The organism is Streptomyces sp. NPDC048590, from assembly GCF_043199535.1.
Lineage (GTDB): Bacteria > Actinomycetota > Actinomycetes > Streptomycetales > Streptomycetaceae > Streptomyces.
On record NZ_JBICWC010000004.1, the window covers coordinates 1 to 772,885 of the forward strand.

General features: G+C 71.3%; 735 protein-coding genes, 6 tRNA genes, 2 pseudogenes and 1 riboswitch. Of the genes and pseudogenes, 293 read left to right on the plus strand and 450 right to left on the minus strand.

Going from position 1 to position 772,885, the window contains the following annotated elements; all coding sequences use genetic code 11:
* Window positions 1-120: helix-turn-helix domain-containing protein (locus ACGFNN_RS12220; RefSeq protein WP_393556210.1), on the minus strand; the 120-nt coding region annotated here is incomplete at its 3' end.
* Window positions 121-123: 3 nt separating this feature from the next.
* Between ACGFNN_RS12220 and tnpA the strand changes: the two genes are divergently transcribed.
* Window positions 124-561: an IS200/IS605 family transposase gene (gene tnpA / locus ACGFNN_RS12225; RefSeq protein WP_393556211.1), complete on the plus strand. Its 438-nt coding sequence runs from the start codon at window positions 124-126 to the stop codon at window positions 559-561.
* Window positions 562-681: 120 nt separating this feature from the next.
* The gene (locus tag ACGFNN_RS12230; RefSeq protein ID WP_393555134.1) at window positions 682-1,203 is read left to right on the plus strand and encodes a hypothetical protein; all 522 of its coding nucleotides are present in this window, start codon (window positions 682-684) and stop codon (window positions 1,201-1,203) included.
* Here ACGFNN_RS12230 and pstB (ACGFNN_RS12235) read toward each other — a convergent pair.
* The 10 genes from pstB (ACGFNN_RS12235) to ACGFNN_RS12280 all read right to left on the minus strand — a co-directional run bounded on the left by pstB (ACGFNN_RS12235) (window position 1,184) and on the right by ACGFNN_RS12280 (window position 13,705).
* The gene (pstB, locus tag ACGFNN_RS12235) at window positions 1,184-2,029 is read right to left on the minus strand and encodes a phosphate ABC transporter ATP-binding protein PstB (protein WP_393555136.1); all 846 of its coding nucleotides are present in this window, start codon (window positions 2,027-2,029) and stop codon (window positions 1,184-1,186) included. The genes ACGFNN_RS12230 and pstB (ACGFNN_RS12235) overlap by 20 nt on opposite strands.
* A 33-nt stretch (window positions 2,030-2,062) precedes the next feature.
* Window positions 2,063-3,001 (minus strand): sortase, encoded by a 939-nt coding sequence (locus ACGFNN_RS12240; protein WP_393555138.1) that lies wholly within the window; start codon window positions 2,999-3,001, stop codon window positions 2,063-2,065.
* 77 nt (window positions 3,002-3,078) lie between these two features.
* Entirely contained in the window at window positions 3,079-4,557 is a 1,479-nt protein-coding gene (locus tag ACGFNN_RS12245) for a hypothetical protein (RefSeq protein ID WP_393555139.1), read from the minus strand.
* 101 nt (window positions 4,558-4,658) lie between these two features.
* Window positions 4,659-5,579 carry a hypothetical protein gene (locus ACGFNN_RS12250; RefSeq protein ID WP_393555141.1) on the minus strand — a complete coding sequence of 307 codons (921 nt, stop codon included), beginning with the start codon at window positions 5,577-5,579 and terminating at the stop codon, window positions 4,659-4,661.
* Between the two features lie 251 nt (window positions 5,580-5,830).
* Window positions 5,831-8,314 carry a hypothetical protein gene (locus tag ACGFNN_RS12255; protein ID WP_393555143.1) on the minus strand — a complete coding sequence of 828 codons (2,484 nt, stop codon included), beginning with the start codon at window positions 8,312-8,314 and terminating at the stop codon, window positions 5,831-5,833.
* On the minus strand, window positions 8,311-10,032 hold the full coding sequence (gene pstS, locus ACGFNN_RS12260) for a phosphate ABC transporter substrate-binding protein PstS (RefSeq protein ID WP_393555145.1): 1,722 nt from the start codon (window positions 10,030-10,032) through the stop codon (window positions 8,311-8,313). Before pstS (ACGFNN_RS12260) ends, ACGFNN_RS12255 begins: the two co-directional genes overlap by 4 nt.
* Entirely contained in the window at window positions 10,029-11,336 is a 1,308-nt protein-coding gene (gene pstA / locus ACGFNN_RS12265) for a phosphate ABC transporter permease PstA (RefSeq protein ID WP_393555147.1), read from the minus strand. Before pstA (ACGFNN_RS12265) ends, pstS (ACGFNN_RS12260) begins: the two co-directional genes overlap by 4 nt.
* Before the next feature lie 66 nt (window positions 11,337-11,402).
* On the minus strand, window positions 11,403-12,428 hold the full coding sequence (gene pstC, locus ACGFNN_RS12270; protein WP_393555149.1) for a phosphate ABC transporter permease subunit PstC: 1,026 nt from the start codon (window positions 12,426-12,428) through the stop codon (window positions 11,403-11,405).
* Window positions 12,429-12,489: 61 nt separating this feature from the next.
* The gene (locus ACGFNN_RS12275; RefSeq protein ID WP_393555151.1) at window positions 12,490-12,870 is read right to left on the minus strand and encodes a hypothetical protein; all 381 of its coding nucleotides are present in this window, start codon (window positions 12,868-12,870) and stop codon (window positions 12,490-12,492) included.
* A 196-nt stretch (window positions 12,871-13,066) separates the two neighbouring features.
* Complete coding sequence (locus ACGFNN_RS12280; RefSeq protein ID WP_393555153.1) at window positions 13,067-13,705, minus strand: PH domain-containing protein; 639 nt, start codon at window positions 13,703-13,705, stop codon at window positions 13,067-13,069.
* A 124-nt stretch (window positions 13,706-13,829) separates the two neighbouring features.
* On the opposite strand from ACGFNN_RS12280, the gene deoC reads away from it, so the two are divergent.
* Genes deoC through ACGFNN_RS12295 form a run of 3 tightly spaced genes read left to right on the plus strand, consistent with a single transcriptional unit; the run spans window position 13,830 to window position 17,187 of the window.
* On the plus strand, window positions 13,830-14,777 hold the full coding sequence (deoC, locus tag ACGFNN_RS12285) for a deoxyribose-phosphate aldolase (RefSeq protein ID WP_362539227.1): 948 nt from the start codon (window positions 13,830-13,832) through the stop codon (window positions 14,775-14,777).
* 6 nt (window positions 14,778-14,783) lie between these two features.
* Window positions 14,784-16,220 (plus strand): aldehyde dehydrogenase family protein, encoded by a 1,437-nt coding sequence (locus ACGFNN_RS12290; protein WP_393555155.1) that lies wholly within the window; start codon window positions 14,784-14,786, stop codon window positions 16,218-16,220.
* Complete coding sequence (locus ACGFNN_RS12295; protein ID WP_393555157.1) at window positions 16,213-17,187, plus strand: aldehyde dehydrogenase family protein; 975 nt, start codon at window positions 16,213-16,215, stop codon at window positions 17,185-17,187. The genes ACGFNN_RS12290 and ACGFNN_RS12295 overlap by 8 nt, the downstream gene beginning before the upstream one ends.
* A 226-nt stretch (window positions 17,188-17,413) precedes the next feature.
* Here the strand turns inward: ACGFNN_RS12295 and ACGFNN_RS12300 are convergent, their stop codons facing one another.
* Window positions 17,414-17,845 (minus strand): hypothetical protein, encoded by a 432-nt coding sequence (locus ACGFNN_RS12300; RefSeq protein ID WP_362665935.1) that lies wholly within the window; start codon window positions 17,843-17,845, stop codon window positions 17,414-17,416.
* Between the two features lie 63 nt (window positions 17,846-17,908).
* On the opposite strand from ACGFNN_RS12300, the gene ACGFNN_RS12305 reads away from it, so the two are divergent.
* Window positions 17,909-18,619 (plus strand): uridine kinase, encoded by a 711-nt coding sequence (locus tag ACGFNN_RS12305; RefSeq protein ID WP_362538819.1) that lies wholly within the window; start codon window positions 17,909-17,911, stop codon window positions 18,617-18,619.
* A gap of 203 nt (window positions 18,620-18,822) precedes the next feature.
* Here ACGFNN_RS12305 and ACGFNN_RS12310 read toward each other — a convergent pair whose 3' ends face one another.
* Window positions 18,823-19,578 (minus strand): SigE family RNA polymerase sigma factor, encoded by a 756-nt coding sequence (locus ACGFNN_RS12310; protein WP_393555160.1) that lies wholly within the window; start codon window positions 19,576-19,578, stop codon window positions 18,823-18,825.
* A 169-nt stretch (window positions 19,579-19,747) separates the two neighbouring features.
* Between ACGFNN_RS12310 and afsQ1 the strand changes: the two genes are divergently transcribed.
* The 5 genes from afsQ1 to ACGFNN_RS12335 all read left to right on the plus strand — a co-directional run bounded on the left by afsQ1 (window position 19,748) and on the right by ACGFNN_RS12335 (window position 23,613).
* A complete protein-coding gene (gene afsQ1, locus ACGFNN_RS12315; RefSeq protein ID WP_015578482.1) occupies window positions 19,748-20,425 on the plus strand; it encodes a two-component system response regulator AfsQ1 in 678 nt (225 codons plus the stop codon).
* Entirely contained in the window at window positions 20,422-21,963 is a 1,542-nt protein-coding gene (locus tag ACGFNN_RS12320) for an ATP-binding protein (protein ID WP_393555162.1), read from the plus strand. Before afsQ1 ends, ACGFNN_RS12320 begins: the two co-directional genes overlap by 4 nt.
* Window positions 21,963-22,592 (plus strand): hypothetical protein, encoded by a 630-nt coding sequence (locus ACGFNN_RS12325; RefSeq protein WP_393555164.1) that lies wholly within the window; start codon window positions 21,963-21,965, stop codon window positions 22,590-22,592. The genes ACGFNN_RS12320 and ACGFNN_RS12325 overlap by 1 nt, the downstream gene beginning before the upstream one ends.
* Before the next feature lie 149 nt (window positions 22,593-22,741).
* Complete coding sequence (locus ACGFNN_RS12330; RefSeq protein ID WP_393555166.1) at window positions 22,742-23,317, plus strand: VanZ family protein; 576 nt, start codon at window positions 22,742-22,744, stop codon at window positions 23,315-23,317.
* Between the two features lie 92 nt (window positions 23,318-23,409).
* The gene (locus tag ACGFNN_RS12335; protein ID WP_362538809.1) at window positions 23,410-23,613 is read left to right on the plus strand and encodes a PspC domain-containing protein; all 204 of its coding nucleotides are present in this window, start codon (window positions 23,410-23,412) and stop codon (window positions 23,611-23,613) included.
* A 75-nt stretch (window positions 23,614-23,688) separates the two neighbouring features.
* Here the strand turns inward: ACGFNN_RS12335 and ACGFNN_RS12340 are convergent, their stop codons facing one another.
* Window positions 23,689-23,985, minus strand: coding sequence for a hypothetical protein (locus ACGFNN_RS12340; protein WP_393555168.1), 297 nt, complete (start codon window positions 23,983-23,985; stop codon window positions 23,689-23,691).
* Between the two features lie 134 nt (window positions 23,986-24,119).
* Window positions 24,120-25,274 (minus strand): adenosine deaminase, encoded by a 1,155-nt coding sequence (locus tag ACGFNN_RS12345; RefSeq protein ID WP_393555170.1) that lies wholly within the window; start codon window positions 25,272-25,274, stop codon window positions 24,120-24,122.
* A gap of 102 nt (window positions 25,275-25,376) precedes the next feature.
* On the opposite strand from ACGFNN_RS12345, the gene ACGFNN_RS12350 reads away from it, so the two are divergent.
* The gene (locus ACGFNN_RS12350; RefSeq protein ID WP_393555171.1) at window positions 25,377-26,135 is read left to right on the plus strand and encodes an alpha/beta hydrolase; all 759 of its coding nucleotides are present in this window, start codon (window positions 25,377-25,379) and stop codon (window positions 26,133-26,135) included.
* A 15-nt stretch (window positions 26,136-26,150) separates the two neighbouring features.
* Here ACGFNN_RS12350 and ACGFNN_RS12355 read toward each other — a convergent pair whose 3' ends face one another.
* On the minus strand, window positions 26,151-27,104 hold the full coding sequence (locus ACGFNN_RS12355; RefSeq protein WP_393555173.1) for a LysR family transcriptional regulator: 954 nt from the start codon (window positions 27,102-27,104) through the stop codon (window positions 26,151-26,153).
* 62 nt (window positions 27,105-27,166) lie between these two features.
* On the opposite strand from ACGFNN_RS12355, the gene ACGFNN_RS12360 reads away from it, so the two are divergent.
* The 5 genes from ACGFNN_RS12360 (at window position 27,167) to ACGFNN_RS12380 (ending at window position 34,705) form a co-directional block, all read left to right on the plus strand.
* Window positions 27,167-28,474: an MFS transporter gene (locus tag ACGFNN_RS12360; protein WP_393555175.1), complete on the plus strand. Its 1,308-nt coding sequence runs from the start codon at window positions 27,167-27,169 to the stop codon at window positions 28,472-28,474.
* An 89-nt stretch (window positions 28,475-28,563) separates the two neighbouring features.
* Window positions 28,564-29,280: a L,D-transpeptidase family protein gene (locus tag ACGFNN_RS12365; RefSeq protein WP_393555177.1), complete on the plus strand. Its 717-nt coding sequence runs from the start codon at window positions 28,564-28,566 to the stop codon at window positions 29,278-29,280.
* Window positions 29,281-29,376: 96 nt separating this feature from the next.
* Window positions 29,377-30,366 (plus strand): sigma-70 family RNA polymerase sigma factor, encoded by a 990-nt coding sequence (locus ACGFNN_RS12370; protein WP_393555179.1) that lies wholly within the window; start codon window positions 29,377-29,379, stop codon window positions 30,364-30,366.
* Window positions 30,363-30,674 (plus strand): hypothetical protein, encoded by a 312-nt coding sequence (locus tag ACGFNN_RS12375; protein ID WP_393555181.1) that lies wholly within the window; start codon window positions 30,363-30,365, stop codon window positions 30,672-30,674. Before ACGFNN_RS12370 ends, ACGFNN_RS12375 begins: the two co-directional genes overlap by 4 nt.
* Before the next feature lie 305 nt (window positions 30,675-30,979).
* On the plus strand, window positions 30,980-34,705 hold the full coding sequence (locus ACGFNN_RS12380) for a S8 family peptidase (RefSeq protein WP_393555183.1): 3,726 nt from the start codon (window positions 30,980-30,982) through the stop codon (window positions 34,703-34,705).
* A gap of 77 nt (window positions 34,706-34,782) precedes the next feature.
* Here ACGFNN_RS12380 and ACGFNN_RS12385 read toward each other — a convergent pair whose 3' ends face one another.
* The 12 genes from ACGFNN_RS12385 to ACGFNN_RS12440 all read right to left on the minus strand — a co-directional run bounded on the left by ACGFNN_RS12385 (window position 34,783) and on the right by ACGFNN_RS12440 (window position 49,481).
* The gene (locus ACGFNN_RS12385) at window positions 34,783-35,730 is read right to left on the minus strand and encodes a helix-turn-helix domain-containing protein (protein ID WP_393555185.1); all 948 of its coding nucleotides are present in this window, start codon (window positions 35,728-35,730) and stop codon (window positions 34,783-34,785) included.
* 204 nt (window positions 35,731-35,934) lie between these two features.
* Complete coding sequence (locus ACGFNN_RS12390) at window positions 35,935-38,565, minus strand: S8 family serine peptidase (protein WP_393555187.1); 2,631 nt, start codon at window positions 38,563-38,565, stop codon at window positions 35,935-35,937.
* A gap of 75 nt (window positions 38,566-38,640) precedes the next feature.
* A complete protein-coding gene (locus ACGFNN_RS12395; RefSeq protein WP_393555189.1) occupies window positions 38,641-38,997 on the minus strand; it encodes an STAS domain-containing protein in 357 nt (118 codons plus the stop codon).
* Window positions 38,998-39,049: 52 nt separating this feature from the next.
* Window positions 39,050-39,640, minus strand: coding sequence for a Uma2 family endonuclease (locus ACGFNN_RS12400; RefSeq protein ID WP_393555191.1), 591 nt, complete (start codon window positions 39,638-39,640; stop codon window positions 39,050-39,052).
* A gap of 98 nt (window positions 39,641-39,738) precedes the next feature.
* Window positions 39,739-41,016 carry a thymidine phosphorylase gene (locus ACGFNN_RS12405; protein WP_393555193.1) on the minus strand — a complete coding sequence of 426 codons (1,278 nt, stop codon included), beginning with the start codon at window positions 41,014-41,016 and terminating at the stop codon, window positions 39,739-39,741.
* Window positions 41,017-41,149: 133 nt separating this feature from the next.
* Window positions 41,150-41,566 carry a cytidine deaminase gene (locus tag ACGFNN_RS12410; protein WP_393555195.1) on the minus strand — a complete coding sequence of 139 codons (417 nt, stop codon included), beginning with the start codon at window positions 41,564-41,566 and terminating at the stop codon, window positions 41,150-41,152.
* Window positions 41,563-42,825, minus strand: coding sequence for an ABC transporter permease (locus ACGFNN_RS12415; protein WP_385022882.1), 1,263 nt, complete (start codon window positions 42,823-42,825; stop codon window positions 41,563-41,565). The genes ACGFNN_RS12410 and ACGFNN_RS12415 overlap by 4 nt, the downstream gene beginning before the upstream one ends.
* Window positions 42,822-43,940 carry an ABC transporter permease gene (locus ACGFNN_RS12420; protein WP_362538782.1) on the minus strand — a complete coding sequence of 373 codons (1,119 nt, stop codon included), beginning with the start codon at window positions 43,938-43,940 and terminating at the stop codon, window positions 42,822-42,824. Before ACGFNN_RS12420 ends, ACGFNN_RS12415 begins: the two co-directional genes overlap by 4 nt.
* Window positions 43,937-45,523 carry an ABC transporter ATP-binding protein gene (locus ACGFNN_RS12425; RefSeq protein ID WP_393556212.1) on the minus strand — a complete coding sequence of 529 codons (1,587 nt, stop codon included), beginning with the start codon at window positions 45,521-45,523 and terminating at the stop codon, window positions 43,937-43,939. Before ACGFNN_RS12425 ends, ACGFNN_RS12420 begins: the two co-directional genes overlap by 4 nt.
* A 235-nt stretch (window positions 45,524-45,758) precedes the next feature.
* On the minus strand, window positions 45,759-46,811 hold the full coding sequence (locus ACGFNN_RS12430; RefSeq protein ID WP_362665898.1) for a BMP family ABC transporter substrate-binding protein: 1,053 nt from the start codon (window positions 46,809-46,811) through the stop codon (window positions 45,759-45,761).
* A gap of 138 nt (window positions 46,812-46,949) precedes the next feature.
* On the minus strand, window positions 46,950-48,173 hold the full coding sequence (locus ACGFNN_RS12435) for an amidohydrolase (RefSeq protein ID WP_393555198.1): 1,224 nt from the start codon (window positions 48,171-48,173) through the stop codon (window positions 46,950-46,952).
* Between the two features lie 159 nt (window positions 48,174-48,332).
* Window positions 48,333-49,481 carry a MarR family transcriptional regulator gene (locus tag ACGFNN_RS12440; protein WP_393555199.1) on the minus strand — a complete coding sequence of 383 codons (1,149 nt, stop codon included), beginning with the start codon at window positions 49,479-49,481 and terminating at the stop codon, window positions 48,333-48,335.
* 542 nt (window positions 49,482-50,023) lie between these two features.
* On the opposite strand from ACGFNN_RS12440, the gene ACGFNN_RS12445 reads away from it, so the two are divergent.
* Window positions 50,024-50,308 (plus strand): cupin domain-containing protein, encoded by a 285-nt coding sequence (locus ACGFNN_RS12445; RefSeq protein WP_362665893.1) that lies wholly within the window; start codon window positions 50,024-50,026, stop codon window positions 50,306-50,308.
* A 46-nt stretch (window positions 50,309-50,354) separates the two neighbouring features.
* On the opposite strand, the gene ACGFNN_RS12450 is transcribed toward ACGFNN_RS12445, so the two are convergent.
* Window positions 50,355-52,595, minus strand: a complete 2,241-nt coding sequence (locus ACGFNN_RS12450; protein WP_393555202.1) for a hypothetical protein — start codon at window positions 52,593-52,595, stop codon at window positions 50,355-50,357.
* Window positions 52,592-53,287: an ABC transporter ATP-binding protein gene (locus ACGFNN_RS12455; RefSeq protein ID WP_393555204.1), complete on the minus strand. Its 696-nt coding sequence runs from the start codon at window positions 53,285-53,287 to the stop codon at window positions 52,592-52,594. The genes ACGFNN_RS12450 and ACGFNN_RS12455 overlap by 4 nt, the downstream gene beginning before the upstream one ends.
* Before the next feature lie 251 nt (window positions 53,288-53,538).
* Here ACGFNN_RS12455 and ACGFNN_RS12460 point away from each other — a divergent pair, with 251 nt between their 5' ends.
* Both ACGFNN_RS12460 and ACGFNN_RS12465 read left to right on the plus strand, forming a co-directional pair.
* Entirely contained in the window at window positions 53,539-54,009 is a 471-nt protein-coding gene (locus ACGFNN_RS12460; RefSeq protein ID WP_362538774.1) for a hypothetical protein, read from the plus strand.
* Window positions 54,010-54,133: 124 nt separating this feature from the next.
* Window positions 54,134-54,601 carry a DUF5959 family protein gene (locus tag ACGFNN_RS12465; RefSeq protein WP_393555206.1) on the plus strand — a complete coding sequence of 156 codons (468 nt, stop codon included), beginning with the start codon at window positions 54,134-54,136 and terminating at the stop codon, window positions 54,599-54,601.
* Window positions 54,602-54,673: 72 nt separating this feature from the next.
* On the opposite strand, the gene ACGFNN_RS12470 is transcribed toward ACGFNN_RS12465, so the two are convergent.
* Complete coding sequence (locus ACGFNN_RS12470) at window positions 54,674-55,855, minus strand: alpha/beta fold hydrolase (RefSeq protein ID WP_393555208.1); 1,182 nt, start codon at window positions 55,853-55,855, stop codon at window positions 54,674-54,676.
* A gap of 152 nt (window positions 55,856-56,007) precedes the next feature.
* Entirely contained in the window at window positions 56,008-57,645 is a 1,638-nt protein-coding gene (locus tag ACGFNN_RS12475) for an ADP-ribosyltransferase domain-containing protein (RefSeq protein WP_393555210.1), read from the minus strand.
* Window positions 57,646-57,827: 182 nt separating this feature from the next.
* Here ACGFNN_RS12475 and ACGFNN_RS12480 point away from each other — a divergent pair, with 182 nt between their 5' ends.
* Both ACGFNN_RS12480 and ACGFNN_RS12485 read left to right on the plus strand, forming a co-directional pair.
* Window positions 57,828-58,511 carry a macro domain-containing protein gene (locus ACGFNN_RS12480; protein WP_393555212.1) on the plus strand — a complete coding sequence of 228 codons (684 nt, stop codon included), beginning with the start codon at window positions 57,828-57,830 and terminating at the stop codon, window positions 58,509-58,511.
* A 164-nt stretch (window positions 58,512-58,675) separates the two neighbouring features.
* Complete coding sequence (locus ACGFNN_RS12485) at window positions 58,676-60,415, plus strand: serine/threonine-protein kinase (RefSeq protein WP_393555214.1); 1,740 nt, start codon at window positions 58,676-58,678, stop codon at window positions 60,413-60,415.
* Between the two features lie 41 nt (window positions 60,416-60,456).
* Here ACGFNN_RS12485 and ACGFNN_RS12490 read toward each other — a convergent pair whose 3' ends face one another.
* From ACGFNN_RS12490 to ACGFNN_RS12510, 5 genes are all read right to left on the minus strand, one after another.
* On the minus strand, window positions 60,457-61,131 hold the full coding sequence (locus ACGFNN_RS12490) for a hypothetical protein (protein WP_393555216.1): 675 nt from the start codon (window positions 61,129-61,131) through the stop codon (window positions 60,457-60,459).
* A gap of 99 nt (window positions 61,132-61,230) precedes the next feature.
* Window positions 61,231-62,274 (minus strand): hypothetical protein, encoded by a 1,044-nt coding sequence (locus tag ACGFNN_RS12495; RefSeq protein ID WP_393555218.1) that lies wholly within the window; start codon window positions 62,272-62,274, stop codon window positions 61,231-61,233.
* Between the two features lie 11 nt (window positions 62,275-62,285).
* Window positions 62,286-63,221, minus strand: coding sequence for an N-acetylneuraminate synthase family protein (locus ACGFNN_RS12500; RefSeq protein ID WP_362538758.1), 936 nt, complete (start codon window positions 63,219-63,221; stop codon window positions 62,286-62,288).
* A gap of 12 nt (window positions 63,222-63,233) precedes the next feature.
* Window positions 63,234-64,472, minus strand: a complete 1,239-nt coding sequence (locus ACGFNN_RS12505) for a cytidylyltransferase domain-containing protein (RefSeq protein WP_393555220.1) — start codon at window positions 64,470-64,472, stop codon at window positions 63,234-63,236.
* A 20-nt stretch (window positions 64,473-64,492) separates the two neighbouring features.
* The gene (locus ACGFNN_RS12510) at window positions 64,493-65,866 is read right to left on the minus strand and encodes a DUF6716 putative glycosyltransferase (protein ID WP_393555222.1); all 1,374 of its coding nucleotides are present in this window, start codon (window positions 65,864-65,866) and stop codon (window positions 64,493-64,495) included.
* A gap of 219 nt (window positions 65,867-66,085) precedes the next feature.
* Here ACGFNN_RS12510 and ACGFNN_RS12515 point away from each other — a divergent pair, with 219 nt between their 5' ends.
* The 3 genes from ACGFNN_RS12515 (at window position 66,086) to ACGFNN_RS12525 (ending at window position 69,737) form a co-directional block, all read left to right on the plus strand.
* Entirely contained in the window at window positions 66,086-67,087 is a 1,002-nt protein-coding gene (locus ACGFNN_RS12515; RefSeq protein ID WP_393555224.1) for a glycosyltransferase family 2 protein, read from the plus strand.
* Window positions 67,087-68,490 carry a polysialyltransferase family glycosyltransferase gene (locus tag ACGFNN_RS12520; protein ID WP_393555226.1) on the plus strand — a complete coding sequence of 468 codons (1,404 nt, stop codon included), beginning with the start codon at window positions 67,087-67,089 and terminating at the stop codon, window positions 68,488-68,490. Before ACGFNN_RS12515 ends, ACGFNN_RS12520 begins: the two co-directional genes overlap by 1 nt.
* A 62-nt stretch (window positions 68,491-68,552) precedes the next feature.
* Window positions 68,553-69,737, plus strand: coding sequence for an acyltransferase family protein (locus tag ACGFNN_RS12525; protein WP_393555228.1), 1,185 nt, complete (start codon window positions 68,553-68,555; stop codon window positions 69,735-69,737).
* A gap of 70 nt (window positions 69,738-69,807) precedes the next feature.
* On the opposite strand, the gene ACGFNN_RS12530 is transcribed toward ACGFNN_RS12525, so the two are convergent.
* The gene (locus ACGFNN_RS12530) at window positions 69,808-70,452 is read right to left on the minus strand and encodes a TetR/AcrR family transcriptional regulator C-terminal domain-containing protein (RefSeq protein WP_393555230.1); all 645 of its coding nucleotides are present in this window, start codon (window positions 70,450-70,452) and stop codon (window positions 69,808-69,810) included.
* 38 nt (window positions 70,453-70,490) lie between these two features.
* Between ACGFNN_RS12530 and ACGFNN_RS12535 the strand changes: the two genes are divergently transcribed.
* A complete protein-coding gene (locus tag ACGFNN_RS12535) occupies window positions 70,491-71,915 on the plus strand; it encodes an FAD-dependent monooxygenase (RefSeq protein WP_393555232.1) in 1,425 nt (474 codons plus the stop codon).
* An 18-nt stretch (window positions 71,916-71,933) separates the two neighbouring features.
* Window positions 71,934-72,392 (plus strand): MarR family winged helix-turn-helix transcriptional regulator, encoded by a 459-nt coding sequence (locus ACGFNN_RS12540; RefSeq protein ID WP_393555234.1) that lies wholly within the window; start codon window positions 71,934-71,936, stop codon window positions 72,390-72,392.
* 15 nt (window positions 72,393-72,407) lie between these two features.
* On the opposite strand, the gene leuE is transcribed toward ACGFNN_RS12540, so the two are convergent.
* Both leuE and ACGFNN_RS12550 read right to left on the minus strand, forming a co-directional pair.
* The gene (gene leuE / locus ACGFNN_RS12545; RefSeq protein WP_393555236.1) at window positions 72,408-73,067 is read right to left on the minus strand and encodes a leucine efflux protein LeuE; all 660 of its coding nucleotides are present in this window, start codon (window positions 73,065-73,067) and stop codon (window positions 72,408-72,410) included.
* Window positions 73,068-73,164: 97 nt separating this feature from the next.
* Window positions 73,165-75,945 carry a BTAD domain-containing putative transcriptional regulator gene (locus ACGFNN_RS12550; protein WP_393555238.1) on the minus strand — a complete coding sequence of 927 codons (2,781 nt, stop codon included), beginning with the start codon at window positions 75,943-75,945 and terminating at the stop codon, window positions 73,165-73,167.
* A gap of 133 nt (window positions 75,946-76,078) precedes the next feature.
* On the opposite strand from ACGFNN_RS12550, the gene ACGFNN_RS12555 reads away from it, so the two are divergent.
* Window positions 76,079-76,384: a beta-Ig-H3/fasciclin gene (locus ACGFNN_RS12555; RefSeq protein ID WP_393555240.1), complete on the plus strand. Its 306-nt coding sequence runs from the start codon at window positions 76,079-76,081 to the stop codon at window positions 76,382-76,384.
* A gap of 66 nt (window positions 76,385-76,450) precedes the next feature.
* On the opposite strand, the gene ACGFNN_RS12560 is transcribed toward ACGFNN_RS12555, so the two are convergent.
* Window positions 76,451-78,031, minus strand: a complete 1,581-nt coding sequence (locus ACGFNN_RS12560; RefSeq protein WP_393555242.1) for a methylmalonyl-CoA mutase — start codon at window positions 78,029-78,031, stop codon at window positions 76,451-76,453.
* Between the two features lie 300 nt (window positions 78,032-78,331).
* On the opposite strand from ACGFNN_RS12560, the gene ACGFNN_RS12565 reads away from it, so the two are divergent.
* Window positions 78,332-79,213 carry a L,D-transpeptidase family protein gene (locus ACGFNN_RS12565; RefSeq protein ID WP_393555244.1) on the plus strand — a complete coding sequence of 294 codons (882 nt, stop codon included), beginning with the start codon at window positions 78,332-78,334 and terminating at the stop codon, window positions 79,211-79,213.
* 177 nt (window positions 79,214-79,390) lie between these two features.
* Here ACGFNN_RS12565 and ACGFNN_RS12570 read toward each other — a convergent pair whose 3' ends face one another.
* The 3 genes from ACGFNN_RS12570 to ACGFNN_RS12580 form a co-directional block, all read right to left on the minus strand.
* Window positions 79,391-80,467 (minus strand): hypothetical protein, encoded by a 1,077-nt coding sequence (locus ACGFNN_RS12570; RefSeq protein WP_393555246.1) that lies wholly within the window; start codon window positions 80,465-80,467, stop codon window positions 79,391-79,393.
* Window positions 80,467-81,150 carry an RNA polymerase sigma factor gene (locus ACGFNN_RS12575; RefSeq protein WP_393555248.1) on the minus strand — a complete coding sequence of 228 codons (684 nt, stop codon included), beginning with the start codon at window positions 81,148-81,150 and terminating at the stop codon, window positions 80,467-80,469. Before ACGFNN_RS12575 ends, ACGFNN_RS12570 begins: the two co-directional genes overlap by 1 nt.
* Before the next feature lie 380 nt (window positions 81,151-81,530).
* Entirely contained in the window at window positions 81,531-83,081 is a 1,551-nt protein-coding gene (locus ACGFNN_RS12580) for an MFS transporter (RefSeq protein WP_393556213.1), read from the minus strand.
* Window positions 83,082-83,698: 617 nt separating this feature from the next.
* Between ACGFNN_RS12580 and ACGFNN_RS12585 the strand changes: the two genes are divergently transcribed.
* Both ACGFNN_RS12585 and ACGFNN_RS12590 read left to right on the plus strand, forming a co-directional pair.
* Window positions 83,699-84,703, plus strand: a complete 1,005-nt coding sequence (locus ACGFNN_RS12585; protein WP_393555250.1) for an Lrp/AsnC family transcriptional regulator — start codon at window positions 83,699-83,701, stop codon at window positions 84,701-84,703.
* Between the two features lie 194 nt (window positions 84,704-84,897).
* A complete protein-coding gene (locus tag ACGFNN_RS12590; protein ID WP_393555252.1) occupies window positions 84,898-85,917 on the plus strand; it encodes a peptidoglycan-binding protein in 1,020 nt (339 codons plus the stop codon).
* Window positions 85,918-85,980: 63 nt separating this feature from the next.
* Here the strand turns inward: ACGFNN_RS12590 and ACGFNN_RS12595 are convergent, their stop codons facing one another.
* Window positions 85,981-86,568, minus strand: coding sequence for a hypothetical protein (locus ACGFNN_RS12595; RefSeq protein ID WP_393555254.1), 588 nt, complete (start codon window positions 86,566-86,568; stop codon window positions 85,981-85,983).
* 212 nt (window positions 86,569-86,780) lie between these two features.
* On the minus strand, window positions 86,781-87,272 hold the full coding sequence (locus ACGFNN_RS12600; protein ID WP_393555256.1) for a hypothetical protein: 492 nt from the start codon (window positions 87,270-87,272) through the stop codon (window positions 86,781-86,783).
* 182 nt (window positions 87,273-87,454) lie between these two features.
* Here ACGFNN_RS12600 and ACGFNN_RS12605 point away from each other — a divergent pair, with 182 nt between their 5' ends.
* Window positions 87,455-88,477: a winged helix-turn-helix domain-containing protein gene (locus tag ACGFNN_RS12605; RefSeq protein WP_393555258.1), complete on the plus strand. Its 1,023-nt coding sequence runs from the start codon at window positions 87,455-87,457 to the stop codon at window positions 88,475-88,477.
* A gap of 147 nt (window positions 88,478-88,624) precedes the next feature.
* Window positions 88,625-89,614, plus strand: coding sequence for an alpha/beta hydrolase (locus ACGFNN_RS12610; protein WP_393555260.1), 990 nt, complete (start codon window positions 88,625-88,627; stop codon window positions 89,612-89,614).
* 78 nt (window positions 89,615-89,692) lie between these two features.
* On the opposite strand, the gene ACGFNN_RS12615 is transcribed toward ACGFNN_RS12610, so the two are convergent.
* Window positions 89,693-91,270, minus strand: coding sequence for a family 20 glycosylhydrolase (locus ACGFNN_RS12615; protein WP_393555262.1), 1,578 nt, complete (start codon window positions 91,268-91,270; stop codon window positions 89,693-89,695).
* Between the two features lie 400 nt (window positions 91,271-91,670).
* On the opposite strand from ACGFNN_RS12615, the gene ACGFNN_RS12620 reads away from it, so the two are divergent.
* The 7 genes from ACGFNN_RS12620 to ACGFNN_RS12650 all read left to right on the plus strand — a co-directional run bounded on the left by ACGFNN_RS12620 (window position 91,671) and on the right by ACGFNN_RS12650 (window position 97,388).
* On the plus strand, window positions 91,671-92,201 hold the full coding sequence (locus ACGFNN_RS12620) for a 2-oxo-4-hydroxy-4-carboxy-5-ureidoimidazoline decarboxylase (protein WP_393555264.1): 531 nt from the start codon (window positions 91,671-91,673) through the stop codon (window positions 92,199-92,201).
* Between the two features lie 166 nt (window positions 92,202-92,367).
* The gene (sdhC, locus tag ACGFNN_RS12625) at window positions 92,368-92,748 is read left to right on the plus strand and encodes a succinate dehydrogenase, cytochrome b556 subunit (protein ID WP_362538708.1); all 381 of its coding nucleotides are present in this window, start codon (window positions 92,368-92,370) and stop codon (window positions 92,746-92,748) included.
* A gap of 5 nt (window positions 92,749-92,753) precedes the next feature.
* Window positions 92,754-93,236 carry a succinate dehydrogenase hydrophobic membrane anchor subunit gene (locus tag ACGFNN_RS12630; protein ID WP_362538706.1) on the plus strand — a complete coding sequence of 161 codons (483 nt, stop codon included), beginning with the start codon at window positions 92,754-92,756 and terminating at the stop codon, window positions 93,234-93,236.
* Between the two features lie 29 nt (window positions 93,237-93,265).
* Window positions 93,266-95,020, plus strand: coding sequence for a succinate dehydrogenase flavoprotein subunit (gene sdhA / locus ACGFNN_RS12635; RefSeq protein ID WP_393555266.1), 1,755 nt, complete (start codon window positions 93,266-93,268; stop codon window positions 95,018-95,020).
* The gene (locus tag ACGFNN_RS12640; RefSeq protein ID WP_393555268.1) at window positions 95,020-95,796 is read left to right on the plus strand and encodes a succinate dehydrogenase iron-sulfur subunit; all 777 of its coding nucleotides are present in this window, start codon (window positions 95,020-95,022) and stop codon (window positions 95,794-95,796) included. The genes sdhA and ACGFNN_RS12640 overlap by 1 nt, the downstream gene beginning before the upstream one ends.
* A 168-nt stretch (window positions 95,797-95,964) precedes the next feature.
* Window positions 95,965-96,552: a hypothetical protein gene (locus ACGFNN_RS12645; protein WP_393555270.1), complete on the plus strand. Its 588-nt coding sequence runs from the start codon at window positions 95,965-95,967 to the stop codon at window positions 96,550-96,552.
* A 101-nt stretch (window positions 96,553-96,653) separates the two neighbouring features.
* Entirely contained in the window at window positions 96,654-97,388 is a 735-nt protein-coding gene (locus ACGFNN_RS12650) for a TetR family transcriptional regulator (RefSeq protein WP_393555272.1), read from the plus strand.
* A gap of 36 nt (window positions 97,389-97,424) precedes the next feature.
* On the opposite strand, the gene ACGFNN_RS12655 is transcribed toward ACGFNN_RS12650, so the two are convergent.
* Entirely contained in the window at window positions 97,425-98,807 is a 1,383-nt protein-coding gene (locus ACGFNN_RS12655; RefSeq protein ID WP_393556214.1) for a metallophosphoesterase, read from the minus strand.
* A gap of 60 nt (window positions 98,808-98,867) precedes the next feature.
* The gene (locus tag ACGFNN_RS12660) at window positions 98,868-99,113 is read right to left on the minus strand and encodes an SCO4848 family membrane protein (RefSeq protein ID WP_393555274.1); all 246 of its coding nucleotides are present in this window, start codon (window positions 99,111-99,113) and stop codon (window positions 98,868-98,870) included.
* Window positions 99,114-99,234: 121 nt separating this feature from the next.
* Here ACGFNN_RS12660 and ACGFNN_RS12665 point away from each other — a divergent pair, with 121 nt between their 5' ends.
* Window positions 99,235-100,476: a D-alanyl-D-alanine carboxypeptidase family protein gene (locus ACGFNN_RS12665; protein ID WP_393555276.1), complete on the plus strand. Its 1,242-nt coding sequence runs from the start codon at window positions 99,235-99,237 to the stop codon at window positions 100,474-100,476.
* On the opposite strand, the gene ACGFNN_RS12670 is transcribed toward ACGFNN_RS12665, so the two are convergent.
* Window positions 100,424-101,377: a YihY/virulence factor BrkB family protein gene (locus ACGFNN_RS12670; protein WP_393555278.1), complete on the minus strand. Its 954-nt coding sequence runs from the start codon at window positions 101,375-101,377 to the stop codon at window positions 100,424-100,426. The two genes, ACGFNN_RS12665 and ACGFNN_RS12670, sit on opposite strands and share 53 nt — an antisense overlap.
* Before the next feature lie 328 nt (window positions 101,378-101,705).
* Between ACGFNN_RS12670 and ACGFNN_RS12675 the strand changes: the two genes are divergently transcribed.
* Window positions 101,706-102,464, plus strand: coding sequence for a decaprenylphospho-beta-D-erythro-pentofuranosid-2-ulose 2-reductase (locus tag ACGFNN_RS12675; RefSeq protein WP_393555280.1), 759 nt, complete (start codon window positions 101,706-101,708; stop codon window positions 102,462-102,464).
* A gap of 134 nt (window positions 102,465-102,598) precedes the next feature.
* Here the strand turns inward: ACGFNN_RS12675 and ACGFNN_RS12680 are convergent, their stop codons facing one another.
* Together ACGFNN_RS12680 and trpS are read right to left on the minus strand one after the other, a co-directional pair.
* Complete coding sequence (locus ACGFNN_RS12680; RefSeq protein WP_393555282.1) at window positions 102,599-103,189, minus strand: 2'-5' RNA ligase family protein; 591 nt, start codon at window positions 103,187-103,189, stop codon at window positions 102,599-102,601.
* A 92-nt stretch (window positions 103,190-103,281) separates the two neighbouring features.
* On the minus strand, window positions 103,282-104,295 hold the full coding sequence (gene trpS / locus ACGFNN_RS12685) for a tryptophan--tRNA ligase (RefSeq protein WP_393555284.1): 1,014 nt from the start codon (window positions 104,293-104,295) through the stop codon (window positions 103,282-103,284).
* A 132-nt stretch (window positions 104,296-104,427) separates the two neighbouring features.
* On the opposite strand from trpS, the gene ACGFNN_RS12690 reads away from it, so the two are divergent.
* Together ACGFNN_RS12690 and rocD are read left to right on the plus strand one after the other, a co-directional pair.
* Entirely contained in the window at window positions 104,428-105,087 is a 660-nt protein-coding gene (locus ACGFNN_RS12690; protein ID WP_393555286.1) for an RNA polymerase sigma factor, read from the plus strand.
* A 386-nt stretch (window positions 105,088-105,473) separates the two neighbouring features.
* Window positions 105,474-106,679, plus strand: coding sequence for an ornithine--oxo-acid transaminase (rocD, locus tag ACGFNN_RS12695; RefSeq protein WP_393555288.1), 1,206 nt, complete (start codon window positions 105,474-105,476; stop codon window positions 106,677-106,679).
* Window positions 106,680-107,040: 361 nt separating this feature from the next.
* Here the strand turns inward: rocD and ACGFNN_RS12700 are convergent, their stop codons facing one another.
* The 3 genes from ACGFNN_RS12700 to ACGFNN_RS12710 all read right to left on the minus strand — a co-directional run bounded on the left by ACGFNN_RS12700 (window position 107,041) and on the right by ACGFNN_RS12710 (window position 110,083).
* Entirely contained in the window at window positions 107,041-108,228 is a 1,188-nt protein-coding gene (locus ACGFNN_RS12700; protein WP_393555289.1) for a glutathionylspermidine synthase family protein, read from the minus strand.
* Window positions 108,229-108,234: 6 nt separating this feature from the next.
* A complete protein-coding gene (locus ACGFNN_RS12705) occupies window positions 108,235-108,510 on the minus strand; it encodes a hypothetical protein (protein ID WP_362538678.1) in 276 nt (91 codons plus the stop codon).
* A 172-nt stretch (window positions 108,511-108,682) separates the two neighbouring features.
* Window positions 108,683-110,083 (minus strand): PLP-dependent aminotransferase family protein, encoded by a 1,401-nt coding sequence (locus ACGFNN_RS12710; protein ID WP_393555291.1) that lies wholly within the window; start codon window positions 110,081-110,083, stop codon window positions 108,683-108,685.
* Window positions 110,084-110,130: 47 nt separating this feature from the next.
* On the opposite strand from ACGFNN_RS12710, the gene ACGFNN_RS12715 reads away from it, so the two are divergent.
* Both ACGFNN_RS12715 and ACGFNN_RS12720 read left to right on the plus strand, forming a co-directional pair.
* Window positions 110,131-110,640: a carboxymuconolactone decarboxylase family protein gene (locus ACGFNN_RS12715; protein ID WP_365093941.1), complete on the plus strand. Its 510-nt coding sequence runs from the start codon at window positions 110,131-110,133 to the stop codon at window positions 110,638-110,640.
* 225 nt (window positions 110,641-110,865) lie between these two features.
* The gene (locus ACGFNN_RS12720) at window positions 110,866-111,603 is read left to right on the plus strand and encodes an isocitrate lyase/phosphoenolpyruvate mutase family protein (RefSeq protein WP_393555293.1); all 738 of its coding nucleotides are present in this window, start codon (window positions 110,866-110,868) and stop codon (window positions 111,601-111,603) included.
* Window positions 111,604-111,738: 135 nt separating this feature from the next.
* Here the strand turns inward: ACGFNN_RS12720 and ACGFNN_RS12725 are convergent, their stop codons facing one another.
* The 4 genes from ACGFNN_RS12725 to ACGFNN_RS12740 all read right to left on the minus strand — a co-directional run bounded on the left by ACGFNN_RS12725 (window position 111,739) and on the right by ACGFNN_RS12740 (window position 115,969).
* The gene (locus ACGFNN_RS12725) at window positions 111,739-112,728 is read right to left on the minus strand and encodes a malate dehydrogenase (protein ID WP_145803900.1); all 990 of its coding nucleotides are present in this window, start codon (window positions 112,726-112,728) and stop codon (window positions 111,739-111,741) included.
* Between the two features lie 176 nt (window positions 112,729-112,904).
* Entirely contained in the window at window positions 112,905-113,942 is a 1,038-nt protein-coding gene (locus ACGFNN_RS12730; protein WP_393555295.1) for a DUF2690 domain-containing protein, read from the minus strand.
* Window positions 113,943-114,454: 512 nt separating this feature from the next.
* Window positions 114,455-115,072, minus strand: a complete 618-nt coding sequence (locus ACGFNN_RS12735) for a DUF3017 domain-containing protein (protein ID WP_393555297.1) — start codon at window positions 115,070-115,072, stop codon at window positions 114,455-114,457.
* Between the two features lie 18 nt (window positions 115,073-115,090).
* Complete coding sequence (locus tag ACGFNN_RS12740) at window positions 115,091-115,969, minus strand: bifunctional methylenetetrahydrofolate dehydrogenase/methenyltetrahydrofolate cyclohydrolase (protein ID WP_393555299.1); 879 nt, start codon at window positions 115,967-115,969, stop codon at window positions 115,091-115,093.
* 235 nt (window positions 115,970-116,204) lie between these two features.
* Here ACGFNN_RS12740 and ACGFNN_RS12745 point away from each other — a divergent pair, with 235 nt between their 5' ends.
* Complete coding sequence (locus ACGFNN_RS12745) at window positions 116,205-116,801, plus strand: hypothetical protein (protein WP_393555301.1); 597 nt, start codon at window positions 116,205-116,207, stop codon at window positions 116,799-116,801.
* Window positions 116,802-116,880: 79 nt separating this feature from the next.
* Here ACGFNN_RS12745 and ACGFNN_RS12750 read toward each other — a convergent pair whose 3' ends face one another.
* From ACGFNN_RS12750 to purN, 3 genes are all read right to left on the minus strand, one after another.
* A complete protein-coding gene (locus tag ACGFNN_RS12750) occupies window positions 116,881-118,422 on the minus strand; it encodes a DUF2079 domain-containing protein (RefSeq protein ID WP_393555303.1) in 1,542 nt (513 codons plus the stop codon).
* A gap of 120 nt (window positions 118,423-118,542) precedes the next feature.
* The gene (gene purH / locus ACGFNN_RS12755; RefSeq protein ID WP_393555305.1) at window positions 118,543-120,096 is read right to left on the minus strand and encodes a bifunctional phosphoribosylaminoimidazolecarboxamide formyltransferase/IMP cyclohydrolase; all 1,554 of its coding nucleotides are present in this window, start codon (window positions 120,094-120,096) and stop codon (window positions 118,543-118,545) included.
* On the minus strand, window positions 120,083-120,739 hold the full coding sequence (gene purN, locus ACGFNN_RS12760; RefSeq protein WP_362538659.1) for a phosphoribosylglycinamide formyltransferase: 657 nt from the start codon (window positions 120,737-120,739) through the stop codon (window positions 120,083-120,085). The genes purH and purN overlap by 14 nt, the downstream gene beginning before the upstream one ends.
* A gap of 239 nt (window positions 120,740-120,978) precedes the next feature.
* On the opposite strand from purN, the gene ACGFNN_RS12765 reads away from it, so the two are divergent.
* A complete protein-coding gene (locus ACGFNN_RS12765; RefSeq protein ID WP_393555307.1) occupies window positions 120,979-121,896 on the plus strand; it encodes a hypothetical protein in 918 nt (305 codons plus the stop codon).
* Window positions 121,897-121,926: 30 nt separating this feature from the next.
* Here ACGFNN_RS12765 and ACGFNN_RS12770 read toward each other — a convergent pair whose 3' ends face one another.
* Window positions 121,927-123,777, minus strand: coding sequence for a DUF6350 family protein (locus ACGFNN_RS12770; protein WP_393556216.1), 1,851 nt, complete (start codon window positions 123,775-123,777; stop codon window positions 121,927-121,929).
* Between the two features lie 149 nt (window positions 123,778-123,926).
* On the opposite strand from ACGFNN_RS12770, the gene ACGFNN_RS12775 reads away from it, so the two are divergent.
* A complete protein-coding gene (locus ACGFNN_RS12775; RefSeq protein WP_393555309.1) occupies window positions 123,927-125,204 on the plus strand; it encodes a helix-turn-helix domain-containing protein in 1,278 nt (425 codons plus the stop codon).
* Between the two features lie 104 nt (window positions 125,205-125,308).
* Here ACGFNN_RS12775 and sucD read toward each other — a convergent pair whose 3' ends face one another.
* From sucD to ACGFNN_RS12925, 30 genes are all read right to left on the minus strand, one after another.
* Window positions 125,309-126,193, minus strand: a complete 885-nt coding sequence (gene sucD / locus ACGFNN_RS12780; protein WP_356737463.1) for a succinate--CoA ligase subunit alpha — start codon at window positions 126,191-126,193, stop codon at window positions 125,309-125,311.
* Window positions 126,194-126,214: 21 nt separating this feature from the next.
* Complete coding sequence (gene sucC / locus ACGFNN_RS12785) at window positions 126,215-127,396, minus strand: ADP-forming succinate--CoA ligase subunit beta (RefSeq protein WP_362538653.1); 1,182 nt, start codon at window positions 127,394-127,396, stop codon at window positions 126,215-126,217.
* A 291-nt stretch (window positions 127,397-127,687) separates the two neighbouring features.
* A complete protein-coding gene (locus ACGFNN_RS12790; protein ID WP_393555312.1) occupies window positions 127,688-128,866 on the minus strand; it encodes a VWA domain-containing protein in 1,179 nt (392 codons plus the stop codon).
* 82 nt (window positions 128,867-128,948) lie between these two features.
* Complete coding sequence (locus tag ACGFNN_RS12795) at window positions 128,949-131,318, minus strand: DUF5682 family protein (protein ID WP_393555314.1); 2,370 nt, start codon at window positions 131,316-131,318, stop codon at window positions 128,949-128,951.
* The gene (locus ACGFNN_RS12800; protein ID WP_393555316.1) at window positions 131,315-132,427 is read right to left on the minus strand and encodes an AAA family ATPase; all 1,113 of its coding nucleotides are present in this window, start codon (window positions 132,425-132,427) and stop codon (window positions 131,315-131,317) included. Before ACGFNN_RS12800 ends, ACGFNN_RS12795 begins: the two co-directional genes overlap by 4 nt.
* Window positions 132,428-132,642: 215 nt before the next feature.
* Window positions 132,643-133,455 carry an ABC transporter permease gene (locus ACGFNN_RS12805; RefSeq protein WP_393555318.1) on the minus strand — a complete coding sequence of 271 codons (813 nt, stop codon included), beginning with the start codon at window positions 133,453-133,455 and terminating at the stop codon, window positions 132,643-132,645.
* 4 nt (window positions 133,456-133,459) lie between these two features.
* Window positions 133,460-134,269: an ABC transporter permease gene (locus ACGFNN_RS12810; protein ID WP_393555320.1), complete on the minus strand. Its 810-nt coding sequence runs from the start codon at window positions 134,267-134,269 to the stop codon at window positions 133,460-133,462.
* Entirely contained in the window at window positions 134,266-135,216 is a 951-nt protein-coding gene (locus ACGFNN_RS12815) for an ABC transporter ATP-binding protein (RefSeq protein WP_393555322.1), read from the minus strand. The genes ACGFNN_RS12810 and ACGFNN_RS12815 overlap by 4 nt, the downstream gene beginning before the upstream one ends.
* Window positions 135,213-135,446: an MbtH family protein gene (locus ACGFNN_RS12820; protein ID WP_393555324.1), complete on the minus strand. Its 234-nt coding sequence runs from the start codon at window positions 135,444-135,446 to the stop codon at window positions 135,213-135,215. Before ACGFNN_RS12820 ends, ACGFNN_RS12815 begins: the two co-directional genes overlap by 4 nt.
* 32 nt (window positions 135,447-135,478) lie before the next feature.
* A complete protein-coding gene (locus ACGFNN_RS12825; protein ID WP_393555326.1) occupies window positions 135,479-145,906 on the minus strand; it encodes an amino acid adenylation domain-containing protein in 10,428 nt (3,475 codons plus the stop codon).
* 45 nt (window positions 145,907-145,951) lie between these two features.
* Window positions 145,952-146,515 (minus strand): hypothetical protein, encoded by a 564-nt coding sequence (locus ACGFNN_RS12830; RefSeq protein WP_393555328.1) that lies wholly within the window; start codon window positions 146,513-146,515, stop codon window positions 145,952-145,954.
* A complete protein-coding gene (locus ACGFNN_RS12835; RefSeq protein WP_393555330.1) occupies window positions 146,512-147,567 on the minus strand; it encodes a hypothetical protein in 1,056 nt (351 codons plus the stop codon). Before ACGFNN_RS12835 ends, ACGFNN_RS12830 begins: the two co-directional genes overlap by 4 nt.
* Window positions 147,564-149,267: an AMP-binding protein gene (locus ACGFNN_RS12840; RefSeq protein WP_393555332.1), complete on the minus strand. Its 1,704-nt coding sequence runs from the start codon at window positions 149,265-149,267 to the stop codon at window positions 147,564-147,566. Before ACGFNN_RS12840 ends, ACGFNN_RS12835 begins: the two co-directional genes overlap by 4 nt.
* A 5-nt stretch (window positions 149,268-149,272) precedes the next feature.
* Window positions 149,273-149,497 (minus strand): acyl carrier protein, encoded by a 225-nt coding sequence (locus ACGFNN_RS12845; protein WP_393555334.1) that lies wholly within the window; start codon window positions 149,495-149,497, stop codon window positions 149,273-149,275.
* A gap of 82 nt (window positions 149,498-149,579) precedes the next feature.
* Complete coding sequence (locus tag ACGFNN_RS12850; protein ID WP_393555336.1) at window positions 149,580-150,902, minus strand: ATP-grasp domain-containing protein; 1,323 nt, start codon at window positions 150,900-150,902, stop codon at window positions 149,580-149,582.
* Between the two features lie 104 nt (window positions 150,903-151,006).
* Window positions 151,007-151,780 carry a PIG-L deacetylase family protein gene (locus ACGFNN_RS12855; protein WP_393555338.1) on the minus strand — a complete coding sequence of 258 codons (774 nt, stop codon included), beginning with the start codon at window positions 151,778-151,780 and terminating at the stop codon, window positions 151,007-151,009.
* Window positions 151,781-151,783: 3 nt separating this feature from the next.
* A complete protein-coding gene (locus ACGFNN_RS12860) occupies window positions 151,784-153,109 on the minus strand; it encodes an MFS transporter (RefSeq protein ID WP_393555340.1) in 1,326 nt (441 codons plus the stop codon).
* Window positions 153,110-153,112: 3 nt separating this feature from the next.
* Window positions 153,113-154,462, minus strand: a complete 1,350-nt coding sequence (locus tag ACGFNN_RS12865; RefSeq protein ID WP_393555342.1) for a hypothetical protein — start codon at window positions 154,460-154,462, stop codon at window positions 153,113-153,115.
* Complete coding sequence (locus ACGFNN_RS12870; protein WP_393555344.1) at window positions 154,459-155,571, minus strand: pyridoxal phosphate-dependent aminotransferase; 1,113 nt, start codon at window positions 155,569-155,571, stop codon at window positions 154,459-154,461. Before ACGFNN_RS12870 ends, ACGFNN_RS12865 begins: the two co-directional genes overlap by 4 nt.
* A 4-nt stretch (window positions 155,572-155,575) precedes the next feature.
* Window positions 155,576-156,469: a diaminopimelate epimerase gene (gene dapF / locus ACGFNN_RS12875; RefSeq protein ID WP_393555346.1), complete on the minus strand. Its 894-nt coding sequence runs from the start codon at window positions 156,467-156,469 to the stop codon at window positions 155,576-155,578.
* Between the two features lie 2 nt (window positions 156,470-156,471).
* On the minus strand, window positions 156,472-157,551 hold the full coding sequence (locus tag ACGFNN_RS12880; protein WP_393555348.1) for an iron-containing redox enzyme family protein: 1,080 nt from the start codon (window positions 157,549-157,551) through the stop codon (window positions 156,472-156,474).
* Between the two features lie 24 nt (window positions 157,552-157,575).
* Window positions 157,576-158,271 carry a 2OG-Fe dioxygenase family protein gene (locus ACGFNN_RS12885; RefSeq protein WP_393555350.1) on the minus strand — a complete coding sequence of 232 codons (696 nt, stop codon included), beginning with the start codon at window positions 158,269-158,271 and terminating at the stop codon, window positions 157,576-157,578.
* A 146-nt stretch (window positions 158,272-158,417) separates the two neighbouring features.
* A complete protein-coding gene (locus tag ACGFNN_RS12890) occupies window positions 158,418-158,600 on the minus strand; it encodes a (2Fe-2S)-binding protein (RefSeq protein ID WP_393555352.1) in 183 nt (60 codons plus the stop codon).
* A complete protein-coding gene (locus ACGFNN_RS12895; protein ID WP_393555354.1) occupies window positions 158,587-159,255 on the minus strand; it encodes an HAD family hydrolase in 669 nt (222 codons plus the stop codon). The genes ACGFNN_RS12890 and ACGFNN_RS12895 overlap by 14 nt, the downstream gene beginning before the upstream one ends.
* Window positions 159,255-160,235, minus strand: coding sequence for a nucleoside-diphosphate kinase (locus ACGFNN_RS12900; protein WP_393555356.1), 981 nt, complete (start codon window positions 160,233-160,235; stop codon window positions 159,255-159,257). Before ACGFNN_RS12900 ends, ACGFNN_RS12895 begins: the two co-directional genes overlap by 1 nt.
* A gap of 6 nt (window positions 160,236-160,241) precedes the next feature.
* On the minus strand, window positions 160,242-161,015 hold the full coding sequence (locus ACGFNN_RS12905; protein WP_393555358.1) for an alpha/beta hydrolase: 774 nt from the start codon (window positions 161,013-161,015) through the stop codon (window positions 160,242-160,244).
* Window positions 161,012-161,743, minus strand: coding sequence for a hypothetical protein (locus ACGFNN_RS12910; protein WP_393555360.1), 732 nt, complete (start codon window positions 161,741-161,743; stop codon window positions 161,012-161,014). Before ACGFNN_RS12910 ends, ACGFNN_RS12905 begins: the two co-directional genes overlap by 4 nt.
* Window positions 161,744-162,427: a hypothetical protein gene (locus ACGFNN_RS12915; RefSeq protein WP_393555362.1), complete on the minus strand. Its 684-nt coding sequence runs from the start codon at window positions 162,425-162,427 to the stop codon at window positions 161,744-161,746.
* An 18-nt stretch (window positions 162,428-162,445) separates the two neighbouring features.
* Window positions 162,446-163,522 (minus strand): hypothetical protein, encoded by a 1,077-nt coding sequence (locus ACGFNN_RS12920; RefSeq protein ID WP_393555364.1) that lies wholly within the window; start codon window positions 163,520-163,522, stop codon window positions 162,446-162,448.
* The gene (locus tag ACGFNN_RS12925; RefSeq protein ID WP_393555366.1) at window positions 163,420-164,265 is read right to left on the minus strand and encodes a hypothetical protein; all 846 of its coding nucleotides are present in this window, start codon (window positions 164,263-164,265) and stop codon (window positions 163,420-163,422) included. Before ACGFNN_RS12925 ends, ACGFNN_RS12920 begins: the two co-directional genes overlap by 103 nt.
* 549 nt (window positions 164,266-164,814) lie before the next feature.
* Here ACGFNN_RS12925 and ACGFNN_RS12930 point away from each other — a divergent pair.
* The 3 genes from ACGFNN_RS12930 to ACGFNN_RS12940 are packed head-to-tail and all read left to right on the plus strand — an operon-like array spanning window position 164,815 to window position 168,208.
* Complete coding sequence (locus tag ACGFNN_RS12930) at window positions 164,815-165,705, plus strand: formyltransferase family protein (RefSeq protein WP_393555368.1); 891 nt, start codon at window positions 164,815-164,817, stop codon at window positions 165,703-165,705.
* Entirely contained in the window at window positions 165,702-167,021 is a 1,320-nt protein-coding gene (locus ACGFNN_RS12935) for an aminotransferase class III-fold pyridoxal phosphate-dependent enzyme (RefSeq protein WP_393555370.1), read from the plus strand. The genes ACGFNN_RS12930 and ACGFNN_RS12935 overlap by 4 nt, the downstream gene beginning before the upstream one ends.
* Entirely contained in the window at window positions 167,021-168,208 is a 1,188-nt protein-coding gene (locus ACGFNN_RS12940) for an HAD-IA family hydrolase (protein ID WP_393555372.1), read from the plus strand. Before ACGFNN_RS12935 ends, ACGFNN_RS12940 begins: the two co-directional genes overlap by 1 nt.
* On the opposite strand, the gene ACGFNN_RS12945 is transcribed toward ACGFNN_RS12940, so the two are convergent.
* The 4 genes from ACGFNN_RS12945 to ACGFNN_RS12960 all read right to left on the minus strand — a co-directional run bounded on the left by ACGFNN_RS12945 (window position 168,178) and on the right by ACGFNN_RS12960 (window position 173,107).
* Window positions 168,178-169,221, minus strand: coding sequence for a response regulator transcription factor (locus ACGFNN_RS12945; protein WP_393555374.1), 1,044 nt, complete (start codon window positions 169,219-169,221; stop codon window positions 168,178-168,180). The two genes, ACGFNN_RS12940 and ACGFNN_RS12945, sit on opposite strands and share 31 nt — an antisense overlap.
* A 369-nt stretch (window positions 169,222-169,590) precedes the next feature.
* Window positions 169,591-170,877, minus strand: a complete 1,287-nt coding sequence (locus ACGFNN_RS12950; RefSeq protein ID WP_393555376.1) for an MFS transporter — start codon at window positions 170,875-170,877, stop codon at window positions 169,591-169,593.
* A complete protein-coding gene (locus tag ACGFNN_RS12955) occupies window positions 170,874-171,944 on the minus strand; it encodes a hypothetical protein (RefSeq protein WP_393555378.1) in 1,071 nt (356 codons plus the stop codon). Before ACGFNN_RS12955 ends, ACGFNN_RS12950 begins: the two co-directional genes overlap by 4 nt.
* A 254-nt stretch (window positions 171,945-172,198) precedes the next feature.
* A complete protein-coding gene (locus ACGFNN_RS12960) occupies window positions 172,199-173,107 on the minus strand; it encodes a N5-glutamine methyltransferase family protein (RefSeq protein WP_393555380.1) in 909 nt (302 codons plus the stop codon).
* 548 nt (window positions 173,108-173,655) lie between these two features.
* Between ACGFNN_RS12960 and ACGFNN_RS12965 the strand changes: the two genes are divergently transcribed.
* Complete coding sequence (locus tag ACGFNN_RS12965) at window positions 173,656-174,720, plus strand: hypothetical protein (protein WP_393555382.1); 1,065 nt, start codon at window positions 173,656-173,658, stop codon at window positions 174,718-174,720.
* 163 nt (window positions 174,721-174,883) lie between these two features.
* Window positions 174,884-176,518: a DUF5691 domain-containing protein gene (locus ACGFNN_RS12970; protein WP_393555384.1), complete on the plus strand. Its 1,635-nt coding sequence runs from the start codon at window positions 174,884-174,886 to the stop codon at window positions 176,516-176,518.
* A 436-nt stretch (window positions 176,519-176,954) separates the two neighbouring features.
* Here the strand turns inward: ACGFNN_RS12970 and ACGFNN_RS12975 are convergent, their stop codons facing one another.
* Window positions 176,955-177,368, minus strand: a complete 414-nt coding sequence (locus ACGFNN_RS12975; protein ID WP_362665499.1) for a cobalamin B12-binding domain-containing protein — start codon at window positions 177,366-177,368, stop codon at window positions 176,955-176,957.
* A 342-nt stretch (window positions 177,369-177,710) separates the two neighbouring features.
* Between ACGFNN_RS12975 and ACGFNN_RS12980 the strand changes: the two genes are divergently transcribed.
* Window positions 177,711-178,724, plus strand: a complete 1,014-nt coding sequence (locus ACGFNN_RS12980) for an esterase/lipase family protein (RefSeq protein ID WP_393555386.1) — start codon at window positions 177,711-177,713, stop codon at window positions 178,722-178,724.
* A gap of 262 nt (window positions 178,725-178,986) precedes the next feature.
* Window positions 178,987-180,639, plus strand: coding sequence for a M23 family metallopeptidase (locus tag ACGFNN_RS12985; RefSeq protein WP_393555388.1), 1,653 nt, complete (start codon window positions 178,987-178,989; stop codon window positions 180,637-180,639).
* 117 nt (window positions 180,640-180,756) lie between these two features.
* Here ACGFNN_RS12985 and pcrA read toward each other — a convergent pair whose 3' ends face one another.
* Entirely contained in the window at window positions 180,757-183,195 is a 2,439-nt protein-coding gene (gene pcrA, locus ACGFNN_RS12990) for a DNA helicase PcrA (protein WP_393555390.1), read from the minus strand.
* Window positions 183,196-183,646: 451 nt separating this feature from the next.
* Between pcrA and ACGFNN_RS12995 the strand changes: the two genes are divergently transcribed.
* Entirely contained in the window at window positions 183,647-184,795 is a 1,149-nt protein-coding gene (locus ACGFNN_RS12995) for an NlpC/P60 family protein (protein ID WP_393555392.1), read from the plus strand.
* A gap of 120 nt (window positions 184,796-184,915) precedes the next feature.
* Here ACGFNN_RS12995 and ACGFNN_RS13000 read toward each other — a convergent pair whose 3' ends face one another.
* The 3 genes from ACGFNN_RS13000 to ACGFNN_RS13010 form a co-directional block, all read right to left on the minus strand.
* A complete protein-coding gene (locus ACGFNN_RS13000) occupies window positions 184,916-185,368 on the minus strand; it encodes a MarR family transcriptional regulator (RefSeq protein WP_393555394.1) in 453 nt (150 codons plus the stop codon).
* Complete coding sequence (locus ACGFNN_RS13005; RefSeq protein ID WP_393555396.1) at window positions 185,365-185,859, minus strand: MarR family winged helix-turn-helix transcriptional regulator; 495 nt, start codon at window positions 185,857-185,859, stop codon at window positions 185,365-185,367. The genes ACGFNN_RS13000 and ACGFNN_RS13005 overlap by 4 nt, the downstream gene beginning before the upstream one ends.
* A gap of 107 nt (window positions 185,860-185,966) precedes the next feature.
* On the minus strand, window positions 185,967-186,320 hold the full coding sequence (locus ACGFNN_RS13010; RefSeq protein WP_362538627.1) for a hypothetical protein: 354 nt from the start codon (window positions 186,318-186,320) through the stop codon (window positions 185,967-185,969).
* Window positions 186,321-186,678: 358 nt separating this feature from the next.
* Between ACGFNN_RS13010 and ACGFNN_RS13015 the strand changes: the two genes are divergently transcribed.
* The gene (locus tag ACGFNN_RS13015; protein WP_393555398.1) at window positions 186,679-187,746 is read left to right on the plus strand and encodes an NlpC/P60 family protein; all 1,068 of its coding nucleotides are present in this window, start codon (window positions 186,679-186,681) and stop codon (window positions 187,744-187,746) included.
* Window positions 187,747-187,811: 65 nt separating this feature from the next.
* Window positions 187,812-188,567: a GNAT family N-acetyltransferase gene (locus ACGFNN_RS13020; RefSeq protein ID WP_393555400.1), complete on the plus strand. Its 756-nt coding sequence runs from the start codon at window positions 187,812-187,814 to the stop codon at window positions 188,565-188,567.
* Between the two features lie 48 nt (window positions 188,568-188,615).
* On the opposite strand, the gene ACGFNN_RS13025 is transcribed toward ACGFNN_RS13020, so the two are convergent.
* Both ACGFNN_RS13025 and ACGFNN_RS13030 read right to left on the minus strand, forming a co-directional pair.
* Window positions 188,616-189,311 carry a response regulator transcription factor gene (locus ACGFNN_RS13025; protein WP_362538621.1) on the minus strand — a complete coding sequence of 232 codons (696 nt, stop codon included), beginning with the start codon at window positions 189,309-189,311 and terminating at the stop codon, window positions 188,616-188,618.
* Entirely contained in the window at window positions 189,308-190,600 is a 1,293-nt protein-coding gene (locus tag ACGFNN_RS13030) for a PspC domain-containing protein (protein ID WP_393555402.1), read from the minus strand. Before ACGFNN_RS13030 ends, ACGFNN_RS13025 begins: the two co-directional genes overlap by 4 nt.
* A gap of 170 nt (window positions 190,601-190,770) precedes the next feature.
* Here ACGFNN_RS13030 and ACGFNN_RS13035 point away from each other — a divergent pair, with 170 nt between their 5' ends.
* Together ACGFNN_RS13035 and ACGFNN_RS13040 are read left to right on the plus strand one after the other, a co-directional pair.
* Complete coding sequence (locus tag ACGFNN_RS13035; protein WP_393555404.1) at window positions 190,771-192,105, plus strand: PspC domain-containing protein; 1,335 nt, start codon at window positions 190,771-190,773, stop codon at window positions 192,103-192,105.
* Complete coding sequence (locus ACGFNN_RS13040; protein WP_393555406.1) at window positions 192,092-192,355, plus strand: hypothetical protein; 264 nt, start codon at window positions 192,092-192,094, stop codon at window positions 192,353-192,355. Before ACGFNN_RS13035 ends, ACGFNN_RS13040 begins: the two co-directional genes overlap by 14 nt.
* A 20-nt stretch (window positions 192,356-192,375) precedes the next feature.
* Here the strand turns inward: ACGFNN_RS13040 and ACGFNN_RS13045 are convergent, their stop codons facing one another.
* The 4 genes from ACGFNN_RS13045 to guaA form a co-directional block, all read right to left on the minus strand.
* A complete protein-coding gene (locus ACGFNN_RS13045) occupies window positions 192,376-192,906 on the minus strand; it encodes a DoxX family protein (RefSeq protein WP_393555408.1) in 531 nt (176 codons plus the stop codon).
* Window positions 192,907-192,981: 75 nt separating this feature from the next.
* Window positions 192,982-194,250: a hypothetical protein gene (locus tag ACGFNN_RS13050; RefSeq protein ID WP_393555409.1), complete on the minus strand. Its 1,269-nt coding sequence runs from the start codon at window positions 194,248-194,250 to the stop codon at window positions 192,982-192,984.
* A gap of 129 nt (window positions 194,251-194,379) precedes the next feature.
* The gene (locus tag ACGFNN_RS13055; protein ID WP_393555411.1) at window positions 194,380-195,135 is read right to left on the minus strand and encodes an SAM-dependent methyltransferase; all 756 of its coding nucleotides are present in this window, start codon (window positions 195,133-195,135) and stop codon (window positions 194,380-194,382) included.
* Between the two features lie 245 nt (window positions 195,136-195,380).
* Window positions 195,381-196,967, minus strand: coding sequence for a glutamine-hydrolyzing GMP synthase (gene guaA / locus ACGFNN_RS13060; RefSeq protein ID WP_393555413.1), 1,587 nt, complete (start codon window positions 196,965-196,967; stop codon window positions 195,381-195,383).
* 313 nt (window positions 196,968-197,280) lie between these two features.
* Between guaA and ACGFNN_RS13065 the strand changes: the two genes are divergently transcribed.
* Window positions 197,281-197,589: a chorismate mutase gene (locus tag ACGFNN_RS13065; RefSeq protein WP_393555415.1), complete on the plus strand. Its 309-nt coding sequence runs from the start codon at window positions 197,281-197,283 to the stop codon at window positions 197,587-197,589.
* A 348-nt stretch (window positions 197,590-197,937) separates the two neighbouring features.
* Here the strand turns inward: ACGFNN_RS13065 and ACGFNN_RS13070 are convergent, their stop codons facing one another.
* The 7 genes from ACGFNN_RS13070 to ACGFNN_RS13100 all read right to left on the minus strand — a co-directional run bounded on the left by ACGFNN_RS13070 (window position 197,938) and on the right by ACGFNN_RS13100 (window position 213,124).
* A complete protein-coding gene (locus tag ACGFNN_RS13070) occupies window positions 197,938-199,677 on the minus strand; it encodes a peptidase (RefSeq protein ID WP_393555417.1) in 1,740 nt (579 codons plus the stop codon).
* 397 nt (window positions 199,678-200,074) lie between these two features.
* Entirely contained in the window at window positions 200,075-201,913 is a 1,839-nt protein-coding gene (locus tag ACGFNN_RS13075) for a GMC oxidoreductase (protein WP_393555419.1), read from the minus strand.
* Window positions 201,914-201,959: 46 nt separating this feature from the next.
* Window positions 201,960-203,600, minus strand: coding sequence for a succinic semialdehyde dehydrogenase (locus ACGFNN_RS13080; protein WP_393555421.1), 1,641 nt, complete (start codon window positions 203,598-203,600; stop codon window positions 201,960-201,962).
* Between the two features lie 254 nt (window positions 203,601-203,854).
* Window positions 203,855-205,486, minus strand: coding sequence for a protein kinase (locus ACGFNN_RS13085; protein WP_393555422.1), 1,632 nt, complete (start codon window positions 205,484-205,486; stop codon window positions 203,855-203,857).
* A gap of 117 nt (window positions 205,487-205,603) precedes the next feature.
* A complete protein-coding gene (locus tag ACGFNN_RS13090) occupies window positions 205,604-208,711 on the minus strand; it encodes a protein kinase (RefSeq protein ID WP_393555424.1) in 3,108 nt (1,035 codons plus the stop codon).
* Window positions 208,712-208,923: 212 nt separating this feature from the next.
* Complete coding sequence (locus ACGFNN_RS13095; RefSeq protein WP_393555426.1) at window positions 208,924-210,963, minus strand: serine/threonine-protein kinase; 2,040 nt, start codon at window positions 210,961-210,963, stop codon at window positions 208,924-208,926.
* Between the two features lie 454 nt (window positions 210,964-211,417).
* Window positions 211,418-213,124 (minus strand): glycerol-3-phosphate dehydrogenase/oxidase, encoded by a 1,707-nt coding sequence (locus tag ACGFNN_RS13100; RefSeq protein ID WP_362672734.1) that lies wholly within the window; start codon window positions 213,122-213,124, stop codon window positions 211,418-211,420.
* A 255-nt stretch (window positions 213,125-213,379) separates the two neighbouring features.
* On the opposite strand from ACGFNN_RS13100, the gene ACGFNN_RS13105 reads away from it, so the two are divergent.
* On the plus strand, window positions 213,380-214,642 hold the full coding sequence (locus ACGFNN_RS13105; RefSeq protein WP_362538590.1) for a nucleotide sugar dehydrogenase: 1,263 nt from the start codon (window positions 213,380-213,382) through the stop codon (window positions 214,640-214,642).
* Between the two features lie 111 nt (window positions 214,643-214,753).
* Window positions 214,754-215,344 (plus strand): hypothetical protein, encoded by a 591-nt coding sequence (locus tag ACGFNN_RS13110; RefSeq protein WP_393555428.1) that lies wholly within the window; start codon window positions 214,754-214,756, stop codon window positions 215,342-215,344.
* A gap of 68 nt (window positions 215,345-215,412) precedes the next feature.
* Here the strand turns inward: ACGFNN_RS13110 and ACGFNN_RS13115 are convergent, their stop codons facing one another.
* The 4 genes from ACGFNN_RS13115 to ACGFNN_RS13130 all read right to left on the minus strand — a co-directional run bounded on the left by ACGFNN_RS13115 (window position 215,413) and on the right by ACGFNN_RS13130 (window position 219,885).
* Entirely contained in the window at window positions 215,413-216,537 is a 1,125-nt protein-coding gene (locus ACGFNN_RS13115; protein WP_362672740.1) for a GuaB3 family IMP dehydrogenase-related protein, read from the minus strand.
* Window positions 216,538-216,641: 104 nt separating this feature from the next.
* Complete coding sequence (gene guaB, locus ACGFNN_RS13120; protein ID WP_362538584.1) at window positions 216,642-218,144, minus strand: IMP dehydrogenase; 1,503 nt, start codon at window positions 218,142-218,144, stop codon at window positions 216,642-216,644.
* A gap of 170 nt (window positions 218,145-218,314) precedes the next feature.
* Window positions 218,315-218,890: a sigma-70 family RNA polymerase sigma factor gene (locus tag ACGFNN_RS13125; RefSeq protein ID WP_362538582.1), complete on the minus strand. Its 576-nt coding sequence runs from the start codon at window positions 218,888-218,890 to the stop codon at window positions 218,315-218,317.
* A gap of 383 nt (window positions 218,891-219,273) precedes the next feature.
* Window positions 219,274-219,885, minus strand: a complete 612-nt coding sequence (locus ACGFNN_RS13130; RefSeq protein ID WP_003948568.1) for a response regulator transcription factor — start codon at window positions 219,883-219,885, stop codon at window positions 219,274-219,276.
* Window positions 219,886-220,314: 429 nt separating this feature from the next.
* On the opposite strand from ACGFNN_RS13130, the gene ACGFNN_RS13135 reads away from it, so the two are divergent.
* Window positions 220,315-220,644 (plus strand): WhiB family transcriptional regulator, encoded by a 330-nt coding sequence (locus ACGFNN_RS13135; protein ID WP_393555431.1) that lies wholly within the window; start codon window positions 220,315-220,317, stop codon window positions 220,642-220,644.
* A 77-nt stretch (window positions 220,645-220,721) separates the two neighbouring features.
* Here the strand turns inward: ACGFNN_RS13135 and ACGFNN_RS13140 are convergent, their stop codons facing one another.
* On the minus strand, window positions 220,722-221,612 hold the full coding sequence (locus tag ACGFNN_RS13140) for a LysR family transcriptional regulator (protein WP_362538578.1): 891 nt from the start codon (window positions 221,610-221,612) through the stop codon (window positions 220,722-220,724).
* An 82-nt stretch (window positions 221,613-221,694) separates the two neighbouring features.
* Between ACGFNN_RS13140 and ACGFNN_RS13145 the strand changes: the two genes are divergently transcribed.
* Both ACGFNN_RS13145 and ACGFNN_RS13150 read left to right on the plus strand, forming a co-directional pair.
* On the plus strand, window positions 221,695-222,369 hold the full coding sequence (locus ACGFNN_RS13145; protein ID WP_393555433.1) for an MOSC domain-containing protein: 675 nt from the start codon (window positions 221,695-221,697) through the stop codon (window positions 222,367-222,369).
* Window positions 222,370-222,468: 99 nt separating this feature from the next.
* Window positions 222,469-223,242 carry an SDR family oxidoreductase gene (locus ACGFNN_RS13150; RefSeq protein WP_362538574.1) on the plus strand — a complete coding sequence of 258 codons (774 nt, stop codon included), beginning with the start codon at window positions 222,469-222,471 and terminating at the stop codon, window positions 223,240-223,242.
* Window positions 223,243-223,328: 86 nt separating this feature from the next.
* On the opposite strand, the gene groL (ACGFNN_RS13155) is transcribed toward ACGFNN_RS13150, so the two are convergent.
* From groL (ACGFNN_RS13155) to ACGFNN_RS13165, 3 genes are all read right to left on the minus strand, one after another.
* Window positions 223,329-224,954: a chaperonin GroEL gene (groL, locus tag ACGFNN_RS13155; protein WP_393555435.1), complete on the minus strand. Its 1,626-nt coding sequence runs from the start codon at window positions 224,952-224,954 to the stop codon at window positions 223,329-223,331.
* Between the two features lie 102 nt (window positions 224,955-225,056).
* On the minus strand, window positions 225,057-225,365 hold the full coding sequence (gene groES, locus ACGFNN_RS13160; RefSeq protein WP_003966899.1) for a co-chaperone GroES: 309 nt from the start codon (window positions 225,363-225,365) through the stop codon (window positions 225,057-225,059).
* Between the two features lie 299 nt (window positions 225,366-225,664).
* The gene (locus tag ACGFNN_RS13165; RefSeq protein WP_393555437.1) at window positions 225,665-226,585 is read right to left on the minus strand and encodes a polysaccharide deacetylase family protein; all 921 of its coding nucleotides are present in this window, start codon (window positions 226,583-226,585) and stop codon (window positions 225,665-225,667) included.
* 123 nt (window positions 226,586-226,708) lie between these two features.
* On the opposite strand from ACGFNN_RS13165, the gene ACGFNN_RS13170 reads away from it, so the two are divergent.
* Window positions 226,709-227,932: a methyltransferase domain-containing protein gene (locus tag ACGFNN_RS13170; RefSeq protein ID WP_393555439.1), complete on the plus strand. Its 1,224-nt coding sequence runs from the start codon at window positions 226,709-226,711 to the stop codon at window positions 227,930-227,932.
* Here the strand turns inward: ACGFNN_RS13170 and ACGFNN_RS13175 are convergent, their stop codons facing one another.
* The 7 genes from ACGFNN_RS13175 to tsaB all read right to left on the minus strand — a co-directional run bounded on the left by ACGFNN_RS13175 (window position 227,933) and on the right by tsaB (window position 232,081).
* Complete coding sequence (locus tag ACGFNN_RS13175) at window positions 227,933-228,583, minus strand: hypothetical protein (protein ID WP_393555441.1); 651 nt, start codon at window positions 228,581-228,583, stop codon at window positions 227,933-227,935.
* Between the two features lie 56 nt (window positions 228,584-228,639).
* Complete coding sequence (locus ACGFNN_RS13180; protein ID WP_362667296.1) at window positions 228,640-228,912, minus strand: DUF1876 domain-containing protein; 273 nt, start codon at window positions 228,910-228,912, stop codon at window positions 228,640-228,642.
* 69 nt (window positions 228,913-228,981) lie between these two features.
* Window positions 228,982-229,449 carry a VOC family protein gene (locus tag ACGFNN_RS13185; protein ID WP_393555443.1) on the minus strand — a complete coding sequence of 156 codons (468 nt, stop codon included), beginning with the start codon at window positions 229,447-229,449 and terminating at the stop codon, window positions 228,982-228,984.
* 121 nt (window positions 229,450-229,570) lie between these two features.
* Window positions 229,571-229,825 (minus strand): hypothetical protein, encoded by a 255-nt coding sequence (locus tag ACGFNN_RS13190; RefSeq protein WP_393556218.1) that lies wholly within the window; start codon window positions 229,823-229,825, stop codon window positions 229,571-229,573.
* Window positions 229,826-229,836: 11 nt separating this feature from the next.
* Complete coding sequence (gene tsaD, locus ACGFNN_RS13195; protein WP_362552763.1) at window positions 229,837-230,949, minus strand: tRNA (adenosine(37)-N6)-threonylcarbamoyltransferase complex transferase subunit TsaD; 1,113 nt, start codon at window positions 230,947-230,949, stop codon at window positions 229,837-229,839.
* Window positions 230,949-231,437: a ribosomal protein S18-alanine N-acetyltransferase gene (gene rimI / locus ACGFNN_RS13200; protein ID WP_393555445.1), complete on the minus strand. Its 489-nt coding sequence runs from the start codon at window positions 231,435-231,437 to the stop codon at window positions 230,949-230,951. Before rimI ends, tsaD begins: the two co-directional genes overlap by 1 nt.
* On the minus strand, window positions 231,434-232,081 hold the full coding sequence (tsaB, locus tag ACGFNN_RS13205; RefSeq protein ID WP_393556220.1) for a tRNA (adenosine(37)-N6)-threonylcarbamoyltransferase complex dimerization subunit type 1 TsaB: 648 nt from the start codon (window positions 232,079-232,081) through the stop codon (window positions 231,434-231,436). The genes rimI and tsaB overlap by 4 nt, the downstream gene beginning before the upstream one ends.
* Window positions 232,082-232,216: 135 nt before the next feature.
* Here tsaB and ACGFNN_RS13210 point away from each other — a divergent pair, with 135 nt between their 5' ends.
* Window positions 232,217-232,807 (plus strand): hypothetical protein, encoded by a 591-nt coding sequence (locus tag ACGFNN_RS13210; protein WP_393555447.1) that lies wholly within the window; start codon window positions 232,217-232,219, stop codon window positions 232,805-232,807.
* A gap of 41 nt (window positions 232,808-232,848) precedes the next feature.
* Here the strand turns inward: ACGFNN_RS13210 and ACGFNN_RS13215 are convergent, their stop codons facing one another.
* The 8 genes from ACGFNN_RS13215 to glmS all read right to left on the minus strand — a co-directional run bounded on the left by ACGFNN_RS13215 (window position 232,849) and on the right by glmS (window position 240,351).
* Window positions 232,849-233,031, minus strand: a complete 183-nt coding sequence (locus ACGFNN_RS13215) for a hypothetical protein (RefSeq protein WP_393555449.1) — start codon at window positions 233,029-233,031, stop codon at window positions 232,849-232,851.
* 170 nt (window positions 233,032-233,201) lie between these two features.
* On the minus strand, window positions 233,202-233,729 hold the full coding sequence (tsaE, locus tag ACGFNN_RS13220) for a tRNA (adenosine(37)-N6)-threonylcarbamoyltransferase complex ATPase subunit type 1 TsaE (RefSeq protein ID WP_362667279.1): 528 nt from the start codon (window positions 233,727-233,729) through the stop codon (window positions 233,202-233,204).
* 19 nt (window positions 233,730-233,748) lie between these two features.
* On the minus strand, window positions 233,749-234,975 hold the full coding sequence (locus ACGFNN_RS13225) for an alpha/beta fold hydrolase (RefSeq protein WP_393555451.1): 1,227 nt from the start codon (window positions 234,973-234,975) through the stop codon (window positions 233,749-233,751).
* Window positions 234,976-235,037: 62 nt separating this feature from the next.
* Window positions 235,038-236,192, minus strand: coding sequence for an alanine racemase (gene alr, locus ACGFNN_RS13230; protein ID WP_393555453.1), 1,155 nt, complete (start codon window positions 236,190-236,192; stop codon window positions 235,038-235,040).
* A 61-nt stretch (window positions 236,193-236,253) separates the two neighbouring features.
* Window positions 236,254-236,640 (minus strand): DUF488 domain-containing protein, encoded by a 387-nt coding sequence (locus ACGFNN_RS13235; protein WP_393555455.1) that lies wholly within the window; start codon window positions 236,638-236,640, stop codon window positions 236,254-236,256.
* 26 nt (window positions 236,641-236,666) lie between these two features.
* The gene (locus ACGFNN_RS13240) at window positions 236,667-238,118 is read right to left on the minus strand and encodes an NAD(P)H-hydrate dehydratase (RefSeq protein ID WP_393555457.1); all 1,452 of its coding nucleotides are present in this window, start codon (window positions 238,116-238,118) and stop codon (window positions 236,667-236,669) included.
* Window positions 238,119-238,122: 4 nt separating this feature from the next.
* On the minus strand, window positions 238,123-238,491 hold the full coding sequence (locus tag ACGFNN_RS13245) for a holo-ACP synthase (RefSeq protein ID WP_393556222.1): 369 nt from the start codon (window positions 238,489-238,491) through the stop codon (window positions 238,123-238,125).
* Window positions 238,492-238,503: 12 nt separating this feature from the next.
* Window positions 238,504-240,351 (minus strand): glutamine--fructose-6-phosphate transaminase (isomerizing), encoded by a 1,848-nt coding sequence (gene glmS / locus ACGFNN_RS13250; RefSeq protein WP_393555459.1) that lies wholly within the window; start codon window positions 240,349-240,351, stop codon window positions 238,504-238,506.
* Window positions 240,352-240,442: 91 nt separating this feature from the next.
* Here glmS and ACGFNN_RS13255 point away from each other — a divergent pair, with 91 nt between their 5' ends.
* On the plus strand, window positions 240,443-240,898 hold the full coding sequence (locus ACGFNN_RS13255; RefSeq protein WP_393555461.1) for an HIT family protein: 456 nt from the start codon (window positions 240,443-240,445) through the stop codon (window positions 240,896-240,898).
* 65 nt (window positions 240,899-240,963) lie between these two features.
* Here the strand turns inward: ACGFNN_RS13255 and ACGFNN_RS13260 are convergent, their stop codons facing one another.
* The 3 genes from ACGFNN_RS13260 to ACGFNN_RS13270 form a co-directional block, all read right to left on the minus strand.
* A complete protein-coding gene (locus tag ACGFNN_RS13260) occupies window positions 240,964-241,782 on the minus strand; it encodes a hypothetical protein (protein WP_393555463.1) in 819 nt (272 codons plus the stop codon).
* A gap of 233 nt (window positions 241,783-242,015) precedes the next feature.
* Window positions 242,016-242,426: a PIN domain-containing protein gene (locus tag ACGFNN_RS13265; protein ID WP_393555465.1), complete on the minus strand. Its 411-nt coding sequence runs from the start codon at window positions 242,424-242,426 to the stop codon at window positions 242,016-242,018.
* Window positions 242,423-242,644, minus strand: a complete 222-nt coding sequence (locus ACGFNN_RS13270; RefSeq protein WP_393555467.1) for a type II toxin-antitoxin system VapB family antitoxin — start codon at window positions 242,642-242,644, stop codon at window positions 242,423-242,425. The genes ACGFNN_RS13265 and ACGFNN_RS13270 overlap by 4 nt, the downstream gene beginning before the upstream one ends.
* A 143-nt stretch (window positions 242,645-242,787) precedes the next feature.
* Here ACGFNN_RS13270 and coaA point away from each other — a divergent pair, with 143 nt between their 5' ends.
* From coaA to ACGFNN_RS13285, 3 genes are all read left to right on the plus strand, one after another.
* Complete coding sequence (coaA, locus tag ACGFNN_RS13275) at window positions 242,788-243,780, plus strand: type I pantothenate kinase (RefSeq protein WP_362552723.1); 993 nt, start codon at window positions 242,788-242,790, stop codon at window positions 243,778-243,780.
* Between the two features lie 26 nt (window positions 243,781-243,806).
* The gene (locus tag ACGFNN_RS13280; protein WP_393555469.1) at window positions 243,807-244,769 is read left to right on the plus strand and encodes a DUF389 domain-containing protein; all 963 of its coding nucleotides are present in this window, start codon (window positions 243,807-243,809) and stop codon (window positions 244,767-244,769) included.
* A gap of 102 nt (window positions 244,770-244,871) precedes the next feature.
* Window positions 244,872-246,419: a PH domain-containing protein gene (locus ACGFNN_RS13285; RefSeq protein WP_393555471.1), complete on the plus strand. Its 1,548-nt coding sequence runs from the start codon at window positions 244,872-244,874 to the stop codon at window positions 246,417-246,419.
* Window positions 246,420-246,464: 45 nt separating this feature from the next.
* On the opposite strand, the gene glmM is transcribed toward ACGFNN_RS13285, so the two are convergent.
* From glmM to ACGFNN_RS13305, 4 genes are all read right to left on the minus strand, one after another.
* Window positions 246,465-247,823 carry a phosphoglucosamine mutase gene (gene glmM, locus ACGFNN_RS13290; protein ID WP_393555473.1) on the minus strand — a complete coding sequence of 453 codons (1,359 nt, stop codon included), beginning with the start codon at window positions 247,821-247,823 and terminating at the stop codon, window positions 246,465-246,467.
* Window positions 247,824-248,043: 220 nt separating this feature from the next.
* Window positions 248,044-248,571, minus strand: coding sequence for a 30S ribosomal protein S9 (gene rpsI, locus ACGFNN_RS13295; protein WP_362552711.1), 528 nt, complete (start codon window positions 248,569-248,571; stop codon window positions 248,044-248,046).
* Between the two features lie 45 nt (window positions 248,572-248,616).
* Window positions 248,617-249,060 carry a 50S ribosomal protein L13 gene (rplM, locus tag ACGFNN_RS13300; protein WP_362552708.1) on the minus strand — a complete coding sequence of 148 codons (444 nt, stop codon included), beginning with the start codon at window positions 249,058-249,060 and terminating at the stop codon, window positions 248,617-248,619.
* A 226-nt stretch (window positions 249,061-249,286) separates the two neighbouring features.
* Window positions 249,287-250,906 (minus strand): ABC-F family ATP-binding cassette domain-containing protein, encoded by a 1,620-nt coding sequence (locus ACGFNN_RS13305; protein ID WP_393555475.1) that lies wholly within the window; start codon window positions 250,904-250,906, stop codon window positions 249,287-249,289.
* 67 nt (window positions 250,907-250,973) lie between these two features.
* Here ACGFNN_RS13305 and ACGFNN_RS13310 point away from each other — a divergent pair, with 67 nt between their 5' ends.
* Together ACGFNN_RS13310 and ACGFNN_RS13315 are read left to right on the plus strand one after the other, a co-directional pair.
* On the plus strand, window positions 250,974-251,825 hold the full coding sequence (locus tag ACGFNN_RS13310) for a hypothetical protein (RefSeq protein WP_393555477.1): 852 nt from the start codon (window positions 250,974-250,976) through the stop codon (window positions 251,823-251,825).
* Between the two features lie 56 nt (window positions 251,826-251,881).
* Entirely contained in the window at window positions 251,882-253,774 is a 1,893-nt protein-coding gene (locus ACGFNN_RS13315) for a hypothetical protein (RefSeq protein WP_393555479.1), read from the plus strand.
* Here ACGFNN_RS13315 and truA read toward each other — a convergent pair.
* The 31 genes from truA to rpsJ all read right to left on the minus strand — a co-directional run bounded on the left by truA (window position 253,743) and on the right by rpsJ (window position 271,073).
* Window positions 253,743-254,597 (minus strand): tRNA pseudouridine(38-40) synthase TruA, encoded by an 855-nt coding sequence (gene truA / locus ACGFNN_RS13320; RefSeq protein WP_393555481.1) that lies wholly within the window; start codon window positions 254,595-254,597, stop codon window positions 253,743-253,745. The genes ACGFNN_RS13315 and truA overlap by 32 nt on opposite strands.
* A 78-nt stretch (window positions 254,598-254,675) precedes the next feature.
* Entirely contained in the window at window positions 254,676-255,170 is a 495-nt protein-coding gene (gene rplQ / locus ACGFNN_RS13325; protein WP_362552693.1) for a 50S ribosomal protein L17, read from the minus strand.
* A 232-nt stretch (window positions 255,171-255,402) separates the two neighbouring features.
* Window positions 255,403-256,425: a DNA-directed RNA polymerase subunit alpha gene (locus tag ACGFNN_RS13330; RefSeq protein WP_003966937.1), complete on the minus strand. Its 1,023-nt coding sequence runs from the start codon at window positions 256,423-256,425 to the stop codon at window positions 255,403-255,405.
* Window positions 256,426-256,564: 139 nt separating this feature from the next.
* A complete protein-coding gene (gene rpsK / locus ACGFNN_RS13335; protein WP_003956432.1) occupies window positions 256,565-256,969 on the minus strand; it encodes a 30S ribosomal protein S11 in 405 nt (134 codons plus the stop codon).
* Between the two features lie 105 nt (window positions 256,970-257,074).
* Complete coding sequence (gene rpsM / locus ACGFNN_RS13340) at window positions 257,075-257,455, minus strand: 30S ribosomal protein S13 (protein ID WP_014047799.1); 381 nt, start codon at window positions 257,453-257,455, stop codon at window positions 257,075-257,077.
* Between the two features lie 195 nt (window positions 257,456-257,650).
* Window positions 257,651-257,764: a 50S ribosomal protein L36 gene (gene rpmJ / locus ACGFNN_RS13345; protein ID WP_003956441.1), complete on the minus strand. Its 114-nt coding sequence runs from the start codon at window positions 257,762-257,764 to the stop codon at window positions 257,651-257,653.
* Window positions 257,765-257,824: 60 nt separating this feature from the next.
* Window positions 257,825-258,046 (minus strand): translation initiation factor IF-1, encoded by a 222-nt coding sequence (infA, locus tag ACGFNN_RS13350; protein ID WP_003956442.1) that lies wholly within the window; start codon window positions 258,044-258,046, stop codon window positions 257,825-257,827.
* A gap of 193 nt (window positions 258,047-258,239) precedes the next feature.
* Window positions 258,240-259,076: a type I methionyl aminopeptidase gene (map, locus tag ACGFNN_RS13355; protein WP_393555483.1), complete on the minus strand. Its 837-nt coding sequence runs from the start codon at window positions 259,074-259,076 to the stop codon at window positions 258,240-258,242.
* A 121-nt stretch (window positions 259,077-259,197) separates the two neighbouring features.
* Window positions 259,198-259,857: an adenylate kinase gene (locus ACGFNN_RS13360; RefSeq protein ID WP_393555485.1), complete on the minus strand. Its 660-nt coding sequence runs from the start codon at window positions 259,855-259,857 to the stop codon at window positions 259,198-259,200.
* Window positions 259,857-261,176, minus strand: a complete 1,320-nt coding sequence (secY, locus tag ACGFNN_RS13365; RefSeq protein WP_362552683.1) for a preprotein translocase subunit SecY — start codon at window positions 261,174-261,176, stop codon at window positions 259,857-259,859. Before secY ends, ACGFNN_RS13360 begins: the two co-directional genes overlap by 1 nt.
* A gap of 224 nt (window positions 261,177-261,400) precedes the next feature.
* Window positions 261,401-261,856, minus strand: a complete 456-nt coding sequence (gene rplO, locus ACGFNN_RS13370) for a 50S ribosomal protein L15 (RefSeq protein ID WP_362552680.1) — start codon at window positions 261,854-261,856, stop codon at window positions 261,401-261,403.
* Window position 261,857: 1 nt separating this feature from the next.
* Window positions 261,858-262,040, minus strand: coding sequence for a 50S ribosomal protein L30 (gene rpmD, locus ACGFNN_RS13375; RefSeq protein ID WP_003966943.1), 183 nt, complete (start codon window positions 262,038-262,040; stop codon window positions 261,858-261,860).
* Window positions 262,040-262,642 (minus strand): 30S ribosomal protein S5, encoded by a 603-nt coding sequence (gene rpsE / locus ACGFNN_RS13380; protein WP_362552677.1) that lies wholly within the window; start codon window positions 262,640-262,642, stop codon window positions 262,040-262,042. Before rpsE ends, rpmD begins: the two co-directional genes overlap by 1 nt.
* Window positions 262,643-262,689: 47 nt before the next feature.
* Window positions 262,690-263,073, minus strand: coding sequence for a 50S ribosomal protein L18 (gene rplR, locus ACGFNN_RS13385; RefSeq protein WP_014047792.1), 384 nt, complete (start codon window positions 263,071-263,073; stop codon window positions 262,690-262,692).
* A gap of 2 nt (window positions 263,074-263,075) precedes the next feature.
* Window positions 263,076-263,615, minus strand: coding sequence for a 50S ribosomal protein L6 (gene rplF / locus ACGFNN_RS13390; RefSeq protein WP_014154583.1), 540 nt, complete (start codon window positions 263,613-263,615; stop codon window positions 263,076-263,078).
* A gap of 21 nt (window positions 263,616-263,636) precedes the next feature.
* Entirely contained in the window at window positions 263,637-264,035 is a 399-nt protein-coding gene (rpsH, locus tag ACGFNN_RS13395; protein WP_362552672.1) for a 30S ribosomal protein S8, read from the minus strand.
* Window positions 264,036-264,258: 223 nt separating this feature from the next.
* Window positions 264,259-264,444: a type Z 30S ribosomal protein S14 gene (locus tag ACGFNN_RS13400; RefSeq protein WP_003948630.1), complete on the minus strand. Its 186-nt coding sequence runs from the start codon at window positions 264,442-264,444 to the stop codon at window positions 264,259-264,261.
* 2 nt (window positions 264,445-264,446) lie between these two features.
* Window positions 264,447-265,004 (minus strand): 50S ribosomal protein L5, encoded by a 558-nt coding sequence (gene rplE / locus ACGFNN_RS13405; RefSeq protein ID WP_033297605.1) that lies wholly within the window; start codon window positions 265,002-265,004, stop codon window positions 264,447-264,449.
* Entirely contained in the window at window positions 265,004-265,327 is a 324-nt protein-coding gene (gene rplX, locus ACGFNN_RS13410; protein ID WP_362552667.1) for a 50S ribosomal protein L24, read from the minus strand. The genes rplE and rplX overlap by 1 nt, the downstream gene beginning before the upstream one ends.
* A gap of 2 nt (window positions 265,328-265,329) precedes the next feature.
* Window positions 265,330-265,698 (minus strand): 50S ribosomal protein L14, encoded by a 369-nt coding sequence (gene rplN, locus ACGFNN_RS13415; protein ID WP_003974257.1) that lies wholly within the window; start codon window positions 265,696-265,698, stop codon window positions 265,330-265,332.
* A gap of 100 nt (window positions 265,699-265,798) precedes the next feature.
* Window positions 265,799-266,083, minus strand: a complete 285-nt coding sequence (rpsQ, locus tag ACGFNN_RS13420; RefSeq protein ID WP_014154586.1) for a 30S ribosomal protein S17 — start codon at window positions 266,081-266,083, stop codon at window positions 265,799-265,801.
* Window positions 266,083-266,307, minus strand: coding sequence for a 50S ribosomal protein L29 (gene rpmC / locus ACGFNN_RS13425; RefSeq protein WP_014047786.1), 225 nt, complete (start codon window positions 266,305-266,307; stop codon window positions 266,083-266,085). The genes rpsQ and rpmC overlap by 1 nt, the downstream gene beginning before the upstream one ends.
* Window positions 266,307-266,726: a 50S ribosomal protein L16 gene (rplP, locus tag ACGFNN_RS13430; protein WP_018101222.1), complete on the minus strand. Its 420-nt coding sequence runs from the start codon at window positions 266,724-266,726 to the stop codon at window positions 266,307-266,309. Before rplP ends, rpmC begins: the two co-directional genes overlap by 1 nt.
* Window positions 266,727-266,731: 5 nt before the next feature.
* Complete coding sequence (gene rpsC, locus ACGFNN_RS13435) at window positions 266,732-267,568, minus strand: 30S ribosomal protein S3 (RefSeq protein WP_014047784.1); 837 nt, start codon at window positions 267,566-267,568, stop codon at window positions 266,732-266,734.
* A complete protein-coding gene (gene rplV / locus ACGFNN_RS13440; RefSeq protein WP_004571827.1) occupies window positions 267,568-267,915 on the minus strand; it encodes a 50S ribosomal protein L22 in 348 nt (115 codons plus the stop codon). Before rplV ends, rpsC begins: the two co-directional genes overlap by 1 nt.
* A gap of 43 nt (window positions 267,916-267,958) precedes the next feature.
* Window positions 267,959-268,240, minus strand: coding sequence for a 30S ribosomal protein S19 (rpsS, locus tag ACGFNN_RS13445; protein WP_362552664.1), 282 nt, complete (start codon window positions 268,238-268,240; stop codon window positions 267,959-267,961).
* 12 nt (window positions 268,241-268,252) lie between these two features.
* The gene (gene rplB, locus ACGFNN_RS13450) at window positions 268,253-269,089 is read right to left on the minus strand and encodes a 50S ribosomal protein L2 (RefSeq protein ID WP_362552661.1); all 837 of its coding nucleotides are present in this window, start codon (window positions 269,087-269,089) and stop codon (window positions 268,253-268,255) included.
* A gap of 38 nt (window positions 269,090-269,127) precedes the next feature.
* Window positions 269,128-269,451: a 50S ribosomal protein L23 gene (rplW, locus tag ACGFNN_RS13455; RefSeq protein ID WP_003966958.1), complete on the minus strand. Its 324-nt coding sequence runs from the start codon at window positions 269,449-269,451 to the stop codon at window positions 269,128-269,130.
* Complete coding sequence (gene rplD / locus ACGFNN_RS13460; protein ID WP_362667232.1) at window positions 269,451-270,101, minus strand: 50S ribosomal protein L4; 651 nt, start codon at window positions 270,099-270,101, stop codon at window positions 269,451-269,453. The genes rplW and rplD overlap by 1 nt, the downstream gene beginning before the upstream one ends.
* Before the next feature lie 4 nt (window positions 270,102-270,105).
* The gene (gene rplC / locus ACGFNN_RS13465; RefSeq protein ID WP_362552656.1) at window positions 270,106-270,750 is read right to left on the minus strand and encodes a 50S ribosomal protein L3; all 645 of its coding nucleotides are present in this window, start codon (window positions 270,748-270,750) and stop codon (window positions 270,106-270,108) included.
* 14 nt (window positions 270,751-270,764) lie between these two features.
* Entirely contained in the window at window positions 270,765-271,073 is a 309-nt protein-coding gene (gene rpsJ, locus ACGFNN_RS13470) for a 30S ribosomal protein S10 (RefSeq protein WP_003948644.1), read from the minus strand.
* Between the two features lie 547 nt (window positions 271,074-271,620).
* On the opposite strand from rpsJ, the gene ACGFNN_RS13475 reads away from it, so the two are divergent.
* The 4 genes from ACGFNN_RS13475 (at window position 271,621) to ACGFNN_RS13490 (ending at window position 275,322) form a co-directional block, all read left to right on the plus strand.
* Window positions 271,621-272,082 carry a GNAT family N-acetyltransferase gene (locus ACGFNN_RS13475; protein ID WP_393555492.1) on the plus strand — a complete coding sequence of 154 codons (462 nt, stop codon included), beginning with the start codon at window positions 271,621-271,623 and terminating at the stop codon, window positions 272,080-272,082.
* A gap of 227 nt (window positions 272,083-272,309) precedes the next feature.
* On the plus strand, window positions 272,310-272,768 hold the full coding sequence (locus tag ACGFNN_RS13480; RefSeq protein WP_393555494.1) for a peptidoglycan-binding protein: 459 nt from the start codon (window positions 272,310-272,312) through the stop codon (window positions 272,766-272,768).
* A gap of 195 nt (window positions 272,769-272,963) precedes the next feature.
* Complete coding sequence (locus ACGFNN_RS13485; protein ID WP_393555496.1) at window positions 272,964-273,959, plus strand: ArsR/SmtB family transcription factor; 996 nt, start codon at window positions 272,964-272,966, stop codon at window positions 273,957-273,959.
* Between the two features lie 364 nt (window positions 273,960-274,323).
* On the plus strand, window positions 274,324-275,322 hold the full coding sequence (locus ACGFNN_RS13490; RefSeq protein ID WP_393555498.1) for a helix-turn-helix domain-containing protein: 999 nt from the start codon (window positions 274,324-274,326) through the stop codon (window positions 275,320-275,322).
* A gap of 24 nt (window positions 275,323-275,346) precedes the next feature.
* On the opposite strand, the gene ACGFNN_RS13495 is transcribed toward ACGFNN_RS13490, so the two are convergent.
* Window positions 275,347-276,540, minus strand: coding sequence for a hypothetical protein (locus tag ACGFNN_RS13495; protein WP_393555500.1), 1,194 nt, complete (start codon window positions 276,538-276,540; stop codon window positions 275,347-275,349).
* A 258-nt stretch (window positions 276,541-276,798) separates the two neighbouring features.
* Here ACGFNN_RS13495 and ACGFNN_RS13500 point away from each other — a divergent pair, with 258 nt between their 5' ends.
* Window positions 276,799-277,509, plus strand: a complete 711-nt coding sequence (locus tag ACGFNN_RS13500; protein ID WP_393555502.1) for a S1 family peptidase — start codon at window positions 276,799-276,801, stop codon at window positions 277,507-277,509.
* A 98-nt stretch (window positions 277,510-277,607) separates the two neighbouring features.
* Here ACGFNN_RS13500 and tuf read toward each other — a convergent pair whose 3' ends face one another.
* From tuf to rpsL, 4 genes are all read right to left on the minus strand, one after another.
* Window positions 277,608-278,801 carry an elongation factor Tu gene (gene tuf, locus ACGFNN_RS13505; RefSeq protein WP_362552635.1) on the minus strand — a complete coding sequence of 398 codons (1,194 nt, stop codon included), beginning with the start codon at window positions 278,799-278,801 and terminating at the stop codon, window positions 277,608-277,610.
* A gap of 160 nt (window positions 278,802-278,961) precedes the next feature.
* Window positions 278,962-281,091, minus strand: a complete 2,130-nt coding sequence (gene fusA / locus ACGFNN_RS13510; protein ID WP_365519154.1) for an elongation factor G — start codon at window positions 281,089-281,091, stop codon at window positions 278,962-278,964.
* A 38-nt stretch (window positions 281,092-281,129) separates the two neighbouring features.
* The gene (rpsG, locus tag ACGFNN_RS13515; protein ID WP_018101248.1) at window positions 281,130-281,600 is read right to left on the minus strand and encodes a 30S ribosomal protein S7; all 471 of its coding nucleotides are present in this window, start codon (window positions 281,598-281,600) and stop codon (window positions 281,130-281,132) included.
* 2 nt (window positions 281,601-281,602) lie between these two features.
* The gene (gene rpsL, locus ACGFNN_RS13520; RefSeq protein ID WP_003948652.1) at window positions 281,603-281,974 is read right to left on the minus strand and encodes a 30S ribosomal protein S12; all 372 of its coding nucleotides are present in this window, start codon (window positions 281,972-281,974) and stop codon (window positions 281,603-281,605) included.
* A gap of 442 nt (window positions 281,975-282,416) precedes the next feature.
* Between rpsL and ACGFNN_RS13525 the strand changes: the two genes are divergently transcribed.
* Window positions 282,417-282,686 (plus strand): hypothetical protein, encoded by a 270-nt coding sequence (locus tag ACGFNN_RS13525; protein ID WP_393555504.1) that lies wholly within the window; start codon window positions 282,417-282,419, stop codon window positions 282,684-282,686.
* Window positions 282,687-282,788: 102 nt separating this feature from the next.
* On the opposite strand, the gene ACGFNN_RS13530 is transcribed toward ACGFNN_RS13525, so the two are convergent.
* The 9 genes from ACGFNN_RS13530 to ACGFNN_RS13570 all read right to left on the minus strand — a co-directional run bounded on the left by ACGFNN_RS13530 (window position 282,789) and on the right by ACGFNN_RS13570 (window position 295,166).
* The gene (locus tag ACGFNN_RS13530; protein ID WP_362552625.1) at window positions 282,789-286,688 is read right to left on the minus strand and encodes a DNA-directed RNA polymerase subunit beta'; all 3,900 of its coding nucleotides are present in this window, start codon (window positions 286,686-286,688) and stop codon (window positions 282,789-282,791) included.
* 129 nt (window positions 286,689-286,817) lie between these two features.
* Window positions 286,818-290,303: a DNA-directed RNA polymerase subunit beta gene (rpoB, locus tag ACGFNN_RS13535; protein WP_362552622.1), complete on the minus strand. Its 3,486-nt coding sequence runs from the start codon at window positions 290,301-290,303 to the stop codon at window positions 286,818-286,820.
* A 610-nt stretch (window positions 290,304-290,913) separates the two neighbouring features.
* Complete coding sequence (gene rplL / locus ACGFNN_RS13540) at window positions 290,914-291,297, minus strand: 50S ribosomal protein L7/L12 (protein ID WP_393555506.1); 384 nt, start codon at window positions 291,295-291,297, stop codon at window positions 290,914-290,916.
* 84 nt (window positions 291,298-291,381) lie between these two features.
* Window positions 291,382-291,939 (minus strand): 50S ribosomal protein L10, encoded by a 558-nt coding sequence (gene rplJ / locus ACGFNN_RS13545; protein WP_362552616.1) that lies wholly within the window; start codon window positions 291,937-291,939, stop codon window positions 291,382-291,384.
* A 408-nt stretch (window positions 291,940-292,347) separates the two neighbouring features.
* Complete coding sequence (gene rplA / locus ACGFNN_RS13550; protein ID WP_393555508.1) at window positions 292,348-293,070, minus strand: 50S ribosomal protein L1; 723 nt, start codon at window positions 293,068-293,070, stop codon at window positions 292,348-292,350.
* An 83-nt stretch (window positions 293,071-293,153) separates the two neighbouring features.
* Entirely contained in the window at window positions 293,154-293,588 is a 435-nt protein-coding gene (rplK, locus tag ACGFNN_RS13555) for a 50S ribosomal protein L11 (RefSeq protein ID WP_073220156.1), read from the minus strand.
* A gap of 177 nt (window positions 293,589-293,765) precedes the next feature.
* Window positions 293,766-294,629, minus strand: a complete 864-nt coding sequence (gene nusG / locus ACGFNN_RS13560; protein ID WP_393555510.1) for a transcription termination/antitermination protein NusG — start codon at window positions 294,627-294,629, stop codon at window positions 293,766-293,768.
* Window positions 294,630-294,702: 73 nt separating this feature from the next.
* Complete coding sequence (gene secE, locus ACGFNN_RS13565; protein WP_362552607.1) at window positions 294,703-294,987, minus strand: preprotein translocase subunit SecE; 285 nt, start codon at window positions 294,985-294,987, stop codon at window positions 294,703-294,705.
* A gap of 106 nt (window positions 294,988-295,093) precedes the next feature.
* Window positions 295,094-295,166, minus strand: a tRNA-Trp gene (locus ACGFNN_RS13570).
* Window positions 295,167-295,380: 214 nt separating this feature from the next.
* Here ACGFNN_RS13570 and ACGFNN_RS13575 point away from each other — a divergent pair.
* Entirely contained in the window at window positions 295,381-296,607 is a 1,227-nt protein-coding gene (locus tag ACGFNN_RS13575) for a pyridoxal phosphate-dependent aminotransferase (protein WP_393555512.1), read from the plus strand.
* A 121-nt stretch (window positions 296,608-296,728) separates the two neighbouring features.
* Window positions 296,729-297,742: an adenosine deaminase gene (locus tag ACGFNN_RS13580; protein ID WP_393555514.1), complete on the plus strand. Its 1,014-nt coding sequence runs from the start codon at window positions 296,729-296,731 to the stop codon at window positions 297,740-297,742.
* On the opposite strand, the gene ACGFNN_RS13585 is transcribed toward ACGFNN_RS13580, so the two are convergent.
* Entirely contained in the window at window positions 297,735-298,316 is a 582-nt protein-coding gene (locus ACGFNN_RS13585; RefSeq protein ID WP_393555516.1) for a TetR/AcrR family transcriptional regulator, read from the minus strand. The genes ACGFNN_RS13580 and ACGFNN_RS13585 overlap by 8 nt on opposite strands.
* A gap of 89 nt (window positions 298,317-298,405) precedes the next feature.
* Here ACGFNN_RS13585 and ACGFNN_RS13590 point away from each other — a divergent pair, with 89 nt between their 5' ends.
* On the plus strand, window positions 298,406-299,041 hold the full coding sequence (locus ACGFNN_RS13590) for an NAD(P)-dependent oxidoreductase (RefSeq protein WP_393555518.1): 636 nt from the start codon (window positions 298,406-298,408) through the stop codon (window positions 299,039-299,041).
* A gap of 48 nt (window positions 299,042-299,089) precedes the next feature.
* On the opposite strand, the gene ACGFNN_RS13595 is transcribed toward ACGFNN_RS13590, so the two are convergent.
* From ACGFNN_RS13595 to ACGFNN_RS13620, 6 genes are all read right to left on the minus strand, one after another.
* Window positions 299,090-300,145, minus strand: a complete 1,056-nt coding sequence (locus ACGFNN_RS13595) for a UDP-N-acetylmuramate dehydrogenase (RefSeq protein ID WP_393555520.1) — start codon at window positions 300,143-300,145, stop codon at window positions 299,090-299,092.
* 121 nt (window positions 300,146-300,266) lie between these two features.
* A complete protein-coding gene (locus ACGFNN_RS13600; protein ID WP_365519163.1) occupies window positions 300,267-300,695 on the minus strand; it encodes a MaoC family dehydratase in 429 nt (142 codons plus the stop codon).
* A complete protein-coding gene (locus ACGFNN_RS13605) occupies window positions 300,695-301,147 on the minus strand; it encodes a MaoC family dehydratase N-terminal domain-containing protein (RefSeq protein WP_393555522.1) in 453 nt (150 codons plus the stop codon). The genes ACGFNN_RS13600 and ACGFNN_RS13605 overlap by 1 nt, the downstream gene beginning before the upstream one ends.
* A gap of 99 nt (window positions 301,148-301,246) precedes the next feature.
* A complete protein-coding gene (gene rpmG / locus ACGFNN_RS13610; RefSeq protein WP_003956487.1) occupies window positions 301,247-301,411 on the minus strand; it encodes a 50S ribosomal protein L33 in 165 nt (54 codons plus the stop codon).
* Window positions 301,412-301,500: 89 nt separating this feature from the next.
* Window positions 301,501-301,573 (minus strand) — tRNA-Met (locus tag ACGFNN_RS13615).
* Between the two features lie 45 nt (window positions 301,574-301,618).
* Window positions 301,619-301,691 (minus strand) — tRNA-Thr (locus ACGFNN_RS13620).
* A gap of 284 nt (window positions 301,692-301,975) precedes the next feature.
* Here ACGFNN_RS13620 and ACGFNN_RS13625 point away from each other — a divergent pair.
* The 4 genes from ACGFNN_RS13625 (at window position 301,976) to ACGFNN_RS13640 (ending at window position 306,000) form a co-directional block, all read left to right on the plus strand.
* A complete protein-coding gene (locus ACGFNN_RS13625) occupies window positions 301,976-303,202 on the plus strand; it encodes an amidohydrolase family protein (RefSeq protein ID WP_393555524.1) in 1,227 nt (408 codons plus the stop codon).
* Window positions 303,203-303,236: 34 nt separating this feature from the next.
* The gene (locus tag ACGFNN_RS13630; protein ID WP_362555043.1) at window positions 303,237-303,893 is read left to right on the plus strand and encodes an SDR family oxidoreductase; all 657 of its coding nucleotides are present in this window, start codon (window positions 303,237-303,239) and stop codon (window positions 303,891-303,893) included.
* A 191-nt stretch (window positions 303,894-304,084) separates the two neighbouring features.
* On the plus strand, window positions 304,085-304,744 hold the full coding sequence (locus ACGFNN_RS13635) for a DedA family protein (RefSeq protein ID WP_393555526.1): 660 nt from the start codon (window positions 304,085-304,087) through the stop codon (window positions 304,742-304,744).
* Between the two features lie 62 nt (window positions 304,745-304,806).
* Entirely contained in the window at window positions 304,807-306,000 is a 1,194-nt protein-coding gene (locus tag ACGFNN_RS13640) for an MFS transporter (protein WP_393555528.1), read from the plus strand.
* A gap of 185 nt (window positions 306,001-306,185) precedes the next feature.
* On the opposite strand, the gene ACGFNN_RS13645 is transcribed toward ACGFNN_RS13640, so the two are convergent.
* Entirely contained in the window at window positions 306,186-307,268 is a 1,083-nt protein-coding gene (locus tag ACGFNN_RS13645; protein WP_393555530.1) for a MerR family transcriptional regulator, read from the minus strand.
* A gap of 387 nt (window positions 307,269-307,655) precedes the next feature.
* Window positions 307,656-307,737: transfer RNA gene (locus ACGFNN_RS13650), tRNA-Tyr, on the minus strand.
* A 163-nt stretch (window positions 307,738-307,900) separates the two neighbouring features.
* Here ACGFNN_RS13650 and ACGFNN_RS13655 point away from each other — a divergent pair.
* Entirely contained in the window at window positions 307,901-308,389 is a 489-nt protein-coding gene (locus ACGFNN_RS13655; protein WP_362555003.1) for a YajQ family cyclic di-GMP-binding protein, read from the plus strand.
* Between the two features lie 123 nt (window positions 308,390-308,512).
* On the opposite strand, the gene ACGFNN_RS13660 is transcribed toward ACGFNN_RS13655, so the two are convergent.
* The 14 genes from ACGFNN_RS13660 to ACGFNN_RS13725 form a co-directional block, all read right to left on the minus strand.
* On the minus strand, window positions 308,513-308,785 hold the full coding sequence (locus ACGFNN_RS13660) for a GlsB/YeaQ/YmgE family stress response membrane protein (protein ID WP_393555532.1): 273 nt from the start codon (window positions 308,783-308,785) through the stop codon (window positions 308,513-308,515).
* A 124-nt stretch (window positions 308,786-308,909) separates the two neighbouring features.
* The gene (locus tag ACGFNN_RS13665; protein ID WP_362664812.1) at window positions 308,910-309,302 is read right to left on the minus strand and encodes a YccF domain-containing protein; all 393 of its coding nucleotides are present in this window, start codon (window positions 309,300-309,302) and stop codon (window positions 308,910-308,912) included.
* Complete coding sequence (htpX, locus tag ACGFNN_RS13670) at window positions 309,299-310,162, minus strand: zinc metalloprotease HtpX (RefSeq protein WP_362554996.1); 864 nt, start codon at window positions 310,160-310,162, stop codon at window positions 309,299-309,301. Before htpX (ACGFNN_RS13670) ends, ACGFNN_RS13665 begins: the two co-directional genes overlap by 4 nt.
* Before the next feature lie 218 nt (window positions 310,163-310,380).
* Window positions 310,381-310,845 (minus strand): large conductance mechanosensitive channel protein MscL, encoded by a 465-nt coding sequence (gene mscL, locus ACGFNN_RS13675; protein ID WP_362664809.1) that lies wholly within the window; start codon window positions 310,843-310,845, stop codon window positions 310,381-310,383.
* Between the two features lie 137 nt (window positions 310,846-310,982).
* Window positions 310,983-312,518 (minus strand): NADH-quinone oxidoreductase subunit N, encoded by a 1,536-nt coding sequence (locus tag ACGFNN_RS13680; protein ID WP_393555535.1) that lies wholly within the window; start codon window positions 312,516-312,518, stop codon window positions 310,983-310,985.
* The gene (locus ACGFNN_RS13685; RefSeq protein WP_393556224.1) at window positions 312,515-314,065 is read right to left on the minus strand and encodes a NuoM family protein; all 1,551 of its coding nucleotides are present in this window, start codon (window positions 314,063-314,065) and stop codon (window positions 312,515-312,517) included. The genes ACGFNN_RS13680 and ACGFNN_RS13685 overlap by 4 nt, the downstream gene beginning before the upstream one ends.
* Window positions 314,066-314,092: 27 nt before the next feature.
* Window positions 314,093-316,096, minus strand: coding sequence for an NADH-quinone oxidoreductase subunit L (locus tag ACGFNN_RS13690; RefSeq protein ID WP_393555537.1), 2,004 nt, complete (start codon window positions 316,094-316,096; stop codon window positions 314,093-314,095).
* On the minus strand, window positions 316,093-316,509 hold the full coding sequence (gene nuoK, locus ACGFNN_RS13695) for an NADH-quinone oxidoreductase subunit NuoK (protein WP_365519190.1): 417 nt from the start codon (window positions 316,507-316,509) through the stop codon (window positions 316,093-316,095). Before nuoK (ACGFNN_RS13695) ends, ACGFNN_RS13690 begins: the two co-directional genes overlap by 4 nt.
* Window positions 316,509-317,207 carry an NADH-quinone oxidoreductase subunit J gene (locus ACGFNN_RS13700; RefSeq protein WP_393555539.1) on the minus strand — a complete coding sequence of 233 codons (699 nt, stop codon included), beginning with the start codon at window positions 317,205-317,207 and terminating at the stop codon, window positions 316,509-316,511. Before ACGFNN_RS13700 ends, nuoK (ACGFNN_RS13695) begins: the two co-directional genes overlap by 1 nt.
* Entirely contained in the window at window positions 317,204-317,824 is a 621-nt protein-coding gene (locus ACGFNN_RS13705; protein ID WP_393555541.1) for a NuoI/complex I 23 kDa subunit family protein, read from the minus strand. Before ACGFNN_RS13705 ends, ACGFNN_RS13700 begins: the two co-directional genes overlap by 4 nt.
* On the minus strand, window positions 317,824-318,792 hold the full coding sequence (locus ACGFNN_RS13710) for a complex I subunit 1 family protein (protein WP_362554981.1): 969 nt from the start codon (window positions 318,790-318,792) through the stop codon (window positions 317,824-317,826). Before ACGFNN_RS13710 ends, ACGFNN_RS13705 begins: the two co-directional genes overlap by 1 nt.
* Window positions 318,789-320,099 carry an NADH-quinone oxidoreductase subunit C gene (locus tag ACGFNN_RS13715; protein WP_393555543.1) on the minus strand — a complete coding sequence of 437 codons (1,311 nt, stop codon included), beginning with the start codon at window positions 320,097-320,099 and terminating at the stop codon, window positions 318,789-318,791. The genes ACGFNN_RS13710 and ACGFNN_RS13715 overlap by 4 nt, the downstream gene beginning before the upstream one ends.
* Entirely contained in the window at window positions 320,096-320,761 is a 666-nt protein-coding gene (locus tag ACGFNN_RS13720) for an NADH-quinone oxidoreductase subunit B (protein WP_393555545.1), read from the minus strand. The genes ACGFNN_RS13715 and ACGFNN_RS13720 overlap by 4 nt, the downstream gene beginning before the upstream one ends.
* Window positions 320,752-321,153 (minus strand): NADH-quinone oxidoreductase subunit A, encoded by a 402-nt coding sequence (locus ACGFNN_RS13725; RefSeq protein WP_362554975.1) that lies wholly within the window; start codon window positions 321,151-321,153, stop codon window positions 320,752-320,754. Before ACGFNN_RS13725 ends, ACGFNN_RS13720 begins: the two co-directional genes overlap by 10 nt.
* A 203-nt stretch (window positions 321,154-321,356) precedes the next feature.
* Between ACGFNN_RS13725 and ACGFNN_RS13730 the strand changes: the two genes are divergently transcribed.
* The 5 genes from ACGFNN_RS13730 (at window position 321,357) to ACGFNN_RS13750 (ending at window position 328,340) form a co-directional block, all read left to right on the plus strand.
* The gene (locus ACGFNN_RS13730; protein ID WP_393555547.1) at window positions 321,357-322,556 is read left to right on the plus strand and encodes a sensor histidine kinase; all 1,200 of its coding nucleotides are present in this window, start codon (window positions 321,357-321,359) and stop codon (window positions 322,554-322,556) included.
* Window positions 322,557-322,803: 247 nt separating this feature from the next.
* Entirely contained in the window at window positions 322,804-324,165 is a 1,362-nt protein-coding gene (locus tag ACGFNN_RS13735; protein WP_393555549.1) for a sensor histidine kinase, read from the plus strand.
* Between the two features lie 203 nt (window positions 324,166-324,368).
* A complete protein-coding gene (locus ACGFNN_RS13740; RefSeq protein WP_393556226.1) occupies window positions 324,369-325,028 on the plus strand; it encodes a response regulator in 660 nt (219 codons plus the stop codon).
* A gap of 302 nt (window positions 325,029-325,330) precedes the next feature.
* Entirely contained in the window at window positions 325,331-327,286 is a 1,956-nt protein-coding gene (locus ACGFNN_RS13745; protein ID WP_393556228.1) for a 2-oxoacid:acceptor oxidoreductase subunit alpha, read from the plus strand.
* On the plus strand, window positions 327,279-328,340 hold the full coding sequence (locus ACGFNN_RS13750; RefSeq protein WP_393555550.1) for a 2-oxoacid:ferredoxin oxidoreductase subunit beta: 1,062 nt from the start codon (window positions 327,279-327,281) through the stop codon (window positions 328,338-328,340). The genes ACGFNN_RS13745 and ACGFNN_RS13750 overlap by 8 nt, the downstream gene beginning before the upstream one ends.
* A gap of 34 nt (window positions 328,341-328,374) precedes the next feature.
* On the opposite strand, the gene ACGFNN_RS13755 is transcribed toward ACGFNN_RS13750, so the two are convergent.
* Window positions 328,375-328,770 carry a winged helix-turn-helix transcriptional regulator gene (locus ACGFNN_RS13755; RefSeq protein WP_393555552.1) on the minus strand — a complete coding sequence of 132 codons (396 nt, stop codon included), beginning with the start codon at window positions 328,768-328,770 and terminating at the stop codon, window positions 328,375-328,377.
* A 100-nt stretch (window positions 328,771-328,870) separates the two neighbouring features.
* Here ACGFNN_RS13755 and ACGFNN_RS13760 point away from each other — a divergent pair, with 100 nt between their 5' ends.
* The 4 genes from ACGFNN_RS13760 to ACGFNN_RS13775 all read left to right on the plus strand — a co-directional run bounded on the left by ACGFNN_RS13760 (window position 328,871) and on the right by ACGFNN_RS13775 (window position 333,104).
* On the plus strand, window positions 328,871-329,728 hold the full coding sequence (locus tag ACGFNN_RS13760; RefSeq protein ID WP_393555554.1) for an SDR family oxidoreductase: 858 nt from the start codon (window positions 328,871-328,873) through the stop codon (window positions 329,726-329,728).
* 155 nt (window positions 329,729-329,883) lie between these two features.
* Entirely contained in the window at window positions 329,884-330,870 is a 987-nt protein-coding gene (gene rarD, locus ACGFNN_RS13765) for an EamA family transporter RarD (RefSeq protein ID WP_393555556.1), read from the plus strand.
* Window positions 330,871-330,989: 119 nt separating this feature from the next.
* Window positions 330,990-332,642 (plus strand): FAD-dependent oxidoreductase, encoded by a 1,653-nt coding sequence (locus tag ACGFNN_RS13770; protein WP_393555558.1) that lies wholly within the window; start codon window positions 330,990-330,992, stop codon window positions 332,640-332,642.
* Window positions 332,643-332,654: 12 nt separating this feature from the next.
* A complete protein-coding gene (locus ACGFNN_RS13775) occupies window positions 332,655-333,104 on the plus strand; it encodes a hypothetical protein (protein WP_393555560.1) in 450 nt (149 codons plus the stop codon).
* Between the two features lie 10 nt (window positions 333,105-333,114).
* Here the strand turns inward: ACGFNN_RS13775 and ACGFNN_RS13780 are convergent, their stop codons facing one another.
* Together ACGFNN_RS13780 and ACGFNN_RS13785 are read right to left on the minus strand one after the other, a co-directional pair.
* Window positions 333,115-333,504 (minus strand): SRPBCC domain-containing protein, encoded by a 390-nt coding sequence (locus tag ACGFNN_RS13780; RefSeq protein ID WP_393555562.1) that lies wholly within the window; start codon window positions 333,502-333,504, stop codon window positions 333,115-333,117.
* 15 nt (window positions 333,505-333,519) lie between these two features.
* Window positions 333,520-334,149 carry a CGNR zinc finger domain-containing protein gene (locus ACGFNN_RS13785; protein WP_393555564.1) on the minus strand — a complete coding sequence of 210 codons (630 nt, stop codon included), beginning with the start codon at window positions 334,147-334,149 and terminating at the stop codon, window positions 333,520-333,522.
* A 22-nt stretch (window positions 334,150-334,171) separates the two neighbouring features.
* Between ACGFNN_RS13785 and ACGFNN_RS13790 the strand changes: the two genes are divergently transcribed.
* The 3 genes from ACGFNN_RS13790 to ACGFNN_RS13800 all read left to right on the plus strand — a co-directional run bounded on the left by ACGFNN_RS13790 (window position 334,172) and on the right by ACGFNN_RS13800 (window position 336,197).
* Window positions 334,172-334,621 carry a VOC family protein gene (locus ACGFNN_RS13790; protein ID WP_393555566.1) on the plus strand — a complete coding sequence of 150 codons (450 nt, stop codon included), beginning with the start codon at window positions 334,172-334,174 and terminating at the stop codon, window positions 334,619-334,621.
* 138 nt (window positions 334,622-334,759) lie between these two features.
* Window positions 334,760-335,569, plus strand: coding sequence for an HAD family hydrolase (locus ACGFNN_RS13795; RefSeq protein ID WP_393555567.1), 810 nt, complete (start codon window positions 334,760-334,762; stop codon window positions 335,567-335,569).
* A gap of 79 nt (window positions 335,570-335,648) precedes the next feature.
* On the plus strand, window positions 335,649-336,197 hold the full coding sequence (locus ACGFNN_RS13800) for a flavodoxin family protein (RefSeq protein WP_393555569.1): 549 nt from the start codon (window positions 335,649-335,651) through the stop codon (window positions 336,195-336,197).
* Here ACGFNN_RS13800 and ACGFNN_RS13805 read toward each other — a convergent pair.
* The 5 genes from ACGFNN_RS13805 to ACGFNN_RS13825 all read right to left on the minus strand — a co-directional run bounded on the left by ACGFNN_RS13805 (window position 336,190) and on the right by ACGFNN_RS13825 (window position 341,463).
* Window positions 336,190-336,816 carry a TetR/AcrR family transcriptional regulator gene (locus tag ACGFNN_RS13805; RefSeq protein ID WP_393555571.1) on the minus strand — a complete coding sequence of 209 codons (627 nt, stop codon included), beginning with the start codon at window positions 336,814-336,816 and terminating at the stop codon, window positions 336,190-336,192. The genes ACGFNN_RS13800 and ACGFNN_RS13805 overlap by 8 nt on opposite strands.
* 210 nt (window positions 336,817-337,026) lie before the next feature.
* Window positions 337,027-337,914, minus strand: a complete 888-nt coding sequence (locus ACGFNN_RS13810; protein ID WP_393555573.1) for an ABC transporter permease — start codon at window positions 337,912-337,914, stop codon at window positions 337,027-337,029.
* On the minus strand, window positions 337,901-338,887 hold the full coding sequence (locus ACGFNN_RS13815) for an ABC transporter ATP-binding protein (protein WP_393555575.1): 987 nt from the start codon (window positions 338,885-338,887) through the stop codon (window positions 337,901-337,903). Before ACGFNN_RS13815 ends, ACGFNN_RS13810 begins: the two co-directional genes overlap by 14 nt.
* A gap of 104 nt (window positions 338,888-338,991) precedes the next feature.
* Window positions 338,992-340,203, minus strand: a complete 1,212-nt coding sequence (locus ACGFNN_RS13820) for an outer membrane lipoprotein carrier protein LolA (RefSeq protein WP_393555577.1) — start codon at window positions 340,201-340,203, stop codon at window positions 338,992-338,994.
* A gap of 249 nt (window positions 340,204-340,452) precedes the next feature.
* Window positions 340,453-341,463 (minus strand): polyprenyl synthetase family protein, encoded by a 1,011-nt coding sequence (locus ACGFNN_RS13825; protein ID WP_393555579.1) that lies wholly within the window; start codon window positions 341,461-341,463, stop codon window positions 340,453-340,455.
* A gap of 156 nt (window positions 341,464-341,619) precedes the next feature.
* Between ACGFNN_RS13825 and ACGFNN_RS13830 the strand changes: the two genes are divergently transcribed.
* From ACGFNN_RS13830 to ACGFNN_RS13845, 4 genes are all read left to right on the plus strand, one after another.
* A complete protein-coding gene (locus ACGFNN_RS13830; RefSeq protein WP_393555581.1) occupies window positions 341,620-343,119 on the plus strand; it encodes a peptide MFS transporter in 1,500 nt (499 codons plus the stop codon).
* 10 nt (window positions 343,120-343,129) lie between these two features.
* On the plus strand, window positions 343,130-345,124 hold the full coding sequence (locus ACGFNN_RS13835; protein ID WP_393555583.1) for a CocE/NonD family hydrolase: 1,995 nt from the start codon (window positions 343,130-343,132) through the stop codon (window positions 345,122-345,124).
* Window positions 345,125-345,259: 135 nt separating this feature from the next.
* Entirely contained in the window at window positions 345,260-346,489 is a 1,230-nt protein-coding gene (gene fahA, locus ACGFNN_RS13840) for a fumarylacetoacetase (protein ID WP_393555584.1), read from the plus strand.
* Window positions 346,490-346,652: 163 nt separating this feature from the next.
* On the plus strand, window positions 346,653-347,261 hold the full coding sequence (locus ACGFNN_RS13845; RefSeq protein ID WP_393555586.1) for a Uma2 family endonuclease: 609 nt from the start codon (window positions 346,653-346,655) through the stop codon (window positions 347,259-347,261).
* Window positions 347,262-347,270: 9 nt separating this feature from the next.
* On the opposite strand, the gene recQ is transcribed toward ACGFNN_RS13845, so the two are convergent.
* From recQ to ACGFNN_RS13920, 15 genes are all read right to left on the minus strand, one after another.
* Complete coding sequence (gene recQ, locus ACGFNN_RS13850; protein WP_393555588.1) at window positions 347,271-349,226, minus strand: DNA helicase RecQ; 1,956 nt, start codon at window positions 349,224-349,226, stop codon at window positions 347,271-347,273.
* Window positions 349,227-349,345: 119 nt separating this feature from the next.
* A complete protein-coding gene (gene nuoN, locus ACGFNN_RS13855; protein ID WP_365528416.1) occupies window positions 349,346-351,010 on the minus strand; it encodes an NADH-quinone oxidoreductase subunit NuoN in 1,665 nt (554 codons plus the stop codon).
* A complete protein-coding gene (locus tag ACGFNN_RS13860) occupies window positions 351,007-352,578 on the minus strand; it encodes an NADH-quinone oxidoreductase subunit M (RefSeq protein ID WP_393555590.1) in 1,572 nt (523 codons plus the stop codon). Before ACGFNN_RS13860 ends, nuoN begins: the two co-directional genes overlap by 4 nt.
* Before the next feature lie 4 nt (window positions 352,579-352,582).
* Complete coding sequence (gene nuoL / locus ACGFNN_RS13865; protein ID WP_362540932.1) at window positions 352,583-354,478, minus strand: NADH-quinone oxidoreductase subunit L; 1,896 nt, start codon at window positions 354,476-354,478, stop codon at window positions 352,583-352,585.
* A 12-nt stretch (window positions 354,479-354,490) separates the two neighbouring features.
* Window positions 354,491-354,790: an NADH-quinone oxidoreductase subunit NuoK gene (nuoK, locus tag ACGFNN_RS13870; protein WP_099173920.1), complete on the minus strand. Its 300-nt coding sequence runs from the start codon at window positions 354,788-354,790 to the stop codon at window positions 354,491-354,493.
* Window positions 354,787-355,641, minus strand: coding sequence for an NADH-quinone oxidoreductase subunit J (locus ACGFNN_RS13875; RefSeq protein WP_393555592.1), 855 nt, complete (start codon window positions 355,639-355,641; stop codon window positions 354,787-354,789). Before ACGFNN_RS13875 ends, nuoK (ACGFNN_RS13870) begins: the two co-directional genes overlap by 4 nt.
* The gene (gene nuoI, locus ACGFNN_RS13880; RefSeq protein ID WP_267074203.1) at window positions 355,638-356,234 is read right to left on the minus strand and encodes an NADH-quinone oxidoreductase subunit NuoI; all 597 of its coding nucleotides are present in this window, start codon (window positions 356,232-356,234) and stop codon (window positions 355,638-355,640) included. The genes ACGFNN_RS13875 and nuoI overlap by 4 nt, the downstream gene beginning before the upstream one ends.
* Window positions 356,227-357,645: an NADH-quinone oxidoreductase subunit NuoH gene (gene nuoH / locus ACGFNN_RS13885; RefSeq protein WP_393555594.1), complete on the minus strand. Its 1,419-nt coding sequence runs from the start codon at window positions 357,643-357,645 to the stop codon at window positions 356,227-356,229. The genes nuoI and nuoH overlap by 8 nt, the downstream gene beginning before the upstream one ends.
* On the minus strand, window positions 357,642-360,149 hold the full coding sequence (locus ACGFNN_RS13890) for an NADH-quinone oxidoreductase subunit G (protein ID WP_393555596.1): 2,508 nt from the start codon (window positions 360,147-360,149) through the stop codon (window positions 357,642-357,644). Before ACGFNN_RS13890 ends, nuoH begins: the two co-directional genes overlap by 4 nt.
* Entirely contained in the window at window positions 360,146-361,519 is a 1,374-nt protein-coding gene (nuoF, locus tag ACGFNN_RS13895) for an NADH-quinone oxidoreductase subunit NuoF (protein ID WP_393555598.1), read from the minus strand. Before nuoF ends, ACGFNN_RS13890 begins: the two co-directional genes overlap by 4 nt.
* Window positions 361,519-362,334: an NADH-quinone oxidoreductase subunit NuoE gene (gene nuoE, locus ACGFNN_RS13900; protein ID WP_393555600.1), complete on the minus strand. Its 816-nt coding sequence runs from the start codon at window positions 362,332-362,334 to the stop codon at window positions 361,519-361,521. Before nuoE ends, nuoF begins: the two co-directional genes overlap by 1 nt.
* Window positions 362,335-362,363: 29 nt before the next feature.
* A complete protein-coding gene (locus ACGFNN_RS13905) occupies window positions 362,364-363,722 on the minus strand; it encodes an NADH-quinone oxidoreductase subunit D (RefSeq protein WP_362540947.1) in 1,359 nt (452 codons plus the stop codon).
* Window positions 363,722-364,438: an NADH-quinone oxidoreductase subunit C gene (locus ACGFNN_RS13910; RefSeq protein ID WP_362540950.1), complete on the minus strand. Its 717-nt coding sequence runs from the start codon at window positions 364,436-364,438 to the stop codon at window positions 363,722-363,724. Before ACGFNN_RS13910 ends, ACGFNN_RS13905 begins: the two co-directional genes overlap by 1 nt.
* Window positions 364,435-364,989 (minus strand): NADH-quinone oxidoreductase subunit B family protein, encoded by a 555-nt coding sequence (locus ACGFNN_RS13915; RefSeq protein WP_145804190.1) that lies wholly within the window; start codon window positions 364,987-364,989, stop codon window positions 364,435-364,437. Before ACGFNN_RS13915 ends, ACGFNN_RS13910 begins: the two co-directional genes overlap by 4 nt.
* 18 nt (window positions 364,990-365,007) lie before the next feature.
* Window positions 365,008-365,367, minus strand: coding sequence for an NADH-quinone oxidoreductase subunit A (locus ACGFNN_RS13920; protein ID WP_003967084.1), 360 nt, complete (start codon window positions 365,365-365,367; stop codon window positions 365,008-365,010).
* Between the two features lie 882 nt (window positions 365,368-366,249).
* On the opposite strand from ACGFNN_RS13920, the gene ACGFNN_RS13925 reads away from it, so the two are divergent.
* Window positions 366,250-367,065 (plus strand): C40 family peptidase, encoded by an 816-nt coding sequence (locus tag ACGFNN_RS13925; RefSeq protein WP_393555604.1) that lies wholly within the window; start codon window positions 366,250-366,252, stop codon window positions 367,063-367,065.
* 75 nt (window positions 367,066-367,140) lie between these two features.
* Here ACGFNN_RS13925 and mptB read toward each other — a convergent pair whose 3' ends face one another.
* Together mptB and ACGFNN_RS13935 are read right to left on the minus strand one after the other, a co-directional pair.
* Window positions 367,141-368,619, minus strand: coding sequence for a polyprenol phosphomannose-dependent alpha 1,6 mannosyltransferase MptB (gene mptB, locus ACGFNN_RS13930; RefSeq protein WP_393555606.1), 1,479 nt, complete (start codon window positions 368,617-368,619; stop codon window positions 367,141-367,143).
* Between the two features lie 43 nt (window positions 368,620-368,662).
* Window positions 368,663-369,946, minus strand: a complete 1,284-nt coding sequence (locus ACGFNN_RS13935) for a geranylgeranyl reductase family protein (RefSeq protein ID WP_362664727.1) — start codon at window positions 369,944-369,946, stop codon at window positions 368,663-368,665.
* A 97-nt stretch (window positions 369,947-370,043) separates the two neighbouring features.
* Between ACGFNN_RS13935 and ACGFNN_RS13940 the strand changes: the two genes are divergently transcribed.
* The gene (locus ACGFNN_RS13940) at window positions 370,044-370,571 is read left to right on the plus strand and encodes a GNAT family N-acetyltransferase (RefSeq protein ID WP_393555608.1); all 528 of its coding nucleotides are present in this window, start codon (window positions 370,044-370,046) and stop codon (window positions 370,569-370,571) included.
* A gap of 21 nt (window positions 370,572-370,592) precedes the next feature.
* On the opposite strand, the gene ACGFNN_RS13945 is transcribed toward ACGFNN_RS13940, so the two are convergent.
* Window positions 370,593-371,285, minus strand: coding sequence for a demethylmenaquinone methyltransferase (locus ACGFNN_RS13945; RefSeq protein WP_393555610.1), 693 nt, complete (start codon window positions 371,283-371,285; stop codon window positions 370,593-370,595).
* 122 nt (window positions 371,286-371,407) lie between these two features.
* Between ACGFNN_RS13945 and ACGFNN_RS13950 the strand changes: the two genes are divergently transcribed.
* From ACGFNN_RS13950 to ACGFNN_RS13960, 3 genes are read left to right on the plus strand one after another with little or no spacing between them, the layout of a single operon-like run.
* Window positions 371,408-371,938 (plus strand): SigE family RNA polymerase sigma factor, encoded by a 531-nt coding sequence (locus tag ACGFNN_RS13950; RefSeq protein WP_393555612.1) that lies wholly within the window; start codon window positions 371,408-371,410, stop codon window positions 371,936-371,938.
* A 10-nt stretch (window positions 371,939-371,948) separates the two neighbouring features.
* Complete coding sequence (locus ACGFNN_RS13955) at window positions 371,949-372,758, plus strand: hypothetical protein (RefSeq protein WP_393555614.1); 810 nt, start codon at window positions 371,949-371,951, stop codon at window positions 372,756-372,758.
* Between the two features lie 41 nt (window positions 372,759-372,799).
* The gene (locus ACGFNN_RS13960; protein WP_393555616.1) at window positions 372,800-373,729 is read left to right on the plus strand and encodes a DUF3152 domain-containing protein; all 930 of its coding nucleotides are present in this window, start codon (window positions 372,800-372,802) and stop codon (window positions 373,727-373,729) included.
* Window positions 373,730-373,779: 50 nt separating this feature from the next.
* Here ACGFNN_RS13960 and ACGFNN_RS13965 read toward each other — a convergent pair whose 3' ends face one another.
* The 4 genes and pseudogenes from ACGFNN_RS13965 to ACGFNN_RS13980 form a co-directional block, all read right to left on the minus strand.
* On the minus strand, window positions 373,780-374,427 hold the full coding sequence (locus tag ACGFNN_RS13965) for a hypothetical protein (RefSeq protein WP_393555618.1): 648 nt from the start codon (window positions 374,425-374,427) through the stop codon (window positions 373,780-373,782).
* Between the two features lie 16 nt (window positions 374,428-374,443).
* Window positions 374,444-375,643, minus strand: coding sequence for a cyclic dehypoxanthinyl futalosine synthase (gene mqnC, locus ACGFNN_RS13970; protein ID WP_362540981.1), 1,200 nt, complete (start codon window positions 375,641-375,643; stop codon window positions 374,444-374,446).
* A 72-nt stretch (window positions 375,644-375,715) separates the two neighbouring features.
* Window positions 375,716-377,412, minus strand: a pseudogene (locus tag ACGFNN_RS13975) (protein kinase).
* A gap of 383 nt (window positions 377,413-377,795) precedes the next feature.
* Window positions 377,796-378,674, minus strand: coding sequence for a menaquinone biosynthesis protein (locus tag ACGFNN_RS13980; protein ID WP_362540987.1), 879 nt, complete (start codon window positions 378,672-378,674; stop codon window positions 377,796-377,798).
* A gap of 286 nt (window positions 378,675-378,960) precedes the next feature.
* Here ACGFNN_RS13980 and ACGFNN_RS13985 point away from each other — a divergent pair, with 286 nt between their 5' ends.
* From ACGFNN_RS13985 to ACGFNN_RS14000, 4 genes are all read left to right on the plus strand, one after another.
* On the plus strand, window positions 378,961-379,164 hold the full coding sequence (locus ACGFNN_RS13985; protein ID WP_003967102.1) for a cold-shock protein: 204 nt from the start codon (window positions 378,961-378,963) through the stop codon (window positions 379,162-379,164).
* Window positions 379,165-379,538: 374 nt separating this feature from the next.
* The gene (locus tag ACGFNN_RS13990; RefSeq protein ID WP_393555620.1) at window positions 379,539-382,511 is read left to right on the plus strand and encodes a BTAD domain-containing putative transcriptional regulator; all 2,973 of its coding nucleotides are present in this window, start codon (window positions 379,539-379,541) and stop codon (window positions 382,509-382,511) included.
* A gap of 194 nt (window positions 382,512-382,705) precedes the next feature.
* The gene (locus tag ACGFNN_RS13995) at window positions 382,706-382,879 is read left to right on the plus strand and encodes a hypothetical protein (protein WP_393555622.1); all 174 of its coding nucleotides are present in this window, start codon (window positions 382,706-382,708) and stop codon (window positions 382,877-382,879) included.
* Between the two features lie 189 nt (window positions 382,880-383,068).
* Entirely contained in the window at window positions 383,069-383,245 is a 177-nt protein-coding gene (locus tag ACGFNN_RS14000; RefSeq protein WP_393555624.1) for a hypothetical protein, read from the plus strand.
* A gap of 138 nt (window positions 383,246-383,383) precedes the next feature.
* On the opposite strand, the gene ACGFNN_RS14005 is transcribed toward ACGFNN_RS14000, so the two are convergent.
* Window positions 383,384-383,917, minus strand: a complete 534-nt coding sequence (locus ACGFNN_RS14005; protein WP_393555626.1) for a hypothetical protein — start codon at window positions 383,915-383,917, stop codon at window positions 383,384-383,386.
* Window positions 383,918-384,132: 215 nt separating this feature from the next.
* On the opposite strand from ACGFNN_RS14005, the gene ACGFNN_RS14010 reads away from it, so the two are divergent.
* The gene (locus ACGFNN_RS14010; protein WP_393555628.1) at window positions 384,133-384,801 is read left to right on the plus strand and encodes a hypothetical protein; all 669 of its coding nucleotides are present in this window, start codon (window positions 384,133-384,135) and stop codon (window positions 384,799-384,801) included.
* Window positions 384,802-384,830: 29 nt separating this feature from the next.
* On the opposite strand, the gene ACGFNN_RS14015 is transcribed toward ACGFNN_RS14010, so the two are convergent.
* Together ACGFNN_RS14015 and ACGFNN_RS14020 are read right to left on the minus strand one after the other, a co-directional pair.
* Window positions 384,831-387,188 carry a PQQ-binding-like beta-propeller repeat protein gene (locus tag ACGFNN_RS14015; RefSeq protein WP_393555630.1) on the minus strand — a complete coding sequence of 786 codons (2,358 nt, stop codon included), beginning with the start codon at window positions 387,186-387,188 and terminating at the stop codon, window positions 384,831-384,833.
* A gap of 195 nt (window positions 387,189-387,383) precedes the next feature.
* A complete protein-coding gene (locus ACGFNN_RS14020; RefSeq protein ID WP_393555632.1) occupies window positions 387,384-388,178 on the minus strand; it encodes a VOC family protein in 795 nt (264 codons plus the stop codon).
* A 377-nt stretch (window positions 388,179-388,555) separates the two neighbouring features.
* Here ACGFNN_RS14020 and ACGFNN_RS14025 point away from each other — a divergent pair, with 377 nt between their 5' ends.
* The 5 genes from ACGFNN_RS14025 to ACGFNN_RS14045 all read left to right on the plus strand — a co-directional run bounded on the left by ACGFNN_RS14025 (window position 388,556) and on the right by ACGFNN_RS14045 (window position 392,898).
* A complete protein-coding gene (locus tag ACGFNN_RS14025) occupies window positions 388,556-389,203 on the plus strand; it encodes a TetR family transcriptional regulator (RefSeq protein ID WP_362541012.1) in 648 nt (215 codons plus the stop codon).
* Between the two features lie 142 nt (window positions 389,204-389,345).
* Window positions 389,346-390,011 (plus strand): pyridoxal 5'-phosphate synthase, encoded by a 666-nt coding sequence (locus ACGFNN_RS14030; RefSeq protein WP_393555634.1) that lies wholly within the window; start codon window positions 389,346-389,348, stop codon window positions 390,009-390,011.
* A 97-nt stretch (window positions 390,012-390,108) separates the two neighbouring features.
* Window positions 390,109-391,020 (plus strand): zinc metalloprotease HtpX, encoded by a 912-nt coding sequence (htpX, locus tag ACGFNN_RS14035; protein ID WP_393555636.1) that lies wholly within the window; start codon window positions 390,109-390,111, stop codon window positions 391,018-391,020.
* A gap of 9 nt (window positions 391,021-391,029) precedes the next feature.
* Window positions 391,030-391,632 carry a hypothetical protein gene (locus tag ACGFNN_RS14040; protein WP_393555637.1) on the plus strand — a complete coding sequence of 201 codons (603 nt, stop codon included), beginning with the start codon at window positions 391,030-391,032 and terminating at the stop codon, window positions 391,630-391,632.
* A gap of 81 nt (window positions 391,633-391,713) precedes the next feature.
* Window positions 391,714-392,898 (plus strand): flavin-containing monooxygenase, encoded by a 1,185-nt coding sequence (locus ACGFNN_RS14045; protein WP_393555638.1) that lies wholly within the window; start codon window positions 391,714-391,716, stop codon window positions 392,896-392,898.
* A 100-nt stretch (window positions 392,899-392,998) separates the two neighbouring features.
* Here ACGFNN_RS14045 and ACGFNN_RS14050 read toward each other — a convergent pair whose 3' ends face one another.
* Window positions 392,999-394,324: an MFS transporter gene (locus ACGFNN_RS14050; protein ID WP_393555639.1), complete on the minus strand. Its 1,326-nt coding sequence runs from the start codon at window positions 394,322-394,324 to the stop codon at window positions 392,999-393,001.
* Window positions 394,325-394,361: 37 nt separating this feature from the next.
* Window positions 394,362-394,829, minus strand: coding sequence for a DUF2809 domain-containing protein (locus tag ACGFNN_RS14055; RefSeq protein ID WP_393555640.1), 468 nt, complete (start codon window positions 394,827-394,829; stop codon window positions 394,362-394,364).
* Window positions 394,830-394,890: 61 nt separating this feature from the next.
* On the opposite strand from ACGFNN_RS14055, the gene ACGFNN_RS14060 reads away from it, so the two are divergent.
* The gene (locus ACGFNN_RS14060; protein WP_393555641.1) at window positions 394,891-395,880 is read left to right on the plus strand and encodes a GlxA family transcriptional regulator; all 990 of its coding nucleotides are present in this window, start codon (window positions 394,891-394,893) and stop codon (window positions 395,878-395,880) included.
* A 12-nt stretch (window positions 395,881-395,892) separates the two neighbouring features.
* Here ACGFNN_RS14060 and ACGFNN_RS14065 read toward each other — a convergent pair whose 3' ends face one another.
* The 3 genes from ACGFNN_RS14065 to ACGFNN_RS14075 all read right to left on the minus strand — a co-directional run bounded on the left by ACGFNN_RS14065 (window position 395,893) and on the right by ACGFNN_RS14075 (window position 397,973).
* Window positions 395,893-396,354, minus strand: coding sequence for an ATP-binding protein (locus ACGFNN_RS14065; protein WP_393555643.1), 462 nt, complete (start codon window positions 396,352-396,354; stop codon window positions 395,893-395,895).
* Between the two features lie 625 nt (window positions 396,355-396,979).
* Window positions 396,980-397,516 carry an EF-hand domain-containing protein gene (locus ACGFNN_RS14070; protein ID WP_393555644.1) on the minus strand — a complete coding sequence of 179 codons (537 nt, stop codon included), beginning with the start codon at window positions 397,514-397,516 and terminating at the stop codon, window positions 396,980-396,982.
* A gap of 82 nt (window positions 397,517-397,598) precedes the next feature.
* Window positions 397,599-397,973 carry an STAS domain-containing protein gene (locus ACGFNN_RS14075; protein WP_362541042.1) on the minus strand — a complete coding sequence of 125 codons (375 nt, stop codon included), beginning with the start codon at window positions 397,971-397,973 and terminating at the stop codon, window positions 397,599-397,601.
* Between the two features lie 286 nt (window positions 397,974-398,259).
* Between ACGFNN_RS14075 and ACGFNN_RS14080 the strand changes: the two genes are divergently transcribed.
* Window positions 398,260-398,826, plus strand: coding sequence for an RNA polymerase sigma factor (locus tag ACGFNN_RS14080; RefSeq protein ID WP_393555646.1), 567 nt, complete (start codon window positions 398,260-398,262; stop codon window positions 398,824-398,826).
* Complete coding sequence (locus ACGFNN_RS14085; RefSeq protein WP_393555648.1) at window positions 398,823-400,118, plus strand: maleylpyruvate isomerase N-terminal domain-containing protein; 1,296 nt, start codon at window positions 398,823-398,825, stop codon at window positions 400,116-400,118. The genes ACGFNN_RS14080 and ACGFNN_RS14085 overlap by 4 nt, the downstream gene beginning before the upstream one ends.
* Before the next feature lie 92 nt (window positions 400,119-400,210).
* Here ACGFNN_RS14085 and purU read toward each other — a convergent pair whose 3' ends face one another.
* Both purU and ACGFNN_RS14095 read right to left on the minus strand, forming a co-directional pair.
* Entirely contained in the window at window positions 400,211-401,110 is a 900-nt protein-coding gene (purU, locus tag ACGFNN_RS14090; protein WP_362672950.1) for a formyltetrahydrofolate deformylase, read from the minus strand.
* A 28-nt stretch (window positions 401,111-401,138) separates the two neighbouring features.
* Window positions 401,139-401,585 carry a hypothetical protein gene (locus tag ACGFNN_RS14095; RefSeq protein ID WP_362541650.1) on the minus strand — a complete coding sequence of 149 codons (447 nt, stop codon included), beginning with the start codon at window positions 401,583-401,585 and terminating at the stop codon, window positions 401,139-401,141.
* Window positions 401,586-401,759: 174 nt separating this feature from the next.
* Between ACGFNN_RS14095 and ACGFNN_RS14100 the strand changes: the two genes are divergently transcribed.
* Entirely contained in the window at window positions 401,760-403,019 is a 1,260-nt protein-coding gene (locus ACGFNN_RS14100) for an ABC transporter substrate-binding protein (protein WP_393555650.1), read from the plus strand.
* 95 nt (window positions 403,020-403,114) lie between these two features.
* On the opposite strand, the gene ACGFNN_RS14105 is transcribed toward ACGFNN_RS14100, so the two are convergent.
* Both ACGFNN_RS14105 and ACGFNN_RS14110 read right to left on the minus strand, forming a co-directional pair.
* Window positions 403,115-404,554, minus strand: a complete 1,440-nt coding sequence (locus tag ACGFNN_RS14105; RefSeq protein WP_393555652.1) for a hypothetical protein — start codon at window positions 404,552-404,554, stop codon at window positions 403,115-403,117.
* Between the two features lie 201 nt (window positions 404,555-404,755).
* Window positions 404,756-406,138, minus strand: a complete 1,383-nt coding sequence (locus ACGFNN_RS14110; protein WP_393555653.1) for a transcriptional regulator — start codon at window positions 406,136-406,138, stop codon at window positions 404,756-404,758.
* 257 nt (window positions 406,139-406,395) lie between these two features.
* Here ACGFNN_RS14110 and ACGFNN_RS14115 point away from each other — a divergent pair, with 257 nt between their 5' ends.
* Genes ACGFNN_RS14115 through ACGFNN_RS14125 form a run of 3 tightly spaced genes read left to right on the plus strand, consistent with a single transcriptional unit; the run spans window position 406,396 to window position 409,576 of the window.
* Window positions 406,396-407,073: a bifunctional DNA primase/polymerase gene (locus tag ACGFNN_RS14115; protein ID WP_362672217.1), complete on the plus strand. Its 678-nt coding sequence runs from the start codon at window positions 406,396-406,398 to the stop codon at window positions 407,071-407,073.
* A gap of 38 nt (window positions 407,074-407,111) precedes the next feature.
* Window positions 407,112-407,936 carry an ABC transporter ATP-binding protein gene (locus ACGFNN_RS14120; protein ID WP_393555655.1) on the plus strand — a complete coding sequence of 275 codons (825 nt, stop codon included), beginning with the start codon at window positions 407,112-407,114 and terminating at the stop codon, window positions 407,934-407,936.
* On the plus strand, window positions 407,933-409,576 hold the full coding sequence (locus ACGFNN_RS14125) for a transporter (RefSeq protein ID WP_393555656.1): 1,644 nt from the start codon (window positions 407,933-407,935) through the stop codon (window positions 409,574-409,576). The genes ACGFNN_RS14120 and ACGFNN_RS14125 overlap by 4 nt, the downstream gene beginning before the upstream one ends.
* An 84-nt stretch (window positions 409,577-409,660) precedes the next feature.
* Here the strand turns inward: ACGFNN_RS14125 and ACGFNN_RS14130 are convergent, their stop codons facing one another.
* Complete coding sequence (locus tag ACGFNN_RS14130) at window positions 409,661-410,554, minus strand: alpha/beta fold hydrolase (RefSeq protein ID WP_393555658.1); 894 nt, start codon at window positions 410,552-410,554, stop codon at window positions 409,661-409,663.
* 662 nt (window positions 410,555-411,216) lie between these two features.
* Window positions 411,217-411,909 carry a metal-dependent transcriptional regulator gene (locus ACGFNN_RS14135; protein WP_393555660.1) on the minus strand — a complete coding sequence of 231 codons (693 nt, stop codon included), beginning with the start codon at window positions 411,907-411,909 and terminating at the stop codon, window positions 411,217-411,219.
* A gap of 208 nt (window positions 411,910-412,117) precedes the next feature.
* Between ACGFNN_RS14135 and ACGFNN_RS14140 the strand changes: the two genes are divergently transcribed.
* Window positions 412,118-412,873: an SIS domain-containing protein gene (locus ACGFNN_RS14140; RefSeq protein WP_393555662.1), complete on the plus strand. Its 756-nt coding sequence runs from the start codon at window positions 412,118-412,120 to the stop codon at window positions 412,871-412,873.
* A 34-nt stretch (window positions 412,874-412,907) separates the two neighbouring features.
* Here the strand turns inward: ACGFNN_RS14140 and ACGFNN_RS14145 are convergent, their stop codons facing one another.
* Both ACGFNN_RS14145 and pdxH read right to left on the minus strand, forming a co-directional pair.
* Entirely contained in the window at window positions 412,908-414,302 is a 1,395-nt protein-coding gene (locus ACGFNN_RS14145; protein WP_393555664.1) for a PAS domain-containing protein, read from the minus strand.
* A 389-nt stretch (window positions 414,303-414,691) separates the two neighbouring features.
* Entirely contained in the window at window positions 414,692-415,324 is a 633-nt protein-coding gene (gene pdxH, locus ACGFNN_RS14150) for a pyridoxamine 5'-phosphate oxidase (protein WP_393556230.1), read from the minus strand.
* A gap of 256 nt (window positions 415,325-415,580) precedes the next feature.
* Here pdxH and ACGFNN_RS14155 point away from each other — a divergent pair, with 256 nt between their 5' ends.
* Both ACGFNN_RS14155 and ACGFNN_RS14160 read left to right on the plus strand, forming a co-directional pair.
* A complete protein-coding gene (locus ACGFNN_RS14155; protein WP_393555666.1) occupies window positions 415,581-416,690 on the plus strand; it encodes a citrate synthase 2 in 1,110 nt (369 codons plus the stop codon).
* A gap of 176 nt (window positions 416,691-416,866) precedes the next feature.
* Entirely contained in the window at window positions 416,867-417,511 is a 645-nt protein-coding gene (locus ACGFNN_RS14160; protein ID WP_393555668.1) for a hypothetical protein, read from the plus strand.
* Window positions 417,512-417,567: 56 nt separating this feature from the next.
* Here ACGFNN_RS14160 and ACGFNN_RS14165 read toward each other — a convergent pair whose 3' ends face one another.
* From ACGFNN_RS14165 to ACGFNN_RS14215, 11 genes are all read right to left on the minus strand, one after another.
* Window positions 417,568-418,170 carry a TetR/AcrR family transcriptional regulator gene (locus tag ACGFNN_RS14165; protein ID WP_393555670.1) on the minus strand — a complete coding sequence of 201 codons (603 nt, stop codon included), beginning with the start codon at window positions 418,168-418,170 and terminating at the stop codon, window positions 417,568-417,570.
* Window positions 418,158-418,913 (minus strand): enoyl-CoA hydratase family protein, encoded by a 756-nt coding sequence (locus ACGFNN_RS14170; protein ID WP_393555671.1) that lies wholly within the window; start codon window positions 418,911-418,913, stop codon window positions 418,158-418,160. The genes ACGFNN_RS14165 and ACGFNN_RS14170 overlap by 13 nt, the downstream gene beginning before the upstream one ends.
* A gap of 122 nt (window positions 418,914-419,035) precedes the next feature.
* Window positions 419,036-420,610, minus strand: coding sequence for a 4-coumarate--CoA ligase family protein (locus ACGFNN_RS14175; protein WP_393555673.1), 1,575 nt, complete (start codon window positions 420,608-420,610; stop codon window positions 419,036-419,038).
* 82 nt (window positions 420,611-420,692) lie between these two features.
* Window positions 420,693-421,859 (minus strand): acyl-CoA dehydrogenase family protein, encoded by a 1,167-nt coding sequence (locus ACGFNN_RS14180; RefSeq protein WP_393555675.1) that lies wholly within the window; start codon window positions 421,857-421,859, stop codon window positions 420,693-420,695.
* The gene (locus ACGFNN_RS14185) at window positions 421,856-423,826 is read right to left on the minus strand and encodes an acetyl/propionyl/methylcrotonyl-CoA carboxylase subunit alpha (RefSeq protein ID WP_393555676.1); all 1,971 of its coding nucleotides are present in this window, start codon (window positions 423,824-423,826) and stop codon (window positions 421,856-421,858) included. Before ACGFNN_RS14185 ends, ACGFNN_RS14180 begins: the two co-directional genes overlap by 4 nt.
* Before the next feature lie 8 nt (window positions 423,827-423,834).
* Complete coding sequence (locus tag ACGFNN_RS14190) at window positions 423,835-425,430, minus strand: acyl-CoA carboxylase subunit beta (RefSeq protein WP_393555677.1); 1,596 nt, start codon at window positions 425,428-425,430, stop codon at window positions 423,835-423,837.
* Window positions 425,427-427,286: an acyclic terpene utilization AtuA family protein gene (locus ACGFNN_RS14195; RefSeq protein ID WP_393555679.1), complete on the minus strand. Its 1,860-nt coding sequence runs from the start codon at window positions 427,284-427,286 to the stop codon at window positions 425,427-425,429. Before ACGFNN_RS14195 ends, ACGFNN_RS14190 begins: the two co-directional genes overlap by 4 nt.
* Window positions 427,283-428,089, minus strand: a complete 807-nt coding sequence (locus ACGFNN_RS14200) for a TIGR03084 family metal-binding protein (protein WP_393555681.1) — start codon at window positions 428,087-428,089, stop codon at window positions 427,283-427,285. The genes ACGFNN_RS14195 and ACGFNN_RS14200 overlap by 4 nt, the downstream gene beginning before the upstream one ends.
* 113 nt (window positions 428,090-428,202) lie before the next feature.
* Entirely contained in the window at window positions 428,203-428,454 is a 252-nt protein-coding gene (locus ACGFNN_RS14205) for a hypothetical protein (RefSeq protein ID WP_393556232.1), read from the minus strand.
* A gap of 24 nt (window positions 428,455-428,478) precedes the next feature.
* Window positions 428,479-428,649: a hypothetical protein gene (locus tag ACGFNN_RS14210; protein ID WP_393555683.1), complete on the minus strand. Its 171-nt coding sequence runs from the start codon at window positions 428,647-428,649 to the stop codon at window positions 428,479-428,481.
* 12 nt (window positions 428,650-428,661) lie between these two features.
* Window positions 428,662-429,657 (minus strand): DMT family transporter, encoded by a 996-nt coding sequence (locus ACGFNN_RS14215; RefSeq protein ID WP_393555685.1) that lies wholly within the window; start codon window positions 429,655-429,657, stop codon window positions 428,662-428,664.
* Window positions 429,658-429,797: 140 nt separating this feature from the next.
* Here ACGFNN_RS14215 and ACGFNN_RS14220 point away from each other — a divergent pair, with 140 nt between their 5' ends.
* Window positions 429,798-430,718, plus strand: coding sequence for a LysR family transcriptional regulator (locus tag ACGFNN_RS14220; protein ID WP_393555687.1), 921 nt, complete (start codon window positions 429,798-429,800; stop codon window positions 430,716-430,718).
* 73 nt (window positions 430,719-430,791) lie between these two features.
* Entirely contained in the window at window positions 430,792-431,958 is a 1,167-nt protein-coding gene (locus ACGFNN_RS14225) for a serine hydrolase domain-containing protein (RefSeq protein ID WP_393555689.1), read from the plus strand.
* Window positions 431,959-432,009: 51 nt separating this feature from the next.
* Here ACGFNN_RS14225 and ACGFNN_RS14230 read toward each other — a convergent pair whose 3' ends face one another.
* A complete protein-coding gene (locus ACGFNN_RS14230) occupies window positions 432,010-434,790 on the minus strand; it encodes an FAD-binding and (Fe-S)-binding domain-containing protein (RefSeq protein ID WP_393555691.1) in 2,781 nt (926 codons plus the stop codon).
* A 269-nt stretch (window positions 434,791-435,059) separates the two neighbouring features.
* On the minus strand, window positions 435,060-436,820 hold the full coding sequence (locus ACGFNN_RS14235; protein ID WP_393555693.1) for an LCP family protein: 1,761 nt from the start codon (window positions 436,818-436,820) through the stop codon (window positions 435,060-435,062).
* Window positions 436,821-437,291: 471 nt separating this feature from the next.
* On the opposite strand from ACGFNN_RS14235, the gene ACGFNN_RS14240 reads away from it, so the two are divergent.
* From ACGFNN_RS14240 to ACGFNN_RS14275, 8 genes are all read left to right on the plus strand, one after another.
* Complete coding sequence (locus ACGFNN_RS14240; RefSeq protein WP_393555695.1) at window positions 437,292-438,758, plus strand: ATP-binding protein; 1,467 nt, start codon at window positions 437,292-437,294, stop codon at window positions 438,756-438,758.
* Complete coding sequence (locus tag ACGFNN_RS14245) at window positions 438,755-439,186, plus strand: roadblock/LC7 domain-containing protein (protein ID WP_393555696.1); 432 nt, start codon at window positions 438,755-438,757, stop codon at window positions 439,184-439,186. The genes ACGFNN_RS14240 and ACGFNN_RS14245 overlap by 4 nt, the downstream gene beginning before the upstream one ends.
* Window positions 439,183-439,554, plus strand: coding sequence for a DUF742 domain-containing protein (locus tag ACGFNN_RS14250; protein ID WP_393555698.1), 372 nt, complete (start codon window positions 439,183-439,185; stop codon window positions 439,552-439,554). The genes ACGFNN_RS14245 and ACGFNN_RS14250 overlap by 4 nt, the downstream gene beginning before the upstream one ends.
* Window positions 439,535-440,185, plus strand: a complete 651-nt coding sequence (locus ACGFNN_RS14255) for an ATP/GTP-binding protein (RefSeq protein ID WP_393555700.1) — start codon at window positions 439,535-439,537, stop codon at window positions 440,183-440,185. Before ACGFNN_RS14250 ends, ACGFNN_RS14255 begins: the two co-directional genes overlap by 20 nt.
* Before the next feature lie 11 nt (window positions 440,186-440,196).
* The gene (locus tag ACGFNN_RS14260; RefSeq protein WP_393555702.1) at window positions 440,197-441,417 is read left to right on the plus strand and encodes a cytochrome P450; all 1,221 of its coding nucleotides are present in this window, start codon (window positions 440,197-440,199) and stop codon (window positions 441,415-441,417) included.
* Entirely contained in the window at window positions 441,414-442,622 is a 1,209-nt protein-coding gene (locus tag ACGFNN_RS14265; protein ID WP_393555704.1) for a cytochrome P450, read from the plus strand. The genes ACGFNN_RS14260 and ACGFNN_RS14265 overlap by 4 nt, the downstream gene beginning before the upstream one ends.
* Before the next feature lie 96 nt (window positions 442,623-442,718).
* Window positions 442,719-443,837 (plus strand): phosphoserine transaminase, encoded by a 1,119-nt coding sequence (gene serC, locus ACGFNN_RS14270; protein WP_393555706.1) that lies wholly within the window; start codon window positions 442,719-442,721, stop codon window positions 443,835-443,837.
* A gap of 156 nt (window positions 443,838-443,993) precedes the next feature.
* Complete coding sequence (locus ACGFNN_RS14275; protein ID WP_393555707.1) at window positions 443,994-444,605, plus strand: Uma2 family endonuclease; 612 nt, start codon at window positions 443,994-443,996, stop codon at window positions 444,603-444,605.
* Between the two features lie 15 nt (window positions 444,606-444,620).
* Here the strand turns inward: ACGFNN_RS14275 and ACGFNN_RS14280 are convergent, their stop codons facing one another.
* Window positions 444,621-446,357, minus strand: a complete 1,737-nt coding sequence (locus ACGFNN_RS14280) for a GAF domain-containing SpoIIE family protein phosphatase (protein ID WP_393555709.1) — start codon at window positions 446,355-446,357, stop codon at window positions 444,621-444,623.
* 71 nt (window positions 446,358-446,428) lie between these two features.
* Window positions 446,429-446,998, minus strand: coding sequence for a GNAT family N-acetyltransferase (locus ACGFNN_RS14285; protein WP_393555711.1), 570 nt, complete (start codon window positions 446,996-446,998; stop codon window positions 446,429-446,431).
* A gap of 102 nt (window positions 446,999-447,100) precedes the next feature.
* On the opposite strand from ACGFNN_RS14285, the gene ACGFNN_RS14290 reads away from it, so the two are divergent.
* Window positions 447,101-447,502 (plus strand): PPOX class F420-dependent oxidoreductase, encoded by a 402-nt coding sequence (locus tag ACGFNN_RS14290; protein ID WP_393555713.1) that lies wholly within the window; start codon window positions 447,101-447,103, stop codon window positions 447,500-447,502.
* An 81-nt stretch (window positions 447,503-447,583) separates the two neighbouring features.
* Here ACGFNN_RS14290 and ACGFNN_RS14295 read toward each other — a convergent pair.
* Window positions 447,584-448,177 (minus strand): annotated as a pseudogene (locus tag ACGFNN_RS14295) (SDR family NAD(P)-dependent oxidoreductase); the annotation flags it as partial.
* Here ACGFNN_RS14295 and ACGFNN_RS14300 point away from each other — a divergent pair.
* Entirely contained in the window at window positions 448,100-448,513 is a 414-nt protein-coding gene (locus ACGFNN_RS14300) for a LysR substrate-binding domain-containing protein (protein ID WP_393555715.1), read from the plus strand. The pseudogene ACGFNN_RS14295 and the gene ACGFNN_RS14300 overlap by 78 nt on opposite strands.
* Window positions 448,514-448,543: 30 nt before the next feature.
* On the opposite strand, the gene ACGFNN_RS14305 is transcribed toward ACGFNN_RS14300, so the two are convergent.
* The 6 genes from ACGFNN_RS14305 to ACGFNN_RS14330 form a co-directional block, all read right to left on the minus strand.
* Complete coding sequence (locus ACGFNN_RS14305; protein WP_393555717.1) at window positions 448,544-449,335, minus strand: ABC transporter permease; 792 nt, start codon at window positions 449,333-449,335, stop codon at window positions 448,544-448,546.
* A complete protein-coding gene (locus ACGFNN_RS14310; protein ID WP_393555719.1) occupies window positions 449,332-450,336 on the minus strand; it encodes an ATP-binding cassette domain-containing protein in 1,005 nt (334 codons plus the stop codon). The genes ACGFNN_RS14305 and ACGFNN_RS14310 overlap by 4 nt, the downstream gene beginning before the upstream one ends.
* A gap of 84 nt (window positions 450,337-450,420) precedes the next feature.
* The gene (locus tag ACGFNN_RS14315) at window positions 450,421-451,266 is read right to left on the minus strand and encodes a DUF4097 domain-containing protein (RefSeq protein ID WP_393555721.1); all 846 of its coding nucleotides are present in this window, start codon (window positions 451,264-451,266) and stop codon (window positions 450,421-450,423) included.
* An 85-nt stretch (window positions 451,267-451,351) separates the two neighbouring features.
* Window positions 451,352-451,876, minus strand: a complete 525-nt coding sequence (locus ACGFNN_RS14320) for a hypothetical protein (RefSeq protein ID WP_393555723.1) — start codon at window positions 451,874-451,876, stop codon at window positions 451,352-451,354.
* A 311-nt stretch (window positions 451,877-452,187) separates the two neighbouring features.
* Complete coding sequence (locus tag ACGFNN_RS14325) at window positions 452,188-452,643, minus strand: GNAT family N-acetyltransferase (RefSeq protein ID WP_393555725.1); 456 nt, start codon at window positions 452,641-452,643, stop codon at window positions 452,188-452,190.
* Window positions 452,644-452,762: 119 nt separating this feature from the next.
* A complete protein-coding gene (locus ACGFNN_RS14330; RefSeq protein ID WP_393555726.1) occupies window positions 452,763-453,770 on the minus strand; it encodes a WD40 repeat domain-containing protein in 1,008 nt (335 codons plus the stop codon).
* A 58-nt stretch (window positions 453,771-453,828) separates the two neighbouring features.
* On the opposite strand from ACGFNN_RS14330, the gene ACGFNN_RS14335 reads away from it, so the two are divergent.
* From ACGFNN_RS14335 to ACGFNN_RS14350, 4 genes are all read left to right on the plus strand, one after another.
* Window positions 453,829-454,527, plus strand: coding sequence for a GDSL-type esterase/lipase family protein (locus ACGFNN_RS14335; protein ID WP_393556234.1), 699 nt, complete (start codon window positions 453,829-453,831; stop codon window positions 454,525-454,527).
* Window positions 454,528-454,723: 196 nt separating this feature from the next.
* Window positions 454,724-455,587 carry an endonuclease/exonuclease/phosphatase family protein gene (locus tag ACGFNN_RS14340; RefSeq protein WP_393556236.1) on the plus strand — a complete coding sequence of 288 codons (864 nt, stop codon included), beginning with the start codon at window positions 454,724-454,726 and terminating at the stop codon, window positions 455,585-455,587.
* 71 nt (window positions 455,588-455,658) lie between these two features.
* On the plus strand, window positions 455,659-455,937 hold the full coding sequence (locus tag ACGFNN_RS14345; protein WP_362541196.1) for a type II toxin-antitoxin system Phd/YefM family antitoxin: 279 nt from the start codon (window positions 455,659-455,661) through the stop codon (window positions 455,935-455,937).
* A gap of 3 nt (window positions 455,938-455,940) precedes the next feature.
* Complete coding sequence (locus tag ACGFNN_RS14350; RefSeq protein WP_393555728.1) at window positions 455,941-456,219, plus strand: type II toxin-antitoxin system RelE/ParE family toxin; 279 nt, start codon at window positions 455,941-455,943, stop codon at window positions 456,217-456,219.
* A 93-nt stretch (window positions 456,220-456,312) separates the two neighbouring features.
* Here the strand turns inward: ACGFNN_RS14350 and ACGFNN_RS14355 are convergent, their stop codons facing one another.
* The 3 genes from ACGFNN_RS14355 to ACGFNN_RS14365 form a co-directional block, all read right to left on the minus strand.
* Window positions 456,313-456,933 (minus strand): TetR/AcrR family transcriptional regulator, encoded by a 621-nt coding sequence (locus ACGFNN_RS14355; RefSeq protein WP_393556238.1) that lies wholly within the window; start codon window positions 456,931-456,933, stop codon window positions 456,313-456,315.
* Between the two features lie 241 nt (window positions 456,934-457,174).
* Entirely contained in the window at window positions 457,175-458,059 is an 885-nt protein-coding gene (locus tag ACGFNN_RS14360; protein ID WP_393555730.1) for a DUF4429 domain-containing protein, read from the minus strand.
* Between the two features lie 46 nt (window positions 458,060-458,105).
* Complete coding sequence (locus tag ACGFNN_RS14365) at window positions 458,106-459,134, minus strand: aldo/keto reductase (RefSeq protein ID WP_393555732.1); 1,029 nt, start codon at window positions 459,132-459,134, stop codon at window positions 458,106-458,108.
* A 112-nt stretch (window positions 459,135-459,246) separates the two neighbouring features.
* Between ACGFNN_RS14365 and ACGFNN_RS14370 the strand changes: the two genes are divergently transcribed.
* Window positions 459,247-459,858 carry a TetR/AcrR family transcriptional regulator gene (locus tag ACGFNN_RS14370; protein WP_393555734.1) on the plus strand — a complete coding sequence of 204 codons (612 nt, stop codon included), beginning with the start codon at window positions 459,247-459,249 and terminating at the stop codon, window positions 459,856-459,858.
* A gap of 167 nt (window positions 459,859-460,025) precedes the next feature.
* On the opposite strand, the gene ACGFNN_RS14375 is transcribed toward ACGFNN_RS14370, so the two are convergent.
* The 4 genes from ACGFNN_RS14375 to ACGFNN_RS14390 all read right to left on the minus strand — a co-directional run bounded on the left by ACGFNN_RS14375 (window position 460,026) and on the right by ACGFNN_RS14390 (window position 463,359).
* Entirely contained in the window at window positions 460,026-461,357 is a 1,332-nt protein-coding gene (locus ACGFNN_RS14375) for an FtsX-like permease family protein (RefSeq protein WP_393555735.1), read from the minus strand.
* A gap of 5 nt (window positions 461,358-461,362) precedes the next feature.
* Window positions 461,363-462,151, minus strand: a complete 789-nt coding sequence (locus tag ACGFNN_RS14380) for an ABC transporter ATP-binding protein (protein ID WP_393555737.1) — start codon at window positions 462,149-462,151, stop codon at window positions 461,363-461,365.
* A 219-nt stretch (window positions 462,152-462,370) separates the two neighbouring features.
* A complete protein-coding gene (locus ACGFNN_RS14385) occupies window positions 462,371-462,976 on the minus strand; it encodes a DUF1700 domain-containing protein (protein WP_393555739.1) in 606 nt (201 codons plus the stop codon).
* A gap of 2 nt (window positions 462,977-462,978) precedes the next feature.
* Window positions 462,979-463,359 (minus strand): PadR family transcriptional regulator, encoded by a 381-nt coding sequence (locus ACGFNN_RS14390; protein ID WP_393555741.1) that lies wholly within the window; start codon window positions 463,357-463,359, stop codon window positions 462,979-462,981.
* A gap of 156 nt (window positions 463,360-463,515) precedes the next feature.
* Here ACGFNN_RS14390 and ACGFNN_RS14395 point away from each other — a divergent pair, with 156 nt between their 5' ends.
* Window positions 463,516-463,809 carry an ArsR/SmtB family transcription factor gene (locus ACGFNN_RS14395; RefSeq protein WP_393555743.1) on the plus strand — a complete coding sequence of 98 codons (294 nt, stop codon included), beginning with the start codon at window positions 463,516-463,518 and terminating at the stop codon, window positions 463,807-463,809.
* Window positions 463,806-464,192 carry a VOC family protein gene (locus ACGFNN_RS14400; RefSeq protein WP_362673619.1) on the plus strand — a complete coding sequence of 129 codons (387 nt, stop codon included), beginning with the start codon at window positions 463,806-463,808 and terminating at the stop codon, window positions 464,190-464,192. Before ACGFNN_RS14395 ends, ACGFNN_RS14400 begins: the two co-directional genes overlap by 4 nt.
* A gap of 25 nt (window positions 464,193-464,217) precedes the next feature.
* On the opposite strand, the gene ACGFNN_RS14405 is transcribed toward ACGFNN_RS14400, so the two are convergent.
* Entirely contained in the window at window positions 464,218-464,724 is a 507-nt protein-coding gene (locus tag ACGFNN_RS14405; protein WP_393555745.1) for a hypothetical protein, read from the minus strand.
* A 212-nt stretch (window positions 464,725-464,936) separates the two neighbouring features.
* Here ACGFNN_RS14405 and ACGFNN_RS14410 point away from each other — a divergent pair, with 212 nt between their 5' ends.
* Window positions 464,937-465,512, plus strand: a complete 576-nt coding sequence (locus ACGFNN_RS14410) for a DUF7010 family protein (protein ID WP_393555747.1) — start codon at window positions 464,937-464,939, stop codon at window positions 465,510-465,512.
* Window positions 465,513-465,590: 78 nt separating this feature from the next.
* Window positions 465,591-466,421, plus strand: a complete 831-nt coding sequence (nadE, locus tag ACGFNN_RS14415; RefSeq protein ID WP_393555749.1) for an ammonia-dependent NAD(+) synthetase — start codon at window positions 465,591-465,593, stop codon at window positions 466,419-466,421.
* 25 nt (window positions 466,422-466,446) lie between these two features.
* Here nadE and ACGFNN_RS14420 read toward each other — a convergent pair.
* Window positions 466,447-466,521 (minus strand) — tRNA-Trp (locus ACGFNN_RS14420).
* A gap of 58 nt (window positions 466,522-466,579) precedes the next feature.
* Here ACGFNN_RS14420 and pip point away from each other — a divergent pair.
* On the plus strand, window positions 466,580-467,560 hold the full coding sequence (pip, locus tag ACGFNN_RS14425) for a prolyl aminopeptidase (protein WP_393555751.1): 981 nt from the start codon (window positions 466,580-466,582) through the stop codon (window positions 467,558-467,560).
* 93 nt (window positions 467,561-467,653) lie between these two features.
* On the opposite strand, the gene ACGFNN_RS14430 is transcribed toward pip, so the two are convergent.
* Window positions 467,654-468,643, minus strand: a complete 990-nt coding sequence (locus tag ACGFNN_RS14430) for an aldo/keto reductase (protein ID WP_393555753.1) — start codon at window positions 468,641-468,643, stop codon at window positions 467,654-467,656.
* A 27-nt stretch (window positions 468,644-468,670) separates the two neighbouring features.
* The gene (locus ACGFNN_RS14435; RefSeq protein WP_393555755.1) at window positions 468,671-469,369 is read right to left on the minus strand and encodes a GntR family transcriptional regulator; all 699 of its coding nucleotides are present in this window, start codon (window positions 469,367-469,369) and stop codon (window positions 468,671-468,673) included.
* Between the two features lie 153 nt (window positions 469,370-469,522).
* Between ACGFNN_RS14435 and ACGFNN_RS14440 the strand changes: the two genes are divergently transcribed.
* The 4 genes from ACGFNN_RS14440 (at window position 469,523) to madM (ending at window position 473,739) form a co-directional block, all read left to right on the plus strand.
* Window positions 469,523-470,896: a malonyl-CoA decarboxylase domain-containing protein gene (locus ACGFNN_RS14440; RefSeq protein WP_393555757.1), complete on the plus strand. Its 1,374-nt coding sequence runs from the start codon at window positions 469,523-469,525 to the stop codon at window positions 470,894-470,896.
* A gap of 36 nt (window positions 470,897-470,932) precedes the next feature.
* Window positions 470,933-472,456: a malonyl-CoA synthase gene (locus ACGFNN_RS14445; RefSeq protein ID WP_393555758.1), complete on the plus strand. Its 1,524-nt coding sequence runs from the start codon at window positions 470,933-470,935 to the stop codon at window positions 472,454-472,456.
* Between the two features lie 69 nt (window positions 472,457-472,525).
* Window positions 472,526-472,972, plus strand: a complete 447-nt coding sequence (madL, locus tag ACGFNN_RS14450; protein WP_393555760.1) for a malonate transporter subunit MadL — start codon at window positions 472,526-472,528, stop codon at window positions 472,970-472,972.
* A 2-nt stretch (window positions 472,973-472,974) separates the two neighbouring features.
* The gene (gene madM, locus ACGFNN_RS14455) at window positions 472,975-473,739 is read left to right on the plus strand and encodes a malonate transporter subunit MadM (protein WP_393555762.1); all 765 of its coding nucleotides are present in this window, start codon (window positions 472,975-472,977) and stop codon (window positions 473,737-473,739) included.
* Between the two features lie 168 nt (window positions 473,740-473,907).
* On the opposite strand, the gene thpR is transcribed toward madM, so the two are convergent.
* The 3 genes from thpR to ACGFNN_RS14470 all read right to left on the minus strand — a co-directional run bounded on the left by thpR (window position 473,908) and on the right by ACGFNN_RS14470 (window position 476,434).
* Window positions 473,908-474,480 carry an RNA 2',3'-cyclic phosphodiesterase gene (gene thpR, locus ACGFNN_RS14460; protein ID WP_393555764.1) on the minus strand — a complete coding sequence of 191 codons (573 nt, stop codon included), beginning with the start codon at window positions 474,478-474,480 and terminating at the stop codon, window positions 473,908-473,910.
* Between the two features lie 89 nt (window positions 474,481-474,569).
* Complete coding sequence (locus ACGFNN_RS14465) at window positions 474,570-475,904, minus strand: MFS transporter (protein WP_393555766.1); 1,335 nt, start codon at window positions 475,902-475,904, stop codon at window positions 474,570-474,572.
* Window positions 475,905-475,993: 89 nt separating this feature from the next.
* A complete protein-coding gene (locus ACGFNN_RS14470) occupies window positions 475,994-476,434 on the minus strand; it encodes a MarR family transcriptional regulator (protein WP_362541261.1) in 441 nt (146 codons plus the stop codon).
* A 135-nt stretch (window positions 476,435-476,569) separates the two neighbouring features.
* Here ACGFNN_RS14470 and ACGFNN_RS14475 point away from each other — a divergent pair, with 135 nt between their 5' ends.
* Entirely contained in the window at window positions 476,570-476,785 is a 216-nt protein-coding gene (locus ACGFNN_RS14475) for a hypothetical protein (RefSeq protein ID WP_362541264.1), read from the plus strand.
* 43 nt (window positions 476,786-476,828) lie between these two features.
* Here the strand turns inward: ACGFNN_RS14475 and ACGFNN_RS14480 are convergent, their stop codons facing one another.
* Entirely contained in the window at window positions 476,829-478,280 is a 1,452-nt protein-coding gene (locus ACGFNN_RS14480) for an NCS2 family permease (protein WP_393555768.1), read from the minus strand.
* 217 nt (window positions 478,281-478,497) lie between these two features.
* Here ACGFNN_RS14480 and ACGFNN_RS14485 point away from each other — a divergent pair, with 217 nt between their 5' ends.
* Window positions 478,498-478,785, plus strand: coding sequence for a DUF2530 domain-containing protein (locus ACGFNN_RS14485; protein WP_362541270.1), 288 nt, complete (start codon window positions 478,498-478,500; stop codon window positions 478,783-478,785).
* A 163-nt stretch (window positions 478,786-478,948) separates the two neighbouring features.
* A complete protein-coding gene (locus tag ACGFNN_RS14490) occupies window positions 478,949-481,351 on the plus strand; it encodes an HAD-IC family P-type ATPase (protein ID WP_393555770.1) in 2,403 nt (800 codons plus the stop codon).
* A gap of 22 nt (window positions 481,352-481,373) precedes the next feature.
* Here the strand turns inward: ACGFNN_RS14490 and ACGFNN_RS14495 are convergent, their stop codons facing one another.
* The 3 genes from ACGFNN_RS14495 to ACGFNN_RS14505 form a co-directional block, all read right to left on the minus strand.
* A complete protein-coding gene (locus ACGFNN_RS14495; protein WP_393555772.1) occupies window positions 481,374-482,240 on the minus strand; it encodes a DUF5707 domain-containing protein in 867 nt (288 codons plus the stop codon).
* 152 nt (window positions 482,241-482,392) lie between these two features.
* Window positions 482,393-485,575 (minus strand): sacsin N-terminal ATP-binding-like domain-containing protein, encoded by a 3,183-nt coding sequence (locus ACGFNN_RS14500; protein ID WP_393556240.1) that lies wholly within the window; start codon window positions 485,573-485,575, stop codon window positions 482,393-482,395.
* Between the two features lie 111 nt (window positions 485,576-485,686).
* The gene (locus ACGFNN_RS14505; RefSeq protein ID WP_362670381.1) at window positions 485,687-486,619 is read right to left on the minus strand and encodes a DUF3027 domain-containing protein; all 933 of its coding nucleotides are present in this window, start codon (window positions 486,617-486,619) and stop codon (window positions 485,687-485,689) included.
* 487 nt (window positions 486,620-487,106) lie between these two features.
* On the opposite strand from ACGFNN_RS14505, the gene ACGFNN_RS14510 reads away from it, so the two are divergent.
* The 4 genes from ACGFNN_RS14510 to ACGFNN_RS14525 are packed head-to-tail and all read left to right on the plus strand — an operon-like array spanning window position 487,107 to window position 490,670.
* The gene (locus tag ACGFNN_RS14510; protein ID WP_393555774.1) at window positions 487,107-488,537 is read left to right on the plus strand and encodes an MFS transporter; all 1,431 of its coding nucleotides are present in this window, start codon (window positions 487,107-487,109) and stop codon (window positions 488,535-488,537) included.
* 27 nt (window positions 488,538-488,564) lie between these two features.
* Entirely contained in the window at window positions 488,565-489,047 is a 483-nt protein-coding gene (locus ACGFNN_RS14515) for a DUF2771 domain-containing protein (RefSeq protein WP_362541285.1), read from the plus strand.
* A 26-nt stretch (window positions 489,048-489,073) separates the two neighbouring features.
* On the plus strand, window positions 489,074-489,793 hold the full coding sequence (locus ACGFNN_RS14520; protein WP_393555776.1) for a futalosine hydrolase: 720 nt from the start codon (window positions 489,074-489,076) through the stop codon (window positions 489,791-489,793).
* Complete coding sequence (locus ACGFNN_RS14525) at window positions 489,765-490,670, plus strand: 1,4-dihydroxy-6-naphthoate synthase (protein ID WP_362541291.1); 906 nt, start codon at window positions 489,765-489,767, stop codon at window positions 490,668-490,670. Before ACGFNN_RS14520 ends, ACGFNN_RS14525 begins: the two co-directional genes overlap by 29 nt.
* On the opposite strand, the gene ACGFNN_RS14530 is transcribed toward ACGFNN_RS14525, so the two are convergent.
* The 3 genes from ACGFNN_RS14530 to ACGFNN_RS14540 all read right to left on the minus strand — a co-directional run bounded on the left by ACGFNN_RS14530 (window position 490,577) and on the right by ACGFNN_RS14540 (window position 493,285).
* Entirely contained in the window at window positions 490,577-492,547 is a 1,971-nt protein-coding gene (locus tag ACGFNN_RS14530) for a BTAD domain-containing putative transcriptional regulator (protein ID WP_393555778.1), read from the minus strand. The two genes, ACGFNN_RS14525 and ACGFNN_RS14530, sit on opposite strands and share 94 nt — an antisense overlap.
* Window positions 492,548-492,638: 91 nt before the next feature.
* Complete coding sequence (locus ACGFNN_RS14535; protein ID WP_393555780.1) at window positions 492,639-492,821, minus strand: hypothetical protein; 183 nt, start codon at window positions 492,819-492,821, stop codon at window positions 492,639-492,641.
* Between the two features lie 101 nt (window positions 492,822-492,922).
* Window positions 492,923-493,285, minus strand: coding sequence for a hypothetical protein (locus ACGFNN_RS14540; protein WP_393555782.1), 363 nt, complete (start codon window positions 493,283-493,285; stop codon window positions 492,923-492,925).
* Between the two features lie 189 nt (window positions 493,286-493,474).
* Between ACGFNN_RS14540 and ACGFNN_RS14545 the strand changes: the two genes are divergently transcribed.
* A complete protein-coding gene (locus ACGFNN_RS14545; protein WP_393555784.1) occupies window positions 493,475-494,476 on the plus strand; it encodes a helix-turn-helix domain-containing protein in 1,002 nt (333 codons plus the stop codon).
* A gap of 88 nt (window positions 494,477-494,564) precedes the next feature.
* Here ACGFNN_RS14545 and ACGFNN_RS14550 read toward each other — a convergent pair whose 3' ends face one another.
* From ACGFNN_RS14550 to ACGFNN_RS14640, 19 genes are all read right to left on the minus strand, one after another.
* Window positions 494,565-496,079, minus strand: a complete 1,515-nt coding sequence (locus ACGFNN_RS14550; RefSeq protein WP_393555786.1) for a DHA2 family efflux MFS transporter permease subunit — start codon at window positions 496,077-496,079, stop codon at window positions 494,565-494,567.
* Between the two features lie 22 nt (window positions 496,080-496,101).
* On the minus strand, window positions 496,102-497,286 hold the full coding sequence (locus ACGFNN_RS14555; RefSeq protein ID WP_393555788.1) for a hypothetical protein: 1,185 nt from the start codon (window positions 497,284-497,286) through the stop codon (window positions 496,102-496,104).
* Window positions 497,283-497,960: a 4'-phosphopantetheinyl transferase family protein gene (locus ACGFNN_RS14560; protein ID WP_393555789.1), complete on the minus strand. Its 678-nt coding sequence runs from the start codon at window positions 497,958-497,960 to the stop codon at window positions 497,283-497,285. The genes ACGFNN_RS14555 and ACGFNN_RS14560 overlap by 4 nt, the downstream gene beginning before the upstream one ends.
* Window positions 497,957-500,275 carry a beta-ketoacyl synthase N-terminal-like domain-containing protein gene (locus tag ACGFNN_RS14565; protein ID WP_393555791.1) on the minus strand — a complete coding sequence of 773 codons (2,319 nt, stop codon included), beginning with the start codon at window positions 500,273-500,275 and terminating at the stop codon, window positions 497,957-497,959. The genes ACGFNN_RS14560 and ACGFNN_RS14565 overlap by 4 nt, the downstream gene beginning before the upstream one ends.
* Complete coding sequence (locus ACGFNN_RS14570; RefSeq protein ID WP_393555792.1) at window positions 500,275-501,318, minus strand: aminomethyl transferase family protein; 1,044 nt, start codon at window positions 501,316-501,318, stop codon at window positions 500,275-500,277. Before ACGFNN_RS14570 ends, ACGFNN_RS14565 begins: the two co-directional genes overlap by 1 nt.
* Before the next feature lie 69 nt (window positions 501,319-501,387).
* Complete coding sequence (locus tag ACGFNN_RS14575) at window positions 501,388-503,424, minus strand: GNAT family N-acetyltransferase (protein ID WP_393555794.1); 2,037 nt, start codon at window positions 503,422-503,424, stop codon at window positions 501,388-501,390.
* Between the two features lie 70 nt (window positions 503,425-503,494).
* On the minus strand, window positions 503,495-504,025 hold the full coding sequence (gene fabZ, locus ACGFNN_RS14580) for a 3-hydroxyacyl-ACP dehydratase FabZ (RefSeq protein WP_393555796.1): 531 nt from the start codon (window positions 504,023-504,025) through the stop codon (window positions 503,495-503,497).
* A 1-nt stretch (window position 504,026) separates the two neighbouring features.
* Window positions 504,027-504,317 carry an acyl carrier protein gene (locus ACGFNN_RS14585; RefSeq protein ID WP_103516440.1) on the minus strand — a complete coding sequence of 97 codons (291 nt, stop codon included), beginning with the start codon at window positions 504,315-504,317 and terminating at the stop codon, window positions 504,027-504,029.
* A gap of 60 nt (window positions 504,318-504,377) precedes the next feature.
* Window positions 504,378-505,130, minus strand: a complete 753-nt coding sequence (fabG, locus tag ACGFNN_RS14590) for a 3-oxoacyl-ACP reductase FabG (RefSeq protein WP_393555798.1) — start codon at window positions 505,128-505,130, stop codon at window positions 504,378-504,380.
* Complete coding sequence (gene sbnB / locus ACGFNN_RS14595; RefSeq protein WP_393555800.1) at window positions 505,127-506,161, minus strand: 2,3-diaminopropionate biosynthesis protein SbnB; 1,035 nt, start codon at window positions 506,159-506,161, stop codon at window positions 505,127-505,129. The genes fabG and sbnB overlap by 4 nt, the downstream gene beginning before the upstream one ends.
* Window positions 506,158-507,249: a 2,3-diaminopropionate biosynthesis protein SbnA gene (sbnA, locus tag ACGFNN_RS14600; RefSeq protein WP_393555801.1), complete on the minus strand. Its 1,092-nt coding sequence runs from the start codon at window positions 507,247-507,249 to the stop codon at window positions 506,158-506,160. Before sbnA ends, sbnB begins: the two co-directional genes overlap by 4 nt.
* Window positions 507,246-509,582, minus strand: a complete 2,337-nt coding sequence (locus ACGFNN_RS14605; RefSeq protein WP_393555803.1) for a lantibiotic dehydratase — start codon at window positions 509,580-509,582, stop codon at window positions 507,246-507,248. The genes sbnA and ACGFNN_RS14605 overlap by 4 nt, the downstream gene beginning before the upstream one ends.
* On the minus strand, window positions 509,579-510,757 hold the full coding sequence (locus tag ACGFNN_RS14610) for a PLP-dependent aminotransferase family protein (protein WP_393555805.1): 1,179 nt from the start codon (window positions 510,755-510,757) through the stop codon (window positions 509,579-509,581). Before ACGFNN_RS14610 ends, ACGFNN_RS14605 begins: the two co-directional genes overlap by 4 nt.
* 6 nt (window positions 510,758-510,763) lie before the next feature.
* The gene (locus tag ACGFNN_RS14615) at window positions 510,764-511,018 is read right to left on the minus strand and encodes an acyl carrier protein (RefSeq protein ID WP_393555807.1); all 255 of its coding nucleotides are present in this window, start codon (window positions 511,016-511,018) and stop codon (window positions 510,764-510,766) included.
* Window positions 510,999-512,525, minus strand: coding sequence for a class I adenylate-forming enzyme family protein (locus ACGFNN_RS14620; protein ID WP_393555809.1), 1,527 nt, complete (start codon window positions 512,523-512,525; stop codon window positions 510,999-511,001). The genes ACGFNN_RS14615 and ACGFNN_RS14620 overlap by 20 nt, the downstream gene beginning before the upstream one ends.
* On the minus strand, window positions 512,512-513,453 hold the full coding sequence (locus ACGFNN_RS14625) for an ACP S-malonyltransferase (protein WP_393555811.1): 942 nt from the start codon (window positions 513,451-513,453) through the stop codon (window positions 512,512-512,514). Before ACGFNN_RS14625 ends, ACGFNN_RS14620 begins: the two co-directional genes overlap by 14 nt.
* A gap of 102 nt (window positions 513,454-513,555) precedes the next feature.
* Complete coding sequence (locus tag ACGFNN_RS14630) at window positions 513,556-514,353, minus strand: ABC transporter permease (RefSeq protein WP_393555813.1); 798 nt, start codon at window positions 514,351-514,353, stop codon at window positions 513,556-513,558.
* The gene (locus ACGFNN_RS14635; protein ID WP_362670436.1) at window positions 514,350-515,306 is read right to left on the minus strand and encodes an ABC transporter ATP-binding protein; all 957 of its coding nucleotides are present in this window, start codon (window positions 515,304-515,306) and stop codon (window positions 514,350-514,352) included. Before ACGFNN_RS14635 ends, ACGFNN_RS14630 begins: the two co-directional genes overlap by 4 nt.
* Window positions 515,307-515,705: 399 nt before the next feature.
* The gene (locus ACGFNN_RS14640) at window positions 515,706-516,089 is read right to left on the minus strand and encodes a cold-shock protein (protein ID WP_073743882.1); all 384 of its coding nucleotides are present in this window, start codon (window positions 516,087-516,089) and stop codon (window positions 515,706-515,708) included.
* A 165-nt stretch (window positions 516,090-516,254) separates the two neighbouring features.
* Between ACGFNN_RS14640 and ACGFNN_RS14645 the strand changes: the two genes are divergently transcribed.
* Window positions 516,255-516,491 (plus strand): hypothetical protein, encoded by a 237-nt coding sequence (locus ACGFNN_RS14645; RefSeq protein ID WP_362541363.1) that lies wholly within the window; start codon window positions 516,255-516,257, stop codon window positions 516,489-516,491.
* A gap of 16 nt (window positions 516,492-516,507) precedes the next feature.
* Here the strand turns inward: ACGFNN_RS14645 and ACGFNN_RS14650 are convergent, their stop codons facing one another.
* The 5 genes from ACGFNN_RS14650 to ACGFNN_RS14670 all read right to left on the minus strand — a co-directional run bounded on the left by ACGFNN_RS14650 (window position 516,508) and on the right by ACGFNN_RS14670 (window position 523,303).
* The gene (locus tag ACGFNN_RS14650) at window positions 516,508-518,154 is read right to left on the minus strand and encodes a bifunctional aspartate transaminase/aspartate 4-decarboxylase (RefSeq protein WP_393555815.1); all 1,647 of its coding nucleotides are present in this window, start codon (window positions 518,152-518,154) and stop codon (window positions 516,508-516,510) included.
* A 32-nt stretch (window positions 518,155-518,186) separates the two neighbouring features.
* Window positions 518,187-519,890, minus strand: coding sequence for an aspartate-alanine antiporter (gene aspT / locus ACGFNN_RS14655; RefSeq protein ID WP_393555817.1), 1,704 nt, complete (start codon window positions 519,888-519,890; stop codon window positions 518,187-518,189).
* Window positions 519,891-521,567 (minus strand): aspartate-alanine antiporter, encoded by a 1,677-nt coding sequence (gene aspT / locus ACGFNN_RS14660; RefSeq protein WP_362541369.1) that lies wholly within the window; start codon window positions 521,565-521,567, stop codon window positions 519,891-519,893.
* Between the two features lie 159 nt (window positions 521,568-521,726).
* Complete coding sequence (locus ACGFNN_RS14665; protein WP_393555819.1) at window positions 521,727-522,344, minus strand: HAD family hydrolase; 618 nt, start codon at window positions 522,342-522,344, stop codon at window positions 521,727-521,729.
* Between the two features lie 44 nt (window positions 522,345-522,388).
* Window positions 522,389-523,303, minus strand: coding sequence for an SDR family oxidoreductase (locus tag ACGFNN_RS14670; RefSeq protein ID WP_393555821.1), 915 nt, complete (start codon window positions 523,301-523,303; stop codon window positions 522,389-522,391).
* A gap of 305 nt (window positions 523,304-523,608) precedes the next feature.
* On the opposite strand from ACGFNN_RS14670, the gene ACGFNN_RS14675 reads away from it, so the two are divergent.
* Complete coding sequence (locus ACGFNN_RS14675; protein ID WP_393555823.1) at window positions 523,609-526,332, plus strand: protein kinase; 2,724 nt, start codon at window positions 523,609-523,611, stop codon at window positions 526,330-526,332.
* A gap of 152 nt (window positions 526,333-526,484) precedes the next feature.
* Here the strand turns inward: ACGFNN_RS14675 and ACGFNN_RS14680 are convergent, their stop codons facing one another.
* The 3 genes from ACGFNN_RS14680 to ACGFNN_RS14690 all read right to left on the minus strand — a co-directional run bounded on the left by ACGFNN_RS14680 (window position 526,485) and on the right by ACGFNN_RS14690 (window position 528,883).
* Window positions 526,485-527,060: a TetR/AcrR family transcriptional regulator gene (locus ACGFNN_RS14680; RefSeq protein WP_393555824.1), complete on the minus strand. Its 576-nt coding sequence runs from the start codon at window positions 527,058-527,060 to the stop codon at window positions 526,485-526,487.
* 12 nt (window positions 527,061-527,072) lie between these two features.
* Window positions 527,073-527,654, minus strand: a complete 582-nt coding sequence (locus ACGFNN_RS14685; protein ID WP_393555826.1) for a sugar O-acetyltransferase — start codon at window positions 527,652-527,654, stop codon at window positions 527,073-527,075.
* An 83-nt stretch (window positions 527,655-527,737) separates the two neighbouring features.
* Complete coding sequence (locus ACGFNN_RS14690; RefSeq protein WP_393555828.1) at window positions 527,738-528,883, minus strand: hypothetical protein; 1,146 nt, start codon at window positions 528,881-528,883, stop codon at window positions 527,738-527,740.
* Between the two features lie 63 nt (window positions 528,884-528,946).
* Here ACGFNN_RS14690 and ACGFNN_RS14695 point away from each other — a divergent pair, with 63 nt between their 5' ends.
* Window positions 528,947-531,418, plus strand: a complete 2,472-nt coding sequence (locus ACGFNN_RS14695; protein ID WP_393555830.1) for a helicase C-terminal domain-containing protein — start codon at window positions 528,947-528,949, stop codon at window positions 531,416-531,418.
* A gap of 89 nt (window positions 531,419-531,507) precedes the next feature.
* Here the strand turns inward: ACGFNN_RS14695 and ACGFNN_RS14700 are convergent, their stop codons facing one another.
* From ACGFNN_RS14700 to ACGFNN_RS14710, 3 genes are read right to left on the minus strand one after another with little or no spacing between them, the layout of a single operon-like run.
* Window positions 531,508-532,209 (minus strand): hypothetical protein, encoded by a 702-nt coding sequence (locus tag ACGFNN_RS14700; protein WP_393555832.1) that lies wholly within the window; start codon window positions 532,207-532,209, stop codon window positions 531,508-531,510.
* 13 nt (window positions 532,210-532,222) lie between these two features.
* A complete protein-coding gene (locus ACGFNN_RS14705; protein WP_393555834.1) occupies window positions 532,223-532,501 on the minus strand; it encodes a hypothetical protein in 279 nt (92 codons plus the stop codon).
* 53 nt (window positions 532,502-532,554) lie between these two features.
* Complete coding sequence (locus ACGFNN_RS14710; RefSeq protein ID WP_393555836.1) at window positions 532,555-534,771, minus strand: glycoside hydrolase domain-containing protein; 2,217 nt, start codon at window positions 534,769-534,771, stop codon at window positions 532,555-532,557.
* Window positions 534,772-535,379: 608 nt separating this feature from the next.
* Between ACGFNN_RS14710 and ACGFNN_RS14715 the strand changes: the two genes are divergently transcribed.
* Window positions 535,380-536,408, plus strand: a complete 1,029-nt coding sequence (locus ACGFNN_RS14715; protein ID WP_393555838.1) for an endonuclease/exonuclease/phosphatase family protein — start codon at window positions 535,380-535,382, stop codon at window positions 536,406-536,408.
* Between the two features lie 28 nt (window positions 536,409-536,436).
* Here the strand turns inward: ACGFNN_RS14715 and ACGFNN_RS14720 are convergent, their stop codons facing one another.
* Complete coding sequence (locus ACGFNN_RS14720; RefSeq protein WP_393555839.1) at window positions 536,437-537,927, minus strand: MFS transporter; 1,491 nt, start codon at window positions 537,925-537,927, stop codon at window positions 536,437-536,439.
* Between the two features lie 102 nt (window positions 537,928-538,029).
* Between ACGFNN_RS14720 and ACGFNN_RS14725 the strand changes: the two genes are divergently transcribed.
* Window positions 538,030-538,920, plus strand: coding sequence for a helix-turn-helix transcriptional regulator (locus tag ACGFNN_RS14725; RefSeq protein WP_393555841.1), 891 nt, complete (start codon window positions 538,030-538,032; stop codon window positions 538,918-538,920).
* 115 nt (window positions 538,921-539,035) lie between these two features.
* The gene (locus ACGFNN_RS14730) at window positions 539,036-540,679 is read left to right on the plus strand and encodes a DNA repair helicase XPB (protein ID WP_393555843.1); all 1,644 of its coding nucleotides are present in this window, start codon (window positions 539,036-539,038) and stop codon (window positions 540,677-540,679) included.
* Window positions 540,680-540,699: 20 nt separating this feature from the next.
* Here ACGFNN_RS14730 and ACGFNN_RS14735 read toward each other — a convergent pair whose 3' ends face one another.
* Window positions 540,700-540,891 carry a hypothetical protein gene (locus ACGFNN_RS14735; RefSeq protein ID WP_362541396.1) on the minus strand — a complete coding sequence of 64 codons (192 nt, stop codon included), beginning with the start codon at window positions 540,889-540,891 and terminating at the stop codon, window positions 540,700-540,702.
* A 411-nt stretch (window positions 540,892-541,302) separates the two neighbouring features.
* On the opposite strand from ACGFNN_RS14735, the gene ACGFNN_RS14740 reads away from it, so the two are divergent.
* Window positions 541,303-543,363 (plus strand): HelD family protein, encoded by a 2,061-nt coding sequence (locus ACGFNN_RS14740; RefSeq protein ID WP_393555845.1) that lies wholly within the window; start codon window positions 541,303-541,305, stop codon window positions 543,361-543,363.
* A gap of 39 nt (window positions 543,364-543,402) precedes the next feature.
* Here ACGFNN_RS14740 and ACGFNN_RS14745 read toward each other — a convergent pair whose 3' ends face one another.
* From ACGFNN_RS14745 to ACGFNN_RS14785, 9 genes are all read right to left on the minus strand, one after another.
* On the minus strand, window positions 543,403-544,068 hold the full coding sequence (locus ACGFNN_RS14745; protein ID WP_393556242.1) for a GPP34 family phosphoprotein: 666 nt from the start codon (window positions 544,066-544,068) through the stop codon (window positions 543,403-543,405).
* Between the two features lie 29 nt (window positions 544,069-544,097).
* Window positions 544,098-546,461 (minus strand): MMPL family transporter, encoded by a 2,364-nt coding sequence (locus ACGFNN_RS14750; protein WP_393555847.1) that lies wholly within the window; start codon window positions 546,459-546,461, stop codon window positions 544,098-544,100.
* Window positions 546,462-546,621: 160 nt separating this feature from the next.
* Window positions 546,622-547,311, minus strand: a complete 690-nt coding sequence (locus ACGFNN_RS14755; protein WP_393555849.1) for a copper homeostasis protein CutC — start codon at window positions 547,309-547,311, stop codon at window positions 546,622-546,624.
* A 176-nt stretch (window positions 547,312-547,487) separates the two neighbouring features.
* Window positions 547,488-548,888: a lipase family protein gene (locus ACGFNN_RS14760; RefSeq protein ID WP_393555850.1), complete on the minus strand. Its 1,401-nt coding sequence runs from the start codon at window positions 548,886-548,888 to the stop codon at window positions 547,488-547,490.
* 167 nt (window positions 548,889-549,055) lie between these two features.
* Window positions 549,056-549,991, minus strand: a complete 936-nt coding sequence (locus tag ACGFNN_RS14765; RefSeq protein ID WP_393555852.1) for a CU044_5270 family protein — start codon at window positions 549,989-549,991, stop codon at window positions 549,056-549,058.
* On the minus strand, window positions 549,984-550,649 hold the full coding sequence (locus tag ACGFNN_RS14770) for an RNA polymerase sigma factor (RefSeq protein ID WP_393555854.1): 666 nt from the start codon (window positions 550,647-550,649) through the stop codon (window positions 549,984-549,986). The genes ACGFNN_RS14765 and ACGFNN_RS14770 overlap by 8 nt, the downstream gene beginning before the upstream one ends.
* A gap of 85 nt (window positions 550,650-550,734) precedes the next feature.
* Entirely contained in the window at window positions 550,735-551,595 is an 861-nt protein-coding gene (locus ACGFNN_RS14775) for a biotin-dependent carboxyltransferase family protein (RefSeq protein ID WP_393555856.1), read from the minus strand.
* Window positions 551,592-552,227, minus strand: a complete 636-nt coding sequence (locus ACGFNN_RS14780; protein ID WP_393555858.1) for an allophanate hydrolase subunit 1 — start codon at window positions 552,225-552,227, stop codon at window positions 551,592-551,594. The genes ACGFNN_RS14775 and ACGFNN_RS14780 overlap by 4 nt, the downstream gene beginning before the upstream one ends.
* The gene (locus ACGFNN_RS14785; protein WP_393556244.1) at window positions 552,224-552,973 is read right to left on the minus strand and encodes a LamB/YcsF family protein; all 750 of its coding nucleotides are present in this window, start codon (window positions 552,971-552,973) and stop codon (window positions 552,224-552,226) included. The genes ACGFNN_RS14780 and ACGFNN_RS14785 overlap by 4 nt, the downstream gene beginning before the upstream one ends.
* 226 nt (window positions 552,974-553,199) lie before the next feature.
* On the opposite strand from ACGFNN_RS14785, the gene ACGFNN_RS14790 reads away from it, so the two are divergent.
* The 6 genes from ACGFNN_RS14790 to ACGFNN_RS14815 all read left to right on the plus strand — a co-directional run bounded on the left by ACGFNN_RS14790 (window position 553,200) and on the right by ACGFNN_RS14815 (window position 559,058).
* On the plus strand, window positions 553,200-553,925 hold the full coding sequence (locus ACGFNN_RS14790) for a GntR family transcriptional regulator (protein WP_393555859.1): 726 nt from the start codon (window positions 553,200-553,202) through the stop codon (window positions 553,923-553,925).
* Window positions 553,926-554,176: 251 nt separating this feature from the next.
* On the plus strand, window positions 554,177-554,908 hold the full coding sequence (locus ACGFNN_RS14795) for a DUF969 domain-containing protein (protein ID WP_362541425.1): 732 nt from the start codon (window positions 554,177-554,179) through the stop codon (window positions 554,906-554,908).
* Window positions 554,905-555,873 (plus strand): DUF979 domain-containing protein, encoded by a 969-nt coding sequence (locus ACGFNN_RS14800; RefSeq protein WP_393555861.1) that lies wholly within the window; start codon window positions 554,905-554,907, stop codon window positions 555,871-555,873. Before ACGFNN_RS14795 ends, ACGFNN_RS14800 begins: the two co-directional genes overlap by 4 nt.
* A 71-nt stretch (window positions 555,874-555,944) precedes the next feature.
* Entirely contained in the window at window positions 555,945-556,985 is a 1,041-nt protein-coding gene (locus tag ACGFNN_RS14805; protein ID WP_362669297.1) for a DUF2891 domain-containing protein, read from the plus strand.
* Window positions 556,986-557,078: 93 nt separating this feature from the next.
* The gene (locus tag ACGFNN_RS14810) at window positions 557,079-557,750 is read left to right on the plus strand and encodes a hypothetical protein (RefSeq protein ID WP_393555863.1); all 672 of its coding nucleotides are present in this window, start codon (window positions 557,079-557,081) and stop codon (window positions 557,748-557,750) included.
* Between the two features lie 72 nt (window positions 557,751-557,822).
* On the plus strand, window positions 557,823-559,058 hold the full coding sequence (locus ACGFNN_RS14815; protein ID WP_393556246.1) for a Cmx/CmrA family chloramphenicol efflux MFS transporter: 1,236 nt from the start codon (window positions 557,823-557,825) through the stop codon (window positions 559,056-559,058).
* Here the strand turns inward: ACGFNN_RS14815 and ACGFNN_RS14820 are convergent.
* Window positions 558,997-559,281, minus strand: coding sequence for a DUF4031 domain-containing protein (locus ACGFNN_RS14820; RefSeq protein ID WP_393555865.1), 285 nt, complete (start codon window positions 559,279-559,281; stop codon window positions 558,997-558,999). The two genes, ACGFNN_RS14815 and ACGFNN_RS14820, sit on opposite strands and share 62 nt — an antisense overlap.
* Complete coding sequence (locus ACGFNN_RS14825; protein ID WP_362541440.1) at window positions 559,278-559,646, minus strand: hypothetical protein; 369 nt, start codon at window positions 559,644-559,646, stop codon at window positions 559,278-559,280. The genes ACGFNN_RS14820 and ACGFNN_RS14825 overlap by 4 nt, the downstream gene beginning before the upstream one ends.
* Window positions 559,647-559,789: 143 nt before the next feature.
* Between ACGFNN_RS14825 and ACGFNN_RS14830 the strand changes: the two genes are divergently transcribed.
* From ACGFNN_RS14830 to ACGFNN_RS14840, 3 genes are read left to right on the plus strand one after another with little or no spacing between them, the layout of a single operon-like run.
* A complete protein-coding gene (locus ACGFNN_RS14830; protein ID WP_362541443.1) occupies window positions 559,790-560,707 on the plus strand; it encodes a MurR/RpiR family transcriptional regulator in 918 nt (305 codons plus the stop codon).
* 56 nt (window positions 560,708-560,763) lie between these two features.
* Window positions 560,764-561,732: an N-acetylmuramic acid 6-phosphate etherase gene (gene murQ / locus ACGFNN_RS14835; RefSeq protein WP_393555867.1), complete on the plus strand. Its 969-nt coding sequence runs from the start codon at window positions 560,764-560,766 to the stop codon at window positions 561,730-561,732.
* Window positions 561,733-561,767: 35 nt separating this feature from the next.
* Complete coding sequence (locus ACGFNN_RS14840) at window positions 561,768-563,327, plus strand: PTS transporter subunit EIIC (protein WP_393555869.1); 1,560 nt, start codon at window positions 561,768-561,770, stop codon at window positions 563,325-563,327.
* Window positions 563,328-563,482: 155 nt separating this feature from the next.
* On the opposite strand, the gene ACGFNN_RS14845 is transcribed toward ACGFNN_RS14840, so the two are convergent.
* From ACGFNN_RS14845 to ACGFNN_RS14855, 3 genes are all read right to left on the minus strand, one after another.
* A complete protein-coding gene (locus ACGFNN_RS14845; protein ID WP_393555870.1) occupies window positions 563,483-565,759 on the minus strand; it encodes an ATP-binding protein in 2,277 nt (758 codons plus the stop codon).
* A gap of 216 nt (window positions 565,760-565,975) precedes the next feature.
* Window positions 565,976-566,983: a helix-turn-helix domain-containing protein gene (locus ACGFNN_RS14850; protein ID WP_393555872.1), complete on the minus strand. Its 1,008-nt coding sequence runs from the start codon at window positions 566,981-566,983 to the stop codon at window positions 565,976-565,978.
* A gap of 245 nt (window positions 566,984-567,228) precedes the next feature.
* The gene (locus ACGFNN_RS14855) at window positions 567,229-569,508 is read right to left on the minus strand and encodes an ATP-binding protein (RefSeq protein ID WP_393555874.1); all 2,280 of its coding nucleotides are present in this window, start codon (window positions 569,506-569,508) and stop codon (window positions 567,229-567,231) included.
* 243 nt (window positions 569,509-569,751) lie between these two features.
* On the opposite strand from ACGFNN_RS14855, the gene ACGFNN_RS14860 reads away from it, so the two are divergent.
* The 10 genes from ACGFNN_RS14860 (at window position 569,752) to ACGFNN_RS14905 (ending at window position 578,216) form a co-directional block, all read left to right on the plus strand.
* Window positions 569,752-570,414: a hydrolase gene (locus ACGFNN_RS14860; RefSeq protein WP_362541459.1), complete on the plus strand. Its 663-nt coding sequence runs from the start codon at window positions 569,752-569,754 to the stop codon at window positions 570,412-570,414.
* A 4-nt stretch (window positions 570,415-570,418) separates the two neighbouring features.
* Window positions 570,419-570,919, plus strand: coding sequence for a DoxX family protein (locus ACGFNN_RS14865; RefSeq protein ID WP_393555876.1), 501 nt, complete (start codon window positions 570,419-570,421; stop codon window positions 570,917-570,919).
* A gap of 117 nt (window positions 570,920-571,036) precedes the next feature.
* Window positions 571,037-571,621 (plus strand): Dps family protein, encoded by a 585-nt coding sequence (locus ACGFNN_RS14870; RefSeq protein ID WP_393555878.1) that lies wholly within the window; start codon window positions 571,037-571,039, stop codon window positions 571,619-571,621.
* Between the two features lie 48 nt (window positions 571,622-571,669).
* Window positions 571,670-572,500, plus strand: coding sequence for an alpha/beta fold hydrolase (locus tag ACGFNN_RS14875; protein WP_393555880.1), 831 nt, complete (start codon window positions 571,670-571,672; stop codon window positions 572,498-572,500).
* Window positions 572,501-572,533: 33 nt separating this feature from the next.
* Complete coding sequence (locus ACGFNN_RS14880; protein WP_393555882.1) at window positions 572,534-573,487, plus strand: alpha/beta hydrolase; 954 nt, start codon at window positions 572,534-572,536, stop codon at window positions 573,485-573,487.
* On the plus strand, window positions 573,484-575,370 hold the full coding sequence (locus ACGFNN_RS14885) for an amidohydrolase (protein WP_393555884.1): 1,887 nt from the start codon (window positions 573,484-573,486) through the stop codon (window positions 575,368-575,370). Before ACGFNN_RS14880 ends, ACGFNN_RS14885 begins: the two co-directional genes overlap by 4 nt.
* Before the next feature lie 17 nt (window positions 575,371-575,387).
* Complete coding sequence (locus tag ACGFNN_RS14890) at window positions 575,388-576,110, plus strand: hypothetical protein (protein WP_393555886.1); 723 nt, start codon at window positions 575,388-575,390, stop codon at window positions 576,108-576,110.
* 85 nt (window positions 576,111-576,195) lie between these two features.
* A complete protein-coding gene (locus ACGFNN_RS14895) occupies window positions 576,196-577,341 on the plus strand; it encodes an SMI1/KNR4 family protein (protein WP_393555888.1) in 1,146 nt (381 codons plus the stop codon).
* Between the two features lie 149 nt (window positions 577,342-577,490).
* Window positions 577,491-577,661: a hydrophobic protein gene (locus tag ACGFNN_RS14900; RefSeq protein WP_104787922.1), complete on the plus strand. Its 171-nt coding sequence runs from the start codon at window positions 577,491-577,493 to the stop codon at window positions 577,659-577,661.
* A gap of 201 nt (window positions 577,662-577,862) precedes the next feature.
* Window positions 577,863-578,216 carry a PRC-barrel domain containing protein gene (locus tag ACGFNN_RS14905; RefSeq protein ID WP_393555890.1) on the plus strand — a complete coding sequence of 118 codons (354 nt, stop codon included), beginning with the start codon at window positions 577,863-577,865 and terminating at the stop codon, window positions 578,214-578,216.
* Between the two features lie 82 nt (window positions 578,217-578,298).
* Here the strand turns inward: ACGFNN_RS14905 and ACGFNN_RS14910 are convergent, their stop codons facing one another.
* The 3 genes from ACGFNN_RS14910 to ACGFNN_RS14920 all read right to left on the minus strand — a co-directional run bounded on the left by ACGFNN_RS14910 (window position 578,299) and on the right by ACGFNN_RS14920 (window position 581,804).
* Entirely contained in the window at window positions 578,299-579,756 is a 1,458-nt protein-coding gene (locus ACGFNN_RS14910; RefSeq protein WP_393555892.1) for a hypothetical protein, read from the minus strand.
* Between the two features lie 132 nt (window positions 579,757-579,888).
* On the minus strand, window positions 579,889-581,082 hold the full coding sequence (locus tag ACGFNN_RS14915; RefSeq protein ID WP_393555893.1) for a low temperature requirement protein A: 1,194 nt from the start codon (window positions 581,080-581,082) through the stop codon (window positions 579,889-579,891).
* A 128-nt stretch (window positions 581,083-581,210) separates the two neighbouring features.
* Complete coding sequence (locus ACGFNN_RS14920) at window positions 581,211-581,804, minus strand: Uma2 family endonuclease (RefSeq protein ID WP_393555895.1); 594 nt, start codon at window positions 581,802-581,804, stop codon at window positions 581,211-581,213.
* A 229-nt stretch (window positions 581,805-582,033) separates the two neighbouring features.
* Here ACGFNN_RS14920 and ACGFNN_RS14925 point away from each other — a divergent pair, with 229 nt between their 5' ends.
* Window positions 582,034-583,068 (plus strand): hypothetical protein, encoded by a 1,035-nt coding sequence (locus ACGFNN_RS14925; RefSeq protein WP_393555897.1) that lies wholly within the window; start codon window positions 582,034-582,036, stop codon window positions 583,066-583,068.
* On the opposite strand, the gene ACGFNN_RS14930 is transcribed toward ACGFNN_RS14925, so the two are convergent.
* The gene (locus ACGFNN_RS14930) at window positions 583,040-583,276 is read right to left on the minus strand and encodes a hypothetical protein (protein ID WP_393555899.1); all 237 of its coding nucleotides are present in this window, start codon (window positions 583,274-583,276) and stop codon (window positions 583,040-583,042) included. The genes ACGFNN_RS14925 and ACGFNN_RS14930 overlap by 29 nt on opposite strands.
* The gene (locus ACGFNN_RS14935; RefSeq protein WP_393555900.1) at window positions 583,266-583,520 is read right to left on the minus strand and encodes a hypothetical protein; all 255 of its coding nucleotides are present in this window, start codon (window positions 583,518-583,520) and stop codon (window positions 583,266-583,268) included. The genes ACGFNN_RS14930 and ACGFNN_RS14935 overlap by 11 nt, the downstream gene beginning before the upstream one ends.
* Before the next feature lie 103 nt (window positions 583,521-583,623).
* Here ACGFNN_RS14935 and ACGFNN_RS14940 point away from each other — a divergent pair, with 103 nt between their 5' ends.
* Together ACGFNN_RS14940 and ACGFNN_RS14945 are read left to right on the plus strand one after the other, a co-directional pair.
* Entirely contained in the window at window positions 583,624-584,466 is an 843-nt protein-coding gene (locus ACGFNN_RS14940) for a helix-turn-helix domain-containing protein (protein WP_393555902.1), read from the plus strand.
* Window positions 584,447-584,713 carry a DUF397 domain-containing protein gene (locus ACGFNN_RS14945; RefSeq protein ID WP_393555904.1) on the plus strand — a complete coding sequence of 89 codons (267 nt, stop codon included), beginning with the start codon at window positions 584,447-584,449 and terminating at the stop codon, window positions 584,711-584,713. Before ACGFNN_RS14940 ends, ACGFNN_RS14945 begins: the two co-directional genes overlap by 20 nt.
* Before the next feature lie 3 nt (window positions 584,714-584,716).
* On the opposite strand, the gene ACGFNN_RS14950 is transcribed toward ACGFNN_RS14945, so the two are convergent.
* On the minus strand, window positions 584,717-585,367 hold the full coding sequence (locus ACGFNN_RS14950; protein WP_393555906.1) for a DUF6518 family protein: 651 nt from the start codon (window positions 585,365-585,367) through the stop codon (window positions 584,717-584,719).
* 144 nt (window positions 585,368-585,511) lie between these two features.
* Here ACGFNN_RS14950 and ACGFNN_RS14955 point away from each other — a divergent pair, with 144 nt between their 5' ends.
* Window positions 585,512-585,766, plus strand: coding sequence for a DUF6332 family protein (locus tag ACGFNN_RS14955; protein WP_393555908.1), 255 nt, complete (start codon window positions 585,512-585,514; stop codon window positions 585,764-585,766).
* 150 nt (window positions 585,767-585,916) lie between these two features.
* Window positions 585,917-586,459 (plus strand): hypothetical protein, encoded by a 543-nt coding sequence (locus ACGFNN_RS14960; protein ID WP_393555910.1) that lies wholly within the window; start codon window positions 585,917-585,919, stop codon window positions 586,457-586,459.
* A gap of 119 nt (window positions 586,460-586,578) precedes the next feature.
* Here the strand turns inward: ACGFNN_RS14960 and ACGFNN_RS14965 are convergent, their stop codons facing one another.
* Complete coding sequence (locus tag ACGFNN_RS14965; RefSeq protein ID WP_393555912.1) at window positions 586,579-587,337, minus strand: SDR family NAD(P)-dependent oxidoreductase; 759 nt, start codon at window positions 587,335-587,337, stop codon at window positions 586,579-586,581.
* A 148-nt stretch (window positions 587,338-587,485) separates the two neighbouring features.
* Here ACGFNN_RS14965 and ACGFNN_RS14970 point away from each other — a divergent pair, with 148 nt between their 5' ends.
* Window positions 587,486-588,124 carry a TetR/AcrR family transcriptional regulator gene (locus tag ACGFNN_RS14970; protein ID WP_393555914.1) on the plus strand — a complete coding sequence of 213 codons (639 nt, stop codon included), beginning with the start codon at window positions 587,486-587,488 and terminating at the stop codon, window positions 588,122-588,124.
* Here the strand turns inward: ACGFNN_RS14970 and ACGFNN_RS14975 are convergent.
* Window positions 588,113-588,364: a hypothetical protein gene (locus ACGFNN_RS14975; protein ID WP_393556248.1), complete on the minus strand. Its 252-nt coding sequence runs from the start codon at window positions 588,362-588,364 to the stop codon at window positions 588,113-588,115. The two genes, ACGFNN_RS14970 and ACGFNN_RS14975, sit on opposite strands and share 12 nt — an antisense overlap.
* Here ACGFNN_RS14975 and ACGFNN_RS14980 point away from each other — a divergent pair.
* The 3 genes from ACGFNN_RS14980 (at window position 588,280) to ACGFNN_RS14990 (ending at window position 590,167) form a co-directional block, all read left to right on the plus strand.
* Window positions 588,280-588,549, plus strand: a complete 270-nt coding sequence (locus ACGFNN_RS14980) for a hypothetical protein (RefSeq protein WP_393555916.1) — start codon at window positions 588,280-588,282, stop codon at window positions 588,547-588,549. The two genes, ACGFNN_RS14975 and ACGFNN_RS14980, sit on opposite strands and share 85 nt — an antisense overlap.
* A 343-nt stretch (window positions 588,550-588,892) precedes the next feature.
* The gene (locus ACGFNN_RS14985; RefSeq protein ID WP_393555917.1) at window positions 588,893-589,477 is read left to right on the plus strand and encodes a S1 RNA-binding domain-containing protein; all 585 of its coding nucleotides are present in this window, start codon (window positions 588,893-588,895) and stop codon (window positions 589,475-589,477) included.
* 81 nt (window positions 589,478-589,558) lie between these two features.
* Window positions 589,559-590,167 (plus strand): SMI1/KNR4 family protein, encoded by a 609-nt coding sequence (locus ACGFNN_RS14990; RefSeq protein ID WP_393555919.1) that lies wholly within the window; start codon window positions 589,559-589,561, stop codon window positions 590,165-590,167.
* Window positions 590,168-590,227: 60 nt separating this feature from the next.
* Here the strand turns inward: ACGFNN_RS14990 and ACGFNN_RS14995 are convergent, their stop codons facing one another.
* The 5 genes from ACGFNN_RS14995 to ACGFNN_RS15015 form a co-directional block, all read right to left on the minus strand.
* Complete coding sequence (locus tag ACGFNN_RS14995) at window positions 590,228-591,073, minus strand: helix-turn-helix transcriptional regulator (protein ID WP_393555921.1); 846 nt, start codon at window positions 591,071-591,073, stop codon at window positions 590,228-590,230.
* Window positions 591,074-591,106: 33 nt separating this feature from the next.
* Window positions 591,107-591,862: an SDR family NAD(P)-dependent oxidoreductase gene (locus ACGFNN_RS15000; RefSeq protein WP_393555923.1), complete on the minus strand. Its 756-nt coding sequence runs from the start codon at window positions 591,860-591,862 to the stop codon at window positions 591,107-591,109.
* Between the two features lie 192 nt (window positions 591,863-592,054).
* Complete coding sequence (locus ACGFNN_RS15005) at window positions 592,055-592,264, minus strand: hypothetical protein (protein WP_393555925.1); 210 nt, start codon at window positions 592,262-592,264, stop codon at window positions 592,055-592,057.
* Window positions 592,265-592,371: 107 nt separating this feature from the next.
* Window positions 592,372-593,412: an SGNH/GDSL hydrolase family protein gene (locus ACGFNN_RS15010; protein WP_393555927.1), complete on the minus strand. Its 1,041-nt coding sequence runs from the start codon at window positions 593,410-593,412 to the stop codon at window positions 592,372-592,374.
* A gap of 661 nt (window positions 593,413-594,073) precedes the next feature.
* A complete protein-coding gene (locus ACGFNN_RS15015; protein WP_393555929.1) occupies window positions 594,074-594,628 on the minus strand; it encodes a GNAT family N-acetyltransferase in 555 nt (184 codons plus the stop codon).
* 334 nt (window positions 594,629-594,962) lie between these two features.
* Here ACGFNN_RS15015 and ACGFNN_RS15020 point away from each other — a divergent pair, with 334 nt between their 5' ends.
* From ACGFNN_RS15020 to ACGFNN_RS15035, 4 genes are all read left to right on the plus strand, one after another.
* Window positions 594,963-595,829, plus strand: a complete 867-nt coding sequence (locus ACGFNN_RS15020; protein ID WP_393555931.1) for a hypothetical protein — start codon at window positions 594,963-594,965, stop codon at window positions 595,827-595,829.
* Between the two features lie 87 nt (window positions 595,830-595,916).
* Window positions 595,917-596,198 (plus strand): hypothetical protein, encoded by a 282-nt coding sequence (locus tag ACGFNN_RS15025; protein ID WP_393555933.1) that lies wholly within the window; start codon window positions 595,917-595,919, stop codon window positions 596,196-596,198.
* Window positions 596,195-596,587 carry a DNA-binding protein gene (locus ACGFNN_RS15030; RefSeq protein ID WP_362541522.1) on the plus strand — a complete coding sequence of 131 codons (393 nt, stop codon included), beginning with the start codon at window positions 596,195-596,197 and terminating at the stop codon, window positions 596,585-596,587. Before ACGFNN_RS15025 ends, ACGFNN_RS15030 begins: the two co-directional genes overlap by 4 nt.
* A 107-nt stretch (window positions 596,588-596,694) precedes the next feature.
* Window positions 596,695-596,937 (plus strand): lysine transporter LysE, encoded by a 243-nt coding sequence (locus ACGFNN_RS15035; protein ID WP_393555935.1) that lies wholly within the window; start codon window positions 596,695-596,697, stop codon window positions 596,935-596,937.
* Window positions 596,938-597,026: 89 nt separating this feature from the next.
* Here ACGFNN_RS15035 and ACGFNN_RS15040 read toward each other — a convergent pair whose 3' ends face one another.
* Window positions 597,027-597,602, minus strand: coding sequence for a hypothetical protein (locus ACGFNN_RS15040; protein ID WP_393555937.1), 576 nt, complete (start codon window positions 597,600-597,602; stop codon window positions 597,027-597,029).
* A 404-nt stretch (window positions 597,603-598,006) separates the two neighbouring features.
* On the opposite strand from ACGFNN_RS15040, the gene ACGFNN_RS15045 reads away from it, so the two are divergent.
* The 3 genes from ACGFNN_RS15045 to ACGFNN_RS15055 all read left to right on the plus strand — a co-directional run bounded on the left by ACGFNN_RS15045 (window position 598,007) and on the right by ACGFNN_RS15055 (window position 600,060).
* Complete coding sequence (locus ACGFNN_RS15045) at window positions 598,007-598,597, plus strand: sigma-70 family RNA polymerase sigma factor (protein ID WP_393555939.1); 591 nt, start codon at window positions 598,007-598,009, stop codon at window positions 598,595-598,597.
* On the plus strand, window positions 598,594-599,442 hold the full coding sequence (locus ACGFNN_RS15050) for an anti-sigma factor domain-containing protein (protein WP_393555941.1): 849 nt from the start codon (window positions 598,594-598,596) through the stop codon (window positions 599,440-599,442). The genes ACGFNN_RS15045 and ACGFNN_RS15050 overlap by 4 nt, the downstream gene beginning before the upstream one ends.
* A 177-nt stretch (window positions 599,443-599,619) precedes the next feature.
* Window positions 599,620-600,060 carry an ATP-binding protein gene (locus ACGFNN_RS15055; RefSeq protein WP_393555943.1) on the plus strand — a complete coding sequence of 147 codons (441 nt, stop codon included), beginning with the start codon at window positions 599,620-599,622 and terminating at the stop codon, window positions 600,058-600,060.
* Window positions 600,061-600,138: 78 nt separating this feature from the next.
* On the opposite strand, the gene ACGFNN_RS15060 is transcribed toward ACGFNN_RS15055, so the two are convergent.
* The 4 genes from ACGFNN_RS15060 to ACGFNN_RS15075 form a co-directional block, all read right to left on the minus strand.
* On the minus strand, window positions 600,139-602,148 hold the full coding sequence (locus ACGFNN_RS15060) for a glycosyl hydrolase family 28-related protein (RefSeq protein WP_393555944.1): 2,010 nt from the start codon (window positions 602,146-602,148) through the stop codon (window positions 600,139-600,141).
* A gap of 158 nt (window positions 602,149-602,306) precedes the next feature.
* Window positions 602,307-603,014, minus strand: a complete 708-nt coding sequence (locus tag ACGFNN_RS15065) for a B3/4 domain-containing protein (RefSeq protein WP_393555946.1) — start codon at window positions 603,012-603,014, stop codon at window positions 602,307-602,309.
* Between the two features lie 39 nt (window positions 603,015-603,053).
* Window positions 603,054-603,701, minus strand: coding sequence for an FMN-binding negative transcriptional regulator (locus ACGFNN_RS15070; RefSeq protein WP_393555948.1), 648 nt, complete (start codon window positions 603,699-603,701; stop codon window positions 603,054-603,056).
* 34 nt (window positions 603,702-603,735) lie between these two features.
* Window positions 603,736-604,572 (minus strand): EamA family transporter, encoded by an 837-nt coding sequence (locus ACGFNN_RS15075; protein WP_393555950.1) that lies wholly within the window; start codon window positions 604,570-604,572, stop codon window positions 603,736-603,738.
* Between the two features lie 122 nt (window positions 604,573-604,694).
* Between ACGFNN_RS15075 and ACGFNN_RS15080 the strand changes: the two genes are divergently transcribed.
* Together ACGFNN_RS15080 and ACGFNN_RS15085 are read left to right on the plus strand one after the other, a co-directional pair.
* Window positions 604,695-605,270, plus strand: a complete 576-nt coding sequence (locus tag ACGFNN_RS15080; RefSeq protein ID WP_393555952.1) for a helix-turn-helix domain-containing protein — start codon at window positions 604,695-604,697, stop codon at window positions 605,268-605,270.
* Window positions 605,271-605,396: 126 nt separating this feature from the next.
* Entirely contained in the window at window positions 605,397-606,266 is an 870-nt protein-coding gene (locus ACGFNN_RS15085; RefSeq protein WP_393555954.1) for a GyrI-like domain-containing protein, read from the plus strand.
* Between the two features lie 111 nt (window positions 606,267-606,377).
* Here the strand turns inward: ACGFNN_RS15085 and ACGFNN_RS15090 are convergent, their stop codons facing one another.
* The 3 genes from ACGFNN_RS15090 to ACGFNN_RS15100 all read right to left on the minus strand — a co-directional run bounded on the left by ACGFNN_RS15090 (window position 606,378) and on the right by ACGFNN_RS15100 (window position 612,790).
* A complete protein-coding gene (locus ACGFNN_RS15090; RefSeq protein ID WP_393556250.1) occupies window positions 606,378-608,972 on the minus strand; it encodes a glycoside hydrolase family 9 protein in 2,595 nt (864 codons plus the stop codon).
* 273 nt (window positions 608,973-609,245) lie between these two features.
* Complete coding sequence (locus ACGFNN_RS15095) at window positions 609,246-612,062, minus strand: glycosyl hydrolase (protein ID WP_393555956.1); 2,817 nt, start codon at window positions 612,060-612,062, stop codon at window positions 609,246-609,248.
* A 218-nt stretch (window positions 612,063-612,280) separates the two neighbouring features.
* On the minus strand, window positions 612,281-612,790 hold the full coding sequence (locus ACGFNN_RS15100; RefSeq protein ID WP_393555958.1) for a DinB family protein: 510 nt from the start codon (window positions 612,788-612,790) through the stop codon (window positions 612,281-612,283).
* Between the two features lie 166 nt (window positions 612,791-612,956).
* Here ACGFNN_RS15100 and ACGFNN_RS15105 point away from each other — a divergent pair, with 166 nt between their 5' ends.
* Complete coding sequence (locus tag ACGFNN_RS15105; RefSeq protein WP_393555960.1) at window positions 612,957-613,367, plus strand: hypothetical protein; 411 nt, start codon at window positions 612,957-612,959, stop codon at window positions 613,365-613,367.
* A 100-nt stretch (window positions 613,368-613,467) separates the two neighbouring features.
* On the opposite strand, the gene groL (ACGFNN_RS15110) is transcribed toward ACGFNN_RS15105, so the two are convergent.
* The 4 genes from groL (ACGFNN_RS15110) to thrC form a co-directional block, all read right to left on the minus strand.
* Complete coding sequence (gene groL, locus ACGFNN_RS15110) at window positions 613,468-615,090, minus strand: chaperonin GroEL (RefSeq protein WP_393555962.1); 1,623 nt, start codon at window positions 615,088-615,090, stop codon at window positions 613,468-613,470.
* A 351-nt stretch (window positions 615,091-615,441) separates the two neighbouring features.
* Window positions 615,442-615,648: a cold-shock protein gene (locus ACGFNN_RS15115; RefSeq protein ID WP_003967346.1), complete on the minus strand. Its 207-nt coding sequence runs from the start codon at window positions 615,646-615,648 to the stop codon at window positions 615,442-615,444.
* A 449-nt stretch (window positions 615,649-616,097) separates the two neighbouring features.
* Complete coding sequence (locus ACGFNN_RS15120) at window positions 616,098-616,373, minus strand: MoaD/ThiS family protein (protein ID WP_203181743.1); 276 nt, start codon at window positions 616,371-616,373, stop codon at window positions 616,098-616,100.
* A gap of 28 nt (window positions 616,374-616,401) precedes the next feature.
* Complete coding sequence (gene thrC, locus ACGFNN_RS15125) at window positions 616,402-617,700, minus strand: threonine synthase (protein ID WP_365095761.1); 1,299 nt, start codon at window positions 617,698-617,700, stop codon at window positions 616,402-616,404.
* 18 nt (window positions 617,701-617,718) lie between these two features.
* Window positions 617,719-617,846, minus strand: a riboswitch (SAM riboswitch).
* Window positions 617,847-617,999: 153 nt separating this feature from the next.
* Between thrC and ACGFNN_RS15130 the strand changes: the two genes are divergently transcribed.
* Window positions 618,000-618,950: a glucosyl-3-phosphoglycerate synthase gene (locus ACGFNN_RS15130; protein ID WP_393556252.1), complete on the plus strand. Its 951-nt coding sequence runs from the start codon at window positions 618,000-618,002 to the stop codon at window positions 618,948-618,950.
* Between the two features lie 70 nt (window positions 618,951-619,020).
* On the plus strand, window positions 619,021-620,397 hold the full coding sequence (locus ACGFNN_RS15135; RefSeq protein WP_393555965.1) for a trehalose-6-phosphate synthase: 1,377 nt from the start codon (window positions 619,021-619,023) through the stop codon (window positions 620,395-620,397).
* Window positions 620,398-620,425: 28 nt separating this feature from the next.
* Here ACGFNN_RS15135 and otsB read toward each other — a convergent pair whose 3' ends face one another.
* The 4 genes from otsB to ACGFNN_RS15155 form a co-directional block, all read right to left on the minus strand.
* Window positions 620,426-621,274: a trehalose-phosphatase gene (gene otsB, locus ACGFNN_RS15140; RefSeq protein WP_393555967.1), complete on the minus strand. Its 849-nt coding sequence runs from the start codon at window positions 621,272-621,274 to the stop codon at window positions 620,426-620,428.
* Window positions 621,275-621,389: 115 nt separating this feature from the next.
* Window positions 621,390-622,409 carry a DUF389 domain-containing protein gene (locus ACGFNN_RS15145; protein WP_393555969.1) on the minus strand — a complete coding sequence of 340 codons (1,020 nt, stop codon included), beginning with the start codon at window positions 622,407-622,409 and terminating at the stop codon, window positions 621,390-621,392.
* 63 nt (window positions 622,410-622,472) lie between these two features.
* Window positions 622,473-622,733, minus strand: coding sequence for a DUF3263 domain-containing protein (locus ACGFNN_RS15150; RefSeq protein WP_393555971.1), 261 nt, complete (start codon window positions 622,731-622,733; stop codon window positions 622,473-622,475).
* Between the two features lie 43 nt (window positions 622,734-622,776).
* On the minus strand, window positions 622,777-624,054 hold the full coding sequence (locus ACGFNN_RS15155) for an ABC transporter substrate-binding protein (RefSeq protein WP_393555973.1): 1,278 nt from the start codon (window positions 624,052-624,054) through the stop codon (window positions 622,777-622,779).
* A gap of 187 nt (window positions 624,055-624,241) precedes the next feature.
* On the opposite strand from ACGFNN_RS15155, the gene ACGFNN_RS15160 reads away from it, so the two are divergent.
* The 3 genes from ACGFNN_RS15160 (at window position 624,242) to ACGFNN_RS15170 (ending at window position 627,421) form a co-directional block, all read left to right on the plus strand.
* Entirely contained in the window at window positions 624,242-625,174 is a 933-nt protein-coding gene (locus tag ACGFNN_RS15160; RefSeq protein WP_393555975.1) for an ROK family protein, read from the plus strand.
* Entirely contained in the window at window positions 625,174-626,328 is a 1,155-nt protein-coding gene (gene nagA / locus ACGFNN_RS15165; RefSeq protein WP_393555977.1) for an N-acetylglucosamine-6-phosphate deacetylase, read from the plus strand. The genes ACGFNN_RS15160 and nagA overlap by 1 nt, the downstream gene beginning before the upstream one ends.
* Window positions 626,329-626,488: 160 nt before the next feature.
* Window positions 626,489-627,421 carry a 1-phosphofructokinase family hexose kinase gene (locus ACGFNN_RS15170; RefSeq protein WP_393555979.1) on the plus strand — a complete coding sequence of 311 codons (933 nt, stop codon included), beginning with the start codon at window positions 626,489-626,491 and terminating at the stop codon, window positions 627,419-627,421.
* A gap of 91 nt (window positions 627,422-627,512) precedes the next feature.
* Here ACGFNN_RS15170 and ACGFNN_RS15175 read toward each other — a convergent pair whose 3' ends face one another.
* Together ACGFNN_RS15175 and cdgB are read right to left on the minus strand one after the other, a co-directional pair.
* Window positions 627,513-628,487, minus strand: coding sequence for a carbohydrate-binding protein (locus tag ACGFNN_RS15175; protein WP_393555981.1), 975 nt, complete (start codon window positions 628,485-628,487; stop codon window positions 627,513-627,515).
* 132 nt (window positions 628,488-628,619) lie between these two features.
* Window positions 628,620-630,272, minus strand: a complete 1,653-nt coding sequence (cdgB, locus tag ACGFNN_RS15180) for a diguanylate cyclase CdgB (RefSeq protein ID WP_365520549.1) — start codon at window positions 630,270-630,272, stop codon at window positions 628,620-628,622.
* Window positions 630,273-630,619: 347 nt separating this feature from the next.
* On the opposite strand from cdgB, the gene ACGFNN_RS15185 reads away from it, so the two are divergent.
* On the plus strand, window positions 630,620-631,126 hold the full coding sequence (locus tag ACGFNN_RS15185; RefSeq protein WP_393555983.1) for a flavin reductase family protein: 507 nt from the start codon (window positions 630,620-630,622) through the stop codon (window positions 631,124-631,126).
* 96 nt (window positions 631,127-631,222) lie between these two features.
* Here ACGFNN_RS15185 and arfB read toward each other — a convergent pair whose 3' ends face one another.
* Window positions 631,223-631,657 carry an alternative ribosome rescue aminoacyl-tRNA hydrolase ArfB gene (gene arfB / locus ACGFNN_RS15190; RefSeq protein ID WP_393555985.1) on the minus strand — a complete coding sequence of 145 codons (435 nt, stop codon included), beginning with the start codon at window positions 631,655-631,657 and terminating at the stop codon, window positions 631,223-631,225.
* A gap of 180 nt (window positions 631,658-631,837) precedes the next feature.
* On the opposite strand from arfB, the gene ACGFNN_RS15195 reads away from it, so the two are divergent.
* A complete protein-coding gene (locus ACGFNN_RS15195) occupies window positions 631,838-632,413 on the plus strand; it encodes a TerD family protein (RefSeq protein ID WP_393555987.1) in 576 nt (191 codons plus the stop codon).
* 91 nt (window positions 632,414-632,504) lie between these two features.
* Here ACGFNN_RS15195 and ACGFNN_RS15200 read toward each other — a convergent pair whose 3' ends face one another.
* Both ACGFNN_RS15200 and ACGFNN_RS15205 read right to left on the minus strand, forming a co-directional pair.
* Window positions 632,505-633,953, minus strand: a complete 1,449-nt coding sequence (locus tag ACGFNN_RS15200) for a M1 family metallopeptidase (RefSeq protein WP_393555989.1) — start codon at window positions 633,951-633,953, stop codon at window positions 632,505-632,507.
* Window positions 633,954-634,033: 80 nt separating this feature from the next.
* Complete coding sequence (locus ACGFNN_RS15205) at window positions 634,034-634,591, minus strand: heme-binding protein (RefSeq protein WP_393555991.1); 558 nt, start codon at window positions 634,589-634,591, stop codon at window positions 634,034-634,036.
* Between the two features lie 352 nt (window positions 634,592-634,943).
* On the opposite strand from ACGFNN_RS15205, the gene ACGFNN_RS15210 reads away from it, so the two are divergent.
* The 3 genes from ACGFNN_RS15210 to ACGFNN_RS15220 all read left to right on the plus strand — a co-directional run bounded on the left by ACGFNN_RS15210 (window position 634,944) and on the right by ACGFNN_RS15220 (window position 637,550).
* The gene (locus ACGFNN_RS15210) at window positions 634,944-636,302 is read left to right on the plus strand and encodes a sensor histidine kinase (RefSeq protein ID WP_393555993.1); all 1,359 of its coding nucleotides are present in this window, start codon (window positions 634,944-634,946) and stop codon (window positions 636,300-636,302) included.
* On the plus strand, window positions 636,299-636,931 hold the full coding sequence (locus ACGFNN_RS15215; protein WP_393555995.1) for a response regulator: 633 nt from the start codon (window positions 636,299-636,301) through the stop codon (window positions 636,929-636,931). The genes ACGFNN_RS15210 and ACGFNN_RS15215 overlap by 4 nt, the downstream gene beginning before the upstream one ends.
* Before the next feature lie 121 nt (window positions 636,932-637,052).
* Window positions 637,053-637,550, plus strand: a complete 498-nt coding sequence (locus ACGFNN_RS15220) for a hypothetical protein (protein WP_362541617.1) — start codon at window positions 637,053-637,055, stop codon at window positions 637,548-637,550.
* A gap of 16 nt (window positions 637,551-637,566) precedes the next feature.
* On the opposite strand, the gene ACGFNN_RS15225 is transcribed toward ACGFNN_RS15220, so the two are convergent.
* Genes ACGFNN_RS15225 through ACGFNN_RS15235 form a run of 3 tightly spaced genes read right to left on the minus strand, consistent with a single transcriptional unit; the run spans window position 637,567 to window position 639,743 of the window.
* Complete coding sequence (locus tag ACGFNN_RS15225; RefSeq protein WP_393555997.1) at window positions 637,567-638,265, minus strand: pentapeptide repeat-containing protein; 699 nt, start codon at window positions 638,263-638,265, stop codon at window positions 637,567-637,569.
* A gap of 57 nt (window positions 638,266-638,322) precedes the next feature.
* A complete protein-coding gene (locus tag ACGFNN_RS15230) occupies window positions 638,323-638,799 on the minus strand; it encodes a GNAT family N-acetyltransferase (protein ID WP_393555999.1) in 477 nt (158 codons plus the stop codon).
* Window positions 638,800-638,831: 32 nt separating this feature from the next.
* Complete coding sequence (locus ACGFNN_RS15235) at window positions 638,832-639,743, minus strand: aminoglycoside phosphotransferase family protein (protein ID WP_393556001.1); 912 nt, start codon at window positions 639,741-639,743, stop codon at window positions 638,832-638,834.
* A 63-nt stretch (window positions 639,744-639,806) separates the two neighbouring features.
* Between ACGFNN_RS15235 and ACGFNN_RS15240 the strand changes: the two genes are divergently transcribed.
* The 4 genes from ACGFNN_RS15240 to ACGFNN_RS15255 all read left to right on the plus strand — a co-directional run bounded on the left by ACGFNN_RS15240 (window position 639,807) and on the right by ACGFNN_RS15255 (window position 643,717).
* Window positions 639,807-641,198: an NAD(P)/FAD-dependent oxidoreductase gene (locus tag ACGFNN_RS15240; RefSeq protein ID WP_393556003.1), complete on the plus strand. Its 1,392-nt coding sequence runs from the start codon at window positions 639,807-639,809 to the stop codon at window positions 641,196-641,198.
* Between the two features lie 515 nt (window positions 641,199-641,713).
* A complete protein-coding gene (locus tag ACGFNN_RS15245) occupies window positions 641,714-642,328 on the plus strand; it encodes a hypothetical protein (RefSeq protein WP_393556004.1) in 615 nt (204 codons plus the stop codon).
* A 244-nt stretch (window positions 642,329-642,572) separates the two neighbouring features.
* Window positions 642,573-643,268: a TNT domain-containing protein gene (locus tag ACGFNN_RS15250; RefSeq protein ID WP_393556006.1), complete on the plus strand. Its 696-nt coding sequence runs from the start codon at window positions 642,573-642,575 to the stop codon at window positions 643,266-643,268.
* An 83-nt stretch (window positions 643,269-643,351) separates the two neighbouring features.
* Window positions 643,352-643,717 (plus strand): hypothetical protein, encoded by a 366-nt coding sequence (locus ACGFNN_RS15255; protein WP_393556008.1) that lies wholly within the window; start codon window positions 643,352-643,354, stop codon window positions 643,715-643,717.
* A gap of 128 nt (window positions 643,718-643,845) precedes the next feature.
* Here ACGFNN_RS15255 and ACGFNN_RS15260 read toward each other — a convergent pair.
* Window positions 643,846-643,918, minus strand: a tRNA-Thr gene (locus ACGFNN_RS15260).
* Between the two features lie 155 nt (window positions 643,919-644,073).
* Between ACGFNN_RS15260 and ACGFNN_RS15265 the strand changes: the two genes are divergently transcribed.
* The 4 genes from ACGFNN_RS15265 (at window position 644,074) to ACGFNN_RS15280 (ending at window position 648,361) form a co-directional block, all read left to right on the plus strand.
* Window positions 644,074-645,474 (plus strand): RNA-guided endonuclease InsQ/TnpB family protein, encoded by a 1,401-nt coding sequence (locus ACGFNN_RS15265; RefSeq protein ID WP_393556009.1) that lies wholly within the window; start codon window positions 644,074-644,076, stop codon window positions 645,472-645,474.
* Between the two features lie 343 nt (window positions 645,475-645,817).
* A complete protein-coding gene (locus ACGFNN_RS15270) occupies window positions 645,818-646,954 on the plus strand; it encodes an ABC transporter ATP-binding protein (protein WP_393556011.1) in 1,137 nt (378 codons plus the stop codon).
* Between the two features lie 237 nt (window positions 646,955-647,191).
* Window positions 647,192-647,605, plus strand: coding sequence for a hypothetical protein (locus ACGFNN_RS15275; RefSeq protein WP_362548153.1), 414 nt, complete (start codon window positions 647,192-647,194; stop codon window positions 647,603-647,605).
* A gap of 36 nt (window positions 647,606-647,641) precedes the next feature.
* Entirely contained in the window at window positions 647,642-648,361 is a 720-nt protein-coding gene (locus ACGFNN_RS15280) for an NDP-sugar synthase (protein ID WP_393556013.1), read from the plus strand.
* A gap of 138 nt (window positions 648,362-648,499) precedes the next feature.
* Here ACGFNN_RS15280 and ACGFNN_RS15285 read toward each other — a convergent pair whose 3' ends face one another.
* From ACGFNN_RS15285 to ACGFNN_RS15330, 10 genes are all read right to left on the minus strand, one after another.
* Window positions 648,500-650,143 carry a DoxX family membrane protein gene (locus ACGFNN_RS15285; RefSeq protein ID WP_393556015.1) on the minus strand — a complete coding sequence of 548 codons (1,644 nt, stop codon included), beginning with the start codon at window positions 650,141-650,143 and terminating at the stop codon, window positions 648,500-648,502.
* Between the two features lie 276 nt (window positions 650,144-650,419).
* Window positions 650,420-651,376, minus strand: coding sequence for a 23S rRNA (guanosine(2251)-2'-O)-methyltransferase RlmB (gene rlmB, locus ACGFNN_RS15290; protein WP_362669481.1), 957 nt, complete (start codon window positions 651,374-651,376; stop codon window positions 650,420-650,422).
* Window positions 651,377-651,481: 105 nt separating this feature from the next.
* Window positions 651,482-652,882, minus strand: a complete 1,401-nt coding sequence (gene cysS / locus ACGFNN_RS15295; RefSeq protein ID WP_393556017.1) for a cysteine--tRNA ligase — start codon at window positions 652,880-652,882, stop codon at window positions 651,482-651,484.
* Between the two features lie 54 nt (window positions 652,883-652,936).
* On the minus strand, window positions 652,937-654,184 hold the full coding sequence (locus ACGFNN_RS15300) for an MFS transporter (RefSeq protein WP_393556019.1): 1,248 nt from the start codon (window positions 654,182-654,184) through the stop codon (window positions 652,937-652,939).
* The gene (locus ACGFNN_RS15305; protein ID WP_393556021.1) at window positions 654,181-655,893 is read right to left on the minus strand and encodes an ABC transporter permease subunit; all 1,713 of its coding nucleotides are present in this window, start codon (window positions 655,891-655,893) and stop codon (window positions 654,181-654,183) included. Before ACGFNN_RS15305 ends, ACGFNN_RS15300 begins: the two co-directional genes overlap by 4 nt.
* Before the next feature lie 4 nt (window positions 655,894-655,897).
* On the minus strand, window positions 655,898-657,412 hold the full coding sequence (locus ACGFNN_RS15310) for an ABC transporter substrate-binding protein (protein WP_393556023.1): 1,515 nt from the start codon (window positions 657,410-657,412) through the stop codon (window positions 655,898-655,900).
* 27 nt (window positions 657,413-657,439) lie between these two features.
* The gene (locus tag ACGFNN_RS15315; protein WP_393556025.1) at window positions 657,440-658,042 is read right to left on the minus strand and encodes a GNAT family N-acetyltransferase; all 603 of its coding nucleotides are present in this window, start codon (window positions 658,040-658,042) and stop codon (window positions 657,440-657,442) included.
* A gap of 117 nt (window positions 658,043-658,159) precedes the next feature.
* Window positions 658,160-658,696, minus strand: a complete 537-nt coding sequence (ispF, locus tag ACGFNN_RS15320; RefSeq protein ID WP_393556027.1) for a 2-C-methyl-D-erythritol 2,4-cyclodiphosphate synthase — start codon at window positions 658,694-658,696, stop codon at window positions 658,160-658,162.
* A complete protein-coding gene (gene ispD / locus ACGFNN_RS15325; protein WP_365095827.1) occupies window positions 658,686-659,447 on the minus strand; it encodes a 2-C-methyl-D-erythritol 4-phosphate cytidylyltransferase in 762 nt (253 codons plus the stop codon). The genes ispF and ispD overlap by 11 nt, the downstream gene beginning before the upstream one ends.
* Window positions 659,448-659,854: 407 nt before the next feature.
* The gene (locus ACGFNN_RS15330) at window positions 659,855-660,337 is read right to left on the minus strand and encodes a CarD family transcriptional regulator (protein WP_006380568.1); all 483 of its coding nucleotides are present in this window, start codon (window positions 660,335-660,337) and stop codon (window positions 659,855-659,857) included.
* Window positions 660,338-660,976: 639 nt separating this feature from the next.
* On the opposite strand from ACGFNN_RS15330, the gene ACGFNN_RS15335 reads away from it, so the two are divergent.
* Entirely contained in the window at window positions 660,977-661,654 is a 678-nt protein-coding gene (locus ACGFNN_RS15335) for a DUF461 domain-containing protein (protein WP_393556029.1), read from the plus strand.
* 83 nt (window positions 661,655-661,737) lie between these two features.
* Here ACGFNN_RS15335 and ACGFNN_RS15340 read toward each other — a convergent pair whose 3' ends face one another.
* Window positions 661,738-662,418 carry a response regulator transcription factor gene (locus ACGFNN_RS15340; protein WP_014047499.1) on the minus strand — a complete coding sequence of 227 codons (681 nt, stop codon included), beginning with the start codon at window positions 662,416-662,418 and terminating at the stop codon, window positions 661,738-661,740.
* Window positions 662,415-663,683, minus strand: a complete 1,269-nt coding sequence (locus ACGFNN_RS15345) for a sensor histidine kinase (RefSeq protein ID WP_393556031.1) — start codon at window positions 663,681-663,683, stop codon at window positions 662,415-662,417. Before ACGFNN_RS15345 ends, ACGFNN_RS15340 begins: the two co-directional genes overlap by 4 nt.
* A 198-nt stretch (window positions 663,684-663,881) precedes the next feature.
* Between ACGFNN_RS15345 and phoU the strand changes: the two genes are divergently transcribed.
* Together phoU and ACGFNN_RS15355 are read left to right on the plus strand one after the other, a co-directional pair.
* The gene (phoU, locus tag ACGFNN_RS15350) at window positions 663,882-664,559 is read left to right on the plus strand and encodes a phosphate signaling complex protein PhoU (protein ID WP_362668546.1); all 678 of its coding nucleotides are present in this window, start codon (window positions 663,882-663,884) and stop codon (window positions 664,557-664,559) included.
* Window positions 664,560-664,807: 248 nt separating this feature from the next.
* On the plus strand, window positions 664,808-664,948 hold the full coding sequence (locus tag ACGFNN_RS15355) for a hypothetical protein (RefSeq protein WP_393556033.1): 141 nt from the start codon (window positions 664,808-664,810) through the stop codon (window positions 664,946-664,948).
* Between the two features lie 73 nt (window positions 664,949-665,021).
* On the opposite strand, the gene ACGFNN_RS15360 is transcribed toward ACGFNN_RS15355, so the two are convergent.
* Complete coding sequence (locus ACGFNN_RS15360; RefSeq protein WP_393556035.1) at window positions 665,022-666,368, minus strand: MDR family MFS transporter; 1,347 nt, start codon at window positions 666,366-666,368, stop codon at window positions 665,022-665,024.
* 201 nt (window positions 666,369-666,569) lie between these two features.
* Here ACGFNN_RS15360 and ACGFNN_RS15365 point away from each other — a divergent pair, with 201 nt between their 5' ends.
* Both ACGFNN_RS15365 and ACGFNN_RS15370 read left to right on the plus strand, forming a co-directional pair.
* The gene (locus ACGFNN_RS15365; protein ID WP_365520595.1) at window positions 666,570-667,331 is read left to right on the plus strand and encodes a phosphoglyceromutase; all 762 of its coding nucleotides are present in this window, start codon (window positions 666,570-666,572) and stop codon (window positions 667,329-667,331) included.
* A gap of 219 nt (window positions 667,332-667,550) precedes the next feature.
* Window positions 667,551-668,252, plus strand: coding sequence for a hypothetical protein (locus ACGFNN_RS15370; RefSeq protein WP_393556037.1), 702 nt, complete (start codon window positions 667,551-667,553; stop codon window positions 668,250-668,252).
* Here ACGFNN_RS15370 and ACGFNN_RS15375 read toward each other — a convergent pair.
* A complete protein-coding gene (locus ACGFNN_RS15375) occupies window positions 668,242-668,571 on the minus strand; it encodes a hypothetical protein (protein ID WP_393556039.1) in 330 nt (109 codons plus the stop codon). The genes ACGFNN_RS15370 and ACGFNN_RS15375 overlap by 11 nt on opposite strands.
* Window positions 668,572-668,655: 84 nt before the next feature.
* Here ACGFNN_RS15375 and ACGFNN_RS15380 point away from each other — a divergent pair, with 84 nt between their 5' ends.
* The 4 genes from ACGFNN_RS15380 to ACGFNN_RS15395 all read left to right on the plus strand — a co-directional run bounded on the left by ACGFNN_RS15380 (window position 668,656) and on the right by ACGFNN_RS15395 (window position 673,268).
* Window positions 668,656-671,961 carry a BTAD domain-containing putative transcriptional regulator gene (locus tag ACGFNN_RS15380; RefSeq protein WP_393556041.1) on the plus strand — a complete coding sequence of 1,102 codons (3,306 nt, stop codon included), beginning with the start codon at window positions 668,656-668,658 and terminating at the stop codon, window positions 671,959-671,961.
* A gap of 86 nt (window positions 671,962-672,047) precedes the next feature.
* On the plus strand, window positions 672,048-672,476 hold the full coding sequence (locus ACGFNN_RS15385; protein ID WP_393556043.1) for a VOC family protein: 429 nt from the start codon (window positions 672,048-672,050) through the stop codon (window positions 672,474-672,476).
* Window positions 672,477-672,780: 304 nt separating this feature from the next.
* Window positions 672,781-673,029, plus strand: a complete 249-nt coding sequence (locus ACGFNN_RS15390; protein WP_362548045.1) for a hypothetical protein — start codon at window positions 672,781-672,783, stop codon at window positions 673,027-673,029.
* Window positions 673,026-673,268 (plus strand): hypothetical protein, encoded by a 243-nt coding sequence (locus ACGFNN_RS15395; RefSeq protein ID WP_393556045.1) that lies wholly within the window; start codon window positions 673,026-673,028, stop codon window positions 673,266-673,268. Before ACGFNN_RS15390 ends, ACGFNN_RS15395 begins: the two co-directional genes overlap by 4 nt.
* Before the next feature lie 79 nt (window positions 673,269-673,347).
* Here the strand turns inward: ACGFNN_RS15395 and ACGFNN_RS15400 are convergent, their stop codons facing one another.
* Window positions 673,348-673,860, minus strand: coding sequence for a MarR family transcriptional regulator (locus tag ACGFNN_RS15400; RefSeq protein WP_362548039.1), 513 nt, complete (start codon window positions 673,858-673,860; stop codon window positions 673,348-673,350).
* 107 nt (window positions 673,861-673,967) lie between these two features.
* On the opposite strand from ACGFNN_RS15400, the gene ACGFNN_RS15405 reads away from it, so the two are divergent.
* On the plus strand, window positions 673,968-674,906 hold the full coding sequence (locus tag ACGFNN_RS15405; RefSeq protein WP_393556047.1) for an EamA family transporter: 939 nt from the start codon (window positions 673,968-673,970) through the stop codon (window positions 674,904-674,906).
* Here the strand turns inward: ACGFNN_RS15405 and ACGFNN_RS15410 are convergent.
* Window positions 674,875-675,654 (minus strand): hypothetical protein, encoded by a 780-nt coding sequence (locus ACGFNN_RS15410; RefSeq protein ID WP_393556049.1) that lies wholly within the window; start codon window positions 675,652-675,654, stop codon window positions 674,875-674,877. The two genes, ACGFNN_RS15405 and ACGFNN_RS15410, sit on opposite strands and share 32 nt — an antisense overlap.
* Window positions 675,655-675,874: 220 nt before the next feature.
* Here ACGFNN_RS15410 and ACGFNN_RS15415 point away from each other — a divergent pair, with 220 nt between their 5' ends.
* The gene (locus ACGFNN_RS15415) at window positions 675,875-676,903 is read left to right on the plus strand and encodes a phosphotransferase family protein (RefSeq protein ID WP_393556051.1); all 1,029 of its coding nucleotides are present in this window, start codon (window positions 675,875-675,877) and stop codon (window positions 676,901-676,903) included.
* Here ACGFNN_RS15415 and ACGFNN_RS15420 read toward each other — a convergent pair.
* Window positions 676,875-677,381, minus strand: coding sequence for a YbjN domain-containing protein (locus tag ACGFNN_RS15420; RefSeq protein WP_393556052.1), 507 nt, complete (start codon window positions 677,379-677,381; stop codon window positions 676,875-676,877). The genes ACGFNN_RS15415 and ACGFNN_RS15420 overlap by 29 nt on opposite strands.
* Before the next feature lie 53 nt (window positions 677,382-677,434).
* Window positions 677,435-678,784, minus strand: coding sequence for a D-inositol-3-phosphate glycosyltransferase (mshA, locus tag ACGFNN_RS15425; RefSeq protein ID WP_393556054.1), 1,350 nt, complete (start codon window positions 678,782-678,784; stop codon window positions 677,435-677,437).
* Between the two features lie 191 nt (window positions 678,785-678,975).
* Here mshA and ACGFNN_RS15430 point away from each other — a divergent pair, with 191 nt between their 5' ends.
* The 3 genes from ACGFNN_RS15430 (at window position 678,976) to ACGFNN_RS15440 (ending at window position 682,966) form a co-directional block, all read left to right on the plus strand.
* Window positions 678,976-679,758: a class I SAM-dependent methyltransferase gene (locus ACGFNN_RS15430; protein ID WP_393556056.1), complete on the plus strand. Its 783-nt coding sequence runs from the start codon at window positions 678,976-678,978 to the stop codon at window positions 679,756-679,758.
* Between the two features lie 270 nt (window positions 679,759-680,028).
* Window positions 680,029-681,096 carry an NlpC/P60 family protein gene (locus ACGFNN_RS15435; RefSeq protein ID WP_393556058.1) on the plus strand — a complete coding sequence of 356 codons (1,068 nt, stop codon included), beginning with the start codon at window positions 680,029-680,031 and terminating at the stop codon, window positions 681,094-681,096.
* 523 nt (window positions 681,097-681,619) lie between these two features.
* On the plus strand, window positions 681,620-682,966 hold the full coding sequence (locus ACGFNN_RS15440; RefSeq protein WP_393556060.1) for a PP2C family protein-serine/threonine phosphatase: 1,347 nt from the start codon (window positions 681,620-681,622) through the stop codon (window positions 682,964-682,966).
* Here the strand turns inward: ACGFNN_RS15440 and ACGFNN_RS15445 are convergent.
* The 3 genes from ACGFNN_RS15445 to ACGFNN_RS15455 all read right to left on the minus strand — a co-directional run bounded on the left by ACGFNN_RS15445 (window position 682,948) and on the right by ACGFNN_RS15455 (window position 684,585).
* Window positions 682,948-683,280, minus strand: coding sequence for a DUF2516 family protein (locus tag ACGFNN_RS15445; RefSeq protein WP_362548016.1), 333 nt, complete (start codon window positions 683,278-683,280; stop codon window positions 682,948-682,950). The two genes, ACGFNN_RS15440 and ACGFNN_RS15445, sit on opposite strands and share 19 nt — an antisense overlap.
* Before the next feature lie 134 nt (window positions 683,281-683,414).
* Window positions 683,415-684,047, minus strand: a complete 633-nt coding sequence (locus tag ACGFNN_RS15450; RefSeq protein ID WP_362668584.1) for a hypothetical protein — start codon at window positions 684,045-684,047, stop codon at window positions 683,415-683,417.
* Window positions 684,048-684,075: 28 nt separating this feature from the next.
* A complete protein-coding gene (locus ACGFNN_RS15455; RefSeq protein ID WP_362548010.1) occupies window positions 684,076-684,585 on the minus strand; it encodes a helix-turn-helix transcriptional regulator in 510 nt (169 codons plus the stop codon).
* A 207-nt stretch (window positions 684,586-684,792) separates the two neighbouring features.
* Here ACGFNN_RS15455 and ACGFNN_RS15460 point away from each other — a divergent pair, with 207 nt between their 5' ends.
* From ACGFNN_RS15460 to ACGFNN_RS15480, 5 genes are all read left to right on the plus strand, one after another.
* Window positions 684,793-685,215 carry a GntR family transcriptional regulator gene (locus ACGFNN_RS15460; protein WP_362548007.1) on the plus strand — a complete coding sequence of 141 codons (423 nt, stop codon included), beginning with the start codon at window positions 684,793-684,795 and terminating at the stop codon, window positions 685,213-685,215.
* Window positions 685,193-686,107: an ABC transporter ATP-binding protein gene (locus tag ACGFNN_RS15465; protein ID WP_393556063.1), complete on the plus strand. Its 915-nt coding sequence runs from the start codon at window positions 685,193-685,195 to the stop codon at window positions 686,105-686,107. The genes ACGFNN_RS15460 and ACGFNN_RS15465 overlap by 23 nt, the downstream gene beginning before the upstream one ends.
* Window positions 686,104-687,000 (plus strand): hypothetical protein, encoded by an 897-nt coding sequence (locus ACGFNN_RS15470; protein WP_393556065.1) that lies wholly within the window; start codon window positions 686,104-686,106, stop codon window positions 686,998-687,000. Before ACGFNN_RS15465 ends, ACGFNN_RS15470 begins: the two co-directional genes overlap by 4 nt.
* Before the next feature lie 179 nt (window positions 687,001-687,179).
* On the plus strand, window positions 687,180-687,944 hold the full coding sequence (locus ACGFNN_RS15475) for a hypothetical protein (protein WP_393556067.1): 765 nt from the start codon (window positions 687,180-687,182) through the stop codon (window positions 687,942-687,944).
* 135 nt (window positions 687,945-688,079) lie between these two features.
* Complete coding sequence (locus tag ACGFNN_RS15480; protein WP_393556069.1) at window positions 688,080-688,934, plus strand: alpha/beta hydrolase; 855 nt, start codon at window positions 688,080-688,082, stop codon at window positions 688,932-688,934.
* A 75-nt stretch (window positions 688,935-689,009) separates the two neighbouring features.
* On the opposite strand, the gene ACGFNN_RS15485 is transcribed toward ACGFNN_RS15480, so the two are convergent.
* Window positions 689,010-689,381, minus strand: coding sequence for a VOC family protein (locus tag ACGFNN_RS15485; protein WP_393556070.1), 372 nt, complete (start codon window positions 689,379-689,381; stop codon window positions 689,010-689,012).
* 374 nt (window positions 689,382-689,755) lie between these two features.
* Between ACGFNN_RS15485 and ACGFNN_RS15490 the strand changes: the two genes are divergently transcribed.
* The 5 genes from ACGFNN_RS15490 (at window position 689,756) to ACGFNN_RS15510 (ending at window position 693,410) form a co-directional block, all read left to right on the plus strand.
* On the plus strand, window positions 689,756-690,088 hold the full coding sequence (locus ACGFNN_RS15490) for a deoxyxylulose-5-phosphate synthase (protein WP_393556072.1): 333 nt from the start codon (window positions 689,756-689,758) through the stop codon (window positions 690,086-690,088).
* 89 nt (window positions 690,089-690,177) lie between these two features.
* Window positions 690,178-690,666, plus strand: coding sequence for a MarR family winged helix-turn-helix transcriptional regulator (locus ACGFNN_RS15495; protein WP_393556074.1), 489 nt, complete (start codon window positions 690,178-690,180; stop codon window positions 690,664-690,666).
* 233 nt (window positions 690,667-690,899) lie between these two features.
* A complete protein-coding gene (locus ACGFNN_RS15500; RefSeq protein ID WP_393556253.1) occupies window positions 690,900-692,249 on the plus strand; it encodes an MFS transporter in 1,350 nt (449 codons plus the stop codon).
* A 19-nt stretch (window positions 692,250-692,268) separates the two neighbouring features.
* Window positions 692,269-692,754, plus strand: coding sequence for a pyridoxamine 5'-phosphate oxidase family protein (locus ACGFNN_RS15505; RefSeq protein WP_393556076.1), 486 nt, complete (start codon window positions 692,269-692,271; stop codon window positions 692,752-692,754).
* Window positions 692,751-693,410, plus strand: a complete 660-nt coding sequence (locus ACGFNN_RS15510) for an HAD family hydrolase (RefSeq protein WP_393556078.1) — start codon at window positions 692,751-692,753, stop codon at window positions 693,408-693,410. The genes ACGFNN_RS15505 and ACGFNN_RS15510 overlap by 4 nt, the downstream gene beginning before the upstream one ends.
* Here the strand turns inward: ACGFNN_RS15510 and ACGFNN_RS15515 are convergent.
* Both ACGFNN_RS15515 and ACGFNN_RS15520 read right to left on the minus strand, forming a co-directional pair.
* Window positions 693,391-694,023, minus strand: coding sequence for a TetR/AcrR family transcriptional regulator (locus tag ACGFNN_RS15515; protein ID WP_393556080.1), 633 nt, complete (start codon window positions 694,021-694,023; stop codon window positions 693,391-693,393). The genes ACGFNN_RS15510 and ACGFNN_RS15515 overlap by 20 nt on opposite strands.
* Window positions 694,020-694,799, minus strand: coding sequence for a TetR/AcrR family transcriptional regulator C-terminal domain-containing protein (locus tag ACGFNN_RS15520; protein ID WP_393556082.1), 780 nt, complete (start codon window positions 694,797-694,799; stop codon window positions 694,020-694,022). The genes ACGFNN_RS15515 and ACGFNN_RS15520 overlap by 4 nt, the downstream gene beginning before the upstream one ends.
* 96 nt (window positions 694,800-694,895) lie before the next feature.
* Here ACGFNN_RS15520 and ACGFNN_RS15525 point away from each other — a divergent pair, with 96 nt between their 5' ends.
* Together ACGFNN_RS15525 and ACGFNN_RS15530 are read left to right on the plus strand one after the other, a co-directional pair.
* Entirely contained in the window at window positions 694,896-695,864 is a 969-nt protein-coding gene (locus tag ACGFNN_RS15525) for an ATP-binding cassette domain-containing protein (RefSeq protein WP_393556084.1), read from the plus strand.
* Window positions 695,857-696,630 (plus strand): ABC transporter permease, encoded by a 774-nt coding sequence (locus ACGFNN_RS15530; protein ID WP_393556086.1) that lies wholly within the window; start codon window positions 695,857-695,859, stop codon window positions 696,628-696,630. Before ACGFNN_RS15525 ends, ACGFNN_RS15530 begins: the two co-directional genes overlap by 8 nt.
* Here ACGFNN_RS15530 and ACGFNN_RS15535 read toward each other — a convergent pair.
* From ACGFNN_RS15535 to ACGFNN_RS15545, 3 genes are all read right to left on the minus strand, one after another.
* Window positions 696,611-697,729: a phosphotransferase gene (locus ACGFNN_RS15535; RefSeq protein WP_393556088.1), complete on the minus strand. Its 1,119-nt coding sequence runs from the start codon at window positions 697,727-697,729 to the stop codon at window positions 696,611-696,613. The genes ACGFNN_RS15530 and ACGFNN_RS15535 overlap by 20 nt on opposite strands.
* Window positions 697,730-697,888: 159 nt before the next feature.
* Entirely contained in the window at window positions 697,889-698,620 is a 732-nt protein-coding gene (locus ACGFNN_RS15540; protein ID WP_393556090.1) for an HAD family hydrolase, read from the minus strand.
* A 137-nt stretch (window positions 698,621-698,757) separates the two neighbouring features.
* Complete coding sequence (locus tag ACGFNN_RS15545) at window positions 698,758-699,648, minus strand: GntR family transcriptional regulator (protein WP_393556092.1); 891 nt, start codon at window positions 699,646-699,648, stop codon at window positions 698,758-698,760.
* A gap of 223 nt (window positions 699,649-699,871) precedes the next feature.
* Between ACGFNN_RS15545 and ACGFNN_RS15550 the strand changes: the two genes are divergently transcribed.
* A complete protein-coding gene (locus tag ACGFNN_RS15550; RefSeq protein ID WP_181011346.1) occupies window positions 699,872-700,039 on the plus strand; it encodes a hypothetical protein in 168 nt (55 codons plus the stop codon).
* A gap of 4 nt (window positions 700,040-700,043) precedes the next feature.
* Here the strand turns inward: ACGFNN_RS15550 and ACGFNN_RS15555 are convergent, their stop codons facing one another.
* The 3 genes from ACGFNN_RS15555 to ACGFNN_RS15565 all read right to left on the minus strand — a co-directional run bounded on the left by ACGFNN_RS15555 (window position 700,044) and on the right by ACGFNN_RS15565 (window position 703,066).
* Window positions 700,044-701,297 carry a GNAT family N-acetyltransferase gene (locus ACGFNN_RS15555; RefSeq protein WP_393556094.1) on the minus strand — a complete coding sequence of 418 codons (1,254 nt, stop codon included), beginning with the start codon at window positions 701,295-701,297 and terminating at the stop codon, window positions 700,044-700,046.
* Between the two features lie 66 nt (window positions 701,298-701,363).
* Window positions 701,364-702,335: an asparaginase gene (locus tag ACGFNN_RS15560; protein ID WP_393556096.1), complete on the minus strand. Its 972-nt coding sequence runs from the start codon at window positions 702,333-702,335 to the stop codon at window positions 701,364-701,366.
* Window positions 702,336-702,388: 53 nt separating this feature from the next.
* Window positions 702,389-703,066: an ABC transporter substrate-binding protein gene (locus ACGFNN_RS15565; RefSeq protein WP_362547958.1), complete on the minus strand. Its 678-nt coding sequence runs from the start codon at window positions 703,064-703,066 to the stop codon at window positions 702,389-702,391.
* A 115-nt stretch (window positions 703,067-703,181) separates the two neighbouring features.
* On the opposite strand from ACGFNN_RS15565, the gene dtd reads away from it, so the two are divergent.
* On the plus strand, window positions 703,182-703,631 hold the full coding sequence (dtd, locus tag ACGFNN_RS15570; RefSeq protein ID WP_393556098.1) for a D-aminoacyl-tRNA deacylase: 450 nt from the start codon (window positions 703,182-703,184) through the stop codon (window positions 703,629-703,631).
* A 36-nt stretch (window positions 703,632-703,667) separates the two neighbouring features.
* On the opposite strand, the gene ACGFNN_RS15575 is transcribed toward dtd, so the two are convergent.
* From ACGFNN_RS15575 to ACGFNN_RS15600, 6 genes are all read right to left on the minus strand, one after another.
* Complete coding sequence (locus ACGFNN_RS15575) at window positions 703,668-704,633, minus strand: YgfZ/GcvT domain-containing protein (protein WP_393556099.1); 966 nt, start codon at window positions 704,631-704,633, stop codon at window positions 703,668-703,670.
* A 30-nt stretch (window positions 704,634-704,663) separates the two neighbouring features.
* Window positions 704,664-705,125 carry a Fur family transcriptional regulator gene (locus ACGFNN_RS15580; RefSeq protein WP_393556101.1) on the minus strand — a complete coding sequence of 154 codons (462 nt, stop codon included), beginning with the start codon at window positions 705,123-705,125 and terminating at the stop codon, window positions 704,664-704,666.
* Between the two features lie 40 nt (window positions 705,126-705,165).
* Window positions 705,166-705,738, minus strand: coding sequence for an FABP family protein (locus tag ACGFNN_RS15585; protein ID WP_393556103.1), 573 nt, complete (start codon window positions 705,736-705,738; stop codon window positions 705,166-705,168).
* Between the two features lie 259 nt (window positions 705,739-705,997).
* Window positions 705,998-706,903 carry a hypothetical protein gene (locus tag ACGFNN_RS15590; RefSeq protein ID WP_393556105.1) on the minus strand — a complete coding sequence of 302 codons (906 nt, stop codon included), beginning with the start codon at window positions 706,901-706,903 and terminating at the stop codon, window positions 705,998-706,000.
* Window positions 706,900-707,796, minus strand: a complete 897-nt coding sequence (locus ACGFNN_RS15595; protein WP_393556107.1) for a hypothetical protein — start codon at window positions 707,794-707,796, stop codon at window positions 706,900-706,902. The genes ACGFNN_RS15590 and ACGFNN_RS15595 overlap by 4 nt, the downstream gene beginning before the upstream one ends.
* Window positions 707,793-708,581, minus strand: a complete 789-nt coding sequence (locus ACGFNN_RS15600) for a hypothetical protein (RefSeq protein ID WP_393556109.1) — start codon at window positions 708,579-708,581, stop codon at window positions 707,793-707,795. Before ACGFNN_RS15600 ends, ACGFNN_RS15595 begins: the two co-directional genes overlap by 4 nt.
* 105 nt (window positions 708,582-708,686) lie before the next feature.
* On the opposite strand from ACGFNN_RS15600, the gene ACGFNN_RS15605 reads away from it, so the two are divergent.
* Window positions 708,687-709,049, plus strand: a complete 363-nt coding sequence (locus ACGFNN_RS15605; RefSeq protein WP_393556111.1) for a DsrE family protein — start codon at window positions 708,687-708,689, stop codon at window positions 709,047-709,049.
* Window positions 709,050-709,084: 35 nt separating this feature from the next.
* Here ACGFNN_RS15605 and ACGFNN_RS15610 read toward each other — a convergent pair whose 3' ends face one another.
* From ACGFNN_RS15610 to ACGFNN_RS15645, 8 genes are all read right to left on the minus strand, one after another.
* Window positions 709,085-709,477 (minus strand): DUF3099 domain-containing protein, encoded by a 393-nt coding sequence (locus ACGFNN_RS15610; protein WP_393556113.1) that lies wholly within the window; start codon window positions 709,475-709,477, stop codon window positions 709,085-709,087.
* Between the two features lie 147 nt (window positions 709,478-709,624).
* Window positions 709,625-709,912 carry a DUF1416 domain-containing protein gene (locus tag ACGFNN_RS15615; protein ID WP_014154938.1) on the minus strand — a complete coding sequence of 96 codons (288 nt, stop codon included), beginning with the start codon at window positions 709,910-709,912 and terminating at the stop codon, window positions 709,625-709,627.
* 48 nt (window positions 709,913-709,960) lie between these two features.
* Window positions 709,961-710,800 (minus strand): sulfurtransferase, encoded by an 840-nt coding sequence (locus ACGFNN_RS15620; protein ID WP_362547929.1) that lies wholly within the window; start codon window positions 710,798-710,800, stop codon window positions 709,961-709,963.
* 148 nt (window positions 710,801-710,948) lie between these two features.
* A complete protein-coding gene (locus ACGFNN_RS15625) occupies window positions 710,949-711,029 on the minus strand; it encodes a putative leader peptide (RefSeq protein ID WP_350310325.1) in 81 nt (26 codons plus the stop codon).
* A 387-nt stretch (window positions 711,030-711,416) separates the two neighbouring features.
* Complete coding sequence (locus tag ACGFNN_RS15630; protein ID WP_393556114.1) at window positions 711,417-712,112, minus strand: DUF2993 domain-containing protein; 696 nt, start codon at window positions 712,110-712,112, stop codon at window positions 711,417-711,419.
* 145 nt (window positions 712,113-712,257) lie between these two features.
* Window positions 712,258-713,694, minus strand: a complete 1,437-nt coding sequence (locus tag ACGFNN_RS15635; RefSeq protein WP_393556116.1) for a hypothetical protein — start codon at window positions 713,692-713,694, stop codon at window positions 712,258-712,260.
* Between the two features lie 10 nt (window positions 713,695-713,704).
* Window positions 713,705-713,959 (minus strand): MoaD/ThiS family protein, encoded by a 255-nt coding sequence (locus ACGFNN_RS15640; RefSeq protein WP_393556118.1) that lies wholly within the window; start codon window positions 713,957-713,959, stop codon window positions 713,705-713,707.
* Between the two features lie 41 nt (window positions 713,960-714,000).
* Window positions 714,001-715,023, minus strand: a complete 1,023-nt coding sequence (locus ACGFNN_RS15645) for an alpha/beta hydrolase (RefSeq protein ID WP_393556120.1) — start codon at window positions 715,021-715,023, stop codon at window positions 714,001-714,003.
* Window positions 715,024-715,322: 299 nt separating this feature from the next.
* Between ACGFNN_RS15645 and ACGFNN_RS15650 the strand changes: the two genes are divergently transcribed.
* The 7 genes from ACGFNN_RS15650 to ACGFNN_RS15680 all read left to right on the plus strand — a co-directional run bounded on the left by ACGFNN_RS15650 (window position 715,323) and on the right by ACGFNN_RS15680 (window position 721,456).
* Window positions 715,323-716,126, plus strand: a complete 804-nt coding sequence (locus tag ACGFNN_RS15650; RefSeq protein ID WP_362668656.1) for a response regulator transcription factor — start codon at window positions 715,323-715,325, stop codon at window positions 716,124-716,126.
* A 24-nt stretch (window positions 716,127-716,150) separates the two neighbouring features.
* The gene (locus tag ACGFNN_RS15655; protein WP_393556122.1) at window positions 716,151-717,194 is read left to right on the plus strand and encodes a LacI family DNA-binding transcriptional regulator; all 1,044 of its coding nucleotides are present in this window, start codon (window positions 716,151-716,153) and stop codon (window positions 717,192-717,194) included.
* Window positions 717,195-717,288: 94 nt separating this feature from the next.
* Entirely contained in the window at window positions 717,289-718,494 is a 1,206-nt protein-coding gene (locus ACGFNN_RS15660) for a S1C family serine protease (RefSeq protein ID WP_393556123.1), read from the plus strand.
* A gap of 17 nt (window positions 718,495-718,511) precedes the next feature.
* The gene (locus tag ACGFNN_RS15665; RefSeq protein WP_393556125.1) at window positions 718,512-718,703 is read left to right on the plus strand and encodes a hypothetical protein; all 192 of its coding nucleotides are present in this window, start codon (window positions 718,512-718,514) and stop codon (window positions 718,701-718,703) included.
* A 47-nt stretch (window positions 718,704-718,750) separates the two neighbouring features.
* Window positions 718,751-719,482, plus strand: a complete 732-nt coding sequence (locus tag ACGFNN_RS15670) for a response regulator transcription factor (RefSeq protein WP_362670592.1) — start codon at window positions 718,751-718,753, stop codon at window positions 719,480-719,482.
* The gene (locus tag ACGFNN_RS15675; RefSeq protein WP_393556127.1) at window positions 719,479-720,900 is read left to right on the plus strand and encodes a sensor histidine kinase; all 1,422 of its coding nucleotides are present in this window, start codon (window positions 719,479-719,481) and stop codon (window positions 720,898-720,900) included. The genes ACGFNN_RS15670 and ACGFNN_RS15675 overlap by 4 nt, the downstream gene beginning before the upstream one ends.
* Before the next feature lie 31 nt (window positions 720,901-720,931).
* Window positions 720,932-721,456 (plus strand): DinB family protein, encoded by a 525-nt coding sequence (locus tag ACGFNN_RS15680; protein WP_393556129.1) that lies wholly within the window; start codon window positions 720,932-720,934, stop codon window positions 721,454-721,456.
* A gap of 70 nt (window positions 721,457-721,526) precedes the next feature.
* On the opposite strand, the gene ACGFNN_RS15685 is transcribed toward ACGFNN_RS15680, so the two are convergent.
* Genes ACGFNN_RS15685 through ACGFNN_RS15695 form a run of 3 tightly spaced genes read right to left on the minus strand, consistent with a single transcriptional unit; the run spans window position 721,527 to window position 723,109 of the window.
* The gene (locus tag ACGFNN_RS15685; protein ID WP_393556259.1) at window positions 721,527-721,715 is read right to left on the minus strand and encodes a DUF397 domain-containing protein; all 189 of its coding nucleotides are present in this window, start codon (window positions 721,713-721,715) and stop codon (window positions 721,527-721,529) included.
* A gap of 9 nt (window positions 721,716-721,724) precedes the next feature.
* Entirely contained in the window at window positions 721,725-722,636 is a 912-nt protein-coding gene (locus ACGFNN_RS15690; protein ID WP_393556131.1) for a phosphotriesterase, read from the minus strand.
* Complete coding sequence (locus tag ACGFNN_RS15695; protein ID WP_393556133.1) at window positions 722,633-723,109, minus strand: carboxymuconolactone decarboxylase family protein; 477 nt, start codon at window positions 723,107-723,109, stop codon at window positions 722,633-722,635. The genes ACGFNN_RS15690 and ACGFNN_RS15695 overlap by 4 nt, the downstream gene beginning before the upstream one ends.
* Before the next feature lie 87 nt (window positions 723,110-723,196).
* On the opposite strand from ACGFNN_RS15695, the gene ACGFNN_RS15700 reads away from it, so the two are divergent.
* Window positions 723,197-723,778: a CGNR zinc finger domain-containing protein gene (locus ACGFNN_RS15700; protein WP_393556135.1), complete on the plus strand. Its 582-nt coding sequence runs from the start codon at window positions 723,197-723,199 to the stop codon at window positions 723,776-723,778.
* A gap of 248 nt (window positions 723,779-724,026) precedes the next feature.
* Here the strand turns inward: ACGFNN_RS15700 and ACGFNN_RS15705 are convergent, their stop codons facing one another.
* Window positions 724,027-725,844: a bifunctional metallophosphatase/5'-nucleotidase gene (locus tag ACGFNN_RS15705; protein WP_393556136.1), complete on the minus strand. Its 1,818-nt coding sequence runs from the start codon at window positions 725,842-725,844 to the stop codon at window positions 724,027-724,029.
* A gap of 347 nt (window positions 725,845-726,191) precedes the next feature.
* On the opposite strand from ACGFNN_RS15705, the gene ACGFNN_RS15710 reads away from it, so the two are divergent.
* The 12 genes from ACGFNN_RS15710 (at window position 726,192) to pstB (ACGFNN_RS15765) (ending at window position 739,036) form a co-directional block, all read left to right on the plus strand.
* Window positions 726,192-726,938 carry a hypothetical protein gene (locus ACGFNN_RS15710; RefSeq protein ID WP_393556138.1) on the plus strand — a complete coding sequence of 249 codons (747 nt, stop codon included), beginning with the start codon at window positions 726,192-726,194 and terminating at the stop codon, window positions 726,936-726,938.
* Between the two features lie 284 nt (window positions 726,939-727,222).
* Window positions 727,223-728,146 (plus strand): mycothiol synthase, encoded by a 924-nt coding sequence (gene mshD, locus ACGFNN_RS15715; RefSeq protein ID WP_393556140.1) that lies wholly within the window; start codon window positions 727,223-727,225, stop codon window positions 728,144-728,146.
* A gap of 95 nt (window positions 728,147-728,241) precedes the next feature.
* Window positions 728,242-728,652, plus strand: coding sequence for a GntR family transcriptional regulator (locus tag ACGFNN_RS15720; RefSeq protein ID WP_393556142.1), 411 nt, complete (start codon window positions 728,242-728,244; stop codon window positions 728,650-728,652).
* Window positions 728,649-729,545 carry an ABC transporter ATP-binding protein gene (locus ACGFNN_RS15725; protein ID WP_393556144.1) on the plus strand — a complete coding sequence of 299 codons (897 nt, stop codon included), beginning with the start codon at window positions 728,649-728,651 and terminating at the stop codon, window positions 729,543-729,545. The genes ACGFNN_RS15720 and ACGFNN_RS15725 overlap by 4 nt, the downstream gene beginning before the upstream one ends.
* The gene (locus ACGFNN_RS15730) at window positions 729,542-730,540 is read left to right on the plus strand and encodes a hypothetical protein (RefSeq protein ID WP_393556145.1); all 999 of its coding nucleotides are present in this window, start codon (window positions 729,542-729,544) and stop codon (window positions 730,538-730,540) included. Before ACGFNN_RS15725 ends, ACGFNN_RS15730 begins: the two co-directional genes overlap by 4 nt.
* Window positions 730,541-730,822: 282 nt before the next feature.
* A complete protein-coding gene (locus tag ACGFNN_RS15735; protein ID WP_393556147.1) occupies window positions 730,823-733,069 on the plus strand; it encodes an RNA degradosome polyphosphate kinase in 2,247 nt (748 codons plus the stop codon).
* Complete coding sequence (locus tag ACGFNN_RS15740; RefSeq protein ID WP_393556148.1) at window positions 733,056-734,042, plus strand: CHAD domain-containing protein; 987 nt, start codon at window positions 733,056-733,058, stop codon at window positions 734,040-734,042. The genes ACGFNN_RS15735 and ACGFNN_RS15740 overlap by 14 nt, the downstream gene beginning before the upstream one ends.
* Entirely contained in the window at window positions 734,039-734,455 is a 417-nt protein-coding gene (locus tag ACGFNN_RS15745) for an NUDIX hydrolase (RefSeq protein WP_393556150.1), read from the plus strand. The genes ACGFNN_RS15740 and ACGFNN_RS15745 overlap by 4 nt, the downstream gene beginning before the upstream one ends.
* Window positions 734,456-734,843: 388 nt before the next feature.
* The gene (gene pstS / locus ACGFNN_RS15750) at window positions 734,844-735,980 is read left to right on the plus strand and encodes a phosphate ABC transporter substrate-binding protein PstS (RefSeq protein ID WP_393556152.1); all 1,137 of its coding nucleotides are present in this window, start codon (window positions 734,844-734,846) and stop codon (window positions 735,978-735,980) included.
* 174 nt (window positions 735,981-736,154) lie between these two features.
* Entirely contained in the window at window positions 736,155-737,147 is a 993-nt protein-coding gene (gene pstC, locus ACGFNN_RS15755; protein ID WP_393556154.1) for a phosphate ABC transporter permease subunit PstC, read from the plus strand.
* Window positions 737,144-738,232, plus strand: a complete 1,089-nt coding sequence (gene pstA, locus ACGFNN_RS15760; protein ID WP_393556156.1) for a phosphate ABC transporter permease PstA — start codon at window positions 737,144-737,146, stop codon at window positions 738,230-738,232. Before pstC (ACGFNN_RS15755) ends, pstA (ACGFNN_RS15760) begins: the two co-directional genes overlap by 4 nt.
* A gap of 27 nt (window positions 738,233-738,259) precedes the next feature.
* Window positions 738,260-739,036, plus strand: coding sequence for a phosphate ABC transporter ATP-binding protein PstB (gene pstB / locus ACGFNN_RS15765; RefSeq protein ID WP_393556158.1), 777 nt, complete (start codon window positions 738,260-738,262; stop codon window positions 739,034-739,036).
* Between the two features lie 111 nt (window positions 739,037-739,147).
* On the opposite strand, the gene ACGFNN_RS15770 is transcribed toward pstB (ACGFNN_RS15765), so the two are convergent.
* Together ACGFNN_RS15770 and ACGFNN_RS15775 are read right to left on the minus strand one after the other, a co-directional pair.
* Entirely contained in the window at window positions 739,148-740,146 is a 999-nt protein-coding gene (locus ACGFNN_RS15770) for an anion permease (protein WP_393556160.1), read from the minus strand.
* Between the two features lie 5 nt (window positions 740,147-740,151).
* Window positions 740,152-740,772: a DUF47 family protein gene (locus tag ACGFNN_RS15775; protein WP_362547840.1), complete on the minus strand. Its 621-nt coding sequence runs from the start codon at window positions 740,770-740,772 to the stop codon at window positions 740,152-740,154.
* 220 nt (window positions 740,773-740,992) lie between these two features.
* Between ACGFNN_RS15775 and ACGFNN_RS15780 the strand changes: the two genes are divergently transcribed.
* Window positions 740,993-741,361 (plus strand): metal-sensitive transcriptional regulator, encoded by a 369-nt coding sequence (locus ACGFNN_RS15780; protein ID WP_393556162.1) that lies wholly within the window; start codon window positions 740,993-740,995, stop codon window positions 741,359-741,361.
* A gap of 131 nt (window positions 741,362-741,492) precedes the next feature.
* Here ACGFNN_RS15780 and ACGFNN_RS15785 read toward each other — a convergent pair whose 3' ends face one another.
* Both ACGFNN_RS15785 and ACGFNN_RS15790 read right to left on the minus strand, forming a co-directional pair.
* Window positions 741,493-741,705 carry a hypothetical protein gene (locus ACGFNN_RS15785; RefSeq protein ID WP_393556164.1) on the minus strand — a complete coding sequence of 71 codons (213 nt, stop codon included), beginning with the start codon at window positions 741,703-741,705 and terminating at the stop codon, window positions 741,493-741,495.
* Window positions 741,706-741,827: 122 nt separating this feature from the next.
* Window positions 741,828-742,715: a hypothetical protein gene (locus tag ACGFNN_RS15790; protein WP_393556165.1), complete on the minus strand. Its 888-nt coding sequence runs from the start codon at window positions 742,713-742,715 to the stop codon at window positions 741,828-741,830.
* A gap of 153 nt (window positions 742,716-742,868) precedes the next feature.
* On the opposite strand from ACGFNN_RS15790, the gene ACGFNN_RS15795 reads away from it, so the two are divergent.
* Window positions 742,869-743,081, plus strand: a complete 213-nt coding sequence (locus ACGFNN_RS15795) for a hypothetical protein (RefSeq protein WP_393556167.1) — start codon at window positions 742,869-742,871, stop codon at window positions 743,079-743,081.
* Window positions 743,082-743,107: 26 nt separating this feature from the next.
* Here ACGFNN_RS15795 and ACGFNN_RS15800 read toward each other — a convergent pair whose 3' ends face one another.
* The 8 genes from ACGFNN_RS15800 to ACGFNN_RS15835 form a co-directional block, all read right to left on the minus strand.
* Window positions 743,108-746,164, minus strand: a complete 3,057-nt coding sequence (locus ACGFNN_RS15800; RefSeq protein ID WP_393556169.1) for a tetratricopeptide repeat protein — start codon at window positions 746,162-746,164, stop codon at window positions 743,108-743,110.
* A gap of 322 nt (window positions 746,165-746,486) precedes the next feature.
* Complete coding sequence (locus ACGFNN_RS15805; protein WP_393556171.1) at window positions 746,487-747,218, minus strand: phosphatase PAP2 family protein; 732 nt, start codon at window positions 747,216-747,218, stop codon at window positions 746,487-746,489.
* A gap of 302 nt (window positions 747,219-747,520) precedes the next feature.
* Entirely contained in the window at window positions 747,521-748,510 is a 990-nt protein-coding gene (locus tag ACGFNN_RS15810) for an NlpC/P60 family protein (RefSeq protein ID WP_393556255.1), read from the minus strand.
* A gap of 115 nt (window positions 748,511-748,625) precedes the next feature.
* Window positions 748,626-749,081: a hypothetical protein gene (locus ACGFNN_RS15815; protein WP_393556173.1), complete on the minus strand. Its 456-nt coding sequence runs from the start codon at window positions 749,079-749,081 to the stop codon at window positions 748,626-748,628.
* An 80-nt stretch (window positions 749,082-749,161) separates the two neighbouring features.
* Window positions 749,162-750,955: an alpha/beta hydrolase gene (locus ACGFNN_RS15820; RefSeq protein WP_393556175.1), complete on the minus strand. Its 1,794-nt coding sequence runs from the start codon at window positions 750,953-750,955 to the stop codon at window positions 749,162-749,164.
* A complete protein-coding gene (locus ACGFNN_RS15825; RefSeq protein ID WP_393556257.1) occupies window positions 750,952-751,332 on the minus strand; it encodes a hypothetical protein in 381 nt (126 codons plus the stop codon). Before ACGFNN_RS15825 ends, ACGFNN_RS15820 begins: the two co-directional genes overlap by 4 nt.
* Before the next feature lie 166 nt (window positions 751,333-751,498).
* A complete protein-coding gene (locus tag ACGFNN_RS15830; RefSeq protein WP_393556177.1) occupies window positions 751,499-752,146 on the minus strand; it encodes a GNAT family N-acetyltransferase in 648 nt (215 codons plus the stop codon).
* A 130-nt stretch (window positions 752,147-752,276) separates the two neighbouring features.
* Entirely contained in the window at window positions 752,277-753,362 is a 1,086-nt protein-coding gene (locus ACGFNN_RS15835) for a hypothetical protein (RefSeq protein ID WP_393556179.1), read from the minus strand.
* Between the two features lie 162 nt (window positions 753,363-753,524).
* Here ACGFNN_RS15835 and ACGFNN_RS15840 point away from each other — a divergent pair, with 162 nt between their 5' ends.
* The gene (locus ACGFNN_RS15840; RefSeq protein WP_393556181.1) at window positions 753,525-753,791 is read left to right on the plus strand and encodes a hypothetical protein; all 267 of its coding nucleotides are present in this window, start codon (window positions 753,525-753,527) and stop codon (window positions 753,789-753,791) included.
* A 124-nt stretch (window positions 753,792-753,915) separates the two neighbouring features.
* The gene (locus ACGFNN_RS15845) at window positions 753,916-754,542 is read left to right on the plus strand and encodes a histidine phosphatase family protein (RefSeq protein ID WP_393556183.1); all 627 of its coding nucleotides are present in this window, start codon (window positions 753,916-753,918) and stop codon (window positions 754,540-754,542) included.
* Window positions 754,543-754,584: 42 nt separating this feature from the next.
* Here ACGFNN_RS15845 and ACGFNN_RS15850 read toward each other — a convergent pair whose 3' ends face one another.
* Window positions 754,585-755,049 carry an ATP-binding protein gene (locus tag ACGFNN_RS15850; RefSeq protein WP_393556184.1) on the minus strand — a complete coding sequence of 155 codons (465 nt, stop codon included), beginning with the start codon at window positions 755,047-755,049 and terminating at the stop codon, window positions 754,585-754,587.
* A gap of 169 nt (window positions 755,050-755,218) precedes the next feature.
* On the opposite strand from ACGFNN_RS15850, the gene ACGFNN_RS15855 reads away from it, so the two are divergent.
* The 12 genes from ACGFNN_RS15855 to ACGFNN_RS15910 all read left to right on the plus strand — a co-directional run bounded on the left by ACGFNN_RS15855 (window position 755,219) and on the right by ACGFNN_RS15910 (window position 768,708).
* Window positions 755,219-756,100 carry a helix-turn-helix domain-containing protein gene (locus tag ACGFNN_RS15855; protein WP_393556186.1) on the plus strand — a complete coding sequence of 294 codons (882 nt, stop codon included), beginning with the start codon at window positions 755,219-755,221 and terminating at the stop codon, window positions 756,098-756,100.
* Window positions 756,101-756,108: 8 nt separating this feature from the next.
* Complete coding sequence (locus ACGFNN_RS15860; protein ID WP_393556188.1) at window positions 756,109-756,297, plus strand: DUF397 domain-containing protein; 189 nt, start codon at window positions 756,109-756,111, stop codon at window positions 756,295-756,297.
* Window positions 756,290-756,529 (plus strand): DUF397 domain-containing protein, encoded by a 240-nt coding sequence (locus tag ACGFNN_RS15865; RefSeq protein WP_393556190.1) that lies wholly within the window; start codon window positions 756,290-756,292, stop codon window positions 756,527-756,529. Before ACGFNN_RS15860 ends, ACGFNN_RS15865 begins: the two co-directional genes overlap by 8 nt.
* A gap of 135 nt (window positions 756,530-756,664) precedes the next feature.
* Window positions 756,665-757,165: a peptidoglycan-binding protein gene (locus ACGFNN_RS15870; RefSeq protein WP_393556192.1), complete on the plus strand. Its 501-nt coding sequence runs from the start codon at window positions 756,665-756,667 to the stop codon at window positions 757,163-757,165.
* A 215-nt stretch (window positions 757,166-757,380) separates the two neighbouring features.
* Window positions 757,381-759,978 carry a polysaccharide lyase family 8 super-sandwich domain-containing protein gene (locus tag ACGFNN_RS15875; RefSeq protein WP_393556194.1) on the plus strand — a complete coding sequence of 866 codons (2,598 nt, stop codon included), beginning with the start codon at window positions 757,381-757,383 and terminating at the stop codon, window positions 759,976-759,978.
* An 84-nt stretch (window positions 759,979-760,062) separates the two neighbouring features.
* Window positions 760,063-760,965, plus strand: a complete 903-nt coding sequence (locus ACGFNN_RS15880; protein ID WP_393556196.1) for an aldo/keto reductase — start codon at window positions 760,063-760,065, stop codon at window positions 760,963-760,965.
* 482 nt (window positions 760,966-761,447) lie between these two features.
* A complete protein-coding gene (locus ACGFNN_RS15885) occupies window positions 761,448-761,756 on the plus strand; it encodes a hypothetical protein (RefSeq protein ID WP_014047394.1) in 309 nt (102 codons plus the stop codon).
* Between the two features lie 186 nt (window positions 761,757-761,942).
* Window positions 761,943-762,815 (plus strand): hypothetical protein, encoded by an 873-nt coding sequence (locus ACGFNN_RS15890; RefSeq protein WP_393556198.1) that lies wholly within the window; start codon window positions 761,943-761,945, stop codon window positions 762,813-762,815.
* A complete protein-coding gene (locus tag ACGFNN_RS15895) occupies window positions 762,805-764,139 on the plus strand; it encodes a hypothetical protein (protein ID WP_393556200.1) in 1,335 nt (444 codons plus the stop codon). Before ACGFNN_RS15890 ends, ACGFNN_RS15895 begins: the two co-directional genes overlap by 11 nt.
* Entirely contained in the window at window positions 764,136-765,686 is a 1,551-nt protein-coding gene (locus tag ACGFNN_RS15900; RefSeq protein ID WP_362674972.1) for an SCO6880 family protein, read from the plus strand. Before ACGFNN_RS15895 ends, ACGFNN_RS15900 begins: the two co-directional genes overlap by 4 nt.
* Before the next feature lie 18 nt (window positions 765,687-765,704).
* On the plus strand, window positions 765,705-767,123 hold the full coding sequence (locus ACGFNN_RS15905) for an ATP-binding protein (RefSeq protein ID WP_362674973.1): 1,419 nt from the start codon (window positions 765,705-765,707) through the stop codon (window positions 767,121-767,123).
* Between the two features lies 1 nt (window position 767,124).
* Window positions 767,125-768,708 carry a type VI secretion protein gene (locus ACGFNN_RS15910; protein ID WP_393556202.1) on the plus strand — a complete coding sequence of 528 codons (1,584 nt, stop codon included), beginning with the start codon at window positions 767,125-767,127 and terminating at the stop codon, window positions 768,706-768,708.
* Window positions 768,709-768,755: 47 nt separating this feature from the next.
* Here ACGFNN_RS15910 and ACGFNN_RS15915 read toward each other — a convergent pair whose 3' ends face one another.
* On the minus strand, window positions 768,756-769,325 hold the full coding sequence (locus ACGFNN_RS15915; protein ID WP_393556203.1) for a GNAT family N-acetyltransferase: 570 nt from the start codon (window positions 769,323-769,325) through the stop codon (window positions 768,756-768,758).
* 89 nt (window positions 769,326-769,414) lie between these two features.
* Window positions 769,415-770,515, minus strand: coding sequence for an FAD-dependent monooxygenase (locus ACGFNN_RS15920; protein ID WP_393556205.1), 1,101 nt, complete (start codon window positions 770,513-770,515; stop codon window positions 769,415-769,417).
* A 169-nt stretch (window positions 770,516-770,684) separates the two neighbouring features.
* On the opposite strand from ACGFNN_RS15920, the gene ACGFNN_RS15925 reads away from it, so the two are divergent.
* On the plus strand, window positions 770,685-771,653 hold the full coding sequence (locus ACGFNN_RS15925) for a GntR family transcriptional regulator (protein ID WP_393556207.1): 969 nt from the start codon (window positions 770,685-770,687) through the stop codon (window positions 771,651-771,653).
* Between the two features lie 35 nt (window positions 771,654-771,688).
* Here ACGFNN_RS15925 and ACGFNN_RS15930 read toward each other — a convergent pair whose 3' ends face one another.
* Complete coding sequence (locus tag ACGFNN_RS15930) at window positions 771,689-772,609, minus strand: NADP-dependent oxidoreductase (protein WP_393556208.1); 921 nt, start codon at window positions 772,607-772,609, stop codon at window positions 771,689-771,691.
* Window positions 772,610-772,885: the final 276 nt, after the last annotated feature.

Below are 772,885 nucleotides of genomic sequence, written 5' to 3' on the forward strand. Positions count from 1 at the left end.
GGCGGTCTCCCGAGCGCGGAGCGCGTCGTTGTAGACCACCCGCACACACCCGAACGCCCTGCCCAGCGCTGCGCGCTGACCGGCGCTCGGGTACACGCGGAAGCTGTACCGAAGCTGCACAAGATCACGCTACGCAGTGAGGTTACGAGCGTCGACGCGAACATTCGTACGGGCCGTCACTGTGTCTTCCGCATGCACGTCCACCCGGCTTCCCTGACGAAGAACCGACACCCGGTATTCACCGACCGGCACCCGACGCGGCGCGAGAAGGCCATGCGGGCCGTGTGTGAGGGCTTCGAGGCCGAGCTGGTCGAGTTCAACGGCGAGAACAACCACGTCCACCTGCTGGTGAACTTCCCGCCGAAGGTCGCCGTGTCCAGGCTGGTGAACTCCCTCAAAGGCGTGTCCTCGCGCAGGCTCCGCCAAGAGTTCCCCGACCTCGTGCGCCACTACTGGCGGGCCCAACGCCTTTGGTCCGGCTCGTACTTCGCCGGGTCCGTCGGCGGTGCGCCGCTCAGCATCGTGAAGCAGTACATCGAGCAGCAGAACCGGCCGCACTGACCCGGCCGAGGTGAACAGCGCGGATCCGTACCCACAGCCGAGGTCAGAGCAACTCCCAGATTCGCTTCACCACCGGGCTGAGGCCCGGTGCACTGCGAATGGATCCGGTAGCCGCTCTCCGTGCCGAACGCGGGCCCGGACCACTGGACCGCGTCCTGGCAGGCGTCCACCGTCTCCTGGCCGCCCCTGACCACGCGTGCCGACCAGTCACCGATCCGCAGGACGGTCGCCGTGCCCCGGGAGGCGGCCGGGGGCGGGGAGGCCGAGGCCGCCCTCGTGGCCCCGAGGACCGGGGCGGCGGCGCCGGTGTCCGCCTCCGCGGCACGCACGGGCGCCGGCCTCTCCCCGCGCGAGAGGCCGGGGCCGGTGATCTCGCCGGGGCCGGGGGTGGTGACGTCCGGTCGGGGTGCGGGCCCGGACGCCGGCGGGGCGGAGAGCGCCGGCGCGAGTGATGTGGTGGCGGTGGACGGCGGGGTGACGGGCGAGCCGGCCGTGACGGGCGGGGCGGACCGCGGCACTCTCGGCTGCCGGGCCTCTCCCTCGAGATCCCGCCCCGTACCGCATGCCGCCAGGAGCAGGAGCAGCAGCGCGGTCGCGGCGGGGGCGGCGGACCGGCCCCTTCTCATCCGAAGCGGCCGTTGACGTAGTCGGAGGTCCGGGGGTCCTGGGGTGACTCGAACATGTCCGTGGTCGGCCCGTGCTCGACGATCACTCCCGGGGTCCCCAGCTCGGCGAGGAAGAACGCGCAGGTGTCGGAGACGCGGGCGGCCTGCTGCATGTTGTGCGTGACGATGACGATGGTGACCTCCTCCTTGAGGTCGTGGATCGTCTCCTCGATGCGCCGTGTGGAGGTGGGGTCGAGGGCCGAGCAGGGCTCGTCCATCAGGAGGACGCGCGGGCGGACCGCCAGCGAGCGGGCGATGCAGAGGCGTTGCTGCTGGCCGCCGGAGAGCGCGCCGCCGGGCTGGCGGAGCCGGTCCCGGACCTCCTTCCAGAGGCCCGCCTTGGTCAGGCACTCCTCGACCAGGTCGTCGCGGCTGTCCTTGGACGCCTTGACGCCGTTGAGCTTCAGGCCGGCCAGGACGTTGTCGTAGAGGGACATCGCGGGGAAGGGGTTCGGCTTCTGGAAGACCATGCCGATCTCGCGGCGGGCGTGGGTGAGGCGCCTTCCCCGGTCGTAGATGTCCTGGCCGTCGAGGAGGACCCGGCCGGCGAGGGAGGCGGAGCCGATGAGCTCGTGCATCCGGTTGAGGATGCGCAGGAACGTGGACTTGCCGCAGCCGGAGGGACCGATGAGAGCGGTGACCTCGCGGGAGGGCATGGTGAGCGAGACCCGGTCCAGGACCTTGTGATCGCCGAACCAGGCGGAGATCGCGTCGGCTTCGAGCGACGCGGGGGCGGAGAGCGCGGAGCCCGGCGCGGCGGGTGTCCGGGGCAGGGTCAGGGTGTCGACGGCGGCGTCGGTCATGGGCGGGTACTCCTCGTTCAGGGTGTGGACGCGTCACAGCAGGTTGGGCAGGAGGCGTGTGGCGGCGCCGGCCAGGGCGACACCGAGCGCGCCGAGCACCGGTACGGCTGTGATCCAGGTCTGCCACCGGCCCCAGACGCGCTGGGCCCAGGTGGCGAGGAGGGCTGCGACGAGCAGGGCCTGGGCCCAGAGGAAGACGGCGAGCCATGCACCGCTCTCCCCGGCCAGCGGTTCCTCGGCCGGGCTGATCCATCCGGGCCGCATCTCGCGGGGCGGGTTCGGCTGTACCGGCGTGGTGAGTTCGGCGTCGACCCGCAGGACGCCGGAGGGCGTGTAGGGGCCTCCGGTGGCGGTGATCAGCGTCAGCCGGCCCTGTCCCTGGGCGCGGGGTGCGGGAAGGTCGTCGCCGGGGCGCCGGACTCTGGTGACCCGGTAGACCGCCTTGCCCTGACCGGTGGTGATCTCGACCGACGCGCCCACGGGGAGCTTGTGCAGGGACTGGAAGGGACTGCCGTATCCCCACTGGCGGCCCATGATCACCGCGGTGCCGGACTGCCCCGGGAGCGGGGTGTCACGGCGGTGGCCGGGCCCTGACATCAGCACCTCGGAGGTGGTGCCCTCGCCGACGACCTCGCGCAGCCCGAGCGCGGGGATCCGCAGGAGGGCGATCGGCGCTCCCATCCCCAGGGGCTTGCCGTCGAAGGTCCGCTGCCCCACCGGGGCCGTTCCCAGGGCGAGTTGTCCGCGCAGCTCGTCATAGGCGGTCTGCTGGTCGCGGGAGTGCTGGAGGTGGCCGAGGAGTGCGAGGTTGGCGGCGAATCCGAGGAGGACCGCCGCGAGCACGCACAGGGCGCCGCCGGCCAGGGCGAGGCCGGGCCGGCCGGGCGGACTGCCGGGGGCCGGGGCCCTGCGCGGTTCGGGGGCCTTCGCCCGCGCCTCGGGGGCGGGCTGGGGCGGGCTCAGGACAGTCACGGTCGCTGCGCTCCTGTGGTGGCTGGTGGGTGGGCGGTGGGTCCGGGGCGAGCGCGGCACGCCCCGGACCCGGGCGGTCAGTGGCCTGCGGGGGCCCCGAAGTTCAGCAGGCCCTTGCGGCGTACGTGGATGACACAGGCCGCACCCAGGCTGAGCAGGGCGAGGGAGCCGAGAGCGACGGCCGCGATCCCGCTGCCGGTGGAGGCGAGTCCGCCGGTGGAACCGGTGGTGCCGTCGGAGCCGCCGCCGGAGCCGGCGGTGTCGCCGCCAGACGTGGCGGCGGTGTCCGTGCCGGTGGTGTCGCTCGGGTCGGGGGTGGGGTTCTCCTGCTCGCCGGTGACGAAGGCGAAGGCGACGCTGTGCCCGTCGGCGGCGTCCTCGGCCAGGGTGAGGGTGTGGTCGCCGTCCGCGATGTCCTCGGGGACGGCGAACTCGTAGTCCTTCACGGTGCCTTCGGCGTCCGCCGTGGCGTCGGTGAACTCTGCCTCGCTGCCGCTGAGGGTGGCCTTGACCGTGGCGTCCTCTCCGTAACCGCGGGCGGTGATCAGGACCTTCTGGCCGGCTTCGAGGACGGGTTCGGCGTCCAGGACGTTGCCCTCCTCGTCGGTGACGTCGAGGTCGGCGGGCTCGGTCGGCTCGTCGGTGGGGTCATCCGTAGGACCGTCGGTCGGCGTGCCGGTGGGGGTGCCGGTCGGGGTGGGGGTGCCGGTCGGGGTCGCGCTCTGGCTCGGGGCGGACTTGGCAACGGTGTACGTGGACCAGGTGGACGAGGGCTCGTTCGCCACCCGGTCGGCTGGGTTGAAGCGGGCCTGCACGAGGAGTTCGGTGCCCGGCTCGTACGGGGTCTCGGTGACAAACTCCGCCTTGCCGCCGACGACGGGGACGGTCGCCCCGGCCGCACCGGACTCCGTGGCGCGACCGAGCAGGATCGTCGCGGTTCCCGCCGCGGTGGCCGGGGTGATGCTGACGCTCGTCCTGACGTTCAGCTTGTCGCTGTCGGGGACGGCCACGGCCTCGGAGGTCACCTGGACGTCCGTCGCCGCGCCGGGCTCGGCGACGCGCCAGCCGTCCGCCGTGACGTCGATGGGGACCCGGTAGTCCTGGCCCTGCAGATAGAGCGCCGAGGTCAGGGCGCAGCGCGCGACGAGCGCGAACCTGCCCGTGGTCTGTCCCGTTCCCAGTCTGGAGCCGAGGGCGTAGGTGACCCCGCTCACCGTGAAAGAGCTGCTGGACGCCGTCTCCGTGACGTTGAACGGGGCGAGTGCGAGCCCGCTGAAGGTGCCGTCGGGGCGCTCCAGCTGGAGCACCACCTTGGTGCTCTTGCCCTCCTCGGTCGCCCGGTACGGTGCGGGGCACAGTCCGTCGAACTGCCCTCCGCCGACGGCGGGCTTGGTGGTGAGGTCGCCGCTGGTGGGGCTGACGGTGAGCGCTCCCCCCACGGCGGCGGCGTGGGCGGGCGTCGTCAGGACGGTGAGCGCGGCTGCCGACAGGCCGCAGACCAGCGCCAGGGCGCTGAGCAGTGCCACCGGTGAGCGGAGTGGTGCGGGGCCGTTCATGTGCGAGTCCCCCTGGGGGTCGGTTGTCTCTTCTCGGATACGGCGTGGGGCCGGGCGCCCGAAGGGGCGCCCGGCTGGAGTGGGTCACGGCACGGTGGTGATCAGCTCTCACCCTTGAGGCCGGTCGAGCCGCAGTCGTCGATCGGGGTGAAGCCGTAGTACTCGATGACGTCGGTCGCGGAGCAGACCTCGGAGCCGGCGCCGACGAAGGTCGAGCTGATCACCGGGTCGCTGAGCTCGGAGGTGGGCACGACGTTGTAGACGTCGCGGCCGATCTGGCTGCCGCCGATCCTGCCGAGCACGGTGTCACCGTGCCGGTCGAGAACGACGCCGTTGACCTGGGCGTTGTACTGGGAGACGGAGTAAGGGGCGATGTCCCCGGCGGTGTCCAGCTCGACACCGTTGTGCTCCTGCATCGTGCCGACGCAGGAACCCAGGGTGGGGTTGCCGATCTCGGCGAGGAAGAAGGAGCGGGTGCCGGAGCCGGCCTGGGGCAGCAGCGGTGTCAGGGTGACACCGTTCAGCGTGGTCGTGGTGCACTCGTAGATGCTCTTGAGCTGCGCCTTGGTGAGGTCCAGGTTGTTGTTCAGGGCGCTGTCGTCACGGACCGCGACGGTCACCTGGTCCTCGGCGAAGGGGATGAAGGTGAGGTCGGTGCCGGTGGTGGCCGGGCCGCGGGAGGAGCGCGCGAAGTCGACGCAGCCCGTGGCGTTGTCGACCGCGTTGTTCAGCGCGGTGATGCCCGCCGACGAGCCGTTGGGGCGGGCGATCGAACAGCCGGTGGCGCGGGTCTTGACGGTGCTGGAACCGGTCGCGTCGTACGAGGCGATCAGGGCGCCGTCGTCGATGAACTCACCGAGACCGTTGGCCACGTCCTGGGTGGTGTCGGAGCCGACCCCGGCGAGCACCCGGTAGTCGGTGGGGCTGCCCGGGTCGGCCGAGGCGACGGGGGACATGATGCCCATGCCCAGAGCGACGGCACCCACGACAGCACCGACCCGAACACTGGTCTTGACGTTCATTTCTGTTCTCCTCCATCAAGGACGAAACACAAACAATGGACGCGCACGCACAATTCGAAATTTCCGTGCGACCGACTTCCTTCCGGCCACCGCAAACAATTCCCCAAACGCCCCTGCGCGACCACCAAGCCCAGTTTCCGATCAGGTTAAGGAACCATTTCCTAGGTGACACCTAGGGGATTTCCTGAGCGCCGCGAGAATCCCCCGGATATTCCGCCTCGGAATTCCGGGGGATTCACGTCCGTCGCCGGTCAGTCCGCCGTCACGGCCGCCTTGCGTACCGACAGGCGGAGCATCACCGGCCCGGCGAGGGCCGCCGCCGCGCCGGCGATCAGCACACCGAGGAGCACCCACCGGACGGCCCCGAGGATGTCAGCGGGGGTGAGTCCGCCGGAGGAGGCGACGGTCTTCTCCTGTCCCGAGCCGGCCGAGGTGCCGGGCGGCGCCGACCCGTCCGGGGCGGCCGACGCGTCGGCGCCGCCGCCGACCGTGGTGGCGCCACCCGCGTCCGCCCTGTCCGAGCCGGCCTGCGACAGGCCACCGCCCGTACCGGCTCCGTCACCGCCGGCCGAGGAGCCGCCCTCCGCGCCCGAGCTTCCGGCGGGCGCCGTGACGACGCCCTTCTCCAGGTCCGTAGCCGCCTTGACCGCCTGCTCCCGCATCGCGGCGGGCAGCGGGGCGTATCCCGGTGGCAACTGGCCCGGGACCAGGCCCTGGGTCTGTCCGGCACCGGCCGCGTAGCGGATCATCCGGGCGTAGTCCTCGCGTTCGGCCTCGGGCCGGTCCACCGATCCGGCCGCGTAGGCGACGGCGGTGAGCGGGTAGGCGCCGCCGGTGGCCCGTGCGGGGTCCGGCGCCTTCACGCCGGGCACCGCCGAGTCCTTCATCGTGGCCACGGCCTTGAGCAGGGAGGCGTTGGTGGGCTTGACGAACTCCCCGTCGGCGTTGGGCAGGGCGACGACATCCAGCCGGAGCCGGTCGGCGGAGGCGACGTCCGACAGGCCCATGACCCGCCTGCCGCCCTGGCCCCGGCGCTCACCGGTGAGCTTGCCGCCGGAGGCGCACTCCTGGCAGAGGCTCACATCCGTCGTCTGTCCGCTGTATCCGCGCCGTACCCGCTGCGCCGCGTCGTGCAGGTTCTCGGCGTACGGGACGATCTCCGCTCCGGTGTACATGGCCCACATGCCGTTCGTCCCGTCGACGCGCGTCTCGGTGGGGTCGGCCTTGGGGAAGTGGTCGGGAGCGTCGGCGCCGAGGGCCAGGTCCGTGTAGTACGGATTTATTTTCATGCCCCACGGGTCCTCCTTCCCGTTCAGGAATTCCCGGGCGTCCTTGTCCGACTGGAGGTAACGCCACATGAGGCGGTTCGTGTCGGAATTCTCGCCGGGCAGGACGATTCCGTACGGGACGGACCTCTCGGCCCGGCCCTCCATGACCGGGTTGAGCGCCAGGAACTCGGGGTCCCTGAGCAGCGATTCGGGATTTCCGGCCAGATGGCCGGGCGGCCCCACCGTGTCCACGCTCCAGAATCTGACCCCGGTGACGTAGGACTGGGTGAGGAGTTTGGCGAGCAGGCGGGGGGTCATCCTCAGTTCACGCACCCACTCCACCTCCCTGCCCGAGTCCTCCCAGAGGAATCCGAGGGCGAGCCCGCTCACCGCCAGGGGGGCGTGCACCACGGTGGCGGCCCCGTCCACCGGCTCGACCGGATCGACCGTGACGGCCAGTCCGGGGGAAGTGGCGGAGGGCTGGGTGACGGCGGCCCGCGCACGGTCCTCGCCGGACTGGGTGAAGCTGAAGCGGGTGTCCCCACCGGTGCACAGGACCGTCTGCCAGGAGGACATGGCGTCGGTCAGGAGTTCCGAACCGATGATCCTGCGCTCGGCCTTGTCCGGTTCGCAGGTGTCACCGACCGCGTCGAAGCCCAGGGGGAACACGATGCGCCGGTCCCAGTTGGTCCGGCTCAGCGGGGAGGTGTCGAGTTTCCCGTTCCGGTCCCCCTCGATCTCGTACTCCCCTCGCGGCACGACGACCAGCCAGCAGGAGCGCGGTGTGCTCCGCGTGTCCGAGGCGTCGACGGCACCGCACCCCAGATGCGGGGCCTGGAGCGCCGTGTGCAGTTCGAAGATCGCGGACCCCGTGCCGTCCGCACCGGTCTTGAGCATGGACTCCGCGTTGGTGTCGTTCGGCCCGAAGTAGGTCGTGTCGCTCTCCGAGTCGGTGGCTGCCCCCTCGACCGGCCGGAACGGCACGAACGGCGAGAAGTTGCCGTTGTCCTGGGTGTACTCGGTCTCCCCCGGGTCCGAGCCGGCCACGAGCCGCCGGTTCCAGGTGTCGCGGGCCTCCCCGCCGGGCTGGTTGAACCCGAACACGCACTGCTCACGCCCGGGCCCCGCGGGGTCGTCCCCCCAGCACTGCATGACCTGCAGGAAGTTGGCGATCGCGGAGTCGTCGGAGGTGGGCTTCCCGCCCGTCCAGCTGACCTCCAGCCCTTGGTTCCTCAGGTGCTCCGTCTGGTGGACGGTCACCCTGAGCGAGGAGAAGTCGTCGTACGGGCCCTTGGTGCCGGGCAGTGTCATCGCCGAACTGTCCGCCTCGGCGGCCTCGGCGCGGTCCCCGGATCGCGGCAGGGGCACCAGGGCGACGACGAGGGCGAGGAGTAGCGCTCCGATGCCCGCCGTGGTGCGCCGTGCCGGGTGCGAGCGGGCTCGTACGAGACCGCGTACGCCTCTCATGTCAGGTCTCCTTCGCGGCGGCCGGCCCGTGCGGACAGGGCGCGGGCTATGAGCGGGGGGCCGACGACCACGCCGACCAGCAGCAGGGCGGACAGGATCATCAACGCGCCCCTGAGACCGAGGGAGTCGTCGGCGGCGAGGCTGACGGGGTTCGCGACGACCGAGGAGTCGCCGCCCGCTCCGTCGCTGATCAGTTCGCCGGTGTCCGGGTCGATCACCCCGCCGGACGCGCCGCCCGAGTCGGCGGCGGCCGACTCCTGGGCGTCCGGGGTCCCGTCGCCGTCGGTGTCGGCTCCTCCCCCGGACGTGCCGGCTCCGCCCTGGCCGCCCGTGGCGCCGGTGGCCGAGCCACCGCCGCCCGAGTCGCCCGAAGAGCCGCCGGAGCCGCCCGTGGCGTTCTGGCTGACCGGAGTGGTCTGCTTGGCGCCCGCGGTGCCGGTGGCGCACTGCGTCGGGCCCTTCTTGTCGCAGGCCTTCGGCTGGGGCGCGTTCCTGGCGAGGGTGTTGGTGCCGTCCGAGGAGAAGGTGGGGTTGCGGCAGTCGTTGATGTTCATCTTCCCGGCGGGCGCCCCTGGGATCCGCCGCACCTGGTCGAACCCCGCCTGGACGAGGTTCTTGGGCAGCGGCGAGTAGCCGAGCTCCTCCGCCTGCTGCTGGCCGTCGCAGAGGAAGTAGTTGGAGAACGCCGCCAGCGTCGCGCCCTTCGCCTCGGTCAGCGGGTTCTTGGCGCCTTCCAGGGAGGTCGGCACGATCATGTAGCTGTAGCTGGACAGCGGGTAGGTCCGGTCGTCCTGCGACCGGTAGACGCCGTCGAGGATCTGTGTGAGGTAGTTGCTGGAGCCCTTGTCCGAGTTGATCCGCGCCCCCATCAGACCCACGGCGACGCTGGCCGCGGTCGGCTCGACGTAGTAGTTCGAGGCGTTGAGCACCTTCGCGACGGGGAAGCCTGCCTTGAGGGCGTAGGAGTACTCGACGTAGGTGATGGCGCCCTCGGCGTGGTTCTGCCGTACGTAGCCCGAGACGCCCAGGGAGCCCGACTTGGCGATCTGCGAGGTGCCCGAGGCGCTCGGGAAGTAGGACGTCATCCCGCAGGGCGTGGCCCTTCCGGCCCTCCGGCAGAAGTCGTTCCAGGTGGAGCCGTGCTCCTTCGCCAGCCAGGTGGTGAACTGCGCCGAGGTGCCGGAGCCGTCGGAGCGCACCACGGGGATGATCGCCCTGCTCGGCAGGGTGAGGCCGGGGTTGTCGGCCTTGATCTCCGGGGCGTTCCACCGGGTGATCTTCGAGGTGAAGATCTTGGCGAGCACATCGCCGGACAGGCGCAGGTTGGTGACCCGCTTGCCGCCGATCTTCAGGTTGTACATGAAGGCCGTGCCGCCGGCCACGATCGGCATGTAGGCGTACTCATGGGTCGGGGGCGCGTCCGTGACGCCGCCCTCCTTCAGCCCGTACGGGATCTCCGAGACCGCGAAGTCCGCGGTGCCGTTCTTGAACTGCTCGCGGCCGTTGGAGGAGCCGGTGGCCGCGAAGTTGACGGTCATCCCGAGGTTGGAGGCGACGTTGCGGCGCCACTGGTCGAGGGCGTTGGAGCTCCAGGTCGACCCCGCACCGGTGATCTTGCTGTACGAGGCCGCCCGGGCGGGCGGCTGGCCTGCGGCGAGCAGCGCGCAGAGCAGCGCGGCCAGCACCAGGGCCGGCCGGGACATGGTCACGGGTCTCACGGAGTACTCCTGGTGGTGTCGGCGAGCGGCTGTGCGGGAGAGGTGCGGGCGGCGGTGCGGCTCGCGAAGCGCTCGGCGTCGCGGCGGGAGGCGAGCACCCGGCGGTGGGTCTGCCCCTTGGTGAGCTGTCCGGGGTCGCGTCCGCCGATGACCCGGGCGATCACGAAGAGGAGCAGCACCAGCGCCATCAGGGTCGCCGCCGTGCCGAACCCGCGCGCGATCATGTCGGGTTCGGGCGACTTGACGAACTCGAAGGTGGCCAGCGGCAGCGAGACCTGGGGGCCGGAGAGCGGGTCGGCGTTGAGCTCGGCGGTGAAACCGGCGGTGAGCAGGACGGGAGAGGTCTCGCCCACCCCCCGGGCGGTGCCGAGGATGACGGACGTGGTCAGCCCGGACCTCGCGGTGGGCAGCACCACGTGCCACACGGTGCGCCAGCGCGAGGTGCCCAGCGCGTACGAGGCCTCGCGGAGGTTGCCGGGGACGAGGCGGATCACCACGTCGGCGGCCCGGATGATGATCGGCAGCATCATCACGGACAGCGCGAGGGAGGCCGCCAGGCCCGACTTGTCGAACCCGAAGGCGAGGATGAAGGTGGCGTAGACGAACAGGCCGGCCACGATCGAGGGGAGGGCGGTCATCGCCTCGACGATGGTGCGCACGAAGCGGGCGAAGCGGCCCGGGACCTCGTTGAGGAAGACCGCGCAGACCAGTCCCGCGGGAACGGTCACCACCAGCGCCAGCGAGATCTGCTGTAGCGTCCCGACGATCGCGTGCAGCACTCCGCCGACGCCCAGTCCGTCGAGCGGGCCGGCCAACTGCATGTCCTGGGTGAAGAAGTTGGCGTGCGGCAGCGCCTCACGGCCGCGCCAGAGGGTGAAGACGATGACGAAGCCCAGGGCCACCAGCAGGATCAGCCCCATGGTGCGGACCAGCACCCCGGCCAGCCGGTCCCGGATCGCCGGGCCGTCCTCGTCGAACGACACGAGCAGGGCGTAGACCCCGAGGAACAGCACATAGGCGACGACGGCGAATCCGACCGCCCCGTCGAACGGCAGCATCCGCCCGAAGAGCAGCCCGGTCACACTCAGCGCCGCCGCCGCGGCGCCCACCAGTGCGAACCGGTCGGACGGCCGGGTCGCGGCCAGGGAGCGCTTCTCCTCGGCCGCGCGGCTGCCCGCCCGGGCGGGCAGCACGGTGCGTGACGGAGGGCGGGCGGCCGGGACACCCGGCGTCGGCAGGGCGTTCCACCGAGTGGCGGGCGGGGCGTCGGCGGTGCCGGGCGGTGGTTCGGGAGCAAGTGTCATGGCAGGCGGTGTCCCTGGGGCGTGGCGTCGGATCGGGCGGGGCCGGCGGGCGTCTCGGAGGCCGGCCTACGTGGAGGCGCCGGAGCGGCTGCGGGCGACGATCGACGAGGCGGCGAAGTTGACGACGAGCGTGAGGAGGAACAGCGCGAGCCCCGCGGCCATCAGCGCCGACATCCCGAAGGGGCTGGATTCGCCGTAGCGCAGGGCGATCAGGGCCGCAACCGAACTGGCGCCGTTCTGCAGGACGTGCCACTGGATCTCGAAGACGGGCGAGATGATCAGGTAGACGGCGATGGTCTCGCCGAGGGCGCGGCCGAGGCCGAGCATGGTGCCGCCGATCATGCCGCCCTTGCCGAAGGGCAGGACGACGCTGCGGATCATGCCCCAGCGGGTCGCACCCAAGGCGTACGCGCCCTCCCTCTCGCCCGCCGGTGCCTGCGAGAAGACCTCCCGCATGACCGAGCAGATGATGGGAGCGACCATGAGGGCGACGACGATCCCCGCCACCAGGGTCGAGGAGGTGTAGACGGTCTCCGGGGCGAGCGGGTCGGACGGATCCGCCCCGTCCACCCGGAAGAGCGGGAACCAGCCCAGGTAGGTGGCGATCCAGCGGGCCGTGGGCAGCACCGCCCCCTCGAAGAAGAAGAGTCCCCAGAGCCCGTAGACCACCGAAGGGACCGCCGCCATCAGGTCGACGACGCTGATGAGGGTGCGGCGCAGCCGGGGCGGCGCGTACTCGGAGATGTAGAGGGCGGCTCCCAGGGCCAGCGGTACGGCCACCACGATCGCCGTCAGGGCGATGAGGACCGTGCCGATGAGGACCGCCGCGATCCCGAACCGTCCGGCGTCGGGCTCCCAGGCCTCGGTCGTCAGGAAGGACCAGCCGGCCCGTTCCAGCGCCTGCCAGGCCCGGTAGAGGAGGAATCCGCCCACCAGCAGCATCACGGCCAGCACCAGGCCGCCCCCGCCGCGGGCCACCGTACGGAACACGCGGTCGGGTATGCCCGGGTCCGCGTGCAGCCGCCGGGGGACGTCGGGCGTCGCGGAGGCCCCGTCGGCCGGTACCGCTCGCTCCTGCGTTCGTGTCGTCACCCGGACGACGCTCACGGGGGGCGATGAACCGTTGCGCCCCGTGATGTGAACGAGGGGCGCCCTAAAGGCAACTTCCGGTGTCCTCGCCCACCCGGCCGAGCAGCTTGCGGAACCGCTCGTACGCCGCCAGACAGGTCGAGTGGCGTTCGTACGCGCGGGCCGAGACGGCGGTGCTGCGGCCGTCCGCCCGTCTCAGTAACCACACCCAGCCGTTCCCGGACACCGTGTGCTGCACCGCCCCGGCCTGCTCCTCGAACCCTTTCCTCAGCTCCTCGAAGGCGTCACGGCAGTCGGTGTACGTCCCGAAGGCCCCCGGGGACACCGCGACGACCCGGCCGTTCTGTGCCACCATCCGCCAGGCGAAGCGACCGTCCCCGTCCGTGTCGATCCGGCAGCGCGCGCCCGCCGTGTCCGTTCTGCCGCCACCGTCGGCACCTGTCATGTTCGCCCCCACCCCCGCAGCCCCGCCCGGACGTCGGGGCGGCAAGCGCAATCTATGGAGGCACCCGCGGGCCGTGGGCCCCCTAACGGGTCAGGCGGTCTGTTTTCATCGGGATGTAGCCCCTAGGGCACACCTCGTACACCGGTGCGCCGGACGGCGGTCCGGGCCGGCCTTCGTCACGGGTGGGGCGCTCCGCTCAGCCGATCGCGAGCAGCACCACGAGCAGCACGGCCCCGACCACCGCCGGGGCGATGACCTCGTAGGCCCAGCGCGCCGACGCCGTGACCGCGCCGGTCTCCTTGCGGGCCTCCGCGCGCTCGGCGAGCTCCCGCAGGTCGTCGACCGTACGGTCGGCGGCCGCCGCGCGGGCCTGCGAGTCGCGGACGTCGGCGTGCACGGAGGCGCGGCCGTAGGGGTCGTCGTGGGCCTGCTGGGTGGCCTTGCGGGCAGCGCGCTTGCGCTCGCGGAGCGAGACGGGGACGGCCCACAGCTGGTACTTGGCGCCCTCGTGGGTGAAGACCTCGCTCGAGTAGGAGGCGCGGACGGAGGAGACGTCCGTCCACGGCAGCACGATCGTGCGGAACGGGTTGCGGATCCGGATCCGCTCCTCGTCGGCGAAGACGGCCGGCCGCAGTGTGAACGCCACGATCAGCGGGATGACGGTGAGCAGCGCCGCCAGCGCGAGCCACGGGGCGCGCCCCTCCCCCTGGACCACCGCGTCGCCGCCGATCCAGCCGACCAGCAGGATGAGCAGCGCGCCGCCGACCAGCCCGGCGCCCGAACGGTAGGTCCGCTCGGCGTGGGTCGGCTCGGCGGGAGGAGTGGGGCTCGTCATGGCCCCGATTCTGCCTGAAGAGCCGCGGCCGGTGGGGCGCGGCCTCGCCCGGCCTGTGGAGGACCCGGAACGAACAGGGCCCTGTACAGGTCGCTACGCGCGTAGATATGCTCACCTGGTGACCATGCCCACCACTGCTCCCTCATTCGCCGACGCGACCGCGTCCGACGGGGCGCTGCGCCGCTTCCTGCACGGGCTGCCGGGCGTCGACCCCGTCGGCCTCGAAGCGCGCGCCGCCTCCCTCGGGACCCGGTCGATCAAGACGACCGCCAAGGCGTACGCCATCGATCTGGCCATCTCGATGATCGACCTGACGACGCTGGAAGGCGCGGACACCCCGGGCAAGGTCCGGGCCCTGGCCGCCAAGGCGGTCAACCCCGACCCCACCGACCGCACGACCCCGCGCACCGCGGCCGTCTGCGTCTACCCCGACATGGCGGCCACCGCCGTCGCCGCGCTCGCGGGCTCCGGAGTGAAGGTGGCGTCCGTCGCGACGGCCTTCCCGGCGGGCCGGGCGGCGCTGGACGTCAAGCTCGCCGACGTGCGCGACGCCGTGGCGGCCGGGGCCGACGAGATCGACATGGTCATCGACCGGGGCGCCTTCCTCGCCGGGCGCTATCTGAAGGTGTACGAGGAGATCGTCGCCGTGAAGGCCGAGTGCGGCTCGGCACGGCTCAAGGTGATCTTCGAGACCGGCGAGCTGTCCACCTACGACAACATCCGGCGGGCCTCCTGGCTCGGGATGCTGGCGGGGGCGGACTTCATCAAGACCTCGACCGGCAAGGTCGGCACGAACGCCACCCCGGCGAACACCCTGCTCATGCTGGAGGCCGTACGCGACTTCCGCGAGCAGACGGGCGTGCAGATCGGCGTGAAGCCCGCGGGCGGCATCCGCACATCCAAGGACGCGGTCAAGTTCCTCGTCCTGGTGAACGAGACCGCCGGCGAGGACTGGCTGGACAACCACTGGTTCCGCTTCGGCGCCTCCAGCCTGCTGAACGACCTGCTGATGCAGCGCCAGAAGCTCAGCACCGGCCGCTACTCCGGCCCCGATTACGTGACGGTGGACTGATACGCCATGGCATCCGCATTCGACTACGCACCGGCTCCGGAGTCCCGCTCCGTCGTCGACATCGCCCCTTCGTACGGGCTCTTCATCGACGGCGAGTTCACCGAGGCCGCGGACGGCAAGGTCTTCAAGACTGTCAGCCCGTCGACCGAAGAGGTCCTCTCCGAGGTCGCCAGAGCCGGCGCCGAGGACGTCGACCGCGCCGTGAAGGCGGCCCGCAAGGCGTTCGGGAAGTGGTCGGCGCTGCCCGGCTCCGAGCGCGCCAAGTACCTCTTCCGGATCGCGAGGATCATCCAGGAGCGCTCCAGGGAGCTCGCCGTCCTGGAGACCCTGGACAACGGCAAGCCCATCCGGGAGACCCGCGACGCCGACCTGCCGCTGGTCGCCGCGCACTTCTTCTACTACGCGGGCTGGGCCGACAAGCTCGACCACGCCGGATACGGTACGAACCCCCGCCCGCTCGGTGTGGCCGGCCAGATCATCCCGTGGAACTTCCCGCTGCTGATGCTCGCCTGGAAGATCGCCCCGGCGCTCGCCACCGGCAACACGGTCGTGCTGAAGCCGGCGGAGACCACTCCGCTGTCCGCGCTGTTCTTCGCGGACATCTGCCGGCAGGCCGGACTGCCCAGGGGTGTCGTCAACATCCTGACCGGTTACGGGGACGCGGGCTCCGCGCTCGTCGAGCACCCTGACGTGAACAAGGTCGCCTTCACCGGCTCCACCGCCGTCGGCAAGGCCATCGCCCGGCAGATCGCGGGCACGGGCAAGCGGGCCACGCTGGAGCTCGGCGGCAAGGGCGCCAACATCGTCTTCGACGACGCCCCGGTCGACCAGGCCGTGGAGGGCATCGTCACGGGCATCTTCTTCAACCAGGGCCAGGTCTGCTGCGCGGGCTCGCGCCTCCTCGTCCAGGAGTCGGTGCAGGAGGAGGTCCTGCACTCCCTCAAGCGGAGGCTCTCCACGCTCCGGCTCGGCGACCCGCTGGACAAGAACACCGACATCGGCGCGATCAACTCCGGCGAGCAGCTGGCCCGGATCACCGCGCTCGTCGAGACCGGCGAGGCGGAGGGCGCCGAGCGCTGGACCGCCCCGTGCGAACTCCCCTCCTCCGGCTACTGGTTCGCGCCGACGCTCTTCACCGGCGTCAGCCAGGCGCACACCGTGGCCCGGGACGAGATCTTCGGCCCGGTGCTGTCGGTGCTCACCTTCCGCACGCCCGACGAGGCCGTGGCGAAGGCCAACAACAGTCAGTACGGCCTCTCGGCCGGCATCTGGACGGAGAAGGGCTCCCGCATCCTCGCGGTGGCGAACAAGCTCCGCGCGGGTGTCGTCTGGGCCAACACGTTCAACAAGTTCGACCCGGCCTCGCCGTTCGGCGGGTACAAGGAGTCGGGCTTCGGCCGCGAGGGCGGCCGCCACGGCCTGGAGGCGTACCTCGATGTCTGATCGCGAATCGACCAACGGCTCCGCCGAGCGGCGTCTGAGCGTCTTCAAGACCTACAAGCTGTACGTCGGGGGCAAGTTCCCCCGCTCCGAGAGCGGCCGGGTGTACGAGGTGACGGACTCCAAGGGCAGGTGGCTCGCCAACGCGCCGCAGTCCTCCCGCAAGGACGCCCGTGACGCGGTCGTCGCGGCCCGGAAGGCCTTCGGCGGCTGGTCGGGCACCACGGCGTACAACCGCGGCCAGGTCCTCTACCGCGTCGCGGAGATGCTGGAGGGCCGCAGGGAGCAGTTCGTGAGGGAGGTCGCGGACGCCGAGGGGCTCTCGAAGTCCAAGGCGGCGGCCGTGGTCGACGCGGCGGTCGACCGGTGGGTCTGGTACGCGGGCTGGACCGACAAGATCGGCCAGGTCGTGGGCGGGGCGAACCCGGTCGCGGGCCCGTTCTTCAACCTCTCCACGCCGGAGCCGACCGGCGTGGTCGCGGTCCTGGCGCCGCAGGAGTCGTCGTTCCTGGGGCTCGTCTCCGTCGTCGCCCCGGTGATCGCCACGGGGAACACCGCCGTCGTCGTCGCCTCGGCCTCCTCGCCGCTGCCCGCGCTGTCGCTGGGCGAGGTCCTGGCGACGTCCGACCTGCCGGGCGGGGTGGTCAACATCCTCTCGGGCGTGACGGCGGAGCTGGCCGCCCCGCTCGCCGCCCATCAGGACGTCAACGCGATCGACCTCACGGGGGCGGACGCGGCGCTCGCGAAGGAGCTGGAGGTCGCGGCCGCCGACAACCTGAAGCGGGTCCTGCGCCGGCACGTCACGGGCCACGGCCCCGACGGTGAGGCGCACGGCGCGACCGATCCACAGGCTGTGGACGCCGAGGACTGGTCGGCCGACCCCGGCACCCGGCGCCTGACGGCCTTCCTGGAGACCAAGACGGTCTGGCACCCCACGGGCGCCCTGGGAGCCTCCGGCTCCTCGTACTGACGCCGTACACGTGTGGGGCCGCCTCCGGGCGGCCCCACACGCGCGTCAAGGACCGGACAGCCCTTAGAAGCTGTTGCCTTACTCCGGTTGGATCAGGCTGAGGCGGCAGGTGCCTTCGGATCCAAGGCGGAGGAGGGCGTCGACGCGGAGCGTCGGCAACCGACGACAACGCCGGAGACGGAGGCACCTGCCGCCTCAGCCCCGACCGGGGTAGGACAACAGCTTCTTACGGAAGGTCAGGGGTGATCAGGTCGGTCACCTGTCCGATCACCGGCAGGTCGCCGAGCGCGGCGCCGCTGGTCAGCGGATCGGTGACCAGCGCGGTGGTCACCGGCTTGAAGTCGGCGATCTGCGCGCCCACCGCGTTGTCCAGCGGGTCGACGCCCGTGTTGGCCAGCGGGTCGATCTGCAGGTCGGTGACGGGCTTGAGGGCCCCGGCCAGCCCGTAGCCGAGCGCGCTCGTCAACGCGGGCGAAGCCGTCTCACCGAGCGCCCCGAGAGCGCTGTCCGCGGTGTCCGAACCGGTGGCGGGCGCGGTCGGCGCCGCCGCCTGGGCGGCCGTTCCCCCGGCGCCGAGCGCCGCGCCGAGCGCGGTGAGAGTGAGCCCGGCGCGCAGCAGGGCGCGGCGCCGGGGCTTGGACAGTGCATGACGTGCCATGTTTTCCCACCTGATCGGGACGTGTCGGGTAATCATCCGTGCGCGCAGAGTAGTTGAGGTGTGATGCTCGATACCAACAGGACCTCCCGGGGATCCCCTACGCGGGTCAATGCCTCACACTTCTGTTCTGTGAGTTCCCAAGCGATCCCCACGCGCGTCGTACTGCTGGCCGGTCCGTCCGGCTCCGGCAAGTCGTCCCTCGCAGCCCTCAGCGGTCTGCCGGTGCTGCGTCTGGACGACTTCTACAAGGAGGGCAACGATCCGACACTGCCCCGGGTCACCGGCAGCACGGACATCGACTGGGACTCGGCTCTCTCCTGGGACGCGGACGGCGCCGTCGCCGCGGTGGCGGAGCTGTGCCGCACAGGGCGGACGACCGTACCCGTGTACGACCTCGCCACGAGTGCGAGGACGGGCCGCGAGACGTTCGCCATCGAGCGCACACCGCTCTTCGTCGCGGAGGGGATCTTCGCGGCGGACATAGTGGCGCGCTGCCAGGAACTGGGGCTCCTCGCGGACGCCCTGTGCCTGCGCGGAAGGCCTTCGACGACCTTCCGGCGGCGGCTGCTGCGGGATCTGCGCGAGGGGCGGAAGTCGGTCCCCTTCCTGCTGCGCAGGGGCTGGCGGCTGATGCGGGCCGAGCGGGGCATCGTGGCCCGCCAGACCGCGCTGGGCGCGTACCCCTGCGGCCGTCAGGAGGCCCTGGGGCGGCTGGCCGCCGCGGCGGCGGGGCGCTGCCGCAGGGCGCCCGTGGGCGCGGCGGTTCCGGAGTAGGCGACCGAGGGCTGTCGCGACGATCGTCGGAAGCCGTCGGGTCTCAGGCGTGAACCCCGCGACGAGCCGCGGGCGCGGGAAACGGCGAGCGGGGGCGGACAAGACCCCCCGGCCCGTCCGCCCCCGCCACGCACTCCCCCGTGCCGCAGCCTCCCCCGAGGCCGCGGCCGTTCCCCCTTTTTCCCCCGTTCCCCCCGTAGACCTCAGGCCACCAGCTCGCCGAAGGACTCCTCCTCGTCACGGCCGAAGCTGAGGACCTCGTCCTCACGCAGCCGGCGGAGCGACCGCCAGATGCTCGACTTCACCGTGCCGACACTGATGTCGAGTATGGACGCGATCTCCGGGTCCGTGCGGCCCTCGTAGTAGCGGAGCACCAGCATGGTCCGCTGGAGTTCCGGGAGCCGTGCGAGCGCCTGCCAGAGCACCGCCCGCAGTTCCGTACCCCGCATCGCGTCCGTGTCGCCGGCCGTCTCCGGCAGCTCCTCGGTCGGGTACTCGTTGAGCTTGCGCCTGCGCCATGCGCTGATGTGCAGATTGGTCATGGTGCGGCGGAGATAGCCGCCGACCGCCGCCTTGTCGCTGATCCTGTCCCAGGCCCGGTACGTCGAGAAGAGGGCGCTCTGGAGCAGGTCCTCGGCCTCGTAACGGTCGCCGGTCAGGTGGTAGGCGGTCGCGTACAGGGAGGCACGGCGCTCCTGGACGTAGGCGGTGAACGCCGCTTCGGCGTCCTGTGCGTCGTCCACGCCGTCCAGGTGCTTGCGCGCACCCGGCACCTCCCCGTACGCGCTTCCCCCGTCGTCCCCCGTACGCGCGTCGACCATCGCCAGGAACGACGTGTGGTGACGGCTCGCGCCACGCACCCGCCCCCGTGTTCCGGCGCCGGACTTCTCGGTGCTCCGGCCGAGGTCGTGGAGCCGCGTGACAACTGCGCTTGAGGTGGTGCTGTGCAGTGCGTTCATGTGGCGCCCCCCATCGGTGGAGTCCGTTCGTTCCGTGTGCCAACGAGCTTGCCGGGGCAGTTTCATGGCCCTGTCCCTCGACTGTCACAGGCCTGTCACAGGCCATGTCGGCCGATCAAGTCGGAAGGAAGGTCGAAACGTGGCACCACCATGGGCCAGAATGGCCCCCGTGCCTTTCCTGTTGCTGATCGAGGACGACGACGCCATCCGCACGGCCCTGGAACTCTCGCTGTCACGCCAGGGCCATCGTGTGGCCACCGCGGCGACGGGTGAGGACGGCCTGGAACTGCTCAGGGAGCAGCGGCCGGATCTTGTGGTGCTGGACGTGATGCTGCCCGGGATCGACGGTTTCGAGGTGTGCCGGAGGATCAGGCGCACCGACCAGTTGCCGATCATCCTGCTGACCGCGCGCAGCGACGACATCGACGTCGTGGTGGGCCTGGAGTCCGGCGCGGACGACTACGTCGTCAAGCCCGTGCAGGGGCGGGTGCTCGACGCCCGTATCCGGGCGGTGCTGCGCCGCGGCGAGAGGGAGTCGACCGATTCCGCGACCTTCGGGAGCGTGGTCATCGACCGTTCGGCCATGACCGTCACCAAGAACGGCGAGGATCTGCAGCTCACGCCGACGGAGCTGCGGCTCCTCCTGGAGCTGAGCCGCAGGCCCGGACAGGCCCTGTCCCGGCAGCAGTTGCTGCGCCTCGTGTGGGAGCACGACTACCTCGGCGACTCACGTCTGGTGGACGCGTGCGTGCAGCGGCTGCGGGCGAAGGTGGAGGACGTGCCGTCCTCGCCGACGCTGATCCGCACCGTGCGTGGTGTGGGGTACCGGCTGGACTCGCCTCAGTGAGCGGTACCGCCAAGCGCTCCATAATCTCGGGGCTTCGCTGGACCAGCCTGCGGCTGCGCCTGCTGGTCGTGTTCGCGCTGGTGGCCCTGACCGCCGCGGTCTCCGCGTCGGGCATCGCCTACTGGCTGAACCGCGAGGCCGTGCTGACGCGTACGCAGGACGCGGCGCTCGGCGACTTCCGCCGGCAGATGCAGAACCGTGCGGCGTCGCTGCCGCCGCAGCCCACCGCGGCCGAACTGCGGGAGACGGCCGAGCAGATGTCGGACAGCAGTCCCGGGTACCACGTGCTGCTGATCGGAACCCACGACGGCAAGCCGGTCGCCGGTTCCTCCGACATCGACGCCTTCACCAAGGTGGACGTGCCGGCCTCCCTGCAGCGGCAGGTGAACAGGAAGCAGCCGCTGACCTCGGGCAACACCTTTGAGTACCACTTGTTCTGGCAGCGGACCGCGCGGGGATCCACCCCCTACCTGGTGGCCGGGACGAAGATCATCGGAGGTGGCCCGGCCGGGTACATGCTGAAATCGCTGGAACAGGAGCGTGAGGACCTCAGCTCGCTGGCGTGGTCCCTGGGCATCGCCACCGCGCTGGCGCTCGTGGGTTCCGCGCTGCTCGCCCAGGCCTCGGCCACGACCGTGCTGCGGCCGGTCCAGCGGCTGGGTGACGCGGCCCGCAAGCTGGGCGAGGGGAAGCTGGACACCCGGCTCGTGGTCTCCGGCAACGACGAACTCGCCGATCTCTCCCATACGTTCAACAAGGCCGCGAGCTCGCTGGAGAAGAAGGTCGCGGACATGAGCGACCGGGAGGAGTCGAGCCGCAGGTTCGTCGCCGACATGTCGCACGAGCTGCGGACCCCGCTGACCGCGATCACGGCCGTCGCCGAGGTGCTGGAGGACGAGGCGGACAGCCTGGACCCGATGATCGCCCCGGCGGTGCATCTGGTGGTGAGCGAGACCCGTCGGCTGAACGACCTGGTCGAGAACCTGATGGAGGTCACCCGCTTCGACGCCGGTACGGCCCGGCTCGTCCTGGACACGGTCGACGTGGCGGACCAGGTGACGGCCTGCATCGACGCCCGCGCCTGGCTGGACGCGGTGGACCTGGACGCGGAGCGCGGCATCATGGTGCGGCTGGATCCGCGCCGGCTCGACGTGATCCTGGCCAATCTGATCGGCAACGCCCTCAAGCACGGCGGTTCGCCGGTGCGGGTGTCCGTGCGGACCGACGAGGACGAACTCGTCATCGAGGTGCGCGACCACGGCCCGGGCATCCCCGAGGAGGTCCTGCCGCACGTGTTCGACCGCTTCTACAAGGCCAGCGCGTCCCGCCCGCGCTCCGACGGCAGCGGTCTCGGCCTCTCCATCGCGGTGGAGAACGCCCACATCCACGGTGGTGACATCACCGCCTCAAATCTGCCGGACGGCCAGGGCGCGGTGTTCGTGCTGCGCCTCCCCCGGGACGCCGAAGCTCTGGCCTCCGGCGCGCCGGAGGGCGAGGACCCCGACGGGAACGGCGACGAGAAGGGCGACGCGAAGTGATGTCCGGCGTACGGACCCGGGCCCCGCGGGCCCTCCGGCGGGCGGTCGTGGTGCCGGCCGCGCTCGCGGCAGGTGCGGCGCTGCTGGCCGGGTGCGGGATCCGCACCACCTCGGTGCCCGTCGACGCCGGGGCGGCGCCGTCCCGGATGCCGTGCAGGACGACGTCGGCCGGGGCCACGGCACCGGCGGACACCGTCCCGCTGCGGATCTACCTGGCGTGTGCCTCGCAGCTGGTGACCGTGGAGCGGTCCGTCGAGGTGGACGAGTCCCGGTCCGACCGGCTCCTGGTCGCGCAGACGCTGCTCGCCGAGCTGCAGCGGGAGCCGGACGGCGCGGAGCGGCGGGCCGGGTTCTCCACGAACGTGCCGATGGGACTGCGGGTGTCCGATGCCCGGGAAGGGGATCCGGAGGGCACGCTGCGCCTCAGCGAGCAGCCGGACGACCTGCCCCCGGAGGCGCTGGCACAGGTGGTGTGCACGTACGCGGACAGCGACACCCTCGGTTCCGGGGGCTCCGTGACGCTCGGCGGGCCGGGTGACTACGCACCGCGCGGCTATCTGTGCACGTCGGAGACGAAGAGCCGGCCCTCGGACGTACCGACGCTCGGGGCGTCGCCGGAGCTGTCCTGAGGCGGGGCGCCACGATCCGCTCGGGGCGGGTCCCGGCGCCTGTCCGGTCGGGGGCGGGTCCTGTCCCATCGGGCACGACGGGCCGTGGGGCGGGTCACAGCTCCTTCGCGCGGCCGCGCGGAACCGATCCTGCCGGTCGTGGCGTCTTGGTGCACGTGCGTCACAGTTCGGACGGCCGGGCCGTCATCCGCTTCCGTGCGGCGGGAGTTCTCCTCCTCCTCGCGCATCTTCTGTTCGTCGGCTGGCTGACGCTGCGCCCGCTGGACGTCCCCTGGATGACGGCTGCGAACCTCCAGCCGCTGGCCGGCATCAGGGCGGACCTCGCCCTGGGCCCCGTCGAGGCGGGGCGCCGGATAGGCGAGGGGCTGATGCTGCTGGCGCCGCTCGGGATACTGCTGCCGATGGCCGGAGGCAGGCTGCTGGTGTCCCCCTGGGCCTCGCTGGCCCGTACGGTCGCTGCGGGCGCCCTGATCTCCATGGCCATCGAGCTCGCTCAGACCGGGGTGCCGGGCCAGGTCGTCGACGTCGACTCGCTGCTCCTGAACACCGCGGGTGTCGCACTGGCCCATCTGCTGGTCGTACCGCTGTCGCGGGCGCGGCTGCGCCGGGGCAACCGGGCGGGCGCCGGCGACCTGTCGCACCTGGGCAACGGGCTGCGGCCGTCCCCGCGTGAGGTGCCTCAGGGGTCCACCCCGACGATTTCCAGGGTCGGTATCGCCCCGTAGAGCGACGCTTTGCCCTGCTCCCAGGAGCCACCATGGTGATACCGGGAGCGCGACGGAGCCGCTCCCCGAAACGGTTCGCGAAGGAGCCCACCATGGCCGCACTTGTCCGCCCGAGCGAAGGACGCATGATCGGTGGAGTGTGCGCGGCGCTTGCACACCGCTTCGGCACCTCCGCCGGAACGATGCGAGTCATCTTCCTGCTGTCCTGCCTGCTCCCCGGCCCGCAGTTCCTGCTCTACCTGGCGCTGTGGGTCCTGCTCCCCTCGGAGAAGAGCCCGGCCGCGACGGCCTGGTGACCGGCGGGACCACGGGGACGGAACAGATGGGGCGCACACCCTGACCGGGTGTGCGCCCCATCTTCGTGCCGCTGGTCAGCCGCCGATCGGGAGCACGCCGGTCAGGCCTCCGGCGGGCATGCCGCCGAGGAGGTTGGTACCGGGGGAGGAGAGTTCGCTGCCGCCGCGCTGCTGCTGGTCGAGGAGACCGCCGGCCGCCTCCTGCGCCGCGGGCAGCGCCTCGGTGACCGAGTCGAGGGCGACGTTGGAGGGCAGGCCTCCGGCCAGGGCGTCGACGGGCACCGCGACGGCGGAGGCACTTCCGGCACCGGCGGCGGCGAAAGCGGCACCGAGAGCGGCGACACCGAGGGTCCTGACAGCAGACTGCTTCATGTGAAATTCATCCTTGGGGAGAGGGATGGGAGCGGCTCTGCAACGTAGTCAGCCCACCACTGCTCCCGCAAACACGCGACGACACGGAAAACGGCCGGGAACATGCACTCCCGGCCGTTTCCACGATGCTTTTATCAGCCCGCCAGAGATGAAGAAGCGCTGGTCACAGCGGTCTGCCGGAACAGCCATTCGGATTTCAGCTCCGCATAACCGGGCTTCACCACGTCATTGATCATCGCCAGACGTTCATCGAAAGGGATGAACGCTGATTTCATCGCATTGACTGTGAACCACTGCATGTCGTCGAGCGTGTATCCGAAAGTCTCGGTCAGCCTCTCGAATTCCCGGCTCATGCTCGTCCCGCTCATCAGCCGGTTGTCCGTGTTCACGGTCGCCCGGAAATGCAGCTTCCGGAGCAGCCCGATGGGGTGCTCCGCGTAGGAGGCCGCGGCGCCGGTCTGAAGGTTGGACGTCGGGCAGAGCTCCAGCGGGATCCGCTTGTCGCGCACGTAGGAGGCGAGGCGGCCCAGGGTCACGGTGCCGTCGTCGGCGACCTCGATGTCGTCGATGATCCGGACACCGTGGCCCAGCCGGTCGGCGCCGCACCACTGGAGGGCCTGCCAGATCGACGGCAGCCCGAAGGCCTCACCCGCGTGGATCGTGAAGTGGTTGTTCTCCCGCTTGAGGTACTCGAAGGCGTCCAGGTGACGGGTGGGCGGGTAGCCGGCCTCGGCGCCCGCGATGTCGAAGCCCACCACGCCCAGGTCGCGGTACCGGTTGGCGAGTTCGGCGATCTCCAGCGCGCGGGCGGCGTGCCGCATGGCGGTGAGGAGGGCGCCGACCCGGATGCGGTGGCCGTTGGCCCGGGCCCGGCGTTCACCCTCACGGAAGCCCTCGTTGACCGCCTCCACGACCTCTTCGAGTGACAGTCCGGCGGTGAGGTGCTGCTCCGGCGCGTACCGCACCTCGGCGTACACGACGCCGTCCTCGGCGAGGTCCTCGGCGCACTCGGCGGCCACCCGGAACAGCGCGTCGCGGGTCTGCATGACGGCGCAGGTGTGGGCGAAGGTCTCGAGGTACCGCTCCAGCGAACCGGAGTCGGCGGCCTCACGGAACCAGATGCCGAGCTTGTCGGGCTCGGTCTCGGGCAGGGCCTCGTAGTTCTGGGCCAGGGCGAGTTCGACGATCGTGCCGGGGCGGAGGCCACCGTCGAGGTGATCGTGGAGCAGCACCTTGGGGGCGCGGCGGATCTGGTCGGGGCCGGGGACGTTCAGGGTCTGGCTCGTCATCAGGGCACTCTAGCGCCTACGCGCGTAGAGCGCCGGTGCCGATACGTAACAGTGACCGCGAAGCCGGGTGGAGTACACCTGTCCTTCTGACACTGTTCTGTCATGGCACAGCGCACACTTCCCCTGCCTGCCGCCAGGCTGGGACGGGCCGTTCGCACGGCCGGAGCTGCACCCGAGGTCAGCGGCGTGGTCCTGCTGCTCCCGGACGGCGAGACCGATTCGCGTCGCCGTCCCTCCGCTCTCTCGTACGCGGCGCAGCTGCCGTTCGCCCGAAGCCTGGCCCGCGCCGGGCAGGGCGAGGGGCTCGCGGTGCACGTCGTGCGCTACCGCAGCCGGGGCTGGAACTCGGGTGCCGGCCTGGCGGCCGACGCCGAGTGGGCGGCCGACGAGGTCCAGCGCCGCTACGGCGACATCCCGGTGTGCCTCGCGGGGCACGGCATGGGGGGCCGTGCCGCCCTGCGCGGCGCCGGACACGAAGCGGTCAGCTCGGTGCTGGCGCTGGCGCCCTGGCTGCCGGCGGACCCGGAACCGGAGCCCGAACCGGTGAGGCAGCTCGCCGGCCGCAGGGTCCTCCTCGTGCACGGCACCAACGACGCCCGGACGGACCCGGAGCTCTCCTACCGGCTGGCGGAACGCGCGAAGAAGGTGAACCGGGAGACCTGTCGCTTCGAGGTGCACTCGGACGGCCACGCGCTGCGTCAGCACCGCGCCGAAGTCATGGCTCTCGCCGCCGACTTCGTCGCCGGCTCGCTCTTCGCCCGGCCGTACGCCCGCCCGGTCGCCGACGCGTTCGCCGCTCCCCCGCCACTGGGCCTGCGGATGCCGCTGGCGGCGGGGTTCGGGCAGTCGCTGAAACACTGAGGCGGGCGGTCCGTGTCAGTCCGGGAGCAGGCTCCCCCTGCGTGACAGCAGGAAGCGCTTGAACGCGGCTACGGGCGGGGTGTCAGGGTGCCCGTCCAGCCAGGCGACGCCGATCTCGCGCGCCGCGCGCGGCGCGGTCACCGCCAGCTCGACCACCCCGGGCCTGGCGACGGCGGGCGGCGGCAGCAGCGCCACCCCGAGCCCCGCCGCGACCAGGCCGCGCAGGGTCTCCGCCTCCTCGCCCTCGAAGGCGACCCGCGGGGTGAACCCCGCCTCGGCGCACAGGTCGTCGGTGATCCGCCGCAGCCCGTAGCCGGGTTCGAGGGTCACGAAGGTTTCGTCGGCGGCCTCGGCGAGGCGCACGCGCCGCCGGCCCGCCAGCCGGTGCTCGTCCGGGACGACCAGGCGCAGCCGCTGCTCGTCCAGGCGCATGGCGACGAGATCGGGCGCGTCGGGGACGGGAGAGGTGAGACAGAGGTCCAGCTCGCCGCCCCGCAGCCGCTCGATCATCGCCTCGCCGTAGTTCTGCACGAGCTGGAAGCGGACCCGTGGGTGGTCGGCGCGGAAGGCCCGGATGAGGGCGGGCACGGTCTCGGACCCCATGGTGTGCAGGAAGCCGAAGGCGACCTTGCCCGCCGTGGGGTCGGCGTCCGCGCGGACCGAGTCGGCCGCCTTCTCGACCTCGGCCAGCGCGCGTTCGGCGGATCCCAGGAAGGTGCGGCCGGCGGGGGTGAGCGAGACGGTGCGGCCCTTGCGGGCGAACAGGGCGACCCCCAGGTCCTGTTCCAGCCGCACCATGGCGCGCGACAGCGTGGACTGCGGGACGCCGAGCTCCTGAGCGGCCCGGGTGACGTGCTCGTGGCGGGCCACCGCCTCGAAGTACGCGAGACGGGGGGCGAGCACGGCCCGGATGTCTTCTTCGTAACTGCTCGGTGACAGCCGAGGCTGTGAGCTGTACTGATGCACCATGGGAACGATTATGGCGGTTTCATGCATTGGACGCATGAAACCCCGCGGTCTACGTTCGACGCATGCCTCCTGCCAGTACCGGGGCGTCCACCATCGCGCTGGACGCCGCCGTTCCGTCTTCCCCGGCCGCCCTCACCCAGACCGTCCAGGACCGCCTCACACCCGGTGGTCCCGGCTACCGCAGGATGAGCTTCGCGCTCTTCTCGGCGGGGATCGCGACCTTCGCACTCCTCTACTCCACCCAGGCCCTGCTCCCCTCGGTCTCCGCGTCCTTCGGCGCGACCGCCGGGCAGGCGAGCTGGACGGTCTCGGCGGCCACCGGGGCACTCGCCCTGTGCGTCCTGCCGCTGAGCGCCCTCTCCGAGCGCTTCGGGCGACGCCAGATGATGACGGCCTCCCTCGCGGTGGCCGTGGTGATCGGACTGCTGGTGCCGTTCGCCCCGTCGCTCGGCTGGCTGATCGCGCTGCGCGCGGTCCAGGGCGCCGCGCTGGCCGGTCTGCCCGCGTCCGCGATGGCGTATCTGGCCGAGGAGGTACGGCCCAAGGCACTGGTGGCCGCGATCGGCCTGTTCGTGGCGGGCAACAGCATCGGCGGGATGAGCGGCCGTATCCTCGCCGGCTGGGTCGCCCAGCTGTGGGGATGGCGCGTGGCGCTCGGAGCGATCGGACTGCTGGCCGTGGCCTGCGCGGTCACCTTCCACCTCCTGATCCCCAGGGCCCGGCACTTCAGCCCCGCCTCGCTCAACCCGAAGGCGCTCGCGAAGACCGTCACCGGTCACCTCTCCAACCCGCTCCTGCGCAGGCTGTACGCGATCGGCGCGCTGTTCATGACGGTGTTCGGCGGCGTCTACACCGTGATCGGCTACCGGCTCGTCGAAGAGCCCTTCTCCCTCCCGCAGGGCGTCGTCGGCTCGATCTTCCTGGTCTACCTCGTCGGCACGGTCTCCTCCGCCGCCGCGGGCAGGCTGGTCGCCCGGCTGGGCCGCAGGGGCGCGCTCTACCTGGCGGTCTCGACCACGGCCGCGGGTCTGCTGCTCTCCCTGGCCGACCAGCTGGCGGCGGTGCTCGGCGGCCTGGTCCTGATCACGGCCGGCTTCTTCGCCGGGCACGCGGTCGCCTCGTCCTCGGTGAGCCGTACGGCGACGACCGGCCGGGCTCAGGCATCGGCGCTCTACCAGTCCGCCTACTACCTCGGGTCCAGCGCGGGCGGCACGCTCGGCGCCGTCGCCTTCCACGCGGGCGGCTGGGCCGGCACCGTCGGGCTGGGCGTCCTGGCCGTCCTCGGCGTCCTGACGATCACCCTGTTCGGGAGCCGGGCGGCGCGCTCCGAGCGGCTCCACGCGGGTGCGCCGCAACCGCTGCACAACTGAGACCTTCCCGGCACAACCGCTGCTCCCCCGAGCGCGTCCAACAAGCGGAGTCACGATCCGCGGACGACCGCGAAGGGGAGCAGACGTACATGACGATCATGGGGAAGATACCCGCCGTGCGGGTACGGCGCGGGGCGGTCCTGTCCGTCGCCGGGCTGGTGGCCGCTCCGGCCCTGGTCCTGGGCACGGGTACGTCCGCCCAGGCGGCGTCCTGCACGGCGTCGCAGGGGCCGTACCAGAAGCAGGTCGAGAAGTGGCTGGGGCGGACGGCCGACGGACGGCAGTCGTCGGCCGACTGCTCGGCGATCCGCTCGTTCCAGGTGGCGAAGGGCATCACCCCGGCCATCGGCTACGCCGGTCCGGTCACCTGGCGCACGATGAAGACGATCACCGCGCAGAAGGCGGCGGGCAAGAACCCGAACGCGGCGAAGAACTGCCCCACCAACAAGGGCCGCATCGCGTGCGTCGACCTGACCAGGCAGCTGAGCTGGATCCAGGACGGCTCCAAGCTGAAGTTCGGCCCGGTCCCCGTGCGCACCGGCCGCAACGGTGACGAGACCCGGACCGGTTCCAAGAAGATCTACTGGCGCAACATCGACCACTGGTCGACGCTCTACGACGTGAGCATGCCGTACGCCCAGTTCTTCGACGGCGGTCAGGCGTTCCACTCGGTGACCAAGTCGATGTACAACAACCCGGGCTCGGCGGGCTGCGTCAACATGCGTCCCTCGGACGCGAAGTCATACTGGAATCTGCTGAAGAACGGCGACGACGTCTACGTCTACGGCCGCAAGCCCGGTACCTGAGCAGCGGTTTCCTCGTTCCGGCCCCTGTTGTCAGTGCCCTGCGGTAGCTTCCACAGTGCCGGGTGAGCGGTGTCACAGCGCAACAGGGGTGGAGCGATGAGTGATCGGACAGCGACAGCGGACATCGACAGCCGGCTGGAGGGGCACCGGGTCGAACTGACCGGCTTCTGCTACCGGATGCTCGGCTCGGCCTTCGAGGCGGAGGACGCGGTCCAGGACACCCTGGTCCGCGCCTGGCGCAGCTTCGACAAGTTCGAGGGCCGCTCGTCCCTGCGCTCCTGGCTCTACCGGATCGCGACCAACGTCTGCCTGGACATGCTGAACGCAGGCAACAAGCGGGCCCGGCCCGTCGACCTGACCGGCCCGACCCCGCTCGCCCAGGCCGCGCTCAACCCGCTTCCGGAGAACACCTGGCTGGAGCCGATGCCGGACGGCCGGATCCTGCCCTCGGTGGCCGATCCGGCCGAGGCGGCCGTGGCGAAGGAGTCGGTGCGTCTGGCGTTCGTCGCCGCCCTCCAGCACCTGCCGCCCAAGCAGCGCGCGGTGCTGATCCTGCGCGAGGTCCTGGCGTGGAAGGCGAGCGAGGTCGCCGAGCTTCTCGACACCTCGGTCGCCTCCGTCAACAGCGCCCTCCAGCGGGCCCGGGCCACCCTGTCGGACACGGAGTCCTCGGCGCCCGACACCTCGAACCCGCTCGACGACGAGCAGCGCAAGCTGCTGGACCGCTATGTGGCGGCGTTCGAGGGGTACGACATGGCGGCGCTGACGGCCCTGCTCCACGAGGACGCGGTGATGACCATGCCGCCGTTCGACCTCTGGCTCCAGGGGCACGAGGACATCACGGGCTTCATGCTCTCCATCGGCGCGAGCTGCGAGGGTTCGCGGCTGGTGGCGACCGAGGCCAACGGCTCCCCCGCCTTCGCCCACTACAAGCCGAATCCGGACGGCCCGGGCTTCGTGCCGTGGGCGGTGCAGGTCATCGACATCTCCGACGGCGCGATCACGGGGATGCACTGCTTCCTGGACACCCCGCGCTGGTTCCCGCTCTTCGGCCTGCCGGACCACCTGGAGGCGGACGCGGCGTGAGGACCCCCAGAGCCCTGCTGCTCGGCTGGGGGCTCCTCGTGGTGGGCGGCTGGGCGGCGACGCTGTGGCTGGGCGAGCCGTCCGCCACGGCGGGGCCTGGCCCCGCGCCCGCCTCCGTCCCTCCCCGCGAGAACCCCGCCCCGGGACCGCAGCCGGAGGGCGGATGCGAATCGCCGGCCCCGGCTCCCTCCGGGAGCGCCGGCCCTTTGTTGTCCGTGAAGGTGCCCGGGGAGAGTCACTTCGACGGCCGCATGGTGCAGAGGTCGTGCGTCACCGTCATCGCACGCGACGGCGCACGAGCCCGCTGATCCGGCAGCGGCGGCTCTCCCCCGCCGCCTCGCGGGAGCAACGCTCCGCGCGGTGACCGGCGGCCGCTCACACGAGCAAGGCACCTCCGGTGTGGCGGCTATCCGACATCTCCCTGATGCGACACCTCCGCCGTCTGCCACACGGCGATCCCCCCTCCTACGGTCTCAGGGGACCCCACCCCCCGACACCCCTCTTCCCTTCCCTGAGGACCGTGATGAGCAGTCAGCCACGCCCGCGACCACCGCGAGCACGCACCCTTCGCAGAACCGCCCTGGCGGCCATGGCCTGTTGCGCCGTGGCCGGCGTGACCGTGCCCGCTGTCGGGGCACCGTCCGGACCCACCGGCACACCGTCCGCGCTCGCCGCCACAGGTGAGCCGCACGCGGTCACCCTCGTCACCGGGGACCGCGTCCTCATGAAGGGTGACGAACTGATGTCGGTGACGGGCAGCGACGGCCGGCCCGTCGAGTACCAGACGCGCCAGGAGGGCGAGAGCCTCTTCGTCGTCCCGCTGGACGCCACCCGGTACATAGCGGAAGGTCGCGTCGACGAGGCCCTATTCGACGTGCGGACCCTGATCGAGTACGGCTACGACGACGCGGGCTCCGATTCCGTACCCCTGCTCGCCACGTATGCGAAGGGGGCCATGACGGCGCGTGCCGCGGCGCTTCCCGCGTCGGACGCGACCCGCACCTTTCCCGACCTCGGGGTGGCCGCCCTGACCGCTCCGAAGGACTCCGCCGCTGTCTTCTGGCGGGCCGTGACGGCGTCCGGCGGCTCGCGTTCCGCGAGCACCCCCGCCAAGATCTGGCTGGACCGCAAGGTGTCCGCGTCCCTCGACCGGAGCGTCCCCCAGATCGGTGCCCCGGATGCCTGGAAGGCGGGCCACACCGGCAAGGGCATCAAGGTGGCGGTCCTGGACACCGGCTGGGATCCCACCCACCCGGACCTGGACGGGCGTGTCTCGGCGTCGAAGGACTTCACCGGCAAGGGCAACACGGTGGACGGCCACGGCCACGGCACGCACGTCGCCTCCACCGTGGGTGGCACGGGCGCGGCATCCTCCGGGAGGAACAAGGGCGTGGCACCGGACGCCGACCTGATCGTCGGCAAGGTGCTGAGCGACAGCGGCTCGGGGCCCACCTCCGCGGTCATAGCCGGGATGGAGTGGGCCGTCGCCGAGGGTGCGGACGTCGTGAGCATGAGCCTCGGCTCGGAAACCGGCGGGAAGTGCGACGATCCGCTCGCCGACGCGGTGAACACCCTGTCGGACTCCACATCCGCCCTTTTCGTCATGGCGGCCGGCAACGCCGGCCCCGGCGCCTCGACCGTGGGGACACCGGGGTGCGCGCGGGGCGCCCTGACCGTGGCAGCGGCGGACCGGGACCTGTCCACCGCCTCGTTCTCCAGCCGCGGCGACGTCTACGACGGCGAGGGCGCGCACTACGGCAAGCCGGACATCACGGCCCCGGGCGTCGGCATCGTCGCCGCCCGCGCCGCCGGAACCTCCATGGGCGCCCCCGTCGACGAGCGCTACACGGCGGCGAGCGGAACCTCCATGGCGACCCCGCACGTGGCGGGGGCCGCGGCGATCCTCGCGCAGGGACACCCGGATCTGCGCGGAGCCGCACTCAAGCGTGCCCTGACGTCCTCGGTCCGTCCCGGAGCGAAGGACTTTCCGCTCGCCCAGGGCGCCGGCTTCCTGGATGTCGCCCGGGGCGACAGCGCCACTCTGACGGGCCCCGCCGCGGTGGACGGCGGCACGCTCGCCTGGCCCCACACCGGGGGCCAGGCCGTGCGAAGGACGCTGACGTGGGACAACGGCGGTGACAAGGACGTCAACCTCGACCTGGCCACCGAGACCTTCGACCCCTCGGGGAAGCCGGCCCCGGCCGGCTCGGCCTCGCTCGACCGCGACAGCGTCACCGTCCCGGCGCACGGCAGCGCGAGCGCCACTCTCACCATGAGCGCGTCGGACGGCCTCCCGGACGACTCGTACGGCGAGATGACCGGCCGGGTGACCGCCACGGGCACCGACGGCGCCAGGTCGGTGACGGCGTTCGGCTTCCATGCCGCACCGCACATGGTGACGCTCACCTTCAAGGGAACCAATCGTGCCGGTGACCCGGCGGGACTCCTGAGCTACGTGGACCTGCTGTCGCCGTCCCTGGTCACGGTGCACCGCGCCTACTTCGATGACGGCGTCGCCCAGCTGACCGTACGCGCGGGTACCTACGACATGGACGCCGCGCTCTACGGCTTCGACCCGGGCATCACGGAGAACGACCTCTACCGCACCACGCGTTCGGTCGCCCAGTACGTACGCCCCGGGCAGACGTACACGAAGGACGCGACCATCACCCTGGACGGCCGCGCGATCAAGCCGATCGAGGTCTCGGGTGACCGCCCGTCGGAGAGAGCGACGACGGCGGTCCTCTACAAGCGCGAGCACCCGGCGGGTGTCTTCGCGACGGGAGTGCACGTGGGCTCCGCGGCAGCCAGGGACGTGGTGATCGCCGCCTCCGGGGACTCCCCGGCGTGGAAGGGCGCCCACGTGGGCTACGTGACCCGTGCCTACGCCCCCCTGCTCGACCTGCGCACCGGCGACGGCAGGCGGATCGATGCCCGGTACGCCGCCTACAGCGCGGTGACGACCGACGGGATCACCTATCTGCCGGACACGGGGCACGCGCGGGTGGTGGACGTCGGCCACGGTTCGGCCACGGAGCTCGCGGCCCACGACGTGAAGGACAGGATGGTCCTGGTGGACCTCGGCACCAGTGACGCCGGCTCGGTGGAACGGCTGCGCGTCGTGACGAAGGACGCACTGGAGCGGGGGGCCGCGGGCGTTCTGGTGGGCCACGGGTTCCCAGGCTCCTGGCAGCCGTTCACCGACGTCGCACTGCCCGTGCTGGGTGTGGACCAGGCGGAGTACGCGCGGCTCGGTGACGCGGCGTCGGCCGGCTCCGAAGTCCGCTGGAAGGGCAACGCGTCCAGCCCCTTCGTCTACAACATCGCCCACGGGATGGAGCACGGGATCCCCGCAGGCCTCGCACTGCGCGTCCGCGAGCGGGACATGAGCCGGGTCACGGAGGTCTGGCACAGCCAGCTGAAGGACGATGTCTACGGGGACAGCGTCGCCGCGTCCCCCTTCACCGGTCTCGGAACCGAGGTGATGGGCCTCCCGCGGCAGATCAAGGTGCCTTCGGCACGTTCGGCGTTCTACACCACCGGCACCGGATGGCTGCCCATGGCGTCCAGCAGCGCGGGCGGCACGAACGAGCTGATGGTGAGCCACCTGCGCCGGTGGGAAGAACCGGCGAAGGACCTGGAGACCTGGTACCGCGGTCCGGTCACCCCGCAGACGCCGGCCGATGTGAACACGGGTGAGGCGGGCCAGATCGCGGTACGGGACGAGCAGAGCATGGGCGTCCGGATCCCGTTGTTCGGCGACGCCGAGGGGCACTACGCCTTCGGTACCTTCACCGACCGTCCGACCGTGACGTTGCGCCGTGAGCGCGAGACGGTCGGCACGATCCCGGACAGCACCGGGGAATGGCCCGTTCCGCGAGAAGAGGCCTCGTACGCGCTGGAGATGAACGTAAAGCGGAACTACGACATCCCGGCGAACCGGGACTGGAAGCTGTCCACCTCGTCGCGGACGGAATGGACGTTCCGGTCGGGCGGGACGTCAGAGGTGTCGTCGCTGCCGCTGATCCTGCCCAGGTACGAGGTCCCGGTGGACACGAAGAACAGGGCACTGATGGTCCGTGCCTTCCCGATCGGGCTGAAGGCCGTGGGGCAGCCGGGCTACGACCCGGAGCTGACCTCCTACGCGGCGGAGGTCTCCTACGACGACGGCGCTCACTGGGTCGAGGCACCGGTCGCTCGGCTCGCCGGCACCTTCACCGCGTTCGTCGACAACACACGGGCGGGTCACGGCGGTCACGTCGATCTGCGGGTCCACGCCACGGCGGCCGACGGCTCCTCGGTCACCCAGACGGTGACCCGGGCGTACGCGGTGCGCTGACGGGTCTCCACGCGGGAGGAGCCCCGTCGAGGTGCCGCCGGGTGCGGTCCTCGACGGGGCTCCTCCGCGTCCCGCTCTCAGACCCAGTGATGATGGCGGGCGTGCCATCCGAGCTGGAGCCGTGTCGAGACGCCCGCGCGGCCCATCAGGGTCTGGACGCGCCGCTGCACCGTCCGGGTGGAGAGCCCGAGTTGCTTGGCGGCCGCCGTGTCCGTCAGCCCCGCCAGCAGCAGTTGCAGAAGCCGTGTGTCGTCGATGTCCCCTGACCCGCGGGCGGTCTCGCCATAGGGAAGCGCCCGTTCCCAGACGGACTCGAAGAGCGCGCGGGCGACGTTCACCAGACCGCCGCGCAGCAGGATGCTCGGGTCGACGTCGGGACCGTGGCCGCGCAGGGGCAGCATCGCCGCCTCGCCGTCACAGATGATCAGCTTGAGCGGTATCTCCCGTGTCGTACGTATCGCGGTGCCCTCCGCCACGGCCTCGTCCAGGTTGTCCGTGCCGCGGGGCTGGCGCAGGAAGCTCTCGTCGACGACCCCTCGCAACCGCACCCCGCGGTGCAGGGCACGGTTCTCCTGGGTCGTGTCGGGGCCCACGGCCTCGTGGCCGCCCGTAGAGAAGAAGTCGATGGTGCTCCGGGCCGACAACTGGAGCTGCACGTAGCGCTGCTGGACGGCACGCACGCCCTCGACCACCTCGACCAGCTCCCGCTGGCCCCGCACCATGCTGCCCGTGCGGTAGGCCTCCACCAGTTCGGACAGGGCGAGTTCGGCACGCTGGAGACCCTCGCGGCGCTCGATCAGCTCGACACCCAGCGACAGCTCGGGCGAGACGGCCATGAATCGCCTCCCGTCCGGATGGGCCGTGACCAGGCCACGCCGCCGGAGCGAGGCGAGCGCGGTCGCGGTCACCCCCGTCGCGGCGTGCGGAGCGCCGTCGGCGATCTCCTCCTCGGTGGCGTCCGCACGCGCCACCAGGGCGCGGTACACCCGCTCCTCCTCGGGCGTCAGCCCGAGATCCTCCAGCACACTGTCCCCTTCCGGCACCGCTCGGAGACGGTCATGCCGCTCCCCGCTCCGCACGGAACCCTGCCCCGGACCGCGCGGCCGGGCTCCGTACGCCTGCGACGAGAATAGAACGCCGGTACGGGCACGGGGCCGCCCCTGTGCCCGCCCTGCGTGCGGGCGGGTACGGGGGCGGCCGTTCGGACGCGGAGATCCGTGGACGCGGGCTCAGCGCACCAGGGTGATCTTCGGAGAGGTCCAGGTCTCCGTGCCGGGTGTGTGGTCACGGTCGCCGAGCGCCTTGTCGAAGACGAACCTGAGACGGTAGGTCCCCGAGGGGGCCGGTGTTCCGTCGGCCAGGTTCAGGTCCCAGGAGTAGAACTCCATCCCCGTCCCGGCACCGGAGTTCCGCGTGACCCATTTGTCGTCGCGCGGGATGGCGACCACACGTCCCGAGGCGTCCACCACCTGCAGCCTCAGCCGCTCCAGGAGCGGGAAGCCGTGAGACAGCATCACCGCGGCCGAGTCGTTGGTGGTGCTCGCGTCGGTGAGGTCGACGTCCAGCGGGAGATTCTTCCCGAAGGAGAAGACACCGGGCCGCAGCGACGGGTTGTCGATCGTGGTGTTGATCGCGGTGAAGGTGGGGTTGATGGCGCTCACCGCGTCGTAGTCACCGGCGAGGCCCTGGTAGGGGACCCGTAGCGTGGGGCGGGTTCCGGCTCCCTGGGGAGCGAACTCGAACCATCCCCCGAACAGGGTCCCCTCGACCGCCCCCTGGGGCTGGGTCACCAGGACGAGCACGCTCGCGCTGGAGCGGGGGCGAACGGTGACCCGGTCCGGTCCCAGGACCCGGCCGCCGGCCGCACCGTCGTCCGCCTGCCACTCAAAGGTGTAGGGGGGTGCGGCCGAGACCGCCGCCCGGTGCCTCACCGTGTACGACTGGGCCCGGTCGGAGTCGTTGCGCACGGTGATGCGGCGTATCACGGGCCGGCCCTCGAGGTCGCCGAGCGGCAGTTCGGACGGCGAGGCCGTGACACCGCCGTAAGACACCGCGGCGACCGCCGCCACCGCGTTGATCCGTCCGGCGCCCTGCTGGGCGACGGGCTGGTCGCCACGCTCCGGGTCGCCGGTCATGGCGAGGGGGGTGGCGGTGTTCTGGAGCGCGGCGCGCACCTGGACGGGGGTGAGCCCGGGGTTCTTCTGGAGCAGCAGGGCGGCGACTCCGGCCGCGTGCGGCGAGGCCATGGAGGTGCCGGACGAGACTCCGTACCAGCCCAGGTCCTTGGGCATCGTGGAGAGGATGTAACCGCCGGGGGCGGCGAGATCCGGCTTGAACTCCAGTTCGTTGCCCGGTCCCCAGGCGGACCCGTAGTCCATCAGACCCGCCTGGTCGCCGGGCGCCTGGAGCTCCGTGTAGGAGCCCCAGTCGAGGCGCGTGCCCTCGGGCCGGGCGAGGATGCGCTTCGCGCCGGCCTCGGAGACTGCCACGAAGGGGATGCCGGTGGCACCGCAACAGGGCTGCCCCGGAATGGCGTCGGCGGGGATGGCGGGGTCATGTAGGACGGCGGCGACGGCTCCCGCCGCCTCGGCCGTACGGGCCAGGTCCATCGGACGGCAGATCGCGCCGGTGCCCGAGAAGTGCGCGGGCGGGAACACCGCGATCCTGCCCCGGAGACTTCCCTCGGGCAGGGCGTCGCAGCTTCCGGGCATCACGGCGTACGGCGCCCCGCCGGAAGCGGGGGTGACCGGCCCGCGGCCCGAGACCTCGAAGGCGATCGGTGCGTCGTCCCCGTCGACGGTCAGCGCGAGGTGGGGAAGTCCGGTGCTGAAGGTGGAGCCCACCGCTATCGCCTGGTCGGCGACGGCGGGCGACGCCGCCCTGAAGGGGCCGGCGTAGCCGTTGCCGACGGCGACGGTCACCGTGGTGCCGGATGCGACGAGCCGGTCGGTGGCCGTGGCCAGGACGTCGGTACTGCGGGAGCCGATCGCGGTTCCCAGACTCATGTTGACGACGTCGACATCGTCCTCGGCGGCCCGGTCGAGGGCAGCGAGGATCACTTCCTCCCCGGCCCCCTGGCCGGAGTTGCCGAAGACGCGGTACGACCGCAGCTCCGCGTCCGGTGCGACGCCCCGGATCCGTTCGTCGTCGCCGGCGATGATCCCGGCGACGTGGGTGCCGTGTCCGGCGGCACCCCCCTGGCTGTCGTCGTAGGGATCGGCGTCCCCGTCGGCGAAGTCGTAACCGCCGGTGACCTTGGCATTGGGGAAACCGCCGCCGCCGAGTGCCGGGTGGTCGTAGGCCACGCCGCTGTCGATGATTCCGACCGTCACACCCTGGCCGGTGAGGCCTGCGCGGTGTACCTCGGGTACTCCGGTGAGACCGGTGACGGTGACGGTCTCCTGTCCCGAGGACGACCCCTCGCCCTTCGCGGACTTCGCCGAGGCGGCCAGTGCCTTGCGGACCTGCTCCTCGGTGGCGGGCGTGGGTGGCTCGGGGGCCTCGTAGCGGACCGGCGCGGAGACGGACGCGACGCCGGGGAGGGCGGCGAGCCGGGCTTGCTGGGACGCCGGTATCCGTACGGCGAACCCGTTGAGCGCGTACCGGTAGCGCCGGGTCACCTTCATGTCGACGCCCGCGCCGCGGGCTGCCTCGACGACCTCGCGCTGCGCGCCGGTCACGGCTGAGGCGGCGGCCTCCCGGTCGTCGGCGGACCGCTCGCTGACGGGCGGCGCGTCGTTGAGTGTGACGATCCTGGTGACCTGGTCACCAGGCGGCTCGGAGACGGGCGCGGCGGACGCGGGCACCGCCAAGGGGACGGCGAGGAGCACGGCCAGCAGGGCCGCGGGGGAAGCTTGCATGGACGAATCAGAACGCTTCGAACGCTGCCGGGACAATGCCGGGCGGTGGCGGAGAAGTGACACGTCCCCATTGCGTCACGCGCCGCGCGGCCCGTCGTGACCTACCTCACCAGGCGCCGGTGGCTGCTCCGCCATGGAGATCACCTCGGCCAGCCCCAGCAGGTCCAGCAGCGTGACGAGTTCGGGAGGCGTACCGCGCAGCCGCAGCGTCCGTCCGCCCGCCCTGCGGGCGATCAGGGAGAGCCGCGCCACGGCCTCGACCACGGCGAGGTCGGGGCGCACCACGCCGGCCAGATCGCAGTCGACGACCACGCCTCCGGGCGCTTCCGGGCCGCTCGCGAGCATGGCCTCCAGTTCGGCACAGAGCGCCGGCACATCGGCCCGGGTGATCCGGCCGGTGACGACGAGGGCGTACGGAGCTGTGGCATCCACATCAGGGAGACCGGCCGGGCGGCCGGAACTCATCGGCCGCGGAGCCGATACCTCAGCCGGCCGGGAGGATCCCGGTGTCCAGATCCAGGCCGAACGGCTTCGGGAGCGTCAGCGTCTCGCCGTACTCGACGGCTTCCAGCAGCCGGTAGGTGCCGTCGCTCGGCTCTCCGTACAGGGTCGCCGTCGGGCGGCCGCTCTGCCACGGGTCGAGGAGCAGGAACAGTTCGACGCCCGCCTTCGCGTATCCGCGTGCCTTGCCGATGCGGTCGTGGTTGGCGTTGGCCTGCGAGGTGATCTCGACGACGAGCCGTGCCTCCTCCGCCGGGACACGGTTGCCAGGACCGGTGGCCACCGCACGTGGCACGACGACCAGGTCGGGGATGTACAGCCCGGCCCGGCCGGGCACCGAGACGCCGAGCGTCTGGTAGACCCCCCAGTCCTCCGGGATGACGGTGTAGAGCCTGCGCTGCAGAAGCTCGGCCGTGGTGTTGTGGTCCTTGGACGGCGGTGCCGACACGGTGACGATCCCCTCGATGATCTCCACCTTGCAGCCCTCGGGTGCGTCCGTCTCCTCCCAGATACGGACCACGTCGTCCCATTCCTGGCCGTGGCCCGGCACGGGATCGACGGTGAGTGCGCTCATGGCGGTCTCCCTCAATAGGTGCGTCACCGATCCCAGCATGCCGAACGGGACCGGCGGAGGTCCACCGGTCCCGTTCACCCCTACGAGGAAACCGCAGGTCAGGCGATACGTTCCCGCACCACCGGCGTGGCGGTGAAGGGGGTGCCGGCCGGGGCGATGTCGTACGCGGCGGGCAGCGCCTTCAGGGCGTAGTCGAACTTCTCGGGGGTGTCCGTGTGCAGGGTCAGCAGCGGCTGCCCCTCGGTCACGGTGTCGCCCGGCTTGGCGTGCAGTTCGATGCCCGCGCCCGCCTGCACCGGGTCCTCCTTGCGGGCCCGGCCCGCGCCGAGGCGCCAGGCGGCGACGCCGATGTCGTAGGCGTCGAGCCGGGTCAGCACGCCCGAGGAGGGAGCGCTGACCACGTGCTGCTCACGGGCGACGGGGAGTGCGGCGTCCGGGTCGCCGCCCTGGGCGGAGATCATGCGACGCCAGACGTCCATGGCGGAGCCGTCGGCCAGCGCCTTCTCCGGGTCGGCGTCCTTGAGGCCGGCCGCGTCGAGCATCTCGCGGGCGAGGGCCAGTGTCAGGTCGATGACGTCCTGCGGGCCGCCGCCGGCGAGGACCTCGACGGACTCGCGGACCTCCAGGGCGTTGCCCGCCGTCAGGCCGAGCGGGGTGGCCATGTCGGTGAGCAGCGCGACGGTGCGCACACCGCTGTCGGTGCCCAACGCGACCATGGTGGAGGCCAGTTCGCGGGCGTCCTCGACGGTCTTCATGAAGGCGCCGGAGCCGACCTTGACGTCCAGGACGAGCGCGCCGGTGCCCTCAGCGATCTTCTTGGACATGATCGAGCTGGCGATGAGCGGGATCGCCTCGACGGTGCCGGTGACGTCGCGCAGCGCGTAGAGCTTCTTGTCGGCGGGGGCGAGTCCGTCGCCCGCAGCGCAGATCACGGCGCCCGTGGTGTCGAGGACGTCGAGCATCTCGGCGTTGGAGAGATGGGCGCGCCAGCCGGGGATGGACTCCAGCTTGTCGAGGGTGCCGCCGGTGTGGCCGAGGCCCCGGCCGCTGAGCTGCGGCACCGCCGCGCCGCAGGCGGCGACCAGCGGGGCGAGCGGCAGGGTGATCTTGTCGCCGACGCCCCCGGTGGAGTGCTTGTCCGTGGTGGGGCGGGAGAGGGCGCCGAAGTCCATCCGCTCGCCGGAGGCGATCATCGCGGCGGTCCAGCGTGCGATCTCGGTGCGGTTCATGCCGTTCAGCAGGATCGCCATGGCCAGCGCGGACATCTGCTCGTCGGCGACCTCGCCGCGGGTGTACGCGTCGATGACCCAGTCGATCTGTTCGGGGCTGAGCTCGCCCCGGTCCCGCTTGGTACGGATGACGGAGATGGCGTCCATGGGAGGAGAGTCCTTCCGGCCGGATGGGTGGGCGAGAGAGTCCCGTTGACTCTACGCGCATAGAGAGAGAACGTTCCGCCACGCCGTCCGGCAGGCCGTAGAGGCCCGCCGGGGACGGCGTCACGGCAGGGGACTACCCCAGGTGCTGCGGTCCGAACGACTGCGGCAGCATCTCGTCGAGCGTGCGGAGGCCGTCCGGCGTCTCCAGGACGAGTTCCGGGCCGCCGAACTCGTACAGCAGCTGGCGGCACCGGCCGCACGGCACGAGCACGGAGCCCGTGCCGTCGACACAGGTGAAGTGGGTCAGCCTGCCGCCACCGGTGGCGGCGAGCTGCGACACGAGCCCGCACTCCGCGCACAGGCTGATGCCGTACGAGGCGTTCTCGACGTTGCAGCCGGTGATCACCCGGCCGTCGTCGGCGAGGGCCGCGGCCCCGACCGGGAAGCCCGAGTACGGGGCGTACGCCCGGGACATGGCGTCCCGGGCGGCCTCGCGCAGGGCGTCCCAGTCGACGGGCGGCGGGGCCGCCCCTCCGGAAGGGGCGGTCACTTGCCCTCGCCCTTGCGGTACGGCACGCCGTCCGCCTTGGGCATCCGCAGCCGCTGCGCGGACAGGGCGAGGACCAGCAGCGTCGTGACGTACGGCGCCGCGTCGACGAACTGGCTCGGGACCTCGTCCGTCAGGCCGTACCAGGCGAACAGGCCGGCGGAGATGACCGCCGAGATCAGCGCGCTGAGGTACTTCTTCCGGTACAGCTGCCAGAACACGACGATCACCAGCAGGATCGCGAGGAGAAGCAGCATCGCGTGGACGTTCTCGGCGCCGCCGCGGAGCTTGAGGCTGTCGGTGAAGCCGAAGAGCCCCGCGCCCAGTGCCATGCCGCCGGGCATCCAGTTGCCGAAGATCATCGCGGCGAGACCGATGTAGCCGCGGCCTCCCGTCTGGCCCTCCTGGTAGATGCTGGTCGCGACGATCGCCAGGAAGGCGCCGCCGAGCCCGGCCAGGCCGCCCGAGATCGTCACGGCGATGTACTTGTACTTGTAGACGTTGACGCCGAGGGTCTCGGCGGCCACGGGGCTCTCACCGCAGGAGCGGAGCCGCAGCCCGAAGGGGGTGCGCCACAGGATCCACCAGGTGGCCGGGATGAGGAGCAGGGCGACCACGGTCAGCAGCGAGAGTCCGGTGACCAGGCCGCCGATGATGCCGGCGAGGTCGGAGACGAAGAACCAGTGGTGCGCCTGGAGGTCCTGCATCCAGTCGGACAGGCCGGGGATGGTGATCTTGTCGATCTCCTCCAGGCGCGGGGACTGCTTGGAGGAACCTCCGGGCTCCTCGGCGAAGGTGAAGTTCGACAGGTAGCGGGTGACGCCGACGGCGAGGATGTTGATCGCCACACCGGAGACGATGTGGTTCACCCCGAAGGTCACGGTGATGACCGCGTGCAGCAGCCCGCCGAGGGCGCCGCCGATGATGCCGAAGAGGACGCCCACCCAGGGGCCCCACTGGAAGCCGGCCCAGGCACCGAACCAGGTGCCGAGGATCATCATGCCCTCGAGACCGATGTTGACCACTCCGGCGCGTTCGGCCCAGAGCCCGCCGAGGCCCGCCAGCCCGATCGGGACGGCGAGTTCGAGCGCGCCGCGCACCTGGCCGACGGAAGTCACGTCGTCCGCGCCGCTGATGACGCGTACGAGGGAGACGAGCGCGAGGGCGCCCGCGATGATCAGGAGGACGACGGGCAGGGAGAGCTTGCGCCGGCCGCCGCTCTTGGGAGCGGCGCCGCGTGCGGCGCGGACTGCGGTGCTCACAGGGCCGCCTCCTTCTCGGTGGTGAGGGCGTGGCCGGCGGCGAGTTCCTCGCCGACCTTCTGCTGCTGACGGCGGGTCCCGTAGCGCCGGACGAGCTCGTAGCTGACGACGACGGAGATGACGATCAGCCCCTGCATGATCGTGGCGATCTCCTTCTCGAAGCCGAACTGGTCGAGCGGCGAGGAGGCCTTGTCCAGGAAGGCGATCAGCAGCGCGCTGAGGGCGATGCCCACCGGGTGGTTCCGGCCCAGCAGCGCGATGGTGATGCCGGTGAAGCCGAGGCCCACCGGGAAGTCGAGGCTGTAGGTGTGCGTGTCACCCAGCAGCGTCGGCATGCCGACGAGCCCGGCGATACCGCCGGAGATCAGCATGGAGGTGAGGATCATCTTCTTGGCGTCCACACCGGAGGCCTGGGCCGCGCTCTCGCTGGCGCCGGTGGCACGCAGGTCGAAGCCGAACCGGGTGCGGTTCAGGACGAACCAGTAGACGAGGCCGCAGCCGGCGGCGACGAAGGTGAATCCGTAGATCTCCCCGGCCTCCGGGCTGAGGGACAGACCCGGGAACCAGCCCGACTCGGGGATCTCCCCGGTGGTCAGGTTGTTGGATCCGGCCGCCTGCTCACCGAAGTTCTTCGGCAGGATCAGCCAGGCGATCAGCGAGGTCGAGATGGAGTTAAGCATGATCGTCGAGACGACCTCGCTCACCCCCCGCGTGGTCTTGAGGACGCCCGCGATACCGGACCAGAAGGCACCCACCAGCATCGCCACGACGACGATGAGGGCGATCTGGAGCGGTCCGGGCAGGGAGACGCTCGCGCCGACGAGGGCGGCGACCATCGCGGCGAGGCGGTACTGGCCGTCCACACCGATGTTGAAGAGGTTCATCCGGAAGCCGACGGCCACCGCGAGCGCGGCGAGGTAGTACGTCCCGGCCTGGTTGATGATCAGGACCTGCACATCGCTGTACGACACCTGCTCGAAGAGCAGCCGGTAGAGCTCGAACGGGTCGCGGTTCGAGATGAGCAGTACCAGCGTGCTCAGCACGAAGGCGACGACCAGGGCGAGTACCGGGCCGGCGAAGCCCAGGACGATCCGGTCCTTGTCGAATTTCTTCATCGGGCCTCGTCCTCCGGTGCCGCTTCGAGGTGACCGGCGGCGGCGCCGGTCATGGCCGAGCCCAGTTCCTCGGGTGTGATGGTGGCAGGGTCGGCGTCCGCGACCAGCTGCCCCCGGTACATGACGCGCAGGGTGTCGGAGAGCCCGATGAGCTCGTCCAGGTCCGCCGAGATGAGCAGGACGGCGAGCCCTTCGCGACGCGCCTCGCGGATCTGGTCCCAGATCTGCGCCTGTGCGCCGACGTCCACCCCTCGGGTGGGGTGGGCGGCGATCAGGAGTTTGGGGTTGTGGCTCATCTCGCGGCCGACGATCAGCTTCTGCTGGTTGCCGCCCGAGAGGGAACCGGCCGTGACCTCGATGCCCGGGGTGCGGACGTCGTACTCGCGGACGATCCGCTCGGTGTCGCTGCGCGCGGCCTTCGGGTCGAGGAGCCAGCCCTTGCTGTTGGGCTTCTCCGTGACGTGGCCGAGGATGCGGTTCTCCCACAGCGGGGCGTCCAGCAGGACACCGTGGCGGTGGCGGTCCTCGGGGATGTAGCCGATGCCGTCCTCACGCCGCTTGCGGGTGGGGGCGGAGGAGATGTCCGCGGAGTCCAGGGTGATGACTCCGCTGTCCGGGCTCCGCATGCCGACGAGCGTCTCGATCAGCTCGGTCTGCCCGTTGCCCTCGACGCCCGCGATGCCGAGGACCTCGCCCTTGTGGATGGTGAAGCCGATGTCGGACAGCACGTCGCGCACGACCCCGTCCGGGTCGGTCACACCGAGGGAGAGTCCTTCGACCTTCAGCATCGGTACGTCGGTCACCGTGGACTCGCGGGTCTCCGGCGAGGGCAGCTCGCTGCCCACCATCAGCTCGGCGAGCTGCTTGGTCGTGGTGGTCGCCGGGTCGGCGGTGCCCACGGTCGTGCCGCGCCTGATCACCGTGATCTCGTCGGCGACGGAGAGGACCTCGCCGAGCTTGTGGGAGATGAAGATGACGGTGAGGCCCTCGGCCTTGAGCTCGCGGAGGTTCGCGAAGAGCGCGTCGACCTCCTGCGGTACGAGCACGGCGGTCGGCTCGTCGAGGATCAGGATGCGGGCGCCGCGGTAGAGGACCTTGAGGATCTCCACGCGCTGACGGTCGGCGACCCCGAGGTCCTCGACGAGGGCGTCGGGACGGACGCCGAGTCCGTAGGCGTCGGAGATCTCCTTGATCTTCCTGCGCGCGGCCGATCCGATGCCGTGGAGCTTCTCGCCGCCGAGGACGACGTTCTCCAGGACGGTGAAGTTGTCGGCCAGCATGAAGTGCTGGTGGACCATGCCGATTCCGCGCGCGATGGCGTCACCGGGGTTGCCGAAGGAGACCTGCTCGCCGTCCACGGCGATGGTGCCCTCGTCCGGCTTCTGCATGCCGTAGAGGATCTTCATCAGGGTGGACTTTCCGGCGCCGTTCTCACCTACGAGGGCGTGGACCGTTCCCTTGCGTACGGTGATGCCGATGTCGTGGTTGGCCACGACACCGGGGAAGCGCTTGGTGATGCCGTGCAGTTCTACGGCAGGGGGACTGCTGGACGCGTTGATGACGCACTCTCCTTGGCCGGACAGGAGCGGGGGCACAGAGGGCAGGGGCGGGGTGAAGTTATCGCGCCGGAGAGCGGTCTATGCGCGTAGCGCTGCCGAATCGTAAGGCGCGGACACCGATACGTACGAGGCTCCGGTTCCGGAGCCCGGTGCGGGTGACCGCGATGGGCACAACCTCTTCGATGGACACCCCACGGGCCCGGAGCGGCGAGGATGCGCGCTCCGGGCCCACGGGAAACCAGCACGGCGACCGGAGTCGTTACGGGGTGGTCTTGACGGTGATCTTGCCGTCGATGATCTCCTGCTTCGCCTTGTCCACGGCAGCGATGACCTCGGTCATCTTGGTGAAGGCCGGGTTGGACATGGCCAGGCCGACGCCGTCCTTGTCGAGGCCGTAGCGGATCTCGCCGGACTGCGGCTTGCCGTCCTGCACGGACTTGATCAGGTTGAAGACGGAGTCCTCGACGTCCTTGGTGACGGAGGTGAGGATCGACTCCTTGTAGGCCGCGAGGCCTTCCTGCTTGTACTGGTCGGAGTCGACGCCGATGTTCCACTTACCGGCCTTGGAGACGGCCTCGATGGCACCGGAACCGGCAAGACCGGCCGCCGAGTAGACCACGTCGGCGCCCTTGTCGAGCTGGCCCTGGGCAGCGGCCTTGCCGAGGTCGGGCTTGGAGAACCCGTCGAAGTTCGGCGGCTGGGTCAGGTACTGCGGGACGACCTTGACCGAGGAGTCGGTGTCCTTGACGCCCTGGATGAAGCCGGCCTCGAACTTCTTGATCAGCGGGGTCTCGACTCCGCCGATGAAGCCGACCGTCTTGGTCTTGGAGACCTTGGCGGCGGCGACACCCGCGAGGTAGGAGCCCTGCTCCTCGTTGAAGACGATGTTGGCGATGTTGTCGCCGGTCACCGAGGCGTCGTCGATGATGCCGAAGGTGATCTTCGGGAACTTCGGCGCGACCTTCTTGATGGCGGGCGCGTAGGCGAAGCCGACGCCGATCACCGGGTTGTTGCCGGCGCGGGCCAGCGAGGTGAGGCGCTGGACCTTGTCGGCGTCCGACTCGCCCTCGGAGGGCTCGGCCTCGGTGCCCTTGACGCCGAGGTCCTTCTCGGCCTTGGCCAGACCGGCGTAGGCGGCGTCGTTGAACGACTGGTCGCCACGGCCACCGATGTCGTAGGCGATGGCCGTCTTGTCGGCCTTGGAGTCGGAGGACGAGCTGCTCTCCGACGAAGAGTCGCCACACGCGCTGACGCTCAGCGCGAGTGCCGCGGACATGACGCCCACGGTGGCAATCCTGGTGATCCGGCGCAAGGGAAGGCTCCTTCAGACCTGACCGAAGCGCCTCTTCCGGCGCTGGTTTCGCGGCGATCGTAACGCGCGTAGATGTCAGATAAGGACCTGTACGGAAGCCGTTATCGGATCGTCGCGAACAGAAGGTGTCCTCTCCGGCTACTGGGTGTTTCCGTCGAGCAACGCGGCGGCGGTGTACAGCTCGACCCCGACCGTGATGGCCTCCTCGTCGACGTCGAAGTTGCCCCGGTGCAGGTCGAGCCCCCGGGTGTCGCCCGGGGCCCTCACGCCGAGCCTCGCCATGGCGCCGGGGATCTTCTCCAGATACCAGGAGAAGTCCTCCCCGCCCAGGCTCTGTTCGGTGTCCTCGATCGAATACGATCCGCGCCGGATGGTCATCGCGGCGTCGAGGAGACCGATCGTCTCGGCCTCGTTGACCACCGGCGGCACACCCCGGACGTAGTCGATCACCGCTTTCGCCCCGTGCATCGCCGCGACCTCGTCGATGGCCGAGTGCACCAGGTCGGGCGCCTGCCGCCAGCTGTCCAGGTCGAGGCAGCGGACCGTTCCCGACAGCTCGGCGTGTTGCGGGATGACGTTGGGCGCGTGGCCGGTCTGGAGCCGGCCCCAGGTGACCGCCATCCCCGCGCGGGCGTCGACCCTGCGCGCGATCAGCGCGGGCACGTCGGTGGCGACCCGGGCGGCCGCGGTGACCAGGTCGGTGGTGAGGTGCGGCCTCGCGGTGTGACCGCCGGGTCCGTCGAGGGAGACCTCCACACGGTCGCAGGCGGAGGTGATGGGGCCGATCCTGAGCCCGATCTTCCCGACGTCCACCTTGGGGTCGCAGTGCACCCCGATGATCCGTCCGACGCCGTCCAGCACCCCGGCCGCGACCGCGTCCGCCGCGCCTCCGGGCAGGACCTCCTCGGCCGGCTGGAAGATCAGCCGCACGGGGCGGGGCAGCATGCCCTGCCGGTCCAGCTCGCTGAGGACGAGCCCGGCACCCAGGACGCAGACGGTGTGGACGTCGTGCCCGCAGGCGTGCGCACGGTCGGGGACGGTGGAACGGTAGGAGACGCCCACCTTCATGTCGGGGATCGGCAGCGCGTCGATGTCACCGCGCAACGCCAGCATCGGCGTCACACCGTCCCACTCCCCCACGTCGCACACGAGGCCCGTGCCGCCGGGCAGCACCTCGGGCTGGAGCCCCGCCTTCTCCAGCCTGGCCTTGACGGCCGCAGTGGTGCGGAACTCCTGGTTGCCCAGCTCCGGGTGCATGTGCAGATCCCGCCGGAACGCGATCAGCTCGGCACGGAGGTCGTCGGGCAGGGTGCCGGGCATGACTGTCTCAGCGAGGGGCGCACGGAGCTTCAACTGGTTCACCCAGTCAAGGGTAGGCCCAGACCCCCCGCAACTGGCCACAGATCAACAAAAGTTCAGCCGCACAGGGGAACAAAAGGCGGCGCTGCGGCGTGTACCGAGTGGTTCTGATGGGTAAACTCCACCCATTTTCGACCGGGATGGGGGAACCGTAGGCTCCGCTCAGGGAAGCCTGAGCAACTCGCGGAGGGTGCCGACGTAAGTGGCCACCTCGTTCGACGTGGGCGGGGCCTCGGCGGGTACGGACCCCTCAGCCGCCTCCACGACGGGCCCGGGAACGGTCGACGCCTGCGCGGGCACCCGGCAGGAGCGGCAGAGGCCGTCGGGCAGAGCCTCGGGGCGACCGGGAACGCCGCACTCGGCGCACTCGACCATCGGGCGTGGAGCCTGGGCCCCTGGCGTGTCAGGCGCCCCCGCTGCGCCCCCGGACGGCGTCCCGCACGGCACCGCGGGCGGGATCTTGTCGCGGAGCCGCCGCCGGACGAAGCCGACCGGGGAGTCCACGGTGGGCGGCAGCCCGGCGGAGAGCGTACGGATCATGTGGTCCGCGCTCACGCCCCGCGCGAGCCAGGCGGCGGCCAGCCCCTCCAGCGCGGCGCAGTCGGCGGCGGAGAGGGAGACGCGGGCGTCCGTCCTGCCGAGGCGGGCCAACGCGAGATAGGCGGGCGAGGGGAGCGCCGCCGCTGCGGGTGCGGATGCGGGTACGGCGACCTCGGCGGGGCCTTCGAGGTACACCTGCGGGCTCCGGGGGCCCTGAGCGCGCTGTTGAGGTACCACAGGCTCCTGACCCAGGGGAACGGCAGCGAGGGTGGGGCCGGGCTCTGCGCACGGGGAGGCAGGCACGGCGGGTGCGTCGGGCGCGGAAACCGGGTCCGACGTGGCAGCCGGGTTGTGCACTCCGGCCACGCTCGCACCGTCGACGAACGCGGTCCACCACTCGTTGTCGCGGGCCGTACGGGACCAGTAGGTGCGGGTGATCCACCGGATCTGCCCGCCGCCCGCATCGGCGGGCGACCGTACGTGCCTGAGGTGACCGGCGACCGCGAGGGCCCGCAGGGCACCACCGACGGCCATCTGGCCGTACAGCGGGAGGCTCTTGGCCAGGGACTTGATGTCCATCGCGGCACCCTCGGGGAGCCGGTCGACGTAACCGGCGACATACCGCTCACGCTCCGGGAGGAGGGCGAAGTCACCGGGACGCGCGGGGCGTTGGTCCGGAGCGGACCGCTTTCCGTATCCGGGACTGGCGCGCGCGTAGGGGCGGGAGGCTGCGGGTGCGGGCGGGGCGGAGCTAATGTGCTGGGTAACCACGGGATCACGCTTTCTGATCTTGCGGTGAGACCCCGGCCTGGTGCATCGAACACCGCGTCGGGGTCGTTCAGTTGTGGGCACCGTAAGCAGTCGCGACTCTGCGCCGCAAGTCGGTCACGATTAGTCATACTTGCTGTTCGTGACGGGTACGGGAGGTGGGGAGGTTCATTCTCTTTCCTTCTTTTAACCCCCGGATGGGTACAGGTCTCGGATCTCGGCCCTCGAAGCCCGACACCCGGAACCCGAGACCCGAGCTTCGGGCCCGCGCCCCCTTCGGTGTCCCTCGGAGGAGTGATGCGAGGCCCCGGATCTCGGAACCCGAGCTTCGAGCTTCGAGCCCCGGGTTTCGAGCCCCGAGACCCGAGCGCCGGGGAGCGGCCACGTAGGCGATGAGGGCGGGCAGCCCCCTCCGAACCCGGACGCACCGACCCGCCCCCTGCCCCGCCCCAACGCCCTGACCTGCGGTGGATACGCTGCCGAGCAGGAATGCCGACACCGCTTCGCCCCCTCCGGAGCGGCGACCACGACGAGGAGAACCGGCCATGACGACCACCGCCCGCGCCACCCTGCAGCACGAGGACGACCGGGTACGGGTCACCCGCTGGGACTTCCTGCCTCAGGAGTCCACCGGCCGCCACGTCCACGAGTACGACTACGTCGTCGTCCCCGTCACCGACGGGCGGACCGACGTGATCACCCCGGACGGCACCGTCACCCCCTCCGAGCTGCGAGCGGGCGAGTCCTACGCCCGCCCCGCGGGCGGCGAGCACGAGGTCGTCAACGCCGGCTCGGCCCCGCTGGCCTTCGTCGAGATCGAGCTGAAGTGACCGGCACCGAAGCCGGTGACACCCGCTGAAGGCCCTCGCCGTCCGCTCAGTCGTGCCGGGGCCGCCAACGCCTCGCCTCGCGCACCGCGGCCAGGGCGGCGAGGGCCGCGACGAGCAGGGCCAGGGCACACAGCACGGACGCCGACAGGCTCAGCATCTGCGGTGGCAGCTCCCCGTTCCTGGGGGGCGTCGTGTAGGGCAGGGTGATCCAGACGGCACTGACGGATCCCAGGACGGCGGCGACGCACAAGGGGGCGGCGAGAGTCCAGGCCGCCACGGTCACGTACACACGTCTGCTACCGGTCACCATGGAGACGGGCGCGATGGAACGGGCGAAGCGCACCACCTCGGCGAGGCAGTTGAGAGCCGCCGCCAGCGCGACCAGCCCCACCCCGACAACTCCCAGCAGGGTCACCCAGCGCAGCTGGGAGGAGAGCAGCGCGGCGCCGCCGATCCACCCCTGCCCGATGCCCTCGACAAGAGCCCCGGGGCCCAGCACGGCGAGGGCATCACGCTTGAGTTCTCCGAGCGGCAGGTCCTCACCCTGTGGCGAGTGGACCACGAGCATGTTGTTCCGGCGGGGCTCCAGCGGGCCCCTGCTCACACCGACCCGCGTCACCGAGGCCGGCAGAAGGGCTCGCAGCTCGGGCGTGGATTCCGTGAGCGGGACGTCCCGCGCCGTACGGCCGGCCGGGCAGTCCAGTCCCAACCCCCGCAGAGCGCCGCAGCTTCCACGCACCGTGACGGCCTGCCGCACCTCGACGGGCCCGTCCGGTGTCTCCCGGACCTCGCCCGCGCCGTTCGCGAGACCGAGCGTCGAGTCCAGCACCGCGACCTCGGCGCCGGTCGGCAGCGCCCGAACCAGCGACCCTGCTCTTCCCTCCGAGCCGGGCGGAATCTGAACGGTGGCGACGCTATGGCCGAAACGTTCCCGCATGGCCAACGCGCCTTGGACGGTCGCGCTGTGCATGCTCGGGTACACCTGCACCACGCTCAGGAGCCCTACCGCGACGACCACCCCCGCGACGAGACGCGAGAGGTATCCCGGGCGCCCCTGGGTCCAACGGCCGGCGAGCAGCGTGCCCGCCAGCCCCCGCCGCCGACCCAGCTCCGTCACGCCTCGGCCGGCCGCGGAGAGCAGCAGCGCGATGGCCGCGGGAAGAGTGGCCAGGGCGCCGACCGTGCCGAGCATCGACACCAGTACGACGGTCCGGGTGGCGCCCTGGGTGGCGAACGCCGTCGGCGACCAGCTCAGAATTCCCAGGAAGACCGGGCACAGCGCGGCACCGAGGATGACCGGCCGGCTGCGACCGGCGGCCCTCGGCCGGGTGGAACGGCCGGGCCCCGCCCACCGATGCATCAGGACCACCAGGGCGACGAGCAGAATGGGCCCTGCGGCGAGGGCCGCGAGCAACTGCCAGGCGTGTGACCGCATGTCGGAGGCTGCTAGCACATAGCCGACGACAGGGATGCGCAGATCGGTGGCCAGAGCGGCGACCAGCAGGAACGCCGGCGGCGTGACACCGAGCAGGAGAGCCGGGGCCGCCTCCCCCGCGCTCAGCAGGGCCAGCTGCCGGCGTGAACCGCCGAGGGCTCCGAGGAGTGCCGTACGACGGTCCCGCCCGGCAGCGCCCAGCCGCGTGGCCACCACGGCGAACAGTCCGGCAGGCAGGCCGAGCATGGCGATCAGCAGGGTGAGGAAGACGGAGAACGGGCGTACAGTCGCCAGATCACCGAAGCCGCCCGCGTCCGGGGATCCGAAACCGGTGGCGATCAACGCGTGCTTCACGCTGAGCGAGCCGGGTGCCGGCCGCGCGTAGGCATAGCGTTCGCCGGGGCTCGCCAGGCCTTCGGGCCCGATGTGTCCCACGACGTGTCCGTAACGGTCACCTACTCCGTCGGCAGCGAGGGAGGGGGACAGCACCGCCTCGCCCGGCTCCGGCCAGCGGGACACGCCGGGCGGCAACGGAGCGTCCGAGCCGACCGGTTCGACGAACACGACCTCGACCTGCCGATCGTCGACGTCGTCCAGGTGAAAGTGCAGACGGAGTGGAGCCTCCTCCTCCGTCTGCCCGTCGTGCAGACGGAGGACAGGCGTGCGTGCCGCCCCGCGTTCCGTCCGTTCCTGGTAGGTGGCCCAAGCCGCCATCGCCGACACCAAGGTCACGGCGAGTACGGAGGTGGCGATCGTCAGAGCCACGAAGCGAACTCGGCCGTCGGTGGATCCCCGCCCCGCCGCGAGCCCCATGCGCAACAGCTGGCGCCCCAGTGACCTCCCGTCACTCATCGGACGCCTCGCGAGAGCGGCGCGTCCTGTGCGACCAGACGCCCTTCGTGCAGAGCGAAGCGCTGATCCGCGCGAGCGGCGACCGACTCGTCGTGGGTCACCACGAGGACGGCGCACCCCCACCTACGAGGCAGGGAGAAGAGCAGTTCCGCCACGGCTTCCCGGTTCCGGGTGTCCAGCGAACCCGTGGGTTCGTCCGCCAGCAGCAGTGTCGGCTGATTCACCAACGCGCGCGCCACCGCGGCTCGCTGTCGTTCCCCGCCGGAGAGTTCGGCGGTCGGGGTCCCCTCGACGGGCACCCCGAGATCGGTGAGCAGTCGGCGAGCACGCCCGAAGGCGTCGGACCGCTTCACCCCGGCCAGGAGCGCGGCCATCGCGACGTTCTCCACGGGCGTGAGCTCCGGCAGCAGTTCGCCGAACTGGAACACCATGCCGATGGTGTCGCGCCGGTGCCGGGCCAGAGCACGCGGCTTGAGCGAGGACAGATCCCGGCCCGCGACCCGGACTTCGCCGTCGTCGTACGGGATCAGCCCCAGCAGGCAGTTGAGCAGTGTGCTCTTGCCCGTCCCGCTGGGACCGGTGACGGCGGAGGACCGTCCGGCCGGAAGGGTCAGGTCCACGCCGTCGAGCAGCGTCCTGCCGGCCACGGAGTAGCGGAGGTTCCGGACCTCCAGGACGGGATTCACTCGCATCACACAGTCTCTTTCAGCTGGTCGTCCACCAGCACGCGAAAGGATCAGCTCCGCTACCGGATCGGGCCTCGGTGCCACTGCCTTGCTCGTTCCACAGCGTCCGGAGCCGAGGCGTGGCACCTCGGCCGCGTGAAACCGCCCCGCGCGGATCGCTCACGAACACGAAGTAGGCAGATTACTGCGGGACTTGATCAATCATCTGCCTTCAGGGCGGGTACGGTTACGGCCCTGGACACACCCGGGAGTCAGTTGTGAAGTCGTTCGACGGCGAGGAGCCGGCGCCACTCCCGGCGCCGAGCCCCTCGGGCGCACCGGACACCCTGCTGCTCCGCCTCGACCGGACTTTCAGGGTCTGGAGCTACGGCGTTGGCCACTCCCACCTGCTGCTGCGTTCCCGGAAGGAGGGGACGGACCGGCCCCGGCTGGATCTTCATTTCGAGGCGGTCGACGTGATGCGCCTGGTCCGGCGCTACGAGGGTCTCGAACTGCACACCGTCGACGACGACATGTCCGCCCGGCTGTACGAGGAATCGGGCGTTCCGGCGGCGCTGCGGGACACTCGCCTGGTGGTGGCGCTGCGGTCCCGCAGCGGTACGGGTTACGTGCAGTGCGGGCGCGTCATCGTGGACCGGTACGGGGACGACGAGGATCCGCCGCCGGGCTCCGCCCGCGTCCGCGACGTGGTCTGGGGGCTGCGTCCCTCGGACATCCGGAGCGCGTAGGACGCGCCGGTTCGGCGGGGGGGGGAATCGACCTCTTGGAATTCCTGACACAACGCCCTCGTGCGAGCCGGATGGTGATGCGCGGGCATCATGACGGCAGTCGATGTGAGCGTAGGGAGCACGGATGGCAGAGAGCGGCACTGCGGATCTCATCCACTTGGCCGACGGAGAGAGCAGCCTCGTAGTTCGAGTGCTAGGCCGGCACATGCCGGGAGTGCTGCCGTGGCACGACTTCCTCGACGCCGAGATCATCGTCACGAGCGGGTTCACCCAAGGGCGTGCCGATGTCTGCCTGGCTCCGGACGACCTGGACAGCTGGTCCCAGGTCTTGGGCGCTCTCGCCGCCGGGCGGGACGCCGCGTGGATGGACGACGGAAGAAGCACTGAGATCCGCTTCGAACCGTCCGGCCGGAACGGGGTCGCCAAGATCGCGGTCGAAGACTCCGCCGGCACGGGGACGTCGGTCCGGGTTCGGGTACGTCTGGCTGATGGATGGGCCGACGACCATGGCGAGCTGCTACAGCAGGTCAGGACGGCCTGGCCTCAGGAAGTCGCGGAAACCTCCCCAGGTGCCTACGAGTGGCGGCGCTGAGCTGCTGGCAGGAGGCGGCTGCCAGGGCTCTGGCTTCGCCCTCGGCAGGCAGGCAGTTGGCACCCGGTGCGCTCAGGGGCCGAGCAGGGGCACCATCGCGCGGGCGAATTCCGCAGGCACGGCGCTCGCGCCCACGTGGTTGCCGGGCACGTCGATCAGAGGTAGTCCCAATCGGCCTGCGAGCGCATGGGTGGCCCGGCGCGCCATCTGGTGATGGCTCAGCGCGCCGGCGCACAGCGCCACCGGGAGTCCACGGGTGGCTTCGATGTCGGGCTCGTAGAAGACCGTCGGGCCGGCCATCCTTCCCAGGAAGTAGCGGTTCTTGTCGAGTTCCTCGGCGGGGAGCTCGGGCAGAGTCATATGCCCTGGCGGCCTCTCGTCCGGGCCCGTGTGGTGTCCCGCGGCGCTGAGATCGAAGAACTCCTGCACCGCCCGCTGAGGGTCGGTTTCCGCCGCCGCGAATGCCGCCGCAGCGCGCTCCGCCAGATCCACGTCGTCCAGGAGGGACACCAGGGGCGGCTCGTGCAGGACGGCTCGGCCGACCAGACGGGGATGCCGCCTGGCCAGCTCCAGCAGTGTCACCGCACCACCACTGGTACCGACGAACAGCGCCGGCCCGCCGGTGATCCGGTCGACGAGCGCGGCGAGGTCCGCAGCCAGGACCTCGGGCGTGGGCGCCGCCATCCCCGGCACCACGCGGCTGGCACCGATCCCTCGCGGATCGTGGGTGACGACCCTGAACCGTCCCGTGAGCTCGTGCGCCAGCGCTGCGAAGCCGGCCCGCCCCGCAGGCGCGCCGACGAGGAACAGCAGTGGCCCCTCACCCTGCGCGCTGAATGCGATCGTGCAGTCCGGCCGGTCGAGACGTTCCGGCGAACCCGAGATCCGGTCGCTGTAGTCCGCGATCTTCCGGGCGATCACATCGAGGGCACGGTCCAGCTCCTCGCGACGGTCCTGGACGCGACGGCGGTGAGCCGTGAGCAACTCGAGCCGGAGGACAGCCGGATCGGTGACCCTGTCGTCAGCACCGGTGAACTGCGCGATGTCAGCCAGTGGCATCCCTGTCTCACGGAGATGGACCAGCATGCGGATCAGCTCGACGTCGGCCGTCGTGTACCGGCGACGGCCCGCGCTGTCGCGGCGAGGAGACGGCACGATCCCCTGCCGTTCGAAGTAGCGCAAGGTGTCCGGCGCCAGGCCGATCCGTGCGGAAACATCCGCGATCCCCACCAGCTCATCTGCCTCATCACTCATGCCGCAAGCCTCCGTGTTGAACCCTGGTCCAGGTCAAGCGGTCGACGTCCGGCACGCTCGATCGAGCTGCCCGGTAGGCACCCTCCGGCTGGATCAGGTGATCAGGACGGTACGGAGCGACGGCCGCCGACGGAGGGACCGGCGTCCGCCGTTCAGGACACCAGCGTCTGCTCCTCCAACTCCCGCAGCTTCACGGTGCACAGGCCACCACGCTCCGACTTCACCGACGTGACCTCCAGCTGGGTGCCCGGCGACAGGATGAACTCCTCCTCGCCCGTGAAGGCGGAGAAGCGCCGGATGCCGACCGCCCGGACCGGCGTCACCTCGAACAGCGTCCGCCTCCCGCGTCCCCCCATGAACGCGCGCGCCACGCGCGGCTCGGAGGTGCAGGAGGACACACCCCACCAGGTGACGGTCCCGCCAAGCGGATACTGCGCGCGCAGATCCAGTGCGACGCCTCGGTACAGCGGTTCGGTGTGGGTGGGCAGGTGCGATACGGCGGAGAACAGCAGGCGCAGGTAGGGGATGTACGGGGTGAGTCTCGCCCGGTCCGGTGAGCGCAGTACGGAGTTGATCTCCCGGTAGAACGCCGACTCGCAGGTGTAGAGGTGGAGTGCCGCGATGGCGTCCGCGTCCGGACCGCCCTCGCCGTGCTCCTCGTCGGCGCGCGTCTTACCGAAGGCGTGCGCGCTCTCGACGTGCCGGCCGATCCCGGCCAGCAGCGAGACGACCGGCCCGACGGCCTCCTGGAAGCCCATCAGCGGGGTGTCGAAGACGCCGGTGATGGCCGGTAGGACGAGCCCCTCGTCCTTGACGCTCGCAAGACGCTCCAGATAGAGCTGGTGCAGCTCCATGGTCGAGGTGATGAAGGCGCCCATGCGGTCCGCCACGGCGCCGCGTCCCTCCTCCCCGCCGTCCTCGCCGGGTCCGCCGACCGCCGCGTTCCACCCCTTGCTCGGGAGCCAGTCGATCTCCTCGGCTCCCATGGAGGCGAGGGCCGCGTTGACCGTCCCGAAGTGCTCGCCGTCGCAGAAGATGTCCCCCTGCGCGGCGGGGTTGGAGTGGTCGATGTGGCGGACCTCGACCTGCGGATACCTGCGCTGGATCCACTCGACGGTCTGTTTCAGACCGCGTGCGTGAGCGCCCCACCAGACGAAGACGACGTGCCGGTCCTCCTCGTCGGCCTCCGACTTGGCCTTGAATATCTCCTCGACGATCTGTATCACGATCGGTCGCCAGAACTTCGTGTGCTCGGCGGTCGTCAGCACCCCGTCGCTGCTGGCGGTGAGCGCCGTGTTCAGCAGCAGGACGCCCTGCGTCAGCATCGCCTGGAACCACTCCGGCGGCTGGACGGTGTCCTGTTCCTTCAGCAGCTTGCGGAGGTCGGCGATCGGGGTCTTCTTCGGTATGCCGTACTTCCACATCGCTGCCGCCTTGATGACGCAGCGCATGCTCACGACCCGGCCGAACCGGCTGTCCGTCCAGTCGTGGAAGGTGTTGTCGAACATGGCGATGCCGGTGGCGCTCTCCAGCCTCGGGTAAGGATTCTGGCCGAAGGCGACCACCTTCCACTTGTGCGGCGGGTTCGGCTTCAGCGCCTGGAAGGTCAGCTCGCGTGCGGGCACCACGCCCGGACCCCGACCAGGACCGATGAACTCCGCACCCGATCTGTTCAGTTCGATGTGCCGCTTCAGCAGCGGCAGCCACGGCTCACCGCCGCCGGCGAAGAGCTCGGCCAGGGCCAGGGGGTCGTTCGGGTCGGGCTGAGCAGGGGTGCCGGCATCGCTCATGGTGGAGACGCTCCGCGGGTGTCGGTCCGGTTCGATGAGTCGAGTTGTATCCCCTGGCACTGACAACGGGAGGTACGGGAGGTCGTCATCATCCGCACTGCCGCTCGGCACCGGACGGAGTGTCAGTGGTGCCCGTTAGCGTTCTGAGGAGTGGAGAAGCCACCTCTCGATCGAAGGATTCGATGACCCCGAACCGCGTGCCGACACCTGCCGTACGGGTGGTTCTGACCGACCTGAGCGCCTCGGTCGTGAGCGCGTGGCGCGCCGCGTTCGCCGACGTCCCGGAGATCGAGATCCGCAAGGGTTCGATCCTCGGGGAGAAGGTGGACGCCTGGGTCACCCCCACCAACTCCCGTGGCCGGATGGACGGTGGGACCGACGCGGCGGTGAAGCGGCATCTCGGAGCCGGTATCCAGTTGCGGGTGCAGCGGGCGATCCGGGACGGCTTCGGGGGGAGCCTGCCGGTGGGGAGCGCGGTGTGTGTGCCCTCCGGGGCGGTCACCCCGAAGTTCCTCATATCCACACCGACGATGGAGGGGTCCGCGGAGGACGTCAGCGAGACACTCAACGTGGCGCTGGCATGCGCCGCCGCCTTCCAGGCGGTCCACCGGCAGAACAGCGAGGTACCGGGCAGCATCACCTCGGTGGCGCTCGTCGGCATGGGTGCCAGGACCGGCCGGGTGCCCGCACGGGTCTGCGCCAACCTGATGTGGACGGGCTGGACCCTCTTCAACGACCACGCGTTCACGGACTACGACGATCTGCGTGCCACGATCACCGCCCAGCTCGACGATCTGGAAGCCGCTCCTGAGACGAGGCGGGTCCGGGTCGACCCGTCCAGACGCACGGCGGTCGCCCGCCGCTGACCGGCAGTCGGGACCGGTGGCGGCCGTGGAGGCGGGATCGGGCGCGGTGCGGAAGGCAGCGGTCCGATGTGCGGTGCACAGGCGCCTCCCGGCCGTACGGCCGCACGGCGGCTCCGCATAGGCTGCTGCCGTTGGCCGGTGCGTCACAGGGGGTTTCGGGGCTGATGAGTCATACGACGGAGGTCTTCCAGCCGCTTCAGGCGGACGACCCGTCCGGGGTCGGCGGCTACCGGTTCGCCGCACGGCTGGGCGCCGGCGGCATGGGGCGCGTGTACCTGTCGCACACCCAGGGCGGCCGCCCGGTGGCCATCAAGGTGGTCCGGCCGGAGCTGGCCGACGACCCGGACTTCCGAAGACGGTTCACCCGGGAGATAAAGGCGGCTCGGCAGGTCAAGGGGGCGTACACCGCCGAGCTGATCGACGCCGACGCCGACGGCGTACCTCCCTGGCTGGCCACGCTGTACGTGCCGGGGCCGTCGCTGACCGAGGCCGTGAACCGGCGCGGGCCCCTGCCGGTGCCGGCGGTGCTCTGGCTGATGGCGGGGGTGGCCGAGGCGTTGCAGGTCATCCACGCCGGGGGCATCGTGCACCGGGACCTGAAGCCGTCGAACGTGCTGCTGGCCTCGGACGGGCCGCGGGTGATCGACTTCGGTATCGCGCTGGCCGCCGGCGGGACGGCGTACACCGCGCCGGGAAGCACGATCGGCACGCCCTCCTTCATGTCGCCGGAGCAGATATCCGGCGGCGAGATCACTCCGGCGGCCGACATCTTCGCGCTCGGCCAGACCGCGGCGTTCGCGGCACTGGGGCGCACCCTCTACGGGGACGGCTCCGCCGTCAACGTCCAGTACCGGATCCTGCACTCCGAACCCGAACTGTCGCTGCTGCCAGAAGCGTTGCGCCCGTTGTTCGCCCGGTGCCTGGCCGCCGAGCCGGCGGAGCGTGCCACGCCCGCGGAGGTCGTGGAGTGGTGCCGTCAGCGCCTGGGTGCCGAGGCGGACGCGGGCGGGGGTCCCGCCGTGTGGCGGGAGGTCGCCGGGCCCCGGACGGTGGTCCCCGCACCGGTCCCCGAGCCGACCCCGGCCTACCCGGTCCCGCCGGTGCTCACGCCTACTGCCGTGGCCGCAGCGGTGCCGGCGCCCGTGTTCGCCCCGCCCTATCCGCAGCCGCAGCCGCAGCCGCAGTTCGGATGGCCGCAGAAGGAGCTGACTCCGCAGGAGCGCAAGGCCCGCAGGCGGCGCGCCCTGCTGGTCACGGCCGCGGCCGTCACGGGCGGGGCGCTGCTGGTGGCGGGTCTGACATGGACCCTCACGGATGTGGTGAAACGGTTCGGCGGCCAGGACGGCGGAGGCCGGGGGGCATCCGCGACCGGGCCGGCGGCCCACTCGTCCGCATCCGCGTCCGCACAGGGGTCCTCCCCGGGCGGTTCCCCGGACCGGCAGGACCCCTCCGGTCCGTCCGTGGTCGGGGCCGGTGACGACGCCTCCGGGGACGGCTCCTCCGCGTCGAGCCGGCCGGAGGAGCCTCAGCCGGAGGAATACCTCCTGTGGCTGGACACGAAGAACTCGCTGAGCCTCAAGAGCGCCGAACCGGCGCTGAAGAGCCGTAAGGGCGACTTCCGTCTCGACTGCGCCTCCGCCGGATGCCGGGTCGCGAGCGGACCGGAGGCGTTCGTGCGGATGTCCGAGGGACACGGCACGACCCTCGACGAATGCCGCAGCATGCTCAGGACCGCCGGCAAGCACAGCGCGACGCTCGAAGGAGCCCCTCCCAAGGCGGAGTTCTGCCTGAAGGACGCCGAGGGCGACATCGGGCTGTACGTGGTCCAGACCCAGTCCACCAGTCTGCCTGAACTCGCCTTCCTCTCAGGGGACCTGACCGTCTGGCGGAGCACCGACCGGTAGCGGGCGACGCCGACTGGTAGGGGTCGACGCCGCCCGGCCCGTCAGTCCCTCCTGGTGTCCCAGGGGTCGCCGATCCAGCCGTCGAAGGAGGGGACGAGGGCTGCGAGGGCGGCTCCAACCCTCCAGTCCAGGTGCGATGCGTGCAGATGCACCGTGTTCCCGGACGACTTGAACTCCAGAGGCACCTCTCCCCCGGAGCGCCACTTGATGCGGCGGGGGCCGCGCGGGAAGTCGCCGCCGCCACCGCCGAACAGGGCGCCCACCACCATGAGCGGCAGCAGGGGCGTGAAGAACCACCACACGCCCCACCAGAAGAGCCGGCCCTTGCGACCCACCGCCTCGGGGATGCCGGCGGTGCTCACCGTCCAGCGTGAGCGCGCGCCCCGGCTGAACGCCTTGTCGCGCGTGAACGTACCGAGCGGTTCACCTTGCGCACCGAGCACCTGGAACTGGGCGCGCCCGCCGTTCGCTGAGACGGTGACCAGGGTGGCGACCCGTGCCTGGCGTCGCTCGTCCTCCCACAGGACGAAGGACCGGGCGCCGCTGTCCCGGGCCGCGAGGTAGGCGGGTATGCCGCCGGGCGGCAACTCCCGTTCCACACAGGCGACCGTCCGCGAGGGCCCCTGACCGTCGGAGTAGTTGATCCGGCAGTCGAATTCCCCGCCGGGAGCGTTCCTCAGCAGGCCCATCCCGCGCAGGCTCAGAGTCTGTGTCACCCGACGAGCTCCTTCGTGTGTGTTCGTGAGGAACGTTCCTGCGGTGAACGTCCAGCACGAAGGTACGCCCGTGCGACCCCGCCCGTTGCCCCGTCCGCGTCAGCCCTCCCCGACGACCGCGGTGCTCCCCCAGGACGCCAGCCGGTGCACGTCCTTGGCCGTCTCGGTGACTCCGCTCAGGAAGCCCTGGGCGCGCGGGGACGCCGTGTCCCGGAGCCACTCCGGAGCTATGTCGCACACCGCGACCTTCACCCCGGTACCCGCGAGCGCGAGCGGCAGGGTGTGGACCACGGTGGACGGGAAGCTGAGAACCGTGTGGCCGATGGGGCCCCTGCGGGCGATGAGTTCCAGGGGGAGGTCCGGGCGGACGATCTCCAGGCCGGTGGCGGATTCCAGGGCGTGGAGCTTCTCCGCCGATTCCCGGCGGTGCGCGAAGTAGCGGGTCGCGCCGTGGGTCCGGGCGAGGGAGCGGACCGCCTCCTCGTACGGGGCGGGGTCGATCACCCCGGTCTCCACCAGGGAGGTGCCGACCAGGTCGGCGCCCTTGGTGATGAGCGGCGGGCCGAAACGCCCCCGGGTCCAGGCGAAGGTGTTCTCCGTGACCTCTATGCCGACGGGAGCCTCCACCGGCATCGCGGTGAACACCTCGACCGTGCGGGACGCCGACGGGGTGAAGCTGCGGCGTGCCGCAGAGGTCACGGGGGCCAGGAGCATCTCGCGCGGCCCTCCGCTCCCCCTGCGGTGCCAGCGCACCAGGCGTTCACCGCGCGCCAGTTGTGCGACGAACTCCATGGTGGCGGTGCCGTCGTCGACGACCGTGATCCGGCGGGTGCGGACCAGGGAGAGGAGGAGTTGCACGTACCGGGAGAACGGGTCACCGATCACTATGCGGTCGGCCTTGCGGATCAGCCCCGTCAGGGCCCGCAGGGCCTTGAGAGGCGCGCCCTTCTCTCCGCGCGCCTCCTGCCAGCGGACGGTGATGCCCTCGTCGCGGGCCAGCTCCGCCATCCTGCGCAGCTGTCCGCGCGACATCGGGTCGACCGGGGGGAGGACGACGACCGTGGTGTCCGGTCCTCCCCGGGTGTGGGTCCACTCCAGGACGTTCAGGAGCTGGACCGGGCTCTCGACGAAGGCGAGGTTCACCGGTCGGCCCGTCAGACCGCGACCGGCTCGGCGGCCGCCGCGTCGTCGTTCTCGGCGACGACGCCCGCGACCCGGCGGAGCTTCTTCATCGGGCCGAGCTCCGACTCGTAGACCTTCTTGACGCCGTCACCGAGCGACGCCTCGATGGTGCGGATGTCGCGGACGAGCCGGGTGAGACCCTGCGGCTCGACGGACGCGGCCTGGTCGGAGCCCCACATCGCCCGGTCGAGGGTGATGTGGCGCTCGACGAACGTGGCGCCGAGCGCGACGGCCGCGAGCGTCGTCTGCAGGCCGGTCTCGTGGCCGCTGTAGCCGATCGGCACGTTCGGGTACTCCTGCTGGAGGGTGTTGATGACCCGCAGGTTGAGCTCCTCGGCCTTCGCCGGGTACGTCGACGTGGCGTGGCAGAGCAGGATGTTGTCGCTGCCGAGGACCTCGACCGCGTGCCTGATCTGCTTCGGCGTCGACATGCCGGTGGAGAGGATGACCGTACGGCCGGTCGCGCGCAGCGCGCGGAGCAGCTCGTCGTCGGTGAGGGAGGCGGAGGCGACCTTGTGCGCGGGGACGTCGAACTTCTCCAGGAAGGCGACGGCCTCGGTGTCCCACGGGGAGGCGAACCAGTCGATGCCGCGCTTGGCGCAGTGCTCGGCGATGGCGGTGTACTCGGCCTCGCCGAACTCGACGCGGTGACGGTAGTCGATGTACGTCATCCGGCCCCAGGGGGTGTCGCGCTCGATGTCCCACTGGTCGCGCGGGGTGCAGATCTCCGGGGTGCGCTTCTGGAACTTGACCGCGTCGCAGCCGGCCTCGGCGGCCACGTCGATGAGGGCGAGGGCGTTGTCGAGGTCGCCGTTGTGGTTGATGCCGATCTCGCCGGTGACGTAGACGGGGTGACCGGGGCCGGCGGTGCGGGTGCCGAAGGTGCGCAGGCGGGAGGTGCTGCTCATGGTGGTGCTTCCTTACGTGGTGGGGACGTTGGCGGATTCGGTGGTGAGGGTGGGGCCCAGAAGCCATGCCGCGATCTCGCGGATGGCACCGGAACCGCCGGGGTTGGTGGTCACGGCACGCGCGGCGGCGCGCACCGAGTCGTGGGCGTTCGCGACGGCGACGGGCCAGCCCGCCAGGCCGAAGCAGGCCAGGTCGTTGACGTCGTTGCCGACGTAGAGCACGCGGTCGGGAGCGACGGACTGCTCCTCGCACCACTGCTTGAGGGCCAGGTCCTTGCGGTCGATGCCGTGCAGGACGGGGACCTGGAGCTTGCGGGCGCGGGCGGCGACGACCGGGTTCTGTTCCGTGGAAAGGATCAGGATCGGTACGCCGGTGCGGCGCAGCGCGGCGATGCCGAGGCCGTCCCCCCGGTGCACGGCGACGATCTCGCGGCCGTCGGAGTCGATGAGGACCCGGTCGTCGGTCTGCGTGCCGTCGAAGTCGAGGACGATCGCGTCGATGTCCGCCAGGGTGGGCAGCGGCGAGGGATCGAGGAGCGGAGCCAGGGCGCGGGCCCGGGCCAGGTCGTGCGGGTCGTCGATCTCCAGGACCCGGGCGGGGTCGGTGGGGACGAGCGCGGTGTGGCCGAAGAAGCGGTGGCGGTGGGTGCGGAAGCCCTCGACGTCCATGGCGTACGCGGCCCCGGTCTCCAGGTAGTCCTGGGGGCGGTCCTGCCGGCGGGGGCGTACGGCCTTGTCGTGGTTGACGCCGTAGGTGTCGTCCTCGACGGGGGTGCCGTCGCGCCACACGAAGCCGTGGAAGGGGGCCACGGTGACGGCGGTGTCGGCGCCCTCGCGGGCCACCGCGGCGGCGACGCCGTCGATGTCCTCGCGGGTGATGAAGGGGCTCGTGCACTGGACCAGCAGGACCACGTCGGCCTTCCGGCCGTGGGCCGCCGTCTCGTAGCTGTGCAGGGCGTGCAGGACCGCGGCCTCGCTGGTCGCGGTGTCACCGGCGATGGCGGCGGGGCGCTGGACGCAGTGCAGCCGGGCGCTCTCCCCCAGTGCCTCCCCGGCGGCCTTCGCCGCGTCCGAGATCGCCGGGTCGTCGGTCGTCACGACGACGTCGGTGACCTCGGGCGAGGAGAGGCAGGCCCGGACGGCGCGGGCGACGAGCGGTACGCCGCCGACCCTCGCGAGGTTCTTGGCCGGCACTCCCTTGGATCCGCCGCGGGCGGGGATCACGGCGAGCACGGTGGGTGGCGGGGTCATGGTCGCTCCTGAATCAGTGGTCACAGCTCGCCCATCCGTCGGATCACGGGGGCGACCCGCTGGACGCCGTGGCGGTAGGCGCCGCGCGCCGCGTTGCGTACGGTCTCGCGCACCGCGCCCCGCACCCGGCCGGTCTCCTTGGGGGTGACGGCGCCGGGAAGCGGAGTGCCGTCGGGGCGCAGGTGGTGGCGGGCGAGGATGCCGGGGAGGTATCCGGGCGCGGTGGCAGGTGTGTAGTAGGGGGTGAGCGGGGGGAGTTCCTCCGCCGCGAGCAGTTCGCCGACGCGGGCGCGGGCGGTGTCGTAGGCGGAGCCGTAGGTGCCGTCGGCGGCGACGCCCTGGCCGGCCACCCACTCCTCGTCGGGTTCCGGGCGGAGGCCGCCGTCGAGGTGGTCCCAGGACGTGATCAGTCCGGAGCCGACGAAGTGGTGGTTGCCGAGCACCTCGCGCACGCCCAGGTCGGAGAGGATCGCCGTCGGGATGCGCCGGTGCAGGGATTCGAGGGCCGCGGTGGAGGACACGGTGACCAGCAGGTCGGTGCGGTCCAGGACCTCGCCCATGTGCCCGTACACCAGGCGGAAGTTGGGCGGCAGACCGCCCGGGAGCCGCTCCGCCAGGCGCTGGTAGGGCAGCTCCTCGATGTGGGTGGTGTGCTCTCCCGGCTTGGAGCGCAGCTTGAGCAGCACCTCGCGGCCCGGGTGCAGCCGCGCGTGCTCGACGAGGCGGCGCAGCAGGTAGGTGCGCTCCGCCCTGGTCGCCGGTACGGAGGGCTGGGCCGCGAACACCACGGTGTCGCGTCCTTCCTCGGGCCGGTGCGGCTCGCCGCCCAGGAACGGCAGGGCGGCCTCGGTGACGGACGAGGCGTCGGCGCCGACCCCTTCGTACACCGCGCGGAAACGCTCCGCGTCGTGACGGGAGTTGGCGAGGACGACATCGGCGCCGTGGCGCAGCAGGAGCCCGTCGGCGAGCTTCTCGTAGACGACGCCGACGTATCCGGTGACGACGACCGGCCTGCGCGGCAGGCCGAGTGCGGCCAGGCCGTGCAGCATGGCCTGGACGGCGCCTCCGACGAGGGCGAGGACGACGACGTCGTACCTCTCGTCCCGCACGGTGTGCAGGAATTCGACCGCCGTCACCTCACGCACCCGGGAGGTGTCCACACCGACCTCGCCCACCTCGGCGAGCTGCCGGGGCGTCGGGGTGGCGCGGCCTCGCAGCAGCAGTCCGGTGGTCTCGACGGGGCGCTCCTCGGCACCCGCGGTGAGGCGGTGCGCGGTGAGAGCGCCCCACTTCCACCGGGTGTCGGAGTCGGCGAGGACGGCGACCCTGAGAGCCGGGGCTGCGGCTGTTGCGTTGTCGGCCGGATCAGCCGAATTCCTGGAACGTGGAGGCACGTCCTAGAAGCTAGGAAGGCATTTCGATCCGCGGCCCAACGTGATGGCAACAGCTGGTTAACAGCCGGTCGACGATTGGGGATCCGGCTCCTCGCGAGGAATTCCGACCCGCTTTCCGCAGCTGAATTCAGGCGGGTTCACGGATCCGCCACGGTCCGTTCATCTTCTGTCCTTTCCCGGGACAAGCCGCATGACAGGCCCGCCCCTAGCGTGATCGACGTGGTTAAGCTCTCCGTCATCGTGCCGTTCTACAACGTGCAGACATACGCGCCCGACACCCTCAGAAGCCTGCGTGCGAACGCCCGAAAGGATTTCGAGTTCATCCTCGTCGACGACTGCTCCACCGACGGGACCGCCGAGATCCTGAATCGCGCTCAGGACGAAATCCCGGGGGCGGTCGTCATCAGGCACGAACAGAACGGCGGGCTCGCGACCGCGCGGAACACCGGTCTGGACGCCGCCGAAGGCGAGTTCATCACCTTCCTGGACGGCGACGACTGGCTCGCTCCCGGTTACTACGAGCGGCTGCTCGCCGCCGCGGAGGACCTGGGGTGCGACTTCGTCCGCGCCGACCACGTGCAGGTCACCGGCAGGGCGCGGACCGTGCACCGGGTCCCGCACGGACTGCGGGGCGTTCCGTTCAGCCCGCGCGCCGCGATCCTCCCGCCCGACCGCACCACGTCGGTGGACTACCCGTACGCCTGGGCCGGCATCTACCACCGGCGTCTCGCCGACCGGGGGCTGCTGCACTTCACCCACGGCCTGCGGACGGCCGAGGACCGGCCGTGGATCTGGAGGCTGCACCGGGAGGCGGAGTCCTTCGCCGCCGTCGGGCTGCTCGGCGTCTTCTACCGGCGCGGTGTCGCCTCCTCGCTGACCCAGATCGGCGATGTGCGGCAGCTCGACTTCATCAAGGCCTTCGACCAGGTCATCGAGGAGACGTCACGGGACCCCGAGGCGGACAAGCTGCTGCCGAAGGCCGTCCGGACGTACGCGGCCGTCATGGCGCACCACCTGGATTCCATCGAGCGGTTCGAGCCTCCCGTGGCCCGCAAGCTGCGCTCCATGAGCGCGGCCGCTCTCCAGCGGCTTCCGCAGGACCTCCTCAGCGACACCCTCGACTCACTCGGCGACCAGCGTGCGGCACGGCTCCGCAGGCTCCGTCGCCGTACGGTTCCCGCGCGGACCGTTCCCTCCGTCACCACAGGAGCAACCGCCTGATGTCCGGCCGCAGTTCCACCCAGCTGTTCTTCGCCTGCTCGCAGTACGCCGCCGCCACGGTCACCGCGGCCATCCGCGCGGGCCAGTTCGGCCCCCGCGACGAGCACCGCCGGCTCCTGGTCGTGAGCGACACCTCCTACGCCCCGGAGGTCGGTACGCCGCTCGACCGGATGGACGGGTTCGAGTGCCTGCGTCCCGAGTTCGACGAGGTGCTCTCATGGAACGAGTTCATCCACCCCTTCCACCCGGTGGGCTGGTTCCCCCGGGAACAGGACACTCTGCTCTGGGAGCGGTACCTGCGCCTGGCCTGGGACCTCGGTGACGGGCCGGTGGAGATCGCCTGCGAGTCCATCCAGGCGAACCCGTCCAACGCGCTGGCGAAGATCTTCGGCGAGAGCCCCGTCCATGTCTACGCCGACGGGCTGATGAGTTACGGGCCGACCCGGAGCAAGATCGATCCGCTGATCGGCACCCGGGTGCAGCGGCTCCTGCACCTGGACCTCGTCCCCGGTCTACGGCCGCTGCTGCTCTCCGAGTTCGACGTGGAGGCGGAGGTCGTCCCGACGGCCGAGTTCCTCAAGGTGCTGACCGAACTCGCCGACACCTCACCGGCGTTCACCACCGGAGTCGGCCAGGAGGCACCGGCACTGCTGCTCGGCCAGTACCTGTCGGCGATCGACGTCCTCACACCCGCCGAGGAGGAAGACCTGCATCTGCGGATGCTGCGGGGAGCGGTCGCCCTCGGCCACCGGAACATCGTCTTCAAACCGCATCCCTCCGCCCCCGCGGGCTGGTCCCGCGCACTGGAGGAGGAGGCGACCCGGCTGGGCGCCGAACTGACCGTGCTGGACGCCCCGGTGATCGCGGAGGTGGTGTACCAGCGGCTGAACCCGGCGCTCGTCGTCGGCGCGTTCTCCACCGCACTGCTCACCGCGGCCGCCTTCTACGGCCTTCCGGTGGCCCGGCTGGGCACGGACATGCTGCTCAGCGGCCTGGTCCCGTACCAGAACAGCAACCGGGTGCCGGTCACCATCGTCGACACGCTGCTCCCGGACCTGGAGGACGCGCCGGCGGTCACCGCGTGGACCATGCCCGACGAGGCGACGGTCCGACGCGAACTCACCGGTCTCGTCACGGCTGTCGGCTTCGCCATGCAGCCGAAGATCTACCCGGAGCTGCGCCCCGCGGCCGAGGTGTTCCTCTCCGGTCAGCCCGCGTCCGTCAGGGACCGCTACTTCAGGCGCCGCCGCCTGACCGCGCTCGCCCTGCCCGGGGCGCTGCCCTCCCAGCTCGACTTCATCCCCCGCAACCCCACCGTGCGCCGGTTCGCACGGCAGGCCCGCACCTGGCAGCGCGCGGCGAGCCGCCGCCTGCCCGGAGCAGGCCGGGTCAACGGCAGCTGAAGCCACCCGTGACCGTTCGTCTTCCGGGGAAGACCGAGGAAGACGTGGAAGGACCAACCGACGTGACGCGCGCGATACCGCTGCCGGCCGAGGCGGCGGCGCCCACCTCTCAGACACCAGCACCTGCTCCGGCGGCGACCACCGCGGGGGCTCCCGCACCCAGGGCGAAGGGCCGTCTCCGCGCCCTCGACGGGCTGCGCATCCTGGCGGCCCTGATGGTCTGCCTCTACCACTACGCGGGCAAGAACGGCACGGTCGCCGAGTCGTGGAGCCAGTCGCCGGGCGTCAAGTTCCCCACGCTGTCGTCGGTCGCGACGTACGGCTGTCTCGGCGTGCAGCTCTTCTTCATCATCAGCGGCTTCGTGATCTGCATGAGCAGCTGGGGCCGCAGCCCGGGAGACTTCTTCCGCTCCCGGGTCGCCCGGCTCTACCCCGCCTACTGGGCGGCGATCGTGATCATCACGGCGGCCGCCGTACTGCTCCCCGTGGTGGTCCACCCGCTGCGGCCCGACGAACTCCTCGTCAACCTGACCATGCTCCAGCAGCCGATGGGCGTGGACCGGGTCCTCGGCGTGTGCTGGACGCTCTGGGTGGAGATGCGGTTCTACCTGCTCTTCGCCGTCTTCGTGGTCTGGCGGGGCGTGACCTACCGCCGGGTGGTCGTCTTCTGCGTCGCGTGGACCTTCGCCGGTGTCTTCGCCCGGATCGCCCAGACCCCTCTCACCGACGCCCTGGTCATGCGGGACCACGCGCCGTACTTCATCGCGGGCCTCGCCTTCTACCTGATCCACCGCTACGGCAGCGACCTCCTGCTCTGGGGGATCGTGCTCACCAGCTGGCTCCTGGGCCAGCGCTACTCGGTCACGGCCCTCTGGCACGAAGGCGTGCAAGGCGACTTCGCCCGCTCCCCCTACGTCATCCAGGCGATCGTCACCCTGGCGTTCATCGCCGTGGCCGCGGTGGCCCTCGGCTGGCTGAACTGGGCGAACTGGCGCTGGCTGACGGTCGCCGGCGCGCTCACCTACCCGTTCTACCTGCTGCACGAGCACCTGGGCTGGTTCGCGATCCGCGTCATGAACCGCGCGCTGGACCTGCCCCCGTACGTGACACTGATCGCCTCGGTGACGTCCATCCTGCTCCTGGCCTACCTGCTTCACCGCCTGGTGGAGAAGCCGATCGGCCCCCGCCTCAAGCGGGCCATGGCTTCCCAGGCGGCACAGATCCCGTTCCGCGAGCGCCTGGGGTGAGATCGGGCCTCGCCGCGGACCGTCGCACTCGTACGCGCCGGAGCCGGCGCTCGGCTCCCCGGGCCCCCGGTCAGCTCACCCCGTAACGCGCCTCGATCCCCGCGACGACGATTCGCAGCCCGTCCTCGAACCGCTCGTCGTAGTTGGTGAAGATCTCGGCACCCGCCGCAGCCGCGAGCGGGTAGCGCTCCAGGCGCTCGGCCCGTTCGTCGACGTCGTAGCCCTCGCGCCGCTCGTCGGGCATGGGCTGGACGCCCTGCTCCTCGGTGACGAAGCCCATCGTGTAGGCGTTCACGGTCGTGCCCGCGCGCACCGCCTGCCACAGCTCGAACCCGGCGTCGACCATGGTGCGCAGGTGGACCTCAAGACCGTCGGCGTGGTCGGTACCGGTGAACCGCGCGCCGCTGTACACCTTGGCCCCGTCGCGGTAGCGCAGCAGCGCGCGGCGCAGGGCGCTCTGGTACGCGACCATCTGCTCCTGCCAGGTGCGGGGCGCGGGACCGGGCAGCTCCCCCTCCAGCATCCGGCGGTACATGACGGTGGCCATCTCGTCGAGCAGGGCCTGCTTGTCCTTGAAGTGCCAGTAGAGCGCGGGGGCCTTCACGTCCAGTTCCCGGGCGATGGCGCGCAGGGTGAGGCCGTCGAGGCCCACCTCGTTCAGCAGCTTGAGGCCGGCGTCGGCCACCCGCGCCCTGTCGATCTTCGTCGTACCCACCTTGACAATTTAACAGCGTTAAGCGCAGACTCCGAATCATGGAACTTAACAACGTTAAGGAAACTCAGGTCCTCATCGTCGGCGCCGGCCCCAGCGGTCTCGCCCTCGCCTGCGACCTCGCGCGGCGCGGCGTCCGCGCGCTCGTCGTCGAGAAGTCCGCCGCGCTCTTCCCCGGGTCCCGGGGCAAGGGCATCCAGCCGCGCACCCGGGAGGTCCTGGACGACCTCGGCGTCGGCGACGCGGTCCGGGAACACGGCGGGCCCGCTCCCGTCGGGATGATCTGGAAGGAGGGCGAGCGCCAGGGCGAGCACGACATCTTCCGGCGCGCCGCGCCCACCGAGGCGGAGCCGTACGGGGAGCCCTGGATGATGCCGCAGTGGCGGACGCAGGAGATCCTGCTCCGGCGGCTGCGCGAGCTGGGCGGCGAGGTCCTCTTCTCGGCCGCTCTCACCGGCCTGTCGCAGGACGACGACGGGGTCACCGCCCGGCTGACCACGGGCGAGGTACGCGCCTCCTACCTGGTCGCCGCGGACGGCGGACGCTCCACCGTCAGGCGCGCTCTCGGCATCACGATGGAGGGCGAGACCGTGGACCCCAAGCCCACGCTGGTGGCCGACGTCCGGATCGCGGAGGCCGCCCTGGACCGGCTGAACTGGCACATCTTCCTGACCGGGGCAGGCATGCTCACCCTCTGCCCGCTGCCCGGGACCGCCGACTTCCAGCTGGTCGCCCAGTTCGAGGAGGGGGCGCCCGACACCGCTCCCGAGGCGGTCAGGGCCCTGGTGGCCGCCCGTACCCACCTGGGCGAGGGGGATGTCACCGAGGTCCGCTGGTCATCGGAGTTCAAGCCGCGCGCCGCGCTGGCCGACCGCTTCCGCGAGGGCCGGGTCTTCCTCGCCGGCGACGCCGCGCACGTCCACTCCCCGGCAGGCGGCCAGGGGCTGAACACCAGCGTCCAGGACGCGTACAACCTGGGCTGGAAGCTGGGCCAGGTGCTGCGGCACGGCGCGCCCGCCGCCCTGCTGGACACCTACGAGCAGGAACGCCGCCCGGTCGCCGCCGAGATGCTGGGCCTGTCCACCCGCATCCACCGCGGCGAACAGGAACGCGGCGCCGCCGCCCAGCAGCTGGGACTCGGCTACCGCGAAGGCCCGCTGGCATCCGGCCGCGCGGGGCTCCTGGAGTCCGGCGACCGGGCACCGGACGGGACCGCGGGCAAGGGCAGGCGCCTCTTCGACCTCTTCCGGGGGCCGCACTTCACCCTGCTCGCCGTGGGCACGGACACCCCGATCCCCTCGCACGACGGCCCGCTCCTGCGCACCTTCCGCACGGACACGGCCGGCGCCTACGGCAGGGGCCTCTTCCTCGTCCGGCCCGACGGCTACATCGGCTGGGCGGGCGAGGACACCTCGGGGCTCACGGAGTACGCGGCAGGACTGGGCCTTGACCTCAACTTTGCTTGAGGTCCTACGGTCCAGGGCATGGACTACTCACACGATGACGCGGGACTCGCACGCCAGCCGATCGGCTACTGGAGCTGGGCGGCCCACAAAGCGGCCGTGACCCACATCAGGACCGCACTGGCCGAAGTCGGCCTGACCCAGCCCCCCTGGTGGGTCCTCAACCAGCTCGTCGACGCGGACGAACAGGGCCGCCCCCGCGCGGAGGTGGTGGCGACACTCCGCGGCTACCTGGATGTCGGGGACGCACTGGAGCCCGAGATCGACACCCTGGTGGCCCGCGGCCTGGTCACCGAGACCCCGGACAACCGCCTGCGGCTGACGGGAGAGGGGCACGCTCTGCGGGCCGAGGCGGCCGAACGGGTCGGCCGCGCGCTCGCCGACATCCACACCGGCATCACCGACGAGGAGTACGTAGCCGCCCTCAAGGTCCTCCAGCGGATGATCCACAACGTGGGAGGCACCGCCTGGCACCACTGAGTGCCGCCGGAAGGCTCAGACCCCGCTGACCGACAGCTTGGCCGCGAACCCGAGGAACAGCACACCGGCCAGCGAGGTCGCCCCCGCCGACAGCCGCTTGCGGCGCCGGAAGGCCGTGGCCAGGCGGGTGCCGCTGAAGATCAGCGTCGAGAGGTAGAGGAAGCTGCCGATCTGCAGCAGCGTGCCCAGCACCAGGAAGGACAGCGCCGGGTAGGCGTAGTCCGGATCGACGAACTGCACGAAGAAGGAGATGAGGAACAGGATCGCCTTCGGGTTGAAGATGCTGACCACCAGCGCCCGGCGGTAGGGGTGTTCGGCCGGCATCACCGGCTCGGCACCGGCGTCCGTCAGATCGGCCACCCGCTGGTGCCGCTCACGCCACATCGACACGGCCGCCCGCAGCATCCCGATCGCCATCCACGTCAGATAGCCCGCACCCGCGTACTTGACGACCGCGAACAGCAACGGCGTCGTCTGCAGCAGAGAGGCGGCACCCAGGGCGGAGAGCGTCATCAGCACGGTGTCCCCGGTCCAGACCCCGGCCGCGGCCACGTATCCGGTGCGCACCCCGCGCCGGGCGGCGACGGAGAGCACATAGAGCGAGTTGGGCCCCGGGAGCAGAATGATCAGCACCAGGCCGGCGAGATAGGTCGGAAGATCGATGACACCTAGCATGGACGGAGTGTCGCACGCGGCTACGACACTCCGTCAGGGCGGTTCACAATGCGGAAGCAGAAATTCCGGTGTGCCGTCGCCGATGACCACGGCCGCCTCATGTCGCGCCGATCCGCACCAGCCGCTCCCGTACGTTCCCGGCCTCCGGATCCCGAAGCGCGTCGAAGGTCTCGACCGCCTGCCGCCAGGCCCGTTCCGCCTCACGGAGGCGGCCCGTCGCCTCGTACGTCTCACCGAGCCGGACCAGTGTCTCCGCCTCGTGATACCGGTCCGCGGATGCCCGGAACAGGCCGATGGCCTCGTCGTAGCTGGCGACGGCCCTGTCGTACCGCGCCAGGTGGTGGTAGGCGAATCCCAGGCTGTCGAGCGTGGCGGCCTGACCGTTGCGGTCGCCCGCGCGCCGCTGCCGCTCCAGGGCCTGCGTACAGCTTTCGATGGCACGCTCGTAATCGCCCTCCGCGGCGTGCAGCCAGCCCATGGCGTTGAGGGTGCGGGCCTCACCGTCGCTGTTGCCGGACAGCCGGTAGAGCCGCAGGGCCTCCGCCCCATGACCGAGCGCCTCGGCCAGCCGCCCCCGCATGTAGCACAGCTCGACGTAGTTGTGCAGGGTCTGCGCCTGGCCGGTGGCATCGCCCAGAGCCGCGTACAGCGCGAGAGACCTGCGCAGCTGGTCCTCCGCGGCCTCCAACTCGCCGAGCCGGGAATTGGCCCGGGCCAGCAGGCGGCACGCCATGGCCTGACCCGCCCTGTCGTCCGACTTCCCGGCAGCGGCGAGAGCGGTCTCCTGGACCGCGCGCTGGTCCTGCCACAGGCCGTGCGGCGCCAGGTAGGCGGTGAGCGCCCAGGCCAGCTGCCAGCAGTAGGTGCCGAATCCGTGCCGGGCGGCCTGCGCGACCGTCCGCAGCAGCACCTGGTGCTCGGCGGCGAACCAGGCCAGAGCGGCTTCGGCGTCGGGCATGGAGCCCTGGTCGCCGCCGTTCGTCAGCTCGGGCACCGGGGTGACGGCCGGCCACTGCGGCTGCAGGATGACGGCCGCGCGGTGCGCTCGGTGCAGGAAGTGGTCGTAGAGCCGTTCCCGGGCGGCCCGGAGTTCCCCGGACGACTCCTCGGTGTGGGCGAGTTCGGCCGCATAGGCACGCAGCAGGTCGTGGAAGACGAACCGTCCGGGGGACTGTTCGGTGAGCAGGTGCAGCCTTGTCAGCTCCCGGAGCTGGGCGCGTACGGCTCGCTCCGGAACCCCGGCGAGTGCCGCCGCAGAACCGGGTGTCAGCTCAGGGCCCGGATGCAGCCCGAGCAGCCGGAACAGGCGCGCCCCCTCGGCGGTGAGCGCGAGGCAGGACCAGGACATGATCCGCCGGGCGTCACCGTCGTCCAGGGCGTCCAGCAGCGCCCCGCCGGAGCGCAGTTCGTCCGCGAAGGTGCGGAGGGGGAAGCCAGGATGCCCCGCGACGCGTGCGGCGACCACCGCGAGGGCGAGGGGCAGCCTCCCCGTGGCGGCCACGATCTCCGCCGCGGCCGCGGGCTCGGCGGACACCCGCGCACCCAGCCGCCCCACCAGAAGACCGTCGGCCTCGCGCTCGGTCAGTACATCGAGGGCGACGGGCCGTGCGCCCTCGGCCGTCACCAGCCCCCGCAGCCGCTCACGGCTGGTGACGACGACCACGCTCCGCCCGGCCCCCGGGAGGAGTGGCCGCACGTGGGCGGAGTCCCGCGCGTTGTCCAGGACGACGAGAACGCGGCGCGCGGCCAGCAGGCTCCGGAAGAGACCGGAACGGGCCGCTTCACCGGCCGGGATCCGGGACTGGGGAACGCCCAGGGCCTCGATGAATCCCTGCAGGGCGTCGGCGGCGGGCAGCGCGCCCTCCTCGTCGTACCCACGCAGGTTCACATGGAGCTGCCCGTCGGGGAACCGGTCGGCGATCCGATGGGCCCAGTGCAGTACCAGGGCAGACTTCCCGACGCCCGCCATGCCGGTGACGGCGATGATCACGGCGGTGGCCGGGCGGCCGGGCTCGGGGTCGAGACATGCGCCGAGCGCCGACAGGGCCACGTCCCGGCCCACGAAATCCGTCGTCACCGGCGGAAGCTGGCGAGGGCTCACCTGTGGTGACGGCTCGACGGCGCTCCTGGCAGGCGGCTTGCGCCGCCGGAGCAGGTCCTCGTGCAGACGCACGAGTTCCGGCCCCGGTTCGAGGCCGGTCTCCCGAACGAGCTCCGCACGCGCCCGTCGATAAGTCTCCAACGCCCCTGACACGTCACCGGTCCGCTGGAGACCCAGCATCAGCGAGCCCCAGGCCCGCTGCCGCAGAGGATGGCACTCGACCAGTTTCCGCATCCGGAGGATCACCTCGGCGCAGCGGTCGTCCCCGAGCAGGGCGTCGGCGAGGTCCTCCTCGGCCTGACAGCGCCGCTCCTCCAGCCGGTTCGCCCAGTTCGCCAGCACATCGGGCAGCGGCAGTCCATCCAGGACCGTCCCGCGCCACAGGTCGAGCGCCGCCGTCAGCTCCTGGCCGGCCTGCGAGAACTCGCCACGCGCCAGCGCCCGCCTGCCACGGGCCGCGGCCTCGTCGAAGAGATCGACGTCCCGCCGGCCGGGCTCCACCCTCAGCAGATACCCACCTGGGACGCTCTGCAGCCCGTCCCAGGGGCCGCCTCCACCCAAGGCGTTGCGCAGCCCTCTCACATAGGTGCGGCGGTTGGCGGCGGCGGAGAGCGGCGGCTCCTCGCCCCAGAGGGCCTCCTCCAGGAGCGCTGTCGGCACACGCTCGGACGGACGGCTGAGCAGGGTCGCCAGCACCAGACGCTGCTTGGCCGAACCCAGATCCACACCCAGGTCGCCCCGGTAGGCCGCGAGAGAACCGAGAACGGCGAAACGCATCGATACCACCCAACTCGCCGACTCCGGGCTCCCCGCGCGGAACACCGCGTTGTACGCACGCTGTACGCGGATTGTGCGCCGATCAGCTTAACGTTCCGCTCGTTGCGAACAACCACTCTGCGAGGAGTCCTTGATGCGTATGTCCCGGAGGGCGGCACAGGCCGCACTGACCGCTGCGGTCCTCGGCGGTTCCATGATCGTCACGGCGACCCCGGCCGCCGCGGCCACGGTGGCCCCGTCCTGCGTCGGCCGCATGGTCACGCAGACGACGGACGGCTTCGACGTGCTGCTCAGCAACAAGTGCGGCTACCAGGTCTCGGTGAGGGTCGACGTATCGCTCGCCAAGGACAGCCCGTGCTACGTGATGTCGAAGGGCACCACGCAGCTGTACGTCTACCACGGCATCCTCGGCAACTACACGCGCACGATCAACTGCTGACGCCGCGTCCGTATCGGTGCGGGAACGGGCCCTCGGGGGATGGGTCCGTCCCCGCACCGATGTCCGTCAGAACGCGTCCGTCGGGACGTACGCCCCCCAGACCTCCCGCAACGCGTCGCAGACCTCGCCCACCGTGGCGCGCGCCTTGAGGGCGTCCTTCATCGGGTACAGCACGTTGTCCGTGCCCTCCGCCGCCTTCTTGAGCTCCACGAGCGCCGCGTCCACGGCCCCCTGGTCGCGCTCGGCGCGGAGCTTCGCGAGGCGGGCCGCCTGCTGGGCCTCGATCGCCGGGTCGACGCGGAGCGGTTCGTACGGCTCCTCCTCGTCGAGGCGGAAGCGGTTGACCCCGACGACGACGCGCTCACCGCTGTCGGTCTCCTGCGCGATGCGGTAGGCGCTGCGCTCGATCTCCCCCTTCTGGAAGCCCTGCTCGATGGCGTTGACCGCGCCGCCCATGTCCTCGACGCGTTCCATCAGTTCGAGGGCCGCGGCCTCGACGTCGTCCGTCATCCGCTCGACGACGTAACTCCCGGCGAAGGGGTCGACGGTGGCTGTCACATCGGTCTCGTAGGCCAGCACCTGCTGGGTGCGCAGGGCGAGGCGGGCGGACTTGTCCGTCGGCAGGGCGATCGCCTCGTCGAAGGAGTTGGTGTGCAGCGACTGCGTGCCCCCGAGGACCGCGCCGAGTCCCTGCACGGCGACCCGCACCAGGTTGACCTCGGGCTGCTGGGCGGTGAGCTGGACCCCGGCGGTCTGGGTGTGGAAGCGCAGCATCAGCGACTTGGGGTTCTTCGCGCCGAACTCCTCCCGCATGACCCGGGCCCAGATCCGGCGCGCGGCACGGAACTTGGCGACCTCCTCCAGGATCGTCGTGCGGGCGACGAAGAAGAAGGAGAGCCTCGGCGCGAAGTCGTCCACGTCCATGCCCGCCGCCACGGCCGTGCGGACGTACTCGATGCCGTCGGCCAGGGTGAAGGCGATCTCCTGCGCGGGTGAGGCACCCGCCTCGGCCATGTGGTAGCCGGAGATCGAGATGGTGTTCCACTTCGGGATCTCGGACCGGCAGTACTTGAAGATGTCGGCGATCAGCCGCAGTGAGGGCTTCGGCGGGAAGATGTAGGTGCCCCGCGCGATGTACTCCTTGAGTACGTCGTTCTGGATGGTGCCCGTCAGCCGGTCGGCCGGCACCCCCTGCTCCTCGGCGACGAGTTGGTAGAGGAGGAGCAGCAGGGCGGCGGGGGCGTTGATGGTCATCGAGGTGGAGACCTCGTCCAGCGGGATCCCGCCGAAGAGGACCCTCATGTCGTCGATCGAGTCGATCGCCACACCCACCTTGCCGACCTCGCCGGAGGCGATCGGCGCGTCGGAGTCGTGCCCCATCTGGGTGGGCAGGTCGAAGGCGACGGAGAGTCCTGCCGTGCCGTTGGCGATCAGCTGCTTGTAGCGGGCGTTGGACTCCGTGGCGGTGCCGAACCCCGCGTACTGGCGCATCGTCCACGGCCTGCCCGTGTACATCGAGGGATAGACCCCGCGCGTGAACGGGAAGGCGCCCGGGGCCCCCAGCTTCTCCTCGGCCCGCCAGCCGTCGAGCGCCTCCGGCCCGTACACCGGCTCGATGGGCAGTCCCGACTCGGACTCACGTGTCATGTGCTGTGCCTCCCATGCGGGCTACTTCGCGGTAACACCCTCGGCCGGACTCTAGCGGCGGCGCCACACCATGCGGGGGACCTGAGCTGGGACCTTGCTCACAGCGGACCGGCGGGCGCGGGCGTCCGGGTGGCCGGGGTGTCCAGGCGTCCGGATGTCCAGATGTCCGGATGGCCGGGGTGTCCTGAGGGTGCGCAGGATTCGGCAACCGGGCGGAGCGGGAATCCGTCCCATGAGATGTCCGGGCCGCGGCGCACGAGGCGCGGCCGGCGCCGGTACGGCGAATCCAGGGGGCAGAGGATGGGACGCGTACGGAGGAACGGGCTTTCGCGCGGGGCGCGTACGGCGGTCGCGGCCGCCCTCGGCGTACTCACGCTCGCCACGCTCACCACGGGGTGCAAGGTGGAGACGGCGGGTACCACCGGCCCCGGATCGGGAACCAGAGCCTCGGCACCGGTCACGCGTCCCGCGGACGACGGCAAGCCGGGCGGGGACGGGGCGAGCCGCACGTCCGCTCCCCCACCCGCACCGAGCGCACGGCCCTCCCCGGAGGCCCGCACGCTGATGGCACCCGGCGACCGCGGCGGACGCGTACGGGAACTCCAGGCGAGGCTGCGCCAGATCGGGCACTTCGACCGCAACCCGACCGGCTACTACGGCACGGTCACCGACGCCTCCGTGCGGTCCTTCCAGGGCAAGCGGGGCCTGCCCCGGACGGGCAGGACCGACACCGAGACCTGGGAGCGGCTGCTCGCGATGACGCGGAAGCCCACGGCGCGGGAACTCGACCCGCCCACCACCCTGCCGGTGGCGAAGCCCGACCCGCGCTGCCTGAAGGGCCGGGTGATGTGCGTCAGCAAGAGCAGCCGCACCCTGTCCTGGATGATCGACGGCAAGGTGCTCATGTCGATGGACGTCCGGTTCGGGTCGCAGTACACGCCCACCCGCGAGGGGACCTTCTCGGTGTTCTGGAAGTCCCGCCACCATGTCTCGACCCTCTACGACTCCCCCATGCCGTACGCGATGTTCTTCAGCGGCGGCCAGGCGGTGCACTACTCGTCGGACTTCGCGGCACGGGGCTACTCCGGGGCATCCCACGGCTGCGTGAACGTACGCGACGAGGGGAAGATCGCCTCGCTCTACAGCCAGGTGCGCAAGGGCGACAAGGTCGTCGTCCACTGAGAGGGCGAGGCGGTAAGGGGCGCGGGCGGGACCGGGGGAACGTGTCCCACCCGCGCCGGGGTGCGCCGAGCCGAAGGTACGGGGGGAACCCCGGCTCGTTGCGCTGCCGATGACCAGTCGGCACTCACTACTGCGCCGGACGGCCCGATTGCGTTACAGGCCTTGCGTTTTCGCAGGTCAGCGCGTTACTGACGAGAGCGCGGACATGCCCCCGGCCGTCGGCGAGGGAACGGCCGTGCCCTGCCGGGCCGGGTCCGTGGAACTCTCCCGGGACGGCGTGCTGAAGGTGACCGACGGGAGCCCGCCGTCGTCCCCGCCGCTCTTCCCGTCGTCGCTCCCGCTGTCCCCGCCGTCGTCCCGCCCGTCGTCGCCGCCTCCCCGGTCGTCCGGGCCGAGCAGACGATCGCAGAAGCGGTCGAGTTTCCGCCTGCCCCCGGCGAGTGCGACGAGCCGGCGCTCCTCCTCCCGGCTCAGGGTGCCGGAGCGGTAGGCGCGGCAGGCGTCCAGCGACCTCTTGTAGGCCTGGGCGGCGGCTTCTTCCCCCGGCTTCGCGCCGGAATCCGGACCGTCCTGAGGGGATTCGTCGCGGCCGGGGGCCTCCCGGTCCGTCGCCGCACCGTCGTCCCCTCCCGCCGGCGCCTCGCCGCCCGCCGTCCCGCCGCCCTCGGGGGCGGGCGCCTCCGAGCTGTCGGGCGCACCGGGCGAGCCCGAGGGGACAGGGGGTGGCGGCGAGGGGACCACGGGGTCCGGCACCTCGACGCCGAGCTCCTCCGGGGACGCCGCGGCCGAGACGGACGTGGCGGGAACGGGCGAGCCATGGCCGCCGAAGGGCGCGGGAAGCATGCCCGTGCCCGCGGCGACCGCCACACCGCCGAGCGCGCACCCGGCGATCGACACGGCCAGCCCGTAACGCACCGGACGGGTCCAGCGGGATCGCCTGACCGGTGCCGTGGGCCGGGCCCCGATCCGTACGGTGTGCAGGGCGTCCTGCCGTCCGGCGCCGTCCTCGGCGACCGCCCGGCCGGACCGCCGGACCTCTCGGGGAGCCTCCCGGAAGGCGGCCAGGACCGCGGCCTCACCCGGCAGCTCGCCACCCGCGGGCCCGGGGGTGCGCAGCGTTCGCAGGGCGGCCTCGAGGCGGTGGATCTCTTTGCTGATGTGATCGCCGGCGGGGTCGGCGAATCCGGCGGACTCGCCGCGGAGCAGTCTCTCCGCCACGTCCGCGTCGAGCCACTCCTGTTGCTCGTCGGCCATCACATGTCCTTCTGCGTCCACGGACGCGAATGCGTCACACCGGCGGGCGCCACCGCGCCCTGGCGGCCGGGGCGTTGCTGGGGCACCGCCCCGAGCTCCGGAGCCGCCGCCGAGATCCCCTCCTCAGGGCCTCGGTCGGCGCCGACCAGCTCGGCGAGCCGCTTGAGCCCCCGGTGAGCCGCCGTCCGGACGGCGCCGGGGCGCTTTCCGAGCGTCCTGGCCGCGCTCTTGGCGTCGAGCCCGACCACCACGCGGAGCACCACCGCCTCGGCCTGGTCCTGCGGCAGTTGCGCGATCAGGGACATGGCGCGACCGGTGGCCAGCGACTCCAGGGCCTCGCCCGCCGTGTCGGACACGGCGGGCTCGCCCGCCAGTTCGCTCTCGTCGCCGCCGATGGCCGGACGCCTGCCCCTCATCCGTATGTGGTCGAGCGAGCGGTTGCGCGCTATCCGGGCCGCCCAGCCGCGGAACCGGTCGGCGTCCCCGCTGAAGCTGCCGAGGTCGCGTGCGATCTGGAGCCAGGACTCGGACGCCACGTCCTCCGCGTCCGCCTCACCGACCAGTGTGCGTATGTAGCCCAGCAGCCGCGGTTGCACCGCGCGGTACACAGTCCGGAAGGCGTCCTCGTCCCCGTCCTGAGCCGCGAGCACCGCGGCGGTCAGCTCCGCGTCGTCCCCCAGCACTCCCTCAACCCGCCCTGCTGATCCGAATCGTAGCTGGTCACCGCTACTGCGCCACCCTGCGCGACTCAGCACGCTACGTGCTCGGACGGTGCCTCGTCCATGACTTGTCCAACCTGCAACTTTCACTCGGCCCTGTGCGGTGTGACAGAAAGCGCACTCATGGCGCTGAGATGAGTACGGGGTCGCTCGCGACCCTGTGGAAGACGGCCGGGGCCTCTCCTGTGGGGGGTGGCGGCCCCGGTCGTCGTTCCTCTTCCCGGCCCCCTTCGCCGAGTCGGCACGAACAGCCCTGCGTGGCCACGGACATGGCGGAGGCCGCCGCCCCTCGCACGTGCGCGAGGAGAAGCGGCCTCCCGGAGGACGGCGGAGCCCGCCGGCTATCAGCGCCCGGTCCGCACCACCTGGCCGGCCTCGGCCTTCGTACCCGCACCGCCCTGCGCGACCGTGCCGGAGCCGGTGGCCGCCCGCGGTGTACGCAGGAGGACGAAGGCCAGCACGGCGGCCAGGAAGGTCAGCGACGCGGCCACGATCAGGCACAGGTGCATGCCGTCGAGGAAGGAGTTCCCGACGGCGGCCCACACCCGTCCGGCCTCGGCGCCCAGCGGGACACCGCCCGCGCCGCCGAGTCCGCCGGCCTCCACGGCCGCCTCGACGCGGGCGCCGGTCGCGTCGGACACCCCGGCCTCGGCGAGGTGACCGGGCAGCGCGCTCACGGCACGGCTGGTGAGCAGGGCGCCGAGGACGGCCGGGCCGAGGGCCCCGCCGACCTGCCGGAACGCGTTGTTGCCCGCGGCCGCCATGCCCGCGAGCCGGTGCGGGACGGAACCGACGGCGGTGGCGGTCATGGGCGCGGTCACCAGACCCATGCCGACGCCCAGGAGGACCAGCCGCCAGGACAGGGTCCCGAAGGACGCTTCGGCCCCCACCCCCAGCAGGAACAGCAGGGCGGCCGTCACCATGAGCAGTCCGGCGGTGATCATGCCGCGCGAGGAGATCCGGTGCATCAGCCGCCCCGCCGGGCCGCTGACGACGAGGGACGACCCGGTCACCAGCAGCATCCGCCAGGCCGCGTCGAGGGTGTCGAGATGCTGGACCATCCCGAAGTACAGGCTCAGGACGAAGAAGAACCCGATCAGCGCCATGAACGTCACCATCGCGACGAGGGTGGTCGCGGCGAAGCCCGGGCTGCGGAACAGCGCCAGGTCGAGCATCGGGCTCGTGGAGCGGCGTTCGACGAACACGAAGAGGACACCGCTGATCACCGCGACGGCGAGCGCCACCAGGACCTTCGTGTCGGCGAAGGAATCGGCGCCGCCCTCGATGACGCCGTAGACGAGCGCGGTGATCGCGAGGGCCGCGGTGATCTGGCCGGGCCAGTCGAGACGCCGTCCCTGCGGGGCACGGGAATCCGCCAGGAGGCGTACCGCGATCACGAAGGCGATCAGCGCCACCGGGATGGGTGCCACGAAGATCCAGCGCCACTCGAAGTGGGACACCACCGTGCCGGCCAGGACCCCGCCGACGGCGAGCGCGCCGAGCAGGCACATCGCCCAGATGCCGATGTACTTGCCGCGCTCCCTGAAGTCGGGGACGGCGTGGCTGATCAGGGCGAGCGTCGTGGGCAGGAGGGCGGCGGCGCCGAGGCCGGACAGCGCCTGGCCGATCCACACGACCTGCACGGTGCTCGCGCTCAGCGCGGTGGCCGCTCCGGCCGCCGTCAGCAGGAGACCGGTGAGGAAGACCTTCTTGCGGCCGTGGACGTCGCCGAACACTCCGGCGGTCAGGATGAACGCCGCCATGGGGAGGACGAACGCGTCCGACACCCAGGACAGCTGGGAGGTCGAGGCACCCAGTGCCTGCTGGATGGCGGGGAGGCTCACCGACACCGTCGTCACCGGCAGGTAGGCGACGAAGACCCCCAGGCAGGCCATGAGGATGGTGGCCCGCCGATGGGGGGAGGGCGGCGGTACGGACACCGGACCGGCGGGCGGGGTGGCCTGGCCGGGCACGGTGGCCGGACTGTTGTGGGGCACGGGGACAGCTCCTTCTGAGCATGTGGCTGCATGGCCGGCCGCCCGGCGACTTCTGCACGCCGGGCCGGACCGCCGGGACATCCGTGCGCGCGAAGCGGCGGACACGGCGACCCGACGGCCTCATCGCGCGCCGCCCTCACGGGCGCGTGCGATGGTCCGTCCGATCGGAACCAGCCCGCCGCCGGGGCGACGAGGGCAGCCGCCGCGCACCGCCCCGGTCCCCGGGACGCGGCCGCGTGATGCGAGGCGAGCGCGGGGCGTGCGGTGCGGGCGTCCGGAGCACGCTCGAAGGCACTCCCGACGCGGTGCGCCCACATCCGGTCCGTTCCCTCACCCGGTCCCGGGCCGACGGGCTCCCTTGCCCTGTCCCCTGACCGACGGCGGGTCTGCGCGCGGCGGCCGGCCGCGACTGATTCCGCCGAACAGTCTCGGTCAAGGCGCCGCGATCCACCCACTCCGTCCGGGTTCGGCACGGGAAACTGGCACAGGACGTCGGATCAAGGGATATTCACTCCGTGATCGACGCTGTGGACTCACATATCCTCCACTCCCTGCAGGTGGCGCCGAGGGCCCCGTTCCGGCTCATCGGCGAGGTCGCCGGAGTGTCCGAGCAGACGGTGGCGCGCCGCTTCCAGGCGCTGCGGCGCCGCGGCGTCGTACGCGTCATGGGGCTGGTGAACCCGGAGGTGCACGGGCAGGCGGCCTGGATCGCCCGGATCACCTGCCGCCCGGACCGGGTCGACGCGGTGGCGGAAGCCCTGACCCGGCGCCCGGACGTGTCGTACGCGCACCTGGCCTCCGGCGGCGCCGAGATCATCTGCACCATCAACGCGCCGATCGCCGAGGACCACGGCCCCGACCTCCTGCCGCGCCGCCTCCAGCGCTCGTCCGGAGTTCTCGGCGTGGACATGTCACTGCTGCTGCACCCCTTCTCGGCGCCCTGGGCGCACTGGACCGGCTTCGGCCCCCCGCTCGGCGAGGAGGCGGTGACGCTGCTGACCTCGCACCACACACCTCCCGCCCCCGGCCGGCGGCCCACGCCGTTGCCACCGAAGGAGGAGGACGCGCCTCTGCTGGCCGCGCTGGCCGAGGACGGCCGCGCGAGCTACGCCCGGCTCGCCCAGCTCACCGGCTGGTCCGCCCACCGGGTCGCCCGCCGTCTGGAGACTCTGGAGGAGTCCGGGACCCTCTACTTCGACGTGGACCTGCTCTCCCAGCGCCTCGGCTGGAACCTTCAGGCCACCCTGTGGCTGCGCACGGCGCCCGCGAGTCTGCACGGGGCGGGCTCAGCGCTCGTCCACCACCCGGAGGTCGCCTTCGCCGGAGCGCTCGCCGGGGAGCACAACCTCATGGCCATCGTCATCTGCACCGACGCGCACGACTTCTACCGGTTCCTGACGACGCGTCTCGCCACGACCCCGGGCATCGACGCCTACACGGTCAGCATCCGCGTACGGCAGCTGAAACAGGCGGCCTCGCTCATCACCCAGGGGCGGCTGGTGCACTGGCCGGGCGGGTGAGAGACGCCGTGCCCAGGCGGTGCGCCGCCCCGCAGAACCGGGCCTTCCGCAAGGTGAGAACCCGTGAAGAATCAGCCCGTTCCGCAACCGCCGATGACGTTCCGAACGCCTGAATGCCATGAACAGACCCTGCATCACACCGTGATCGTGGCCGGGATTCCAGCACCGCCGGCCACCGTCCATCAGGAGGATCAGTGGCACGACGTTCCCGCACCGCACGCAGAGCCGTCAACGGCGTGGCCATGGCCTCGGCCGTCGCCATCGCGGCCACCGGCTTCCTGGGCATCCAGCCGGCGGCCGCCGCGCCCGCCGGGCCCCAGGCCGTCGCGCAGCAGCTCGCCGCCGCCGCGTACCCGGAGGTCACCCGCGCCGAGGTGCTGCGTCGCGCGGCCACCTGGCTCACCGCGAACAACGGCGGCCCGGTGCCGTACAGCCAGACGTCGGTCTGGCGCGACGGCTACCGGCAGGACTGCTCGGGCTACGTCTCGATGACGCTCGGACTGTGGAAGTCCGGGCCCAACACCGTCGAACTGGCGGGCAACCGGAGTCTGACCACCCCGATCACCGTGGGCGGCCTGAAGCCCGGGGACCTGCTGATCGACGCCTCGGGGAGCAACACCACCCGCCACGTCGTCATCTTCGAGAAGTGGACGGACTCCTCGCACAGCTCCTACTGGGCCTACGAACAGCGCGGCACGTACGGCACCACCCACCGCACGCTCTCCTACGGCCTGAGCTCGGGCAGCGAGTACAAGCCCTACCGCGCCGTGAACATCGCCGACGGCTCCACCCCGACGCCTCCGCCGTCCACCGGGACCTGGCCGGTGCTCAAGCAGGGCGCGACGGGCACGGACGTGAGAACGGTGCAGTACCTGCTCCGCAGCCGCGGCTACAGCCTCGACGTGGACGGTTCGTTCGGCACCGACACCGACGCGAAGGTCAGATCCTTCCAGAGCTCGTCCGGTCTCGCCGTGGACGGCGTCGTCGGCCCGCAGACCTGGTCGGCGCTGATCCGGACGATCCACCTGGGGGCCACCGGCGACGCGGTGCGTGGAGCCCAGACGCAGCTCAACGCCCATGGTGCGAATCTCGTGGTCGACGGCTCGTTCGGCACGGCCACCGACAGCGCGACCCGCTCCTTCCAGCGGGCGAAGGGGCTGGAGGTGGACGGCTCCGTGGGGCCGGTCACCTGGCAGGCCCTCGTCGGGAGCTGACGGTACGAGGCCCTCGGGAACCCGAGGCGCGCGGGGCGGTCGACCGTGCCGGGTCCGGTGGCGTCACCTCGGGGAGAGGTCACCGGACCGCCGGCCGCGTGCGCGGCGGGACATCACCGCGCGCAGCACCCGCCGGCCCTCGGTCGTCAGGTCGACGACCCGGCGCATGCCCGTCCCGGCGGCCGGTGCTCCGGCGGTTTCGGCGGCGCCCGCCAGGATCTCCAGGATCTCGGTCTGCCTGCGGAGTTCGCCCGTGACCAGCGGTCCGCACCCCGCGCCCTCCTCCGCCCGGCAGTGGTCGGACGTCGCCGCGCCATCCGGCGCGTCGTACGCGCGGTGGATGTCCAGGGCGAGGAGCGAGCAGGCGTCGGCCCACTCGCGCAGTGGTCCCTCGGCGAACTCCCGCGGCGCCTCGGCGAGAAGCGCGCGGACCCGGACGGCGGCCTCGTCGCCGTCCGCCACCGCGGCCTCGAGCGCGGCATGTGCACCGTCGAGGCGGGCGGCCCAGTCCGCGCCGTCCGTGGCCCGCAGCGGGCGCAGCGGCTCCGGTTCCCCCGGCGCCGGTGACGGCAGGCAGCGGTCCAGGCAGGCGAGCCCGCTCGTGGCCAGACCGCGCGCGTCGGCACGGGCGAGCAGTTCCGTCAGACTCATCGTCGCCTCCACATCCGTCCCCGGCCCCGGACACACGGGCCACGGGAAGACCCGCTTCCCGTTACCGCGTTCAGCGCCGAATGGCCGAAAATCGTCACTCAGCCGACATGAGTGATCACCGGACGGCCTCGGGCCGGGGCCGGGGCGCGCTTCGCAGGCAGCGCCGTCCGCCCCAGGGACGAGGCCGGTCGGACGACCTTCACGCACTCGCCTCAGATGCCCAGACGTTCCAGGAAGGCGAAGAAGAGCTCCTCGGCGGACCCCTCGGGCCGCTCGATCCGGAGCAGTTCGAGCAGCGGCCCTTCGAGGACGCCATGGCCGGATTCCGCCGCCCACTCGACGGCTCTGGCCGCGGCGTCCTCCGGAGGCAGGAAGAGATCCTCGAGCGTCGCCCCGTCCCCGACCAGCCGCTCGGCCATCGGCTCCCGTCCGAGGCAGGCGTACCAGGTTCCGCCGTACGGTGCGGCCGCCTCGACGGCGACACAGACACCGTCCATCACGCAGCCGAGGAGAAAGGGGGAGCGTGCCGCGTCGGCGAGCGCGGTCATGCTCCCGGGCGGGGGGTCGACGGGGTGGGACCAGACCTGCCAGCCGCCCGCGCGGTACTCCCGCAGCGTCAGCCGCTCACGCGCGTCCCGCAGCGCGGGGTGGTTCAGGAGGGGCTCAGCGCTGCGGCCCACCACGTACAGCCCCCAGAATCCCACGCCCTGCTCCCCCCGCGGTCCGGACCACCATTCTGCCCGTCCGGAAGCGGGGACACGGGCCGAACGGGCAGGCCCGGACCGGAGGCGGGCCGTCCCGGCGCGGCGGTATATCCGGTGACGCCGAAGGGTAGTTGGCCCTTCCCGGCCGTGCGCGCCCCACTCGCCCTCGACGGAGCCTCCCCATGCTGCGGATCCACTTCACGCCCGAGGACCTGACCCGGGTCAGGGTGGCCCCTGGACCGGACTTCCTGTGGGAGATCACCAACAGCGTCCAGACCCTGCAACGGACCGACGGTGAGCGGGTGTTCGGCGCCTGGCGCCGCTGGGTCCGGCCCAGGCTCCCGGAGAGCCGTCATCTGCTCTCCCCGCTGCTCCCGCCCTACGGCTACTCCCCCGACTTCCTCACCCCCACCTGCGGTGACCACACCACTCTTCAGTCGGCCGTGGACACCCTGCTCGGCACACCCCGCCGCAGATTACGCACCGAGCTGACGCTGCTCGCCGCGTCGAGACGACTGCCCGCCTGGGCCGTCTCCCTGGCGGACGGGGACACCGAGGTGCTCGCCCGGCTGGGGGAGGCGCTCCGGGCCTACCAGGCGGAATTGCTGGCGCCGTACTGGAGTCAGGTCCGCGCGGACCTGGAGGCCGACCGGGCCCTGCGACTGAGGCAGTTGATGGACGGGGGCACGGAGGCGCTGCTGACCGGCCTGGGCCCGGACGTCCACTGGCGGCCCCCGATGCTGGAGGTGAACTACCCTGTCGACCAGCAACTACGCCTGGACGGACGGGGACTCGTCCTCCAGGGGTCGTTCTTCTGCTGGCCGGCGCCGACCACGCTCGCGGACGGCCGGCTGCCCCCCGTGCTGGTCCATCCCATCCACCACACGGCCGGCTGGGCCCTGCCCTCCGGTGGCGCCGGGCGGTCCGACGGCCGCGCCGCGCTGAGCCGGCTCCTCGGGCAGACCCGCGCGGACCTGCTGCGGGCCACCCGCACCGGCTGCTCCACGGTGGAGGCGGCCAGGATGCTCCAGGTGACCCACCCCGCCGTGAGCCAGCACATGAACGTCCTGCGTGCGGCGGGACTGGCCGTCACCGTGCGCGCCGGGGGCCGCGCCTTCCACACGGCGACCGCCGACGGCCGGGCGCTGCTCGCCGCCGAGGACCGTCGGTGCGGTACGGGCGGGGACGGCCGTCCCCGCCCGTAAGCCCGGGCTTACGGCGCTTGTGGCCCTCGCGGCGCACCCTCCAGGCTGTCCGCGTACCGCGCTGCGTCCGGCCGGATGGGACCTCTCACCCGCCCGCGACGCCGCCCCTCGAGCCGCCGCCCCCACCCTCACTCACCGGAGGTCATCTTGAGTACGCACCGACCCACCCGCAGGAGCCTGATGAAGGCCGCGGCCGGCCTGACAGCGAGCACCGCGCTCGGCGCGGGAGGAGTCCTGGCGTCGGCGGCCACGGCCCACGCGGTCGGCGACGGTTTCGGACTGCGCATCGTGGACCGCAACGAGGCGGACGCCCGGATGCGGTACTACCGCTTCGCGACCGACGCGATCGGCTGGGACCCCGGCGTCAACGTCCTGCTCCCCGACGGGTACCACACGAGTGGCCGCCGCTACCCGGTGCTGTACCTCTTCCACGGGGGCGGTACCGACCAGGACTTCATCACCTTCGACCGGCTCGGCATCCGCGCATGGACCGCCGGGAAGCCGATCATCGTCGTGATGCCCGACGGCGGTCACGCCGGCTGGTACTCCAACCCGGTCTCCTCCAACTCGGGCCCCCGGAACTGGGAGACCTTCCACATCGCGCAGCTGCTGCCGTGGATCGACGCCAACTTCCGCACCTACGCCGAGTACAACGGCCGGGCGGTGTCCGGGTTCTCGATGGGCGGCTTCGGCGCGCTGAAGTACGCGGCCAAGTACTACGGCCACTTCGCCTCGGTCAGCGCCCACTCCGGACCGGCGAGCCTCCGCCGGGACGCGGGGCTCGTCACCCATTGGGCGAACCTCTCGTCGGCGGCCCTCGACCTCGCGGGCGGCACGGTCTACGGCGTGCCGCTCTGGGACGAGGCCCGGGTCAGCGCCGACAACCCGGTGCAGCGCATCGAGAGCTACCGGAACAAGCGTGTGTTCCTGGTCGCCGGGACCAGCCCCGACCCGGTGAACTGGTTCGACACCGTCAACGAGACCCAGGTGCTGGCGGGCCAGCGGGAGTTCCGGGCATTGCTCGGCAACGCGGGCATCCCGCACGAGTGGCACGAGGTCCCCGGCGGCCACTTCGTCCGCACCGACCTGTTCAAGCGCGATCTGGACGGGATCATCGGCCGGCTCCGCAAGGCCTGACCGGCGGACGGATTCCCGGCCGCCGGGCCGCCCAGGTCCGCGTCTTCCGAAGGACGCCGACCTGGGCGGGGCGCCGGGTCAGTCCGAGGAGTCGATCTTGTCGGCCAGCGACTTGAACTGCTCCCAGCTCAGTTCGGGCTCACCCGGGTCCCACAGCTTCTGGGACACCGCGTTGAGCGGCATCCGGATGCCCTCGGCCACCTGCGCCTGGGTCTGCGCGTTCGGCAGGTCACCCCAGACGGCGAAGCGCCCGCCGAGGATCTGCTTGGAGTAACGCTTCGCGACCGGCTCGGTGCCACGGAGCACGAACGGGGTCCACTGCTCGTAGATCCGCTCGCCGGTCGGATAGGTGAAGTCGTTGGGCTCACCGAGCACGTAGTAGAGGTACTCGTCGTTGAGGTTGATCACCTTGCGCCCTTCGGCCAGATACTCCTGGGGCGGACGGGCTCCGATCTCCTTGCCCGTCCAGTACTCGACCTCGATGCCCTTGTGGGCCGTGACCTGACCGCCGCTGAAGAAGCCGTCGTTCCACGCCTTGGGGGTCTTCTCCGCCTCGCGGATGACCGCGGCACGGTCGTTGAGCCACCCCTCCGACAGGTCCTCGATGGTGGCGTCGTCGCCGTACTTCTCGCGGGCGGCGGCGGCCAGCTGCGGATACGAGGCCGCCGGGTCGCTCACCGTGAGGGCCTGGTACTCGTCCGCGCCGACGTGGAACCACTTGCCGGGGAAGAGCTCCGCGTACTCGCCGAGCAGATCGTCGACGATCTTCGCCGACTCCGCCTTGGAGATGTCGATGGCTCCCTGCCGCGTCACTCCCTGCGTGTTGCGCAGCTGGAGGTCGGGGTGCGCCTTGAGCACGGCACCCAGGTGTCCCGGGGAGTCGATCTCGCCGACGACCGTGATGTGGAGGCTCCGGGCGAGCTTGATGATCCGCCGGACCTCGGCCTTGGTGAGGTGGTCCTCGGACACCACCTCGGGGTGGGTGTCGGACTCGATCCGGAAGGCCTGGTCGTCGGAGAAGTGCAGTCCGAGCTGGTTGAGCTTGAGATCGGCCATCTCGCGCAGCCGGTCCTCGATCCAGTCCACGTCGTAGTGCTTGCGCGCGATGTCGAGGTTGAACCCGCGCTGCGGCCGGTCCGGGGTGTCGCGCACGACGCCCTCGGGCATGGAGCCGTCGGCGGCGAGCGACTGCTTGAGGGTCCGGGTCCCGTAGAAGACGCCTGCCTCGCCGGGGCCGCTGATCGTGACCCGGTTCCCGGTGGTCCTCAGCGTGTAGGACTCCTGACCGCCCTTGCCCGAGGGCGCCATCGCCAGCTGGACGTCACCGGAGCGTGGTGGCTTCTCGCCCCGGTAGTCGATGTCGAGCTCCCCGGCCAGCAGCTTGGCCTCGTCCGCGAGCTCCGGGTCCGCCGCGACGACCCCGCTGTCCTCGCCGGGCTTCCAGCCGGGTCCGCGGGCCGGGGTGTGCTCGCGGACCGCGGGTATGGTCCGCGGGTCCGAGGAGAGCGGGTAGCTCCGGGAGGGGGAGGGTGCGGCGGTCGCACGGGAGGCCGAGGCTCCGTTCCCGGTGTCGGTACCGGAGCAGGCGGCGGTGAAGGTGACCGCTGCGACCACGAGGGCCGAGCCTGCCACCAGAGGTGCACGTGAGCGCGACATCGGTCAGAAACCTCCGGATCGGGGGTGAAACAGTTCAGAGAAGATGGGAAAGTCGGGCAATTCCCCCGCCGAATTCGTCCAGCAACCGTTCCGAAATCCTCTCGTCCGGGTGAATTTCTCGCATCCTTCGACTGCTGGACGCCGGGCCTCGTTACCGTTGCGGCACGGAGGAAGCAGTCCTCCACCCCCACCCCAGGCAACCTCGCCGCTCTCAGACCCCTCTCCAGAGTCGCCGATGCCATTCGTCCGAGGAGTCCCGCTGTCCAGGTCCAGCGAGTCCCGTGCCGGCCTGCCGAAACCGCAGCAGGCGGGCCCGACGGCCGTTCCCGTCCAGAACCGGGGCACCGCCCCGGCTCTCCGGGAGGCCCCCGCGGAGGCCTCCGTTCCGGATCCAGTGTCCGTGAGTACCGGCGCCGGTGCCCACTCGAACGGTCTCGGGGCGTTCAACGGCTGGCCCCGGGAGACGGCGGAGACCGCCCTGCTGGAGTGCTGCGGCAGCGTCCGCTGGGCGCAGCGGATGGCGGCGCACCGCCCCTTTCCCGACCTGGAGACCCTGCTCGCCGCCTCCGACGAGGCGGGGTACGACCTCGGTCACGCCGATCTCTCGGAGGCGCTCGCGACGGAGAGCGCGCCCTGCCTGCACCACGACGCGCCCCGAGCCGCCCACCTGGCGCTGCGCGCCGCCCACGCCGCGTACGAGAGCCGTTTCGGCCACGCCTTCGTGATCTGCCTCGACGGCCTGCACCCCTCCCAGCACGTGGACCAGGTGCTGGCCGCCATCCGCACCCGGCTGGCGCACGAACCGGACGAGGAGCGTTCCCTCACCGCCGAGGAGATGCGACGGCTCGCCCGTGGCCGCATCATCGAGCTGGTCACCCGGGCGGGCCGGGCGACCACCCCGAGCCGCTCTGCGGCATATGACCCGCGGTAGCCCGTCCGTGCCTGTTTGACTGCCGCTTTGATCACACCGCAGGCCCCGCCGCGATGGAACCGACAAAGCGTCGCTACGATGGCCAGGGCCGGTGGACCGTACCCGGCCGGGTCAGACCGACAGTCAAGCCGGCCGACCCCAATCCCCGCTCCCGGAGGGTTCTTCCGTGCCGGCTGGAACGCTGTACCGCGGCCGGGAAGGCATGTGGTCCTGGGTGGCTCATCGAGTCACCGGTGTCCTCATTTTCTTCTTCCTGTTCGTACACGTCCTGGACACCGCTCTCGTGCGTGTCTCCCCCGAGGCGTACGACGACGTCGTGGCCACCTACAAGACCCCGATCGTCGCTCTGCTCGAGTACGGCCTGGTGGCCGCGATCCTCTTCCACGCGCTGAACGGTCTCCGTATCGTCGCCGTGGACTTCTGGGCCAAGGGCGCGCGCTATCAGAAGCAGATGCTGTGGACCGTCCTCGGCATCTGGATCGTGCTGATGGTCGGGGCGCTGTACCCCGTCCTCGGCCACGCCGTACGTGAAGTCTTCGGGAGCTGAGGCCAATGTCCACCGAGACTCCTTCGTCGCCGGCGATCAGTGACGTCGAGGCCGTGAGCCTGTACGACGTCGACAACCCGGCCCCCGTGATCGAGCCCCCGCGCAAGCGCACGGGCAAGACCCCCAAGGGCTCGCGCACCAACTTCGAGATGTACGCCTGGCTCTTCATGCGCCTGTCGGGCATCGTGCTGGTCGTCCTGGTCATCGGCCACCTGCTCATCCAGCTGGTGCTCGACGGCGGCGTGTCCAAGATCGGCTTCGCCTTCGTCGCGGGCCGCTGGGCCTCGCCGTTCTGGCAGGTCTGGGACCTGGCGATGCTGTGGCTGGCCATGCTCCACGGCGCCAACGGCCTCCGTACGGTCATCAACGACTACGCCGAACGGGACAACACCCGATTCTGGCTGAAGATGCTCCTGTACACCGCCACGGTGTTCACCGTCCTGCTGGGCACGCTGGTGATCTTCACCTTCGACCCGAACATCCGCTAGGCGCCGGGACAGAGGGACCAGAGGAAACCATGCAGATCCACAAGTACGACACCGTCATCGTCGGCGCCGGCGGCGCCGGCATGCGCGCGGCCATCGAGTCGACCAAGCGCAGCCGCACCGCCGTGCTGACGAAGCTCTACCCCACCCGCTCCCACACGGGCGCCGCGCAGGGCGGCATGGCCGCGGCGCTGGCCAACGTGGAGGAGGACAACTGGGAGTGGCACACCTTCGACACGATCAAGGGCGGCGACTACCTGGTCGACCAGGACGCCGCCGAGATCCTCGCGAAGGAGGCCATCGACGCCGTCCTCGACCTCGAGAAGATGGGCCTGCCGTTCGGCCGTACGCCCGAGGGCAAGATCGATCAGCGCCGGTTCGGCGGTCACTCCCGCAACCACGGTGAGGCCCCGGTCCGCCGCGCCTGCTACTCCGGCGACCGCACCGGCCACATGATCCTCCAGACGCTCTACCAGAACTGCGTCAAGGAGGGCGTGGAGTTCTTCAACGAGTTCTACGTCCTGGACCAGCTGGTCGTCGAGGTGGACGGCGTCAAGAAGTCCGCCGGCGTCGTCGCCTACGAGCTGGCCACCGGCGAGATCCACGTCTTCCAGGCGAAGTCGGTCATCTACGCCTCCGGCGGGACCGGCAAGTTCTTCAAGGTGACGTCGAACGCGCACACCCTGACCGGTGACGGCCAGGCCGCCTGCTACCGCCGGGGTCTGCCGCTGGAGGACATGGAGTTCTTCCAGTTCCACCCGACGGGCATCTGGCGCATGGGCATCCTGCTGACGGAGGGCGCCCGCGGTGAGGGCGGCATCCTCCGCAACAAGGACGGCGAGCGCTTCATGGAGAAGTACGCGCCGGTCATGAAGGACCTCGCGTCCCGTGACGTCGTGTCCCGCTCCATCTACACGGAGATCCGTGAGGGCCGCGGCTGCGGTCCCGAGGGCGACCACGTCTACCTCGACCTCACGCACCTCCCGCCGGAGCAGCTGGACGCCAAGCTCCCGGACATCACCGAGTTCGCGCGCACCTACCTCGGCATCGAGCCCTACACGGACCCGATCCCGATCCAGCCGACCGCGCACTACGCCATGGGCGGCATCCCGACCAACGTCGAGGGCGAGGTGCTGGCCGACAACACCACCGTCGTCCCGGGCCTCTACGCCGCCGGCGAGGTCGCCTGTGTCTCCGTGCACGGCGCCAACCGCCTGGGCACCAACTCGCTGCTCGACATCAACGTCTTCGGACGCCGTTCGGGCATCGCGGCCGCCGAGTACTCCGCGAAGAACGACTTCGTCGAGCTTCCCGAGAACCCGGCCCAGCTGGTCCAGGACCAGGTCGAGCGGCTCCGCAACTCCACCGGCACCGAGCGCGTCGCCGCGCTCCGCACGGAGCTGCAGGAGTGCATGGACGCCAACGTAATGGTGTTCCGCACGGAGCAGACCATCAAGACGGCGGTCGACAAGATCGCCGAGCTGCGCAGGCGCTACCTCGACGTGTCCATCCAGGACAAGGGCAAGCGGTTCAACACCGACCTGCTGGAGGCCATCGAGCTGGGCAACCTGCTCGACCTGGCCGAGGTCATGGCGACCTCCGCGCTGGCCCGCAAGGAGTCCCGCGGCGGTCACTACCGCGAGGACTACCCCAACCGCGACGACGTCAACTTCATGCGCCACACCATGGCGTACCGCGAGGTCGCGGACGACGGCACCGAGTCGATCCGGCTCGACTACAAGCCGGTCGTCACGACCCGCTACCAGCCGATGGAGCGTAAGTACTGATGGCAACCCCCACCCTGGAGAAGTCGGACAAGGCCCCCGAGCCGGAGGCCGGCTTCGCCGACACGCCGTACATCACGGCCACGTTCCGGATCCGCCGCTTCAACCCCGAGGTCTCCGACGAGGTCGAGTGGCAGGACTTCCAGATCTCGATCGACCCGAAGGAGCGTGTGCTCGACGCCCTTCACAAGATCAAGTGGGAGCAGGACGGCAGTCTGACCTTCCGGCGCTCCTGCGCGCACGGCATCTGCGGCTCCGACGCGATGCGGATCAACGGCAAGAACAGGCTCGCCTGCAAGACGCTGATCAAGGACATCAACCCGGAGAAGCCGATCACGGTCGAGGCCATCAAGGGCCTCACGGTCCTCAAGGACCTCGTGGTCGACATGGACCCGTTCTTCCAGGCCTACCGCGATGTCATGCCCTTCCTCGTCACCAAGGGGAACGAGCCGACGCGTGAGCGCCTGCAGTCCCCCGAGGACCGCGAGCGCTTCGACGACACCACCAAGTGCATCCTGTGCGCCGCGTGCACGTCCTCGTGCCCGGTGTTCTGGAACGACGGCCAGTACTTCGGCCCGGCGGCGATCGTCAACGCGCACCGCTTCATCTTCGACTCGCGCGACGAGGCCGGGGAGCAGCGCCTGGAGATCCTCAACGACCGTGACGGCGTGTGGCGTTGCCGCACGACGTTCAACTGCACGGACGCCTGCCCCCGTGGCATCGAGGTCACCAAGGCGATCCAGGAAGTGAAGCGGGCCCTGATCACCCGTCGCTTCTGACCGAGCATCACCGGGAGACCCCGCTTTCCGCACCCACCGTGCGGAAAGCGGGGTCTCCTGCTGCGTCCACCCGGCCGGAACGGTACGGTCGTGCGGAGCCATTGACCGGCTCGGCTCTCCGGCGCGGGCACCGCGCGGGAGCAGATGGCTCGATGAACGGGGGACGCTGTGAGCGATCCGAATCCTTACGCGGACGACTCCTACAAGTGGGGTCCGCCCCAGCCGCAGGGCAACCCGCCCACGATGCCGGACGGCCAGGGCTACGGATACCCGGCACCGGGCGCCACCCCTGCCTACGGCTATCCCCAGCCGCTGCCCGAGTCCGCCACCACCCCGGGGCCCGGCTACGGTTACCCCGGCCCCGGTGGGCAGCCGACGCAGCCCGGCTTCAACCTGCCGGCCACGCAGGGCGGCACGCCGATGCTCTCGCTCGGCGACATCACCGTGATGAACGACGGCATCGTGACCCCCGCGGGCACCCTGCCGCTCAAAGGCGCGGTATGGACGGCGACCGACATGTCGCGCACCGAGGAGAAGATCCCGACCGTGGGCATCGTGCTGGCAATCGTCTTCGCGCTGTTCTGCCTGATCGGTCTGCTCTTCCTCCTGATGAAGGAGAAGCGCACCACCGGCTTCGTGCAGATCACCGTCACCAGCGGCGGCCGGCACCACGCGACCATGATTCCGGCGACGGGCCCCGAGACCTTCCAGTGGGTCATGGCACAGGTCAACACGGCGCGTTCGATGAGCGCCTGAGCCGAGACCTGTACGGTCCGCCCCACCCCGCAAGGCCGCGCGTGGTGGGGCCGCGGCCTCGCCGAATCAGGGGAGCGCCACACCCCGTTAACCTGGTCGGCGTGCCGAAGGACGAGAAGACGGCGAAGGCGCCGAAGAGCGAACAGACCCGCGCGCTGATCCTGGAGACCGCGCTCCGGCTCTTCGAGGAGCGCGGGTACGACCGGACGACGATGCGGGCGATCGCCCAGGAGGCCGGCGTCTCCGTCGGCAACGCGTACTACTACTTCTCGTCGAAGGAACACCTGGTCCAGGGCTTCTACGACCGCCTCGCCGCGGAGCACGAGGTCGCGGTCCGGCCCGTGCTCGCCGGGGACGCGGACCTCGGCGTGCGCATGCGGGGTGTGCTGCTCAGCTGGCTGGACGTCGCGTGGCCGTACCACCGTTTCGCCGCGCAGTTCTTCAAGAACGCCGCGGACCCGGACAGCCCCCTCTCCCCCTTCTCGAAGGACTCCGCGGCGGCCCGCGAGGCGGTCGTCTCGGTGCACGAGCGCTGTCTCGCGGGCTCCTCGGCCAAGGCGGACCCGGAGCTGGCCGAGCTGCTGCCTCAGCTGATGTGGCTGATGCACATGGGGCTGGTGCTGTTCTGGGTCTACGACCGGTCGGAGGGGACCGAGCGCAGCCGGCGTCTCGTCGAGCGCACCGCCCCGATCGCCGCCCGCGCGATCGCCCTGTCGCGCTTCCGGGTGCTGCGTCCCCTCGTACGGCAGATCCACGACGTGCTGGTGGAGTTCATGCCGGGCGCCACACCCGCCGGCGCCCGGCCGCCACGTGCGCGGGACGCGGGATCGAGCTGACGGTCCGCGGGCCTGCGGGAAGGCCCGCGGAGGGGCTCAGGCCTGCGGAGAGGCGAGTTCCACCACGGTGATGTCCGAGGGCGCCCCGACTCGCACCGGAGGCCCCCAGGCGCCCGCGCCCCGCGAGACGTACAGCTGGGTGTCACCGTAGCGTTCGAGACCGGCGACGGTCGGGTTGGCGAGTTCGGCGACCAGGTTCCCGGGCCAGAGCTGGCCCCCGTGGGTGTGCCCGGAGAGCTGGAGCCCGACTCCGTACTCGACCGCGTCGTCGATGACGATCGGCTGGTGGGCGAGGAGGACCGAGGCGCGGGAGCGGTCCCGGTCACCGAGCGCACGGGCGAAGTCGGGCCCCTGCCCCTCACTCTCGCCCGCCACGTCGTTGACCCCGGCGAGGTCGAAGCCGGCGATCTCCACGCGGGCGTTCTCCAGTGGGTGCAGCCCGAGCTCGCGTACGTGGTCGACCCACTGGGCGGCACCCGAGAAGTACTCGTGGTTCCCGGTCACGAAGTAGCTGCCGTGCCGGGCCCGGAGCTCGGCGAGTGGCTCCGCGGCGGGGCCGAGATCGGCGACGGAACCGTCGACCAGGTCGCCGACCACGGCCACCAGGTCGGGGCTGGTGGCGTTGATGGTGTCGACGATGCGCCGGGTGTGGGCGCGTCCCAGGATCGGGCCGAGGTGGATGTCGCTGACCACGGCGATCCGGAAGCGGTGGGCTGAGCGCGGCAGTCCGGCGAGCGGGACGGTGACCCGTTTGACGCGCGGACCGCGCAGGACCCCGTAGGTGCCGTGGCCGACCGTACCGAGCCCGGCGAGCGCGGCGGCTCCGCCGACGGCGCGGGCGACGAACAGCCGGCGTGACGGGTCGGCGACGGGCGAGGTGGTGGACCCGGCGGGCGGCGCGTCATCCGTACGGGTGGTGGCGCCACCTGTCCGGGACGGCTCCGCCGCGCTGTTCGTGGCCGGGTCCGCGTGCCCGCCGGACGCGGTGTCCGTGGCGTGCCGGGTGCGCTCCGCGGACGTGGCGTCCGTGCCGGGGGCCGCGAGTCCGCCGTCCGTCGCCCGTCCGTCGCCCTCGGTGGTACGGGCCGGCTCCGCGGCCGCCGCCCGGCGGGCGAGCACCCGGAGCAGCAGGGGCCGGACCGCCTCCCCGGCCAGCAGGGCCAGCGTCAGGTAGAGCAGGGCCGCCAGCCACAGGTAGCCCGGCCAGGCGAGTACCTGCTGCACCGGGAAGGGGACGCCCGCGCGCGAGGACACGAAGGCTCCGAGGGTCAGCAGCGGCAGCACGAAGGCGGCGACGGTGCCGGCGCGGCGCGCGAGACCGCCCTTGCGTGTCGTGTCGCCGATCAGCCGGCGCCAGAGATACCGGTGTACCCCGGCGAGCAGCGCGAGCACCGCCACCGCCACGAGCACGAAGACCACGATCACGTACGCTCCCCCGCCGTCACAAAGCCTCCCGTACGCCCCTGCGCTCCGGGCCGGTCAGTCCTCCGCGCGGCGCAGGGCCCTGACACCACGCAACCCGATGACCCCCACGGCCGTCCCCAGAAGAAACGAGGTGACGGCGAGCAGGAGATGGACCCAGAAGTAGGCGGTCGGGTCTCCCGCGTCGTCGAACGCGAGCCCGCTGCCGTCCTTCCAGAGATTCTTGACGAAGGTGACCCAGATGACCCAGCTCCACGCTCCGAAGACGAGCAGGAACCAGGAGACGGGGCGGCTGAGCTTCATGGCATCAGTATCTCCGCCGCGTTCCCGCGCCCTCGCCCGGGGTGGGCTGTCCCGGCGGTATGCGCGGCGGGTCAGGCCGTCCGGGTCCCGATCCTCAGCAAGTCGATGTACGTTTCCGACCGTGCCTGCTCTGAAAATGACCGCATTGACGGTCCTCTCTGCCGCGTTGCTGTCTGTAAGTGCCATCAGCCCCGCAGGGGCGGCCGACAAGGACAAGACCGACGAGCCGAAGCCGACCGGTCCGATGTCGACCGTGGGCGGCGAGCGGCTGGGGAAGGTGGGGACCCAGGTCCAACTGGGCCCGGGCGCCCCGGTCCTCCCGAAAGACCTCAGTGCCCGCTCGTGGATCGTCGCGGACGCGGAGGACGGGCAGGTGCTCGCGTCCCACAACGCGCACTGGCGGCTGCCGCCCGCCTCCACCCTGAAGATGCTCTTCGCCGACACCGTGCTGCCGGCCCTGCAGCCCAAGACGCTGACCCATCGGGTCACCGAGGAGGAACTCGCCGGAGTCGGCGAGGGCAGCAGCCTGGTGGGCGTCAAGGAGGACCACACCTACACGGTCCACGACCTCTGGCTCGGGGTGTTCCTGCGCTCCGGCAACGACGCGGTGCACGTGTTGTCCGAGATGTACGGAGGCATCCCCGAGACGGTGGGCGCGATGCAGCGGCACGCCGAGGAGCTCCAGGCCCTGGACACCACCGTGGTCACACCGGACGGCTACGACGACAAGTACCAGGTCTCCAGCGCGTACGACCTGACACTGTTCGCCCGGAGCGGGATGCAGAAGGCGGACTTCCGTGAGTACGCCGCGACGGCCACGGCGGAGTTCCCCGGCGAGCAGAAGAAGGGCAAGAAGCGGGAGACCTTCGAGATCCAGAACACCAACCGGCTGATCACCGGTGACACAGGGGTGGACCCGTACCCCGGCATCGCCGGCGTGAAGAACGGCTACACCAGCCACGCGGGCAACACCTTCACCGGCATCGCCGAACGGAACGGCAAGGTCCTCCTGGTGACGGTCATGAACCCCCAGTCGGAGGAGAGCCACGCCGTCTACAAGGAAGCGGCCCACCTGCTCGACTGGGGCTTCGCCGCCGAGGGGAAGGTGACCCCGGTGGGCGAGCTGGTCCCGCCGAGGTCCGCCGTGAAGCCGAAGGACTCCCCGCCGGCTGCGGCCGGTGCGGACAAGGCCGAGAAGAAGCAGGCCGCCGCCGCGGCCGCCGCGGGCCCGGCCGGCACCAGCGGGGCCTGGACGGCCCTCTCGATCGCGGGCGGAGTACTGGTGGTCCTGGCGGGCGGGATCTTCCTGGTCAACCGGCGCTGGCCGCTGCCGGACCTGGCGCGCCGCCTTCCCCGTCGCTGACGTCCGCCCGGTCCTTCTCCGTGCCCGTGCCCTCCTCCTCCGGCTCCTCGTCCTTGCTCGGTGTCGCCGTCCAGGCGGCGCAGACGAGCAGCAGCTTGGCGCTGAAGTTGATCCAGAGGAGGAGGGCGATCGGGACGCCGAAGGCGCCGTACATGCTCTTCGACGCGACGTCCCGCATGTAGCTGCCGAGCAGCAGCTTGAGGAGTTCGAAGCCGACCGCGCCGACCATGCCCGCCACGATCAGGCGGCGGCGCGGCGGTTCCACACCGGGCAGCAGGGTCAGCAGGTAGAGCAGGATCAGGAAGTCCGCGAAGACGGCCACGACCACGGCGGCCACCTGCAGCAGCACCCCGCCCACACCGTCCTCGGGGATGCCGAGGCGGTCCACGGTCCAGCCGATGGCCGTGGAGGCGACGGTGGACACGGCGAGCGTCGCGAGCACCGCGCCGCCGAGGCCGAGCAGCAGCCCTGCGTCCTTCACCTTGCGGAGGACCGGGTTGCCCTCGTCCACGTCGTCCTTCTCCCAGACGGCGCGCAGGCAGTCCCGCATCGAACCGATCCACCCGATACCGGTGAAGAGCAGCAGCGCACCGGCGACGACCCCCACCGTGCCGGCGTGGGCCACGAGATTGTCGATGCCGAGCTGGTCCGAGATGCCGGGCACCTGGTCGGCGAGCTTGTCCTCGATCTTGTCGAGCTGCTGGTCGGAGAGAAGCGCGGCACCGACCGCCGCGCCCACCGCGATCAGCGGGAAGAGGGCGAGGAAGCTGAGAAAAGTGATCGCCGCGGCGAGCCTCGCCCAGTGGACCCGGTCCAGCGTCTCGTAGGAACGCCAGGCGTGCGTCAGCATCAGCCGCGTGACGAGCGGCCCGATGACGGGGAGTTTCTTCAGCCAGTCCATGACGTACGCGTACCCCTCCGGACCCGGAAAACCGGCGTCGGACACTCTCCGAACCACCAATCACCCATTTCGGTGAGTGTTGTAACAAATCCCTCAGATGGGTTTTCCCGGGCGATACGGTCACGATCATGTCCGTCGCCACGGCGTCCTTGACCGGACGGGGCCGCCCCGCCCCGACGACCGCCCCGCGGTGGCGCCCACGAACGCACGAGGACGTCGCCGCCGTGCGGGGGCTACTGCCGGGCGGTGCTGTCTCGCGAGGGGAGCACCACGCCCCGGCGCACGCCCGGCGCACGGCAACGCCGCCCAACCCGCTAGGAGTCACCCCGTGAAGGACGCTTTCGCCGCCCCGCAGTCCCTGCTCGTTCTCGGCGGCACCTCGGAGATCGGACTCGCCACAGCGCGGAGGCTGATCGCCCGCCGCACGAGGACCGTGCTGCTGGCCGGACGGCCGTCCCCCGCCCTGGAACGGGCCGCCACCGACCTTCGTGAGCTGGGCGCCGCTGTCCGGACCGTGGCCTTCGACGCGCTCGACCCCGTCTCCCACCAGGAGGTGCTGGGGAAGCTGTTCACCGACGGTGACATCGACATGGTGCTGCTGGCGTTCGGTGTCCTGGGTGACCAGGCGCGGGACGAGGAGGATCCGCTGTCCGCGGTCCGGGTCGCGCAGACCAACTACACAGGGGCGGTCTCCGCGGGCCTGGTGTGCGCCGGCGCACTCCAGGCGCAGGGCCATGGGTCCCTGGTGGTGCTCTCCTCCGTCGCGGGGGAACGCGCCCGGCGCGACGACTTCATCTACGGATCGAGCAAGGCGGGTCTGGACGTCTTCACCCAGGGGCTCGGGGACGCGCTGCACGGCACGGGCGTCCATGTCATGGTCGTCCGTCCGGGCTTCGTGCGGCCACGGATGACGGCAGGCCGCGAGGAGACGCCGCTCTCGACGACGCCCGGCGCGGTGGCGGACGCCATCGTGGCCGGGCTGCGGCGGCGCTCGGAGACCGTGTGGGTGCCCGGAGCGCTCAGGGTGGTGATGGCGGCCCTGCGGCACGTCCCCCGCCCGCTCTTCCGGCGTCTGCCGGTGCGGTAGGGCTTCCGCGGCACCGGGGAGCGGAGTGGCGGGCTTCTCGACGGCCGCTGTGCCCCTGTGGGGACAGCATCGGGGCGCGGTCCGACCGGCCGCCCCGCGCCGCGGTACAGGGCGCCGGGTTCAGGGGCGTCCGGTCAGGGGCGCAGGGAGGGCTGGCCCATGGAGCTACCGCCCTGAGCCGGTACTGCGGGTGCACCGCCGCCGCCCCCGAAGGGGAACTCGTTGATCTTGCGCCAGACGGCGTCCGCGCCCTGTTCGTACAGCGCGAAGGAGCCGCAGGTCCAGGCCGCCTCGTACGAGGAGAGCTCCTCGTACGCGCGGTCCATGGCCTCCTCGGCGATGCCGTGCGCCACGGTGACATGGGGGTGGTACGGGAACTGGAGCTCACGCACCAGGGGCCCGGAGGCCTCCCGCATCCGCTTCTGGAGCCAGGAACAGGCCGACGCGCCCTCGACGACCTGGACGTAGACCACCGGCGAGAGCGGACGGAAGGTGCCCGTGCCGGAGAGCCGCATCCGGAACGAGCGGCCGGCCGTGGCGATCTGGGACAGATGCGTCTCGATCGCCGGGACGTCCGCCGACTCCGCCTCCGTCGGCGGGACGAGGGTGACGTGGGTGGGGATGCCGTACGCGGCAGGATCCCCGAAGCTCGCGCGCCGCTCCTGGAGCAGGCTGCCGTACGGCTCCGGGACCGCGATCGAAACGCCAAGCGTTACGGTCCCCACATCGGTCTCCTCAAATCGTCGAAGGTCGTTTCTTCGGTCGTGCCGACGCCAGTGTGGCCCCTTCGCCCGTGGTCCCGCCAGGGTCCTTGGACTCAGTGCTTCGCAGGCAGAAGGCCCATCCGGTCGTAGGTCTGCGCCAGCGTCTCGGCGGCGACCGTCCTGGCCTTCTCGGCCCCCTTGGCCAGAAGGGCGTCCAGGGTCTCCGGGTCGTCCAGGTATTCCTGGGTCCGGGTACGGAACGGGGTGACGAACTCCACCATGACCTCGGCGAGGTCGGTCTTGAGCGCGCCGTAGCCCTTGCCCTCGTACTTCTGTTCGAGATCCGTGACGGCGGTGCCGGCGAGGGTCGAGTAGATGCTCAGCAGGTTGCTGACCCCGGGCTTCTTCTCCGTGTCGTAGCGGATCACGGTGTCCGTGTCCGTCACCGCGCTTTTGACCTTCTTGGCGGTGGCCTTCGGGTCGTCGAGGAGGTTGATGAGGCCCTTCGGCGTGGAGGCCGACTTGCTCATCTTGACAGCGGGGTCCTGCAGGTCGAAGATCTTGGCCGTCTCCTTGAGGATGTACGGCGCCGGGATGGTGAACGTCGGGCCGAAGCGTCCGTTGAAGCGCTCTGCGAGGTCGCGGGTGAGCTCGATGTGCTGGCGCTGGTCCTCACCGACCGGGACCTGGTTGGCCTGGTAGAGCAGGATGTCGGCGACCTGGAGAACCGGGTAGGTGAAGAGTCCGACCGTCGCCCTGTCGGCGCCCTGCTTGGCGGACTTGTCCTTGAACTGCGTCATGCGGGAGGCCTCACCGAATCCGGTGAGGCAGTTCATGATCCAGCCGAGCTGGGCGTGCTCGGGGACATGACTCTGGACGAAGAGGGTGCAGCGCTCCGGATCGAGCCCGGCCGCCAGCAACTGGGCGGCGGCGAGCCGGGTGTTGGCCCGGAGTTCCTTCGGATCCTGCGGCACGGTGATCGCGTGCAGGTCCACCACCATGTAGAAGGCGTCGTGGGACTCCTGCAGCGCCACCCACTGGCGCACCGCACCGAGATAGTTGCCGAGGTGGAACGAGCCTGCGGTGGGCTGGATTCCGGAGAGCACACGGGGTCGATCAGAGGCCATGGAGCCATTGTCTCAGGTGCGGAACCGATCTCCGGCAACCGGTGTAGGAAAGATGTGAGGACACGGGAAGCGGCTCGCGGGGCGAGCACGGAGACGGTCCGCCCCTTCTTGGAGAGGGGCGGCGGCGGTGCTGTGGAGCGGGCCGAAAGGCCCGCCGGGAGATCCGCCGACAGCGAGGCAGCGGTGATCACCAGGGTGCGCGCGGGCGACACGGAGGCATACGCACTGCTCGTCCGGGCCCACACCGGCGTCGCCCTGAGGACGGCGGTCGCCTTCGGGGCGGGTGCGGACGCGGAGGACGTCGTGCAGGCCGCCTTCTTCAAGGCGTACCGCGCTCTGGACGGATTCCGAGACGGCGAGCCCTTCCGGCCGTGGCTGTTACGCATCGTGATGAACGAGACGAGGAACACGGTCCGCTCGGCGGGCCGTGCGCGGGCCGCAGCCGGGCGTGAGGCCTTCTGCCGTGGGGTGGATCCGGTGATACCCGATGCGGTGGACCCGGCCGAAGCCGCCCTCGCGCGGGAGCGAAGAACTCTCCTGATCGCCGCGCTGGGCGAGCTGAGCGAGGAACAGCGCCAGGTGGTGACATGCCGCTATCTCCTGGAGATGGGTGAGGCGGAGACGGCCCGGGCTCTCGGCTGGCCACGGGGGACGGTCAAGTCCAGGCTGAACCGAGCGCTGAGGAAGCTGGAGGGGCGGCTCGACGGGCACCTGGCCCCGGAGCGGCAGGACCCGGTCGGCGGGACCGGGGAGGGCGGACCGAGCAGGCGGAGAAGAGGGGTCGTGCGATGAGCGGGTCCGAGGGCCGCGAGGCCACGGGTGGTGTCGGCCGACAGGCGGACGAGCGGCGGTCGTGGCTCCGGGCGGAGCTCATGGCGCTGGGCAGCGGTATGGAGGTGCCCGGCACCGACGGCGCGACGATGGCCGAGCGGGTCCTGGCACAGATCCTCGCGGAACCGGAACCGGAGCCTGAGCCGAAGCAGGAGCCCGGTCCTGGGCCGGAGCCGCGTGAGGAGCCTGTCGGCCGCGCGGCGGCCGGCACCCCCACGGCGCCGGTTACCGGCTCCGTGGCCTCAGGCCGGGGCGCGCCACGCGGCCAAGGTTTCCGTGTAGTGAATCCGACCGACGATACAAAGTGGGCACACCCCCGCCCACGCCGCACGACGAACGGAGATCCCGTGTCGACCACGGAAACCGCCATCGCCTCCGCCGAGGCGCACAGCGCGCACAACTACCACCCGTTGCCCGTCGTCGTCGCCACGGCGGACGGCGCCTGGATGACCGACGTCGAGGGGCGCCGCTACCTCGACATGCTCGCCGGGTACTCGGCGCTCAACTTCGGACATTGCAACCGGCGCCTGATCGACGCGGCCAAGGCGCAGCTCGAGCGCGTGACTCTGACCTCGCGCGCCTTCCACCACGACCGGTTCGCCGAATTCTGCGGCCGGCTGGCCGAGCTCTGCGGCATGGAGATGGTCCTCCCCATGAACACCGGGGCCGAGGCGGTGGAGACGGCGGTGAAGACGGCCCGCAAGTGGGGCTACCGCGTCAAGGGGGTCCCGGACGGGATGGCGAAGATCATCGTGGCCGCGGACAACTTCCACGGGCGGACGACGACGATCGTCAGCTTCTCCACGGACCCGGAGGCCAGGGCGGACTACGGCCCGTACACACCGGGGTTCGAGATCGTGCCGTACGGGGATCTCACCGCCCTCGCCGAGGCGATGACGGAGAACACCGTCGCGGTACTCATGGAGCCGATCCAGGGCGAGGCCGGGGTCCTGGTCCCGCCGCCGGGTTACCTCGCCGGGGTACGGGAGATGACCCGCGAGCGGAACGTCCTGTTCATCGCGGACGAGGTCCAGTCCGGTCTGGGCCGCACCGGCCGGACCTTCGCGTGCGAGCACGAGGGCGTCGTGCCCGACATGTACGTGCTGGGCAAGGCGCTGGGCGGTGGTGTGGTTCCGGTGTCCGCCGTCGTGTCCTCGGCCGCCGTGCTCGGCGTCCACAGGCCGGGTGAGCACGGATCGACCTTCGGCGGCAACCCTCTGGCCTGCGCGGTCGCCCTGGAAGTGATCGCGATGCTCCGTACCGGGGAGTACCAGCAGCGTGCGGCGGAGCTGGGAGACCACCTCCACCACGAGCTGGGACTGCTGGCCGGCGGCGGTGCGGTGGAGGCTGTGCGAGGCCGGGGTCTCTGGGCCGGGGTCGACATCGCCCCGGCGCTCGGAACCGGCCGGGAGATCTCGGAGAAGCTGTTGGACCGGGGGGTGCTGGTGAAGGACACCCACGGCTCCACCATCCGGATCGCCCCGCCGCTGGTGATCAGTAAGGAGGACCTGGACTGGGGCCTGGAACAGCTCCGGGGTGTGCTGGCCGGCTGAGGCCGGGCGGAGGAAGCGGCCCTGGCGGACTCGGGCCCGAGCCGACGGGCCCGGGCTCGCCAGGACCGACGGGCTGGGGCTCGGGATCGTCAGGACCGGCCCGGGCTCGCCAGGGCTGGGGCTAGCCGAACAAGGCTCGTCAGGACTGGCCGGAAGGCTCGTCCTGACGCGACAGGGGCCCTCGGGGTCAGCCGCCCTGCCAGGTCGGCCGACCTGCGGCCTCTCCGGTTGTCCTGCCGGGGTGTGTTGCCGTGCGGGGCGCCGCCCTGCCGGGTCGCGCCCTACCGGGTCGCTGCTCTGCCTACCGGCTCGCCGCCCCTGCTGCCCCTGCTGCCCCTGCTGCCCCTGCTGCCCCTGCTGCTCAAAGGATGACGTGCGGCAGGAAACGGGCGTACTCGTCCGTGACCAGACCTGCCGATTCCCGGATGCCGAGTCCGGCGGACTCGTCCTCGACGACCCAGGCACCGAGCACCACTCGGTTGCCGTCGAAGTCAGGCAGCGGCGCCAGTTCCTGGTAGCAGACCGGCTCGTCGCGCGTCTGCGGGGCACTGCCCGGCTCATGGACCGTGACCCCGGCGCCCTCACGGCCGAGCAGCGGTTTGGCGACGTAACCGGCCCCGTCGGGCCCCGCGAGCTCACGCGGACCGTCGAGGTACGCGGGGAGGAGGTTGGGGTGGCCGGGGTACAGCTCCCAGAGGACGGCCAGCAGCGCCTTGTTGGAGAGGAGCATCTTCCAGGCGGGTTCGATCCAGCAGGTACTACCCGTGCCACCGCCGTTGTCGAGGGTGTCCAGGACGTGCGGTCCGAATCGGTCGGTGGCCAGCCACTCCCAGGGGTAGAGCTTGAAGCAGCTGCGGATGAAGCGGAGCTTCTCGTCGACGAAGCGCCCGGACAGCCTGTCCCAGCCGATCCGTTCGACGGAGAGCGCCTCTGTCTCGATCCCGGCCTGTGCCGCGGTCTCCCGCAGATAGGCGACCGTCATCAGGTCCTCACCCAGCTCGTCGCCGTCCGAGTGGGCGAAGTGCAGGGGGCCCGGCGGCAGCAGGGGAGCCTGGCGCTTCCAGGCGTCGACGAGACGCTCGTGAAGAGAGTTCCACTGGTCCGCCCCGGGGAAGCGGTCCTCCATCCAGAACCACTGCGGACTGGCGGCCTCCACCAGGGACGTGGGGGTGTCCGCGTTGTACTCCAGCATCTTCGCCGGCCCGTTCCCGTCGTACCGCAGATCGAACCTGCCGTACAAGGACGGGAGTTCGGCGCGACGGCGCCAGGACTCGGCGACCAGGCGGGCCAGCCGGGGGTCGGTGATGCCGAGATCGGCGAAGCGGTCGTGCTCGACGATGTGGGCGGCTGCCGCCAGGCACATCGTATGGAGCTCCTCCACGACCTCCTCCAGCGCCTCGACCTCGGGCAGGGAGAAGACGTAATAGGCGCTCTCGTCCCAGTACGGGCGCAGAGACCCGTCCGGGTATCGGGTCAGCGGGTAGATCAGCCCTTGTTCCTCGACCGTCTCCTGCCATCCGGGGCGCGGCTGAGTGGCGCGGCGTTCCATGGGGTCTCAGCCGCCGCTGGAGCCGGAGGAGCCGAACCCGTGACGCTCGACGGCGGACTTGTCGTAGCTTCCACCGGAGACGCGGTTGTTGTGGCTGCTTCCGCCGTAGTAGTAGCGGCCGGAGCCGTTGCTGTCGTCGCACTCGTAGCTCGGCAGGATCTCGTGGGTCACCGGATCCACGCACCGCCGGTCCGGTTCGGAGCTGCACGCGGTGAGCGTCGCAGCGAGCACACCCATACCGCCGAGCACGACCGTGCTCGACCTCAGCTTGCGCCTGTCCATGTTCTGTTCTCCCCCGTCACGTTCGTGGGCCCGTGTCCGTCCGCCCGGCCGTCCGCCTAGCCGCGAACCGCCAGTCACATTAGATGCATGGCCCCGTCGACTGAAAGCCGGTGCTCACGATCCGCAGCGCATATACGGACATGCCCCGCTCTGGTCGCAGGAGACCGAGCGGTCACGGGAGCACACGGCAGAGCGCCTCCAGCGCGCTCGCCCAGCCGCTCTCCGACGGAGTGCCGTAGCCGACGACCAGTCCGTCGGGGACGGGGTCCGCGCCGGGGTGACGGAAGCGGGTCAGCCTCTCCAGCGCCAGCCCTTGCCAGGTGGCTGCCTGGACCACCGACTGCTCGGTTCCCTCGGGAAGTTCGACCACGGCGTGCAGTCCGGCGGCGATTCCGCTCACCCGGACGTCAGGCGCTCGCTCGGCGAGCTCCCCGACGAGCTGGTCGCGACGGCGCCGGTAGCGCAGTCTCATCGCACGCACATGCCGGTCGTACGCCCCTGAGCGCATGAACTCCGCGAGGGTCAGCTGGTCCGGCACGGCGGACATCCAGTCGAAGCCCCCCTTCGCCTCACAGACCTCCGCCACCAGCCCTTCCGGCAGCACCATCCAGGCGAGCCTGAGCCCCGGCGCCAGCGACTTGCTGGCCGTGCCCATGTAGACGACCCGTTCCGGGTCGAGCCCCTGGAGTGCGCCCACCGGCTGGCGGTCGTAGCGGAACTCGCCGTCGTAGTCGTCCTCCAGGATCAGACCGCCTGAGGATCGCGCCCAGTCCACCGCCGCGGCGCGCCGGTCGGGATGGAGCGGAACCCCGGTGGGGAACTGGTGGGCCGGGGTCAGCAGGACCGCTCCCACGCCCGGCGTGTCCTGGAGTGCGCCGGTTCTGGCGCCGAGCCGGTCCACCGGGATGCAGGGGGTGCCGAGGCCCTCCTCGGCCAGGAGGTTCCAGTGGATGTCCAGCCCGTAGGACTCGACGGCCGTCCCACGCACCCCGTGTCGCCGCAGGACCTTCCCCATCAGTGTGAGCCCGTGGACGAACCCGGAACAGACGATGATGCGTTCAGGATCGGCGTAGACCCCGCGTGCCCGTGCCAGGTAGTCCGCGAGCGCCGTCCGTAGCTCGATCCGCCCCCTCGGGTCGTCGTATCCGAAGGCCGCGTCGGGGGCTGCCACGAGGGCACGCCTGGCCGCCTTGATCCATTCGGCACGCGGGAACGCGGAGAGGTCCGGGGAGCCCGGCATCAGGTTGTGGGCCGGCCGCCGTCGCACCGGCCTGGTCCTCGGGGACCGGCTCGCGGCCCCCGGAGCTGCGGCGCGCTGGGCCACCCTGGTACCGGATCCCTGCCGCGCGGTGAGCCAGCCCTCCGCCACGAGTTCGGCATAGGCGTCGGCGACGGTGTTGCGCGCGATCCCGAGATCCGCGGCAAGCGTCCGCGAGGAGGGCAGTCGGGTTCCCGGTGTCAGACGACCGGTGCGAACCGCCTCCCGCAGCGCGTGCATCAGCCCGCTGCGCAGGCCGGCACCGACCGGTTCGATATGGAGGTCGGCACCGAAAGCGGCCCAGGAATCAGTCATGGAAATGGACCATACCGGTGCGCCACCTGGCGACTAGCGTCGTCCTCATGACGACGCACACACATCACACGCCCAGCTCCAACGCCCCCGAGCACCCCGCCCGTCTGCAGTGGGCAACGCTCGCCCCCGAGGTCTACAAGGCGATGGTCCGGCTCGACGCCGCGGCACGTAAGGGACTCGACCCGACGCTTCTCGAACTGGTGAAGATCCGCGCCTCGCAGCTCAACCACTGCGCCTTCTGCCTCGACATGCACTCGAAGGACGCGCTCGCGGCGGGCGAGTCGGTCGAACGGATCGTCCAGCTCAGCGCCTGGGAGGAGTCGCAGCACTTCTACACGGAGAAGGAGCTCGCCGCGATCGAACTCACCGAGGCGGTCACCGTCCTCACCGACGGCTTCGTGCCGGACGAGGTCTACGCGAAGGCCGCCAAGCACTTCGAGGAGGCCGAGCTGGCCCAGCTGATCGCCGCGATCACGGTGATCAACGCCTGGAACCGCTTCGGTGTGACCGCGCGGCTGACCCCGGGGCACTACACGCCCGGCGACATCAAGCACTGAGGGCCGTGCCACAGGCGTGTCGGTCACGAGCGTCGCCGGCACCGTCCGGTCCCGGCCTACGCGTCCGGGCCCTGCACCCGGCACCAGCCCCGCCGCCGACGGGGCCCGGTCCCGTCGGCGGGGCAGCCCGGTCTCCGGCCCGGCCTCGGCGCCGGGCCTTCCGGCAGGACAGCCCGGCGCCCGCCGAGACCGTCAGATCCTCGACGCCCCTCACCAGGAGTCCCGATGAACGACCCCGTGTCCGTGTTCCGCGCCCTGCACCACGGCCGCGCTCCGGGTGATCCGCTCGTCCTGCCGGGCCCCTGGGACGCCGCCGCTGCCCGCGCGTTCGAGGACGCCGGTTTTCCCGCCCTGGCCACGCCCAGCGCGGGCATCGCCGCCGCCCTCGGCCATGCCGACGGCCGGACGCCCTCCGCGGAGATGTTCGCCGCGGTGGCACGCGTCGTGCGGGCTGTGTCGGTCCCAGTGTCCGCCGACGTCGAGGACGGGTACGGGCTCGCTCCGGAGGAACTCGTCGACCGCCTCCTCGAAGCCGGGGCGGTCGGCTGCAATCTCGAAGACTCCACCGGCGGGGTGCTCGTGGACCCCTTGCTGCATGCCGAACGGCTCGCCGGGGTGCGCGCGGCGGCAGGCGACCGGCTCTTCGTCAACGCCCGGGTGGACACGTACATCCACGGCGACCCGGGAGCGACCGACGTGATCACGGAGACGGTGGAGCGGGCTCGCCTCTACGCGGAGGCGGGCGCGGACTGCGTCTACCCGATCATGGCCCCCGAGGCCGCGCTGCCCCGCCTCGCGGCGTCCGTACCGGTCCCGCTCAACGCCCTCGGCATGCCGGACGGCCCGGCCTCCGCCCGCCGTCTCGGCCGCCTCGGCGCGTCACGGATCACCTTCGGGCCCCGGTTGCAGCAGCGGGCGACGGACGCGGTGCGCGACCTCGCCGCCCGGCTGCTCGGCCCCTGAGGGCTCTCACGTACGAGGGCGCCCCCCGCGGCTGTGTGCCGACGGGGGGCGCCCTCGTACGCGAGCCGAGTCCGGGGACCGCCGCGGGTGCGGCCGGATCCGGGTGTTCAGCTCACGGGATGCGGCGAGGCCGAATCAGATCAGGCCGAGCTCGCGAACGGCGTCGCGCTCCTCGGTGAGCTCCTTCACCGAGGCGTCGATACGCGCACGGGAGAACTCGTTGATGTCCAGGCCCTGGACGATCTCGTACTTGCCGTCCTTCGTGGTGACCGGGAAGGAGGAGATGATTCCCTCGGGGACTCCGTAGGAGCCGTCCGACGGGATACCCATCGAGGTCCAGTCGCCCTCGGCGGTGCCGTTGACCCAGGTGTGCACGTGGTCGATGGCGGCGTTGGCGGCCGAGGCGGCGGAGGACGCGCCACGGGCCTCGATGATCGCGGCGCCGCGCTTGGCGACGGTCGGGATGAAGGTGTCGGCCAGCCACGCCTCGTCGTTGACGACCTCGGCGGCGTTCTTGCCGGCGATCTCCGCGTGGAAGATGTCCGGGTACTGGGTCGCCGAGTGGTTGCCCCAGATCGTCAGCCGCTTGATGTCGGAGACGGCGGCACCGGTCTTGGCGGCCAGCTGCGAGATCGCGCGGTTGTGGTCCAGGCGGGTCATCGCGGTGAAGCGCTCGGCCGGTACGTCCGGGGCGGCGGCCTGCGCGATGAGGGCGTTGGTGTTCGCCGGGTTGCCGACGACGAGGACCTTGATGTCGTCCGCGGCGTTGTCGTTGATCGCCTTGCCCTGCGGCTTGAAGATGCCGCCGTTGGCGGAGAGCAGGTCGCCGCGCTCCATGCCCTTCGTGCGCGGGCGGGCGCCGACCAGGAGGGCGACGTTGGCGCCGGCGAAACCGACGTTCGGGTCGTCCGTGATCTCGATGTTGCGCAGCAGCGGGAAGGCGCAGTCGTCGAGCTCCATGGCGGTGCCCTCGGCGGCCTTGAGGCCCTGCGGGATCTCGAGGAGTCGCAGGTTGACCGGCACATCCGGGCCGAGCAGGTGGCCGGAGGCGATGCGGAAGAGCAGCGCGTAGCCGATCTGGCCGGCTGCGCCGGTCACGGTGACATTCACGGGAGTGCGGGTCATGGCGATCTCCGTTAGACAGCTGGCGGTGGGGGTTCCTGCCCCTGGTGCGGGATACCTCTGAATCTTGATGTGAAGAGATATCCAGCGGTCAGGCTATCCGACCCTCGTGCTCAGGGCCGCCCACCCCCCTGTGGGACCGCACACACCCGGTTACGCAGCGCAGCCGGTCCGCCGTCTCACTCCGGTGCGGTGCAGCCCGTGACCCCGGAGACGAGGGTGGCGCAGGCCTCCGCCTCCGAGACCTCCCGCACCGCCACCATCGGGGTGTGCGCGGCGGCTTCGGCCTCCACCGTGCCGTCCTGCCTCGAACGGCCCGCGGCGATCCGTACGGTGTCGCCCGGGGACGCCTCCGTGATCCGGGCCCACGCGGCTCGGCAGACACGGCTGTAACGGACCTCGACGAGGCTGCCGCCGACCGGAGCGCTGGCGACCGTGCCGGCAGAACGGCCGCCGCAGCCCATGGCCTCGGGATCCCGCCCGGTGCACCCGGCCGCCGTACAGCCGGCGCCCGAGGCGGGCGGGGGCGCGGTGATGACGGGGCGCGGGACTCCGGCGGCGGAGGGACCGGTGCCGGCGCCGTCGCCCCGGCCGTACGACAGCACCACCGCCGCCACCAGCAGGAGCGCACCGGCCAGTGTCCCCACCGCCAGGAGTCCCTTCCGGCGGCCGGCACCGAGGGGCCTTCGCCCGGCACCCGCCGCATTGGCGCCGTCGGTGCTTCCGGCGCCCGGGCCCGGCGCGGATGCCCGGGTCCGCCACCGCGGGACCGTCGTGTCCGCGGCCCGCGGGGCGGCACCGTTCAGGGCGGGTGCGGGCGGCTGCGGGTCGGAGCCGGCCTCGCCCTCCGGGCCGACGGCGACGGGGGTCGCGGGATCGTCCGCCGCGGGCCGGGTGACAGGGGGCCTCGGGGGCAATCCCGCGTCCACGGGGGCCGCGCGCGCCCGGGAGTCCCTGATGGCCTCCATCGTCATCTCATGGCGCGCCTCGGAGCGGCTCCAGGCCCTCTCGGCCGGCTCCCACAGGGCGGCGAGGTGCTGGTGCGGTGTTCCGGTCACCTCCGCGAGCGCGACGACCGCGCCCTTGGGCGCCAGCAGTCGGCCGCCGAGATACCGCTCCCATGACGCCCTGCTGTAGCCGGTACGGTCGGCGACCGCGGCGGCGCTGAGACCCGCGTGGTCCACCAGCACACGTAATCGCTGCACGAACTCCCGCACGGGTGGATCGAGTTCGTCCGGTAACGCCTTCCAACGAGCCACTGCATCCCCCCGGTCCGGCCACGGTCGGCCCCGCAGACCGCACTACCCAGAAAGAGGCACGCGCGCACGGGCATCCGGAATCCGTTTCGGGCGACGCCGGTCAGGAAGGCGGGAAGGGGCGGGCCGTGCCGTCGCCCCGAGGTGGCACGCGGAGGGGCGTCCCGTCCGTTGCGCAATGATCACACCATGCCGGAATGGTCACCTCCGTGCCACAGGGGCAGGGTGGACCTTGAACCCGGCACCTCATGTCCATGACGCTTGGTTCCAGGACAGGGCAAGGCCGCTCAAGTCACCGCATTCCGGTGCTTCTTGCACCGGCACCTGTCCGGTGTCCGTCCCTTCTCGGGGGAGGGGACGGACACCACTCGTCCACGGAGCCCGGATCGCGGGCACCAGCGGCGCGGGACGGCCGGAACGCCCCTCGTCCACCCGGCTCACTGCGCCGCCCGCGGCCGCGGGGTCGTGTCCGGCTAGCGGATCGTGAAGTGGACGACGTCCTGCAGGATCGGGACGTTGAGCCACGGACCGGGCTGCGCCATCAGCGCCAACAGCACGATCAGGGTTCCCATCAGCCCGTAGGTGACCAGGTCGGTGAACCTGGACCGTACGGCGAGCATGCCGACGGACGGGACCACCCAGCGCAGCACCGCACCGCCGAGCAGCGCGACGCCGATGAGTATCGCGCCGATCCTGAACGCCTGGTCGAAGGCGTCGGTCCCCACGATCAGCAGTCCCAGGCCGGCGGTGCAAAGCACCGAGAGCAGTGGCCACTGCCGTGCGGGGGCGGGGGCGTCACCGGGTGCCGCACGACCGCCGCCCTCGGGGCGCGCGGTGTCACGCGTCAGCGAGAGGCGACGTGACGGCGCCCAGCTCGAACCACTGCCTCCGGCCGTCGCCCCGGGCTCCCCGCCGGGAGCGGCGGCGACGGACTCCCCCGCCGGCTCCGCCCCGGACACCTCCGGCTTCCCCACCGGCCCGGCCTGCCCGCCCGCGTGCGTGGCGTCCGCGTCCTCACCGTTCGCGTGCGTGGCGTCCACGTCCGCACCGTCCGCGTTCCTGCCGCCCGCGGGACTCGTACCAGCGCCCATGACCTTCTCCGGTCCGGGTCAGCCGGCGGACACGGCGGACGCCTCGGCGGCAGCGCGTTCGGCCGCCTCCACGACGTTGACCAGCAGCTGCGCCCGGGTCATGGGGCCGACACCACCCGGGTTCGGCGCCACCCAGGCGGCCACCTCGGTGACACCGGGGTGCACGTCTCCGACGATCTTGCCGTTCTCGTCGCGGCTGACGCCGACGTCCAGCACGGCCGCGCCGGGCTTCACGTCCTCCGGCTTGATCAGGTGGGGCACACCCGCGGCGGCGACGATGATGTCGGCCTGCCTGAGGTGGGCCGAGAGGTCACGGGTGCCGGTGTGGCACTGGGTGACCGTGGCGTTCTCGGACCGGCGCGTCAGCAGCAGCGGCAGGGGGCGGCCGATGGTGACACCGCGGCCGACGACGACCACATGGGCGCCGTTGATCTCGACGCCGTGGCGGCGCAGCAGCGTGACGACGCCCTGGGGGGTGCACGGGAGCGGGCCGGCCTCGTTCAGCACGAGCCTGCCGAGGTTCGTCGGGTGCAGCCCGTCCGCGTCCTTCGCCGGGTCCATCAGCTCCAGGATGCGGTTGGTGTCGATGCCCTTGGGCAGCGGCAGCTGCACGATGTAACCCGTGCACTCCGGGTTGGCGTTGAGCTCCCGTACGACCTCCTCGATGTCCTCCTGGGTGGCGGTGTCGGGGAGTTCACGCTGGATGGAGCCCATGCCGACCTGTGCGCAGTCGCGGTGCTTGCCGTTCACGTACCAGCGGCTGCCCGGGTCGTCCCCGACGAGCAGGGTTCCCAGGCCTGGGGTGATGCCCTGTGCCTTGAGGGCCGCCACGCGGACGGTCAGGTCGGACTTGATCGCAGCTGCGGTGGCCTTGCCATCGAGAATCTGGGCAGTCATGGCACCCATCCTCGCGGATGACCCCGCCCGCATACCAATTCCGGCTTGCCACGTGGACGCGAGATTGCACTTGCACAACGCCTTGGACAATCCGCTGGACAAGAAGCGGACGTCACTAGGACGATTGGGCCCGCATCACCGCGGACAGTGTCGGGGGGACCACCGTTCTGATTGCACACGATTCCTCCGCGCGGGCCGCGTCGTCCCCGCATTTTCGCAACGGAGGAATCTCGCCATGAGCTTCGGCGACCCCAACAACCCCTACGGCCAGCAGCAGCAGGGCGGGCAGCCGGGCTACGGCTACCCCCAGCAGGCGCCCCAGGGCGTTCCCCAGCAGGGCTACGGCTACCCGCAGGCACCTCCGGTCCCGGGCGGCTACGGCTACCCGGGCGGGCCGGAGAGCATGCCGGGCGGAGTGAAGGCCGCCCGCATCATGCTCTACGTCCTCGGCGGTTTCCAGGTCATCGGCGCCATCGTGATGATCGTCGGGGGCGCCTGGCTGAGCGATCAGCTCTCCGACGCCGAGTCCTCCTACGGCTCGTCCAGCAGCCAGGACGTGGCCAACCTCAGCATGGGCATCTTCGTCGTCCTCGGCATCGTGACCCTCGGGATCGCGCTCTGGGCGATCCTGACCGCCGCCAAGTTCTCCTCCGGAGGCAACGGCATCCGCATCTCGGCGATCGTCTACGGCTCGTTCGTCACGCTGTTCAGCGTCATCAGCCTGCTGACGACGAACATCTTCGCCCTCATCAGCATCGCGCTGGGCATCATGGTCATCGTGTTCTGCGCCAAGCAGGACGGCGCCCAGTGGTTCCAGCGTCCGCGCCACTGACGCAGTGCGCTGAGGCCACCTCCGGACGCGGGGTACGAACGAAGGCCGCTACACCCGCTCATCCGCGGGTGTGCGGCCTTCAGCCCTTTCCGGGCACGGGCGTGGTCCGCTCCATGACGACGAAGGACCCCGCCCGGCGGGTGACCCGGTACTTCGCCTCCGGGTGCAGCTGCTCGGCGTACTTCACCGGGTCGTCGATCGGCCGCGACCAGCCGAAGTCCAGATTGATCGCGACGACGTCGGGGGCGGTGCCCGGGGCCCCGCCCACCCAGTAGACCGTGCGGTCCCCGGTGAGGTGCGCCATCAGCGTGATGTCCGTCTCCACGCGCGAACCCACCGGGATGGCGTCGAGGGCCTGCTCGGCGGCCTGGGTACGGGCGTCCGTGCGGTAGGTCTCGGGGCGCAGGAGTTCGCGCAGGGGAAGGTGCTGGGTGAGGGCGATCGCGACGGCGGCCGCCATGGGGACGGCGACGTTCGCGTAGGCGACGAGCCAGCCGCGCTTCGATCCCTGGCTGCGGCGGACGCCGTCGGCCATGGCCAGGAAGACCACCGGCATCAGGATCGCGCTGTAGTGCCAGACCATGCCCCAGTGGTTGGAGTCCTGGGAGAGCAGACGCCATCCGAGCGTGGGCAGCACGAGGAGGACCAGGGGTGAGCGGAGCGCCATGAAGGCCGTGATCCCGACGAGGAAGACCAGCATCTCCAGCTTGACCTCGGAGTTGAACACGCCGAGTACGGAGTCGAGCAGGGAGACCTCCTGGCCTCCGTTCTCGTCGATCTTCTTCCAGTAGTCGTACGTGCCCGCGCTGCTGGCCGCGGGTATGAGCACCAGCACGGTCAGGGCGAAGGCGAACACCCCGAAGGCCGCCAGCAGGAAGCCCTGGACCCGGCGCCCGTACAGCGCGAGCAGCACGCCCACGAGCGCCACGGTGACCCCGAGGTCCTCCTTGACCAGGACCAGCGGAAGCGACCAGAGGACGACGGCCCGCCACCGCTCCATGAGCAGGGCGCGGCAGACCAGGGCCAGCAGCGGGACGGCGAGGGCTATCTCGTGGAAGTCGGCCTTCACCGCTTCCTGGAGGCCCCAGGAGAGCCCGTACGCGACGGTGACGCAGAGACCGGAGCGGCCGCCCAGCATCTGCTGCACGGTGCGGCCGACGACGACGGCGGAGGCGGCGAAGAGCGCGGCCTGCGCGAACAGCAGGGCGACCGCGGAGGGCCAGATCCAGTAGAGCGGGACGAGCAGGGCGACCAGCGGGCTGAAGTGGTCGCCGAGTATGAGGAAGCCGGGGCCCTTGATGTCGACGACCGGGGCGTCGAAGCCGGCGTAGGCCCGCACCTCCTGCTCGAAGATCCCCAGGTCCCAGGAGGGCGACTCGAAGTGGCTGAAGCGCAGGTACCCGTAGAGGAAGTAGAGCGCGCACAGCACGGCCGCCGCGATCAGGTACGGGCGCAGGGGCGCCGGATGCTCCATGCCCCCGGCCGTCCCGGACGCCTGGTCCTCAGGCGCCTCGGTCTCGCTGTGGTTCAGGTCAAGCACGATGCCCCCGCAACGGAATCCCTCGGTGGTCTCTGCCGGTCGTACCCGTCCCACCCGCCTGGGGCCGACAGGGCCATTCATTAGAACAGAGGAACGACCGGTTTCCGTACGCCGGTAGACACCGCGCACCCGTTCCGGAACGCACCGCAGGCCGCACCCGGGCGGGTGCGGCCTGCGGTGGTACGCCGGGAACCGGAAGCGTCAGTGGAAGAAGTGGCGCGTACCGGTGAAGTACATGGTCACGCCGGCCTTCTTCGCGGCCTCGACGACCAGCTCGTCACGGACGGACCCGCCCGGCTGGGCGACGGCCTTGATGCCGGCGGCGGTCAGGATCTCCAGACCGTCGGGGAAGGGGAAGAAGGCGTCGGACGCGGCGTACGAACCCCGGGCCCGCTCCTCGCCGGCCCGCTCGACGGCCAGCTTGGCGGAGTCGACACGGTTGACCTGGCCCATGCCCACGCCCACCGAGGCGCCGTCCTTGGCGAGCAGGATGGCGTTCGACTTCACCGCGCGGCTCGCCTTCCAGGCGAAGGCGAGCTCCCTGAGCTCCTCCGCGGAGAGCGCCTCGCCGGTGGCGAGGGTCCAGTTGGCCGGGTCGTCGCCGTCGGCCTGGAGGCGGTCGGCGACCTGGAGCAGCGCGCCGCCGTCGATCGGCTTCACCTCGAGCGCGGCGGCCGGCGCCTCGGGGCAGCGCAGCACCCGGATGTTCTTCTTGCGGGCGAGGATCTCGACCGCGCCGTCCTCGTACGCCGGGGCGACGATGACCTCGGTGAAGATCTCCGCGACCTGCTCGGCCATCTCGACGGTCACCGGACGGTTGACGGCGATGACACCGCCGAACGCGGAGAGCGGGTCGCAGGCGTGCGCGTTGCGGTGCGCCGTCGCCACGTCGTCGGCGATGGCGATGCCGCACGGGTTCGCGTGCTTGATGATCGCGACACACGGCTCGTCGTGGTCGTAAGCGGCGCGACGGGCGGCGTCGGTGTCCGTGTAGTTGTTGTAGGACATCTCCTTGCCATGCAGCTGCTCGGCCTCCGCGAGACCGCCCTCGCCGGAGGTGTACAGCGCGGCCGGCTGGTGCGGGTTCTCGCCGTAGCGCAGGACGTTCGTGCGCGCGTAGGTGTCACCGAGGAACTCGGGCAGGCCCGAGTCGTCGGCGGCCGCGTAGTCGTCCGCGAACCAGGAGGCGACGGCCACGTCGTAGGCGGCGGTGTGCTGGAAGGCCTCGGCCGCGAGCCGCTTGCGGGCGGTCAGGTCGAATCCGCCGTCCTTGACCGCGGCGAGGACGTCGGCGTAACGCTCCGGGCTGGTGACGACCGCCACGGACGGGTGGTTCTTGGCGGCGGCGCGGACCATCGACGGGCCGCCGATGTCGATCTGCTCGACGCACTCGTCGTCGGAGGCGCCGGAGGCGACGGTCGCCTTGAAGGGGTAGAGGTTGACGACCACGAGGTCGAAGGGCTCCACACCCAGCTCGGCGAGCTGCTCGCGGTGGGCGTCCAGTCGCAGGTCGGCGAGGATGCCGGCGTGGACGCGGGGGTGCAGCGTCTTGACGCGCCCGTCCAGGCACTCGGGGAAGCCGGTGAGCTCCTCGACCTTGCTGACCGGCACGCCGGCGGCCGCGATCTTCCCGGCGGTGGAGCCGGTGGACACCAGCTCGACACCCGCCTCGTGCAGACCGCGGGCGAGGTCTTCGAGCCCCGTCTTGTCGTAGACACTGACCAGGGCGCGGCGGATGGGCTTATTCACCGACATGACCGAGATGAACCTTTCGTCCCTCAATGCGATAGCCGTCACGGGCGAGACGCCCCACGGCCTCGACGAGCAGCTTGCGCTCGACTTCCTTGATGCGTTCGTGGAGGGCGGCTTCGCCCTCCTCCGTTCCCTCTTCGGTCACCTCGACCACGCCCTGCGCGATGATCGGACCGGTGTCGACGCCGTCGTCGACGAAGTGGACGGTGCACCCGGTCACCTTCACGCCGTACGCGAGCGCGTCGCGAACTCCGTGGGCACCGGGAAAGCTGGGGAGCAGGGCGGGGTGGGTGTTGACGACCCGGCCGCCGAACCGTGCGAGGAAGTGCTTGCCCACGATCTTCATGAAGCCCGCCGACACGACGAGGTCCGGCCGGTGCTCGGCCACCGCGGCGGTCAGCGCCTCGTCCCACGCGTCACGGCTCTCGTACTCGCCGACCTTGCACACGAAGGTGGGGAGCCCGGCGCGCTCGGCGCGCTCGGCGCCGAGGGTGCCGTGGCGGTCTGCGCCGACCGCGACGATCCGGGCTCCGTACCCCTCGGGATCGTCACCGATCGCGTCGAGGAGCGCCTGGAGATTCGTGCCCGATCCGGAGACCAGTACGACCACACGGGCGGGAGCGGCGGAGAGGGGCGGGGAGGCCACGGCAGGGCCCTTTCTCGCGTGATGGAGCGGGTACGCGATGTACAGGAGGTGCGTTTGTATGGTCGTACGAAAGCAGTCCGTCCCGTGATACGGGGAACTCTACGAACGGTCCGACCGTCAGCAACGATACCGGCACACCCGGCGGCCCCCACGGGACGGGGGCGCGACCGGGAGGTAGCGTCTGGGGACAGGGAACCGCCCCCGGGCGGAAATGACGAGATGGGGAAGACGTTCACCACATGCCGGACCGCCTCCGCACCGCCCTTGGCCACCCGCTGCCCGAGCGGGCATCCACGCTGATGCGGGAACGCCAGTCCTCATCGCCGGAATCCTCGTCGGGCTCGGGCTCGGGCTCCCCGTCAGGCTCCGACTCCTCCCGGGCATCCGGGTCCACCTCCGGGCCGTCGGGCCGACGCGGGTCCTCGTCCGGCCCGTCCGAAGACAACCCCTTCGCGGCACCGCCCGAGGACCGGCCCGACCAGCCGTGGCAGCCCCGCCATCCCTCTCACACGCCGGGAAACCAGGGCGACGGCGGCAACGGTGACGGCAGGGACGACCGCCCCGTCTGGGGCGGCGGGTGGAGCGACCAGCAGCCCGGCCGCCAGAGCGGCGGCTTCGGCGGCCGTCCGGGCGGCACGGGGCAGGGCGGCCAGGGCGGCGGCCCCGAGGGAAATCCCGGTGGTCTGCGCTGGGACCCGACCGACCCCGTCCAGCGCCGCGCCCGCTACGCGGTGCTCGGCGGCATGTGGGCGTTCTTCTTCGCCCTTTTCGACCTCCCCGAGATCGCGATGCTCCTGGGCGCGCTCTCCGTGTACTGGGCGATCAGTTCGCTCCGTGGCGCTCCCCAGAAGCCCCGGACCACCGACGCCGCGCCGGCCGCGACCTCCGGCGCCCCTGACCGCCCCGCCACTCCCCCGGCGGCCGGCCATGCACCCGCAGCCCCTCAGGTCAGCAAGCGCCAGCAGACGACGGCGGCCGTCAGCGGCCTGGTGACAGCCCTGCTGGCGCTGGCGATCGTGGCCACCGGTTACACGGTCCAGCTGGTCTACCGCGACTACTACACCTGCGTGAACGACGCCCTGACCAAGACCGGCGCCCTCTCCTGCAACGACAAGCTGCCCGACCCGCTGGAGCCCTTCTTCGGCGTCCGGAAGTAACCTCCGGGCACAGCTGTACGGGTACGGCCCTTACGGAGAGGCCTCTCGACCGGGTTCCTGATGCTCCTCGGCATCCGGAACCCGGTCGTCCTGCTTTTCCGGGGCACCCTTCGGCCCTGTCCCCTCCGGCCCGCCGCCTTCCGGGGCCGACGAGGAGGACGCCTCGGGGGCGGCCGGGGTACCGGTGTCCCCGGCAGCCGCGCGGGAGGTACCGGGCACCGGCGCCGGCCCGGCCGCACCGGAAGGTACGACGACGTCCACGGGCTCGGCGGGCCCGGTGCGCTCAGCCGGCCTCGCGGGCGCCACCGTCTTCGCGGGCGCGGCCGTCTTCGCGCCCCCCGCTGCCTTCGCGGGCTCGGGGAGGGGCCGGGATACCGGATGCGCGGGGAACCCGGCCATGAGTCCGCCCGAGTTCTTCTTGAGCGCCGCCCAACGCGCCTCCCGGGCCCCTTCCCCGTGCCACGGGTCGGCCGCCAGGAAGTCGTACGCCTCGGCCTCCTCACCCATCGGCCCGATCCCCACCACGGGCCGCTCCGTGTTTCCGCCCTGGTCCGGGTCGGCCGTGCGGTCCGGCAGCGGTACCGCTTCCGACGGCGCCAGGTCGCCGGCGGCCCTCTCCCATCGCCACCCCCACCGGTGCTCCCGCAGCCGCCACGCCCTGAGGAGCAGCGCTGCCGGCACACCGATGACTGCCGTCCATCCGGCCGCGGCCGGACCCACCAGCCACCACACGGGGCCGAATTCCGCCAGCGCCCCGTTGCCCATGGGTCCGCCCGAAGCCGCGGCCAGCACCGCCGCACCCACTCCCGTACCGAGGGCCGCCAGCCCCGCGACCAGCGCGGTCCGCCCCTGACTCCACGCCTCCTCGCGCGCGTCGGGCGCCGGGGCCGCGCCGCGCGAGACGAACCGGGCGACCGTGAGACCGGCCACGACGGGAATCGCGACGGCGGCCCAGTTCGCCCCGGTGCCGGCTCCGTGGGAGGGCACAGCGGCGAGCAGCGGGAAGTCGGGGAGGGCGGGGGGCCCGGTGAAGGCGAGCGGGTTCGCCGTCGACGCCGAGCCGAGGGCGAACCCCGGCCCGAGGCCGTACGCGGCGCCCCACATCGCCGCGTTCGGCACCAGGGCCGCCGCCAGCAGAAGCACGGAGATCCGGCCGGACCAGTCGTCGGCCAGGCCGAGGAACGACTCCCTGGCCGCCCCCGAATGCCACGCCAGCGCCACGGCGACGACCAGCGCTCCACCGCCGAGCAGCGTCAGCACACCCGCCGCGGCCGACCTCACGGTCACCGCCGCCCCCGATCTGAACCGCGGCCGGGCGGCGGCCTCCTGAAGCCTCAACGGCGCCCACACCAGCAGCGGGGCGAAGGTGTGCCCGCGCGCCGCCCACACACCCGACGCGGCGGCACCGGTCACCACGAACGAGAGCGGGAAGCCGACGGTGGCACGGTCCGCGGGCAGCGCGCCGCCCTGCGCGTACGCCACCGAGGCCAGCGCCACCAGCAGATATCCGGCACTCACCGCGCAGAACGCCCCGATCGCCGACCGGGTGCCCGCGGCCTCCGTGTCGGGCTCCGCGGAGTCCCGGCCCGCCCGGTGCAGCAGCCACGCGGGGAGCGCGACGAGCAGCAGCGGAACGGTCGCCACGGGGACGGGATGTCCGCCCACCGTGTCCGCCCTGACCAGCTCGGCGCCATGGGCGAGCAGCCAGAGGCCGGTCGCCACGTGCAGCGCCCCGCCGGGCCCGCTGTCGGGGTAGGGGGAGGTGATCCACAGCAGCATGACCAGGACTGCCAGCGCCCCGAGGCCGAGCCCCGCCGCGAGCACCCCTCGCACGAAGGCGGAGGCCAGTGCGGTGGTCCTGCTCCGCTCAGCCGGCAACATCGGGCTGCACTCGGTCACTTGGGTCACTCCGCCATGCTGCCAACGACACGCGCCAATTTCGTGTAACGGGCCAACAGCCGCTGTGTCGCCCAATATATGTTTATGTACTTTTTCACCCATTGCGGTGCCCCAGGGAACGGAGGCAGGAGATGACGCGGCGCACCACCGGCCCGGTCCCCGCCACCCCGCTGCCTCCCCCGAAGGAGCGCCGCAGGCTGCGCGAGGCCAGAGCACTGAGTGAGGAACAGGTGGCGTCGGCCGTGGGGGTCAGACCCGCGACCGTCCGCGCCTGGGAGGCTGGGCGCACCGACCCCCGGGGCCGGCGCCGCGACGCCTACGCCAGGCTGATCGGCTGCGCCGGGGACGGCGTCGCGCCCCGGTCGCAGGAGGAGCCCGACACGAGCGGACCGACACCCCCCGGGCCCACCGGCACCGCGCCCGGCACCGCGTCGGACGCGCACACGGGCGGCACGGCCGACGTACCGGACCCGGTCGGTGCGGCGGACACCGGCACGGAAGCCGGCGGCGTCGCCCTGGACACCCGCATCGACGACGAGGACGGCTCCCCGCCCGACGGACCACCGGGCGTCCCCCGGTCCCGGCAGGCTCTCACCGCCGAGACCGCGTTCGACGCCCTGTACGACCGCACCGCGTCCGGTCTGACGCGCCAGATGTATCTGCTGACGGGCCGCCGGAAACTCTCACGGGAAGCCGTCGAGCACGCCTTCCGTGTCGCCTGGCAGCGCTGGCCGGAGGTGGCCACGGACCGCGACCCCGCAGGCTGGGTCCGCGCGGCCTCCTACGCATACGCGATGTCACCCTGGCACGGGTGGCGCCGGTCCCACCGCCGGCCCGACCCGCCGCCTCAGGACCCGGCGCGGCAGGCGCTGCTCGGCACTCTGCTCGCGCTGCCCCCCGTGAACCGTCGCACCCTGCTGCTCCACGACGGAGTGGGGCTCGGCCTGCCGGAGACGGCCGCCGAGACCGAGGCCAGCACGCTCGCCGCTGCGAGCCGGCTGCTGAACGCACGGGCCGCCGTCACCGACGTGTTCCCGGAGCTGGGCCGTGCGACCGATCCCGCGGCACGGACCGCGCTGTTCCAGGAGCGGCTCGGGGCGCTCGCGCTGACCGAGCACGTGCCCGATCCTCCGCCCGCACCCTCGGTACGCAGGGGGAGCGAGCGTGTCGCGGAACTCTGGACGCGGGCCGCGATCTGCTTCGGCGTCCTGCTGATCGGGGCCACCGGCTTCACGCTGCACACGGCGCCCACGCATTACGAGCAGCCGCTCTCACCTCCCCACCGGGTGGGCGGAGTTCCGCCTCTGAGCGGGCCGGAGCGGCTGACGCCTCAGGATCTGAAGCTGCAGAAGTCCCTGCGGGAGAAGCTCGTGCACGGCCCGGAACGCCTGGTCCCGCAGATCCCCTGACGGGCACCCTGGCAGGAACGTGAACGGCGCGGGCCCTCGCCCTGTCACAAGGACAGAGGGAGGGCCCGCGCCGTTCACGCGATGCGGCCGTGAATCCTGCGGCGTCAGCCGCCCAGGATCTCGCGCGCCAGCTTGGCGGTCTCGGTCGGCGTCTTGCCGACCTTCACGCCGGCGGCCTCGAGGGCCTCCTTCTTGGCGGCGGCGGTGCCCGACGAGCCGGAGACGATGGCGCCGGCGTGGCCCATGGTCTTGCCCTCCGGGGCGGTGAAGCCCGCGACGTAGCCGACGACCGGCTTCGTGACGTTCTTCGCGATGTAGTCGGCGGCACGCTCCTCGGCGTCGCCACCGATCTCACCGATCATCACGATGAGGTCGGTCTCGGGGTCCGCCTCGAACGCCGCGAGGGCGTCGATGTGCGTGGTGCCGATGACCGGGTCGCCACCGATGCCGACGGCGGACGAGAAGCCGATGTCGCGGAGCTCGTACATCATCTGGTAGGTCAGCGTGCCCGACTTGGACACGAGACCGATGCGGCCGGGCTTGGTGATGTCGCCCGGGATGATGCCGGCGTTGGACTGGCCGGGGGTGATCAGGCCGGGGCAGTTCGGACCGATGATCCGGGTCTTGTTGCCCTTCGAGCCGGCGTACGCCCAGAAGGCGGCCGAGTCGTGGACCGCGATGCCCTCGGTGATCACGACGGCCAGCGGGATCTCGGCGTCGATCGCCTCGACGACGGCGGCCTTCGCGAAGGCCGGCGGCACGAAGAGGACGGACACGTCGGCGCCGGTCTTCTCCATCGCCTCGGCGACGGAACCGAACACGGGTACCTCGGTGCCGTCGAAGTCGACGGAGGTGCCCGCCTTGCGCGGGTTCACGCCACCGACGATGTTGGTGCCGTCGGCCAGCATGAGCTTGGTGTGCTTCATGCCCGTGGCGCCGGTCATCCCCTGGACGATGACCTTGCTGTCCTTGGTGAGGAAGATAGCCATGGTGTTGGAGTCCCTCGTCCCTTACTTCGCAGCCGCGGCGAGCTCGGCGGCCTTGTCGGCCGCGCCGTCCATGGTGTCCACACGCTGAACGAGCGGGTGGTTGGCGTCGGAGAGGATCTTGCGACCCAGCTCCGCGTTGTTGCCGTCGAGGCGCACGACCAGCGGCTTGGTGACGTCCTCGCCCTTGGACTTGAGGAGCTCCAGGGCCTGGACGATGCCGTTGGCGACCTCGTCGCAGGCGGTGATCCCGCCGAAGACGTTGACGAAGACGGACTTGACGTCCGAGTCGCCGAGGATGATCTCGAGGCCGTTCGCCATGACCTCTGCGGAGGCGCCGCCACCGATGTCGAGGAAGTTGGCGGGCTTCACGTTGCCGTGCTTCTCACCGGCGTACGCGACGACGTCCAGGGTCGACATGACCAGACCGGCACCGTTACCGATGATGCCGACCTCGCCCTCGAGCTTGACGTAGTTGAGGTTCTTGGCCTTGGCGGCGGCCTCGAGGGGGTTGGCGGCTGCCTTGTCCTCGAGCTCCTCGTGGCCGGGCTGACGGAAGTCGGCGTTCTCGTCGAGAGACACCTTGCCGTCCAGGGCCAGGATGCGGCCGTCCTTGGTCTTCACCAGCGGGTTGACCTCGACGAGGAGCGCGTCCTCGGCGACGAAGGTGTCCCACAGGGTCACCATGGCCTCGGCGACACCCTCGGCCACATCGGCGGGGAACTTCGCCTGGGCGACGATCTCGCGGGCCTTGGCGATGTCGACGCCGTCGACGGCGTTGACCGGGACCTTCGCGAGGGCCTCGGGGGTCTTCTCCGCGACCTCCTCGATGTCCATGCCGCCCTGCACCGACGCCATGGCGAGGAAGGTGCGGTTGGTGCGGTCGAGGAGGTACGAGACGTAGTACTCCGCCTCGATCTCCGGGGACAGCTCGGCGATCATCACCTTGTGGACCGTGTGGCCCTTGATGTCCATGCCGAGGATGTCGGTCGCGCGTGCGACCGCCTCGTCGGCGTCCGCCGCCAGCTTCACGCCGCCGGCCTTGCCGCGGCCGCCGACCTTCACCTGCGCCTTGACGACGGACTTGCCGCCCAGCCGCTCGGTCGCCTCGCGGGCTGCCTCAGGCGTGTCGATGACTTCACCGGCCAGCACCGGTACACCGTGCTTGGCGAAGAGGTCCCTCGCCTGGTACTCGAACAGGTCCACGCGCGTCCGTCCCTTTTAGTGGTCTCGCGGTTCGTTTTCTGCGTGGGCGTGCCGCGAGGGCAACGTGACTGCGCGGTCACAGGGGAGGCGCACACGGTGACCGGGTACGCGGCATGTCCATCCGGCAGGTTATCCCCCGTGCCGCACCGGACCCTAAATTGCAGATCACACCTGAGCGGTGATAACAGTCACAGACCCTGCCGACGGCGCGGATGTCAAGGACGAGACGGCGTTGCCCCGAAACCCCGGCCGACGGGTCACCGGAACGGCTCCCGGCACCGTGGAACGGGATCACACGCCGGTGTCCGGCACCGGCAGCGGCCGGTTCTCCAGCGCGGCGGCCATGACCTCCGGGAAGAGGTCGGGGGTGCAGGCGAAGGCCGGTGCGCCGAGCGCCGCAAGCGTCGCGGCGTGCTCCCGGTCGTAGGAGGGTGTGCCCTCGTCGGAGAGGGCCAGCAGGGCCACGAGCCGTACCCCGGACGCCGTCATCGCCGCCGCCCGGGCGGCCATCTCGTCGCGGATCCCTCCCTCGTGCAGATCACTGACGAGGACGACGACGGTGTCCGCCGGGCGGGTGATCCTCGACTGGCAGTAGGCGAGCGCGCGGTTGATGTCCGTGCCGCCGCCGAGCCGTGTGCCGAACAGGACGTCGACCGGGTCGTCGAGCTGGTCGGTGAGATCGACGACCGACGTGTCGAACACGACGAGCCGCGTCGACAGAGCCCGTACGGAGGCGAGCACCGCGCCGAAGACGGCGGCGTGGACCACGGATGCGGCCATGGACCCGGACTGGTCGACGCAGAGGATGACCTCCTTCGTGAGCGACCTGTCCGCACGCCCGTACCCGATGAGGCGCTCGGGGACCACCGTGCTCCCGCCGCCCGGCAGGGCCAGGTGGTTGCCGAGGTTGGCCCGGATCGTCCGGTCCCAGTCGATGTCCCGGGGGCGCGGTCTGCGTGCTCTCGCCGAGCGGTCCAGCGCACCGGTGAGCGTGGTCCTGGTACGCGTGGCCAGTCGGCGTTCCAGGTCATCGACGACCTTGCGGACGACCTTCCGGGCCGTCTCCTTCGTCGTCTCCGGCATGGCCCTGCCCAGGGAGAGCAGCGTGCCGACCAGGTGTACGTCCGGTTCTACGGCTTCCAGCAGCTCCGGCTCCATCAGCAGGGCTCCCAGCCCCAGCCGGTCGATCGCGTCGCGCTGCATGACCTGGACGACGGGGCTCGGGAAGTACGTACGGATGTCGCCCAGCCACCGCGCCACGGACGGGGCCGAGGCCCCGAGCCCGGCCGTCCTGCCGGTCCCGCGCCGGTCCGGGAGCCCGCTCTCGCCGTAGAGCGCGTCCATCGCCTCATCGATCCGCGCGTCGCGCCCGGTGAGCGTCTGTCCCGTGCCCTCGGCTCCGTCCGCGCCGAGCACCAGGCGCCAGCGCCGCAGCCGCTCCCCCTCGGCGGTGGTCCCCTGCTCGGCCATCGGCCCCTTCCTCCCGCTCGTTTCCACCCCTGAGCCCTCCGCTCCCATGTCCGGCGTACTCATCCCGTCGCGCCCGTCGCGCTCATCCCGCTGCCGCCCGCTGCCCGGGGAGGTCCGGACAGCCGGGTTCCGTACGGCGGGGCTCCGCACGGCCCGGAGGGTCGGGCAGGTCGAGGCCGAGGAGCAGCCGGAGCACCGGAACGACCGCGTCGGCCCGCTCCTCGTCGAGTACCGCACCGAAGCCGGGTGCGAGGGGACCTTCCTTCCCGCCCGTACGGTCCGCATCCGGGCCGCGCCGGACGATCTCTCCCAGGGTGCGCCTGGCGGCGGGCGGAAAGGCCGCGAACGTGCGGCGCAGCAGGGGCAGTACGCCCGTGAAGGCGTCGTCGGGTATGCCGGTCAGCCAGGTGTCGACGAGCCTCCGCAGCCGCTCGTCGTGGACGAGCAGCAGACCACCGCCGGACGCTCCCCCGAGGAAGCCCTCGATCCATGCCGCGGCCTCGGCGGACGCGGTGCCGGGCGAGAGCGCCTGGCCCATCAGCCTCGCGGTCCCGGACTCGGTGAGCCGGCCGTCGTCCAGGAGCAGTCGCGTGGCACGGCCACGGACCACGCCCGTGACCGTGTCCCTGACGGCGAGCTTGCGCAGAACCTCGCTCCAACGCTCGGAAAGCCCCTCGGCCCCGTCGGCACCGGCGAGCATGCCCATCGCGGTGTGCGTGCCGTCCAGCCTGCGGTGCGCCTCGGCCGCGGCGTCGGGGGCGAGTGCGGTGCAGGCGGGCACCAGGCCCACGCAGACGCGTTCGGCGAGGCCCACGGCCACCGTCCCCAGCGCCGCGGTGTCGGTGGACCGCACGTCCCCGTAGCGCAGGGCGCGGGCCAGGGAGGGCAGCGCGTCCGCGAGGTGCCGGACGTCCGTGTCGAGGGCGGCACGGTCTGCGAGGGCTCTCATCACGACGGGCAACGCCCGGGACAGACCTGCCAGGAGACACCGCTCGGCGAGTCCGGTGACCTCGGCGAGCACCCTGGCCGACCCGGCCTCCGATTCGGCCTTGGCGGTCGCCGCGTCCAGCACGGTGGTGCCCCAGACCCCGGCTTCGGCGGTCCGGACGAACAGCTCCGGCTCCCAGCGCAGCCGCCAGCTCTCGCGGAACGTCCCGGTGCTTCCCCGGCCCGCGGCGGGTTCGCCCCAGTTCACCCCCAGGATCCGCAGTCGGTGCAGGAGACGGCTGCGGGCGGCGTCGGTGTCCTTCCGCAGATCGAGTTCCAGCTCCCGCCTCGCCGCCTCGGGCCTCAGCCTCAGACTGCGCTGCTGCCTGTCGAGGTCGCGCTGGAGGGGGACGGCCGGAGCCGTGTCCGGCACCTCGCCGAGGTTTCCGCCGACGACGAGCTCGTCGCGCACGAGCGACAGCGGCACGTCGGTCCCCTCGCACATGACGGCCCTGACCGCGTCGGTGGCCTCGGCCAGGCCCACGGCAGGGCGGCCGCGCAGTACCGCCAGGGCGTCCGCCAGCCGGACGGCCTCGATCACATCCGCCCCTGACACCGCACGGTCCGCGTCACGCAGCAGGCCCGCGGTCCTCGTCATCCAGCGTTCCACCGGGCGGTCGGGGGCCGCGAACAGGTGCGCGTACCAGCCGGGGGAGTCGATCCCCGCGCCGTAACCGCTGTGCCGCGAGAGCCGGCGATGCGTCCAGGGCACCCACGTCAGCTCCGTCCTGACCTTGGGGATCCCCTTGAGGAGGGCACGGTCGGCCGCGACTGTGGTCCCGGTGGCGAGCGCGGGCACGTGCCACGCTCCGCAGACCACAGCCACGCGGCCACCGAACTCCTTGCGGGCGGCGCGCAACCGCAGGCGCATGCAGGCTTCCCGCACCGCGTCCTGCGGGTGGCCTCCGTCCCCGTACGCCTCCCGCAGCGCCGTCATCGCCTCGGCGAGCACGGTGAACGGGGCGCAGGGGTCCGCAGGGCGCTGCCCGCCGGCCGCGCGGTGTTCGACCACGTCCTCCCACCATCGCTCCGGGTCGTCGTGACCCGCGGTCCGGGCGAGGATCCGGATGGGATCGATGCCCTGTCCGTCCAGGGCTGCGTCGTCGTGCCGGCCGGTCAGCGCCAGGGAGTGGGCGGCCGGCAGGTCCATGAACCGGACGGGGACCTCGTGTGCCAGCGCCCAGCGGATGGCTACCCACTCGGGCGAGAAGTCCGCGAAGGGCCAGAACGCCGAGCGGCCCGGATCGTCCACCGCATGGGCCAACAGGGCGACCGGCGGGCGCATCCGGCTGTGCCCGGCGAGGGTCAGCAACGCGTCGCCCTCGGGCGGGCCCTCGACGAGGACCGCGGCGGGCCGGACGGATTCCAGTGCCGCCAGCACCGCCCGGGCGGAACCGGGACCGTGGTGGCGCACACCCAGCAGCAGCGGGTCCCCGGCGGGTGCAGCCGGGACCGCGCGGGTCATCCGGCCGCCTCACGGCAGGCGCGGTAGAAGTCCTTCCAGCCCTCGCGCTCACGGACGACGGTCTCCAGGTACTCCTGCCAGACGACCCGGTCGGCGACGGGATCGCGTACGACCGCTCCTATGACGCCCGCGGCCAGGTCCCCCGGCCGCAGGACTCCGTCCCCGAAGTGGGCTGCCAGGGCGAGGCCTCCCGTCACGACGGAGATGGCCTCGGCCGTGGACAGCGTCCCGGAGGGGGACTTGAGTGTGGTGCGGCCGTCCGAGGTGACTCCGTCGCGCAGTTCGCGGAAGACCGTGACGACGCGCCGGATCTCGGCGATGCCGTCCGGCACCGGCGGAAGGTCGAGCGCGCGCCCGATCCCGGCCACCCGGCGGGACACGATGTCGACCTCCGCCTCGGGCGTCGCGGGCAGTGGGAGAACTACGGTGTTGAACCTCCGGCGCAGTGCTCCGGAGAGCTCGTTGACCCCTCGGTCGCGGTCGTTCGCCGTGGCGACGAGGTTGAACCCCCGTACCGCCTGCACCTCCTGGCCGAGCTCGGGGACCGGAAGCGTCTTCTCCGAGAGGATCGTGATGAGCGCGTCCTGCACGTCGGCCGGAATACGGGTGAGTTCCTCCACCCGGGCGGTCATGCCCTCGGCCATCGCGCGCATCACCGGGCTCGGCACGAGGGCCTCGCGGCTGGGGCCGTGCGCCAGGAGCCGGGCGTAGTTCCATCCGTAGCGGACCGCCTCCTCCGGGGTGCCCGCCGTCCCCTGCACGAGGAGGGTGGAGTCCCCGCTGACGGCGGCGGCCAGATGCTCGGACACCCATGTCTTGGCCGTCCCGGGGACGCCGAGGAGCAGCAGCGCCCGGTCCGTGGCGAGCGTGGTCACCGCGACCTCCACGAGGCGCCTCGGACCTACGTACTTCGGGGTGATCAGCGTGCCGTCCGGGAGGGTCCCGCCGAGGAGATACGTGGACACGGCCCACGGTGAGAGCTTCCAACGAGCCGGTCTGGGACGGTCGTCGGCGGCCGCGAGCGCCTTCAGCTCGTCCGCGAAGGCATGCTCCGCGTGCGGCCTGAGCACCTCGCCGGCGGATTCCGCGGTCTGTACGGGCACGGTCATGGCTCCCCCCTCCGGATCGGTCGATCCGATGCTGTCCCCACCGTGCACCACGGCACTGACAAGCCACTCCGACGGTGGTCACCCCCTGGAGGCCGCCCACAGCTCCCGCGAGTGGGCGGGACCCGGGGCCCGGCCCCGGCCGGACGCACTCGCCGCCCCCCGCACCGGCGGCAGCCCCGGTTTCGGGAAGCCGCCCGTGGCGGAGGGTCCCGCCGTCACGGGAAGGTGAGCTCGCTGCCCCTGCGGGAGTGGGCGAAGAGTCCGCGGAACACGGTCATCGCGACGGCGAACCAGGCGAGGCCCACCAGGAGCACCAGGCCCGCCGGCCGGGCGACCGCGGCGAGGCCCGCCCCGGATTCGATTGCCCGGAGCGCGTCGAGGCCATGCGTCACCGGGACCGCCTGGGCGGCCCCGCGCACGGCGGCCGGCCAGAAGCCGACGGGGACGACCGCGCCGCAGAAGGCGGTGACGGCCATGGTGACGACGGCGCTCATGACGTTGCGCGCCCCCGGCGCCAGCATGGCCGCTGCTCCGATCACGAGAGCCAGGCAGTACATGGCGAGACTCGTGAGCAGCACCAACGGGACGACCAGCAGCAGGCGTTGCCAGGCCCATGCGAGGTCGAAGAAGAGCGACATCGCGAAGATCGCCACGGAGGTGGTGACGGTGCCGGACAGCGGCCACATCACGCTTCTGCCGAAGTAGTAGGCGCCAGGGACGACCGGGGAGGCGGCCAGCAGGGGGAACGTGCCGAGGTGCAGGTCCCAGGTGGTGGACGCGACGGCCATCAGCGACTCGGCGACGCAGATCATCATGGCGGCCCCGAGCACCAGATGCGTCACGTACGCGGCGTCCCCGAACGTCACGCCGATCGTGCTGTAGAACGCCACCTGGCACAGCACCCGGACGAGCCAGCCGCCCAGCCAGGTTCTCCACGTGTAGAAGGCCGCGAAGTCGGCGCGCGCCACGACGAAGCCCTGCCGCACCGCCGTCAGGGCTCCCATGGGACGGGCTCCCAGGATTCGCATGGTCTCAGTCTCCGTCCTTGGCCAGCGCGCCGAGCGCTCTGGCACGTCGCAGGAAGCGGGCGATGAACAGCCGACCGAGGACGAAGGCGCCGGTCCCCAGCAGACAGAGCATCACCAGGTGCCGGGCGGTGCTCCCCTGGCCCTCTCCAGGGGTCGTCGCGGCCCTCAGCAGATCGGCGCCCCAGGACAGGTAGACGACCCTGGCCACGGGTTCGAGCCAGTCGGGGAAGTACGAGACGGGCACCATGACCCCGCCCAGCAGGTAGACGGGGAAGGAGAGGGTGTTCTGCACGATCCGGGCGCCCGGCGCGAGCACGAAGACCGCGGACAGAGCGGTCGCCGTCGCCGCCGTGGCCGCGGCCGTGAGGACCAGCGCCACGGCGAAGAGCACCGGCCGCTCGAAGGACATCCAGTAGCCGAAGACCGTACCCGCGGCCAGGTAGGACATCAGGAACGACGGCAGCGCGAGCAGCATGCACGCGCTGAGCCGCCCGAAGATCAGCAGGGAGAACTCCACGGGCGCGGCGACCAGCGACTCCAGCCGTCCGTTGGCCCGGTCGTCGCTGATCATCTCTCCGGAGAAGGACAGGGCCGCCGTCCACAGAGTGATGAGCATGGGCGCGACGACGGCGTGCGAGTTGAGGTCCGTGCGTCCCGTGTACTCCATGATCGCCATGAAGACCACGGCGAAGAAGGGCGCCGTGATCAGCGAGAAGTACGTGTCCGCCTGGCCTCGCATGGCGACGATCTGAAACTCGAAGCCGGCGATCAGCCCCGGGGCCGTCCGTCGCCGGGTCGGCGGGTCGGCCGTCATCCGCCCACAGCCATTCCTCGACGGCCGATGAGGTGCAGGTAGACCTCTTCCAGGGAGGGGCGGCTGCGGGAGACGTCCGTCACACCGGCCGCCACGATCGTCATCATGACCTCGCGGGTGGCCTCCGGGTGCTCGGTCTCGATCCGCAGGACGCCGTCCTCCCGCTGCGTCACGACCGCCACGCCGGCGAGACCGGCGAGGCGGCGGCGCACCTGCTCCGGTACCCCCCGGGCGTCGACGCGTTCGCGGGAGGAGACCACGCGCCCGACCGTGTCCGGGCTCTCCGTCAGCGCCAGGGCTCCGTCGTCGATGAAGGACACGCGGTCACTGAGTTCAGCGGCCTCGGCCATGTCGTGGGTGGTCATGAGGATGGTGCGGCCGTCGGCCCGGAGTTCGCCGACGAGTTCCCGGAAGTCCCGGGCCGCCACCGGGTCCATGCCGACCGTGGGCTCGTCGAGGATCAGCACCCCGGGGTCGGAGACCAGGCCGCGGGCCAGGTGGAGCCGCTGCTTCATTCCGCGGGAGAAACCCTGCACCCGTTCGTCGGCGCGGTGCGCCAGGCCCACGCGTTCGAGCAGCGCGTCCACCCTGCCCCGCTCCCCGCGGCACAGGCCGTGGAGCGCGGCCCAGAAGTTCAGGTTCTGCCGCGCGGTGAGACGGTTGTAGAGGCCCCGGTCCCCTCCGAAGACCACCCCGAGGCACTGCTTCACCCTTTCGGCTTCCGTCACCACGTCGTGGCCGAGCACCGTGACCGTGCCCGACGAGGGGAGCAGGACCGTGGAGAGGATGCGGCACAGGGTGGTCTTGCCGGCGCCGTTCGGGCCCAGCAGCGCGTGCACCTCTCCCCGGGGGACGGTGAGGTCGACGCCCCGGAGCGCCACGAAGTCGGGCTTCCCCTTCACGGCGTACGTCCGGCCGAGCCCTCTGATGTCGATGGCGGCCGTCATCGCCCGTCACCGTCCGGCCCGGCGGCGGCCTCAGCCCTGACCAGAGACGCGGGCCGCATGTCGGTCCAGGTCCGGTCGATCAGGTCCAGGCACTCCTGGCGTACGGCGGGTCCGTGGACCTGCCGCCAGCCCACGGGCACCTCCAGCGTGGCGGGCCACAGGGAACGCTGCTCCTCCTCGTTCAGCAGGACGAGGAAGTGCCCCTCGGGGTCGTCGAACGGGTTGGTCATCCATCTGCTCCTGTCGGTGGGGGCCGCCCGCGTCATCGGAGGCCCGGGGCGAGAACTGCCGCGATCCGTTCCTGGGCGCCGGGGCTCATCAGTTCGTAGTGCGTGTGGGGGACGCTCACCACGTCCAGCCGTCCCGCCACCCAGGGCTCCCAGAGGCCGGGTCCCAGCCAGGCGGGACGGCCGGGCTCCTCGGCCGCTACCAGGAGCGCGTCGCCGCGGAAGACCTCCGGGACGTGCCGGTCGCCCATGCCGAGGTGGTGGCCGGTCACCGTCTCCAGCCGGCGGCGTTCCACCGGGGACAGCCCGCGCAGCGTCTCGTCCGTGAGGTGTTCGCGGACCAGGGCCGCGGCGTCCGGCCGGTCGCCGGCGCGGCGCGCGGACACCTCGCCGAGGGGATAGCTGTCGAGCAGCGCCAGCAGCGCGACCTCCTCTCCAGCCTGCTGGAGCAGACACGCCATGGCATGGGCGACGTTCCCCCCGAAGGACCAGCCCAGGATCCGGTAGGGGCCGTGCGGCTGGGACTCGCGCATCAGCCGCACGTACTCCTCGGCGAGCTCCCGCACGCCCGCGGGGCGGGGGCCGTCCCCCGTCAGACCGGGTGACTGCAGACCGAGCACCCCGACGTGTGCCGGGAAGTGACGGACCAGGCCGGCGTAGCACCAGCCGAGCCCGGTCACCGGGTGGACGCAGAAGAGCGACGTGCCCGGGGTCCTGCGCAACGGCAGCATCGGCGCCATCGGGTTCTGGCCGGATCCCCCGCGCAGCACCCGCAGCAGCCCGGCGGGCGAGCGACCCCGCAGCAGGTCCTGGACCGTCGGCTCCAGACCCAGCAGGCCGCGCACCCGGCCGGTCAGCCGGACCGCGAGCAGGGAGTGCCCGCCGGCTTCGAAGAAGTCGTCCTCCGGTCCGATCCGGGCGACGCCGAGCACCTCGGAGAACGCCTGGCAGAGCAGTTCCTCCTCGAGTCCTCGCGGAGCGGCCCCCGAGCCCGCCGGGGAGTCCTCGGGCCGCGGGGCGGGAAGGGCGCGCCGGTCGAGCTTTCCGCTGGTGGTCAGCGGCAGCGCGTCGACGCGGACGAACGCCGAGGGGACGAGGTGCGCCGGAAGCCGCTCGGCGAGACGGCCGCGAACGGCGCGCGCCTCGTACCCCGTGCCCCGCGGCACCAGGTAGGCCACCAGTCGTGCGTCTCCGGGCCGGTCCTCGCGGACCACCACCGCCGCCTGCGCGACGTCGGGGAGCTCGACGAGCGCGGCCTCGATCTCCCCCGGCTCGATCCGGAACCCACGGAGTTTCACCTGGTCGTCGGTTCTTCCGTCGAAGACCAGCTGCCCCGCTGTGTCCCGGTGCGCCAGGTCGCCGGTGCGGTACATGCGGGAGCCGGGCGGGCCGAAGGGGTCGGCGACGAATCGTTCCGCCGTTCTTGCCGGCTGTTCCGCGTAACCGCGGGAGAGCTGCTCGCCGGCCAGGTAGAGCTCGCCGCGCACCATGGGCGGCACGGGGCGGAGCGCCTCGTCGAGGACGTAGGCGGCGGCGCCGCCCAGGGGACGGCCGATGCGGGGCGCCGGCTGCTCGTCCAGCGGGCAGACCGCGGCATCGACGGTGAACTCCGTAGGTCCGTACAGGTTGTAGGTCCTGGTCCTGCCTTCCGCGCGCAGCCGTGTCCACAGGGCACGCCCGGCCTCCTCGCCGCCCATCAGCAGGACGCCCGGGGCCCAGGCGGGGTCGTCCAGCAGTCCGGCCTCGACGAGCTGGGCGAGATGGGTGGGGGTGGCGTCCACGATGTCGACACGCCGGTCCCGAAGGTGGCGCACGTACTCCTGGGGGTCCCGGCGGACGTCCTCCGGCACGACGTGCAGTTCGTGTCCGGCGACCAGTGCCAGGATGCCCTGCCAGGAGGCGTCGAAGGCGACGGAGGCGGTGAGGGCGACCCTCAGCCGGTCGCGGTCCAGGTCCTTCACCGCCCTGGCGAAGATCTTCTCCGTCGTCTCGGCGAGCAGACGGGCCAGCTGACGGTGTTCCACCAGCACGCCCTTGGGCCGCCCCGTCGAGCCGGAGGTGTGGATCACGTAGGCGGCGTGCGCCCCCCGCAGGGGCGGACACTGCGGTCCGGGCCCGTCCGCCCTGGCGGACGCAGCCGGGAGAGTCACGCTCGGGAGAGACGTGCCCGGGAGGGAAAGGTCGGAAAGGTCCAGGCAGGGCACTTCTGCCTCGTCCGCGAGCCGGGAGGCCGGCTCCCCGTCGGCGAGGAGGAGCCCGACACGGGCGTCCCGGAGGATGTCCGCGTGGCGCCGGGGCGGATGGGAGACGTCGAGCGGCACGGCGGCACCTCCCGCCGCGAGCACCGCCAGCAGTGCCGTGATCTGACGGGCGGAGCGGGGCAGCAGCACCGCCACGCGCCGCTCGGGTCCGACGCCCCTGGCGCGCAGCAGGCGGGCCAGGCGGTCGACGCGGTCGCCCAGTTCGCGGAAGGTGAGTGTGCCGTCGCCGGCGACCAGGGCCCGCGCGTCGGGGGTCTCCGCGATCCGCCGCCTCAACGCTTCGGGGACGACCGGGGCGGGTGCGGCGGGGACCGGCGCCGGCCGGGTCTCCTGGACGACGGCGGGGCGGCCCACCGTCGTCACCGGGAGGCCGGGGTGCTCGCTCAGGGCACGCAGGAGCGTGTGGAGTTCCCCGGCCAGCCACCGGGCGGTGCCGGCGTCGAAGAGCTCGGCGCAGTAGGTCAGCCCGCACTCCAGGCCCGCTCCGCGCGGCAGCTCCCGGAATTCGAACGTGAGGTCGAACTTGATGGATTCCAGCCTGGTCTCCTCGGCGGTCGCCGGCAGTTCCCCCAGGCCCGGTGTCGCGGCGTCCGCCTCCAGGCAGGTGACCATGGTCTGGAACAGCGGGTTCCGCCAGGCCACCCGGTGCGGGCGGAGCTCCTCCACCAGCCGGTCGAACGGCACGTCCTGCTGGGCGAAGGCCGCCAGGGCACGGTCCCGCACCCGGCGCACGAGCTCCCGGAAGTCCGGGTTCCCCGCGGTGTCGACGCGCAGCACCACGGTATTGACGAAGTAACCCACCATGTCGTTGAGCGCCTCGTCCGTCCGCCCGGCGACCGGTGTGCCCAGCGGCAGGTCGGATCCCGCCCCGATCCTGGTGAGCAGCGCGGCGACCGCCGCGTGGGCGACGACCAGCAGGGAGGCGCCCGACTCCTGGGCGAGGGCGGTCAGCCGCCGGTGCACGGCGGGCTCCCAGCGCAGCGGCACCCGGCCCGCGGTGAGCCGGCCCGCGCCGGACCGCGGGTGGTCGTAGGGCAGCGGCAGTTCCTCCGGGAGCTCCGTCAGCGCGGAGCGCCAGAAGTCCAGCTGTCGCCGCGCGAAGCCGGTGGGCCGGTCGCCCTCCCCCAGGAGCCGGTGCTGCCAGGCGGCGTAATCGGCGTAGGAGACCGGGAGCGGCTCCCAGTCCGGCGCGTGTCCCGCGGCCCTGCTGCGGTACGCCTGGCTCAGGTCGCGCCTGAGCGGCCGCAGGGACCAGCCGTCCACGGCTATGTGGTGGAGAACCAGGGACAGCGCGTGCTCGTCCGGCCCGGTGGTGAACAGCACGGCTCGCAGGGGCGGTTCCTCCGCGAGGTCGAAGGCGTGGTCCCCCTCGGCCCGGAGCCGTGCGGTCAGTTCCCCGGCGGTGGTCCTCTCCTCGTGGAGCAACTCCGGCAGTTCGTCCGGGGCGAGTGTCCGGGGAGCCGGCGCGCCGTCCCGTTCCGGGTAGCACGTGCGCAGCGCGTCGTGGCGCTCGACGAGGTCGCGCAGGGCGAGGCGGAGAGCCGCCACGTCGAGCGCGCCGTTCAGCCGGAGGGCGAAGGGCACGTTGTACGCGGTGCGGTACCCGGACAGCTGGTGCAGGAACCACAGCCCCCGCTGCGCGGGGGCGAGGACCGGTTCCCCGCTCGCGGCGCCAGGGCGCAGCGGAGGCCGCGACGCCGCCCGCCGCCCGGCCTCCGCCAGCCGGGCGGCGAGTCCGGCCGGGGTCGGTTCCTCGAAGACGTCGCGCACGGTCGGTTCGGCGTCCAGGACGGTGCGGACGCGGCTGATCAGCCGGATGACGGTCAGTGAGCTGCCGCCGGCGGCGAAGAAGTCCGCACCGGCCGGGACCGCCCCGTCGATGCCGAGCACCTCGGCGAAGATCTCGCAAAGCGCCTTCGTCACGGGCTCGCCGGGCTCCGGGGCGACGGGGCCGGCGCCGCTCGGGAAGGGGTCGGGGAGCGCCTTGCGGTCGATCTTGCCGTTGGCCGTGAGGGGCAGTTCGGCCAGCCTCACGATCTCGGCGGGAACCATGTAGGAGGGCAGCCGCTCGCGCAGGAACGACCGCAGCGCGACGGGGTCCGGTGCCGGATCGCCGGTGGTCACGTAGCCGGCCAGGCGACCGTCCCCGGACTCGTCGTGCCGTACGACGACGACGGCCCGGCGCACCGCCGGATGGCGGGTCAGCATGCCCTCCACCTCCGTCGGTTCGATGCGGAAGCCGCGTAGTTTGACCTGCTGGTCGCCCCGGCCCAGGAAGACCAGCGCGCCGTCGCGCCCCCGCCGGACGAGGTCGCCGGTGCGGTACATGCGGCTGCCGGGGGGCCCGAACGGGCAGGCGACGAAGCGTTCAGCGGTCGCCGCCGGTCGCCCGAGGTAGCCCCGGGCGAGTCCGGCCCCGGCTATGTACAGTTCGCCCGGGACACCGGGCGGCACAGGGGTCAGCGCCTCGTCCAGGACGTACAGGCGTGTGTTGTCCAGTGGCGTGCCGATCGGCAGGGTGTGTTCCGGGACCGCGGTGGGGTCGAGCCGGTAGGACGCCGCGAAGGTGGTGGTCTCGGTTGGGCCGTAGCCGTTGACGACCGAGGTGCCCGGGCAGTGTCCGGCCACCCGCGCCGCGGCGGCGGGCGGCACCACGTCGCCGCCGGCCCAGACCTCGCGGACGCCGCGCAGTGTCCCGGGCGCCAGGTCCGCCACCACCTGGAACAGCCCGGAGGTCAGCCAGAGACCGGTGATCCGGTGCTCGCGCAGCATACGCCCGAGGGTGTCCAAGCCGAGGTCCGCGGCCGGGGCCACGACGACCTCGCCGCCGGACAGCAGGGGAACCCACAGCTCGTAGGTCGAGGCGTCGAAGGCGAGCGGTGAGTGCATCAGGACCCGCTCGTGGCCGCCGCCCCGCCAGCGGCGGTCCGCCGCGAGTTCGACGATGGCGCGATGGCTGACGGCGACGCCCCTGGGAACCCCGGTGGAGCCGGACGTGTGGATCACGTAGGCGAGCCCGTCGGGCAGCGGGTCCGGCGCCGTGCGGCGGCCGGTTTCCCCGGTCGCCGGCGGCCCGAACCGTGCTTCGGTGAGCACGAGCACCGGCACGCCCAGGTCCGCCGCCCGCTCCGCGTTCGCGGCGTCGGTGACCAGCAGCCGGGCTCCGGACCCGGCGATCACCTCGCGCAGCCGCCGTTCGGGGTCGCCGGTGTGCAGCGGGACGTAGCAGGCGGCCGCCTTGAGTACCGCGAGCGGGGCGGCGACCGCGGCGGGCGACCGGTCGAGCAGCAGCGCCACCCGCTGCTCGCGGCCGGCGCCCGTGGCAGACGGCTCGTCGCCACCCGGCGCGCCGGTCGCCCGCCCGTCCGACGCCCCGGCGATCCGCTCGTGCAGTTCCTCCGCGATCCGGTCGCTCCAGGCGTCCAGTTCGCGGTAACTGAGCCGCCCCGTGTGACCTGCCGCCGTGTCCCCTGCCCCCGCGTCCCAGGTCACCGCCGTGGCGTCCGGACGTCGGGCTGCCTGGGCGCGGAACAGCTCCGGCACGGTTCCCCGCGGCACCGGCACGACCTCGCCCGCGGCGGCCCGCGCGAGATGCTCGGCCCCGGCCCTTCCGAGCATGTCCAGCCGCTCGACCGCCGTGCCTGGCTCGGCGCAGGCGGCCGCAGTCAACTCGCGCAGCCAGCCGCCCATCCGCTCGGCGGTGTCCCGCTCGTACATGTCCGCGCGGGCCTCGAGGCGTACGTCGACGCCGCCGGGGCTGCCGTCCTCCCCTGTCCGCTCGGAGAAGGTCAGGCACAGGTCGAACTTGGCAGCCGCGAGGGTGGTCGGCTCGGGGCGGCACTTCGTGTCCGCCATGGCGAAGTCCTCGGCGGCGCCGCCCTCCCGCACGACGACCATCACCTGGAAGAGCGGGTGGCGCGACAGCGAGCGGGGCGGGTTGACCAGCTCCACGACGCGTTCGAAGGGCAGGTCGTGGTGGTCGTAGGCGGCAAGGGCCGTTTCCCGGACCCGGCGCAGCAGTGTCCGGAAGTCCGGACCGTGGGAGAGGTCGACGCGCAGGACCTGGGTGTTGACGAAGAAGCCGACCAGGTCGGTGAGCCGTTCGTCGGACCGGGTGGAGACGACCCCGCCGAGCGGGATGTCGGTGCCGGCTCCGCAGCGGTGCAGCAGCAGGGCGACGGCGGCCTGGAGCGCCATCGTCCGGCTGACGTTCTCCTCGCGGGCGAGTCGCGCCAGCGCCAGGTGGGTCTTGGGACCGAGCGTGAAGTCCTCGACCCACGCCCGGGTTCCGGGCACGGCGGGGCGCGGACGGTCGGCGGGGAGCCGGAGTTCCACCGGCAGTCCGTGGAGCGTCTCGCGCCAGTGGCGCGACTGGCGGCTCACCAGGCTCGTGGGGTCGTGCTCGGATCCCAGCGTCTCACGGTGCCACACCGCGTGGTCGGCGTGGCTCACCGGCAGCGGCCGGTACGACGGCGTCCCGCCGCGCAGCCTGGCTTCATAGGCCGTCACCAGGTCCTGCCGGAGGATCTCGCCCGACCTGGCGTCACCGGCGATGTGATGGAGCAGGAGCAGCAGCACGTGCTCCCCGGACGGGACCCGCAGGAGCACGCACCGCAGGGGCGGCTCCCGGGTCAGGTCGAAGGTGTGCCGCAGCATGCCGTCCAGGGCCGCGTGCAGGCCGTCCTCCGAGGTGTCGGCACGGACCGGCAGCGGGCCGGGGTGCCGGGGCAGGACCTGGCGCCGCGGCACGCCCTGCCGCTCGGGGAGGACGGTGCGCAGCGCCTCGTGCCGTGCCACGACGTCCTCGAGGGCCCGCTCCAGTACATCGGCGTCGAGCGGGCCGGAGATCCGGAACGCCATGGGGATGTTGTAGGTGTCGGCGGCGCCCTCGGCGCGCGCGAGGAACCACAGCCGCTCCTGCGCCGCCGACAGGTGCGCCTCTTCCTGATGGTCCAGCGGTCTCAGCGGGGGTCGGGCGCCTCCCCTCTCGAGCAGCGGCGCGAGGCCGGCCGGGGTGGGGTGGTCGAAGACGTCGCGGATCCTGAGGTCGGCTCCGAACACCGAGCGGACGCGCGCGAGCAGCCGGGCCACCAGCAGCGAGTGGCCGCCCAGCACGAAGAAGTCGTCGTCGGGGCCGACGCGTTCGGCGTTGAGGGTCTGCGCGAACAGACGGCACAGGACCTCCTCCCGCGGCGACCGCGAGGCCCGTGCCGTCCCGGGCCGGACTTCGTGCGCCATCGGCACGAGGTCGGGCAGCGCCCGCCGGTCCAGCTTGCCGCTCGGGGTGAGCGGCAGCGCGTCGACCGGCACGACGCCGTCGGGCACCATCGGGCGCGGCAGCCGCGCGGCCACGTGTGCGCGCAGTTCGTCGGGCCGGGCCGCGCCGTCGTCGCGGAGCACGGCGTAGGCGACGAGCCGGGTGAGGCCGTCGGCCTCCCGGTGTGCCACCACGGCGGCCTGGCGCACCCCGTCGTGCGAGGCCAGCGCCGACTCGATCTCTCCGGGTTCGACGCGGAAGCCGCGCACCTTGAGCTGGCCGTCGGCACGTCCGTCGAAGACCAGCTGGCCGTCCTCGTCCCAGTGCCCCAGGTCGCCGGTCCGGTACATACGTCCGCCCGGCGGGCCGTAGGGGTCGGCGACGAAGCGGGAGGCGGTGAGTCCCGGTTGGCCGGTGTAGCCCCGGGCGAGCTGCGGGCCGTGCAGGTGGATCTCGCCTCGTGTCCCGGGCGGGACCGGCCGCAGCGCCTCGTCCAGCAGACGGACCGAAAGCCCGTCGAGCGGGCGCCCGATCCGCGGGGAGGGGAGGCCGTCGAGGGCGCACGCGGTGGCGTTGACGGTGAACTCGGTGGGCCCGTAGTGGTTGCGGACGTCCAGGTGCCGGGCCTCGCGGAGCCGGTCCCAGAGCGGCCGGCTCACCGCCTCGCCGCCCAGCAGGAGGGTGCCGGGACCGCCGGGCCGGTCCAGGAGACCGGCGGCGACCAGCTGCTCGGCGTGTGTGGGGGTGGCGTCCACCAGGTCCACCTCGTGGTCCCGCAGGTGACGGACGTGGGACTCGGCGTCCCGGCGCACCTCGTCGGGCACCAGGTGCAGTTCGTGTCCGTCCACCAGCGCCAGCAGCCCCTGCCAGGACGCGTCGAAGGTGAGCGCCGCGGTCAGGGCGACGCGCAGCCGCTCGCGCCCGAGGCGCCGGGCGCCGGGGGCGAACACCTGCCGGACCATCTCGCCATGGAGGTGGGCGAGCTGGCGGTGCTCCACGACGACGCCCTTGGGGCGGCCGGTCGAGCCCGAGGTGTGCATCACGTACGCGGCGTGCTCCGGGCGGAGGCCGGCCGGGCCGGCGCCCGCCGGACGGCCGCGGCCGTGCTCCCGCTGCCGGACGTCCGGGGAAGGGACCCCGTCCAGGGCCATGAGGGTGGCGCCGTCCAGCGTCAGGCGGGCCGTCGTCGGCGATTCGGTGAGGTCTCCGATCCGGGCCGCGGTCTCCTCCGTGTCGAGCAGCAGCGCGATGTCGGCGTCCCGCAGCATGCCGTGGGTGCGCGCCGGCGGCTGTTCCGGGTCGAGCGGGACGCATACGCCTCCGGCCATGAGCACCGCGAGAAGCGCCAGGACCTGGGTGTCCGAGCGCGGGACCAGAACGGCGACCCGGCGTTCGGGGCCGATGCCCTGGGCCTCGAGCAGCCGGGCCAGGGCCTCGGCCCGGCGGCCGAGCTGTCCGAAGGAGAGACGGGTGTCGCCGTGGACGAGGGCGGTCCGCTCCGGGGTGCTCAGGATCCGCCGGCGCAGCAGTTCCGGCACCGGCACGGGCTCGTCCGCGCGGCTCCGGCTTTGGTTCCGGCTCAGGCTTCGGCCTTGGCCGATGGCGCCGGCTTCCCGGAGTTCGCGTGGCCGGAGCAGGGCGACGCGGGTGAGCGGGGTGTCGGGTTCGGCGACGACGTTCTCCAGGAGACGTACGAATCGCGCCGTGGCCTCCTCCATGAATCTCCGGCTGAACAGCCCTTCACGGAAGCGCAGGTCGCCGATCAGCCGGCCCTCGGAGACGACGGTGTTGAGCTCGACGTCGAATCGCGCCGCGCCGTTGGGCAGCCACAGCCGCTCGACGCCGGCTCCTGGGCCGGCGTCGAGCGCCGCGGCGGGGGGCCGTGTGCCGTGGTGGACCAGGAAGGCGCTCACGGGTTCGGTGCCGCGTCCCGTCGCGGCGCCGGCCTCGGCGAGGATCCGCTCGTACGGCAGGTGCTGCTTGCGGGAGGTTCGCAGCCTGCCGGTGAGCTGCCGCGTCAGGTCCACGAAGGTGGTGGAGGGTTCCAGGACGCCGCGCAGCAGGAGGTTCTTGACGAAGAAGCCCACGACGCCGTCGGCCCGCCGCCCGCGCCGGGCGTTGAGCGCGAGGCCCACGGTGATGTCGCGTCCGCCGGTGTGCCGGGCGAGCCACGCCTGGAAGACCGCGGCGACGGCGGAAGTCAGCGGGGAGTGGTGCCGGCCTGCCAGTGCCTCCAGGGCCTCGGTGTGCCCGGCGGAGAGGCTGAACTCGATCTCGTGCGCCCTGGCGCCGGGCCGCTGGACGCGGAGGTCCCCGGGGAGCACGGCCGCCTCCATGCCGGCGAGTTCGCCGCGCCAGTGGGTGAGCCTGGCCTCCAGCGTCCTTTCGTCCAGCTCGGCCCGCTCGGCGAGCGCGAAGTCGGCATACGTCCCGGTGACCGGCGCGAGCACCGGTGGTTCGCCGGACCGTGCGGCACGGAACAGGGCGAGGATCTCCTCGGTGAGGATCCACAGGGACGCCCCGTCGCACGCCAGATGGTGCACGACCAGGACGACGACGCAGGAGCCGTCCACGCGGTCCACGATCAGCGCCCGCAGGGGAGGCGCCTCGAACAGCGCGAAGGGCTCCGCGAGCGCGCGGCGGGCGAGGTCCTCCCACTCCCCCGGCCGGGACTCCCGCACCCGTGTCAGCGGCACCCGGAAGCCGGGCTCCGGCACCTGGAAGGCTCGGCCCGACCCGTCGCGCACGCAGCGCGAGCCCAGCACCGCGTGCCGGGCCGTGATCCGGTCCAGCACGCCGGACATGACGTGTGTGCCGACCGCCTCCGTGAAGCGGAGGATCAGAGGCACGTGGTAGCCGCCGTTGCGGGGGTCCAGCTCGTGCAGCCACAGCAGGCGCTCCTGTCCCGAGGACAGCCGGGCCGGCGCGGTCGTACGGTCACTCACAGGGTCTCCAGGGCGGATGCGGGTGCGGGGACGACGGACGAACGGTCAACTGCCGCCCTCGGCCTCCAGCGTGGCGACGATCTCGCCGTACCAGTCGGTGTCGGGGGCGTCGGAGACTCCGACGTACCAGTCCTCGGACGCGGCCATTCCGAGGTGTCTCGCGACCGCGCGCAACGTGCTGGTGCTCGCGGCCCAGCGCAGCACCGTCTGCTGCCGCGACAGCGCCCAGGCGAGACCCAGCCGCTGCTCGGCGAAGGCCAGCGTCTCCTCGACCGCCCGCCGCGTCCCGTCCGCGGGAGGCTGCGGGCGCAGCCACAGCTCCCACGCGTCGTCGGCGAGCCCGGGGTTCACCCGGCGCACGGCGTCGAGTGCGGCGCAGGCCCGCTCGACGGGGTCCTCCTCGGCGGGCGACTCCACGTCCGCCCCGGCCAGCCACAGTTCCACCGCGAAGGTGAACAGTTCCTGCGCGCTCCACCAGGCGAGACCGTACTGGCCGGCCTCCAGGGCGCCGTCCAGGTCGTAGCGCAGGGTCATGATCTCCAGTTCGATCGCGTTGACCCGGCGTGCGGACCTGACCCAGCTCTTGAGGGGTGTGCTGTGCACCGTCATCGTCGGCCTCCCTGGGCGGCGGACGCCAGGTAGCCGGCGTCGGCGAGCTCCCGCATGAGCGGGGCGGCGGTCGTGCGGACGTCGTCGGGGGTCACCCGGAGCTGTTCGGCGGTCAGTTCCACCGTTTCGGGCCAGGGGCGGCCCTCGGCGAGGCGGGAGACCAGCACCCTGGGCAGCCCGTCGATCCGTGCGATGGACGCGCGCCCCCGGATCAGCCGCAGGACGTCGCCGTCGGAGAGCGTGTCCACGCCGCCCGCGAGCGTCCACCCGGCCTCGTCGCCGCCCTGGGCGCCCGCCTGCGGCGGGACGCGCTCACGCAGCTCGGCCAGTGTCGTTCCCAGGGTGGCCGGGGTCACGTCGTGGCCGCTCACGCAGGACCGGTAGGCGGGCGTGTCCGCCCCGAACCGGCGGGCGGCCTTGACGGTCGCCCACTTGAGGTGCGGGTAGCCCTCCCCCTCGTCCGCGAGCTGGGAGGTCGCCCGCCACACCGCGGCCCGGCGGGTCAGCACCACGGCCCGCGGGACGTCCCCCAGTCCACGGGCGACCGATGCGCGCGCCAGGTAGGTCGCGGCCTGCGCCAGGGACCAGGGCGCGAAGAGGGCGGAGCACCGCCGGGTGGAGCACCGGTCGAGAAGGGCCTCCGTCTCCTCGGTGGTCTTCAGCCGGGCGGCGATGGCCAGCCGGTAGTAGCGGGAGAAGTCCCGGAGGCTCAGGGTCCGCGGCGCCTCCCCTCCGGTGGTGTCCGCGAAGGCGTCGGCCAGCTTGTGCAGGGCCGTGAGCGTCAGGTACTCGACGTCGACGTAGCGCGAGTCGCGGATGCCGATGGCCACCGGGGCGGTGGCCGTGCTGCCGGACGGCTGGATCACGTAGAGGTCGATGTCCGAGTTGCCGTTGCCGATCCCCTCGACCAGCGAGCCCGTGGCCACGCAGGACGCGGCGCCGGGAACGCGTTCCATGTACGCGTCGATCTCGTCGACGATGTCCTGCCCCAGGTTCCCGGGCAGCGACTTCCTCCATGAGGCGTTCGGCGCCTCGGGCCGTGTACTCGTCATTGTCCCTGCCCGTATCGGTGGATGGCCGGCATGGCGTTCTCCTCGAAGGCGTCCCGGCAGCTTCCGCGCCGGATCTTGCCGCTGGTGGTGACGGGCAGCGTGCCGGCCGGCACCAGCCACACCACGGACACCGGCAGGCCCATGCCCCGGCCCAGCGCCGAGACGACCGACCGGGCCAGCGAGCGTGCCGTGGCCTCGTCCATCTCCGTCTCGGCCCCGGCCCGGCACTCGGCCAGGACGACGGGGACGGAGCGGTCTTCGCCGCCCGGCGGCCGGGCGGCGAAGACCGCGGTGCGGCCCGGCCGGATCCGGGAGTCGGCGGCCGCGACCGCGGCTTCCAGTTCCACGCTGTAGAAGTTCTCCCCCGCGAGCTGGAAACGTTCCTTGGCCCGCCCCAGCAGGTACAGCTCCGTGCCGTCGGTGAATCCCAGGTCGCCGGTGCGGTGGCCGGCGACCTGGCCGACGAGGTGCCCGCACCCGAGCGGGACCGCCACCTGCGGGCCCGCGATCCACACCTCGCCCACCGTGTCCGGTCCGAGAACCTCCCCGGTGTCCGGATCCAGGATCTCCACCCTGGTGTCCCGCAGGGGCGGGCCGCAGGAGACGGCCTCCTGCACGTCCTCGGGGCCGGCCGGCGCCTCGACGCTCCCCTTGCGCAGGGCCGCGGCCGACAGCTCACGGATCCCGGGCGGCCGTCGCGGCGGACACGTGGTCACGGTGAGCGTCGCCTCCGCCATCCCGTAGGAGGGCGCGAACGCGGCATGGTCGAAGCCCGCCTCCCGGAACCGCTCGGCGAAGGCGCGCATCGTCGCCGCCCGCACCGGTTCGCCCGCAGAACGGGCCACGCGCACCCGGGTCAGGTCGTACGGCCCGGCGCCTTCGGGGACCTTGCGCGCGCACAGGGCGTAGCCGAAGTCGGGCGCCGAGGTGTGGGTTGCCCGCCAGTCGGTCATGGCCCGCGGCCACAGAGCGGGATCCCGTACGAAGTCGAAGGGGTCGATGAGGACCGAGGTGTAGCCGCTCCACAGAGGGCGGAGGACCGCGGTGACCAGCCCCATGTCGTGGCTGAGGGGCACCCATCCGACCGAGACGCTCTCCGCCGTCTCCTCGAACGCCTGGGCTGCCTGGGCCAGTTGGGCGAGAACATGGCGGTGTCCCAGGACGACGGGCTTGGGCGCGCCGAGGGAGCCGGAGGTGTACTGCACGTAGGCGGCCGCGTCGGGGTCGCCGCCGACGCGGCCGGGGCACGCGGCGGGCGGGGCCGGCGTGTCCCCCTCGGGCAGCAGCACCGCGAGGCCCGTCAGCTCCGGCACGGCCGCCGTCTGCGGGGTGTCGGCCACCACGACGTGAGGGCCGGAGACCTCGACGATGCCGGCCAGGCGTCGGGCGTGACCGCGGTGCGTGTGCGGCGCGGCGGGAGCGGGCACAGGGACCAGCCCGGCCCGCAGGACGCCGAAGAACGCCTCGACGAAGAAGAGCGGGTCGCGTGCCACGATCGGCACGTACGGGCCGGCGCCGGCCGGCAGGAGCGGAGCCAGCCGGGCGGCGAGGCCGCGGGAGCGCCGGGCCAGCTCGGCGGCGGTCAGCTCACCGGTGCACCGGGCGCGGGAGTCGAGCCGCACGTAGCGGGCGCCGCCGGCGGCCGCCCGGTGGTCCAGCAGCTCCAGCAGGTCGCGCGCGTTCCTGTCGGTGGTCGCCATCGTGGTCAGCCGCGCAGGGAGGCCAGCATGTCGGCGAAGGTGGGACTGCCCAGGACGGTCTCCATGCCGACCTCCCGGCCGGTCTCGGCCGCGAGCATCTCGCTGATCTCGGCAGCGTCGAGGGAGTCGCCGCCGACCCCGAAGAAGTCGTCGTGCGGAGCGATCGACTCCACTCCGATGATCGTGGCGCACTTCGCCAGGAACTCTTCGTCACGCTCGGAAACCGGCACGGTCTCTCCCGTTCATCTTAATTCGTGTTCTGGTGCGCCGTCGGGTCGGTCTCCCGTACGGCGCCGGTCGGGTCAAGGGCGTTCAGGGGGCCGGCGCGGCGATGCGGGGGGCCGGGCCCTCGCCGGCGGACCCGGTGTCCTTGTCGCCCTTCATCAGGGCCAGCCCCAGCGTGTCCTCCAGCCGGCACAGCAGCCGCCGGCCCCGGGCGACGACCGTCCGGCGGTCCTGGGCGCGCAGGATGAAGCGGGCCACGGTCTGCCCCGGCACGACCGTTTGCCCGGGCCCGGTCCGGTAGGTGTCGAAGCCCATCACCTCGAGCACGTCGCCGTCCTCCAGCAGCGGTTCGAGGGAGGCCGTGGCCGACAGCCGCCCGCCGGTCCCGGCGGTGACCACGAAGACCGCGGTGCAGTCGGCGAACGTCGTGGGGACGGACACCGGCGCGCCGCTCACCAGGTCCAGGAACGCGGCGTAGATCTCCTGGCCGGTCGCGTGCCGGTAGGCGTTGGGCAGGCCGCCCCCCATGATCCTGGGGTTGAACTCGACCAGCACGGGGCCGCGCCCGGTCAGCATGATCTCCAGGTGGAAGATGCCGAAGTCGGCGCCCACGGCCCGGCAGACCGCCTGGGCGTAGGCCACGCAGGCCGCGTTCTCCTCGGGCGTCAGGTCCGCGGGAACGCACGACCCCAGTTCGATCACCTCGTCGCTCGGGGAGCGGAACCGGCCGGTGACGCAGAACGGGAAGAACGATCCGTCCCGGGCGCCGATCTCCACCGAGACCAACCGGCCGGTCAGCAGCTCCTCGACCAGCACCCCCCTGCTGAACTGCGCGCGCCAGTGCGAGGGCACCGCCTCCAAGCCGACCAGCACGTCGGCCGCGGCCTCCTTCGCCCCGGCCGCGTCATGGGCGACGTGCGACAGCAGACTGGCGCTGCCGGAGGGCGGTTTGAGGATCACCGGGAAACCGATGCGCTCCGCCACGGCGACCGCCTCGTCCTCGTCGGCGGCGAGGGCGTAGACCGCCGAGTCCAGCCCGGCGGCCTCCAGGGCCGCCCTGCAGCGGTCCTTGCGCCGTGCGACGAACACCGCCTCCGGGGCGGTGCCGCGCAGGCCCAGTTCCCGGCAGGCGTGGGCGACGGCCTCCGCGGCGAGCTCCTGGAAGGTCACGGCCACGTCGACCGGGTTGCGGGCGTGGCACTCGGCGAGCGCCTCGGTCACGGCCCGGGCGTCCGTGGTGTCGATCCCGTCGACGAGGGTGTCTACGGAGCCGACGATCCTCAGGGCGTCGCCGGTGAGCGCGTACTGGGTCAGCGGGGGCTGGAGGAAGGTAACCCGGTGCCCGGCCTCCTTGGCGAGCTCGAGGGCCCGCAGCGCCGGAGGGTTCACGTCCACGACCGCGATGTGCACGGCGGCTCCAATCTTTGCTCGGTGAGCCGTACGGCCCGTGCCGTCGTCCGACGGCACGGGGAGGGAAGGACGATCGGCCGCAGCGACCGGCCGGCGGCGGCCGGTCAGCGGTAGTGCACCTCGCCGCGGCGTTCGCGGTAGGGGTCGCGGTGAAACACCTCGAACTGGACCGCGGGCCGGCCGCCGAACCTGGCGCCCGCGGCGGACAGGTTCCGCCCCAGGAAGGCGCGCACGTACTGTTCCGGATCCTCGTCGGTGAGGGCGCGCAGGTAGACCTCGTGGGCCAGCACCGCCTGAACCCCTCGCTCCACGGCCCAGGTCACGTCCACCGCGTGGGTCGGGTACGGGGAGTTGGCCACCGCCTGCCAGCGCACGCCCTCCCACGGCTCCAGACCGTCCTCGGGGAAGACGTGCTCGTTCGCGGCGTCGGCCACCGCGTCGAGCGCCGCCCTGCCCACATGCCGGTGGTCCGGCGTGTTCCAGGACACCCCCCGCCAGTGGTCGTGGTGGTTGAGCGTCAGCAGCAACTCCGGCCGGTGCCGCCTGATGGCGTGCGCGATGTCCCGGCGCAGTCGCGGACCGTACTCGATCAGGCCGTCGGGGTGGTCCAAGAACTCGACCCGGGTCACCCCGGCCACCGCCGCGCTGGCCCGCTGCTCCGACTCCCGGACGGGCGCGGCCTTCTCCGGGTTCATGCCGGAGATGCCGCACTCGCCCCGGCTGGCCATCAGGTAGACGACCTCCTTGCCCTGGTCGGTCCAAGTGGCGACGGCCGAGGCCGCCGCGTACTCCACGTCGTCCGGATGGGCCACGACGGCGAGCGCGCGCTGCCAGTCGGAGGGCATCTCCAGCAGGGGGACGGGCTGGGATTCGGCCATGTGTCAGGTCCTCGCGGGTTCGTCGGGAAGTGGTTGCGTCGGTACGTCGTCGCGCCGGAAGAGCAGTGCGGGCAGCAGGGCCCCGGCAGCGCCGGCGAACACACCTGCGGCCAGGAAGACGGCGCCCACCCCGAGGCTGTCGGCCACCAGCCCGCCGATCGCCGCGCCGAACGGCGACGCGCCCAGCACGATCCACCGGTAGACGGCGTTGACCCGGCCGAAGAGGTGCTCGGGGATGGTGGACTGGCGGTGCGACATGCTCATCACGTTCAGCGCCACGGTGAGTCCCCCGTAGCAGGCCATCCCCCCGAACGCGGCGAGCGGGCTGGGCACGGAGATCAGCACGAAGCACAGGCCGACGGCCGGCGCGCAGAGGCCGAGGACCGCCCGCCCGCCGAACCTGTTCAGCGCCCGTGCCGCCAGCAGTCCGGCCAGCAGGCCTCCGACGGCGGGCGCCGCCGCGATGTAGCCGAGCGCCGCCTCGGCCAGTCCTAGCCGGCCCGGCCGGACCACCCACAGCGGCAGCATCGTGATGACCGAGGCGAACGCGAGGTTGCCGGTCGCGGCCACCACCGCCAGGCCGACCAGGTCCCGGCGTCGACCGAAGTACCTCGCACCTTGGCGCAGTTCGGCGAGCATATGCCGCAAGGTCAGCCGTCCGGCCGGCTTCCCGGGGGTGTTCGTGCCACCCGGCGCCGCCCGTCGGCGCAGTGTGCTCAGCCCGGACAGCGTCGCCGCGTACAGAGTCGCCGACACCGCGATCCCGGCCCCGGTGACCGCCGCCATCGCGCCGCCCAGCGCGGGTCCGGCGAACTGCTGCGCCAGCGTCTGGCCCGACTGCAGGTCGGCGTTGGCGCGCGGGATCAGCGGCGCCGGCACCATCCGGGGCACCACCGACTGGGCCGCCACGTCGATGAACGTGCCGCAGGAGGCGATCAGAAAGGCCATGGTCACCAGCCCCCACACCGGCAGCAGCCGCTCCCAGGCGAGCAGGCACACCAGACCGACCAGCGGCAGCCGGACCATGGACGCCACCCGCATCACGGTGAGCGGTGGCAGCCGGTCCAGCACCACTCCGGCGGGCAGCGTGAGCAGCAGCCACGGCGCGCGCAGCGCCACGCCCACCGCGCTCACCGCGAACACTGATCCGGTGAGGGACAGCGCGAGCAGCGGCATCGTGACGAGGTAGACGCCGTCGGCGAGGTTGGAGCCCAGGACCGACACCTGGAAGATCCTGAACAGGGAATCCAGCTTCCCCTCCCCGGAGGGATCCGGCCGCGCCGGAGCCGTCCGCGGACCGCCCTTGCCGTCCGCCGGTGGTCGGAGCATCGGTCAGCCCCCCGCCAGCAGCGCGGTGTTCATGGTTGCGCCCCGGGTGGCGTTGAGCACGCCCGGGCCGCCCGGTGCTCCGTGCCGCACCAGGACTCCGCTGCCCCGCAGGCCGTAGAGGAACGGGCCGATCACGTACGGCACCTCGGCCTCCACGATCCAGCCGTCGGTGGCCCGTACGAACCGCAGGGGTGTCCGGTCGGCCTCGACGTACCGCTGGAGCACATGGCCGCCCAGTCCGGCGGCGCGCTCAAGTGCCGTGCGCCACGGGGCGTCCTGGGTGGCGGCGCCGACGACGACGCCGCTGCCGCCGAACCCGTCGGCGGGCTTGAGCACCCAGTCGGCGCGGTCCCGCAGCGCCGGCTCCAGTGCCTCGTGCTCACCGGGGCCCAGCCGCACGGTCCTGGGCACATGCGTCTCCACCAGCCGCCGGTCCGCCGCGGTGAGCAGGTCCCTGTCGTCCCAGAGCCAGGACAGGGTGGTCTTGTTGGTCAGGAGCATGGTGCTCTCCGGCGTGAACATCCGCACCGTGCCGGCGTCCAGCGCACGGCGCAGCGCGGTCAGGCCGGGGCCGGGCGGCCGGCCGCCGCTGACGAAGGTCCGGAACACCGCGTCGACCGTCCGCCCCGCGCAGCGCAGGGTTCCGTCCGGCGCCGCGGTCAGCTCGGACAGGGGACAGGTGAAGAGCCTCATGCCGTGGCTCCGGGCGTGCCGGAAGACGGGCTCCAGCCACTCGGCGAACCGGGCGGGGTCGTCCAGGCCCGGCAGGTTGCCGACGGAGAAGGCCGGCATGAGCACGGGGGTCCCGGCGTCCGGCGTGAGCCCGAACCAGGTGCGCAGCGCCTCCGCCCGGGCGTCGACCGCGGACGGCGCCGCGGAGAGCCCCAGCCGGGCGGCCAGGCCGTCGCGGCGGTATCGGTCGAGGAAGCGCCTGCTGATCAGGTCGGCCTGCAGCACGCCGCCCAGCGCCCCGTCCACGTTCAGTTCCACGAACCGCGCGACGCCGCACTCCATGAGGATGTCGGGGCGTACCGCGGTCAGCATCCGCTCGTCGACACGGTCGTCCGGGTCAAGGAGCGGATGGTCCTCGGGCCGGGCGCCGAGCGCCGCCAGCAGGCCGCCGGCGGTGTCCGCCCGGCGGCGGGCGGCGGCCAGCACCAGTTCGGCAGCGCGGCGCGACAGCCGGACCATGTCCCGGTAGGCCTCCGCCCGGATCAGCAGCGGCCTGGTTGGGCGCCACGGGCCGTCGGCACCGCGCACCCCGTCGAACAGCCGGGCCGCCTCGTGGGCGTCGTCGGCGTCGCAGGCCGGCAGCAAAGAGGGTCCCAGGTCGTGCGGACCGGTGGTGATCAACGGTCCGACCTCCGTCCGCGGCCGTGCGCGGCGCGTGCGGCGATGACGCCGTCGATGCGGCGCAGCCCTTCGCGCAGTACGGCCTCGTCGCGGGCGAAGGTCAGGCGCAGACCGCGCTCGGCGCCGAAGACCTCCGCCGGCATCAGCAGCACGCCGGCCCGCAGCACCGCACGGCAGAACTCCGCCGAGGTGTCCTCACCGGTCATGGCCAGCCAGGCGAACGGGGTGCCCTGCGGCTCCAGCAGCCGCAGGACGTCCTGGTGCCGGGCCGCCCACTCGCGCAGCACCACGAGCCCGCGGGAGGTCAGCCGCAGGTAGCGGTCGAGATGGTGTTCGTGGCGGCGCAGCACCTGCGCCGCCAGGGCCTCGGTGAGCACGGAGTTGGCGAGCGTGGTGGTGTGCTTGCCCTCCATGGCGGCGGCCACCAGGTCCCTGGGCCCGCACATCCAGCCGGTCCGCAGCCCGGGAAAGCCGTACACCTTGGAGACCGAGGAGACCGACACGGCCTTCTCGTAGCCGCCGAGCAGGGAGTCACGGGAGAGGTCGGCCACGTACTCCTCGTCCAGGACCAGGTGTGCTCCGACTGCGCGCAGGGCGTCGACCAGGACGGCCAGTTCCTGGCCGGTCACCCGTCGTCCGGTGGGGTTGCAGGGCGAGTTGAGGACGACGGCCCTGGTGCGGGGAGTGATCAGCCGCACGGCCCGCCCGATGTCCGGGGCGCCGTCGGCGGTGACGCCCACCCTCTCGACGCGGCAGCCGCGTTCGGCGGGGGTCTCCCACGCCTGCGACCAGCCGGGGGCGAAGGCCACCACATGGTCGCCGGGGCGCAGCAGGGCCCGCTGGAGCAGGTACAGCGCCTCCTGGCCGCCGTGGGTGACGCCCACCTCGTCCGCGTCGCGCCCGTAGCGTCCGGCGACGAGTTCGCGGAGTTCCCGGCCGCCCCGGTCGCTGCCGTAGCCCAGCACCAGTCCGGCGGGAAGGGACAGATCGTCCACCGACCCGCAGCCCACGTAGCTGTCGCCGAGGTCCACGTCGTAGCGGCCGGCGGCCTCCTCGAAGTACCAGCGGCGCATGGAGAGTTCGACGCCCGTGGTCGTCACGCTCGTCATCGGGTCACCTCGAGAGCCCTTCCGCGAGCCGCGGCGCCCACCGGCCGCCCAGCACCGGGGTCACCTCGCCGGTGAGGGAGACGGTTCCGTCCTCGCCGATGTCCACGGCCACCCGGCCGCCGGGCATGTGCACGGTGACGCGGGGGCCGGCCAGGCCCCGTGCGTGGGCGACGTACGCCGCCGCGGCGGCGCCGCTGCCGGAGGCGCGGGTGAGCCCGGCCACCCTCTCGTGGACATGGACGTCGAGGTTCTCCCGGTCGACGACGTGCAGCAGTTCCACGTTGATCCGGCCGGGGAAGATGCCGTGGCCGCCGATCTCGGCGCCCACCCGGCGCGCCAGGGCGTCGTCGGCGGGGCCGTCATCCAACGGGAGCACGCAGTGCGAGCTGCCCAGCCGCACGCAGCCGGCCTCCCAGCGCCGGCCGACCGCCTCCAGCTGCTCGCGCAGCATGGAGCGGGCGGGCCCCGTCGCCCCGACGGCGACGCTGTCGGTGCGGGCGACGCCCAGACCGACACCGACCACGCCCCGTTCCGCGTCGACGATCCGGGCGGTGGACGTGGACGTGGACGTGTGCAGGGTGATCACGTCCTCGTCAGTGTGGCCGGACTCCCGCAGGTAAAGAGCGAAGATCCGCAGGCCGTTGCCGCTGCCGCCGCACTCGGTGCCGTCCGCGTTGAGGACCCGCAGCCCGAAGCCGCCGCCGGGGGCGGGCAGCGGCCCGTACAGCAGGCCGTCCGCGCCGAGGCCGCGGTGCCGGTCGCACACCCGCCGGACGTTCCCGGGGACCGGCGCGAAATCGGTGTACCGGGGGTCGACGACGACGTAGTCGTTGCCCAGGGCCTCGTACTTGGTGAAGTCGGCGGGCGGTCCGAGGCGCTGCCGCGCCGATGCCCCCATCCTCAGCCGCCCGTCGGGACGGCGATCGGCTCGGCGGCCGAGCCGGCGCGCATGCGCAGCAGCAGGGCGTCGAGGTAGTCCTGGGAGGTGTTGAGCCGGATGGCGGCGCCCAGCGCGATCTCCCGGCCGATCCGCGGATCGGAGTCCACCAGCGGGCGGACCACGTTCTTGAACCAGCCGGCCGCGTGACCGGCGTCCACGCCGATGTGCAGGTCGTGGTAGACGATGCCGACCTCGTCGAGGCCGTGGGCGCGCCAGGCGTCGACGACGCACCGGAACCGCCGCGGCGCCAGGTACTCGGTGACCCCGAAGTAGCCCACCGCCTTGTAGTAGTGGCGGCGGGATAGCGCCAGCATGGCGGAGATGTTGCCGGAGACGGACGCCTCCAGCAGGAACGTCTCTGCTATGTACCGGGCGTCGGCCCCGACCGCCGCGAGCGCCTGGCTGAACAGCGCGGTGTGCACCTGGGCTGGATCGCCGTTGCCCATCTCGTCCCAGTAGTTGGCGGCGATCTCCATCTTCTCGACGCCGTGCCGGCCGATCTGCATCGCGGCGAGGATGTCGTCGAAGCGCGGGTCCAGATTGGTTTCCTGGGCGAGCAGCAGCCGCATGTCCTCGGGGGTGCCCCGCTCCACCAGGTGCTCGTGGTACAGGGGGTGACGGCCTGCGGGATGCGCGGTCACCATCGCCTTGAGCCATCGGACGAACTCCCGTCCCGTCTCCGGGTGTCCGGTCAGGTCCCCGGCGGGCACGCGCCCGGTCTCATGGCTCAGCACGGCGTGTTCCAGGACGGCGGCGACGTCCCGCAGGACCGGCTGGGTGTCCCGCTCGACGTCGGTGATCGGGGTGCCCGAGAAGTCCTGGTCGTAGATCAGCGCCAGCGTGGCGTGCAGCTCCCTGAGTGCCGGGCGGTGCCGCAGGCCGTAGGCGCGATCCGCCAGGTCCTGGGAGGCGGCGGCCAGTTCGGCGCGGAAGCCGTAGTCCTGCCCGGCGCGGCGCAGTTCGTCCGCGGGCAGGGCGAGCAGTGAGGTGAGGGCGGCCGGGACGCTGCCGTCCAGCAGGGCCACGAAGTCGGTTCCCATGGGCTGTACCCGTTTCTGTGCTGCTCAGCTCTCGCTGTCGGACAGGGCCGCTGCGTCGTGCTCGTCGCCGTACCACTTCTCACTCCAGCGGGAGAAGGCGACGATGAAGATGTCCCGGTGGCCCGGCTCGTCGCCGGCGGCGAGTACGTCGGTCACGTCGTGGGCGATCGCCCGGTCGTCGAGGAGGACGGCCTGGCCGGGCCGGACCACGCCGGTCCAGAAGGGCTCCTCGGCGCTCGGCTGCCACAGCCTGGTCTCGCCGCCCGCGACGCGCTCCCGGCGCAGCACACCGATCATCACGAACTCGTGCCCGTCGTGGTGCACGCCCTCGGGGGTGAGAGGGCCGGGGCGGTCGGGTTGGGCGCGGGTGCGGTTCTGGTGCAGGTTGATCTGCCAGTCCTCGCCGCGGTCCAGTCCGAACGACCGCGCTCCCGCCTCGATCAGCGGGGTGAAGTCCACCTCCACCGGGAGGTAGCTGCGCCGCTTGCCGCCGCCGACCGGGTTGAACTTCCGGAAGGCGGTGTAGTCGCGGTGCGGCAGCCGCGCGAAGTCCCAGCCCTCGCCGTCCGGCGCCGCGGAGAGCCGGTACTGGGCGAACCTCTTGAAGCGGGTGCCGTTGCCCATGTGGTCGTCGACCGGCAGGTCGTCGTAACTGCCGAGCACCTCGGCCGGTACGGGGGGCAGGTCCATGAGGGCAAAGCCGTCGGCGCCCAGCGCCATGGTGTGGTCCTTCCGTGAACGAAGCGTCAGCGGCCCCAGCCTCCACCGGCGCGTCGTCACGGACCAGGGGGAACCGGGCTCAGGTTGGTGCAGTGCAGGGTTCTGCAGGCCGGCCCGGGCGGGGGCGCCCGCAGCTCACCGCCCGCTCACTGCGCGGGCTCCTGTGCGAGCAGGTCCTCCAGGTCCTCCAGGCAGTCGCCGCAGCCGGTGTTGGCCCCGGTGGCCTCGCGCAGCGAGGCCACGTCGCGGTGCCCCCGGCGGATGGCCTCGACGAGGACGCCCTCGCTCACCCCTCGGCACAGGCAGACGAGTGCGTCACCGGGCGTCATGCCCGAGTCCCGCCGCCCACCTCAGCAGTCCGGGGTCGGCCAGCGAGCCGCCGAGCCAGTCGTGGTCGGGTGTGCCGCCCGGCAGCGAGGGGACCGCGGCGACGAAGAGTCCCGCGGCCCGGGCGGAGGCGGTGCCGGTGGCCGAGTCCTCGAAGGCCACCGACCTCTGCGGCGCCGCCCTCAACTCGGCGCAGGCCTTGAGGTAGAGGTCGGGGGCGGGCTTGGCGTCCGTCACCTCGTCGGCCGCGAAGGAGACCGGGAAGAAGCTGGCCAGACCGGACGAGGCGAGTGCCGCGTCGAGGAGTTCACGGGGGCTGTTGCTGGCGACCGCGACGGGCACCGCCGCGGCGCAGACCTTGACCAGTTCCACGGCCCCGGGCAGGGCGTCGGCGCCCCGGGCCAGTTCCTGCCGCACCAGTTCGAGGAGTTCCGCCGCGAGCTCGGGGCCCGCGCCGGGCCTGCCGAAGTAGCCGGCCATCGCCTCGCCCGCCTTCTCCAGTGTGCCGCCGATCACCAGCGCCTTCTGCTCGGGGCCGAACCCGTGGCCGTGCGCCGCGAAGATCTTCGTCTCGGCCCTGGTCCAGCAGACCTCGGTGTCGACCAGCAGTCCGTCGCAGTCGAAGACGACGGCCTCGGGGCCAGGGGGCAGGGACATCATTCGTGGTTCCTCCAGTCGTTCGCCGAGACGGTCGCCAGCAGGGGCGAGACGCCCGGTTCGTTGCACTCGATCCAGTCCGTCAGGACCGACAGCACGTCCCAGCGGGCCGTGCCCGGCGGGAGTTCGCCCTCCTCCAGGGTGGACAGCCACATCCGCACGGACTCCCTGGTGCCGCACTCGCGGGCGAGGCCGCCCCAGACGTCCGGGCGGGCGGCCAGCCGTGCCAGGCTCCGTCCGGAGTCGAGGTCGTGCCGCGGGGTCTCGGCCTCGATGCCGGCAAGCAGGGTCCGGGCCGGGCACTCCCCGTCGCCCGACGGCGGCACCGCGGTCAGCGCGGCGCGCAGCCAGGCCGTGCCGGTCCGGTAGCAGAACAGTCTCAGCTCCCGCACCAGGTCGGCCGGTTCGTCCGCGGTGTGGACGAAGTTGAACAGGCCGTTGACCCGTCCGAACCGGGTGCGCAGATCCCGCGCGTGGGCCGCGCTCGGGTCGGCGGCCCCCTTCGCCGCGGTCAGCCGGACGCTCGCGGGCAGCCCGTCGGCCCGGCGGGTGTCCCTCAGCAGGACCAGCAGCGAGGAGCCGGATCCCAGCAGGTGGTCCACCACCGCGATCCGCTGCCGGGAGGCGGCGTTGAACTGGTAACGCCAGAGCTCCCTGGTCAGCAGCGGGTCGAAGACGAACGGCCGGGCCGCGAACGGCTTCCAGCCCTCCTCCTCCAGGATGTCCAGCACAAGATGTCCCCGCCGCCCGGCGATCGCGTCCGGCTTGAGGACCACGAAGGTCGTCGAGTACAGCCAGGCGCGGTCGACGGGCGCACGGAACAGCTCGAGCCCTTCCCGGGCATAGGGGTCCAGCCGGTATGCGGCCCGCTTGTCCGGGTCCGCGGTCAGGAAGTCGAACGCCCTGCGGCTGACCGCGGACGTGTTCCGCTCCGGCGTGAGGCCGGTCGCCGGGTGGTTCTCGGCAGTGGTCGCCGTCATCGTCGTCTACTCCTCCGCGGTCCGGTCCCGGTCGGCCAGCAGCGGCAGCACCACGGTCCGGCAGGCCGGGCGCTCCGGGTTGACCAGGTGCATGTGCCGGGCGTCCGGCGCCGTCAGCGACGTGACCGCAAGCCCTTGGGCGTTCCACCGGGCGAGCTGGTGCTCCGTCAGTCCCGCGGGGACCGCCTGGTCCTGTCCGGCGGTCACCACGGTGAGCCGGACGATGTCAGCGGGGGCGGGCGCGGGGCTCGCCTGCTCGTGGCTTCCCCCGGCCGCCAGGTGTGCGGCGAGGAAGTCGTCCACGGCGCCGTCGCCCACCCCGAGGCGAGCCGCCTCGGCAAGGTCGGTCACCGGGGCGAGCAGCACCACGGCGGCCCCCCGGTGCTCCCCCGCGACGGCGGCGAGCAGGAGATGGGCGCCGGCGGAGTGCCCGACGAGCGTGGCGCCGGCCCAGCCCTCGTCCGACCGCGTGAGCGCGCCCAGTGCGGCCCGGCAGTCGTCGGCGGCGGCCGGCCAGGCGCCGCCGTCCCAGCTCGGCCGGTACTCCACCACCGCGACGCGGTGACCGTGGGCGACCAGGGCGCAGGCCAGCGGCTCCAGGTCCTGCGCAGTCCGGTCGTGACGCCAGAAGCCGCCGTGCACCAGCACCACCGGGGCGGCGCCGGCCGCGACGGGCGCCGCGGCCGGCGCCTGGGTGTCCTCGGGTTCGGCGAGCCCGTACAGGTCGACGTGCTGCCAGTGCGAGGGGCCGTAGCCGAGGCTGCCGTAGGAGATGCTCACAGCAGGCCGAACGCTTCCAGACGCGACAACCAGTGGTGCAGCCGCTCGTCGGACATGCGGACCTCGGCGCGGCGCTCGGGGGTCTCGTCGGCGGCGCCGTAGCGGTACCAGACGTCCCCGTTGTCGCGCCGGATCATGAAGGCGCGCTGCTTGCGGGCCGGACTCTGGATCATCAGCGAGATGGTCTCGGGCTCGGTGATGGTGGTGTGGAGCTGCTCGTGGTCGAGGGTGATGATCCGGCCGGCCGGCTCCTCACGCACGAAGTGCGGCCAGAACCGGGTGACGTCGGCGGTCTCGTCGAGCGGCTGGTCCGTGGCGTAGAGGGTGTGCTGGTAGGCGCCGTGCAGGATGTACGCCGTGAAGCTGTAGCGGTGGTTGTGCACCCGCTCGTACTGGTCGGTGTTGGCAAGCCGGAGCCGGATCCGCAGGCCCTTCTCCTGGTCGTCCCAGATGACGATCTTGTCGTCCAGGGCGTGGCACTCGAACTTCTCGCGCAGCTCCGGCGTCCGGACGGCGCGGGCCACCAGGGTGCGCAGCAGCGCGCGGTCGTCACCGAGGCGGCGGGCGATCGCGCCGGTGATCTCGGCTGCGCTCTCAATCTCGTCCCAGCGGACCGAGGGCAGGGACGCCATCAGTGTCTCGGCCTTCCTCACCTCCGCCTCGGCGGGCGGGCCGAGCAGCAGCTCGAAGGTCGGGTCCATCAGGTCGTCGCCGGGTCGGGTTGCCATTTACAGCACCTCCATGGCGCGCAGGCGGCCGGTCAGGTCGTCGAAGTATTCCTTGCTGATGCGCTTGGAGCTCCGCCGCTCGGCCTTCTCCTTGTCCTCGCCGAAGCGCCACCACACCCGGCCGGTCTCCCGTTCGGTGATGATCGAGCGGTCCTTCTCCGCGGGGCCGCGCAGGAAGAGCGACACGGTGTTCGGGGTCATGTAGGTGGTGTGGATCTCGCTGTGGTGGAGCGTGTAGCAGTTGCCGGCCTGCTCGTTGGTGACGAACCGGGGGACGACCCGCAGGTCGCTGGGGACCGCGTCGAAGTCGTCCTGGATGTTCTGGGGGACGTCCTCCTCGGAGACGCGTCCCACGAGCTGGTGCCGCACGTGCCGGTACTGTCCGCGCATGATCAGCGAGGTGAAGGTGAACCGGTGGTCGTGCGGCCGGTCCCGGTGGTCCTCGGTCGAGACGTGGACGCGGATGCGGAAGCCCCGGTCCAGGGCGTCGTAGATGACGAGCTTGTCGAGCAGCCGGTGGTGCTCGCACTTGTCGAAGAGGTCCTCCTCCTCGCGTGCGCGCGCCAGGAGCTCGGTCAGCGCCGCCTTGTCCTCGGAGATGGCGGTGAGGATCTCCTTCGTCTGGGCGCGGGCCTTCGGCAGGTCCGACCAGTCGACGACCATCCGGTCGAGATCTTCCAACATGGCTTGCTCCTTGTCTCGTCAGGCGGTGGGGACGCGCAGTTCTGTCGTGGCGGAGATTCCGAACACCCGGTGCGCGGTGCCGGCCAGGAGGGCCTGGACCTCCTCGGGGGTCAGTCCCTGTGACAGGGCGTTGGCCCGCTGGCGCTCCAAGGGCACGGAGCCCGCCGCGACGATGCCGTCCTCCTGGTACCAGAGGCCGTTGTCCTCGATGTGGTGCAGGCCCTGGCCGCCGAGGCGGGCCGAGTCGCAGCGGTCGGTCATCATCATCGAGTTCTCGGCGCCCATGAGCTGCACCGCGCGTGCCGCGATGGCCAGGTCGACGTGCTCGCCGTCGAAGTTGATGCAGGCGCCGATCCGTCCCGCGGCCGCCTGGCGCATGATCGCCGCCGGGACCGGGCCGGCGATCTCCGCCATCCTGTCGAGCGTCCACGAGGGCAGGTCGTAGGAGGCGATGACGGCGTCCCGGTTCTCCCGGGCCCGGGAGGTGCGGAAGGCGTGACGGATGTTCAGCGGCATGTCGTTGAAGAGGTGGTCGGTGACGACCCGCACCCCGTTGCCCTCCCAGTCCGCCTGCCAGGCCAGCTCGACGATCTCGTCGACGAGGGCCGCGCTGGCCTCCGGATCGGCGCGGGTGAAGTGCCCGAGCGCCGGGCGGACGCCGTGGGCCATGAGCAGGGGGATGATCCAGGCGAATCCGGTCTCGCGGGCGCCGGGCTGGTCACGGAGTTCCGAGGCGGGGGAGAACGCGTCGGGCGACAGCACGGTGTAGGTGAGGCCGTAGGGGCCCAGCGCGGCGAGGCGCTCCCACTCCTGCCGGGTGGGGGCCCACACCGTCGCCGCCGGGGTGCCGCCGTGGCTGGCCAGCAGGGGGCCCTCCAGGGCGATGCCCGCGACGTGCGGGATCCGGCCTTCCGAACGCATCCGGTGGAACGTGTGGACGAACGCCTCGAACTCCTCGAGCTGCGCGCGATGGAGGTACATCGTGGGGAGACTCAGCACGCCCTCGCGCGCGCACCATGCCTCGAGCCGGTCCAGGTCGACCTTCGTGAAGTCCGAGAAGTCGACGTCCCCGAACCCATGGCAATGAACCTCCACCGGCGGCAATTCGGAAAAGCCCGCCGACGACTCCCGCGTCCCGTATGTTCCAGGGGATTCCACGAAACACTCCCAATCCAATAAGTCGCACTTCCATCGAAGTGTGGGCCATAGGTGTTCACGGCAGCCAGACCGTTCCAGGTCACCATCCTGCAGTGCATCTTGCTGCAAGCCAGCAGGCCGTACGGCGTTCGCGGCCGTCGACGGCACCCTGCGGCGACGCCCTCGCCGGCGCCGCCCCGGCGGCGTCGCATTTCCGGGCGGCGGGGAATTCCGGCCGACGCGGCGGGAAAAGCCGAATGATTTACCCGCCCATTTCCGCCGGCGCTCGGTCTCCGCGAGGAATCCGCCGGTTCGGCGCGGTACGCCCAGAATCGACCGCGCGCCGGTGGACGAAGGAGCCGACGGCGAGGTCCGGGACGCCGAGCCCGAAGGGGAAGGGGCGGGGAGAGCTGGGCGGTCAGGCAGTGGTCCACGGCGTCGACCACGTTGTGCGAGGCCAGGGTGTTCCGGGCGGTCACACCGGCGCCGACGACGGCGGTCCGGTCCGCCCCGGTGGACCCGTGCAGGGTCGAGGCGCCCAGGACGCGGGAGGCCTCGGTGCGGGCGGCGCCGATCCGGGTCGCCTGCGGGCAGGCGAAGGGATACCCGGTGGCGTGGTCGTTCAGCGGCAGGACGGCGGAGGCTCGGGGACGTCGCGCGCGACGTTCCACGGCAGCGGCCGGACGGCGGGCCCGGCGCACACGCCGACGGTGGTCCTGAGCGCGTTCCCGAGGTCTCCACCCAGTGCGTTGCCCACCACCACCGGAGTGCCGGCCCCGGGAACGAGACCACCGGACCGGCCGGCGCCAGGAAGCCCGCGAAGTCGGTCGGCGTGTGCCTCTCAGCCGGCGGCCGGCCGCGCGACGCCGCCGAAGATCAGGTCCCAGCGGATGTCGGACTCGTTGGTGAGGAGACCGGGGGTGACGGGGGTGCGCGAAGCGAGGGCCATTTTTTTCTCTCCCACTGAGACAAGATCGGCGTTGCCGCTTGTGACGACTGCCCCATGGTGTCCTTGCCCGCTCCGGCTCTCCAGCCCTTCCGGGCGTCATCTCCATGCATTGCATGAACCTGAACTACTCAATCCGCATATGCCGCAGGTAACGAGTCCCTCAGCTTCCTGCAGTTCAGCAAGCTGGGTCGGTCCGCTCTGGAAAGAGCCGCGGCACGCCCTCCAGAGTGTGAGCAGCCCGAAGAGGCCCGAAGGGGGCCGAAGAGCCCCGAAGACCTCGCGCGAGAGAAGAGACCGCCCCGTGGCCGCACCGCCGTCCCCGTCCGGACCGCCGTCCCAAGCCGTGTCCTCGCCCGCGTCGCCCTCCGCGCCCTCGGCCGGACTCCCGCTGACGCGCCGCTCGGCCTCGGGGCCGTTGCGCATCGGGGTTCTGGTCTCCGCGACCGGCGCCAACCTCACCACCCTGCTCGGCATGCGGGACGCGCGGCCGGATGAGTTCGACGTCTGCCTCGTCGCCTCGCAGGGAGAGCGGGTCAAGGCTCTGGACGTGGCGCGCGCGGCCGGTGTCGAGGCGTGGACCGGCGACTTCGACCGCCACTGCGGCACCGCGTCCGCGGCACGCGGCCCCGAGGCCCGCGCGCGGTACCGTGCCCGGGCCCGGGAGTGGCACGACGGCCTGGAAGCACGCCTGGCCGACTGGGAACGGCGTAACGGGGAGCTGGACCTGCTGGTCCTCGCCTACCACCGCTGGATCGAGGGCCGGCTCCTGGAGCGTTACCAGGGCCGCATGCTCAACCAGCATCCGGCCGACCTCTCGGTCCTGACCGGGCGGGGAACCCGTCGGTTCACCGGCAAGGACCCCGTACTGCTCGCGATGGCGGCGGGCCGTCCCGCCACCCGCACCTCCTGCTTCCTGGTCGACGCCACCCAGGACGGCGGTCCGGTCCTGGCCATGGGCCCCGAGGTCCCTGTGGGGCGCCGGCGGCCGATCCGCGAGGACGCCTGGGAACAGGAACTCGAACAGAAGGACCGCAGCGACCGGCCGTGTCTGCGGTGGACGGTGGGGGCGTTCGCGGCCGGGCGGCTCTCGCTCGGCGCCGGCGCCCACCCCGACGGGAGCCGGGTCGTCCTGGTGGACGGGGCACCGACGCCGCTGGGCGGCCGGCGACTGACCGAGGAAGAGGACGCATGAACAAGACCGAAGGCCCCTCCCGGGTCCCCCCCTTCGCAGGCGCGGGCAACCTCGTCTACCGCGAGCCCCAGGTGCCGCGGTTCGTGTCGGGCAGCGGCTGCTGGCTGACCGACGACGGCGGACGCCGGTACCTCGATGCCGAGGCCGCCAACGGCACCGTCGCCTGGGGGTACGACGCCGAACTGCTGCGCGAGGCGTACTCCCGCTGCGAGTCGCTGCCCGCCCTGCCCTCCTTCTGCGAGTCCGACCTGCGGCTGAAGGTCCTCTCCCGGCTGGAGCGGTTGGTGTCGGACGCCCTGGGCGCCCCCGGCCGCGTGGAGCTCGACCTGGGCGGCGCCCAAGCCATGGAGACGGCCCTGCGCATCGCTGCGGCGGCCAACGGGCCCGGCACCGTCGTCGTCGTGGAAGGGGCGTTCCACGGCCGCTCCGGGGTGACCAGCATGCTCAGCTCGAGCCCTCGCTACCGGGAACTGCTCGCCGCGACGGGACTCGAGGTGGTCCGGCTGCCCAGCCCCGACTGCCGTCGCTGCCCGCACTCCCCGGTCGGCGGCGGGTGCACGACCGGATGCCGAAGCGCCGTCACCCGCTGGGGGTCGGAATTGAGCGGCGTGGGCGGCAAGGACTTCGGCCGCAAGGTGTCGGCGTTCGTCTTCGAGTCCGTGCAGAACGTCGGCGGCATGGTGGAGCCCGACCATCTGTGGCTGCGCTCCGCCGTGGACCACGCCCGGCGACAGGGCGCCGTGGTCATCGCGGACGAGATCTTCACCGGCATGCACCGGGTGGGGCCGCGCTGGGGTTTCCAGCGTGCCGGCGTCACCCCGGACGTCGTAGTGACCAGCAAGGGTCTGACCAACGGCGGGGCGGCGCTGAGCATGGTCTGGTCGCGCGAGCCGCTCGGCGCCCCCGACCGGTACCGGCCCGGCAGTCACTCCTCCACGTACATCGGGATTCCGAGCGCACTCGCCGTCGTGGACACGGTGCTGGATCGCTGGGAGGCGTGGACCACGGTGGACAAGGACGTCCAGCGGCTCGAGGAGGCGATGCGGGAGCGGCTGACCGCCGTGGCATCGCGCCACCCGTCCCTGGTCCAGAGGGTCGACGCGATGGGCGGCACCGCCCGCATCGTCCTCGCAGGCCCGCACGCCGGACGGCTGCGCCACCTCTTCAGGACCGCGCACCCCCGGGCCGGGGCCCTCGTGGCCACCACCGGAATGGCCGACGACGTCGTCAACGTGCACCCCCCGCTGGTCATCGGGGAGGCCGATCTCGACGTCTTCGCCGAAATCTTCGACACCGCGCTCGAGGAGCTGGGCTGATGGGGGTGGAGATCGAGCGCAAGTTCCTGGTACGCCACGGCTGGCGCGAGTCGGTCGTCCGGACGCGGGAGATCCGCCAGGGCTATCTCTCCCAGGACCCTGAGCGGGCGGTGCGGGTCCGGATCACCGACGGGCGGTCCGCGGTCCTCACCGTCAAGGGCCCCCGCCGCGGCGCGTCCCGGCCCGAGTTCGAGTACCCCGTCCCCCTCGGCGACGCCGCGGAGATCCTCGACGGGCTGTGCCCGGGACCGCTGGTGGAGAAGGTGCGGCACCATCTCGGCGCGCCGTACGACGGGTGGACCGTGGACGAGTTCTACGGGGCCAACGCCGGCCTGGTGCTCGCCGAGTTCGAGGCGCCGGACGCCGCCTTGCTCACCGACCTGCCGCCATGGGCCACCGAGGAGGTCACCACGGATCTCCGTTTCGACAACGCCCGCCTGCACCGGGATCCGTATCCCGGCTGGGCGCCGCCCGCGGCGGCCCCGGCGCCGCCGCTGGACCCCGCCGAGGCACGGCTGGTGATCTTCGACAACGACGGTGTGCTGGCCGACTCGGAGCCGGTCGCCAACCGGGTGCTCGCCTCCCTGCTCACCGAGTCCGGCTTCCCCACCACGACCGAGGACAGCTTCCGCCGCTACATGGGCGGCACCCTGGACCGGGTGCGGTCCTTCCTCCGGGCGGAGACCGGTCGCGAGCTGCCGGGGGACTTCGCCGAGCGCTACCGGGCGCGGCTCAAGGCAGCGTTCGAGCAGGAACTGCGTCCGGTCCCCGCGATCGCGGACGTCCTGACCGCCCTGCGGGAGAGGGGCATCCCCATCTGCGTCGCCTCCAGCTCACCGCGGGACCGCCTCGAACTGGCGCTCCGGGTCACCGGACTCGCCCCTCACTTCGGGGACCGCGTGTACTCGGCGGACGACGTCCTGCGCGGGAAGCCCGCCCCGGACCTCTTCCTGCACGCCGCGGTGCGCATGGGCGTCGGCCCGGAGCACGCGGTGGTGGTCGAGGACAGCGTTCCGGGGGTCGAGGCCGCGAGGGCCTCCGGCATGGCGGTCATCGGTTTCGCGGCCCGGACCCCGCCCGGCCGGCTGAGCGGGGCCACCTGGGTGGTGCGCGACGCCGGGAGCCTTGCCGGCCGGCTCGGTCTCGCCGTGCGTCCTCAGGAGGCCTCGGCGACCTCCGCGTCCTGAGAGCCGCCTGGGCCCAGCACCCCGGACCTGCCGATCAGCACCCCGAGCTGACAGCGGCTCCGCGCGCCGAACTCCTCGTAGATCTTGGCGATGTGACTCCGGCAGGTCCGCACGCTCACCCCCAGACGCCGGGCGATGGCGGTGTCGGTCTCTCCTTCGGCGAGCAGCTTGATGATGGACAGCCGGACATCGGAGAGCAGGTTCTTCACCTCGGGCGCCCGGTTGCGGTCCGCGAACGGCGTCGCGATGCTCCAGAACCGCTCGAAGACCAGTACAAGGAACTCGACGACGGCCGGCTGGTGGATGACGAGCGCGACCTGCCGGTCGTCGCGGGCCGGGATGAAGGCCACCTTCCGGTCGAAGATGATCAGACGGTCGGTGCACTCGTCGATGCTGCGCACCGCCCCGCCGTAGCCCAGGATCTGTTTGGCGTACTGCCGGGTGGCCGGGTGGAAGCGCGCGGAGTGCTGGTAGATGGTGCGCATGCAGACGCCTCGCTCCAGCATCGCGCGCGTGGGCTCCCAGGAGGCCGCCAGGCTCTCGGCCTTGCGGCCTCCGCCGGGCTGGACCGTGAGCACCTCCTCCACGCACCGGCCGGCCACGGCCTCCAGCTCGGCGTTGATGGTGTCGAGGCCGGCGACTGTGCCGAACTCCTGTCTGTCCTGCACTTCCCGGACGACCTCGTCGTACGTGACCTGGTAACGGGCGAGATCCGCGCGAAGGCCCTCCGCCTCGTGCTCGAGCGCCTCGATCCGCCGGTCCAAAGGGGTCAGCAACCGGGAGGCCACGCTTCTGGGAGTGGAGACGCCGAGGTTGCTCCTCTCCCCGAACAGGGGGACCACCAGCTCGAGCTGTCGCAGCCGCTCGACCGCGGCAGCCGTCCGCTGCTCGCTCCAGCCCAGTCTCTCCGCCACCGCCGACAGCCCGAGGTCCCGGTACCGGATCACATACCGGTACAGCTCGACCGAGTCGTCCTCAGTACGCCACGCGTTGTCGTCGACGCAGTGCTCCATGACCCCTCACTCCCCACCTCTACGCGCGTCTGGCACCGCGACGCCGGACGCGCGAACTGCGAATCCCCACTCACGCGACAGCGGAACATGACCCCACGACAGCTGTGGCTCACTGGCATCCCCCCGGCGCAAAGCGCGACAATACTCAAGGGTCTTTCAAAATCACCCCCCTCTTCCGCCCACTCTCCCCGGCCCCTTCACGAACGCCGGAAGACCAATCGGCTATCTCGGTCGAAACGCCCGGCGAAGTCGCCGCAAGGACGACAAAGCATGGGGGCGTGATTTGCGACACACCAAATCGCGCCTCCGGGCGATGACTTGACGAGTCATCATTCGAAGGCGCGAGAAGTCCGGAGGAACGCGGGAGCCTCAGTCCTCCTGCTGCAGCCGCCGGAACGGGGTCAGCATCAGGATCCCTACCCAGACGATGACGCCCACCCCGGCGAGGGCGATGGTCGGGCCCGCCCCGAGCCGGTCGGCGCCCAGTCCGCCGAGGAACGAGCCGAGCGGCAGGGCGCCGTGGGACAGCAGCCGGTAGCTCGCGGTCACCCGGCCGAGCATGTCCCTGCGGGCGAGACGCTGCCGGGTGCTCATCGCGTGCACGTTGTAGAGCGCGACACCCGCCGAGTAGACGAGCGTACCGAGCACCAGGACGGCGCTGCGGGGCAGGACTCCGTCGACCAGGGCGGCCGCGGTGAGCCCGATGATGCCGACTCCCGTGCAGACCAGGCCGGCGACGATGGCGGTCCCGGCCGCGAACCGCTCTCCCACCCGCTTGGCCACCATGGCGCCGGCCACTCCGCCCAGGGCCCCGCATCCGTACACGATGCCGAGCACCGTCGCCGACAGCCCCAGCGACTGCACCACGAAGATGACCAGGACCGTGGCGTAGGCCTGGATGAAGAGGTTGGCGGCACCGCTGCACAGGCCGAGGAACAGCAGGCGGTGGTCGGCGACGAGGTAGCGGAAGCCCTCGGCGACCGATCGCCACCAGCCCTCCGACGGCTTGCCCGCCGCCTCCTGGTCCGGGTCGGCGGGGCGGGTCCTGAGCGAGGCGATGAGCGCACCGGAGAGCAGGAAGCTGACCACGTCCACCAGCAGCGCGAAGGGGGCCGTCAGGAGCTGGATCAGGGCGCCGCCCAGACCGGGTCCGGCCACGTTGGTCACCGAGTAACTGGCATTGACCGCCGCGTTGCCGGCGACCAGCCGGTCGTCGTCGACCAGGTGCGGGAGCATCGAGTGGTGCGCCACGTCGGCGAGGCACTTGAGACAGCCCAGCACCAGCGCCACCACGTACAGGCGCTCCACGGTCAGGCTGTCCAGCCAGGCCATGACCGGCACCGACAGGAGCACGAAGCCCCGCAGCAGGTCGCACAGAGAGTTCAGCAGCCGCACCGGGAACCGGTCCGCCATCACCCCGGCGAACGGGGTCACGAAGAGGACCGGGAGCATCTGGAGCGTGGTCAGCAGGCCCACCTGGAAGGCGTCGGCCCGCAGGGTGAGCACGGCGGTCAGGGGCAGGGCCAGGAGCGTGACCTGGGAGCCGATCCCGGACACGGTCACCGCGCCCCAGAAACGGACGAAGTTCATGTCGCGGAATATCCCGGTCCGGCGCGGGGCGCCGGAGGTCTCCGCGGGCGGGGCCGACGCGGTCATCGGGCAGCTCCCTCGTTCGTGCCGGACCGGCGGATGAGCCCGTGGTCCTCCAGCCCGCCGTAGTAGCCGTCGATCTCCTCGAGGGAGACGTCGGCGCCGTCCTGCTCGGCGAGGACCGCGCGGACCGCCTTGCAGGCGTCCTCCCGGGAACGGCCGTGCGCCAGACCCCACAGCAGCACGCCCTGACGGCTCAGGGAGACCGCCTCGTTGGCCCGCCGCATCACCAGGTACTCGTCCCGGGTGGGCACCAGCGCGTACTCCGTGGTGCGCCGACAGTGCCACGGGTCGGAGTCCGGCAGGGGCTCGTAGCGGTAGCCGGTGGCCGCCATGGCGACCAGGTCCTGCGCCAGCCAGACGTCACGCCGGACCGCGCCCTCGGTGTCCTCCAGGTGGGGCGAGCGGATCACCTCACGGGTCGCGGTCCCCAGCCCGTCCCCCACCGTGCGCTCCCACTTGGCCCACAGCCACTTGGTGTTGACGTAGGGGTCGTCGCGGTGACACAGGTACGCGTCCGCGGCCCGGTACAGCAGTTCCCGGGCCTGGTAGTCGGCGCCCGGGAGGTCCTTGTTGAGGAGGGCTCCCTCGACGTCCTCGCCGATGTTCTGGACGTCGACGCAGTGGCGTGCGACCAGCAGACGGAGGAACTCCGTCCGGTCCTCCTGCAGGTGGTCCCTCAGGTCCTGGAGTACGCCGTCGTCGACCACTATGTCGCCCAGCAGGAACCTCGTCAGGAAGTCCATCCGGGAGCGGGAGGCATAGCCGATCTGGCGCATGTTGTCGGGCGAGGCACGGAAAGTGGTGCAGAGGTCGACGGCGCCGCGCAGCGACGGCAGCGCGATGAACTCGATGTCGACGCGCTCGCCCTCGAACTCGACCTGCTCGGCGTCCTGCCGCTGTTTGCCGTCCGTCACCACGTACAGGTCGACGTCCGACTTGGGCGAGCCCAGACCAGCCAGGGGCGCGCCGCCGGCGTACACGCGCTCGTACCCCCGGGTCTCGGCCACCCAGCGTGCGGCGCGCAGACCACGTTCGACAATCTCCCCGACGGCGGCATCACGCTCGCGCACCGGCCACACTCCTTGTATCCGTACCCACACGGGGGACACGCCGTGGCATGTCCCGGAAAAAACGCGGGGGAGTCGCGAAATTGGATCCTCCGCGACTCCCCTGCCCCTGAGGTGTCTCAGAGGCTGTCACCCGATTTACTCGAGGACGTTGACGGCGCGCGAAACCGGAGCGATACCCATGATGTCCACCCCCTTTCCTCTCGACGGTGCCCCGACCCGACCGGCCCGGGGAAACTCATGCGCCTGCCGCGCGATCAGCGCGAAGGACGGGTCCTCAGCACCCGGTGACCGGTGGGCGTCATGGGCCTCATCCCGTCCGCGGCAGGCATGTCGCGGCAGTCCTCACGGGAGAAGACCTCGACCGTCCAGCTGCGCCGGTGGAAGCAGCGGAGCACCTCGCGCCGGTGGAATTCGTGGAACTCCATCACCACAGCGCCGCGCTCGGAGAGCAGCGCCCTCGCGTCGTTGGCGACGGTGCGGTAGAAGTGCATCGGGTCGCCGTCGGGCCCGTACAGCGCCTCGTCGGCGGTGTGGTCGCGGACCTCGTCGCTGATCGGATCGATCTCCGAGAGGAACGGCGGGTTGCTGACCAGCAGGTCCACCTTGCCCAGAAGCCCGTCGAAGGCCCCCAGGACGTCGCGGGGGTCCTCGGCGGTCACGCACCTGACCCGCTCGGCACCCGCCCCGAGGAGACGTGCGGCGTTGCTCTCGGTCAGCCGGCGCGCGTCGGCGGAGACGTCGGAGGCCGTCACCTCCGCGTCCTCCACCCTCCGGGCGATCTCCACGGAGAGCTGTCCCGAGCCGTGCCCCACCTCGGCCACCGTCGGCGCGGTCATGCCCCGCAGAGAGTCCAGGGCGACCACGGCCAGCGTCTCCGTCGCCGGGTGCGGAACGAGCACTCCCGGGGTGACCTCGTAACGGCTCCCGAGGAACTCCTCGTAGCCGACCAGCAGCGCCAGCGGCGTTCCCTCCCGGCGGCGGGCGGCCAGTGCGAGTGCCTGCTCACGTTCCTCGCCGGTCACTCCGGAAGCGCTCGCGGCCACGTGCCGGACGAGCAGGCGCGCTTCCTCGGGGACGTCGATGGCGACCCCGGCCCGTGAACTCGTGGAGCGTGCCTCGAGAGCCGGGACCAGTTCCCGCTCGACTTCCGTGTACGAAAACACTCGTATCCCCTCAAGGGAGCAGATCCGCTGCCCGTTCCGTGGCCGGCGGTGTCCCGCCACCCGCTCGACACCGTCAAAATTAGGCGGGGTCACGGGCACCGGCTAGGGGGTTCCTGCCTCAGCAGACTGCACTGCATGTTCATGAACGACCACCCGGTCGGGGAGCGACCCACCTGGGCGAAGGCCTCAGCGGGTCTCGGGGAGCGTGCGCCATGTCCGGGCGCCTCTTGCCGTCGGCGATGCGGCCGTCGTGGACCATGGCGAGCGCCTCGATGAAGAGGAGTTCGAGGACCTCGATGTCCTGGACGGCGACCGTGAACCATTCCCCAGCGGTACCGACAGTCGTCGCAGCGGTGTTCGTCCGGCCCGGCGTCGATGGTGAGCGTCTCCCCGTGCGGGCAACGGGCGCCGTCCCCGCGGCCCGCGCTCCTGCACGGCCTCGCAGCCGGCCGCCAGGGAGCCACGGGCTACAGGCGCAAGGTTCGGGTTCGCCTGGCGAATTCGCAGGTCGGAAGCGGTTGTCAGTGGTCCCGTCTACCGTCGTTCCCATGGTGCCATCTCACGGGGGAGAACCCGGGCGGGCCACCGAACCGGTGGCCCAGGACCCGTCGGAGCACGCGCCGGGAACCGCTCCTGACGCGGCCTCACGCGCGGCCGCTCGCCGCGCCGGGCGCAGGGCCGCGCGCATCACGGCGGGCACCCAGGAGCTCGAGCGACGCCTGGCCGATCTGCTGCGGGGAGGTCTCGCCGCGACCGAGCGGCCGGATTTCGGACTGTGGGAGGAGACCGCGGCCCGCATGGTCGACGCTCAGGCTCCGGGACTCGCGGCACGCGTCCGAGAGTTGAGTGCGGTCACGGCCTCGGGACCCGGCTGGCCGGGACGGCTCCTCGAGGAGTGCGCACTCCTGCATCTGCTCGGCTCCGCCTGGTCCGGTCTCGACAGGCTGCCCGGTCCGCTGGCGGCGACGGTCCGGACACGGGTGGGACTGACGGCCACGGCCGACGGCCCCACCGTCAGGGACCACTGGCTGGTCCTCGCACGGTACGAGACACCGGACGGACGGATCGTCACCCGCCGCACATGGCTTTACGGCCGCCGGTCGCGGCGGACCGCGCTACTTCTTTCCTACGAGGCGCCGGGGCGTGCCCCGGCGCCGACCCTGCAGGCAGGCACGGAGGTCGATGCCGAGGTGACTCCGTATCCGGGCGGTGGAGGACTCCGTGCGGAGCTGGGAGCACGGTTCTCCGAGCCCGTCGCCGTCACGGAGCCGCCACCGGGCGGATCAGCGGCCGAGGCATTGGCAGCCTACGGGCACGCCCTGCGTGAGGATCCCTGGCTGGACGCCTGGCCGGTCGTACTCCGGGAGGTCATACCGGTGCCCTCGGGAGACACCTGGCAGCTCGTCGACGCGGCTGACGGGTCCTCGCTGCCCATGACACCTGCGGCGCTGAGCCGACCCGGCCTGTGGACACTCGTGGCTCTCTCCGGCGGCGGCCCTCTTACGGTCTTCGGCGAGTGCGGACACCGCGGGTTCGATCCGCGCGCGGCTTGGTACCCGGACGACGCCGATGATTCCGGGGGCGCCGGGAGTCCGCCGGTGATGCTCGTCTGAAACCCGCTCCGCCGGTGCGCGCCCACCGCCGGCCGTACGTCGCACGTCGCACGCCACATCCCGGACGGACCGCCGCCGGTGAACCGGCGGGCGGGGAGAGCGCCGTACTCCTCGTCCGCCTCGCCCTCACCGCACAGGAAGCCCGACCGGAGGAAGGGACCCGATGCCCACGACCGCCATGACCGGCATCCCCGCGAACAACGCGTGGGACGACCTCGTCACCTCCGCACTGCTCGGCACGGACCGGCGGCCCCTCCCCCGGAGCGGAGGCCCCGCTCCCGGGCCGGCCGAGCTCCTCGGTACCGCCGCCGTGCACACGGTGCGGCGGCGGGCGGCGCTGCGGCCGGGAGCACCGGAAGCCGAGCCGCCCGCGCCCGCACCGGCCGACCCGCGACCGCCCCTGCCCGCCGCTGCCCGCCGCCGGCTCACGCAACTGCTCGCCGGACGCTCGTCCCCGCCGAGCGGCGGGCGCAGGGGCACAGCCCCCGACCTCACCGAACTCATCCCTCAGTGGCTGGCGTCCGCGAGCGCACACGGTTATCGCGCACCCGCGGAACTGCTGCCGCCCCTGCTGGACGCGGCCCGAGCCCGTACGGACCTGCGTCCCCACATCCTGCCGTTCGCCGGACCACGCGGGCTCTGGCTGGCCGGGTTCAATCCGGAGTGGAGGTTCGCGCTGCGCCCCTCGGCGCGCGGCGCCCAGCGCCCCGACACCACCGACATGGATGCGGTGCGCCTGCTCTGGGAGGAGGGACTCTTCGCCGAACGGGTCGCGCTGCTGGGCGCCTTGCGGGAGCAGGATCCCGGCGAGGCCCGTCACCTGCTCCTCAGCACCTGGCCCGACGAGCGCGCCGAGGACCGGCTGATGTTCCTCGATTCGCTGCGGTCCGGACTATCCCACGCCGACGAGGACTTCCTGGAGCAGGCGCTGGCGGACCGGAGCCGTAATGTCCGTGCCACCGCGGCGGAGTTGCTCTCCGCACTGCCCGGTTCACGGCTCGCCCTGCGGATGGCGGACCGCGCCACGTCCTGCGTGAATCCCGACCGTACGGACGGGGCGGTGTCCGTCGCCGTGGAGGCGCCGCACGAGTGCGACGCCGCGATGCAGCGGGACGGCGTGGTTCCGGCGCCCCCACCGGGCCGCGGCGAACGCTCCTGGTGGCTCGGGCAGTTGGTCGAGGCGGCTCCGCTCGAGGTCTGGCGCGGAAAGTTCGACGGGCGGACGGCCCAGGAACTCGTGTCCCTGCCGGTCGCCGACGGCTGGGCCGGGGAGCTGCACGCGGCCTGGTGCCGCGCGGCCATGAGACAGAAGGACTCCGAATGGGCGCGGGCCCTGCTCGGCGCCCCCTCCATACCTCCGGCGAACGGACCGGGGACGGCGTCACTGGCGGAACGGTCCCAGCTCCTCGCCGTCCTGTCCCCGGGCGAACGGGCCTCCTGGGTCGCCGGTTTCGTATCGGCTCACGGTCTGTCCGAGGCGTTCCAGCTGCTCGGGGTCTGCACCGTTCCCTGGGACCGAGCACTCGGCCGGGCGGTGGTGGACGCATTGGACATCGCCCGGGACGCGGGCAGTTACCCCTGGAGCTTCAGCGGGGTGATGGGACTCGCGGAGCGGTGCCTCGATCCCGCCGAGGCGGACAGGCTCGCGGTGCTCACCACCACCCCCGACGAACCGGAGGACGCTTCCCCCGGCGCGGGCGGCTACTGGTCGGAGGCCTTCCAGCGCCTGGTCTCCACGCTGCGTCTGCGCGCTGCCATGGAGGCGGAGCTGGCGGGAGGAGACGGCCCTGACCGGTGAGTGCCGCCAGGCGCACCGGACCGGCCCACGCCGACCGCTACTCAACGCAAGGGTGCACGCACGGTACGCACCCCACGTGCACCAGCCACCGAGGGGACACGACCACATGCACACCGCACACACCACCGGCCGCAGACAGCCCCCGCGCAGACGCACCCACTGCCGTAACCCAACCCCTACACCGCACTTGCCGCCCGGCCACCTACGCACCGCCCGACGCGATGCCCGTCAGCAGGGCATGCGCGAGGGCATGCGGGCAAGACGCACCGGCGGGCCGGCGCACCACCGGACGGGCGCGCGCAGAGCGCCGTGGGCGCCGGGCACACGTCCCGCCTCCGGCACGAGCGACCACGCCCGCCGCTGGCACGAAGGCTCACGCACCCGTCTCCGGTACGAGGGCCACGAAGGCTCGCGCACCCGCCTCCGGTACGAGGGCTCAGGCCTCCGCCGGCTGCCGGACGTGGGCGTTCACCCAGTCGACGATCGAGGCGGTCGTCGCACCCGGAGTGAAGATCTCCGCGACGCCCAGCTCCTTCAGCGGTGAGATGTCCCCCTCGGGAATGATGCCGCCGCCGAACACCTTGATGTCCTCGGCCTCGCGCTCCTTCAGCAGCTCGATGACCTTGGCGAAGAGCGTGTTGTGCGCACCCGAGAGGATCGACAGCCCGATGGCGTCGGCGTCCTCCTGGATCGCCGTGTCCACGATCTGCTCGGGGGTCTGGTGAAGCCCCGTGTAGATGACCTCCATGCCCGCGTCCCGCAGTGCCCGCGCGATCACCTTCGCCCCGCGGTCATGGCCGTCGAGGCCCGGCTTGGCCACCACCACACGGATCGGACCGGTCACACCCATCAATGCCTCCACATGCGTTTCCCGCGCCCCGAGGGCCGGTGATGTGAACGAACGTTATCCACAGCATCCCGCACCGTGCTGTTTCGCGGTGGACCGGGAGGGGGAAATCACACAGAGGGACATGTTCGCCGGTGCCGGTTCCCGCACCGAACGGCCTGCGGGCCACGCGGGGAGCGGCACCGAGGGAGCCGCAACGAGGTCGCCGTACCACCGTGCCGTCAGCCGCACGGCACGGTGGTACGGCCTCCGGCGTCAGGGCGCCGGTCGACCTCCGAAGCGACCCCGTGAGGGCGTGCGGGGCAGGGAGCCGCCTCCCCGCATTCCAGTGCAGGAGGTCGGCCCATGAAGGTCCTGTCCTTCCTACCCCTACTGCTGCGCAGCCCAGGTCTGCGCCCCGCCTGGCTGTCGTCGACGTTGATCAGGGCGACCGCCCTGGAGCTGCTGATACTCGCCGGGCATGTGCTCATCTATCCGTCCGGTCTCACCCCGGAGCGGCGCACACCGCTGCCCGCCCCACTGCCCGGCGGTGGCGCGGAACCCGACGCGACCGCCCGCGCGGACGGCGACGACGGCGGCGTGAGTGGTGCGGACTCAGCAGCCGCAGAGGCAGACCCGGCGACCCCGACCGTGACCCCGACGACGACCCGGACCACGGCGGCCTCCGGCTCCGGCGGAATCACCCGTCCGGCGGAAGCCACCCCGCTGCCCGCCACGGCGGACGACCGGCCTCCCGTGGTCCTCATGCACGGATTCATCGACAACCGTTCCGTCTTCGTCCTGCTGCGCCGTTCCCTGGCACGGCACGGCTGGCGGCATGTGGAGTCGCTCAACTACTCCCCGCTGACCTGCGACATCCGCACGGCGGCGGAGCTGCTGGACCGGCATGTGGAGGAGATCTGCGCCCGCACCGGGAGCCGCGAGGTCGACATCGTCGGACACAGCCTGGGCGGACTCATCGCCCGTTACTACGTACAGCGCCTCGGCGGGGACCGCCGGGTGCGCACACTCGTCACCCTCGGCACGCCGCACGGTGGCACGGCCGCCGCCCCCCTCGCGGGCGCCCACCCCATCGTCCGCCAGATGCGCGGCGGCTCCGACCTGATCAGGGAGCTGCGCCGCCCCGCCCCCGGTTGCCGGACGCGGTTCGTCAGCTTCTGGAGCGAACTGGACAGGGTGATGCTGCCGGTGGAGACGGCCTGCATCGACCATCCGGACCTCGACGCGGTCAACGTGCGCGTCACGGGCATCGGCCATCTGGCCCTGCCGGTGCACCCGGCGGTCGCGTCCGCGATCCGTCAGGCGCTGGAGTCGGACGGTGCGGCCACCCGCATCGAGGGCGCGGCCTCCGTCGCCTGACGTCCGGCGGCGACCGGCCGTGCCGCCCACCCGGCCGGCGCCCGGCACCCCTTGACGAATAGAACAAGCGTCGAACATAGGGCCAAGGCTGTGCGGACAGTCCACCGAAAGACGGCCGATTGCCCCTTTCCTGAAGGACCGGCAGCCTCCGAAGATTGTCGTCCCCTCCTACCGCCGGGTACAGTCGCGGCCACTACTCACCCCGGGGTCCCCCCACCGGCCCCCCGGAACAGGTCCTGCTGCCGAGGCGAGAGAGAAGTTGGTGAACGACCAGCACCCCCACGCCGGGTATGCCGGATACGACAGTCCTTCCACCGGCAGCTTCGACACCGACCCACTGTTCGGGTCCCTGCCGGGCCAGTACGACGGCAGCCACGAGACGACGTACGGCGGCGGCTACGCCCCCTCGTACGACACCGGTTACGGCGACGGCTACGACACCGGCCAGTGGGACACCGGCGCACATCAGCAGGCCGCGTACGACGCCTACGGCGCGCAGGCCCACCCGCAGATGACCCAGACGTACGACACGACCGGCACATGGATGCCCGGTCCGGCCGCCGCGACGACCGGCGCCACGGGTGAGTGGGACACGGCGGGCCTGCACACCGGCACAGCGGGCGAGTGGGCGGCGGGCGACACCGGAGCGTTCCCCACCGCCACCTTCGACACCACGGCCTACACGACCGGGACCTACGCCGCGCCCGCCTTCGGGACCCCGGAGCACGAGAACTACGCGCCCGACACCGGGACGTTCGACGCCACGGCCTGGAACATCGGCGCCACGCCCGAGCACCCCGCGTACGCCCCCGAACAGACTTCGTATCCCTCGTACGAACACGAGTCGGCCCCGTACGAGACCTACGGAACGGCCGAGTTCGCCGTTCCCGAGGGCGACGGCACCCATGACTTCCCCGACCAGCCGGACGGCGGCGCGTACGACCACGCCGACGAGTTCGACCACGCCGAGGCGTACGGGCACTCCGGAACGACCGCTCCCCCCGTCGGCGACGGCTCGGCCGACGAGCCCGACGTCTACACCGATCAGCAGGGCGAGGCGGGCCAGGACGACGGAACCGCGCTCCTCCCGGACGGCTTCGACGTCACCCCCGAAGCCGCCTCCCCCTCAGTCTCCGTACGCCCCGTCGGACGGACCGCCGGGCCGCGCGGCGGCAGCAGGGGCAGGCGTCGCACCCCCGCGAAGCGTTCCGCGCTCCTCACCGTCGCCGTGCCCTCCGCCTGCGTGATGAGCGTCGCGGGCATCGCGGCCGCCTCGGTCAGCGGCGTCGGCGGCTCCGAGGAGACGAAGGACGACACCGCGTCGATGGCCGCCGCCGATGTCGTCAAGCCGGCCGTGGCCAACAACAAGCTGGACGCCCAGCTCGCCAACCTCAGTGCCGACGCCGAGAACTTCGCCGACCGCGCCAGCCGCACCCAGGAACGCATCGACCTGAAGGAACGTCAGGCGGCGGAGAAGAAGAAGCGCGAGGAGGAGGCCGCCCGCCGCGAGGCCCTGCGGCCCAAGTTCGTCCTGCCCGTCGCGCAGCACGGCCTCAGCGCGATGTACGGACAGGCCGGCGTGAACTGGATGTCCGTGCACACGGGCATCGACTTCCCCGTCTCCTACGGGACGCCCGTGATGGCGGCGACCGACGGCACCGTACGCACCCAGTGGAACAGTGCCTACGGGAACATGGCGATCGTCACCTCGCCCGACGGCACCGAGACCTGGTACTGCCACCTCAGCACCACCAAGATCCGTTCGGGTTCGGTCAAGGCGGGCGACGTCATCGCCTTCTCCGGGAACTCCGGCAACTCCACCGGCCCCCACCTCCACTTCGAGGTACGGCCGGGCGCCGGCTCCGCGATCGACCCGATGCCCTGGCTCCGCAGCCACGGCCTCAACCCGAACTGAGACGGCGGGCCTGTACCGGCCGGCTCGCGGCCGCGAGCACGACGCACGCGAAAGGCTCCGGCCCCGCGCTCCAGGAGGAGCGCGGGGCCGGAGCCTTCGTCGTCGCGGTCGCTCCGCTCAGAGCTTCTCGACCGGTGCGTACCGCAGCAGCAGTTTCTTGGGACGCTCGTCCCCGAAGTCGACCGTGGCCTTGGCCTGGTCGCCGAATCCGTCGACCGCCGTCACCGTGCCCAGCCCGAACTGGTCGTGCGTGACCCGGTCCCCGACCACGAGGGTGACGACCGGCTTCTCCGAGGTGCGCCGGGTCGCGAATCCCGACGGCCCGGACTTCGCACGGGACGCGGACAGGGACGAGGTGATGCCCGATGTCGGACCCGCCGGAGCCGCCATCGGTCCCTTCCGCTTCCACTCCAGGTGCTCGTCCGGGATCTCCTCGAGGAACCGCGACGGCGGGTTGTACGAGGGCTGGCCCCACGCACTGCGCATCGCGGCCCGGGTGAGGTACAGGCGCTCGCGGGCCCGGGTGATGCCCACATAGGCGAGCCGGCGCTCCTCCTCCAGCTCCTTGACCTGACCCAGCGCACGCATGTGCGGGAAGACGCCGTCCTCCATCCCGGTCAGGAACACCACGGGGAATTCGAGGCCCTTGGCCGTGTGCAGGGTCATCAGGGTGATGACGCCCGAACCGTCCTCGTCCTCGTCGGGGATCTGGTCGGAGTCCGCGACGAGCGCGACCTTCTCGAGGAACTCGGCGAGCGTCCCGGCGCCCTCCTCCTCGGCACGGTCCTGCTCGAACTCCAGGGCGACGGCGGCGAGTTCCTGAAGGTTCTCGATCCGGGTCTCGTCCTGGGGGTCGGTGGACGCCTGCAGCTCGGCGAGGTAGCCCGTACGCTCCAGGACCGCCTCCAGCACCACGGCGGGGCCCGCACCGGACTCGACGATCGTGCGGAGCTCCTCCATGAGCGTGTTGAACCGCTTCACGGCGTTGGCCGAGCGGGCCGCCATCCCGTACGCCTCGTCGACCCGGCGCAGGGCCTGCGGGAAGGAGATCTTCTCCCGCATCGACAGCGCGTCGATCATCGCCTCGGCCCGGTCGCCGATCCCGCGCTTGGGCACGTTGAGGATGCGGCGCAGCGGCACGGTGTCCTCGGGGTTGGCCAGGACCCGGAGGTACGCGAGGACGTCCCGGACCTCCTTGCGCTCGTAGAAGCGCACCCCGCCGACGACCTTGTACGGCAGGCCGACGCGGATGAAGATCTCCTCGAAGACACGGGACTGCGCGTTGGTGCGGTAGAAGACGGCGACATCCCCCGCCTTCGCCTCCCCCGCGTCCGTCAGCCGGTCGATCTCGTCGGCGACGAACTGCGCCTCGTCGTGCTCGGTGTCGGCGACGTAGCCGGTGATCCGGGTGCCCGCCCCCGCGTTCGTCCAGAGGTTCTTGGGGCGGCGGCTCTCGTTGCGCTCGATCACGGCGTTGGCCGCGGAGAGGATCGTCTGCGTGGAGCGGTAGTTCTGCTCCAGCATGATCGTGGTGGCGTCCGGATAGTCCTCCTCGAACTGGAGGATGTTGCGGATCGTCGCACCGCGGAAGGCGTAGATCGACTGGTCCGCGTCACCGACGACGCACAGCTCGCCGGGTGCGTCCCCCTCCCTCGCGGGACCGACCAGTTCCCGCACCAGGGTGTACTGGGCGTGGTTGGTGTCCTGATACTCGTCGACCAGGACGTGCCGGAAGCGGCGCCGGTAGTGCTCGGCGACATCGGGGAAGGCCTGGAGCAGGTGCACCGCCGTCATGATGATGTCGTCGAAGTCGAGGGCGTTGGCCTCGCGCAGCCGCGCCTGGTAGAGCGCGTACGCCTGGGCGAGGGTCTTCTCGAAACCGTCGGCCGCTTGTCCTGCGAAGGTCTCCTCGTCGATGAGCTCGTTCTTGAGGTTGGACACCTTCGCCGTGAACGACTTCGGCGGGTAGCGCTTGGGGTCGAGGTCAAGGTCACGGCAGACCAGCGCCATCAGGCGCTTGGAGTCGGCGGCGTCGTAGATCGAGAACGACGAGGTGAAACCGAGCCGCTTCGACTCCCGGCGCAGGATGCGCACGCAGGCGCTGTGGAAGGTCATGACCCACATCGCGTTGGCGCGCGGACCGACCAGGCCCTCGACGCGCTCCTTCATCTCGCCCGCGGCCTTGTTGGTGAAGGTGATCGCGAGGATCTGCCCCGGGTGGACCCCCCGCTCGGCCAGCAGGTGGGCGATCCGGTGGGTCAGCACCCTGGTCTTGCCCGATCCGGCCCCTGCGACGATGAGCAGCGGGGAGCCGGCGTGCACCACGGCGGCGCGCTGCTCGGTGTTCAGCCCGTCGAGCAGCGCCGCCGGGTCGATGACGGGACGCGGTGCGCCGTCGCGGTAGTAGGCGTCACGCGGCGGCGGAGGCGCGTCGAAGACGTCCTCGAAGAGACCCTCGGGCACCGCCTCGGGCGCGTGCTCCTCGGGCGGCGGCGGGGGGCCGTCCTCGCCCTGCTGGAGGCCGGTCAGGAAACTGTCGTCAAAGAGGCTGCTCATCGCCTCACGAGTCTAGGCGGCCGCACCGACAGCCCGGGCCGCATCGGCGACAAGGGCCACGCACCGCACACGCAACGGGACGGGGCTCCCACGGAGCGTGAGATTCCAGGGGTGGAACCGACCTCGCCGGCCGCCACACGGAAAAGGTCACGGAAATGTATCGGGCATATCGAACATCAACCTTCACAGGGACACCACGGTTTGGCTAGCGTGCTCCGACGGGTGCCCCGTACCCCCTTGAGGCGAACCACGCCGCACGGGTGCCCCCGCCGAATCCGTACTCCCTCCGACGGGAGTCCGGAACCGGGGACCCACACGCAGCACCGGGGTGAATCGGTCCGTCTCCACCGGACCGTAGGGCAGCCTTCCGTTCCGCCCGAACCCTCCCCCCGAGCCTGAAAGGCCTGGGGGGACCCCCATCGCTAACCCGGTAGGCGGTCCACGGAAGGAGATGCCGGCCTTGGCGTCGCATCGCAAGCCGCGCACCCGGGTGCGCACCACCACCCCCGCCGTCGGTCTCACGACCGCGGCGCTCGCCTCCGTCACCCTGCTCTCCACCCAGAGCGCGACGGCCGCTCCCGCCGAGCCGAGGCCCAGCATCGAGGAAGTGCAGAAGAAGGTCGACGACCTCTACCGGCAGGCCGGCACGGCGACGCAGAAGTACAACGAGGCGAAGTCCGCCTCGGCCGGGCAGCGGGCCAAGGTCGACGCCCTGCTCGAGGCGGCGGCCAAGCGGGCGGACAAGCTCAACGAGACCCGTCGCGAGCTGGGCAACTACGCGGCCGCGCAGTACCGCAGCGGAGCGATCGCCCCCACCGCGACCTTCTTCCTGGCCGACGACCCCCAGTCGTACTTCGACCAGGACCAGCTGATGGCGCGCATGACCAGCCAGCAGCAGAAGGCGGTGTCCGACTTCCGGACGCAGCAGAAGGAAGCGGCGGCCAAGCGGGTCGAGGCGACGAAGAGCCTGGAGGAGCTGACCGAGTCGCAGGACTCCTTGCGCACCAGCAAGCAGCAGGTGCAGGCCAAGCTCACCGAGGCGCGCACCCTGCTGTCGAAACTGACCGCGGAGGAGAAGGCGCGGCTCGCGGAGCTGGAGCGCAAGAAGGAGGCCGAGGCCAAGCGGAAGGCCGAGGAGCTCGCCAGGCAGCAGGCCGAGAAGGAGAAGGCCGAGCAGGCCGCGAAGGAAGAGGCCTCGCAGGAGGAGGCGGGCACCGGAACGGGTGGCACGGCCTCCGACAGCGGCTACGCCACCAAGGCGGAGAAGGTGCTCGCCTTCGCCCGCGCCCAGATCGGCAAGCCGTACGTCTGGGGGGCGACGGGTCCGTCGTCGTACGACTGCTCGGGGCTCACCCAGGCCGCGTGGAAGGCGGCCGGCGTGAACCTGCCGCGCACCACCTGGGACCAGGTGGAGGTCGGCACCCGGGTGGCCACGGCGGATCTCCAGCCGGGTGACCTGGTCTTCTTCTACGACGACATCAGCCACGTCGGCATCTACAAGGGCGACGGGATGATGATCCACGCCCCGAAGCCGGGCGCGAACGTCCGCGAGGAGTCGATCTACTACATGCCGATCTACGGCAGCGTGCGTCCGGCCTGATCCGCCGGGCCGATCCACGGGACCGCCTCACGGGGCCGTTCCTCACAGCCGTCCGGCGCTGCGAGGAACGACCCCGCCGGTGTCCCTGGAGTCCGGCCGGCTCCGGTGCCCGCCGGAGCGTCAGGCGCCCAGGGCCGCGAGCTCCGCTTCGGCGCGCTCGGTGACCAGGGCGAGGACACGCCCCGCGGCGGCCAGGTCCTCGGCCGGTATGCCGCCCCAGATGCGGGCGGAGAAGGGGGCGGTCCCCGCGCCGACCACGGCGAGCAGTTCCCGCCCCGCGTCCGTGGGGACGAGGTGCGCGCCGTCCGCCACGAGCAGTCGGCGTTCCAGCAGTTCGTCGATGGTGGCCCTGATCCCGGCCGGCTCCGCCTTGAGGGACCGCTGGACCTGGACGAGGAGTCCGTCCGGTGTCGGCGGAGTCTCGGAGGTGGCGGCCGCGCGCAGCGTGATCTGCTGCTGGAAGGTGACGCCGTGCCTGGCCAGGACGTGTTCAAGGACGCCTCGGGCGGCGTAGTGGGCCAGTGCGAGGTTGCGTGCATCGGCGACGGGTGCGGTGGTGGACGCTGAAGTCATGGAGTTGCCCCTCGTTTGCTCTCGTCGTTCGGTACGGGTGGAGCGAGAGTGACGCCGAGCAGGGTCGTCAGCTCACCGGTGAACGCCCGCGTGCGCGGGGAGTCCAGGCCGTCGAGCGGCTCCGTCAACTGCTGGAGCAGTTCCTGGACCACCGTGATCGCCCGTCGTGTGACCGCCTCACCCTGATCGGTGAGCCGGAGTTGCACGGCGCGCGGGTCGCGGGGATCGCGGGTGCGCTCGATGAGGCCGGCCGACTCCAGGGCGCGCGCCAGCTTGGAGACGTACAGCGCCTCCAGGCCGGTGTGATCGGCGAGCCGGCGCTGACTGGGCCGCTCCCCGGCGCGCTGCATGCCGTACAGCGAGGCGACCAGCGAGTACTGGGCGTGGGTGAGCCCCAGCGGGCCCAGCGCACGGTCGACCGCGACCCGCCACTTGTTGGCGAGCCGCCACACCAGGAAGCCGGGAGTGGGACCCGGTGAACCCTTGCTCATGGAAATAGAGTACATAGCTACTATGTCCATGGCTACTAAAATTCGGCCGTGCCGTCACCGCCCGAAGAAAGCGGACCCGGGGGCGGCCCCGGGCCCGCTCGCGACCCTCAGGTCCAGAGGGTGGCGATGAAGATGTTGGCGACGGTCAGCCCGCCGACCGCGGCGAAGACGCCCTTGTCCACCTTCTCGTCGTCCCGCTTCACATAAACGAGCGCGAGGATCACGATCAGGACCAGCAGCTTGACGCCGATCTTGACGTTGTTCACGGTCTGGTCGTCGGCCTGGTTGAGGCCCACCAGGGCGACGCCGGTGACGAGCATGGTGAGCGCGCCGTGCAGCATGGCCGGGACGAACCTGGCCGTACCGGCCCCCATGGCCTTCATCTGGGTGAGGAAACCGCCCAGCAGGGAGGCGATACCGATGATGTGCAGGGCCACGAAGACATTGATGAGTACGTCCATGGCCGCAGCCTAACCGCGCCCATATCACCACTCTTCAGCCAGGTACGACTTCCCGATGAGCGCATCCCGGGTCTGCGCGAATCACCGGACTCCGCTTACGGTTCACGGTCATCCGAGGGAAGCGAAACAGCACATGCGGGCAATAGCTGTCATTACGCCTCTTCGGCGTGCGCCGGGTTTAGCGTCCCTCCCAGGTGACCGGATCTGCACCCGCCGCCCCCGTACCGGGCGGCATCCCCGGTCGCCCCGCCAGGAATCCGGCGGCGGGCCACTCCCCCCTGTGGTGGCCCGCCGCCGGACCCGAGCGGGCCCGCGGCACCCCCCGACGGGCAGTCGAACGGAAGGACGCACCACCCCCGTGGCCGCCCATCGAGAAGCCGCTCACCGTAAACCCAAGCAGCGCCTGTTCACCGGGCCTGCTGCCCGCACCGCGGCAACCCTCGCGCTCGCCGGCGCCGCGACCGCGACCACCCTCGAAGGCTCCGCCCAGGCGGAACCCCAGCTCACCCCGGCCCAGGTCAAGGCCAAGGTCGACCGGCTCTACCACGACGCCGAGGCCGCCACCGAGAAGTACAACGGCGCCAAGGAGGCCGCGGAGGACTCCGAGAAGTCCCTCGACGCCCTGCGGGACGAGGCAGCCCGCAGGACGGAGCGCCTCAACACCGCGCGCGACGCCCTCGGGGCCTACGCCACCGCCCAGTACCGCAGTGCGGGCATCGACCCCGCCGTCCGGCTGGCCCTCTCCTCGGACCCGGACGAATACCTGGAGCGTGCCTCGTACGAGGACCGGGCGGGCGACCGCCAGGCCGGCGCGATCAACGGAGTGCGACGGCAGATCAACGAGATCGCCCAGCTCCGTGCCCGGGCCCAGGACGAGCTCGACCTGCTCGCCTCCCAGCGCACCGCGCTGCGCAAGCACAAGGACGACGTCCGCACCAGACTCGCCGACGCGCAGAGGCTGCTGGCCACCCTGACCGCCGAGCAGCGCGCCGACTACGAGCGCTCTGCCGACGCGGCGCACGGCGGAGCCGCCCGTGCCGACCGGGGCGCCCCGCGAGGTTCCGCAGCCGCGCCCAACGCCCGTGCCGCCGAGGCGATCGCCTTCGCCCAGGGTGCACTCGGCAAGCCGTACGTCTGGGGCGCGACCGGGCCCTCCTCCTTCGACTGCTCCGGCCTCACCCAGGCCGCCTGGCGGGCCGCCGGGGTGTCGCTCCCCCGCACCACGTACACCCAGATCAACGCCGGGCAACGCGTCTCCCGATCCGAACTTGCCCCCGGGGACCTGGTGTTCTTCTATCCCGGCGTCACCCATGTGGGTCTCTACGTCGGCGGCGGCCAGATGATCCACGCCCCGCGCCCGGGAGCCCCGGTCCGGTACGCGTCGGTCGACGACATGCCCTTCGCGGGAGCCACCCGGGTCGCCTGAGGGCTGTCCCGTCAGCCGTCACGCGCCCGCCGGGGATCACGGGACAGCCCTTAGGCTCCCTGCCCATGGACACAGCCATCCAGGACTACACGCTGGCGCTCACCCGCCGCTCCCCCGACCACTACCGGGTGGGCCCCTTCACGGTCCGCCACAACCCGGGCTGGGAGCTGAAGTTCGCCAACTACGCCATCCCGGACCAGGGAGCCGAACCCACCGCGCGGGACATCGCCGATCTGGTCGAGGCGTTCCGCGCACATGACCGGCTCCCCCGGCTGGAGTTCCTGCCGTCCTGGGCACCGGCCGTCGAACCGGCCCTGCTCGCGGCCGGGTTCACGGTGGAGAACCGCGCCCCGGTCATGGCCTGCGCCGCCGGCGGTCTCCTCACACCGAAGCCGGTGGACGGCCTGCGCGTCTCCGAACCGGTCACCGCCGACGAGTTCGCCGCCGCGGCCGCCGTCCAGCACACCGGCTTCGGCGGCGAAGGCGGCCCCGACGACGGCGAGATCGCCTGGCTGCGCGCGGCGACCGCGGGCGGTGGCGTCGCGGCACTGGCCACGGTGAACGACCTCCCCGCAGGGGCCGGCGGCTGCTCCGCCCCGGTCGGTGGCATCGGTGAACTGGCCGGTCTGGCCGTGGCCGAGGCCTTCCGCCGCCGTGGTGTCGGCGCCGCCCTCTCCGCCTGGCTGACCCGCACCGCCTTCGACCGCGGCTTCCACACCGTGTGGCTGGAGCCGGGCGGCCCCGACGTCGAGCGGATCTACGCGGGCATCGGGTACCGCAGGACCGGGGAGAAGCTCGACATCTCGCTGGACCCCGGCTGAGCGCGGGCCCGCAGCTCCCGCCCGGACGCCGGGCAGGAGCGGCCGGGCTCAGACCAGCCGTCGCGCCGTCGCCCACCGGGTCAGCTCGTGCCGGTTGGAGAGCTGGAGCTTGCGCAGCACCGCGGAGACATGGGACTCGACCGTCTTCACCGAGATGAACAGCTGCTTGGCGATCTCCTTGTACGCGTATCCCCGGGCGATCAACCGCAGCACCTCCCGCTCGCGCTGCGTCAGCCGGTCCAGGTCCTCGTCGACCGGCGGGGCGTCGGTCGAGGCAAACGCGTCGAGCACGAACCCCGCCAGCCGCGGCGAGAACACCGCGTCGCCGTCCTGCACCCGGAAGACCGAATCGACCAGGTCGGATCCGGTGATGGTCTTGGTGACATAGCCCCGGGCACCGCCACGGATGACGCCGATGACGTCCTCGGCGGCGTCCGACACGGACAGTGCCAGGAAACGCACCGGGTTCTCGACCGCGCCCATCATCGGGGCACAGCGCTTCAGCACCTCCACCCCGCCGCCTCCCGGCAGGTGGACGTCCAGCAGGACGACCTCGGGACGGGTCGCGGTGATCACGGTGACCGCCTGGTCGACGTCGGCGGCCTCGCCGACGACCTCGACCCCGGTCTCCTCGGTGCGGCCGATCTCGGCCTGGACCCCGGTGCGGAACATCCGGTGGTCGTCGACGAGCACGACCCGTACCCGGCGCTCCTCGCCCCCGGTCACCTCGGTGTTCTCGGTCATTCGCCCGACCTCTCCATCTCCAGCTCGACCTCCGTGCCCCCGCCGGGCACCGCACGCAGCCGCGCCGTACCACCGTTGCGCTGCATCCGGCCGATGATCGATTCTCGTACGCCCATCCTGTCGGCCGGTACGGCGTCCAGGTCGAATCCCGGCCCCCGGTCCCGTACGGAGACGAAGACCGTGCGGCCCTCGACCTCCGCGAAGACCTGTACGGCACCGCCCTCGCCACCGTACTTGGCGGCGTTGACCATCGCCTCGCGCGCGGCCTGCATCTGCGCCGTGAGCTTCTCGTCGAGCGGGCAGTCACCGACCACCACGACCTCCAGCGGCACCCCGTGCTTGTCCTCCACCTCGGCGGCGGCGCGCTTGACGGCCTCGGCGAGGGTCGACGGCTCCTCGGCCGCGTCCTTACCGGTGCCCTGCGGGTTGTACAGCCAGTTACGCAGCTCCCGCTCCTGGGCGCGGGCCAGCCTGCGGACCTCGGCGCCGTCGTCCGCGCTGCGCTGGATCAGCGTGAGCGTGTGCAGGACGGAGTCGTGGACATGGGCGGCGACCTCGGCACGCTCCTGGGCCCTGATACGCATCAGGCGCTCCTCGGAGAGGTCCTGGGTCATCCGCACGAGATAGGGGCCCGCGAGGAGCGCGATGCCGGTCAGTACGGCGACGGCGGCGGTCAGCGCCGTACCCAGCTGGGCGGCCGAACCCCGCACCACCATGAAGGCGGCGAGACCGAGGCCGACGAGCGCGACACCCGCCAGGCCCCGGGCCAGCTGCAGCACCCGGCGGCGGCGTCCGACCTCTATCCACTGGGCCCTGCGGGCGTTGTCGGCCTGCCGCCAGACCAGCACGGAGCCCGCGCCGATGAGCAGGGCGGGCCAGACGTAGCGGTCCGCCTTGCTGCCCATGTCGACGTTGCCGACGAAGATCAGGGCACCGACGAGCAGCGCGATCAGCGCGAAGACCTGGCCCCTGTCCGGCTTTCTGAGTCTTCGCCTGCCGTCGGGCGCGGTCTCGAAGAGGGACCGTGCCTCCGCTCCCGCGCCCCCGCCGACCCCGAGCGGTACGACGATCCAGAACACCGCGTAGAGCACCGCCCCCAGACCGTCCGCGAAGAACAGCCCGAGGAAGACGAACCGCACCCAGGCGACCGGCAGCCCCAGATGTCCGGCGAGCCCGCGCGCCACACCGCCGAGCATCCGCCCGTCGTCGCTGCGGTACAGCCTGCGCGGCGCCGGCTCCTCCGGATCCGGGGCGTGGGAGCTCTGGGCTCGGGTCGTCGCTGCAGGCATGGACCGATCGTCACACGTCCCGGCGGGTCATGGCATCAGGGTCTGCCCGGACCCGACCCTGAGACCCCGCTCCCGCAAAGTCCTCCACCCGGTGTCAGGGACGCAATATCAGGGTCGGTCCAGGGTCGTCCCCGGTCCCGCCGGACCGTACGGACCGTCACCATGGAGCCATGACCGTTCCCCAGGACGCCTCCCCCGGCGTCGCCCCGCCCCCCGAGCCGGCACCGCGGCTGCAGCGCAGCAAGCGGCAGAAGGTGGTGGCCGGGGTGTGCGGCGGGCTCGGCCGCTACTGCGACGTCGATCCGGTGATCTTCCGGATCGTCTTCGGCGTCCTCGCCGTGACGGGCGGCATCGGCCTGATCTTCTACGGCTTCGCCTGGCTGCTGCTCCCCGTGGACGGGGAGGAGGAGAACGAGGCGCGCCGGCTGCTGTCCGGCCGGGTCGAGGGGCCCGCGCTGATCGCTCTGCTGCTGGCCCTGGTGGGCTGCGGGCTGCTGCTGTCGATGCTGCACAACGGCGGGATGCTCGCCTTCGCCGCGATGCTGTCGCTGACCGTCGTCGGCTTCTTCGTCTGGACGCAGCACCGTCGGACGGCTCCGCCCGAAGAGCCGTCCGGAACCTCGGCGCACGCCCCCGGAACCACCGCGCACACGGCCGGGCACGGGGCGCCGCCCGAGGTGAAGGCGCCTCCGACGACGAGCGGCCCGTCCTGGTGGCGGGACCCGATCGTCAAGGACGGCACGACCGGGCCCTCGGGCACGGGCTATCTGTGGGGCCCGGAGAGCGCGCTGTCCGCGAACGGGAAGTCCGGCCGGGGCGGGGCGGCGCCACACGCTTCGAGCCGCCCGCACGGCCGTTCCCGCGGGACCCGCGGCCCGCGTTCGATCGGGGGCTCCGTCTTCGTGCTGGCCGTGGTCGCCGGTGGTCTGGTCGCCGGGCTGAACTGGGACACCCATCCGCTGGGGACCAGCGTGCAGCTGGGTCTCGCCGCGGCGCTCGGGGTGTTCGGCCTGGGCCTGCTGATCGCGTCCGTCGTCGGCAGGACGGGCTTCGGCACGATCGTGCTGGCGGTCCTCACCGCCGGGCTGCTGGCCGGATCCACGCTGATCCCGCGCGACATCGGCACCGACTGGGTGCACGAGGAATGGCGCCCGGCCTCGGTCGCCGCGGTCCAGCCCCGCTACGAACTGGACCTGGGCGACGCCCGGCTCGACCTCTCCGGGATCACCCTCCCGAAGGACGGCACCCTGCGCACCGGCATCGAGGTCGGGGCGGGCCGGGCGGTCGTCGTGGTCCCCGAGGGGGTGCGGGTGCGGGTGGACGCCGAGGTGGGCCTGGGTGACATCCGGTTCCCGTCCGACGCACGCGACGACGTGAACATCGCCGCCGACCACCACACCCGGCGGACCGTCGACCCCACGGGGGGCGGCAGGCCCACGGGAACGATCGAGCTCGCGATGAAGGCCGGCGTCGGACAGCTGGAGGTCACCCGTGCCACTTCATGAGATCCGTCCGGGCCGCGCGGTGGCCGGCCTCGTCATGCTGACCCTGGCGGGTGGCTACGCCGCGGACGCGCTCGGGGCGTGGGACGCCCCCTGGAGGTTCTTCGTCCCCGTACTCGTCGGCGGTCTCTGGCTCGCCGCGACCGTGACCTGGGTGAACTACCGGCTGCGCCGACGACGCCAGGCGCGGCGGGCGTCGGCCGAGGGCATCGGTGCGCAAGGACCGCGCGGCGGGGCGACCAGGGTGACCTGAGCGCCCCCTGACGGCCTCTGCTACCGGACCCGTGGCCCGCTCAGGCCGTCCACCGGGCGGCGCGCCCCCCTCAGGGCGTCCACCGACAGGTACGGCGCGCCCGCGAGCAGCAGCGGCAGCCAGGCCATGAGGTAGACGAGATCGTTCCCGTAGTAGTACGGCGTGCTCTGCCAGCTGACGGTCAGCCACAGGCTCAGCGAGATCAGGGCGCCCCCGAGGGCGGCGAGGCGGGCCCACAGCCCCACGAGGGTGCCGAGGCCGACGAGGAGCTCGCCGATCGCGATGGCGTAGCCGAAGCCCTCCGGGCTCCATTGCGCGAGGTCGACCAGGCCGGGGATCGCCGCACTGTCCCGTACGCCGTTCATCATCTCGCCGATGGAGCCTGGCCCGCTCGCCGCGAGAAAGGAACTGTCGGTCAGCTTGTCGATGCCCGCGTAGACGAAGGTGACACCGAGGAAGATCCGCAGGGGCAGCAGCGCGTACCGCCCCGCCCTGTCCCTCAGGCTCCTCGGCTCGTCCAGTCCGTAGGAACCGCCCCTGTACCCGCGCATCACCGCTCCGCCTTCCGTTGGCCCTCCGACAGACCATACGTACGCCGGTTCGGCGGCGCTCACCAGGCCTGTGGCTCAGTCCGTGACGTCGATGCGGCAGGAGTTCGTCTCGACACCCGCGGCGGTGACGACCTGCACCTCGACGGTGCCGGGTTCGACCTCGACGGGCACCGGCACGGTGAGCACGGTGTCCGCCGGATTGGCGAAGCCTCCGGTGACCGGGACCAGGGGGACGTGCACGTGCACCCGCCCGATCCTGACCACCACCCGCGCCAGCCGGTCGGGGCTGCCCGCTCCGGGCGGCACGAATCCCGCGCCGCGGATCTCGATGTCGTCACCGGTGCGGATCGGGGCGTCGAGATCCCCGGCCTCCCTGGCCCGGACGACGGAGAGGATGACGGGACGGCCGCCCTCCGCGTACTTGCCCGCGAAGTAGGTCGCGGCCGACACCGCCACCAGGGCCGCGAGGCCCCACGGCAGATCGGGCAGCTGTTCCGGGCGGCGGGCCAGCCGGACCGCGGCGAACAGCACGGCGACCGCGCTGACCAGGACGTACTGCACATCGGTGAAGCTGCCGCGCCCGGAGTCGTCGGTCAGCAGATCGGCGGCGCGCGGCCGGTCGGCACGGAGCTTCTGCAGCCGCTGGGCCAGGACCCGCACGGTCACCACCCGGCGTACGACGACGGCGACGGCGCACACCAGCGCGAGGACGGTCAGCACTCCGGCCGAGCGCACCAGGTCGAGCCCTTCGATGAGGGCGTCGCGGTCGGCGTGGTCGGAGGCACCGGCGAGTTGCAGCGCGAGGACGAGCACGGAGAACGCGGCGAGCAGCACCCAGGAGGCGGCGACCGTACGTGAGGTCGAGAGCCGGTTGTCCTCACCGATCAGCGGGGCGAGGAGCCCGCCCCGGGCCCGGTGGAAGCGGGCGGCGCCGGTCAGCAGGCCCGCGGTGACGAGCGCGGCGACCAGCCCGGCCGTGCGCGCCGTGGACCAGCCCGCGCCGATGGCGGTGACGGCCTCGCCGACGACGAGCAGGGCGACACCGCCCCAGACCACGGTCAGGGTGCGGCGCCAGAGCGTGTGGAGCCAGGCGTCGCCGGCCTCCCGGCCGCGTTCGGCGACGGCGCGCGCCGACTCGGTCAGCTCGTCCGACACCCACTGCCTCGACGCCGAGACGGACTGCGCGACGCCGGCGGGCAGGCCCTTCCCCGAGGCGAGTTCATCCCGTTTGGCGAGGAAGGCAGCCACCGCGCGGCGGTGTCCTTCGCGTGCCCCGTGCGGGCAGTCGCCGCACGTGCAGCCACCGCCGTGCGCGCTCTTCACCCTCGCCTCGTCCAACGCCACGGAGAACTCCGCCCCTTCTTACCTGGGTACAACCAACTCGCCTGCTATTTCTGCGAATTGTGCCGTACGCTCCGGGCTCGTCCCGCATCGGGGCGAGCCCGGAGCGTACATCGCGCGAATGTGCGATTCTCAGGCGCTGAGCACGAGGTAGGCGAGGCCCAGCGTGCCCCGGTATCCCCCGTAGTACCCCGTGCGCCGGGCGCCTACGGCCTCCCTCACCCCGGCGTGCAGCCGGTGCCCGGGGTTCTCCAGCGCCCAGCGTTCGCCCCGCCCGATGTTGGCGGCCGACTCGAAGAGGTCCCACTCCCGCTGGTCCGCCACGGTCACCTGGAGCGGCCTGAGGCCGGCCGCCTCCGCCTGCCTGATCAGTTCCAGGAGCGAGCCGAAGTCACCGGGCTCGGCGCCCAGCCCCTCCAGCGCGGCGGGAGAGGGCTCGCGCTCCCAGAAACCGTCCCCGAACAGCACCCGCCCTCCGGGACGCACCGCCGCCCGCAGGGCTTTCAGCGCCTCGGAGGTCCCTCCCGGCCAGGCGTGCGAGGACCCGATGCACACGGCGAGGTCGTACCCGCCCTCGGAGTGCGCGGCCGCGGACACCTCGTGGAACCGCACCCGGTCCGCAAGACCGCGCTCCCGGGCGAGGAGCATGCCGCGCGTGACGGCGTCCGGGTCGGTCTCGATCCCGTCGCCGGTGGCGCCGGGCGCCGCCTCGACCAGACGCATCAGCAGTTCGCCCCAGCCGCTGCCGAAGTCCGCGATACGGGCGCCCGGCGCGGGCCCGCAGGCGGCGACCAGCGTGGCCGCGTGCTCCTCGGACAGCGGGGTGTTCCAGGTCAGCCGGTCGTTCCCGGGGGCGGCCATGAGTGCTCTGATCTCTTCGGTCGACATGACCGTGAGCCTGGCACGGGACCGTACGCGGAGGCCAGGGGCTTTCTACCGGCCCCGGCTGCAGATCTCCGTGAGGTCCGCTTCGATCGGACCGGGCGAGTCCACCTTGATCTTGTCGTGGTGGATCCCCGTGGGTGTGCGGGCCTTGAAACCGGACCGGGTTCGTCGACGTGGACGCGGATACGACGATGCCGCCGCCCGGACGAATGAGCGACGGCATCGGCGTTGACCTCAGAGCGAGGGGATCACTCCCACTCGATCGTCCCCGGCGGCTTGCTCGTGACGTCGAGCACGACTCGGTTGACGTCGGCGACCTCGTTGGTGATGCGCGTGGAGATCTTCGCCAGCGTCTCGTAGGGCAGACGCGACCAGTCGGCGGTCATCGCGTCTTCGGAGGAGACCGGGCGCAGCACGATCGGGTGTCCGTAGGTGCGGCCGTCGCCCTGGACGCCGACGCTGCGGACGTCCGCCAGCAGGACCACGGGGCACTGCCAGATGTCTCGGTCCAGGCCCGCGGCGGTCAGCTCCTCGCGGGCGATGGCGTCGGCCTCGCGCAGCAGGTCGAGCCGCTCCTTGGTGACGTCGCCGACGATACGGATACCGAGGCCGGGGCCGGGGAACGGCTGGCGCTGGACGATCTCCTCGGGCAGGCCGAGCTCCTGGCCGACCATCCGGACCTCGTCCTTGAACAGCTGGCGCAGCGGCTCGACGAGCTGGAACTCGATGTCGTCGGGGAGCCCGCCCACGTTGTGGTGGGACTTGATGTTGGCGGTGCCGGTGCCGCCACCGGACTCGACGACGTCCGGGTAGAGGGTGCCCTGGACGAGGAAGGCGACCTCGGGGCCGTCCTCCTGGAGGATCTCCAGCTGGGCCTGCTCGAAGACGCGGATGAACTCGCGGCCGATGATCTTCCGCTTCTGCTCGGGGTCGGAGACCCCGGCGAGGGCGTCGAGGAAGCGCTTCTCGGCGTCGACGACCTTCAGCTTCGCGCCGGTCGCGGCGACGAAGTCCTTCTCGACCTGCTCGGTCTCGCCCTTGCGCATCAGACCGTGGTCGACGTAGACGCAGGTCAGCTGCGAGCCGATGGCCTTCTGCACGAGGGCCGCGGCGACCGCGGAGTCCACGCCGCCGGAGAGGCCGCAGATGGCGCGCTTGTCGCCGACCTGCTCGCGGATCAGGGCGATCTGCTCCTCGACCACGTTGGTGGTCGTCCAGGTCGGCTCGATGCCCGCGCCCCGGTAGAGGAAGTGCTCCAGGACCTGCTGGCCGTGGGTCGAGTGCATGACCTCCGGGTGGTACTGGACGCCGTAGAGCTTCTTCTCGTCGTTCTCGAAGGCGGCGACCGGGACGACGTCGGTGGACGCGGTGACGGTGAAGCCCTCGGGAGCGGCGGAGCAGGCGTCGCCGTGCGACATCCAGACCGGCTGCTCGGTGGGGGTGCCCTCGAAGAGGGTGGAGCCGGCCTTGGTGACGGAGAGCGGGGTGCGGCCGTACTCGCGCGCGCCGTTGTCGTCGACCGTGCCGCCGAGGGTGGTGGCCATCAGCTGGAAGCCGTAGCACATGCCGAAGACGGGGACCCCGGCCTCGAAGAGCGCACGGTCGATGCTGGGCGCGCCCTCCGCGTACACCGAGGAAGGACCGCCGGAGAGGATGATCGCGCGGGGGTTCTTCGCCAGCATCTCGGCCACCGGCATGGTGGACGGGACGATCTCGCTGTAGACCCGGGCCTCGCGGACGCGGCGGGCGATGAGCTGGGCGTACTGGGCGCCGAAGTCGACGACCAGGACGACGTCGGTCGCGGAGTCGGGGGCGGCGGGGGGTGCTGCTGGCACGGGGCGGCCTTCCGGCGGTGGAGAGGGGTCGGTCCTGCCAATTCTACCGGCCGTGGAGCGCCACCCCGCCGGGCTCCTGTCTCAGCATCCGGGCCCGGCGTGGACCCGGGACCGGGAGGGGGCCATACTTGCCCCCATGCGTCAGCACACGATCTTCGTCTTTACCTATGGCACCCGGTCCGCCGGCTGCCATGGTCGTGCTGCTTGAGCAACTGACAAGCACTTCTCCAGGCGCCCCGGACCGACAGGTCCGGGGCGTTCTGCGTTCCGGGCCGGTTGATCCGGGGGGCCCTCGCCCACCGGGAGTTCACAGATGAACAGCATCAGCACCACACCCTCGAAGTCGGCCACCGAGTGGACCGGCGCGCACACCGACGAGGCCGCCTCCCTGATCGGGGACGCCCGGTCGCGCATCGACGCGCTGGACGACCGGATCATCGGTCTCGTCCAGGAACGGATGGCGGTCTCCGCGGTCATCCAGGAGGCCAGGATCACGTCCGGGGGCCGCCGGGTGAACCTGGCCAGGGAGATGGAGGTCCTCAGCCACTACAGCGACGCCGTCGGCAAGCCGGGCACCGCCCTCGCCATGACGCTGCTGGAGCTGTGCCGCGGCCGGGTGTGACGCCCGCCCGGAAGGCCGCACGGCCCGGGAAGGCTGTACGGCCCGGGAAGGCTGTACGGCCGCACCCGCGTTCGGGCCGTGTCTCACCCGTACGGCGCGTGACCGGGCCGGGGACGGCTTCGTTGATCCGGGTGTCCGTGCCAGCCAGGGGCGGCATCGGCAGGAATCCACGCGTGGCTCCGCCGGGACGTGTGGCGTACCTCGGGTACGCCGTGGGACCACGGCCCGGCGCGCGTGACCGGTCGGCAGGGGACAGCGGACCGGTCACCCAGTGCGGCAGGCCCCGGGGACGCCCGGGGTCTGCCGCCTTTTTCGTACCGTCACGAGGACGGGCCGGCCGAGGGCGGGTCAGGCCCGGCGCGCCCGGCGCCTCGCCGTCACGTACAGCACGCCGCCGGCTGCCAGGGCGGCCGCCGCGATCGCGGAGGACGTCAGTACGGTCGATCCGGTGGAGGCGAGGTCGCCTTCCGCGCCCGACGAGGCGGACCCGGAGGTCCCGGTGCTTCCGGCCGAGCCCGAAGCGGAGCCCGCGTCCGGGCTGCCGGTCGTCCCGGAGCCCTCGGTGCCACCGCCGGTGGATCCGCCCGTACCCGTGGAGCCGTCGGACGAGCCGCCCGCGTCTCCGGAACCGGAGCCCGAGCCGTCGCCGTTGAGCACGAGCTTCGCGGTGTTGTTCGCGGGCTTCGTGTCGAAGGGCAGTTCCGGGTCGACGAGCCAGGTGTTGCGGATCCGGACGTCGCCGGAGGCGTTCGGGACCTTCTCGGTGATCTTCAGATCGAACGGCCAGGTGCGCTCCGAATCGTCGCGCACGGTCATCCGGGTGTCGCAGACGTAGCGCGGGGCGGCTGTCTGGTCCTCGCGGTACTTCCCGTCGGCCGTGACACCGCGGCAGGCGTCCGGTTTGCGGGTGACCTCGGCGCCCTCGGGGACGGTGAAGTCGAGGGTGGCGACGGGCTCGCCGGAGCGGATGTAGCCGATCCAGGCCGGTCCGTCGTTACGGAAGCCGATGTCGGCCGTGACGGTGTCACCCACGGCGCCGTCGGCCTCGCCGCCCATCGCGACGAAGTCCGCGGTGTTCTCGGTACGGAAGTCGGCCTCCTGCTGGTTGTCCCAGGGGTCCAGGTCGGCGCTCCGGGCGGAGGACGTGACCTTCTTCAGGGTCAGCCGGGGTCCGGTCCCCGTGGTGAAGGGCGCACCGGCGCGCTGTGCGGAACGCTCGGCTCCGCCGTCCTCGCCGATGCGGTAGACGAAGGTGTCGTAGAACGCGCGCTCGGTGGCCTTGACCGACAGCGGGACACCCAGCGTGTAGGTGGCGCCCGGCTCGTAGGACCCCTCGACGAAGCACAGGGTGCTGGCCCAGGCGTAGCTGTCGAACGGATCGTCGCCGGCCTCGCCGTCGTACTCGCAGTTGGAGTACTGCTCGGGGATCTCCAGTCCGCGCGAGTACCTGAGGGTCAGCAGGACACCGTCGGCCGCCCTGGTGCCCTTGTTGGTGAAGGTGATCGGCGCCGGCTGGGTGTCGCCCGGCTTCAGCTCCTGCTCGAAGGGGAGCCGCTTCATGACCAGGTCGGGGCCGCCGACGGTCACCTTCGTGGTGAACGGGGTGAAGGTGGCCCCCTCCGCCGAGCCGGTCACCTCGATGGTGCCGGAGGCTCCGTCCTCGCTGCCCTTCGCCGCGGCGAGGTCGAAGTCGGCGATCGAGCTGAGGCCCGTGTAGACGCCCCAGTCATGGCAGACGGCCGTGGACCCGGAGATCTCGCAGTCCGCTCCGGTGTCCTCGGGCGGAAGGACCTCGGCGACGCCGGCGATGCCGCTGAAGTCGAGGGTGTAGGTCACCTCGCCCTCCCAGCCCGTGCTCTCCTCGTCCGGATCCGGGTTGTGCACGGTGAGTCCGAGGGAGGACCGCTCCGGGGTCCCGGACTCCGGGTAGGGGTGCAGGGCCGTCTCGGCGGGGCCGCCCAGGGTGAAGACGGGGTCGGCCGCGTGCGCCGGGGCGCCGAGCGCCAGTGAACCGGCGGCGAGCAGACCCGTGGCGACGAGGCCGCCCGCTGTACGGCGCAGCGCTGCTCTTGGGGAAGTGCGTGACATTCGCGAACCTCTGGGGATCGGCGGAACTTGTGTGACTGCTGTGACTCGACAGAGGTTGGACCGGGCGGCCGCGCCCGTGGTTGTCCCGGCTGTGATCACGAATCGGGCACGACGAGCGGGTGTGACGAGTGACACATGGAGATTCTGTGAACGCGGGGACAACCGTTGTGCGGGCTGGGAGGTCATGCATGGCGAACACACCGGTTCGCCTTCGTACCGGCCCGCACTCCGCCCCGCGCAGGGGCGGGCCCGTTCACCCGGGCACGCGGGTCCGCCGTGCGGCGGCCCGGGTGAGGGTGAGCCCGCCCCCTGAGGCGGCTCCCCGGCAGGTCGCCAGGTGGCTGCACTCGGAGGGGGGTGCAGCCCCCGGGCGTCCCGCCCGCCGGCCGGGCGACGCTCAGGCCTCGGAGCCGGCCTTCTTCGGGGGAACCACCGGGATGCCCAGGAACGGGAGCTTCAGCGCGCCGAAGGCCTCCTTCGGCACGGCGGGCGCCTGCGGTTCGACCGCCGCCAGGCGTTCGTAGGCGGCGTCCTGGGCGGGACGAGGGTCCTCCTCGCCCTTGTTGGGCCAGAACGACATGGCGCGCTCCGCCTGCGCGGTGATGGTCAGCGACGGGTTTACCCCGAGGTTCGCCGAGACCGCCGATCCGTCGACCACGGAGATCCCGGGGTGCCCGTAGAGCCGGTGGTACGGGTCGATGACCCCGTCCTCGGCGCTGGCCCCGATCGGGCAGCCGCCCAGGAAGTGCGCGGTCAGCGGGGTGCCCATGAGTTCCCCGATGTTGGATCCGGCGAAGCCGTTGATCTCCTGGGCGAGCAGCGTCGCGCCCTGGGTCGCCTCGGCGATCTGCGTCGGGTTGGGCGAGCCGTGGCCCTGCCGGGCGGTGAGCAGCCCCTTGCCGACGCCGCCGGGCTTGCGGTACGCGGTCAGCGAGTTGTCCAGCGACTGCATGACGAGGCCGATGATGGTCCGCTCCGACCAGCGCCGGTTGGACAGCGAACGCATGAGGAGCCAGGGGTGCCTGGCCACGCTGCCGAACCAGCTCAGCACCCGGTGGGTGCTGTAGGGGACCTGGAGGATGGTCAGCGCGCCCATCGCGTTGGAACCCTTGCCGTAGCGGACCGGCTCGATGTGGGTGTTCTCGTCCGGGTGGATGGACGAGGTGATGGCGACGCCCTGGGTGAAGTCGGCCTTGGCGGTGCCGTGCTTCTTCCGGTAGCGGCGGTCGCTGGTCTGCGCTCCCACCAGACCCTCGGAGTTGGTGCGGGTCAGCTCCCCCAGCCTGGCCGACAGCCGGGGCAGCAGCCCTTCGTCCTTCATGGTGTGCAGCAGGGTCTGCGTGCCGTACGTACCGGCGGCGACGACCACCTTGCGGGCCCGCAGTACGGAGGGCCGGGCCTTACGGCGCCGGTGGGTCGGCACGGTCGACACCCGGTAACCGCCGTCCGGGTCGTCGGTGACCGCGGTCACGGAGGTCATCGGGTGGATGACGGCACCGGCCTTCTCCGCGAGGTACAGGTAGTTCTCGTTCAGGGTGTTCTTCGCGCCGTGACGGCAGCCCGTCATGCACTCGCCGCACTGGGAGCAGGCCTTGCGGGAGGGGCCCGCACCACCGAAGTAGGGGTCGGCGGTCTCCCCGCCGGGCTTCGCCCGGGACGCCCCGTCGGCGTCCTGCCCGTCACCGAAGAAGACACCGACCGGGGCCAGGTGGAAGGTGTCGCCCACGCCCATGGACTCGGCGACGGCCTTGAGGTGGACGTCCGCCGGGGTGACGGTCGGATTGAGCCGCACCCCGAGCATCCGCTGCGCCTGGTCGTAGTACGGCGCCAGCTCGTCCTTCCAGTCGGTGATGGAGGACCACTGGCGGTCCTCGAAGAACGGCGCGGGCGGCACGTAGAGGGTGTTCGCGTAGTTCAGGGAGCCGCCGCCGACGCCGGCACCGGCCAGCACCATCACCTTGCCCAGCAGATGGACCCGCTGGATGCCGAACAGGCCGAGCGCGGGGGCCCACAGGTAGTTCTTGATGTCCCAGGAGTTCTTGGGGAGGGTCTCGCGCGTGAAGCGCCGGCCGGCCTCCAGCACCCCCACCCGGTAACCCTTCTCGCTCAGCCGCAGGGCCGAGACCGCGCCGCCGAAGCCCGACCCGACGACGAGGACGTCGTAGTCGTACGCGTCGTCGTCCGCCGCCTGAGCGGCCGGGCCGGCCTGGTTCTGGGCATGGCTGTCCTGGGACATAGCTCTCCTCGGTACGAAAAGGGCGGGTGGGCGGAGGTGGTGGGGCTCAGCGCAGCCGGAAGGCCTTCATCGCCTTGAGGCTCCGGCTCATGAAGGCGGCGTACTTCTCGTCGTCCATCCCGAAGGCGGGGGCCAGGGGCATCAGCCGCTGCTGGGCGACCGTCTGGGCCTCGGTGTACTTCAGGATTCCCTCGGAGCCGTGGCGCCGGCCGAGACCGGAGTCCTTCATGCCGCCCATGGGCGACTGGACGCTGCCGTACGCGGGCGCGTATCCCTCGTTGATGTTGACGGTGCCGGCGCGCAGCCGGGCCGCGACCCGGTGGCCCCGCCGGGCGTCCTTGGTCCAGACGCTGGCGTTGAGGCCGTAGGGCGTGGAGTTGGCGAGGTCCACCGCCTCGTCCTCGTCGGTGAAGCGGTAGAGGGAGACGACCGGGCCGAAGGTCTCCTGGGTGCAGACGGCCATCGGCTCCTGCACCTTGTCGAGGATGGTCGGCTCGTGGAAGTACGGGCCGATGTCGGGACGGGCCGCCCCGCCGGCGACGATCACCGCCCCCTTCTCCACGGCCTCGGCGACGTGGCGGGTGACCGTCTCCAGCTGCCGCTCACTGACGAGCGATCCCATCTCGGCGCCGTACGCGAGGGAGCTGCCGAGCCGCATCGCCCTGGTGCGGGCCGCGAAGCGTTCCACGAAGGCGTCCGCGACGGACGCGTGGACGTACAGCCTCTCGATGGAGATGCAGAGTTGTCCCGCGGAGGAGAAGCAGGCGCGTACGGCGCCTTCGGCCGCCTTCTCGACGTCGGCGTCCTCCAGGACCAGCATGGGGTTCTTGCCGCCGAGTTCGAGGGAGACCCCGACCAGCCGGGCCGCGGCGCGCTGGGCGACGTCGCGGCCGGTCGCGGTCGATCCGGTGAAGGAGACGTAGTCGGCGCGCTGGACGACCTCGGGGCCGACGACCGGTCCCTCGCCGAGGACGACCTGGAACACCTCGGGGGGCAGCCCCGCCTCGATGAGCAGCTCACGGGCCCACAGCGCGGTCAGGGCGGTCTCGGTGTCCGGCTTCATCACGACGGCGTTGCCGGAGACGAAGGCGGGGAGGGCGTCACCGACGGAGAGTTCGAGCGGGTAGTTCCAGGGGGCGATCTGGCCGACCACACCGCGCGGCTGGCGCAGTTCGGTGACCTTGGTCAGCGTCGGGACGACCCCGGTGTGGCGCTTCGGCTTGAGGTACGCGGCGGCCTTGCGCCCGTAGTGCCGGGCCGACACCGCGACGGCCTGCACCTCCTCATGGGCGTGCAGCCTCGCCTTGCCGGTCTCCAGCTGGATCAGGTCGAGCACCTCGGACTGGCGCCGCAGGACGAGGTCGTGGAAGCGCAGCAGCACCGTGGCCCTGGCCCGGACGGGCGTCGCCGCCCAGGCGGGCTGGGCGGCGCGGGCCCGCTCGAACGCGGTCCTCACGTCGTCGGGCCCGGACTCGGGCAGGTCGGCGAGCTTCTCACCGGTGAGCGGACTGTGGTTGACCGTGCGGCCCGAGCCGACGACGCCGCGGGACAGCCGGGCGATCAGCTCGGGCGTGACCACGTCGGCCGCGGTGCGCGCACCCGTCGGCGCCGCGGCCACCGGGTTGGCGCCCGCGCGGCTGCCGGGGGAGGCGGAGGTGCTGGTCGAGGAAGCCTGCGAGTCCGTCATGAGGGCGAGAGTATGTCCACCCGCCAGCTTTGGGTACCCGTGGGTAACAGGTTTTCACAGAGCCCGCCAAGGACGGTCGCCACCATCGGCCATACAGCCAGTGATCACTGGCGACATAACCGCTGATCAGGTGCGATCCACCCCTCCCCGGCGTGGGCCGACGTCAGGAATCGTGAATCCTCGCTCGTCCTTCGGGGCTCCGCCCCGGGGCTGTCCCGTGACGCGCCCGGGGGGCTCGGCCCGGGTGGGCGTCCTCAGCCCGGCCGGTCCGGCGGCCGCCAGCTCCGCAGCATGGTCTCGAACAGCTTCCGGGTCGCCTCCTGGTCCGCGCGGGGACCGGTCATGTACAGCGCGTACTCGGGCCCGCCCGTCTCGGCGAAGTACATCTGGTCGATGCCGTGGCGCGGTCCCGGGTGGTCCTTCGACTCGGTCCAGGTGAACTCCCAGCGGGCGCCGGGGCGGTCGCGGAAGACGTTCGGCTCCAGGGTCAACCGCTCGTAGTCCGGCAGCCGGTCGGCGAGATCCTTCTCGATGCTCTCCATGTGCGCGTGGGAGTCGTCGAAGTCGGGCTGGGGATCGAGGCTGATCCGGAGACTGTGCGCCCCGCCGTCCGGGCTGTAGTCGATCTGCCCGCTGCCCGGCACCCGTTCCCAGCCCTCGGGGAGGGTGAGACTGAAGCCCTCGGGGGCGGCGATCCGCGTCCAGCCCTCGGGTACGCCCTTCGGGTCCTTTCCCTCCTCCCGGGACGGAGAGCCTGACGGGGACACCGAGGGGGCCGGGGTGCCGGTCGTCCCCACCGCACCGCGCGACGTACCGCCGCCGTTCTCCTTCATCGCCACCAGCCCGGCCGCCGCCCCGCCGATCAGCGCGGCCACCGCGACGACCAGCAGCACGGTGCGCCATCTGCCCTGGCCACGCCGGACCGGGGGCGCCGTGGTGTACGGGGGCGCGGGAGGCAGGAGGGCGGTGGAGCCCTCGGGGACGGAGAAGGAACGCATCTCCTCCTCGGAGACCCGCTGTGTCGGCACATGGGCCTGGGCGGCGCGGGGTCTGCGGCCCTCCATCGCGTCCAGGAGCATCCGCTCCGTCTCCTCCGCGCCCGGGCGGTCGGCCGGATCCTTGCGGAGCAAAGCCGTGATCACCGGTGTCAGCGCCCCACCGCTCAGCGGCGGGGGCGGTTCCTCGGTGACCACGGCCTGCATGGTGGAGATGGGCGACGTACGGCGGAAGGGTGAGGCGCCCTCGACGGCGGTGTAGAGCGTGGCGCCCAGCGACCAGAGGTCGGATGCGGGGCCCGGGTCTCCGCCGCGGACCCGTTCCGGTGCCAGGTAGTCGATGGACCCGACCAGTTCCCCGGTGCGGGTGATGGTGGAGTCGCCCTCTATCGCGGCGATCCCGAAGTCGGTCAGCAGCACCTGTCCGTCCCGGGCCAGCAGCACGTTGGCGGGCTTCACGTCCCGGTGCAGGACCCCGGCCGCGTGCGCGGCGCGCAGGGCGCTCAGCACATGGAGCCCGATCCTGGCGGCCTCCTGGGGGTCGGTGCCGCCGGACTCCTTCACCGCGTCCGCGAGCGAGGGACCGTCGACGTACTGCATGACGATCCACGGGCGGTTGTCGTACTCGACGACGTCGTGGACGGTGACGACCCCCGGGTGCGTGATCCGGGCGGCGGCGCGGGCCTCCTTCTGCGTGCGGGCGTGCAGCACGGCCCGGTCCGCCTCGGAGACGTACAGCCCCGCGGTCAGTTCCTTGACTGCGACGGTCCGGTGGAGCACCTGGTCATGGGCGCGCCACACCTTGCCCATACCGCCGCGCCCCAGGACGTCACCCAGCCGGTAACGACCTGCCAGTACTGTCCCCGAGTCCGTTCCCTGCGCGTGTTCCACGTGTGCCTCGCCCCGTTCCTCGGACGACAGGGTACGGAGGAGAGGCGGTGCGGCGTAACCTCGCACCGCCCCACGAGACCGCACTGTGATGCGGGTCGCACGGCCACTGGTGCTCCGTCAGGAGTCCACTCTGTACGACGAGATGGCCTGCTCGTAGATCTCGGAGACCTCGTCCCGGCCGCTCTCGGGACCGATGACCTGGACGATGTGGTACCTGCCGTCCACGATCAGCACCAGGTTGCGGACGTACACCTGACGGCCGCCGCTCTCCTGCCAGGTGAACTGCCCCTCGGCCATGGCCTGCTGCCCGACGTCGACCCGGCGGAGTCCGGTGGAGGTCGCCCAGCTCGAATCACGGAAGGGCTTCAGCTCCGGCTCCGCGTCCCGCTGGTAGTCCAGCGGGTCGGAGCCGTTGGCCTTGACGGTGTCCCGGCCGGGCACGACGAGGATGCTGAAACCGTCGCTCCCGTAACGGATCTGACGGTCGGCGTTGGCCGGGCTGCGCTGCCAGCCCTTCGGCACACCGATCTCGAACCCCTCGGCGTCCTTGCGCAGTTCGTAGCCCTTCGCCAGAGCGACGGCGGAGCGGCTGGTCTGCGGTCGCTCCGAGCCCGGGGAGCCGGACTCCGAGGACCGCGGACGCTCCGACGGCTCCGCGGCCGGGGAGTCGTCGCCCGCCCCGGGGTCCGCGGGGGCGACCGAGTCCGCGGGAGCCGCTCCGGTGTCCGCGTCGTTCCGGGGCATGAAGAGCATGGCGTAGGCCACGGCGGCGGCCATCGCCAGCAGGATCAGCACCAGCAGCACCCTGCCGAGACGGCGTGGCGCCCGGCCCCCGGGCTGCGGCCGGCGCAGCGCCTTGGGCCCCTTGGGTTCACGCGGCGGGCGCGAGGGCCTCTCGTACGACTGCGGCTCTTCGTAGGCGGGCGGACGCTCGGCCGCCCTCCGCTGCTGCTTGCCCTGGCGGTGCCGCCCGTGAGCGGCGCCCCGGCCCCTGCGGCGGCGCACCAGTTCGCCCCTGCGGCGCACGACCGGCAGCCGGGTGGCGTCGGCGGGCGGCAGGGTGACGACGTCGGCCCCCGCCTCGGGCTCGGGCGCCGAGCGCACGAGGGAGCGCAGCCAGCCGCGGAGCTCCTCGAAATCCGGCCGTTCCGTGGGGTCCTGGCGCAGGAGTGACTCGACGACGGGCCGCAGGGGGCCGCACTCCTCCGCGAAGGCCGGCGGCTCACCGCAGACCATCTGGACGAGCTCGGCCGCGTTCTCCTCCGGGTACGGCGCGTGGCCCTGCACGGCACGGTAGAGCAGAGCGCCGAGTGCCCACAGGTCGGTGGAGGGACCGATGGGCGGGGCGAGCTGCCAGTTGTCGTGGACCGGCCCGGCCTGCTCGGGCGCCCACCGCTCGGTGACCGCCCCGACGACGGCGATCCGGGCCTGCCGGGCGCGTTCGGCCGCGAGCGGGGTGGCCGGGCCCCGGTAGGCGGGGGTGCTGCCGCTCTCCGCGACGACCTCGTCCCAGCCGCCGGCGGACACCCTGGCGGCGGCCGGCTGAGGGAGCCGGCCGGTGCGCTCCACGGGGCCGCCCCCGAGGCGCCGGGCGTCGGCCCGCAGGGCGTCCTCGCCCGAGCGTCCACCACCGCTGCCGCCGGCGGGCACCGGGCGGCCGGCTCCGGGACCGTCGCCCCAGGTCCCGGCGAGGTGCACCCGCCTGCCGGGGGCGGGCGGACCGCCGGGGCCCTCGTCGTCGTCCTCGTCGTCCTCGTCGTCGTAGGGATACGGGTACGGCGCTCCCGCCGGACCGCCCCAGGCACCGGTCAGCCGGGGACCTCCGGGCGCGGTGAAGGCACCGGGCCCGCCCGCGCCCTGATCCCGCGCGTCGTCACTCCCCGGACCGTCCACGCCCTGATCCCGCGCGTCGTCGCCCTCCGGACCGCCCGGTCCTTGATGCCGCGCGCCGTCACTCCCCGGCCCGTCCGCGCCCTGATCCCACGCGCCGTCACTCCCCGGACCGTCCGCGTACCGGCCGCCGGCCCACTCCTGCCCGCTTGCCCGGGGGCCGTCGTCCGGTCCCCGCCCGTCCACGTCCGGCCCGTCGGTCCGCCGCTGCTCTTCCGCGTCCGTGGCGTCCTGGCCGCCCGGCCGGGCTGCCTCCGCGCGCCTGCGGTCCTCCCCGGCGCGTGCCGCCGCGCGTGCCCCGGCGCGGTAGGCCGCGATGGCACCCGCGCGGGCCGCACGCAGCTGGGCGGCGTTGCCCGCTCCTGGCTCCGCCGGGGGCAGCACCTGGCGGGCCGGTTCGAGGCCGGTGCCGGGTGCGGGCACCCCGTCGGCGGACGTCCTGGGCGCGGGGAGACCCTCCGGGACCGGGAGGCCCTCCGGGGGCGTGGCGTCGCGTCCGGGCGGGACGCCCGGCCCGGGCAGCGCGAGTCCGTGGCCGTACGTCGGGGGTGGTCCGTACGGTCCCTCGGGCGCTGATCCGGCCGCCGGGAGCTCGTACGCCTCGCCGGGGCCGTACGCCTCCTCCGGCGATGCGGACTCGGCCGGCGCCGGAAGCTCGTACCGCCCGGCAGCGGGAGGCGGGGGCTCGTAGGGACCGGTGGGGCCCGACTCGACCGCCGGGGGGCCGTACGCGGACTCCTCGTCCGGCTGCGGCGCCGGAACGTATCCGCAGAGCGCCTCCTCGGCCGCGCCCGCCGCCAGGCCGGTCAGCACCACACGGCCGTCGTCGCAGACCAGCACCGTGCGGACCGTGATGTTGCGGTGGGTCCAGCCGTGCGCGTGCAGCACCCGCAGTGCGGTGAGCACGTCGGAGCCGATCTCCGCCGCGCGGTAGGGGTTGAGGGGCCGCTCCGCGAGCAGCGCCGCGAGCGGCCGGGCGGCGACCAGCTCACTCACGATCCAGAGCGATCCCGCCTCGGCGAACACGTCGAACACCTGGTCCAGGCGCGGGTGGTCGGGCACCTGGGCAGCGGCCTGCGCCGCTTCGATGGCCCGCCGGACCGCCGGATCCGTGGAGCGTCGCACCGTGCGGCCGGTGGCGCGCCTGGCGGACGGCGTCCCGTCGGCGTCGAGCACTTCGGCGTCCACGACCTCGGGCAGCGGAACCTGACGGACCAGGACCTCCTGGCCGCTGTACGTGTCGAACGCCCGGGTCTCGACGAGTTCGTACGCGTCGGACGGAGGCAGCGGTAGGCGGTAGCGGTCGGCGAGTACCCGACCCGCGTAGTCGTCCACGACGCCTCCCCAGAGCGCGCTGTTCCCCCGGTCACGGAGACCGTATGAATCCATCAATTGCGGTCACTTGCCGTGCAATTGACTCATGATTCCGGCTGCGTACGGTCCTCGGCCTCTCACAATACGTGGCAACGCGCGACGGCGCGCCGGGTCGCCGCAACCCGGCCTCCTCCGCGGCCCCGCGCGGCGGGTGCCACCCGCCGCGCACCCGGTCAGTCGGTGGGCTCGAACGTGGCGAAGGCCGTCTCCCGCAGGGTCCGGCACTCGTCGCCGTCCCACTCGTCGGCCTTGCAGCTGACCATGATCGAGTAACCGTGAGTGGCGTCCACCTTGAAGCCTCGGTTGAGGACGCGTACCCGCATGCCCTGCTGATTACGCGTGAACTCCCAGTCGGCGACGGTCGGGTAGCCGTTGTACTCGACCTTCTTTATCCCGATGTGGTCGTAGCCGTTGCTGAGCGCCTTGGTGGCTGCCACAGCTCCCGCCCACGCGGCCGCCGCGTCGTCCTTCGGGGAGGAGTTGTAGTCGACCTGGACGCGGGGGAATCCGCCGTCGGCGTTGTAGATGGCACCGGAGTTCTGGCCCGCTATGTCGGCGAACTTGAACGTCCCGGGCATCGCCATGGAGAAGTGGAACTGCTTGTTGGTGACGGTCTTGAAGCCGCTGGGCAGCGCGTCCGGGTCCGAGCCGGAATCGCCGGTGGAGGGCGAAGCCGAGGCGTCCGAGGGCGCCTCGCTCTTCTCCTCCCCCTGGCCGTCCTTGCCGGCGTCCTTGCCGCCGTCCTGCGGATCGTCCTCGCCCTTGCCCGAGCCGCCGCCGGTGCCCGAATCGGCGGACGCGCCTGCCGACGCGGCGGTGTCGCCCTTGCCCGTGCCGCCCCCGGTGTCCGAATCTCCGTCGCCGAGGGCGAGCGCCAGGACCGTGCCGAGCACGGCGAGCACGACGATGCCCGCGATGACCACCAGGGTGCGGCGCGGCACCACATCGGTGATCGAGGCGCGAGCCGCACCCGGACGGCCCGGCGGCGCCGTGGCCCCGGAGGCCGATGCCGTGGTGGCCCGGGCCTTGGCGTCGCGTACGGACTTCAGCGCACCGCGCAGCCGTTCCTTCGTGCCCTCGGCGATTCCCGCGGCGCCCCCCGGAGCCGTCGGCGTCACCGGAGTCGTCGGGGTCGCCGCCGAAGAGGATGCCGGGCCGGCGGAATCGCCCGCCGCGGAGGTCCCGGGCGCCACGCCACCGGCCGCGGGCTTCGCGGCGCCCGCACCGGACCCGCCGCTCGCCGCGCCCGCCCCGGCGGCGGCCGCCTTGCCGCCCCGGCCACCCTTGTCGCTCCCGGCGTCGCCGACGACCGGCAGTGACATGACCTGGGTGCGCTCGGCCGGCGGGACGGCGGGCTCCTCCGGCGCGTTGATCACCGCGTTGAGCAGAGCGCGCGCGCCCGCGTCGTCCAGTCGCTGGTCGGGGTCCCGGGCCAGGAGCCCGTAGATGACGTCCTCGAGCGGGCCCGCGTGGACCGGCGTCTCCACCGGCTCCGTCATCACCGCCGTCAAGGTCGCGATGGCCGAACCCTTGTCGTACGGCGGGCGGCCCTCGACGCTCGCGTACAGCAGCCCTCCCAGCGACCAGAGGTCGGCCGGCGGGCCGGGCTTGTGGCCACGGGCACGCTCCGGCGAGATGTAGGAGGGCGCACCGACCAGCATGCCGGTCGAGGTCACCGAGGGGTCGCCCTCGACCTGCGCGATCCCGAAGTCGGTCAGGACGACCCTGCCGTCCTCCGAGATCAGCACGTTGGACGGCTTCACGTCGCGGTGCAGGATGCCCTCGCGGTGCGCCGAGCGCAGGACGTCGAGGATGGCGAGACCTACCTCGGCCGCGCGCCTGGGCGTCAGCGTCCCGTCCTCACGGATCACCTCGGCGAGGGACTTGCCCTCGATGAGTTCCATGACGATCCACGGCCGGTCGTCCTCGTCCACCACGTCGTAGACCGTCACCGCGCTGGTGTTGCGGATCCTCGCGATCGCCTTCGCCTCACGCAGGGTCCGCGTGATGAGGCGGCGCTTCTCCTCCTCGTCGATCGAGGAGGGGAACCGCAGTTCCTTGACCGCGACCGTCCGTCCCAGCGTCTCGTCGGCAGCACGCCAGACCGTGCCCATGCCGCCCCGGCCGAGCACCTCCCCGAGACGGTACCGCCCCGCGAGGAGACGTCCTTCCTTGTCCCGTTGGGGCTCCCGTGCCTGCTCCGCCTCCGACATGCGTCCCCTCTGCGATCAACCCGCCCTGGCAGAGCGTTCATTGTCCCTCACTCGGGGACCGGTCATGGTGCCGGGTCCGAGGTCGGCCGTCGTACGGCCGCGGGAGGAGCCCTGCCGCGCCGATCCGCGGAACGCCGCCCACCGCCCGGGCCGGTCCACCACGCCGGTTCTGAGAACCGAGACCCTGGGAACCGACAGCCTGCCCAGCGAACCACACCCCACGCCCGCATCGTCCTACCTCCCCCGGCCCGTCGTCGAGTGCGGTGCGCCCCCGAACGACGCAACACCCCCGGAGGCGGCGAGACATGCGACTGGCGACTCACCGGCGCCGCGGACCGGCCGGCGCGCTCCGAGCAGACCCGCCCTCGGGACGGGACGCCCCGAGGCGTCAGGGCGGAGAGGGTGCCGCGCCCTGACGCCCGGGCAGGAGCCACATCCTGCGGGCTCCGCCCACTCAGAGAGGCACGATGTCGGGTGCCCCCAGCCGTGCGGCGTCCGCCGTCAGATCGTCGGGCTGGCGCTGCGACTCCCTTTCCGCCTCGACCCGTTTGCGGTAGTGCTCGACCTCGCGCTCGACCTGGTCCGTGTCCCAGCCGAGAACGGGCGCCATCAGGTCCGCGCACTCCCGGGCGCAGCGGGTCCCCCGGTCGAACGTCTCGATGGAGATCCTGGTGCGCCGGGTCAGCACGTCGTCGAGGTGCCGGGCGCCCTCGTGCGAGGCCGCGTAGACGACCTCGGCCCTCAGGTAGTCCTCGGCGCCGGCCAGCGGCTGCCCCAGCGAGGAGTCGTGGACCACCAGGTCCAGGAGTTCCTCGGTCATCGAGCCGTAGCGGTTCAGCAGGTGCTCCACCCTGGCGACGTGCAGCCCCGTGCGGGCGGCGATCCTCGCGCGGGCGTTCCACAGGGCGCGGTACCCCTCGGCCCCCAGCAGCGGGACGTCCTCGGTGACGCACTCCGCCACCCGCTGGTCCAGCGCGTGCACCGCCTCGTCGACGGCGTCCTTCGCCATCACCCGGTACGTCGTGTACTTGCCCCCGGCCACGACGACGAGTCCGGGTGCCGGGTGGGCCACCGTGTGCTCGCGGGAGAGCTTGCTCGTGGCGTCGGACTCACCGGCCAGCAAGGGCCGCAGCCCGGCGTAGACACCCTCGACGTCGTCCCTGCCCAGCGGGGTGTTCAGCACCGCGTTGACATGTTCGAGCAGATAGTCGATGTCGGCGCTGGAGGCGGCCGGATGAGCCTTGTCCAGATCCCAGTCGGTGTCCGTGGTGCCGATGATCCAGTGCCTTCCCCACGGGATCACGAAGAGGACGGACTTCTCCGTCCGCAGGATGAGCCCGGTGGAGGAGTGGATGCGGTCCTTGGGCACGACGAGATGGATGCCCTTCGACGCCCGGACGTGGAACTGTCCGCGCTCACCGATCAGCGCCTGGGTGTCGTCCGTCCACACCCCCGTCGCGTTGACCACCTGCTTGGCCCTGACCTCGTACTCCCCGCCGGCCTCCACGTCCTGCACGCGCGCGCCGACGACCCGCTCGCCCTCCCGCAGGAATCCCGTCACCCGGGCCCGGTTGGCCACGTGCGCGCCGTATCCCGCGGCCGTGCGGACCAGGGTCGCCACATAGCGGGCGTCGTCCATCTGGGCGTCGTAGTACTGCAGGGCTCCCACCAGGGCGTCCTTCTTGAGTGCGGGCGCGACACGCAGGGCTCGACGGCGGGAGAGGTGCCGGTGCACCGGGAGCCCTCGGCCGTGTCCTGAGGACACGGACATCGCGTCGTACAGTGCGACGCCCGAGCCCGCGTACAGTCGCTCCCAGCCCTTGTGCTGCAGCGGGTAGAGGAAGGGGACGGGCTTGACCAGGTGCGGTGCCAGCCGCTCCAGCAACAGCCCGCGCTCCTTGAGCGCCTCCCGTACGAGCGCGAAGTCCAGCATCTCCAGATAGCGCAGCCCGCCGTGGATCAGCTTGCTCGACCTGCTGGACGTGCCGGACGCCCAGTCACGCGCCTCGACCAGCCCGGTGGAGAGCCCTCTGGTGACCGCGTCCAGCGCCGTCCCGGCGCCGACCACGCCCGCTCCCACGACCAGCACGTCCAGTTCGCGCTCGGCCATCGCGGTCAGCGCCTCGGCGCGCTCCGCGGGTCCCAGTGTCGCTGTCCTCACTGCTGCCTCCCGGTCATCCCGGTGCATCGGGGGTGGTACGGCACGGGAGCGGTGACCGGCCAGGTAGACCGGGCGCCCGTGCCCACCACTCGATTCTGTCCGCGGTCCACGACTTCAGCCACCGCCTGTGGACAACACCCGCCCCACACGCGCCACAGAATGCGACATATAGGTCATATTTACGCCTAGTCTGACATTGCGCGGTCCACAGCGGTTGCGCTTTCTGCCTCTTGGCCTTAGGGAAGGACGGCCCACATGCCCGCAGACCTCGCCGTCATCGGACTCGGTCACCTCGGCCTGCCTCTCGCCCAAGCAGCCGTCGGCGTGGGAATCCACACCGTCGGCTACGACACCGACCCACGCCCCTACGCCGAACTCTCGGCGGGCCGTACGCCGGTCGAGGGAACCCTCAGCGCCTCCGACATCCGCCGCATGATCTCGGGCGGGTTCCGGCCCACCGCGGACCCGGCGGCACTCGGACGGGTCCGGACCGCCGCGATCTGCGCCCCCACCCCGCTCGGACCGGACCGCACCCTCGACCTCGCCGCCGTGACCGACGCGACCCGCGCGCTCGCGGCCCGGCTGCGCCCGCACACCACCGTCCTGGTGGAGTCCGCCGTCCCCCCGGGGACCACCGAGAACGTCGTGCGCCCCCTGCTGGAGGAGGGTTCCGGGCTCCGCGCGGGACGGGACTTCCACCTCGCCCACTCCCCCGGCCGCCTCGACCCCGGTAACCGGATCCACACCTACGCCAACACACCGAAGGTCATCGGGGGCCTCACCCCCGCGTGCACCGAGTCGGCGGCCGCCTTCTACGGGCGGCTCACCGACAAGGTCGTCCGGGCCCGCGGCCCGCGCGAGGCCGAGATGACGAAGGTGCTGGAGACCAACTTCCGGCACGTCAACATCGCCCTGGTCAACGAGATGGCGGTGCTCTGCCACGACCTCGGCGTCGACCTCTGGGACGTCATCAGGTGCGCCGAGACCAAGCCCTTCGGCTTCGAGGCCTTCCGCCCCGGCCCCGGCGTCGGAGGCCACGGGGCGCCGGTGGACCCCGGCTGCTTCCCCTACAGCAGCCGTACGCCCGGCCACCCGCTGCGCATGGTCTCGCTGGCCAAGGAGATCAACGACCGGATGCCGAGCTATGTCATCCAGCGCTGCGCGACCCTGCTCAACGAGCACGGCAAGTCCGTCCGCGGAGCCCGGGTGCTGCTGCTCGGCGTCACCTACAAGCCGGACCTGGCCGATCAGGAGGCCTCCCCAGCCCGTGAGATCGCGACCCGGCTGAGGGACATGGGCGCGCACATCGGCTACCACGACCCGCACGTCCTGGACTGGCGGCTCCGCGAGGTCCCCGTCCCTCGCGCCGACTCGCTCTACGAGGCCGCCGCCGCCGCCGACCTCACGGTGCTCCTCCAGCACCACCGCACCTACGATCTCCAGGGACTCGCGGTGAAGGCCCAACTCCTCCTGGACACAAGGGGAGCCACTCCGGCGGGAGCCGCGCACCGGCTCTGAGCGCTGCCAGGAGGGGCGGATTTCCCTGGGCGATGTCGCTGCGGGCTGCTAGCCTGCGGCGTCACTTCTCGCACATTCGTGCACCCGTACCTTCCCAGGGGGGAACATCAGATGAGCCAGCCCGCGCAGCCGCCGACCCCACCCCAGCAGCCGGCCGACGGCAACCCGTACGCCGGTCAGCAGCCGGCGCCCGGCGCCCCGTACGCCCCGCACCCGGGCGCGCAGCAGGGCGGCAACCCGTTCGCGGGCCAGCAGCCGGGCCAGTTCGGCGGCGGCGCCCCCTTCGTGCCCGCCCCGGCGGCGCGCAACAACATCGGCATGGGCCTGCTGGCCGCCCTCGGCGCGGCGATCGTCGCGGCCATCCTCTACGGCGTCCTCGCCGGTGCCATCGAGCGCGAGGTCGGCTACGCGGCGATCGGCGTGGGCTTCCTGATCGGCTTCGCGGCGAGCAAGGTCGGCGGACCGCTCCCCGCACTGGGCGTCACCGCCGCCGTCCTCTCCCTGGGCGCCGTCTTCCTCGGCCAGCTCATCGGCGCGTCGATGATCGCGGCTGACGGCCTGGGCGTCGGCTTCTCCGAGGTCTTCTTCGACCACTTCGGTGACCTCGTCACCTTCTGGAAGGAGGAGTTCGACTTCATGAGCTTCGTCTTCTTCGTCCTCGGCCCGGTCGGAGCCTTCGCGGGTGTGCGCAAGGCCGGCTGACCCGCCCCCGCACAGCCGAAGGCCCGGACCACAGCTGTGGTCCGGGCCTTCGTGGCAGGAGTGCGCGGTCAGCGGCGGTGCTGCGAGTCCGCCACCGTCACCTCGACGCGCTGGAACTCCTTCAGGTCGCTGTAGCCGGTGGTGGCCATCGCGCGGCGCAGCGCGCCGAAGATGTTCATCGAGCCGTCGGGGCTGTGCGAGGGACCGGTGAGGACCTCCTCGGTCGTCCCGACGGATCCGAGGTCGACCAGCTTCCCGCGCGGCACGTCCTCGTGGACGGCCTCCATGCCCCAGTGCCGGCCGCGGCCGGGCGCGTCCGTCGCGCGGGCCAGCGGGGAGCCCATCATCACGGCGTCGGCGCCGCAGGCGATGGCCTTGGGCAGGTCACCGGACCAGCCGACTCCGCCGTCGGCGATGACGTGCACGTACCGGCCGCCGGACTCGTCCATGTAGTCGCGGCGTGCCCCGGCCACGTCGGCTACCGCGGTCGCCATCGGGACCTGGATGCCGAAGACGTTGCGCGTGGTGTGCGCGGCGCCACCGCCGAAGCCGACGAGGACACCGGCCGCGCCGGTCCGCATCAGGTGCAGGGCGGCGGTGTACGTGGCGCAGCCGCCGACGATGACCGGGACGTCCAGCTCGTAGATGAACTGCTTGAGGTTGAGCGGCTCGGCGGCGCCGGAGACGTGCTCCGCGGAGACCGTCGTGCCGCGGATGACGAAGATGTCCACACCGGCGTCGACGACGGCCTTGGAGAACTGCGCGGTGCGCTGCGGAGACAGCGCGGCGGCGGTGACGACACCGGAGTCGCGCACCTCCTTGATGCGCTGCCCGATCAGCTCCTCCTGGATGGGGGCGGAGTAGATCTCCTGGAGCCGGGGGGTCGCGGTCTCGACGGGCATCTCGGCGATCTCGTCGAGCAGCGCCTGCGGGTCCTCGTGCCGCGTCCACAGCCCTTCGAGGTTGAGGACACCGAGGCCGCCCAGCTCACCGATGCGGATGGCGGTCTGCGGGGAGACCACCGAGTCCATCGGAGCGGCCAGGAAGGGCAGCTCGAAACGGTAGGCGTCGATCTGCCAGGCGATCGAGACCTCCTTCGGGTCACGGGTACGGCGGCTCGGGACGACGGCGATGTCGTCGAACGCGTATGCCCTGCGGCCGCGCTTGCCGCGCCCGATCTCGATCTCAGTCACGATGATGTGGCCTTTCCCTCTACGTCTGCGCTGACCAGTATCCCCGACGCACGCGTGAGGGGCGGTCCCGGGAACCCGGTCCGCCCCTCATCAGCGCCGTTCTCTTACTTCCTGCTGTAGTTCGGTGCCTCGACCGTCATCTGGATGTCGTGCGGGTGGCTCTCCTTGAGGCCCGCCGAGGTGATCCGGACGAAGCGTCCCTTGCTCTCCATCTCGTCGACCGAGGCCGCGCCCACGTAGCCCATGGTCTGGCGGAGACCGCCGACGAGCTGGTGCAGCACGTTGGCGAGCGGGCCGCGGTAGGGCACCTGACCCTCGATGCCCTCGGGGACGAGCTTGTCGTCGGAGGCCACCTCCGCCTGGAAGTAGCGGTCCTTCGAGTACGAGCGGCCCTGTCCGCGGGACTGCATCGCGCCCAGCGAACCCATCCCGCGGTACGACTTGAACTGCTTGCCGTTGATGAAGAGGAGCTCGCCCGGGGACTCCTCGCAGCCGGCGAGGAGCGAGCCCAGCATGACGCTGTCGGCGCCCGCGGCGAGCGCCTTGCCGATGTCGCCGGAGTACTGCAGACCACCGTCGCCGATGACCGGGACGCCCGCGGCACGGGCGGCCAGCGCGGCTTCGTAGATCGCGGTGACCTGCGGCACCCCGATGCCCGCGACCACACGGGTGGTGCAGATCGAACCGGGTCCGACGCCCACCTTGACCCCGTCCACACCGGCGTCGATCAGGGCCTGGGCGCCGTCGCGGGTCGCGACGTTGCCGCCGATGACGTCCACGTTCACGGCCGACTTGATCTTCGCCATCCAGTTGAGGGCGTTGCTGTTGTGGCCGTGCGAGGTGTCGACGATCAGGAAGTCGGCTCCGGCCTCGGCCAGCGCCTGGGCGCGGTCCAGCGCCTCCGGGCTCGCGCCCACGGCCGCGCCGACGAGCAGACGGCCGTCGGAGTCCTTGGCCGCGGTCGGGTACTTCTCGGCCTTGACGAAGTCCTTGACGGTGATCAGGCCCTTGAGGACACCCGCGTCGTCGACCAGCGGAAGCTTCTCGATCTTGTGGCGGCGCAGCAGCTCCATGGCGTCCACACCGGAGATGCCGACGTGCCCGGTGACCAGCGGCATCGGCGTCATGACCTCACGCACCTGGCGCGAACGGTCCGACTCGAAGGCCATGTCGCGGTTGGTCACGATGCCGAGGAGCTTGCCCGCCGGGTCGGTGACCGGGACGCCGCTGATGCGGAACTTCGCGCAGAGGGCGTCCGCCTCGCCGAGCGTGGCGTCCGGGCTGACGGTGATGGGGTCGGAGACCATGCCGGACTCGGACCGCTTCACGAGGTCGACCTGGTTGACCTGGTCCTCGACCGAGAGGTTGCGGTGCAGGACACCGACGCCACCCTGCCGGGCCATGGCGATGGCCATGCGGGCCTCGGTCACCTTGTCCATCGCGGCGGACAGCAGGGGGATGTTCACCCGTACGTTCCGCGAGATGAGCGTCGAGGTGTCGACCGCGTTGGGCAGCACCTCGGATGCGCCCGGCAGCAGCAGCACGTCGTCGTATGTCAGCCCGAGCGTCGCGAATTTCTCGGGCACTCCGTCGACGTATGCAGTCATGACACCTTCCCCAAATGGCCTTGATCGGTGCGGATGTCCATGCTAACGGCCTCGCGGGGTGTCTCATTCCACGATCAAGATCACCCACGCTTTCTGTGGCTTCCTCCACATGGCGTGAGCCTCCGGAAACGGCTGCCACGGGGGCGAACACGGAACTTCCGAAACCCGCCCTACTGGCCCGCGAGAGCCCGCAGCCTGCTGAGCGCCCGGTGCTGGGCGACCCGGACCGCGCCCGGCGACATTCCGAGCAACTGTCCGGTCTCCTCGGCGGTCAGCCCGACGGCGACCCTCAGCACCAGGAGCTCGCGCTGGTTCTCCGGGAGATTGGCCAGCAGCTTCTTGGCCCAGGCCGCGTCGCTGCTGAGCAGCGCCCGCTCCTCGGGGCCGAGCGAGTCGTCGGGCCGCTCCGGCATCTCGTCGGAGGGCACGGCGGTCGATCCGGGGTGACGCATCGCGGCCCGCTGGAGGTCGGCGACCTTGTGGCCGGCGATGGCGAACACGAACGCCTCGAAGGGCCTGCCGGTGTCCTTGTAGCGCGGGAGCGCCATGAGCACGGCGACGCAGACCTCCTGCGCGAGGTCCTCCACGAAGTGACGGGCATCACCGGGCAGCCGGTTCAGCCGGGACCGGCAGTAGCGCAGCGCGAGGGGGTGGACATGGGCCAGCAGGTCGTGGGTGGCCTGCGAGTCACCGTCGACGGCGCGGTGCACCAGTGCACCGATCGCCGTCGTCCCGTCCTCGCGCATCGGACCATCGTGCCCCGGCCTGGACCGGTCCGCGGCACCGCGTCCCGAGTTGTGCACCGAAGCGTTATCAGCGGACGCGGCGGAGCCGGCCCGGTCGGCACCGACGTCGGACCGTGCGCCCTCGGCATCGCGAGCGGGCGCGCCGGTGTCGCCGGCGAGTGCTCCAGCGTTCTGAGCGGGTGCGCCGGGTGTCATCTCCTGCGCCCTCCCCTTCCGCTCGACCGAATGTTCCCCGAGGAACTCCACACCCCAAGGATGCGGCATCGGCCAGGAAGCGTCACACAGCGCTGGTGGGGACGGCCCGGCCGCAGGTCCACCCGCCACCGTCACCCCGTCCGCCGGCGCGCGGACGGGATCGCACGGCTACCGCCCGTGCCGGGGTCTCAACGGACCAGACCCCAGCGGAATCCGAGTGCGACGGCGTGCGCCCGGTCCGAGGCGCCGAGCTTCTTGAAGAGACGCCTCGCGTGCGTCTTCACGGTGTCCTCGGAGAGGAACAGCTCACGCCCGATCTCGGCGTTGGAGCGGCCGTGGCTCATACCTTCGAGCACCTGGATCTCCCGCGCGGTGAGCGTCGGCGCCGCCCCCATCTCGGCGGACCGCAGCCGGCGCGGGGCCAGCCGCCACGTCGGATCGGCCAGCGCCTGGGTGACGGTGGCGCGCAGCTCCGCACGGGAGGCGTCCTTGTGCAGATACCCCCGGGCACCCGCGGCGACCGCGAGCGCGACGCCGTCCAGATCCTCGGCGACGGTCAGCATGATGATCCGGGCGCCGGGGTCCGCGGAGAGCAGCCGCCGGACCGTCTCCACACCCCCCAGACCGGGCATGCGTACGTCCATCAGAATCAGATCCGAACGGTCGGCCCCCCAGCGGCGGAGGACTTCCTCGCCGTTGGCCGCCGTCGTCACGCGCTCGACGCCGGGCACGGTCGCAACCGCGCGGCGGAGCGCTTCTCGGGCAAGCGGGGAGTCGTCGCAGACGAGGACGGATGTCATGACCGTCCTCCGCAGCTGATGCGCGTCACCTTGAGCCTCCAGGCTGATACAAGTCGTCACCTGTGCGGTCGACCCCCTCGGACATCTGCCCGAGCTCGTTCTCCGTCAACCGCCTCGTCCTCATCAACGATGGTCACCCGAAAGAGTTACGGGCCGAAGCATCCGGTTCGGCACTCTAAGTGAGTGGGCGCGCACGGAGGAGAACGACACGACTCCAGCCCCCGTCGAACCAGCCGCCCTCTCGGCGCCATGCCCCATTTAGCGGGTTTTCTGCCCTTTTGCTGGCGTCTATGGCTAGATTCGCAATCAGTCATATTTACATCTACTAACACCGTAGATGTACGGTCGGGATTCCGGTCATCGATACGGACGAGCGACAACGGTCGAGGACGCCGTTTCCGAACCAGCAAGGTTTCGAGGGGACACGCAATGGCAGATTTCTCCCGCCTTCCCGGACCCAACGCGGACCTGTGGGACTGGCAGCTGCTGGCCGCATGCCGCGGGGTCGACAGTTCGCTGTTCTTCCACCCCGAAGGGGAACGCGGAGCAGCCCGGAGCGCCCGTGAGACCTCGGCGAAGGAGGTCTGCATGCGCTGCCCGGTGCGCGCCGAGTGCGCGGCGCACGCCCTCGCCGTACGGGAGCCCTACGGCGTGTGGGGCGGCCTCACGGAGGACGAGCGCGAGGAGCTCATGGGCCGTGCCCGCAACCGCCTGATCACCGCCCACTCGGGCTCCGCCCAGGAGGGCGGCCCCACCTGACCATCGAACGCAGAAACGTTTTTTCAGGCAGCGGGTGACCGCCCTCCGGACGATCCCGGGTGCGGCATGCCCGCACGTCAGCGCGAGGCGGCCCGTGCCAGCTGGTCCAGGGTCGCCTCCACCGCCGGGACGCGCGCCAGGTCCGGCAGGGTGAGGGCGACCACCTCCCGCTCCACCGCCGGTTCCACCGTCACCGTGAGTGCTCCCTTGGGGCGTACGGACTCGAGGGCGAGTCCGGGCAGAACGGCGACGCCGAGCCCTGCCCCGACCAGCCCGATGACCGCGGGGTAGTCGTCCGTGGCGAAGTCGATCCGGGGGGTGAAGCCGGAGGCCTCGCAGACCTCCACCAGCTGACGCCTGCAGCGCGGGCAGCCCGCGATCCACGGCTCGTCGGCCAGGTCCTCGATGCCCACCGCGTCCGCGCCGGCCAGCCGGTGCCCCTCGGGGACGAGGCCGATCAGCCGGTCGCTGAGCAGCGGTCGCACGACCAGGTCGTCCCATTCGCCGCCGGTGGCGCCGTAGCGGAAGGCCAGGGCGATGTCGCAGTCCCCGTCCCGGAGCATCTCCACCGATCGCGGCGGCTCCGCCTCGACGAGGGAGACCCGGGTGCCGGGGTGCTCCGCGCGCAGGGCCGCGAGAGCGCCGGGCACGAGCGTCGAGCTGCCGCTGGGGAACGACACGAGCCGGACCCGGCCCGCCCGGAGTCCGGCGATCGCGGCGACCTCCTCCTCGGCGGCGGTCAGCCCCGCGAGGATGCCGGAGGCGTGGCGCACAAGCGCCTCACCGGCCTGGGTCAGACGCATCTCGCGCCCCGTGCGGATGAGGAGGGGCGTGCCCGCGGAGCTCTCCAGCGCCTTCATCTGCTGGCTGACCGCGGGCTGGGTGCATCCGAGCTCCCGTGCCGCGGCGGAGAACGAACCGGTGGCGGCCACGGCACGCAGGACTCGGAGATGACGGGCTTCGATCACTCTTCAACCATAAGCGGCTCTTGCAGCATTCGCAGAATAATCGCAGGCGCCTTTGAGTGGGTCGGGGCTAGGCTCTCCGGTCATGAAGGTCCTCACCGTGAACATCGGCCGTCCCACCGCCTCCCCCGACTCGGACGGAGCAGGCGGGCTGACCGGGATCGTCAAGCAGCCGTACGACGGCTCGGTGCGGGTGACCGACCCCGGGCCGAAGGGCACCGGCGGCAGCGGCCTGGCCGGGGACGCGGTGTGTGACCTCCGGCATCACGGCGGCAGCGACCAGGCGGTCTACGCCTACGCCCGCGAGGAGCTCGACGCCTGGGAGCGGGAGCTCGGGCGCCCGCTGCCCAACGGGGCGTTCGGCGAGAATCTCACGACGTCCGGCCTCACCGTCAGCCGCGCGCTGATCGGGGAGCGCTGGCGCATCGGTGACGAACTGGTCCTCGAGGTGACCTCCGGCCGCATCCCCTGCCGTACGTTCGCGGGCCACCTGGGTGAGCGCGGCTGGGTCAGGCGGTTCACCCGGGAGGGGGCCACCGGCGCGTACCTGCGGGTGATCGAACCGGGGACGATCCGCTCCGGCGACCCGGTCGAGGTGGTGCACACACCCCGTCACGAGGTCACCGCGGCAATGGAGTTCAGGGCGACGACCACGGAACGCGAGCTGCTGCCGCGCCTGCTCGACGCCGGGGACGCCCTGCACTCCGAGACACTGCGGGCCGCACGGGAGTACGTCGCGAAGCAGGACTCCGCCCGCTGAGCCCCGTCCCCGTTCCGCCATCCGCGCACGTCCCACCTGCCGTTCAGGAGCGTACGGGCGGGTCCGCCCCGCTCCCGGCCGGACGCTAACGTGCCGCCTATGACGACTGCACTGATTACGGGCGCCACGGCGGGGATCGGGGCCGCCTTCGCACGGCGGCTCGCGGCTGACGGGCACAACCTGGTGCTGGTGGCCCGTGACACGGAGCGCCTGCGGGCCCAGGCCACGGAACTGCACGACGGGCACGGCATCGAGGCCGAGGTGCTGACCGCGGACCTGTCCACGGACTCCGGGATCGAGGCGGTGGAAGCGCGGCTGACGGACCGTGTGAGCCCGGTCGACCTGCTGGTGAACAACGCCGGTTTCGGCAACAAGGGCCGCTACCTGGACGTCTCGATCGCCGACGAGCTGACGATGCTGAAGGTCCACTGCGAGGCGGTGCTCCGCCTCACCTCGGCGGCGGCGGGCTCGATGCGCGAACGCGGCCGAGGCGGCGTCGTCAACGTCGCCTCCGTCGCGGCGTTCCTGCCGCGCGGGACGTACGGGGCCTCGAAGGCATGGGTCGTCCAGTTCACCCAGGGCGCGGCCAAGGACCTCGCGGGTACGGGGGTGCGGCTGATGGCACTCTGCCCGGGGTTCGTACGCACGGAGTTCCACGAGCGCGCCGGGATGGGGACGGGTGACATCCCGGGCTGGATGTGGCTGGACGCGGACAAGCTGGTGGCAGCCGCCCTGGCGGACCTGGCCAGGGGCCGCTCGGTGTCCATCCCGGACCCGCGGTACAAGGCGCTGATGAGCCTGGTGAAGCTGACCCCCCGCAGTGTGCTGGGGGGCGTCACCTCCCGCGCGGGCCGCAGCTACGGGCCCAAGTAGGGGCGGCCCCGGAGGCCACCGACGCACCGAGGCCCGGTGCCCCCGCGACGGGGGCACCGGGCCTCGGTGTTCGTACGGAACGCGTACTAGTGGGAGTGGCCGTGGCCGCCGTGACCGGCGTCGGCCTCTTCCTCGGCCGGCTTCTCGACGACCAGGGTCTCGGTCGTGAGCAGCAGCGACGCGATGGACGCGGCGTTCTCCAGGGCGGAGCGGGTGACCTTGACCGGGTCGATGACGCCGGCCTTCACCAGGTCGCCGTACTCACCGGTGGCGGCGTTGAAGCCCTGGCCCTTGTCGAGGTCGGAGACCTTCGAGGTGATGACGTAGCCCTCGAGGCCCGCGTTCTCGGCGATCCAGCGGAGCGGCTCGACGGCGGCGCGGCGCACGACCGCGACACCGGTGGCCTCGTCGCCGGTCTTGCCGAGGTTGCCCTCGAGGACCTTGACGGCGTGGACGATGGCGGAGCCACCACCGGAGACGATGCCCTCCTCGACCGCGGCGCGGGTCGCGGAGATGGCGTCCTCCAGACGGTGCTTCTTCTCCTTGAGCTCGACCTCGGTGGCGGCACCGACGCGGATCACGCACACGCCGCCGGCCAGCTTCGCGAGGCGCTCCTGGAGCTTCTCGCGGTCCCAGTCGGAGTCCGTGGCCTCGATCTCGGCCTTGATCTGGTTGACCCGGCCCTTGACGTCGGCGGAGTCGCCGCCGCCGTCGACGATGGTGGTGTCGTCCTTGGAGACGGTCACGCGACGGGCGGTGCCCAGCACGTCCAGACCGGCCTGGTCGAGCTTGAGGCCGACCTCCTCGGCGATGACGGTCGCACCGGTGAGGGTGGCGATGTCGCCGAGCATGGCCTTGCGGCGGTCACCGAAGCCGGGGGCCTTCACCGCGACGGCGTTGAAGGTGCCACGGATCTTGTTGACGACGAGGGTGGAGAGCGCCTCGCCCTCGACGTCCTCGGCGATGATGAGCAGCGGCTTCGAGCCACCCGCCTGGATGACCTTCTCCAGCAGCGGGAGCAGCTCCTGGATGGAGCCGATCTTGCCCTGGTGGATCAGGATGTACGGGTCGTCGAGGACGGCCTCCATACGCTCCTGGTCGGTCACCATGTACGGGGACAGGTAACCCTTGTCGAAGGCCATGCCCTCGGTGAACTCAAGGTCCAGACCGAAGGTGTTGGACTCCTCGACGGTGATGACACCGTCCTTGCCGACCTTGTCCATCGCGTCCGCGATGAGCTCGCCGACCTGCGGGTCCTGCGCGGAGAGCGCGGCCACGGCGGCGATGTCGGCCTTGTCCTCGATCGGGCGGGCGCTCGCGAGGAGTTCCTCGGAGACGGCCTTCACGGCGGCGTCGATGCCCTTCTTCAGGGCGGCCGGGGAAGCACCCGCGGCGACGTTGCGCAGGCCTTCGCGGACGAGGGCCTGGGCGAGCACGGTGGCGGTGGTGGTGCCGTCACCCGCGACGTCGTTGGTCTTGGTGGCGACCTCCTTCACCAGCTGGGCACCGAGGTTCTCGTACGGGTCGTCGAGCTCGACCTCGCGCGCGATGGTGACACCGTCGTTGGTGATGGTGGGGGCGCCGAACTTCTTGTCGATGACGACGTTGCGGCCCTTGGGGCCGATCGTCACCTTCACCGTGTCGGCAAGCTTGTTGACGCCGCGCTCAAGGGCGCGACGGGCGTCCTCGTCGAACTTCAGAATCTTCGCCATGGGCTGTGTTCTTCCCTCTCAAAACGAACTGCGCCCCTCGCCGCCCGGCTAGTTGATTTCGCTGGGGGCCAGGGGCGCAGAACAGAAGCAAACGTGGGTGAATTACTTCTCGACGATCGCGAGCACGTCGCGCGCCGAGAGGACGAGGTACTCCTCGCCGTTGTACTTCACCTCGGTGCCGCCGTACTTGCTGTACAGCACGACATCGCCGGTCTTGACGTCGAGCGGAAGGCGCTCGCCGTTCTCGAAGCGGCCCGGGCCCACGGCCAGGACGACGCCCTCCTGGGGCTTCTCCTTGGCGGTGTCCGGAATGACCAGGCCGGAAGCCGTGGTCTGCTCGGCGTCGAGCGGCTGGACCACAATGCGGTCCTCGAGCGGCTTGATCGCAACCTTGGAGCTGGTGGTCGACACGATCCGGTCTCCCCCTTCGGAGATCTCACGGGGTTTAACAGTCTGTGGGTGGCGACCAGGTGGATCCGTCGTCGCGGGTGCCGGACCTGCCCTGTCGCGCGGCTGTGCTGGCACTCTCCCTCGGGGAGTGCCAGACCTGAGACTATGACCGCGATTAGCACTCGGTCAAGCGGAGTGCCAATTCACCACCCTCGCGTGGCGCCACGGGCCCGGTGTCCTCACGTCTGTGGGGCGGACCGCCGCGCGGCCCGCCCCACAGACACCCGGCACGGCCCTCTTCCGGGCGTGCCCGCACGACCTCAGACGTAGTCCTCCAGCCTGGCGACCGCGTACCCCTTGTCCGTGACCGTCTTCATGACCTGCCGGACCATGTCGGCCATGGAACCCTCCCAGTCCTCCTCGCCCCTGAAGTGGGTGAGGATGATGTCTCCGGGATGCAGGTCCTGATCGGTCTCGCGCCACTCCATGTGGTCGGGGAACGCCTCGGCGGCCCACAGCGGCACCGCCTTGATGCCGCAGGACTTGGCGACACGCAGGGTGTCGCCGTTGTAGTTCCCGTACGGCGGCCTGAAGAGGGTGGGCCGCTTCCCGAAGTACTTCTCCAGCTTGTCCTGCTCGCCGCAGATCTCCCGCTTCTGCTCGGACGCCGAGAGCCCCGGGAGGTAGCGGTGGTTGAGGGTGTGGTTGTTGAGGGTGACCCCGCGGGCCTGCATGTCCTTGAAGTAGCCGTAGTCGTCGCTGGTGACGTAGTCGCTGAGGAAGGCGCTGTACGGGATGTTCAGCTCCGTCATCATCTTCAGCAGTTCGGGGTCCTTCTCGGCCCCGTCGTCCATCGTCAGGAAGACGACGCGCTCCTTGGTCGGCACCGTGGTGAAGACCGGCGGCAGGTCCTCCCCTCCTTCCACCTCGAACCCCTTGCGGGTGGTGATGCGGGGCTTCTCGGCGGGCGGCTCCGGAGCAGCCAGCGGGGTCTTCGCGAGGCCCCACTTCCGCGCGGCGGCGACCCGCGCGGCGTGCTGCTTCCTGAGCCGTTCGACGCGCGCCTCGGCCGCGGCGACCGGGCCGGCGGGGGCGGCCGCGGGGCCCTGCTGCCCGATGTCCGCCTTCTCGCGGGCGCCGCTCCCGGCGGCCGTGCCGTCGACCCCGTCGGCACACCCGGAGGCGACGGCGGCGACCAGCATGGCGGCCAGCACCGCACGAACCGGCTTGCTCCGCTTCATGGCGGATTTTTCCTTTTGTCGTACTAGCTGCATGGCGCCGCATCCTGCCACCGGCGCGCCCGGCACCTCCGGAGACACCTCCGGCGGACCCGCCGGGTCCCCCGGCTGGCTCACAATGGACCGGTGAACGCCCTCCCCCCTCACGGCCAGGCCGACCCCGCCGACCCGCTCGCCGTCTTCGCGGCGCTCCGCACCCCCGAGGGCGCGGCGCTCCTGGACGAGCTGCGCGACCACGACCCCGCACGGGAACTGGCGACCGCGACCCGGTTGCGGCGGTCGCACCCCGCCGCGCTCGTGTCGGCGGCGCTGACGCAGGCGCGGCTGCGTCAGCGGGCGGTCGCGAAGTTCGGGCCGGAGGACGCCTACCGCATGTTCTTCACCCCCGACGGCGTGGAACAGGCCACCCGCACCTCCGTCGCCGCCTACCGCGCGGGACGGTTCGCCGAGCTCGGCGTACGGAGCGTGGCCGACCTCTGCTGCGGCATCGGCGGCGACGCGATCGCCCTGGCCAGGGCGGGCATCGCCGTACTGGCCGTGGACCGCGATCCGCTGACCGCCGAGGTCGCCCGTGCCAACGCCGAGGCGCTCGGCCTCCAGGACCTGATCGAGGTGCGGTGCGCGGACGTCACGGAGACCGGCACATCGGCGTACGACGCGGTCTTCGTCGACCCCGCGCGACGCGGCGGGCGGGGAAGGATCTTCGACCCGGAAGCCTATTCACCGCCGCTCTCCTGGGCCACGGACGCCGCGCTCAAGGCTCCGCGCGCCGCGCTGAAGATCGCCCCCGGTGTGCCGCACGAGGCGATCGATCCCCGGGCCGAGGCGGAGTGGATCTCGGACGGCGGCGATGTGAAGGAGGCCGTGCTCTGGTTCGGCGAGGGCTTCACGCCCGGCGGCTACCGGGCCACCCTGCTGCCGTCCCGCACGACGCTCGTCTCCGGCGCCCCGCTCCCCGCGCCGCCGGTCGGACCCGTCGGCCGGTATCTGTACGAGCCGGACGGCGCCGTGATCCGGGCTCATCTCGTCGCCAGGATCGTCGACGAGTGCGGGGGAAGGCTCGTCGACGAGACGATCGCGTACGTCACGGGCGACACCCCGTACGCCTCGGAGGCGGTCGCCGGTTACGAGATCACCGACCAGCTCCCCTTCAACATGAAGAAGCTGAAGGCGCTGCTGAGGGAGCGCCAGGTGGGCGTGCTGACCGTCAAGAAGCGCGGCTCGGCCGTCGAACCGGAGGAACTGCGCCGGAAGATGAAGCTCCAGGGTCCGCACTCGGCGACCGTCTTCCTCACCCGGGTGGCCGGCGCCCCCACGATGCTGATCGGCAGGCCGCTGAAGCGCCCCTGATCAGCCGTCCACGGAGAGCAGTGGCCGCGCGGGTACCCCGGAGAGCACCCGGACCACCCAGCGGCGGTGAGCGCGGGCCTTGACGAGCCCGGTCAGCCCGGTCAGCCACGCCAGGAAACCGAGCCCCATCATCCAGGCCACCTCGGCGTAGGTGTCCTCGCCCGCCCGGGCCTTCGCCGGTACGGCGAAGCAGAGGAAGAGACCCACCGCGCAGAGCACGGCCGACGCCGTCAGCCAGGTGAGGGCCACCCGCGGCATCCGCAGGGCTAGGTCTCCCGCCGGATCACGGTCCAGCCCGCCCCACCGCACGAGAAGCCGGTGGACCCGCACGTCCCTGGCTGCGCCCACGGCGACGAAGGCCACCGCCGGGATGATCACCGCCGCGCCGACGGCCAGGAACACTGCGCCGAGGAGCCGGGAGAAGGGGTCCGCCGCCTCCTCGAAGGAGGCGATTCCGACCGCCACCAGGGACCAGCCGAACGCGGCGACGCCGGCCCACATCCACAGCACACCGAGGCGGCCGGGCCCCATGAACATCCTGGTCAGCTCGGAGAGGACCAGTGCACGGTCCCGCAGCAGCGCGCCCCGGTCCGGCCAGGACCGTATCTCCACGGGCGGAGGCGGGGGCGGCAGCGGTGCACGGCGTGACATGGGCCGGACATTACCGACTCCCCGCCACACCGGGCCAGTTGGGTCCCGGCCGGCCGTCAGGTCAGCGGATAGGACGTCCGGCCGGACGCCTCGTCGATCTCGTCGTGCGCCTTGGTGAGCAGTTTCATCGCGAGTTCGTTGAGCGCGCGGGCACCGGCGATCTCCTCGCCCACACGCGCCTGTTGCGCGTCGGAGGGGTGGCGGCTGGCATACCCGTGGGCCCGCACCTCGGACCCGTCACCGAGTCTCACGAGGGCCGCGGCGCGGGTGCGGTGGGCGTCCTCCTCGAATTCCAGCTCGACATGCCATCCGACGGTCGTCTCCATCATCACGGTCACCTCCGGGAGTTCCCCTCACTCCAGGGTGCGCCCGTTCCCCGCGCCACGCACGGCGTACGCTCAGGCCTCCCGCAGCGCCTTCACGTCGAGCTTCCGCATCCCCATCATCGCCTTCATCACCCGGTCCGCACGCGCGCGGTCGCTGCCGCCGATCAGCTCGGGCAGCGCCCGCGGGACGATCTGCCAGGACAGCCCGTACCTGTCCTTGAGCCACCCGCACATGCTCTCCTCGCCGCCGTCCGCGGTCAGCGCCTCCCACAGCCTGTCGACCTCCGCCTGGTCCGCGCAGTCCACGCTGAGCGAGACCGCCTCGCTGAAGGTGAAGTGCGGCCCGCCGTTGAGGCCGATGTACTCCTGTCCGGCGAGCACGAAGTCCACCGTCAGGACCGAGCCGGTCTCGCCGGGCGCCGCGTCGGAGTTGTGGGTGATCTCCACGATGCGCGAGTCACCGCCGAAGACCGAGACGTAGAACTCCGCGGCCTCCCGCGCCTTGTCGTCGAACCAGAGACAGGGCTTGATCTTCTGCATGGTCTTCTCCTCGCCTCGGAAGGCGGCCTCGGATCGCGCCGTCCGCGTGCAAGGTAGACCGGCCCCGCCCCGGGAACTCATCGGAACACGCGGGGACGGGCTCGCGGACGGGGTCCGGGCGTCAGCCGCCCGTCGGGCCGAGGGACTCGAAGCGCCACCGGTGGACCGGCCGGGTGGTGAGCCCCGCCTCCGGTTCCGGGAGCTCCGGCAGGTCGGCGTCGTAGGCCGCGTCCCACCAGGTCAGGACGAGCACCCGGTCCTGGGGGGCTCGCAGCAGTTCGCCGCGGAGCGGTTCCGGAGTCAGCTCCCCGGCCCGCGCGGCGGCCCACTCCAGCAGCTCCGCGCCGCGGCCCTGTGCCGCGCGGGCCTCCCACATCAGGGCGACGCTCACGAGTAGAGGTTCCCCTTGCTGATCTCGTGCACATGGTCGTGACTGTGCGTGTGCCCGTGGCCGTGGGCCCCCGGCACATGGGTCTCGGTGACCGGCAGCGAGGAGTCCGCCGAGAGGCCGAGGTCGGACACCGGCCGGTTGCGGGCGACCATCTCGGCGCCGAGCGCGGCGACCATGGCGCCGTTGTCCGTGCAGAGTTTCGGCCTGGGGACCCGCAGCCGGATCCCGGCGCGCTCGCACCGCTCCTCGGCGAGGGCGCGCAACCGCGAGTTGGCGGCCACTCCGCCACCGATCATCAGGTGGTCGACGCCCTCGTCCTTGCAGGCACGGACCGCCTTGCGGGTCAGCACGTCCACCACCGCCTCCTGGAACGAGGCCGCCACGTCCCGTACGGGGACGTCCTCGCCGGACGCGCGCTTGGCCTCGATCCAGCGGGCCACCGACGTCTTCAGGCCGGAGAAGGAGAAGTCGTAGGCGGGATCGCGCGAGCCGGTCAGTCCGCGCGGGAACGCGATGGCCTTGGGGTCACCCTCCCTGGCCAGCCGGTCGATGACGGGACCACCGGGGAAGCCGAGGTCCAGCACCCGGGCGATCTTGTCGAAGGCCTCGCCCGCCGCGTCGTCGATGGTCGCGCCCAGCGGCCGTACGTCGTTGGTGATGTCGGGGGCCAGCAGCAGCGAGGAGTGCCCGCCGCTCACCAGGAGCGCCATCGTCGGCTCGGGCAGCGGGCCGTGCTCCAGCTGGTCCACGCAGATGTGGGAGGCCAGGTGGTTCACCCCGTACAGCGGCTTGTTCAGGGCGTACGCGTACGCCTTGGCGGCCGAGACGCCGACGAGCAGCGCGCCCGCGAGCCCGGGACCGGCGGTGACCGCGATGCCGTCGAGGTCGCGGGCGCTGATCCCGGCGTCCTTGAGTGCGCGTTCGATGGTGGGGACCATCGCCTCCAGATGCGCCCGGGAGGCGATCTCCGGGACGACACCGCCGAAGCGGGCGTGGGTGTCCACGCTGGACGCGACGGCGTCGGCGAGCAGCGTCGTGCCCCGCACGATGCCGACGCCGGTCTCGTCGCAGGAGGTCTCGATACCGAGTACGAGCGGTTCGTCAGCCATCAGTCTGTCTCTGTTCCTTGTACGGTCAGGCGCATGACGAGTGCGTCGATGTTCCCCGGCTGGTAGTAGCCCCGGCGGAAGCCGATGGGTTCGAAGCCGAAGCGTTCGTAGAGCTTCTGCGCGCGTGTGTTGTCGACGCGGACCTCCAGCAGCACGGCGGCGCACTCGAAGGCGGTGGCGTGCCTGAGGAGGTCGGTCAGGAGTTCGGATCCGAGTCCGCCGCCCCAGTGGGACCGGCTCACCGCGATCGTCTGGACGTCGGCGAGGTCGCCGGCCGAGGCGAGGCCCGCGTACCCGACGACGCGGCCGTCGGGGTCCTCGGCGACGACGTAGCGGTGGGTGGCCCGGGGCCCCCGGGCGTGCGCGAGCTCGGACCAGAACATGCCGGACGACCACGCGTCGTCCGGGAAGAGCTCGTGTTCGAGTTCCAGCACCGGCTCGATGTCCCACCAGCGCATCTCGCGGAGCACAGCGGTCGCGGTGGTCACTTGGGGGTGACCACCTTGTAGTTCTTGGGGACCTGGGCGTCGGGCCTGCGCAGGTAGAGCGGCTGCGGCGGCAGCAGAGCGGCACCCGAGGCCAGGCGTTCGGCGGCCAGGTCGGCGAGCGCGCCCGCCGAGACGTGCTCCGGCCCCCGGGCGTCCGGGAAGGCTTCGGGGTACAGCAGCGCGCCGGCGCCGACGACGGGCAGCCCGGCGAGACGCTCCGCGATGTCGGCCGGCCTGTCCACGGAGGGCTCGCCCTCCCGGGTGCGGGGGTCCTCGTACCGCGCCCAGTAGACCTCCTTGCGGCGCGCGTCCGTCGCGACGACGAAGGGGCCCTCCAGTCCGTCGCGTCCGGCGGCGTGGGCGAGGCCGTCGAGGGTGCACAGACCGTGCACCGGCACGGACAGGGCGGAGCCGAAGGTCGCCGCGGTGACCAGGCCGACCCTGAGCCCGGTGTACGGTCCCGGCCCCACTCCGACGACCACATCCGTCACCGCGTCGAGCGTCGTCCCGGCCTCGGACAGGACCCGGTGGACGGCGGGAAGGAGCAACTCCCCGTGCCTGCGGGCGTCGACCTGGCCGGTCTCGGCGACGACGGAGGAGCCGTCGTGGAGGGCGACTGTGACGGCGGGGGTTGCGGTATCCATGGCGAGCAGCAGCACACCAACAGCGTACGGCTCCGCCGACTCGGTCATGGCCGCCCGTACAGCGTCCGGGTCTCCCCTCCCGCTGCTGGTACCGTCGCCGGGTATACGCGTGTACGACGTAAATGCTTGTACGACATGCGACGGGTGCATGTGAAAGGGGACCTCACGGTGGCTAGGGGCAGCTCGGGAATCGTGGCCGGGCTCACCGCCGCGGCGCTGGCCGCGGTCTGTTTCCTCGCCTACCAGGCGTCGGCGAACGCACCGGACTCGGTCGCGGCGCCCTCGGCCGGTTCTCCGAGGCCGTCGGCCACCCCCTCCAAGAAGCCGGCGCCCCCGAAGGACCCGCTCGCGGTGCCGGCGGAATCCGACTCGGGCACACGGGTCGTGTACGCCCTGAAGGACCGCCGCGTCTGGCTGGTGGACGACGCCGGGAAGGCGCTCCGGACGTTCCCGGTCATGCCGAGCTCCGTGAACCCGCTGCCCGGCGTCTACCAGGTGGGCTCGCGCTCCGGCAGTATCAAGGGATCCGACGGCGTCCTGATCGAGCACGTGGTGCGCTTCGCCGACGTCGACGGCGTGGCCATCGGCTTCAGCGCCGCGCAGGACGACTCGATGCGCAGCCCCGACCCGACCCTGAAGACCGGCGGAGTGCGTATGAAGCGCGCCGACGGGAACGCCATGTGGACGTTCGCCACGGTGGGCGTGAAGGTCGTCGTCGTCCCGTAAGGCGTCGTCCCCCGACCGGCCGGCCGGGGTGGACCGCCTGCTCAGGCGGCGTCGCGCTCGGCGGCGGGACGGCCGTCCTCGGGGTCCTCGTCGGCCTCGCCCGGCGGTGTCGACACCGCGGTGGCCGCCGCGCAGGACGCCAGCAGATCCTTCATCGACACACCTGAGGCCACCCGCGTCTCCGCCTGCGGCTGCTGCTGCGCGTCGTGCTCGGGTGCCGGCATGGATGCCTCCTCGGGCCTGAGTGAGAGACGTGGTAAGGCAGACCTAACCACTCCCTGTCTCCCATGTGACCACGACGGACCTCTCCCGCGCAACATTTTGCCGACGGCTTGTCGGAAAGCATGCCTGTACGGCGGCCCGGAGGATCGTCCGCGCCGCCGGTGCCCCTCGCTCAGCCGAGTGCGTGCCCGAGTCCCGCCCAGCGCGCACCGATGCCCACCAGCGTCACCTTGCGGCGTTCGTCGTCGGTGTCGCCGACGGCACGGTCGATCACCACGTGGAGCCGGTCCTCGGAGAGCTCCTCGACCTTGCCGTCCCCCCACTCCACGACGATCACCGACTCGGGCAGGGAGACGTCCAGGTCCAGGTCCTCCATCTCGTCGAGCCCGCCGCCCAGCCGGTACGCGTCGACGTGGACCAGCGCCGGGCCCTCGCCCAGCGGTGGGTGGACCCGGGCGATCACGAAGGTCGGCGAGGTCACCGCGCCGCGCACCCCGAGGCCCTCGCCGAGGCCCCGGGTCAGGGTCGTCTTGCCCGCGCCGAGCTCGCCGGTGAGCATCACCAGGTCGCCCGGGGCCAGCGCCGCGGCGATCCGGCGGCCCAGCCGCTTCATCTCTTCGGGGGACTCGACGGCGACGTCCAGGGTGACGGTGTCCGCCGTGGCGGAGGCCGCCACCGGACCGTTGTGCGCTGCTTCCATGCCGACCAACGTTAGAGGATCAGCGCGCCCCCGCCGGAACGGCTCCTATCCGTACCAGGAGGTCCGCGAGCCGGTCCGTGACCGTCTCCGGGTGCTCCAGCATCACCAGATGGCCGGCGTCCGGCACGATGACCAGTTCCGCGTCCGGGAGCTCGTCCGCGATGGCCTCGCTGTGGGAGCTCGGTGTCACCAGGTCCTTGTCACCGGCCAGGATCAGCACCGGGACGTCCCGGAAGGCGGGCAGCGCCCCGCTCTTGTCGTGCTCGGTGAAGGCCGGGTAGAACTCTGCGACCACATCGATCGGGGTCGACTCGATCAGCCGCTCCGCGAACCTCGCGACCGCCGGGTCCACGTCCCTCGACCCGAACGAGTACCGCTTGATCAGACCGGCGAACAGGTCGGCGGTGGCCCGCCGTCCGCGCTCCACCAGCTCCGTCTGCGAGCCGAGCGCCTTCAGCACCCCGGGCAGCACCCGCCGCACGGCGTTCACGCCCGCCACCGGCAGGCCGAAGTTCACCTCGCCGAGCTTCCCGCTCGACGTACCGACGAAGGCGACGGCGGCGACCCGGTCGCGGATCAGCTCGGGGTACCGGTCGGCCAGCGCCATGATCGTCATACCGCCCATGGAGTGGCCCACCAGCACGAGCGGGCCCTCGGGGGCCGCCGCGTCGATGACCGCCCTGAGGTCGCGGCCGAGCTGGTCGATGCCCAGCGGCTCCCCCGCGGCCTGCGCGCGGCCACGCTCGGAACGACCGTGGCTGCGCTGGTCCCAGTGGACCGTGCGGACCAGCCCGCGCAGAGCGGCGCGCTGGAAGTGCCAGGAGTCCTGGCCCAGGCAGTAGCCGTGGCTGAAGACCACGGTCAGGGGCGCGGGGTCCTTGCTGCCGAAGAGCCGCCGGCGCCGGGAGCCGGAGCCCGCCCGTTCGCTCGTCCCCGCGCCCTTGCCCGCACGGCTCGGGACGGCCTCGGGCTCGGTCTCGTCGACCTCGTAGTACAGCTCGGTGCCGTCGTCCGCGACCGCGCGGCCCGGTGTACCCCGCAGGGAGCCGTAAGGGCCCGAGGCGTCCAGTGCGAGCCGGGCCTTCTTGCGCATGCCGCGTCCGACGGTGAGCCTCTCGACGGCGACCCCGGCGGCCGCTCCCGCCGCGATGACGCCTATCGCCGCCCCGGCGACGCCCGCCCGGCGCCAGCCGGCCGCCGCGACGGCCGCCGTCGCCACCACGTCCTCCGCGCTGGTCTCGCTCACCGTGCCGCGCTCCTTCGTCGTCGTTCTCGTCGTCGTCGGACCATGATCTCGCGGTGCCGGGCTCAGTCCCGGCCGGCGTCCTCGTGGAGATGGACACGGGGGACGCGCGCCCCGATGCGGGTGACGATCTCGTACGCGATGGTGTCCGCCGCCACGGCCCAGTCCTCGGCGGTCGGCTCACCCTTGTCGCCCGGCCCGAAGAGCACCGCCTCCGCACCGGCCTCCAGGGTCTCGCCGCCGAGGTCGACGACGAACTGGTCCATGGCGACCCTGCCCGCGATCGTGCGGACCTTGCCTCCCACGAGGACGGGTCCCCGGCCGGAGGCATGGCGCGGGACACCGTCGGCGTACCCGACCGGCACCAGGGCGAGCGTCGTCTCGGCGGAGGTCGTGTAGTGGTGGCCGTAGCTGATGCCGTGGCCCGGGGGCACCTGCTTGACCAGGGCGACCGAGGCGGCGAGCGTCATGACGGGCCGCAGCCCGAAGTCCGCCGGGGTGCCCAGTTCCGGGGAGGGCGAGATGCCGTACACGGCGATCCCGGTGCGTACGAGGTCGAAGTGCGACTCGGGCACCGTGAGGGTGGCCGGGGAGTTCGCGATGTGCCGCACCTCGGGGCGCACGCCCTCCTTCTCGGCGTACGCGACCATGTCGCGGAAGACGCCCAGCTGGGCGGCGGTCGAGGGGTGTCCGGGCTCGTCGGCGCAGGCGAAGTGCGACCAGAGCCCGGTGACGCGCAGGACGCCCGCCTCCTCCGCGGCCCGGGCCGCGGAGACGAGCGTCGGCCAGTCGGCGGGCTGGCACCCGTTGCGTCCGAGGCCGGTGTCGGCCTTGAGCTGGACCCGGGCCGGGATTCCGGCCCCGGTGGCCGCGGCGACGACCTCGTCCAGAGCCCACATCCCGCTCACCGAGACATCGATGTCCGCCTCGACCGCCTCCCGCCACGGTCCGCCCGGCGTCCAGAGCCAGCACATGAGCCGGCCCTCGATGCCCGCCTCCCGCAGCGCCAGCGCCTCCTGCGGCGTGGCTGTGCCCAGCCAGGACGCGCCGGCCTCCTGAGCGGCGCGGGCGCAGGGCACCGCGCCGTGGCCGTAGGCGTCGGACTTCACCACGGCCATGAGCTGCGCGCCGGACGCCCGCGCCCGCAGGGCGCGCACATTGGCACGCAGCGCGGCGAGGTCGATCTCGGCACGGGCTCTCAGGGTCGCTGTCTCGTTCATCGCGCCCAGTCTCTCAGAGCCGTACGCCCGTTCCCTCGACCTTCCGTGCCCGGTGAGGCGGTCAGCGGTGGTCCAGGGCGTGTTCCAGATGCTCTACCAGGACCGGGACATGGCTGGCCGGGACGTCCTTGACCGCCGTGAGGAAGGTGACGGCACCGCCCTTCCGGAGCAGCGCGAGCAGCGTCTGGACCGCCTCGGTGTGCTCGGGGTCGCCCAGTTCGGTGCGGTAGCGGTCGACGAAGGCGTCGTACCGGCCGGCGGTGCGGTCCTCGTGGTACCAGGTGCGCAGTTCCTTGGACGGTGTGGCGTCCTTGGCCCACAGGTCGACGGCGGCGTGCTCCTTGGAGATGCCGCGCGGCCAGAGCCGGTCGACCAGCACGCGGGTGCCGTCGTCCTCCTCCGGCGGGTCGTACACCCGGCGCACGCGAATCCCACTTCCGATGCTCACGTTCGCACCTCCCCCTCCAGCGTGGATCAGGCGCGTACGTCCCGCCACGCCGCGGGCACGGCGTCCGCCACGTCCTGCGCGGCGACCGGCGCCCCGTCCGAGGCCCGGCGCGCGGCCAGTCCGTGCAGATAGGCGCCGACCGACGCCGCGTCGCGCGGGGCGAGGCCGGCGGCCAGCAGCGAACCGGTCAGCCCGGACAGCACATCGCCGCTGCCGGCCGTGGCGAGCCAGGGCGTACCGGTCGGGTTGACCCGCACGGGTGCCTCCCCGGCCTCCGCGACCAGCGTCGTCGAGCCCTTCAGCAGCACCGTGGCGCGGTAGCGCGAGGCCAGCTCCCGTACCGCGGCGAGCCGTCCCGCCTCGACCTCCTCGCGTGCCACGCCGAGCAGCGCGGCGGCCTCGCCCGCGTGCGGGGTGAGGACGGTGGCGGCGGTCCGCGCGCGCACGGCGCCGGCGTCCATCAGCCGCAGCCCGTCGGCGTCGACCAGCACCGGTACGTCCGTGGCCAGCACGTCGGCCACCGCTCCGGCCGCCGCGGCCGAGTCCCCGATCCCCGGGCCGACCACCCAGGCCTGTACGCGTCCGGCCTCCGACGGCGGTCCCGGGTGCACCAGGGTCTCCGGAAAGCGCGCGATCACGGCGGCGCCACCCGGTCCGGAGTAGCGCACGGCTCCCGCGCCGGCCCTCAGCGCCCCGGCGACGGCGAGCACGGCCGCACCCGGATACCTCTCCGAGCCCGCCGCGACGCCGACGACGCCGCGCCGGTACTTGTCGCTCTCCGCGGCCGGCTCCGGCAGCAGGGCGGCGACGTCGACGTACTGGAGGGCCTCCAGGTCGGGCCGCCCGGGCAGAGTCGCCGCCAGGCCGATGTCGACGAGCCTGAGTGCTCCGGCGTGCTCGGCGGCGGGGTCGATGAGCAGCCCCGGCTTGTACGTGCCGAAGGTGACGGTGGCGTCGGCCCGTACGGCGGGGCCGAGCACCTGCCCGGTGTCCGCCTCGACCCCGCTCGGCAGATCCACGGCGAGCACGGGGGCGTGTCCCCGGGTGACCGCGCGCACCAGCTCCTCGGCCCCGGGTCGCAGGCCGCCGCGGCCCCCGATCCCGGTGATCCCGTCGACGACGAGGTCGACGGGGCCGAAGGGGCCGAGGTCGGGGCCGTCCAGGATCTGCCCGCCGGCAGCCAGCAGCGCCGCGAGTGCCGCCCGGTGGACCTTCTCGGGAGAGGTCAGTACGGCTCGTACGCCGGCTCCGCGCCGGGCCAGCCGGGCGCCCGCGTAGAGGGTGTCCCCGCCGTTGTCGCCGCTGCCGACGAGGAGCAGCACCCGGGATCCGTAGACCCGGCCGTTGCGCCGGAGCAGGTCACCGCAGGCCACCGCGAGCCCGGCGGCCGCGCGCTGCATGAGCGCCCCTTCCGGCAGCCGTGCCATCAGGGCCTTCTCGGCGGCCCGTACGGTCTCGACGCTGTAGGCGTGTCGCATGCCCTCAACCCTCCGCGATCACCACGGCCGACGCCACCCCCGCGTCATGGCTGAGCGAGACGTGCCAGCTGCGCACCCCGAGCTCCGCGGCTCGGGCGGCGACGGTCCCCCGGACCTCCAGGCGGGGCCTGCCGCTCTCCTCGACGCACACCTCGGCGTCGGTCCAGAGCAGCCCCGCGGGGGCGCCGAGCGCCTTGGCCAAGGCCTCCTTGGCCGCGAACCGGGCCGCCAGCGAAGCGATCCCCCTCCGCTCCCCGCCCGGCAGCGTCAGCTCCCGGGCGAGGAAGAGGCGTTCGGCGAGCTGGGGTGTGCGCCCCAGCGCCGCGCCGAACCGTTCGATCTCCGCCACATCGATCCCGACCCCAATGATCACGCGCTCACTCACTCACTCGACTGTCACGGACTTCGCCAGGTTGCGCGGCTGGTCCACCTCGTTCCCCCGGGCCGTCGCCAGCTCGCAGGCGAACACCTGCAACGGCACCGTGGCGACCAGCGGCTGAAGCAGCGTAGGCGTAGCGGGGATCCGGATGAGGTGGTCGGCGTACGGCACGACCTCCTCGTCGCCCTCCTCCGCGATGACGACGGTACGCGCGCCGCGGGCCCTGATCTCCTGGATGTTCGAGACGATCTTGTCGTGCAGCACCGAACGGCCGCGCGGGGACGGCACGATGACGACGACCGGGAGGCCTTCGTCGATGAGGGCGATCGGCCCGTGCTTGAGCTCGCCCGCGGCGAACCCCTCGGCGTGCATGTAGGCCAGCTCCTTGAGCTTCAGCGCCCCTTCCATGGCCACCGGGTAGGCGACGTGCCGGCCGACGAAGAGCACCGTGTCGTGGCCCGCCAGCGAGCGGGCCAGCTCGCGCACCGGTTCCATGGTCCCGAGGACGCGCTCGACCGCCCCGGACATCTCGGTGAGCTGCCGCACCACGGTGCGGATCTCGTCGCCCCACTTGGTGCCGCGTACCTGTCCCAGGTACAGCGCGACGAGGTAGCAGGCGACGAGCTGGGTCAGGAACGCCTTGGTGGAGGCGACGGCGACCTCGGGCCCGGCATGCGTGTAGAGGACGGCGTCGGACTCCCGGGGGATGGTCGATCCGTTGGTGTTGCAGATGGCGAGCACCTTCGCCCCCTGCTCGCGGGCGTGGCGCACCGCCATCAGCGTGTCCATCGTCTCGCCGGACTGCGAGATGGCGACGACGAGGGTGCGCTGGTCGAGGATCGGGTCGCGGTAGCGGAACTCGCTGGCCAGCTCGGTCTCGCAGGGCAGCCGGGTCCAGTGCTCGATCGCGTACTTGGCGATCATCCCGGCGTGGAAGGCGGTCCCGCAGGCGACGATCACGACCTTGTCGACCTCGCGCAGCAGGTTCGGCGCGATGCGCACCTCGTCGAGGTGGAGCGTGCCGGAGCCGTCGACACGTCCGAGCAGGGTGTCGGCCACGGCCTTGGGCTGGTCGGCGATCTCCTTGAGCATGAAGGAGGCGTAGCCGCCCTTCTCGGCGGCGGAGGCGTCCCAGTCGACGTGGTACTCACGTGTGGGAGCGGGGAAGCCGTCGAACCCCGTGACGGTGGCCCCGTCGCGGCGCAGCTCGACGACCTGGTCCTGGCCGAGTTCGATGGCGTCGCGGGTGTGCGCGATGAATGCGGCGACGTCGGAGGCCAGGAACATCTCGCCGTCCCCCACGCCGACGACGAGCGGTGAGTTCCGCCTGGCCCCGACCACCACGTCCGGCTCGTCCGCGTGCACGGCCACCAGGGTGAACGCGCCTTCCAGCTGACGGCACACCTGCCGCATGGCCTCGGCGAGATCACCGAGGGACGAGTAGGCCTCGGCGAGCAGGTGGGCGACGACCTCGGTGTCTGTCTCGGAGGCCAGGTCGTGCCCGCGTCCGGCCAACTCCTCGCGCAGGGCCGCGAAGTTCTCGATGATCCCGTTGTGCACGACGGCGACCCGGCCCGCGTTGTCGATGTGCGGGTGGGCGTTGGCGTCGGTGGGCCCTCCGTGCGTGGCCCAACGGGTGTGCCCGACCCCCGTGTTCCCGGCCGGTAGCGGCCGGTCCTTGAGCTCCTTCTCCAGGTTGACGAGCTTCCCCGCCTTCTTCGCGGCTGCCAGCCCTCCGTCCGCGAGCACGGCGACCCCCGCGGAGTCGTACCCCCGGTACTCCAGCCGCTTCAACCCCGCGACAACGACATCCTGCGCCGACTGCGCTCCGACGTAACCCACGATTCCGCACATATCGGCACCATAAGGCTGCGAAGGGGCGGGGGACAGTAGGGGTGCGCCGCGCGGTGTCCCCGGTGGGCCGGCCGTGGCTACGCTGCGCACCATGACAGCCCCGGATTGCTACACGTGCGCCATGGAAGCGGAGTTCGACGCGCTGCCGCCGCGCGAGCGCGTCGCGTACGACCGGTACTGGCGGGTGGCCCACGCGACCGGGACCTCGCTGCCCGGGTGGCTGGTGCTGCTGCCCAGGCGGCACATCACCGCGGTGCACGAGCTCACCGATGCGGAGGCGGCCGGGCTGGGAATGTGGCAGGTCCGGCTCAGCAGGGCGCTGCGCACGGTGACGGGCTGCGAGAAGACGTATGTCGTCCAGTTCGCCGAGGCCGAGGGCTTCGCGCATGTGCACTTCCACGTCGTGCCACGCGCGCGGGACCTGCCGGCGGAGTACCGGGGGCCCGGTGTCTTCGGCCTGCTGCGGCGCCCGGCGGAGCAGCAGGTGACCGAGGGGCGGGCCGACGACATCGCTCGGGCGCTCGGAGCGGAACTCGGCGGCGCGTAGTTCCGCCGTGCCGAGACGGAACCGCCCCGCCGTGTGCCATGGGCACGCCGGCGGGGCGGCGGGGTTCAGCGCACGTCGACGTAGTCGCCGGCGGCGGTGGCCGTGCCCGAGGTGGACGAGCCTCCGAACGTCCAGCGCCAGTAGCCGTCGGCCGACGCGGTGACCGTGGTCTTCAGCGCGCCCGAGCTGGACGAGGTCGCCGTCTTGACCGTGGTGTAGGTGGAGCTGCCCGCCTTGCGGAACTGCAGGCTGACGGTCTTGCCGGCGTAGCCGGTGTACGTGTGCTTCGCCCAGTCCGCGCGTGTGAGACTGCCGGTGACAGTGATCGTCCTGCCCTTCGTCACCGGTTCGGGCGAGGCGTTGACGGTGACCTTGGCCCAGCGCTTGACCTTCGCGCCGCCCGAGGCGGTGGTGTACTCCCCGGCCTTGAGCTGGCCGTTGGTCTTGAAGAGCTTCGCCGCGACGCCGATCTTCCACGTCGTGGCGTCGTCACCGGAGTTCAGGTCGTAGCGCGGCTCGATGTACAGCTCGCCCTCGCAGTCCGCGACCCGGCTGGAGCTGGTCTCGTAACAGGTGTAGCCGCCCATGTAGAGGCCGCCGCTGTCAGCACCCTTGGTCGCGGTGGTGCCGTGGTAGAGGTACGGCTCGGCCTCGTACGCGGAGGCGTTGGCGGTGCTGTACCCGGCGGGGAGGGTGATCCGGAAGGTCACGGGCGGGGTCTTCGCGTCCGAGGTGCCCACGATGATGGACTTGCCTCCGTTGACGACGATCCGTGACACGGTGATGCCGGTGTCCGCGGCCTGCGCCGCGGGAGCCGTAAGGGTGGAGAGAGCGACAGCCGCCCCCGCTATCGCGGCGACGGTGCCGGTTCTGCCAGTTTTCATGCACGCCTCGATGCTGTCCGTGGACCGGTGGGAGACGCCGTCCGGGAAGATCACGTCCGAACGGCGGAGCGGCAGATTACCAGTGGCGGCCGGGTGAACGCCCTGCGGTTCCAGGCCGGTCCGGCAGCGGCTCCTTCTCCACGTCGACGCGTTTCCCCGCCGTCTCCGCGGCAGTCGGCCCTCCGCCCGCGAGCACGGCGCCCCCCGATGCCCGTGAACCCGTGCGGGGAACCTCAGACGACGTCGTGGATGCGGTGTTCCCGCAGGTCGGGAGCGTGCCGGGCGACGGTGCGGTAGTCGGCGTCGTCGTGCAGGACGGTCAACCCGTGGTGTGCGGCGGTGGCGGCGATGATCAGATCCACGGCCGAGGCGCTCCGATGCTGCCCCGCCCTGGCCATCCGCTGCTGCACCGCCCCGACCCAGCGTCCCGCGTGCTTCGGCACCGGGACATCGGGATACAGGTCGGTGAACATCTCGGCGATCTCGTCGTACTCGTCGCCGGTTCGCGCACTGAACAGGAACTCCGCACGCTGCGGATAGCAGGATCCGATCGAATCAGCGCACATGCTGTCGTACCAGGCGGATTGCAACCCGGCGTCACCGAGCAGGCGGACGAGCCCGGAGGTGTCGAGCAGGTAGATCACCGATCGCCCTTCTCCGCGCGGTGCCGGCGCTCCGCGTCCTCCACAGCCCCCCAACGCTCTGCACGCTCGAAATGCCGGGCGATGCGCGCCGCACGGTCCTGCTGGTCGGCGTAGTACCGAAGCGCCAGATTGACGGCCTCCTTCTTGGTCCTCGCCTTGGACAGCGTCATGGTGCGTTCCAGCGCCTCGTCGTCTATGTCGATCTGGGTCACAGTCATCCGGCACCTCCAGTCAGGCAATGTGGGTCATGTACAAAGAATAGTATGTCATCCACATCGCAGCACCGCCCCGGCCGGATGACCCGCACCCACGTGACCCACCCCACCCCCCACTCCGCCGGAACTCCCGCGACAATGAACACGTGATCACCTCACCCGCACGGAGCACCCGCCGCACCGAGCACGCGCCGACGCCCTACGTCGACCTGACCCGGGCCGAGTGGAGCGCCCTGCGTGACAAGACGCCGCTCCCGCTGAGCGCCGAGGAGGTCGAGAGACTGAGAGGACTCGGTGACGTCATCGACCTCGACGAGGTCAGGGACGTCTATCTGCCGCTCTCGCGGCTGCTGAACCTCTACGTCCAGGCCACATCGGGCCTGCGCGGCGCGCTGAACACCTTCCTGGGCGACGCCGGCAACGGTCACGGTGAGCAGCGGGGCACCCCCTTCGTCATAGGCGTCGCGGGAAGCGTCGCCGTCGGGAAGTCCACGACCGCCCGCATCCTGCAGGCGCTGCTGGCGCGCTGGCCCGAGCACCCCCGGGTGGAGCTGGTGACGACGGACGGCTTCCTGCTGCCGATGAAGGAGCTGGAGTCGCGCGGGCTGATGTCGCGCAAGGGCTTCCCCGAGTCGTACGACCGGAGGGCGCTGACCCGGTTCGTCGCCGACATCAAGGCCGGCAAGGACGAGGTGACGGCACCGGTCTACTCCCACCTGATCTACGACATCGTGCCGGGCGAGCGGCTGACCGTGCGGCGTCCCGACATCCTCATCGTCGAGGGTCTCAACGTGCTCCAGCCCGCGCTGCCCGGGAAGGACGGCCGGACCAGGGTCGGCCTCGCCGACTACTTCGACTTCAGCGTGTACGTGGACGCGAAGGAGGAGGACATCGAGCAGTGGTACCTCCACCGCTTCCGGAGGCTGCGTGAGACGGCGTTCCAGAACCCGTTCTCGTACTTCCGCAAGTACACCCAGGTCTCCGAGGGCGAGGCGCTGGACTACGCGCGCACCATGTGGCGGACCATCAACAGGCCCAATCTGCTGGAGAATGTCGCGCCGACGCGCGGCCGTGCGACCCTCGTGCTGCGCAAGGGGCCGGACCACAAGGTCCAGCGCCTCTCCCTGCGCAAGCTCTGATCCGCCGATCCAGGAAAGGGTGCACCGTGCTGCATCTGCGCCTCATCGTGCCCGCCGACCGCACCGACGAGGTGCTGGAGCTGATCGAGGCCACGGTGGGCACCGCCCATGTCGCGGTGCTCTCGGGCGCGGCACGCAACCCGGTCGGCGACGTCGTCCTGTGCGACGTGGCGCGTGAGGCTGGCGACGAACTCATCGGCGGCCTGAGGAAACTGGAAATCGACGACTGCGGGTCGATCACCGTCGAGAACATGGACCTCACCCTGTCCCGGCGTGCCGACGAGGCGGAGCGGGAGGCCCCCGGTGAGGGCATGGACGCGGTGCTCTGGGAGGAACTGAGCGAGGTCACGCACGAGGAGTCGACGTTCAGCGCCACCTACGTGACGTTCCTCTCCGTCGCCACCATGCTCGCCGCCTGCGGTGTGATGCTGGACAACGCGGTACTGATCGTGGGCGCGATGGCGGTGGGCCCGGAGTTCGGCCCGCTCGCCGGGATCTCGACGGCGCTGGTGCAGCGCGCGCCCAAGCTGGTGGCCCGGTCGCTCTGGGCGCTGATCGCCGGCTTCCTCGCGGCGATGGTGCTCACCGCCGGGTTCGCCTGGCTGATGGACATGCTGGATCTGTTCAACGAGGACATGATCAACGCGCCGCGTCCGCAGACCGGTTTCATCTGGCACCCGGACTGGATGTCGTTCGTGGTGGCCCTGCTGGCGGGCATCGCGGGGACGCTCTCCCTGACCTCGTCGAAGTCGGGTGCGCTGATCGGAGTCGCGATCTCGGTGACCACCGTGCCGGCCGCGGCCAATGCGGCGGTGGCCTTCAGCTACCAGGACCTGGACCAGGCCTGGGGATCGTCCGTACAGCTCCTGGCCAACCTGGGCGGCATCGTCCTGGCGGGCACGGTGACGCTGCTGGTCCAGAAGGCGCTGTGGCACTTCACGCGTTCCTCCCCCCTCGTCCGCCGGGCGAGGACGGGAGCTGCCGGCTGACGCGGCCCTGGCCCGTCGCGCGGGTCCGGCAGCGCGGGGCGGGGCATCGCTGCCGGACCCGGCCCTGGTGGAGGCGGTTCGGCCGGTGGCACGATCCGGCGCATGACCGAAGCCCACGAGGTGGACCTCCGACCTGGACGGACTCGCGCCCTGAACTCCCTGGCCCTGCTCGGGGCAGGCGGGGCGGCGCTGGCCGCCGGGCGGGTGGCGTACCGGGGCACGGTCCTGGACGCCTGGGCGCTCGGAGGACTGGCCGCGGCGCTGCTGGGCGTGCTGTGTCTGTACGCGGCCACCGTCCGCGTCGGCGCCGACTCCTTCGGCCTGCGCTCGCACACGCTGCTGCGCCGCCGGAACCTGCCGTGGCGGGACGTACGCGATGTGGGCGTCCACATCCAGTACGCACGCGGCCAGGAGTACCGGCGCGTCTTCGTGCTGACGGGCGACGGAAGCCGGTTCCTGCTGCCCCTGCCGGTGGGCGGCGCCACCGCGGACCAGGCGGAGTTCGACGCCACGCTGGCGGCTCTCAGGGCACTGCACCGCCTGTACGGAACCCCCGTCTCGGACCATGTGCCGGTCCTCTCCGGGCGTACGGCCGGGCGGGGTTCCGCCGCACAACTGGCCCTGTGCGCGGTGCTGCTCGTGGGCGCGGGTCTGGCCGCGTGGGCCGTACCGGGCGTCCGGGAGGAGCGGGACGCCTGGGAGTCGGCCACCCCGTGCACGGCCACCACACCCGTCGGGGAGCGCGCGGAGTGCCTGGGCACCTTGCACGCGGTGATCGCGCGGACCGAACTCGGCCGGGGGAACGGCAGCAGCCGGCTGTACTTCACCGACGGGCGGCCGCTGGAGCGGATCAGCGTCTCGCGTGAGGGTGCCCGGGGATTCCATCCGGGCGACCGGGTCGAACTGACCGTCTGGCGGCACGCGGTGAGGGAGGTCACCGGCGAACACCACGTGTGGCGGGAGCACTTCCCGGCCGCGGGGGAGATCGCCGTCGTCGCCGCCGGGTGCGCTCTGGCCGCGGGCTTCCCCGGTGCCCGGGTCCTGCTGCGCCTGCGCGGCCGACGGCTCCCCGACGACGAGGTCCTGCCGTCCGCCCTGCCGTTCGCGGGCGCCCTCGCGGGTACGGCGCTGTGGTTGCTGCCGCTCTGCTACCTGCGTCCGGCGTCACTGATCGCCGCACCGGACCCGGCGGTGTGGACGGCGGCGGGCTCCGTGGCCTCGCTGTGCCTGTTCGGGTGGGCCTGGCGTGCCACCCGAATCCGTGAGCCCGAGTACACCGGAACCGGCGTCCCACGGGCCGAGGACGAGGAGCAGTTCGTGACCGCCCGCTTCCTCGACGACACGGACTACAACCCGCACGGCTTCGGCACCCACATCGTGCTCGGTGGCGGCCCGCCCGCCGTGGTCCCCCACAGCGGTCCGGGCAGGTTCGCGGCGCACCGGATACCGGTGGAGCGGCTCACCCTGACCGCCGTACGGCGTCCCCGGGGCGGTGACGGCGACACCGTCCCCGTGGGGTGGCACATCGCCGAACTCGACGACGGGGGTGTGCCGGTGCGCCTGGCCGCCGCTCCGGCCGTACTGACCCGCCTCACCGCGGAACTGGGTCTCGCACCCCGGGCCGGGGAAGCACCGCGGGCCCGGCCATGAGGCCGGGCCCGCAGCACAGTTGATCCGGTGTGAGCTGAGGTCGTGTCAGCCGAGCGCGGACTTCACGACGTCGGCCAGCTGCCCGGCGACCGCGCGCGCCTGCTCCAGATCGGCCGCCTCGACCATGACCCGCACCAGCGGCTCGGTGCCGGACTTCCGCAGGAGTACGCGTCCGGTGTCGCCGAGTTCGCGCTCCGCGAGTGCCACCGCGGTCGCCAGCTCGGGGGAGGTCTCCACACGGGACTTGTCCACGTCCGGCACGTTGATGAGGACCTGCGGAAGGCGCTGCATCACGCCGGCGAGTTCGGCGAGCGTGCGGCCGGTGGCGGCGACCCGGGCGGCGAGCATCAGTCCGGTGAGCGTGCCGTCACCCGTGGTGGCGTGGTCGAGGACGATGACGTGGCCGGACTGTTCGCCGCCGAGCGCGTAGCCCTCCGCCTTCATCGACTCCAGGACGTAGCGGTCGCCGACGGCGGTCTGGACGAGCTGGATGCCCTCCCGCTCCATCGCCTGCTTGAAGCCGAGGTTCGACATGACGGTGCCGACGACGGTGTCCTTGCGCAGTCCGCCGGCCTCCCGCATGGCGAGGGCGAGCACCGCGAGGATCTGGTCGCCGTCGACCTCCTCGCCGGACGCGTCCACGGCGAGGCAGCGGTCCGCGTCCCCGTCGTGCGCGATGCCCAGGTCGGCGCCGTGCTCGACGACCGCGGCCTTCAGCAGCGCGAGGTGGGTGGAGCCGCACCCGTCGTTGATGTTCAGGCCGTCCGGCTCGGCGCCGATGGTGACGACCTCGGCGCCCGCCCGGGCGAACGCCTCGGGCGAGACGCGGGCGGCGGCGCCGTGCGCCTCGTCGAGGACGATCTTCAGTCCGTCGAGCCGGTTCGGCAGGACACCGATGAGGTGGGCGACGTAACGGTCGAAGCCCTCCACGAACTCGGTGACACGGCCCACGCCGGCACCGGTCGGCCGGGACCAGGGCTCACCCGTGCGGTGCTGCTCGTAGACGGTCTCGATGCGGTCCTCCAGCTCGTCGGCGAGCTTGTGGCCACCGCGGGCGAAGAACTTGATGCCGTTGTCCGGCATGGCGTTGTGACTGGCGGAGAGCATGACACCGATGTCCGCGCCGAGCGCTCCGGTGAGATAGGCCACCGCGGGCGTCGGCAGCACCCCGACGCGCAGCACGTCCACCCCGGAGCTGGCCAGACCGGCCACCACCGCGGCCTCCAGGAACTCTCCGGACGCACGTGGGTCGCGGCCCACCACGGCGGTCGGCCGGTGCCCCTCGAAGGTGCCCGCCTCGGCCAGTACGTGCGCCGCCGCGACCGAGAGACCGAGCGCGAGCTCGGCCGTCAGATCCGCGTTGGCGACACCGCGCACGCCGTCCGTACCGAAGAGTCGTCCCACTGGTGTCCTCCGAAGATGCTCCGAAACCGCAAAACCAAAGTAAACAAAATAGGGCAAAGTGAGGCGAGGCGCGGCAGAAATGGACGCACCCGAGACCTTCAGGCCTATGAACGTGTAAACGTCTTAAGCCGTTATACGCCCGCAAGAGCTGATAAACGAACGCCCCGGCAGCACAATGCGTGCCGCCGGGGCGAACGTGTAAAGCAGACGAGCAGGCGGTTTAGCGCTTGCTGTACTGCGGGGCCTTGCGGGCCTTCTTGAGACCGGCCTTCTTGCGCTCGACCGCACGGTCGTCGCGGGAGAGGAAGCCGGCCTTCTTCAGCGTGGCGCGGTTGTTGTCCACGTCCGCCTCGTTCAGCGCGCGGGCCACACCGAGGCGCAGGGCGCCGGCCTGACCCGAGACGCCGCCACCCGAGATGCGGGCGATGACGTCGTAACGGCCGTCGAGCTCGAGCACCTTGAAGGGCTCGTTGACTTCCTGCTGGTGCACCTTGTTGGGGAAGTAGTCCTCAAGGGTGCGACCGTTGATCTTCCACTTGCCGGTGCCCGGAACGATCCGGACGCGGGCGATGGCGTTCTTGCGACGGCCAAGGCCGGCGGCGGGCTGCGGGTCGCCGAAGCGGCCGGCGAGCGACTCGGAGGTGTACTCACCCTCGACGGGGACCTCCGACTCGAAGGTGGTCACCTCGGCGTAGGTCTCTTCGCCGTCGGTGCCCTCGACGGGCGTCTCTGCAGTGGTCTCGGCCACGATTCTCCTCAGATCTTTCTTTACGTCTTAGGGGGGAGGCCGGAACTACTGCGCGACCTGGGTGATCTCGAACGGGACAGGCTGCTGCGCAGCGTGCGGGTGCTGCTCACCCGCGTAGACCTTCAGCTTCGAGAGCATCTGGCGACCCAGGGTGTTCTTGGGGATCATGCCCTTGATGGCCTTCTCGACGGCCTTCTCGGGGTTCTTCGCGAGAAGCTCGTCGTAACGCACCGAACGGAGACCGCCCGGGAAGCCCGAGTGGCGGTACGCCATCTTCTGGGTCTTCTTGTTACCGGAGAGGTGAACCTTCTCGGCGTTGATGATGATGACGAAGTCGCCCATGTCCATGTGGGGGGCGTAGGTCGCCTTGTGCTTGCCGCGGAGGAGGTTGGCAGCCGTGGTGGCCAGACGGCCGAGAACGATGTCCTCGGCGTCGATGATGTGCCACTGGCGAGTGACATCGCCGGGCTTGGGGCTGTACGTACGCACTTCGTAGCCTTCGCTTCTTCAGTGGATGAGGTCCAGACACATGGCACCCCTGAAGCGATCATGCAGCTGGGGCTCACACTGCCGGGACGACGCCCGTATGCGAGCCACTGGTAACTGCTCCAGAGAACCTACGTACGGGCTCATCGCGTGAGAACGATCGAGCCGGTACGTATAACAACCCCCGACAGTACCCGCCCCGGCGGGGACGGGTCAAAACGCGCCGGACCTACCGCTCCCGCTGGACCCTGCGCTCGTCCCAGACCGGCTCCTTCGTCTCCCGCACCACCCCGTCCGACCCGAAGACCAGATAGCGGTCGAAGGACTTCGCGAACCAGCGGTCGTGCGTGACGGCCATCACCGTGCCGTCGTACGCCTCCAGCCCGTCCTGAAGGGCCTCGGCCGACTCCAGGTCGAGGTTGTCCGTCGGCTCGTCCAGCAGCAGCGCGGTCGTGCCGGCCAGCTCCAGGAGCAGGATCTGGAAGCGCGCCTGCTGCCCTCCGGACAGCCGCTCGAAGGCCTGGTCGCCCTGGCGCTCCAGCTCGTAGCGGCGCAGCACTCCCATGGCCCCGCCCCGGTCCTTGGCGTGCTCCGTCCACAGGATCTCGACCAGGGTCTTGCCGAGCAGCTCCGGGTGGGCGTGCGTCTGGGCGAAGTGACCGGGCACGACCCGCGCCCCGAGCTTCCACTCTCCGGTGTGCGCCACCGGCTCACCGGCCAGCAGCCGCAGGAAGTGCGACTTCCCCGACCCGTTGGAGCCGAGCACCGCGACCCTCTCCCCGTAGTAGATCTCCAGGTCGAAAGGCTTCATCAGACCGGTCAGCTCCAGGCCGGTGCAGGTCACCGCCCGTACCCCGGTCCGCCCGCCGCGCAGCCGCATCCTGATGTCCTGCTCGCGGGGCGGCTCCGGCGGCGGTCCCGCCTCCTCGAACTTCTTGAAGCGGGTCTGCATCGCGTGGTACCGGTTCGCCATGTCGGGGCTGTTCGCCGCCTGCTGCCGCATCCGCAGGACCAGCGCCTTCAGCCGGGCGTGCTCCTCCTCCCAGCGGCGCAGCAGCTCCTCGAAGCGGGCGAAGCGCTCCTTGCGGGCCGCGTGGTACGTACCGAAGCCGCCGCCGTGCACCCAGACGTCCGAGCCGGCCGGGCTGGGCTCCACGCTGACGATCTTCTCGGCGGCGCGTGAGAGCAGCTCCCGGTCGTGGGAGACGAAGAGCACCGTCTTACGGGTCTCCCTGAGCTTCTCCTCGAGCCAGCGCTTGCCGGGGACGTCCAGGTAGTTGTCCGGCTCGTCCAGGAGCAGCACCTCGTCCGGTCCCCTGAGCAGCGCCTCCAGCACCAGCCGCTTCTGCTCACCCCCGCTGAGCGTGCGCACCTCGCGCCACTGCGCCTTCTCGTACGGGACGCCGAGCGCGGCCATGGTGCAGATGTCCCACAGCGTCTCGGCCTCGTAGCCCCGTGCCTCCGCCCAGTCGCTGAGCGCCTGCGCGTACGCCATCTGCGCGGCCTCGTCGTCCACGCTCAGAATGCGTTCCTCGGCCGCGTCGACGGCCTTCGCCGCCTCCCTGATACGGGGCTGGGCCACGGAGACCAGCAGGTCACGGACGGTGCGATCGTCCCGGACCGAACCCACGAACTGCGACATCACCCCGAGCCCGCCGCTCACCGACACCGAGCCGCCGTGCGGCTGGAGCTCCCCGGAGAGCAGCTTCAGGAGCGTCGTCTTGCCCGCGCCGTTCGCACCCACGAGGGCCACGACAGCGCCGTCGGCCACCCGGAACGAGGCATCGCCGAGCAGCACCCGCCCGTCCGGTAGGTAGTACTCCAGGTGGCCTGCTTCGAGATGTCCCATGCACAGCATTGTCACGGCACGAGAACCGTTGGCCCAACCGCATTACGGTCGGTCTAGGATTCGCCGCATGAGCTTTGGGCAAGGGGGGCCCTCCTGGGGGCCGGGAGACAGCCGGACTCCGGACTGGGCGGCGCTCGCCGAGGCGTCCGCCGCACGGACCAGGCGCAGGAAGTGGCTGATGATCGGGGGCGGGGCCGTGGCCACCGCCGCCGTCGCCGCGATCGTCGCCACAGCTGTCATCACCACAGGGAACGGCGGCGCCTCCGGCTCCGGCAAGAACGCGAGCGAGCTGCCCACCCCCGCCGACCTGCCCTCCGAGACCTCGGCGCCCGGCCCCTCCTTCTCCTCGGTGGCCCCGCCGCCTCCGCCGGACCCGAAGGACTACATAGCCGACGAGAAGAAGGACACGGCACCGGTCACCGTCGACGCCTTCTTCCCCGGCAGGAAGCTCACCATGGGCGACCGCGTCTACGCCAAGGGAGCCACCGCCCGCACGACGAACTGCGCCACGACGACACAGGGCGCCCTCGGCGGGATCCTCGACGGCAACGGCTGCGACCAGGTCATCCGCGCCACGTACAGCAAGGGCGGCATCGCGGTCACCGTCGGACTCGCCGTCTTCGGCACCGAGGCGGAGGCCAGGAAGGCCGCCCAGCAGGCGTCCGGCGGCATGGCCTCACTCAGCGGCTCCGGGGTCCCCACCTTCTGCCGGGCCGGATCGGTCTGCCGCCGCACCGCCAATTCCTACGGCCGATACGCGTATTTCACGGTAGGCGGCTACACCAGCGGGAAGAACGTCACCACGAGCTCCAAGGACGTGTACGCGGTCGGTGACGACCTGACCGAGTTCACCTTCCGCCAGATCCGTCACCGCGGCGAGGTACAGGCGTCCGCCGCCGCGGGGCTGCCCGCCTCCTGAAGCCCTCCCCCCCACGCACCAGCCCCGTCCCTCCCCGCGACCGAGGACCTGCCGCCGTGCGTCTGACCGCCCTCTTCACCATCCCGCGCGTCCTGCGCCACAGCGACGCGATAGGCGCCGACCTGCCCCCGGACGACGCCGTGGTCCTCGACGCCCCGGACACCCCGCTGCGTCTCGCCCTGGCGGCCGCCACCGCCGGGGACCACGCCCCGGCGGCCGAACTGCTCGCCGGCACCCGCGAGCACGCCCAGTGGGAACGCCGGGACGCCTGTGTCTCCCGCCTCGCCCGTGCGTCCCTGCACCACCCCGGCTGGCTGGACGCCTGGCTGGAGGAGGACCCGGAGGATCCGGACGCCGTACTGGTCAAGGCGGACCAGTACGTCCACCAGGCGTGGCAGATACGCACGTCGGCCCGGGCCCGGCATGTGGAGGCCGACCAGTTCCGGGCCTTCCACGCCGTGCTGCGCGACGCCGTGCCGGTGATCTCCGCCGCCGCTGAACTCAACCCCGACGATCCCGTCCCGTGGCGCATTGCCCTGACACAGGCCCGGGGCATCCAGGCCCCCCGCGAGGTGTTCGACACCTACCTGGCCGAGGCGAACGCCCGCGATCCGCACCACGAGGGCTGCCACGTCCAGGCCCTGCAGTACCTCTGCGCCAAGTGGTACGGCTCCCACGAGGAGATGTTCGCCTTCGCCGAGCGGGCCGCCGAACAGGCCCCGCCCGGTTCACGGCTCCACGCCCTGCCCCTCCAGGCCGTCGTGGAGTACCTCATCGCGGAAGACGACGAGGCCCCCGGCCCCGACCCGTACGGCCCGAACACCGAGGCCGCGGTGGTCCGGGCGCAGGCCCTGTCGGACAGCTACGCGCCGGGGGACCGGGAGGCCGCCGGGTTCCGCAACCACCTGGCCCTCGTCCTGTGGTCGCTCAACCGGTACGAGGAGGCCCTGGAGGCCTTCCGCGCGATCGGGGTGCACGCCACCACCTTCCCCTGGACCTACTTCGGGGACGCCCGCGAGGAGTTCCTGGAGGCCCGTTCCGGCACCAGGGTCGAGCTGGCCACACACATACCGTTCTTCAGCCGCTCGCCCAGGCCCCCTGACACCGGATTGCCCGGCTGGGAGCGCGAGCTGGCCCCGCGGTCCCTCGCCATCGCCTCCACCGGCCCCACCGAGGTGGCGCAGGCCGCCCTGCTCTGCGGCCACAGCCTGCGTACGGCCCCGGCCGGCCGCCACCACACCTACGTCGAGATCGTCCCCGACGCGGTACGCGGCAAGCGGGCCGCCCTGCTCCCCGAAGACCCGCTCACCTCCGCGGCGGACAACTTCACCACCGCCGAGGACTGGCCGGCCCTGGTCCTGCACCGCACGCAGGAGCGCAGCAGCTTCACCCTCCTGCACCGCGGGCGGAAGGTCGCGGACCACGCCTGGGAGACCGCGGCTCCCGCCGCCGACCACACGAAGGTGACACGGACCGCGACCGCTCTCGCCCAGGTGTACGGCCTTGCCGACCCGCGCCCCCTGGCCCACGTCCTGCGGGCCGCCGGCGACCCCGCCCGCCATCAGAGCGAGCTCGTCGCCGCCCTCGGCCTCCCGGCGCTGCCCTCCGGGTACGGCGGACGGCAGGAGATCCTCATGGACCTCCCCGGCGCCCGGGTACTGGCCAGGCGGGGCTTCCTCGCGGGGATGAGGGACACCATGACCGCCAAGGACGGCGTCCACCCCGATCCCCCCGCCCAGGAAGGCCCCCGCCCGGCCCGCTGGTGGGTCACACGCACCCTGGCGCTGCTGTTCTTCACCGCTGCCGCGGTCTACGCCTGGTGGACCCCCGACATCGGCTGGTTCCGCTCCACCGTGTCCAGCGCGGTCGCCGTGTACTTCGCCGTCAAGCTGCTGCGCGCCCGGCGCCGCAGGCCGGTCAGCAGCAGCCCGCCCCCGGCAGCGTCCTGACGTTCCGGGCCTCCGCGGCCCGCGCCGCCAGCAGGTCGTCCGCCGGGTACGCCACTTCCTCCAGCGTCAGCCCGTGCGGCCGCACCACGTGCACCGCCGGGTCCCGCACCTTCGCGGACAGGACCTCGGCCGGCCACCCCGCGGGCCTCCGGCCGTCCCCTACGAACAGCGCCGCGCCGATCAGCGCCCGCACCATGTTGTGGCAGAAGGCGTCCGCCTGCACGGTCGCCGTGAGCACCCCGGACTCCGGATCCCGCACCCAGTGCAGCTTCTGCAGCGTACGGATGGTCGTCGCGCCCTCACGCTTCTTGCAGTACGCCGCGAAGTCGTGCTCCCCCACCATCAGCGCCGCGGCCTCGTTCATCGCGTCCAGGTCGAGCGGCCGGTCGTGCCAGAGCACGTGTCCCCTGGTCAGCGGGTCCACACCGCCCGGACGGTCCCCCACCCGGTACGCGTAGCGCCGCCACAGCGCGGAGAACCGCGCGTTGAAACCCGCCGGGGCCTCGACCGCCCGCCAGATCCGTACGTCCAGCGGCAGCCGTCCCGCCATCCGCCGCAGCAGCTTCTCCTCGTGCTCCGCCCACACCTCGGCCGGCAGGTCGACGTGCGCCACCTGCCCCCGCGCGTGGACCCCCGCGTCGGTGCGGCCCGCGACCGTCAGGTCGTACGTCACCGCCGACCGCGTCACGGTCCGCAACGCGTCCTCGATCTCGCCCTGCACGGTGCGCCTGCTGGTCTGCTTCGCCCAGCCGGAGAAGTCCTTGCCGTCGTAGGAAAGGTCCAGCCGTACCCGTACGAATCCGGGCTCTGCCTCGTCACTCACCCGAAGATCCTCTCAAAACCGAACGGGCCCGCACCGCCCCGAAGGGAGGTGCGGGCCCGTACCTGGGTCTCAGAACGCTCAGGCGTCCTTGGACTCCTCGGCAGGCGCGGCGTCCTCGACGGTCTCGGCCGGAGCCTCGTCCTTCTTGAGGGCGTCTTCCTTGACGGCGCGCTTCGTGGCGGCCTCGGCCTCACCGGTGGCCTGCTGGGCCACGGTCAGTGCCTCGACCAGCTCGATGACGGCCATCGGGGCGTTGTCGCCACGACGGTTGCCGATCTTGGTGATGCGGGTGTAACCACCGGGGCGGTTCTCGTACCGCGGGGCGATCTCGGTGAAGAGCGTGTGCACGATGCTCTTGTCCGTGATCGACTGCAGCACCAGGCGACGGTTGTGGATGTCGCCCTTCTTCGCCTTGGTGATGAAGCGCTCGGCGACCGGACGCAGGCGGCGGGCCTTGGCCTCGGTCGTGGTGATGCGGCCGTGCTCGAACAGCGACTTCGCGAGGTTGATGAGAAGAAGCTTCTCGTGCGCAGCGCTGCCGCCCAGACGGGCGCCCTTCGCGGGCTTCGGCATGGTGTTTCTCCTTGTGTGCTGCACCGGCCGTATCAGGTACCGGTGTCAGTTCCCGTGCGGCGGTCGCCACACGGAAGTCTTCGTACGTCAGCCGGACATCGGCCGGAATTCAAGCCGGTCCGACTGGCACCGGACAGCGGCCGAAGTCCAGCCCGTCCGGCATTTGAGGACAAAGCCTCAGCCCCGGCACGGGGGCACCCTCAAATCCGGGCACCCCCAGCCTGGAGGCGACTCAGTACTGCTCGGTCTCCACGAAACCGGCGTCCGCGTCGTCGTCGGCGCCGAAGGCGTCGGCGGCGGCGGTCGGGTCGAAGCCGGGAGGCGAGTCCTTGAGCGCCAGGCCCATACCGGCCAGCTTCGCCTTGACCTCGTCGATCGACTTGGCGCCGAAGTTGCGGATGTCGAGCAGGTCCGCCTCGGAGCGGGCGACGAGCTCGCCCACCGAGTGGATGCCCTCGCGCTTGAGGCAGTTGTACGAACGGACCGTGAGCTCGAGCTCCTCGATCGGCAGGGCCAGATCGGCGGCGAGCGCGGCGTCCGTCGGGGACGGGCCCATGTCGATGCCCTCGGCGTCGATGTTGAGCTCGCGCGCCAGACCGAACAGCTCGACCAGGGTCTTACCGGCCGACGCCATGGCGTCACGGGGACGCATGGCCTGCTTGGTCTCGACGTCGACGATCAGCTTGTCGAAGTCGGTGCGCTGCTCGACACGGGTCGCCTCGACCTTGTACGTGACCTTGAGCACCGGCGAGTAGATGGAGTCGACCGGGATACGGCCGATCTCCTGGCCCACCTGCTTGTTCTGGACGGCGGAGACGTAGCCGCGACCGCGCTCGACGGTCAGCTCCATCTCCAGCTTGCCCTTGCCGTTGAGCGTGGCGAGGACGAGGTCCGGGTTGTGCACCTCGACACCGGCCGGCGGCGCGATGTCGGCGGCGGTGACCAGGCCGGGGCCCTGCTTGCGCAGGTACATCACGACGGGCTCGTCGTGCTCCGAGGAGACGACCAGCTGCTTGATGTTGAGGATGAGGTCGGTCACGTCCTCCTTGACGCCCGGCACGGTGGTGAACTCGTGCAGGACACCATCGATCCGGATGCTGGTGACAGCGGCACCGGGGATCGAGGAGAGGAGGGTACGGCGCAGGGAGTTGCCGAGGGTGTAACCGAAGCCCGGCTCCAGCGGCTCGATCACGAACCGGGAGCGGAATTCGTCGACGACCTCTTCGGTCAGCGACGGACGCTGAGCGATAAGCATGGGGAGAGTCCTTCAGTCGTGGGCACCCACTATTTGATGCCCGACAGATGCAACAAGGGTACGGGCGGTACGCCCCGTATGAGGCGTACCGCCCGGACCCGAACGCTACTGACGCACGGCCGTCACCGGCCGCGACGGATCAGACGCGGCGACGCTTCGGCGGACGGCAGCCGTTGTGCGGCGTCGGGGTGACGTCCTGGATCGAGCCGACCTCGAGGCCGGTGGCCTGGAGGGAGCGGATCGCGGTCTCACGGCCGGAGCCGGGACCCTTGACGAAGACGTCGACCTTGCGCATGCCGTGCTCCTGCGCGCGGCGGGCGGCCGACTCGGCGGCCATCTGCGCGGCGAAGGGGGTGGACTTGCGCGAGCCCTTGAAGCCGACGTGGCCGGCGGAGGCCCAGGAGATCACGTTGCCCGAGGGGTCCGTGATCGAGACGATCGTGTTGTTGAACGTGCTCTTGATGTGCGCGTGGCCGTGAGCGACGTTCTTCTTTTCCTTGCGACGCACCTTCTTGGCTGCGCCCTGACGTCCCTTGGGGGGCATGTCTTGACTCCAGATGGAGAGGGGAGGTGATCGGTCCTACAGCGAAGACCGCTGGTTTCCGCGAACGTCCGGTGGTCCGGACACCCGCAGTGCGTCCGCTGAGGACTACTTCTTGCCCGGCTTCTTCTTACCGGCGATGGCGCGACGCGGGCCCTTGCGGGTACGCGCGTTCGTGCTGGTGCGCTGACCGTGGACCGGCAGACCGCGACGGTGCCGGATGCCCTGGTAGCAGCCGATCTCGATCTTGCGGCGAATGTCGCCCTGGATCTCGCGGCGAAGGTCACCCTCGGTGCGGAGGTTGGCGTCCACGTACTCGCGGATCTTGACCAGGTCCTCTTCGGCCAGGTCACGAACGCGGGTGTTGGGGTTCACGCCGGTGGTGGCGAGGATCTCCTTGGACCGGGTACGCCCGATGCCGAAGACGTAGGTGAGGGCAACCTCCACGCGCTTTTCGCGCGGGATGTCAACACCTGAAACGCGTGCCATTCAATGGCTCCAGTTGTTATTTCGGGGGTCTTCCGCAGTGCCACTCCCGGTCGCCGACCCCGCCCGCATGGGGAGAGGTGGTACGCCCGGGTCCCCGGCCCCCGCCGGAGGTGTCGTCAGCCGAAGCTTGGACGGGCACTGCGTATGTACGTTTACGTGCGTCGCGCGAAGCTGCGAGATGCAGGTGGTCGTGCGTCAGCCCTGGCGCTGCTTGTGGCGCAGGTTGTCGCAGATGACCATGACCCGGCCGTGACGGCGGATCACCTTGCACTTGTCGCAGATCTTCTTGACGCTCGGCTTGACCTTCATGGGATGTCAGGTTCTCCGGGTCAGTGCCCTCACCACGCCGAAGCGGGATGGCGGCAAGATCTACTTGTAGCGGTAGACGATCCGGCCACGCGTCAGGTCGTACGGGGAAAGCTCCACGACGACCCGGTCATCCGGGAGGATGCGGATGTAGTGCATACGCATCTTGCCGCTGATGTGCGCGAGGACTTTGTGACCGTTCTGGAGCTCCACCTTGAACATGGCGTTCGGGAGGGACTCGATCACGGTGCCCTCAATTTCGATGGCACCTTGCTTCTTGGCCACGCTTCGCCCTTCGAATCGGCTACCTTGATCGGCTCCCACACCCGGTGTGAAGACATACGGACACACTGGTGCACGAGAGCCGACGAGTCAGTCTACGTCAGCGGACTCCAAAAGACGAATCCGTCAAGTTTGCCCACTTCCCCTGATCCTTAGACACGGATCAGCCGGACAGTCCAGGGGAACGTCGGGAAGCTCAGCCCAGCGGGTCAGGAGCGGCTTCCACCCCGTACTGCGCCAGCCTGGCCTTGCCGCAGTCGGGGGCGGTCAGGACCAGCGGGCCCTGCTCGGTGAGGGCGATCGAGTGCTCCCAGTGCGAGGACCACGTGCCGTCGGTCGTCAGCACCGTCCACTCGTCCGCGAGCACCTTGGTCTGCGCGGTGCCGAGCGAGACCATCGGCTCGATGGCCAGGCACACCCCGGGGACCAGCTTGATGCCCTTGCCGCGCTTGCGTGAGACGTAGTTCAGCAGGTGCGGGTCCATGTGCATCTCGGTGCCGATGCCGTGCCCGCCGTAGTCCTCGATGATCCCGTACTTGCCGGTGGCGGGGCGGGGCTGGCGGCGGATGTAGGACTCGATCGCCTTGGAGATGTCGACGAGCCGGTTGTTCACCTTCATCGCGGCGATCCCGGCCCACATGGACTCCTCGGTCACCCGGGAGAGCTCCACCAGCTCCGGAGCGTGTCCGGTGCCGACGAAGGCGGTGTACGCGGCGTCGCCGTGCCAGCCGTCGACGATCGCGCCGGCGTCGATCGAGATGATGTCGCCGTCCTTCAGGACGGTCTTCTCGTCCGGGATGCCGTGGACGACGACCTCGTTGACCGAGGTGCAGATGGTGGCGGGGAATCCGCCGTACCCCAGGAAGTTCGACTTCGCGCCGTGGTCGGCGATCACCTTGCGGGCGACCTCGTCCAGATCCTTCGTGGTGGCACCGGGGACGGCAGCCTCACGGGTGGCGGCGTGGATGGCGGCGACCACGAGGCCCGCCTCGCGCATCTTCGCGATCTGCTCGGGGGTCTTGATCTGCACCATCGCTGGGCGCCTTTCTGTGTACGGGGAGGACGGTCGTCGCAGCCGTACTCCACGATACGGCGCAAACAGTCGGCCGCGACGCCCGAGGGGCGCCGCGGCCGGCTGTGGTGGAACGGGAGGATCAGCCCTCGTCGGACTTCTTGAGGGCCTCCATGGCGCGCTCGGTCACCTCGGTGACCTTGCCGAGCGCCGAGATCGTCACGACCAGGCCCTGGGACCGGTAGTAGTCGATGATCGGCTCGGTCTGCGTGTGGTAGACCTCGAGACGGGTGCGGACCGTCTCCTCGGTGTCGTCCTCACGCTGGTACAGCTCGCCTCCGCAGGTGTCGCAGACACCCTCGGTCTTCGGCGGGTTGTACGTCGCGTGGAAGACGTGCGCGCTGTCGTTACGGCAGATACGGCGGCCCGCGATGCGCTTGACCACCTCGTCCTCGGGGACCTCGAGGTCCAGGACCGCGTCGAGCTTGACGCCCTCGCCGACGAGCATCTCGTCGAGCGCCACGGCCTGCCCCACGTTGCGGGGGAAGCCGTCCAGCAGGAAGCCGCCTACGGCGTCCGCCTGCTCCATGCGGTCCTTGGCCATCGCGATGGTGACTTCGTCCGGCACCAGCTGTCCCGCGTCCATGAAGGCGCGGGCCTGCTTGCCAAGGTCGGTGCCCTGGCTGATGTTGGCGCGGAAGAGGTCGCCCGTGGAGATGTGCGGAATCGAGAGATTCTTGGCAAGAAACGCGGCCTGCGTTCCCTTGCCGGCACCGGGCGGCCCGACGAGGACGATTCGCATCAGCGGAGGAACCCTTCGTAATTGCGCTGCTGGAGCTGACTCTCGATCTGCTTCACGGTCTCCAGACCCACACCCACGATGATGAGGATGCTCGTCCCGCCGAACGGGAAGTTCTGGTTCGCACCACCGAAGCCCGCCAACGCCATCGTCGGCACAAGAGCGATCAGCCCCAGGTACAGCGATCCCGGCCAAGTGATCCGGTTGAGCACGTAGCTCAGATACTCGGCTGTAGGTCGACCGGCCCGGATACCCGGGATGAAGCCACCATACTTCTTCATGTTGTCCGCGACTTCTTCGGGGTTGAACGAGATCGCCACGTAGAAGAACGCGAAGAACACGATCAGCAAGAAGTAGGTCGCGATGTAGTACGGGTGGTCGCCCTTGACGAAGTGTGCCTGGATCCAGGTCGCCCAGCCCGCGGTGGAGTTGGAGAACTGAACGATCAAAGCAGGGATGTACAGCAGCGAAGAAGCGAAGATGACGGGAATCACACCCGCCTGGTTCACCTTCAGCGGGATGTAGGTGGACGTACCGCCGTACGACCGGCGCCCGATCATGCGCTTCGCGTACTGCACGGGGATCCGGCGCTGAGCCTGCTCGACGAAGACCACGAGCCCGACCATCACGAAGCCGATGAGGATGACCGTGATGAACTCGATCCAGCCGTCGGCCAGCTTGCCGCTCTGCTTGATGGCCCACAGGGCGCCCGGGAAGCTGGCGGCGATCGAGATGAACATCAGGATCGACATGCCGTTGCCGATGCCGCGGTCGGTGATGAGCTCACCGAGCCACATGACGGCGGCGGTGCCGGCGGTCATGGTGATCACCATGACGATGGTCGTGAAGATCGACTGGTTCGGGACGATCTGGTCGGCGACGGGGCAGCCGCTGAAGAGCGCGCCGCTGCGGGCGGTCGCCACGAGGCCGGTGCCCTGGAGGATGGCGAGCGCGACGGTCAGATAACGCGTGTACTGCGTGATCTTGGCCGTGCCCGACTGCCCCTCCTTCTTGAGGGCTTCGAGCCTGGGGATGACGACGGTCAGCAGCTGAAGGATGATGCTGGCCGTGATGTACGGCATGATGCCGAGCGCGAAGATCGTGATCTGCAGCAGTGCACCACCGCTGAACATGTTCACCAGGCCGAAGAGGCTGTTGTTGCCCTTGCTGGCCTGATCAACACAGGTCTGGACGTTCTCGTAGCTCACCCCCGGTACGGGAATGTGCGCACCGAGACGGTAGAGCACGATGATGCCGAGCGTGAAGAGCAGCTTCTTGCGCAGGTCGGGCGTCTTGAACGCCCGGGCGAACGCGGTGAGCACGGTGCCTCCTGCGACCCCCGCGCAAAAGCGAGAGGTGACGGTCTTGAGGATCGACGAATAGGTAACAGCCAAGAGAACCCGGGCGCTTGCCCGGGACTTACCACAGCAACAGTGCACGCCACCTTACCGGCGGACATGCCCCCCTAGGAACGACCAACCGGGGATGCCCCAAATGAGAGGCATCCCCGGTCGGGTGTTCAGGCCACAGCCCTGTCCGAGTTGTCTCAGACGAGTTCGGTGACGGAGCCGCCCGCGGCGGCGATCTTCTCCTTGGCGGAGCCGGAGACGGCGTCAACCGAAACCTGCAGCGCCACGGAGATCTCGCCCTGTCCGAGGACCTTGACGAGGTGGTTGTTGCGCACGGCACCCTTGGCGACCAGGTCGGCCACCGTGACCTCTCCACCCTCGGGGTAGAGCGTCGCGAGCTTGTCCAGGTTCACGACCTGGTACTCCGTGCGGAACGGGTTCTTGAAGCCCTTGAGCTTCGGGAGACGCATGTGGAGGGGCATCTGCCCACCCTCGAAGCGCTCCGGAACCTGGTAACGGGCCTTCGTACCCTTGGTACCACGGCCTGCGGTCTTACCCTTCGACGCCTCACCACGACCCACACGGGTCTTGGCGGTCTTGGCGCCGGGGGCAGGCCGGAGGTTGTGGGCCTTCAGCGGGTTGTTCTCCGCCATGTCAGTCAACCTCCTCAACCGTCACGAGGTGGCGGACGGTGTGCACCATGCCGCGGAACTCGGGGCGGTCCTCCTTGACAACCGAGTCGTTCAGGCGCTTGAGCCCGAGCGAACGCAGGGTGTCGCGGTGGTTCTGCTTGCTGCCGATGTACGACTTCGTCTGCGTGATCTTGAGGCGAGCCATTACGCACCCGCTCCCGCACGCGCACGAAGCAGGGCCGCGGGGGCGACGTCCTCGAGGGGCAGACCGCGGCGGGCCGCGATCTCCTCGGGACGCTGCAGGCCCTGGAGGGCCTCCACGGTCGCGTGCACGATGTTGATCGGGTTCGAGGAACCGAGCGACTTCGACAGGATGTCGTGGACGCCGGCGCACTCGAGCACCGCACGCACCGGGCCACCGGCGATAACGCCGGTACCGGGGGAAGCAGGCTTGAGCAGGACGACGCCCGCGGCCTTCTCGCCCTGGATCGGGTGCGGGATGGTGCCCTGGATACGCGGGACCTTGAAGAAGCTCTTCTTGGCCTCTTCGACGCCCTTGGCGATGGCCGCGGGAACTTCCTTGGCCTTGCCGTATCCGACTCCGACGGTGCCGTCACCATCGCCCACCACGACCAGCGCGGTGAAGCTGAAGCGACGACCACCCTTCACTACCTTGGCGACGCGGTTGATCGCGACGACGCGCTCGACGTACGCGGTCTTCTCGGCGGCAGCGCCACCGTCACGGCCCTTCCGGTCCCGCCGCTCGCCGCCACCGGCACCGCTTCCGCGGCGCTGGGGTCCAGCCATTGGATTTACCTCTCTCTGTTACGTCCGCTGTGCGTTGGAACCGGGGCTTAGAACTTCAGCCCGGCTTCACGGGCGGCGTCAGCCAGAGCGGCAATCCGCCCGGCGTACTGGTTACCACCGCGGTCAAACACGACGGCCTCGACGCCTGCAGCCTTGGCACGCTCGGCGACCAGGGCGCCGACCTGCTTGGCCTGGGCGCTCTTGTCACCCTCGCCACCACGGATCGACGTGTCCAGGGTCGACGCCGACGCGAGCGTGTGGCCCGCGATGTCGTCGATGACCTGCGCGACGATGTGGCGGTTGGAACGCGTCACGACCAAGCGGGGACGCTCCGGCGAACCGGAGATGTGCTTGCGGACGCGGATGTGGCGCCGCTTGAGAGCAGCGCGCTTGTACGCGTCGCCCTTGGCGATCTTCACACCGTATGCCATGGCTACTTACCAGCCTTTCCGACCTTGCGGCGGATGACCTCGCCCGCGTACTTGACGCCCTTGGCCTTGTACGGGTCGGGCTTCCGCAGCTTGCGGATGTTGGCGGCCACCTCGCCGACCTTCTGCTTGTCGATGCCCTCGACGCTGAGCTTCGTGGGCGACTCGACCTTGAAGGTGATGCCTTCCGGAGCCTCGATGAGGATCGGGTGGCTGTAGCCCAGGGCGAACTCCAGGTTGGAGCCCTTCGCCTGGACGCGGTAACCGACACCGCTGATCTCGAGCGCCTTGCTGTATCCCTGGGTCACACCGGTGATCATGTTCGCCACCAGCGTGCGGGACAGGCCGTGAAGGGCCTTGTTCTGACGCTCGTCGTTCGGGCGGACGACGTTGAGCACGCCGTCCTCACCCTTGGTGACCTCGATCGGCGCTGCGACGGTGTGCGAGAGGGAACCCTTGGGGCCCTTCACCGCGACCGTGCGGCCATCGATGGTGACATCCACACCGGCGGGAACCTGGATGGGGAGCTTGCCGATTCGCGACATGAGCTATTCCTCCGTTCCCGACTACCAGACGTAGGCGAGGACTTCCCCACCTACGCCCTTCTTCTGAGCCTGCTGGCCGGTCAGGAGACCGTGGGACGTGGAGATGATCGCCACGCCCAGGCCGCCGAGGACCTTCGGCAGGTTGGTGGACTTTGCGTAGACACGCAGACCCGGCTTCGAGATTCGCTTGATGCCGGCGATCGAGCGCTCGCGGTTCGGGCCGAACTTCAGCTCGAGGACGAGGCTCTTACCGACCTCGGCGTCCTCGACCTTCCAGCCGGTGATGAAGCCCTCCTGCTGGAGGATCTCCGCGATGTGCGACTTGATCTTGCTGTGCGGCATCGCGACATCGTCGTGATACGCCGAGTTCGCGTTGCGCAGACGCGTGAGCATGTCTGCGATGGGATCAGTCATGGTCATGAGTTGGCCTTCGGCCTCTCTCGCCGGGGTTTCCTGTATGCGCCATCCCTCTCCCCACTCAGTGGCGGGACGGGTGCGGTGCGGGGACCTACGGCGTAGTAAGTCGGTCAGGGCGGCAGGCGCCCAACCCTTCAAGCCTACGGCATGAAAGGCGGGGCTCCTGCCGACCAGATACTTACCGAGAGCTTTCTGGTCCTCCCAAGGCCCGTGGGCCTGGGGAGAGTTACCAGGAGCTCTTGGTCACGCCCGGCAGCTCGCCACGGTGAGCCATCTCACGAAGGCACACGCGGCAGAGGCCGAACTTGCGGTAGACGGAGTGGGGCCGGCCGCAGCGCTGGCACCGGGTGTAACCCCGGACGCCGAACTTCGGCTTGCGGGCGGCCTTAGCGATCAGAGCCTTCTTCGCCACGGTCAGTTCTCCTTGAACGGGAAGCCGAGGTGACGAAGCAGGGCACGACCCTCGTCGTCGTTGGTCGCCGTGGTGACCACGGTGATGTCCATGCCCCGGACCCGGTCGATCTTGTCCTGGTCGATCTCGTGGAACATGACCTGCTCCGTGAGACCGAAGGTGTAGTTGCCACGGCCGTCGAACTGCTTGGGCGACAGGCCGCGGAAGTCACGGATACGCGGAAGCGCGAGCGACAGCGTACGGTCCAGGAACTCCCACATGCGGTCACCACGGAGGGTGACGTGGCAGCCGATCGGCTGCCCCTCGCGCAGCTTGAACTGCGCGATCGACTTGCGGGCCTTGGTGACGGCGGGCTTCTGGCCGGTGATCGTGGTGAGGTCCTTGACCGCACCGTCGATCAGCTTGGAGTCGCGGGCGGCGTCGCCCACACCCATGTTGACCACGATCTTGACCAGACCGGGGATCTGCATGACGTTCTCGTACGAGAACTCCTCACGCAGCTTGCCGGCGATTTCCTCGCGGTAGCGCGTCTTGAGACGCGGCGCAGTGGTGGCAGTCATCAGATGTCCTCACCGGTCCGCTTGGCAACGCGGATCTTCTTGCCCTCGTCGTCGAAACGGAAGCCGACGCGGGTGACGACCTTCTTGCCGTCCTTCTCCACGACCAGCTGCACGTTGCTGACGTGAATCGGGGCCTCGGTGGTGACAATGCCACCGGTCTGCGAGCCGCGAGCCGTCTGACCGGCCTTGGTGTGCTTCTTGACCCGGTTGACACCCTCGACGAGGACGCGGTCCTGAGCGGGGTAGGCCACGATGACCTTGCCCTGCTTGCCCTTGTCCTTACCGGTGATGACCTGGACCAGGTCGCCCTTCTTGATCTTCATGCTTACAGCACCTCCGGCGCGAGCGAGATGATCTTCATGAACTTCTTCTCGCGCAGCTCTCGGCCCACGGGGCCGAAGATACGGGTGCCGCGGGGGTCGCCGTCGTTCTTGAGAATGACAGCGGCGTTCTCGTCGAAACGGATGTACGAGCCATCCGGACGGCGACGCTCCTTGACGGTGCGAACGATGACGGCCTTGACGACGTCACCCTTCTTCACGTTGCCACCGGGGATCGCGTCCTTGACGGTGGCGACGATGACGTCACCGATGCCCGCGTAGCGGCGACCCGAGCCACCGAGAACACGGATGGTGAGAATTTCCTTCGCACCCGTGTTGTCGGCGACACGCAGTCGCGACTCCTGCTGGATCACGTCTATCTCCTGATCGTCTGCCGGTTCCCGGCAGGGGCTCCGTTACGGAGGCCCCTGCCGAGCCTGGCGGAACTGGCCTGAGGGGAGACCCCCTCAGGGATTACTTGGCCTTCTCGAGGATCTCGACGATGCGCCAGCGCTTCGAGGCGGACAGCGGACGCGTCTCCATGATGAGGACACGGTCGCCGACGCCCGCAGCGTTCTGCTCGTCGTGGGCCTTGAGCTTGTTCGTACGGCGGATGACCTTGCCGTACAGCGCGTGCTTGACGCGGTCCTCGACAGCGACGACGACGGTCTTGTCCATCTTGTCGCTGACGACCAGACCCTCGCGGGTCTTGCGGAAACCGCGGTCGGTGTTGGTCTCAGTCACAGTCTTCTCGCTCATCAGACGCTCTCCACCGTCTCGATGCCCAGCTCGCGCTCGCGCATCAGGGTGTAGATCCGGGCGATGTCCTTACGGACGGACTTGAGCCGACCGTGGTTCTCGAGCTGCCCCGTCGCCGCCTGGAAGCGGAGGTTGAACAGCTCTTCCTTGGCCTCGCGGAGCTTGTTGAGGAGCTCCTCGTTGCCCAGCTCGCGCAGCTCGGACGCCTTGGTACCGGCCGACATCACGCTTCACCTGCCTCGCGCTTGACGATCCGGCACTTCATCGGCAGCTTGTGGGCCGCACGAGTCAGCGCCTCACGGGCGATCTTCTCGTTGGGGTACGACAGCTCGAACATGACGCGTCCGGGCTTGACGTTGGCGATCCACCACTCGGGAGAACCCTTACCGGAACCCATGCGGGTCTCGGCCGGCTTCTTCGTCAGGGGACGGTCCGGGTAGATGTTGATCCAGACCTTGCCGCCACGCTTGATGTGACGGGTCATGGCGATACGAGCGGACTCGATCTGACGGTTCGTCACGTACGCCGGGGTCAGCGCCTGGATGCCGTACTCGCCGAACGCAACCTGCGTGCCACCCTTGGACATGCCGCTGCGCTTCGGGTGGTGCTGCTTGCGGTGCTTGACCCTACGGGGGATCAGCATTTCGGTCAGGCCTCCGTTCCGGTGCTCTCAGCCGGAGCAGCGGCGGCGGGAGCGTCGGCCTTGGGGGCCTCCGCTGCCGGCGCGGACTGCTGCGGCTTGCGGCCGCGACCGCCACGCTCGCCACCACGGCCACCACGGCCGGCCGGGCGGTCAGCGCCGCCACGAGCCGGACGGTTGCCGGCGCGAGCCGCTGCGTTCTCGGCGCGAACCTCGGCGATGTTCTTGACGTCGCCCTTGTAGATCCAGACCTTCACACCGATGCGGCCGAAGGTCGTCTTGGCCTCGAAGAAGCCGTAGTCGACGTTCGCACGGAGCGTGTGCAGGGGCACGCGGCCCTCGCGGTAGAACTCCGAGCGGGACATCTCGGCGCCGCCGAGGCGGCCACCGCACTGGATCTTGATGCCCTTGGCGCCGGCCTTCATCGTGCTCTGCATGCTCTTACGCATGGCACGACGGAAGGAGACGCGGGAGGAGAGCTGCTCGGCGACGGCCTGGGCCACCAGCTGAGCGTCGACCTCGGGGTTCTTGACCTCGAGGATGTTCAGCTGGACCTGCTTGCCGGTCAGCTTCTCCAGCTCGCCACGGATGCGGTCGGCCTCGGCGCCACGGCGACCGATGACGATGCCCGGGCGGGCGGTGTGGATGTCAACGCGGACGCGGTCGCGGGTGCGCTCGATCTCCACCTTGGAGATGCCGGCCCGCTCCATGCCCTTCGTCATCATGCGACGAATGGCGACGTCTTCCTTGACGTAGTCCTTGTACAGCTTGTCGGCGTACCAACGGGACTTGAAGTCCGTGGTAATGCCGAGCCGGAACCCGTGCGGGTTTACCTTCTGGCCCATTACCGGGTTCCTTCCTTGCTGCTGACGACCACGGTGATGTGGCTGGTCCGCTTACGGATCCGGTAGGCACGGCCCTGAGCACGCGGACGGAACCGCTTCAGGGTCGGGCCCTCGTCCACGTACGCCTCGCTGATGACCAGCGAAGAGGCGTCGGTGTGGTCGTAGTTGTGTGCGGCGTTGGCGATGGCGCTGTCCAGCACCTTGCCAACCGGCACGCTCGCGGCCTGCGGGGCGAAACGCAGGACCGCCTGAGCCTCCGTGGCATCCATGCCACGGATGAGGTCCACCACGCGGCGGGCCTTCATGGGCGTGACGCGGATGTACCGCGCCTGGGCCCTGGCTTCCATGGTTGTCCCTTCGGTGTAAGTCATAGTCGTTTCCACCCCGCGGTTAGCGGCGCTTCGACTTCCGGTCGTCCTTGACGTGGCCGCGGAAGGTGCGAGTCGGCGAGAACTCGCCGAGCTTGTGGCCGACCATCGACTCGGTGACGAACACCGGGACGTGCGTCTTGCCGTTGTGCACCGCGATGGTGTGACCCAGCATGGCCGGGACGATCATCGAGCGACGGGACCAGGTCTTGATGACGTTCTTGGTGCCTGCCTCGTTCTGAACGTCCACCTTCTTGATGAGGTGGCCGTCGACGAAGGGCCCCTTCTTGAGACTGCGCGGCATCTAAACCCGCTCCTAGCGCTTCTTGTTCGTCTTGCGGCGGCGGACGATGTACTTGTTCGATGCCTTCTTCGGCGAACGAGTACGACCCTCCTTCTGACCCCACGGCGAGACCGGGTGACGACCACCGGAGGTCTTGCCTTCACCACCACCGTGCGGGTGGTCAACCGGGTTCATCGCGACACCGCGGACGGTCGGGCGAACGCCCTTCCAGCGCATACGGCCGGCCTTGCCCCAGTTGATGTTCGACTGCTCGGCGTTGCCGACCTCGCCGATGGTGGCGCGGCAGCGGGCGTCGACCAGGCGGATCTCACCCGACGGCATACGAAGGTGGGCCATGGAGCCCTCCTTCGCCAGCAGCTGCACGGAGGCACCCGCGGAGCGGGCGAACTTCGCGCCGCCGCCGGGCCGCAGCTCGATGGCGTGGATGGTCGTACCGACGGGGATGTTGCGCAGCGCCAGGTTGTTGCCGGGCTTGATGTCGGCGGTCGGACCGTTCTCGACACGGTCACCCTGCGACAGGCCACGGGGAGCGACGATGTAACGCTTCTCGCCGTCCGCGTAGTGCAGCAGCGCGATGCGCGCGGTGCGGTTCGGGTCGTACTCGATGTGCGCGACCTTGGCCGGCACGCCGTCCTTGTCGTGACGACGGAAGTCGATCACGCGGTAGGCGCGCTTGTGGCCACCACCCTGGTGGCGAACGGTCACACGACCGGCGTTGTTACGGCCGCCCTTGTTGTGCAGAGGGCGGACCAGCGACTTCTCCGGCGTGGACCGCGTGATCTCGACAAAGTCGGCGACGCTGGAGCCACGACGGCCCGGGGTCGTCGGCTTGTACTTGCGGATACCCATTTCTCAGTCCTCGTCCGATTCCGGACGACACGGCCTCACTAGGAGGTCGGGCCGCCGAAGATGTCGATACGGTCGCCCTCGGCGAGGGTCACGATGGCGCGCTTCGTGTCGGCGCGCTTGCCGAAACCGGTGCGGGTGCGCTTGCGCTTGCCCTGCCGGTTGATCGTGTTGACCCCGGTGACCTTGACCGAGAAGACCGCTTCCACGGCCTGCTTGATCTGGGTCTTGTTGGAGCCGGGCGCGACGATGAAGGTGTACTTGTTCTCGTCGAGCAGCGCGTAGCTCTTCTCGGAAACGACCGGCTTGACGAGAACGTCGCGCGGGTCCGAGTAGGTCTTGCTGGTAACGGTCGCCTCACTCATCAGGCGGCGCTCCCTTCGGTCTCAGCGGTCTGGGGGCCAGACACGAAGGACTCGAAAGCGGCCTGGGTGAAGACCACGTCGTCAGAGACGATCACGTCGTACGTGTTCAGCTGGCCCGGCTCCAGGATGTGCACCTGGGGCAGGTTGCGAGCGGACAGCCACGCGGCCTCGTCGGAGCGCTCGACGACCAGGAGCAGGTTGCTGCGCTCCGAGATCTTGCCGAACAGCGTCTTGGCGGCCTTGGTGGAGATCGCACCCTCGACCACGCCGGTGACGACGTGGATGCGGGAGTGACGCGCCCGGTCCGAGAGGGCACCGCGCAGGGCGGCGGCCTTCATCTTCTTCGGGGTGCGCTGCGAGTAGTCACGCGGCTGCGGGCCGTGGACGACGCCACCGCCGGCGAACTGCGGCGCGCGGGTCGAACCCTGGCGCGCGCGGCCGGTGCCCTTCTGGCGGTAAGGCTTGCGCCCACCACCGCGGACCTCGCCACGGCGCTTGGTCTTGTGCGTACCCTGACGGGCAGCTGCCAGCTGAGCGACGACGACCTGGTGGATCAGCGGAACGCTGGTCTTCGCGTCGAAGATCTCCGCGGGGAGCTCGACGGTACCGGCCTTGTCGCCTGCCGGCGAAAGGATGTCAATGGTGCTCATTACCTCAAGCCCCCTTGGCCGCGGTACGGACCAGGACGAGGCCGCCGTTCGGACCGGGGACCGCGCCCTTGATGAGGAGCAGACCCTTCTCCGCGTCAACCGCGTGGATGGTCAGGTTCTGGGTGGTGACGCGCTCGTTACCCATGCGACCGGCCATGCGCATGCCCTTGAAGACACGCCCAGGGGTGGCGCAGCCACCGATCGAACCGGGGGAACGGTGCTTGCGCTGCACGCCGTGACCGGCGCCGAGGCCCCGGAAGTTGTGACGCTTCATGACACCGGCGAAGCCCTTGCCCTTGCTCTTGCCCGTGACGTCAACCTTGACGCCGGACTCGAACACCTCGGCAGTGACCTCCTGGCCCAGCGTGTACTCGCTGGCGTCAGGGGTGCGGAGCTCCACCAGGTGGCGGCGCGGGGTGACGTCGGCCTTGGCGAAGTGACCCTTGAGGGGCTTGTTCACCTTGCGCGGGTCGATCTCGCCGAAGGCGATCTGCACCGACTCGTAGCCGTCGCTGTCGTTCGTGCGGACCTGCGTCACGACGCACGGACCGGCCTTGACGACGGTCACCGGGACGACCCGGTTGTTCTCGTCCCAGACCTGGGTCATGCCGAGCTTCTCGCCCAGGACGCCCTTGATGTTCTTGCTCATCTCGGCCCGTCCCCTCAGAGCTTGATCTCGATGTCGACGCCAGCCGGCAGGTCGAGGCGCATCAGCGAGTCAACCGTCTTCGGCGTGGGGTCGAGGATGTCGATGAGGCGCTTGTGCGTGCGCATCTCGAAGTGCTCGCGAGAGTCCTTGTACTTGTGCGGCGACTTGATGACGCAGTACACGTTCTTCTCAGTGGGCAGCGGCACCGGGCCCGCGACCGACGCACCAGTGCGGGTCACCGTCTCGACGATCTTCTTCGCCGAGGAGTCGATGACCTCGTGGTCGTAGGCCTTGAGCCGGATGCGGATCTTCTGTCCCGCCATGGCTACTAGTAGTCCTGTCTCTCATAACGCTCTGGAACCCGGGAGTTCTGTTAACTCCGCCTCCGACCCACGCGGTCGGGCGTGTCGCATCCCCTCTACGAAGATCTCCCGAAGGATTTCCCAACCAAGGGGGTGCGGGCCGAAACCGCGCTGCCGGGGGCGAAACCCCACCGGGTGCCTGGTCAGTGCCCCACTGACACTTCCCGGAAGATTCCCGTACGTCCGACCCTGGGGGTCGACGAGTACTGTGGGACTCGCTTCCGGTCCTCCCGGCGGGAGGCGCGCAGCATTGACACTCAACCGAGCAACCTGGCTAGTGTGCCATACGGCGCATGGGCCTGGCCAATCGGGCCGGAGATCTTACCCCCTGTGGGGGACGGCTCAAACAAGGACACCGGCGCACGGGCTGCCACCCCTCCCGTGAACGCCCACCGCGCGCTCCGTGAAGCCGAGCGGGCGCCCCTTTCCACGCCTTGTGCCGGCCCCGGAGACCGAGGGGTGAGGTGAGGCGCCGGGCCCCGTGCACCGCTCTGATTGAATCCGGCTCATGTCCACGTATCCCCCTGTCCTGTCCTGGGCGCTGCGCCCCGCCCTGGCCGAGGACGTCGAGGCCATAGCCGAACTGCGGGCCGTCGTGATGCGCCCCGACCTCGAACGTCTGGGCCGGTACGACGAGCACCGGGTGCGGCAGCGCTTCAGGGACGGGTACCAGCCGGGGCAGACCGAGATCGTGCTGATCGACGACGCGTTCGCCGGCTGTGCCGCCCTGCGCCCGGAGGCCGACGGCTGGTGGCTGGAGAGCTTCTACCTCGCGCCGGAGGTCCAGGGCCGGGGCATCGGCACCGGGGTGCTCACCGTCCTCCTGGCCAGGGCCGACGCCGAGGGCGTGCCGGTCCGCCTCCAGGTCCTCCAGGGCAGCGCGGCCCGCGGGCTCTACGAGCGCCACGGCTTCGTACGGGAGCGCGAGGACCCGGTGGACGTGTACATGGTCCGGGAGGCCCGGGGCTGAGCCACGGGCCGGACGGGCCGCCCTTACGGAGCACCCGGTTCCTGCCGCGCCCCCTGTGGATTTCGGGCAGAGCCGAAGTCTCTGGTCGCCCCGTCCCCCGTCGGCGAGTCTCGGAGTGCGACGCGGTACGGAGACCAGCTGACCGCGCCGCACCACCGAGCGGGCGGGGCCGGCCACGGTCCCGCGCACACTCATCACCTACGGGGGATCTCATGCGACAGAGGGTCATGGCACGCACACTCGTCGGGCTGACCGCCGCCTTCGGCATCGCCGCGGGCAGCCTGGCGGGCGCGGGCACCGGCTTCGCGGCCTCGGCACAGGACACCACCGTCGCCTCGGCGCGGGCCGAGGCGGGCGTGCTCGCGACGGTCAACCTCGGTCTGACTCAGGCGCAGGCCAAGCCCGTCCAGAGCGCGCTGAAGGCTCGCTGGAAGTACACGGGATCGATCGACGGATATCTCGGTACCGAGAGCTGGAAGGCCATGCAGCGCTTCCTCAAGGAGCACTACGGCTACAGCGGCTCCATCGACGGGATCGTCGGGCCCAACACCGTGAAGGCCCTGCAGAAGTACCTCAAGAGGTTCTACGGCTACACCGGCTCCATCGACGGAGTCGCCGGGCCGGGCACCCAGGCCGCCTTCAAGCGGGCGGCCGCTGTCTGCCCGGACGGCTGCCTGCTGACCTGATCCGCAGAGCGTGCGTGCCCGGCCCCGCAACAGACTCCGTGGGGCCGGGCACGCGCGCACGCATCCGGAGGGAGCTCCCTGGCACGGACGGTGGGACCCGACCCGCGCGCCGCTTTGCCGCGGGCCGACGGGTGACGCGAGCATGAGGCGAGGCTCTTCGCTCTGAAGGACAAGCACCGGGATCAGGGGGATCCGATGCTCCGAATTCACTTCACCGACGCCGACCTGGCCAGGACCAAGGTGGCCTCCGGGCCCGACCCGCTGTGGGAGGTCTGCGCCAGCCTGCACCGCCTCCAGACCCGCCGGGGCCGCTGGGCCTACGCCGACTGGTACCGCACCTCACGTGACCGTCTCCGCGCCACACACCTGGCCCGTACCGTGCGGGAGGTTCTGCTGCCGCTGGTCCCGCGGGCCGCGTACTTCCCCGACTTCCTCACCCCGCCCGAGTCGTCCGCCGGGCTCGAGAGCGGGCTGGAGGCCATCCTGGCCACCCCGCCGAGCCGGGTCCTCGACGAGGTGGGCATCCTCGGGCGCACCAGCGGCGCGCCCGCCTGGGCACCACGGCTGGCGGAGCGGGGGTGGCGCACGGACCTCGTGAAGGCGATGCGCGCCTACCACGACGTGGTGATCGCGCCGCACGGCGACCGCGTCCAGGCCCGTGTCGAGGCGGCGCGGTCCGAGCGCTCACGTCTCGTGCTGAACCACGGCGCGGAGGGAGTCCTGCGGAATCTGGGGCCCTGCCTGCGCTGGCGGCCGCCGGTGCTGCACACCGTCTATCCCGAGGACCGCGACCTCCATCTGCGGGGCCGTGGTCTGCGTCTGGTCCCGTCGTACTTCTCCTGGGGCAATCCGGTGGCCTTCGCCGAGTCCTCGCTCGATCCGGTGCTCTTCTACTCGCTCACCCATGAGCCGCGCGGCGACGAACTCCCCGGGGACCTGGGATCGGGCGCTCCACTGGGCGCCCTGCTGGGGCGCACCCGCGCGTCCGTGCTGCGTGCCACGGCCACGGGCGCCACGACCGGGGAACTGGCCCGCTCCGCGGGGGTGTCCCCCTCGACGGCGAGCCAGCACGCGACCGCTCTCCGGGACAACGGCCTGATCGTCACCAACCGCCACGCGTCATCGGTGCTGCACACGCTGACGCCGCTGGGAGCCGCACTGCTGCGCGGGGGCCTCCGGCGATCGGGGTGAGCACCGGGTACCGGCGGTGGCCGGCCGGCGCCGGGACCCGCTCACCGGATCCCGCGGCTCACCGGATCGTGGATTCCCGCGACCCGGTGAGCCGCGATCCGGCCCGCCGCGTCCCGGTTCTCCGCGTCCTGGTCGGCCACGACGCATAAGGCTTTTGAGGACTCGGGAAATGACCCCTCCCACCCAAACCCGACCCCGTATCCGGCCGATCACCCTCACGGGTGAATTCGGGCAACTGGGCTGGATTCGGGACGGGTTGGCTGCCATATGCTCGCCGCGGCAACCACAGACATGCGACGGCCCCCGGCCGGGAATGCGAATCCCGATCGAGGGCCTGACCACCGAGGAAGTAAGAGGCTTCCCGATGGATACCCAGCAGGTTAACGCGCGCCCTCGCGCGGAATCCCGTAAGGCCCCGGAAAACAGGCCCACTTCCGGCGTGATCCACGACAACACCCGGCACAGCGCCGCCTTCACCGTCGTGGGGAACCACCTCAGCCAGCACCGCGCTCTGTCCCTGCTGGCGATCGGGCTCGCGGTGCACATCCAGTCGCTGCCCACCGGCGCGCGGATCGGCATCAAGCACCTCGCGGCCCGCTTCCCGGAGAGCGAGGTACGGATCGCCGCCGCCCTGCGCGAGCTGGAGGCGACGGGTTACCTGCGCCGCAGCCGCACCCGGCTCCCCGACGGCCGTGTCGTCACCCGCACCGTCTCCTGCAACCAGCCGGGGCCTCGTACGCCGGAGGCCGCGGCGCCACGCTCCCGGGTACGGCGGCCGGCGAACCCGGCACCGGTCCGGCAGGCGCCCACGGCTCCGGCCCCGTCCGACGTATCACCACCAGCCGACCCCGCCCCCGTACCGACGCCGCCTCCGGCCGACCCCGTGCCCGTGCCGACGCCACCTCCGGTCGCGCCACCCGTGCGTGTGCCGCCTCCCACCGCGCGTACGGCTCCGCCCTCGCCGCTCCCCCACCCCGTACGGCCCGACGCGGAGCGCGAGCGGCTCGCATCGGCGCTGCTGGGTGATCTGCGGCGGCTCTCACCTCAACTGACGCTCTCCGAGGCGGATGTGGCCGCACTCGCGCCGGGGGTGGCCGCCTGGCTGGAGCGCGACGCGCACCCCGACACAGTCCGGCACGCGCTGACCACGGATCTGCCCGCCCTGGTCAAGCACCCGGCCAAGCTGCTGCGCCACCGGATCACCGCCCTGCTGCCGCCCCCGCTGCCCGGCACGCAGGAGCTCGTGCCCCCGCGCCCTGCCAGGATCGTCATCCCCATGCAGAACTGCGACCGCTGCGACCGGGCCTTCCGCTCCCGGCATCCGGGGCACTGCCGGGAGTGCCGGTGCCAGGCGGCGGCCTGAGCGAGCGGCTCGCGGCCGACGGTCTCAGGTGCGGGTGACCGTGCCGCACTCCTTCTGGTCCGGCCACTCACTCCGGTCGTACGGGTCGATCAGCTCGTCGCCAGGGGCTGCCGCGTGGTCGTCGCTGTCGAACCACGGGTGCAGGAAGCCGTCGTGGGTGTCGCACTCGGTGTTGCCCACGTTGGACTCGTACGACGTGAGCGCGAGCTTGCCCCGTGTCGCGTCCCAGCGCTCCGGGTCGTACAGCACCGCCGTCAGCCGTCGTCGCACGATCGTCCGTGCCACGTCATCGCCGCCGGCCTTCCTCAGCGCGTACACGAAGCTGTAGTCGGCATCGACCTCCACGGAACCCGGCTCACCCGCCTTGAAGGTCATCCGGCCGCGAACCTTGACCACGTCTCCCAGCACCTCGGCCTCGGCAGGGTCGAAGCGGGACACGAGCATCACCGGGTCGTTGCTCTCAGTGGGCTGCGACAGGGAATTCTCCAGCTGTTCCCGTGCCCCCTCCACGTGCGGATCGAGCAGTTGCAGCACCGCGCGCGGCCGCTCTCCACGCAGCGTCGCCGGATTCAGGTTCGACTCGACGAGAAGCCGGCGCGTCTTGTTCAGGGCGTCCGCGACCTCGTCCTGGCTCAACCCCCCGGCCGCCTTGGCCGCCGGAACCTCGATGCCCTGCGCCCCGTCCGCCCAGCGGAGCGCGGGAGAGCCCCGGAAGGGTTCGTCCAGGGTCGGCCGGTCCGGTGCCTCCCGTGTCGGCGCGGCCGTCGGCGGCGCCGTCTCGGAGAGCAACCGCGTGGTATCGGCGTCGGGAGAGCCTCCGCCGCCGGGAAGGTGGTCCGTCACCAGGCTCGGCCGCATGGCGACCACGAGGACGCCCATCACCGCGAGGAACCCGAGGGTCCCGGCGAGACGCCGGCGCTTACGCGCGCCCCCGTTCATCTGCTGCCAGGCGGGCCCCGTACGCCAACCGTCCGGCTGCCACGGCTCCACCTGCTTGGGTTTCCTGCCCCAGCGTCGCCCCGAGCCCTGCGCGCGGGCTGCCTGCTCATCCAACTCACGCAGCCTGGCGGTGACCATGCGGGCCCGCGCCGAAGGTTCCTTGGGCGCTCCGGCACCTCCGGCCTCCGCCTGCCGGACCAGCTGCGCCCATTGCTCGTCGGACACGGAGGGCGTACCGCCGTGGTCGGGGTGGTCTTCAGGTGGCGTGCTCGTACTCACTGTGCTGATCCACTCCCCCACTACGACTGTCCACAGCACCTTCGTTCGCCGCTCGACGGCGCACAAGTGCGACGAACGTTCCGTGATGATCTTGTGACTGATCCGTGTATGCCCCACCCGAAACCACCCCACCGGGGCCGGCCATAACGCCGCGGCATGACCGGCCGGGATGTACCGGCCTCCGCCCTCCTCCGGAACTCTGGGGCGCGTCGATCCCCCACCCGGCACGCCCCCGCGTGTCCCGCGAAACGAGGAACCATGCGCATAACCAGGTTGGTCCCCGCCGCCGCAGCCGTAGCGGTCTCCGTCCTCGCCCTGCTCTCCCCCACCGCCTCGGCAGCCGCCCCCTCCGCCCAGGCCGTGCAGCCGATCATCGGCGGCGGTCAGGCGCAGAGCTCCCCCGGGGCGGCCCGCCTCTTCTCGAACGGCCGGGAGACCTGTTCGGCGACGGTCATCGCGCCGACGTGGATCCTCACAGCCAAGCACTGCGTCTCCGGCGGCGGCCTGTCGTTCCGCATCGGCAGTCTCGACCAGCACAGCGGCGGCACCCTCGCCAACGGTGTCCAGACCTACACCCACGGCTCGGACCTGGCGCTCGTCCGCCTGGACCGCTCCGTGCAGGGCACCTACGCCAGGCTCGGACAGCCCGGCACCGTGCGCGTGGGACAGAACGTCCAGGTGTGGGGATGGGGCGCCACCTCGCAGTGCGGCTCGGAGGCGAACTGCCAGTCCCGCTACCTGAAGGTCGCGAACGTGACCGTGACCAGCGGCTGCACCGATGCCTACGGCGGCTCCGCCATCTGCGCCCGGCGTGGCGACGGCATCACGGCGGGCGGTGACTCCGGCGGCCCGATGACGCTCAACGGCGTACAGGTCGGTGTGGCCTCGACCAGTGACCGGCAGACCACGACGGCGTACACCAACGTCACGGCCTACCGGTCCTGGATCCAGTCGGTCGCCGGCGTCTGACGGACGTCCGGCAAAGGCGAAGGGCCCCGCACCTCGTGAGAGGTGCGGGGCCCTTCTTGGTGCTCAGTGAGGAGCAACCAGGTCAGACGATCAAGTGATTACTTGATGATCTTGGTGACCTGGCCGGCGCCCACGGTCCGGCCACCCTCACGGATGGCGAACTTCAGGCCCTCTTCCATGGCGACCGGCTGGATCAGCGCGACGTCCATGAGGGTGTTGTCACCCGGCATGACCATCTCGGTGCCCTCGGGAAGGGTCACAACGCCCGTCACGTCCGTGGTACGGAAGTAGAACTGCGGGCGGTAGTTGTTGAAGAACGGGGTGTGACGGCCACCCTCGTCCTTCGACAGGATGTAGGACTGGGCCTGGAACTCGGTGTGCGGCGTGACCGAACCCGGCTTGATGATGACCTGGCCGCGCTCGACGTCCTCGCGCTTGATGCCACGGAGGAGCAGACCGACGTTCTCACCGGCCTGGCCCTCGTCGAGCAGCTTGCGGAACATCTCGATGCCGGTGACCGTGGTGGTGGTCTTCTCGGTCTTGATACCGACGATGTCGACGGTCTCGTTGACCTTCAGGACACCACGCTCGATGCGGCCGGTGACGACCGTACCGCGACCGGTGATCGTGAAGACGTCCTCGATCGGCATGAGGAACGGCTTCTCGACGTCACGCTCGGGCTGCGGGATCGCGTCGTCGACGGCCTTCATCAGGTCGAGGACGGACTTGCCCCACTCGGCGTCGCCCTCGAGCGCCTTGAGCGCCGAGACCTTGACGACCGGGACGTCGTCGCCCGGGAACTCGTACTCGGAGAGGAGCTCACGGACCTCGAGCTCGACGAGCTCCAGGATCTCCTCGTCGTCCACCATGTCGGCCTTGTTCAGGGCGACGACGATGTACGGAACGCCGACCTGGCGGGCCAGGAGCACGTGCTCCTTGGTCTGCGGCATCGGGCCGTCGGTGGCCGCGACCACGAGGATGGCGCCGTCCATCTGCGCCGCACCCGTGATCATGTTCTTGATGTAGTCCGCGTGACCGGGGCAGTCGACGTGCGCGTAGTGACGCGACTCCGTCTGGTACTCGACGTGCGCGATGGAGATGGTGATACCGCGCTGGCGCTCCTCAGGAGCCTTGTCGATCTGGTCGAAGGCCGAGGCCTCGTTCAGGTCCGGGTACGCGTCGTGCAGCACCTTGGTAATGGCGGCCGTGAGGGTCGTCTTACCGTGGTCGATGTGACCGATGGTGCCGATGTTGACGTGCGGCTTAGTCCGCTCGAACTTTGCCTTCGCCACTGGGGTCCTCCTGAGTGGATCTGTACGCCTTGCTTCATCGGCGCCAGGGTGATCTTTGCTGGAATGCCGGTGCCGGGGGGCATTCGCCGCGCTGCTTGCGCGCTGCGACGAATGCCCGACCGGGCTCCGGTGACAAGCCTAAAGCGTGAGCTCCGAAGAGTTACTCGCCCTTGGCCTTCGCGATGATCTCCTCGGCGACGTTCCGCGGAACCTCGGCGTAGGAGTCGAACTGCATCGAGTAGCTTGCGCGACCCGAGGTCTTGCTGCGGAGGTCTCCGACGTAGCCGAACATCTCCGAGAGGGGCACGAGGCCCTTCACGACGCGAGCGCCGCTGCGCTCCTCCATGGCCTGGATCTGGCCACGGCGGGAGTTGAGGTCGCCGATGACATCGCCCATGTAGTCCTCGGGCGTGGTGACCTCGACGGCCATCATCGGCTCGAGGAGCACGGGGGACGCCTTGCGGGCACCCTCCTTGAACGCCTGCGAACCGGCGATCTTGAAGGCGAGCTCCGAGGAGTCGACCTCGTGGAAACCACCGTCGATCAGGGTGACGCGGACGCCGACCATCTCGTAACCGGCCAGGATGCCGAACTGCATGGCTTCCTGGGCACCCGCGTCCACCGAGGGAATGTACTCACGGGGGATGCGGCCACCGGTGACCTTGTTGACGAACTCGTAGGAGGCGTCGCCACCCTCGATGGGCTCGAGAGCGATCTGCACCTTCGCGAACTGGCCAGTACCACCAGTCTGCTTCTTGTGCGTGTAGTCGATGCGCTCGACGGCCTTGCGGATCGTCTCGCGGTAGGCGACCTGGGGCTTGCCGACGTTCGCCTCGACGCGGAACTCGCGCTTCATGCGGTCGACGAGCACCTCGAGGTGGAGCTCACCCATACCACCGATGATGGTCTGGCCGGTCTCCTCGTCCGAGTGAACCTGGAAGGAGGGGTCCTCCTCCGAGAGACGCTGGATGGCGACACCCAGCTTCTCCTGGTCACCCTTGGACTTGGGCTCGATGGCGACCTGGATGACCGGCGCCGGGAAGTCCATGGACTCCAGGATCACCGGGTTCTTGTCGTCGCACAGCGTCTCACCGGTGGTGGTCTGCTTCAGGCCCATGACGGCGATGATGTCGCCGGCGCCCACCGACGCGATCTCCTCACGCTTGTTCGCGTGCATGCGGTAGATCTTGCCGATGCGCTCCTTCTTGCCCTTGACCGAGTTCAGCACCGCGGTGCCGGCCTCGAGGCGACCGGAGTAGATCCGGACGAAGGTGAGCTTGCCGAGGTGCGGGTCGCTCGCGATCTTGAACGCCAGGCCCGAGAAGGGCTCGTCGTCCGAGGGCTTGCGCTTCACGACGGTCTCGGGGTCCTTGACGTCGTGGCCTTCGATGGCCTCGACGTCCAGGGGCGAGGGCAGGTAGCGGACGACCGCGTCGAGCAGGGGCTGGACACCCTTGTTCTTGAACGCGGTGCCACAGAACACCGGGGTGACAGTGACGGAGTCGGCGCCACCCTTCGACGCCAGGGTGATCCGGCGGATCGCGTCGTGCAGCTGCTCCTCGGTGGGCTCGTTGCCCTCGAGGTACAGCTCCATCATCTGGTCGTCGTTCTCCGCGACGGCCTCAAGGAGCTTGCCGCGCCATTCCTCGGCGGCCTCCTTGTGGGTGTCGGGGATCTCGATGGTGTCGTACATCTCGCCCTTGGCGGCCTCGTCCGACCACACGAAGGCCTTCATCGACACGAGGTCGACGACGCCCTTGAAGTCGGCTTCGGCGCCGATGGGGAGCTGCATGACCAGCGGAACCGCACCGAGGCGGTCGACGATCATGTCGACACAACGGTGGAACTCGGCACCGGTGCGGTCGAGCTTGTTGACGAAGCAGATACGCGGAACGCCGTAGCGGTCCGCCTGACGCCACACGGTCTCGGACTGCGGCTCGACGCCCGCCACACCGTCGAACACGGTGACGGCGCCGTCGAGGACACGGAGCGAACGCTCCACCTCGACGGTGAAGTCGACGTGACCCGGGGTGTCGATGATGTTGATGGTGTGGTCAACATCGTTGAGCGGCCAGTGGCAGGTCGTCGCGGCGGACGTGATCGTGATGCCGCGCTCCTGCTCCTGCTCCATCCAGTCCATCGTGGCAGCGCCGTCGTGGACTTCACCGATCTTGTACGAAACGCCGGTGTAGAAGAGGATCCGCTCAGTGGTGGTCGTCTTGCCCGCGTCGATGTGGGCCATGATCCCGATGTTGCGGACCTTGGCCAGGTCAAGCGAAGTGGTGGCCATAAGGCTCAGTCTTCTCTCGGTCTCGATTGGGGTAGCGACTACCAGCGGTAGTGCGCGAAGGCCTTGTTGGACTCGGCCATCTTGTGGGTGTCCTCGCGCTTCTTGACGGCAGCGCCAAGACCGTTGGAGGCGTCGAGCAGCTCGTTCATGAGGCGCTCGGTCATGGTCTTCTCGCGGCGGGCGCGGGAGTAACCGACGACCCAGCGGAGCGCGAGGGTGGCGGCGCGACCGGGCTTGACCTCGATCGGCACCTGGTAGGTGGCGCCACCGACACGGCGGGACTTGACCTCGAGCGAGGGCTTGACGTTCTCAAGCGCGCGCTTCAGCGTGATGACCGGGTCAGCGCCGGTCTTCTCGCGGAGGCCTTCCATGGCGCCGTACACGATCCGCTCGGCGGTGGAACGCTTGCCGTCGAGCAGGATCTTGTTGATCAGCGAGGTGACAAGAGGAGAGCTGTAGACCGGGTCGATGATGACCGGGCGCTTCGGGGCGGGGCCCTTACGAGGCATTCTTACTTCTCCTTCTTGGCGCCGTAGCGGCTGCGGGCCTGCTTGCGGTTCTTGACACCCTGGGTGTCGAGCGAACCGCGGATGATCTTGTAACGAACACCCGGCAGGTCCTTCACACGGCCACCACGCACGAGCACGATCGAGTGCTCCTGCAGGTTGTGTCCCTCACCCGGGATGTAGGCCGTGACCTCGATACCGGAGGTCAGACGCACACGCGCGACCTTACGGAGCGCCGAGTTCGGCTTCTTCGGGGTGGTCGTGAACACACGCGTGCAGACGCCGCGGCGCTGGGGCGAACCCTCGAGCGCGGGCGTCTTGTTCTTCTCGACCTTGTCCTGCCGGCCCTTCCGGACCAGCTGCTGGATCGTAGGCACTACTTCTCCGGTTTCTGTGTGCCGTTCGTGAAACTAACCTGGAACACCCACCGACCCACGCGGTCGGGTGTGTCGAATACTGCACGCCCCTGCGATCAGGCAGGAGGAACGCAGATTGCGGTGGCCACTTACGGACTCGCCGTGCGGTTGAGGACACGCACACGAGCCCAGGCACACCCCAGGCACAAGGCTTGAGCGTACCTACCTCACGGAGCTGGGTCAAAACAAATGCTGTCCACGCCCGCCCGCAGGGGCCGTGGAGCACCCGGGCCGGCCTCCGGGACGGCCCGGCTCGCGAGTCCGGTTGCCGGATCCCGGCAGGTAGCCGGCGCCGGAACGGCCCGGATCTGCCCTGCCGCCGTACCCCACCGGTGCCGGACGATGCGGTCAGCCGACCAGTCGGGCCGCTCCCCGGACCGGCCCGGACCCGAGGAGGTCCCGGATGACAGCCGACCGCCGTGAATCCGTGTCCCGGGCGCCGAGCGCGCTCTCCACCGACGTCAGCCTGGCCGTCATCGAATACGGTGACGCCGCTTCCGCCTACGCGCGGGCCATGACCGCTCCCGGACTGCCGCAGTCCGTCGTCGACGACTACGCGATCGTCGTCGACGTCCTGGCTCTCGCCCGCAAGGTCCCGCTGCCCGACGTGCCGCCCCTGCTCACCGTGGGAACCCGTGCGCTGCTCCGGGTCCACCAGGCCCTGCTGGGCTGAGAGAGGCCGCCCCGAAGGCCGGGACGGCACACACGCCGGAGGGCGGCCACCCCGTGCGCAACGGGGTGACCGCCCTCCGGCGTTCAAGCGACGAGCTCTCGCTTACTGGTTGTACGGACCGTAGTCGTAGTCCTCCAGCGGGACGGCCTGGCCGGAGCCGGTGCCGAACGGCGAGTAGTCCATGTCGTCGTAGCCGACGGCCGAGTACATCGCGGCCTTGGCCTCCTCGGTCGGCTCGACCCGGATGTTGCGGTAGCGGGAGAGACCCGTACCGGCCGGGATGAGCTTACCGATGATGACGTTCTCCTTGAGGCCGATCAGGGAGTCCGACTTGGCGTTGATCGCCGCGTCGGTCAGGACCCTGGTCGTCTCCTGGAAGGACGCCGCCGACAGCCACGACTCGGTGGCGAGCGAGGCCTTGGTGATACCCATCAGCTGCGGACGGCCGGAGGCGGGGTGACCGCCCTCGGTGACCACACGACGGTTCTCGGTCTCGAACTTCGAGCGCTCGACGAGCTCGCCCGGCAGCAGCTCCGCGTCGCCGGACTCGATGATCGTCACACGGCGCAGCATCTGCCGGATGATGATCTCGATGTGCTTGTCGTGGATCGACACACCCTGCGAGTTGTAGACCTTCTGGACCTCGCCGACCAGGTGGACCTGGACCGCGCGCTGACCGAGGATCCGCAGCACGTCGTGCGGGTTCGTGGCACCGACGGTGAGCTTCTGGCCCACCTCGACCGCGTCGCCCTCGCCGACCAGGAGACGGGCACGCTTGGAGATCGGGAACGCCGTCTCCTCGCTGCCGTCGTCCGGGGTGACGACGAGCTTCTTGGTCTTCTCGGTCTCCTCGATACGGACCCGGCCCTTGGCCTCCGAGATCGGGGCGACACCCTTCGGGGTACGCGCCTCGAAGAGCTCGACGACACGGGGCAGACCCTGGGTGATGTCGTCACCGGCCACACCACCGGTGTGGAAGGTACGCATCGTCAGCTGGGTACCGGGCTCACCGATGGACTGGGCGGCGATGATGCCGACCGCCTCACCGATGTCGACCAGCTTGCCGGTGGCGAGCGAGCGTCCGTAGCAGAAGGCACAGGTGCCGACCGCGGACTCACAGGTCAGGACCGAGCGGGTCTTGACCTCCTCGACGCCGGCGCCCACCAGGGCGTCGATCAGGACGTCACCGAGGTCGACGTTGGCAGGCGCGATGACCTTGCCGTCGACGACGACGTCCTCGGCGAGCATGCGGGCGTAGACCGAGGTCTCGACGTCCTCCGTCTTGCGGAGCACGCCGTCGGCGCCCTTGACGGCGATCTTCAGCTTGAGGCCGCGGTCGGTGCCACAGTCCTCCTCGCGGATGATCACGTCCTGCGAGACGTCCACCAGACGACGGGTCAGGTAACCCGAGTCGGCGGTACGCAGGGCGGTGTCCGCCAGACCCTTACGGGCACCGTGCGTGGAGATGAAGTACTCCAGAACGGTGAGGCCCTCACGGAAGGACGCCTTGATGGGACGCGGGATCGTCTCGTTCTTGGCGTTGGACACCAGACCACGCATACCGGCGATCTGACGCATCTGCATCATGTTTCCTCGGGCACCCGAGTCAACCATCATGAAGATGGGGTTCGTCTTGGGGAAGTTCGCGTTCATCGCCTCGGCGACCTCGTTGGTCGCCTTGGTCCAGATCGCGATGAGCTCCTGCGTGCGCTCGTCCTTGGTGATCAGACCGCGCTCGTACTGCTTCTGGACCTTCTCGTCCTGCTCCTCGTAGCCCTTGACGATGGCCTTCTTGGCCTCGGGCACGACGACGTCGGAGATGGCCACGGTCACACCGGAGCGGGTCGCCCAGTGGAAACCGGCCGCCTTCAGGTTGTCGAGCGTCGCCGCCACGATGACCTTGGGGTAGCGCTCGGCCAGGTCGTTGACGATCTCGGAGAGCTGCTTCTTGCCCACCGAGTAGTCGACGAACGGGTAGTCCTCGGGCAGCAGCTCGTTGAAGAGCGCGCGGCCCAGGCTGGTGCGCAGACGGAAGGTGTCACCCGGCTGGTACTCGGGCTCGCCCTCCTCGGCGACCGGCGGCACCCAGCCACGCGGCGGCATGGTGCCGACCGGGAAGCGGATGTCGACCTTCGCCTGGAGCGAGAGCTCGCGGGCGTCGAAGGCCATGGTGGCCTCGGCCGTGGAGCCGAACGCGCGGTCCGCGCCCTTGACGTTGCGGCCCTCGTCGTCCGTGGTGAGGAAGAAGAGGCCCAGCACCATGTCCTGGGTCGGCATGGTGACCGGACGGCCGTCCGCCGGCTTCAGGATGTTGTTCGAGGACAGCATCAGGATGCGGGCCTCGGCCTGCGCCTCCGCGGAGAGCGGCAGGTGCACGGCCATCTGGTCACCGTCGAAGTCCGCGTTGAACGCGGTGCAGACGAGCGGGTGGATCTGGATGGCCTTGCCCTCGACCAGCTGCGGCTCGAAGGCCTGGATGCCGAGGCGGTGCAGGGTGGGCGCACGGTTCAGCAGCACCGGGTGCTCGGCGATGACCTCTTCGAGGACGTCGTACACCACGGTGCGGCCGCGCTCGACCATGCGCTTGGCCGACTTGATGTTCTGCGCGTGGTTCAGGTCCACCAGGCGCTTCATCACGAACGGCTTGAAGAGCTCCAGCGCCATCGCCTTCGGCAGACCGCACTGGTGCAGCTTGAGCTGCGGACCGACGACGATCACGGAACGCGCGGAGTAGTCCACGCGCTTGCCGAGGAGGTTCTGACGGAAACGACCCTGCTTGCCCTTCAGCATGTCGCTGAGGGACTTCAGGGGGCGGTTACCGGGACCGGTGACCGGGCGACCACGACGACCGTTGTCGAAGAGGGCGTCCACGGCCTCCTGGAGCATGCGCTTCTCGTTGTTCACGATGATCTCGGGCGCGCCGAGGTCGAGAAGCCGCTTCAGGCGGTTGTTGCGGTTGATGACACGGCGGTACAGGTCGTTCAGGTCGGAGGTCGCGAAGCGGCCACCGTCCAGCTGCACCATCGGACGCAGGTCCGGCGGGATGACCGGCACGCAGTCGAGCACCATGCCCTTGGGCTTGTTGCTGGTCTGCAGGAACGCGGAGACGACCTTGAGGCGCTTGAGCGCACGGGTCTTCTTCTGGCCCTTGCCGGTGCGGATGATCTCGCGGAGGCGCTCGGCCTCCTCGTCGAGGTCGAAGGACTCCAGGCGCTTCTGCAGCGCGGCGGCGCCCATGCAGCCGTCGAAGTACGTGCCGAAACGGTCACGCAGCTCGCGGTAGAGCAGCTCGTCGCCCTCGAGGTCCTGGACCTTGAGGTTCTTGAAGCGGCTCCACACCTCGTCGAGACGGTCGATCTCGCGCTGCGCGCGGTCGCGCAGCTGCTTCATCTCACGCTCGGCACCTTCGCGCACCTTGCGGCGCACGTCGGCCTTGGCACCCTCGGCCTCGAGCTCGGCCAGGTCGGTCTCGAGCTTCTTGGCGCGGTTCTCGAGGTCCGAGTCGCGGCGGTTCTCGATCTGCTGACGCTCGACGGAGACGTGCGCCTCCAGCGACGGGAGGTCGCGCGTGCGGCGCTCCTCGTCGACGAACGTGATCATGTACGCGGCGAAGTAGATGACCTTCTCGAGGTCCTTCGGCGCGAGGTCCAGCAGGTAGCCGAGGCGCGACGGGACGCCCTTGAAGTACCAGATGTGGGTGACGGGAGCGGCAAGCTCGATGTGACCCATGCGCTCACGGCGCACCTTGGCGCGCGTGACCTCGACGCCACAGCGCTCACAGATGATGCCCTTGAAGCGGACACGCTTGTACTTGCCGCAGTAGCACTCCCAGTCCCGGGTCGGACCGAAGATCTTCTCGCAGAAGAGTCCGTCCTTTTCGGGCTTGAGCGTGCGGTAGTTGATGGTCTCCGGCTTCTTCACTTCGCCGTGGGACCAGGTCCGGATGTCGTCCGCGGTGGCAAGGCCGATCCGCAGCTCGTCGAAGAAGTTGACGTCGAGCACTTGTCGTCAATCCCTCTTTCGGGGGTTCGAGCCCCCTCGCGTCACGCGAGAAAACGGGGCACTTCAGCAATGGTCTGAACGGGTCCGGGGAGGGCCGGCCGGATCACTGGGATCCGGCCGGGCAACCCGTCAGACCTCTTCGACGCTGCTCGGCTCGCGCCGGGACAGGTCGATACCGAGCTCCTCCGCCGCGCGGAAGACGTCCTCGTCCGTGTCGCGCATCTCGATGGACATGCCGTCCGAGGACAGCACCTCCACGTTGAGGCAGAGCGACTGCATTTCCTTGATGAGCACCTTGAAGGACTCGGGAATGCCCGGCTCGGGGATGTTCTCGCCCTTGACGATCGCCTCGTAGACCTTCACGCGGCCCGTGACGTCGTCGGACTTGATCGTCAGCAGTTCCTGGAGGGCGTATGCGGCGCCGTAAGCCTCAAGGGCCCACACCTCCATCTCACCGAATCGCTGCCCACCGAACTGCGCCTTACCACCCAGCGGCTGCTGCGTGATCATGGAGTACGGGCCGGTCGAACGCGCGTGGAGCTTGTCGTCGACCAGGTGGTGCAGCTTGAGGATGTACATGTACCCGACCGAGACCGGGTCCGGGAACGGCTCGCCGGAGCGGCCGTCGAACAGCTGGGCCTTGCCGGAGGGCTGGACCAGCCGGTCGCCGTCGCGGTTCGGGATCGTGGCTCCGAAGAGACCCGAGATCTCGTCCTCGCGCGCACCGTCGAAGACGGGCGTGGCGACGTTGGTGCCGGGGGCGACCTGGTCGGCGCCGATGGCCTGCAGGCGCTGTGCCCACTCGTCACCGAGGCCGGAGACGTCCCAGCCGCGGCTGGCGAGCCAGCCGAGGTGGATCTCCAGGACCTGTCCCGGGTTCATTCGGGACGGGACACCCAGCGGGTTGAGGATGATGTCGACCGGGGTGCCGTCCTCGAGGAAGGGCATGTCCTCGATCGGGAGGATCTTGGAGATGACACCCTTGTTGCCGTGACGGCCGGCGAGCTTGTCACCATCGGTGATCTTGCGCTTCTGAGCGACGTAGACGCGGACCAGCTGGTTCACGCCCGGCGGCAGCTCGTCGCCCTCTTCGCGGTCGAAGACGCGGACGCCGATGACCTTGCCGATCTCACCGTGCGGCACCTTCAGGGAGGTGTCACGGACCTCGCGCGCCTTCTCGCCGAAGATCGCGCGGAGCAGGCGCTCCTCCGGGGTCAGCTCGGTCTCACCCTTGGGCGTGACCTTGCCGACGAGGATGTCGCCGGCGACGACCTCGGCACCGATGCGGATGATGCCGCGCTCGTCGAGGTCGGCGAGGACCTCCTCGGAGACGTTCGGGATGTCCCGGGTGATCTCCTCCGGGCCGAGCTTGGTGTCACGGGCGTCGACCTCGTGCTCCTCGATGTGGATCGAGGAGAGGACGTCGTCCTGCACGAGGCGCTGCGACAGGATGATCGCGTCCTCGTAGTTGTGACCCTCCCACGGCATGAACGCCACGAGCAGGTTCTTGCCGAGCGCCATCTCACCGTTCTCGGTGGCGGGGCCGTCGGCGAGGACCTGGCCCTCGATCACGCGGTCGCCCTCGGAGACGACGACCTTCTGGTTGACCGAGGTGCCCTGGTTGGAGCGCGAGAACTTGGCGATGCGGTACGTGGTGTACGTGCCGTCGTCGTTGGTGACGGTGATGTAGTCCGCGGAGACCTCCTGGACCACACCCGCCTTCTCGGCCTTGAGGACGTCACCGGCGTCGGTGGCACAGCGGTACTCCATGCCGGTACCGACCAGCGGCGCCTCGCTCTTGATGAGCGGGACGGCCTGACGCATCATGTTCGCGCCCATGAGGGCACGGTTGGCGTCGTCGTGCTCGAGGAACGGGATCATCGCGGTCGCGACGGACACCATCTGGCGCGGCGAGACGTCCATGTAGTCGACGTCGTCACCGGGGATGTAGTCGATCTCGCCGCCACGACGGCGGACGAGGACGCGGGCCTCGGTGAAGCGCATCTCGTCGGACAGCGTCGCGTTCGCCTGGGCGATAACGAAGCGGTCCTCCTCGTCGGCCGTCAGGTAGTCGACGTCGTCGGTGACGACGCCCTCGACGACCTTGCGGTACGGCGTCTCGATGAACCCGAAGGGGTTGATCCGGCCGTAGGAGGCGAGCGAGCCGATCAGACCGATGTTCGGGCCTTCGGGCGTCTCGATCGGGCACATGCGGCCGTAGTGCGACGGGTGGACGTCACGGACCTCGAAGCCGGCCCGCTCACGGGAGAGACCACCCGGGCCGAGGGCGTTCAGACGACGCTTGTGCGTCAGCCCCGACAGCGGGTTGTTCTGGTCCATGAACTGGGACAGCTGGCTGGTGCCGAAGAACTCCTTGATGGAGGCGACGACCGGCCGGATGTTGATCAGGGTCTGCGGCGTGATCGCCTCGACGTCCTGGGTGGTCATGCGCTCGCGCACGACGCGCTCCATACGGGCGAGACCCGTGCGGACCTGGTTCTGGATCAGCTCACCGACGTTACGGATACGGCGGTTGCCGAAGTGGTCGATGTCGTCGGTCTCGACCATGATCGAACGGCCGGACTCGCCGACGGTCTCGGTCTCACCGGCGTGCAGCTTCACCAGGTACTTGATGGACGCGATGATGTCGTCGCTGGTGAGGACACCGGCGTCGAGCGGCTCGTCGGCGCCGAGCTTCTTGTTCACCTTGTAGCGGCCGACCTTCGCGAGGTCGTAGCGCTTCGGGTTGAAGTAGAGGTTCTCGAGCAGCGTCTGAGCGGCCTCGCGCGTGGGCGGCTCGCCCGGGCGCAGCTTGCGGTAGATGTCGAGCAGCGCGTCGTCCTGGCCCTGTGTGTGGTCCTTCTCCAGGGTGGCGCGCATGGACTCGTACTCGCCGAACTCCTCGAGGATCTGCTCGGTGGTCCAGCCGAGAGCCTTCAGGAGGACGGTGACGGACTGCTTGCGCTTGCGGTCGATGCGGACACCGACCATGTCGCGCTTGTCGATCTCCATCTCCAGCCAGGCACCCCGGGACGGGATGATCTTGGCGGAGAAGATGTCCTTGTCGGACGTCTTGTCGATGGAGGAGTCGAAGTAGACACCCGGCGAACGCACGAGCTGCGACACGACGACACGCTCGGTGCCGTTGATGACGAAGGTGCCCTTGTTGGTCATGAGCGGGAAGTCGCCCATGAAGACCGTCTGGGACTTGATCTCGCCGGTCTCGTTGTTGGTGAACTCGGCCGTGACGAAGAGCGGCGCGGCGAACGTGAAGTCGCGCTCCTTGCACTCGTCGATCGAGTTCTTCGGGGGCTCGAAGCGGTGGTCGCGGAACGTGAGCGACATCGACCCGGAGAAGTCCTCGATGGGGGAGATCTCCTCGAAGATCTCTTCCAGGCCGGACTTGGTGGGGACGTCTTGTCCGCTGTCCAGAGCAGCCTCGACGCGAGCCTTCCAGGCGGCGTTGCCGAGGAGCCAGTCAAAGCTCTCGGTCTGCAGCGCGAGGAGGTTCGGAACCTCGAGGGGCTCCTTGATCTTTGCAAAAGAGATGCGCAGCGGGGCGGTGCTGGCACCGTTGTTCGTATTCGAGGTCGAGGCGTTGCGCGAGGCGGCCAAGAGGGGGTCCTTCCGAGGGCTCGGACTCACTACGCGCGTACCGGCCCCAAGCCGCGCACAGAGACAGAAATCCCAAGGTCAGGGAAGGTCCGGCATCGGTGCTAGGCGTGGGCATGCCCCTGGTGACGGGCAGGAGGCAGCTAACAGGCAGCGCAAAGGGTCAGTGTAGCCAAGTGGCACACTGATGTCCAGTCGGGGTTCTCAGAGACCCACGTTGCTCTCAACAGCTGTTCTCAACACCTATGAATCGTCCTCGCGCGGTGTGCGCTCTTCTTTACTGCCCTCTTCGCTCTCGATCCATGCCTCGGATGCGGATCGAGATGACGACGCGTCCTGAGAATTGCGCGCCGCGTGCGGTTCGTCAAGGCCCCGGGGGCCCCGGCGGACGACCGGCGATCTTCACCTGCGCCGGAAGGACGCCTGTTGACGCCTCTCGGCGCTCCGGAGAAACGCACGGCGAAGATCACCCTACTCGTCGCACGCGGAAGTTCAAGGCAGCCTCCGGTGGCACGCCAAAGGGCGACCACCCGGATGGGTGATCGCCCTTTGCGGTGTGACATCCCCGCCTCGCGGCTGGGACTTACCTCACGGAGTCAGATGACTCGCAGGGTCACTTGACCTCGACGGAGGCGCCGGCGGCCTTGAGGGACTCGGCAGCCTTCTCGGCGGCCTCCTTCGCGACCTTCTCGAGGACCGGCTTCGGGGTGCCGTCGACGAGGTCCTTGGCCTCCTTAAGGCCCAGCGAGGTCAGCTCACGCACGACCTTGATGACCTGGATCTTCTTCTCGCCGGCGCCGGTGAGGATGACGTCGAACTCGTCCTGCTCGGCAGCGGCCTCGGCGGCCGGGGCACCCGGGCCCGCGACGGCGACGGCGGCCGGGGCGGCGGCGGTGACGTCGAACTTCTCCTCGAAGGCCTTCACGAACTCGGAGAGCTCGATGAGGGTCATCTCTTCGAACTGCGCGAGCAGGTCGTCCTGGGACAGCTTCGCCATGACAGGCGTCCTTCCACTATTCGGCAGGTGCCGGATGTATATGTAGGCGGGCGTACGTGGAGCCCGCTGGACCGCTGAGCGTGATTACTCGGCGGCCTCGGCGGGAGCCGGAGTACCGGCACCGCCCTGCTCTTCCTTCTTGGCACGAAGCGCTTCCGCGGTGCGGACGAACTTCGAGGGCAGCGCCTGGAAGAGCGCGGCAGCCTGAGACTGCTTGCCCTTCATGGCACCGGCCAGCTTGGAGAGCAGAACCTCGCGGGACTCGAGGTCCGCGAGCTTCTTGATCTCATCGGCGGACAGCGCCTTACCGTCAAGGACACCGCCCTTGATGATGAGGTTGGGGTTGTCCTTGGCGAAGTCACGAAGACCCTTCGCCGACTCCACCGGGTCACCGGTGACGAAGGCAACCGCCGTCGGACCCGTGAACAGGTCGTCCAGCGCGTCGATCCCGGCCTCGTTGGCCGCAATCTTGGTCAGCGTGTTCTTCACCACGGCGTACTGGGCGTTCTCACCGAGCGAACGGCGCAGCTGCTTGAGCTGTGCCACGGTGAGACCCCGGTACTCGGTCAGCACGGCGGCGTTCGAGCTGCGGAACTGGTCCGTCAGCTCGGCTACCGCGGCAGCCTTGTCGGGCCTTGCCATGAGCGTCGGCCTCCTTCCGGGTGATGAGGACCGCTCAGAAGGGGCCGGGAAAGACGAAACGCCCCGGCGCAGGCGCCAGGGCGTAGCTCGACCGGATCGAGATCCGGGAGCTTTCCACAGTCACCTGCGCAGGTCGCCCGTTCTTGACGGATCCTTCGGTCGCCGCTCCCTCTTGCGAGGACACGGCAACGACCAGCGGTCTTTGGCTTCTCGACGAGAGTACGCGACCCGGCCCGTTCGGAGCAAATCCGTCCTGGTTCGGCCCCCGCGAGAGGTTTAGCGCCAGCTGGGACGGCCGCGAATCGGCGCGGCAGAGGCCCCGCGTACGCGGACGGGCCCCGCAGTCTCCGAGGAGGCTGCGGGGCCCGTCCCATGCCGTTGACGCGGCTACCGGGTGAGCGTGGAGGCTCAGACGGCGGCCGGGTCCTCCTCGACGAGGAGGTTGCGCACGCGGTTGGCGTCCAGCGGGATGCCGGGGCCCATCGTCGTGGTCATGGTCGCCTTCTTGATGAAGCGACCCTTGGCGGCGGACGGCTTCAGACGGAGGATCTCCTCCAGAGCGGCGCCGTAGTTCTCGACCAGCTTCGTGTCATCGAAAGAGGTCTTTCCGATGATGAAGTGCAGGTTCGAGTGCTTGTCGACGCGGAACTCGATCTTTCCGCCCTTGATGTCGTTGACGGCCTTGACGACATCGGGGGTGACGGTGCCGGTCTTCGGGTTCGGCATCAGACCACGCGGACCGAGCACGCGGCCCAGGCGGCCGACCTTGCCCATGAGGTCCGGCGTGGCGACGACGGCGTCGAAGTCCAGACGGCCCTTCGCCACCTCGTCGATGAGCTCGTCGGCGCCGACGATGTCGGCGCCCGCGGCTTCCGCGGCCGCAGCACGGTCACCGGTCGCGAAGACCAGGACCCGGGCGGTCTTGCCGGTGCCGTGCGGGAGGTTCACGGTGCCACGGACCATCTGGTCGGCCTTGCGCGGGTCAACACCCAGGCAGAACGCGACCTCGACGGTGCCGTCGAACTTCGTGGTGGCGGTGTCCTTGGCGAGACGGACGGCCTCGAGCGGGGCGTAGGTACGCTCCCGGTCGATCTTCGCGTCCGCAGCGCGGAGGTTCTTGCTGCGCTTCACTTCTGCTCCTGATGATTTCAGAGTGTGGAGTCGTGGTGCGGACCAGCGCTTGGTCCTACCACTGAGGGGCTACGAGGGCTGACTCAGCCTTCGACCGTGATGCCCATGGAACGGGCGGTGCCAGCGATGATCTTCGACGCGGCGTCGAGGTCGTTGGCGTTCAGGTCGGGGAGCTTGGTCGTGGCGATCTCGCGGACCTGGTCGGCCGTGAGCTTGGCGACCTTGGTCTTGTGCGGCTCGCCGGAGCCCTTCTCCACGCCCGCGGCCTTCAGGATCAGCTTGGCGGCCGGCGGAGTCTTCGTGATGAAGGTGAAGGAACGGTCCTCGTAGACCGTGATCTCCACCGGCACGACCATGCCACGCTGCGACTCGGTCGCGGCGTTGTAGGCCTTGCAGAACTCCATGATGTTGACGCCGTGCTGGCCCAGCGCGGGGCCGACCGGCGGGGCCGGGTTGGCCGCACCGGCGTTGATCTGGAGCTTGATAAGCCCCGTGACCTTCTTCTTCTTGGGAGGCATTGCTCTCTCCGGGTCCTAGTGAGAGTGTTTCGCCGCCAATCCGGTCATCCGGATGGAGGCATACCGCACAACGATAACGGGTATAGCTGCGCGACCAAAAACCGAGCAGGTCAGACCGGCTGTGAAGCCCGTCTGACCTGCTCGGTAGGCATGTGTCCAGATGTCGGCGGAAAGCCGTCAGTTCTTCTGGATCTGGTCGAAGCTGAGCTCGACCGGGGTCTCGCGACCGAAGATCTCGACGAGGCCCTTGACCTTCTTCGAGTCGGCGTTGATCTCGTTGATCGTGGCCTGGAGGGTCGCGAACGGGCCGTCGGTGACGGTGACCGAGTCGCCCACCTCGAAGTCCAGGACCTGGACCTCGACCTTTCGGGCCGGAGCCGGCTTGCCCTCGGCCTCGGCGGCCTCGCGGGCGGCCTTCTCCTCGGCCTCGGGGGCGAGCATCTTGACGATCTCGTCCAGGGTCAGCGGGTACGGGTCGTAGGCGTTGCCCACGAAGCCGGTGACGCCGGGCGTGTTGCGGACAACACCCCAGGACTCGTTCGTCAGGTCCATGCGCACGAGGACGTATCCCGGGAGCTTGTTCTGACGGACGTTCTTCCGCTCACCGTTCTTGATCTGGACGATCTCTTCCTCGGGCACCTCGGCCTGGTAGATGAAGTCCTCGACGTTGAGGGAGACGGCGCGCTGCTCCAGGTTCGCCTTCACGCGCTTCTCGTAGCCGGCGTACGTGTGGATGACGTACCACTCGCCGGGAAGTCCGCGCAGCTCCTCGCGGAGGGCGGTGACGGCGTCGACGGGGGCGGCTTCCTCGACGGGCTCGTCCGAGGCCTCAGCGGCCTCGTCGTCCTCGGAGGCTTCGTCCTCGTCGTCCTCGGCGCGCACGGCGTCCTGCTCGGCGGGCTCGTCGGCGGCGGCGTCAGCAGCTTCGACCTGGTCCGGGGCCACGGCATCCGCCGCCTCGACGATGTCGAGCTCGTCCTCGGCGGACTCGACGGCGCTCGCCGTAGGCTCGGCGTCGTCGTTCAGGTTCGGGTCAGACACGATGGCTGCTTCTTCCTGGATACATATGGGTGGAACATGCGAAAGGGGCGCCGATGAGGCGCCCTCCGCGGGATCAGCCGAAGACGTACTTGATGACCCGCGCGAATCCGAAGTCAATCACGGTGACGAGACCGATCATGACGACCACGAACACGATCACCACGGCTGTGTAGGTCGACAGCTGGCTGCGCGTAGGCCAGACGACCTTGCGGAGCTCGGCGACGATCTGGCGGTAGAAAAGCGCGAGACGGCCCAGAGGGCCCTTCTTTCCGCGCTTGCCGCCCTTGCGTGTCTTCTTCGACTCGGGGGCTTCGTCCTCGGCATCAGGCATGTCGATGGAGCCCACGGCGTCCGTCACGCTACTCACCTGATTCCGGGTCGTGGCCGTGCCGCGCCCGGTGGAGCCGCACGGCGGTGCATTGAAGTACGTACATGCGCACACATCCTGGCGAAGGAGTGTGTAGCAGGGCCGGAGGGACTTGAACCCCCAACCGCTGGTTTTGGAGACCAGTGCTCTACCAATTGAGCTACGACCCTTTGTGGTGTCCACCAACCTACCGCATCTCCCCCCGTGGTCCGGGTGGGGAAACGGTGCGGCTGATGAAGGCCAACGACAGGTGAGTGTACGTGTTCAGGGGCCCCGCGTCGAACAGACAACTACCGACCGGTCCTGTCCGGATGCTGTCCGAGTCCTGTCCGGTCCCTGAAACCCCTGTGCCACGGGGATTTACGGTCTGGGAACATGGGGGACATGAGCGCTGCAACTTCTCCGTCCGAGCGCCGGGTCTCGGCCCGCGTCGGTGCGATCTCCGAGTCCGCCACCCTCGCCGTCGACGCCAAGGCCAAGGCACTGAAGGCCGCCGGGCGTCCGGTGATCGGCTTCGGCGCCGGCGAGCCCGACTTCCCGACCCCCGGCTACATCGTGGACGCCGCGATCGAGGCGTGCCGCAACCCGAAGTACCACCGCTACACCCCGGCGGGCGGGCTCCCCGAGCTCAAGTCCGCCATCGTGGCGAAGACGCTGCGCGACTCCGGCTACGAGATCGACGCCTCCCAGGTCCTGGTGACCAACGGCGGCAAGCAGGCCATCTACGAGGCGTTCGCCGCGGTCCTCGACCCGGGCGACGAGGTCATCGTCCCGGCCCCGTACTGGACCACCTACCCCGAGTCGATCCGGCTCGCCGGCGGTGTGCCGGTCGAGGTCGTGGCCGACGAGACCACCGGCTACCGGGTCTCCGTCGAGCAGCTGGAGGCGGCACGCACCGAGCGGACGAAGGTCGTCCTGTTCGTCTCGCCGTCGAACCCGACGGGCGCCGTGTACACCGAGGCCGAGACCGAGGCGATCGGCCGCTGGGCCGTCGAGCACGGCCTCTGGGTCATGACCGACGAGATCTACGAGCACCTCGTCTACGGCGGCGCCGCCAGTGCCTCGCTCCCCGCGGTCGTGCCCGAGCTGCGCGACAAGTGCATCGTGGTCAACGGCGTCGCCAAGACCTACGCCATGACCGGCTGGCGGGTCGGGTGGATCATCGGCCCGAAGGACATCGTCAAGGCCGCGACCAACCTGCAGTCGCACGCCACCTCCAACGTCAGCAACGTCGCCCAGGCCGCGGCGCTGGCGGCGGTCTCCGGTCCGCTGGACGCGGTCGCCGAGATGCGGACGGCCTTCGACCGCCGGCGCAAGACGATCGTGCGGATGCTCAACGAGATCGAGGGCGTCCTCTGCCCCGAGCCCGAGGGCGCGTTCTACGCGTACCCGTCGGTGAAGGGGCTCCTCGGCAAGGAGATCCGGGGCAAGCGCCCCGCGGACTCCGTGGAGCTCGCGGCCCTCATCCTGGACGAGGCCGAGGTCGCCGTGGTCCCGGGCGAGGCGTTCGGCACCCCGGGTTACCTGCGCCTGTCCTACGCGCTGGGTGACGACGACCTCGTCGAGGGCGTCTCGCGTCTCCAGAAGCTGCTGGGCGAGGCGCGCGACTGATCGCGCACCGCACCCAGGAAGTGGCCCCCGGCTCCGGCCGGGGGCCACTTTTCTGTTCGACGGGTCACCCGGAAGGTAAAGCGGCTACCGCCAGGCCCCTCCGGTGCGGCAAGATCCTTCAATGGAGCGTGACGTACGGCTGTTGCCCAAGGCCCATCTGCACCTGCACTTCACCGGGTCGATGCGCCCGACGACCCTGCTCGAACTCGCGGACAAGTACGGCGTCCGCCTGCCCGAGGCACTGACGGGCGGGGAGCCACCGAAGCTCCGGGCGACCGACGAGCGCGGCTGGTTCCGGTTCCAGCGCCTCTACGACATCGCCAGGTCCTGCCTGCGCGAACCGGAGGACATCCAGCGGCTGGTGCGCGAGACCGCCATGGAGGACGTCGCGGACGGCTCCGGCTGGCTGGAGATCCAGGTCGACCCCACCTCGTACGCCCCGCTGCTCGGCGGGCTCATCCCGGCCATCGAGATCATCCTGGACGCCGTGGACGGCGCGGCGAGGGAGACCGGGCTGGGGATCAGGGTGGTCATCGCCGCGAACCGGATGAAGCATCCGCTGGACGCCCGGACGCTGGCACGGCTCGCCGTGCGCTACGCGGACCGTGGGGTGATCGGCTTCGGGCTCTCCAACGACGAACGGCGCGGCATGGCGAGGGACTTCGACCGTGCCTTCGCCATCGCCCGCGAGGGCGGCTTGATCGCGGCGCCGCACGGAGGGGAGCTCGCCGGGCCGTCGAGCGTGCGGGACTGCCTGGACGACCTGGACGCGGCCAGGATCGGGCACGGCGTGCGGGCCGCCGAGGATCCGAGGCTGCTGCGCAGGCTCGCGGAGCGCGGGGTGACCTGCGAGGTCTGCCCCGCGTCCAATGTCGCGCTGGGCGTCTACGAGAAGCCTTCGGACGTACCCCTGCGCACTCTGTTCGACGCCGGGGTGCCGATGGCGCTCGGCGCGGACGACCCGCTGCTCTTCGGTGCCCGGCTGGCCGCGCAGTACGAACTCGTCCGCCGGCACCACGCGTTCACCGACGAGGAACTCGCCGAGCTGGCCCGTCAGTCCGTGCGGGCGTCGGTGGCGCCGCCGGAGGTGCGGGAGAAGCTGCTGGGCGGCATCGACGCCTGGCTCGCTAGCTGATCCCGCCCAGCAGGGTGCGTGCGAGGGAGGCGACGAAGTCGTCCGGCGACTGTGGTGAGCCGCCCGCCTCGTAGGCGAACGCGCGCTGTGCGCAGGCGCCCAGGAGCAGCGAGGCGGCCGCGTAGGTGTCCGTCCCGGCTCCGACCCTTCCCGCCTGCTGCTCGGCGCGCAGGTAGGCGTCGAGACCCTCGATCGGCTTGTGGGGTCCGGCGTCCATCTCGCGCATCGCCTCGTCGTGGCGGCGCTTCAGTCGGGGCTCGGCGTAGAGCGAGGCGAGCACGGGGAAGGTCTGCTGGTAGAAGAGCGTGGCCTGGCGGGCGATTTCGCGGAGGTTCTCCTCCAGGTCGCCCTCCCCCGCTCTCAGATCGCCCAGGAGCGGCCCCAGCCGGGGCATCCGTTCGCCGAGGACTGTCACGAAGAGCTCTTCCTTGCTCCTGAAGTACTTGTAGAGCGCTGCCTCCGAGCACCCGGCAACCCTGGCGATCTCCTTGGTCGTCACCCGCGCGAGGCCGATGCCGAGCATGAGTTCGTGGGCGGCGTCGACGATTCGGACGCGGGCCGGCTTGTTTTCCATGCGTGCTCCAACAAACCTTGACGAGTGGGTGAGTGCCCACTCACTCTAAGGGTGAGTGAATACTCACCCACTGGGAAGGGGCGTGCGCCATGAGGCTCACCGTGTTCGGAGCGACCGGGGCCGTCGGCCAGGAGATCGTGCGCCAGGCGCACGCGGCGGGGCACGAGGTGACGGCGGTGGTCCGCGATCCCGGCAGCCTCCCGGACGGCCTCCGGGAGACGGAGCCGCACGGGATCGTGAGGCTGGACGACCCGGCGGCCGTGCGCGCGGCGGTCGCGGGGCGGGACGCCGTGCTCTCGGGGCTGGGGTCCCGGGGCCGGAAGGCGGGCGATGTCGCCGAGCGGCTCACTGGTCTGGTGCTGGCGGCCATGGAGGCGGAGGGCACCCGGCGGCTGCTCGTCGTGAGCGCGGCGCCCGTCGGCCCCGAGCCGGCGGACGACCCGCTGCTGGACCGGACGGTCCGCAAGGTGATCGGCGCGGTCCTCAAGGAGGTGTACGCCGATCTGACGCGCATGGAGGCCGCGTTGGCCGCGAGTGCGACGGACTGGACGTCGGTGCGCCCGCCGAAGCTGACGGACGGCCCGCCGACGGGGAGGTACCGGACGGTCGTGGGTGGAACCCCGCGCAGTGGCCGGTCCATCGCACGGGCCGACGTGGCCCACGCGATGCTGGCGCTGGTCGACGAGCCGGCCGCGGTGAAGCAGGGCGTGGGCGTCGCCTACTGAGGCCCACGCCGGGCGCCCCGCGGGCCGACGCACCGCACTTCTGCCGTCCTACAGGTCGACGCCGACCGTCACCGGTTCGTTGACGAGGGTGACCCCGAAGGCGTCGCGCACCCCGGCGACGACCTCCCGGGCCAGGGCCAGCAGGTCCTCGGTGGTGGCTCCGCCTCGGTTGGTGAGGGCGAGGGTGTGCTTGGTGGAGATGCGGGCGGGCCCCGTGCCGTACCCCTTGGTGAAGCCGGCCTTGTCGATGAGCCATGCGGCCGAGGTCTTCATCCGTCCGTCCCCCGCGGGGAAGGCGGGCGGGGTGACGTCCGCGCCCAGCCGCTCGGCGACCCGTGCCAGGAAGGCGGTGTGCTCGGCCTCGTCCAGGATCGGGTTGGTGAAGAAGGAGCCGGCCGACCAGGTGTCGTGGTCATCCGGGTCGAGCACCATGCCCTTGCCGGCCCTCAGGCGGAGGACGGTCTCGCTGGCGGAGGCCGCGGGGACGCGCTCACCCTGCTCGACGCCCATCGCCCGGGCGGTCTCCGGGTAGCGCAGCGGAGCGGAGAGACCGCCAGCGTCCTCCAGGCCGAAGCGGACGCGGAGCACCACGAAGCGGTCGGGATCGGCCTTGAAGCGGCTGTGGCGGTAGGAGAAGGCGCAGTCCTCGTTGGCCAGGGTGACCGTCCGGCCCGTCCGCCGGTCGTAGGCGACGACCTCGGTGATGACCGAGGAGACCTCCTGGCCGTACGCGCCGACGTTCTGGATGGGTGTCGCGCCCGCGGATCCGGGGATCCCGGCGAGGCACTCGATGCCCGCCAGCCCTGCGTCGACGGTGCGGGCCACGGCATCCGTCCATACCTCGCCGGCGGCGAGTTCGAGCTGCGTCCCGGAGAGCTCGAAGCCCTTGGTCGCGATGCGGAGCACCGTCCCGTCGAAGCCCTTGTCCCCGATGACCAGGTTGGACCCACCGCCCACGACCAGGAGCGGGGTGCCGCTGTCGTCGGCTTCGCGTACGGCGGCGATCACCTCGGCGTCCGTGGTGGCGGTCAGGAGCCGGTCGGCCGGCCCGCCGAGCCGGAAGGTGGTCAGGGGGGCGAGGGGAGCGTCGTGGAGTTCCTGCACGGGACAAGAGTACGGTCCGCGGTCCGTACGTCCGGGCAGGGCCACGGACGTGCGAAGGGCGCCCTCCCCCGGATCCTCACCCCGGGAAGAGCGCCCCTGCCGCGTGCCGCGGTGCCGTACCTCAGGCGAGGCGGACGACCGCGCGGGACATGCCCAGCACCTTCTTGTCGTCGCTCGTCGCCGTCAGGTCGACGCGGACCAGGTTGTCGTCCAGCTTGGCGGCCACCTTGGCGCTGACCTCGACGACCGCGCCGTTCTCGTCGTTCGGCACGACGACCGGCTTGGTGAAGCGCACTCCGTACTCCACGACCGATCCCGGGTCTCCGGCCCAGTCGGTGACCACCCGGATCGCCTCGGCCATCGTGAACATGCCGTGCGCGATCACGTCGGGCAGGCCGACCTCACGGGCGAACTTCTCGTTCCAGTGGATCGGGTTGAAGTCGCCGGAGGCGCCCGCGTACCGCACGAGCGTGGCCCTCGTCACAGGGAAGGACTGCGCCGGCAGCTCGGTGCCGACCTCGACGGCCCCGTATGCGATGTTCGCCGTCATCACGCCTCCTCGGCGGCGCGTGCCACCAGCTTCGTCCACGCGGTCACCACGTGTTCACCGGACTCGTCGTGGACCTCGCCACGGATGTCCAGGATGTCGTTGCCCGCCATCGACTTGATGGCCTCGATGGTGGAGGTCACCGTCAGCCGGTCCCCGGCACGGACGGGACGGGCGTACGCGAACTTCTGGTCGCCGTGCACCACCCGGCTGTAGTCCAGGCCCAGCTGCGGGTCCTCGATGACCTGGCCCGCCGCCTTGAAGGTGATGGAGAAGACGAACGTGGGCGGGGCGATCACGTCGGAATACCCGAGAGCCTTGGCGGCGTCCGGATCCACGTAGGCGGGGTTGGCGTCACCCACCGCCTCCGCGAACTCCCGGATCTTCTCCCGGCCGACCTCGTAGGCCGGGGTGGGCGGATAGGTCCGCCCCACGAAGGACTGGTCGAGCGCCATGAGCCCGGTACCTCCTGGTGGAAATCGACTGTGGGCAAGGAACCCATACAACGACACGAGGCCGCCCCCAGTGGGGACGGCCTCGTGTACGAGCCTGTTTCAGCGCGTTTCGCGGTGCGCGGTGTGCGAGTTGCAGCGCGGGCAGTGCTTCTTCATCTCAAGACGGTCCGGGTTGTTACGCCGGTTCTTCTTGGTGATGTAGTTCCGCTCCTTGCACTCCACGCAGGCCAGCGTGATCTTCGGGCGGACGTCGGTGGCAGCCACGTGAGTGCTCCTTGGACGGACGGATGGTCGGATGAACGCATAAAAGGGTAGCCGATCGAAGGACCGACCCCGCAATCGGCTACCGTTAGTAGCGGTGACCGGACTTGAACCGGTGACACAGCGATTATGAGCCGCTTGCTCTACCGACTGAGCTACACCGCTTTGATGCCGAGATCCCCCGCCGAAGCGGGTTCACTCGATCACCAGAGCCCCAATGCGGAATCGAACCGCAGACCTTCTCCTTACCATGGAGACGCTCTACCGACTGAGCTATTGGGGCGAGCGAGGAAGACATTACACGGTCTCTCGCCGATCGCCCAAATCCGTTTCCGTCGCCCGCACCGGACCCCGGCGTACCCCGGCGCCCACCCCCCTGATCAGGCCCTTGATCAGCCCGTACGCGATCTCGGCGGGCTCGTACGCCGGGCCTCGCGGCACCCCTCTCCGGGCGGTCCACGGAGAGCCACATTCGTGCGACTAATCGCTCGCTCCCGGGGACGGGTGGGAGAGCCCTTAGGCTCGGCCCACCCGGCGTGATCTTGTAATTCATCCAGGAGCGGCGCGATGCCCGACTGCCCCAGCGACGCGCCCGCCCTCCTGCTGAGCGGGGCCCGGCTCACGGACGGGCGCACCGTCGACGTACGGATCGCCGGCCCCCGCATCAAGGCGGTCGGCACGGCGGGCAGCCTCACCACCCAGGGGACGACCCGGCTGGACCTGCGCGGCCATCTCCTGCTGCCCGCACCGGTCGAGCCCCACGCACACCTGGACAAGGCCCTCGACGGCGCCCTGACCGGTCCCGCGCCGCAGCGCCCCGAGGACGTCCGGCGCCGGGTGACGGAGGGTGCCCTGCTCCAGACCGGTCATGGGGCGACCGCGGTGCGCACCCATGTACGCGTCGACGAGGCGGGGGGCCTCGGGCGCCTCGACGGCGTCCTGGAAGCCGCCCGTTCGCTGACGGGGCTCACCGAGCTGACGGTGGTCGCCGTGCCCGGCGTCCTCACCGGCCGTGCGGGCGCGCAGGGGCTGGCCCTGCTCCGGGACGCCGTGGACATGGGCGCGGGTGTGATCGGCGGCCGCCCCGATCCCGACCCCGACCCGGCCGGGCACACGGAGGCGGTTCTCGGCCTGGCCGCAACCAGGGGGCTGCCCGTGGATCTGCACACCGACGGCACGGACGCCACCTGTCTCGCCCGGCTGGCCTCGATGGCGGGCGGCCTGCGCACCGCCGTCTGCCTGGGCCCCTGCGCGGGTCTCTCCCGGCTCCCCGGCGACGAGGCCGCCCGAGCCGCCGACCGGCTCGCCGCGGCCGCCGTGACGGTGGTCTGCCTGCCCCAGGGCCGCTGCTCCGGGACCCGGCTGCGCGGACTCGCTCCCGTACAGCTGCTGAGGGCGGCCGGTGTGCGGGTGGTGGCGGGAGGCGGAGCCCTGCGGGACACCTCCAACCCCGTCGGCCGCGGCGACCCGCTGGAGGCCGCCTACCTCCTCGCCTCCCAGTGCGGCCTCACCCCGGAGCAGGCTTACGAGACCGTCTCCACGACCGCCCGGGCTGCCCTGGGCATGCCCGCCGCGCACGTCGAGGCGGGGTTCCCCGCGGAACTCCTGGCCCTCCGGGGCGACGGGCTGGCCGGCGCGCTCTCCCTCGCGTACAGCCGGATCGTGGTGCACCGCGGCCGTGTGGTGGCCAGGACCAGCGCCGTACGCGAGTACCGCGACTCCGGCGCCGCCGCGGCGGCGCTGGACCTCCCCCGTCAGGGACGCGCCGGTTCCGGCCCCGGCGGCGGGCCTTGAGCACCCACCGCGCCGGCGGCGTACGGTCGGAAGCATGCGCATTGTCATCGCAGGTGGACATGGTCAGATCGCGCTGCGGCTGGAGCGGATGCTCGCCGCGCGTGGTGACGAGGCTGTGGGTGTCATCCGCAACCCGCAGCAGAGCGAGGCCCTGAGGGCGGCCGGCGCCGAACCGGTCGTCCTGGACCTCGAGTCGGCTTCCGTGGAGGAGGTGGCGGAGGTACTACGCGGCGCGGACGCCGTGGTGTTCGCCGCGGGCGCCGGTCCGAACAGCGGCGCCGCGCGCAAGGACACGGTGGACCGGGGAGCGGCGGTGCTCTTCGCGGACGCGGCCGAGCGCGCGGGGGTGCGCCGGTACGTCGTGGTGTCCTCGATGGGCGCGAACCCCGATCACCAGGGCGACGAGGTGTTCGACGTCTACCAGCGCGCCAAGGGCGCGGCGGACGCGGACGTACGCGCCCGCAGCGGTCTGGACTGGACGATCCTGCGCCCCGGGATGCTCACGAACGACGCGGGCACCGGCGGGGTCCAGCTGGCCGCTTCGACGGGCCGCGGCCCGATTCCCCGGGACGACGTGGCGGCGGTGCTGGCGGAGCTCCTCGACACCCCGGCCACGGCGGGCCTGACCCTGGAACTGATCAGCGGGTCCAAGCCGGTGACCGTGGCGGTCAAGGACGTCGCGGGGAACTGAGAGGGTCGCCTCCGCCGTTGTACCGGTTCACGCCGGGGTGCTTCCGCCCCCCATGAGCTTTCATTTCCCGTGCTTCCGCTGCCCGGGAGCGGGTACCGGAAGCACCACACGCGGCCCCCGCGCGCGGCCCGCCTCGGGTCCGGCGGCGCCACGCGCCCGCAACGACCGTACGTCAGCCCTGGAGACTCCTCTTGCACCTCGTAGCGCAGGCGGCAGCGCCGCAGAAACCCGACGGCGGCATAGCGGGTTGGGCCACGGGGCTCGTCGAGACGCTGGGCGGTCCCGGGGCCGGGCTGGCCATCGCCCTGGAGAACCTCTTCCCGCCGCTGCCGAGCGAGGTGATCCTTCCGCTGACCGGGTTCGCGGCCGGTCAGGGGGTGCTCAGCCTGCCCGCCGCTCTGTTCTGGACCACGCTCGGCTCAGTCGTGGGGGCCGTGGTCCTGTACTGGATCGGCGCGTCCTTCGGCCGCGAGCGCATGCACTCCCTCTGGGCGAAACTGCCGCTGGTGAAGGCCTCCGACCTGGAGCGTACGGAGGAGTGGTTCAGCCGGCACGGGACCAAGGCCGTCTTCTTCGGACGGATGGTGCCGGTCTTCCGCAGCCTCATCTCAGTCCCCGCCGGGGTGGAGCGCATGCCGCTGCGGGTCTTCGTCACGCTGACGGCGCTCGGCAGCCTGATCTGGAACTCGGCCCTGGTGATGGCCGGTTACTGGCTGGGGGACCGCTGGGACGTCGTCGGCGACTACGTCGGACTGGCGTCCAAAGCCGTCCTGGCGCTGGTGGCGGTGGCCGTCGTGACGTGGACGATCCGCCGGGTGCGCCGTTCGGGCCGGTCCCGCAACGCACGCTGAGGGCTGCCCCACGGGGCGAGGCGTTACGGTCCCCGCACGGGTGCTCGGGTTAGCGTCGCCGCATGGACGGTTCCCCTGACCGCCGAAGCTGGCTCCCCTGCTACGCAGCCGGGGCAGTGTTCGCCGTGTGCATGGCGGGGACGACCCTGCCGACCCCTCTCTACAGCCTCTACCAAGAGAAACTCGGCTTCTCCGAGCTGACGGTGACCGTGGTGTACGCCGTGTACGCCTTCGGGGTCATCGGTGTGCTCCTGCTGGCGGGAAACGCCTCCGACGCGGTGGGCAGACGCCCCGTGCTGCTGTCGGGCCTGGCGTTCGCGGCGGTGAGCGCGGTCTGCTTCCTGTGCGCCTCCGCTCTCGGCTGGCTCTTCGCGGGACGGCTGCTGTCAGGCTTCTCGGCCGGTCTGTTCACGGGCGCGGCCACCGCGTACGTCCTGGAACTGGCGCCGGGCAAGGGGTCGCCACGCGCCTCGCTGGTGGCCACGGCCGCCAACATGGGCGGTCTGGGCTGCGGGCCTCTGCTGGCCGGGATCCTCGCCGAGTTCGCGCCCTGGCCGCTGTATCTCCCGTTCATCGTGCACATGGTGCTGCTGGCGGCCTCGGCGGTCGTCCTGCTCCGTCTGCGGGAGACGGTGCGCGAGCGGCGGCCGCTGGGAACGGCGCGTCCCCAGCGCCCCGGGCTTCCTCCCGCGGTGCGCACGGTGTTCCGGCCCGCGGCGCTCGCGTCCTTCGCCGGCTTCGCGCTCTTCGGGGTCTTCACCGCGGTCAGCCCGGCGTTCCTGTCGGAGTTCCTCGACGTGGACGACCACGCGGTGAGCGGGCTGATCGTGGCGCTCGCCTTCTTCTCCTCGATCGCCGGACAGACCGTGGTCGGCAGGATCGGCGAGGACCGCTCACTGACGCTGGGCTGCGCCGGCCTCTTCGGAGGTCTTGCGCTGCTCGCGGGCGCGCTGTGGTGGCAGTTGCTGCCCCTGGTCGTGCTGAGCGCGGTCCTCGGCGGCGGGGGGCAGGGACTGACTTTCCGCGCCGCCCTGGCCCAGGTGGCGAACGCCTCTCCCCCGGACCACCGGGCGGCCGTCGTCTCCACGCTGTTCGTCGTGGCCTACACGGGCATCTCGCTGCCGGTGATCGGCGTGGGCGTCCTCTCGGTCCACATCGGTCTCCAGGACGCCGGCCTGGTCTTCATCGCCTGCATGGCCGCCTTGGTCGTGGCCGCGGGTGCCTACCTGCTGCGTCGGCGGTCCGGGGACGTATGACCGGGGCGGGGGGCGGACGGTGCGTCAGGCGGCGTCCGCCTCCTCGCGGTCGTAGCCCCGTCCCGAGGGCGCGCTGCTCGCAGATCTGCTCTCGCGGGTGGACACGGGCGGGCGACCCGCCCGCGTCCACGCCGTCAAGCCGCTCGACGAAGCGGCCGATGCCTACAAGGAGTTGACCAAGGGCCTCAGTTCTCCAGGCGGACAGGCATCAGGAGCGAGAAGGCGTCCTCGGTGTCGGTCCGGCGGATCGCCAGGGGTGCCGTAGGGGCGGCGAACTCCAGGATCAGCTGGTCCCGGGCTCCGGCGGCTAGCGCGTGGAGCAGGAACTCGCGGTTGACGGCAACGTGGCCCTGATGGTCGTCGACGTCCTCGCAGACGGTCACCACCCCGTCGGCCGCCACCCTGAGCACGCTGACGTCACAGGAAACACCGCCCTGGTCGGGTGACTCGCCCGCACGGACGGGGCCGGTCTCCACCGCCTTCCGGAAGGCCGGGACATCGATGACGGCACGCTGCCCCGCAGGCAGGCGGACGAGGCGACGGTAATCGGGGAATTCGTGATCGAGGCGCTGTCCGGCCACCTGACGGTCCCCCGCCTCCAAGGCCACACGGTCACCGTCCACAGTGAGCTGAACGGGCGCGTCGTCGCTCAACAGCGCCCGCATCGCGTCGGCGAGCGGGGACGGCACGACGGCCTGCACACGGGGCCCGTCGTGCCCGGTGATACAAGCTTGTGCGACGGCCATCCGGTAGCGGTCGGTGGCCACGACCTGGAGCGCCTCGCCCTCGATGTCGAACAGGACGCCATTGAGCATCGGCAGCTCCGGGTCGGTACTGACGGCGAAACGGACCGCGTCCAGAGCGGCGGCCAGCTCGGGCGCGGAGACGGCCAGCCCGAAGGCGGCGGCGGGAAGCACGGTCATGGGGTTCTCCCTGAGTTCGAGTAGCGCTCGGAGCGTGGAGAACTCACTGCGGGCGTCGGCGAGCCCCTGTTCGAGTCGGCGCAGGTGTGTCTGGAGCAGCTGCCGCACCAGGCCGGTGTCCGCACCGGACCAGCCGGCCAGTACCAGCCGGATGTCCGCCAGAGGCATACCCGCCCGGCGCAGCCGAGCCAGCAACCGGGATTCCTCGAGCTGCTCGGTTCCGTACCAGCGGTAGCCACTCACCGGATCCACCCAGGCCGGGACGAGCAAACCGGCACCGTCGTAGAACCGCAGGGCGCTCACGCTCAGTCCGCTGTCCCGGGCCATCTCACCAATGCTGCGCATCTCGGTCTCCACACCCAGAACCCTGAGCCCTCCACCAGGTCGAGGGTCAACAGCCAACCGTCTCGGACACCGAACACCATCTGGCAGGACGCGGGACCGGCCGGCGGAGGTCGGGCCGGACGAACACCTCGTACCGATTGACCGGCCGGCGCAGACCTGAGCAGACCGCGCCTGTCAGGCGGTCAGGCCCTGGTCTTCCCGGCGCGATGCGATGACGGTGTACGCCGATCCCGAATGATCCGGCCGCACGCACCCGAGGGCCCTTTCGCCGGGTCGTGGATGCCCGCCAACGGAGATCTACGGGCTCTCCCGCTCAGCGAACCCCAGACACGCAGAAACCCCGTCCGACCCACTGTTTCAGCAGGTCGGACGGGGTTTCCCGTCCTGTGGCGGCGCCAGGGTTCGAACCTGGGTAGGCTGAGCCGGCAGATTTACAGTCTGCTCCCTTTGGCCACTCGGGCACACCGCCTGGAACGACGCCTCGGCTCCCCCTGGGGGCTCCTTGGCGACGACGTAAACGATACCCGATACCCAGGGGTGCTACGCCACCTGGTTGATCAGCACTTCGCATGGGCCGGGGTGGCTAGGCTTTGTGCCGTACCCAACGCATACGACGCAAGGAGCCACACGTCATGGCCGACTCCAGTTTCGACATCGTCTCGAAGGTCGAGCGGCAGGAGGTCGACAACGCCCTCAACCAGGCCGCCAAGGAGATCTCCCAGCGCTACGACTTCAAGGGCACGGGCGCGTCGATCTCCTGGTCCGGCGAGAAGATCCTGATGGAGGCGAACGGCGAGGAGCGGGTCAAGGCGATCCTCGACATCTTCCAGACCAAGCTGATCAAGCGCGGGATCTCCCTGAAGGCCCTGGACGCGGGCGAGCCGCAGCTCTCCGGCAAGGAGTACAAGATCTTCGCCTCCATCGAGGAGGGCATCTCCCAGGACAACGCCAAGAAGGTCGCGAAGATCATTCGCGACGAGGGCCCCAAGGGCGTCAAGGCGCAGGTCCAGGGCGACGAGCTGCGCGTCAGCTCCAAGAGCCGGGACGACCTGCAAGCTGTGCAGGCGCTGCTCAAGGGCAAGGACCTCGACTTCGCGCTGCAGTTCACCAACTACCGGTAGACGGCTCGCTGCCGTGTGCAGCGGGTCGGTGAACGGGGCGGGTCGTGCCGGTCGGCACGGCCCGCCCCGTCGGCGTACGCGCTCGCGCTCCGGACATGGGCGTGGCCGGGGAAGCGGGACGGGTCAGCGGCGCTCGCGGCTGTTCCCGAAGAGCAGGCGGTAGGCGATCAGCAGGACGAGGGATCCCGCGATGGCGGCCACCCAGGTCGCCGCGTCGAAGAAGTCCGTGCTGATGGGGCGGTCCAGGAAGCGTGACGACAGCCAGCCGCCGAGGAAGGCACCCACGATGCCTATCAGGGTGGTGCCGACCACGCCGCCGGGATCACGGCCCGGCAGGAGGATTTTGGCTATGGCGCCGGCCAGCAGCCCGAGGATGATCCAGCTGATGATGCTCATGTTGGCGTTCCTACCCGTCACTCGTTCCTGCAAGCCATGACGCCTTGAGGACGGGCGTGGTTGCCGGCCGGCTGTTCGGCCTGAGCGGCTGTGTCCCCGGATCCGGTGATCCGGCGGAGTGGGCTCAGTGGCCGACGAGGGGCTGGTCGCTCGGGACGATCTCCTTGCCGAAGGGCATCAGGGAGACCGGGATGAGCTTGAAGTTGGCGATGCCCAGCGGGATGCCGATGATCGTGATGCACAGGGCGATGCCGGTGCAGATGTGGCCGAGCGCGAGCCACCAGCCCGCGAGGATCACCCAGAGGACGTTGCCGATGAGGGAGCCGCCTCCGGCTCCCGGGCGGTCCACGACGGTGCGGCCGAAGGGCCAGAGGGCGTAGACGCCGATACGGAACGCGGCCACGCCGAAGGGGATGCCGATGATCGTGATGCAGAGCAGGAGCCCCGCGAGCATGTAGCCCAGGAACATCCAGAAGCCGCACAGGATCAGCCAAATGACGTTCAGGATTGCGTTCATGGTCGGTACCCTGCCATCTGCTCGAGTCGGGCGATGCGTTCAGCCATGGGCGGGTGGGTGGAGAACATCTTGGACATGCCCTGGCCGGGACGGAACGGGTTCGCGATCATCATGTGGCTCGCGGTCTCGATCCGCGGTTCGGGGGGAAGCGGAAGCTGTTTGGTCCCGGCGTCGAGCTTGCGCAGGGCGGACGCCAGGGCAAGCGGGTCTCCGGTGAGCTGAGCGCCGGACGCGTCGGCCTGGTACTCGCGGGAGCGGCTCACCGCCAGCTGGATGACGGAGGCAGCGAGCGGCCCCAGGATCATGATCAGGAGCATGCCGAGGAGGCCCGGGCCGTCGTCGTCGTCGGACCTGCCGACGGGGATCAGCCAGGCGAAGTTGACGAGGAACATGACGACGGACGCGAGGGCGCCCGCCACGGACGAGATGAGGATGTCCCGGTTGTAGACGTGGCTCAGCTCGTGGCCGAGAACCCCTCGCAGCTCACGTTCGTCGAGGATCTGGAGGATGCCTTCGGTGCAGCACACGGCGGCGTTGCGCGGGTTGCGGCCGGTGGCGAAGGCGTTGGGGGCCTGCGTCGGGGAGATGTACAACCGGGGCATGGGCTGGCGGGCGGCGGTCGAGAGCTCGCGGACCGTGCGGTAGAGCTGCGGTGCCTCGAATTCGCTGACCGGGCGGGCTCTCATCGCTCGCAGGGCGAGCTTGTCGCTGTTCCAGTACGCGTAGGCGTTGGTCGCGAGCGCGACGAGGAGCGCCACGAGCAGCCCGGTCCGTCCGAAGAAGCTGCCGATGACGATGATGAGGGCCGAGAGACCCCCGAGGAGTACAGCGGTTTTCAGCCCGTTGTGCCGGCGGTGCACGGTACGCCCTCCAAGTGGTGCAGCAGGGGAACCCTTGCTCGGTGGTGCTCCACTTCCAGTGGAACCTCCCGTACTGGTCAACGCGAGGCGGGAGGAGCTAGTTCCCTTGTGCCAGGTGGCCGGGGGCACAGGCAGCAGGGGCGGATCCGGAAGGATCCGCCCCTGGGCCGTACGGGGGGGGTGTGCCGGTCGCGGGCGGGTCGCCCGGCCGCGTCGGGTCAGCGCTGGGCGGGGAGCCCGGCGAGGGCGCGCGCCTCGGCGTCCGGCTCGACCTCGCTGGTGCAGTGGGCGCAGCGGGTGGCGACGGAGGGGATCTCGGTGAAGCAGTGGGGGCAGTCGCGGAGGGCGGCCTTGATGTCCGCCTTCTCCTCCTCCTGCTTGGCCGTGAAGCGGTTCTGGACCTTGGCCATCGGCATGACGACCAGGAAGTAGAGGACCGCGGCGGTGATGAGGAAGGCGATCGCGGCGCTGATGAAGAGCCCGTACGGGAACTTCACGCCGTCGACGGTGTAGGAGGCCTTGCTGAAGTCGCCGGTACCGCGGGTGAAGAGGCCGATGAGCGGCACGATGAAGGCGTTGCTGAAGCCGGTGACCACGGCGGTGAAGGCGGCTCCCACGGCGAGGCCGATGGCCATGGAGATGACGTTCCCGCGGAGGATGAAGTCCTTGAACCCGTTCAGCACCGCTCTGACTCCTCTGTGCTCTTCTCGGCGTGCTCGTCCCGCGCCCTCGTTCCGTGGCGCGTACACGCATACTCGTGACCCGTGCACGCAAGACCATGCCCTGTCCGCGGCATCCCGGGCAAGCTGGTCCCGGACGCTCAGAAGAGGCTGACCGCTGCGAAGCGGAGGATGAGCTGGGGCGCCCCGGAGAGTGTGATTCCGGCTACGGCGGCGAGGACGATCGCCAGGGTGAGCGGGGCGGGGACACGCTGCGTGTGCGTCGTGGAGGCCGTTCCGCCGGCCGCTCCCGCCTCCGGGGACGCGAAGAGGGCGGCGGTCCACCGAAGGTAGTAGTAGAGGGCGATCACCACGTTGACGGCCATGACGACGGCGAGCCACCCCAGCCCGGCGTCCACGGCCGCCGAGAAGACCGTGACCTTGGCGAAGAGACCGATGATGCCGGGCGGCAGGCCTGCCAGGCAGAGCAGGAAGAAGCCCAGGGCGAGCGCGGCGAGCGGTCGGGTGGAGTAGAGGCCCCGGTAGTCGCTCAGCCGGTTCCCGGGCGCGGTGCGGGCGACCAGGGCGGCGACGCCGAAGGCCCCGAGGTTCACCACGGCGTACATGAGCGCGTAGGCGACGGTGGAACCGATCTTTCCCTCACCGGCGTACCCGGCGGCGGCGACGGGGACGATCAGGTAGCCCGCCTGGCCGACCGACGACCAGGCGAGGAGGCGTACGGCGCTCCGGGCACGGCCCGCGTCCTGTCTCAGGGCCGCCAGGTTGCCGACGGTCATGGTGAGCGCGGCGAGGACGGCCAGGGCGGGACCCCAGAGGTCGCCGTACGACGGGAAGCCGACCACCGTGACGAGGACGAGGCCGGAGAAGCCGACCGCCTTGCCGACCACGGAGAGGTAGGCGGCGATGGGGAGGGGAGCACCCACATAGGTGTCGGGGACCCAGAAGTGGAAGGGCGCGACGGCCGTCTTGAAGGCGAAGCCGACGAGGGTGAGGACGACTCCGGCCTCGGCGAGGGTGGTGAACCTTCCCGGTACGTCGTCCAGGCGGCCGGCGATCTCCGTGAGGTGCATGGTGCCGGTGGTCGCGTAGACGAAGCTGACGCCGAGGAGTGTCACGGCGGTGGCGACCACGGAGGAGAGGAAGAACTTCAGCGCGGCCTCGGAGGAGCGCCGGTCGCCGCGCTTGATCCCGACGAGCGCGAACGCGGGCAGCGAGGCGACCTCCAGGGCCACCACGAGGGTGGCCAGGTCCCGTGCGGCGGGCAGCAGCGCGGCTCCGGCGGCGGACGACAGGAGCAGGAACCAGAACTCGCCCGCGGGGAGTTTGCGGGTGTCGCCGATCGAGAGGAGCGCGGTGAGCAGTGCGCCGCCGAGCACCAGGGCCTGGATGACGAGGGCGAAGTGGTCGGCGGTGTAGCTGCAGGCCCGGGCGCCTTCGGTGAGGCAGAAGGTGGAGCGGTCCCCCGCCCGCAGCGGGACGAGCGTCGCGAGCGCCGCGACGAGCCCTGCGACGGCCCCGTACCCGAGGAGCGGCTTATGCCGTTCGGCGGTGAAGAGGTCGGCGACGAGGACGATCAGGGCCACGGACGCCGCGATGACGGGGGGTGCGATCGCGAGCCAGTCGACGGACTGTACGAGGCTCGCCGCCCCGGTTGCGCTGTCGGCTGCCAGGATCACGACTTGCCTCCTGCGAGGAGCTGCTGCACGGCCGGGTCGGTGAGGCCGAGGAGGACGGCGGGCCAGAGTCCGGCGAGGACGGTCAGGGCGGCGAGGGGGGTCCACGCGGCGAATTCGTGACGCTGGATGTCGGGGACAGGCTGCGGCTGTTCACGCCGCTCGCCCATGCAGACCCGGCGGACGACGATCAGCATGTACGCGGCTGTGAGCAGGGTGCCGAGGCCGCCGATCGCCATGAAGGTGAGGAATGCGGGGCGGCTGAGCCCTTCGGCCGGGTCGAAGGCCCCGAACAGGGTGAGCATCTCGCCCCAGAACCCGGCGAGGCCGGGGAGCCCGAGGGAGGCGACCGCCGCGAAGGCGAGGAGGCCGCCGAGCCGGGGTGCGTGTTCGTAGAGCGCGGCCCCGGTGGCGCCGGAGAGGGTGTCGAGATCGGCCGTGCCGTAGCGGTCCTTGACCGCGCCGACCAGGAAGAACAGCAGGCCGGTGATGAGGCCGTGGGCGATGTTCGCGAAGAGCGCGCCGTTGACGCCGGTCGGGGTCATGGTCGCGATGCCCAGCAGGACGAAGCCCATGTGGCCGACGGAGGAGTAGGCGATCAGGCGCTTGAGGTCGCCCTTGGCGCCGGGGCGGGCGAGGGCGAGGCAGGCGAGGGACCCGTAGACGATCCCGACGACGGCGAAGGCGGCGAGGTAGGGAGCGAAGGTCTGCATCCCGTCGGGGGTGGCGGGGAGCAGGATGCGCACGAAGCCGTAGGTGCCCATCTTCAGCAGGACGCCCGCGAGGAGGACAGAGCCGACGGTGGGCGCCGCGGTGTGGGCGTCCGGCAGCCAGCTGTGCAGCGGCCACATCGGGGTCTTGACCGCCAGGCCGATCCCGATGGCGAGTACGGCGATGACCTGCACGGATGTGGTGAGCTCACGGCCGTTGTCAGTGGCGAGTGCCACCATGTCGAAGGTGCCGCTCTTCAGACCGATGAGGAGCAGTCCGAGCAGCATGAGCACGGAACCGAGCAGTGTGTAGAGGATGAACTTCCAGGCGGCCTGCTGCCTCCTGTCACCGCCCCAGCGGGCGATGAGGAAGTACATCGGGATGAGGACCATCTCGAAGGCCAGGAAGAACAGCACCAGGTCGAGGACGGCGAAGGTCGCGAGGGTCCCGGACTCGAGGACGAGGACGAGCGCGACGAGGGCCTTCGGGGAGGGGCCCGCGGGGGGCTTGAAGTAGCTGTGGAGCGCGCAGAGGAAGGTCAGCAGCGCGGTCAGTACGAGAAGGGGGAGCGAGATGCCGTCGGTGCCGAGGTGGATCCGGACGTCCAGTGCCGGGATCCAGCTGATGTCGGTGGTGGCCTGCATCTTCGACGGGTGGTCGTGGTCGAATCCCGCGGCGAGTACGAGCGTGGCGGCGAGCACGGCGCCGGTGACGGTCATGCCGTGGCGCAGCACCGCCTGGTCGGGGTTCCGGCCCTTGAGGCCGGGAGGGGCGGGCAGCAGCGCGGCGACCGCGCCGAGGAGCGGGGCGACGACGACGAACGCCAGAAGGAACTGCATCACGGATGCGCTGATATCGAACACGGCTCACGCCCCGGCGTAGACATTGGCAAGGACGACGGCGGCGATCGCCAGGACAAGGGTTCCCGTGAGCAGCGCTCCCAGGTAGGTCTGCACATTGCCGGTCTGGGTGCGGCGGATCAGGATTCCCAGGCCGCGGGCGATGCTGCCCGAGCCGCGCACGTACGTGTCGACGACCTCGCGGTCCAGGAAGCGGACGAGCCGTGCGGCGGCCCTCGTGGGCCGGACGAACACCGCTGAGTAGAGGGCGTCGAGGTGGAAGCCGGTGACCGCGTGGCGGTGCAGCGGGCCCAGCAGCAGGCGGCCGGGGTCCGAGGGGTCCGGGGCGTCCGCGATGGTGCCGTAGGCCGCGGTGTGTGAGGTGATCGCCTCCGCCTCGACGAGTGCCGGTTCCGCGTCGGGGTGTGCGGCGACGGCGCCGACCGGGGGGCGGTCGCCGCCCAGCGCGGTGGTGTGGCGCCAGGCCCCGTAGGTGACGATCCCGCCGACCAGTCCGACCCCGGTGGAGAGGACGGCCGTGGTGAGCGAGGGGGTGAGGCTGTGTCCGTCGAACCAGTCCGTGAGCTCGCCCGCGGCGAGGCCGAAGGCGATCGTGGGGACGGCGAGGACCCAGAGGACGGCGGTCATCGCGACGGGCTGCCTGCCGTGGTCAGGGACCTCGGGGCCGCGCCCTCGGAAGGCGAGCAGCCACATGCGTGTGGCGTAGGCGGCGGTGAGGACGGCGGCGGCGAGCCCCGCGACGAGGATCGTCCAGCCGGCGGCGGCCGGGGCCACGTCACGGTCGCCGAAGGCGGTGTGCTCGGCGGCGACGAGGACGGCTTCCTTGGAGAAGAAGCCCGCGAACGGGGGGATGGCGGCGAGCGCCAGCAGGGCGACGGTCATCGTCCAGTAGGCGTCGGGGATGCGCTTGGTGAGACCGCTCATACGGGACATGGCGGCCAGCGAGTTCGTTCCGGCGGCGTGGATGACGACACCTGCCGCGAGGAAGAGGACGGCCTTGAAGGCGCCGTGTGACAGGAGGTGGAAGACGGCGGCCCCGCGGTCGCCGACGGCCAGGGCGCCGGACATGTAGCCGAGCTGGCCGATCGTCGAATACGCGAGGACGCGCTTGATGTCGTCCTGCGCCAGGGCGGCCAGCCCTGAACCGATCATGGTCACGGCGGCCATCACCGCGAGGACGACGAGGACGGCTCCGGAGGCGGTGAAGACCGGCAGGAGCCGTGCCACGAAGTAGATGCCGGCGGCGACCATCGTCGCGGCGTGGATGAGCGCGGAGACGGGGGTGGGGCCGGCCATCGCGTCGGGCAGCCAGGTGTGCAGGGGGAACTGCGCGGACTTGCCCGCGACGCCGGCGAGGAGCAGCAGTCCGATGAGGGTGGGGTGGTCGAGTCCGCCGTTGGTGACGGCGGCCAGTACGCCGGTGACGCGGAAGGTGCCGGTGTCCGCGGCGAGCGCGAACAGGCCGATGAGGAAGGGCACGTCGCCGAGCTTGGTGACCAGAAATGCCTTGAGCGAGGCGGCGCGGGCCTCGGGCGTCTCCCAGTAGTGCCCGACGAGGAAGTACGAGCAGATGCCCATGATCTCCCAGCCCACCAGGAGCACCATCAGGTCGCCCGAGTAGACGACGAGCAGCATCGCGGAGGTGAAGAGGGAGACGAGCGCCGCGTAGGAGGGGTAACGGGCGTCGTCCTTGAGATACGCCGTCGAGTAGATCTGGACGCAGGTGGCCACGAGCCCGACCAGCACGGCGACCAGCACGGCGAAGCCGTCGAGGTGCAGGGACAGGTCGATCGGGACCGAGCCGGTGGGAGTCAGCTCGGTGGCGGCGTCGATGGACCGCCCACCACCCTGACGTACGGCCACGACCACGGCGAGGGCCGCGGCGGTGAGCGTGGGCAGGATGGCCAGGGGGCGTACGAAGCCAGGGGCGCTTCGGCCCAGGAGCAGCCCGGCGGCGGCTCCCAGGAAGGGAAGGAGGGGGACGAGGACGGCGAGGGTCGTGGTGGTCACGCGGTGGCCTCTGCCTTCTTTGCCTTCCCTGCCGGAGCAGTGGCCTGGTCTGCGGTGGTGCCCCGAGCGGAGTCGGCGTCCGCGTCCGGGAGCGACTCGGCGTCGTCGGTCTCCGCGGTGTCACGGAGGCGGTCGATGTCCGAGCTGCCGCGGTTGCGGTACACGGCCAGGACGATCGCCAGGCCGATGCCGATCTCGGCCGCGGCGATGGCGATCGTGAAGAGGGTGAGCGCCTGGCCGGAGTGGAGCGCGTCGCGGAGCCAGACGTCGAAGGCGACCAGGTTGAGGTTGACGGCGTTGAGCATGAGCTCGACGGCCATCAGGACGAGGATCGTGTTGCGGCGGGCGAGCACTCCGTACAGCCCGACGCAGAAGAGAAGGACTGCGAGTACGGCCGGGTAGGCGAGATGCATCAGCTCTTGTCCTCCCGCTGGGCGGCGGCCCTTGGCCTGCCGGCCCGGTCGCCGTCACGGTTCCCTGTGCCCGCGCCGCCGGTGCGGTCCGGTCCGCCGGTCCCGGCCTCGGGGCCGCCGGTACGGTTCCTGGCGCCGTCGTGGTCCGGACCGCCGTCGCGGTTCTTGCGGGACAGGACGATCGCGCCCACGAGAGCCGCGAGCAGCAGCACGGAGAGTGCTTCGAAGGGGAGGACCCAGTGTCTGAAGAGGAACGTGCCGGAGACCTTGGTGGAGCCCTGTGCGGGACCGTCGAGGTCGATCCAGGTCGTTCGGAAGGCGTCCACGACGACCCAGACCAGGGCACAGGCCGAGGCGGCGGAGGCGCCGACGGCGATCCACCGGTTGCCCGAGTCGGCGTCGGGTGAACGGCCGATGGGGGCCCGGGTCAGCATCAGCCCGAAGAGGAGGAGGACGACGATCGATCCGACGTAGATAAGGACCTGAACCCAGGCGATGAACTCGGCGGTGAGCAGGAGGTACTCCACCGCTATGCCGCCGAGAGCCACGACGAGCCAGAGTGCGGCGTGCACGAGCTGCTTGGTCGTGACGGTGACGAGGGCAGCGCCCAGGGTGGCGATCCCGACGAGCACGAAGGCGATCTCGACGCCGGTCGGTGAGAGGAAGCCGGGATGGCCGGCAGCGGCCGCGAGGATCACTCCTGCCCCTCCTGTCCGGCCTGCTCAGATCGCCCCGCCTGTTCGGTGCGTCCGGCCTGTTCGGCCTGCTGTGCTTCCTCCGCCCGCCTGGCCTCCTCGGCCTGGAGCTTGTCCGCCGCCTTGCGGGCCGCGGCGATCTCCTTGGGCTCCTCGGCTCCGGGGTCGAGCGCCGGGGGTTCGGGAACGGTCCACATCCACTCGCGGAGCTTGTCCCGTTCGTGGGTGAGCTCGTGGATGTCCGTCTCGGCGTACTCGAACTCGGGCGACCAGAAGAGCGCGTCGAACGGGCACACCTCGATGCAGATACCGCAGTACATGCACAGGGCGAAGTCGATCGCGAAGCGGTCGAGGACGTTGCGGCTGCGCTCGCGGCCACCCGGGGTGGCGGCGGGCACCGTCTCCTTGTGGGAGTCGATGTAGATGCACCAGTCGGGGCATTCACGGGCGCAGAGCATGCAGACCGTGCAGTTCTCCTCGAACAGTCCGATGACCCCGCGGGTGCGGGGCGGCAGTTCGGGCTGGACGTCCGGGTACTGGGCGGTGACCGTGCGCTTCGTCATCGTCCGCAGGGTGACGGCGAGGCCCTTGGCCAGGCCTGAGCCGGGGATCGGGGGCACTAGTTGATCGCCACCTTCACGATGCCGGTGAGCGCGATCTGCGCGAGGGCGAGGGGGATGAGCGTGGTCCAGGCGAGCTTCTGCAACTGGTCCTCACGCAGACGGGGGTAGGTCACCCGTAGCCAGATGACGACGAAGGCGAGCACTCCGGTCTTCAGCAGGGTCCAGACCCAGCCGAGGCCGTCGGCGCCCATCGGGCCGTGCCATCCGCCGAGGAAGAGCACGGTCGTCAGCCCGCACAGAACGACGATCCCCGCGTACTCGGCGAGCAGGAACAGGGCGAAGCGAAGGCCGGTGTACTCGGTGTAGGCACCGAAGATGATCTCCGAGTCGGCGACCGGCATGTCGAAGGGAGGACGCTGGAGTTCGGCGAGTCCGGCCACGAAGAACACCAGGGCGCCGACGATCTGCCAGGGCAGCCACCACCACTCGAAGGCGTCGAGGATGCCGGGCAGCGAGACCGTACCGGCCGCCATGGCCACGGAGGCCGCCGCCAGCAGCATGGGCAGTTCGTACGCGAGGAGCTGCGCCGCGGTCCGGAGCCCGCCGAGGAGCGAGAACTTGTTGGCGGAGGCCCAGCCCGCCATCAGGGAGCCGAGCACGCCCACACCCATGACGGCGAGTACGAAGAAGATGCCGGCGTCGACGACCTGGCCGACCGCCCCCTCCCCGGGGCCGATCGGCACGGCGACGAGCACCAGGAGGTACGGGAGCAGGGCGACGGCCGGGGCGAGCTGGAAGATGCGGCGGTCCGCGTCGGCGGGTACGACGTCTTCCTTCTGCGCGAACTTCACCCCGTCCGCGACGAGCTGGGCCCAGCCATGGAAGCCACCCGCGTACATGGGACCGAGACGGCCCTGCATGTGGGCCATCACCTTGTGCTCGGCCTGCCCCACGACGAGGGGGACAACCATGAAGACGGCGAAGACGATGACGAGGCGGAGGGCGACGTCCAGTACGTCGTTCACGCGGTATCGCCTCCGGCGGTTCGGTCGGGGTGGTCGGGGTGGTCTGTGCGTTCGTCCTCGGCGGCGGAGCCGTCACCGGCGGCGGGAGGCTGCTCGGCGGCTTCCTCGCCTTCCGCTGCTTCCGCGGCATCCGTGGCTTCCGCGGCCGGAGGTGACCCCTGGGACGGCTTCTTCCGTTCCTCGGACGGCTCCCCGTCCGGCACCGGCCGTTCCGGGGCCTCGTCGAACGCCGGCCGCGCGTCGTGCCAGGGCGCGTCGGCGCTGCTCGCCGCACCACCGGCCGCACGTGCCGCGCCGCGACCTCCACGCGCACCGCCGGACGGCGTCGTACGCCGGCCCGTACCGCCGGAGCCTGAGCCGGAACCCTCAGCACCCGGCACCTCAGCAACCGAGCCCGTAGCAGCCGAGCCAGTCGTGCCAGGGCCGCTCGCGTCGCCGTCCTCGGTGCCGGCGGCAGGATGCGTCGGCCCGGCGGTCTGGCTCGCGGAACCCTGGGAGGCGCTGCGGGTCCGGCGCGGCGGAGCGGTCCGGGGCGCCTCGGCGCCGCCCGGAGCGTCCGGGGTGGCCGGAGCGTCAGGAGTGGCCGGGGTGCCCGCCGCCTCCGGCCGCTGCGCCGCCGAGCCTTCGCTCGCGCTCCGGGCCCGGCGCACCGGGCGTTCGCCCGCCGCGCGCGCCCCTCGGGCGGGCCTGGCGGGGGCGGGCGGGAGCTGTCCCTTGAGCGGGCCCCACTCGTTGGGGTCGGGCACCCCGGGCGGCAGCATGGTGCGCCGCTTGGGCCCGCCGTGCTCGGATTCGCCCGGCTCCTTCGCCCCAGGCCACGCCTTGGCGACGCGGGCGGCCAGCACGAAGTCCTTGCGCAGCGGGTGGCCCTCGAAGTTCTCGGGCAGCAGCAGCGGGACCAGGTGGGGGTGACCCTCGAACCCGATGCCGAACATTTCGTGGGTCTCGCGCTCGTGCCACGCGGCGCCCGCGTAGACCCCGACGGCGGTGGGAAGCGAGGCCGCGTCGTGCGGGACGGTCGTACGGACGAGCAGACGCCGGACGGTACCGCCGCCGACGGCCGCGACGTGGGCGCAGACGCGGAAGCCGGTTCCCGGTTCGTCGACGGCGCTCAGCCAGTCGAAGTAGGTGCAGCCCAGCTCGTCGCGGGCCGTTTCGAGGGCGGCCGTCCAGGAGGCGGCGGGCACGTCCACGGTCAGCAGGTCGTAGGCGCGCGCGGCGGTGGCGTCCTCGCCGAACACGTCGGTGACGGCGTCGGGCAGCCGATCGTAGGCGTTCGGGGCGCCCGAGGTGTCCGGAGCGGTCACTCCCCCTCCCCCTTCGGTGGCTTCGGGGCCTCGACGAGGGGGCTGCGCAGAGCGGCGGCGGACGGGCGGCCGGTGTCCGTCGTGGCGTAGCGGTCGGCGAGCGACTCGCGGGCGATCTTCTCCTGGAGCTTGAGGATGCCCTGGAGGAGCGCCTCGGGCCGGGGCGGGCAGCCGGGGACGTAGACGTCGACGGGGATGATCTGGTCGACGCCCTTGGTCACGGAGTACGAGTCCCAGTACGGGCCGCCGCAGTTGGAGCAGGCGCCGAAGGAGATGACGTACTTCGGTTCGGGCATCTGCTCGTACAGGCGCTTCACGGCCGGGGCCATCTTGTCCGTCACCGTGCCGGAGACGACCATCAGGTCGGCCTGCCTGGGGCCGGGGGCGAAGGGGATGACGCCGAGGCGGATGAAGTCGTGCCTGGCCATGGAGGCGGCGATGAACTCGATGGCGCAGCAGGCGAGTCCGAAGTTGAAGACCCAGAGGCTGTAGCGGCGTCCCCAGTTGAGGACCACCTTCATGGGCTCCGGCGCGAGGCGGGACAGCACGCCGAGCGACTTGCGCTCGGGAAGCCGCACCGGGTCGGGCAGCGGCACGGAGGACTCGGCGGCAGGGGATTCGGAGGCTGGGGATTCGGCGTTCGGCCGGCTCGTCACGCCCATGTCAGGACGTCCTTCTTCCATGCGTAGAGCAGTCCCACGGCCAGGAAACCGAGGAAGATGAACATCTCCACCAGCGTCGTCGCCCCGTATCCGGGGGCCGCGAAGACCGTCGCCCACGGGAACAGGAAGATCGAATCGACGGCGAAGATCACGTACAGGAAGGCGTACACGTAATAGCGAACCTGGGTGTGGGCCCAGCCCTCCCCCACGGGGTCCACCCCGCACTCGTACGTGAGGAGTTTCTCGGGCGTCGGAACCACGGGCCTCAGCAGACGGCCGGCGCCGAAGGCGACGGCGACGAACAGCACGCCGACCACGGCGAGCAGCCCGACGACCGAGTAGCTCCGGAAGTAGTCCGACGCGAGAACGGTCGGTCCCGTCAGGTCCGCCACGTCCGCCCCCCGCTCCCTCAACCTGTTCGACGGTCTGTACGCACGGGAGTCTAGGCCCTGTTAAAGAGACGGTAAGCAGCCCCGTCGCCCTACGGGTGGGGCGGAGGGGGCGCGAGGGGTGCGGTGGGGGGTGGGGTTATCCCCACCGGCCGCCACCCACGAACCCCATGGCGTCCCCGGGTCCCGCCCGGCAGGCTGGTCACATGACGATGAGCCCCTCGACGCCGGACGGCGATCGCCCACCGCCCCCGCGCCCCGCCTTCGACCGGTGGACGTGGAAGGAGATCGCGCACCTTCTGGCCGATCTGCCGATGTCGGTCGCCGGGTTCGTCTACTCGGTGGTGCTCGTCGCCCTGGGGGCCGGGCTCTCCGTCACCGTGATCGGTCTGCCGCTGCTGGCGCTGGGGCTGCGGGGTGCGCGCGGCCTCGGCAGGGCGGAGCGCGGCCGGGCACGGAAGCTGCTCGGGGTGAACATCGACGAGCCGAGCCCGTTGACGCACGGCCGTCGCCACCAGGGCTTCTTCGGCCGGCTGTGGTCGGGGCTGAAGGACCCGGTCGGCTGGCGGGCGTTGCTCTATTCGTTCATCCGCCTCCCCTGGGGGGTGGCTGTGTTCGTGGTGACCCTGGTGAGCCTGTTCGTGCTCTGGCCGGTGCTGCCCTACATCGCGCGCGGGCTGGGGAACGTGGACCGGGCGATGGTGCGGGCGCTGCTCTCGCCCTCGGACGAACTGGAGGCCAGGATCGCGGAACTGGAGTCGGACCGCGGGGTGGTCGTGGACACCGCCGCCGCGGACCTGCGCCGCATCGAGCGCGACCTCCACGACGGCGCACAGGCCCGCCTCGTCGCCCTCGCCATGGGCCTCGGGCTGGCCAAGGAGAAACTCACCGCCGACCCCGAAGCCGCCGCCCGCATGGTCGACGAAGCCCACGGCGAGGTCAAGATCGCACTCCAGGAACTCCGCGACCTCGCCCGCGGCATCCACCCCGCCGTCCTCACCGACCGCGGACTCGACGCCGCCCTCTCCGCCATCGCCTCCCGCTGCACCGTCCCCGTCACGGTGTCGGTGGAACTGCCGGCGCGGCCGGCTGAGGCCATCGAGGGCATCGCCTACTTCACCGTCTCCGAACTCCTCCAGAACGTCAGCAAGCACAGCCGCGCCGCCGCGGCGACGGTGGGCGTCTGGCGCTCCGGCGACCGGCTGATGCTCCAGGTCACCGACGACGGACGGGGTGGCGCCCGGCTCGACGGGGGTACGGGCATGTCCGGGCTGGCCGAGCGGCTGGGCGCGGTGGACGGGCTGTTCGTCCTGGACTCCCCGGAGGGCGGCCCCACCACGGTCACGGCGGAGCTGCCCTGGAGGGACCGCCCGGCCGTGCGCCCGGCGGGGAGCGTCGCCCGGTGAACCCGTGCGGGCGGGGCGCGTTCGGCACGGATCCGCCCGGCGCGGGCCCGCGCTCCGGCGCCCCGCACCGCCGCCCCTCGCCCCCGCACGGATCACCGCGGTGGCGGCCCGGGTGGGGAAAACCCCCGGCCGGATACGGCGACCGCCCTCATGGTGCGGCCGCGACGGACACAGCAGTCTTGAGGCATCAGCGGTCGGATCGGCCCGCGGGGAGCTCCCGCCCAGAAGAAACGGACGGACACGAGTGATGGCCACGGCATACGGAGCGGACACGCGGGACCGCGACAGGCCCGGTCACGGGCACGGACACGAGGGGCACGTCCCGGCGAAGCACTTCCTCCCCGCCGCACTCCGCGCACCCTTCGAGGCACGCGCCTGGCGCGAACTCGGTTACGTCCTCCTGGGCCTGCCGATCAGTGTCGCGCTGTTCTGCGTATCGGTGACCATGGTCTCGCTGGGTATCGGCCTGCTGATCACCTTCCTCGGCATTCCGGTGCTCGCCGCCGCGCTGATGGTGTGCCGGGGGTTCGGTGCCGTGGAACGGGCCCGGGCGCGCGGCCTGCTGAAGCTGGAGATCGCCGACCCGGCCCCGGTCCGGGGCCGGACAGGCGGCCTCATGTCCTGGGTCGGGGCGGTACTGAAGAGCGGGGTGTCCTGGCGGCACCTGCTCTACTCCGTGCTGCACATGCCGTGGGCGACGTTCTCGTTCACCGTCGCGGTGACGTTCTGGTCGTACGGGTGGGCGGCCTTCACCTACCCGTTGTGGCGCTGGGTCTTCCCCACGTTCGTGGGCGTCGACGGCATCCAGCTGTACGGCGACGCGACGCACCAGGTCTATCTCGACTCGTTCGCGGAGATCACCGCCACCTGCGCTCTCGGGCTGGCACTCGTCCTGGTCACACCGTGGATCGTCCGCGGACTGGTGTCCGTGGACCGGTTGATGGTGCTGGGCCTGCTGGGCCCGTCCCGGCTGGCGACGCGGGTCTCGGAGCTGGAGTCGGACCGCGGGGTGGTCGTGGACACCGCCGCCGCGGACCTGCGCCGCATCGAGCGCGACCTCCACGACGGCGCACAGGCCCGCCTCGTCGCCCTCGCCATGGATCTCGGGCTGGCCAAGGAGAAACTCACCGCCGACCCCGAAGCCGCCGCCCGCATGGTCGACGAAGCCCACGGCGAGGTCAAGATCGCACTCCAGGAACTCCGCGACCTCGCCCGCGGCATCCACCCCGCCGTCCTCACCGACCGCGGACTCGACGCCGCCCTCTCCGCCATCGCCTCCCGCTGCACCGTCCCCGTCGACGTCGAGGTCGACCTGGCCGAGCGGCCTGCCCAGGCCATAGAGGGCATCGCCTACTTCACCGTCTCCGAACTCCTCCAGAACGTCAGCAAGCACGCCCGGGCCACCCGCGCCTCGGTGGACGTCTGGCGTACCGCCGGCCGGCTGATGCTCCAGGTCACCGACGACGGACAGGGCGGCGCGCACGCGCGTGCCGGGGGCGGGCTGGCGGGGCTCGCGGAGCGGTTGGACGCGGTGGACGGCGTCCTCGTCGTCGACTCCCCCGCCGCCGGCCCGACGACGATCACCGCGGAACTCCCCTGGCGGGGGTGAGGCCGCCAGGGCGGTGCCCCGGACACGCTCGAGGTGTCCGGGGCACCGTGGCGCGTCCGGGGCGGGGAGCGCCCTTCGGGCGCGACTTCCGTTGTACCGCCCCTCCGTGCGCCGATGCTGGAATGCTGGGCGGACAGGGCCGCGCGATCGGCGGCGTACAGGCAGGAACCGACAGTGGGGGACGCAGGGTCGTGGAGGAAAGAGTGCGGGTCGTCATCGCCGAGGATTCGGTGCTTCTCCGGGAGGGGCTCACCCGGCTGCTGACCGATCTCGGGCACGAGGTGGTCGCCGGGGTGGGTGACGCCGAGGCACTCCTCAAGACTGTGAGCGACCTCGCGGCCCAGGACGACCTGCCGGACGTGGTGGTCGCCGATGTACGCATGCCCCCGACCCACACCGACGAAGGGGTACGGGCGGCCGTGCGGTTGCGCAAGGAGCACCCGGACATCGGGGTGCTGGTGCTCTCGCAGTACGTCGAGGAGCAGTACGCGACCGAGTTGCTGGCGGGCAGCACCCGAGGGGTCGGCTACCTGCTGAAGGACCGTGTCGCGGAGGTCCGGGAGTTCGTGGACGCCGTGGTGCGGGTGGCACGGGGCGGAACGGCGCTGGATCCGGAGGTCGTGGCCCAGTTGCTCGGCCGGAGCCGTAAGCAGGACGTCCTGGCCGGACTGACACCCCGTGAGCGGGAGGTCCTCGGCCTGATGGCGGAGGGGCGTACGAATTCGGCCGTCGCCAAGCAGTTGGTGGTCAGCGACGGAGCCGTGGAGAAGCACGTCAGCAACATCTTCATGAAACTGGGCCTCGCGCCCAGTGACGGGGATCACCGGCGGGTTCTCGCCGTTCTCACTTATCTGAACTCATGACGAGGCGATGATCTGTTCACGGTGATCCGGACGGGCAGCCGATCCGGATGATCATTCGCGCGGCAGAGTTCAGCGCGGCAGAGTTCAGCATCGGGCCCTGACCGAAAGGACGAGTGCACGGAGGCGCCCGGTACCCCCGAAGGGTCGGGAAATATGGCGGAAAGTGACGCATGGGCGAATGGGAAACGCGTCCACCATATGACCGGTCCGAGGAAGGCGACCCTTACAGAAGTAGGGTGGTGCACTGGACCGCCGGCGGGCCGGCCGGTCCCGAGCCGCCGCCCCGAGGGAGGTCCAGTTCAGTGACCAGCCAGGTCAGTAGCCCAGCCGGAAAGTCCGATGAGGCCAGCGAGGCTGTCGTCGGGGAGCAGCGCGCCCCGCACATTGATCGTACGGGCGCCACCGAGAAGGAAATCCGCCGTCTGGATCGTGTGATCATCCGGTTCGCGGGTGACTCGGGTGATGGGATGCAGTTGACGGGGGACCGGTTCACGTCGGAGACGGCGTCGTTCGGGAACGATCTGTCGACGCTGCCGAACTTCCCGGCCGAGATCCGGGCGCCTGCCGGGACGTTGCCGGGGGTGTCGTCGTTCCAGCTGCATTTCGCGGATCACGACATCCTGACCCCGGGGGACGCGCCGAACGTGCTGGTCGCGATGAATCCGGCGGCGTTGAAGGCGAATATCGCCGATGTGCCGCGGGGTGCGGACATCATCGTGAACACGGACGAGTTCACGAAACGTCCGATGGCGAAGGTCGGATATGACCAGTCGCCGTTGGAGGACGGTTCTCTGGAGGCGTACAACGTTCATCCGGTGCCGTTGACGACGTTGACGATCGAGGCGTTGAAGGAATTCGGTCTTTCCCGTAAGGAGGCCGAGCGGTCGAAGAATATGTTCGCGCTGGGCCTGTTGTCCTGGATGTACAACCGTCCGACCGAGGGGACGGAGACATTCCTCCGGTCGAAGTTCGCGAAGAAGCCGCAGATCGCGGAGGCGAACGTGGCGGCGTTCCGGGCGGGCTGGAATTTCGGTGAGACGACGGAGGATTTCGCGGTCTCCTACGAGGTCGCCCCGGCGTCCCAGGCTTTCCCGACGGGCACGTACCGCAATATCTCGGGGAATCTCGCGTTGTCGTACGGGCTGATCGCGGCGGGCCGGCAGGCGGATCTCCCGGTGTATCTGGGGTCGTATCCGATCACCCCGGCGTCCGACATCCTGCACGAACTGAGCAAGCACAAGAACTTCGGTGTGCGCACGTTCCAGGCGGAGGACGAGATCGCCGGGATCGGTGCGGCGCTGGGCGCGGCGTTCGGCGGTTCCCTCGCCGTGACCACGACCTCCGGCCCCGGGGTGGCGCTGAAGTCGGAGACGATCGGCCTGGCCGTCTCCCTGGAACTCCCGTTGCTGATCATCGACATCCAGCGCGGCGGGCCCTCGACGGGGCTGCCGACGAAGACGGAGCAGGCGGATCTGCTGCAGGCGATGTACGGGCGTAACGGTGAGGCCCCCGTCCCGGTGATCGCGCCGCGGACTCCGGCGGACTGTTTCGACGCGGCCCTGGATGCCGCCCGGATCGCCCTGACGTACCGGACCCCGGTGTTCCTGCTGTCCGACGGGTATCTCGCCAACGGCTCCGAGCCCTGGCGGATCCCGGAGATCGACAGCCTCCCCGACCTGCGGACCCGGTTCGCGACCGGACCCAACCACGAACTCGCTGACGGTACCGAGGTGTTCTGGCCCTACAAGCGGGATCCGCAGACCCTCGCCCGCCCCTGGGCGATCCCCGGCACGCCCGGTCTGGAACACCGGATCGGCGGGATCGAGAAGCAGGACGGCACCGGGAACATCTCCTACGACCCGGCCAACCACGACTTCATGGTCCGCACCCGCCAGGCCAAGATCGACGGCATCACCGTGCCCGACCTCGAAGTCGACGACCCGGCCGACGCGCGCACCCTCGTCCTGGGCTGGGGCTCCACCTACGGCCCGATCACCGCGGCCGTCCGCCGGCTCCGCGCCGCCGGCGACACCATCGCCCAGGCCCACCTACGCCACCTCAACCCCTTCCCGAGGAATCTCGGCGAGGTTCTGAAGCGTTACGACAAGGTCGTGGTCCCGGAGATGAACCTCGGTCAGCTGGCCATGCTGATCAGGGCGAAGTACCTCGTGGACGCCCAGTCCTTCAACCAGGTCAACGGCATGCCCTTCAAGGCCGAGCAGCTCGCCACCGCCCTCAAGGAGGCCATCGATGCCTGACGCCAACCACCTCCTCCAGCTGGTGCCCAAGGCCGAGGGCAAGCAGTCGATGAAGGACTTCAAGTCCGATCAGGAGGTTCGCTGGTGCCCGGGCTGCGGTGACTACGCCGTCCTCGCGGCCGTCCAGGGCTTCATGCCCGAACTCGGCCTGGCCAAGGAGAACATCACCTTCGTCTCCGGCATCGGCTGCTCGTCCCGCTTCCCGTACTACATGAACACCTACGGGATGCACTCCATCCACGGCCGCGCCCCCTCCATCGCGACCGGCCTGGCCACCTCCCGCCGCGACCTGTCCGTCTGGGTCGTCACCGGCGACGGCGACGCACTCTCCATCGGCGGCAACCACCTCATCCACGCCCTGCGCCGCAACGTCAACCTCAAGATCCTGCTCTTCAACAACCGGATCTACGGCCTCACCAAAGGCCAGTACTCCCCGACCTCCGAGATCGGGAAGATCACCAAGTCCACCCCGATGGGGTCGCTGGACGCCCCCTTCAACCCGGTCTCCCTCGCCCTCGGCGCCGAGGCCACCTTCGTCGCCCGCACCGTCGACTCCGACCGCAAGCACCTCACCAGCGTGCTCCGCGCCGCGGCCGACCACCCCGGCACCGCCCTGGTGGAGATCTACCAGAACTGCAACATCTTCAACGACGGCGCCTTCGAGGTCCTCAAGGACAAGGAACAGGCCCAGCAGGCCGTCATCCGCCTCGAACACGGCAAACCGATCCTCTTCGGCACCGACGACAACCCCAAGGGCGTCGCCCGCGACCCCCTCACCGGCGACCTGACCATCGTCGACGCCACCGAGGCCAACCAGTCACAGATCCTCGTCCACGACGCCCACAACCCCAGCCCCACCACAGCGTTCGCCCTCTCCCGCCTCGCCGACCCCGACACCCTCCACCACACCCCCATCGGCATCCTCCGCAGCGTCGAACGCCCCGTCTACGACACCCTCATGACCGACCAGCTCGACAACGCCGTCGAACAACACGGCAAAGGCGACCTGAACACCCTCCTCGCCGGCCAGGACACCTGGACCGTCATCGGCTGACCCACGGTCACGCCCCGTCGACGAGGCCCGGAGCCTAAGGGTTCCGGGCCTCGTCGTATCGCGCGCGGGCCTCCTCGACGACGTCCAGACGCCGCTCCGCCCATCGGGCCAGGGCCCAGACCTGGTCCGCGGCCTCCCGTCCCAGCGGGGTGAGGGAGTAGTCCACCCTCGGGGGGATCACCGGCTTGGCGTCCCGGTCCACGAATCCGTCCCGCTCCAGCGTCTGAAGGGTCTGGGCCAGCATCTTCTCGCTGACCCCGCCCACGGCGCGGCGCAGCTCGCTGAAGCGGTGCGACCGCTCCAGCAGCGCGGCGAGCACCAGCACGCCCCAGCGGCTGGTGACGTGTTCGAGCACGAGCCGCGAGGGGCAGTTCTGCCTGTTGACGTCCGGGCGCCGGCCGCCCACTTCGTCGAGGATGCTTACCGTCATACCAGTACCTTACTTCAAAGTGCGTACTTTCTTCTGGTTAGTACCCCTTCTATGGTGAGTGGACACCCCGCAGCAGGAACAGCACCACCAGGAGAAACACATGAGCATCGTTGTCACCGGAGCCACCGGCGCACTCGGCCGTCTCGTCGTCGAGAGGCTCCTCACCACGGTCGACGCCGGTTCGGTCGTGGCGGTCGTCCGCGACAAGGAGAAGGCCGCGGACCTCGCCGCCCGGGGCGTGGAACTCCGCATCGCCGACTACGACCGGCCCGAGTCCCTCGCCGGAGCGTTCCGGGCCGGTGACCGCGTCCTGCTGATCTCGGCCAACGAGGTCGGCAGGCGAGTTCCGCAGCACACCGCGCTGATCGAGGCGGCCAAGGCCGCGGGCGTCGCGCAGCTCGCCTACACCGGCGTTCTGGGCGGGCCCGACGCGGACTTCGAACTTGCCGCCGAGCACAAGGTGACGGAGCGGCTGATCCTCGACTCCGGCCTTCCGTACACCTTCCTCCGCAACGGCTGGTACACCGAGAACTACCTGAATCTGGCGCCGGTGCTGGAGCACGGCGCCGTCGTCGCCAACGCGGGGGACGGACGGATCGCCTCCGCCTCGCGGGCCGACTACGCGGACGCCGCCGCGGCCGTGCTGACCGGCGAGGGCCACCTCGGAGCGACGTACGAGCTCAGCGGCGACACCGCATGGTCGCTGGCCGAGTTCGCGGACGTGGTGTCCGAGGCGACCGGCCAGGAGATCGCGTACAGGAACGTGCCGGCCGCCGTGCACCAGGAGATCCTCGTCGGGGCGGGACTGCCCGAGCCCTTCGCCGCGATCCTCGTCGACGTCGACGAGGCCATCGCACGCGGCCTGCTCGCCGGGACGAGCGGGGACCTGGCCCGCCTGATCGGCCGCCCGACGACCCCGCTGGCCGACTCGGTCGCCGCCGCGGTGGCCGCGGCCTGACGGGGGCACCGGCCAAGACACGGCGCACCGCCCCCTCCACGACCCCTCCCCGATCTGTCACGAGCGTCCCCGTGAGACGGCAATGACAGGTGCCCCGTCCGGCGCTACCGTCATTCCGTCGGCCGGTCGCCGGCCCAGGCGCACAGGGAGGGCCCGTGGAGGGGAAGAACGAGCAGCGGGCAGGCCTGCTGTACGGAGTCGGCGCGTACGGGATGTGGGGTCTGGTGCCCCTGTTCTGGCCGCTGCTCGAACCTTCCGGGGCGGTGGAGATCCTCGCCCACCGCATGGTCTGGTCGCTCGGGGTCGTCGGCATCGCCCTGCTCGCCCTCCGCCGGTGGGCATGGATCGGCGAGCTGGTGCGACAGCCTCGGCAGCTCGGCCTCATCGCTGTCGCCGCGAGCGTCATCGCGGTCAACTGGGGCCTCTACATCTGGTCCGTGAACAACGGCCATGTCGTCGAGGCGTCACTCGGCTACTTCATCAACCCCCTGGTCACCATCGCCATGGGTGTGCTGCTCCTCGGGGAACGGCTGCGTCCGGCCCAGTGGGCGGCGGTGGCGATCGGCCTCGCCGCGGTGCTGGTCCTGGCGATCGGTTACGGACAGCCGCCGTGGATCTCCCTGGTGCTGGCCTTCTCGTTCGCGACGTACGGCCTGATGAAGAAGAAGGTGGGCCTCGGCGGCCTGGAGTCCCTCGCGGCCGAGACGGCGGTGCTGTTCCTGCCGGCCCTCGTCTTCCTGCTGTGGCTCGGGGCCGACGGCGGGGCGACGTTCCTCTCCGGGGGCGCGGGCCACGGAGTACTCCTCGCCACCACCGGACTCGTCACCGCGATCCCGCTGATCTGCTTCGGCGCGGCCGCGATCCGGGTACCGCTGTCGGTACTGGGGCTGCTGCAGTACCTCGCGCCGGTGTTCCAGTTCTCGCTAGGCATCCTCTACTTCCACGAGGAGATGCCGGCCGAGCGGTGGGCGGGGTTCGCCCTGGTCTGGGTGGCGCTGGTGGTGCTGACCTGGGACGCCCTGCGTACGGCCCGGCGCTCCAGGGCCGAGGCGATGCGTCTCGCGGTCCAGGCCGCCCGGACGGCGGCATCCGCGGACAAGGCGCCCGTCTCGAAGCCGGACATCACACCACTCCAGAAATAGTTACCAGGTTGCTTTATTAACTCGGTTGCTATTACCTGTCCCCGGGGACCCGTACAGGGTCCCCGGGGATTTTTCGGTGCCCTGCCGCGGGGCGCCGAGGCGCGGCCGAGGAGCAGCAGATGACCGACGTACTGATCGTGGGGGCCGGACCGACCGGGCTCACCCTCGCCTGCGACCTCGCCCGTCGCGGACTGGGCGTGAGGATCGTGGACAAGGCTCCCGCGCATGCCCGCAGTTCGAGGGCGAAGGGGCCCAGCCCCCGCTCGCTGGAGGTGCTGGAGGATCTGGGGGTCGTCGACGCCGTGCTGGCGGCGGGCGCGGAGCCACCGCTGATGCGCAAGTACCGCGGCGGCGTACCGGTCGCGGACGCGGACCCGTACGCCGGCTCCTCCCCCACTCCGGCCGAGCCGTACGACCGGGGTCTGCTGATCGCGCAGTGGCGGCTGGAGGAGATCCTGCGCGACCGCCTGGCCGGGTACGGCGTGACGGTCGAATCGGGCTCCGAGATGGTGGACCTCGACGACACCGGCGATTCGGTGACGGTCTCCCTCGCCGACGGCTCCACGACCGCCGCGGAGTACGTGGTGGGCTGCGACGGTGCCCACAGCCGCGTACGAAAACTTCTCGGCGTCCCGTTCGAGGGGGAGACGCACGAGGAGCAGGTGATGGTCTGCGGCGACGTGGAGCTCGGCCCAGGCGTCCTGGAGCGGGGCGTCTGGCACCAGTGGTTCGACGAGGACGGGGCCGTCATGCTCTGCCCGATCCCCGGCACACGGACCGGGTGGTGGTTCCAGGCGAGTCCCGAACGGGACGCCGAAGGCCTCCCCGTGGCCCCGTCCGAAGAGGGCTTCCGGCTCCTCTTCGCCCGGCACACCCGTCTCCCGGCGGAGCACCTCACCTCGGCCGCGCTGCTCTCCACCTACCGCGTCAACGTGCGCATGGTGGACCGCTACCGGGTGGGCAGGGTGTTCCTGGCCGGGGACGCCGCCCATGTGCACTCCATCGCCGGCGGCATGGGCATGAACACCGGCATCCAGGACGCCTACAACCTCGGCTGGAAGCTCGGCCAGGTGCTCCGCGGCAGGGCCGGGGCGGAGCTGCTGGACACCTACGAGGAGGAGCGGCTGCCCGTCGCCGCCCTGACCCTGGACATCAGCTCGGAGCGCCTGCGGGCCACCCTGGCGGCCATCAAGCTGCCGGGCGGCGGCCTCGACACCGCGGTCGTGCCGGCATCGCGGGCACCGGACCGCGGCTACCGGTGGAGCTCGCTCGCCGGCACCGGCGCGGGCGGAGACGGCGCGGACGGGGACGGCAGCACGGGTGAGGACCGGGACGGCCTCCGCGCCGGGGACCGCGCCCCCGACGCCCTCTGCACCGAAGCGGCCACCGGTGCTCCCCTCCGCCTCTTCCACGCCTTCGCGGGACCGCACTTCACCCTGCTCGGCTTCGGTCCGGGGTCGGAGCCGGTGCTGCATGAGGCGGTCGCCGCCCACGGCGACGCGGTACGCGCCTTCCGTGTGCTCGGCCGGGGCGCCGGCGGCCCGACGTCCACCGGCCCCGCCGACCTGCACGACGGCGGAGGGCTCGCCCGCGCGGCGTACGGCATCGCGCGGGACTCCGTCGTCGTGATCCGGCCCGACAACCACGTGGGCCTGATCGCGGATGCCGGTGACCCGGGGGCCGTACGGCGGTACCTGCGGGCGCTGGACGGAGCGGGGCAGCCGGACGCGTCACATCGGGCAGGCGTGGTGGACGGCGCCCGTGAAGGCTGATTGAGTGCCCCGATGGGGACGATCCTGGTGGGCATGAGGCACGTCCGGTGGCATGAGCTGTGCCACGCCCAGGGGTCCGCCTCCCAGGTTCCCGGGATGCTGTCGCGGATCGCCTGGGGCGACAGCGAGACGGCCGAGGACGCGCTGAGCGATCTCGGGCAGTGGATAGGCGCCCTGGCCGTGTTCGACGCGACGGCCGCCACGGTGCCGTTCCTCTGGGAGCTCGCCGCCGTGGAGACCGTGAAGGACCGCGTCGGCGTCCTGGAGCTGCTGGGAACGATCCTCGCCGGCGGACACGCGCACCACCCGGAGTGGACCAGGGACGCTCATACGGCGGTCATCGCCGGCCGGCCGACGGCCGAGCGGCTCGCTTCGGGAGGCGATCCGGCGGTGAGCACGGCAGCCGAGAAGCTCCTCGGCGCGCTCGGCGGTCATTCCTGCCGGACCTGCCCGCCGGGGTGAACCACGCGGGTCAGCCCAGCGCGACCACGATCCGGTCCATCACGCCCTTCCAGTGCGCGCGCCTGTCCTCGCGCTCCCCGGCGCTCGCCAGGTGCTCCTGGTGGAAGCGGAGCACCGACCGGTCGCCCGTTCCGGCGGGCACCACGGCGACCTGGACGGTCGTCGTCCCGTGGGTGAGCCGAACGCGGTCGCCGGGGCGATAGCTGCGGATCTCGCCCACGGTCCCGTCGGCCGTGCGGTAGGCGGCGCCCTTCTCGGTGGGCAGCACCACCCCTGGACCGAGCCAGAGGGCTACGCCCTCCTCACCCGTGACGAAGTCCCAGAGGGCGTCCGCCGGGAGCGGCAGGGTCCGGGAGACGCCGATCTCCCATCCCGCGTCCTTCGTGAGTCCGGTCGGCATGGTGCCTTCCTCCCTTCACTCCCCCGCTTCCGCGGGGTCGGTGTTTCGAGCACGGTGGGCCCGCACCTTGTTGCGGTTCCCGCACCGGCCCATCGCGCACCAGCGGCGGCGACCGGGACGGGAGGTGTCCACGAAGTGCAGGGCGCAGTCCTGTGCCTGGCACACATGGATGCGGTGGGCGTACGGGCCCGTGAACAGGTCGATCGCGTCTCGGGCGACCGTCGAGAGCAGCGCGGTGCCCGTCGCCCCCGGCGCCCAGGCCCGGGTTCCGTCGGGTGTCAGGACGGCGACCAGCGGGGGCAGGGCCGCCGCCGCGTTCACCGTGCCGATGTCGCCCGGCCCGAGCGCCCCGCCCCGCGCGCGGGCCTTCGTCATCCTCCAGAGCGCACCCCGGAGTTCATGGGCCCGTTCCAGCTCCGCCGCGTCGACATCGAGCCTTAGCCCGCCGGGCAGGCGGCTCTCCCCGGCCCAGCGCACCAGGTCGGCGGGGGCACCCAGCGTCTCCAGGCGCCAGGGCAGTCCGCCCGGATCACTGGTGAGCAGCAACTCCAGGCAGAGGGCGCCCGGATCGAAGCGGAAACCACGCCCGCGGGGCGGACGAAGAATCATCCCCGGTTCCGGCGTGCCCGTTGCCGCGTCATTCATGTAACCAGTATAAACGGTTTTCATGACACTGCATTGGAAGCTGGTCATCGACGCCCTCGACCCACACAGCCAGGCCGACTTCTGGGCCGAGGCCCTCGGGTATCTCGTGGAGGACAACAGCCCCCTGATCGACGAGCTGCTCGGCGCGGGGGTGGTGACCGAGGACCTCACGGTGGAGCCGCACGGGCACCACGCCTGGCGCGATCTCGCCGCGGTGCGGCACCCGGACGACTCCTACGACGAGAAGAGTGGGGCCGGGCTCGGACGGCGGCTGCTCTTCCAGCGCGTGCCGGAGACGAAGACGGTCAAGAACCGCCTCCACCTCGACGTCCACGCCGCACCCGGACAGCGCGAGGCCGAGACGGAACGCCTGGTGGGGCTGGGGGCGAGCCTGCTCAGGCTCGTGGAGGAGCCCGGGGGGACATGGCAGGTGATGCTGGACCCCGAGGGCAACGAGTTCTGCGTCCAGTGACGGACCCGGCGGTGGGGGCCCGCGGCTCCTGCGCGCGGTGACAGACCCGACGAGGCCCGCGGCGCCCTGCGTCCGGTGACGGAGCCGGCAAGGGGCCTGCGGCGCGAGGGCGGAACCCCGCCTCTCTAGGCTGACCTCATGCTCACGTCACCCGCCGCATACTCCCTCGTCGCCACGGATCTGGACGGCACGCTCCTGCGTCCCGACGACACCGTGAGCCCCCGCTCCCGGGCGGCGCTCGCCCGCGCCGCGTCGGCCGGCGCGCGCCATCTGATCGTCACGGGCCGACCGGTCCCCGGTATACGCGCCCTGCTCGACGGCCTGGGATACGAGGGCCTCGTGGTGTGCGGGCAGGGGGCGCAGGTGTACGACGCCGGCGCGGCCCGCATGGTCGCCTCGGCGCCCCTGGACCGCGAGCCGGCCGAGACCGCGCTCGGCAAGATCGAGGCCGAGGTGGGCCAGGTGTTCGCCGCGGTCGACCAGGACGGGCCGGACGGCCTCACCCTCGTCGAGCCGGGCTACCGGATGCCCCACCCCTCCCTGCCCGCTCGCCGGATCAGGCACCGCGGGGAGCTGTGGTCGGCTCCGGTCATCAAGGTCCTGATACGCCACCCCCACCTGTCCGACGACGAGCTGGCGGCGGCCGCCCGGGGCGCGGTGGGCGATCTGGCGTCCGTGACCATGGCGGGCCCGGGGACCGTGGAGCTGGCTCCGCACGGGGTGGACAAGGGCACCGGGATCTCGCGGGCCGCCGCGCTGCTGGGCCTCGACCCGGCCGAGGCGGTGGCCTTCGGCGACATGCCGAACGACCTGCCGATGTTCCGGCTCTGCGGCCACGGCGTGGCGATGGGCAACGCCCATGCCGAACTCCGGGCGGAGGCGGACGAGATCACGCTGACCAACGAGGAGGACGGTGTGGCGGTCGTGCTGGAGCGCCTCTACGGCTGAAATTCGCCTGCCATAACCCGCCGTACGCAGATAGCATGCGCACGCAAGTAATCGCCGCACGCGGGCTTTTGGAGTGACCATGGCAGCACGCAGCTTCCTCTTCGTCCTCGGCAGCAGCCGGGCCGGGGGCAACACCGAGACCCTCGCCCGGATCGCCGCCGAGCAGCTTCCCCCGGACACCGAACAGCGCTGGCTCGCCCTGCGCGACCACCCGCTGCCCGACTTCGAGGACCTCCGCCATCCCGAGCGCCGCCACGTCCAGCCCTCGGGGAACGCCGAGACCCTGCTCCGGGCCACGCTGGAGGCGACCGACGTGGTGATCGCCTCGCCGCTGTACTGGTACTCGGTCTCGTCGGTCACCAAGCGCTACCTGGACCACTGGTCGGGGTGGCTGGAGACCCCGGGCGCCGACTTCCGGCGCCGGATGGCCGGCAAGAACCTCTGGGGCGTCACGGCGCTCGCGGACGAGGACCCCGCGGTCGCGGAGCCCTTGGCCGGCACCCTGCGCATCTCGGCGGAGTACCTGGGGATGCGCTGGGGCGGCGTACTGCTGGGCAACGGCAGCAAGCCCGGCGACGTCCTGGCGGACACCGCAGCGGTGACCCGGGCCAAGACCTTCTTCAGCTGACCGGACCGGCCCCGACGCGCCCGGGGCCGTCGGAGGGCGGGCCGCCGAGCGATCGCAGCACATGCTCCACCAGCGCGGCCACGGTCGCCTCGTCCTGCGGCGGCCTGCGCAGGACGAGGCGGTAGTAGACCGGCCCGTAGAGCATCTCCACCGCAAGCGGGAGGTCCGCCCCCTCGGGCACCTGCCCCTGCTCCTGCGCCTTGCGCAGCCGATCCTCGGCGGCCCGGAAGCGCGGGTCGACCAGCTGCTCCTTCACCGCGTCCGCCAGCGCCTCGTCGTGGTGCATGTCGGAGAGGATCCCGGCGTAGAGCGGCCCGTACGGCGACGTGGAGATCATCCGGACGGCGCCGTTGATGTGGCGTCGCAGATCGGCGGCGACGTCACCGGTGTCGGCGAAGGGGGTGGCGCCCACGAACGCCTCGGTGAAAGCCTCCAGCATCACCGCGCCCTTCGAGGGCCACCACCGGTAGATGGTCTTCTTGCTGACTCCGGCCCGGTTCGCGATCGCCTCGACGGTGACCCGGCCGTACCCCTTCTCCCCGCACAGCTCCAGGGCCGCGTCCAGGGTGGACCGTCGCGACCTCTCACTGCGGCGCAGGGAACTCGGCGATGTGATCATTCGGTGAGCATAGGGGGATTCTGCCCACCGCTTGTTGACAGGTCGTCGCCAGAAGTCGAACAATGACCGCACTGGAAACGGAACGTACCGTGTCGTTCCGCGCAGTGCACCGTTCGTGCCGTTCGTGCCGCGACGAGCCGATCGGGGGACGGCTCGACCGGCCGACGGTACGGCCGGATCCCGCCGGTCCCCTCGTGAGCTCCGGACCTCTCAGACACTGATGTCCTTCGTGGTGAACCGCGCCCAGGCCGCAGAGCCGAACACCGCCGCGTACAGGGCCTGCAGCCCCAGGTTCCTGACCACCTCGTCCCCGTACACGGGGTCGCGCAGCAGGTCCGTGAAGGACAGCCAGTAGTGAGTGAAGAGATACGGGTGGATCCCGCTCAGCTGCGGCATCGTGTCCAGGATCTGCACGGTGATCAGCACCCCGACCGTCGCCGCCATCGCCGCGACACCGCTGTTGGTGAGGGTGGAGACGAACAGGCCCAGCGCGGCGAATCCGGCCAGGGAGACCGCGACGACCACGGCGATCAGCCCGGCTCTCAGCAGCCCTTCGTCGAATCCGATCCGGGTCCCCGAGATCGTCGTCATCTCCCCGACGGGAAAGAGCAGCGCGCCCGTCGCGAGTGCCGACACCGCCACCACCAGCGTCGCGAGCAGGCAGAACACCAGCACGGACGCGTACTTGGTGAGCAGCAGCCGGGTACGGCCCGCCGGGGCGACCAGCAGATAGCGCAGGGTGCCCCCGCCCGCCTCCCCCGCCAGTGAGTCGCCCGCGACGACCCCGACGGTCAGCGGCAGGAAGACGGGCAGGGTCGCCGAGAGCGCCGCGAACACCAGGAAGAGACCGTTGTTGGTGACCTGGTTGAGGAACGCGGGGCCGCCGCCTCCGCCCGGCCCGCCCTGCCCGCCGTCGCCCGTCTCGATCCTGACGGCGATCCCCACGAGGACCGGCACCCCCGCGAGGACCCCGAGCAGGGCGAGGGTGCGCCATCTGCGGAGCATGGTGGTCAGCTCGGAGCGGAGGATTCCCAGCGTCCGGAGCGCGCGCGGCGCCACGCGGGGCCCGGGAAGGGCCGTGAGTTCAGCCTGCGACATCGAATCCCTCTCCGGTGAGCGCCACGAACGCGTCCTCCAGCGAGGCCCGTTCGATCCCGAAGCCACGTACCCGTACGCCCGCGCGTACCAGGGCCTCGGTGAGGTCCGCGAGTTCCACCTCGCCCGGCGGCGCGTCCCCGATGATCCGGTCGTCCTCGGAGACGAGCCCGGTGATCCCGTGGGCGGTGAGGACGCGGGCCGCGTCGCCCGGGTCGGGGGTGGTGACCGTGAGCCGGCCCCGGGAGCCCGCCGCGAGCTCGGCGACCGGGCCCTGGACGAGGAGCCTGCCGCGGGCCATCACAGCGGCGTGGGTGCACACCTGCTCGATCTCGTCGAGCAGATGGGAGGAGAGGAACACGGTGGTGCCCTCGGCCGCCAGATCCCGGACGAGGGCGCGGATCTCCCGCATGCCCTGCGGATCGAGCCCGTTGGTCGGTTCGTCCAGTACGAGGAGTCCGCGCGGCTGGAGCAGGGCAGCGGCGAGCCCGAGGCGCTGCTTCATCCCCAGGGAGTACGCCTTGGCCTTCTTTCCGGCGGCCGCGGCCAGACCGACCCGCTCCAGGGCGCTCTCCACCCGCGCGCGCCTGGTGCGCGGATCGGCCGTCGGGTCGGCGGAGTCGAAGCGTACGAGGTTGCCGCGTCCGGTCAGGAACCCGTACAGCGCCGGTCCTTCGATGAGCGCTCCGACTCGCGGGAGCACCGTACGGGACGCGGCCGGCATGGGACGCCCCAGGACGCGGGCGGTGCCGGCGGTCGGTTCGATCAGCCCCAGGAGCATCCGGATGGTGGTGGTCTTGCCGGAGCCGTTGGGCCCGAGGAAGCCGTAGACACTGCCCGCGGGGACGTCCAGGTCGAGTCCGTCCACGGCCAACTGCCCGCCCCGGTACCGCTTGGTCAGACCGCGCGTCTCGATCACGGTGCCCTGCCCCGGGCCGGCTCCCCGCGCGGCCGCCGCCGCCGTCGTCTCGGTCATACGCGCTCCCGGTGCCGTCCTGCCGCCCCCGCCGGTGCGGCCGCTCAGCCTACGGACCGCCCCGTCGTACGGAGCGTACGACGGGGCGGTCCGTGCGGTGGGTCCTACTCGGCGGTGTCGGCCGCCTTGACCAGCGCGTCCTTGGTGACCGCTCCGACGTAGACCGTGCCGTCGTCCGTCAGCAGCGCGTTGACCAGGCGGGTCTTGAAGACGGTGCCGGTACCGAAGTCGCCGGTCACCTTGGAGCCGAAGACGTCGAGCAGCTGCTGCGCCTGCGCGGGCACGTCCCCGGAGCCCGCGGCGGGCATCCCGGAACCACCCGGCAGCTTGATCTCGGCGACGGCGTTCCACCCCTCACCGATGACGTCCAGGCCCTTGAAGCCCTCCAGCTCGCCGAGGTCCTTCCGGGCCTCGCCCTCGTCCGCCTTCAGCTCGTCCGCCTCGGTCACCTCGGCACCCTTGGGCGGGGTGAAGGAGAAGGAGGACGCGGCGGGCTTCGCGAAGTCCACCTGGGTGAAGCCCGCGTCGACCACGGCCTTGCCGCCGCTGCTCGGGGCGAGGGTGAACTTCAGCGGCACGCCGGTGGAGGCGTCGACCGCGACCGTGACGGAGCCGATCGTCGAGCCCGACTGCTTCGGCTCGATCACCAGCTTGTACGCGTCGCGCCCCGCCACCTGGGCCGTGCCACCGACGGTGACGGACGTGGTGTCGCCCGCGGCGGCGAGTGCCTGTTCGGCGAGGTCCTTCGGGGTGGCGGGCAGGCCCTCGGACTTGCCGCGCTCCCCGGCCTTCCCCTTGCTCCCGTGCTCGGAGCCCTGCGAGTGGTAGACCTCGTTGCTCTCGCTGTCGTATCCCCAGACGTCGTCGCCGTTGTGGACGAGGCTGTACTCGGAGCCCTCCCCGAGGATCGAGAGCCGCTGCCTGTCGGGGCCGTCGACCGCCACGCGGAGCGTGTGGGTGCCCGAGGCCAGTTCCATCAGCTTGGCGTCGGGCGAGGCGCCGGACGCGTCCTTCCCGGCGCCCGGAGCGAAGGAGCCCGCGAGCCCGCCGAACGACGGGATCCCGAGGTCGGTGCTGACCTTGACCGTGCCCGAGAGCTGCTCCTCGTCGGACGCGGCGATCTTCTCGATGAGTTCCTGTGCGGTGATCTCGGGCAGGTCCGGATCGCCGGAGTCCGCGAGTGCCGGAACGAGCCCGATCGTCGCCGCCGCCACTCCCGCCACCGCGAACGGGACGATGTAGCGGGCCTTCTTCCGGCGGCCCACGACAGTGCCCGTGGCCTCGCCGTTGGTCTCCGCGCTGTCGTTCGGTCCCATGTGTGCTCTACCTCCGTGGTCGGCGGCTGCCATCCCGTCGAGCGTGCCCACTCCCCGCCGCCATTCTCACCCGATGTGGTCAGGAGTGGTTACTGACCATCTGACCAAATCGGGCGAGTACAAGCGTCAGCCCCCGGGAGCAACTGCGTGTACCTCTCCGGGATGACCTGGCGGGCGCACGGGGCCCGGAGCCCTTAGGGGCTGTACGGGGCTCACCCGGACGGCCGGGGCCGCAGGCGGGGGGGGGTGTCAGCCGGCCCGGTGCACCACGGCGTCGCAGAGCTCTTCGAGCGCGGCCTTGGCGTAGCACTCGGGGAGCGGCGCCAGAGCGGCCCGCGCCTCCTGGGCGTAGCGCACGGTGTCGCGGCGGGCCTGTTCGAGCGCCGGATGGGCGCGCAGCCGGCGCAGCGCCTCGGCGAGGACGGCGTCGTCGCCGAGGTCGCCGTCCAGCAGCTCCACGAGCTCCTTGTCCTCCGGACGGCCCTCGGCGGCGGCCCGGGCGCGGAGGTGGAGGACCGGCAGGGTGGGGATGCCCTCGCGCAGGTCCGTGCCGGGCGTCTTGCCCGACTCGTGGGTGTCGGAGGCGATGTCCAGGACGTCGTCGGCGAGCTGGAAGGCGATGCCGAGGCGTTCGCCGTACTGGGTGAGGATGTCGACGACGGCCTCGTCGGCGCCCGCCATCAGGGCACCGAACCGCCCTGACACGGCGACGAGCGAGCCGGTCTTCCCGCTCAGCACGTCCATGTAGTGGTCGACCGGGTCGCGTCCGTCACGCGGGCCCGCGGTCTCCAGGATCTGTCCGGTGACCAGGCGCTCGAAGGCCTCCGCCTGGATGCGGACGGCTTCCGGCCCGAGGTCGGCCAGGATGTGCGAGGCGCGGGCGAAGAGGAAGTCGCCCGTCAGGACGGCGACGGAGTTGCCCCAGCGGGTGTTGGCGCTGTCCACGCCGCGGCGCACGTCCGCCTCGTCCATCACGTCGTCGTGGTACAGGGTCGCCAGGTGGGTGAGCTCGACGACCACGGCGGAGGGCACGACCCCGGGGGCGTCGGGGTCGCCGAACTGGGCCGCGAGCATCACCAGCAGTGGCCTGAAACGCTTGCCCCCCGCGCTCACGAGGTGCTGCGCGGCCTCCGTGATGAACGGGACCTCGCTCTTGGTGGCATCCAGGAGCCCCGCCTCGACAGCGGCCAAACCGGCCTGGACATCGGCCTCAAGTGCCTGGTCCCGCACGCTCAGCCCGAACGGCCCGACGACGGTCACGAGGGGATCTCCTGTCTGCTGACGATCACACGGAATGTCGATGTGTCGTTGTCCTCACTCAACTCAGCGTATCCGGTCCCCTTTGGATCACCGTGGGCGCCTTCCCGCCACCGCCGGTATGTTCGGCATCAGCTCATACGATCAGGAGTTTTCGCTTTGTCCCACACCACGACCGGCACCGAACCGGCACAGCCACCGCCCGAGGACGACCGCGCGTTCTTCGGTCAGCCGCGGGGTCTGATGACCCTGTCGGGACTGGAGGTATGGGAGCGGTTCTCCTTCCTCGGCATGCAGGCCATCCTCGTCCTGTACTTCGCGGACACCGTCGCCAACGGCGGCCTGGCCATGGACCCCGGCACCGCCGCGTCGGTCTCGGCCGCCTACGGCACCCTCGTCTACCTCGTCTCCGTGGCGGGCGGCTGGCTGGCCGACCGCATTCTGGGGTCGTACCGCGCCGTCCTGTACGGCGGCATCCTCATCGCCTGCGGCCACTACGCCATGGCCGTCCCCACCGCCACGATGACCTGGGTGGGACTGGGGCTGATCAGCGCCGGCACAGGCCTGCTCAAGCCCAACGTGGCCTCCATGGTCGGCAAGCTCTACCGCACCGAGGACGAGCGCCGCGACGCCGGCTTCGCCCTCTACTACATGGCCATCAACATCGGCGCCTTCGCCGGTCCGCTGATCACCGGCTGGCTCGGCGACCACGCGAGCTGGCACTGGGGTTTCTCGGCCGCCGCATTCGGCATGACGCTCGGCCTGATCCAGTACGTCCTGGGCCGGCGTCACCTGGCCGGGCGAAAGCACGCCGCCGAATTCGCACTCGCCCCGGCGGCGATGCGCCGGGCCGTGCTGATGATCGTGGCCGGAGCGGTGCTGGTCGCCGTGGTGGCCACCGCCCTGGCCCTGGCGGGCTGGCTCACGATGGACCGCTTCGTCGACGTACTCACCGTCATCTCGGTGATCGCGCCCGTCGTCTACTTCGCCGTGATGTTCAGGAGCCCCCGGGTGACCTCCGAGGAGCGCGGCAGGCTACGCCCGTACGTCGTGCTCTTCCTGGCCTCGGTCGTCTTCAACTTCATCCTCTTCCAGGCCTACTCGACGATGATGCTGCTGGCGTCGACCAACGCCCGCACCGAGATCTTCGGCTTCCACTTCCCCGCGAGCTGGTACGCCTCCGCCCTCGGCGCCTTCGAGGTCGCGCTGGCGCCCGTGGTGGCGGCGGTCTGGGCCCGGATGGGGCCCCGGCAGCCGCACGCGTCCAACAAGATCGCGATCGGGGTGATCCTCGGCGGTCTGTCCTTCCTCCTGATGGTCCTGCCGACCTCCGGGCACGCCGGCGACAGCTACAAGATGGCCGCCTGGTGGATCGTCGGTTCCTATCTGCTGCTCGGTCTCGGCGACATCCTCCTGGAGACCTCCGGGATGTCAGCCACCACCAAGCTCGCCCCCAAGGCGTTCGCGAGCCAGACGATGGCCCTCTGGTTCCTGTCGCTGGCCCTCGCCAACGGCATCCAGGCACAGATCGTGAAGCTCTACGGCGAGGTGTCCAACCCCGCCTACTTCGGTGTCAACGGCGCAATCGCGGTGGTGGCCGGTGTGGCCGTCATCGCAGCCGCCCCCTGGCTCAAGCGCACGATGCACCCCGTCCACTGAGGTTCCCCCCATGCACATCCGCACCGAATTCCCCTACGAGACCACCTACGAGGACCTCTACATCCCGCTGGCCGGGGGCACCCAGCTGTACGCCCGGATCTGGCGGCCGGTCACCGACGAGCCGGTGCCCGCTCTCCTCGAGTACCTGCCCTACCGGCTGAGCGACTGGACGGCGCCGCGCGACTGGCAGCGCCACCCCTGGTACGCCGGACACGGCTACGCCTCCGTCCGGGTCGACGTCCGCGGCCACGGCAACAGCGAGGGCATGCCGGGCGACGAGTACGACGCGACGGAGCTGGCCGACGGGGTCGCCGTCGTGCACTGGCTGGCCCAGCAGGAGTGGTGCTCGGGGAGGGTCGGCATGTTCGGCATCTCCTGGGGCGGCTTCAACTCGCTCCAGATCGCGGCACTCGCGCCGGAGCCCCTGAAGGCGATCGTCACCGTCTGCTCGGCCGACGACCGCTACGACAACGACGTCCACTACATGGGCGGCTCCGTGCTCGGCGTGGACATGCACGCCTGGGCCTCCACCATGCTGGCCTTCGTCTCCCGCCCTCCGGACCCCGCGGACGTCGGCGACGACTGGCGGGACATGTGGCTGCGGCGGCTGGAGAAGGTGGAGCCCTTCATCCACACCTGGCTGGGCCACCAGACGCGGGACGACTACTGGAAGCACGGCAGCGTCTGCGAGGACTACGGCGCGATCAAGGCGAAGGTCCTGGCGGTCGGCGGCTGGCACGACCCGTACCGCGACACCGTCCTGCGGCTTGTCGAGCATCTCGACCCCGGGCAGGTCCGCGGCCTGATCGGCCCCTGGTCCCACCAGTACCCGGACCGCGGCCTCCCGCCCGGCCCCGCGATCGGCTTCCTCCAGGAGACGCTCCGCTGGTGGGACCAGCACCTCAAGGACGAGGACACCGGGGTGATGAACGAGCCGCTGCTCCGCTCCTGGATCAGCGGGTCGCACCGCCCCGCCACCGTCTACGAGACCCTGCCGGGCCGCTGGGTCGGCGACGCGAGCTGGCCCTCCGAGAACGTCGCCCCGGTGACGTACGCCCTGGCGGGCGGGGCCCAGACCGTCGACTCGCCCCAGCAGACCGGGCTGGACGCCGGACGGTTCTTCCCGTTCGGCAACGACGCCGACCTCCCTCCGGACCAGCGGGACGAGGACGCCAAGTCGGTGTGCTTCGAGTTCCCGGTGGAGGACGCCCCGATCGAGATCCTCGGACGCCCCCGGGTCACGCTCCGCGTCAGGATGGACGTACCGCGCGGCCAGGCGATCGCCCGTCTCTGCGACGTCGCCCCGGACGGTTCCTCCACGCTGGTGACCAGGGGCGCCCTGAACCTGGCCGCCCGCCACGGCCGCGACCGGTCCGAGGACTGGCCCGTCGGGGAGACCGAGGACGTCAGCTTCGAACTGAACGGCATCGGGCACACCTTCCCTCCCGGCCACCGCATCAGACTGGCGGTCTCGTCCTCCTACTGGCCGTGGATCTGGCCTCAGGCGGGTTCCGCCGGCTTCACCCTCCAGGCGGACGGCAGCTTCCTCGAACTCCCGGCGCGCCGGCACACCGAGGACCCCTCGATCACCTTCGGCGAGCCGGAGCAGGCGGAGCCGCTGGGCGTCGTCTTCCCCGAGACCCTCGACGAGCAGCGTCCGGAACGCCTGGTGGTGCGCGACGTCGCCAAGGGAGAGTGGCGGCTGGAGGTCGATCCGCGCTACGGCGGCACCCGGGTCTACCCGGACGGGCTGGAGTTCACCGAGGACGCGCTGGAGACGTACACCATCCAGCAGGACGACCCGCTCTCGGCCAGGGCGCGTTCGGACTGGACGATCCGGCTGCACCGGCCGGAGATGTCCTGGGACGTACGGGTGGAGACCCGGTCGGAGACCAGTGCGGACGCCGACGACTTCATCACCTCCAACGAGGTCGTCTGCAAGGACGGGTCGGAGATCGTCTTCCATCGGACCTGGGAGAAGCGGATCCCGCGGACGGCGGGCTGACCGGACGAGGAGAGCGGGAGCGACCTGGGGCATCGCGTAACTTTCCGGGCATCACGACGACTTGAGGCACTGCCGCCGGAGATCGGCGCCGACGTAACGTGTCCTCAAGCCACCTGGAAAGCGAGGCAGCAACAGATGCCCGAGCAGAGCAGTCCGCTCGATCTGGCCGAGGGCGACCCCTTCGGTCCGCACAACCTTCCGTACGGCGTGTTCTCCACCCCGGAGCAGCCTGCGGACCGCAGGGTCGGCGTCCGCGTCGGCGACCACGTACTGGACGCCGGCGCGGCCGCCCACGCGCTGGGCTCGCCCTACGCGCAACTGCTGGCCCAGCCCAGCCTGATGCCGCTCCTTGCGGCGGGCCGTACCGCCTGGAGCGACGTGCGGCGTGCCCTGACCGCGTGGGTGACGGTCCCGGCGCACCGCCCCGACATAGAGCCGCTGCTGCACCCCCTCGACTCGGTCACCCTGCACCTGCCGTACGAGGTCGCCGACTACGTCGACTTCTACGCCAGCGAGCACCACGCCACCAACGTGGGGAAGATCTTCCGCCCCGACGGAGACGCCCTCACCCCCAACTGGAAGCACCTGCCGATCGGTTACCACGGCCGGGCCGGCACCGTCGTGGTGTCCGGCACGGACGTGGTGCGCCCCTCCGGCCAGCGCAAGGCGCCCACCGACCCGGCCCCCGTCTTCGGGCCGTCGGTGAAGCTGGACATCGAGGCCGAGGTCGGCTTCGTCGTGGGCGTCCCGTCGGAGCAGGGCTCCCCGGTGGCGCTGGGCGACTTCCGTGAGCACGTCTTCGGGCTCTGCCTGCTCAACGACTGGTCGGCACGGGACATCCAGGCCTGGGAGTACGTGCCGCTGGGCCCCTTCCTCGGCAAGTCCTTCGCGACCTCGGTATCCGCGTGGGTGACCCCGCTGGAGGCCCTGGACCAGGCCCGCACGGCCCCGCCGGCCCGGGACTTCCCTCTGCTGCCCTACTTGGACGACTCCGAGGCGGAGGAGCAGGGCGGCTTCGACCTCCGGATCTCGGTGGCCATCAACGGGGAGACGGTCGCCGAGCCGCCGTTCTCGTCGATGTACTGGACGGCCGCCCAGCAGCTGGCGCAGATGACGGTGAACGGAGCCTCGCTGCGCACCGGCGACCTGTACGGATCGGGCACGGTCAGCGGCCCGGAGCCCGCCCAGCGCGGCTCCCTGCTGGAACTCACCTGGAACGGCCGCGACCCGCTGGAACTCCCCGACGGCAAGCGGACCTTCCTGGAGGACGGCGACACCGTCACCCTGACCGCCTGGGCACCGGGACCGCACGGCACCCGGGTCGGGCTGGGCGAGGTCACGGGCCGGATCACGGCAGCGTACTGACGCCTCGGTGCCGGTGCGGCGGCATTCGCGGCCGCACCGGTGCTGCGACCACGCGGGGCACATGGTCAGCGACACGGGAGACGTTCACACGTTCGGGGGTCTCCTCCCGATTTCTGCCGATACGCTGAACAGGCCCGCGAGGCTTCGTCCCATGGGAGCACTGATGAGCAGCGAACCCGAGGCCCCCGAGCCGAGGTGGCCGGTCCCGCCCGTGGGCGGCTGGACCGCCGATGACCTGGACACACTCCCGAATCTGCCTCCGCACACGGAGCTGATCGACGGGAGCCTGGTTTTCGTGAGTCCGCAGACGCTGTTCCATTCACGGGCGGTCGACTTCTTCAACTGGCAGTTGCAGTCACTCGCGCCTACCGAGCTGGAGGTGGTGCGCGAGTTCACCATCGACATCGACCGTTACAACCGGCCCGAGCCGGATGTGATCATCGTGAACGGCGAGGTCATCCAGGACCCGGAGCAGACCCGCTTCCCCGCCGAGTCGGTGCGGCTGGCCATCGAGGTCGTCTCTCCGGAATCCCGGTCGAGGGACCGGGAGACCAAGCCGGTGAAGTACGCCCGCGCGAAGATCCCGCACTTCTGGCGGGTGGAGAACCACGACGGCCGCGCCGTCGTCTACGTCTTCGAGCTGGAACCCGCAACCGGGGCGTACACCTCCACCGGCATCTTCCACGACCGCATGAAGGTGTCCGTGCCGTTCGACATCGATCTGGACCTCACCGCCATCACGGCACGGCGCCGGGGCGCCGAGACCCCGTGAGCTCCTGACTCACTCGAACTCGGGCGGCTCCTCGTCCCAGCCGAACTCCGCGTCACCGCCCGCGCTCTCGGAGGCGGGCGCCGCCTCCCGCGCGGCGGCGGTCTCCTGTCCGGCGCCCGGGCCGGCGGCCGCGCCCAGCACCTCCAGCACCCCCTCGCCGTAGGTCGCGAGCTTCTTCTCGCCGAGGCCGCTGACCCCGCCCAGCTCCCCGAGGGTCGACGGATGCAGGGTGGCGATCTCCCGCAGGGTCGCGTCGTGGAAGATCACATACGCCGGGACGCCCTGCTCCTTCGCGGTCGCCCCGCGCCACGCCCGCAGCGCCTCGAAGACCGGGACGGCGGACTCCGGCAGATCGGCCACGGCCGCCTTGCCCTTGCCTCCCTTGGCGGTGGACGCGGACCGGGACGTCGGCCGCTTCGGCTCCTTGCGGAGCAGCACCTCGCGCTCCCGGCCGAGCACCGAGCCGCTCTCCTCGGTCAGCACCAGCGTGCCGTACTCACCCTCGACGGCCAGCAGCCCCTGCGCCAGCAGCTGACGCACCACACCCCGCCACTCGGCCTCCGAAAGCTCCTCGCCGATGCCGAAGACCGAGAGCTGGTCGTGGTCGAACTGGATGGTCTTGGCGGTCTTGCGGCCCAGCAGGATGTCGATGATCTGGCCCGCGCCGAACTTCTGGTTCCGTTCGCGCTTCAGCCGGACCACCGTCGACAGCAGCTTCTGGGAGACGATCGTGCCGTCCCAGGTCTCGGGCGGGGTCAGGCAGGTGTCGCAGTTGCCGCAGGCCTGCTCGGCCGGTTCCTGGCCGAAGTACGTCAGCAGCTGTGCGCGGCGGCAGCGGACGGTCTCGCAGAGCGCCAGCATCGAGTCGAGGTGCGAGGCGGCGCGGCGGCGGAAGGCCTCGTCGCCCTCCCCGCCCTGGATCAGCTTGCGCTGCTGGACGACGTCCTGGAGGCCGTACGCCATCCAGGCCGTGGACGGCGCACCGTCGCGGCCGGCGCGGCCGGTCTCCTGGTAGTACCCCTCGACCGACTTCGGCAGATCCAGGTGGGCGACGAAGCGGACGTCGGGCTTGTCGATGCCCATGCCGAACGCGATGGTCGCGACGACGACCAGGCCCTCCTCCCGCAGGAACCGCGCCTGGTGCGCGGCGCGCGTCGGGGCGTCGAGGCCCGCGTGGTACGGCACCGCCTCGATGCCGTGGCGGACGAGGTACTCGGCGGTCTTCTCCGTCGAATTGCGCGAGAGGCAGTAGACGATGCCGGCGTCCCCCGCGTGTTCCTCCTGGAGGAAGGTGAGGAGCTGCTTCTTCGGGTCGGCCTTCGGCACGATGCGGTACTGGATGTTCGGCCGGTCGAAGCTGGCCACGAAGTGCCTGGCCTCGGGCATGGCGAGGCGTTGGGTGATCTCCCGGTGCGTGGCGTCGGTGGCCGTCGCCGTCAGCGCGATACGCGGTACGTCCGGCCAGCGCTCGCCCAGCACGGACAGGGCGAGGTAGTCCGGGCGGAAGTCGTGGCCCCACTGGGCCACGCAGTGCGCCTCGTCGATGGCGAAGACGGAGATCTCGCCCCTGGCCAGCAGGGAGAGTGTCGAGTCCAGGCGCAGCCGCTCGGGCGCCAGATAGAGGATGTCGAGCTCGCCCGCGAGGAACTGGGCCTCCATCGAGCGGCGCTCGTCGAAGTCCTGCGTGGAGTTCATGAAGCCCGCGCGGACACCGAGCGCCCGCAGGGCGTCCACCTGGTCCTGCATGAGGGCGATCAGCGGGGAGACCACGACGCCCGTGCCCGGCCTGACCAGGGCGGGGATCTGGTAGCAGAGGGACTTCCCGCCGCCGGTGGGCATGAGGACGACGGCGTCACCGCCGCCGACGACGTGCTCGATGACCGCGCCCTGCTCGCCGCGGAACGCCTCGTACCCGAACACCCGGTGCAGCGTCTGCTGCGCAGCGCTCTCGCTGGTCACACTCATGGTCGCGCCCGTCCGTCCGACTTCACCCGTCACCGCAACCATAGGCGCCGGGTACGACAACGCCGGACGGGCTTGACTTTCCGGGGCCCGTCCGGCGTGCGTACCGCTCCCTGCGAGGGTTACCGCACGAAGACCCCCGCCTGGCTCGCCAGGTCGAGGAAGTACTGGGGCGCGAGGCCCAGCACCAGGGTCGCGGCGACCCCCACCGCGATGGTGGTCATCGTCAGCGGGGACGGGACGGCGACCGTGGGGCCGTCCGCCTTCGGCTCGCTGAAGAACATCAGGACGATGACCCGGATGTAGAAGAACGCGGCGATCGCCGACGAGATCACACCGACGATCACCAGTCCGCTCGCACCCCCGTCCGCCGCCGCCTTGAAGACGGCGAACTTCCCGGAGAAGCCGGAGGTGAGCGGGATGCCGGCGAAGGAGAGCAGGAACACCGCGAAGACCGCCGCGGTCAGCGGCGAGCGGCGGCCCAGCCCCGCCCACTTCGACAGGTGCGTCGCCTCTCCGCCCGCGTCCCGCACCAGGGTGACCACGGCGAAGGCACCGACGGTCACGAAGGAGTACACGGCCAGGTAGAAGAGGACGGACGAGATGCCCTCGGGGCTGGCCGCGATCACCCCGGCCAGGATGAAGCCGGCGTGCGCGATCGAGGAGTAGGCCAGCAGCCGCTTGATGTCGGTCTGGGTGATCGCGACGACCGCCCCGCCCAGCATCGTGACGATCGCGACGCCCCACATGACGGGACGCAGGTCCCAGGTGAGCCCCGGCAGCACCACGTACAGCAGGCGCAGCAGGGCTCCGAAGGCCGCGACCTTCGTCGCGGCGGCCATGAAACCGGTGACCGGGGTCGGGGCGCCCTGGTAGACGTCCGGGGTCCACATGTGGAAGGGGACGGCACCGACCTTGAAGAGCAGGCCCATGAGGATCATCGCGCCGCCGATGAGCAGCAGCGCGTCGTTGCCCATGGTGTCGGCGAGCGCCGGGTCGATCTGCTGGACGCTGCCGTCGACGACGTTCGCGATGCCGGCGTACGAGACGGTGCCCGCGTAGCCGTAGAGCAGGGCGATCCCGAAGAGCAGGAAGGCCGAGGAGAACGCCCCGAGCAGGAAGTACTTCACCGCGGCCTCCTGCGACATCAGCCGCTTGCGGCGGGCGACGGCGCAGAGGAGATAGAGCGGCAGCGAGAAGACCTCCAGAGCCACGAACAGCGTCAGCAGGTCGTTGGCCGCGGGGAAGACGAGCATGCCCGCCACCGAGAAGAGGGCCAGCGGGAAGACCTCGGTCGTGGTGAACCCGGCCTTGACCGCGGCCTTCTCACTGTCGCTGCCGGGGACGGCCCCGGCCTGGGCGGCGAAGGAGTCGACCTTGTTGCCGTGCGAGACCGGGTCGAGCCGGCGCTCCGCGAAGGTGAAGACGGAGACCATCGAGACCAGCAGGATGGTGCCCTGCAGGAACAGCGCCGGTCCGTCCACGGCGACCGCGCCCATCGCGGCGATGTGGGCGTTCTTCGTGGCGTACCCGTCGGCGGCGAGCCCGATCACCGCGGCGAACGCGGCCGCGATCGCGACTACCGTCAGGAACACCTGGGTGGTGTAGCGGGCCCGTCGCGGTACGAAGGCCTCCACCAGGATCCCGAGGACGGCGGCGCCCACCACGATGAGGACGGGGGCCAGCTGGGCGTATTCGATGGTCGGGGCGGTGAACCTGTCGCCCGGGGCGGCCGTCACCACCCCGCCCGCCGTCGTCCACAGGCTGTGGACAGCTGTTGCGCTCACTTGGCGGCCTCCACCTCGGGCTGGGGGTCCTTCTTCTGTACGTCCTGCATGGTGTGCTTGACCGCCGGGTTGACGACCTCGGTGAGCGGCTTCGGGAAGACGCCCAGGAAGATCAGTACGGCGATCAGCGGGAGGGCCACCGCCAGCTCACGGACCCTTAGGTCGGGCATGCCGCTGACGCTCTCCTTGACCGGGCCCGTCATCGTCCGCTGGTACAGGACGAGCACGTAGAGCGCGGCCAGCACGATGCCGGTGGTGGCGATGATCCCCGCCACCGGGTAGGCGCTGAACGCGCCGACCAGGACCAGGAACTCGCTGACGAACGGTGCGAGACCGGGCAGCGAGAGGGTGGCGAGGCCGCCGATCAGGAAGGTGCCCGCCAGGACCGGTGCCACCTTCTGCACCCCGCCGTAGTCGGCGATGAGCCGGGAGCCGCGCCGGGTGATCAGGAACCCGGCGACCAGCATCAGCGCGGCCGTCGAGATCCCGTGGTTGACCATGTAGAGCGTGGCACCGGACTGGCCCTGGCTGGTCATCGCGAAGATCCCGAGCACGATGAAGCCGAAGTGCGAGATCGACGCGTAGGCGATGAGCCTCTTGATGTCCCGCTGGCCCACCGCGAGCAGCGCCCCGTAGACGATGGAGACCAGCGCCAGGACGATGATCACCGGGGTCGCCCACTTGCTGGCCTCGGGGAAGAGCTGGAGGCAGAAGCGGAGCATCGCGAAGGTGCCGACCTTGTCGACGACCGCGGTGATGAGCACCGCCACCGGGGTGGTCGCCTCGCCCATCGCGTTGGGCAGCCAGGTGTGCAGCGGCCAGAGCGGGGCCTTCACCGCGAAGGCGAAGAAGAAGCCCAGGAAGAGCCACCGCTCGGTGGAGGTCGCCATGTCCAGCGAGCCGTTGGCCCGGGCCTCGGCGATCTCGGAGAGGGAGAAGCTCCCCGCGACGACGTACAGCCCGATGACGGCGGCCAGCATGATCAGCCCGCCCACCAGGTTGTAGAGCAGGAACTTCACCGCCGCGTAGCTGCGCTGCGCCGCGGCGTTCTCGTCGCTGCCGGAGTGCGCCCGGTCCCCGAAGCCGCCGATGAGGAAGTACATCGGGATGAGCATGGCTTCGAAGAGGATGTAGAAGAGGAACACGTCGGTGGCGACGAACGACATGATCACCATGGCCTCGACCATGAGGATCAGGGCGAAGAAGCCCTGGGTGGGACGCCAGCGCGTGGAGTGCGTCTCCAGGGGATCGGCGTCGTGCCAGCCGGCCAGGATCACGAAGGGGATCAGCAGCGCGGTGAGCGCCAGGAGCGCCACCCCGATGCCGTCGACGCCGAGCTCGTACCGGACGCCGAAGTCCTTGATCCAGGCGTGCGACTCGGTGAGCTGGTAGCGGTCGCCGCCCGGTTCGAAGCGGGCGAAGACGACGCCGGCCAGGACGAGCGTGGCCAGGGACACCACCAGCGCGAGCCACTTGGCCGCGGTGCGCCGTGCGGCCGGGACGGCCGCCGTGGCGATCGCGCCGACCGCCGGGAGGACCGCGGTCGCTGTCAGGAGGGGAAAGGACATGGGATCAGACCGCCCTCATCAGCAGGGTCGCGGCGATGAGGACCGCCGCACCGCCGAACATCGAGACCGCGTAGGAGCGGGCGTAGCCGTTCTGCAGCCTGCGCAGCCGGCCGGAGAGCCCGCCCATCGAGGCGGCCGTGCCGTTGACGACACCGTCGACCAGGGAGTGGTCGACGTAGACCAGGGAGCGGGTGAGGTGCTCGCCGCCGCGTACCAGGACCACGTGGTTGAAGTCGTCCTGGAGGAGGTCGCGGCGGGCCGCCCTGGTGAGCAGGGAGCCGCGCGGGGCGACGGCCGGGACGGGCCTGCGCCCGTACATGGCCCAGGCGATGGCCACACCGATCACCAGCACCACCATGGTGGCGGCGGTGACCGTGGTGGCGCTGACCGGGGCGTGCCCGTGGTCGTGTCCGGTGACGGGCTCCAGCCAGTGCAGGAAGCGGTCGCCGACGGAGAAGAAGCCTCCCGCGAAGACCGACCCGAAGGCCAGCACGATCATCGGGATCGTCATGGACTTCGGCGACTCGTGCGGGTGCGGCTCATGGCCTTCGGCGTCGGGCTGCCAGCGCTTCTCGCCGAAGAAGGTCATCAGCATCACGCGCGTCATGTAGAACGCGGTGATCGCGGCGCCCAGCAGGGCGACCGAACCGAGGATCCAGCCCTCGGTACCGCCCTTGGCGAAGGCCGCCTCGATGATCTTGTCCTTGGAGAAGAAGCCGGACAGGCCGGGGAAGCCGATGATGGCGAGGTACCCGAGGCCGAAGGTCACGAAGGTGACCGGCATGTACTTCCGCAGGCCGCCGTACCTCCGCATGTCGACCTCGTCGTTCATGCCGTGCATGACCGAACCGGCTCCGAGGAAGAGCCCGGCCTTGAAGAAGCCGTGCGTCACCAGGTGCATGATCGCGAAGACGTAGCCGATGGGGCCGAGGCCCGCCGCGAGGACCATGTAGCCGATCTGCGACATCGTCGATCCGGCGAGAGCCTTCTTGATGTCGTCCTTGGCGCAACCGACGATCGCACCGAAGATCAGCGTGACCGCGCCGACGATCGCGACGACCAGCTGCGCGTCGGGCGCCGCGTTGAAGATCGCGCCCGAGCGGACGATGAGGTACACACCCGCGGTGACCATGGTGGCGGCGTGGATGAGGGCGGAGACCGGGGTCGGGCCCTCCATCGCGTCACCGAGCCAGGACTGCAGCGGCACCTGGGCCGACTTGCCGCAGGCCGCGAGGAGCAGCATCAGGCCGATAGCGGTGAGCTTGCCCTCGCTGGTGTCCCCCGTCGCCTCCAGCACCGGCCCGAAGGCGAACGTGCCGAAGGTGGTGAACATCAGCATGATGGCGATGGACAGGCCCATGTCGCCGACCCGGTTGACCAGGAAGGCCTTCTTGGCGGCGGTGGCCGCGCTGGGCTTGTGCTGCCAGAAGCCGATGAGCAGGTACGAGGCCAGGCCCACGCCCTCCCACCCGACGTAGAGCAGAAGGTAGTTGTCGGCGATGACCAGGATCAGCATCGCCGCGAGGAAGAGGTTCAGATAGCCGAAGAACCGGCGGCGGCGCTCGTCGTGCTCCATGTAACCGATGGAGTAGATGTGGATCAGCGTGCCCACACCCGTGATCAGCAGGACGAACGTCATCGACAACTGGTCCAGCTGGAAGGCCACGTCGGCCTGGAACCCCTCGACGGGGATCCAGCTGAACAGCTTCTGGTGCAGGGCCCGGTCCTCGGCGCCCTTGCCCAGCATGTCGGTGAAGAGCACCACGCCGACGACGAACGAGGCGGCGGCGAGCAGCGTGCCGATCCAGTGTCCGCTCCGGTCCAGCCGGCGGCCGCCGCAGAGCAGGACCGCCGCTCCGAGCAGGGGCGCCGCGACCAGCAGCGCAATCAGGTTTTCCACGATTCCGACCCCTTACAGCTTCATCAGGCTGGCGTCGTCGACCGAGGCCGAGTGGCGGGAGCGGAACAGCGACACGATGATCGCGAGCCCGATGACGACCTCGGCGGCGGCGACGACCATCGTGAAGAAGGCGATGATCTGGCCGTCGAGATTGCCGTGCATCCGGGAGAAGGCGACGAGCGTGAGGTTGCAGGCGTTGAGCATCAGCTCGATGCACATGAACACCACGATCGCGTTCCGCCTGATCAGGACGCCGGAGGCGCCGATCGTGAACAAAAGGGCCGCGAGGTAGAGGTAGTTGACCGGATTCACTTGGCGACCTCCTCCTCTTCTTCCGCGTGGTCACGGTCTGGTCCGCGGTCCCTGCCGAGCCGCTCCGCCGAGCGCTGTTCCAGCGCCTTGAGACCGGCGAGCGACTCGCTGGAGACGTCGCGGATCTGGCCGCGCCGCCGCAGGGTCCCCATGACGGTGAGCTCGGACGGGGTGCCGTCCGGCAGCAGGCCCGCGATGTCCACGGCGTTGTGCCGGGCGTAGACGCCGGGGGCTGGCAGCGGCGGGACGTGGCTGCTGCGCACCCGCTCGGTGGAGAGCTCGCGCTGCGTCCTGGCGCGTTCGGTGCGCTCGCGGTGGGTGAGCAGCATCGCCCCGACGGTCGCCGTGATCAGCAGGGCGCCGGTGATCTCGAAGGCGAAGACGTACTTGGTGAAGATGAGGTTGGCGAGCCCCTCGACGTTGCCGCCGTGCTGGGCGTTGGCGGCGCCGAGGCCGTTGAAGGAACTGATCGACGCCTGCCCGATACCGGCGATCAGCAGGATGCCGAAGCCGAGTCCGCAGGCGGCGGCCAGCCAGCGCTGACCCTTGAGGGTCTCCTTCAGCGAGTCCGCGGCGGTGACGCCGACGAGCATGACCACGAAGAGGAACAGCATCATGATCGCGCCGGTGTAGACGACGACCTGGACGATGCCGAGGAAGTAGGCGCCGTTGGCGAGGTAGAAGACCGCCAGCACGATCATGGTGCCGGCGAGCGACAGCGCGCTGTGCACCGCCTTCTTCATCAGGACCGTGGAGAGCGCCCCGATGACGGCGACGGTGCCGAGGATCCAGAACTGGACGGCCTCACCGGTCGACGTGGCGGTGGCCGCCGCGGCCAGGGTGGCGTTCACGCGTCCACCTCCTTGTCCGCTTCTCCCTTGGAGACCGCGGTCTGACGCTCGGTGCCGGGGGCGGCCTCGGTGACCAGTCCCCGGTAGTAGTCCTGCTCGTCCATGCCGGGGAAGATCGCGTGCGGGCTGTCGACCATGCCTTCCTCCAGCCCCGCGAGCAGCTCGTCCTTGGTGTAGATGAGGCTCTCGCGGGTGGTGTTGGCCAGCTCGAACTCGTTGGTCATCGTGAGTGCCCGGGTGGGGCACGCCTCGATGCAGAGCCCGCACAGGATGCAGCGCGCGTAGTTGATCTGGTAGACGCGGCCGTAGCGCTCCCCGGGGGAGTAGCGCTCCTCGTCGGTGTTGTCCGCGCCCTCGACGTAGATCGCGTCGGCCGGACACGCCCAGGCGCACAGCTCGCAGCCGACGCACTTCTCCAGCCCGTCCGGGTGGCGGTTGAGCTGGTGCCGGCCGTGGAAGCGCGGCGCCGTCACCTTCTGCGTCTCCGGGTACTGCTCGGTGAGCCGCTTCTTGAACATGGCCTTGAAGGTCACGCCGAAGCCGGCCACCGGGTTCTGGAACTTCTCCCCTGAGGGTTCCGATGACTCAGACACCGTCGGCCTCCCTTCCGTCACTCGCACTTCCGTCACTCACCAGATCGTCACTCCGAGTGTCCGGTCCGCCACTGACAACGAGCTCCCGCTCACGGCGCGGGGTGCGGCGCGGCACCGGCGGCAGGGTCTGCCCGGGCAGCGGCGGCACCGGGAATCCGCCCGCCATGGGGTCGAAGGCCGGCTCCGGTCCGGCGGCCTCCTCGGCCGCCTTGGCCTTCCGGTCCCGGAAGACGTCGGCGACGAAGGAAAGCAGCAGGACCGCGATCACGGCGCCGGCGACGTACAGCAGGATCCTGGAGTAGTCGTAGCCCTCGTTGTTCATCGCCCGGACGGTGGCGACCATCATCAGCCAGACCACCGAGACGGGGATCAGGACCTTCCAGCCGAGCTTCATCAGCTGGTCGTAGCGGACACGGGGCAGGGTGCCCCGCAGCCAGATGAAGAAGAAGAGGAGCAGCTGGACCTTGACGACGAACCAGAGCATCGGCCACCAGCCGTGGTTCGCGCCCTCCCAGAAGGTGCTGATCGGGTACGGGGCCCGCCAGCCGCCCAGGAACAGGGTCACGGAGACCGCGGAGACGGTGACCATGTTGACGTACTCCGCGAGCATGAACATCGCGAACTTGATCGAGGAGTACTCGGTGTTGAAGCCGCCGACCAGGTCGCCCTCGGACTCCGGCATGTCGAACGGGGCGCGGTTGGTCTCACCGACCATCGTGACGATGTAGATGATGAAGGAGACCGGCAGCAGCAGGACGAACCAGCGGTCCTGCTGCGCCGCCACGATCTCCGAGGTCGACATCGAGCCCGAGAAGAGGAACACCGAGGCGAACGCCGCGCCCATCGCGATCTCGTAGCTGATCATCTGGGCGCAGGAGCGCAGGCCACCGAGCAGGGGGTACGTCGATCCGGAGGACCAGCCGGCCAGCACGATGCCGTAGATGCCGACGGACGCCACCGCGAGGATGTACAGCATCGCGATCGGCAGGTCGGTCAGCTGCATCGTCGTCCGGTGGCCGAAGACCGAGACCTCGTTGCCGGCCGGACCGAACGGGATCACCGCGATGGCCATGAAGGCCGGGGCGGCCGCGACGATCGGCGCCAGGATGTAGACGACCTTGTCGGCCCGCTTGACGACGACGTCTTCCTTGAGCATGAGTTTCACGCCGTCGGCGAGCGACTGGAGCATGCCCCAGGGGCCGTGCCGGTTGGGGCCGATGCGCAGCTGCATCCAGGCGACGACCTTGCGCTCCCACACGATGGAGAAGAGCACGGTCACCATCAGGAACGCGAAGCAGAACACCGCCTTGACGACGACGAGCCACCAGGGGTCCGTGCCGAACATCGAGAGGTCCTCGGCTGCGAGGACGGTCTCCCGGGGTGCGGCGGCGAGTTGGGCGAGGCCGGTCACTCTCCTACCTCCGTTGTCACGACGTGCGAGCCGGGGGCGGCCGGACCGATCCGGACGAGTCCGCCGGGCTGTGCTCCGGTGTCGGCGTGGACGCCGCGGCCGACGGAGTCGAGCGGGACCCATACGACCCGGTCCGGCATCTCGGTGACCATCAGCGGGAGTTCGGTGGTGCCGGCGGGTCCGGTGACGGCGAGCAGGTCGCCGTCCTTCACTCCGGACTCGGCGGCGGTCACCGGGGAGAGCCGGGCGACCGCGGCGTGCCGGGTGCCGGCCAGCGCCTCGTCGCCCTCCTGGAGCCTGCCCCGGTCGAGCAGCATCCGGTGGCCCGCGAGGACTGCCTCGCCGTCACCGGGCCGGGGCACCGGACGGGACGCGGCCCGCGGGTCCTCGGCGTGCGAGCCCTCCCAGCCGGCCAGGCGGTCGAGCTCGCGGCGGGCCGAGCGCAGGTCGGGCAGCGCCAGGTGGACGTCGAGCGCGTCCGCCAGCATGTGCAGCACCCGCGCGTCGGTCGGGCAGAGCGTCCTCGGCATCTGCTCGGGCTTCAGCGCGGCTTCGAACATCCGCGCCCTGCCTTCCCAGTTGAGGAAGGTGCCGGCCTTCTCGGCGACGGCCGCCACCGGGAGCACCACGTCGGCGCGCTCGGTGACCGCGCCGGGCCGCAGCTCCAGCGAGACCAGGAACCCGACCTCGTCCAGCGCCCGCAGCGCGGCCGCCGGGTCGGGCAGGTCCTCGGGGTCGACGCCCGCCACGAGCAGCGCGCCCAGTTCGCCGGTGGCCGCGGCCTCCACGATCTGGCCTGTGTCGCGGCCGAAGCGCGAGGGGAGTTCGGCGACGCCCCACAAGGACGCCACCTCCTCGCGGGCCCGCGGGTCGGTCGCCGGTCGGCCGCCGGGCAGCAGCGATGGGATCGCGCCCGCCTCGATCGCGCCGCGCTCGCCCGCCCTGCGGGGGATCCACACGAGGGAGGCGCCGGTCGCGGCGGCGGTGCGTACGGCGGCGGTCAGACCGCCGGGCACCGCTGCAAGCCGCTCGCCCACCACGATCACGGTGTGCTCGCCGCGCAGCGCCTCGGCCGCGACGGCGCCGTCACCCTCCAGGCCGACCCCGCCCGCGAGGGCGTCGAGCCATTCGGTCTCGGTCCCGGGTGCGGCGGGGAGCAGGGTGCCGCCCGCCTTCTCCAGACCGCGGCTCGCGTGCGAGGCGAGCGCGAACGTCCGCTGGCCGTGCTTTCGGTGGGCCTTGCGCAGCCTCAGGAAGACGCCGGGCGCCTCCTCCTCCGACTCGAACCCGGCGAGCAGGACGGCCGTGGCCTTCTCGAGCGAGGTGTAGGTGACCCCGCTGGAGTCCAGGTCGCGTCCGCGCCCCGCCACCCGCGCGGCAAGGAAGTCGGCCTCCTCGGCGCTGTGGACCCTGGCCCGGAAGTCGATGTCGTTGGTGGCGAGGGCGACCCGCGCGAACTTGCTGTACGCGTAGGCGTCCTCGACGGTCAGCCGCCCACCGGTGAGGACACCGGTCCTGCCGCGCGCGGCGGAGAGCCCGGTGGCCGCCGCCTCCAGCGCCTCGGGCCAGCTCGCCGGCTCCAGCACGCCGTCCGCGTTGCGCACCAGCGGCGTGGTGAGCCGGTCGCGCTGCTGGGCGTAGCGGAAGCCGAAGCGGCCCTTGTCGCAGAGCCACTCCTCGTTGACCTCAGGGTCGTTGGCGGCGAGCCGCCGCATGACCTTGCCGCGCCGGTGGTCGGTCCTGGTGGCGCAGCCGCCGGCGCAGTGCTCGCACACGGAGGGCGTCGACACCAGGTCGAACGGCCGGGAGCGGAAGCGGTACGCCGCCGAGGTCAGCGCTCCGACGGGACAGATCTGGATGGTGTTCCCGGAGAAGTACGACTCGAAGGGGTCACCCTCGCCGGTGCCGACCTGCTGGAGCGCGCCGCGCTCGATCAGCTCGATCATCGGGTCGCCGGCCACCTGGTTGGAGAACCGGGTGCAGCGGGCGCAGAGCACGCAGCGCTCGCGGTCCAGCAGCACCTGGGTGGAGATGGGGACGGGCTTCTCGAAGGTGCGCTTCTTCCCGTCGAAGCGGGAGTCGGCGCCGCCGTGCGACATCGCCTGGTTCTGGAGGGGGCACTCGCCGCCCTTGTCGCAGACCGGGCAGTCCAGCGGGTGGTTGATGAGCAGGAGCTCCATCACCCCCTTCTGCGCCTTCTCCGCGACCGGCGACGTGATCTGCGACTTCACGACCATGCCGTCGGTGCAGGTGATGGTGCAGGAGGCCATCGGCTTGCGCTGGCCCTCGACCTCGACGATGCACTGCCGGCAGGCGCCGGCCGGGTCGAGGAGCGGGTGGTCGCAGAAGCGCGGGATCTCGATGCCGAGGAGTTCGGCGGCCCGGATGACCAGGGTGCCCTTGGGCACGCTGATCTCGATGCCGTCGATCGTGAGCGTGACGAGGTCCTCGGGCGGAACGGCCGCCTCGCCGCCCCCGGAGGGCGCACTCGTGGTGACTGTCATGCGTTCACCCCCCGGTGAGAGTTCTTGTCGTCCTTGTCGTCGGCCCAGAGCGTCGACCTGGCGGGGTCGAAGGGGCATCCCTGGCCGGTGATGTGCTGCTCGTACTCCTCGCGGAAGTACTTCAGCGAGGAGAAGATCGGTGAGGCGGCGCCGTCACCGAGGGCGCAGAACGACTTGCCGTTGATGTTGTCGGCGATGTCGTTCAGCTTGTCCAGGTCGGCCATCTGTCCCTTGCCCGCCTCGATGTCGCGGAGCAGCTGGACCAGCCAGTAGGTGCCTTCGCGGCACGGGGTGCACTTGCCGCAGGACTCGTGGGCGTAGAACTCGGTCCAGCGGGTGACCGCGCGGACCACACAGGTGGTCTCGTCGAAGCACTGGAGCGCCTTCGTGCCGAGCATCGAGCCGGCGGCGCCGACGCCCTCGTAGTCCAGGGGGACGTCGAGGTGTTCGTCGGTGAACATCGGGGTGGAGGAGCCGCCCGGCGTCCAGAACTTGAGGCGGTGCCCCTCGCGGATGCCGCCGCTCATGTCGAGCAGCTGGCGCAGGGTGATGCCGAGCGGTGCCTCGTACTGGCCGGGGCTGGTGACGTGGCCGCTGAGCGAGTACAGCGTGAAGCCCGGGGACTTCTCGCTGCCCATCGACTTGAACCAGTCCTTGCCCCTGTTGAGGATCGCGGGAACCGAGGCGATGGACTCGACGTTGTTCACCACGGTGGGGCAGGCGTACAGACCGGCGACCGCGGGGAAGGGGGGCCGCAGCCGGGGCTGGCCGCGCCGTCCTTCGAGCGAGTCGAGCAGCGCGGTCTCCTCACCGCAGATGTACGCTCCGGCGCCCGCGTGGACGGTGAGTTCCAGGTCAAGTCCGGAGCCCAGGACGTCCTTCCCCAGGTAGCCCGCCTCGTAGGCCTCGCGCACGGCTTCGTGGAGCCTGCGCAGTACGGGGACGACCTCGCCGCGCAGGTAGATGAAGGCGTGCGAGGAGCGGATCGCGTAGCAGGCGATCACGATGCCCTCGATGAGGCTGTGCGGGTTGGCGAAGAGGAGCGGGATGTCCTTGCAGGTGCCGGGCTCCGACTCGTCGGCGTTGACGACGAGGTAGTGCGGTTTGCCGTCGCCCTGCGGGATGAACTGCCACTTCATCCCGGTCGGGAATCCGGCTCCTCCGCGCCCGCGCAGACCGGAGTCCTTGACGTACGCGATGAGGTCGTCGGGTGCCATGGCCAGGGCCTTGCGCAGCCCTTCGTAGCCGTCGTGGCGGCGGTAGGTGTCCAGCGTCCAGGACTCGGGTTCGTCCCAGAAGGAGGAGAGGACCGGTGAGAGGAGCTTCTCGGGGCTCGTCCCGTTCTGATCGATCTCGGTCGCCAAGGTCATCACTCCCCCTCCTCGGCTGCGGGTCCGGCCGGGTTGTCCGGGTCGGAGGCGGCGGTCTGCTGCGGTGCGTCATGGGAGCTGAGGTGTTCGGCGCCCTTCTGCGGCCGGTCGCCGGGGGCCTCGCCCCTCGGTCCGACCACCCGGGCGTGCGGCGCGGCCTCGCCCTTGGCGAGCTTCAGCCCGATCAGGGAGGCGGCACCCGCGCCGCCGCTCGCCTCGACGGCGCCGGGGCGCGCGTCGGGGAAGCCGGCGAGGATCCGGGACGTCTCCTTGAAGTCGCACAGCGGGGCGCCCCGGGTGGGCTCCACGGTGCGGCCGGCGATCAGGTCGTCGACGAGCCGGGTCGCGCTCTCGGGGGTCTGGTTGTCGAAGAACTCCCAGTTCACCATCACGACGGGCGCGAAGTCGCAGGCCGCGTTGCACTCGATGTGTTCGAGCGTGACCTTGCCGTCCTCGGTGGTCTCGCCGTTGCCGACGTCCAGGTGCTCCTTGAGCCGGTCGAAGATGGCGTCGCCGCCCATGACCGCGCACAGGGTGTTGGTGCAGACGCCGACCTGGTAGTCGCCGCTCGGCCTGCGCCGGTACATGGAGTAGAAGGTGGCGACCGCGGTGACCTCGGCGGTGGTGAGGCCGAGCTGGTCCGCGCAGAAGGCCATGCCGGTGCGCGAGACGTGTCCCTCCTCCGCCTGCACCAGGTGCAGCAGCGGCAGCAGCGCGGAACGGCTGCCCGGGTAGCGGGCGATCACCTCCTTCGCGTCGGCGTCGAGCCGGGCGAGGACGTCGTCCGGGTAGGCGGGGGCGGGGAGCTGCGGCATCCCCAGACTGACTTCTCGGTTGGACGCGGTCACCGGTCGACGCCTCCCATCACGGGGTCGATGGACGCGACGGCGACGATGACGTCGGCGACCTGGCCGCCCTCGCACATCGCCGCCATGGCCTGGAGGTTGGTGAAGGAGGGGTCGCGGAAGTGCACCCGGAAGGGGCGCGTCCCTCCGTCGGAGACGACGTGCACGCCGAGTTCCCCCTTGGGGGACTCCAGGGCGGTGTACGCCTGCCCGGCCGGGACCCGGAAGCCCTCGGTCACCAGCTTGAAGTGGTGGATGAGGGCCTCCATGGAGGTACCCATGATCTTCTTGATGTGGTCGAGCGAGTTGCCGAGTCCGTCCGGTCCCAGCGCGAGCTGCGCGGGCCAGGCGATCTTCTTGTCGGCGACCATGACCGGGCCCGGCTCCAGCCGTTCCAGGCACTGCTCGACGATCCTCAGCGACTGGCGCATCTCCTCCAGCCGGATGAGGAAGCGTCCGTAGGCGTCGCAGGTGTCGGCGGTCGGCACGTCGAAGTCGTAGGTCTCGTACCCGCAGTACGGGTCGGTCCTGCGCAGGTCGTGCGGGAGGCCGGCGGACCTGAGGACCGGGCCGGTGGCGCCGAGCGCCATGCAGCCGGTGAGGTCGAGGTATCCGACGTCCTGCATACGGGCCTTGAAGATGGGGTTGCCGGTGGCGAGCTTGTCGTACTCCGGCAGGTTCTTCTTCATGGTCTTCACGAACTCGCGGAGCCGGTCGACCGCGCCCATGGGCAGGTCCTGGGCCAGTCCGCCGGGCCGGATGAACGCGTGGTTCATACGGAGGCCGGTGATGAGCTCGAAGAGGTCGAGAACGAGTTCACGATCACGGAATCCGTAGATCATGATCGTCGTGGCGCCGAGCTCCATGCCGCCGGTGGCGATGCACACCAGGTGCGAGGAGATCCGGTTCAGCTCCATCAGCAGCACGCGCAGGATGGTGGCCCGGTCGGGGATCTGGTCCTCGATGCCGAGCAGCTTCTCGACCCCGAGGCAGTACGCCGCCTCGTTGAAGAAGGGGGTCAGGTAGTCCATGCGCGTGACGAAGGTGGTGCCCTGGGTCCAGTTCCGGAATTCGAGGTTCTTCTCGATGCCGGTGTGGAGGTACCCGATGCCGCAGCGGGCCTCGGTGACGGTCTCGCCGTCGATCTCCAGGATCAGCCTCAGCACACCGTGCGTGGACGGGTGCTGGGGACCCATGTTGACGATGATGCGTTCGTCGTCCGACTTCACGGCGGACTCGACGACCTCGTCCCAGTCGCCGCCGGTGACCGTGTAGACGGTTCCCTCGGTCGTGGTGCGGGCGTCGGAGAGCGGAGTCCCGGAGGGACCCGACGTGGGGTGGGCGTGGGGAGTGGTCATCAGCTGTACGACCTCCGCTGGTCCGGAGCCGGGATCTGGGCGCCCTTGTACTCGACGGCGATGCCGCCGAGCGGGTAGTCCTTGCGCTGCGGGAAGCCCTGCCAGTCGTCCGGCATCATGATCCGGGTCAGGGCCGGGTGCCCGTCGAAGATCAGCCCGAAGAAGTCGTAGGTCTCGCGCTCGTGCCAGTCGTTGGTCGGGTAGACCTCGACGAGGGACGGGATGTGCGGGTCGCTGTCCGGGGCGGACACCTCCAGGCGGATCAGCCGCCCGTGGGTGAGCGAACGCAGGTGGTAGACCGCGTGCAGCTCGCGTCCCTTGTCCCCCAGGTAGTGGACCCCGCTGACTCCGGTACAGAGCTCGAACCGCAGCGCCGGGTCGTCGCGCAGGGTGCGGGCGACCTGGACCAGGTGCTCGCGCGCGACGAAGAAGGTGATCTCGCCCCGGTCGACGACCGTCTTCTCGACGGCGTTGTCCGGGAGGAGTCCCTGTTCCTCCAGGGCACCCTCCAGTTCGTCGGCCACCTCGTCGAACCAGCCGCCGTAGGGCCGGGAGGCTGCTCCCGGCAGGGTGACCGTACGGACCAGCCCGCCGTAACCGGAGGTGTCACCACCGTTGTTGGCGCCGAACATGCCCTTGCGTACGCCGATGACCTCACCGGAGTCGTCGCGCGGGGTGGGCACCTGGCCGCTGTTGGTGTTCTGTTCGTCGCTCATCGCAGCAGCCCCTTCATCTCGATCAGGGGCAGTGCCTTGAGGGCCGCTTCCTCCGCCTCGCGGGCGGCCTCCTCCGCGTTGACCCCGAGCTTGGTGCCCTGGATCTTCTGGTGGAGCTTGAGGATGGCGTCGATCAGCATCTCGGGCCGCGGCGGGCATCCAGGCAGATAGATGTCGACCGGGACAATATGATCAACACCCTGAACAATGGCGTAGTTGTTGAACATTCCACCCGATGACGCGCATACCCCCATGGAGATGACCCACTTGGGGCTCGGCATCTGGTCGTAGACCTGCCTCAGGACGGGCGCCATCTTCTGGCTGACCCGTCCCGCGACGATCATCAGATCCGCCTGCCGCGGCGATCCGCGGAAGACCTCCATCCCGAATCGGGCCAGGTCGTACCGCCCCGCACCGGTCGTCATCATCTCGATGGCGCAGCAGGCGAGGCCGAAGGTGGCGGGGAAGACGGACGATTTCCGTACCCAGCCGGCGGCCTGCTCGACGGTGGTCAGTACAAAGCCGCTCGGCAGCTTCTCTTCGAGTCCCATGGTGTGCCCCTCAGCCCCTCAGTCCCATTCCAGGCCGCCCCGGCGCCACACATACGCGTAGGCGACGAAGACGGTGAGCACGAAGAGCAGCATCTCCACGAGCCCGAAGATCCCCAGGGCGTCGAAGGAGACCGCCCAGGGATAGAGGAAGACGATCTCGATGTCGAAGACGATGAACAGCATCGCCGTCAGGTAGTACTTGATGGGGAAACGGCCGCCTCCCGCCGGCGTGGGGGTGGGTTCGATACCGCACTCGTACGCCTCGAGCTTCGCCCGGTTGTACCGCTTCGGGCCGATAAGCGTGGCCATGACCACGGAGAAGATCGCAAACCCTGCCCCGAGGGCGCCGAGCACGAGGATGGGCGCGTAGGCATTCACGCTCCTCGCTCCTTCCAGTCGTCCTTGACCGTTGGACCGCATCGGGCGACCGGCTCGCCACCTCATCAAGATCGTGCACATGTGAGGCAGTTCACAAGCCCGACTGCCCCGCATCCTATGCCTGCGATCCTGTGATCTGCGACACGGGGTACACCAACGTCTTTGTGATCTCCACCACCTGACGAACGATCATGAAGTCGGATGAGCGGTGATCTTCGTACGTGAAGCGGCCGTGCGGTTACGAGACGTGACATCTTGCGGCGTTACCGCTGGTCAAGAGCGCGTCGCTCTATCAATGGACAGCCACTACAAGCAAATTGGCGTTGGACGCGCATCGGGTGATAAAGGACCCCGCCTCACACGCCTCCACCCGGACGAGGGGCTCGCGGGTAGCGATGTGGACATTGCGCACGGATTCACGATCTTCCGGGCCACCCGGGATCCACCTCCGTGAGGACCGCGAGACCCACCGGCCCCGACAGCCCGCGGACACCCGGGGCGCGACCCCGACGGGCGGCCGGACGGACGGACATGACCGACCAATGGGTCGCACCGCCCACCGGGGGGACGCGCGCACACCCCGAACGCGGCCCGCGCACGCGCGGTTGCCTCTCACAGGAGGGTCATACTGTGACCTGCATCACTCCACGCGCACTCCAAGAAAAGCGGGCTTGGCCAACCGTGTGAACGGATGGTAAGCGACGGGCAATTCGGGCGTATTGAAAGAAGGCCGTGATCACAGCCGTGCGCACGGGTGCCCGATTTGCCCGTTAGGGCGTCAATAAGGGCCCCTAAAAAGCGGATTCAGGGATTCCGAACGTAACTGTGTCGCAACACACGTTTCTTGATGGGACCCCTACGGCCCTGATAGCGCTAGTACTCATGTCCCACACCGCTCACATACCCAGCCACCGGAAGCCCCGCCAGAGAGCCTCGAAGACGGCACTGCGGGCAGGAGTTGCCGGTGGCGTCCTCAGCACCATCGCGGTCGCCGGTGCCGCCGGTCCGGCTCAGGCCGAGCCGGTGACCCAGACCGTAGAGATGCCCACCATCACCGCCGGGCTCTCCACCTCCGTCGCCGCGTCGGCGCAGGCGACCCAGGCGGTCGCGCTCGACCTCGAGACGCAGGCCAGCGAGGACGCCGCGGCCACCACGGCCGTCAAGGCGGCCAAGAAGGCCCACGCCGAGGCCGTGCGCAAGGCCGAGGCCAAGAAGAAGGCCGAAGCAGCGGCCAAGGCCAAGGCGGAGGCGGCCGAGCGCGCCTCGCGCACCGCCGAGCGCACCACGCTCAGCGCGTCCACCGGCTCGTCCTCCTCGTCGTCCTCCTCCTCGTCCAGCGCCACGGGATCCGCCGCGTCCGTCATCGCGTTCGCGCAGTCCCAGATCGGCGACGCGTACGTCTCCGGCGGCACCGGCCCGAACTCGTGGGACTGCTCGGGTCTGGTCCAGGCCGCCTTCGGCTCGGTCGGCATCGACCTGCCGCGCGTCTCGCAGGACCAGTCGACGGCCGGCACCCAGGTCTCGCTCGACAACCTGCAGCCCGGCGACATCCTGTACTGGGGCGGTGCGGGCAGCGCGTACCACGTCGGGATCTACGTCGGCGGCGGCCAGTTCGTCGGCGCGCAGAACTCCAGCACCGGCGTCGTGCAGAAGTCCCTGGACTACGACCCGCCGTCCGGCGCCGTCCGCGTTCTCTGATTCACAAGCGCCCGGAACCGCTGTCCGGGCGCGATCACGGGCCGTCCCTCCGTCCGCCGGAGTGACGGCCCGTCGTCATGCCGTGGGCAGGTCCGCCCCCGCGGGCGCCTCCATCGGCGCCCTCTGACCGGGCACCCGCCCCCGTCCCTCTCCGTCCCGCTCCCCGCGCAGCCACAGGACGCCCGCCACGCACGTGAGCGCGGCCAGTACGAACCCGAAGGCCGGGGTGGATCCCGAGGGCTGGGTCTCGTAGACCAACGCCGCCGAGAGTACGGCGAGCACCTCGCGGAGCCGGCCGCCGGCCGCGGTGGCGGCGAGCACGGCCGTGCCCCAGAGCAGGTACCACGGCTGCACCATCGGGGAGAGCGCCACCAGCGCCACCAGACCGAGCCCCAGCCCGTGCACCGGGTCCAGCCGTCCCGCGGCCGAGCGCCACGCCAGTACGAGGATCAGGGCGACCCCCGCGGCCAGACCCAGGTTCTGCACGGCGGCCTTGACCGGGTCCGGGTCCGTCCCGGCGAGCACCCGCAGGAGTTGGCCGAGTCCGAGGCCGATGTCGCTGCTGGCCGAGAGCGCGGTGTGGATCCGGCCGGCGACGCTCTGCGTACCCACCCAGCCGAAGCCGGTACCGGCGACCAGCGTCGTCAGCGCCACCACCCCGCCCGCCACCGCGCCCGGCCCCACGAGCCCTTTCACCACCCGGCGCACGGTCCCTCCGCCGGCGGCCCTGCCCACCAGGACGGCGACGAACAACAGCGCCACCGCCGCCGGTGACTTCACCATCATGGCGAGCCCGAGAAGGGCCGAGCCGGCCACCCATCTCCCCCGCAGCGCGAGCAGCACACCGGCCAGCATCAGACCGGCCATCAGCCCGTCGTTGTGGAGCCCGCCGGCCACGTGCATCAGCAGCAGCGGGTTGAGCGCGCCCAGCCACAGCGCCGCGCCGGGGCTGCGTCCGTGCGCACGTGCCAGGCGGGGCAGCGCCCACGCGATCAGCGCCAGCGCCGCCAGGGCGAGCAGCCGCATCATGAGGACGGCGGGCACGAGCGTCCCGCCGGTCGCCCAGGCGACGCCCCGCGCCAGCAGGAGGAAGAACGGGCCGTACGGCGCCGGGGTGTCCGTCCAGTGGTGGCCGACGCTCGCGGCGGCGTCGCCGCCCGGCCCGGCGGGATCCAGGACGGACGGGCCGGCCTCGTAGACGTCATGGCCTTCGAGGACCATCGCGCCCTGGGCGATGTAGCTGTAGACGTCGGCGCTGTACAGGGGCGGCGCCACCACGAACGGCGCGGTCCACCACCCCAGCGTGACCAGGGAGTCCCGTACGCCGGCCCCCGTCCTGCCGTACAGCCACCAGGCGACGACGAGCACGGTCAGCCCGCCGTACGCCAGCGCGTGGCCCACGGCTCTCACCGCAGGGCCGTGCGGGACCCACAGCCCCCACGGGTCGTGGGCCGGCAGCGTCCCGACGGCCCAGCCGCCCAGCACCACCGCCACCGCTCCCGCGGTGCCGAGATACCGGTGTCCCCGGGCGGTCCATGCCCTCGATGCCCCCATGGCCCGAACCTATCGCAGTGCGACGGCGGGCCGGGGGCGTGCGTCAGGCCTTCGGGGCGACCTTCGAGAGGCCGTTGATGATGCGGTCCATCGCGTCGCCGCCCGTCGGGTCGGTGAGGTTGGCGAGCATCTTCAGCGTGAACTTCATCAGGAGAGGGTGCGTCAGACCGCGCTGGGTGGCGATCTTCATGACGTGCGGGTTGCCGATCATCTTCACGAACGCGCGGCCCAGCGTGTAGTAGCCGCCGTAGGTGTCCTTGAGGATCTTGGGGTAGTGCTGCAGCGCCAGCTCCCGCTGGGCGGGGGTGGCCCTGGCCTGCGCCTGCACGATGACGTCGGCGGCGATCTGGCCGGACTCCATGGCGTACGCGATGCCCTCGCCGTTGAACGGGTTGACGAGGCCTCCGGCGTCACCGACGAGCAGCAGGCCCTTGGTGTAGTGCGGCTGGCGGTTGAAGGCCATCGGGAGCGCGGCGCCCCGGATCGGCATGGTCATGTTCTCGGGGGTGTAGCCCCAGTCCTCCGGCATCGAGGCGCACCAGGCCTTGAGCACCTCGCGCCAGTCGAGCTCACGGAACGCCTTGGAGGAGTTGAGGATGCCCAGGCCGACGTTGGAGGTGCCGTCGCCCATGCCGAAGATCCAGCCGTAGCCGGGCAGCAGGCGCTCCTCGCCGCCACGGCGGTCCCACAGCTCCAGCCAGGACTCGAGGTAGTCGTCGTCGTGGCGCGGCGAGGTGAAGTACGTGCGGACCGCGACGCCCATGGGGCGGTCCTCGCGGCGGTGCAGGCCCATGTTGAGGGAGAGCCGGGTGGAGTTGCCGTCGGCCGCGACCACGAGCGGGGCGTGGAAGGTGACGGGGGTCTTCTCCTCGCCGAGCTTGGCGTGGACGCCGGTGATGCGGCCGGTGCGCTCGTCCTTGACCGGCTCACCGACGTTGCAGCGCTCGTAGAGCCGCGCGCCCGCCTTCTGCGCCTGCCGGGCGAGCTGCTCGTCGAAGTCGTCGCGCTTGCGGACGAGTCCGTAGTCCGGGTACGAGGCGAGATCCGGCCAGTCCAGCTGGAGGCGGACTCCGCCGCCGATGATGCGCAGACCCTTGTTCCGCAGCCAGCCGGCCTCTTCGGAGATGTCGATGCCCATGGAGACGAGCTGCTTGGTGGCGCGCGGGGTGAGCCCGTCACCGCAGACCTTCTCGCGGGGGAAGGCGGTCTTCTCCAGGAGGAGGACGTCGAGTCCGGACTTGGCGAGGTAGTACGCGGTCGTCGAGCCGGCTGGGCCCGCTCCGACGACGATCACGTCCGCGCTGTGTTCGGAGAGGGGCTCGGTCACGGTCGGATCTCCCGAAGACTCGAATTCGCGTGCCGCGCGGCACAGGTCGCGTGCAGTCTATGGGGGCCTGCAGACCTACCCTCCGAAGGGCTCCCTCATGTCGACATCACCGGTCGTGCCCCACGCCTCGGCCCCCGCCGTGCATCTCCGCGTTCCGACGGACGAGGACGCCCTGACCTGGTACCGGGTCTTCGACGACCCGCGGGTGATGGAGTTCTTCGGCGGACGGAGCGCGGAGCTCTCCGTGTACGAGGAGCTCACCGCACGCCAGCGGCGGCACGACGCGGAACTGGGTTACTGCCTGTGGACCGTGACGGACGAGGAGGAGAACGTCCTCGGCTTCACCGGCGCGCAGCCGTGGCCGCACACGCACTACGGACCGGTGGGCGCCACCGAGATCGGCTGGCGGCTGGGGAGTGCGGCCTGGGGGCGCGGGTACGCCACCACCGCCGCCCGCACCACCCTGGAGCGCCTGCGGGCGGCGGGGGTGGGCGAGGTGGTCGCCATGGTCCACTCGCGCAACACCCGGTCGATGGCGGTGGCGGAACGCCTCGGTATGCGGCGGGCCGAGTCCTACCCCACCCCACGCGGTCAGGAGGCCGTCTGCTTCCGGCTGGAGCTGTGAGACCCGGCCGTCACGGGGGCGTCAGTCGCGGATGCCCCGGTGGAGCGCCACCACTCCCCCGGTGAGGTTGCGCCAGGCCACCTTCGACCAGCCGGCCTTCTTCAGCAGCGTCGCCAGGCCGGCCTGGTCGGGCCACGCCCGGATCGACTCGGCGAGGTAGACGTAGGCGTCCGGGTTGGACGAGACCGCCCGGGCGACCGGCGGCAGCGCCCGCATCAGGTACTCGGTGTAGACGGTCCGGAAGGGGGTCCACGTCGGCTGCGAGAACTCGCAGATCACCACGCGGCCGCCGGGCTTGGTGACCCGGTACAGCTCGGCGAGCGCGGCGTCGGTGTCCTGGATGTTGCGCAGCCCGAAGGAGATCGTGACCGCGTCGAAGGTCTCGTCCTTGAACGGGAGCCTCGTGCCGTCGCCCGCGGTGAACGGCATCCACGGGTGGCGCTCCTTGCCGACGCGGAGCATCCCGATCGAGAAGTCGCAGGGCACGACGTAGGCGCCGGCCCGGGCGAAGGGCTGCGAGGAGGTCGCCGTACCGGCCGCCAGGTCGAGGATCTTCTGGGCCGGCCGCGCGTCGACCGCCCGCGCGACCTCCTTGCGCCAGAGCCGCGCCTGTCCGAGCGACAGCACGTCGTTGGTCAGGTCGTAGTTCGCCGCCACGTCGTCGAACATCGAGGCGACTTCGTGCGGCTGCTTGTCCAGGGATGCTCGGGTCACCCTCCCATTCAAGCAGCCCTCCTCCCACTGCCGTGCGGCGGCGTGGAACGGCTTCAACCTTTCGGGGCCGGCGGCGCTCATAGAAGGGTGTGACGCACCTGAGACCGGGAGAAGGAGGGCGGATGTCCATCCTGCACGGCCGGGGACCGACCGGCCCCGGGGCCCATGACGACAGCTTCGAGGCGTTCGCCCGGGCGAACCAGACCCGCCTGTACCGCACCGCCTATCTGCTATGCGGTGAGCAGGAGGGGGCTCGGGACCTGACCCAGACCGCCCTCGCCAAGATCTTCCAGCACTGGCGCCGGGTGAGCGCGGCGGACCATCCCGAGGCGTACGCGCGCACGGTGCTGACCCGCACGTATCTGGCGGAGCGCAGGCGGCGCCTGCGTGACCTCCTGGCGCACACCCCGGTCGACGTACCGAGGGCGTCCGTCGGCCCCGAACTGACCGTGACGCTGCTGACCGCGCTCGCCGAACTGCCTCCGAGAGCAAGGGCGATGGTGGTTCTCCGCTACTGGGAGGACCTGAGCGTGGAGTCGGTGGCCGAACTGCTCCGGTGCAGCGAGTCCACCGTCAAGAGCCAGTGCTCGCGGTCACTCGCCCGGCTGCGGGAGCAGTTGGGGCCGGCCCATGTCTACACCGCCCGGAACTGAGGAGCTTGTGATGAGCGAGGACGCCCTGCTGGTCAGGGAAGCGATGGAGCGTACGGCGGAGGGGCTCGCCCCCCTTCCGGATCTGGTGCCCGGGGCGGTTTCCCGGGGCAGGCGGCGACGGGCGGCGGTGCGGCTGGGGCTCACCGCCGGTGCCTTCGGGACGTTGACGGTCGCGGCGCTCGGCGCGTCCGCCCTGTCCGGCGGTGACTCCGGGGCGAGTACCGCCGCGACCGGTACGGGGGTCGCGGCGGCGCCGTACCGTACGCCGGTCCACGTGGAGCCCACGCCCGGGCAGAGCGAGGACGGCGGTTTCGCCGGACTGCCGGCCAAGGAGAGGCGACGGCTGGAGGACTTCCAGCAACGTGCGGCGGTGGCTCTGGACGACGCCCTGCCTGACAGCGTCGGGACGATCCGCCCCGTCGACTCCTCCGTCGCGCTCTACCAGGGGGAGAAGGACGGCAACCGTTTCCTGGTGACCTTCGAGGTCCGCCCCGGCGACGGGGGGCGGGCCGAGGACTGCCGGGACGTCCCCGCGAAGGGGATGACCTGTGAGAAGGCGCAGCTGACGCGCGCCGTCGAAGCGAGGCTCCGGCGCGCGGCCACGGGCTCCATGGACACGATGTCCGCCGCGATCTCCTTCGGTTTCGGGAACAGCGAGGTCCTGATCAACGTCTCTCCGGACGAGGAGAAGGGGATTTCCGCACCCTTGACCACCCAGCGGCTCCTGGAAGGCGTACGGGAGAGCGGGCTGCTGGAGGTGGTGCGGTACGCGGACGAGCACCCGGTGCTCGGCAAGCAGGTCAGCGTGCGGGGCGGGTGACCGGCTTTCCCCGGGCGGCCATTTCGAGACGACGGACATCCATGCAGAGCGAAGACACCCATCGGATACGGACCGCCGGCGGACGCCGTGGGGGCACGCGGTCCAGGCACCTGGCGCGACGAAGACGGGTGCGGCGTCGCCGCGCGGTCCTCGCCGGGGCGGTGGCCGCGGCGGCCGCCGCGGTCCTCCTCCACCTGTCCACACCGTGGCAGGACGACGGCGCGGCCGTCGCCGCGAGCCGGGAGACGGCCGGGGCCTCCCCGGCTCCCGCCGCACCGCCTCCGTCGTCCGGCCCACCGGAGGCCACGGGCTCGCCGACCGCATCGGTGAGCCCCGAGGCGTCGGGGTCGTCGGCGGCCACGACGGAGGAGGACGGCCCGCGGGAGGAGGAACGCGTGGACCCGGACTCCGTGCCGGCCTCCGGTTCCGGCAGCTTCGCCGTGGCACGGGCGAACGCCTCGCCCCGTGGCGGCGGCAGCCCGTACCGCGTCGAGGTCGAGAAGGGCATCGGGGTGGACCCCGACGCCGCGGCCGAGGAGATCGCCCGGATACTCGCGGACCCCAGGGGCTGGAGCAAGGGCGGCAGCCGTTCCTTCCGCCAGGTCGACGACGCGTCCGCCGGGCTGGTGATCCGGATAGGCACCCCGACGACGACCGACAGCCTGTGCGGCCGGTACGGGCTCGACACCCACGGCGAGGTGAACTGCCGCGGCGGCGAGAACGTGATGGTCAACCTCCGCCGCTGGCTGCTGGGTTCGCCGACCTTCGACGGGCCGGTCTCCGACTACCGCGCCCTGATCATCAATCACGAGGTGGGCCACTGGCTGGGGCACGGGCACGAGACCTGCCCCGGGGCGGGCAGACCCGCGCCGGTGATGATGCAGCAGATCAAGGGCCTGAAGGGCTGCGAGTCCAACGCCTGGCCGTACGACCGCGCCCAGCGCTACCTGGGCGGCCCCTCCGTGCCCTGAGGCACGCCGGGGCGGGTCCTCACCGCCCCGGGGTACAGCAGGGCGGGTCCTCACCGCCCCCGGTACACCAGCCGCCCGCCGAGCACCGTGGCCACGCAGGCCGCGGCGCCGGCGGCGCGGAGCGCCGCCTCGTCCGGCACGTCGAAGACCGCGAGGTCGGCCCGGCCGCCGACGGCGAGCGGGCCGTTCACCGATCCCGCCAGGTCACCGCCGCGTACGAACGGGTCGAGGGAGGGCTCACCCACCGGGACGTCCGCGGCCGGGAGAGCCGTCAGGCCCGCGCGCCGGGCAGCGGTGAGCACGTCCGGGAAACCGAGGACACCCACGACATGGGTGGTGCCGTGGCGCAGCATGCGCTGGAGTCCGCGCCGTACGCTGCCCGACCGGCGCCGCTCGTCCGGCCGGCCGCCGGTCAGCTTCTCGAAGTCGTCTTCGGTCAGCGGTAGTTCGCCGAGCTCGTCCGCCTCGCGTGGGTCCGGATGGTAGCGGCGGGTCAGCAGCTCGGCCCCGTCCCACTGCCGCAGCCCCGGGGTGAGGACCCCGGGCCAGCGGCGCACCCGGGCCGCCGGGTGCGCGGCCACGACCGTGCCGTACGGGCCGACGGCGGCGATCCGGTCCCCGTCCACGGCGACCGCGCCCCCGGGAACGGCTGCCGCGCCGACCGGGAGGACCAGTGGCGCGGCGTGCACGGTGAGCACGGCTGTCCCGCCGGTCTCAGTTGGCGTCGAGGAGCTTCAGCTCCGGGTGCGCGGTGCCGCCGGCGATCGCCGTGGAGGAGATGTGCGAGACGACGCGCTCGTCGACCGGGTCGTTCGCCGGGTCGTCGTGGACGACCAGGTGTTCGTACGTCGTGGCGCGCTGGGCGGGGACACGCCCCGCCTTGCGGATCAGGTCGATGATCTCGAGCCGGTTCGAGCGGTGCTTCGCGCCCGCCGATGAGACGACGTTCTCCTCCAGCATGATCGAGCCCAGGTCGTCCGCGCCGTAGTGGAGGGACAGCTGGCCGACCTCCTTGCCCGTGGTCAGCCAGGAGCCCTGGATGTGGGCGACGTTGTCGAGGAAGAGCCGTGCGATGGCGATCATCCGCAGGTACTCGAAGAGCGTGGCCTGCGTGCGGCCCTTCAGCTTGTTGTTCTCCGGCTGGTAGGTGTACGGGATGAAGGCCCGGAAGCCGCCGGTGCGGTCCTGGACGTCCCGGATCATCCGCAGGTGCTCGATGCGTTCGGCGTTGGTCTCACCGGTGCCCATCAGCATGGTGGAGGTGGACTCCACACCGAGGCCGTGGGCGATCTCCATGATCTCCAGCCAGCGCTCACCGGACTCCTTGAGCGGGGCGATCGCCGTACGCGGGCGCTCGGGGAGCAGTTCGGCTCCGGCGCCGGCGAAGGAGTCGAGGCCGGCGGCGTGGATCCGCTCGATGGCCTCCTTCGCGGAGACACCCGAGATCCGGGCCATGTGCTCGATCTCGGAGGCGCCGAGGGAGTGGATGACCAGCTGCGGGAACGCCTTCTTGATCGCGGAGAAGTGCTCCTCGTAGTACTCGACCCCGTAGTCCGGGTGGTGACCGCCCTGGAACATGATCTGCGTGCCGCCGAGTTCGACGGTCTCCGCGCAGCGGCGCAGGATGTCGTCGAGGTCGCGGGACCAGCCCTTGTCCGTGTCCTTGGGCGGCGCGTAGAAGGCGCAGAACTTGCAGGCCGTCACGCAGACGTTGGTGTAGTTGATGTTGCGCTCGATGATGTACGTCGCGATGTGCTCCGTACCGGCGTACCGGCGGCGGCGCACCGCGTCGGCCGCGGCCCCCAGCGCGTGCAGCGGTGCCGACCTGTACAGGTCGAGCGCCTCCTCCGGGGTGATCCGCCCGCCTTCGGCGGCGCGGTCGAGGACGGGCTGAAGGTCGGCCTTCTCGGTCACCGGGCTGTCACCTTTCGGCGGTTCTACTACGGTTCCACGGACCGATCCAGCCTACGCCAGCCCCTTGCGGGGTCAGCCGTCGGACCGGGTGAGCGTGCCCTTCGGTGTACCGGCGGCCTCCTCGCGCGACTCGTAGCGCAGGGTGTCACCGGACAGGAGGGTGAAGACGAGGTCGGCCTCGCCCCCCGTGCACAGCGGGCTGGTCCTGGCGTCCGGGGCGGGGCGCTCGCGGACCTTCAGCTCGGTGGCCGTACCGGAGACGAGGGTGCCGACGGCCTCGCAGACGGCGGTCGTCCCGAGGGCGTCGAAGCGGTAGGCCAGCTCGACCACCTCCTCGCCCTTCTCCCCTTCGGTGAACACGGCGGTGACGGTGCCGTGCGGGGCCCCGCTGCGTTCGGTCGCGGAGCCCTTCCAGGTGCCGGCGAACGCCGTGGGAAGTTCGCTCACGGATGCGGAGGGGGCAGATGTGGAGGGGGTCGATCCGGAGGGGGCCGGCGCGGAGGGGCCGGGGGTGCCGCCCGGCGCCTCGTGGGCCGGGTCCGTGTTCCGGGTGGCGGAGGGCTCCCGCGCCGCGTCACTGCGACGGCCGTCCTCACCGCCGCCGGTGAAGAGGTCGCTCATGGTCGCGACACCGATGGTCACCGCGGCGAGCGCCCCGGCGACGGCCAGCGCGACGGTGCAGCTGACCCGTCGCCCCCGGCGCGGTCCCGGCCGGGGGCCGGAGTCCATGGTGACGGCGATCCGCGGCCCCTGGGGACGCTCGCCGGGCGGGTCGGCCGGTGCGGGTGGCACCGGAGGGCCGAAGGAGCCGAGCGGCGCGGCCCCAGCGAGGCGTTGCTGAACGGCACCGGCCCCGACCGCACCGGCTCGTCCTGCGGTTCCAGGTCCAGCAGGGCGACCGCCGCATTGCTGACCTCGCGGACCAGCGGTCCCGGGAGCCAGCCAGGGGCGACCAGCGCCGAGGCGCCGCCGGGTGCGAGACGGCGGGCGATCTCGGCGGGTGCGGGGCGGGCCGCGGGGTCCTTGGCCAGGCACCCGGCCACCAGGTCCCTCAGCTCGCCTTCCAGGTCGCCGAGTTCGGGTTCCTCGTGGACCACCTTGTAGAGGAGTACGGCGGAGGAGTCGCCCGGAAAGGGCGCGGTTCCGGTCGCCGCGTAGGCGAGGACCGCCCCGAGCGAGAACACGTCGGCCGCTCCGGAGATGTCCTGCCCCCTGATCTGCTCCGGTGCCATGTAGCCGGGCGAGCCGACGGAGACGCCGGTGGAGGTGAGCGAGACGGTGGCGCCCAGCGCCCTGGCGATGCCGAAGTCGATCAGGCGTGGTCCGTCGAGGGCGAGCAGGACGTTGGACGGCTTCACGTCCCGGTGGATCAGTCCGTGGGCGTGCACGGCGTCGAGCGCCTCGCCCAGTCCCGCGCCCAGGGCCCGCACCGCGTACTCGGGCAGCGGCCCGTGGCGGGTCACCGCGTCGGAGAGCGGCGGCCCGGCCACGTACCCCGTCGCGACCCAGGGCACCGCCGCGTCGGGGTCGGCGTCCAGGACCGGCGCGGTCCACCGGGCGCCGAGCCGCCGGGCGGCGTCCACCTCGCGCCTGAACCGCGCGCGGAACTGCTCGTCGAGGGCGTAGTGGGGGTGGACGACCTTGACCGCGACGGTACGCCCGCCCGCGCTGCGGCCCAGATAGACCCGGCCCATCCCGCCCGCGCCGAGCCGGCCCAGCAGCCGGTAGGCACCGATGGTGTGCGGTTCGCCGGCTTCCAGCGGCTGCATGCGGTCTCCCCCTGTGGCCCGGACTCGGACGGAAGCCTAAGGGCGCCCGGCCCGCGGGGTCACGGAGACCGCTTCCTCCGATACCGCCCCTATGGGCATGAAACAGGGATTTCGCCACACGGAAAGGCGTGAATGCACCGTTCCCCGGTGCGACCGGGGTTCACGGGAGAGAAACCGGAAGAGCGCCTGGAAGTCGTCCGCTATTCCCCGGACGGGTGCGCGGGGACGCAGGACAAGGAACTCCGCGCAATTCCCCGCTCCGGGAAAGCAATGCCCGGCCGCGTCTCGGGGAAAGGCGACCGGGCCGTGGAGGAAGTGGAGCGGGGGCACGGGAAAGCGGCGGGGCAGCTCCTGCCTCTCCGCATTCCCGCGCACCGCCCGAGTCAGCCTCCGAGCAGTTCGACGTGGACGTCCGCCGGGTAACCGGTGGTGGGGCCGGTCCGCCGGGCGAACTCACGGACCCCCGCGAGCTGGTCCGGGCCGAATCGGAAGTCCAGGGTCGTGAAGTAGCGCTCCAGCACCTCCGCGTCGAAGGCCTCCCAGCGCGCCGCCTGCTCGGCCACCTTGGTGACCTCCTCCAGCGACAGGTCGCGCGAGGCAAGGAACGCCTCGTGGACCTTCTCGACGTACTCGGGGTGCGAGGCGAGATAGTCCTTGCGCGCCGCCCAGACCGCGAAGACGAACGGCAGCCCGGTCCACTCCTTCCACATCGCTCCCAGGTCGTGGACCTGCAGTCCCAGCCTGGGCGCGTCGTGGAGATTGGCCCGGAGCGCCGCGTCACCGATGAGGACGGCCGCGTCGGCCTCCTGCATCATCAGGCCGAGGTCGGGCGGGCAGGTGTAGTAGTCGGGGGCGACGCCGTAGCGCTCGGAGAGCAGCAGCTGGGCCAGGCGTACGGAGGTGCGCGAGGTCGAGCCCAGGGCCACCCGGGCCCCGTCCAGCTGCTCCAGCGGGACCTGGGAGACGATCACGCACGACATCACGTCGCCGTCGCAGCCGACGGCGATGTCGGGAAGGGCCACCAGGTCGTCGGCGTTGCGCAGGAACTCGACCAGGGTGACGGGGCCGATGTCCAGATCGCCTGCCACCAGCTGCTCGCTGAGTCTTTCCGGGGTGTCCTTCGAGAGCTCCAGATCGAGCAGGGTTCCGGTCCGCGCCAGTCCCCAGTACAGGGGCAGGCAGTTCAGGAACTGGATGTGGCCGACGCGCGGCCTGCTGCGACGGTCGTCGCCTTCTACGGGAGAGACGGTTGAATTGTCCACATCGCGAGGCTAGACCTGTGCTCCCGGGTACGGCGCATCGGGTCGTCCGGCCACCCTCCGGAGGCCCTCTCCGTCACCTCTCCTACGGGCCGATCAAACATCCGGGTGAAGTGATCTTTCCCTCTACCGCTCGCCGCGTACTGCGTGCTAGGCTCGCCCGCAAGTTGCAGTTTGGTTTCCCTTGCAGTACAGAGCCTGCGGAGCATGTAACCCGCAGGCTTTTGTAGTTTTCAGACTTGTTTGCAGGTTCTGGAGCAGGGCAACCCTTTGGCCCAAGGAGGGCTTTATGGCTACCGGAACCGTCAAGTGGTTCAACGCTGAAAAGGGCTTCGGCTTCATCGCCCAGGACGGCGGCGGCCCGGATGTCTTCGTCCACTACTCCGCGATCAACGCGTCCGGGTTCCGCTCCCTCGAGGAGAACCAGGTCGTGAACTTCGACGTCACTCAGGGTCCCAAGGGTCCGCAGGCTGAGAACGTCACCCCGGCCTAGTTGCCCGGGTCGGCCGATCGCGGCCGAGTGAGCTTTACCCAAGGAGCCCCGCGCCCCCGTTTCGACGGAGGCGCGGGGCTCCTGCCCTTTCCGGAAGCCCGACCCGGACGACATCGATCCGGAAGACCTGAATCCGGAAGGCTCCTTCCGGCGCCCCCGCAAAGCATCGCTTCCGGAGAGCCGGTTTCCGGAGTCCTCACCTCCGGAGACCTCGCGACCGTCCGGTAATCCCATTCTTGTTCAGGCCCTGTGCAGAGCGTCACCCGATGCTGACGGGGCCGCCCGGAACAGTGCAGACTGTTGAACGCGACACCGGCGGTGCTCTGCACGGCCGGTTCGGCGGGACCGGCGGGGCGAGCAGGACAGGGGGCAGCATGGGCCGCGACAAGGGAACGGGTGCGCGCGTTCCGGAGCAGCGCGCTCCGCAGCAACGCGCCGCCGACGGCCTTCTCCGCTTCACCGTGCTCGGCCCCGTGCGCGCCTGGCGGGGCGGCGAGGCCCTGCCGGCCGGCTCCCCCCAGCAGCGCGCCCTGCTGGCCGCGTTGCTCCTGCGCGACGGCCGCACCGCGACCGCGGCCGAGCTCATCGACGCCCTCTGGGGTGACGACCCGCCGGCCCAGGCCCTGGCCACCGTGCGGACGTACGCGTCCCGGCTCCGCAAGACCCTCGGCCAGGACACCCTGGTCAGCGAGTCCGGAGGGTACGCCGTCCGCATCGGACGTACCGCCCTCGACCTGACGCTCGCTCAGGATCTTTCCGTCGAGGCGGAGAAGGCCCGTGGAAGCGGCGACCGTGCGCGGGCCCGGGCGTTGATCAACAAACTGCTCGGACTGTTCGACGGTGAGCCGCTCGCCTCCCTCCCCGGCCCGTACGCGGAGAACCAGCGCACCAGCCTGGAGGAATGGCGACTCCAACTCCTCGAGACCCGGCTCGACCTCGACCTGGAGGCCGGGGCCCACGCGGAGGCCGTCTCCGAACTGACCGCTCTCACCGCAGCGCACCCGCTGCGCGAGCGGCTGCGCGAACTCCTGATGGTCGCCCTCTACCGCAGCGGCCGGCAGGCCGAGGCTCTCGCGGTCTACGCCGATACCCGCCGGCTCCTCGCGGAGGAGCTCGGCGTCGATCCACGCCCCGAACTCGCCCAGCTCCAGCAGCGGATCCTGCGGGCCGACGAGGAGCTCGCGCGGCCGGCCGGTGAGCCCGCTCCCGCGCCAGCCCCGGTGAGGCCGGCCCAGCTCCCCGCCACGGTCGAGGACTTCACGGGCCGGTCCGCCTTCGTACGGGAGCTCAGCGACCGGCTCGCCACCGCCGAGGGGTCCGTCATGGCTGTCTCCGCGCTGGCCGGCATCGGCGGCGTCGGCAAGACCACCCTCGCCGTGCACGTCGCCCACCTGGCCCGCCCGCACTTCCCGGACGGTCAGCTCTACGTCGACCTCCAGGGCGCGGGCAACCGGGCGGCGGAGCCCGAGACGGTCCTCGGGGCGTTCCTGCGTGCCCTGGGCACCGCCGACTCCGCGATCCCGGATTCCCTGGACGAGCGGGCCGCGCTCTACCGCTCCACCCTCGACGGCCGCCGCGTCCTGGTCCTGCTCGACAACGCCCACGACGCGGCTCAGATCCGGCCTCTGCTCCCCGGCACCGCGGGCTGCGCGGCGCTGGTGACAAGCCGGGTCCGGATGGTCGACCTGGCAGGCGCGCACTTGGTGGACCTGGATGTGATGTCCCCTGAGGAAGCCCTCCAGTTGTTCACCCGTATCGTCGGCGGCGAGCGCGTCCGTGCCGAGCGCGAGGCGGCTCTCGACGTGGTGGCGGCGTGCGGGTTCCTGCCGCTGGCCATCCGGATCGCGGCCTCCAGGCTGGCCTCGCGCCGTACCTGGACGGTCTCCGTGCTGGCGGCGAAGCTCGCCGACGAGCGCCGCCGTCTCGACGAGCTCCAGGCCGGCGACCTGGCAGTGAAGGCCACCTTCGAACTCGGCTACGGCCAGCTGGAACCCGCCCAGGCCCGCGCCTTCCGCCTGCTGGGCCTCGCGGACGGTCCGGACATCTCCCTCGGCGCGGCGGCGGCCCTGCTGAACGTGGACCCCCACACGGCGGAGGACCTTCTGGAGACCCTGGTCGACACCAGCCTCCTGGAGTCGGCGGCCCCGGGCCGCTACCGCTACCACGACCTGGTGCGGCTCTACGCGCGCGCCTGCGCGGAGCGCGACGAGCAGCCGCCGGTGGAAAGGGAACTGGCGCTCTCCCGGCTCCTGGACTTCTATCTGGCCACGGCGGCGGGGGTGTACGCGCTGGAGCGGCCGGGCGAGCGGGTACTCGACCACTTCGCGCGCACCGAGTACCCCGGGCTCACCTTCCAGGTCCGGGAGACGGCGCTGGACTGGCTCTTCTCCGAGTCCAGCGGGCTGCTGGCCTGTGCGGCCCAGTCGGCCGGATCGGGCCGGGCGCGGCGCGCCGCCGACCTCCTCATGGCCGTGGTGGACCTGGGCGAATCCGGTGCGAACTCGCACCAGTTCGCGACCGCGGCCAAGGCGGTGAGCGAGGCGGCGAGGACGTCCGGCGACGCGCAGGCCGAAGGCCGGGCCCGCACGATGCTGACGCATGCCCTCAGCGTCTCCGGACGGTTCGCGGAGGCCGAGACCGAGGCCCGGCGCGCGCTGGAGCTCGGACAGATCGCCGACGACCCCGTCTCACTCGGGCAGGTCCCGAACCAGCGCGGGATCATCGCCCTGTACGAGAACCGGCACGGCGACGCCGAGGACCACCTGAGCGAGGCGCTGACCGCGTTCCGCGCGGACGGCAACAAGCCCGGCGAGGCCTCGGCCCTCTGCAACCTCTCACGCGTCCACCTGGCCACGGGAAGGACGGCGAGCGCCGTGGACCTCGCCCAGCAGGGCGTCGTCATCTACGAGTCGGACGCCTCGGGTCTGGCCCTGCGCCTCGCCAACGGGAAGTACGCCCTGGGACTGGCACTCACCGGCACGGGGCGGACCGCCGCCGCGCAGGAGGTGCTCACCGAGGCCATGTCGATATTCCGCGACAGCCGGCAGCAACTCTGGCACGGTATGACCCTGTTCAGGCTGGCCGAGCTGCAACTCGCCATCCGCCGGCCTGCCCACGCCGCCTCGCACGCCGAGCAGGCACTCGTGATCCTCCGTGGCATCGGCGGCGAATGGCGTCGCGCGAACGTACTCACCGCGCTGGGCCGCGGCCTCGCGGGCATAGGCCAGACGGACCGCGCCCAGGTCTGCTGGAACGAGGCACTCTCGATCTTCGACGACCTGGACTCACCCGAGGCAGCAGCCGTGCGTGAACTCCTGGCCCCCGCACCGGTCGCCGGGGTCTCCTGACCGCCGTTCATCAATCGTTTATCGCCTGACGGCACTCTCTACTCATCGATCCGTCGCGTCGGGGGGCACACGGATCGGCAAGTGGCCTCACCGTTAGGGTGATCGGCCCTGGGAGGGACCGCCCGGCGATCCACGGGGGAACCGCCGGGTGGACCCTCCATCCGCAGTCACCAGATTTCCAGGAGTTGAGCTTCATGGCCGACAAGAGCGACATCCTCAAGCCGGCGGACGCGCACGCGACCGACGAGGAGATCACCACGCTGGACGCCCACGCCACCGGCTCGCCGCTCAAGCCGGCCGACGCACACGCGACCGGCGAGGACCTCACCACCCAGGACGCCCACGCCACCGGCAAGCCCGCCAACTAGGTTCATTCACCCGCAGGGAGCGGCCGCGGCGGCGCGGAGGGGGAGCCGTCGCGGCCGCTCCGTATCCGCGGCCGGCTCCGGGAACCCTGCCCCTGGCTCGCTTCCCGTACGTCGCCGCGTCGTCACGATCCCTCTTCCGCCGATGCCGTGCCCCGCATGACCGGCGACGCACCCAGCACAGGAGTCGTAGTGACCAACACCAAGAAGACGCTCGTGGCCGCCGCCTTCGCGGTAGCCCTCAGCCTGGCCTCGGCCGTCCCCGCGTCGGCCGACACCCACGCGACCGGCGGGACCCCCGTCACCACGCAGAACACCCACGCGACCGGCGGGACCCCCGTCACCGCTCAGAACATCCACGCCACCTGAGCCGTCCCGGGAGCGCGCAAAGCCCGAGCCGGCCGGCTCGGGTCCCGCGCGCTCCCGGTCACGACGCCGGGTCCCGGACCACGGCCGGTGCGGGTCGCCCTCGTACGGGGTGAGGACCGCGCCGCGCCGGCGCCGAGGTCAGTAGCGCTCCTCCGCCGAGACCATGCAGCGCTTCACCCGGGAGACCAGGCCCGGGCTGTCCATCTTCACCGTCACCATCCGCGTCTCGCCGTAGCCGAGGTCGACCGACACCTCGCCCGTGTCCACCGTCAGGCCCTTGGCGTCCACGAAGGTCACGTCGACGTCGTAGGTGTGCTCGACGGAGGCCGTCGAGCGGATCTCGACCGTAGAGGCGGTCACCGCCTTGCGCTTGCCCTTCTTGGGCTGGGCGCAGCGGACGACCCGGACGACGGGTGCGTCGGAGGCGGTGGGTGACGGGGTGGCGGACTCGTAGGTGGAGCCGCCGGAGGAGCCCGACGAGCTGTCGTAGTCGTCGTCGTCGTAGTCGTGGTAGCCGTTGTTGCTCTTCTTCGAGTTCGAGCACCCTCCGCCACCGCTCGAGCTGCTGCGGCTCTTCCCACTCTTGCCTCCGTGGCTGGAGGTGGAGAACCCCGTGAGCGCGAGCACCACCACGACCAGCACGGCCGCGAACCTCATCTGTCGCCGCATCATCGATGCAGCCCCCCTTGCTGTAGTCGGCTTGCAGGGCCGCCGCGCGGCCGCGCGACACCGTAACGCAGAGCATCCACGGTTCTTTCCACAGCCCCGTCATGCCCCTGTCACGGTCTGGTCATGGTCTCCGATGGCAGGGCGGACCGGCCGGGCGTAGCGTCGAGCGCGGGGAGCGGTGCGCACAGCCGCGTCCGCCCAGGCCCGGGAGGCTGTCGATGATCCGCAATGTCCTCGGCGCCGTCGTCGCCCTCGTGGGAGCGGCGGCGGCCGTGCAGAGCCCGTTCCGCCGTTGGTACGACACCCGCCTCGGGCGCGACTACCGCATCCAGGACCTGTTCGACGGCATCACCGGCGTCTCGTCGTCCGTGATGGCCTCGATCCTGCTGCCGTTCCTCTTCGCCGCGCTGCTGACCCTCGTGGGGGTCGTGCTCCGCTCGCGTACGGCGGTCGCACTCGCCGGGCTCGTGGTGCTGGGCTTCACCGTGCTGTGGATGGTCCGGCTCGGTCAGGCGGAGAGCGGCCTGACCCTGGACGGCGACGGGTCGGGCCTCGGCTGGGGTGTGGCGCAGGCGCTGGCGGGCGGCGTGCTGATCCTGCTGGGCGCGCTGCTGATGTCCGGACGGCGCCGGGCCGCGCGGCCCGGCCGGAACGCCCCTGAGCCGTTTCCCGTGCCGCCGGACGACCGCCCGGACACCTGGCCCCCGACGCAGGAGCCGGGTCCCGCCGCCTACACGTCGCAGGCTCCGGAGCCGGAGGCGGACCCGTACACCGGCCCGGGCCGGCACCGGGCGACGTCGGGTGACGAGGACACCGCCGAGTACCCCGTCCAGGGCGAGGTGCCTCCCCGGCAGGGCGACGACCGCTACCGGCCGCCGCACCCGTGAGGCGTACGAGCGCGTACGGGCGCCCCGGGTCAGGCCCGGGCCCTGTTCCCCGTCCCGGTGCCCTTCAGCGCGTCCAGGGCGTACACGCAGCGGTCCTTGCTGCACGCGTACACGACTCCGCCCTGAGCCACCGGTGAACCCGTGATCTCGCCGCCCGTGGCCAGCTTCCAGCGGAGCTGACCGCCGGCCGCGTCCAGGGTGTAGAGCACGTGGTCCGCCGAGCCGAAGTGGACCCGGCCGTCCGCGACCACCGGTGCTCCGACCACCTCCCCGCCCGCCGCGAACCGCCACTTGGGCGTGCCCGTGACGGCGTCCAGGGTGTACAGCGCGCTGCCGCTGCCGACGTGCACGTTGCCCGCGGTGACCAGCACGGGCTCGATGGACTGCCTGGCCTCCGTCGCGATCCGCCAGCGGTCCTTCCCGGTCGTGGCGTCGAGGGCGTACACGGTGCCCAGGTAGTCGGCGAGGTAGACGCCGCCGCCCGTGACCGCGGGGCCCGGTGCGAAGGCGGGCGGGGAGAGGAACACGGCCGGGGCCTCGAAGTGCCAGCGGACCCGCCCGGACATCGTGTCCACGGCCAGCACCCGGGTCCCCGCGGCAACGTAGACATGGCCGTCGGGTGCGGGCGTCACGCGCACCGGCACCCCGCCGCAGGACGCGGCGTCGCCGACGGGGTAGGACCAGCGCTCCGTGCCGGTGCGGGCGTCCACGGCCCGCAGCCGGGCGTCCTGCCAGAGGTAGACCGTGCCGTCGTGCAGGGTTGGGCCGGCCTCGGCCGTCTCGAAGTCGGTCTGCGCGCCGGAGGTCTCCCACAGCTTGTCGCCGCTGGAGGCCTCCCACGCCTGTACGCCGCCGCCCCGCGTCGCGGTCAGCACGGTGCCCCGGTCCGCCTTGAGCGAGTACACCCAGGCGTCGGTGGCCAGCCGCCACCGCTCGGCGCCGCTCGCCGCGTCCAGCGCGTACAGCGACGGGCCGTCGGAGGCGTGGATGCGGCCGCCGTCGACGGCCATCGACCAGGCCACGTCGCGGGTCTTGAACTGCCGGCGGCCGTTGCCGACGTCCAGGGCGTGGACCTCGAAGGACGTCACGTAGAGCAGGTCGCCGACCACCACGGGCGTGCCCCACACGTCGTTCGACATGCGGAAACGCCACGGCCGCCAGCGATCGGGGGCGGCGGGCGCCGCGTCCGGGGCCGGGGCGGGCGCGGGCACCGGGGCGCCGGGGGCCACGGCCCCACCCGGTGCGCGTACCCAGCCGGTCGCCGGGTCGGCGTGCGCGGCAGCGGGCCCCCGCACCTCCGCGGGGCGCGGCCCCGGCCCGATCGGCACCTTCGCCCCGGGAAGCCGTACGGGCCCTCCGTCGGGCACGGACACCGGCCCTGGGACGGGGGCGGTCGCCCCGCCCTGCCAGGCCGTGTCCGCCCCGGCGCCCGGCGGGGGCTGCTGCGGACGTGGGGGTACGACGACGGGCGCGGGCGCCGCGGTGACGGCGCGGCCACCGCCGCGGCGCTGCTCGATCATCGCGGTCGCGACGCCCGGCAGCCAGGCCGAGGCGGTGCCGCTGTCGTCACTGCCGGACGCGAAGAGATGCGGTGCCAGCTGGGACTGCAGGTCGGCCGGGCTCGGGCGCCGCGTCGGGTCCATCTGCATGCAGGACTCGATGAGGGGGCGCAGGTCGTCGGGCAGCCCCTCGGTGTCGGGGCTCTCCCGCAGCAGCATGAAAACCGTCTCGACCGGGTTCGCCCCGTGGTACGGCGCGTGCCCCGTGGCGGCGAACACGAGGGTCGAGCCGAGCGAGAAGATGTCGCTGGCGCCCGTCACGCTGCGCGAGTCGCGCGCCTGCTCCGGAGACATGTAGGCCGGTGTTCCCACCGCCACGTTCGTCATGGTGAGCCGGGTGTTGGAGACGCCGGAGGCGATACCGAAGTCGATGACGCGAGGGCCGTCCTCGACGACGAGGACGTTGGACGGCTTCAGGTCGCGGTGGACCAGTCCCGCCCCGTGGATCGACTGCAGTGCCTCGGCGATCCCCGCGGCCAGCCAGCGCACGGCCTGCGTCGGCAGCGGCCCGCACTCACTCACTATCTCCTCGAGCGAGGGTGCGGGTACGTAGGCGGTGGCCAGCCAGGGCACGGCGGCCCTGGGGTCGGCGTCGACCACGGCCGCGGTGTAGAAACCGCTGACCGCGCGGGCGGCCTCGACCTCACGCGTGAAACGGACCCGGAACAGTTGGTCCTCGGCCAGTTCCGTACGAACCGTCTTGATCGCCACTCTCCGGCCCGATGCCGATCTCGCCAGATAGACCAGCCCCATGCCGCCGGCCCCGAGCCGTCCCAGCACCTCGAACGGGCCGATCCGCCTCGGGTCATGCTGCGTCAGCTGCTCCACTTGCCTGCCACCTCCCCGTACGGACCTCAGGAACAGAAGCCCGCGAAATCCCGCCCTGTGCAGCGTCTCACCAGTGGGCACCACTTGGCGGTGCGCACCCTGATTCTTCCTGGCTCGGGGCCCGGTTGCGAACCCGGGGGCGGATCGGGGTGTCCTGTGGCACTCCAGCCGTTTCAGGACACCTCGGGACAGCCGTCAGTCCATCAGTTCCGTCGGCTGGAGCACGGCGAAGGCGGCGCCCTGGTCGTCCTGCAGCTCTGCGGTCCGACCGTACGGGGTGGTCTCGGGCGGCGCCGTGATCCGGCCACCGAGCCGGACGGCGGTCGCGGCGGCGCGATCGCAGTCCTCGACGGCGAAGTAGGTGAGGAAGTGGCTCGGCAGCATCTCCGGCCGGGTCTTCGCGATGACCGCCCGGCCGCCGACGGCGGTGTCCTCGCCCGGCGCCGTACCGGCCGGCGACCAGATCCGGAACGGCTCCGGTTCGCCCGCCGCGTCCGGGATCCGGATGTCGGTCCCCTGGAAGCGGAAGACCTCTTCGTAGAAGGCGTCCACCCGGTCCGGGACACGGGTGTGGACCTCGGTCCAGCAGAAGGAACCCGGCGCGTTCCGCTTCTCGAAACCTGCGCGCTCCCCCGCCTGCCAGATGCCGAACACCGCCCCGCCGGGGTCCGCGGCCTGGGCGATCACCCCTGCCGCGCCGGCCCTCACCGGGTCGGTGATCACCTGCCCGCCGGCCTGCCTGACCAGGGCGACGGTGGCGCGGATGTCCTCGGTGGAGAAGTAGACACCCCAGGTCGTGGGCATACGGCCGTCCCGCTTAGCGGCGAGCGCGGCGACCAGCTCGCCGTCGCTGTACGCGTCCGCGAAGGGCATACCGTCACCCGCGTGGAAGGTCCAGCCGAACAGCCCGCCGTAGAAGCGCTTGCCGGCCTCCAGGTCCGCGAGCTGCACATCCACCCAGCACGGCGCGGACTGCGCGAATACGGCCATGGTCCGGGTCCTTCCGTGTCGGTGCCTGGAGCGACGGAAACGGGCAGGGGTGACGCCCGTCACACTCAACGTAACGTCGCACCACCGTGCGCGCGCCCCGAGAGGCCGGGATTAGAACCTTTGCCCGAATCGTGAAGATCCCGCACCTGGGCTGAACACGAGTTGTCCACCGAAGTTATCCACAGGCTGTTGATAGCACCATCCCACCGGGGCGCGGCCTCCGGGCGTGAAGCGCAATTCCATAAACCCTCACGTCCGCGCGGAATATGGCCCCGAGTTCATCGGGAATTGCGCCGTACACCCTGCCCGCACTGGCCCGTTCCCCATTTGCACTCGGCCGAATCGCGCTCGGTTCACCCGTCGGTAAGCTGACGGTCATGACAGGACAAGTACGCACGGTCGACGGCCGCGTGGCTGGTCGGCGAGGTCAGGCGACGCGGCAGAAGCTGCTCGACTGCCTCAGTGAGATGCTCAGCTCCTCGCCGTACCGGGACGTCAAAGTCATCGACGTGGCCCGGAAGGCGGGGACTTCACCCGCGACTTTCTACCAGTATTTCCCCGACGTCGAGGGCGCCGTTCTCGAACTCGCCGAGGAAATGGCCAAGGAAGGTGCAGGACTGACCGAACTGGTCGGCGGACGCACCTGGGTCGGCAAGGCCGGCTGGCAGGCCTCCGAGGAACTCGTCGACGGATTCCTCGACTTCTGGCGGCGTCACGACGCGATCCTCCGCGTCGTGGACCTCGGCGCCGCCGAAGGCGACAAGCGCTTCTACAAGATCCGCATGAAGGTCCTCAACTCGGTCACCGGCTCCCTGACGGACGCCGTCAAGGAACTCCAGTCCAAGGGCAGGGTCGACAAGGACGTCAGCCCCGCCGCGGTGGCCGGCTCCCTGGTCGTCATGCTGGCGGGGGTCGCCTCCCACCAGAAGGGCTTCACCACCTGGGGCGTCAAGCAGGCCGAACTCCGCCCCAATCTCGCCCTGCTGGTCCACCTCGGCATCACCGGGAAGAAGCCCGTCAGGTAGGCGCCGGCAGCGCTGCCTCCCCGCGTACGCGGGTTCCGCACCCCTTCTCGCGGCTCCCCCGTCCTGTCGCGTCACGGCGGACCACCCCGGTGGTCCGCCGTCGGCGTTTCCGCACCGGCGCGGACCGCGGTGGAATGGACCCATGAGCGATGCACAGCAGGAATTCCGTGAACTGCTCCACGCGCAGCGCGTGTGGGACGTCACCCTCCCCCACTTCGACCCGCCGGCGGCTCCCCCGGCACCTCTGCCGCTCTTCCACGCCTGGTTCGCCGAGGCGGTCGCGGCCGGGCAGCCGGAGCCGCACACCATGACCCTGGCGACGGCGGACGCCGAGGGCCTCCCCGACGTGCGCACCCTGATGCTGCACGACGCCGACGGGCGGGGCTGGCACTTCGCCACCCACGCCACCAGCGTCAAGGGCCGGCAGCTGGCAGCCCGCCCGCACGCGGCGCTCGGCTTCTACTGGCCCGCGCAGGGCCGCCAGGTCCGGGTGCGCGGGACCGTGTCACCGGCGGACAGGGCGGAGAGCCGCGCCGATCTGCGGGCCAGGTCCACGGGGGCGCTCGCCGCCGCGCTGACCGGCTCCCAGAGCGAGGTGCTGCCGTCGCTGGAGGAACTCGTACGGGCCTCGGAAGCCGCCTGGGAGCGGGCGAGCGCCGAACCGGACACCGAGGCGGAGACCTGGACCCGCTACACCGTCGACCCCGTCGAGGTGGAGTTCTTCCAGGGAGACGCCCGGCGGCGCCACGTACGGCTGCGCTACCGCCGGGACGGCGCGGGCTGGGTCCGGGATCTCCTCTGGCCCTGACGCCTCCCCGCTCCCCCTCGCCCCCCTTCGTCCGTCTTTATCCGGAATCTACGGGCGAGGAGCACCATGGAAGTCAGGTGAGCCGCTGGAGGCACCCATGGCACGCACCCGTTCCCGCTACGCACCGGACCGAGGCCTGACCACCCGCATGGTGAGCACCATGTTCTTCATCGGTCTGCTCTACGTCGTCCTGGTGGGCGTGCTGCTGGCCGCCCTGCGCGGCGCCTGGCCGGTCATCCTGGTCGCCACCGGCGGAATGTTCGTCGCCCAGTTCTGGTTCAGCGACCGCATCGCCGCGTACGGCATGGGCGCCCGGGAGGTGACCCCGCAGGAAGCGCCGGAACTGCACGGTGCGATCGACCGGATATGCGCACTGGCCGACATGCCCAAACCCCGGGTGGCCGTCGCCAGGAGCGACGTCCCGAACGCCTTCGCCACCGGGCGCAGCGAGAGGACCGCCCTGGTCTGCGCCACGACCGGGCTGCTGCGCAGACTGGAGCCCGAGGAACTCGAAGGCGTCCTGGCCCACGAGATGTCCCATGTCGCACACCGGGACGTGGCCGTGATGACGATCGCGTCGTTCCTCGGCGTCCTCGCGGGCGTCGTGACCAGGGTCGCCCTCTGGGGCGGCTTCGCCCGCAGCAGCCGGGGCAACGACCCGGCCGGCGTCATCATCATGCTGATCCCGCTGATCAGCGCGGTGGTGTACGCCGTGAGCTTCCTGCTGACCCGGTTGCTCTCCCGCTATCGCGAGCTCTCCGCCGACCGCACCGCGGCGCTGCTCACCGGCCGCCCCTCGGCGCTCGCCTCCGCCCTCACCAAGGTCAGCGGGCAGATGGCCCGGATCCCCACGGAGGACCTGCGCAAGGCCGAGCCGTACAACGCCTTCTACTTCGTGCCCGCGTTCGCCTCCGGGGAGAGCCTCGGACGGCTCCTGTCCTCCCACCCCACCCTCGAACAGCGCCTGGACCATCTGGCCCGCATCTCGGCCGGCCTGTCCCGCCCGTGAGGAGTCGCCATGGGCCTGCTCGACAGCATCCTGGGGCGCGGCAGACCGGTCCGTCCCGACCTCGACCAGCTCTTCGCCGTGCCGTCCGCGGCGCTCACCCTGGAGGCCGGAACCGGCTTCACGCCCACCGGCCTGGGATCGGTCTGCTTCGCCGGGGTGGAGGGCTCCGCCTTCGCCCGTGTCCGTCAGGACGTGCGGGAGTTGCTCGACGCGGACACCGGACGCGGCGGTGTCCCCGTCGAGTTCAGCCGGGACGACTACGGGTACACCTGGATGCTCTCCCGCCAGGCCCCCGGCGCGGAGGGGACGGCCTCCCTGGTCAACGACCTGCACGCGGTGAACACACTGCTCAAGGACGGGGGTTTCGGCCCTCATCTGCTCTGCTCGCTGATCGGGTTCCGTGATCAGGAGGACCGGCCGCTGGCCCTGGTGTACCTCTACAAGCGGGGCACCTTCTACCCGTTCGCCCCGGTGCCCGGCGGCGAGGAGAGGCGCGACAGCCAACTGGAGCTCCAGGTAAGGGCGGTGCTCGGCGACGACCTCCGGGTGGAGGAGGACCTCTCCCGCTGGTTCCCGGTGTGGGCGGCCCCGGGGCTGCGCACGGAGCCATGACGGCGCCCTCGTGATCATTTCGCAACCGATTCCCGTCCGGACCGGAACCCATCATGTTCATGTCCCATTACGCTCCGAAGCATGCCCGAACGCACCTCCCGCACCGATGAATCCCTCCGCTCCTCCGTCGACCGCACCGACGGCCGCCCGGTCTACGTGATCGGCGGCGGCCCCGGCGGACTCGCCGCGGCCGCGGCCCTGCGGGAGCGGGGTGTGCGGGCGGTCGTGCTGGAGCGGTCCGGACAGGTGGGGTCCTCGTGGCGCCGCCACTACGACCGGCTGCACCTCCACACGATCCGCCGCTGGTCGGCGTTGCCGGGGCTGGCGATGCCCCGCCGGTTCGGGCGCTGGGTGTCGCGGGACGACATGGTCCGCTACCTGGAGAAGTACGCCGAGCACCACGAGCTGGAGGTGGTGACGGGCGTCGAGGTGTCACGGGTCGACCGGACCGAGGACGGCACGGGCTGGCAGCTGAGCGCCACCGGCGGACGGGTCCTGACGGGACGCGCCGTGGTGGTAGCCACCGGCTTCAACCACACTCCGCGGCTGCCCGGCCTGCCCGGCCGCGAGGATTTCACGGGCGAGCTGACGCACGCGTCGGAGTACCGGAACCCGGCCCCGTACGCGGGCAAGGACGTGCTCGTCGTCGGCATCGGCAACACCGGGGCGGAGATCGCCGCCGATCTGGCGGAGGGCGGCGCGTCCCGGGTGCGGATCGCCATCCGCACGGTCCCGCACATCGTGCGCCGCTCCACGGCCGGCTGGCCCGCGCAGGCGACCGCCGTCCTGGTCCGCAGGCTGCCCGTCCGGCTCGTCGACCGGGCGGCACGTCTGATGTCCAAGGTGTCCGTACCCGACCTCGCGGAACAGGGCCTGCCCCGCCCGGACAGCGGGCTGTACTCCCGGGTCCGGGAGGGCGCGATCCCCGTCCAGGACGTAGGGCTGATCGACGCGGTCAAGCGCGGCCGGGTGATCCCGGTCGCCGCGGTCGCCTCCTTCGACAAGGACGCCGTGGTGCTCACCGACGGAAGCCGGATCACCCCGGACGCGGTGATCGCGGCGACCGGCTACGAGCGAGCCCTCGAGGGCCTGGTCGGCCACCTCGGTGTGCTGGACGCCCGGGGGCGCCCGGTGGTGCACGGCGCCCGCACCCCGGACGGTGCTCCGGGCCTCTACTTCACCGGGTTCACCAACCCGATCAGCGGCATGCTCCGCGAGATCGCGCTGGACGCGCGGAGGATAGCCGCGAAGGTCGCGGGAGGCTGAGCATCCGGCCCGGAGAGCGTTCCCGGAGTCCGGGGACGCTCTCCGGCACACGCCCGCTTCCGGGAGCGGGCCCGGCCCCTCGCCGTTCCCGGACGCCCTGTCAGGCCGCCTTCTCCAGCACGCCGCGATGCCCCGCCCCGGTCCTCCGGACGGCCAGCACCATGAGCGCGGCCATGGCGCACAGGGCGCCCGAGGCGTACCAGACGACGTCGTACGAACCGAATACGTCGCGGGCCACGCCCCCGAGGAAGGCCACCAGGGCCGCGCCCACCTGGTGCGAGGCGAGGACCCAGCCGAAGACGATCGCGCTGTCCTCGCCGTACCGCTCCCGGCACAGGGCCATCGTCGGGGGTACCGTGGCGACCCAGTCGAGGCCGTAGAAGACGATGAACAGGATCATCGGCGGATGCACGGCCGGCGCCATCAGCATCGGCAGGAACAGCAGCGACACCCCGCGCAGCGCGTAGTAGACGGCCAGCAGCCTGCGGGCGTCGTACCGGTCGGTGAGCCAGCCGCTGAAGACCGTGCCGACGATGTCGAAGACGCCGATCACGGCCAGCAGGGATGCGGCCGCGGTGGTCGCCATCCCGTGGTCGTGGGCCGAGGGCACGAAGTGGGTGCGGATCAGGCCGTTGGTGGAGGCCCCGCAGATCGCGAACGAGCCCGCCAGCAGCCAGAACGGGCCCGTGCGGGCCGCGTCGAACAGGACGCGCACGGTGCGGGCCGCGGCCCCCTTCGCGGGCGCCGGCTTCTCGGTGTGCTCCCCGCCGTACGGGGCGAGGCCCACGTCGGCCGGGTGGTCCCGCATCAGGAACCAGACCAGCGGGACGACGGCGAGCGCGGCGAGAGCGACCGTCACGGAGGCCGCACGCCAGCCGTGGCGGTCCACGATCCAGGCGCACAGCGGGAGGAAGACCAGCTGACCCGAGGCGCCGGCCGCGGTGAGGATCCCGGTGACCAGTCCGCGGCGGGCGGTGAACCAGCGGTTGGTGACGGTGACGGAGAAGGACATCGCCATCGCTCCGCTGCCCAGCCCGACGAGCAGGCCCCAGTAGAGCATCAGTTGCCAGGACGCCGTCATCCAGACGCTCGCCAGCGCCCCGGCGGCGACCGCGCTGAGCGCGACGACCACGACCCGGCGGATTCCGAACCGGTCCATGAGGGCGGCCGCGAACGGCGCGGTCAGCCCGTAGAGCGCCATGTCGATGGAGACGGCGAGACCGATCTCGCCGCGCGACCAGCCGAACCACGTGTGGAGGGGGTCGATGAGCAGGCCGGGCAGGGAGTTGAAGGCGGCGCCGCCGATGATCGTCACGAAGGTGACGGCGGCGACGATCCACGCGCGGTGCACGCGGGGACGGCGAGAGCGGCCAGGGATCACGTCGGTCGTCACCGTGCCGGTTGTCTGAGTCACGTCGCCCAGCATCCGGCCGGGGGCCCGTCCGGTACGAGTGGCTGAGAGGTCACCCTTCGCAGGAATCGGGCCACGCCCTTCGCAGGAATCCGCGTGCGAGACCGGCGTGGACCGCCCAGGCCGCCGCCGCCCCCACCACGTACCAGAGCAGGTCCGGGGCGTTGAACGTGGAGCCGAGCACCAGCCGTGCCACCGTGCTGCTGCGGGCGAGCTCCTCGGGGACGCCCGTGAGCTGGGCCAGTTCCACGGCCCAGCTCACGGCGAGTGCGAGCCCGGCGGCCGTCCCGGGCCGCACCCGGGGCGCGAGCACGACGACGAGGGTGTGGATCAGCACGGTGTAGAGGGCGTCACCCGCGTACTTGGCCGGGTCCCCGCCCGCGACGGCGCGGGTGCCGAGGCCCGCGGCCACGGTCACGAGCGCGGCCGCCGCGGCCACGGACCGTACCGTGACGGCGCCGGGGACCTCATGGGCGGCGCCCCGGGGAACAGATGCGTGTACCGGCGGCTTCTTCCTCATGGCCGGTACGTTTATCAGGCCGCCGCCGGTAGCAGCCAACCCAGGGGGAGCAGGGATCCAGATGCGCCATCGCGTCGCCGTTCTCGCACTCGACGGAGTCCTGCCGTTCGAACTGGGCATCCCCCAGCGGATATTCGGCCGTTCGCTGGGCGTCGACCCCCTGAACAGGGGGGAGGAGCTGTACGACGTCGTGACCTGCTCCGTACGCCCGCCCGGGCCGGTCCAGACGGACGCCGACTTCCACATCGTGGTGGAACACGGGCCGGAGGCCCTCGCCACCGCGGACACCGTGGTCGTCCCGGCCTCGTACGAGCTCGGCCCCGTCCACGAGGAGGGCAGGCTCACCGAGGAACTGGCCGCCGCGCTGGGCCACATCAGGCCCGGGACGCGCCTCGTCTCCATCTGCACCGGGGGGTACGTCCTCGCCGCGGCCGGATATCTCGACGGGCGGCCCGCGACCACCCACTGGGCCTCCGCGGAGCACTTCCAGCGGCTGTTCCCGCGCGTACGCGTCGACCCGGACGTCCTGTTCATCGACGACGGCGACGTACTCACCTCGGCCGGCGTGGCCGCGGGGATCGATCTCTGCCTGCACATCGTCCGCCGGGACCACGGCACCGCCGTCGCCAACGACGTCGCCCGCCGCACCGTGGTACCCCCGCACCGGGAGGGCGGGCAGGCGCAGTTCGTCCGGCGGCCGGTTCCCGAGGCGGGGATCGCCACGACCACGGGAGCGCGGGCCTGGGCGCTCGGACGGCTGGAGCAGCCGATCCTGCTGCGCGACATGGCCCGCCAGGAGTCGATGAGCGTGCGCACCTTCACGCGCCGGTTCCGCGAGGAGGTCGGGATGAGTCCGGGGCAGTGGATCGCACAGCAGAGAGTCGAACGGGCCCGGCAGCTGCTGGAGTCCACGGACCTGTCGATGGACCAGGTGGCGCGGGACGCCGGGTTCGGGACGGCCACCTCGCTGCGGGAGCATGTGCAGGCCGCGCTGGGTGTCTCCCCGACGGCCTACCGGCGGACGTTCCGCACGGCGGTCCCGGGGCTCTGAACAGCCGGCCGCTCAGAGACAGGCACGGTCGCCCGGCTGGTCCTGGATCACCGGGACCATCACCGGACCCTGGCGGTCGACCTCGCACCAGATCCGCTTCCCGGCGCCCTCGGGCTGCCAGCCCCAGCGGTCGGCGAGTCCGTCCACCAGCTCCAGGCCACGGCCGCCGGTGTCCTCACCCGCCGCATGACGTGGCTGGGGCGGGCTGCAGCTGGCGTCCGCCACCTCGACCCGGACCGTACCCGCCGAACCCGTCGGGTTCGCGGACCCGAAGAGCATCCGCAGGACGGCCGGACAGCCCGTGTGGACCACCGCGTTGGTGACGAGCTCCGAGATCAGCAGGATGAGCGTCTCCGCGATCGGCTCGTCGTCCTCCATCCCGGACCCGACCAGGCGCGACCGCGCCCATCTGCGGGCCCGTCCCACCTCCGCGGGATCCGGCCCGACCTCAAGCTGAACCTGAAGCACCTGCACCGCTCACACCATCCGAACCGGCGGACACATCGCCTCGCGCCTCCTCAGGGTCACGGAACGTGACTCCCCTGCGAGACAGCATGGTTGACGTACAGTCACCGCAACAAGCGCTTCGGGCATATTCCAGCGCGAAGGAGTACGCGTGGTCCATACTGTGCGACGCGTGCTGCGATGAGTCGAACAGAAGCCCGCGGACGCCCCGGGGAGCGGGTCCCCGACCGGCCGGCCGCAGCTCCGTGGCGTGCGAGCAGGGCACCGCGCACCGCCCGGGGCGGCCTCGTCGGGCGCACCCGGATCCTTCGGTTCCAGTACCACTCGCATCTCAGGGAGCGTACCCGAGCGCGGGCTCACGACTCCGCCCGGTGACGGACCTCCGGCCGCCTCCGGGCCGCCACCCGAGGCACTGTGTGACGTGCCAACCACGCTCCGTACGCCTCCGGTCAGCCACGACTGTCACCGACGCCGCCCCGAAGCCGGCCGGAGGGCGGCCCCGGCCGGGTCTCGGAAGGGCACGAACTGCTCAATCTGTTGGGCGTGTTGACGCGCGCTCCCCGGCGTGCGTCGCCACCGGGGCGGCCCGGGCGCGCGCCGCGCCCCGGCCGTACTCCGGATCGGGTCACGACTGTTACGCGTCGGGGGCGATCACGGTGAAGTAGGCGGAGAACGCGGCGACCGCCTCCGTCTCGCCGATCCGGCCGTCCTGGTCGGTGTCCAGGCTCCGGGCCGCGATGCCCGCGACGTCCTCCGCGGCGCCCAGCACCCGCAGGGCGCGCTCCACCTCGGCCACCGGAGCCGAGACGGACGAGGTGCCTTCGAGGTCCGATCCGGCGGCCACGGCGAGAGCCGCCCGCAGGAAGGGGCGGGCGATCTCCGCGAAGCGCTCGGGGCTGTCCCGCAGCCGCTTCACCGCGCCTCCGACGAACTCCGCCCGGTTGACCCGCTGGTCGCCGTCGACGTCCGCGATGCCCGCCATGCCCTGCCAGAAGGCCTCGGCGCCGGTGTAGAGGGACTGGCCCCGGTCGCAGCGCGCCGTCGTGCCGAACTCGGCGAGCAGGCGTGCGGCGGCGGCGTTGAAATCGGCGCGATCGATGTAGCCGTTGCCGTCCTGGTCGAAGGCGGCGAAGCGGTGCGCGATCTTGCGCTCGTACTCTGCGCTGTCCATGCGGGGAGCGTACGTCGCCGAGCCGCGCCACGTGTCACCGATGTCCCTCAGGTCGGTGACAAGCTCGTCCCCGACCGGCGTGTCACGCGGTGAGCGGCTGGGACTCGTCGTCGGTGGCCGCGTCGGCGTCGGGGTAGACGTCGAAGAGCCTGCGCACCCCCAGCGCGCCGAGCACCTTGTTGACGTGCGAGCCGTCGACGGCGCCTCGGGCCGGAAGGATCAGCCTGAGCCGGCCCCCGCAGGACTTCATCAGCCGGCGGGAGGCGATCAGGACGCCGACGCCGCTGGAGTCGCAGAAGAGGACGCCCGAGAGGTCGAGGACCACGTCGTGCCGGCCCGCGGCCACCGCCTCGTGGACGGACTGGCGCACGACGGGCGAGCTCACGAGATCGAGTTCGCCGTGGATCCGCAGCACGGTCCACTCGTCCTGCTCCGTCTCGTCCACCTTCAGCGTCACGTGACTCGGCCTCTCGTTCCGGGGCTCCGGAGGATCCGGAAGTTTCCGTTCCTCCTCGCGGCTGCCCGCGTACCCGCCCGCGAAACGCCCTTCCGCTCACCGACCTGGCACAGCTCATGCAGAATTGATCAGTTCAGGATCGTTTACTCGATCAGGAAAAGGCAAGGCGGGGTGTGTTCCCTATCATTCGGCGCCACTTGAGGGACGTACTTGCCGGAAACACGCGTGCCCCGGCGGCGCCGCCGACTACATTCGACGTGACGAGAGGCACAGGGCTGGGGGCTGGATGGTGAAGGACGCGCCACCGCGCTGGGACCGCCGCATGCAGCAGAGGCTCGCACGCGGCGAGGCGGCCGCCCTCGGCGAGTTCTACGACCGGTTCGCCGCTCTCGTGCACAACCAGGCCCACCGCATGCTCGACGACGAGGAGGCCGCCGACCAGGTCACGCGCGAGGTCTTCGGCTACGTCTGGGAGAACCCGCACGCCTACGACCCCAAGCACGGTTCGATGCGGTCCTGGGTGGCCAGGCTCACCCACCGCCAGGCCGTGCTGCGGCTGCGGGCGGCGGACGGGGGCGGCACCCAGGACGCCGAGGAGCTCGAGAACCGGGTGAGCAGGGCCACCGCCGCGGCGCGGGCCGACTACATCGTCGCCTCCATGCCGGCGCCGCTGCGCGCCGCCCTGGAGCTGGCGTACGTCCAGCGCCGGGACTACCGGCAGACCGCGGCCGACCTCGGCGTCACCGGCGACGAGGCGAGGCGCCGCCTGCGGCTGGGGCTCCAGCTCCTCTCCACCGCGAACACCCGCTCGTCGGCGGACCAGGCGCCTCCCGGATACGGACCGACACCGTGAGCGGGGGCCACGGCGGCGGCCGCGAGGAGGAGCAACCGGTGGAGCGGCGGATACCGGGGCCGCGCTCCGCCCCGGACGACCGGGAGAACCTGCCACCGGCCGTGTCCTCCGGACCCGCGGAGCCGCCCGTCTCCCCGGAACCGCTGATGCCGCTGATGCCGCCGGTGCCGCCGGTGCCCCCGTCCGGCCCGCCGCTCCCCCACCATGTGCTCCAGTCCCTCCTCGGCGCGTGGGCCCTGGCCGCCTGCTCCGCCGAGGAGACGGCGGCCGTCGAGGACCACCTCACCTCGTGCGCGCCCTGCGCGGACGAGGCGCTGCGGCTGCGCGACGCCGTGGGACTGCTGCACTCGGACGGCACCCTGGACCTGGACCCGCTGCTCCGGTCCCGCGTGCTGGAGGGCTGCCTGGGCCGCCGCCCGGCGCTGATCCCGGTCCCCGGCTGGGCCGCCCCCTACGACGCCGAGACCGCACGCCTCGACGCCCTGCTGCGGGACATCAGGGACTCGGAGTGGCACGCGCCGGTCCGGCTGAAGTGGTTCGAGGAAGATCAGCAGGTGCACCGCAAGACGACGGTCGCGGGGGTGATCGGCCACCTGACGGCCGTCGACGGCCTGGTGTCCCGGGCGCTCGGCCTGGACGACCCGCTCGGGAAGGGCGACAGGCCGCTGGGGCCCACCGACCGCACCGAGTCGTACTGGTCGGCGGCCCGGCGCCCGCCCACCCGAGCGGTACGCGAGCCCTGGCGCGACCAGAACCACGCCCTGATCCGCACGGTGTCCTTCGCCGGCCGCGGCGTCGCCGAGCTCTCCGTCCCGTACGGGGGATTCGCGCTGCCCCTGCAGGACGCGCTGCTGGAGCGCGCCTTCGAGTGCTGGGTGCACGGCGACGACATCGCCGACGCGGTGGACTATCCCTACGAGCCGCCCGCCCCCGCGCATCTCCACGAGATGATCGGCCTCGCCGTCAGGCTGCTGCCGGCCGTCCTGGCGGAGCGCCGCCGTGCGGGGCTGGCCGCGCCGCCACGCCATCTGGTCGCCGCGGGGTCTCCCGGCCGTTCCCTCCATCTGGAGGTCGAGGGCAGGGGCGGCGGGGACTGGTACATCGCCCTGGACTCACCGGCCGCCCTCGGCTCCCCGTCCCACACCGTCGCGCAGGTCGCGCTCGACGGGGTGGAGTTCTGCCGCCTGGTCGCGGGCCACGTCCCTCCGGTCGAGGCCGCGGCCGGACAGGAGGGCGACCGGGAGGCGATCCGGGACGTCCTGTTCGCCGCGGCCTCGCTCAGCCGGCTCTGACCCAGGGCCTTACGCTCGGACCCCGCCGGGTCCGGGTGCCACACTCCCTGATCCGACATGACCGGACGCAAGGCCCTGGGGCCGATCGCGGCTCAGTCGAAGACGACCGTACGCCGGCCGTTGAGCAGGATGCGCCGCTCCGCGTGCCACTTGACCGCACGGGCCAGCGCCTGGCACTCCACGTCACGCCCCACGGCCACGAGCTGGTCCGGCGTGACGCCGTGCCCGACGCGCTCGACCTCCTGCTCGATGATCGGCCCCTCGTCGAGGTCGGCGGTGACGTAGTGAGCCGTCGCACCGATCAGCTTCACACCGCGCGCGTGGGCCTGGTGGTAGGGCTTGGCGCCCTTGAAGCTCGGCAGGAAGGAGTGGTGGATGTTGATGATCCGGCCGCTCAGCTGCTTGCAGAGATCGTCCGAGAGCACCTGCATGTAGCGTGCCAGGACCACGAGTTCGACGTTCTCACCGCGCACCAGCTCAAGCAGCTGAGCCTCGGCCTCCGGCTTGTTCTCCCTGTTCACCGGGATGTGCCGGAAGGGGACGCCGTAGGAGGCGACGAGCTCGGCGAACTCCGTGTGGTTGGAGACGACCGCCACGATCTCGACCGGCAGGGCGCCCGTGCGGGAGCGGAACAGCAGGTCGTTCAGGCAGTGTCCGAACTTGCTCACCATGAGCACGATCCGCATCCGGTCGCTCGCCCGGTGGATCTGCCACTCCATCCGGAAGGAGTCGCCGATCGCGGCGAAGCTGGCCCGCAGCTTGTCCACGCTGACCGGGGCGTCCGCCGAGAAGTGAACGCGCATGAAGAAGAGACCGGTGTCGTGGTCGCCGAACTGCTGGCTGTCCTCGATGTTGCAGCCGGTCATGAAGAGGTAGCTCGACACGGCGTGCACGATGCCCTGCTTGTCCGGGCAGGAGAGCGTGAGGACGTACTGCTCGGCGGGGGCTTCCGAGGCAGCGGATACGGATTCGGCGGGCTGCGGCGCGGTCATCCCCGTAGGGTGCCACACCGCCCGGCACTCACGCCGATCCGGTCATGATGCGGAGCACGTCCAGGGACCTCGGCGGGATGTCGGGGTCCTCGCCGTCATTGGTGGCGAGCATCACATGGGCCTCCCGGGCGGCCACGACCGCCTCCTGCCAGCCCGGGTGCTCCAGGTAGGCCGAGACCGGGGCATCGGCGCCTATCTGGTGCATGATGCGCAGCACCCGCAGCGCGGCGACGTCCACGAGGGCGGCCTCGGCCGAGTCGCGGAAGATCGTGCCCACGTATTTCTCGGCGGACCAGTTGTCCAGCCAGGTGTCCTCGACCAGGCGGTACACGGCGTCGGTGACGTCGCCGTACCCTTCCCGGCCGGCCAGCCAGCACTCGTGGTGGAAGACGGGGTCGGAGAGCATGTGCAGCGCCGAGCGCACATTGCTGCGCCAGCGCCACCACGGCATGTCGTTGAGCGGCATGCCGCCCATGGTGGAGGAGCGACGGCCGCGACGTGAAGTGTTCTCCGAACCTTGCTGCACGGTTGCCGATCGTACGTTCCCCCTCGGCGGCGGTGCGCGGCCCCCCGCAATTCACCTCGGGGTCACCCTGCGTTGACCGAGACACACTGCGGCGTTACCCGGGGGCCGGAAAAGTTCATGCCCATGACCGGATGGCGATGCCGCACCTCTCCCAGCCCCCGCAGGATCCTCACAACCGTGGCGGCCGGGGCGCTGCTGCTCTCCGGCTGCGGGGTTCTCCCGGGGGCCTCCGCGGGCGGCAGGGAGCCCGTGACCGTGATGACCTGGGCTCCCGACACCACCGGGGCCGACGAGGTGAACATGGCGGGCATGCCGGCGATGGCGAGGACGTACGCGCGCTGGATCAACGACCGGGGCGGCATCGACGGACACGAGCTCAAGGTCCTCACCTGCAACGAGCAGGACACCGCGTCCGGCGCCTCGAAGTGCGCCCGTCGCGCGGTCGAGGCGGACGTGGCGGCGGTCGTCGGTTCGTACAGCGGATTCGGCCGGGCCTTCCTGGCTCCGCTGGAAGCCGCGGGCATCCCGTACATAGGCGGCTACGGCGCCTCCGCGGACGAGTTCACCAGCTATCTCTCCTACCCGGTTAACGGCGGCCAGCCGGCGCTCCTGGCGGGCAACGGCCGGCAGCTCGCCGCCGGCTGCGAGCGGGTCGCGCTCGTACGGCCGGACACCCTGGTCGGCGACACGATGCCGGGGCTCCTCGACACGGGTCTCGGCACCGGGAAGCACTCGCGGTCCTACGACATCGTCACCACCGAGGGGGCCACCTCGTACGACGAGGAGGCGGCCAGGGCCATCGAGCACGCGGACGGCGGCTGTGTGACCGCGGTGCTCGGCCAGGGCACGCAGACCTTCTTCGATTCCTTCCGGCGGCTGGAGACGGAGGACGGCGCGGTCCGGATCTCCTCCGTGCTCGGCAGTGTCGGCCAGAGCCTCATCGACCGTACGGGCGGCGCGGACAGCCCCTTCGAGGGCGCGCTCGTCACCGGCTGGTACCCGGAACCGGGCGATGCCCGCTGGAACGAGATGCGGGAGGTGATCCGGAAGTACGCCTTCGGGGACAACCGGATCGACCCCGGGGACACCGGCGTGCAGACCACGTGGATCGCGTACACCGTGCTCAAGGCGGTCATCGAGGCGATGGACCAGCCGGAGATCACCGGAGGCGGCATCTCCGTCAGCCTCAACCGAGGCACCGAGGTCGACACCGGTGGCCTGACGCCGGTGCTGCGCTGGCGCTTCCAGGACATGCTCGGCGTCACGGCCTACGGGCGCATCGTCAACGCCCGGGTGACGTTCCAGATGGTCAAGGACGGGCGGCTCACCGCCGGGAACGACGACTTCGTGGATGTCACGAACATCCTCCTGGACGCCGGCTAGTGCCGCGGCAGGCAACGTTCGCCCGTTGAGGAGCGACGTCCGGTGCGTGCCGGCCCCGGGGGGCGGTGTCCACCCCCCTCGGGCCCGGCACCGCCTCAGAGCTGTGTGGGGGCCCGCTCGGTCAGCCCGTACTTCCGCGCGATGGCGTTCCACAGGCCGGAGGCCTCACGCTTGGCGATGGTGGCGTCGCTGCTGGACTGCCCCGCCTTGGCGGTCTCCCCGGTCGAACGGGCCTTGCCGCCCTTGCAGACCTTCTTGTCGTTCTTCGCCTGCCGGGCCCACGCGGCGTAGTGGTCGTCGGCCTCGGCCGACGCCTGCCAGGCCTTGGTCAGGGAGCTCTTCAGCTCGGCGCTGGACGGCAGTTGATCGACGCTCAGCGACTCCAGACGGGTCACCAGGCCCCGGCGCTGTGTGGCCGCGCCGGTCAGATCGGTGGCGGCCTGGTCGAGCTCCCGGCAGCCCTTGATCTTCTCCACGGCGCTGATCACCGCCGAGCGGCTGTTGTTGCTGTCGGCGAGGAGCTTGTCGAGCTGCTCGGCCTGCGGCTTCGCGGGATCGTCCGAGGGCTTGGCGGGGGACTCGGCTGCCGCCGAACTCTGCGACGCGACCGGCTGCTTGGCGTCCTCGGGGCTGTCGTCGCCCCCGCTCATCAGCGCGCCCGCGCCGAGCCCGACGACCGCACAGCCGACGACGACCGCCGCGATCAGCTTGATGTGCGCCGTCCGTCTGCGCGGTGCGCCGTCGCCCTGGTCCTGGTGCGGCACGCCGTGGCCGCCGTAGCCGCCGCCGTGCGTGCCCTGCTGGGGGGCCGGCTGGTAGGGCTGGGCGCCCTGGGGCGGCTGCTGGGAGTACTGCTGGTGCCCGGCGTCGAAGCGGGGCATCTGCTGCGTGGCCCCGGCCGGCTCCTCGCTGCGGAAGAGGCTGTCGAACTCCGCGGGCGGCTGCCGGTCACCGGGGGCTCCCGGTCGTATCCCGTACGGGGCGCCACCGGGCACCGGGGGTATGTACTGGGTCGCGTCGGAGTCGGAGGGCTGTCCCGGGGCGGCGTTCTGCCCCAGGTACTGCGTGGACTCCGCGGGCCGCTCCGGAGGCAGTCCCCCCGGGAGCGGGCCGCCGGTCACGGGCGCGATGTACTGCGTGGCGTCGGCGTCCCCGCCCTGCTGCCCCGTGCCGTGCCCGGCCTCGGGCGGCAGCGGCTGGGCGTATCCCTGCGGCGGCTGCTGGTACTGGCCCTGCGCGGGCGGGTACGGCTGCGGCTGCTGCTGGTACTGCCCGTGCTGCGGCTGCTGGTACGCGTTCTGCCCGTACTGCTCCGGCGGGAGGTGACCGGGTGGCGTACCGTCCTGCTGCGCGGACTCCGGCCCCCAGGAGTTGCCCCACGGCTGGCCGCCGGCGGGGACGGCCTGGTCCTGCTGCGGGCCGGCCGGCCCACCCGGATGCCAGGGGGCACCACCGTCTGCGGGCAGCACGACACCCTCGTGCGCGGGCCGTACAGCGGGAAGCTGCCGCTCGTCACCCTGTCCGCTCTGTGTCACCGGGACTCCTCCGTGTGAACCTATGGAATCGTCGGCTCACGCTACCGGGTGTCCTCGGCCGGGCGCCAAGCGCCCAAGGGTGCTCACCGCCCCTTCACACAGGTGGTAACGCCCTCGGCGCTCCTGACGCTGTTCATGGTCGGACCGGCGGAATCCGGCCGGACCGCCGTAACGGCCGGCCGGGCCGCCGAAACCCCCGGGTCAGGCAGCCTGCAGCTCCAGCCTGGCGCCGAACTCCCGGACCGAGGGTTCGTTCGCGTAGGGCTCCAGTCGCTGCCGGAGGTCGTCGAGATACTCCGCACCCCGGCTGGAGCGCACCGTCCCCAGGAGCTCCATCGCCCGCAGCCCCGTGTGGCACGCCTGCTCCACCTCGCGCTGCTGCACCTGGGCGGTGGCCAGCAGCACCAGGCCGATCCCCCGGCGCCGGATCCGGGAGTCGGGGAGCGCCGCCAGCGCCTCCTCGGCGCGACGGGCGGCGGGCTCTCCCTGCCCCAGGTCACGGTGGCAGTGGGCCAGTTCGTCGGCGAGGTAGCCCGCGTCGAAGTGCGCGATCCAGGCCGGGTCGTCTCCCGTTGCGGGGTCGGACCGGTCCAGCGCGGCCAGCGCCCGGCCGGCGGCGAGCCGGCAGGCGGGGGCGTCGCCCAGCAGTGCGTGGCCCCGGGCCTCGGCGGCGTGGAACATGGCCTCCGCCCTCGGCGTGACCCTTCCCCGCGCGCCCTCCTGGGCTGCCCGCGCCAACTGGGCGATCTCCCGGGGGTTGCCGAGCTGGGCCGCGAGATGGCTCATCGAGGCGGCCAGCACGTACCCCCCGTACGCGCGGTCCCCCGCGGCCTGGGCCAGGCGCAGCGCCTGGATGTAGTACCGCTGGGCGAGACCGGGCTGGCCGGTGTCGACGGCCATGTACCCGGCCAGCTCGGTGAGCCGGGCGACCGCGCCGAACAGCTCACGGCCTACCGATTCGCGGTACGAACCCGAAAGGAGCCCGGAGACAACGCTGTTGAGGTAGTGCACCAGGACGGGCCGCACATGTCCGCTGCCGAAGCGGTGGTCCAGGTCGACGAGGGCGGCCGTCGTCGCGCGCACCGCGGCCACGTCCGGCATCCCCACCCTGCTCCCGGCGGTCCGTGCCACCTGCGGGTCGGCTCCGGTGATCAGCCAGTCGCGGCTGGGCTCGACGAGGGCGGAGGCCGCCACCGCCGAACCGGAGAGCAGGTCGCGGCGGCCCACGTCACTGCGCCACAGCTCGCAGACCTGCTCGACGGCGCCGAGCACCGTGGGTGAGAACTGGAGGCCGACGCCGGAGGCCAGGCTCTTGCCGTTGGCCATGCCGATCTCGTCGATGGTGACCGTACGGCCCAGTTTGCGCCCGATCGCCTCGGCGATGATCCCCGGTGCTCTGCCCCGGGGTTGCTGCCCGCGCAGCCAACGGGCCACCGAGGTCTTGTCGTAGCGCAGATCGAGCCCCCGCTCCGCCCCGACCATGTTGACCCTGCGCGCGAGACCGGCGTTGGAGCACCCGGCCTCCTGGATGAGCGTCTGAAGCCGTTCGTTCGGCTGACGGGCGACGAGAGGCCTGGCTGCCATGTGTTTCCCCCCTGAGACCGCGGTGATTCAGTGAAGCAATCACTGCCCGGCACGGCACGAGAAATGCGCATATTCATCTGTATCGGGTACGCGGGACCGCGTGTCGGCACAGTTCTGCAGGTGGTTACCCGCCCTTCGGTGCGCTCGCTCACGCGCGCCCCCGCCCGTGCCCCTGTGCGCCCCGCGTGCAGAACCGATCCGCCTCGAAGGTGCCGCGTGCGCCCGTAACCCCAGGTGGCACTGGTAGTTGAGTGGGCGTGGAAGAGCCCATCGGAGTGACGGAAGCCGCGCAGGTCCCCCGCCAGCGGAACGAGCAGCTGCTGGAGGCCGCGGCCTGGTACGCGCAGGAGCGGCACTGGGACGTGTTCCCTGGCGCCTGGCTGGAGCCCGTCGGAGGGACGGAGCGCTGCTCCTGCCAGGTACCGGCCTGCGCGGCCCCGGGGGCCCATCCCATCCGTGCGGACTGGGCGGGCCAGGCGACCGGCAGTGGCGCCGCCGCCCGCCGGATGTGGGCCAGGCAGCCCGGGTCGTCGGTGCTCCTGCCGGCCGGCCGGACCTTCGACGCCCTGGACGTGCCGGAGTCGGCCGGCTTCCTGGCGCTGGCCCGGATGGAGCGGATGGGCCTCACCCTGGGCCCGGTGACCCGCACCCCTGACCGGCGGATGCTCTTCTTCGCCCTGCCCGGGGCCGCGGCCAAGGCGCCTGGGCTCGTACGGCAGTTGGGCTGGGACGCCAGGGCGATCGGGATGACGGGGCGCGGCGAGGGCGACTACGTGGTCGCGCCGCCGACCCGGATGGCGGGGCGCGGAGCCGTGCAGTGGGCCCGGCGTCCCTCACGGGCCGATCCGTGGCTGCCGGACGCCGAGGAACTGATCAGTCCGCTCGCCTACGCCTGTGCACGGGAAGCAGCCGACGCGCGCACCCGTCTTTCGTAGGGTGGTCCCCACATGCGGGGACTTCGAAAGGCAGTGCCATGCCGGACCAGGCGGACAGTGCGAGCAGGACCGATTCGGCGGGTGGGGCTGCGGCCGCACGGCCCGCGGTGCGGGTGGAGGGGCTGTGGAAGCGGTTCGGCGAGCAGATCGCGGTCGGCGGTATCGACCTGGATCTCCCGGCGGGCAGGTTCATCGGCCTGGTGGGCCCCAACGGGGCGGGGAAGACGACCACGCTCTCCATGGTCACCGGGCTGCTCAGGCCGGACATGGGGCGCATCGAGGTCGCCGGCCACGACGTGTGGCGGGATCCGGTCGAGGTGAAGTCCCGGATCGGGGTCCTGCCCGAGGGACTGCGACTGTTCGAGCGGCTCTCCGGGCGTGAACTGCTCTCCTACACGGGGAGGTTGCGCGGCCTGCCGGGTGCGGAGGTGGACAAGCGGGCGACTCAGCTCCTCGATGTGCTGGATCTCGCGGGGGCCCAGCACAAGCTGGTCGTGGACTACTCGACCGGGATGCGGAAGAAGATCGGGCTGGCTTCCGCCCTGCTGCACAATCCCGAAGTCCTTTTCCTCGACGAGCCGTTCGAGGGGGTCGACCCGGTGTCGGCCCAGACCATCCGCGGGGTCCTGGAACGCTTCACCCGTTCCGGGGCGACGGTGATCTTCTCCAGCCATGTGATGGAGCTCGTCGAGTCGCTCTGCGACTGGGTGGCCGTCATGGCGGCCGGCCGGATCAAGGCCCAGGGCACCCTGGCGGAGGTGCGCGGCGACGCCGCCACCCTCCAGGACGCGTTCCTCGAACTGGTCGGCGCAGGCGCCCGGGACACCGGCGAGTCCCTGGACTGGCTGGGCGGTGCCCGATGACGGTGCTGGACGCCCCCGCGGGTACCGCCGTACCCGCCGTGCGCGGTGAGGGCCTCGTCCCCGTCTTCGTACGGCTGAAGCTGACGCTGCTGCGCAACGGTCTGCGGCAGTCGTCCGGGCGGCGGGCCGCCTACATCGCCTCGATCGTGGCGACCGCGCTGCTCGCGGTGGGCCAGGTGATCGGTCTGGTCGCGCTCCGCGGCCACTCCCAGGCGGACACGCTGGTGGTGCTGCTGGCCGCCGTGGTGGCTCTGGGCTGGGCGGTGATGCCGCTGTTCTTCCCGAGCGGTGACGAGACCCTGGATCCGAGCCGGCTGGTGATGCTGCCCTTGCGGCCCCGCCCGTTGATCGAGGCCCTGCTGGTGTCCTCACTGATCGGCATCGGGCCGCTCTTCACCCTGGCCCTCGCCCTCGGTTCGGTGATCGCGGTGGCGCACGGGGCGGCGGCGGTGGTGTTCGGCGTGGCCGGCGTCCCGTTGACGCTGCTGGTCTGCGTGGCGCTGGCGCGCTCCGTCGCCACCGCGAACATCCGGCTGCTGACCTCGCGCAAGGGCCGGGACCTCGCGGTGCTCAGCGGGCTGGTGATCGCGGTGGGGATCCAGTTCGTCAACTTCGGCGCGCAGCGTCTGGGCCGTGCTGGCGGGCTGTCCTCGCTGGAGCCCCTCGCGGACGTGGTGCGCTGGCTGCCCCCGGCGTCGGCGCTGGGCGCGGTGGGGTCGGCCTCCGAGGGTTCCTACGGGGCGGCGGCCGGGCAGCTGCTGGTCTCGGTGCTCGCCCTCGGCGTCCTGTTGTGGCTCTGGCAGCGGAGCCTCGTGAAGCTGATGACCTCGCCGGACGGTTCCACCATCGCCGCCGCCGAGCCTTCCGCCGACCGGTCGGGCGCCGAGCGCTCGGGGCTCTTCGCGCTGCTTCCCGAGGGGCGTACGGGGACGGTGATGCGGCGGAGCCTGCGCTACGTCGTGCGCGACCCGAAGACGAAGGCGGCGTGGGTGACGGCGCTGGCGATCGGGCTGATCGTGCCCGTCCTCAACGCGGTCCAGGGCACCGGGTCCCCGTACTTCGCCTGCTTCGCGGCGGGAATGCTCGGGATGCAGATGTACAACCAGTTCGGCCAGGACACCTCGGCGTTCTGGATGGTGGCGCTGTCGGTGTCCTCGACGAGGGACGCCTATCTGGAGCTCAGGGCGCGGGCCCTGGTCCTGCTGCTGATCACCCTGCCGTACACGGTGCTCGTCACGGTGGTGACCGCGGCGGTGCTCGGCGACTGGGCGGCACTGCCGGGGGTGGTGGGCCTGTCGTTCGCCCTCCTCGGCGCGATGCTCGCGACGGGGGCCCTTGCCTCGGCGCTGTTCCCGTACTCGATCCCGCAGGACGGGGCGTTCAAGAACGTCGTACCGGGGCAGGCCGGGCTCGCCTGGATCTCCATCCTGGGCGGCATGGTGGCCGCGGCGGTGCTCAGCGGGCCCGTGATCGGGCTGACGATCTGGCTCCACGCGGCCGGCCATCAGGACGCGCTGTGGGTGCTGCTCCCGGTGGGAGCGGTCTACGGCGCCTTCATCGGGTGGCTCGGGGTCCGGCTGGCCGCGCCCCGCACCGCGGACCGGCTCCCGGAGATCCTGGCCGCGGTCAGCAAGGGCTGAGCGGGCCGCCCGGGGACTGGGCTTCCTCGGGAGCGGGTGGGCTTCCCAGGGATCGGTTGCCGTCCGGCCCCGGGAGGCCGCCGCTCAGGGACGGGCGGGCTCCCGGTCGCCGTGGCGGCCCTCGGCCAGCTGCTCCAGGAACGGCTCCACCGCCGCGCGCCAGCCGTCCGGGCGGTCGTAGTGGACGAGGTGGCCGGCGTCCTCCACCTCGGCGTACTGCCCGAGCGGCAGGACCCTGACCATCTCCTGGGCCTCGGCCCTGCCGAGCTCTCCGTCGATGCCGCGCAGGACGAGGGTGGGGCAGCGCACCTGCGCGAGCTCCTCCCAGTGGGCGTCGTAGATCCAGGTGGCCCGTGACGTCAGCATGTGTTCCTGGGAGAAGACGGGGCGCCATCCGTCGGGGCCCTCGGCCATCACCTCGGCGAAGAACTCGCCCCGGGAGGGGTTGGGCCGCTCCACCCAGGGGTCGTCCTCACCGAACCACTTCCGGACCTCGGCGAGGGATTCGAAGGGCAGCGGCCAGGCGCCGAACCAGTCCTCCCACTCGCGCTGGGAGGCCGGTCCGAGGGCGGAGGCCCGCATGTCGCAGATGATCAGCGCCTTGACGAGATCGGGGCGCTTGGCCGCGAGCTGCCAGGCGGTGAGCGCGCCCATGGAGTGCCCGACGAGGGTGACCGGGGCGAGGCCGAGCTGCTCGATCGCCGCCTCGGCGTCCGCGACGTAGGCGTCACGGGTGTACGGGCCTGCGGCCGGCTTCTCGCTGCGTCCGTGACCACGCTGGTCGAGGGCGACGGGACGGTGGCGCTCGGAGAGCCAGCGGGCGGCAGGGGCCCAGTGCGCGGACCGGCCCATCAGCCCGTGGAGCATTAAGATCCCGGGGGCGCCGCCGGACTCCTCCCGCTCCTTGGGCAGGTCGGCGAACTCCCAGGCCGCGAGGCGTACACCGTCCGATCCGGTCACATCGATGCGCCGCACCATAGGTTCTGGCACCCCCTCTTCAGGTCCTCGTCCACCGTGAATGCGTCCTGGCCAGACTATCGAACCTTTATTCGAAAACCGGCTTCCGGCGCGCAACATCCCACGTTCGAGTGACAGCGGTTCAGGATTGACGACGGCCTCCCGGGGGAGACCTTCTGCGGGAAGCGGACCACTCGGGGACAGGGGTCCGCGGGGACTGACCTCGAGAGCTCGGGGCTCCAGGTCAGAGCAGGGGAGGACCGGCCTCGGCGCCCTCGGGCGCCGGGGCCTTCCGCTGCTCCCGGGGCTTCGGATCCGCGGGCCGCGGGCCCGCCCCGGACGGCACCGGAGCGGGCGGCCGAAGGGTCGCCCGTGGGCGGGTCCGTTCGAACAACCGCGCCGGGGAGACCGGAGAGACCATGGGCGCGGACAGGCCGGGCAGCCGCCTCACGGCGCACGTGCCACTGCGACGGGCGCATTCCCCGCCCCCTCCCCGGACAGCGCGGCAGACACTGCCGGCACCCTCAGGTCGAATGCCTGGCCACAGCCTGGCACGCGTTTCGCCCGGCCGCTGCGATTCCGGGCGGAAAACAGAAAGCGGGCTTACCGGTTCACATCCGCATGTGCATCCGCACCGGCGCCCGCACGTGCACGCAGGGCGCCGGTACGCGCATAACTCCTGGTCAGCGCTTCGCGACGAAGACGTGCGAGGCGACCTCGGTGTCCAGCTCGGCGGCCTCGCCGCTGGAGCCGACCAGCACGCCGCCGGCCGACTCGGTCACGCTGACGACGGACCCGGGCTGCACGCCCGCCCGCCGAAGGGTGTACATCAGCTGTGCGTCGGTCTGGATCGGCTCCCCGATCCGGCGCACCACCACGGTCTTGCCCTCCGCGCCCGGATCGAGCTCGGCCAGGCTCACCATGCTCTCGTCCAGGAACGGGTCGGCCTCGGCGCTCTCGCCCAGCTCCTCCAGCCCCGGGATCGGGTTGCCGTAGGGGGACTCGGTCGGGTGCCGCAGCAGCTCCAGCACCCGGCGCTCGACCGCCTCGCTCATGACGTGTTCCCAGCGACAGGCCTCGGCGTGCACCTGCTCCCACTCCAGGCCGATGACGTCCACGAGCAGACACTCGGCGAGGCGGTGCTTGCGCATCACCCGGGTCGCCAGACGGCGCCCTTCCTCGGTCAGCTCGAGATGGCGGTCGCCGGCGACCTGGACCAGGCCGTCCCGCTCCATGCGCGCCACCGTCTGGCTCACCGTCGGACCGCTCTGGTCCAGCCTCTCGGCGATACGGGCGCGCATGGGGACGACGCCTTCCTCTTCGAGCTCGAGGATGGTGCGGAGATACATCTCCGTCGTGTCGATCAGTCCGGACATACGTGCCCCTCGATGCTGTGACTTGAAAGTCGTCGTGCGATGGCCCAACCCCAATTCTGACGCATGGCGCCGACAACCGTGCCCCGCCGTCGTGAGAGTGCTCCGCGGACGGGCCGGGCGCTATTGACAGTCCAGTGGTCCAGACCGCAACGTGATCCGCGACACGGGCACCGCACGGACCCCACATCCCGCAGGAAAGGCCTCCTCGATGAGCGACAGCAAGCTCGCCGGTCAGTTCTTCGACGCAGCGATCGGCCTGCTGGAGCGGGTACGCGACGAGGAGTCCGCGGCGATCGCGGCGGCGGGTACGGCGATCGCCGACACCGTCGCGGGCGGCGGCCGGCTCTTCGCCTTCGGCGCGGGCCATTCCTCGCTCGCCGCGCAGGACGTCGTCTACCGGGCGGGCGGACTGGCCCTGATGAACCTGCTGGCGGTGCCCGGCACCGTGGGCGTCGACGTCATGCCGGCGACCCTCGGCTCCGCCCTGGAGCGGGTGGACGGCCTGGCGAGCGCGGTGCTCGACTCCAGCCCCGCGCGCTCCGGCGACCTCCTGGTGATCATCTCGCTGTCCGGGCGCAACGCGCTGCCCGTGGAGATGGCTCAGAACGCACGGGCGCTCGGCCTGACCGTCGTCGGAATCACCTCCGTCGCGTACACGACCGGCACCAAGTCACGTCATGTCTCGGGCGGGTTCCTCCGCGACCACTGCGACATCGTGCTGGACAGCAAGATCGCCATCGGTGACGCCACCCTCACGCTGGAGGGCGTGGAGGCCCCGTTCGCGCCCGCGTCGACGGTCGTCACCAGCGCGCTGATGCAGGCCATGATGGCCACCGCCGCCGAGGAGCTCGTCGCCCGGGGCGTCGAGCCGCCGCTGCTGCGCTCCGGCAACGTCGACGGCGGCCACGAGTGGAACGGTCGCGTGATGCGGGAGTACGGCGACCGGATCTTCTACCGGCACTGAGCCCAGCGGGCTCGCACCGGGCCGCCCGCCGGGTTCAGAGCCCGTCGCCGCGGCCCGCGCGGGCCGCCAGACGGGCCAGGTCGACCGCCGAGGCCACCCGGACCGCCACGCTCTCCGCGTACGTCGCGTCCGTACGCTCGAAGGCGCTCCGGCTCGCGGTACGCAGGAACGTCACCACACCCAGGGTCCGTCCCCGGCTCCGGAGCACCGCGCACAGGGCGTGCACCGCCCCACCGGGCCACTGGCGCTCCACCGCCCAGTCCTGGCCCGCCCCGGCCGGTGCCGCGGCTCGGACGGTCCCGGCGCGCTCCACCGCCTGCAGGGCCGGGTGCCCGGGGCCGTACCGCACGGGGAACGGCCCGCCGGAGACCGCCAGGCAGGGGCCGGGGGCGTCGGAGGGCGTGGCCGCGGCCCGTACGAGCCTCTCGCCGCCCGCGAGGTCCTCCAGCAGGTCCACCACCACATGGTCGGCGAACCCGGCCAGGGCGAAGTCGAGCGAGGTGGTGGCCGCCTCCATCGGGTCCTCGCACTCCGCCGCCTGGCGTGCGGCACGGTGCAGCTGGTTCGCGCGGAAGCGCAGCCGGGCGGCGTCCTGCTCCGCCAGCTTCGCCGTGGTGACGTCCCGGAACAGCCAGCCGACGCCCAGCGGGACCGGCTCCTCCGCCAGCGGCGACGCCAGCCTCAGGAACCCGCTGCGCCAGCAGCGCCTGCGGTCGCCCTCCGCCGTCCGCAGCGTCACCCACAGCTCGGCCGGCGCGGTCGGCGAGCCCTCGGCGAGCACGTGCTGCAGCGCCGCCTCCAGGTCCTCGACCCCCTGCACGACCAGCTCCCCCAGCGGGCGCCCCAGCAACCGGGTGCGCCCGCCTCCCAGGGCCCGGGCCGCGTAGGCGTTGACCACGGTCGGCCTCAGGTCGACGTCGACGAGGACGACACCCCAGGACGCGTCCTCGAAGAGCGCCTCGCTGAGCGCGATGGAACGTTCGAGGTCGATCTGGGCGTGCACCTCGCTGAACGCGCAGTACACCCCGGCCGGCTTGCCGTCCGCCCCGCGCACCCCGGACGACTGGGTCCGTACGAGCACCCGCCCGCCGTCCTTGCGCAGCAGGGCGAACTCGTGGACCTGGCGTCCCGGTGCGTCCATGACGGCCAGCAGCCGCCCCTGCACGTCCCCCGCGTCCGCGCTGCGCACGGCCCACCCCGCGAAGCCGCGCCGCCCCACGGCCTCGGCGGCGGACCAGCCGAGGATCCGCTCGGCCTCGCGGTTCCAGTGGGTGATCGTGCCCTGCGCGTCGAAGGCGCAGAGGGCGGCGTCCATGCCGTCGAGCAGCGCGGCGAGGAGCCGGGAGCCAGGAATGGCCGCCGGAGCCGGCTCGGGGTCCTCGTCGGGGCCGATCGCGTCGGTGGTCCCGGTGCTCCTGGAAGCACTCACTCCGTACCTCCCGCAGGGCGTGTTCCGCTTCGCGTTCCGCATTGCCGCACGTCAGACCAATTGAACTCGAACGTGAGCCACCACACAGCCACTTCCCGGAAATCCGGTGTCCATCCGGGGTGCGGTTAATTCGGTTGTGCGGGCGCGAGGCCGTTCCTAGGCTGTGGGCACACGCTGAAAGGAGGTGATCCGAAAAGTGCAGTCTTATCGGATTCGTGAGGTGGCTGCGGGCTGACAGCCCGTCGTCGCACACCGTGCACCTCGGCAGGCTGTCTGCCGAAACCCAAGCAGTCACCGACTCGCAGGCTCGCCGGTAGATCCGGCCGGCTCCTCCGTGAGGAGGGACCAGAGCCTGCGGGTTCCTGCGTTCCCAGGGCGCCGGCCCACACTCACGGGCAGAGGCGCTCCACCCGCCAGTCCGCGTCCGCGCTGTCCCGGACGTACCGCAGACGGTCGTGCAGCCGGTTCTCACGGCCCTGCCAGAACTCGATCGCGTCCGGCACGACCAGGAAACCGCCCCAGTGCGGCGGCGCCGGCACCTTCTCCCCTTCCGGGTAGCGGCCGGCCAGGTCCTCGTAGCGCTCGGTCAGCTCCTCGCGCGAGCCGATCACCGTGGACTGCTCGCTGGCCCAGGCACCCAGCTGGGAGCCGTGCGGGCGGGTACGGAAGTACGCCACCGTCTCCTCCCTGCCCACACGCGACGCGGTACCGGTCACGATGACCTGCCGGGCCAGCGGGTGCCAGGGGAAGAGCAGCGAGACGTACGGGTTCTCCGCGAGTTCACGGCTCTTGCGGGAGCCGTAGTTGGTGAAGAAGACGAAGCCCCGGGCGTCGTACTGCTTCAGCAGGACCGTGCGGGAGGACGGGCGGCCCCCGGAGTCGGCCGTGGAGACCACCATCGCGTTCGGTTCGTGGAGGGCGCCGCCGCCCGCGACCTGGCGGAACCACAGGGCGAACTGGTCCATGGGATCCGCGGCGAGGTCCTGCTCGGAGAAGTCCTCGGAACGGTACTGCTCGCGCATCGCGGCCGGATCGGTGGTGCAATCGGATGACGGAGTGCGGGAGGAGGCGGAAGCGGAGGACGGAGAGGCATCTGCTGTGGGCACGGGGCCATCCTGCCGCAGCGGAGGTGCCGTTCCGCGAGGAGGGCACGAACACCGTGCGCGGGCCGGTCGGCTGTGCCGGACGTCACCCTTCCCCGCACCGTGGGTACCCGCCAGTATCGTGGTCGGGCCTTCAGGGCCCGTCACACAGCCGCCGAGTCGAGGGAGCCGCCCGATGTCCGACTTCGTACCCGGACTTGAAGGAGTCGTCGCGTTCGAGACGGAGATCGCCGAGCCCGACAAGGAAGGCGGATCGCTCCGTTACCGCGGCGTCGACATCGAGAACCTCGTCGGCCACGTCTCGTTCGGCAACGTCTGGGGCCTGCTGGTGGACGGGGCGTTCAACCCCGGCCTGCCGCCCGCCGAGCCGTTCCCGATCCCCGTGCACTCCGGCGACATCCGCGTGGACGTCCAGTCCGCGCTCGCCATGCTGGCCCCGGTGTGGGGCCTGAAACCGCTGCTCGACATCTCCGCCGAACAGGCCCGCGACGACCTCGCGCGCGCCGCGGTGATGGCCCTCTCGTACGTCGCCCAGTCGGCCCGCGGCCAGGGCCTGCCGATGGTCCCGCAGAGCGAGATCGACAAGGCGCGGTCGGTGGTGGAGCGGTTCATGATCCGCTGGCGCGGCGAGCCGGACCCGAAGCACGTCAAGGCGGTCGACGCCTACTGGACGTCGGCCGCGGAGCACGGGATGAACGCCTCGACGTTCACCGCCCGGGTCATCGCCTCCACCGGCGCGGACGTCTCGGCCGCCCTGTCCGGCGCGGTCGGCGCCATGTCGGGTCCGCTGCACGGCGGCGCCCCCTCCCGCGTCCTGGGCATGATCGAGGAGATCGAGCGGACCGGCGACGCCACGGCGTACGTCAAGCGGGCCCTCGACAAGGGCGAGCGCCTGATGGGCTTCGGCCACCGCGTCTACCGCGCCGAGGACCCCCGCGCCCGCGTCCTGCGCCGTACCGCGCGCGAGCTGGCCGCCCCGCGCTTCGAGGTGGCCGAGGCCCTGGAGAAGGCCGCCCTGGAGGAGCTGCACGCCCGCCGCCCCGACCGGGTCCTGGCGACGAACGTCGAGTTCTGGGCGGCGATCGTCCTGGACTTCGCGGAGGTCCCGGCGCACATGTTCACCTCGATGTTCAGCTGCGCCCGCACGGCCGGCTGGTCGGCGCACATCCTGGAGCAGAAGCGCACCGGCCGCCTGGTCCGCCCCTCGGCGACGTACGTCGGCCCGGGCACCCGCGACCCGCACGAGATCCCTGGCTTCGACCAGCTGGCGGACCTGGCGAACTGACAGGGCGCCGGGGCAGGTCGTGCCTCACCCGTCGCACGCCTGTGGCTGGCCTGTGTCATTCCTACCGGCATCCTGAGACGCGTCGCCCCGGTGACGGACCGCCGTCACCGGGGCGCCCGGTCGTCGAACGCACCGGCTGCCCTGCGGGGCGGCCCTCACTGCCAGTTAGGTCAAAAATGACATACAAGGGACGCATCGTCCTCGCTGCCGCTCTCACCGCCATGACGCTCGGGCTCACGGCCTGCGACGACGGTGACGACTCGGCATCGGGACAGGACTCACCGTCGGCCTCTGCCCCGGCACCGTCCGATCCGGGCAGCGAGAGCCCGTCCGCGGAGCCCACCGACGACGGCGCCGCTCCGGCCGACGGGGACGTCACCGCACCGGGCTCGAAGCTCAAGGTCGGCGACAAGGCGGTCCTGCCCTTCACGTACGGGACCGACAAGAAGGGCACCGTCGCCGTGACCGTCACGGCGATCGAAAAGGGCGCAGAGGCCGACATGGAACGGTTCGGCGCGAAGGCGAAGGGCATGACGCCCTATTACATCCGGATGAAGGTGGAGAACGTCGGCGGCACCGACCTGTCGTACGCGTCGCTGAGGCTGCGCGGGCAGCTGGCGGGCGGCGGCCCCACGGGGGTCATCCTGATCGGCGACCTCCCGGGCAAGTGCGACAGCGAGACGGCCCCCCGCGACTTCACCACCAAGGGCGCGTCGTACGAGACCTGCTCGCTCAGCGCCACGAAGACCGAGCCCGTCGCGGCCGCTTCGTTCGACGAGGGTGACGCGTACACCGACAGCCCGGTCCTCTGGACGAGGTGACCCTCCGTTGCCTGCCCGGGCGCTGGGCGTCCCGTCCTCGACGACCGCGAAGGGGATCAGCCCAGCGCCCCGTCCAGCAGCACCGCCCACTGCGTGACCACCCGCCGCCTCCGCGCCGTGTCGTCCGTGAGGACGTTGGCGAGGCCGAGGCCGCGGGCCATGTCCAGGAGTCCCTGCACGGTCTCGCGCACCCCCGGGCGGGTCTCGTCCGCGCCGAGGAGTTCGACGGCGATGCGGTGGGTCTCCCGGCCGACGCGCGCTTCGAGTTCGGTGACCCGGGGCCTCAGCTGCGCCTCGTTGGAGGCGGCGACCCAGAGCTGGAGCGCGGCGCGGAACAGCGGCCCGGTGTAGAGGTCGACCAAGGCGGTGACGACCTCCGTGCGACCCTGGACGGGCAGGGCGCGCAGGGCGGCCGAGCGTTCCTCCGCGACGTACTCGACGGCGCCGGTGAACAGGTCCTCGCGGGTGGGGAAGTGGTGCTGCGCCGCGCCCCGGGAGACGCCGGCCCGCTCGGCGACGACGGAGACCGTGGAGCCCGCCCAGCCGTGTTCGGCGAGGCAGGCGACCGCGGCTTCGAGCAGCCGTTGGCGGGTGGCGCGGCTGCGGTCCTGCTTGGGGGACTTCGCGGCGGGGGGTCTGGGGGGTGTCACAGCACCCATGGGGGATCCCGTCGTTCCAGGAAGGCCGTCATCCCCTCCCGTGCCGCGTCGGAGGCGAAGAGCGCCGCGGAGCGGGCGATGAGGTCTTCGGCGTGACTGTCGAAACTCCGCAGCACACTAGCCGTGACCAGCTCCTTCGACGCCCTCAGCCCCTGCGGTGAGGCTCGGCGGAGTCCGTCGAGTACCGGTACGAGTGCCTTGTCCACATCGTCGGCGGCGGCCCCCGGAATCCCGGCGGCCAGCGTGACGAGCCCGATCCGGGCGGCCTCGGCCGCGTCGAAGCGTTCGCCGGTGAGGTAGTAGCGGGACGCGGCCCGGGGGTCGAGGCGGGGCAGCAGGGGCAGGGAGATCACGGCGGGGGCGAGGCCGAGGCGGGACTCGGTGAGGGCGAAGGTGGCGTCCGGTCCGGCCGCGGAGATGTCGCAGGCCCCCAGGAGTCCCAGCCCGCCGGCCCGGACGTGCCCGGTGACCCGGGCGACGACCGGCTTGGGCAGGGCGACGACCGCCCGCATCAGGGCGACGAACGCCGCCGGTTCGGGCGGTGCGGTCAGGTCGGCCCCGGCGCAGAAGGTGGTGCCGGTGTGGGTGAGGACGACGGCCCGCACCGTGTCGTCCTCGGCGCAGCCGGCAAGCGCCTCGGAGAGTTCGCCGACGAGGGCGGCCGAGAGGGCGTTCCGGTTGGCCGGGGAGTCCAGGGTGAGGGTGGTGATGCCCCGGTGGTGGACGGTCGGTGCCAGGGTCATCGCTGCCTCTCCCGGTGGGGGACGGTCGGTGCCAGGGTCATCGCTGCCTCTCCCGGTGGGGGACGGCCGGTGCCAGGGTCATCGCTGCCTCTCCCGGTGGGGGACGGTCGGTGCCGGAGTCATCACTGCTTCTCCCGGTCGCGCAGCTCACGCCGCAGGATCTTGCCGGACACCGCGCGGGGCACGGCCTCGATGAACTCGGCCCGTCTGACCTTCTTGTACGGGGAGACCCGGTCGGCGACGTAGGCGATGACGTCCTCCTCGGTGAGGTCCTCCGCGCCCGCCTGGCGGACCAGGTAGGCCTTCGGCACCTCGTTGCCGTCGGCGTCGACGACCCCGATGACGGCCGCGTCGGCGATCGACGGGTGGGTGAGCAGCAGCGCCTCCAGGTCGGCGGGGGCGACCTGGTAGCCCTTGTACTTGATGAGTTCCTTCACCCGGTCGACGACGTACAGCCAGCCCTCGGCGTCGGTCCTGCCGACGTCCCCGGTGTGCAGCCAGCCGTCCTCGTCGATCATGGCGGCGGTGGCGTCGGGGCGGCCGAGGTAACCCTTCATCACCTGGGGTCCCCGGATGAGGATCTCGCCCTCGGTGCCGGGAGCGACGTCGATGCCGGGGTCGGTGAGCGAGACGATCCGCATCTCGGTTCCGGGCAGCAGCTTCCCCACGGCTCCGGGCGGCGGGTTCTCCGCGTCCAGGGGCACGACGTGGGTGCCGGGCGAGAGCTCCGTCATCCCGTACGCCTGCCGGACGGCAGGCACTCCGAGGCGGGCGGAACAGGCGGCGGCGAGCGAGGCGTCCAGCGGGGCGGCGGCGCTGACGATGTACTCCAGCGAGGAGAGGTCGTAGTCACCGACGAGGGGGTGCTTGGCGAGGGCCAGGACGATCGGCGGGGCGACGTACAGGCCGGTGATGCGCTGGGTCTGGATCGTCTCCAGGAACTGGGCGAGGTCGAAGCGGGGCAGGACGACGACCGTGGCGCCGTACCGGAGGGGGCCGTTCATCAGGGCGGTGAGGCCGTAGATGTGGAAGAAGGGGAGCACGGCCAGGATGCGGTCGCGTTCGCCGAGGGGGACGAAGGGGCGCAGCTGCTCCAGGTTGGTGGCGATGGAGCGGTGGGTGAGCATGACGCCCTTGGGGGTGCCGGTGGTGCCCGAGGAGTAGGGCAGTACGGCGATGTCCTCGGCCGGGTCGAAGGCGATCTCGGGTTCGGGTGCGGTGGAGCCCAGCATGTCGAGGACGGAGGTGTGGCCCTCGGCCTGGTCGCAGACGTAGATCTCCTCGATCCCGCCGGCGAGTTCGGCGGCCCGGCGGGCGACGTCCAGGAGCGGGGAGACGGTGACGATCCAGCGGGCGGCGGAGTCCGTGAGCTGTTTGGCGAACTCCTCGGGGGTGGCGAGCGGGTGGATGGTGGTGACGGTGGCTCCTGCCCGGGTCGCCCCGTAGAAGACGGGCGGGTAGGCGATGGTGTTGGGGCTGTGCAGGGCGAGGACGTCGCCCTTGCGCAGTCCGGCCGCGGCGAGGTGGGCGGCGATGCGGCGGTGGAAGGTGTCGAGCTGGGCGTAGGTGACGGTCATCCCGTTGGTGCCGTCGATCAGTGCGGGGGTGTCACCGAAGCCGGCGGCGTCCCCGAGTACGGCTTCGTGGATGGGTGTTTCGAGGGGCTGGACGTCTGCGTACTCGCTGTGGAACACCATGGCGGTCCCCTTCGACGCGGGTGGAGAGCCAGAATCGCCCTTGCGGGGGCGTATGGGGAGACCCCGGACATGACCGACCGGGTCAGTACGACTTCGGCAGGCCCAGGGTCTGGTGGGAGACGTAGTTGAGGATCATCTCCCGGCTGACGGGCGCGATACGGGAGACGCGTGCGGCGGTGATGAGGGAGGCGAGTCCGTACTCGGTCGTCAGGCCGTTCCCGCCGAGGGTGTGGACGGCCGTGTCGACGGCCCTGACGCAGGCTTCGGCGGCGGCGTACTTCGCCATGTTGGCGGCCTCGCCCGCGCCGATGTCGTCGCCGTCGTCGACGAGTTTGGCGGCCTTCTGCATCATCAGGCGGGAGAGTTCCAGCTCGATGTGCGCCTGGGCGAGCGGGTGGGCTATGGCCTGGTGGGCGCCGATGGGGGCGCCCTTCCAGACGGTGCGGGTCCTCGCGTACTCCACGGCCTTCTCCACGGCGTAGCGGCCCATGCCGATGGAGAAGGCGGCGCCCATGATGCGTTCCGGGTTCAGCCCGGCGAAGAGCTGGAGGAGCCCGGTGTCCTCCTCCTCGCCGACGAGGGCACCGGCGGGCAGCCTGACTCCGTCGAGGACCAGCTCGAACTGCTTCTCGGCCGCCTGGAGTTCCATCTCGATGCGGCTGCGGGTGAAGCCGGGGGTGTCCCTGGGGACGATGAAGAGGCAGGGCTTCAGCCTGCCGGACCTCGCGTCCTCGGTGCGGCCGACGATCAGCGTGGCGTCGGAGATGTCCACACCGGAGATGAAGACCTTCCGGCCGTCGAGCACCCAGTCGTCCCCGTCGCGTCGTGCGGTGGTGGTGATGCGGTGGGAGTTGGAGCCGGCGTCGGGCTCGGTGATGCCGAAGGACATGGTCAGGGAGCCGTCGGCGAGGCCGGGCAGCCAGGCCTGCTTCTGGGCCTCGGTGCCGAAGCGGGCGATGACGGTGCCGCAGATCGCCGGGGAGACCACCATCATCAGCAGGGGGCTTCCGGCGGCCCCCAGCTCCTCCAGGACGATGGAGAGTTCGGCCATGCCGCCGCCCCCTCCGCCGTACTCCTCGGGCAGGTTGACGCCGAGGTAGCCGAGCTTGCCGGCCTCCTCCCAGAGTTCGCGGGGGTGCTCGCCCTTGCGGGCCAGGGCGGTGGAGTAGTCGCGCCCGAAGCGTTTGCCGAGGGCGGCGACGGCGGCGCGCAGGGCCCGCTGTTCTTCGGTTTCGAGGATGGTGCTCATCGGGTCGTCTCCTCCTGGTCGGCGGATGGCTGCGCGGGTGCGTCCTGTACGACGGCGAGCAGTGCGCCGACCTCGACCTGGAGTCCGGGGGCGGCGTGGAGCGCGGTGAGGGTGCCGGAGGCGGGGGCGAGGATGCGGTGTTCCATCTTCATCGCCTCCAGCCAGATGAGGGGCTGCCCGGCCTCGACGGGCGTCCCGGGCGCGAGTCCGTCGGCGAGGCGGACGACGGTGCCGGGCATGGGGGCGAGGAGGGAGCCGGGTTCGGCGCGCCGGGCGGGGTCGGTGAAGCGCGGGAGAGCGGTGAAGGCGTACGAGCCGGACGAGGTGTCCACGTGGACGCGGTCGCCGTGGGTGGCGACGGTGAACCGGTGGGTCACCCCGCCGGTCTCCAGGGTGACGGCGTCCGGGTGCGCGGCCAGGACCCGTTCGCCGGTCTCCGGGAGCGGGGTGCCGTCCCGGCCCCTGCGGTAGGCGATCTCGTACGTGGCTCCGCCGGGCTCGCCGCGGTAGGTCCTGGTCTGCGGCTGCGAGCGGAGGTTGCGCCAGGCACCGAACCGGGCGGGACCGCCTGTCGCGGTGCCCGCCGCGGCGGCGAGGGCGGCGGCGGTGGCGGCGAGGCGCGTGGCCTCCTCCTCGACGGCGCCGGTCCCGGTCAGGGCGGTCAGGTGGCGGTCGTAGAAGCCTGTGTCGAGGATTCCGGCGGCGAAGTCGGGGTGACGCAGGGAGCGTACGAGCAGGTCCCGGTTGGTCACCGGGCCGTGCAGGCGGGCGCGTTCGAGGGTCCGCGCCAGGAGGCGGACCGCTTCGGCGCGGGTGGGGGCGTGGGCGATGACCTTGGCGAGCATCGGGTCGTATTGGACGCCTACGGTGTCCCCGCCGGTGTATCCGGTGTCGACGCGGACACCGGGTCCGGTGGGTACGTCGAAGGTGAGCAGTGCTCCGGTCTGCGGCTGCCAGTCACGCGCCGGGTCCTCGGCGTAGAGCCGGGCCTCGACGGCGTGTCCGGAAAGGGCGGGCGGTGCGGCGGCGGGCAGGGCTCCTCCCTCGGCCACCCGTATCTGGAGGGCGACCAGGTCGAGGCCCGACACCGCCTCCGTGACGGGGTGCTCGACCTGGAGGCGGGTGTTCATCTCCAGGAAGTACGGACGTCCTTCGGCCGACAGCAGGAACTCCACGGTCCCCGCGCCCCGGTAGCCCACGGCCCGCGCGGCGGCGACCGCCGCGTCGTGGAACCGGCCGCACAGCTCCTCGTCCAGGCCGGGTGCGGGGGCCTCCTCGATCACCTTCTGGTGGCGGCGCTGGAGCGAGCAGTCACGGGTGCCGACCGCCCACACCGTGCCCCGGCCGTCGGCCATGACCTGGACCTCGACGTGCCGGCCCCGCTCGACGTACGGCTCGGCGAAGACCTCTCCGTCCCCGAAGGCGGAGGCGGCCTCGGCGGACGCCGCGGTCAACTCCTGCGGCAGGGCGTCGAGTTCGCGCACGATCCGCATCCCGCGACCGCCGCCGCCCGCCGCGGCCTTCAGCAGCAGCGGCAGGTCCGAGGCGGTCGCGGCCGCCGGGTCCACGGGGGCGAGCAACGGGACGCCGGCCGCCGCCATCAGCTCCTTGGCCCGGGTCTTGGAGGCCATCAGCTCGATGGCTTTCACCGGGGGGCCGACCCAGACGAGGCCCGCGTCCTGGACGGCCCGCGCGAATCCGGCGTTCTCGGAGAGGAAGCCGTATCCGGGGTGCACGGCGTCCGCGCCCGCGGCCAGCGCGGCGGCCACCACCAGGTCGCCCCTGAGATAGGTGTCGGCGGGTGCCGCCCCCGGCAGGCGTACTGCGGTGTCCGCCTCCCGCACGTGCAGGGCGCCCGCGTCGGCGTCGGAGTACACGGCGACGGTGGCGATGCCCAGTTCGCGGCAGGTGCGGAAGATCCGGCAGGCGATCTCGCCCCGGTTGGCGACCAGCAGTGTGGTGATCATCCTCTGCCTCACATCCGGAAGACGCCGAAGCCGCGCGCGCCTTCGACCGGTGCCGTGTGGATCGCGGACAGGCACATCCCGAGGACGGTCCTGGTGTCGCGGGGGTCGATGACCCCGTCGTCGTAGAGCCGCCCCGAGAGGAACATCGGCAGCGACTCGGACTCGATCTGCTGCTCGACCATGGCGCGCAACCCGGCGTCGGCCTCGTCGTCGTAGGGCAGGCCCTTCGCGGCGGAGGAGGCGCGGGCGACGATCGAGAGGACGCCCGCCAACTGCTGGGGGCCCATGACGGCGGACTTGCTGCTGGGCCAGGCGAAGAGGAACCGGGGGTCGTAGGCCCGGCCGCACATGCCGTAGTGCCCGGCGCCGTAGGAGGCGCCCATCAGGACGGAGATGTGCGGGACCTTGGAGTTCGCCACCGCGTTGATCATCATCGCGCCGTGCTTGATGATGCCGCCCTGCTCGTACTCCCTGCCGACCATGTAGCCGGTGGTGTTGTGGAGGAAGAGCAGCGGGATGTCCCGCTGGTTCGCGAGCTGGATGAACTGGGCGGCCTTCTGGGACTCCTCGCTGAAGAGCACGCCCTGCGCGTTGGCGAGGACGCCCACTGGATAGCCGTGCAGCCGCGCCCAGCCGGTGACCAGGCTGGTCCCGTAGAGCGGCTTGAACGCGTCGAAGTCCGAGCCGTCGACGATCCGGGCGATGACCTCGCGGGGGTCGAACGGGGTCTTCAGGTCGCCGGGCACGATCCCGAGCAGCTCGTCCTCGTCGTACTTCGGCGGTTCGGCGGGTCCTGGATCCGGGTGCGCCTTGCGCCAGTTGAGGCGGGCGACGACACGGCGGGCCTGGCGCAGGGCGTCGTGCTCGTCGACGGCGTAGTGGTCGGCGAGACCGGAGGTGCGGGCGTGCATCTCGGCTCCGCCGAGGGACTCGTCGTCGCTCTCCTCACCGGTGGCCATCTTCACCAGGGGCGGACCGCCGAGGAAGACCTTGGACCGCTCCTTGATCATCACGGTGTGGTCGGACATCCCGGGGACGTACGCGCCTCCGGCCGTGGAGTTGCCGAACACGACCGCCACGGTGGGGATTCCGGCCGCCGACAGCCGGGTCAGATCACGGAACAGCGCCCCGCCGGGGATGAAGATCTCCTTCTGCGAGGGGAGGTCCGCCCCGCCCGACTCCACCAGGGAGACGCAGGGCAGCCGGTTGGCGAAGGCGATCTCGTTGGCACGCAGGGCCTTCTTCAGGGTCCACGGGTTGGAGGCCCCGCCGCGCACCGTCGGGTCGTTGGCGGTGATCAGGCACTCCACGCCTTCGACGACCCCGATCCCGGTGACGAGCGAGGCGCCGACGGCGTAGTCGCTGCCCCAGGCGGCGAGCGGGGACAGTTCCAGGAAGGGGGTGTCGGGGTCGACGAGCAGCTCGATCCGCTCGCGGGCGAGGAGTTTGCCGCGCCCCCGGTGGCGTGCCACGTACTTCTCGCCGCCGCCCGCGAGGGCCTTGGCGTGCTCGGTGTCCAGCTCGGCGAGCTTGGCGAGCATGGCCTCGCGGTGGGCGGCGTACTCGGGGCCCGCGGTGTCGAGCGCGGTGGGCAGGACGGTCATGCGGGCGCCTCCGGGTCGGCCGGCAGCCGGGCGGTGTGGGTGTCGGACGCCGACCGGACGGGCTCGGTGCCGCGCGGCGGCGAGTGGGGGTCGGTCGGCGGCCGGTCGGGCTCGGTACCGCGCACCGACCGGACGGGCTCGGTGTCGGGCGGCAGCGGAGGGGGGTCGGTGTCGGCGGACAGCCGCACCGGGACGGTGACGTGCCGGGAGCGCAGCCACTCCCCCAGCGCCTTGGCCTGCGGATCGAAGCGGGCCTGCGCGGCGACGCCTTCGCCGAGGAGGCCCTGGACGGTGAAGTTGAGCGCCCGCAGCCCCGGCAGGACATGGCGTACGACGCTCAGCCCGGCCGTCTCCGGAAGGAGTTCCTGGAAGCGGGCGACGGTCAGTTCGTGGGCGAGCCACCGCCAGGCGTCGTCCGAGCGGACCCACACCCCGACATTGGCATCGCCCCCCTTGTCGCCGCTGCGGGCGCCCGCGATCCGCCCGAGGGGGACGGCTCTGGTCGGCCCGGCGGGCAGCGGTTCGGGCAGGGCGGGCTCCGCCACCTCGGCGAGCTCCCGGTACGGGCCGGTCACGGGGACGGCCTCCCGGGTCCCGTCGGGCAGCACGGCCACATGCTCGACCGCGCCGGCCGGTACGTACGCCGCCTCGAACACCCCGTACGGGGCGCCCTTGCCGGGCGGGGCGGTCACATGGAAGCCGGGGTAGCTGCCGAGCGCCAGCTCGACGGCGGCGCCGGAGACCGCCCGGCCGACGGCCTCGGCGTCCGGGTCGCGCACGACGAGCCGGAGCAGGGCGCTCGCGGTCTCCTCGGTGTCGGCGTCGGCCCGGTCGGTGCGGGCCAGCTCCCACCGCACCTCGGCGGGGGCCGGGCCCGCGCGGTCGAGCGCGTCGGCGAACTGGTCGCGCACCAGGCGGTACTTGGCCTCGACGTCGAGTCCGGTGAGGACGAAGACGACCTCGTTGCGCCATCCGCCCAGCCGGTTGAGGCCGACCTTCAGGGTGGGCGGCGGGGCCTCTCCGCGTACGCCGCTGATCCGCACCCGGTCGGGGCCTTCCCGCGCCAGGGTCACGGTGTCCAGCCGGGCGGTGACATCGGGTCCGGCGTATCGCGCCCCGCCGGTCTCGTAGAGCAGCTGCGCGGTGACGGTGCCGATGTCGACGACACCGCCGGTGCCGTCGTGCTTGGTGATGACGCTGCTCCCGTCCGGGTGGATCTCGGCGAGCGGGAATCCCGGACGGCGGACGTCGTGGTCGCGGAAGAAGGCGTAGTTGCCGCCGGTCGCCTGGGTGCCGCACTCCAGGACGTGACCGGCGACGACGGCCCCGGCGAGCGCGTCGTGGTCCTCGGGGCCCCAGCCGAAGTGGGCGGCGGCGGGTCCGGTGACCAGGGCGGCGTCGGTGACCCGCCCGGTGACGACGATGTCGGCGCCGGCCCGCAGGCAGGCGGCTATTCCGCCGCCCCCGAGGTAGGCGTTGGCGGTGAGGTACCCCTCGGGCACGGGCCGGCCGTCGCCCTCCACGTGCGCGACCCGCACCGGCACACCGGTCCGCTCGGCAAGTTCCCGTACGGCGTCGGCGAGTCCGGCCGGGTTCAGCCCGCCCGCGTTGGTGACGATCTTCACGCCGCGCTCGTGGGCGAGCCCCAGGCTCTCCTCCAGCTGCCGCAGGAAGGTCGCGGCGTATCCGCGCCGGGGGTCCTTCAGCCGACTGCGGCCCAGGATGAGCATGGTGAGTTCGGCCAGGTAGTCGCCGGTGAGGACGTCGAGCGGGCCGCCGGTGAGCATCTCGCGTACGGCGTCGAAGCGGTCGCCGTAGAAGCCGGACGCGTTGCCTATGCGCAGCGGCCGGGTCACCGGTCTGCCTGCCGGGGGCGCCCGGGTCCGGCTGGGCCGGCGAACGCCTGGGCGATGTCGAGCCAGCGCCCGGCGTCCTCGCCCACAGCCTCGACGGCGAGGTCGTCCCGGTGGGCGCGCTGGGTGACGAGGAGACAGAAGTCGAGGAGGGGACCGGTGACGCGCTGGGCCGCGTCCTCGGGGCCGTACACGGTGAGCCCGCCGTCCCCGGCGAGGAGTTCCACCCGGAAATCCTCGGCGGGCGGACGCAGTCCGCGTACGAAGTAGGCGTAGTCCCGGGCCCGTACGCCGATCCTGGCGACATGGCGCAGCCGGGCGGTCGGTGTCCGGGTAACCCCGAGGGCGTCGGCGATGTCCTGGCCATGGGCCCAGGTCTCCATGAGCCGGGCGGTGGCCATCGAGGCGACGCTCATGGGCGGCCCGTACCAGGGCAGTTTCGTCCCCGGAGGCGCCGCCCGCAGGGCCTCCTGGAGCCGGGCCCTGCCCGCCCTCCACTCAACGAGCAGCGCCTCGGGGGTCTGGGCCGCGACGGCCGCCTCGGCCGCCTCGTCGACGAAGGTCGCGGGGGCCGCCAGCGCCCTCTCCACCTCGGCGGGGAAGCCGTCGGGCTCGGTGGCGGCGACCAGGGCCACCTCGTCCGTCCAGTTGAGGTGGGCGATCTGGTGGGCGACGGTCCACCCCTCCGCCGGTGTCGGCGAGGCCCACTCATGGGCGCTCAACCCGGCTACCAGCAGGTCGAGTTCGTCGCTCTCCTCACGCATGTCGTCGAGCACGGCGGCGGTCACGGCCGATGCGTCGGGCACGGTGCGCTCCCCTCGGGGCGTGGCGGTGTGCCCGGGAGCATGCCAGCGCCCCGTAAAACAATCAAGCATGCTTGCATGATTTTATGAGCCACCCGTGTCCGGTGGGCGGAGGATCAGCCACCCGCCCGGTAGCCGGGAACGGACGGCCAGCGCACGGTCAGCACGACGGACTCCTCCTCGGCGCACCAGGAGTGGTCGACGCCCCGGCCCCACACGACGTAGTCGCCCTGCCGCTCCAGCAGGACGTCCCGCCCGGGGAAACGCAGCCGGAAGCGGCCGCGGATGAGCACGAGCAGCGCCGTGCGCTCCTCACCCCTGACCCACTCGGCCCGCTCCTCCCCCTGGGGATGGCGCACGGCGTCGATCCGACGGCTGAACCACCCCCGCCGTCAATCCCCCCGCTCACCCTCCGCCTGCGAGGGCTCGGTGCGGGGGACGTCGGGATGCGTCTCGGGGGCCTTGCCCCGGGTGACCGGCTCGTCGCCGCGTTCACCCTCGGCCTGCGAGGGTGTGTGCGAGTACAGCCCGTCGTACTCGTCCGTTCCCTTTGCGGATCCCATGGGAGGGCCTCCTTACTCCGCCTTCCTCCATCGTGCGCCTCGCACCCGCTCCCGGCGCGGTGACGCCGCGCCGCGGGCTGTCTGGCTGCGTACCGCTCCCATGCTCGCCCCGATGACCAGGGCGATGGCGAGGGCGTCCGTCGTGGAGAGGGCCTGGTCGAGGATGAGGAAGCCGGCGGTGGCCGCGATGGCCGGTTCGAGGCTCATCAGGATCGCGAAGGTGGGTGCGGGCAACCGGCGCAGGGCCATGAGTTCGAGGGTGTACGGAAGCACGGAGCTCAGCAGGGCGACCGCGGCGCCGAGGCCCAGGGTCGAGGGCACCAGGAGCTTGGAACCGGCCTCCATGATGCCGAGGGGCAGCGAGAGGACCGCCGCGACGACCATGGCCAGGGCCAGCCCGTCGGCCTGCGGGAAGCGGCGCCCCGTACGGGCGCTGAAGATGATGTACGCCGCCCACATGGCGCCCGCGCCCAGGGCGTACGCCGCCCCCGCCGGGTCCAGCCGGTCGAAGCCTCCGCCGCTGAGCAGGACGACACCGCCGAGCGCCAGGACCGCCCAGACCAGGTTGATCAGCCGGCGGGAGGCGATCACCGACAGGGCCAGCGGGCCGAGCACCTCGAGGGTGACGGCGGCGCCGAGCGGGATGCGGTCGGCAGCCTGGTAGAAGAGCGTGTTCATACCGCCCATCGCGATGCCGAACGCGACGACCGTGCCCCAGTCCGCACGCGAGTGGCCGCGCAGCTTGGGGCGGCAGACGACCAGCAGGACGAGCGCCGCCGCCGCGAGGCGCAGGCTGACCACACCGAGTGCGCCCGCCCTGGGCATCAGCAGGACGGCGACGGCAGCCCCGAACTGCACGGAGAGCCCGCCCGCCACCACCAGTGCCACCGGGCCGAGCGCGGCCCCGCGGCCGCCGGGACGGCCGTGGCCGGGCTCGTCGAGCGCCGTCACCGCCTCGGGTACGGCAACGGCTGCGGCCGGCTCTGCGGCAGCGCGCGGGTCGTTCACCGGAAACCTCTCATAAGTCCAATGTAATGCACTACACGGTCGACGATACGGCACCGACCGAGGGTCCTTCACCTCCTCACGTTAGAGACCGGCGAGTCTCCCGTGAAATGCCTTCTGCGCTCTGGTTATGCTCCCTACGCATGAGCACTGGGCAGGAGAGCGGGAGTCACGGGCGAGGTATCGAGGTCCGGCATCTGCGGGCCTTCCTCGCCGTCGCCGGCGAGGGCAGCGTCACCCGGGCCGCCGCCCGCCTCGGGGTCACCCAGCCCGTCGTCTCGCGCACGCTCGCCGCCCTGGAGCGGCACCTCGGCGTGCGCCTGGTCGACCGCTCCACCCACCACCTCGCCCTGACGCCCGAGGGTGCCGACTTCCGCGACAAGGCCGCCGTGGCGGTCGCCGCCTTCGACGAGGCACTCGATCCGGGCCCGCTGCGGCACCGCCCCCTCCGGCTCGGACACGCCTGGTCCGCCTTCGGCCCGTACACCACTCCGCTCCTGCGTACCTGGCAGCGGCGTCACCCCGGCACCCCGCTGGAGCTGCTCCGCATCGACGACCGCACGGCCGGGCTCGCCCGGGGCGAGGTGGACGCGGCTCTGCTGCGGGGACCCGTCGACACCCCGGGGCTGGTCACCGAGGTGCTGTTCACCGAGGGCCGGGTGGCGGCCGTCGCCTCGGACGGTCCGCTCGCGGCCCGCGCCTCGCTCTCGCTCTCCGACCTGACGCAGGACGCCGTCGTACTGAACACCGTCTCCGGCGCCACCACGCTCGACCTCTGGCCGCCGGACGACCGGCCTGCCGCCACGGTCACCGTCGCCAACACCGACGACTGGCTCACCGCCATCGCGGCCGGGCGCGGCAGCGGGGTCTCCGGCGCCTCCACCACCGGTATGCACCCGCACGCCGGGGTCGCCTACGTGCCGCTGGACGACGCCCCGCCGCTGCCCGTCCTGCTGGCCCACCGGGACGGCCCGGGCCATCCCGCCCTGCCGCTGCTGGCCGCGCTCGCCCGGGAGATCGTCGGGCGCGAACACCCGGAAGCGCCCGGAAATTCCATCGCCTGACGAGGAATGGCCTTACCCGGCAAGGGAGTTGGGAGTGCCATAACTGACTGATCGACACAGGCGGGGGCTTCTCATGACGGACACCGGTACAACCGTCACCGTTCACGGCACGACCGAGGCGGGCTTCGAGGGCGTACGGGAGGAGTTCGCCGCCGTGCTCGCCGAGGACCACACCGAACCCGGCGGTCAGCTGGCGGTGTACCACCAGGGGCGGCTCGTGGTGGACCTCTGGGCAGGCGAGGGAATCTCGGGTGATTCGCTCCCCGCCGTGTACTCCTCCACCAAGGGCGCCGCCCACCTGGTGGCCGCACTGCTCATCCAGGACGGCACGGTCGACCCCGAGCGCACGGTGGCGTCGTACTGGCCGGAGTTCGCCGCGGAGGGCAAGGGCGAGCTGACCGTACGGGAGCTTCTGGCCCACCGGGCAGGGCTGATCTGGGCGGACGGCGGACTGAGCCTCGGCGAACTGGCCGACGACGGAGCCGTCGCCGTGCGGCTGGCGGGGCAGCGGCCGTACTGGAAGCCCGGCTCGGAGTTCGGCTATCACGCCCTCACCATCGGCGCCCTCACCGGCGAGGTGATCCGGCGGGTCACCGGGCGTTCGACCCAGCAGATCTTCGAGGAGCGGGTCCGCGCTCCCCACGGTCTGGACTTCCACCTCGGGCTGCCCGAGCCGCTCGAACACCGTTACACGCCCATCCGGCCGGGGGTCCCGGCGCCCGGGAAGCCCGCCGATGAGCCGGCCGGGGGCCTGTCGGCCCTCGCGTTCGGGTTCGCCGAGGACCCGCCGCTCGACCTCATCGGCCTCGTCAACTCCCGCACGGTGCGGGCCCTCGGCCCGGCCTCGGTCGGCGGTGTCGCCTCCGCACGCGGGCTGGCGGGGATGTACGCCGCGGCGGTCACCGGGCTGGACGGCGGTGCTCCGCTCCTGGAACCGGGGACGGTGGCAGAGGCCGGCCTGGTGCGGTGGACGGGAACGGACCTGGTGACCGCCCAGACCGACGGGTTCACGCTCGGCTTCGAGGCGGTGGGTAATGCGTACCCGTCCCTGGGCCCCGGCGCCTTCGGGCACGCGGGCGCCGCCGGTTCACAGGCGTACGCCGATCCCGTCTCCGGGGTGGCCTACGGGTACACCAGGAGGCGCTTCGCTCTGCCCGGTGGCGCGGCCCCGGAGAACGTTCGCCTTTCCGCAGCGGTCGCCGAGGCCGTCGCGCGCCTTCGTCCGGTGCCCGCCCCCTGAGCAAGGGCGCGACCGGGGCACGACAAGGGTCGCGCCCCGGGAAGCCGCCGCTCACTCCCGCCCGTCGAACCCTTCCGCCAGCACCTCGGCGAGGTGGCGGGCCCGGCGGCCCGCCAGCTGGTCCAGCTGGGTACGGCAGGAGAATCCGTCGGCCAGGAGCTCGGCGCCCGGTTCCGCCTCCCGCACGGAGGGGAGCAGCTGGTCCTCCGCGCAGGCCACGGAGACCTCCCAATGCCCCTTCTCAAGACCGAAGTTGCCCGCCAGCCCGCAGCAGCCGCCGCTCAGCTCACCGCTCAGGCCGGCTTTCTCCCGGAGCCGCCGCTCCGCGGAGTCACCGAGCACCGCGTGCTGGTGGCAGTGGGTCTGGCCGGCGACGGGCCGGTCCAGCCGGGGCGGTGCCCAGTCGGGGGCGTACTCCTCCAGGTACTGGGCGAGGGTGCGTACGGAGGAGGCGAGCCGGGCGGCGCGCGGGTCGTCGGGCAGCAGCTCCGGGAGATCGGTGCGGAGGGTGGCGGCACAGCTCGGTTCGAGGACGACGACCGGGGCGCCGTCGAGGGCGCCCATACGGTTCAGGGTGCGGCGCATGACGGCGCGGGCCGCGTCCAGCCGGCCGGTGGACACGTAGGTGAGGCCGCAGCACACCCCGCGGGGCGGGAGGACCGGGGCGCGGCCCGCCGATTCCAGTACCCGTACCGCCGCCCGGCCGACCTGGGGTGAGAGGTGGTCGGTGAAGGTGTCCGGCCACAGCACGACGGGCGTACCGCCCCCGGGTGCCCGTCGCCGGCCGAACCACCTCCGGAAGGTGCGCGGCGCCAGGACCGGGAGGGTGCGGCGCGGGTCGACGCCGGCGAGCCGCTTGGCGAGGGCGGCGAACGGCCCTGCCGCAGCGAGGGTGTTGAGCACCCGCGCGAAGGGGGCGGCGAGCCGGAGCCAGCGGGGCAGGCCGCCCATCGCGTAGTGCGCGGCGGGGCGGAGCCTCCCCTTGTAGTGGTGGTGGAGGAACTCCGCCTTGTACGTGGCCATGTCGACGCCCACCGGGCAGTCGGTGCGGCAGCCCTTGCAGGAGAGGCAGAGGCCGAGGGCGTCGCGTACCTCCGTGGACCGCCAGCCGTCCGTGATCACCTCGCCGGCGAGCATCTCGTGGAGCAGCCGGGCGCGGCCCCGGGTGGAGTGGGCCTCGTCTCCGGTCGCCCGGAAGGATGGGCACATGACGTCCGTACCGGGCTTCTCCGTACGGCACTTGGCGACGCCGACGCAGCGGCGTACGGCCGCTGAGAAGTCGCCGCCGTCCTGCGGGTAGCCGAAGGCGACGTCGACGGGGCGCTTCGGGAGCACGGCGAAGCGGAGGTTCTCGTCGAGCCGGGCGGGACGGACGAGGATGCCGGGGTTGAGTCCGCCGTCTGGATCCCAGAGGTCCTTGAAGCGGGTGAACAGGTCCACCATCTCCTCGCCGTACATGCGCGGCAGGAGTTCGGCCCTCGCCTGCCCGTCGCCGTGCTCCCCGCTCAGCGATCCGCCGTGCGCGACGACGAGGGCGGCCTGGTCCTCGGAGAAGCGGCGGAAGCGGGCGACGCCCTGATCCGTGAGCAGGTCGAAGTCGATGCGCACATGGATGCAGCCGTCGCCGAAGTGGCCGTACGGGGTTCCGCGCAGGTCGTGCTCGGCCAGCAAGGCGCGGAAGTCACGCAGGTAGGGCCCGAGACGGGCGGGCGGTACGGCGCAGTCCTCCCACCCGGGCCAGGCTTCCGAGCCGTCCGGCATCCGGGTCGCGGTGCCGGCGGCGTCCTCGCGGACGCGCCACAGTGCGCGCATCCCGGCGGGGCCGGTGACGACGGTGGCGTCCAGGGCGTCGGAGGCACGCAGGATCTCCTCCGCGCGTCCACGGGCCTCGGCGGGGTGGTCGCCGCCGGTCTCGACGAACAGCCAGGCGGCGCCGCGCGGGAGTCCGGCATGGCCGCGGACGAGGTCGGCGGCCATGCCCTCGACGGTCAGCGGGCCGTACGGGAGGAGGCCGGGGGCGGCGTCGGCGGCGGCCGTCTCGTCGGCGTACCCGAGGACGGCGAGTGCGCGCGCGGCGGGGGTCGCGACCAGGCGGACGGTCGCCTCGGTGACGACCGCGAGGGTTCCCTCGCTGCCGCAGAGGGCGCGGGCGGGGTCGGGGCCGTGTTCGGGGAGCAGCGCGTCAAGGGCGTACCCGGAGATGCGGCGGGGAAGTCCGGGGAAGCCGGTACGCAGGAGGGCGAGGTGGGGCGCGGCGAACTCGCGGAGCCCGGCGGGCGCGTCGGGCAGGCCCCGCCCGATGTGCAGGGCCTCGCCGCCGTAGCGCAGTACGCGCAGGCTGTGGACGTTGTCGGCGGTGGTGCCCCAGGCGACGGAGTGGGAGCCGCAGGAGTTGTTCCCGATCATGCCGCCCAGGGTGCAGCGGCTGTGGGTGGACGGGTCGGGCCCGAAGGTCAGTCCGTGCGGGGCGGCCGCGGCCCGCAGGTCGTCCAGGATCACCCCGGGCTGGACGACGGCGGTGCGGGATGCGGGGTCCAGCTCCAGGATCCGCCGCATGTGGCGGGTGAGGTCCAGGACGACGCCGGTGCCGGTGGCCTGGCCGGCGATGGAGGTGCCGCCGCCCCGTGGGACGACGGGCACCCCGTGCTCCCGGCAGACGCGGAGCGTCTCGGCGACGTCCTCGGCGTCGCGGGGCGCCACGACGGCCCGGGGGACACGGCGGTAGTTGGAGGCGTCCATGGTCGTCAGCGCGCGGGCGGTCGCGTCGGACCGCACCTCGCCGCGGACGGCCCCGGCGAGCTGATGGACGAGGTCGGCGTGCGGGGTGGCCATACGGCCAGCATGCCGTGCCCGACGGGATGCGGGGCGACCGCGGTGGGGCCTCGCACGCCGTGTCCGAGGCCGGCGCGGCGCCCGGGGTACGCCCGCACGCCGTGTCCGGGGCCGCGCGGCAACGGCGGTGGCCCCGCACGCCGTGTTCGGCGGTGCGCAGGGCGGACGGTGCGTACGCCGTCCGCCCGCGGGCGCAGATGGCAGGCGCCCCCGGCCTCGCGCGCCCGCGCCCCTGCAGGCCGCCGGGCGGAGGCCGGGGCCGGCGGGCGCTACTTGGCGCAGACCGCCTTGTCGGCCTCCACGCGCTGGATGTCCTCCGGGGCCTTGGTCGGCGCCGAGAGCGGGCTGCCCGCCTCGGTGAAGTCCGGCCCCAGGGTCAGCGTCATCGGGTCCATCTCACCGGCGTCGGTGGTCGTCGGCTTGAGGGCGGAGGCGGTGAGTCCCATCATGTCGGCCAGTCGTCGGGCCTGGTCCGCCTGGTTGGGGGCGTAGACGAGCTGGGTCTTCTTGACCTTCGCGGGCGCGTTCGCCTTGTTGGTCGACTTGAGGACGCCCTGCTCGTTCTGCAGCCAGTCCAGGGCGCTCTGCGCGGAACCGGCCGGGGCGCCACCGTTGTAGACGTCGACGCGGACGTCGGCCGGGTCGGCCATCTCGCCCTTGAGCTTGGCGGCCTCGGCGGCCTTCTCCTCGGCCTTCTCCTTCTTCGCCACGGCGGTGAAGGAGACGTCCTCGCGCATCATCGAGAAGACTTGCGGGGCCTTGGACTTGTCGAGGATGACGGTGGCCTTGTCGTTCGGGTTGTCCAGGACCGGCACCGTGGTGAAGGTGATGTTCTTGGGATCGACCGAGGCCAGCTCCATGCCGAGCTTCCGCAGCTGGTTGATGTCGTCGATCTTGTCGTCGACGGTCAGCGCCTTGGTGGCGGCCTCCGCGAGCGACCACATCTTGGTGGGGCTGGTGAGCGTGTCGTTGGACTTCAGCTTGCGCATCAGCGAGCCGAGGAACTGCTGCTGGATCTCGATGCGGCTGAGGTCGCTGCCGAAGCCGACGGAGTGCCGGGTGCGCAGGAAGGCGAGTGCCTGCTCACCCTGGATGGTGTGCTCGCCCTGGGAGAGCTTGAGGTGCGAGTCCTTGTCGTCGATGTCCTTGGCGAGGCAGACGTCCACTCCGCCGACGGCCGTCGTCATGGACTTGACCGCGTTGAAGTCGGCCACCATGAAGTGGTCGGGAACGATGCCGGTGAGCTCGGTGACCGTGCGCATCGTGCAGCTGGGGGTTCGGTCGGACTGGCCGAGGCTGGTGTTGAAGCGCCCGCCGGTCGACCCCGGGATGTCCTTCTTCGAACCGTCCTCCATGGTGGTCGGACAGTCGGGGATATCGGTTATCAGGTCACGCGGGATGCTGAGCGCGGTGGCGTTGGTGCGGTCCTTGGAGACGTGGAAGAGGATGTTGGTGTCGGCGTGGCCGACACTGCCCGAGTCCCCGTAGCCCTCGTTGCCCGCGCCGGTGCGCTTGTCGGTCCCGATCACCAGGATGTTGATCGCGCGGTCCTTGCTGAAGCCGCCGGTGCCCGCGCCGTCGGTGGAGACGGCGGTGATGTTGCCGTTGAAGTGCTGGTACACGAGGTAGCCCGTGGTCCCGACGCCCACCAGCAGGAAGGCGAGCACGCCGCCGGTCCACACCAGGGCCTTCTTCTTACGGGACTTCTTGGGCTTGGCCTTGCGGCGCCCCGGGGCCGTTGCCGCCGCCCGGCTCCCCTGCCTCCGCGTCTCGTCTCGGTCCCCGCGTCCGCCGCCGGCGCCACGCCGCCCACCGCGCTGACCCGGCACCGCGGCACGGTCGCCGGGGGGTGTCGCCTCGGGATCCTTCCTGCGGCGCGGTCCCGGAGTTCTCCCGGAGGTCCCGGCGGGCGCCGCCGGTCGCCCTGCGGAAGGCCCCAGTCGCAGTTCGTAATCGCCGGTGTCGGGGTTGAGTACCCACTGGTCTGCGGGGTCGATGCCCTCGTCCCGCCCACGGCCTTGCGCGTCCACGGTTGCCTGCGTCCTCCGTCGGGGCCACGCGGCGCCTCCCCCTTCAAGGCGCACGGTGTGTGTCTTACGGCAGCCTCGGCCCGACGGGCCGACTGCACCGGAGCGCTCACCCTAGCTGGCCACCGGCGTGGAGGCGACGATCGTGATAAATCAAGCATCACACAGGGGACATACCGCCACATTCGGCTCTAGATGACCGCCCGACACGCTGGTTGACTCGGATCACACCACCCGCGAGATCCGGCCAGGATCATTTCCGGCCATGTTTCAAACAGAAGTGGCCACAAGGAATCCCCAAACAAGTCGCCAATTCTCCTATAGTTGCCGTGACTTGATCGGGAACAATCAGCTCCAGTTGTGCTTCTTTCACCATCGCCATACAGATTTATGCAGTTCATCCGGTTCGTCCCGATCGACCGCTGTGACGCACCTGTCCCCCTTTCTCCTTACCGTCCGCCCCGAGGACTCCGATTGCGCCCTTCAATCCGGCCAACCGCACTCGCCCTGCTGATATCGGCAGCCGTCACCGGTGCTCTGTGCCTCTGGGCGGTCTCGGCCGCTCCCGCCTCGGTACGGACACCGCTCGCGTGGGGGACTGGCGCCGCCGCCGCGCTGCTGAGCGTGGCCGTGGCCGTCACGGTCCACACGCTCGCCACGGCCCGCCATCTGCGCGCCCTGCGGGCCACCGACTCCGAACGCTTCACCGCCGAGACCTCACGCCTCGTCTCGACCTCCGCTGCCGAAGCACAGCGCTTCACCGCCGAGACCGCCCGGATCAGAGCGGCCGCCTCCGCCGAGGCGGCCCGGGTCACCGCGGAGGCGGACGAGCGCGTCGCCCGGGTGACCGCCGAAGCCACCGAGCAGTACGAGCGGCTCACCGCCGAGACCGCCCGCCTCACCGCCCGTGCCCGGCGCAGCGAGACCGAGCGCTCCGCCGCCGTGTCGGCCTGCGCCAACGCCGCCGGCCGCATGCAGGCCCTGTCCACCAGCATGCTGGCCGACCTGCGCGAGATGGAGCACCGGCACACCGCCGAGGACGTGCTCGGCGATCTGCTGCACCTGGACCACCGCACGGCCCAGGCGGGCCGACTCGCCGACTCCATCGCCGTACTGACCGGCGCGCGCTCCGGACGCCGTTGGGCCAAGCCGATCGTGATGGAGTCGATCCTGCGCGGAGCGATGGGCCGCATCGGCGGCTACCAGCGCATCCGCCTCCACTCGACCAGTGACGTGGCCATCGCCGGCCACGCGGCCGAGGGCGTCATGCACGCCCTCGCCGAACTCCTCGACAACGCTGCCAACTTCTCGCCGCCCACGGCGGAGGTCCACGTGTACGTCGAGGAGGTCCCGGCGGGCATCGTCGTCACCGTCGAGGACAGCGGTCTGGTGATGAGCGATGTGCAACTGCGCCGTGCCGAGCGTGCCGTGTCCGCCGACAACCAGGACCTCACCGCGATCTCCGGCACCCGGCTCGGCCTCGCCGTCGTCGGACGGCTGGCACGGAAGCACGGGCTCACCGTCTCCTTCCGCCCGTCGGCGCGCGGTGGCACGGGCGCGCTGATGATGCTGCCGCAGGAGCTCATCTCCCGTACACCCGCGCCGGCCCCGCAGGCGCTTCCCGCCGAGCCGGAGCCGACGCACACGACCCCGGACACGCACTCCCGGACGGACGGCTCCCCCGAAGCCGCCCCGGTCCGGCCGGAATCGGCGGCCGAGTCCACCGGCGCCGTCCCCCAGTTCGGTGAGAGCGGGCTCCCCAAGCGCCGCCGTGGCCGCACCCTGGCCGCCGCCGAAGCACGCACCGGCAATGCCACTCCCGGCGGAGCCGAATCCCCCAGGCCGCGTACCACCGACCCGAAGGTCCAGGCTGCCCGCTTCAGCACCTTCAGCCAGGCGGTACGAGCCAATTCCCCGCATCCGGAAGGCAACACCCGATGAGCGCGACCACCGACGAGAAGCTGAACTGGCTGCTGGAGGGGCTGCTCGACCGCACGCCCGGCGCCCGGCACGCCCTCGTCCTGTCCCGGGACGGCCTGAAGCTGTGCCGCACCCCCGAACTCTCGGTCGACCAGGCCGACCAGCTGGCCGCGATCTCCGCCGGCATCCAGAGCCTGTCGCACGGCGCGTCCATCGAGTTCGGTGACGGCAGCGGCGGTGTGCGGTCCGCGATGACCGAGTTCTACGGCGGCGTGCTCTTCATCGTCGAGGCGGGCGCGGGCGCCCACCTGGCGGTCGTGGCCGCGGAGGACTCCGACGTCGGCCTGGTCGGGCACAACATGAGCGAACTCGTCGAGCAGCTCGGCGAGTACCTCGTCGCCCCGCCGCGCGAGAGCGCGCCCCGCGCCACGGAAACAGCGGACGTATGACGACGGTGCCGCGCCCCCGCCCCGGACGCGACGACGATCCGGACCGGCTGTACACCCTCACGGGTGGCCGCAGCCGGTCCGACTCGGCCGCGTTCGACCTGGTGACCCTGGTCGTCGCCGAGTGCGATCCGAATCCGGGGATGCAGTCGGAGCACGTCGCGATCCTCCGGATGTGCGACAGCCCCACCGCGGTCGTCGAGATCTCGGCAACCCTGAATCTGCCCATCAGCATCGTCCGCATCATGCTGTGCGACCTGCTCGACACCGGCCGGATCAGCGCCCGCCACCCCCGTACTGCTCGTGTCGAGGACCGGCTCCCCGACACCGACACCCTGGAACAGGTGCTCGTTGGACTCCGCAACCTCTGACCGTGCCGCCCTGCAGGCGACGGCCGACAACGGACTGAAGATCGTCGTCGTCGGCGGCTTCGGGGTCGGCAAGACCACCATGGTCCGATCCGTGAGCGAGATCCGTCCGCTCAACACCGAAGAGACCATGACCCGCGCGGGCGAGGCCGTCGACGACCTCGACGGTGTGCACTCCAAGACGTCCACCACGGTCGCCTTCGACTTCGGCCGCATCACCCTCGACGCGCGGTCGGTGCTCTACCTCTTCGGCGCACCCGGGCAGGAACGGTTCTGGTTCCTGTGGGACCGGCTGTTCTCGGGCACCCTGGGCGCCGTCGTCCTCGTCGACACCCGGCGGCTCGCCGACTCCTGGTACGCGATCGACCGGCTGGAGCACCACGGCACGCCGTTCATCGTCGCGTGCAACGACTTCGGCGGTCCGCTCCACACCGAGCAGCAGATCCGCGAGGCGCTCGACCTGTCCCCCGAGGTCCCGCTCGTGGAGTGCGACGCACGGGACAGGTCGTCCAGCAAGTACGTCCTGATCACGCTGGTCGAGCACGTCTACGCACTCTCCGTCGCCCGCGCGAAGGCCGAGGCCGGTATCCCGGCGGGCCAGGACGCCGTGAAGACCCCGGAGCCAACGCCGTGACCAAGTGCCCCATGTCCGAGAGCTTCATGCCGCTGTCCGGGCCCAGGTTCCAGACGGACCCCGTGCGGCTGTACCGCGAGATGCGCCGCGACAACGGCTCGGTCGCTCCCGTCGTACTCGACGGGGACGTACCGGCGTGGCTCATCCTCGGCTACCGCGAACTGCACCAGGTCACCAACGACCCGGTGCTCTTCAGCCGTGACTCGGACCTGTGGAACCAGTGGGAGCACATCCCGGACGACTGGCCTCTGCTGCCGATGATCGGGCGGAAGCAGCCCTCGATCCTCTACACGGTCGGTGAGCGGCACACCGTCCGCGCGGCGATGATCAGCAACGCGCTGGAGGCCGTGGACCCGTTCGCCCTGAAGCGGTACGCGGAGGAGTACGCCGACGAACTCATCGACGGCTTCTGCTCCACCGGCGCCACCGACATCATCGCCGAGTACGCGATGCGGCTGCCCGCCCGTGTCCTGGCGAAGCTCTACGGCTTCGGCGACGAGGTCGGCGGCCCGCTGGTGGGTGCCCTCAACGACATGATCGACGGCCGCGAGCGCGCACTGGCCGGGCAGCAGTACCTGGCCGAGTCGATGTTCGGGCTGCTCGCCGAGAAGCACGCCGAGCCCGGCGACGACGTCGCCAGCCGGATGCTCCAGGACCCGGGCGGCTTCACCGACGAGGAGGTCGCCCAGGACCTCATGGTGATGATGGCCGCCGGCCACCAGCCGACCGCCGACTGGATCGGCAACTCGCTGCGGCTGATGCTCACCGACGACCGTTTCGCCGCCTCGCTGTCCGGCGGCCGGCACAGCGTCGGCGAGGCCATGAACGAGGTGCTCTGGGAGGACACCCCCACCCAGAACGTCGCCGGCCGCTGGGCCTCCCGCGACACCCACCTCGGCGGACGCCACATCCGCGCGGGCGACCTGCTGCTCCTCGGCATCGCCGCCGCCAACGGGGACCCGCAGGTGCGCACCGACGGTTCGTCGCTGACCGGCGGCAACAACGCCTTCCTCTCCTTCGGCCACGGCGAGCACCGCTGCCCGTTCCCGGCGCAGGAGACCGCGGAGGTCATCGCCCGTACGGGGATCGAGGTGCTCCTGGACAGGCTCCCGGACGTGGACCTCGCCGTCCCCGCGGAAAAGCTGACCCGGCGCCCGTCCCCGTGGCTGCGCGGACTGACGGACCTGCCGGTGCACTTCACTCCCACGCCCGCCATTGGAGGCCGGATATGACCCGGATCGCGCTGGATCCCCTCGTCGCAGACCTCGACTCCGAGAGCGCCGCGCTGCGGGCCGCCGGACCGCTCGCCGAGGTGGAACTCCCCGGCGGTGTCCACTGCTACGCGGTGACCCACCACGCCGAGGCCCGCCAGCTGCTCACCGACAGCCGTGTGGTCAAGGACATCAACGTCTGGAACGCCTGGCAGCGCGGCGAGATCCCGATGGACTGGCCGCTGATCGGCCTCGCCAACCCGGGCCGCTCGATGCTGACGGTGGACGGCAGCGAGCACCGCAGGCTGCGCACCCTGGTCGCGCAGGCCCTGACCGTGAAGCGGGTGGAGCGGCTGAGGGCCGGCATCGAGGCGCTCACGAACGCCTCGCTGGACCGCCTGGCCGCCCTGCCCAAGGGCGAACCGGTCGACCTGAAGGCGGAGTTCGCGTACCCGCTGCCGATGAACGTCATCAGCGAGCTGATGGGCGTGGACGCGGCGGACCACCCGCGGCTCAAGGAGCTGTTCGAGAAGTTCTTCTCGACGCAGACCCCGCCGGAGGAGGTCCCGCAGATGATGGCGGACCTCGGCACCCTCTTCACGAAGATCGTCGACGACAAGCGGGCGAACCCGGGTGACGACCTCACCAGCGCCCTGATCGCGGCCTCCGAGAACGGCGACCACCTCACCAACGAGGAGATCGTCAACACCCTGCAGCTGATCATCGCCGCCGGTCACGAGACCACCATCAGCCTGGTGGTCAACGTCGTGGAGGCGCTCCAGACCCACCCCGAGCAGCGCAAGCGGGTGCTGAACGGCGAGGTGCCGTGGGAGAACGTGATCGAGGAGACGCTGCGGTGGAACACCCCGACCTCGCACGTCCTGATCCGGTTCGCCACCGAGGACATCGAGGTGGGTGACAAGGTCCTGCCGAAGGGCGAGGCCCTGATCGTCTCCTTCGGCGCGCTCGGCCGCGACGAGAGGCAGTACGGCCCGACCGCGGGCGAGTTCGACATCACCCGCTCCCCGAACCGGCACATCGCCTTCGGCCACGGACCGCACGTCTGCCCGGGCGCCGCGCTCTCCCGGCTGGAGGCGGGGGTGGCCCTGCCGGCGCTGTACGAGCGCTTCCCGGACCTGGACCTCGCGGTCCCGGCCTCCGAGCTGCGCAACAAGCCGATCGTGACGCAGAACGACCTCTTCGAGCTCCCGGTCGACCTCGGCTGAACCGCTCCTCGCAGCAGCCGTCCATGATCCGGAGCGCCTGTCTCATCCGACGGACACGGTCCTCGACCGCTTGCCGGAGGGACTACGCTCCGGATCGTGGCTGACATCCAGATTCCCGCAGACCTCAAGCCCGCCGACGGACGTTTCGGCGCCGGGCCCTCCAAGGTGCGGACGGAGGCGGTCGACGCACTGGCCGCGACCGGCACCTCCCTTCTCGGTACGTCCCACCGCCAGGCCCCGGTGAAGAACCTGGTCGGCGAGGTGCGTGACGGCGTGCGCGCCCTCTTCTCCCTTCCCGAGGGATACGAGGTGATCCTGGGCAACGGCGGCTCCACCGCCTTCTGGGACGTCGCGACGCACGGACTGATCGAGAACAAGTCCCAGCACCTCAACTTCGGTGAGTTCTCGTCGAAGTTCGCGAAGGCGTCGAAGCTCGCCCCGTGGCTGGCCGACCCGACCGTCATCGCCTCCGACCCGGGCACCCACCCGGACCCGAAGGCCGAGGCGGGCGTCGACGTGTACGCCTTCACCCACAACGAGACCTCCACCGGTGTGGCCGCCCCCGTCAAGCGGGTCGCGGGAGCCGACGAGGGTTCCCTCGTCCTGGTGGACGCCACCTCCGGCGCGGGCGGCCTGCCGGTCGACATCGCCGAGACGGACGTCTACTACTTCGCCCCGCAGAAGTCCTTCGCCTCCGACGGCGGTCTGTGGATCGGCGTGTTCTCCCCGGCGGCCCTCGACCGCGCCGACCGGATCCACGCCTCGGGCCGGCACATCCCCGAGTTCTTCTCGCTGCCGACCGCGATCGACAACTCGCTGAAGAACCAGACGTACAACACCCCGGCGCTGGCCACCCTCTTCCTGCTGAACGAGCAGCTGAAGTGGATGAACTCGCAGGGCGGCCTGGAGTTCACCACCGGCCGCACGGCCGCCTCCTCGCAGCACCTCTACGGCTGGGCGGAGGAGTCGAAGCACGCGACCCCGTTCGTCACCGACCCGGCGAAGCGTTCGCAGGTCATCGGCACGATCGACTTCGAGGACGGCATCGACGCGGCGGCCGTCGCCAAGGTGCTCCGCGCCAACGGCATCGTCGACACGGAGCCCTACCGCAAGCTGGGCCGCAACCAGTTGCGCGTCGCGATGTTCCCGGCGATCGACCCGGCGGACGTCCAGGCCCTGACGGCCTGCATCGACTACGTCATCGACAAGCTGTAACAGCCCTTCGCGGCCCGGAACGGCCCTGCTTCACCCCACGGGTGAGCAGGGCCGTTTCTGCTTCACCCCGCCGGGTGACGAACGGCTTCCACGCCGGGATCCGGCCACCCGTCCTACGATGATGCTCTCGACACCAGCCATCCCAGGAGGCCCGCAATGTCTGCAGCCGCAGTCGAGCACCCCTGCGACGATGAGCCGGAACCGATGCTGGTGACGGCGAACCGTCTCACCGAGCAGCTTCCGGGGCATCGCGTCGAGATCATCGGAGGCGTCATCACCGTGGCCCCAACCCCGGACGGCCCGCACGCGCGTGCACTGACGAAACTTATGCGCCCCTTCATCGCCGCCGGGCTCGACGACGGTGAGACGGAGGTCCTCCAGGCGGTCGGCCTGTGGCTCCCCGGCGGTCCCGAGGACTACGCGATCCCGGACCTCGCGATCGTGGACGCCGACCTCGACGAGCACCTGGTCGGGAACAACTGCTACGACCCCGCCTGCTTCCGGCTGGTCCTGGAGGTCACCTCGGGGAACTACCAGGCGGACCTGCGGAACAAGGTCGCCGCGTACGCCGGTGCCAAGATCCCGGTCTACGTCATCGTGGACCGCAAGCACGACCGGGTCCACGTCCTCACCGAGCCGCTGACCACGGGCTACGACCGGCACGAGGTGTACGCCCCGGGGCAGGAGGCGCCGCTCCCCGCCTCGATCGGCGCGGAGGTCGTCCTCGACGTCGCCGAGCTGGTCAAGGCGGGCCACCCGAAGCGCTGAGGCGGGACTCGCGCCCTATCCGCCTCCCTCGGTGACCCGGACGACGAGCACCGCCACGTCGTCACGCTGCGGGGCCTCGGCCAGCCCGTGGGAGAGCGTCTCCAGCAGTTGCGGCAGCGGCTCGTCCCCGTGCGCCGCCAGGGTGGCCGCGGTCTGCCGGATGCTCACGTCGATGTCGTCGTCACGGCGTTCGACCAGCCCGTCGGTGTAGAGCAGGAGCACGCTCCCCCGGGGCAGGTCGTGGGTGTGCTCGTGCCGGCCGAGCGCACTGGGTGCGCCGAGCAGCAGGAGGTCGTGCTCCCCGAGGGCGGTCACCCGCCCGTCCGGTGTCCGCAGCAGCGGCGGGGGGTGGCCGGCGTTGGACCGGGTCAACCGCCAGCGGCCGCCGTCGGGGTCGAGGCGGGCGTGCACCGCGGTGGCGCCGGGGCCGAGCGGCAGGGCGTCGAAGGCGTTGTCGATCGCGGTCAGCGCGGCCGACGGCGAGTGCGCCGGGTGTCCGAGCGTCGCCTGCCTGAGCATGCTGCGTACCTGGCCCATGACCGCCGCGGCCTGGACGTCGTGTCCGATGACGTCGCCGATGGACAGCATCAGGGAGGGACGTGCTGCCCCCTGGAGCTTCGGCAGCAGATAGGCGTCGTACCAGTCCCCGCCCACCATGTCCTGGTCGGTGGCCGGCAGGTAGAGCGCGGACATGTCGAGACCGGGCACGACCGGCAGGTCGGTCAGCATCGCGGCCTGCAGCCGCTCCGCGGTGCTGAGCCGGTTCTCGACGAACAGGGTGCGGTCGACGGCCTGGCTGACGTATCCCGCCACGGCGGTGAGAGCGGCCTCCTCCGTCACGGTCAGGACCCGAGGCTGCGCCCAGCACCACATCAGCACACCGCCCCGCCCGGCCAACGGTACGCAGAGCACCGACTTCAGCCCCAGTGCGTCGTAACCGGCGACGGCCTCGGCGCTGAAGCCCTCCACGAGGGCGGCGTGGTCGGGGACGAAGACGGTGCGCTGCTCCCGCATGGCCAGGGTGCTGGGGTACCCGGCGTCCAGGTCCAGGCGGTGGATGGCGGATTCCACCGGCTTCAGGTCGTCGGGGTCGATGACACGCCACAGCCCGTGGGCGTCGGCGAGCATCAGTCCGACGAAGCTCGGGTCGTGCGGGCCCTGAAACAGCCCCCGCAGCCGTCGGGTGAGGTCGGTCAGGTCTCGCGAGTGGCCCAGCTCGACGGAGGCGCGCAGCAGCAGCTCGGCGTGGTCGCGGTCCTGCCGGAGCTGCTCGGTCGCGATGCGCATCCGCAGCTCCCCCGAACAGGCGGCGGTGAGGTCGCTGAGGTCCTGCAGCTCGTCCTCGGTCCACTTCCGGGGCTCGTGGTCGATGGCGCAGAGGGAGCCGAGGACGTGCCCGTCGGCATCGACGAGCGGCATACCCGCGTAGGCGATGACCCGGAGGTCGGGGATGGCCAGGCTGGCGCAGGTACGCGGGTACGCGCGGGTGTCGTCGAGGATCAGGGGCTTGCCGTCGACGACGACGTGCTGGCAGAAGGAGTGACTGAGCGGGGTCTGCCGCCGGCCTGCCCATGGCTCGGAGAGCCCGATCATTCCGGGGAAGACCTGCCGTTCGGTCTCCAGGAGCGAGACCAGGGAGACCGGGACGCGGAGGAAGCGGGAGACCAGCCTGGCGAAGCGGTCCATGCCGGGATCGGGCGCGGCTGTGAGCCCCGCGAGCCGCAGGGCCTCCAACCTGCCCAGTTCGCCCACCCGGGGCCTCCTCGCTCGTCCGGCAGGGAGACGCGACGCCGACACGCCACGTAGGAAAAGATTAAGACATTTCAGAGGATATGGGGATCAGAGGTCGCGCCCGCGGGCCCCGGGGCCGCCGGCCCCGTCCCGGTGACGGCGTCGCGCCGCCACCGCACCTCGCCGTCCACCCACAGGCCGGACGGGTGGAGCCCCGCAGCCGAGGCCACGGCCGCCGACGCGGCGTGGCCGGGATGGATCTGGGCGATCACGCTCCGCAGCGAGACCGTCCCCAACAGATGGCCGACCAGGCCCGTCGCCGCCTCCTTGGCGTAGCCCCTGCCCTGCCACCGGGTGCCGACCACCCAGGCGACCTCGGCCCGCGTACCGCGCACGGTCGCCTGCACGTACCCGGCGAGACACCCGTCGGCCCGCACCCGGAGCACCCAGTTCCACCAGAGTTCGGCGGGGTCGGGCGATCCGGCGCTCTGACGCTCGTACCGGGCACGCAGGGTGTCCTCGTCCTCCGGGGCACCTCCGGTCCACTCGTGCAGGGCGGGGTCGAAGAGGACCGCCGCCATCTCCCGGGCGTGGTCGACGTCGAGCGGCAGCGCGTCGAGGCGCGCGGTGGCGAAGGGCTCCGGGGCCACGTTGACCTGCATGGACGGAGCGTACGCCGGGCCCGAAGGGCGAGCCGTTTCCGCACCTGTACGAATCGACACACGAAAGGTCCGTATCACCCGATCCTGCTGCACCATGGATACATGGAGACGATCCATGAGCTGGAGCCCTTCGTGAAGCAGTACACCGTCCTGCTCAGCAGCCGGAGACCGGACGGGACGGCGGCGCGCACACCCGTCAGCATCGCGGTCGAGGGGGACCACGCCTACATCCGTACCTTCTCCTCCGCCTGGAAGGTCGACCGGATGCGCAACCACCCCGTCGTGGAGATCGCTCCCTGCACCATCCGGGGAGCACCCACGGGACCACCGGTGAAGGCCTGGGCGCGCCTCCTGCCGGAGGGCTCGAAGGAGAACACCCACGCGTCCCGAACGATGTCGAGGAAGTACCCGGCGCTCCAGGGTGTGGCCGTCCCGCTCGCCCACCGCCTGAAGCGCGACCATACGCTCCACTTCGAACTGCGGCCGGTCCTCGAGGAGATCTGAGGGGACCGCGGACCGGGCGGGCCCCGGATCGGCAGGCGGGCTTCGGCCGCCGGGCCGGGTGGCCCGCCGGCCGGGTGGATGTCAGACGGCGTCGAAGTCCGTGCCCCGTGAGACCTTCTCCCAAGCGGCCAGCTCCGTCCGGACCGAGTCCAGGTGGCCGACGAGTGCGTCCACCGCGTCCGCGCCCAGGGGCAACCGCAGCGGGGTCTCCTCCGCGTCCAGGGCGAGGCGGATCGCCGCCGCCGCCTTCGCCGGGTCGCCGGGCGCGTCGTCGCCCCCGCCCTCCACCATCCGCCGGGTGACACCGGCGGTCTCCGCGTAGTCCGGCATCTCGTCGCTGAGGTAGGCCGCGCCCTTGCCGAAGAGGTTGGTCCTGAACGCTCCGGGTTCCACGACCAGCACCTTTACGCCGAAGGGCCGCACCTCGTCCACCAGCCCCTCGGAGAGCTGTTCCAGCGCCGCCTTGGTGGCGCTGTAGGCCGAGAATCCCTGGAACGACAGCTGACCACCCATGCTGCTCATCATCACGACCGCCCCGCCGCGCCGCTCCCGCATGCTGGGAAGGACGGCCCGGGTCAGTCGGGCGGGGCCGAAGACATGCAGGTCGAAGAGGTCTCGCAGCTCCTGGTCGGTGGTCTCCTCGAACGCTCCGACCTGTGTGCGCCCGGCGTTGTTGAATTCCTGTCACTGCCGCCGGAAGCCGGGCCGATGCGGGACTACTGGCTCGCCCTGGACGCCCGGGGCGGCCGGGCACCCCGGATCGGCGGAGTGGTCGCCAGCGCCGAGGAGACGCACGAGGCGGTGGCCAACGGCGAGGGCGTGGTGCTGCTCGCGGCGGGGAACGCACCGCTGATCGCACGCGACAACGTCGTCTGCCTGCCGGTCAGGGGCGTGAGCCCGTCGGAACTCGCCGTCGCGGCACGGCGCGACGACGAGCGCCCTCTGGTGCGCGCGTACCTGGCCGGGGCCCGGGAGCTGGCCGAGAGCGCGGAACCCCGCAGCCCTAGGTGAGGGCCGCGGGGTTCTCTCGTACGGGTCACGTCACTTCGGTTCGCGCCCGTAGGAAGCGGTCGCCCACCGGTAGCCGAGCACGATCAGCGCGAGGGACCAGGCCACCGCGAGCCAGCCGTTGTGACCGATCTCCGTACCCAGCAGCAGCCCTCGCAGCGTCTCGATGACCGGGGTGAACGGCTGGTACTCGGCCACCGGCTGGAACCAGCCCGGCATCGCCTCGATCGGTGTGAACGCGCTGGAGATCAGGGGCAACAGGATCAGCGGGAGCGCGTTGTTGCTCGCCGCCTCCACGTTCGGGCTGACCATCCCCATACCGACCGCCACCCAGGTCAGCGCGAGGGCGAACAGCGCCACCAGCCCGAATGCCGCCAGCCACTCCAGCAGTGTGGCGTCCACCGACCGGAACCCGATCAGCACACCCACCAAGGCGACCAGGACCACACTGGCCACCGACTGCAGCACGCTGCCGGCCACATGGCCGATCAGGACCGAACCCCGGTGGATCGCCATCGTCCGGAACCGGGCGATGATCCCCTCCGACATGTCCATCGACACCGACACCGCCGCACCGACCACGGTGCTCCCGATCGTCATCAGCAGGATCCCGGGGACGACGTAGGCGACGTAGTCCGAACGGTCCGCGCCACCGCCGCCGATGCCGGCGCTCATCACGCCCCCGAAGACGTAGACGAAGAGCAGAAGCAGCATCACCGGCGTCAGCAGCAGGTTCAGCGTCAGTGACGGGTATCGGCGGGCGTGCAGCAGGTTCCGGCGCAGCATCGTGGACGAGTCGCGCACGGCAAGGGAGAGGGCACTCATCGGACGGTCTCCTTCGACTGGTCGTTCTGGACGGGGACGGTGGCGCCGGTCAGCGCGAAGAACACGTCGTCGAGATCGGGGGTGTGCACGGTCAGTTCGTCGGCCTCGATCGCGGCGGCGTCCAGCCGGTCCAGCACCGAACGCAGCGCACGCTGGCTTCCGTCGCTGGGCACCTGCACCGCGAGCGCCTCCTCGTCCCGCACCACGCCCTCGCCCAGCGCGGCCACGGCCGACCGGAAGGCCTCGGGATCGGCGAAGCGGAGCCGCACATGGCCCCCCGGGACGAGTCGCTTCAGCTCCTCCGCGGTGCCCTCCGCGACGAGCTTCCCGCCGTTCAGCACCGCGATACGGTCCGCGAGTTCGTCGGCCTCATCCAGGTACTGCGTGGTCAGGAACACCGTCACCCCGTCCGCGACCAGTTCCCGGATCACCCCCCACATGCTGTGCCGCGACCGCGGGTCCAGGCCCGTGGTCGGCTCGTCCAGGAAGATCACCCGCGGACCGCCCACCAGAGTCATCGCGATGTCCAGCCGCCGCTTCATCCCGCCCGAGTAGCTCGCCGCCGGCTTCCGCGCGGCTTCCACCAGGTCGAACCGCTCCAGCAGCTCCGCCGCCACGCGCCGCCCCTCCGCCCGCGGCAAGCGGTGCAGATCGGCCATCAGCAGCATGTTCTCCTCGCCGGTGATCAGTCCGTCCACCGCCGAGAACTGGCCGGTCACGCCGATCGCTCCACGCACCCCCTGGGCGTCGGTGGTGATGTCGTGGCCCGCGACCTGTGCCTGACCGCCGTCGGCCCGGATCAGCGTGGAGAGGATCTTCACCGCGGTGGTCTTCCCCGCGCCGTTGGGTCCGAGCAGCGCGAAGACCGAGCCCGCGGGGATGTTCAGGTCGACACCGTCCAGGACGGTCTTGTCGCCGTAGGCCTTCCGCAGACCGACGGCCGAGACGGCGGACACCGGCGGACGGCCCATTCGAGACGTGGACATGACAGATGAAGCCATGGAGTCCTCCATGTAAGGACTGAGGTGGATGGATTCGAAGCCGCGCGGGCGAGGGCCCGGGGACGTGAGGGCCGAGCAGTGCCCTCAGGCCTTGGCGCGGCGGATGTCGATGTTGCCGTACTTGGTACGCGCCTTCACCTCGACGGTGTCCTCGGAGTCCCCGGGGGCGTCGGACGCGGTGAGCAGGTTGTGCACCTGGCCGGAGCCGGAACTGGCGTCGAGCCAGGCGGCCGTGCCCTCGCGGATGCCGATCTCGATGGCGCCGTAGGAGGTCTCCAGCTGGACGGCACCGCGGGCGATGTCGGCCACCCGCAGGGCGCCGTGGGCGGTGGTGGCGGCCACCGAGCCCTCGGCACGCTCGATGAAGATGTCGCCGTTGGCGCCCGACACCCGCAGTTCACCCAGCGCCTGACCGACGGTCGTGGTGCCGTGCGAGTTCTTCAGGACCGCCTGGCCGGTGACGCTGCCGACCCGCACGCTCCCCGAACTGGTGGTGATCTCGGCCGCGCCCTCGATGTGGTCCACCGTGACGCTGCCGTGGGACGCGGTCAGATGCAGGGGCCCGGTGGTCTCCAGCCGGACGTCACCCGAGGAGGTCTTCACCCGCACCTCACCGAGCCGGCCCTCCCCGTACACCTGGGTCCAGGCGCCGGCGACCTCCACCTGTGATCCCGTGGGCAGTCCGACCGTGACGTCGACGGTTCCGGTGCGCCCGAGGTGAAAGCGCTGCTTGGGCGTCCTGATGGTCAGGACACCGCCCGAGTAACGGACTTCGGTCTGCTCGGCGGCCTTGACGTCCTGGTCCTTGCCGGGGTCACGCGGGTTCACGTCGACCTGGGTCTCCGGCCTGTCGCCGGCGACGAAGCGGATGGACCCGGCGTCCACCTGCGTGATGGCCGAGATCGTCGAAGGGGTGTCGAAAGAAGGCATGGCTGTCCCGTCCTCTTGGGTCTTCGCGGCGTCCCGCTGACGGGACGTGGAGTGGTTGAGGTGGTGCGGGGCGAGGGCTGCGGGCTCAGCGCACCCAGCCCGTGAAGCTCTGACCGACGGTGTGGGAGGTGTGGGGGTTCCCGGTCGCCCGAGGCTGGCCGCCTCCGTCGACCGCGGCCGAAACGGCCCGCACCAGCCAGGCGTTGACCGACAGGCCCTCCCTGCTCGCGGCCTCTTCGGCACGGGCCTTGAGGTGAGCCGGCAGCCGGAGGTTGACGCGGGCCGTCGCGCCGTCCTCGACGTCCGCGGGTACAGCGACCGGAGCCGCCGGCAGCTCCGCCGGCGAGTTCTCGCGCCCCTCGCCACCCTCCGGCTTCGTCACGACGAAGTCGGGATCGAGCCCGCGCAGTCGCACGTCGACCGAGCCGGGGGCCAGCTCACGAGTGATCTCGTCCATCGCGGCGGAGAGTACGTTGAGCATCGTCAGGCGGGTCGCCGACTCGAGCGGCGCGGTGAGCCGCTCCGCCAGATCGCGGGCTTCCTTGCCACCGGCCTCGGCGGCCACCGCGAGTTCACGGCGGAGGGTGTCGACATACGGCGTGAGGTCCATGACGCCATCATGGCACCACAATGGCGCCACATGCAAGCGCTGCACGGCGCCACTTGGTGCGGGAGTGGCACCAAGGCCATCTGAGCTGCACGAATACACGGAAGACAGGTCGAGCCGGGCGGTCATGCACCCGCCCGGCGCGGCCCCTTGTGGCATCAGGTGGCACCACGTGGCGCCGAACGGCGCCATGCGGTGCCACACGGCGCCACTGGGCACCAGGCCCCCGGGACGACGCCGCCGCAGCCCGCACACGGTCGCCGCCGAACCACCGGGAGCCGGAGCGGGAGCCGGGAGCCCGGTGCCCCGGGCCGTCAGCCCCCGGCCAGGGGCCCGTGGAGGTAGAACACCTCGGGGTCGCCCTCGTCGAGGCCGTGCACGAGACCGGCGGGGCTCCAGCCGGCACGGATCAGCAGTCGGTGCATCGGCTGGTTGGAGAGGTTGGTGGAGGTGAAGAGCTTCGGCGTCGTGCACGCTCCCGCGGCGGCGTCCAGCAACAGGCGGCCGACGCCCCGGCCCCGCGCGTCGGCTGCCACCATCACCATCGGGACGAATCCCTGCTCGAAGAAGGTGTACTCCACCACGCAGTACCCGAGCGGGCCGGACGCGTCCTCCGCGACGAGGACCGAGCCCTCGCCACACCACCGCCGGATGCTCTCCCGGCGTCCGCTTCCAGGCTCCGCGGCCACCGGGTCGAGGTCGCCCAGCGCGTCCGCCTCGCCCTCACCCGCGACGCGTACCGCCACCCCGACCGGTCCCCCAGCACTCATGGCGCCATGCTGTCAGGACCCCCCGAAGGCCCGCCCGGATTCACGGTGACGTCCGGCGCCCGGCCCGGCTCCCCGAGGCCGAACAGCGGCCCGCCTCAAGGCATTCACCGGGCCAGGGCTCAACGGCGCCGGCGCCGCCTGGCCGCGAGCAGGGCCACCATGATCGCGACGATGACCAGGACACCTCCGGCCGCCGGACCCTTCTGCGGGATTCCACCGCCCTCCCCGCCCTCGCCCGGTGACGTTCCGCCGCCCCCGCCGTTCGGGGACGGCGACGTGCGGTCCCTCCCGCCGCCCTCCACCTCGACCCGTACGACGTCGCTCCGCTTCCCCTCGGAGCCGAACATCATCGCGGAGCCGTCCGCCGTGTACGTCACCGACTCGGACTGCCCCTGGAGCGGCACACCCACCGCGCGGTCGTCGCCCAGCCTGCCGTTCTCGAAGGCGTAGGCCCGTGCGCTGAAGTACGAGCGGAAGACCACCTCCTTGCCGTCCGGCGAGAACGCCCCGTCGGTCACCCACGGCACGTCGCCCACCCGCCGGAAGACGTTGTCGCCCCCGGTGGTCAGCTTCTCCGGGCCCTCGTAGAGCCCGCCGCCGTCCTCGTTCTTCGAGGCGATGTAGACCCGTCCCGTCTTCGGATGGACCATCAGCGCCTCGGCGTTGCGGGCTCCGTCCGCGTAGGTGACGTCGAACTGGGTCGCCCGGACCGTGGTGTCCGCGAGGCGCTTCGGCTCGGGGAAGCGGTAGATCCAGACGTGGTCCCAGGAACCGTCGAGGTTGTCGCCGATGTCGCCGACGTAGAGATCGCCGTCCGGTCCGAGCGAGATCGCCTCGACGTCCCGGGGCTCGCCCACGCCCTTCATGGTGATCGTCGCCACCGTCTTCCCGGTCCGGGAGTCGACGGCGTAGACGTACGGTCCGTCCTCGCTGTCGTTGTGCGTCCAGTAGACGCCCGGGTGGATCCGGCTCGCGGCGAGCCCGCTGGACTCGGTGATCCGGGGGTCCTCGATGGTGAAGGTGCGGTCCGCCCGGTCCCCGTCGTCCGCGAGCGCGGGTGCCGTCCCCACCGTCGCCGTCAACAGGAGCAGGGCAGCGGCAGCGGCGGCGGTCAGCAGCGATCTCATCCCACAAGTGTCCACTGTCACGTCGCAGGCCGGAGCGGTGATCGGCCATGATGTCGCCATGCGTTTTCTCTTCGTCGGTGACTCCATGACCATCGGATGCTCCGGCGACTTCACCTGGCGCTACCGCATGTGGCAGCACCTGGAGGCGACCCTGGGCGCCGGCGGCTACGCGATCACGGGCCCGCGCGACGAGCTGTACGACACCGAGGCCGGCGCCCCGCGCTCCCACGCCTACGGCGACCCTGGCTTCCCCGCGCAGGCGCGCCGGCACCTGGCGGGCTGGGGCGAGGGCTGGCTCCACATGGCGCCCGTCATCGCGGGCGCGGTCGAGGAGGCCCGCGCGGACGTCCTGCTGGTCTCGCTCGGCCTGATAGACCTCGGTTTCTACACCGACAGCGAGCAGACCGCCGCGAACGTAAAGCAGTTCATCGCCCAGGCCCGGACCGCCAACCCCCACGTCCGGTTCGTGCTGCTGCCCGTCATACCGAACGTCCGCGCCGAGTCGGACGCCCCGTTCGCCGCCGAGTGCGACCGTTTCAACACGCTCCTCGCGAAGGCGGTGGCCGACCTGGACACCCCCGCCTCGCCGGTCCTGCTGGCCTCGCGCCCAACGGGCTACGACATCCACACGGACACCTACGACGGCACCCACCCCGGCCCGTCCGGCGAACACAGGCTCGCGGGCGCCTTCGCCGATGCCATGCACCAGGCCTGGGGCGTGGGCGGCCCGTACGCGGGAGCCCTTGCCGCGGCCTGACTCGGCCGAGGCGACCCGGAACCGGTCCCGCCGGCCCCGGCGTCCCCCTCACATGCGAGATCGTGCGGAGACGGCTGGATCAGGGCAGGGGCGGGCGACCGAGGAGCCGGACAACCTGCCCGATGAGTCGGGGCGTGAACCGGGCCGGAGACGCGGGTACCTGATCGCCGTCCTCTGCTTGACGGCGACGGTCCTCATGGTGCTGCCCGGTCCGGTACCCAACTCCCCCGGCCACCTGGGCAGTCTCCTGGAGACCTTCCTGCCCTGGCTCGGCCTCGCCGTGCCCGCCGCCCTGGTCGCGGCCCTGCTGCGCCGCTCGGTCCTGGCCGCCACGGCGGCCGTGCTGCCGGCGGTCGCCTGGCTGGGGCTCTTCGGTACGGCGGCCTTCACGGGCGGCGGGCCGGAGAGCGGCGGATTCCTCGTGGTCCAGCACAACGTCAGCGATGTGAACCCCGAACCCGCCGCTACCGCACGGGCCCTGGCCCGAACGGAAGCGGACCTCGTCGCGCTGGAGGAACTGACCGCCCCCGCCCTGCCCGCCTACAAAGCCGCGCTCTCCGGCTACCCCCATCACGCGACGGTGGGGACCGTCGGCCTCTGGTCGAAGCACCCCCTCAGCGCCGTACGGCCGGTGGACATCCGGCCGGAAGGCGTCGGGGAGGGATGGAACAGGGGACTGAGGGCGACGGCCCGCACACCTGAGGGCGAGATCGCCGTGTACGTCGCGCATCTCCCGTCCGTCCGGATCGGCCCGGCCGGATTCGCCTCCGGGCTCCGGGACGAGAGCGCCGCACTCCTGGCGGGGGCTCTGAGCTCCGAGCCCCTGGACCGGGTGATCCTCGTGGGCGACCTCAACAGCACGCTCGGTGACCGCGGCCTGGCCCCGGTCACCTCGCTGATGGCCGAACCGGCCTCCGCCTTCGCCTTCAGCTGGCCGGCGGCCTTCCCCCTCGCCAGGATCGACCAGGTCCTGACCCGTTCCGCCAAGGTCACCGACGTAAGGACCCTGCCCGCCACGACCAGCGACCACCTGCCGGTGGCGGCCCGGATACGCCTCTGAGGGGGCGGAACAGGCGCTCATGTACACCTGATACATATGGCGCCTTCGCGTACATCCGATACACTTCACACATGAGCGAACCGGTTGTGGAATCGATGGCAGAGGTACGGCGACACCTCGCCGACGCCATAGACCGTGCCCGCCGGGACGACACGCCGACGATCATCACGCGTCGCGGACGGAGCGAGGCGGTGCTCGTCGACATCGACGAGTACCGGCGCCTGCGCGCCGCGGCCGATCAGCTCGAGGACGACTGGCTCAACCGCCTGGCGGACGAGGCCGAGTCCGAGGGCACCGACGGCTCGGTGTCACTCGAGGAGATGGCCGCCATGCTCCGCGCGGCACCGTGACCCATGGGGTACGCCACTCGATTCACCCCGCACGCGCAGCGCGACCTGCTCAAGATCCCCCGCCAGGACGCGCTCCGAATCCTCATGCGCCTCAGCGAGCTGCAGAAGGCGCTGGACGCCGGGAACATCGGCGCATTCGACGTCAGGGCGCTCCAAGGACACCCCGGACGCTGGAGGCTGCGCGTGGGTGACTACCGGGCCGTCTACTCGCTCGAGGACGGCCGGCTGATCCTGTGGGTCCTGGCCGCAGGACACCGACGCGATGTCTACGACCGCATGTGAACACCGAGTACACCCGGGGCCGCCCCGGCCCCACCTGCCGGTGGCGGCCCGGATTCGCCTCTGAGGGGGCGCGGCAGCCCCGGTGACGGCCTCTCAGCTCTGCGCCGGACCGGCGCCCAGCATCTCCAGTCCGAGCCGGGTCAGTTCCTCGGAGACCTCGTCCGGCTTCGCCCGGCGCGGACGGCGCGCGTGGTGGGCCATGAGCTCGTGGACCGTACCCACCATCACCATCACCACCACCCGGTGGTCCCGCTCCTCCGCCTCGCCCCGCACGGCCGCGCGTTCGGCCTCGCCGGTCAGGAAGTCGGCCCACAGGTCCCGCCACCGCTTGCAGTGCGCGTCCACCGCCGGGCTCACACCGAGCACCTCCACGAAGGTCACCCGCGCCTCACGGAGGTCCCGGGTCACCGCCCACACATAGGCGTCGAAGAGCCGGCGGAAGCGCTGCGCCATCGGGCAGTCGTCCATCCCCTCGGAGAGCAGTGCCGCCTCCGCGGCGCGGAGTCCGCTGGTGGTGATCCGGTTGTGGAGCTCCATCAGCACCCCCTCCCGGGAGCCGAACTCCTCCCAGAGCACCTCCTCCGGCACCCCCGCCATGTCGCACAGGGCGTGCTCGGACGTCTGCGCGTAGCCGTAGACGCCGAACAGCTCGAGGCCCGCGTCGAGGAGCTGCGTACGGGCCCGCGCACGCGCACCGTCGACCACGCCGGTCATCGGATCCACCTGGACATCCACCACGGGTCCTCCTCGGTCTGCCCATGTCCGGTGCGCACGGCCGCTGTCGCGCGGAGCGTGACGTGCCGGAGAGGCTCGGGCGCCTCTGGATGGCGCGTGCGCCATTGTCCCGTCGCGCCCCTCCCCGCACCTCCCACCGCGCCGATCAGGCGTCACAGTCCGTCAGGACCGGTGAGCGCTCGCACGGATGTGCACCGGGAGGGCCGGAACCGCGGAAGCGTCAGAGCCGTTTCAGGACCGCGCCCTTGGCGGTGGCGAACTCCTCGTCGGTCAGGATTCCGGCCGCGTGGAGTTCACCCAGCTCGCGGAGGCGGCGCAGCAGCACGTCGTGGTCGTCGGCGGCCGGCTCCGCGGGGGCCGGCTCGATCGCGGGTACGGGCTCCGCCTCCCCGGCGAGGGCGGCGGGGGCGGCCGCCGGCGGGATCCGTACGAGTACGGCGGCGGCGACCAGGACAGCCGTGTACTCCCGCTTGGAGAGCCCCCACAGGTCCACGGAGTACGGGTCGAACTTCGCGGGCGCGGTCGACACCACTCCTCCCCGGTCGAAGCGCAGCGAGCCGTTCTCCAGCCCGATGCAGGGGATCCAGCGGACCCCCGTCACCTCCGACAGCGGGATCGTGACGGCGCCCGCCGCCTCCTTCGACTCCTCGGCCTTCCAGTTCCAGGTGAGACGGACCGTCTCCCCGTCGAATGACGCCGTACCGTCGCCGCCGCCTCCCGACACCGGCACCGCCGGCCCCGGCAGCAGGAAGCGGTCCACGGGCCCGGCGGGCACCTGCTCGATCAGCAGGGCGTTGCGTATCTCGTCGACGAGGTACTCGGCGACACCCGTACGCCCCTTGTCCACGACGAGCTGGTACGGATCGGCGGCGTCCTTGAGCCGGCCGTCCGCGGCACGCAGCACCGGGCACGCCCCGGCCCGGAGCCGCAGGCGCAGGCGGCCGCCCTTGCGGTCCGGCTCGAAGGCGACGCCGGCCACGGCCTCCAGCGGGACGGCGATCTCCCCCAGGTCCTGGCGTACCGGGTGCGCCTTGCCGCCGGGGACGATCCGCACCGTGTCGCCGTCGAAGCTCCACGTCCCGTCGCGCGTGATGATGTCGGCCATAGGGCGCATAATGCCAGGCGCCTGCCCGGCGCAGGAGGGCGCGGGTTCAGGCGGCCGGGCGGTCCTCGGGCAGGCGCCTCCGGAGCCGGGCGTGCTCGATGGCGGGCGGGGCGTAGGCCATGTCGAGTGCCCCGACGTCCGTACCGGGGGCCACCACCGCGTCGATCCGGTCCAGGACCGCGTCGTCCAGGACGGTCTCGGCTCCGGCGAGGAGGTCGTCCAGGTGATCCATCGTGCGCGGGCCGATGATCGCCGATGTGACCCCCGGGTGGGCGATCGCGAAGGCGGTGGCCATGTGGGTCAGCGGCATCCCTGCCTCCTCGGCCACGATGACGAGCTGCTCGACGGCGTCGAGCCTGCGCTCGTCGCTCATGTGCTTGAAGCCGAACGCCGACCGGTGGGTGTCGGCCGTCCGCCCCTTGCGGTAGCGGCCGGTGAGGAGGCCCCCGGCGAGCGGGCTCCAGACCAGGGCGCCCATGCCGTAGCGCTCACAGAGGGGCAGCACCTCGCGCTCGATGCCGCGGTTGAGGATCGAGTACGGCGGCTGCTCGGCCCGGAAGCGCTCCAGCCCCCGCCGCTCCGAGACCCACTGGGCCTCGACGATGGCGGAGGCGGGGAACGTGGACGATCCGATGGCACGGACCTTCCCGGCCCGGACGAGGTCGGTGAGCGCGGAGAGCGTCTCCTCGACGTCGGTGTCGGGGTCGGGCCGGTGCATCTGGAACAGGTCGACGTGGTCGGTGCCCAGGCGGCGCAGGGAGTCCTCCAGGGCACGTACGATCCAACGCCGCGAGTTACCACGCTGGTTGGGGTCGTCCCCCATCGGGAGGTGGGCCTTGGTGGCCAGCACCACATGGTCCCTGCGCCCCTTCAGCGCCTTGCCGACGATCTCCTCGGACTCCCCCTGCGAGTAGGCGTCGGCGGTGTCCACGAAGTTGATGCCGGCGTCGAGCGCCTTGTGGATGATCCGGACGGAGTCTTCGTGATCGGGGTTGCCCACGGCGCCGAACATCATGGCGCCGAGACAGTACGGGCTGACCTTGATGCCGGTCCTGCCGAGCGTGCGGTACTTCATGAAGCTCCTCCTGGCCATGGCTCAGCCCTGCCGCGAGCGCTAAGCTGCTAAACGGAACAACGTTCAGCAACGACAATACGGAACACTGTTCCGCTTAGCAAGGGGACGCATCGTGCGCGAGGACACCGCTCAGGCCGACGAGGGCGGCGCCGCAGCGGAACAGCCGGCCAAGCGCGTGCGCGCCGACGTACGCCGCAACACCGACGCCCTGCTCACGGCGGCCGCGGAGGTGTTCCGCACCTCGGGCGTGGACGCGCCGGTGCGGCAGATCACCGCGAAGGCGGGCGTCGGCGCGGGCACCCTCTACCGCCACTTCCCGCAGCGCTCGGACCTGATCGCGGCGGTCTTCCGTCACGAGGTCGACGCCTGCGCCGACGCCGCGCCGGACCTCTCCGAGCGGCACGCACCCGCCGACGCGCTCGGCGAATGGCTGCAGCGCTTCGCGCTCTTCCTCGCCACCAAGCGCGGGCTCAGCGCGGCCCTGCACTCGGGGGACCCGTCGTACGACAGCCTGCCGTGCTACTTCGACCAGCACCTGACGCCCGTGCTCACCGCCCTCGTGGACGACGCGGTGAAGGCGGGCGAGATCCGGGGCGACGTCAGCCCCGACGATCTGCTGACCGCCACCCGGAACCTGACCCTGTCCGCCGACGAGGACGAGGACGGCCACACCCGTCGCATGATCGGCCTGCTCGTCGACGGGCTCCGCTACGGGGCGCGCTGACCTCCGTCGCCGCGACGCCCTGATACGGCACCTCGCGACGGCCCCGTGGCGGATGCCGGGGCGCGTGGCTGAGGGCCGCCGAAGCCCCTGCCGCGCGGTCGGGTCCGGGGCGGCGGCGCGCCGTGTCCGGTCTGAGCCCGTCCCCGCGCCGCCTCCCGCCCCTCACCTCACACCGACCCGGCGACCGCGCCGACGGCCGGGACGCGCAGCGCCCTGCGAGCGGTCAGCAGACCGGTCCCGACGGTGGCCACCACGGCGACGGCCATGACGGCGAACCAGACGCCCGGCCCCTGACCGGGAAGGACGTGGTCGGTGCGGACCATGGTGAAGGGGATGATGCCCGCGACTCCCGCGACGCTGCCCAGGACGAGACCGGTGAGGGTGATGATCCCCGCCTCCTGCCCGACGACGCCCAGAACCTGACCGGGTGTGGCGCCGGCCAGACGCAGCCGGCCGAACTCCCCCGCACGGTAGGAGGTCGCGGCGTACAAACTGTTGACGAGCATGAGGCAGGAGAAGACGACGATGATCCCGACGACGACCAGGTTGAGGGTCTCCAGATTCTTGTCCTCGACGGTCTTCTCCAGGCCGGTCGCGACGACCTGGGCGCTCTCCACGCCCTGGATGTAGAGGGTCGCCGTCGCCGTACCGATGAAGATGATCATCGGCATGAGCACCCCGGCCGCCTCCGCGCCCCTCCGGCGCAGGTGGAGGGCGCCCAGATACCCCGCAACGCCTCGGCCGCCGGGCAGTGCGGCGGGGACCCGGCCGAGCAAGTACGGCGAGAGCGAGGCGAATCCGACGGAGAGCAGCACGGCCCCGTAGGCAGGGAAGGCCATCAGCATCTCCTCGGTGCTGTCGACGGCGAACGTCGTCAGCACGCCCGCGGTCCCGGCGGCCAGCGCCGCGCATCCCGCCAGGACGCGGAACCGGCGCCCGGCCGCCCGGCGGCGGGCCCCCGCGACGGAACGGGCGGCGCGTCGCACGGCGAGGAAGGCGGCACCGACCGCGGCGAGGGTCGCGATGCCGAAGCCGGAACCGAGCGCCGCCGGACCGAAGACCGGATCGATGTGTTCGGCGACCTGCCCGCTGTCCTTGAACATCCCCAGCAGGAGCCGGCCGCCGAGCACGGCGGGGCCGACGGCCAGGACCGTGCCGGAGAGCGCGACCACCGCGGACTCCCCCACGACCATGCGCCCGATCTGGGCGGGCGTCGCCCCGGTACGGCGCAACAGCTCGATCTCGCCCGCGCGTTGGCGCACGGCGACGGTGAGGGTGGAGGCGATGGCGAAGAAGACCAGCAGGGAGCCGTATCCCCCGACGACACTCGCTGTGACGGTCATGGACTCCGCGCTGACCGGGTCCGTACCGGGAGCCGCTGCCGTGTCGTGGAGGGAGCCGAAGGTCATGATGATCACGGAACCCAGGAACGACGAGAGCAGGGTGGCGAGGAAGCGCCCCGGACGCTTCCGGACCGAGCGCACGGCCAGGAACAGCATCGGGCTCACACCTCCGCCCCGCGTCGCTCGGCCACGCCGTCACCGAGGTGCGTCATGCGTTCCGCGACGGCCTCAGCGGTGGGCACGGCAAGGTGTCCCGCCAGCCGCCCGTCCGCGAGGAAGAGCACCGATCCGGCGTACGCGGCCGCGACCGGGTCGTGCGTGACGAGCACGACGGTGGCGCCGTGGTCGCGGGCGGTCTCCCTGAGCAGGGCCAGCACCTCGCGCGCGCTGCGCGTGTCCAGCGCCCCCGTCGGTTCGTCCGCGAAGACCACGTGGGGGCGGGTGACCAGGGCGCGGGCGATCGCGACGCGCTGGCACTGCCCGCCGGAGAGCTCGTCCGGGAAGCGGCCGAGGCGTTCACCCAGACCCACCCGCGTCAGCATCTCGCGCACACGCTCCGTTTCGGCCCTCCGGCCCGCGAGACGCGACGGCAGGGCCACGTTCTCCTCGACGGTGAGGGTGGGCAGCAGGTTGTACTGCTGGAAGACGAAGCCGATCCGCTCACGCCGGAATCTCGTCAGCGCCGCTTCGCCGCCACCGCTCATCTCCTCACCGTCGACGAGGATCCGGCCGCGGTCGGGGCGGTCCAGGCCGGCCGCGCACCGGAGCAGGGTGGACTTACCCGAGCCCGAGGGGCCCATCACCGCGGTGAAGCTGCCCGCCGGCAGACTCAGCGTCACCTCGTCGAGCGCGGTGACCGCGCCGTCCCCCGTCCCGTACACCTTGGTCACCGAGTCCAGCCGCAGGGCCTCGGAGTCGCGGCCGGTGGGCCGCCGTTCCCGAACGAACATGGTCTCCCCCTTCTTGCCCGTCCGGGGCGCACCCCGCGCCCCGCCGACGACGCTACGGACACGCGCCGTCGGGCACACGGGGCGCACACACCCGATGGCGGGGGGTGGCTGGGTGCACCCCCGCACGGGGGGGCCACCCGCGTGCGGGACCGTGGACGTCCATGCGCTGGGGGGGCTGCGCGAGCCTGCCGGGGCCTGCGGCGGAGGAAGCCGGTCCGCTCAGGCCGCGGTCGCGGCGAACCACGCCCGGGAGCTGCGGAGGTGAAGGAGCACCAGCATGGCCACCGTGAAGAGTGCGGCGACGACGTTGCCGGCCTCGGCGTCACCCCGCGCCACGGAGACCATCTTGCCTACGAGGTAGGCGCCGAGGGCGACCGTCAGGGTGATCCGCAGGACTGGGCGCCCCGGGCGGAGGAAGAAGACGTGGACCGCGCCGCCCAGCGCGGGCAGCAGGGCGAGGACCTGGAGCCACGTCGGACCCGGGTAGTGCCCGCTCGCTATGCCGATCCCCGCCAGGACCGCCACGACGAGCAGGATCCAGAGCAGGACGCGCAGCGCGGTGACGGCGCCCGGGCTGCCGGCCCGGGGCGTCCGGGGAGCACCGGATCCGTGGCCGGGCTCCAGGGCCGAGGCCGCGATCGTGCGGGGGTCGCCGAGTTCGGCCAGGATCGCCTCCTCCTGCTCCGGGCGCTCGGACAGGGCGACGTCGATGTGCTCGGAGAGGTCCGCGAGCAGTTCCTGGCGCCGGTCGGCCGGGAGCGCCGATGCCTCGCGCTCGACTGCGGCGAGGAAGTGCTGGACGGAGGGGGAGGTGCTGAGGTTCATGGTCATTCCTGTGGGGGTTCGATCGGGGACGGCTCCGGCGGAGCGAGGAAGCCGTCGACCGCGTTGCGGAAGGCGGGCCAGATCTGCGTGAACTCGTCGAGGGCGGCCCGCCCGGCCGCGGTCAGCCGGTAGTAGCGGCGGGGCGGCCCGGAGGGTGACTCCTGCCAGGTGGTGGCGACGAGGTCGGCGCGCCGGAGCCGGGACAGCAGCGGGTAGACGGTGCCCTGGCTGGCGGCGAGGGTGCCGCTCGCCTCCAGGGCCTGCACGAGCTCGACGCCGTAGCGGGGTTCGTCCCGCATCAGGGCCAGAACGCAGTACTCCAGCACGCCCTTGCGCAACTGGCTCTCCGCCTTACCGAGCTTGTCGGCACCCCCCTGTTCCATGCAATGCACAGTACCCATTACTACATGGCGACGCAAGGTACCTGTCATCGCCCTTCGCGCTCCCCGGAAAAGGCCGGAACCCCTGGGCGGCACCGGCCGGAGCGTCCGACCCGGCGAGCTCGACAGGCAAGCCGCTGCTTGCCTATGGTGGTCTTCATGACGGAGGATGTCTTCAAGGCCCTGGCCGACCCCACACGTCGGCGCATCCTCGACGAGCTCGCGGAGCGCGATGGGCAGACGCTGTTCGAGATATGCGCCCGGCTGGTGAGCAAGCACGGCCTGACCCTCTCCCGTCAGGCGGTCAGCCAGCACCTGGCGGTCCTCGAGTCGGCGGGCCTGGTCCGCGCGCGACGCGAGGGCAGGTACAAGTTCCACGACATCCGCACCGGACCCCTCGAGCGCATCGCGAACCGGTGGCTCAGGCCCGACAAGCCGAAGGGCACCCCATGAAGATCAGCCGGACCAGCGTCTTCGTCGACGACCAGGAGCGGGCCCTGCGCTTCTACACGGAGGTGCTCGGCTTCGTGAAGAAGCACGACGTACCCCTGGGCGAGGACCGCTGGCTGACCGTCGTCTCGCCGGAGGCCCCGGACGGCACCGAGCTGCTCCTGGAACCCTCCCGCCACCCGGTGGTAGCGGCCTATCGGGACGGGCTGGCGAAGGACGGCATCCCGCTGGCCGCCTTCTCCGTGGACGACGTGCGGGCGGAGTTCGACAGGCTTCGGGAGCTCGGCGTGCGCTTCACCCAGGAGCCGCTGGAGATGGGCCCCGTCACCACCGCCGTCCTGGACGACACCTGCGGCAACCTGATCCAGATCCTGCACGGGGCGTAGACGGCGTCCGGCAGCTCACGGGCCCCTACCGTGCCGGGAACGGCTCCCCGCACGCGCTGCAGAACGCCGGCGCGCGGTCGGCCGACAGCCGTCCGCACTCCTGGCACACCAGGTCGAGCATGCAGGGCGCCTCGCCGCCCTCGTCCGCGGGAGCGCGTACGGCCGCTGCCGGCGCGGACCCGATCGCGAGTCCTGGGCGGCGCCGGTGCACCGTGAGGTAGGTCAGCCCGTGCGGCCCCGCCTCCAGCGCGCGCCGCGAGGTGCGGGGCAGCCAGACGACGGTCGTCGCGGCGAGGTCCAGGGGGCCGCCGGAGCCCGTACGCATGCTGCCGCCACCGGCGAGGACGACGAGGAGCACGTCCAGCAGGTCCTCCTGGTGCTCCCCGACCCGGCCGCCCGGGGGCAGGCGGACGACGTTGGCGTCCAGTTCCCGTCCTTGCTCGGCCAGACGCCACAGGGCGCCGCGTTCGCCGGGTGCGGCGGAGGCGAGCAGCTCGTCCAGCACGGCCAGCACCTGCGGGGTGGCGTTCACTCCGTCGCCTCCACGTCGTATCGGTAACCGCTCGGTCTGCGCACCCAGCCTTTCACGGCCGCCCGGGGCCCGCGGCGGCCGGAGGGTGCGCCGGACGATGAATCAGCAGGTGGGAGGCGGACGAGCCGGACGGTGAACCTCCGCAAGTGGAGGGATGCGCGGAGCTCCGGAAAACCGCCGGATGCTTCCGGCGGCCGCTGTAGCGTCGCCCCATGATCCAGCCGACGACATCCCCGGTCCCCGACGCCGAGTGCGCCGCGCTCACCCGGACCCTCCGCCGCCGGGGCACCGTCGTGCTGTCGGTGTTCGCCCTCGTGTGGGCCTTCGCCGGAGCCTCGGGGCTCGCGTCGGGCGGTGCCGCCCTGGCGGTCCAGGCCGCCGCCGCGGTCGTCACCGTCACGGCGATCGTCCTCGCCTACCGCAAGGGCACCGCACCCTCGCCCCGTATGGTCGACCTCCCGCGCGGCTGGGCGCGTTCCGTCGGCATCGTGAACGCCGTGGAGCTGGTGGCGGTCTTCGCGGTCATCGCCGCCTCGAACGCCTCCGGCCGTCCCGGCTTCATCCCGCCGGCCATCGCCCTCGTGGTGGGCCTGCACTTCTTCCCCCTGGCGCGCCTCTACGACCAGTGGCAGTACAGGTGGACCGCGGCCCTGCTGTCCGCCGTCGCCGCGGTGGGCCTGGTACTGCTCGCGGCCGGGGTGTCCGACGAGGGCGTACGCGCCGTGGTGGGCCTGACCTCCGCCGTCACCCTCTGGGCCTCCGCCTGCCACCTGGCGGTCAAGGGCTGACGGCGCACCTGCCGGCCCCGCGCGGTCCCTGGGTAGGCTGGGCGCGACAGCCCACCCCGAACGGACCGAGGAGCAGACGTGAGCGAGCCGGCGTCCATCGCCCTGCAGCAGGAGATCGCGCGGGAGCTGGAGGTCTCGGAGACCTTCGACGCCGCCGTGGAGATCGAGCGCCGGGTGGCCTTCCTCGCCGAGCGGCTGACCTCCACCGGCCTGCGTTCGCTGGTGCTCGGTATCAGCGGCGGTGTCGACTCCACCACCGCCGGACGGCTCTGCCAGCTCGCCGTCGAGCGTGCCCGTGAGGCCGGCCACGAGGCCCGCTTCTACGCGATGCGGCTCCCCTACGGCGTCCAGGCCGACGAGCACGACGCCCAGATCGCCCTGTCCTTCATCAAGGCCGACGAGGTCCTGACCGTCGACGTCAAGCCTGCGAGCGACGCCACCCTCGCGGCCCTGCTCACCTCGGACGTGAGCTTCCGCGACCCGCACCACCAGGACTTCGTCCTCGGCAACATCAAGGCGCGCCAGCGCATGATCGCCCAGTACGCGGTGGCCGGGGCACACAACGGCCTGGTCGTCGGCACGGACCACGCGGCCGAGGCGGTGTCCGGGTTCTTCACCAAGTTCGGTGACGGAGCCGCCGACCTGGTCCCGCTGACCGGGCTCACCAAGCGCCGCGTACGCGGGGTGGCGGAGGCCCTGGGCGCACCCGCCGAGCTGGTCTGGAAGGTGCCGACGGCCGACCTGGAGACGCTCGACCCGGGCAAGGCGGACGAGCAGGCGCTCGGTGTCACCTACGACACCATCGACGACTTCCTCGAAGGCAAGCCCGTCGACGAGCGTGCCTTCAAGACGATCGTCGACCGCTACCGCCTCACCGACCACAAGCGCCGCCTGCCGATCGCCCCGTAACCCGTTCCGGACTCCCGGGAAAGGGCGGAGCCGGCCGGAGTCGAACCGGCGTCCTCACGGTTTTGGAGACCGCGCGCGACGACCTCTGCGCTACGGCTCCGCCCGCCGGGCAGGCTACCGTGAGCCGACGTGCCGTCAGCAGGGGAGGCAGGGACCGCGTGAACGGTGAGCCGGGCGAGCCGTACCCCCCGATCGAACCGTACGACCACGGCATGCTCGACGTCGGGGACGGCAACCTCGTGTACTGGGAGGTGTGCGGCAATCCGGCCGGCAAGCCCGCCCTGGTCGTCCACGGCGGTCCGGGTTCGGGCTGCGGCCCCGGCAGCCGGCGGTTCTTCGACCCGGACCGCTACCGCGTCGTCCTCTTCGACCAGCGCAACTGCGGCCGTTCCACCCCGCACGCGAGCGACCCCGCCGCCGACATGCGGCACAACACCACGCCGCACCTGATCGCCGACATGGAGCGTCTGCGTGAGCACCTCGGGATCGACAAGTGGCTGCTGTACGGGGGTTCCTGGGGCTCGACCCTGATCCTGGCGTACGCCGAGCGGTACCCGGAACGCGTCTCGGAGATCGTGATCCCCGCGGTGACGACGACCCGGCGCAGCGAGATCGACTGGCTGTACCGGGGTGCCGGTCAGATCTTCCCCGAGGCCTGGGACCTGTTCCGGGCCGGAGTCCCGGAGGCGGAGGGACCGGACGGCCTGAGCCTCGTCAGCGCGTACGCGCGGCGGACGGAGAGCCCGGACCCGGAGGTGCGGGCGAGGGCCACGGCCGACTGGTGTGCCTGGGAGGACGCGGTGCTGTCCATGGAGGCGCACACCGGTCCGCCACCGTACGGGGGAAGGCCGGACCGGGCGCGGTTGGCGTTCGTCCGGATCTGCACGCACTACTTCTCGCACGCCGCCTGGCTGGAGGAGGGGCAGCTGATCCGCGACGCGGACCGGCTGGCGGGTATCCCCGGCGTCCTGGTGCACGGGCGCTTCGACCTCGGCGGTCCGCTCACCACGGCGTGGGAGCTCGCCAAGGCGTGGCCGGACGCGGAACTCACGGTGATCGACGACGCGGGCCACCTGGGCAGCGCCGCCACGAAACGGGCGCTGCTCGAAGCGCTGGACCGGTTCGGCCGGCGGGACTGAGCCCGGCGCGGCTGAGCCCGGCGAGACCCGTTTTCCGGGGAGGGCAGGGCATCCGCCCTCCCCGGAACGTGTGGAACTCCTCGGTTCAGGAGGTCACCAGGCGAAGGCTTCCGGCGAAGGCCCCGGGCCGGGGAAGATCTCGTCCAGTCCTTCCAGTACCTCGGCCGGCAGCTCCAGTTCGAGGGCGCGCAGCGCGGACTCCAGCTGTCCCGCCGTACGCGGGCCGACGATCGGGCCGGTCACACCGGGGCGGGTGAGCAGCCAGGCGAGAGCGGCCTCGCCCGGCTCCAGGCCGTGCTTGTCGAGCAGGTCCTCGTACCTCTGGATCTGCGCACGTGCCGCGGGGTCGGCGAGGGTGTCCGCGGCCCGGCCGGAGGCCCGGCGCCCGCCCTCGGCCTGCTTCTTGAGCACCCCGCCGAGCAGACCGCCGTGCAGCGGCGACCAGGGGATCACGCCGAGGCCGTACTCCTGCGCGGCAGGGATGACCTCCATCTCGGCGCGCCGCTCCATCAGGTTGTAGAGGCACTGCTCGCTGACTAGGCCGATGGTGCCGCCCCGCCGGGCGGCGATCTCGTTGGCCTGGGCGATCTTGTAGCCGGGGAAGTTGCTCGACCCGGCGTAGAGGATCTTGCCCTGCTGCACCAGCACGTCGATGGCCTGCCAGATCTCCTCGAAGGGAGTGCTGCGGTCGACGTGGTGGAACTGGTAGACGTCGATGTAGTCGGTCTGCAGGCGCTTGAGGCTGGCGTCGACCGCGCGCCGGATGTTCAGCGCGGAGAGCTTGTCGTGGTTGGGCCAGGCCTCACCGTCGGCGCCCATGTTCCCGTACATCTTGGTCGCGAGGACGGTCTTGTCGCGACGGCCGCCCTTCGAGAACCAGTTCCCGATGATCGATTCGGTGCGGCCTTTGTCCTCGCCCCATCCGTACACATTGGCCGTGTCGAAGTAGTTCAGGCCCGCGTCGAGCGCGGCGTCCATGATGGCGTGGCTGTCGGTCTCGTCGGTCTGCGGTCCGAAGTTCATCGTCCCGAGGACGAGTCGGCTGACCTTGAGTCCGGTGCGTCCGAGCTGCGTGTACTCCATGGTCCCAGCCAACGCCTTCGAGTCCGCTCAAGGCAAGGTCCGGCCCGGCGCGCCATCGGTGCCCCCGGGTTCCGTGACCTGCCGCCAGGCGCGTACCAGCTGCCCGAACTCGCGCACCTGGACGAGCACATGGGAGCGGGCGGCGTCCTGTGCCGCATCGCCGTCGCCCTTGATGACGGCCTCGGCTATCGCGTGGTGCTCGGCCAGGGACCGCCGCATGCGGTCGGGGACGCGGAGTTGGAGCCGCCGGTAGGGCTGAAGGGTCCGCTTCAGCGCGTGGACCTGGTCCCGCAGATAGGTGTTGCCGCAGGAGTCGTAGACGACGGCGTGGAAGCGGGCGTTGGCGTAGTAGTAGCCGTCGGCGTCCCCGGCCGTCGCGTACTCCTCGCACTCCCGGAGGGCGCCGGCGAGCTCGTCGAGCGCCGCCTGATCGATGTGGCGGGCGGACAGGCGGGCGGCCATCCCTTCGAGCTCGGCCATCACCTCGAAGCGCTCGGCCAGCTCGGCGACGCTCAGCTCGGTCACGTACGTGCCCTGCTTCGGCCTGATCCGCACCAGTCCGGAGCGTTCGAGCGCCTGCAGCGCCTCCCGTACGGGCGTGCGCGAACAGCCGAACTCCCTTTCCAGCTGGGCGGGGTCGAGGCGTTCGCCGGGTCGGTAGCGGCCGTCGACGACGGCGTTCTCCAGCGCGTCCCGCACGCGCCGGGCTTCGGGGACCTTGGCCATGTACTCCTCCGGATGCCCAGGTTGCTTCGCTGATTCTGCACGCCACAGGGGGTAGCGCGCCTCATCGCTGTGCTCTACCGTGCGACGAGTTCACTGTTATATACATCACGGCCTCTGATGGATATCTGGGCCCCCGAGGCGAGGAGTGCGGAGATGGACCGCCAGGACGGCTGGCTGCTGACCGATCTGTTCCGGGCGCTCGGGGAGCGTCGCGGCGAGTCCCCGGCAAGGGGGGCGGATGGCGGGGAGCCCTCCGGAGCCTCCGCGCTCGAACAGCTGCTGGCCGCCTGCGACGTGCTGATGAGCGACATCGGGGAGGCCTCGCTGCGCGCGGTCGCCGCACGCGCCCTCGCCGCGTACGGCGCTCTCGACGCCGACGGCAGGTGCGCCTTCTTCACCCACATCACCCGGGCCTACGACGCCGACGCGGATCAGGTGCGGGCGGCCTTCCACCGGTGGGAGGCGGCCCGGGACGCCGGAGGCCACGGCGGGGAGGAGCTGGTGCGGCTCTTCGACGCGGTCGAGCCGGCCCGGCAGCAGCTCCTGCGCCGCATGAACCACGCCCCCGACGCCACGCTCGCCCTGGTCCACATGCGCGCCGACCTCCGCGGTCTGCTGCGTGAGCACCCAGAGCTCCGCCCGCTCGACCACGACTTCCACCATCTGCTCACCTCCTGGTTCAACCGCGGGTTCCTGCGCATGGCGGAGGTCACCTGGAACTCGCCGGGCGATCTCCACGACCACCTGCTCCGAGGCGAGCGGGTCCACCCCATGGCCGGTCTCGACGAGCTGCGGCGGAGGCTTCAGCCGGAGGACCGGCGGGTGTACGCGTTCTTCCACCCGGCCACCGGTGACGTGCCGCTGATCTTCGTGGAGGTGGCGCTCGTACACGGCCTGCCGGACACGATCGCCCCCCTCCTCGACCCCGGCCCCGCCCTGGACCCCGCACTGGCCGACACCGCGGCGCTCTACTCGATCAACAACGCGCTCGACGGCCTGGCCGGGGTGTCCTTCGGCAGTTTCCTCATCAAGCAGGTGATCGAGCAGGTCGGCGAGCAGCTGCCGCATCTGACGCGGTTCGCCACCCTATCGCCCATACCCGGCTTCCGCCGCTGGCTCGAGGAGCAGGCCGGGCAGGACGCGGAACTCGGGGCTCTGGCCGGTGAACTCGGTTCCCTGACCGGGGCCGACGCCCTCCCGGAGGAGGACGCCGACCGCATACGCCCCCGGCTCTTCGCCGCCCTGGCCCGGTACGTCGCGCTCGAACGGCGCGAGGACGGGCGGCCGCTCGACCCTGTCGCCCGCTTCCACCTGGGCAACGGCTCCGCCGCCTGGCAGCTGAACTGGCCTGCCAACTCCTCGCCCGAGGCATGGCGGCAGTCGTACGGCGCGATGATCAACTACCGCTACGAGCCCGACCAGCTGGAGCGCCGGCACGAGGACTTCGTCCGTCGTCGCACCGTCGCACTCGGCGGCCCCCTGCGGGACGCCCTCGCCGCCACCGCCGCGGCACACGAGGCCCCGTAGGACCGGGTCTCGGCAGAACAGAAAGGAACACCCCCGATGGCACCCTTCCCGACCATCCACCTGTCCTTCGCCGAACAGGCGGCACGCCGACCGGACAAGGCGCTCTTCGAGCTGCCCGACGGGCGGTCCCTCACCTACGGCGAGACCCTGCGGACCGTACGGCGGATCGCGGCCCGCCTCGTCGCGGACGGTGTGCGACCCGGAGACCGGGTCGCGATGCAGGTGGAGAAGTCCCCCGAGGCCATCGCCCTGTACCTGGCCACGCTGCGGGTCGGCGGCGTCTTCCTCCCCCTCAACACCGCGTACACCGGTGCCGAGATGGAGTACTTCATCCAGGACGCCGAGCCGCGTGTGCTCGTCGTCGCACCGGAGCGCGCGCCGGACCACGCGGACCGTGAGGGATCGGGGCTCACCGTCGAGACCCTCGGCGCCGCCGGCGAGGGAACCCTCCTGGAGGGCGAGGCGGAGCACGACGAGGTCCACGAGGCCGCGGCCGACGATCCGGCCGCCATCCTCTACACCTCCGGCACCACCGGGCGCTCCAAGGGCGCCGTGCTCTCGCACGGCAACCTGGCCTCCAACTGCGCCGCGCTGGTGGAGTCCTGGAGGTTCACCGAGGACGACCGGCTGATCCACGCGCTGCCGGTCTTCCACGTCCATGGTCTCTTCGTCGCCGCCAACATGGTGCTGACGACGGGCGCCTCGATGTACTACCTGCCGAAGTTCGACGCCGGGACGGTCCTCGGCCTGCTGCCGCGCTCCACGGTCCTCATGGGCGTCCCCACCTTCTACACCCGGCTGCTCGGCGACGACGGGCTGACGCCGGAGAGCTGCGCGTCGATGCGGCTCTTCGTCTCCGGCTCGGCGCCGCTGCTCGCCTCCGACCACGAGGCGTTCGAGGCACGCACCGGCCACGCCATCCTGGAGCGGTACGGGATGACCGAGACGGGCATGAACACCACCAACCCGTACGAGGGCGGCCCGCGCAAGCCCGGCACCGTCGGCAGCCCGCTGCCCGGCACGCGGGTCCGTGTCGTGGACCCCGACACCGGCAAGACCCTGCCCGACGGCGAGGTCGGCAGCATCGAGGTGCACGGCCCCAACGTCTTCACCGGCTACTGGCGGATGCCGGAGAAGACCGCCTCCGAGTTCCGCCCGGACGGCTACTTCATCACCGGCGACCTTGGCCGGATCGACGAGGACGGCTATCTCCTGATCGTCGGCCGGGGCAAGGACCTCGTGATCTCCGGCGGCTTCAACGTCTATCCCAAGGAGATCGAGGAGGTCCTCGACGCCCATCCCACGGTCCTGGAGTCCGCGGTGATCGGCGTGCCGCACCCGGACTTCGGCGAGACCGTCGTCGCCGTGGTCGTCCCCGCTCCGGAGCAGGCGCCCGAGGAGTCCGAACTGCTGGCGTTCATCGCCCCGTCCCTGGCCCGCTTCAAGCACCCGCGCGCCGTACGCGTGGTCGAGGCACTCCCCCGCAACGTCATGGGCAAGGTGCAGAAGGCCGAGCTGCGCAAGCGCTACGAGGGCCTGTTCGCCGGCCCGGACGCCTGACCCCGTACCCCTTCGACCCGCATTTCCCTACGTCCTTCCTGTCCCCGGTCTCTCAGTGTGGAGAAGACGATGGTTCTGTATGGAGTGGCCGCGCTGGCGGTGTGCATGCTCACCGGCACGCTCGTCGGCGAATGGCTCGGTATCGCCCTGGGGGTGGACGCCAACGTCGGCGGCGTCGGCTTCGCCATGATCATGTTGGTGCTGATCACCCACTGGCTGCGCGAGAAGGGGTGGTTCCCCGAGGCCACCGAGCAGGGCGTGCTCTTCTGGAGCGCGATGTACATACCGGTCGTCATCGCCATGGCGTCGACCCAGAACGTGTACAAGGCGGTCACCGGGGGTCCGATGGCGCTCCTGGCGGGCCTCGCCGCGCTGGTCGCCGGGGGCGCACTCGTGCCCGTACTGGCGAGGATCGGTGAACCCGCCGAGCCGCTGCCCCCGCTGACCGAGGAGGAACCCGCCGCCCCGCAGGCCGCCGGATCCGTCGGGTCCGCCTCGCGGAACCAGGAGGCCTGAGCATGGACGCCTTCCTCTCCGTCTGTGAGGACAACGGCCTGGTGGTGGCCTTCGCCCTGGTGGGAGCGCTGGTGCTGCTGTCCGGATGGCTCTCCAAGAAGCTGACCCGCGGCCGTCTCCAGGGTTCCGCCATAGCCATCGTCCTCGGCCTGGCGCTCGCCTACTGGGGCGGCTCGGCGACCGGCGGCGAGCACGGTCTGGCCGACTTCGCCTCGCTGTCGGGCCTGAGCCTGATGGGCGGCGCGATGCTGCGCGACCTCGCGATCGTCTCCACCGCGTACGGCGTGGACCTCAGGGAGATCAAGCGGGCCGGGCTGGCCGGCGGGCTCTCGATCCTGCTGGGTGTGCTGGTGTCGTTCGCGGTCGGGGCAGCCGTCGCCGCGATGTTCGGGTACTCCGACGCGGCGTCCCTCGCCACCATCGGGGCGGGCGCGGCGACGTACATCGTGGGCCCGGTGACGGGTACCGCGGTGGGGGCGAGCTCGGACGTGATCGCGCTGTCGGTGGCCGCCGGTCTGGTGAAGTCCGTCGTGGTGATGGTGGGCACGCCGCTGGCCGCGCCGCTGATCGGGCTGAACAACCCGAAGTCCGCGATGGCCTTCGGCGGTCTGCTGGGGACGACGTCGGGGGTGGCCGGCGGGCTGGCCGCCACCGACAAGCGCCTCGTGCCCTACGGCGCGATGACGGCCACCTTCTACACCGGTGTGGGCTGCCTGCTCGGCCCCTCGCTGCTCTACGTGACGCTGCGGGCGATCGTCGGCGGGTGACGCGGACCGGCCCCGAGGTACGGGCCTCGACGGACGGCGGCCTCCGGCTCCGGGCTCAGCCCCCGAGGGCGGAGGCCGCCGCCACGACGACGAACATCAGCACGAGCACGGCCGCCATGATGCGGTTTCTGGTCTTGGGATCCACCCGACGAGCGTAACCCGCCCGGCTCACCGGCCGAGCGGCCAGCCCCGCACCAGCTCGTACCTCGGCTGCTGCCCCGGGACCCCGCCCTCCGGCAGGTTGCTGCGTACGAGGCCGAGCTCGCCGGCCTCCCAGTGCCGGCCCTCGAAGCCCTCCAGCGCCCGCGCGTACGGCGTCAGGTCGGTCTGGACCCTGCTGCGGGCGAGGGTGAGGTGCGGGGTGTAGCGGCGGTGCTCCTCCATCGGCACCCCGGTCCGCCGGGCCGCGGCACCGGCGCGCTCCGCGAGCAGCCGGAGCGTGTCCAGGTCCCCCGCCGCCCCGGCCCACAGGGCCCGCCCGTCGAACCGTCCGCCGCCGTGGATCCGCAGCGGGAACGGCTGCGTACGGTGGGCCGCCCGCTCCAGCCTGAGGTACAGCTCGGGCAGCAGGTCCTCGTCCACGCCGCCGAAGAAGGCGAGCGTGTAGTGCCAGCCGGCCCGCGCGGTCCAGCGGAGGTTCACCGCCCCCGGCATCCGGTGCAGCGGGGCGACCGCCGCGGCCAGCTCGTCCACGGCGGGTTCCGGCGGCAGTACGGCGGCGAAGAGTCTCTGGCTGCTCATGCGGAGAGTGTCCCAGCGGGCGCGTACCCGGGGAACGACGAACGCCCTCCTCCCGGCCCGGGGAGGAGGGCGTTCTCGGCAGCTGCCGCCTACGCGGCCGTCGCCAGCCGCTCACGCGGGACGAAGCGCACGTGCGGGCGGCCCGGACGCAGGTCGACCTTGAGGCGCAGGCCCCCGACGCGGGTCAGCATGAAGCCGACGCCGAGCGCCGCGGCCATCGAGATCGCCCCGCCGACCGCCATACCGGTCCTCGCGCCGTAGGCGTCGCTGATCCAGCCGACGATCGGGGCGCCCACCGGCGTGCCCCCGGCGAAGACCATCATGTAGAGGCTCATGACCCGGCCCCGCATCTCGGGGTCCGCGGCCATCTGGACGCTGGTGTTGGCGCTGATGTTGGTCGTCAGGCCGATCATGCCGATCGGGACCAGCAGCAGCGAGAAGAGCCAGACGTACGGCGACAGCGAAGCGGCGATCTCCAGGACGCCGAAGACCGTGCCGGCCGCCACCAGCATCCGCAGCCGCGAGGAGCGGCGGCGGGCGGCCAGCAGCGCACCGGCCAGGGAGCCGGCCGCCATCAGGATGTTGAAGAACGAGTACATCCCGGCGCCGCCGTGGAAGATCTCGTCGGCGAAGGCCGTGAGCCAGATCGGGAAGTTGAAGCCGAAGGTGCCGACGAACCCGACCAGGACGATCGGCCAGATCAGGTCGGGCCTGCCCGACACGTACCGCAGCCCCTCGCGGAGCTGGCCCTTGGCGCGCTTGACCGTCACGGACGGGTGGAGCTCGCTCGTCCGCATCATCAGCAGGCCGATGAGCGGCGCGCCGAAGGAGAGGCCGTTCAGCAGGAAGGCCCACCCGCTGCCGACCGTCGTGATCAGGACACCCGCGACGGCGGGGCCGATGAGGCGGGCGGACTGGAAGTTCGCCGAGTTCAGGCTGACCGCGTTGCGGAGCTGTGCGGGGCCGACCATCTCGGAGACGAACGACTGGCGCGCCGGGTTGTCCACCACGGTCACCATGCCGAGGAGGAAGGCGATCAGGTAGACGTGCCATACCTGCACGACGCCGGAGAGGGTCAGGGCGGCGAGTGCGATGCCGCACAGGCCGAGCGCGGCCTGGCTGATGAGAAGGAGCCGCCGCTTCGGGAGCCGGTCGGCGATGACGCCGCCGTACAGGCCGAAGAGCAGCATCGGGAGGAACTGGAGTGCCGTGGTGATGCCGACGGCGGCGGCGGACCCGGTGAGGCTCAGGACGAGCCAGTCCTGCGTGATGCGGGACATCCAGGTACCGGTGTTGGAGATCACGGCGCCCGTGGCGAACAGGCGGTAGTTGCGTATCTTCAGCGACGAGAAGGTCCCGCCGGTCTTGCTCTCGTGGGTGGAAGTCGGTGCGGGGGCGGAGTCTGCTCCGGATCCCGTACTCAAAAGGGTTCGCCTCCTCGGCGTCTGCTGCGTGCGGTCTGACGGGGACGTGGCGGCGGGGCGCGGCGGGCCGTGGCCCGTGCGCCCCGTGGTCACAGGTGGGCGAGCTTCTCCAGCACGGGCGCGGCGGCCCGCAGCTTCTCCCACTCGTCCTCGTCCAGGCCCTCGGCGAGATTGGCCAGCCAGGCGTTCCGCTTGGAGCGGCTCTCGGCGAGCATGGCTTCCGCCTGCTCGGTCCGGCTGACCATCTTCTGCCGACGGTCGTCGGGGTGCGGTTCCAGTCTGACCAGGCCCTTGGCTTCCAGCAGCGCGACGATGCGGGTCATCGAGGGCGGCTGCACGTGCTCCCTGCGGGCCAGCTCACCGGGAGTGGCCGAGCCGCAACGGGCGAGAGTCCCGAGCACCGACATCTCGGTGGGGCTCAGCGACTCGTCGACACGCTGATGCTTCAGGCGCCGGCCCAGCAGCATCACGGCGGAGCGAAGGGAGCTCACGGCGGCGGCACTCTCGCCGTCGTGGATCAGGTCAGGCATGTTCATTAGCGTAACTCATTAGCATTGCTAAATACCAGCGGGGTGGTACGCGCGCGAGAAACTGATCACCCGAACGAGTGAGTGAAGGCCGGAAAGCACCGCGAAGCAGCCATCTGTGCCGCGACCCTGCTTGGCATGGGATCGACAGTGCTCAGCCTGCGCATAGACGGTGAGCTGCTCGACCGGCTCCGCCGGCACGCCGCAAGACGCGGCATGAGCGTCCAGGACTACGTGGTCCGGACGCTGGTCCGCGACGATTTCGACGAGCGCTTCCACGCGGCCGTCGACGAGACCGAGAAGTTCTACGGGGCGGAGCCCCGTCACGGTGACCCGGCCGACCGGGTCACCTGACGGAGTTCCGCCCCGTAGGGGGTGCGAACCTCGGGTTCGCGCCTTACGTGAGGCCGAGCGCCGGCATCGCGTAGTAGAAGACGAAGACCGCGGAGACCACGTACATGGCCACCGGGACCTCACGGCCGCGGCCCGCGGCCAGACGCATCGCGCTGAAGGCGATGCAGCCGATGCCGATGCCGTTGGTGATCGAGTACGTGAGCGGCATCATCAGCATGGCCATGAAGGCCGGGATGGCGAGCGTGTAGTCGCTCCAGTCCACGTCCCGGACGTTGCCCGCGAGGATCAGGAAGCCGACCGCGACCAGCGCCGGGGTGGCCGCCTGCGACGGGACCATCGTCGCCAGCGGCGTCAGGAACAGCGCCACCGAGAAGAGCAGGCCGCTCACCACGCTCGCGAGGCCGGTACGCGCGCCCTCACCGACACCCGCCGTGGACTCCACGAAGCAGGTCGAGGCGGAGGAGGAGCTCACACCACCCGCGGCGACGGCGACACCGTCGACGAGGAGGACCCGGTTGATGCCGGGGAAGTGGCCGTCCTTGTCCATCAGCTTCGCCTCGTCACCGACGCCGAGGATGGTGCCCATCGCGTCGAAGAAGCAGGACAGCAGCACCGTGAAGACGAAGAGGATGCCGGTGAGCAGGCCGACCTTCTCGAAGCCGCCGAACAGGCTGACCTGGCCGATCAGGCCGAAGTCCGGGGAGGAGACGGGGTTGCCGGGCCACTCCGGGACGGTCAGGCCCCAGGCCCCGGCCGGGAGGTCGGCGATCAGGTCGATGACCACCGCGACGATCGTCATGACGACGATGGAGAGCAGGATCGCGCCCGGCACCTTGCGGACGATCAGGCCGAGGGTCAGCAGGACACCGAGGATGAACACCAGGACGGGCCAGCCGTTGAGGTGACCGTCGTTGCCGAGCTGGAGCGGAACCGTGGTGTGCGCGGCGTCCGGGATGCGGGAGACGAAGCCCGAGTCGACCAGACCGACCAGCAGCACGAAGAGGCCGATGCCCATCGCGATGCCCTTGCGGAGCGAGCGCGGCACGGCGTTCATCACGCGCTCGCGCAGCCCGGTCGCGACCAGCAGCATCACCACGATGCCCGCGAGGACGACCATGCCCATCGCGTCCGGCCAGCTCATCCGGGGGGCGAGCTGGAGGGCGACGACGGTGTTGACGCCGAGACCGGCGGCGAGCGCGATCGGCACGTTGCCGATGACGCCCATCAGCAGCGTGGAGAACGCGGCCGTCAGCACGGTGGCGGTGACGAGCTGGCCGCCGTCCAGCTGGTGGCCGTACATGTCCTTCGCGCTGCCCAGGATGATCGGGTTCAGCACAATGATGTACGCCATGGCGAAGAACGTGGCGAAACCGCCGCGCACCTCACGGGCGACCGTGGACCCCCGCTGGGAGATCTTGAAGTAGCGGTCGAGGACGCCGTGGGGCTGCTGCGGCATCGGCGGCTGGTCGACCGGAGCGGTGGCCGAGGAGGACATGTATGACCTTCAGTCGTGCAGAGGGAAAGAAACCAGTCAGATTTGGATGTTCACACGAATATTTCGAGTCACCCGTAAGCAGATTCAGTATGAATACATAAGAGCTAGATCGCTATCTCCGCGCGTAGACCCTTGGGCCGTACGGCCTCCATCGTCCCGGCCACCCCTGCCCTCACGCGCCCGCCGGGGTGCGCGGGGCAGCCCGTAAACTTGCCCCATGCAGAAGTGGACACCGAAGCACGAGGCACCTGAGCCCCTGGAGGGCCCGGTCGTCGCCACCATCACCGGCGGCACGATCCTCTGGTTCGTCCTCTTCGTCGTGCAGGTCCCCTTCTACGGCTGGTTCGACGACCGTGGCCACGCCTGGTGGATCTGGGTCTGCCTGGCCGGCGCCGGGCTCGGCCTGATCGGCATCTGGTACGTCCGGGGGCGCGACGCCGCGCTGAAGCGGGCCGCCGCGCAGGCCGCCGCCGAGCCGCAGGCACCGGACTCCTCCCGCCACTGACACCGGCCGCAGCGCCAGGCCCCACCCGCGGCCCCCACGGCCGCGCCCGCGGTACTCCGCCGCCCCGCCTCCGTACGACCCCGGGACCATCCGCGTCCTCCCCCGGTCGGAACTCACGGCGCCCGGCGGGTGAATCGCCCCTTCCGCCCGTACGGTCGGAACCATGACGCAGCGGGCACTCGACTCCTCCGGTGAGCAGCCGGACCCCGTACGCGGCCCTGCCGCGCGGCCGGGAGGTCTGACCACCGCCGAGGTCACCGAGCGGGTCGCGCGGGGCGAGGTCAACGACGTGCCCGTCCGCTCGTCCCGCTCGGTCACCGAGATCGTCCGCGCGAACGTCCTCACCCGCTTCAACCTGATCATCGGCGTCCTCTGGGTGGTCATGCTGATGGTCGCGCCGATCCAGGACAGCCTCTTCGGCTTCGTGATCATCGCCAACACCGGGATCGGCATCGTCCAGGAGTGGCGCGCCAAGAAGACCCTGGACAGCCTCGCCGTGATCGGTGAGGCGAGACCGACCGTGCGGCGCGACGGGACCGCCACGGAGGTCTCGGTCTCCGCGATCGTGCTGGGCGATCTGGTCGAGCTCGGCCCCGGGGACAAGGTCGTCGTCGACGGCACGGTGGCCGAGGCCGACAGCCTGGAGGTCGACGAGTCGCTCCTGACGGGCGAGGCCGAACCGGTGATCAAGCGGCCCGGCGACCCGGTGATGTCGGGCAGCTTCGTCGTCGCGGGCGGCGGGGCCTTCACCGCCACCAAGGTCGGGCGCGAGGCCTACGCCGCGCAGCTCGCCGAGGAGGCGTCCCGCTTCACGCTCGTCCGGTCCGAGCTGCGCAGCGGCATCAGCACGATCCTCAAGTACGTGACGTGGATGATGGTGCCGACGGCGATCGGGCTCGTCATCAGCCAGCTGGTCGTCAAGGACAACAACTTCAAGGACTCCGTGGCCCGCACGGTCGGCGGGATCGTCCCGATGATCCCGGAGGGCCTGGTCCTGCTGACCTCGGTCGCCTTCGCGATCGGCGTGATCCGCCTGGGGCGCAAGCAGTGCCTGGTGCAGGAGCTGCCCGCCATCGAGGGTCTGGCCCGCGTCGACGTCGTCTGCCTGGACAAGACGGGCACCCTCACCGAGGGCGGCATGGACGTCACCGAGGTCCGCCCGCTGAACGGCTCCGAGGAGGAGTACGTCCGCCGCGTCCTCGGGGCCATCGGCGCCTCCGACCCGCGTCCCAACGCGAGCCTCCAGGCCATCATCGACGCCTACCCGGACGGCGAGGGCTGGGGCGTCACCGGGACCCTTCCCTTCTCCTCGGCCCGTAAGTACAGCGGCGCCGCCTTCGCCGAGGGGAACGGGGACGCCTCCGCCTGGCTGCTCGGCGCCCCCGACGTCCTGCTGGCCGACGACGACCCCGCGCTGGCCGAGACCGGCCACCTCAACGAACAGGGCCTGCGGGTGCTGCTCCTGGCCCGGGTGCGCGGCGACCTGGAGGCGTCCGACGCCGCCTCGTCGGCCCTGCCCACCGCGCTCGTCGTCCTGGAGCAGCGGCTGCGGCCCGACGCCGGGGAGACCCTCGCCTACTTCGACGACCAGAACGTCGCCGCGAAGGTCATCTCGGGTGACAACGCGGTCTCCGTCGGCGCGGTGGCGCAGAAGCTGGGGATGCCGGGCGCCGAGCACCCCGTGGACGCGCGCCGGCTGCCCCGGGAACGGGACGACATGGCGAGCGGGATCGAGCGGAACGCGGTCTTCGGCCGGGTGACCCCGCAGCAGAAGCGCGACATGGTGGGCGCCCTCCAGTCACGCGGGCACACGGTCGCGATGACCGGCGACGGCGTGAACGACGTGCTCGCGCTGAAGGACGCCGACATCGGGGTGTCGATGGGTTCGGGTTCCGAGGCGACCCGGGCGGTCGCCCAGATCGTGCTGCTGAACAACAGCTTCGCGACGCTCCCGTCGGTCGTGGCCGAGGGGCGCCGGGTCATCGGCAACATCACCCGGGTCGCCACCCTCTTCCTCACGAAGACGGTCTACTCGGTGCTGCTGGCGATCCTGGTGGTCTGCTTCCAGGTGGAGTACCCGTTCCTGCCGCGCCACCTGACGCTGCTGTCGACGCTGACCATCGGCGTACCGGCGTTCTTCCTGGCGCTGGCCCCCAACAAGGAGCGCGCCCGCCCGCACTTCGTACGGCGGGTCATGCGGTACGCGATCCCGTCCGGGATCATCGCGGCGGCGTCCACCTTCGCCTGCTACCTGGTGGCGCGGCACGCCTACTCGGGGCCGGGCTCGCTGGAGGCGGAGACGAGTGCGGCGACCCTGACGCTGTTCCTGGTCTCGATCTGGGTCCTGGCGATCATCGCCCGCCCGTACACCTGGTGGCGGATCGCCCTGGTGGCCGCGATGGGGTTCTGCTTCCTGATCGTGCTCGCCGTGCCGTGGCTCCAGGACTTCTTCGCCCTGAAGCTCGTCGGGGTGACCATGCCGTGGACGGCGGTGGGCATCGCGGTGGTGGCGGCGGCCGTCCTGGAACTCGCCTGGAGACTGGTCGGCCGCCGCTTTCCGTCGTGACTACCTCACGACTGGCTCACGACTACTTCACGTCGACGAAGTCACCCGCGGTCGTGACGGCCGGGGTGGTCGAGGTGCCGGCGAAGCTGTAGCGCCAGTAGCCGTCCTCCACGGCCTTGACCGTGGTCTTCAGCGAACCGGTGCTGTTGGTGTTGATGGTCTTGACGGTGGTGTAGGTGCTGCTGGACTTCTTCCGGAACTGGAGCTTCACGGGCTGCACGGTGTAGCCCATGTAGGTGCCGTTCTCCCAGTTGGCGCGCGAGAGCTTGCCGGTGGCCGTGATGGTCGCGCCCTTCTTGACGGGCTCGGGGGCGGCGTTGACGGTCAGCTTGGAGAGGCGCTGGACGCGGTGGGTGGCGTAGTAGTCGTTCCACGCGAAGTCGCTGCCGTCACCGGCGAGTGCGCCCGCGGTGACCTTCCAGGTGCCCGCCAGGAGGTTCTTGTACAGGTCGTAGCCGGGCACCACGGTGATCGTCAGCTTGCAGGTGGAGGTCGTGGCGCTGGACTTGGTGCAGGTGGCCGCCTCCTCGTTCGGGGCGAGCCACCCGTCGAGACCGGAGTCCACGTCCGTGCCGTGCCAGAGGTCGACGTAGGCGTCGGCGATGCCGGACGGGTGCGAGGCCGTGATGGAGACGGAGACGGTCTTCTCGACGGTCGTGCCGAGGACGATGTCCTTGCCGCCGTTGATGACGACCTTCGATATCACCGGGGTCGTGACGGCGGCGCGCGAGAGGGCGCGGGGAGCCTTGGCCCCGGTGCCGAAGACCTCGGCTGCGGTGGGCCTGTCCAGGCTCGGAGTGGCCTGGTCACCGGCCTGCGCCGCCGGGACGGCGAGGGCGGACAGGGCCAGGGCGCCGGAGACGGCGGCGACGGTGACACGCATGCGCATGGGTTCCCCAGTGGAGAAGGGGGACCGCGGCGGTCTGTGACCCGCGATCCCCATGTGGTCGGTGAGTCTGCTGACTCGACAGACCAGACCCCGCTCGGATGTGAATGGTTGTGCCCGCCGTATGGATTTCTTGTGAAGATTATTCCGGCGGGTCAGTCGAACCAGCGGTCCCGGGCCAGCTCCTCCGTGCGTGACGGGTCCTCCAGCAGCGCGGCCACCTCGAATCGGCGCGGCCACTGGCCGGCCGCCCAGGCGAGCCCGGCCGCCACACCTTCCAGCGTGGACGCGTGGACCACCCCGTCCGGGGTGCGCCGCCAGTCCAGTTCGACGCCGCCGGCCAGCAGTTCGCCGTGCTCGACATAGGTGTCCGGGGTCCCGGCGCCGAGCAGGACGCGTACCGACGCCGGCACCTGGTGCTCCACACCCTCCGTGGTCACCACGGCCTCGACGCTCTCGCCGAGCCGCCGCACCTGGAGCAGGTCTGCCAGCTCCGCCGCCCGCGCCGGGGCCACCGGCAGCAGCGCCAGTCCGCCGGTGAGCGGAAGCAGGTCCGGGGCGTCCGCGATCACCACGTCCGAGGCGTCGGCGACCCGCACCTCGTCGTCCACCACGGCCCGCAGCTCGTCCGGCAGTGTGACCTGTTCGGGGTCGAGATCGGCGAGCGCGGTGTAGAGGGAGTGCAACTGCACCGGCCCGACCGGGCGTTCCTCGTCCGCGAGGCGCCCCAGCAGCTCGGCCGCCCCGCCCGGCTCGTCCAGGAGCGCGGCGACCGAGGTGCGCACACCGAGGGCGCGCAGCACCTGGGCGTCGTCGAAGCCCGTGGCGTCGGCGGAGTCGTAGAGGCCGGCCAGGCGAGGGTCCCCGCCCGCCGCGCGGAGTCCGGCCGGGCGGCGGCCATCGAGCACCGGGTGGTCGCGCAGCCACCACGCGGTGTAGGGGCGCACCGACTGCGTCGTGCCGTCGGGGAGCAGCACCCGCACCGGCTGGGTCAGCGCGTCGCGCAGCGGCGGCTGTGCCAGCATCGCCAGCGCCTGCGGCCAGGCGTCGTCGTCGACGAGGTCCAGGTCGCGTACGGCGACGAGTTCGGTGGCGACCGGCGGCACCGGGCTGTCGGGGAGCTGGTCCAGGACGTCCTCGCACCAGACGTCGACGGCGTCGAGCAGCCCGGCGTCGTCGGGCTCGGCGAAGTCGCTGTCGCGCGGCTCCAGTTCGTCCGGGTCGAGGACGACGTCGGTGGCGCGCACGAGGGCGAAGGTGGCCAGCACCCCGCAGGCGGTCAGCGGCTGTTCGCCCCACTGTCCGGCCAGCTCCGCGTCGCACAGGGCGAGTTCACCCTCGCGCATCACCTGGGCGAACGGGCTGTCCGGCAGCACGAGTTCGCCCGCGGGCGCGGGCTCGCCGTCCTCGTCGGGCAGGGCGAGCGCGCCCAGCCAGGGTTCGTCGCCGGGTTCGAGACCGGCATCGCGTACGAGGGTGAGGACGGTCTCGGCGAGCTCGTCGGCGTCCAGCGCGTCCTCGTCCCACACCTCGCCCGCGTCCAGCGAACCGGCGACGGCGGCCCGCACCTGCGGGGTCCGCAGCACGGCGCGCGGGGTGGCGGGCAGGGCGCCCAGCTTCTCCAGCAGCGGGTGCGCCGCGTCCGGATGGGCCACCTTCAGCCCGAGCCGGGCCAGCCGGCCGAGCACCGGGGCGGTCAGGGCGTCGGGCTGCGGCAGCAGGACCTGCCGGGGGCCGATGGTGGTACGGGGGGTCTCCTCGGGGCCGGCGAGCGGCACGGGCAGCCCGGAGAGCCGGTCCGGGTCGACCCCGGCCAGGCTGTCGTAGAGCCGGCGCCACCACTCCGGGCCGCGTTCCAGGCCCGCCAGGCGGTCGACGGCCTCGGTCAGCGGGACCCGTGCGACGCCGAGCGTGCGCAGTTCGGTGCGCCGCTCCAGGCCGGCCGGCAGCAGGCAGGGCAGCACCTCGGCGAGGACCCGTACGGTCTCCGCGCCGACGCCTTCGACGACCTCGGCCTCCACCGGGCGCAGCGCCGTCGTCGCCCGGCCCGGGCTCCCCGTGCCGTCCCAGTCCTCCCACTCCCCCGCCGTCTCGGCCGGGTCCCGGGGCGCCGCGGGCTCCAGGAACGCGACCCTGGGCAGCCGCTCCAGGATCGCGGCCCGCAGGGCACCGTCCAGCTGCCCCTTGCCCAGCACACCCGGTACGAGGGCGATCGTCGCCACGGAGACGGGCTCCCACCCGGCGAGCAGCTCCGCGTAGGCGTCGGCCGCCCGCTGCACCAGGAAGTCGGTCAGCGGCCCCGGCGCCGGGTGCCGTCGGGTGGTGTCCAGCGGCAGCGAGGCGATCAGCAGTGCGGGGACCCCGAGCGGCTCGTCGGTGGGCGTCGGGGCGTGCACGACCGGTGCCGTACGGGGGTGCTGGGGCGCGCCGTCCTCGTCCACCGGCACGGCCCAGGTCACCGACCAGTGCGGCCGCAGCCGCTCCTCGACGGGCCGGTCGGCCAGGAGCGCGGGGTCCACCGCTCCGTGGCCGGCGACGGTGCGCCAGCGGTGCAGGCCGTGCGCGGAGTCCTCGATGTGGGTGTAGGCGCCCTGCCGCGAGCGGGACAGGGTGCGTACGCCGTCCGGGGTCTCGATCACGACCTCGTCCAGGCCGGGCAGCGTGAGGAGCAGGGCGTCGTCCACCCCGGCGAGCAGCCGCTCCACCAGGTCCTCGGCGACGCCGTCACGCAGCGGCAGTACGACGACGGTGTCGTACCCGTCGGGCGCGGTGCCCTCGGCGGGCAGCGGGAGCCTGAGCAGCGGTACGTGTCCGTCGCGGCGGCGCAGTTCGTCGCCGAGCCCGGGGCTGCCGACGGCCGCCTGCTCGGCGAGGTCGCGGGCCTCGGCGAGGGACCAGCGGACGCCGCCGTGGCGGCCGATCACCGCGGGCTCGTCGCTGACGGCCAGGACCGCGGCGAAGCCGACGCCGAAGCGGCCTACGGACTGCTCGTGGCCCTCGCGCTTCGCGGAGGCGCGCAAGGTGCTCAGCGACTCGACGCCCGTCGCGTCGAGCGGGGCCCCGCTGTTGGCGGCGGCCAGCACCGGGCGGTCGCCGCCCGTGCCGTTCCCGGCGTGCAGGGTGAGGCGCAGCCGGCCGGGGACCCCGGCGCGGGCCGCGGCGTCGGCGGCGTTCTGGGCCAGCTCGACGACCAGCCGGTCGCGGTAGCCGCCGAGGGCGAGGTCCTCCTCGGCGTTGGCGTCCTCACGGAAGCGGGCGGGGCCCGCGCCCCAGGCGTCGAGCACGCCGCGCCGCAGTCGTGCCGTCCCGAACGGATCGGCCCCCTCGGTCGCATTCATGCTCACGCTCGTACTCCGCTCTTCCGGTGACCCGTGACGCCCAGTGTGCGCCCGAAGGTACCGCGAGCGGGAAACCCGGTGTGCCGCCCCCGCCCCGACGGGGCGGCGGTGTCAGGAGTGGCCCAGGTCCTCCGTGGAGCCGTCCGGCTGGGACGGGACCGAGCCGGAGTCGTCCGAGGGCCGCAGCGGGTAGTCGTCCACCCGCATGGTGTCCAGGGCGTGCGGGGCCGGCTTGGGCGGCTTCGGCATGACGGCCGCCTCGGAGTGCCCTCCGCAGCCGTACGACAGGGAGACGACCCGGCCGTCCGCCGGTGCGAACTCGTTCGCGCAGACGCCGAAGGCCTGTCGCAGGGAGCCGGCGATCGGGACCAGGAAGGCACAGCTGACGCAGGAGGCGGGCGCCGCCTGGGCCATGGGCGTGCGGGCGCCGAACTCCTCGTCCCAGCGGTCCGCCGCGATGCCCAGCCCGTAGCGGGACAGCACCCGGGCGCGCCGGGCGCCGAGCTCCTCGGCCACCGAGGTGATGGAGCCGCGGCTCGTCCCGGGGAGCGTGGTGAGCTCCGCGTCCTCGGCGTCCGCGAGCTCGGTCATCTCCTGGGAGACCTCGGAGACCACGGAGTTCGGCAGAGGCTCGTCCTCGCCGGTCCAGCCGGGCTCCAGCCGCGGATCCTCGGCCTCGGTCGGCAGCAGGTCGCCGGGGCCCATGTCGCCGGGGCGCAGCCGCTCGCTCCACGGCACCCACTCGGGGGCGAGGAGCGCGTCGGAGCCGGGAAGCAGCACCGTTTCGTCAAGGGTGACGTTCTTGGCGCGGGAGGCGCGGGCGACCGTCACCGCCCAGCGCCAGCCCCGGTAACCGGGCTCCTTCGATTCGAAGTAGTGGGTAACGACCCGGTCCCCCTCCGAGACCAGGGCGACATGCTCGCCCACCACTCCCGGCGCGGCCGCCTCCTCGGCCGCCGCGCGTGCGAGGTCTACCGCCTCGGCGCACAGGCGGTCGGGGGCGGGGGTACGGGCCGTACGGCTTCGCGTCGTCGCAGCACTCACAGGTCTCGCTTCTCTCCATACGCCGTCTCACGAGCGCGCCAGCAGCTCATCGATGTCCGATTTCGGCCATGACGGGCGTGAGCGGAGCGGACCTGGGGGCCGCGTCGACGTCCACACCCGTTGTGCCTGCCTCGGGCGCGCCTTCTGCCACCCATTCTGCGGGATCGCGGAGAGGCGCGCGGCCAAGAACAACCGCCGGTGGCGCGTGAGTGCACGCTACCCTCTCCGCCGCCCCGCGCCCACCTGCCCGTCCCAAACTGGACCGGAACCCTTCCGGAAAGCTTTCGCGCAGGCCCGCCACCACGGGCCGGACGGGCCGCCGGCGCACGGCGGTGACCGGTCCCGACCCCGGGCCGCGTCCCGGCCGCCCGGCCGGCCGCCCGGTGGCCGTCCCCCGCGCCGGGACGACTCGCCCGACGGGGCGTCCCCCGCCGCGCCCCGCCCGATCATGGGTTCGTGGCGGCGGGGGGTGGGGCACTATGACCACGTGGCCGCCGCCAGGTCGTCCGACGGATCCGGTCCGCTCCGCAGGGCGGGCCGGTCGATGGCACGTGCCCTGCGGGCCCCTTTCACGGGCACCGCGCGGGGCATCCGCAAGGCGACCCACGCCCACGGGGCGGGCGAGTCGGGGCTCGGCAAGCTGATCGAGCTGCACGCGGTCAACGGGGCCGGTGACGTCATGATCACCGTGGCCCTGGCCTCCACGGTCTTCTTCTCCGTGCCGACGGACGAGGCGCGCGGGCGCGTCGCCCTCTACCTCGCCGTCACCATGGCCCCCTTCACCCTCCTCGCCCCGGTGATCGGCCCCCTGCTGGACCGGCTGCCGCACGGCCGCCGCGCGGCGATGGCCGGGGCGATGTTCGCCCGGGCGGTGCTCGCGATCACCATGTCCGGCGCGGTCGCCACCGGGGGCCTGGAGCTCTATCCGGCGGCCCTGGGCGTCCTGGTCAGCTCCAAGGCGTACGGGGTGGTGCGCAGCGCCGTGGTGCCCCGGCTGCTGCCTCCGCGTTTCTCGCTGGTGAAGGCCAACTCACGGGTCACCCTGGCCGGTCTGCTGGCGACGGGGATCGCCGCGCCCATCGGGGCGGGGCTCCAGGCCATCGGGTCCCCCTGGCCGCTCTACGGCGCCTGCGTCGTCTTCCTCGGCGGTACGGTCCTCGCCTTCACGCTCCCCCACAAGGTCGACTCCGCGAAGGGCGAGCGCAAGGCGCGCCTCGCCGTCCCGCACGAGGAGGCGCCCCCGGCCCCGCGCGCCGCGACCGGGAAGAGCAGGAGAAGCGGCAGCACCCGGATCGGCCGGCGCGGGGGGCGGGAGAAGCCACCGGGGCTGCGGTCCGTCGGGCCGTCGGTCCTGCACGGCCTCCAGGCGAACGCCGCGCACCGCGCGCTCTCCGGCTTCCTCATCTTCTATCTGGCGTTCCTGCTCCGTGAACACCCGCTGGCGGGGCAGTCGGCCGCCGTCTCCCTCGGCATCGTGGGCGTCGCGGCCGGGGCGGGAAACGCCTTCGGCACGGCGGTGGGGTCGTGGCTGAGGGCACGCGGCCCGGAGGTGATCGTCGCGACGGTGCTGGGCCTGGCCCTGGGGGTCGCCGTGCTCGCCGCGGTCTTCTTCAGCACCGTGATGGTGGCCGCGCTCACCGCCGTCGCCGGTTTCACCCAGGCCCTGTCGAAGCTGTCCCTCGACGCGATGATCCAGCGGGACGTGCCCGAGGAGGTGCGTACGTCGGCGTTCGCCCGGTCCGAGACGCTGCTCCAGATGTCGTGGGTGGTCGGCGGCGCGATCGGTATCGCGCTGCCCCTCAACGGAGTACTGGGCATGTCGGTGGCCGCGGGTCTGCTCGCCCTCGGCGCCGCCGCCTCCGTACGGGGCCTCCTGGGAGCCGCGCGGCGCGGCTCACCGCACCCCCGCGTGGCGTGACTGGCACCGACCGATAACCTTCGGCCCATGACCGTTGCGTTCTTCTCCGGTAAGGGCCGTCGAATCGGCGTCGCTCTCGGTGCCGTGTCCGCGGGACTCCTTGTCCTGTCCGCCTGCGACAAGCCGACGCCGCTCGCCACCGTGACGGTCGGCGACAACTCGGTGAGCACCGAGGCCGCCTGCTACAACGACGGCAAGGCGCTCAAGGAGTCCGAGATCCAGGGCTGCCTGAACAAGAAGGCGGAGAAGTCCGTCAAGGTCGCGATGGACGACAAGGTCCGCTTCGGCGTCGACCCCGAGATCGCCGACAACGGCTGGACCCTGTTCATCAACGGCCAGCAGGCCGAGCAGGAGCCGTACAAGAAGACCTACCGGTCGATCCCCGGCAGCGCCTTCTTCGCCAGCCAGACCGGCGAGACCACGGCGTCCAAGACGCAGATCAGCATCGTCGAGACCAAGGGTCAGAAGCTCACCGGCGTCTGGCACTTCCAGCTGACGAAGACCTCCTGACCCAGCGACCCCCGAGGAACACCGCCGTGCGGGTGCTTGTCGTGACCGCCGTCCCGGCCGAACGGGACGCTGTCACGCGCGCGTGCGGGGACCGGCCGCGGGTGCGCGAGGTGCCCGGCGCCGAGCTGCACCGGGCCGGACCGTACGACGTCCTGGCGGGCGGCGCGGGTCCCGCTGCGGCTGCGGCAGCCACCGCCTGCGCCCTCGCCGCGGCGCCCGCCGGTGAGCCGTACGCGTGCGTCGTCTCGGCCGGCATCGGCGGCGGCTTCGCACCCGCCGCGCCCGTCGGCTCCCTCGTGGTGGCCTCCGCGATCGTCGCGGCGGACCTGGGCGCCGAGACCCCGGACGGGTTCGTGCCCGTCACCGCGCTCGGCTTCGGCAGGGACACCTTCCTGCCGCCCGGGCACCTCGTACGGGACGTGGCTTCGGCCACCGGCGCGGTGCCGGGTCCCGTGCTCACCGTCTCCACCGTGACCGGCAGCGCGGCCCGGACCGCCGAGCTGCTGGCCGCGCACCCCGGAGCAGTCGCCGAGGCCATGGAGGGCTTCGGCGTCGCGGAGGCCGCCGACCGGTTCGGCGTGCCGGCGCTGGAGCTCCGGGCCGTCTCGAACGCCGTCGGGCCACGCGACCGCGAGGCCTGGCGGATCGGCGACGCCCTCGCGGCGCTCACCGGGGCGTTCGGGAAGACCGCACCCGTAGTGGAAAGTTGGACCCCGCATGACCGACTCGACCGGCACAGTGACTGAGACCGGGACCGGTTCCTCCGGCGCGGAGCCGCCCGCGCTGCGGATCGCCTTCTCGCCGTGCCCCAACGACACCTTCGTCTTCGACGCGTGGGCGCACGGTCGGGTCCCCGGCGCGCCCGCCCTCGACGTCACCTTCGCCGACATCGACCTCACCAACGGTATGGCCGAGCGCGGCGAGTTCGACGTGCTGAAGGTGTCGTACGCCGTCCTGCCGTGGGTCCTCGACGAGTACGCGCTGCTGCCGTGCGGCGGCGCACTGGGCCGGGGCTGCGGGCCGCTGGTCCTGACGAAGGAGCCGGGCACCGACCTGACGGGGAAGACCGTCGCCGTGCCGAGCGAACGCTCCACCGCCTACCTGCTCTTCAGGCTCTGGGCGGCCGAGGTCGTCCCCGGCGGTGTCGGCGAGATCGTTGTCATGCCGTTCGACGAGATCATGCCCGCCGTGCGGGACGGCCGGGTGGACGCCGGGCTCGTCATCCACGAGGCACGCTTCACCTATCAGAACTACGGTCTGCACAGCCTCGCCGACATGGGCGCCCACTGGGAGTCCACGACCGGGCTGCCGATCCCGCTGGGCGCGATCATCGCCAAGCGCTCGCTGGGCCAGGAGACCCTGGACCGGCTGGCCGAGTCCGTCCGCACCTCGGTGCGGATGGCCTGGGACGACCCTGAGCGGTCCCGTCCCTACGTCCTGGAGCACGCCCAGGAGATGGACCCGGCCGTGGCCGACCAGCACATCGGGCTCTACGTCAACGAGTTCACCGCGGACCTCGGCGAGAGCGGCTACGCGGCGATCCGCGGTCTGCTGACCAGGGCGGCCGCCGAGGGCCTCGTACCGGCGCTGGCCCCGGACGCGTTCTCCGTCACCGCCCGCTGACCCCGCGCCCTCTCCTCCTGCTCCACGGGCAGCTCACGGGCGCAGTCCCTGAGCAGTTCGTGGAAGGAGAAGCGGTCGGGGGCGTCCTGCCGGATCAGGTTGTCGTCCAGCAGGACGTCCAGGAGCTCCTCCGCGTCCTCAGGGCCGAGCCCCGTGACGGCACCTGCCCGGCCGCGGTCGAAGCTCGCGGCGGGGTGCAGGCTCAGCAGCCGGCTGTACCGCCGTTCGGCGGCTGTCAGCCGGCCGAACGACGGGCTCAGCAGCTGTGCAAGGTCACGGTCGGAGGTCCGCAGGCACCGCCGGCGGCCGGCCGGGTGCGACAGACGCTCGGCGAGGTCCCCGGCACGCATCGCGGGGCGGTCCCTCAGCCTGGTCGCGGCGATCCGGACCGCCAGCGGCAGATGCCCGCAGAGCCCGACGACCCGCGCGATCTCGCCGGGTTCGGCCGCCGCGCGTGAGGCCCCGGCGATCCTGCCGAAGAGTGCCACGGCGTCCTCGTGCGTCATCACGTCGAGCGGCATCCGTACCGCCCCGTCGAGTGCGCTGAGTGCGCGCCGGCTGGTGACCAGCACCGTAACCCCGCCGGTGCCGGGCAGCAGCGGCCGGATCTGCGCGGTGTCCAGGGCGTCGTCCAGGACGAGCAGACAGCGCCGTCCCGCCAGGCGTGACCGCCACAGGGCGCTGCGGGCCGCCGTTCCCTCCGGGAGCGCGTCCGCCGCGACCCCGTCTGCCTGGAGGAGGACGCCGAGGGCCTCCTCGGTCGGCACCGGCTCCCGCAGCGGGCTGAACCCGTGCAGTTCCACGGCGTACTGGCCGTCGGGGTGGGCGGCGGCGAGCCGGTGGCCCACATGCACGACGAGGGACGTCTTGCCGGCCCCCGCGGTGCCGTCGACTGCCACGACCCCGGGCGAGGCGTCGCCACCGACGCCGACGGCGTCCAGCAGCCGGCGCACGTCGCCGGCGCGGCCGGTGAAGTCGGCCAGGCCGGGCGGCAGGAAGTTCCGGCCGGGGGTGCGGACCGGTGGTCCGGCCGGCGGCACCGGGCCCGGGGCCTCCGGGCCGCCGGTGGCCGGAGCCGGCGCGGTGGCCGGCGGGCGTACGGCGCCCGGCGGGCGTGCGGGCCTCTCCGCGCCGTGGACGGCCGGGGAGTCCGCGAGGATCTCCGCGTGCAGGGTCTGCAGCCGCCGGCCGGGTTCGAGTCCGAGTTCCTCCACGAGGTGGCGTCGGCCCTCGTCGTAGACGGCGAGCGCGTCGGCCTGGCGTCCGCTGCGGCACAGCGCGGTCATCAGACTGCCGCGCAGGGCCTCCCGCAACGGGTATTTCGCGATGAGCGCCTGCAGTTCACCGACGACCGCGTTGCACTCGCCCGCACTCAGGCGCAGGGCCATGAGGTCCTCGATCGCGGTGAGCCGCTGCTCGTCGAGGGTCACGGCGGCGCCGAGGACGGCGGAGCACTTGATACCGGCGAACGCGTCACCGCGCCACAGGTCCAGGGCCGACTGGAGCAGCCGGACCGCCTCCGTGAGGCGGTTCTCCCGCTCCGCCTGTTTGGCGGCGCGGACCCGTCCGGTGAACAGGTGCGAGTCGAGGGCGTCGTCGGGGACGGTGAGCCGGTATCCGATGTCCGCGGTGATCAGGCTGCTGCCGCCGCCCACGGGCAGGATCCGCCTCAGGTCGTGGACCGCGTTGTGGACCTGCGTACGCGCCGACGACGGAGGCGTCTCCCACAGTTCGTCCACCAGGACGTCCACCGGGACCACCCGGCCCACGCTCAGCAGGAGCAGCGCGAGCAGCTTCTGCTGCCGCATCCCCCTCACGGGTACGAGCTCGCCGGCCCGGCGCATCTCCAGGGAGCCCAGGACCAGGAACTGTGTCACGACCGTCTCACCCCGCTCGTCGGTTCGGTTTCGGTGGCCCGGCCGGAAGGGGTCCGGGCGCTTTACGTCGTCGTTCCGCCTTCGGCGGGGGTCAGTCCCAGCCGGTGGTGTCCTCGCCCATGTCCGCGGAGGTGAGGTCTCCCGCGACGACGGACGAGGGGGCCGCGGCGGAGGTGTGGTGCGCCGTGAGGACGGTGAGCCCGCAGAAGAGGAGGCCGATGAGCGCGACGGACCTTCTGGTCCGGCGGGCGGCGCGGAGAGTGGACTGCGGCATGGGATCACTCCTGCGTGAAGGGGAGGTGGAGGTCTTCGGCGGGTCCCTCGCGGGGTTCCCGGTCCGACACCACAGAGTCTTGCCGCGCGGGAAGTGATCGCCTAGCCTTCCCCGCCTTCCGCATCCGTCCATCGCATATACCGTCCAGGGGCCTGTGCGGGCCGCGTCATCTCGTCGAAGACGGCCGGGACGAGGGCGCTGGAGCAACTGGTGACGCGAGCCCGGGTGAGTGCGGGCTCGGCCTCCAGCGCGCGCAGGGTGACCGCGTGCGCGATTCGTTCGGAGCCGGTGACGCTCGCTCCGCCGACCCAGAACCCGACGGTCACCTCGCCCTCGTCCCCCGGGTGGAGGCTGATGTGCTCCACCGTCTCCCCCGCCGACACATGGCGGAGCAGAGTCTGCTTCAGGCCCTCGACCTGCGTCGTTCCGTCGGGGAGCTGGAGACGGACGTGCACCAGGTTCATGAGTTCATACCTCGGTCCGATCAGGGAGGAAGGGCGGACGGCCCTCACGGAGGGCGGCTTCGCGCCAACTTGTGTCCCGCGTAGCGGTGTTCGCGCTTTGGGGAACGTTTACGAATGCGCAAAGTCGGGGCCGTCCCGATCATGCTTAGATTGAGGCCGAATGTCTTTGCATGGGGGGAGAGACAGTCGGTGCTGGAGATTCTCGGGCTGGACGAGGTCTGTGAAGCCGTGTACAGAGCCGTCCTGGCGTATCCGCAGGTCGAGCTCGCCGAGTTGGGGGAGCGCCTTCGCATTCCCGGTGCGAAGGTGCGTCAGGCACTGGACAAGCTGAGCGAGTTGGCGCTCGTCCGGCCGATCGCCGGCCGGCCCTCCCACTTCCGCGCGGTCAATCCCGAGCTGGGCGTCCAGAGCATCCTCGCCGAGCAGGAGGAGCGTCTCGCCGCCGAGCAGCGGCGCATCGACCAGATCCGTCTGGCCGCCGCGCGGCTGTCCGCGGACTTCACGGCCACCCGGCTCGACAAGCGGATCGAGGGCGTCGAGCGGCTGGACGGCATCGAGGAGATCCGGGACCGCATCGCCCTGCTGGTACGCCACGTCTCCGCCGAGATCATGACGTTCGCCCCCGGTGGTGCCCAGAGCGAGGCGAGCATGGAGGCGGCGAAGCCCCAGGACAAGGAACTCCTCGAGCGCGGGGTACGGATGCGGACCCTGTACCTGGACAGCGTCCGCCACAATCCGGCCACGCTGTCCTACGCGAAGTGGCTGACGGGGCTGGGCGGCGAGGTGCGGACCACCCCGTCGCTGCCGGTCCGGATGATGCTCCTCGACCGCACCACCGCCATCGTCCCGGTGGACGGCGGTGACAGTGCCGCCGGCGCGCTGGTGCTCAGCGGCTGCGGCACGGTCACCGCGCTGACCGCCCTCTTCGAGAGCATCTGGGAACAGGGTGCTCTCCTGGGGCAGGTCCCCAGTCGTGGACGGGACGAGCACGACCTCACCCCCCAGGAGGCGGAGGCGCTGCGGCTGCTGGGCCAGGGCCTCACGGACGAGGCGGTGGCGAAGAGGCTCGGGGTGTCCCCCAGGACCGCGCGCCGCATCGCGGCGGACCTGCTGGAGAAGCTCGGCGCGCGCAGCCGCTTCCAGGCGGGCGCCAAGGCCGTCTCCAAGGGATGGCTGACCGGCGCGGAGTGAATGCCCGGCAGGTCCCGGGCAGGCCGCCCGGGACCGCCGGACCGTGCGCCGCGCACCGGCCGCCGCACACGTCGGGCCCGTCATGGCCTCACGCCTCCTGGCTGCGCCGGCGCTGCTCGGCGCGGTCCGCGGCGAAGAGTGCGAGCGCGGGCAGCAGCGTGAGCGCGTAGACCCCGATGAGCCAGCCGAAGGAGTGGGCGAACGCCCCGGGCACCAGGCCGTGACGGGCCTCGGCGGCCTGCTGCAGCACCACGGTCACCACGGCGACGGCCACCGTGCCGCCGATCCGCTGGACGAGGTTGAGCTGCGCCGAGGCGTCCCCGATGGACTCGGGGCGGATCGACTGGAACGCCCTCGTCATGGCCGGGACGATGGTCAGGCCGGTGCCGAGCCCGCGCACGGCGAGGGTCGCGCAGATCAGGACGTACGAGGTGTTCCCGCCGACGCCGGCCAGCGGGAGCGTGGCCAGCATGGTCAGCGCGATGCCGATCACCACGGTGCCCCCGCCGCCCACCTTCTTCATCAGGACCCGGCACAGCCAGGCGGCGGTAACCACGCCCAGGCCGGCGGTGGACATCAGCAGACCGGTGGTGACGGCGGACTCGCCGCGCGCGCTCTCGAAGTAGAGAGGGATCAGCATCATCGGGGAGTAGAGGATGAACCCCAGGCAGAAGATGTTGACCACGGCCATGGTGTAGACGCGGTTGCGGAACAGCCGCAGGTCGAGCAGCGGTGCCGGGGTGCGCAGTTCACGGACCACGAACACCGCCCCGCAGACCACGGCGACGAGCAGCGGGAGCAGCAGGTCGGCCCGCGCCGCGAGCCCGTGGTCGGTGAACTCCTTGATGGCGAGGACGGTGCTGACGGTGCAGGCGGCGGAGGTGAGCAGGCCCACCACGTCCAGCGGCTTCGGTGAGCGCTCGCCGGGCGCGTCCGGCCGCACCCAGCGCACGGTGACGTAGAGCAGGGCGGCGCAGAGCGGGATGTTGACCGCGTAGACCGCGGGCCATCCCCAGGCGCCGACCAGGAGTCCGCCCACCGTCGGGCCGAGCAGCGGGCTGATCAGCATCACGCTGCCGTTCAGGGCCTGTACGCGGCCGAGGTGCTCGCGGGGCACCCCGCGGGTGAGGAGGATGGTGGACACCGGGGTGAGGACACCGGCCGCCGCTCCGGACACCCCTCGGGCGGCGACCAGTTCGGGCAGGGTCTGGCTGAGGGCGCAGGCCGCCGAGCCGAGCGCGAACAGGAGGGTCGCGCCCATGAAGACGCGCTTGACGCCGAATCTTCCGGCGAGCCAGCCGGTGGCCGGCATGCAGGCGGCGAGGGCGATCAGATAACCGGTCACCACCCACTGGACCTGGTCGAGCGAGCCGAACCTGGCGGTGGTGTCGTGCAGCGAGACGTTGACGATGGTGGTGTCGAGCAGGGCGAGGAATCCGCCGGTCACCGCGGCGGCGATCGTCCCGAAGGCGGGGCCCCGGCCTCCGGGCCGGGCCGGCTGCTCCTCGGGGGCGTCCGCCGCCTTCGCGGGCGCCTCGTCGGAGAGCTCCGGCTCCACCGGTGGGCTCGGCACGTCCTGGTGGGTCTGGTTGGTCATCGACATGATGGATGCGTCCTTGGAAGTGTCAGCCGGCCTGCGGGTCAGGCCGGTCCGCCGTGACGAGCTCGTGCTCGACGTCGTCGAGGAGCGATTGGGCCGCGGCGCGCGCGCCGGGGCGTTCCCGGCAGGCCAGGGTCAGTTCGGTGCTGTCGCCGACGCGGAAGGCGCTGATGAACATCTCGGCGTACGGGACGAGCATGGGAAGGGTGAAGAAGCCGGTGGGGGTGAACGACGGGGTGCGGTAGTCGTCGGTGTCGACACGGCCGTGGTCGGAGACGATCGCCGTGCAGGGGAAGCGGGTGCCGTCCAGGTCCCGCGCCTCGCGCAGGCTGTTGGCGAAGGGGTTGCTGCGCAGGAAGTCCCTGTCGAGCACGGCCACATCGCGCTTGCGCAGCAGGGATCCGACGATCTCGCCGTGCAGGCGCTTCCAGTGGTCGTCCCGCCTGAGGTCGAGGACCACCTGCGAGGTGAGGTTGGCGGAGGACCGGACACCGGGGTCGTGGCGGCGGAGGTCGACGGGGACCACCAGCCGTCCGGAGCCGGCGGGCAGGCGCCGGGAGACGGCTGCCGCGATCCGGGCGGTGACCGCCGAGGGGCAGGCCGGCACCCGGCGGCGGATCCAGAGCGGCGTCCCGTCGGCCGGTCCTGCACCGAGGACCGCGGGGAGCCCTTCGAGCCGTGCCGGGGCCGGGGCCGGGGACACCTTCCCCGCCGCCGTACGGAAGTGGGTGTCGTCGGCGGTGTCGGCCGCGCCGACGGGTTCCTCACCGCGCAGCACCCGGAACACGTCGGCGATCCACTGCCGCAGGCCCCTGCCGTCCGTGACGATGTGGCTGGCGCGTACGACGAGCCGGGTCACCGGGCCTTCGGTGAGCCCGAGTTCGCACACCGGCCCGGTGACCACGTCGAGGTCGCGCAGGTGGAAGGGCGAGCCGAAGCCCGACGGCGGGAGCTCGACGACCGGCGGCAGGGGGCCGTCGGCCTTCCAGGCCGCTCCCCGCCTTCGCACGGTGAGGCCGGGTCCGGCCAGGCAGGCGGCGCGTACGGCGTCCCTGAGGGCGTCCGGGTCGATGTGCCCCTCCCCCTCGACGACCATCTGGATCAGCTGCGGGGTGCCGGTGGCGGCGGCGTTCAGGTAGCCGCGCTCGATCTGCGAGATCCGGCGGGCGTAGGGCCGCGCCGGGGACTCGGCCGTCGGCGTCGTGGTCATGCTGGCTCCAGGGTGGGGGCTTCTGTGCGGGTGGCCGGCGCGCCGGGGGCGGGCTGCCACCACCAGCGCACGGGGACGGCCCCGTCGGCGGCGAGGGCGAGGTGGGTGGACCGGCCGGCCGTGGCCGACCGGACCTGGTAGGCACCGGTACCGGTCGGACGCCAGCCCGGCCGCCACACGGGCAGCCGGACCCCCTGGAACGTCTCCTTCGTCAGGTGGGAGGCCTTGATGAGCGCCTCGCACTCGGCGAAGTCCCGGATACGGGCCGGTCCCGGCAGGCCCAGCAGGTCCCCCAGCCACCGCATGGCGCCGGGCCGGTCGCGCTCGTCCTGGAGGTCCACGCCGATCTCGGTCCCGGCCCCGAAGGCCACGGCGCTGTACTCGGCGCAGTGGGCCACCGAGACGGTCAGGCCGTGACCGGGCAGGCGCCAGCGCCGGTGCGGGTCGCGGGTGAGGTCCCGGCCGGTGATCCGCAGCCCGTACACGCTGTGCGCGGCGTCGATGATCAGCGAACGGCCCGACGCGCTCAGGCGGTTCCCCATCCCGTCGCGGGGCAGCCCCGGGTGGCGGGTGAGGAGGCAGTCGACGCCCGCCCCCTCACCCGGCCGGCCGGCGCCCCCGGCCACCGGGCCGCGGAGCGCGGCCGGCGGCAGCAGGGTCAGCAGGCCGCTCATCGGGCCCCCGTGTCGAAGACCGCGGCGGCGTAGGACCCTCCGTGGGCGAAGCTGGACAGCAGCAGCCGTCCGGCGGGCGCGGCCCCGTTGAGCGCGGCCACCAGCCCGAGCGCGCCGGCACTGCCGTAGGTCTCCCCGAGCAGGGCCTTGGGCGCGACGACCGGGTGGTCCGCCAGGCCCGCCAGGCCCAGGGCCCGGTTCTCGGCCAGGTCGACCAGGCCGTGGCCGGAGGCCGCCGACACCACCGTGTCGATGCCTTCGGGGCCCGTACCGGCGTCCGCCATGGCGCTGCGCAGGGCGCGCGCCCACGCTCCGCCGTCCCGGCCCAGCCGTCCGACGCCCACCGACTCACCGGAGGCGCCGTACCCCTCCGCCCTGGCCAGGACGCCGGCGCCGCGGGCGGCGGCGGCCTCCTCGCTCTCCAGCAGGATGGCGGCGGCACCCTCGCTGAGCACCATCCCGGTACGGCCGCCGGGCACCACGTGCGGGGACCGGGCGTATCCGGGCAGGCCGGCCTGGGTGGCAAGGGCCTGCTCGGGGAACTCGTCGGCGACGACGACCATGATCCGGTCGGCGGCGCCCCGGGCGATGACCCGGGCCGCGAGGTGCAGGGCGAGCACCGAACTGGTGCCGCCGTTGGCGATGGTGGCGGTGTAGCCCCGGTAGCGGTGCAGCATCGCCACATGGCCGGCGGCGGCGTTCACCACGGTGTTGGCGAACAGCGAGGGGTTGGCCCCGGTGATCCCCTGCCGCAGCACGCCCTCGTGGAAGCGCAGCACGGAGGTGACGGGACCGTAGCCGGTGGCGAACACGATCCCGGTGGACTCGGCTTCGGCCCGTGAGGGCTTGCCGTGCCGGGCGTACAGGTCGCCGACCGCGGCGGCGGCCAGCAGGCCCAGGGGGTCCATGCGCCGGGCACGGCTCGGGTTGAGCTTCCCGGTGGCGGCCCGTACGTCCACCCGGCCGACGGGCACCTCACCGACGCCCGCCACGTGTTCCATGGCGTCGAAGCACGGCCGTCCGGCCGCCAGGGCCTCGGCGAGCGGACCGGTGCCGGCCGCCGCGCCCGCGAGACCGGCCGCGCCGGTCACGACGACCTGGTGGCGGGGATCGGCGCGCCGGGGCGACGATCCCTTGCGGCCGGGCCGGTTGAGGACCACGGAGGCGTTGTTCCCGCCGAAGGCGAAGGAGTTCGACAGGACGACCTCGGGCTCCGCCTTGCGGCCGGTCCCGGGGACGATGTCCAGACCGAACGGGGACTCCACGCCCCGGGTGTTGACGGTCGGGGGCAGCGCGCCGCGGTCGATGGCCAGGGTGCTGACGACCGCCTCGACCGCCCCGGCGGCGCCGAGGGTGTGGCCGAGCATCGACTTGGTGGAGCTGGCGGGCGGCACCGAGGAGCCGAACAGCAGCTTGAGCGCCTTGGGTTCGGACGCGTCGTTGGCCGGGGTGCCGGTGCCGTGCAGGTTGAGGTAGTCGACGTCCTCGGGGCCGAGCCCCGCCGTCTCCAGGGCCTGGGCCATGGCGGCGGCGGCGCCCTTGCCGCTGGGGTCGGGTGCGGTCTGGTGGTAGCCGTCGCAGGACAGTCCGTACCCGCCGAGCTCTGCCAGGACGCGGGCGGAGCGCCCGGCGGCGCGCTCGACCGATTCGAGGACCATGAACCCGGCCCCCTCACCGAGGGTCAGCCCGGTGGAGGCCGCCAGCGGCGAGCAGGGCTCGGGGTCGAGGGCGCCCAGGGCGCTGAAGCCGTACGCCGAGAGCGAGGCCAGGGGGTCGACGCCGCCGCAGATGACGTAGTCGACGTCGCCCTTCCACAGCATCTCGGCCGCGTAGCCGAGGGCCACCGCGCTGGCGGCACACGCGTTGGAGAGCACCACGCGCGGTCCGCGCAGGTCGAACTCGGCGGCGATGTAGTCGCCGACGCAGGGCAGCTGGGCGGCGGCGGCCTGCCGGGCGTCGAGCCGGCCCTCGTGCACCAGTTCCCGGTGGACGTTCTCCAGCGTCGGCATGGCGCCGAGGCTGGAGCCGACCACGACCGCCACGCGGTCCCGGTCGACGGTGTCCAGGTCGAGGCCGCCGGTGCGCAGGGCCTCACGGATCGCGGTGGCGGCGAGGCTGTAGCAGCGGTCCAGGCCGGGCTCCTGGGGGCTGGTGACCATGCCCGCCCAGTCGGTGAGCAGTTCCTCCGTGCCGAACAGGGTGTTGGTCCGGATGCCGGAGATCCCGGCGGCGATGGACGACCAGCTCTTCTCGACGTCGTCCCCGGCCCCGGTGATCAGCCCCAGGCCGGTGAGGGCAATGCGCGGGGCGGTCATCAGGAGATCCGCGTGGTGAGGGAGCGGGCGATGACGCGGGGCAGCGTGACGGTCCGCAGCGGGCGCTCGGCGTCCTGGTCGTCCGGAGCCGACAGTTCGAGACCGGGCGCCCAGAACGGGGCGTCCAGGAGGGCGAGGACCAGCTCCTCCTCCGGGTTGGCGGAGGGGGCCTGCGCGAGGACGGTGCCGACGGCCCGGCCGCCGGCGGAGACCTTCACCCCGGCGGCGAAGCGGCTGAGGGCGGGGGCCGCCAGGACGGTGAGCCGGGCGGACCCGGTCGTCGGCCTGACGAGGTTCTCGGAGCCCCGGAAGTCGCCGATCCGGCTCCAGTCGACCATCCAGGCGAGGTCCGCTTCGTCCACCGCCAGCCCCGCGAAGCCGGTGGCGTAGCCGCCGAGTCCGGCCTCGGCCTGGACGCGGGCCAGGCCCTCCGGCCCGACCTCGGCGCCGCCCAGCTCGCCGACGGCCGCGAGGACCGCCGCGAACGCGGCATCGGGCTCGTTGGACAGCAGCAGGTAGCCGTACTCGCCGGTGGTCCCGACGCGGGCCAGGTGGGCCAGGGCGGCCGGGGCCTCGGCGACGGACGCCTCGGTGACGCCGTGCAGGGTCAGGCCCGAGATGTCGAAGTCGACGAAGCGGGCCGCCGCGGACCAGGCGTTCGGCCCCTCGAAGGCGGTGGCGCCCCAGCCCTCGGGGGCGGTCTCCACGGTGACGCCCTCGGGGATGTCGAGCGCGGCGAGGTAGCCGGTCAGCTGGTCCTCGGTGACCGGGGTGCGCGGCAGCAGCCACGCCTCGTCACCGATCTCGAAGTGGAGCAGGACGGCGAACGGGGAGCCGTCGGTGTTCAGGGCCAGCGCCTCGCGGACGGTGTCCGGGTCGACGAACTCGCCCGACTTGGCGAGGAACTGGTCCAGCAGCGCGATCCGCTCGTCACCGGTGATCCGCACCAGCGGCGCGGTGATCCGGTAGGCGCCGGCGGTGGTGCGCAGGGTGGCGTAGTCGTCGGTGCTGGTGCGCGCGCCGGTGACGGTCGTGGTGGTCATGGTGAGTGGGTTCCTTTCACAGGTACGGAAGAAGTGAGGTGCGGTGGCGTACGGGAAGCGGGTGCGGGCTCAGAGCCCGGGCTCGTCCCTGACGGCCAGGTGCCAGGAGGCGGTCACGCCCTCCGGGCCGCCGGCCGCCGCACAGCCGATGAGCAGGCCGGAGGTGGTGGTGCGCAGGACGATCTCCATGTCGTCCGAGGGTGTTCCGGCGGGCCGGCAGTCGAGCCAGCTGCCGTCGGAGAGCCGGACCGAGGCCGCCGACGCCCACACCTGCCGGAAGTCCGGGGTCTCCAGCTCCCGCCGGATTCCGGCCGAATCGATCACCACGGTGGTCCGGGCACCGGTGTCCGGGGTGATCCAGAGGACGGTGTCGTCCTCCGTGGACCGGGCGCGTACGTCGACGCGGAGCGGCCCGTCGCCGGGGGCGGTGACGTCCCAGCCGATCCCCTGCCCCGCGTCGTAGAGACCGAGTGCGTGCTTCTCGGCCCAGTCCTCGTTCAGACGCACGCCCCAGCCGAGACCGCTGGCGCGGCTGTGGCGGCTCTGCTCCGGGGTGACCCACATCCCGGCCGACCAGCCCGGGTTGCAGCCGAAGGCCCTGGTCCGCGGGTGGGGGCTGCGCAGCACCTTGGTGGTGCCCTCGCGCCACAGGGTGACGCCCCCGGCCGCGGCGTCCATGGCCAGCCGGCGCTCCGCCGTCCCGGTGACCGGGGCGGCGGACGGCAGCGGCAGCGGTGCCGCCGCCCGCGTACGGAACGTGGTGCGCAGCCGGGCCACGCCGTCGGCGCCCGGCTCCGGGCGGCGCTCCAGCAGCGTGCCGTGGATGAGCCGGACCCGCTGCTCCACGGGCACCTGTATACGGGCGCTCGCGCCCTGCCAGGTGAGGGTGGAGCCGACGGGCGCGGCCGGCGAGGACGCGACGACCTCCGAGGAGTCCCGCACGCCGAGGCCGAGACCGAGGGGGTGTTCCGCGGCGGGACCGCCGTCCGTTCCCGGCAGGACGAGGGCGCCCTGCCGGAGCCCGACGGTCTGGAAGACCCTGCCGGGCCTGCCGGTGAAGGTGAAGTCCTGGCACAGCACCCCGTCGGTGAGGGTGACCGTGCCGGTGAGCTCGTCCTCCCCGCAGCGTTCCGAGATCCGCACACCGTGCTCCACGGGGACGATCCGCAGGTCCAGCGGCTCGCCCTCGCGCCAGCCCGCCTGCCGGTCCGGCCGGCAGCCGGGCCAGGTGGAGACGGACAGCGGCCCGTGGTGACCGGGGGTGAACACCCGCACGGTCCCGTCGTCGCCGTCGACCTCGCAGGTCAGGGAGGAGTCGGTGAAACGGTGGTGTCCGGCGTGCCGGGACTCCCGTATCTCGTACGGGGGTTCGGTGATGCGCAGCGGGCGCCCGGTGCCGTCGGGGGCGGTGATCGCCGCCCCGACGACACGGCCCCGGTCGACGTCGACCTCGGCGTCGAGCCGGTAGTCGCCGAGGGCCAGGCCGTAGGTGACCGTACGGACCCCTTCGGACACCACGACGTCGGTGCGCAGTTCACCGGCCCGCGCCTGGGTGACGGTGCCGAAGCTGCTCAGCGACCCGAGCGCAGCCCGCACGTCGTCGTCGAGATCGGCGAAGACGCTGCGCAGGATCAGCGGGATGTAGTTGTGCAGTTCGACGTTGCCGTCCTCGCCGGGCACGGTCTGCCCGACAGAGACGCAGCCCACTCTCCGGTAGAGCCGGAACGCCACCGTGTTGGCCGGGTTGACGGTGAGACGCAGCACCAGGCAGCCGGTGCGCATCATCCACTCGACGGCCTCCGTGAAGAGCCGCCCGGTGATCACACCGTTGCGGTAGGCGGGGGCGACGAAGAACATGTCGGCGATGAGCTCCCCCGCCCGGGCGGAGCGCCGGCCGGTGTTGTGGAACAGGCCGAAGGTGCCCACCGGGCGCCCGTCGTCGAGGGCGACGAGGAACGTGGCCGTGTCGCGCTCGGCCAGTTCGCGGGCCAGTTCCTCGCCGCTGATCCCGCCGGCCACGGGGTTCGGGTTGTCGCGGTGCCGGCCGTAGAGCCTCGCGATCTCATCGGCGTCGCCCTCCTCGTACGGGCGGATCGTGACGGTCATGTCCACACCTCCTTGCTTTCTGTCGTGGGATGGGTGGTGCGAAGGGCCGGCACCCGGCCGGCGGCGCGCCTCAGGCGCGGCGGCCCTGCGGCTTGCGCTCGGTGGTGACGATCAGCGAGCCGGAGGCCGCGGTCTCGGAGCCGACGGTGGCCCGTACGGACACCTGCCGCAGCCCGCCCAGGCGCTGGCCGAGCCGGGCCGCCAGCTGGAGTTGGTCGCCGGGGACGACCAGCCGGGAGAACTTCATGGAGCTGATGGAGCCCAGGTAGCCGACGCCCTCGGAGGGGTCGCCGCCGGTGACGCCCGACTCGACGATCTCCGCGACGTACACGACGGCCACCAGCTGGGCCATCGCCTCGACGATCATCACGCCGGGCATGATCGAGTGGTCGGGGTAGTGCCCGGCGAAGAAGGGCTCGTTGACGGAGACGCTCTTGACGCCCTTGCCGGAGACCCCGGGGACGACGTCGTGGGCCCGGTCGATCATCAGCATCGGCCAGCGGTGCGGCAGCATCCGCTTGATGTCGTCGGACGAGTAACTGAACTTCCTGGCGGCCGGCTTCGCGGCGGCCTCGGCGGATCTCTCCTGTACGACCGTCATCTCAGACCTCGCGGGCTTCGACGAAGTCGACCAGGGAGTTGATGGAGCCGAAGGCCTCGAAGTCGTCGTCGCTGATCAGCACGTCGTACTCGTTGTTGACCATCACGACGATCTCCAGCGTGTCCAGCGAGTCCATCTCCAGACCCCGGCCGAACAGCGGCTGGTTGTCGGAGACCAGCACCGGCTCGACGTCCAGGCCGAGACGCTCGATGATCATGGACTTGACCTTCATGTTCTTCGCGAGCCGGGCCTCAGCCTGGCTGCGGACGTCCTCGAAGGTGGCGACGGACATGGGTGTTCCTCTCGGGAGTGCGTGCAGGAGGTGGTGCGAAGGGCCGCTGAGGGCCCTGGTTCAGCCGGGGATCATCCCGCCGTCGACGGTGAGGACCTTGCCGGTGATGTACGAGGCGGCCGGCCCCGCCAGGAAGGCGGCGGCCTGGGCGACCTCGGCGGGCCTGCCCATGCGGCCCAGCGGGATGGCCTGGAGGGCCTCCTTCATCTGCGCGCCCGGCACTTTCTTGACCATGTCGGTGTCGATGAAGCCGGGTGCGACGACGTTGACGCGGATGCCGCGCGGTGCGCCCTCCTGGGCCAGGGTCTTCGCCAGGGCGATCACCCCGCCCTTGCTGGCGGCGTAGTTGGCCTGGCCGGCCCGGCCGGCGATCCCGCTGGTGGAGGCGATGAACACGATGGCCCCGCCGCTGGAGTACATCTGCTTGGTGGCCTCACGGGCGGTCAGGAACGCGCCGGTGAGGTTGGTGGAGACGACCTCGTTCCACTTGCTGCTGGACATCGCGGCCAGGTGGCCGTCGGCGGTGATCCCGGAGTTGAGGACGGCGACGTCGAGGGAGCCCCAGGTCACCCGGAGTTCCTTGTACATCGCGGCGACCTGCGCCTCGTCGGAGACGTCCGCCTTCAGCAGCAGCGCCTGCCTGCCGAGCTCCCGTACCCGCTCGGCGACCTCCCCGGCCTTCGCCTCGCTGGAGCGGTAGTTGAGCGCGACGTCGCAGCCCTGTTCGGCCAGGGCGATCGCGACGGCCGCCCCGATGCCGCGCGAGGCGCCGGTGACGAGGGCCTTGGTGCCCTCCGCGAAGAGGCCGCTCATGCCGCTCTCCCCGTGGTGGCCGGGGTGCCGGTCACCCGGTGGCTGCCGGGGTCGAAGCCGGACACCTCGCTGCCGATCCCGGCGGCGGCCGCCGCGGTGAGGACCGCGTCGGCGACCGCCAGGTCGAGGATGCCGAGACCGAACGGCGAGAAGACGACGGTGCCCTTCTCCGGGAGGGTGACGGTGCCTTCGAGTACGTCGGCGATCTCGGCGTGGACGAAGTCGCGGTGTCCCGTCTCCTGTTCGGCGCGGTGCAGCGAGGTCTGCTCGCGGACGGTGTGCTCGGTGTCGTCGACGACGTTGTACGCGCCGAGGACCGAGGAGGTGTTCAGGTCCCGCAGGGACAGGTGCAGGACGACCTGCCCGTCGGGGCGCCCGGGGAAGTCCGCCAGGTCGAGCCAGTAGCCGGAGTCGGTGGTGGCGACCGAGACCGTCTGCGCGGTGAGGGCCTCCGCGAGGTCCCCGGCCCGGAAGGTGATGCCCGGGTGGGTCTCGGAGAGCTCGGCGGCGAGCGCCTCCGCCCGGCCGGGTACGGCGTCCTGGAGCACCACGGTCTCCACGGCGGGGTGCGTCAGCGTCAGGTAGCCGGCGACACGGTGGTTGATGGTCCCGCAGCCGACCAGCCCGACGGTGGTGACCTCGCGGTCGCCGTGGAGCGCCCGGGCGGCGAGCGCGGCGCTCGCCGCGGTCCGGGAGGCGGAGATCTGGCTGCCCTCCAGCAGAGCCGTGGGGTAGCCGGTCTCCAGGTCGTTGAGGATCTGCAGCGACGAGGCGCGCTGGAGGCCCTGCTCGACGTTGGCGGGGAAGGACGATATCCACTTCAGGCCCATCACCGGCGCCGGGCCGCCCAGGTGGGCCGGCAGCGAGATGATGCGTGATCCGGGGGTCTCGGGCGGGCGCAGGAAGGTGGAGAAGGGCACCTGCGACCGGCCGCGGCCGTGCAGGAGGTAGGCGGTGCGCACCGCGTCGAGCACGGTGGTCTCCAGGCCGTTCAGGGCGGCCCGGACGTCGTCGCGGCCGAGGATTCTCAACGTTCGCTTCTCTCGTCGTGGGTGATGCCGTCCAGGGGGACGGGGTGGTGAGGGCTCCGGAGCTCGTCGAGGAGTCCGGGGAACCGGTCGTCGACCCAGGCGTCGTCGTAGACCGTGTCGAGGTACCGGTCGCCGCCGTCGGGGAGGATCGCGACGCAGGTGGCGCCCGGCTCGATCCATGCGGCGGCGCCCCGCAGGGCGGCGACGACGGCGCCGGACGAACCGCCGGCCAGGACCGACTCCGCGGCGAGGAGCCCGCGGCAGCCGCGTACGCAGTCCGCGTCGGTCACCTTGACCACCCGGTCCGCCAGGCCCGGCAGGAGCAGCTGCGGGACCACCGCGGCGCCGTGCCCGGGGATCGAACGCCGGTGGCCGCGTTCCCAGGGCTCGGGCGGGCCGAAGATGACGCTGCCCACGGCGTCCACCGCCACGATCCGGGTGGGCAGTTCGTGGTCGCGGATGTACTCGGCGCAGCCGCGCAGGGTTCCGCAGGTGCCGGCGGCGAGGAACAGGTAGTCGGGTCCGCCGGGGAGGGCCTGGCAGATCTCGCTCATGGTGGAGTGGTGGGCACGGGCGTTGTACTCGTTGGCGTACTGGTTGGGCCAGTACGCGTCCGGGATGGTCTCCAGCAGTTCCCTGACGCGGCCGATGCGGGCCGGCAGGTACTCCCCGGTGGCCGGGTCCCGGTCGACGACCTCCACCCGGGCGCCGTACGCCCGCATGATCGAGGCGTTCTGCGCGGTGGTGCGAGGGTCGACGACGCAGACCAGTCCGAGCCGGTGGAAGTTGCACAGCTGGGCCAGGGCGATGGCGAGGTTGCCCGAGGAGGACTCGACGACCGTGGAGACCCCGGGGACCAGGCGTCCCGTCCAGATCGCGTGCTCGATCATCGACTTGGCGGCGCGGTCCTTGATGCTTCCGCCGGGGTTGAACCGCTCGCACTTCCCGTAGACCTGGAAGTCTGCCGGAGGGAAGAGCCGGTCGAGGGCGACGAGCGGTGTGGAGCCGATCGTCTGGACGATGTCGGCCTTCGGGTGATGAGCCGAGGGCGCCGCCAGCGCGGTCCCGGCGGGGGCGACGAGCGTCATGACGCCACCTCTCTGCTGATCTGGAGCCGCAGTTCGCTGACGTAGCGCTCGCCCTCGGCGTCCGGCAGCCAGGAGTCCTCCGGGTCGGGCAGGGGCTCGCTGACGGTCACGACGGCCGCGGGGTCTCCACGGAGCGACCTGCGCGCGGTGTTCACGAACGAGAGCACCAGTGCGGGGCTGGTGAGGTCGGCCAGCGAGGGCTTGGTCTCCTCGGGGAACTTGACGAAGACCCGGTCGGGCAGTCCGTTGTCCGTGGCCCAGCGGCGTACCGCCAGGTAGTCGGCGTGCCGGTCGGCCTTGGCGGCAAGCCCGATCCCCCCGGCGGGAAGCCGCCAGGTCTCGCGGAACAGCACGAGCTTGTCGAGGGTGACGCGGGGGGTGTGGGCGCGGTCGAGGCCGATCTTGAAGGCGTCGGCGGCGATGATCGACACGAGCACACCGAGGAGTTCCGGGATGCTCCACTCCCGGCCGTCGGGTGTGGTCGCGGTGACCGTGCCGGCCTCCTCGGCCAGAACGACGGCCGCGGCCGGGTCGACGCGGGTGCGGTCGCCGAACGGGGCACGGGTGAAGCCGATCAGCCGGTCCCCCACCCCGATGGGCGCGGGCACCATGCGGCCGCTGTTGCGGCGCCAGTTGGTGGGCAGCAGCGGGACCATCCTGGGCGCGCCGAGCGCCCGGTTCACCTTGTCGCGGAGGGACTCGCCGTCGGCCGTCCACTCCAGGAAGGGCAGGTCGAGGGTGGCGAGGCAGGCGTGCATCTCCCCCAGGACGACCGTGTAGTCACCGGAGTTGACCGCGTCCACGGAGCGGGCGACCACCTGGAGGTCCGGGCTGTGCACCGCGGCGGGGCGCGGCCTGCCCGGGTCGACGGCGAACGCCGCCCTCGCCCGTTCCTCGATCGCGCCGACCGGGAGCTCGACACGCGCGGCGCCGTCGTCCTCGGGGGTGAGCGCGACGACCTCGCGCCACTTCTCTGCGAGTTCGCGTGTCGCGGTCCGCACCGCGACCGGGTCGTCCCCCCAGAACATGGCGAGCACCTGGGGCCACACGTCCGAGAGGGTGACCTTGCCGTGCCGGGCGGCCGCGGCGCGTACGAGCTCCGCGACCTGGTCCTCGACGAGCTGTGAGAGCCGGTCGCCGAACCAGTCCGCCGCGTCGGCCGCGACGGCCAGCGGGCGGGCGATCGGGGCGAAGAAGTCCTGTCCGAGGGAGGTGCGGCAGTCGCGCAGGGTGTCCTGGAAGCACAGGGTGCGCCCGGCGTAGGTCTTGCCCTCCTCGCGGGAGGCGGACAGGCCGGTCGTACGGACGAAGAAGTCGTCCAGCAGGTCGAGCGCGGCGGTGAGCTCCCCGGAATCCGTGGCACCGCTGATCCCCTCGCGCAGCCGGGCGAGCTCGGTGAGGACCGCGTCGAAGCGCACGAACAGCGCGGGGTCCCCGATCGCGGCGACCCGCCGGCGCAGGGTCTCCTCCGCCCACAGGTCGACGGGGATGTTGGCGTCCCAGCAGAGCACGCGCTGCCGCAGCAGACGGTTCAGCGCGCGGTCCACGCGCTTCACGGCGTCGGGGAGTTCCCACCCCTGGCCGTCGGCGAGCGCGTCCACGATGGCCTGGGCGTGGCGCTCGCCGTCGGCGAGGCTCAGCACCTGGACCTCGTCGTCGCGCAGCCGCGCGGTGCGGCCGCCCGGCAGGGTGAGCCGGTCGCCGTCGAGGTGCACGTCGGGCCGCAGCACCGGCGGGAACCACCAGCGGGCGCCCGGCTGCGCGGTCATCCACTCGGCCAGGGCGGAGACCGCCCAGCGTTCGAGGAAGACCCGGCTCTCGGCGATCAGCGAGGGCCCCGGGGTGAATTCGAGGGCGCGTCGCTCCTGGCCGACGGTGATCCAGGAGGCGGGGCCGAAGAAGCCGATGGTGTCGGCCTTGGCGCCGTAGCGCATCCAGTACATGGCGAGGGTGCGTTCGCGTTCCCTGCGCTTGGCGCCCTTGGCGGTGCCGCGCACCAGCGAGTCGAGGATCCGGTGGACGCCCCGGTTCTGCCAGGCGATGGCCGTACGGACCCGTTCGTCACCGGCGATACCGGCGAGCCGGGCGGCCTCGGCGACGTAGTCGTTCTCGTACCGTGCGACGAACTCCTCGTCACCGGTGGCGCCTTCGGCGTGGAGTGCCGCCGCCTCGGCCGCGCGGGGTCCGCCGATCCGGCGCAGACCGGAGACGGGGAAGCCGGCGCTGCGGAGCATCCCGACGCCCCAGACCCGCCATTCGGTGTCCGCCAGCGCGTACGACGGGGCGCAGGACGACCAGTCGAAGGGACGGACCGTCTCCAGGGTGGCGGTCATCGTGCCGCCCCTTCCCGGAGTGCGGCGGCGAGCCGTGACACACCCTCGTCCATGCGCCGGCGCGGTACGTGGCTGAAGCAGAGCCGCAGCCCGTCGGCGTGCTCGCCGTCCACGGAGAAGTGGCCGCCGGGCACGAAGGACACCCCGTGGCGTGCCGCCGCCTCGGTGAACCGGGCCGCGTCGGCGCCCTCACGGTGCCGCAGCCAGATGTAGAAGCCGCCCTCCGGGCGCTGCCACTCCCAGGGGCCGCCGGGGCCGAGTTCCGCGTCGAGCGCGTCGGCCATCTGCGTGCAGCGTTCCCGGTAGCCGCGCCGGTAGCCGTCGATCGTCTCCGTCCAGCCGTTGCGTGCGTAGAACGTCGCGAGCGCGGACTGGGCGAGGGCCGACGGGGAGAGCGTCATCACCTCGGTGGTGGAGCGGAGGTTCTGGGTGAGGTGGGCCGGTGCGGCGATCCAGCCGCAGCGCAGCCCGGGAGCGAAGACCTTGGAGAAGGTGCCGAGGTAGACGACGTGGTCCGGGGCGAGTGCCTTCATCGAGGTGACGCAGGTGCCGTCGAAGGAGAGCAGGCCGTAGGGGTTGTCCTCGACGATCAGGAGGTCCAGCTCCTGGCAGACCGCGATCAGGGCGGTCCTGCGCTCCTGGGAGAGGGTCCGTCCGGTCGGGTTCTGGTGCGTCGGGTTGCAGTACAGCAGCCGTACGGCGCGCCCGTCCGCCCGCAGGCGGCCCACGGTCTCCCGCAGCGCCTCCGGGTCCATGCCGCGCGCGTCCTCCGGGACGCCGCACAGCCGGAGGCCCGCGGTGCGGAAGGCGGCGGTGGCCCCCGGGTAGGCGGGCGTCTGGCACAGCACGGTCTCACCGGGTGAGGCCAGCCCCAGGGCTACGGCCATCAGGCCGGCCTGGGACCCCCCGGTCGGGATGAGCTCATCGGCCGTCACCCGGGCGCCCTCGCGCTCCATGAGGTCGGCGATCGCCGGAACCAGGGCCTTGGGGACGTGCGGGGTGCTGTACTGGAAGGTGATCTTCCCGCCGAGCCGTACCAGCCGGGACAGCTGGCCCGATATCTCCTCCAGCGGGAGCACGTCGAGATCCGGCAGGCCGCCCGCGAAGGAGATCAGGTCACCTCCCCGCTCGAACAGCCGCGGCATCTCCGCGGTGGTTCTGGTGGTGGTCCACATGGGTCGTCAGCTCCCGGCCGTGGCGGGAAGCGACGCGGCGAGGCGGGCCTGCACGGAGCGCCAGAGGCCGGCCGACGAGGTGAGGGTGGGGTCGGCGAGGGCCTCCGGGTCGACCTCGATGCCGAAGCGCTCCTCGACGGCCATCACCAGGGCGACGGTGTGCAGGGAGTCGACGCCGAGGTCGACGAGCGGGGTCTCGGAATCCTTGACGGTCACGGAGCAGATCTCCTCGACGAGCTGGTCAAACTGCGACTGGTTCATGGGTGGTCCTCGTCTGTGCGAAGGGGGGCGTGTCCGACTGCCCGGCGTGGGCCGGGGAGTCGATCAGGCGCTGGGTGGCCGTGCGGTCCGGCTTGCCGTTCGCGGTCAGGGGCACGGAGTCGAGCGGGATGATCAGGTCCGGCAGCCGGGCGCGGTCCAGCCGGCGCACGAGGTGGGCGCGGATCTCCTCCGGCGCCAGGGCGCTGTGCACCGCGAGCCGCAGCGGTCCGTCCTCGGGGTCGGGTTTCAGGGCGACCGCGGCGGTCACGCCGGGTACGCACTCGGCGGCGCTCTCGATCTCGGTCAGTCCGATGCGGACGCCGCGGCGCTTGATGATGTCGTCGTCGCGGCCGACGAAGTAGAGGCGGCCCTCCTCGTCCAGGTAGCCCTGGTCGCCTGAGTGCAGTTCGAGCGATCCGTCCGGCCTGCGGACGAATCGGTTCTGCTCCTCGGTCGGAATGCCCCAGTAGCCGTCCATCACGGTGGTGCCGTGGACGACGATCTCGCCGGTCTCGCCCGGTCCGAGGGTCCGCTTGTCCGGCCCGACGATCCGGATGTGGTCACCGGGGATGGCACGGCCGACCGAGTCGGGGTGGGCGGCGTACTCGGCGGGGTCCAGGATCGAGATGCGCTTGCACTCGGTCATCCCGTACATCGAGGCGAACTCCGAGCCCGGGAAGGCCTCCAGCAGCTCGGCCATGACCGCCCGGCCGGGCCGTGCGCCGGTGTTCGTGAAGAGCCGGACCCTGGTGGGCCTGCGGAGCTTGCGCTGGAGCAGGGTGAGGATCTGGGCGAGCGACGGCACCAGGGGTACGACGGTGAGGCCGTGCCGTTCGATGAGCCGCAGCAGTCCGACGTCCTGCGCCCGCCCGGTCAGCACCAGGGTGCCGCCCGTCAGCGCGCAGAGCAGCGCCTGGTAGAGCCCGTAGTCGAAGGAGAGCGGAAGCCGGCAGAGCACCACGTCGTCGGGGCGGTAGCCCAGGCAGGCGTTGACCGCGTGGAGCGCGGCGGTCATCTGCCGGTGCGGGCAGACGACGCCCTTGGGCCGGCCCGTCGTCCCGGAGGTGTAGATCAGCATCGCGACGGCGGTGTCCGGCAGTCCGGCACCGCGCGGATCGGGTGTGGCGTCCTCGATCTCGCGGGAGGCGGCCTGCGCGGTGACGGTGTCCCCGGCGCCGGCGCCCGCGCCGGGTGCGCAGATCGCCAGCCTGGCGTCGCAGTCCTCGACGATGGCGGAGATCTGGGTGTCCGTCAGCTCGGGGTGTACGGGGACGAAGACCGCGCCGACGCGGAGGGTCGCGTAGAACAGGGCGAGGAAGGCCCGGTCGTTCCCGCCGGAGTGGACGACCCGCTCCCCGGGGCCGACACCCCGGCCGCGCAGCCACCCGGTCGCCCGGTCGACGGCGGCGCCGAGCTCCTCGTAGGTCCAGGTGCCGTCGGTGTCGATGACGGCGGGGTGTCCGGGGCGCTCGGAGCGCGGACGGTCGATGAGGTCAGACACCAGCACGGGCCGGCTCCGTTCTCCCGGTGCCGAACCGGACGGCTGCCTTCGCGACGTCCCTGGGCGTGTTCAGGGACACCACGTCGAGCTCCGGGTACCGGCGCTTGAGGATTCCGGCGAGCGTGCGCGCGGGGGGCAGCGAGAGCACCGCCCGGGGCGCGGCGGCGGCCAGGGACTCCATGCACAGGTCCCAGCGCACCGGCCGCACCACCTGTTCGACCAGCCGTCGGCGTATCTCGTCGGGCGAGGTGACCGCCGCCCCGTCGCTGTTGGACAGGAGCGTCCGGCGCGGGGGTGCGAACGGGGTGGCCGCCGCCGCGTCGGCGAAGACCTGCCGCGCCTGCTCCATGTGCGGGGTGTGGAAGGCGCCCGCCACCGGGAGTTCCCGGACGGTGGTGCCGGGCGGCGGCTCGGCCAGCAGCTGTCCGATCCGTCCCGACTCCCCGGCGGCGACGATCTGGCCGGGGCCGTTGTACGTGGCGGCGCCGAGGCCGATCCCGGCCAGGTGGGCGAGCACCTCCCGCTCGTCCCCGCCGACCACCGCCGCCATGGAGGTCGGTGTGGAGGCGCAGGCCTCCGCCATGGCGCGGCCGCGCACCGCTGCGAGCCGCACGGCGTCCGCGGGTTCGAGGACCCCGGCGTAGACCGCCGCGGTGAGCTCGCCCACGGAGTGGCCGGCCACGACCGCGGCCCCTTCGGGCAGGACGCCCGTCAGGGCGCCGTGGGCCAGCAGCCCCTGGGCGACGAGCAGCGGCTGGGTGTTCTCCGTCCTGGCGATCTCGGCGGCCGATGCCTTGGTGCCGAGGTGGGCCAGGTCGCAGCCCGATGCCTCGGACCACTGCCGCACCGCCGCGGCGCACTCCGGGTCGCGGAGCCAGCCGGCCAGCATGCCGGGGGTCTGGGACCCCTGGCCTGGCGCGATGATTGCGAACACGTGTTCTATCCCCCCTGTGTCGAGTACCCCTGTACGGCCTTTCGGCCCATGACGGTGGTGAGGTGCCGGCGTACCCGCGCGCCGCCGGCGTGCGCTACCGCCCTACTGTCGGCCGGTGCTCTTGGCGAACCTGCGGACCGCCATGAAGGAGAAGGCCGCGAACCAGGCGACGACGTTGATCACCGCGCCGGTGAGGCTGGAGTGCTCGCCGCTGAAGGAGTAGCCGTCGGTGAGGGCGTAGCGGGCGAGAGTCGCCACCCCGTACATCGGGGTGTAGCGCGAGATCTCCAGCATGATCCCGCTGAGCGGGATGAACAGGTCGCCGAGGAACGCGAGCGCGGTCATGGTCAGTCCGGGCATATGCATGACCACATCGGGCTTCATGGCCAGCCCCATCGCGATGCCGAGCGCCGCGAAGACCGCCGCCCCCAGCCAGGCGACGAGCAGGGCCGTCACCCAGACCTTGGCGTCGGCCCGCGCGCCGGTGGCGAGCCCCAGCACGCCGACGATGATCACCGGAACCCCGGCCATCAGCACCGAGCACAGCACCTTGACGAGCAGATAGCCCGGCGGCGTCAGCGGGCTCAGCGCGATGGTGCGCATCCACCCCACGGACCGCTCGACCGAGATCGTGGCCGCCGAGCTGATGGCCGCGGTCCCGGCCCCGTACACGGCCAGACCACACATCATCCACGCGGCGAAGTTCCCGTGCGGCAGCGTGGCGTCGTCCGGGCCGGTGCGGAACAGGGCCAGGTAGAGCACCGCGGGCAGCAGCAGCGTGAAGATGGTCGTCTGCCGGTTGAAGCGCCGGCGCAGTTCGTAACCGATGAACGTGGCGTTGACCCCGCCGAACACCGAGGCGCGGGCGCCTGTCTCCGTCTGTGCGATCGTGGTGGTCACAGTCCCTCCCGGGCGCCGCGGTCCTGCTGGGTGATGGCCATGAACGCCTCTTCGAGGCTGCGCGGGGTCACTTCGATCTCCGTCGCCCGCGTCCGCGCCACGAGCAGTCGCAGCACGGCGTCCGAGTCGGAGCAGTCGAAGAAGTGGCGGTCACCGCGCACCGTGCAGGAACGGACGCCGGGCGCGGCGGCCACCGCTCGGGCGTCCTGCGGCGTGATCACCGCGGACACGGTGCGCCCGCTGGTCGCCGCGCGGACCGAGGAAGCCGAACCGTCGGCGACGACCGCGCCGTGGTCGATCATCACCACACGGTCGGCGAACTGGTCCGCCTCCTCCATGTAGTGGGTGGCGAACATGACGGTCATGCCCCGCCCGGCGTCCTCCCGGACGGCCGCCCAGAACTCCCGGCGGGCCGCCACGTCCATCCCCGCCGTCGGCTCGTCGAGCACCAGGAACTCGGGGTCGGAGAGGAGCGCCACCGCGAACCGCAGCCGCTGCTGCTCCCCGCCCGAGCAGGCGGAGACCTTGCGGTCGCGCAGCCCGGTGATGCCGGCCCTGCTCATGCACCGCTCGGGGTCGGCACCCGGGTGCAGCGAACCGAGCATGTGCACGGTGGCCCCGACGGTCAGGTCGGGCAGCAGCCCGCCCGACTGCATGACGGCGGCGACCCGTCCGGCACGCACCGCGTTCCGCGGCTCCTGCCCGAAGAGCTCGACCGTCCCGGAGTCGGGCAGGGTCAGGCCCAGGAGCATGTCGATGGTCGTCGACTTCCCGGCGCCGTTCGGGCCGAGGAAGGCCACGATCTCGCCGCGCCGGATCCGCAGATCCAGCCCGTCGACTGCGGTGAAGTCCTCGCCCTTGGCGTTGGAGAAGCGCTTGACGACCGTGCCGAGCAAGGCGACGTCCTCCGGCGCACCTCCTCCCGCTGCGGGGCGGACTCGGGATTCGGTCATCATCGGAAAGCCTCACGATTCGGTCGACGCCGGCTGGCGGAAAACACTCTTCCGCGCGTCGCTATCCGTCCGGACCGGAGCCGCTACTCCCCGCCTATCCGCCCTCTGTCCCGTGAGGTCGACGGGGTTCCTCCGGGTCGGCGGGCACACGAAAGGCCGGGCACCCACCGTGCGCGGTGGATACCCGGCCTGTCGTGTTCCGGTCCGGACCGGCCGGATCGAAGCGGTCGTACGAGGCTCCGCCAGGACGCGGGCCGTACGCCGAACCGGCCGTACGCCTGGCCGCCTGGCGCCTCACCGGCCGTACGCCGACCCGGCGGAACCCGGCGACCCGCGAAACGCGCGGCCGCCGCGCCGGCCGGACGTCGGGCCGGTCGAGCTGGTAAGGCGCCGCGCCGGTCAGACGTCGAGCTGGTCGGCGACCGCCCTGAGCAGCCCAGCGATCTTCGCTCCGGCGGCCTTGTCCGGGTAGCGGCCCCGCTCCAGCATGGGCGTGATGTTCTCCAGCACCGTCGTCAGGTCCTGGACGATCGAGGCCAGCTCGTCCGGCCTGCGCCGCTGCGCGGCGGCGACCGACGGCGTGGGGTCGAGGATCACGACGGACAGGGCCTGGTCACCACGCTGGCCGGCGACCACACCGAACTCGACCCGCTGGCCGGGCTTGAGCGCGTCGACGCCGGCCGGGAGCACGGAGGAGTGGACGAAGACGTCGGCGCCGTCGTCCCGCGAAAGAAAGCCGAAGCCCTTTTCCGAATTGAACCATTTGACCTTACCCGTGGGCACGTCTGTCCTCGTCCTCGTACTCGTCGGTGTGCGGGTGAGCCGTGAAAGGGCTCCGGATAGCAGTACAGCGGGTCAGTGACCCGCCAGGTCCCAGGCTAATGGCCAGGGGGCCGGAGACAAGACGTCGCCGAACTGTTCCGCCGAGCTGGGAACTACCCTGGCCGGGTGAGTACTACTCCTTCAGGCTCCGGCGACCGCCTCGTACAGGTCGGCGCCGTCGTCTTCTTCATCGGCGCGCTGGCCACTCTGGTCACCGTGGCCCCCCTGTTCCTGGGCACCGACCCGTTCCCGTCCGTCGCCTACGCGGTGTGCATGCTGATGGGCGTGGGCTTCCTGATCGCGGGCGCCGGCGTGGTGCGGTCCGTCTGGAAGAGCTCCCCGAAGCGGGCCGCGACGAGGTAACGGCCCGCCGCGGAGGTCACGCGGACCGCCACTCCTGTGCGTAGTCGTCGAAGATGACGCGCAGGTGATGGCCGATCTTCAGGTAGTCGAGGTCGTCCAGATTGGCGAGCGACACCCGCACCGACCACTCGGGCCCGTCGAAGCCCCCGCCGTTGAGGAGCACGACGGAGGTCTGCTCCGCGAGCCGGAAGAGCGGGTCGACGGGCTCGTAGTTGCGCTTCAGGAAGTCGGCGAACTCCTTGCCATGGACGCGTTCGGCCTCGGCGAGCAGATCGAGCTCGATGTAGTACGCGGCGCGCTTCGCGTCCTCCGAGATCTTCATGTGGGCGCCCTCCAGGAGGAGGTCGAGCCGCTGCCGCACAATGGCGCGAATCCGGTGCTTGTAGTCCTGGCCCTCGTCGAGCATGTCGAAGAGCGAGAAGAGCGACATCATCACCTGCTGGGGCAGCGAGAGCCCCGCGGTGTGGTTCAGCGCCACCTGCCGGGAGTCCGCGACGAGCCGGTCGATGAAACGCATCTTCCCCGGCTCCAGCGTCAGCGTCCCGTACCGCTTCTCCAGCCTCGCCTTCTGCTCGTGGGATTGTGCGGCCAGCATCTCGTCGATGACGTTGTCGTCGTGCAGTCCGATCACCCCGAGCCGCCAGCCGGTCGCGCCGTAGTGCTTGGAGTAGGAGTAGACGAGCAACGTGTTGCGCGGGAGGTCGGCGGCGAGGGAGCGGAAGCCCTCCACGAAGGTCCCGTACACGTCGTCGGTGACGATCAGCAGATTCGGGTTGCGTTCACCGACGATGGAGACGATCTGCTCGGTGACCCTGGTGGAGAGCGCCAGCGAGGGCGGGTTGCTGGGGTTGACGCAGCAGACCATCTTCACGGACGGGTCGGCGAGCTTCTCGACCTCCTCCGTCGGGTAGCGCCACTGGCGCACCCCGGTCTCGGTGAACAGGCTGGCCTCCACCTGCACCACGTCGAAGCCGTAGTCCTCCAGCTCGGGAATCTCCAGGTACGGGGTGAACACAGGCACCATCAGGGCGATCCGGTCGCCCTTCTCCAGGATCCCGTTCTTCATCAACGAGTCGAAGATGTAGCACATGGCCGCCGTTCCGCCCTCCGTGGCGAACAGGCTCATCGTCTGCCCCTCGGGCGGCCGGTGGTCGAACATCTCGTCGGCCAGATAGCCCCGCACGATCAGCTCGCTGTGGCGCAGCATCCGGTCCGGCACGGGGTAGTTGTCCCCGATCGAGGCGTCCGCCAGCTCGTGCACGAAGGCGTCCGGCACGAAGCCGAAGCGCCTGATCGCCAGGTCGACGCAGGCTTTCAGCAGTTCGATGCCGGGCAGGGACGGGTTCGTGCGGACGAACCGCTCGAAGCGTTCCGCGCAGCCCGTCTCCTCGGGCATTCCCCCCAGGTTGTCGGCGGTCCAGACCCGCCTGGACTCGCTGATCGCGAAGTAGCCGAGCGCATGGTACGCCTCGCGGGGCCCGGTCGCCACCCAGTTCGGGTTGCCCCGGCCGGCGTTGAGCATCGCCTGCGCGGCCATGCCCTTCTGGCCGGACTTCTCGCTCTGCGCCTCGGTGGCGATCTGGATGAACTTGTCCTTCAGCTCGAAGGGGGAGAGCTGGGCGAAGGACCGGATCTCCTCGCGGCTGAGTCTCGTCTTCGGCATGGTGGTCTCCGCTCCCGTGCAGGTCGGTCGGGTCAGTGGTTGAGGATGACGATCACGGCGCCCCACACCGTCAGGAGGACGTTGCCGACGGCGTACGGGATCGTGTAGCCGAGGGTGGGGATCTGGGATCTGGATGTCTCGTTGACGGCTCCGATCGCCGCCGTGGTGGTCTGACCGCCCGCCAGGACGCCCATCAGAACCGGGAACCGGATCTTCTGCACGTGGTGCCCGACCAGGAATCCCACGATCAGCGGGACGACGGTGGCGACAGCACCGAAGACGAGGAGCCCCCAGCCCGCCGAGGACAGACCGCTGGTGAAGCTCGGTCCCGCGTTGATGCCGACGACGGCGACGAAGACGCAGAGGCCGAGGGTGTCCATGAACCACTGGGCCCCGGGCGGAACGTTTCCGTACGTCGGGTACCGGCCCCGGATCCAGCCGAAGACCAGGCCCATGATCAGCCCGCCGCCCGAGGTGGACAGCGAGATCGGCACTCCGCCCGCGGTCAGCGCCGGGATGCCGATGCAGCCCCCGAGGAAGATGCCGAGGCCCACCCAGACCATGTCGGTGGCGAAGCTCGTCGGCACGGGCTTGCCCAGCGCCCGGGCGGCCGGGCCGACCAGCCGCTCGGGACCGGTGAGGACGACCGTGTCGCCGCGTTCGAGCCGGGTGGTGAGCCGGTAGGGGAACTCCGACCCGGCGCGGTAGAGCTTGTCGACGTAGACGCCGACCATGAACGGCTCCCGGCGCAGTTCCTCGACGGTCCGCCCGAGCTGCGCCTTCTCCGATGCCACCACGTGCAGGGTCTCGGTGCGGTAGCCCAGCAGCTCGACGTCGTCGGCCTCCGCGCCGATGTGCGTACGGGCGTCGAACGCGACCAGGTCGCCCCTGATCGCGCTGACCGCGACAGTGTCGCCCAGCCGGATCGTGCGGGACTGGTCGGGTTCCAGGACGGTTCCCCCGCGGCGGACGCCAGTGAGGTAGACGCGGCGGCCCAGCTGTTGCTGCTGGTCCTCGATGTCCGCGACGGACCGGCCCACCAGCTCCGGCCGCTCCACGCGGTAGGCGCGCAGCACCACCTCGTAGTAGCCCTCGCCCTCGTCCGGGCTCTCGTCCGGGGTGTCCATCTCGGCGGCGAGCTCGGCGCTCTCCTTCGCCAGGTCCCGCCGGTAGAGCTTGGGCAGCACGTTGGCCAGGAGCATCGCGCACAGGATGGTGCCGAGCGGATACGTCACCGCGTAGCCCACGGCCACGAGGTTCTGCTCGGACTTGGCCTCCGAGGACGAGAGCCCCGGCAGGGTCCCGATGGCGTCCTGGGCGACGCCGATGGCGGCCGACTGGGTGAGCGCCCCGCTCATCAACCCGGCACCGAGACCGGGGCCGTAGCCGAGGAGCGACGCGAACAGCCAGGAGACCAGCAGCCCGGTCACACAGACCACGACCGCGTTGACCACCTGCGGCAGACCGTCCTTCTTCAGCCCCCGGAAGAACTGCGGGCCGACGCGGTAGCCGAGCGCGAACAGGAACATGATGAAGAACAGGTTCTTCACCGTGTCGTCGATCTCCACCTCGAACTGTGCGCCCAGGAAGAGCCCGACGACCAGACACCCCGTCACCGCACCCAGCGCGATCGTCCGGTACCGGACCTTGCCGAGCAGGAAGCCGAGCGCGATCACCACGAACACGAGCAGTTCGGGGTGCGGCTGGAAGATGTTGCGGTTCAGGAAGTCGATCATTCAGGCCCCCAGCACCCCGACGAGGATGGGTCCGGTCAGGGGCAGCAGGAAGTTGGAGAGGGTGTACGTGATCGTGTAGCCGAGCAGCGGTACGGAGCTCTGGGCCACCTGGGTGACCGAGGTGATCGCCGGGGTGGAGCACTGCTGCCCCGCGATGGCACCGATCAGCAGCGGCTTCTCGATCTTCAGGAACCTGCGCCCGACGAACAGCGAGATCGTCGCCGGGACGAGGACCATCGCGATCCCGGCGAACGGCAGCAGCGCCCCGTACTCCTTGAGCAGCGGCCATGCCTGCGGTCCCGCGGCCAGCCCGGTGCAGGCGATGAAGACGGCCAGTCCCATGTCCTTGAGGGTGCTCGCGGCCTGCGGCGGGAACGCCCCGAAGGTCTGGGAGCGGGAGCGGAACCAGCCGAAGAGCAGACCGGAGATCAGACAGCCGCCACCGGTGCCGAGGGACAGCGGCACGTCCCCGGCGTTGACGACGATCTGGCCGAGGAGGGAGCCGGCGACGATGCCGAAGCCCAGGTAGACGAAGTCTGTGGAGTCGTTCTTCACCACGGCGCCGAGCTTCTTGACCAGCCGGTTCAGTCCGCCGCGCGCGCCGACCAGGGTGAGCACGTCGCCCCGGGCGAGGACGGTCTCCCCGCTGGCGGGGAGGTGCTGCTCGTTGCGCAGGACGTCGGTGACGTAGACGCCGTCCTTGCGGAACTCGGGGTGGCGCTTCTGCAGCCGGTCGATGGTGGCGCCGATCGTCGCCTTCTCGGTGACGGCGACCTGACTGGTGGCCAGCGGGGTGTCGAGCCCCGGCACGGCGGGTGTCTCGGGCCCGATCTCCCGGCCGGCCTCGATGATCGCCGACCGCAGGCCGACCACCTGGACCAGGTCGCTGAGCGTCAGCTCGAGGCCGGGCTCCGGGGTGAGCAGCCTGCTGCCGCGTTTGACGCCCTCGACCGTGATCCGCCCGCCGAACTCGGCCTCCAGGTCGCCCACACTGCGCCCGTCCGCGAGCGTCACCAGATAGGTGCGGCCGACCATCCCCGGCAGGGCCTCGCGCTCGTCGGACTCCAGACCGGGCGATCCGCCGCGCATCTTCTCCCAGAGCTCACGCGAGGCGTCGGCCAGGTTGATGCGGAGGATCATCGGCATGATCTGGCTGGTGTAGAGCACGATGGTGATCAGCCCGAAGAGGTAGCAGACCGTGTACGCGGTGGCCACGTGCCCCTGGTACTCGTTCACCTGGTCGGGCGTCAGGTCGCCGAGCTTGCCGATGGCCTCCGTCGCCGTACCCACGACGGCCGACTCGGTGGCCGCCCCCGCGAGGATGCCGGACGCCGTGCCGACGTCCAGGTCGAAGGCCTTGGCCAGGCCGTAGGCGATGCCGAGGACACAGACCAGCTCGATGAAGCACAGGGTGAAGAAGCGCAGGCTGCTCCGGTTGAGATTGGCGAAGAACTGCGGGCCCGCCATGTAGCCCAGCGAGAAGATGAACAGCGCGAAGAAGACGTCCTTGACGTCGTCGTCGACGCTGACGTGCTGGGCTCCCAGCAGCAGCGACACGATCAGCGTGCCGCAGATGCCGCCGAGCGCGATGGGGCCGAACCGCAGCTTGCCGACGAGATAGCCGACAGCCAGGCAGAGGAACAGCGAGAGGGCGGGATTGTCACGGAGAACACCCACCCCGCCTCACCCGCCGATCGGGTTGCGTAGGCATGTAAGCGACATAAGAGACATAAAGGCGAAATTAACAGCAGGCGTGGCCCGTGGCACTCGGGCCGCGCCCGTACGCCTGAGGGCGCGGCCAGGTGGTTCCGAGGAGGCCGCCCGCCCCCGGGAACGTCAACCTGCCGTATGGGTCCGCAGCCACTCCGGGAACGCGGTGAGGTCCGGCAGGACCACGTCGGCGCCCGCCGCACGCAGCTCGGCCTCGTCGCACGGACCCGTCGGGACGGCGACCGACAGGGCTCCTGCCGCACGCGCGCCCCGTACGTCCCCGACGTGGTCTCCGACATAGATCCGCGCGCCGTGTTCGAGCAGGGCCTCCGCCTTGCCCTCGGCCCAGAGCCCGCCGATCAGCAGGTCCGCCCCGATGGAGAGGTGGGCGAGGTGGAGCTTGGCGTTCGGTTCGTACTTGGCGGTGACGACCATCGCCCGTCCGCCGAGCGCCTGCACGGCCTCGACGGACTCCCGCGCGCCGGGCATGGCGGTGGTCGGGGTGATCGCGGTGTCCGGGTAGATCGCGCGGTACCGGTCACCGGCCGCGGCGACCTGGTCGGCGGGGAACCAGCAGGCCATCTCCTGTTCGAGCGGCGGGCCCAGCCTGCTGACCACCAGCTCGGTGTCTATGTACACGCCCGTCTCGGTGGCCAGCTGCTCGTAGGCGGCCTTGATGCCGGGCCGGGAGTCGATGAGGGTCATGTCGAGGTCGAAGCCGACCGTCAGGGTGTGTGAAGGCATGGCCCCATTGTGCCGACCGGCCGGGACGGGAAACCGGGCGTCCGTCAGCGGTAGCCGCTCGAGTCGGCGGGCAGTCCCGGGTCCTGGACCTCCACGAGATACCGCCACGCGTCGGGACGGCTGCCGTCGAGGTCGGTGAACCCGTACTCCCGCGCCAGCGCGCCGCTGGAGAGCGACTGCCCGTTCCACCGGCTCACCCCGGGGTCGGCGGCCAGCGCGGCGACGGCCCGCCCGGTGTAGGACGGCGTCTCGGAGATGCAGAAGTGCGGCACCCGCTCCAGGGCGTCCCGCCAGGTCTCCTCGGTCACCTCGAAGTGTTCGAGCATGATCTCCGAGCGCATCCACCCCGGGGTCAGCGCCACAGCCGTGGCTCCGCGAGGGCCGAGTTCGTGCCCCAGCGAGAAGCCCATCCGGAGGACGGCGGTCTTGGCGAGGTCGTAGAAGAAGGAGACCCGGTACCTGTCGCGGTTGTACTCGGCCGTACCGTCGGTGACCTCCACCACCAGCCCTCCCGGCTTCCGCAGCAGGAGAGGGAGCGCGTGGTGGCTGGTGATCGCGTGGGTCTCCACGGCCAGCCGCAGCAGCCGCAGCCCCTTGTCCAGGTCGTGCTCCCACACCGGGCTGTCCCAGGCGAAGAGGTGCTCACCGCCCCAGATGTCGTTGACCAGCACGTCCAGCCGGCCCTGCTCGGCGTCGATCCTGTCCACCACCGCGCTGACCTGCGCCGGGACCAGATGGTCGGTGGGGACGGCGATCCCGTGGCCCCCCGCAGCCGTCACCAGGTCGGCGGTGTCCTCGATCGTCTCGGGCCGGTCGTACTCCGACCTCCGGGCCCGTGTGCTGCGGCCGGTCACGTACACCGTGGCCCCGGCGGCGCCGAGCTCCACCGCGATCCCCCGGCCCGCGCCCCTCGTCGCGCCCGCGACGAGCGCGACCTTTCCGTCCAGTGCGGCTGCCATGGATGCCCTCCGGTCCGTGCGCCGTCCCGGCACGGTTCGTGCGCCGGTAGGCACCATGCTGCCGCGGAAACCGGACACCTTCTGTCGCTGTTCGGGGTGTGTCCTGCACGCTCTCCTCGAAGGCGTACGGACAGGGCGCGGCCGGACGAGTGGCGTGGTGTCGGCCACCCCGGAACCTGGTGCCTCGAGCGGGCGTCGTGATGGGTAAGTCTTGGGCAGAAAAAGGGAGTTCGACTGCGGCCGGGCCGGGAGCGAGGACAGCGCTCCGCGTCGCCGGCCGCTGTACGGCGGACGCGCGATCACGGATGTGGGGAGCGGGCGTGGAGGACTTGCGGGACTCGGACCCTCGGGCGGTCGGGCCTTTCCGGTTGCTGAGGCGACTGGGCGGGGGCGGGATGGGTCAGGTGTTCCTCGGCCGTTCCCGAGGAGGTCTGCTGGTCGCGGTGAAGCTGGTGAGACCGGAGCTCGCCGGTGACGCCGGCTTCCGGCGACGGTTCGCGCGTGAGGTACGCGCCGCAAAGGAGGTCGGCGGCTTCTACACCGCCCAAGTGGTGGACGCGGACACCTCTGCGGACCTTCCGTGGCTGGCCACCGCCTACATCGCCGGTCCGTCTCTCCAGCAGGCGGTGAGTCTCCACGGAGCGCTGCCCGAACCCGCCGTGATCAGGCTGGCAGCCGGTCTCGCCGAGGGGCTGGCAGCCGTGCACGCGAGCGGGATGGTTCACCGCGACCTCAAACCCGGCAACGTGCTGCTGGCGGCCGACGGCCCCCGGCTGATCGATTTCGGCATCGCCAGGGCCGCCGAGGACACCCAGCTCACCGGGACGGGGATGGCCATCGGCACGCCCGGTTTCATGGCTCCGGAGCAGGTGGTCGGCAATGCGGCGGGACCTGAGTCGGACGTGTTCGCGCTCGGAGCCGTGCTCGCCTACGCCGCCACGGGTCGCCTCCCCTTCGGCGCGGGCCCCCCGCACTCGGTGAACTACCGCGTGGTGCACGAGCCCCCGGACCTGTCGGGGGCGCCTTCCGCCCTGGCCTCCCTGGCCGCCGACTGCCTGGCCAAGGAAGGCTCCCGGCGCCCGGATCTCGGGCGGTTCCTGGACCGGGTGCCCGCCCTGGACGCCTGGGAGGAATCGTGGCTGCCGCCCTCGATGACCACGATGTCCGAGGAGCCCGGAGCCACCGGCCCGCAGACGACCGGTGCGTTCTTCGACGGGACCGACCCGGTCCCGCCCGGCGCCGGGACCTGGGGCTCGCGGCGCATGGCGCGGGAAAGGCGCGAGAGAGACGAAGCCGGGGAGCGCCGCAGGGAGCGGGCCTCACGGCTGCTGGCGCACACCGAGGCGGTGTGTTCCCGGATCACCGGCGTACGCGAACGCGCCCAGGCACTGGCGCACGTCGCCGCGGCCGCAGGCCCGGTCAATGATCACCGCGTGGGATTCCTCGCGGTCGAGGCACATCGGTGCGCGGCCACCGCGCCTGATCCCGTGGCGCACGCCCAGGCACTCGCCGCCATCTCCGCGGAGTTCGCCACGACCGACCCGGACCGGTCCCTGACCGCCGGGCGCCGGGCCGAGGCCCTGGCGATGGGGCTTCGCGGACGGAAGCAGTTCGACGCCCGCCAGGAGGCTCTGGCCGCCGCGGCGGAAGCTCTGGCACCCGCCGAGCCCGAGGAGGCGGAAGCCCTCGCCAGAGGGATCGAGGACCCCTACGACCGTGACTCCGCGCTCCAGGAGGTCGCCGAACAGATGGCCGCCGCGGACCCGGAGCGGGCTGAGCGGATCGTCAAGGAGATCGGCAGGGCGCGTTCGTGGAGTTCCCTCGACTGGTCCCTCCGTCGCATCGCTTCGGCCACGGCCGTCACCGACTTGGTGTCCGCGGAGCGGCTCATCCGCGAAGTGGCGGAGCGTATGGACCACGACACCGTCGATGGCCTGCGCTACTCCGTCGCGGTGACGGCGGCCCTGAGCAATCCGTTCCAGGCCGAACGCATCGCCCGCTCCATAGAGGACGCGACAAGCCGGGATTTCGCCCTCTCCGCTGTCGTGCACGAACTGGCTCCATCGGATCCCGAGCATGCTCTGCGGATCGCGCAGAACACGCCGGACGGGGACACGGAGTTCGCGCGATCCGCTCTGCTGCGGCACATCGCGGAAGACGATCCGCAGAGGGCTGAACGGAGGGCACTGGAAACTCCGGGCGCGGAGGCGAGGGCCTCGGCACTGTTCGAAGTCTTTCTTCTCGTCCGCGAGGAGCACCCCCGGCTGGCCTGGCGGGTGGCGCGTGCCATTCCCCAGGACCAGCACTGGGAGCGCCTCTGCGTCCTTCTCACCATCGCCGAGGACCTGGGCGAGGAAGGCGACACCACGCAGGCAGGCCGGTTCATCCGGGAGGCCGAGGGCATGGCGTCGCAGATCTCCGACCCGGAGGACCGCGAACATGCCATGGCGCGCATCGCCAAGAGCCTCGTCGGAATCGAACCCGACCGGGCGTGTGTGATGGCCTCCGGCCTGCCGACTCCGAACAAGCGAGCCGACGCGCTGCTCTGCCTGGCCCTGGCACTGAAAGAGAGCAGGCCCTCGCAGGCAGAGGAACTGTTCGCAGACTCCCTGCGGTCGGCCCTCGCCGTCATAGGCCCTACGGACCGGTTCTTCATACTGAGGTACGGCATCACCGCATCGGTGATGCAGGCTCCGGAGTGGGCCTCATCACTCGCTCTGGAAGCCGCTGCGGGACGGCCCGGTCACAACGCACTCTCGACACTGGCCGATCTGCTGGCTGATCACGTCCCCGAGAGAGCTGCGGGACTCGCTGTGGACGCCGTCCACGCGGCCCGGGCAAAGAGTGGCGGTGACGACTACAACACCTATGCGGAGTCCGCTCTGGTCACGCTTGCACGGATCAACCCGGTGCACGCCGCCGACCTGGCACTGAGCCACCGGCCCCCCACCGAGGCGGACGATCTTCTGCTGAGCCTCGTCAAGGGCATGGTCGTGGCGATGCAGCGAGCCGTCGACGATCTGCCGTGATCTCACTGACTGTCACCGCCGAAGACCCGAGGGCCGGTGTCACGATGCGGCGGACAGATCACGCGCCCCGTCGGCGTACGAGAGGCGCTTGGCCTGCGGGGCGCGGGGTCAGGTCCGCGCCCCGCAGGCGGTTCGGGGGAGCCGGTACGGGGTCACCGGCTCCGGGTGCCCTGGGCGACGTCCCCGGGGCCGGACGTCAGCCGCTCCACCGCCTGCCGCGTGAGTTCGCGGCCGGACGGTTCGGTGTCGAGGGCGCGGTGGAGGGCGAGGCCCTCGATCAGGGCGTCGAGGCGGCGGGCCGCGTCCGGGGTGAAGAACCGCTCCAGGAGCCGGCGGCTGCGGTTCATCCACGCGTGGGTGAGTTCGCGGTACTCGTCGCGGCGGGCGGCCAGCGTGTAGAGCTCCTGGGTGAGGACGAGGTCGCGGCGGGGGCCCTCGGAGAGGATGTGGATGAGGTCGACGACCGCTTCCCGCGCCTCCTCGGGGGTGCCGGCCCGGCCCAGGTGGTCCTCGAAGACGGCGACGATCCGGTCGGCGAAGCGGGTGAAGGCCTCACGCAGCAGTTCGTCGATGCCGTCGAAGTGGTACGTCATCGACCCCAGCGGCACGTCCGCGCGGGCGGCGACCTTACGGTGCGAGACGCCGACGACCCCCTCCTCGGCGATCTGGTCGAGGGTGGCGGCGAGGATGCGCTCGCGGCGCTGCGGGTCGGTGCGTCCGGTGGCCATGGTGCGTGCCGTTCAGAGGGAGCGGATGACGCGGGCGGGGTTGCCCACGGCGACGACGTCGGCGGGGATGTCCTTGGTGACCACGGCCCCCGCGCCGATCACCGAGTTGTCGCCGATGCTCACCCCGGGGCACACGACGACACCGCCGCCGAGCCAGACGTTGTCGCCGATGGTGATGGGCAGCGCGGCCTCCAGCTTGTCCCTGCGGGGGCCGGGCTCGACGGGGTGGGTGGGGGTGAGCAGCTGGACGTTGGGGCCGATCTGGCAGTCCTCGCCGATGGTGATGCGGGCGACGTCCAGCGCGGTGAGGTGGTAGTTGACGAACGTCCGGGCACCGATGGTGATGTTGCTGCCGTAGTCGACGAAGAGCGGCGGGCGCAGGTCGACGCCCTCGCCCACGGAGTCCAGCAGCTCGGCCAGGAGGGCGCGGGCGGCGTCCGCGTCCTCGGTGTAGGCGGCCTGGAAGCGGGCGGCGAGGCGCATGGCCCGCTGCTGCCTCTCGGCGATCTCCGGGTCGTCGGCGATGTAGAGGTCCCCTGCGAGCATGCGCTCCAGGTTGGTGCGCGGATCGCCCGCGAAGTAGTCCGTCGGCATGCGTACGATCGTACACTCGAAGGGTACGGACGTACACTCCCCTGCCTCCCCTTCCACGAGCACATGTCTCCCCGTGGGCGCCCTCAGCCCGGCAGCCTGCGCGCCCGCCACGCCAGGTACAGCGCCGATGCGATCGCCGCGACGCGCACCACCACCGGCCAGGCTTCGGTCATCGCGTCCCCGATCGCGCCCTCGGCCAGCGGCTCGCCCCAACGGCCCTCCATCCGGCCCCAGAGCCAGACGAACGCCCCGCCGACGACGACCCCCGGCAGACCGAGCGCGACCCATTTCGCCTCCGCGCGCGAGAACTTGCGCGAGCTGTACGCCAGCAGCCAGCCGCCCGCGAGCGCCAGCCACGAGCCCAGCACCGCGCCCGCCACCAGCAGCGCGGCGGCCAGCAGCAGCATCGGGTTCGAGAGCCGGGGCCGGGCGGCCACCTGGGCTTCGGCGACGGCCTTCGGCGGACGGCGGCGCAGCCTCAGCTTCGTCCGGGGCGCGGGGACTGCCGCGGGGCGTTCGGCGGCCTCCTTGCCGTCCGCCTTCCCGCCGTCCGCCGCTACGGGCTCCGCCGGATCCCCCGGCGCGCGCGGCGCGGGGGTCTTCGGGACGCCCGGCGCACCGAACAACTCCGGGCGCTCCAGCCCGCCCACGAAACCCGGCACGGCCGTCCCCGGGCCCGCCGCGCCCGGCCCGCCACGCGCGCTTTCACCGAAGGGCCCCGGCTCGACACGCCACCACTCGGGCCCGCCCTGAGTCGGCACCTGGTCCAGCCCGGCCATGTGCGGGGCGTTCGCCGACGGCCAGCCCGGCACGGGGGCGCCTGCCTCCGGGCCCCCGGCTCCCGGCGTCCCCTCACCGGCCCGACCGGCCTCCGGCGACGCGCCCTTGCGCGGCGTGTCCTTACGGAACATCCCGCGCCGCGCCCTCGGGACCGCCGAGGTGCCCTCGTCGGCCACGGTCGGGGCCGTCCGCGGCGCGGGCGACGACGTCCCGTCGGCGCCCGACTCCGCGGCGGCGGCCACGACTTCGCCCGGCTCCCCGAGACGGCCGAGAATGCGCCGGACCACGGCGGGAGAGTCCGAACCGTCCGTTCCGCGCTGCCGGTCGATCTCGCCCCTCAGCGTCGCGACGAGTCTCATCCGGTCGCCCGACGACAGCTGTTGCCGCTGCGCCAGGTCACCGACCCGGCTGAGGTAGTCGTAGACAAGCTGGTCGCTCTCGATCCCCACGCGATGGTCCTCCTCCACCCGCCCTGCCCCGACGGTAGCGTTCCAGCCGCTACCGTGGGACGGATGGGGACGACCACACCACCGCGCACGCTCGCCGAAGCCCTGCGCGCCCGGGGCGACGAATCGCTGGCCGGGCTGCTGCGCGCCCGCCCCGACCTGCTCAGCCCCGTGCCCAACGACATCACGCAGCTGGCGACGCGGGCCGGCACGCGGGCCTCCGTCGTACGGGCGCTGGAGCACCTCGACCGCTTCGCCCTGCAGACCGCCGAGGCGCTCGCCGTCGCGCCGGACCCCGCCCCGTACGAGACGCTGCTGGCGCTCCTCACCGGGGACGGCCAGGACGACGGTGAAGGGCGCGACGACGCGGGCGCGGCGATCACCGCGGCTCTTCCCGGCGCACTGGCGACCCTGCGCGAACAGGCCCTGGTCTGGGGCGAGGACGCCCGGCTGCATCTCGTACGCACCGCGCGCGAGTTGCTGTCCCCCTCCCCGCAGCACCCCTCCCCCACCGGCCTCGGGCCCACCGTCGCGGAGGCCACCGCCGGGATGTCGCCCGGGCGGCTGCAGGAGATCCTGGCCGCCGCCGGGCTGCCCGCCACCCACGACCCGGTGTCCGCGGTGACCGCGCTGGCCGAACTCTTCACGGACCGCACGAGGATGGCGGAGCTGCTGGACACCGCGCCCGTCGAGGCGCTGTCCGTGCTCGACCGGCTGGTGTGGGGCCCCCCGTACGGGGAGGTCACCCCGAACCCGGCACCTCCCGTCCAGTGGCTGCGCGACCGCGGACTCCTGCTGCCCGTGTCGACACGCACCGTCGTCCTGCCCCGCGAGGCCGCGCTCCATCTGCGGGCGGGCCGTGCCCACCGGCTGCCCGAACCGGTGCCGCCGGTGCTCGTGGCCGCGGCCGAACGCGATCCCCAGGCTGTGGACAGAGCCGCGGCCGGCCAGGGGTTCATGGCGCTGTCCACCGTCGAGGAGCTGCTGAAGCTCTGGGACAACGGCGGACCGGCCATCCTGCGCGCCGGCGGGCTGAGCGTGCGCGAGCTGAAGCGCACCGCCACCTCGCTGGACGTATCCGAGCCCGTCGCCGCCTTCTGGGTCGAACTCGCCTACGCGGCGGGCCTGCTGGCCTCCGACGGCGAGACCGACGAACGATACGCGCCGACTCCCGCGTCCGACGAGTGGCTGGACCTCACCGCCCAGGACCGCTGGACCCACTTGGCCACCGCCTGGCTGGCCGCGACCCGTACCGCCGGCCTGATCGGCGGTACGGACGCCAAGGGCCGGGCACTCTCCGCGCTCGGCCCCGACCTGGACCGGTCCCCCGCACCCGAGGTACGCCGCCGGGTCCTGGCCCTGTTCGCCTCGCTCCCGCCCGGCACCGCGCCCGACCCGCAGACCCTGCTCGCCCGGCTCCGCTGGGAACGCCCCCTGCGCAGCACCGCGCCCGGCGGGACGTCCGGCCAGGGCGAGGCCACCGACCTCCGCTCCCGGATCGCCCTGTGGACGGTCAACGAGGCGGAGCTGCTCGGCATCACCGGCCGTGGCGCCCTCTCCTCCCAGGCCCGCGCCCTGCTGGAGGAGGGACCCACCGAGGCGGCCTCCCGTCTCGCCCCGCTGATCCCCGAACCCCTGGACCACGTACTGCTCCAGGCCGACCTGACGGCGGTCGCGCCCGGACCGCTGGAACGCCCCCTCGCCGACATGCTGTCGGTCCTCGCGGACGTCGAGTCCAAGGGCGGGGCGACGGTCTACCGCTTCACCCCCGGCTCCGTACGCCGGGCCCTCGACGCCGGGCAGGCGGCCGCCGATCTGCACGCCTTCCTGGCCACCCACAGCCGTACACCGGTGCCGCAACCGCTGAGCTACCTCATCGACGACGTGGCCCGGCGCCACGGCCATCTCCGGATCGGCGCGGCCTCCGCCTACGTACGCTGCGACGACGAGGCCGTGCTCAGCGAGATCCTGGCCGACAAGCGTTCGGCCGCCCTGCGGCTGCGCCGCCTCGCCCCGACGGTCCTGGCCGCGCAGACCGACCCGGCCTCGCTGCTCGACGGTCTGCGCGAGATGGGCTACGCCCCGGCCGCCGAATCCGCCGAGGGCGATGTGCTGATCACCCGCGCCGGCGCCCGGCGCACCCCGCCCCGCACGCCCCCCGTCCCCGTCCCCGAGGGGCCTCCGGTCCCGGACTCCACCCTGCTGGCCGCCGCTGTCCGTGCCGTCCGGGCCGGGGACACGGCTGCCAGGGCCGTCCAGCGCGACACCCCGGACTCCCCGGCCGCGACGGCGGGATCGCTCCCCCGCACCACCCCCGCGGACACCCTTGCGACCGTGCAGGCCGCGGCGATGACCGGATCCGCGGTCTGGATCGGCTACGTCAACGCGGACGGCGCGGCCAGCCAGCGGGTGATCGCCCCGGTCAAGGTCGAGGGCGGTTTCGTGACGGCCTACGACCACACGGCCGACGAGGTCCGTACGTATCCGCTGCACCGGATCACGGGTGTCGCGGAGCTGGCGGACGAGCAGACGAACTGACGACGACCCTCGCCGTACTCGCGCGGGCGAGGGGACACCCCGGCCGAGCGGAACGAGAAGCTCTCGCTGCGCTCGGCCTTGAAGGGAACTCACCCCCTGTGCTGCTCCGCGGCAAGGCGGTCGGCGCGCTCCCGCCGGGGCTGTGCCATCACGTTCACGGCACTGCCGGCGCCGAGCCCGGGAGTGACCTCCGCCTTGCGGAACCTTGCCGCCAGTTGACGCACTGTCGGATCACTCGGACCTCGGTCGAGGTAGAAGAGTGACTCGTCGACCGGAAGGTCGTCACCGCCCCAGCGAACCATGCCCTCGCACTCGGCGAGGATGTCGCGCAGGACGATCTCCTGGAGCGGGAAGAAGCCCCCCTCGGCGGCGGCACCGGGGCGGATGCGCACCGCCGTACCGGAGGAGAGATTCGATTCCGGCAGCTTCTCGTTCACGCTGTGGATCGCCTGCCAGCCGACCAGGTCCGCACGACCGAGCTGCTCGACCTCGTAATGGAAACGCCGGATGACGTGGAGCAGGATGGCTTCCGCGTCGCCGATCCGGACGTCGAAGTCCAGTCCGGTGCCGGGAACGGGCCGGGTCCACACCGAGGAGACGTGGTTCGGCTCATCGACCAGAGGCCAACCGTTCACCGATGTGGGCGGATCGACCGGCTTTCCCGCCGTCACCTTCCCCGGCGCGGCTGTCGCAACGCTCGGGGTCAGAGAAGTGACAGCTGCCGCGGTGGTGATGACACCCGCGTGCGCCAGCACAGCTCGTCTGGAGAACCCGGATTCTTCGCGCTTCATTTCTTGAGTCCCTTCACGGGTAAAGGATGATGAGTGCCGCAGTCGGCAGGAGAGTGCCCAGTGCACTGAGCAGCCAGTAGGTGCGCCCGGTGAGCGGACTTCGTCGGCTCAGATGCCGGTTGACGGCCGACCACAGCAGGGCGTACAGGCCGACGACGGTCACGACGACCACCAGCACGGGCGCCGTCCCGTCGTTCTCCTCGGCCGGCGGACCTGACACCCAGATCGCCGCGAGGTACCACAGCAGCCAGAACGGGACGACTGCGGGAATTCCGAGAAGCAGGTTCGGCACCAGCGCCGCAGGCCACCCTCTGGACATCTCCCCGGCTCGCTCTCCTGCTCGCGTCACACTGCCCGGGAGAGAGCGTTGTAGTTCTCCAGGACCCGGTACAGGCCCATCAGTTCTGCTCCGTACTGCTCGGCGTCCGGCCCTGTGCCGTTGTAGCGGCCGAGTACGGCTTCGGCGATGTGGTCGTCACTGGTGAGGTCCGGGCGGGGAATGCCGAGGAGTTCCGCGTTGAAGATCAGGGTGTAGGCGACGGAACGGATGTTGTACTCCTGGTCGTTGTGGAGTTTGTCCCACACGGCCTTCAGGTCGTCCTTGTCGTCGTAGTCCAGGCCCGTGCCGTTGATGATGCCTTCGCCGATGCAGTAATTGCGGGCCATGATGGCCGTCTTGGCGAAGATCTGTCCCCAGCCGGTGCTGCAGTCGTCCATCTGCCCGGCCTGCACGGCGGCGTCGGAGACGAAGTCGAGGGGGTTGAGTTTGCGCAGTTCCCACATGACCGGAGCCTGGATCAGAGCCTTTCGGATCTTCAGCGTCCGGGCCAGCGAGGTGAAGAGCGCGTCCGTGTCGACTACCGCGTCGTAGGCCTCGGTCGTGGAGATCCCGCCCAGGGTGGCCCAGTCCGAGTCCGTCCAGCCGTCCCCTCCGGTCTCGGCGACTCCGATCGAGTTCAGATAGCTCTTCACGTCGGTCAGCATGGAGGCACGGTAGGAGTCCGTGTCCAGGTCCGTGTCGATGCCGTAGAACGGTATGGGAGCGGCGAAGTCTCCCTGGCCGGTGTCCCGGCCCGACGCGATGTTGTTGTCGATCTCGATCGAACCGCTGCCCGAACCCACCGTGATGGTGGATATCTGGTCGAAGGACCACTTGGAGGGCAGCGGGTAACCGAGGTTTCCGGAGAAGCCGCTGGACATGTCGGAGACCATGCACACGGACGCGTATCCGGCGTCGACCACGCGCTGACACACGTTGCGAGCACCGTAGACGCCCACGTTGTAACCGGAGTTCTCGCTGATGGTGCGCGTCACGGCCCGGAAGTGGGGGATCACGTACGAGGTGACCTCACCGTCCATCGCGTCGTAGTCGACCGCGAAGTAGATGACGGTGCCGGCCTTGAACCCGTGAAAACGGGCCCAGTTGATGGCCTCGACGGCATCCCTGGTGCCCTGGGCGGTACTGAAGTAGTCGGCGGAACGACTCCACGTCTGATAGATCGGGTAGCAGCGCAGCCCGGCTTCCTTGATGTTGTACAGCTCTCCCGGCTGGATCTGCTTCTCAGGGAGATCCCCGTCGGGGTACGGGTTGTAGAGGTAGCGGCCGACGAATTCGTAGCCGGCCGCCTTGAGCGCCGCGCCCTTCTCCGGAGTGATCTTGGTGACGCCGTCACAGGCCGTCCCCTTCCGGGACTGGTCCCCGTAGGAGACGAGCAGGGACGCCCAGGTGGAGAAGTCTCCTGCCCCCGTGGTGGAAAGGCCGCAGAAGGACTGGAAGGCGACCACGGCCTGGCGCACCGTTTCGGTGAAATTCCCGAAGGGCACCGTGTTCTTGTTCAGGACCATGGCCGCCGTGAAGAGCTGCGCCCACACGCCCGTCGCATTGGCGGAGACCGAGACGGTGTGGGATTTCAGGCCGGACTGGGTTCCAGGTCCGAACACACCGTTCGCCACGCCGTCCGCCATGCCCAGTTCGTACTGGATGGCGAAAAGCATCGATTTGGCGACATCGCGGGAGTGGTATCCGTCACAAGGAATGATGTAGAAGTCCTTGCGCAGAACATACCGGCCATTTAGCCACTGCTGGATCGCACGGATGGTGTCCGACCCACCACCGACGGTCGTATAGGCGTCCATGTTGAAAAGGCCCTTGGCCGTCTTCGGCCACAGCGAGCTGCCCGGGTAGGTTTCGGCCACTCCCATGTTCCGGTGCAGTTCGGCGACTGCCGCCTTGACCCGGTCGTTGTAGGTGCCGTCGATCTCGCCACCGTCGTAGCCCTTGCAGTACAGGGCGGACTGGATGACCCGGCAGAAGTTGGCCGACGGGATGGTCGTGTCGTCCAGCTTGCCGTACTCGGAACCGATGGTCGCCAGAGTCGTCGGCCCGAAGGCGTCCGACAGCGAGGAGATGCCCATTTCGTACTGCAACGCCCGGGTGAGGGCGTACATGACCGGCCAGCCGGTCTTCCCGTCCTCCGCAAGCTTGGAGATACCGAGTGTCGCACCGTTTCCATAGGTCGTGTTGATAAACCTCTGGGCGCGGAGCACCATGTCGTCAGCCATCTTGCCCTTTCGCTTTGTGTCCCCGGAGACGCGAGGCCCGGACGGGTGCCGGTCCGGTTTCCCCGGGATGGCGGCGACCAGCGATGACCGCCGAAGTATCAGTTCCGCCGAAGCGGAGATCAGTAGATACGGGCGTCCGAGAACATTCAACAGACCATGAATGGGACTTGTGGGTTCGAGCCGTTCCCAATCGTTATCCGAAGCAGCACAACCATCGCGCGTGCGCGCAGTCACCGAAAAGCTGCACCTGATGGCATCGGGGGCCGGAACCGCAATCAGCCGATCGAACCGGACATCTGGTTCGATCTCCGTGCCACAGGCCGGGTAGGGGCATTGGTGGCGTTCTCCCGAGCGTTTCGCCGGACTTGTTCCCGTCCTCACGGCATATCGCTGTCCGGAAACCGACCGGGGGTGCGGCTGCACGAGGTCCACACCGTTCTCGCCCCGATGTGTGTTCCCGTCGACGGCTTCGCGGACTCCGGGAACGGGACTTGCTTCCGGCAGCGGCTCGGCGACCGGAACCATCCGCACCGGTGCGGACGTCCCCCGTCCGGGACCGGTGAACGATCACGCATACCCTGCCGGGCACGACTCCGGAGCGAGGACCGATGAAAAGCACGCCGGCAGACGTCCGGTACCACTCGTCGCGGCGGCGGCCGCCCGGCCTGCGCGGGCGGCCATGGGCACTGCTGGGCTGCGGCCTCCTCGCTGCCGTACCCACCGTTCTGCTGGTCGTCCGGCTGGCCGGACTCGACGCGGGAACGCCGCTGGCGATGCCCATGGCGCTCTTCCCCTGCTCGACCGCTCTGGGCGTGCTGGTGCTGGTGGTACTGGCCACCGTTCCCGCGCTGCGGTCCTGGCGGGCCATGGCCGTCGTCGCGGCCGTGGTCGTCGCCCATGTGTCGCTGCTGGCACCGCGGTTCACATCCGATCGTCAGCACGTGCCGGCGGGCGCGGTCGAGTTGCGGGTCGCCACCCTGAACACCGAGGGCGCCGGAGCCGATGCCCGTGCGCTGGTGGAACTGGTCCGCACCGAGCGGATCGACGTGCTGGCCGTGCAGCAGATGCCGTCGGCGGGGGTGGACGCGCTGGCCGGAGCGGGCCTGGGTGCCCTTATGCCCTACCGGGAACTCCACCCCGAGTACGACTCCTCGATCTACTCACGACACCCGCTGACCCAAGGCGGTTCGACCGACATCGACACCGCCTGGCCCCAGACCACCGCCGAGGTCGCGGTAGGCGGTCACAAGGTGCGGTTCGTCGCAGTCCACACCTACTACCCGCTCGGAGATCCGAAGCGCTGGACACGGGACATGGCCGCCCTGACCTCCATGGCCCGGCGCAGCGGCCCGGCCACCGTGTTCCTGGGCGACTTCAACGCTTCCCTCGACCACGGCCCCATGCGGGAACTGCTCGCGGCCGGCCTCACCGACTCCCATGCGGAACTCGGCCGCGGATGGGCACCCACCTGGCCTGTCGGCCGTCCCCTCGTACCGCCGCTGATCCAGCTGGACCACGTCCTGCACGGCCCCGGCCTGGTGGGGGTCTCCGTCGGCGAGCGAACCGTCCCCGGTACGGACCACCGGGCGGTGGTCGCGGTGCTGGCACTGCCACCCGCTGACGCGCACGCCGACTGAGACGATGCGCCCGCCGGGGCCGCCCGCATCACCTCCGGCCGCCCTCGCCGGCCCGGGCGACGCGGGTGGCCAGGAAGGCGAACGCCACCGCCAGGAGTGCCTGTACGGCCACGGCCACCGCGAAGCCGTGCGGGAGTCCGGCGGTGGGGCCGCCCGCCGTAGCGGTGGCCACGGCGTGGAAGACGCCGCCCAGGAGCGCAACGCCCAGGCCGAGGCCGAGCTGCTGAAGGGTGGTGAAGAGTCCGCCGGCGACACCCGCCGCCCAGGTCGGGGTGCGGGACAGGACCGTGCGGAGGACCGGACCGTACATCAGCGCCTGGCTGACACCGAGCAGGATCAGCAGCGGCTGCACCGCCGTCGGGGCCTCCCCGTGCGCACCGTTCACCGTGAACGCGAGGCCCAGGAGCACCGCCGCCTGCCCGACGGCCGCACCCGTCATCGTCCAGCGCCCGGTACGGCGTTCCACGGCCGGCAGGGCCAGAGCGGTGACGACGAACGCCGCCCCGAAGCCGAGCAGCATCACGACCGCTCCCCAGGCGTCCACGCCGAACGCGCCCTGGGAGAGCGCCGAGAACTCGTACAGGAAGGCCCCGTAGCCGGTGAAGAACAGCAACGTCATGACCAGGCCCCGGCGTACGACCGGGGTGCGCAGCAGGCTCGGCGGTACGACGGGCAGTTCGCCGCGGCGTTCGGCGGCGCGCTGCGAGCGGGCGAAGAGGGCGAGGACCGCACCACCCGCGGCCAGCATCGCGAGCACCGGGGCGGGGCCGCCCGCGGAGGTGCCGAGCGTCAACGGCACCACGATGAGAAGCAGGCCGGCGCCGAGGAGCACGGCCCCGCGCAGATCGAGCGCGAGCGGTGCCGTCGAACGGGACTCGGGCACGGTCCGCAGGGCGAGCAGCGCCGCCGCCCCGATCACCCCGGTGAGCATCTGGACGAGCCGCCAGCCCCAGTGGTCGCCGGCGGCCTGGGCGACGACGCCCGCGAGCAGCTGCCCGGTGACGGTCGCGATGCCGCTGACCGCGGCGAACAGGGTGACGCCCAGCGCCCGCAGCCTCTCGGGCGCCGTGGACTGGATGGTGGACAGGACCTGCGGGGTGAACAGCCCTGCGGCTAGGCCGAGTACGGCGCGCAGCACCACGAGGGTGACCAGGTCGGGGGCGAGCGCGGCGAGCACGGATGCCACAGCGAACGCGCCGACGCCGGCCGCGAGCAGCCGGCGCCGCCCGAACCGGTCGCCCAGCCGCCCAGCGACGACGAGGGTCGCGGCGAAGGCCGTGGTGTAGGCGGACAGCACGAGCTGCCCGCCCGACGCGGTCACCCCGAGGTCCTCGGTGATCGCGGGTTCGAGCAGGTTGACCGATCCGAACGTCATGTTCACGGGCAGGTAGGCGACGAGCAGGACGGCGAGGCCCGCACCGGTGAGGGCACGCGCCGGGCGCGGCGCCACGGGGTGCGTGGCGGGAGCGGTTCGCGTGAGGGGGACGGATCGTCGGGTGGGAACGGGCTGCGTGGTCATGACCGCGACCCTGCTCCTGTCACCATCCTGGTACCAGGAGCCTGGTGATACGGGTACCGGTACCACCTGGATCCGCCGATTCGGGGGCACGACAATGGGGCGGTGACCACCTCGGCATCCGATCGCAGCGCCCTCGGCGCCTTCCTCCGCGCCCGTCGTGCCCGTGTGACCCCCGGTGACGTGGGTCTGCCCGCGGGCGGCCGGCGCCGCACACCCGGTCTGCGGCGGGAGGAGGTCGCGCAGCTCGCAGGCGTCGGGGTCACCTGGTACACCTGGCTCGAACAGGGCCGGGCCAGGAACGCGTCCGACCAGGTTCTGGAGGCGGTGGCCCGCGTCCTGCGGCTGGACGCCGCCGAGCACCGGCACCTGATGGTGCTCGCGGGCCGGGGCACGGCCCCCGAGCCCGGGCCTCCGATGGACCTGCGCCCCGAGCACACGGCCGTCCTGGCCAAGCTTCTGCCGTACCCGGCCGCGGTGCAGACCGACTGCTACGACCTGGTCGCGGCCAACCGCACCTACCGGTACCTCTTCGCGGATCTGGACACGTACCCGGTCGAGGAACGCAACTGTGCCTGGCTGATGTTCACCGAACCGAGCTGGCGCAACAGCCTGGTCGACGAGGACACCGTCCTCCGTGAGATCACCGCGCGGCTCCGCAACCGCCAGCCCGAACACCGCGACGACCCCCGGTGGAACGCGCTGATCGCCCGGCTGCGCCAGGAATCGCCGGACTTCGTGCGGCACTGGGAGTCGTACGAGGTGGCGGGTGACCGCACCCAGCAGCGCCGCTACGTGTCACCGCGCGTCGGCTCCCTCGACGTCCAGTTCCAGAGCCTGTGGCTGGACCGGGCGCGGGGCGAGCGGATCATCGTCATGACGCCCCTCGACCACACCACCGCCCAGCGTCTGGAACGTCTCGACTCGCTGGTCGGTGCCGCACCGGCCTGGACGGCCCGGAGCGACTCCGCCGGCGGTTCGGCCGCCGGGGCGTGAGGCCCGCCGCCGCGGCCCGCGAAAGACCTGGCCCTCCCATTTCCGCCGGATGCGGCACACTGGACGTTTGACCGTTCGCACCCGGGCGGCCACCCCACGCCGGAAAGGGCGCCGCGTGTCCGGACCTCTCATCGTCCAGAGCGACAAGACACTTCTCCTCGAGGTCGACCACGACCAGGCCGAGGCCTGCCGCCGTGCGATCGCGCCCTTCGCTGAGCTGGAGCGTGCCCCCGAGCACATCCACACCTACCGGGTGACCCCGCTCGGCCTGTGGAACGCGCGCGCCGCGGGCCATGACGCCGAGCAGGTCGTCGACGCGCTCGTGGAGCACTCGCGCTACCCCGTGCCGCACGCCCTGCTCGTCGACATCGCGGAGACGATGGCGCGGTACGGCCGCCTCACCCTGTCCAAGCACCCGGTCCACGGTCTGGTGCTGACCAGCAACGACCGGCCCGTGCTGGAGGAGATCCTCCGCTCCAAGAAGGTCCAGCCGCTCGTCGGGGCCCGCATCGACCCCGACACCGTGGCCGTGCACCCCTCCGAGCGCGGGCAGATCAAGCAGACGCTGCTGAAGCTGGGATGGCCGGCCGAGGACCTCGCCGGGTACGTCGACGGCGAGGCGCACCCGATCGACCTCGACCAGGACGGCTGGGCGCTCCGCCCGTACCAGAGGCAGGCCGTCGACGGTTTCTGGCACGGCGGCTCGGGTGTCGTCGTGCTCCCCTGCGGCGCGGGCAAGACCCTGGTCGGTGCCGGTGCGATGGCCGAGGCGAAGGCGACGACGCTGATCCTCGTGACCAACACGGTCTCCGCCCGGCAGTGGAAGCACGAGCTGGTGAAGCGGACCTCGCTGACCGAGGACGAGATCGGCGAGTACAGCGGTACGCGCAAGGAGATCCGGCCGGTCACCATCGCGACGTACCAGGTGCTGACCACTCGCCGTAAGGGGATCTACCCGCACCTGGAGCTGTTCGACTCCCGCGACTGGGGGCTCGTGATCTACGACGAGGTGCACCTGCTGCCCGCGCCCGTCTTCAAGTTCACCGCCGACCTCCAGGCCCGCCGCCGTCTGGGCCTCACCGCGACGCTGGTGCGTGAGGACGGCCGCGAGTCGGACGTCTTCTCGCTGATCGGCCCCAAGCGGTTCGACGCCCCGTGGAAGGAGATCGAGGCGCAGGGTTACATCGCGCCCGCCGACTGCGTCGAGGTCCGGGTGAACCTCACGGACTCCGAGCGTCTCGCCTACGCGACGGCCGAGACCGAGGAGAAGTACCGGTTCTGCGCGACGACCGCGACGAAGCGGAAGGTCACCGAGGCGCTGGTGCGCAAGCACCGGGGCGAGCAGACCCTCGTCATCGGTCAGTACATCGACCAGCTCGACGAGCTCGGTGAGCACCTGGACGCCCCGGTGATCAAGGGCGAGACCAGCAACGCGCAGCGCGAGAAGCTCTTCGACGCGTTCCGGCAGGGCGAGATCAACGTACTGGTCGTGTCGAAGGTCGCGAACTTCTCGATCGACCTTCCGGAGGCGACGGTCGCCATCCAGGTGTCGGGGACCTTCGGATCGCGCCAGGAGGAGGCGCAGCGGCTCGGCCGGGTGCTGCGGCCGAAGGCCGACGGGCACGAGGCCCGCTTCTACTCGGTCGTCGCCCGCGACACCATCGACCAGGACTTCGCGGCCCACCGCCAGCGGTTCCTGGCCGAGCAGGGGTACGCGTACCGGATCGTCGACGCGGACGAGCTGCTGTCGGAGAGCTGACGGGGACGACGGGTGCGGGTTCAGCGGTGGCGGCGGACCAGGCCCGCCTCCTCCGCGTACTCGCCGAGGACGGCCACACCGAACGCGGTGCGTGCGAAGACCGATACGGCGCGTACCGCGTTCCCCATGCGGTTGTTCCTCGGGTGACCGGTCGCCGCCGTGGCGCCGTGCGCGGGGCCGGTCCTGCGCGGGTTGGTGACTGCGGTGCTCATACGTTCCATGGTGCTCCGCCCGCCCGTTCCCCGGAATCGGCCTGCGGACCGAAGCGTGCGGGGGCACGGGTCTGCCTGGAGTCGTATGCCTCCCCTACGGGAGGGAGGCTCGGTACCCGGGTCCGGGCGCGCCCCTGATGCGCGGGGGTACCGGGATCCGCCCGTAATTCGTTCGCGTCGGGGGACGCCGGTCTATACAATCTCCGCTCTGCCCGCCTCCCGCACCGAGGTACCGGCCCGCCTCCGAGCGGCCGGCAGCCGGGGGAGCGCCGCCGACCGGACGGAAACCGGCCGACACAACAACCGCACGCGCCACGGCGTGTGCGCATCCGCGTGTGTGTGAAAGTCCCCGAGCGGGCAGGGCGGTGAGCCCTGTCCGCCGTCCTGCGTCGAAAAGCCGGAGGCAACACCGTGCCCGCGCACGAAGAGTCAAGCAATCCCCTGGTCAGGGAGCAGGCGCACCTCGCCGCGTCCCGTGCCGCCCTGCGCGCCATGCGCGAGGACGTCCAGGCACTCGACATCCGCGACGTCACCGCGAACTGGGTCAACGCCGAGGTCCTCCAGGCCCAGATCGACGACCGCATCAAGGCGCTCGCCGACCTGTCCCACACCCCGCTGTTCTTCGGCCGCCTCGACTACCTGCACGTGGTCGGCGGCGAGCAGGCGGAGGGGGCGGAAGGAGAGCGGTTCTACATCGGGCGCCGCCACGTCCACGACGCCCACGGCGACCCGATGGTCATCGACTGGCGCGCGCCGGTCTCCCAGCCCTTCTACCAGGCCTCCCGGAACAACCCCCTGGACGTCGGCCAACGCCGTCGCTTCGGCTACACCGGGGGCGAACTGACCGCGTACGAGGACGAGCACCTCACCGACGCGGCGGAGGAGGAGCAGACCAGCAAGCTGCTCCAGGCGGAGATTGAACGCCCCCGTGTGGGCCCCATGCGTGACATCGTCGCGACGATCCAGCCGGAGCAGGACGAGATCGTCCGCAGCGGGCTGGGCGGCACGGTCTGCGTCCAGGGAGGTCCCGGCACCGGTAAGACGGCCGTGGGCCTGCACCGGGTGGCGTACCTGCTGTACGCCCACCGGGAGCGTCTCGCCCGCACCGGCACCCTCGTCGTCGGCCCGAACCGGTCCTTCCTCCACTACATCGAGCAGGTCCTGCCCGCACTGGGCGAGCTGGAGGTGCGGCAGGCCACCGTCGAGGATCTGGTCGCGGCACGTGTCGAGGTACGGGGCACGGACGAGGCGGCCGCGGCCGTGATCAAGGGCGACGCCCGGATGGCGGACGTCCTGCGGCGGGCGATCCGCTCGCACGTCACCCCTCCCACCGAGCCGGTCGTCGTGGTGCGCGGCTCCCGCCGCTGGCGGGTTCCGGCGTACGAAGTCGAGGAGATGGTCGGCGAGTTGCTGGCCCGCGACATGCGGTACGGCGCGGCACACGAGGCGCTGCCGCAGCGCATCGCGCACGCCGTGCTCGTACGCATGGAGGAGGCCGGCGAGGCCCCTGACGACCGGGTGCAGAACTCGGTGGCGCGCAATCCCGCGGTCAAGGCCGCCGTGAAGGCGATCTGGCCGGCGGTGGACCCGGCGAAGCTGGTGCTGCGGCTGCTGACGGACGCGGAGTTCCTGGCCGAGCACGCCGGTGATGTCCTCACGGAGGACGAGCAGAAGCGGATCCTCATGGTCAAGCCGGCCCGCAGTGTGAAGTCGGCGAAGTGGACGGCTGCGGACGCCGTCCTGATCGACGAGGCCTCCGACCTGGTCGCCCGTACCCAGTCGCTGGGCCATGTCGTGATCGACGAGGCGCAGGACCTCTCCCCCATGCAGTACCGCGCGGTGGGCCGCCGCTGCTCGACGGGTTCGGCGACGGTACTCGGCGACCTGGCGCAGGGCACGACACCGTGGTCGACGCAGAGCTGGGAGCAGGCACTGTTCCACCTGGGCAAGGCGGACGCGGTCGTGGAGGAGCTCACGGCCGGTTTCCGTGTGCCGCGCGAGGTGATCGCGTACGCCTCGCGGCTGCTGCCTTCGATCTCGCCGGGCCTGGCCCCGGTGGAGTCCGTCCGTGAGACGCCCGGCTCCCTGGCGGTACGCGAGGTCGCCTCCGCCGAGGAGATGGACGCGGCGGTCGTCGCGGCGTGCGAGGAATCGCTCGGGCACGAGGGCTCGATCGGCCTGATCGCCGCCGACGCGCGCATCCCCGCCCTGGCCGACGCCCTCGCGGCGGCGGGCCACGCGGTCCTCTCCCCCGGCGAGGAGACGACCGCTGACTCCCGGCTGACCCTGGTCCCCGCCTCCCTCGCGAAGGGCTTGGAGTACGACTACGTCGTGCTCGACGAGCCGGCGGCCGTGGTCGACGGCGAACCAGACGAACGCACTGGCCTGCGCCGCCTCTACGTGGCGCTGACCCGTGCGGTGTCCGGCCTCACGGTGCTGCACGCGGCCCCGCTGCCGGAACAGCTCGCGTAGGACCTTCGTCCGGGTCGGTCACGGCCTGATCCGGACGGTTCAGCCCGTGACCACCACGGCGGTGGCGACGGTGACCGCGACCATCGCGGCCTGCATGTCGCGGATCGCCCTACGGACGTCGTCCCCGGCCCACTGGCCGTCCGCGATCTTCTCCATGCGCGGCTTCACCTCGCGTGCCGGACGGCCGGGGAAGGCGAGACCGTGCAGCTTCGCTGCGTGTACAAGGGCGATGAGACCGGCCGTCCGGTCGTCCGGGTCCACGCCGCGCAGCACCACCGAGTCCAGGCGCTCGCGCAACTCGCGCTCGGCAGCCCCGTCGGCCTCGGGGTAGCGGCGCACCGGGAAGAGCCCAAGAACCTTCTGCCGCTCCTCGTGCACCAGCCCGCGTGCGCGCAGGCTCTCGATCGTGGCGCCGACCGCCTTGTCGTGGTCCCTCGTCAGCCAGTCCGTCACCTTGGGCGGCTTGGACTTCCTCGCCGCCCAGGCGTCCATCAGCCCGAGCCGCTCGTCCAGGAGACCGGTCCCGGTGGGGGTGCGGTCCGTCACCGTGAACCGCCCTCCGTCCACCGAGAGGCGTCCCGCCAGGACGAGTTCGAGCACGATTCCGCCGGCGACCGCCCAGCCGGCGGCCTGCCTGTTCTTCGCCGCTCCGGACTCGTCGTCCAGGGACAGCAGCATGATCTCTTCGCCCAGCGTCACCGACACGGTCACGATCCCCCTTCGTTCGCCTACTTTCAGTGACGAACGGGCGCGGCGGACGGTTCCCGGCCCTCCGGCCCCTCCGGGTCGAGGTGCGGCAGGATCCGGTCCAGCCACCGGGGGGTCCACCAGGCGGCGCGGCCCAGCAGGGTCATCACGGCGGGCACCAGCAGCAGCCGGACCACGGTGGCGTCGATGAGCACGCTGACGGCGAGGCCCAGGCCCAGCATCTTGACGACGATGTTGTCGCTGATGATGAAGGCCGCGAAGACGCTGACCATGATCAGCGCGGCGCAGGTGATGACCCTGGCGGTGATCTCCAGGGCGTGCGCGACGCTGCCTCTGGGGTCCCGGGTGGCCGTCCACGCCTCGTGGATGCGGGACAGCAGGAAGATCTCGTAGTCCATGCTGAGGCCGAAGACGATGGCGAACATCATCATCGGGACGTAGCTCTCGATCGGCACGTCCCCCGAGACGCCGAGCGCGGGGCCGCCCCAGCCCCACTGGAAGACGGCGACGACCACCCCGTACGAGGCGGCGATCGACAGCACGTTGAGCACGGCCGCCTTGAGCGCGACGAGGACCCCGCGGAACACCGCCAGGATGACGAGGAAGGCGAGCCCGACGACCACGGCGATGATGAGCGGGAGCCGGCTGGAGACGATGTCCAGGAAGTCGACCTGGGCGGCCGTCGTCCCGGTGACGTAGCCCTTCGCCGCGGTGCCGGAGACGGCGTCGGGCAGCACGTCGTCCTTCAGGTGGTTGACCAGGTCCGTGGTCCGTTCGTCCTGGGGCGCGGCGACGGAGTACGCGGTGGCGGTGAGGACGTCCCCGTCCGAGGTCGCGGTCAGCGGTGTGATCACGGCGGCGTCCGGCACCTTGGCCAGTGCCTGCTTCGCCTGGTTCTCCAGATCCGACCGGTCGCTCTGCGGGACCTCGGTCTGGTCGATCACGAGGGTCAGCGGACCGTTCGAGCCGGGGCCGAACGCCGAGGACATGAGGTCGTACGCCCGCCGGTCGGTGAAGGACCTGGGGTCGGCGCCGTCCCCGATGTGCCCCAGCTGGATGAAGAGCAGCGGGAAGGCGAGGACGGCCAGCGCGACGACGCCACCGGTGAGGAACCACCACGGCCTGCGCTCCACCCGGCGCGCGTACCGGTGCCAGGTTCCCTGCCCGGTCTCCCGGCCGTCACCGGCCGACTCGTGGCCGTCCTTCCGGGTGCTCCGCGCACCGGCCCCCTGCCCCTCACCCTCCGCCCTGCCCGCCCCCGCGTCCGGGGCCGGTCCGGCGGCCTCGACCTCGGCGATCGGCCTGCGGACGTGGATCCGGTCGATGTGCCGCCCGATCAGCCCGAGCACGGCCGGCACCAGGGTGAGGGCGCCGAGCACGGCCGTGACCACGGTGACCGCCGCGGCCAGTCCCAGCTTGCCGATGAAGCCGATGCCGGAGACCCAGAGCCCGCACAGCGCGATGATCACCGTGCACCCGGACAGCAGCACCGCCCTTCCGCTGGTGGCCGTGGCGGCTCCGGCCGCGGCCACCGGATCGCGGCCGTCCATGAGGTTCTGCCGGTGCCGGGTGACCAGGAAGAGCGCGTAGTCGATGCCGACACCGAGGCCGATCATCGTGGCCAGGGTCGGGGACACGGTGGCGAAGGTCGTCGCGGCCGCCAGCAGCCCGAGCAGGGCGAGGCCGCAGACGACGCAGATCAGCGCGGTGACCAGCGGCAGCACGGCCGCCAGCAGACTGCCGAAGCCGACCAGCAGCACCACGACGGCGACCCCGAAGCCGATGGCCTCGCTGACCCGGTCGTTCGCCGGGGGCCGGGCGAGCTCGCCGAGCGGGCCACCGTACTCGACCTCGGCGCCCGCCGAGCGCAGCGGCTTCACCGCCGAGTCCACGCCGTCGAGGTAACCGGCGCCGAGGGTGGAGGGCTGCACGCTGAACCGGACGGTGATGTAGGCCGTCCGGCCGTCGGTGGACAGCGGCCCCACGTTCTGCCCGCCGCCGCTGCCGCTCTGTGCCGTGAGCGGGTTCTGGACGGACAGCACGTCGGGCAGCTTCTGGAGGTCCGCCACGGTGGTGGACATCTGGCTGCTCAGCCCGCTGAGCGACTTGTCCCCGTCGTGCACCACCACCTGGCTGCTGTAGCCGCCGGCCGAGGGGGCGTGTGCCTTCAGCACGTCCAGGCCGTCCTGCGACTGGGTGCCGGAGATGGAGAAGTTGTCGGAGTAGTCGCCACCGTAGGCGTGGTGCAGGACCTGGAGTGCGGCGAGCGCGGCCAGCCACAGCACCAGGACGGTCACGAAGTGACGCGCGCACCACGCCCCGGTCCGGTGCAGGGTCCCTGCCCGTCGCGCGGCCGTACCTTGGTCGCCGGGTGGCCGCAGACGTGACATGGGAACTCCGGGGCTCGAACGGAGGCCTGGGACACTCCGCATTCAAGGCCGGACCCGCCACCGGGGCACGCCGGAGCGGTGGAACGGGTGAAGCACCCTCCCACTGTCACCGCCGCACCCGGCCGGGCGCCCCGCCCGGCGCCCGCCCCGCTGACCGCCCTCAGGCGTCGAGGGCCTCGCGCCACTCCCGTACCGCCGCCGCGTCCACCGGGCCGCTCCAGCCGCCCGGCCTGGCGGCGCCTCCGATGTGGAAGGCGTCGACCCCGGCCGCGAGCAGGCGCGGCAGGTGTTCCAGGCGCAGACCGCCGCCGACCATGATCCGCGGCTCGTATCCCGGCTGGTCCGAGCGCGATGCCTCGGCGATCAGCGTCTCCAGGCCCGCGTCGACGCCGTCCGGGGAGCCCGCCGTGAGGTAGGTGTCGAGCCCCGGCAGGTCGGCGAGGTGCTTGCGCAGGACGTCACGGTCGGATGCCCGGTCGATGGCGCGGTGGAAGGTCCACGGGCAGCCCTCGAACTCCGCGACGAGCCGTTCGACGGCCACCAGGTCGGCGTGGCCTCCCTCGTCGAGGAAGCCCAGGACGAACTCCCCGGCCCCTGCGGCGCGCAGTGTCCGGACCTTCTCCACCAGTACGTCGACGTCACCGGCGGCGAACCCGTCCGCCACCCTGATCATGACCCGGAGCGGGATGTCTACGGCGTCGCGGATCTCCTCGAAGACCGCCAGCGGGGGCGTCAGGCCGTCGGCCGCCATGTCGGTGACCAGTTCGAGGCGGTCCGCACCGCCTGCCTGCGCCGCGACCGCGTCCTCCGCGTCGAGAGCGATCACCTCCAGGACTGCACGGTTGCTCATGGTGTTCCATTCCCTCGGAGCGGCTACGGACCTACAGGTCTAGTCCAATAACCAGACTACGGGTCGGCCACCCGCGACGCAGCCTCCCACGCGAACGCGTACGGGCGGATGCGCGAGGCCGCGGCGCGTCCCGGGAGGGACGTGCCGCGGCCTCGGGGGTCACGAAGGGATGGGCGTCAGGGCTGGAGCGGCATCGACCAGCAGTTGGAGACGGCCTTCTTGCCGGAGAGCCGGTCCTTCATCCAGGAGATGGCACTGCCCTGGTCGGTGAGGAGGGGGGCGAGGTGGTTGGTGAGGATCTTGTCGCCCAGGTTGGGCAGCCGGACGGGCTCGTAGGTCACGTTGCCGCCCTTGCGGCACCAGTCGACCGCGAGCTGGCGGGCCTGCGCGTGCCCGACGATGTCGTCCTGCACGCCGGTCACCAGCCGCACCGGCGCGGCCGGCTTGAGGTTGCCGATGCGCTGCTTCGCGAGGATCGCCTGGAGCTTGGGCTCGGCCGCGATGATGTCGGCGAGCGAACTGCCGTCGTTCGTCCACTTCTTGCTGTTCGCGAAGCCGTAACCGAGTATCGCGTCGCCGACGCACATGGTGGAGGTGCCCTTGAGGGCGGCCTTGCCGGTGTCGTTGGTACGGGCGTCGACGATGGCCTTCAGCTCCGGGTCGGTCTGGGCGAAGCCGTTGATCGACCAGCCCAGCGCACCGGCCAGGGCGCTGCCGTCGATGCCCTTCATGACCTCGGTCAGATCGGCGGGCGGGGCTCCGGCGTAGGTGCCCACCAGGTTGACGTCGGGGGCGTACGAGGACTGGAGTTCGGCGGCCGACGCGCTGGCGCCGCCGCCCTGGCTGTAGCCGTAGAGGCCGACCCGCGAGGTGGCGGTGACGGACGCGCCCTCGACCGAGCGGGCGGCGCGGGCCGCGTCCAGGAGGGCGTGCCCCTCGTCGAGGCGGTTGACGTAGGTGTGGAGCCGGTCGGTGGTGCCGAGGCCCGCGTAGTCGGTGACGACGACGGCGGCTCCGGCGGCGAGGAAGCGGTAGACCGCGATGTTGTCGTAGCCGATGGAGACCGTGCCCTCGCCGATGGTCAGCGGGTGCTGGAGGGACAGCGAGGGGGCGCACTGGTCACCCTGGCCCATCGTCCCCGAGGCGAGCGCGACCAACGGGCGTTCACCGCCGCCCTTCCAGGCGGCCGACGGCTCGATGTACGCACCCGTGACGGCGACGGGAGCCCCGTTGGCATCGGTGGACTTGTACATCAGCCGGGTGGCCGTGCCGGGCATCTGCCGCCCGTCGAGCCCGGGAAGGCTCAGCCCGAGGGGCAGCGGCTCCGTGCGTACGAGGGACCCGTCGGCGGAGGGCAGCTGCGCCGGCGGGTTGTAGAAGGCGGGGATGGTGACCCCCCGGGACACCACCGGCTCCGATCCGGCTGCCGAGGCGGGCTCCGCCACCGCGCCCAGGCAGGCCGCAGCGGCGACGGAGGCGGCCAGCAGGCGCCCCGCACGGCGTCCCGGCCGGCGGGGTTCCACGAGGTGGGGGGTGTTCACGGTCGAGCTCGAACGGGTGGTCTTGCGCGGACTCACGGCTCACTCCTCGCTCTGCTCCGATGAAGGTGGTCGCAAGCTAGCACCGAGGGGTTACCTGAAGTAACTCGTCGGTAAGTTACGCTTCGGTAACGTGCTGGGCCGCCGGGAACAGCGTGCGGAGGGGGCGGGCCCGGCCCCCCGACCGGGCCCGCCCCCGCCGCCGTCTACCGGGGCCGCTGACCGATCTCGTCCACGACCCCGGACGCCACGAGCCCCCTGACCTCCAGGTACTTCTCGCCGCCCCGCAGCTCCTTTCCGACCGTTCGCGCCCCTCTCACGCCCTCCAGACGCAGCCCCAGATAGGCGTACGTACCTCGTTCGAAGACGAGACCGATCGATTCTCGGCGGTGCGAGACCCCGATCCCGTGCCGCCCCAGCGCGTCCACCTCGCTGTCCTGGATCACGATGCCGGGCAGCTTCGCGAAGGCCTCGAACGCGGCGGCCTGCAGCCCGGGCGGCATCACCCGCGGGCCGCGCATCAGCATCAGGAGGTCGAAGTAGGCACTCTGCGCACCGTCCTCCGTGCGGAACTCGGCGTGCCCCAAGGCCTTCAGCAGACCGTCCGGGTCGGTCGGCAGTTCCATCAGCTTCGCGTACCGGGTCGGCGGCCACGCCACCTCGTGCTTCGTCAACGGGGGCTCGTCCTTGATCCGCCCGTCGTACAGGTACCGCGAGGTCCGGGAGCCGTCCTCGGAGATCCAGAACTCGTCCGTGTGCGTCGTGCGCTTCCCACTCCCGAGCATGGTCCGCGTGTAGACCTCCCTGGAGTAGAGGTACTGATCGCCGCGCGGCACCGTGATACCGGCCCCCTGGGCTCGCGTCCGGTCCGCAGCCCGGCGCAGCACCTGCGCCGCGGACAGCGTGTGCAGCCGCACGCCGTCGCCGGGCTCCCGTGTGGCGGCGACGTACGCCCCAGCCGCGGCTGCCGCCGCGGTCGCGGTGAAGGCGGCCCGCAGCACCAGTCGCCGGGACGGGACCGGGGACCTCCCGCGCTCCTTCGCGACGGCTCCCGTCAGCCGGGAGCGGGCCGCGGACCGGGCCTCCTCGGTGAGCGCGGGCACCTCGGACTCCAGCTCGCGCAGCGCGGTGAGTTCATCCATGGCCGGGCTCCTCGGAATCGTCGTGAAGTCGGGTGGGGTCCGAACCGCCGAGCGCCTCGCGGAGCTTCTTCCGCGCCCGGTGCAGCCGGGAGCGCACGGTGCCCACCGGCACCGAGAGCGCCTCGGCGGCTTCGGCGTAGTCCAGATCCCCCCAGGCCACCACCAGCAGCACGTCCCGGTAGCGGGCGGGCAACGCGGCCAGGGCGCCCGCGAGTTCGGCCCGGATGCCTTCGGCGCTCACCCGGGCCGCGACCCGGTCCTCCAGCGCCTCTCCCTGGCCACCGGGCGGGGCGTGCGCGGCGCGCGCCAGCGCACGCAGCCTGCGGGCCTCGGCGCGCCGGTGCCCCCGGACCAGATTGGTGACGATGCCGTAGAGCCAGGGGCGTGCGTGCGGCTTGGACAGGTCGTAGCCGCGCCGCCGCTGGAAGGCGATCACGAAGGTCTCGGCCATCAGGTCGTCGGCCGCCTCCGTGCCGAGGCGCCTGGCGGCGTACCCGTGGATGTCGTCGGCGTACCGGTCGAACAGTGCGGCGAAGGCGTCGGGGTCCGTCAGCGAGCGCCGCACGACCGAGGCGTCGGACTCGCCCCGGCCGGCGCTCTCCCCCGGGGCCGCGGGGGCGGGGGCTTGCGCCGCTTCGACGCCCGGCGGGGCGGTCACTGGTCGGCTCTCGGGCTCATTGGCTTCCCTCGGGGAGGCGGGCACGGTCACCTCCTGTTGGCCGATGCCCGCGCCCCGGTTCCCGTCACGCCCGTACGAACCTCACCGGCACCCCCGGGGCGGCCTGGGCCGCCCTCGCCAGCGCGGATTCCGCGACGACGCCGACGACCGGGTAACCCCCAGTCGTGGGATGGTCGTTGAGGAAGACCACGGGCCGTCCGTCCGGTGGCACCTGCACCGCGCCCAGCACCATTCCCTCGCTGGGCAGTTCGCCGTCCCGGGCGCGTGCCAGCGCGGGACCGTCGACCCGCAGCCCTATCCGGTTGCTGCGCTCCGAGACGGTGTACACCGCACTGGTCAGCGTGCGCAGGGCCGCCTCGGTGAACCAGTCGTCGCGCGGCCCCAGGTGCAGGGGCAGCACCAGCTCCCCGGGGGCGCCCGGCCAGGGCACGGTGTCCGCGTACGGGGCTCCGCCGGGCGTGCCGAGCCGCAGCACGTCGCCGGTGCGCAGGACCGGCGGGCCGAGCCCGGAGAGCAGGTCGGTGGACCGGCTGCCGAGCACCGGCTCGGGCACCAGGCCGCCGGCGAACGCCAGGTATCCGCGCAGCCCTTGGAGGGCGGGCCCGGCCTCCAGGACCGCGCCCGCCGGTACGCGCACGGGCGCGCCCCAGGCGGCCGGACGTCCGTCGACCGTGACCCGGCACGCCGCCCCGCCGACGACCGCGAGCACCGGCCGGTCCCCGGTCACCCGGACCGCGCAGCCGGTGACCGTGGTCTCCAGCACCGCCGCGTCGGGGGCGTTGCCGACGAGCCGGTTGGCCAGCCTCATCGCCGGGCCGTCCAGCGCGCCCGCCCGGGGTACGCCGAGATGGGCCCAGCCCGTGCGGCCCTCGTCCTGGACGGTGGTGAGCGCGCCGGCCCGCACCACTTCGACGGCCGCGTTCATCCCGCCACCCCCACCGGTACGAACCGCACCCGGACCCCGGGGCTCAGCAGCGCGGCCGGTTCCCGTGCCGGGTCCCAGAGGACCTCCGGATCGGGCGTCCGGCCGATGAGCTGCCAGCCGCCGGGCGAGGTGCGCGGATAGACGCCGGTGTACGGCCCGGCGAGGGCGACCGCCCCGGCGGGCACCCGGGTCCTGGGGGTGGCACGGCGCGGCACTCCCAGGTGGTCCGGCAGTCCCGTGAGATAGCCGAAGCCGGGGGCGAACCCGCAGAAGGCCACCCGGAACTCCGTACGCGCGTGGATGCGCGGCACCTCGTCGGCGCCGACGCCCCAGGCCTCGGCCACATCGGCGAGGTCCGGGCCGTCGTAGACGACGGGTATCTCGACGGCGTCGCCGTCCTCCCTGCTCAGCGGCGGCACGGTCCACGATCGCATCCGCCCGGCGAGCGCGCGGTCCTCCACCCCGTCCAGCAGCACGGTGCGCGCACCGGGGACGATCTCGCGCACGGCGGGGAGGTCACCGGCGGCGCGGCGGCGCAGGAGCTCGGCGTGGAAGGCCTCCGCCTCCTGTCCGGAGCCGAGCTCGACGAGCAGTGCGTGCGGTCCCGCCGCGCGCACCCTGATGCCGCTCACGCGAACGCCCTTACGTGCACGCCGGCTTCCTCCAGTGCCGACCTGACCCTCCGGGCGATGGCGGAGGCGCCCGGGGTGTCGCCGTGGACGCACAGGGAACGGGCCGTGACGGCGATCCTGCCGCCGTCGATCGCGTCCACCGCCCCGTCGACGGCCATGCGGACACTGCGGCGTACGACCTCGTCCGCGTCGTGGACCACCGCCCCCGGCTCGCTCCGGGGTACCAGCGTCGCCTGCTGGGTGTAGGCGCGGTCCGCGAACGCCTCCGGCACAGCGGGCAGCCCCGCCGCCTCCGCGTGGGCGAGCAGCCTCGAACCGGGCAGCCCGAGGACCGCCGGGCGGCCGCCCGCGAGCAGCACACCGGCGATGACTGCCGCCGCCTGCTCGTCGTCGTGGACCGCGCGGTTGTAGAGGGCGCCGTGCGGTTTGACGTAGGACACGACCGAACCGGCCGACTCGGCGAAGACCCGCAGGGCGCCGATCTGGTAGGCGATCTCAGCGGTCAGTTCGGCGGCGGGTACGTCCATCGAGCGCCGCCCGAAGCCGGCCAGGTCCCGGTAGGAGACCTGCGCCCCGATGCGTACGTCACGCGAGGCGGCGACGTCGCAGACCCGCCGCATCGTGGAGGCGTCCCCCGCGTGGTAGCCGCAGGCGACGTTGGCGCTGGTCACGCAGGCCAGCAGCGCGTCGTCGTCGGTGAGGGTCCAGCGGCCGAACCCTTCGCCCAGGTCCGCGTTGAGGTCCATCGGCCGCGCCGGGGGCGTCACACTCGTCAGATCCGTCACATACGCACGCTAGCGATTGTTCAACAATCTGACAAGGACCCGCTCACCACCTGGGACACTCGTACGGTTCACTGTGCACTGCGGACACCTGACGGGACACCAGGCACGCCCTGCCACCCGGTAACAGCAGGCACAGCGGACACGACCGCGCGACCGGCGCGCGGGCACGACGGACAGGGGACGGGGCATGGCGGGCACGAAGAGCGGCTGGACGGCCGGTGGCACACCGGACCTCTCCGAACTGGCCGCGCACAGCACCTCCCTGGAGCGGTCCGGCACGGCCGAGCGGGTGGCCGCCGTCCTGCGGGACCGGATCACCGAGGGCTACTTCCCGCCGGGGAGCCGGCTCTCCGAGGAGAGCATCAGCGGCGCACTCGCCGTGTCACGCAACACCCTGCGTGAGGCGTTCCGCCTGCTGTCGCACGAACGTCTGCTGGAGCACCGGCTCAACCGCGGCGTCTTCGTCCGGGTCCTGGCGGTGGACGACGTGGTCGACATCTACCGGGTGCGGCGCCTCGTCGAGTGCGCGGCCCTGCGCACGCTCGACGAGCCGCCGTACGGACTGACGGCCGTCGAGGCGGCGGTGTCCGCGGGCGAGGAAGCCGCGCTCCGGGACGACTGGCCGGCCTGCTCCACCGCCAACATCCGGTTCCACCAGGCACTGGCCGGGCTGGCCGGCAGCCCGCGGACCGACGAACTGATGCGCAACGTCCTCGCCGAGCTGCGGCTCGCCTTCCACGTGATGGCCGACCCCCGCCGCTTCCACGAGCCCTATCTGACCCGCAACCGCGACATCACGGACCGGCTCACCGCGGGCGACGCGGCCGGCGCGGAGCGGGCGCTCGCCTTCTACCTGGAGGATTCCCGGCGCCAGGTGGCCGAGGCGTACGCGCAGCGGCTCACCGAGCGGTAGACCGCCGCCCCCGCTCACCTTGTTCCACGATCACCGTCCCCTGACACCGGCTCTCGCGCGCCCGAGTACCCTCACATTGCTGTCTTATGCGGACAGTTCACCCATTACCTGCCCTCTGGCCGCTGCGGATCACGATCGATGTAGCTCACACCCTTGTGGGATTGTTGAACAAGACCCTAGGGTCTCGGCTGACACCCCCGTCTGACCAGGACCGTGCACCGCCACGTCCCTGCGCGGAAGAAGGCCGACGCGTGATCGTTCTCCTCGGCGTGCTCGTGGTGATCCTCGGATTCGCCACCCGCCGCAACCCCCTCCTCGTGGTGGGTGCCGCAGGCATCATCACGGGACTGCTCGGCAAGCTCTCGCCCCAGGAGGTGCTGGCCTCCTTCGGCAGCAGTTTCGCCTCCGCCCGCTCGGTGACGGTCTTCGTCATCACACTGCCCGTCATCGGGCTGCTGGAGCGCTACGGGCTCCAGGAGCAGGCCCGCACCCTCATCGGCAAGCTGGGCAAGCTGACCACCGGCCGGTTCCTGACGATCTACCTGCTGATACGCCAGCTCACCGCCTCCGTCGGGCTCACCAGCATCGGCGGTCCCGCGCAGAGCGTGCGGCCCCTGATCGCGCCGATGGCCGAGGCGGCCGCCGAGGCCAAGGCGGGCCGGCCGCTGCCGCAGAAGGTGCGCGAGAAGGTCCGCTCGCACGCGTCCGGAGCCGACACCATCGGGGTGTTCTTCGGTGAGGACTGCTTCATCGCCATCGGGTCGATCCTGCTGATCACCGGCTTCGTGAACTCCACGTACGACCAGCACCTCGAACCCCTGCACCTCGCTCTCTGGGCGATCCCCTCCGCGATCTGCGCCTTCCTGATCCACGGGGCACGCCTGCTCAACCTCGACCGGCAGCTGGAGCGCGAACTCGCCGTCGCCGCCGCGGAGAACGACCTCACGGCACACGCCGGGCTCCGGACGGAGGACGCCAAGTGATCACGTCCGAGTACTTCTTCTGGCTGGTCGGCGCGGTCTTCCTCGTCATGGCCGGGCAGATGGCCATGGACCGCACCAACCCCAAGCGCTTCGGCTCCGCCGGCTTCTGGGGACTGCTGGGCGCCGCGTTCTTCTACTCCACCGGGGTCGTCGACAAGTCACTCCCCGCCGAACCCCTGGGCGTCGCCGTCCTGGTCCTGATCGTCCTGGGCGGATTCGGCCTCACCGGCAAGGGCGAGTCTCACACCCCTCCCCGCGAGAAGCGGGCCGCCTCGGCCGCCCGCCTCGGCAGCAAGCTGTTCCTCCCCGCGCTCACCATCCCCGTCGTGGCGATGATCTGCGCGACGCTGGTGAAGAACTGGAAGATCGGCGGCGAACCGGTCCTGGAACCCGGCTACGAGACCATCCTCGGCCTCGGAGCCGGCGCCATCGCCGCGCTGGTCGTGGGCATGGTGCTGCTGCGCGAGCGGAGGATCTCCGTACCGCTGCACGCCGGGCGCAACATGCTGGAGTCGATGGGCTGGGCGCTGATCCTGCCGCAGCTCCTCTCCGTGCTCGGCTCGATCTTCCAGTCCGCGGGCGTCGGGGAGCAGGTCGGAAGGATCACCGAGGCCGTACTGCCGGACGGGCAGAGGCTCCTGGCCGTGGCCGTCTACTGCGGCGGCATGGCGCTGTTCACCATCGTCATGGGCAACGCGTTCGCCGCGTTCCCCGTGATGACGGCGGCGATCGGCTGGCCCGTGCTCATCGAGCAGATGAACGGCAACGCGCCCGCAGTCCTCGCGATCGGCATGCTCTGCGGCTTCTGCGGGACCCTCGTCACGCCGATGGCCGCCAACTTCAACCTGGTCCCTGCGGCGCTCCTCGAACTCAAGGACCCGTACGGCCCGATCAAGGCCCAGCTGCCCACGGCGGCCGCGCTGCTGGTCTGCAACGTCGCGATCATGGCCCTCTTCGCCTTCTGATCCGCGCCGCCCCGGACCGGGCCCGTCGGCCCCCACCGCCTGTCCCGCGCCCCACCCTCTGGAGTCTCCCGATGTCCCCCGCGCTCCCCGCCGCGCACGCCGTCCCCTTCGCCGAGCTGGCCCTCGCCAACGTCGTACGCGAGTACCCCAACGCACCCGCGCACCTCTACGCCGGGCCCGAGGAACTCGTGCCGCCGCGTACGCTGCACCCCGCGTTCTACGGGGGCTACGACTGGCACTCCACCGTGCACATGCACTGGCTGCTCGTCCGCCTGATGCGCCGCTTCTCCACCACCGGCGACCTCCCGGCCACGCTCACCACCCGGATCCGCGAGGTGCTCGACACCCATCTGACCCGCGAGAACATCGAGGTCGAGGCGGACTACCTGCGCGGCAGGCCGCACTTCGAGCGCCCCTACGGCTGGGCCTGGCTGATCGCCCTCGCGGCGGAGTGCCGGGCGCTCGCCACCCCCGACGGAGACCGCTGGGCCGACGCCCTGGCCCCCGGGGTCGCGGCCGTCGGCGACCTGCTGGCCGCCTGGCTGCCCAAGGCCACCTACCCGGTGCGCCACGGCGTCCACAACAACAGCGCCTTCGGCCTCGGTCTGATCCTCGACGCGGGCAGGACGGCCGGGCTGCCCGAGCCGGTGCTCGACTCCGCGGCCGGCCGGCTGCGGTCCTGGTTCACCGACGACCATGACGCCCCCGCACACTGGGAGCCCTCCGGCCAGGACTTCCTGTCCCCCGCCCTGGCCGAGGCGGACGCGATGCGCCGGGTGCTGCCGGTCGCGGAGTTCCGTACGTGGCTCGCCGGGTTCCTGCCCGCGCTGGTCTCCGACGCGCCCGACTCGTCGCTCCTCGAACCGCCGGTGGTCTCCGACCACGCCGACCCGCAGATCGGCCATCTGCTCGGCCTCACCCTGAGCCGGGCGGCGGCGCTGCGTTCGATCGCCGGGGCGCTCCCGGACGGCCCGGCCCGCTCCGCGCTCCTCGCCTCGGCCGACGCCCACCTCACGCGCGGCCTGCCGACGGTGTCGTCCGGGGACTTCTCCTCGGACCACTGGCTGGCGACCTACGCGGTGCTGGCCCTGGACACCGCGCCCGGCCACTGAGAGCGCGTCGCGTCCTGTCCCGTACTCGTGCCCGCCGCCCGTGAAGACCGGGCGGCGGGCATCCGCGCGGGGCGTACGCCCTACCCTCGGCACATGAGCGACAGCGCACCTGGCACCCCCGGCGGCGACACCCTCCTCCGCGACCGCTGGCGCGGGGCCCTGCTCGCCGCCCGCGGCGGGGCGGACTCCGGGCCCGATCCCGCCCCGTACGCCGACGCCCTCCTCGCGCGCTGGGCGGAGCCCCAGCGGCGCTACCACACCACCGCGCACCTCACCCAGGTCCTGGACCGCGTCGACACCCTGGCCGGGCACGCCGCCGACCCGGACCTGGTACGCCTCGCCGTCTGGTTCCACGACGCGGTCTACCGGCCCGACCGCTCGGAGAACGAGGAGCGCAGCGCTGCGCTCGCCGAGCGAGCGCTGCCGGAGGCCGGCCTGCCGGACCGCGCGACGGCGGAGGTCGCCCGGCTGGTCCGGCTCACCGTCACTCACGACCCGGCGCCGGGCGACACCAACGGCGAAGTGCTGTGCGACGCGGACCTCGCGATCCTGGCCTCGGCCCCCAAGGAGTACGCGGCGTACGCGGCCCAGGTCCGGCAGGAGTACGGTTTCGTCCCCGACGAGGCCTTCACCCAGGGCCGGTCCGCCGTGCTCAGGCAACTGCTGGAGCTGCCCCAACTGTTCCGTACGCCGCACGGCGTCGCGGAGTGGGAAGCAAGGGCGCGGCAGAACCTGACCACCGAACTTGAGCTTCTCAGTCACTGAGACAGGGGAATTCCAGGGCTGAGGACGCTGTTGCCCACTGTCATGCCTGACTCCACTCCCAGCCGCCCCCGTATGCCGATGGCCGTCTACATCCTCGGCCTCTCGGTCTTCGCCCTCGGTACCAGTGAGTTCATGCTGTCCGGGCTGCTGCCGCCGATCGCGGACGACATGGGTGTGTCGATCCCGAAGGCCGGGCTCCTCATATCCGCCTTCGCGATCGGCATGGTGGTCGGCGCCCCGCTGCTGGCCGTCGCCACCCTGCGGCTCCCGCGGCGTACGACCCTCATCGGGCTGATCTCCGTCTTCGGGCTGGGGCAGGTCGCGGGGGCCCTGGCACCGACGTACGAGGTGCTGTTCCTCTCCAGGGTGGTGAGCGCGCTGGCGTGCGCGGGCTTCTGGGCGGTCGGTGCGGCGGTCGCCATCGCGATGGTGCCGGTGAACGCGCGCGCCAGGGCGATGGCCGTGATGATCGGCGGGCTGTCCATCGCCAATGTGCTGGGCGTGCCGCTCGGCGCCTTCCTCGGGGAGAGCTTCGGCTGGCGTTCGGCGTTCTGGGCGGTGGGCGCCGCCTCCGCGGTCGCCCTGGTCGGTGTCGTCACCCGCATCCCGCGCATCCCGCTGCCGGACGAGAGGCCGCAGCTGCGGCGCGAGGTCTCGATCTACCGGGACCGTCAGGTGTGGCTGTCGATCGTCATCACCGCCCTCGCCGCCGGCGGTGTCTTCTGCGCCTTCAGCTATCTCGCCCCGCTGCTGACGGACGTGGCCGGTCTGGGTTCCGGCTGGGTGCCGTGGGTGCTGGCGCTGTTCGGCGTGGGCGCCCTGGCCGGCACGACGATCGGCGGCCGGGTCGCCGACGCCCACCTCTTCGGTGTGCTGCTCAGCGGGATCAGCGCTTCGACCGTCTTCCTGGTGGCGATGGCCCTGTTCGCGTCCCACCCGGTCGCGGTGGTCGCGTTGGCCTTCCTGCTCGGCCTCTCCGCGTTCTACACCGCCCCGGCGCTCAACGCCCGGATGTTCAACGTGGCCGGTGCGGCCCCAACCCTGGCCGGAGCGACGACGACGGCCGCGTTCAACCTGGGCAACACGGCCGGTCCGTGGCTGGGCGGCGCGGTGATCGACGCGGGTCTCGGTTTCCGTTCGACGGCCTGGGCGGGTGCCGGGATGCTGGTCGTCGGCCTGGCGGCCGTGGTGGTCTCACTACGGCTGCGCGGCGGCTCGCGGTCCCGGCTGGTGGCGGGTGGGCCCGTCAGCTCGGAGCTGGCCCCGGAGCAGGCCGCCCCTTCGGCCTCCGCAGCCCCGCCTCGGTGATCCGGCGCACGATCTCCTTCGAGCCGACCTCGCGGGCCCCGGCGCGCACCGCGTCGGCGTAGCGCGCCTCGGGCACGTCGTAGTGGTCCCGCTCGAAGGCGCGGGGCGGACAGCCGATGGCGGCGGCGAAGGCGTGGAGTTCCTCGAACGACACGTCGCTGACCAGGTGCGACCACATGAGTCCGTGGCCCGGCCAGGTCGGCGGGTCGATGTAGAGGGTCACCGGCCGAGCACCTCGGCGAGCCCTCCCACCCGCGCGACCTGGACGGTGGCCTTGGTGCAGACCCAGTGCGGGTCGGCGCCGAGCTCCGGCTCGACGTCGAGGGCGTGCGGCTCCTCACCCGTGCACACGGGGCAGAGCGGCCAGCGTCCGTACTGTTCCAGAAGCGCGTCCTGGACGTCCTGGGCGACGAGCCCGGTGACGAACCCCACACCCTCGGGCCACTGCTCCACCCACCACCGCCGGTGGGTCACCGCGTCCTCGACCATCGAGACGATCCCGGCCTCTGCCACGTCCCCGGCCACCAGGTCGGCCATCACCAGCGCACGCGCGGTGTGCAGCTCCTGTTCCAGCCTGTTCAACTCCATCCCTCCATTGTCCCCCGCCGCCGTTTCGGCAGGCCACCGCCAAGATCACGGACGGCAAATCGGGGCATGTCATCCAATTTCGAGTAACCGGCGTCACGGAAGAGGGGCTTGACGGACGAAAGGACTGGAAATAACTTTCAAATGTGACCAATGACGTGAAGGAAATTTTCAACCGGGAGTCGCCGCCCGCCCCCGCGGCTCTCGCTGCCAAGGTGCGGACGCTCTCGCCGTCCATGACCCGGTCCATGCAGCGGGTCGCCGAGGCCGTGGCGGGGGACCCCGCCGGCTGCGCCGCCCTCACCGTCACCGGTCTCGCCGAGCACACCGGCACGAGCGAGGCGACCGTCGTCCGCACGGCCCGTCTCCTCGGCTACCCCGGTTACCGGGACCTGCGCCTCGCGCTCGCCGGGCTCGCGGCCCAGCAGCAGTCCGGCCGGGCCCCCGCGGTGACCGCCGACATCGCGGTCGACGACCCCATCGCGGACGTCGTCGCCAAGCTCGCCTACGACGAGCAGCAGACCCTCGCCGACACCGCCGCCGGTCTCGACACGGTACAGCTCGGCGCGGCGGTGGCCGCCGCCGCGACCGCACGCCGTATCGACGTCTACGGCGTCGGCGCCTCCTCCCTCGTCGGCCAGGACCTGGCGCAGAAGCTGCTGCGCATCGGGCTGATAGCGCACGCCCACATGGACCCGCACCTCGCGGTGACCAACGCGGTGCAGCTCCGCTCCGGCGACGTCGCCATCGCGATCACCCACTCCGGTTCCACGGGTGACGTCATCGAGCCGCTCCGGGTCGCCTTCGACCGCGGTGCGACGACGATCGCGATCACCGGCCGCCCGGACGGACCGGTCACGCAGTACGCCGACCATGTGCTGACGACGTCGACCGCCCGCGAGAGCGAGCTGCGGCCGGCCGCCATGTCGAGCCGCACGAGCCAGCTCCTCGTCGTCGACTGCCTCTTCATCGGCGTCGCCCAGCGGACGTACGAGACGGCCGCCCCCGCGCTGTCCGCGTCGTACGAGGCGCTCGCCCACCGCCACACCCCGCGCAGCCGCTGAGCGCGCGCCCCCAGCACCCGCACCCGCACGAGTACGAGAAAGCAGAGCCGCAGTCCATGACCTCCACGACCGACGCGAACGCCGACGCAGCCACCCCCGGCGGCTACGGCGAACTCCAGGCCCAGCTCGCCACCCTCACCACCGAGGCGTTCCGGCCCGAGCTCGCCGAGATCGACCAGCTGCCGACGGCGGAGATCGCCCGCATCATGAACGGCGAGGACGCCACCGTCCCGGCCGCCGTTGCCGACAAGCTCCCGGAGATCGCCGCCGCGATCGACGCCACCGCCGAGCGCATGGCGCGCGGCGGCCGGCTGATCTACGCGGGCGCGGGCACGGCGGGCCGTCTGGGCGTGCTCGACGCGAGCGAGTGCCCGCCCACCTTCAACACCGACCCGTCCGAGGTCATCGGCCTCATCGCGGGCGGCCCCTCCGCCATGGTCAAGGCCGTGGAAGGCGCCGAGGACAGCAAGGAGCTGGCCGCCGCCGACCTCGACGGCCTGCACCTCACCGCCGACGACACGGTGGTCGGGATCTCCGCCTCCGGCCGCACCCCGTACGCCATCGGTGCCGTCGAGCACGCACGCGCCAAGGGCGCGCTCACCATCGGCCTCTCCTGCAACGCGGACTCCGGGCTCGCCGCGGCCGCCGAGCACGGCCTGGAGATCGTCGTCGGTCCCGAGCTGCTCACCGGTTCCACCCGCCTGAAGGCGGGCACGGCCCAGAAGCTCGTCCTCAACATGCTGTCGACGATCACGATGATCCGGCTCGGCAAGACGTACGGGAACCTCATGGTCGACGTACGCGCTTCGAACGAGAAGCTGCGCGCCCGCTCCCGCCGGATCGTCTCCCTCGCCACCGGCGCCTCCGACGCGGAGATCGAGGTGGCGCTCGCCGCCACCGACGGCGAGGTGAAGAACGCCATCCTCACCATCCTCGGCGGCGTCGACGGCCCCACGGCCGCCGCGCTCCTGGCCGACTCCCAGGGCCACCTCCGCGCCGCCCTCGCGGCCGTCCGTACCACCTGACGCACCACTCCTCGCACAGCAAGGCACCACGCACCATGGCTACTGAAGACAAGAACCGCGCCACTGCCGCCGCGATCCTGCCGCTCGTCGGTGGCGCTGCGAATGTCAGCTCGATCGCCCACTGCATGACCCGGCTCCGGCTGGGCCTGCACGACCGTTCCCTCGTCGACGACGAGGCCCTCAAGGCGGTCCCCGCCGTGATGGGCGTGGTCGAGGACGACACCTACCAGATCGTCCTCGGCCCGGGCACCGTCGCCCGGGTCACCCCCGAGTTCGAACAGCTCGTCGAGGAGGGCAAGGCCTCCGGCGCCCCCGCGCCGGCGGCTCCCGCCTCCGGTCACTCCGCCGAGGAGCTCGCCGACAAGGGCGCCGCCCTGAAGGCACAGCGGAAGGCGAAGAACGCCACGCCGTTCAAGCTCTTCCTGCGCAAGATCGCGAACATCTTCGTCCCGCTGATCCCCGCCCTCATCGGCTGCGGCATCATCGCCGGCCTCAACGGCCTGCTGGTGAACCTCGGCTGGCTGACCTCGGTCACCCCGGCCCTGGCGGCGATGGCGTCGGGCTTCATGGCCCTGATCGCGGTGTTCGTGGGCTTCAACACGGCGAAGGAGTTCGGCGGCACGCCGATCCTCGGCGGTGCGGTCGCGGCGATCATCGTCTTCCCCGGTGTCGCCAACATCGAGGCGTTCGGCCAGAAGCTCTCCCCCGGCCAGGGCGGTGTCCTCGGCGCGCTCGGTGCGGCCGTCCTCGCGGTGTACGTCGAGAAGTGGTGCCGCCGCTGGGTCCCCGAGGCGCTGGACGTGCTGGTCACCCCGACCCTCACGGTCCTGATCTCCGGCCTCGTCACGATCTTCGGCCTGATGTACGTCGCCGGTGAGGTCTCCTCCGCCATCGGTACGTTCGCCGACTGGCTGCTCTCCACGGGCGGCGCGGGCGCGGGCTTCCTGCTCGGCGGGCTGTTCCTGCCGCTGGTGATGCTGGGCCTGCACCAGGCCCTGATCCCGATCCACACCACCCTGATCGAGCAGCAGGGCTACACGGTCCTCCTCCCCATCCTCGCGATGGCCGGAGCCGGCCAGGTCGGTGCCGCGGCGGCCGTCTACCTCCGCCTCCCGCGCAACGAGTCGATCCGCCGCACCATCAAGTCCGCCATGCCGGCCGGTCTGCTCGGTGTCGGCGAGCCCCTGATCTACGGTGTCTCGCTCCCGCTGGGCCGCCCGTTCATCACCGCCTGCGTGGGCGGCGCCTTCGGCGGCGGCTTCGTCGGCCTCTTCAACCAGCTCGGCGACTCCGTCGGCTCCACGGCCATCGGCCCGTCCGGCTGGGCCCTCTTCCCGCTGCTCGACGGCAACCACGGCCTCGGTTCGACCATCGCCATCTACGCGGGCGGTCTGCTGGTCGGCTATGTCGCGGGCTTCGTCGCCACGTACTTCTTCGGCTTCAGCAAGTCCCTGCTGGCGGAGTTCAACGTCTCCCAGGAGCCGGCCGCCTCGACGGTCGCCGCCTCGGGCGGCGGGGCCGCCGCTCCGGGCTCGGGCTCGGGCTCGGGCTCGGGCTCGGGCGACTCCCCGGCCAAGGAACCCGCACAGGTCTGAGGCACGGGCGGAAGCCCGTACGGTCCGCGAAGCCCTCGGCGGCCGGTTCTCCTAACAGGAGACCGTGCCGCCGGGGGCTTCGCCCGTGCCGCCCCCTTACGGGCGACGGGCATCCAGGGGCCGGGGGCCTCCGGGCCCACGCGCGAGCCCGGGCATCAGCGCGCGGACGGGCACCGGCTGTGGTGTCCGCCGTCGAGCGCGGCGATCCGCTCCCGCGACATGGCCACCCTCTCCGGGTCGGCGTCGGGGCCCAGGCGCAAGCAGGACTCGAAGTACCCGCGTGCCTCCTCGGGCCGGTCCGTGGCCAGCAGCGCGTCACCGAGGAACAGCAGGATGCGGCTCTCCACCGCGGCATTCCTCATCTGCCTGGCGAGCGCGAGACTCGTGACGAAGTGCTCCACCGCCTCCTGCCAGCGCCCCAGTCTGCCCAGCGCGCTGCCGGTTCCCTGGTGCGCCCCGAACCTGGTCAGTGCCGCGACATGCGGCTCGATGCCGTCCCCGTAGGCCTCGACGGCGTCCAAGGTGGTACGGAAGGCGGCGATCGCCTCCTCTGCCTGCCCCGCGTCCTCGAAGACCAGCGCAAGGTTGAACGACGCCTGCAACATGCCGTGCACATCACCGGCGCGATCGAAGAGGCCCTGCGCGGCTTCGGCGTGGCTGAAGGCCCCGTCCGTCTCACCCAGCAGCCGGTGAGCCCAGCTGCTGTACTGGTGGGACCATGCCTGCTGCGTCAGGTCACCCGCTCGTACGGCCACCTCCCGGGCCCGGGCCGAGACGGCCAGGCTCTCCCGGGGGCGCGCCTCGCACAACAGCACCGCCCAGGCCAGATAGTTCAGCTGGGCAGCCTGGGCACGCACGTCCCCGAGCGCCTCGGCCGAACGCACCGCCAGGCCGAACACCTCGCCCCAGTGGCCCCAGAAGATCCACTGGTCCGAGAACCAGTGCAGCGCCTCGGCAACCTCCACCACAACCGCGTGACGGCCCTCCTCCGAGGCCGCGCGAAGCGCCACGAGCCAGTTGCCCCCCTCTGCCTGGAGCCATTCCCTGGCGCGTTCCGCATCCGACAGGTCGACGGTCCCGCGCCAGGAGTCCGGCGGTGCGCCGTGGTCGGGGTCGTACCAGCGGCCGGCCACCACGGCCGTGTCCAGCAGCCACCGGTACAGCTCTCCACGCGAACGTTCCACGGCGTCCGCCGGCTCGTCCTCCGACAGCCGGACGCGAGCGTAGAGGTGCAGGAGATCGTGCAGCCGGTAGCGGCTGCCCTCCGCGCCGAGCAGCCCAGCCTCGACCAGTTCCTCCAGGGTGTCCTCGGTGGCGTAATGATCCTGGCCGGTCAGCACGGCCGCGCAGGCGACGCCGGTGTCCGGACCGGGGATCAGTGTCAGCGAGCGAAACATCCGGGCCGCCACGGGCGTCAGCTGCCGGTACGACAGGTCGAACGCCGCCTTCACCCGGACGTCGCCCGCCGACAGCACGTCGAGCCGCCGGTCCTCCTGCGCCAGCCGGTCCGCGAGCCGCCGCACGGTCCACCCCGTCCGGGTGGCCAGCAGGTTCCCCGCGACCCGGAGCGCCAGCGGCAGGTATCCGCAGCGTTCGGCGACCTCGGCCAGAGCGGCCGGCTCAGCCGCGGCGCGCTCGGTTCCGGCGATGGACGCCAGCATCTTCCCCGCGTCCTCCGCGGCGAGTTGCCCGAGCCACAGCCGGTGGACACCCTCCAGCTCGGTGAGCATCCGCCGACTCGTCATCACGGTCAGCACCGAGCCCGCCCCCGGCAGCAGCGGGCGGGCCTGCGCCTCGTCGCGCACGTTGTCCAGGACGAGCAGCAGCCGCCGGTCCGCGAGTACCTGCCGGTACAGCGCCGCGTGCCCGTGCGCTCCGGCCTTGGCCAATTCGCGGTCCGGAGTGCCGAGTGCCTTCAGCACGGTGACGATCAGCTCGGCCGGACCAGGTGGGGAGTCGTCCGTGCCCCGGAGGTCCACGAGGAGCTGGCCGTCCGGGAAATCCTCGGCCAGACGTCTCGCGGCGTGCAGCGCCAAGGTGGTCTTCCCCGCACCGGGAGCACCTGAGACGGACACCACGACCGGCCGGTCCCGGGACTCCTCCGCCAGCTCGGCGAGCAGGGCCGCCTCCCGGTCCCGACCGGTGAAGTCGTCGACCCCGCGTGGGAAGGAGCGCACGCCCGCCGGCCGGTCGGACGCGCTACGGCCGGCGCGCGCGGCGGCCAGCAGCCGTTCCCGCTCCGGTGCCTCCAGCGCCAGCCCGTTCGCGAGCGCGGCGACCGTACGCCTCTGAGGCGCGGCCCTCCGCTCGCGTTCCAGGTCACCGATGCCGCGGACGCTGACACCCGAGGCCGCGGACAGCCCCTCGATCGTCAGCGACCTGGCCACTCTCAGCTCCCGCAGCAACGCCCCGAAAGCCACCTGCCCGCTCACGCGCGCCCTCCCCTGATCCTGATCCCGGTGCCACAGCCGGAACTCCCCCATATCGGAGGAATGATCATAAAAGGCGGGCGCCTCCCGGAGGGGCGGTGTCCACGGGCCGGGCACCGTCGCCCGGGTCCCCAGAGTTCGAGCAGCACGTCGAGGGGGCAAGACCACTGGTGCCCTCGCGCCGGCGGCTCCGGCCGGCCGTGACAGGGCGGCCCTGGGTCAGGTCTCGGGCCCGTCCCCGAGGGCGGCGGCGTCCAGGGAGGCAGACGTGCGAAGGGCGCGCCACTCCACGGGCGAGTGACCGTGAACAGCTCGGAACATCCGGCTGAAGTGCGCCGGACTGACGAATCCCCACCGCTGGGCGATCGAGGAGACGGTCGGAGGTGACACGCTCCGGCGGGCCAGCTCGCGTGCGCACCGTTCCAGCCGACGCCGTCTGATGTAGCGAGCCACCGTGACGCCCTCCGCCTCGAAGAGGCGATGCAGGTAACGCACGGAGATGTGGTGCGCCTGTGCCACCGTGCCCGGCGAGAGTTCCGGATCGGCGAGGTGGTCGTCGATGTGGGCGCGGATCCTGGCCAGCAGCTGGCGGCGGGGATCGTCGGTGGCGGTGTCCGCACGGCCGGTCCCGGACATCCGCTCGCGTTCGGCGACGAGGGCGCAGAAGAGGTTCGCGACACCCTCCGCTGACAGGTCGGCGATCGACGCAGAGCGCGGACCTTCGGCCGTGACCAGCGTGTCCAGGAGGGCTCTCAGGGCGAGACCGAGCCCGGCCGTGGTGGGTACGACCGCTCCGCCCGCCTGCGCACGGGTGTCCCCGGCCGCCAGGACGCGACGTGGCAGACGCACGATGCGCGTCGCGAACGCCGTCGGGTGTTCCAGGGTGTACGGGGCGCTCGCATCCCACAGGAACAGCGTCCCCGGTCCGGCGGTGACCGTCCTGCCGGCCTGGGTGAGGACCGAGGTGCCACGTTCCTGGACGCCGAAGACGGCGAAGGGTTCGGTGTCTTCGGCGATGTGCGCCCGCGTCCGGTGGACACCGCCGGTATCCGCCTCCAGGTCACTCACCCGCACGAACCCCACCTGGGTGGTGCGGGACCGCGCGCTGACGTCCCCCCGTCCGCCCGTGGTGACACCCACCGAACCCAGCACCCCTTCGACGGCGGCGCGCCACCGTCTTCGTCCGTCGTCGCAGGAAACCGTCTCTGTCAGCGAAACCTGGCTCACCTGGCTGCATCTCCACACGGTGCTCTGGGCTGAGGCCTGTGTGCCGCGGTACGCACGGCTGGTCAGGAGCGGATGCCGGGTGACGCCGTCGTCACCCGGTCACGCATGGATCCCCCCATGCCGCACGGCGCTCGTGTGCCGTGCGGCCCTGGCCTGGCGGCATCGGAGCCGCCCTTCCCCACCCAGGGACAGCGAACCAGTCGGCGCCCGGACACTCCAGGCAGAAGACAGGCAGAAAGACGGCATCACCCGGCGGAGTCCAGCTGCGCGAGCCGCTCGCGCGCCGTACGCACCCGCTGCGGATCGGCGTCCTGGCCGAGGCGCACGCAGCGCTCGAAGCAGTCACGCGCCTCGTCGACGCGGCCCGCGGCCCGCAGGGCGTCGCCGAGTTTCACCAACTGGCGGCTCTGCAGCGCCGTGTTTCCCGTCTCCTGGGCGAGGGCGAGCGCCATGCCGAACCGCTCCGCGGACTCGCTCCAGCGGCCCAGGCCATCAAGCGCGGTGCCCATGCTCGCCTGGACTCCGATCATGGTGAAGGCAGCGATGTGCGGCGCGAGCCGACCCAGATTCTCCTCGACCACGCCCAGAGTCTCCCAGCAGGCGTCGAGGGCCTTCTCCGCCTGTCCCGCGCGCTCGAAGAGCAGGACTCGGTGCAGGAGGGCCTGCAGCAGCCCGTGGACCTCATCGGCGCGTGTGAACAGGGCGGTCGCCTCGTCGACGTGGCGGAAGGCCTCCCCGATCTCGTCCAGCAGCCGGTGAGCCCATCCGCTGTACTGGTGGGACCACGCCTGCTGCACCAGGTCACCCGCTCGTACGGCCACCTCCCGGGCCCGGGCCGAGACGGCCAGGCTCTCCCGGGGGCGCGCCTCGCACAACAGCACCGCCCAGGCCAGATAGTTCAGTTGGGTCGCCTCCGCCAGCGGGTCGCCGAGTGCCTCGGCCGAACTGACCGCCCGTCCGAACACCTCGCCCCAGTGGCCCCAGAAGATCCACTGGTCCGAGAACCAGTGCAGCGCCTCCGCGACCTCCACCACGTCGGCGTGACGGCCCTCCACCGACGCGGCGCGGAGGGCGGTGAGCCAGTTGACGCCTTCCGCCTGGAGCCACTCCCTGGCGCGTTCGGCGCTCGACAGGTCAACCGTGCCCTGCCGGCCGTCCGACGGTGCGCCGTAGTCGGGGTCGTACCAGCGGCCGGCCACCACGGCCGTGTCCAGCAGCCACCGGTACAGCTCTCCACGCGAACGTTCCACGGCGTCCGCCGGCTCGTCCTCGCCCAGCCGGGCCCGGGCGTAGAGGTGCAGGAGGTCGTGCAGCCGGTATCCGCTTCCCCTCGCCCCGAGCAGTCCGGCTTCGACCAGGTCCTCCAGGGTGTCCTCGGCGTCGAACGGATCCTGGCCGGTGAGCCGGGCGGCGGACGCGGGGCCGACGTCAGGCCCGGGAACCAGGGTCAGCAGCCGGAACATGCGCGCCGCGTCCGGGGTCAGCTGCCGGTACGACAGGTCGAAGGCGGCTTCCACCCGCACGTCGCCCGCGGACAGCACACCGAGTCGCCGGTCCTCCTCCGCCAGCCGCTGGGCGAGTCGTCGCACGGTCCAGCCGGTCCTGGTGACCAGCAGGTTGCCAGCGATCCGCAGAGCCAGCGGCAGGTATCCGCAGCGTTCGGCGACTTCCGCCAGAGCGGCCGGCTCCGCCGCCGTCCGCCCGGTTCCCACGATGGAGGCCAGCAGGCTTTCGGCGTCCTCCGGGTCGAGCTGGCCCAGCCACAGCCTGTGGACGCCCTCCAGGCCGGTCAGCATCCGCCGGCTCGTCACCACGGTCAGGGTCGCGCCGGCTCCCGGCAGCAGCTGGCGTACCTGGGTCTCGTCCGCGACGTTGTCCAGCACGAGCAGCATCCGCCGGTCCGCTATCACCTGCCGGTAGAGCGCCGCGTGGCCCTGGGGCCCGGCCTTCGACAGCTCCCTGTCCGGTGTTCCCAGAGCCTTCAGCACGGTGATGATCAGTTCGGCCGGGCCGGGCGGGGAGTCGTGCGTGCCCCTGAGGTCCACCATCAGCTGACCGTCCGGGAACTCACCGGCGACCCGCCTCGCGGCGTGCAGCGCCAGGGTCGTCTTCCCCGCGCCGGGTGCACCGGAGACGGCGACCACGGCCGGCCCCGCCCCCACTTCCCGCGCGAGTCCGGTGAGCACGGCCAACTCCCTTTCCCGGCCGGTGAAGTCGTCGACGCCTCGCGGGAAGGAGCTCACTCCGACCGGGCGGTAGGACGTACCACGCCCGGTACGCGCGGCGGCCAGCAGCCGTTCCCGTTCCGGTTCGCCCAGGGCCAGTCCGTTCGCCAGCGCGGCGACCGTGCGTCGCTGCGGCGCGGCCCTGCGGTCGCGTTCGAGGTCCCCGATGCCCCTGACGCTGATTCCCGAGGCCTCGGACAGCCCCTCGATCGTCAGCGACCTGGCGAGCCGCAGCTCCCGGAGCAGCGCACCGAACGCCTCCCGCCCCTCTTCCACCACCTGGTCCACTCCCGGACTCATGGCCCCGCCGTCTCGGCGGAGCCGCCCCAACCCCCCAGGGGAATGATCATAAAAGATGTAAATGACGGTTTCCTGGCCCACGGCGGTCGGCACCACAGGCGTCCGGCCCGGCAGTGCGCTGAGGGGCTAGCCCTCGTGCACGGGGAGAAACACCGGCACCCGGGTCCCCTCGTAGCTTCGGACCGTGCCCGGCCCTGAGAACGCAGCGGGCGCACACACACCGACCGTTCCGAGAGGACAGCCATGTTCGACATCACCAAGGTGCAGGCCGCCCCCAGCGCCGACCTGATCACCCCCGACAACGCGGTCATGCTCTTCGTGGACCACCAGCCGCAGATGTTCTTCGGCACCGGCAGCGGCGACCGTGCCGCGATCATCAACAGCACCGTCGGACTCGCCAAGGCGGCCCGCGCCTTCGACGTGCCGACCGTCCTGACGACGGTCGCCGCCGAGTCCTTCTCCGGCCCCCTCCTCCCACAGCTGGCCGAGGTGTTCCCGAAGGCCGACATCATCGACCGTACGTCGATGAACGCCTGGGAGGACGAGGCCCTCGTCGCGGCGGTCAAGGCGACCGGCCGCCGCAAGATCGTCCTGTCCGGACTGTGGACCGAGGTCTGCCTGGTGCTGCCCGCGCTCTCCGCCCTGGAGCAGGGGTACGAGGTGTACGTCGTCTCCGACGCCTCCGGCGGCGTCAGCCCCGCCGCCCACGAGCACGCCCTGCAGCGGATGATCGCCGCCGGCGCGGTCCCGGTGACCTGGGTGCAGGTCCTCCTGGAGCTCCAGCGCGACTGGGCGCGCCAGGAGACGTACGGCGCCGTGATGGACATCGTCAAGGAGCACGCGGGCGCGTACGGTCTGGGCGTCGTCTACGCGCAGTCCGTCATCGGCGAGCACGCGGCGGGCTGACCCCGTGGACACCGGCATTCTGATCCTGCGTCTGCTGGTGGGCCTGCTCGTCGCCGGGCACGGAGTCCAGAAGGTCAGCTTCCACCTGGGCGGCCGTGGACTCGACGGCGGGACCGAGGAGTTCCGCGCCGACGGCTTCCGGGGCGGCGTCCTCACCGCGCTCGCCGCGGGCGGCGGCCAGATCGGCTCCGGCCTGCTGCTCGCCGCCGGTCTCCTCACCCCGCTCGCCGCGACCGGCACCGTCGGGGTGATGACGGTCGCCGCCACCGTGAAGTGGCGCAACGGGCTCTGGGTGCAGAACGACGGTTACGAGTACCCGCTCGTCCTGATCGGAGCCGCCGTGGCCCTCGCCGCCACCGGACCCGGAGCCTGGTCCGTCGACGCCGTCATCGGCCTCACGCCGTTCCCCCTGTGGTGGACGGCCGTTGTCCTGGCCGCCGGTGCCGGCAGCGGGCTGCTGGCCCGCCTCGTACTCCACCGCGAACCGGCGCCCGTACGGCGCTGAGCGACCGCCCCGAGCCGGCCCGCCCGCCCGGCGCTCTCCCCTGCCCGAGCGGGCGGGCCACCACTTCTCCACCCCGTGCCGACCGGACACCCGTCAGCACCCGAATCGGAGTCATCGATGCAAGCGCCCACGACCGCACCCCACCGTGACGGCGGACAGCCCCTCCTGCACCAGACCGGCGAGGAGACCCAGCCGTTCGGCACGCTCAAGCAGCTCCCGATCGGACTCGGCCACGACACCCGGCTCTACGCCTGTCAGCGGCTGAACCACCTGCTCGCCGACACGCAGATCCTGTACTCCCTCTACAAGAAGCACCACTGGCTGATGCGCGGGGCGACCTTCTACTCGCTCCACCTGATGCTCGACAAGCACGCCGACGAGCAGCTGGCGATCGTGGACGCGCTGGCCGAACGGGTCCAGTCCCTGGGCGGCGTGGCCGTCGGAGACCCCCGCCACGTGGCGGAACTGACCTCGATTCCCCGGCCTCCCGACGGCGTCGAGCAGGTGCCGGTGATGCTGTCGCGTCTCCTCGACGCGCACGAGCGCATCCTGACCGACGCCCGCGACGCCGCCGCCCGCCTCTCCACCGAGGGCGACGAGGGCAGCAACGACCTGCTGATCTCCCAGGTGGTCCGCACCGGCGAGGCCCAGGTGTGGTTCCTGGCCGAACACCTGGTGGACACCCCCCTGGTGCGCGCCTGAAAGGCGCCCCCCTCACCCCGACTCACCAACCCGAACAAGGAAGACACCATGCCCTACATCAAGGTCGCCGAAGGCAACTCGGCCCCCGTCGAGCTCTACTACGAGGACCACGGCACCGGCCGCCCGGTCGTACTGATCCACGGCTGGCCGCTGAACGGCGCCTCCTGGGAGCGGCAGACCGCGGCCCTGCTCGCCTCGGGCCACCGGGTCATCACCTACGACCGCCGCGGCTTCGGCCGCTCCGACCAGCCCGCCGACGGCTACGACTACGACACTTTCGCCTCCGACCTGAACGAGGTGCTCACCGCCCTCGACCTGGACGACGTCACCCTGGTCGGCTTCTCCATGGGTACGGGCGAGGTCACCCGCTACCTCGGCACGTACGGCTCCGCACGCGTCGCCAGGGCCGCCATGATCGGCGTCGTTCCCCCCTTCCTGCTGAAGACGGACGACAACCCGACCGGTGTCGACGCCGGCGTGTTCAAGGGCATCGAGGAGGCGATCGTCGCCGACAGGTTCGCCTTCATGACGGACTTCCTCGCCGACTTCTACAACGTGGACGTCCTGGGCGGCGACCGCATCAGCGAGCAGGCGGTCCAGGCCAGTTGGAACGTCGCAGCCGGTGCCTCAGCGAAGGCGACGCTCGACTGCGTACAGGCCTGGCTCACCGACTTCCGCGCGGACCTGCCCGCCTTCGACATCCCGACGCTGATCATCCACGGCGACGCCGACCGCACCCTGCCGATCGGCGCCACCGCGATCCCGCTCTCCAAGAGCATCACCGGCGCCGAGCTGAAGGTGATCCCCGGGGGTCCGCACGGCCTTCTGTGGACCCATGCCGACGAGGTCAACGCGGCCCTGCTCGCCTTCCTCGCCTGACCCACCGATCCACCCGCCACCAAGGAGATCCACATGCCCGACCAGCCCGTACTGGACGCCGCCGCCCAGGCGTTCGCCGAAGCCACCTCCCAGCCTCCGTTCCTCTACCAGATCCCCGTGCCCGACGGCCGCAAGGCCGTCGACGACGTCCAGAGCGGCGAAGGCGTCCCGCTGCCCGCCGTGGAGGAGGAGTGGATCACCGTCCAGGGCGGCCCCACGGGCACCGTCCGGACCAGGATCGTCCGCCCCGCCGGCATCACCGGCCCCCTCCCCGTGGTCCTCTACATCCACGGCGCGGGCTGGGTCTTCGGCAACGCCCACACCCACGACCGGCTGGTACGCGAACTCGCCGTCGGGACGGGTGCGGCCGTCGTCTTCCCGGAGTACGACCTCTCCCCCGAGGCCCGCTACCCGGTCGCCATCGAGCAGAACTACACGGTCGCCCGCTGGATCACCACCGAAGGCCACCAGAAGAACCTCGACGGGCAGCGCCTGGCCGTCGCGGGCGACTCGGTCGGCGGCAACATGAGCGCCGCCCTCACCCTCATGGCCAAGGAGCGCGGCGATGTGCGCATCGCCCACCAGGTGCTCTTCTACCCCGTCACCGACGCCTCCTTCGGCACCGAGTCCTACGAGCAGTTCGCCGAGGGGTACTTCCTGCGCCGCGACGCCATGCGCTGGTTCTGGGACCAGTACACGACCGACGAGACCGAGCGGGCGCAGCCCACCGCCTCCCCGCTGCGCGCCTCCCTCGACCAGCTGACCGGCCTCCCGCCGGCCCTGGTGATCACCGCCGAGGCCGATGTCCTGCGCGACGAGGGCGAGGCGTACGCGGCGCGGCTGCGCGCGGCCGGCGTACCGGTGACGGCCCTGCGCGTGCAGGGGGTCATCCACGACTTCGTGATGCTGAACGCGCTCCGCGGGACCCCCGGGGCCGAGCTCGCGATCGGTCTCGCGACGCGGACCCTGCGCGGAGCCCTCGCATGACCGGCCCCGCGAGCATGCCCGTGGCGGGGGTCGCCCCCGCCCCGGTCCCGGACGGCCGGCCTGCGGACCTGCTGATCCGCAACGCCAAGGTGTTCACCGGCGATCCCGCCCGCCCCGCCGCCCAGGCCGTCGCCATCCGCGACGGCCGGGTGGCCGCCCTCGGCGACGACCACTCCCTCTCGGCCCTGATCGGCCCCGGGACCGAGGTCGTCGACGCGCTCGGCCGCCGGGTGATACCCGGGCTCAACGACTCACACCTGCACGTCATCCGAGGCGGTCTGAACTACGTCCTCGAACTCCGCTGGGACGGTGTCCGCAGCCTCCGCCAGGCCCTGGCCATGCTGCGCGAGCAGGCGGGCCGTACGCCCAAGGGCCAGTGGATCCGTGTCGTCGGAGGCTGGACGGCCGAGCAGTTCGCCGAGCGCCGGATGCCGACGGTGGCGGAGCTGAACGCCGCCGCGCCCGACACTCCTGTCTTCGTCCTGCACCTCTACCAGTCCGCGCTGATGAACCGCGCCGCCGTGCAGGCGGCAGGCTTCACCCGTGAGACACCCGACCCGCGCGGCGGGCAGATCGTACGCGGCCGGGACGGAGAGCCCACCGGGGTCCTCCTCGCGGCCCCGAGCGCCCTCATCCTGTACTCCACCCTGGCCAAGGCACCCGCCCTGGACGAGGCGGACAAGCGGACGTCCACCCGGCACTTCCTGCGTGAACTCAACCGCTTCGGGCTGACCTCGGCAGTCGACGCCGCCGGCGGATTCCAGAACTTCCCCGACAACTACGCCACCGTCATCGACCTGGCGAAGTCCGGGGAGCTGTCGCTGCGGATCGCCTACCACCTCTTCCCGCAGACCGCCGGGCAGGAACTCGCCGACCTCAGGCGCTGGACCGAGACGGTCAAGCCCGGGGACGGCGACGAGTGGCTACGCCTCAACGGCGCCGGGGAGAACCTGACCTGGGCCGCCGCCGACTTCGAGAACTTCTCCGAGCCCCGCCCCGAGCTATCCGAAGGCTACGAGGCCGAGTTCGAGCAGGCGGTCCGGCTGCTCATGGAGAACGGCTGGGGCTTCCGCCTCCACGCGACCTACGACGAGACGATCCGCCGCGACCTGGACGTCTTCGAGAAGCTGGCCACCGAAGGGCTGTTCCCCGGCGGCAACTGCTGGCTCTTCGACCACGCCGAGACCGTCTCGGCGCACAGCCTGGACCGGATCGCCGCGCTCGGCGGCGCGCTGTCCGTCCAGAACCGGATGTCCTTCCAGGGCACCGCCTTCCTCGACCGTTACGGCGCGGAGGCCGCCGCGCACTCCCCTCCGGTGCGGGCGATGCTGGACCGCGGCCTGACGGTCGGCGCGGGGACGGACGCCACGCGCGTCTCCTCGTACAACCCGTGGGTCGCACTCCACTGGCTGGTGACGGGCCGCACCGTCGGCGGCACGTCGCTGTACCCGGCGGAGAACCTGATCGACCGGGAGACCGCCCTCGGTCTCTACACCCGGGGAGGCGCCCAACTGACCGGCGAGCAGGACGTCAAGGGCATCCTCCGGGAGGGCTATTACGGCGACCTGGCGATCCTGTCCGACGACTACCTGACCGTGCCCGAGGCCGTCATCCCCGACATCGAGTCCGTGCTCACCGTCGTCGGCGGCCGGATCGTCCACGCCGCCGCCGAGTACGCCGGACTCGACGAGCCCGTCCCGCCGGTCAGCCCGCTGTGGAGCCCGGTGGCCCACTTCGGTGGCTACCGCTCCGCCGGAGCGGCCCAGGCCGATCTGATGGCCGACGCGGTCGCCGAGTCCGACGAACACCGGCTGTGGCGCGTCGCGCGCGGCCTCACCCCCGACACCCCACCGCCGTTCCTCGACCCCTGCTTCCTCCACTGACCAAGGGAAAGCCTCGTATGACCACCTCGGCCGGCACAGAGCCGGACCACTCCACGGGCACCCTCCCGGGCCGCCGCTTCGAAGCGGACCTCCGGTCCATGACCCGTATCAACCTGCGCCCCATCGCCTCACCGATGCCGCTGGGCTTCTTCACCGTGGCGATCGCCTCCGTGATGACGGCCTGCCTGCAACTCGACGTCTTCGAGGCTGCGGACCGCCAAGCCGTCGCCCTGTGCGTGCTGCCCGCCTTCTTCCTCCAGCTCCTGGTCAGCTACCTGGCCTTCGGTGCCCGGGACGTGATCGCGGCGACCCTCATGGGGACCTTCGCGAGCAGCTGGCTGGCCTACGCCCTCGTCCTCGGCACCGGGTCCGCCGGGGGGACCCGCGTACTCGCCGTCTTCAACCTGACCCTCCTGTGCTTCGGGGCGCTGATGGCCGCCGTCACCCGGCCGAAGCGCGCTCTGTGGTTCGTGATCGTGGCCTCCCTGCCTCGCTGGGCGGCCACCGGGCTGTCCGGGCTGACCGAAGCCGACTGGCTTCGGTACACCTCCGGGGGTCTCGGCATCCTGGTGGCGCTGGTGGCCGCCTACGCGGCGTTCGCCCTGCTGCTGGAGGACGTACGCAGCGAGGAAGTGCTCCCCATCGGCCGCAGCGGCCCCGCCCACACCGCAGTCGAGGGCGACCTCTCCGTACAACTGCGCAACCTGGAACGGCAGGCGGGGGTGCGTCGCACGCTGTGAGGCACCCCGGGGGTGTCGTCACTGCCCTGCGACGGCCGTGACGACACCCCCCTGGTGTCACGGGTCAGCCCGTAGGGTCGGGCCCATGTCAGCAGACCTCGTCCAGGACTCCTGGACTCGCATCGACACGTGGCTGAGTGAGCACGCGCCCCGCACCCTCGCCACGCTTCTGCCGCCTGCGGAAATTGAGGAAATCGCGGCAGCCCAGGAGGAACTCGGTGTCACCTTCCCTCCGGACCTGGTCTCCTCACTCCTCCGGCACAACGGGGCACTGGAGGGACCCGCGGCGTTCCGTTTCAGCACCGGCGACCGGCTTCTCGGACTGGGTGGATTGCTCGGGGACACCGGTTTCATGCGCGCCGTCGACCAAGGCCCGGACGGGGAGGACGAGGACTACTGGCTCCACGAATACGTGAAGTTCGGGTCCTACGACTCGACGTCGGACGGCCTGCTGGTGGACTGCCGTACCGGACGCGTGTCGTTCGGTGCGGTCGGACGGTTCTTCGACGAGACCGGCACCCGTTTCGGGAACGCCGACTCGCTGGGCGGGTATCTGGCCGAGCTGGCCGACACGCTCGGACGCGGCCAGGAAGCCGGTGTCGTCACGTTCAACGGCCGACTGCTCTGGGAGACGCCTCGGCCTGCCAGGCCGAAGCTCGGTGCCGACGGACCGCTCCCCGCACCGGACGAGCAACTGCCCGAGCTGGAACTGTCCTTCAGCCCCACGGACGTCCTCCACGTGAGCCACCTGGACGGACACGAGGAACTGGGGGCGCTGATAGCCGTCCTGCCGTACGAGCGGGTGGCCGAGGCCGCACGGAAGCAGTTGCGCAGACTGGCGGTCGAAACGGGCCTGAACGACTACCCGGAAGTCAGGGCCGCCCTGGACGCACAGGAGCAGGGGCTGCCCGCACCACGGCCGGATCAGGCCGACCCGTTCGTTCTGCGGCTCCGGTCGGTACTCGCGCAGGCCGACACCGGTCGCGTGGCCACTCACAGGTGGGCAGCGGAGAGGATGGCTCTCGGGATCTGGGGGTCCCCCTACAGGTCGGTGTGCGAGAGCGCGGAGCTCCGAAGCCACTTCACTCCCGACTGGCGTGCGGATCTGCACGAGGACCTGGGCAGCCCACCTCTGCCGCCGATACCTGACGACCGCTTCTGGGGCACCCTGAGGAACCCGGCCATCGACTCCAGCTGGTACGCGGCCCAGTACGCCCCGGACCAGGACTGACCCCGGGGACCTGGCTGCCGCCGGTAGGTCGTACCGGACTCCGCGACCAGGGCCCGGGCACCCAGAACACACGCGGTGGGCACCTCCGAGAAGAAGGTGTGTGTAATCGGAAAATCGCAGGGCACCAGATGCCTCGGAGGTTGATAACTATGGTTCCCCTGCTTCTCGTTCTTCTGCTCGCCCTGATCCTTTTCGGTGCCGGTTTCGCACTCAAGGCACTCTGGTGGATCGCAGTGATCGTGCTCGTCGTATGGCTCATCGGATTCTTCGTCCGGCCGGCGGCAAGTGGCGGCAAGCGTGGCCGTTGGTACCGCTGGTAAACAGCCACGACCAGCACATACGCGGGTGGGGCGGGACCTTCGGGCCCCGCCCCACCCGCGTTTTCCGTGACTACGCCGAATCCCCGCGCATGGACCGGAATTACGCGGGCAGGCGAATATCGAGCGGCACTCACCACCCATTACCAACGGTCAGGTGAGAACAGCCGCACCGATCGAACCCGTCGAGGAAGGAGCCAATTCATGAGTGACAACCTGTGGGGCTACCAGCCTTCCAGCGGTCACACCGCGGGCGCCGATCTGACCGGATACTCGGTCGAGGCGACGGACGGAACCATCGGAAAGGTCGACAAGCACTCCGACGAAGTGGGCTCCGCCTATCTCGTCGTCGACACCGGAGTGTGGATCTTCGGCAAGGACGTCCTGCTGCCGGCCGGCACCGTCAAGGCGATCGACCTGGAGAGCCACACGGTGCACGTCGATCTGACGAAGGCCCAGATCAAGGACTCCCCGGAGTTCGACAAGCACAAGCATGCGGGCAACCCGGGCTACCACGCCCAGGTCGGCGGCTACTACGACAGCTACCGCATCATGTGACCCTCAGGGAACGATGCGCAGAGGCCGGGCCGGCTCCCCTGGAGCCGGCCTCGCTGTCGTGCGCGGGAGCCCCGCTCCGGCGTCACAGACCCGCCTGGTCGGCGATGCCCAGCATCGCGGTCACCGGCAGTACGGGATTACCGGCGGCCGCTGCCGCGACCGCGGGGTCTGAGGACGCGAGCAGCTCGACCACCCGCCCAGGACCAAGGGCGGGATTGGCGGCAGCCCGGCGCCGCACGGTGGCATCGCCGTCGGCCAGGAGAGCATCGAGCGTCTCGGCCGGCAGGCCGGGATGGGCGGCCGCCACGGCCCGGTCGGCAGGATCCGCGGAGCGGGTCAGGCGAACCGCGGCGTCGCCGGGGAAGTTCTTGTGGGCGAGCAGGTCCCATCGGCTGTAACCGGCCCACTCATCGGCGGTACGGGCCAGCAGCCGGGCGGGGGCGTTCGGCTGACGCTCGCAGACGAAGAGGCGTACCGCGAAGCTCTCGTCCTCCGCGAGGACCTGGACCGCCTCGTCCGGCAGATCCGGACGCATGGCGAGTGTCTTGCGCAGAATCTGGTGACGGCTTCCGGCCAGTGCCACCAGATCGTCCCGCGACAGGTCGTCGGAGAGCAGCCAGTCGACGACCGCGCTGCTCCGGTCGTCGTACTCGACGGGTATGGACTCGCGCAGAGCCGGTTCGAGTCCGCGGCGCACGGCGATCGCCGCTCGTACGCCGTTGTCCGGATCGTTCGCCAGCTCCGCGACGAGCTCGGGTGGCAGCGTCGCGTTGCCCGCAACCGCCGCACGCAACTGTGCGCCGGCGAGGAATCTCGCGGTCAACTCCGGCGTCAGTGAGGTGACTTTCGCGATGCGGCACAACAGGTCCGTGTCAGGGTCCTCGCCGTCGGCGGCTGCGGCGTCGATGCCGGCGAGCAAGGCATGCGCCGTCTCGGCCGGAAGTGGGCCGTCGAGTCGACCCAGAAGGAGCTGCTGACCGAATGAACCGGTGAAATCGAGCAGTTGGGTGATCCTGCCGACCGGCACGGAGGGCCATTCGGTGGCGGCGATGCCTGCCGTTCGCCCGTCCGGGTCGTCGAGCAGCATGATCCGGAGATCGTCCGGGAGCTGCCGGTTGAAGGCCAGGGCGCGCCGGACCATGGGCTCAGGATCACGGGCGAGGAGTTCGTACAGGTCGTGCGGGAGCGGCGCCGGGTACTTGATCCCGTGCAGGCCGACCGTGGTGAAGAACTCGGCCCCCTCCGCCAGTCGCATGCGCACCTTCGGGTCGGCGTCGCGGGCGAGGACGTCCTGCACCGAGCGCGGAATGCCCGGGTTCGCCGCGAGATCCGAACGCAGGTGCGCCTCGGGGACGGTGGCGAGGATCACCGCGGCCTCAGGTGAGAGGTCACGGCGTTGCACCAGCACCCCCCGAGCGCCCTCGGCCGCCACGAGTCGAACGATGACGGCCGGTGGTGCGGAGGGGTTACCGGCGAGTCCTGGCAGCAGTTGTCCGAGTCGCTGTCGAGTCAGGACGGGAAGGCCGGCAGACGTGGACACCGGCTCATGATGGCAGGCGATCCCTGATCCGGGGGCCGGTGACTTGGTCGCGGGGCAGAGGCGTGTGCCTGTTCCTGCTCGTCCGGCTTCGGACGAGACGATCCCGGCGCTTCTCCTGTGGCCGGCCCGTGACTACCGGGCTCGTGCGTTGGCCAGACCGACGCCTGCGGCGACGGTGCAGGCTGCCGCCAGGCCGGCCAGGGGGACCGCCCAGTGCCCGGCGAAGCCGGCTGCGAGCACCAGGAGGGCGCCGATCGGCAGCACCAGCTGTTGAGCTCTGCCCTGCTTGAAGTGGCGTGCGTGCAGCAGCCACACAGTGATCATGAAAAGAGCGGTGGGCACGGTGACGGCGAGGGAGGCCGCGAGCGTGGAGATGTGGGCGTGGTGAGTGGCCTGCTCGACGGCGACCTCCAGGCCGGCGCCGATCGCCGCGGCGGAACCCAGGATCAGGTAGTGGCCGTACCCCCATACGAACGCCTGCCGGTTGGAGGTGAGGTACTGGTGGATCGGCACCGCGAAGTAGATCCAGAAGGCGGCGAAGACGAGGACGAGCCCTCCCGCCGCGATCGGGAGCAGCATGTCCAGGGCCGCTGATTCGTCCAGGGCCGTTCGCACGGCCACGGTCGCCGCCGCGATGGTCTCGCCGAGCATGATGATCGTGAACAGGCCGTAGCGTTCGGCGATGTGGGCCGGATGCCAGGGAGTTCGGTGGCGGTGCTCGGCGAAGGCGGGCACCGCGAGTTCGGCAGCGACCAGCAGGACGAACCCCCAGGTCCAGGCATCGTCGGGCAGCAGCAGAAGCACGACCCAGGCGACCTGCACCACCACCAGCCCCGCCGCGTAGCGCAGGGCGGCGGTTCTCGCCGCTCCGGTCTCGCCGTGCGCCGCCCGCAGCCACTGAAGGGTGAGCGCCACCCGCATGATCAGGTATCCGGTGATCGCCACGGCGTACTGGGACTCGTCGAACGCGCGCGGAATTCCGGCCGCCAGGACCAGGACGCCCGACATCTGCACCAGAGTGGCCAGGCGGTAGGGGACGTCGTCGCAGTCGTAGGCGGAGGCGAACCAGGTGAAGTTCACCCACGCCCACCAGATGGCGAAGAACACGAACAGGTAGCCGGTGGTGCCCTGCGCGGGGTGCCCCTCCGCCAAGGCGTGGACGAGGCGCGCACCGGCCTGGGCCACCGCGACGACGAAGCACAGGTCGAACAGCAGTTCCAGCGGAGTGGCGGCCCGGTGCGGCTCATGGCGGTCACGCGCCGTCATACGGGTCAGGGCACTGACGGCTCGTCCGTGCCCTGCGCCCAGGGGGTTCTCGTCCGTCATCAGCCTGACGCCTTTCGCCGGCACCGCACCCGGTGGCTCGGTGCCACGATGCCCCAGGCGAGGCGGACCCGCAGGTGCAGCATCGTCCGGGTGCACGTCTACGTCCCCAAGCGGTAGGCGTGGACGGATCAGCCCGGGAAGTCGTCCGTGAGCAGGGTGACGTCGAAGGGCGCGGGCAGCGGCAGCGGCTTCCCGAACGGCACGGCTTCGCTGTGCTTGTACGTGCCGTCCTCGTTCGGCTCGGTGAACAGCGTGGCCATCGCACCGCGGGTGTCGAACCGGTCGATCAGCAGATACATCGGGACTCCGCCGCGCGCGTAGGCGCGGTACTTCTTCGTCCTGTCCTCGCGGGCGTTTCCCTTGGAGGTGATCTCCACGATCAGCAACGCCTCCGAGGCGTCCAGCAGATCGCTCGTCTCCGGGTCGGCGGCCGCGATCAGGTCTATCGGCATCACAAGGAGGTCTGGAACGTACAGCTTGTCGAGCGGGGCGATGTGCACACCGAGCCTCTGGTAGATACCCAGTTCCTCGGGCAGATCCGAATAGAGCGTCCGCTGCACCTGTGCCGCGATTCCGTTGTGGTGCGCATGCGGCGGTGGTGTCATGACGATCCGCAGGTCGTCGATCTCGGCGCGCCACCCCTCGGGGACGTCCAGCACCTGCCAGACACTCAGCAGGTTGTCCCACAGCCGGACATCCGCGCCCCTGTTCCACTCGGCCATTCGCGGGTGCCTCCTCCTGTGGCCGTGCGCGGGGAGCGTAGCCCAACTCACCAGCGGCGATCCTCCGCCCCCGCAAAGCTCCCACGATCGTGTGACGCCCGCAGTAAGCCACCGGCGGCTCCCCCGAGCGACCCCGCCCGGGAACCGGACGCCCGTCGTCCGTCATCCCACCTTCCGAGTGGTGGCGCTTGATCACCGACGACGCCCATGGACCGGAAGGGCAGTACGTATGACGGCCGACCACGGCACCCTCCTGCCGGGCTTGGACCCACACGGACACGGCCGGCACGGGATCGCGGCCACGGCACTCACCGCCCTGCGCCACGCGGGCCCTCGCCTGTACGGGGTGTCCGCTCGCGTCACCGCTTCGGCCGCAATCGGCGGCCTGCTGGTCACCGCCGTGGGCTTCCTGGCCGCCTGGCCCACGTTCACCGAGATACGCCGGGGTGCGATACAGGCCCACCTGGACGAGGACTCCTACGCGCCCGACGGAAGCCGTGTCCACACCCTGTGGGTCATCCTGCTCGTCTGCCTTCCGGTGCTGATCGCGCTGCTGCACGCGGGATGCGCCGCCGTACAGACGGCCTGCGCCCGTGCGACGGCGGAACAGGGAGGCAACTCAGCACACGGGCGGTCCCGCTTCCGTCCGGTGCTGGGTACGTACGCACTCCGCGGGGCACTCGTGTGGACCCCGCTCGTGGTCGGCGTCCTGGTGCAGGAGTACTTCACCACCACCGCGTTCAGGGAGTACACCGCGATCGTCCCCAAGTGGGAGTACCCCCACCTCTTCCCTCTGCTGCGATACGGTCCGCCCCTGCTGGGCCTGGCTCTGACGCTGCTGCTCCGGTTCGGCTGGGCCCTGGCCCCCACCGTCGCCGCTACGGAAGTGCTCGGCCCCTGGGCCGCGCTGCGCCGCTCCTGGACGCTGACGTGGAGCCGGGCCACCGCCTGGCTCCGGGCCCTGGCCGTCACCCTGCCCCTGGGCGGGCTGACCGTCGGCCTGTACGTCCTGCTGTGGTCCGCCGCCCAGCCGGTCCGCGCCGGTACGGCATCGCTCTTCCTTGAGTGGGGCCCGGACAACACCTACGCCGCCTACGTCGCCGGGGTCCTTGCCCCGATCGCCGTCGCCCTGCTGCTCACCGGCGCCCTGGTGCTGCCGCCGGCCCACACCGCGCTGGCGGCGCTTCACCAGCGGTTCACCCGGGCCGAGCGGCCGCCGGGTGCGGGCACGGCGGTCAGGAGGGCAGCCGCCCCTCGCGGTTGATCTCCGTCACCCGCGCCCGGAGCACCAACCCGGGTGGGGCCGGTCTGACGAAGTCCGGCGGGCAGTCCCACTCGGCTCCCCCGCCCGGCGGGCGCAGCTGTACGTACGGGCCGACCCGGCCCATCACCCGGCCGACCCGCCCGTCACGCGCGTCGACCGCGTACGTCCCGGGCTCCGGCGTACACGGCTCCAGACCCTCAACTGTCATGGCCGACCGCTTCTTCCAGCGCCACGCTCAGCAGCAGCGCCGTCTCCAGCGAGCAGCGGCCAAGGTCGACGAGCGGAGCCGGTTCGTCTCCCGCGCAGGACGCCAGGTCGATCCGGAGCGACGGCAGTTTCACGCCGACACCCGCGAGCCCGCTCCGCAAGCGCACCACCGCGTCCTCCGCAGCCCGGACCTTGCCCGCTGCGTCCCTGCGCCGTTCCGTAGCCGTCATCATGATCTTCCCCATTTCCACGCTGAGTAGTGGCTATGCCTACTCAGCGTGTCCAATTCGCGGCTACCGTGGAAGAGGCGCAGTTCCAACACCCGCAGATGTGGCACAGGGGGCCGTCTTGCCCGGACCGAAGAAGCTCGATCCCTCCTCCTCACCCCGCGCCCTGCTCGGCGCGGAACTACGGCACCGCAGGGAGGCGGCGGGCCTGTCCCAGGAGGACCTGGGAGCACCCTTGTTCGTGAGCGGATCGTTCATCGGCCAGCTGGAGGCCGGCACCCGGCGGATGCAGGCGGACCAGGCCCAGAGACTGGACGAGGCGCTGTGCTCGGAAGGGTTCTTCGTACGGAACTGCGCGGCCCTCAAGCAGTCCAAGTACCCGGACCACTTCGCGGAGGCGGCGGAGGCGGAACGCCAGGCGACCACCATCAAGGAGTACGCGCCACTGCTGATCCCGGGGCTGCTCCAGACGGAGGGCTACGCACGAGCCGTGTTCCGGGCGTACCAGCCGACGGCCACGGAGGACGTGATCGACGAGCTGGTGGCGGCGAGGCTGGAACGGGCTCAGTTGCTCGCCGATCCAACGACGCCGTTGTTGTGGGTCGTCCTGGACGAGGCGGTGCTAAGCAGACGCGTCGGCGGTGCAGCCGTGATGACAGAAGCTCTGCGCCACGTGGCCGAGCTGGGGCATCAACACCGGATCATCGTGCAGGTGATGCCGTTCTCAGCCGGGGCACACGCGGCTCTGGACGGTGGGATGAAGTTGATGTCCTTCCCCGACGCTCCCCCACTGGCATACGTGGATGGCCTTGGTATGGGACGCCTTCAAGACGATCCATCAGCTGTTGCCCGCTACCACCTCACATACGATCTCTTGGTGGCTGGCGCTCTCTCGCCGGAATCATCGCTAGCTCTGATCCGGTCCGTGGCGGAGGATGGATTTCATGAAGATCAGCATCTCTGATGACGACCTCTCGACGGCGTCCTGGCACAAGTCCTCGTACAGCGGCGGCAGCGGCGGTGACTGCCTCGAAGTAGCCACCTGGCGCAAGTCGTCCTACAGCGGTGGGGACGGAGGCAACTGCCTCGAAGTAGCCGACGGTCTCCCCGACGTCGTCCCCGTCCGGGACTCCAAGGTGACCGACGGCCCGATGCTCGTGTTCCGTACCGGCGCGTGGGCAGCGTTCGTCGCGGATCTCAAGCGCGGCTGACCGTCAGCCGAGAAGCGTCTCCAGGATCAACTTCTCGAAGGTGCCGTAGGCAAGCAACGAGAAGGGAATCGCGGTCAGGAGGGTGAGCACGCGTTCCTTGTGGGAGCGCCCCATGAGCAACGCCACGGCGATCAGCGCGGCGAGGCACGCCCACGCCTGTGGGGCGTAGTGCAGCCCCCAGGCGTAATGGACGCCCTCCATACCGAAGACCCCGCCGAGCGCCGCGAGGCCGATGACCCGGTGGCGCGGGTTGTCGCCGCGCCACCAGGAGCCGGCCACCGCGAACAAGGGGCCGGCGACGAACGCCATGCAGAGCCAGACCATGGGCGCGAACAGCGAGCCCATGCCGTCGCGCCCGAGCTCGGCGTAACCGTAGTAACCGATGACGAGCCCCGACTCGGCGCACAGACCGGCGACGGCGACGGCGCGCGGTCCCACTCGCCGGGCGAGCACCGCTCCCGCGAGGAACCCGGCGACCGACCAGACGGCACCGGAGTTGGCGATCTGGTTCCAGGCACCGGGAAGCCAACCCTGGGCGAGGTTGGTCAGGATGCCGAGGAGCAGACCGCCCGCGAACGCCGACGCGATCGCACCAGCCCAGAGTCTGCCGCTCGTGACGGCGGGCGCCGAGGTGTCGGCCGTGAGGGCGCTCATGACGCTGCTGTCACCGTTCGCTCGGGACGTACGAGGCGGACGCCCCGGTCTGGCCACAAGGACGCATCGCCGCGTCGACACGTTGCCTACGCCTCGCCCGTGTAAGCCGCCACCACACCTTGACGGCGCTGCGAGACTTGCGGCATGGACCAGGGGCGTGAGTCGCGGTGGGAGAAGGACGCGATGACGGTGGAGATCGTCTTCGCCCTGGTCACCGCCGCCGCACTGGCCCTCGCGGTCTTCGCTCCCGCGTGGGCGTTCACACACGTCTTCCGGGTCAGCGGCCCCGTGCGACACGGGGTGCTGACGGGAGGCGCCGTGCTCGGGGCGGCGGCAGGACTCTGGCGCCTCGTCCGCGTGCTGCTCCGGTTCGACGCCCAGCGCCGCCAGGGGCACTGAGGCGGGCCAGCCCGCGGCGGCGCGAGCAGCAGGACCGTCCCGGGGCTCGGGATGAACATCCCGAGACCGAATCCGCCGTATTCCGGTAGGCCCGCTGGACAGGAGCACCACCCTGTCTTCGCCGCTGAATGGCGCGTAGCGTGTCGCGGCATGACACTGCCGGAGCTGCCTCAGAACAGGGCCCTGCTTGACCTGCTGCGGCAGCAGGGGGTTCGGCAAGAGCGTGGTGCCTACGCCTACGAAGGGTGGGAACTGCATGCCCACCCCGATCTGGTCGAGAGACTGGACGACCTTGCTCCTCCGTGGCCTGTCCTAGCGATGTTCGGGGTGCCGGTGCTCGCAGCCAAAGGCATCGCCGCGGTCGTTGCGTGGGGCACGGGCATCCTGCTGGTGCGCCTTCCCGGAGCACCGGCCGAGCCCCTGGAGCTCGCGGAACCATGCCCGCCGCTGACAGATCCCGGCCAAGGTTGGTACTCGGTCTGCCCTTGGCAGAGTGAGCTTCACTCGGCGGAGTCCAAGGCCCAGCTGTCGCTGTTGATCCGGCATGCGCTCTCTCACGCGGCGACCCTGTCGGAGGACGACGACAGCATCGACGGGCAGGGGCGTCCGGTGCAGGCTCCCGACGCGCGCAAGGGGAAGGCCGCGGGCAGACGACCCAGCAGGGAACAGGGCGGACGCGGGCGACGGCGCTAGTGCCGCACGAGTCGTGAGTAACGGGTCACCCTGGTGAGATCTTTGATCCAGATTACCGAGGCACCGAAGGCGGAGTCCGGCGAGGTAGCTCTCGGGGCCCTGCCGACCGTCGCCCGGGATCACAGGAAGGCGCCGCCGGAGACCTCGATGCGCTGGGCTGTGACCCAGCGCATCCCCTCGGAGGCCAGGGTGGCGATGGCGTCGCCGATCTCCTCAGGTTCGCCGACCCGGCCGAGCGCGGTCTGTCCGGCCAGAGCCTGGCGCATTCCGGCGTCGTCCCGCATCGCCCCGCCGTTGAAGTCGGTGGCGGTCGGCCCCGGAGCGATGGAGTTGACCCGGATGCCGCGAGGTCCGAGTTCTGCGGCGAGGGTACGGCTGAGAGCCTCGACGGCGGCCTTCGACGCGGAGTAGACCGAGGTGGCGGGGCTGGTGTGGCGAGTCAGTGACGTCGATACGTTGATGACCTGGCCGCCTTGGGCCAGCAGCGGCACGAGCGCCTGGATGAGGAAGAACGTACCCCGGACGTTGGTGCCCATCACCGTGTCGAAGTCGTCGGCCGTGACCGCCTCCAGCGGCCCGAAGACACCCACCCCCGCGTTGTTGACCAGGACGTCGAACCGCGACGCACCCCAGCGCTCCAGTTGCGCCCGCATTTCGGAGGTGAACGGCGCGAACGAGGAGACGTCGCCGATGTCGAGTCGGAGAGCGGCGGCCGTCCCGCCCACGGCCTGCACCTGCTCGACCGTTTCCGCGACCCCTGACGCGTCACCACGGTGGGTGACCACGACCCGGACCCCGCGTCTGGCCAGAGCTATGGCCGCACTGCGCCCGAGGCCGCGATTCGCACCGGTCACCAGAGCGATCTTGTCGTTCGTCATGAGCTTTCCTCCACCGTGCGACAACCAGGGCGCACCCAGGCGTCACGGACAAGAGCCGAGTCACTCGACTCGCCTTACGAATCAACCGTAGGCAGACCTAAAGAGGCGAGTCAAGTGACTCGCCTCGGGTCTGGGGCATACTGCTCGCATGGCAGCAGAACTCTCCGCGCACCACCGCAGACTCGCTCAGCAGAAGCGCGAGGCGATCACCTCCGCGGCCACGGAACTGTTCCTGGAGCGTGGCTACGACGGCACCTCCCTGGCGCGGATCGCCGATGCGGCCGGGGTCTCGAAGTCCACCCTGTTCAAGCAGTTCCCCACCAAGGCGGCTCTCTTCGAGGCCATCGTCGCCGAGTCCTGGCAGCGGGACGCCGACGACGCTGTGGCGCAGCCACCGGCCGGAGATCTGCGCTCCGGGCTGACGATGATCGGTCACCGCTATGCCGGCCTGGTCGGCCGACCAGGGATGGCAGCCCTGTTCCGGATCGTCATCGCCGAGCTGCCTCGCTTCCCCGAGCTGGGACGGATGCAGTTCCAGCTCGGCAAGCTGCCCTACTTCGCCTCGGTTCAGCGCTACCTGGAATCCGAGCACGAGGTCGGGAACGCTGACGTCCCGGATGCGGAGAGCGCCGCGAACCAGTTCCTCGGCATGATCGCCAACTACGTCCTGTGGCCCCGCATGCTGCTGAGCGACTGGAACCCCGCAGCCTCCGACGTCGACTACGCCGTCGAAGAGGCCGTCCGGACCATGCTCGCCAGGTACTCCCGCCCCGGCTCAGAGGCCTGATCCGAAGACCCTCGAGTGATCAACGCGTCCGAATCCAGGGAGCTTTCGGAGGTACGAGACGCAATCGCGGCCCACCTCCTCCCAGCAGGCGTACAGGGCGCGGCCACCGGAGTCGAGGAAGGTCAGCCGTATGTGGTTGCGGCGGGCGGTGCGGCGTGGTGGTCGAGACCGGGAGGTCGACCGGGGAAATCGCCGAGAGGGCTGCGGGATGCGTTGCCGTGGCCCCCGATGCCCCTTCAGTGATGGAGTTCCCTGAAGGAAGTGAGTGGCTCGTCAGGGAAACGCTCTACGAATCAGTCACCATCTGCCGCAGAGATGCCGTCACCGAAACCGGCGAGTGGCGACCCGTCTGGCAAGCGATGGAAGCACTCTCAGAGCAGCACGGTGACGACAATGTGCGCCTCGTTGTGTGGTTCGACGACTGAGCGGACCAGCGCCACACCGCTTGACGGTCCGCACGGAGCATCTCGTGGAACAGACGGAGGTCGCGGCGATGCGGAGTTCGGCACGGGCCGAGCCCCGAGGCGCCGGAGTCCACGTTGCGGCCTGGACTACGGCAAGCTTCGCCCCACCCCCTCACGCCCCCGCGGTCCGCGTCCCCAACACCGGCAGCAAGCGGAGCTTGTCGTCGTCCTCGGATCCCGGGGTGGCCGTGTAGACCAGCAGGGCCTGGCCCTCCTCCGGGTAGAGCAACCGGGCGCCCGGGCCGGTGAACCACTCCGAGAGCAGGCCGCGTTCGGGGCGGTTCGCTGTGCCAGGTTTGCGGGTATGGATTGGCAGTCCGACAGCCCGGAACTCTGGGCGTACCTGGAGTCCCTGCACTGTGGCGACATTCTGTCCGGCACGGTCGCGGCCATCGAGCGGTTCGGGGTCTTCGTGGCGCTGGACGACGGGCCCGATCATCCAACCCTGCCCGGTGTCGGGTTCCTCGGTATCCCCGAACTGTCCTGGCGGCGCTTCGACGATCCCACCGATGTCGTTCAGGTAGGGCAGCGTGTTGCCTGCGAGTTCCTCGGCTCCGACACCTACAACGCTGAGGCCAGGCTGTCTTTGAAGGCCATGGAGCCCGACCCTCTCCAGGCTTTCGCCGACCGCACAGTGGGTGGTCAGGAACTCCTCGGGCGGGTTGAGAGGGTGGTTCCCATCGGCGTCTTCATCGACCTCGGGGATGGGATCTCGGGGTTGGTTCCCTTCAAGCAGATCGACGGGCGCCCTGCTGCGAGCCCGGCAAACAACTTCGAGACCGGGGATGAGATTGCCGTCGTCGTTCGGGAAGTAGATCTGCAGGCCCGCCGGGTGCTTCTCTCCACCCCGGAGAGCGGCCAGCGCACAGGGCGGGTGCTGCCGACGTGACGGCCGGCGTTCATCCAGCTCCGGGTGTGATCGCCGGGGAAGCAGCCCTGGGCCGTCTTCGGATCTTGCATCATGGCCGTCATGAACACAGAAGCTTGTGATCCGGCCGAGTTGGCCACCCTCCGCGAACTCTTCGCTCCTCGTCCCGAGGCGGCGCCGCCGGCCGGCTGGGAGGCGGTGCTGTCCTTCGAAACGGAGCACGGCATCGTGCTGCCGGAGCCGTACCGCACGTTCGTTGCGGAGGTCTGCGACGGCCTGCGGGCCGGGCCGCCCTACTACGGCCTGCTGCCCTTCGCGCAAACGCCCTCGGACTGGGGCGCCGACCGCCCCGAGCGCCTTCTCGCCAAGCCGTTTCCACTCACGGCGACGTGGATGTGGGAGTACGACGAGGAGGACCAGGAGGGACTGTCGGAGCAGGAACTCGAGGCGCGGACGGACGCCGCGTACGACCACGGGTCCCTGTTGCTGGGCACCGACGGCTGCGGCATGTACTGGCACCTGGTCGTCACCGGCCCGCAGCGCGGTCACATCTGGCTGATTGACGAGAACGGCGCGATGCCCTTCGGTACCTCGTCGAACGCCTCCCCCATGCCGGGTACCCCTGGCTTCACCGGATGGGTGACCCACTGGTCCCAGGGCCGCTCATGGTTCGCCGACGCTCCGGGAGACGAGCCGGAAGAAACGGTCTAGCCCCGAGGAACAGAAGCCCGAATTACGGCCGCGACTCCAGCACGCTTCGCCCCCGCCCCCTCACGTCCCCGCGGCCCGCGTCCCCAGCACCGGCAGCATGCGGAGCTTGTCGTCGTCCTCGGAGCCCGGAATGGCCGTGTAGACCAGCAGGGCCTGGTACTGCTCCGGGTCGAGCAGCACCTGGCACTGGAGGTTCAGGACGCCGAGCTCCGGGTGGCGGATGCGCTTGGGGTCGACGCGTGGCACACCGATCTCGTGGGTGCTCCAGAGCTCTGCGAACTCCTCGCTACGGTCCTGGAGCAGGCCCGCCAGCTCCTCCGCCCGGCCTCCCGCACCCTGCCGGGAGTAGGAGGCGCGCAGCTCGGCGGTGAAGAAACGGCTGTGCAGCGGGTGGTCCTCCTCGGGATAGAGCAACCGGGCGTCCGGATCGGTGAACCACCGGTAGATCAGGCTGCGTTCGGGACCCGTGTACTGCGTCTGGTCGCCGAGGAGGGCGGTGGCTACCGGAGTCTGCATCAGCGTCTCCGCCACATCGCTGATGACCTGTGCCGGGGTGTCGTTCAGCCTGCCGAGGATCCGCATGAGGCCGGGGGTGATGTGATCCGAGCGCAGGGCGCCGGGCCGGGAGGGGGTGTTGTGCCCGGCGATGCGGAAGAGATGGTCGCGTTCGGCGAGGGTGAGGTGCAGGCCGCGCGCGATGGCGGCGAGCATCGGCTCCGAGGGCTGCGGGCCCCTCTGCTGTTCCAGCCGGCTGTAGTAGTCGGTGGACATGCCGCTGAGCATGGCCGCCTCCTCCCGGCGCAGGCCACGGGTACGGCGGCGCGGTCCGCGCGGCAGGCCCACGTCCTCAGGTTGCAGGGCCTCCCGGCGGGTGCGCAGGAAGTCCGCGAGCTGTGCTCGGTCCACGGTTCCGCTCTCCCTCACAGATGTACGTACACGTCAGAGCATCATTCCGCCGGACGCCTCGATGCGCTGCCCGGTGACCCAGCTGGTGCCCTCCGCGAGGAGTGCGGCTGCGGCAGCACCGATGTCGTCCGGCTCCCCGGGGCGGCCCATGGCGGTGACGCTGCTCAGCATGGTGCGCATCTCCTCGTTGTCGCGGACACCGCCGCCGCCGAAGTCGGTGCCGGTGGCGCCCGGGGCGATCGCGTTGACCGCGATCCCGCGCGGGCCGAGCTCCTTGGCGAGGTAGCGGGTGAGGATCTCCACCGCGCCCTTGGCCGCCGCGTACGCCGAGGTGGGCGCGGCGATGAAGCGGGTCAGGCCGGTGGAGACGTTGAGGATCCTGCCGCCGTCCACGATCAGCGGCAGCAGCGCCTGGGTGAGGAAGTAGACGCCCTTGACGTGGACGTTCATCAGCCCGTCGAACTGCTCCTCGGTGGTCTCGGCGAACGGTGCGTGGACCCCGTGTCCCGCATTGTTGACCAGCGCGTCGAGGTCCTCCCGGCCCCAGTTCTCCTTGAGCGCGGTACGCAGCTCCGCCACGAAGGCGGGGAACGTCGAGGTGTCCCCGGTGTCCAGGCGCAGCGCGACCGCCGTACGCCCCAGTTTGCGCACCTCCTCGACGACGGCCTGCGCCTCCTCGGGGTGCGAACGGTAGGTGAGGACGATGTCCGTGCCGGCCTCCGCGAGGTGGAGCACGGTGCTGCGGCCGAGCCCTCGGTTGGCGCCGGTGACAAGTGCGATGCGGGTCATGTCGTACTCCCTGGCTGTCGTGGTGGCCCGGCGGAACCCTGGTGGTCCCGCGTGGCCTCACCTACGACGGTGCCCCAGGCCGGAAGGCGGATGAAGGCAGCACTCATCCAGGGATCGCGGATCCCCCCTTACGGGCGCACGGGCCCTGAGCCGGCGGGAACAGCGCACTCTGCGGCTGCGGGGGCCGCGCGCTCACTTCCCGCGAAGGCCCCGGGCGCGGGTGACGAGCTCTTCGGGCAGCCCGGGTCCCACGCACGCGTAACCGATCAGCAGGTCCCGGTAGGCCGGGTTCGTCAGCTCGGGTGCGACGGTGATCAGCGCCATGAGGTCGTCGGGCGAGCCGGACAGTCGCGTTCGGTAGGCGGCGCCGGCCGCCCGCAGGGAGACTTCGGCCGGTTCCATGAGGGCGAGTTGAGGCAACTCGCCTGGAGTCAGCCCGGCTGCGATGCCCCAGGCCGATGGCGGGTCCTGGGGCTTCGTTCATGCGGGGAGAGCGGTTGTGGTGCCGGTCAACGGTTGAGTACTTCTTCGATCTTGGTGGCTACCTGCTTGGCCTGGATGTCGCGGCCCTTCGCGTTGGGGTGCGCGTACCAGGGGATCTTGGTATCGAGGAGTTCGAGCTGGGACTCCTCCAGCAGGCCGCCGATACCTCGGTCGGCGCCGTCGCACGCCGTGTTGGCGCCGGTGCTGGCGTAGAGGTCGACGAAGTCGGCGCCGCCATCGGCGTCGGTGGCAGCCTTCTTCATGACGTCGTTGAGCCGCTTCTGGATCTGGTCCAGGACCGGCAGGGCGTCCTGGGAGACGTCGGCGAACGGCAGCTGCGTCTGGCCGGGCGCAGCGGTCTGGCACTTGGTGGTGTCGGCGGGCACGAGGCGGGGGTAGCCGACCAGGACGCGCTTCGCGGCGGGGGCGAAGTAGCCGATGCGGTCGAGCAGCTCCTCCAGATCGCCGGCGACCTGCTCGAACTGGCCGTCCAGCCAGCTCTTTCCGTCGCCGGTCTCGAAGAACTCACCGCACTTGGCGGCCGGCTCGTCCCCGTCCACCGGGTCTCCCGGCAGCAGAGAGGGCTTCCGGAGCTCGTCGGAACACTGCTTCAGGATGCGGTTGAAGCCCAGCGTATTGCCGCCCATGCTTCCCACGGCCAGCTGGGTGTCCTGCTTGAGCGCGTCCTGCTGCGCCGGTAGCGTCCCGGCGCCGAAGGGCAGCTCCTGCTTGTCCCAGAAGTGGCGGGCGAGGGCGCCTCCGCAGGAGACGTCCGACTGGACCTCCAGCGTGATGCTCTTGTCCGCGAGGCTCCGGGTGACGACGGCTGGATAGTTGTCCGTGGCCTGGAAGCACCAGCCCCTCTCGCTGCCCTGGTTGTTCACGGGAGCGATGCCGAAGTTGGCGGTGTAGGAGTCGCCGAAGAAGACGGTCGGAAGGGGGTCGGCGGGCGCCGCGGCGGCACCTCCCGCCGGCACGGCGAGTGCGAGGCAACTGCCGAACGCGATCGTGGCTGCGACCAGCCGCCGCGCCCTGGGAGTGGTCGTCTTACGCATGGCAGAAGACATGGCTGTGCCCTTTCGTAGAGGCCCACGAGAAGAGGGGATGAGACAGAAGGTAACTCTAGGTATTCATTCACGAGCGGAACGTGATGGTCCAGTGCTGGCGAAGCGCAACCGGGCGATCTTGGTCAAATCTCGTCACGTCGACTCGTCTCGCCTGATCAGCGAGGGTGCCGAGGAGGAGCGGCTACCTAGATCGAGAACGTCCATGACCCGAACGGGGAGGGCAGATGTGGCCGCGCTGCGAGCCGGACTGCAAGGCCGCCTGCCGGCAGGACGACGGGAGTCGGCCCACGGCCGTTCCTGCCGAACGAATGGGCGGCCGTCGCAGACGCGCGCAGCAGTTGACACTGCTGCGCAGCTCGAACCGGCCGGAGTTCCGCCTGCGACGGGGTCACTCGGGCCCACCCCACCCCTGATCGTCGGACGAGGAGAGGCTCGGGAACCTCATCACAGCCACTCAAGATCCCCCACGCCCCACAAGGCCGATCATCCCGGCGCAGGACACCGGCGGGAATTACCCGCTCTTGACACCGCAGCTCATGCAGGGTGTTCGACAGCAAGTTGATTCCCGGCAAGTCCTTAGCCACGGCCAACCGATCCGGTTCCACGAGCGTCCCGTTCGGCATGAGCACGCACCGCCGCACCTGTGCCGCAGAACCTTCCGTCAGACCCCTGCCGCCTTCCTGAGGACCACGTTCGGCCGCAGCGGGCCTTCGGGGGCGGTCGGGTCCTCGAAGTCGTCGTCGGGGTCCCGGGTCATGCCGAGGCGGCGCATCACCGCCTGGGAGCGGTGGTTGGTGGCCGTGGTCACCGCGAGGATCTCCGGCAGTCCGAGGGTGTCGAAGCCGAAGGCGAGTACGGCGCGCGCGGCCTCGGTGGCGTAACCGTGGCCCCAGGCGGGCCGGGCGAGGCGCCAGCCGATCTCCACGCCGGTGAAGGGGAGGCCGGGATCGACCTCGTCCAGGCCCGCGAAGCCGATGAACTTGCCCGTGGCGCGTACCTCGACCGCCCACCAGCCGTAGCCCCGCCGGGCGAAGTCGGCCCGGAAGCGAGCAACGGATGCGTCACTCTGCTCGCGGGTCAGTACGTCGCCGAGGTGCTCGCGGACGGCTGGGTCGGCGTTCATGGCGGCCCAGGGGGCGAGGTCGGAGTCCCTCCACGGGCGCAGGGCCAGGCGTTCTGTGGTCAGGGCGGGGTGTTCGGCAGATCGTTCCGTCATGCCGCCAGCCAACGCGAACCGCCCCTCCCGGACAACCGCGTTTCCCGACCACCCGAAGCTCAAGTCCTCAGCTTCGAGCGCTCTTTCAGTGGATTGGAAGGAGGGTCCTTTTCCCGCCCACCCACCCTCCCCGAGCTGGAAAGAGTGACTTTTCGTGAGCGACTTGCCACGCATCGTGGCGACGCTCTAGCGTGCGGATCGACAGACAGAACGACCCCCGTCGGTGCGCCAACACCGGACAGGGGTCTGATCACCCAGCACGGAATAGGCGAACTGAATGACTGCCACGCAGTTTAGTGCGGCCCCCCACACCTCCACGGTTGCCCCGCACCCCATGGCGAACCCCGGTTACGGCAAGCGTTCCGCCGTGGACCAGAGCCCGCGCGGCGAGCGCGACTTCGCCCACCTTCCGCCCCGTGAGGCGGCCGTCGCCGCGTACATCGACCGGCTGCCCGACGGCTCCGACATCTCCGTGAAGACCCTGGCCAGGGCCCTCCCCTACGGCCAGTGCGCGCTGCGGACCGCACTCAACAGGCTCCAGGCCGCCGGACATCTGCGCCGGGGACGCGAGTGCGTCACCACCGACCAGCTGATGATCTGGGTGACGCGTACGTTCTTCTCCCGGACCGCGCGGGACGACGAGTGGTGGGCCGCCTTCGTCCGGGGCGACGTGCCGCGCGAGACGGCGCCGCAGCGGCCGACCCGGTCCCGGGCCTACGCCCTGCTGGCCGCCCTGGGGCGCAAGGCGCCGTCGCTGAGCCTGTCGGCGGCCGAGTGCGAGAGCCTTGAGCCGCAGGTCGACGAGTGGTTCGAGCGGGGCGCCACGGAGACGGAAGTGATGCACGCCTTGACCGACGGGCTGCCCGTGCCGGTGCACCGCGCGTCCGCACTGATCCGCAGGCGCCTCGCCGACAAGCTGCCGCCGTACCGGCCCGCCCCCGAGCGGTCTTCGGCCCTGCTGACCCTGGAGTGCGGCGAGTGCCGCGCACCCGGCAGCCCGGAAGCACTGGCGGGCGGGCTCTGCTCCCGGTGCCGTGGCGAGGCCGCACCCGTCTCCGCCGGGCCGCCGGACGCTGTGCCCACCGAGGACGTACGCGCGCGCATCGCGGAGATCAGGGCGGGCGTCGTACCACGGTACGAGCGCACCGCGCGGGCGCGGCGGAAGCCGGATGCCGAACCCGAGGCGCCGTCCGCCCGTTGAGGAAGGCTCGTCCCGGAAGCTGCGCCAGGACGCGGAAGCCGCCTCGGAACGCCAGCACGTTAATAGGTCATGTACTACACTTTCCCCATGGATACGCCCCGCCCCGGCAAGACCCGAGTCACCAGCGTCTCCCTGCGCGCCGAGACCCTGGAGGCGATCCGCGTACGAGCCGGCAAACAAGGCATCTCGTCCTACATCGAGGAGGCCGTACAGCGGCAGCTCCAGCGCGAGGCCATCGATGAGTACATCGCCGCCGCTGAAGCGGAGCACGGCCCTGTCGATCCTGCCGAGGTGTCGGCCAAGGCCGAGCGCATCCGCGCCCACCACGCTGCCCACCGCGGCGACTCCGCTCCGGCGGACGCCGCATGAGCGGGACTCTCCTTCTTGACAGCGAGGCTCTCTCCAAGCTCTCCCGCCGGCACCGCGACATGACCGTGTGGCTGGACGTCGCCCGCAGCCTGGACCTGCTCGTCGTGACGAGCGCGGCCACGCTGGTGGAGGCACGCGATCCGAAGGTGCCGCAGGCGGCTTTCGACCATGCCGTTTCCCTGACCAAGGTGCGCCCCGTCACGGAGGAGAGCGCGCGTGCGGCGAGCAGACTGCTCGCAGCCGAAAGTCTGCACGGCCACAAGTACGCCATTGATGCGATGCTCGCAGCCACGGCTCATACGGAGCACGGTGACGTCACTGTCCTCACGAGCGACACCGATGACCTGCGCCGACTGTGCCACCCTCGCATCGCCGTCGAGCCGATCTGAGTGTCCGCGTCGGGTATTCCTGTACCTGCCGCTTTTCCGCAGGTCAACGCGTGATGCGCGAAGAAGGCTTGACCTCATCTTCGAGACGGCCCTCAGCCTGCTCGCCTGTGCCCTACTCGGCTGCCTGGTACTGGGAGCCTCCCCTGAGCTGGCCACTCAGTCCGCCTCTGACCGTGGCGGGAGGCGGCGCCTTGGCGCTCTTCCTCGTCTACGGCGCATGGCAGAGATCCCTGATCCCCAGGAAGCGGAGCCGCCGGACCATCGCTTCCCTGAGCATCGCGGGCTTCACCCCGGCCGCTGCCACGGCTCTCTTCCTGCTGCTCTACGCCGGAGAATGCGGCTGCCTGTAACTGCCTGCCGCCGTGCGCCGTCCCGGCACCGCACCACCGGGACGGCGACTCCAGCTCGGGCCCGTGGGGCGAGGCCCGGGCGAACGGAGTTACGGGCGCTGGGCCTTCCAGTCGGCGACGTCGGAGGAGCGGTTGGAGTAGGCGTTGGTGCACACGTCGTACTTCCCGCCGGCCGGACCGTGGCCGTTGGTCTCCAGGAAGCCACCGTTGTCGGCGTAGAGGTTCCACAGGTGGATGACGTCCCCGGGGCGGATGTTCCCGTCGGCGGGCGTGGACGTCCGTGCGGTGATGCGCCAGCGGCCGGTGCCGGAGCCGGGCGCGCGGTCCTTGTCCTTGGACGTGGAGACGTTGTACCGGGCGCCCGCGTTCCTCTGGTCAGGGGTGGCGTGGCCGTTGGTGTCGAGGTAGCCGCCGTCGCCGCCGTAGAGGTTGCGCAGCTGGATCACGTCGCCGCTGACGACCGGGGTACCCGCGGCCTTGCCGGTCGGCGAGAGGATCTCCCAGGTTCCGGTGCCTTCGCCTCGGGTGGGTGACTCGGCGGTGGACACGGCGTACTTGCCGCCGGAGTCGCTGCTGTGCCCGTTGGTGTCGAGGTAGCCGCCCTTCCAGTCGCTGTAGCCGTTCTGCAGGTGGATCTTGTCGCCGTACTTCAGCTCGTTCGCCACGGTCACTCCCGTTTCGGTCGTTCGACGGCATGCGAGTGCCCCTGTTCCCCCAGAACCTGCTGGCCAGGGCCCCGCCACTGGTGATCATGGAGAGGTCGTGGAGCGCCGCGCCAGAGGGGTAAGCCGGGCTCCATCCGATCGAGGTAGCCGCACGTGCCGGGTTTGACCCGGTGTTCAACCACTCAGCCTGGAGGCTCTTCCGCGGGGCTCCGGAAGGTTCGCGCCCCGCCGCTCCCCTACTCCCCGGTAGCGACCGGTTCGGGTGCGCACGGGAGGCCGGGCCGCTGGTCCGGTGCCATATTCGGCGTGTGGCCGTCGTCATGCGGCCACACGACTCGTGTGCCGCACACCGTGCCGGGACCGCAGCCCCGCGCCCGCACGCCGACCCGACAGCGAGGCCCCGGGTGCATTCCAACGATCGCGGAGGGCACGTCCGGCAGGACGCGGCGGGCCCCGAGCTGGACCGGCTCATGGTCTCGGCCGCCGAAGGGGACCGGGAGGCCTTCGCCGAGGTGTACGACGTGACCGCGGCCCCCGTCATGGGGCTCGTACGCCGCATCCTGCGGGACACCGCCCAGTCCGAGGAGGTCACCCAGGAGGTGCTGCTGGAGGTGTGGCGCACCTCCGGCCGGTTCCGGCCGGAGCGCGGGAGCGCGATGACCTGGATCATGACCCTCGCGCACCGGCGGGCAGTCGACCGGGTGCGCTCCGCGCAGGCCAGTCAGGACCGCGAGCACCGGGCGGCGACGCTCAGCGAGGACACCCCCTTCGACGAGGTCGCCGAGCAGGTGGAGACCCGCATGGAGTGGCAGCGGGTCCGGAGCTGCGTGCGTGGACTCACCGACATCCAGCGCGAGACCGTCGTCCTCGCCTACTACGGCGGACACACCTACAAGGAGATCGCCCAGTCCCTTTCGCTGCCGCTGGGCACGGTCAAGACCCGCCTGCGGGACGGCCTGATCCGGCTCCGCCGCTGCCTGGGAGGCAAAGCGTGAACGCCGACGACCCGCACGAGCCCTCCGGCGCCTACGTCCTGCACGCGCTGCCCGAGGAGGAGCGCCGGGCGTTCGAGGAACACCTCGCCGGGTGCCGGCAGTGCCAGGAAGAGGTGGCCGAACTGCGGGCCACGACTGCCCTGTTGGGGCAGACGACCTCCGAATCCCCGCCGGGCGCCCTCCGGGACCGCGTCCTGAGCCAGCTGGCCACCACCCCCCAGGAGACCCGCCCGCGTGCGGAGGCACCCGGCCCCCGTGCCGGGGAGCCCGGCCCGGACACGAGGGCGAGGGTCCGCAGGCGCGGACCGGCCCGGGCCCTGCGCATGGCGCTCGCCGCGTCGGTGGCCGTCGCCCTGGTCTGCCTCGGACTCGCCGGTTGGCAGTGGCAGGAGGCCTCGGACGCCAAGGACCACGCGAGCCAGGTGGAGGCGCGGGCCGATAGGGCCGAGGAGCACGTCCGCCAGGTGGAGGCGGACGCGAGCCGGGCCGAGTCCCAGCAGGAGAACGTGACGAAGGTGCTCACCGCTCCCGACGTCCGGCTGCAGACCCAGACCCTCAGCGACGGTGCCACGGCCTCCGTCACCTTCTCCCGGAGCGAGGACTCGGCCACCCTCGCGGTCTCCGGCCTGCCGGAGCTCCCGGAGGGCCGGACGTACGCGGCGTGGTTCATGGAGGACGGAACCCCGGTGCCGGCCGGGCTGCTCACCAACAACCCGGAACGCCGGGTGACCTTGCTGAAGGGGACCCTGGACAACGCCTCGGCCGTCGCCCTCTCGGTGGAACCGGCCGGGGGGTCCCCGCAGCCGACCACCACACCGCTCGGCGCGGTGCCGCTGTACGCCTGAGCTCGCTCCACAGGCCGAATCACAGGCCGAATCACCATGAACTTGACCAAACTTTTCCTCCGGTGGCTCCGAATCCCATGTGAAATGCCGCCCGGACCATCGGAACCGGCGCTCGCAACCGGAACGGCGCCTGGCGGACATACGAAGCAGGCAAGCCACCCTCCTCGGGACCGTGCCATGACCACCCTGACCGCACCACAGCCCGCAGCCACTCCGACCCCCGCGTCCCTCACGGCCGGCACCCTCACGATTCCCCTGCCGTCCGGACCCGAAGCTCCCGCGCACGCCCGCCGTGCGGCGCTCGGCTTCCTCCACTGGTCATGGCCCGCCCTCACGCAGGACCGTTGCGACGACTTCCTGCTGATCGTCTCCGAGCTGGTCACCAACGCCGTCCGGCACGCACCCGGCCCGAACACCCTCACCCTGACGACCACCGCCGAGGCCCTGGACATCGCGGTCACCGACGGTTCGCGCACCGAGCCCGCGCCCCGGACACCGGACCTGAGCGACGGCACCGGGGGGATGGGCCTGCACATCGCCGAGGACCTGGGCGCCCGGATCTTCATCGAGCCCCTGTCGGCGGGGAAGTGCGTGCACGCGGCCTTCTGCCGGGGGTGAGCCGCGCTCACGCCCGGCCACGCACCTGCCGCGCCCACGTACGGGATGGTCATCCGTACGTGGGCGCGTATCCATGGGTCACCAGGCTCCCGGTGCCGGCGGGGCGACCACCGGCGGCCGGTCGTCGCAGGTGATCGTGTTCGGCAGCAGCCACGGCGCCAGCCAGTCGCCCGTCGGGCCGCCGCCGTCGTTGGAGCCGAGATCGGTCAGGGAGAACTCCGAACCGGCGGGGGTGAAGTTGAAGGAACCGCAGTTGTTGACGCCCACGGCCCCGACGTTCCTCGCGTCGACGTTCTCGAAGGTCGCCGAGCCCGCCGCCCGCGCGCTCACCACCGAGGTGCCCGTGCCGTCGACTCGGATGTCCTTGAAGTGCACGCCCCGGATCTTGTAGGTGTCCTTCACCGGCCAGTCGGTGACCAGCATGATCGCGTTGTAGGTGTTGTCGAGGAAGTGGCCGCCGGTGACCCGGATGTCGGCGTCGATGTCACGGTCCAGGGCGAAGAACCAGACGGCCCCGAGCCCGATCTTCCAGTTCAGCTCGTACGTCCCGGCCCGCACCGTCGTGTTGTCGGTGAGGTCGAGCCTGCCCCGGAAGGGCTCCGCGCCGAAGCGGGCGCCGACGTGCAGGGCGCTGCCCTCCCGGACGGGGTCCGCGATCAGGTTGCCGGAGACGGTGTTGTCCGTACCGCCGTAGATCGCGATGCCGTTGGCGAGGACCGGGCTCTGCACGGTGTTGCGGGCGAAGGTGTTGCCGGTGTTGGCCCGCTTCTCCGACCACATCGCCAGACCGTCGTCACCGGAGTTGCGGACGAAGGTGTGCGAGACCTCCGAACCGGTCACCCCGCCATGGAAGTTGATCGCGTCGGCGATCTGGTCGACGATGACGTTGTCCTTGATCCTTAGGTTCGACATCGGGCCGTCGAACCACATGCCGACCTTGGTGTGCCGGATGTGCAGCCCCTCGATCGAGGAGTCGCTCATCGCCCCGCCGATGCCGTTCACCTGGTCGGTGTCGATCCGTTCCCGTACGTCGCCCTCGATGGCGAACCCGGACAGGTGCACATCGCGGCTGCCGCCGTCGGCCGCGTCCTTGCCGTAGAAGCCGACCCCGGTGTGGACCGAGCCGTCGGCAGCAGGGGTGGAGAGGGCGACCTCCCTGCCCTTGAACTTCGTGTACCAGCTGCCCGCGCCCCTGATCGTCACGTCGTCGACGAGGATGTGCCGGTCGACCTGGTAGGTGCCCGGCGGCACGTACACCGGCAGGTTCTTGCGCTTGGCGAAGGCGATCGCCCGGTCCATCGCGTCGGCCGAATCCCGGCGACCCGTCGGATCGGCCCCGAAGAGAAGGGCGTTGGCGGCCCGGAGCTCCACATGCGGCAGGCCCACGAGTTCGGAGTCGAGGACGTCGATCACCGTCCACGCGGCCCGGCTCCCGGCCGGGACGGTGAGCCGGACGGTGTCACCCGCCCCGTATCTCTTGCCCAGCAGCAGGCGCTGTTCGTCGTAGAAGTGGCTCGGCCGGAAGGGCTTGGAGATCTCGGGTGCCGGGGTCGTCTCGCTGGGCACGCAGGAGCACTCGGTGATCCACCAGCCGGGCTGGAGCAGCCCGGCCTGCGGGTCGTTGGTGAACGGGTACTGGTTGTAGAGCCAGGAGTACTGCGAGGTCAGCGTCATCGTCGAACGCTTCTTGCCGTTGACTGCCACATCGAGCGGGGCGGTGATCCCGCCGCCTCCGGGGGCGTCCGGGATGCTGTAGCGAACGGTGATCGCGTTCGCCGCCTCAGGAAGGGTGAACTCGACGTGCTCCCCGGGCTTCAGACTCACCGCCGTACGTCCGGACGCCTCGGCGGGCAGCGTGTACGCGGTGCGGTCGGGGCCGATGACCGTCCCGTTCGTCACGGCGTTCTCCGCCTCCTGCTCGGCGAAGGGCACATCGGCCCCGCGCCCGGCCACCAGCGCGGGATCGAGCCCGGCCCGGGTCACCACCGGCGCACCCCTCTCCGCACCCTGCGCCGCCGGTGCGCCGGTCAGCGCCCCCAGTCCGACTACGGCGGCCATCAGCGCGGCGACCGTGATGTGACGTGACATCGCATGCCCGTTTCTCTCGGAGGTGAGGCGACGGTAGGGCGCGCGGAATCATCACCACAAGAGGCGTGCGAACAGTTTCCTCCTGGATGATGGATAAATGCAGAGAACCGTCATTCTTTTGCATGATGATGTCGAGACCTCACGGCGAAGTCGTGACGTCAGACGATGATCTGCGGGTGTACGGGGCTGAGGTGGTGCACGGCGCTCCGGGCGGAGTGCTCGGTGAGCAGGGCCTGCAGTTCGCCGGCGGCGGTGGCCAGGAGGTGGCCGTCGCGGTTGGCGCTCAGGGTTTCGAGGACGAAGGCGACGTGGGTGGAGTCCTCGGTGACACGGGTGCGGTGGGCATCGCGGTGGTTCCAGTGGCGGGTGAGGACGTCGGTCGTGTCGGTGTAGATGATCTCGCCGGGCTTGGGGTTCTCGACGGTGTCGGGTTCGCCGAGCGGGGTGAAGGTCTCGGCACCTTCGGCGTAGCGGATCTCGATGTCGCCGGTGACGTGGTCGAGGTCGAAGGCTCCGGCGGGCAGGCCGTGGCGGACGGAGACGGCGTTGTAGGAGTCGACGGCCGGGTTGATGCGGGGCAGGGTGCCCTTCTTCGCCAGGCGGCGGCCGAGGGCGTCGACGCTGGGGCGGATGCGGCGGGGATTGGTGCCGAAGGAGCGGTAGGCGGTGTGCCACGCCTCGATGCGCGGGTCGCTCTCGTCGGCGGGGGCCCAGGTGCCGGAGGCGAGATCCTGCTCCAGGTCCTGCACGGCGGCGGCGGTGCGGGGCCAGGACTCGTGGCCGTTCAGGCCGGTGGCGGTGACGACGGCGATGAGGGTGTCGGGGAAGGCTTCGGCGACGGCGGGGCTGATGCGGAAGGCGGTCATCGTGGGAGCAGTTCCGTTCGTGATAGGGCCGAGGGGCGGTCAGGGCTTCCAGGTGCCGATGCGGTCCAGGCGGCGCAGTTGCTGGGCCGCGGAGGGTGCGTCCAGTGCGGTGCCGCGCTCGGTGAGCCGGCGGGCGGTGTCGGTGCGCTGCTCGGCGGGTTTGTGGTCGTCGTACTTGAACTTCGCGCGGACCTCGGTGACATCGAGGCGCAGGCCGCGGATGCCGGGCAGCATCCGCCCGTAAGGCGGCTGGTCGGGGTCGATGGGGGCGTGGTCGCCGTCGGGCTGGAAGTGGGCCATCTGACGGCGCAGCAGTTCGGCCTTGGCCTCGGGTTCGTCGACGATGGCGCCCCGGCAGGTGAACTGGACGGCGGAGTAGTAGCTGGTCGGCACGCCGTCGGTGGGCGGGACGTCGGGCTTGGCGCGCCAGGGGCCGGGGATGAAGGCGTAGTCACCGATGACGGTGAAGGTGACGTTCGGGTCGGCTTCGATCGCCTTCCAGACGGGGTTGGGGCGGGCGAAGTGGATCAGCAGGGCGGTGCCGTCGACGGTGAAGTGGGTGGGCACGGTGATGGGTGGGTGTCCGAGCGGGCCGTTGACGCTCAGGACGCCGAAGTCGTGGCCGTCCGCGATCCAGGTCTGCCATTCGGCGTCGTCCAGGGCGGCGTCCCAGGGCTGGATGAACATCGCCGGGCTCCTTTCAGAGGTACAGGTCGAGGGGTCAGGTGAGGGCGAGGAGGCTGACGGCGACGGCGGCGGTACCCAGGCCGATCAGCTGTCCGCGGTGGATGCGCTCGGACAGGACGCTGCGGGCGAGCAGGACGGTGCCGGCCGGGTACAGGGCGGTGATCACTGCGACGACGGCGAGGTCGCCGCTGCGGGCGGCGAGCAGGAACAGCAGGTTGGCGGCCGAGTCCAGTACACCGGCTGTCGCCGAGATCCCGTACGCGGGCTTCTCCGCGCCCAGGCGCCGGAACATCACGCCGGCGGCAGCCAGGGTGACAGCGGAGGAGACGGCACGGCCGACGATCAGCGGGCCCACGCCGCTGTCCGAGGGCGCCTGGTGCAGGAAGATCAGTTGCAGGGCGATCGCGGCCCCCGCACCGAGGGCGAGCAGCAGCGCGGTGCGCGAGGGGCGGGCCGACTTCGCGCCGTGTCCGGCGCTGACCAGGACCACGGCGGCCAGTGCCAGCGGCAGGCCGATCAGCCCGGCCGGCCCCAGGTGCTCGCCCTGCACCAGGCCCACGCCGACCGGCAGCATCGCCGACACCAGCGCGGTGACCGGGGACAGCACGTTCATCGGGCCGATTGCCAAGGTCCTGTAGAGCAGCGCGAACGCGGCGGCCGAGGCCACGCCGGAGGCAGCGCCCCACGCGAGGGTGGCCGGGGCGAACGAGGCGCCCAGGAAGGGCCACAGCAGCAGCTCGACGGCGAGCGAGGCCGGGGCCGCGATCATCACGGTGCGCAGGACATGGGCCTTGCGGGCACCCAGACCGCCGAGGAAGTCGGCGCATCCGTAGGCCAGAGAACTGCCCAGGGCCAACAGCAGAGCGATCACAGGTAGTCCATCCCTTACTATCAATGGAACGACTACACCGTACAACGCACCGACCGCAGGTCGTCAACTGAACGACCGCACGGGCCAGTGAAGTGACCGACATGGTTGAAGGGGTGACAGCGATGAACGAGACCGAGGAAGCGCTGCGAACGCTCGCGCACAACGTCCGCACGGCCCGCACCCGCGCCGGACTCTCCCTGGACGAGCTCGGCCGCCGCGCCAAGGTCAGCAAGGGCGCCCTCGTCGCCCTGGAGAAGGCGCAGGGCAATCCGAACTTCGCCACCCTGGTCCGCCTCGCCGACACCCTCGGTGCCTCCGTCTCCGCCCTGCTGGAAGGACGCCCGGAACAGCGGGTACGGGTGGTGGGCGCCGACGGCGTCATGCCTCTGTGGAAGGGCGAACACGGCAGCGAGGCCCGGCTCATGCTGACCACCGGCGGACCGGCGGCCACCGAAGTCTGGCGCTGGACCCTGACGCCAGGTGAGGAATACCCGAGCCATCCCCACCAGGCCGGCGTGACCGAGACCGTAAGTGTCACCGCCGGTGAGATGGTCCTCGTCGTCGACGGCACCGAATACCCCGTCGCCGCCGGACAGACCGCCGCCTTCGACGCCGACGCCACCCACACCTACCGCGGTTCGGGCACCGAGGCCTGCCATCTGATCATGACCGTCCACCTGCCCCCGGGGCCCGGGTAGCGCTCGCGGCAGCCCCGGAATGCGGGACAACCTCCTGGCGCCGGACGAAGGCGATCCGATCGGACCGCAGCGATCGGGCGCGGGCGAGGTCCCGGCTGCCAGGGTCGACATCGAAAGGGAGGCCCCATGATCTCGGCACTCAACCAGCTCGTGGACCACGTCGAGCGGCACCTCGACGAGGAGCTCGACGTCGCACGGCTGGCCGGAGCGCTCGGCACGACCGAGTACCACCTGCGCCGGATGTTCTCGTCGCTGGCCGGTATGCCGCTGTCGGAGTACGTGCGGCGGCGCCGCATGACCGTGGCCGCCGGACCTGTCGTCCGGGGCGAGGGCGATCTGCTGGGAATCGCCGTACGGCACGGATACGGCTCGACCGAGGCGTTCGGACGTGCCTTCCGGGCCGTCCACGGCGCAGGACCCGCCGACGTACGCCGCGACGGGGGCCCCTTGAGGACACAACCGCAGCTCAGGTTCCGCCTGACCGTCGAAGGGAGTACTCCCATGGAGACCCGCCTCGTCGACCGCGCCGCACTCCGGCTGGTCGGACACGCCACCCGCGTCCCGCTCATCCACGAGGGCGTCAACCCGCACATCCAGGAGCACATCGCCTCGCTGCCGATGGAGGCCCACCAGCGGCTGAAGGCCCTGAGCGACGCCGAACCCCCGGGACTGCTGCAGGTCTGCGACGATCTCGACCCCGACAGCGCGGAGGGCACCGAACTGACCTATCTGCACGGGGTCGCCCTCGGCCCGGACACCCCGGCGCCGGACGACCTCGACGCCGTCGAGGTGCCGGCCGGGATGTGGGCGGTCTTCCGTAGCAGTGGGCCGCATCCCGAGAGCCTCCAGACCACCTGGGCGGCGACCGCGACCGACTGGTTCCCCTCCAACCCGTGGCGGCTGCGTCCGGGCCCCTCGGTCGTGGCGGTCCTCGACCGCGCGGCGGACTTCTCCACCGCGACCTGCGAGCTGTGGCTGCCCGTCGAACCGGCGTAAGGCAGCACACCCCGCACAGCAGGAGGCCGGCGGGGGCGAGGGCCTGACACCCTCACCGCCGCCGGCATCCGGTGCGCCCGGCCCGACGGGCGCACGTTCAGCGGGCCCCGGTCAGCCCGAGGCGCAGGCCCGGCCGTTCAGCTTGAACGAGCCCGGGTCCGGGGCGGGTTCGGCGGCCGAGGTGTTGAAGCCGAAGTCGACCGCCTTGCCGGGCGCCAGGGTCCGGTTCCAGGACAGCGGCGCCGCCGCGACCGTACGGCCCGACTGCGTGAACTCCGCGCTCCAGGTGTGGCTGAGCTTCTGCTGACCGTGCAGCAGCCAGGTCAGCGACCACGGGGAGACCGTTTCCGAGCCGGTGTTCCGGACCCGGACCGTCACCGTCGAGCCGCTGTTCCACGGGTGCGAGGAGTAGGTGACCTCGCAGGTCCGGGCCGGTGCGACCGTTCCGCCGTCGCCCGCGTCGTCGAGGTACGAGGCGATGAAGGCGAGCGGGGCGTTCCAGTTGACGGTGATCTCGTTCGTCGCCCAGGAGCCGATGTCGTCGATGTAGCACATGGCGGGCGCGCAGCCGGTCAGCTTCTCCGCCGCCACCGGGTCACCGGAGGCGATGGCCGTGAGGTTCGGGCCTCCCGCGATCGACCCGCGTGCCGGGTTCGGCAGGGAGGGGTCGTTCTGGTGCGCCCAGAAGCGGTGGTGCTGGTTGTGGGAGTTCCGCTCGCCGTAACCGGTGACGTACGACTGGTTGAGGGGGTTGCGGCCGAGCAGGTAGTCGGCGCCCCGCAGCACGGCGTCCTGGTAGGCGGCCTTGCCGGTCAGGTCGTGGGCGGTGGCCAGGACGACCATGTTGTTGAGCACCGCGCTGTTGGAACCCCAGACGTAGTCCTCGCCGACGGGGGCGTAGGGCACGCCGTACGCCTCCTCGCGGGACTGCGCCGCGTAACGATCGGCGCCCGCGGTCACCGTGGCCCGTACGCCGGCGAGTTGGCCGGCGGTCAGGCCGTTGGGCACGGTGGCCAGGGTGAGCGCGCCGAGCCCGGCGGTCGAGCCCCAGGAGATACCGCCGTTGGCGGAGAAGACCGCGTCGACGTCGTCGTGCAGCTCCGAGGAGAGCACCGCCTGGCGGTAGGTGTCCTTGCCCGTCGTGGTGAACAGCTCAGCGGCCGCCCAGTAGAACTCGTCCCGTACGTCGTTGTCGCTGTACGCGCCACCGCCGGTGCCGTCGTTGGGGTCGGCGAGCACGTCCGGGTGGGCCTTGGCCGCGGCCCAGGCGGTCTCCGCGGCAGCGAGGCAGCGGTCGGAGAAGGCCTTGTCGAAGGGCTCGTAGAGCCGGGCGCACTGGGCGGCCGTCGCGGCGAGGTTGAGCGTGGCCGCCGTGGACGGCGGGTGCAGTTCGCGCTGCTGCGGGTCCAGGTGCGGCTTCGTCGGAAGCCCGGTCCACTCGGCGTCGTGCATCTTGTGGTGCACCATGCCCGCGAGCGGCTCACCGGCCGGGACCTGCATCTTGATCAGGAAGTCCATCTCCCAGCGGGCCTCGTCCAGGATGTCCGGCACCCCGTTGTCGCGCTCGGGGACCCGTAGCTTCCCGTCACCGAGCTGCGCCGACTCGGCGTCGGCGGCGGTGAGGGTGCGCTCGTAGGTGGACATCAGCTGGGCGACGGAGATACCGCCGTTGACGACGTACTTGCCGTGGTCGCCCGCGTCGTACCAGCCGCCCGACACATCGAGCCGGTAGTCGCAGACCCCTGGCTGGCAGGGGACGTCCGTGTCGCCCTTGTTGGGCGCGACACCGATGTGACCGGCCGGGCGCGCGTACTCCTCGCCCACGAGGTCCGCGTCGATCTCGATGCCGCTGCGGTTGTGGTAGAAGTACGCCAGCGCGTCCGAGCGCAGGCCGTCGTAGAGGTCGCCGCGGATCGAGAACGGCTCGCTGACCTCGCCGTCGACCTCGACGGTGTAGCCGTCGCCCGTGGTGGTGAGGTCGCTGAAGTCGAAGGTGTGGACCTTCTGGTGCGAGGTGGGGTCCTCGCCCTTCGGTTCCGTGGTGCCGGTGGCGGCAGTCGAACCGTCCGCCGCCTTCACCGTCCAGGCCAGCGGCGCCTCGGCGTCGGTGACCACCGTGCCGCTCTTGGGGCCGCCGGGCAGATAGCCGACCTGGTTGACGCGGACCGGGGATCCGGTGTCGGGGACGTACACCGGGGGTTCGGCCCCGCCACGCAGGGACACGTCGTCCAGGCAGAAGGTCGTCGCGCTCTCGCCGCCACCGATCTGGAGCTGCACCGAGGCGGCCGGCTGGTCCGTGGAGGCGGTGAACGTCCGGGACACCTCGGTGACCTCGGTGCCCACCGGGTCCGCGGTGGCGAGCACCGTCGTGTACGGCTCGGTCGCCTGCTGGACGCGGGTCTGCACGGTCAGGGGGACGGTCGAACTGGCCTTGTAGGACAGCTCGTAGCTCTCACCCGCGACGATCGGGACGTCGTTCTGGCCGATGATCACGTCCCAGGCGTTGGCCGTGCCCGCGGGCACCTCGGCGCACAGCCGGCCGTCCGTCACAGCCGGGGACAGGTTCGCCGTCGCCCACCAGGGGGCGACACCGGCGGCGAAGTCGCCGTTGGTGATCTGCTCGGGGCCGGGCTCGGCGTCGTCGGCCGCCAGGGCCGTGCCGGGCATCGCCAGCGCGGCGGCACACAGTAACGCGGCGGCCGGCATCGCGAACACGCGGCGCCCGTGCCGGGGGCGCGACCGCGTGGGCCGTGCGGGGAGTGGTGAGGCAGTCACCGGGAAGGCCTTTCGTCGGCGGAGACAGGTCGGGGAAGGGGAGGGCAGCAGAACCGAAGCGCCTGTGGGAGCGCTCCCAGCAGATTGTGCGGGCGGAACGCACGTTCCGCCAGGGTCATGACAGAGAAACCGGGGCTGATGGTGCGTTCCCCGTACACATGACGGGCCGGGCGGGCAGCTCCCCCCGCCCGGCCCGTCACCGGATCACACGAACGGGATCTTCAGGACCGCCGCGTCGGTGCCCGTCTGCACCTTGGACGTTCCCGCGCCCAGCGCGTTCCAGATCTCCAGGCGGACCGTGCCGCCCTTGAGATTCCCCAGGCTCCCGGTCACCGCCTTGGTGCCCACCGCCTGGGTGTACTCCTCCCACCCGGCGACCGGGTCGGTCGCGAAGTAGCGGAAGGTCTCCGTGCGGTCGAAGGTGCCGTCACCGGTGAGGTCGTAACTGACCCTGACCTGCGGGGCGAGTGCGACCGTCGTGCCGGCGTCGACCCGGAGGCGGAAGGTGGTGGACGAGCCCGACGCGTAGGCGCCGTCGACCTTCTTGATCTCGTAGACCGTCGGTCTGTACGGGGTGCCGTCCCGGTTGACCCCCTCGGCCGAGGCGATGGTGTCGGCTCCCGCAGCACCGTCGGTGGCCGTGGTGAGGGTGCCGCCGGTCTTCAGCCGGAAGGTGTTTCCGGTGGACGGGCCCGGCTCCTCCGGATCGGGGTCGGGGTCTCCCCCGCCGGTACCCGTGCCGGTGGCCGTGGAACGGGCCGGCACCGAGAGGGTCGCGCCGTCGGAGAAGGTGACGGTGCGGGCGGTCGATCCGTAGTTGTGGGCGGCGTACGTGCGGACGCTGCCCTTCGCGAAGACCGCGGACGTCGGGATGTCCCCGCTGACGCTCATGTCGGGCGCGCCCAGGCTGTCGAGCGTGGTGATCCAGTGGTAGGTGTGCGCCTTGGACTCACCCGCTTCGGGTCCGTAACCGGCGTTCCCCGCGTCCCACTTGGCCTTGGCTGCGGCCGGGTCGGCCAGCGACTGGAACTCCCACAGGATGTCGCGCCACTCCACGGCGGGCCCGCCGTTCTCCCGCTCCATCTCGGCGATGTTCCGGGTAATCGCGGCCTTCTTACGGGCCAGGTGCAGCGAACCGCCGGTGACAGGGAGGACGTTGATGCCGTGGATCTCCTCCGGGTTGGCGGTCCACCAGGTGGAGTAGGCGCCGCCGCTGCCCCACACCATGCCGACGGTGTCGTGGGTGAAGGAGCCCGGGAAGACCTGCTGGTCGGCGTCGAACCAGTACTGGCTGATCGCCTCGGACTCGGTGGTCAGCAGGTAGCTGCCGAGGTCGCGCAGCCCGGTGTCACCCGTCGCCGCACCCCACAGGACGAGTCCCGCGCTGAGGTTGATCGACTCCGACGAGGACTCCTGGTTGTTGCCCGCCGCGAAACCCTGGTGCCCGGAGGCCCAGCTGTGCCCGGCGTACACGTCGAAGCCGCGCAGGAACGGGTACGCGGTGTCGGTGCGGCTGGGGTTGGCGGCGTCCCGGACCAGGGTCTTGACCATGGTGCCCCAGGCCGAGTCCGCGGCCCACGCCTGGTCGTACTGGGCGACGATCGCCGCCGCGTACACGTAGTAGCTGTAGTGGAAGTGGTGGTCGTTCAGCTCGGTGTCGCTGCCGTACGAGGCCGGGTAGCCGGTCAGCGTCTTCCAGTTCTTGTCGTAGCTGAACTCGGACGCGCCGCCCGCCGTGAACCACTCCTGGAGACGGCCCTTCATCAGGCCGAGCAGCTTGTCGCGGATACCGGTCTGGCCGATCTGGTCGGCGACGGGCACCAGCTGCGCGAGCTTGCCGAGCGCCTTGCCGGTCCAGTAGGTGTCACTGGCCCCGGAGAACGGGTCGGAGGCGTTCGCCACCTCGTTCAGGTATCCGGTCAGCCGCGCCTTGTCGACCCCGCTCGACGCGGGCAGGGCCGGCAGCACGCCCTGGTTCTTCTGGCTGGTGGTGAAGGACGCGGACTCCCGGACCTTCATCGTGCCGCGCGGGGAGACGTAGGTGTATCCGGTGAGCGCGTCGGAGGTGTGCAGCCACTGGTGGCGGTACAGGGCCTGGAGCGTGCCGCGTTCGGTGCCCTCCTTGGCCTCAGTGGTCAGGCTGTACGTCGCGTTGACCGTGCCCCCCGTGGACTGCCAGGTCACCTTGGAGCCGGTGACGAAGCTGAAGGCGTACTTCCGGTAGGTCGCGAGGGCGTCCGTGGACGGCAGCACGGCGAGCGAGAAGTAGTCCTTGCCGCCGAGCCCGGCGGTGATCGCCGTGCCGGAGACGTTCCAGTCGGTGCCGGTCGGGGCGAAGAGCGCGTAGTGGTGTCCGGCGACGGTGATGCCGAGGACGTTGCCGTTGTCCGCGAAGACGGTGGGGGTGGAGGCGGTCGTGACGCGGGCGTCGCCGCCGGAGCCCTTGGCGTAGACGAAGGGCATGCCGTGCCCGATGGTCGTGCGCAGGGTGCGGGTGCCGTCCGACCAGTAGGGGGTGACCGTCCAGTCGGACCAGTCGTCGGCCTTGGTGTCCGGGGAGTTGAGACCGCTGAGGCCGAGGGTGAGATCAGCCTTGTGCGCGTACTCGTACTGGCGGCCCTCCCCGACGATCGCCGGGGTGGTCGGATAGCCGACCTCCAGCCCGCCGGAGGTCGCCTGGTAGGTCAGCGGGTGCCCGTACATCGGGGTGGAGTACGGGTTGTCGCCGTAGCGCTGGAAAGCGAGGGAGGACCACCAGTCGTTCGTCGGGACCGGCTTGTCCTTGGCCGCCGCCGTGACCTTGGGCGTCACGGGGGCGCCGGTGTTGGTGGTGGGCCCGGAGGTGCCGGCGGGGCGGCTGTCGGTGTAACTGCCGGAACCTGCGGGAATGGTGGCGGCTGCCGCCGGGGATGCGGCAGGGCCCAGGCCGACGGCGGCCAGCGCTATGGCGAGGACCGTCGCCGCTGCCGGTCTGGAGAGGGAGGGATGCATGGGCAGCACCTCGTCGTGGGGGAGAGCCATTCTTGAGAGCGCTCTCAGATGCGAGGAAGGTAAAACTTCTGAAACTCCGGGTCAATAGAGCGGACACAGAAGGGAGTTGGGTGTAACTGACAGTCGCCGAGCCTTCGAGTGTTGTCGGCAAACGGGGCGGGGGCCGCCGCCCCGCCCTCAGTTCGTGGCGGGGCCGGGACCCGCAATCCGGGGATCCGGGGCGGGGCGGGTGGCACCCGTGCGGCGACTCAGGCGCCGACGGTCCCGTCGACGCCCTCCCGCAGGAAGTCCGCGTGCCCGTTGTGGCGGCCGTACTCCAGCAGCACGTGCACCATCACCATGCGCAGGGACACCTCCTGCTCCCATCGTGGCTGGACCCCGATGACGTCCAGGGACGCCGCCTCCCGCTCGATACGGCGTGAGTGCTCCACCTCGGCCTGCCAGGCGCCGAACGCCTCCGCCCGGGTCGAGGCGCTCGCGTCGTACGCGGCCTGGAAGTCGATCCGGTCCGACCAGACCAGCGGGATGTCGTTGTCCTCGAACACCCTGCGGAACCACGTGCGTTCCACCTCGGCCATGTGCCGCACCAAGCCGAGCAGGGAGAGCGTCGAGGGGTCCATCGACCGCTGCCGGAGCTGGTCGTCGTCCAGGCCCTCGCACTTCATGGCGAGGGTGGCCCGGTGGTAGTCGAGGAAGGCCCGCAGGGTCTCGCGCTCGCTGCCCGTGAGCGGCGGTCCCACACGGTTGTCGTCGGTCATCGGCGTACTCCTCGGTCGCGGGGTATGGACGCCCAGTATCCGGGGCCGCCTCAGCGGCGGAACGAGGGGAGCACCCCCTGACGGCCGGAGCTCCGCACCCTGCTCTACGCTCCTGCTTGCACGGACTGTTCGTGCCCGTGCCTGGCGCAAGGTTCCGAGGTGCTGCATGTCGCGTTCCCGCTGGTCGTTGCTGGTGCTCGTCGCCCCCGCCGTACTCTCCCTCACCGCCTGCGGCAGACTCTTCCCCCCGCCGCCTCCCGAAGGCGAGCCGGTCGCGCTCTCGAGGGCCCAGGCCGCCGTGACATGGACCGACAGGTGGGGCGGGACGCTGGAACTCAGGCCGGACGGAACGTACACGGCCGACCGCGCCTGCGCGGACGACCGGCGGGAGTCGGGCTCAGGCACCTGGAGCCAGAAGCGGGCGGACGAGGTGGGCGGGAACAGGATCACCGTGGAGTACGGGACCGCCTTCACCAGCTACGAGACGCTGCGCAAAGGCGGGACGCTCAAGCTCTGGGCCTGGATCGGCGATCCCGACGACGGCGAACTCTGCGTCCTGGCCGCTCCCGTGCGGTGAGACGCCCGCAGCGCAGACGACGCCGGCCCCCGGGAGATGAATCCCGGGGGCCGGCGTCGCACGGTACTGCGGGTACTGCCTGGAACAGCTGATCCGAGGATCAGAAGTCCATGTCACCGCCCGGCATGCCGCCCGGAGCGGCCGCGGCGGCCTTCTCCGGCTTGTCGGCGATGACGGCCTCGGTGGTGAGGAAGAGCGCGGCGATGGACGCGGCGTTCTGCAGGGCGGAACGCGTGACCTTCGCCGGGTCGAGGATGCCTTCGGCGATCATGTCGACGTACTCGCCGGTCGCGGCGTTGAGGCCGTGACCGATCGGGAGGTTGCGCACCTTCTCGACGACGACGCCACCCTCGAGACCACCGTTGACGGCGATCTGCTTGAGCGGGGCCTCCAGCGCGAGCTTGACGGCGTTGGCACCGGTGGCCTCGTCGCCCGTCAGGTCGAGCTTCTCGAAGACGGCCGAGGCCTGGAGCAGAGCCACGCCACCACCGGCGACGATGCCCTCCTCGACGGCGGCCTTGGCGTTGCGCACCGCGTCCTCGATGCGGTGCTTGCGCTCCTTGAGCTCCACCTCGGTGGCGGCGCCGGCCTTGATGACGGCCACGCCGCCGGCCAGCTTCGCGAGGCGCTCCTGGAGCTTCTCGCGGTCGTAGTCCGAGTCGGAGTTCTCGATCTCGGCACGGATCTGGTTGACGCGACCCTGGACCTGGTCGCTGTCACCGGCACCGTCGACGATCGTGGTCTCGTCCTTGGTGATGACGACCTTGCGGGCGCTGCCGAGCAGGTCCAGGCCGGCGTTCTCCAGCTTGAGACCGACCTCCTCGGAGATGACGGTGCCACCGGTGAGGATGGCGATGTCGCCGAGCATGGCCTTGCGGCGGTCACCGAAGCCCGGGGCCTTGACGGCGACGGACTTGAAGGTGCCACGGATCTTGTTGACGACCAGGGTCGACAGGGCCTCGCCCTCGACGTCCTCCGCGATGATCAGCAGGGGCTTGCCCGACTGCATGACCTTCTCGAGCAGCGGAAGGAGGTCCTTCACGTTGCTGATCTTGGAGTTGACGATCAGGATGTACGGGTCGTCGAACGACGTCTCCATACGCTCCATGTCGGTGGCGAAGTACGCCGAGATGTAGCCCTTGTCGAAGCGCATACCCTCGGTGAGCTCCAGCTCCAGACCGAAGGTCTGGGACTCCTCGACGGTGATGACGCCTTCCTTGCCGACCTTGTCCATCGCCTCGGCGATCTTGGCGCCGATCTCGGTGTCGGCGGCGGAGATGGAGGCGGTCGAAGCGATCTGCTCCTTGGTCTCCACGTCCTTGGCCTGCTCCAGCAGAGCGGCGGAGACGGCCTCGACGGCCTTCTCGATGCCACGCTTCAGAGCCATCGGGTTGGCACCCGCGGCGACGTTGCGCAGGCCCTCACGGACGAGCGCCTGGGCGAGAACGGTGGCGGTGGTCGTACCGTCGCCGGCGACGTCGTCCGTCTTCTTGGCGACCTCCTTGACCAGCTCCGCACCGATCTTCTCGTACGGGTCCTCGAGCTCGATCTCCTTGGCGATGGAAACACCATCGTTGGTGATCGTGGGCGCGCCCCACTTCTTCTCGAGGACGACGTTACGGCCCTTGGGGCCGAGGGTGACCTTGACGGCGTCGGCGAGCTGGTTCATCCCGCGCTCGAGACCGCGCCGTGCCTCCTCGTCGAACGCGATGATCTTGGCCATGTGAAGTGGTCCTCCCGGACAGGGGTGGATTTCTCCGGACCGAGTGGCGCCCGCGACGGACGGCCTGCGTGACCGGTGGTTCCTTGCCCCACCGGACCTGCGGGCCTCACCGGCCCGGTCCAAGTTCTGTCACTCTCACCTGGAGAGTGCTAACGCCAATGATTAGCACTCGACCCATGAGAGTGCAAGCGTCTTCGGGATGCGGCACTCCCACGTGGGGCACCTCCGCCCCGGGGGCGGACGCACGTGGGGCACCTCCACCCCGGGAGCGGACGCACGCGGGGCCCGTACCCCGGTGGGAGGTACGGGCCCCGCGTGTGTGAGTGGTGTCGTCGGACGACCGTGCCGAGCTCAGCCGACGGCGAGCTTGACCATGTCCGCCTGCGGCCCCTTCTGGCCCTGCGAGATCTCGAATTCAACTCGCTGACCCTCTTCGAGGGTGCGGTATCCGTCCATCTGGATCGCGCTGTAGTGGACGAAAACATCCGCACCACCGTCGACCGCGATGAAGCCGTACCCCTTCTCCGCGTTGAACCACTTGACGGTGCCCTGAGCCATGCCCAACTCCCCTATTACTGGCCCTTGCACGAGCGCCGCACTTCGCGGGCCCGGGTCAGAACTCACCCTCCGACAGGAGAGGGCGGTGTGCGCCGGAACGCGTCGACCGCGGCCGAATGTATCTGCCCAACTGCCCTCTGCAACAGGTCAATCGGACGAGAATTCTGAGCACGCGCGACCGCACGGAAAGGGCGAATTCACTGGATTCCAGGGCAAGTCGGGCCTGACAAAGGCCGCTAATGCCTCAAGGAGTTCACGTACTTTGGCTGCTTCTTGTCGTGGCCGGGCGCATTCTCATATGCGGGCGGCACGGGCAGCGGCGGGGACTTCCCCAACTGTACCGCGCTCAACCATGCAGAATGCCCCCCTCCGCTTCTCTCGCGGAGGAGGGCATCGTGGTCACGCTGCGCGGTCGGACGGCCGGCCGCGCCGGTCCGTACCGCCGGGCGTCAGCCGCCGGCGACGGCGGGGATGATCGAGACTCCGGCACCGTCCGGGGTGGCCGCGTCCAGGCCGCCCTCGAAGCGCACGTCGTCGTCGTTGACGTACACGTTGACGAAGCGGCGCAGCTTGCCCTGGTCGTCCAGGACGCGGGCGCCGATGCCCGGGTGGTTCGCCTCCAGGGACGCGATGACCTCGGAGAGGGTGGCGCCCTCCGCCGGGACCTCGGCCTGGCCGCCCGTGTAGGTGCGGAGGATGGTGGGGATACGGACCTTGACGCTCATGTGGGTGCCTTCCTTCGGTCTCGGGTGGTCAGTTGGCGGCGGCGAGGCCCGCGTCGCGGAACGCGTCCAGGCTGGGCCGGATCGTCGCCGACAGGCCGGTCGTCGGGGCGACCGCGTCGAGCGTCTTCAGACCGTCGCCGGTGTTCAGGACGACGGTGGTCAGGGACGGGTCGAGCAGACCGTCCTCGATGAGCTTCTTCGTCACTCCGACCGTCACCCCGCCCGCGGTCTCCGCGAAGATGCCCTCGGTGCGGGCCAGCAGCTTGATCGCGTCGACGACCTGCTCGTCGTTCACGTCCTCGACGGCACCGCCGGTGCGCCGGGCGATGTCCAGGACGTACGGGCCGTCGGCCGGGTTGCCGATCGCCAGGGACTTGGCGATGGTGTTCGGCTTCTGGGGGCGCACGACGTCGTGGCCGGCCTTGAAGGCGGTCGAGACCGGGGAGCAGCCCTCGGCCTGGGCGCCGAAGATCTTGTACGGCTTGTCCTCGACGAGGCCGAGCTTGATCAGCTCCTGGAGGCCCTTGTCGATCTTCGTGAGCTGCGAGCCGGACGCGATCGGGATGACGATCTGGTCGGGCAGCCGCCAGCCGAGCTGCTCGCAGATCTCGTACGCCAGGGTCTTGGAGCCCTCGCCGTAGTAGGGGCGCAGGTTGACGTTGACGAAGCCCCAGCCCTCACCGAGCGGGTCGCCGATGAGCTCCGAGCAGAAGCGGTTGACGTCGTCGTAATTGCCCTCGATGCCGACCAGTTCGCCGCCGTACACCGCGGCCATGACGACCTTGCCCTGCTCCAGGTCGTGCGGGATGAACACGCAGGAGCGGAAGCCGGCGCGGGCGGCGGCAGCGCCCACGGCACCGGCGAGGTTGCCGGTGGAGGAGCAGGAGAGCGTGGTGAAACCGAAGGCGCGGGCGGCCTCGACGGCGATGGCGACGACACGGTCCTTGAAGGAGTGCGTCGGGTTGCCGGAGTCGTCCTTGACGTACAGACCGCCGGTTACGCCCAGCTCGCGGGCGAGGTTGTCGGCCTTGACCAGCTTGGTGAAGCCGGGGTTGATGTTGGGCTTGTCCGCGACGTCGGAGGGGACGGGCAGCAGCGGCGCGTAGCGCCAGATGTTGTCCGGACCCTCGGCGATGCGCTTCTTCAGCTCCTCGGGCGAGCCGCTCGGCAGGTCGTAGGCGACTTCGAGCGGCCCGAAACAGGACGCACAGGCGAAAATGGGGCCGAGTGCGAATCGCTCGCCGCATTCGCGGCAGGAGAGCGCCGCTGCGGGACCGAGGTCCACGGCGGAAGAGTCGGTGTTTGCTGCAACTGTCTGCACGGCCATGATGGCGGAGGCCCTTTCTCCTCATCTTCCTCGCGACGTATTTCGCCGCAAGACGGAATTGGCACCTTCCCCACCGTGACCTCGCGGTCGGCAGGAGGGTTGCCGGGACTTCAACGGGCCGTTCCCTCAGTCCCTCTGGATGAGCGCTGTGGCACCGGATCATGGATCCGGGCGTTTGTCCGTGGACCGACCCCGAGATGCGGGAGTCGTCCGCGTTGTTCAAGACTGTAACCGACGCACACAGCGGTCGAGATAGTCGTCCGAACCGCGAGATGGATCACATACAGGGAGTATCGCCCGTGCTGGAAGAGGTCGAGTCCTGGCTGTCCAGGCGTTCGTGGTCGGCCTCCGACCGCCCGCTGGACCATCTCGTGGCGGCGCGGACGAAGGATCCGCACCGCTCACGCGTGAGTGTCGTGCTGCCCGCGCTGAACGAGGAGGCGACGGTCGGGGAGATCGTCGCGGAGATCCGGCGGGAGCTGGTCGAGAAGGTCCCGCTCGTGGACGAGCTGGTGGTGATCGACTCCGGATCCACCGACGCCACCGCGGAGGTCGCGCGCCGGGCCGGTGCCCGGGTCGTCCACCGGGACGCCATCCTCCCCCGGATGCCCGCGGTGCCCGGCAAGGGCGAGGTGCTCTGGCGGTCACTCCTGGTGACCAGCGGGGACATCGTCTGCTTCGTCGACGCGGACCTCAAGGACTTCTCGGCGGACTTCGTCTCCGGGACCGTCGGACCGCTGCTCACCGATCCGTCGGTGCACTTCGTCAAGGCGATGTACGACCGGCCCCTCGGCGACACCGCCGGCCAGGGCGGCCGGGTCACCGAGCTGGTGGCCCGCCCGCTGCTCAACCTGCACTGGCCCGCGCTGGCCGGTTTCGTCCAGCCGCTCGGCGGCGAGTACGCGGTCCGGCGCTCCCTGCTGGAGCAGCTCCCCTTCCCGGTCGGTTACGGGGTGGAGCTGGCGCTCCTCGTCGACGCGCTGCACACCGTCGGTCTGGACGCGCTGGCCCAGGTCGACGTGGGCGTGCGCAAGCACCGCCACCAGGACGGCCAGGCCCTCGGCCGGATGGCGGCGACGATCTACCGCACGGCGCAGCTGCGCCTGAATCGGGGGCCGCTGGTACGCCCCGAGATCACCCAGTTCGAGCGCGGACCGGGCGGTTTCGTCCCCCGCACCCACGCGGTGGACACCGAGGAACGGCCGCCGATGCGGGAGATCGTGGAGTACGCGGCGCGAGTGGCGGCGTAACGGTTCTTCCCGCCGGGCTCCACGCTCACTTGACGTTTGGCGGCTTCCCGAACGGGCTAGGTTCGGGTACATGGTCTCCGAGCACGCTGCGCAGGTACTCGTCGCGTCCAACCGCGGCCCGGTGTCGTACACACGGCGGGAGGACGGCACGCTCACGTCGAAACGGGGCGGCGGCGGGCTCGTCTCCGGGCTCAGCGCCGTCGACGACAAGCTGTGGGTGTGCGCCGCGCTCGGTGACGGCGACCGCGAGGCGGTCAGGCGCGGGGTGTCCGAGCCCGGCGTACGGATGCTCGACATCGACGCCGGGGTCCACGCCGACGCGTACAACGGCATCGCCAACTCGGTGCTGTGGTTCGTGCACCACATGATCTACCAGACGCCCGTGGAGCCCGTCTTCGACGCGGAGTTCCGCCGCCAGTGGGCCTCCTACGAGGCGTACAACCGGGCCTTCGCCGAGGCGCTCGCCGAGGAGGCGGGCGAGGGCGCCGCGGTGCTGGTGCAGGACTACCACCTCTCGCTGGTCCCCGGGATGCTGCGCGAGCTCCGCCCCGACCTGCGGATCGGTCACTTCTCGCACACGCCCTGGGCTCCCGTCGACTACTTCCGGCTGCTGCCCGACGACATCGGCGAGCAGCTCCTCAAGGGCATCCTGGGCGCCGACCGCGCCGCGTTCCTCACCCGCCGCTGGGCGGACGCCTTCATCGGCTGCTGCACCAGCATCCTCGGCGGAACCGGCCACACCCGGATCGGGGTGCACGGGCTGGGTGCCGATGCCGACTTCCTGCGCCGCCGCTCCCACGAGGCGGACGTCGACGAGCGCATGGACGTGCTGCGGGAGCAGGTGGGCGCGGACCGGCGCACAATCGTCCGGGTGGACCGCACCGAGCTGTCGAAGAACATCGTCCGCGGTCTGCACGCCTACCGTGCGCTCCTGGAGGAGCGGCCCGAATGGCGCGAACGCGTCGTGCACATCGCGTTCGCCTACCCGTCGCGGCAGGACCTGGCGGTCTACCGGGACTACACCGCCGAGGTACAGCGGGTCGCCGACGCGATCAACGCGGAGTACGGCACACCGGGCTGGACCCCCGTCATCCTCCACGTCGACGACGACTTCGCCCGCTCCCTGGCCGCCTACCGGCTGGCGGACGTGGCGCTGGTCAACCCGATCCGCGACGGCATGAACCTGGTCGCGAAGGAGGTCCCGGTCGTCTCGGACCGGGGCTGCGCGCTGGTGCTCTCCCGCGAGGCCGGGGCCTACGAGGAGCTGGGCGAGGACGCGATCGTGGTCAACCCGTACGACGTGTCGGCCACCGCCACGGCGCTGCACGAGGCCCTGACCATGGAGGCCGGCGACCGGGACTCCCGCACCAAGCGCCTGGCCGCAGCGGCGACCGCTCTCCCGCCGCAGCAGTGGTTCCTGGACCAGCTGGACGCGCTCCGGGACTGACGGCGGGGCCGCCCTCGACGGGGCCCTGTCAGCCGTCCGCGAGCTGCCGGGCCAGCGAGCCGAGCAGGCCGGCCACCGCCGCCGGTCCGGGCAGCGTCAGATCGGCGCGGGTGGACAGCTCGGGTACCTCGGTGCCGCTGCAGACCAGCAGGCCGGGGACGCCCTCGGTGCGGAGCTTCTCCACCGCGGCGTACGCGGCGAGGTCGCCCAGGTCGTCACCCGCGTACAGCACCGACCGGGCGCCGACCTCCTTGACGTACGCCTCCAGGGCCACGCCCTTGTCCATGCCGGCGGGGCGGATTTCCAGGACGAGGCGGCCCGGTTCGACGATCAGTCCGTGGCGGGCGGCGAGGCCGGCCAGCGGGGTGCGCAGAGCCTCGAAGGCGGCCTGCGGGTCGTCCGCGCGGCGGGTGTGCACGGCGACGGCGCGGCCCTTCTCCTCGATCCACGTGCCGTTGCCGGCGCCGGCCGCCTCCAGCACGGCGGGGAGCTCCGCGCGTACGGCCTCCACCCCGGGGTCCGGGGCGGGGGCGTTCACCGCACCGGTGGAGGCGTCCCAGCGTTCGGCGCCGTAGTGACCGAGGACGACGAGGTGGTCGAGGCCCGGTGCCCCGGCGAAGCCGCCGTAGCGGACGGCGGTGTCCGCCGGGCGGCCGGTGATCACCGCGACGGCGGAGACGAGCGGGGCCAGGGCGGTCAGTGCCGGGACCACGTCGGGGTGGGAGCGGGAGCGCTCCGGGTCAGGGACGATGTCGGCGAGCGTGCCGTCGAAGTCCAGTGCGATCACCGCACCGGCGGGGCGGGCGAGGAGCGCGGCGAGGCCTTCGCGGCCGGCCTGGGTGGACGGGGTCGGGAGAGGGTGTGCCGGGTTGCCCATGTGGGTGAGCGTAGCGGGCGGGCCGTACCGCCGCGCGGCCCGCGGAGTGAGTGGCCGGTACGGGGTGGCCGGTGCGGCGCGCCCCGTGGTTCACCGGCCGCGCACGGCCCACCGGTCACTGTCCGACGCGGCCCACCTCGATGCGGCGGCCGCGCGTCGCGTCGACGACGACGGGCACGCCGTCGGGGACCTGGCCGTCGATCCGCCGGAGGAGTCCGTCCACGGGCGGCAGGTCGCCGGGCACCCGTACGCGGACGTGGAAGGTCCTGGACACCGTCTCCACGCCCGTGACGGAGGCGCCGGGTTCGTCGGCCAGCCACTGGTCCGCCGCGTTGTGGACCCGCTCGGTCCATACGTTGATCAGCAGGGTCGCCGCGGTGTTGGCCGCGAGCGGCACGAACACCACCGCGAAGAGCACACCCATGGCGGCGTAGGCCCTGCGTGTCGGCCGGCCCGCCGCGTCGGCCGCCTCGGCGGCGCCCTCGGCCCGGGAGCCGTAGGCGAGGGTGGCGAAGACGACCATGCCCCCGAAGACCAGCGCGAAGAGGTTGGAGACGAACAGCACCAGGGCCCCGAGCGCCAGCCATCCGGCCCCGCTGCCGAGGCAGACACCCACGACCACCAGGGGCGGCACGAGGGAGATCGCGATCGCCACTCCCGGCAGTACGGCGGCGACGTCGCGCCTGGCCAGTGCCACCGCACCGGCGAAGCCCGTCGCCAGCGCGGCGATCAGGTCCATCAAGCCGGGTGACGTACGCCCCGAGATCTGACTGTTGGACAGCAGGTCGTAGTCACCGGGGAGGACGAGCGACATCACCACGCCGACGGCGATGACCAGCAGGCAGGCGAGGAACACGACCAGGACCGCGCCGTTGCGCCGCCGCTGCACCGAGCCCAGGGCGATGCCCATGATCGGTGTGGACAACGGGGCGATGATCATGGCCCCGATCACGGTGGCCGTCGAGTCCGTCAGCACCCCACCCGCGGCGATGACCGACGACAGCACCAGCATCGTCCAGAAGGCCGAGCGCTTGGCCCCCCTGTCCCCCGAGGACAGGTCCAGGTCCTGTGCGAGCTCGTCCAGGGAGCGGCGCTGGGCGGCGGGGAGGACTCGGGCGCGAACTCTGCTCAGCATGCACCTCACCTATCACGGCGGGGGCAATTCCGGCGTTCCGGACACGGGTGCGTGGGCTCGGGCTCAGCGCCGGCCGCGCCTCGCCTCGCGCACCCGGCGGAGCCGGTTGACCGTGACCGGGTCCTCCTCCAGGGCGCGGCGGTCGTCCAGGAGGGCGTTCAGCAGCTGGTAGTAGCGGACCGGGGAGAGGCCGAGCTCCTCACGGATCGCCCGCTCCTTGGCGCCGGGTCCGGGCCAGGAGCGCCGCTCCAACGCGAGCACCCCGCGCTCCTGGGCGGAGAGCGGGGCGTCGGAACCGGGGGGGCCGGAGTCACTGGCGGTCATACGACCAACCTACCGAGAGGGCGTTCCCGGTGCGGGACCGCGCTCAGGTGGCGCTCTCCGCCTGACGGGCCTGGGTGGCGAGCTGCACGAGGACGTTCTCCGGGTTGCCGCCGGGCTCGACCGCGGACCCGATCTCGCCCTTGATCGCCTCGCTGACCTTCGCCCACGAGGTCTTGCCGAAGGGCGGCAGCGTCGAGTTCGGGAGCGCCGTGAGGAACTCGTGCAGCGCCTTGTGCTTCTTGTCGGCGGCCATCTCCTCGGAGGCGGTGCTGGTCACGGGCAGCAGGTCGTACTGGTCGGCGAAGGCCAGCACGTTCTCGTCCGTGTAGGCGAAGTCGAGGAACTTGCCTATCTCCGCCGCGTGGCCGTTCTGCTTGAAGCCCATCATCCAGTCGGCCACGCCCATGGAGCCCTTGGTGGGGCCGTCGACGCCGGGCAGCGGAACCATGCCGACGTCGACGCCGTTCTTCTCGGCCTCCTGCATCAGGGTCGGGTGACCGTTGAGCATGCCCACGTCGCCCTTGGTGAACGCCTCGAAGGCCTGCGCCCGGTCGAGCTTCCCCGGGGCGACGGGACCGGTGAGGCCCTTGCCGACGAGGTGGTTCTTCAGCCAGGTGAAGGTCTCTATGTTGGCCGGGGAGTCGATGTCGTAGTTGCCGACGTCGTCGGTGTAGCCGCCTCCGCCGCTGAGCAGCCACATCAGCGTCTCGGCCTGGGACTCCTCCTGCCCGAGCGGGAGGGCGAACGGGTAGGTCACGCCGCGCTGCTCGAGCGCGGCGGCGTCGGACTCGATGTCGTCCCAGGTCTGCGGGGCGCCGAGGCCCGCCTTGGCGAAGAGGCCCTTGTTGTAGAAGAGCAGCCGGGTGCTCGCCACGAACGGCAGGCCGTAGATGTCGCCGTCGACCTTCCCGGCGTCGGTGAGGGAGGGCAGGAAGTTGGATCCGGTGCGGATGGCGAGCATCTCGTCGACCGTGTAGAGCTTGCCCGCCTCGGCGTAGTCGGCGTAGGCGCCGATCTGCGCGATGTCCGGGGCTTCGTCGGCCTTCACCATCTCGGCGACCTTGCGGTCGACGTCCTTCCAGGAGTAGACGCTGACCTCGACGTCGATCCCGGGGTTCTGCTGCTCGAACTTCTCGGCGACGCCGTCCCAGTACTTCTGGGAGCTGTTCGCCTCACTGGTGCCGTAGTCGGCCGCGACCATCCGCAGGGTGACGTCGCCTCCGCCGGCCTCCGAGCCGCAGCCCGACAACGTTGCCGCCATACCAAGTGCGGCAACCGCCGCGGTCAGACCCACAAAGCGCCGCTGCACAGCCCTGTCCATCCCTAGATCGGTCGACGCGGAGGTCACCACTCCGGCGATGACCCGCGATCCTGCCTCACGTACGCACTGAGGTCTACACCACTCACGTATCGATCGGGCAATGTAGCAGGAGCGTTTTGTATGGGTGCTCAACAAACTGCGCTAGTGGACTAGACCTTTTAGGGGTCGTCGGGCGAAACTGTCTCCCGTGAGACACGTCATCGCCCTCGATGTGGGCGGCACAGGAATGAAGGCCGCTCTGGTCGGGAGCGACGGCACCCTGCTCCACGAGGCCCGCCGGGCGACCGGCAGGGACCGCGGGGCCGAGGCCGTCGTGGAGACGATCCTCGGGTTCGCCGCGGATCTGTACGCCTACGGCGAGCAGCACTTCGGCGAGGGCGCGGTGGCCGCCGGGGTGGCCGTACCGGGCATCGTCGACGCGGAGCGCGGGATCGCCGTCTACGCCGCCAACCTGGGCTGGCGTGACGTCCCGCTGCGCGCCCTGATCGGCGAACGGCTCGGCGGCATACCCGTCGCGCTGGGACACGACGTCAGGACCGGCGGCCTCGCCGAGGGCAGGATCGGAGCCGGCCGGGGAGCGGACCGCTTCCTCTTCGTACCCCTGGGCACCGGGATCGCCGGAGCCATCGGCATCGGCGGCGCCATCGAGGCGGGCGCGCACGGCTACGCGGGCGAGATCGGCCACGTCGTCGTCCGGCCGGACGGACCGGAGTGCGGCTGCGGACAGCGCGGCTGTCTGGAGACCCTCGCCTCGGCCGGCGCGGTCTCCCGGGCGTGGGCCTCCGCGTCGGGCGATCCCGACGCCGACGCCGCCGACTGCGCGAAGGCCGTCGCCTCGGGCGATCCGGCCGCACTGGACGTCTGGCGGAACGCCGTCGACGCCCTCGCCGCCGGCCTGGTCACCGCCCTCACTCTGCTGGACCCCCGCACACTCATCATCGGTGGCGGTCTCGCCGAGGCAGGGGAAACCTTGTTCACACCACTGCGTGCGGCTGTCGAGGAACGCGTCACGTTCCAGAAGCTGCCTCACATCGTCCCGGCGGCCCTCGGGGACACCGCCGGATGCCTGGGCGCAGGGCTGCTCGCCTGGGATCTACTCTCCACGGAGGTTTCCGCCTGATGGCCGGACGCGCAGACAGCACGGTTCTCGCAGGGGCCCGGGTGGTACTCCCCACCGGGACCGTCGAGAACGGCCGGGTGATCGTCGAGGGCACCCGGATCGCCGGCAGCACGCCGGACGGCGCCCGGACCGTCGACCTCTCCGGCCACTGGGTGGTCCCCGGATTCGTGGACATCCACAACCACGGCGGCGGCGGCGCCTCCTTCGCCACCGGCACCGCAGAGGACGTCCTGACCGGCGTCAGGACGCACCGGGAACACGGCACAACCACCGTCGTCGCCTCCACCGTCACCGGTGAGACGGACTTCCTGGCCCGCCAGGCCGGCATGCTCTCCGAGCTGGCCGAACAGGGCGAGATCGCCGGGGTCCACTTCGAGGGCCCCTTCATCTCCCCCTGCCGCAAGGGCGCCCACAGCGAGGCACTGCTGCGGCACCCCGACCCGGCCGAGGTCCGCAAGCTGCTCGACGCCGCGCGCGGCACCGCGAAGATGGTCACGCTCGCCACCGAGCTCCCGGGCGGCATCGACTCCGTACGGCTGCTCGCCGAGCACGGGGTGATCGCCGCCGTCGGCCACACCGACGCGACGTACGAGCAGACCGTCGAGGCGATCGACGCGGGCGCCACCGTCGCCACGCACCTCTTCAACGCGATGCCCCCCATCGGGCACCGCGCACCGGGCCCGATCACGGCGCTCCTGGAGGACGAGCGGGTCACCGTCGAGCTCATCAACGACGGCACGCATCTGCACCCCGCCGCCCTGGAACTCGCCTACCACCGCGCGGGCGCCGACCGGGTCGCACTCATCACCGACGCCATGGACGCGGCGGGATCGGGCGACGGGCAGTATCAGCTCGGGCCGCTCGCCGTCGAGGTGAAGGACGGTGTCGCGCGCCTGGTCGAGGGCGGCTCCATCGCCGGCTCCACCCTCACCCTGGACACCGCGTTCCGCAGGGCCGTGACCATCGACAAGCTCCCCGTCGAGGACGTCGTGCAGTCCATCTCCGCCAACCCGGCCCGCCTCATCGGGATGTACGACCGGGTGGGCTCGCTGGAGCCGGGCAAGGACGCCGATCTGGTGGTCCTGGACGCGGACTTCACCCTCCGCGGCGTCATGCGCCGCGGCGAGTGGATCGTGAAGCCCGCCGGCGTCTGACGGCACACCGGGGTGACGCCCGGTCGAACACATAACGAAGAGACGGCGGTTGTCCCGGACATCTGGGACGGCCGCCGCCTCTTTGGCATGATCACCAGGGACGGCGCCGCGAGGAGACGGCGCGTGGGACGTACGACGAAGGAACCGGGGGCCGGTACAGGTGATACTGACCGTCACACTGAACACGGCGCTCGACCTGACGTACTCGGTGCCCGTCCTCGTCCCGCACGGCAGCCACCGCGTCCGCGAGGTGACCGAACGCCCCGGCGGCAAGGGCGTCAACGTGGCCCGGGTCCTCGCCGCGCTCGGCCACGACACCGTGGTCACCGGCTTCGCCGGCGGCCGCACCGGTGACGTCCTGCGCGAACTCCTCGGCGCTCTCCCCCACGCCCCCACCGACGCGCTCGTCGGTGTCGCGGGGAACACCCGGCGCACCGTCGCCGTGGTCGACCGCTCCACCGGCGACACCACCCAGCTCAACGAGCCGGGACCGCACATCGGGAGCGACGAGTGGGCGGCCTTCCTCGGGACGTTCGGGAAGCTGCTCCCGGAGGCCGACGCCGTCGCCCTCTGCGGCAGCCTGCCGCCGGGCATCCACGTCGGCGCGTACGCGGAGCTCATACGGCTCGCCCGCTCCGCCGGGGTCCCCGTACTGCTGGACACCGCCGGTGAACCCCTGCGCCGCGGGATCGCCGCCCGCCCCGACCTGATCAAGCCGAACGCCGATGAACTCGCCCAGCTGACCGGCGCCCGCGAACCGCTGCGCGCCACCCGCGACGCCCGCCGCCGCGGCGCGCACAGCGTCGTCGCCTCGCTCGGCCCGGAAGGGCTCCTCGCCGTCACCCCGGACGGCATCTGGCGCGCCCGCCCGCCCCGCGCCGTGGCCGGCAACCCGACGGGCGCGGGTGACTCCGCCGTCGCCGGACTGCTGTCCGCCCTCGCCGAGGGGCTCGGCTGGCAGGACCGGCTGGCCCGCGCGGTGGCCCTGTCCACCGCGACCGTACTCGCCCCCGCGGCCGGGGAGTTCGACCGCGCCGCCTACGAGGACCTGCTCGGCCGCGTCCGGACCGAGCGGCAGGCACCCGCGGCCTGAACCGGCGCCCCCGCGACGGCCCGGAAACCACCGCGTCCCGGCCCGCTGCGCGCGATGACCGGGACGACGGCGGAGGAGACTCCGGGCTGACTCACTTCTTGACGTGACCCGACTTCAGCGACAGCTGGTCGAGGTTGGCGTCGCAGGAATCGCCCTCGTTGCACGAGAGCATCAGCGAGTTCGACCCCTTCTCCAGCTGGACCCAGGCGAACGTACGCGTCCAGCCCTTCTCCAGGTCGCCCTCCGCCGCCTGCGCGAAGTTCTTCATGTTGATCGACCGCGGCGCCTCGTCGTTGACCGTGAGGGACGTCTTGGCGTCCTTGCCCGGCACGCCGTAGGTCACGAACAGCGTGTACGGACCGCTCGCGGGCACGTCGACCGTCCAGGTCGCGGACCTGCCGACCTCGTTGAGGCTGATGTACTGGCCGTTGGCGCTCTTGGCGCCCTTGACCGTGTTGTCCAGCTTGGCGGTGCCGCCCAGCGTGAGTGTCGCCGCGTCCTGCTCCGGCAGCTCGACGGGCTCCTTCGACGGCTTGTCGGACTTCTCCGGCTTCGGAGACTCCTGGACCTCGTCGGCCGGACCCGCCGACGAACCGGCCTCGTCCTTCTTGCCCTCGCTGTCGTCACCCGTCATCAGCGCGGCGCCGATGCCGATGAGGACGACGGCGACCACGGCGACCGCCGCGATCAGCATCGCCTTGGTGTTGGGGCCGCCACGTCCGGGACCGCCGGCGTTCCGCCCGCCGCCCCCGACCGAACCGTGCTGCGCGGTCACCGCACCACCGGGGTAGGTCTCCGGCGCCGCGTACTGTGCGTTCGGCTGGCCGTACTGCGGCGGCTGCTGGCCGTAGGCCTGCTGCTGCGGGACCTGCCCGTACTGGCGCTCGCCGACCGTCCGCACCTGGTTGTACGACGTTCTGGGCACGCCGGGCTGCGCGGCCGGACCGGGGTAGCCGTAGCCTCCCTGCCCGGGCGGCTGTGCGCCCGCCGCCTGCCCGTCCGCGTACAGATAGCCGAACGGATCGTCGTCCTCGGGCTTGCTCGCGCCGTTGTTCCCGGCCGTCATCCCTGGGTCACTCCTCACCATGTCGCCAGCCGTCGCCGACCGGCCGAGCCTACCCCGAACGGAGCACGCGTCGAATTGCCCTCGGCCCCCCGGGAAACCGGGTGATGCACAGGGAAAGCCAGGGCGTGAACGTCAGCCGGCTCTGCGGTGAACCTTCGATCGGGACCGCTTCTCCACGTACATCCGCTGGTCGGCGGAGTGCAGGACCTCTTCCTCGGTCATCCCGCACTCGGCCCAGCCGATACCGAAACTCGCCCCGACCCTGACTGCCCGGCCGTCCACCCGGATGGGCGGAATGATGGCGTTACGCAAGCGTACGGCCAGATCCGCGGCATCTGCCCCTCCGAGGCCGTCCGCGAGGACGACGAATTCGTCACCCCCGAGCCGCGCGACCGTGTCACCGTCCCGTACGCAGGTCGTCAGCCGCCTGGCGACCTCGATGAGAACCGCGTCACCCGCGTGATGCCCGAAGCGGTCGTTGATGGACTTGAAGCCGTCGAGGTCGCAGAAGAGCACCGCCAGCCCCTTGGTGCCGTCGTCGCGGTCGGGATCGGGAGCGACGATGTGCACGTGGTGGTCGTAAGGGCCGACGCCCGGCGCCACCTCGGCCTCGTACCCGGTGCCGTAGCCGAGCGCGGCGCTCTCCAGATCGCCGTACGCCGCGTCCAGGGCCTCGACCACCGACGAGGTCATCGTGGAGTGAGGCCTCTCACACAGCCGCGCGGCGAGCCGGGAACGCAGCTCGGCACTGTTCGGAAGACCGGTGAGGGCGTCGTGCGAGGCGCGGTGCGCGAGGTTCAGCTCGTTGCGCTTGCGCTCCTCGATGTCCTCGACGTGGGTGAGCAGGAAACGCGGGCCGTCGGTGGTGTCGGCAACGACGGAGTTGCGCAGCGACACCCAGAGGTAGGTGCCGTCCCGGCGCCCCAGCCGCAGCTCCGCCCGCCCGCCCTCGGCCGAGGTGCGGAGCAGCGTCCCGATGTCCTCGGGATGGACCAGGTCCGCGAACGAGTAGCGGCGCAGGACCGAGGCCGGGCGGCCCAGGAGCCGGCACAGGGCGTCGTTGGTGCGCAGGAGCCTGCCGCGCTGATCGCCGCCCATCTCGGCGATGGCCATGCCGCTGGGGGCGTACTCGAAGGCCTGGCGGAAGGATTCCTCACTGGCCCGCAGCGCCTGCTGCTCGCGTTCCAGCCGGACCAGGGCGCGCTGCATGTTTGCTCGCAGACGGGCGTTGCTGATCGCAATGGCCGCCTGGGAGGCGTACATCTGGAGCGCCTCCCGCCCCCAGGCGCCCGGGCGGCGGCCGTTGCGCGGCCTGTCGACGGAGATGACGCCCAGGAGGTCCAGACCTCCTCCGGAGGCGTACATGGGCGCGTAGAGGCGGTCCAGGGGGTGCCATTCGTCCTCGAAGCGGGGCTCCGGCCCGTCGGTGTGCCACTGCGGTACGTCGTCGTCGAGGAGCACCCATCCCTCGCTGTGGGGTATGAAGCGGAGCTCGTCCCAGGCCTCACCCATCGACAGCCTGCGTTCCCACGACGCTCGGGAGCCGACGCGTCCGGTGATCAGGGATTCCGCCGCGCTGTTCCCGGCGAAGGCGGCAACGACCAGGTCACCGTCTGGGCGGACGAGGTTCACGCACCCCAGCTCGTAGCCGAGGCCGGTGACGATGCCGTCCGCGACGGACTGGAGCGTGTCCGCCAGGCTCCGCGCCGTGTTGAGATCGGCGACCGCCTGGTGCAACTGCCGCATGGTCGCAAGACGGACGTACGGCTCCGACTCGGCCTCCATCGCTCGCACTCCCCGGGACCTCGACAGCAACTCCAGGTTTCATATCGACGTACTTGTCGCAGTGTCCGGGCAACTGAATCACAATGCGCTGCGCACCCGGTACTCAGGGTCAGCAAAATATGGCCTCTGTGAGTCAAGTCACAACAAACGGCAGGGTTTGGTCCGGATTCCTCCGACACCGCGACGACCTTGCCGAACGCAAAGCGGCAGACCTGGTTCCGGGGTCCTAGGACCAGCCTGGTCCCCTGGGCCGATGCGAGGGCGCGCCCACCGGGACTAGCGTGCCCGATGTGCTGCAGAAGACTCATCCCTCCCCGAGCCCCGAAACCGTCCCGCATGCTGAAGGGGTGAGCAACGACGAATTCCGTGCCGCCCTGTCCCGCCTGGCAGCGGGAGTGGTCCTGGTCACGGCGCAGGAGCCGCCGCTCGGCGAGGACGGCCGCGGAGAGGACGCCGGGATGACGGCGACCGCCTTCATGTCGGTCTCGCTGGACCCGCCCCTCGTCCTGGTGAGCCTGCGCAACGACTCGCGGATGGACGACCTGCTGGCCGAACAGCCCCTGTGGGCGGTGTCGGTGCTGGCGCAGGACCAGCGGCACATCGCCGGGCGGTTCGCCATGAAGGGGCGGATCAGCGACCGGCTGCTCTTCGAGGAACTGCCCTGCATACGGGGCGGGATCACCGGAGCGCCCCTGCTGGAGGGCGCGCTGGCCACCCTGGAGTGCCGTACCGAGCAGCGGGTCCCGGCCGGGGACCACACGCTGGTGATCGGCAGGGTGCTGACGGCGTCCCTGCCGAGCGGGGACGGCGAGCCACTGACGTACTTCAAGGGCCGCTACCGGCAGCTGGGCTGAGCGACCCGGGAGCTTCGGCGGCCCGGTCGGCCGCGGAGGTTCCGGCGAGGCGGAGGCAGTTCCGGCGGGCGCGGAGGCAGTTCCGGCGGGCGGCGCCTACCAGTCGCGGCCGGAGCGCCCGCGCTTGGTGTCACCGCGCTGCTTCTTCTCGCGCAGGCGCCGCTCGTTGATGCCGCGCGGAACCTTCTTCTTGATGCGGGGCTTGGGCGGCGGCGCCGTGGCCTCCGCCAGGAGCGCGGCGAGCCGCACCGCCGCCGTCTCACGGTTGCGCCACTGGGAGCGGTGCTCCGAGGCGCGCACCGAGACCACACCGCCGACCAGCCGGCCCGCCAGGCGCTCCAGCGCACGGGCCTTCCACACCTCGGGCAGGGCGTCGGTCGCCGCGAGGTCGAAGCGCAGCTCCACCTGGGAGTCACTGGTGTTGACGTGCTGCCCTCCGGGCCCGGAGGACCTCGAGAAACGCCACATGAGCTCGGCCTCCGGCAGGGAGACCGAACCGCGGATGACATAGGGCCCGGACATGACACCCATGTTCCCCGGCTCGGGCCGGGTTCGTCACCTTGTTTTGCGGCGTTAGGCCAGAAGTTCGGCAAAGAAAGTAAAGCGAGCAGGAACCTTGTGGTCTCTTGTCTGCGTTAGGACGGGTGACGGTAGCTTTCGTGAGGGCACGAGAGCCCGCGCACGAGCACACGACGAGGAAAGGGACTTCCCATGGCTGTAAGCCTGTCCAAGGGCGGCAACGTCTCGCTCACCAAGGAGGCCCCGGGCCTGACCGCCGTCACGGTCGGCCTCGGCTGGGACGTCCGCACCACCACCGGCACCGACTTCGACCTCGACGCCTCGGCCATCGCTGTCAACGCCGCCGGCAAGGTGCACTCCGACGGCCACTTCGTCTTCTTCAACAACAAGGCGACGCCCGACCAGACGATCGTCCACACCGGCGACAACGTCACCGGCCAGGGCGAGGGCGACGACGAGCAGATCAACGTCAACCTCGCGGGCCTCCCGGCCGAGATCGACAAGATCGTCTTCCCGGTCTCCATCTACGACGCCGAGACCCGCAACCAGAACTTCGGCCAGGTGCGCAACGCCTTCATCCGCATCGTCAACCAGGCCGGCGGCACCGAGATCGCCCGCTACGACCTGAGCGAGGACGCCGCCACGGAGACCGCCATGGTCTTCGGCGAGCTCTACCGCAACGGCGCCGAGTGGAAGTTCCGCGCGGTGGGCCAGGGTTACGCCTCCGGCCTGCGCGGCATCGCCCAGGACTTCGGCGTCAACCTCTGACGTACGGCTTTCCCGGGAGCCCCCGTCCGACGAGAATCGGACGGGGGCTCCCGCGCGTCCGCGCCGGACGGGCGGACACCGCTCCTCCCGGTCACCGGGGAGCGGCCCCTCTCCCGTCCGGTCCCATGTCCGGGCGGTCGTCGCCGGCGAGCCAGGTGTCCCACAACTCCGTCAGGTCGAGGCCGGACTTCTCCTCGACGTAGGCGGTGAACTCCGCGGTCGAGGCGTTGCCGTGCCGGTGCTCCGACAGCCATCCCCTGACGATGCCGAAGAAGGCCGCGTCGTCGTCCAGCACCTGACGGATCCGGTGGACGACCATCGCGCCCCGGCCGTACACCGGGGGCCGTGACAGATCCGCGGGACCCGGCGGATCGGATGCGGGAAAGGCCCAGTTGGCCTCGTCGGCGTACGCCTCGCGGAAGTGCTCCTGCGCGGAGGCGCCGCCGTGGTCCTCGCTCCAGAGCCACTCCGCGTACGTCGCGAAGCCCTCGTTGAGCCACATGTCCCGCCAGCTCGCGGGGGTGACCGAGTCGCCGAACCACTGGTGGGCCAGTTCGTGCACCAGCAGGGCGGTGTCCGGCGGGCCGGGGAAGAACGGCCGGTTCTGGGTCTCCAGGGCGTAACCCGCGTCGCCCGGCCGGCCCACGATCGCGCCGGCCGAGGAGAAGGGGTACGGGCCGAACCGCTTCTCCCCCCAGGCGACGACCTCCGGGATGCGGGCCAGCACCCCGGCGCTCGCCCTCGCGGCGGAGGGCTCGACGGCGGTGACCACCGGCAGCCCGCCCCCGGTCGTCGTGCGCCGCACCGTGTAGCGGCCGACGGCTACGGTCGCGAGGTAGCTCGCCATGGGTTCGCGGGTGCGCCAGTGGAAGGTGGTCCGCCCCGCCGCCGTACGCCGGGAGACCTGCTCGCCGTTGGAGACCGCGGTGCGGCCCTCGGGCACGGTGATCCGGACGTCGTACGCCGCCTTGTCGCGCGGGTGGTGGTTGCCCGGGAACCAGACCATGGAACCGGTGGGCTCCCCGAGGGCCACCGCCCCGTCGCCCGTCCGCAGCCAGCCCTCCTCGGAGCCGTCGGCGTCCTTCACGGTCAGGGGCGAACCGGAGTAGCGCACGACCGTACGGAAGGTGCGGCCTTCCCGGAGGTGGGCGGCGACCGCGCGTGCCGGGCGCAGCGTCAGCTCCGTACCCGCCCGGTTCACGGCGGCGGGGCGCCCCTCGACGGTCACCGAACGGACGTCGAGACCGGCAAGGTCCAGGTTGAAGGCGCTGAGGTCCCGGGTCGCCCGGGCGGTGATCACCGCCGTGCCGCTCAGCCGCTCGGCCGAGGGACCGACATCGAGGTCGAGGGCGTAGTGCGTGACGTCGTACCCGCCGTTGCCGAGCCGGGGGAAGTACGGGTCCCGTACCCCCGCCCCGCCCGGCGACCCGAAGCTCCCGCCGAGCTCCGGTACGCAGCCCGTGGCAAGAGTGAGCAGGGCCGCCAGCAGGGCGGCGGCGGGGACGGAGCGGTGTGCCGCTGCCGCTGTCGGCTGATCCACCCACCGATCCTACGAAGGCCTCGGGGCCGGCCCCGCCAACCCGGCCCCTCCCGGATGTGGCGTCCGCGACGGCCCGGACGCTACTTGGAGACGGCGGCGACGCCCGCCGCGGCGAACTTCTCGTCGAGGTCGCCGCTCGGGGCACCCGCCACACCGATGCCCGCGACCGGGGCGCCCTTGACCTGCACGGGGGCGCCGCCCGCCAGGAACAGGGTGCCGGGGATGTCCTTCAGGTTGGGGGCCTGCTCCAGGCGCTTGACCAGCTCGGAGGTGGGCGCGTTCCAGGAGACGGCGGTGTACGCCTTCTTCACCGCGGACTCGGGGGACTGCGGGCCCGCACCGTCGCCGCGCAGGGTGACGACCGTGTTGCCGTTGCGGTCGACGACGGCCACCGAGACCCGCTGGTTCTCCTTCTTCGCGGCGTCCAGAGCGGCCTGGGCCGCCTTGGTGGCGGCCGCGACCGTCAGGTGGGTGGACTGCTGGAGGTTCCGGTCGGCGGCGTCGGCCTTCACGGCGGCGGCGGGCGCGGCGGCCGGGGAGGACGCGTTCGCGGACATCGTGCCGAAGGTTCCGGCTCCCAGGGCAGCGGCGGCGACGGCGCCCGTCAGGACACGGGTGCGCAGCGACATCTTCTTCATGGTGGGCTCCTCGGGTGATTGCGGCTCGGCCTCGAACCGGATGGCTTCCGCTATCGATCCTCCGGCCGGATCCGGGCGCGTAGCGTCGGCGTACCGGCTGGAGGCGGAGGCCGCGTCGGGCGACACCGCCGTCAGCCGATCGGCTGATGCGGAGGGGGCCCGGAGGGGTCACCATGGGTGTCCGCGCAGGTCAGAAGCGCGGTCCGGCGGAGCACCGCCGGAGCGGTACGGCAGCACCGGTCACGGACGAGGGAACGCGGGGTACGAGGTGCGGCGGATCGGAACCGGCGGGCCGGACCCGGAGGGGACAACTCCCCGGGCCGCGGAGGATGCCGCTTCTCCGAGGGCGCGCATGGGCCGGACGGAGCCCGCGCCGGGCGGACGGGCCCCGGACCCGGGCGGACGGGCCCCGGACCCGGGCAGCCGGGCGGGCGGGGCTCCCGGGAGGAGCGGTACGGGCGGCGGGGGTGCGACGGTCACGACGGGGGACCCGGACGCCCGGTGGCTGGCCCTGCTCATGCACGCGGCGTTCTTCCTGCTGCTCGGTGCCTCCCTCGCACGCTTCCTGATGCGCCACCCCGGCGAGACCCGCACCCCCTGGATCATCGCCCTGTCGGCCGTGCTCGCCGTCCTGTACCTCCTCGGCCCGGTGCTCGGCTCCCGCCCCACGCCCCGCCGGGTGGCCTGGCTCGGCGTCCTCGTCGTGGTGTGGATGGTCCTCGTCGTCCTGGCACCGAGCTTCGCCTGGTGCGCCGTCCCGCTCTTCTACACGGGGCTGCGGATCCTGCCGCCACGCGCCGCCCTCGCGCTGGTCGCCCTGCTCACCGTGTTCGTCGTCGCCGCGCAACTGCGGCTGGCCACCGGCTTCGACCCGAACCTCGTCCTGGCCCCGCCCGCCGTCGCCGCCGTCGCGACGGCCGTCTTCGTGCACATGCAGCGTCAGGCCGCCCGCCAGCGCGACCTCATCGACGATCTGCTGCGCACCCGGCGGGAGCTGGCCGCCACCGAGCGCCGTGAGGGCACCCTCGCGGAGCGGCAGCGGCTCTCGATGGAGATCCACGACACCCTCGCCCAGGGCCTCTCCAGCCAGCAGATGCTGCTCCAGGCGGCGGACCGCTCGTGGGACGCCGACCCGGCCACCGCCCGCCGTCACGTCCTGACGGCCACCGGCATCGCGGAACGCAACCTCGCCGAGGCACGCCGTTTCGTGCACGACCTCGCACCAGCCGACCTCGCCGAGGGCGGCGGGCTGGAGGCCGCGCTGCGCGCGCTCGCCGCCAGGGAGACAGCCCAGGCGCGCGGCACGCTCTCCGTCCGCTGCCATGTGGAGGGGGCCGCCACCGCCCCGCTCCCCGACCGGGTGCAGTCCGCGCTCCTGAGGATCGCCCAGGGCGCCCTGGCGAACGTCACCCAGCACGCGGACGCGACCGTCGCCGCGCTCACCCTCACCCACCTCGACGACCGGGTCGTCCTCGACATCGCCGACGACGGCCGGGGGTTCGGCACCGGAGACCCGCCCGCCCGGCCGCCCGAGGACGTACGCGGTCACGGCCTCCCGGCGATGCGGGCCAGGGTCCGACAGCTCGGCGGCACCCTGACCGTCGAGTCGGCGCCGGGCGAGGGCACGGTCCTGTCCGCCTCCGTTCCCCTGCCCCACACCGCCGCGACCGCCACGCCACCCGCACCGCCCGCACCGGAGGAACCCGTATGACCGCGCCCGTAAGAATCCTGCTCTGCGACGACCACGCCGTCGTACGGGCCGGGCTGCTCGCGCTGCTCGGCGGGGAGTCCGACATCGAGGTGGTGGGCGAGGCGGGCAGCGGCGAGGAGGCCGTCGCGCTCGCCTCCCGGCTCGGCCCCGACGTCGTGCTGATGGACCTCCAGCTGGGCCCCGGGATAGACGGCGTCGAGGCGACCCGCCGCATCGCCGCCGCGGGGGCGGGGGCGGTGCACGTACTCGTCCTCACCACCTACGACACCGACGCCGACATCACCCGCGCCATCGAGGCCGGCGCCACCGGCTACCTGCTGAAGGCGGAACGCCCCGAGGAGCTCTTCGCCGCGATCCGCGCCGCCGCCCAGGGCCGCACCACGCTCTCCCCGCCCGTCGCCAGCCGAGTGATGGCCCGGATGCGCAGCCCGCGGCCCACTCTCACCGAACGCGAACTCGACATCCTGGGCCAGCTGTCGCGGGGGCTCGGCAACCGGGAGATCGCGCGGGCCCTGTTCATCAGCGAGGCGACGGTCAAGACCCACCTGGGGCGGATCTACGAGAAGCTCGGTGTGGACACCCGCGCGGGAGCCGTCGCCGTCGCCAAGGAGCAGCGGCTGCTGTCCTGACCGGACCCGGCGGCCGGTGACGGCTCACGTCGCACGCCACCGCCCACTCCCGCGCCGCTCCCGTCCCGCCCGGGTGCTCCGTGCGGCACGGGGCGCCCCCACGGCATGACACCATCGAACCGTGCTCGACATCGGCTACTCACTCTCCCGGCGCTTCCCGGACCCCCCGCAGACCGACTACCGCCGCGCGGACGTCCGCGCCCTGCGGCACGACCTGTTCTCCGGGGACGTCTACCTGGCCGACACCAAGGCCGACCGGGAAGTGTCCACAGCCTGGGGATGGGTCCCCGTGCTCGACTTCGCCTGGGCACTCTGCGACATCGTCGAACGGATCGACCAGGACCCCCGGGGCAACCGCTCGCACCGCAGGCAACAGGCCGAGCTCGACTTCACCGAGTCGTCCGACGTCATGTTCTTCGAGCGAAGGTTCGGCTGGGTCGACATCGAGGCCGACTGGATGCCCGGCGACGAACCGCCGCTGACCTTCAGCCACTCCCTGCTGCGCCGCGAGGCCCGCGACTTCCTGCACGACCTGATCGCGGACCTGGCCGACATGCACGAGGGCCTCGCCGACAACCCCGCCATCTGGGACCTCCAGGCCCGCTTCCCACGCCTCTGACGGGCGCCGGACCGGGTCACGCCTCGACCCGCACCCCGATCTGGGCCGCGAACGCCGGAGCCAGCTCCATCAGCTGCACCGGACTGATCACCGCACCCGCCAGCCGCTCGACGCCCCGCGCGATGTCGAGCTCGGCGACCGTCCGCAGATCGACGGAGTCCATCCGGGCCGACGAGAAGTCCGCCCGCTTCAGCACACAGTCCCGGAACTCCACCCGCACCAGCTGCGCCTCACCGAAATCGGGCTCCGAGAGCACACACCCCTCGAACACGACGTCCTTCAGCCGCGCCGTACGCAGATTCAGGTAGTCGATCTTCCCGCCGCGCACGACCACCCGCTCCAGCACCGCCCCGTGCAGCTGCACCCCGCCCAGCCGGGCGTCCACGACCTCGACGTCCCGCAGCGAAGCCCCCGCGAGATCGGTGCCCACACCGCGCACGCCCGTCAGCACCGAGTCGATGAACCTGGCCCGCACCAGCTCCGCGCGGTCCAGGGCGCAGCCGCGCAGCTCACAGTCCATGAAGCGCGCGCCCGGACCCGACGCGTCGGCGAGGTCCGTGCCCTCGAACCGCACACCGTCATAGTCACCGTCGGGTTCCAGGCCCTCGCCGTCGAACTCCACGAGAGGGGGAAGCCGGACCTCGGGACGCCGCGCCGGTGCGACCCCGTCCTTCGCCGCCGTACCCCTGCCGCCCCTGCCGCTCGTTCGTGCCATGCCCCCATCGTGACGCACACCACCGACAACGGGGGCCGAGCGCCCCGGGCTCCGCGCTCAGGCAGCCCCGAGCTCCGCGAGCGCCCCGTCCGTCAGCCGGTAGACCGTCCACTCGTCCTGCGGGCGCGCGCCCAGCGACTCGTAGAACGCGATGGACGGGGCGTTCCAGTCCAGCACCGACCACTCCAGGCGCCCGTACCCGCGCTCCACGCAGATCCGCGCCAGCTCCCGCAGCAGCGCCTTGCCGTACCCGCCGCCGCGCCGCTCCGGGCGTACGTACAGGTCCTCCAGGTACACACCGTGCACCCCGCGCCACGTCGAGAAGTTGAGGAACCACAGGGCGAAACCGACCACTTCACCGTCGTCGTCCGAGACGGCGACGTGGGCGTACGCGGCCGGCCGCTCACCGAACAGAGCCTCGCGCAACTGCTCCTCGGTGGCGTTCGCCTCGTCGAGCGCCTTCTCGTACTCGGCGAGCTCACGGACCATGGCGTGGATGGCGGGAACGTCCTCGGACGTGGCGACACGAATCATGGGGGCAGCCTAAAGGCTGTCCGCCCCTCCCCTCAGTCCCGTCCCAGCAGCCGGCGGGCGATCTCCGCGGGCGCCGCCGCGAGCTGCCGCTCCCCGGCCCCGATCCCCCACAGCGCGTTCTGCAGCACCCGGCCCAGGGTCCACGCCCTCGCCCGCTCCCGGTCCAGCTCCACCACACCGGAGAGCAGATCGAACCGCCACAGCACCTCGGCGGCGTCGAACCTGTTCCACAGGGCGGGGAACAGTTCGAACCCCGGATCTCCGGCTAGCGGCTTCGGGTCCAGCACGACCCACTCCCCCGCCCTGCCGTCCTCCGCCCGCCCGGCCAGGACGTTGCCGTAGTGCAGGTCCCAGTGCAGCAGGCGGTCCCCCGGTTCCCCCGCCACCTCCCGAACAGCCGCCGCGCAGTCAAGCAGCAGCCCCCGCTCGTCCTCGGCGGCCAGCACCCGGGCGGCCCCGGGGGCCGCCTCCAGCATCCGGGCCGCGGCCTCGCCGAGCGTACGCATCCCCGGCGGAGCCTCCACCCGGACCAGCCGGGCCAGGCTCCCCGCGAGCACCCGCACGGCCGCCCGCGTGTCCGCGACAGCGGTCAACGGGCGCCGCTCGTCCAGGCGTTCCAGCAGCATCACCCCGGTCGCCGGGTCGTGCGCCAGCAGGGCGACCGCACCCGCGCCCGCCGCACCCCAGAGCCGTAGCGCGACCGGCTCCCCGGCCGTCTCCTCGTCCACCCTCTGAAGCTTCAGCACAGCCCGCCGGCCGTCCGCCTCCCGCACCACCGGAAGCACCAGCGCGCACACCCCGTGCATCGCGGCTCCGTCGGGCCGCAGCCCCCACTCCCCCAGGAACCTCCCGGCCAGTCCGGGCAACGCCTCCGCGAAGGCGGCACCCTCCGCACCCCCGTACTCCCCGAGGTTCACGACCAGCTCGCCGGGTACGTCGATCACCCCCCCGAGCGTAGAGGTACGGTCCCTCCAGCGACTGGCTGCACACGGACAAGCAGGGGACACATGGACACCGTCAACGGCGGCATCTCGTTCTGGTACGCGCACGAGGGCACCCCCGCCCCCCGCGAACCCCTGCCCGGAGACACGTCCGCCGACGTCTGCATCGTCGGCGGCGGCTACACCGGGCTCTGGACGGCGTACTACCTCAAGAAGGCCGTCCCCTTCCTCAACATCACCGTCCTGGAGGCCAAGTTCTGCGGCTACGGGGCCTCCGGGCGCAACGGCGGCTGGCTGTACAACGGCATCGCGGGCCGCGACCGCTACGCCAGGCTCCACGGCCACGAGGCCGCCGTACGCCTCCAGAAGGCGATGAACGACACCGTCGGCGAGGTCGTCCGCCTCGCCGGCGAGGAGAACATCGACGCCGACATCCACCACGGCGGAGTCCTCGAAGTCGCTCACACCCCCTCACAACTCGCCCGCCTCAAGGACTACCACTCCGTCGAGATCGCCTTCGGCGAGACGGACCGCGTCCTGCGCGGGGCCCGCGAGACCGCCGAACGCGTCCGCGTCAACGGTGCCGTCGGCTCCAGCTGGACCCCCCACGGAGCCCGCCTGCACCCCGCGAAGCTGGTCAAGGGCCTGGCCGACACCGTGGAGGCCCTCGGCGTCACCATCCACGAGTCGACCCCGGTCACCGAGATCAAGCCCAAGCACGCCGTCACCCCGTACGGCACCGTCCGCGCGCCCTACGTGCTGCGCTGCACCGAGGGCTTCACCGCGGGGCTCAAGGGCCACCGGCGCACCTGGCTCCCGATGAACTCCTCCATGATCGTCACGGAGCCGCTGCCCAAGGCCCTCTGGGACACCATCGGCTGGGACGGCCGCGAGGCACTCTGCGACATGGCGCACGCCTACATGTACGCCCAGCGGACCGCGGACGACCGCATCGCCCTGGGCGGCCGCGGAGTCCCCTACCGCCTCGGCTCGGCGACCGACAACGACGGCCGCACCCAGCCCGCCACCATCGAGGCGCTGCGCGACCTCCTCGTCCGCCTCTTCCCCACCACCGCGGGCACCCGCGTCGACCACGCCTGGTCCGGGGTCCTCGGCGTCCCCCGCGACTGGTGCGCCACCGTCACCCTGGACCGCTCCACCGGCCTCGGCTGGGCAGGCGGTTACGTCGGCTCCGGAGTCGCCACCGCCAACCTCGCGGCCCGCACCCTGCGCGACCTGATCCAGCAGGACTCCGGCCAGGCAGGCGCCACCGAACTCACCACACTCCCCTGGGTCAACCACAAGGTCCGCCGCTGGGAACCCGAACCCTTCCGCTGGCTCGGCGTCCACACCCTCTACGCCGCCTACCGCGCCGCCGACCGCCGCGAGGCCCGCTCCGGCTCCCTCGCCACCGACCGGATCGCCAGGCTCGCAGACCGTGTGGCAGGACGCCACTGACCTACCGCCGCAACTGCCGGCCCGGCACGAGGGCAATGCCATCCGAATGACCGGGCCCCTCAAATCGCTTTTCACACAGCCCAGTTGAATGATGTAGTCACCATCCGGCCCAACCGCACCCCGGAGGAGAGAGAGCCGTCGTGACCGCAGGCGGACGGAACCCGTACGACCCGGGTCGACGACCGGACGATGGCCGACCACCACCGCGGCCCGCCGGCGGCCCCGTCCCGCCGCCACCCCCGTACCCCCCGTACACACCACCCCGCTCTCTCTGGCAGCGAATACGCGACGACGAGTGGCCGCCCCTCCGCGACCTGCTCCGACGCATACCCGTCCACGGCTGCGTCTGGGTTCCCGTCCTGTGCTGCCTCTGGCCGGCACTCATGCTCGTACTGGCCTATCCGCTCGCACGCTCCGCACGCCGCCAAGCACACCGGAGGTTCCCCCCGCACCTCCACCGCCGCATCCTGGACCCGCAGGTGATGCGCGCACAGCGGATCAGGGCATGGGCCGCCGTGACAGCGACCCTCCTGATCCTCCTCGCCTACGGCACCGCGGCGGACTTCGAGGAATTCCAAGGCCAGTACATGCTGCGCAGCGCCCTCACCCCCCTGGCACTCCTGCTCACCGGCCCCCTGGTGATCATGGCCGTCTTCCGCCTCGCGCCCCCCGCCGCACGACCGGGCATGCGAGAGCGACTACGGCCCGTCAGCCGCTCGGCCCTCTGGTACCTCGGCGGATTCGTCTGCGTTCCCCTGCTGATCTCCCTGGCCGTCTCCGTGAACGTGACCACCGGGATGTACCTGGACAGCGGCCTGTTCAGCCCACTCCTCACCATGGCCCTGTTCGCCCCGGTGGTGTGGATGGGCTTCTTCATGTTCTTCGCCACCTCGGCCGTCGTCCGCACCCTGTTCGGCACATCCGAGGTGCACGCGGCGCTCCCCGCCCTGCTGACAGGCGCACTGGTATGGATCCTCGCGGTCGTCAGCCTGATCGTGTCGGGGATGCCACCCGGCCCCCCGCTCATCCAGGTCTGCGCGATCCTCGGCGGCCCGCTCTCCGTCTCGGCGTTGGCCTGGTGGGAGATCGACCGGCTCCGCACGATCCACGGAGTGACCCTGCGGGGCTGAGAGCTGCCTCAACCAGCGACCGGCACCCCGGCACCCCGCCGGACGGCGAGTTAGCCCGATCAGGAGAACCCGCGACTCCGTGCGGGTGACGGCACGTATCCCTGCCCCCACCAGGTCGTACGGGCGCAATTGACTGAGGTCCATCACATCTGGCGGCGGTCCCGACCGGGGCCGCCGCCACGCGACCTCTACGCCCACGCGCCCCTTCCCGGGCAGCACGGGCAGTGCGAAGGGACCCACCTCTATGCGGGCGCTGCGGAACATCGCCTGGAGTGCGATCGCCTCCCTCTTCCTCCTCGTCGGCCTCACACCGACGACCGTCCACGCCGACACCGGCGACACCGCCGCCACGGCCCGCCCCAGGACCACCTGCCCGACGGAGGACCGGACCCGGGCGACCAACGGCGCGCCCAACCCGGCACTGGAGCGCTACTACCTCGACGACTGGCGGCTCGGCCCCCGCGTCCTGCCCAGGACCGGCGCCATCGGCACGATGCTCAGGGGCTACGACCGCACCGGCCCGACCTCCGCGTACTGGTTCCTCGGCTGCTACTGGCAGACGAACCCGGTGACGGGCGAGTCCGGCTGGTGGTACCCGGACAACGACGGCTTCGTCCTCGACCGCGCGGGCAACCCCGTGAAGAAAACCCTGACCCTCAAGGTCGGCCAGCTGGTCGACCTCTTCGGCAGCGGCCGCGGCAACTTCCTGGCCCCGGCCGGCACCCCGTACGCCAAGCGCGCCATCCCGCCGAGCAACCTCGTCCGCTACACCGACGACTACCCGTACAGCTACCACCTGTACCGGGTCGAGGAAGCCTTCACCGTCGAGGCCGGCCGCATCCGCCCCTGGTTCGGCCAGCCCGGCCTTGGCATCCAGTACAAGACGGCACAGCGCGTCTCCGAGCTCGTCAACGCCGAGAAGCTCGAAGCCCTGAACTGATCGAAGCACCGCACCCTCCCGGGCGGGTTCCGGCACTGCCGGAGCCCGCCCGGGCGCGTACGCAGAGGGGGAGACCCGCGCCGATGAACACCACCGAGCTCACCGAACGCCTCAGCCGCGAGGGCATCCCCGACGCCCTGTACGAGATCCCCGGCGTCCACCCCGTCCCCATCCAGCTCGACGCCTTCTACGTCCTGCGCCCCGAGGACGGCACCTGGTCGGTCCTGCTCCGCCAGCGCGGAGAGGACGCCGTCATCGCCCGCTTCGCCACCGAGGCGGAGGCCTGCGCCTACCTGTACGAACGGCTCACCGACGCACCCCCGCCCGTCCCCGGCGGCCCTGAGCGCGTCGAGCGGCTGCTGGCCGACGCCGACGGGATCCAGCGCCGGGCCGAGGAGGACTTCGAGCGCGCCCCGGACACCGACGACGGCACCCCGCCGGGCGCATGAACCCGGGTGCCGGGTGCGACCCCCGAGACGGCCGAAGGCGGCGCGGCCTCCGACTGTCCGCGCAGCCTCACGGCTTCTCGGCCCAGGCAACAAAAAACCAGGCCAGCATGGCGCTGACCTGGTGTTTGAGCCGCCTGTCGGAATCGAACCGACGACCTTCGGATTACAAAGCCGGAGCTCTACCAACTGAGCTAAGGCGGCACCGCGCACGCCGAAACCGCACGCAAGCCCTCACTCTACACAGCGGCTCACCCCCCGCTCCACGAAGTTTCGCCGCCCCCGTGACCACCCGACCACCCGTGCGTTAAGAGGACTGACGTGCTGTTCCGTATATCGGACAGTCGGGGGGAGCGAACATGACGGACACGGTGGACCGGCCGGTACGGGTGACGGGCGAAGAGGCCGAGCGCATCAAACGCGACGCCCTGGGCATCGCCGACCGCACAAAGCACCACGGCCGCGCGTCCACCGCCATGAAGAGCCGGGCCAAGCAGCCCGGCACCCGGCAGCGCGCGTACCGCTACCGCTTCTATCCGAACCCGGCACAGGCCGAACAGCTGCAGAAGACCTTCGGGGCCTGCCGCTGGGTCTACAACGAAGGCCTGGCTCTGCGGGCCGGTGCCTGGGAGCAGCATCGGGTGTCGGTGGGGTTCGCCGAGTCGTGCCGGGCGTTGACGGGGTGGCGGCAGGCGTCGGAGACGGGCTGGTTGCGTGAGGTGTCGTCGACGGTGCTGCAGCAGTCGTTGCGGCATCTGGACGGGGCGTTCACGCGCTTCTTCAAACAGTCCGCGAAGTATCCCCAGCGGAAGAGGAAGCACTGCTCGCGGGACTCGGCGACGTATGTGCGGACGGGTTTCCGGTGGGTGGAGGATCCGGAGCTTCCGGGCACGGGGCGGTTGACGCTGGCGAAGCAGTCGGAGCCGCTCGATGTGCGGTGGTCGCGGCCGTTGCCGGTGGGCGTGGATCCGGTGAAGTTGTCCGTGACGCGGGACCGTGCCGGTCGGTATTTCCTCTCGGTTCTCGTCGAGGAGCGGCTCGATCCGTTGCCCGCCGTGTTCCTGCCGGGCGGGCGTGAGCCGAGGGTGGTGGGGATCGATCTGGGTCTGGCGGCGCTGGTGACGCTGGACGACGGAACGAAGCTGGATCATCCGCGACTGTTGCGGAAGTACGAGAAGGAGCTGGCGCGGTTGCAGCGGGGGCTGCACCGGAAGAAGAAGGGGTCGGCGAACCGGGGAAAGGCGCGGGTGCGTATCGCTCGGCTGTATGCGCTGATCAGCGATGTGCGCAGGGACATGTTGGACCAGTTGACCACCCGCCTCGTGCGCGAGAACCAAGTGCTCGTGGTGGAGGATCTGGCCGTCATGAATCTGCTGCGGCCGTCGGTCGGGAGAGGACGTCGGCGCAAGGCTGCGCTCAGTCGGTCGATCATGGACGCGGCCTGGGGGGAGCTGTTGCGGCAGCTTCGCTACAAGTGCGAGTGGTACGGCCGGACCCTGGTGATCGTCGACCGTTTCTTCCCGTCGACGCGCCGGTGCTCCGACTGCCGTACGAAGGGGCAGTCGCTCGACGTGTCGGTGCGGGAGTGGACGTGTGGGGAGTGCGGCGCCATGCATGACCGGGATGTGAATGCGGCGCGGAACCTCCGGGACGAGGGGATGCGGCTGTACCGGCTGGTGGCCTCCGCGCTGCCGCCGGGGCGGAGGCCACCCTCTGTGATCAAGGCATCGGAGCTGGCAGACGTGCTGCTGGCTGCGTGACGAAGAGCGGTACGGACCGACGGGCCGTCGGCCGTGATGCCTGTGGAGCCCATGTAAGACCGGGCGGGTGGGCCCCTCAGGGGTGCGCCCGGTCGGCAGAGGGCGCTGAAGCAGGAAGTGCCGTTTCTGTGGCAGAGGTCAAAAGTATCTCGCTCTGCCTCTCGGGGCTGCACACGGTCAAAAGTTCGTTGCTCTGCCGACGCCGGCGAATTTTTCGTGACCTTCGAACTACTGACATATTCGAAACCGCCAGGTAGCGTCACCTCAGGTTCACTCAGGTGGACCAATCACCCTTTACTCGGATCGTCCGGCACGTTCCTGCCGGTTGAGGAGAAGCATCGCCATGGCCAGTGTCACGTTCGACAAGGCGTCCCGCGTCTACCCCGGCTCCACGAAGCCGGCTGTGGACCAGCTCGAGATCGACATCGAGGACGGCGAGTTCCTCGTCCTCGTCGGTCCTTCCGGTTGCGGCAAGTCGACCTCCCTGCGCATGCTCGCGGGTCTCGAGGACGTCAACGGCGGCGCGATCCGCATCGGTGACCGCGACGTCACGCACCTGCCCCCGAAGGACCGGGACATCGCCATGGTGTTCCAGAACTACGCGCTCTACCCGCACATGACCGTCGCGGACAACATGGGCTTCGCCCTCAAGATCGCCGGTGTGAACAAGACCGAGATCCGGGCGAAGGTCGAAGAGGCCGCCAAGATGCTGGACCTCACCGAGTACCTGGACCGCAAGCCGAAGGCGCTCTCCGGTGGTCAGCGCCAGCGTGTGGCGATGGGCCGCGCCATCGTGCGTGAGCCCCAGGTCTTCCTCATGGACGAGCCGCTGTCGAACCTCGACGCCAAGCTCCGTGTGTCCACGCGTACGCAGATCGCCTCGCTGCAGCGTCGCCTCGGCATCACCACCGTGTACGTCACCCACGACCAGGTCGAGGCCCTCACCATGGGTGACCGTGTCGCGGTCCTCAAGGACGGTCTGCTCCAGCAGGTCGACTCGCCGCGCAACATGTACGACCGCCCGGCGAACCTCTTCGTCGCCGGCTTCATCGGCTCCCCGGCGATGAACCTCGTCGAGGTCCCGATCACCGACGGTGGCGTGAAGTTCGGCAACAGCGTCGTCCCGGTCTCCCGCGAGGCGCTGACCGCGGCCGCCAACCGTGGTGACACCACCGTCACGGTCGGTATCCGCCCGGAGCACTTCGACATCGTCGAGCACGGTGGCGCTGCCGCGACCGGCCTCTCCAAGGCCACCTCGGACGCCCCGGCCGGCCTCGCCGTCTCGGTCAACGTCGTCGAGGAGCTCGGCGCCGACGGCTTCGTCTACGGTGCCGCGCAGGTCGGTGGCGAGCACAAGGACCTGGTGGTCCGTGTCGGTGGCCGCGCCGTCCCGGAGAAGGGCACCGAGCTGCACGTCGTCCCGCGCCCGGACGAGCTGCACGTCTTCGCCACCTCGACCGGCGAGCGCCTGACCGACTGATCCGGTCCGGCACACAGCCGGTTCCCGTCGCCACGGCCCCGCGTCCCTTCCGGACGCGGGGCCGTTCGCGTGTCGTGATCGCCTTCGGGTTTCGGCTCGGGCAGGCCCCAAATACCCCGGCACACCGGTCAATTCACCCTCAGCCGTCAACGGGCGATTCGAAAAAGCCACTCGAACCATCCCCCGCAAGGGTGACGAAATGTCGCCGAGTCATCACTGCCCGCTACGCTCGCCTGCGTGACCCACACCGCGCGCCGAATCGGCCGAACCCTAGCTCTCGTACTGCCCGTCGTCATGGTCCTGTCCGGGACCCTCGCGGTCACCCGCGTGCAGTGGTCGGGGCAGGACACAGAGACCCAGCTGCTGACCGCCGCCTCCGAGACCGTGTCGAAGCAGGCGAAGGCCAAGGCACCTCAGGACATCCTCCGGGACAAGCTCCTGCTCGAGCTCCGCGAGAAGGACCCGGGTGTCGCGCTGACGCACCTCCAGCGCACGGTCGAGGGCCGCCCCTCGCTGGCAAAGCACTGCATGTCGATCGCCAGGTCGCTCGGCAAGGCCGCGGTCGACCAGTACGGCCCGACCCGCGCCCACCGATTCTCGCGCCCGGTCTGCGACACCTCGTTCGCCTCGGGCGTCGCGCAGTTCAGCTGAGCCGGGTGCGCCGGGGCACGGCCTATCGTGCCTCGCATGCATACGTATCCGACGCAGGCCGTGATCCTGGCGGGTGGTCAGGGCTCGCGGCTGCGCCCGTACACCGATGACCGCCCCAAGCCGATGGTCGAGATCCCGGGAACCGGGACGCCGATCATCGGCCATCAGCTGTCGTGGCTGGCCGCCGAGGGCGTCACGGACGCCGTGATCTCGTGCGGCCATCTCGCGGACGTGCTGCGGGACTGGCTGGATTCCGTCGATCTTCCGTTGCGTGTCACGACCGTCGTCGAGACCGAGCCCTTGGGCCGGGGCGGCGGTCTTCGTCATGCGGCGGCGCGGCTGCCCGACCCGTCGGAGCCCTGGTACGCGACCAACGGTGACATCTGGACCCGGTTCTCGCTGCGGGAGATGGCGGCCTTCCACGCCGAGCGGGACGCGACGGCGACGCTGGCGCTGGCCCGTCCGCGTATCCCGTGGGGTGCGGTCGAGACGGATGCCTTCGGGCACATCACCGACTTCATCGAGTCGCCCCCGTCCCCCTACCTGATCAACGCCGGCGTGTACGTCTTCGCGCCCGCGTTCACCGGGATGCTGCCGGAGCGCGGGGACCACGAGCGGACGACCTTCCCCCGGCTGGCCCGAGAGCGCCGGCTGGCCGGGTTCCCGCTGCCGCACGGGGCGTACTGGCGGGCCATCGACACCGCGAAGGACCTCACGGAGGCGGCGAAGGAGCTGGGCGGCCACACGGGCCGCTGACGGCCCCCGTGCCCGCGGCACACGTGGATGGCGTCCCCGGCCCACCTACTGTGGGGAACGACGCTCGCATTCGCACGGCATGCGCGAGGGCGGCCACCCGGTGCATGGTGGCCGCCCTCGCGGTGTGTGGTGGTGCCGTCAGCCGAGCAGGCCGCCGATGGGGTTCTGGCCCGCGCCGCCGCCGGAGGAGGAACCGCCGTCGGAGCCGCCGGTCGAACCGCCGTCGTCCGCACCGCCGGTGGAGCCGCCGGAGGCCGCCGAACCGGACGAGCTGGGGCCCGCGTCACCCGTCGGGGGCTCCTGCGGGGCGGGCTCCTGCGGAGGCGCCTGGCCGGTGCCCTGCGTCTGGCTCGGGGTGCCCGCTTCCGCACCCGCCGTCGGACCGGAGTCACGCGAGGACTCGCCGCCCGGCGTCGACTCCTCGGCCGACGGGGTGCCAGGGGCGCTGGAGGGGGCCGCCTCGGGCGTACGGCCCTCCGGCGTCGACGACGGCTTGCGCTTCTCGCCCTTGGACTCGCCCGGCAGCGGCGACCCCGGCAGCTGGTTCGTCGGGTAGCTGTCGGGCCCGGGAACCGTCACGACCTCGGTGGAACGGACCGCCCCGCCGAGCATGGAACCGACCAGCAGGGTCAGACCGACCACGACGGTCGCGACCGCGCTGCCCCGGCGCAGTACCCGGCGCCGCAGGTCCCAGATCTCGGAACGCGGGCCGAGCGTCCGCCAGGCCTCGCCGGCGAGACGCCCGTCGAGGGAGTAGACGGGGGCGCCGGCGATGACGAGCGGGCTCCAGGCGGCCAGCAGGATGATGTCGGGCGTGTCGTAGGCGGCGGCGGTACGCCAGCTGACCGTCACCAGGAGCGCGGCGGAGAGCAGCGCGCCGAAGGCGGCCGCGACCCGCTGCCAGAGTCCGAGGACGGTGAGGACGCCGACGACGACCTGGAGGAAGGCGACACAGAGGCCCGAGGCGACCGGGTGGCCGAGGGCGAAGTCGCGCAGCGGCTCGGCGGCGGCCCAGGGGTGCAGCGAGGTCAGCCACTTGACCATGGAGCCGCGGTCGCCGCCGTCGAAGTAGGCGGGGTCGCAGAGCTTGCCCATGCCCGCGTAGATGGAGAGGAAGCCGAGGATCACCCGGAGCGGCAGCAGGACGACGCCGAGGTTCATCCGGCGGCCGGGGTAGTAGGCGTGCCGTACGGAGTCGCCGGCGTGCCGGCGTTCACCGGCGGACCCACCGTCCTGGTCCTCGCCCTCGTGGCCCTGACCGTCGGTGAGGCCGTACGCGTCGTGGGACGGCGTCTCGAGGGAGTCGTAGGCGCCGACGGCCTGCCGCATGGGCGGCAGCAGCGGCCCGCCGTTGCCTCCTCCGGTCCGGTGCGGGGCGACGAGCACGGGGTTGGGCTGGGTCTCGTCGAGGCGCGGGATGACCTGGGTGCCTCCGCCCGCGTCGTCGTAGCCCGCGCCGAAGTCCCCGCCGGGGCGGGAGTCGAGGTGGCCGGCGGTGGAGTTCCGTACGGCCTGCAGGAGCCCGGTCGCGCCGGGGTCGCCCGGCTCGGACCTGCCGCTCCAGACGACAGGAGCTCGCCGGCGTCCGCCGGCGCCGCCCATGGCGGGGATCCTGACCGGTCCGGCAGAGCCCACGGGGCGCAGACGGGTGCGCTGACCCGGGGCGAGCTGCACCCGGAAGCTGGCGTGGCTGACGATGACCTGCGCGGGGTCGCTGTCCACCTTCGTCATGCTCAAGGGGGGTTGATCGTCGAACCGAGGCGTTCTGGTGTCCACACTCATCTAACCGAGTGATGTGTGATTAGGACACTGCCTTGACGCGCCCGAAGTGTCCGAGACCCGTCAACGGTCCCCGGACCGGCTTCCGTGCCCCGCCCGGGCCGCTCGTGGGGGGCCCGGGTGGAGTCGGGCCGCCGGTCGGGAGGGGCCGGTACGGGCGCCTGACGTGGCCCGTCCGGCCCGGCGGCGGCGTCGGACGGACGGACGGCGCGCGGAGCCGGGGGCAGAGGCGCCCGGGCCCGGGACCCGGGGTCCTGGTCCCGGGCGTCCCGGCGGCTGTCAGGCCCGGCGGCGGGCTACCTCGTAGAGGACGATGCCGGCGGCGACGCCGGCGTTCAGCGATTCCGCGCCACCCGGCATGGAGATCCGGACCCGGTAGTCGCAGGTCTCGCCGACGAGGCGGCCCAGGCCCTTGCCCTCGCTGCCGATGACGATGACGACGGGGCCAGCGAGCTCCTCGAGGTCCTCGACGGTGTGCTCACCGTCGGCGGCGAGACCGACGACGGTCAGGCCGGCCTTCTGGTAACCCTCCAGGGCCCGGGTCAGGTTGGTGACTCGGGAGACGGGCGTGCGCGCGGCGGTGCCCGCCGAGGACTTCCAGGCGCCGGCGGTCATGCCTGCCGCCCTGCGCTCGGGGACGACCACGCCGTGACCGCCGAAGGCGGAGACGGAACGGACGATCGCGCCGAGGTTCCGGGGGTCGGTGACCCCGTCGAGGGCGACGATCAGCGGGTCCTCGCCGTTGTCGTAGGCGGCGGCGGTGAGGTCCTCGGGGTGCGCGTACTCGTACGGCGGGACCTGGAGGACGAGGCCCTGGTGGTTCAGGCCGTTCGTCATCCGGTCCAGCTCGGGGCGGGGGGCCTCCATCAGGTTGATGTTGCCGCGCTCGCCCGCGAGCTTGAGCGCGTCACGGACCCGCTCGTCGTTGTCGATGTACTGCTGCACGTAGAGCGTCGTCGCGGGCACGCCGTCACGCAGTGCCTCGAAGACCGGGTTACGGCCGACGACCATCTCCGACGTGCCCTTGACGCCACCACGGCGGGGGGCGGGACGGCGGGCCGCGGCCTGCTTGGCCTGGGCGTTCGCCACCCTGTTCTTCTTGTGTCCCTTGCGGGCGGAGGCGGGCGGCGTCGGTCCCTTGCCTTCGAGACCACGGCGTCGGTTACCGCCGCTGCCGACCTGCATGCCCTTCTTGTTGGACGTGCGGCGGTTCCTGCGCTGGCTGTTCCCGGCCATGACCTACCTGTTTCGTTGCTTCAGAAAAACGTCGTCAAGTGAAAGTGTGCCGCCCGGACGGCCGGGCGGCACATTTGCGCTGCTCACGCATGGTGCGCGGTCCGCTCAGCGCGGTCCGAGGGACCACCGCGGCCCGCTGGGGCTGTCCTCGATGACCAGACCGGACTGGTTGAGCTGGTCGCGGATGGCGTCGGCGGCGGGCCAGTCCTTGCGCTCGCGTGCCGACTGGCGCTGGTCGAGCACGAGCCGTACGAGGGTGTCGACGACGCCGTGCAGATCGTCGCCGCGGTCGCTCTCGCCCGCCCAGTGCGGGTCGAGCGGGTCGAGGCCGAGGACGCCGAGCATCGCGCGCACCTCCGCGAGGCGGGCGACGGCGGCTTCCTTGTCGTCCGCGGCGAGGGCGGAATTGCCCTGCCTGACCGTGGTGTGGACGATCGCCAGCGCCTGCGGGACGCCCAGGTCGTCGTCCATCGCCTCGGCGAAGGCGAGCGGAACCTCGGCGGCGGGCTCCACCGGACCGCCCGCCTTCTCGACCACGCGCTGGACGAAGCCCTCGATCCGCGCGAACGCCGACTCGGCCTCGCGCAGGGCCTCCTCGCTGTACTCGATCATGGACCGGTAGTGCGGGGTGCCGAGGTAGTACCTCAGGACGATCGGACGCCACCGCTGGACCATGTCGGCGACCAGCACGGAGTTCCCGAGGGACTTCGACATCTTCTCGCCGGCCAGGGTGACCCAGCCGTTGTGCACCCAGTACTTCGCGAACTCGTCGCCGAAGGCCTTGGCCTGGGCGATCTCGTTCTCGTGGTGGGGGAAGATCAGGTCGATGCCGCCGCCGTGGATGTCGAAGGCGCTGCCGAGGTACTTGTGGGCCATCGCGGAGCACTCCAGGTGCCAGCCCGGCCGGCCACGGCCCCACGGGGTCTCCCAGCTGGGCTCACCGGGCTTGGCGGACTTCCACATGGCGAAGTCGCGCTTGTCCCGCTTGCCGGTCTCGCCGTCCCCGGAGGGCTGGCGGAGATCGTCCAGCTCCTGGTTGGACAGCTCGAGGTATCCCTCGTACGAGCGGACGTCGAAGTAGACGTTGCCGTCGGCCTCGTAGGCGTGACCGCGCTCGATCAGCCCGCGCATCATCTCGACCATCTCGGTGATGTGCCCGGTGGCACGCGGCTCGTACGTGGGCGGGAGGCAGCCCAGGGCGTCGTAGCCGGCGTTGAACGCGCGCTCGTTCTCGTAGCCGATGGACCACCAGGGGCGGCCCTGTTCGGCGGACTTGTTGATGATCTTGTCGTCGATGTCCGTGACGTTCCGGATGAACGTGACGTCGTAGCCGCGGTATTCGAACCAGCGGCGCATGATGTCGAAGCTCAGGCCGGACCTGATGTGCCCGATGTGCGGGGCTGCCTGCACCGTCGCGCCACAGAGGTAGATCGAGACACAGCCCGCGGTGAGCGGGACGAAGTCACGGATCTGCCGGGCGTTGGTGTCATGCAGGCGAATAGTCACCCCTCAAGGGTAGTGGGCCCGCACCAGTGCCCGGCGCCCCCTGTGGAAAACGTGTCACAACTGATCGGTGACGGCGTCGGCGCGCCGGCCTCCGGCGGTCCCCAGGGCGAGGACGGCGCCGGTCAGCGGGACCGCGGCGAGCACCGTCCACATGACCCCGTCCGGGGCGCCCAGAAGCGTGCCGGTCGCGGCGCTCCCCACGAGGACCGCGAGGCCGGAGACCGAGGAGAGGGCTCCGGTGGCGAGCCCGAGCCGGCGGTCGTCCACGAGGTCGGGGACGAGCCCGCGGACGGCCGGGACCAGCAGCATCTGGCCGAGCGTGAGCAGGACGACGAACACGGCGGCCGGGAGCAGCCCGGCGGGGCCGCCCGGCGCCAGGGGCACGGCGGCGAAGCCGGCGGCCACCAGCCCGAGACCGGCGGCCAGGGCCGTACGGGGCGCTACGCGACGCGCCGACCAGCGGGTCAGCGGCAGTTGCGCGACGACGACGAGCAGCGAGGAGAGCGCGAAGAGCCCGCCGAGCGCCGCCTGGGAGCCGGTCGCCCGCTCCACCTCCTCGGGCAGCGCGAGGTAGAGCTGGTTGTAGGAGACGAGATAGGTGCTGTGGACGAGACAGAGCAGGAGGAACGGCTTGTTCACGAGCACGTCCCGGACGCTCGCCGCGCCCGCCCCGGCCGTCCGTTCCCTGCGGGGCCGACGGGGCATGAGGCGGGCGTGCCCCGCAAGCACCGCGACGAAGACCACCGCGCCGGCGAGGCACGCGGTCCGGAACCCGCCCCCCAGGAGCAGCAGCAGGCTTCCCAGCAGCGGCCCGAGAAACGCCCCGGCCTGCCCGGCCGCGGAGAACACCGCCAGCACCTGGGCGCGGGGCGTGCCGGTCTCCTTCTCGTACGTGACGGCGCTCCTGGCGGTCTCGGACTCGACGGCGGGTGAGAAGAGCGCGGCGGCGAAGCCGATGAGGAGGACGGCCCCGATCACCCCGGCGGTGGAGGAGGCCAGAGCGAGCCAGCAGAAGCCGGCGATTCGCAGGGCGCAGCCGGTGAGGACCACCGGGCGGGGTCCGTGGCGGTCGGTCAGTGCGCCGCCGATGACGAAGAGGCCCTGCTGGCTGAAGGTGCGCAGGCCGAGGACGAGTCCGACGAGCCAGCCCGCCATGCCGAGCCCGTCGCCGAGATGGGCCGCGAGATAGGGCAGGACGGCGTAGAAGCCTGTGTTGAAGGCGAACTGGGTGGCGGTCAGGAGCCGGATGTAGGGCTTCAGCCGCGCGCCGGTGACGGGCCGGACCTCCGGCCGCACCGTCACCGGCGCCTCCCGCCGCGTACGGCCGCCGCGGTGAGCACCGCGAGCACGCCGAGGGCGGCGAGAGCGGCGGCGGGCGCGAGGACCGCCCAGGGGGCGCGTTCCGCGTAGGGCATGTTCTCCGACAGCATGCGGCCCCACTCCGGGTCGGGGGCGGGGGTGCCCAGGCCGAGGAAGCCGAGCGAGGCGAGTGCCAGGGCGATGGCGGGCACCCTCAGGACGGCGTGGCGTACCACCGGCGGCACGACGCCGGGCAGGACGTGGCGGCGCAGGCGGTGCCAGGGCCCGGCGCCGAGGGCGCGGGCCACGTCGACGTGCGGGGCGGCGCGTTCCTGGGCGTGGAGCGCGGAGGTGTGGGCGGCGAGCGGGGCCCAGGCGACGACGGCGACGGCCGCCGCCGCGCCCCAGGGGCCGGGTCCGGCGATGCCCGCGACGACGAGCCCGGAGAGGACGGCGGGCAGCGCGTTGGCCGTCTCGGTGAGGGCTCCGGCGCGGAGGAACCCCGCGAGCAGCCCCAGCACCAGGGTGACCGCGCTGACCGCGACCGCCGTGAGCACGGTGGTGACCGCCCCGCGGCCGAGGCGGGCGAGGATGTCGCGGCCCAGGGAGTCGGTGCCCAGCGGGTGGGCGGGCGAGGGTGCGGCGAGGCGTGCCGCGGTGTCCGCGTGCAGGGGGTCGCGCAGGAGCCCGGCAGCGATCACGGCGAGCAGGAGCGCCGCCAGGACCGCCGCGCCGACGACCACCGCGCGACGGGCGGGGAGGTGCGGCGCGACGAGCGGGGGCAGTGCGCCGTCGGCACGGGCCGGGCCGAGCAGGGCCCGGGAGCTCAGCCGCGCGGCGAGTCCGGCGGCGACGCCGAGGAGCAGCAGGAGCAGTACGCATGCCTGGAGTACGGGCAGGTCCTGCGCCAGGGCGGCGGAGAGGGCGGTGCCCCCGAGGCCGGGTATCGCGTAGAGCGTCTCGACCGCGACCGCGCCGCCGGTGAGTCCGACGACGGCGAGGCCGATCTGGGGCAGCAGCGCGGGCAGGGTGCGGCGCAGGGCGTGGGCGGCGATCCGCAGGGGGCGCATCCCGTGGGCCGTGGCGGCCCGGGCCCAGGGTTCGGCGAACGCCGCGGGCAGGGCGTCGTCCAGCAGCCGTCCGAGGAGGGCCCCGGCGGGGATCCCCATCGCGACCGCGGGCAGCACGGTCTCCGCGGGGCCGCCCCAGCCGAGTGCGGGGAACCAGCCCAGCTGTACGGCGAGCACCGTGACCAGGACGGCGGCGACGAGGAACTCGGGCAGTGCGGCGAGCGCGGCGGCGCCGACGCCGGCCCGGGTGGTGGTGAGCCGGCGCCGGGCGCCCCTGCGGAGCGTGCCTGCCGCCAGGGCGAGCGCCAGGAGGCCGGCGACGAGGAGCGACGCCCCCATGAGGGTGAGGGAGACACCGAGTGCTGACGTCACGTCGGGGCGGACGGGCTGCCCGGACACCCAGGACTCCCCCAGGTCGCCGTGGAGCAGTCCGGACGCCCAGCCGCCGAGGACGTGCAGCGGGCCGCCGTCGAGCCCCGTCTCGGTCCGGATCGCGTCGAGCACGTCCGGCGTGGGCGGGCGGTCGGCGTAGCGGGCGTGAAGGATGGTCAGCGCGGGATCGGTCCGGGTCAGCCAGGGCAGCAGGCCGATCACCGCGACGACGGCCAGCAGGGCGCCGAGCCTGCCCGCCAGGTACTTCACGTGGTCACCCGACGCGGGTGTCGGCGGTGATGAGGGCGCGCTCCATCGGGTCGAGGGCGACACCTTCCACGCGGGCCTCGTCGTAGCCCTGGACGAAGCGCTCGTGGACGAGGGGCACCAGTGCGTCGGTGCCGAGGACCGCGGTCTCGGCGGTCATCTCCGCGCGGTGCCGGGCGTCGAGGTCCTTCTGCGCGGAGGCGTCGGCGACGGCGGCGTCGACCTTCTTGTCGCAGAGCTGGGAGATGTTGGAGCTGCCGTCGCAGGTGAAGTCGGAGGCGAGGTAGGAGGCCGGGTCGGCGGTGTCGAGGAGGGTGTTGCGTGCCTGGATGAAGGCGTCGTACTTCCCCGCGAGCGCGTCGGCCTCCATCTGCGCGTAGTCACGGACGACCTGCTTGACGGTGAAGCCCTTCTTCTCCAGCTGCTGCTGGACGAGCGTCGCGACCTCGGGAAGTTCGGGCCGGTTGGTGTAGGTGGCGAGGACGATCTCCTTCGTCCGGGACACCTCCGCCCGGCTCGCGGCCGGGGTCCGGCCGGTGGGGTCCTTCCGCAGGCCGGCGGCCCAGGGGATGCCGGGGCCGAAGAGTCCCTGCGCGGTGTCGGCACGGCCCTCGTACACGCCGTCGACCAGGGCCTTGGAATCGATCGCCTCGCGGGCCGCGGCGCGCATGGCCGGGTCGGCGAAGACACCGCGCGTGGTGTTGAGCGAGAGGCCGTTGGTCCGGGCGGACGGGAACTCGTGGACGAACTCGTCGCCGAGGAGCGAGGCCTGTGCGATCGGTACGTACTCGGCGACGTCGACGGCCTTGGTGCGCAGGGCGTTGGCGCGGGCGGTGCCGTCGGCGGCGAAGGTGACGTCGACGCCGGGGGACTTGGCCTTGGCTCCCCAGTAGTCCGCGTTCCGCTCGAGGGTGGCGGAGACCGCGCCCTTGACGCGGGTCAGGGTGAACGGGCCGGTGGCGTGGCCCGCGGGGTTCACCTTGCCGTTCTCGTACGCCCCGGCGGACAGGATCGTGAGCGAGGGGTTGGCGAGCCGCTGCGGCAGGAGCGGGTCCGCCTTCCCGGTGACGACGCGTACGGTGCTTCCGCTGGTGGCGGTGGCCCGGAGCGTGGTGCCCGAGAGCGCACGGGGCAGCGGGGACGCCTTGGTGGCGGCGGTCAGGGAACGGACCACCGATCCGGCGTCGACCTTCGCGCCGTCCTGGAAGACCACGCCGTCGCGGAGGGTGAAGTCCCAGGTGGTGGGGTTGCTCTGCTTCCAGGACGTGGCGAGGGCCGGCTTCGCGGCGCCGTTCTCGTCCAGGCCGGTGAGCCCCTCGACGACGGAGAGCCGGCTGAGGGTGACCGCGTCGTCCCCGTACGGGGACATGGCCTGGGCCGGCGGGAACGCCATGACGACCTTGAGCCGCTGCGCGTCGCCGGACGCCTCTGAACCGCCCGACGTCGAGCAGGCGGCGAGCGGGAGAAGAAGGGACGCGGCGAGGATGGGCAGCCGGGAGCGGCGGCTTCGAGGCGTGGGCATGACGGAGACCTTACGTGAAAACGATTATCACCTGACGGGCGGCCCCGGGCGATCCCCCGGGGTTGGCATCGGCAGTTCGAAGTGGATGATGCCCTGGCCGCCTCCCGGCAGCTCCCGCTCGTCGCAGACCTCGTGCGCGAGGGACCGCCAGAACGGCTCGGCGCCCGGTACGGACGGGTCGGTGTGCAGGTAGAGCGAGGTGTAGCCGCCCGCTCGCGCGGCGAAGTCGCCGAGCTCCCGCACCAGCCTGCGGGCCAGGCCGTGCCGGCGGTGGTCGGGGCGTACGTAGATCCGGCAGAGCTGCGCGGTCGAGACGGACGGGAAGCGGTCGGCGACCCAGCGGGGATTGGGCGGCGCCTGCGGCCCCCGGTCCCGCACGGCACCCGTCGCGACGACCTCGCCGCCCCGGACGACGACCATCAGGGTGCAGCGCTCGGGGCGCAGATAGGCGCCCTCGAGGTCGATGATGTCGCCGTGCCAGCGGGGCACGTAGCCCGATCGCAGATCGTGGTAGACGGTGTCCAGCATCACGGCCCTGGCGCCACCGACGTCATGGGCCTCGGCGATCCGCAGGACGTATCCGTCCGCATCGGCGGCGGACACCGCCACCCCGGCGGTCGCGCTCACCACTGAAGCTCACCCTCACCCTCGACCCGTACGGCACTTCCCTTGCGGAAACAGCGTACGTGCGAATGGTGTGCAACAAGAGGGCGGGCCCGCGCGACCTCCGCCGGCGGGCCCTCCGCGTCAGACGCCGGTGCGGTAGACCAGCGCGGTCGCGATCCCCGCGATGCCCTCGCCCCTGCCGGTGAAGCCGAGCCCGTCCGAGGTGGCGGCGGAGAGTGACACCGGGGCTCCCACCGCCGCCGACAGCACCTTCTGCGCCTCGTCGCGCCGCTTGCCGATCTTCGGGCGGAGGCCGACGACCTGCACGGCCACGTTGCCGATCCCGAAGCCCTCGGAGCGCACGATCCGCGCGGCCTCGGTCAGCAGGGTGACGCCCGAGGCGCCGGACCACTCGGGACGGCCGGTGCCGAAGTGCTGCCCCAGGTCACCGAGTCCGGCGGCCGAGAACAGCGCGTTGCAGGCGGCGTGCGCCACGACGTCGGCGTCGGAGTGCCCGGCCAGACCGGGGCCCTCGCCCTCCCACAGCAGACCGGCGCACCAGAGCTCGCGCCCCTCCTCGAACGCGTGGATGTCGGTCCCGATGCCGACGAGCGGGATCAGCGGCGCCGCCTGCCCCCGCGCCTCCCCGGTCGTTTCGCTCACTGCCTCAGAATCCATCGTTCGCCCTCCGTCGTGCGAGTACGGCCTCCGCCAGGACCAGGTCCAGGGGGCGGGTCACCTTGAACGCTTCCTCGTGACCGGGCACGACGACCACCGGCGAACCCAGCCGCTCGACCATGCCCGCGTCGTCGGTGGCGCCCTCACCGTCGACGGCGACGCCCGCATGGGCCCGCACGAGCGTGTCCCGGTCGAAGCCCTGCGGCGTCTGCACGGCCCTCAGCCGCGCCCGCACCGGGGTCGAGAGCACCGGCTCCGGCTTGCCCGGGTCCCCCGGCTCGACCTCCTTGACCGTGTCGGCGAGGGGCAGCGCCGGCACCACGGCGGGAGCCCCGTCGCGCACCGCCTCGACGACGGCGTCCACGGTGTCGACCGGGACGAGGGGCCGCGCCGCGTCGTGCACCAGCACGACGGAGACATCACCCGGGAGGGCCTCCACGCCGAGCCTCACCGACTCCTGGCGTGTCGCACCACCGGGCACGACGACGTAGTCGGTGCGCTCGGGCAGCGCGTGACCGTCGATGAGGTTCCTCACCTCGGCGGCGCCCTCCGGGGGTGCGACCACGACGACGAGGGAGACGGCACGGGACGCGGCCATGGCCCGTACGGCGTGGATCAGCATGGGGGTACCTCCGAGCGCGCGCAGCGCCTTGGGGGCACCCGGGCCGAGCCGGACGCCGCGGCCCGCTGCGGGGATCACCGCCGCGGTACGCGAGGGGCTCGGTGCGGGCGGCGGTGACATCGATGACATCGGTAGCACTCCGAAGCTTCGGCAGGTTTGTTTCCGGGGCGTACGTGGGTATGGCCTGGGCGTGCCCCCGGCCATAGGTTGGGGGAGGACCGGGCGCGACGCCTCGACCTGGCCGGGACCCCTTCCGTGAACCCCGGCCGGACGAGTTGCGGCGAACCCGGGGCAGATGACCGCCGGAGAGTGCACGGACGCGCGCGTGCCACCGCTCCGGCGGACTCGTTCGGGACACGCTGACCAGTCGGGACACGCCGGTCCTTTTCGGATGCGAACATGTCATATTGGACCCGAACATGCCGCAGCGCCCGACGACTCTCCGTAGGAACGGATGGTCAGCGGGCACCGCGGCATGTTGTCGTGCGACCGGATTCAGTTCGCCGGCGTCATCCGGTCGACCGGTGTCGTCCGGTTCAGGACGCGAGAACCTCGTCGAGCAGGGCCTCGGCCTTGTCCTCGTTGGTGTTCTCGGCAAGAGCGAGCTCGCTCACCAGGATCTGGCGGGCCTTGGCGAGCATGCGCTTCTCACCTGCGGAGAGTCCGCGCTCACGCTCACGACGCCACAGGTCACGCACCACTTCCGCGACCTTGATGACATCGCCCGAGGCAAGCTTCTCGAGATTCGCCTTGTAGCGTCGGGACCAGTTCGTCGGCTCTTCGGCGTACGGCGCGCGAAGCACCTCGAAGACCCGGTCCAGCCCTTCCTGCCCGACTACGTCACGCACACCGACGAACTCCGCATTGTCCGCCGGCACACGAACCGTCAAGTCGCCCTGGGCGACCTTGAGCACCAAGTAGGTCTTGTCCACGCCTTTGATCTGGCGAGTTTCGATAGCCTCGATCAGCGCGGCCCCGTGATGGGGATAGACCACGGTGTCGCCAACCTTGAACGTCATGTGACAGGTACCCCTTCCGTGGCTATCCAGAGTAACACGAGAACTGCTTCTCCTGAATGGCGTTTTCGCAGGTCAGGGCATATCTCGGGGCTTGACAACTGAGACACGAACGTGCTGCGACAGCCTTCCGGAAGGCGATATTCGCAGGTCGGAGCATGGGTGCGGCAGGGCTGAAACGTGTGCGTCACACATGCCGGAAGCCCTCCAGAAGAGGTCGAAAGTCCCGTTTTGTCGGTTTCCGGACGGTGAACTTTCCGTACTCCGTTCGGATCTGGATCACTCGTTCGGCTCTTAGCCTCGCGGTCAATGAAATTGATCAACGGCCCGGGTCCACCGGATTGGGCGGCCGGATTATGCGCGGGAAATGCGCCACCGGTGGGAAATCGATCATCCGTCGTTCAAGGCACCGCCGACCCGCGTTTTTGTGTACGCCGCCCGAATCCCCCGCGGTCCGGATCACGAGGGCGGGGCGCGGAGGCCGGACCGCGCCGGAGGGGCGGGTCGGGTGCGGACCCGGGAGCGCGGCTCGGTAACCTGAGGCCGCTGACACACACTTAGGGCGGCTTTACGGCCGCTCGGGCCTTCCTGTCCGCAGAGTCCGAAGTCCGCAGTCCGAACGTTCAAGGAGTTGCCGCCGCCGTGAGCCGCAGCCTTCGACACGGCGCCTTCGCCGCCACTGCCATCGTGTTCTCGATCGCCGCCCTCTCCGCATGCGGCGCGGGCAACGACGCACAGACCCTTCAGGTCAGGCCGGACAACGCGGCCACCACTGTCGACTCCATCAAGATCCAGAACCTGAACATCATCACCCAGCCCGAGGCCGACGCCGAGGGGCCGGCGGTGGTCGCCGCCACCCTGTTCAACGACGGCGCGAAGCGCGAGATCGTCGAGAAGATCTCGCTGCCGGGCACCGGTGCGACCGTGGAACTGAAGCCCGCCAAGGGCTCGGGTCCGCTCGTGGTCCCGGCCGGCGGACGCCTCGTCATCGGCGGGAAGAACAACGCCTCGGCCGTGATCGAGAACGGCCGTGAGGCGGGGAAGAACGGCGACGTGCAGACGGTCGCGTTCACCTTCAGCGAGACGGGTGACATCGCGCTCGGCGCGTCCGTCGTCCCGGCGACCAGCTTCTTCGAGAAGTTCGGCCCGAGTGCCGTGCCGTCGCCGAAGCCCACCCCCTCGGACGACGCGTCCGAGACCCCCGGTGAGGAGTCCCAGGCGCCCGGCGAGGAGTCCGGCAGCCCCTCGGCCACGCCGACCGACTCGGCCTCCCCGTCCGACGACGCCGCCGCGGGAGACACCGCCGACGCCGGTCACTGATCCGCGGGCGGTACCTGACGTCACACGCGTGGGGGGTGTCTCCGGATCCGGAGACACCCCCCACGCGCCGTTCCGGCCCCGGTTTACGGCTCGAACTTGTAGCCCAGACCGCGCACCGTCACCAGATAGCGCGGTGCTCCGGGGTCGGGCTCGATCTTGGCCCGGAGCCGCTTGACGTGGACGTCCAGGGTCTTGGTGTCGCCGACGTAGTCCGCGCCCCACACCCGGTCGATCAGCTGCATGCGCGTCAGCACCCGGCCCGCGTTGCGCAGCAGCATCTCCAGCAGGTCGAACTCCTTCAGCGGGAGATCGACCTTGCCCCCGGACACGGTGACGACGTGCCGGTCCACGTCCATCCGCACCGGCCCGGCCTCCAGAGCCGCCGGAGTGACCTCCTCCGGCTCCCCCCGGCGGCGCAGCACCGCGCGGATGCGGGCCACCAGCTCCCGCGAGGAGAACGGCTTGGTCACGTAGTCGTCGGCTCCTATTTCCAGGCCGACGACCTTGTCGATCTCGCTGTCCTTGGCGGTGACCATGATCACCGGGACGTTGGACCGGACACGCAGCTGCCGGCAGACCTCCGTGCCGGGAAGACCCGGGAGCATCAGGTCGAGCAGCACGAGGTCGGCGCCGTTGCGCTCGAACTCGTCGAGGCCGTCCGGGCCGGTGGCCGCGATGGCCACCTCGAAACCTTCCTTGCGCAGCATGTAGGACAGGGCGTCGCTGAAGGATTCCTCATCCTCGACGACAAGCACTCGGGTCACGGAAGAGCCTCCGGGGCGGGAATTGAGTCAAAAGAGTCGGTCTCGTACGGCCCGTCGTCGTCGACAGCTCCGTCGACGACGAGGGACCGGCCGGTGTTACGCCTCCGTGCGACACCCGATTCGGGCAACCGCAGGGTGAAGGTCGAGCCCTGTCCCTCAGAGCTCCATACGGTGACCTCCCCGCCGTGCGAGGCGGCCACATGCTTGACGATGGCGAGGCCGAGACCGGTGCCACCGGTGGCCCGCGAGCGGGCCGGGTCGACGCGGTAGAACCGCTCGAAGACGCGCTCGCGGTCCTTCTCGGAGATGCCGAGGCCCTGGTCGGTCACGGCTATCTCGATGAGGTCCCCACCCTGCGCGGCCACCTTCCGGGCGGCGATGCCGACCCTGGTGCGGGCGGGACTGTAGTTGACGGCGTTCTCCACGAGATTGCCGAGAGCGGCCGCGAGCTGGCTGCGGTTCCCCCAGACGCTGAGGTCCGAGGCGCCACCCGACGCCATGGTGATCTGCTTGGAACCGGCCTGCTGGCGGCACCGGTCGATGGCTTCCTCGACCAGCTGCTGCACCCGGACGGGCTCGGCGTCCTCCAGCGGGTCGTCGTTCTGCACCCGGGAGAGGTCGATGATCTCCTGCACGAGATTGGTGAGCCGGGTCGCCTCGATCTCCATACGGCCCGCGAACCGCTGCACCGCCTCCGGGTCGTCCGAAGCGTCCATGACAGCCTCGGAGAGCAGGGAGAGCGCGCCGACCGGCGTCTTGAGCTCATGGCTGACGTTGGCGACGAAGTCACGGCGTACCGCCTCTATGCGGCGGGCCTCGGTGAGGTCCTCCACCAGGAGCAGCACCAGCCGGGAGCCCAGCGGGGCGACCCGGGCGGACACCGCGAGCGCCTCGCCGCGGCCCGTGCCCCGGCGCGGCAGGTCGAGCTCCACCTGCCTTATCTCACCGTCGCGCCGGGTGTCCCTGGCCATGTGCAGCATCGGCTCGACCGCCAGACGACCGCCCCTGACGAGGCCCAGCGCGTAGGCGGCCGAGCTGGCCTTGACCACGCTGTCGCTCTCGTCGAGCACGACGGCGGACGAGCTGAGCACGGAGAGGACCGTGTCGACCCCCGGGGGGAGCACCGCGTTGCCGTCGGGCCGCAGGGACGTACGCGTGGGGCGCTTCTGCTCGCGTTCGCTCCAGCGGAACGCCAGCATGGCGATCACACCGGTGCAGAGACCGGCGATCGCGGCAGCTGCGGCGACCGCCGCGTTCACGTCCATGTCTCAAGGTTATGCGGGCGCGCCGACGGTCTCACAGCCATCCGGGTGCAATCTCGAACACTCGTCGCCCAGAGTTCACCAAGGGGAAAGTGACGGTTCACTTAGGCGGACGGAACCCGACGCGTTGGGGCCGCACCGTGGCAGCGTGGGGGTCGGTACCGGACCCCGGCCTCAGTAAGGATCTGGAGAGGGACTTCCATGCGCGACGCTTATCACGAGGAACTCGACTCGATCGGCGAAGGCCTGGTCGAGATGGCCCGGCTGGTCGGGTCGGCGATCGGACGGGCCACGACCTCCATGCTGGACGCCGATCTCAAGCTCGCCGAGAGCGTGATCGCCGCGGACCAGAAGGTGGACGACCTGCAGCACGATCTGGAGGCCCGCGCCATCGCGCTGCTGGCCCGCCAGCAGCCGGTGGCCACCGATCTGCGGATCGTGGTCACCTCCCTGCGGATGAGCGCCGATCTCGAGCGCTCGGGCGACCTCGCCCAGCACGTCGCCAAGCTCGCGCGGCTGCGTTTCCCCGAGTCGGCGGTGCCGAACGACCTGCACGCCACCATCCTGGAGATGGGACAGCTCGCCCAGCGGCTCATGGCCAAGGCGGCCGAGGTGATCATCACCAAGGACGTCGACCTGGCGCTCCAGCTGGAGCAGGACGACGACGAGATGGACCTCCTGCACCGCACGCTCTTCCAGCACCTGATGGACGACCGCTGGAAGCACGGCATCGAGACCGCTGTCGACGTCACTCTGCTGGGCCGCTACTACGAGCGGTTCGCCGACCACGCCGTCTCGGTCGCCAAGCGCGTCGTCTACCTGGTCACGGGTGAGCACGCGGACGAGATCCAGGCGGCGACCCCGGTGGAGGGGGCGTAGCAGCCGGCCTGTCGAGGGGCGGGGCCCTGGAGGGTGCCGTCCACCCGGCGGAGGGGGCGTGGGGGCGTGGGGGCGCGGGCTTCGCGACCCCCGTACGTCCGTTCCCGCACTCGTGCGCCGTTGATGCGCCCTCGGCCGTGGGCATGCAATGGGTGCGGGGGCGGGCAGGCCGCACGTCCCCGCCGTCGGCATGCGCGCGTGACGCCCGTGCCGTACGCCGTCGAGTCGTACGCCCCTGAGGAGGGACCATGGCCGATTCCCCCGTGACCGAACCCCGGCAGGAGACCCCGACCGAGTTGGTGCGTCTGCCCGTACTGGGGGCCTGCGGCTGCGGCTCGGGCTGCGGGTGCGGATGCCAGTCGGGCGCGCCCTGCCAGTGCGGCGGCTGAACAGGGCCTGTCCTGCGCGCGGGGCCCGTACGGCGGACACGCCTCCGCCGTACGGGCACCGGCTTCGCGTTCCTCAGGCCGCGGGCCCGGTCTCCGTCCGGTCGACAGGCGCCTGCGCGACAGCCGGAACCACCGGCACCACCGGCACCGGCTCGTCCGCCGGCCGCGACTGCGGATCGTGCGCCTGAGCGTCCGCCCGGGCCGGCCCCTCCGGCCCGTCGATGTTCCGCATCAGCAGCCAGTAGCCGAACGCGGTCACCGTGCCCAGTACCGCGCAGGTGCCCCAGAGCCAGGTGGCGCCGTAGTGGTCGATCACGAAGCCCGACATCAGCGGGGCGATCAGCGCCGCCACCGACCAGGACATCGTGTACATCCCCTGGTAGCGACCCCGACCGTGGGCGGGTGACAGCTGTACGACGATGCCCGTCTGCGTCGGCGCGTTGACGATCTCCGCGAGGGTCCAGACGCACACCGTCAGCGCGTACACCCCGACCGACCCGGCGAAGGCCGTCAGTCCGAAGCCGTAGCCCGCCACCAGCGAGGAGAGGATCAGCAGCCTCCGCGGGTCACGGTGCTGGATGAAGCGGGTGACGGGGATCTGCAGGACGACGATCAGCACACCGTTGACGGCGATGGCTGTCCCGAAGTCGGAGCTGGACAGTCCGTCCGTGCCCATGGCCACCGGCAGACCGACGTACCCCTGCTGGAAGATCAGCGCGACCAGGAACGACAGCCCGACGACCCCCATGTACCGCCCGTCCCGCAGCACGGTGCTCAGCCGCACGTCGTCGGGGGCGTCGGCCCCCGAGGCCAGGGGCGCGGCCTCGGGCCGTGACTCCGGCACCTTGAGGAAGACCACGACGGCACAGAGCAGGGTGAGCGCCGCCTCGCCCATGAAGCCGGCCAGGTAGCTGTACTCCGCGACGAAGCCCGCCCCGGCCGACGAGACGGCGAACCCCAGGTTGATGGCCCAGTAGTTGAGCGAGAACGCCCGCACCCTGTCCTCGGGGCGGACGATGTCGGCCATCATCGCCTGCACCGCCGGACGGGACGCGTTGCTCGCCATCCCCACGACGAAGGCCACGCCCGCGATCGCCACGGGATGGACCATGAAGCCGAGCACGGCCACGGAAACCGCCGTGGAGATCTGCGCGATGAGCATCGTCGGGCGTCGCCCGAGCCGGTCGGTCATCACCCCGGCCCCGAGCGACGACACGACTCCGCCGAGCCCGTGGAGCGAGGCGACGAGACCGGCGTACGAGGCCGAGTAGCCGCGGTCCAGGGTCAGGTAGAGCGCCATGAAGGTGGCGACGAACGCCCCGAGGCGGTTGACCAGCGTGCTCGTCCACAGCCACCAGAACTCCCTGGGGAGACCTGCGACGGTCTGGTGTGCCGCCTTCCGGAGACCGGCTACAGGCATGGGGCTTCCTAGGAATGTGTGCGAATGGGGTGCCGCTCCGGCCTGTAAGTGCCTTGGTGGCGCTATGAACCTTACGTAACCGCCGACGCGGAGCGCCACTCGATTGATGCCGTCCGTCCACAGCCTGTTCGACGTCTCGCCTTCCGTCCGCCCTGTGGCCGAGCGCGCGGCGGGCGCACGGGTTCGATTACGCTCGGAGCCATGGCCGACGCACCGTACAAGCTGATCCTCCTCCGCCACGGCGAGAGCGAGTGGAACGCGAAGAACCTGTTCACCGGATGGGTGGACGTAGACCTCACCGACAAGGGCGAGAAGGAGGCGGTCCGCGGCGGTGAGCTGCTCAAGGACGCCGGCCTGCTCCCCGACGTCGTGCACACCTCCCTGCAGAAGCGCGCGATCCGCACCGCCCAGCTCGGGCTGGAGGCGGCCGACCGCCACTGGATCCCGGTGCACCGCTCGTGGCGCCTGAACGAGCGCCACTACGGCGCCCTCCAGGGCAAGGACAAGGCCCAGACCCTGGCCGAGTTCGGCGAGGAGCAGTTCATGCTCTGGCGCCGCTCCTACGACACCCCGCCGCCCGTCCTCGAGGACGGCACCGAGTTCTCGCAGAGCGCCGACCCGCGCTACGCGTCGATCCCGCCGGAGCTGCGCCCGCGCACGGAGTGCCTCAAGGACGTCGTCACCCGCATGCTGCCGTACTGGTACGACGGCATCGTCCCGGACCTCCTCGACGGCAAGACCGTCCTGGTCGCCGCCCACGGCAACAGCCTCCGCGGCCTGGTGAAGCACCTGGACGGCATCTCCGACGACGCCATCTCGGGCCTGAACATCCCGACCGGCATCCCGCTCGCCTACGAGCTCGACGCCGACTTCCGCCCTCTCAAGCCGGGCGGCACCTACCTCGACCCGGACGCGGCGAAGGCCGCCATCGAGGCAGTGAAGAACCAGGGCAAGAAGAAGTAGCCTTCGCGATCACGCCCCCGACCTGCGCTTAGGGCGCGGGTCGGGGGCATTTTCATGGCCTGGGCCCCCTGTGGAACCTCATCGGCGCGAATCCTCCGGCGGCCGGAGCCTCCGGTGCGGTGCGCTGTGTAAATCTCGCGGCGTGAGCTGCACCCCCCGGCCCGGACCAACTCCGTCGATTCCTCCCCAACCCCCCTTAGCCGAGGGCAGGATGGCGGCATGGCACCTACTGATCTCGTCCGCCTGCAGTTGCCGCGCGAGTGCCATGAGGCTCTTGCTCAGTCACGATCGGAGCGCATCGACGGTCAGACGATCCGCATAGCTGCCGACTGGTGGAACACCGAGATCGCCGCCGCAGGCCTGCCCGGGGGGCCCGTGGCCGGACCAGGTGTCGAGCAGCTGAGCCGCGGTGACCTGTTCGCGGACGCCGCCGGTCTCGCGGAGGGCTCCGAGGCGGCGCTGCTGCGATTCCTCTGGCGAGTGCTCGCCTGGGGCAGCGGCATGAAGCTCCGCCTCGATCTCAAGCGCATCGGCGCTGTGGCGGACGCCCGGTCGTCATCCGTGGCAGCGCTGCGCCGGGCCCTGGAGGCGGCTGCCCGGCAGGATCCGGAGGAGGCCTACGAGGCTCTGCGCCCCTCGGGGCACAACGTGATCAGCTACCTGGGCCCGGCGTTCTCGACCAAGCTGCTGTATTTCGCGGGAGGGGGCGCTCCGGGCCACCCGTGCGTGATCCTGGACTCCCGGGTGGCCGCGACTCTGAGGAACACCTGCGGGTGGAGTTCGCTCGGTGACAACGGGTGGCCGACTGCCACGTACGTCCGCTACTGCGCGCTTCTGCAGCGCTGGGCCTCCGAGGAGAGCGCTCGGCACGGGCGCACCATCGGAAGCGACGAGATCGAGCGCTGGCTGTTCAGTCCCTGACGCCTCCTACCGGGTGGCCAAGCCGGGTGGTGCATCCCGTCGGACGGTGCGCGCGGAGTACCGCCCGGGCCGCGACGCGGATCTCCTCGTCCATCTCGACCTCGTGGGCCAGCACCCGGAGCAGCCGCGTGCGCCACAGGTCGGGATCCGACTCGTACCCGTCCAGAACTCGCGCTCCGTAGCTGTCGCCGTTCAACCGTCGGTGTACAGCGGCCCGCAGCGCGGCGTGAAGGTCGGGTACGACAGAGCCGGAAACGCCGGTGAGCCCGCACGCCGCACCGATGGCCAACGCGGTCGTCAACAGCTCCATGTCCGTCACTCGGGGACTCCTTCGATTGTGCTGGTTGTGCGACGACATGCGCATCACCATCGCCGTGCGTGCTGCAATGCTGATGAAATTTCGATGACCTGGACGAAGTGGCGGGCGGAGACAGCGGTGAGCGAAGGATCGCCCCGGCGACTCCGGTTCGCGGTGCTCGGGCAGTTGCGGGCATGGCGGAACGGGGCGCCTCTGGAATTGGGGCCGGTCAAGCGGCAGAGCGTCCTGGCCGCACTGCTGCTCAGCAGAGGGACCGCTCTGAGCCATGAACGGCTTCTCGACGCGGTATGGGGGCATGAGCCGCCCGCAGTTGGGCGCAAGGTGCTGCCCACCCACATCAATTCGCTCCGTCGGGTACTGGATCCGGGCGGCACACCGCTCGCGGAGTCCGTGATCCGTAGCGGCAAGGGCTGGTACCGACTCGTTGCCGATGGGGTCCTCCTGGACACCGACGAGTTCGACGAGCAGGGCGAGGCGGCCGTGCGCGCGGCCGCGTCAGGGGACCCGGCCTCTGCCGTCGGACAACTGACCGAAGCATTGAGGCTCTACCGGGGCGAGCCCTTGGCCGGACTGCCCGGTCCGATGATGAGCGCTGAGCGACGGCGGCTACGGGAGCGTCGGCGGACGCTCCGTCTTGAACGGCTGAGGTGCCTTGCCCTGCTCGGCAGGTTCGGAGAAATCCTCGATGATCTCGACGGCCTGACGGACTCTCCGGATGCCGACCGGTACGACGAGGCGCTGAGGGCCGTGCTCATACGCGCCCTGTACGGCTCCGGTAGGCAGGCGGAGGCCCTCCGCGCCTATGAGGACATGCGTATCCGGCTGCGTGACGAGCTCGGAGCCGATCCGGGTGAAGAACTGCGCAGGGTGCACGCGGCCGTACTGCAGCAGGACGGGACGCTGCTCCGGTCGTCGGTGTCGGCTACCTCCCCGGCCCGCGTACCGTCCGAACTGCCGCACGATGTTCCCGGGTTCTCCGGGCGCACCGCCGAACTGGCCCGTCTCGACGCTTTGATGTCACACGGGGCGACCGCTCCTGCTCCCGGACATCCCGTCGTCCTTTCCGCCATCGGCGGCGCTGCGGGCATCGGGAAGACCGCGCTCGCCGTTCACTGGGCCCATCGGGTCCGCGACCGGTTCCCTGACGGTCAGCTCTACGTCAACCTTCACGGATTCGACCACGACCGCGGCCCGCTCGAACCGCGCGAGGCGCTTGAGTCGATGCTGCGGAGTCTGGGCCTGCCGGCGTCGGAGATACCCCCGCACCATGAGGCACAGAGCCGCATCCTGCGCTCTGTGCTGGCCGACCGCCGTGTCCTGCTCCTCCTGGACAACGCGGTCTCCTCCGACCAGGTACGCCCGCTGCTGCCGGCCTCCGCGAACTGCTGCACGATCATCACCAGCCGCAACAGGCTCGGCGATCTGGTGTCCAGTGACGGGGCGCACGCTCTGCCTCTGGATCTTCTCCGTCCGGCAGAGGCACGGGCGCTCCTGATCACGGCTCTCGGGACGGACCGGGTCGACGACGAGCACGCCGTGGACGAACTGGTACGGCTCTGCGGCGGCCTTCCCCTCGCCCTGCGCGTGGCCGCAGCCCGGCTGGCCAACGACCCCGCCCTGCGACTGACCGATCTGGCCGCCGAAATGTCCGAGAGCAGCGCACTGGTCGCCCTGGAGCCGGACGGGGCCGGGGAATCGCTGCTGCGCACCGCTTTCATGGTGTCGTACCGGGTCCTGCCGCCCGACGCGCGTCGGTTGTTCCGACTCCTCGGTCTCTTCCCGGGAGCGGACTTCACGGCCGGGTCCGCGGCGGCGCTTCTGAACACTGAGCTCGCGCCTGCCCGCCGGCTGCTCGGGGTGCTGGTCTCGGCGCACCTGGTCGAACCCGTGACGGCGGGCCGATACCGATTCCATGATCTTCTTCGTGAATACGCTCACGCCCGCGCGCGGACCGAGGAGACGGGCGCCGAGCGAGGTGCCGCCCTGGACCGACTCCTGATCTGGTACCTGCACACGGTCCGCGCCGCTGCGGGGTTCGCCCAGTTCCCGGAACTCCCTCGCGGCCTCCGCCCCTCAGCACAGTCGGTTGTACCGTCGTTCAGCGATCCCGAGCAGTGGCTGAGGGAGGAGCGGTCAAATCTGCTGGTCGCGATTGAGCAAGCGGGCCGCCACGGTCCCCGTCACGTCTCCTGGCATCTGACATCCGCGCTGTTCACCCACTTCTGGATCCATCTGCCCCGCAGGACCTGGCAGGCAGTCGCGCGGACGGCTCTCGACGCGGCGGAAGCCGAGCAGGACCTGTTCGGGCAGAGCGCGATGCATTCCAGCATCGCGGCCGCCGAGTGGGACCGTGGGCACATCCCGCAAGCCATGGAGCACGCGACCCGCGCGCTGAGCATCAGCCGCGATCTCGGCTGGAAGGCGGGCGAAGCAACGGCTCTCGGCCTGAAGGGCTTCGTGGAATGGAGTCTGGCCGATCTGGGCAAGGCCCGCGACGACTTCACCGAGGGTCTGCGCATATTCAGGGAGACCGGAACGCGCTACTTCGAAGGCTTCGGGCACACCGGCCTCGGTATGGCCTACCGCGACCTCGGACGACTCCACGAGGCCGCGGAGCACCTTGAGCGCGGTGTCGCTCTCGGCACGGAAGTCACCTGGTGGAGCAGCAGGACGTCCGTGCAGGTCCTGGGCGGGGTCTACTGGGAGCTCGGCCGTTTCACCGAAGCCCTCGACCTTGTCGGGCCCGCCATGGAATCGAAGCGAACGGTCGGATACCGCGACGGCCACGCGATGATGCTCGATGTGGTCGCCAAGATCCATCTCGACCTCGGCCGTCACGAGGAGGCGCTGGAAGAGGCGCGGGAAGCACTGGCACTGATCAGGGACACCAAGCGCTACTGGGTTCAGGCGGCCATCCTCAATACCATCGCTGCCGCACATCGCAGGCTGATCCAGCCTGACAGGGCCCTGTCCGCCGACGAACAGGGGCTCGCCCTGGCCCGCACCGCGAGGTTCAGACGGGCAGAGGCCGACACACTTCTGAGCATGGCCCTCACCCAGCACCGACGGGGCCGTTCCAAGGAGTCCCTGGCCTTGGCGGAAGAGGGCCTGGCCCTCGCCCGCGCCCATTCCTTCCGTGCCACCGAGGGCCGCGTGCTGACAGCCCTCTTCGAGATGAACGGAGGGGCGGACCCGGGGCTCGCTCAGGACGCGCTGACCATCCACCGCGACACAGGACACCGTCCGGGCGAGGCCCGGACGCTCCTGGCACTGTCCCGGACCGCCGACCGGACAGGATTCGCGGCGTCCGAAGCCCTGGGTCAGCAGGCACGGGCCATCTTCGACGACATCGGTGTACCCGAGAAGGAGTACATGTCCCCAGAAGGCTGACGCGGAGCGGGGACTCCGGAACCACCGGAACGAATCGCCCCTTCCCGCTCCCCCGCCCCGGCCCCACAGCACGGCACAGTGGCCCCATGGACGCACACAGCGGCAACACCCTGGCCGGAGCGCATGGGGCGGCCACGCGGTTGCCGGCTCAGGATCTGGAGCGGGCGCGGCGGTTCTACTCCGAGAAGCTGGGGCTGGAACCCGTCGACGAGCGGCCCGGCGGGCTGCTCTACCGGTGCGGGCAGTCGGAGTTCGCGCTGTTCCTGTCGACCGGCGCGTCACCCGGCACGTTCACCCAGATGGGGTGGACCGTCGACGACGTCGACGCGGTGGTGGCGGAACTCGGGCGGCGCGGGGTGGTGTTCGAGGAGGTCGACCTGCCGGGCTTCCGCACACGGGGCGGCATCGCGGAGATCGAGGGGAACTATCCGAGCAAGGGCGCCCGGGGCGAACGCGGCGCCTGGTTCCGCGACAGCGAGGGCAACATGCTCGGCATCGGTCAGCCGGTCGTGTAGGGCGGACCCGCACAAGGGGCACAAGTGATTGCCTCCTGAGAGCCCGACAGCCTTGTGGGTGCGGTGCGTTGCGCGAGCCTCCGGACCCCGCGGCGCAGCGCACCTCGCCGTCCGCACCGCACCGCCCATGCGCACCGTCCGCACCGGCCACCGATTCAGGTGTCCGGTCGACCCGGTGCCACGCGGCGCGCCCCGGCGGCGCGGCACCCGCTAACGTGTCCCCCACACCGGCCTGTTACCCAGGACACACCCCGACGGTACGGGCGGGCGGGGCGCGCGGAGCAAGGAGATCGGGAGAGCGGTCATGGGCGAGTCTCTGAGGACCTTCGTCGGCGGCACCGAGGTCGAGGTGCCCAACAGCATTCCTGCGATCCGTGCCGCACTCCCCGAGGAGAGACGCGCGGAGTTCGACGAGGCCATCAACGACGCAGGGGTGCACGAGATCCAGGCCGTGATGCGCCACTGGATGCTCGAGTCCGTACCCGACCCCGAGGCCGAGAAGATCCTGGACCGCTTGGCCCGGGACGAGGCCGAGAGGCGGCACGTGGCTTGAGTTTCCGCATCTCCTTCGCCCCGCCCGCCGATGACACGCTGGCCAAGATGCGCGACGGCGACACGTTCCGGGACGAGATGGCGCGCACCCTGGGCCTGGACCCGTACGGTCACGCCTCGACGGCCGTGAAGAGCGAACGCGACCGCCGGGAGGCGACGGTCGCCAGCGCCATCGTGCTCTACTACGTCTCCGGATCCGTGCTGACGGTCACCGTGGTCAGGCTCGTACCTCTGCCCTGACCTCGCTGACGGTCACCGTGGTCAGGCTCGTACCTCTGCCCTGACCTCACGGCGGGAGCGGTTCACGCACCCGGCCGGGTCAGCGCAGTCCGACCTGCCGGTCGGTGTCGCCGAGGGACTCCAGCAGGTCGCGCAGGTCGTCGCCGATGCGGTCGCGCTGCCCCTCCCCGAGGCCCGACAGCAGACGGTTCTGGTTCTCCACGTGGTCCCCGAGCGCCTGGTCGATCAGCTTCCTGCCCGCCGGGGTGAGCGAGACGTGCACGCTGCGGCCGTCCTCCGCCCTGCGGGTACGCATGACGAGCTCACGCTCCTCGAGGCGGTCGAGCCGCTGGGTGATCGCACCCGAGGTGACCATGGCGGACCGCATCAGCTCAGCGGGGGTGAGCCGGTGCGGCGCCGGGCTGCGCCGCAGCGTGGCGAGGACATCGAACGCGGCCGGGTCGAGATCGTGCGCGCCGAACACGGCGCGCTGCTCCGCCTCGACGATCCTGGCCAGCCGCTTGATCCGCCCGATCACGCCCATCGACGAGGTGTCGAGCTCCGGGCACTGCTCCGCCCACTGCGCCAGTACGCGGTCCACATGGTCACTCATGCGTTCAGCATAACTTTCGCTTAGCGTTGAGATACCTGGTTGCTTAGCGCTAAGCAATCGCGCTACGGTCCTGCCATGCCGCAGAACGTCTCGAACGGAGGTGCCCGATGAGGAGCGACCGGATCGCCGCCGATTCCGCCGTCACCGCTCTCGCCCCACTCGTCTGGGGTTCCACCTATCTCGTCACCACCGAGTTCCTGCCCCCCGACCGGCCCTTACTGGCCGCGACGGTAAGGGCGTTGCCGGCGGGGCTGATCCTGCTCGCCATCGGGCGGCAACTGCCCCGGGGCGAGTGGTGGTGGCGCGCCGCCGCGCTCGGCACGCTGAACATCGGGGCGTTCCTCTACCTGCTCTTCGTCGCCGCCTACCACCTGCCCGGCGGGGTGGCCGCCCTGGTGATGGCGGTCCAGCCGACGATCGTGCTCGCCCTGTCCTCGGGGTTGCTGAAGGAGCGGATCACCGCCGCGAGCGCCGTCGCCTGCGGGCTGGGGCTGGCCGGTGTCGGCCTGCTGGCCCTTGCGCCGGGGGCGGGTGTGGACGCCGTCGGCGTCTGCGCGGGGCTCCTCGGCGCGGTGAGCATGGCAGCCGGCATCGTTCTGACCAAGCGGTGGGGCCGACCGCCCGGGACGGGCCTGCTGACCTTCACCGGCTGGCAGTTGAGCGCCGGCGGGGTCGTCCTCCTGCCGGTGATGCTGTTCGGCGAGGGACTGCCGGCGTCGGTCGACGGCCGGAACGTCGCAGGGTTCGCCTATCTGGGCCTCATCGGCGCGCTGCTGGCCTACGCGGTGTGGTTCCGCGGGGTGGAGCGGCTGCCCGCGTTCACCGTGTCCGTGCTCGGGTTCGGTTCACCGCTCGCCGCGATGACGCTCGGGTACGTCGTCCTGGACGAGACCCTGTCCCCGGCGCAGCTCTGCGGGGCGCTCCTGGTCCTCGTCGCGGTGTGCCTCGCTCTGCCCCGGAAGCCGAAAGGGCGGAAGCGGGTCTCCCCGCCTCCGCCCTCCCGTCAAAGCCGGCTCAGCCGAGCTTCCCGACCTGCGCCTCGATGATCGCGGTCGGCAGCGGGAAGTCCGCCCCGGCACCGGTCTTGCCCAGGTTGAAGGAGAAGAACGTCGCGACCGTGCCGCCCTGACGCAGGCTCACCAGCTTGAAGGGGGCCGCCTCGTCGCCCTCGCCCATCTGCACCCGCCAGGCGAGCGCCTCTTCGCCGCCCGTCACCTTCTCCTCGGTCAGCTTGGTGACCTTCTGCTTCGAGCCCTTCATGGTGAGGGTGAACCCGCCGGTCGCACACTTCGCCGCGGACTCACGCAGCTCGGCGATGTTCTTCGCCGCCCCGTCACCGTCGTACGAGGCCAGCGTGACGAGGGACGAGGTCATGTCGAGCATGCCGGCCAGCGCGTCCTCGGGGTCGGCGGTCTCGTCGACCTTGGGCTCCTCGACGACCTTGCGCCCGGCGTTCCCCACCGGGGAGCCCCGCTCGACACCGTAGAAGGCGAAGCCGATCGGCTCGCACTCCTTCTTGTCCACGGTGACCTCTCCCGGCTTGGCGATGTCCTCGGGACCGGTCTTCGTGACCTTGTGGCCCGCGACGTCACCCTGCTCCAGCGACGCCTTCTCCAGCTCGGCCGTGGTCAGCGCCTTGACCGCGGAGGGCTTGGCGGAAGCTTCGTCCTTGCCTCCGGCGGCACCGCCGTCACCCTTGGCGTCGGAGTCCGAACCGCTGCACGCGGTGGCCAGCAACATCAGGGACGACACGGCGGCGGCGAGTGCGGTGCGGCGTACGGCAGTGGTGCGCATGGTTCGTTCAACTCTCCGTTCAAGAGAGCAACAACGCCTTTCGGAAGCGCAGTTCGGCACCCGGGAGAGAGTTGTCGCGATGCGGGACACTCTACGATCGGACACCTGTCCGATGCCCGCCCCGGGCTCTCGCGGAATGTGATCGTGATTCCGCTGTGATCATGCCGTGAAATCCCTGTGGGGTGGCAGACTCGCCCAGTTCAGCAAGGGGGTCCCGTCCATGTCGTTCGATGCCGTGACGGCAGTTCTCGCTTCGCTCGGAATCGAGGATGCCGAGGTGATCTCCCGCCGCCCGCTCACCGGGGGCACCTACAACGCCGTCACCCGCGTGGTTCTGGAGGACGGCAGGGACTGGGTGGTGAAGGTCCCGCCGACGCATGCCGAAGGGCTGAGCTACGAGCGGCGTCTGCTCGTCAACGAGGTCACCTTCTACGGCGCGGCCGCCGAAGCGGGCGGCGGTGTGATCCCTCAGATCGTGCGGAGCGAGCTCTCCCCCACGGGAGCCGCCGGCGCGCATCTCGTCATGAGCACCTGCCCCGGGCGCCCCTGGAACACCATCGTCGAGGAACTGCCGGACGGTGACGCGCGTTCGCTGCGCGCCGAGTTCGGAGGCGTCGTCGGCAGGCTTCACGGGGTGACGGGCCCGGGGGGTTTCGGGTATCCCTCCCACGCTCTGGGCCCTCTCGCCTCCACCTGGCGGGCGGCGTTCACCTCGATGACGGACGCCGTGCTCGCGGACGCCGTGACCTTCGAGGCCAGGCTGCCGTACCCGGTGGAGGAGATCAGGTCGGTACTGGCCGGGGCGTCGGACGTACTGGACGAGGTGACCCGGCCCTCGCTGGTCCACTTCGACCTGTGGCAGGGGAACGTCCTGGTGACCGGCGAGCCGGGAGCCCGACGCATCGGCGGGGTCATCGACGGGGAGCGGATGTTCTGGGGCGACCCGGTCGCCGACCTGGTCTCCACCTCACTGTTCGGGGATCCGGAGACCGACAGGGAGTTCCTCTCCGGGTACGCCGCCACGGCGCCCGAACCGCTCGTGTTCTCCCCGTCCGTACGCCGCCGCCTCGACCTCTACCGGAGCTATCTCTACCTGATCATGCTCACCGAGACCGTCCCCCGGGGCTCGGGGCCGGAGGCGGTGGAGCTGACCTGGAAGTTGGTGGCGCCACGGCTCGGGTCCGCGCTCGACGCGCTGAGCGGCGGGCCTGCCGAACGGATCAGGAAGGTCGCCGGGTCAGGTGGGTGAAGGCATCCAGGTTGCGGGTGGACTCACCGCGCTCCACACGCCAGGCGTACTCCTTGCGGATCGCGCTCGCGAACCCCAGCTCCAGCAGGGGGTTGAACGCACCGTCGGCGGCCTCCAGCACCGCCCCGAGGAGCCGGTCGAGCTCCTCGGGTGTGACGACGGAGAGCGGGAGCCTTCCGACGAGGTAGATGTCGCCGAGCTGGTCGATGGCGTAACTCACGCCGAAAAGCCGGAGGTTGTGCTCCAGCAGCCAGCGGTGGACCGCGGCGTCGTTCTCGTCGGGATGCCGGATGACGAAGGCGTTGAGGGAGAGGGAGTGCTGCCCGACGATCAGGGAGCAGGTCGTCGACAGCTTGCGTGTGCCGGGCAGCTTCACGACGTAGTTGCCGGGCGCGGGGCTCTCCCACTCGAGCTCGGCGTCGCTCAGCGTCGCCTCGATGACCTGCGCCGCTGCTGCTTCCTCGGATACGTCAGCCATGGTTGCGAGCGTACGGCAGGGCGGCCCCGCCCCGGATGCCGGCGGCCGGCCCCTCAGCCGTGGTGCGAGCGGGCGCGGCGCCTGTGGTCCTGCATCGCCGCCGTGTACACGTCGGCTGTCGCCGACGCGGCGGTGTCCCAGCCGAACGACTGGGCATGTGCCGCGGCCGCCTCGCCCATCCGGGAGGCCAGCCCCGCGTCGTCGGCGAACCGTCCGAGCGCCCGTGCGTACGACTCGGGGGCGTGGCCCTGTATCAGGAATCCGCTGACCCCGTCGCGAACCGCGACCGGCAGTCCGCCGACCTCCGCGGCGATCACGGGCGTACCCGCCGCCTGCGCCTCGATGGCGACGAGCCCGAAGGACTCGCTGTACGAGGGCATGACCAGCACGGACGCCGCCCGGAACCAGTCGGCGAGCTGGTCCTGCCCGACCGGCGGGTGGAAGCGGACGACATCGGCGATACCCAGGCGCGCGGCCAACTTCTGCAGGCCCTCGGGCTTCGCGAGCCCGCTGCCGCTGGGTCCGCCGACGACGGGTACGACGATGCGCGAGCGCAGCGAGGGATCCCGGTCCATGAGCACGGCGACGGCGCGCAGCAGCACGTCCGGGGCCTTCAGCGGCTGGATGCGGCCCGCGAACAGCGGGATCAGCGCGTCCTGCGGCAGGCCGAGACGGGCGCGGGCGGCGGCACGGCCGTCGCCGGGACGGAACCGTTCGAGATTCACCCCGGGGTGCACGACGGCCACCGACGCCGGATCGGCCTCGTAGAAGCGGATGAGCTCGTCACCCTCCCCGGCGGTGTTGGCGATGAGCCGGTCGGAGGCGTGCACGATCTGGGTCTCGCCGATGACGCGCGCGGCGGGCTCGGGGGTGTCGCCCTCGGCGAGCGCGGCGTTCTTCACCTTCGCCATGGTGTGCATGGCGTGGACGAGCGGCACGCCCCAGCGCTGGGCGGCCAGCCAGCCGACCTGGCCGGAGAGCCAGTAGTGCGAGTGGACGAGGTCGTAGTAGCCGGGCCGCTGGCCGGCCCAGGCCTGCATCACACCGTGGGTGAAGGCGCAGAGCTGAGCGGGCAGCTCCTCCTTGGCGAGTCCCTCGTAGGGGCCGGCGTCGACGTGCCGGACGAGGACCCCGGGCGCCAGCTCAACCGTCGGGGGCAGCCCACCGGTGGTGGCCCGGGTGAAGATCTCGACCTCGACGTTGATCGCGGCGAGCCGTTTGGCCAGCTCCACGATGTAGACGTTCATACCGCCGGCGTCGCCCGTGCCCGGCTGGTGCAGCGGAGAGGTGTGCACGGAGAGCATCGCGACCCGGCGTGGCTTGCGGTGCCCGGCGAATCCGCCCGGGAAGCGGATACGGGGTGCCGCACGGCTGCTGCCGAGCCGGGAGACGTACTGACTCACGGTCCGCTCCTCCTCGCTCAGGGCATGACACGTACGGGGCGCAGGACCCCTCCGAAGGGCGGCAACAGTGGAACCGAGCCTTTCATTTCCACTTTGCCAAATCATTGCCATCCCCTCGGCGTGCCGGAGAACCCTCCTCGCGCCCCGCTCTCCGGCGTCTGCCCCACGGCGCTTCGCATACGCTCGCTCCCATGCACCAGCGCCCCATCGGCACCGCGACCCGCGGGACGACCAACCCCAACCGGCTACGCCGCATGGACCGCTGGATCGCCGCCACCCATGGCCCCGCCCTGCGCCGAAGCGACTCGCCCGTCGCGGTCGACCTGGGATACGGCGCCGCGCCCTGGACCGCCGTCGAACTGCTGGAACGCCTGCGCGCCGCCGAGCCCCGGACCACCGTCGTGGGCATCGAGATCGATCCGGCACGCGTCGCGGCGGCGCAGCCCTACGCCCGCGAGGGCCTCACCTTCGCGCACGGCGGCTTCGAGGTCCCCCTGGCGGGCCGGCCCGTCCTCATCAGGGCAGCGAACGTGCTCCGGCAGTACGACGAGGGTGAGGTCACCGCGGTCTGGCAGCGCCTGTGCGCCCGGCTCGCGCCGGAAGGTCTGCTCGTCGAGGGGACGTGCGACGAGATCGGCCGCAGGCACGTCTGGGTGGCACTCGGCCCGGAGGGCCCCCGGACCGTCACCTTCGCGACCCGGCTCGGCTCCCTCGACCGCCCCTCGGACCTCGCCGAGCGCCTCCCCAAGGCGCTGATCCACCGCAACGTTCCGGGCGAACCGGTCCACGCCTTCCTGCGGGACCTGGACCGCGCCTGGGCCACGGCCTCGCCCTACGCGTCGCTGGGCGCCCGGCAGCGCTGGATCGCGGCGGTACGCGCGGTCTCCGCCGACTGGCCGCTGACGGACGGCGGACGCCGCTGGCGGCAGGGCGAGATCACCGTCCGCTGGGACGCGCTGCGCCCGGGTGGATGAGGACGGGCCGCCACCGGACCGGCCGGCCGGTCCCTCGCTCCGCCCCCGGTGGACAAGGGGCGCCCGGGGCGGAAACGGGCCATGAACACGGGCGATTCCGGGAACACCAGCGGATCATCGGTCGTCTCATTGTGTGACGGAGCCGGTGACGCGGACCTCTGTTGCTTTTCGGGACACCGTGACACGATCGCGTCGTCACCCAAACGTTACTAACGGTAAGTCACATGTACGCGAGACGGCTCTCCTTGCCGCTCGCCCGAGGGGGAGCTTGTGAACCGACGCCACTGCGCCTCTGCCGCGATCACTCTGGTCTGCGCACTGGCCCTGCTGACCGCGCCGGTCCAGGCCATGGCCGCCCCGATACCGGACCCCACCCCCTCCGCCACGGCGTCCACCGCCCCCGGTAAGAGCCTGGAGGAGGTGCGCGAGGAGATTGACACCCTCTACCGCAAGGCCGGGGCGGCGACCGACGCGTACAACCTCGCCGAGGAGGAGTCCAAGAAGCAGTCCGCCGAGATCGTCAAGCTGACGAAGGACATCGCGGACGGCAAGGCACGGATCGCCGAACTCAAGGACAGGGCGGGCGCGCAGGCGCGCGAGCAGTACCGCAACGGCGGCCTTCCGCCCGGCGCCCAGCTGGTCCTGAGCGGAGATCCGAGCCTCTTCCTGGACGGGATCAACCAGGCCCGCCAGGGCCAGCAGGCCACGAAGGGCATGCTGACCGAACTGGAGCAGGCCCAGGCGGACTTGGAGACGTACACCCAGGACGCCAACCTCAACTGGGAGAAGGTCGAGGCGAGCCGCGTCAAGCAGGCCAAGGCCAAGAAGAGCATCAACGCACAGATCAAGGCCGCCGAGAAGCTGGAATCGCAGCTGGCGAAGGAGGAGCGCGCGCGGCTCCTCAAGATGGAACAGGACGCGGCTTCCACGGCCCAGGCCGCCTGGCTCTCCTCGGGCGCGCTCAAGGACATCAACCGGGAGGCGAGCGCCGCCGGCAAGAAGGCGCTGGCCTTCGCGACGGCCCAGATCGGCAAGCCGTACGTCTGGGGAGCCGAAGGCCCCGCCTCGTACGACTGCTCCGGGCTGACCTCACAGGCCTGGGCGGCGGCGAAGAAGCCGATCCCGCGCACGTCCCAGGAACAGTGGAGGCAGTTGCCCCACATCGCCATCCAGGACATGCGCCCGGGCGACCTGATCATCTACCACAGCGACGCCAGCCACGTTGGTATGTACGTGGGCGACGGTTCGATCGTGCACGCGCCCCGGCCCGGCCGGCACGTCACCCTGACCGGCGCCGGCTCCATGCAGATCCTCGGTGTGGTCCGGCCGGACAAGTAGGCAAAGGGAGTTGCCCGGGCTCACGTAGGCCGGCGTCCCGCGACCGACGCACACCGGGCCCGCCCGTCGCCGGGAGCCGGGCCCGGTGTGCGTCGGCGTACGAGATCGACGGCGCGGCGCTTCCGTCGGCCCACGAACGGCTCACAAAGGGCCCGTCGGTGACGCGGCACACGTAACCGCCGCCACAAGGCGATCACTCCGGCGCGCATCACCCCACGCGCGCGAAAGGGCGGCACGCGCTCGGGCGCACGTGACGCACACCGCACCCACGCGCCCGCGGACGTGTCGGCGCATGTGTGCGGTGCGTGTCGACCGCGTGATGTTTGTCATGACCTCATGTCCGTTTCATGCGCGCCGATCACGCCGGATCCGTGGTGGGAAGCGGCTTATGGCCCCGCATATGACGCAGGATGATCGTCGAGCGCCATTCCGTTCCCCCGCTGCGGACCGCTATCGTCCCGTCGGCGGGTCGTCGTTCGTCGACCCGTCGCGCCCTCGGGGGGAGGGAAGGAAACCCGAACCGATGCCCGTACCCGTACCGCAGCAACGTGCCGTTCCCGCTGCGGAGACCACTCACGGCGCCGACCTCACACTCCTGGTGATCGAGGACGACCCTGCGGGCACCTTCGCCGTACCGGAACTGTCGTCCACCGCCGGAGCTCGGGTCCGTGTCCGTACCGCCCGCAACCTCACCGAGGCCGGGCGTCTGCTCACCGACGACGTCGACTGCATCCTGCTCGACCTCGACCTGGAGACGGCGGCCCGCCCGGCCGGTGCCCGCGCCGAGGCCCGTGACGCCGAGACCGAACCCGACGGGCTCGCCGCCCTCAAGCACGTGCTGCGCATCGCACCGCGCCACGCCGTGCTCGCCCTCACCGCGGAGGACGACGCCGAGCGCGCGGCCGAAGCCGTACGCGTGGGAGCGCAGGACTACCTCTTCCGGGACGAGCTCGACGGGCGCCTCCTCAGCCGGGCCATCCGTTACGCCGTGGAGCGCAAGCGCGCGGACATCGCCCAGCACCAGCTGACCGAGTCCCGGCTGCGCGCCCAGGAGAACGCCCGCCTGGAACGAGGGCTGCTGCCCACCCCGCTCCTCGAAGGTTCCGATCTCGCCTTCGCCGCCCACTACCGGCCCGGTCGCAGCCGCGCCCTGCTCGGCGGGGACTTCTACGACACGGTCCGCACGCCCGACGGCACGGTCCACGCGATGATCGGCGACGTCTGCGGGCACGGTCCGGACGAGGCGGCGCTCGGTGTGGAGCTGCGCATCGCCTGGCGTGCCCTCACGCTCGCCGGGCTCTGCGGCGACGCCCTTCTCTCCACCCTCCAGCAGGTCCTGGAGCACGAACGGCAGAGCGAGGAGATCTTCGCGACGCTCTGCACCCTCGACATCGCCCCCGACGGGCGCCGCGCCGGCCTGTGCATCGCCGGCCACCCCGCACCACTGATCGCCCGCAAGGGCCGGGCGGCCCGGCTCCTCCCCTACGACGACGGGGGCCCGGCCCTCGGCCTGCTCCCGCACGCCCGGTGGCCGCGCCGGCAGGTGGAGCTGGGCGGCTCCTGGAGCCTGATGATGTACACCGACGGGCTGATCGAGGGCCGGGTCGGACAGGAGGGCACCCAGCGGCTGGGCCAGGACGGCATGGTCGCCATGGTCAACGGCCGCCTGGACCAGGGACTGGGCGGGGAGGCTCTGCTGGAGGCCGCGGTCACCCAGGTCCAGGACCTGAACGGCGGCGAGCTGACCGACGACGTGGCGGTGCTCCTCCTGGAACGCGACGAGTCCCGGATACGGCGAAGGGGCGCGAGCGCCCTGCGCTCCCGCCCCGGTGCCGCGTCAGCCGCAGGCGCTCAGCGCCCGCCGTTGTAGGGGCCGTACGGTCCGTCGCTGCTGGAACCGCCGCGCCGGCCGCCGCCCGACACCGCCTTCAGCGCGGGCTTCACATCCACCATGAAGACGATGGACGCGATGACACCCGCGATCTGCAGGAACAGGATCGGGATCACGAGGTTCACGAAGACGGTCACGCCGAGGATGATCAGCCAGAAGGACTTCTTCTGCTTGTCCGCGGCCCGGTAGGCGTCCTCGCGCGCCGTCACGGCGAAGACCAGCGCGACCACGGCCAGGACGAGCATGGCCAGGTACAGCAGCTGGAGGAACGAGCCGAATGCTTCGAGCAACACGGTGAGCACCGCCTAGTCAGTGGATGAGCGCCTCGCGGCCAAGGTACCGGGACGACGAGGTACTGGGACAACGACCCGGGCACCCCGAAAGGTGCCCGGGTCCCCGGCCCGGCAATCCTGGATCCGCCGTCCGCCTACTTCGCGGAGGGCGGGGTCGCCTTCTTCGCAGCGGGCTTGCGCACCGGTGCCGGCTTCTTCGCCGTCGCGGCCGGGGCGGCCTTGGGCGCGGGCTTCTTCGCGGCGGGGGCCACCGGCTTCGCGGGGGTCGCCGGCTTCACGGCCGCGTCGGACTTCTGCTTCGGCACCGCCTTCGGCTCGGCCTCGACGACGGCCGCGATCTCGACGATCTCCTCGGCCGTCTCGCCACGCCACGTACGGACGGTGAGCTCGCCGCGCTCGGCGACCTTCTCGTACGTCTCACGGGCCCGGACCGCGTACTCGGCGGCCACGCCCACGCCCCGCAGGGCCAGGTCCTGGGCGCTCTCGCCCCACTTCCTCAGGTCGGTGTCCAGCGAGCCGAAGACCTCGCTGACCTTCGCCTGCACGGTGGCCTGCGCTTCCCTGGCTCCCGTGGTGACCCGCTCCTGGACGGCCTTCGGGTCGGTGTTGCGCACCGCCTCGAACCGCTCGGGCGCCTCGGCGCGCAGCTGGTCGATCAGCCCAGGCACCTTGCGCGCCTGCTCCACGGCGAGGTCGGCGGTGCCGGCGGCGAAGTAGAGGGGGGTCGGGTCGGTGAGGGTCTTACGCAGGTCATCGGTGATGGCCATGACTGTGGTCCTCCCGGATCATCAGAAGTCAGTTAGCTGGTGGGTCTGCATCACTGCCGCCGGCCGTACGGGGGCCGCGGGCATCCGGACCGGCACCGTTCGCGTCACCGGCACCGCTTTCCGCCTCGGCGTCGATTCTGCTCTCCGCACCGGTCCCGCCGTGGGACTCGGCGCCGGTGTCGGGCGCGACATCGAAACCGTTCTCCCGGCGGAAGGAGTCGTAGATCTGCAGCAGTACGCTCTTCTGCCGCTCGTTGATCGACGGATCGGCCAATATGACCGCCCGCGTCTCCAGCTCCTCCCGCTCCCGCTCGTCGAGGATCCCGGCGCGCACGTAGAGCGTCTCGGCGGAGATCCGCAGGGCCTTCGCGACCTGCTGGAGCACCTCCGCGCTCGGCTTGCGCAGACCGCGCTCGATCTGGCTGAGATACGGATTGGACACCCCGGCGGCATCGGCGAGCTGCCGCAGCGAGAGCTGCGCGGTACGCCGCTGCTCCCGCAGGTACTCGCCGAGATTGCCGACGTTGAGTGATGCCATGCCTCGATAGTGCCCACCCTTGCTAACTTTTGCAAGCGGCTGCTTGCAAAAGTGTTCCGGGCGGCTTGTGACCACTCCGTGACGCTTCGCCCCGAACACCCGACGGCCGGTCAGCCACACCGAGGCCTGACCGGCGGGACCCGGTTGACTCACTCCACTAGTTCAATGCATCATTCCATTAGTCCATTAATGGAATGAGGTTCCGCCGTGGGGTTCACCTTTCGGATAGATCGGGGCGGCGGTATTCCCGCCTACGTCCAGATCGTCCAGCAGGTCCAGCAAGCCCTGCGACTGGGTCTGCTGGTGCCCGGTGACCGGCTGCCGACGGCGCGGGCGGTGGTCGAGGCGACCGCGCTGAACCCCAACACCGTGCTCAAGGCGTACCGCGAGCTGGAGTCCCAGGGACTGGTCGAGACCCGGCGAAGACACGGGACGTTCGTGACCGGAACCCTCGGCGCTCCCGCCGCCGCGGCGGACTCGCCCTGGCGCCGGGAACTCGCCGACGTGGCCTCGCGAGCCCGTGAGGCGGGACTGGAGCGGGACGACCTGGCCGCGCTCTTCACCGACGTACTCGAAGACCTCTATCCCTCCAAGGAGCAGACAGCAGATGCCGTACCCCAACAGCCCTGACGCGGCGCTCGCCGCCGACGGTGTGAGCATGCGACACCGGCGCCGGGGACCGGACGTCCTGGACGACTGCACCTTCGAGATACCCGCCGGCGTCGTCTGCGCGCTCGTCGGGCCGAACGGCGCCGGGAAGTCCACACTCCTGGAACTGGCCGCGGGCCTGCGGCGACCCACCTCGGGCACGGTGAAGGTCCTGGGCGAAGCCCCGCGCGCCGGTCACCCCCGGGTCGCGTTCCTCGCCCAGAGCCGGCCGCTGTTCAACCGGTTCACCGTCGCCGAGACCCTGCGCACGGTCGAGCGCCTCAACGGGGGCGACTGGGACGCGGAGCTGGTGGAGCGGATCGCGGACCCGTCGCGCTTCCACCGTACGGACCGGGTCGGGGACCTGTCCGGGGGGCAGCGCACCCGGATCGCGCTGGCGCTCACCCTGGGCAAGCGGGCCGACCTGGTGCTGCTGGACGAGCCGATGGCCGACCTGGACGTGGTGGCCCGCCGGGAGGTGATGGGCCTTCTGATGGCCCATGTCGCCGAGACCGGGACCACCGTGGTGATGTCCTCGCACATCATCTCCGAGCTGGCGGACGCCTGCGACCACCTGCTGCTCCTCGACGAGGGCGCGGTACGGCTCAGCGGCGACATCGACGACCTCACCGCCGCCCACGCGGTGGTGACCGTCCCCGGCGGGGCCGACCGGCTCGGCGACCACCCGGTGATCGAGTCACGGCCCGCCGGACGTGGCACCAGCGCGCTGATCCGCCCGGCAGGCGACCTGCCCCAGGACTGGGAGGCCCGTCCCCCCTCCCTGGAAGAACTCGTCCTCGCCCACCTCACGGGCCCCGAGGCACCCGGCCGCAGCCGGGACACCGCACCGATCATCAAGGACTACGCCGCATGAGCGCCACCACCGTCACCACCGCGAACGAGTCCCCCCGGCTGCCCCTGCTGCGCCTCGCCCTGCGTCAGTACTGGCTCGTGGCCGCAGTGGTCCTGCTGCTGGCCGTTCGCATCGCCGTGCCGATCGTGTACCACTACGACGGCTGGGCGTACGCCATCGCGCTGCGCGAACGGGTCGGCAACCACGCCTACCACTTCGAGAGCTTCGTCTCCGACGCCCACACCCTGACGACCAGGCTGCTGAACGACGGCAGCGGCCTCGCCTTCCAGCCGGCGCTCCTCGCCGCGGCGGCCGTGGCGGTGCTGACCGCCCGCGAGTGGGAGAGCCGCAGCGTCGTCCTCGCCCTGACCCAGTCGGTCACCCCCACCCGGTGGTTCAGCGTCCGCTGGGCCACGGTCGCGGCGGTCTTCGTCGTGCTGACCGCACCGCTGACGGTGCTCTTCCAGCGCAGCGCCGGGTACGCCGTCCAGCACGATCTGCTGGTGCACGGTGCCCAGTGGTCGACGGCGGCCTTCACCATCGGCCCCGTCACCGTCGCCTACACCGTCCTCGGAGCCGCCGCCGGTGCCTACGCCGGCACGCTGCTGCGCCGCACCTGGGCCGCGCTGATCGCCGCACCACTGCTGACCTGGCTGGCGACGGCGGCCCTGGTCCGCTCGCGACTGGTCCTGCTGGTCGACTTCCCGATCTTCTCCAAGGTGCACGGGTTCCACCCCGGCGGCGTCCTCGGCCTGACCTTCTACGACGCGCTGCCCCAGGACGTCTACCTCATCAACTCCCTCGACAGCGGCGACTACTGGGGTTACCAGATCGCGTCGAGCGCGCTCGCCCTCGCCGTGGCGGCGCTCCTCGGGTGGGCGGCGCTGCGCACCCTGCGCCGCCGCACGGCGTGACGCGGCGCCCCGGGTACACCACCGGCCCCGGGCCGGCTGCCGACGCCGCTGCCATGCGTTCCCACCGGCCGGCACCCGCCCCCTACCGTCCACACCGACACCGCGGCTGCCATGCCGGCCGGTCCCGCCTCCCTCAGGGCTGTCCCGCGCGCACCGACAGCTAACCCGAATCGAGCCCTGTGAACACCACCCGCCCCGACAGCGCGGAGAACGAGATCCGCGGCTATCTGAGCGCCGTCGACCGAGCGGCCTCCGCCCTTCCGCCCGCCGCCCGCGCCCGGCTCACCGGCGACCTCGCCGAGCGCATCGCCGTAGCCCTCGCCGAGCGGCCCGGAGAGGTCGCCGCGATCCTCGACGAGTACGGAGACCCGTACGAGCTCGGCGCCGCCGCGGTGCGCGATGCGGGTCCAGCGGTGAAGGAATCCTTCTGGACATGGCCGGGAAGGGTCGTCGGACTCCTGGCCGCAGGCACCGTCCTCGGCATCATCGCGCAGCTCGCACCGGGCGAAGCAGTGCACGGAATCCTCCGGCTGCCCGTGTTCCTGCTCATGTACGGGGGCATCGCCGCCCTCTGCATGTCCCGGTGGTGGACGAGGAATCAGAAGTGGACCGCCGCCGCCTGGCTCTTCGTACCCAATCTCCTGGTGATCACCGCCACCACGCTGACCGGGCACACCGCCACCACGGAGATCGATGGCCGGGACGCCCTCGGTGTCTCGATGTTCGTCCTCGGCGAGGGCATACGGGCCGGCCTGTACCTGTGGCTGTGGAGCCGCAGGTCCGAGCCCGCCCCGCGGTGGGAGCCTTCGTCCTTCCCACGATGGGCCAGGGTCCTCGTCGTCAGCTTCGCGGCCCTCTTCGTCGTGGCCGAGGTGGTCCTGTGGATCGTGGACCTGACGACCGGCCACCTCTCCGGGATCAAGAGCGGCACCCTGAGTCCCTGACCTGGGACCGGTCCAGGGATCAGCGGAGCGGCCCCATGGGTGCGCCGCTCCGCTGACCGAGTGTCCGCGCGGAGGCGTCCTGCCCCGCGCCGATCCCGGTCTTGCCACACGCGGGGTCCTGTCGCAGGGTGAGGCATGCAGAATTCACCTACCTTCGTCCTCGTCCACGGAGCCTTCGCCAACTCGTTCTCGTTCGCACCGCTCCAGGCCGAACTCGCCCTGCTGGGGCACCGATCCGCGGCGGTCGACCTGCCGGGGCATGGCTTCGAGGCGACCTTCCCCGCTGCCTACCAGGCCCCGCAGGACCTGGACACGCTCGCCGGGGAACCAGGAGGTATCAAGGGCGTCACGCTCGCCGACAACGCCGCCCGTGTGATCGCTGTCCTGGAGCGGGCCAAGCGGAACGGACCCACGGTCCTCGTGGCCCACAGCCGGGGCGGCATCACCGCCACCGCGGTCGCCAACGCCAGGCCCGAGCTGATCGACCGGCTCGTGTACGTCTCCGCCTGGTGCCCCGTCGACCTGGACGTGAGCGGCTACTACGGGCAGCCGGAGATGGCGGAGGTCGACGTCATGGCGCTGGCCGGCTCGATGGTCGGCGATCCGGCGGAACTCGGCCTGCTGCGCACCAACTTCCGTACCGCCGACCCCTCTGCGCTGGCCGCGTTCAGGAGCGCCTTCGCCGCCGACCTCACCGACGACGAGTTCCGGACCTTCCTGAACAGCTTCCAGCCCGACGAGAACCTCGACGCAGGTACGACCGACGACCGGGCCCAGGCCGCGACCTGGGGGCGCATCCCCAGGACGTACGTCCGCCTGGACGCGGACGCCAGCCTTCCGCCCGCCGTCCAGGACCGCATGATCCGCGAAGCCGACGCGCTCACCCCGGACAACCGCTTCGACGTGCGGACGCTCGAAGGAAGCCACCTGCGCTGGCTGGTCCACCCGAAGCCCGCCGCCGAACTGCTCGCAGGCCTCGCGGAGTTCTGACGCGCCGTCGCGTGTGCCCGGCACCCTGCGGGTGCCGGGCCCTGACGAACCAGGTGATCAGCGAGGACCAGGTGATCAGCGAATGACGATGCAGAAGGGGTGCCCGGCGGGATCGGTGAGTACCCGGGCTCTGTCGCCCAGCGGCTGGTGCTCCGGCTTCCCCGCGCCCAGCTCCCGCAGCCGCGCCTCGGCCGCGTCCAGGCTCTCCGCGACCCTGAAGCAGATGTGAAGCTGCTGCGGGACGGTCTGCCCGGGCCAGCTCGGGGGCCGGTAGTCCTCGACCCGCTGGAACCCCATGAAGAGGCCGTCCTCACGGTTGAGACCGGCGAACTCGCCGTCCGACTTCGGATGCGGCTCGTATCCGGTGGCCTGCCGGTAGAACTCCGCCAGCGCCATCGGGTCGGGGCAGTCCAGCGTGATCGCGACCAGTTCCATCTGCGGGGACATACGGCTCTCCTGACCATCGGCGGCCTGCGCCGGACCTCGTGGGGCGGCCCTCACGGAACAGCGGTGACACGGCTGCCCGTTCGGGCCCTGCAGCGTCAGAACATCAGGGCGGGCTCCGTCGCGCGAACGGTTTCCCGGGCAGTCGGCCGATCACGCGCGTCCTCCGGCGCGTCTTCCGGCGCTCACGGCGTCGGCAGCCGCACTTCGACACACGGCCTCGGTCCCGGCACTCGTCTCCTGGAAGTCCTCGGCGGACACCACCGACACCACCGACAGCGCCGCGTCTTGCCCGTGGTCCGAGCGAACGGCCACGCGCCGCCAAATCCGTTTCAAACCGCTGGAAACGCAGTGCCGCCCCGGCCTACGCTCCCCCCATGCCGCCCGCCAAGAGCTCTTTCGTCTGCCTCCCCTGCCGGGCCTCCTACAAGCAGCCCGGCGGCGGAAGTCCGGAGCGCCGGTGCCCCCGGTGCGCGGGGGCTCTGATCGGTGTGGGCGCGGCGTTCCAGCCCCCGCGACGGCGTGACAGCGCCGCATGGCGTGCGCTCTCCGCACTGCTCAACGCCGGCGTCCGCTTCCACATGGGCTGCTGCACCGGGTCCGGATACCGCCCGCACACATTGCGCGAGGTGAAGGAGCGGATGGTCCACGCGGAGCGCACCGGCGAGCCGTACGCCGACGTGCTGGTCCGTGAGCACCTGTACGGGTAGCCCTCCCGAAGCACCTGTACGGGTAACCCTCCCGAATAACGTCTCCTTGCAGACGATCCGCGAGCGTACGAATTGTTACGCTGGCGGACATGACCGCCCTGAGCCCCACCCACAGCGCACCCGACCTCTCCTTCCTCCTCGACCACACGAGCCACGTGCTGCGCACCCGCATGGCCGCCGCGCTCGCCGAGATCGGGCTGACCGCACGCATGCACTGCGTACTGGTTCACGCCCTGGAGGAGGAGCGCACCCAGATCCAGCTCGCCGAGATCGGGGACATGGACAAGACGACGATGGTGGTGACCGTGGACGCCTTGGAGAGCGCGGGGCTCGCCGAGCGCCGACCCTCCAGTCGGGACCGGCGGGCCCGCATCATCGCCGTGACGGAGGAGGGCGCGCGGACCGCCGTGCGGAGCCAGGAGATCGTCGACCGGGTGCACCGCGAGGCCCTGGCCGCGATCCCCGACGGCGACCGGGAGTCCCTGCTGCGCGCCCTGAACCAGCTGGCCACGGGCCACCTGGCCACCCCCGCCGAGAATCCCCGTCCGGTCCGGCGCGCCCGCCAGGGGCAGAGGTAGCCACCGCAAGAAGGACCGTTAAATATAGTCCGCAACAAAACCATCTGCTACGGTCAGTCTTGTCGAGCCCACCCGACAGGAGAAGACCGATGGCTGCTGTTGCCCCGCGCTCCGCCCACGGCCCGTCCCCCGCACCCGGCACCACGCCCGCCCCCGCGACACCCACCACACCCGCGCCCGCCGAGCCGGCCGCCCGGCACCGCGGCCTCGCGCTCGGCGTGGTCGCGGCAGGAATGCTGACGATCACCCTCGACGGCTCGATCGTGACGGTGGCCATGCCCGCCGTTCAGCGCGACCTCGGATTCGCCCCCGCCGCCTTGAGCTGGGTGGTCAACGCCTACCTGATCGCGTTCGGCAGCCTGCTCCTGCTGGCAGGCCGCCTCGGTGACCTCGTCGGACGTACCCGCATGTTCCTGACCGGCACCGCCGTCTTCACGGCGGCGTCCCTGCTGGCCGGAGTGGCCACCACCCCCGCGCTGCTCGTCGCCGCTCGCTTCCTCCAGGGCGTCGGCAGCGCCACGGCCTCCGCCGTCGGACTGGGCATCCTCGTGACCCTGTTCGGCGAGCCGCGCGAACGAGCCAGGGCCATCGCCGTGTTCTCCTTCACCGGGGCCGCCGGCGCGTCGCTCGGGCAGGCACTCGGAGGCATCCTCACCGACGCGCTCAGCTGGCACTGGATCTTCTTCATCAACCTGCCGATCGGTGCCGCGATCCTCCTCGTCGCCCGCAGGGTCCTGCCCGCCGACCGCGGCATCGGGCTCGGGGCCGGGGCGGACCTCGCCGGGGCCGCGCTGGTGTCGACGGGGCTGATGCTGGGGATCTACACCGTGGTCAAGGCCGAGGAGTACGGGTGGGCATCCGGGCACACCCTGGGGCTCGGGGCGCTCGCCCTCACGCTGCTCGCCGCCTTCACCGTCCGCCAGGCCACCGCGCGGACACCGCTGATGCCCCTGCGCATCCTCCGCTCACGCAACGTCGCCGGGGCCAATATCGTCCAAGTGCTCATGGTGGCAGCGCTGTTCGCGTTCCAGGTTCTCGTCGCCCTCTACCTCCAGAACGTCCTCGGGTACGGCGCGGCCGCGACCGGCCTCGCCATGCTCCCGGCCGCCGCGTCCATCGGCGCCGTGTCGCTGGGGATCTCGGCACGGCTGAACCACCGGTTCGGCGAACGCGCCGTCCTGCTCACCGGCATCCTGCTGCTGATCACCGCCCTGGGACTTCTCACCCGGGTCCCCGTCGAGGCGCGCTACGTCACCGACCTGCTCCCGGTGATGCTCCTCGCGGCAGGCTTCGGGCTCGCCCTCCCCGCACTGACGACCCTCGGCATGTCAGCAGCGGGCAGGGAGGACGCCGGCCTCGCCTCCGGCTTCTTCAACACCACCCAGCAGATCGGCATGGCCGTCGGCGTCGCGGTGCTGACCACCCTGGCAGCCGGCCGCACCGACCGGCTGCTCGCAGAGGGACACCGCCGGGCCGAGGCCCTGACCGGAGGCTTCCAGCTCGCCTTCGGCGTCGGAACCGGGCTGCTCGTCGCCGCCTTCCTCGTAGCCCTCGTCGTCCTGCGCCCCGCGCCCCGCTCCTGAACCGCGAAAGGTCACGGCCATGAACACCACCGAAGAGACGAACAGCGGCCCCGCGCCCCGCACCCTCACCGACCAGGCGCTCTCCCGGATCCTGCGGGACCAGCAGTTCGGCGTACTCGCCGCCGTCCGCTCGACCGGCCATCCGCACCTGTCGACCGTCCTGTACCGATGGGACGACGAGGAGCGCGTCCTTCGGATCTCCTCCACCGCGGACCGGCTCAAGCCCCGCATCCTGCGCGGGAACCCAATGGCCTCCCTGCACGTCGCCGGCGGTGACGTCTGGTCGTTCGCCGTCGCGGAGGGAGTAGCCGAGGTGTCGGAGCCGACCACGGCGGCCGGGGACGAGGTGGGACTCGAACTCCTCTCCCTGACACCCGGCTTCGACGACCCGACGGAGGAACGGGCCTTCCTCGAAGGGGCGGTGGCCGAGCGGCGGGTGGTCATCCGTATCCGGGTGTCGCGCCTCTACGGGACCGCCCTGGACATCACGGCGGCCGGAGAGTGACCCCGTCAGGAGCCGCCCCGGAGAAGCTCCCCTACGACGCGGTGCTGTGCGACCTCGACAACGTGATCCGCTTCTACGACGTGACCCACGTGAACGCCCTGGAACGGGCCGCCGGCCTGGAGGAAGGCACGACCGAGGACATCGCCTACTCCCCCGAGGTCGATCTCCCGCTCCTCCTCGGCCGTGTCACCCTCGACGCCTGGGTCGAGGCCATCGCCCTCCGCCTCGCCGAACGGGTCGGCATGGCGCGGAGCCGGCAGCTCGGCCGGGCTCTGGCGGAGGCGCCCTTCCGGGCGGACGCCGAGGTGGTGGCGATGCTGCGGCGAATTCGCACCCGCATGCCCCTCGTGCTGATCACCAACGCGACGCCCCGGCTGCACGACGATCTCGCCACCCTCGGGCTCACCGGCCTCGCTCACCACGTGGTCAGCAGCGCCGAGGAGGGCGTGGCCAAGCCCGACCCGGCCCTGTACCTGACCGCCGCGGAGCGAGCCGGGGTACCGCCGGGGCGATGTCTCTTCGTGGACGACAGCGCCGAGAACGTCGGCACCGCTCTCGCGCTCGGCATGACCGCCGTCCACTACCGCGAACCGGCCGATCTGTACGGGCCGTTCGAGCTGTACGGGCCGTTCGAGCTCACCCCGACCGGGGGATGAACAGCCCCTTCGCCAGTTGGCCGAAGGCCAGCCCGGCTGCCGCCCTCGCGTCCCCGTACACCTGGTCGGCGCTCTCCCCCGCGTCCATGCGCCGCCAGTTCTCCTCGGCCAGGATGCGGAGTACGGCGATGATCTGCCCCGCCGCGAGCCTCGCCTCCACGGGTGCTCGGCGGTCCAGCGCCTTGGCGAGCGCCTCCTCCGAACGGCCCTGGTAGGCGTACAGCCTGGCGACGAGCGAGGGGGTCCCGTAGAGCAGCCGGTGGAAGGCGAGCACATGCGGGTGGTCGCAGAGTCCGGTCACCGGATCACGGCTGTCCAGGCCAGCCATGAAGTGGTGGCGCAGCGCGTCGAGGGGGGACATGCCGTCCGGCCGGCCGGAGACGATTCGGGCGGCCTCGTCCTCGTGGTCGGCGAACCGGTGCAGGACCAGGTCCTCCTTGGACGGGAAGTACCGGAACAGGGTCGGCTTGGAGATGTCGGCCGCGGCCGCCACCTCGGCCACCGAGACCTTGTCGAAGCCGCGTTCCAGGAACATCGCGATCGCCGCGTCGGACACGGCCTGATAGGTCAGCTGCTTCTTGCGTTCACGCAGGCTGATCTTCTCGGCGGTCACGACCGCGCCTCCCTCGCGATGAGCACCTCGATGCCGTCGAGCACCCGCTCCAGGCCGAACTCGAAGTCGTAGTCGTCCGGGTCCGGTTCACTGAGGGCGCCCGAGGCGAGCAGCCTGGTCAGCGCCGGGTGGCGGACGGGGTCGACGAGCCGGTTCACCGTCCGCTCCCACCGTGCCATCACCTCGTCGACAGAGATGCCCTTCTCCTCCACCGTGGAGGCGATGTCGCTGGTGACGAGGGCCTCGTTCCGTACGAATCCCGAGACCAGGAGGATCACGGAGATCTTCTCGCCCTCGGCCAGCCCGGTGCCTTCCAGCGCCTGCAGCCCCTGCTCCCACCAGGCGACCGAGTGGGGGCTCGCGGGCGGACCGGTGATCGGGATACGCAGGGACCACAGGTTGCGCCGGAACATCCGGCGCTGGGCCCACGCCCACTCGCCGAGCGCCTCCCGCCAGCCCGCCCCGGCCTCCAGGGCACGCAGCGGTTCGGGGGCGCCCATGGCGGCCTCCTGCATGAGGACGTACAGCTCGTCCTTGGCGGAGACGTAGCGGTACAGCGACATCGTGGAGGCGCCCAGCTCCTTGGCGACCCGGCCCATCGAGACCGCGGACACGCCCTCCGAGGACGCCAGCGCCACGGCAGCAGCGACGATCCGGTCCAGGCTCAACCCGGGCTTCGGTCCCTTGACCGGACGGTCACGCAGGCCCCAAGCAGCCTCGATGCTGGCCGGCAGGCCTGTCTCGCCCGGCGCGGACGCACCGTTCTTCTCCGTCATCCGAAGCCACCTTCCCCAGTACCGGCTTGCCACCATCCTAGGTTTGCGTAATGCTTACGCAGTAACGCGTACGCCATACGCAGATGGGGGAACGGTATGAGCACAGCCACGCCCGACGTCATGATCGAGGCGCAGAACCTCACCAAGTCCCACGGCAGAGCGGGCTCGCGGGTCCGCGTCCTGGACGGTGTCGGCCTGACCGTCGCCCGCGGCGGAATCCACGCCCTGCTCGGACCGAACGGTGCGGGCAAGACCACCACCGTGCGGATCCTCGCCACCCTGACCACCGCCGACTCCGGCACGGCCCGTGTCGCCGGGCACGACGTGGTCTCCGAGAGGCGCCAGGTACGCCGGGCCATCAGCCTCACCGGCCAGTTCGCCGCCGTCGACGAGGCACTCACCGGCGAGGAGAACCTGCGGATGATGGCCCGGCTGCACGGACTGAACCGCGCCCGCGCGCGGCAGCGTGCCGATGAACTCCTCACCCGCTTCGACCTCACCGACGCCGCCCGCCGCCAGGCACGTACGTACTCCGGTGGGATGCGGCGGCGCCTCGACCTCGCGGCCGGGCTGGTCGGGTCACCCGAGCCGGGCGTCTTCTTCCTCGACGAACCCACCACCGGACTCGACCCCCGCAGCCGCCGGGAGCTCTGGCAGGTGGTGCGCGACCTCGCGGGGCGGGGCGCCACCGTGCTCCTCACCACCCAGTACCTGGAGGAGGCGGACCAGCTGGCCGGCCGGATCTCCGTACTCACCGAGGGCAGGATCGTCGCCGAGGACACACCCGACGCGCTGAAGGCGCGGGTCTCCGGACACCGCCTCGACCTCGTCCTCACCACCCGCGAGGCCTACCTCCGGCTCGCCACCCGCGCGGTCCACCACTCCCCCGAGACCCTCACGGTCGGCTTCCCCACGGACGGTTCCGCCGCCCACGCCCGCGCCCTGCTCGACGAGATCGACCCGCACCGCACCGACGTCGACCGCTTCACCCTCCACCGGGCGACCCTCGACGACGTGTTCCTCGCCCTCACCACCGAGAAGACGGAGGCACCGGCCCATGTCTGACGCACCAGGAACGCTGACCCACACCGCGGTCATGACCGGCCGCAGCCTGCTCGTCAGCCGGCGCAACATCGACGCGCTCATCACCGCGATGGCGCTGCCGATCATGCTGATGCTGATCTTCGTCTACTTCTTCGGCGGAGCGATCGACACGGGGGCCGACTACGACTCGTACGTCATGTACGTCGTCCCCGGCGTCCTCTTCCTCTGCGCCGGCTTCGGCTCGGCCACGACCGCGGTGGCGGTCAGCGAGGACATGAAGAACGGCATCATCGACCGCTTCCGCTCCCTGGACGTCGCCGGACTCCCGGTCCTGGCCGGTCACGTCGCGGCGAGCACGGTCCGCAACCTGGTCTCCACCGCCCTGGTCTTCGCCGTCGCCCTCCTCATCGGCTTCCGGCCGGCCGCGACCCTCACGGGCTGGCTCGGGGTCGCCGCCGTACTCCTCGCCTACATCGTCGCCCTGTCCTGGACGGCCGCGGCGGTCGGCCTGCTCGCCCGCACACCGGAAGCGGCGAGCGGCTTCACCTTCTTCATGTCCTTCCTGCCCTACCCGAGCAGCGCGTTCGTCCCGGTCGACAGCATGCCCGGCTGGCTCCACGGCTTCGCCGACAACCAGCCGGTCACCCCGGCCATCGAGTCCCTCAGGGGCCTCCTGCTGGACCAGCCGGTGGGCAACACCCCCTGGATCGCCCTGAGCTGGGCGGCCGGGATCCTGCTGGTGGCGGTGGGGCTGTCGGGGGTGCTGTTCAGGAGGCGGACGCGGTGAAGGACGGGCGCGAGGTGACCCACCACCGATAGGCACGGGCCACCTCGTGGAGCGCGGGAGCTGTCGGCATCCCCGGCACCTTCTGCGCGCCAGCCAACGCCAGCTGAACCTGCCGCGCCACTTCGGGAAGCGTGCGCCGGTCCAACGCGCCCTCGGGCTGCTCAAGCGCCAGCGCGCCCCGAATCACATCGGTGTAGACGGACTGCGCCCGCTTGTACTCGAGCAGAACGGGAAGGTCCTCCCGCCAGCCCTGGGTGGCACCCGGCCTGGCCCCCTCCACAGCCGACTGCCAGATCCGGCAGATCCGCTCCTCCTCGTCCGCCTGGTAGCGCATCAGGTGGAGATGCGTCGCCAAGTCGTAGAGAGGATCACCGAACAGGGCGAGTTCCCAGTCGATCGTCCACAGATCGCCGTGCGGGTCGACGATGAAGTTCTCCCGGTGCAGGTCACCGTGGAGCAGGGTGAACGGCCGGGACCCCAGCCCCCGTGCCCGCGTCAGCAGACCCTGCAGCGGAGCACCGCCGACGCCCAGCCGTTCGAAGAGCCCGTGGAACGGAGCGCCGTGCTCCGTATAGACGCGCTCGTGAGTGAACCGGATCAACCCGGCCAGAAAGCCGACACAGTCGCCCTCCTCCGGACGGTCCTCGGCTCGACAGATCCGCTCGACATCGATCTCCTCGGTCTTGATGGCAGCCAACTCGCGAAAAAGTTGGCCGAGTTGGCTGCCATGACGCAAGGAGAGCGGGCGGTTCCCCGGCACACCACCAGTCAGCGTCCGCCCTTCCACGAAGCCCTGCAGCCTGACTCCGGGGGCGACCTCGATGATCTCCGGGATTCTGTGCACCCGTCCCCACAAGGCGGCCAGCAGCACTTCCTCGGAGCGGAAGCACCGGCGGTCATACCAGAACAACCCGGGGCGCGGCTCCCGCACCTTGCCACGCCGCGGCTCCGCTCCCACACCGTCGATCGGCGGAAGCGGAATGACGTACGTCTCGTGGTGGTACCCCTGCAGCGGCCCTTCGATCGCCCGGTCGCGGTACTCCAGCCCGGCCCTCTTCGCCGCCACCCGGCGGACCGGGGACTCAACCTCGACTGTCATCAGGGGCGGCCTCATGGATACGGAACTCAAGAACTGACGAGGAAGATACCTTGCTGATCGCCCGGCACGCGGCAGCTTGACACCGTCGTCACCCGGCTGTTCGCGTGACGCCACACAACGGGCCCCCCTCCGTGGCGCGGTGGTCGAACACCGAGGCGATCAGGAGCCCTCCGGATCGAACGCTCCGAGTATCCGCTCGAGCCGGAGCCCGGTGAACGTGCTGACGCTCACGTCGGCGCCCGCACCGCGGAGCTCGTCGCGTTTACTCCCGTTCTCGGCGTATCCGAGGAATCCGACCTCGGCCTTGCCCGCGGCGATCCGGTCGGCGGCGGAGTCCCCGATCATCAGCGTCTCTTCCGCCTTGGCACCTGTCGACTCCAGCGCACGGTGCAGACAGTCCGGGTCGGGCTTCAGCCGTGCGGGGTTCGCCGTCCGTCCGTGTATGTGCTTGCCGAAGGTGGGGGCCAGCCCCTGGCGTGCCAGGTACGCCACCACCGCACGGGCCGAGTTGTTGGTCGTGACCGCCAGGTCCTTGCCGGCCGCCTCCAGCGCCCGCACGAGCTCGGCCGCACCCACCGTGGGTACCGCCTCCTCCGCGGCCAGGATCTCCTCCTCGGCCGTGAGCAGGTCGTCCAGCGCCGTCAGTAGGGTTTGCTCCTCGGGAAACCGCTTCGACGCCACGATCAGCACGCCCAGCGGATCCCCTCGCACCACTTCGCCGGCCACCAGCGCCGGATCGCGGCCCGACTCCGCCAGCAGCCCGGCGAGCCGTTGAGCCACGTCCGCGCCCCGCCGCCCGGGGAAGAGTCTGCACAGCGGGCCGTCGAAGTCGAAGAGGACGCATGTGGCGGCGACGAGCATGCCGCACGGGTCGGTCACCGGTCGGGTCACAACGCTCCGTCCGTGGGGGGCTCGGGCAGGGGCAGGACACACGCGACGCGGAGACACGACACGTGCGGGAGCGTGAATCCACACCCTCATGGTGCCCACGCTCCCCACGGCAGCATTCCGCGAACCGGGCCTTCCCGTCACCTGTCCAGGTGCAGCTCCGACGCGACGGTGTTCCAGAGACTGTCGAACCACCGTGCGGACTCCGCGACGAAGGCGTCGCCCTGCACGCCTCCCGCTGCGGTGAAGGGAAAGAGCGTCGAGTCGCTCCCCAGCACGTCGAACAGCTCCACCGAGCGTCCATCGATCTCCTCCGTACGCCGGGTGACGGTGTAGTAGGCGAAGAGCGCCTCCGTTCCGTTCAGGAGGTAGACCTTCACCGGCGGGGTGAACGGCAATGCCCTGAATGTCACTTCGACGTCGAGATCACGCGTGCTGCGCAGGGCCAGCAGGTTGTGTCGCAGCGAGGCGCCCTGGACGTTGCGCAGGTCCAGCCAGCGTTCGTGGACCGGCCGTACGTCGCCGGCTTCGTCGGCCGGACGAGGGAAAGCCAATTCGAGATGGCGGCCGGGCAGCAGGATGCGCACCTTGACCGAGCGCGGGACAAGACGGCCGGACCGTATCCGCTGCAAGGGCTCGGCCAGTGCCAGCGCCAGGGACTCGGCCGTCAGGCAGACCGCGTCGATGCGCACATCGGGAGCGTCGAACGCCGCCAGGATGCGTGGCCCAAGACCGGCCGCCGTCTGCTGAGGCGCTTGGCCGTCCGTCGCGCGCGGGGACGGCAGCTGACCCGCCACACGAGGTGGCGCCCCCCTGGTCACGTCGGTGAGCAGGCCCTCCGCCTTGAGGTGGCCCAGCGCGCGCCTGACCGCGCCGCGCCGGACTCCGAACTCTCGCTCGAGCTCGGCCTGGGTCGGCATATGGTCACCGGCTCGCAGTTCACCGTCTCGGATACGCCCCCGCAGAATGTCGGCCACATCTTCGGAGGAGAGACTTCCGGCGTCGTTCATCGCTGTGCGCTCATGGGTCACAACAGGACGTTACAACTTCCCGCCATCTAAAGGAACATGTTGTCGCGTTGGTTACGAACACTTACCAACAGGGGACACTGATAAGAGAGTTGGTAGCCAACTTTACCAACATACCTTGAATGTAAGCCAGTTCACCGCCGCCCCGTCCAACGCCGTACGGGCACGGCTCGCGCATCGGCCGCTTCCGGAGCTTTGGCTCCCCACCTCCTCAGGAGGGTCCGCCATGCCATTCGTCATCTTCGTCGTCGAGCGCTACCTGGAATGGAAATTCGGCGTCATGAGCACCTTCGCAGCCTCCCTGCTGGTGGGAGGCCTGAAGTCCGGCAGCGAGCAGTGCACCACCGCCGGTGCGGTGCTCCTCGTCGTTCTCGTCGTGGGGACCGCTCTCTGACCTCTCAGAACACATCCGGGCACCACGCACGCCGTGGCGCCCGGAAGACCGCGTCCGCCGTCGCGGACGCGGCCGCCCTGTGCTCGTCCAGGCGCCCCAGGGCGGCGAGCCGCAGCGCCGATTCGTCGCCCAGGTAGAGGCAGGCGAGATCGGCGACGTCCAGGGTGAGATCGGCAGACCGTGTCGTGGGGACGCACGAGGCTCCGGAGGGTGACACCTCCAGCAGGAAACGGCCACCCGCGAGCCCGGCGGCGTCCCGCACCTCCAGGACCAGCGAGCCCACGGCCGTGTACGTACGAGCCTCCAGCGCCCGGGGCACGTCCAGCAGGCGCAGCCACAGGAAGTCCGCGTGGGTCACGACACGGGCGGCCCTGGGGTCGGGGAGGAAGTGCGGCAGCAGATCGTCCGGGGCGCGGAAGCCCGTGCGAACCGTGGTGATCCAGTCGATGGAGCAGAGGTACGTCCACAGCGCGCGTTCCGCCGCCGGGGTCACGCCGGTCATGCGGACGACCTTGGCCGTGTTGAGCGGCTGCTTGCCGTCGCCCCAGTGGCCGTCGGCGCGGTAGGTCAGCAGCCCGTCCACCGAACCGTCCGGCGCCCGGTACACCGCGTGGAACGGTTCCTTCCACGTCTCGAACGCCGGTACCTCCAGCCCGGTCGCGCGGTGCCACCACCGCTCGTCGCGGGAGACCACCCCGTGCTGCCGGGCCGCCAGCCGGTTGTGGAGCTCCGGCCCGAGCTTGCGTACGTCCGCCCCGTCGACCAGGTCGATCCGGCCGCCGTCCGCCTCGTCGGGCACCCTCGCACGGGGGTCCAGGCCGGCCCTCGGGACGTCGATCTCCCACTCCGTGGTCCAGCTGGCCGGGCCGAATCCGTACCGCCCGTAGATCGGGTACTCCGCCGCGATCAGCGAGGAGACCACGTCGCCCCGCTCCTTCGCCGCCGCCAGGTCCACGGCCATCATCCGGCTGAGGAGACCCCGGCGGCGGTGCGTCGGGGTCACCGTCACGGCGGTGACCGCGTCGGCCGGGATCCTCGCCCCGCCGACGACGGTCAACTCCTGGGCGAACGAGCGGAAGGTGGCCACGCATCGCCCGTCCTCGAACACCCCCTGGGTGCGGCCGAGATCCACCTGAGCGAGCCGCACCTCGACCTCCTCCTCCGGGACGGGCGCCGGCGGACGCAGGAACCCGGTGCCCACGGCCCGCAGCCAGTCGGGGAACTCGGCGGCGGAGACGGTGCGCGGATCAAGGCTCATGGGTCCACGCTAGGCGGGCAGATCGTCCGATGTCGCATAGATATCCCGCCGCCGCACCCGGGGCCCTCAGAACGCCGCCCGGATCCCGCCCACCTCCGCCGCCCCTCCCAGCAGCGGGGCACGCCCGATGCGGGACACGACCGGGCTGTCCACGCCCAGCAGCCCAAGCGCGCGGGCCAGCACCGGGCCCAGGGCACGGGTGGAGCCGTCGTCGATCTTGAAGGCCAAAGCCCGCCCGTCCGGGAGCGCCACCGCCTGCACCGCCTCGGCCCCCATCTTGGAGAGCGCGCCCGGCACCTCCCGCATCAGCCAGGTGTCCGGCCGCCGGGTGCCGGCAACGTACTCCGGGTGCGCCCGCATCGCGTCGGCGACCCGGCGTTCCGCCGTGCCCGGCTCCGCCAGCACGAACGACCGGAAGGCGCGGGCCAGGCCCACCAGGCCGATCGCCATCAGCGGGGCGCCGCAGCCGTCCGTGCCGATCGCCGCCACCGGTTCGCCCGCCGCCTCGGCGACGACCTCGCCGACGAGCCGCTGGAGCGGGTGGGACGGGTCGAGATAGGTGGCGGTGTCCCAGCCGTTGCGCAGGCAGACCGCGAGCATCGCCGCGTGCTTGCCGGAGCAGTTCATGGTGAGCGGTTCCCGCACGCCGCCCGCCGCGAGGTACGACTCGGCCTCGACCGGGTCGAGCGGCAGGTCGGGCGGGGTCTGCAGGTCATCAGGCTTCAGCCCGTGCTCGGCGAGCATCGTGCGCACCAGGTCGAGGTGGAAGGCCTCGCCCGAGTGGCTCGCGGCGGCCAGCGCCAGCCGCTGCCCCGACAGATCCAGCCCGGCCCGCAGGATCGCCGCGGCCTGCATCGGCTTGTTGGACGACCGCGGGAAGACCGGGCTCGCCGGGTCGCCGAGGGCGAGTTCGATGCTCCCGTCGGCCGCCAGGACGACCAGCGACCCCCGATGGTGGCCCTCGGTGAAGCCGGACCGTACGACCTCGGCCAGGACCGGGAGCTCGGGGGACGCGGAGGTGGATATGGAGGAGGTCATGCTGGTGGGCGGCCTTCCGGTGACGGGCGTGACCCGCCCCCGGAAGGGTCGCTTCAGGCGAGCAGGTCCTCTACTTGTGCTTCTCCGTCACGGTACCTGCGGGCGATCTCCGCGCTGCAGTCGTCCACCGTCCGCTGGAGCCGGCTCCGGCGCCGGGAGACCTGCTGTTCGTAGCGGACGAGCCGCCCCATGGCGGTGAGGAGCTCTTCGTCCGTCCGGGCGTCGAGGTCGGAGAGTTCGACCTCGGCGAGCGTGTCCGCGGCCAGCTGCCGGTACTCGTCGCTGCGCGGCGTGGTCAGCGTGACGTGCCGCACCGAGGAGCGGTGCACGGACGGGGTGTCGGCCAGGATCTCCGACAGCCGGTCCACGACGGGCGACTCGGGGTCCACCCTCCGGGCGAGCTCCGCCCGCAGGATGTCGATGCGCCCCTGCACCAGGCGTCGTACGTAGCTGAGATCGGCCTCGTCGCGCTGCGCGTCACGGCGCAGGGTGCGCAGTTCCGGTAGCCGCAGTCCGCCGAATTCGGGCTGCGGACGCACCGAGGCCAGTCCTGCGGCCGTGGCACCTCCGGTCTGGCCCGGAACGCACACCGCCCCCGGCAGGTGCGCGGGCAGCGGGGTGGGCGGCTGGCCGGCCGCCGCGACCGTCCGCTGCACGGGCGGCCGCGGGCCGGTGGATGTACGTGTCACTGGTACGGCGCCGGGTGAAGGCCCGGTTCCCTGTGTCGTCATGATGTTCCGTCCCCTCGACCGGTGCGTCGGCACACCGACATCGTGCATGGTGCCACTACGGAGGGTGTTCACGCAGGTGCTCTGTACCCGTTCAGCCCAAGATAGGTTGGTCTGTATGCGTGCAGTGATACAGAGAGTGGACGGCGCGAGCGTCGTCGTGGCAGGCGCTTCGGACGATCCCTCGGGGAGCGGGACGGTCGGCGAGATCGTCGGCGAGGGACTGTGTGTGCTGGTGGGGGTCACTCACGGCGACACCCCGGAGAAGGCCGCGCAGCTCGCCCGGAAGCTGTGGACCCTGCGGATTCTCGAAGGCGAGAAGTCCTGCTCGGACGTGAATGCACCGCTTTTGGTCATTTCTCAGTTCACCCTCTACGGGGACGCCAGGAAGGGCCGCCGGCCCACCTGGAACGCGGCGGCCCCCGGCGACGTCGCCGAGCCGCTGGTCGACGAGGTGGTCGCGCAGCTGCGCGCGCTCGGCGCCCAGGTGGAGACGGGCCGGTTCGGGGCGGACATGCGCGTCACGCTCACGAATCACGGCCCGTTCACCGTGCTGGTCGAGGTGTAGAAGGCCTCTCGCCGAGGGGCTTCTCTCCCGACAGGACTACGGTTCGACGACCGTCTCCTGCGCCGCCGCGGTGTCGCCCGCGATCAGCTCCGCGTCCACGGCGACGTTCCGCTTCACCAGCGCCAGGGCGATCGGGCCCAGCTCGTGGTGGCGGGCCGAGGTGGTCACGAAGCCGAGCTGGCGGCCCTCCTCGCCGTCCGCGGCGAGCCGGACCGGGGTCCCGTGACCGGGGAGGTGGACCTCGCTGCCGTCGAGGTGCAGGAAGACCAGGCGGCGCGGCGGCTTCCCCAGGTTGTGGACACGGGCGACCGTCTCCTGCCCCCGGTAGCACCCCTTCTGGAGGTGCACGGCGGTGCCGATCCAGCCCAGCTCGTGCGGGATGGTCCGGTGGTCGGTCTCGAAGCCGAGGCGCGGGCGGTGTGCCTCGACCCGCAGCGCCTCGTAGGCCAGGATCCCGGCGGCCGGGCCGTTCGCGGCGGCGTACGCCTCCAGCTCGGCCCGTGGCAGGAACACGTCCCGGCCGTGGGCCGTCTCCCGCACGGCGGCGCCCTCCGGTACCTCGGCGATGGAACCGGCCGGCAGGTGCACCACGGCGAAGTCCTCGGTGCGGTCGGCGACCTCCACCCGGTAGAAGAACTTCATCGACTCGAGGTACGCGATCAGCTCGCCCTGGGTCCCCGGCTCGGCGTGCATCCACACCGTCGTACCGTCGTCGACCAGGTAGAGGGCGTGCTCGATGTGCCCGTTGGCGGAGAGGATCAGCGCCTCGGTCGCCTGGTGCGGCGCGAGATCGCTGACGTGCTGGGTGAGCAGCAGATGCAGCCAGGACAGCCGGTCGTCGCCGGTGACGGTGACGACCGCGCGGTGCGAGAGGTCGACGAAGCCGCTGCCGTCGGCGAGTGCGCGTTGCTCACGGAACAGGTCGCCGTAGTGGGCGGCGACTCCTTCGTCGCGCCCCTCGGCGGGGACGGCGCCGGGCAGGGACAGCAGGGGGCTCTTCATGCGACCAGCGTACGACTCGTACGGGACGGACTACCGCCCGCCGGCGGTTCCTTCCGGCGCCTCGTCGCGGGCGGCCCCGGCCGTGCAGCCGGCGCAGCGCCCGAAGATCGCGAAGTGCTTCATGTCGGTCTCGAAACCGAAGGTGTCCCGCAGCTTCGCCGTGAACTCGGCGACGACGTCCACATCGGCCTCGATGACGTCCGCGCAGTCCCGGCAGACGAGGTGGATGTGGTGGTGCCGGTCGGCGAGGTGGTACGTCGGGGCACCGTGCCCGAGGTGGGCGTGGCTGACGAGCCCGAGCTCCTCCAGGAGCTCCAGGGTCCGGTAGACCGTGGAGATGTTCACGCCCGACGCCGTCCTGCGCACCTCGCCGAGGATGTCGTCGGGGGTCGCGTGCTCCAGGGTGTCCACTGCCTCCAGCACGAGCTGGCGCTGAGGCGTGAGCCGGTAGCCGCGCTGCCGGAGATCGGTCTTCCAGTCGGTGCTCACCACAGCCCCAGTGTAGAGCGGGGTGAGCACCCGGCCGGGCGGCCTACTTGAAGAACGCGATGCCGTCGTCCGGCAGATCCCCGAGGCCCCTCGCCATCTCGGCGACCTCCTCCGGGGTGACGACCTTCTTCAGGTGCGCCGACATGTACGGCCGCAGCTCGACGTCCGGGGTGGCCTTCTCGCCGACCCACATGAGGTCGCTGTTCACATAGCCGTAGAGCCGCTTGCCGCCGCTGTACGGGCCGGAGGCCGCCGTACGGGCCACCGCGTCGGTGGCGACGTCGATCTGCGGCTTCTGCTTGGCCAGCTCGCCGTACCAGACCTCGACGATGCCCTGGTCACGGACCATGACGATCTCGACCTTGCGGTCCTTGTCGATGCGCCAGTAGCCGGACTCGGACTCGAGCGGCTTGACCTGCTTGCCCTCGGAGTCGAGCACCCAGGAGTGCGAGACGTACTCGAGGAAGTCACGGCCGTCGTGGCTGAAGGTCACTTCCTGGCCGAAGTTGCACTTCTCGGCGCCGGGGAAGTCGGAGACGCCCGCACCCGCCCAGTTGCCCAGGAGGAAGGCCAGCGGCACGAGGTCCGGGTGGAGGTCGGACGGAATCTCGATCATGAGCGGCTCAGACGATCTGTGAGGGTGTACGGGAGGTGTTCGGCGAGGGTCAGCGCTGGCCCTGGTACAGCTTCTTCACGGTCACGGCGGCGAAGGCGAGCACGCCGACGCAGACCAGGACCAGCAGGGCGGAGAAGAAAGCCTCAAGCACGGGAGCTCCTCGGTACGAACGGTATGACGGCAGCATGCGGCCGGGCCCCCAGCCTAATGGGTGGGGGCCCGGGACGGCGGCCCGGGGTTTCGCCCCGGGCCGGTCGGTTCAGCCCAGGAGCTGGTCCTGGAGGACGAGCGTCTGGTGGAAGGGGACCGTTTCCGTACCCGCCTTCCCCTCGCGGCTGTGGACGACCAGGGCGAGGGTGTCCCCGGCGACCACGTACGCGTGACGCACCTGTCCGGCTCCGAAGGGCTCCGCCTCCGCGTACGCGCGCACGGTGGTGTTCTCCGCCCGGGTCTCCGAAGTCCAGTCCTCGTCGAAGGCGAGTTCGCCCGTCCCGGCAGGCGGGAAGGGCAGGGAGCCACCGTTGTCGAAGAGGCTGTCGTGGAAGGCCGTGGAGTACGCCACCGAGTTGAACTGGAGCAGGTAGACCCTGGAGGAGGTGCCGTCCGGCATGGTCCAACCGCGCGCGGCGATGTGCCGCAGGGCGGAGTCCTTCAGGAACTGGCTGACGGTGGCCCGGTCGTCCTTGCCGTACTCGGCGGCGTAGTGGGCGATGTCGGTCCAGCCTCCGTCGAGCTCCTTGTCCACGGTGGCACCGGCGGGTGCGGGAAGCAGCAGCCGCCGCAGGTCCGCGTGGTGGACCTCCGCCTGGTTGTGGTCGCTGTACGGGCGAGGGGCGTCGGCAGGCAGGGCGGGCAGCGTGAGCGCCGGGTAGTCCCAGCGGCCGTCGTCCTGCGTGGAGAGCCCTGGCACGTCGGTGCGCTTCATCGAGGTGATCCCGGCGACCGCGCCCACCCCGAGCCCGCCCATGACGAGCACGGCGGCCGTCCAGCGCAGGGCGGCACGCAGGGCCCGGTTCGGCAGGCGGGGCGAGGCGGGTTCGGGGGCGGTCGCCTCGGGGGCAACGTCCGCCGCCGGGACCACCGGCGGATCCTGCGGGGCCGGCGGGAGGGTGGCCGTGGCGGCGGGAACGGCCGGGCCGGACGTTCCGCCCGTCTGCTCGGTCATATGTACTCCCCCGGGGACTCGATGTGCTCCAGCTGGTCCTTCAGCAGTTCGGCGACGGCCGCCTTGTCGACGGGTTCGATGCCGGTGGCCCGGTAGGAGATGCTCAGCTCGCCGTCGTACGCCGAGCACAGCATCTGCTCGATGTCGCTGTCGCCGTCCTTGGGCTGCAGATAGCAGGACGCCTGGCGGGTGTGGCCTTTGATCTTCGGACCGTCGCGGAAGACCCCGACGAGATCGAACAGGCCCGTCCGGAGGGTATGGAGGTCCCGCACGGCCTTCTTGTCCTTCATCCGGACGACCGTGGCGTGCACCTCCAGGTCGTTGTCGTCGGAGACGTACGACCGGATGCCGAGCCCTTGGAGCCGGAGCTTGTCGATCCGCTTCTCGTACTCCCGGCGCTCCTTGCCTGCCAGCCCGCTGGACGCCTTCATCGCGGCGGCGGCCCGCTCACCGTCGACCTCGTCGTCGTTGCCGTACTCCCCGTCGTCGGATCCGAGCCTGTATCCCTTGGGCACGGGGAGCAGCAGCTTGCTCAGCTCGCTGTCCGTCCGGCCACGACTCGCGTCCGGCGCGGGGTCCTTGCCGGGCTCGCGGTCGGACACCTTCCACACGGTGGTCTCCACCGTGCGGTCGGCGCCGTCCACCGTGACCTTCGTGTACGCGGCGGCGCTCCCCACGGCGGCCAGCACCAGTACGAAGGGGAGCGCGGTGACCAGGACGCGCCGGGCCCTGCCGGAGCGCACGGGTGCGGCCGGAACCGCATCGGCGTCCGGAGCCTCGTCGGTTTCCGGGGTCGCTGGAGTGTGCATGGTCCCGGCGGTTGTTTCCGCTGCCTCGGAGGAGTCCGGGAGCGGTGCCGTGCCGGAGGGCTCGGCGTGGTTCATGTCGTTCACACGCGCTCCAGCTGTCGCTCGGCCAGCGTCCGGATGTCCTTCTTGCTGATCGGCCGGGTGTCGTACAGATCGATCTCGATCATGATGTCGCCGCGGTGCATGACTGCCCTGGCCTGGTACGAGGGCAGGTAACCGGGCTCCCGGTCGACGTCGTAGATGTAGTAGCGGCCCTCGCCGCTGCCCTTGACCAGGTCGCCTTCGTTGCCCGCGTAGTCGTCCCCGGCCATGTAGGACCGCTGACCCGCGGCATAGTCCTCGGCCATGACCTCGACCCCGGCGGAGAACTGGACGAGGGTGATCGTCGCCTGGCGGTGCTCACCCTTCTTCCACGCGGCTCCCGCCACACGGCGGATGTCGGACTCGAGGAAGTACTCGAGCATGTGTCCCTCGTCCTTGTAGCCCCGTGCCAGATCACCCACGGTCATCCAGCCGTCGTTCAGCCAGTCGGCGTCCTTGTCCTCGCTCCAGCCCGCCGGGCGGTCGAGCAGCAGTTTGCGCAGGTCACCGTCTGTCCTGACCTGATGGTCCTGCGAGGCCGGCAGCGGCGGCGGAACCTTGCCGGCCGGAAGCGGCTTCGCCGGGTAGGCCAGCTCCGCCTGCGACAGCGCGGGCAGTGGCGTGGGCGGCCGCTCCGCCTGGATCCCGTACCCGACCGCGGTGCCGGCCGAGATGCCGAGCAGTGCCGCGGCGGCGATGATCAGCGCCGTACGCCCGCGAGGACGCATGCTCCCTGGCGCCACGGGCGGCTCGGCGGGCACGCCGGAGGTGGCGTCGTTCTCTTCCAAAGGGGTCCCCCCAAGAGACCTGAAGCGCGGATTCCCTTATCCGCGCACACAACTGACTCACAGGTCACAGGAGAGGTTGCACGGCCGAGGATTACAGTTCGGCACATGTCGAAGAAGCTCGTGATCAAGGTGACCGCCGGGGCCGACGCAGCCGAGCGCTGCTCGCAGGCCTTCACCGTGGCGGCCGTGGCCGTCGCCAGCGGCGTGGAGGTCTCGCTGTGGCTGACCGGCGAATCCGCGTGGTTCGCCCTGCCCGGACGCGCCGCCGAGTTCGAACTGCCGCACTCCGCACCGCTGCCGGACCTGATCGAGTCGATCATGGCCGGCGGGGGCATCACGCTCTGCACCCAGTGCGCGGCCCGGCGCGACATCACCGAGAAGGACGTCCTGGAGGGCGTACGGATCGCCGGCGCCCAGGTGTTCGTGCAGGAGGCCATGGCGGACGGCACCCAGGCCCTCGTCTACTGACCCCCTGACCCCTGCCAACGACGCGCCGGGGCGTCCTACCGGCGGCGGTTCCGGCCGTCCAGCTCGTCCCACCAGGCGTCCGACTGCGGGTCGCCGGTGGGCTGTTCCCGTGCCGTGCGGGGCCGGGAACCCCGCACCGGGGCACTCGCTCCGGAGGAGCCGTCCGTCCCTGTGGGCCGGTCGTCCGTTCCCGCGGGCCGGTCGGGCCGGGACTTCGGGGGCGTCCGCTCGGGGTCGTCCCACCAGCGGTCCTCGGGCCCCCGGCGGTTGGCCACGATCGCCGCGACGGGCGGGATGACCATGGCGACGACGCACATCGCCACCGCGGCCGGTACGGACCACAGGCGCACGAAGGCCCACGCGGAGACGAAGAGAAGCAGGCATCCGCCCATCATCATGAAATAGACGCGCCTACGGCGGGCGTACATGAGTCCAGCGTAGAACTGCCCTGCGCCCGGCTGCATGTGGAACCTCCCGGCGTCCGGAGACACACGGACGGCACGAAGGGCCGCACCCCGGTCCAGGTGGCGTCCAACCCCCTGGGGTGCGGCCCTCCGGCCGTTCGTACGCGGGAACTACACCGCGATGGCGACCTCGGCGAGGCCACCGGTCTGCGCGACGACCGTGCGGTCGGCGGTGCCGCCCGGGACCAGGGCGCGCAGCGTCCAGGTGCCCTCGGCCGCGTAGAAGCGGAACTGTCCGGTCGCCGAGGTGGGGACCTCGGCGGTGAACTCACCGGTCGAGTCCAGCAGCCGGACGTAGCCGGTGACCGGCTCGCCGTCGCGGGTCACGCTGCCCTGGATGGTCGTCTCGCCCGGCTTGATCGTCGAAGCGTCGGGGCCGCCGGCCTGTGCTCCACACATGGTGTTCTGTCCTTCTGGTCGGGGTCCTGCTGGTCGGATCCTGCGGAATTACTTGTTGGCGCCGAGCTCGATCGGCACGCCCACGAGGGAGCCGTACTCGGTCCACGAACCGTCGTAGTTCTTGACGTTCTCCTGGCCGAGCAGCTCGTGCAGCACGAACCAGGTCAGGGCGGAGCGCTCACCGATGCGGCAGTACGCGATGGTGTCCTTCGACAGGTCGACCTGCTCGGCCTCGTAGAGGGCCTTGAGCTCGTCGTCCGACTTGAAGGTGCCGTCGTCGTTGGCGTTCTTCGACCACGGGATGTTGCGGGCGCTCGGCACGTGGCCGGGGCGCTGCGACTGCTCCTGCGGGAGGTGCGCCGGGGCGAGCAGCTTGCCGCTGAACTCGTCGGGCGAACGCACGTCGACGAGGTTCTTGCTGCCGATGGCGGCCACGACGTCGTCGCGGTAGGCGCGGATCGACTCGTCCTGGGCCTTGGCCTTGTACTCGGTGGCCGGGCGCGTCGGGACGGCGTCGGTCAGGTCGCGGGAGTCGAGCTCCCACTTCTTGCGGCCGCCGTCGAGGAGGCGGACGTCCTGGTGGCCGTAGAGCTTGAAGTACCAGAACGCGTAGGAGGCGAACCAGTTGTTGTTGCCGCCGTAGAGGACGACCGTGGTGTCGTTGCCGATGCCCTTCTCCGACAGGAGCTTCTCGAAGCCGGCCTGGTCGATGAAGTCACGGCGGACCGGGTCCTGGAGGTCCTGGGTCCAGTCGATCCGGATCGCGTTCTTGATGTGGTTCTTCTCGTACGCCGAGGTGTCCTCGTCGACCTCGACGATCGCGACCTGCGGGTCGTCGATGTGGGCCTCGACCCAGTCGGCGTCGACCAGAACGTCTGCGCGGCTCATGTGATTCTCCTCCGGGGCAGTCTGCGGCGGGGTGGTGCGGTGTGCGGAGTGCGAGGTGTACGCGCAGGTCTTCGAGCGGAACGCGTACGGAAGGCACGGTTCGGCCCTGACGTGGTCGAAGGGCCGGGGAAAACGGGAGAGGTCCCGCTCAGAAGGTGCGACAGAGCATGGCGGCGACGCGGCACAGGTCTACTGCCCGCCGCTTCGTGAGATCCGCCTGTCGCTTCATGCGTCCGATCGTAGGGAGGTACGGGCGGAGATGTCACCGTCGTGTCGGATGATGAGACGCGATCGTCCGCGATGCGAGACGGACCAGGCATCCCGGCACCTCGCCGGCAGCGGCCGGGCATTCTTCGCCCGACAGGCATCTACTGGCCGGACGCGGCCGTCTCAGCATCCGGTCCATGGGCCGCCCAGAGCCGTCCTGGTGCGGATCGGGGGTCCGGAACCCGCCGGAACCCGCCCGCCGGGACCCGCCGTCGTGTGCCCGGCCCGCGGTACCGGCATCCCGGCTTCGTGGCCTCGTGGCGGGACAGCCCTCAGGCCTCCGGGCCGCCCCCGGCAGTCCCTACCCCGGAGACCCGGCGGTCATCCGCACCGCTCCGCCGCCGTCGCGTCATCCGGCGAGGGCGACGTCCGAACCGGTCATCGAGATCTCCAGGCCACCCGGAGCCACCTCGATCTTCTTGAGTTCGAGACCGTCGGGCAGCCCGCCGATCTTGCGCTCGAAGTCGGTCTTCTGCCTGACCAGGCCTTCGAGGCCGGGGATGCCCTCACCGGGCACCTCGTCGGCGTGCACCCGGACGGTGTTCCCGCCGACCAGGGTGACGGTGGAGGTCACGCTGCGGGTGAGCACCTTGTCCAGCAGCGGAATCCGTATCCTGCCGGTGACCTTGACCTTGCCGTCGCCGCCGTAGGCGACGGTGACTCCGTCGTCGGCGGCCTCGGTGAGGGCGGCGTACGAGACGACGGCGGTGCCGGTGGCGTGCGACGCGGTCGCGCTGGTGTAGCCGGCCCCCAGGGTCACCTGGGAGAGTTCGGCCCGGATCTCGCTGATCCGTATGTCCCGGCCGGCCGCGCTGGCGCGGATGTCCTTCACCGTGACGTCGACCCGGTCGAGCTCGGAGTCGGCCACCTGGGTCAGGAAGGGGAAGCCCTTGATCGAGACATCGGTCGATCCGGTCTCTACGCCGCCGAAGGACACCCGGCTCTCTGCCTCGGACTCCGCGAAGTGGACGGCTGCCCGGTCCAGGGCGACGAAGACGCCGCCCAGCACCACGGCGATGATCAGCAGTATTCGCAGTGCGCGCATGCCTGTTGTTCCCCCACTCGGACCGGCCGGACCTCTGACGAGCGCGTGAGCCTACTGCCTCTGTGCGGCGCGCCCGGAATGATCGACGAGCGGAAGGCCCGGCCGGTTCCCCCCACTTGGCGGGGCGGGCGGGAACAACCGGCGGTCAGACGATGGCCCGGCCGATCAGATAGACGGCGGGGGCCGCCGCCGTGAGCGGCAGTGCCACTCCGGCGGTCATGTGCACGAAGCGGGACGGGTAGTCGTAGCTCGCGACCCGCAGACCGATCAGCGCGCAACCGCCGGCGGCGAAGCCGAGGAGCGCGGCTTCCGCGCCGAAGCCGGTGACCGCTGCGGCGGCCAGTCCGGCACCCGCGGACGCGAGCAGCGACACCACGACCGAGGCGGGCCCGGGTAGCGGCAGGGCCCTGACCAGCACGGCTACGGCGACCGCGATCGCACCGGCCGTCACGGCGTCCGGGGCGGCCGCCAGATGGCCTGCCGCCAGCACGGCGAGCGCGGCGGAGACGACGGTGGCCGTCAGGCCGTACATCCGCTCGTCGGCGCCGGCGTGGCTGCGGAGCTGGAGGACAAGGGTGAGCAGCACCCAGACGCCCAGCGTGCCGAGCATCGCAGCGGGTGCGTGGCTCCGGCCGGCCGCGAGCAGTACGGCGTCGGCCACGACCCCGCCGGCGAAGGCGAGGGCGATGCCCTGCCTGGCCGGCCACATGCCGTTGAGCCTGAACCATCCGGCCGCCGTCACCGCCTGGAGCAGGACCACGGGCACCAGCAGGGCGTACGAACCGACCGCTGCCCCGATCGCGAGGAGCAGGCCGAGCCCGACGGTGATCGCGGCGGGCTGCATGCCCGGCGCGATGATCGGCGAGCGCCCCTCGGCGCGGGCCCGCTGGGCATCGGTGATGCGGCTGTTGCCCAGGGTGGTGGGCGCGCCGTACCCGGAGGTGTCGGCGGCGGCCGCCGTGGCCTCGGGTGCGGGCCGCGCTGCGGCAGCAGCCGGGGCTTCCGGCGGCAGCGGATGTGCGGCGGGGGCGCCGTACCCGGGGGCCGGAGAGCCCCCGGAGTAGACCTGCGACTGCTGCTGCGGCTGCGGCGGCTGGATGGTCGGCTGGTACTGGGTGTCCCAGGTCTGGCCCTGCCAGGTCTGCGTCACACCCTGGTCACCCGCGGCCTGCTGAGCACCGGGTTCCGGATAGCCGGCGGCCTGCTGCCCGTACGAGGCGTGACCGCCGTACTCCGGCTGCTGTGGCTGCTGTGGCTGTTGTGGCTGCTGCTGCCCGTACCCGGCGTCCGGCCCGCCGTAGGCCGCGGGCTGTCCGTATCCGGCGTTCCCTCCGTACGCAGGGGACTGCTGTTGCCCGTACGCGGGGTCCTGCCCGTACGCGGGCTGCCCGTAACCGGAGCCCTGCCCGTACGCCGCCTGCTGCTGCCCGTACCCGGCCTGCTGCCCCTGGGCGGGCGCCTCCTGGCCCGGGGACGGCGCGGCGGTCGCAGGGTCGTGGTGAGGCTGCCCGTGTCCGGGGTACCGCTGGTCCTGCTGCCCGTACCCCGGGTCGTACGGATACTGCTGATCGCTGTTGCTCATGGTCCGGTGTTCACCCTCCTGCGAACGGCGGGAGCACCTCGACCGTGCCGCCCTCGGCAAGCCGTACGGTCTCATGACCGCGGGTCCCCACGGGATTCCCGTCGATCAGGAAGGAGCACCGGAGCAGTACGCGCGACAGCTCACCCGGGTGCCTCTCGCGCACTCCGGCGAGGGCCTCCGCGAGCGTGTCCGCCGCGTACGGCTCCTCCGCGGTTCCCGCTGCGGCCTTGGCCGCGGCCCAGTAGCGGATCGTTCCCGCCGGCATGGCGGCACCCCTTTCCTCGTACGTCAGCAACCCATGATGAATCACGCGGAGCCCGCCCAGTCCGACACGCGGGTCAGCAGTTCCTCGTCCGCCGCGTTCTCCGCGTGGCCCATCCCGTGCTCCAGCCAGAGCTCCGCGCGGCCCCGCGAGGCCTCCGCCAGCATCCGGGGGTGGTCGACGGGGAAGTACGGGTCCCGGTCGCCGTGCACGATCAGCAGGGGCGCGGTGATCAGCGGGACCGCCTCCACCGGTGAGAGCGGGACGGGGTCCCAGTCCTCCCGGTGGATCCGGGTACGGAAGCCGAGCCGGCCGACGAGCCGCCCCATGGGCCGGGTGACGACCCAGTGCAGACGCCGCATGGGGGCCGTACCCCGGTAGTACCAGCGGGCCGGGGCGCTGACGGCCACCACCGCGTCCGTGTACGCGTTCATCCACGCATCCGTATGCGCCGATGTCCGGTCGTCGTCCGCGGACGTCCCGTCACGCTCGGCCGATGTCCCGTCCGAATGCGCCCCGTGCGCTTCTGCGCGCCCTTCGTGCGCCCCGGGCACCTCCGCGCGCCCTTCCACCCGATCGGTCCCCTCGGCGGGTTCGGCCTCGGCAAAGATTTTCCCGGCCCCGCGGGCCGTATACAGAGCCGCGTGCCGGAGCACCACCGAACCGCCCATGGAGAAGCCGACCGTAACGATGCGCCGGTGTCCCAGCGACCGCGCCCACGCGACCGCGGCGGCCAGATCGAGGACCTCCCGGTCCCCCACCGTGGACCGTCCGGTGGACCTCCCGTGGCCCCGGAAGGAGAAGGTGATCACCGCCGCACGCTGGGCGAACACCGCGGCCGCCCGCAGCAGCGCCGGCCGGTCGGCGGCCCCGGTGAAACCGTGTGCGAGGACCACGGCCGTCCGGTCCGCGGCGCGGGCCCCGGCGGCCTCGGAACCGGCCGTACACGGGGTGTACACCGCCTCGATACGGACTCCGTCACCCGTCAGCAACGTCGTGCGCAGGGGCGTCCCCGTGATCGAGGGAACAGAAGAACTCGTGAATCGACCCTCGGACACTGAACTCATGTGGGCTATTCTGCTGCGAAGAGGATCCGGGCAAAGCAGCCCCCGGGTCCTTTTGTGCTTTCCGAGCGTTGTTACGGCGACGTTTCCACAAGCTCAGCGGTCCCCGGGGCGCGGGACCGCGCAGTAAAAACCGTATGACAGCCGTCGCAGGTGACGGCTTGTACGGGAGTACGAAGCAGTGCCGCATACTCCCCCGGGTCCGACCCGGGAGTGCCCCTCTGGCAGGGAACGAGGAGGACCGACGTAATGGGCGAGCTGAACGTGCACGATCGACCGACGACCCAGGCAGGTGGGCGGCGATGAGTTCACTCCTGCTGCTGACCAATGCCCTTCAACCGTCGACGGAGGTGCTCCCCGCCCTCGGTCTCCTTCTCCACAGCGTGCGGGTCGCCCCCGCCGAGGGCCCCGCACTCGTCGACACCCCCGGTGCCGACGTCATCCTCATCGACGGCCGCCGGGACCTTCCCCAGGTGCGGTCGCTGTGCCAGCTTCTGCGGTCCACCGGACCCGGCTGTCCGCTGATCCTCGTCGTGACCGAGGGCGGCCTGGCCGCCGTCACCGCCGACTGGGGCATCGACGACGTCCTCCTGGACACGGCGGGGCCCGCCGAGGTCGAGGCGCGGCTGCGGCTGGCCACCGGCCGCCAGCAGATCACCTCCGACGACTCCCCCATGGAGATCCGCAACGGAGACCTGTCGGTCGACGAGGCGACGTACAGCGCCAAGCTCAAGGGCCGGGTCCTCGACCTGACCTTCAAGGAATTCGAACTGCTCAAGTACCTCGCGCAGCACCCCGGCCGGGTCTTCACCCGGGCGCAGCTGCTCCAGGAGGTCTGGGGCTACGACTACTTCGGCGGCACGCGAACGGTCGACGTCCACGTGCGAAGGCTGCGCGCCAAGCTCGGCCCCGAGCACGAGTCCCTGATCGGCACCGTCCGCAACGTCGGCTACCGCTTCGTCACCCCGGAGAAGGTGGACCGGGCCGCCGAGGAGGCCAAGGCCAAGGCGGCCGCGAAGACCGCGGACGAGGACCACACCCGTTCGGAGCAGTCCGCCGAGGCCGAGATCATGGAAGAAGCCCCGGTCCGGCCTGCCAAGCGGTAGGTCGATCCGCGTAGACTGCCGCGCGTGGCCAAGGTGACGCGGGACGATGTGGCGAGACTGGCGGGGACCTCGACAGCGGTCGTCAGCTATGTCATCAACAACGGACCCCGGCCGGTCGCCCCGGCCACGCGCGAGCGGGTACTTGCCGCGATCTCGGAGCTGGGTTACCGCCCCGACCGGGTCGCCCAGGCCATGGCCTCACGGCGTACCGATCTCATAGGGATGATCGTGCCGGACGCCCGGCAGCCGTTCTTCGCCGAGATGGCCCACGCGGTCGAACAGGCCGCCGCCGAGCGCGGGAAGATGGTGCTCGTCGGGAACTCGGACTACCGCGACGAACGCGAGGTCCACTACCTGCGGGCCTTCCTCGGCATGCGGGTCTCCGGTCTCATCCTCGTCAGCCAGGGCCCCAGTGAGCGCGCGGCAGCCGAGATAGAGGCCTGGGACGCCCGCGTCGTCCTGCTGCACGAGCGCCCCGAGGCCATCGACGACGTCGCGGTCGTCACCGACGACGTCGGCGGCGCGCAGCTCGCCACCCGCCACCTCCTGGAGCACGGCAACGCCTACGTGGCGTGCCTCGGCGGCACGGAGTCGACCCCGGTGGTCGGCGACCCCGTGGCCGACCACATCGAGGGCTGGCGCCGGGCCATGCGGGAGGCCGGACTGCCGACCGAGGGCCGGCTCTTCCACGCGCCGTACAACCGCTACGACGCCTACCAGGTCGCGCTGGAGCTGCTGGCCGGGCCCGACAGGCCGCCCGCCATCTTCTGCTCCACCGACGACCAGGCCATCGGGGTGCTGCGGGCCGCGCGTGAGCTGCGGATCGACGTACCCGGTGAGCTCGCGGTCGCGGGCTTCGACGACGTCAAGGAGGCGGGCCTGACCGACCCGCCGCTCACCACCGTCTCCTCGGACCGTCCGGCGATGGCCCGTGCCGCCGTGGACCTGGTCCTCGACGACTCGCTGCGGGTCTCGGGGTCGCGTCGCGAACGGCTCAAGCAGTTCCCCTCCGCACTCGTGGTGCGCCGGTCGTGCGGCTGCGGGGAACCGCCCGTGAGCGCGCGCTGACACGCAGCACCCTTATATCGGGCATACACGGTTCTGCCGGGCTTCTCAGGGGCTACTCAGGCTGCTCTCATCTTCGCTCGCCACTCTCGGAAGCATGACCGACAGCCACCGCCCGAGCGGCGAGTACCCGATGTCCCCCTCGCACGACAACGGTTCGCGCGACAGCGCCACGCACGAGCACGGCTCGTACGGCGACGGCTCGTACGGCAGCGCTCCGCAGGCGGGTGCCCCGTACGGCGGCTACTCCCACGACGCCTCCGGGTCCGCGTACTCAGGCTCCGGCACCGGCTCCACGTACGGCAGCGGAGGGGCGGGCTACCCGCCGCCGCCCGCCCACGAGCCGGACACCGCCGCCTACGCCTGGCCGGCCCCTGCCCCCGCGCCCCTCGCTGCCGGGGACACCCCGCAGCGGGAGCGCCGGGTCAAGCGGCCCGTGGCCCTGCTGGCGGCCGTGGCCATCGCCGCGGCGGCGATCGGCGGCGGCACCGCGACCCTCATCGGACAGCTCGCCGACGGCGGCTCGAACATCACCGGCACCGGCGGAGCCGTCAGCGGCACCACCGTCTCGCGGAGCAACGCGGGCACCGTCTCCGGCGTGGCGGAAGCGGTCTCCCCCGCCATCGTCGAGATCGGGGCCTCCTCCTCGGCCGGCGACGCCACCGGTTCCGGCGTGGTGATCACCTCGGACGGCGAGATCGTCACCAACAACCACGTCATCTCCGGCGCCTCGCAGATCAAGGTCACTCTCAGCACCGGCAAGAGCTACACGGCCGACGTCGTCGGCACGGACGCCGACAAGGACCTGGCGCTCATCAAGCTCCAGGGCGCGAGCGGGCTCAAGACCGCGACACTCGGCGACTCCTCCTCGGTGAAGGTGGGCGAGGAGGTCGTCGCGATCGGCTCCCCCGAGGGCCTCACCGGCACGGTCACCAGCGGGATCATCTCGGCACTGGATCGCGACGTCACCGTCGCCAAGGAGGAACAGCAGCAGCAACAGCAGGGCGGGCAGAACTGGCCGTTCGAGTTCGGCGGGCAGCAGTTCAACGGGGACACCGGCTCGTCCAAGACCACGTACAAGGCCCTGCAGACCGACGCCTCGCTCAACCCGGGGAACTCCGGCGGCGCCCTGATCAACATGAACGGCGAGATCATCGGCATCAACTCCGCGATGTACTCCCCGGCTTCCGCCTCCGCCTCGGACGACAGCTCGTCGGCCGGCAGCGTGGGCCTCGGCTTCGCCATCCCCGTCAACACCGTCAAGGCCGACCTGGACACCCTGCGCTCCGGCAGCGGTTCCTGAAACCGGAGGAGGTCGACATGAACCCCGCCACCGCCACCATGGCCACCGGCCCGTCCGACCTGGCCCTGCCGCTCGCCCTGGTCGCCGAACTGGCAGCCATGTCACCGGCCGCCGGGGCGTCCGCCGCCCGCCCGGCCGAGATCCGTAGCACCACCCCGGGCCGCGGGCGCCGCGCCGCCCGCCGTCGGACGGCGACCGTGCGAGGCTGAGTGAAGAGCACCTCCTACCCGGTACGAAGGAAGAGGACGAAGAAGCGATGAGCCCCGCCGAAGACGATCCCCAGCGTGTCCTGATCGTCGACGACGAGCCCGCCGTCCGTGAGGCCCTGCAGCGCAGCCTCGCGTTCGAGGGGTACGGGACGGAGGTGGCCGTGGACGGCTACGACGCCCTCGCCAAGGCGGAGTCGTACGCCCCCGACCTGATCGTCCTGGACATCCAGATGCCCCGAATGGACGGCCTCACCGCCGCCCGGCGCATCCGCTCCACGGGGTCGACCACACCGATCCTGATGCTCACCGCGCGCGACACCGTCGGCGACCGGGTCACCGGCCTCGACGCCGGCGCCGACGACTACCTCGTCAAGCCCTTCGAGCTGGACGAGCTCTTCGCCCGCATCCGCGCCCTGTTGCGCCGCAGTTCGTACGCGGTCGCGGCGGGCGGTCCCGTCCCCGACGACGACGTCCTCTCCTTCGCCGACCTCCGCATGGACCTCAACACCCGCGAGGTCACCCGGGGCGCCCGCAGGGTGGAGCTCACCCGCACCGAGTTCACCCTCCTGGAGATGTTCCTGGCCCACCCCCGGCAGGTGCTGACCCGGGAGCAGATCCTCAAGGCAGTCTGGGGGTTCGACTTCGAACCCAGCTCCAACTCCCTGGACGTGTACGTGATGTACCTGCGCCGCAAGACCGAGGCGGGCGGCGAGCCGCGTCTCGTGCACACCGTGCGGGGCGTCGGTTACGCCCTGCGCTCCGGCGGCGGTGACGGGTGACCGGCCTCATCCGCCGGCTCCGCGCCCTGCCGCTCCGCTCCCGCCTCGCCCTGCTGGTCGCGGCGGCGGTAGCGGCCGCGGTGGCGGCGGTCGCGGCGTCCTGCTGGTTCGTGACGCGCGAACAGCTGGAACACCAGATGGACGAGACGCTGCGCAACTCCAAGGTCGACGACATCTACCTGGCGAACCTGTACACGTACTGCAAGGGCGGCACCTCGCAGGCGATCCCGCCCACGCCGACGGGCGTGACCATCCAGCTCATCGACGCCCAGGGCACCGTGTGTGTCGCCCCCGGCACGTCCAAGCTACCGGCGACGGACGACGATGTGCAGGTAGCCAAGCGTGAGCGGGACTTCACCCTGCACACCGAGAAGGCCGAGGACGGTTCGGAGATGCGGGTCTACACCTCCACGCTCGATGTCCGCCGGGGCCCTGGCCTGGGGACCGGGAACCTCGCGGTCTCGATCGCCCGGCCCATGAGCGAGATCACCAAGCCGCTCTCCACCCTCGCCTGGGTTCTCTTCCTGGTCGCCGGGATCGGCGTCATCGGCGCCGGGGCGGCAGGCCTGTGGATCGCCCGCACGGGCCTCCGACCCGTCGACGACCTCGCGCACGCCGTCGAGCACGTGGCCCGCACCGAGGACCTCAGCGTCCGTATCCCCGCCGAGGGCGACGACGAGATCGCCCGGCTCTCCCGCTCCTTCAACTCCATGACCAGTTCCCTGGCCACCTCACGCGACCGGCAGTCCCAGCTCATCGCCGACGCCGGGCACGAGCTGCGGACCCCGCTCACCTCGCTCCGTACCAACATCGAGCTGCTGGCCCGCAGCGACGACACGGGCCGGGCGATCCCGCCCGACGACCGCAAGGCGCTGATGTCCTCGGTCAAGGCGCAGATGACGGAGCTGGCCGCCCTGATCGGCGACCTCCAGGAGCTCTCCCGCCCCGACGCCGCCCAGCCCGGCCCCCTCCAGGTGGTCGCCCTGCACGACATCACCCGCACGGCGCTCCAGCGCGCCAGGCTGCGCGGGCCGGAGCTGACCGTCACCGAGGAGCTGGCCCCCTGGTACGTGCGCGCCGAGCCGGCGGCGCTGGAGCGGGCGATCGTCAACGTCCTCGACAACGCCGTGAAGTTCAGCCCGGAGAGCGGCACGATCGACGTCGTACTGCACCGTGGGGTACTGACCGTGCGCGACCACGGCCCCGGCATCCCCGCCGAGGACCTCCCGCACGTCTTCGACCGCTTCTGGCGCTCCCCCTCGGCCCGCCAGCTCCCCGGCTCCGGCCTCGGCCTCTCCATCGTCGCCCGTACGGTCCAGCAAGCGGGCGGCGAGATCGGCCTGGCCCCTGCGAACGGCGGCGGCACGATTGCCTCCATCCGCCTCCCGGGGGCGCCCACGCCGCCGCCGGGGGTGTAGGAGCGGCCGGGCAGCCGCGCAGAATGAATCCATGACATGGAAGGCACCCCCACCTCAGCGGAGCGGCCAGCTCGGCGACTTGGGCACCGCGACTGAGCGTCACATGCTCGAGGGCTGGCTGAACTGGCACCGGGAGACGTTGCTGGCCAAGTGCGCCGGACTCGAACCGGACCAACTGGCGCGGGCGACCGTGGAGCCGTCGGACCTCACCCTCCTCGGTCTGGTCCGGCACATGGCGGAGGTGGAGCGATGGTGGTTCCGGCGAAGCTTCGCAGGTGAGACCGTCGGCGATGTGTTCACCGGCCCCTCCGACGGCAACGAGGGACTCGACGGAGTCCGGGCAGCCGACGCGGAGAGAGACATCGGGGTGTTCCAGGCCGAGGTCACGGCATGCGACGCGGCAGCGGCCGGGCACGGCCTCGACGAGACCTTCGTGTCCTCCCGCGGCACCGTCCTGAGCCTGCGCTGGGTCTACGTACTGATGATCCAGGAGTACGCCCGTCACAACGGCCACGCCGACTTCCTGCGGGAGCGGACCGACGGGGCAACCGGGTAGTCGGCCCTCCTGGTACGCGATTGCAGGGCGCCCGAGACCGGAACCGCTCTCGGGAACCGCCCTCGCCCGCTCAGGCCAGGTCGTCGAACTCGCCCTCCTTGGCCCCGCCGAGGAACGCCCGGAGCTTGGCGCGGGTGGTGCGTACGACGACGTCCGGGTTGTCGCTCCCACTCAGCAGTACCTCGTCGTCGTACTCGGAGAGTTCGGGACCGATGGCGACCGTCGCCCCCGACGCGTGACGGCCGAAGGTCGCAGCCACCGGCCCCCATCACGACCGCCAGTCGACGGCGAAGGCGCGGGCCGGATTGTCCACGAAGACGGCGGTGGCGAGGTCGGGCCCGAGCTCGCGCTCGATCCGCGGCCGGATGCCGTCGAGCAGGAACGGCATGCCGGGGCCGTCGGCCGTGGAGCGGGCGGAGGCGGTGACGGTGTCCCCGCCGAGAAGCAGCCGGTCCGCGTGCCCGGCCTCGGCGAGTGCCGCGATGGCATCCAGGAGCCGCCAGTCGGTGGCGTGGTGGGCGCGGGAGGGGCCGTCGAAGGCCACGAAGGCGCCGGCTTCCGCGACCTGGCGGTGGACACGGCTGTCGGGGAACCGGTGCAGGTGGCCCAGGATGACGCTGCCCGGAGGTACACCGTGGCGCTCGCACAGGGCGCCCATCACGTCCACGGCCGCCGAACCGCCCTCCAGGTGGACGCCGATGGGTGCCCCCGTGGCGTGGTGGGCCTCCGCGGCTGCGACGAGCACGTGTTCCGCGTGCCGGTCGAGCCGGTGGTACGCGCCGGCGATCTTGATCATCCCTGCCCGGACCGGGCCGGTGGTCAGCTCGCTGATGAAGAGCCGGGCGAGGCCGTCGTAGGCACCCTTGAGGACAGTGGGGTCGTAGTGCTTGGCCTGGTGCATTCCGGTGGCGGCGATGACGTGGACGCCGGACTTCCGTGACAGCTCAGGGAGTTCGGCGAGCCGACGCCCCATACCCCAAGGTGTCCACTGCACGACGGCGCGGCCGCCGAGCGCTGCGAACGCCGCCAGTTCGACGGCGGCCGCCTCGGGGTCGTCCAGTTCCTGGCCGGGGAGCGTGGGCGAGCGGATGAAGAGATGGTCGTGGGAGTCGCAGGCGCCGAGCCTCCCGGGGGCGATGTCGCCGAGAACGGTGCGGACGGTGGGACCCTCCGTCGTCATGCGGCGGCCTCCTCGGTCCCGGTCCCGGTTCCGGCCTCGGCCAGGGCGGCGGTGGCCACGCGCAGGCCGGCCAGCGCCTTGGGCACACCCACGTAGGGCGCGAGGTGGACGAAGACCTCGATGAGTTCGTCCCGGGTCATGCCGACCCGGAGCCCCGTCCGGACGTGGCCCGCGAGCTGCGGATCCACGCCGCCGAGGGCGGTCAGGGCGCCGAGGTTGACCAACTGGCGGTCGCGCGGGGAGAGCCCGTCGCGCTGGTAGGTGCCGCCGAAGAGCGCGGTCACGATCCAGTCGGCGAAACCGGGCGCGGCGGCCTCCAACGAGGAGAAGAGCTCCGCCCGTGTGGTCTCGTCCTGCAGCTCGACGAGGGTCCGGTAACCGGCCTCACGATCGAGAACGGCTCGCGTCGACGGGCCGGTCACCAGGAAGTTCTGGTCGGCCGAAGCCTCGTTCTGTGGTTCCTCGATCGACATGGCAACTCCCGGCTGAAGGATTCGTAACGACTGACCCGTTACGAATGAAGCTAGCACGCGTAACGCCACACCCGTTACGCTTGCTCTGTGACGACTTCCCGGACGCCCTCCTCCGTGGACCCGACGGCCTTCCGTTTCGACTGCGGTGCCGTCTGGCTCAACCTCCTGGCCACCCGGGGGCGCGCCTTCAGCGCGAAGCCGGTGGAGCGGATCGCCACGCCCGAGCGGCTCACGGAGTGGCTCACCCGTGTCGACCTGGCTCCCGCCCGAACGGTCACCGATGACGACCTGCCGCGGGCACACGAGCTCCGGGAGACGCTGCGGGCACTCGCCCTGGCTTCGGTCGACGAGGAGCCTCCCCCGGCCGGGGCCGCCGCCGACCTGACCGCCTTTCTCTCCGAGCACGACACACCCGCACGGCTCTCCGCCGGCACACGGCTCCACCGCGAACCGCCGGTCACCGCCGCCGAGGCACTGGCCCGCATCGCCCGTCAGGCCGTGGAACAGCTCACCACCGCCGACCGCCTCGCCCTCAAGGTCTGCCCGGAGGATGACTGCCGCGGCGTCTTCGTGGACCCTGTCGGCCGCCGCCGCTGGTGCCCCTCGCCCGCGTGCGCCAGCCGTGGCCGCGTCCGCGCTCTGCGCGCCCGGCGTGCCGAAACCGGCTGACCCCGCGGACACCCGGCGGCACAGTGCGTCGCAAGCGGTCGTGGCGCGGGCGGCCGATGTGCGGGCGGCGACGTGCTTCTTGACTTTGACGAACGGCCCCGCACCCTGGGCCGACCGCGCACCCACCCCCGCCGGTACGCACGTACCGCCCTACCAAGACGCCGACGGCCCGCCACATCGCGTGGCGGGCCGTCGGGGGGTGTCGAGCAGTGACCGAGCGGGGAGGTGCCCCGCTCGGCCCGTCCTGACTACTGCACGACCGTGATCCGGTCCGTGGCCGGCGGGGCCAGCGGCGCGTCGGCCGTGGAGTGGGCCGCCAGGTAGGCGTTGAACAGGTCCAGGTCGGAGGCGCCGACCAGCTTGTTCGTGCCCTGGCCGAGGGCCGCGAAGCCGTCGCCGCCGCCCGAGAGGAACTCGTTCATCGCGACGCGGTAGGTCTTCGCCGGGTCGATCGCCTCACCGTTCAGCAGGATCGAGGAGGTGACCACACGGTCGGCGCCGGTCTTCGTCATGTCGAGGGTGTAGGTGAGCCCCTTCGAGACCTGGAGGATCTTCGGGGACGCCTCGTTCGATCCGCTGACCTGCTGCTGGAGCGCGGTCACCAGCTGGGCGCCCGTCAGGTCGACGACGGTCATCATGTTGGTGAACGGCTGCACGGTGAACGCCTCGCCGTACGTCACCACCCCGTCGCCCTCGCTCCCGGAGGCCGCGTACACGAGGTCGGAGCGGATGCCGCCCGGGTTCATGAACGCGACGACCGCGCCGCCCTTGTCCGCGGGGGCCAGGCCCTCCAGCTGGGCGTCGGCGATCAGGTTGCCGAGCGGCTTCTCCGGGGCGGTGGACCCGCGGCCGTTGATGTCGGCGGAGATGAAGCCCTGCGGCCGGTTCGCGATGGGCGCGGCCAGCGTGTTCCAGCGGGCGATCAGAGCCGTCATGTCGGTGGCCTTGGCCTGGTCCCGGCTGACGATGTGGTTGGCCGACTCCACCGAGGTACGCACGATGTCCTGGGTGCGGCGGTCGTAGGTGAGGGTCGTGTCGGTGTACAGCTTGCCGAAGGACGAGGCCGAGGTGACCATGCGGGGCTTGCCGGACGGGTCCGGCACCGTGCAGACGTACGCCTGGTGGGTGTGGCCGGTGACCAGCGCGTCGACCTTCGGCGTGATGCCCTTGGCGATGTCCACGATCGGTCCGGAGATGCCGTCCCCGGCGCCGGGGCTGTCGCAGTCGTAGTTGTACGAGGAGGAGGCCGGGGCACCGCCCTCGTGGATCAGCGCGACGATGGACTTGACGCCCTGGCGGTCCAGCTCCTTGGCGTACTTGTTGACCGTCTCGATCTCGTCGTGGAACTTCAGGCCCTTGACGCCGTTGGCCGTGACGATGTTCGGCGTGCCCTCCAGGGTCACCCCGATGAAGCCGATCTTGACGCCGTTCTTCTTCCAGACCGTGTACGGCTTGAGGATCGGCTTGCCGGTCTTCTCGCTCGTCACGTTGGCCGCGAGGTAGGGGAAGTCCGCCCCCTTGAACTTCTTGCCCTTCTCGTAGCAGCCGTCGACCGGGTGGCAGCCGCCGTTCTGCAGACGGGCCAGTTCGACCGCGCCCTCGTCGAACTCGTGGTTGCCCACTGCCGTGACGTCGAGGTCGAGACCGTTGAGCGCCTCGATGGTGGGCTCGTCGTGGAAGAGGCCCGACAGCAGCGGACTCGCCCCGACCATGTCACCGCCGGCCGCGGTCACGGAGTACGGGTGCCCCTTGCGCGCGGTGCGCAGCGAGGTCGCGAGGTACTCGACTCCTCCGGCCGGGACGGACTTCACCGTGCCGTCGGGCTGGGTCTCGGAGACCGATCCGGCGGAGCCGGCCGGCGGCTCCAGGTTGCCGTGGAGGTCGTTGAAGGAGAGCAGCTGCACATCTACGGTGCGGGACGGGTGGCCGTGCCCGTGGCCGTTTCCGTGCCCCCGGTCATGGGCGCCCGCCGGCATGGCGGCGACGAGCGCGCCCACGGTGGCCAGCCCTGCCGCGGCGGCGAGCACCCGCCGGGACGCGCGGTTCTTCTGAGGAGTCGCTGACATCGGTCCCCTTGTGAGTGTCTGGATCCTGCGTGCGGCAGCCTAGGGTCAACGCGCGTAGCGCGACAGGGTCCGGTGGTTACGAGCTGGTTGCTTCCAGGTCCGAACCAACGCAGAGGCGGCAAACTCTGCATACCGCTCCAACAGGGCAACTGACGCCGTGTCACTGTCACGTTCACACCACAGGAACGCCACAGGATGATCCGTGTCTACGCGCGGTGCGCGAGCACCCGGCCGTCGAGGACCGCTCGAACAGCCCCGTATATGACGTCATGTCCGCCCAATCAGGGCGTGACGGAGGCCAGGAAGATCGAGATGGCATGTCGGCACGACGCTCTAGTCTCCGCCTCATGAGACACACGAAGCTTCTGATCCCCCTGCTCGCCGCCGGGCTCCTCACCGCCGGCTGCGGCTCGGACGACACGGACAGCTCCACGGGGGCGTCGTCCGGCTCCGGCAAGCGTTCGTCGAGTTCCGCCGGGAAGTCCGGCGGGTCCGGGGACCAGGCATCCGGCAAGGACCTGGCGGTCGCGATCACCGGTCCGCAGAAGGAGGTCCTGGAGAGCGGGGACAAGGGGCTGGAGGTCACCCCTGAGCCCGCTCGCGACGCACCGTTCACCGAGCAGATAGAGCACAAGCTGCGTGAGGACGTCGTCCGCGACGCCAAGGTGCCGGGCAAGACCGAGGCGAACTGCCCCGACGGTGTGACCCAGAAGGCCTCCGCCGTGAGCAAGTGCACGGTCACCTACGAGGGCGCTGAGATCCCCTACACGGTCACCATCAGCGACTCGTACCGCGAGGGAAGCTTCATCACCTCGTACACCGCCGAGCCCCAGAAGATGCTGCTGGTCGCGAAGGCCACGTACAACCAGTTCAACGAGAGCTACGGCGCCGAGTCCGGGCGGTCCGACGCGAGCAAGCTGTCCTGCGACGAGATCCCCACCGCCAAGGCCTTCGACTTCGACTCCGACAGCGGTTACACGTGCCAGTTCTGGAGCAAGTACGGCGGCGAAGACGGTGACGGCGGCTTCAAGACGGTGAACATCACCATCGGCAAGGCCGGCTACAACGCCCCCGGCTTCGAGGAGGCCGACTAGGCGGACCGGGTCCGGTTCGTTCCGGGCCGGGTGAGTGCCGGGCCGGATGAGTGCCGGGCCGGATGAGTGCCGGACGCCGGCTGCGTCTCCGCCTGACGGAGAGCCGGCCCGGACACGGGGGTACAGCGGGGCGGACGCGCGAGCGGCCGTCCCGCTGTCGTCTCCGCACCTCGGTACCGGGCGGCCCGATCACGGCGCGGGTTCTGGTCGCCCACAGCCGCTGCCGCCCTTCCCGGTGGGGCGTTCCCGGGAACGCCCGGCCCCGCAGCCGTACGCTCGTACCCATGACGACTGACGCACCCCTTCCCTCCCCCGGGCGCGAGATCGAGACCCTCGACGCGCTCACCGACGACCAGGCCGGCGCCGTACTCGCCCTCCTCGCGGAGGCGGCCGGGACCGACGGGCGGCAGGCCGTCTCCGAGCAGGGGCGGCTTCAGCTGAAGGGCGGACACCGTGAGGGAGTGCGGCATTTCCTGCTCACCGTCGACGGCGAACTGGCCGGGTACGCACAGCTGGAGGACGCCGACCCCGTGGAGGCTCCCGCCGCCGAGCTGGTCGTGGCGCCCTCGCACCGGGGCCGGGGCCACGGCCGCGCCCTCGGCGCCGCCCTCCTCGCCGCCACGGGCAAGCGGCTGCGGGTCTGGGCGCACGGCGGCAGGTCCGCCGCCCGTCACCTGGCGCAGGTACTCGGCCTCTCGCTCTTCCGTGAACTGCGCCAGCTGCAACGCCCGTTGGACTCCCTGGACATCCCGGAGCCGGCGCTCCAGCCGGATGTCACCGTCCGCACCTTCGTGCCGGGCCAGGACGACGAGGCCTGGCTCGCCGTCAACCGCGCCGCCTTCGCGCACCATCCGGAGCAGGGTTCCCTCACCCAGCGGGACCTGGACGACCGCAAGGCCGAGCCGTGGTTCGACCCCAAGGGCTTCTTCCTGGCGGAGCGGGACGGCGAGATCGTCGGGTTCCACTGGACGAAGGTGCACGCCGAGGAGCAGCTCGGCGAGGTCTACGTCGTCGGCGTACTGCCCGGCGCCCAGGGCGGTGGCCTCGGCAAGGCGCTGACCGCGATCGGACTGCGGCACCTGGCCTCCCTGGGGCTGCCCACCGCGATGCTCTACGTGGACGCGGACAACCCCGCAGCCCTGTCGGTGTACGAGCGGATGGGCTTCGCCACGCACGAGGTGGACCTGATGTACCGCACGGAGTCCTGAGGACTCCTCAACACGACCAGGGGCGGCGTCACTTGACGCCGCCCCTTCCTTACGTCACCCTTTCACTACTCAATTAGTGAAAGGGTGGTGAACCCATGGCAGAGCCCGCAGCGGTCGAGTTCCGCATCGACCGGCGCAGCGGCGTCGCCACCTACCTCCAGATCGTGCAGCAGACCAAGCAGGCACTCCGCCTGGGTGTGCTGGAGCCGGGGGACCGGCTGCCCACGGCCCGCGAGGTCGTCGAGGCCACGGCGATCAACCCCAACACCGTGCTCAAGGCCTACCGCGAGCTGGAGCGCGAGGGCCTCGTAGAGGCCCGCCGGGGCCTCGGCACCTTCGTACGCCGCACCCTCGGCAGCGTGGCGGCCACGACCGATCCGCCCCTGCGCGCCGAGCTGACCGACTGGACCCGCAGGGCACGCGCCGCCGGACTGGACCGGGACGACATGAGCGCGCTCTTCACCGACGTACTGGACAGCACATTCAAGGGGGAACCGCACTCATGACAGGTGCCGCGATCGAGGCGAACGGCCTCGGTCTGACCTATGGACGGCGGCGGCGACGGACCGCGCTGAACGACTGCTCCTTCCGCCTGCCCACGGGGCGGATCTGCGCCCTCGTCGGACCCAACGGCGCGGGGAAGTCCACCCTGCTCTCGCTGGCGGCGGGCCTCCTCCGCCCCACCGAGGGCTCGGTGCGGGTGCTCGGCGGCACACCGGCCGAGGCCCGTACCCGTATCGCGTACGTCGCGCAGGACAAGCCGCTGTACCCGCAGCTGACCGTGGCCGACACCCTGTGGGCGGGCGCCGAGCTGAACCCCGGGACCTGGGACCGCGCGGCAGCCGAACGGGTCGCCGCCCCGCTCCCCCAGGACGCCCGGGTCAAGACCCTCTCCGGCGGTCAGCGCACCCGCCTCGCCCTTGCGTTCGCGCTGGGCAAGCGGCCCGAACTGATGCTGCTGGACGAGCCGATGTCCGACCTGGACCCGCTCGCCCGCCACCAGCTGATGGGGGTGCTCATGGCCGAGGCGGTCGAGCACGGGACCACCATCGTGATGTCCTCGCACATCCTCACCGAGCTGGAGGGGGCCTGCGACTACGTCCTCCTCGTCGACGGCGGCCGGATACGGCTGGGCGGTGAGAGCGACGACATCGTCGCCGCACACTCCCTGCTCACCGGCCGGGAGGGGGACCTCACCCCGCACACGGTGGTCGAGTCGCGTACGACGGGGCGTCAGCTGACGGCGCTCGTTCGCCCGGCTGGTCCCGTCGACGGGGCCGCGTGGGAGGTCACCGAGCCGTCCCTGGAGGAACTGCTGCTGGCGCACCTCCGCTCCCCCGAGGCCCCGCCGCTGCTGACCGCGAGCGCCCACGCGTCCCAGGAGGTGGCCGCCGTATGAGCGCGACCCTCACCACCGCCCCCGCCACGCTGCGCGCCCCGGTCCGCGTCCTTATGCGCCAGCACCGCTGGATCTTCTGGATCGCTGCCGGGGTCGCCCTCCTCACGGCGATCGGCGTGGTCGCCGTCGCCATGCGATCGGCCCACGTCAGCGAGGTCTTCCAGGCGACCGGCTGCCAGTTCTACGGCGAAGGCGAGACGCGTGCCTGCATTCAGATGAGCCGCAACTTCGCGGACAGCATGAATCTGTACAGCCGCCTCTTCACGTACGTCGCCCTGGGCCTCACCGTCCTGCCCGCGCTTCTCGGCGCCTTCGTCGGGGGCCCGCTGATCGCCCGGGAACTGGAGAGCGGCACCTTCAGGATGGCCTGGACCCAGTCGGTGTCACCCACCCGCTGGCTCGCCGCCAGGCTCGCCGTACCCACCGCCGCACTGCTCGCCGGCTCGGCCGTCCTGGCACCGCTCCTCCACTGGGCGCGCACCCGGGAGGCCGCAAGCCCTTACCCGGTGCAGTGGTTCGACGTCTACGTCTTCCCCGTCACAGGCATCGTCCTGCCCGCGTACATCCTGTTCGCCGTGTGCACGGGAGCGCTCGTCGGACTGCTGATCCGCCGGGCCTTCATCGCCCTGTCCGTGTCCGCGCTCACCGTCGGTGCAGTGACCATCGGCTTCGGCGCCTACCTCCGCCCCTATCTCTGGCCCCGCACCACGGTGAGCGGACAGGGACATTTGGAGGAGAACGCCTGGTGGGTGGAGAGCGGCCACCTCACCAGCAGCGGCGAGAGGGTCACCCCACCCGATTCGTGCTACGCCTCCTCCTCGGGCGAAAACTGGGAACAGTGCCTCACCGACCATGGCATCACCGGCAGCTACGTCGACTACCACCCCCAGTCCCACTTCTGGCCCCTCCAGCTCGTCGAGACCGGCATCCTGCTCGCCCTCGCCGCCCTGGCCCTCGCGCTCGCCTTCCGAGTCCTGCGCCGTCTCCACGGCTGACCCGGCTCCCCCTGTCCGGGCTTCGGGGGGAGTCCGGGCAGGGGGTTCACGCCGAGTGACCGAAGCACGTCCGCGGGGACGCACCGCAGTCACACCGCTTCCTGTACGTCATGTCATCGTTACCGGCCATTCAGACGGCCTTGCGACCCTCGCGGGATGCAGCCAGCTGTGCCCACCCCGCGCAACGGGAGCGGCCCCGTCCGGGGGACCACTCCCGATTCTTCCGCGATCTTTCTCGGCTCCGACGCGCCTGACCGGCCGAACGCGCGGAAGAATAGGTCCATGAGCCAGCAGCCCAGCTCCGAGGTCCCGGTCCAGCCCGCCCAGCCGTCGGTCGGCTCCCTCGCCGCGCACCGGCCCCACGCCGTCGCCGGCGCCATGCCCGCCGGCCTGTCCACCGCCGCCGACCTCGATCCCGACCTGGACAACGACCCGGACGCGTACGAACCCGAGCAGGACGGCGACGAGCTGCCGCAGGGCCGCTTCCTCGACCGGGAACGCAGCTGGCTCGCCTTCAACGAACGCGTTCTCGAACTCGCCGAGGACCCCACCACGCCACTACTCGAACGGGCTAACTTCCTCGCCATCTTCGCGTCGAACCTGGACGAGTTCTTCATGGTCCGGGTTGCCGGCCTCAAGCGCCGCATCGCGACCGGTGTCGCCACCCGGTCCGCGTCCGGCCTCCAGCCGCGCGAGGTCCTCGACCTGATCTGGACCCGCTCCCGCGAGCTCATGGCCCGCCACGCCGCCTGCTACCAGCAGGACGTGGCCCCCGCCCTGTCCGACGAGGGCATCCAGCTCGTCCGCTGGCCGGAACTGACCGAGAAGGAACAGGCACGCCTGTTCACCTTCTTCCGCCAGCGGGTCTTCCCCGTACTGACCCCGCTGGCCGTCGACCCCGCGCACCCGTTCCCGTACATCTCCGGGCTCTCGCTCAACCTCGCGGTCGTCGTACGCAACCCCGTCAGCGGCCACCGGCACTTCGCACGGGTCAAGGTCCCGCCGCTGCTCACCCGCTTCCTGGAGGCGTCCCCGCAGCGCTACGTCCCCATAGAGGACATCATCGCGGCCCACCTGGAGGAGCTCTTCCCGGGCATGGAGGTCCTCGCCCACCACATGTTCCGGGTCACCAGGAACGAGGACCTGGAGGTCGAGGAGGACGACGCCGAGAACCTCCTCCAGGCCCTGGAGAAGGAGCTCATGCGGCGCCGCTTCGGCCCGCCGGTCCGCCTGGAGGTCGAGGAGTCCATCGACCCGTACGTCCTCGACCTGCTCGTCCGCGAGCTGAAGATCTCCGAGACCGAGCTCTACCCGCTGCCGGGACCGCTCGACCTCACCGGCCTCTTCGGCATCGCCTCGCTGGACCGGCCCGAGCTGAAGTACCCGAAGTTCGTCGCGGGCACCCACCGCGACCTCTCGGAGGTCGAGTCCGCCTCCGCGCCCGACATCTTCGCCGCCCTGCGCGAACGCGACGTCCTGCTCCACCACCCCTACGACTCCTTCTCCACCTCCGTCCAGGCCTTCCTGGAGCAGGCGGCGGGCGACCCGGACGTCCTCGCGATCAAGCAGACGCTGTACCGCACCTCCGGCGACTCCCCGATAGTGGACGCCCTGATCGACGCCGCCGAGTCCGGCAAGCAGGTCCTCGTCCTCGTCGAGATCAAGGCACGCTTCGACGAGCAGGCCAACATCAAGTGGGCGCGCAAGCTGGAGGAGTCCGGCTGCCACGTCGTCTACGGCCTCGTCGGCCTCAAGACGCACTGCAAGCTCTCGCTCGTCGTCCGGCAGGAGGGCGACACGCTGCGCCGCTACTCCCACGTCGGCACCGGCAACTACCACCCCAAGACGGCACGGCTCTACGAGGACCTCGGACTGCTCACCGCGGACCCGCAGGTCGGCGCCGACCTCTCCGACCTCTTCAACCGGCTCTCCGGCTACTCGCGCCGCGAGACCTACCGCAGGCTGCTGGTGGCCCCGAAGTCCCTGCGGGACGGGCTGATCGCCCGGATCAACAAGGAGATCACCCACCAGCGCGCCGGGCGTCCCGCCTACGTACGCATCAAGGTCAACTCGATGGTCGACGAAGCGGTCATCGACGCCTGCTACCGGGCCGGGCAGGCCGGTGTGCCCGTGGACATCTGGGTGCGCGGCATCTGCGCCATCCGCCCCGGCGTCAGCGGGCTCTCCGAGAACGTACGGGTCCGCTCCATACTTGGCCGCTTCCTCGAACACTCCCGGGTCTTCGCCTTCGGCAACGGCGGCGAGCCCGAAGTGTGGTTCGGAAGCGCCGACATGATGCACCGTAACCTCGACCGCCGGATCGAAGCACTGGTCCGCGTCACCGACCCCGCGCATCGCGCCGCCCTCAGCAGGCTCCTGGAAACCGGCATGTCCGACACCACCTCGTCCTGGCACCTGGGTCCCGACGGCAACTGGACCCGGCACTCCACGGACGCGGACGGGCAGCCGCTGAGGCACGTACAAGAGATGCTCATTGACGCCCGGAGGCGCCGGCGTGCGACGCCCTGACCACCCGACGACGACCCTCTCCGCGGAGGCCGTCCTCGCGCCCTACCTGCGCGACCAGGCCGCGGCCTTCCTGCGGGGGCTGCGGCTGCACCGCGAACACAGCGCTCCCGTGGACGCCGGTACGCAGTGCGCCGACGAGGCAGCCCGGGCACTGCGCCACGCGGCCCGCCGGATCGGCGGCACCCTGCACACCTTCCGCGGCGCGCTGGAGACGGCCTGGGCCGACCAGCTCCGTACCGAACTCGCCTGGCTCTCGGGCACCCTGGCCCGTGAGCACGCCTACGCCACCCGGCTCGCCCGGTTGCTGGAGGCACTGCACCAGCTCTCCGGGGCCGCCCTCCCGGCGGCCCGCGCCCCGGGGGACAGCCCCTCCGAGAGCGACAAGGAGCGCGCCGCCCTCGGCGTCGGCGCCGCCCGCGCCGGAGCACTTCTGGAGAGACGGCTGACCCTCGCCAGGACCCGCGCCCACTCGGCCGCCCTCCAGGCCCTGGGTTCCTCCCGCTTCCACGCCGTCGCCGACGCGGTCGCGCTGCTGGCCTCGGAGGTCCCCCTGTCGCCGGCCGCCGCCGACCCCGCGGAATCGGTGCTGCGCGCCCCCGCGGAGCTCGCCGAGCAGCGGATGCTGGACGCGGTCTCCGCGCTCCCGCCAGACGAGGCGGTGGAGCCGTACAACGAGGCCCACGACGCCCTCTGGCACCAGACCCGTCTCCTCCTGCGGCTCCACCGGTACGCCCACGAGATGCTGCGGGGCGGCCCGGACCCCGCACTGTCCGGCCCCGGCCACGCGCTCGACCTGCACCGGGACGCCGCGGAGGCCGCCGCGGCCGCCTCCGCCGCCGCCCGCACCCCGCGCATCGCCCCGGCCACGGCGTACGCCCTCGGCGTGCTCCACGCCGACCAGCGTCACGAGGTGGAAGCGGCGCGGAGCGTGTTCCGGGAGAGCTGGCCGTACGCGACGGTGATCTCGCCGTGAACGGCGGCCCCGTACGCGCGGCAGGCTGCGTGCTGTGGCGCAGGGCTCGGAGCGGCGCAGGTGTCGAGATCTGCCTGGTCCACCGGCCGCGCTACGACGACTGGTCCTTCCCCAAGGGCAAGCTCAAGCGCGGCGAGACACCCCACGAGGCCGCGCTGCGCGAGGTCCTCGAGGAGACCGGCCACCACTGCCGGCCCGGCACCGCCCTGCCGACCGCCCGGTACCTGGCCAACGGGCACCCGAAGGAGGTCAGCTACTGGGAGGCGGAGGCCACCGGAGGCGCCTTCGAACCCAACGACGAGGTCGACCGGCTGGCCTGGCTCGCCCCGGAAACCGCCCGGTCCCGGCTGACCCGCCCCGGCGACCGCATACAGCTGGACGCCTTCCTCGGCGAGGGCCTGCCCACGGGCTGAGGTCCGGCCGTTCGCGCGAGACGTGACGGGTATGGGCCGGGCCCCGGCGGGAGGCCTGCCCGTCGCCGGGCCGGAGGCTCGATATCCGGCCATTCGCCGGCGCCCGGCTTCTCCCGCCCGAGTGGCGGCGTCCGCCCCGGCCGTACGGACCTCCGCGGGCCGTGACCAGGCCGTGACCTGGTCGTGACCGCCGATCCACCGCGCGCAGCGGAACCAGCCCGCCCGACACGGTTCACCTTCCGTTCACTCTCCTCCGTGGGCCGCTTCACCTGTTCTGCCTAATTTCGGGCTTACGAGGTGCACGGCGACACGCCGACCGCACCACCGCCCATCGCACGCCGCCTCGACCCCACCAGCCGCGGCGGCTCCTGGAAGGAACACCCCGAAAGTGAAGCTTCAGCGCAAGAACCGGCTTCGTGCCACCGCGCTCGGTGCCCTCGCCGTCTCCGGCGCCCTGGTCCTCACGGCGTGCGGTTCGGACGACAACACCGGCGGTGACACCGGCGGCTCCTCCAAGTCCGCGGCCCCCGCCTCGAACATCAAGTGCGACGGCGCCGAGGGCCAGCTGCGCGCCTCCGGATCCAGCGCACAGAAGAACGCGATGGACCTCTGGGTCAAGAACTACATGGCCGCCTGCTCCGGCGTGGAGGTCAACTACAGCTCCTCTTCGTCCGGTGAGGGCATCGTCGCGTTCAACCAGGGCACCGTCGGCTTCGCCGGCTCGGACTCCGCCCTGAAGCCCGAAGAGGTCGCCGAGTCGAAGAAGGTCTGCAAGACCGGCCAGGGGATCAACCTCCCGATGGTCGGCGGCCCGATCGCCATCGGCTTCCACCTGGAGGGTGTCGACAAGCTGACGCTCGACGCCCCCACCCTCGCGAAGATCTTCGACACGAAGATCAAGAAGTGGAACGACCCGGCCATCGCCAAGCTCAACGACGGCGTCAAGCTGCCGGACAAGGCGATCCAGGCCTTCCACCGCTCCGAGGACTCCGGCACCACCCAGAACCTCGGCAAGTACCTGAACGCCGCCGCCCCGAGCGACTGGAAGTACGAGGCCGAGAAGAAGTGGCCGGCCCCCGGTGGCCAGGCCGCGTCCGGCTCCTCCGGCGTCGCCTCCCAGGTGAAGGCCGTCGACGGCGCCATCGGTTACTTCGAGTTGTCCTACGCCACCTCGCAGGACATCACCACCGTCGACATCAACACCGGCGGCGCCGCCCCGGTCGAGGCCACCTCGGAGAACGCCTCCAAGGCCATCGCCGCCGCCAAGGTCAAGGGCACCGGCAAGGACCTGGCGCTCGACCTCGACTACACCACCAAGGCCGAGGGCGCCTACCCGATCGTCCTGGTGACCTACGAGGTCGTCTGCGACACCGGCAACAAGGCCGACACCCTCGGCACCGTCAAGTCCTTCCTGACCTACACGGCCTCCGAGGACGGCCAGAAGGTCCTCACCGAGGCCGGCTACGCCCCGATCCCCGAGGCGATCAACGCCAAGGTCCGCGAGACGGTCGCCGGCCTCTCGTAACACCCCGTCGTGACCGGTCCCTCCCGGCGAGCCGGCCGGTCACGACGACGCACGCCCCGTACGCACGGGAGGCCGGTCCGGCGCACCCCTCCGGACCGGCCCCACCGCCCGACCCCCATCCGGTGCACCGCCGCCAGGGGAGCCCACGGCTCCCCCACACAGACCGGAAAGACCATGGCTTCCACGACACCGCTCGACATCCCGCCGGCTCCGCCGGCCAAGCGAGGCCGCCCCAAGTCCACCGGGCGCGCCGGCGACAAGATCTTCATCGGCCTCTCCCGGGGCTCCGGCATCCTGCTGCTCGTGATCATGGCGTCGATCGCCTTGTTCCTCAGCTACCGCGCCGTGATCGCCATCTCGAAGGACGAAGGCAACTTCCTCACCACCTTCGACTGGAACCCGGCCGGTGACCCGCCGGTCTTCGGCATCGCGGTCCTGCTCTTCGGCACGGTCGTCAGCTCGATCATCGCGATGGTCATCGCGGTTCCGATCGCCGTCGGCATCGCCCTCTTCATCTCGCACTACGCGCCGCGCAAGCTGGCCGCGCCCCTCGCCTACGTCATCGACCTGCTCGCAGCAGTGCCCTCCATCGTCTACGGCATCTGGGGCGCCCTGGTCCTCGTCCCGTACCTGGAGGGCCTGAACCTCTGGCTGGACCAGTTCTTCGGCTGGACGTACATCTTCGAGAAGACCGAGGTCGGCGTCGCCCGCTCGCTCTTCACCGTCGGAGTGCTGCTCGCGATCATGATCCTGCCGATCGTGACCAGCGTCAGCCGCGAGGTCTTCCTCCAGGTCCCGAAGATGAACGAGGAGGCGGCGCTCGCCCTCGGCGCGACCCGCTGGGAGGTCATCCGCCTCTCGGTGCTGCCCTTCGGCCGGTCCGGGATCATCTCGGCCTCGATGCTCGGCCTGGGCCGCGCGCTCGGCGAGACGATGGCCGTCGCCACGGTCCTGTCGCCGAGCTTCCTCATCTCGCTGCACGTGCTCAACCCGGGCGGCGGAACCTTCGCCCAGAACATCGCGGCCAAGTTCGGCGAGGCCGACGAGTTCGGACGTGACGCCCTGATCGCCTCGGGCCTCGTCCTCTTCGTCCTCACCCTGCTGGTCAACGGCGCGGCCCGGCTCATCATCGCCCGCCGCAAGGAGTACTCGGGGGCCAACGCATGAGCCACGCGACCACCACCGGCATCCAGGACGGGCGTCCCCGCATCTCGCCCGACCCTTCCCGCCCAAGCCTCAGCAGCCGCAGCCTGCCCCGCTGGGCGCCGCTCGGCTTCGCAGCCGTCTCGATCGCCCTCGGCATCGGCGTCTCGCTGGCCGCCGGCTGGCAGAGCCGGGTCCAGTGGGGCCTGATCTCCGCCCTCCTCTTCCTGACCCTCTCGTACATCGCGACGAGCGTGGTCGAGAACAAGCGCCAGGCGAAGGACCGCCTCGCGACCAGCATCGTCTGGGTCTGCTTCCTGGTGGCCGTCGTCCCGCTCGCCTCGCTCCTGTGGACGACGATCGTCCGCGGCTCCGAGCGCCTCGACGGCTACTTCCTCACCCACTCGATGGCCGGGGTCCTCGGCTCCGAGGACAGCGGCGGTGTCTACCACGCGCTGATCGGCACCCTGGAGCAGGTCGGGATCGCCACGGTGATCTCCGCCCCGCTCGGACTGCTGACCGCGGTCTACCTCGTCGAGTACGGCAAGGGCGCGCTCGCCAAGGCCGTCACCTTCTTCGTCGACGTGATGACCGGCATCCCGTCCATCGTGGCCGGCCTCTTCATCCTGTCGATCATGCTGATCGGCAGCATCGAGCCCTCGGGCCTGATGGGCGCCCTGGCCCTGACGATCCTGATGATCCCCGTCGTGGTCCGCTCCACCGAGGAGATGCTCAAGCTCGTCCCCAACGAGCTCCGCGAGGCCTCACTCGCCCTCGGCATCCCCAAGTGGCGCACCATCCTGAAGGTGGTCCTGCCCACCGCGATCGGCGGCATCACCACCGGCGTCATGCTGGCCGTGGCCCGTATCGCGGGTGAGACGGCACCGATCATCCTGCTGGTCTTCGGAAGCCAGCTGATCAACACCAACCCCTTCGAAGGCGCCCAGTCGTCGCTGCCGTTCTACATCTACGAGCAGTACAAGATCGGCGAGGCCGCGTCCTACGACCGCGCCTGGGCGGCCGCACTGGTCCTGATCGCCTTCGTCATGATCCTCAATCTGGTGGCCCGCGGCATCGCCCGCTGGAAGGCCCCGAAGTCCGGCCGCTGAGGCCACGCAGAAAGCAGTTGATTCCACATGGCCAAGCGCATCGACGTCGGCGGCCTCACCGCCTACTACGGCTCCCACAAGGCCATCGAGGACATCTCGATGACCGTCGAACCCCGCTCCGTGACCGCCTTCATCGGCCCGTCCGGCTGTGGCAAGTCCACCTTCCTGCGCACCCTGAACCGCATGCACGAGGTCACCCCCGGCGGCCGCGTCGAGGGCAAGGTGCTGCTGGACGACGAGAACCTCTACGGTTCGAACGTCGACCCGGTCGCCGTGCGCCGCACGATCGGCATGGTCTTCCAGCGCCCGAACCCCTTCCCGACCATGTCGATCTTCGACAACGTCGCGGCCGGCCTCCGGCTCAACGGCTCGTACCGCAAGAGCCAGCTGAACGACATCGTCGAGAAGTCCCTCAAGGGCGCCAACCTCTGGAACGAGGTCAAGGACCGCCTCAACAAGCCGGGCTCCGGGCTCTCCGGCGGCCAGCAGCAGCGCCTGTGCATCGCCCGCGCCATCGCGGTGGAGCCTCAGGTGCTCCTGATGGACGAGCCGTGCTCCGCGCTCGACCCGATCTCGACCCTCGCCATCGAGGACCTGATCGGCGAGCTCAAGGAGCGCTTCACGATCGTCATCGTGACGCACAACATGCAGCAGGCGGCGCGCGTCTCCGACCGCACGGCCTTCTTCAACCTCGCGGCGGTCGGCAAGCCCGGCAAGCTCATCGAGATAGACGACACCGAGCGGATCTTCTCCAACCCGTCCGTGCAGGCCACCGAGGACTACATCTCCGGCCGCTTCGGATAGCCACATACGGCCTTGCGGTGCTGCATGGCGGTGCCACCGCAAGGCGAAGGGCCCGCCCCCGTTCTCCTCAGGGAGAGCGGGGGCGGGCCCGTTGCGAAAGGCGGAACGGCGTCAGCCGAAAAGCAGGACGACGATCCCGTAGCTGAGCGCGGCCACCAGCGCGGCAGCCGGCATCGTGATGAACCATCCCAGGATGATGTTCTTGGCCACGCCCCAGCGGACCGCGTTGACCCGCTTCGTCGCACCGACGCCCATGATCGCCGAGGTGATGACATGAGTCGTGGAGATCGGTGCGTGGAAGAGGAACGCCGAGCCGAACATGATCGACGCGCCGGTGGTCTCCGCCGCGAACCCCTGCGGCGGGTCCAGCTCGATGATCTTGCGGCCGAGCGTGCGCATGATGCGCCAGCCACCCGCGTACGTACCGAGGGAGAGCATCGCCGCACAGGCGATCTTCACCCACACCGGGATCTCGTCGTTCGGACCCTCGACATCGGCGATGACCAGCGCCATCACCACGATGCCCATCGTCTTCTGGGCGTCCTGCAGACCGTGGCCCAGGGCCATACCCGCCGCCGAGACCGTCTGCGCGATACGGAAACCGCGCTTGGCCTTGTGCGGGTTGGCCTTCCTGAATATCCACATGATCGCGACCATGACCAGGTAGCCGAAGACCAGGCCGATGACCGGGGACAGGAACATCGGGATGACGATCTTCTCGACCACCCCGTCCCAGTGCACCATCGTCCCGCCGGCCAGCGCCGCACCGACCATCCCGCCGAACAGCGCGTGCGAGGAGGACGACGGCAGACCGTAGTACCAGGTGATCAGGTTCCAGATGATCGCGCCGACCAGCGCCGCGAAGAGGATCCCCATCCCCTTCTGGCCCTCGGGCGTGGCGATCAGGCCCTCACTGACGGTCTTGGCGACCCCCTGGCCCAGGAACGCGCCCGCGAGGTTCATCACCGCGGCCATCGCCAGAGCCGCCCGCGGGGTCAGCGCCCGCGTGGAGACCGAGGTCGCGATGGCGTTCGCCGAGTCGTGGAAACCGTTCGTATACGTGAAACCGAGCGCGACACCGATGGTCACGATCAGAGCAAAGGTGTCCACGAGGTTCAGGACTCCTTGACCGCGATGGTCTCCACGGTGTTGGCGACGTGCTCGAACGCGTCGGCCGCCTCCTCCAGTACGTCCACGATCTGCTTCAGCTTCAGCACGTCCATGGCGTCGTACTTGCCGTTGAAGAGGTGCGCCAGCAGCTTGCGGTGGATCTGGTCGGCCTGGTTCTCCAGACGGTTGACCTCGATCCAGTACTCCGTGAGGTTGTCCATGGTGCGCAGGCTCGGCATGGCCTCGGCGGTCAGCTCCGCCGCCCTGGCCAGGACCTCGATCTGCTGCTCCACACCCTTCGGGAGCTCCTCGATCTGGTACAGCACGACCAGGTCGACGGCCTCCTCCATGAAGTCCATGATGTCGTCGAGCGACGACGCGAGGTTGTAGATGTCCTCGCGGTCGAACGGCGTGATGAAGGAGGAGTTCAGCTGGTGGAAGATCGCGTGGGTCGCGTCGTCCCCAGCGTGCTCCGCTGCCCGCATACGCTCCGCGATCTCGGCCCGGGAGGCAGAATCCGCCCCGAGCAGTTCCATCAGGAGCTTCGAGCCCGTGACGATGTTGTCCGCGGAAGCGGAGAACATGTCGTAGAAGCTCGTCTCCCTGGGGGTCAGACGAAAGCGCACGTGGGGTCCTCGGGGTGCTTTGGATTCGGTCAGGCTGATGCTAGGCGCATCATCCGGCCACGGCTAACCGGCGTTCTTCAGTGTCGCGCATCGAACACGCTGAACGGCACGGCCCCCCGGTCACGTTTCAGCAGGATTCGTTACCATATACCCGGCAGGGGTATGCAGACCGCATGGAATGGCACGCAAGCCGCAGGCCACGAGGACAACGGAGGACCCCATGACCACCACCGAGGCCGCTGACTCAGCCGGCACGGAACCCGTCGTCACCGCTACGGAACCCGTCGTCACGGACCATGACCGGGGTATCCACGGCTACCACCACCAGAAGGCCGAGCACCTCAAGCGTCTGCGCCGCATCGAGGGCCAGATCCGGGGCCTGCAGCGGATGGTCGACGAGGACGTCTACTGCATCGACATACTCACCCAGGTCTCGGCCTCCACCAAGGCCCTGCAGTCCTTCGCGCTCCAGCTGCTCGAGGAGCATCTGCGCCACTGCGTCGCGGACGCGGCCCTCAAGGGCGGCGAGGAGATCGACGCCAAGGTCGAGGAGGCCACCAAGGCCATCGCCCGCCTCCTGCGCACCTGATAGCGAAGGAGCGGACGGGCCGGGGCGACGCTCCCGGCAGTGGGAAAGGTCATGCCGTACCCGGCCGGGGAACGGTCATCGCCCCTCCCGACGGGAGGGTAAAGGTCATCGCCGTTCCCGACGGGGAGGGGTCATTGCCGTTGACGTGCCTGACGGGGGATCGTGGGCGCCGGCTCGGCGGAGTCCGCCCCGCCGCCGGCCCTGACGTTCAGCACCTCGTCGATCCGGTCCGGGCTGAGCCGGTCCTCCAGTGCGTCCGCCGCCGCGATCATGAGATCAGCGCACAGTTCGATCTCGGCGAGGGCCACACAGTCCTGAGCGTTCGGAGAGCTGACCGTCACCACCTGCGTCGCCTCTCTCTGATGTCGCCGAGTCCTGGCACACCGACTCCCTGCGGGACTTCTCCTAGCGTAGGGAGCGCGATACCCACCGCGCATGGCACGGACGGACCATTTCGGCCCCCTCCCTACGGCGATTCCGAGCCGGTCGGGCCCTGCTGAACCCTCCCGGTGTAGATGTCAGTCTCGGACGGCAGCTTCACGGACACCGGCGTCCCGAAGCCGTAGAGCAGCATCGTCGAGATCACCGTCACCCCCGGCCCTTCAGTCGCGAAGGTGAAGCGGTGGCGCACCTTCCGCAGCAACCCCTCGTCGTCGAGGAAGGCGTCGAAGGGCACCGTGTCCTTGCTGAACCCTTTCGCCGCGGCGGCCAGCGCTCCACGCGAGGACGGCGAGGCGCCCTGCGCGGCCCGACCCAGATCAGCCGTCCCCCGGTAGTGGCGCACCTTCACCCCGGCCAGCTCGGTGCGCCCGACGTACATCACGTCGCGCGCACCCCGGAGCAGCTCCGCGGCGGCCATGGGGTCCGTCACGCCGCCGGTCACCAGATTGCCGTCCTCGAGGGCGGTCGTGTCGATCCGCACCCACTTGCCGTCGGGCACCCCGGCCCCCCGGTTCATCATGTACACCGCCCCGGGCGCCAGCAGCTCGGTGATCGGACGGTGCTCCTGCGCACCGGCGGGGTCCTTCGGCAGGACGACCCTGATCCGGCCGAGCTGCTTGCGGAAGTCGTACTCCCCCTGCCCTCTGATCGTCACCCGCGTCCCACCGGCCGCCGTCTCCATGGACGTACGGGCTTCCGCGCTCCCCGCGTCCACCAGCGCCTCGGCCGCCCGGCCGACCACCGCCGCCGGCGTGCCGACCTCGGCTCCCACGGTCAGGGCGCGCTCACCCGCCGCGTCACCGCCCTCGACGTCCCCGGCGGAGCACCCGCTGCCCACCGTCATCGCTCCGGCGACGGCCAGGGCGCACACAGCCAGTGCCCCGCCTCCGCACCTCTGCTGCCGCACCACCATCGCCTGCCAACCCCCAACGACGTACGCCTGACCCGGAACCCGCCCGTCTCGCCTAACGACGGCCGGGGCGCACCGTCACGCCACCCCGGCCCGCCCCGGCACCGATCGGCCCACACCTCGGCCCCTGCCCGGCGTCCCCAGTACGGTGGACGCGTGCATCACGAACCCGCGGACTCCCCGGTCCTGGCATCCCCGCGTGTCCTCTCCCAGGGCCCGGAACCCACACACAGCACCACCACCGTCGAACGCGGATCGTTCTGCCTGGCACGCTGCTCCTGCGGCTGGGCCGGCCCCGCCCGCCGCTCCCGCGACCGCGCCCGCACCGACGCGGCCGAACACAGCGCGGGGCGGGCGGGCTCCCGCTAGGACTGCGCGCGCTACAGCGGCTCGGGTCAGCGCGTCTCCCGAAGACGCGCCAGAATCGCCTCTGCGCACGGGCCCGACTCCGGAAGGACGTCACGGAGGAACGAGAGGTCGTCAACCGTCTCCCGCACGGTGCGCCCATCAGGCCGTAGCGCGAGAAACCGCTCGCACCGCGCGACGGCGTCCTCGTCGTCGAGGACGACACAGGCCAGAACAAGCAGCCCCCTGGACGCGTCCGCGATGTCTGCAGGGCTCCCGCCGGCCTCGGAGAACAGGCGCCGGGCACGTGAGAAGCGGTCGTCCGAACTCTCCCGCTCGCCTGCCGCACGCAGCGCCAGGCCGTACAGCATCTGGTACCAGCCCTCCTCAGGATCGATCTCGACGGCCCGGAAGCAGTCCGGGAGTGCGTCCGTGTACCTGCCCATACGCAGATACGTCTGGGCACGGGCGGACAGGGCCCAGCCGGAGCGCGGATCGAGCTCGATGGCGCGGGTGAAGTCGGCCACCGCTTCCTGGTGGCGCCCGATCCCGCCGTACAGCTCTCCGCGGGAGGCGAGCGCCCAGAAGTAGTCGGGACTTACGGAGACCGCCCGCGCGTAACTGGCGAGCGCCTCCTCGTGGCGGCCCAAGGCCCCGAACAGCGCGGCCTGTTTGGCATGCGCCGGTGCGAACTCCGGATCGGCCGCGATCGCCCGCGCATAGCCGGCGAGGGCCTCCTCGTGGCGGCCCGAGGACTCGTACAGCGCGGCCCGCATGGTGTGCGCCCACGCGTACTCCGGATCGATCCCGATCGCCCGCGCGTAATCGGCGAAGGCCTCCTGGTGACGGCCCAGACGCCCGAGGAGTTCGGCCCTGCTGGCGTAGGCCCACTCATAGAGCGGATCGATCTCGACGGCCCTGGCGTAATCGGCCAGTGCGTCGTCGTGACGTCCCAGAGCCTCGTGCGCCAGCGCCCGGTTCGCGTGGGCCCACGCGTACTGCGGATCGAGACCGAGAGCCCGGCCGAAACCTTCCAGGGCCTCCTCATAGCGGCCGAGCCTCCGCAGGAGTTCCGCCCGGCTTCCCATGGCCCTGACGTACTCCGCGTTGGCCTCGATGGCGCGGTCGTACTCGACGAGCGCGTCGTCGGGCCTCCCCAGAGCCTCGTACACCTGCGCACGGCAGGAGTGGGCCCACGCGTACTGCGGATCGAGGCCGAGAGCCCGGCCGAAGTCGGCCAATGCCTCCTCGTGATGCCCCAGGTTGCGGTGGGCGTCACCACGACTGCCGAGGGCGATGACGTACCCGGGGTCGATCTCCAGCGCACGGCCGCAGGAATTGACCGCTTCCTCGTGACGCCCCAGCAACCGGTAGGTCTCCCCCAGCCCCGCGTGAGAGCCCGCCTCGTCAGGCGCGAGCGCCACCGCTGCCACGCAGTCGGCCAGCGCGCTCTCGGCATCACGTGCCATCCTGTACTCCCGCGCGCGGAGACTGTGCACCAACGCCCTCCCGGAACTGTCCAGTTCGGGTGCGCCCAGCAGCAGCGTGAGCGCGGTCAGGCCCCCCTCCTCCTCGTCATCGGCTGTGGCCTCCAGCCGATCACCCCACACCCTCAACGCCTCCACATCGGCGTCGAGACCCGCCCCCACAAGGATTTGAGCCCACCGACGGAGTGTGGCGGCGTCACGGCCCACCGCGTGCGCGCTCTGGCGTAACGCGTCGGGAAGGGCGGCACGGGAGTTGGCGCACAGCAGGTGATACGTCTCGTTGCTCCGGAACTCCCGCCAGGCGGCGTCACGCCAGTGGTCCTCGGGATCCGTGCCGATCTCCCCCTCCGCTGCAAGACGCCAACCCCGGAACACCTCGGCCAGCCGCATGTGCTCCCGCTCCCACCGGAGACGCGACCGCGTCCGCTGCAGACGCAGCATGGCGGCGCGTACCACCTCGTGATAGCGGCAGCGGCCGGACTGCGAGGAGACGAACGCCAGGCCGCGCAGCCACGGGTATCCGTCGACGGCGTCCTCCGGCGCGGCCGCCCGGTAGATGTCCTCGTCCAGTTGCAGCGGGAGCGCGCAGGCCAGGGCGGCCTCCCGGCGTTCCGCGAGCGGCTCCCACTTCAGGAACCGCTCGACCGCGGTTTCGGACGGATCCTCGAAGCCCTCACCGGTGCGGGCGCCGCTGCGGGCCAGCATGTCCACGAGGAGCGGCAACCGTCCGGAGAGGCGCAGGACCAGTTCGACGCCTGCCTCCTCGACGACCCCGTGGCCGGCGAGCAGCGTGCGTGCCTCCTCCTCGGAGAACACCTCCAGGTGCACCTCGGTGATCTGGCCGAGGTGATCTCCCCAGATCCTGGCGTCCAGGCGCAGCTGCCCGGAGAGCACCACCTGCACGTTGACGGGGAGGCCCCCGTACTCGTCGCCGAAGACGATGTCGCGGAGCCAGGTGTCGAGCACCGGCGCGGTCCGCTCGTACACGTCGAAGAACAGCACCACCCGCTCGCACCGCTCGGCGACCTCTGCGAGGTCCTCCAGGAAGACCGGGGTGAGGACGCTCAGCGGTCGCATCACCAGCTGTACGTCGTCGTGGCTGCGCAGGCGGGTGTTGAGGGCGGCCCGCATCCTGTCGGCGCCCAGGGCGACCTGCTGGGGGTCGACCGCCCCGACGAACGCTCCGATCCCGGGCACAAGGCCCAGCCCTGCCAGCCCCACCTGCGCCGCCACCGTGCTCGACGGCGAGGCGGTCGGCGCCGGCTCCGCTCCCGGGTCGCCCGGGGATACGGGCTGCGGTGCCGGGACGGCACTCTCAGCCTGGTGACGGCGTTGACGGTAGGTCGCCAGCTGCTTGTCGAATCGCTTCAGCGGGTGCCCCCGCCGGCCCAGCCGGTCGCTCACCGCTTCCATCGCCTCGACCGCGTCGTGCACCTCGTCACCCACGAACGCCGTGATGGCGGAGGGCTGTTCGATCGCGGCGGCCTCCCACTGCCGGGCCAGCGTCGACTTGCCGACGCCCGCGTTCCCGCGGACGTGGAACAGGAACGGGAAGTCGGTCTCCTCCGGGTTCCGGGCGAACGTCTCCCGGAAGACGGCCAGTTCACCGCGTCGGCCCACGAACCCCGTCCGCTCGTGACGCCGGTTCACTTCCTGCCGTGACGGTCGCCGACCTGCCACAGAGACCACCCCCCGATTCCCGGACATGATGACGCCCCGGCGGCGGGGACCCGGTCAGGGAACGATCGCTTTCAGCCATTTCCAATTTTTCGGCGGTTCCGACGGCACCACCCCGGCCACGGCCGCGTACCCGAGCCCGGCCAGGCCGCGTCGTACCGGAGCCCGGCCATGTCCGGCCGCGCCCCCGAGCCCGGACACGACTGAGGGGGTGCCCCTCGGGACACCCCCTCACCGGACGAGTTCCTGTGCCGCCGGACAGTCCTCAGGCGGCGAGGTCCTTCTCACCCGGCGCGCCACCACGGCCCGATCCACGGCTGGGCTCGGGAATCCCGTACGACTCGCCCCGGGCGTCGACGACGCCGACCGGGCGGCCGGACCTGACGAGCCGGCCCAGAGCCCCTGCCCGGGCCACAGCCCCCACGAGAGGCGTGAGCAGCATCATCGCCAGCGGCGCGAGCAGCAGCGCCACGGCGGTGCCGAGGGCGAAGCCGCCGATGACGTCCGTCGGGTAGTGCACGCCCATGTAGACACGGCAGAACCCTTCCAGCAGCGCCAGCGCGATCGCGAAGAAGCCGAACTTCCGGTTCGCCACGAAGAGCCCCACGGCGATGGCCATCGCCATCGTCGCGTGGTCGCTGACAAAGGAGAAGTCGTTCTTGCCGTCGACCAGGACCTCGAGCCCCTTGTGGTCGAAGAACGGGCGCGGCCTCTCCACGAAGCCCCGGATCGGGATGTTGATCAGCAGGGCGATCCCGGCTGCGAGTGGCGCCCACACCAGTCCGGCGACCGCGGTCACCGAGTCCTCGGTCGTGCCGCGCCTGCGCACGCTCCACCAGCACCACAGGACCGCCAGGACCATGGCGAACATGATCCCGAACTCACCGACGAACTCCATGACCCGGTCGAACCAGGTCGGAGCCGCCTTCGCCAGCCCGTTGATGTCGTAGAGCAGGCTGACGTCGGGGTTCGACCCATCGAGTGCGAGTCCAGCCATCTGCTGCGGCCCCTTGCCTTGTCTGCTGCAGCGACACACAACGACGTGCGTCGCTCCTGTTCTGACCCCCGTGGTCGGTGCGGTTCTGTCAGGCGTGAACGCCATGGTGCCGTCACGCCCGACCGGTCTGCGCAGTCACACACTGTCATGTGCGCATGGTGTCCCGGTCCAGGGAACGGCCTGACGGCCGCGCACGTTCCACTCTCCACCGAATGATCACCATGACGTTACCGAAGAGTGACTCATCGTCGCAGCTCAGGGCCTTGGCTTCACGGAGAGTTCCAGCCACGGCCGCGCGATTCTCAGCTCTCCGGAAGGTCGGTGGGAAGCGCCGCCGCACCGTCCTTGGTGACCCTGGTCGCACCGAAGTAGTCAGGGGTGTCGATCTTGTCGAAACGGATCACCGCACCCGTGTACGGAGCGTTGATCATGTACCCGCCGCCGACGTAGAGACCCACGTGCCGGATCGCCCGCGAGTTGTTCAGATCATCGGAGAAGAAGACGAGGTCTCCCGGAAGCAGCTCGTCCCGTGAGGGGTGCGGACCGGCGTTGTACTGATCGTTGGCCACGCGGGGCAGTTCGATGTCCACGGTCCTGTACGCGGCCTGAGTCAGCCCGGAGCAGTCGAAGCGGCCCCCCTGCGCCGCGGTGCCGTTGCCGCCCCAGAGATACGGGGTGCCGAGCTTCTTCTGCGCGAAGTAGATCGCCCCCGCCGCCTGCTGCGACGGCTGCACCCGGCCGACCGGCCTGGCGAAGCTCTTCTCCAGCGAACGGATGATCTTGACGTAGTTCTGCGTCTCGCTGATGGCCGGCACGCCGCCCGACTGGATCACCCGGTACGCACCCGCGTTGTAGGCAGCGAGCATGTTGTCGGTCGGGTCCCCCGGCACCTTCTTGACGTAACCGGCGAGCTCGCAGTCGTAGGAAGCGGCGGACGGGATCGCGTCGGCCGGATCCCATACGTCCCGGTCACCGTCCTTGTCCCCGTCGATGCCGTGCGAGGCCCAGGTCCCCGGGATGAACTGAGCGATGCCCTGTGCGGCGGCATGGCTCTGAGCCCGCGGGTTCCAGCCGCTCTCCTGGTACAACTGCGCGGCCAGCAAGGCCGGGTTGATGGCCGGGCAGAGGTTGCCCCACTTCTCCACCAGCGGCTGGTACCGCGCCGGCACCGCCCCCTTGGCCAGCCCGACAGCCCCGCTCGCCCCGGCGATCCCGGCGGCGGCGGAGTACGTACCGACGACGAGCAGCGCGATGAAGCACAGCCCGAGCCCGATCCCGCCGCCGACGAACACCCAGTATTTCCGCACCCCTCAACCATCCCCCATACGGGCGCGGTTCATGATGCGATTCGCTGGTGTGTACGGGTGGATGGAGGCATGAGGGGGCGTCAGGGGCGGCCGTAACGGGTCAGGGGGCGCCGGCGGACCAGAAGGCGGAGCGGATGTTGGGGCGGGGAATGTGCTCCATGCCCTCGTAAGTGGGCGCCGTCGCGGGGGTGGTCGACTCGGCTACCTCGGACTTCTCCACGCAGGGGGAGTCGACACGGAAGAATGCTTGCCCATCACCACCGAATCGCAGGCTTACCGAGTATCCCTCATCATTCTTCGCATAGATCGCTGGGTACTCGGCGTCATTATTGATCGCGTCGACACGGTAGCCAGACTTCTGGAACTGCCGGTCCACCAAACCGAGGAAGCCTCCCCTCCGCTCTCGCGAGATAACCGTCATCACGGTTCGCCTACGTGTCACTTCGCAGCCCCCCGACGTGGTCGGACCATGCGTCCAGGACACACCCGGATGGATAGCTTGAAAAACATCGTCCAGCATGCGGTCTGAATTTTCAGCAGCCTTTTGCATGTTCACGCCACCTACCTCCGATTCGCCACACCCAGACACCAAAGAAGCTCCGATAATTACAGGCGTCAACAAGCGCCAGAAATGCGTCACCGAGGTTCCTCAACCTTAACCCTATGAGACTTACCAGCAGCGATCAGAGCAATGCTGTCCGCGGAGGCTGAGTCAGCACGCGCACGATCGAAGTACAACGAGTGGGCTGCAAACCCTCCGGTGACAACCCCAGGGCCTTCGTCAGCGTGAAAACGCGTGGCTCCGAAGGCCTCACTTGCCGGATCCTTCCCAAACCACAGGTCGTCGTCGTTTCGGTCAACTAGACCACCGACGATGTATCCCACCGGCCCAGCGGCAGCGAACATGTTTCCCTGCAACTTAGATGGGGCCTTGGTTACCTGGTCATTCTCGGCTGCACCGACGAACACGTGCTCCCTACCGACTCCCAGTTCCTCAGCATGATCAACCCCAACCCCAGGGCTGCCGACAAGGATGATGTCGTCGACCCCAGCGATTCCACCGGGCTGCTGAGTTGCCGCGCCAACCGTACGCGAACCGTAGGAATGCCCGATCGCCACCATGTGCGGATCATCGTTTTCATTCACGACCTCAAGGCCGTCTACAAATTCACCAAAAGCGCGACCGCCCTCCTCCGCCCGCGCATTGGCAGCCACTGCAAGACTGTCAAGGCCATCGAGCAACTGTGGCGCGTCGTACCCGAGCCACGCGATCGTCGCACTCGACGGGTCGATTTCACGTGTTGCGATTGCAGTATCTTTGGCCCGCTTCAAATCGCTCTCCGCGAAGTCCGCGTCCAACGCCGTGTTCAACCCAGGCACATAAGCCGCAACGTTCTTCGACGTATCCGGGTTGCCGTACGAGACAATCGCGCGCCCATTCCCCTCGTCGCTGATCCCCAGGAGCATCATCGGCGGCTCCCCCGGCTTCGGAGCGGCCCCCAGCTGCCGGTCGATCTCCCGCAGCCCCGCCAACTGGGTCATCGCCTTGTCGTCGTCCCGGCCGGACAGTTCCCCGATCAGCAGTTGCAGGTTGTCCCGGTTGGCCGCGTCGCGGACCAGGGCGGGGATGCCGTCCAGGTTCCCGATCAGGTCCGGGTACACCGCGAGGTACTCCTCGCGTTGCTCCTGAGTCAGCCCCGCCCACCAGTCGCGCCGGTCCGCCGGGGACGCGTCGCGTGGGATGGCGTCCTTGAGGTAGGCGCCGGCCGCGTTCCTGAGTTCCGCCGCGTCGCCGGCCGCATCCCTCCAGGTGGAGTCAGGGACCTTGAGGCCGTCCTCCGCCTTGAGCCGCCGCAGGATGCCCGCGTAGCGCCAGTCGATCTCGGCTGCCGCGCGCACCGCCCCCGTCACCCGGTCGGCGATGTCCTGGGCCTTCGCGGCGTGCGGGTTCGGGGCTGTCAGGCCGGACGGTGGCAGCAGCCCGTGCAGGCCACTCGACGCCGCGGTTCCGCCCTTGAGCGGCGCGCCGTCGACCAGGCCCTCTCCCCCGGACGGGTAGGTCACCGATCCGTCCGGGTGAACCGTGTACTTGAGCGCGGCCGCGTCGTCCAGGGCTTCGTTCAGCGCGCGCTGCTGGATCTTCATCTCGTGCGCCAGCGAGTTCAGCGTCGTACGCAGCAGCCCGCACTCGGTGTACACGTACTGGAAGTTCCGGCCGAGCTGCCGCAGCCGCTGGACGGCCGCCTGGGCGGCCTCGCCCTCCTGGGTGTCACGGAGTCCGGTGAGCAGTTGCTGCTCGATCCGGTCTCTCGCGGCATCCGCCCGGTTGCTCGATCTGCCCCAGCCGTCGGCCGCGCCCTCCAGCTCGTCGCACTTCAGGTCCCGTAACTGTGCCCAGGTCAGGGACAACCCGGGCAGCCCCGGCGTCATCGCTCGTCACCCGTGCGCGGGACGGGCACCGCGGCCATCGACGACCGGACGTCCTCGTTCGTGGCCCCCTGGATCCGCGCCACCGACCGCAGTTTGCCCGCCAGGCTGCCGCACTCGCCCTGGGCCGCTCGGATTCGGCGCTCCCAGGACTCCCGTACGGCTGCCAGTTCGGCCAGCGCGGACAGCCGCCCCGCACCTGCCATGAGCCCTGCATGGGCGGTCGCCAGCTCCGTCCGTACAGGAGCCAGGTGGGTCACCAGTTCGTCGGCTCCACCGGCCGCCCTCAGCCACGGCCCGTCGCTGTGCTTCAGCTTCGGCCCCTGGACACCCGCGCTCGGCGGCCCCACCGGGTCACTCGGCCCGCCCACCAACGCCATGGCACTCACCCCGTTCCTTGATCACGGAGCGGCACTGTGTCAGAAGCAGCGTGCACGGAACGCAGGAGAGTTACCGGTTCTGCAGGCCGGATCCCGTTCCCCGCAAGGGATACGCGATGCCCGACATCACCCGTACGCGCGACGCCTGACCGGCCGGGGATCGCGGCTACGAGTCGGTGCGTCGGGCCGGGAGGCTTCTCGCATCCGGCTCAGGACTCAGGTGCAGCATCATGTCGAGCGACAGGGAACCGTCCGCCTCGGTGAAGTGGCCCACCGCGTGGAAGCCGTTCTTCTCGTAGTAACGGATGGCCCGGAAGTTGTCGGCCCGGACCCCGCCCCACAGGATGATCCTCGACTTGCCGAGCAGCCGCGCAACCTCCCTGACGAGCGGGAAGGCGAGTGTGCCGATGCCTCGCCCCTGGTAGTCGTCAGCCAGGGTGGCACCGAAGCGGCAATCCGTCGTCTCGGTGATACGAATGCCCGCGTCCTGATAGCGCGCGATGTCGGTGGCGGTAAGAGCAAGGCTGAATTCGAGAAGACCGACGATCCTGCCCGACGGCACTTCCTCGAGCACCAGCCTGAGCTTGTCGTAGCGCCCGATCGCATCGCACAGGTCCTGCGCGGCCGCCAGGTCATAGCCGTCGAATGTGCTGAAACGGCTTGTCTCGGCACTCAACGCAGCCAGAAACTGCGCCAGTTGCCCGCTGTCGGCGTGCACGAGCGGCCGGATCACGACGTCCGGACCACCATGAGCGTTCAGCCGCCTCGTCAGGCGGGAGGGGACCTCGGCGATCTGCGTCAACGTGAACACCACTGCAGCTCCTCCCCGAACCGGCGAACCGATTGGTTCGAGGAGGCAAGCTACCGGCTTCCGGGACCCTGCAACGGGCATCACCGCTTCCCAGCCAGCCCACCACCCGGAAGGCGAAGGGTCGCCGGCCGGATCAGGTGGATCCGTGGGTCGGACTGCCGCACGAGGTGCGGTCGAACCATTCGCGGGTCTCGTCCTCGCTCAGGACGCGAGTCAGCTCGGCGGTGCCCGGAAGGTGCGGGAAGAAGCGGTCGGCGTTCCAGGAACGCTCGTACGCCGGGTCGTCGAGCACGAGCAGACGACGTCCCTCCACCTCCGGAATGTCGTCCGGCAGCCCCTCGTTCCAGATGCGCTCACCATTCGCGGCGAGGAGCTCGAACGCGCCGGTCGCGACGGTACGAGTGGCCCCCAGGGCGGCTTCGGGGTCGGTGGCGAGGCGGACGCTCTCCGCCGACGGCGCGGTGCCGGGCACCTTGCCGCCGCCGATGAGGACGTGGGCGAGCAGGGTGTGCAGCTGGAAGTTGTCCCCGATGCCGCCGATGCGTATCACGAACCCGGTCCCGGTCGGCCTGTGGAGGACCACGAGCGGCTCGTCGTCCAGGACCGCCAACGCGTGGGCCAGGCATTTGAGGTCGTGCTGCTCCAGAGCCGCCAGCTCGCGGCAGGCCGGGAGGAGCTCGGACGAGTACCGTCGGCGCACCTCGACGCTTCGGCACAGCACCGCCAGCGCCGGCGGCTGCCACTGCTCGACCGCACACCAGGCCAGGGCCAGCCGCCTGGCCTCATACTCATCGCCACCGAGCCGGTTCAGGAGCCTGTCGTCGATGATCTTTTCGTCCGGCTCCGGCAGCCCGTCCTCGGACGCGCCTGTCCCGGTCCAGCGACGGGCGAACTCCAGCGCATCGAGCAGGTCCTGGTGGACCGCCCCGAGGATCGGTTCCGCGCAGTCCAGCGGATCGGCCCCGCGCTCGACACAGAGGCCGGCCGCCATGGCCAGCAGCGGGCGGGGGCCGCTGGGCGGAAAGGCGGGCAGGATAGCCGCCAACCGGGGCCCCGCCGTTACGCGTTCGTCGTCCGAGGCCGACTGAACCGCGTTCACCATGGCGGTGAAGGCGCGCTCGGTACGTCCGCCGTCGCGAGCGGCGACCGCTTCCTCCAGCTCGGACACGGTGGCGGTGAGGCCCTTGGCCCCCCGCTTCCTCTTGAAGATCACGTTCATACATTAGTTCGGGCGCCCGAACGGTGTCATCGTCCGGGATCGTCTCGAATCCGTACGGCAACAGACCTCGCGGAGAACAATGACCACGCCCCTGCCATCCGAGGACGCGGAATCCGATCTGCCGTTTTCTGCCGTCACCGACAGAAGGAGAGAGCCGATCTCATGATGCCGCCGAACTGCGACATATGCCGCTTTCCATCCAAGATCTCGGATTCCGACCCCAGCGACTTCACCCTCGTGGAATTCAGGCCTGCGAGAACCTACCCGGACGACTGGACCGGTCACCCGGAGCACTGCGTCTGGTTCTGCTCGACGCACCTGCCCCTCGCGGAGGGCCTGACGCATCTGCCGGCCCTGGAGGCTCTGAGGCAGATCCTGGCGAACCAGCCTCGGATGACGGGGCCGGGGATGACGGGGCAGGGAACCTGAGGGCCGCCCGGCTGCGTGTCACGAGGGTCACCCCAGGACCTCCCCGATGCGGCCACGTCCCGGAGGCTGAGTCGAAGTCGACCTCCGGGGACGAGGCCGCCCGACCGCAGCAGGAGACCGCCACATGACCGCATCCGCCACCCGCGTTCTCTACATAGCCCGGCACGCCGAGGCCTCGCCGGACGAGAGCGAACTGACGGAACGCGGCTGCCGCCAGGCGGCCCTGCTGGGCGGGCGGCTCCGGGACGTACCGCTCGCCGCCGTACACCACGGCCCGCTCCCCCGCGCCGCACAGACCGCTCGGCTGATCCATGAGCAGTTGGGGCGGGAGGTGCCTCTGCACGTCTCGGAAGCGGTCGGGGACTACGTTCCGTACAGCCCCGCCCGGGAGGAACTCCCGGAGGAGTCTGCGGACCGGTTCCTCGCCTTCGTCGGCCAGTTCACCGAGGAGGAGCGAGGCAAGGGGCCCGAGCTGGCCGCGGACGCGCTGGCTCGATTCACCGGACCGGCGGACGGCACCGGGATCCAGCATGAGCTCGTCGTCACCCACGCCTTCCTGGCCGCATGGTTCGTACGGGACGCCCTGGACGCGCCCGCGTGGCGCTGGCTCGGGCTCAACCACGCCAACGCCGCACTGACGGTGATCCGCTACGCCCCGGGCAGGCCGGCCGCCCTGGTCGCGGTCAACGACACCGGTCACCTGCCGGAGGACCTGCGCTGGACGGGATTCCCCCCGGACCTGCGCATCTGACCGGAGCCCGAGCCCGCCGGCCGGTCCGAGACCCCCCTGTGCTCACCGCAGCTCGCTCGCCCAGTCGCGGTCGGGCCGCCATACGCACTCCACCCAGAGCACCTTGCCGCCCTGCCCGGGCAGAGCTCCCCCGACCGGGTAGGCGCCCCAGCTCTCCGCGCACTCCCGTACGAGCTGAAGCCCCCGTCCGCGCTCCGTCAGGGGGCAGGGCACGTCCGTCACGCCCCCGACGAAGGGCTCGGGAATCTCCGGATTGCTGTCCCACACGCCCACCCGCACCCGATTCCGCCCGGCGCCCCTCAGACGCAGGGAGTACGGCCCCGAGGAGTGCTCGTACGCGTTGGTCACCAGCTCGCTCGCCAGCAGTTCGGCGTCTTCGATGAGATCCCGCATGCCGTGCACCGACAGCACGGTGCGCAGTGTCGCCCGAGCGATCCCGGGGCCGCGTGGATCCTGCGGAAGTTGGAGGGTGTACGCCCAGGGCGGCGTTACGGTGGCCAGAGCCATGGAAGTCTCCGTTCACGGAGGAGTGTTGGGATGTGCGTCTCGCATGGCCCGGTGACGAGGCCGCTCCGTCGAGCGGGGTACTTCCGGGCGGGTCGGCCTGAACTCCAAACTAGCCACTCCTGGCTAATGTATTAACCGAAAGCCGAGTTATGAGTGAACTCCCACCCATGTGGGTGACAAGGCGTTCAAGGAGGCGAGCCGTCCGGTGAGATCCAGCCCCACGGGTCGCCATCTGCGCCTGGGCGCCGAGCTGCGCAAGCTGCGTGAAGGCGCCGGCCTCACCGCCACCCAGGCCGGTCGACTCCTCGGCGTGAAGCAGAACCAGGTCAGCAACATGGAGGCAGGCCGCGTCGGCGTGAGCGCGGAGAGAATCCGGTTCCTGGCGGACAACTACCAGTACAGGGACATGAAGGTCGTCGAAGCGCTCTGCGGTATGACCGCCGACCGTACCCGTGGGTGGTGGGAGGAGTACCGGGGCGTCCTGCCCACTCCACTGCTGGATCTCGCCGAGGCCGAGCATCACGCGGCAGGGCTGCTCACCGCTGTGACCGTCCATATCCCCGGCCTGCTCCAGACCCCGGAGCATGCCCAGGAGATCTTTCATCAGGACGCGCCGGAGCTCTCACCTCATGAGATCGAGCACCGCGTCTCGTTCCGCATGCAGCGGCAGAACGTGCTGCACCGCGACCCTCCCACTCCTCAGCAGGTCGTCATTCATGAGGCCGCGCTGCGCATGCAGTTCGGCGGAGCACAGGTTGCGCGGCACCAGCTGGAACACCTGTTGACGACGAGTGAACTCCCGCACGTCGAAATACGGGTGATTCCCTTTTCGGCAGGCGCCTTTGCCGGGTCGGGACAGTCGATCTACTACGTCCACGGGCCCGTGCAACAGCTCGACAGTGTCAATCTCGACCAATCGCACGGGCCGGTGTTCCTGGACGCCGAAGACCAACTGGCCAAGTACCGCGTCCTGCTGAAAAGGATCAGGGACATCGCGCTCCCTCCTGAACAGTCAAGACAGTTCATCCACAACATCGCTCGGAGTCTGTGAGGTACACGATGTCCGTACTCGGCTGGCAGAAGTCTTCCTACTGCGCACAGGGAAACTCCTGCATACACATCGCCGCCGACCACGGCGCGATCGCCCTCACCGAGAGCGGCGACCCCGGCGGCGCGATACTCCGGACCAGCCCGTCCGCCCTGGCCGCACTCCTCCGTACCGTCAAGGAGTCCCACGACCGTGGCTGACACCACCTCCTGGTCACACCTCAACTGGACCCGCGCCGCACCCGATGACATGGAGGGCCCCGGGCCCTGGATCGAGATCGCCTTCGGCCCCGAGGGCTCGGTCCACCTGCGGGATTCCAACGACCGCGGGACGGTGGTGACCACCACGGCGGAGAAGTGGGAGGCGTTCGCCAAGGGGGTCGTGGCAGGCGAGTTCGATCACTTCACCCGTGGCGGAACCGAGTCCACCTGAGCCCCTGGTGAACCAGTCGTTACATTGCGACGAAACGATCAGTGTTGATCACCGGAACGCCACGTTCCTACGCCGTCCGGTCCTGCCGTGCCTAGAGTCCAGGCCGTCAAGACATCGTGAACGAACGGGGAGAACATGCGTGCCATCTCGCGCAAGCTGCAGGTCCTGCTGTCGGCGGGGGCGATGACCGCGGCGGCACTGTCGCTGGCCGTCGCCACCGGCGCACCCGCCCAGGCGGCCACGTACAGCGCGTGCAACACCACGAAGACGGTGTACACCGGCAACTACGAGTACGTGAAGGTCCCCTCCCACTCCAACAGCGGGCTCAGCTGCAACCTGAAGCTCGGCACGGGATCGAAGTCGGCGGTCAAGGCGCTGCAGGACGCGATCATGACCTGTTACTCCGGTACGGCCGCCTACGACGCGATCCGGAACAGCGGTGGTGTCGACGGCGTCTACGGCGCGGGCACCGTCAAGGCCGTCAAGCTGTTGCAGAAGAACCAGCTCGGCTTCACGGGCAGCGCCGTCGACGGCGTCTACGGCCCCAACACGCGGAAGGCCATGTACTGGCAGCTGCTCGGCAAGGGCGGCATCCCCCTGTACCCGTGGATGTGCAAGAACCCGACCCAGGTCTGACGCGCCGCACAGCGACCCGCTGAATCGACACCGCATAGGTGAAGCCGTCCGCCCCGGGCGTCCGTTCCGCGGGGCGGACGGCTTCACCGTTTCCGACCCGCCCCACGCACCACTCGGGTCCGTACCGTCACGGCCGTTGACATCCGTCGGAGGCGATTGCTTGTCTTGACCTCCCAGGAACAAGCGCTTTCAGAACCCGACTTCGGAGCATGCCGGTGGAGATCTCGCGTCGTTCCGTACTGTCCGCCCTCCCCGCCGCCGGTCTGTGGGTCATGTCCCGGTCCCCGCGGGCCGAGGCCGCTTCCCGCCCTTCGCCGGGCGGCGACGGCCTCGAGGTCTCGACGGACGAGGCGCTGAAGGCCCTCCTCGGCAACACCGTGGCGGTCTTCGCCGGCACAGCCGACTCCAACGCCCGGCCCGAAGTGGCGCCCAAGCTCACGGCCGTACGAGCGGCGGCGCAGGACCGGCTGGCACGGATGGCGGGAGCCGGCCAGGACGAGCTCTTCGCCGGACTGCCGCTGGGAACCAGCGACGTCAACCTCAGCACCTCGTACCAGTACCTCTACGAGATCGCCCTGGCCGCCGCGCTCCCCGGAGCCGAAGACCCTGGCACTCCGGGACAACCCGACGCCCCGGCCACCCGGCGCCTGGTCATCGACGGCCTGGCACTGCTGCACGAGAGATGGTTCGGCGACCAGGCGAAGGGCTACTACGGCAACTGGTTCCACTGGGAGATCGGAATCCCGGCCTTCGTGACGAAGACCCTGATCCTCCTGGGGGACGACCTCGCGGCACACCGGCCCGACCTCACCGCGACGTACGTCGCCTCGATGGACGCGTACCTGCGCAACGGCGAGGACGGCGACGTCGATCTGGACTCCCGCTTCCACACCGGCGCCAACCTCGCCGACATCACGACGAACCGGGTCCTCCAGGGCGCCCTCCTCGGCGACGAGGCCCGCATCACCAAGGCCCTCGCCGACCAGCTCACCGTGTTCTCCACCATCGACCCCTACCGGTTGCGCCACGGAGTCACCGACGGCTTCTACGCCGACGGCTCCTTCGTGCAGCACGGCTCCGTCGCCTACACCGGCTCGTACGGCAAGGGACTGCTCACCCGGATCGTCCAGACGATCAAGATTCTCGACGGCACCGGGTATCTGACCGACGACAGCCTGGTCGACGTCGTGCGGCGATGGATCTCCGACAGCTTCGCCCCGCTGATCTTCGAGGGCTGGATGATGGAGATCGTCAAGGGCCGGGCCGTCTCCAGGACCGGCACCGGGTACGCGGACGTGACCGCCGTGGTGGAGGCCGTCGTCGACCTCTCCGCCCACACGGCGGGGGACGCGCGGAACGCCCTGGAGAACTACGTCCGGTACGTCCGGCGCACCTCCAAGGCCGGCCTGACCCCGGTCTCCTTCGTATCCCCGGTCAGCATCGCCCGCTATGCCGACATCGTGGACGTCCCGGGCCCCTCGGAGGACCTCGCGCCCGCCGCCTCACACGCCGCGTTCAACGCCATGGACCGCACCGTCCACCGCCGCCCCGGCTACACCTTCGCCCTGGCCCGCAGCTCCGCGCGCACGAGCATGTACGAGTACATGAGCGGCGAGAACCTGATGCCCTGGTTCCAGGGGACCGGCGCGCACTACCTGTACCTCTCGGGCGTGGACCAGCGCGAGGCCTTCGGAATCGACTACTTCACCGCGGTCGAGCCCCACCGTCTGGCGGGCGTCACCGCCCCGGTGGAGACCCGGCGCACCGTCCCCGAGCTCTACGGCACCCTCTGGTACGACAACCCCGAACGCGGCTTCACCGCCTCCTCGGAGTCGCAGAACGCCTACGTCTACTTCCCCCGTGCCACACACCCGTACTCCGGGGGCGCCCGGCTCGGCGCCTACGGAGCGGCCGGCTTCGTACAGTCCGACGACGCCGCCTACGCCGCACAACAGGCGGGCGAGCTGCCCGAGGACTTCGTCGCCTACCGGGCCGCGCGGGCCACCAGGTCCTGGTTCATGTTCGACGACGAGATAGTCGTGCTCTCGGCAGGTGTGACCGGCCTCGCCGGGCGAGCGGTGACCACGACGGTCGACAGCCGCATCGCCGCTCCCACGTCCGGTATCTCCCTGACCGGAGCGCTCCGCGACGGTTCGCGCTGGGAGCGGACCCGGCCCTCCATCCCGGCCTGGCTGCGCTACGCCGACGAGGACCAGGGGACATCTGTCGGCTACGTCTTCCTGTCCGGCCCGCCCCCCGTCGTCCGGCTCGACACCGTCACCCGCAGCCGGCGCCTCGTACGGACCACCAACCCGGACACCTCGGCGACCAAACAGGTCTTCACGGTCTCCTACGAGCAGGCAGCCGGTGCTCCCCCGGCCGCCATGGCGCACGTCCTCGTCCCGAACGCCACCGCGGAACAGCTGGCCGCCTACACCCGCTCCCACGCGCACGGCCCGCTCACCGTCCTGTCCAACACCACCCGCCTGCAGGCAGTGGTACACACCGGGCTGGGCCTCACCGCCGCGAACGCCTTCACCGCCGGAACGCACAGGGCTGCCGATCTGTCGATCGACGGTCCGGCCTCCGTGCTGCTGCACCGCGACGCCGACGGCACCCGCACCCTCGCGGTGTCAGACCCGACGACGGCACGGCGGACCGTGACGGTCACCCTCCACGGCCGGCCGCTGCGGCTCGTATCGGCGGACCCGGGGGTGCACGTACGCCGCGTCCCAGGTGGCACCCGAATCGAGTTCATGACCCATCAGGCGTACGGGCGCAGTCTCACCACCACGCTCAGCGGGAGCCCCTGAGCGCACCCCGCGGACGCTCGGGGGCGTCCACGGCACCGAATGATCGGTTGCCGGCCCATCAACTCGACCCGGTGAGACAATCCGATGATGATCTCACCCTCCGAAACGATCGACGCCTCGGCCGTCGGCACCTGGAAACTCGGCGATCTGACGGTCAACCGCATCGGCTTCGGCGCGATGCGCCTGACGCAGGACGGCGCGGCCTTCTCCAGAGATTCCAGCAGCGACCGGACCCGCGCGCTGAACGTCCTCCGCCGAGCCGTCGAGCTCGGCGTGAACCACGTGGACACCGCCGCCTTCTACTTCTCTCCGCTGCGGTCCGCCAACGAACTCATCAACAGTGCCCTGGCCCCCTACGCCGACGACCTCGTCATCACCACGAAGGTCGGCCCCGGCCGCGATCCCTCCGGCACCTGGCTCTGGGCCACCCCGGACCAGCTGCGGGGACAGGTCGAGGAGAACCTCCGCCAGCTCGGCCGCGACCACCTGGACGTGGTCAACCTGCGCATCGCCCGCAGCCACGGATCGCAGTCCGTCTCCGAGCACTTCGGAGCCCTGGCCGAGCTCCGCGAGGCCGGACTCATCCGCCACCTGGGCATCTCCAACACCTCCCGGAAGCAGCTCGCCGAGGCCATGAGCATCGCCCCGGTGGTCTGCGTCCAGAACAAGTACGGCATCGACGCACCTCCCGAGCAGCACGAGCTCGTGCGCCACTGCGGGGATCAGGGCATCGCCTTCGTACCCTTCTACGCCATCACCGGGAACGGGCAGGACGGCGGAGGAGCCGACACCGGCGCCGAAGCGCTGCACACCGTCGCCCGCGCGCACGGAGCGACCCTCGCCCAGGTGCGCCTGGCCTGGACGCTCCATCAGGGTCCGCACGTACTGGCCATCCCGGGGACGGGGAACCCGGACCATCTCGCCGAGAACGTGGCCGCCGGGGCACTGCGGCTCACCGACGAGGACCTGGCCCTCCTCTCGGCGTGACCGGCGCCGAACACCGCGCCCGTCTCACCGCGCCGGGTCTCTTCGCGGCCGGTGAAGTAAGAACGAGCGGTCGTTCCCGGTTCGGCGCCCGGCTCGCCTCCGGGTGAGCCGGGCACCGGCGCCGAGTCCGTTTGCCCGCCGCCTGTCTGACGCCGCATCGACCTGAAGCCACCGGCGCACGGAAGGCTCTCGAACAGCGCGTGCGAATAGCCCGTCCGCCGTGAACGCATCGACCGCATCCGGAACCATGGCCACCGTCGTTGCTAGCCGTCACACCGCGTGATACACAGAGTAACCATGCGTACGCAGACGGATCGGCGCAGGAGTCGCAGGTCAGGGCGGCCCCTCCGGTCAAATGTGCGAGATCCGGGTAAAGAGACCCGGGAAGGCGTCGTGCGATGCCGGTTTCATCAGCGAAGATAGAGACCGACCCGTGTCGCACGGCACGGGAGGCGAACTACCCAACAGGGGCGGTGACTTACATGATCCTGGCAGCTGAAAAGGGCGACATCACCACCATCATCGGCGGAATCGCCCCGAACTGGGGGCCGTTCGGGACGCTGGGCAACGAGGCACGCATCATGATCGAAGTAGTGATGGCGGTCGCCATCCTGCTGTGCCTCGGAATCGCGATCTGGGGTGCGGCGAAGCAGCGCATCGGCGCGACAGCCCTCCGCGACACCTTCAGCGCCGAGCAGGGCAAGGGGCTCATCGTGGCCGGGCTGACCGGCGTCTTCATCATCGGATCGCTGGGCACGCTCTTCACCATCGTGTACGGCATGGCTGTCTGACCCCCGGTCAGTCCACGCCTTCGAGGCCCACCCCGGGTCTCGCCTGCTCGCCCCTACCCGTCGTCGTGCCCACCGGCAGAGGTTGCGTCTCCTGATGTCACGTCACCACACCGCGCCCACGCGGAGAACAGCGGCGCTACCGTCGTATCACGAGGCACTGCACACGGCTGAGGGGACGTACGCGGCATGAGCATGGGCGATGAGCGCGGCTACGGCACCGACGAGCCGGGCGGCCGTTCGGACGACGCGTACAGCACCCTCGGCGGCACCCGGCAGACCCGCACCCGCATGCCCGGGGGCGGGGATGACGGGGACCCGTACGGCCGTCGGCCGGCCAGGAACTCACGCTCGCTGATCATGGCGGTGGGCGTGGTGGTCCTGTTGATCGCGGCGATCGCGTTCGCGAACCAGGGCGGGGGCGACAACACCTCGAACGGCGACAGCGGGAAGCGGCCGGAAGCCGCAGGCGCCGATGCCACGGCCGCGACCGGCACCAAGCCGGTCCAGGGCAGGAACGGCACCATCGCCTCGGGCTTCGCCCACGACCAGCAGGGGGCGCAGAGCGCGGCTGCGAACTACGCGGTGGCGTTGGGGTCGGCAGACATGTTCGACAAGACCAAGCGTGACGACATCCTCGACTCGGTGATTGCGCCCCAGTCCATCGACCGGTTTCGGTCCACGCTCGACGCCGCATACTCGATCGACTTCTTCCAGAAACTTGGGCTCAACGACGACGGCACCGCCCCGGCGGGGTTCGCATTCATCTCCCGCACGACACCTATCGGGACCAAGATGACGAAGTCCTCCACAGATGAGGCCACGGTCGAGGTCTGGTGCTCAGGCCTGATCGGCCTCGCAGGCGAGGGGTCGACCAAGCCCGTCACAGATGGCTGGTTCACCATCACGATGGAACTGAAGTGGGTTGATGGCGACTGGAAGGCCGTCACCCACTCGCAAAAGGACGGTCCTGCCCCCGTGGGTGGCGACAACAGGGCTTCCAGCGCGGAAGAGATCGCTGGAGCGGTCAGCGGGTTCGGAGGCTTCACCTATGCCCGGTAAGCCTTGGCGACGCCTGCGGGCTGTCGCTGCCGTCCTGGCCTCACTGCAGGCGTCGCTCATCCTGTTCGCCACCAGAGTGATGGCTGCCCCAAGCCCTACACCCAGCCCTAGCAGTAGCAATAATCCCTGCGACCTCATCTACGGCGCGGCTCGGGACTACTGCGAGGACGGCGAAGCAGGCGCCACCGGCCGCTCCACACCCCCCGTGGACGACGCCCTGGACCCCCTGACCTCCCTCGCCCGCGGCTGCGCCGACGCCGCCGCGTACATCGTGGGCAAGCTCAGCGAGGCCGTCGAGTCCACGGCGACCGTGGACTTCACGAACTCCACCTTCCGCACCCAGTACGCGGTGGTCTTCGCCGCGTCCACCATCCTCACCCTCGTCCTCTGGCTCTTCGCCGTGGCGAAGCGCGCGATCAGGGGCGTGCCGTTCACCACCGCGATCTCCGAGGCCATCGGCTTCCTCTGGCTCACCGTCCTGGCCTCCGCCTTCACCCCGCTCATCCTGTACGTGGTCGTCTCCGCGACCGACGGCGTCACCGAGGTCATCTCCGCCGCGACCGGTGGCCAGTCCGATGTGTTCTTCGGGTCGTTCGCGGAAGCGCTCAAGGAGGGCAAGGACATCGGCGGCGGGCCGATCATGCTGATCGTCGTCTCGCTCGTGTCGATCCTCGCCGCCGGCATCCTGTGGCTGGAACTCGTCATCCGGGCCGCCCTGCTCTACGTGGGCGCCCTGCTGGGTGTCGTCGTGTACTCCGGCCTCGTCGACAAGAACATGTGGGGCCACGTACGCCGCTGGGCGGGCATCATGATCGCGGTGATCATGGTGAAGCCGGTCATCGTCATCGTGCTCGGACTCGCCGGGGCACTCTCCGCCGACGACGGCCCCAACGCCTTCTCGGCCGTCGTCTCCGGCCTGGCCATCATCCTGCTGGCCATCTTCGCCTCCGCCATGATCTACCGCTTCGTCCCCGGCTTCGGCGACGAGATCCAGGGCGCCCGTACCAACCGCAAGCAGGCCACCGACGGCTCGCAGGCCGCCGCGCTGATCAGCTCGCCCGCCGCGCTGGTCTCCCAGGGCATCAAGACCCACAGCGGCCGCGGGGGCGGGGACGGCGGCAACAGCGGGGGCGGCGCCCGCCCGTCCAACCCCGTCAGCGGCGGCGTCGCCGCGCACAGCTCCCGCGGTTCGGGCGGCTCCACCGCCCCGTCACCGCGCAGCGCCTCCGGACCCACCTCCGGCACCCCACACGGCAGCCGCTCCCCGCGAGCCGGCGGATCAGGCAGCACAGGTAACACGAGCTCAGGAGGTGGAGGGCGTTGACGACCCAGGCCCACACGATCGCGCCCCGCCGTACGTACCTCATCGGCCGCGCCCGGCCCAACGCGATCGTCGGCAAGAACCGCGAGACGGGCGAGATCGCGCTGATCATCGCCGGAGCGTTCCTCGGCATGATGAGCGGGCTGCTCATCCCGACGCTCTCCCTGCGGATCGTGGCGCTCGTCGGCTTCCCCATGCTCGCCCTGGCCGTCGTGTACGTCCCCTACAAGGGACGCACCTTCTACAAGTGGTTCGAGATCAACCGCAGCTTCAAGCGCACCCTGCGCCGCGGGACCGCCTACCGTTCCGCCGCCATGGAGGCCGGGATCGGAGCCGACGGGCGTGAGGTGGAGATCGGGCCGCCGCCCGGCATCGGCCGGATCAGCTGGCTGGCCGCGCCGTTCGGGCCGGACGAGATCGCCGTACTCCTGCACGCGGACCGTCGCACCGTCACCGCCGCGATCGAGATCGAGGGCCCCGGAGTGGGCCTGCGCGACAGCGAGGACCAGGAGGCCCTGGTCGACCGCTTCGGCACCCTCCTCAAGCACGTGGCCAACGGCGACGGCTTCGTGACGCGCCTCCAGATGCTGGCCCGTACGCTGCCCGCCGACCCGGACGCCCATGCCAAGGACGTCGCCCAGCGCGGCGACAGGTCCGCCCCGGCCTGGCTCCAGGACTCGTACGACCAGCTCCAGTCCATGGTGTCCACCTCCAGCGAGCAGCACCGCGCCTACCTCGTCGCCTGCATGCACTACACCCGCGACCTGGCCGCCGAGGCCAACGCCATGGCCCGCGCGGTCCGCCCGCAGGGCGGCCGGAAGCTCGACCGGGACGCCGGACTCGCCGTCGTCATGGCACGCGAACTGACCGACATCTGCGCCCGCCTGGCCGAGGCCGACATCCGGGTCAGGCAGCCGCTCGGACAGAGCCGCCTGGCCTCCCTCGTGCACTCGATGTACGACCCCGACCACCCGATCGACCACATCCAGGCCATGACGAAGCGCAACGCCTGGCCGGCCGAACTCGACGCGGTCGAGCCCACGTTCCTCCAGGCCAAGACCCGGGAGTCGACGACCCGGGCCCCGTGGTGCCATTCCACGGCCTGGGTGAAGGAATGGCCGATGACACCCGTCGGCGTGAACTTCCTCGCGCCGCTCCTCGTCCACACGCCCGACGTCATCCGCACGGTCGCCGTCACCATGGACCTCGAACCCACCGAGATCGCGATCGAGCGCATGCTGACGGAGAAGACCAACGACGACGCCGAGGCGAGCCGCCAGGCCAAGATGAACCGCACGGTCGACCCCCGCGACATCGCCGCCCACGGCAGGCTCGACCAGCGGGGTGAAGATCTCGCCAGCGGCGCGGCCGGGGTGAACCTCGTGGGGTACATCACCGTGTCGTCCCGCTCCCCTGAGGCCCTCGCCCGTGACAAGCGGACGATCCGCGCCTCGGCCGGCAAGTCGTACCTGAAGCTGGAGTGGTGCGACCGGGAACACCACCGCGCCTTTGTGAACACCTTGCCGTTCGCCACCGGCATCCGGCGCTGACGAGAGGGCAGTGACGCCATGCGAGATCCTCTGTCCGCCATGTCGGATGCCTTCACCTCCTTCCTCTTCGGCAAGGTGGAGACGACCCGGCTGCCGGTACGCACGTCCACGGGCCAAGCCCAGGCCGTCTATCTGCCGACCGCAGCACCCGGTCTCGGCGACTCCGGCGTGATCATCGGGCGGGAGGTGTATTCGGGCAAGGGATACATCTACGACCCGTTCCAGCTGTACGGCCAGCAGCTGCCGGCCCCGCACTGGCTGGTGCTCGGCGAGTCCGGCAATGGCAAGTCCGCGCTGGAGAAGACGTACGTGCTGCGCCAGCTCCGCTTCCGCGACCGCCAGGTCGTCGTCCTGGACGCCCAGGGCGAGGACGGCGTCGGCGAGTGGAACCTCATCGCGGAGCAGCTGGGCATCACCCCCATCCGCCTGGACCCGACGGCGGCCCTGAACGACGGCATCCGGCTGAACCCGCTCGATCCCTCGATCACCACCACGGGACAGCTCGCCCTGCTCCGCACGATCATCGAGGTCGCCATGGGCCACGGCCTCGACGAGCGCTCCGGCTTCGCGCTCAAGGTCGCCCACGCGTACGTCAACGACACCATCACGGAGCGCCAGCCGGTCCTGATGGACATCGTGGAGCAGCTACGCCACCCGAAGCCCGAGTCCGCCGAAGCGATGAACGTCGACATAGACGACGTACGCGCCTGGGGCCTGGACGTCGCCCTGGTCCTGGACCGGCTCGTCGACGGTGACCTGCGCGGCATGTTCGACGGCCCGACGACGATCGGCATCGATCTCGACGCCCCGCTGATCGTCTTCGACCTCTCCCACATCGACCGCAACTCGATCGCGATGCCGATCCTGATGGCGATCGTCGGCGTGTGGCTGGAACACACCTGGATCAGGCCCGACCGGAAGAAGCGCATCTTCCTGGTCGAGGAGGCCTGGCACATCATCAACTCGCCTTTCGTCGCCCAGCTCTTCCAGCGGCTCCTCAAGTTCGGACGGCGCCTCGGCCTGTCCTTCGTGGCGGTGGTCCACCACCTCAGCGACGTCGTCGACGGCGCGGCCGCGAAGGAGGCGGCGGCCATCCTGAAGATGGCCTCCACCCGCACCATCTACGCCCAGAAGGCCGACGAGGCCAGAGCCACCGGCAAGGTCATCGGCCTGCCACGGTGGGCGGTGGAGATCATCCCGACGCTGACCCCCGGTATCGCCGTATGGGACGTCAACGGCAATGTGCAGGTCGTCAAACACCTGATCACGGAGGCCGAACGCCCGCTGGTCTTCACCGACCGGGCGATGACCGAGGGCTCGGCGGCGGACCTGCTCCCCGAGGACGTACGGGCGGCGGAGCTGGAGGCGGAGGAGCGTGCGGCGCGGATCGAGCACCAGCAACGGCTGAGCGAGTCGTCCGAGTCAACGGTGGCCTGACATGGCGCGTCAGGGGACTTCCGGTGGTTCCGGTCGCGGCGGCGAGGGACAGGGCGGCATCCCGGACGGTCTGCTCATCGGCCTGCTGGTGTTCCTCTTCGCGCTGACGGTCCTGGCCTGGACGGCGACGGGTCTGGCCGGGCTGTTCACACACGGCGGGTGGCCGGACGGCGTCACGTTCATGCGGACGCCACTGGCCCTGCGCGCCCTGGCCGTCGAGCCGACGGACCTGCCCGGCGCCTGGCCCGACACCCCGGCCGCCTCACTCTCCGGGTACGGCCTGTTCTGGGGGCTGTTCATCGGAGAGGTGATGGTGCTCCTGGTCCTGTCGGTCTTCGCGCTGGGTGTGGTGACCCGCTGGCGCATGGTCCGCGAACACCGCCGCGAGGACCGGACGTCCCACGCCCCGGCAGCCGCCACGCAGGAGTCGCCCCCCGTCGAGGCATCCCCGGCGCCCGCCCCGTACACCGCAGAGGCGCCGACCGCGTACGCCCCGCAGCCGCCCGCAGCCCGCGCCCCGCACACCGCCGTGCCCACGCCGGCCCCGTACCCCGCCGACCCGCCCCGTACCACCGCTGAGCCTCCATCGGCCCACGAGCCCGGACCCTCGCCACTGCTCGTGCCCTCGCCGCTGCTCGTGCCCATGCCGCGCGGACCGCATGTCCTCTACGGGGCTTCCGCCGCCCGTCGCCCCACCGTCGTACAGGCCGTCCGGGAAGCCGAGGGCCCCGCCCTCGTGGTGACCTCCGACCCCAGCGTCTGGGCCGAGACGAAGGACGCCCGCAGCAAGCTCGGCCCCGTCCTCGTCTACGACCCCGGCCACCTCTGCGACACCCCGGCCCGGCTGCACTGGGCGCCCACCGCCGGCTGCGACGACCCCACCACGGCGGCCTCCCGCGCCGCCGCGCTGCTCGCCCCGGTCCGTCCCCCGGCAAGGTCCGACGCCGCGGTCGCGGACACCGCACAGACCCTCCTGCAGTGCTGGCTGCACGCCGCCGCGGTGGACGGCCGCCCTTTCCGGCAGGTCCACCGCTGGGCCTCGGGCTCCGGTGGACACGAACCGGTCCGCCTGCTCCGCAGCCACCCCAAGGCCGCCTCGGGGCTCGCCGGACTCCTGGAGTCGGCACTCACCGGATATCCCGAACGCCGCGAGGTGGCGCAGGAACTGACGGTGCGTGCCTTCAGCTCGCTCTCCTCGGTCCACATCCGGGAGGCGTGCACACCGATTCGAGCTGATGCACTTTCCCTGGAATCTTTTGCACGCGAGGGGGGAACGCTCTATGTGGTCGGTGAACCCATCGAGGATCCCCACCACCACCCCGGTGCGATGCCTCTGCTCACCGCACTCGCCTCACACGTGGTCGAGCACGGCCGCCGCATGGCCGCACGGTCAACCGACGGTCGGCTCGACCCACCAATGACGCTCGTCCTCGACGACGTCGCGGCCGTGGCGCCCCTTCCCCAGCTCCCGGAGTTGCTGTCCACCGGACAGGACCAGGGGATGCCGGCCCTGGTCCGGCTCCGGTCCGAGGAACAGGCCCGCGCACGCTGGCAGGACCGCCTCCCGGCTCCCGGCCCGCACTGATCCGGACCTGTCCTGCCAGCGGGCGTCACGGCCGGCACCCCCTTCGCTCAGCCACTCCCGCCGGACAGCGGGCGGCGGATCTCGAACTCCAGCTCCAGCGCGGCCGGGTCACCCTGCATGGGCAGCGTCGCACCGGTCGGCGCGAAGCCGATGCGGCGGTAGGCGGCCTCCGCACGGGCGTTGGCCTCGTGGACGTGGAGCCTCACCCGGGCCAGGGGCGGCCCCGACAAGGACCACGACCAGTCGACCGCCTCACGGAACAACGCGTCCACCACCCCGCGGCCCCGGTGCTCGGGCCGGACGTACACCCCCACCAGGTGGGACTGGTCCATCTCGGCGGCCTCCCCGAAACCGGGTTCGGTCCCCGGACGCTCCACGAGCGCCGACACCGTGCCCGCCCACCCGCCGTCGGGCGCCTCGGCCACGAACTGGCGTACATGCTCACCCGACGCCGCGTTCGCCGTCCGCTCCTGCCAGAACACATCGGGCCGTGCCACGGCATGGTCGTACGTCTCCAGAAAGGCGATCGGGGCCGCCGGGTCGCACAGCGCCGCCAGCCGGATCTCCTTGGCCCGCTCCCAGTCATCGGCCCGCACCGTACGTACGACATAGTCCATGCGCCGATCGTCCCCTGCCGTACCCGGCGCGGCAAACGAGAAAGCGCGGCCTTGCCGACTCCTTGCCGACGCACGTGGGCGGCCGGATGTCAGCCGTCCAGCGACATGGCGTTCTTGGCCCGCCCGACGGACTCCTCCGAGGCGGGTCCCCCCGGGTTCTCCGTGGCCAGTGCCTGGTTCACGGCGACGAAGGGGCGCATCCGTTCCTCGTACCGGGCGAATCCCACCGCGTGGTCGTCCGGAGCCGCGGCCAGGGCGCCGGCCAGCACATGGCCGCCCACCAGGGCCAGGCTGGTCCCCTGGCCCGAGAGCGGCGAAGGGCAGTAGCCGGCGTCGCCGAGCAGCGCGATCCGCCCCTTCGACCAGCGGTCCATCCTGATCTGAGCCATGGCGTCGCAGTAGAAGTCGGGCGCCACGCGCGAGGCCTCGGCCAGGCGCCGCCCCTCCCACCGCAGGGAACCGAGCTTCTCCGTGATCATGCGGCGAAGCTCGCCGGGATCCCGGGGCAGCGGCTCCGACTCGAAGCCGAACGCGACCCTCAGCTCCTTGTTCCCGTGGACCGGCATGATGCCGAAACCGATCCCCCCGTCGCTCAGCCACACCTGCCAGTCCTCCAGGCCCAGGAAGTTGTCCGCGCTGAAGACGGACAGATAGCTGCCGAGGTGGTGCGCGAAGTCCTCCTCCGGCCCGAACTCCAGCCGTCGCACCGTCGAGTGCAGACCGTCCGCCCCGATGACCAGGTCGAAGACCCGGGACGGCGCGTGGGCGAAGTCCACCCGCACACAGGAGTCGTCCTCGTCGAGCGCGGTGACGGTGTCCCCGAAGAGGTACTCCACGTCCTCACGGGTGCGTTCGTACACCAGCCGCACCAGATCGTCCCGCAGCACCTCGATGTCGTCGCTGTCGAGACGGCCGCTGCTGTACGTCGCCTCGGTGGAGCGGTGGATCTCCCTGCCCTCGGGATCGAGCACCGACATGCCCCGCATCCGGGTCCGCACGGCCCGGGCCTCGGACAGCAGGCCCATCCGCTCGACCACCTCGAGCGCCACCCCCCGGACATCCACGGCCTGCCCGCCGGACCGCAGCCCCGCCCCGCGTTCGACGACCGTCACCGCGAAACCGTGGCGGTGCAGCCAGTAGGCGAGCGCGGGACCGGCGACCCCACCACCGGAAACCAGAACAGTACGCATCACAATCCCCTCTCGTACGCCGTACGCTCAACGCGTCCGGGCTGAATGTACGGCGTACGCGCAGGCTGCTCAACGCCCGCACACACGGCCTGACCTAGGACAGAGCCCGCCGCGGAACCAAGCGCGCTGGTACCGTCTGCACTAGTACAGGTCAAGCCGAGAGGGAGTTGTGGCGGAGCTCACACCAGGGCAGGACGGGCCGCCTTATCTGCGCATCGTCGCGGAGATCCGCAGGCGCATCACGGAGGGCCGGCTCGCCCCCGGCGACCGTGTGCCCTCGACCCGCCAGGTCGCCGCCGAGTGGAACGTCGCCCTCGCCACGGCCACCAAGGCCCTCACGATGCTGCGCCTGGAGGGACTGGTCGAGGCACTCCCACGCGTCGGCACGGTCGTCGCGTCGGCGCCCACCCCCGCGCCGACGGCCCCGGCCCGCGGACACAGGCCCCCGGCCGACCCGCCCGCACACGAGCTGACCACCGAACGCATCGTCCGCACCGCTATCGACATGGCCGACGCCGAAGGCCTGGCCGCCCTGTCCATGCGGGGCATCGCGGCCCGCCTCGGCGTCGCCCCCATGTCGGTGTACCGGTACGTCCCCGGCAAGGACGAGCTCACCCTGCTCATGGCCGATGCCGCCTTCGGCGAGGAGGCCTATCCCGCCGACGTACCCCGGGGCTGGCGGCCACGGCTGGAGCTGGGCGCACGCACCCTCTGGTCCCTGCACAGGAGTCATCCCTGGCTCGCCCAGCTCTCCTCGCTGACCCGGCCCCTGCTCGTGCCCCGCCTCATGGTCCACGGGGAGTGGATCCTCAGCGCCCTCGACGGCCACGGCCTGGACCACACCACCCTGTTCAACATCCATGTCCTGCTCTACAGCCACGTCCAGGGACTGGCCGTCCACCTCGAACGGGAGGCACAGGCCGCCGCCACCACCGGACAGACGGACGAGGAGTGGATGGACAGCCGCGCCCACGCCCTGCAAGGACTCGTCGACTCCGGGCGCTTCCCCACCTTCACCAAGGTCGTCGGCTCATTCGGCGACGGCTACGACCTCGATCTCGACGCCCTCTTCGAGCTCGGCCTCACCTCGCTCCTCGACGGGCTGGCACCCGTCATCGAGAGCACGACGAGACGCTGACACCGCCCGGCCGGCAGGGGTCGGTCCGGCACCGGTCAGCCGACGACCAGGACGAGCTTGCCCCGCAGGGTCCCGGCTTCGCCGACGCGGTGCGCGTGCGCCACCTCGCTCAGGGGGAAGGTCCGGCCGACCTGAACGGAGAAGCGTCCCGCCTCCACCATCCGCGCGACATGTCCCAGGGCGTACAGGGCGCGGCCCGCGTCGCCTCGGCTGAAGCGGACGCCCGTCAGCCTGGCACCCTGGAAGTCGGCGACCGTGATCACACGCTCAGGCGTACCCGCGAGTTCGACCAGCTCGGGGAGGACGCCGCTCCCCGCGACATCCAGCGCGAAGTCCACCCCCGCCGGAAGGATGGCCCGCACCCGGTCCGTCATGCACTCGCCGTACGCCACCGGCTCGGCCCCGAGCGAGCGCAGATCATCGTGCGTTCCGGCACTGCCCGTACCGACGACCCGAACTCCACGCTCCCTGGCGAGTTGGACAGCCGCACGCCCCACGCTGCCGGAGGCACCGTTGACGAGGAGAGTGCTGCCCACAGTGGCATCCATGCCCGCAGCGACGCCCAGTTGGTCGAGGGCACGGGCCGCGGTCTCGGCCGCCGCAGGAATCGCGGCGGCCTGCGCGTGGTCGAGCAGGGCCGGAACCGGGACCCAGTCCGAGAGCACAGCGAGCTCCGCCTGGGCGGCCCCGTACGGTGAGACGCCAAAGACCCGATCGCCGACCGAGACACCGGAGACGGCTTCGCCGATCTCGTCGACGACGCCGGCGGCCTCGTAGCCCAGGGTCTGCGGCAACTCCTGGTCCAGCAGCCCTTGGCGCTTCTTCCAGTCACTGGCGTTGATCCCGGCCGCGTGAACCCTGATCCGTAGCTCGCCCGCACCAGGGTGAGGATCGGGGAGCTCAACGATCTCGAGAACCTCCGGGCCGCCGAAACGGCTGAACCGTGCTGCCCTCATGGCGCACTCCTTCCATGGAAGAAGTGGCGGATCATCCGGACACCGCGTGTGTGCGTGCTCCCCGGTCGGCATCCTGCCCCGCCCTGAGCACGTTTCTACTCCGATAGCTCGACGATACGTCATGGGCGGGCAGGCCAGCGGGTGGACCGCAGCTCGTGGGGCCGGCCTCCAAAGGTACCCGGAACGCAGAAAAGCCCCGTGCCACAAGGGCACGGGGCTTTCCCGGAATAATTGTTCGGCGGCGTCCTACTCTCCCACAGGGTCCCCCCTGCAGTA

Excerpts from the sequence above, each read along its gene's own strand:
- ACGFNN_RS13755 (WP_393555552.1), bottom strand. The coding sequence starts at position 328,770 with ATGACGGTAAGCATCCTCGACGAAGTGGGCGGCCGGCGCCCGGACGTC.
- ACGFNN_RS12550 (WP_393555238.1), bottom strand. The coding sequence starts at position 75,945 with ATGCGTTTCGCCGTTCTCGGTTCTCTCGCGGCCTACCGGGGCGACCTG.
- ACGFNN_RS15270 (WP_393556011.1), top strand. The coding sequence starts at position 645,818 with ATGGCCAGTGTCACGTTCGACAAGGCGTCCCGCGTCTACCCCGGCTCC.
- ACGFNN_RS12820 (WP_393555324.1), bottom strand. The coding sequence starts at position 135,446 with ATGACCAACCCGTTCGACGACCCCGAGGGGCACTTCCTCGTCCTGCTG.
- ACGFNN_RS15690 (WP_393556131.1), bottom strand. The coding sequence starts at position 722,636 with ATGACGACGGAGGGTCCCACCGTCCGCACCGTTCTCGGCGACATCGCC.
- ACGFNN_RS12540 (WP_393555234.1), top strand. The coding sequence starts at position 71,934 with ATGGACTACTCACACGATGACGCGGGACTCGCACGCCAGCCGATCGGC.
- nuoF (WP_393555598.1), bottom strand. The coding sequence starts at position 361,519 with ATGACCTTGGCGACCGAGATCGATCAGAACGGGACGAGCCCCGAGAAG.
- ACGFNN_RS14365 (WP_393555732.1), bottom strand. The coding sequence starts at position 459,134 with ATGAAGTACCGCACGCTCGGCAGGACCGGCATCAAGGTCAGCCCGTAC.
- ACGFNN_RS12580 (WP_393556213.1), bottom strand. The coding sequence starts at position 83,081 with ATGGCCTGCCTGGGGGTCTTCGTCGCCTACCTGCCGGTGACGACGGTG.
- ACGFNN_RS15055 (WP_393555943.1), top strand. The coding sequence starts at position 599,620 with ATGACCACCCTGACCGCACCACAGCCCGCAGCCACTCCGACCCCCGCG.
- ACGFNN_RS12715 (WP_365093941.1), top strand. The coding sequence starts at position 110,131 with ATGACGACGCACACACATCACACGCCCAGCTCCAACGCCCCCGAGCAC.
- ACGFNN_RS13915 (WP_145804190.1), bottom strand. The coding sequence starts at position 364,989 with ATGGGACTCGAAGAGAAGCTGCCGAGCGGCTTTGTACTGACCACCGTC.
- ACGFNN_RS13165 (WP_393555437.1), bottom strand. The coding sequence starts at position 226,585 with ATGAAGCGGAGCAAGCCGGTTCGTGCGGTGCTGGCCGCCATGCTGGTC.
- ACGFNN_RS13150 (WP_362538574.1), top strand. The coding sequence starts at position 222,469 with ATGACGACTGCACTGATTACGGGCGCCACGGCGGGGATCGGGGCCGCC.
- ACGFNN_RS15230 (WP_393555999.1), bottom strand. The coding sequence starts at position 638,799 with ATGATTCGTGTCGCCACGTCCGAGGACGTTCCCGCCATCCACGCCATG.
- ACGFNN_RS13630 (WP_362555043.1), top strand. The coding sequence starts at position 303,237 with ATGCGCATTGTCATCGCAGGTGGACATGGTCAGATCGCGCTGCGGCTG.
- ACGFNN_RS12630 (WP_362538706.1), top strand. The coding sequence starts at position 92,754 with ATGTCCACCGAGACTCCTTCGTCGCCGGCGATCAGTGACGTCGAGGCC.
- ACGFNN_RS14515 (WP_362541285.1), top strand. The coding sequence starts at position 488,565 with ATGACCGTTGCGTTCTTCTCCGGTAAGGGCCGTCGAATCGGCGTCGCT.
- rpmJ (WP_003956441.1), bottom strand. The coding sequence starts at position 257,764 with ATGAAGGTCAAGCCGAGCGTCAAGAAGATCTGCGACAAGTGCAAGGTG.
- ACGFNN_RS13070 (WP_393555417.1), bottom strand. The coding sequence starts at position 199,677 with ATGTCACGCACTTCCCCAAGAGCAGCGCTGCGCCGTACAGCGGGCGGC.
- rpsE (WP_362552677.1), bottom strand. The coding sequence starts at position 262,642 with ATGGCTGGACCCCAGCGCCGCGGAAGCGGTGCCGGTGGCGGCGAGCGG.
- ACGFNN_RS14810 (WP_393555863.1), top strand. The coding sequence starts at position 557,079 with ATGAGCGACAGCGCACCTGGCACCCCCGGCGGCGACACCCTCCTCCGC.
- map (WP_393555483.1), bottom strand. The coding sequence starts at position 259,076 with ATGGTGCAGATCAAGACCCCCGAGCAGATCGCGAAGATGCGCGAGGCG.
- madM (WP_393555762.1), top strand. The coding sequence starts at position 472,975 with ATGGACGCCTTCCTCTCCGTCTGTGAGGACAACGGCCTGGTGGTGGCC.
- ACGFNN_RS12370 (WP_393555179.1), top strand. The coding sequence starts at position 29,377 with ATGAGTGATCGGACAGCGACAGCGGACATCGACAGCCGGCTGGAGGGG.
- ACGFNN_RS15385 (WP_393556043.1), top strand. The coding sequence starts at position 672,048 with ATGGACGCACACAGCGGCAACACCCTGGCCGGAGCGCATGGGGCGGCC.
- ACGFNN_RS12705 (WP_362538678.1), bottom strand. The coding sequence starts at position 108,510 with ATGGACAGGCGCAAGCTGAGGTCGAGCACGGTCGTGCTCGGCGGTATG.
- ACGFNN_RS12975 (WP_362665499.1), bottom strand. The coding sequence starts at position 177,368 with ATGGGTGTGACCGGTCCGATCCGTGTGGTGGTGGCCAAGCCGGGCCTC.
- ACGFNN_RS12640 (WP_393555268.1), top strand. The coding sequence starts at position 95,020 with ATGGCAACCCCCACCCTGGAGAAGTCGGACAAGGCCCCCGAGCCGGAG.
- ACGFNN_RS15095 (WP_393555956.1), bottom strand. The coding sequence starts at position 612,062 with ATGGCTCTCCCCCACGACGAGGTGCTGCCCATGCATCCCTCCCTCTCC.
- ACGFNN_RS14960 (WP_393555910.1), top strand. The coding sequence starts at position 585,917 with ATGACACTGCCGGAGCTGCCTCAGAACAGGGCCCTGCTTGACCTGCTG.
- ACGFNN_RS15885 (WP_014047394.1), top strand. The coding sequence starts at position 761,448 with ATGATCCTGGCAGCTGAAAAGGGCGACATCACCACCATCATCGGCGGA.
- ACGFNN_RS12390 (WP_393555187.1), bottom strand. The coding sequence starts at position 38,565 with ATGCAAGCTTCCCCCGCGGCCCTGCTGGCCGTGCTCCTCGCCGTCCCC.
- ACGFNN_RS13360 (WP_393555485.1), bottom strand. The coding sequence starts at position 259,857 with ATGCGAATCGTCCTCGTCGGGCCGCCCGGTGCCGGCAAGGGAACGCAG.
- ACGFNN_RS13810 (WP_393555573.1), bottom strand. The coding sequence starts at position 337,914 with ATGTCGCAGGCTGAACTCACGGCCCTTCCCGGGCCCCGCGTGGCGCCG.
- ACGFNN_RS14615 (WP_393555807.1), bottom strand. The coding sequence starts at position 511,018 with ATGAACCAGTCGCAGTTTGACCAGCTCGTCGAGGAGATCTGCTCCGTG.
- rplK (WP_073220156.1), bottom strand. The coding sequence starts at position 293,588 with ATGCCTCCCAAGAAGAAGAAGGTCACGGGGCTTATCAAGCTCCAGATC.
- ACGFNN_RS14375 (WP_393555735.1), bottom strand. The coding sequence starts at position 461,357 with ATGCTGTTCCTGGCCGTGCGCTCGGTCCGGAAGCGTCCGGGGCGCTTC.
- ACGFNN_RS14965 (WP_393555912.1), bottom strand. The coding sequence starts at position 587,337 with ATGACGAACGACAAGATCGCTCTGGTGACCGGTGCGAATCGCGGCCTC.
- ACGFNN_RS14495 (WP_393555772.1), bottom strand. The coding sequence starts at position 482,240 with ATGCGCATGCGTGTCACCGTCGCCGCCGTCTCCGGCGCCCTGGCCCTG.
- ACGFNN_RS12995 (WP_393555392.1), top strand. The coding sequence starts at position 183,647 with ATGCCGGCCTTGGCGTCGCATCGCAAGCCGCGCACCCGGGTGCGCACC.
- ACGFNN_RS14430 (WP_393555753.1), bottom strand. The coding sequence starts at position 468,643 with ATGGAGTACACGCAGCTCGGACGCACCGGACTCAAGGTCAGCCGACTC.
- ACGFNN_RS14040 (WP_393555637.1), top strand. The coding sequence starts at position 391,030 with ATGGGCCTGCTCGACAGCATCCTGGGGCGCGGCAGACCGGTCCGTCCC.
- ACGFNN_RS12615 (WP_393555262.1), bottom strand. The coding sequence starts at position 91,270 with ATGTCGCGCTCACGTGCACCTCTGGTGGCAGGCTCGGCCCTCGTGGTC.
- ACGFNN_RS14955 (WP_393555908.1), top strand. The coding sequence starts at position 585,512 with ATGGACCAGGGGCGTGAGTCGCGGTGGGAGAAGGACGCGATGACGGTG.
- ACGFNN_RS14285 (WP_393555711.1), bottom strand. The coding sequence starts at position 446,998 with ATGCAGGTCAACGTGGCCCCGGAGCCCTTCGCCACCGCGCGCCTCGAC.
- ACGFNN_RS14970 (WP_393555914.1), top strand. The coding sequence starts at position 587,486 with ATGGCAGCAGAACTCTCCGCGCACCACCGCAGACTCGCTCAGCAGAAG.
- rplR (WP_014047792.1), bottom strand. The coding sequence starts at position 263,073 with ATGGCATACGGTGTGAAGATCGCCAAGGGCGACGCGTACAAGCGCGCT.
- ACGFNN_RS13815 (WP_393555575.1), bottom strand. The coding sequence starts at position 338,887 with ATGACCGAGACGACGGCGGCGGCGGCCGCGCGGGGAGCCGGCCCGGGG.
- ACGFNN_RS14930 (WP_393555899.1), bottom strand. The coding sequence starts at position 583,276 with ATGACAGTTGAGGGTCTGGAGCCGTGTACGCCGGAGCCCGGGACGTAC.
- ACGFNN_RS13490 (WP_393555498.1), top strand. The coding sequence starts at position 274,324 with ATGGATACCCAGCAGGTTAACGCGCGCCCTCGCGCGGAATCCCGTAAG.
- ACGFNN_RS12790 (WP_393555312.1), bottom strand. The coding sequence starts at position 128,866 with ATGGCCGAGCAGGGGACCACCGCCGAGGGGGAGCGGCTGCGGCGCTGG.
- ACGFNN_RS13585 (WP_393555516.1), bottom strand. The coding sequence starts at position 298,316 with ATGGAAAACAAGCCGGCCCGCGTCCGAATCGTCGACGCCGCCCACGAA.
- ACGFNN_RS15330 (WP_006380568.1), bottom strand. The coding sequence starts at position 660,337 with ATGACGTTCAAGGTTGGCGACACCGTGGTCTATCCCCATCACGGGGCC.
- ACGFNN_RS14275 (WP_393555707.1), top strand. The coding sequence starts at position 443,994 with ATGTCTGCAGCCGCAGTCGAGCACCCCTGCGACGATGAGCCGGAACCG.
- ACGFNN_RS15115 (WP_003967346.1), bottom strand. The coding sequence starts at position 615,648 with ATGGCTCAGGGCACCGTCAAGTGGTTCAACGCGGAGAAGGGGTACGGC.
- ACGFNN_RS14400 (WP_362673619.1), top strand. The coding sequence starts at position 463,806 with ATGAAGATCAGCCGGACCAGCGTCTTCGTCGACGACCAGGAGCGGGCC.
- ACGFNN_RS15415 (WP_393556051.1), top strand. The coding sequence starts at position 675,875 with ATGTCGTTCGATGCCGTGACGGCAGTTCTCGCTTCGCTCGGAATCGAG.
- pstA (WP_393555147.1), bottom strand. The coding sequence starts at position 11,336 with ATGACACTTGCTCCCGAACCACCGCCCGGCACCGCCGACGCCCCGCCC.
- ACGFNN_RS12310 (WP_393555160.1), bottom strand. The coding sequence starts at position 19,578 with ATGAACGCACTGCACAGCACCACCTCAAGCGCAGTTGTCACGCGGCTC.
- rpsC (WP_014047784.1), bottom strand. The coding sequence starts at position 267,568 with ATGGGCCAGAAGGTAAACCCGCACGGGTTCCGGCTCGGCATTACCACG.
- ACGFNN_RS13330 (WP_003966937.1), bottom strand. The coding sequence starts at position 256,425 with ATGCTTATCGCTCAGCGTCCGTCGCTGACCGAAGAGGTCGTCGACGAA.
- mshD (WP_393556140.1), top strand. The coding sequence starts at position 727,223 with ATGACGACTGACGCACCCCTTCCCTCCCCCGGGCGCGAGATCGAGACC.
- ACGFNN_RS12795 (WP_393555314.1), bottom strand. The coding sequence starts at position 131,318 with ATGACCCGCGCGGTCCCGGCTGCACCCGCCGGGGACCCGCTGCTGCTG.
- ACGFNN_RS14825 (WP_362541440.1), bottom strand. The coding sequence starts at position 559,646 with ATGGAGTTGAACAGGCTGGAACAGGAGCTGCACACCGCGCGTGCGCTG.
- ACGFNN_RS13835 (WP_393555583.1), top strand. The coding sequence starts at position 343,130 with ATGCACATCCGCACCGAATTCCCCTACGAGACCACCTACGAGGACCTC.
- ACGFNN_RS14540 (WP_393555782.1), bottom strand. The coding sequence starts at position 493,285 with ATGAACCTGGTGCACGTCCGTCTCCAGCTCCCCGACGGAACGACGCAG.
- ACGFNN_RS14915 (WP_393555893.1), bottom strand. The coding sequence starts at position 581,082 with ATGACGGACGAGAACCCCCTGGGCGCAGGGCACGGACGAGCCGTCAGT.
- ACGFNN_RS14570 (WP_393555792.1), bottom strand. The coding sequence starts at position 501,318 with ATGACCACCACGACCGTCACCGGCGCGCGCACCAGCACCGACGACTAC.
- ACGFNN_RS15530 (WP_393556086.1), top strand. The coding sequence starts at position 695,857 with ATGTCTGACGCACCAGGAACGCTGACCCACACCGCGGTCATGACCGGC.
- ACGFNN_RS14650 (WP_393555815.1), bottom strand. The coding sequence starts at position 518,154 with ATGCCGAAGACGAGACTCAGCCGCGAGGAGATCCGGTCCTTCGCCCAG.
- ACGFNN_RS14050 (WP_393555639.1), bottom strand. The coding sequence starts at position 394,324 with ATGCTGGGCGACGTGACTCAGACAACCGGCACGGTGACGACCGACGTG.
- fusA (WP_365519154.1), bottom strand. The coding sequence starts at position 281,091 with ATGGCCACCACTTCGCTTGACCTGGCCAAGGTCCGCAACATCGGGATC.
- ispF (WP_393556027.1), bottom strand. The coding sequence starts at position 658,696 with ATGGATTCTGAGGCAGTGAGCGAAACGACCGGGGAGGCGCGGGGGCAG.
- ACGFNN_RS14030 (WP_393555634.1), top strand. The coding sequence starts at position 389,346 with ATGAGCGATGCACAGCAGGAATTCCGTGAACTGCTCCACGCGCAGCGC.
- recQ (WP_393555588.1), bottom strand. The coding sequence starts at position 349,226 with ATGAGTGTGACCAGCGAGAGCGCTGCGCAGCAGACGCTGCACCGGGTG.
- ACGFNN_RS13805 (WP_393555571.1), bottom strand. The coding sequence starts at position 336,816 with ATGATCACATCGCCGAGTTCCCTGCGCCGCAGTGAGAGGTCGCGACGG.
- ACGFNN_RS13035 (WP_393555404.1), top strand. The coding sequence starts at position 190,771 with ATGACCGTTCCCCAGGACGCCTCCCCCGGCGTCGCCCCGCCCCCCGAG.
- ACGFNN_RS13180 (WP_362667296.1), bottom strand. The coding sequence starts at position 228,912 with ATGATGGAGACGACCGTCGGATGGCATGTCGAGCTGGAATTCGAGGAG.
- ACGFNN_RS14815 (WP_393556246.1), top strand. The coding sequence starts at position 557,823 with ATGCCGATGGCCGTCTACATCCTCGGCCTCTCGGTCTTCGCCCTCGGT.
- ACGFNN_RS14080 (WP_393555646.1), top strand. The coding sequence starts at position 398,260 with ATGGTGAAGGACGCGCCACCGCGCTGGGACCGCCGCATGCAGCAGAGG.
- ACGFNN_RS15805 (WP_393556171.1), bottom strand. The coding sequence starts at position 747,218 with ATGGCTGGACTCGCACTCGATGGGTCGAACCCCGACGTCAGCCTGCTC.
- rpsJ (WP_003948644.1), bottom strand. The coding sequence starts at position 271,073 with ATGGCGGGACAGAAGATCCGCATCCGGCTCAAGGCCTACGACCACGAG.
- ACGFNN_RS12535 (WP_393555232.1), top strand. The coding sequence starts at position 70,491 with ATGGAACTTAACAACGTTAAGGAAACTCAGGTCCTCATCGTCGGCGCC.
- ACGFNN_RS15495 (WP_393556074.1), top strand. The coding sequence starts at position 690,178 with ATGACCGCCCTGAGCCCCACCCACAGCGCACCCGACCTCTCCTTCCTC.
- ACGFNN_RS14605 (WP_393555803.1), bottom strand. The coding sequence starts at position 509,582 with ATGACCGCCACCCTGGAGACGGTCCGTCCCTTCGACTGGTCGTCCTGC.
- ACGFNN_RS14945 (WP_393555904.1), top strand. The coding sequence starts at position 584,447 with ATGAAGATCAGCATCTCTGATGACGACCTCTCGACGGCGTCCTGGCAC.
- ACGFNN_RS15100 (WP_393555958.1), bottom strand. The coding sequence starts at position 612,790 with ATGACCGACGACAACCGTGTGGGACCGCCGCTCACGGGCAGCGAGCGC.
- ACGFNN_RS14765 (WP_393555852.1), bottom strand. The coding sequence starts at position 549,991 with ATGGATGAACTCACCGCGCTGCGCGAGCTGGAGTCCGAGGTGCCCGCG.
- ACGFNN_RS13285 (WP_393555471.1), top strand. The coding sequence starts at position 244,872 with ATGACCGAAGCCCACGAGGTGGACCTCCGACCTGGACGGACTCGCGCC.
- ACGFNN_RS14170 (WP_393555671.1), bottom strand. The coding sequence starts at position 418,913 with ATGACCCTGGCACCGACCGTCCACCACCGGGGCATCACCACCCTCACC.
- ACGFNN_RS15015 (WP_393555929.1), bottom strand. The coding sequence starts at position 594,628 with ATGACGGAACGATCTGCCGAACACCCCGCCCTGACCACAGAACGCCTG.
- fahA (WP_393555584.1), top strand. The coding sequence starts at position 345,260 with ATGCCCGAGCAGAGCAGTCCGCTCGATCTGGCCGAGGGCGACCCCTTC.
- rplV (WP_004571827.1), bottom strand. The coding sequence starts at position 267,915 with ATGGAAGCCAGGGCCCAGGCGCGGTACATCCGCGTCACGCCCATGAAG.
- ACGFNN_RS12860 (WP_393555340.1), bottom strand. The coding sequence starts at position 153,109 with ATGCTCCGACCACCGGCGGACGGCAAGGGCGGTCCGCGGACGGCTCCG.
- ACGFNN_RS15490 (WP_393556072.1), top strand. The coding sequence starts at position 689,756 with ATGCCGCCCGCCAAGAGCTCTTTCGTCTGCCTCCCCTGCCGGGCCTCC.
- thpR (WP_393555764.1), bottom strand. The coding sequence starts at position 474,480 with ATGAGCAGCCAGAGACTCTTCGCCGCCGTACTGCCGCCGGAACCCGCC.
- ACGFNN_RS15155 (WP_393555973.1), bottom strand. The coding sequence starts at position 624,054 with ATGGACAGGGCTGTGCAGCGGCGCTTTGTGGGTCTGACCGCGGCGGTT.
- sbnA (WP_393555801.1), bottom strand. The coding sequence starts at position 507,249 with ATGACGCTCGTCGCCCCCGCCGGGACCGCGCTGGCGGCGCCCTCGGCT.
- pstC (WP_393556154.1), top strand. The coding sequence starts at position 736,155 with ATGGCTTCCACGACACCGCTCGACATCCCGCCGGCTCCGCCGGCCAAG.
- purH (WP_393555305.1), bottom strand. The coding sequence starts at position 120,096 with ATGTCGGTGAATAAGCCCATCCGCCGCGCCCTGGTCAGTGTCTACGAC.
- ACGFNN_RS14900 (WP_104787922.1), top strand. The coding sequence starts at position 577,491 with ATGGTTCCCCTGCTTCTCGTTCTTCTGCTCGCCCTGATCCTTTTCGGT.
- ACGFNN_RS15555 (WP_393556094.1), bottom strand. The coding sequence starts at position 701,297 with ATGAGCCTTGATCCGCGCACCGTCTCCGCCGCCGAGTTCCCCGACTGG.
- ACGFNN_RS14140 (WP_393555662.1), top strand. The coding sequence starts at position 412,118 with ATGAGCGACAGCAAGCTCGCCGGTCAGTTCTTCGACGCAGCGATCGGC.
- ACGFNN_RS15410 (WP_393556049.1), bottom strand. The coding sequence starts at position 675,654 with ATGCGCACCACTGCCGTACGCCGCACCGCACTCGCCGCCGCCGTGTCG.
- ACGFNN_RS15485 (WP_393556070.1), bottom strand. The coding sequence starts at position 689,381 with ATGTCCCCGCAGATGGAACTGGTCGCGATCACGCTGGACTGCCCCGAC.
- ACGFNN_RS15790 (WP_393556165.1), bottom strand. The coding sequence starts at position 742,715 with ATGGTGGTGCGGCAGCAGAGGTGCGGAGGCGGGGCACTGGCTGTGTGC.
- ACGFNN_RS15150 (WP_393555971.1), bottom strand. The coding sequence starts at position 622,733 with ATGACCGCCAGTGACTCCGGCCCCCCCGGTTCCGACGCCCCGCTCTCC.
- ACGFNN_RS12720 (WP_393555293.1), top strand. The coding sequence starts at position 110,866 with ATGAACGACCCCGTGTCCGTGTTCCGCGCCCTGCACCACGGCCGCGCT.
- ACGFNN_RS14670 (WP_393555821.1), bottom strand. The coding sequence starts at position 523,303 with ATGGCAGCCGCACTGGACGGAAAGGTCGCGCTCGTCGCGGGCGCGACG.
- ACGFNN_RS13790 (WP_393555566.1), top strand. The coding sequence starts at position 334,172 with ATGACACTGCATTGGAAGCTGGTCATCGACGCCCTCGACCCACACAGC.
- ACGFNN_RS14805 (WP_362669297.1), top strand. The coding sequence starts at position 555,945 with ATGTCCCCCGCGCTCCCCGCCGCGCACGCCGTCCCCTTCGCCGAGCTG.
- ACGFNN_RS13260 (WP_393555463.1), bottom strand. The coding sequence starts at position 241,782 with ATGAAAACTGGCAGAACCGGCACCGTCGCCGCGATAGCGGGGGCGGCT.
- ACGFNN_RS12950 (WP_393555376.1), bottom strand. The coding sequence starts at position 170,877 with ATGACCGCGTCGGCCCCGCCCGCGGAGACCTCCGGCGCCCCGCGCCGG.
- ACGFNN_RS14635 (WP_362670436.1), bottom strand. The coding sequence starts at position 515,306 with ATGACCGAATCCCGAGTCCGCCCCGCAGCGGGAGGAGGTGCGCCGGAG.
- ACGFNN_RS14190 (WP_393555677.1), bottom strand. The coding sequence starts at position 425,430 with ATGACCGTCCTGCCCACCGCGCTCGACACCGCGGGCCCCGAGTACGCC.
- ACGFNN_RS15500 (WP_393556253.1), top strand. The coding sequence starts at position 690,900 with ATGCTGACGATCACCCTCGACGGCTCGATCGTGACGGTGGCCATGCCC.
- ACGFNN_RS15615 (WP_014154938.1), bottom strand. The coding sequence starts at position 709,912 with ATGTGTGGAGCACAGGCCGGCGGCCCCGACGCTTCGACGATCAAGCCG.
- ACGFNN_RS12765 (WP_393555307.1), top strand. The coding sequence starts at position 120,979 with ATGCCGGACCGCCTCCGCACCGCCCTTGGCCACCCGCTGCCCGAGCGG.
- ACGFNN_RS13055 (WP_393555411.1), bottom strand. The coding sequence starts at position 195,135 with ATGTCGACCGAAGAGATCAGAGCACTCATGGCCGCCCCCGGGAACGAC.
- ACGFNN_RS14585 (WP_103516440.1), bottom strand. The coding sequence starts at position 504,317 with ATGTCCGTCGCCACCTTCGAGGACGTCCGCAGCCAGGCTGAGGCCCGG.
- ACGFNN_RS13590 (WP_393555518.1), top strand. The coding sequence starts at position 298,406 with ATGAGGCTCACCGTGTTCGGAGCGACCGGGGCCGTCGGCCAGGAGATC.
- ACGFNN_RS15640 (WP_393556118.1), bottom strand. The coding sequence starts at position 713,959 with ATGCCGGCGGGAACGATCCGCTACTGGGCCGCGGCCAAGGCCGCAGCG.
- ACGFNN_RS12485 (WP_393555214.1), top strand. The coding sequence starts at position 58,676 with ATGAGTCATACGACGGAGGTCTTCCAGCCGCTTCAGGCGGACGACCCG.
- ACGFNN_RS15560 (WP_393556096.1), bottom strand. The coding sequence starts at position 702,335 with ATGACCTCCTCCATATCCACCTCCGCGTCCCCCGAGCTCCCGGTCCTG.
- ACGFNN_RS14920 (WP_393555895.1), bottom strand. The coding sequence starts at position 581,804 with ATGGCCGAGTGGAACAGGGGCGCGGATGTCCGGCTGTGGGACAACCTG.
- ACGFNN_RS14220 (WP_393555687.1), top strand. The coding sequence starts at position 429,798 with ATGAGCACTGGGCAGGAGAGCGGGAGTCACGGGCGAGGTATCGAGGTC.
- ACGFNN_RS14390 (WP_393555741.1), bottom strand. The coding sequence starts at position 463,359 with ATGGAACAGGGGGGTGCCGACAAGCTCGGTAAGGCGGAGAGCCAGTTG.
- rplJ (WP_362552616.1), bottom strand. The coding sequence starts at position 291,939 with ATGGCAAGGCCCGACAAGGCTGCCGCGGTAGCCGAGCTGACGGACCAG.
- ACGFNN_RS13995 (WP_393555622.1), top strand. The coding sequence starts at position 382,706 with ATGGCCGACAAGAGCGACATCCTCAAGCCGGCGGACGCGCACGCGACC.
- ACGFNN_RS15090 (WP_393556250.1), bottom strand. The coding sequence starts at position 608,972 with ATGCCGGCCGCCGCGTTACTGTGTGCCGCCGCGCTGGCGATGCCCGGC.
- ACGFNN_RS15630 (WP_393556114.1), bottom strand. The coding sequence starts at position 712,112 with ATGCGCGCACTGCGAATACTGCTGATCATCGCCGTGGTGCTGGGCGGC.
- htpX (WP_393555636.1), top strand. The coding sequence starts at position 390,109 with ATGGCACGCACCCGTTCCCGCTACGCACCGGACCGAGGCCTGACCACC.
- ACGFNN_RS13720 (WP_393555545.1), bottom strand. The coding sequence starts at position 320,761 with ATGGGCGTGACGAGCCGGCCGAACGCCGAATCCCCAGCCTCCGAATCC.
- ACGFNN_RS14380 (WP_393555737.1), bottom strand. The coding sequence starts at position 462,151 with ATGTTCGTTCGGGAACGGCGGCCCACCGGCCGCGACTCCGAGGCCCTG.
- ACGFNN_RS15005 (WP_393555925.1), bottom strand. The coding sequence starts at position 592,264 with ATGGAACCGGCCGAAGTCTCCCTGCGGGCGGCCGGCGCCGCCTACCGA.
- ACGFNN_RS14210 (WP_393555683.1), bottom strand. The coding sequence starts at position 428,649 with ATGGGATCCGCAAAGGGAACGGACGAGTACGACGGGCTGTACTCGCAC.
- ACGFNN_RS13240 (WP_393555457.1), bottom strand. The coding sequence starts at position 238,118 with ATGCGACACGCCTACAGCGTCGAGACCGTACGGGCCGCCGAGAAGGCC.
- ACGFNN_RS14345 (WP_362541196.1), top strand. The coding sequence starts at position 455,659 with ATGAGCGAACCGGTTGTGGAATCGATGGCAGAGGTACGGCGACACCTC.
- ACGFNN_RS12470 (WP_393555208.1), bottom strand. The coding sequence starts at position 55,855 with ATGAGTGATGAGGCAGATGAGCTGGTGGGGATCGCGGATGTTTCCGCA.
- ACGFNN_RS12255 (WP_393555143.1), bottom strand. The coding sequence starts at position 8,314 with ATGAGAGGCGTACGCGGTCTCGTACGAGCCCGCTCGCACCCGGCACGG.
- thrC (WP_365095761.1), bottom strand. The coding sequence starts at position 617,700 with ATGGCCGTGCAGACAGTTGCAGCAAACACCGACTCTTCCGCCGTGGAC.
- ACGFNN_RS13105 (WP_362538590.1), top strand. The coding sequence starts at position 213,380 with ATGCCCGCAGACCTCGCCGTCATCGGACTCGGTCACCTCGGCCTGCCT.
- ACGFNN_RS14070 (WP_393555644.1), bottom strand. The coding sequence starts at position 397,516 with ATGGACAGCGCAGAGTACGAGCGCAAGATCGCGCACCGCTTCGCCGCC.
- ACGFNN_RS14245 (WP_393555696.1), top strand. The coding sequence starts at position 438,755 with ATGAGCGCGACCACCGACGAGAAGCTGAACTGGCTGCTGGAGGGGCTG.
- leuE (WP_393555236.1), bottom strand. The coding sequence starts at position 73,067 with ATGCTAGGTGTCATCGATCTTCCGACCTATCTCGCCGGCCTGGTGCTG.
- ACGFNN_RS13075 (WP_393555419.1), bottom strand. The coding sequence starts at position 201,913 with ATGTCCCAGGACAGCCATGCCCAGAACCAGGCCGGCCCGGCCGCTCAG.
- ACGFNN_RS13305 (WP_393555475.1), bottom strand. The coding sequence starts at position 250,906 with ATGGGACATCTCGAAGCAGGCCACCTGGAGTACTACCTACCGGACGGG.
- ACGFNN_RS12475 (WP_393555210.1), bottom strand. The coding sequence starts at position 57,645 with ATGAGCGATGCCGGCACCCCTGCTCAGCCCGACCCGAACGACCCCCTG.
- ACGFNN_RS13735 (WP_393555549.1), top strand. The coding sequence starts at position 322,804 with ATGGCCACGGCATACGGAGCGGACACGCGGGACCGCGACAGGCCCGGT.
- rplO (WP_362552680.1), bottom strand. The coding sequence starts at position 261,856 with ATGGCGGAGAACAACCCGCTGAAGGCCCACAACCTCCGGCCTGCCCCC.
- ACGFNN_RS13685 (WP_393556224.1), bottom strand. The coding sequence starts at position 314,065 with ATGCAGTTCCTTCTGGCGTTCGTCGTCGTCGCCCCGCTCCTCGGCGCG.
- ACGFNN_RS15365 (WP_365520595.1), top strand. The coding sequence starts at position 666,570 with ATGGCCGACGCACCGTACAAGCTGATCCTCCTCCGCCACGGCGAGAGC.
- ACGFNN_RS14120 (WP_393555655.1), top strand. The coding sequence starts at position 407,112 with ATGCCGGACCAGGCGGACAGTGCGAGCAGGACCGATTCGGCGGGTGGG.
- ACGFNN_RS14840 (WP_393555869.1), top strand. The coding sequence starts at position 561,768 with ATGGCTACTGAAGACAAGAACCGCGCCACTGCCGCCGCGATCCTGCCG.
- ACGFNN_RS15310 (WP_393556023.1), bottom strand. The coding sequence starts at position 657,412 with ATGCCCACGCCTCGAAGCCGCCGCTCCCGGCTGCCCATCCTCGCCGCG.
- ACGFNN_RS14330 (WP_393555726.1), bottom strand. The coding sequence starts at position 453,770 with ATGAGATCGCTGCTGACCGCCGCCGCTGCCGCTGCCCTGCTCCTGTTG.
- ACGFNN_RS12885 (WP_393555350.1), bottom strand. The coding sequence starts at position 158,271 with ATGGCGCTGGGCGCCGACGGCTTTGCCCTCATGGACCTGCCCCCCGTA.
- ACGFNN_RS13215 (WP_393555449.1), bottom strand. The coding sequence starts at position 233,031 with ATGCCGGCACCCGAGCACGACGCGCAGCAGCAGCCGCAGGCGGAGACG.
- ACGFNN_RS12455 (WP_393555204.1), bottom strand. The coding sequence starts at position 53,287 with ATGCGAGTGAATCCCGTCCTGGAGGTCCGGAACCTCCGCTACTCCGTG.
- ACGFNN_RS12400 (WP_393555191.1), bottom strand. The coding sequence starts at position 39,640 with ATGAGCGCACTCACCGTCGATCCCGTGCCGGGCCACGGCCAGGAATGG.
- ACGFNN_RS15225 (WP_393555997.1), bottom strand. The coding sequence starts at position 638,265 with ATGGCACGAACGAGCGGCAGGGGCGGCAGGGGTACGGCGGCGAAGGAC.
- ACGFNN_RS14005 (WP_393555626.1), bottom strand. The coding sequence starts at position 383,917 with ATGATGCGGCGACAGATGAGGTTCGCGGCCGTGCTGGTCGTGGTGGTG.
- ACGFNN_RS14715 (WP_393555838.1), top strand. The coding sequence starts at position 535,380 with ATGAAAAGCACGCCGGCAGACGTCCGGTACCACTCGTCGCGGCGGCGG.
- deoC (WP_362539227.1), top strand. The coding sequence starts at position 13,830 with ATGCCCACCACTGCTCCCTCATTCGCCGACGCGACCGCGTCCGACGGG.
- ACGFNN_RS13665 (WP_362664812.1), bottom strand. The coding sequence starts at position 309,302 with ATGAACGCAATCCTGAACGTCATTTGGCTGATCCTGTGCGGCTTCTGG.
- ACGFNN_RS14885 (WP_393555884.1), top strand. The coding sequence starts at position 573,484 with ATGACCGGCCCCGCGAGCATGCCCGTGGCGGGGGTCGCCCCCGCCCCG.
- ACGFNN_RS15905 (WP_362674973.1), top strand. The coding sequence starts at position 765,705 with ATGCGAGATCCTCTGTCCGCCATGTCGGATGCCTTCACCTCCTTCCTC.
- ACGFNN_RS15845 (WP_393556183.1), top strand. The coding sequence starts at position 753,916 with ATGACCGCATCCGCCACCCGCGTTCTCTACATAGCCCGGCACGCCGAG.
- dapF (WP_393555346.1), bottom strand. The coding sequence starts at position 156,469 with ATGGGGGCATCGGCGCGGCAGCGCCTCGGACCGCCCGCCGACTTCACC.
- ACGFNN_RS14435 (WP_393555755.1), bottom strand. The coding sequence starts at position 469,369 with ATGGCCAAGGTCCCCGAAGCCCGGCGCGTGCGGGACGCGCTGGAGAAC.
- ACGFNN_RS13985 (WP_003967102.1), top strand. The coding sequence starts at position 378,961 with ATGGCTACCGGAACCGTCAAGTGGTTCAACGCTGAAAAGGGCTTCGGC.
- ACGFNN_RS12710 (WP_393555291.1), bottom strand. The coding sequence starts at position 110,083 with ATGACTGATTCCTGGGCCGCTTTCGGTGCCGACCTCCATATCGAACCG.
- ACGFNN_RS15720 (WP_393556142.1), top strand. The coding sequence starts at position 728,242 with ATGGCAGAGCCCGCAGCGGTCGAGTTCCGCATCGACCGGCGCAGCGGC.
- ACGFNN_RS12970 (WP_393555384.1), top strand. The coding sequence starts at position 174,884 with ATGCCCACGACCGCCATGACCGGCATCCCCGCGAACAACGCGTGGGAC.
- ACGFNN_RS15520 (WP_393556082.1), bottom strand. The coding sequence starts at position 694,799 with ATGACGGAGAAGAACGGTGCGTCCGCGCCGGGCGAGACAGGCCTGCCG.
- ACGFNN_RS12480 (WP_393555212.1), top strand. The coding sequence starts at position 57,828 with ATGACCCCGAACCGCGTGCCGACACCTGCCGTACGGGTGGTTCTGACC.
- ACGFNN_RS13030 (WP_393555402.1), bottom strand. The coding sequence starts at position 190,600 with ATGCCTGCAGCGACGACCCGAGCCCAGAGCTCCCACGCCCCGGATCCG.
- ACGFNN_RS14395 (WP_393555743.1), top strand. The coding sequence starts at position 463,516 with ATGACGGAGGATGTCTTCAAGGCCCTGGCCGACCCCACACGTCGGCGC.
- ACGFNN_RS15360 (WP_393556035.1), bottom strand. The coding sequence starts at position 666,368 with ATGCCTGTAGCCGGTCTCCGGAAGGCGGCACACCAGACCGTCGCAGGT.
- ACGFNN_RS15635 (WP_393556116.1), bottom strand. The coding sequence starts at position 713,694 with ATGAGCAACAGCGATCAGCAGTATCCGTACGACCCGGGGTACGGGCAG.
- ACGFNN_RS12565 (WP_393555244.1), top strand. The coding sequence starts at position 78,332 with ATGGGACGCGTACGGAGGAACGGGCTTTCGCGCGGGGCGCGTACGGCG.
- ACGFNN_RS15380 (WP_393556041.1), top strand. The coding sequence starts at position 668,656 with ATGACCTGGACGAAGTGGCGGGCGGAGACAGCGGTGAGCGAAGGATCG.
- ACGFNN_RS14225 (WP_393555689.1), top strand. The coding sequence starts at position 430,792 with ATGACGGACACCGGTACAACCGTCACCGTTCACGGCACGACCGAGGCG.
- ACGFNN_RS13525 (WP_393555504.1), top strand. The coding sequence starts at position 282,417 with ATGACAGCCGACCGCCGTGAATCCGTGTCCCGGGCGCCGAGCGCGCTC.
- ACGFNN_RS12290 (WP_393555155.1), top strand. The coding sequence starts at position 14,784 with ATGGCATCCGCATTCGACTACGCACCGGCTCCGGAGTCCCGCTCCGTC.
- ACGFNN_RS14490 (WP_393555770.1), top strand. The coding sequence starts at position 478,949 with ATGACGCAGCGGGCACTCGACTCCTCCGGTGAGCAGCCGGACCCCGTA.
- ACGFNN_RS13130 (WP_003948568.1), bottom strand. The coding sequence starts at position 219,885 with ATGACATCCGTCCTCGTCTGCGACGACTCCCCGCTTGCCCGAGAAGCG.
- ACGFNN_RS14535 (WP_393555780.1), bottom strand. The coding sequence starts at position 492,821 with ATGCCGCAGTCCACTCTCCGCGCCGCCCGCCGGACCAGAAGGTCCGTC.
- ACGFNN_RS15590 (WP_393556105.1), bottom strand. The coding sequence starts at position 706,903 with ATGACCGAGCAGACGGGCGGAACGTCCGGCCCGGCCGTTCCCGCCGCC.
- madL (WP_393555760.1), top strand. The coding sequence starts at position 472,526 with ATGGTTCTGTATGGAGTGGCCGCGCTGGCGGTGTGCATGCTCACCGGC.
- ACGFNN_RS13480 (WP_393555494.1), top strand. The coding sequence starts at position 272,310 with ATGGCACGCACACTCGTCGGGCTGACCGCCGCCTTCGGCATCGCCGCG.
- ACGFNN_RS13760 (WP_393555554.1), top strand. The coding sequence starts at position 328,871 with ATGAGCATCGTTGTCACCGGAGCCACCGGCGCACTCGGCCGTCTCGTC.
- rplE (WP_033297605.1), bottom strand. The coding sequence starts at position 265,004 with ATGACTGCCACCACTGCGCCGCGTCTCAAGACGCGCTACCGCGAGGAA.
- ACGFNN_RS12295 (WP_393555157.1), top strand. The coding sequence starts at position 16,213 with ATGTCTGATCGCGAATCGACCAACGGCTCCGCCGAGCGGCGTCTGAGC.
- ACGFNN_RS13145 (WP_393555433.1), top strand. The coding sequence starts at position 221,695 with ATGAAGGTCCTCACCGTGAACATCGGCCGTCCCACCGCCTCCCCCGAC.
- ACGFNN_RS14055 (WP_393555640.1), bottom strand. The coding sequence starts at position 394,829 with ATGAGGAAGAAGCCGCCGGTACACGCATCTGTTCCCCGGGGCGCCGCC.
- ACGFNN_RS15840 (WP_393556181.1), top strand. The coding sequence starts at position 753,525 with ATGATGCCGCCGAACTGCGACATATGCCGCTTTCCATCCAAGATCTCG.
- ACGFNN_RS15725 (WP_393556144.1), top strand. The coding sequence starts at position 728,649 with ATGACAGGTGCCGCGATCGAGGCGAACGGCCTCGGTCTGACCTATGGA.
- ACGFNN_RS14160 (WP_393555668.1), top strand. The coding sequence starts at position 416,867 with ATGACATACAAGGGACGCATCGTCCTCGCTGCCGCTCTCACCGCCATG.
- ACGFNN_RS15000 (WP_393555923.1), bottom strand. The coding sequence starts at position 591,862 with ATGACCCGCATCGCACTTGTCACCGGCGCCAACCGAGGGCTCGGCCGC.
- ACGFNN_RS15860 (WP_393556188.1), top strand. The coding sequence starts at position 756,109 with ATGTCCGTACTCGGCTGGCAGAAGTCTTCCTACTGCGCACAGGGAAAC.
- ACGFNN_RS13645 (WP_393555530.1), bottom strand. The coding sequence starts at position 307,268 with ATGCGCAGCATTGGTGAGATGGCCCGGGACAGCGGACTGAGCGTGAGC.
- ACGFNN_RS13775 (WP_393555560.1), top strand. The coding sequence starts at position 332,655 with ATGGGGACGATCCTGGTGGGCATGAGGCACGTCCGGTGGCATGAGCTG.
- ACGFNN_RS14610 (WP_393555805.1), bottom strand. The coding sequence starts at position 510,757 with ATGTGGACCACCACCAGAACCACCGCGGAGATGCCGCGGCTGTTCGAG.
- ACGFNN_RS13890 (WP_393555596.1), bottom strand. The coding sequence starts at position 360,149 with ATGACAGTCACCACGAGTGCGCCCTCCGGGGGCGGCGAGGCGGCCGTT.
- ACGFNN_RS14250 (WP_393555698.1), top strand. The coding sequence starts at position 439,183 with ATGACGACGGTGCCGCGCCCCCGCCCCGGACGCGACGACGATCCGGAC.
- ACGFNN_RS13475 (WP_393555492.1), top strand. The coding sequence starts at position 271,621 with ATGTCCACGTATCCCCCTGTCCTGTCCTGGGCGCTGCGCCCCGCCCTG.
- ACGFNN_RS15605 (WP_393556111.1), top strand. The coding sequence starts at position 708,687 with ATGTCGAAGAAGCTCGTGATCAAGGTGACCGCCGGGGCCGACGCAGCC.
- ACGFNN_RS12870 (WP_393555344.1), bottom strand. The coding sequence starts at position 155,571 with ATGACGAGCGTGACGACCACGGGCGTCGAACTCTCCATGCGCCGCTGG.
- ACGFNN_RS13135 (WP_393555431.1), top strand. The coding sequence starts at position 220,315 with ATGGCAGATTTCTCCCGCCTTCCCGGACCCAACGCGGACCTGTGGGAC.
- ACGFNN_RS14310 (WP_393555719.1), bottom strand. The coding sequence starts at position 450,336 with ATGGCTTCATCTGTCATGTCCACGTCTCGAATGGGCCGTCCGCCGGTG.
- ACGFNN_RS15670 (WP_362670592.1), top strand. The coding sequence starts at position 718,751 with ATGAGCCCCGCCGAAGACGATCCCCAGCGTGTCCTGATCGTCGACGAC.
- ACGFNN_RS13025 (WP_362538621.1), bottom strand. The coding sequence starts at position 189,311 with ATGACCGAGAACACCGAGGTGACCGGGGGCGAGGAGCGCCGGGTACGG.
- ACGFNN_RS14775 (WP_393555856.1), bottom strand. The coding sequence starts at position 551,595 with ATGAACGCGGCCGTCGAAGTGGTGCGGGCCGGCGCGCTCACCACCGTC.
- ACGFNN_RS12745 (WP_393555301.1), top strand. The coding sequence starts at position 116,205 with ATGAGCTTCGGCGACCCCAACAACCCCTACGGCCAGCAGCAGCAGGGC.
- ACGFNN_RS14935 (WP_393555900.1), bottom strand. The coding sequence starts at position 583,520 with ATGGGGAAGATCATGATGACGGCTACGGAACGGCGCAGGGACGCAGCG.
- otsB (WP_393555967.1), bottom strand. The coding sequence starts at position 621,274 with ATGGGCAACCCGGCACACCCTCTCCCGACCCCGTCCACCCAGGCCGGC.
- ACGFNN_RS14360 (WP_393555730.1), bottom strand. The coding sequence starts at position 458,059 with ATGGCCGACATCATCACGCGCGACGGGACGTGGAGCTTCGACGGCGAC.
- ACGFNN_RS15525 (WP_393556084.1), top strand. The coding sequence starts at position 694,896 with ATGAGCACAGCCACGCCCGACGTCATGATCGAGGCGCAGAACCTCACC.
- ACGFNN_RS13185 (WP_393555443.1), bottom strand. The coding sequence starts at position 229,449 with ATGCAGAAGATCAAGCCCTGTCTCTGGTTCGACGACAAGGCGCGGGAG.
- rpmD (WP_003966943.1), bottom strand. The coding sequence starts at position 262,040 with ATGGCTCGCCTCAAGATCACGCAGACGAAGTCGTACATCGGCAGCAAG.
- ACGFNN_RS13500 (WP_393555502.1), top strand. The coding sequence starts at position 276,799 with ATGCGCATAACCAGGTTGGTCCCCGCCGCCGCAGCCGTAGCGGTCTCC.
- ACGFNN_RS15195 (WP_393555987.1), top strand. The coding sequence starts at position 631,838 with ATGGCTGTAAGCCTGTCCAAGGGCGGCAACGTCTCGCTCACCAAGGAG.
- ACGFNN_RS14895 (WP_393555888.1), top strand. The coding sequence starts at position 576,196 with ATGTCAGCAGACCTCGTCCAGGACTCCTGGACTCGCATCGACACGTGG.
- ACGFNN_RS14870 (WP_393555878.1), top strand. The coding sequence starts at position 571,037 with ATGCAAGCGCCCACGACCGCACCCCACCGTGACGGCGGACAGCCCCTC.
- pcrA (WP_393555390.1), bottom strand. The coding sequence starts at position 183,195 with ATGAGCAGCCTCTTTGACGACAGTTTCCTGACCGGCCTCCAGCAGGGC.
- ACGFNN_RS15565 (WP_362547958.1), bottom strand. The coding sequence starts at position 703,066 with ATGACGACACAGGGAACCGGGCCTTCACCCGGCGCCGTACCAGTGACA.
- ACGFNN_RS15120 (WP_203181743.1), bottom strand. The coding sequence starts at position 616,373 with ATGAGCGTCAAGGTCCGTATCCCCACCATCCTCCGCACCTACACGGGC.
- ACGFNN_RS14305 (WP_393555717.1), bottom strand. The coding sequence starts at position 449,335 with ATGAGTGCCCTCTCCCTTGCCGTGCGCGACTCGTCCACGATGCTGCGC.
- ACGFNN_RS15020 (WP_393555931.1), top strand. The coding sequence starts at position 594,963 with ATGGCGAACCCCGGTTACGGCAAGCGTTCCGCCGTGGACCAGAGCCCG.
- tsaD (WP_362552763.1), bottom strand. The coding sequence starts at position 230,949 with ATGGCTGACGAACCGCTCGTACTCGGTATCGAGACCTCCTGCGACGAG.
- ACGFNN_RS13660 (WP_393555532.1), bottom strand. The coding sequence starts at position 308,785 with ATGAGCATCATCAGCTGGATCATCCTCGGGCTGCTGGCCGGCGCCATA.
- ACGFNN_RS15910 (WP_393556202.1), top strand. The coding sequence starts at position 767,125 with ATGGCGCGTCAGGGGACTTCCGGTGGTTCCGGTCGCGGCGGCGAGGGA.
- nuoK (WP_365519190.1), bottom strand. The coding sequence starts at position 316,509 with ATGCATCTCGCCTACCCGGCCGTACTCGCAGTCCTTCTCTTCTGCGTC.
- ACGFNN_RS12340 (WP_393555168.1), bottom strand. The coding sequence starts at position 23,985 with ATGAAGCAGTCTGCTGTCAGGACCCTCGGTGTCGCCGCTCTCGGTGCC.
- ACGFNN_RS15250 (WP_393556006.1), top strand. The coding sequence starts at position 642,573 with ATGCGGGCGCTGCGGAACATCGCCTGGAGTGCGATCGCCTCCCTCTTC.
- ACGFNN_RS15430 (WP_393556056.1), top strand. The coding sequence starts at position 678,976 with ATGCACCAGCGCCCCATCGGCACCGCGACCCGCGGGACGACCAACCCC.
- ACGFNN_RS13820 (WP_393555577.1), bottom strand. The coding sequence starts at position 340,203 with ATGGGACCGAACGACAGCGCGGAGACCAACGGCGAGGCCACGGGCACT.
- ACGFNN_RS13655 (WP_362555003.1), top strand. The coding sequence starts at position 307,901 with ATGGCCGACTCCAGTTTCGACATCGTCTCGAAGGTCGAGCGGCAGGAG.
- dtd (WP_393556098.1), top strand. The coding sequence starts at position 703,182 with ATGCGTGCAGTGATACAGAGAGTGGACGGCGCGAGCGTCGTCGTGGCA.
- ACGFNN_RS15080 (WP_393555952.1), top strand. The coding sequence starts at position 604,695 with ATGAACGAGACCGAGGAAGCGCTGCGAACGCTCGCGCACAACGTCCGC.
- ACGFNN_RS15420 (WP_393556052.1), bottom strand. The coding sequence starts at position 677,381 with ATGGCTGACGTATCCGAGGAAGCAGCAGCGGCGCAGGTCATCGAGGCG.
- rplB (WP_362552661.1), bottom strand. The coding sequence starts at position 269,089 with ATGGGTATCCGCAAGTACAAGCCGACGACCCCGGGCCGTCGTGGCTCC.
- ACGFNN_RS12935 (WP_393555370.1), top strand. The coding sequence starts at position 165,702 with ATGAACAAGACCGAAGGCCCCTCCCGGGTCCCCCCCTTCGCAGGCGCG.
- ACGFNN_RS12740 (WP_393555299.1), bottom strand. The coding sequence starts at position 115,969 with ATGACTGCCCAGATTCTCGATGGCAAGGCCACCGCAGCTGCGATCAAG.
- ACGFNN_RS12595 (WP_393555254.1), bottom strand. The coding sequence starts at position 86,568 with ATGAGTCTGACGGAACTGCTCGCCCGTGCCGACGCGCGCGGTCTGGCC.
- ACGFNN_RS15345 (WP_393556031.1), bottom strand. The coding sequence starts at position 663,683 with ATGGACGTGAACGCGGCGGTCGCCGCAGCTGCCGCGATCGCCGGTCTC.
- ACGFNN_RS13190 (WP_393556218.1), bottom strand. The coding sequence starts at position 229,825 with ATGTGGGAGGCCCGCGCGGCACAGGGCCGCGGCGCGGAGCTGCTGGAG.
- ACGFNN_RS12570 (WP_393555246.1), bottom strand. The coding sequence starts at position 80,467 with ATGGCCGACGAGCAACAGGAGTGGCTCGACGCGGACGTGGCGGAGAGA.
- ACGFNN_RS13080 (WP_393555421.1), bottom strand. The coding sequence starts at position 203,600 with ATGACGGACTCGCAGGCTTCCTCGACCAGCACCTCCGCCTCCCCCGGC.
- ACGFNN_RS15585 (WP_393556103.1), bottom strand. The coding sequence starts at position 705,738 with ATGATCGAGATTCCGTCCGACCTCCACCCGGACCTCGTGCCGCTGGCC.
- ACGFNN_RS13730 (WP_393555547.1), top strand. The coding sequence starts at position 321,357 with ATGACGATGAGCCCCTCGACGCCGGACGGCGATCGCCCACCGCCCCCG.
- ACGFNN_RS13255 (WP_393555461.1), top strand. The coding sequence starts at position 240,443 with ATGACAGCCCCGGATTGCTACACGTGCGCCATGGAAGCGGAGTTCGAC.
- ACGFNN_RS13110 (WP_393555428.1), top strand. The coding sequence starts at position 214,754 with ATGAGCCAGCCCGCGCAGCCGCCGACCCCACCCCAGCAGCCGGCCGAC.
- rlmB (WP_362669481.1), bottom strand. The coding sequence starts at position 651,376 with ATGGCCGGGAACAGCCAGCGCAGGAACCGCCGCACGTCCAACAAGAAG.
- rpsS (WP_362552664.1), bottom strand. The coding sequence starts at position 268,240 with ATGCCGCGCAGTCTCAAGAAGGGGCCCTTCGTCGACGGCCACCTCATC.
- ACGFNN_RS14100 (WP_393555650.1), top strand. The coding sequence starts at position 401,760 with ATGACCGGATGGCGATGCCGCACCTCTCCCAGCCCCCGCAGGATCCTC.
- arfB (WP_393555985.1), bottom strand. The coding sequence starts at position 631,657 with ATGGGTGTCATGTCCGGGCCCTATGTCATCCGCGGTTCGGTCTCCCTG.
- ACGFNN_RS15370 (WP_393556037.1), top strand. The coding sequence starts at position 667,551 with ATGGCACCTACTGATCTCGTCCGCCTGCAGTTGCCGCGCGAGTGCCAT.
- ACGFNN_RS14695 (WP_393555830.1), top strand. The coding sequence starts at position 528,947 with ATGGGGACGACCACACCACCGCGCACGCTCGCCGAAGCCCTGCGCGCC.
- ACGFNN_RS15105 (WP_393555960.1), top strand. The coding sequence starts at position 612,957 with ATGTCGCGTTCCCGCTGGTCGTTGCTGGTGCTCGTCGCCCCCGCCGTA.
- ACGFNN_RS12605 (WP_393555258.1), top strand. The coding sequence starts at position 87,455 with ATGCTGCGGATCCACTTCACGCCCGAGGACCTGACCCGGGTCAGGGTG.
- rplW (WP_003966958.1), bottom strand. The coding sequence starts at position 269,451 with ATGAGTGAGGCGACCGTTACCAGCAAGACCTACTCGGACCCGCGCGAC.
- ACGFNN_RS14480 (WP_393555768.1), bottom strand. The coding sequence starts at position 478,280 with ATGTCCTCCTCGGCCACCGCTCCGGTCGACCAGCCGCCGATGCCGCAG.
- ACGFNN_RS14790 (WP_393555859.1), top strand. The coding sequence starts at position 553,200 with ATGGCGGGCACGAAGAGCGGCTGGACGGCCGGTGGCACACCGGACCTC.
- ACGFNN_RS12725 (WP_145803900.1), bottom strand. The coding sequence starts at position 112,728 with ATGACCCGCACTCCCGTGAATGTCACCGTGACCGGCGCAGCCGGCCAG.
- cdgB (WP_365520549.1), bottom strand. The coding sequence starts at position 630,272 with ATGGAGGCCGAGTCGGAGCCGTACGTCCGTCTTGCGACCATGCGGCAG.
- ACGFNN_RS15820 (WP_393556175.1), bottom strand. The coding sequence starts at position 750,955 with ATGACGCCGGGGCTGCCCGGGTTGTCCCTGACCTGGGCACAGTTACGG.
- ACGFNN_RS15850 (WP_393556184.1), bottom strand. The coding sequence starts at position 755,049 with ATGGCTCTGGCCACCGTAACGCCGCCCTGGGCGTACACCCTCCAACTT.
- ACGFNN_RS12350 (WP_393555171.1), top strand. The coding sequence starts at position 25,377 with ATGGCACAGCGCACACTTCCCCTGCCTGCCGCCAGGCTGGGACGGGCC.
- ACGFNN_RS15550 (WP_181011346.1), top strand. The coding sequence starts at position 699,872 with ATGCCATTCGTCATCTTCGTCGTCGAGCGCTACCTGGAATGGAAATTC.
- ACGFNN_RS13640 (WP_393555528.1), top strand. The coding sequence starts at position 304,807 with ATGGACGGTTCCCCTGACCGCCGAAGCTGGCTCCCCTGCTACGCAGCC.
- ACGFNN_RS15620 (WP_362547929.1), bottom strand. The coding sequence starts at position 710,800 with ATGAGCCGCGCAGACGTTCTGGTCGACGCCGACTGGGTCGAGGCCCAC.
- ACGFNN_RS14855 (WP_393555874.1), bottom strand. The coding sequence starts at position 569,508 with ATGAGTCCGGGAGTGGACCAGGTGGTGGAAGAGGGGCGGGAGGCGTTC.
- ACGFNN_RS12945 (WP_393555374.1), bottom strand. The coding sequence starts at position 169,221 with ATGGAGCACTGCGTCGACGACAACGCGTGGCGTACTGAGGACGACTCG.
- guaB (WP_362538584.1), bottom strand. The coding sequence starts at position 218,144 with ATGACTGCATACGTCGACGGAGTGCCCGAGAAATTCGCGACGCTCGGG.
- ACGFNN_RS14950 (WP_393555906.1), bottom strand. The coding sequence starts at position 585,367 with ATGAGCGCCCTCACGGCCGACACCTCGGCGCCCGCCGTCACGAGCGGC.
- ACGFNN_RS14440 (WP_393555757.1), top strand. The coding sequence starts at position 469,523 with ATGGACCGCCAGGACGGCTGGCTGCTGACCGATCTGTTCCGGGCGCTC.
- fabG (WP_393555798.1), bottom strand. The coding sequence starts at position 505,130 with ATGAGCGGCCTCTTCGCGGAGGGCACCAAGGCCCTCGTCACCGGCGCC.
- ACGFNN_RS15705 (WP_393556136.1), bottom strand. The coding sequence starts at position 725,844 with ATGTCAGCGACTCCTCAGAAGAACCGCGCGTCCCGGCGGGTGCTCGCC.
- mptB (WP_393555606.1), bottom strand. The coding sequence starts at position 368,619 with ATGGGGGCATCGAGGGCATGGACCGCCCGGGGACACCGGTATCTCGGC.
- ACGFNN_RS15240 (WP_393556003.1), top strand. The coding sequence starts at position 639,807 with ATGGACACCGTCAACGGCGGCATCTCGTTCTGGTACGCGCACGAGGGC.
- ACGFNN_RS12465 (WP_393555206.1), top strand. The coding sequence starts at position 54,134 with ATGGCAGAGAGCGGCACTGCGGATCTCATCCACTTGGCCGACGGAGAG.
- ACGFNN_RS14155 (WP_393555666.1), top strand. The coding sequence starts at position 415,581 with ATGTCCGACTTCGTACCCGGACTTGAAGGAGTCGTCGCGTTCGAGACG.
- ACGFNN_RS14060 (WP_393555641.1), top strand. The coding sequence starts at position 394,891 with ATGCGCCATCGCGTCGCCGTTCTCGCACTCGACGGAGTCCTGCCGTTC.
- ACGFNN_RS12445 (WP_362665893.1), top strand. The coding sequence starts at position 50,024 with ATGACGACCACCGCCCGCGCCACCCTGCAGCACGAGGACGACCGGGTA.
- ACGFNN_RS14230 (WP_393555691.1), bottom strand. The coding sequence starts at position 434,790 with ATGGCCACCCCGCACGCCGACCTCGTCCATCAGCTCGCCGGGGCCGTC.
- ACGFNN_RS12520 (WP_393555226.1), top strand. The coding sequence starts at position 67,087 with ATGTCCGGCCGCAGTTCCACCCAGCTGTTCTTCGCCTGCTCGCAGTAC.
- rpsG (WP_018101248.1), bottom strand. The coding sequence starts at position 281,600 with ATGCCTCGTAAGGGCCCCGCCCCGAAGCGCCCGGTCATCATCGACCCG.
- ACGFNN_RS15660 (WP_393556123.1), top strand. The coding sequence starts at position 717,289 with ATGACCGACAGCCACCGCCCGAGCGGCGAGTACCCGATGTCCCCCTCG.
- ACGFNN_RS15450 (WP_362668584.1), bottom strand. The coding sequence starts at position 684,047 with ATGGCCATCACCGATGACCTGCGTAAGACCCTCACCGACCCGACCCCC.
- ACGFNN_RS15440 (WP_393556060.1), top strand. The coding sequence starts at position 681,620 with ATGCCCGTACCCGTACCGCAGCAACGTGCCGTTCCCGCTGCGGAGACC.
- ACGFNN_RS12915 (WP_393555362.1), bottom strand. The coding sequence starts at position 162,427 with ATGTTGGAAGATCTCGACCGGATGGTCGTCGACTGGTCGGACCTGCCG.
- ACGFNN_RS12805 (WP_393555318.1), bottom strand. The coding sequence starts at position 133,455 with ATGCGAATCCTGGGAGCCCGTCCCATGGGAGCCCTGACGGCGGTGCGG.
- ACGFNN_RS15205 (WP_393555991.1), bottom strand. The coding sequence starts at position 634,591 with ATGAAGAAGATGTCGCTGCGCACCCGTGTCCTGACGGGCGCCGTCGCC.
- ACGFNN_RS15085 (WP_393555954.1), top strand. The coding sequence starts at position 605,397 with ATGATCTCGGCACTCAACCAGCTCGTGGACCACGTCGAGCGGCACCTC.
- ACGFNN_RS13575 (WP_393555512.1), top strand. The coding sequence starts at position 295,381 with ATGAGCGCTGCAACTTCTCCGTCCGAGCGCCGGGTCTCGGCCCGCGTC.
- ACGFNN_RS14340 (WP_393556236.1), top strand. The coding sequence starts at position 454,724 with ATGGTGCTGCCCGGTCCGGTACCCAACTCCCCCGGCCACCTGGGCAGT.
- ACGFNN_RS12345 (WP_393555170.1), bottom strand. The coding sequence starts at position 25,274 with ATGACGAGCCAGACCCTGAACGTCCCCGGCCCCGACCAGATCCGCCGC.
- ACGFNN_RS15175 (WP_393555981.1), bottom strand. The coding sequence starts at position 628,487 with ATGACGGCCGGGAACAACGGCGCGAGCAAGCCCGAGGACGACGATCCG.
- ACGFNN_RS14290 (WP_393555713.1), top strand. The coding sequence starts at position 447,101 with ATGGAGACGATCCATGAGCTGGAGCCCTTCGTGAAGCAGTACACCGTC.
- ACGFNN_RS13600 (WP_365519163.1), bottom strand. The coding sequence starts at position 300,695 with ATGACGGCGAACATCGCATACGGGGCCGTCGAGGTCGGCACCGAGCTG.
- ACGFNN_RS15030 (WP_362541522.1), top strand. The coding sequence starts at position 596,195 with ATGAGCGGGACTCTCCTTCTTGACAGCGAGGCTCTCTCCAAGCTCTCC.
- sdhA (WP_393555266.1), top strand. The coding sequence starts at position 93,266 with ATGCAGATCCACAAGTACGACACCGTCATCGTCGGCGCCGGCGGCGCC.
- ACGFNN_RS14355 (WP_393556238.1), bottom strand. The coding sequence starts at position 456,933 with ATGACCGGCGTGGTCGACGGTGCGCGTGCGCGGGCCCGTACGCAGCTC.
- ACGFNN_RS14020 (WP_393555632.1), bottom strand. The coding sequence starts at position 388,178 with ATGGCCGTATTCGCGCAGTCCGCGCCGTGCTGGGTGGATGTGCAGCTC.
- pdxH (WP_393556230.1), bottom strand. The coding sequence starts at position 415,324 with ATGCGCGAGCAGTACCGTTCCGAGGACTTCTCCGAGCAGGACCTCGCC.
- groL (WP_393555435.1), bottom strand. The coding sequence starts at position 224,954 with ATGGCGAAGATTCTGAAGTTCGACGAGGACGCCCGTCGCGCCCTTGAG.
- ACGFNN_RS15895 (WP_393556200.1), top strand. The coding sequence starts at position 762,805 with ATGCCCGGTAAGCCTTGGCGACGCCTGCGGGCTGTCGCTGCCGTCCTG.
- ACGFNN_RS14550 (WP_393555786.1), bottom strand. The coding sequence starts at position 496,079 with ATGTCGATGACCAACCAGACCCACCAGGACGTGCCGAGCCCACCGGTG.
- ACGFNN_RS15215 (WP_393555995.1), top strand. The coding sequence starts at position 636,299 with ATGACCGCGCCCGTAAGAATCCTGCTCTGCGACGACCACGCCGTCGTA.
- ACGFNN_RS14335 (WP_393556234.1), top strand. The coding sequence starts at position 453,829 with ATGCGTTTTCTCTTCGTCGGTGACTCCATGACCATCGGATGCTCCGGC.
- ACGFNN_RS14095 (WP_362541650.1), bottom strand. The coding sequence starts at position 401,585 with ATGGGCGGCATGCCGCTCAACGACATGCCGTGGTGGCGCTGGCGCAGC.
- ACGFNN_RS14985 (WP_393555917.1), top strand. The coding sequence starts at position 588,893 with ATGGATTGGCAGTCCGACAGCCCGGAACTCTGGGCGTACCTGGAGTCC.
- ACGFNN_RS15480 (WP_393556069.1), top strand. The coding sequence starts at position 688,080 with ATGCAGAATTCACCTACCTTCGTCCTCGTCCACGGAGCCTTCGCCAAC.
- ACGFNN_RS13010 (WP_362538627.1), bottom strand. The coding sequence starts at position 186,320 with ATGGACGTACTCATCAATGTCTTCGTGGCCCTGCACATCATCGGTATC.
- ACGFNN_RS13095 (WP_393555426.1), bottom strand. The coding sequence starts at position 210,963 with ATGTCGGAGGCGGAGCAGGCACGGGAGCCCCAACGGGACAAGGAAGGA.
- ACGFNN_RS14385 (WP_393555739.1), bottom strand. The coding sequence starts at position 462,976 with ATGAACCTCAGCACCTCCCCCTCCGTCCAGCACTTCCTCGCCGCAGTC.
- ACGFNN_RS12405 (WP_393555193.1), bottom strand. The coding sequence starts at position 41,016 with ATGGACGCCATCTCCGTCATCCGTACCAAGCGGGACCGGGGCGAGCTC.
- ACGFNN_RS14555 (WP_393555788.1), bottom strand. The coding sequence starts at position 497,286 with ATGACCACGACGCCGACGGCCGAGTCCCCGGCGCGGCCCTACGCCCGC.
- ACGFNN_RS13925 (WP_393555604.1), top strand. The coding sequence starts at position 366,250 with ATGTCCCACACCGCTCACATACCCAGCCACCGGAAGCCCCGCCAGAGA.
- ACGFNN_RS15880 (WP_393556196.1), top strand. The coding sequence starts at position 760,063 with ATGATGATCTCACCCTCCGAAACGATCGACGCCTCGGCCGTCGGCACC.
- ACGFNN_RS12735 (WP_393555297.1), bottom strand. The coding sequence starts at position 115,072 with ATGGGCGCTGGTACGAGTCCCGCGGGCGGCAGGAACGCGGACGGTGCG.
- ACGFNN_RS12365 (WP_393555177.1), top strand. The coding sequence starts at position 28,564 with ATGACGATCATGGGGAAGATACCCGCCGTGCGGGTACGGCGCGGGGCG.
- tsaE (WP_362667279.1), bottom strand. The coding sequence starts at position 233,729 with ATGGAAGCAGCGCACAACGGTCCGGTGGCGGCCTCCGCCACGGCGGAC.
- ACGFNN_RS15390 (WP_362548045.1), top strand. The coding sequence starts at position 672,781 with ATGGGCGAGTCTCTGAGGACCTTCGTCGGCGGCACCGAGGTCGAGGTG.
- ACGFNN_RS15625 (WP_350310325.1), bottom strand. The coding sequence starts at position 711,029 with ATGAAGCGACAGGCGGATCTCACGAAGCGGCGGGCAGTAGACCTGTGC.
- ACGFNN_RS12450 (WP_393555202.1), bottom strand. The coding sequence starts at position 52,595 with ATGAGTGACGGGAGGTCACTGGGGCGCCAGCTGTTGCGCATGGGGCTC.
- ACGFNN_RS14320 (WP_393555723.1), bottom strand. The coding sequence starts at position 451,876 with ATGGACCTCACGCCGTATGTCGACACCCTCCGCCGTGAACTCGCGGTG.
- glmS (WP_393555459.1), bottom strand. The coding sequence starts at position 240,351 with ATGTGCGGAATCGTGGGTTACGTCGGAGCGCAGTCGGCGCAGGATGTC.
- ACGFNN_RS15065 (WP_393555946.1), bottom strand. The coding sequence starts at position 603,014 with ATGACCGCCTTCCGCATCAGCCCCGCCGTCGCCGAAGCCTTCCCCGAC.
- ACGFNN_RS15355 (WP_393556033.1), top strand. The coding sequence starts at position 664,808 with ATGGCCGATTCCCCCGTGACCGAACCCCGGCAGGAGACCCCGACCGAG.
- rpsH (WP_362552672.1), bottom strand. The coding sequence starts at position 264,035 with ATGACCATGACTGATCCCATCGCAGACATGCTCACGCGTCTGCGCAAC.
- ACGFNN_RS12505 (WP_393555220.1), bottom strand. The coding sequence starts at position 64,472 with ATGACCCCGCCACCCACCGTGCTCGCCGTGATCCCCGCCCGCGGCGGA.
- ACGFNN_RS12420 (WP_362538782.1), bottom strand. The coding sequence starts at position 43,940 with ATGAAGAAATTCGACAAGGACCGGATCGTCCTGGGCTTCGCCGGCCCG.
- nuoE (WP_393555600.1), bottom strand. The coding sequence starts at position 362,334 with ATGCCGCAGCTCCCCGCCCCCGCCTACCCGGACGACGTCCTCGCCCGG.
- ACGFNN_RS13125 (WP_362538582.1), bottom strand. The coding sequence starts at position 218,890 with ATGCGCGAGGACGGGACGACGGCGATCGGTGCACTGGTGCACCGCGCC.
- ACGFNN_RS13800 (WP_393555569.1), top strand. The coding sequence starts at position 335,649 with ATGGCAGCACGCAGCTTCCTCTTCGTCCTCGGCAGCAGCCGGGCCGGG.
- rplP (WP_018101222.1), bottom strand. The coding sequence starts at position 266,726 with ATGCTGATCCCCCGTAGGGTCAAGCACCGCAAGCAGCACCACCCGAAG.
- ACGFNN_RS13785 (WP_393555564.1), bottom strand. The coding sequence starts at position 334,149 with ATGAATGACGCGGCAACGGGCACGCCGGAACCGGGGATGATTCTTCGT.
- ACGFNN_RS14575 (WP_393555794.1), bottom strand. The coding sequence starts at position 503,424 with ATGACCGTCACGATCCGCCCGTACGAGGAGGGCGACGCCGATGAGATC.
- ACGFNN_RS12670 (WP_393555278.1), bottom strand. The coding sequence starts at position 101,377 with ATGGACTGGCTGAAGAAACTCCCCGTCATCGGGCCGCTCGTCACGCGG.
- pstB (WP_393555136.1), bottom strand. The coding sequence starts at position 2,029 with ATGACCGACGCCGCCGTCGACACCCTGACCCTGCCCCGGACACCCGCC.
- ACGFNN_RS14525 (WP_362541291.1), top strand. The coding sequence starts at position 489,765 with ATGACCGACTCGACCGGCACAGTGACTGAGACCGGGACCGGTTCCTCC.
- ACGFNN_RS14025 (WP_362541012.1), top strand. The coding sequence starts at position 388,556 with ATGACAGGACAAGTACGCACGGTCGACGGCCGCGTGGCTGGTCGGCGA.
- ACGFNN_RS14410 (WP_393555747.1), top strand. The coding sequence starts at position 464,937 with ATGATCCAGCCGACGACATCCCCGGTCCCCGACGCCGAGTGCGCCGCG.
- ACGFNN_RS14470 (WP_362541261.1), bottom strand. The coding sequence starts at position 476,434 with ATGCCTGACCTGATCCACGACGGCGAGAGTGCCGCCGCCGTGAGCTCC.
- ACGFNN_RS14675 (WP_393555823.1), top strand. The coding sequence starts at position 523,609 with ATGTGGGGAGCGGGCGTGGAGGACTTGCGGGACTCGGACCCTCGGGCG.
- ACGFNN_RS15070 (WP_393555948.1), bottom strand. The coding sequence starts at position 603,701 with ATGTTCATCCAGCCCTGGGACGCCGCCCTGGACGACGCCGAATGGCAG.
- ACGFNN_RS12360 (WP_393555175.1), top strand. The coding sequence starts at position 27,167 with ATGCCTCCTGCCAGTACCGGGGCGTCCACCATCGCGCTGGACGCCGCC.
- ACGFNN_RS12660 (WP_393555274.1), bottom strand. The coding sequence starts at position 99,113 with ATGAAGCTCAGCCGCCCCGTCTCCTGGTTCCTGCTCGTCTTCGGAGCG.
- ACGFNN_RS12560 (WP_393555242.1), bottom strand. The coding sequence starts at position 78,031 with ATGACACGTGAGTCCGAGTCGGGACTGCCCATCGAGCCGGTGTACGGG.
- ACGFNN_RS13000 (WP_393555394.1), bottom strand. The coding sequence starts at position 185,368 with ATGACTTCAGCGTCCACCACCGCACCCGTCGCCGATGCACGCAACCTC.
- phoU (WP_362668546.1), top strand. The coding sequence starts at position 663,882 with ATGCGCGACGCTTATCACGAGGAACTCGACTCGATCGGCGAAGGCCTG.
- ACGFNN_RS14180 (WP_393555675.1), bottom strand. The coding sequence starts at position 421,859 with ATGAGCACCATCCTCGAAACCGAAGAACAGCGGGCCCTGCGCGCCGCC.
- ACGFNN_RS13845 (WP_393555586.1), top strand. The coding sequence starts at position 346,653 with ATGAGCAGCGAACCCGAGGCCCCCGAGCCGAGGTGGCCGGTCCCGCCC.
- ACGFNN_RS13795 (WP_393555567.1), top strand. The coding sequence starts at position 334,760 with ATGCTCACGTCACCCGCCGCATACTCCCTCGTCGCCACGGATCTGGAC.
- ACGFNN_RS14755 (WP_393555849.1), bottom strand. The coding sequence starts at position 547,311 with ATGAGCAACCGTGCAGTCCTGGAGGTGATCGCTCTCGACGCGGAGGAC.
- ACGFNN_RS14880 (WP_393555882.1), top strand. The coding sequence starts at position 572,534 with ATGCCCGACCAGCCCGTACTGGACGCCGCCGCCCAGGCGTTCGCCGAA.
- ACGFNN_RS15465 (WP_393556063.1), top strand. The coding sequence starts at position 685,193 with ATGCCGTACCCCAACAGCCCTGACGCGGCGCTCGCCGCCGACGGTGTG.
- ACGFNN_RS15610 (WP_393556113.1), bottom strand. The coding sequence starts at position 709,477 with ATGTACGCCCGCCGTAGGCGCGTCTATTTCATGATGATGGGCGGATGC.
- ACGFNN_RS14300 (WP_393555715.1), top strand. The coding sequence starts at position 448,100 with ATGCAGGTCGAAGAGGTCTCGCAGCTCCTGGTCGGTGGTCTCCTCGAA.
- ACGFNN_RS14315 (WP_393555721.1), bottom strand. The coding sequence starts at position 451,266 with ATGCCTTCTTTCGACACCCCTTCGACGATCTCGGCCATCACGCAGGTG.
- ACGFNN_RS15735 (WP_393556147.1), top strand. The coding sequence starts at position 730,823 with ATGAGCCAGCAGCCCAGCTCCGAGGTCCCGGTCCAGCCCGCCCAGCCG.
- ACGFNN_RS15135 (WP_393555965.1), top strand. The coding sequence starts at position 619,021 with ATGGTCTCCGAGCACGCTGCGCAGGTACTCGTCGCGTCCAACCGCGGC.
- rplD (WP_362667232.1), bottom strand. The coding sequence starts at position 270,101 with ATGAGCACCATTGACATCCTTTCGCCGGCAGGCGACAAGGCCGGTACC.
- ACGFNN_RS15285 (WP_393556015.1), bottom strand. The coding sequence starts at position 650,143 with ATGAGTGTGGACACCAGAACGCCTCGGTTCGACGATCAACCCCCCTTG.
- ACGFNN_RS13005 (WP_393555396.1), bottom strand. The coding sequence starts at position 185,859 with ATGAGCAAGGGTTCACCGGGTCCCACTCCCGGCTTCCTGGTGTGGCGG.
- ACGFNN_RS12940 (WP_393555372.1), top strand. The coding sequence starts at position 167,021 with ATGGGGGTGGAGATCGAGCGCAAGTTCCTGGTACGCCACGGCTGGCGC.
- ACGFNN_RS14110 (WP_393555653.1), bottom strand. The coding sequence starts at position 406,138 with ATGGCAGCCAGGCCTCTCGTCGCCCGTCAGCCGAACGAACGGCTTCAG.
- ACGFNN_RS12300 (WP_362665935.1), bottom strand. The coding sequence starts at position 17,845 with ATGGCACGTCATGCACTGTCCAAGCCCCGGCGCCGCGCCCTGCTGCGC.
- ACGFNN_RS12500 (WP_362538758.1), bottom strand. The coding sequence starts at position 63,221 with ATGAGCAGCACCTCCCGCCTGCGCACCTTCGGCACCCGCACCGCCGGC.
- ACGFNN_RS14565 (WP_393555791.1), bottom strand. The coding sequence starts at position 500,275 with ATGACCGCCCCGCGCATTGCCCTCACCGGCCTGGGGCTGATCACCGGG.
- ACGFNN_RS15010 (WP_393555927.1), bottom strand. The coding sequence starts at position 593,412 with ATGTCTTCTGCCATGCGTAAGACGACCACTCCCAGGGCGCGGCGGCTG.
- ACGFNN_RS14350 (WP_393555728.1), top strand. The coding sequence starts at position 455,941 with ATGGGGTACGCCACTCGATTCACCCCGCACGCGCAGCGCGACCTGCTC.
- ACGFNN_RS14720 (WP_393555839.1), bottom strand. The coding sequence starts at position 537,927 with ATGACCACGCAGCCCGTTCCCACCCGACGATCCGTCCCCCTCACGCGA.
- ACGFNN_RS14860 (WP_362541459.1), top strand. The coding sequence starts at position 569,752 with ATGTTCGACATCACCAAGGTGCAGGCCGCCCCCAGCGCCGACCTGATC.
- ACGFNN_RS12770 (WP_393556216.1), bottom strand. The coding sequence starts at position 123,777 with ATGTTGCCGGCTGAGCGGAGCAGGACCACCGCACTGGCCTCCGCCTTC.
- ACGFNN_RS13905 (WP_362540947.1), bottom strand. The coding sequence starts at position 363,722 with ATGACCACTCCCCACGCCCACCCCACGTCGGGTCCCTCCGGGACTCCG.
- ACGFNN_RS15915 (WP_393556203.1), bottom strand. The coding sequence starts at position 769,325 with ATGGACTATGTCGTACGTACGGTGCGGGCCGATGACTGGGAGCGGGCC.
- ACGFNN_RS13780 (WP_393555562.1), bottom strand. The coding sequence starts at position 333,504 with ATGCCGACCGGACTCACGAAGGACGCGGGATGGGAGATCGGCGTCTCC.
- aspT (WP_393555817.1), bottom strand. The coding sequence starts at position 519,890 with ATGATCGACTTCCTGAACCGCAACATCTTCCAGCCGCACCCCGAACTG.
- rplX (WP_362552667.1), bottom strand. The coding sequence starts at position 265,327 with ATGAAGATCAAGAAGGGCGACCTGGTCCAGGTCATCACCGGTAAGGAC.
- ACGFNN_RS15710 (WP_393556138.1), top strand. The coding sequence starts at position 726,192 with ATGAGACACACGAAGCTTCTGATCCCCCTGCTCGCCGCCGGGCTCCTC.
- ACGFNN_RS13910 (WP_362540950.1), bottom strand. The coding sequence starts at position 364,438 with ATGAGCGACGAACAGAACACCAACAGCGGCCAGGTGCCCACCCCGCGC.
- ACGFNN_RS12355 (WP_393555173.1), bottom strand. The coding sequence starts at position 27,104 with ATGGTGCATCAGTACAGCTCACAGCCTCGGCTGTCACCGAGCAGTTAC.
- ACGFNN_RS13210 (WP_393555447.1), top strand. The coding sequence starts at position 232,217 with ATGCGACGGGTGCATGTGAAAGGGGACCTCACGGTGGCTAGGGGCAGC.
- ACGFNN_RS13860 (WP_393555590.1), bottom strand. The coding sequence starts at position 352,578 with ATGTCCTTTCCCCTCCTGACAGCGACCGCGGTCCTCCCGGCGGTCGGC.
- ACGFNN_RS12815 (WP_393555322.1), bottom strand. The coding sequence starts at position 135,216 with ATGACGGCCGCCATCGACATCAGAGGGCTCGGCCGGACGTACGCCGTG.
- ACGFNN_RS15280 (WP_393556013.1), top strand. The coding sequence starts at position 647,642 with ATGCATACGTATCCGACGCAGGCCGTGATCCTGGCGGGTGGTCAGGGC.
- ACGFNN_RS12895 (WP_393555354.1), bottom strand. The coding sequence starts at position 159,255 with ATGTCCCTGCCCCCTGGCCCCGAGGCCGTCGTCTTCGACTGCGACGGA.
- rplQ (WP_362552693.1), bottom strand. The coding sequence starts at position 255,170 with ATGCCGAAGCCCGCGAAGGGCGCCCGTCTGGGCGGCAGCGCTGCGCAC.
- ACGFNN_RS15890 (WP_393556198.1), top strand. The coding sequence starts at position 761,943 with ATGAGCATGGGCGATGAGCGCGGCTACGGCACCGACGAGCCGGGCGGC.
- ACGFNN_RS12800 (WP_393555316.1), bottom strand. The coding sequence starts at position 132,427 with ATGACCGTGCCCGTACAGACCGCGGAATCCGCCGGCGAGGTGCTCAGG.
- ACGFNN_RS14010 (WP_393555628.1), top strand. The coding sequence starts at position 384,133 with ATGATCCGCAATGTCCTCGGCGCCGTCGTCGCCCTCGTGGGAGCGGCG.
- ACGFNN_RS13625 (WP_393555524.1), top strand. The coding sequence starts at position 301,976 with ATGCCCGACTGCCCCAGCGACGCGCCCGCCCTCCTGCTGAGCGGGGCC.
- ACGFNN_RS14265 (WP_393555704.1), top strand. The coding sequence starts at position 441,414 with ATGACCCGGATCGCGCTGGATCCCCTCGTCGCAGACCTCGACTCCGAG.
- ACGFNN_RS12965 (WP_393555382.1), top strand. The coding sequence starts at position 173,656 with ATGGTGCCATCTCACGGGGGAGAACCCGGGCGGGCCACCGAACCGGTG.
- ACGFNN_RS12245 (WP_393555139.1), bottom strand. The coding sequence starts at position 4,557 with ATGAACGGCCCCGCACCACTCCGCTCACCGGTGGCACTGCTCAGCGCC.
- fabZ (WP_393555796.1), bottom strand. The coding sequence starts at position 504,025 with ATGACGGTCGTACAGGAGAGATCCGCCGAGGCCGCCGCGAAGCCGGCC.
- ACGFNN_RS14045 (WP_393555638.1), top strand. The coding sequence starts at position 391,714 with ATGCCCGAACGCACCTCCCGCACCGATGAATCCCTCCGCTCCTCCGTC.
- pstB (WP_393556158.1), top strand. The coding sequence starts at position 738,260 with ATGGCCAAGCGCATCGACGTCGGCGGCCTCACCGCCTACTACGGCTCC.
- ACGFNN_RS14175 (WP_393555673.1), bottom strand. The coding sequence starts at position 420,610 with ATGGTGTTCCACAGCGAGTACGCAGACGTCCAGCCCCTCGAAACACCC.
- ACGFNN_RS14560 (WP_393555789.1), bottom strand. The coding sequence starts at position 497,960 with ATGAGCGGCCTGCTGACCCTGCTGCCGCCGGCCGCGCTCCGCGGCCCG.
- ACGFNN_RS15265 (WP_393556009.1), top strand. The coding sequence starts at position 644,074 with ATGACGGACACGGTGGACCGGCCGGTACGGGTGACGGGCGAAGAGGCC.
- tsaB (WP_393556220.1), bottom strand. The coding sequence starts at position 232,081 with ATGGATACCGCAACCCCCGCCGTCACAGTCGCCCTCCACGACGGCTCC.
- ACGFNN_RS12555 (WP_393555240.1), top strand. The coding sequence starts at position 76,079 with ATGCGTATGTCCCGGAGGGCGGCACAGGCCGCACTGACCGCTGCGGTC.
- ACGFNN_RS13175 (WP_393555441.1), bottom strand. The coding sequence starts at position 228,583 with ATGTCACGCCGTGCACCGCTGCCGCCCCCGCCTCCGCCCGTGGAGATA.
- ACGFNN_RS12700 (WP_393555289.1), bottom strand. The coding sequence starts at position 108,228 with ATGGAACGCCGCGCCACTCAGCCGCGCCCCGGATGGCAGGAGACGGTC.
- ACGFNN_RS13770 (WP_393555558.1), top strand. The coding sequence starts at position 330,990 with ATGACCGACGTACTGATCGTGGGGGCCGGACCGACCGGGCTCACCCTC.
- rpsM (WP_014047799.1), bottom strand. The coding sequence starts at position 257,455 with ATGGCACGCGTTTCAGGTGTTGACATCCCGCGCGAAAAGCGCGTGGAG.
- ACGFNN_RS15825 (WP_393556257.1), bottom strand. The coding sequence starts at position 751,332 with ATGGCGTTGGTGGGCGGGCCGAGTGACCCGGTGGGGCCGCCGAGCGCG.
- ACGFNN_RS14750 (WP_393555847.1), bottom strand. The coding sequence starts at position 546,461 with ATGTCACGTCTGCGGCCACCCGGCGACCAAGGTACGGCCGCGCGACGG.
- ACGFNN_RS14710 (WP_393555836.1), bottom strand. The coding sequence starts at position 534,771 with ATGGCTGACGACATGGTGCTCCGCGCCCAGAGGTTTATCAACACGACC.
- ACGFNN_RS14700 (WP_393555832.1), bottom strand. The coding sequence starts at position 532,209 with ATGAAGCGCGAAGAATCCGGGTTCTCCAGACGAGCTGTGCTGGCGCAC.
- ACGFNN_RS15780 (WP_393556162.1), top strand. The coding sequence starts at position 740,993 with ATGACCACCACCGAGGCCGCTGACTCAGCCGGCACGGAACCCGTCGTC.
- ACGFNN_RS12305 (WP_362538819.1), top strand. The coding sequence starts at position 17,909 with ATGCTCGATACCAACAGGACCTCCCGGGGATCCCCTACGCGGGTCAAT.
- ACGFNN_RS12890 (WP_393555352.1), bottom strand. The coding sequence starts at position 158,600 with ATGACGCCCGGTGACGCACTCGTCTGCCTGTGCCGAGGGGTGAGCGAG.
- ACGFNN_RS12810 (WP_393555320.1), bottom strand. The coding sequence starts at position 134,269 with ATGACGGCCGACCCGCCGACCCGGCGACGGACGGCCCCGGGGCTGATC.
- ACGFNN_RS13955 (WP_393555614.1), top strand. The coding sequence starts at position 371,949 with ATGAGCGAGGACGCCCTGCTGGTCAGGGAAGCGATGGAGCGTACGGCG.
- ACGFNN_RS13960 (WP_393555616.1), top strand. The coding sequence starts at position 372,800 with ATGCAGAGCGAAGACACCCATCGGATACGGACCGCCGGCGGACGCCGT.
- ACGFNN_RS14475 (WP_362541264.1), top strand. The coding sequence starts at position 476,570 with ATGGGATCGACAGTGCTCAGCCTGCGCATAGACGGTGAGCTGCTCGAC.
- rpsK (WP_003956432.1), bottom strand. The coding sequence starts at position 256,969 with ATGCCCCCCAAGGGACGTCAGGGCGCAGCCAAGAAGGTGCGTCGCAAG.
- ACGFNN_RS14890 (WP_393555886.1), top strand. The coding sequence starts at position 575,388 with ATGACCACCTCGGCCGGCACAGAGCCGGACCACTCCACGGGCACCCTC.
- ACGFNN_RS14685 (WP_393555826.1), bottom strand. The coding sequence starts at position 527,654 with ATGCCGACGGACTACTTCGCGGGCGATCCGCGCACCAACCTGGAGCGC.
- ACGFNN_RS13990 (WP_393555620.1), top strand. The coding sequence starts at position 379,539 with ATGGGCCGCGACAAGGGAACGGGTGCGCGCGTTCCGGAGCAGCGCGCT.
- ACGFNN_RS14735 (WP_362541396.1), bottom strand. The coding sequence starts at position 540,891 with ATGAGCACCGCAGTCACCAACCCGCGCAGGACCGGCCCCGCGCACGGC.
- ACGFNN_RS15650 (WP_362668656.1), top strand. The coding sequence starts at position 715,323 with ATGAGTTCACTCCTGCTGCTGACCAATGCCCTTCAACCGTCGACGGAG.
- murQ (WP_393555867.1), top strand. The coding sequence starts at position 560,764 with ATGACCTCCACGACCGACGCGAACGCCGACGCAGCCACCCCCGGCGGC.
- alr (WP_393555453.1), bottom strand. The coding sequence starts at position 236,192 with ATGAACGAGACAGCGACCCTGAGAGCCCGTGCCGAGATCGACCTCGCC.
- ACGFNN_RS12335 (WP_362538809.1), top strand. The coding sequence starts at position 23,410 with ATGGCCGCACTTGTCCGCCCGAGCGAAGGACGCATGATCGGTGGAGTG.
- ACGFNN_RS15680 (WP_393556129.1), top strand. The coding sequence starts at position 720,932 with ATGACATGGAAGGCACCCCCACCTCAGCGGAGCGGCCAGCTCGGCGAC.
- ACGFNN_RS12880 (WP_393555348.1), bottom strand. The coding sequence starts at position 157,551 with ATGGGAACCGACTTCGTGGCCCTGCTGGACGGCAGCGTCCCGGCCGCC.
- ACGFNN_RS12830 (WP_393555328.1), bottom strand. The coding sequence starts at position 146,515 with ATGACGGTGCACAGCACACCCCTCAAGAGCTGGGTCAGGTCCGCACGC.
- rplL (WP_393555506.1), bottom strand. The coding sequence starts at position 291,297 with ATGGCGAAGCTGTCCCAGGACGACCTGCTCGCGCAGTTCGAAGAGATG.
- trpS (WP_393555284.1), bottom strand. The coding sequence starts at position 104,295 with ATGGCCTCTGATCGACCCCGTGTGCTCTCCGGAATCCAGCCCACCGCA.
- ACGFNN_RS15535 (WP_393556088.1), bottom strand. The coding sequence starts at position 697,729 with ATGACAGTCGAGGTTGAGTCCCCGGTCCGCCGGGTGGCGGCGAAGAGG.
- ACGFNN_RS13940 (WP_393555608.1), top strand. The coding sequence starts at position 370,044 with ATGTCGACATCACCGGTCGTGCCCCACGCCTCGGCCCCCGCCGTGCAT.
- ACGFNN_RS14785 (WP_393556244.1), bottom strand. The coding sequence starts at position 552,973 with ATGGACCTCAACGCGGACCTGGGCGAAGGGTTCGGCCGCTGGACCCTC.
- ACGFNN_RS14325 (WP_393555725.1), bottom strand. The coding sequence starts at position 452,643 with ATGAGTGCTGGGGGACCGGTCGGGGTGGCGGTACGCGTCGCGGGTGAG.
- ACGFNN_RS15730 (WP_393556145.1), top strand. The coding sequence starts at position 729,542 with ATGAGCGCGACCCTCACCACCGCCCCCGCCACGCTGCGCGCCCCGGTC.
- ACGFNN_RS14680 (WP_393555824.1), bottom strand. The coding sequence starts at position 527,060 with ATGGCCACCGGACGCACCGACCCGCAGCGCCGCGAGCGCATCCTCGCC.
- rpmC (WP_014047786.1), bottom strand. The coding sequence starts at position 266,307 with ATGTCGGCCGGTACCAAGGCGTCCGAGCTGCGCGAGCTGGGCAACGAG.
- ACGFNN_RS15455 (WP_362548010.1), bottom strand. The coding sequence starts at position 684,585 with ATGGCATCACTCAACGTCGGCAATCTCGGCGAGTACCTGCGGGAGCAG.
- ACGFNN_RS15930 (WP_393556208.1), bottom strand. The coding sequence starts at position 772,609 with ATGAGGGCAGCACGGTTCAGCCGTTTCGGCGGCCCGGAGGTTCTCGAG.
- ACGFNN_RS13020 (WP_393555400.1), top strand. The coding sequence starts at position 187,812 with ATGGACACAGCCATCCAGGACTACACGCTGGCGCTCACCCGCCGCTCC.
- ACGFNN_RS15255 (WP_393556008.1), top strand. The coding sequence starts at position 643,352 with ATGAACACCACCGAGCTCACCGAACGCCTCAGCCGCGAGGGCATCCCC.
- ACGFNN_RS13485 (WP_393555496.1), top strand. The coding sequence starts at position 272,964 with ATGCTCCGAATTCACTTCACCGACGCCGACCTGGCCAGGACCAAGGTG.
- ACGFNN_RS15575 (WP_393556099.1), bottom strand. The coding sequence starts at position 704,633 with ATGAAGAGCCCCCTGCTGTCCCTGCCCGGCGCCGTCCCCGCCGAGGGG.
- ACGFNN_RS12980 (WP_393555386.1), top strand. The coding sequence starts at position 177,711 with ATGAAGGTCCTGTCCTTCCTACCCCTACTGCTGCGCAGCCCAGGTCTG.
- ACGFNN_RS15025 (WP_393555933.1), top strand. The coding sequence starts at position 595,917 with ATGGATACGCCCCGCCCCGGCAAGACCCGAGTCACCAGCGTCTCCCTG.
- purU (WP_362672950.1), bottom strand. The coding sequence starts at position 401,110 with ATGACCGCGCCGCAGCCCGCCGAATCCGTATCCGCTGCCTCGGAAGCC.
- ACGFNN_RS12325 (WP_393555164.1), top strand. The coding sequence starts at position 21,963 with ATGTCCGGCGTACGGACCCGGGCCCCGCGGGCCCTCCGGCGGGCGGTC.
- ACGFNN_RS12840 (WP_393555332.1), bottom strand. The coding sequence starts at position 149,267 with ATGGCGACCACCGACAGGAACGCGCGCGACCTGCTGGAGCTGCTGGAC.
- ACGFNN_RS14130 (WP_393555658.1), bottom strand. The coding sequence starts at position 410,554 with ATGGTGCGGCGCATCGATGTGACCGGATCGGACGGTGTACGCCTCGCG.
- ACGFNN_RS15505 (WP_393556076.1), top strand. The coding sequence starts at position 692,269 with ATGAACACCACCGAAGAGACGAACAGCGGCCCCGCGCCCCGCACCCTC.
- groL (WP_393555962.1), bottom strand. The coding sequence starts at position 615,090 with ATGGCCAAGATCATCGCGTTCGACGAGGAGGCACGGCGCGGTCTCGAG.
- ACGFNN_RS15835 (WP_393556179.1), bottom strand. The coding sequence starts at position 753,362 with ATGAACGTGATCTTCAAGAGGAAGCGGGGGGCCAAGGGCCTCACCGCC.
- ACGFNN_RS15405 (WP_393556047.1), top strand. The coding sequence starts at position 673,968 with ATGAGGAGCGACCGGATCGCCGCCGATTCCGCCGTCACCGCTCTCGCC.
- rplC (WP_362552656.1), bottom strand. The coding sequence starts at position 270,750 with ATGAGCAAGAACATCAAGGGCGTCCTGGGCGAGAAGCTCGGCATGACC.
- ACGFNN_RS15695 (WP_393556133.1), bottom strand. The coding sequence starts at position 723,109 with ATGTCGATCGAGGAACCACAGAACGAGGCTTCGGCCGACCAGAACTTC.
- ACGFNN_RS14665 (WP_393555819.1), bottom strand. The coding sequence starts at position 522,344 with ATGCCTTCACACACCCTGACGGTCGGCTTCGACCTCGACATGACCCTC.
- ACGFNN_RS12775 (WP_393555309.1), top strand. The coding sequence starts at position 123,927 with ATGACGCGGCGCACCACCGGCCCGGTCCCCGCCACCCCGCTGCCTCCC.
- rpsQ (WP_014154586.1), bottom strand. The coding sequence starts at position 266,083 with ATGAGCGAGAAGACTGTGACTGAGACCAACACCGACCGCGGTTTCCGC.
- ACGFNN_RS14875 (WP_393555880.1), top strand. The coding sequence starts at position 571,670 with ATGCCCTACATCAAGGTCGCCGAAGGCAACTCGGCCCCCGTCGAGCTC.
- ACGFNN_RS14445 (WP_393555758.1), top strand. The coding sequence starts at position 470,933 with ATGGCACCCTTCCCGACCATCCACCTGTCCTTCGCCGAACAGGCGGCA.
- ACGFNN_RS14185 (WP_393555676.1), bottom strand. The coding sequence starts at position 423,826 with ATGATCACCACACTGCTGGTCGCCAACCGGGGCGAGATCGCCTGCCGG.
- ACGFNN_RS14905 (WP_393555890.1), top strand. The coding sequence starts at position 577,863 with ATGAGTGACAACCTGTGGGGCTACCAGCCTTCCAGCGGTCACACCGCG.
- ACGFNN_RS12835 (WP_393555330.1), bottom strand. The coding sequence starts at position 147,567 with ATGACGAGTACACGGCCCGAGGCGCCGAACGCCTCATGGAGGAAGTCG.
- ACGFNN_RS12855 (WP_393555338.1), bottom strand. The coding sequence starts at position 151,780 with ATGGCCGAATCCCAGCCCGTCCCCCTGCTGGAGATGCCCTCCGACTGG.
- ACGFNN_RS13270 (WP_393555467.1), bottom strand. The coding sequence starts at position 242,644 with ATGACTGTGACCCAGATCGACATAGACGACGAGGCGCTGGAACGCACC.
- ACGFNN_RS12900 (WP_393555356.1), bottom strand. The coding sequence starts at position 160,235 with ATGACGGCGACCACTGCCGAGAACCACCCGGCGACCGGCCTCACGCCG.
- sucD (WP_356737463.1), bottom strand. The coding sequence starts at position 126,193 with ATGGCTATCTTCCTCACCAAGGACAGCAAGGTCATCGTCCAGGGGATG.
- ACGFNN_RS13950 (WP_393555612.1), top strand. The coding sequence starts at position 371,408 with ATGTCCATCCTGCACGGCCGGGGACCGACCGGCCCCGGGGCCCATGAC.
- ACGFNN_RS12750 (WP_393555303.1), bottom strand. The coding sequence starts at position 118,422 with ATGAATGGCCCTGTCGGCCCCAGGCGGGTGGGACGGGTACGACCGGCA.
- ACGFNN_RS13580 (WP_393555514.1), top strand. The coding sequence starts at position 296,729 with ATGGAGCGTGACGTACGGCTGTTGCCCAAGGCCCATCTGCACCTGCAC.
- ACGFNN_RS13605 (WP_393555522.1), bottom strand. The coding sequence starts at position 301,147 with ATGGCGCTCGACCAGTCCTTCGTGGGGCGGACCTATCCGCCCACCCCG.
- ACGFNN_RS14260 (WP_393555702.1), top strand. The coding sequence starts at position 440,197 with ATGTCCGAGAGCTTCATGCCGCTGTCCGGGCCCAGGTTCCAGACGGAC.
- ACGFNN_RS14125 (WP_393555656.1), top strand. The coding sequence starts at position 407,933 with ATGACGGTGCTGGACGCCCCCGCGGGTACCGCCGTACCCGCCGTGCGC.
- ACGFNN_RS13045 (WP_393555408.1), bottom strand. The coding sequence starts at position 192,906 with ATGCGCGGGTACAGGGGCGGTTCCTACGGACTGGACGAGCCGAGGAGC.
- ACGFNN_RS14925 (WP_393555897.1), top strand. The coding sequence starts at position 582,034 with ATGACGGCCGACCACGGCACCCTCCTGCCGGGCTTGGACCCACACGGA.
- ACGFNN_RS15920 (WP_393556205.1), bottom strand. The coding sequence starts at position 770,515 with ATGCGTACTGTTCTGGTTTCCGGTGGTGGGGTCGCCGGTCCCGCGCTC.
- ACGFNN_RS13310 (WP_393555477.1), top strand. The coding sequence starts at position 250,974 with ATGAGCTTTGGGCAAGGGGGGCCCTCCTGGGGGCCGGGAGACAGCCGG.
- ACGFNN_RS14990 (WP_393555919.1), top strand. The coding sequence starts at position 589,559 with ATGAACACAGAAGCTTGTGATCCGGCCGAGTTGGCCACCCTCCGCGAA.
- ACGFNN_RS15060 (WP_393555944.1), bottom strand. The coding sequence starts at position 602,148 with ATGTCACGTCACATCACGGTCGCCGCGCTGATGGCCGCCGTAGTCGGA.
- nagA (WP_393555977.1), top strand. The coding sequence starts at position 625,174 with ATGGCCGGACGCGCAGACAGCACGGTTCTCGCAGGGGCCCGGGTGGTA.
- ACGFNN_RS12280 (WP_393555153.1), bottom strand. The coding sequence starts at position 13,705 with ATGACGAGCCCCACTCCTCCCGCCGAGCCGACCCACGCCGAGCGGACC.
- ACGFNN_RS13065 (WP_393555415.1), top strand. The coding sequence starts at position 197,281 with ATGAACAGCATCAGCACCACACCCTCGAAGTCGGCCACCGAGTGGACC.
- rplF (WP_014154583.1), bottom strand. The coding sequence starts at position 263,615 with ATGTCGCGAATCGGCAAGCTCCCCATCCAGGTTCCCGCCGGTGTGGAT.
- ACGFNN_RS12910 (WP_393555360.1), bottom strand. The coding sequence starts at position 161,743 with ATGGCAACCCGACCCGGCGACGACCTGATGGACCCGACCTTCGAGCTG.
- pstA (WP_393556156.1), top strand. The coding sequence starts at position 737,144 with ATGAGCCACGCGACCACCACCGGCATCCAGGACGGGCGTCCCCGCATC.
- ACGFNN_RS13750 (WP_393555550.1), top strand. The coding sequence starts at position 327,279 with ATGCCTGACGCCAACCACCTCCTCCAGCTGGTGCCCAAGGCCGAGGGC.
- ispD (WP_365095827.1), bottom strand. The coding sequence starts at position 659,447 with ATGTCATCGATGTCACCGCCGCCCGCACCGAGCCCCTCGCGTACCGCG.
- ACGFNN_RS15400 (WP_362548039.1), bottom strand. The coding sequence starts at position 673,860 with ATGAGTGACCATGTGGACCGCGTACTGGCGCAGTGGGCGGAGCAGTGC.
- ACGFNN_RS12250 (WP_393555141.1), bottom strand. The coding sequence starts at position 5,579 with ATGAACGTCAAGACCAGTGTTCGGGTCGGTGCTGTCGTGGGTGCCGTC.
- ACGFNN_RS14165 (WP_393555670.1), bottom strand. The coding sequence starts at position 418,170 with ATGGGTGCTGTGACACCCCCCAGACCCCCCGCCGCGAAGTCCCCCAAG.
- ACGFNN_RS14135 (WP_393555660.1), bottom strand. The coding sequence starts at position 411,909 with ATGTCCGGACTGATCGACACGACGGAGATGTATCTCCGCACCATCCTC.
- ACGFNN_RS15870 (WP_393556192.1), top strand. The coding sequence starts at position 756,665 with ATGCGTGCCATCTCGCGCAAGCTGCAGGTCCTGCTGTCGGCGGGGGCG.
- ACGFNN_RS15145 (WP_393555969.1), bottom strand. The coding sequence starts at position 622,409 with ATGCTGAGCAGAGTTCGCGCCCGAGTCCTCCCCGCCGCCCAGCGCCGC.
- ACGFNN_RS14485 (WP_362541270.1), top strand. The coding sequence starts at position 478,498 with ATGCAGAAGTGGACACCGAAGCACGAGGCACCTGAGCCCCTGGAGGGC.
- ACGFNN_RS15665 (WP_393556125.1), top strand. The coding sequence starts at position 718,512 with ATGAACCCCGCCACCGCCACCATGGCCACCGGCCCGTCCGACCTGGCC.
- ACGFNN_RS15470 (WP_393556065.1), top strand. The coding sequence starts at position 686,104 with ATGAGCGCCACCACCGTCACCACCGCGAACGAGTCCCCCCGGCTGCCC.
- ACGFNN_RS15645 (WP_393556120.1), bottom strand. The coding sequence starts at position 715,023 with ATGAGTTCAGTGTCCGAGGGTCGATTCACGAGTTCTTCTGTTCCCTCG.
- ACGFNN_RS12275 (WP_393555151.1), bottom strand. The coding sequence starts at position 12,870 with ATGACAGGTGCCGACGGTGGCGGCAGAACGGACACGGCGGGCGCGCGC.
- ACGFNN_RS15210 (WP_393555993.1), top strand. The coding sequence starts at position 634,944 with ATGGGCCGGACGGAGCCCGCGCCGGGCGGACGGGCCCCGGACCCGGGC.
- ACGFNN_RS14500 (WP_393556240.1), bottom strand. The coding sequence starts at position 485,575 with ATGAATGCGACCGAGGGGGCCGATCCGTTCGGGACGGCACGACTGCGG.